This is a genomic window from Vibrio sp. STUT-A16 (assembly GCF_026000495.1).
In the GTDB taxonomy this organism is placed as follows: Bacteria; Pseudomonadota; Gammaproteobacteria; order Enterobacterales; family Vibrionaceae; genus Vibrio; species Vibrio diabolicus.
Genome location: NZ_AP026765.1, coordinates 692059 through 1614804, shown reverse-complemented (window position 1 = coordinate 1614804; position 922746 = coordinate 692059). Strand labels below are relative to the sequence as shown.

Genomic DNA, 922746 nt, shown 5'->3' with positions numbered 1-922746 from the left:
CCTCATACGAGCTTCGTACTTTTCCATACCAATCAAATACGTGTAGTACTTAACTGGATCTGCGGCAATTTTTGATTTGTGTACTCTCATAAACCCTCCAATATAGATTTTGATAATGCTTAATACAATTATTGGAACTTGAAGACAAATATGCTTACTACTTTTTTGTTTAGTTTCACACAACATTGCAATTTATAAATAGCATAATTGCCTGACTACCTTGTTCAAGAACTTAAATGTTAAGCTAACGCCCTGTTAAGGTGTGAGCAACGCAATACCTAAGCCACCGCATACCACCTTAAACACTAAAACCAACGCATAGTAAAAATGCCACGCGTTGCGAATCACTCTTAAACAGTTTGTTAGCAGCCAAATACGCATTGCTTAAAGAAACATACATGTAGCCATAAAAGCAATGCGAGCTAATTGATAAACAAGAAAGAGTGACTGATTACTAATACTTAAACTAACTGATACCTTAATGTTCATACTTTAAATCCTGTTGTGAAAGTCACAACAGGATAAGTAATCCCCTTCGCTACCTGACATGACACTAAAATCGAAAATTTAAAGAATAGTGTCAGGGGGCCATTCTAATTACTTGCCTCTCGGTTAGATTGGGGATGTCAAAGACTGTAGCTGTAGTAATCGTAACAATATCTCGCAAAGGTTGACCGGTTTGCTCTCTAAGTTGTTGAGTCAGCTTTCGAACGAAATAACTACGTTTGGCATTAGGGTGTTTCGGTTTATCCAACTTAACTGACGTTGAAGATTTAGCACCAGCAGTACCAATATCATCATCTGATTCCATCTTAGCTATATCAGATAAAGCCTCACTCAACAATTTAGGCGAGAGATCTGGCCATGACTTGTAAGATGGTTCAGTTTTCTTATGTTGTTCTGGGTCTATAGTTGGATCGAGTATTTTAAAAGAATGCGCCATGATACTGCTCATCACATGTTTCTGCCTCTTTACTAAATATTGCTCCTGATAGATACGGTCATAAGCACTATGCTGAATTAATTGTTTCAGTTTTAACGCAGTTTCCCTAACCTCAATCAACCAATTGGAATATTCCTTGGGCGTGAGATTGTAAGGTTTCATATCTAAAAACAACAAGGAACACTGCACCATTGAACAAAACAGTGTGGGCTTAATATTGTATTTTGGTAATCGCTCCCACACACTTTTCATATCTTCATAAGTTAGAAGACGCTCTAAGACATCAGCATCATCCGTTTCCGGTTCAAGCATAGGAAATTTACGATACCAGTATTCTACTTCTTCGGCTTTTTCTATCCATTCAGCTATGACTGATTTAGGCGCCCACTTCGGAAAACTGGGTCTTTTCATACTAAAACTTGACATAGATTCTCTACAACTTACCCCGAGTCAATGGTTGGCTGCTAACGCCCTGTTAAGGGGTGAAGCACGCAATACCTATGCCGCCGCATGCCGCCTTAACCACTAAAATCAACGCATACCAATAATGCCACGCGTGCTGAATCCCTCTTGAACAGTTTGTTATGAGCGTACTTACGTTGCCCACTTACCAGACAAAAAGTTTGAAACAAACGAGGATAAGTGCAACTGTGACAAGACCAATCCAACCGATTGTTCGTGTTACTGTTTCCGGTGATTGTGTATTGAAATGCGGAAATAAAATGGCCCCAAAAGATAACAGTGGCACAAAACCGTATAATTGCCCCATTTGTGATGACGTGCCCGAAGGGAAAGGCGGAACAAACAAATACAAAATCGTATACGCAATATAGGCAAGCATTGCAATACACGCTTCCTTTACCGACGTATCACTTTCTCCATACCAAAAGTAGAAAACCACAATGACACAAAAAACAGCCACACTGATCAACAGAACTATCTCCTAATTACCCTTTAGCTCATAACGCCGTGTTAAGTAGTGAGCAACGCTACCACCTAACCTAAACCATTACACCTTAAACACAAAACTCAATTTAAGCTGAGAATGCCACGCGTTGTGAATCTGCCTTAAACGCTTTGTTATGCCTTTGCTTTTGGCTTGCTACAATTTTGAACTTTCTTTGTTTTGAAAAAAGCTCAGATTCTTCGGAATGTAAAACTGGCAAGCTTGTCTATCTGCTGTGGTTGGCTGTTCCCAAGCACCACACAAATCCTTATTATTCTCTTTCGTCCGCGTAAATTGCTTACACTTTCCACAACGTTCCATTTGATACCTATCCAAGTCACTTCAAACTAAGATCAACAATAACGTGATTGGAAACTTCGGAATTTGATTCAACCCAAATCTAGCGAAAATTGTCGATTATTACTTGAATAGTGATAAAAGGCATAACGCCGCGTTAAGTGGTGAACAACGCTAACAACCTAACCTAAACCATTGCACCGTAAACACAAAACTCAATTTGAACTGAGAATACCACGCGTTGTGAATCCGCCTTAAACGCCTTGTTATAACTTCAGATACGTGTGGATTGCTGTATGTAAGTTTTTAAACCCTGTTAGCTCAAATTCCAGTACCCATGATGATTCAAGTGTCATAGGTAACTTTCCATTTGTCGATTCGCCAAATTTAATTTCAGTTATATCAACAGGACTATGAGCAGCAAAGAAGTAAACTGACCCATCAATATACCCGTCATCTGGGTTTACAGGGAAAGTAAATGTTCTACCAGTAAGTTCATTAAGCTCTGTAGGTAAATTAATACCGTTTAGGCTAATTACAGTTTCTATTTTCTCAGAATAACCGTCTAGACTAAGTTCAAACGGCTCTATTCCTATTTCAAGTGAAACGTCGCCATCGACACCAGAAATCTTTGCACTTGTAAATTTGAGCTTTTCTATCGGGAAATTTTCCACTCTTCCTCCTGAGTTATAACGCCCAATTAAGGGGTGAGCAACGCTACCACCCAACCTAAAGCATTGTACCGTAACCACTAAAATTGAAGTAGAAACAAAAAATGCCAAGCGTTGGGAATCCCTCTTAAATTGTTTGTTATGCAGATTTTCCACCCACTTCTCGATAGCAAATATCCCAAATGTTACTGACGTTTTCTAGTGTTGGGAAACGCTTTGGACAAGCTCTAGTAATATTACCATCTCGAATAATATGCTTATTTTGGACTACGTTATGATAGTTGTCCCAATGACTGTCTTTGTTTGGCACAGGGTAACGTCCACTCCATATTATGATTTCCGAAAGCAACTCTAATGTGTCGAGCTGTTCAATTGAAAAAGGAAGATCGAGATTACGAGCTAGATCTTGCAGTTTGTGAGTTTTAGGGATGCCTTTACCTTTGAACAAAGCTACTGCTTTTAAAATAAGTTCTAATGAGATCGCAGCATTGTAAAAATATGGATACTGAACTTCTGAAATATCACTCTGACTAAGAACTGTTGCAGCTGCTTTGAATGACTGAGCACGAGTAACCCAACTTTCTATCGATTGCTTCTCGTCTTCAAATGTATAGCCCGTAATTTCGCGAATTTTCTTTCGACTAGAACTCAATGTTACCTCCATCTGCATAACGCCCTGTTAAGGTGTGAGCAACGCAATACCAAAGCCGCCGCATACCACCTTAAACGATAAACGCAACGCATAGTAAAAATGCCACGCGTTGCGAATCACTCTTAAACAGTTTGTTAGCTTTATTTTAGAGAAGGTCTCTTGAAAAATTGACCACATTATCTCCAAATACACTTATAGCATCGTTTCGTAGTGATTTAATGAGCAACCTCAGTTCAATCAGATCGTTACCGTAGTCTGATATTTCATCCTCATCGTCAGAGTTCTCACAAACATGTGCCCATTGCTTTTCCAATGACTCCAAACCTTCTAGGACTAATTTCATATCCGAAGATGCTAAATCTAAAGTTATCCGTCTCAAACTACTTTACCCTCTTTTTTAAACACCCTTGTTGCTTTCAAAGCCATCTCTTCCAGTAACCCCTTATACTTATCTAAAGGCATATTTGTGACAGGTGCGATACCGTAATGATGTGGCTTATCGTTTACAAGCTTTAGCCCCTGAGGAGGGCGCGTGTTGGGTGGAAACCTCCAAACCCAACCCGTCATATTAGATTGGTTAATCCCAGTCTTGTCAAACACACTGATCCCCTTTCCATTAGCAATAATTACCGTTATACCGTTTAACTGCATCGTGTCCACATCCCTAGCTCTCACATGCGATAGCTTGGGAGTTTCCTTATTACCAATCCTAAATAGTTCTTCGGGTAAGATGTAAAAATCTTTCGGAAACATAATTAACTCCAGATGAAACAAAACCTGAACATTAATTACGAACTAACAAGTGACCTAATTGTCGATATTAAATATACGATGGAGTTAAAACTCGTGTGTAATAGCCATGAAAGCTAACGCCCTGTTAAGGTGTGAGCAACGCAATACCGAAGCTACCGCATACCACCTTAAGCACTAAACGCAACGCATAGCAAAAATGCCAAGCGTTGCGAATCACTCTTAAACAGATTGTTATATGTCTAAGCTCCCACTAGACCAATACTACCAATGTGCTTATCGATTTTGGCTCCACTTTCAATAAGAATACGGTAACCACTATCATAGAACGGAGGCGGGAATAGAGAATGGGTTCCAACCATTTTGCCGTCGCCCAACCAATCAAGAGCGTCGGACAACTTAACCCTAACAATCCCTCTAATTTGTTTAGAGTAATCATTTGGACGCTCGTTGTTGACACCTTTACATCTGAAAAGCAAACCGTGCTGTGCGTGCGGACGTAAGAAAACAGATGGTGCAGCCATACGTAAATCAACCATCTCAGTGTTAGGACCGTGGAAATAACCCGGCTTAAATTTATCTCGCCTCTGAATATCCACACCGACTAACACAACATAAGCATATTTATCTTCTTCTGAGGGTATACGCCTCTCAAAATGCAGATATTGCCCACACTCACCAGCACCTTTAGCTCGATGGTACGCAAACCATAACGCTATCCAAAAATTATCTACAAGATCAACCCATGTAGTATGAACGCCGTAATGTTGAATCAATGGCTCATGAGCATACTCTCCAAAGCCTTGGAAAATGTGACACTTATCATTAAATTCCTTGAGAGCATTACGAACAGAAACGATCCGATTCTCTTTTGATTTTGATTGATGGACATTTCTAAATATTGTTGGAGATAGAGAACCGTAAATTTTCCTTTCTCCTCTGAAGTAAATGCCTTCACTTTTGTCAGTTAAAGCATGACTAAACTTCAAATATCCAGCAACCTTTACTAATGCATGAGGGTCATTCACATGAATAACTTCTCTATTGCTACCTTTTTCAATTACCCTTTCGGTATCGGGAATCGTTAATTTACTTAGAGGCATAATACTCCAATATTTTTGATTAACTACAATGACATATAACGCCCTGCTAAGGGGTGAGCAACGCAACACCGATGCTTCCGCACACCATCTTAATCACTAAAGCCAATGCATAGTAAAAATGCCACGCGTTGCGAATCCCTCTTAAGCAGTTTGTTAGCCATTACTACTTTCAGCTTGCGCAATACCCCGTGCGACCTTACTAGGCAGCACGTATAAGATTTCAGCTAAAGCCATAGAAAAATCCAATACCCTTTGTGCATCGATTGTTGTAGGTAGGGAAGCGTTTTGATCTGCGTGCCGTTGATCATTAGCGTCAAGACGTACGTCATGTGCCCAAGTTGCCATGTCTTCTGTAATTATGTGCTGTTCAGCAGCAGTATTAATTCGGGTATATAGACTACCGTTAGTGAGACCTTTACTTTTTAACATCGCATCTACAGCGCTTGCAGAAAGCATTACTGCACCCGCTGGCGCATGTAGACTCTCGGATGCCTGCTGTAAATATGCTTTCGCAGTTTCGGGGATATCGTCGGAAATTGAGCGCATTTTAGGAAAACTATCCCTAACAGTGTGACTCCCACGCGTAGCCCAAGCAGTTACAACACCACCACAACTTGAGCATATATATGTCCCCCAAGTACGGGCGTTTCGATTCGCTTGATCTGTCGTTTCAAAAATTTCTCTTAACTTTAGTAAAGGCGATGCAACCGAGCAATGCGGACAACGACTTAATGTAAGGTTTCCTGTTAACTCCATTAGGGTTCTCCAATATTAACTGTTTGTACTGTATGGCTAACGCCCTGTTAAGGGGTGAGCAACGCAATACCTAAGCCGCAGCATAACACCTTAAACACTTAAACCAACGCATAGTGAAAATGCCACGCGTTGCGAATCCCTCTTAAACAGTTTGTTAGGCAGACTTATGGCGTAACCTATTTAGCCTGGATAGGAAAATAAGTGCCCCCCATATACTGTATAAAGTAATTAAAATACCAACTTGAATTAACGTATATCCATGTGCAGCTACTTTTACACCAGAGAAATACTGCAGAGGGGCTTGAATTCCAAGCCAAGCTACCCACGTGCCCATTACCGCTAAAATAGCTGTAAAAACTAAGGAACCAATTAGCTGAAAAGCATTTTGTGTTTGGTGAGACTCCCTATCTTTGTATGTTTTACTAAAAGGAAATTTATAATATTTCATTAGATATACTAGCGAACATGTTATAGGTAGTATCACAACATCAAGTATTGTTATAGGCACCCCAGTGTAAATCCTAATCCCTTCTGATACGAGGATGACTAAAACTATAATAATGATCGTTTTTATTTTCGCCCAACCCATAAATCTGACCTATAAGTTAAAGGTAACATTGCATGCCTAACGCCGCATTAAGGTGTGAGCAACGCTACCACGAAATTCAACCATACCACCGTAAACACAAAACCCAACGATGGAATGAAAAATGCCAAGCGTTGGGAATCACTCTTAAATGCTTTGTTAGGCGATATTTATTTTTGCATACTCTTCGTCAACTGACGCTCTTATTGCCAACATATACTCATAAGTTCTATTTTCTGGCTGATTAGCTTTCCTCATAGGGTTATTAAAAAGGTTTCTCTCCAGTAGAGAAACCTTTTTAATAACCCTCTGCCGTTACCAAACTTTTTCCCCCACATAGATGCAAAACTTTGCTCAAGCCTGTTCAAGTAATCATCATCAGTTTCTGTTGACCTTAACAGCATAAGGTTTGCTGTTTTTGCAATGGCTTTGTCCATGCTTGCCAATAACCAGACTTGTTCGCTGTCTCTGTTTGATAGAGTTATCCAATGTTGTAACAAAGCCAAATCCCAAGCTGCATTTCTAACACTTTTCATTGACTGAGACTTAAGCATTTTAGGGACTCTATGACCACTAAAATATATAGCCATAAAGTAGAACGCAGGTACACAGAACACATACTCTTCAAATATCCATTCCAGTAATAACTTCATTGCTTCGTAATCACTATTGCACTGAGAACGGACACTTAGTCCTTTTTTAATGACAACTATATTAAACTCAAAAGCCTTTATGCGATACTTTGGATCAAAGCCTAGTAGTTCACCGGAGTCAAATTTTGGCACTGACTCCAGAGGAATAGAGTTAATATGACCCAACGCTATATCAAGATAAAGATTTGCATCTAAATTGTCCGCTGAACGAAAATAGCTCAGTTCCTTGTCGGCATGTTCGATTGAAGAGCTTTCAATATACTCGTGATATGAAAGACCGGGTTCAGACTTAATATTTGCAGCATTAAGAAATGCCTGTAAAGCAGCTGATAATCTGTGACATCTGCTCCTCTCGGCGTCAGGCAACAACTCAGCCCCTTTTACTAGGTCGATCAGATAAGAAACAATATTTCTATCAAGTAAGCAACTAACCTGTTGTTCGCTATTTAGTAGATAGTTTTCTAATTTATATGCAGCATCTGATTCAATCGCATATGGATCCAACAATATATTAGACTCAATTAATTGCTTCTCAATTTGTTTAAAGTCACTAAATCTCTCGTGAAATATAATAGCTTCCATAATACTCTCTATCGCCTAACGCCTTGCTAAGGTGTGAGTAACGCAATACAAAAGCTACCGCACGGTGCCTTAATCACCATAAGCCACCGCATAGTAAGAATGCCACGCGTTACGAATCACTCTTAAGCAATTTGTTAGTACATACGCTACTTCTATTTATGCACTCCAAGATATTGAAAAGTAGCATGATATGAAAGGTTTTGAACACTGAAGTGAGACGGGCAGCTACAAAACTTTACCCCGAATGAAAGACGAAAGTTGGCTAGAAGAAAAACGCACTGAACTGCCCTACTTTCACTTGCTTCAAATTAAAAAAGGATTCGATCCTCGCACTTCGACGGCAACACCAAAGAAAGGCAATTCTGACTCAGTAAAAACTACGAAAGAGAAGAAGCGCTAAAGAAATAGGCCAAGAGTTAGAAACCGTAAACGTTGAAATCAAAGCAAACACTCCGCATATAGTGCCACCGGAAAGAACGTGAAAGGTACAAACTGAAAAGTGTAAAGACGAACGCCAAAACAGATAAACACCAAAACTTATGACCTTTGATGCTAAACCCGTACTAACGCCGCATTAAGGTGTGAGCAACGCTACCACGAAACTCAACCAAACCACCGTAAACACAAAACCCAACGATGGAATGAACAATGCCAAGCCTTGGGAATCACTCTTAAATGCTTTGTTACATGCGCACCAACGATGCCCCTATGGCTCACCTCCAACACCAACATATAGACTAATCATTTCATGTAACACCGAATTTTTACTATATTCCCGTGTTCCAGATACCTCTATACTCGAGAATTTTGAATCAACCACAAGTTCAAGTTTTTCACTATCATAGAACCATATTGAAAAAAAGTCTGGGCTAACTGTTAATTGATGTTTATCTTTAATACCATCTAGTATTAAACCAACTCGTGACTTTAGCTTATCTAAATTTAACTTTTCTGATTGATAATTAACCACATAGTTATTCATTAGACAATATTTATTTTCAAATATTAACTGGTCTCCATCACTAAAAGTGTAATAGTGCCTTATTACTTTCTCATCACTATCTGTATCAATCCCTTCATAGACATAAAATGCAGAAGAGCCTTTGATCAATGGCATGAAAGAGATTTCATCACTGGCACTTGAATAAAATGGACTTAAAGCCAAGCAAAAGATCAGTATGCAACTGGACACCCTCATCAATCAAACCTCGTAATTTTTTTTGCATTAGGGACAACTTCTATATGCCAACATTTATTTGACTTTCCTGTTTCATCAATGAACTTATTGATATATCCGTCTTCTGTTAATGCTTTCAAAACAGCAGTAAACTTTTTAACAGAAAAAAACTCACTATTAGCTGCTCTTGTAGAATTAACACCAATATCAATAACATTGTATTTCTTATAGTCCTCAACAGTTGTACAATGCTTTGAAACCTTTTTACCATCTCTAGCTAATAGTTCTATTTTTTCTTTCATTAATCTTATAACTTCATGTTTATCTTTTTTTGAATTACTACTATAAACATCAAGAACATCATCGCCATTTTTACCATACAGCTGTTTTTGTTTTTTAAAATCAATTCTAGCGTTTCTATACATTATTGACGCTTGCTCTTCAGGAAACCTTAATGTACTAGTTATTACCGCACACTTCATTCCAGCTTGTGCTAACGCCAACCTAATAACATTAATAGAATAACTACTTACTAATCTTTTATCGCTAGAGAGTGATGACTTATAGCTAACAGAATAGTCTGTAGTTGACAACTTGTTCCTTGACTCTATTTCAACATTTTTATTGCGTACAATTAATGAACTACTAAGTTTTTCCTTTTCTTTTTTAGGCACATACATTAATAACTCGCGAAAAGTTCTTCCATTCGGATCAACTCTACCATCAGGCTTCCAACCTGGCATTATAGTTCTTTGATAAGAAAATATTGCTCCGATTGTCTTTGAACCACACAAACCATCGGTTATTAGCTTTCCTGCCTTAGCTTGACTGTTTAGCAAAATCTGAACAATTTTTACATCTTTTTTCTTATTAACTCCACCAGCACCAACTGAACTCTCGATAGCTACCATCAACAAATACCCATAAACTTAAAATAGTAACATTCTATGTTATTCAGGCATTCCCAATCTTCAACAGGAGTCAATCAACATTCGACAGACTTCTAGAAATATCTATAGTAAATGTAATTAACAAACTAGCCACTATTATCAAGCATGTAACGCCCTGTAAAGGTGTGAGTAACGCAATACCGAAACTCCCGCATACCACCTTAAACACTAAACACAACGCATAGTAAAAATGCCACGCGTTGCGAATCACTCTTAAACAGTTTGTTATAACTCTGATTTCGCCTTAATGTACAGCTTATGAACACCGTCTGAATTAGAAAAGTCTACACAGTAAGCCAACTCGATCACGTTACCATTTTTTGATTTGTACCTAGACATATCGTCTGTGTCTAATAGCTCGCTTACCTCAAAGAACGACTCTAAAGGAAGCTCGGAGAACTCTCGATAGCCTTGCATTGCAGTTATCGCATCTTTCGCAACATCTGAGTTTTTGTAATAGGTAGCAATACAAGATGAGAGAGCGAAGTTTTTAAACAGCTGCTCATCACTTTGAGTACTGAGTGGGCTTGCGGTAACTCCGAGACTACAAAGAGCAATGCTTATACTGCTTACTAATCTTCTAATTTCCATAAATAAGCCTTTTTTGCGTCCGGAAAGTAACAGCTATCTGTACATCTTGAACCAGTCCAAATACTTGCATGACCTGATGCGTCTAACCAAGTATCTACATCAACAACTAAAATGCCCTTGTATTCAGAGAGTTTATTAGCATTGGGGTTTTGAACCACCAACTCTGGCTCACCAAATTTTTGATACAAAAAGTTGATCAAATCTTTCACACGATAAATGTACCAATTCCCCTGCCCACCGGAGACAGTTTTGTTTTTTATGTAGGGTACTTTGAAACCAGCATAGTTAAGTGCATATGACATACGTATCGCACAAGCATTCTCAAACCGCCCCTGCTCTGGTGTTAGAACATTAATATTGTGATTTACTTTACCGCCGATAATGGTACCTACTTCAGACACATCTCTGTTTACCTTAGCAAAGGCAACTTTCATTTTTAGTAGGCTAGGACGTGCTGCCATGAAAATATCTCCCTATCAGTTATTTGTGCGATAAGGTCTCACAAAAGCAGCAGTGGCAGTAACAACAAGTAAACCGTTCTCGAAGGGCTTCAAGCTTAGTTGTGTAACAATGAAACTGACAAAAGAGTTATAACGCCCTGTTAAGGGGTGAGCAACGCTATACCGAAGCCGCCGCAGACCACCTTAATCACTTAAGCCAACGCATAGTGAAAATGCCACGCGTTGCGAATCCCTCTTGAACAGTTTGTTAGATTGTTGAAACACCCATAATTACGAGGAAAGAGCATAGATAAATCGAACGAACAGTTTTGCATTTTCACTTTCTAAATCGGCAAATTCATGACTCAACTCCTGTAGCGTTCCAAGATCTCTGCCTGTTAGCCCTTGTAGCTGATCACGCCTAACATCCTCATTCATACTTGGATTTGCATTTGGAAATATGAGTAGTGTTTTCATAACTATTTCCTTTGCTGCCCATAATCCAATTACTTCGAATACTTCAATTGCGTAGAAAATATTGTCACCATCACAGTTGTCAAAGTATTGATAAAAACCACCATTCAAAACCTGACCTTCAAGTGCTAGTGTATAGAAAAGGTGCTTTTCACTTGCTGACAAGCAACTAACTCCCATATCTCTTATTATTCTTGAGAATAGAATCTCATAAACACAGTATATAAGGTCGCTATCACTCAGCTCTCCTTGCCTGTGTTTTTCAATTAACTCTTTCATTACTGCAAATCTCAAATTCAATCTAACGCCCTGTTAAGGGGTGAGCAACGCAATACGAAAGCTGCCGCATACCACCTTAAACACCAAAGCCAACGCATAGTGAAAATGCCACGCGTTGCGAATCCCTCTTGAACAGTTTGTTAGCTGACAATTTCACCGAGTGCTTCTATCCATTGCTCTGGGTTCGCTACAATAAACTCGTAACACGTTTTGTTGGCTAGTTTTATGCGAAATGCATCCGTAGTGATTGGATTACACCACCACCTTTGCCCAAGCACTTAGCTACGGTAGCAATGTCTTGGCTCTTTAATTCATATGGACCAAAGCCCAACTTTTCGTTGTACGGAATAAAAATTAAATCCGACTCCGTTAGTTCTAATTTCCCATCTGCTTTAGTCGCACCGACTTGAACTGTAGCTGTTGAAGACTTAATTACTCTATCAGACATAACGTACCCTCTTCCTTGACTTACTTTTGTCTGCTAACGCCGCATTAAGGTGTGAGCGACGATTGGCTATACTAGAGCGAAGCGAAACTGCCAAGCGTTGCGAATCACTCTTAAATGCTTTGTTAGCCCTGTGGTTGACTAGTACATATAACCTAGCCAATCAAAATGTCCAACACCCCACTGCTTATCTCTGAGTGGTTTCACATACAGTTCATCAAGATGCTCTACAGCAACTCCAAAGTTGGTGTGCTCGTGAAGACGTAACCAAGACTGCATACACTGAACTTTGTTAAAGCCATTTGATGAGTAGAAATCATGTAACTCAGATATGAGGATTATGAAATCAACGTCTTTAGTTTCGGCAAATGACGATACTTCTGACAACATGAAAGAGCCAATACCTTGCCCTCGATAACGTTCATCAACACAGAAGTCGATTACGCCCAGAACCTTATGTATTTCCCCACCGACACTAACAACGCGATAATCCAGTCCAAGATAGCCAACCAGCTGTTCACCTTGAAAATGAAGGGCACGCATATGAGGTAACTGCTTAAAGTAAGAACGACTTACTTGGTTGTCTGGAAAAGCTTGATTTCTTAATGCTTCGATTGACTTATGATGCAATTCTGAAACATCTATTTCTTGTACGATTTCCATATCGTTTCCTCGAAAAGGGCTAACGCCCTGCTAAGGGGTGAGCAACGCAATGCCGAACTCGCCGCAAACCACCTTAATCACTAAAATCAACGCAGAGTGAAAATGCCACGCGTTGCGAATCCCTCTTGAGCAGTTTGTTAGCCGTCAATCCAACTTGATAGTTACACTTCGCTTTTTCACCAAAGACTCATATAATAAACCGTCAACGCCCAGGCTTTGCAACTGACTATTAATAATTGCTTCGTCTGAATCTTCTAAGCATTCATCACTAACAAACTCAATCATTGTCGCTCGTAAGCAACAAGCTGTGTAAATGAAGTTTTTGCATAACTGGATTTGTTCTGCCATACGTTCTTGGGAAACTTCAATTTCGCTAATTTCTTTCAAAGAATTGTTAATTCCTGATATCTGCATAGGCATTGATTTCAAGGCTTTTCTTTGGTGACTTTTTAAATACTTGTAATTATTTTTGAAGACGTCATCAATGAACATAACTGTTATATCTCTCGGTATGTACTTTATTGCTCCCCCAGATTCGCGCGCTCCTTTTTCGTCTCCGTTTAGAAAAGCTTCCAAAAAAGTATACAAGATGACATTTTAGGTATGGCACTCTCTAAATTTATAATTTCATCGTTTAGCTCTTCTACCATATTTTCATAGAGTGCTTTTCTTTTTGTTCTGTCTTTCAAGCTTTCAACCAAAGGCACACAAGCCAGACCAATTAAAAAAGTGATAAATGGCAAAATAAGCCTAATAATCTCAATACTCATTCTCAACTACCTATTTTGACGGCTAACGCCCTGTTAAGGGGTGAGCAACGCTACCACCCAACCTAAACCATTGTGCCATAAACACAAAAGCTAAACTTTGAACCAAAACTGCCAAGCGTTGAGAATCCCTCTTAAACGCTTTGTTATGTGTATAATCCTAAATGCTTTTCGATGAAGGCTAAGTCAGCGTCAAAGAAGTCTCCACGAGGAATATCGGTAGGAATAAACCAGTAGAAAGTTTGCTTCCGTTCTAGGTCTACAGCTGCTGGCTCTTGGTTCGGTAGAGCCTCTAAAACTACATAACTTATTTCACCACCATAGCTATTTTGAGCAGTGTGATTACCTAGAACCTTAAGACCATTTAAACCTGTTTCTTCCCATAGTTCCCGTATAGCGGCTTGCTCACCACTTTCACCAGAATCAACCGAACCGCCTGGAAATTCAAAAACCATACCTTTACCACGTCGATAGCGGTTCTGAACAAGGACTTTACCTTGTTTTACCACTACAGCCATTGATAGATCTTTCAAACTGAACTCCTTTCCAAGCGGATACACATAACGCTCTGTTAAGGGGTGAACAACGCAATACTAAAGCTACTGCATATCACCGTAAACACTAAAACCAACGCATAGTAAAAATGCCACACGTTGTGAATCCCTCTTGAACAGTTTGTTATTGCGCTGAGCTAACGGCGCCACTATCAGCGTCCATTTGATAGCCAAAATTCATACCGTTCTTTTGCTCTTTCAGATACACGCAACACTTTGCCTTCAATCCACTTAGGAGCATGTTTTCGATTCAAAATGGAAATATTTAGCTTATCCCCAGATTCTGATGTGCAATCATCGCAACCTAATCCATATTGATTGCGTAACCATCTTTTACCTTGAAAATAATAAGAGCGACCGTTTCGAGTCAGTTTGACGATATCAATCAAAACTGTACCACTTTCCAACTCAATATATGCTAACAGCTCTCTTTGTTTATGCTTCATTTTTGCCTCTGCGCAATAACGCCCAATTAAGGTGTGAGCCACGCTACCACGACACTCAACTTGGACGCCGTAAACACTAAACTTGACCCAAACCAAAAATGCCAAGCGTGGAGAATCACTCTTAAATTGTTTGTTATAAAACTTTTGCCACAATACTTCCTGCTATAGTAGAACCTCTCGGCTCATAACGAGATGTAAATTGTTCAAGCAATATTTTAAACTGCTCCGTTGATACTGCTTTTATTTTTTTGTCTAGAAAATCGTTAAGCGCTTGATGTAATTCAACAATATTTATCATTTTTATCGTTTCTGAAATACTTACACAGTTAAATTGTTGATCATGCATACCTGTCGTCAAGTGGAGAACTTCGTGATCAGACACCTCAAGCCACGTAATACACCTATAGTTTCCTTTGTTATCTAGACCAACCCAATCTGATGGAACTCGTTGTTTTATATGACCTCGCTTATAAAGCTTTTCTATTGCTAGTTGTGCCTCCAACGATATCCAATACGGAAATTTAGAATTCGTATCTGAGGAGGTAGATATAAGAAAACAAGGGTCAAAATCTTCCTCATAAGGAATGTTACCCATAAGCTGAGCTTGTTGAAAATCTTCGCACAGAAACCAACATTCAATAAAATAAGTCAGTAAATCAAGACCTTTAAACTCTTTCGATACATAATTAAAGTTTGCTCGTAGAATCGGGAGTTCAAACCTCTTACAAAGACTATTTTTAAGGAGATCATTTTTTATTTGACGTGATTCAGTCCTATGTTGACGACCATCATACTCAACTGCAAATATTGGGTGATAGTCATCGTTTACAATAACAAAATCAAAATGAGACTTTAAACAATAGCTAAACTCATCTTTTGATATCCCGCTGTTGTTTATAGGGAATACATCAGCCAACCTTACTTTAGTAAAAACTTTGGCTCGTTCCTTACAAACATGAGCTAACTTATCGTAAGTTACCTCTTCATATTTATTTAGTAATCGTAAATTCATATAGTTTTATAACGCCCAATTAAGGTGTGAGGCACGCAATACCGATGCTTCCGCATACCACCTTAACCACTAAAACCAACGCATACCCAAAATGCCACGCGTGCCGAATCACTCTTAAATTGTTTGTTATAAAGCGGACTCTACGTTAAACGCCTTTTCGAACCACACTGAGCTTATGTACTGCCCATGTTTCTTCGCATATTCATTGAAAACTCCGACTTCTCTGAAACCAAACCGTTTATGTAATGCCACTGATGCGTCGTTTGGTAATGCAACACCCGACAATACACGATGGACACCATAGGCACGAATTGATGAGAACAACTGAGTATATAGTTTAGAACCTAAACCTTTCCCCTTTGCTTCTTGTGCCAGATAAACGGTCACTTCTACGGTGTCGTCAAAAGCTGAAATTGCTCTGTACTGTTGGGAACATGCAAAACCTAGCAACACGCCGTTTTCTGTGGCTACATATAGTTGATATTTGGTAGTGCTAGAAAACTGAGAAAACCATTTCTGACGATTTTCCAGAGTAAATGGAACTTCCTCAAAACATGAATTGGTGTGTTCAATATAAAAATTAAAGATGTCGGTGATACCAGCAACATCTTCAAGTTTACCTGTTCGAATTTCCACGAAATTTCCTTTTTCTTCGAGCTTTATAACGCCCTGTTAAGGGGTGAGCAACGCAATACAAAAGCCGCCGCATACCACCTTAAACACTAAAACCAACGCATAGTGAAAATGCCACGCGTTGCGAATCCCTCTTGAACAGTTTGTTAGAGCGCAACTCACAGCTAGCTATCAAACCTAACATTTAATTCATCGATAACTGTATTACCTTGAATGAGTTGAACTTGAATTTTGCTCACATCAGGTAAGTTTTGAAATGGTCCCGATGGGTCATATGACTTGTAATACAAACGAACTCGACTACCATCAGATTCAACTTTCTGAACGTCCATTCTCATATAATTGAATTCACCACTAACTTGCCAATCTAGTTCCTTAAACGTGTTAACAAGAGTATCTGTATCTAAGTCTAACTCTGCTTTTCGAACTAAAGATTTAACGAACTGTTTCTGAAGCTTCCATTTTTCGTTTTTCTCCTGCGCTCTAACGCCCTGTTAAGGGGTGAGCAACGCAATACTGAAGCCGCCGCATACCACCTTAAACACTGAAACCAACGCATAATGAAAATGCCACGCGTTGCGAATCCCTCTTAAACAGTTTGTTAGGTGTTTTTATACCGTTGATTCTCTTACATAAACATCTGAGCGCTCATTAACTTTACCTAAACGGACTAACCTAGAAGCAATAGAGCCTTTTGTCCTTTTATGAGAATTTGATAATTCATCAATACTTAAACCTGAGTCAAATCCTTTAGACAGCATTTCATCTTCGTCTGACTTCCACGGTTTACCTGCATTCTCGGGTAAATCGGATTTGCGCTTCTCTGCAGCAATTGATGCTTCGAGTTTTTGCTTTGCCACACACAAAGCGCGAATTATTTGTGGTTGGTTGAAACAACTTTCATCCGATAAATCTTCACCAGTTTCAGGGTTAACTCCGTCTGATAACGCTGAAATAATTTCTAATGCTTTAATCATTTCCATAATTTTTCCTCTAGCACTAACGTCCTGTAACACCTAACGCCCTGTTAAGGGGTGAGCAACGCAATACCTAAGCCGCCGCATACCACCTTAATCACTAAAATCAACGCATATTGAAAATGCCACGCGTTGCGAATCACTCTTGAACAGTTTGTTATGTATATTATTCAACCGCACTAAGTTTCTTTAACTTCTCACGAAAACGTTGCGGTGACTTCGCGCAATAGTCACTAAGTTCTTTAAAGTCATCATCATAAGCCGGAAGGTTTTTTGCTAATTTGATTGTCTCAGGCAAAACATTCCATTTATCGTGGATACGTTTAAGTTCAATGACATGCTTTCGTTCGTCTGCACGCACTAACTGAAACTCAGCAACAGTTTCCATTTTCCCACCTTTCAATTGCTTTAGAAAGAAAGGTCGATCGAAGATAAATGAACTCAAGCCAGGCTCCGGGCTGTCCATGGAGATTATCCACGTAAGGGGTAAAGCATCACATACTCTTTTGCTTAGCAACTCACCACTGACTTCACCAAATTCATTGACATCAAGGCTCATCGTTATTTTTGGTTGCTCAAAGCCCAAACCAAGTTCTTCACCTGTGAGAACGTACTCCGCATTTGTAGACCAATTGCCTGAAAACAGCTCCGCATCGTACAAGTAGACCTTTTTAAACTCTTTGTACGAGTTCGGTATATTCGTTACATTGTCCAAAAAGCCGCTGAAGTTTGTCAGGAAACCTAAACAAAAGACTGCAAAATACTTCAGAATTGAAATAATTTTATTATTCATTAATCTCTCGAAATTCAACAATATACATAACGCCCTGTTAAGGGGTGAGCAACGCATTACCGAAGCCACCGCAAACCACCTTAAACACTAAAATCAACGCATAGCAAAAAATGCCACGCGTTGCGAATCCCTCTTGAACAGTTTGTTAACTGAGCGCCTTTCAGTTTTCGCCGTTCTTTCAGCCACTTTCGCCACTTTCGCCACTTTCGCCACTTTCGCCACTTTCGCCACTTTCGCCAAAGCTCATTTTGCTAATTAATGATTAGCAAAGCTAACCCAAATATGTATTTAACCAAAAAATTACCGTTTATCTTTAGTTTGAAATGCGTCTCACAACACCATACTTCGGCGATGTAAGTATGCCGGACTAATCGCGAATGCCTTATATTATTAGAAGGCTTTGTGCCGCCTTTCACATCAGTAAACTTAAGTATCAAACTGAAATTAGTCACATTAGCTCAGCTAAGGAAACCGACCGAACACGCTAAATCTCTGAACCTAGAAACTGTATCATTGTGCTTTCATATTTTCTGCGCCAGTTAACGCCCTGTTAAGGTGTGAGCAACGCAATACCAATGCTTCCGCATGCCACCTTAATCATCAAACGCAACGCATAGTAAAAATGCCACGCGTTGCGAATCACTCTTAAACAGATTGTTAGGCATATTTTTCCAACGCATTATGTATTGTCTGATAGTTCTCTACTTTAAACTTTCCTGAATACTCCAACCCACACTGATCAGCTATATATTTTAGAGTTTCATAATGTTTAGGAATTGCTCTGTAGTACCCATCTCTCACCTTTGGCAAGTGAGTATGCTTAAAAGACTCATGTGCAAGAATGCCTGATAAAACAGCAGAAGCTGCATTATTAAGAGCTTGGAAGTAAGTCACACCAGCGCTTTCTACTTCAAGAAACTCACTTAATGTCCGCCTCTCGGCATCAATGAATTTACCCAGTGCTTTTTGGTACTCCTGAAATGCGGCAGTAATATCAGAGTCCAGTTGATTTGAAATTTCTAATGTTTTTGTTTGTTTATCAAAACGCTCTTTTTTGGACATAGTTAACCGAGAAGCAGCAAAGCCCAAAATGAATGTGATGACCGGTACAATTATCTTTAGAGTGGTATCATCCATTGTTTTTTGTCTCTTCATCCACTTTGGCTTTTGCCATAGCTAACAGTGCTTCGATTGTATCTGTTTGAGACTTACGGATAATACGAGGGTCAACGTCAAAAGCCTCCAAAGCAGCTTTACAAGATGCTGCTTCCAATGACTCACCATCAGACATGTAGGCTTCAGTTCGTTTAACCCAATTCTGAATGTCACTTATTTGAGGGTGAGTAACTAGCGAGTACTTGATATAAAGTTGATGTTCGAGGCTATTTGCCCTATCAAATAGTTCCTGAATATTCACTATTTTTCTCCTTATGCCTAACGCCCTGCTAAGGGGTGAGCAACGCAATACCCAAGCCGCCGCATACCACCTTAATCACTTAAACCAACGCATAGTAAAAATGCCACGCGTTGCGAATCCCTCTTGAGCAGTTTGTTAGTCGCGAGGCACCGAGCGACAATTTTAAGCCAAACTAAACTTTGCGAACAACAAACTTTATGTGCTTTGATGCATTTAAGTCAGGCGTAGTCTCAAAGCGGCTATTCAATGAAACCACTTGGAACAAACAACGCCGCAGAAAGCGGACTGACAACGCCCAGAAGCGCTTTTGGAAAACGAATCTCACAGTGCGGACTTTCAACAAAGTCACTGAAACCACGTGGAATTTACAACACCAGAGAAAACGTCCTTTCAGCAAGTAAATAAGCTTTTAAACCAACAAACTCACCGAGCAGAGTTGCAACCAAAAACAGACTCTCGACTGCCCTGCACTGCCAGCACCAAAGAACAAAACAAACACTGGGACAGTTACAAAACCTTGGACTTGTAGCAGCTGAAAATGAGTTTGGATCAACGACGATGAATCTGTGAACCGAGCAATCAGCAGTCAAATCTTGAGCTCATAAGCATGATTTTGACTGCTAGCTTTTTCTGGCGACTAACGCCCGCTTAAGTGGTGAGCAACGCACCACAATGCTCAACCATTACACCGTAAACACAAAAGCCAAATCAAACTAAAACCGCCGAGCGTTGCGAATCCGTCTTGAAGCGTTTGTTATGTGCGTGCTAAACGAGGTACTTTTGCCAATGATTCAAGTCTTTTTGTTCAACTTGATAATCCTGGAAACCACAAGATTGATATAACTTTTTAGCCACTGCATTGTTACTGTTTACTTCCAAGGTAATTTTAAAATACTCATTAGCGGTACAATATTGCTCAATACCATTAAGTAGGATCTTACCCAATCCTTTGCCTCGATAGCGTTCTGAAACCATAAAATCATGAACGTTGAGTAATTTCATGGAACGGTATGTCGAAAACGATTCGTAGCATACAGCGCACGCTGCTGGTTGATCATCCACAAAACAAATAAATCCATGAAAATACGGTAACTCGAATAGCTGTCCTACGACTTTCGACCGAACCTCCTGGGGCAAATCTGATGCGTATTCTTCGAATAATTCGTTAAATTCTAGATAGTGCTTATCTCTTTCAACGTATATTACTTTGGTGTCCAACCTAATTCTCCCTTTAAGCACATAACGCCTTGCTAAGGTGTGAGTAACGCAATACAAAAGCTACCGCACAGCGCCTTAATCATCATAAGCCACCGCATAGTAAAAATGCCACGCGTTACGAATCACTCTTAAGCAATTTGTTAGTACATGCGCTACTTCTATTTATGCACTCCAAGATATTGAAAAGTGGCATAATATGAAAGGCTTTGAACACTGAAGTGAGACGGGCAGCTACAAAACTTTACCCCGATTGAAAGACGAAAGTTGGCTAGAAGAAAAACGCACTGAACTGCCCTACTTTCACTGGCTTCAAATTAGAAAAGGATTCTTTCCTCGTACTTCAACAGCCACACCAAAAGTAATAAAGGTTCTCTCAAAAACCACGACGAAAATGAAGAAGCGCCAAAGAAATAGGCTAAGAGTTAGAATCCGTAAACGATGAAATCAAAGCGGACACTCCACATATAGTGCCACCGGAAAGAACGTGAAAGGTACAAACTGAAAGGTGTAAAGACGAACGCCAAAGCAGATAAACACCGAAGCTTATGACCTTTGATGCTAAACCCGTACTAACGCCCTGTTAAGGTGTGAGCAACGCAATACAGATGCTCCCGCATGCCACCTTAAACACTAAAAACAACGCATAGTAAAAATGCCACGCGTTGCGAATCACTCTTAAACAGTTTGTTAGTTTGCAAACCCAAAGCGTTGATTTTAAGTCATTTTAAACTTTGCAAACAATAAACTTTATGTGTTTTGATGCACTTAAGTCAGGCGTAGTCTAAAAGCGGCTAGTCAATGAAACCACGTGGAACAAACAACGCCGAAGAAAACGAACTGACAACACCAAAAGGCACTTTTGGAAAGCTAATCTCACAGTGCGGACTTTCAACGAAATCACTGAAACCACGTGGAATTTACAACACCAGAGAAAACGTCATTTCAGCGAGTAAATCGGCTTTTGTGCCGACAAACTCACCGAGCGGAGTTGCAACCAAAAACAGACTCTCGATCGCCCTACTCTGTAAGCACCAAAGAACAAAACAACCGCTAGGACAGGTACAAAACTTTGGACTTAAAACAGCTAGAACTAAGCTCTGATGATCGACGATTAATCGATGTACCAAGCAAACAACTGCTAAATTTTAAGCTCAGAAACATGATTTTGATTGCTAGCTTTTTCTGGCGACTAACGCCGCATTAAGGTGTGAGCAACGCAATACCGAAGCTACCGCATACCACCTTAAACACTAAAGGCAACGCATAGTAAAAATGCCACGCGTTGCGAATCACTCTTAAACAGTTTGTTATGTGAATTTTTCCAGCGCGCTCAATACACACAACCGTTAAACTCAATGACTTGATTACTTAGAACGTGACTACCTTTGTAAGTCTTAACCATGCCTCCGCGGTAGACAAACTCATTCCAATTTTTCTGCCGTATGTCGAAGTAATGAATAGGTATAAGTAACTCTAAGTACCCTGAACTTCGATATACCTCTGGATTATAAGCGAAGAGAAAAGAATGAGTTACACCAAAAGACACCAAGTACTTATCCAGTTCTTTCACGATGGTTTTGGCTAAGCCCAGACCACGCTTATTTGGTACAACAGCAATGCCGCCAACTATGCCCGCTTTGAAGCTTGTTGAGCCTTGTGACATTAAACGACTGTAAGCAAAACCAGTAGCAACAACCTGACTTTCGTCTTCAATTAGAACTGCACAAACGAACTCGTGATTAAAATTGACCGTAGAACCTTGGCCAAAAATCGAGTTTAGATGTGTATTAAGTACAGCTTCATACGCTTCAATTTCACCATTTTCGACGACTGATATTTTCAATATGAACTCCATTCACATAACGCCCAATTAAGGTGTGAAGCGCGCGACCACGACACTTAACTTGACCACCGTAAACACTAAACTTAACCCAAACCAAAAATGCCAAGCGTGCTGAATCACTCTTAAATTGTTTGTTAAGAGTCAATTTCCGATAATATTTCAAGATTACCTATATAATCATAAATTTTGTCAAGATTTTGAATTCGATATAATAATTCATCATTTGATAAATGCCTGTCAGATTCATGAACAATCATATTTCTGATGTGATTTGCTTCTCTCAATTCATGATAAATAGCTTTATCTATTAATCCTTTGTTTATCAGATCTTTCAGTTGCATCATTATTGGTCTATGCCGACGGACATCTACCTCAGGAGATGTCGCTTTTACTAACTCGAAAAGAGCCTTTTCAACATACTTCCATTTTTGAATATACTCCCCGTAAAATGCGCTAGTTTTACTTGCAACAACTTCAGCTAACTCATCACGCTCTTCTTCAGGAACTTCTACTTTATCAAGATTCTTAATTGCATCTTCTATTTTAGGCTTCACCTCTTGAACGAGAGTCATCACCTGATCAAAGTCGTCTTTAGTGAAAAAATTATTGTGAGCAATTTTACATCGTAGTTTATAAAGTCGCTCCCAGCGAACCTCAAGGTATGAACTCTCGCAATCTACATGCTCTCTAAAATATCTTTCCCAGTTAGATTTTGGCAGGAAGCCTTTAAACTCACTCAAAGAAACTTCGTCACCCTTACCTTCTAGTAATCGTATTTTTTCATTTAACGCTTTTATATCTAAAGTACGATATTCATCAAATAGAAATGTTGACAAGTCTTTAAAGTCTGTTTCATAGAGGTAATTATTATTGTTCGCAGGCTCTGTTCTCGTTGACTTTTTTAGTTCCTCTGGCACTGCATCTTTAGTCCAACCAAGCCCAACATTTGTCAACATAAATTTAGTGATTAGCTTACGCATCAAATTTTCTATTTCATGAATAGTTGGGTACGCTCTTTCGGAATAATAAAAACTCATGTCATCCCACAACACTTGTGGTTTTTTATCAGATGCCATATGAAGAAGCTTTCTCGTTGCTTTTAGCAAATCTTGAAATTCATCTATTCTTGAATCATCTTTAGAGTTCAACTTTATATGAAAGAACCTATTTTTGTCAGCTTCTGTCTCACCACCTTGTAGTTCATATTCAACTTCTAGGGATTTGTGCTTAAATATATTACCCCTAATTGAAATATCAGCATTCGACTGCAAGAAATTGTCAAATGACTTCTTATCTCTACAAAAAGGGTTACCTGAATCGATAATTATTAAATATTCAACTTTCAACTAAACTCTCCTTGACTCTTAACGCCTTGCTAAGGTGTGAGCAACGCAATACCTTAGCCTCCGCATAATACCTTAAACACATAAACCGACGCATAGTAAAAAATGCTACGCGTTGCGAATCACTCTTAAGCAACTTGTTATACCGCTTTGTTGAGGCTAAAATGACCAACATAAAGACCACTTAAGAGACCGATTATATGACCACTAGAATATTAGCCGATGTTGCTGCAAGCATTACCGAGTTGAAAGCTAACCCTATGAAAGTTGCAACTAGTGCTTATGGCGAACCTGTTGCTGTATTGAACCGAAATGAGCCAGCATTTTATTGCGTACCTGCCGAAGCGTACGAAATGATGATGGACAGACTCGAAGATCTTGAACTACTAGCTATCGCTAAAGAGCGTGAATCTGAAGAGAGCATTTCGGTAAATATTGATGACCTATAAACTCGACTTTAAAAAGAGCGCACTCAAAGAGTGGAAAAAGCTTGGTTCTACTCTGCAACAACAATTTAAGAAAAAGCTAATCGAGCGCTTAGATAACCCACATGTTCCAGCTTCAAAACTTTCTGGAGCTGACAACATGTATAAAATTAAGTTGCGTCAATCGGGCTACCGTCTCGTCTACAAAGTTGAAGACGATGTCATCATTGTAACCGTCTTAGCAGTCGGAAAACGAGAACGTAGCGATGTTTACCGTAAAGCCATGAAAAGGTTAGATGATTGATTGCGGTATAACGCCGCGTTAAGGGGTGCCGGCACGCAATACAAAAGCTACCGCAAAGCGCCATAAACACTGAACTCAACGCATACTAAAAATGCCACGCGTGCCAAATCCCTCTTAAACGCTTTGTTATACGCATGAACGTTTAAGCCAAGATTTTATGCCAAGCCCCACTTTGAAACCATGATCTTTATGTGCTTTGATGCACTCAAATCAGGCTTAGACTTGCAGCAACTTGCCACTGAAACCACTTGGAACAAACCGCGCCGCAGAAAACGGACTGGTAACACCAAAAAGCGCTTTTGGAAAGACAATTTCACAATGAGGACTTTCCACAAACTCACTGAAACCACGTGAACTCACCACACCAGAGAAAGCGGCCTTTCAGCAAGCAAATCCGCTTTTAAAAAGATAAAACCACAGAGCTGAATTGCTGCGAAAACTATCGCCTCGTTTTGCCCCGCGCAGTCCGCACCAAAGAAGAAAACCGTCGACAAATGACAGACCAGAACTGAACCAAGAATCAGAAAAACGAAACTACAATTTGTGATGAGAACTACCTGAATTCAGCGCCGAAAATCAGGAATATTACCCTAAAATTTTAGACTTTCTTCATCTAGCGTATAACGCCCAATTAAGTAGTGAGCAACGCAATACAAAAGCTACCGCATTGCGCCATAAACACAAAACTCACCGCAAACCAAAACTGCCACGCGTTGCGAATCTGCTTGAATTGTTTGTTATGCGAAATTTCGGCAACGCCTAATTGACTAAAGAAAACATTACCTTAAACACGAAAAACTACAAACGCGCAGATAACTTTTTGTGATTCAAGAACCAACGGATTCAACATTTAATAAAAAGGCCGCCACGAGCGCGGAACGTTGATTTACAGCGAAGAATAAGCTTTTACTTACCCGAAACTTAACGAGCCGAAATTTCAGCAATTACCGACTTTACGTAAACTTGCCCTTTCCACACTTTGCGACCGAAAAACCGTCCGCTACCAAATGCAATTTTTAATGAGGCAACTTCACGAACTTTGACATGTTTTACGGTTTAAGTGATTCAAGAATTTGAGCCGACAATGCTGATTTGCCGACACCGAAAAACGAATTGCTAAAGAGAGCTAATTTGAAGAAACCTAAAAATTTTACCTTGTCGCATAACGCCGCGTTAAGTAGTGAGCAACGCCTCCACCTAACCTAAACCATTACATCGTAAACACAAAACTCAACTTGAACTGAGATTGCCACGCGTTGCGAATCTGCCTTAAACGCTTTGTTAGCCTTTTACTCGTTTAATGAGAAGACTTGTCCATGAACAGACTTATAATTGATACGTAGTTCCAGTGAGTTGATGCTTTCTTCAAGACCACTGACTTCAGCCCAGTCTTTTGCCGGAAAATTCACGGATAGTAAACGTATCCTCTGATTATGAGCGATAGCATAGCCTTTAGATAACTCGGTGTAGTTAAATGCGTCTGACCTGTCGCCGAATAATGCCGTAAGAGCATCTCTAGCGCTATAGTTTTTATCACCAAGCGCTATATCAAACGTTTCAATAAACGCAGGTCCTAACCCATTATTTATTAGATAAATTTCAATGCGCCCTACACCATTATTAAAAAAACGTTCCGTGAATAGATCTAAGTGGGGTTTTAGAGATATACGATTCTGGCGACGCTGACTGCTGGCTTGGTAAACTGTTAAAAACAATGCACATAAAGCAATAATTTCAGATGCGTATTTGCTTAGTATTTCCATAACTTCCCATATTAAACTTAAAGGCTAACGCCCTGTTAAGGGGTGAGCAACGCAATACCGAAGCTGCTGCATACCACCTTAATCACTTAAACTAACGCATAGTGAAAATGCCACGCGTTGCGAATCCCTCTTGAACAGTTTGTTATACGATGCCTCACAGCAAGCGCTGAAACTGACCGTTTTTAGCTTTGAAGCCCAGTTTGTTAAACAAAGCTTGAGACCTAAAGTTACCCTCATCAATATCGGCAGACAATTTTTCAATGCCCAAAGATTTAGCATGAGAGAATAATAAACTAAGAGCTTCCGACATATACCCTTGTCGCCAGTACGATGAATTTAGTAAGCACCCGACCTCACAGGAATCACCGCTATCACTAAAGCTATGTAAGCCGCAGGTTCCAATAACTTTGCTTGTCGCTTGCTCCATAACAGCCCATTCAAACGATTCACCTGATTTCTCTAGTCGGACGACGCTTTCTAGCATCTGAACTACCATATCTTCCGATGTGAAAACTGGGTCTGAAGCAAATTCCATTGTTTGAATGTCACCATAAATTTCAAACAAATCATCAGAATCATTCGTTTGAATTGACCTCAAAACAATTCTACTTCCGTGTAAATCAGGCTTCATTTTTCTCCTTAATCGTATAACGCCCTGCTAAGGGGTGAGCAACGCAATACCGAAGCCACCGCACACCGCCTTAATCACTAAAATTAACGCATAGTAAAAATGCCACGCGTTGTGAATCCCTCTTGAGCAGTTTGTTAGTTTGCAAACCCAAGGAGTTGATTTTACGTTATTTTAAATTTTGAAAACAACAAACCATATGTGCTTTGATGCAATTAAGTCAGGCGTTGTCTCAAAGCGGCTACTTAATGAAACCACTTGGAACAAACAACGTCGCAGAAAACGAGCTCACAACACCAAAAAGTGTTTTTGGAAAACCAATCTCACAATGCGGACTTTCAACAAAGTCACTGAAACCACGTGAACTTTCCACACCAGAGAAAACGCCATTTCAGCGAGTAAAGCGGCTTTTGTACCAACAAACTCAACGAGCAGAGTTTCAGCAAACAAATTCAACTCAGTTAACCCAAAAGTCACCGCACCAAAGAACACACCAACCGTTGAAACGATGCCAATTTTGGATTTTCACCACGCTAGTTAACCCTGAAATTGAAAGCCAATACGACAACTTAGACTTTGAGCTTTTACCACTAGATCTTGCGATATAGCTGCGTTTTTCCTCTTGCAAACTAACGCCCTGTTAAGGGGTGAGCAACGCTAACCACCCAACCTAAACATTTGCACCGTAAACACTTTTACCAAATTTAGCATTAAACCGCCAAGCGTTGGGAATCCCTCTTGAACAGTTTGTTAGTTACCAGACCCAAGGCTTTGATTTGAAGTTTATGAGCACTTTGCCAACACGACCTTTACGTATTTTGGAAAACTCAAATCAGGCGCAGTTTCAAAGCGACTGTCACTGAAACCACTTGGAACTCAAAACGCCGTAGAAAACGGACTAACAACACCGAAAAGCTCATTTGAAAAATGACAATATCACAGAGCTGACTCTCAACAAGTGAATCGGCTTCTGAAACAGAAAAACCAAACCACACAAGAAACCAATGATCGATTTTCACAAACCCAAATAACTAGAAATTGAAATACGAAAATCTAGCCCAAAACACATAGATGTTACCCTAAATATTCTGCTGTAAGTGGTATTTTTCCCGTTGGCAACTAACGCCCTGCTAAGGGGTGAGCAACGCAATACCGAAGCCGCCGCATACCACCTTAATTACTTAAACCAACGCATAGTGAAAATGCTACGCGTTGCGAATCCCTCTTGAGCAGTTTGTTAGTTTGCAAACCCAAAGCGTTGATTTTACGTTGCTTTAAACTTTGCAAACCATAAACTCTATGTATTTTGATGCAATTAAGTCAGGCGCAGTCTCAAAGCGGCTATTCAATGAAACCACGTGGAACAAACAACGCCGCAGAAAACGAACTCACAACACCAAAAAGTGCTTTTGGAAAACCAATCTCACAATGCGGACTTTCAACAAAGTTACTGAAACCAAGTGAACTTTCCACACCAGAGAAGACGCCATTTCAGCGAGTAAATCGGCTTTTGTACCAACAAACTCAACGAGCAGAGTTTCAGCAAAAAAGTTCAACTCAGTTAACCCAAAAGTCGCCGCACCAAAGAACAAATCAACCGTTGAAACAATGCCAATTTTGGGTTTTCACCACGCTAGTTAACACTGAAATTGAATGCCGATATGACAATTTGGACTTTGAGCTTTTACCACTAGATCTTGCGATATAGCTGCGTTTTTCTCTTGCAAACTAACGCCCTGTTAAGGGGTGAACAACGCAATACCGATGCCGCCGCATACCACCTTAATCACTTAAATCAACGCATAGTGAAAATGCCACGCGTTGTGAATCCCTCTTGAACAGTTTGTTATATGCGTGCTGGCCCCCATCACCACACATACAACTTAAAGTAAACCAAGAAAGATGCTATGAGAATAAGACCACACCAAGCGAAAAATACGAAGGCTTTCGCCTCAGTTTCTGCTTCTTCCATATCGGGAAGTAACGCCATGAAATAGCATCCGATTGGAACTAATTCGTACATTTTGCCTGCATATTGGTTATTCATGCCTAAGAAAGGTGGAACATACAAATACAGAGCTGAATGGCTGACAAAAAAGATAGTAACTAAAATTCTATTCCAACCTATCTCTTCGCCTTCTTGGTACAGCTTAAATAACAAGTAGATAGCACCCAATATTGCTAGTATCAAAAACATCCTGTTCAGAAACCCCTAAAGCATATAACGCCGCATTAAGGAGTGAACAACGCCACCACCTAACCTAAAGCATTGTGCCGTAAACACTTAACCTAATTCAAACCAAAACTGCCAAGCGTTGTGAATCCCTCTTGAATGCCTTGTTAGTTGCCAAACCTAAAGCTTTAATTTGAAGTCGATTGCCGTTTTGCCAACACTAGTTTTATGTGCTTTGAAAAACTCAGTTCAGGCTCAGTTTCAAAGCGCCTGTGACTGAAACCACTTGGAACAAACAGCGCCGTAGAATATAGCCTAACAACACCAAAAAGCTCATTTGAAAAGACAATGCCACAAAGCTGACTTTCAACAAGTAAATCGGCTTCTGAAACGACAAAACCAAAACCACACTAATAAACATCCAACGCAACTTCAGCAAACTTACACCTAAACACAGAATCAGGCAAAAACAGCACAGACCATTAGCCCTAAATGCTCTGCTTTAGCTGCGTTTTTCGCCTTGGCAACTAACGCCCAATTAAGGTGTGAGGCACGCAATACCGAAGCTTCTGCATAACACCTTAATCACTAAAGCCAACGCATAGTAAAAATGCCACGCGTGCCGAATCACTCTTAAATTGTTTGTTAAGCAGCTTTGGCCAATTGCTCTTTGAACGGTATTAATAAGTTAGCTGCATTTTCAATAGCAAAATCTGCCGCATCTCTGTCTACTGTTACCCCATGAGCAGCTTGATTACCCAACTTTATAAAATCCTGTATACCGCCAGCAGTACGCTTTGATATTACACCGTCAGCAACAAGTTGACTCATTGCCTTTGATAGTGGAATTGGTCTAGTTGAATCTCCAAGAGTAGCGCGGACTGCTTTTTCTATTTCAATTCGAATCGCAACTAATGCTAGGTTTGGGTCATGAGAAGAAACCACTTGTAAATACTCGTACGCATCGCTACCTGAGGACGATGTTTCTGTTCCACTCGATACTTGTTCTACAGCACTTTTAACATCTTTCAGTTCGATTTTAACACCACCGGGTAATTCTAACGTTTTTAAGTAAGGAAATACCCATGGTAAAGAGGCTAAGACAATTAATACGATTGCAATCGCATCAATTGTAACGGCATCCCAGAATATGTGCATGCCCGCTAACGCTACAAACAACAAGCTAATCAAGACTGCGTAAATTTTCATATTTCTCCTTGCTGCTTAACGCCCAGTTAAGGGGTGAAGCACGCAATGACCAAGCATCTGCATGGCACTTCAACACCGAAATAAACGCATACCGAAAATGCCACGCGTGCTGAATCCCTCTTGAACTGTTTGTTAGGTTTCTGTTTTTGGCGAACTTTGAACTTGTAGAAAGCTACTGAATACGTTTTTTCGGGTGACACCCTTCGGGTTAGATATAAAAGGGATTATCATTTTTGCCTTAGATAATACTTTTACATTCCAAAGTGTATCCCCTATAAACAAAAATGATATTGAACCGTCTTTCTGAAGGGTTAGCTCTTGTAAATACCCCGTTGAATAAGCACTACCTATATACAAGTAGTCAACTAACCTTGCATTAAGATCAAATAAATATATTCTAAGTGTCTCTTCATTAAGGATGTCATCAGTGATGAAGATAACGTAATTGTTATCAAATTTTATGCCGTATTCTACTTGCGCGCCTTTGACAAAGGAATTCGCAAGTTTGCCTTCAATAGCCAGTAATATCTTCTCAGAGATGTATTCGCTACCTTCCTCAACGTCACGTATTTCTATTTTCTCTTTTGATAACAATTCCATATCAACTACCACGCGATACTAACTCCAAATGCGGCCAATGTGCCACCTATAAAAGCCCCCACGCTTACACATACTGGGGCTCCCGGACCGCACGCTAAACCTGCAATAGCCCCTCCAGCAATACCTCCTCCGACACCTGCACCTGCAACCACAGCCTCACGGCCAGCTGTCTCAAGTTTATTTTCAGAGGTAGCGATGGTGTATACAGAAAGGCCAAGAGATAAAACAAGCAAACCACGCCCTGCATTTGAAATATTTTTCATTAGCCTATTTACATCTGGATTAGACTTACCAGATGACTTTACGACTTCCGAATACACTCTGTTCTTTTGTTCGGCAGTAAGATCGTTGAAGTGCTTATTAAGGTAAATCTGGTTTGTTTTTTTCGCGACCAGTTCATTTAGCGTCCTACCTTTACTTTTCAATTGCTGAGCATATGCGTTTCCGACGGGAGTACTTTTACCTCTTACAATCTCCATAATTACATTTCGGGTTTCATTCGCCTTTTTTGCAGCTTCCTTCCAACTAATTTTCCCTTGCTTTACTTCTAACTTTAATTCTTCAGAGAAGCTCTTTATTTGTCTCGAGTAAAGCTGTCTAGCTTCAGCATCTACCACCATGTGTAGACCAACATTCACTGCTTGCGCTTCTAAAGCTTGAATCGCAGCCTCAAACTCTCTTTTGTCCTGAATATTTTGCATATTGAAGTCCCTATCATAGTAACCCCAACAATATGCAACTACACATCAAAGATTGTAAAGAGACGAACATGAGACTTCTTACGTTTTTTTGATGTTGGCTTGAAACCTAACGCCGCGTTAAGGGGTGCAGGCACGCAATACATAAGTTTCCGCAAAGCACCTTAAACACCAAACCAAACGCAAACTAAAAATGCCACGCGTGCCAAATCCCTCTTAAACGCTTTGTTATGTTTGGGGCTCAAACTGAGCATATATCCCGATTTTTTACTGAGTTTTCATAAGACTATAGTTAAGCCCACTTATTACATAGATTACCTATTCGTCGTTTTCTTATACCCGAGTATTACATCGTAAATCTTAAAAACTATACAATAGCTAAAATATTGTACTGGCCATAATTCTAGCCCTAAAATGCTTGTTGGATAATTCGCTAAATCCCTAAGCTTCAAATATAAAACGGCAGGCCACCAGATAATTCCCGCAACTATCATTTCAAACCTGTAATACCACTTGAGCTCTATAGCTCCATCACTAGCCATCCCTGCATGAAGGAAAAGAAAATACCCCAGAACCGAAAGAAAAGTAATCAAAGCCACTCGCTTTATCCAAATCACGCATTTCCTCCGAAAACATAACGCCTTGTTAAGGGGTGAGCAACGCAATACCGAAGCCGCCGCATACCACCTTAAACACATAAACCAACGCATAGTAAAAATGCCACGCGTTGCGAATCCCTCTTGAACAATTTGTTATGTGCGTGCTTCACCATTAACTGAACTAAAGTATTCTGCTAATGCTTTGGCTCTAGACTTTGCTATATACAATCCTATTGGCTGGCATAACACAATAGCCAAAATGAAAAAGCTTAGAGCGACATTTCCGTAGACAAAACCTATTACCACATTAATAGAAAGACCTACCATCACTACGATATATCGCCAGTATTCCATTTTTAGTTCGTAAGTATTTAGCTCAGTATCGTGAGTTATTGATACTGGAAAAGAGAATAGAGAAAGATAAACAAAAATGTTCTTGTTACGCATTTTTGCTTTAAAACCGCGTTTTAGTAACTCTTCTAATAACTTACTCATTCGAAATCCTTTTAGAACCTTTTAGCACATAACGCCGCATTAAGGTGTGAACAACGCGACCACCTAACTTAAAGCATTGTGCCATAAACACAAAATTAGAAGTAGAACCAAAAGTACCAAGCGTTGAGGATCACTCTTAAATGCTTTGTTATGGCGCTGAACTTGAAGTTAATTGCTGAACGTCAATTAGGTCAACTTCCCTGCACAATATTCGCTTATATGCTACTAACGTGTGAATAGGAATAACCTGTAATTCAATGCCTTGGTAGGTCTTGGTTACTGACTTTGAGAAGTCGATTTCAAGCTGATGCCACGAACCATCCACTGAAGATTGGATCTTGGTATGCTGAGCCAAGCCTATTTCAATTTTTTGGTCTCGGTAAATTAGCTGAAAATACTCTAAGTCCCAGCCATATTCCGAATAATGAGTTAGTGGTTTAGACACGTACTGCGAAGCTAGAGCTAATATTTTGGCTGCATCAGAATTTTCGATATAGAGATCGATGTCTGCAACTTCACGATTGCCACCATGAATTGTAGCCGCCAAGCCACCGACTATTTGATACTCGATATTCTCCGATTCCAAAAGATCTTTGAGCCAATTTAAGGCTACTTTTACTTTCTTGCTCATATTGCTCCTTCAGCCGATTCTGTCCCTGCGCCATAACGCCGCATTAAGGTGTGAGCAACGCTTTCACAAAACTTGACCATACCACCTTAAACACGAAACCTAACGATGGAATGAAAAATGCCAAGCGTTGGGAATCACTCTTAAATGCTTTGTTAGCTTTTGTACGCTACGATGTCAGCATTTTCTAGTTGATATCTTTGTAACAACACCATCGCCCTTCCAGAAACTAAGAGTAGCCCATCATTTGTTACGCTAAAATCGTCTTTACCGATGGTTCCGGATACTTGGAGCCACGAAAAACGAGGTAAAGTACACTCTGGATACAATTCTTCAAATACGTCAGAAATAGATATTTCAGCCACTTCCAGATTGTATCCTGACAACTGCGATGAACTTAAGGCCGTTGCTAAACGTTCAGTGACTAAAAAGCATGGAAATGAAGTCAATAAATCATCACCTAACCACCCATCAAACTGAAAATGCAGCTTTTCTATTATCGGTGGATGCAAATCGAAATTTGCCAAAGTATTTTCACCCAAGCTCCCAGGAACTTCTGGTTCGATCAAATATTGACTCACTTTATTCTCCTAAAGAAAGCTAACGCCGCGTTAAGTAGTGAGCAACGCAAACCACCAGACTTAAGGCATTGTTCCGTAAACACTAAATTCAAAGCAAACCGAAAATGCCGAGCGTTGGGAATCTGCCTTAAACGCTTTGTTAGCACACATTTGTAAGGGGATAATTATTTCAATTTCTCAAATCTGCTATTTGCTAGTGCTGACAATTGAACGCTGTCGATTCTCAATGAGAACTTTTCTAACTTTGATGTGTCTAGTAATTGGCATCCCATACTAACTCTCAGCTTGCTATCCTTTGACAACAGCCCATCATCTACTTCCATGAGCTTGCCAAACACTTTCTCTTCTCTTGTTTGAGCAACAAAATTGTACTTTTCAGTTAACGCTTGAGAATAACCTCGATAAAGAGCGAGACACTTTTCACGTGTCAGGCTTGTTCTGTCTGCTAGTACCGAATAAACCAATTGTTCTTCCAGCAAGATCTGCAATCGAACTGTATCAAAGTGCGATTCTTCGTCTGTCGACTGATCGTATTTAATAACTCGAGTGGGATAAGAAAAATCAAGTTTTAGTTCGTTACTATCAACCGTAGATTCGACTAAGGCAAGTAAAGGAATACTATTGACTACATCTGCTTCCATTATCTCGCTTTCATCGCTACAGGATGCACAAAAGAGAACTAGAGAGGCTATTCCTGCATTTCGAAATTTCATCTAATGTCCTTGATTCCACCGAGTGTGTGCTAACGCCGCGTTAAGGGGCTGACAACGCTACCGCCGAAGCGGATATTACCGCCCTAAACACTTAAACCAATTATGAACTGAGAGCGCCTCGCGTTGGAAGTCCCTCTTGAACGCCTTGTTAGGTTTGTGATGTCCACTTCATTAGATGATAACTTTCCGCACCATTGTCCAGAGTTTCGGCAATTGTAAAACCCTGAGATAAATAGAACTCAATGGCATTGTCATTTTGACTAAGACACTTGAGGCTTAATCTTCGATACCTTTGTTTGGCGAGATCTAGCAGTTTTAACCCAACACCGCCACGTAAGTTACGAGGACTCACAAACAGATGGTGAATGAAGTTTTCAGGTACCCAAATTGAGACAAAACCGATGACTTTGTTTGACTCAATTGCTACCCAAATACTTTCACCCTCTGTATCCCGCTCAAAGTCTGACAAGTCAAATTCAACTGTATCCAACCATGTAAAAGTTGCTAGTCGTGATTCTAGATATAGTTTCTTTACAGCATTTATATGATGAGATTGAAGTCTTATTATTTCCATGAAGTTACCAACAAACCTAACGCCGCATTAAGGTGTGAGCAGCGCTTGGCTATACTTGAGCGAAGCGAAACTGCCAAGCGTTGCGAATCACTCTTAAATGCTTTGTTAACCCTATTTTACGCCACTGACTTTATGCGTTTTTTACATTGCGCAACTGCGTCTAAGCACTGATCTTTTTGTTTGTTTAATGCACTAACTCTACTAGCGTAGCTAGATAACAAGTTTTCCAAATGTTGCTTTCCATCAGCCTTTGAAATATTGAGTTCAGCTATGTAGATCTCTTTACGCAATTGAATAGCATCACTTCTATAAATATCAATTAACGAAGAGGTATCTAGCTCACCCAAAGCTCTTAAAATAAAGGCAGCTTTATGAGCATGTTTAAAGCTTGCGAAAACACCATCTGTTGCTTCATCTACTTTAATTTTGAAGCTACCATCAATAGCCTCGTCTTGTTTCAATCTTAACAAGCTTTTTTCTTTCATCGAAAGGTAAAGGTCTACCGAATTGCAAAATTCAAACAGACAATCAACTGCCTCGTATAACTTTTCAACTTCTTTTTCTATGACTTTTTCATTAGTTACTTGGTTAGAATGATTTTTGAAGAAGAAGTAACTCATACCAACTGCAAGTAAAGTAACAGCACTTGAAACGACCAAAGTTACATAGTCAAAAATACTTTTTTCCGTTGCCGCTTCAACTAGCTTAAGAAGCTGATCATATGTTAAATGTTCCATATTCCTCCAATAGGGTTAACGCCCTGCTAAGGGGTGAGCAACGCAATACTGAAGCCGCTGCATACCACCTTAATCACTAAAATCAACGCATAGTAAAAATGCCACGCGTTGTGAATCCCTCTTGAGCAGCTTGTTAGTACGCTGCCATTAAAGCCTGTGGAACTTGCCAAAGTACTGAAATGTCGCACGAAAACCAGATTATAACGCGAAAGCCACATGGACAACTGCCAATCTTAAACCACATCTTAAGACGCGAGTTGGCAAGAAGAAAAACATGTAAAACATACTGGTTTTCAACGCCTTTGAATTTGCAAAGAATACTGACTTCAGATTTACGCAGCGATACCAAAGAAATGCTCGTTTGACCAAAATCTCACAACAACAAAGAAGCAACACCCATGAAATTGCTGATAACGTTAGAAACCGTAAACGACGTTGCCGACGCGATCACTGAACATCTAGTGCCACCGGAGCGAACGTGAAAGGCACATTTGGACCGCTGTAAAGCAGAGCAAAGAAACCAATAAACACCAAAATTTACAAGCTACTTTGCCTATCTCGTACTAACGCCCTGTTAAGGTGTGAGCAACGCAATACCGATGCCTCCGCATACCACCTTAAACACTAAACGCAACGCATAGTGAAAATGCCACGCGTTGCGAATCACTCTTAAACAGTTTGTTATATTCTGGTGATAATTAAAGAGGTTACTCCTCTATTTTAAACAGTAGTTTGTCCCCTTGGTACAAACGATATTCTCGAATGTTTGGAACCAATCTTTTGTCTCCCATTACGACATTTGAATGCCATATTGGATTTTCAACACCAAGTTCCTCAGCTAATTTAAAGCCTTTAGACTTGAGTACTTCAGCACTATCTGAGACACATAAAGGTTGAGTACGTCCCACTTGAGTCAACTTCATCACGCTTCCTTATCTGCATACATACGATCATCAAAATCACTATCGATTTAAACATGTATAGATAAACAGTACAATGACAATGACTGTATGTATTGACAGTACCACAATGATAGGAATATAACGCCCTGTTAAGGTGTGAGCAACGCAATACCGAAGCCGCCGCATACCGCCTTAACCACTAAAACCAACGCATAGTAAAAATGCCACGCGTTGCGAATCACTCTTAAACAGTTTGTTATGTGCTCGTTTTCGAACAATAAAGACACCTGCTTTAGTATACAGTGCTGATTTTACACCCAGCTAAGCCACTAGTATAATACGCCAAGCAATTTTGCTAACAATCAGCTTATAGAGGTGACATATATGAGCATTAAACGTGGACCAAAACCTAAAGCGATATCTACTGGAAAAACAGACCAGAGACGTCGTGTTACTCCAGAAAACAAGTCCAAACATCCAAGTTTGAAAACACACAACCATAAGTAACCTAATGAGAAAGCCCTTATTAAGGGCTTTAAGATTCTAGTTTTGATAACTGATTTTCGAGATCTGCGATTTCAGACTGTAGAGAGCTCACAAAGACTTTTGAGACTTCCGCGATAGAGCTTTTGTTATACTTACCTCTGTTCCAAACAGTACTTTCAGACTGCGCTTTGAGAAGTTGCGCCTCTTTACTTTCAATCTTTTCCAACAACTCTTCTTTAGTCATTTAAATGTCTCAATGCGATTAAGTTTGTAATTGTAGATATGGAGATAATTTACTTAAAATCAATAGGTAACAGGACAGAAGAGCACATAACGCCCAATTAAGGGGTGAACAACGCTACCACCTAACCTTAAAGCATTGTGCCATAAACACTAAATTTGAAGTAGAAGCAAAAATGCCGAGCGTTGTGAATCCCTCTTAAATTGCTTGTTATGTGACTAGCGCCTTTGATAGGCAAATTGACCGTTTTACACCAACGTATTTTCCATATGCACCTGACTCTGAATAAGAGTTACGTTTGTAGAAATCCACCGCTTTTAAGTTAATTCTACGTGTAGAAAGTACGGCTTTTTTATAACCTTTTCAACTGCATAACATTCTAGTTGTTTGAGTAAATAACCACCTGCGCCAGGTTTGTTTGAGTACATTCGCTTTAATTCACAGACTTCATTTTGATGGTGCCTAAAAACCCCACACGCTACAGCAACTTTGTTTAGGTAGACCACAATACATCCATCTTTCGACGAATCGAAAGCATCAGCTGAAAACGAGCTTTCACCAGAATCATTAGTGACCTGGCTAAGTGATGAGTTCAATTCAGCCACAAGTGACTGAAAATCAATATTGTTTGGTTCTACTTTCTTGTGTTCGAATCTCATACCTGTCACATAACGCCGCGTTAAGGTGTGAGTAACGCAATGCCGGAGTTCCTGCATTGCACCTTAAGCACCAAAACCAACGCAAACTAAAAATGCCAAGCGTTACGAATCACTCTTAAACGCTTTGTTATGCGAATTTTTCGACTCTGCTGACTGAATAGTTGTGTTAATGAGCTCTTCAAAAAGTTCTAACTGCCCAGCTGGAATTAATTGATTCTGAATAGTTTTTCGTTTACCTGAGTCAAAAAGCCGCTCTGCCACCCAACCAATGAGATAAATCAGCGAAAGACAACCTCCGGCAGTGGCTATGTTACCTTCTACTACTAGAGGCAGATCCTGAACGTCTCCTCCCATCTTTTGTAGAACACTTTTAGCATCTGGATTGGTTGTCAATGGCTTACCTTTTAGTAAACCGAGCTCATGAAGGATGAATGAACCAGCACAAATCGAGCCAATTAGCTGTTTGTTTGGGTCAAGGCTAAACGCTGACATAAATTCAGCATCTTTCATCGCTGCTGGAATACCACGTTTACCACTAGTGATAAGAACGACATCTTGGTTCGCCACCTCTGAAATATGTCCGTCAGTTCTAACTTTCATGCCAAGGTGTGAAAGATGCTCAGGTTTAGTTCCCAGTATGCTGACCGTCCAACTATCGGTTGTCCTCCCAAGCAAATCATACATAAGGAAAAAGTCTACATCTGTGAAATCATCAAATATAACAACGCCAACTTTGTACATAAATTTCTATTCCTTTCACTGACCTCATGAATCGCATAACGCCGCGTTAAGTAGTGAGCAACGCCTGCCACCTAACCAAAACCATTGCACCGTAAACACCAAGGCTGCCTTAAACTGGAAATGCCAAGCGTTGGGAATCTGTCTTAAACGCTTTGTTAGCACACAATTCTAATGGATGCCGTAAATCTTATTGATAACGCCTGCTAGCTTTAGCTCTTGAGCAACCTTTTTTTGGAGAGATGTAACTGATTTCGTGATATCTCGACCCAACAGCAAACGATCATAACCGTGTGTATGCAGTAATATCGAATCACTCGAATGAGAAGGGCCCGCTTGATTAACCATATGTGTTATTAACTCAGGTGCTGTTGCCGATGGTGGTGCTGGCCAAAGGTCATCTTCTCGCCTTTTTGCTAAAACCCAAAGCGCCACGATTACGCTTTGTTCCTTTGTATACTTATTCATTTATCTCTTCCTTGTTTGTATGGTGTGCTAACGCCAAATTAAGGTGTGAACAACGCTGACACCTTAGCCAAACCATTGTGCCATAAACACTAAACTCACTTGAAGTGACAGCGCCACGCGTTGTGAATCACTCTTAAATTTATTGTTATGTGCGTGGTTGAAGTCTTACTACAAACTTGGTTCCGGTAAAACTGGTGGCGTGCTGTCCATATAAGTTAAGAAGTTTTCCCACAATTCATGCGTTCTTTGCTTCGTTAGCTTAGTTTTGCAAGATATACCCATAACACCACGAATAGTTCCATCACGCCATTGCGTATATACCGAATCACAATGTGAGGACATATAGGTTTGCCAGTCCGTTTGAGCTAGCTTCATCGCTTCGACTAACTTTGGGTCAAACGAGTTATGGTCAAAGCTAGCTTTTAGGTAGTTTTCTAGCTCAGTTTTCGCTGCATCAAGCTCAATAGCTGCACACTGATTTACCTCAACTGTTGTAAACGCGGTATCGCAATTAATGACTTCCTCATCAGCAAGAGCGCCAAACGAAAGACCAGTTAAGGCTAGGATTAGACTCTTTTTCATTGTTTTCTCCGAAAGCACATAACGCCTTGTTAAGGTGTGAGGCACGCAATACCGATGCTTCCGCATAACACCTTAACCACCAAAACCAACGCATAGTAAAAATGCCACGCGTGCCGAATCACTCTTGAACAATTTGTTAGCATACTTTTTCAATGCTCATAGATCTTTAAGTGATTCTCTTAGTTTATCCATAGTTTGAATTCCAAGTTCACTACTAACCCAACCGTACTGGTCTCCATGAAACCTAGGGAAAATATGCAAATGGTAGTGATCGAGCTCGTTGAAATGAGGTGCCTCTCCATTGTTTTGCATAAAGCCGATACCATCGGGATTGAACTTAGCTTCTATACGTTTATATAAATCTCTTGCAACGTCGGTGATCTCAAAAAACACAGACTCAGGCAGGTCAATGAATGTACGGTATTGAGTCTTAGGACAAATTAAAATATGCCCAAAGTTGATTGGATCATGGTCTGCAAAAGCTATAACTTGATCAGATTCGTACACGATGACCGAGTCAATTTCACGATTAACAATTTGTTCGACTATCGTAGCCATCTGAACTCCTATCAAAGTATGCTAACGCCCTGTTAAGGGGTGAGCAACGCAATACCGAAGCCGCCGCAGACCACCTTAATCACTTAAACCAACGCATAGTAAAAATGCTACGCGTTGCGAATCCCTCTTAAACAGTTTGTTAGTTGCGTGCTCAACTCGTCCACCAAACCCTTTATTTGAGATTGTGTATACCCATTTATAGCTAGACGCTCACTTTCATTGACTAAGAAACCAACTAGATCAACAGAGATACGGATTAACTCTACTAATTCATTAAATGTAAAGACATAGAGTGATGGGTGTTGGTGGATAAATGTATTCCTAACTGTCTGCAAACGGCTAACTTTTTCTTTTTCAAATCGCTGACTATCAATTACTTGGCTACCCATGTAAGGAAGAAAGTCTTCTTTCCGCAATTTTTCGTAAAGCCATTCGATATTATCCAAATCACCATACTCTGAGTGATAACTATCTTTTTTCCGAACTAGGCGTGAGTCCGATGTAATGAGAGCTAAACACATTGCCGATTGAACAGAATTATGCCCGTAGATCACTGCCCATTTGAAATACGTGTTTTGCCCTCTTTCAATTTGAGACAAAGCGTCAAGTAAGCACCGCAATGACATGACTAGATCTGTTTCGAGATCAAATGATACCAACTTCTCTTTCATGTACTTACCTATTATTTATGAAAGCAACTAACGCCGCGTTAAGTAGTGAGCAACGCCACCACGAAACCTAACCATACCACCTTAAACACAAAACCCAACGATGGAATGAAAAATGCCATGCGTTGGGAATCTGTCTTAAACGCTTTGTTATGCTATGCTGTCACTCAATTGCCATATTGATCGAACTTTAGTTATCTAAATGAATATTATTTTTGATTAGTATTGTTGCAACTTGCTTCTTTACAAACAAATCTTCACAGCTTTCCAAATCAAACTTCCAACCTTTACGTAGATACGACTTGAATCTCCATAAGTTAACCTTATTAGCTAAGTAAACCCAACTTATCAGCACTACACCACCATAGATTGACAAATGTAAATAACTGTCACCTATAGATAAGTCCTGATATTCAATGTTTGCTAATAATAAAGCCATTAGAGGTGCATTTACAAAATCCATTACAACTTCTACAGATGAAGCCCCTATTGCAGCACCAATCCTCATATCCAATAAATGATCTGATAAACCAAAAATGCCGACACCTAGCCAAGTGATGATAATTCCGTAAATCAAATAACTCAGCGCCCCATATATATCCATTCGAAATAACGAAACTGTTCCTCCGAAAAAAAGGTGCTTAATTGAAAACCCAATTTTCAGGTCTTTTTCGATTGAATAACCATTCGCTGTTTTTGTAAGTACAATTTTAAATGCCATGCTTTACCATTTCGGCTCATTACAAGCTCTATCGCTAAAAACGACGACATGCTAACAATTGAATCAAAGAGTCTCAGCAAAGAAAATTAATCGAAACGACAAACATCAACCAAGCATGTGCTTTTTTGCATTGCATAACGCCTTGTTAAGGGGTGAGCAACGCAATACCGATGCCACCGCATACCGCCTTAAACACTAAAACCAACGCATAGTAAAAATGCCACGCGTTGCGAATCCCTCTTGAACAATTTGTTATGTGTAATGTTCGAAAAACTCTTTAGACAACTTTCGCCATATATTTGATAAGTTGTCCCAGCCCAGCACGTCGTTTGCGACCTGAAACTGAAGCACACTTGAACTAGACACTTTATCAAACAACAAGTCACTACCCTGCTTCCAGTGTTGCTCCAAATACTCTTTTTGCTTCGGCACCGGATATCTTCCGCTCCATACCACGCACTCTGTTAGATACTTAAAGATCTCGATTTCACTTTCAGACAATTTAACTTCAGCTGTATTTGCAAGGTTGTTTAGATTGTGACTTGCTGGTGCAGGCTTTTTCTTAGCAACGCATATTGCTTTCAGCAAAGCTTCAAATGACATACCAAAAAGCATTTCATAAACGGGATTACATGCCACCGACATGCAAAAGCCTGAAGGAAAACCTAGATCTGTAGCTACATTTTGCTCGGCATCCATAGTCGAGTGTAATGCGCCTGCTGAGGCAAACAGATCGGAAGCTTTGTTGTGCCACCATAATGGGGACTGCTTTCTTGTTTCAAATTCTATCGCATATAAGTCATTCAATTTCAAATACTCAAAATTACACATAACGCCCAGTTAAGGGGTGAAGCACGCAGCACCGATGTTACCGCATAGCACTTCAACACCGAAACCACCGCATACTAAAAATGCCACGCGTGCTGAATCCCTCTTGAACTGTTTGTTATATGCCTGTTCCCAACAGTCTGAAAGTACCTTAGTAAGAACCCAAAGTAAGGACTACAAGCTATACAGCCTTTTGCGATCTTTACGGTAACATTTAAAAGCCAAGACCCAGAACGAAACTAAAGCAAACAATGCTACCTTGTCGTATTTATTTAATAGCTTTCCAACCATGGCGTCTTGTAAAGGTTTCATTGCCCCTTGGAACTCAATTTCAGCGATATAGTATTGACCGACCAATAAAATTACGAAGTGAAAAACGACGCCAAGAATCAGTGCTAATTGAGTTCGTTTGGATAGTGAAAGCACATATAGAAATTCATATACAAAGCTCATTTTTACTTCCTATCTGTGTTGGCATATAACGCCCTGTTAAGGGGTGAGCAACGCAATACCGATGTTGCCGCATACCACCTTAAACACCAAAACCAACGCATAGTAAAAATGCCACGCGTTGCGAATCCCTCTTAAACAGCTTGTTAGTTGCGTAGCTTGCCACTGGCAGAGTAATAGAGATACTGAGCCTCAATCTAAATTATCTGGTGTATGAAGATTGGTACCACATACTGTACATTTGTAATCACCAGTTGCTTCACCTTCCATTAATGCACCAACTATTGCAGCAAATAGACCCGATAAGAAACCTTTAGCTTTTTTCTCAGTTACTTCCTTTGGCTTAGAAAAACTTTCATACCTATGCAGCGTAACTTCTTTACAATTACAACAAAACGCCCTTGTCTCTTCAGAACCGTACATTTTTACCAATCTGATTACTCCCTGTAAGCTAATTTTTCCCAAGCAACTAACGCCGCATTAAGGGGTGAACAACGCATTCCACCCAAGCTAAACCATTGTGCCGTAAACACTTAAGCTAATTCAAACCAAAACTGCCAAGCGTTGTGAATCCCTCTTAAATGCTTTGTTAGTTGCCAAGCCTAACACTTTGATTTGAAGTTAATTGCCGCTTTGCCAACACTAGCTTTACGTGTTGTAAAAACTTAAATCAGGCGCAGTTTCAAAGCGTCTGTCACTGAAACCACTTGGAATATACAGCGTCGTAGAAAACGGACTAACAACGCCAAAAAGCTCATTTGAGAATGACAATATTACAAAGCTGACTTTCAACAAGTGAATCGGTTTCTGAAACAGAAAATCCAACTACAAAAGAAACCTAAGAACGATTTTCACAAACCCGAACGATTCAAAATTGAAGTACGAAACCCCACCCAAAACACACTGACTTTAACTCTAAACACTCTGTTTAAGCTGCGTTTTCCTCGTTGGCAACTAACGCCCAATTAAGGTGTGAGGCACGCAATACCGATGCTTCCGCATACCACCTTAACCACTAAAACCAACGCATACCAAAAATGCCACGCGTGCCGAATCACTCTTAAATTGTTTGTTAGTACGCTGCTCAAAAACCTTTTGGCTTGCACCAAGATATTGAAATATAGCACGAAACTATTGGTTTAAAATGCCGAAGCCGAACGGACAACTGTCAAACTAGGGCCCAATCTCAAAACGCTAGTTGGCTTGAAGAAAAATACGCCAAAATTACCAGTTTTGAGCAATTTCAAATTAGCAAAGGATTCAGTCGCCAGACTTAAACAACCACACCAAAGTACCGAATTGAAGGCTAAAAAGCCTACAACACAAAAGAAACTGCGCCAACGAAATAGCCCAAAAGTTAGAAACCGTAAACGGTGAAATCGACGCGAACACTCCGCACATAGTGCCACCGGAAAGAACGTGAAAGGCACTCCCGTTCAGGTGTAAAGCTTGGAAAATAAACCAATAAACACTGAAACTTTTAACCTTTGATGCCAACCCCGTACTAACGCCCTGCTAAGGGGTGAGCAACGCAATACCGATGCCGCCGCATACTGCCTTAATCACTTAAACCAACGCATAGTAAAAATGCCACGCGTTGCGAATCCCTCTTGAGCAGTTTGTTAGGCATCTTGTCACCACAAACTACTTACCTCTTTTGCACCTAATTAACTTCCAAAATGAAAGCATGAAAATAGCCAACGAGAAAACAATATGAAGCGTTGGTATGCTTCTAGACCAGACATCAGACTCTACCAAATGAGAATCAAATTCTTTGCCACACAAATGATGACCTTCAATGGTTGTTTCAATTACAAAAGGAGCCCAGAAATAAGTTACCGGCATAGCAGCTAACAAAGCAATTAAGGGCGTAATCCATATAGATTTTGAACCTCTATTTTCACGAAGAAGTCTGACTATGATGAGAATGAACAGTACTGAGCCATACATTATCGAAGCATAAAAACGTCCATCATCTCCCTGTGTGCAAGTACCCGAAACTGCACCAAGTGAAACCAAAAGACCATACAATAGTATCAATATCGAGCTGTACATTTGTAACCTTTGATGCCTAACGCCCTGTTAAGGTGTGAGCAACGCAATACCGATGCTACCGCATACCACCTTAAACACTAAACGCAACGCATAGTAAAAATGCCACGCGTTGCGAATCACTCTTAAACAGTTTGTTAGGGCGAAACTACTTTTGATTCAGAGAACTGACAACCAGAGCACTTATAAACTCTTTTTACCGCACCTAAGTCCCCAAAAACTTCATCCGGAGCAGATGAGATTAATTCGTATGTGCGCTTATTACATTTTGGGCAAAGTTCACCTGTAGCACTCGTTAACTCGGAAATTTGCTCCCTTAACTCTGCATTTTCGGATGTTAGGTCAGCGATTTTCAATTTCGCATCAGCTAACTCTAAGCTCAAATCAGCCAATAAGTTTTTAAACTCTGCATCTTCTATGCTTTTACTTATTTCGCGAAGCCTTGATGTCAAAGACAACGCTGTACTAATTGATGACAGAATATCAGTCATATTTATTTCTCACTCTACTGCTAATAGTTCCGATAAGCCCTAACGCCCTGTTAAGGTGTGAGCAGCGCAATACCAATGCCGCCGCATACCACCTTAATCACTTAAACCAACGCATGATGAAAATGCCACGCGTTGCGAATCACTCTTAAACAGTTTGTTAGGGCAATTTGAACCCCTTGCGCTTTTGAGATATTTTTTTCGAAAGCTCTAAGATGCCTATTTTGTCTCGCAAAGCATCAATTACAATACGAGCTGTAATTGCTCCTAAATAAACTCCAGAAACGATGCCTGTGATTAAAGGTGATAAGTTGAATATTGCTTCAGAACCCAATGCTTTAACATATGCCAAGTAGATCATGATGATAGCTGGAACAATACCAAGTTTATCAACAATTCCAACAAGGAAACCTACCCTTGATTCTAAATACCTAATGCGATCCTCAAATAGAACCTTAACGCAGTCTATGCTGTCACCGCCGAAGGTTGAAATTTCTTCCGCGACTATATAGTCCGACCGATATCTTTCATTTATATTTTTTAAAGTTTCTTTTGTTGCACCCACGAAGAAGCGAACTGTAGAAATGAATGAGGACAATGAATACAGTACAAGAAATGCAAAAAAAGCAAACAACGATATGTAAGAAGTGGTAGCGTCACCTAACAGAGCTGCAATCAAAGCAATAACTAAAGATACAACTCCCGCCAGAAATGAGAGTGATTCCATTTTATTGGCAATAAAAAAGTTCTTAACATCGTTTAGTGCACTCTCTTTCGATATAAAACACTCAATGATCGAGCCAATATCATCACTGTTCAAAATATACTCCTATTGCCCTAACGCCCTGTTAAGGGGTGAACAACGCTACCACCCCAGCCTAAACCATTGTGCTGTAAACACTAAAGCCAATTCAAACCAAAACCGCCAAGCGTTGTGAATCCCTCTTGAACAGTTTGTTAGTTGCCAAGACTAAGGCTTTAACTTGAAGTTGAAGTTGATTGCAGCTTTGCCAACACCCATATTTCGTATTTTGAGGGACTTAAATCAGGCGCAGTTTCAAAGCGCCTGTCACTGAAACCACTTGGAATTTACAACGCCGTAGAAAACGGACTTTGAACACCAAACAAACCTTTTTGAACGACAATGCAGCAGAACAGACTTTCAACATATAAATCGGTTTCTGAAATAGAAAATCCAACCACAAAAGAAACCAAAGTTCGATTTTCACAAGCCCAAATAGCTAGAAATTGAAATACCAAAACCTAGCCAAACACACACGAACATTAGCCCTAAACATTCTGCTTTAGGTACGTTTTTCCTCGTTGGCAACTAACGCCCTGTTAAGGTGTGAGCAACGCAATACCGATGCCGCCGCATACCACCTTAAACACTAAAAGCAACGCATAGTAAAAATGCCACGCGTTGCGAATCACTCTTAAACAGTTTGTTATGTTTGTATTCTCAGCTTTCCATCGAAATATCAAAAACTTGACCATTTTCATCAAATGAAACGCTTATTAAGTAATTTGTGACATCATTGGGCAAAGTAAAATCACAGACGTCGTCTTCCACGTAAGCGACTACCAGTGCAGACAAAATGTCATCAAAGCTTGGATTTTCTTTACCTAAAATTTCTAGCCATACTGCTGCTGGGAGTTCATCTAAATGATGAGATACAAACAAATCGATCCCATATTCCCCCGACTCCGTACCGCGAGAGGCTTTTATAGCTTCTAGAGCTAACTCTACTTTTTTATCCATTCCAATACTCGGCTCATATCGAGAAAAACATAACGCCGCGTTAAGGGGCAGCGACGCGCTACCACCAAACTTCAATTTACCACCGAAAACACACAGACCAAGACTTGAACCAAATTCGCCACGCGTTGACTGTCCCTCTTGAACGCCTTGTTAGCTTATTTCATGCAAACCATTGTATACCAAAAGCCATGCCCTACTTTGCTTTACATGCTGAACTTGAGACTTGACATCAAAGCCGAGAACTTCAGGCTGTGAACTTTGAATGACCTTGAACCAAGCTAAAACCGCCGAGCGTGGAGACTCACGAAACTTCACACACTGAGGCTGACATTTGAATTGCTGCTTTCACATACAAGACTTTACAAATGGTACTAGCCAAGGCGTGGTTAAAATGAGCACCAATTTGTTACGTTTGGCTGCTGAGCCAAGAGCCAAGAGCCAAGAGCCAAGAGCCAAGAGCCAAGAGCCAAGAAAAGCTTGTTCATTGAGATATCTAGAACAAGAGAGTGTGTAGTCAAAGCACTAACTTTCGATGATGTTCCTAGCCTCACACTAGCTATAAGATCCTGATTTTTTTGTTGTAAGCTAACGCCCTGTTAAGGGGTGAGCAACGCAATGCCGAAGCCGCCGCATACCACCTTAAACACTGAAACCAACGCATAGTGAAAATGCCACGCGTTGCGAATCCCTCTTGAACAGTTTGTTAGGGCTTGACCTACAGCAAGAACCATATTAGCTTATAGTTTCAACGTGTTGATGATCTGCTACCAGCTGGTGATTCTAGTTAGTTGTGCCCATACATGGTCGAAAAGAAGACCAATCATAGAACCAATATCTATAGGCATAGACGGAGATATCACCATGATGTTACCTATAACACGTATCACCACGCTCTTCATTTCCACTACGCTGATCATTTTTAGTGGCATTTTAACTCTTTCCGACAACGAAAACGCCACTGCCTACCTAAATTCAGGCGTTGATCTACTAAAGTCTTTGAACCAGAGCTAGATTTCCTACAGGACTCCCAAATGGTACTGTACAAAAGTTGTTAAGTACCATTTGGTGAAAAGAGCCCTAACGCCCAATTAAGGTGTGAGGCACGCAATACGATGCTCCCGCATACCACCTTAATCACTAAAACCAACGCATAGTAAAAATGCCACGCGTGCCGAATCACTCTTAAATTGTTTGTTAGTTGCCCATCTCAAAGCCTAGTGCTAACATTTGTACACACACCAACAAAGGAATACATCATGGACACTAGAATTCAATTTCGTGTTGATGAAGAAACAAAACGCCTAGCTCAACAAATGGCTGAGAGCCAAGGTCGCACTCTGAGTGACGCATGCCGTGAACTTACTGAGCAACTCGCTGAACAACAAAGAAAAACATTATCTCACGATGCATGGCTAACTGAACAAGTAAACCTAGCATTTGAGAAGTTTGACTCAGGAAAATCCGTTTTCGTTGAGCACCAAACGGCTAAGTCTCGAATGGAAGAGCGCAAAGCCAGAATCCGTAATCGAGGTAAGCAATGATTTTATGGGAAGAAGAGTCACTTAATGATCGTGAAAAGATCTTTGAGTTTCTCTATGACTTCAACCCTGATGCTGCAGAAAAGACTGACAACCTCATTGAAGCAAAAGTAGAAAACTTACTTGAACAACCTTTAATGGGTGTGCAACGAGATGGCATCCGCGGACGATTACTCATCATTCCTGAGATTTCGATGATTGTATCTTACTGGGTTGAGGTCGATATCATCCGAGTTATGCGTGTACTACACCAGAAACAAAAATTCCCTACGGATTGATTGCTTTCTCTGGGGAACTAACGCCCTGCTAAGGGGTGAGCAACGCAATACCGATGTTGCCGCAAACCACCTTAATCACTAAATTCAACGCATAGTAAAAATGCCACGCGTTGTGAATCCCTCTTGAGCAGCTTGTTAGTACGCTGCCCTTAAAGCATATTGCACTCGCCAAGATATTGAAATATAGCACGAAACTTATGGTGTAATACGCGAAAGATAAACGGACAACTGCCAATCTTAAACCAATACTCAAAACGCGAGTTGGCTAGAAGAAAAACGCACAAAACTCGATGATTTTCAGCACCTTTAAATTTGCAAAGGAGACTGACTTCGAACCTTCCCGACGACACCAAAGAAACGATTTTTCGTAGCAAGACCATCCGAGACAAAGAAGCCGCGCCAATGAAATTACCCGAAAGTTAGAAACCGTAAACGACTTTTCACAACGCGCTCACTGCGCATCTAGTGCCACCGGAGAGAACGTGAAAGGCACTAACTGAAAGGTGTAAATTCGAGCGCCAAAACAGATAAACACCAGAACTTGTGACCTTTGATGTCAAACCCGTACTAACGCCGCGTTAAGTAGTGAGCAACGCAACCACTGAACCTAAACTATTGTGCCATAAACACTTAAGCTGAATAAAACCAAAAATGCCACGCGTTGCGAATCTGCCTTAAACGCTTTGTTAAGTGCAATTTTTACCCACTTCAGCTGAACAAGTGATATCGATCGTAGGGCTCAACATAAGACAAACATGACAATGCTTTTCCACCGCTTCTTGAGCTACTCGCAAAATGTCAGACTCCTTAAAACCACGACCATTTACTGTAAAGTGTAAGTTTGCCGATTTATATAAACGAGGTTCTGATTCCGTTAGGGCGAAAGTAACCGTATTTTCTAGGCCTTTAACTTCAAAACCTTGATCTTGCAGTAACAAGACGACATCCGTAGCACTGCATGAACCTAAAGCCGACAATAGAATTTCCGTTGGGCAAGGGGCTTTCTCAGTTGTAGCGTCAACATTAAACGTAAAGCCGTCTTCAGTTGACACTTTAAAACGACAATCACCATCCCACTTTATATTGATACTCATACTTCCCTACTTTTTGATGTCACTATTGTTGATTGCACTTAACGCCGCATTAAGGTGTGAGCGGCGCTTGGCTATACTTGAGCGAAGCGAAACTGCCAAGCGTTGCGAATCACTCTTAAATGCTTTGTTAGAGTTCTCTTGCCAGTCCTGCACTAGTCCAGCCCAAATTTTCATTATTACTTGGATCTGTAGAAATGGAGTACTTTGTTTCCGAGGTAACAGAAAATGAAAATTTTTCTCCGGAAGCCACTTCAAACATAACAGTTTGCACACCAATCAAGCGAAAGAATGCGTGCCCTGATACGTTTTTAGTTTTAGCTATTGCTACCTCACCAACTTTTAAAGTTTTTGGGATTGGGGTGTGCAATCGTTTTTCAAGCGTGAAAGCATCATGATTAAAAAACGCATCGGTTTTGTACGTATTCCCGGTTTTCAAATCAGCTGCCAATACCATCAAACGTGGTGCTATTGTTATGGTTTCTTTCCCTATATTTGTAATTGATATCTCAACATCACCCACAGGTGTATTATCCTTACTCCTCCCGATTGTTTTTGCACTAACACTTACATGTAACTTTGGAGTTTTATCTAATTGCCCTTGGATAAATACCCAGCTACTAAGTAAAGCCCCCCATAGTGCAATGCATATAGTTACTATTTCTAACTTCTTTGATGTTTTTGGGAGTTCGTCCCGCTTTTGTTTGTTATTTTTTCTTCTCTTTTTCATAAATCCTAGCTATCCAAGAACTCTAACGCTCTGTTAAGGTGTGAGCAATGCAATACCGAAGTTCCCGCATACCACCTTAAACACTAAACGCAACGCATAGTAAAAATGCCACGAGTTGCGAATCACTCTTAAACAGTTTGTTAGCTGTTTTGCCACTCATTACTTCTAATTTTTCTACGAATTTCTCTTTCGACAGTGCCAAGAGCATACCTTTTATCTCCTTTCAGTGAACACCTTGTTGTATCACAGCGTTCACACAAGAAATCTGTTTTTGGCTCCAAACCGTCATGTCTATAGTCATACCTGTTTGGTACGAATTCAGAATATACTAATTCATTTTTACAAGACGGACACAAACACCATAGGTTTTCAATTTCACCATTTAAGTAGTACCAATTCCAATCAGCTCCGAAGAGGTAATCTGACTTATATAGCTCTTCCACTCCTGGTTCTTTTTTCTTGTCATCAAAGAAACCAACTTAATTAACGTTGGCAGTGACAACACAATTAATAGTGCTAATACCCATCCGTAGGCTTCGTGTGTAGATGAGAACCACATCCAAATCGAAGTCAGTAGCTCCCAGCACCATAGTGCAGCCTTGACCAAGAGATCTCGAAACGGAGACCAAAAAGATAGAATGATTCCACCAACTACTGACGTAATTACACCATTACGGATTGGATGGGATTCCTTATTATTGCTCAATATTAACTCCTATCTAATATGGACAGCTAACGCCTTGTTAAGGTGTGAGGCACGCAATACCGAAGTCGCCGCATACCACCTTAAACACTAAAACCAACGCATGTTGAAAATGCCACGCGTGCCGAATCACTCTTGAACAATTTGTTAGGAGTTTTATTCATAGCGTTCACAATCTTTCGGTATGTCTATATATGTTTCATTTGCCCTCCAGTCCTGAGTCCGAGGGTCAAAGTAAAGCTCATGCGTTGAGACGCTGTTATATGTACCCGATGTTATCTGATTTCCAATAGAAACTATATTTGGCTCTGAAATAGTGAAAACCCAGACGTTGTCACCTGAAACTAACTCAAGGCGACTATCAGAAACAAACGAAGCCTCTTCTGTAGAAAAAACTCTCTAGGATAACTTTCACAATACCACTTTAAATTCTGACCATAAGACCTATAGACAGTTCTCATGTTGAATTTCTCGTACAAGTCTTTTGTAGTTACTTGCTCTGCTCCGTTAGAGCTGAATGCAAGAAATGTTAAGGCGAAACTAAAAATCAATTTCATGTTCAAACTCCTAACGCCCTGCTAAGGGGTGAGCAACGCAATACCGAAGCCGCTGCAAACCACCTTAATCACTAAATTCAACGCATAGTGAAAATGCCACGCGTTGCGAATCCCTCTTGAGCAGTTTGTTAGTTTGTAGACCCAAAGGGTTGATTTTACGTTATTTTAAACTTTGCGAACAACAAACCTTATGTGCCTTGATGCACTTGAGTCAGGCGTAGTGTCAAAGCGGCTACTCAATGAAACCACGTGGAACAAACAACGCCGCAGAAAACGAACTCACAACACCAAAAAGCACTTTTGGAAAACCAATCTCACAATGCGGACTTTCAACAAAGTCACTGAAACCACGTGAACTTACCACACCAGAGAAAACGTCATTTCAGCGGGTAAATCGGCTTTTGTACCAACAAACTCAACGAGCAGAGTTTCAGCAAAAAAGTTTGACTCAGTTAACCCCAAAGTCACCGCACCAAAGAACAAATCAACCGTTGAAACGATGCCAATTTTGGATTTTTACCATGCTAATTGACACTGAAATTGAACGCCGATACGACAATTTCAAGTTTGAGCTTTTACCACTAGATCTTGCGATATAGTTGCGTGTTTCCTCTTGCAAACTAACGCCCAATTAAGGTGTGAAGCACGCGACCACGACACTTAATTTGACCACCGTAAACACTGAACTTAACCCAAACCCAAAATGCCAAGCGTGCTGAATCACGCTTAAATTGTTTGTTAGCACTCTGGTTTTTCAAGGCGATACATTAAGTGATTGAACTCGTGATATAAGTCCGACTCAAGAGTGTCAGTATACTCGTCAAAATCATAGGACACGCCTTTAAACATTGTTTCTAAGTCTTGGACTAACTGAACAACAGGTAGCTCAACTTCTGTTGCCACATGAAGAGCCTTGTTAGATTTATGATATCGTGACCAAGTGGGTGCAACTTCATAGCGTTCAATCGACTCAACCACAGGGTCAAACAAGAAGCTCGGCATAGAAATATCGAGCTTTTTACAATTAACCTTTAAATCATCATATAACTTACTAATCTCATGGCTACCTTCAAAGCGTTTTATTTGCTTATTCGAAGGCAATTCAGATTTCTCGCTTTCGTCTAGCTCGTGTCGCATTTTTAACGCATCGTAAGCCAAGCCAAGTAGATCTTTTAGTTTAAGTTCGGTTGCATGACGAACCATATAGAAAATAGGCAGACCAAACTCATCAAGCTGATTAGTTGAAATAGCGTTATTTAGCAGGACTTTTGCGGAATTTAGGTATGCTCGTGAATAACAGGGCTCTCGAAAACTGCCACCAAACCTAGATACTCCATTTTCAAGATCTTGTGTAACCTGATCTTCAGGCTTACCAAAAACTATAACGTCAGTATCTTGTTTGGAACCTTTAGAGTAAATCATTCTGCCTCCCGTTTTCTAGGATACTTGCTGGTCTGCGATTAAGGGTGCTAACGCCGCATTAAGGTGTGAGTAACGCAACCATGAAACCCAACCGTACCACCGTAAACACTGAACCTAAAGATTAAGTGAAAAATGCCAAGCGCTAGGAATCACTCTTAAATGCTTTGTTAGGCAACATTTTACGGATATCACAATTGCAAATGTTATGCCTTGGGTTTCATTTTCCAATTAGATAAGCTAGCACAAACTCATAGAAACATGCTGCATATGGATTATAAAAACACACTTGCCACTTTAAAGAAGCAGATTAAAGACGAAAATACAGTATATATAACTCTACCTGATGGCTTCAGTTTCAAAACCCAAGGGGTCTTTGATTTTGACAGGTTTGTTAAGTTCTTTGATTGGTCGCTTGAAAACAAGCGAGTTTATATTGATATGACCGAATGCAATGGTGCCAATTACCAAGCGTTGTCTCTTATTGTGCTGTATGCATGGCGACTTAAATCACAACGTTGTACTGTGACTTTCAAAGAGTCAGATGCAGCACAGGGGGCCAGCAGTATGTTTCGATCTCTTGGGGCCAGAGGGACATTTAATGTAATGATGCACGAAAACCTCAACTTTAATGGCAGTCAATACAAACCGTTATTTGCTTTGAGAAATACGAAAGATTTCAAGCAAGTAATCGAAACTGCTGAATCGTACACTGACGACTTTAATGTTGAGTTTACGAAAACCCTCAGGTATGTACTTAGTGAACTACTATACAACACTTTAGAGCATGGACAAGATCATTATGAGTATGGTCAACGAATGCATCGATTACCTTCTTTGTGTCAGTTTTCTTGGTACAAAAGTAAGAATGAAGTTTCATTTATCATTGCAGATACAGGGATCGGTATTAAGGAGCACCTAGAGCAAGCTTATCCTGGGCAGGACAGCCATGCAGATGCAATTCTAAAAGCAATGAAACCTCAGGTTTCAGGGACATTCGGAAGAAATGATCCTTACAAAGACAAAAACAACGCTGGTATTGGATTATTCCTGTCAACTAACATTATACGGCGACTAAATGCAGACATGCATATTGTCTCCGGAAATGGCGTTGTACATATATCTCCACGAGACATTACGACTAGAAATATTGAGTCTTATTGGCCAGGGACATTCGTGCTAGTAACAATCAAAGTAGACCTAGAGCCATCCGAGCAAACTTTAGAACAGATGCTGAGAGGTTTTAGGGAAGAGGCATTATCAGAGCAAAATCGAGCAGATGGACAAGAACAAGACTCTCAACTGTACGTCAACATCTCAAATTACTTCGGTTTTTTCGCCGAGGATAAAGAATCAGCGATCCGCTTCAAAAACGAACGTATATTCCCCGCATTAGAAGCTGGTAAGAAGATACTACTTGATTTCAAGGGAGTTGAAAGTTCACCACACAGTTTCTTGAGTGCTCTACTTGCTTCTCCAGTGAAATCTACAGGTATGAAAGCTTATAAAATATTTAAAGTTGTTAATGCAACCGCTGATATACGAGAGACTCTGGACTTTATTATGGATGAAAACACCGATTAATAACTGGCAAACCGGCTGCATAACGGCCGGTTTGTTGCCTAACGCCCTGCTAAGGGGTGAGCAACGCAATACCGAAGCCGCCGCATACCACCTTAATCACTAAATTCAACGCATAGTGAAAATGCCACGCGTTGCGAATCCCTCTTGAGCAGTTTGTTAGTCGCGAGGCACCGAGCGACAATTTTAAGCCAAACTAAACTTTGCGAACAACAAACTTTATGTGCTTTGATGCACTTAAGTCAGGCGTAGTCTCAAAGCGTCTATTCAATGAAACCACTTAGAAAAACAGCGCCGCAGAAAACGGACTGACAACACCAAAAAACGCTTTTGGAAAATCAATCTCACAGTGCGGACTTTCAACAAAGTCACTGAAACCACGTGGAACTTACCACACCAGAGAAAACGTCCTTTCAGCGAGTAAATCGGCTTTTGAACCAACAAACTCACCGAGCGGAGTTGCAACCAAAAACAGATTTTCGATTGCCCCCCGCTATCACCACCAAAGAACGAAACAGCAGCTTGGAAATAGCAATGCATTGATTTAGAACCGATGAAACAGAGCTTTGACCGTCGAAGATGGAACTATGAATCAAACAACCAGTAGCCAAGTTTTGAGCTTACAAACATGATTTTGACTGCTAGCTTTTTCTGGCGACTAACGCCCTGTTAAGGGGTGAGCAACGCAATACCGATGCCGCCGCATACCACCTTAAACACAAAAACCAACGCATAGTGAAAATGCCACGCGTTGCGAATCCCTCTTGAGAATCTCCAAACACGACTCACTAGGTCTCAACAACTCTCATACAACAACTTAACCACTTGATTTAAAATAGAATAACACTCTTTCATAATCATTATTTCTCACTACATCTCACAGCTCTAGTACCCCCTTGCGTACCCCTAAATCGATTGATAAGTTCAGGGGACATACACAAGAAAAGGAGGGTAACAGCATGGCTGCTATCTATAAATTATCAGACACACAAATTAAAAAAGCAGAACCAAATGATAAAGAATACACACTATCGGATGGAGGAAACCTCTACTTAAGAGTACGTAATAATGGCTCAAAGAACTGGTTATTTATCTATACAGAATCTAACACCAAAAAACGCAAGAAAATCGGGCTTGGTTCATACCCTAGCCTAGCACTCTCCGAAGTCCGAAAAATAGCAGAAGAGCTTCGTGAACAGATGGCAAATAACATTGACCCGAAAATCTATCGTGATAAGCAAAAACTTGACGGTGCCATTGTCAGTGAGCTTACCTTTGAGTCGGTTGCCGAGCTTATGCTTGAACGAGACGAAGGAAAAGAGACGACTACTCGTAAAAAGTTACTTGAAGAAGCTCAAAAGGAAGCCGAAATGAATGGTACAGATTTTGGTGAAGAAGAAATCAAGCGCATTATGAATAAGGTAAGAACGAGTCATCGAAAGCGCTTGTTCTTGAAGCGTCATTTATACCCAAAGCTAGGCCACATACCGCTGAGCTTTATTACCACAACTGCCGTAATTGAAGTCATCAAACCACTTCAAGCAAAAGGACAACTAGAAAACGTAAAACGCGCTTGTACTTTTGTTAATCAAGTCATGTATTTTGCTCTTAATAGAAACTACATCAAGAGTAACTGCTTAGCATATATCAAACATGAGTTTGTTAAACCAAAAGTAACGCATATGCCTGCTGTCCCTCCCAATGAGTTAGCAGAGGTAATGGCTACCATGTCAAACCACAATATGAAATTAGTCACTCGCTGCGCGTTTGAAATGCAACTGCACACGATGACACGTGCGTTTGAACTCGCCGCGATGCGATGGTGTGACATTGACTTTAAGTTGAAGCTTTGGACGGTGCCTAAGTTTTACACTAAAGGTGGGCGTGAGCATCTCGTTCCCCTGAACGAATACACGCTTGGCTTATTGGCGTTTATGAGGCCTATTTCAGGGGACCAGGCGCATGTATTTCCGTCTGATAAACAGAACACTAAATTTCCACACATTAGTCCATATGCAGTGAATTCATCATTAAATCTCACCACGTTAAAAGGACGCTTAGTCAGCCATGGGTTCCGAGGCATCGCAAGCACCTACCTCAACGAGAGCACTAACTTCAAAGTAGATGCCATCGAAATGTGTCTTGCTCATTTGGATGCAAATTCTACTCGTGCCTCATACAACAGTGCGTTGTATCTCAATGAGCGATATGAGATTCATCAGTACTGGAGTGAATATATCGTCGAATCGACAGGTAAATACTATTCCATTGCAGGACAGTACCGTACCGAGTGTAGACGGAGCGCGTGATACCCCACCTCTACCTGAGGTATTACTGCTGAGCCTAAAGGGCTTAGCTCCAACTAATTAACTCACCGTCACTTATGACACCCTCAACCAGTTTAGGGTGCAGCTTTCTGCACCCTAAATTCAGCTAAGAAGGATAGTCTTCATGTCGCATTCACACTTACATCAAACTCACTTAAGCCAATTAGAAGTGAAACCCATCAGCGAACATCCACGCTTTGGTGAAATGCAAACACTGCACCGTTTACGTCGAAAGGGACGCCAAACCGTGACTCATCAAAATGAAAACATCGGAATAAAACAACACCACCAGCTTCGCGCCCATCATATCTCCACCAATCAGCATGGCATTTATCAAGTCAAAATCACTCCGCCATTATCCTTAAGAATCTCAGGCCACACTAGGTCTCATTATTTTGTGGCACTGAAAACAGATGAACCGCAACATGCAATAAGCAGAGCGAAAGCAGTGTTCTTACAAGCTAAATGCTTTTTCCAAAACATCCCCCATGACCTTCCCGACTCTCTGTCATTGAGTCAGCAATTATTAGTGCAAATCCATTTAATGGCTAAACATTTTCCTGTGATTCGTGCTTACAAACACAAACCGTCAACAGACGATTTCCCAACTTTGCCCCCTCTCGACTTGAGCATTGCAGAAGAGGACATTCGTTTTCCATACTTCAACTGGTTAAATGAATTGATGGAAGAGCGCGAGCATTCAGGGATGTCTCGATTCAGGCTCAATCAGATTGCAGACTACCTTCATCAGTTTTTACGCTTCGTTGATGGCAACCACTCCAACAGCAATGGAAGGTTATACATACAGACGCGAGACATTCGCCAATATCGCAAGGCACTCTGCCAATCGATCATATGCTACAAAGAGCAAAAACAGCGTATCGACGCCATTCGTTTTTACTTCCGCTGGCTGACCTATCGAGGCTATTACACTACCCCAATACTGACACGTCCCCTTTTCTCTTAATTAGGAGTTTAACCATGATGATGACTAACCCAATACGCCTCAGCGTCATTTCTGCACTCGATGACGGTCTGGCTTACTCCCACTCAGACTACTTTGCACCGCTTCTGATGCAAGGCATCAGTGCCGTGGACATCGGTCTAATTGAACTGGTCACCACGATATTACGCACTGAACCGTATCTCAATGAAACTGACCTGCTCGAACGTGGGGTGAGCCAAATACAAATCCAACAGACGTTGGGTGGTTTTGACAACTTCAAGCAACTGTTGAAGATTGATGATTATTGTTTTAGCGATTTACTGCGAGATAACAAATGGGATATTAACCACAGCATTACGCTCTCGTACTTCCAATACCAGAAATTTTATCAAGATATACGCAGAGACTACATTCAAGGCCATATTGCTGACATGCATCCAAACTTATCGGTGTTGCTCAATGAGGATTTCTCGATTCGCTCCGTGCCTATCACCCGAAGCCATTACGCCACCGTTCCCGCTACAGACGTCGAAGCAGCGGCGGTGAGTTTTGCTTTACTGTTCCGCGACTACGAGTTTATTGAATATGACGAATCGAAATCGCTCCTGACTTTACAAGCGCACCGTCGCGATAAAGCCGCCGTCATAGAGGTGCGCTGCCTCGCTTCGAAATTTTGTCAAAACACCGCCGCTGGGATTTGTGTGGTGGATGACGCTCAAGCCATGACTAAGCTCAGAAATCAGAGAAAAATTCTTGATTTTAAAACCCTGATTGAGAGAAACACACGTAACACCACAATACCAAATTAGGTTCCTTGAACGCCTCAAACATCGCATTAAAACTAGAGATACAGCTTTCGTGCAAGAAAGCTGTTTAAACTCTCTTTGGACAAAATGTATGGTACGCCCCGTTTTGCAAGTTGATAATTAAAAATAACGGAGCTGGTTTGCGTCAATGTATTCAGAGTTTATAAGACGTTCACTTCATCAACCGTCCCGCTCTACGATGAGATCCGCGCCAGATTGTCCTCAAAAGTTTGTAAGCACTGTAGATGCTGTTTTGTCCATAAGGTCTTCAATCTGGTGGTCTAACCGTTTTGTCATCTTTCTTTATCATCTGCAAACCTTGATTAAGTTCTGATCTCAAATACCTTACCAGTGACCATAACAGACCATGAGATTCTTGCTAGTTTGTTGGCCAAAGCGACGAGTGCCACATTGAATGGTTTCCGTTGTTTTAATTCAATAAGCCAAGTGCCGAAATATTTTTCTGCCGAGGTATCCCGCCACATTACTGCACGCGCAGCATGAATAAATAGTTCTCGAAGTTCCTTATTTCCACGCTTAGATATTCCAAGCATCCGAGGTTTGCCTCCAGTGGAATACTGATATGGAACCAAACCTAACCACGCGGCAAAGTTACGGCCATTCTTAAAATCTTTAGGATCTGCCACAACTGATAGGCAACAGGAAGCTGTCATTGGCCCAATCCCAGGTACGCTTTGTAAAATGGTCATTAACTCATTGTCTTTGTTTAACGCTTCTAGTTTTTCTTCCTGCTCTTTGATCCATTTGTTTAGCAGGTTGTAGTAATCAAGCTGGCTCCTTAATTCGAGAATTAGTAAAGGGGGCACTACTTCTTTACTATCTGCCAACCACTGAAAAAGATTCTTCATCTGATGATGACCCCTTGGAAAGCTGATCCCGAACTCCAAAAGCATGGAGCCAATCCTATTCATACAGGCAGTTCGTTCTTTTATGTAACCAGAACGAATTTTACGAACAACGATACTAAGTTGAGCTTGTTCACTTTTGGGAGAAACAAATCTCATCTTTGGCCTAATGGCTGCTTCAGCAATAGCATCTGCATCAATGAAGTCGTTCTTGTGAGTTTTGACGTAAGGCTTAACGTATTGCGCGGGAATCAGCTTTACGTGATGACCATACTCTTGGCATTTTCGAGCAAACCAGTGGCTGCCACCACAAGCCTCCATTGCAATAATGACAGGCTCATGGGCTGAAAGTAACTGAAGGGTTTTCTGTCTGGTTAACTTCTTTCGAAAAGTCTCTCTGCCACAACAATCATGGCCAACGAGATGAAAGACATGTTTCGCTAAATCTATACCAATAATATGTGTGCTGTTCATGATGGTTACCTTTCCTTTCCCCGACACTATCGAGTTTAGTGGAATGGAGGGGCGTACCATCTAATTAGTTTGCCAGCGACTTTTCTAAATTAGCGATTCATGAATAACTACAGGTATGGGAAGTCGCTTAATTCGGTGCCCAGTTTTAATGGTACAGATCATCACAACGATTCATTTACCACTGTCGATTCAAGCTCTTCGAGCCGCACTTGTTATGACCGGTGTCGTTTGGCAACCAACGTAAATTTGTAGTCGGTCGATTTGAAGTAATTGCGACTGTATTCAAACACCACGTCACCTTGTAAGAAACCACGAGTGCGTTTTTCGATGATCGGTTGAGCAGGGTCGATGTCCAGAAGCTCAGCAATTTCTTGCGGAGGCAAAATTGGAATAATTTCCTGCTCACTGCGGTCAATCACCATCCCCTTTTCTTTCTCGATAAAGTGGTATTTAGAGCCTTGCATCACTTGATAGGTCAGATCAGGGAACATGTCCGTCGGTAACCACGTTTCTTCAACAGTGATTGGCTTGTCATCCAAATAACGAACACGTTTCACGTAAAAGATTTTATCGCCTTCACCAATATCCAACAAGTCCGCCATGGCAAGTGAAGCTTTTGTGATTTCAAACGCTAAAACATCACTGTGCGTCATCACATTTAAATGCGCCCACTTTTCCGCAAAACTGCTCTGCTGATAAATATCGTAGTTAATCTTGTTTTCTTTTACATAGGTTCCACTGCCCTGCACACTTTCCAATTCACCATTCTCTATCAGTAACTTTAATGCTTGGCGAACCGTTACTCGACTGCAAGAAAAAGATTCTCGCAGTTGGGCTTCGGTAGGAAGTGCCGTTCCTACTTTGTATTCGCCCTTAATGATCTTCTCACGAATTGCATTCACTATCTGACGATACATTGGCAGTCTGGCCATATTTACCTCTTTAAAAACAATACAAATAACGGTTCGAATAAGCTTGTTTGAGATAACTCTAAACCAGTTACATTAGGATGAACTATCATTGCAAAAAGATTTGGTTTACGACCCATATAATACGAAATCAGGTCAATATGACAAGTATTTGTTCGCATAACAGAACAACAAACAATACAACAATAATACATATAATAACTTAAACGCGATCATGATCACGGATCATTTGTACTTAAGATGTATTATTATAGCTATTGTTGAATGTTCAACAATGTCGAATGTGACAATGGGACAAACGTTATGAAATTAACCTCTCTTACAAACCCATCGCTGATAAACTTACAAACGACGTTCGAAAGTCGTGACGCAGCGATTCGTGCACTTGCCGAGCAGTTAAACCAGCAAGGCAAACTGCATAACAAGGAAGAATACCTACAAGCGGTGTTTGCTCGTGAGGAGCAAGGACCGACGGCACTAGGTGAAGGTTTAGCAGTGCCACACGGTAAGACGGATGCAGTAAAAGAAGCAGCATTTGCCGTAGCCACACTAAAAGAAGACTTAAAGTGGCAAGGTCTAGATGAAGACGAAGACGTAAATCTGATCTTTCTGATTGCTATTCCAAATGCAGAAGCAGGTTCAACGCACATGCACTTGCTGACCGAACTGACCACAACCCTAGTTGATGATGACGTGCGTGAAGCTGTGCTAAATGCTACAAATGTAGAACAAATTATTTCATTACTTGACGGACAAGGCGAACCAGAAGATAAGGACAGCGAATTAGATACAAATGCGCCAACAATCGTTTGTGTCACAGCTTGCCCAGCGGGTATAGCTCACACCTACATGGCAGCAGAGTACCTTGAAAAGACAGGTAAGAAGCTCGGTTATAACGTTCACGTTGAAAAACAAGGCGCAAACGGCATCGAAGATCGTCTGACTGCCGAACAGCTCAACAGTGCAACAGCGGTCGTTTTCGCGGCAGAAGTAGCGATCAAAGAGTTAGAGCGCTTTGAAGGCATTCCTCGCGTTGAAGTACCTGTAGCAGAGCCAATCAAACACTCTGAACGCATTCTTAACGAAGCAGTAGAAGCGGGTAAAGCAGGTCGAAGTGCCGGCGCAGCGGTCGCAACAAACGACAAACCGAAAAAACTACCACTCAAAACGGAACTTAAACAAGCGTTGCTATCAGGTATCTCTTACGCGGTTCCTCTGATCGTTGCAGGCGGCACCGTGCTTGCTGTTGCCGTGCTATTGGCGCAAATGTTCAACCTCCAAGATCTGTATGCAGAAGAAGGCTCTTGGTTGTGGATGTACCGCAAGCTAGGTGGCGGTCTACTAGGCACATTGATGGTGCCTGTACTGGCAGCTTACACGGCTTACTCATTGGCAGATAAACCAGCACTTGGACCTGGCTTTGCAGCAGGTATCGCAGCCAACCTTATCGGCTCTGGCTTCCTTGGTGGCGTTGTCGGTGGTTTGATTGCAGGTTACGTCATGCGTTGGGTGAAAGAAAACGTACGTCTAAACCCTGCGTTCAATGGTTTCCTAACTTTCTACTTATACCCTGTTATCGGTACTTTGGTTGCCGGCTCACTCATGCTGTTCGTTATCGGTAAACCCGTAGCTTGGTTAAACCAAGGTTTGACGGACTGGCTAAACGGCATGTCTGGCACGAACGCCCTACTTCTGGGTGCGGTGATTGGCTTGTTCGTATCGTTCGACCTTGGTGGTCCCGTAAACAAGGCGGCTTACGCTTTCTGTCTGGGTGCAATGGCGAACGGTGTTTACGGTCCGTATGCCATCTTTGGTTCGGTCAAAATGGTGTCAGCGTTCACAGTAACTGCATCAACTCTGCTTGCGCCTCGATTATTCAAGGACTTTGAAATCGAAACGGGTAAATCAACGTGGTTGCTTGGTCTTGCTGGCATCACAGAAGGTGCTATCCCAATGGCGATTGAAGATCCAATTCGTGTAATTGGCTCATTCCTTCTTGGCTCTGTTGTAACAGGGGCAATGGTAGGTGCAGCTGGTATCGGTCTATCAACTCCAGGCGCAGGTATTTTCTCAATCTTCCTACTGCATGATGCTGGTCTGGGCGCATTCACCGCCGCAGCAATCTGGTTTAGCGCTGCGCTGGTTGGTGCAACCATCTCGACCATCACCCTCATTATGTGGCGAGCACATGCTGTAAAAAAGGGCAAATTTGCCACTGAGGCTACTGCACAAAATTAATTCGAATCACTCATAGATTCGCTCAACTCGAGCTTTGGGCGCGGGATTACTGCGCCCAAAATATTCGTCGGCAAACTTAAACGCCGCAAAAGCGAATAGAAAACAATCAATTTTAAAACAAATTAACGGCAATTATTGCCTAAGACGGTAAAAGTTATGACTACATCTCGCGTTCATATTACTCCTCACATGCACTGGGATCGTGAATGGTATTTCACTACAGAAGAGTCTCGTATTCTGCTAGTGAACAACATGGAAGAAATCATGACTCGTCTGGAAAACGATCCAGACTACAAATACTACGTGCTGGACGGTCAAACCGCCGTACTGGAAGATTACTTCGCTATCAAACCAGAAAATAAAGAACGCGTACGTGAACTCGTACAAGCTGGTAAACTGATTGTTGGTCCTTGGTACTCTCAAACGGATACGATGCAAGTATCTGGTGAATCTATCGTGCGTAACATGCTTTACGGATTGCGCGATTGTCTAGCACTAGGCGAGCCAATGAAGATTGGCTACCTACCAGATTCATTCTCTATGAGTTCGCAGCTCCCCGCTATCTACAACGGTTTCGGAATCAATCGCGCCATGTTCTGGCGTGGTTGTTCAGAGCGACACGGCACAAATAAAACCGAGTTCTTATGGCAATCAAACGACGGCAGCGAAGTTTCAGCGCAAATATTGCCATTGGGTTACGCGATTGGTAAATATCTGCCGCAAGACGAGGAAGGCCTACGCGCCCGTCTAGATAAATACTTCCCTGTGCTAGAAAAACCGTCAGTCACCAAAGACATTCTACTACCAAACGGTCACGACCAAATGCCTATCCAAAAAGACATCTTCGAGGTGATGGATAAGCTGCGTGAAATCTACCCAGATAAAGAATTCAAAATGAGCCGTTTTGAAGAAGCGTTCGAGCGTATTGAAGCCGAGCGCGAGCAACTTGACACCATCAAAGGCGAGTTCAACGACGGTAAATACATGCGCGTACATCGCACTATCTCTTCAACTCGTATGGACATCAAACTCATCCACGCAGAAGTCGAGAATAAGATCGTCAACATCCTGGAGCCGTTAGCGTCTATCGCTTGGACACTCGGATTTGAATACCACCACGGCTTGATCGAGAAAATGTGGAAGGAGAGCATGAAGAATCATGCTCACGATTCAATTGGCTGCTGCTGCTCAGACAAAGTGCACGCCGAGATATTAAATCGCTACATCCTTGCTGACGACATGGCAACCAACCTGATCAACTTCTACAAACGCAAGATTGTTGACCACATGCCAACACGCGAAGGCTGCGACAAGTTAGCGCTATTCAACCTATCTCCATACGCTCGTGAAGAGGTGGTCAACACCACCATCACAATCCGAGCAGAAGAATTCAATATCTTTGATGAAAATGGCACACCAGTTGAGTACTTCATTCAAGACCAGCGCATCATTGACCCAGGTAAGATTGACCGTCAGATCGTACATTACGGTAACTACGACCCGTTTATCGAGTACGACATTCAAATCAAGCATTCAGTGCCAGCTATGGGCTTCACAACCCTACACATTAAAGCCAACGAGAAAGGCACGCAAAAAGTGGCTGAGCAAAAAGAGTTCCTTCTTGAGAATGAATTCTATCGCATCAACGTAAATGCAAACGGTACTCTGAACATCTTCGACAAAGAGACTGAGCATCTTTACGAGCAAGCGCTGCGCATTGAAGACGGCTCTGATGATGGCGACGAATACGACTACTCGCCTTCTCGTAAAGAGTGGCTACTGTACTCTGACGAGTTCGATGTAGAAGTGAATGTGAAGCACGAAGGCTTCCAGTCTGTCGCAACCATCAAGCTACGCATGAACTTGCCTGAGAACCTACAACAACGTGAAGAGCGCACAGGCCAAAACGGGTACCTAGATGTGAACTGCCAAGTGGTTCTGAAACAAGGTACACGCCGTATTGAAGTTCGTATGGAGCTGGACAACCAAGCTGACGACCACCGCGTACGCGTACTAGTACCAACACCGTTTGTATCAGAAACCGTGGTAGCGGATAACCAGTTCGGCTTGATCACTCGCCCAACGAACGATCCAGAAATGGCGAACTGGGAAGCAGACGGCTGGAAAGAAGCGCCTGTACCAGTTTACCAGCTAATGAACTTTGCCGCGGTTGAAAACGCACAAGGTGGTATGGCGTTAATGAGCAACGGTTTGCGTGAGTTTGAAGTGATTTCAAGCCAAGGTAATGAAGAGCGAGACACATTCGCCCTAACCCTTCTGCGTGGTGTCGGCGTGTTGGGTAAAGAAGAGTTGTTACTTCGTCCGGGTCGTCCATCTGGTATCAAGATACCAACGCCAGATTCACAAGTACGCGGCAAGATTGTTTGTGAATTCGCATTGTTCGGTTTCGCAGGAAACCACATCGAAGCAAACGTCATGGCAGCGGCGCGTGACAACGTGACTCCAATCCAGTGCTACAACAAAATTCCTTACAACGCAATGAAGCTCAACGTTGGCGAGCAAAACCTGCCACTAACACACAGCTTGTTGAACAAATCGCAAGACGGCGCAGTATTGAGCGTATTGAAGAAAGCAGAAGACGAAGATGCGCTCATCCTACGCGTTTACAACCCATCAGAAAGCGACGTGATTAACGACACAGTGACGTTCACCTCAAAAGTGGCCTCATGGAAAGAAACACAGCTAGACGAAAAAGTGTTACCAAATGAGGTAGACACAGCATCGTTCGGCATGCTGAAACCGTGTCAGGTTAAGTCTTTCCAAGTGAAATTTTAAGTTAACCATAGCTCCGCGACATGCGGAGCTTAAGGAATCTTCATGAAAATTGTAATCGCCCCAGATTCTTTTAAAGAATCACTCAGCGCTAAGATGGTTTGCTCTGCAATTGAACGGGGTTTTCGCGACTCATTTCCAAATGCCGAATACGTGCATCTTCCTCTCGCGGATGGCGGTGAAGGAACTGTGGATGTGCTACTGGAAAGCTTAGGTGGCTCATTGCAGAAAACGCAAGTTGAAGGACCAACGGGTGAATGGATCAACGCACACTGGGCTTTGTTAGATGACGGCAACACCGCACTCATAGAAGTTGCTGCGGCCTCAGGGCTAGACTTACTCACGAAAGAAAAACGCGCCCCTCTCTTTACATCTACCTACGGTACGGGTCAGTTAATTAAAAGCGCTCTGGACCATGGTGTGAGTAAAATTCTCATTGGTTTGGGGGGAAGCGCTACCAATGACGGAGGCGCAGGTATCATTCAAGCACTTGGAGGCCACCTATATGACTCTCAAGGTAATGAATTGATTAGAGGGGGAGGAGATTTATCTCGGCTTAGCAAAGTCGATCTAAAAGGTCTCGACTCTCGTTGTCAAAATATTGAGATGATAGTGGCCTGCGATGTCACGAACCCGTTGTGTGGTCCACACGGAGCGAGTCATGTGTTCGGCCCTCAAAAAGGTGCTTCGGTGGCTGATATAGATAAGCTAGATACGGGTCTCATGACTTTTTCCTCTTTCGTTTCACCTAACAAGCAATTCGACCCACTATTCACTCCCGGATATGGGGCTGCTGGAGGGACGCCACTAGGTTTATCGCTAGCTTTCGACGTTCAATTAAAGCCTGGTATTGATATGGTTTTGGAAGCTATAGATGCCAGGAGCATCATCAAAAGTGCGGACCTCGTTATAACCGGTGAAGGGCAAATGGACAACCAAACTATACAAGGTAAAGCACCTTGGGGGGTTGCAAGGTATGCCAAAGAAAAAGATGTCCCTGTGATCGCGATAGCAGGCTCTTTGGGGACAGATATTCAGAAGCTTTACTCACATATTGATAGCGTATTTGGTTCAGTGCGCAGCCCTCAGTGTCTCTCACAAGTCCTGGTAGAAGCCGAAGAAAATTTGATAAGAACAGCAAGAAATATTGCTGCAACTCTCAAACTAGGTAAAACGTTAATCTAAAGAGGATTGCACTATGAAAAATTTATTTTTTAAGCTTGAGAATACCATTCAAAACTATTCTTGGGGCAGTCGTGATGCGATTAAAGAACTTTTTGGTATAGAAAACCCTGACAACTCACCCCAAGCTGAAATTTGGATGGGCGCACACCCAAACGGATGTTCGCGCAAAGCCGAAACCCATGAATTGCTATCCGATGTAATAAACCAAAACAAAGTTCAATCGTTGGGAAACTATACAAAGGAAAGATTTGGCGAGCTGCCTTTCTTGTTTAAAGTGTTGGCCGCAGAAATGCCACTCTCGATCCAGGTTCACCCAAGCAAAAGCAAAGCTGAAATGGGTTTCGCTCGTGAAAATGAACAAGGTATTCCGCTTAACGCGGCAAACCGTAATTACAAAGATCCAAACCATAAGCCAGAGCTAGTTTATGCGCTGACCTTTTACAAAGCGATGAATGGTTTCAGGCCAATAGAACAAATTTTAACTTTGTTTGAGCACGCGAATATTACAACGCTTAGAGCAGAAATCAGTGCATTAAGAGCGTCTCCAAACAGTGACGGTCTCAAAGGCTTTTTTTCTGCAATTATGTCTCTGGAAGGTGAACGCAAGCAACAAGCACTGGAAGAGCTTTACACGAGTCTTGAGCGCCCAGCAAAAACAGCGATGGCTCGTGAGGCTTATGGTTATATTAAAGATTTTCGTCAGTACTATGCCGATGATATCGGTTTGTTTTCACCATTGATGCTAAACACTATTGAGCTTGAACCAGGTGAAGCTATGTTTTTGCATGCGGAAACACCACACGCCTATGTTCAAGGCACCGGCTTAGAGATTATGGCGAACTCAGATAACGTGCTACGCGCAGGCTTAACCACAAAGTACATAGATGTGCCAGAGCTGATTGAAAATACGACGTTTATACCCATTGATCCAGCACATATAAAACTTGATCCCATCCATAAAAACGGGAAATTAAGCTACCCAATTCCTGTTGACGATTTTGGATTTGAAGTTGTACCTGTCGCAAATCAAAACATCATACAATTCGTTCGCAGTCCAGAGATTCTATTTTGTATTGAAGGAAAAGTGACCATTTCCAACCAGCAGGATCAAATAAATCTAAAAGCAGGAGAATCCGTCTTTGTTAGCAGTCATTCCGTTAAGTATTTATGCGAAGGGAACGGCACATTAGCTCGTGCATTTAATTAATTAAAAGCAAGAGCGAAACGCAAAGACTAACCAACTAACATTATCTTCATTTTTCGTGACTGTTAATTTGAAAAAAAAACAGTGCTTGTTATCAAATATAAACACGTTACATATGGCCGACGTTACTCCCTCCTTGGGCCATTCCCACCAATGCTCACGTTCATTGGTGGGTAATTTTTCTTCATAATAAATATTCCTGAATGTAAATCTCCTCGTTAGGGCAATAGGCGACGAATGTTTTCCAGATAATTAAGCACTGACTGCTTATCATACAAAGCATTCGATTTTTCACCTGAACTTTGCCTCACCACCAAACTAACGGGCAATACTTCAGAGATAATTCCCGCCCCCTTCTCCACCTGGCTTAGGACCAATTTGACCGCCTTACGCCCGAGTTCGTTAAAGTCTTGTTTAACCGTCGTCAAAGGAGGTGAGAAAAATTGACTGTCCTGAATACCATCAAACCCGACTACGGACACGGTTTTAGGAACATTAATGCTCACTTCGGAAAGCGCACATAATACGCCCAGCGCCATCTGGTCATTGGCGACTAAGACCGCATCAAAAGATATACCTTTTAGCACTGCATCTTTAATTGCATTGTAGCCACTGGCGGCTTGCCAATCACCTTCGTAGAATGCAGCTAGTGTAAGCCCATGTTGCTGAATTTGTGACTCCCATTCTTTGTATCGTAGCATCGAGGCCGTCGATGCTTCTGGCCCTGAAATACACACAAAAGCTTCGCGCTTTTGATTAATCAGATGAGACACGGCGAGGTACGCTCCCGTTTTGTGGTCACAACTTACGTGATTAACCAACGTCCCCTCAGGAACATCAATAAATACCATTGTGAGTTGACTGAACTGCTCGACAAGGCTCTCCGCCGTATCTCGTGCTACGGGCGCATTGATAATAATGACATCAACTTGTTGGGCGATCAGTTCTCGAATTGCTCCTCGAAATTCATCAATGGAATTTTCACTTAATACTGTCAGCGCAGTCGCATAACCCATCTCGTGAGCTTGGTTGCGAATGCCGTTGGCGATTAATGCCACACCATGCAGCGATATATCCAAAGAGACAATGCCGATAATGCGTGATTTGGCTCGGCTAAGCATTTGTGCACCTTTATTCGGCACGTAGCCAAGCTTTTTGATCGCATTATTCACTCGTTTACGAGTTTCTTCCGCCACGTTATCTGCACCATTGGTTACACGTGATACAGTTTGTGTTGAAACCCCCGCTAAACGTGCGACATCTTTAAAAGTAACAGCCATGGTGTTCTCCAATTTTTATTTATCATCTACGATAACAAATTCAAGCGTCCCCCCTCGTGAACAGTGTCACACAAACACCATTTAATGTTTCCGAAAACAATCGATCTAGGCCACAAATTTAAACTCAAAATCCTCCTCTAGATCACACTTAAATGGCAGTTATGTCGAAATACAACTTAATAAGCGCATTATTATTTTTAAATTGAATGTTTTCGTAAACAGGAAAATAAAATGCAAAGAATCGTTCACCTAAAATCCAAGAATCACAGCATGATTATTAAAGTTGATCGTGTTCCTGAAATCCTTCATTGGGGAGCAAAAATCGCGCAAATCGATCCGGACTTAATGTTATCAACAGAGCGCCCTATTTCTCAGGCTCGTCTCGATGTTGATGTCCCACTTTCACTGTGTCCAGAACTAGGTAGTGGTCACTTCAATGCGCCGGGAATTGATGGACATAGAAATGGCAATGACTGGGCGCCAGTATTCAAAACCAAATCCATTGAACACGACGATAACAGTGCAACATTTACGCTTCAAGACGACGTTGCGGGACTTGAGTTATTAATAGAGCTGCAAATGGATTTTAGAAGTGACGTGGTACAAAAACGCATCACCGTTAAGAACACGGCTGCTGGCGAATATTGCTTGGGCAAGCTCTCCTCTACTCTACCACTTCCAAACCATGCCAACGAGCTGATGACTTTCCACGGACGTTGGTGCCATGAGTTTCAGACTCAACGCTTGAACTTTGAGCATGGGGGTTTTATGCAAGAAAACCGCCGCGGTCGCACCTCTCATGAAAACTTCCCTGGACTATTTGCTGGCACCAATGGTTTCAGTGAGCAATTAGGGCAAGTTTGGGGCTTCCATCTAGGCTGGAGTGGTAACCATCAATTGCGTGCTGACGTTCGTAGTGATGGTCGTCGTTTTGTTCAAGCAGGTGAACTGTTACTGTCTGGAGAAAAGCGCCTGAAGAGTGGTGAACTGTACCAATCACCTTGGCTATACGCAACCTACAGCACCTCAGGCTTGAACGGTATTTCAGAGCGATTCCACGAGTTTGTTCGCGCCAACATTGTTAAGTTTCCTAGCAATAAACCACGCCCTGTTCACCTAAACACATGGGAAGGTATCTATTTCAACCATAAGCCTGACTACATTATGGAGATGGCTACCGAAGCCGCTGAAATGGGCGTTGAGCGCTTCATTATTGATGACGGTTGGTTCATTGGCCGAGATGGCGAACGTGCGGGACTTGGAGACTGGTATTTAGATGAAACCAAATACCCTAATGGTCTCGAACCTGTTATCGAACACGTGAACAATCAAGGCATGGAGTTTGGTCTTTGGGTTGAGCCAGAGATGGTCAGCCAAGACTCTAACCTGTATCGCCAACATCCAGATTGGGTGTTAAGTCTGCAAGGCTATGACCAACCTTCGGGCCGTTGGCAATACGTACTGGATTTACAAAATCAAGATTGCTTCAACTACCTGTTCGACCGTCTGAATGACTTATTGACTCGCTACAACATTGGTTACCTGAAATGGGACATGAACCGCGAGTTGGTACAACCAGGGCATCAAAGCAAACCAGCAGTGCATGATCAAACTAAAGCCCTTTACCGTTTATTAGATGAACTTCAAGCCGCCCATCCTGCCGTTGAGATTGAGTCTTGTTCTTCTGGTGGTGGCCGTATTGATTTCGAAATATTGAAGCGCACTCACCGCTTCTGGGCTTCTGATTGTAATGACGCGCTGGAGCGTCAAGCGATTCAACGTGGCATGAGCTACTTCTTCCCACCGGAAGTGATGGGCGCTCATATTGGTCCAGCCGAGTGTCACTCAACCAATCGTCGTCATGCGATCAACATGCGTGGCGTGACAGCATTAAGTGGCCACATGGGCGTGGAACTAGACCCTGTAAGAGAATGTAAAGAAGAAAAGCAAGCTTTCGCCCATTACATTCAGCTGCATAAACAGTATCGCGATTTGCTGCATTCTGGACGTACCTTCCGCATCGACCCTGCTGATCAAAACCAGAACATCTATGGCGTAGAGAACGGGCAAGAAATGCTGATTACGGTGTGCCAGTTGGCAATGCCAAACTACGCGTTGCCATCCCCACTTCGAATCAATTGTGCGGATGAAAACACGCGTTACGAAATCAAGATCGTTGAAATGCCAAAAACCAGCTTCCAGTTGATGAAACAACGTCCAAAATGGCTAGATAAAACCCTGATACTCAGTGGTGACAACTTAAAAGAAATTGGGGTAACACTCCCTATTCTCGACCCTGAGTCGGCGCTTATTGTTCACCTGAAAAAACTTTAAACCTCTTTATGTCCCTCTAGCAACGGGTTTCAACTTAACGTTGTTCCTGATAAAACACTCTTACTAGATGCTAGAGGGACACCCTACGACCAACAAGCAAAAACTTATTGCTTAACTTGTTAAGGAAACAAAATGTCTATTACAGTATTACTTTCGTTCTTGCTGTTTACAGGCTTTGTTGTGGTGTTCACTTACAGCAAAGTCAGAAACGATAAACACAACTCTCAAGATGGTTTCTTCCTTGGTGGACGAAGCTTAACGGGAGGATTAATTGCCAGTTCCTTGATTTTAACCAACCTCAGTGCGACCAGCTTTGTGGGCATGAGTGCGCAATCCTACACCCACAATATGAGTGTCATGGGTTGGGAGGTTGCTTCTGGTGTCACGCTGGTGATAATCGCATTACTGCTTGTTCCACGCTACCTCAAGCAAGGCATCACCACCATCCCTGACTTCTTGGAAAGCCGTTATGATATGTCGGTGAAAAAGTTTGTAACGCTACTGTTCTTATGCCAATACGTCATTAATATTCTGCCTACAACACTTTACGCTGGCGCAGTAGTGTTGGGTGAAATCTTCGATGTACAAAGTTTACTGGGAATATCTGAGTTCAGTTCCATCGCACTTATCTCCGCAACCATTGGTTTACTGGGTTTCTTCTATGCGATTTACGGTGGCCTAAAAGCCGTGGTTATCGCAGACACCATTAATGGCGTAGGTTTAATTACAGGTGGCTTGATGATCCCTGTGTTTGGTCTGATGGCACTGGGTGGTGGCAACTTTATGGAAGGCTTAGATATGCTGCTGACCGCGGCACCAGAAAAGCTTCAATCAGTAGGACAAGAGACCGACCCACTACCGTTCTCAACGTTGTTCACAGGCTTACTGTTGGTAAATTTGTACTACTGGGGTACCGACCAATCTATCATCCAACGTGCACTTGGTGCGAAGAACCTAAAAGAAGGTCAAAAGGGTGTAATTTTGGCAGGCGCAATCAAGGTTATCTCCCCATTATTCCTTATTATTCCGGGTATTATCGCATTCCATATGTTTGGTGCAGATGCGGGCAACCCAGATACGATGTACACTCGCTTAGTCAACGAAGTACTACCTAAACCTCTGGTTGGCTTCTTTGTTGCGGTGATGTTTGGTGCCATATTAAGTACGTTTAATGGTGTATTAAACAGCTCAACAACCCTGTTTGCTTTGAACGTTTACAAACCTCTTTTTGGCAACGACAAATCCGATGAAGAGCTAGTAGGTAAAGGTCGCATTTTCGGTGTCATTATCGCGGTCATTTCAGTGTGTATTGCACCATTCATCCTTTATGCACCAGAAGGGTTATTTCAATATTTGCAAATGGTTGCAGGATTCTTTAGTGTGCCGATCTTTACTATCGTATTTGTTGGCTATATTTCAAAACGTGTCCCTGCCATTGCTGCCAAAGTAGCGCTCACGGTATTTGTAAGCTCCTACGCTGCAATGCAACTGATATTTGATACACCGATTCACTTCCTACACCAATTAGCAATCTTGTTTGTGGTGTGTACAGTACTAATGTTTGTGATTGGTCACTTTATGCCACGTGATACGGATTATGTAATGCCAGTCAATGAGAGTATTGACGTAACGCCTTGGTCATTCCGTTTTGAGGCCTCAGCAGTAATAATCTACATGGTACTAGGCGCGTACGTAATGTTCTCGGATGCTGGCTTTGTATCGAACGATCCAACCATCATGCATGTATACGGCTTCTGTGGCGTAATCCTGTTCTTTGGCGTGCTATCAAGCTACCTGCTTAAACGAAGAAGCAATGACAAAATAACCAAATTAAAAGACATGTATATACCCTAAAGTTTTTAACTGCGTGATAGTTCACAGTGACACAATAGTCTATATACCTAACTCTCTCATGTTTTAGATAATCGTAGACTATCACACCGAAATTGAGACAACCTCAAGTTTGGATCGTTCAGCGTAGGCATGTTACGTCTGTGTCATTTCTTTATTACATACAACTGAAATGACACAGACTTATAAAAATTACTGTCAAGAGTTACAAATTACTTCATTTGTTAATAGATCCGAATCGTCGATTGTATAAATTACGGTTGATCTCTTTGGCAGACTTTACCAAGGGCTCGTATGGTGTATCCGTTACTGTCACAAAACCCACGTTATAGTTTTCACCATCCCATGCACGCCCTGTTACGGGTGAATCCATATACTGGAACCAATGTGCACCAACAAAGTACGGGTTATCAATCACGCTTTCCATATACTTAGCGTAAGATTGCGCACGACCTTGTTGATTGTCACTACTGATAATACCAGGGTGGAATAAACCTGAATCAGTAGAACCAAAGTGGAACTCACCAATAATGCTAGGTTTATCCAACTCCGGTAAACGGCTCCAGTCCCCTTTTGCATTTAGATCAGTGGCGTAAAGATTGTAACTCATCACATCAACATAACGTGCGGCTGCTGTCGCAGCTTCAGGTGTTATTCCCCAATCAGAGAATCGCACTCCCATGTATAGATGGTTAGGTAACGCTTTCTCCATCTCTTCACTAACAACCGCAAAATACTTATCAGCAAATGCATCTAACAATACTGAAAGGTCGGCTTTCACTGTTTCAGTGTATTCACCTTGATAATTGAAGCCTTTAGCGAAAGCATCCCATGAGGCAACATCAACGCCCCATGCAGCGTTGAACTTCTTGATCGAGCCATATTTTGCTTTAAGTAATGCATCAAACGCCGCTTTGGCCGAGCTTTCTTTTGTGCTAGCACGTAAACCAGAAATCGCCAGTGCGTAGTGGTTTGTATTGTTGACGGTATTGCCCCAGCTCAACTCATTGTCAACGAAATAACCGATACACCAAGGGTCATTGTCAACCTCTTCACCCAACTCCTTCGCCATTATGGCCACAGAGACCCGAAAATTTGTGTCAAATGGGTCATGCATAGCCCCCCAGTAGTCGTTACCTGTACTAACTCGTTGGTGGTCTCCCGTAATCCAACCATGTGCTGTATACGGCACTTTACCGTTTTTTCGGTACATAGGATCGGACCAGTTCCCTAAGGAAGTGAAACCCCAATCCTGCATTCGTGCAAGTGTCACGTCCTTCCAAATCTCAATCGCTTCTTGTGCAGAGTCGGTATCATACTTACGCTGCAAGTTCGCCGAATAGAAGCTGAACACTTCACCATGCTTGAGAGGTCCTTTATGCACCATTTGCGTATAGCTATAGTTGTCTGCCAGTGGATCATTGAAATCAGGTAACCAATCAAACATACCACGGCGGAGTGTTGAGGCTTCTACACGCTCACGCTTGTCATCAATGTAACGCTCAGCGGCAACCTGACTTGGACGCATCCCCTTAGTGTCTGCCTCTACCGCATCAGCAAAGTCCATCCCTGTCACTGTGTAGCTGTCATCCATACGAATATTGTCTACCCCTGTAGCGAAGTAGAGGTATCCTTCAGGGTCCACCAGCGCCCACTTATCATTGACTTTCTCTGTGCGGAAATAACCTGTTGCCTCTAGTTTCGGACCTTTAGCCCAGCCACCGAACTTTGAACGATCACTCATCAACGAGGCATTCTTCAACAGTTTTTTGTCGACTTTGGCTTGAGCCTTTAGCTGATCCAAATCGGTGATTTTTTCTGGCCACGTTTCTTCCTGATATTGACCAAACTCATCCAACAGATTGGCGTATCGCGTAGTGTCCGTACTTAGGTTAGGAATCAACGATAGGTTATCGATAACCAATGTCGCCTCTTCTTGAGGGTTCATCATGTAAAGTTGCACGCTGACAATGTTCGATAGATCAAGCTCAGATTCGCCCCAACCAAACACCACTTGGCTTGCTGAGAAGGATTTCTTTGGCGGCTCGCCACGCATACCTGAATCCAAGCCTTCAGCCAAGTCTTTAAATGTGAAGTAATATTTGTCTTCTGAGTTTGCTGGAATCTGTACATAACCCGTACGGCTGTTTACTGCTCCCGTAGCCGTACCACCCAGCTTTTCATCTAGTGCATCATCGACACGCACAAATAGCTGCATGCCTGAATCACCAATGTTTTTCGCATCAAATGCTAGGGCAACATCGCCATACTTTGACCAATCCCAAGCCTGACCGTCTTTTCCAGCCGAGAATTTGATTGTCGGATAGTCATCGTCGGTTGTGTAATGAACCTTAATTGCAGAGCCTGTGTCAGACTTGACGATATCAACATTAGAGCCAGAGTGGTGTTCAACAATACCTTCAACACCACTTTCAAAGTCAGTTACTGTTAAAATAGTGGGAATTTGCGCCTCAATCACTTGACCTTGACGCGCTTCTGATAGAACAAAATCTCCAGTACGTTCAATAAAATCAATGTCATGTACTACTACTTTTTGCTCACCTATCGGGCCAACCGCGTAGAATTGGAACTCAGCGATATTGCGCAAATCAAGCTCACTACCACCTCGGTAACCTTCAATATTCATCTCTGCGCCATTAAAAAGGAAATCGACTGTCGTGGTTTTTCCAGCAGGTAAATATATTGGCAGATCGAGCTGGTGCGTCGTCGCCCCCATAATGCCAATGTTGTCCGCCACTTTCATTTCAATTCGAACTTCTCTGTCGCCGGGGTTTTCGAGTGTCAGCTGTAAGCCACCTTTGGTATTCCAATCATAAGAACCAGACTCCGGGCGAAACTTCATGTTTGGCCATTTAGAGTTTGCTTCTGACTCAGAAATCGCATCGAACACGATTTCCAGGTTTTCGCCAGCCACATTATATGAAGTGTGTGTGTTGGCGGTTTTTGATAGAAACCCATCATCTGTCATGACAACAGGTTGAACGCTACTACTCATATCTTGTTGAGTTGTTTCGTTATTGGATGTGTCTGGTGTTTTTGTAGCGGCAATGCTGCCTGCTGCAAGAGTGCTGGCAATGATAGCGAGCGCGATAGTATTTTTGTTGAAACGCACTGAGATTCTCCTTTCCTTCACGTAGTTATTGGATAACCAATCTACAAATAGTACATACCAAAAAAAATTTTGGAGTGATCCAATACTGATTATTGGTCAATATGTGCACCGATTGCTTATTCTGTGCGCTAGACGACAAAAAGCCGCGATAGTCACTATCGCGGCTTTGTTTTTTTTCATGCAGTTATGACTATGATACGTATTTTCTACGTACCCATCCTAAAACGGCAATGATTGACACAAAGAAGGCACCTAATGAACCACCAGTACGCAGTTGTGGCTCATCAGGGTCAGTTGGTGGATCAACCGGCTCATCAGGGTCAGTTGGTGGATCAACCGGCTCTTCAGGGTCAATGCCTTCTATGGTTTCTAATCCATTTAACTGACCAGAAGTGATTCCGATATTTCGACCATTATATAACGAGCCAACATCACGTGCAGAGCGCGTTTCTGTATTGGCCTCTAACGCAGAACAGTCATCACCATATAACTCACAATTAATGAGTCGTGCTGCATCCGTTAAGTGGCTGTATGGTGTATCCGTTACATTAACGAAACCAACGTTGTAGTTTTCACCATCCCATGCACGGCCTGTTACAGGTGAATCAAGGTATTGGAACCAGTGCGCACCGACAAAGTTATCATTCGCTAATACCGACTCCATGTACGTAATGTACTTGTCGCCACGATCTTTTTGCGAGTTTGCTGAAACAATTCCGGTTGCGAAGTTACCGCTATCCAGCGCACCGAAGTGGAACTCACCGATGATAGCTGGGAAATCTAAATCCTCGATTTGTTCTAGTACATCTGATTGCCAGTCTTCGGACGTGATGCTGTCTTTGTAGATGTTGAAGCTGACAACATCAGCATGAACTTTAGCGGCATCAACCGTTTCCGGTGTTCTTCCCCAGTCAGCAAAACGAGCACCTAAATAAAGGTTATTAGGAAACTCTGCTTTGATTGCTTGCTTCACAACCTCAAAGTATTTGTTTGCAAACTGCCAGTTCAAAGACTTCAAGTCAGCCAACATACTGGCAGAATACACAAAGTTCTGTGCGCTACTTAAATTAGACCATGATGCGAACGATGTTCCCCAAGCGGTATTGAATGCCTCAATTGTTTTCGATTGCCCAAAGCCATTTTCAAGGAACCAGATAAACGCAGCTTTCGCTGGGCTTGTGCTGGCATCTGTGTTCATCGCCGCTAGCGTTTGCTCATAACACGCCGCATCATCACCATTCAGACAGTTACCCCAGCTTATTTCATTATCAACGAAAATACCCATCAAGGTCGCTTCATGACCTGTCACTTCTTCTTTGATTTTCGCCGCCATTTTCTTAGCAGCTAAGGCAAAGTTAGGATCAAACGGGTCAGCTATCGGCCCCCAATATCCTGTGCCAATACGGTTAACAGGATTCTCTGAGGTTTCATGGTGAAGTACCCACCCATTTGCAACATAAGGCATGTTCGCAGCTGCGGCTTTTGCGTAGAATGTAGAGTCAGTCCAGTTACCTAAGGAAGTAAAGCCCCAGTCTTGCATACGCTTGATAGTGATGTCTTGCCAAGCTTCTTCACCACCATGACGCGCATCTATGTTACTAGCGTAGAAACTCACACCCTCACCTTGTTTGACAGGTCCACTATGAACAGGGCCCATCTCTTTACGGTGATTTGTCGGGATCTCAGTGAACATTGACTTACGCACATCGGAAGGCATTGTGCTCGATTCACCAGTAAAGGTATACGTGTCTGTCATTCGAATGTTAGCAAGACCCGTTGAAATAAAGGCGTTACCGTCAGGATCAACCAGATACCATTTACCGTCTGCTGTTTTACACACATTAAAAGTGGCTGGGTTAGCCAGTTTACAGTCTTGGTCAGCAACAATGCTACTGCCAGCAGGTGCACCGCCATATTGACTACGGTTAAGTAGTTTACCAAGCAGTTGTGTCTCTCGTGCACCCAAACCATCAAGTTTCTCGCGACTCTCTAGCTTAGCGTAGAAATCATGTTGATTGTTTTGACCCAGTGAATCCACCAACTCTTCGTAGGCTGATACATCATTAAGATCTTTGATCACACGAGCGTTATCAAAGATAAACTCGTGATCAGTAGTTCCCTCTGCTAGATCAGGAATAAAGAAGGTCACAGATTGAATTGCCGCTAGATTCAAGTCTTGCCAATCTCCCCACCCTTCATTTAAAGCTTTTGCTGGAAGTTCACGCATACCTAGTGTGTTGACGATATCACTGATAGCTCGCGTATCTTTAACGCTAACATAAACAGTCTGTGTGCTGTTAGCAGGGATGTACTTTCCTCGAGCTATCCCAGAAGCATCATTGCCGCTGTTGTCTTCAATTCGTGAGTATAAGAATAAACCCGTATTGGTTGGGTTTGTCACATCGACTGCTATTGCTAGGTGCTCTCCCAATGCTGATAAATCCCAGTTCCCATTTAGTTTGACCGAGCTCCAAGCATTGTTGAACGTGGCTTTCAGCGCGGTTTCACCAATGCTTACCCCCTCATCAATCAGTTTTATATCCGCGCCTGTCGCTTCGATAGAATCTGCCAGCTCTTCAAACGTTTCGAGCTGAAGTAGGGTTTTCACTGGTGCCGATGAAACGCGTCCACTGACATCTTCAGGGTCGGTTGGTGGAGGTGTTGGCTCTGTTGTGCCATCAGAGACCCGAATGTTGTCAATATATACGGTTGTGTTCGGAGACTCTGCAGCAAAGAAATTAATCTCCATCGCCATTGCTTTATTATATGATGCGCCAATCGAACCATATTCTGTTGTGTCCAAAGAAAGTACAACATCTTTTAAAGTAGTGTTTGCTGGAACATTAAAATATTCAGATAGTGCGTTTGCATCATCCCAAACATAGTTAGTCAGAATTTTCACACCATAATTAATATCTTCATTTGTGTTGTTTACAACATCAAAGACAAGCTCTTTTTGATCAGACCAATTCCAACTATTTGGTGCGTATATTTTAACGCCACCTTCATAGCTGGCCCCCATGTTGGCTTGCATGGATTTATCACCATCAGTTTGCACATCAGCTGTAATGGCGTGCGTTGAGCTACCAAAATGGCCATACTCGTAACCATGGGTTTCATTATCTTCAAAAGATGTTATTAGAGTTGAAGCAAGCGTAGGTGCAGCCATTCCTGCAATAAGCAAGGCTGTTAGAGTTTTATTCACGTTCATAAAATGGATCTCATTTTCCTTAATGAAATTATCAGGCACGGAACGAACATCCGTGCCTATTTTCGACATTATTTGAAGCGGTTATTATTGAAAGCGATTGTTATAGAGGTTTGCGTTGAATTGCTTTGCCGCCTCAATCAGTTCAACATAAGGTTCGTCAGCAATGGTGACAAAACCGATGTTGTAGTTTTCACCATCCCAAGCTCGACCTGTTGCCGGTGAGTCAAGGTACTGGAACCAATGCGCACCAACAAAGTAAGGGTTGTCTACCACACTTTGCATGTAATTGGTGTACATCTTCGCGCGCTCTGTTTGATTGGCAACATTCACGATACCACCATGGAACAGACCTGTATCTGTCGAGCCAAAATGGAACTCACCGATGATGCTTGGCTTGTCTAACTCTGCTAGCCACTTTCTAAAGTGTGCTTTTTTAGAATCATTCAAATCATTGGCGTACAGGTTGTAGCTCATGACATCCACATACTTCGCTGCGCCCTTTGCAATTTCTGGTGTCACACCCCAGTCGGCAAATCGCGCACCTAGATACATGTGATTTGGCAACACGCGCTCTAGCTCAGCATCTACTGTAGAGAAATACTTATCTGCCAGCATGGTTAACATATCTGAGTAGTCTCGCTTCATACCTGGCTTTAGGCTGCTGCGATAATCGAACGACTTATCAAACTCTTCCCAAGAGTTGACTTGGGTCGTTCCCCACGCCTGATTCAGGGCATTGATCGTAGTGTATTTCTCTTTTAAATATGTTGAGAATGCAGCCTTCGCAGGGCTCTCTTTCGCGTCATAGCTTAGTGCGTTAACAATCAGGCCATAATGGTTGGCCTCATTCATCACATTACCCCAGCTGATCTCATTGTCGACAAAGATACCCAACAACCATGGGTCATCTTTCTTCACTTGTTTCGCGAGATCTTCTGCCATCGCTCTAGTGCTCTGCTTGAACTCAGGATCAAACGGGTCATGAATAGGGCCCCAGTAGTCATTACCTGTGCTGATTCGCTTGTGTTCACCCATGATCCAACCGTGCGCTTCATAAGCAACACGTTCTGTTCCGAAGAACATCGGGTCAATCCAGTTACCCAACGTGGTAAAACCCCAATCTTGCATACGATCAAGCGTCACATCACGCCAAATCTCCATCGCTTCTTTCTGCGAAGTGTCGTATTTACGCATCAGGTTTGCACGATAGAAGCTGAACACCTCGCCTTTCTTCAGTGCACCGGAGTGGACATAACCGGCATAGTCATAGTTCACCGCAAGTTCATCGTCATATTCAGGAAGCCAAGTGAACATCGATTCACGCAATGGTGATGCGATTTGACGCCCTTGCTTTGTCTCTGGATTGTCAAAATCTGCACCGGTAATAGTGACAGTGTCATCCATTCGAATATTAGCAAGACCTGTCATGAAGAACGGGTAGCCTTCTGGGTCAACTAACGTCCACTTGCCATCCAGCTTCTCGGTGCGAAAAAACCCTGTGGCTTCCATACGAGGACCTGCATTCCAGCCACCGAATTTACTGCGGTCAGACATCAGCTCGGCTTTGCCAAGATGCTCAAGCGCCGCTTTGCCAGAAGCGCGTAGTTCTTCATCGTTGTGTACTTTCTCAGCCCAGTCACTACCGGTAAACTGGCCATACTGATCGACTAAACCTTCGTAACGCGTCGTGTCAGCGTCAAGGTTTGGTACTAAGCGAATTGAGTCAACCACAATCGTGGCGTCTTTGGTTGGGTTTTGCAGATAAAGCTGAATTGAAACGATGTTAGACAAATCTAAGCTGGTTTCACCCCAGCCGTAGCTAATAGCTTGTGCGCTATACGCTTTCTTGGGCGGCTCACTGCGCATGCCGGAAACAATATGACCTTCTAGCTGACTCAAACTCATGTAGTAAGTGCTTGTCTCATTAGGCAGCAGCGTCACATAGTTTGACATACTGTCTTTCACACCGTCGGCCGTACCACCCCAATTTTTGTTCTCCGCTTGGTCAACGCGAACAAACATCTGGATAGGATCATTGGTTGGGTTTTCAATATCAAAGGCGAGGTTAAAGTTACCCTCTTGAGACCAATCCCAAGGACGGCTTGGCATAAAGGTGATATTTGGATAGGCGTTGTCTGCTTTGAATTTCACTTGAAGACCAAGTCCACCATCTGATTTCACTTTTTCGATGGTCGTCGATACGCTGCGGTCTGACACAAAGTGCTTTTCACCAGATTCAAAGCTGGTGATTGATTTTAATGTCGGTATTGGCCCTGCTTCGACGACTTGTTCCTCAGCAGAGATAAAATCACCGGTTGCATCAACCAACTGTAAGTTATCGAGAATGATGGTTTGCTCATCCATTGGCCCTTGAACAAACACCTGTAACTCGGCCAGTTTACGCAAGTTAATGTTCTGACCATCCCAATAACCATCAAGACCACGCTTACCGCCATTAAATAGCATCTCAACATTCTCGGTGCTGTTCGCTGGAATCGTAACTGCGTAATTAAGCTGGTTGGTCGCCGCCCCCATCTGGCCGACGTTATCAACGATCTTGAAGATAAACGTTTCAGGCGTATCACTTGGGTTGGTGACATCCACTTTTAAGCTGCCCTTATTATTCCAGTTCCACATTCCACCCTCGGGGAAGAACTTCACATTAGGCCAGTATTTAAATTTGTCTGCTTCAGAGACAGAATCAAACGTCACCTTCAAAGCAGAGTTACCCGAGGTAACACCAACGCCTGTCACTTTTTCAGATTTCGCGTGTGATGCTTGTACGTTATTAAAGAAACTATCCGATTCAAAATCAGGGATAGCAATGCTCGCTTGTTCCTCACTCTCTCCAGAAGTTTCCGGTTGAGATCCTGTCGTCGATTGACAACCATACGCGCCAAACAGCAAGCTCGATAGGATAAGTGCAATTTTTGTCTTGTTCATACTCGTTATTATCTTTATAGGTGTATATATAAGTACTCCACGACCTAAGCCGTGGAGACACTGTTTAAATGATATTTATATTGGGATTACCACCATGCTTCGAACATTACGCCCGCCGTAAGTGCATCCGATTTGCCCATTTTAAAACCACCAATTGCCCATGTATCAAAAACATCCGTCTCTACATCTTGGTCAGCATAAGTAACGTAGAAGTTAAGTACCGGACGGTCCCACTCTCCATTACCAATATGAAGGTTTTGAGCAAGTGTAATTTTGTAACCTGAGTTAGTGCCATCTTCGCTTGGGTTTACAGCTTCATACTTGATCTGTTCGTAGCCAGCTTCTAGCTGAGTCGAAGTACGTTTGTTCCAGTTATAAGTATTACGAATGATGAAGGAGTCCCAATCACTTTGCATTGCTGCTATTGGCATACGGTTTGGATGCCCAGTCTCACGTGCACGTTGGTCATATTTTTCAGTTTCGTGAGCATACGTGTATTCGAAGCGGAAACGATCTGTTAGCTGGTATTTACCATAAAAGAACCCACCAATCAGATCACTTGGTACTGGCTGCCACCATTCGCGTGTCGCAACTTGTCGAGCTTCACTGCTATAACGCAAGAATAGTTGGTGGTGCAGGTTGTCTAAATTGTGATTAAATTTTAAACCTACTTGATAGGAATCTGGCGCAGCTTCTTTGTACTTATCCCCTGTGGACTCGTTAATTACATCACTATTTGGACCAATGTAAGTGCCGTAGTTCAGATATAATTCACTATTAATCGTATCTGTTATATCCATACCTCGAAGTGCAGATGAGAATAAGACGGTATCGCCTTGGTTCATATCACCATTTGTATATGAGTTGTAAAGGTTACGAGTCACTGACAAGTCAAGGGCGGCAAAATCTAAGTCTATTTTCTCAATACCAAAACCACGACCATCACTCGCAAGCGCTTCATTGACCACCAATGGCGTCGACACGCGGTTCACATACTTTTGGCCTGCCCATACCGTAGCGTCAGGCATTGCTGGGAACACACCAGCCGCATCAACATAAATCCACTCAGGTACGAAATTGTCAGAGTAACCATTGGATGAGAACATAACATGAACACCCCAGTTCATATCATTCATATTTAAACCATAATCAGATTGCAGCTGTAACCAGTTACCGTCGTTACCTAGACGACCAGCTGACGAGTCTGCATGATATTGACCAGGTAACCGGAAAATATTACCACCTGTTCCAGCCCAGTCATAAGCTGCCTCATTCAACACTTCATCATTAGTAAAGCCTGCGCCATACATTAGATAGCCGTGGAAAGCTAAACCCTCAGGTGTGTTAGCATGTGCGGAAAGTGCAACTAATAAACTGGAACACACTGCAGAGTACTTTAGGATTTTATGTTTCATCTTTTGTCCTTAAAGATTAAGTAGATAGTAAGTTAATTAATGAAGTTGGTTTACCAATGCGACTTCAATGTCAGTATTATTACAAAATGGCAAACCAATAATCAGTGACAGGTATAACAATTAACAAAAAAAGACTAACCTAAGATAACACTTCAATTACCAACCTCAGTAACCCACACTATTCATTCCTTTATTTTCAATCACTTACAGCTACGAAGTTAGTTTAAAATAAACTGTGGTTAACAGGAATATTGATCGTATCAATGATTAAAACTGTGTATTCCATCACCTTATTGCCAAAGAGTCGTTATTTTAAAGAGCAGCAAATAGACATAAACCCAAAATTGGTTTACCTTTATTCGAGATTTGTATTTGTTTAGAGAGATACCTAATGAATTCACCTAAGAAAAAACTTAGCCTGGCAAGTTTACGTGCTATTGAACGCGGTTATGATAGTCGCGGGCCCGAATGGTTGATTGAATTTGATGTACAAAAACTGAAAGGCGACTTTGCCTATGAAGAGGGAGTGATTCGCCGCGATCCTACCGCTGTCATCAAAGTTCATGACTTATACCACTGTTGGTACACCAAAGGTGAGGGGGAAACCAAAGGTTTTACAGGCAACCCAGACGACAAAGTTTTTCCTTGGGACAAAACTGAAGTGTGGCATGCGACCTCCACTGACGGCATAACATGGAAAGAGCAAGGTCCTGCGATTCAAGCTGGTAAATCAGGCTCATATGATGACCGAGCAGTGTTCACACCCGAGGTCTTAGCGCACGAGGGTTGTTACTATCTTGTTTACCAAACTGTCCAATTTCCGTACACCAACCGCCAATTTGAAGAGATAGCACTGGCTTGGTCAGATAGTCCATTCGGTCCATGGACCAAATCAGATGCTCCTATCCTTAGCCCGGAAAAAGATGGCGAATGGGAAGGTGATGAAGACAACCGTTTCAATGTAAAATCAAAAGGCAGCTTTGACAGTCACAAAGTGCACGATCCTTGCCTGATGTTCTTCAATAACAAGTTTTACCTATACTATAAAGGCGAAACTATGGGTGAGAGCATGAATATGGGCGGTCGTGAAATTAAGCATGGTGTAGCCATAGCTGATAAAGTTATTGGCCCTTACGTCAAATCAGAATACAACCCTATCTCAAACTCTGGGCATGAAGTTGCTGTATGGCATCACAATGGTGGTATTGCATCATTGATTACCACCGATGGTCCTGAGAAAAACACAATTCAATGGGCTAAAGACGGTATTAACTTCGAGATTATGTCTCATATCAAAGGAGCACCAGAGGCGCTAGGTATATTTCGTGATCCACAAGAAGATAGCTTTGATGCGCCAGGCTTAAACTGGGGGCTATGCCATAAGTATGACTCTAGCTGGAACTGGAATTATATCTGCCGATACCGCGTAAAACGTCAAGTTTTAGATGTGGGTACGTTCCAAAATAGTAATTAAGTTCACTCTAAACCAGTGGCTCATAAAGGAGCCACATTTTCGCCAATGACTAGCCCTTTCCCTGTATACCTACCCAGCCGTTAACTATTTTTCAGGATATGTTGATATGCACAATTCGCCGAGAAGTACCACATTATTTAACGACAGCTGGCTTTTTCAGTTGGCAAAAGATAAACCGAATACCAAACAATGGTCGACGGTTACGCTTCCCCACGATTGGAGTGTAGCTTCGGCCTTTTCTCCACAGTATGATGGAGCCACAGGTTACCTACCTGGGGGGACTGGTTGGTACAAAAAGCAGTTTAAAAACCCTCTAAATAAACACTATTCGCGCTGTATCCTCGTTTTTGACGGGATTTACAACAATGCAACCATTAATATCAATGGCTGTGATATACATTTTCAAGCGTATGGTTATGCGCCATTCAATATAGAAATTACTGATTACTTGAAATCAGACAATGTAATTACTATCCATGTCGATAGACGCAGGTATATCGACAGTAGGTGGTATACAGGTTCAGGTATTTACCGTGATATAGAAATGGTTCTAACTAAGGATGTGTTTGTTCCTATTTGGGAAAATCATATAAAAGCTTCCGTTAGCTCTAACCAGATTGGCCATATCCACCAGCAACTGATGATTGAAGCAAAAACGAAAACGCATTACCTGACAATTGTTAGTCGTTTGCTCGAGCCCAATTCCGATAATTGCGTAGCTACAGCTCGAACGCATCGTTCAGTGAACAATCGAGAAGTATGTGAATTAGAACTAACGTGTGATCAACTGAGCCTTTGGAGCCCAGATTCACCAATTCTTTATAAGTTGGAAACTCAAATCTACGAAAATGGCCGCGTCATTGATAGGGTATCTGAAAACATTGGTTTCCGTAGCATAGAGTTTTCGCCAGAACAGGGGTTTTTCCTCAATGGGATGCCAACTAAAGTCCGTGGGGTCTGCCTTCATCATGATGGAGGACTCGTTGGCGCTGCCGTACCTGATGAAATATGGATACGTAGGTTGTCAAAGCTCAAACAATGTGGTGTAAATGCAATAAGAATCGCACACAACCCAGCCTCCAAGCGTCTATTGCACCTCTGTGACACGATGGGATTTCTCGTGCAGGATGAGTTTTTTGACGAGTGGGACTATCCTAAAGATAAACGCCTCAACATGGGCAACCAACACGATGACTTTTTCAGCCAAGGTTACACCGAGCACTTTCAAACCCGATCAAAAACCGACCTTTGTAATACGTTGAAGTGCCATATTAACCATCCATCGATATTCATGTGGAGCATTGGCAACGAAATTGAGTGGACCTATCCACGCAACGTCGAAGCAACGGGTTTTTTTGATGCAAGTTGGGATGGGAATTATTTCTGGAGCTTACCACCTAACTCTCCCGATGAAATAAAAGATAAACTCAACAATTTGCCACATCACACTTATGATATTGGGAAAACTGCGAACAAGCTTGCTAGTTGGGTCAAAGCTATCGATGAAACTCGACCGATTACTGCCAACTGTATCCTTCCATCATCCAGCTACCATTCAGGTTACGCCGACGCGCTCGATGTAATTGGATTTAGTTATAGACGTGTTGTATATGATTATGGGCATGAAATCAGGCCTAACCTGCCGATAATCGGTAATGAAAATTTACCTCAATGGCATGAATGGAAAGCAGTGCTTGAACGCAACCATGTATCCGGATTGTTTCTTTGGACTGGAATCAATTATATGGGCGAATCTCATGGTAAATGGCCTGTAAGAACGACTGACAGCGGCCTGCTAGACACCGCTGGGTTTGAAAAGCCAAGTTTTGCGCTTTTTAAATCGCTGTGGACAGACGAACCTTATGTCAAAGCATTTACTCAACGAGCTGACCTAACACAACTGAAGTTTGACGAACAAACTTTTGTTGCCTTTGAACATGATGAAAATGCTTGGCAAAAAAAATTATGGGTCTGGGACGAAAGAAACTCGCACTGGAATTATGAAAATGAGCAATGGGTCACTATCGAAGCCTATAGCAACTGTCCGCAGGTACAACTCTACCTCAACGATGAGTTGGTTGGAACCCAACAGTTAGAAAAGCAAATCGACAGAGTCTTTCGTTGGGCCTTACCATATAAAGCAGGAAAAATCTCTCTGGTTGGTTTAAAGAACGACGTAGAGGTAACTAGAGATGAAATTGTCACGTCTGGTGTGCCGAGGAAGATCTCGATTGTAGATGAAACCCATGAAGGTTCAAGCTCATACCGGCAACTTATAGTCCAGATGCTTGATAAAGATAACCATCCGGTGAGTCATGAAGAAGCATTGTTAGAGTTTCGTGTTCGCGGTTGTGAATGGATTGGAGCCGATAATGGCAGTATATCTTCTATCGACGCATATAATAGCCCAACGATTGCTACACGTCATGGCAGAGTTTTAGCAGTTGTAAAATCATCGCAGGGTCAAAATGGTGATATCGAAATTTACTCAAATTCAGGAGTGAAAGCCTCTTTTTCACTACTTTAAACTGTACTAATACATTAACTCTGAGTTGGCTCTTGTATTCACAAGAGCCAAAATACCTAAAGCTTAGCTATACGTGCAGTAGCAACAGGCGTCGCAGCTTACACAGCAAGCAAACATTAGTGTAATGTCTGCTTATGTAATTTCAAACAATACCGTGTCATACAATACAAAATCCACCTTTAATATTTTTACAACATGCCAAAAGATATTATCTCTTAGCACGTTGTTGAGTCCAAGCCATGGCTTTGTTTCCTAATTCGATTTCAGTTAAAAACACGCCTAACATGACTAATTGTTAGGCGATCACCATCGTTTCGGGCATACCTAGTCCTGTGAGCTTGTTTAACGCTTTTATCATGGCATAAGCCTCGCCAACCTGAGCATTGTAATTTCTTAAGCTTAATGTCCCACCAAGCAGTTTCTTAACTCGGAACATCGCTGTCTCTGAGAGCGAACGCTTATGGTAGCCGTACTTCTTTTTCCAATGCTTATTTGAACCATAGAGTTTCTGGCACCCGATCGCTAGATTGCGAGGATGACCTCGCTCCCAGAAGGCCGCACCTTCCCTCGGCGGAATGATTGGAGCGGCTCGTTTGATGCGAATGGCTTCGTAGCACAACCTTGTGTCATAAGCCTCATCGCCAGATATCTCTGCGATTTTTCGTCAAGTCTGCCTGAGCAAGTTAGGCAGCACTTCACTGTCACTCACATTCGATAGACTTAACTCAGCAGCAATGATTTCATGCGTTTCGGTATCAACCGCTAAATGCAACTTTCTCCAGACACGGCGCTTTCCGTCAGTGCCATGCTTTTTGACTTTCCACTCGCCCTCACCGTAGACCTTTAGTCCTGTCGCTTCAATGGCTAAATGCTGGATGGTTCCTTTGGTTTTTGTCTTGAACGCAACGTTCACTGTTTTAGCTCGCTTGCTAATGCATGAATAATGAGGGCATGACAATGGCAGTTGAGCGAGCTTAAAAATAGAGTTAATGAACCCTTGAAGACCTCTCAACGGCATTGAAAATACGCGTTTAACCATAAGAGTTATCGTAATGGCTAAGTCGCTAAACAAACGAGGTCTCCCGCGGTTTCCCTGTTTGATTTGCTTCCATAGCTGGATGGCTTCTTCATCTATCCAAAATGTCAGTGAGCCGCGATTAATTAAAGCTTGGTTATAGTACTTCCAATTGGTTGTCTTGTAGCGAGGCTTGGCCATTGGTCTAAGTGTTTGAGTGAACTTAGCTGATCAGATCGTGGGTTACTGATTTAGTTCCCTGATTTAGGAAACAAAGCCCCAAGCCATCAAAATAACCTTGACTGTGTGACGCCAATATCTCGTCGTTTGTGAAGCTACTCAACTTGTAACTTACGTTCACCGTCAAGCTATGATTCTGTACCAAAATTGCTGCCAGCTCTCTACATCATTGTTGGTGTGTCAGAGAAATACACATTGTATTGCAACAAATAAGTTTAATATTTTATACTTTTATCCTCAGTTGTTTGGTAATGAGTACTCGCTGTACTCTTACCTACCTCACTTATATTCGAAAAGCTCAGAGGAATACATTCGACGAAACCGTCGCATCTTCAAAAATACGTCTTTAAAAAACAATTAATCACCAATGAACGTAATGCTGACCAATAAAATGGCAACTATAGCTTTTGAATTTTATCAACCAAATCAAGAGCTTTCTGAGTATTTCCTTGTTTTATAGTATGGCGAAGTTCGTCAAAAAGGTTTTCAAACTTGTTAGTGTTGTATTCCAATATCTTAACTTCTAAACCATTTTCATTTGCCAATATCACGGTATCGGATTTGCCCAAGGCATCAAATTCAATAGCAACCCTTCCTGTATAACTATGTGGAATCACAACTTCTTCTTCTTCCATAGTTCTGTCTTTCTTTACCCAAATTCGGCTACTGCTGCTAGCATCTTGCGCGGTTGTATACACAATGACATATATCGGAATATCAGCGACTTGAGGAATTACACGCACGTTAGATTCTTGACGATAAGTTTGAAATAGGTCTCCAGATTTATATTGGAACTGTTCATTAGGGATGCGAGATAAAATATTACCTTTTTTATCAATAACTAAAACTGAAGGAGCAAAGATTTTTGAATCATAATAAGCTTGGATCTTTAGATCTAATATTTCATAATTTGAAGGCAACTCATACAAAGCAACAGGACTATCTACACCATAAGCCTTTAAGCGCTGCGTTTGCTGCTGGATACTAACTTCAGATAAATCTCCTTTTTCGACATACAAAGCATTGAGTTCCTCCAAAGAGTTAGATGTTTTGTTACTTAATTGCTCCACTTTTTCATTTCCCATAAAAACTTGATTAACAGTCTGACACCCACTTAACCCCCCTAAAATCAGCCCTGTCATTAGTAAATTTCTCAGCATTGGTATACACCTCTATTACTTATTGTTCTACTCTATTCTACACATACAGGACCAATTAAACAGGATTGGACTGTCAATTTAAAGAATATTGCCAATATCAAGCAACATTTCTAACAGATTATACTTAGTATTGAGGAAGACAATTGCTTTTCTCTCTAATCTTAAGTTCCTATCTAGTGTATGGAGGTAGATGCTAAATTTTGTGGGAGGGTCCAAACTCCACTAGACAACCGAGAAAGGGCTAATGACTGATTAAACCAAAGTAGGAACATAATCAGTACAAATGAGTTCGCTCTGATGTCATTCATACAGGCACCCTTCGTTTAGAATGACTGACCAAGCTACGGAAGTAAGCTTCATTACGCTGTCGATTTGACGGTAAATCTACCGAATTCTTGTTTTAATCGAGCTTAGGAAATCTGAACATTCCTCTTGTCGGTTATTTATTCTAGACGCCCCGCTTTTTGCAATTGCTGATGAATGTGCGGTTCGCTGCCATATATACGACGTCAATATGCGTGTTTCTTCAAGCGAGCCATAGTCAACTTCAGGTTTTGACAGGTACGGGTGACCGTTTGTTCAGCAGTGTTTGCAAACTTATATGTTGGTTATATTTAGTACTTAATTCAACCTATACAACCCAAACGTAAGGAATAAGTTGAAATCATCTTTACCCGTGAGAATTCGCCAATGCCACAATGGTTTTCACTTTACCTCTCCGTTTGACAAAAGAGTTAAACCAGGAACAGATAGCAACGCTTTATAACGAGGTTGTGGCTTACACAGACTGTTAATCTCAGCTGTTAAAAAGTTAATGTCTTTATCAAGAAGCATAATATCGTCATACTGTTCCTATTGTAATCGGAGCAAGACAAACGACAAGCAATTATCAGCATCTTCCAAACACACGGGAAGTTGCTGTTTCAAATAGCTTATCTTTACAAGGAAAATTACACCAGACAGAAAATCCGCTATCATAGATAGCAATAACATCATTTTTTGATAATCCGCAAGCGGCTTTATATGCTGTTCGGGAATTAATACCACTTGGTGCCCCAACGTTATAAATTGCCTAGCCCAGTGATGAGCGAAACCACACGCTACCAAGGCAATTAACGCTTTATCAGGAAACTGTCTGATTGTATGAAACAATTTGCTTCGAGTAACTTTGCGGTTCCAGGTGATGCTACCGTCTTGTTGCCAAACACAAACCTGGAAAACACTTTTGGCCAAATCGATACCAACAACTTTAATATTCATAATGGACGTACCTTTTCTTAAATTAAGCGGTAACAACTTAATTCTGGCGCATTGACGCCGTTGGATGGGAGTCCATCACATCACTACAGATGCGGCAAACTAAACGTTAGTTACAACCGAACAAGAAGGCACGGTGCTCTTGGGTATCTCAGATCCATCGTATTTGAACCCAAGTTGAACTGCTCAATCTTGTTGTAGTAGCTCACCAGACAGCGTTCCGTTCGACCGAACACTGACACCATGATTAAAGGAAAAATGCACTAGTGATCCCGAAAATGGTGTTCAGACAACCCGTAAAACAAAGGGTGGATTGCTCCGGAATATGCCACCGGTCAGCAGAAGTCATATAAGGAACAACATCAAACTACTATTTGTGATCAAAAACACGGAATTTGATTCACCAAAAGGTAAAATTGGACAACCAATTTCAATTAAACAAGATATTTATATGGATTTACATACCAAAAATGCCATTCGATATGCTCTGATAGTCGCGCTGGGCGGCTTTGTCTTCGGTTTAGATGCCGCTATTATTTCGGGAACAATACGCTACATTACTTTAGAGTTCGGCCTGTCAAACCTAGAAGTCGGTACAGTCGTAAGTGCACCAAGCCTAGGGGCAATCATTGCATTATTTTTTGCGGGTAAGATAGCCGATGCCTGGGGTCGAAAGAACACACTTATTCTGATCGCGGGCCTATACCTATTATCTGCGCTTGGCTCAGCACTAGCCACTAGCTATGAGATGCTGGTTGCATCTCGCCTTATCGGGGGCTTGGCGTTCAGTTCACTGTCATTGGCGTCGATGTACATTGGCGAAGTGGCACCCTCAAGACTACGCGGCAAGCTGGTTTCAGGCAATCAACTCAATATAGTTATTGGTCTGTCAGCAGCTTACTTTATCAACTACTATCTTGTTATTAACACAAGCGAGAGTTTTTATTTGCTCTCACCAGAAGGGATCTGGCGTACTATGCTTGGTTCCGAGCTTATCCCAGCACTTGTTTGGTTTGGTCTGTTGTTTACTGTCCCTGAGTCACCACGCTGGCTTATCCTAAAGGGACGTTCACAAGAAGCAAAAATGGTATTGGGCAAACTGTATTCACCAAAAGAAATCATCGATACGGTCCAGAACATCAACGCCAATATGGTTGACGACAAACAAACTCCTTTTGTTGACCAATTAAAAAACTTGGTTACACCAAAATACAAAACCACCCTAATTATTGGTATAATCATCGCTGTTGTACAAGGTATTACTGGTATGAACGCGATCTTGTTCTATGCCCCAACCGTGTTTGAACAAATTGGCTTCGGTGGTGATGCAGCATTCCAGCAATCTATCTATATCGGTTTAACTAGTGTAGTGTTTACTCTGTTGGCTATTTTGTTTATTGATAGATTTGGTCGCCGTCCTTTGCTGCTTATTGGTCTCGTTACCGCAATGTTAAGCCACGTGACTTGTTGGTACGGATTCAACAGCGCAACGTTCTCTATAAACGAAGAAAAAATAGTTACGCTCAGCGAAAATATTAACGCTAAGCCATTGGAAATACTACAAGGTAAATCCTTCAATAACGACGTTGAGTTTAAAGAAGCTCTATCAGCGGTTTACAACGATCAAGACCTTCATCGCTATGAAAGTCAAATTATCGAAACTGCTATTAGCGTTAACCCATATATAGTTCTTTTTGGTATTCTGGGCTTTATCGCTGCATTCCACATCTCCATTGGACCTATTATGTGGGTGCTATTCTCGGAAATTTTTCCGAATTCGGTACGAAGCGCAGCAATCCCGGTATCCGCCATAGTCACCAGTATCGCAAGTTATCTTATCCAGCAGTTCTTTCCTTGGCAACTTGCCAACTTCGGTGCCGGCAACACCTTCCTTATGTACGCGGTGTTCAGCGCCATTGGTCTTGCACTGATTGCTAAAATGCTGCCTGAAACGAAAGATAAATCCATTGAAGAGATTGAACTGCTGCTCGCACCTGATAACCTCGAGCATCATACAAGTTCTGTCAACGTGCCTCGTTAATTCCGGTTGAAATATCGAGTAGGATGAGGCAATACCGCCTCATCTCTCACAGACCCGTAGGAGCTCGCGTACGACTCAAACACACTTCCATTTAGCATTATTGCTGAACTGTAGTGATGTGATGGACGCCTCAGCTCTCAAGTTTCTCGGTATCTGCCAGACTTGATGCTGATAGTAAACCTAAAGGGCTGCCATTATGGATATAAAAGTTGTTGGAATTGATTTAACCAAAAATGTATTCCAGGTCTGTGTTTGTCTTGTAGATCATTCAATTAAGAGTAATCAAAAAGTTAGACGCAATAAGCTACTCAAGGAATTTTCATTGCTATTCAGGATGAATAACCACCGAGTCAGTAGACACTAGTTAGCCTTTTCTCATATTGCTTCTCATACTCTACAGGCGACAAGTGATTATTGGAACCGTGCCTTCGTTTTACGTTGTAGAACATCTCAATATATTCAAAGGTATCCATGCGAGCATCTTCCCGTGTAGAGTAGATTTTTCGTTTCACTTTTCTCTTTTCAGTAACTGGAAAAACTTTCTGCCGCAGCATTATCGTGACAATTGCATCGACGGCTCATACTGGCTTCCAGTCCATGTTGATTTAAGAACTTGTTCCAGTCGTGACTCGTATATTGACTGCCTTGATCTGATGTACAAGCACCTTTTGGCTTGGAGAACGGCGCCATATAGCCATTAAAAGTGCATCCAAAACCAACTCTTTAGTTATTCGACTTTTCATCGACCAACCAATCACTCTTCTAGAAAAAAGATCGACAACAACGGCAAGATACAACCAACCTTCATGTGTTTTTATATAAGTAATATCGGTCACCCACGATTGGTTTGGAGCCGTTGGATTGAACTCTCTGGCTAATTTGTTAGCCGAAATGACATGTTCAGTACGCGCTTTAGCTCGGGTTCTACGGTATCCGCGTTGTGACTGTATGCCTTCTCGTTTCATCAAGCGATGTACTTGGTTAATTCCACAGAATTCCCCTTCATCTCGTAGATCACTGTATATCTTTCGATAGCCGTAAATCCCACCAGATTCCAGCCAAAACTGATTAATAAGACCGATAAGATACTTACGCCGTTTCTCTTGTTTGCTGTCAGGGTGTTTTAGCTAGGTATAAAAACCACTGGGATGAACCACAAGGATTTTGCACATCCGTCGAACAGGCCAAACTGATTGGTTGGCTTTGATAAAGGCGTACCTCAGTCGGACTGGCTTGCGAAGTACACGCGGCTTTTAGTATATCCCGCTCTTCGGTAACTCTTTGCATTTCTTTCCTAAGCCTACGAATTTCGGCAACTTCCTCAGATTGAGCTTGGTGTTGGGAGGAGTCGGGACCGTAGCGCTTAATCCAAGCGTAAAGACTGTGTGTAGTCGTCCCTAAGTCCCTAGGCGCTTGGCAACATCAGCCACACTATGACCTTTTTCCGTGACCTGTTTTACCGCTTCAATTTTAAATTCTTCTGGATATCTTTTGCTGCTCATAAGCACCTATCTATCAGTCATTTCGTCTAACTAAAAGGTGTCCAAGTCAGACGCAAGAAACATAAATTGACTTTCTCGATGAATAACTGCTATGACAGCTATCAGAATGCATTAGCTGAACGTGTAAATGGAATACTCAAAATGAGGTTCTTACTTAGGTAACCGAAAAATCTGGAAGAGGCAGGAAAATGGTTGCAGAATCTGCAGAGATCTATGTTCAAATGAGGCTTCATGCGGTTTTAAAATATAAAACGCTCGATGAAGCACATCGAGCGTTTTAGTTAGAGAGTTTCAACTCATATTAGGACGGGGCCACTTACTATCTCGACTATTTTAGTCGAAATTCACATAGAATGTCTTCTTCTCTAAATATTGTTCGAAGCCATATTTTCCATCTTCACCACCAGTTCCGCTCAGTTTATAGCCATTATGGAAACCTTGATGCTGTTCTCCATGACCACGGTTCACATAAATCTCACCACATTCAAGTTCGTGAGTTAAGCGATGTACATACTTCATATTTCGCGTACAAATCATAGCTGCCAAGCCATACTCACTATCATTTGCGTAATCAATGACTTCTTCAAAAGTGTCGAATTTTATAACAGGAAGAATTGGACCAAATGCCTCTTCATGAACAATCGTCATTGATTGTTGAACATTACCTAAAATTGTGGGTTCAAACCAGAAGCCCTTTCCAAACTCACCCTCCGTAAGGCGCTTTCCACCATACAAAAGTTGCGCGCCTTCTTTCAATGCCTGCACGACTAATGCTTCCATGTGCTCAAGCTCTCGTTTGTTTACTTTAGGACCCATATCAGATTCTGGATCCATAGGATTACCCACTTTGATATTTTGGACTTTCTCCATAAAGATCGCCATGAATTCATCGTAGACACTAGAGTGTACATACATACGTTCATTACATGTACATACCTGACCACAGTTGTCGAAGCGTGAATGTAGAGCAGCGGCGGCGGCTTGCTCCAGATCAGCATCTTCCATTACGATGAATGGTGCTTTACCACCCAGCTCTAGTTGAACGTGAGCCATGTTATTCGCAGACGCTTTGATGATCTGCTGACCAACGGGTGTTGAACCTGTCATAGTGACCATATTAGTATAACGGTGACTAGTTAAAGCGCCACCTAAGCTTGCTCCACCACCGGTAACTATATTGAGTACACCTGCAGGAATACCCACTTTTTCAGCAATATAGCCTAACTCTAACGTTGCGAGCGGAGTTTCAGAGGTTGGTTTAACAACAATAGTGTTCCCCGCAACCAGTGCTGGTCCTATCTTGCGACCTGCTAATGCAAATGGGAAATTCCATGCAGTGATCGCTACCACGACACCACGAGGAATTTTTTGAATCCAGATATGTTCGTTCACATTATCAGATTGAACAATATCGCCATCCATCTGACGAGCCCAGTCACACGCGTATTCGATAAAAGATGCAGCTACATCGACTTCACCCAACGCAACTCGGTGTAGTTTGCCTTGTTCGCTCACGAGTAACTCTGCAAGATGCTCACGGTTATTGCGGATTTCTTGAGCAAACTTTCTCAATAGTTCAGCACGTTGACGCGCGGGTACTCGTTTCCAGTCAGATTGAGCACGTTTAGCCACACTCAAAACGCGCTCAGCATCATCTTGATCACCATCCTGAATCTCAGCAAGCACTTCTTCGGTTGACGGGTTAATAACCTGATCAACTTTGCCGTTCTCAGCGTCAATCCACTGGCCGTCAACGTACATTTGGTAACGTTTCATAATTGTTCCTACTTTAAACTAGTGATAGCCGCCTTCAAAAAACAGACAGCCAAAATATTGGTTTACCACACCATACCAATAGCTCAACCAATTTAGTGTGCGCAAAATCAAAATTTTGTATTTTAGAGTAGAGAGTTCTCTGTCAAACACAATAAATGTTGTAATTCTAGGTAGTGACTAAATATCTTGCGCAAAAAACAGATCATCAAACTCAGCAGAAGATTCTTCGTTATTGACCAGCTTCATCAACTCCTGCCGACTGTTTTCTATATGACGCCAAACAGCAATTTTAGCCTCTTCTGCAGAACGTTTTTGCAACGCGATGAGAATCTGCTTATGGTCATCAACCCATGCGGTTTTCAGCGCTGTTTCATGAAGGTATTTATGGTTTAGTTCTCGCCAAAGTGGGTTATGAATGCGTACAGTGCTCCACATTTGGTTCGCTTGATTGATTAGAACTCGGTTTTGAGTCGATTCCGCGATCATATGATGAAACTTTTGGTCAAGTTCTTCAAACCTTGTACTATCACCGTTAAGCTCATTTTCTTGTTGTGCAACGACTTTCTTTAAAGCTTGTAGTTCATTGAATTTGATCTGTGTGGCAGCAAACCCAGCTATATTACTTTCTATAACTTGTCTGGCTTGCAAAAGCTCAAATGGCCCTATGTCACTTATTGGAGTTAATAGAGTATTGCAAGTCTTGTCAGGAGAATCTATAAAGTAGATTCCAGCCCCCTGTTTTACGGCGATTAATCCCTTAAGTTCTAACATGATGATTGCTTCACGAATAGTCGCGCGGCTGGTATCAAAACGCTCACTCAGTTCCCTTTCAGAAGGTAACCTTTCCCCGGCCTTAAACTCACCAGAGTACAAAAGCTCTTCTATCTGTTTACCTACATCAAAATATCTTCGTCTATTTGCGTGTTTAGCCATAGTCATTTCTGTCCTAAACCATTACCATTGGTCAACAACTAGTAAGGATGTTAACTTCTAACTTTCTCATTTTCGTTTGATATACGGTCAAAGTGACATATTTATACCCTGATAACCAGTATAACCCTCGAGATTTCTCTAATAATAAGACAGGCCTCAAATAAATCCAAACCAATTTCGGATTAAAACCCAAAAATGGTTTACCAAAATAGAAGAGTGATTTAAATTAAGAATCAGCCGCGAAGTATCTTCCAAATGCCATTGATCTGGAACGCTATAGCAGGTAAGAACATGGAGGCACAATCTGTGATTTGGCCCTATGCGCCATACTCAGGAATTTCTTATATCCCTCACAATCATTTATTCTCTTTTAGTTGTAAGCAACTCCTTACAACTTACTGTTGCGATGAATTAAACTCAGTTGGAAAAAGATCGGTGGGGTATACCAGAATGCGGCTAGAGATTTGCTTTCCCCAGCCACCTTTTATAATCATCGTATCAATAATTAGTTGCTAATACAGACCCCGCTCTCATCAAACACATGACAATCCGATGTAGCAAAGTAAAGATCGATGTTGTCAAATGCGCTCACCTCTTTGTCGCCTGGATGGTGAACGATGAACCCCTCTTGCTTTGCATACTGGCCAAATAGATAAGTACTGTTACCCAATCGCTCAACCACTTCACTTGCAAAACGAATCGTCACATTCCCCTTCTCTTCCTCAACATGAATATGTTCAGGTCGAATGCCAACTTTCACGAGCTCACCTACTTTTGAACCACTCTGCTGCTTCATCGGTATAGAGATAACCTGTTCGTCGGCAAGACGAACATTCAAAAACTCTTTATCAACTTCTGTGATTTCGCCATCGATAAAGTTCATTTTTGGTGAACCAATAAAACCAGCAACAAACATATTGGTTGGTTTATTATACAGTTCTAAAGGTGAGCCAACTTGCTCAATACTCCCATCACGTAAAACAACAATCTTGTCAGCCAGCGTCATCGCTTCCACTTGATCGTGCGTTACATAGATCATAGTTGTATCTATTTCTTGGTGTAAACGAGCTATTTGTAAGCGCATTTCAACACGCAGCTCTGCATCAAGATTCGATAAAGGCTCATCAAATAGGAAAGCACTTGGGTTACGGACAATAGCACGACCAATCGCTACACGCTGACGCTGACCACCTGACAGCTCTTTTGGTCGACGCTTTAAGAGTGGCTCGAGCTGAAGTGTTTTAGCCGCAAGTAATACCTGCTTATTCACTTGATCTTTAGATACCCCATTCATCTTAAGGCCGAACCCCATATTCTCTTCAACCGTCATATGAGGGTATAGCGCATATGATTGGAATACCATTGAGATACCACGTTCAGCAGGTTCAACGTCGTTCACCATATTACCGCCAATGAATATTTCACCATCGGATATAGTTTCAAGACCTGCGATTAAACGTAGGAGAGTTGATTTACCACAGCCCGATGGGCCAACAAAAACGACGAACTCTCCGTGATCTATTTCTAAATCAACGCCGTGAATTGTTTGTACTTTTCCAAAACGCTTTTTAACGTTTGATAGTTTGATATCTGCCATTTTTTGAGCCTTTAATTCTTAAACACTTCAACTTATCAACCAAAATAACTTAAACACACCGCGTTGGTTAATATGTTTTTGGTAATTTAGTCCGTTATTGTGATTGAATTCATAATTGTTGCTACAGACAAACCATACTAGCGGCTTAATCCAGCTAATTTGAAGCCAATCACACATTAATCATCAACCAATTGGTAATCTTGGCTCTAAATTTGGTATTCCAATTAAACTTTAATGGCAAATAACAAAGATCCTTGGTGAGTAAGCCTATTTATTCATCGAGTACCATAAAGGAAGGTAACAATGAAACTAACAAAACTTGCAGCTATAACAGCTCTTACTCTCTCAGCATCTAGCTTTGGCGCAAATGAAGTCGAACTAGAAGTCGCTAGTTGGAAGGGCGCAGGAGCAGAAGTTGCAAACTTTCCAGTTCTAATCGAAAAGTTTGAGCAGCAGTATCCTACAATTAAAGTCCGTCTTAATTACATGGCGCGTAATGACATGGTAACCAGCATTCCAGCGCGTTTCCAAGCTGGTAGTCCACCGGATGTCATCATGGTTGACCGCGAGTTTATCACACACTGGGGTGGAGCCGGTCAGCTAATGGAAATTGGTGATCAAGCTTTCGTTGAACGTATTCAACCTGGTCTACAATCACATCTTGGCTTAGACAACAATGTATACTACGCAATGCTTCAAGTTTCCGGCATGGGTATCTATGTTAATGATGACTTAATGGCCAAAGCGGGAGTTACAAAGTATCCAGAAACCATTGCTGAGTTTACTGCTACGTGTAAGCAGCTAAATAATGAAGGCATCACACCAACTTTACTTGCAGGTAATAACGGCGCGTGGACACCTTACATTTTCTTCTTAGCACTAGGTCTTGCTGATGGTGACGTACCTAGCCAAGACCGTTTAGCTCAGTTTAACAATGGCAAAATCAAATTCGCTGAAGACCAATCAATGAAGAACGCATTTGAGGCGTTCCGTCAAATGATTGATGCTAAGTGTTTCGATCCAAAAATTAGTGCGGGTACAGACCCATGGTCGGTGGCACTGACAACATTTCAATCTGGCCGTATCGCTATGCTGCCTCAGGGTTTATGGAACATCAACCCATTTGTTAAAGATTCTTTGCCAGAAAACTTCTCTCTAAAACCGTTCCCATCGGTTAATGGCGATAAAGGTATCACTCTAGATTACCTTGGCCCTGGTTGGGCAATTCCAAAAGATGCTAAGCACGTTGACGCAGCTAAAAAGTGGATCGACTTCTGGACTCTAGACGAGAACCTAAAACTGTTCTTGGAAGCAGATACAGCAATGACCACACTAACTGGTGGTACTTCAGGTCTGCCAATGAATATTGCCAAAGATTATGTCGAAGCGCGTGACGCTATGCAATATGTAACGTTTCCTGTCGGTGCGCTGCCTGTTGAAGTAACACGTGATATGACGAATGACATCATGTCATTTATGTTAAACCCAAGCCAAGACTATAACGTGATTCTTGAGCGTTGGGACGCACTTGTCGCTCGCGATATCGCGAAACGTTAATTGCTTGTTTGGCAGCTATATCTTTTTAGCTGCCGTCTTTGCCCATAGGCTAATTGAGGGTTGTAGTTATGAAAGTCGATAAAAGGTTGTATTTCCTTATTCCGGCTCTATTTTTGTATCTCATGTTCACTATCTATCCAGTGTTCAAGGGGATTTCATTGTCGATGACAGAGTATGCTGGTGTTGGTGAAGCAACATGGGTTGGTTTAGATAATTATCGTGAGATATTCTCCGATCAGCGCTATGTTCAAGTGCTGAAAAATACCATGATCTACGGTATTGTCGTCGTCGTGTTCCAAAACGGGTTGGGGCTGATTTTTGCTTCCATCTTAAACAGTATTCCCGCAGTACGCGATGCATTACGTACTGCCCTACTTGTACCTTCAATGCTGTCGCTAGTGATTGCAGGTTATGTATGGCAATACCTTTATGCACCAATGGGTGGAGGCTTAAACGAGCTTCTGGCTTCATTTGGCATGGGTAGCATGCAGCAAATTTGGCTTGGAGACTCTTCCATTGCCCTATTCTCTGTTGCCGCTGTTCACGTATGGATGTTTGTCGGTTACTCGACCGCTATTTTCTTAGCAGGTTACGCCGGTATTTCAACCGAAGTGAAAGACGCAGCGCGTGTGGATGGTGTATCACCAATCAAGTCGTTCTTCCATATTGATATTCCACTGCTTGCCCCAGCGATTACCGTCAATATTACGCTTGCTACGATCGGTACTCTTAAATCATTCGAGTTCCCATTCATCATGACAGGTGGTGGTCCAGATTACGCAACGATGACGCTAGGTCTTAAGATCTTCCAGCTCATCTTCCAAGACTTTAAGTATGGCTCTGCAGCAGCTCTGTCAGTGGTCATGATTGTACTGGTAGCTATGATTACTATTATTCAAAACAGTTACCTACGAGCTCGTGAGGACCGTATCTAATGAGTAGTATTACATCCAATAAACTGCCAACAAAGACCGAAGACCAGTCAACAGCAACACGTAAAAAAAAGTTTCTTTCGCCGCGCAACGTAAAACAGGGGCTTTTGATTTCACTGATGTTTGCGATCACGTTCATCATTCTCTCTCCTGTTTTCTATATGGTGTTTATGTCATTCAGAAGCCGTAGAGAGATTATGCTTGATCCTCTCGCATTGCCTACAGAATTGCATTTCTCAAACTACGTGAATGTTATTGCTGACATGAACTACTTTGGTACTGTATTTAATACTATCGGAATAACTGTTGTTACTATCTTCTCTGTGGCTATTCTCTCTTCGCTTGCTGCTTACCCGCTAGCAAGAATTCGTAGCCGAGTAAGCAATATCGCTTACATTTTCTTCATGCTAGGCATGGTGATCCCACCATTTGCGGCCCTAACACCGCTATACCTATTCATTCGTGATTTAGGCCTACTAGATACTTACTTCGGTCTGATTTTGGTGTATACCGTTGGTCACTTGCCGTTAGGTGTCTTCTTCTACACTAGTTTTATGAAAGCCATACCGAAAGAGCTTGAAGAAGCTGCGACACTTGATGGGGCGACATTCTTAAAGACTTACTGGTACATCATCTTCCCTATGCTTAAGCCAATTACAGGTACACTAGCGATCTTTATCACTTTAGGTGTTTGGAATGATGTGGTTAACCCACTGCTCTTCATCACAACGGAAAGCAAGTTAACCATTATGCCAGCCGTACTGCGCTTCTTAGGAACCTACTCTGTTGATCCAACACAGTTGTTCCCTGCAGCAGTGCTTGCATCACTTCCACTTCTTGTTGTGTTCTTTACATTATCTAAGCAGATTGTAAATGGTATGACAGCAGGTGCTGTGAAATAACCCAACAGAGCAAGGCATTCGTGCCTTGCTCACTTTCTAGGAGAAAACACTCTCATAGAGCTCTATTAAGCTACACCGCTACATCCAATAATAATTATGTTTTTAGTAGTACATTGCGCCCAGCGCTATTTGAATATTTTGTATAGACTATCAAGTATTTATCCAATAACGATTCAAGGAAAACTAATAACATGGAACTAAAACTACTCTCTCTTGCCACTGCAATTACTGCTTGTTTACTTGCCACCAGCAACGTGTCAGCAAAACAAATCGAACTTGAAGTCTCTAGCTGGAAAGGCGCTGGCGCAGAAGTCGCTAACTTCCCGTTAATCATCGAGCGATTCGAAAAAGCAAACCCTAATATCAAAGTAAAACTCAATTACATGGCTCGTAATGACATGGTGACGAGTATCCCTGCTCGAATGCAGGCAGGTTCACCGCCCGATGTCGTGATGGTTGACCGTGAGTTTATCCAACACTGGGGTGGCAATGGTCAGTTAATGCCACTCAATGACCTCCCGTTTGTCGAACGTGTACAACCTAAACTTCAACCTTACCTTGGCCTTGATGAGACAGTTTATTACTCAATGCTCCAAGTTTCAGGTATGGGTGTGTTTGTGAATAACGACTTGTTTGAAGACGCCGGTATCAAACGCTACCCACAAACCGTTGATGAGTTAGTTCAAGCTTGTACAGCGCTGAATGACAAAGGGATTCAGCCAATGCTACTTGCAGCAAACAATGGTGGCTGGACCCCTTATGTCTACTTTTTGACCATGGCGCTGGCCGATGGTAATAACCCAGATCTGTCTCGTATGGACAAGTTTGTGAGTGGTGAAGCGAAGTTTGCCGACGATGCATCGATGAAAAATGCCTTTGAAGGCTTTAGAAAGATGATTGATGCCAAGTGCTTTAACCCAATGGTTTCAGCGGGTACCGACCCATGGTCAGTAGCGCTAACGACATTCCAATCTGGCCGTGTTGCTATGCTGCCACAGGGTATGTGGAACATTACTCCGTTCTCAAACGATTCACTTCCTGAGCATTTCTCTTTACACCCGTTCCCAGCAGTGAACGGCGATAAAGGTATTGTTATGGACTATAACGGCCCAGGTTGGGCGATTCCAAAAGATTCGGGTGAAGTGGAAGCCGCGAAGAAATGGATCGATTTCTGGATGAATGATGACAACTTAAAAGTCTATCTAGAAGCCGATACCGCGATCACGACTCTCGCGGGCGGTACTTCTGGGGTGCCTGAGTTAGCCAAACCTTATGAAGATGCTCGCTCTGCCGGACAACTGGTTACGTTTCCTGTTGGAAACATCCCTGCTGATTTGGGGGCTGATATGCCAAATGATATAACAGCATTTATGCTAAAACCTGATCAAGATTACACCAAGATCTTAGAACGTTGGGACCGTACGGTGGCTAAAAATCTTAAGTAGTTGAGTAATCGAGTAATTAAGTAAGGCGCTGCTGGTCATAAACTTCAGCGCCAACATTAAATCAGGGCGAATGTCTTAACATTCGCCCTGATTTCTTATCGTTACTTCACTGGTTTGGCTGTGACAAACCGATACGCATTAAATGGCTGCCCTTGATATACCCCAACCACTTGAACCGATGTCATCGTAATCACATTCGCCAGAGCCTTGCCAGTGACTGTCAGCTGTGTCTGATCTTCAAACACACCAAAAGAGGCTTCATTGGGTATCACACCAGGTCCGGGGGTTACCTTTACGGCCAACTCCTCGATAGGATACTCTGCTTCGATCATAACATCATAAGAAAACTGCTTGTCTCTCAATTCCAATACACGTGGCGTTGATATTTTCATTCCCCCGGGTAAAGGAATTGGTCTACTAAATTTCATTTCACCACTTGCATGAAAGCGACCATCACTACAAGCGATCACTGGCACACTGAATGCCAGAGAAATTAACAACAGTCCTCTAGTAGTTTTGTTTGTTTTCATAAATAAGTTACACCTCTGTTTGGCATTTATAAACAGCCTATTTTCCACCTCATTAACATGGCAAAAATTCACAAGAATCGCGAGTTATGCGCAGAAAAACTTAGACTTACACCACAATAAAGGTTGACCAATATCGATCAAAATCGCACAAACAACAAACCAATATTGAGCATTGTTTATCCAAAGTGTTAAATCAATAGTGAGCAAACGTTCACTTCTTATATTCATAACAAGGAAAATATATGCCCTACACAATGAAAGGCCTTACTAGGTACTTCCAGTTAACATTGGTCGCGAGTACTATCTCCATACTCGTAGGATGTGGCAGTGATAACACTGAAGAGATCCCTCCTCCACCTGATGGTTCATTTACAGTCGGTATTTTCGACCCAGTTACCGTACAAAGGGATGTTGCAGGATCACTGATACAAAGAGTTAATTTAGAACTGGATATCGAGAGTGAGTTTGCGAATTTGTCACTCTATATTGATGATAAGTTGGCCATAGATAACATCGACGTTCCTTCACCGGGTATCAACCACATCAATGCGCTTGTGGACGTTGGCTCTACGGGTGTAAAGAACATTAAGGTTATGGCACGCGGTAGTGATATCACAGTAAATAAGCTGGAATTCGCAGAGCGTCCAGATATTCTCCTACCTCAATTCAAAGACATTGCCGAAGAATCTGGTATTGCGAACCAAGACGCTCTCCCAAAATATGGCGGCCCTACGGTTGCTGATATCAACAACAACGGCTATTACGATATTATTCTTAACAACCATAACTGGCGCCCAACAAACCAACTCTACTGGAACAATCAAGATGGTACCTTCACGGTGGAAAACGGAGGTTGGGATGGCTCACTCTCTTGGGGTGATATGCATGGTACGGCAGCAGCAGACTATGACCACTCAGGTGATTTAGGCATTATTGTTACACGAGGTGGCGGAAATGGAACCACTCCATCTTACCCTGACTTTTTTGTGAATGAAGAAAGTAAGCTAACCGAGTCTTATCAAGAGGTTGGAATAACTGAGAGCGCGAGAGGACGTGGGGCTCGTTTCTTAGATATGAATGGAAACGGGTATCTTGACCTCGTATTTATTAATGCTGAAGGGATCAACGGCGGTAGTGGTGCACAGCACCTTTTCTACAAAAACAATCAAGATGGTACCTTTAGCCGCATTGATGTTCCCGGTATTGAAAAAGCCAATACTGAGCGTGTTCTTGTGCTCGATTTTGATGGGGATGGCATAGATGACCTACTCTTTTTGACACCTATGACACTATGGAAAGGCAATGGTGACTTCACATTTACAGATGTCACTGAAAGCGTACTTCCAGAAAATGTTCGTCAAACTTGGCAGGTTCAAGCTGCTGCAGATGTCGATGTGACAGGAAATGGCTTACCCGACATATACCTCTCAAAAGGCTTACCACATTATCAATTATCTAATCGCTCATTAGACTTTAACCCTATCGCTCAAACACTCAACCTTAACGATGATGGCAATAAAGGGCGAAGAACCATGCAATTGACCGTGGAGGATGGATTCACTCTTAAAGATCTTCACCTTACTTATCGACAGTATGATGGTGGCTTCCCTATCATGCTTGGTGAGCAGAAGACCGCTCATGAAGTTGTGAAAGTAGAAGACTATTACACTCTTCCTGATGACTTAGAAATCACCCCGGACAGTGCAATTGGCTGGCCATCAGAACGCGATGAAAATGGTATCTATATTGGGTATATTGGCGACAATACGTGGAACGTGGAATGGGTTAAGAATGCGGATGTGTTCTGGCAGATTGCATTTACCATGGAAGATATCAAAGATGTGAATGTTGATTGGCAACCACAAAACCGCAATCAGCAAGATGTTCTTTTAGTCAACCGTGATGGCAGGTTTGTCGATGAGTCCGCTGAATGGAACCTACCTAAAGGGGGCAATCACTGGGGCGTAACATACGGCGATTTCAATAATAGTGGACACAATGATATCTTTATTCATCGCTATGGGTACTTAAAAGAACGTGTGACCGATTACCTCCTTATCAATGATGGAAACGGACAATTTGAAATTACCCAAATGCATGGTGCACATGATGTTAACGACTCAGGTCATGGAGACATGGGGCAAGCCTTTGCTCTTACTCGCGATGGTAAAGTAGATCTACTCAACGGCAGCGAAGACGGTATCTGGTATCTATATAAAAACCAGACACAAAACGTTGGCAACCACTCTCTTGTCCACGTAGGTTACAGCCCATTACATAACATCGACCCGATGTCAGCCGTTGTTACTGTGACGACAGAAAGCAAGTCATACACTCGAAGAGTCGGGTCTGCGGGTGAAAACTTCTCACAGAGTTTGCTCAATACCGTTCATTTTGGCCTAGGTAAGAATCAGACCATTGAAGAAATCAAAGTGACTTGGCGTAATGGTGAGGTCGTTTATCTCAACGATGTCATGATAAACGAGCGAGTGTCTAGCGACGATGCAGATATGCCAGTTCCTGAGAGTATTAGCTTGGGTGCTGACGAACGTAAACTGCGCCCAGGAGCCACCTATCAAATTACGCCTTCATTCACGCCACTCAATGCCAATCCAGTGGTCACTTTCAAGTCAAGCGATCCATCCGTTGCAAGCGTTTCTGATAGCGGACTTGTTACTGCTCTCGCCATTGGTGATGCAGAAATTTTGGTTCAATCAAGCGTTGCGGAACAAGTGTCATCATCACTTCTTATTCGCTCAGGGGAGTTTGACCCTATCTACGCAACTGATATTTCAGTCGTCAACGAGACAGATCCAATTTACGTAGGTCAAAGCGCTGCACTGTCTGTAGAACTAACTTCAAGTGAGCCTGGTAAATCACCTGATGATATTTCCGTGACATGGTCTTCTTCAGATAACACAACGGCCACTGTCTCTGTTGATGGCGTTGTCAACGCGATCAAGGCAGGCTCAGTCCAAATCACAGCCAGCGCAAATGGCGCTCACCAACCGGGCGCGGTGACAGACACTCTAAGTATAGATATAGAAGATTGGTTTGAAGCGAGCGTGACATTTGATGACAACAATAAATACATGGGGTCTCCGCTATGTACCAACCAGCCTTTGAGCGTTATTGCAAACTATCATGCAGGCTCTGGTTCGACCGTAAATGAAAATGGACTTACATTCCGCTTAAGACAGATGGATGCAAGCTGGGGATTAGTAAATGACTACATCATTTACCATGCAGACTCGGCAGAAACTGTTTCTGGCTCTGTCGATGTGGTCTTCGACCTTACCAACCCTTTAGTTATCCCAACAGCAGATTTACCTGATGGAAACTTCCACTTCTTATTTGTTGAGTTCGTGACCAATGAAGGTAAAAAGCACGAAAAAGGGATTGGGTGGGCCCACGGTGATATCAACATAGTAGAATGTAGCTAAATCAGCGAAAATGAGTAACACCTCGTTCAACATTTTAGCAATGAGCTAACCTTTTAGGTTGGCTCTTTTCTATGGACCTTTCATAAAATACCACATTCTTTATTAACTCAAATGTCATAACTCATACTAGATTTTACATATCCGTAGGCAACTTACGACTAGCTCACACAAAGAGACTTGTTAGTATTTTACCTTACAATCGAACAGAATGTATCGTAAGCCCCCTATTGTAAGAAAAGTTCAAAAAATGGGAACAAACTTCAGTGATCTGCACCAGCCAGACTGGACACTTCATTAAGCGACATTTTGCTGCTCAAAGTTAACTGGGCTTAGATACCCAAGAGCACTGTGCCTTCTTGTCCGATTATAATCAACTTCAATGTACTCGAAGACCGTTTGGCGCATCTCATCTCTGCTCATGATCGGTTCGTATTGGATCGCCTCAACTTTCATAGAATGGAAGAAGCTCTCAACACACGCATTATCCCAACAGTTTCCTTTTCTACTCGTACTTTGTTCTAGATTATAAGCACTTATTATGTCCCTATAGTCTTTTGAGCAATACTGGCTACCTCGATCACTATGAACAATAACATGCTCAGGGAACCCTCGACGGAACAGAGCCATTGATAATGCATCGCAGACCAGAGTTGCCGTCATCCTCGTATCCATTGACCAACCTATTACTTGTCGTGAGTAAAGGTCGATGATGACAGCCAGATACAACCAGCCTTCGCTCGTGGCAATATACGTGATATCTCCTGCCCATTTTTGATTCGGAGCCGTTGCGTTAAAGTCCTGAGCTAGCAAGTTCGGTGCTACAGACATCTTATGCTTGCTATCCGTCGTGCATTTAAACTTGCGTGCCGCTTTCGGAGTTAAATCCTGACGCTTCATACTGGCTGCAATGGTTTTAACATTACGGCTATCACCATTCTCCGCCAGTTCTTTCTGGATGCGCCTTGAGCCATCACGACCTTTACTATTGTCAAAAGCCTCTTTGACCTTTGTATCGAGCTTTTGGCGTAATGCCTCGCGCTGGATGGCCTTGTGGCGATGCTTAATCCAGTAATAAAACCCACTTCGTGAAACTTCGAACACCTTAGTCATGCGGACAACATTGAAGCACAGAAGGTGTTCGAGCATAAATTCATAGCAATCTACTTTAGATTTCTCGCGAAGTAGGTGGCGGCCTTTTTTACGATATCTAGCTCTTCAGCTTGCTCAGCCAATTGCCTTTTGAGCTTGGCGACTTCAGCAGCCAGATCTTTTTCACGCTGACTGGTACTGGTGTCTTTCTTAAGTGCCTTACGCCAACCGTAGATCTGGGATTCGTGCAACCCGAGCTGTCTCGTTGCCTCAGCAACGCCTACTTTCTCTGCTAGCTTCAGGGCTTCTGTCTTAAATTCAGGGGAATGTTTAATTCTAGTTTTGTTATTTGTCATTGTTCACCTCATTAGTGATTGTACTCACTTAACTCGGTGTCCAAAACTGCTGGGGCGGATCATTAACGTGCTATCGCTAATAGTGTCAACGCTACCGTCAGATTAGGAAAAGTGTGTTGATACTTTGATCGTTTATTATGTTCATTTTAGTGTAATGAACTCACTTTCTTTCAATATGTGCGTTGTTTAACCATACCATTCCATTGTTTACATACGTTAAACATTCATGAAAGTTTACCACGGATGTTGATCACACTTTTGCTTTACTATATAGTTTTACAGATGAATCTTGTAATTTAATTACATAAGGAACCCAATATGCTATCAGTAATTAAGAATATCTTCGTACCAACTAAAGACTATGCTGGCCGCAATATCGATACTGTAATCCAGCGACTAGCTGCTCAGACTAAAACTAATGTGCATGCTTGGTCATACCTAAATGAGTTGGCTGTATATGAGAATACTCAGACTGGCATGCGCGTCTACCGACACGAAACTTCAAAATTTGTAGCTTAACTGGTTTTAGCTGCTCTTGTAGGTCGGCACTCATCAAAGCACATACGCCATATTAAGGGTATGAGCAACGTAATGTTGTAGTAGGTGTCATTCCATTTATGACTAAACTCATCACCTTTTCCGATGTAGTTAAACTAATCGGAATATGCTTCTTGTAGTTCCCATGATTGCCCTTCATCTAGCGGGGCTGGTAATGGAATATCTCGCCAGTCATCTACCATTAAAGAAGTGCTCACCAAGAAAATAGGCAGCAGTGCTAGGGGTTTAGTCGTCGATTTCATTCTCATTGCTTTGTTTATTTTTGAAAAGTAAGTGGTTACTCGCAAACAAAGATAGTTTAAAGATAAATCATTATTCCATAATTAGATTACTAAAATGAGATCTTTGGTTAACAAATGGATTTAATTACCTATTTCACACGTAAAAAAGCCAGCGATAATCTATCGCTAGCTATCATATTCTGAATATTAATTGTCGTTAGGCGGGTTCTAGTTGTATCAATTGTTGAAAGATTGAGCCACCAATAAACTCACTGTGCCCTGATAACGCACGTTCAATACGAATCACTTCATTCCATTTCACCATTCGTTCACTACGAGTAAACGAGCCCACCTTTAGCTGGCCTGCATTGGTCGCTACGGCCAAATGACTGATAAATGAGTCTTCAGTCTCACCAGAGCGAGCTGATACCACAGGCAACCAACCCGCATTCTGCGTCACTTCGATCGCTTTTAGCGTCTCTGAGACAGTGCCAATCTGATTTGGTTTGATAAGCACACTGTTGGCTAACTTCTCTGTGATTCCTTGTTCAATCCTAGAGATATTTGTGGTAAATAAATCATCTCCGATAATTTGTATTCTATCACCCACCTCACGCGTGAAAGCCTTCCAAGCTGCAAAATCCGTATCGGCAAACGGATCTTCAATTGAAAGCACTGGATAACGTTCACACCAATCCAGCATCAACGCCAAAAACTCTTCAGAAGAGTAACTCTTCCCATCGAGTGGTAAGTGATATCGACCATCAGAGTAAAGGTCGCTAGCGGCGATATCGAGGGAAATAGAGACATCACGTCCTGGCTGATAACCAGCCTGCTTAATCGCTTCAACAACAAACTCAAAAATGGCTTCATGACTATCAAACGTCGGCCAAAAGCCCCCCTCATCCGCAGCACCCGCTAACAACCCTCGCTGTTTGAGCAAACCTTCTGCAGTACGATAGATATTTGAAGTAACCTCAAGGGTCTCATTGTAACTCTTTGCACCATTGACGATGATCAAAAAGTCTTGGATATCTGTCCGCCATTGTGCATGCGCACCGCCACCCACTAACTGTATTTCTGGTAAAGGAAGTAGGTTAGCTGAACAAGTCGGAGCAAGAGTCTTAAACAGGGGCAAGCCTTGAGCTTTGGCATTGGCATCGGCTATAGCCAGTGACACTGCCAGAATGGCATTCGCTCCCAGCCGTGACTTATTTGCTGTGCCATCGACTTCACACATAATTTGGTCAAGCGTGGCTTGTTGACTAACCTCCTTTCCAACAAGTGCTGGGGCAAGTTCAGTCTTGATGTTCGCAATCGCTTGATACACTGACTTTCCCTGAAAACGAGCATTATCACCATCTCTTAGCTCAAGTGCCTCGAACTGCCCTGTTGAAGCGCCAGAGGGGACGAGCCCAACACCGCATATGCCTGAATCAAGCTCTACCACGGCCTCAACTGTTGGAAGGCCTCGCGAGTCAAAAATTTGGTAGGCATCAACGTTTAAAATTTTCATCGCTTATCACTCCTTAAATCTAGCGTTTCGATAAGACGTTCAATGGTTGTAAATTGATGTTTAAGCATAGGTTTTAGTACGGTTCTAACTTCTGATTTTTCTTGCGAAGAGAGATACTCTACTGGGGATTTACCATCCACTCTTGCCAGCATCATCGCCGCTGTCAGTTTTGCAACTTTAGACTCATCAACGGTTGTATAACGCTCAGCTCCTATTGCTTGCTGATAGGCGTTCAAAAAGATTTGAGCAGCATGCACATACCGAACCTGATCAAAATGAAACGCTTTAAGCAACAGATGGTGAAGCATAAAGGCAACATCAAAGGCTGGGTCGCCATACCAGGCCACCTCGCAATCAACGATTTTTATCTCATCTTCTGCCACCAAAATATTCTTAGGGCTAAAATCACCATGTACTAAGCAGTGTTTAGTGGTGCTCACTTGCAAGCACAAAGACTGCAGCTGCGTTTTCAGATCATTATGCTGTTCTACCATCGATTCAAAATACGGTTCTAATCTAAGTTGATAGAAGTTTCTATCCGAATCAAATAGCGCCTCTGCTTGTTTATCATGCCAACTCACAGCATGAATGTAACCTAGTGCTTCGCCGATACTTTGCGCGACACGTTCACGCACTTCCCCCTGCATGAGTTCTTTCTTCCAGTCTTTGAAACGCTCAGGAAAATACTCCATCGTAAACAAGCGCTCGCGTTCAAAAGAGTGGAGTAATTTGGGCACGTATTGAGGGAAACGCTCTCCTACATATTTTAGATAACGCTGCTCATATAAGTTTCGGCTTGTATCAGCAAACCACTCTTTTTCTACTTTAAGCTTTTCCAGTGCACGCTTAACGACTAAGCAGCTGTTATCGTCTTCAACCAAATAGATCTCACAGCTCACCCCACCAGTAAGCGGGGTGGCTGTGGCATGATCTTTTGAGACTACATTGTGCTTTTTCAATATGTCTAAAATCATGCCTTACCTCTATCGAATTGAAGCGACCGACTGATGTCGCAAGTAGCCTTCGAATGTTGCTCGGCTATTTACACCACCGCCACAACCACTCTGGTTACACGCACCATAATGCAAGCCATACTCAAATACATTGTGCGCATTGATCCAACTGTTTCCGGAAACTAAACGAACGGCTATCTCTTTAGCTCTTGGCAAGTCTGTTGTCCAAACGCTATTTGCCAACCCATATGGATTGCGATTTGCTCGTTCAATCACTTCATCTTCATCGGTAAACTTGAGTAAGAATGCGACCGGGCCAAATATCTCCTCTTGCGCCCAAGGATTATCGTCCTTTCCTGCAAGCAATGTCGGCTGAATGAAGTACCCTTTGAGTAACCCACCACCAGTTACCCTGTCACCACCCGTGACAATTTCTGCACCAGCCGACTGCGCTTCAGCGATGCACTGCAGAACTTTACTCATCTGCTTGTGAGTGCACATCGGCCCCATAACAGAGTCCGAATCCAATCCGTTGCCGATTGGGATCGCTTCAAACGCGGTTTTTGCTTTCGATACAAATTCATCATAGACAGATTCATGGATATACCAGCGAGATGCTGTGCAACAAACTTGCCCAGCATTCAAAGTTAACGCACCAGTAAGCCCTTGCACTGCACCATCAATATCGGCATCTTTACACACTACAGCAGCGCCTTTTCCGCCGAGTTCTAACTTAGCTGGAACAAGGTTACGTCCGCACACCTCGCCCACATGTTTGCCCACCTCTGTCGAACCCGTAAACGACATAAGCTTAATCTTAGGATGATTGATTAACGCCTCACCCGCGACACTCCCTTGCCCTGTAACGATATTCACGACACCTTTAGGAAAGCCAGCCTCTTCACATAGCTTGGCAAGATACAAGGTAGAAAGTGGGGTTTCGGACGCTGGCTTAATTACCACGGTATTTCCAGCCGCAAGAGCTGGTGCAATGCCCCATGCACATAGCGTTAAAGGGAAATTCCAAGGGAAAACGAATGCCGCCACGCCATATGGGCGTTTAATGGTTTGGCTGTCTGTAACTTCAAGACCAAGTTCGATTTCATACTCTGTCTCTTGTGCTACCAGAGCAAAATAATCAAAGCACTGTGCAGCAAACGGTACATCAAACCCCAGTGCTGCTGACACTGGTTTACCGACATCAATACACTCAAGGTCCGCGAGCACCTGAGTATCTCGATTGATCAGCTCTGCTAACTTGGTTAGCCTTAAAGCGCGTTCAGCAGGTGATAGCGCAGCCCAAGCTGGAAAGGCACTATCTGCCACCATTACTGCAGCATCGACATCTTGTGCATCGGCTAAACACACTTGTGCTATTTGAGCTCCTGTTGCTGGGTTTTCGACTCCTAGCGTATGCTTGGTCGCTTTCCACTCACCATTGATGAGCATTGGCAGTGGTTTCGTTTCTAAAAACGCTAACGTTGTAGGGTGTAGCGATTGGATTGTCATAACAAACACTCCTTGTGTTATTGGATTAAGCTTGGCGGCATGCCTTAAGTCCTTGAAACGATAGGTCTAACGTTTCTATGTAACTCTCAATGAGCAAGGTCAGCTCAGTTTCAGTTAATGAGATAGCGACCTCTGCGGGTAGCTTCATCAGCGAATTGATACAAAGAAAGGCAGCCGACGAAAAAGCAGGAAGGTGATGCATTGTCGGCTTGCCCAAAACAGTCGGATTTTCTAGGCTCCAGTCATACCCTTTGCATGATCCGCCAATAGAGCACTCCATGCCCAGAGCGTAATTACGGTCACAACCTCCGGTATAATCTGCCCAAGGCTGCGCGCCTCTACCACCCGCATGAATCCAGTAGTTCATAAAAGAAGGTGTAACCTGGTTCGCTATTTGGTTAAAGGGGATAACCGTGATGTAAATCAGCTGCATAAACGGGTTATAGCAAGCTGCCCACATTTGCCGCGTAGACGGAGTCGTGGCAGTAATAAAATCTGAGTGGCCCGAGTAGCCTGTCATTGTTGAGCAGTCCACGCTGTTACCAACCCGACCGGTAGCTTGATTGAGACTAGCAAACCGACTGCCCGGTTTTAACTGTGTGGTGTCGTCAAATTCAGTCCTGTGAGGCGCAACCAAATAATCACTACAGTTATCCAGAATTCGGCATCCGCGCTCAAGAAATGGCGCACCCAATGTAGTATGCCAAGCAAGGTTAATCGGTATACTCTCTGAACTTGAATTTGTCACCTCCAAGACCATGTAGTGGCTATTGTCATTGTTTCTCAAGTAGTCAGTTTTACTATACTCAAGTCCTTTATAGCCCCCTTCTAACGACCACTGAGCAAGGCTGCATTCAAATACTCCGTCATCAATGCATCGAGCAGACGTTAGTTGCCAATCTTGATTCGCCGTATCACCGTGTGTTGGGATGTCCTCATTACCTGCTCCAAATGCCGGCGCACAGCAAAACGTGCCTGCGGCCTGACGCAGGAGCTCTACTGACCAGTAATCCCGTTGTTCTTGTGACTGAGGATCTAATTTTCCAGAGAACGGTGACTTAAAGTGCGGAAGCCAATGTGTGTTCACTCTGCTAGATGACAAACTATTGTCCAACTGAATTGAAAACTCGGGGGTCATTCCGCCAAATTTTTGTACAAACAGGGTCACTTCATCGTTTTTTAACCAAACGCCACCCTGCCCTAAATAACGGCCAATTTCTGCGTACATACTTCATCCTTAACGCTATGACTGATGCGAGAATAAAGGGCTGACAGCGCATCACACTATGTAAGCCGGCCCTAACCTATCTACTGAGCAATACCCAGTGGTGAGAAAATCACATAGAGCGCCACAACACCGATACAGATCACACCAGCAAACTGTTTTGCGTGCTTCCAAGGTGTCAGTTCCACTTCGTCTTTCTCTACCGGCTCATACACCACTTTTTGTGGGAAGAAGTGTCCAATGATGAGCATCAGAATTGACGTTGCTACAAACAAAATGCCGGTTAAGTGCAAGAAGTGAATATCCGGTTGGAAAACAAAGCTGGTCAATGCATAAGCCAGCATAAAGACCACAATACCGATATTAGCAGCCATAGCTGGAACACGCTTAGTGACTAACCCAACCACAATCACGGTAAACATTGGAGCCATGTAGAAACTATTGATGGTTTGGAAATACTGGAAAAATCCTTCGGGTGCATAATATATAAACGGGGCGACAAAGATAGCGAACAGGCCTACAACCGCACCAAACATTTTACCAGTACGCACGAGATCTCTATCATTGGCGTTCTTATTAATTAGAGGTTTATAAACGTTAAGGGTAAACAAGGTTGATGTACTGTGAAGCACACTATTGAATGAGCTCAAAATGGCACCAAATAGGACAGCAGCAAAGAACCCAATCATTGGCGTAGGCAACACTTCACGAACCAGCATCGGATAGGCCACTTCACCATTGGGTAAATCTGGGCCAAACATCGCGTAGGCAATAATACCCGGAATCAACAAGAAGAAGGGACCAAGCAGCTTTAACATACCTGCCCAAAGAACCCCTTTCTGACCTTCGGCCAAGTTCTCTGCGCCCAATGCTCGCTGAATAATAGATTGGTTTGTACCCCAGTAGAAAAGATTAAGGATCAACATTCCGGTAAAAAAGGTCGTGAAAGGAACCGGGTCATCTTTACCACCTATTGCGTTGAGCTTTTCTGGGTGCTCTGTCATCAAGTGTTGGAAACCTGCTATGACGCTACCATCACCCAATGCAGATAGCCCAAACAGAGGTATCAATACCACGCCACCAATCAGCAAGCCGATACCATTGAATGTGTCTGAGTAAGCAATAGCTTTCAAGCCACCAAACACCGCATAGCAAGCACCCACGAGACCGATAGACACCACCATGATCCAGATACCGCCCCAGTAAGAGACATCAAAAATGTCGGATATATCAAAAATACCGCCGAGTGCAACCGAGCCAGTGTAGAGAATTGGGGGTAATAAATTCAGCACGTAACCAAATAAGAATAGAAAGGTACAGAAATACATCGTACTTTTACCAAATCGCCCTTCAATAAATTCGGGAATGGTTGTGACACCACCACTGAGATACTTTGGCAAAAGGTAGAGTGCGACTACAACTAGGGTCAATGCAGCACACACTTCCCACGCCATCGGCGTCATATTTGCGGTATACCCTTGTGCGTTAAGACCAACAAGTTGCTCTGTTGATAGATTCGTTAGCATCAATGACGATGCAATCAAGACGCCTGTTAAGCCCCTTCCAGCTAAGAAATAGGACGTAGCCGACTCTTGCTGACGTTTTTTACTTCGAACTTTATACCACGACCCGAGCGCAACAGCCCCAGTCACTAAAGCAAATGAGATTGGAATAATCATAGTAATTCCTTTGTTTTCACGTTATTGGATTCCACTGCGTTTCTTATGAGCACTAGTGGTTGAAAATCATCTCTTCACTGGTTCTAGTTATATTTAGCGCCACCTTAAGCGGCGCTTCTGTTGTTATTATTTAGTCCACCATCTCAAGATAGTTAGTCACTTCTTTTTCTACTTTCGGCAATATCTTTTTAATCGTAAATGGCGGATACGCATCTAAACCATCAAGTTGTATCTGTTGACCAAGGTTTTGCATATAAGCGGTATGGATTGCCGTCCCTACATTGATTTTGCTGATACCCATGGTGAGAGAACGGCGAATATCTTGTTCTGGAATTCCCGTTCCACCATGTAGAACCAACGGCACATCAACCGCTTTATGGATCTCAAGCAAACGGTCAAAGTTGATCTCTGGCTTACCTTCATAATGACCGTGAGCCGTACCAATCCCGACGGCAATCATATCCACGCCGGTTTGCTCAGCCAGTTGCACAACATCAGAGACCGCAGCTAAGTAGTCATCACCATCCACGCCTCGACCACGAATTTTGCCAATCTCAGCCTCAACAACCACACCCTTAGCATGCGCATAATCAACCACTTGCTTGGTTAGCTTGATGTTATCTTCTAGCGGCATGTGTGAGCCGTCAAACATCACTGAATCAAAACCAACATCGACAGCTTGTAAGCACAAGGTGATGTCATCACAATGATCAAGATGCAGGTAGACTGGCACTGAATAGCGCTTTTTCATACAGGCTACGATGGCATGCAACACATCCAACCCAAGAGCATCCACCACCTTGGTGTACGCCATCAACATGACCGGAACATTTTTGCGCTCCGCCGCTTCACATATAGCCTGTACATCCCAGACATCATTGAAGTTATACCCAACCAAACACTCATCTGTTTTATGGTATTCAGCCAGCAGTTCAGATAACTTCTTCATAATATTCCCTTGTTATATCTACTTGTTCAAAATGAGTAATGGCGCCGCTACTGCCATATTGCTGCACAACGGCTGCACCTGCTCGATTAGCAACTTTTACCGCTTGATAGACGTCATAACCACGAGAGATTGCGGCTAAAAAGCCACTGACGAAACCGTCACCAGCTCCGGTTGTGTCCACGACTTTACTGACGGGCTCACTTTCAACCCAGTAACTCTGACTACCATCGTTCACGTAAGCGCCCTTAGCGCCTGCTTTGATGACGACAACGCTGACACCTTTTTCGATGAAAAAGTCGGCACACTCCTCAATAGTCTCTTTTTCGGCGATCTGCTGCGCTTCATTTAACGTGGGCAGGAAGTACGTCAGTGAAGGCAATAAAGACGCTATTTTTGTCAACCAAAGCCCTTGTGAATCCCAACCGACGTCCAGCGAGGTAATTTTTCCCTGCTGTTTTGCTGTGTAAAAAAGCTCAGTTAATCCACTGTTTTCAAGCCCAGGTAGCAGATAGAAACCACTGGTGTGCAACATGTCTCGCGACATGACTTGAGCTACGTCGATATCATCCATGGACAGTGCATCAACTGCACCACCTTGATATAGAAACACCCGCTCACCATCTTGCTGTACTAGAGCGATCGCGACTGCCGTTGGATGTTTCTTAGATACCGCTAATGTTTGAGTATCGATACCGCGCCCTTGATACACATCACGCAGATGATGACCAAACAAATCATCGCCCAACTTAGAGTGCAAACTCACATCTACTCCCATCGCGGCAAGGTTGAGAGCTACATTTGCAGCATCGCCCCCCGGTTTAATATTGACGTTATCAACCAAGGTCACATCGTGATGAAATTCGAAGGAGTCTAGTGGGCCAACGATCAAGTCAGCCACGGCCATCCCGACACAAGCCACTGTTTTCATTATTGACCTCCAAACCCTGCGCTTTCTCCTGCATTACTCACGGGAATATCTTCGACACCTAACCAGTAGTTGAGTACTTTCAAGTCTTCAGCGAAGTGCCCGCGACCCACAATCCAGTGATGGTCAAGCCCCTTATCTAAAATGGTTCCGACGACTTGTGCTGCACTAACGCCTGCTGGAACAACTTCACCATATGTACCTCGAAACTTCATGTCTGACTCGACAATCTCACCCTCAAATGCCAACACCGTATCAATCGAAGGTGCTTGGTATTTCGCGATAGTGACTGGGCCTGGTTCAACCAAGAACTCAAACAACATGCCCCAAGCGGTCTCTTCATCGTAGTTTTCCAAAATGCCATGTTTACGACATTCAAAGCCCGCCCCTTGTTTGCGTAGACACGTCGCCGCAGAGCCATTGTGCCAAACCCCTAAGCGCTCACCATCAGACGAGAGATAGGAGATGTCAGACAGCATCGGCTGAGATAAGCCATGACGAAGCTCTTTAAACAGCAACATAGTGATCATTGCTCCTGTATCCGCTTCATCCGCGACAATAATGCCTTGGTCATTCATTAATGCCATCGCACCGTCACCAGCAACGTTGAGGTGATCAAATAGTTCAGGCCAGTTTTTGAAGCTCACACCAAGGTAATCCCCTTCTCGAGCGACAACCATAAGAGCCAATGCCAAACGTATTGTGTCTTCTACTTGCTTGTCTGGAACGTTATTCAGCTTGCAGTCTGGGTGACTCAAGATTAAACGCTTCACCTCTTGCACATCATCGTCTTGAAACTCTGACATGCGAGAGGTGATATCGATTAGGTTCACTCGATCAAAGCCCAGTTCAAGCTTTTTCATGATCTCAAGTTCATTCACTTCGCAATCATAAAATCCAGGTACTCGGCTTGCGCCTGCAATCAGAGCTTTACGACCTTTGAGCTGCGATAATGTACGGCTAACTCGTGCAAAACGCTGTACTTCCGCTTCAACGCGCTCATCTTGCGGTGCGCAGAACAGCCACTGATATTTCACATCGAGTGAATTCAAAATTCCTAATACAAAGTTCTGAGAACACAAACGATTGGCTTGAAGGTTGAGCCCATTGCCCATTGGCTCTGGCATCGCCAGACTGAAAATTGGGGTTTTGTGTTTTGACAGCCATGTACCTAATTGTGAAGCGACCTCACCTGTTGTATAAGCTGAATGACACAATACCAAGCCGTCGATGCCACCATGAGCTGCGTCATCAAGAAACTGTTGTAGTTCGGTGTGGTCTTGAAAAGGCTCTTGAGCAGCAATGAAGTCGTACTGCTCTTCTGGCAACATCTGACGAATTGACTCAGCGACCGACAATGTTGTCTCTCGCGCTAAATCCCAATTAAAGTGGATCTCAATTGCTACAGATACAAAGGCAATGCGTGTTTTTTTGCGAGGTTTCTCAGCAGGAATCAGTGAAGCAATAAAATCAGTTGCAACACCCTCTAACGATATTTCAGATTTAATCATCTATCTGTCTCCATTTCGATTATGGTGACTAGCATAGAGGGTTATGGTGAACCAATCTGCGCAGATATTTGCGCATAATGTTCAGAAATTAGCATCACTTAAATTCGTGAAATGGATCACTTACCCTATTGATTTTTAGCCTTTATTCTATACCCACCTTAAGAGCAACAAAACGAGAGAGCCTCAAGTGAAAGCCACTGCAGAAACCATTACACGAAGAGAGCGCTCGTTTACTGCTTACCAATTTGAATCGGCTGAATTTGAGCACCCCTACCACTTTCATCACGAAACAGAATTGGTGTTTATCACCAAAGGACACGGTAAAGTCTTAGTTGGAAACAGTACTGCAAACTTTTGTGAGGGCGATATTTTCTTGATTGGTGCGGATGTACCTCACCGGTTTACCTCATACAGTGCGAATTCTAGACACCCTCTTTGTTCTTACGTTTTGCAGTTTACCCCTGATTGTTTCGGCAGCTTGTTTGTGGATACTCCTGAACTGTCGCGTATCGCTCAAATGATCTCAGATTCGCGTCACGGATTAGTCATACGCTCTGCGCCGACTTACCTATTCGAGAGTATAAAAAGCCTAATAGAAAGTCAGGGCGTCTCCTCTGTTATTCAGTTTCTCTCTTTGCTCTCTGAAATCAGTAAGCTAGGGCAATGTGAATACCTCGCAAACCATACCGATACGCAAATCGAAGTCCAACCCAGCACGAAAATTTCAGCATCAATTGACTGGATGCAGAACAACTACCACCGTGAGTTTGACCTTGAAGCGATTGCAACGCGAACCAGTATGAACAAAAACGCTTTCTGTCGCGCCTTTAAAAACCACACTGGCCAATCACCAATGAGCTACATCACGCAAATCCGCTCCGAAGCCGCGGCAAAACTCTTACTTGAAACAAAATTAGGTATTGCTGATATCGGTTTTCGAGTCGGTTTTTCTACCGTGTCCAGTTTCAACCGAAACTTTAGGCAATATCACGGCACCTCGCCGAGTGCATATCGAAAGATGACCGCTATTTTTGCTGATTAGTCATGATTTAAACTTCAAACTTTTGTGGATTAGCGCAAAGATTTTGCTCATTATTTAAACCACAATAGAGCATAATTGGTTAACCACCAAGTCTTGTATTCATTTCTCGGTTGACCTAATTCTATCTCGCAGGAAGCTAAACATGTCCTTAAAGTCTCAATCTCTTGATGGGAGAATGAATATTGTCGCCCTTACTTGGCCGATATTCATAGAAACACTGCTACGAAGCGCTCTTGGTATCACAGATGTATTCATGCTATCTGGCTATTCGGATTTAGCCGTATCTGCCGTCGGTGTGGTGTCACAAATCGTCTTCTTTCTTATCGTAATTTCCCTTATGGTCAGCAGTGGTACGGGGATTTTGATAGCACAATATAACGGCGCTCAACAGCATGAGAAATCGTCACAAGTTGGCCTTGCGAGTATGATTTTAGGTTTGAGTGTTGGGGTCGCTTTAAGCCTGATGATGTTCTTGGGAGCTGAAACGATAGTGGGTGTTTTCGGTCTAGAACCTGCAGTAGAGCAGATGGGGCTCGACTATTTTATTATCAGTGGCGTCTTTACCTTCAATTTAACGTTTAGTGTGGTATTAACCACCATTTTACGCAGCCATGGCTATTCCCGCTCTCCAATGGTGATCAACTTGATTGCCGGTATTATCAATATAATTGGTAACTATATTGCCCTTTACCAGCCTTTTGGACTTCCGGTCTACGGTATCACCGGTGTCGCTATCGCTACGGTGTTTAGTCAGATCGTAACAACACTGCTTCTAATAGTGATTCTAAAACGTAGTGATATTCACCTCCCATACAAGAATTGGTTGCAAATTCCAAAGTTGATTTATCGTCAAATATTGCGCATTGGCGTGATGAATGGTGGCGAGATCCTCTCTTATAACTTATCGCAGATCGCCTTAGTCTACATCGTTGTGCAACTCGGTACGTCTTCACTTGCGGCTTATACCTATGCACAAAATATAACGCGTGTGACGTTCACGTTTGCCCTAGCGTTAGGTCAAGCGACACAGATTCAAACCAGCTATTTTGTGGGCAAACAATGGCTCGATGATATTTTATCTCGCGTACACAAATACTATTTTGTCGGACTCTCAACCTCTCTGGTAGCAATCAGTATAGTCATACTACTAAAAGAGCCGATTATTCGACTCTTCACCGAAGATCCTGAGATTACCGCTTTGCTGGCTACCTTACTCATGGCTTCACTACTGGTAGAAGCCGGGCGTGTTGGTAATCTCATTTTCATTTCTGCACTGAAAGGCGCTGGTGATATTAACTTTACAGTAAAAATAGCCATACTTATCATGTGGGGGGTGTCTGTATCACTAGGTTACTTGTTAGGGTTGCATTGGGGCATGGGTGTGCTGGGAGTATGGCTTGCCATCGCTGCAGACGAATGGGTTCGTAGCAGTATCATGTTTGTTCGCTGGCGTTCGATGCACTGGAAACGTTTCTCATTAGTATCGAATACTTAAATCACTCGAACATGTGTAATAAGTGAGACGATAAGGCTTGATCAAGTTCACGATAATGCTCCCTCTAAATATGTACTTCATTACGGAGCAAAATCATCATATCTAACATCGCCTATATCGCCACGAGCCCAGACGGTTATATTGCAGATAGAGAGAACAGTATTAATGACATATCAACCCCAGAAGGATCTGAATCCGAAAGGCAGATCTTGTTAGTTTAAATTCAGTCTGCAATCAATACACAACGTTGTCTTATCCCAATCATAATAAATATAAATAAGTGTTCAGACATAACGCTGGGAAAACGCTTGACAACAAGGTATAAAATTGCGTTAGACAGTTATTGCAGTATCAAAAAACGTTAACCACGCTATCTAGAGTTTTAGCAAGCTCAGGTGAACAATTACTAAGATTAGTATTATATTGGGACTAGAAACAAAACGTAGCCGTGTGTATACGGGGAGAGAAAGTCAGATCACCAAATAAAAATACTGACTCTTCATAAGTGCTGTAAGATTAAGGGGATATTTCAGGTTTTGAAATTTCGTTAGCCGCTCAAAAAACGTGGAATGAGCCTCATACTTGATAGAGCTCTGAAGACAGATCATTCGTCCTTTAACAGATGATGGATTTTTCTAGTATATTCATCCACACCAGTGACTTCTCTCTCAGGCAATCAGCGTATTGTTCGACTAAATTGACACGAAAAACCAAATGACGCGCCCCGGCCGGTTAGGCGTTTAGTCGGTTAGGAAAAGAAAACAGCTCGATCTACGAACCGTCTGGTAGCAATTATAAGACTCACGTTTCGCACGGTAGATTTCAGCCTGTCACTTAAGTCTGAACGAGTCACAATACCGCCAATCTGGCATAACCAGTACCGATAATCGCCGTGTGATGGATGCCTAGTAATTTCATGGTTTCAATTTCAAATAATTGTTAGCCTTAATTAAAACACAAAACTCCTCAGAAGAAGGGTTTCAGATTGATGACGAACCCCACTTTTTTAAGGTGGGGTTCTTTTTTATGAGCGACCGTAGGTCTCGATCGCAATATTTTTTTGGATAAACTCTAGAGCACTAGTATTCTTAAATTGGCATATATAAGCGAAGATTTGTTCTATTTCACCTCGATTTAGGCTGAGTTTACGTAAATAACTCACTACCAATGCTATCTTCTTGATGTTTGACCCGCCGCTGCCAACCAACACGGCATCTGCACCTTGGCCAACCCTAGAAGCGAGTTTATCGATGACCGTGACGTTGTTTGCATCCGCGAAGCCTCTCTATCGTTTCGCTTCTGCGCTTTCCATAAGCAGAGAGCCGCATCTGATTGGATCTATCAATGGCCTCCGTATAGATATACCTTATGGTGACCTTCTTCATGTTTTTACTTTGAGTAATAGTCATCTCGCATTGAGCAGAACACACATTCTTTAGGGTCCGAGTGATACTCTCGATAAGCGTCACGTGACGTCGTATTGTAGATAAGTTCCTGATATTCGTCGATAGCCGAACATACCAAATATCTCTGAGCACTCAGGGATTCAGCAACAGAGGCCATGAAATAACCGACATCAAGGTTAACGACAAAAGTATTTCTTTCCCTCTTTTACTCGGCCTAGGGCAACTTCTTCATCTCACGTAAATTTGCACTCGCTCGGAGCGCCGTTTGTTTATTGGTGTGCTTGTTTTTGTTCGCGTTCGCTTTGAGGTGAGTGCTGTCGGTAAAGAGCTCCTCTCCAGCGACTTAGCGTTTCGTCATCGCTTGTAGAACGATGTTAATAAATATACGATCGAAAACATCCGTACCATTGAATCGACGGATACAGTTTTGACTGAGTGTCGAGGCATGGATGACCTTTTCAGTGAGGGGAATGCGAAGGAACCAACGATATACCACATTCACTTCGATTTCTTTGAAAAAGCTGACGCTCGCTTTTTCCACCGAAGATGTACCCCTGTAGGATGTTTTGAATAAGCAGACAGGGTCTACAGGTGGTCAACCATTGTCTTTGCATTAGAGGTGGGCGACTTCATCACGAATCAATTCAAAATCGATAGCAGAGTCAATTTTACTAACAAGATGGTCTTTGGGAACAAGTTGTTCCGTCGTCACCATTTCAAGTTCATTCTGCTGTGGAGAAGGTTCTTGAAGCATGTCGAGGTATCTAGTTTTCTATACCTCTATTAGATCAAAGGTCTAGCTTGAAAGCTAGACCTTTGGCAACAGCCTAAAGCCCCCACAAGAGGGGGTTTAGATTGTTGTTGCCTACACTTCGTACTGCGCAATCTTATCCCAATCAAACTCTACCCCAATACCCGGCTCATCAGAGGCAACTGCGCGGAAGTTTTCCACCACCAATGGACGCTTGGTGTATTCATCAATAGGGAAGCTATGCACCTCAAGCCAACCTGTATCAAATGCAGAGACTAGACTCACATGTAGCTCTTGCATACCGTGAGTGCATACAGGAATGTTATGTTCTGTAACTAAATTAGCTGCGTTGAGCCACCCGGTAATACCACCACAGTTTGAAGCATCTGGTTGGCAGTAACCCAATTTCGCTTGGTCCATCGCATAACCAAACTCATGAATCGTGTGAAGGTTCTCACCCATAGCTAGCGGAATCGATGTATTATCGGCGATTTCTGCGAATCCTTTGTAGTCATCCGGCAATGTTGGCTCTTCAAACCATGTGATATCGTATTGCTCTACCGCTTTTGACAGTTTGATCGCCTGTTCTACTGTCAACGAATAGTTGGCATCGATCATAAAGGTGATATCTGGCCCAATCAGCTCGCGAACCGCCTTAATGCGGTCAATATCTTCTTGCATATTCTCGCGACCAATCTTGATCTTAACGGCATTAAAGCCACTTTCTAAATAACCACGAATATTGTTAAGCAATTTCTCAAGTGGGAACTGAAGGTCAATGCCACCACAGTACGCTTTACAGGTATTGTTTTTTCCACCAGCCATTTTCCATAACGGCAAGCCTTCTCGTTTACCTTTTAGATCCCAAAGCGCAATGTCTACCGCAGACATCGCAAATGTAGAGATACCGCCACGACCGACATAGTGAATATGCCACTCCATAAAGTCATAGATCTCTTCAATTTGCGTCGCGTCTTTACCAATCAGAGCAGGATGAATGTCATGCTCAAGCATCGCTTTAATCGAATAACCGCCTTTACCGCCTGTATACGTATACCCTGTACCTTGAGAGCCGTCTTCCAGTGTGACTGTCGTGGTAATCAATTCAAAGTGGTCATGATCACCGTGTTTAGCGTCAGACAAAATTTCTTTTAACGGGATCTTAAACAATCTTGTTTTAATGTCTTTAATTGTTGTTTTCATTTTAAATACCTACTCTATACTGCCGCGACAATTTCTCTGACCAAACGGCCAATTTCATCCCAAGCTGCGTCATTGACTAATGATTTATCGACCATCCAAGTCCCCCCACACGCCAGTACAGCTGGGAGTGCAAGGTAGTCATGAATGTTGTTTTGATTGATACCGCCAGTTGGCATCACCTTGATTTGCTGATAAGGGCCAAGCAGAGACTTAAGCATCGCTAGACCACCCGATGCCTCTGCTGGGAAGAATTTCACTGTATCAACACCAAGCTCCAAAGCCTGCTCAACCAACGATGGGCTATTAACGCCTGGGACAATGGTTATTTTATGTTTTTGACACGCTTTTACTGTGCTCGGGTTCAAACCAGGAGAAACAATGAAGTCTGCCCCAGCTTGTTTAGCTTCAATAACTTGAGCTTCGTTCAATACCGTGCCCGCACCGATTAAAATATCTGGATATGCATCGCGTAGTAGGCGTATCGCTTCTGCCGCAGCGTCTGAGCGAAAAGTAATTTCTGCTACTGGTAAACCATTTTCAACCAGAGCCTTTCCTAATGGTAAAATATCTTGCGCGTTATCTATCGCAATAACTGGCACAACTTTCAGTTCTGCTAGGCGTTGATTAAGATCCATTTCTTTGTTTCCTATTTTGATTCGTTAATTCTCGCGAGCACTTGCTCGAATGTCGGTAGAGGAGCAACGGCACCATAACCTGTGATCGTGATAGAAGCGGTAGCATTCGCATAGGCAAGGCACAGCTCTAATGACTCTCCATTGACATAGTGCGTACAGAAAGAGCCCGCAAAGGAATCGCCCGCAGCGGTTGCATCAACAGGTGTCACTTTGTGTGGACGAATGGAATGACGAATATGCTCATTAGCCACTGTTGCACCGTCACCACCCTGTTTAAGTACGACAACTTTCGCGCCTGCTTTTAGGTAGAAATCGATGATATCGTCAACATGTTCAAGGCCTGTCACCAAGCGTGCTTCGTCAATACTTGGGAAGCAGACATCGACTAGTGACGCGGTTTCATTAATGATGGCGCGAGCGCGTTGCAGTGACCATAGCTTTAAGCGCAAGTTGGTGTCATAGGACACTTGAGTGCCGTGCGCTTTCGCTGTTTCAATTGCTGCAAACACTGAGTCACAACTTGAATCACTAATCGCCTGAGTAATAGCGGTGATATGAAGAAGCTTAGCGTTGGCAATCGCCTCTAATGGCAAGTCTTGCGGAGTCATTAAACTGGCCGCAGAGTTCTTACGCAAGAAAGAAAAATGGTGTCCGTCATCGTCGTGCGTAATAAAATAAACGCCCGTTGCTTTGTTTGGTAGTGTGCACACCGCTGAACTGCTAACACCCTGCTGTTCCCACAGCTCAACAAAACGCTTACCGAATTCATCGTCGCCAAGTTGTGTCAACATTCCAACTGATGCGCCTTGTCTTGCTGCTGCGATAGCAAAGTTCGAAGCGTCGCCACCAAAACCACTCAAGAAATCGGGTTGGCCTGAACCTGCTTGACCAACTTGACTAAACTCAAACATTGGCTCACCAAAGCTAAGAATATCGCTATAGCTAGACTCCGTATCTTGTTTTATTTCCACACTCATTGTCATTCAACCTTAATCTTAATATTGAAACCAAATATATTTGCTGAAATACGCTCCAGCAAAGGAATATAAACGATATTAAGTTAGAGATGCCACATGGTCAACCAATCACAATTTTGATTTACCAACTAAGATCACAGTTCTTGTTTTAACCCTTATAAGGGCCAAAAATAAGGTCCAATGACATTATGAAACCACTCAGAAACATCACATATAACGTTCGTCAAATCACAAAAACAGTTACAGCTCCATAATGGTTGACCAATGAAAATAATTTGGTATGCTATTTGTGACTTTTATCACTGAAATAACAACTTCCCCACAGTATAAATAACGCATTGGTTAATCAATTAACTCCAAAGGTTGAACATGAACGGTTTAGATATTGAGAAAGCGAGATACACGACGAAAACTACGTATGCTCGTGAAGAACTAGAAACAAACATTGTGCATATTGGTTTCGGTGCTTTTCACCGCGGACATCAAGCTGTTTATAACGACCTAACAAATGACATCACAGGCTCACGTTGGGGTATCTGTGAAATTAACATGTTTGGACCTTCTGCACTGATCGACGATTTAAAAGCGCAAAATGGTCTATTTACTGTGGTTGAAAAGTCTGCTACTGAAACAGAAACGCGTTTAGTACGCACAGTTACAGAACAAATCCATACACCGGATACAGGTATCAATGCAGCAATCAACAAACTGATTGAGCCCCAAGTTAAGATCGTTTCTTTGACTATTACTGAGAAGGGCTACTGTGTAGACCCACAATCACGTGTTCTTGATACCGCAAATCCTTTGATTGCTCATGATCTTGAGAATCCAACACAACCACAATCTGCGATTGGCCTAATCACTGAGGCACTCAAGCAACGTAAAGCGCTAGGTCTACCTGCATTTAGTGTTATGTCCTGTGACAACATTCCTGAAAATGGGCATCTCACTCGTAACGCAGTACTGGACTTCGCAAAACTTTGTAATCCAGAACTTTGTGCATGGATTGAAGAGAATGCATCGTTCCCAAGCACAATGGTCGACCGCATTGTCCCCGCTATGACTCCTGACCAATTTGATGTAATTGAACAAGAAACAGGGTATCGCGACCCTTGCGGCGTAGTGTGTGAAGACTTTCGTCAATGGGTTGTTGAAGACAACTTTGTCGCAGGTCGACCTGGCTGGACAGCAGCAGGAGCAATGTTGGTAGAAGACGTGCTTCCGTATGAGGAGATGAAGCTTCGCATGCTCAATGGTAGCCACTCATTCCTTGCATATAACGGCACGTTAGCGGGCTATGAATACATCTATCAATGTATGAAAGACGAAAAGTTGCGCCAAGTGACTCTGTCTCTAATGAGAGAAGAGCAAGCCAAATCACTTAACCCTAGCCTAAGTGTCGACCTAGAACAGTATGCCGAACTGCTTATAGCACGATTTAGTAACCAGAACATCAAGCATAAGACCGGACAGATCGCGATGGACGGTTCGCAAAAACTTCCACAACGAGCGGTTGATCCTTTCCTAACGTTGTACGATCGCGGAATCGCAACACGCTGCTTGCCTGTTCTCATCGCCGGATGGATGCACTACGTCATCAACACGATTAAGTCAGGTGAACCTCTAGCTGACCCATTGGCAGAAGAGTTCACCGACATTGTCTATCGAGCTAATGACAAACTACAAATCGCTGAAACGCTGCTGAAAGTACAAAAAGTTTTCGGTAATAACGCAGAGCAACATAAGTTGTTCAAACAACAAATTCTAAGCGCTTTCGAATTCATCGAAAAGAACGGCATCAAAGCGATGTTCGCTGAGCTTACTCACTAATTCAAAAAATTAAGGTATTAACATGAAAACGCTAATCTGTAACGAACCTCACTCAATCGAGTACATTGAACGCGATATTCCAGAAATACAAGACAACGAGGTACTTCTTAAAATCAATGCGGTTGGTATCTGTGGCACTGACATTCACGCTTATGCAGGTCGTCAGCCGTTCTTCTCTTACCCTCGTGTATTGGGTCATGAAATCTGTGGTACTGCCGAAAAAGTCGGTGCGGCTTGTAAGAGTGCAAAAGCTGGTGAACGCTTCTCTGTTATTCCGTGTATTCCATGTGGCACTTGTGCAGCTTGTGAAGAAGGCAAAACGAACTGTTGCGAAAACGTTTCGCTGTACGGTGTACACCAAGATGGAGGCTTCTCTGAGTTCTTAGCGGTATACGAAGATAACCTGGTTAAGCTACCTGAAAATGTATCCGCTTCTGAAGGTTCGTTGGTTGAGTGCTTTGCTATCAGTGCTCATGCAGTGCGCCGTGCTGAAGTACGTCAAGGTAACAATGTTCTTGTTGTTGGCTCAGGTCCAATTGGTCTTGCTGCCGCAGCAATTGCAAAAGCCGAAGGCGCAACGGTTGCGGTTGCTGATGTCGATGCAGGTCGCCGTGAACACGTTGAGGTAAACCTAGGTGTGCTAGCACTAAACCCTCTTGAAGATAACTACGAAGCAGTGCTCAAAGACGCGTTTAACGGTCGCTTACCCTGCACCGTCCTTGATGCTACAGGCAACAAAGGTTCGATGAGTCGAAGCGTAGAGCTGATTCGCCACGGCGGTAAGATCGTTTTTATCGGTCTCTATATAGGTGATTTGGTTCTAGATGATCCAACGTTCCACAAAAAAGAAACCACATTGCTGAGCAGCCGTAATGCGACTCGTCAAGATTTCGAAAAAGTGATTGAGCTCATGGCCGCTGGCAAAATTTCTCAAAACATTATGAAAAACAAAGAGTACGACTTTCAAACATTTGGTGAACGCTACAACGAAGATGTAGTAGAAAACCGCGAATTGGTTAAAGGCGTTATCAACTTTTAAGTGACTAAGGATTAGATTATGACAACTGTACGTGTTAATGAAGGACAGCTTCGTGAACTGGCTCTTAGCAAGCTGACTGCGGCTGGACTAGATGCTGCAACTGCACAAGAAGTTACTGATGTGTTGGTGCACGCTGACAAAACGGGTGTTCACTCTCATGGTGTAATGCGTGTAGAACATTACTGCACTCGCCTAGCGGCTGGTGGTTTGAACAAACAAGCGAAATTCAGCATCGAGCAAGTGTCTCCATCAGTAGCGATACTGGACTCTGATGATGGCATGGGTCACTCTGCACTCATTGCAGCAACTGAGCACGGTATTGAAATGGCATCCGAGACAGGCCTAGGTTTTGTGACCGTGAAAAACACGTCTCACTGCGGTGCGCTTTCTTACTTTATGGAACAAGCAACATCACAAGGCATGATTGCGATTGCAATGACTCAAACCGATACTTGTGTTGCACCTCATGGCGGCGCAGAGCGCTTCTTGGGTACTAACCCTATCGCCTTTGGCTTCCCGGTTGAGGGATCTCATCCAATGATCGTTGATATGGCTACCAGCGCAACGGCATTTGGTAAGCTGCTGCATGCCAAAGAAACTGGACAAAAGATTGGTAAAGGTTTGGCTATCGACAAAGAAGGTAACGAAACAACCAATCCTCACGAGGTAGAAAACCTACTCCCATTTGGAGGCCACAAAGGTTCAGGTATCGCATTGGCAATTGACGCACTAACAGGTGTTTTGATGGGTGCAAACTTCGGTAACCATATCACTCGCATGTACGGCGAATACGACAAGATGCGTAAACTAGCTAGCCTAGTCATCATTATCGACCCAACTCGCCTGGGCACACCGCTGTTCTCCGCCACTATGGCAGTAATGATGCGAGAATTACGTGAGGTTCGCCCAGTTCCTGGAGTAGATAAAGTTCGCGCCCCCAATGACCCTCAGGTCGAGTACAAAGCACAGTGTGAAGAGCTCGGTATTCCAGTGGCACAAGGTGTGTATGACTACCTTGTCAGCTAATGATGCATTTAGGTTTGGGGCCTCCTATTTAACTAACCTCTCCATTGTTAGTTAACGTTTGGCTGTATGTCCGTCGATAGTCACGGGCTGCAGCCTTTTTTATTTGCACAACCCTACATAAGTGCCAAACACAACAGACTCCAATATGGCGCTGATTATTCTTTTTAACGCGTGAAACTTCTAAGGAAAAGATATGAAACGTTTATCTTTCAAAACAACCATATTTACCGTTATTCTCTCACTGTTACTTGCCTCTATTGCCGTCTCTTTTATGAGCTCTCGATACTTTATTCAAGATGAGTTTGTTGAATCAGACACTCGAGCGGTTGAAACTCAAATATCGCTGATAAGCCAACAACTAGAGAATCAATTTTCATCCTACATACAATTGGCAGATAGCATTCCTGTTAACCTTTCCAATGTCGCACAAGTGCTAGAGTCATCTGGTTTCCACCGCATCACAAAAGTGATGTATGGTTCAGTTTTCAGCCCAGACCCGTCCATTCCGTTTGTAGAGAACAATCCTCCAACCTTTTTGGAGTTAGACGCAACTCAAGAGGCGCGATACCGCCAAATAGCGAAGTTTGCTGAGACAGGCAACTACATTGGCTCTATCGAGCACGTAGATGGTTTACCTATCATTGCTATTGCCCACCCATCTATAGACACTAGCGGTGGCGTTGATATCTTCGAAATCAACTTGCAACCATCACTAGATAACCTTTCGGTGCTGAATCACGAAGGCAGTTTCATTGAACTCATCGATAACAATGGTCAAATGCTGTTCACGAACAAAGACTCGTCAAACACTCATAGCATTACCCTACCGATTCAATTCGATCAACAGCAATGGCAGGTGATCGGGCACGTAAACAGTGATTACATTGACGCACACACCTCAGCGCTCAACCAAAAGATCCTCTTGACCACATTGTTCGCAGCTGTACTCCTAGTCGCCATTGGCATGACAATCATTCACTTTGCCTACAAACCAATTGTAGAGTTAAGAACGTTAGTTGGTGAACTAGCCAATGGTGAAGGTGATTTAACCCAACAACTCATCGTTAAAAGCGATGACGATTTAGGCAATATCGCGAAAAGCATCAATGACTTTACTCAACAACTCAATATCATGCTTCGTGAAGTACAAGGACTCAGCACCCTTTCTACAACCGAGATCAATCAACTACACACACAAACACTCTCCAACAAAGAGATGGCACAAAAGCACAACGTAGAAATGGAAAGAGCCGCAACGGCGGTCACTGAGATGAGTGCTACCGCAGAGCAGGTTTCACAGAGCGCCTTCCACTCAGCCCAACTGACACAACAAGCGATTTCTCACGCACAGAAAAGTGATAATGTAGCTAGCACCGCAATCGCAAGCGTTGACGCGCTCAATCAAGAGTTTGAGGCAATGTCGAACTCAATTAGCTCAATGGTGACGGATGTCGAGCAAATTCATTCAGTGCTTAGCGTCATTGGTGGCATTGCAGAACAAACCAACTTACTCGCACTTAATGCCGCGATTGAAGCTGCAAGAGCGGGTGAACAAGGCCGCGGCTTTGCTGTTGTCGCTGATGAAGTACGCGCTTTGGCAGCAAGAACTCAAGACAGTACTGGCCAGATCAATGAGATGTTGAACTCTTTGCATTCCAGTAGCGAAACGGTCGTCACCTCACTGAATGACACTCAACAGCGTTGTAGCGAAACCTCCGCATCAACCACACAGCTCACTCAATCACTAAACGAAGTGATCAACGCCATCAAAGCCATTGATACAACAAGCGCCCAAATTGCTCAAGCAGCAGCCGAACAAACTAAAGTCAGTAGTGAGATTGATTCAAATATGACTTCGATGAACCAAATGGTTCAGGTTTTGGATACGAACTCTCAGCAAGCAACCGTTAGCATGGAGCAGTTAGCCGCGACCAATCAATCACTGGAAAACATAGTTAGGCGATTCAAACTCCATTAATGATAATGACTTAGTAAGTGTCTATAAACATCATAAAACCGAGCAATTAAAGACATTGATTTATAGCCAAATATTTGCGGCGTGAAGAGTTTTGTAATACGAGGTTTAAGCGGTACTAACCAGGTCCCCTTATTCTAGTCCAGTCTATACTTAGTAATGTTCATCCAACTAAGGAGATGGTGAACTTAAAAAAACGATTCAATGAACAATATATCATTGCCATTTTAAAGAAAGCGGAAGTAGGTATCCCCGCCAGAAAGCTTTGCCGCCAACATGGGATAACGGATGCGACTTTCTATACATGGCGTAAAAATACGCAGGACTGGATATCTCTGAAACCCGTAGCCTTAAGGCGCTGGAAGACGAGAATGCTCGGCTCAAAAAGCTGCTGGCTGAAACGCTGCTGGACACAGAAGCACTGAAAATCGCTCTCAGCCAAAAGTACTGACCGTTTAGGACAAGCGCAAGGCTGTCAAAGTCATTCAGAAAGGCACCCAGCTTTCAGAACGAAGAGCCTGTCTGCTCGTCGGTATTCAACGCGCGTCAATGCGATATCAACCTCAAGCTAACCGCGAGGATGATAAGCTTCAGGCTCGTATAAAGGAACTGGCATTGGAACGACGTCGATTTGGTTATAGTCGAATCCATCGCCTTCTTAGGCGAGAAGGTTTTGATGTTAACCATAAGCGAGTTTATCGCTTGTACTGCGAATTAGGATTAACGATCAGTAGAAAATCACAGAGCGTTGAGCGAGAGCCTCTCTTGCTTCCTTCAGTACCAAATCACACTTGGTCTATGGACTTTGTGATGGATGCGCTCAGTAACGGCAGACGGATTAAACGCCTGACGATTGTGGATGACTATACAAGGACTGCCTAGATATTCCTGGTGCTACAGGGAGCTCGGGGATGAAGTTATGACTACACTGGAGTCTATCCCTACTTTTCCAGGTTATCCAGAAGTGATTCGAACGGATCAAGGCCCAGAATTTACAGGGAAAGCGCTCGACCAATGGCTTATCAGCATGGTGTGATTTTGAAATTAATCCAAGCAGGAAAACCGACACAACTTATATTGAAAGTTTAATGGTAAGTTCAGAGATGAATGTTTAAACCAGCATTGGTTTAGACGGTTGAGTCATGCTCATGACCTAATCAGCCTCTGGCGAATGAATCACAATGAAAATCTCCCCCACTCAGCGCTGGATTATCTGACTCGTTCTGAGTTTGCAGCGATCATAAGAACGGCACGAAACAGCGGTAATTTAACAAGAACCGCTAACGAAGTTTTGGAATAGTTCTTGGGAGCAGGTCACTGCCATATTACAGTTCTTACACAGGTTATTGGTTACGAGATGTCATCGATGGGGTCGACTTTGATTGGCTATCACTACTATCCAAGTAGAGCTTAGTTATCCCAATATTGCTCATCGTCACTGACGCCACTTTTTACGTAATGTTTGTTAACCTAGCAGCTCGTGATACCAAAGTGCTAAAAAGATAAAGCTAAACCGGCAACGTATACGGTATCTTGATGATAGCTTTCGTAACCTTACAAGGCTCTTCAACGGCACATAAGGGGCGATGGACTTGGTTCGGATAAAACACCGCAAAGTCACCCGCTCGCAACGAAACAAACTGCTCTTGCTCTACGTCCCGCAGAAAGTCCACATCATTGTTCAAACGTACGAGAGCCAGTTTATCCGCCGATAGATGGTTCGAATAGCCAAGTTTTTCTTCCCCCGATTTTACGATTTGGACATCAATATATTCTTTGTGATACTCAGCCTTACGAGATTCTAACGGCTCTGTATTCGCAGACACTAACACAACGAAAGCGCCCTGATGTGAAAGCTCATACTTACCGTCTTCTATAGATTCATCGTTCGCGAGAACCCAGGCTTCTCGAATCAACGCTTTCATTGTTGGGTGGATATAACCGACTAGTTCTAATCTGTGTATATTTCCAAATAACATTTTTTGTCCTCTAAATATTTCAATGTGTCGCTAAACTGCCAACAACTCTTACCTCATGGTCTCTGGCTTCGATGATTTCTATGAACTCAATGTCGGTATTGTAATTGATGTTGAAGCAGCAACCTAAACTAAGAATACCCGTTGCAATACAATTAGAGTCAGTCAAAATTGTTGTTCATCACTTACACTAAAACAAAAGCTCAACAGACCAAAGCGGAAAACCAATATAAACACTGGTTAACCAAAAAGACATGGAGATTATGTGTTTTCTAATTTATTTATTGATTTTCGTGAGATTGTTCACACTAATAGATAGAAAGGCTGAAGAGAACAAAGGCTTTGCTGCGCAAAGCCTAAAAAATTAAAAGATCAATTATATTTCTAAGTCCATTGTAAAGAAGTAATCATCCAGATCCGCTTCTACGTTTTCAGCACTCGCGATTTTCAATAGCTCTTGCTTACTATTTTCGATGTGATTCCATACAGCTTGCTTTGCGTCCTCAGGGTTACGTTTTTGTAAAGCCATAAAGATTTTCTTATGGTCTTCCAGCCAAACTTCTTTAAGTACTTCTTCATGCAAGTACTTGTCATTTAGAGCTTTCCACAAAGGGTTTTGAGTACGAACACTGCGCCACATCTCGCTTGCTTGATTAATAAGAACACGGTTCTGTGTCGAGTCAGCAATTAGAATGTGGAATTTACGGTCAAGCTCTTCAAAACGCTCACTGTCCCCGTTCAGTTCCTTCTCTTGCTCTAAGAGCACTCGTTTAAGTTCTCGTAACTCATTAATTTTAATCTGAGTAGCAGCAAACCCCGCTATATTACTCTCGATAATTTGTCGTGCTTGAAGGAGTTCAAATGGGCCAATATCATTGTGTGGAACAATGGTGCAAGAAGTAACTTTCTCTGGAGAATCAATAAAGTAGATACCTGCACCTTGACGAACCACAACCAAACCTTTCAACTCCAACATGATTATAGCTTCTCGTATAGTAGCACGACTGGTTTCAAAACGTTCACTCAGGTCACGCTCAGAAGGCAGTCTCTCTCCTGCTTTGAACACACCTGAGTAGAGCAACTCTTCAATCTGTAGACCAATGTCGTAATAACGACGTTTTGTTGTTTTCATCATTTATATCCTAACCTGAATGCCAGCCCCAACGGTCTACCTGGCGTTATTGTTTATTCTATTGTACCAGTCTACCAATAGTGCACAAGGAACGGTAGGTCGCATTTTGGTTCCTTATCTGTAAGACAAGATAGGGAACATATAGTTATAGAGTAAAGTAATAGCTCAAAGAGTAGTAATCGGGAACGGTCCTGTAAATAGTGCGATTACGATCAACTATTGGTCTTACCAAAAGAAAAATTGGTTAACAAATGAAAGTTTAAAACTTAAAATTTAAAAAGAGCCTTTACAGGAGAATACAACAATGACACCAACTATAAATGACGTGGTCAGACACTCAGAGCACGATAGTTCCATCGCTTTATTTGATTTTTCCACACAAGATATACCTGCTGAATTCCGCTTTAACAACATAGATGCATCGATGACATTAGAAAGCAAATTGAAAATTCATTGCCAAAGCGCTGAAAACATGTATACATCAGTTTTAATAGAACCTGTAGATGGTGACAAATGGGACTGGAGCCAAATGCCAAATTTTTGCTTTGCATTTGAAGCTAAAAACCTTGGTTCGCGATCGACACAAGTTTTTATCAACATCTTTGATTCAAAAGGACAAATGCACAGCCGCTGCGTTAATGTCACAGGTAACACAAGTAACTCTTATTTAATTGAACTAAAAGGAGATTACTTAAAGGGCAATACAAATCACTATTCTGGTTTTCGTTCACCCCCTGCTCCATGGGACAGTCCGTTTGTCTATGCGACATGGATGTGGGGAGTAATGAATATTGATTTGTCGGACATAGTACAAATAGAGCTGAGTATTCATGGTACACTCATTGATCATAAGCTAGAACTATCTAAATTCCGATTAATGCTCAGCCCTGAGTACAATCCAAATTATTTATCTCAAATTATTGATTGCTACGGGCAAAACGCTAACTGCGAATATCCAGAAAAAGTGCACAATGATGAAGAACTCAAACTATTTACTAAGCGCGAACTTCAGGATTTAAAACAAGGAGCAATGGCTGACCGTTCACGCTTTGGTGGTTATATCCACGGTAAACGTTATGAAGCCACGGGTTTCTTTCGTACTGAAAAAATTGATGGGAAATGGTCACTTATTGATCCAGAAGGCTACCTCTACTTTGCAACAGGTATCGATGTAATCCGCCTAGCCAACTCATATACTCAAACCGGTATCGACTATGATCATTCAAAAGTGGAACAGCGGTCCCCAGATGACATGACCCCTGAAGACTCTATCGAGAAATTTGAAGTATCAATGGAAGCCAAGAAGACCGCCTTCGTTGGCAGTACTGTACGTCGTAATTGCTTCCAATGGCTACCGAGTTATCAAGAAGAATTAGGCGAGCACTATGCATACATGCGTGAAAACTTTGAAGGAGCACTTGAACAAGGTGAAACCTTTAGTTTCTACGCTGCAAACTTACAACGCAAATATGGTAAAGACTACATGCGGAAATGGCGTGAAGTCACACTGGATCGTATGCTCAACTGGGGCTTTACATCACTTGGTAACTGGACGGCTCCTGAGTTTTATTCAAATGAAAAAGTGCCTTTTTTCGCCAATGGGTGGATCATTGGTGAGTTTAAAACGGTTAGCAGCGGCGATGATTTCTGGTCTCCACTGCCTGATCCATTCGATCCAATATTTAAAGAGCGCGCTATTGCGACAGTGAAACAAGTCAGAGCCGAAATTAAAGACACGCCTTGGTGTGTAGGTATCTTTATCGACAATGAAAAGAGCTGGGGTCGTATGGGAACAATCCAAGGCCAACACGGAATTGCTATCCATACCTTAAGTCGTGATGCACAAGAATCACCATCAAAAGCTGAGTTCATGAAAGTACTGAAAAAAAAGTATTTGAGTATTGAAGCTCTAAACGCCTGTTGGAATACAGATATCGCCTCTTGGGATACGTTAAGTTCCGGAGTTAAGGGGTTAAAGCATAACAAAGCTCAACTTGAAGATTACTGTTTACTGCTCGAAACATATGCCTCTCAGTACTTCAAAGTCGTTCGTGAAGCACTAAAAAGCGAACTTCCAAATCACCTTTACCTCGGATGTCGATTTGCTGACTGGGGTATGACGCCAAATGTTGTTCGTGCTGCTGCTAAATACTGTGATGTGATAAGTTACAATTACTATAAAGAAGGTTTACATCCACAGGCTTGGCAGTTCTTAAGCGAAGTAGATATGCCGAGTATCATTGGTGAATTTCATATTGGTTCTAAAGACACGGGTCTTTACCACCCAGGCCTAGTCACGGCAGGTAACCAACAAGAACGTGGAGAAATGTTCGAGGCGTACTTGCATTCCGTTATCGACAACCCGTACTTCGTTGGTGCTCATTGGTTCCAATATGTCGACTCACCTATCACTGGTCGCTCCTACGATGGAGAAAATTACAACGTAGGCTTTGTATCCATAGCAGATATACCATACAAACCTATGATTAAAGCCGCCAAGCGTCTCCATAGCTCTATGTATAAACGGCGTTATAAGTAATCATTTATTCATCAGGCCCATACTAACCATTCTCGTGGGCCTTTAAACGAACTGAAGTTTAGAACCATGTATAATGCTCGGTACGAAAATCTTAAAACTAACTATAATTTAATTTATCGCCATATTTTATTTGACAGGGCCCATATTATGGGAAGTAGAGACTGTATTTGCTTGAGGAACTGAAAAATATAGAGACACTTTTCTCGACAAAATGACAGGCTACAGTTTTGAAATGTCAAATGGACGGTCACACAACCAAATACTTGGACAAGACAGTAATGAAACAGGCGTCAGGTCTTTCTTGAGTCACAAATATTTGCGAGGCAACCCTCACCAAACAGTGATAATAAGCAATCGAAAGAGCTTTGCCTGTTAGCTTAAAATCAGGTGATAGAGTCATCGACCAACCAATCAATTTGCGAGCAAAAGATCGATTACAACCGCTAAGTACATCCACCGATTACCCGTCCAAATATACATAACATCACCAGCCCATACCTCATTTTGGGCGGTAACCGCTAACTGACGACCTAAGTGATTTGGAGCTTCAATATGCTCTTGTGAAGCCTTTCTTTAGTGGTGCTTTGGCTCTTGGCAACTCACTAAACCAAGAGTTCTCATAAGCTTTGTTGCTCAGATATCTCTGCACTACCACAGTTTGTGCAAACACATTTTGCTTCACCAACCACAGCTTCGCTATCCAATGACTCTAATAACTCACAACGAAGTATTTGTATCGCTTTCTCGATATCACTTTCAGACACCATCAGGCGAACACCACCCATGGTGATAGTGTAAAGCCACTGAGTATTTTCCGCGTCTTCGTCAGGGATATGACTTTCTATCCCTGCACTTTGTAGACTCGCTTTCGCAATATGAGCTTCATGAGCAAAAGAAAACTTCGCTACTACAATCATATATTTCTCCTTGTGGTTGAGACGAGTGGTATACCCTCTCCCGTAAATCGACAACACTAGTATGGTAATTATTTAAACTGTAGACACCATGTTCGATGGTCCTATTCATCCAGTTTCTACTTAGTCAACAACTTTTGCATCTATACTTTTGATTCAAAAAATTATTATCCTAGATAAGTCCACCACTCATACTAATAATCTATAGCCTTCCTTAGCAATTGTAAGACCTAAGAGTATAAATTCTAGTATGGATTAATACTAATGACAGGGCAAACTCGCGAGCAATTTATGGAGATTAAAGACATCGTTTCCGTAAATCCCCCTCTGGGAGGATAGTTGTCACTGTTAAAATTTAACAAGTTTGGGGCGGTAGCAGTGTAAAGAATGTCTCGTTATTCGCAGGAAAGAAAAGAAGCAGTACTAAAGAAGTTGTTACCACCATACTCTCGCTCAGTAGCGGAGGTGGCAAAAGAAGAAGGAATCCATGAAGCAACCCTGTACAATTGGCGAAAAGCGCTAAGAGAATCAGGAGCCGTTGTGCCAGACAATAATACTTCTTCCGAGCAGTGGTCAGCTCAAACCACACTGGCAGTTGTCGCAGAAACTTATTCCATGACCGAGAATGAACTGAGCCAGTACTGCCGTGAGAAAGGGTTGTATACAGAGCAGTTGGCAAAAGGCATCTAAACCAACAAGTTATACGGCAAAAGGTCCGAACCAAGTCTTCACTTGGGATATTACCTATCTGCCGTCAGGAGTGCGAGGTCAGCACTGTTATCTGTACGTGATAGAAGATATCTACCGCAGGAAAATCGTGGTTTATGAGGTGCATGACCGAGAGTGTGGCGAACTGGCTGCGCAGTTACTGCAACGCCCACTGATGCGTGAGCAGTGCTTCAATCAGCCTCTGGTTCTGCACTCAGATAACGGCGGACCAATGAAGTCGTTGACGCTTAAAGCCAAAACGGAAGAGCTGGGTATCACGCCTTCCTATAGCCGTCCAAGAGTTAGTGATGATAACTCAATAGTCTTGAAGCAAGCCGCAAATGGGTGAGACCTTCGTTGCTTGGTATAACACTGAGCATAAGCACTGCCGTTTGAACTACGTTACCCCATCAGAACGTCACAGTGATCAAGATGCAGCGATTTTAAGTCATCGAGCAGAAGTGCCGATGGAGCTTGAAAGACAAAAACCAGAGAGCTGGTCGCGGAATATCAGGAACTGCGAGCCGATCGGAGAGGTTTACCTAAATCCAGAAAAAGAAGCTGCTTAATAATTGAGCACGTAGTGACAACTGTCTTGAAAAACGCCGAAATCTCCCCAGCAAAAGATCATACTATTGTCAATTTACCGTATGATACAACTCATAAGGTTTAGAGGATGAACCACTTTTTAACAAATAGTATCCGAATTCGGTATCATCATTCGAATTGGACGCATCTCTTTAATGAACTTTAACGAGTACTAGGATGCGTTCCGCGAGTTTATTCACATATAAAGGTAGTTTCATCTGGGACTGGGTCATTAGGATGAAATGGTAGGTATTTCTGGGTATACGGCGGCAACTTCGACTATGAAATTAATGACCGTTAGTTGTGCAACCTCTGCTCAGGACATTAAGGCACCAGCTAAAGTATCAATGGTAGGATTTGATGATGGCTTAATTGCACACTTTGTTCATCCTCACTTAACTGCAGTGCGCTATACAATAGATATAATAATTGAACGTGCCACTCGATTGGCTTTGACACTGTCTCGTAACGAACAAGATGAAGATGAAACTACCATTTTCAGCCCAACATTAGTACGCAGAAATTTTGTTGAGCGTTGTTGATTATCTGTATCCGATTGACTAGGAATCAAAAAAAGGTAGGCATGTAGCCCCCCAAAAAAATGCTACCTAAAATTCAAACTGATAAACAGTCTGATGCTGATAGCAGTCCCCTGAGCTCAACACCCCACTGTTGAAACCCCATTCTGGTTTGTTTGGTCCATCAGGAAAGTATTGAGTTTCCAATGCAAGGCCGTCATAAAGCGCGTAGGTTTTGCTTGCGCCCGGAACACCAGCTAAAAAGTTTCCTGAATAGAACTGAATGGCTGGTTTAGTGGTTTTGACCTTCATCACCACATCTTCTTTCGGTGCAGTCAGAACTGCGGCGACAGACACACCATCAGTCACTTCAGGCTTCAACACGAAGGCGTGATCGTAGCCACCAGCGGTTTTCTGATCCAGTTCGGTAAGAAATGCCTGGCCAATAGGTTTCGGCTCGGTGAAATCAAAACTGGTACCTGACACAGACTTTTGTTCACCCGTAGGAATTAACCCCGTATCTGTTGGCAAGTAATGCTCTGCACTAAGCTGCAGCGTGTGATCCAAACCTTTTGCGTTGCTTGCCTCCCCCGCCAAGTTAAAGTAAGCGTGATTAATTAAATTCACCGGAGAGGTTTTATCCGTATTCGCTTCATAAGCAATAACGAGTTCATTCTCGTCAGTTAGCAAGTATATGACTTTGACATCGAGATTACCTGGATAACCTTGGTCACCATCAGTCGATCGAAGCGTAAAAATAACTTGTCGTTCACTCTGTTCGGCAATCTTCCAACGGCGTTTATCAAACCCATCCAAGCCTCCGTGGAGCGAGTTTTCACCGTTATTAATACCAAGTTGATAATGCTCTCCATCGATCTCAAATTGACCATTTGCAATACGGTTAGCAAAACGACCGACGATGGCACCAAAATAGGCGTCTTGCTTCATGTGTTCTGCCATATTTGGCGAGCGCAATAGCACTTCACGGTGTTCACCACCTAACGGCAGCGTGCAACTCAACCAAGTCGCGCCAATATCCATAAACGTTGCCGTCATACCATTCGCATTAGTAAGATGGAGCAGATTCGCCGCTTGACCATCAAACGATGGCGTTTGCGCCATCGCTTGTTCTAGTTGTTCAAAATATGCTTTCATCACTTGCCTTTACAATACTTCGACCAGACCTGCGCCATCTTGGGCTTTGCACACATAAATCGACGCTTTTAAACCTGTTGCTGCTTGATATTTAGCTTCTACCGTCGTTTTCACCTTATCCACTAATGAAGGGGGAACGAGAGCGACAATACAGCCACCGAAGCCACCGCCGGTCATGCGTACGCCACCTTCTTCGCCAATCACTTCTTTCACCAACTCAACCAGGACGTCGATTTCTTTGACGGTAATTTCGAAATCATCACGCATTGATGCGTGCGACTGGGCCATCAGTTCACTCATACGTTTGATATCATGCGAACGCAGCGCTTTTGCCGCTTCGACTGTGCGGTCGTTTTCCGTGATCACGTGGCGCGCGCGTTTTGCTACCATTTCATCCAACTCAGAGACTTTGTCATTGAATTGCTCAATGTTGACATCACGCAATGCTTTAACACCAAAAATACGTGCCGCTTCTTCACACTGTTCACGGCGAGTGTTGTATTCACTGTCTACCAAGCCACGTTTTTTATTCGAGTTGATGATCACGACCGCCATGTCCTCAGGCATAGAAACCGCTTCTGTTTCCAGACTACGGCAGTCCAATAACATGGCGTGATTTTCACGACCTTCTGCCGAAATCATTTGATCCATGATACCGCAGTTACAACCAACAAATTCGTTCTCGGCTTGCTGACCATTTAGTGCGACTTCCGACTGGCTGATTTCTAAGTTGAATAACACTTTAAACGTCTGACCAATCACGACTTCCAGTGCTGCTGATGAGCTCAACCCTGCACCTTGAGGAACATTACCGCTCACCGAGATATCAGCACCAGTAAACTCATAACCGCGAGCAAGAAGACACTTCACGACGCCACGAATGTAATTTGCCCACATTTTGTCTTCTTGGAATGTGATTTCTTGAGAGATATCGAATTCATCTACCGCGTTACCATAGTCAACCGATACCACCCGTACTAGGTTGTCTTCACGCTTTGCTGCTGCAACAACCGTTTGGTAGTTGATCGCACATGGCAGTACAAAACCATCGTTGTAGTCGGTATGTTCACCAATCAGGTTGACGCGACCAGGCGCTTGGATAATGTGGCTTGGTGCATAGTCCAGCACGCTCTCAAAAGACGCTTTCACATTTTGAATTAAATCAGACATAGTTAAATCTCAGTTTCAAATTGTATTTCGACCCCCGACCCCTTTGTTCATTCGCGATCGTGAACCACTTATTTGATTTTTGTTTTTTGAGGTTCTAGGAGCTAGGATCCTAGAACCGCCCAAACCACTGTTCTTTGTAGTGCAAATCACTGACATCACGCAGACGCTGTGCCGCTTGCTCTGCGGTTAAGTCGCGTTGGCTTTCGGCCAGCATTTCGTAACCCACCATAAACTTACGTACTGTCGCGCTACGTAATAGTGGCGGGTAGAACAGTGCATGAAGCTGCCAGTGGTCGATATCTGTGCCTGGTTCAAAGAACGGCGCGTAGTGCCAACCCATTGAATATGGGAAAGAACATTGGAACAGGTTGTCATAGCGGCTGGTCAGCTTTTTGATAGCAACAGCAAGATCGTCACGCTGCTCATTGCTTAACTCGCTCATACGGCGGATGTGTGTTTTCGGCAGCAGCATGGTTTCGAATGGCCACGCCGCCCAATAAGGAACAACCGCGACCCAATGTTCGGTTTCTACCACGACACGAGAGCCATCTTTTAGCTCTGCCTGCACATAGTCCACCAGCAGGTTACTACCGTGTTCCTGGTAGTACGCGTTTAGGTTTTGCTCTTTGCGTTCAATCTCATTGGGTAAGAAGCTGTTCGCCCAGATTTGACCATGTGGGTGAGGCTGCGAACAGCCCATCGTTTCGCCCTTGTTCTCAAACGCCTGAACCCAAACGTACTCTTTGCCTAACTCTTCAATTTGCTCGTTCCACGTATCAATCACGCCACGGATTTTGTCTACCGGTAATTCAGGTAAGGTTTTACTGTGGTCAGGTGAGAAACAAATCACTCGGCTCAAACCTCGTACACCTTGGGTTTTGAAGAGTGGATTGTCTGATTCTGGCGCATCTGGAGAATCCACCATCAGTGCGGCAAAATCGTTATTAAACACATACGTGCCCTGATAATCTGGATTAACATCTCCAGAGATACGCTCATTTGTCGGACACAGGAAACACTTCTCATCGTAGCTTGGTAGCCCATCAATCGCAGCTTTCTCATCCGCCCCACTCCAAGGACGTTTTGCACGGTGTGGTGACACTAAAATCCATTGACCCGTTAGTGGGTTGTAACGACGGTGTGGGTGATCCACTGGGTTAAATTCAACGTTCGACATTTTACTTACTCAACTTAATATTCTGCGACTCCGGCGCACTGCACCAGATTAAAATTAGTAACCTTGTGGGTTGTCAGATTGCCATTTCCAGGTATCGGCCGTCATTTCAGCAACGCTGCGTGTTGCTTTCCAGCCAAGATCACGCTCTGCCTTGTCTGTGCTCGCCCAACATTCAGCGATATCACCCGGACGACGTGGGCACAGCTCGTAAGGCACAGGTTTACCGCAGGCGGCACCGAAAGCACCGACCATTTCAAGTACGCTAGAACCTTTACCTGTACCCAGGTTGTAAATGTGCAATCCCGCTTTCTGCCCCACGGCTTTCAGTGCCGCAATGTGGCCATCAGCCAGGTCCATTACGTGGACGTAATCACGCACGCCGGTACCGTCTGGCGTTGGGTAGTCGTTACCAAACACCGAGAGCTTGTCACGACGACCCACCGCGACTTGTGCAATGAACGGCATCAAGTTGTTTGGAATGCCTTGTGGGTCTTCTCCCATTGTGCCTGATGGATGCGCACCAACAGGATTAAAGTAGCGCAGCAAAGTGATGCTCCAATCGCTTTCAGCATTGAACAAATCACTCAAACACGCTTCCACCATGTATTTACTGCGACCGTATGGGTTAGTGGTTGCACCTGTTGGTGAATCTTCTGTGATCGGAACGATTTCTGGATCGCCATAGACGGTTGCAGATGAACTGAATACGATGCTCTTGACACCCGCTTTACGCATACTGCGCGCCAGCACCAATGAGCCATTGACATTGTTATCGTAATATTCCAACGGCTTGACGACTGACTCACCGACCGCTTTCAGACCTGCAAAGTGAATGACCGCTTGGATGTCATGTTTAGCGAATACCGAGTCCAAAAACACTTCATCACGAATATCGCCTTGATAAAACGTTGGCTGTTTGCCAGTTAGCGCTTCAATACGGCTCAATACTTCTGTTTTGGCGTTACACAAGTTATCGACAATGATGGGCTCCATGCCCGCCTCAATCATCTGAACGCATGTGTGACTGCCGATGTAACCCATACCACCTGTGACAAGTACTCTCACTTTTTCTTCTCCGCTGTTGCTGCTTCCTGCTTCCTGCTCGGTACCAGACCTTATGCTCACTGAGCCAGCGTTATTCACACCAAGTCGATACGCCCAATTCTTCAATGGTTAAAAGTCTATCAACCAACACCGATTCAGTTCCGTGATCAAACTCAAATTAGTGTAAACGTTTCCATTAAATAAAAAGAAACATTTTTAGTTTTTTGTAGAAAAAACGGGCGTAACCTGGCTAGTTCACGAGAATTTAACAGTATTCACACGCAAATGACAAAATATAACTTACATAGCATCCAAAAGTCGCCACGAATATTGTAATCGTTACCAACAAGATTAACTGTCTGAAACTGCCAAGTGTCGTTTGAAGCAACTACTCGGAGCACCGCTGACTCTTCGTAGTTACAACGCACAAGTTGTGGGGACGTCACGATTAACGTGTTAAAAAGCTTACAAGGCTAGGTATGCTCGAAACTCAGTATATTGCTTAGAAACAGGCTATTTAGATAACATTACTCTTAAACTAAATTCGGCAACGAAGTCAGTAGCCTATGAGGCAGCTGTAATCGGCGGCCTCTTTCCACTTCTTGCGAGATCCATATTGTTTCTGGTGATCCAAGGCAATTTCTACCACTTCCATTCAGGAACAGACCAACAACGTTTGTCGGAGGACAATAAACTTTGATCGGAAACGTGCCTTTTCAAGCGATTCGTAGGCTATAAAAAGCTAAAGTTTGATCATTTTTAAGGAGCATTGCTACCAGAATCACTGTGGAAATGACAATAAAGTCTGATCAATCTCTAGCAAGCTTCATGGACAATACCTTGATGGAGGCTTTGCTAATTTAGCATTTAACGGATTAACAGCGGTATTGCAAATACTCTAATCTGATGGCCAAATTCACTCTTCCTCTGAACTAAGCTCTATCTAACTTTGAAAATCAAAATGTTGGACTGCCCTGAAGGGCTAGACAGCAGCTCTGTCTCCAAACAGGTCAAACTGGTTTCTCTTTGTGATGCGGTTTGATACGATGACCAGCCAACGCCCCTATCGCGATCCTATGAGTAAAGAGAACATTAGACATCATTAAAGCACATTTGGGGACACAATTTGATTCTGCTTTCATCCACTTAGGAAGAGGCGGTAAATTTGATCACATTATATTGATCCCGTTGCAACATTGTCCAATGTACGGCCACACCATTGAAATAATGCGACATCGAAACAACGGCGATCTCACTCGGTGCCGAGTGTGCGGCACTCAATATACCGTAAACTATGCCGCAATGCCCATAGACTGCCAGAAGAAAAACAAGCACATGATTGATAACTTCATCGACATCACCATCGACATCTTACCGTTAGCGAACTAAGCGGGTCGCGTATTGCCAGGCCCTCTGATCTAAAGTAACCTCTCAATTTGATGGCGGTTGCTTGCTTTGTAGCTATTTAACTGAAACGTTAATAGATATTTAATGCAATATCTTCCCAATAGTTCAATTGTTCATCTGAGCCAAATTCATTTGGGGAGATATGACGGTCAATCTCCTGCCCATTCTGGAAAACTAGGAAACCACAATCGCAGCCAAAAGCATGCTGGTCAGCAAACCTTACCTTAAATCTGATTTTATGGTACATCTTTGATAATGCAATAAATATTGGGTACGGAGTAGTATTCGCAGTAAAAAATGTAATTCTTCCGTAAATATATTCACCTCTGTCTTCGAGGCAACATTGGCTATCCCATGCATTCCACTTTGTTCCCCAATTCTGAAGATTCCAATCCACATTACCATGAATAACACTGCTCTCTCCTTCAAAAGAATTTGATTTCAAAGAGTTGGAAAGTAGCTTATTAAAATCCATATCACTACTTTCATTCCTGATCGAATCGCGAATAGAACTAGCATAGCATTTATCTTTAGTACGAAACTCGATGATATTATAAATATGGTTAGGCATGATCTTACTCCTGTTTTCTTTAAAAAATAACAAATATTCATTTACATTAATTTAACTGATATTTTACCTTTCAGCTTATCTAATCGACAAAACCCTTTGAAGATATAAATACACAACACGGACTTCTTTATTCAATCGTCTTACATTGGTGCAAAACCATTTACTGGACAGCTGAAACAAATGCCTCAAAACTAGGATATTGTTTGAGAGGTGCTTTTAACGTGCTTTCTACTACTTCGAAATGTGGACTGACTCGACAGACAAACTTTAACGCATGCCTAACCAGCTCTTTATTATTGAAGTTATTCAGTCGATAAACACCATCTTGATGATGTGTGAACTGAGATGAGGTTAACAAGTTCTCATGGGATACACCTATCAATCGAGTACTGGATGACTGCATTAAAAAGTATTCAACCCCTGATAACAACGTGACATTCTGAGGGACGAAAAGTGCATCAATACTTTCCACTAGGAATAGTAAGGTTTGTTTTGATAGAGAGATTAATTGAAAGGCGTCAAATAGCCCCAGGTCCAAAGCGTTATTCAATTTGCTGTCAATTAATAGTGCTTTTAAACTCTCTCGTCGATGCGTGGACTGCGCTGCCAAAAACTGCTCTACGATACACTTGTTTCTCTCAAACCTTTGCCAAACTACATCACAAAAACTTGGTACGTCCCCCTCGTCAATCGAGGGTAAACGAACAAGGGTAACCCCTAACGTTGCCGCATATTGTTATATGTCACACAAGACAAATGCGGTTGCGGCATTCCATGGGGTGTTTGGCAACAAACCAACGTTATTATAAAGAATAGCAATGTTGAGTATGGCTTCAGTGTCATCAAGATGCGGTGGAAACCATTTCATATCACTTACCTTCAGATAGCTTTAAAGTGGTAATGAGGCTCTTTCTCAGCAAAATGGGTGAGCACTTTCTCCGCTACCTCAATGCGAAACACTGTCCCAGATTTGGCTTGAGTCACCCAATTTTTCTTACTACCACAGCTTGTGAAGCCGCCCGCTACGACACCTACCCCCTCTTCGACTCTTGCTCCTGAATCACGCCCAAATGCGCGTGCGATTGGGTAGCCAAGGCAACAAAGTGTCCCCTTTTCTTCGTACACATCATAGTCATCATTAATCGTAACTTCGACAGGCACTAGATGAGAATTGAAAACACAAGCCAGCTCATCAACCTTTTCTTCGATAAGGCCACTAAACACCCAACACTCACTGGACTTATCCCATTGCCCACCAAGAGCTCGGCATTTATCAACGAGATAGGTATTGTAAGTACTGGTTAAAGTAATAAAACCAGACTCATTTTGTTCCTCAACCGAGGATTTAAGTTTGAATATTAGGTCGGTTCCATACTTTGAACGAACGGAGATGTCTTCGACATCCAGCAGTTGCGTACCGATTGAGAGATTCTGAGATAGTTCATCGATTAAGATTCTGCACTTGTAGCCGTCAAGCGATGCAGCAAAATACTTTCGATTTTTCTTTAAGACGTTAAACTCTTTCATGTTTCCTCCGAAGTAATAATGAGTGACAACGTAATAACTTTTATTGATGGCTTTCAGCCACTTATCTTGTTTTTATCGTTATTATTTTTGCTGTTATATTATTATTCAGAGCTTTCAAAGAGCAGAGCGATTTGGAAGCCTTATCAACCTAACTTAGCCTGTACTTTAATGTCAAGAGTTTTTATCCTCCTCAGCTTGATCGCAAAAGTCGTTGCGAATCTTGCAATTACCACTGAAGTTGAGCAAGCTCTGTGCAACGTATACACAGAACTAAAAGATAAATTAGTGAAAGTTCATGTACTGCAATAAAGGATTCGCTTGCTTAAGCGCTTGTCGCTGCGCAAGAAGCTCAGCGACCACACGCTTTTTATCTTCTCCCAAAGCGCATGCAATAAGAAACGCATCGACTTCATGCGACATGAATCCCACAGCCTTGGGACCCAGTTGTACTGCGGGCGGAAATGTGCCATCGTTTATACGTCTGTGAAGCGTGGCTTGGGATAAACCAACGCGTTTTAATACATCGACTTTCTTTTCTATTTTCAGTTGATTAATTGGGTGTATAAGCGCCATTGGACGCCTCCGTTTATTCTTATTCTTATGACTACAAGAGCCGTTGCAAATATAATATTCGTATTTAGAAGTCAAAAGCAATCACTTTTTTCGAATTTATTTTACGAAATGGAAATATACAAACTCTATATATTTAACAACGAACAAAATATACATATACCGTATATTAAACATCACACAACATAATCGTTCAAAGTGATAAAAATAAAGACATGATAAGTACATCCTTTATTTATATTTGACTCAGCCATCACGAACACACTTCCTACTTCTATTGCTTCTTAACTATATAACATTCGTCCCAACAACTACTTACTGACTATCAGTGATACGAAGTGAAAGCAGATGAAAGCGGCTGAGACATAGTGAGAGTGCAGCGCAAATTCCTTGTCGCAAACGGCATTTTCGATGTTGTAACGCGCACTTTCCCTGTCGAATGCAACAAGTTCCTTATCGTATTCCTCTGTTGAACTCCGTATTATACAATAATATATTTCGTTTATTTTAAATAAGCACATTTAATATCATAAATTATATTGTTATAATAAAAACAGTAAGAACAAAAACAGTAACAAGCGGATACTGCTCTTCCCTATTTGTTCCAAATAGCGAAGCTTGTAGCTTTAGCCTCCTTTCAGTCGGTTGCGATAACATGCTTCGCAGTTATCGCTAAGTTGCACGCTGTTGTTTCATAGACAATAAAAATAAAATAATAAAAAAAGAGAAATAACAAAATGAACTTATCAGTAAAAGAATACTTAAATGAAATAATAAGAGAAATAGTAGTCAACACAAAAAGAGAAAATAAAGATAAGCTAAGAGCACTTATCGAGAAAACAGATTACAGTTTAGAAGAATTACAAGTTGTTGTACCTTCTCTTCTTCCTCAATTTTCAAACACATCAAAAATTACATTTAGCTCACATGCGCATTTTTGCAATCTCATAGTAAAAAGCATTTACGCTAAAAATAATGCAGATAACTTTGACGAAAATGTTGCTGCTGACTCGCATCACATCCTGGATGCAGTCGAGAGCGGTTTTAAAGAAGAGCGCAAAGAGACTAAAGACTTATACAATATTGCATTAAAAACACACATAACAGCAGAACAGTACAAGCGTTTCATCGCCAGCAAGAAAAGTCACAACTATCGCTCTAACGCTGCTTTTCTTAGAGACATAGCTTTAAATCAAGTTGAACCTCGCCCAAGCAATGACGAAGAGCACTTAAAGTACTTTAAAGAAACCAAGGAGCTATCAAAAGCCCTACAAGTGCTTGCAGAAGACATTGAAGATGCTGACAGCGCTAAGATAGTTAAACTAAGCAAATGCATTAAAGAACTTAAGGAAAGCATTGATACTACGCGCAAGCTAGCAATAGACTCTCATTCATCAGCAACAGCTAAAGTACTAGCTTTAAAATACTTATCTTCGCGTCAATTGGATGAGCTATGCAAACAAAAGATACTAGAAGAAGCTGAATTATAAAGCCTGAATTCCCTCCTTAAATATAAGGAGGGCTTATCTACATTACTTATTACTTTCTCACTCACAATAATAATAAAGAGACAATAAAATGATATTTACAGAATTAGAATGCACAAGAAGTCAACAGACAGCCAAAGACGCACAGAACCTCATCGAGTACGGCGCTAAACAAAAAGACGCAGATAACCTGATTAAATACGGTGCAGGTAAAACAAAACATGCTCCTGCATCGGAGGGTCACTCATTCTTCATCTGTGCTAACGAAATCGAATCCATTCCAGTTAGTATGGGTGAGCTGGCTACAGGTGCGGACTGGCACGATGCTATCACTGAACTGCAAAGCAGCTATAAGCACAACCCGACAGTCAAGCACCCTTTCCGCCACTTTGTCATCTCTATAGACGAAGGAGAGTACCTCACAGACAAGCAGTGGCGTAAAACAGTAAGAAAGACTATGAATCACCTAGGTTACGAAAACGCACGCTACATCGCGTTTAGACACGCAGATACTGATTCACAGCACGTACACATAACAGCATCAACACAAGACCTAGAAACAAACAAAGTCATCAGCAATTGGATTGCTGTTGAAGCTGCACAAGAAATCATGCGTGAACAAGAAAAGGAATTCGGTTTAAGACAACTAGAAAACTCATCAGAGATACTAGCAAGGGGCGAAGCGGTCGTTTCTGACAAGTACTCTCACTCAGTCAAGCTGATGGTAAGACGCTTAGTTGAATCAAGCATCAAAGAGCTACCAGCGCTAGTGCAAGCTAGGGCAAACATGCTAAAGAAACTGGACGTAAACGATGAGCACACCACTCAAGCGAGCTTAGCTCTTTATCAAATTGCGCTACTAAGAAATGGCGTCGAAATAATACTTAAAGAAGACAGAAGCAACGAAAAGTTCGTTGGGATTGTGTACAGATACAATGACTTCATCATACCCGCTTCTAAGCTCAGAAGCGGTAACAAGTTCACCCTCGGCGGCTTGATAAAATCTGGTGTTCTGAAAAGTGATGCAAACATTATAAGTAGCTATGACGAATCACAAGTCGAAAATTATGACCTTAGAGAAATGTTTGAATCGCAGAAAGATTTTGCAGAGCAAAGATTTGAAACAGTAAGAAGAGATGCTGAAACACATGCTGACAAAGTAAAGAAGCAAGCCGAGGAATGGGATAAGCACATGCTTAACTGCTTCATTATCTCATGTAGAAAGCAATATCAAAAAGAGGTAGAGGATGCTATCGACTTTTGGCTTTATCATGGAAAACGCATCAACAAACGCGACAAAGCTTTCGTTCACGCAATTTACGAACAAGAGAAAGGCATATACTCAGCATCTAAAACGCTAAGTAAATTCTTCTATCATCTGCTTCTAATCTTGTTTGAACTAAGCAAGCAGAACCACTGGGAATTGAAAGCAACCCCTGTTGCGACACATGAAGATCAGGAGCTAGTAATTAACCAAGCCATTGAACAAATAGAAAAAGCTTATGAAAACGAAGGTATTTTTACTGACAACAAAAAGCGGAATAGAAGACGTAACATCAAGAAGAAATCAAAAGATATCGCTGAAAATACATATTAATTAACTGATAACGTTACAGTTCCTACAAAAGCAGAAAAAATCCCCTCTACCGCGATTTCAAAAAACAAAAGTGACAAGATGCTTTACATTATTGTCCGAGGCCCTGAGTTAATAAATGATAGCAACAACGCGACACATGTAACATTAATAAAGCTACCGAGCACTGTCCTCTCCGCGATCTATAAAACACCTCATTGCCAAATATGGCACTGAAGAAGCGCAAGAGCTACATCAAGTGTTATACAGAATAAAGACGAGACTAGATGCCGCCAAGTTCCCAGCGGTCTTGTTCAATGACTATGTGTTCAGCCCTGACGATAGCAACAAATTACAAGCTATAAAAGGAAAAAGAAAAGCAATTTCATCAGTCTCTGATGCATCGAGCATAAAAAGATTTACACCACACGCAAGTACTTTAACGCCTTTCGATTACAAGCCCAAACCGAAAAAAGCAGGAGAAGATGCCCAAAAGCTAATTGCATACTTAGCGAAAGCAGAAGCAAACATAAACTAGAACCAACAGCCCAATCGGGGCTGTTTTCTTATTCTCACACGCTAAAGTTGCCTTTTACCCTTGACCGAGGGTAAAACCGTATTTACCCTCCATAAAGGGTAAATACGAGGAATTGTTATGTTGATAACATCACCAAGGCAGTTAGCAATACATCTGCGTGACGAAAGAAAACACAAGAATCTGTCGCAAGCAAAAGTTGCCGACCCCGTTGGTCTTAAACAGGACACCATTTCTAAGTTTGAGGTTAATCCTGAAACTACAAGGATTCAGACGCTATTTCGCATCTTATCTTCGCTAAACCTTGAAATGCATATTGTTCAGAAAGGCGAAAGCATCTACTCGAAAGTTGATGATGGCGAAGAGAAATGGTGAGTCAAGTCATTCCCACGCATGGGAATCCACCGAAGTCACATGCTTAACGAAATCGAGTGCTGCTGGTTTGCCGAGATCGGCGCTGGCACACCTCTGGACAAAAGCAGGTTAGTATTATTGCTCTAAAATGTTTCGATCAGATTAGGAAAAGTATGCTAAAGCTAAAGGTTTCATCGTTTGATATAACAAAATCACTTCTGTCTATATAATTTAGTTAGGGGTAATAGCTACCCCTAGCACATATATGCAACAATGAACAAAATGCCAATGTAACTACCAATTAACCCTCTGTTGGATGGCGCTAGTTATAGGGTCATATGTACCTCGACCATAACTACGTATAACTGTGTTTACTTTTGTCGCTTCGCCAATAACTTCCCGAATTTTTTCAGTTGCCGAGTGTGAGGCGATGACAAGCCATCCATTTGAACAGATATCATCCATTTTAGGTGGTTGTCTAGAAATAGGACCATCTTTCCAATAGATGCTTTCAACCATTACATCGCCTTTCTCATTAATCCAGCGAAACAATCCTTCATCAGAAACAGACCAACCTAGATAAAAGCCAATAGCTGGATTTAACGCTAACCATTCAAGGCCACCATGATCAATGTAAGCACCTGTACCATAAATCACCAACGATGGTTCATCAGCAAAAGTTATTTTGGGGTAATCGCTTGCAGACCAATGCTTCATACTTGGGAAGAAAGCATAAGGTGAGGTAACTTCTACATCGTCATTCCATTCAGGATGACAGACTGTAGACATACGAACCTCCGTCGGCAAATCCCAATCTAACCAGCTCCAGGTTGTAAGCTCACCAATAATTTGTTTTCCAGTGTCTATACGATCAACAAATTGTGTAATACCTTGTTCAATACTTCCCAACCATTCATCGTGATTATGAGATACATCTCGATCTTTTGCTTTCGGAACAACAATGCACTCTGGTCTAATAGCGGGCTCAAGCCCCAATAACAATTCATCACTACGTTTGAAAATAGCTCGCAGAAGATCAACTCCTTGAGGAGGTATTCGCCCTGCATCCAATAACTCGCATACCGCATATGAGAGAGCTAGCTTAGCCACTTTTGGTCTCAGTCGATGATAGGTCAGCTTTAGTCCAACGCCTTCCAACCAGTTTCTATAAATTTCCTCAGCCTGCTTATTCCATTCACTCTCTGGAATCAAAGTTTTCATAAATTCACAAACTTTGTAGGCTAAATTCTCAAACGGTACGTTTGACATATCAGCCACAAGCCTCGCTTCAGTCATCAAAGGCCTAAGCAACTCAATCGGGTCATCAACATCAGGAAGTGTTTCTCCAGGACGGATAGCTGAAAAAGGAATAGCTTCCTTTTTATTACTTATTTCTGGTAACTCCAATCCGTATATCAAAGGTAACTTTGAGCGTTCATATGGAGGTAGCCGACCTTTTATTTCTAGCCTACTAGACAAATCCAAGGCAATCATCCTCACACTAAAGTCTTCCGACGCACAGAGTGAAGATATTTCCTGCTCAAATTGAAGAACAAACCCTTTGAAATCCTTTGCTAAGCTACTTAACAAAGATACTACTTTTACCTGTGCCAACCCAATTTTGTCTATTCTATGAGCTACTTGCCTAAGAATTTCTGGCCAATTTGCTTCAATTTTAGCCAAGTCAACGATTGCCTGATGAGCCATAACCCCTAATTCAGGAATAGCCACATCAAGCATATCGAATGCAAACTCAATGAGTAAACTAGCATCCTTCTTCTCGCCAATGTCATCTAACAGTGCCGGTGGTTTCTCAGCCCCTTGTTCAAAAGCGTCTAGCTGGTATGCATGTTCTTTGATTTCCTTCCAAATGGGCAGGATATCTTTATCCTCAAAGAGGATATCGACAATTTCTGGTAAGTTCCAAATTAAACTGCTTGGATACCTATATTCACCAATGTAATCATCAACTAAACAAGCGAGCGCTTTAGGGCGCCACTGTTTAGCATCAATTTCAACAAGGGTTCTAAATATCGACTGTCTAGAACCCCCATCCCAATGTAAATCCCAACCTTTAGCATCTGAGTTATCGAATAAACCTTCTAATAAACTGTTCGCTTTATCCACTTCACCATGTGAAGACAATGCGCCAGCAATACAAGAAACAACATTATTATCAGGCTTAAATGGCTTTAAGAGCTTATAGAGTTCCTCTAATTGAGGGGCATTCATACCTTTTAAAAAAGGTTGAATTAAGTTCATCCAGCGGAAATATTCAACGGATTTCACAGTTCGAAGAAGCTGAAAAAGGTTTTCAGGAGAATTTATTTTCAGTTGAGTCTCTTCTTCTGTAAGTTTTTCCCCTGTATTTAGTGTCAGAGAAGGTTCATGAGTAACATGCTTTTCCTGGGGAGTAGAAATCGCCATTGAGGCATAAAAACTATTGTCCAACCCCGCTTCCCTGACGCCAAGCGCTACCCCTTCTAACCACGAGTAACGATTTGAAGGCAATAAGTGTATATTGATAGATGCAATAAGCTTTTCTATCTCATCCGTCACCCTATCATCAGAGGATTGACAGGTCCGAGACACTAATTTTTTAGGCAGATCAGAAGGATTGTACTCTTCGAAAGGGAGCAGCAGCTTTCTCGTCATCACTGATATTTCTTTCAATGGCGGACTAGAGCCATCAAGCATTCCAGACATCAACCCTGTTAGGCCCGGAGCATAATCAAGCCCTTTATGATCGAATAACCACCTCAAGAGCTTTAAACCATATCCCGGATTCCAACGTGTGGTCATAGTGATGAGATCAAGTCCTGCTTCCTGCGTACCACGACCATTTCCCGACTGTTCCAAATCTACTAACGCCAAAGAAAATCGACATATTTCACCGTAGGCTAAATCAGGGTATTGACTGATCAACTTACCTAACCACAATACCCAGTGGGAAAATTGCCTGTCTTTTCTATGATATATTCCAAAAGAACCCTTGAAGATTTTTGGTAACAGGCTAGCCGCTCGATCTGGTTTACCAATCTTTGACCACATTATAGAAAGTTCGTAGTACTCAGACATTTTAGAGTGAATGTCGTCAAAATCGGGGATCTCTTTTTCGATTTGATCCAGTACGTCAACTAAACCATCCCTGCTATATCCTTCCTTATACAAAGTGAAAGCAATCTCTCTGCGCCAGCCAGTCGGCCAATACCGTTTATCCCAATCTTTTCTATACGCATCGGCTAAAGCCAAAATACAATCATGTCCATGCTGAGCAGCAGCCCTTATTGCGAAGTTAAAGTAATCAACAGCGGCTGATTCGAACTCATACCACCCAATCCAATCCCTTGTTTGATCATAAGGCTTTCGTAACAATTCAAATGATGGCTTTATCTCCTGAACAATAAAACTTGGTAGCAGCTTCTCTCCAGCCCAACCCCGTCCCCAAATGCTTGAAAACCTCACTAAAGCACGTTCAAATAAGACGTTTCCTGTATACTTTTTTTCGCTTTCATTTGGAACCACCTTAACAGGATCAACATCTTGCCCTAGGGCTGCTCGTAGTCTGTTAAGACGAATTCTATCTGCGAATGGACTTAGGTTCTTCCATTGGCCATGAACACCATATTTATAAAGTTTTGGCTGTTCAAAATTTTCAAACCATTCTTTAGCTTTTTCTATATTTCCATTGGATCTGTAATCCAGTTCAGCAACCAACAACTTTTCTGAAAAATCCAAGTCATTATTTTCAGACCAATCAATGACAGCCTCGAATGCGGTGTCTATCAAAGCCAATGGATATTGGTTAATGCATATGGAGACACATAAATCTATAAGACTATCAAAGTGCTTCCTTTTTTCTGACAAGAAATAGAAAATCTCAGTTATTTTTTCTTCGTCTTTTGTTTCATAGATACCATTGACCAACCGTCTCATTAAGCGAGCATGTAGGTCTTCATCATTTCCACTCCATGATCCCACACCATCAACTTCACACTTCGTTTGGTGTATAGTTGAGACAAGGTCGCCTAGCGGCATGAAATAATGAGCTACATCAGCCCATCGTTTCAAATCTTCAGCTCCCCCATGATGCGGATCAATAGCGTCTCCACCTGACAAGTAACTTAGCGGCTCAGCAGATTCAAAGACCCTTTTAGCTTCATTAAAGAATTTGTTCTCCGCTAGAACTTTAGAAAATTTGAGTGCTTCTGAATCACTTACCCTTAGCAGCTCACCATCGAATATGTAACTAAGCGCTGAACTTACTCCCTCCGATGAAAATAAGAGAGCAAGTATATCAACCTCATTAAGGGCGTCTCTTCGCTCTCTAAGCTCACTTTCAATTAAGAGACATCTAACTACGGCAAGCGGATCATTCAGCTCCTTAGCCGACAATAGAACAGCGTCAATATCATCTGTTAAACTCGAAGTATTCCGAAGATTAAAGAACTGGTCTCTAAAGTAACTTTGAGTCCCTGTATCAATTACAGCTTGCATCTGCCGAGCATTAAAAAGGTGGTAAACCGCCTCCCATCGCATTGGATCATTATCCTCAGACGATTGAATACAGTGTTTAGCTAATACCTTGTGATATTCAATATTTTTTGAATCATCAAAATTACCAAATAGGTTTCGGCACGTTTTATCTAAAATAAACTGTCGAAAACTGTTATGAAAAAAGCGCCAACTTACATCACTATCCTTCTTGAAATAGTGGGCTGCACTTGAAATAAAAGCGCGAATAGTTGAATGATCAGACCATTTCTCAAGCACGTGAGTATTTATTGGCACTCTCAATCTTGACAATAACGCAAGCAAGTCAACAAGCTTCTGATTACTCTCTATTTGTCGCCAATAAACTGAATAGCTTTGCTCAATATGCCCTTGGTAAAGAGGAAATTCATCAATAGCTTCATCATAACTCCTACCCGATCCGCCAGTAATAAACTGCAGCAAATAAACCAAAGATAGTGGGTGCCCTAATGACTTTTCAATAATTTTCTTCTTATTATCATCTGTTAGGTCGGAACAGCCTGGCCATTCGTTTATGGCTGCATAGACATTTGTCCGAGTAAGAGGAGAGATAACAATGGTTCGACTTCCATGGCTGACATGCTCCTTTATCGTATCAGAAAGATCGTTCAACTCTAGCGTTTGACTACCTAGAACAAATATCACTCCATCAGGCACGGTGTTCGGGAGAGGCAAATCTGACAACAAACTCTGTAATGGGTTTTGTTCTCGCTGAATATGATCTAACCCATCAACCATTATGATGGTGGTTACGCCATCATTTTTCCATTTGTCATGGGCTTGTTGAAGCTGCTCTCCTAACAATGATAGGTACTCTTCTCTTGAGCCTGGCTGCCCGGAACTTTCACCACGAAAGCCGTGATTTCTTAGCGATAATGTGATGTCATGAAGAAAAGTAGTCGCTTCACCACGCCCTTGGTAGGTGCTATCGGGTACATATGCGTAATATCTAACTAGTTTATATCCTGCTTTATACTTTAAAGTATGAGTAAGCGTTGTTGACTTTCCTGAGCCAGGGCTTCCAAGCAATGCGACATAGCCCTGCTTGGTTTGTGATAACACATCAGATATAGAACCAACAGTTTCTTCAATTTCTTGATAAGTTCGATCGATAGGAAATTCATGAACAAACTTATGCTTAAACCTATGACTCCACGCCAACCTATCTAACATATCATCTTTGGACAGCTCAATAATTCGACGTTCACCTCCCGCCATTTTCGTCAAAAGGTTATATATCTTTTCAATATCTTTTTGCTTTCTTGCTTGTCCTTGATTAGTTATAGGGATATCTGCTGGTCGCTTATAGTTGAATTCAAGCTCACAGTTGCGAATGAAATTCAAAAATTGGTCATCATTAAATTTTGACCGTTTCTGTAGATCCAACAGTGCCTTTTGCCAGCACACGGATACTGTATCTAAGCCTGTTTCACACCATCGTCTATCGAACCAGCATTCTTTTAAGAAAGATTGAAAGTGAGCATGTCGAGGAGCCGTGTCGCCTAAAGGAATTTGAGCTTTAGAGCTTGAACTAGGTACTGATTTATGAAGCAAATGAACTTTTACAATTCTATCTTTATTATTTGTACTTAAGTGCTTCCACCCCTCTGAAAGTTGCCTGAAAAGGCTCAGCTTCTCATCTCCCTGCTTTGTCGAACTATCCCTTACAAAATCTGCATAGCTAATTGTTCCAGTGTATTCCGCCCACTTCACCTGATACGCATCAAGCTTACCAGTAGTCGCAATCAGTATATCATCTAAGCTTCCAGCATCAGGATCGGCGACTCGAAACCATTCAAGACTTCCATCAAGCAAAGCTTCATATATTAAGCCTGCTGCTATTTCATACTGCGGAACATACCCCAGCATTGCAGTACGTTCACCATCACCTGAATTAATACTAGACACGATAAAAATGATTCCTTAAAAACAGTGTTACACATTGAGAGAAACGCCTTAAGCAGCCTGAGGGGTAGAACTCTTTAGCTTAGAGGCTAGCAATTTGAGCCGTCATACTTCTGATCAAATATCATAAATACTCTATTGTTAACTCTTTCAATCCAGTCGAGAATATTAGTCATATTCTCGTCTTCACAATCGATCCGTCTCAACCATAGCCTGTATGACTCATTGCAAAACTTGAGTGTGGGACAGATATATCTTATATCGGCAGGATGATAAAAAGGGTATACAGAGAATGTTTTGTCCTCATTCTTTTGAAGACACCAGTCCATAGACTCGTTCCAAGAACCGTGAATAGACTCAGACATCATCCCGTAAGTGTATTTATAAAGATCCTCGTATGAAATTTCCTTAAATATGTCGAAAAAGTTCTTACCTTGAAGCTTCCATCGATTTGTCTTCTGTACCTTGAAGTCCTCTTCCGTGAAACCTTCCAAGTCCATTTTTTCTTGAACTGACTTAAGAAGGCGTTTTCCCGCCTTGGTCTCAAAAAATCGAGAGCCTTCTTTTAACTCACGAAGTATTCTCAACCTGTCTTTGTAAGAGCACTTTCTGTAGTCCTCAATTACTTCCGGTTCACTTAATAATAAGTATTCGGCAGTTACTGCTGCTTCGATTAACGGCCTTTCTAAAATACTTATAATTTCTGCATTATCCTGTTCGTAGTAGAATACAACTTCCTTGAGTAGCTTCCAGATCCTCGTTAGTAATCCCAAAATAGGAGCATCTTCTAAGTTGAAGCCAGTAGGATTACGTTCAATGTTTCGAACCCTAGTAATGCAATCATAAATCTCGGCCACATCCTTTACGAAAGTACCCGTAAATCTATTTATGTCTTCTAATGTTCTAAAACTTTCTCCAACATACACTTCGTCGTATCGACTGATGATTTTTTCTATTTCGTCCAAGCGAAGTTGCTCCTGTTTGGTTATGTTCTCTCAATGCAGCGGTTAATTAGATGCGTCAGTAAAAGTTGGTCAAATAGCGGGTTAGCCAAATGAGAGTGAGCAACAAGGTAAGAAGGAATGGCGCAAAGGAATGCTTACCGTGTTCGGCTCTAACGCAGTTCTTATCGATGAAGCGTTAACTTCAATGACACCCTGACAGATTAACTCCTGTGAATCGCAACCTACCATCTAGACAGATGCAGGCTTACATTATTATTCAATCATAACCATATTGAATCATTAGAAAAAGTAGGTCAATTAATGACAAAAAAATTAGTCCTGAGTCATAGGCTAGAACGTTTTGGGGCATAATCGTGCCAGATTGAAGATGCTGTCACCAAGTGGGACATTTCAAATTACTGTATACCCCTTTCAGTAAAATCTATAAGGCGCTCTACAAGACATCAGCAAATTTGGGGAGAACACTGGAAGACGATAACTCTTCTCCTTCTAACTTTCCTTCTCTTGCTAGGCGCTGTTTGTTCATCGCTTGTGTTTCGTAATAGTCCTGTGCAATCGCTGTTTCAATGAACTCCACAGACTGATCGGTAAAGTCACTTACCGCATGTTTGATCTCTTCCAGCGAGACACTGAAAAACTCTTTACGGCGATTAATCATATTCAATCGGTGAGTATCAAACTTATCGTGAAGCTTCTTCTCTAGAGTTGGAGCATCATCAGTATGAATCATTGCATGTACATCAAAGGTAAACGGTACTGAAGCATCTCCAAGCTCTTTCACTCTATCCATTGGTTCTAATCGACGGGTCATGCCTATCTTGTAGACATTTTCCCCAAACGATCCAATGTTAGAAATAACATAAACATGACCTTGCTTAGTTTGCTCCGCCATTGATTGAGCGCGTTGGTGCTTGCGCTCTGCTTCCTCTAAGTTTGCCTGTAACTGTGCAATCTGTTTTTCTAGTTCTGATTTCATTTCGTCGCTAGCTTTTTCAAGCTCTTTTCTCGCAGCATCCAAAGCTTTGTGATAACGTTTTTCTTCTTTTATAGCCTCCGCTTCTGCTTTTTTTATCTCTGCCTCTATTCTTGCTTCTTCACGCATTTGTGCTTTGATTTCCGCCTGTTCTTCTTTCTCGCGTTGTTTCTTTTCACGATATTCGTAAGTCAATTGGAGTTCTTTTAACTTTTCTTTGAGATAACGCTCTGTAATAGATATAGCATTCGGTTCATTTAGCTGATTGATTGCGGCGAACGCTTTCTTTATACGTTCTTCCATCTTTGTAACGTTTTTCCACGTACAGTTGGCAATAGCGGCCTCACATTCGTTATTGAAGGCTCTTGCGGTGAGACGAATACTCTTGTTGGTCATTCTCTTGCCTTCGCTTCGAGAACCGTCGACAGTCCATTCACGGTAGCAGTGTATCGCTCCACTGGAAGACTTCTCTCTCAACAAGGTTTTCTGGCACTCTTTGCATTTCTTGATCTCTTCTTTGAATGTTTCAGATGCATCAAAATCGAATTTTGGCTCATAGAATCCGAGTTCGATAAGTTCAATATCTTCGCTGAATATGGCGATTTGCTTAGTTAAAGAGTCATAAGTTATTTTCTTACTTTTGTAGTCGACCTGAAGTTCACTGATCTGCTCTTCAACAGATTGACGTTTCGTAATTGCCTCGTCTCTCTTGGATTCGATTTCGCGTAAGGCTTGACGCGCTTTTTCTTCTATCTCATTCTTGTCAATTTTCAGCTGATCCTTGATTTGTTCGCACTCAGCTTCAATATCAAATATCTGAGAGTATTTTTCTTTATACTCATCGATTGTTGTTGCTGCCTCTGATAATTGAGTTTCTGTAACTGCCAGTTTCTGACTCAGCTTTGAAGACTTTCTTACCCAAAAAAGCCCGACAACAAGCAAGATTACTATAGCTCCTATTAGCATGTAAGTTAGTGAAATTTGTTCCATTTACCGCCCCTACCGTCTCATTAAATATGAAACTGATAAGATAACTAATATCTACTCTCGTGTAACCAAGCAAATGTCACAATAGAAATATTTGTGTGCGGAAAATGTGAGTCAATCATCCTGACTTCATGTGCCAACATGCTTCTAGGCTTTCTATTAATATTTGTATGGAAAAGCCAGATGAGCAGGAGTTGAATGAATTCCTACTCTAACTGAAACTGGGGCATTTTCGTGTTTCATGCCCCATCAGAAAGCCTCTAGACAAACCTGAGTTTAGCCATTTTTCTAATTTAGTAACTCATGAATTACTAGTTTTCTGTCTATTAAAAATTCAATTAGTTTTTCCATGTTTTAAATTCTCTTTTTATTATAGCTTTAAGTTTGAGTGCTTTCTCACTTCTTATTTTTATTAGCGCATGAATTTTTCATTGTGCTTCTTTGCCAAGTACTCATCAGTTTTGTTGAGCAGGTACTTTTTAAAAGCTATGTTCATATTTTTCTCTTTCATGTACTCATTAAAATCATGCATGATTTTTGGTGCGTGTCTGCTTAAACCACCCATCAGTAATCTGTCAGTATTTTTAGGACAGCTAAATGGCTCTCTATAGTCATCTCTCACTGCATTCACAGAAGCAACAGCTAATATTTCACCCGTCTTTAATGACCTCACTTTTATATCTATATTTCTGTTCGAACCGCCCCATACATGAACTTTTCCAACGTCCATCTCTACTTTAAACTTGTCGTCAAAAGTATTAGTTAATACTTCAATTCTATCTAGCTGAGCTTGCTGTTGCGCTTGTAATTCAACTTGTTGTTTGTAAAGTAAATCTATTGCTTCGTAAACCATAACCTAAACCTTTTTGTTATTATTTTATTTCTTCATTTTATATTATAAGAGTTTATTTTGTAATCTTAAATATAAGTAACCAAATAAAATATATTATTTTAATTTAATTTTTGCTTTTATTTTAACTTATACATAAAATAAAGATTTTGTCAGATTGCCTGCTTTGATTATTATAAAATTCGAGAAAACGAAAAAGCCCCGATGGGGATTTTGGCTTAAGTTTTGTGTTACTGGTTTTTTCTTGCTATATCTCGAAGCTCTCTAATTTTTTTCTGGTCATCAGTAACGATGATTTCAAGAAGTTCGAGAACTTTAACTTGTGGTTTACTGCATTTCTTACCCGCAAATGCTTGCTGAACAGTGTTCCTAGACAGCCCAGTCAGTTTCACCATACTGCTGACAGGGTTGATGACTGAGTTGTTGTATCCATGTCTTTCTTTGAACAGATACTTGTCCGAAAATTCAATTGCTTCGTGAGTGTGTTGCACGTTGTGCCTTATTATTATTCTTTTATTAAAGCCCCTGTGAGGGGCTTATTGGAGGGTTATGATCAGTAGCACTCGACCAGTTCATTAATCAAATCATGCTGCATGTCTCTTGCTTTGTCGATGAAGCTGCAATCAGTTAGTTCAAACTTCTCGTCCAACTCGTGAATATCGATGAACTCGTTTAGAACTAGCTCACATACATCTTCGTCACCAAACACTAACTGTTCGAAGAATTTTCTGACGGAACCGCTTTCTTCTTCCATGAAATCGACATCCCACTCGCTTGGCAGAAGCTTTTCTCTTTGAGCAGCAACAGCTTTAGACATAAGAGATAGAAGTAGTTCTTTTTCGCTTTCAACTTTGATTTCTGTTTCTTTGAAATTTTTCATTTTTATTTCCCATTTTAATTATTAATTATTAATTTTTGGTGTTTAAGCATTCCCCTCACTATATGATTATATTATAACTTCAAATAGAATTATAATATATCGCATTTTTAATGATTGTTTTTATTTCACTTAAATAATGCACTAAGAAGATAAAAAAAGGGGGGGGATGGCGATTTGATGTCAATTATCATTTTTTAATTCATTTAAACTCATGTAACTAAAATAGACAATTTATTTAAGATAAAAAGTGCCCCGACGAGTAGTGAGAAGGTCAGAGCAGAAAAAGACCCCAGTTGTTACTGGGGTTGATAAGATAACTATAAACAAGAAAACTTAATTGCTTGTCTATGATTATATAGTAAAACCAAGACATTGTAAGGTTATTTTGAGAATTATTTATCCGAACATGCTATTTTCATTTGCAGATAGAATAAAGCTTGAGTTCCGCTGTCTTTAAAACCATGTTTAATTATTTTCTGCGCGTTGCGCGGAGTACAATAGAGCAACTTACTGAGCATTGTTGTAGATGCTCTGTCACGATAAACCATGCCCTCATCGATCATTAGTTTTGATACGTCCTCCCCCGTCAACAGGGGAGTTTTCATTAGTTCTTTTACTTTTCTCATTTTATTAATTCCTATTTTTATTATTATTTTATTTATATAGATCTACTAGTACTTCTTCGTATTGCTCAAGACTTCTGAACTCGCTTGACTGTTCTTTCTCAAGCAAACCCAGCGCTTTCAGAGAAGGTACTGCAAGTGGATGTAAACAGTGCTTGTAACGCTTATTGTTAGTACTTCCAAAGCGAGGGCTGTCTATACCGAGCGCTTTAAGCAAAGCTCTCAAGCGCTTCTCAGCCGTGGCTTTATCATTTGCTTTTGACTCAGTGATTCGCATCTTGTCTTTCTGAGAAAATGCTTTATTGAACTTAGCTTTGTTAGCATGAAGATAGCTGTACACTTCAACTGCATCAGCGATTACAAACTCTGTCGTTAAATCTAGTTCGATTTCATTACCTTCAAGATCAATGATATTGCCCTTCAATGCATCTATAAAGATTTGCATTGCTTCTGCGATATTCTTTTGCTTTATAGTTTGTTTAACATCATGCTTCGCTTTGACAGTAACCTTGTCAGCAATGATTTCGGCAACTTTAACTGCATGGTCTTTCTTGAATTTCTCAGCGAACTTAACTGCTTTGATATCTACATTTTTAACATCAATAGCTAACTTATCAGCAACCTTCTTCTTTTCTACTGACATTGTAGTTTCTTCAGATTTGCAGGTGCTTTGTTCTAATCTCTTAGCAGCTTCACTGTCAATGCAATCAGCACTAGCAATTGCTTCTTGACGAAATTTCTTTCTGCCTTTTTTGACAGAGTCCTGCTCTTTCTTGATCGATGCCTTTTTATCCTCACTGTAACGAACAGGAGCTTGATGATTAAAACCAAGGTTTTCTAGAGTCAGCGTTAGAGATAAAGCTAAATCACTTAGCAATACATCTCTTCTTTTCGCAAACTCAGCCTCTAGCCTTTCTTCAAGTGTTACTGCATCTTCTAAATAATTCGAAAATCCGAACGACGGTTTTCTGCCTGTATCAAGAGCAAAAATGATGTTGGTTGCTGTGCGTAGTCTTCTGCTTATTTGTACTAAGGGCATCGGAAGCAAGATGCCATGACATAGAACGATAACAGTGTTGCAGTAGTTAGCAGTTATGTTGAATCCTTCGCGCACACACGGGGTTACGATCACTGTTTTGTATTTCACAATTTCAGCGCTTGGATTTTTAAGAAATGCCTTCTGCTCAGGCTGCCCCTTGTTGTCAGCATGAACTAAAAGAATTCTCGCTTTTAGCGCCGCCTTTTCATCAACGAAACCAGATTTCTTTACGTACCCAGAATCTTTCAACATGTTGATGGCTTCCCTTTTATTATCTGAAGCAATAAACATGTTTTCGTTATCATCAATTAGCTTTTTCTCAATTAGACGTGCTTCCATCATGTCGATGTCATCGATTTGTGTTGTGATTGATGAATATGGATTTTGCTGACAAGTGCCTGCTGACTTAATGAACGGTCTTGCCAGTTCTACAAGTTGTAATGCAGATTCAGAACCTTTGCTTGTTTTTGCATGCGAAGGAGGAGTCGGCTCACTGTAGTTTAAATCGTAAGCGTTGACCTTTTTACCAAATGATCTGAGAAAACGCAGTGAAATGGCATCGCTAGCATCTGCGTCCATCGCAACGACTCTGGCTTGCTTCTTTTCGAAAAGTTCAGTTAAGCGCGCACGAATAGTTTCTTTTTGCTTCTGGTTCAAAAACTCAACTTCAGCACTATTACTTTCTTCAAATAGCGCTTGAATGTTTTTCTCACACTCGTCAAAGATGAAGTAGCCGCAATTTTTAACGAATTCGAAAACATGGTCTTTTAGAAGAGAGTGCATAGTACAGCTAAAGTGATCAGCTTGTTCGAATGCAGAGATGCTCTTTTCGCTGTGAGCGACTACTGTCTTAGCTTTTTTAGGTGCGTACTGTTCAGCAACACTTCTTAGTGTTGTTATAGAACAGCTCTTCACTTGTTTGTTGTACGCGAGCCGACACAGCTTTTGTGCGTAAGTGGTTTTGTTAGCACCAGTCTGGGCTTTGATTAACTCGATAGTATCAACGCTTTCATTCGTACGATTGAACACCTTCACGTACATCTCTTCTTTTGAAGAAAGCTTGGTTGAGTAGTTAAGATTTGTTGTTGAGTTAACCACGTTACGAATCGTAGAAATTGATGCATTAAGTTTTTTTTCTGCGATTTGTGATGGAACATCAGCAATGGAAGAAAGCATAGATATTGCTTCATCCACTGAAGCATGGACAGGAACTAGAGAACGAACAGCATTAGCAAGAATGCTAAGGTTTTTGTCAGTTGAGAATTCATCGTAGAAATCTGCCAGAAGATGAACATCAGATAAATTACCATCTTCTTTTCTTTTTATAATCCTGTTGCTGTTTACATCTTTGATCTCAACTTTATTATACATACATGTTTCAACAACACTATGCACATTCATCATTGAAAAATCAAAAGCAACTAAAGCAACCTTTAACTTGGCTGATTTCATCGTAGCTACTGTTGATGATAAGCACTCTGAGCTTGTACTGACCAGCTTGTGATTTGTGTTTTTTATAATGCTGTCTATAGCATCTTGATTTGCATTATCTGTCACTATAATAGTAACGATAGTATCATCATTATTTTTTAATGGAATGTACATATTAAGCTTTTGTATATTTATAATTATCTTTATTTTTATAATTTAGCACGAACAAAGTTCGCATTACAACAAGGTTATAATACTATTTTATTTTTTATATTTAGTGAAAACCATGTGGGTAATATTATTTTCCTCAAAGCTTTTAATATATTTATATCTAGCATTAGTTTTTTATATTAAGTGCAAAATGCTTTGCATGTTTGCTTGCCATTATCTGTGTTTTTTCTTTTGTTTTTATTCACGTAAAGACATGAGCTATGTTGCGTAATTCACTTTTGAAGCTGAATCGCCCTATTTCAGGTGAGCATCAACCAACACGGCAAGTTTTAGGCATATCAAGCCCAGTAAGCTTATTCAACACTTTGACCATTGCGTAGGTTTCACCAACTTGTGCGTTGTAATTTCGTAGGCTTAATCGTCCTCCAAGTAACTGCTTCACACGATACATCGCTGTTTCTGATAGCAAGCGTTTGTGATAGCCATATCGCTCTTTCCAATGCTTGTTCGAACCGTATAACTTTTGACAGCCAACCGCTAAGTTTCTTGGATGGCCTCGTTCCCAGAATGCCGCTTCCTCTCTTGGAGGGATAAGAGCAACGACTCGCTTAATACGGATTGCCGCGTGGCAATACTTCTGCATCAGTGACTGTTGATAAACTCAGTTCGGCGGCAATAATTTCGTGACTACTTGTATCCACTCTCCACTGCGATATGTAACTTGCGCCACACTCTGCGTTTGCCATCGGTGTCATGTTTTTTGACCTCCTACTCGCCCTCACCATAAACCTTGAGACCTTTAGCATCGATAGCGAGGTGCTGAATCGGTCCTTTGGTTTTCGTTTTAAAACCCACATCAACCTCTTTGGCTCGGCGGCTGATACAGCTGTAGTATGGGGAACACAGTGGAACCAGAGCAAGTCGAAAAACGGAATCAATAAATCCTTGTGAAGCGTGAAGTGGCATTGAAAAAAATACGTTTTACCATGAAAGCGGTTGCGATGGCTAAATCACTGACTTGTTCTGTTTCTCTTGCTTCCTCGAACTTATCGCTTCTTCGTCAATCCACAACGTCAGAAGGTCACGGTTGATCAGAGATTGGTTGTATTGTTTCCAGTTGCTTATTTTGTAACGTTGTTTTGGCATGAAACTACAGACTTGAATGAATGTAGCCGATCAGGTCGTAAGCTGTTGGTTTAGTTCCATCGATTTACGCATCAAAGCCCCTCAGTCATTACATTACAAGGCTTAAAGGCAAATTAGTGCTTAAAAATGGATAAAAGCCATTTCCTAAACTCATTAAAACTAAATATGAACTATTTATGATTTGTTACTCAATACAAAGAGAACAAACAGAATAGGAAAAGTTAACTGCTTTACAGTTAACACTTCTATTCACTCCTCTTTTGGGTGCGACAACTTTTTCTCTTTTTTCTATATGAAATAATATTTTTCCTGTCGCACCTGAAGCCTTACAGCACAAGGACTGAGAGCACTTCCACACTTACACTTTTTAGAACAGCTTAAAAACACAAAAGACACCAGAAGGGATCAGCACAAGTAGAATTGAACTATGATGTTGGATAAAAACTATAACCACAGCAAATCGGACTAGCCCCCTGTGTCGTATATGGAATTCACGTTCGACACAAGGAAAAATTCTAAGAGTTAAGATGCGGGCATATATTCGGTCTCTCATTGAGGGAGCAACCCTCTAACCTATGATGGTTGCGCACCTACTTTCCTTCTCAGGATAACAGCTTTCTTAAAGAAGTATTTTCCACAGGGCCAAGTTCTCAGCAGGTTGGTCTTGCCCTTTTTATGCATCATCATTGTATAAAATTGTTGCAGTTAATTAGTTTGCGATCAGTACTGGCGCATATTTTATTTTGATGACGGAGCATCGCCCATGCAGTTCTGACGGTCTTGTTCACTACTGCTATGCAGGCCTTTTTAAGGCCTAGTCTTTTCAACACTTTGAGCAACCACACATCTTTTTTCGTAACTGGCACCTCTGACAGCCGACTGATGTAAGCCATAGCGTAAAGGTATAATAGTAAGCGTAAATCTTTTGCATCACCATATTTGTCTATTCCCATCATGACAACTTTCCTACCAGTGCTGTTTAGGAGTGAGGCCTATGAATGCGGAAGCTTGCCTTCCATATAATTTTAATTGGCATACTTTGGTAACCTTAATTAATCTAGCAGCCCATTCATCCGATCCAAACTAAAAATATAATCATTATAAAACAAACACTTAAATATTATTTAATTAGCATTTCCGGTGGTTACCAAAAGTTAACTAATTGAACTAGAAATGTAGGTAACCATAATAAACCGCAAGAGAACGAAATCATTCGTCGCTCTGTAAAACAGTCTAATCATTGAAGGGTTAATTATCATGAGTAACGTTCTAATCATTAACGCGCACGAGCCATCTCCATTTTCTGAAGGCAAGCTCAATGCGGCTTTGGTCGAGAAAGCTCGCGCCCAGTTAGAGTCAAAGGGTCACGAAGTTCGAGTGGTGGCGATGCAAGATAACATCGTAGTTGATGAACAATTGGCACATTTTGAGTGGGCGGACCGAGTCATTCTTCAGTCGCCTGTTAACTGGATGACGATCCCATGGTCTTTCAAGAAATACATGGATGATGTATTTACCGCTGGTATGGGTGGTGCCCTGTGTGCATTTGATGGTCGGACACCAGAGGAACCCAAGAAAAATTACGGCACTGGCGGCACCCGCACTCAAACTAAATACATGCTGTCTTTCACATTCAACGCGCCTGAAGAGTCCTTTAATGACGATAGTGAGTACCTATTCCATGGTCGTAGTGTTGATGATTTGATGTTCCACATGCATGCCAACTTCCGCTTCTTTGGCATGTCTGCATTGCCTACTTTCGCTTGCTATGACGTCATGAAAAACGCGGACATTGAGAGCGACTTTGCTCGCTTTGAAGCCCACCTAGACGCCAACTTCTAAGGAGATTGTTATGAGCACTGAATTTACTTACTACAATGCAGAAACGGCCCCGGAAGAGTCTAAAGCTCTGGTAGAACAGTCTTTAAAAGGCTTCGGTATGCTGCCAAACCTGCACGCCGTTCTCGCTGAGGCACCGGCAACCTACGAAGCATACAACACCGTCTTCGACCTATTTATGAAGAACACGACATTAAGCCCACTAGAGCAGCAAGTGGTCTTTATGACCGCAAACTTTGAAAATAACTGTCACTACTGCGTTCCTGGTCATACTTGGATGATGAAAGCGGGCAAAATGCCAGATGAAGTGATTGAAGCGTTGCGTGAAGGTACAGCTATTCCTGATACAAAACTGCAAGCACTGCATGATTTTACCAAGGCGCTGCTTGATAACCGTGGTCATATTGGTGATCAGAGACTGCAAGCATTTCTGGGTGCTGGCTTTACAAAACGACAAGCACTGGAAGTTCTGACGGGGTTGTCTGCAAAGCTTATCTCAAACTTCACCAACGCATTGGCACACACTGAACCAGATGCGCCGTTCCAAAAGTTTTCGTGGACGCACCCTAGCGAGCGTTAATCTGAACAAGTAGTACTCAAAAGCCAGTCAAAGCACTGTTACCATATGGTTACAGTGTTTTGCGTAAGGAGCCATTATGAACAACACAATTAAAATCGACATCATTAGTGATGTCGTCTGCCCTTGGTGCATCATTGGCTATAACCATTTAAAAGCTGCGATTAACGAGCTTGGAATTGAAGATCGCATCGATATCGAGTGGCAGCCGTTTGAATTGAATCCTGACATGCCTGCTGAAGGTGAAAATCTTCGTGAACACCTTGCACGCAAATATGGCAGCACAGTAGAAGAAAGTAAAAATGCGCGTATTCGCATCGCTGGCATCGGTGCTGAACATGGCTTCGAGTTTAACTACTTTGATGACATGAAGATGGTGAACACGTTTGACGCACACATTCTACTTGATTACGCCAAAGGCTTTGGTAAGCAAACTGAACTAAAGATACGTTTGTTTACGGCTTTTTTCAGTGAACAGAAAGACATCTCTGACCGTGAAGTTCTAAAGCAAGAACTTATCTCTGTGGGTCTTGATGCTGAAGAAGGCATGCGGTGGTTAGATGATGTTCAGCGACGCGGTGCGATACGTACTACAGAGAAGCAATGGCAGACAATGGGGATTTCAAGCGTACCAACGGTGATTTTTAACCGTGAATCTGGCGTTTCTGGTGCGCATCCCGTTGAAGATTATAAACAGATCTTGTCTGAGCTGATAGCTAAAGCAGATGCAGAATAGTTCATTTCACTTTTTTCTTAGAATGCATTCTTTCTCGTACTACTGTTCCCGAAAAATTGAATGGGCAGTGTGATTGCAAGACCGACAGCAAATTCAAAGCAGCGGAACGGTCGTTACCAGTTGTAACTTATCAGGTGCTGAGTTTCTTAACTAGGTTACTAAAAGTATACTAATTGCAACTCGCCTCATCCTGTCTTACTTTTTAACGACTTAGTCGTGAGATCAATCCAAGGAGCTGAGATGGCAAACTCACAAAAACTCAAAGCGGGTGACACTTTCCCTACATTAGAGGTAACAACACTGGATGGGACCAAAGTCAGGCTAGGCCAACCTCAAGGCGATGCAACATGGCAAGCGGTGTTTGTCTATCGTGGTCAGCATTGCCCACTTTGCACCAAATATCTCAATGAAATCGAGACTTATAAACGGGCCTTTAGTGATGCAGGCGTGGATATTCTGGCTGTCTCTGGGGATTCGAAACAACAGTTGGAACAACACCTGGAAAAGCTCGATATCAGTTTTCCAATTGCCTATGGCCTAAATGAGCAACAAATGAAGACGCTGGGGCTTTATATTTCTCTTCCACGCTCTGAAGCCGAAACCGACCATAACTTTGCGGAGCCAGGACTATTTGTCGTCAATGAACACCGTAATTTGCACGTGGTTGACCTATCAAACAACCCATTTGTAAGACCAGAGTTAGAGGCACTTATGCGTGGTCTAGCATGGATTCGTAATCCAGAGAACCACTACCCTATCCGTGGGACACTAGACTACTGAGTCCCCAGACCAAAATATGATCAAGGCAACCACGTATGGTTGCCCTATCACACAGTTCGAGAAGAGATTGTTGCTCAAACTATTTAAGCTGAACATTGTTGCTTTCAGACCATTTTCTCAATTCTTCAAGAATTGTTAAAGCACTTTTGCCAAACTCAGTCAGTTCGTAACTTACTGCTAGTGGCTTATCATTAAGCACGCGGCGTATCACCATATTTTCACTTTCTAGCTCTTTTAAGCGCTGGTCTACCATCTTCTTACTTGCACCGCCCAACATTCTTGAAAGATCATTAAATCTCACAGGCCCATCTTTCAAATGGTAGATAATTGAGCCTTTCCATTTTGACCCCAAGATCCGCATACCTTTTTCTATCGCACAAGGCTCCGTACAGGCATCAACAACGCTTTTACGCCCTTTAACGTCAACTTCAACTTTTGCTTTCATACAGCCTCGCCAATCCAGAAACTAGATAGCTGCGGTTTCGCTCAATGATACGAAACCACAGTGCTTTGGTTTAAGTATTACACCATAGTAACACTGCACATTAATTGAATTAAGTTCGCCGTAAAGATCGATCTTGCATGGTCATTACGCTAACTGAATGACATTCTTGTTCTAAAGCCGTCACCACTTTATCTACCAAAGACGCATTTAGTTTTCTTTCTGAGAATGACGATGGCCCATGAGGCATTGATGATAAGAAAGTTACTCATTGTTAGTTGCTCCGCAAATAGATCGGCACACAGGTGAACGCTACGCCACTGGTGCCTCACGGTATATATTAGTTACCTATAGGTTGAATGCAATTAGTATACTTTTAGTAACCTAGTTCAAGCATGGGCTGGCGTAACTAAAAAAATATGCCTACATAAATAGGCTTTATTGTTAGTTTTTTTGTGACCAATTCGGCTTACTTTTCGGCTCTTCTCCGCTTTGTTGAGTCTAAGTCAGATATTCACCGTCTCTACCATACTGATTAGTAACTTCTTTTTGATCACTATGGACGATTTGTACTTTGACTCAATTCCTTTCCCAACTTCTCAGTATTCAAGGACAGAAAATTCACTCCGTTAAAGTGGATGAATCGACACAGATTATCGATGTGTATTGCCGAAGAGATCGTCGATTTAAAGTGGTTGATCCTGAGTCGCAAGAGGCTTGTACCGTTAATACTTATGTTTCCCGAACCGTTTATGACTTACCGATAAGTGGAAAATGTTGTCGCATCCACATACAGCTTGCTCAAGTGAGAATAACACAGGGAGAGCGACGTATTGAGTCATGTGAATTTGTAGAAAAAGGTGTTCGTTACTCCAAGCGATTTTGCTAGCAGATTAGTGGCTTGTGTCGACGTATGCCAATTTTGGTATCCCAAAGTGCGGAAATTCATCGTTTGATCAAGTACCTTTCGCGATAAGAGTTGGGAAATTTCTAGCTGGTGGAAAGAAAAGTAACGATGCTTGTTTTTAGCACGTGGCCTTTTAAAATCCATTAATATTGATTTTTTACTCACATGGTGAGTAAAATCCACCCATTAAGGATTGTATCAGCATGATATTGATGCTATCTTTGATCTTAAGTTGATTATCTCAGTCACTCCGCGTCTAAGAAAGGTGGTTTTATGTCTAACCCAATATCTTTTAGTCAATTTTTTTCTGATGCTAGAAAGAAAGGGAATTTGAGTCAGGAAGCAGCCGCAGAGCGCTGTAGAAAGGTTACCAGCCAAAAGATGGCCTCAAGAATTGAGTCTAATCCTTTGGAATTCCCTATAGAAGTTGTGCTTGATTACGTTGCTGGTGTCGGAGCAAATCAGGCTGATTTCATGAAGTTATTAACTACTCCAAAAACTCTAATCAATAGGAACAATATTATGTTGGATACTGAACTGCAGAAAGAGACTGATGCATTCATTAAATCATTGAACTCAGCTATGTCTCAGTTAGATTCGCTACCAGAGCAAATCCGCCCTACGTCGTTGGTGGAAAAAATGGAAACTGCCAAAAACGAGTTATCTTCTCAGTCGACTCTACCTACGCTGGGTATCTTCGGTCCAAGCGACTCAGGTAAGTCTCATCTGATCAACATGCTATTAGGTAGCACTATCGCACCTGAAGGCTTTTCTCCGGTCACTGCTGCAAATACCATTTACATGCATTCAAAAAAAAAACCGGAAGCTCTAAGCGCTAATGAAGATGTAATTGTATTCAAGTATATGGATGGTGAAGACACCTTCACTCTAAACATGCTTCATGGAGATTTTGAGCGCTTTGCATTGGCTAAAGGCTCTTATGAGATCTTGGAAGAATACGGCGCTCGTGACGAGGAAGACAACATTGTATACCCAGATGCGTATCTGGCTGTTGTATTCGTCGACACACCAATTCTTGAGAAGGTGAACCTACTTGATACTCCGGGACAACTAATCGACCCAGACTACTCACGAAAGCAAGGTGCTGTACTTGATAGCATCGATGTACGTAAAGCTTATGAAGCAATGGGGCTTGCGGATGCAATTCTGTTTACCTCATCTATCATGAAGTTCCTAAGAGACAACGAACCAGAATTTTTCTCAAACATCCTACGTGCACCAGGTAATGTGCCACTGGACCCAGAGAGCCCACTGAAGCACATCACTATTTTGGCCACTCATGCATTCGGTGTTAAGAGCATCGAAGAATTTAAGACCAAGACCGCACCTCGTGCTTCTATAGCTTTCCATAAGTCTATGGGCTTCCTGTTGTACGAAGATTGGAACAATCAATGTGAAGGCATTCGTAAGATCACCAAGGAAGATTGGGCCGACCGTATGCTGCCGTTCTGGGACGACAACGAAGAGTTTATGACTGCATTCACTAAGCAGTTCGAGCAAATTCTGCAGGACGTTCAAGATACCCTTATTCAGCGTCGTCTCAATCGTCTCAAGGTAATGAAAAAGCAAATTGCTGCACATATAGATATTGAGTTACTAGGCCTTGATGACAAACGTCGTAGCAACGATGAGCGCATGGAAGAGGTAAAAGCTCAAGATGCTCGATTTCGCCAAGATGTTGTTAGCGTCCTAGAGAGCTTCAAAAAGCAAAGAGCTGCTATCACCAACTTCGAGAAGGAAACTGCAACTCAGCTCGATGATGTTTGTAACTCACTGCTGAATGAAGATTACATGACTCAGTTCATTACTGACCGTTTCGAAGACAAAGATACTGCTAAAAAAGGCATCTCTGACGCTTTAGGCCAGCACATTGAAACCAAATGTAAGAACATCATCAACAATGCCAGTAAGCGTTTTGCTGCGGAAGTTGAGATCTTGGTGAATGAGTTCTCTAGTAAGGTGCCGGGGAATAACGTTGATGTTGAGAGTGGTGATCTATCTGGGTTCGAAAAATCTAAGCTGAACGTTAGTGCTTTCGATGGCCACTCTGCATTTATCGGTGGTCTTTCTAGTGCAACTGCCTTCGGTGCTATGGGAGCGTATGTTGCAACAATTTCATCAAACCTGGGGGCTTACATCCTTGTAGGTAAAGCTGCAGGCGTTTTGACTTCTCTTGGAGTCACTGGTTCGGTAACTACACTTCCGTGGTTAGTGAGTGCAACCGGTGGTCCTATTGTATGGGGTCTGATGCTTGCTGGCCTTATTGGTTATGCTGCGTTCCGTCTTCTTTCTGACTGGCGCAAGTCTCTTGCTAAATCGGTGATTAAGGCCATCAAGAAAAGTGACACTCTTGATAGTATTGAGTCATGGAACAAGGGCTACTGGAACGACACCCGTAAAGCCTTCGATCTAGCTGTTGAAGCTCTACGTGAAGCCGCTGACGAGCATATTAAACAGATGTTCAAAGATGCTGAAACGCAGTTCTCAGATGATGACCTGAACGAAGCATCAGACGCACTATCTACCGCTAAAGCGATCTTCGAGTAATCGTATAACCGCAAACGGCAGGTATCGGCATTCCGATGCCTGTCTTTTATTGGGGGATGCTAAATGGGATTTTTTCGAGACTTATTCGACGATATTACTGGTGAAACTGAACGTCGGAGCAAGCGTGTAGCGCTGTGGGAGAGAGAAACTCAGCAGCACGTATTAGATACCCGTAGAAAGGTTATCCATAAGGCATACAATCTGTGGGTTAAGCGCAATGACTCAGCTTACTCAAAACTGCAGACACAGCAAAACAAACTTGAGAATGCCGCGTATCTACTTAATGCCATCAAACAGGATATTTTGGTTAATCAAGCCGTCGCTCCGGCTGAGAAAATGAAACGGATAAGACGCACAAAGGACATGAAACCCAAGCAGATTGACGGTTTATTGAAGTCTGCAAGGACGCGCTACCCTTACCCTAAATCTGTTACTTACAGCGTCAAGAGTGATGAGTTTATCCAACATGTTGATACCTTTATGAGAAAGCAACTTTCTGGGAGGAAGAAGCTATTCGCCGAATGGGAAAGCTTCCATCTTGGAGTGACTGACATTTATCTGTAATCAGAGGTGAGCTAAGGCTCACCTTTTTGACTCATAAAAAAACACTGAGTACTAGAGTTTGTCTAACAGACTGAAACGAAGATGTCGGATAGGCGACACCTGTTACCAGATGCCGCCCTCCTAAGAACCGTACGTGCAACTTTCACTGCATACGGCTCAAGCCTCCACTAAGGCGTTATTGTTACCCAGCAACTCACAAAGCAGTGGCGACAGGATCAAACCATGAGTTACGACCTGTATTTTTCACCTTACGTTCATTGAGAAAACCTTCCCAAAAAGGATCGAACAGGGTCGCTTGACTCATGATTTTTACATGTCGCTTGATTGGCACTTGACCAATTTGAAACAGTCGGATCACGCCATACAGTCCATCCTTTTTAAACCAGCCATGGAAAATCCATTGCCCTTGATAGTTTAGAAAGTACTTGTGTGCGATCCATTTACGTCCCTTGTTTGGGTGACGCCTGACTGACCATCGCCATAACGCTAGAAACATCTGATGACCAACATAGCCGAAGGTTTGTTTAGCAACACAGTGGCGATAGTAATTCGCCCATCCTCGTAGCTTTGGATTCATCATCTTAATGAGATCGGCTACTGGGATTGTTGCGTGTTTTCTAATGAGGTCACGCATGTTTCGTAAGAATGATAATACGTTGGATTTGCTCGGTTTAATGAGCAGTTTCCCTTTGTACTTTCTGGCGTTGAAACCAAGAAAGTCAAAACCATCATTGATATGAGTAACGTGCGTTTTCTCTTCAGAAAGCGCTAAACCTCTTTCTTGTAAGAAAGCCATCAGTTGCGGCTTAATGTCATTCACTAGGACTTCCTTTGAAGACCCCGTGATAACAAAGTCGTCAGCATAACCTATAAAGTTTACTCTGCTGCCTGTCTTGCGAGCGATAGACTTAATTAACTTTTCTAGTCCGACAAGAGTGAGCAACATCAGGGTGGGTGAAATTATCCCTCCTTGTGGTGTTCCCTCTGCCGTTTTGTAGAATAGCCCTTTGTCTATATAACCACATTCCAGCCATTGCTTGAGCATCCTTTTGTCTGTCGGTACATTATCAAGTAGCCACTGGTGACCTATCTTGTCGAAACAAGCTTTGATATCCCCCTCAAGAACCCATTGTGCTGCTCCCTTTTTGCACAGGCATTTGAAGCACTGCTGTATTGCATCGGCTGCGCTTCGGTTAGGTCTAAAGCCATAGCTGTTAGGGTCGGCAATTGTTTCCGATATAGGTTCTAGTGCTAGAAGATGTAACGCTTGTTGCGCTCGGTCTATCATACACGGGATACCTAATGGTCTAAGTTTGCCGTTTTTCTTCGGGATATAGATTCTTCTGAGCGGTTTAGCTCGATAGCCTTTTCTGATCAGTAAGCTGACTGCCGCCATTCGACGTGCATCGGTGTTCCAGATGTCGCCGTCAATTCCTGGCGTTTTACTGCCTTTGTTTTGTGATACTCGACGAACAGCGAGAAGTTTTGCTGCTTTCGAGTGAGTCAGTATCCACTGTAGTGCTTTCGCCTTACCGTGTTTACCTTCTCGGATTGCTTTTGCAATGCGCATCTGGAGCCTTAACACATGGCGCTCAACCGCTTTCCAGTCGATGGATTGCCATTGGGCGCTGCCAGAAGGGGCACTCACTTCATGAGAAGAGATCATCTGCGTTCCTTCTTAAATAAAGTTTTCCAAATCATCTTGCAATGGGAGACCAGTTGGAAGTGGGCACACTTTCGTGTCAAACATCCGTTTGTATCTGCATCATTACAATGCAGCATTCGCTTTTTCCAACCTCCTTTACCAGCACCGCTATCGGCTCTCTTCACAGACAGCTTTCCCGAAGGAACGATACTGGCTTACCGTGTTCCGCATGTCGCGCAATATCAGGGTAGATGCCCACTATAGTGCGAGGAGCCTATCGATCACGAAAGAGTATTGTCCAACCTCTTTCCTACTCCCATCGCCGTTTGGCCACAGCGTATTAACCACTTCCGCTGCTTCACGTATAACGCACCTTACATGGATTCACTTTCGTTCATCATACTGATTCCCTAGCACTCACCCAATTCGTGGTTATCAGGAGGAGCATTCCCTCACGGTTCTGCTCCCGTTTGGCACAGTGCCAAACTTCGTTACATTGTCAGGCTCGCTGCTTTATTCAGAGCCTTAGGGTCGTCTGGTGATACAAACGGTTCACTCTTATCGCGGTGAACAGCGCTTCATGCGACTTCACGTCGCACGGACAAAACCTTGTCAGTGTTTTTTCTAAATTAGCATTCAACGGATTATTTTTGGTATTGAGCAATCTCTAACCTAGCAGCATCATTCACTCATCCACTGTTCGTTAACTAAACAAAAAGCATGGGTCATCCAGATTACTGTTGGTCAGTTCATTACTAGGAAAATGATGAGATATCTGTTTCCATTGACTTAACTTCTCGGTTAATAATATTCCAAAAAGCGGTAGCTATTTCATGATCTGTCAGCTTTAACTTGTGCGTAGGAATCCCTTTATCATAAGACACTACCTCTTTCATGCTTTTGTAATCATATGAATCAAAGTTTGGAAAGTAGTTGTTATTCCATTTATTGTGTTTGATTTCATGTATAGCCCGAGTGAGTTTTTTAACCATCTTGTATTCAATACGATGTCTTTCACATAACTTTTTAATCATATTGTCCAGTTCAAAAAGCATTCTCATATCGTCAATTTCCGAGAAAAAAAACAGCCAACCTTTACACTTATTATTAGCTATACAACCCGTAATTCTTAAATTTAACTTCCAAAAAAGTAAAGCTTTTGAACGTTTTCTTCCAGCATTCGCATATGAGGTGAACAAAGCCGCAACAGAATCCTGAAACCTTCTTCGGCTAGATTCTCTGATAGAGGTTGTTACATCACCTTTGTATCTAATAGGGTTGTATATATAACCAAGATATGAAAATTCATCATCGATAGGCTTTATTGTGGTTTTATCTGAATCAGGTTCAGCTTTATGCACCTCAAGACCAAGCCTCTCTACCTCATTTATATAATTGTTGTAAAGCTCGTTGGCTTCGTCTTCTTTACAAAAAATGAGTACATCATCAACATATCTTTTATAAAAAACATTCTTACTCTGAAAAAGTTCATCAATCTTCATCATGTATATTTCTGCAAGAATATTGGATATTGATAATCCTTGAGGAACGCCAACTACGTTTGATTGATCTTTGTAAAATCCAGTGGAAAGAGCACCTAGAATAAGAGTCATTGCCTCCTTTTCTACACCCAATTCTTTCAGTGATTTTTCTAAATGATGATGGACGATTGTTGGATAAAAATTTTTTATATCGACCTTTATTACAGTATCATAGAGGCCAGATTCAATCGCTAATTTAACGTCTCTTGTAGCTTGCTGTGGAACTTGTATTTTTAGATTACTAGAAAAGTTTTTCTGCAAGTAGTTATTTACTGCTTTTAATACAATCCTATCTCTAAGGGTTGGAATAGCAATCTGCCTAGGGTACTTATTTGCTCCTTTAGAAATTAGTTTCTCTTTATATCTTGTAAACTTGTACTCTTCGAAAAACACTTTGACAACAATAGTGTCTATTTCTTGACTCTGCCTCTTCGAAAAGTGTTTAGGCAGGATACTATCAACTCCAGTAACTTTAGATAAAGCGAAGTTAGAAAGGTAAATTTCTCTTAAATTATCAGAGGTAAATGTTTCAGCTATTGTTGGATTCATCAGCCTGTTACTTATATAGATAAATAAATGATAATTACAGGGACGGCAAGTACGGAGGTTATTACTAAAAAATAAAAAATCCTTACAAAATAATACAAGCAGATATCTCTCTTCCCAACTTTTAAAGTCAAGGATGAACGATCCTTGGTATTGTTGTGAGCTTCAACTTTTGCGTTGAGAAAATCAAGCCAAGAGCAATTTTCGCAAGAATCAAGTATTTTGCTATATTTAGTCGCATCTTCATCGCTTAATTTGGTTTTATCTTTGACTTCTAAGTAGAGTTTTTGTAGTTCTATGTAACCACGTTTGAATTTTCGGGCCCTATCTGTATATCGCCCTAGGGAAGTAAATAACGATGCACAGAAAACAAAAACTGAGAAACAAATAAAGACTTTAGATATGACATCAACTTGCTTTTCTCCTAATAGTAATACAGAAGCAAAAACACCACATAGAGAATACCAAAATAGAGAAACATTAGACCAAGTAGCGTATCGGAGAAGTCTACACTCGGCGTTTATCCAAGACTTTCTAGTCCACCAAATACTGTCTTTATCCATGTCATCTCCGAAATTAAAGCCCTGCGGGAAAACATTAAGACCGTTAACGCCCCGATGAAAGGGCTACTTCACAAAGGAAGTAAGTGAATTAACACTTCATGATTAGAATCACCTCAATGAGGCTTGCAACATAACACACCGCAGGGCATTGTGACTATAACAATTAACCTAGTTGCACACAACCATTTGAATCTACATTTGAGCAAGTAACTAGTTCTTTTTTAGAGGGTTATCTATTACAGAAGCATAAAGAATGATGTCTCACACTTCTAGTATTTATTAGGTAGCCAGAACAAAACTAACGGATGACTAATCCCTATCAAAGTTATCTAACCCGACCAACTTTTGGCTTTGTGCTCGCTAACCTGTTAGCACCTAGTTGACATAAGATAAAGTAGGCTAAATCACATTTGGCCAAACGAGCGCTCAACCTATCGTAGCTCATTATGGGGCAAAGAGTCGTTTCAAATTCTCAGGCCCTAATTCTCAGGCCCTAGTGTGCCCGCAGTGAAGGTAATAAGATGGTACGCTCCTCCATTCCACTAAACTCGATAGATCGAGCAAGGGAAAGGTGGCAGTCCAACTTACTTAACTCGGAGTCCAATACTGATGGTTCGGATCACTTGTTAGTACATTCGCCTCTTCTATTTACGCGCTCCAAGATATTGAAAACTGGCATGATATGAAAGGCTTTGAGCATTAAAGTAAGGCGGGCGGCTACAAAACGTGCCCCCGATTGAGAGACAAAAGCTGGCTAGATAAAAACGCATGAAATTGCCCCACTTTCGCAAGCTTCAAATTAGAAGAGGATTCGCTCCTCGGAGTTCGACTACCACACCAAACGAAATAAATTCTGGCTTTGTAAATAACCGATAAAATGAAGAAACACCAAAGAAATAGCCTAAGAGCTAGAGCCGTAAACAGAGAAATCAGAGCGAACACTCCCGCATATGTTGAAACCAGAAAGAAACTAAAAGACATATACTTGCAGTGCGTTATGACACAGAGCAAGATATGACTAGCGAAAGGCTGTATACTCAAAACCGACTATCGAGCTTACCACTGAGCTGGTAATCATTTTTTGAGGATTTTTAGGATGAGCAGAGCTGTTCTTATATTTGAAGAAGATTCAGATTTCTTTAAATTGTTGGATACAAACATTAAACGTGGAAACATAGTTACTATTCGCTTTGAGAATCATAAGCCAGACCACAACTCAAAGCTATGGAAACGGCTTCGAAATACCAAGAGCTGGGATCTTGTTGAGGCAGAGCTTGAGAAAGTTGAGAATAATCAGCCAACACCTATCGCATCTATCATCTCCAGCAATATGAAATCAATGCTAACTGGAGGAGAATTAATGCTTATTGCGTGGATTGCTACCTTATTAACTGGGTTGTTTGCCTATGCAATTTACAAGGGTCGCAAAGTTCGATTTAAAGCGAGCGGAGACGGCCAAGGTGGTAGTGGAGAGATAATCATTGAGTGAGTTAAATTATAGATGCCAAAGCAGATTACCTTTGATTCCAAGCCCGTACTAACGCTCTATACGGCTTTTAGCCGTCTTTTATCGTTCTATAATGCGTTCGTCTTTCTTATCGTAGTTCAATTGATAATCAGTATGTTAGCTAGAAGTATGGGAGATTAGACTGCAAAAGGGCGCATAATTTTAGAAAGTCTAACATTCAGACTTCGTCGTATAAATTTTAGTAAGCCAAACGCACATTGGCAAAATGTATACTGGATTCGGAGATACAACAGAAAGGGGCATAAATGAGCTAGCTCGTTGGAATGTCTTCTGTGGAATGTCTTCGCCTTGCCTGCTTCGGATAACCTGAGTTTAGTTCAATCAAAGCTGGCGACTTTAATAAAATGCGATTTTAGAGTGTGGGCCAAACCACGTCAGTCATGATTGTTGTAGCTATTATCAATTCAAATAATCAACTTGACCAGCTCCCAACTTTCACATCCAACAAGAGGCTAGTGAGTCCTTACAATACTAAGATGACTTTGCAGACATCGGAAAATGTAAGTCAAATTACGTTCGAGCACGATTAGACTGCACCGTAATTACCAGCAATCCTCTTTAGCGGAAAATTCCAAGACTTCGTAGGTTGATATGCAGACTGCCGTTCAGTTAATTAGAATCAGTTTAATTAATCGACAAGGATAAACTAAACAACAGAAATGGAGGCCATATAGAAATTGCTACTCCGTACCACTACAGGCCTTGATATTTGCTAATTCATTCCATTTTAACAAATGGGTCATTACAACAAAGGCATAACGCATCTAAAGAAACGGAAGGCTAAATAGCCTCCCGTTATAACTATAAACTTTTCGTCAACAGTACTTTGAAAAGACTAAGCTTCTACTGAAACACTTTCAACGCGTCCATTTGAGTGAGGCTCTTCTTTAATAAAGCCTTCGTGTAAGCGGTAGTAACGTCGATAAATAATACCGCTGATGATCATCATGATTGCAGGCAAACCAATCATCATAAATTCAAGCCCCATAATCGTGCTTTCTGATTGTTCAACGTTTGGTACATAGCCAACAATCGATAGACCGACACCAACAATGAAACCACCAGCTGCACCCGCGAATTTCACCAGCATGGTTTGTACTGAGAAAATAACACTTTCACTACGACGGCCTGTTTTGTGCTCACCATAGTCAACGACGTCAGCCAGCATTACCGTTTGCAGTGCGTTTGCAATGCCCACACCAAACTTAATCGCAGCACCAGCCATACCAATCATGAGCGCATTCGCTGGAGCAACAAAACCCATAACGAGCAGTAGTACACAAGAAACAACAGGAAAACCACATGCGATGAGCCATAAGTTTTTACGTGGAAGAGCCGCTGCAATACGAGGAAATAAGAATACACCAGCAACTTCAGCCACACCTGCTACCATCATGTACACGGGGAACAATTCAGCATCACCCAACGCGTAAGAGAAGTAGTAAATTGCAAAGCCACCAACCAAAAGGTTTGCGATTTGGAATGAAAGAACCGTACCGATCAGAGCTTTTAACTGGTCGTTTTTACCAATAATGGCCAGCACATCTTTGAAGTTAAATTTTTCTGCAGTTTTTGAGCTTGTAGGTGCAGCCTTTTCTTTTACGTTACGCGCAATCAGGAATGCACTCATAACAAACAGTACCGCAATCAGCATTGCCACGTTAAAGAAACCATCACCTTGGTTGCCGTTACCTAACTTACCCACAATGTGTAAGCCATAAGTACCAGTGATGAACCAAGCAAGACTAGCGAATAAACGCGGCCAAACGACTAACTTTTCTCGTTCCTCGCGAGAGCTAGATAGCGCTGGAATCATTGACCAATAAGGGATGTCCATGATGGTGTAGGTTAGACCCCACAAGATATAAGCCGCCGCGGCATAGATATACAGTGCCGTACCTTCAAACATGTGAGTACTGAAAAGACCAACCAACACAACCGCGTTTAATAACGTGCCGATCACAATCCATGGGCGGAATTTACCGAATCGAGAGCGGGTGTTATCAACAATCACGCCCATCATCGGGTCGGTGATTGCATCTACGATACGAGCGGCCAGAAAGATAGTACCAACAAATGCTGCAGACAAACCTGCCACATCAGTAAAGTAAAACATTAAGAAGATATAGATAGGAGCACAGGCAAAGTCTTTACCAAGTGCACCAAGACCGTATGAAGCCTTGGTCTGTAGCGTTATTTTATCAGACATAATCGTTCCTTAGTGCCGTACTGCCATGTATTCCCCTAACTAGAATCCATAACGTCGGCGTATTGTATTTATATTTCGATGATAATGTTACTCACACACATAATGCCTTACTGTGATCCATAACAACTTAATGGAAACGTTTACAGTCAAGTTTTCAAAATGAGACATAGAGCAATAATTTTGTCTTTTCATTTAAGTGACCAGTTAATTTATCAGATATTAATCAATAACTTATAAATAAAAACAATAAAGAAACCTCATGGATACGTTTTTAAGATAACGCAAAAAGCCGCACAAACTTTACGTCTGTACGGCATGAATTAATAAAATTTAAAATAAATTAAGATCTGGCGATGCGGTGTTATGCGTTTACGCGTTCAAACTTCACCAACATCGCCGTTTCAGCATCTAAAATAGGCATGGTTAATCCCACTTCGGCACACCAAGAACCGGAGAGTTCGCAATCGGACTCTGTCCATGGGGGCTGATAATTAACGATATCATCGTAATTCGAAGGCTTATCTAACACAGAAACGCGATATATCCCCTCAGGATCCAACCCAGGAACTCGTAAATGACCACTGAGTGAATTGGTCGGCATAGCAAGCTGAGCGATCATTACCACGGCCTCGGATTGATCCTCGGAAACAACTGCATGGATTTGATGTGCTTTATCATCCGTTGGTACTCGCCATGTTCTGCCACTGTGTAGCAACGGACGCAATACTTTGTGTAGCCTGATGTAACGCTCAAACCCCTGCTTTTCTTGTTGTTCTTCTTTCACTGGATCGAGCTCGATACCCATGTGACCAAACAGAGCGGTTAGCCCGCGAAATTCAATACTGTGACGACGACGCGTACTGTGACAATGACTGGCTCCGATATGGCTTCCCATCACTTCAGGTGGGAAGAAGTAGCTCATACCGCGTTGAATGGTTTGACGTTCAAGCGCGTCATTGTTGTCTGAAGCCCAGAAACGATGGGTACGCTTTAGTACTTCATAATCAATACGGCCGCCACCAGCCGCACAAGATTCGATCTCAACTTGTGGATGTTTTTCACGTACTTTATCCACTAACTCATAGTAGCGTCGAGTTTGATTGTGCGCTGCCGCTCGACCAAGGTGACCAGGCTGAACAACTTCACGGTTCATGTCCCACTTGATATAAGCAATGTTGTAAGTTGACAGGAAGTGATCCAATCTTTCGAACAAGAAGTTAAAGGCATCACCATTTTGCAGGTTAATCACATACTGGTTGCGACCTGTCGGCTGATCGTATCCATCGACTGCAAGTAACCAATCTGGATGCATGCGGTACAAGTCAGAATCTTTGTTGATCATTTCTGGTTCGAACCACAAACCAAACTCCATACCTAGTACATTTACGTGGTCAACAATCGGTTGCAAACCATTTGGATACTTGGATTCACATAAGAACCAATCCCCTAACCCTGCTTTGTCGCCATTGCGACCTTTGAACCAGCCGTCATCAATAATGAATCGCTCTACCCCCATTTCTGCCGATTGAGTGGCCATCGACATGATGTATTGCGGATCATGGTCGAAGTAAATACCTTCCCATGTATTCAAGTGAATCGGACGAGGCTTGTCGCTAAAGTTGCTTGGCAAAATCGCATCGCGAACGTGAGAATGGAAGTGATGGCTCATGCCATTCAAACCTGCACTGCTGTGGCTTGCGTACAGCCAAGGCGTAATCACGCTTTCACCTTCTTCCAGCGCTACTTCACCCGGTAGATAAATCACCTCTGCCTGCATGTAGCGGCGTCCATCAGCTTTCACATCCGCGCGCAATCTGTGGTTTCCACTCCAGGCAAAGTGGAATCCCCATACGTCACCATTCATTTCATCAAAGTGAGCCGTACCAGCAACAAGTGCAGGGTAATGCTCATGAGAGGTACGACCGCGGCGGTTTTCTTGTTGGTATCCCCCCTGAGTTAAAGGTTGACGGACAGTCTGGAACTCATGTACCCAGCGTCCGTAATACGTCATCAACTCATTTGCTCTCGCTGGCAACGGAAGTGTATTAGCAAGACGATTGACATGATACGTCCCCGCTTTGATGTTGGTTAGCGTGTGACGGGTCTTGACCACATCATGCTCATCCATCTGCAAAATGGTCTTTAAGCGCAGGCCAGCAATAGAGTCTTCACTCTCGATAGCAATGCAATTTGTACTCGGTTCGATTCGGGTAATGACAAATACGGGCGCCCAATCCTGCCCATCGCGATGACCTTCCACCCCTGGGCTACTGAACACTCCGCGACCAAGCTCAGGATTCAGAGTCATGGATACGTCTTTATCTAAACGTCCATAAGGTACCGGGCGTTGCAGAGTGACACGATAACCTTCCAGATCACCGCTTACCTTCTGTCCCCAATGCAGGATCTCCGCATACTCACCCAACTCTACGATCAGTTGAGTCTGTGTACCTGCTAGCTCAATCAGCGTTTTGTCCGTCATCTTGTCTTACCTTGAAACTGAAATTTACGTCGCATCATAATGAAAAGAACAAAATAATCTGTGAGCCAGTCCCAAATCATGGAAACGTTTACAAATAAATTTTTCATACTGAGGCGAGCGTCATTTGGCCTAATACCCTCTTACATTTAACTCAAATCAGAAAGAGAATGTAAGATTTTATTGTTGTGAAATTGGACAAAAAAAATACAATAACCAATTGTAATTAAAGCAAAAAAAATCCATATAACTTACAAACAAATATGCAAATAAGCCTAAAGACCACGCAGTTAAACCTTCAAACTCTTGCAGTGATCAAGCGACACTCGTATTCTTAATGCTTCGAGATTCATAATGAAGTGTCTCTCTTGGGTCCTAACTTTATATCCCAGCTTGACAATTCAGCGCGCCGCCGTGTGCATTACGCCGCGAACGACTTGTTGTTTATACTTCCTTGTCTCATATGCCCAATTGAGTTCAGTTGGGCTCTCTTTCATCCTATTGCACTCGCCCCCCCCTGATAACTTGTCTTCCTAACAACCCAAGCAACATACGCCTCAACCCGTAAACGATTCCACATAAAATACGTCGAAACCCCATTAAAATAAGCCAATAAAGTGATATAAATCACACAAAATAACAAGCAAGCCCTGTTCAGAACAAAAATGCCAACCTCATCATGAAAACGTTTCCAGAGTTTCTTTATACTGCTCGCGAGTTAGGACTCAAATAAAAAATAAATCCATAAATAAAAATAGAATGGAGACACTTCATGAAACAAAAGACGCTTGTGAGAGCGCTTGGGTTAACCCTTGCCTTAGCACCGCTTGCTAGTATGGCTGCAGTGGAAAACGTGACTTACTTTGGCTACGCCAAATGGGGCAATATCTACACCGATAACGACGAACACAACGATGGTAAAGGCGAACGTAACGACGTGATTCGTGCTGGCCAAGGTTATGGTAACTACCGCTTGGGTAATGAGCTGAACTGGTGGGAAGCGGGTGTAAAAGCTGACGTATGGCAGCAAGGCGATGCGCACTTTGATACCACCCTTTACCTGGGCAGTGGCGAAAGCTGGGGTGACGTGAGTGTGATCCAAATGTGGTCAGCCGGTTACGGACTGTTTGACGGCCAAGCTGACGCTTCCATCTGGGCGGGTGAACGTTTCTACCGCCGTCATGAAGTGCACATGATCGACATTAAATACTGGGATACCTCAAGCACTGGTATCGGTATTGAAAACTGGGATCTCGGTTTTGCTAAAGGCCATTTTGCGTGGATGGCGCCAAATTCGAGTGCAGATGGACGCAGCTTACACAACCTGGATGCTCGCTTGAGCGGAATCGAATTAAGCGACAGCGCGGATCTTACCTTTGGTCTGAATTATGTCTTCACCCAAAACTCAAGCTACGACGAAAGTGACATCACCACCTCTGGCGCCATGTTTTCTGCCCTTTATCGTCAAGCCTGGAACTATGGTTCAAACACGTTTGCGTTCCAATACGGCACTGACGCGCTTGCGGGTGGTTTAATGAGTGCGGAAGGTGGTTCTAATCGTAAATACAGCACTGGTGTCGAACACGATGGTTACAGCTGGCGAATTTTTAACTCTGGTGATCTGAACGTCAACGAAGATTTCCAAGTGATGTACTCCATCGCCTACCAAGACAATAACCTGGATAACAACGAAGGCGAAAAGTGGTTCAGCGTAGGTGCCCGACCTCAATACAGTTGGACAGAATATATGGCGACTGCACTGGAAGTGGGTTACGAGTCAGTAGAAGCACAAAACGGTGCCGGCACAAACGATATGTACAAAGTCACGCTGGCGCAGATGTTCCAGGCTGGCAAAGGGGTTTGGGCTCGTCCATCTCTACGTTTATTCGCAACATACTCAGAAAAAACCGATGAATGGAACCGCGGCGGTGACGTTTATGGCGACTCACAAAGCATAAGCAAGAGCGACGTAGATGAAGTGACATTCGGCTTTAACGTCGAAACATGGTGGTAATGCACCAAAGCTACTATTTTTGAACGCAATGGGGTGAGAGATATGCTCACCCCGTAAAAGGACAAAACCGATGAAACTAAAACCGTTGGCAACTCTACTCATGGCACTGTCTCTTGGCGCATGCAGTAGCTTACCAGAACAAGCTTTTAATACTGATTTGAACACGCAGGCGTGCTGCTCAGCATTAGATGCGTTACCTCTGACGGCATTGTCGACGCCTTTCCACCAGCAAGTCGTTATGGACGCCAATTTGCCAACATTGAGTAGCGCGGTTTTATCGGGTTCAGAAACCGCTTCTTCACAAGCACTTCCTGTAACGAGCTACCGAATTACAGCGGATACGCCTTTCTCGCTATTAGTTCGTTCTTATATCGATAACAATGCACTATTTGCTGCGAACATTCACATTTATGACGGAAATTGGCAGCTAATTTCCAGCTACTCAGCTGAAACTTTCGACTACCAAACGACAGGGATACGTGGATTAGAACGTATTGAGAGAGTCGTCACTATTAATCCACAACTTAATGGCGCGAAATACATTGTTATTGCTTCAGATAATGCCCTGCTTGGTACGGAATTAACACGCATTCATCCTGAACAAGTCTATGCAGATTCACAAAATATTATTGGCAACAAGCAATTACCTCTCACGGCGGAATACCAACCTTTTGGCGTAATTGACGTTACCACCAGTGCGTCGGACAACAATGCGGTACTGACACTCTTGGCAGAGCTCGGCAAGAATCCTGATGCTCAACAACAAGTGGAAGTTTCACACGGGTCAGTATCAGAATCACCACAAGCTTGGTCGCACTACCGTGAACAAATTGATGCAGCTCTGGAAGAGAACAACGTAAAACAAGCAGCAGAAACCGCAAATAAAGCCGAAGAGCAAGGCATTACCCAAGCAAAAGACTATCTCGTGCAGCAGCTAGCTAAATAGCGAGACAAATACAGAGATTTATCATTACGCGCGTGATGGACGTAGTGAAACAAGATTAGTTATAAAAAATTAAGTAGGAAACATGATGGCATTTTCAGATATTATTCAACGACGCGATTGGGAAAACCCACAATCAGTGAACATTCACTGCATGAAAGCACATAGTCCGCTTTCTAGCTATCGCAATATTGACCATGCCCGTGACGATATTCAAGCTCAGCGACAATCTCTCAATGGTCAGTGGAAGTTTAAGCTGTTCGAAGCGCCAGAGCAGGTCGACGGTGAGTTCATCGAAACACACTTCAATGATACCCATTGGGATGACATTACTGTTCCTTCAAACTGGCAGATGCAAGGTTACGACAAGCCTATTTACGCCAACGTCAAATATCCATTTGAGGTGAAACCTCCGTTTGTACCAGCAGACAACCCAACTGGATGTTACCGCACAACGATTTCTGTTACTGAAGAAGAACTTACAAATACACAACGCATCATTTTTGACGGCGTTAACTCAGCTTTCCATTTATGGTGTAACGGTAAATGGGTTGGCTACAGCCAAGATAGCCGCCTTCCAGCTGAATTCGACCTCACACCTCATTTGGTCGCAGGAGAGAATAGTCTCGCAGTCATGGTGATCCGCTGGTGTGATGGTAGCTACTTAGAAGATCAGGATATGTGGTGGTTAAGCGGCATTTTCCGCGATGTGACTTTGTTATCTAAACCACAACACTGTATTGAAGATGTGTTCATCACTCCGGATCTGGACGCCTGCTATCGCGATGGTTCTTTATCTGTCGTGACCCATATTTCAGCGCCAGACACATACCAAGTTCAGGTTCAGTTATTTGATGGCGAGCAAGCCGTCACGAAACCTCGTATCGACACGCCAAATAATCGCCGGATTGACGAGCGCGGTTCATGGAATGACGTTGTGTTTCAAACCCTGCACGTTAATGATCCGCAAAAGTGGACAGCAGAAACACCAAACCTATATCGCCTTGTTGTCTCTCTACTGGACGAAAACGGCACACATCTGGAAAGCGAAGCCTATCAGGTAGGTTTCCGTAAAGTTGAGATCACCGATGGGCAACTGAAGTTAAATGGTCAACCACTGTTGATTCGCGGCGTGAACCGCCATGAACATCACCCCGAGCTCGGACATGTGATGACCGAGGAAGACATGGTTCGCGACATCTGCTTAATGAAACAGCATAACTTTAATGCGGTACGTACTTCCCACTACCCGAACCACCCTCGTTGGTACGAGTTGTGTGACCAATACGGCTTATATGTATGTGATGAAGCAAACATTGAGACTCATGGCATGCAGCCGATGAACCGTCTGTCGAGCGATCCTCAGTGGGCAAACGCCTACATGAGCCGCTACACGCAAATGGTCATGCGCGATAAGAACCACGCATCTATCATTATCTGGTCTTTGGGTAATGAATCTGGTCATGGCAGCAACCATAACGCCATGTACGCTTGGTCTAAGCACTACGACCCATCACGTCCTATCCAGTACGAAGGTGGCGGCTCAAATACTACGGCTACCGACATCATTGCGCCAATGTATGCACGTGTTAATACAGTAATCGAAGACGAAGCGGTACCTAAGTGGCCGATCAAAAAATGGATTTCATTACCAAATGAAACACGTCCTCTTATCTTATGTGAATACGCTCATGCGATGGGCAACAGTTTAGGTAGCTTTAACGAATACTGGGATGCTTTCCGCGAGTTTCCTCGCCTACAAGGCGGCTTCATCTGGGATTGGGTAGACCAAGGCTTGAGTCAGTGGGATGAAAATGGCAAGCACTTCTGGGCATACGGCGGTGACTTCGGCGATGAAATTAATGACCGCCAGTTTTGTATTAACGGGCTGATATTCCCTGATCGCACCGTGCATCCAGCATTAGAAGAAGCAAAATATTGCCAGCGCATGATCACAGTATCTCTCCAAGAGCAAACAAAAGAGCGTTGTAATCTGCTAGTCAACAATGAAAACCTTTTCCGCTCCACAGATAATGAACAGCTGAACTGGTCACTATTGGAAGACGGCAAAGTGATTAAGTCTGGCTCAGCACAGCTTAATATCGAAGCCAATAGCCAAGCCCTGTTGGAAATCGAACTAAGCTTCGAACCAAAAGCAGGCGCTGTGTATCACTTAAACACGGACATTACCTTAATCAAAGAGACACCATGGGCTCCTGCGGGTCATGTTTGCGCGACAGAACAATTTTCTGTGCGTAACTACGCGGGTCTGGTGATACCTAAACTGGAACCCAAACTAATTCCGTCTTTGATTCAACAAGATAACGCAATTTTGGTGGTTAGCTCAGACGAGAAGTATCAATGGCGCTGGGATCGCCATACTGGCTTACTGGTTGATTGGCAAGTAGAAGGCAAAGCGCAGATGCTGGCAGCGCCGCAAGACAACTTCTTCCGTGCTCCGCTGGATAACGACATTGGCGTCAGTGAAGTTGACAACGTCGATCCTAACGCTTGGATATGCCGATGGGACATGGCTGGTATTGGTCAGTGGGAACGTGAATGTGTCTCCTGCCAAAGCGAGACACTTGAGCAGGCCGTACAAGTGACCTCTATCTATGCCTACCACTTCAATGGAGACGTGCAGGCTATCACAACCTGGGTTCATACCCTAAACAATGATGGCAAAATGCAACTGGACGTGGAGGTTAAACTAGCGGATAACTTACCGCCTATGCCACGTATTGGTTTGGAAATGCAATTGCCACTACAAGAGCAAAATACCACGGTAACGTGGCAAGGTTTAGGTCCGTTTGAGAACTATCCGGATCGTTTAGCTGCTGCGCGATTCGGTCTTCATACTCAAACATTGGACCAAATGCACACACCTTATATTTTTCCTACCGACAGTGGCTTGCGCTGTGGTACCCGGAATTTAGAAATTAACGAGCTGATCATTTCTGGTGATTTTCAGTTTAGCGTTAGCCAATATGCACAGCACGCTTTGGCAGAAGCGAAGCACACCAATGAAATAGACAAAGAAGAACAGGTTTATCTGCGCCTGGATCACAAACATATGGGTGTAGGTGGTGATGACTCTTGGAGCCCGAGTGTACATAAGAAGTTCCAGCTTACAGACAATCACTATGCATACCGAGTATCGTTTCAGCCCGCTTAATAAGCCGATCTAGACCCTTTATCGTGTCAATCCCCAAACTCTGGTTTGGGGGTTTTTTATTCAAATCACCCAGTAATCAGTACAAAACCTTTAAACACCGTCACTATTCTTATCTCACTAATTGAGTTCCTACTGCCTTCATAGTTAAATAGCTGAAATTAAAGATTCTGAGTTCCCTATGGCTACCATTAAAGACGTCGCAAAAGAAGCCGGTGTTTCGATTGCTACCGCATCACGCGTTATAAATAACGCCCCTCACACCAGTGAAGCTGCCATTGTTGCAGTGAAAGAAGCGATGGAAAAACTGGGTTATCGTCCGAATGCCAATGCTCGAGCTTTGGTCAGTAAATCTTCGAATGCGATTGGGGTGTTAGTCAACGACGTTTCCGCCCCTTTCTTTGGCACGATGGTTAAAGCCATCGATACCATCGCTAGTGAACAAGAAAAACAACTTCTCATCGGCAGTGGCTATCACGATGCGACCAAAGAGCGGAACGCAATAAACTTACTGATTAACAGCCAATGTGAGTCTTTAGTCGTTCACAGTAAAGGGATGAGCGACCCAGAGCTCTGCAAGTTAGCAAAGGAAATTCCGGGTATGGTGTTAATCAACCGTATTGTTCCGGAGATTGCCTCTCGCTGTATTGCATTAGATAACCGTAAAGGCTCTTACATCGCTACCGAGCATTTGATTCGTAATGGTCACAGGCATATCGGCTACATTTGCTCCAGTCACGATATTGAAGATGCTCGCGACAGACGAGAAGGTTATCTGGACGCTCTGCGTGACAATGGCCTCGAAATCCGTGAAGAATATATTGAATATGGCGAACCCGATGAAACCGGTGGTGAGCAAGCCATGGTGAATCTAGTGGCGAAGAACCTTCCAATCACTGCCGTCGCTACCTACAACGATTACATGGCTGCAGGCTGTATGACTCTGCTACAAGAGAATGGCATTCGCATCCCCGAAGATATGTCTGTAATTGGTTTCGATGATGGTCACATCGCGCGTTACATATACCCTCGCCTTACGACTATCCGTTACCCGATTCAGGTTATGGCAAACGAAGCTGTAAAGCTTTCGCTGAAGTTAATCAACAAGGAATCCATAGAAAGTACAGAATTTAAACTGTTTATACCAATATTAGTGAAGCGCTCTTCTGTAAGCTGCATAGAGAGCTAATATCACCGAGCAATTTCATCAATGTTGATCACTCTTTTTCGTACTTATCTCTACTTAACATGACCTCATATACCTGAAAAGTGATCAAGATTTACTTTTCACCGACACTATAATGTAAACGCTACCACAACATTAGCTATTTAAAATATAAGTGATAAAATCCAAAGCTTACAACCCAAACCTACTGGTTAATTTAAGTTGTTACATAACGGGGTTTCATACTTCCAGTTAAAATTTTTAACCACTAAAGGTTCTATATGGCAACGATTAAGGATGTGGCGAAAGAAGCACGAGTTTCGGTCGCAACCGTTTCACGTGTGTTAAACAAGTCACCTAAAGCAAGTCAATCATCAATCGATGCTGTGACCAAAGCGATGGGCAAGTTAGGCTACCGACCCAATGCAGCAGCCCGTGCACTGGTAAGCCAAAGCACTGATACGATGGGTGTGTTAGTCAGTGATGTGTCCGACCCATTCTTCGGTACACTGGTCAAATCAGTCGATAACGTCGCGCGTGAAAATGGCAAACATATCCTTATTGGTAACGGTTACCACAATCCTGAAGATGAGCGCCAAGCCCTGGAATTGCTAATCAATAGTCGTTGTGATGCAATCGTCATCCACTCCAAAGGACTGTCTGATAAAGAACTGATTGGTTACGCCAAAGAGGTAAAAAGCATGGTGCTGATCAATCGGAATATTCCCGAGTTAGCCAATCGTTGTATTTCCCTTGATAACCGCAAAGGCGCATTCTTAGCAACGGAATATTTGATTCGTCACGGGCATCGAAAAATAGCTTGTATCGCCTCAACTCAGGATATTGAAGATACAGATGAACGCCTGCAAGGTTATCTGGATGCACTAAAAGAACATGGCATTGAGCTATCAAAAAATTATATCGAGTACGGTGAGCCAAACAGTGATGGCGGTGAAGTTGCGATGACGAATCTGTTAACCAAATCTTTGGAGATGACTGGCGTTGTCGCCTACAACGACTATATGGCAGCGGGTGCGTTGTCAGCATTAGATCAAAACGGCATTGAAGTACCCAGTAAGATATCGATGGTGGGGTTTGATGATGGCTTAATTGCACGCTTTGTTCATCCTCGCCTCACCACAGTTCGCTATCCAATCGAGATGATGGCTGAACGTGCTGCTCGCTTAGCTTTAGCACTGTCACGTGATGAACAGGTTGAAGATGAAACTATTATTTTCAGCCCAACATTAGTGCGCAGAAATTCTGTTGAGCGTTGTTGATTGTCTATATCTAATTAGCTACGAATCAAAAAAGGTGGGCATAGAGCCCACCAAAAATGCTATCTAAAATTCAAACTGATACACGGTTCGATGCTGATAGCAATCCCCTGAGCTCAACGTCCCCATGTTGAGTCCCCATTCTGGTTTATTTGGTCCATCAGGAAAGTATTGCGTTTCCAATGCAAGGCCGTCATAAAGCGCGTAAGTTTTGCTTGCGCCCGGCGCACCTGCTAAAAAGTTTCCTGAATAGAACTGGATGGCTGGTTTAGTGGTTTTGACCTTCATCACCACATCTTCTTTCGGTGCAATAAGAACCGCGGCAACAGACACACAATCGGTCACTTCAGGCTTGAACACAAAGGCGTGATCGTAGCCACCCGCGTTTTTCTGATCCTGCTCGCTAAGAAATGCCTGGCCAATAAGTTTTGGCTCAGTGAAATCAAAACTGGTACCAGAGACAGGTTTTTGTTCACCCGTAGGAATTAAACCCGCATCCGTTGGCAAGTAATGCTCTGCACTAAGCTGCAACGTATGGTCCAAACTTTTCGCGTTGCTCGCCTCGCCCGCCAAGTTAAAGTAAGCGTGGTTAGTTAAATTCACCGGAGAGGTTTTATCGGTATTCGCTTCATAGGCAATAACGAGTTCATTTTCATCGGTTAACGTGTATGTGACTTTGACATCGAGATTGCCAGGATAACCTTGGTCACCATCAGGCGATCGAAGCGTAAAAACAACTTGTCGATCACTTTGTTCCGCAATCTTCCAGCGGCGTTTATCGAACCCATCTAAGCCACCGTGGAGCGAGTTTTCACCATTATTAACACCAAGTTGATAATGCTCTCCATCGATCGCAAATTGACCGTTTGCAATACGGTTGGCAAAACGACCGACGATAGCACCAAAATAGGCGTCTTGCTTCATGTGTTCTGCCATACTTGGCGAGCGCAATAGCACTTCACGGTGTTCACCATCTAACGGCAACGTGCAACTCAACCAAGTCGCACCAATATCCATAAACGATGCCGTCATACCATTCGCATTAGTAAGGTGGAGCAGATTCGCCGCTTGACCGTCAAACGATGGCGTTTGCATCATCGCTTGTTCTAATTGTTCAAAATATGCTTTCATCGCCTGCCCTTACAACGCTTCAACCAGACCAGCTCCATCTTTGGCTTTGCACACATAAATCGACGCTTTTAAACCTGTCGCAGCTTGATATTTAGCTTCTACCGTCGATTTCACCTTATCCACCAATGCAGGTGGAACGAGAGAGACGATACAGCCACCGAAGCCACCGCCGGTCATGCGCACGCCTCCTTCTTCGCCAATTACCTCTTTCACTATCTCAACCAGGACGTCGATTTCTTTGACGGTAATTTCGAAATCATCACGCATTGATGCATGCGACTGAGCCATCAGTTCACTCATGCGTTTAATATCATGCGAACGGAGCGCTTTTGCCGCTTCGACTGTGCGGTCGTTTTCGGTGATCACATGACGCGCACGTTTTGCCACCATTTCATCCAACTCAGAGACTTTCTCGTTGAACAGCTCAATGGTGACATCACGCAGAGCTTTAACACCAAAGATGCGCGCCGCTTCTTCACACTGTTCACGACGAGTGTTGTATTCGCTGTCTACCAAGCCACGTTTTTTATTCGAGTTAATGATCACGACTGCCATGTCCTCAGGCATAGAAACGGCTTCTGTTTCCAGACTGCGGCAGTCCAATAACATGGCGTGGTTTTCACGGCCTTCTGCCGAAATCATTTGATCCATGATGCCGCAGTTACAACCAACAAATTCGTTCTCGGCTTGCTGACCATTTAATGCGATTTCCGCCTGGCTTATTTCCAGGTTGAAGAGCACTTTGAACGTCTGACCAATCACGACTTCCAGTGCCGCTGATGAGCTCAACCCCGCACCTTGAGGAACATTGCCGCTGACAGAGATATCAGCACCGGTAAACTGGTAGCCACGAGCCAACAGACACTTCACGACACCGCGAATGTAGTTCGCCCACATTTTGTCTTCCTGGAATGTGATTTCTTGAGTGATATCGAATTCATCAATCGCGTTGGCGTAATCAACCGATATTACGCGTACTAAGTTGTCTTCACGCTTTGCTGCCGCAACAACTGTTTGATAGTTGATTGCACATGGCAGTACAAAACCATCGTTGTAGTCGGTGTGTTCACCAATCAAGTTTACACGACCAGGCGCTTGGATAATGTGGCTTGGCGCATAGCCCAACACGTTCTCAAAAGACGCTTTCACATTTTGGATTAAATCAGACATAGGGACGTACTCTTAAAACTTAAAGTTAATGTTGGGATAACGCGCTGAACCTAACTTTTTATCTATATCGTCGCGCTATCCCGTTGTTCGTTATCAGCCTAAATTTGAGGGCTTATTGTTCTTTGTAGTGCAAGTCACTAAGATCACGTAGACGCTGCGCAGCTTGCTCTGCGGTTAAGTCGCGTTGGCTTTCGGCCAGCATTTCGTAACCCACCATAAACTTACGAACTGTCGCGCTACGTAAAAGAGGCGGGTAGAACAGTGCGTGAAGCTGCCAATGGTCGATGTCTGTGCCCTCTTCAAAGAAAGGGGCGTAGTGCCAACCCATTGAGTAAGGGAAAGAACATTGGAATAAATTGTCATAACGACTGGTCAGCTTTTTAATTGCTACCGCCAAGTCGTCACGCTGCTCATTGTTTAACTCACTCATACGGCGGATGTGTGTTTTCGGTAACAGCATGGTTTCGAATGGCCACGCCGCCCAGTAAGGGACAACCGCCAACCAATACTCGGTTTCAACGACGACACGGGAGCCATCTTTTAGCTCAGCTTGTACGTAATCCACCAGCAGATTGCTACCGTGTTCCTGGTAGTAAGCCTTTAGGTTTTGCTCTTTGCGTTCAATCTCATTTGGTAAGAAACTGTTCGCCCAGATTTGACCGTGTGGGTGAGGCTGAGAACAGCCCATGGTTTCACCCTTATTCTCAAACGCTTGGACCCAAACATACTCTTTACCTAGCTCTTCAATTTGCTCGTTCCACGTATCAATCACGCCACGGATTTTGTCTACCGGTAGTTCAGGTAAGGTTTTACTGTGGTCAGGTGAGAAACAAATCACTCGGCTCAAACCGCGTACACCTTGGGTTTTAAATAGTGGGTTGTCTGATTCTGGCGCATCTGGAGAATCCACCATCAGTGCGGCAAAATCGTTATTAAACACATACGTGCCCTGATAATCTGGATTAACATCTCCAGAGATACGCTCATTTGTCGGACACAGGAAACACTTCTCATCGTAGCTTGGTAGCTCATCAATCGCAGCTTTCTCATCCGCCCCACTCCAAGGACGTTTTGCACGGTGTGGTGACACTAAAATCCATTGACCCGTTAGTGGGTTGTAACGGCGGTGTGGGTGATCCACTGGGTTAAATTCAACGTTCGACATTTTACTTACTCAACTTATTCTTCTTACTAGTCCGACGCACTGCACCGGATGAAAATTAGTAACCTTGTGGGTTGTTAGATTGCCAATTCCAAGTATCGGCCGTCATTTCAGCAACGCTGCGTGTTGCTTTCCAACCAAGCTCACGCTCTGCCTTGTCTGTGCTCGCCCAACATTCGGCGATATCACCTGGACGACGCGGGCACAATTCGTAAGGCACAGGTTTACCGCAGGCGGCACCGAAAGCTTCCACCATTTCAAGTACGCTAGAACCTTTACCAGTCCCTAGATTGTATGTGTGCAAGCCCGCTTTCTGCCCCACAGCTTTCAGTGCCGCAATGTGGCCATCAGCCAGGTCCATTACATGGACGTAATCACGCACACCTGTACCGTCCGGCGTTGGGTAGTCGTTACCAAATACGGAGAGCTTTTCACGACGACCAACCGCGACTTGTGCAATAAACGGCATCAAGTTGTTTGGAATGCCTTGCGGGTCTTCGCCCATGGTGCCTGATGGATGCGCGCCAACAGGATTAAAGTAGCGCAGTAAAGTGATGCTCCAATCGCTTTCAGCATTGAACAAATCACTCAAACACGCTTCCACCATGTATTTACTGCGACCGTATGGGTTAGTGGTTGCACCTGTTGGTGAGTCTTCTGTGATCGGAACGATTTCTGGATCGCCGTAGACGGTTGCAGAGGAACTGAATACGATGCTCTTCACACCCGCTTTACGCATACTACGCGCCAACACCAATGAGCCATTGACATTGTTATCGTAATATTCCAATGGCTTGACGACTGACTCACCTACCGCTTTCAGACCTGCAAAGTGAATGACCGCTTGGATATCATGCTCAGCGAATACCGAATTCAAAAACGCTTCATCACGAATATCGCCTTGATAAAACGTTGGCTGTTTGCCAGTTAGCGCTTCAATACGGCTCAATACTTCTGTTTTGGCGTTACACAAGTTATCGACAATGATGGGCTCCATGCCCGCCTCAATCATCTGAACGCATGTGTGACTGCCGATGTAACCCATACCACCTGTGACAAGTACTCTCACTTTTGCTTCTCCGTTGTTGCTGCTTCCTGCTCGGTACCGGACCTGATGCTCACTGAGCCTGCGTTATTCACACCAAGTCGATACGCCCAATTCTTCAATGGTTAAAAGTCTATCAACCAACACCGATTCAGGTCCGTGATCAAACTCAAATTAGTGTAAACGTTACCATAAAATAAAAAGAAAAATTTTAAGTTTTTTGTAAAAAAAATGGGCACAACCAGGCTAATTCACGAGAATTTAACAGTAATCACACGCAAATGACAAAATATAACTTACATAGCATCCAAAAATCGCCTCGAATATTGTAATCGTTACCACTAGGGTTAACTGTCTGAAACTGCCAAGTGTCGTTTGAAGCAACTACTCGGAGCACCGCTGACTCTTCGTAGTTACAACGCACAAGTTGTGGGGACGTCACGATTAACGTGTTAAAAAACTTACAAGGCTAGGTATGCTCGAAACTCAGTATATTGTTTAAAAACAGGCTATTTAGATACCATTACTCTTAAACTAAATTCGGCAACGAAGTCAGTAGCCTATGAGGCAGCTATAATCGGCGGCCTCTTTCCACTTCTTGCGAGATCCATATTGTTTCTGGTGATCCAAGGCAATTCCTACCAGTTCCATTCAGGAACAGACCAACAACGTTTGTCGGAGGACAATAAGTTCGATCGGAAACGTGCCTTTTCAAGCGATTCGTAGGCTATAAAAAGCTAAAGTTTGATCATTTTTAAGGAGCATTGCTACCAGAATCACTGTGGAAATGACAATAAAGTCTGATCAATCTCTAGCAAGCTTCTGGACAAAAGTAAGTCTCAATAATGAAAATATTAGCAAATTACGAATTAGCGCAAGCATGGAAAGCCGCTAGATTGAGAGACTTGATTTGGATTAGATAGAGTAACGATTCACCCATTCGCTATATGACTACGTTACTTCCGATAACATGTAAGTCTAAACTTGTCGCAGTACATTGAAAGTAAAAATAACCTCGCATATCATGCTACACACATAATAATAGCGTTGCTTATTTGCATTGGGAGCACAAGTTGCAAGTTGTTGGTAGCAGATGGTTTAAAGTTGATTTTCATTGTCATTCTCCTGCCTCGGATGACTTTCCTAGGTCTGACAAGTCACTTACCTGTACTAGCCGTGAATGGCTCCTTAGTCAAATGTCCAATGAAGTGGATTGCGTCGTATTGAGTGACCACAATACGGGTGCTGGTCTAGATACCATTCGAGCTGAACTAGATGCGCTCAAAGCTGAGTCCGATTCTGGTGTGAGTAATGGGTATCGGGACATTGTTATTATGCCTGCAGTGGAGCTCACAGCAGCGGGGAACGTGCATGTTCTTGCTATCTTGCATGACGATGCTACGTCCTCAACCATTAGTGAACTGGTGGGTAGTTGCGGTCTTCCTTCCACCCAAGGCAAGAATCATTCATTGGAACTGACATATGGTACACGCGGGATTGTTGAGGCTATCCATGGCTTTTCTACACCTGCTTTGGCCATTCTCGCGCACGTAGACATGCATAAAGGAATTTTCAAGAATTCCAATCAGGGGTCAGTAAGCAGTGTTTTTGATGCAAATCCTGACGCTATAGAGCTAATTGGAGAGGTTGATGATCTCGAAACCTATCAGAAGAAGCTCATCGAGGATCTTGCTTGGGTAAAAGGGTCTGACGCGCATTCTATTGATGAGATGGGTCAGGGCTACACTTGGGTTAAGATGATAAAACCTTCTTTTGAAGGGTTAAAAGTCGCACTGTCGGATCCCAAGCACTGTATAAAACGCGGACCTAAACAGCCACCAGTGATCCCATCGCAGCAAATCACCAAGTTAACGTTAAAGACCAAGATGTGCCAAGATGTCGGTGGTAACCCCATTAACATTGACCTAAGCCCATGGTATACCTCAATTGTAGGGAGCCGTGGTTCAGGTAAGTCAACGTTGATAGAAGCGATGCGCTTGAGTCTCCGTCGTGATGAAAACCTTCCTCAGATACAACAAAGCAATATAGATGCATTCAAAAAAGCGGGCCCGGATGGAGCTATGTCAACTGACTCCTTCATCGAGCTTGAGTACCGTAAAGGCCAAGAGAAATACAAGCTGACATGGTCACCGACAAATACTTATTTTCATCACTTTAATAAGGGAAGTGGGCAGTGGGAGGAAGAAGAAACCTTTAATACATCGCGCTTTCCAGTCTCAATTTACTCGCAAAAAATGTTGTATGAAATGGCGACTAAACCGAACTCATTTCTACGTGTAATCGATGAGAGTGAAACGGTAAATTATGCTAAGTGGGAACAAGAAAAAATCAATCTTGAAACTAAATACAAACAATACTGTTCTGACGAGCGTGAAGCCCTGCGATCTATCGAAAACCTAACAATCACTAAAGGCCAACTACAAGACGTTGATCGTAAGCTTCAAACCTTGAAGGAGGCCGGATTAGAGTCACTTCAACAGACGCTTGCTAACGATAAGGAAGAGTTAAGCAAAGCTGAAGGCAGTAAGCAGAAAGTGGATGACTTAATCGAGAAGCTTGAAAGTGCCTGCGCGGAGAGTACCAAAGCAGATATTGACGCTCCTGAGTCTGATTTAGGTAAGTGGCAACTAGAGGTGAATGAAATTCACGACACCTTGAGTGCTGCAGTGCTCGCATTAATTGAAGAGTCAAAGGCAAAACTGGCTAGTTCACTTGAACAAAGTTATGTTCAGACGCTCAAGCTTAGAATTTCTGAGAATACTGATGAGTTAAACACTAAGGTATCTGAATTAAACAACGCGAGCATTGACCATAAAGAGCTGAGTGTTCTTATGGACTCGCAAGCGGAGTTGCAGCTGGTTCTAAATAACGAGCAAGGTTTGAAGGACGAACTTGCTTTGGTTCAAGCAAACAAAGCTGAGGTATACGAGAAACTTGTCACTCATAGGAAGAATCTTACCACAGCTCGTAATCAGTTCATTGCTGATCTCGGTTTAGGGGAACTGAAAATCAAAGTGCTTCCTCTGGCATGTTCGAGTGACCGGTTAGTCAAGAGTTACCAGGCAGCCTCGGGGATAGAAAGATTCGAAAGTCACATTTTTGATGAAGGTACTCCGAATAGCTTGTTGTACGATCTAAACAAAGTAAACAAATTCAACCCTAAAAGTGCGGAGCAGCGATATTCTGAGCTGACTAAACTTAAGAATTTTCATATCGCTTGCGTCAAAAAGGAAGCGAATAGTGACTATGCAGCGATACACGGCTCACTAAGAACTCGATTGGGACAGCTGCAGGATGAAAGGTTGGATGATTTACATTGTTGGTTTCCTGACGACGGTCTGCAAATTCAGTTCCAAGACTCGATTGGTGAATTTCGTCAATTAGAAAGGGCGTCACCGGGCCAAAAATCTGCGTCTATGTTGTCGTTTTTGATGTCATATGGCGAAGACCCGCTTATCCTCGATCAACCTGAAGATGACTTGGATTGCGCTATGCTTGCCAGCTCTGTAATCCCTGCGATCTCAAATAATAAGAAACGTAGACAATTAGTAGTCGTAACTCACTCTGCGCCAATAGTTGTGAACGGGGATGCTGAGCTAGTAGTAGGGATGAAGCAGCAAGCTCAAAGGTTAGAGCCTCATATATCTGGAGGGCTTCAGGAAGAGGCGGTCAAAGCGTTTATATGTTTCCAAATGGAAGGTGGTGAAAAAGCCTTTAGAACTAGATTCAAACGCATCATCGGTTAGATAAAGCAAACTACAAAGCTCAGCTAAATGTTGAGCTTTTTAGTTCCAATCGTTTAGCTCTAACAGCGAATGAATATGAAATGCAGTTCTGCGGCTATTGAGCCGCATTAGTTTTAGTACGAAAAACGCACGCACCTAAATTTTGTGGAGTATTTGTTCTAACAAGCTTTGGGGCGTGCGACGTGAGGTCGTATGAAGCGCTGTTCACCGCTCAACGAGTGAACCATTTGTATCACCAAATGAACCTAGGAGCCTGAATAAAGTAGCGGCTCTGACAATGTAACGAAGGTTGGTATTTGCCAATCGGGATTGAAATCGTGAGAGGATGATCCTCCTGATAACCACATAAATCGGGTTAGTGCTAGGTAGTCAGCATGATGAACATACGTGAATCCGTCCAAGGTGCGTTATGTTATGAAACAGCGGAAGTGGTTAATACGCTGTAGCCAAAAGGCATGAGAGTCGGAAAGAGATTGCCCCATGCTCTTTCGTGATCATTGAACTCTCCGCACCATAGCGGGCATCTAAACTGACATTGCGCGACATACGGAACACGGTAAGCCTGTATCACTCCCTCTGGGAAAGCCTTTGTGGCCGATAGTGATGCAGGTAGAGGATGTTGGAGAAAGCGAACGCTGCATTGTAACGATGCAGATACAGATCCCTATCTGGCACGAAAGTGAGCTGACTTCCGACAGGTCTTCCGTTGCAAGAGAATTTGAAGAACTTTATTCAAGGAGAAATGCAAATGATGATTTCAAAAGAGATTAGTGCCTCTCCTGACAGTGCTCAGTGGCAATCCATAAACTGGAAAGCCGTTGAATCCCATGTTTTAAAGCTTCAGATGCGTATTGCAAAGGCAACGAGAGATTGTAAACACGGCAAAGCGAAAGCGTTGCAGTGGATACTAACTCACTCGCGTTCGGCAAAACTTCTTGCTGTTAAGCGGGTATCACAAAACAAAGGCAGTAAAACGCCTGGAATAGACGGCGTCATCTGGAACACGGATACGCGCCGCATGAAAGCAGTCAATCAACTGAGTAGAAAAGCTTATCAAGCCAAACCGCTCAAGCGTATCTACATCCCCAAGAAAAACGGTAAGCTCAGACCACTTGGTATCCCCTGCATGGTCGATAGAGCGCAGCAAGCACTTCATCTTCTTGCACTAGAGCCAGTATCAGAAACACTTGCCGATCCTAACAGCTATGGATTTAGACCAAACCGCAGCACTGCCGATGCAGTCGCGCAGTGCTTCAAGTGTTTAGCTCTAAAACGATCCGCTGAATGGGTTCTTGAGGGAGACATCAAATCTTGTTTCGATAAGATCGGACATCAATGGCTTATTAATAACATTGCCATAGATAAACGTATGTTGGAACAATGGTTAAAGTCTGGTTTTATGGACAAAGGGCTGTTCTATCGCACTGATGAGGGAACACCACAAGGTGGGGTCATATCTCCGACCTTGATGCTAATGACGCTTGCAGGACTTGAGCAACGCATAAAGTCTACCGCACTCAAAAAGGGTGCTAGAGCCAACTTTATTGGATACGCCGACGATTTCGTCGTCACTTGCGCTTCAAAGGAAGTGCTGGAGAACGATATCAAACCGTTGATTGCTGACTTCTTAGCAGAAAGAGGCTTAACACTCTCCGAAGAGAAAACGCACATTACCCATATCAGCCGTGGTTTTGATTTCTTAGGTTTTAATCATAGGAAGTACAAAGGGAAATTGCTCATTAAACCGAGCAAATCCAACACACTGCTGTTCTTGAGTAACTTGCGCGAACTCATCAAAAAGCACGCAACTATCCCCGTTAACGATTTAATCAAGTTGATAAATCCGAAACTCAGGGGCTGGTCGAATTACTATCGACACTGCGTGGCTAAACAGATATTCGGATATATAGGTCACAAGCTATTCCATGCGTTATGGCTCTGGGCTAAAAGGCGTCATCCGACTAAGTCTAGAACTTGGATCGCCCTTAAATACTTCATCAACCGTCAAGGTCAATGGCAGTTTCACGGTTGGCAGAAGATCATGAATATGGATTGCCAGTTCAATCTGTTTCAAATAGCCAAAGTGCCGATAGAGAGACATGTGAAAATCAGGAGTGCCGCAACGCCTTTTGACCCTCAATACCAAGAATACTTGGCAAAGAGAAAATCAAAGAAGCAATGCCGTAACTCTTGGCATGAGCCAGCTCTCACTGCTTTATAAGTTGCTGGGTGCCAATCGGTGCCTTCGTGAAGGCTTGAGCCTAGTGCGGTGAAAGTTGCACGCTGGGTTCTTAGAGGGGCGACACTTGGTAACAGGTGTCGTCTACTCGACATAGGCTTGTTACAGCGGCCGAGGACGCAATTACTAAGTATTTCTTATGCGCTGGAAAGCAACCGAGAAGGATATCTTCCTAGTTGCCTGCACGGAATGGGGTATTTTTGAGTTAGAAGTATTTTGGTTAAGTAATAACGAGGTGTTCAAGGTAAAGTGTGTAACTGGCGACCCGCTCCCACCAATACTTAGCTTAGCGAAGAGCATTGGTGGGATTCATTTATAGTATTTTCAACACTTCCATCGCTAGCAGTTCATCGTCTTGTTCGGCTAGGCCACTTATGCCAATAGCTCCAATGACCTTACCCTCAAACTCTATTGGAACACCACCCATGAAACCGGTGATCTTAGGATCCGTCCAGTAACTTAATTGCTTACCTGTTTCGCGAGCCCAAGCACCTAGATTGCCACTTGGTTGACGGTCTCTAGACGAAGTATAAGCTTTATTCTGAGCCAATAATCCAGCTTGTACACTCACATCATCCATTCGCGCGAAACCTAATAATTCACCATGCGTATCTACGACGGCGACAGCAATGTTTTGCTTGCGCTGAGTTGCTATTTCAAGCGCGGTCTGAATCAGTGCCTGAACTTGTATGTATTTCATTCTTCTCTCCTACGGGATCTCATGACCAAGACTTTTCTCTAATAGTCCATACCAGTGGTTGCGCGATAATGTGACATTCTCCACTTGTGCACACGCTCGAATGCGCGGTGCATTTGCTGTACCAATAACTGGTTGAATTTGACTTGGGTGACGCGTAAGAAATGCTAAGACAATCGCCTCAGATGACACACCATATTCCGCAGCCAGTGACATGACCACCTCAGCCGTTTGTCTCGTGTTGTGATCATCAGAGTGCAAACCACGCTCAGAAAAGCGACCTTGCGCCATGCTACCCCATGCTTGCAGTTGGATATCGTGTTTTCGCGCTTGCTCTAACGTACCCGATACATAATCTGACGCCGTCGAAGAAAGACCAATGCCCTGTTTAATGAAATCAGATTTGGCGAGACTCATTTCCAATTGATTAGCAACGATGGATTCCCCCGTCGCTTGTTGAAGCAGCTCAATTTGCGCACCATTCATGTTCGACACACCAAAGTGGTTTACTTTGCCCGATTCCTTAAGTGCTCTAAGTGCTGTGCCAAGTTCTTCAAACTCAACCAAAGGATCAGGGCGATGCAGCATTAATACATCAAGATGCTCAACGCCAAGTCTTTCAAGAATGCCATTGACAGAAGTCCTTACCCATTGAGCAGAAAAATCATATTGCTTAACACCTTGCTCATCACCAAGACGAATACCGCACTTGGATTGCAGATAGATTCGATCGCGCAGCGTTGGCTCTTTCGCCAATATGCGCCCAAAGACTTGCTCTGCCTTACCAAATTTATAAATATCCGCATGGTCAAATAAATTGATACCAACCTCTAATGCGGCTTCCACAGCGGCATGAGACTGTTGTTCATCTTGCATCGTTAATGGATTGCGACTCCATTCTCCCCCTAACCCCATGCAACCAAAAACTAATCGACTAACGTTAGGTAAGGTTTTTGTGAGTGGTAGTGTTTGATTGTTCATTATTTTTCTCACGGCAGATTTCAATGCAAGACATATTACCGTTCGTAATAAATAGTTTAATACCGTAAAATAGAATTCATTATCTTAAATAACGAACAATCAAAATGTCGGATTACAAAAGAATAGAGAAGTTAATGCTGTTTGCCGAAGTGGCTCAAACACTGAATTTTTCAAGGTCGGCTGAGCAGCTTGGTATTTCCAAAAGTTACCTCTCTGAGCAAATCAAACGATTGGAATCTGAACTTGCAACCACATTAATGGTTCGTACCACTCGCAGCGTTAGGCTAACGCCAGAAGGTGAATCGATCTTTGCTCAAGCAGAAGACCTAAAACGTCGCGTAATAGAAATGGAAAAGCGCCTAAGTCGACAGTCGGAGCAGGTTGACGGTTTGATTCGCGTGACCGCCCCTAAGATGTTTGCCGAAGCGGTGTTGCACGATTTATGTGTAAAGTTTCGAGCTTTGCATCCAAACGTGAACTTCGAAATCCTATCAAGTTACCAAGCTTTTAACCTGACAGAAACAAGCGTTGATTTTGCGTTTCGAGCCACAAGAATGCCCCCTGAGAACATGATTGCTTATCATCTATTGGACTACCATCACTGGCTTGTCGCCTCACCGCAATATTTGACTGAGAACGGTACACCTAAAACTCTAGACGATTTGAAACAACATCAATGCTTGACCACTTTACACCAAAGAGAATGGCCTTTAAAAACGGGGACAGTTCAAGCGAAAGGTTGGCTCTCAAGCAATGAAAACGGATTATTAAAAGAGTCTGCTTTAGCTGGCAAGGGCATAACGAGATTAGCAAGCTATTTTGTTCAGCAAGAAGTTGAACAAGGCCACTTGAAACAAGTACTGGCCTCAGAGACTGACCACCAACACAATGCGGTGTACCTGGTCTACCCGCAACTTATCTATCAGTCCGCCAAAACCAAAGCGTTTATTAAGTTCGTTAAACAATACTTCGGTTACTACAATGTAGAGAACGAAGGAAAAAACCGTTGATATTTTTATTGTTTTGCTTCGTGGATGTAAAGGCGGGAAAATTTTTAGGTTTAGCCGAACATCGTTTGAGGCAGCTGTTATAAACCGACATCCAAAAAACGTTTCAAGACGAAATATTGCAAATATGAAAAAAGCCTGCAAATAATGCAGGCTTTTTAATGTGATGTTTGTAACAACTTGCATAAAAAAGGCAAGCAATCAAAGACTTGAAAGTCATTTTGCAACAGTCCTTTGCATAAAATTGCAACATAAAGCTGCATAATCTACGGCAAAAAAAACCTCTGGTGTTGTAATAGTGGATTCCATATACATTTCGGGGCAGAGCTTGTCACAGTTACTTCGGACGCAACAACTAAAGAGTTGCTTTGAGTTGAAAACAACTGGTAAGGGTTTCTTACTTGTTGCCAGCAGGAAATGGAGCATATAACGTGTTTGAACTACCACTTTAAAAAGCTTCGGCGCTATCTTAAAAAGTATATCGAAGCCTGATGTTAGTTCCACAAGCTTGAATTGCTCCTCTTGAGCACATTTTGCTCTGACAGGCTATTCGGTGAAGAGCCGAAACAAAAACAAGCACAAAATAGTGATTTAAATCACAATTAAGAGTTATTTTCTGCAGTTCCCCTCAATGTTCCCCCAAGAGGTAGCGTCAAGAAAAAAGAACTTATAAAACAGTATCTTATAGTAAAACCGAGAATCCCTCTTGAACAGTTTGTTAGGTTTTGGGCTTATTCTCCCAATGAACCCCAATCTGTTAGATTTAATTGCTTGCGCCTAATGTAGTAGAAGGTTGCCATAACTAAGCCAAACAATGCGCCCGTAAGTAACGAGATATAAACTGCTTCTAAGACTGGTTTGCCTAGCTCGTTCCACACAAGAAACCATTGGAAGATTCCCCAAACAGGAGCAAAGAAAGCCACACAAAGCATAACGTTTGCAAAAAAGCTCTGATAATAAGGCGGCGGAAAACACATTCCAAGTTTACGTAACAACTTTACAAGTGGAGGATTGTAGTTCGACTTCCAAACACCTTTGTCACTTAATTCTTTGTGCGCAAGTTGTAGCTTCGTTTCATAATCCATGATCCAAAATCCTCGAATTCGATGTCTCCCGCGGAGAAACCTAACGCCCAATTAAGGTGTGAAGCGCGCAACCACGATACTTAACCTAACCACCGTAAACTCTGAACTCAACCCAAACCAAAAATGCCAAGCGTGCTGAATCACTCTTAAATTGTTTGTTATACGATTGCTACCTCGTAAGCCAAAAATTCTCACTTACGGGGTTACCTTGAGCATCTTCCCATGTCAATTTAGCTTCATACTTCAAGGGGCTTTGCATGTGAAACGCAGCATTGAGTTTTACACGTGAATTTGGCTTCATTTCTGGGTGAGGTAGTTTATGCTCAACATCGTACAAGGGGTTTTCTGAGCAGTTTACTAACTCCAGATTCAGGTTATATGCAGTACCTTGACCTGTATTTGTGATATAGAAAAAACTGTTTTTTCCTAACCTTTGTATTGTCACATTAAACTTAGGAAGATTTTTAGCTTTGTTTTCTTCTTCTAAGTTTTTGAGCTGAACTTTCGATAGTTCAGCTGTGACTCGTTCAAGCTCCAACTGTTCTTGGGCTATTTTTCGAGTACGAACCAAAGAGACTAGCGACACAACAATAGCCAATAGCGAAGTCAGTAAAGTAAGTAATTCGTATTGACTCATTTGAAACGACCTTTAAACGTTTTTTTTAGCATCTTATCTAATTCAGCTTTAATTTCAGGAATAACAACTTCTTTTGCTTGCTCAATTCCAATTTCTTTCAGATCACCAAGCATGATCTCGAAATTACAATTAGCACATTTCACGAAATCATCATCTTTGACATCTTCAGGCTGTTCAAACTCAGTATGTCCACATTCAGGACATTTGATACTAATATGATCTGTTTTCAGCATGCTTGCCTCCTAAATCGTATAACGCCCTGTTAAGGTGTGAGCAACGCAATACCCAAGCTCCCGCATACCACCTTAACCACTAAAACCAACGCATTGTAAAAATGCCATGCGTTGTGAATCACTCTTAAACAGTTTGTTATGTACCGCCTCAAAACAAGGCACTTTCAATTTGGAACCATTGCTCCATAAAAGGGATAAAGTCCCTTTGAGGTATGAACTTCTGTGCTGCTGTATTATTTTTTAAAAATACTTCCTCCAAAGCCCACACATGGTGGTCGGCGTAAACAGCCCACGCCTTTGCTCCATCGTTAAGCTCTAATCGGGATAGAGGCTTGACAGACAGATAGCCTTTTAACAAAGCTAATGACCTATGAAGCTCCAAATCGAACATAAACATGCATGCTCTCGCCAACTCATAACCAGGAGGCATGTTTTGCACTAAATCCCAGTCGATCACGTCGCTTACTGTGCAATTAGAATCAAAAGAGACATTGAAATGATGAAAGTCGCCGTGGATTAATTGCCTGCTTGTTAACGGGGTATATGAGTGCGCAGCTTCTGAGCTAGCTAGATAATCACGCTGTTGCTTTACTCTTCGTAGCACCGAGCTATTCGTATCAAACTCACTATTGGCTTCAATAGTGGCGACTATGTTTTGTAGTCTATCGACCCAAGCACTTTTACCCCAAGATAGCTCAATTGTTGGAAAGTCGTTTCCAACCACAGAAGCGAGTTGAACATGCAGGTCAGCAAGGGCTTTTCCCAGCTGAAAAGCATGAGACTCAGACAGAGCACTTTTTTCGATTAACGTTCCTTTTGCTTCAGGAAATAGAGCATAAAACTCATCACCTATTTTACAAAAGGAGTGGTGATCGCGCGTCAAAACAGGGGCAATTATAGTATTCAAATTTTTCGATAGCTTTCTCAGTAGCTCATGTTCTAACTTGATCTTAGCAACATTGCGAACACTATATTTTCTAAGATAATAAGTCTCTGAGGATTGGATACGAAAAACATGATTCGTCGCACCAGCTGATTGACGTTTTATACTAGCGCCAGAACCAATCTGACTCCAGTTTTCACCAACCTCACGAACAAAACCACTCATAATTCCAGTTACCTCTTAGGTACATAACGCCCTGTTAAGGGGTGAGCAACGCAATACCGAAGCCGCCGCATACCACCTTAATCACTAAAACCAACGCATAGTAAAAATGCCACGCGTTGCGAATCCCTCTTGAACAGTTTGTTAGGGCGCAGAGCCTATTGATACACGCTGACTTCTATTAAGTTTTTATCAAGATCCAAAAAATAGACCGATTGGATTGCACCAACGGCTCCTGATTTTTCGACTGGACCCTCTATGATTTTGACATTTTCTTTAACTAAATGGTTTACCACTGATGTCAACGACCAATCTGAAATTAAGCAAACATCACCCGAACCAACATTAGCTACATTTCGCGGTTCTTGGCCAAGAAGCTGAAAGTTAATCTTTTGATTTCCGAACGTTACAGCCTTACGGCCATTGGCAAAAGTTACCTCTTCCATGCACAAAACCCGTTTATAAAAGTCCACTGATTTTTCTATGTCGGAGACTGTGAGAACAATATGATCTATGTGATGAATCATCATTTTACTCCTTGTGCCCTAACGCCCAATTAAGGTGTGAGGCATGCAATACCAATGTTTCCGCATGCCACCTTAACCACTAAAACTAACGCATAGTAAAAATGCCACGCGTGCCGAATCACTCTTAAATTGTTTGTTATATTTTTATTACAACGCTACTAAAGTTTTCTAATTAAATCTTGGATTTTGTCAGGGTCTAAGTAGTTTGGATTTACTTTATCACCAACAATAAAACCGTCCGAAAAAATCTTACCTAACTCTTCCACTGATTTTTCATTTAAAGTGCTCGGGTATATCCGCTTATATGCATTCAATGTTGCCCTGAGCTTGAAGTTAGTAGATTTAGCCAATTCAATACTTATGTTCTCACCTGAATTAAATGTTGGTATAAATATCTCAAGTAAGTTGTTTTTTAACTCTATTTTAAGTTTCCTACGACTTGACCACTTTTCAAAGAGAAACCCTAAGAAAAATGTAAAAATCCCCGGCAACCAGCTATTCATGAAGTTCAATAGCGAAACTGTTCCCCAATTAATATCATTAACTATCGTAATCACCTTGCATCTCTCATTTCGTACACCATTTAGCTAAGATAGTGAGGAATCAAATAAAATATAACGCCTTGCTAAGGTGTGAGTAACGCAATACAAAAGCTACCGCACAGAGCCTTAATCACGATAAGCCACCGCATAGTAAAAATGCCACGCGTTACGAATCACTCTTAAGCAATTTGTTAGTACATGCGCCACTTCTATTTATGCGCTCCAAGATATTGAAAAGTGACATAATATGAAAGGCTTTGAACACTGAAGTGAGACGGGCAGCTACAAAACTTTATCCCGATTGAAAGACGAAAGTTGGCTAGAAGAAAAACGCACTAAACTGCCCTGCTTTCACTGGCTTCAAATTAGAAAAGGATTCTTTCCTCGTACTTCAACAGCCACACCAAAAGTAATCAAGGTTTTCTCAAAAGCCAGCACGAAAATGAAGAAGCGCCAAAGAAATAGGCTGAGAGTTAGAAACCGTAAACGGTGAAATCAAAGCGAACACTCCGCATATAGTGCCACCGGAAAGATCGTGAAAGGCACTAACTGAAAGGTGTAAAGATGAGCGCCAAAAAAGATAAACACCAAAACTTATGACCTTTGATGTCAAACCCGTACTAACGCCCAATTAAGGGGTGAGTAACGCAACACCGATGCCACCGCAAACCACCTTAATCACTAAAATCAACGCATAGTAAAAATGCCACGCGTTGCGAATCCCTCTTGAATTGTTTGTTAGTGCGCTGCCCTTTAACCTTTTTGGACACACCAAGATATTGAAATATAGCACGAACTTGTTGGCTTAATGCACAGAAGCGAAACGCACAACTGCCAAACTCGAGCCCACTCTCAAAACGCAAGTTGGCACGAAGAAAAACACTCAAAAACGCCCTATTTTCACCGTTTTAAATTAGCAAAGAAGACGAGCTTAGAACTCCGACAACCGCGCCAGAAATACGCAAATTTTGACCAAAAATTTTCAACGCAAAAGAAACCACACCAAAGAAATAGCCCGCGAGTGAGAAACCGTAAACGGTGAAACCACAGCAAGCACTCCGCATATAGTGCCACCGGAAAGAACGTGAAAGGTACAAACTGAAAGGTGTAAAAACGAGCGCAAAAAAAGATAAACACCAAAACTGATGACCTTTGATGTCAAACCCGTACTAACGCCCTGTTAAGGTGTGAGCAACGCAATACCAAAGCCGCCGCATACCACCTTAAACGATAAACGCAACGCATAGTAAAAATGCCACGCGTTGCGAATCACTCTTAAACAGTTTGTTAGCTTTATTTTAGAGAAGGTCTCTTGAAAAATTGACCACATTATCTCCAAATACACTTATAGCATCGTTTCGTAGTGATTTAATGAGCAACCTCAGTTCAATCAGATCGTTACCGTAGTCTGATATTTCATCCTCATCGTCAGAGTTCTCACAAACATGTGCCCATTGCTTTTCCAATGACTCCAAACCTTCTAGGACTAATTTCATATCCGAAGATGCTAAATCTAAAGTTATCCGTCTCAAACTACTTTACCCTCTTTTTTAAACACCCTTGTTGCTTTCAAAGCCATCTCTTCCAGTAACCCCTTATACTTATCTAAAGGCATATTTGTGACAGGTGCGATACCGTAATGATGTGGCTTATCGTTTACAAGCTTTAGCCCCTGAGGAGGGCGCGTGTTGGGTGGAAACCTCCAAACCCAACCCGTCATATTAGATTGGTTAATCCCAGTCTTGTCAAACACACTGATCCCCTTTCCATTAGCAATAATTACCGTTATACCGTTTAACTGCATCGTGTCCACATCCCTAGCTCTCACATGCGATAGCTTGGGAGTTTCCTTATTACCAATCCTAAATAGTTCTTCGGGTAAGATGTAAAAATCTTTCGGAAACATAATTAACTCCAGATGAAACAAAACCTGAACATTAATTACGAACTAACAAGTGACCTAATTGTCGATATTAAATATACGATGGAGTTAAAACTCGTGTGTAATAGCCATGAAAGCTAACGCCCTGTTAAGGTGTGAGCAACGCAATACCGAAGCTCCCGCATACCACCTTAACCACTAAAACCCACGCATAGTAAAAATGCCACGCGTTGCGAATCACTCTTAAACAGTTTGTTAGTCGCGAAGCACCGAGCGACAATTTTAAGCCGAACTAAACTTTGCGAACAACAAACTTTATGTGCTTTGATGCATTTAAGTCAGGCGTAGTCTCAAAGCGGCTACTCAATGAAACCACTTGGAACAAACAACGCCGCAGAAAACGAACTGACAACACCAAAAGGCGCTTTTGAAAAGCTAATCTCACAGTGCGGACTTTCAACGAAGTCACTGAAACCACGTGGAATTTACAACACCAGAGAAAACGTCATTTCAGCGATTAAATCGGCTATTGTACCGACAAACTCACCGAGCGGAGTTACAACCAAAAATAGACTCTCGATTGCCCTACTCTATAAGCACCAAAGAACAAAACAACCGCTAGGACAGGTACAAACTTTGGACTTAAAACAGCTAGAACTAAGCTCTGATGATCTACGATTAATCGGTGTACCAAGCAAACAGCTGCAAAATTTTAAGCTCATAAACATGATTTTGATTGCTAGCTTTTTCTGGCGACTAACGCCCTGCTAAGGGGTGAACAACGCAATACCGAAGCCGCTGCATACCACCTTAATCACTAAAATCAACGCATAGTAAAAATGCCACGCGTTGTGAATCCCTCTTGAGCAGTTTGTTAGTTTGCAGACCCAAAGGGTTGATTTTACGTTATTTTAAACTTTGCGAACAACAAACTTTATGTACTTTGATGCACTTAAGTCAGGCGTAGTCTCAAAGCGGCGAGTCAATGAAACCACTTGGAACAAACAACGCCGCAGAAAACGAACTCACAACACCAAAAAGCACTTTTGGAAAACCAATCTAACAATGCGGACTTTCAACAAAGTCACTGAAACCACGTGAACTTACCACACCAGAGAAAACGTCCTTGCAGCGAGTAAATCGGCTTTTGCACCAACAAACTCAACGAGCAGAGTTTCAGCAAAAAAGTTCGACTCAGTTACCAAAAAAGTCACAGCACCAAAGAACAAATCAACCGCTGAAACGATGCCAATTTAGGATTTTTACCACGCTGATTAACACTGAAATTAAATGCCGATACGACATGAGCTTTTACCGCTAGATCTTGCAATATAGCTACGTTTTTCCTCTTGCAAACTAACGCCGCGTTAAGTGGTGAGCAACGCTACCACCTGACCTAAACCACTGTGCCGTAAACACTAAAGCTGAATCAAACCGAAAATGCCAAGCGTTGGGAATCCGCCTTGAACGCTTTGTTATGTGTTTGAACTTAAAGAGATCTCCATTTCAACCAACCCTTTTACTTCAGATGTTCTAACGAAGCCCTTGGACTCATACAGGCTGATTGCTGGATTTTCACAAAACGAGCTTAATAGACTTTCTTTTAAGCGCATGTCTAATAACTAGTTCGAGACACTTAGCCCCAATTCCTCTGCCCTGAAACTCAGGCAAAATTTGAGAGTCTTTCAAGAAGGTAGTATCGCCACTATAACTAAAACGGAGAACACCAACACGATCTTGGTTTAGATGGACTTCGTAATTAACTAACTCTTCCCAACTACTTAGAAACTGATTTTGATCCCAGATGATCCCACGAGTTTGATAATAGCTTGCCATATTTGACTTGGTTAAAGATTCTGCGAATAAGGAGTCACTACCTACTTTTAGCTGTACTTCCATATATTTTTCCCTGGCTACACATAACGCCAAATTAAGGTGTGAACAACGCCACCACCTTACCTAACGCATTGTGCCATAAACACTAAACCGGCTTGAAGTGAAAGCGCCGAGCGTTGTGAATCACTCTTAAATTTATTGTTATGCATATCGTGCCACATCAGAGGAATGTACAATTAAACTGTTGACCCGTCTATAAGACTAGGGTTCAAGATGCACATTCGGTCAAACAACGGAGCAAATATGCTAACTGTCACTCAAATCGCAAAACAGTTCGGAGTTTCTCGTACCACTATTTTGTACTACGAAAAAGAAGAACTACTGATACCGGCTTGTCGTTCTGAGAATGGATACCGCTGGTATGGTGAGAAAGAGATTGAACGATTAGAAGCGATTACCTCCTATCGTTCGTACGGGCTGTCAGTTTCTAGTATTCGCACGTTATTAGACCGTAATGGAGAGTCTCAAGCCCAAATATTGAAAGACCACTTCAATGAACTGGAAAGAGAAGTCCAAACCCTACGAGCACAGCAAAAGGCTGTGGTTGTATTGCTTCAAGAACCAAGTCTATTTGAGGAAAATATTGTGAATAAAGAACGCTGGGTCGAAATCATGGTTGCCGCTGGATTCACTGAAACCGATATGGTCAAGTGGCATCAAAAGTTTGAAGAACTAGAGCCTAATGAACACCAGAAATTCCTTGAATCTCTCGGCATTTCTCGTGACGAAATCACTAAGATTCGAGCTCTATAGAGTGAAAATAGCCTCAAGGAAGAGGCTAATATGCATAACGCCTTGTTAAGGTGTGAGGCACGCAATACCGAAGCTGCCGCATACCACCTTAATCACTAAAACCAACGCATAGTAAAAATGCCACGCGTGCCGAATCACTCTTGAACAATTTGTTATACGATTTCTCACAGCGAGCGTTGAAACAGACCTTTTTGGGCTTTGAAACCTAATTTTTCAAACAGAGCTTTAGACCGAAAGTTACCTTCATCAATGTCTGCATACAATTTTTCAATGCCCACAGATTTTGCGTGAGAAAATAATAAACTGAGAGCTTCCAACATATAGCCTTGTCGCCAATATGCTGAATTAAGTAAGCATCCAACCTCACATGAACGACCACAATCACTAAAACTATGTAAACCGCAAGTTCCAATAACTTTGTTGGTCGATTGCTCTAAAACTGCCCATTCCAGTGATTCACCCGACTTTTCTAATTGGACGACGCTTTCTAGCATCTGAAATATCAAATCTTTCGATGGAAAAACCGGATCTGAGGCAAATTCCATTGTTTGAACATCACCATAAATCTCAAACAAGTCTTCAGAATCTTCCATTTGAATTGACCTCAATACAACCCTACTTCCGTGTAAATCAGGCTTCATTTTTCTCCTTAATCGTATAACGCCGCGTTAAGTGGTGAACAACGCGACCACCAAACCTAAATCATTGTGCCGTAAACACTAAAGCTGATTCAAACTAAAAATGCCAAGCGTTGTGAATCCGTCTTAAACGCTTTGTTATGCGTATTCTCCCACACGTACAAGATTGAGATTTTCACTCGCTGCTGGAGCTTCAAAATACTGGGTCACATGATGAAATACAGCCTCTGTGTCAAACTTAGCTCTTTCTGGTTGTTCAACTCGGCGTTTAGCAGCTTGGGATAAACATTGCTCATCTGTTAAGTCTAAATACCAAAGCTCATGCTCACTACCTACTTCGACGCACAATGCTACGAACCAAGCTCTTTGCTTAATAGTATTCGCTGGAAAATCCATGACAACGTTAACCCCAACATTTAGCAAGTTTTGAACATGACTTTTAATGAAAGGCTTTATGAGGTTTGAGTACTTAATGTAATCGTCAAACGTTTGAATTTGTGAGGGATAATGAGCTGACAACCAATCATCTTCTGAAATTAGGACTGCACTATTTTCAGCAGCAATAACCTTAGATTTAGTTGATTTACCTGCTCCCATCTTGCCACAGAAGAAGAACAGTTTTCCCTGATTTTCCATGTTTCCTCCATTTACGCATAACGCCCTGCTAAGGGGTGAGCAACGCAATACCGAAGCCGCCGCATACCACCTTAATTACTTAAACCAACGCATAGTGAAAATGCTACGCGTTGCGAATCCCTCTTGAGCAGTTTGTTAGTTTGCAAACCCAAAGCGTTGATTTTACGTTGCTTTAAACTTTGCAAACCATAAACTCTATGTATTTTGATGCAATTAAGTCAGGCGCAGTCTCAAAGCGGCTATTCAATGAAACCACGTGGAACAAACAACGCCGCAGAAAACGAACTCACAACACCAAAAAGTGCTTTTGGAAAACCAATCTCACAATGCGGACTTTCAACAAAGTTACTGAAACCAAGTGAACTTTCCACACCAGAGAAGACGCCATTTCAGCGAGTAAATCGGCTTTTGTACCAACAAACTCAACGAGCAGAGTTTCAGCAAAAAAGTTCAACTCAGTTAACCCAAAAGTCGCCGCACCAAAGAACAAATCAACCGTTGAAACAATGCCAATTTTGGGTTTTCACCACGCTAGTTAACACTGAAATTGAATGCCGATATGACAATTTGGACTTTGAGCTTTTACCACTAGATCTTGCGATATAGCTGCGTTTTTCTCTTGCAAACTAACGCCCTGTTAAGGGGTGAGCAACGCAATACCGAAGCTGCTGCATACCACCTTAATCACTTAAACTAACGCATAGTGAAAATGCCACGCGTTGCGAATCCCTCTTGAACAGTTTGTTATACGATGCCTCACAGCAAGCGCTGAAACTGACCGTTTTTAGCTTTGAAGCCCAGTTTGTTAAACAAAGCTTGAGACCTAAAGTTACCCTCATCAATATCGGCAGACAATTTTTCAATGCCCAAAGATTTAGCATGAGAGAATAATAAACTAAGAGCTTCCGACATATACCCTTGTCGCCAGTACGATGAATTTAGTAAGCACCCGACCTCACAGGAATCACCGCTATCACTAAAGCTATGTAAGCCGCAGGTTCCAATAACTTTGCTTGTCGCTTGCTCCATAACAGCCCATTCAAACGATTCACCTGATTTCTCTAGTCGGACGACGCTTTCTAGCATCTGAACTACCATATCTTCCGATGTGAAAACTGGGTCTGAAGCAAATTCCATTGTTTGAATGTCACCATAAATTTCAAACAAATCATCAGAATCATTCGTTTGAATTGACCTCAAAACAATTCTACTTCCGTGTAAATCAGGCTTCATTTTTCTCCTTAATCGTATAACGCCGCGTTAAGTAGTGAGCAACGCCTCCACCTAACCTAAACCATTACATCGTAAACACAAAACTCAACTTGAACTGAGATTGCCACGCGTTGCGAATCTGCCTTAAACGCTTTGTTAGCCTTTTACTCGTTTAATGAGAAGACTTGTCCATGAACAGACTTATAATTGATACGTAGTTCCAGTGAGTTGATGCTTTCTTCAAGACCACTGACTTCAGCCCAGTCTTTTGCCGGAAAATTCACGGATAGTAAACGTATCCTCTGATTATGAGCGATAGCATAGCCTTTAGATAACTCGGTGTAGTTAAATGCGTCTGACCTGTCGCCGAATAATGCCGTAAGAGCATCTCTAGCGCTATAGTTTTTATCACCAAGCGCTATATCAAACGTTTCAATAAACGCAGGTCCTAACCCATTATTTATTAGATAAATTTCAATGCGCCCTACACCATTATTAAAAAAACGTTCCGTGAATAGATCTAAGTGGGGTTTTAGAGATATACGATTCTGGCGACGCTGACTGCTGGCTTGGTAAACTGTTAAAAACAATGCACATAAAGCAATAATTTCAGATGCGTATTTGCTTAGTATTTCCATAACTTCCCATATTAAACTTAAAGGCTAACGCCCAATTAAGGGGTGAGCAACGCTACCACCCAACCTAAAGCATTGTACCGTAACCACTAAAGTTGAAGTAGAAACAAAAGTGCCAAGCGTTGGGAATCCCTCTTAAATTGTTTGTTATGTTTTACCACAAATCACTGATTTACTTGGCAAAGAACTGCTTTGTTGAACGCATTTCAAGAAGTGAATCACAAGCTCGTTCTCACTTGGCCGCTAAATGCACGAAACACCAAGCGCGTAAGTCCACTTCCCTGCCCAATGAGGCAACCCGAGTTAGCTTCAACAAGCGCCCTCTCTTTCCAACCAAAGCGCAGAACAATGGCAAATTGCCGAGGCAACTGCCAAATTGAAATGCTGCTTGGCAAAAAAAATAAAAGCGACTTTGAGCCAGTGAAATTTGTAACCAGCCGCCACGACCTGCAAATGAAGCAACCCGCGAACTTTGACATGTTTTACGGCCTGAGAAATTCACGAATTTAGGCCGATAATGCGGATTTGCTGAGACAACTCGGACGAACTGCCAAAGGGGCAAAGAACTGAGATCGAAGAATTTTTAAGCCTTTGAAATACAAGTAAACATAACGCCCTGCTAAGGGGTGAGCAATGCACTACAAAAGCTACCGCAAACCGCCTTAATCACAAAACCCACCGCATGCTGAAAATGCCACGCATTGCGAATCCCGCTTAAGCAGTTTGTTAGCTTAAATTTCAGCACCTTAGATTTGCCAAAACTGAGATTAACCCGATTTGGGAAACCAACAAACCGCTTGAGTTTTAAAACCCGAATTGACTCAAACTTTGTGGCCGTTCATGCGCTTTGAAAACCAGTAAATTTTGAGAACTCATTTTCGGCAAACTCAAAGCAAATGCAAAGCTTCCAAAGCGACTTTGCGCCAAACTGGCTAACCTCGCGCAACCCTAAAACTCAATTGAGGCAACCGCTCAAAACTCGCATTGGCAAACAATGTTGATTTGCCGAAAAGCCTGAACGAATTGTCGATGGAAGAAAGAAAAAACCACAAACAACTGATTTTATTTGTTTTAAGCTAACGCCTTGCTAAGGTGTGAGTAACGCAATACAAAAGCTACCGCATAGCGCCCTAATCACCCTAAGCCACCGCATAGTAAAAATGCCACGCGTTACGAATCACTCTTAAGCAATTTGTTAGTACATGCGCTACTTCTATTTGTGCGCTCCAAGATATTGAAAAGTAGCATGATATGAAAGGCTTTGAGCACTGAAGTGAGACGGGCAGCTACAAAAGTTAAACTCGATTGAAAAACGAAAGTTGGCTAGAAGAAAAACGCACTGAACTGCCCTACTTTCACTGGCTTCAAATTAGAAAAGGATTCGGTCCTAGTACTCCGACGACAGCATCAATTACAACCAAGGTTCTCTCAAAAGCCACCACGAAAACGAAGAAGCGCCAAAGAAATAGGCTAAAAGTTAGAAGCCGTAAACGGTGAAATCAAAGCGAACACTCCGCATATAGTGCCACCGGATAGATCGTGAAAGGCACTAACTGAAAGGTGTAAATTCGAGCGCCCAAACAGATAAACACCAGAACTTGTGACCTTTGATGTCAACCCCGTACTAACGCCCTGTTAAGGTGTGAGCAACGTAATACCGATGCCACCGCATACCACCTGAATCACTAAAACCAACGCATAGTGAAAATGCCACGCGTTGCGAATCACTCTTAAACAGTTTGTTAGGCAAATTGTAACTTTAAGACCTATATTCACCTACGAACGAAAAATTCTGTCTATGATCAGAACTTTTGTTTGAGCACAACAACTTAACGCCAACCTTCAGGTCAAACCGACACTCATCTCCAAATTCTTCCATAATAGGCGTGGATGCCCCATCACCTTCCGGGGTTTTATACTTAATCACAAATTGACCTGACTCCCGTTGATATGCATAGGCTGGAACGGACCACTCTTCTTCCTGACCATTCATTTTTGTGAAAATGCCAACATATGAATCAGTCATTTTGCTACTACACCCTGCTACTGCAAGACTTATTAATAATAAGATTAGTTTTTCGTTCATAGCATCCTCCGTTTAGGTTCGTCGGAGCATATATTAAAGCGAAGAACATAATTAACTGCTTAGGTAACATAAGGTTGCGCTTTTTGCCTAACGCCCTGCTAAGGGGTGAACAACGCAATACCGAAGCTGCTGCAACCACCTTAATCCCTAAATTCAACGCATAGTAGAAATGCCACGTGTTGTGAATCCCTCTTGAGCAGTTTGTTAGTCGCGAGGCACCGAGCGACAATTTTAAGCCGAACTAAACTTTGCGAACAACAAACTTTATGTGCTTTGATGCATTTAAGTCAGGCGTAGTCTCAAAGCGGCTACTCAATGAAACCACTTAGAACAAACAACGCCGTAGAAAACGGACTGACAACACCAAAAAGCGCTTTTGGAAAGCCAATCTCACAGTGCGGACTTTCAACAAAGTCACTGAAACCACGTGAACTTACCACACCAGAGAAAACGTCATTTCAGCGAGTAAATTGGCTTTTGTACCAACAAACTCACCGAGCGGAGTTGCAAGCAAAAATAGACTCTCGATTGCCCTATTCTGTCAGCACCAAAGAACAAAACAACCGCTAGGACACTTGCCAAACTTTAGGCTAAAAACAGCAGAAACTGAGTTTTGACCATCGACGATGAACTTGTGCGCTAAACAAGCAACTGCCAGATTTTGAGCTTAGAAACATGATTTTGATTACTAGCTTTTTCTGGCGACTAACGCCGCATTAAGGGGTGAACAACGCCACCACCCAACCTAAACCATTGTGCCGAAAACACTACGGCCAATTCAAACCAAAACTGCCAAGCGTTGTGAATCCCCCTTAAATGCTTTGTTATACGCGGGCTTCCGACCAAACTGCGAACTCATTACCACTTGGTTCTAGAAAATGAAAACGGCAACCGCCAGGAAATTCGAATATAGGACGAATGATTTCACCACCACTTTGAGCGACTTTCTTTAGAGTGCCTTCAATGTCAGAGCTGTAGAATACTAAAAGTGCTCCACCGGTATTAGTTTGGTTGCAGCAATCAGCTTTGAAGAAACCACCGTCTAATCCCTGATTTGAAAAAGCTGTATATTCAGGTCCGTAGTCGACAAACTCCCAACCGAAAACTGAAGAGAAGAATGATTTTGTCGACTCTAAGTCTTTTGCGCCAAACTCAACATAATTAAGTTTTTCATGCTGATTCATTTCCTTGCTCCTTGTTGATTGTCCTGATAAGCGTATAACGCCGCATTAAGGTGTGAGCAACGCTACCACGAAACTTAACCAAACCACCGTAAACACAAAACCCAACGATAGAATGAAAAATGCCATGCGTTGGGAATCACTCTTAAATGCTTTGTTAACCCTATGTTTACTGCCAAGCCACAAAATCAGATATGTTGTCTAGACGTTCTACTGCTACAGCTCGACCTAAGCAGCGAGCCCAATAAGTTTCTCGTTCAACTTGCTCCCCTGCACCAGACCACTCAACAACACGCAAAGGGATACCCTTTAAGTATGGCTTCAACAACATGTTCAAGTGTGTATCGAACCCTGAATACCCAAACAGAATAATTTCCTCTGCCTCGGATAAAGCAAATTGTAAATAGTCCCAATATGTTGAAAGAGCGTGCGAAGTAGCTATAACTGAAGGCTTATGTTTTACATGAGTTAGTACGATATGCTTGCTTGGGATATCTCGATCTAAATTAAGCCTATCTCTAGACAATTTAACAATATTACCTTCATGTTCCATAAACAGAGGTGACCCATGAAGGTGTAAATAATACCCAAAATCATTGTCATACCTACGCTCTAATGCATCAGCTGAGAAGCCTCGGTTAAGCATCCCATCGATAAGGCTGCCGTTATAACCATCTACTAAATCGTTATCGATAAATGAATTGTACAAAAGTTTATCGTAATTTAGTGTTGCGACGTGGGATTTAGTTTCACGAATAAAATCAACTAGAGCGTCTTCAAAGGCTTGAGGCAAAGTACCATTATAATTATGAAGCTTAGTCGCTACTTTATGAATATAAGTCGCCGTTATTTCTGGAAACGATTGACCATCTTCAGTAAGCCAGTGAATATCGCCATCACCGATTAAGTTTAGAGACTTACAGTGTGTTACTGCTTGATGAAGTAAATCAAGCTCATCTTCTCCTTGTGGTGCTCCCGGTCGCCCAAGGCAACGTTCTATCAATTGTTGCTGTTCTAAAGTTAAAAAATCTTCACATTCCCATATGTCTTCTAATGCAGCAGTCAAAGAGAAATGAGCAGGATCCAATGACATTCCTAACCCGTTACCAAAAATCACCAATTTCCTAGCCAATATTTACTCCTAATTTCAATAATAGGGTTAACGCCGCGTTAAGGGGCGCAGGCACGCAATACAAAAGTGACCGCATAACACCGTAACCACTAAACACAACGCAAATTGAAAATGCCACGCGTGCCAAGTCCCTCTTGAACGCTTTGTTAGGCAAATTTCCAGTTGAGAGCCTTAGCCTCATGCTCTTTAATAAAGCTGTCTTTATGGCGGCAATATACATCTATGTCATTGTTGCAGATTGCTGCTCCAGTTTTCTTTAACACGCCATACTCATCGGCCACTTCAGGAAAAGCGATAAGATACTCTTTAAAAGCGATGTGTCTTTGTGCTTCATGTGAATCGGTTAGAAAGGCGTGGACTTGATGAGTTCGTTGAACCCCACCTTTTTGAAAGTAGCGCCTACCCGGGATACCAAACTCACCTTTAGCAAGATAACCTAGCGATTCCATCAAGCAACTTTGCTCATCCAGATCACTGAGACATTTAACTTCAAGTAGAATATCTATAATTGGTTTCGCACATAGACCTTCAATTGAAGTGCTACCGATATGGTGAACTCCCACCACATTTTCTTGGTTTAACGCATTACAGATTAGCGCTTTCTCTCGGTTAAAATCATCAGCCCACGACGACTGAAAATCTACGACTTCAATTATCCTTAAACTCACGCCTATCTCCATTTTCCTAACGCCGCATTAAGGGGTGAGCAACGCCACCACCTAACCTAAACCATTGTGCCGTAAACACTAAAGCCAACTCAAACCAAAACTGCCAAGCGTTGTGAATCCCTCTTGAATGCTTTGTTAGTTGCCAAACCTAAAGCTTTGATGTGAAGTTAATTACCGCTTTGCTAACACTTGCTTTACGTATTTTGGAAAACTCAAATCAGGCGCAGTTTCAAAGCGTTTGTCACTGAAACCACTTGGAACATACAACGCTGTAGAAAACGAGCTAACAACACCAAAAAGCGCCTTTGGACAAACAATGTTACAGAGCTAACGTTCAACATATAAATCGGTTTCTGAAATAGAGAATACAACCACAAAAGAAACCAACGCACGATTTTACAAACCCAAATAACTAGAAATTGAAATACGAAAACCGAGCCAAAAACACACGAACCTTAGCCCTAAATATTTTGTTTTAGCTGCGTTTTTCTCGTTGGCAACTAACGCTTTCTATACGGCAATTTGCCTCCTTTCTGGCAAGCTACCGCCCTCTTTCTGATCAAAAGCGCTATGAATCGTAGCACCTATATGCATGAAACAAATAGAAAAACAGTATGAAAATGTGTGGTCGCGCGCGCAATTAGACGGCGCAATACACGCTAATTACAAAAGAGGTGATAGATTAAGAATGCTGTATAAATAAACAGGTCATTTTTATCATGAAAAGTCAGTTTTTACTTAGTGTAAAAGAGCACATGCTTACTCGTCATTATGCGAATAAAACCATCGAAAGTTATCTATTTTGGATCAAACGCTTTATCACTTTCCACCAGCTTGCCCACCCTTCGACACTAGCAGAAGATGATGTCGTTCAGTTCCTGAGTTACTTAGCGGTAAAAGAAAAAGTTGCGGTAAAAACGCAAGCTTTGGCACTGAACTCAATATCATTTTTATATCGTGATTATTTCAAAACTCCACTATCACTTGATATGAGATTTCAGAAATCTCTGACCGAAAAGAAACTTCCCGTTGTGTTAACCAGGGAGGAGATCCGACGATTCGTTCAACATATCGACCCGAGGTATAAACTCCATATTCAGTTGCTTTATGGCTCAGGGCTTCGAGTCATGGAGTGTTTGCGCTTAAGAGTTCAGGACATCGATTATGATTATGGAGCTGTTCGTGTTTGGCAAGGAAAAGGAGGTAAAAATCGTACCGTAACGTTAGCAAAAGAGCTACATGAGCCGCTTAAAGCTCAGGTTAATTTAGCAAAAGATTACTATTTTAAAGATAGACACATGCCTGGTTATGCGGGCGTATACATCTCTGAAGGTTTACGACGTAAATACCCAAAAGCGGAGCTAGATTTTAACTGGCACTTTTTATTCCCATCAACAAAGTTAAGTACAGATCGGGACACCGGAGAGCTCAGAAGGCATCATATCAATGAAAGTGCAATACAAAGAGCGGTAAAACGCGCTGCAACGGATGCGTGTATCGAGAAAATAGTAACATGCCATACACTCAGGCACAGCTTTGCCACGCATTTATTGGAGTCTGGTGCAGACATTAGAACCGTACAGGAGCAATTAGGACACACTGATGTAAAAACCACACAGATTTATACTCACGTTATCGAGCGCGGGGCTGGCGGCGTGTTGAGTCCATTATCCAGCCTTTAGAAAAACAAAGCCACCTCGAAAAGGTGGCTTTGCAGTATAACTCGTTATTGACGAACACCGAGTTTCACATTGCCCTTTGAGTCAAACCAAAGCGCTTGTGAACGGCGACGTCCAATCAATATTGGACCATCATCATAAAAGAGAAAGTTCTTCCAATGCTTTTTAAAAATCGACCATTTAGTTTCGATGACATTGTACTTCTCGTAGCAAAAGTAAACGGTCACATCGTCTTGCCAATCGATATGTGCTTCTACTTCCGCTGGCATGTCCGGATCATCCAACTCCCACGCAGCCATCCAATCAACGACTTCAGACCAGTTCGCCTCATTCATTGGCCAATCTTGGGAGCTAAGTCGATCCATATCGGGGCTTTGAGCACTAATATTTTCTTTCCAAAATTGTGCTGAACGAGCTTGGCTCATCGGCTTAATAAAAGCCAAATCTTCTTCTGGCACAGGCATCGACTGATGCGTAAAAATCCATTTTCTTTGGTATTCATCCAAAGGCAAATAAGACATTCAGTCTCCTTTATTACGATTTCAGCCAACCTTTCTCTGTGGCTTCTTCTATCAACTCTTTCGCTTTGTCCCATAAGGTAACAGAGCCAAATTCAATTCGTTTATTAATGGTAAGTGCTTGTTCACGAGAGACGCCATGCTCCTTCCAACTCTGACCATTATTATGGTAGTTCAAGAGCATTGGAATTAACCGATCGAGTGCTCTTGCATACTTAGCATCATCGGTCTGCACGGCTTCAAATTCATGCCAAAGCGCCAATAGCTCTTGCTCCTGATCGCTGGGTAACATACCAAACAAGCGCTCTGTGGCTCTAATTTCTTTTTCTGCTTGCTCTTGAGACGCAGCAGTATCATAAACAAAGGTATCGCCCGCGTCGATCTCTACTACGTCATGTATCAATAACATTTTCATCACTCGGCAAATATCAACTGGTGCATTCGCATGCTCTTCCATCAATATTGCCATCAGTGCGACATGCCAACTATGCTCACCACTATTTTCGAGACGCCCTTCAGCACTTTTAACTCGAGTTCGGCGCAAAATGCTTTTGAGTTTATCGAGCTCGATTACAAGTGCTAATTGCTTTTCCAATCGCTCCATACTATCGCCATTCTGGTTGCCAGTTCGGATTAATAAGTGACGTTAGAACGTGGTCTTGCCATTCACCATTAATCAAAAGGTAATCTTTTGCATACCCTTCTCGATTGAACCCTACATGCTCTAGCACAGATTCACTGCGTTTGTTGTGAGGCATGTACCCGGCTTGAATACGATGCAGTTTCTGAACGTTAAACATGTAGTCGCAAGCCATAGTTAATCCACGACGCATATAACCATGCCCTTGCGCTTTTTCAGCGAGAGAATATCCGACGTTACAAGAATAAAAAGGGAAACGACTCAAATTACTAAAGGATATCGTACCTAGCATTTCACCCGAAGAGGCTCTGACCAAGAGGCAATAATACCCCAACCCCATTCGATGCAGCTCATTGAGCTTGATAAGCTTTTGCAACCAACCGTTCACTGAGAAAAAAGCTTCTTCACGTTTCGGTTCAAATGGTTTCAGATATTCTCGGTTCGCTTGAAAATACTCGGCAATCATATCTGCGTCACCGATTTCAGCAGTACGCAGAAGCAAGTCACCGTCCAACTTATGAACGGCGATAGATGAGCTGTTATCTTCCATTACAAATGATTAATTCCGTCTTTTCGTTCAATTCGATTAATTCTTGCGGATACCGTAATCACGCAGTTTATTAGCGATTGAGGTATGCGATACATTTAAGCGCTTAGCAAGCTTGCGGCTTGATGGGAATGACTGATACAAACGCTCCAGAACCTGAGATTCATAGTCACGCATGATCTCATCCAATGAACCGTCGATGTTAAGCGTCGCACTACCAGCGCCGACTGATTGAGGCTGAGGTAAATTGAAGTGCTCCGCATTTAGTATACCACCATCCATTTCAGTGAGTGCTCGAAGAACCATGTTATCCAGCTGGCGCATGTTTCCTGGCCACTGATAATTTGCAAGGGCATCAACTAGGCCATCATCAAACTCTGGCTTATCAATACCAAGCTGTTGAGCATGTTTCGCCACAAACAACTCAAGCAATGGCGCAACGTCATTTGAGCGCTTACGTAACGGAGGAATGCTGAGCGTAAGTACGTTGAGACGATAATACAAATCTTCACGGAACATTCCTGCCTCAGAAAGTTCGGCAAGGTTATGTTTTGTTGAAGCGATGATACGAACATCGACATGCATCTCATCTTCTGCACCGACACGACGGAAATTACCATCTTGTAGAAAACGTAACAGCTTGATTTGAAGATGCGAACTCATTTCACCGATTTCATCAAGAAATACTGTCCCGCCATTTGCTTGCTCAAAGATGCCTTTGTGACCTTGTTCATGATTAAATGAACCCGGCGCATGACCAAAAAGTTCGGTTTCTGCTACATCGTCAGGCATCGAAGCACAACTCAAAACTAAGAATGGCTTGCTCGCACGACTAGAACGGCTGTGGCAAGCTTTAGCAAGCATTTCTTTACCGGTCCCTGTTTCGCCCTCAATTAACAGTGGCTGGTCAAGCACAGACAGCTTCTTAGCTTGGTTCATTAGCGCTTTATGACGGTTCGATATACCAACAAAGTGCTCAAAACCCAGAGGATTATGCAGTGGTAGCGCTTCTTCAATTCTTGCGACTTGCTGACTAGAGCGAATCGTCATTAGAGTACTCGCTAGAGTCGAGTTTTGCGCTTCGTCTCGGATATAAACGGGCATCAACTCAAGAACATAGTCCAAGCCATCAATCACAAGGTTTTCCCGCGTTCTGCCATTCACACCTTCAGGCCAGCGAGAAAAACGAACACTTGGCAGCAAAGCTCCGATCTGCGTACCAATTACTTCTTGCTTGTGAAGACCAAGCAGTGAAAGTGCAGACATGTTTGCCATGTCTACGGCACCTTTAAGGTCGATGGCAAAAACCGGATCGGGCAAGTTATCAACTAGCGAGAGCAACTCCGTATTGTGGCGCTCCATCGGCATAAACTGGATTTTACGTACGTCTTTCACCCCCGGAATACGGCGGATTTCAGCCATCAGCTCACTAAACGTATCAAAATCAATATCTGGGCAATTCAAATAGATAATACCGCTAATATCGATTTCGATACCACGCAAGTCGATGCTTTTAGACGCTAAAATATCGAGCAGTTCTCGGGTCAAGCCGAGTCGATCTTCACATAAGACTTCAAGACGCACTGAAAATATCCCAATTCACGACTGTCAGGAAAAGTTGACAGTAGTTTCTATCATGCTTGGAATGGCGTCAAGCAATCCTATCCATCAAAGTTGATATTCGTTACGGTTTCATCGTAATTGATGCAACTTTCGCCGCCACAGCCTTGCGTATGGTGCCCAATTTAACCTGACGGTCAGGATACCATGGTAGTGGACGCAATAAGGTCATCGCTTTCAAGCCCAAACGTGCCGTTAGAATACCAACACCTAGCCCCTGCCCCGCACGAGCGGAGACTTTGCCCGCAAGGTCCATCGACATCAAGTCCATACTGGCATCAATAGCTAGCTCACTGGCACCAGCCGCCGCCATATTGACAAATACCGCTTTTAGTAGCTTGATGCGAGAGGCGTAACCTAGCTCTACCCCATATACTTTGGAGAGGTTGTCGATCATTTTGAAATTTCGCCACGCCACCAGCAACATATCAGCGGCAGCCAGAGGGCTCACCGCGACTAGGGCCGCACACTCGGTTGCGTGCTGCGATACGATTTTCGTTGCCAACTTGTCTTGTTGGCTCACAACCATCGAGTCATACATATCAAGGATTTCAGCATCACTATGAGCTGGGTTAATGCTGTTCTGCCAACGATCAAAGCCCGGGTTCTCTGCCATCACGCCACTTTGTTCTGCCACTGTTTCGCAAAAGGCTTTCCCTTTCCCCACACTCTCACTATTAACAAGTGCTTCGGCTTCTTCTTGAACACTAAAATGATTTCGTAGTTTGCGCAGTTTCCAAAGCTCTTTACCCATCGCCCCTAAACCAAGCGAAGCGATCGCAGCAATAAACCCCGTCCAGCTTAAAGCCAGCCAATCAGAAGTTTGAATTGCGGTTATAACCGAGTCCACCGCTTGCCAGCCAACCAAACCAGCAAAGGTGGCAAATGCGCCAGTCGCAAGCCATTTTCTGCCCGGTTTTGGACGAATGACATGCTCGAGTTGCAATTCCTGTTCGGTCTCCTGGCGCTCTTCTTTAACTTCAACAGGTACGAATGTTTCTTTTTCGCCGAATGTTTGCTGCGCCGTCAACTCCGGTTGATTCGATTGCTGCTCTTTTTCCATCGCCTTTTCAGAGAAAACTTGTTTTTGCTTCAACTCACTCATTTCAATTTATCTCCAATCAGGTAATCCAGTGCTTTGTCTAAGCGTATGTGCTTCACTGGCTCATCATTCGGTGAGGGCATTGGACGGAATGACGTAAAATCAAACCCGTTGTTTTGCCAATAAGCCGCATTTGGTAGTTTTTTCGGCACTTCTCCCGGGAACATCGTCATCGGCTCACCATCCAACGTCGTACCCTGTAACGCCGGAATCGTCTTATCTCCAGAAGAAATAAATCCCGTCGTGGTTGATTGGATAGAAGCGATACTCATGCAACTCATCTCGATATTCTCGTAGGCTGCGGTTTGCCACGCTGGATGCACCATTTGTTGTAGCAAAGACACTAAATTGGGATGCTGATCGGGCGTGATATGATCCGCTTTTGTGGCAGCAAACAGCACTTTGTCGATTTTTGGTGAGAATAAACGGCGCAAAAAGCTACTACGACCATAACGGAAGCTATGCATGATCTGCTCTAGCGCTTGGCGCATGTCGTAAAACGCTTCATCGCCGGCATTGAGAGGCTGCAAGCAATCCACAAGTACAATCTGGCGATCGAAGGTCGTAAAGTGATGCTTATAAAACGCTTTCACTACTTTCTGTTGGTATTCCTGAAAACGCGCTTCGAGCATCGCCAAGTTGCTGCCCTTAAGCGCCTTGCTTTCCGAATCAGCACGACACGGGAAAAACTGTAGCACTGGCGCGCCTGCGAGCTCACCAGGTAATACGAAGCGGCCAGGCTGTACCCAATGAAGACCTGCGTCTTTACAGGCATGAAGGTACTCGGTGTATGTATGCGCAACTTTCTCGAGTAGTTTCTCGTTCACTTCAGCAGAAAGATCCACCTTTTCTAATTCAGACAGCCAAGCTTTGGCTAAATCGCCACGCTGGCCTTTAAGTGCATCAAACTGAGTTTGCGACCACGTCGCAAAGTCCATGTCCAATAACGGCAGGTCGAGCAGCCACTCTCCTGGATAGTCGATAATATCAACATTTAAAATTGCGGTTTTACTCAACAGCTTTTTCGTGGTTTTATTTGGTTTGTACTTGAGCGCTAAGCGAATCTCACTCACATCCCGTGTTGGTACTGGCCATTGAGGTGGGGTCGCATGGATCTGGCTCATCGCTTCGTCGTAAGCAAAACGTGGCACCATCATATTCGCTTGAGGTTCACGCTTCGCTCCAATAAGACGCTTATCTCTGGCTGCAGTCAAAAGAGGCAAATTATCATGGGTAGCGGTATGGAGGAGCTGATTCACTAATGACGTGATGAATGCCGTCTTACCGGCACGAGAAAGTCCGGTGACGGCAATTCGAACATTGGAATCCATACCTCTGTTGATAAAGTCATTGACTTCTTTCTTTATTCTTTTCATTGCGCTTCTTTATCTTGCTCCGCTCTAAAACAACGTTATCAGCAACTTCGGGTATTAATCTATGAATACTTACCTTTCAATACTGAACTCTATGAGTCTAACTTTATATACCTTAATAAAAGATGAACAAAACATTCGCTTAAAGCAGGATGAAAAAAGAAAAGCCCCTGAGTGGTTCAGAGGCTTACTTAATCAACACTAAAGCATTAGTGACCCTATTTATGCTGATTACTGTGTTGAACAGAAACCTGCTTTCTTTGAGTCTAGTCGTCTTCGATTAATTTATAGATAACAAATAGAGCGATTTCTAAAATCAGCCACAACACACACGTGATGGTCACGTACTTCTCATCAAAGATGCTGATGCCGTGAAGGATCAAGTCGTAGCCAACAAAGCCACCTACCACTACAGCAAGAATAATTTGTAGAATCTGAATAAAACGAGGCATGCCGTCTCCTAATTATTGTTCGCATAACGTTTGATTGCTATGCCCTGAGGTTTATATCTACATTATATAGACAAAAAGTGCAGTTTTCGCTGCACTTTTGTCAAATGTTTGCTAGGTAAATCAGCACCTTGTCACATTCTCTCTACTGAGACAATGTAAGATTACCGTTTGCCTTACGCTTCCATCTCTTGGATTTTCACTTTCCAAGTGTCAGGACCGATTTGGTGCGCGTTAACGCCATTTGAGTCTACAGCCACTGTTACTGGCATATCTTCAACTTCAAATTCGTAAATCGCTTCCATACCTAAATCTTCAAATGCGACAACGCGAGCTTTCTTGATCGCTTTCGCAACCAAGTACGCAGCACCGCCGACAGCCATTAGGTAAACCGCTTTGTGATTCTTGATAGATTCAACCGTTGCAGGGCCACGCTCAGCTTTACCGATCATGCCCATGATGCCTGTTTTTTCTAGCATCATATCGGTGAATTTATCCATACGCGTTGATGTTGTTGGACCAGCAGGACCAACGACTTCATCACCAACTGCATCGACAGGACCTACGTAGTAAATGAACTTACCGTTTAGATCTACACCTTCTGGTAGACCTTCGCCATTATCTAGCATGCCTTGAATACGTTTATGCGCTGCATCACGGCCAGTCAGAATTTTACCTGATAGAAGAACGGTTTCGCCTGTCTTCCACTCTTGTACTTCTTCTTTAGTAATCGTGTCTAAGTTTACGCGACGCGTGTTTTCTCCCGCTTCCCAAGTAATGTCTGGCCAATCTTCTAGTTTAGGTGGCGTGAGCTCTGCTGGGCCGCTGCCATCAAGCGTGAAGTGTACGTGACGAGTCGCCGCACAGTTCGGGATCAAACAAACAGGCTTAGAAGCGGCATGCGTTGGCGCCGTTTTGATCTTAACGTCGACAACAGTCGTCAAACCGCCAAGGCCTTGCGCGCCGATACCAAGTTTGTTCACGCGATTGAAGATATCAAGACGAAGCTCTTCTTCTGCGTTTTGCGGGCCACGGTCAATAAGCTCTTGAATATCGATGTGTTCCATTAGAGATTCTTTTGCCAATACCGCTGCTTTTTCAGCCGTACCGCCAATACCAATGCCAAGCATGCCAGGAGGACACCAGCCCGCGCCCATTGTTGGTAGCGTTTTCTCTACCCACTCTGCAATATCGTCAGATGGGTTTAGCATCACCATCTTAGTTTTGTTTTCACTACCGCCGCCCTTCGCTGCGATCTGAATTTCAACTTTATCGCCCGGAACCATGTTGATGTGTACGACAGCAGGCGTGTTGTCTTTGGTATTAATACGTTTACCGGCAGGATCCATAAGTACTGACGCACGCAACGGGTTGTCTGGGTTCGTATACGCTTGTCGAACACCTTCATCTACCATCTGCTGAACCGTCATGTCGGTTGAGTCCCATTGCACGCCCATACCGATGTTGACGAAACACGTCACGATGCCAGTATCCTGACAAATTGGTCGGTGACCTTCTGCTGACATTCGGGAGTTAATTAGGATCTGAGCAATCGCGTCTTTAGCGGCTTGGCTCTCTTCGCGATGGTAGGCTTTTTCAAGAGCTTGAACAAAGTCTAGCGGGTGGTAGTAAGAAATATACTGTAGCGCATCAGCGACACTGCTGATTACATCCTGCTTGCGTATTACCGTCATTACATGCCTCGTTATAGTTATGCTTCCATTATTGGCTTGGCTTCAATCGTGTTTGTTGAGCTTATTGCTCTTTTGAGCTTCGTTTTTTTATAAACAATTGTCGAACGGCTGATATCGACACACGAAACGCTGAAGTCGCCTACTTGTAAACCATCTCAAAACCCTATGAATAGAGGGAGTTTGGCTATACAGAGGAATATGATACTCTTGCTGCCCATGACATGCCATGCAGTGAACGATCTCTTTGTCACAAATTACACAAATGAACAACATGGACAATCAATTCATTGATTTTAAAGCGCTGGAATACGCACCAGAGTTTGCTCTTCACCTCTTTTCTCACATTCAACACCTGCCTTGGGCGATGTTGCTGCGTTCTGCATCAGAAACGCATATCGATAGCCGCTTCGATGTGTTGGTTGCCAACCCAATTGCAACGTTAGAAACCACTGCCGACAACACACAAGTTGAAACGCCATCGAATGGCTATTCAACTCAAGATGACCCATTTGCGCTGCTTCATCAGTTGCAAGAACAGTGGCTTCCTCACGTTGAGTTAAATAAAGAATTGGATTTGCCTTTTGTCGGCGGAGCGCTCGGTTACTTCAGTTACGATTTAGGTCGCCGCGTAGAAACGATGCCAGAACTGGCCGAAAAGGATCTCAACACGCCCGATATGGCGGTAGGTCTGTATGAATGGGCCGTCGTTGTTGACCACAAGCTTAAAAAAGCCTGCCTAGTCGGTCAGAATATCGAGCAAGCTTGGCAATGGTTAGACGAGCAAGAAGCAGAGCAAAGCGTAGACTTCGCTCTGTCTGGTGATTGGCAGTCAAACATGACGAAAGAGAGCTACGCTACTCGCTTTGACAAGGTGCAAGAATACTTGTTGAGCGGTGACTGCTATCAGATCAATTTGGCGCAACGCTTTAACGCACCGTATCAAGGCAGTGAGTGGCAAGCGTATCTGAAATTAGAGTCCGCCAACCAAGCGCCATTTTCCGCTTTTATCCGTATACCAGAGTCTTCGATTTTGAGTATCTCTCCAGAGCGCTTTTTAGAACTCAAAGATCGCGTCATTGAAACGAAACCAATCAAAGGTACTCGACCACGCAGCGAAGATCCAAGGCAAGATAACGCTAATGCCCATGACTTGCAGACAGCGGAAAAAGATCAGGCAGAAAACCTAATGATTGTCGATTTGCTGCGTAATGACATTGGTCGAGTTGCGTCACCGGGTAGCGTTCACGTGCCAAAGCTGTTTGAGATTGAAAGCTTCCCCGCAGTGCATCATTTGGTGAGCACCATTCGTGCGAATTTGGATGAGCAATACGCTCCTGCGGATTTGCTGCGAGCGTGTTTTCCAGGCGGTTCAATTACGGGCGCACCTAAAGTTCGCGCAATGCAGATCATTGAAGAACTGGAGCCGCACCGACGCAGCGCGTATTGCGGCAGTATTGGCTACATTTCTCGCCATGGTCGTATGGATACCAGCATCACCATCCGCACTCTCGTAGCGGAGAATCACAAACTGTACGCTTGGGCAGGCGGCGGCGTCGTTGCGGATAGCGATTGCGCTTCTGAATATCAAGAAACGTTGGATAAGCTCTCAAAGATTTTGCCAGCGCTGCAATAGTAGGTTTCGCCAAATGGCAACGGTCTATGAATCCTGCTAACGAAAACAAGCAAAAACGCCTCCATTACGGATAATGCCGCTCGTTTAACAGCGAGTGGCATATTTCTGTATCTCGTCATCCTGTACCGCGACGAAGGAGCGTGATACAGGCTCTTCTATCCGAGCACTTTATGGTCAAATTTGTTTCATTAGCCGCTCAGCATGCTGCTATTAGATTCCTAGTCTCGCCAAGGCTCGCTAGAATGACCTAAAAAACATCGTTAAATGATCGGCATTATCCAGTGTGGAGCGTTTTTTGTGTGTTTTATTTACAGGTACTTTGGCTTTTAGCCGTTGGCTAACAAGAATCCGTTTTTTAAGAGGCAGCGTCTACTGCTCAAGCCACTTACACATGATCTGTTCAATATCGGTTGCGGTGTACGGTTTAGTGAGGATGTCGTCCATGCCTGAATCAATGCACTTTTGACGCTCTTCGATGGTAGTGCCAGCGGTTAAGGCAATAATAGGATGGGTGAAACCACGCTCTCTTAGGTACATCGTCGCCTCATAACCATCCATTTCTGGCATTCGGCAATCCATAAATATCAGTTCGTAATCTTTGTTTTTCACCGCTTCTAAAGCTTCTTTCCCATTGGCTTTTAAATCAGGCGTAATGTCGAGTTTTTTCAGCATTTGAGTAACTATCACTTGGTTCATTCTGATGTCATCAACCACCAATATTGAGCGTCCTGCCAAATCACTTCGCTCTATGGTAGCTAATTCCCCCTCTGCTGCGCCTTGGGCTTGCCCCTCCTTTAGAGGAATAGATACTTTAAAGGTGGTACCTTTGCGTTCTTCACTTTCAAAGCTAATCTCGCCCTGCATCAAATCCACTAGATTTTTACAAATCGCAAGGCCCAAACCTGAGCCTTCAAAACTTCGCTTCGCCGAGCGATCTACTTGCACAAATGGGTCAAATAATGAGGGCTGCGCTTCTATCGGGATGCCAATACCCGTGTCTTCAACCTCAAAATGCGCAATACCGTTTATCCACTCCACTCGCAGCACCACCCCACCCAAATGAGTAAACTTAATAGCATTTCCCACCAAGTTGACCAAGATCTGTGTAATTCGCTCTAAGTCACCAACTAAAAACTCGGGAATACCGAGCTTTTTATCGATGGAGAAATGAATTCGCTTTTCTGCTGCTTTAGCTGAAAATACGCCCATGATGGCTTTTTCAAGCTCTTCCCAAGCAAAGACCTTATCGATGATTTCCATCATACCGGCATTCATCTTGCTGAAGTCGAGAAGATCGTTAATGATGACCCTCAACAAGTCTCCCGATTGAGTCAAGTTGTTTAGGTAATGGCGTTGCTCTTCACCTAACTGTGTTCGACTTAGTAGTTCAGCACTACCTAATACGCCATTAAGAGGTGTACGCAACTCGTGGTTAATCATGGCGACAAACTCTTTCGTCGCTTTTTCCGATTCCTCTGCCCGCTTTCGCAGCTCCACTTCTCGCTCTAAACTCAAATGACGGCCAATGACCCCATGAACCAAATCCGATACCAGCTCCATCTGTTTGGAAATAAACGACTGATCGATTTGATCCAACTGAACAGAGAAGATCAACTCCCCTACTGTTTGCTTGTCAATGATGATAGGCAAATGCAAGTTTTCCCCCTGCCAATTGGGGACAGTCTTAATCGTATTCTCATGGCGAAGCTGTAAATGACCAAAATGATGTCGGCGCAAAGAAGAGAGTTTTGTGGAATCAAGATGTAAGTAAGCCGCAGAAATGATTGAGTTCGAAGTGAGCTGTTCAATAAAACTGGCAATCATGGCTTCATCAAACGTGCTCGACAGAAAAGTTCGACCAAACTTAATCAGCGTCGCGTCAACTTTCTCTTCGAACTCAAACTTGCGTAAATCCTTTTTTGATTTCAACTCAAGCTTTTTCAAAGCAACACTTAGTTGTTGAGTAGATTCATAAAGTTCGAAGCTCTTCTGCTCCAATAACCGCTCAGCTGCTTTTCTTGATTCGATTTCTCGTTTGAGTTTCCTTTCTAGCGAGGAACTTCCTGTCATATCGTTCTTATTGTGCCTCTAACCAAAAGCGAACCTGGCTACCATCTTCTGACTGGTTTTGGTGTTTGATATGAATAACTTCACCAAAGTGCGCTGCGCAACCTTTTATTAGACCTAAACATACGTGAGACATGCACCGCGCACTTCGATAATCAAACACCATGTTTGATTGAGTCTCGCTGATAAAATCAAACTGAGGAGGATTAGCATCTGGGTAAAGCTTTTTGACCTCGACATGAATAAAATCTTCAACATGGCGAACAAATTGAAATGTCGTTTCACACTGCTGCAAACTCGCGTGACTAGGAATCGAGCGAAGTAAATTCAAAAAAACGCACTCTCCAAATACTTCTTGCAGTTGTTCAGGTGGAATGCCAGATACTTTACTGAGATTCACAATCAATTTAACCAAGTCTTTATGATCGTAACTACCAACCGCAGTATAAATCCCTTCGTCATTAGAAAGGTCGAGCACTTGGTCTAACACATCGAGACCAAACTTCTCTTCCACTAACTCCATGAACTCGGTGAAAATAATCCCTTTCATTAGTCAATACTTGCCCCATAGTGACGTCTTAAAATAAAGAATGGTTTATAACCTTATAAGTTTCAAATTATTATACCCAAGCAGAGTGAGACCCACGACACAAAGCAGGGAAAGAACCAATGGACGTGCTTTGGTATTGCCGTACTAATACTTTAATACCGTACCAACGGCGATAGCACCGCGCCTCTTGCGGCCATTGAGTATAATAAATAGTGGTTAGGCACAATAAATAAGGATTTGGTTTGGTTATCGACAAAACTCAATTACTGCAAAACTTTCAATTTCGGCTTCCAACGGGTTACCACAAAGAGTCCCTCGCGCGACTGAAATGGATGAAAGGAAAATCACTGCGAGACGCAGCGGTCTTAATTGGTTTTGTAGAACGCCCGGAGGGGCTACAGGTCATTTTGACAAAGCGAGCAGCACACTTGCGTCATCATCCGGGACAAATCAGTTTCCCCGGCGGTAAGTTTGAGCAGGAAGATCATCATCTAATCAATACGGCATTAAGAGAAACCAAAGAAGAGATCGGCATAGAAGATGAACATATTCATGTATTTGGCCAGCTTCCAACATTGCCAACGATTAGTCAGTTTAATGTGACACCGTTTTTGGCCTTTATTTCTCCTGAGTATAAAACGCATATTGACCCAAATCCAAATGAGGTGGAGTCCGTTTTTGAAGTTCCTGCCAACCACATTCTGAATCCGAAAAAGTTGTACAGCACCAAGTTTGACCTAAAAAACAGCAGTCATCGTGTATTTGCTATCCCATATAGACAGCATTTCATCTGGGGCATGACCGCACAAATCATCGAATCAATGCAAAAACATATCATTTCACATTAAAAACTTCTGATATCGGTATTTTTATGGATGCGATCATCATGCGCATCAATATTAATAAAACGTTGCTTCATAAACATTCATTCACATTAGATTAATTTGCCATTTTCACCGCAAACGCTTGCGGTGAAATAAATTTATACAAACAGCCCTATCGATAAGTTTTTCTAATTTTACTCATTAGCAGAAATCACGAGTAGCACATCATTTTCGTGATAAAAAGCAGGTTTTTGACATATCATTCAATAAGCGTAAGCAATAAATGATTTAGATCTAATTTTCCTAGTGTAAAATCTTGCAAAATTACTCCCGACTTATTTCCTGTTCCCAAAATGAGTAACTAAAAAATGAATACAACTACTTCTGCAGTTTCTACCGCACAATCGTCTAGTAAGTTTTCTTACAAAGACTTTACCTGGTGTCTGTCCCTTTTTGGTACGGCAGTAGGTGCCGGTGTACTATTCCTTCCTATTAAAGCAGGTGCAGGTGGCTTTTGGCCATTAGTAATCCTAGCCCTAATCGCAGCACCAATGACTTGGTTCGCACACAAATCTTTAGCTCGCTTCGTTCTTTCTGCGAAAAACCCAGAAGCGGACATCACTGACACAGTAGAAGAGCACTTTGGTAAGACTGGCGCAAACCTTATTACGTTCGCTTACTTCTTCGCTATCTACCCAATCGTACTTATCTACGGTGTTGGTATCACAAACACGGTTGACTCTTTCCTAGTTAACCAAATGGGTATGGAATCTATTCCTCGCTGGCTACTTTCCGGTGCACTTATCGCTGCAATGACAGCGGGCGTAGTGTTCGGTAAAGAGCTTATGCTGAAAGCAACTTCAGCGATGGTTTACCCTCTAGTGTTCATCCTACTAGCGCTGTCTGTGTACCTAATTCCTGGTTGGAACACTTCAATGATGGAAGTATCACCTGACTGGGGTGCAATGCCAGCTATCGTATGGCTAGCAATCCCTGTTATCGTGTTCTCTTTCAACCACAGCCCAATCATTTCTCAGTTCTCTAAAGAACAACGTCGTGTATACGGTGATGACGCAGTTAAGAAAACTGACGCTATCACTGGTGGCGCAGCGATGATGCTAATGGGCTTTGTAATGTTCTTCGTTTTCTCTGTTGTACTTTCTCTGTCTCCAGAGCAACTAGCAACAGCACAAGAGCAAAACATCTCTGTTCTTTCTTACCTAGCAAACGTTCATGAGTCTCCACTGATCTCTTACTTAGGTCCACTGGTTGCTTTCGCGGCTATCACTTCTAGCTACTTCGGCCACTTCCTAGGTGCGCATGAAGGTCTAGTTGGTCTAGTGAAATCTCGTTCAAAATCGCCAGTAAGCAAGATCGAGAAGATGTCTCTTATCTTCATCGTAATCACAACTTGGATCGTTGCTATCGTTAACCCAAGCATCCTAGGTATGATTGAAACAATGGGCGCACCGATGATTGCGGCAATCCTATTCTTGATGCCTATCTTCGCAATGCAAAAAGTTCCAGCGATGGCTAAGTACAAAACTTCAGCACCTGTGCAAATTTTCACAGCAATCTGTGGTCTTGCTGCCATTAGTTCTGTAATCTACGGCGCTCTTTAATCATCCCTGCCCTAGCACGGTATGATTAATCCAAAAATATAACGATAAAATTAAGCCTCCCAACTCCCCTTGGGAGGCTTTCTTCTGAGGTAATCGATATGATTAGTGTTTTTGATATCTATAAAATCGGTGTTGGACCTTCAAGCTCACACACTGTAGGCCCAATGAAAGCGGGTAAAGAGTTTATTGATGATCTTCGTGCAATGGGAAAACTGCGCGACATCACTAAAATCACCGTTGACGTTTATGGATCACTATCACTGACAGGGAAAGGTCACCACACAGATATTGCTATCATCATGGGTCTTGCAGGCAACACTCCTGAGAAAGTTGATATCGATTCTATCCCGGGCTTTATCGCTCGCGTAGAAGAAACTGAACGCCTTCCTGTTGGCATGCACTGTCACACAGTATCGTTCCCACGTGAAGGTGGAATGAACTTCCACAAAACAAACCTTGAGTTACACGAAAACGGCATGCAAATCCACGCTTGGATTGATGACGAAAAAGCGTACTCAAAAACTTACTACTCTATCGGCGGTGGTTTCATCGTTGATGAAGAAAACTTCGGTAAAGAAGTTGAGAATCCAGTAAAAGTTCCTTACCCGTTTACAACGGCAGAAGAGCTTGTAAAGCAATGTCATGAAAGCGGCCTGTCTATCAGTGCGCTAACCATGAAAAATGAACATGCGCTTCATTCTGACGAAGAAACTCGTACTTACTTCGCAAACATCTGGCGCACAATGCGCGAATGTATGGATCGCGGTATGAACGAAGAAGGCATTCTGCCTGGTCCACTACGCGTGCCTCGTCGTGCAGCAGCACTTCGTCAGCAACTGCTTACTTCTGAAAAAACAACGAACGATCCAATGTCTGTTGTTGACTGGGTAAACATGTTTGCTTTTGCAGTAAACGAAGAGAACGCAGCAGGTGGTCGTGTTGTAACTGCGCCGACTAACGGTGCATGCGGCATCATCCCTGCAGTACTAGCTTACTATGACAAGTTTATCCAAACCGTAACTGAGAAAGACTACATCCGTTACTTCGCAGCTTCTGGTGCTATTGGCGGCCTTTACAAGCGTAACGCGTCTATCTCTGGTGCAGAAGTTGGCTGTCAGGGCGAAGTTGGCGTGGCATGTTCTATGGCGGCAGCTGGCCTTGCTGAGCTTATGGGTGGTAGCCCAGAGCAAGTATGTATGGCGGCAGAAATCGCGATGGAGCACAACCTAGGTCTAACTTGTGACCCGGTTGCAGGTCAGGTTCAGGTTCCATGTATCGAGCGTAATGGTATTGCAGCTGTAAAAGCAATCAACTCAACTCGTATGGCACTGCGTCGTTCTTCTGCTCCTACTGTTTCTCTAGATAAAGTTATCGAAACCATGCTAGAGACAGGTAAAGACATGAACGCGAAATACCGTGAGACTTCTCAAGGCGGCTTAGCAGTAAAAGTTATCTGTTAATATCGACGAAACCCGAGCCTCTGCTCGGGTTTTTTATACCTCATTAACTATGAATAATGGGTTGCTACGCCCAGCATAAAAAAACCTAAAACCTTGAATATATCCAAATATTATGGATATCCCCGTAAAAAATCACATCCCTCTCCTAGCTTTATTGATAACGTAGCCAAAAATTAAACTTGGAGCACACCAACACATGATTAGGTTTGAAATTGGAAACCAAATCTGCGTTTGCTTGTCCGAAAACGAAATATCTTTAGAGCTCAATCAATCACTCCACCACTCCATTCCTGTCAACCCAAATGAGTACGCCATTCTGTCAACCATCGCCAAATACGGCAGCTTAAATACGCCAATTAGCCAGCGATTGATAGAAAGCAAAATCACTCAACAATACAAAATGACACTGCCTGAAAATGGCTTTAAAAACGCGGTGGCCGCTCTAAGAAAGAAATTTCGCAAGCTCACGGAAGAACACGTAACCACAAAAAAAAATATTATCGAAAATATTCACCGGACCGGATACTTCATCCCTTTTACTATGCAAAACAACCATCAGAATGGCATCGACCATCAACACAAGATCAATCAATACACAACAAACAGCCTTGGCAAAGCCCTTCGTATTTGTCTGCGTAATAAAAAGATCTATTCAGATACGCTGTGGGTCGTCTTGAGCACAGCGATCATTTTCTTTGCCATCTGTTATTACGCGATAAACAGCATTGTGAAACATAATTATCTTGATAACGCCTTCGAAATTGCAGAAAACCTTTCCCAAAAGAGCTGCTTTGCTGATGAAAGAGAATTGAAGTCGCTCTTTGATAATGTAAAGCTGGTGGAATCGAGCATGATGCTGGACCGTTTCAATATCCGGTGTTTAGTCACCCCCCGAAACCGTTGTCCCTGTCAGCAAAAAAGCATTTGAAGAGTGGAGTTATAATAGCAATTATACGACCCAATCATTTGACTTGAATAACGCAACCGTTTTGGTTCGTGTCAAAAACATTAACTTATCCGACAACGTTGAAAATCATATTTCGCGTTTTTTTCTTTCCGGCATGAAGCTATCAACCAATACAGGGACCTCTTTAGAAATTGGTAACACCAATGAACGCTTTTTCAACTATCACGTTAAGAACAGCGGCTATAAAGAGGTGTATTACATCTCTGGACCGTTTCAAAGCATCATTTTATTAAGCTTGCTGTTTCTAATAATACTGCGTCATCGCTCCCTACAAACCTTTATGGCTTATTTGTGCGCAATTCGACAATTTAAAATCAAACTGGAGCCGATTTATGACACTTCAGCGCAAAAGATTGTGCATTACGAAGCGCTCTCGCGGTTTAAGGTAAAAAATACGCAACGATTTATTGAGACACTGATCCGCAATGGGCTGCTCCTAACTCATACCTTACTGGTGATAGAGTCCATCTATACTAAGCACAAAGCCTTGCCTATTCCTATCAGCATTAATGTTTGTCCTTCTTTGCTGCGAGGACGCAACTTTTCAATCCTACACAGAGAACTATCTAACCGAGATTGTCGTTTGCTGACGATTGAAATCACGGAAAATGCATCGATGTACTATACCTCCGAGATTTATGGCAATGTCGCGAAACTAAAAGCACTGGATTGTAAAATCAGTATCGATGATTTTGGCACTGGCAACAACAACGTGTCGCTCATCAGTAAAATCAATCCAGATTATTTGAAAATAGATCGGGAATTTGTGATTGGTTTAAAGTCGGACGATAAGAAAGTGGAAACGTTGCGTCAGTTAATCGCCATGGGAAATACGTATCGCTGTACAGTCATTGTTGAAGGCGTAGAAACCGCCGATAGCGCTCACTTACTCACAACATTAGGTGCCTATATTCACCAAGGTTATTATTATCCTCTGCATTTCTAGCTTTTCTTAACCTCGTGAGTTACTTAAACTAGAGGGAATACTCTATTAAAGTTCGTGGCGGCATGAGGATATGCCGCCAATTTGTGGTTGAACGATGATTGCTATTAAACCCACCAAACTGAAAGATTTTTCGAGTTTGATGCAATTGGATGTGCAGGAAGAGCAGAAAGGATTTTCTACGCCGTTTGAAGTGGCTTATCAAAAACGCAATAAGTCTGAAGCGTTCTTTACGATTTATTCTGACGATCTATTAGTTGGCTATCTTGTTATAGATAAAGGCTTCTCCCAACATGCGCCCTTTGCCAAAAGGCACGAACTGGGGCTCAAGTACTTGATGGTTGATCAACGTTTCCAACGCCAAGGGGTTGGGAGTGAAGCGTTACGCAAACTGTTCGTTTACGCGTATACCATTGACCCTGAAAGCACCTCTCTTTGCGTCACTGTGCCACAGAGTCAGCAATACGCTATCAGTTTTCTTGATGCATGTGGATTCATCAATACAGAGAAAACAACGTTTGGTGAGAACGAAAAAGAGTGGATTTTACGTCATCCACTGAGCTAGCAAGAAAAGTATAAAAAATAGGGAATATCCAGATACAACAAAGGCAAGCTCATGGCTTGCCTTTGTCTTCAATGCTCAATAAAAAGTGACTTATTCACCTTTGTAAATACAACCGGCTGTGCACGTTTCTTTGATTTCTACTTTGCTTAGCAACGGTAAACTTGGCTTAAGCTGTTGCCAAATCCATTTTGCTAGCACTTCGCTCGTCGGATTCTCCAACCCTTCAATGTCGTTCAGGTAATAATGGTCTAAACGATTATAAATTGGTTTGAATGCCGCTTTGATTTCAGCGAAATCCACTACCCAACCAGTTTGTGGGTCTACCTCACCTTCTACATAAAGACGAACTAAGAAAGAGTGTCCATGCAAACGACCACACTTATGGCCTTCAGGTACATGTGGCAAGTGATGTGCCGCTTCGAACATAAACTCTTTGTACAATTCTGTTTTCATCTTGATTCTCAGGCTTTAAAAAGACACGCAATACTAAGGAATTCACTGCCAACAGACAAGTGCTACTCAATACAAGCGTAGCAAAACGCCGTTTGTTCTCAGCGAAAATAATTAAACCTTTGTCCTGAACGTCGTATTTCTGTCATGCGCCAAACATTTGATTACACAGCACTCACATCACAATTACATATCCCCAACATGAGTGGGGTCACAATCATTCATTTCGTTGTTCGCAGTGCGCATTTGTGCACATTAAGATTGTGCAGTTCGTTCCAATTACACTTATAAATTTATGCGCTCAACTATCACTTTTAAGCTCTTGCTCGCGTTAATTGCCGTCTTCAGCTGTGTTCTGGCTGCCTCTACGGCTTATCAATACCATCAACAAAAAACCTTAATCAATGATGTTCTCAGTGAACAACTTCATGATAAGGCTAGTAATTACTTCGATAGCCTAAACATGATGATGCTAACAGGCACCATGTCGCAAAAAGAAACTTTGCGAAAAAAAGCACTCGCTCAAGAAGGGATTGAAGAAGTTCGCGTGTTACGGGCCGATACCGTCACCAAGCTTTACGGACCAGGTCAAGCAAACCAACAACCGGTCGATGATATTGACCAACGAGCTTTAAATGGCGAACTGGTCATTGAGCCAATTTCAGCCGATTGGGGGAACGGACTGGTTGTCGCGCTACCAATGAAATCAAGCGAAAATTATCGTGGCACCAACTGCGTTTCTTGCCATGTAGCACCAGAAGGCGAAGTATTGGGCGCGATTCGTTTGGAATACAACATGAACCACGTCAATTCAATGATCAATAAACAGGCAATGTTTGCGATGGGAATAATGGCCGTTATTGCGTTTGTTGGTTTTATTATAACGATGAGTTTGATTCGCAAGATCATTGTTCGCCCAATACAAAAAACGTCGCAATTCATGGCGAATGTGAGCCATAGTAAAGATCTATCTCAACGACTTGTTCATCACCAAAAAGATGAGGTAGGCCAACTTTCTACCGCGATTAATTCGTTTATGGACACGGTATCTGAGAGTTTAGAGCGTGTACAAGACACCTCCCACTCTCTTGCCAATTCAGCCAGTCAGTTAACGGATGTTGCACAATCAACAGACAAAGCGGCCAATAATCAACAATTGGAAACCAGTGACGTACAAAGCAACATCACCGACATGTTGCAACAACAAACCGCCGTTGAAGACTCGACCAATAACGCCACAGCTCTAGTCAACCATACCGTTGATGTTGCCACTCACAGCGCAAGCCAAGCACACACCGTGAGCGAAGACATCAAACACTTGGTGAGCAATATTGACGGCGTGCGGGAGAAAATCAGTTCGTTAAACCAAAGAACCGAAGAAGTGTCGTCCATTCTTGGGGTCATTAAAGGCATTGCAGAACAAACCAACCTACTCGCGTTGAATGCTGCAATTGAAGCCGCCCGAGCCGGAGAGCAAGGACGCGGTTTTGCCGTCGTCGCGGAGGAAGTGCGTAACCTAGCTTCTCGGACCGCCGAAGCCACGGGCAACATTGAGCATATCATTTCTCAATTCCAGCAAGGGAGTGAAGAGTCCTTAGCCTCTGTGGATACTGTCTGCCAGTTTGCTCACCAACGTTCAGTCGATGTCGAGACACTTTCAGTCACGATGCATAACGTTGTCGATGAAATGCATCAAGTTCTGAAACATGCGGAAAACATTCAAAGCCAGACGCAAACTACATCCGACGTCAGTCAGCGTATTCAATCCAAAATTGATGTGATCACACTGCATGCTGACGACACATCGCAATCAGCATCGCACACGCGTGATATTAGTGTTGATTTAGAGCATCTATCCGAACGTTTAGAGCAATTACTTAACCAATTCACACTTTCAGAGCATCAAAGAGTGAATAAATAGAGAGATTCTCCCCATCAAAATGAATATAAAGGTTGATGCGAGCGAATTGACAGGTAATATGTCTCGTTGAATCTGTAAAATGCTACCCAACTCAGCACTTAGCTTGTTTTTTGAACAAAAATGTTATTAGACAAGCACTTTAATAAGTGTTGGGTTGAATTTTTACCTCAATGGAGAATATTGAAAACATGACTTACGCGCCTGTATCAGACGTATTGAAAGGTCAGCTAGCAGTAGACAGCGAAGTGACTGTTCGTGGCTGGATCCGTTCACGTCGTGATTCCAAAGCTGGAATCTCTTTCCTTGCCATATATGACGGCTCTTGTTTCGACCCGATTCAGGCCGTGGTCCCAAATAATCTTAATAATTACGAAGACGAAGTACTAAAGCTAACGACTGGCTGCTCTGTTGAAGTAACTGGTAAGATTGTTGAATCTCCTGCAAAGGGCCAAGACTTCGAACTTGCTGCCACTGGCGTTAAAGTGGTTGGCTGGGTTGAAGACGCTGAAACTTACCCGATGGCAAAAACTCGTCACTCTATCGAGTACCTACGTGAAGTTGCGCACCTACGTCCGCGAACAAACGTAATCGGTGCGGTAGCTCGTGTACGTAACTGCCTATCTCAAGCGATCCACCGCTTCTACCACGAGCAAGGTTACTTCTGGGTATCTGCACCACTAATTACAGCTTCAGATGCTGAAGGTGCAGGTGAAATGTTCCGTGTATCTACGCTAGATATGGAAAACCTACCTCGTACAGACGCTGGCAAAGTAGACTACAACGAAGACTTCTTCGGTAAAGAAACTTTCCTTACGGTATCTGGTCAGTTAAACGCGGAAGCTTACGCTTGTGCACTAAGCAAGGTTTACACTTTCGGCCCAACTTTCCGTGCTGAAAACTCAAACACAAGCCGCCACCTAGCAGAGTTCTGGATGGTTGAGCCTGAAGTTGCGTTTGCAGAACTGGACGACGTTGCGAAACTGGCTGAAGACATGCTTAAGTACGTATTCAAAGCAGTACTTGAAGAGCGTCGCGATGACCTTGAGTTCTTTGCTCAGCGCATCGACAAAGAAGCCGTTAGCCGTCTAGAGAACTTTGTTTCTTCTGACTTCGCACAAGTTGACTACACTGACGCGATCCAAATCCTGCTGGATTCTGGCCGTGAGTTCGAATTCCCAGTTGAGTGGGGTATCGATATGTCATCTGAGCACGAGCGTTTCCTAGCGGAAGAGCACTTCAAAGCGCCGGTAATCGTTAAGAACTACCCGAAAGACATCAAAGCATTCTACATGCGTATGAACGATGATGGTAAGACGGTAGCGGCAATGGACGTTCTAGCACCTGGCATCGGTGAAATCATCGGTGGTTCTCAGCGTGAAGAGCGTCTAGACGTACTGGATGCACGTATGCGCGAAATGGGTATCGACCCTGAGCACATGAGCTGGTACCGCGACTTACGTCGTTACGGCACAGTGCCACACGCAGGCTTTGGTCTAGGCTTTGAGCGTCTAGTATCTTACGTAACAGGCATGGGCAACGTTCGTGACGTGATCCCATTCCCACGTACGCCTCGCTCTGCGAACTTCTAATCACTTTTTAGTGAGACAGAATTAGAAAAGACCTCCCTAGTGGAGGTCTTTTATTTTGTGCTCAACCGTCAATACTATCTGCCAAGCAACTCAAGCTTGAGTTAGTCTTCTTCCTTATCTCTGTCCGCTTTTTCAGCGTACTTTACGCCCACAATACATAAGCCAAACATTACGAAAGGGATCACGGCCGCGGTGTACTCTGTCCATGCCATATGAGAGAAAGACTTCGCCAAAATGAGATGCGCAAATACCAGTAAAAACGCACTAAAAATAGCAACGGCGATTAACCTTAACTCATGTTTAACCAACTGCTTTTTCATCTTAAATCCTGCTTAATCGTCCAAAGTCTGTCGACCTGAATAATGATTGAAGCACAATTTGCAAAAATGGCGCTGATACAGTTGGAGCAAAAAAACACTAAGCAGTTTAATGAGTTTCAATTCTGAGTAATTCGCGAAGCAAATCACCTAACCTTTTGATAGCACGTTCTAAACTCGTTTCTAAAGGAAGCGATGTATTCAGTCTTAAATAGTTTTCGTATTGATCACTTATCGAAAAGAGTTTGCCATAAGCGACGGTAACATGCTCAGACAATAGTGCTTGATATACCGCTTTACTTGATATTCCATCTGGCAATTTCAGCCAAAGAAAGTAACCACCATCAGGACGTTGATAGGTAACCTCTTTAGGTATGTGCTTTGCGAGTAAATCCACGAAGTCAGCTTGACGGTGTTGCAGTGTCTTACGCAGCTTTCTCAGGTGGTTGTCGTAACTGTCGTTTTGTAAGTAATGTGCAACCCCCTGCTGAATAGGGGCACTCCCAGATAATGTCGATATTAACTGGAGCTTTTGAATAGTCTCGTTAAAACGCTTATTCACCACCCAACCCAAGCGATATCCAGGGCATAAACTCTTAGAAAAAGAACCACAATGAAGGACACGCTCTTGCTCATCAAAGGTCTTCAATGAGTTCGGCCTTTTGTCAGAAAAATACAGCTCAGAGTACACATCGTCTTCGATGAGATACACATCATATCGATTGGCTAACTCAACAATGTATCGTTTGTGTTCATCAGACAAAGAAGCTCCGGTTGGATTATGAAAGTTCGTCATTAACCAACAAGCCCGAACGTCTTCATTGGCAAAGGCTGCTTCGATTTGCTCAAGCGAATGCCCACTCTCATCATCGACACTGATTTCTATAGCCTTGAGCCCCAACCGTTCTACTGCTTGAAGTGCGCCATAAAACGTTGGGGATTCGACAACGACGGTATCACCTGGTCGGGTGACCGCTTGCAAACTCAAGTTCAATGCTTCTAGCGCACCGGAAGTAATAACCACATCATCATGGGTTAGTGATATCCCATGATGAATATACCTCTGAGCGACGAGTCGCCTTAACGACTCAGCACCAGGAGGTAGGTTGTCTAGCAACTTATCCGGCCCCATTTTTCGTCCCGAGCTGGCCAAATTACGGTTAAGCGACTCCAAAGGAAACAAACACGGATCCGGAAACGCCGAGCCTAAATGAACAACATCCGATGTTGCTTGGTGCTTCAAAAACGAATACAACTCATCATTCAACTTGGTGCATGGTGTATTGTTGCTTTTAATTCCATTCGTATTGGTGAGACGTTCAAGATCGGCAGTCACATAGTAACCAGATTGAGGCTTTGCTATCACCCAGCCTTGCGCCTCTAGCAATTGATAGGCTTGTAATACCGTACCTGCACTTACGGAATGATTGCGGCTGGTGACGCGTATTGAAGGCAGCTTCTCCCCTGCTCTCCAAGTATCTTGCTGAATTTGTGCCTTAAACAATTCGGCCAATTGACGGTATCGATTCATGTATCCCTCATTTCACTTGCAGCCGCACCATAGCATACTTCGCGCCAGCATTCTGATATGGCAGTAGTCAATTTAGCAACGTAATTTATCAAGCTTGTTAATAGCAATTTCGACGACGAAGTGAGAATTTATGTTCCATACTTTTACTGATACGTCCGAGTGGTCTTAAATCTTTGCCTTGTCCGAAAAGCAAGGCATTCCAAGGAGCTGAGAGTGTTAAATCCACTTAGACATCTATCTTTTAAGCCGGGAGGAAGCGATGAAAGTATTTACAATGGACGATCTCTCTTATCGCGGGAAACATAAAGGTGTACATAGCTGGGACCATCCTGGCGGCACAACCCCTTATTACTGGCATCCTGATTGGTTGCATATCGCTGAAGATGCTTTGGGTGAACACAAAAAGGCTGACCTTGAAGTCCCTGACGGAGAAGCAGCGACAGAAGAGCATGCAAAAGCGGCGATTCTCAAACACTTGAATGACGAGTAGTTTAGGCTCTATCACCGTTCAAGAATAGCGTTAGGCAGGCGAATCCATCGTCGTATGCTTTAAACGCAGATAAAGCCAAAACCTGCCAAATAGTAAATTCTTCTGAATGAGAAGTACGCATCGTCTGTAGCTATCGAATGACAAAATAAGTCGATAGTTATCACATTAATTTTCATTACATCTGTTACATTTAGATAGTAATGGTGATGCACACCTCAACTCATGGATTATGAGAGAAAACAATAATGGCGAAATACAACGAAGAAGACATTAAATACAAAGGTGAATCCAACGGCGTACATTCTTGGAGTTCACCTTCCGGCCAACCTTATTATTGGCACCCAGATTGGCTACACGTAGCGGAAGATGCGACGGGCACACACCCGAAACAAAAGCTTGAAGTCGAAAAAGCGGAAGTCCCAACAGAGAAGCACGCGTTAAAAGCAATCTTAAAGCATATGAACGACTGGGCGACTGAGAAGCTTTCTTCTAACCCAGACATCGAAACCAATGCGGTTGAGTCTGAAATCGATCTGAAGAAATAACATCAGCCGACATCTATACTTCTTACAAGCAAACGCTCCACCTTTAGTGGGGCGTTTTTGTCTCAACGAGTAACCGCCACTCCACGTAAATCACTAATGCAAAGCACTAACGCAAAGCACTAAAGTCAAACGATTGGTACGTGAACAAAACTTCATCAACCATGGTATAAATCCCCTTCAAACTCTGTGCCTACCAAACGTTTTCATGGCAAAAACTTTAGTTATGTTAGAATTCTGTTTCAAATCGCAACTTTTTTAGGTTTTCTTTTCAGTAACGGTTGTAACCAATATTGCTGAAAGGTATAAATGTTAGCACACCCCTTCGATTAACATGGATGAAGATTATGTTTGAAAAAGTAGTTGCCGCTCCGGCTGACCCTATTCTTGGCCTTACTGAAGAGTTTAAAAAAGATACTCGCGCAGACAAAATTAACCTTGGCGTAGGTATTTACAAAAACGAGCAAGGCGAAACCCCCGTTCTTGCAACAGTAAAGAAAGCTGAAGCAGCGCTTGTTGAAACTGAAAAAACCAAATCTTACCTAACTATCGAAGGCACAGCTGAGTACGGCATTGCAGTACAAAAACTGCTTTTCGGCTCTGATGCAGAAATTGTAAACGAAAAACGCGCTAAAACAGCTCAAGCTCCAGGTGGTACTGGTGCATTACGTGTTGCTGGTGAGTTCATTAAACGCCAACTTGGCGATGTAAAAATCTGGATCAGCAATCCTACTTGGGCAAACCACAACGGCGTATTTACTGCCGCTGGTATCGAAACGGCACAATACAGCTACTACAACGCAGAAACAAAAGACAAAGACTTCGATGCAATGCTAAACGATCTGCAATCTGCGTCTGAAGGTGACATCGTGCTTCTACACGGCTGCTGCCACAACCCTACAGGTATCGACCCAACTGCTGAAGAATGGGAAACATTGGCGAAACTAGTCGCAGAGAAGAAATTGCTTCCTCTATTTGACTTCGCATACCAAGGCTTTGCTAAAGGCGTGGAAGAGGATGCAGCGGGTCTTCGTACTTTTGCTAAGTACAACAAAGAAATCCTAGTCGCGAGCTCGTTCTCGAAAAACTTTGGCCTATACAACGAACGCGTTGGTGCCTTCACGTTAGTAGCGGAATCAGAAGAAGTCGCAACAACCGCATTTTCGCAAGTTAAAGCCATTATTCGCTCTATCTACTCTAACCCACCTGCGCACGGCAGCGCGGTCGTGACTCACATTCTTGGCAACGCCGAAATGCGTGCGGAATGGGAAGCTGAAGTAGCAGAAATGCGTGACCGTATCCAAGAGATGCGTGAACTATTTGTAGCGACACTAAAATCAGAAGGTGTGGACGCAGACTTTAGCTTCATCGAACGTCAAAATGGTATGTTCTCTTTCTCTGGCCTATCTAAAGAGCAAGTAAACCGTCTGAAAGAAGAGTTCGGTATTTACATCGTCGGTTCAGGCCGAATCAGTGTTGCTGGTATGACGAAGTCAAATATGGGTCCTCTATGTAAAGGCATTGCAGCGGTTTTATAATCGATAGTCGCATACTTTATTAAAAGGAAAGGTCAGCATAAGCTGACCTTTTTTATTTATTGCCAATAAATGAACCTGTCCGCTAGTAGACAAACTTCAAACTCAGCCCCACTTCATTGACATAATCAGAACTCTCACCGCTGTAATCGGTATCTCTAAACTGATAAAAAAGACCAGTACCAATAACATCATGCCATTGGTAGTTAAAACCTATCTTAAAATTGTTCTCATCGACGATATCACTGCGGTTAACTTCCACCTCGGCCGTCGCAATAAGTTTTTCACTGAATAAGTAATTCACCCCAATGGTGACGGCTTGAAGCAGTTCACTATCTGAAGATAACGTATTATCCGTTTTGTCGTCCGTCGCTTTCGCTTTGATTGCACCTATTCCATATTTACCGTAGATATCGAATTGATCCGTAATCCCATAACGATAACCACCACCAAACAACAAACGGTCAATGCGAAGAGTAAAGTCGTCCGGATGGAAAAACTGCGCCGAGTAATCGACATTAAACAACCAGTTCTCAGTAAATAAGTAATTACCACCGAGCCCAATTGTGGTCGCGTTCGAATTATCTAACCACTCTTCATTTGTGGTTCCGGCACCCACATCCAGGTGAATGTGTTCATACCCAAATTTTTCTGCTTGGTCCATGACCGCCGCGCTAGTTGCTGCTGGCAAAGCAGCTAAAGACGCAAGCAATAAACTTCTCACCATTCGACTTCCTTTCATGAGAATTATTTAAACACCGCCCCAAAATCACCTTGAGTGGCTTAGTTCAACAAGAATAACTTAGTTTACAGACGCGGTAACGATTTGAAATCTGCTATGCCTCTAAATCAAGCATTGGCCCAAAATATGTCGACCACGTCCGCTCACCTTTTAAGTGACTATATAGTAGTAGAAATGCCGATTCCTTATCGTGCGATATGTCAGAATCTTATGACTGAGTACGAAAATCACGGTTCAGATAAGACTCTGTTTTAAAACTAAGTTAAGATTACTTTATTATTTGCGAACTAAAAGGCACCTTCGATGGATGCAGAACTTCTCGAGATTTATAACTTTCTCGCCAAGTACCCCCCGTTCAATGAACTCCCTGAAGAAACACTAAACAAGGTGACAGAGAGTGTCGAGATCTCGTACTACCGAGAAGATACCCCAATCATCCATTTTGGAGACTATATCCAAGATCTCTACGTGGTGCGAAGCGGGGTCGTAGAAGTTTATCGACGCAAAGGAGAGCTTTATAACCGTCTTGATGAAGGTGACCTATTTGGCCAGATGGGAATGCTAACCAACAACAAAGTACGCTTTCCGGTAAAAGCCATTGAAGATACTCTGCTCTACTGTATTCCTGGTGACGTTTTCCAAGAGATATACGACAACTTTGATTCCTTTGCAGACTTTGTCGAAGTGGAAAATAGTGCTCGTTTACGCCAAGCTATTTCAGAAAACAAAGATGCCAATGACCTGACGACATCGAAAGTGAAAACCTTGCTGACTGGCGATGCTCATACGATTGATCGTGGACAGACAATCCAGCAAGCCGCGCAGCAGATGGCGAATGACAACGTATCTGCTCTACTTATCGTCGATCCAGATTTCGTTCGTGACGAAGATGACCCACAGTCTCCGGTACTTGGTATTATTACTGACCGTGACTTGTGTACCCGTGTGTTAGCCGAAGGCTTGTCTCCACAGGACGATGTATCAAGTGTGATGACCACTGAAGTCATGTCTCTTGATCACAATGCCTACATCTATGAAGCAATGTTAACCATGCTGCGTTACAACGTGCATCATCTACCTGTGGTTAAAAATCAATTGCCTATTGGTATTATCGAAACAACCGACATTGTTCGTTATGAATCACAAAACTCGCTCTTATTGGTGAGCAGCATTTTCCAACAGCAGACCATCGAAGATTTGGCAGTTGTTGCTGAAGAAGTAAAAAGCAGCTTTGTACGCCTGGTCAACGAAGATGCCAACTCACACATGGTGGGCAGTGCGATGTCCGTAATTGGTCGAAGCTTCAAACAACGTCTGTTAGAAATGGCTGAAGAAGAGCTTGGCCCACCACCAATTCCTTATTGTTTCCTTGCACTTGGCTCAATGGGACGTGATGAGCAACTGTTGGTGACTGACCAAGATAACGCCATCATTCTAGATGAGACCTACCAAGAAGAGAAACATGGTAAGTACTTCGAAGCTTTAGCAAAGTACGTCAGTGATGGATTAGATGCCTGTGGCTACAAGTATTGTACGGGCGATATTATGGCAACCAACCCATTATGGCGCATGACTCGTTCAGAGTGGGAAGAGTGCTTCGCTGACTGGATTGATAACCCGAACCCGAAAGCGCTACTCAACGCGTCCATCTTTTTCGATTTGGATGGCGTTTACGGTCGCTTAAAATGGGCAGAACAATTAACCAGCTTTATTGTTCGTCGTGCGCGTAAAAACAATCGCTTCTTAGCCTGTCTGGCTCGCAACGCACTTAACCGAACGCCGCCACTTGGCTTCTTTAAAGACTTTGTGATGGAGAAAGATGGCAGACACAACAACTCCATCAACCTCAAACGTCGTGGTACGGCTCCTCTGGTCGACTTAATTCGCGTTCACTCTCTGGCGGTTGGTTCACGTGCACAGAACTCGTTTGAGCGTCTCGACGACATCATTGATGCTGGCATTTTGCCAAAAGGTCGAGCACAAGACTTAAAAGACGCGTTAGAGTTTATTTCCATGGTGCGTATTCGTCACCAAGCGACGGATGTGGAACTAGGCATTGATCCTGATAACAATATCGAACCGGAAAACCTCTCTGAGTTTGAACGTCGCAACCTAAAAGATGCTTTCCAAATCCTAAGCAATGGTCAGAACTTCCTTAAGTTCCGCTACCAAGCGAATAAGAGCTTTAAGTGAGGTTGAACATGATCAAAAAGCTCTTTCAGAAGCCAACCATTCAGTGGCCAGCGAAATTTGAACACAAGTTGGAGATGGCTAAAGATGAAAATTTAATTGCGTTCTATAGCAATAAACCACCTGCACCAGAGACCCCCCTGTCTGAGGTGGAGTTCGTCGCGCTAGATTTCGAAACGACGGGGTTGAATCCCGAGAAACATGACATCATTACCATTGGTTTAGTGCCGTTTAACTTGAAGCGGATTTTTTTACGCAATTCGCGTCATTGGAAAGTTCGCCCGCAGCGAGCACTCGATGAAGACTCGGTAATCATACATGGTATTACTCACAGTGAATTGATCGATGCACCTGACTTGGGTGACATCTTAAGCGAGCTACTACCATGCTTAAGCGGAAAAATCATTGTTGTGCATTATCGTCGTATCGAGAGAGAATTTCTGGATAAAGCACTCAAAAGCCGATTAGGGGAAGGAATTGAGTTTCCAGTGATAGATACGCTGCATCTTGAAGAAACCATTCAACAGAAACGCTCTGGCTCACTCTGGGAGCGTTTAAAAGGGAAAAAGCCAGAATCGGTTCGGCTAGCGCAATCTCGACGCCGTTATGGTCTGCCAGACTATACCCCTCACCATGCATTAACCGATGCAATTGCTACGGCAGAACTGCTACAAGCGCAAATCGCCCATCATTATAGCGAAGAGCAACCGATCAGTGAGTTCTGGCTATAACGTCTTGCTAGATTAATAAGCGATCAAAAAAGGAGCCAAATGGCTCCTTTTTATTTAGGTCGGTATCCGATTACAGCTTAAAGCGTTGAATCTCTTGCTCTAATTCGTGTGAAAGCTCAGATAGGTGGGCAGCTTGTTCTGCTGCTTGATGAGCTTCTACCGACAGCTCGTTAGAAACGTCACGAATGCCTTCAGTATTACGCGTGATCTCGGTTGTTACCGATGCTTGCTCTTCTGCCGCCGATGCAATCTGCGTTGCCATGTCACTGATGCGCTCAACAGCAGTATGGATTTGCGTCAGGCTCGCTGCTGCCGCGTTTGCATCATCAACACTGGTGTCAGCCAGACGACGGCTATCACCCATGATGCCAACCGCTTTCGCTGTTGTGCCCTGTAGCATCTCGATAGTTTCTTGAATCTCTTGCGTTGAAGCATGAGTGCGTTGGCTCAATACGCGAACTTCATCCGCAACCACAGCAAAGCCACGGCCTTGTTCACCTGCACGTGCCGCTTCAATTGCCGCGTTAAGTGCAAGTAGGTTAGTTTGCTCAGCAATACCTTGAATCGTTGATAGAATCGTATTGATGCTATTTCCGTGTGCTTCTAGCTCTTGAATCACATCAGTGGCAACTTGAACTTCTTGCGCTAAGTTCTGGATAGAACCTTGCGTCTGAGTCACTTGGCTAGAACCGTGTGAACAAGCTTGAACCGCTTCCTCTGAGTTACTTGCCGTGCTATCTGCATTACCTGCAATTTCTTGTGTCGCTGCTGCCATTTCGTTCACAGCCGTCGCAACCATGTTGATCTCATCTTGCTGGTAAGAGATACGCTGACTGCGCTCTTCAGCTTGCTGTGCCGTCGTGCGTGCTTGCTCTGAAAGCGCAGATGATACGTGGCTAAGCTTGGTCACCATCGTGTGCATGTTGCCAACAAAGCGGTTGAAGTTTTCAGCCAGTTTACCGACTTCATCATCACTGCGTGGTTCTAGTCGTTGCGTTAAGTCACCTTCACCAGATGCAATTTCCTCAAGTGCATTTGATACGCGGCTCAAGTCACGGAACAAGAAACCAACCAACCAAGATACCGCAAGAATAACCACAATGGTGATCATCACTGCAGTGATCAATAGGTCACGTAGCAATACCGCATGCCCTGCTTCTTCCGTTGCGCGATCCATTTCAATCGCGAACATCCAATGCGTGCCAGGTACTTTATTAAAGTAGTAAAGCTTCTCTTTGCCTTTGATTACCGTATCTTCGATACGACCTTCATCTGCAGCGCGCTCGATTGCCTCTTCTGAAAAGTCTTTTAGAACACTGGTGATAGGCTTAAGCGTTAAGCTTTTATCTGGATGCGCTAGGAACGTACCTTCGTTCATATCGATTAACATCGCATGCGCATTTTCACCTGCATCTAGGTTAATCACATCGCTGATGAGCTGATCGATCAGTACATCTGCACCAACAACACCAACAAACTGACCATTTTTCATTACTGGCTCAGCAATGGTTACAAGCAGCGCGTTAGTGATTGCATCTTGATATGCTGCTGTGATGATCTGCTTACCTGCAGCGTTAGCATCTTTGTACCAAGGGCGAGTACGAGGGTCGTAATCAGCACGGTTACGCTCAGGGTGAGAGCGATACATATCACCGTTTGGTGTACCAAGGAAGATGTCATCAAAGCCACCAGCCTTGCGAGCTTGTTGTAGGAAAGGGACAACGTCTTGCTCTGTCGAGTAGTCGTTGAATGCGGTAGCAATATCTTTACGGATATTGACCCAATCAGAAATTCCTTCTGACGCAGTAGTACTTAGACTTTGCGCACGTGAATAGACACCTGAACGAGTCTGATCAAATAATTGACCAGCCGACAACCAAGTAAGTGCTGTTGCCATCACAACAACAGCAGAAAGGCTTGCGCCAATAAGCTTTTGTTTTAATGATAATTTCATATTTATAGTTTTTGAGTTGGGAGAACAGTTAAGGTGTGTGAATATTACACACTTTTTCACGACTATTCACTAATTTTTAAAAAACAAAATAGCACATTAACTCTTTGTAAAATATGAACTTTCATGTGTCATTTTTTTGTCTCACCGTCATAAAAACCGCACAAAAAAAGCCAGCAAAAATGCTGGCCTTTTGATTACTTGTTACTCAGACAGATTTATAAAATGCCTGAGTTATTGACGTTCTGTTCTCATACCCATCAATAAGCTCACACACATTGCAAGCAGAATGAAGGTAAACGGTAGTGCCGTAGAAATTGCACCTGCCTGAAGCGCTTGAACCGCTTCTGAGCCACCAATCCACAGTAGAGCAACCGCAATTGCACCTTCCATAAATGCCCAGAAAACACGTTGAAGTACAGGAGCGTCGACTTTACCGCCCGCTGTGATGCTGTCGATAACAAGTGAACCAGAGTCAGAAGACGTGATGAAGAACACAAGTACCAACACAACAGCAATGATTGAAAGCATGCTACCAAATGGAAGAACATCGAACATTTGGAACATAGCAAGTGAAACGTCAGTCAAACCATTCGTGCCCAACTCACCTACTTTATCAACAACTTGCTCGATCGCTAGACCACCAAATACTGACATCCAAACAACCGTAACAGCGGTTGGAACCAATAGAACGGCTGTAATGAATTCGCGAACGGTACGACCGCGAGAAACACGCGCAATGAACATACCTACGAATGGTGACCATGAAATCCACCAAGCCCAGTAGAATACTGTCCAGCCTTGGAACCATGCTTCATCTGTACGACCAAACGGGTTACTTAGCGGAATAATATTCTCTACGTATGCCATAAGTGTGGTTGGAATCGAACCTAGACTCGCCGCCCAACCGATAAGACCAACAAGAATCAGTAGCAAGAACGCCACAACCATGTTGATGTTACTAATGACCTTAACGCCACCATCAATACCACGTACGACTGAAACAACAGCAAGCAAAGTTACAACGGTAATGACAACGATTTGTAGGCCCAGGCCTGGCTCAACACCAAATACGTGATGAATACCACTTGCCGCTTGTTGTGCACCTAAGCCCAGTGACGTTGCAAGACCAAACAAGGTCGCAAGAACGGCCAAGATATCCACGATATGACCAGCCCAGCCCCACGCGCGATCACCCAGAAGTGGGTAGAAGATCGAGCGCATAGACAGCGGTAATCCTTTGTTGTAGGCAAAGAATGCTAAAGAAAGTGCTACAACACCGTAAATTGCCCATGGGTGAAGACCCCAGTGGAACATCGTCGCACCCAGTGCCAATCTCGCTGCTTCTGGTGTATTTGCTTCAACACCGAGTGGCGTTTCATACCAACCAGTGAAGTAAGCGACAGGTTCTGCGACACTCCAGAACATTAAACCGATACCCATACCAGCCGCAAATAGCATTGCAAGCCATGACATGAACGAGTAATCGGCAACAGCGTCTTTACCACCTAGGCGGATTTTACCCATTGGCGAAACGATAAGTGCCAAACAGAAAATAACGAAAATATTACCTGCAATAATGAACAACCAATCGAATGAACCAATGATCTTCCATTTCAGCCCATCAAGTGCCGTCTTTGCGGTATGTGCATCTAGAACTAATGCAGCGACAAGAAACAGCGCAATTAAACCTGCACTAATACCAAAAACTGGGTTATGAACATCAAAACCCCATTTTTGAACGTTGTCTTGACCTACCGTATAGTCGGTACTATCGATACTGTACTTATCTATACCCTTTGTCATCGTTCCTCTCTATTTTTGTACTGTTTTTACGTACCAAACAAAAAAATCTTTCGAACACGATACGTTTTACATTCCGTGAAGGCGCAAGATCCTATCATTTGACACGTTTTTGTCTATCTTTTTGCTATGAAAAAATCCAATAACTTACTTTTCACTCAGCAATTTCCGCCTTTAAAAGGATAAACCACTAGCGCAATAGTTAGACCACAAACATTTATTGCTATAATAATTTTAGGTCTTCTTATTTTGTCTACACGACGCGACAAAATGAAATTGGAGACACTACTTAAAATTGTAGTGGTAATTTTTGATTCCACCCCTTTAAATAAGGGCGCATTTAAGTTAGTGTCGCCTCGATAAATGTTCCCTACAGACTGGATGAATAAATTGGAAAAGTACGAAGAAGTATTGGTCTCGATTCGTCAGATCATCCGCGCTATTGATTTACATTCTAAAAAGCTGAGCAAAGAGTCTGGATTGACCGCTCCACAGTTGATTTTGATGCGTGCTATCAATGAGTTAGATAACGTAACGATTAAACAGTTGTCTAGCCACACTAACATGAGCCAAGCGACCGCAACGACCATTCTAGATAGACTAGAACGAGGCCAGTTTGTTGAGCGTCAACGCAGTGTTCAAGACAAGCGTAAAGTGCATGCTGTACTTACGAGCAAAGGCCAAGAAGCCTTAAAGCAAGCACCAACGCCATTGCAGGAACACTTCATTAATCGATTCCAAAAATTGGAAGAATGGGAGCAGTCTCTGCTGCTATCTTCCGTTCAACGCATCTCAACAATGATGAATGCAGAGGATATCGATGTCGCTCCAATGCTAGAGCTTGGCAGCATTACAAAAGTCGATTAATTTCGCTCTCACGTGCTCGCTTTTTGCGGGCACTACTCTCCTACTCAGTTAACCCTGTTTCAAACGCATATTTCGCTAGCTCTGCCGTCGAATGTAAATCCAACTTGTGCTTAATGTTATGGCGATGCGTTTCTACCGTTCGGTAGCTAATGTTAAGTAGTGTGGCGATTTTCTTACTGCTGTTTCCTTGAGCGACTAATTTAAGCACCGCCTCTTCCCTTCGGCTGAGTGGATTCGTTTTTTGAGTGGCTGGCACCACCTCTTGGGTAAAAAGCGTTTGTGTGACAGACTCACAGAAATACGTTGAACCTTGATTCACCGTTTTTATTGCTTGCACCATTTTCTCGGCCGAGATTTCCTTGAGCATGTACCCTACCGCGCCAGCTTGCATGACCTTCATGATGTATTCACGGTTATCGTGCATGGTCAGCATAAGTATTTTGCTCTCCGGTCGCTCTTCTTTAATTACCCCAGTCGCTTCAATACCGTTCATTATCGGCATGCTAATGTCCATCAAGATGACATCAGGCTGAAGGTGCTTTGCGACTTCAATCGCTTCCAACCCATTGCTTGCCGTACCGACCACTTCAATGTCAGGCTCTAACTCCAAGCGAGCCATGAAGCCATCTAAGACCACTTGATGATCATCCACAATCACCACACTAATCGGTTTATCCATAAACTAATTCATCCAAATTAAGCAGCACGGTAATCTCTGTTCCTAAACCAAGCTCACTCATCAGTTCAAACTCACCACCAATGAACTCTACACGCTCTTGCATGTTCCTTAACCCAATCCCTTGTTGGTGCACTGCTTGGTTAACCACAAAGCCAACACCGTCGTCACGTATGAGTAATTGCAGCATATTGCCCATTTTTTGCAAAGTAACCGTCACTTTTTTCGCTCTTGCGTGTTTTTCGATATTGTTCAAAGACTCTTGAGCAACACGATACAAGGTCGTCGCGACTTCCGACGTCAGTTTGTACTGCTGAGTATCAAAATTACTTTCTATATCAATCCCAGAGTGAGAGTGAAAGTCTTGCAGTAAAGTGGTCAGTGCCGCCTCTAAGCCGATATCATCAAGGGCGCTAGGGCGAAGTTGATGAGAAATATGCCTTACTTCATTTATCGCGGTGACCAATGAGCGTTGCGATTTATCTAAGTGGGATTTGAGTTTTTCGTCTTCCAGTCTATGACTCATTAAATCCAAATGACATTTACTAGAAACTAACAACTGGTTGATTCCATCATGCAACTCTCTCGCTAGATGCTTTTTCTCATCCTCTTGAAACATGACGGTTTTATGTGCCAACTCTTTAAGGTTTTTATCGGCAAGACGGTGTTCATGCAGATTGATCGCTAAAGTGAGAACGATAATTACAGCAACGGTCACCGCTAAGATCACGACGACCGAGAAAAAAGTCGTTTCGATATTTTTGTTCACCGCAGCACGCATATTGGCGACTTCTTGACTGACGTCCTCAATATAGAGCCCTGTCCCTATCATCCATTCCCACTTATCGAGCCATGCGGCGTAGCTAAGCTTTGGGACGACCTCACCCGTAGATGGCTTTTGCCACAGGTACTGATGAAATCCACCACCTGATTGAGCTTGATACAACAAAGCTTCGATTAGACGATCGCCATTCTCGTCTTCAAGATAGAGTAAGTTCTCCCCGACTAGCTCTGGAAGAACAGGATGTACAAGGTTGGTGCCGTATTTATCGTAAGCAAAAAAGTAACCGTCTGCTCCGTAGCTTAAACGGTTTAAAATCGCTTTCACGCGTGTTTTAGCAACGCCCTCTTCTAAGGTTGGATCGTTGTAAATATAAGAAATGGAGTCAAAGGCGACGTCGACCGTGTCTTTGAGCGCCGCCTCTTTTGATTGGATCAGGTTTTGATGAAAGATCTCTACCTCCCTTTTGCCAAGAGTCTTGGTTTGATAGATAGAAATCCAACTGATACTCGCTGACACCAATACCACGGGTATCAATGTCAGCAGAATTAACTTTGCTTTGAGAGGCATCCCTTTCCTCCATGAAACGCTGCTTTACAGCTCACTATCTTAGCAGCACAAATAACTCGACTTCGTCCGCCTAGACATAAATAGCAGCTTAACAACTTGTCTCAAAAGGTAAAAACTCTCAGTTCACAAAATCTCTTTTATTATCGAGTGATCAACTCATGCCATAAAAGCCTGGGAAAAACAGCAAAGAAGCCAACACGACAATTTGAATCGCGATAAACGGCATCACACCTTTGTAAATATCTCGCGTAGTGACACCTGCTGGTGCGACGCCTTTTAGATAGAACAAACTAAAACCAAATGGCGGTGTTAGAAATGACGTCTGTAAGTTCATTGCGATAAGAATCGCAAACCACGTCATATTAATGCCCATCAACTCAGCGACCGGCGCAATAATTGGCACGATGATAAAACAGATTTCAACGAAGTCGATAAAGAAACCTAAAATCAGAATCACCACCATGGTAATGATGAGGAAGCCCCACTTTTCTCCAGGCAATTCTAACATCCACTCTTCGACTAGATAATCACCGCCAGTGTAGGTAAATGCCATTGAGAAGGCGGTTGCCCCTAGCAAAATAGCAAAGACCATTGCGGTTACTTTAACGGTTTCTTTCGATGCATCATAAATCATCGACCAACTAAACTGCTTATACAGTAACGACAGAACTATCGCACCAGCACCGCCCAGAGCCGCTGACTCTGTTGGCGTTGCAATCCCTGCAAAGATGGAGCCCAATACCACAATGATCAGTGCTAGCGGCGGTAAAACGGCTTTCAGTGCGGTGAACACTTCTTGCTTTCGACTGATCGACTCATCGCGCTCTATCGCCTGTGCGGCTTGAGGATTCAACTTCGCGTAAATAAGAATGTAGATAACATAGGCGCCGACGAGCGTGATACCGGGCCAGATTGCAGCTTGGAATAAGTCCCCGACCGGAACGCCGAGTACATCCCCTAACAAGATCAACACGATAGAAGGCGGGATAATTTGTCCCAAGGTACCAGACGCACAAATAGTCCCGCACGCCAAGCCTTTGTCGTAATTGTATTTAAGCATCACAGGCAATGAGATCAACCCCATCGCAACAACCGATGCGCCGACTACGCCCGTTGACGCGGCAAGTAATGCACCAACTAATACTGTCGAAATAGCAATACCACCACGGACACCGCCGAACAGACGTCCCATTGACTCAAGCAGTTGCTCTGCAAGCTTCGTCTTCTGAAGTACTAGTCCCATGAAGACAAACAATGGTACGGCCATTAGCACCGTATTTTCCATAATGGATTGAATACGATATGGCATGAAAGCAAACATCTCGATGCCTTCAGCCCAAACACCAAAAATCAGTGCAATACCGCCAAAAGTAAAGGCAACGGGGAATCCCAACAAAAGTGCAAAGAGCGCGACAAAAAACATCACTATACCGATCATAATGACTTCCTTTTACGACTTACCGTTATTACCGGCATAGATAAGATGAGGGTTAACAATCTTGTTGATCGAATGCAGCAGCAGTCCAATGCCACTGACTGCCATAAAGAAAAATGACAGCGGAATCATCGCCTTGATGATCCAACGATATGGCAATCCGCCTGGGTCACCAGACGTCTCGCCTAGCGCGTAACTTTCTTTGGCGAAATCGACACCAAACCAAGCCACCAGTAGGCAAAAAGGGAATAAGAAAAATAGCGTGCCTATGATGTCGATGATGGATTGTGCTTTGTAAGATAAGCGTTCATAAAAAATGTCGACGCGAACATGGCCACCAGACTTAATCGCGTAAGGCACACCAAGCAGAAATACGGCGGAGAATAGATGCCATTCCATTTCTTGGAATGCAATGGATACATCGTTGAATACATATCGCATCACAACGTCGTAAACCACATTCACCAACAATAAAATAAACAGGATGCTGGACAACCATCCGAGAAAATCGCTAAAGCGGTTAAATAATCGCTCAATATAAATAAGACTTCTCATTCCGAACTCCGTGGAACGTTTGGATACGCTCCGCTATGGTGCGGAGCATTCATTATGAAGTTTTCTTGGGCTTCGTTCGCAGGCTAAACCTCTCGGCGTCGCCTGCGTCATAACGTTATTGTTGAGCTTGACTGTTTAAGTAAGCTCGGTGTGAAATGTCTGACCAAGGTCGAACTTGATTCATGTAGTTCGCTTGCGACTCTTGAATCTCTTTCGCCAAAGCATCTTTTTCTGCGTGCTCTTTCAACAAACGATCGTTTGCTTCTCGCAACGCAGCCACTACTTCAGGCGGGAAGTCTTTGACTTCAACATTTGGGTATTCAGATTTGATAGATGCCCAGTTTTTGCCACTTTCGTGTTTCGATTGCGTGTACATATCGTAAGCGGCGGTTTTCATTGCTACTTGTAAAATCGCTTTTAGATCATCAGGTAGACGGTTCCAAGTACGCTTATTAACAAGGAACTGAAGCTCAGTTGCTGGCTCATGCCAACCTGTGTAGTAGTATGGCGCGATTTTGTGGAAGCCCATGCGCAAGTCCAATGATGGACCAACCCACTCCAAGGCATCAATTGTGCGACGCTCTAGAGAGGTATATAGTTCACCAGGGGCGATATTCGTTGGTTTTGCACCTAACTCTGCCAAAATCTCACCAGCAAAACCTGGGATACGCATTTTCAAACCCTGCAAATCCTCGACGGACTTGATCTCTTTCTGGAACCACCCGCCCATCTGAGTATCGGTATTACCGCCAGGGAAAGACATCAAATTATGTGGAGAGTACACCTTCTCCATCAGCTCCATACCACCGCCGTAGTAAAACCACGCATACTGCTCAGTTGGTAACATACCGAAAGGCATAGAAGTGAAGTAAAGTGTGTTTGGAACCTTGCCCTTCCAGTAGTAAGACGCCGAGTGGCCCATGTCGTATTGGCCAGACTTAACCATATCAAACACCCCAAAAGGCGCTTTGTGCTTGTTTGCAGAATCAATACGGATTTGCAGACGCCCGTTGGACATCTCCTCTGCCATTTTTGCCATGTTTTTTGTCGCATCACCAAAAATAGGGAAGTTAGGTCCCCAAGTTTCAGCAAGCTTTAAACGATAGACTTTTTCAGCAGCATTTGCAGAAGTCACAACGAATGTCATCGCGGCAACGACAGCGGTTGTTTTGAGCACTCGTTTTAAAGATTTTTGGATTAGACTCATCGTTCACGTCCTTTATCACCAAGGTTATTGTTGTCATCCATTTCATTAGGATTGGCTGTATTCGGTATAAAAGATGTAACAATGTTGTCGAATGCGAAATGGGCATGAACACGGAAGCGAGTAATTCATCAATAAGACATTAGCCTTAGGTATTACGTATAACTACGTAGGACAGCCGTTATGCAATAAGTTTAATCATCATAAAATTAATGAGTTACTTTTCCTGTAACGAGGCAAAAAGAAAAATGATACGTACGTACTTCTCTGCCAAAAAATTTACATAGTATTTAAGAAAATGTGACAAAGCACTTATTGGCAGCGTTAAAATCAATTCCTAATAGATTATTTTCAATACGAAGATAAAAAAATACCCCGGCATTGGCCGAGGTATTCAAGCTAGAACGGTAGCGGTAATTAAACTGCTTTGTAGATAACTTTGTTACCTGCTAACTGCTCTTTTTGAACTAGGTTTTCTTCAAGAAGCTTCTTCAGTGCGCCAGTAGCCCATGATGCCGCTTTAGTATCTTCTTGACCTGCAGCTAGACCAATGCCTTTAGGGTTGATACCTTCAGCATTTGCTACAACGATGTCTAATACTTGTTGTTGCTTAGGAGTAAGGGCAACATCAACTGTTTTCACTGCAGCTACTTTTTTCTCAGCTACTACTTTCTCCGCAACAGCTTTTTCAGCAACAGAAGGTGCTACTGCTTTTTCGGCAACAGGCTTCACTGCTTTAGGTGCTGCAGCTAAGTTTGCTACTGTCGCTTTAATGCGTTTTTGCAGTTTCATCTGCACTTTACGCTTATGAGCAAGTCTCATTGAATATTTCTCCAGTTCACTGCATCTCAGCAGGGATGAAAATTTGAAGCGCGTTTTATACCAAAATTCACAAGCAATTTGTAGGTTTTAGCGGCGAAACGCGATGAAAAATGCGCTCAAAGCATAGAACGTCTACTATTTAATCAGATATTTTATGAACGGATTTATTGAATACTGGGTATAAAAACAGAGGTTTCTTTTATTTCAAATGCAAGTCAATGCACATTTAGTCATCCACGCATTTTTGATCAAGTATTCGATGAGGTTATAAGCATGGAAACGCTGCACCTAACAAATTCACATTTCAAACCCGACTCCCCTATCAACAGAATACTTTTGTTGCTCGTTGCACTGATAACCCTGTTTTTGGTTGTCATTTCTCCGGGATGGAAGCAAGCCATGTTGTCGGTCATTTTGATGTCTGCAATTGTTGGTTTCGCCATCTTGATGATCAAAAAAAGCCAAGTCACTTTTACGCTGACAGCTTCTCACTTCCAACAACATCTTTTTAAAGGCGGATGGGTCGTCCGATGGCGAAATATTGAGTCAATAGGGATTTGTAGCTACCAGCAGGAAGGGTGGCATCAGCCGCTACCTTGGATTGGTATTCGTCTAAAACACTACTCACCTTATTTGGATTCGATCTGCCCTCGTATAGCGACAGAAATTCTCCTTAGCCAACGCGCACTACTTTATTTAGGTGCGAAGCAGAATCAGTGTGAAGAAAAGTTTGAAGATATGGTGCTTGATCCTAAGCCATACATAAACAGCAATGGGATTGAGTATAAAGGCTTACTGGCGATGCTCGCCAACCGTATGAAATATCAAAGAGGATTTTACGGCTACGATCTGTTTATATCAGCCAGTGACCTAGATCGTGAAGCAGAGGATTTTGTGGGACTGACTCGGCGATACTTAGCTGCCGCCGAGCCAGAATAATACTTAGTACACGCGCTTTTAGTAAAGCGGCATCTCGTCAGCAACGAACGGGTTAGTTTTACGCTCGTGACCGAAAGTCGATTGAGGGCCGTGACCTGGGACAAACGTGACATCATTGCCTAAAGGCCACAATTTCTCTTTGATAGAGCTAATCAAGGTATTGAAATCACCTTGTGGGAAGTCAGTTCGGCCAATGCTACCGTTAAACAATACGTCGCCCACAAACGCCAATCGCGCTTCTTCACTATAAAGAACAACGTGACCAGGGGTATGACCTGGTGTGTGGAATACCTTTAATACTTGATTACCAAACGTGACAGTGTCACCCTCATTTAACCATTGATGCGGTTCAAAGGCTTCAGTCAATGGGAAACCAAACATTTGGCTTTGCCCTTCTAGACCTTGTAGCCAAAAATTATCCGCTTTATGAGGACCAATGATCTCAGTACCACCAAGCATTGCAGCCAGCGGCTCTGTTCCGCCAACATGATCTAGGTGACCATGGGTTAGCACCAAGTTGACGATCTCGATGCCAAGCTCTTTAATGAGCATAGCAAGTTGCTTTTCGTCACCGCCTGGGTCAATAACGATGCCTTTCATCGTTTCATCACACCACACGATAGAACAGTTTTGAGAAAAAGATGTCACTGGGACAACTTGGTATTTCAGAGCCATAGAAAACCTATTACCAAACAAATTTGCGTTAAAACTGGCGCAACTATGACACTAACCCCATGCGACTTCAAGGCTTGCTATTGACTTACCAAGAACGCACAGCACCTGTATCGATATGGACAAAGTTACTACTTGGATAATACCCAACACCACCAGCTTTCAAGCTAATTGCTGCATCGCGTACAGTAGACAATTTCACTCCATCAAGACGGAAGTCTATGGCCTTACCTTCCATATGAAGACTTTTCTTTGCCACTCCGCTAGCCCCTTTGCGCAGGGACGCATTGGTCAAAGGCGAACGGTAACCAGAAATTACAATGACTTCTGCATCTGTACCGATCAGCTTTTGAATCTGGCTGATTTGATCGAACAAGCGTCGATCCATAGGATGAACTTCGTTTCGACGGTGATCACGACAAAACTCATTCAGCTTTTCTAGTTCATCATCAAGATAGCGTTTACCATCGAAATAGCATGTTTCGAGGAGCTCTCCAGTATTAAGGTTGTTCATCGCCAACTCACGTGGCTCGTCAGGGAATGAAGCCCATGAAATCGATGGCAAGGCAGATGCCAAAACCACGCCACCAGCGGTCATTTTAAGGAAATCTCGGCGGGAAAAATTACGACTTACCATTTCAAAAAACAATGCTCAACAACTAAACAAGTCGCGGACATTACCCAAACACCTTTGTCACGTCAAATGCATACATCGCTCCACCCTAATTTTAAGATGTGGCGATTAACGCTTAATTATTGAACAAACAGAAGATTCTTAGTTTTGTAAATTTTATTTAAAGATTTCAACTACGGTGATCGTATTTATAGATATCATCTCGGTAATAAAGTGTTCCCTCTTCTAGCCATGCGGTTTGATAAATAATGTGCACTTGGATGCGTTCTCCTAAAGGAACCGACGTGTTAGAGCGACGCGTACTTTCCCGTTTTTTCGCTAGGCGTTCTTCTAATCCCTGAGTTTTGAATAAGAGCTCCGCCAGTTGGTCGGCATGTTCAACGCGGACACACCCGGAACTGAATGCGCGTCTATCTCGTTCGAACAAGTTTTTACTTGGCGTATCATGCAAATAGATAGCTTGGGGGTTTGGCATATTAAACTTATACAATCCCAATGCATTGTGTAAGCCCGATGCCTGTCGCATACGATAAGGAAATGTTCTCGGATTCACCGTCGCCCAATTGATGGTTGTAGGGTCAATAATTTCGTTTGACGTCCAAGACCGGATGATTTGAATGTTATGGTTAATCAAATACATCGGATTACGTTTCACTTTAGGAATGATGTCTTTCACCATTATGGTCCATGGCACATTCCATGTGGGGTTGAGAATGACGGAGTCAAGAGTTCCCGACATGATTGGTGTTTTTCTTGAGGCTCTACCAACCACAACTTTAGACTCGAACAACGGTTGACCATCGTGCCAATACGTTACTTCGTATCCAGGTACATTTACAAAGACAACATTATCTCTGTCTTTGGACCAAATCCTTGAACGTTCTGAGTTCAGCGCCAATAGATGCAATCGTTCTTGAGGAGAAAAGTTGATCCATCGAATGGTATTCGGGCCAATCACCCCATCTTCTTTCAATCCATGAATACGCTGAAACTCTTTCACCGCTAACTCTAATTCTTCATCATACTGTTGGGTCGTGATATCTAAATACGATACATCCACACCGACCACTTCCATACGCTCAATCAGAAGCGGTTTATTTTCTAATTGGTCACCGACACGGGCAAGGCCCGCTTGTTCATAGATTGGATATTGATACTGAGCGTGCTCGGATAAAGAGGAGTAAGCGGAATAAAAAGCTTCGTCCGTTTGTAAAGGAGAGCGAAGGCTTGCTAAGAATTGACCAAGTTTGCCAACCGTAATTTCGTTACTCAGTACGGACAAAGTATCGATACTAGGAGCAGGTAAAATCACGTGGGTTTTGTTAGCAAATAACCAGTTGATGCCTTCTTCAGGGAGCTGCTCGAGATAACTGAGATACATCAACAGTGAATCTGTCATAACCAAATCAAAGTCGAGGTTATCTCCCTGCCATCGAACTTGGTTTATACGATGGAGTTGATTCTCGAATTCGTTCGTGACGCCTGCAAGAGCAACCAGGTTTACTTGAAAAAGAAACTGCTCAATATCGCTTTCATTTTCCCAGTTCAAACGGTAATTGGTACTTTGATAAAGCTGGTCAATCACCTCTGGATAATGGATCATTTTTTCGACAGACAGCTTTTGTACCGCTCCCTCTTGCTCTGTTTGTGCAGAAGCTTCGAGAGAAACGACGGTAGAAAAGCTGAAAAACGGCACCATAAGTGCCGTCATGATTAAAACCCTAGCAAACACTGAAACGATCCTTGCGCTACTTGCCATAATGAAAAGTATGGCAAATATCTCACAGCTTGCAGGTTTAAAATTAAGAATCTGATGTTGAAATTAACATCAAGTTTCTTTATCTATTTGGGTTCAAACAATCTTTGACCAATGGTTATCCCATTGAACACCACTAAAAGAAGCGCTTTTATGTGTTGTTGGCCTTTGCTCAACCACTTTGCCAGCACCAGAGCTGACCCTGAATTCCTTTCCATATGTCACCACTCCCGATGCATCTGGCAAAGCACTTAACTCAACCAACTTACCTGTAGCTTTGGACCATATCCCATAACAACTGCCCGGAGGAGAAGTCGCAAGGATCCATTCATCCGTCGCCGCGATACTCGCGACATAGTGATTAAATCTCGCCCACTCTTCGGGTTCCGCATGTAAAGATTGCATCACGCCTCCACGAGTGTGCATCGCAAGTAAAGCTGGGTATTCATCCGGCTCTCCACGATATTGCTGACCACACAGTACCGTCTCTGCACCATCATGCGCTAAATGACGGATGCTCAACTTATGATCTGGTAAAGAGACTTGATCCAACAGCTCACCTTCTTGTGAAAGGTAACTCAGGCTTGGTCTCATGCTATCAAGATTGAGCGGTTCACGGCCGTTGGTGTGTACGCCACCGACGCCAATCGCTAATGCGCCATCAGGCATCATGATCACTTCATGAGGGCCAAGGCCAAAACCTGTTAACTCATCGATCTTTTGATATTGCTTTTGCACATCATAAACACCGATGATCCCACGGCTTGTGCCCCTTTCTCCTTCTGTCGCAAATAGCAACGTGCCGTCACGGGAGTAAACACCATGACCATAAAAATGGCGATTTGGCTTTGCTAGCCGCAGTTTGATCATCTGCTCTGAGCGATAATCAAACACCATGAAGAAAGTACCTGGTCGACGACCAAAAACTACGGCGTGGCCTTGTGGGTTTGTTGCCACACCGTGACCACGTTCAGGAATCGGCAATGAAGATAGCGGCATACCATGCTCATCCGCCACCACCGCTGCATATTTATCTCGGCCAATGATAGAGCAGCCGATCAACGCAGGCTCACGTGAGCTTGTTGAAGCACAACCAAATGGCAACATAGGTGTAGCCGCCCCGAATAGAGCGGCTTTCAGTAAGGTTCGGCGGGTTTGATCAGTCACCATCGGTTGCATTAAATCCTATAACCACGCCAAGCTCGATCGCCACCTCTTCATGGATCAAGTACTTCAATTGCTCTAGCTTATTGTATTGAGCGAGTACCATGCGGTAGCCTTCTTTACTTTGTAAAGCCGTGAACAAACTCTTATCTTCCGGCCATGTTTCCAACGCCATTTCAAACTGGTGAACAACACGGTCTGCGAGACCTGCATGGCCTTGCTCTCTTAGTAGAGTATCTAGACCATTACCGTTGGCAAGATACAGCGCTTCCATTGCTTCAAGGTTTGCTTTTAAGTTTGAAAGCGACGTCTCTGAACGCCAAGATTCAGAAAAGTAAGGACGAGGCTGACCAATTTTAGCTAACGGTCTGCTCAGCTTTTTCATGCTGTAGTCAAGCTGATTAGAGAGCAGCGAAATGTACTCGGATTTCCATTCCGTCATCTCTAACGACTTCCAAGGATTTTGTGCCCAAGAATCTGCGATGATCTGCGCTTTGTTCTCTAGGTTTTCAGCAATTGCAACACCTGTCGCACAGGTATTGCTGTTGCTAGATAAGGTCGACGCTTTATCGTAAAGCAGCCATTCTAGTGCACCTAGGCCTTGCACAGTAACACTTTGCGTGGAGATCTTTTCCGCACTCCAAACTTGGTCAGATTTCGTCAGCACAGACATTTTTCGGCCGGTGGTGTTCTTTTTATCTGGCCAAAACTGGACATTCCAACTTTGCTCCAACGCCGTAGCAGGGCCACGCTCTTGACCTTGTAATGCCATCCACGTCAGCATAGTTTGGTGCCATTGCTGTTTTACTTGCGCATCATCTTTCGTCTCTGATGTGCAGTAATCCGCGAAGCTTTGTTCAAGTTCTGTGGTTTGCGCTAAAAACGTCTGCGCAGATTGAAACTCAACTTCGTAGACCGCTTGAGAAATATGACTTGTACTCTCAGGCTTGGCAGAGCTTGAACCGACTGTCGATTGGCAACCAACCAAACTTAACGTTGCGGCAATCGCACTCACTAACAGTGTTTTTTTCATGGTTGCTTCCTTATAGAGAATTCAGAAACGCAATCAATGCATCACGTTCTTTTTTGTTCAGTGCTAGCACGTTTTGTTTGGCCGTTTCCGCTTCACCGCCGTGCCACAATACCGCTTCCATCAGATTACGGGCGCGGCCATCATGTAAGAAGTAACTATGCCCGTTTACTTCTTCGGTATAACCAATGCCCCATAGGGGTGCCGTTCGCCATTCACGGCCGTTTGCTAAGTACTCAGGACGGTTATCGGCTAAACCTTCCCCCATGTCATGCAGAAGCATGTCTGTATATGGATGGATAAGCTGCTCAGAAAGCGCTGGTAACTCTGGTCGCTTCGCCGTTTTGACACTGGTCTTATGGCAGCTTTCACAGCCAGAAACCGCAAAGATTTTCTGACCGAGTTTCACGCTAGGATCGTTCATATTTCGGCGAATAGGTACGGCTAAGTGCTGGCTGTAAAACTCAACGAAGTCGAGAATATTTTCACTCACTTCGGGTTTGCCGCCATTTGGCATGTCGTCACAAATACTTTGTTTCGAGGTACAGTTTTCATTGGGGAATAAATGGCTCGTCAGACCCACATCACCATTGAATGCTGCTGCATTTTGCTGCATTAACGTCGGTTGTCCGGCTTTCCAGCCAAAACGACCAATCGAGAAGTCGTCCTTCTCAATATCCCAAACCTTGTTTACTTTACCTGAGATACCGTCTTTATTTGCATCTTGTGCATCAGCCCATGCAAGTAGCGTTTCGTCAGGAATACTCTCTAACAAACCAAGGCCGATCATTGGCGGTGCAACACGCGCTGAAAATTCCGTATCAGGGTGCATATCGCCGTAACCTAGATCGGTAATATTCAAATGAGGTTTTCTTAGTGTCACCGTCGTGCCGTCTTTAAACTTCACTGGCACATCGGTGTACGTGATTTCGATTTTTCCTTCTGGCGTTTGATCTTGCAGGGCAAAGTCTTGGAGCTGGCCGCCATAAGTCGGCTCAGGTATAACGCCGTCTCTGATGTACGCTGTTTTTTGCTCTGACGTCATCGCAGGGATGCTCAAACGCACTAACATGGACACCGCATGCAAATCATTTTGCTCTGGAGGATGACCACGACCATCTTTGATGTGGCAGTTTTGACAACCATTTGTATTGAAAAGAGGTCCCAAACCATCTCTGGCATCGGTAGACGCTGGCGCTTGTACCCAAGGGTTGCGGAAAAAACTATTGCCCACGCTAAAATCAAGACGTTTACTCATAGGAAGGTTCGCGGCAGGAAGAGAATACGCGTTGGCGCCTTCTTTTTTGACGCTCGTTTGTCCACCAGATTTCACATCATACGCGATAGCAGTAGAAGAAAAGATCACGGCCAAGGCCGAAATTAAGTAAGGCTTCATATCATTGCTCTAAAACACAACAAGAGGAGTGGGATAACAGCGAGTTAAAACGGTAAAGGGCTCAAACGAGCCCTTTCAATTATTTTTTGTACTTTGATTAAAACTCGTGGTCAGCAGTATCAGGGCTTAGGCTATCAATGCCAATGATACCCGCAGCACGCTCAATTGAACCGGTTTGAGCAACCAATGACATGATGGTGTCATTCACTAACGTGTTGCCTTGTGCATTACCCGCTGCAATTAACTGGTCGAAGTGTTGGTTGTTCTTCTCCGCAGACGTAACCAATTTACCAACTTGGTTACGCGTAACATCAAACTGCTTCTGGATCTCTTTAGCTGCTTGTTTGTCTTTTTGAGCCACTAGGTCAGCAATACTCGGACCAGAAAGCAATGTGCCGTCTTCACGCTTGTAAAGACCTGTGTAAACGTTATAGATGCCCTGCTCGTTGTAGTAATGAGAGTTGTGCGTATTGTCTGAGAAACAATCGTGCTCATCTTCTGTCGAGTTTGCTTCCAACGCCACCTTCATGCGCTCACCAGCAAGCTCACCCAAAGACAATGAACCCATACCGAACAACATTTTACGTAGACCATTATCCGCAGAATCATTAAGAAGCGTTTCACGGTAGTTGCCTTTCACTTCCGCAGACCACTGTTTTTCCATCCATTCAAGGTCTTGAACCAGTAGATCGGCTGCCGCTTTTAGGTACTCACCACGACGGTCACAGTGACCATTCGTACACTCAGAACCGACAACGAAGTCTGTGTAAGCGCGCTGACCTGCGCCTGCGTTTGTGCCGTTTAGGTCTTGACCCCAAAGTAAGAATTCAATCGCGTGGTAACCTGACGCAACGTTTGCCTCAGAACCACCTACTTCGTTGAGATCCGCTAGCAATTCTGGAGTAATGTTTGAAACGTCTAGTTTAGAAGCACCAATCTGTAAACTGGTGTTTGCGATGATGTTTGCAGCAGCGCCTTCGTTACCGAGTTCATATTGGTAATCTGTCGCTACGTAGTCAATTAGGCCTTCATCAAGTGGCCATGCATTTAACTGCCCTTCCCAGTCATCAACAATCGCGTTACCAAAACGGAATACTTCAGATTGTTGGTACGGAACGCGAGAGTCTAGCCACGCTTGTTTTACTTCTTCAAGCTTATCCGCTGATGGCGATTTTAGGAATTCGTCGATTTTTACGTCGAGCGTTTTCGCCGTTGTCACTGAGTCAGCAAAGACTGCATGTGCAACGTCTGCATAATGTTCAACGACTTGTTGTTTCGTTACTTGGGCAGCAACGGTAGAACCACTGGCAATGAGGAGTGATGCAGCAATAGATTGGACTAAAACTGTTTTTGCATTCATCTGAAGCATCCTTGTTGAGCAATTTATTTGTTTTATTCTTAGTGCTAATTATTCTTATTTGCACTATTAGTCACGAGATAATACAAATTTACAATTTATTTTCAACTCTAGATACAAAAAAAGCCTCATCATTGTGAGGCTTTTAACATGCAAAACTGATAATTTAATAAATAAAATCAGAATTTTAGATTGTGCTTACCATGAGAAACTTTTGCTTTTAGGTAGCTTTCATTACCATCTTTAATATGTGCAGAGGTATTGACAACCTCAACAATCTCGATGCCGTATTCTGCTAATTCACGGATTTTCTTAGGGTTGTTGGTCACAAGGCGAATTTTACTTACACCTAATGCTTCGAGCATTTGCGCTGCTTCAGTGAAATCACGCAGGTCATCATCAAAACCCAAATGGTTGTTTGCTTCATAGGTGTTCATACCTTGGCTTTGCAAACGGTACGCATCAATCTTGTTGTATAGACCAATACCACGACCTTCCTGACGTAGGTATAAAATAATACCGCCAGATTCGCCCATGCGTTGAATGGTTTCTTCTAATTGCTCACCGCAATCACAACGGGATGAGTGAAAAACATCACCAGTAAGACATTCTGAATGCATACGCACCAAAGGCGTTTCTTGCGTTTGATCCGCTTGCCTAAAGATAACTGCCACATGCTCTTTATCTGTCTTCAGGCCACGAAAAGACAAGATTTCAGCATCGATATTACTTTTAGCCCCGACTTTAAAATCTACTCTGGCACGTACTTCCGCCATATCTATACTCACTCGATTTATTGCTTGATGCGCTTGATGCGTTTTCGTTATTGCATTCATGGGATTCACTCATTGCTCTTCAACTATGGGGATTGATACCGCATTTTTCAATATAGAGATCACAATTGAGAGCAGTTATCCCCTAAAGACAGCCAAAGAGAACAACTCCCCGCGCTGACGAATTGTTATAGTATAACAATTTTGAAAAACTACAATAAAAAACCCCAGACAAATTTTGTCTGGGGTTGATAATGAGTTGCATGTAGGGGTGATGATTTAATGTGTTTGGCTACGTTTCCAAACCGTAAGCTCTATCCATACCGCTTCGAGTTCTTGAATTTCTTCTTCGGTTAATACGGCAAGAGACGATGTAACTTGAGGCAGTTTCGAGGTTTGCAATGCACGAATCTGCGAATAAAAGTCTTTTTTTAACTGTAATATAACTGAATCCACTGCGTGCACCTACTTAGTTCTTTTATTACTTCTCCAGCTCAAATCGTTGATTTTCTTTATACTGGAATCTTCATAAATTCGGAAAAATGATAACATTCTGTTTGTTATCTGCACGATTTATTTCCCATAGTGGAATAGTGGTCACATTATTGACGCTTTATCATTTTGATCGAAAATAGGATAAAAAAGATCAAAAGTAATAGAGGAAAGATCCACAACGCCGCTGTCGAATAATTAAATGGTGGCTGATACAAAACGATATTCCCATATCTCTGAACCAAATAATCTTTTACCTCTTGATCCGTGCTTCCTTCGTTTACCATCGAGTACACTTTCAATCTTAAATCTTTAGCGGCTTGTGCATTAGATTCAACAAGGTTTTGGTTTTGACATTGCGGGCATCGTAAAGCCTTGGCTAATGCATTTGCTCTTTGTTGCAGTTCAACGGAATGAAATTCAAACAGATCAACATGCTGCGTAATTTGCTCTGCTTTGACCCAAGAAGAACACAAACAAAACAAAACAATAATGAAGTAAGCATATTTAAAGTGAGACATTAAAATACCCTGAAAATAATGAGTTCCATTTGTCTATTGTTAACTTACCTCTATATTTGATCAAAACATTGCCATTTTGATCAATCAAGTAAGTTTCAGGTGTTCCTATTACACCAAGTTCAACCGCCAGTTGCCCATTAGGATCGGATATAACTTCGGTATATGGATTGTGTGAAGAGCTCAAATAGCGTTTAGCCGCGCTCTCTTTATCTCGATAGTTAAGACCAACGATGGGCACACCTTGTCGAGCTAAGTTGAGCAAATCATCATGTTCTTGTTTACAAACCCCACACCAAGACGCCCAAACATTCAATAGCACATAACCTTGATTTTCTAGTACTGCATCGGTGATTCGATTGCCTGAAATGAGTGAGTAAGCGGTAAAATCCGGGATAGATAACACACGATTTTGTTGTATTTCTACGTTTGGTCTATCGGATAATGCCAATGTCGCGGTGACAAAAAAAATCGCAACTAGCAATATGAGAACGATCAGTTTAAGCGTATTTTTCGATCTCATTACCTTTTCCCCTTAGATTCATCATACTCCCCAAAGCACTTATTACGATTAAAGCGCCACCAAACCATATCCACCATATGCCCGCGCGATATTGCACTTTAATTGCGTAGGCGCTGTTGTCGAGCTTGTCACCCAAAGTGATGTAGTAGTCTCCATGCCATAGTGATCGAATAGCGGGCTCGGTCATATTCATCACGCGTACAGGGTAATGCCGTTTCTCGGGTTGAAAGTTCAACGCCTTACCGCTCTCCAAATAAAGATCAACACTTCCCTGTTCTGCGGTGTAGTTCGGCCCAACTAACCATTCAATTCCATGATAATCAACGGTGATACCCGCTTTTTGATACGAGCTACCAGGCTCTGCCCGTAAGTTGTATTCATACGAATAGTCACTATTAAATACTGCCCCGCTTGCACCCAACGCAAAGCCAACATGAGCAAGAAACATAGGCATTAATTTGCTCTTGTTTTCTGCACAAAACAGCAATAGCACATGAGAAACCACTACCCACGTCGCTAATACCAGAGTAATCAAAGTCGTTATATGAAGCTCTTTAGTAGCAAAAACGAAAATAGCGCTAACCGCAATAACATGAATACCGACAAACCCAATGGTTTTAACGGCATGAGGACTGGCTCCTTTCGTCCACTTCAACACGGGCATAAAGGCGAGAAAGGTCAGAGCAAGTAATGTAAGAGGAAAAACGAGGCTGTTAAAGTAAGGTGCCCCAACGGATATATTACCCAAGCCAAGCAGTTGATAAAGCATTGGGTAAAAGGTACCGAGGAAAACAATCGCCATACAAACAACGAGAAGTCCAATAGCGATGTATACCATGTAGGCACGACTTATTAACGAATCGAGCGTAAAACGAGGAATATGTAGCCCTCGCATAATGAGCACACCAAAGGTGACAATCACCAAAATGCTGAGAACAGCAAGAAGTACTACACCTTTGGTTGGATCAACCGCAAACGCGTGTACTGAGGTTAATACACCCGATCTCACCACAAATGTGCCGAGAATACTCAAACTGAACGTCGCAAAAGCCAATGCGTAGGTGCTCCAAATTGCTCCTTTATTACGCTTCGACAACACACCACTATGCAGTAGTGCGGTACCCATTAACCAAGGCAGCAAAGACGCGTTTTCTACCGGGTCCCAAAACCACCACCCGCCCCAACCTAATTCATTGTATGCCCACCAAGCACCGATCAAAATTCCAATTGTTAGCGTACCCCAAGCAAAGAAAGCGGCACTACGGGCAACACCATACCATTCATTTATAGGTCGCTTCGCTAATAACGCAGCTAAAGCGAACGCCAGTATCGCGGCATAACCAACGTAACCCAAATACAACAGCGGTGGATGAATAATAAGCCCGATATCTTGCAACATCGGATTGAGATCTCGTCCCTCCAACGCTAGTGTCTGAGCATACTCAAAAGGATTGGACGTGGTGAGGGTAAACCAAGCGAAAATAGCAATAAGTAAGTTCATGATACCCAAGCAATCGCCTGTATATTGAGTGCAAACTGGCGACTTGATAGCAATAAAAGACGCCCATAAGCTCAACGTAACCACCCAAAACAACATAGACCCTTGATGGCCGCCCCAAGCAGCTGCAATCTTAAACGCGATAGGTAACTGGCTGTTCGAGTGTGTAACCACATACTCAAGCGCAAAATTATCCTGAATAAAACAGACTATCAAAAGCGCCAAACAAACTAAGGAGGCTAAGCTGATAATATGAGACGTTGCGGTTTGGTGTGGCAACACTCCCTTCTTACTCAGCGTAAAGCAAACCCAATGCAGCAGCGTCGCACATGTCGATGCGACAGCCACCAATATCAACAAAAAGAAACCGAGCTCAGCCTCCATTTTGCCTCCTTACACGATGGTCATTTGACCGGCATAGAGAATGAAAGTACGTAGCATGAGTACACCAACCAAGCTCAACGTTGTGACCACAAAAACGTAGCTGCCTTTGTGACGCACTTCTGAAGGCGTCAACCAATTAAGAATCAAAGGCGTTATCATGCCGATGAGCACCACCCCAACCCAGAACCACTGAGCCCAGAACCCACTCGAAATTGCGTTCCAAGCCGCGACTTCGTTCTGACCACCGCTGAAGATCAGTCCAGTAAAGAAGGTCACTAAGACAAACAACTCAAACAATACTACTGGGCGTTCAAATCCGTGCACCCAAGACACACTTGGGCTGCTGGTCGACTCTTTAAACACCAAGATGCCGAACATCAAGCATGCTGCTGCGCCAGATGACAGACTAGAGAACAGGAACAAGATTGGCAGTACTGGATTGTTTAGCATTGGGTAAGTCTTCAACGCAGACAATAGAAAGCCAGTGTATGCCGCAAGCACGATGGCTAAGAATCCCAAAAACAATTCAATTGCGTTGTTGGCTTTCCCCGCCTTAATCAAAATGCCATCAGCAAAATCCAGCAGTTTGCTTGGTAACTTCCCTTCACAGAAGCTGATGATTTGATGGCGGAAGATAACGCCGATCCAAACAAATAGCACTAGCATGTACACTTGGAACAAGATCACGCCCATCGACATCACGGAAGTCGGGTTGTAGTAAATCATGATCTTCCAAAACTCAAGCGGTTTAGTTAAGTGGAAAATCAAAATCACTAAGCCTGAAATAATGCCAAATGGCGCTAGCCAAGCCATTGCTTTTATAATGCCATTGTTTGCGGGATCACCTTCAATCACTTTGCGTTTTAAATAGATAGAAATCATCACCGCACCTGCTGACATCCCAGCGAGGAATAAGTAAATCGCAATAATCCAATCCCAGACTAACGAGTCAAAGTGGAATGCACTTTCGAAGCCGTTCATGATGACACCTCCCCTTTGCTATGCGGAATTTTGTACAGTTTAGGCTGCGTACCTAAATGCGATTTATCGCGATAGACAACATGGCTTTCAATGGCTTTGCTCACCTCACTAGTTGGGTCATTCAAATCACCAAAAATGAGAGCTTTTGTTGGGCAAGATTCCACGCAAGCTGGCTGCTTACCTTGCGCTAGGTTGGTATCACGGCAGAAGTTACATTTATCCGCAGAGTGATCGACTGGATTAAAGAAACGCACTTGGTAAGGGCAAGCGGCAAGGCAATAACTACATCCGACACATTTCTCTTTGTGCACATCCACGATGCCTGTCGCTTCATCTTTGTATGCAGCACCTGTTGGACAAACGTACACACATGGTGGGTTGTCACAATGCTGACAGGATTCGCGAGTAAACTGGTATTCCACATCTGGGAATTCGCCAATCGGTTCACTGCGATGAATTTTAAGTCGCGTCACGCCTTCAGGGACTTTATTTACTTCGCGACAAGCATCAGTACAGGCGGTACAGCCAATACAGGCATTTTCATCATGAACCATACCCATGCGTTTCGCTTGTTCACTGTTGCTGGCATAAAGAGAGGAGCTAACAACGGAAGTGCCCGCAACGCCTGTAGTTAAAATCAACGCACCGCTGCTAGCTAAAAAGTTTCTTCTCGAACATTTCATGCTATCTCTCCTCTTCTTTGGCAAGTTCAGGTTCGACGGCAAATTCAGAGTGACAATCCACACACTGCTTAATCAGCTGTTTTCTGTCATAAGACAAAGCTTTGGTTTTTGCGGCATGAACATCATGACAGTTTGAACAAGTGAGATTCTTGGCGTGCACATCGTGCGTCCAATGCTTTTCTCTTAACTTAAGTGGCGCGTGACAATCCACACACTGGCTATTAGCTTTGAGAATCAAGCTTGGGTCAAGGGACACTTTGTCGTGCACCGCTTTCGATTGCGCAGCAGAAAACTTAATCACATCGGGTGCACCTTCACGGTGATCAGGGCCGATGTTGCTGTGACAGTTAGTGCAATTGAGCTGCTTACCTTGACTCAATAACGCTTGCGAATCATGCGATAGATTCAGAGTATCTTTAGCATCCTTATGACATTGAAGACATTTATAGTCTCGGTCACGGATCAACTCGACTTGATGACGCTCAGCTTGAGCACCTTCAACTGGCTCTGAAGAAGTCGCATGGGCGGCGGTGAAAAAACCATAGATGGCAAAGATGAAGAGAAATTTCAGCATTGTCTCTATGGTCAATTTTATATTGCCCATATTTTTCTTTCCTTAGCTCGAGAATAATTGATAACTCTTATCAACTATTATTTGAGCAACAATTAATTTCCTCTGAAGATATTTTTACACCTTCAAATGACATCAATTCTTATTTTGGAAAGCCACAACGCTAAACCTGTATTTATAATACCTCTATAATTCCTAAGAGGTAGAATCACATGTTCAAAAAGCGACCTTAATCACCTTATTTTTAGAATGGTTATACCCATAACACGCTGTGATTAAAGGGGATTACAACATACCACTTTAGGGGTATATGAACTTAAACATGATTAAGATCACTAGCATAAATTGATCTAAAACAAGGCCAATTTCGGTCACTATTTCATCTGTTCAATTCACTATTAATATTAACGATAGATCTCCGATTCTTATTTGGAATAGCTCCTCACAACGCTGCTAATAAAAACGAATATGGAGATAACACCGTGAGCATAAAACACTGGATGAGCGCACCTATCGCGGTTGCGACCTTATTCGCCAGCCAATTATTTTTGGTTGGTGCTCCTTTGGCGGCAGAGGATACTGGTCTCATAGAGCCTCGCAATGATACCTTTGAACAAAACCATCCTGACCAATATCACTCTTGGAAAGCCACATCGGAAAGCGAGCATATTGAAGATGCCTTAAGTGAAGACCCAAACATGGTGATCTTGTGGGCTGGTTATGGTTTTGCTAAAGACTACAACAAAGCGCGCGGTCACTTTTACGCGCTTGATGATGTGAGGCAAACCCTCAGAACTGGCGCACCAGCAGACGAAAACTCCGGGCCAATGCCGATGGCTTGTTGGAGTTGTAAAAGCCCAGATGTCGCCCGCGTAATTGAAGAGCGCGGTGAAGACGGCTATTTTGAAGGTAAATGGGCGCGCTTGGGCTCAGAAATCGTCAACCCTATCGGTTGTTCCGACTGTCACAATACGGGTTCTGAAGCCTTCAAGAAAGGCGAACCCGCACTGGCACTGACTCGCCCATACGTCGAGCGTGCTTTTGACACCATCGGCAAAAATTTTGACCAACAATCTCGCTTAGATAAACAAGCGTCAGTCTGCGCTCAATGTCATGTCGAGTACTACTTCACAGGTCCGACTAAAGCAGTCAAATTCCCATGGGACATGGGGACCAACGTCGCTGATATGGAGAAATACTACGACGCGTTGAACTTTAAAGATTGGACGCACGCCGTTTCTAAAGCACCAATGCTTAAGGCGCAACATCCAGGTTTCGAAACTTGGAGAGCGGGTATTCATGGCAAAAACAAAGTGGTGTGTGTGGACTGTCACATGCCTAAAGTAACCAAAGAAGACGGTACGGTATACACCGACCACAAAGTGGGTAACCCGTTTGATCGTTTTGAAGACACCTGTGCGCAATGCCATACTCAAACCAAAGAGCAGCTACAAGGCATCGTTTCGACTCGCAAAGCGCAAGTACTAAACATGAAGCTAACCGCCGAGAAGCAAATTGTGGCAGCGCACTTTGAAGCTGGTGCAGCATGGGAAGCAGGGGCAACAGAAGAAGAGATGCAACCTATCCTACAAGATATTCGCCATGCACAATGGCGTTGGGACTACGCGATTGCTTCTCACGGTGTTCACATGCATGCTCCTGAGGTAGCACTTGAAGTACTCGGTACCGCAGTTGATCGCGCTGCTGACGCTCGTACTAAGTTAGTTCGTTTACTGGCAACAAAAGGTATTACTGACCCAGTTCAAATTCCAGATATCTCGACCAAAGCAAAAGCGCAACAAGCACTAGGTATGGATATGGAAAAGATGAACGCAGACAAGAAACACTTCCTAGAAACGGTGGCACCAGAATGGGATAAAGCAGCTGCTGAGCGCGAAGCAACGTACTGATCAGTATCGATTACACTAGGTTAAATGGATAAAACGAAGGGCGCACGTTGCGCCCTTTTTGTTTGATAGAAGGCAGAGGAAAACAGATTAGCGACGAGGAAGTCTCGGCCTAGGCTGAATATGTGGACGTGTTTTAGGCACCTGCACATTTGGGCGTGTAACTGGGCGCTGGATCTTCGTTTCCGGCAATGCTTTTCTTTGTTGAAGCTTTTCTGCCACGGCTTTGTCTTGTAAAGCCGTAGACTCGATGCGCTCGGGGCGGTTCTCCCACTTGGTTTGAATCTCCTGCTTTTGCTCGTCAGGCAGCGATTGCCAATGATCGTCAAGCTGTCGCTTCATGCTATCGATATTGGCGGACATATCATCGTTTTTCCAATCTTCGACTCTGTCTTTGATGGATTGCTGTTGCTCTTCATCCAAGCCATTCCACCACTCTTCTAGTTTCTCTTTGTATTCATCGTCGTTGTCGCAACAACCCGGATAGTAATAAATCCAGTAGTCATCATGATCGTACCACCAAGGGTCGTAATAACCGGAAGAGTAATAAACCGTAGATGAGGTGCCAGAATGTTCGGAAGAGCTACAACCCACTAACACGGAGCCGCACAGCACCATCAATATTCCGAACGCTTTATTCTTCATTCGTCCCCCACCTTTCTTCTATTACTTATTAGAGTCTACGCCTACAACAGCTCTTTCGCTTTATTGATCGAGTTAATAATTTGTACTCGATCCAAGCTTGGATCGTTCGAGTCGAGTAATAGCACCCAAGTATCAATGGCTTCCTGAAAGCGGAATGACAGAAAATGATCATTGGCGATCAACGACAAAGCCGCTTCATTATACGGTTCTATCTGCAAAGCTTGTTCTAGAAGCAAACTGACTTCTTGCGTCATTGATTGCTGGTGAATGTAGTATAAGGTCGTCGCTTTCGCAGCAAGTTGCGTGGCACCGACTGGCTCAGTCAGTTGGATGGCGTAATCAAAACAAATCAGCGCGCCATCCAGTTCTCCCTCTAGCAGGTAGCCCTGCCCTAGCTGAAACCACAATTCGGCATTGTTTGGGTCTTCACGCAATTGGTCTTGAATTTCCTGCATGATATCGCGAGCAGTCATCATTCGAGAGACTTCAGCTTGAATAGGTTGTGGAGGAGATTGACGCAACAATAAGAAGCTAGCGCTGGTTAACACTAGTACCAAAGCACAAAAACCGAACCATTGTGCCGCTCTTACTCTTGAAGCGCTGAGCGATAATACGACGACGAATAATCCCATCAAAGTGATGGCAATGAAAAACCAAACAGACATAACGCGCTCCCTAGACAAACTGAGTATTAGTGTACTGGTTTAATGCTTGTATTGCGTTGATACAGGTACAAAAAAGCCGAGCAACTGAGGCTCGGCTTTTTACATTAGAATAGTAACGAAAGATTACTCTTCGTTACCTTCCTCTGCATCATCAGCGGCTGGCGCTTCTGGAGTATCTTGCTGCGTATTTTCGTCTGTTGACTCTAACGCTTCTGCTTCTTCACCAGCAGGCAGCTCTTCGTCATCAACTTCTTCAATACGTTGCAAACCAACAACAGATTCGTCTTCCGCAGTACGGATAAGCGTTACACCTTGCGTGTTACGACCAACCTGGCTAACTTCACCCACACGAGTACGTACTAGTGTACCAGCGTCGGTGATCATCATCATTTCATCACCTTCAACAACCTGGATAGCACCAACTACCGGGCCGTTTCGCTCAGAAACTTTGATAGAAACGACACCTTGAGTGCCACGACCTTTTGTCGGGTACTCACTCAGCGCTGTACGTTTACCGTAACCGTTTTCTGTAACTGTTAGGATGTCGCCTTCGTGCGAAGGAACGATAAGTGATACAACTTGGTCATTTTCAGCCAGTTTCATACCACGAACACCAGAGGCGGTACGACCCATAGGACGAACACCTTTAAACTTGATCTCTGGCTGACCATTCTCATCAAGAACTGGCTTACCATTTTCGTCAAGTACTGGAATTTCTTCTGCTTCTTTAAAGCGAACCACTTTACCCGCTTTAGAGAACAGCATGATTTCGTTTTCGCCGTTAGTGATATCCACACCGATTAACGAATCGTCTTCACGTAGGTTTACCGCAATCAGACCATTTGAACGAACATTTGCAAATTGGTTCAACGGCGTTTTCTTAACCGTACCGTCACCTGTTGCCATGAAGATGAATTTGTCTTCAGAGAATTCATCAACACGCAGAATCGCGGTAATGCGCTCACCTTCTTCTAGTGGAAGGATGTTCACAATTGGCTTACCACGAGCAGTGCGGCTCGCTAGAGGCAATTGGTAAACTTTCAGACGGTATGTTTTACCGCGAGTAGAGAAACACAAGATATTATCGTGGGTATTCGCCACTAGAAGACGCTCAATGTGGTCTTCATCTTTCATCTTGGTCGCACTCTTACCTTTACCACCACGGCGCTGTGACTCGTAGTCGCTCAGTACTTGGTACTTAACGTAACCACCGTGCGATAGAGTAACCACAACGTCTTCACGTGCGATCAGCTCTTCCATGTCGATATCATGGCTCGCAGCTGTGATTTCTGTACGACGAGCATCACCAAAGCCGTCACGAACCGCTTCAAGTTCTTCGCGGATCACTTCCATCAAACGCTCAGTGCTTGCAAGGATATGCATGAGTTCAGCGATTTCTTCTAGAAGTGTTTTGTATTCGCCAAGAATCTTCTCGTGTTCTAGACCTGTTAGTTTATGTAAACGTAGATCTAGAATTGCTTGTGCTTGTTGCTCAGTCAGGAAGTACTGACCATCGCGGATACCATATTGAGGCTCTAGCCACTCAGGGCGTGCTGCATCAGTACCTGCACGCTCTAGCATTGCTGAAACGTTGCCTAAATCCCAACCACGAGCAATAAGACCCGCTTTTGCTTCAGCCGGTGTTGGCGCCTTACGGATAAGCTCAATGATTTCATCAATGTTGGCAAGCGCTAGCGCTAAACCTTCAAGGATGTGGGCACGTTCACGCGCTTTACGTAGTTCGAAAATAGTACGACGAGTCACAACTTCACGACGGTGATCAACGAAGCACTTCAACATATCTTTCAGGTTGAATAGCTGTGGTTGGCCATTGTTTAGGGCCACCATGTTGATACCGAAAGTGGTTTGCAACTGAGTCTGAGCGTATAGGTTGTTTAGAACCACTTCGCCCACAGCGTCGCGCTTACATTCAATAACAATACGCATACCATCTTTATCTGACTCGTCGCGCAGTGCACTGATGCCTTCAACTTTCTTATCTTTAACTAGCTCAGCGATCTTTTCGATCAAGCGAGCTTTGTTTACCTGGTATGGGATCTCAGTGACGATGATGGTTTCTTTACCATTCTTCTCCACTTCGATGTCCGCTTTCGAACGCATGTAGATTTTGCCGCGACCTGTTTTGTACGCGTCTACAATGCCTTTACGACCGCTGATCAGCGCCGCCGTTGGGAAATCAGGACCAGGAATGTAATCCATTAGTTCATCAATAGTGATTTCTTCATTATTGATGTATGCAAGACAGCCATCGATCACTTCGCCAAGGTTATGAGGCGGGATGTTGGTTGCCATACCTACTGCGATACCAGAAGCACCGTTAACCAATAGGTTTGGAATTTTAGTTGGAAGAACCGCTGGGATCTGCTCAGTACCGTCGTAGTTTGGTACGTAGTCTACGGTTTCTTTGTCTAGGTCAGCCAATAGTTCATGGGCAATTTTTGCCATTCGAACTTCGGTGTAACGCATTGCCGCAGCAGAGTCGCCATCGATCGAGCCAAAGTTACCTTGACCATCGACCAGCATGTAACGAAGCGAGAACGGCTGAGCCATACGTACGATTGTGTCGTACACAGCACTATCACCGTGTGGGTGATATTTACCGATTACGTCGCCGACAACACGGGCTGATTTTTTATATGGTTTGTTCCAATCGTTGCCTAGTACGTTCATCGCGAATAAAACGCGGCGGTGTACTGGTTTTAGGCCATCACGCACATCTGGAAGAGCACGACCCACGATGACTGACATCGCATAGTCTAGATATGAACCTCTAAGCTCATCTTCAATGTTTACGGGCGTGATCTCTTTAGCTAAATCGCTCATAGAGCCATTATCCCTCTATTATCTGATCGTAATTACGATACGTGTAAGGTGCAAAAATATAACACACAATTCATCACTTCGGCATCACTTTCCCTCTCCTTTTATCAGGTTGTGAGCTTGGTTATGAATCAAATGTCGAGAATTTGCACACTCATCCCATATCTTTCTGATTAGTGGTTATATTTCGGTCAATATTGAGCAAAATCGGACTCTTTACGCGGAAAAGCGAGGTAAATTCCTTTAACCACACAACGCGAAAATGCAGGTTTTAGAGTATTGTCACTGGCACTAGTTCAAGGATGAACCAAAAACATGCAAGCCCTTTCAAAGTTACAGGAGCCTGTTGTTGCCGCACCAGTGAACTCTGTCATTGTCCCTTCACTAAGCACGTCGAGGTTGTTTGGTTATAAAACGTTGGAGTATACTGACGCCCTCTAAAGGACTCAGATTGAATGCAATAAAACCAATTATGACTAAAGCACAAAACGTCGACCCAAGTGAAATTAAGAAATTCGAGGACATGGCTTCTCGATGGTGGGATTTAGAAGGCGAGTTTAAGCCACTTCATCAAATTAACCCCCTTCGTTTGAACTATGTACTTGAAAAAGCAAATGGCTTGTTTGGCAAGCGCACACTTGATGTCGGCTGTGGTGGTGGCATTCTTGCTGAAAGCATGGCGAAAGAAGGCGCTATTGTGACTGGACTTGATATGGGCAAAGAACCTTTAGAAGTCGCGCGACTCCACGCACTAGAAACCGGTACTCAACTGACCTACATTCAGAGCACAATAGAAGACCACGCTATAGAAAACGCAGGAACTTACGATGTTGTGACTTGTATGGAGATGCTTGAACACGTTCCAGATCCTCTCTCCGTTATCCGCTCTTGTGCTGCGCTAGTCAAACCCGGTGGTCACGTGTTTTTCTCAACCTTGAACCGAAACATCAAGTCATACTTGTTTGCTATTGTCGGTGCAGAGAAGCTTCTTAAGATTGTTCCTGAGGGGACTCACGAGCACGAGAAGTTTATCAAGCCTGCCGAAATGATGAAGATGATAGACCAAACAGACCTAACGGAAATGGGCATTACGGGCCTGCATTACAACCCTCTTAATGACAGTTACAAACTCGGCCGTAATGTAGATGTAAACTACATCGTTCATACTAAAAAATACTGAACGCCGTTATGTTAAAAAATGCGTTTTGTGATTGACATTTTTTGTAGAAAATGAATCGAAAGCGGTAGCACAAAGTTGCCGCTTTTTTTGTCTTTTTATGCCTAAAATTCGTGCTCTAGATTCCATTTTAACCAACCTATTTTTCGTAGATAAAAACGGCCAAAGATCAAGGAAAATATTTTTGCATGCGGTTATTTCTAAACCGATCTCAAAACCGTGCTTTTAACCATTCAAGTCTGCCCTTTTCTCATCGGTTAGTGTTCACTTACTGATTTTTTTCATTTTGTCAGTTATCCACAAGTCATCCCCGATCTGTACCTTGATAAATCAGTGTAATAGCACTATCTTGTAACCCGCAAACAAATGAACCCCTATATGTTGTGTTTAAGCGACAATATATAGATAGACTTTGATCACAAAGCCGCCGCAAGCTTTACTCATATTGCACATAAACAAACAAAAATACGGCTTTTATCAGTTTTCTTAGGGAAATAAAGCAGAATGAACCAACAACTTACCGTCACCAAGCGTGATGGCCGTAAAGAAAGTATCGATCTGGATAAAATCCACCGCGTTATCACTTGGGCTGCAGAAGGTCTAGATAATGTTTCGGTTTCTCAAGTAGAACTTCGCGCTCACATCCAGTTTTACGACGGCATCACAACGACAGATATTCACGAGACAATCATCAAGTCTGCGGCAGACCTGATCTCTGAAGAGACTCCGGATTACCAATACCTAGCTGCTCGCCTAGCGGTATTCCATCTGCGTAAAAAAGCGTATGGCCAATACGAGCCACCAACGCTTTATGATCACGTGTCTCGCCTCGTCGATATGGGTAAGTACGATCAACATATTCTAGAAGACTACACAAAAGCAGAACTCGACGAACTTGATGCGTACATCGACCATAAACGCGACCTAAACTTCTCATACGCGGCAGTTAAGCAGCTAGAGGGCAAGTACTTCGTACAAAACCGTGTAACGGGCCAAATTTACGAAAGTGCTCAGTTCTTATATATCCTTGTAGCAGCGTGCCTATTTGCGAAATATCCAAAAGCAACGCGTCTTGATTACATCAAGCGTTTCTACGATGCGACATCGACATTTAAGATTTCTCTACCTACGCCAATTATGTCTGGCGTACGTACCCCTACTCGCCAGTTCAGCTCATGTGTTCTGATCGAGTGTGGCGACAGTCTTGATTCTATCAACGCAACAGCAAGCTCGATTGTTCGTTACGTATCTCAGCGCGCTGGTATTGGTATCAACGCTGGTCGTATCCGTGCATTAGGCTCAGAGATTCGCGGTGGTGAAGCGTTCCACACTGGCTGTATCCCGTTCTACAAATACTTCCAAACCGCAGTCAAATGTTGTTCGCAAGGTGGTGTTCGTGGTGGCGCAGCGACTGTATTCTACCCAATGTGGCACGGCGAAGCTCGCTCCCTAATGGTGCTTAAAAACAACCGTGGTGTTGAAGAGAACCGTGTTCGTCACATGGACTACGGTGTACAGCTGAACAAACTGATGTACCAACGTTTGGTTGAGGGTGGCAACATCACACTATTCTCACCTTCAGACGTACCAGGTCTATACGACGCATTCTTCGAAAACCAAGAAGAGTTTGAGCGTCTATACGTGAAGTACGAGAACGATCCTTCAATCAAGAAAGAAACGGTTAAAGCGATTGAAATGTTCACTCTGCTAATGCAAGAGCGTGCATCAACAGGCCGTATCTACATTCAGAACGTGGACCACTGTAATACTCACAGCCCATTCGATTCTGAAGTAGCGCCAGTTCGTCAATCGAACCTATGTCTAGAAATCGCACTACCAACGAAGCCATTAACTAACGTTGAAGATGACTCGGGAGAGATCGCACTATGTACGCTTTCTGCCTTCAACCTTGGTGCTATCAAGTCTCTAGATGATTTCGAAGAGCTATCTGATCTTGTTGTTCGTGCGCTAGATGCACTACTTGATTACCAAGATTACCCTCTACCAGCGGCATACAAATCGACGATGAACCGTCGTACGCTAGGTGTTGGTGTGATCAACTTCGCTTATTACTTAGCGAAACATGGCGTGAAATACTCTGACGGTAGCGCAAATGGCCTGACTCACCGTACGTTCGAAGCAATGCAGTACTACCTACTAAAAGCATCGGTAGAACTGGCAAAAGAGCAAGGCAAGTGTCCTTCATTCGACGAAACGAACTACGCGAAAGGCTTACTGCCGATTGATACATACAAGAAAGATATCGACCTAATTTGTGACGAAGCGCTGCACTACGACTGGGACAGCCTACGTAAAGAAATTATGGAGCACGGCCTACGTAACTCAACACTGACTGCGCTAATGCCATCTGAGACTTCTTCTCAGATTTCAAACGCTACTAACGGTATTGAGCCACCACGTGGTTATGTTTCAGTAAAAGCTTCGAAAGACGGTATTCTGAAGCAAGTTGTACCTGAGTTCACTGAACTTAAAGACAACTATGAACTGCTTTGGAACATCGGTTCGAACGACGGTTACCTACATCTTGTGGGTATTATGCAGAAGTTTGTTGACCAAGCTATCTCTGCTAATACTAACTACGATCCGTCACGTTACGAGACTGGCAAGGTACCAATGAAGAAACTACTTCAAGACCTGCTAACAGCGTACAAGTTTGGTGTGAAAACGCTTTACTACCATAACACTCGTGATGGCGCAAAAGATGAACAGAAAGACGCTGTTCAACCACAAGATGACGATTGTGCTGGCGGCGGTTGTAAGATTTAATCTACCCGCACCTAACACTCCGTAAAGACAGACTATCGATAACCTCCCCTTATGGGGAGGTTTAAAAGGAATTGAGGCATTATGGCTTACAGTACTTTTAACCAAAAAAAGAATGACCAATTGAAGGAACCAATGTTCCTAGGTCAATCAGTAAACGTTGCACGCTACGACCAACAAAAGTTTGAGATTTTCGAAAAGCTTATCGAGAAACAACTTTCTTTCTTCTGGCGTCCAGAAGAAGTAGACGTATCTAGCGACCGTATCGATTACAACAAACTGCCAGATCACGAGAAGCACATCTTCATCTCTAACTTGAAGTACCAAACGCTTCTAGACTCTATCCAAGGTCGTAGCCCTAACGTGGCACTGCTGCCGCTTGTATCTCTGCCGGAACTAGAGACTTGGATTGAGACTTGGTCTTTCTCTGAAACGATTCACTCTCGTTCTTACACGCACATTATTCGTAACATCGTGAACGACCCTGCTGTGGTATTTGATGATATCGTTGAGAACGAGCACATCCTGAAGCGTGCAAAAGACATCGCGCACTACTACGACGATTTGATTCAAGCGACAAATGATTACCATCGCTACGGTGAAGGTGAGCATGTCCTTAACGGTGAAACGGTTAAGGTTAGTCTGTACGATCTGAAGAAGAAACTGTACATCTGTCTGATGTCTGTTAACGCACTAGAAGCCATCCGTTTCTACGTTAGTTTCGCATGTTCATTCGCTTTCGCTGAGCGTGAGCTAATGGAAGGTAACGCGAAAATCATTAAGCTGATTGCACGTGATGAAGCGCTTCACCTGAACGGTACGCAACACATGATCAACTTGCTACGTAACGGTCAGGATGATTTCACTTTCATGCAAATCGCAGAAGAAGCAAAACAAGACTGTTTTGACCTATTCAAAGAAGCGGCTGAGCAAGAAAAAGAGTGGGCAGAGTATCTATTCAAAGATGGCTCTATGATCGGTCTAAACAAAGACATCCTAAGCCAATATGTTGAATACATCACCAACATCCGTATGCAAGCAGTAGGTCTACCTGCAGCTTATCCAGAAGCAACAACCAACCCAATCCCATGGATTAACGCTTGGTTGTCTTCAGATAACGTTCAAGTTGCACCTCAAGAAGCGGAGATTTCTTCTTACCTTGTGGGTCAAATTGACAATGAAGTTCGCGCAGACGACTTCGAAGGATTCGAGCTGTAATGGCAACACTCAAAATCAACAAACTCATCAGTATTGAATCCAACCCTTCCAATACAATTTTGGAAACAATGGAGCAAGCTGGCTTACTACCAGAATACAACTGTCGTGATGGGCACTGTGGCGCTTGTCGCTGCAAGTTGGAATCTGGTGAAGTGGAGTATGTTGGTTTTGCCATGGCTTACACGCAAAGTGATGAGATATTACCTTGTATTTGTAAAGCAAAATCGGATTTGTCACTCAGTGGCGTTAACTACGCGATGAAAGAAAAGCAGCGCGCATAACGTGACTCGACGGTATAAAACGCAAAAGCCAAGGTGATTACCTTGGCTTTTTTGTATCTACGTGTTTTATCTCTCAGGCTGTTATAGGTCTCTGGTTATAAAGCACTACCTGGGAGATGCATCTCTTTAACTTTCTCTAAAAATGCATAATGTGCAAACATCGGTTTACGTTCTAGGTAACGACGCAACAAGTCTAGTGCTGCCGTGCTGATCACTTTAACTTGATCATTGCGCTGATACTTTTTCGAGAGTTTATATAACGCTCCCCACTCGCCTGACGGTGTCGATAAAGCGACGGAAAAAACACCCTCTTCAATATCGCCAGTGACGAGTGATAAATCCGTCCCACACTTCTCTCGCGTCGCTCCTGCCAGAGCAAACGTTTCTGCTAATGGGTCTCCGCTGTTGCTCATCGCTTGAGTCTGGCTTGGTAGTACCCAACCATGTCCAAGTTGCCTTTCAGCTTTTTCATCACTATTTAACCAATAAGTTAAGTATCCACCACTGCTTTTTTCGGAAACCGACACGGTTAACTCTTTATCCACCAACAGCTGGCCGACATTTTCAACCATAGGTAAATCAATACTAACGGTATTGCTTTCAAGATGCTTATTGATCATCTGTACCAACTTCAAACGCTGTTCAAGCTGGTCAGAAGGGCCAAAGAGTTTCACTTCAATAAAAGGTAAGTAAGAGCGATAACCAAGCTCATACCCTTGAGGAAGTTTTAGCTGATCAAGCTTGTCCGAGATGCCGGATTCGGAAAGGCCGAACGTATAGATTCGACTACAACATGAACCTTGCACCTCTGGAAAAGCTCTTCTCAGATCAGGCAAAATTTGCGTCTCTGCCATAAGCTTAAATTCACTTGGCACACCCGGCGTAAAATAAAAAATGGCATCATTAATCAGCATCTTGAAACCACAGGCCGTGCCTATCGGGTTATCCAGAATCTCAGCCGTTTCTGGTAGCATGGCTTGTTTTAAGTTACTGTCTGGCATTGGGATGCCACGTCGAGCATACAAACTTTCTAGATGCTGCAACCACTCTTTGAAAAGCACGAGTTTACACTCAGCAGCTCTCGCTGCGGCGGCCGCACTCATATCATCGGTCGTTGGCCCTAAACCACCATTCACGATCACCACGTCATTGTTGAAGCTCAACATTAAAAACTCTTCAACCAAGCTCGACAGGCTATCACCAACCGTTGAGCGCTTTGTTAAGCCAAATCCATGTTGATAAAACAGGCTAGATAACCATGCCGCATTAGTATCAACAATATCACCGTGGAGCACTTCCTCACCGGTACTAAGCATTGCTATTTTCACAACTGACTCCTGAACATAAGCACAATCCTATTATTCGTTATAGTGCTTATTTTTCTTTTTATTTGGACGAATCTCGACGAGATATATTGGGACTAAATAAGGATCAAGTATTTAAATGGTTGATGTTTTGAGGGATAATTGCGAGCCCGATCATCACACCATCAACTCGGAGACCTTTGTGTCAAAATCATCCATGTTCAAGAAAACTCTAACTGGCCTTTGCTTGACTTCGTCAGCGCTTGCGCACGCAAGTCAGTACGATATGACCAGTCATACGGAGTTTTCTTACACACCTGATTGCTTGTCAGGTTACTGCGAAACGACGACTCTGTACACCTTCGAGTCTCAAAATCGCGGTCTTATGTTTGAACAGAATAATGATGATTCATTAAATCTTGATGCAGGGCTTCAGCCTAAACATCTCATTATCCCTCAAGATAAAGACTGGGATTACCTCATGGGTCAAACCTACACCATTCTTGGCCTGAGTATCGCAACCGTTGGTATGATGACTTTCCTTCCAGAAAGCATCACTAAGTGGGACGAAGAAGACCGAGACATGAGTAAGCTGGGTCAAAAATGGAAAGATAATGTCTCTGACGGGCCTGTTTGGGATCGTGATGAACATGTCCTCAACTACATCATGCATCCTTATTTTGGCGGCGTTTACTACACAGCCGCACGCCACGCTGGCTATAACGAGTTTCAGTCATTCTTGTACTCCGCAACCATGTCAACGTTCTTTTGGGAGTACGGAGTAGAAGCATTTGCAGAAGTGCCATCTTGGCAGGATATTTTTATCACTCCATTCTTTGGTGCTGTGGTTGGCGAAATGATGCTCACTGCTGAGCAAGATATTGTAGCAAACGGCGGCGAAGTCATGGGCTCTGAAACCGTCGGTGATGTATCACTCTTCTTCCTAAACCCTGTTGGGCATATCCATTATTGGGTAACCGATGCATGGGGCGGTAGTGCAGAACTACAATTTAATTCATCACCTTGGTTTGGTAACCAAGACGTCGCAAAATTCGCAATGGACGCAGGCGCCAACTACGATAGCCAATTTTACGGTGTCGAACTAAAAGTAACATTTTAGCCTTGACTTGAGTTGATACTCAGTAGAAAAGCAGCCTTATGATGGCTGCTTTTTTGTGCCCTAAACATCGTTTTAATTATTTGCTTCACGAATTAGTGTCAAAAATTGACTTTCATCAAACATAACCCTCTCCTAGCACCTAAACTAAATAAAAAGATTTATTCCAATAACTTAAGTAGCACGTTTATTCGTACTGCGTCCAAACCTTATTCCAGGAGGGGACATTATGAACACCGTATTTATTGTTAATTTTGTCGGACAAGCGTCACCCGCAACCATCAAAGAGCTCGCAGCAATTACTCATGAAAATGGCGGTAAATGGCTGATAAGCAAAGTAAACTTTATCGAAGATCAAGTTGCAGGTGTCATCAAAGTAGAGCTTCCAAGAGAAAATGCCGACATCGTTAAAGAGGCGTTCTCTTCATGTCAAACTCTTGTGGTTAGGTTCGTTGACTCGGATCCTCACTCGCATCGTGAAGACACTATCTTTCAGCTTCGCTTAGATGCCAACGATAGAGCAGGTATTGTGAATGAAATTACTCACGTTCTCGATAATCAAGGCATTTCAATTCTAGATATGGATTGCCAACGCGTATTCATTGCAGGCGGCGGTGGGGTAAGCTCCAGCTTATTCAGCGCAAAAATGGCGATTAAATTGCCTAGCGAGCTAGAGATTGAGGACGTGGCTAATGAGTTAGAATCTCTGAGTGAAGACACTCGTGTAATTGTAGAAAGCTAACTGCATACCTTTCACGCTTCCCCAATAAAAAAGAGCAGCAATTCAGCTGCTCTTTGTCGTTCTAATACTCGATACGTTTTATTTCACTGACCACTGAGATAGTGAACGTTTGAAATCAGAGTAGTCAAATTCATTCAGTTTTTGAATGTCACCATTCGAGCGTTCACAGTAAACCGAAGGCATACGTAGACCGTTGAACCAGTTCAGTTTCACCATGGTGTAACCTGCACTATCTAGAATGTGCAGACGCTGTCCGATCTCGAGAGGCTGTTCGAAGTTCGCCACGCAAAACTGGTCACCAGCTAAACAAGAGCACGATCCAATCACGTATTCATGTTCACCGTTTTCAGATGCTTCAAGAATGGACGCTGGCTCGTTGTAGATAAGCGTATCCAAACGGTGAGCTTCTGTTGCTGAATCGACAATCGCCGTCTTCTTCACGTTCTCCACAATATCAACCACTGTTACAACAAGATCGGTTGTCTTAGTGATGATCGCTTCACCCGGCTCTAGATACATTTGTACGCCGTGTTTCTCTGAGAATGCTTTAAGCGCTAAACCCAACTTCTCGATGTCGTACCCCGGCCATGTGAAGAACACGCCGCCACCCATGCTTACCCAGTCCAGCTTATCTAGGTACTCGCCAAACTGCTCTGAAATAGCATCGAGTAAGCCGATAAACGCATCCACGTCTTTGTTCTCACAGTTCATGTGGAACATTACGCCATCAATACCATCAAAAATTTCCGGTTTGATGTGATCAGCCTGAACACCAAGACGAGAGAATTGACGAGCTGGGTTTGCTAAGTCTTGCCCTGCGTAGCTCACACCTGGGTTTAGTCGCAAGCCAATCGATGCTTTACCTTCGACAATATGACGATAAGCCGCTAGCTGTGACTGAGAGTTAAAGATCATCTTGTCACAGATGTCCGCCACGTCGCGAACGTCATCTTCGCTGTAACCCACACTGTATGCGTGTGTCTCACCACCGAACGTTTCGTAGCCAAGCTTCACTTCAAACGGGCCAGAGCTGGTTGTTCCGTCTAGGTAAGGCTTGATGATGTCGAATACACCCCATGTTGAGAAGCACTTCAGTGCTAATACAAGCTTCACACCAGAGATGTCTTTTAGCTGTTTTGCTTTCTCTAGGTTCTCAATCAGCTTGTCTTCATTGATCATGAAGTATGGCGTTTTTAGTTCGTTTTGTTGCATTTTGATACCTTACGTCCCTTCGCCTTAGCAAAGGCACTATAAAATCGAACAAAGCCGACGCAAGTGCATCGGCTTAAACGTACAAATAAGAGTCGCTAAATTCTTACTTCAATTTATGGATAACAGGTTGTCCTGGCTCCAGTTCTTGAACATGCCAATCTAGACCAATCGATGGCATGGTTTCTAGGAATGGGTCTGGATCTAGCTGCTCCATGTTGAACACGCCTTTGTCTGCCCACTTACCACGGAAAAACTGCAAAGCCGCGGTGATCGCAGGTACGCCAGTGGTGTATGAGATAGCTTGGTGTTCAACATCTTCGTATGCAACTTCGTGATCTGCGTTGTTGTAGATAAATACGCTGCGATCTTTACCGTCTTTCTTACCTTGTACCCAAGTACCGATACACGTTAAGCCTGTGTAACCTGGTGCGAGAGATGTTGGGTCCGGCAGTAGCGCTTTCAATACGTGTAGAGGTTGGACTACCGTGCCGTCGTGCAGCGTCAGTGGGTCTGGGCTGAGTAGACCAATATCGCGCATTACGTTGAAATAGTTCAGGTAACGGTCACCGAACCCCATCCAAAACTCAATGCGTTTCGCCGGGATGAACTCTTGCATAGATCGAACTTCGTCGTGCGCCATTGAGTACACTTTATGTGAACCACAGTTCGGGAATTCAAACTCAAGCATACGTGAGTGACAAGGTACTTGTTTCCACTCGCCGTTTTCCCAGTAGAAGGAATCACCTTGAATCTCAAGCATGTTCGTTTCTGGGTCAAAGTTAGTTGCGAACTTCTTACCGTGGTCACCTGCGTTTACATCCATTACGTCGATAGTATCGATTTCATCGAACAGATGTTTCACCGCGTATGCAGCAAACACCGATACTACGCCCGGATCGAAACCGGCACCAAGAATACCTGTGATACCCGCCTCTTCAAACTTCTCACGGTAGCCCCACTGCCAATCGTAAGCTTGAGGTACTTGTTGGCCTTCAGAGCACAAATCAACCGCAACAGATGTATCAAGGTATGACACTTTAGCTTGGTAACATGCTTCCATAATAGACATGTTCACCCAAGGAGGACCCGCGTTGATCACTAAGTCAGGCTGCACTTCTTTAATTAAAGCAACTAAAGAATCTACGTCGTCCGCGTTTACCGCACGAGCTTCTAGTTTCTTAGTTGAATCTTTCAGATTGTTTTTCTTCTGAATCGATTCGATGATTTTCTCACACTTACCTACGGTACGTGATGCGATTGTGATATCACCCAGAACGTCGTTGTTTTGTGCTGCTTTATGTGCAACTACCCAGCCAACGCCGCCTGCACCAATCTGTAGAATTGCCATAGTTTTCCGTTACCTTTGTTAAACTAGCTCTGCCGCTAGCGTATTGATTTTTGAGAGCAAAGATTCAAAGTCCGCCGTCGTCAGACACGGGTTCAAAATCGTAAATTTAAGCGCAGTTTTATCGTCGACAATGGTTTCACCCAATACCGCGATACCGCGTGTTAACGCTTCTAAGCGCAACGTTTTGTTCAGTTCGTCAAGATCCGCTGATTCATGTGTCGCGCGGAACAGAACCGTAGATAGCGATGGTTCAGCCAACAACTCAAAGTGTTTGTTATCTCGAATCATGTCCGCAACTTCAAGCGTCTGATCAAGCAAATGATCGTACATATCGCCTAGGGCTTTTGGCCCCACGCTTTGCATCGTCATAAACACTTTGAGCGCATCAAAACGCTTAGTTGTAGCAATAGACTTATCCACCAAGTTCGGTAGTTCGTCGTGTTCGCGGTTCAAGTAGTCTGCGTGATGAAGCAGGAATTTAAAGTTAGACTTGTCATTCACCAACAGCGCGCCACAACTGATGGTTTGGTAAAACAACTTGTGGAAGTCTACGCTGATGGAGTGTGCACGCTCACAACCTTTCAGACGGGCTTTTTGGCTACTTAGAATCAGAGCTCCACCGTATGCACCGTCGACGTGCATCCACATGTCATGTTTCGCTGCCATATCGGCGATAAAGTCTAGGTCATCAATAGCACCGTGATCCGTTGTGCCCGCTGTGCCGACAATTGCAAATGGGATCAAACCTTCTGCTTTTGCCTGATTTAGAACTTCGTCTAACTTAGTGACATCCATCGTTCCATCGGCATTAGCATCGACGGTCATAACCGCTTTTTCACCCAACCCCATCCAAGACGCTGATTTTTGAACCGTGAAGTGGGATTTTTTCGAACATACAATACGCAGCTTGTCTGCGTATTCAGGAAGGCCAAGCTTTTGAATTGAGTGCGCACTGAGTTTGTCAGCAATCCAATCACGCGCAAGCATCAAACCCATTTGATTACTTTGCGTGCCGCCGCTCGTGAAGATACCGTCTGCTTTTTCACCTAACTCGTATTTATCGCATAGCCAGTTCACAACTTTCTGTTCAACATAAGTCGCTGATGAAGCTTGATCCCATGAGTCCATTGATTGGTTCAAAGCCGCAATCATTGCCTCTGCGGCAATAGCAGGCATCAACGGTGGAGTATGAAGGTGAGCGATACAATCTGGATGTTGAGTAAAAATCGCGTTTTTCGCGACCAACTCGGCTGCATCATCAATAACCGTTTTGAGAGGCGCATTTTTATTGTCAAGATCAACAGCATGGATCGCTGCTTCCAATGCTTTTGGATCCATACCTGAGTATGGTGCAGCAACCTGTTCAAACACTGATTTCATTGCTGTCGTAGTGTGATTCATCACCGAAGCAAACTCATTGCTGCCCAACTCTCCAGTGTGGATGAAATGCTTCTTCCATTCATCTTGTGGCTGAGTTTCGATGTGACTACCGCCTGCTGCTAAAATCGCGTCTTCAAATACACGTAAAGCAAAGTCGATTTGCTCAAACGAGATGATAAGAGGAGGAAGGAAGCGAATTACTGCACCTTCACGTCCGCCTTTCTCAACGATCAAGCCACGCTCAAGTGCTGCGCGTTGAATGGAAAGAGTGAGTTCACTATCCGCTTGAGGTTCGCCAAATTTATTGAGCTCACCGTTTGGATTTTTAATCTCCACACCAAGCATCAAACCTTTGCCACGTACTTCTGCGATACAGTTCACGCGCTTTTGAATGCTTTCAAGACCATAGCGCAAATACTGGCCCGCAATATTGGCATGCTCAGCCAGATTGTCACGCTGGATGATTTCTAATGCTTTCGCACCAGAGACCATGGCTAACTGATTGCCACGAAACGTACCTGTGTGTTCGCCCGGCTTCCAAGTATCATGCTGCTTGTTGATAACCAATAGCGACATTGGTAAGCCACCGCCAATAGCTTTTGATAAACACAGGATATCTGGAACAATGCCCGACTCTTCAAATGCGAAATTGTAGCCAGTTTTACCAACACCACACTGGATCTCATCGAAGATCAGTAAGATACCGTGTTCATCACAAATACGACGTAACTCTCGCAGCCAGAATGCTGGCGCAGGAACAACACCACCCTCACCTTGCACTGGCTCAACGATGATCGCAGCAGGCTTCATAATGCCCGATTCATCATCGTTTAAAAGACGATCGATATAGCGAATACTTGCTTTCGCACCTTCATCACCGCCAAGCCCAAATGGACAACGCAGATTGTATGGGAAAGGCATAAAGTGCACGTCTGACATTAAACCAGTTCGACGCGCTTTCGTACCTAGGTTGCCCATCATTCCCATTGTGCCGTTAGTCATACCATGATATGCGCCACGAAAAGCAAACATGGTGTTGCGACCAGTAGTCTGCTTCGCGAGCTTGATCGCGGCTTCAACTGCATCGGCTCCAGACGGACCACAAAATTGGATAACGCTGTTCTCACTTAACTCTTGAGGAAGAAAAGATTTAACAGATTGAATAAACGTCGTTTTTGCTGATGTTGCAATATCTAGCGTCTGATATGGCAGACCCGAATCTAATTGCTCTTTCAGAGCTTGGTTGATTTCAGGATGGTTATACCCCAAAGCTAGAGTGCCCGCCCCCGCAAGGCAGTCTAAAAAGATCTGTCCACGTGTATCTTCAACCAAGCAACCAAAAGCTTGTTTGATTGCGATTGGCAAGCGACGTGGATAAGAACGTACTTCAGATTCATGCTCAGCCTGATCAATCAATACTTGATCTGGCGTTAAGTCATACGTTCCCTCGACGATAGGAACCTGAGACGAAAAAATGTTTGCGATATTGCTATCGACTTCAAAGGCAGTGCTCATACTACATAATCCCTTGAATTATAATAATTCTATATCCTGTATTAATAATCATTGGAATGAAGTTACAGGAGGTGTGTATACCCCTCCGCATTTGTCAGTGCAAAATGACAAATACAGATCATTTGCCACGATACTCGTGACTTTATATGTAAAAGGGATTAATCAAGGTTCCGTAATGCACCCGTTTTGTAAAACAGGACATTTCGGCAGTATGAAGCTGATTAGTGTGTGTTTATTCAAAGGTTTCAATGTTGGGTTTCCCATTAATATGCCGCTTTTACAGCATTAGTATCCCGTCTATCGACAAAAGGCTTTGCCGATACCTACCCTACGCAGTGTCACAATCAGCTTGAATGGTCACTACGCGTATCCCCCAGAGATCAAACGTTGTTAATTACGCTCCGAGATTGCGCGCGAATTTATCACAAAATAAAATCTTCTGGCAACGATTTTTCATATTAGTAACAGTGACGCAAATCACAACAAAGTTCCCCCTAGTGATATTTGTACATTCATACTCATCTACAACGCTTTTCTTCTTTTCTCAAATACCTGTTATTTAAACAAATATCCTTACAATATCAGCGCCATGAACCAAAACGGTTTATGAACATACCACTCTTTAATCGTAGAACATTATTTTCAGTATCCAAGGCATTTAACAGAGCTAGTATTTACGTTACTGCTCAGCCTAAATCGATGAGTCTTTATTCACAGAACTTTGATTGACTAAACTTAAACTAGTCGGATAGGTATGGCCATGAAGTGACGTTGCTATGGCTAAAATTAACAAGGAGTTAAGTTAGTAAGCTGAAGGAGCTCAGTGCTTAAAGAAATACATCGCGAAGAAGAAATTTAAGATTTTAAGAAATACAAAAAAGGCCCAGCATTTTTATGCTGGGCCTTAAACCTGGAGCGACACACGAGGTTCGAACTCGTGACCTCAACCTTGGCAAGGTTGCGCTCTACCAACTGAGCTAGTGTCGCATTTAATATGAGATGGTGCCCCGGGCCGGACTTGAACCGGCACAACGCGAACGTCGAGGGATTTTAAATCCCTTGTGTCTACCAATTCCACCACCAGGGCACACAAATATTCTTTGTGATGCCTTTACAGAAAAGTAAAACACCATCTGATACCGCTAACGCCATATCAATAAAATTTGGAGCGACACACGAGGTTCGAACTCGTGACCTCAACCTTGGCAAGGTTGCGCTCTACCAACTGAGCTAGTGTCGCATTTATTCTCGAAAGCTATTCACTCTCAAAAGAATAATGGAGGCGCCTCCCGGAGTCGAACCGAGGTCCACGGATTTGCAATCCGCTGCATAGCCACTCTGCCAAGGCGCCTAATCTGTGAATAAAGCTAAGCTTTTTTCACCACCCTACTGAGCTGTGCTCTCTTGGGTACGGGATGCATTCTACGGATTCGAGCGATCGAGTCAATACTATTTTTATTTTTTTAAATCGTTTGACTAGAATTTGTGCGAAAGACGGTGGATTGCTTAGTTTTAATACTAAAAATCGCTTAAATACACTTGTTTATCATAAAGCTTTGGCTACGCCTTACACTGATGGCCGTGCGTTACGTGTATTGAAGCGTTAATAATCAGGAGGCTCGCTTCTCTGAGACTCTCCAAGGGCGAAAACAAGACTTAGATCACATATGGAACTCTATCGAAGCAAAAGCCCCAGATACAAATTTCAAGCATGACTGTTAGCAAGCATTGAAAAACGTGAGAAGCAAAGAAATGCTGTAGATTATCTTAGATACAAAAAAGCAGGCTATTAAGCCTGCTTTCTAATATCAGAATTTAATGATGCTCTTCATTCAACAGATCGTCTTTCGCAGCTGCTAAATATTGAATCATTGACCAGTACGTCAAGAAAGTTGCCACATACAATGCTGCAAAGCCTAGCCAAACCATCCATTCATCGTAACGCCATATCAACACCCATAAGGCGAACATTTGCGAAACAGTTTTTACTTTGCCAACCCAAGATACCGCAACACTGGCTCGCTTACCGATTTCAGCCATCCATTCTCGCAATGCTGAGATAATGATTTCTCGCGCGATCATCGTTACCGCAGGAATGGTCACCCAAATTGAATGGTAATGTTCCGTGATTAAAATCAATGCCGTTGCCACTAGCACTTTATCAGCAACAGGATCAATAAACGCACCAAAACGAGAAGTTTGGCCAAGTTTACGGGCCAACATACCGTCAAGCCAGTCAGTAAAACCCGCTACCCAAAACACCATTGCTGCTGCAAACGGTGCCCATGAATAAGGTAGATAAAAGACAACCACAAAAACAGGGATTAGGAACAGTCTAAGAAGAGACAGAATGTTCGGGATATTCAAACGCATTTTATTATTCTCTTACACATTGCGGCTTAATGTTGCGCGATTTTCCTTATTGTTTCAATGCTTGGAAAATAATTTCTGCTAAAGAGTGACTTATTCCCGGTACTTTGGCGATTTCTTCGACACTTGCACGTTTAAGTTCTTGTAACCCACCCATGTACTTGAGTAACGCCTGACGTCGTTTAGGGCCAATTCCCTCAATCCCTTCAAGTGCACTCGTACGTCTGGTTTTACCTCGCTTAGCACGATGCCCCGCTATAGCATGGTTATGGCTTTCATCACGAATATGTTGAATAAGGTGCAGCGCTGGAGCATCGCTTGGTAAATGAAACTCGTCCCCATCGACTGTAATCAGCGTTTCTAAGCCTGGTTTGCGAGTGACCCCTTTCGCAATACCAATCATGATGGGACGCTTTGGCCAATCACCCCAATATTGCGAAATAATATCATGCGCACGATTTAACTGACCTTTACCACCATCGATAAAGATGATGTCGGGAATTTTCTCTACGTCCAATTGCTTCGAATAACGGCGCTCCAACGCTTGTCCCATTGCAGCGTAATCGTCACCACCGGTAATCCCAGTGATGTTATAGCGACGATACTCCTGCTTAACGGGGCCTTCATTGTTGAACACCACACACGATGCAATCGTACTTTCCCCCATGGTATGGGAGATATCAAAACACTCCATTCGAGCAATAGACTCCAACTTCAATGTTTCGCGAAGCGCATGAAAACGCTGATTAATCGTCATCTTGTGATTGATTTTGGTGGTAATCGCCGTTAGTGCATTCGTGTTCGAAAGCTTGAGATACCTTGCTCGAGAGCCAGTTGGCGAGGTATGGAAATGAACCTTACGACCTGCCACTTCACTTAACGCTTTCTGTATTGGCGCAATATCTTCTGCCAACTCTTGATTCAAAATAATACGAGAAGGAATTGTACGTGCTTCGTTATGGCTCAAATAGTATTGAGTCAGAAAACTATCGAACACTTCCTGCTGGCTTGTATTTTGTGGGATTTTCGGAAAATGGCTACGGCTACCAAGCACTTTGCCTTGGCGTATCATCAGGATATGGATACACGCGATACCATTCTCCTGAGCAAACCCGAGTACATCCATATCATCCATGCTGTCTTCTGAGACGTACTGCTGCTCTTGAACACGTCTAATCGCTTGAATTTGATCGCGGAATTTAGCGGCATCTTCAAAGCGCAATTGCTGACTGGCAACTTCCATTTTCTCGATCAGTTGTTTGAGTACTTGCTGGTCTTTGCCTTGCAAAAACATGCGCACAAAGCCAACCAACTCTGCGTATTCTTCATCAGAAATGATGGTATCAACGCATGGCCCTGCACAACGGCCAATTTGGTACATCAAACATGGGCGCGTTCGGTTGGAATAGACAGTGTCTTCACACTGGCGCACAGGTAATATCTTTTGCAGCAAATGCAATGTTTCTCTTACTGCACCAGAATCTGGGTAGGGGCCAAAATATTCACCTTTGCGCTTCTTGGCGCCACGGTGGATAGAAAGCCGTGGGTGCTTATGACCGCTAATAAAGATATAAGGGTAAGACTTATCATCTCGCAGCAAAACATTGTATTTCGGTAAATACTGCTTGATGTAGTTATGCTCTAAGATGAGCGCTTCTGTCTCAGTGTGAGTCACTGTGACGTCTATTTTTGCGATATTACTGACAAGCGCGCGAGTTTTCTCACTGTCTACTTTTTTTCGAAAGTAGCTTGAAAGGCGCTTTTTTAGATCTTTGGCTTTACCTACGTAGATTACAACAGCTTCGGCGTTGTACATTCTGTAAACGCCGGGCTGATGAGTTACTGTCTTGAGAAAGGAAGCCGAATCGAAGGGAGGATTCACGCTAAAGGGTCTCGGTGTCCAGCATTCCGTGGCGAATCGCTAAGTGAGTTAACTCAACGTCACCATTAATGTCCAATTTACTAAAGAGTCGGTAGCGATAGCTGTTGACTGTCTTTGGACTTAAATTAAGTTGCTCAGAAATATCCGTTACCTTTTGGCCTTTGGTGATCATAAGCATGATCTGCAATTCACGTTCGGATAAGTCTTTAAAAGGGTTCTCAGAGGCTGGAGAAAATTGACTCAATGCCATCTGCTGCGCAATCTCTGGTGAGATGTAACGCTGCCCACTATTAACTACACGAATCGCATTCACCATTTCATCAGGGCCAGCACCTTTGGTTAAATAACCAGACGCACCTGCCTGCATCACCTTGGTTGGAAACGGGTTTTCTGTATGAACGGTAAGTACGATGATTTTCACATCAGGATTCACGCGAAGAATTTTTTTAGTGGCTTCCAAGCCACCAATTCCTGGCATGTTCATGTCCATTAAAACGACGTCAGCATGATTACTGCGACACCATTTTACTGCATCTTCACCGCTGTCAGCTTCTCCTGCTACGTTCATTCCACGGACGTCTTCAATAATACGTCGTATCCCTGTGCGAACCAGCTCGTGATCATCTACAAGGAAAACATTTATCAAACTTGTATCTCCACACTTTGTATTGGTTCTGCACCCACATAACCATTATTTGTTAAATGTGGATATCAGTATGACTGCCTATATACTAACGTAATCGACAAAAAATTGCTTTCTATGAATATGTGCTGAAACGCAAACTTTAGCAAGAACTTATTCATAAACCACTCTATTATTTCAGAGCGTGATGAGCAGAACCGAAATCTAAGAAAAGACAATTAACAACATTAAGTACAATAAATCAAGTAACTAGGTTTCATATTGCCCAGAGAAACACGCTATAACTTAAAATGACACTGTCCCTCTTGCACCAGAGGCTAACTGGTAATCACTAATTCCAGCAAAAATTTGAACCGTTTTCTTTACTGGTTATTTTTACAGTTCTTAATGTTAAACTAGCGTTCTTCAAGTTTTCTAAGGTTTCTCACATTTGAATATCCAACAAGGCTTTCTGCTTACTCGACAGGCACGAGACATCAAAGGTCAAACTCAAATCGAGCTGTGGCTTTCGACAGAAGCAGGTCCTACTCTGTTAATTATTAATGGTGAGAAGCCAGTATTTTTCATCGCTCAGAAACATTCAGAGCAAGCAAAAACACTCGCGCGAGAAAAAAACATACCCGTCGACATCCGCCTTTTGGATCTCAAAACGTTTGAACATACGCCTCTTTCTGCATGCTATACCAACGTAACCAGAGACGCTCTCACACTTAAAGACACGTTCGCTCAAAATGATATCACTACGTACGAAAGTGATATTCGCCTCGCCGATCGCTACCTCATGGAGCGTTTTATTAAAGGCAGTATTGAGTTTACAGGCAATGTGACTCGTACCAATGGCTACCAACGCGTCCAGAACGCAAAATGCCGTACGGGGCAATATGAGCCGAAGTTAAACGTTGTCTCGTTAGATCTAGAATGCTCTGAGAAAGGCATTCTTTACTCCATCGGATTAGACAGCGTCATGGATTCCCGCGTTATCATGATCGGAGAACCAGAACCTTCGGATACACCGATACAATGGGTCCAGGATGAAAAGGCGCTTCTAGAAGCACTCATCGATTGGTTTAAACAATTCGACCCCGATGTCATTGTCGGTTGGAACGTCATTGATTTTGACTTTCGCCTGCTACACAAACGAGCAGAATGGCACAACATGAAGCTAATGCTTGGCAGAGCAGAGCAAGCCAGCTTTTTTAGAAGTTCATCTCAAAGCCAACAAGGGTTTATCTCCATTCCCGGGCGAGTTGTGATGGATGGTATCGATACGTTAAAAACGGCTACTTATCACTTTCGGTCTTGGTCATTAGAGTCTGTATCTCAAGAACTCTTGGGGGAAGGTAAAGAAATCCACAACGTTCATGACCGTATGGATGAGATCAATCGTATGTACCGCTCCGACAAACCATCGCTGGCTAAATATAACTTACAAGACTGCGTGTTGGTGAACAAGATTTTCAATCACACTCACCTGCTCGACTTTGCAATTGAACGCTCTCGCCTCACTGGTGTAGAACTGGATCGTGTCGGTGGCTCGGTAGCGGCATTCACTAATTTATACATGCCGCAAATACACCGCGCAGGCTATGTTGCCCCGAACCTACACCCAGAAAATTGGATTGCGAGCCCCGGCGGTTACGTGATGGACTCCATCCCTAACCTATATGATTCCGTTTTAGTGTTGGACTTTAAGAGTCTATACCCATCGATTATTCGCTCTTTCTTGATTGATCCTATGGGTTTGGTTGAGGGGTTATTACTCGATATTGGTAAAGAAGATGAGCAGGCAGTACCTGGCTTTCGCGGTGGTCAGTTCCATCGTACGAAACACTTTTTACCAGAAATGATTGAAAAGCTTTGGGCGGCACGTGATGTCGCGAAAAAGAACAATGAAAAAGCTTTTTCTCAGGCAATCAAAATCATCATGAACTCCTTTTATGGCGTACTGGGCTCATCGGGATGTCGTTTCTTTGATACTCGGTTAGCTTCTAGTATTACCATGCGCGGACATGAGATCATGAAGCAAACTAAAGTGCTGATTGAGGAACAAGGCTATCAAGTGATTTACGGCGATACGGATTCCACATTTGTGTCGTTGAATCGACCATACAGTCAAGTAGAAGCCGACGCTGTTGGAAATCAATTAGTTGATTACATCAACTCTTGGTGGCAAGAACATCTGCGCTCTGAGTACAACCTAACATCTATGTTGGAAATTGAATATGAAACCCACTATCGCAGATTCCTTATGCCAACAATTCGTGGCGCAGAAACTGGCTCGAAAAAGCGCTATGCGGGTTTAATCGGTGAAGGAGAGCAAGAGCGGATTGTATTTAAAGGGTTAGAAAGTGCCCGTACTGACTGGACCTCGTTAGCACAGAAATTTCAAAATACGCTCTATAGAATGATTTTTCATGGTGAAGACCCAAGCGACTATGTCCGAGAGATGGTTGAGAAAACTAACAACGGTGAATTTGATGAACAGTTAGTGTATCAAAAGCGACTGCGCAGAAAACTGCATGAGTATCAGAAGAACGTCCCGCCACAAGTGCGTGCAGCTCGTTTAGCGGATGAGATAAATGCCAAGCTTGGACGCCCATTACAGTATCAAAACAAAGGACGAATTGAATACATTATAACCGTGAACGGTCCTGAACCTTATGAGTACCTCAATAGCCCGATTGATTATCAACATTACATTGATAAACAACTCAAACCCGTTGCAGATGCAATTCTCCCTTTCATTGGGACGGATTTTGACAGGCTTTCAGCACCTCAAATGGGGTTGTTTTAACCGATACGAAACTCTGTTTTCTGGTACTGTTTGACTAACCAATCACCAAACGCATCAATTAGCCCGATAACAGAACGCTTGGGAATACCCCGGCCAGAAAGTAAAATTTCTAGCCGCTCGATCTCAAGCTGCTTTTCAGGATGATAAGTTAAGAATACCTTGCCACATTGTATAGGGTCATCAAACCAACGTTTATCTCGATACATCACCAAAGAGTATGACGCCCTTAGTAGCTTTTTAGCAATCACGCGTTGAGCGACCACCTGCTCTTCTATCGTCTTCGCTTGGACGATTTTTTTGCGATACACCGTAATCCAATCTTCCACATCCATATTCCAGTGCTTAGCAATTTCCCAACTTGGAACGTAATCACCAAAACAGTCTGCCAGATCATCACCATAGACACAGACACAGCAATGCTTAAGCATAAAGCCCCAAGTGAAAATGCTATCTAAGTTAGCCACTTCACTCACTAACGCTGTGCGGACCGATACGCCACTAACTTGAGGATGACTTTGCTGCGCGCGCCACTTAATCGTGTTGAGTAAAGTCGCGCGATTGTGCTCAAAGGATGATTGAGTAACGACAACCAGGTCTAAGTTCGACCTTCCTGCGACCGCTGTTTTGCGAGCGACGCTACCATACACATACACGCTGTGTAAGTTTTGCCCCAGTCCACCTTTGAGACAAGCGGTAACTTCCCTAATTAAAGGCGCAAACTCTGGTTGAAATGGTTGTTTAGGATCGATAACAGGCAGAGACATGACTTAAAACGTGTTCTCAGATGGTTCAAGAAGTTGGACTATATGTTCTCTTAGCCGACTCACTGAATCAAGTCCATTCAGGTGTTTACTCATGGGAGTAACAACAAATTTCTGCAATGAATTTTAATGCTAGGTGGCTAACTTAGCGCTATAATCACCGAGTTTTGCTTAATAAGTATGAATAGGAATATACAATGCCAAAGGCAAGTGAAATCAAAAAAGGCTTCGCAATCGAGTCTAATGGTAAAACTCTTCTAGTTAAAGACATCGAAGTAACGACTCCTGGCGGTCGTGGCGGCGCTAAAATCTACAAAATGCGTTGTACAGATCTAAACACGGGCGCACGTGTAGATGAGCGTTACAAGTCTGATGACGTTGTTGAAACGGTAGAAATGAACAAACGTGCAGTTGTGTACTCATACGCTGACGGCGATGAGCACATCTTCATGGATAACGAAGACTACTCACAATACACATTCAAGCACAATGAAGTTGAAGACGACATGCTGTTCATCAACGAAGATACACAAGGTATCCACATTATCCTTGTTAACGGTGCTGCTGTGGGTATTGAACTACCATCTTCTGTTGAGCTAGTGATTGAAGAAACAGACCCCTCAATCAAAGGTGCTTCTGCATCTGCTCGTACTAAACCAGCACGCTTCGCTTCAGGTCTTGTCATCCAGGTTCCTGAGTACATAGCAACTGGTGACCGTGTTATCATTAACACAGCTGAACGTAAATACATGAGCCGAGCATAAGCATGTCTGATTTGATTTCTTACGACGACGTCATCGACGCAGCGTACGACATTTTCCTTGAGATGGCTCCAGATAACCTAGAGCCTGCTGACGTGATTCTGTTTACTGCGCAATTTGAAGATCGTGGTGCCGCAGAACTTGTTGAAACTAGTGATGACTGGGTTGAACATGTTGGCTTCGAGATCGACAAAGAAGTATATGCAGAGGTTCGTATCGGCCTAGTAAATGAGGAAAATGACGTTCTTGATGACGTATTTGCTCGTATGCTAATCAGCCGAGACCCTGAACATAAGTTCTGCCATATGCTTTGGAAACGCGATTAACGTTTCTTCATCATGATAAAAAATACCAGCCTAGCGCTGGTATTTTTTTATCTGCTGTTTTTGTTTAGCTGCGATATTTGTTTATCCAAACACCCTTCTCTATATCGGCTTTAGATCCTTTCGCTATGTAACAGATAAGAAAAAGGCTTGCCAAGTTGGCAAGCCTTTCTGATGTTTTGCTATCGATTAACGATGCTTGTTACGTGCACCTTGATCACCAGCGGTCTTCTTCGGCTTACGACGAGAAGGGTTGTTGCTGCGACCTTTTGGCGTGTTAACACGCTCTTCATGGCGCTTAACTGCGCGACGAATTTTTTGGCTGCGTGCACGCTCACGTTTGCGTGACGTGTTGTCTTTGTTCAGATCAAGCATGGTTTCTTTCTCTGGACGAAGCTCTACAAGCTCACGCAAGTAGTTTACTTCTTTCAGGTCAAGCTCCATCCAACCGCCACGAGGCAGTTTCTTGTCTAAGAAAATGTCGCCGTAACGAACACGTTTCAGACGACTAACGGTACACTCTTGCGATTCCCATAGTCGACGAACTTCGCGGTTACGACCTTCGTTGATAACAACGTAAAACGTGTGGTTCATGCCTTCACCACCCGCGTAAACAACATCTTCAAAGCGAGCTAAACCGTCTTCCAGTTCAACACCTTTTACTAGATTACGAACTTTCTGTTCAGTTACTTCACCGAACACACGTACTAGGTATTCACGTTCAACTTGGCGGCTTGGGTGCATTAAGCGGTTCGCCAGTTCACCATCCGTTGTGAAAAGCAGAAGACCAGAAGTGTTCGCATCCAGACGACCAACTGAAATCCAACGAGAGCCACGAATTTTTGGCAGACGATCAAAAACAGTACGACGACCTTCTGGATCGTGACGAGTACACAGTTCACCCTCGGGTTTGTAGTACGCAAGTACACGACAAATCACTTCTTCTTGAATCTTTGCAGAGACAATGTGACCATCGATACGAACTACGCTGCTCTCGTCTTCAAGTCTTTCACCAAGCTTAGCGACTACACCGTTCACGCTAACGCGACCAGATTTAATTAACGATTCAATCTCACGACGAGAACCGTGACCAGCACGTGCTAATACTTTTTGTAACTTTTCGCTCATTTATCTACCTATGTGTCGTCTTCACAGACGTCTAGACCAGGATTGGTCTGTATTTTGCTAATTACCCATTTCAGTGGGATTTTTCGGTCCGACATTATACGTAACTTTCTCAGTTAATGTAAGCTAAATCGGCGCTATTCTCCACACCAAAAATTCACTTTAAAACGTCGAAAATATTTATTCTATTCTGCAACTTTTTTCCTACTTAATGCTGATATCGCCCAGCGAGAATCCCACTAATATCGGTCTTCCCGAGCCACTTTAACCGTGCAGTACCTGATAAAATTGTCAGGGTTACAACGATAACCATTTGGGGTGTGTTTACTGTTCGTATTGCTTTAAAAGCAACGAAGAATAAGCCGTCCCTGTTTGCTGCTAAGTAATACCAATCATCGTGAATAAATGAGCGCTCATAGCAAGACAAGAAGCATCGGTAAGTCACTATTTACTATTAAAAATGACACTAACGTTATCGTGTATTTTAACTAGCTAGATTGGCTCTGCATTCTCGACGATTGGCATAAATCAGACAAAAAGGAATAGAACAATGTCTATGCTAAACCTAGACCTAAATTGGATTTTTGGGACATCTCAAGATGACGATATGACCGGTACAAAAGGGGCTGAAACAACCGATATTTTCTTCGGCTTCTGTGGTGATGATAAGTTCGTAGGATACGGAGGCAATGATGTTGTCTTCGGGGGCTGGGGAGACGATACCTTGCTCGGTGGCCGAGGAAACGACTTTGTTTCTGGCGGCTTTGGCAACGACTTCCTATCGGGCGGATTAGGAAATGACAAGCTTTTTGGTGGCTGTGGCGATGATACAATTTTTGATTACTCAGGCAACAACTACTTGAGTGGTGGTTGGGGTAACGACACGCTCGTCGTTGGCGATGGTGAATCAGTACTGAGCGGCGGCTGTGGAGACGACACTTTTGTGCTTACAAACCGCCTGGCTATTGGCGTACCCGATCAACCTGTATCTTCCAACGATATTGATATTAAAGCCGATATTGTCGATTTTAATATTTTTCATGACAAACTTGTCTTCGATATGGGCAGAGACACCGACAATGATGGCATTCGAGATACGTTCTTGGATTCAGCGGATGATCTGACTTTATCTTATAATGAGTGTGGCTGGGCAGTATTCTCTAGTGATGAATACAATGTCGAAGTAACATTAAACGGCGTGAGCTCTGCATACATCAACTATGCTGAACAAAATGGTATCGACATTTTCGATTTCGCTTAATCTCAAACAGTTAAGTTCAATGAGATATTCGATATGACAACTAAAATAGGAGGCGCGATGCCTCCTATTTTGTTTGACGGTGGTGTACGTCTATTAATCGAATTATTCGAATGGTGCCGGGTCACCTGATCCCAAACGCACCACAACAGGTTCACCTTCGCTAAAGTCAATGACGGTCGTAGGCTGTTCACCTAAGTAACCGCCATTAAGAATCACATCAACCGCATGTTCTAGTTTATCGCGAATATCTTCCGGATCAGACTCTGTTACGTCACTGCCAGGTAGGATCAACGACGTAGACATCATCGGTTCACCTAATGCTTCCAACAAATCCAAGGCAATTTGATTGTCTGGAACACGGATACCGATGGTCTTACGTTTTGCATTCATCAAACGACGCGGCACTTCTTTCGTGCCTTTGAAGATGAAGGTGTAAGGACCTGGTGTGTTGTTTTTCAGTAGTCGGAATGCAGAGTTATCTACTCGCGCATATAGAGAAAGCTCCGACAAATCACGACACAATAAAGTAAAGTTATGCTTATCATCCAGACGACGGATCTGACAGATTCGTTCCAGTGCCTGTTTGTTCTCCAACTGACAGCCAAGTGCGTACCCTGAATCGGTAGGGTACACCACAACGCCGCCGTTACGAATGATTGCTACTGCTTGATTAATCAAGCGAGCCTGTGGGTTTTCTGGGTGAACGTAAAAAAACTGGCTCATTGTAATTCCTCATTATCGAGCCTCTCGGCTCTATATTCTTATGTGGAGCTTGAATGCCGCCTTGTTGTGTTTTATCAAGTGACTTCAAGATTCAACGTGTTGTTCAGTTCCAACGACAAGGAAAGCCACATTAATACCCAATATACACTTTCCAGTTATTTGATGCTGAAACCCACGCTTTGAGGTTACTTTGATATATCCAACGAAGGATCAATACCCCAATCTTTCCAAACTGGTTCGACGCCTGCGGGCAACCAAAGGTTCCTTCCTAGCTCCATCCAAGGGGATGGGTAGTGAAAATCACTGCCTTGAGACGCTAATAGTTTGTACTGTATAGCATAATCAGCCAAGTTGCGCCTTTCTTGTTGCGCTTGCTGCGGCTGTGCAACTTCCATCGCATCGCCGTTTGCTTCTACAAACGCTGCTAGAAGACGCTTAATCCACTTCGCTGTCAACTTATATCTTCCAGGATGCGCTAATACCGCCAAACCACCAGCAGCATGGATAGCATCAACCGCATCTTTCATCGAGCACCAATTCGGTGGTACATAACCTGGGTTATTACGTGTTAGGTATTTTTTAAACACCATTTGCATGGTTTTTGCGTAACCATTATCCACCAACCATTTCGCGAAGTGCGCTCTCGTAACAGGCGCATCACCGGCGATCTGCCTTACCTCTTCGAGCACACCTTCCCGAGTTGCTTTTTGTAGTCGCTCTGCAATTAACTCAGATCGTGTTATGCGATGCTGCTTCTGCTGTTCTATAAGGGCAGATAATTGTTCATTTTCCGGATCGATATTCAGGCCGACAATATGAATGTCTTTGTTTTGCCAGACAGTCGATATCTCAATGCCGTTGATGATTTTGATCGGTAAATTATTGTCTTGAACGTGTTGCTTGGCTAACGCCAAACCGTCAACCGTATCGTGATCAGTGATCGCCAAAACCTCTATATCAAAACTCAGCGCCCTTTCCACTAAATCTTTAGGCTCTAACCGACCGTCCGATGCAGTGGTGTGACTATGTAAATCAATTCTCATATTTTTATCGTTTTAATGCTGTTTTGGGGTTGACTTTTTACTCTCGCACTAGTTAACTAGTACACAAATACAAAGTGCGTAATTTAAGGTTCACCATGTTACAAGAATTTAACCAAAACCAAAAAGCGAAAGTTGCGGTTTGTCTTAATAAGACAAACTCATCAGATCTTGCTTGGTGGCGCACTTGGACTAGTTCTTGGTGGGCAAACGTATACTTCTAGTTTATAGAACCAAACGTTGTAAAGCCCGCTACTTAAGCGGGCTTTTTTGTTTTGTTGCTCATTTCACATTCAACTGCCTAAACATTAATCGAATATGGCTAACTCTAGATTGGGAGAACGTTTGCTTTATGCGACTATGTACGGCAGGAAGATTTAGACAGCTACAAGGAGGTCTTGTGAATAAGGCCATAGAAATCAAGAAACTTGGATGCCTAGAAGTATTAAAGACTTCGGTTCCTTACACTCAAGACCCAACACGTTTGTTCCATACCATTTGTGAGAACAAAAGAGATAGCTTGCTTCTCGAATCCGCTGAAATTGATTCGAAACAGAATCTAAAATCACTTTTAATCGTAGATTCAGCGGTGCGCATCGTTTGTTACGGCCACACTGTTAGCATGCACGCCTTGACCAACAACGGTAAAAACCTACTGTCTCACCTAAACCAGAACATCCGTGGTGACGTTGAAAGTAAGTTCGATGGCGAAACGCTGACTTTGGAGTTTAGCCAGCCATGCGACACGTTAGATGAGGACTCTCGACTACGTGAAGCTTCTTCTTTTGACGCACTACGTTTAGTGCAACACAGCTTCGATATTTCACAGCAAGACAAACACGCTATTTTCCTTGGCGGTCTGTTTGCCTACGACTTAGTCGCAAACTTCGAGCCGCTTGGTAATGCAGAAGCAACCAATCAATGTCCAGATTACGTTTTCTACGTCGCCGAAACACTGCTGGTTGTCGACCATCAAACGGAATCTTGCCAGCTTCAAGCGACGTTGTTTGTTGACGGTTCAGAGAAAACAGCGTTAGAGACTCGTATTGCAGAAATCTGTGCTCAATGTGCAGCACCAAAACTGTTGCCAAGCGCTGAGCAAATAGCTGACGTGACGGTTGAACCAAGCGTATCTGATGATGACTTCTGCCAAATCGTTCGCGACTTGAAAGAGTTCGTAGTGAAAGGCGATGTATTCCAAGTTGTACCATCTCGCCGATTCACTCTACCTTGCCCCTCTCCACTCGCTGCTTACAAAGAACTGAAACAAAGTAACCCAAGCCCTTACATGTTCTACATGCAAGATGAGCTGTTCACTTTGTTTGGCGCATCACCAGAAAGCGCGCTTAAGTACGAAACCGACACCAACCAAATTGAAATCTACCCAATTGCAGGCACACGTCGCCGTGGTAAACGCCCTAATGGAGAGATCGATTTCGACCTAGATAGCCGCATCGAACTTGAACTGCGCACCGACATGAAAGAAAACGCAGAACACATGATGTTGGTTGACTTAGCACGTAACGACGTCGCTCGTATTGCTCGAGCTGGCACTCGCCACGTAGCAGACCTACTAAAAGTCGACCGCTACAGCCACGTAATGCACTTAGTATCTCGTGTGGTTGGTCAACTGCGTGAAGACCTAGACGCCCTGCACGCATACCAAGCTTGTATGAACATGGGCACGCTCACTGGCGCACCAAAGATTCGTGCGATGCAGTTGATTCGCGATGTAGAAGGCGCACGACGCGGCAGCTACGGCGGTGCTGTGGGCTACCTAACTGGTGAAGGTACACTCGACACATGTATCGTAATTCGCTCAGCTTACGTTGAGAACGGTATTGCTCAAGTTCAAGCAGGCGCAGGCGTGGTGTTCGACTCTGATCCACAAGCGGAAGCAGACGAAACGCGCGGCAAAGCACAAGCGGTAATCTCTGCTATTCAAGCAGCGCATTCTCAACCTACGAACAAGGAGTAGCAGACATGGCGAACATCGTATTCATCGATAACTTTGACTCGTTCACCTACAACCTTGTGGATCAGTTCCGCTCGCTAGGCCACTCAGTCAAGATTTACCGAAACAACATCCCAGCAGAAACCATCGAACAAGCGGTAAACGAGCTTGAAAACCCAGTGGTTCTGCTATCGCCGGGCCCTGGTGCACCGTCAGAGGCAGGCTCAATGCCAGAACTTATCCTACGCATGAAAGGCAAAGTTCCGATGATCGGTATTTGTCTTGGTCACCAAGCGATTGTTGAAGCATACGGCGGCACCGTCGCTGGCGCGGGTGAAATCATTCACGGTAAGGTGTCTATGATGGAGCACCAAAACCATGCGATTTACCAAAACCTACCATCACCACTTGCGATTGCACGTTACCACTCGCTGGTTGCGACCAAAGTTCCTGAGAGTCTAACCATCACGGCAGAAGTGGATGACTTGGTGATGTCTGTTGTACATGAAGAAGATAAAGTTTGCGGGTTCCAGTTCCACCCGGAATCTATTATGACGACCTACGGAGCAACACTGTTGGCCAATGCCATTGAATGGGCACTTGAAGAACAAACTTCAGTGAACCCACTCACTGCTTAAAAAGCACTGGCACATAAGAAATTTAGGAGAGGAAATATGGAAGCAATCATCAACCCTATTATTACCAAACTGTACGAGCAAGAATCTCTTACTCAAGAAGAGAGCCAACAGCTGTTCGACGTCATCATCCGTGGTGAACTAGACCCAATTTTAATGGCATCAGCACTGACTGCACTAAAAATCAAAGGCGAAACACCGGATGAAATTGCGGGTGCGGCAAAAGCACTGCTGGCAAACGCAAACCCATTTCCTCGCCCAGATTACGATTTCGCAGATATCGTAGGTACTGGTGGAGACGGTCACAACACCATCAATATTTCAACCACCGCGGCATTTGTTGCTGCAGCATGTGGTCTAAAAGTAGCAAAACACGGCAACCGCAGCGTTTCAAGCAAATCGGGTTCTTCTGACCTTCTTGATTCATTTGGTATCAACCTAGCCATGAGCGCAGAAGATACGCGCAAAGCGGTCGACGATATCGGTGTTGCTTTCCTATTTGCACCTCAATACCACGGTGGTGTGCGCCATGCGATGCCTGTGCGTCAAACTATGAAAACACGCACCATCTTTAACATTCTTGGTCCGCTGATTAACCCAGCTCGTCCAAACATCGAATTGATGGGTGTTTACAGTGAAGAACTGGTTCGTCCTATCGCGGAAACCATGCTACAAATGGGTATGAAGCGCGCCGCAGTGGTACACGGAAGTGGTTTGGACGAAGTCGCGATTCATGGCGAAACAACGGTTGCAGAAATCAAAGACGGCAAGATCACTGAGTACACGCTAACACCAGCAGACTTCGGTCTAGAAGCGCACCCGTTAGAAGCAATCAAAGGTGGCGATCCTGAAGAAAACAAAGCGATCATTACCAATATTCTGACAGGTAAAGGTACAGACGCACAATTGGGCGCAGTGGCGGTGAACGTTGCGCTGCTAATGCGTCTATTCGGCCACGAAGATTTAAAAGCCAACACGCAACAAGCGATTGAGGCAATGAATTCAGGCAAGGCGTACCAATTGGTACAACAACTTGCCGCACACGCTTAAGGAATTGAAGAAGATGACTGACTTCAACACTCAGCAAGCTGACAACCTGTCTGAACACGTTTCTAAGAAAGAAGCAGAAATGGCAGAAGTACTGGCAAAAATTGTCCGCGACAAATATCAGTGGGTAGCAGACCGTAAGGTGTCTCAACCGCTAAGCACATTTCAGTCTGATTTGCTGCCATCGGACCGCAGCTTCTACGATGCACTGAGTTGCGAAAAGACAGCATTCATCACCGAATGTAAGAAGGCGTCTCCTTCCAAAGGTTTGATTCGTGATCACTTCGACTTGGATTACATTGCATCGGTTTACAACAACCATGCTGATGCAATTTCAGTATTAACAGACGAGAAATACTTCCAAGGTAACTTTGACTTTCTTCCTCAAGTGCGTGGTCAAGTCAAACAGCCAGTTCTGTGCAAAGACTTCATGGTAGATACCTACCAAGTTTACCTAGCGCGTCATTACAGTGCTGATGCTGTCTTGCTAATGCTGTCTGTCCTCAATGATGAAGAGTACAAAGCCCTAGAAGAAGCAGCACACAGCCTGAACATGGGCATTCTGACCGAAGTCAGCAACGAAGAAGAGCTTCACCGTGCCGTTAAGCTGGGCGCTCGCGTTATCGGCATCAATAACCGTAACCTTCGCGACCTAAGTACCGATTTGAATCGTACTAAAGAACTGGCGCCGACAATTCGCGAATTAGCACCAAACGCGACGGTAATTTCAGAATCTGGCATTTATACGCATCAACAAGTTCGTGATTTAGCGAAATACGCAGACGGATTCTTGATTGGTAGCTCGCTGATGGCAGAAGACAACCTAGAGCTTGCAGTACGCAAAGTCACGTTGGGTGAAAACAAAGTCTGTGGTCTCACTCATCCAGATGACGCAGCAAAAGCATACCAAGCTGGCGCCGTGTTCGGTGGCCTGATTTTTGTCGAAAAGTCGAAACGCGCCGTTGATCTTGAAGGTGCGCGCTTAACCATGAGCGGTGCTCCACTGAACTATGTAGGCGTGTTCCAAAATCACGATATCGATTTTGTTGCTTCTGTCGTGACCTCTTTGGGTTTGAAAGCGGTGCAACTGCACGGTCAAGAAGACCAAGCTTACGTAAACCAACTCAAAGCCGAACTGCCAGCAGCGGTAGAAATTTGGAAAGCTTATGGCGTGACTGATGCGAAGCCAGAACTACTTGCAGACCACATTGACCGCCATCTATTAGATACTCAAGTTGGCACCCAAACTGGCGGAACTGGTCAAGTGTTCGACTGGTCACTGATCGGTGACCCAAGTCAAATTATGCTAGCAGGCGGACTGTCGCCAGAAAATGCTCAACAAGCAGCGACACTAGGTTGCTTGGGATTAGATTTAAACTCTGGTGTAGAAAGCGCGCCAGGCAAAAAAGATTCACAGAAGTTGCTCGCGGCCTTCACCGCCATTCGCAACTACTAAAGCTGGACATCAGCTAAAAAATTTAAAGCTATTCGTAGCGAAAAATACGAGAAGGAATATAACGATGGCAAAACTGAATGCCTACTTTGGCGAATACGGCGGTCAGTACGTTCCGCAAATTCTAGTTCCAGCATTGGAACAACTAGAGCAAGCGTTTATCGACGCGCAAGAAGATCCAGAATTCCGCAGTGAATTCATGACGCTTCTTCAAGAGTATGCGGGCCGTCCAACGGCTTTGACTCTAACTCGTAACCTAACTAAAGGTACGAAAACCAAACTGTACCTAAAACGTGAAGACCTGCTTCACGGTGGCGCACACAAGACCAACCAAGTGTTAGGTCAAGCTCTGCTTGCGAAACGCATGGGTAAAAACGAAATCATCGCAGAAACCGGCGCAGGTCAACACGGAGTAGCAACCGCACTAGCGTGTGCACTACTTGGCCTTAAGTGTCGCGTTTACATGGGAGCAAAAGACGTTGAGCGTCAGAGCCCAAACGTATTCCGTATGAAGCTAATGGGCGCGGAAGTCATTCCGGTTCACTCAGGTTCAGCGACACTTAAAGACGCATGTAACGAAGCGCTGCGCGACTGGTCTGCAACTTATGAAGATGCGCACTACCTACTAGGTACAGCAGCTGGTCCTCACCCATTCCCAACCATCGTGCGTGATTTCCAACGAATGATCGGTGAAGAAACTAAGAATCAGATTTTGGCACGTGAAGGTCGTCTTCCTGACGCCGTTATCGCATGTGTGGGCGGTGGTTCAAACGCGATTGGTATGTTTGCTGACTTCATCGAAGAAGAAAGCGTTCGCCTCATTGGTGTTGAGCCAGCAGGTAAAGGTATCGATACTGACCAACACGGTGCACCACTTAAACATGGCAAAACGGGCATCTTCTTTGGTATGAAAGCGCCATTGATGCAAGATCCAAACGGCCAAGTTGAGGAGTCTTACTCTGTATCTGCGGGTCTTGATTTCCCTTCAGTTGGTCCACAGCACGCACACCTAAACGCAATTGGCCGTGCAGAATACGACAACGTAACTGACGACGAAGCGCTCGAGGCATTCCAAGAACTGGCTCGCAGCGAAGGGATCATCCCAGCTCTAGAGTCTTCTCACGCTCTAGCTCATGCATTGCGCATGGCTCGTGAGAATCCTGAGAAAGAACAACTATTGGTCGTAAACCTATCTGGTCGTGGTGACAAAGACATCTTCACCGTACACGCCATCCTAGAAGAAAAAGGAGTGATTTAATGAGCCGTTATGAGAAGATGTTTGCGCGTCTAAACGAAAAAAACCAAGGCGCATTTGTACCGTTCGTAACGGTTTGCGATCCAAACGCAGAACAATCTTACAAGATCATGGAAAACCTCGTTGAGTCTGGCGCAGACGCCCTTGAACTTGGTATTCCATTTTCAGATCCGCTTGCAGATGGCCCAACCATCCAAGGCGCTAACATTCGTGCGCTAGATTCAGGCGCTACACCAGATATCTGCTTTGAACAAATTGGTAAGATTCGTGCTAAATACCCAGATCTGCCTATTGGCCTTCTGATGTACGCGAACCTAGTTTACTCACGCGGTGTCGAAAACTTCTACGAGCGCTGTGCAAAAGCAGGCATCGATTCTGTTTTGATTGCAGACGTACCAACCAATGAAAGTGCAGAGTTTGTTGCAGCAGCAGAGAAGTTTGGTATTCACCCAATCTTCATCGCACCGCCAACGGCAAGTGACGAAACACTGAAGCAAGTATCAGAACTGGGTGGTGGCTACACTTACTTGCTTTCTCGTGCTGGCGTGACAGGCGCAGAGACAAAAGCAAATATGCCAGTTGGTCACATGTTAGATAGATTAAACCAGTTCGATGCACCACCAGCGCTGCTTGGCTTCGGTATTTCTGAACCAGCACAGGTGAAACAAGCAATAGAGTCTGGCGCAGCAGGGGCCATCTCCGGCTCAGCTGTGGTGAAAATCATTGAAGCGAATGTCGAGCAGCCACAAATTATGCTCGATAAACTTGGTGATTTTGTGTCAGCGATGAAAGCCGCCACTCAGAAATAATTTGCATTTGATGTAACGCTATAGCGCCCGCTTAACATTCTGTTTAGCGGGCGTTTTCTTGTATGGCGTTTATACCATATCATTTTTTATTCAACGCCCGCACTTTCCAAACCAATCTAAAGCATAGCAATCAAAGAGTGATAAACTTTGCCACTTAACCAGCACACATAATAGCTAGAGCAGGATGCAGTAAGGTTGCACATGGAAGAAGTCAAAGCATTATTAGCCAAATGTCCTGTATTATCAGGGCTGCCCGAGAAAGGACTTAGTGAAGCAGCACAAATAGCTAAAATTCGCTGTTTCGACGAAAAAGCACTGATTTGCAATAAAGGGGAACCTCAATCTTCTCTTATGGTCATTGCACAGGGTGCCGTACGAATTAATTCGATGAGTTCAAAAGGCAAAGAAGTCACATTAATGATTTTCGAGGCAGGAGGCTGGTTTGGAGACAATGTTTTTTCTCCCGGCATGCCCCGTATTTTTGGCGCAACCGCGCATTCGGGCGTGACCTTACTGGAACTACCTGGTGATAAGTTTCGCCAATTACTCGCCAAATATCCTCAAAGTTATCCTACGATTCTCGACTTACTTAGCCGCCGCTTATGGTCTGCCATTTCTGTTATCGAAGATGATGCGATTAGAGGAATCGAAGAGCGGATTGCAAGAAGGTTGCTGTTGCTTGCTGAATACCAACACAACCAAGCTATCAATACTCAGCCGTGTGTCGTGAGAGTGACTAGAGAACATATCGCCAACATGATGGGGCTAACTCGTCAAAGTGTTCATAAAGTACTAAAAAACTTAGAGAGTATTGGGATGCTAGAACTGAAATATGGTTCAGTGACCATTACTAATCCAAAACGCTTAGAAGCGCACATAAAACAACTCGAACAATAGAGTAAATAGATAGTTCATGTGTACACGCTAGCGAGAGATTGCCATTTTCTATTCTTGAGTAACGTGCACAACACCACTCGCTCCAGACAAGTGGCGCTGTGACCCGAAGTTCATTGAATTGACTAAGCCACATTCAATTCAGATTTCAATTCACGCTTTAAAATCTTTCCTGTTGCACTCATCGGGAGATGCTCACGAATTTCAACATAACGAGGATATTTAAAAGAGGCTAACTGCTCTTTGCCCCACTTTTGTAATGTTTCCGCGTCAATGTACTCTCCCGGTTTAAGCACAACGTAAGCCTTTATCTCTTCGCCATACTCTTCATTTGGAATCCCTATCACCGCTACCATTGAGATTGCAGGATGAGTCATAAACACTTCTTCAATTTCTCTAGGGTAAACGTTAAATCCACCTCGAATGATCAGATCTTTCATTCTATCGACGATAAATAGATTACCTGAACTGTCAAAACGGCCAACATCACCAGTATGGAACCAGCCATTTTGTAGCGCGGATTCAGTGACTTCCGGGCGGTCAAGGTATCCCTTCATAACATTATGCCCACGCACAACAATCTCACCTTCTTCACCGATCGGTAGCGCATTGCCTTCAATGTCGACAACTTTTACTTCAACGCCTTGAATCGCTTGACCTACCGATCCTGGTATACGTTCCTGATCTAAATGATTAAAACATGCAATAGGACTTGTTTCTGATAACCCGTATCCTTCAAGAATTGGGACATTAAATTGTTCCTCAAAGGATCTAAAGATTTCGGTTGGCAACGGGGCTCCACCGCTGATAGCAACACGTAGTGAGAATGTATCAAATTGGTGCTGGACATGAAGCAAGCCGATATACATCGTTGGCACTCCAGCAAACAACGTCACTTTGTGTTTTTCCATCAGCTCAAGAACATGTTTAGGCTCAAACCTAGGTACTAACACCAAGGTTGCCCCGCCCAAAACACTAGCATTTAAGTGGACGGTTTGACCAAAGGTATGAAATAAAGGCAAAGTTACTAAGTGAATATCATCGGCCTGGCTACCCATAATGTTTTGTGCCACCAGAGCATTCATTATGATGTTCTGCTGCGTCAGTTCAGCTCCTTTTGGTAAGCCCGTCGTCCCTGATGTATACAAAATAACACAAGTATCATCCGCATTACGCGGTACATAATCTGACAATGGTTCTGCATCCGCTATAAACGCATTGAGAGTTGGCACACCATTCCATTCGTTTTCAACTTGAGATTGAGTCATCACGACCATATTTTCACATATCTCGGCCTGCTCAAACGCTTTAACCCCCTCTTTTGCCATTGGCAGTTCTGCTGTCCCTTCAAAACAGAAGTAAAACTTCGCTTTTGAATCTTCTAAGTGATACTTAATTTCTCGCGCTTTCAAAAGCACATTTAATGGGACAGCAACCGCGCCAGCTTTTTGTATCGCATAATAAACAAACGCGAAAAAAGGAATGTTTGGGCATGAGAGCGCAATACGATCGCCCGGAACGACCCCTTTGTTGATTAAAGATGCCGCGATCTTTCCGGTAATCGCATCAAACTGCGCATAAGTTATCTCGACATCACCACATATCAACGCCGTCTTATCTGGTTTACTCGCAGCATTTCTTTGTAATGCAGCAGCAAGATTCATCATAATCGCTTCACCTCTTACTTGTTGATTTTCGTTTTATCGGCTCGGGAGCATTAACAGAGAGAGCACTCCCCTACACTAAAATGTTGGTACTTAATATTTGTCTCGCCCATTTCTGATTAACATTATGTTTACAATGCAATAAAAACTAAGAATGTAAAACAATTAACATTTCACAAAGCTAATTGGTAAAAGTGTGAGCTTGAAAGAACTTAATTGTTATAAATATCAATCCAAGTCACGCAAGACGCAGACTACGCTCGCAAACACAAAACTCATCTCAGTTAACAAAAAACAAACAAGAAAAAGAAATAAACAAAAACAATTACACAGCTAATAGGCATAACAAAAATCAATAGCAAACGTTTGCCATTGAACAAAACTTTATCGTTCGTCAATAAAATATCGATTAATCCATCAATAATACCTTGCTGCATATTGCCAATTGTAAACGATAAGTGTAAAAAGCAAGGCGAGATAATTATCCATAAAACCATTCATGGTTAGTGGGTAATTTTAGGATTTTACATTTTATTAGCACAGAGGTTATGGAAGTGTTAAAAGAAAAGAGTTTGCTAAACAACATTGGCGTACAAGTCGTAATCGCCATGATCGTGGGCACAGCCGTTGGTGCCATGATGGGTCATGATGCGACAGTGTTCGCTCCTTTAGGTGCTATCTTTATCAACTTAATCAAAATGTTGGTTATTCCTTTGGTCGCTGTAGCCTTGATTTCTGGCGCAGCTGGTCTTGGGAACAGCCAGTCAGCAGGCAAAGTTGGCATCGTCACTCTAGGTTATTTCGGTTTAACATCCGCCCTAGCCGTTGCGCTTGCACTATTTATGGGTGAAGTATTCCAACCAGGCATGGGGATCGACGTCTCTGGCGTTGAAGGCATGTTCTCAGCAGAATACGCTTCAAAAGGTGAATTACCTACTTTCTGGGCAACCATCACTGGTATGATCCCAACCAACGTTTTCCAATCACTAAATGAAGCAAACATCCTACAGATCCTCGTTTTCTGTATGTTCTTTGGTATTGCAATTTCTAAGCAAGCAAAAGAGCGTCGTGAGCCAATCATTAATGGTGTTAACTGCATCGTTGACGCAATGGTTTGGATGATCAACAAAGTGATGATCATTGCCCCTATCGGCGTGTTCGGTCTGATGGCAGAAGCAGTCGGTACATTCGGTTTTGGCGCACTAATGGTGGTATTCAAACTGTTCGTTGTTTACGTTGCCGCAATCCTAATCTTCGGTTTCGTTGTTTACCCAGCAATGGTGCATATTTTCACCAAGACATCAGCGAAGAAGTTCCTATCTTCAATGAAAAAACCACAAGCTGTTGCGCTTTCAACGGCCTCTTCTATGGCAACACTGCCTGTCACAATGGACACCTGTGAAAAAGAACTGGGCGTAAAAAATTCAACCGCGTCATTTGTTCTGCCTCTAGGCGCAACGATCAACATGTCAGGTAATGCGATTTACTATGGCTTGGTTGCTATCTTCTTTGCTCAACTGTTCAATATCGATCTAGGTATGGGCGCTTACATTGCAATTATCGTAACGTCTACATTGGGTGCGGTTGGTCAAGCGGGTGTTCCTGGTCCTTCTTTCCTAGTGGTTGCCGTGCTTCTTGCCGCTGGCATTCCAATCGAAGGTTTACCACTGCTATTCGCTCTTGACCGTATTTTCGATATGATTCGTACAGCACTAAACATCACTGGTGATGCAGCATGTGCAGTTATCGTTGATGCGCTAATAGAAGAGGAAGCGGCAGAAGCTGAGCTTAAAAAGCAAGAAGCTTAGTCCTTTCTCGAATGAACTAAAAACCGCTCACTATGAGCGGTTTTTTTGTCTTTTCTTGCATTACGTAACTATATAAATAGAAACCAATAGCATAAATTTATCAAAATGATATAAACCATTACAAAATATAAAAAACGTCAGAACTAGGTTATATCATGAGTCTTAAGCTGTCTTTGGAGCCCCTCGCCAGTACAGATTTGCCGATCGAGTCAAAACAACAGGCGCTGGTTGACACGGTTCTTCTTACTCTTACACCGCAAGAAAGGTCTTCTCTTTTTCAACAAGTTGCTTTGTATAGAATAAAGCTTCTTAAATCCCTCTTTCCTAAATACGCATCTAAGAGTCTGTCCGTACTGTTTGAATTAATAGATTATCGAGATTTAGTACAGCAGTATCCAACGCCTTTCTCCGAAGAGGCGCTCTTAATTGAACAAATTGCCGCAGATTGTTACCCGCATTGGATGGTTTTCTGGTGTGAATGTGAGATTGCTGCGATCAAGCAAAAATCTCTGTTAAACGATCAATCAAAAAACCAACTAGAACTTCCGCTCAAAGACGAAGTCTACTACGGAGTGGTAATTGATAAGATCGAAGAATCCCAGCTTATGGTGTGCACACCAAACCATCCGCACATTATGACTATCAGCGATGCTGTGGCGTTAACTAACCTTGAACTTTTTATCAAAGGTAATAAATGGTTTGAGATGCTACCTCTCCTATCCATGTCACAAACTGGAAAACACTTTCTTTTACTCAAACGATCAGGCTTTGAAAAAACCAAAGTGCTTGTTTCTTCGATGCTCATTCAGGATTGGGAGACTCGGGACTCTTGGCTAAGCTATACACCACAATTTAGCAATTCAAAGTGGAACTATTGCTTCCCTAACTCAGCCTTTTCGAACCTAAAACGCTTGGGAATTATAGAATCAACCAGCTCTTCAAAGATTCAGTCTATCGAAGAGTTTGACAACATAGTGAAAACAGCACTAATAAATAAGCATAAGGTTTGTGAAATCCTTAGATTAGCAGTCACTGGAAATACACGGCAGAAACTTTATTATATATATCTTACTCAAAAAAAACTCACTCAATTATTGCATGAACTTGGATATAAAATTAGTTTTACAGTTATAGACCAACCATTTATCCTCGATTTTTACTCTAACATCAAAGAGGAAGGATACTACAACTTAGGATTTTGTGATTTAAATAATGATCATATTTTAACTTATCGTGGTTTATGGAATATAAACATATTGAAAGACGAGTTTAATAAAATATCTTTTTTTGATTATATTAGATTAGTTAAGAAGGTAAAAGGATAAAAAGAGATGCAAATTTCCAAATTACCAACAATTCTAATATTGTACCCAAAAGCAACCGCACTCCTTTTAATAGTTTTACTGGTATTTATTTGGTTGATTTATTATTGCATCCAGTTGACAAACAAAGAAGAAAAGATATTAGGCACCTACCATTTCTCGTACATTGCTTATTCTGCCTGCATTATTGGGTGGATTATCAGTAATGCTTATTTTCATACCAACTTTCTCCTAAAACTAGGGGCTGATTTCGGTATCGTTATGGCACGAGTAGCCAACATTACCTCTTCATTAGCCTTCTGTTTCGCCTATTACTTTTCATGCCAACTGTCTGCCGAGCAGAGGAAAAGCAATATATACCTATGGCAAAGGTGGCTCATAACCATTGTTGTTTTTTATTCCATATCAGTGAACATAACGCCTGGGCTAACCGTAGAGAACATTAGCATAATCAACACCAGCCAATTCATAATTGAGTTTGGAAACCAAACGCCATACTTTTTTTTCACTATGTTTTGTTTGATGATTCTTTGTTTAGGTAATCTTATTACCATGCGTAAATATAGCAATCGTCTAGCTCTAGCAAAAACAAGTTACATGATCGCTGGGATATTAGTGTACATGTTATCCACAGTCGTCATACAAATAGGCATTACTTACTTCCTAAAGGATTTCTCGTTAACTTGGCTTCCTCCGGCATTATCAGTGAGCGAAATGTTATTTGTTGGCTATGCATTGTTAACATCACGATTTTATAGTATAAAATACCTTGCCTATTTGATATTAAGCGCTCTTTTCGCCTGTATGCTTCTGACTATTCCTCTTGGGATAATATTTATTCCACTCTCTGATAATGTACAGTGGTTAGTTGCAATACCTATATGTGCTTTAATTGGGATGACTTGGAGAGTCTTATATGAAAAAGTAGGTTATTGTACAGCACTTTTAATTTATGGTACCAAAAAAACGCCTGTACAAAAAATATTGGAATTAGAAAAGGATTTTAAAATATCTATCGACGATGCAATGCGTCGCCTTGGTACACTACTACAAATCCCAGATGACAAATTACGCTTGGTCACAAGTAACTATAACGAGGCGTTTTACGAGAGATATCTGTCATCGAACAGAACAGTATTAATTTTGGATGAACTATCACAGGAATTAGAACACAAAATATCGGTCAAAAACTCTATAAAAGTGCTCTACGATAGAATGAGTTCTAATGATACCGCTCTTGTTATGCCATTATTTGGTCATTGCAAATCCGTTAGCCACTTTTTAGTCTCGCCTCACAAACTTAACAATCAAATGTTCTGTAATGAAGAAATCTCAGCACTGCAGACCTTATTGACCCGTATACAAAGCTCAATAGAAGCAGATCGGCGTATAAGACAGAGTCATGCGTTGGCGAATTCAATTGCCCATGAAATGCGTAACCCTCTCGCTCAAGTGCAATTACAACTTGAAACCTTAAAACAGCATATTGAATCAAACGCTTCACTTGATACGTTAAAGAGAGAGATTGATAAAGGAGAAGCAGCGATTCAACGCGGTCGCCAATTGATCGACATCATTTTGCGAGAAGTCAGCGACAGCTCACCTGAGCATGAGCATTTAGACATTACTTCAATACATAAGGCCGTCGATCAAGCGGTCAGCCGTTATGGCTTTGAAAACGATCAAATAATCGAAAGAATCAACCTGCCCCAAGAGCACGATTTTGTCGTGAAATTAAACGAGACTCTGTTTAACTTTGTCATTTTCAATTTAATTCGCAATGCTATCTACTATTTTGATTCTTATCCCGATAGTCAAATTGAGATTCGTACTCAAACAGGGGCCTATGAAAACGTTCTGATCTTCCGAGATAGTGGTCCTGGCATTGATAGCAGTATTTTACACAAGATATTTGACGAATTTTTCTCGTACCAGAAAAGTGGCGGCAGCGGCCTTGGCTTAGGCTACTGTCAACGCGTTATGCGCTCTTTTGGCGGACGAATTGAGTGCCAGTCTGAATTAGGCGAATTTACAGAGTTCTACTTGTATTTCCCGGTCGTCCCAAACGCCCCCAAGCCAGAGACGTTGGGAGCACCGGACTTCAATGGCTGGAAAGTAAATGCACCACATTCTGAACCTCGCACAACCCAACACGTACAAGTAACCAACGATGCACCAACAGTGCTCATTGTTGATGACAAAGAGGTGCAGCGTACTTTGGTTCAAATGTACTTAAAGAGGCTGGGAGTCAACAGCTTACAAGCAAATAATGGCGCTTCTGCGGTGGAGCTATTTCAGTCGCACAAGATTGATTTGGTGCTTATGGATGTACAGATGCCAGTGATGAATGGATTTGACGCAAGCCAACGAATTAAACAAATTGCGTCTTCCGTTCCGATCATCGCACTATCTGGAGAGTCTGGAGCCAAAGAGCTGGAGCTCATTGCGAAACTCATGGATGACAGACTTGAAAAGCCAACCACATTAAATGCGCTCCAAACCGTCATCAAGCGCTGGTTGCAACATGAGAGTTTTGCTACTTCCAACACTTTCTAATTTGCGAAGATAAAACTGGCACTAGATGTGCATTACTGAAGTAAATCGAATTATCCAGAGGGTCAAGCAAGCTGCAAATGGTTAGCGGATGAGCTTGATAAGGAGATCGCCATGTTACTTCATCGACACACATACTACGGCTTGATTCATCATGGAATCAAAGCGCTACTACTCGATCGCTTAGGCCACTATACAGAAGAAGAATACCATCAGTATCTGAGCCTAATGACCGGCAAATCCACTTGCTTTACGATGTCTCTCGAAGAGCTTGAAGCAACCGTTGATAATCTGTTACGTGAAGGCTATTTAGAAGATGTCAAAACACTTATTTCTCAATATCAACGTGTTGCTTAAATCTTAAATTCTATCAACTCAATTGCCGCTCTATCGCGGCAATTTTTATGCCTTCGATTTACTACTTCATCTTTGCGAAATGTTGCTTGTTGTATCATTCAGTCAGGGGATTACTTCTCTTACCTCTAACCTTGACGGTATTCACATCTTGTCAGATTCCGTTAGACTGTCTTCAATTCACTAATTAGGTAGATTTTGCCACCATGAAGCAAATCCTAGATTTTATCCCACTCATCGTCTTCTTCGCTTTGTACAAGATGTACGACATCTACGCAGCAACAGGAGCGCTGATCGTTGCAACGGCAATTCAGCTTGTCGTCACCTATGCTCTGTATAAAAAAGTCGAGAAAATGCAGCTAATTACGTTCGTTATCGTGACGATATTCGGCAGCATGACCCTTTTCTTCCACGACGACAATTTCATAAAATGGAAAGTCACCATCATTTATGTGATTCTAGCTATCGGTTTAGCAGCGAGTCACGCAATGGGGAAATCAGCCATCAAAGGCATGTTGGGCAAAGAAATTTCGCTACCTGATGCTATTTGGGCGAAGATCAACTGGGCTTGGGTCGGCTTCTTCTCATTCTTTGCTGGTCTGAACATTTATATCGCTTACGAGCTACCACTGGATGTTTGGGTCAACTTCAAAGTATTCGGAATGTTGATTGCGACATTTGCCTACATGATTGCGACTGGCTTCTACATTTACAAACACATGCCAAAAGAACAAAAAAATAACTCATCCGATGTGTCGACTGATGATTAAAAACTCAGTTTTGCTATAATCCGCGCACTTTGCAGCGACCTTCGGGTCGCTGTTTTGCTCCATGTATCACTAAACCGATCAAACGACATACCGGATTCAGACCATTCTTGCTGCTGTAAACCAACTTTCTCTGGTCCGGTGTCTGCGTTTTTTTTAAGGACCTTTGGTTCTAGGTATTTACTATGTTGGCGCTTAGTTTGAGCGCCTTTAAGATTTAGGATGTCACAATGAGTCAAGAAATTAGCTCTCCGAGAGGTCAACTGCTGCTTCGTACCCTTGCAATGCCTGCCGATACTAATGCCAATGGCGATATTTTTGGTGGTTGGATTATGTCTCAGCTCGACCTAGCAGGTGCGATTCTGGCCAAAGAGATCTCTTCTGGTCGCGTTGTTACCGTTTCAGTGTCAAGCATTACCTTCAAGAAGCCTGTAGGTGTTGGCGATGTCGTTTGCTGCTATGGCGAATGCACTAAGATTGGTCGCACCTCAATGAGTGTCGATCTGGAAGTATGGGTCAAGCCGGTAAAAGCACACGGTGTCGGCGAGCGCTTCATGGTTTGTGATGCGACTTTCAACTACGTAGCCATTGACAGTGAAGGCAAACCACGCCCGGTTCAGAATTAGTCAACCTACAGCGCTAACTGTTAGAAAGGATCTCACATTTTCTGTTGTTCACTTGTGAGAGACACAAAAAAGGCGTTAAATTAACACTTTACCCTACCAATTAAGGAACTATGCTATGTGGTATGTCATCTTTTCTCAGGACGTCGAGAACTCTCTGGAAAAACGCATGAGCGTTCGCCCGCAACACTTGGAGCGCTTACAAAAGCTTCAAGACGAAGGTCGCCTTCTTACTGCTGGCCCTATGCCTGCGATAGACTCTGACAACCCAGGAGAAGCTGGATTTACGGGCTCGACTGTCATCGCTGAGTTCGCCTCTCTAGAAGACGCTAAAGCGTGGGCAGAAGCCGATCCTTACGTAGCGGCTGGTGTTTACGATAATGTAATCGTGAAACCGTTCAAAAAAGTGTTTTAATTTATGAAAAAATTACTGTGTCTTTTCTTGGCATTTGGTGCGTTAGCGGGCTGTTCATCTACCGATGATAATCAACGCCAGCTTGAGCTATTGGCATCAAACCGAGCGGGAGTCTTGTCCGCAGGTCTCCCTTTGGAATACGGTCCACTGCAGATAATGCGTGTCTCATCCAACAAAAATGTTGTTGAAATGATGATGATTTATAACGATGACGCACTCGGTGCAAAGCCGTTAAATCAAGTACTGAATACCAGTATCTACACCTATTGCAGTAACCCGGAAGTTCGTAAGCAAATTGATATGGGCTTAATGTACCGTATTAAAGTGCGTAACTCTCGCGGTCAGTTGATGGCAGATGAGTTGGTTTCCGCGCAAACTTGTACTCAAATGAAATAGTCACAGTGAGTGCGTTGTTTTCGATACGAGCAATTCATCCACTATTGCGGGATAGTATAACGACGAAAATGAACGGCTAAGAATAGAAAAACGGAGACAACGGTCTCCGTTTTTATTTGCTAAAAAGGTGCCTTACGCCAGCTCAGCACGAAGTTTCTTCGCCGCTGACACGAGGTTCGCCAATGCCGCTTCTGTCTCTGCCCAGTTACGTGTTTTCAGACCACAGTCTGGGTTCACCCACAAACGTTGTACCGGAATCTTTTCTGCCGCTTTCTTGATTAAGCCTTCAATCCACTCTTCCGTCGGAATGTTTGGTGAGTGAATGTCATAAACACCTGGACCGATTTCATTCGGGTAATTGAACTCTTCAAACGCTTTAAGCAGTTCCATATTTGAGCGTGATGTTTCAATGGTAATCACATCTGCATCGAGCGCCGCGACTGAATCAATGATTTCATTGAACTCGCTGTAACACATGTGAGTGTGAATCTGAGTCTCTGGTTTTGCACTCGCTGCCGAGATCTTAAATGCATCCACCGCCCATTCTAAATACGCTTTGTGATCGCGCTTTTTCAACGGTAGACCTTCACGAATCGCAGGCTCATCGATTTGAATGATATTGATGCCTGCATCTTGCAGATCAGAAACCTCATCACGCAGTGCCAGTGCCAGTTGCTGGGCGATTTCTTGACGAGTAATGTCTTCACGCGGGAATGTCCAACATAAAATCGTTACCGGGCCCGTTAGCATACCTTTCATCTGCTTTCTGGTTAGAGATTGTGCGTACGTCGACCATTCCACCGTAATCGGCTTTTCACGCTCAATGTCGGCAACCACAATGGCTGGTTTCACACAGCGAGAGCCATAACTCTGTACCCAACCAAACTTCGTCGTTTGGAAGCCCGCCAAATTCTCCGCGAAGTATTCCACCATGTCGTTACGTTCTGCTTCACCGTGAACAAGCACATCTAGGTCAAGGGCTTCTTGACGTTTTACGGCATCCGCAATATGTCCTTTTAGTGCTTGGATATAGTCGGACTCAGATAACTGGCCAGTGCGATAAGCGCTGCGCTGAACACGAATTTCACCCGTTTGAGGGAAAGAACCGATTGTCGTGGTTGGCAACAGAGGCAAGCCCAATACTTCAGCTTGATGCGCAGCACGCTCCGCGTAAGGTGCGCTGCGCTCGGCAAGTGACGCAGTAATACTGTTTAAACGTGCTTGAACTTGTGGCTTATTCACATGCGTTGCCGTTTTACGTGCTTTGATTGGCTGGCTGTAGGTATCACAAGCGAGAATCGCATCTTGATCACCATCGAGTGCTCGGCCAAGCAAGGCGACTTCTGTTACTTTTTGTTTTGCAAACGCAAACCAGCTTTTCACTTCCTCACTGAGTTCTGTTTCCAGTTCCAGATCAACCGGGCTATGTAGCAAAGAGCATGAGCTCGCAACCCAAAGGTTGTCGCCCAGTTTTTCTTTTACTGGCTGTAGACGTTCAAGTTGCGCACTCAAATCCGAGCGCCACACGTTACGACCGTTGACCACGCCAGCAGACAGCACCCACCCCTCCGGTAGTTTGGCAACCACGTCGTCAAGCTGCTGAGGCGCGGCAGATAAATCGATATGTAAACCATCCACTGGTAGCTTTACAATTTTGTCTAGCGTATCGCTTATAGAGTCAAAGTACGTCGTTAGCAGCACTTTTACATCGCTTCGAATCACTTGGTACGCTAGCTTGAACGCATCAGCCCACTGACTTTCAAGCTCTAGTGACAAAATTGGCTCATCAATCTGAACCCACTCAACACCTTGACTCGCGAGCTTTGCCAAAATAGCTTGGTAAGCCGTAAGCAATCGTGGCAGTAGCGTCAGGCGATCGAACCCTTCTTCTACCTCTTTACCTAAGTAAAGATAACTGACTGGGCCAAGCAAAACTGGCTTCACTTTATGCCCAGCTTGGGTTGCTTCGTTGACTTCTTCAAACAGTTGAGGCCAACTCACTTCAAATGTATCGTCCTTGCTAAATTCAGGTACGATGTAGTGGTAGTTTGTGTTGAACCATTTAGTCATATCCGATGCTGCAGCGCCCGCACAGCCGCAACCCGCTTGAGATTGACCGCGACCCACTTTGAATAGCGTATCCAAATCAGGGAAACCGTCTGCGTGACGTTTTGGCACGTGACCCAGTAACAACGTGGTCGTCAGTACATGATCGTACCAAGCGAAATCGCCAGCGATGGTAAAACTCAAGCCAGCCTCTGTTTGTGTTTGCCAGTTTTTAGCGCGCAGATCTGCCCCAACCTTTTTAAGCTCTGCTTGATCAATTTCTCCGCGCCAGTATTTTTCCTGAGCGAATTTTAATTCTCGTTTTTCACCGATGCGTGGATAACCTAGTACGTGCGTTGTTGTAGCCATGTCCCTATTCCTTTTTCAATCTTGTTCAATTTGTTTGGGTCAGAGTATCTTTCGTCATAAAAGATGTCTGGATGGCTAAACTATCGCTCTCATCTGCGGTTTGAACAACGTCCATTTATTCAACTTGTTTATTAAAAAAATTCATCATGAGGAGACATGATTCGCAAATAAACACAACAAATAGACGTCTAGACGTTTACATATCCATTTTTTGTCGTTAAGTTATTTATACGATTGCTATTCTGTTCATAGCGAGCAACAAAGGATGAAAGGAATTCATGATAGAGCTAAAACATTTGCGGACACTCACGTCGCTTCGAGACACCGGCTCTCTAACCGCGACCGCGACCGCGTTGCATCTCACTCAATCGGCCTTGTCTCACCAGATCAAAGATTTAGAGGCACGGATTGGGGGACAATTATTCCTTAGAAAAACTCGTCCGGTGAAGTTCACTTCAGAGGGAGAAATCCTATTGCGTCTTGCAGAAGATATTCTTCCCAAACTCGCAAGAGCAGAAAATGATTTGGCAAGCTTGAAAGAAGACGTCAATGGTCGGTTGCATATGGCGATTGAATGTCACTCATGTTTCCAATGGCTCATGCCTGCTCTAAGGGAATATCAATTAGCGTGGCCAAGCGTCACGTTGGATTTTTCATCAGGTTTTGGCTTTGAACCACTTCCTGCACTGTTAGCTGGCGAGTTGGATCTCGTTATCACGTCAGATATTCAACCTCGTTCTGAAGTGCATTATGAACCTTTATTCGACTTTGAAATGCGCTTAATTACCGCGACCAACCACCCACTGGCGGAAAAAGAAGTTATTGATCCGCAAGATCTCGCAGATCAAACCATGCTCTCTTATCCGGTTCAAAAACAAAGGCTAGACGTCGTAAAACACTTCTTGCAGCCAGCGGGTGTAGAGCCCGCCAAATGGAAGCAAGCCGACAATACTCTGATGTTAGTGCAAATGGTCTCCGCAGGATTAGGGGTTGCAGCACTGCCAAATTGGGCGATTTCTGAATTTTCTCGCCAAGGGCTTATTACCAGTAAACCTTTTGGCCAAGGCTTATGGCGTCGCTTATTTGCTGCAACGCGTCACTCAGAGAAAGATAAACGTTACTTACAAGCCTTTTTCGCAACCGCAAGGCTACAATGTAAAAGCCACCTTGACGGAATCAAGATGGCTTAGGGATAAGGATTAAGAAGGTTTAGCGTTGATATGCTTTAAATTGGTTGGTCAATGGATCGTACTGATAACCAAGCATATCAAGCTTGCCTACTACGGACTCTACATCCATTTCATACACCGATACTAACTCGTCAAAACTGTCGCACTCTAAACGTAGCTTTTCATTGACGATACCTAGCAAAATAATGCTATCCAAATTACCTACATTGCTTAAATCCATCGCGACTCTCCTCTTCGACAAGGTATATAAACAAGCGTAGACGTAATCACGTGAATTTAAAGTGAGCGCGATCCAAAACGTGAGTGCCTTATACTCAAGCAACCTAGAAAGGACTTGAGTACAAGCAGTATTGATCTGTTTCTCGACTCGAGATTAAGCCGCCAGAGAGAATAAACCTTGTAGGCTCGTCATTGACGCGAGCGCGAGCAACAGGGCGACGCTCAGTTGAACCTTTTCCGGTTTTTTATGTGTGAAGATATGCCAACACCAAACAATGATTGAAGACATTAGCATGGCTAAAGACAACAAAATTGGTTGTGTTGCGGCGCTCAATGTCGCTTCATTTAACTGGTGAGAAGCAAATAGAGTTGCGATTACCAGCAGCATTCCAGACACAATGCCCGTAACTGGCAAAATGCGGTGAAATGCCTGCAATCTGCTACGAGCGATAGTCAGAAGCAATTGAGAAAATGACGCCCCAAGGAAAAATATCATTATTGCCATCGCAATAGACGCAGGCCAGCTTGGCTGTTCAAATGCTTGAATACTTACATACGCAAAAGCCAAACCATTCGCTAAATGCATCGCCCAAAGAGGGCCTTTTTCACGCGTTTTCTTGGTTTGAACCTGAGAGTAGAAATAGAAAATAGCGAACACGATCATAAATGCTTCAATGCGAAGAGAAGCAACCGCAAGCCACAATAACGCCACTGCTGGCAACATTTTATGAAGACGGCCTCTCTGCCCCGGACAAATATCGCCCTTGATGAGAAGTAAAGTCAGTAGCGCTTGCGCGCCAAATAGCATCGGAGGAAAAGTAACCAGCAATTGTTGAATCATGTTAAATGCACGCTCAAAAGTCATTTTGGGGTGGCGATAATAGCAAATCACCTATCGTCAAACCACCGAAAGTCTATCCCCAAATGTACTAGAACAGCGAGACTTTTTATTCAACAAGAAGCGAGATACTTCAACGCATCTTCTTGAGTTAACACGCCTCTGTATTCTTCTTTTTCATCACATAAAACCCACGGGAAGCGAATGCCTGTTTTGATTAGCTCTCGAATAGCAGCGACGGACAAATGCGCATTGACGAGCACAAACTCCGTGCTCATTATCTGGTTAACCGGGCGTTTCCAAATCCAATTTTCTCGCTCAGTCTCTAATTCTGTCCCCATGGAAGGCGTTAGGTGTAAGTTAACTTGCTCTTTGGTAACTAAGCCAACACAGCGCTTTTCGTTAATGACAACCAACGGCGAACTTGGACTTAAATTCATATATTCCACCGCCAACGATAATGGTTCCCCGGGATCAAGGTGCCTTACCTCTTCATGGCTCAGTGATTGCAATACATCATCTTGTTTTGGTTTGACAGCAACACCCGAAAACAAATGTTCGTAACTTTCCGCTTTCTCCATCAAATCGACAGGCCGAGCACGAGAGAACAAAAAGCCTTGCATGTAATCCACACCTATTTCAGCCAATGTTTGAAGCTCCTGTTCTGACTCCACGCCCTCGGCAACCACTTTTACATTCATTTGCTGAGCAAGATCAGTGACCATTTTGACAATATTATAACTGGTATTGCCATGCTGAATGTTCTTAACGAATTTTCGGTCGATTTTCAGTAAATCAAACTGCCCTTTCTCTAGGTAAGAAAAAGAAGAATACCCTGTACCGAAGTCATCAATCGCAATTTTAATGCCCTCTTTGCGCACTTGCTCTAGCGCTTGCGTATGCTCTTCGTCTTGCTCAAAATACGCTGTTTCCGTCAGCTCAATCGTGACTCGTTTAGGATCGACACCACTGGCTTTAATTAGGTCATGCGAACGCTGAAGAACCTGGAGCGAATCCAATTTAGTATTCAGTGAGCGATTGATGGTTAACCCTATTTCCTCTCCATATATGTCTTGCAAGCGCGGAAAGTGTTTGAGCGCGGCTTGACAAACCTCATCATCCAGAGCCGCAATCAACTCTAAATCTTCAATAACAGTAATCATCTCTTGAGTGCTATAGGCATCACTTTCATGATAAAAGCGGGCTAAGGCCTCGAACTTAACGACTTTACCAGTTCGGCTGTCAATTATTGGTTGAAAATGAACATCCACCAGCCCACTGTCGATTTGCGCTTCCAAAAACGCCTCTAAATGCTGGCGTTTGACTAACTCAGAATGAAGCTCACTATTATAAAAATTAAAATAGCCACCTTCTCCAGAAAGTGAGGACAACATCGCCTGGGCTGCATGCGCTAACGCTTGCTTTGGCCTGTTTGTATCATAGCCGAGGATTGACACACCCGTTTGTCCCTCGACGATAGTGGTATGCATTTTTGTTCCCATTTCATTCCTAAGCTCAGTGAAGAACCCTTTCATCGCAATTTGAATCAAACGTAAAGGACTTAGCCATTGACAGTGAGGAGTTTGTAAACAGACAACAAACACATCCCTAGAAAGTTGACCCGCTATACTGGTGTAGCGGCTTCGCATAATAAAATCGGCGAAGCCTAGTTGCTGTTCAAGTAAGCATTTTTCAGAAAAATTTGGTCTGAGAGTCATGACGATATTGAGTTCTTTACTCCCACTTTCGTTCGCCAAATTAGCTAATTGCAGTTCGAACTCTTCTCTAGAAGGCAAAAAAGCTGACCAATCATGTTGTTGTTCACAGCGATTTTTCATCCACAACAAGGAAGCCGAAATGTCAGTAGAGAAGCCGAGATAAAGAATCCGTCCAGAATGAAATGTTAGCCGATAGATACAAAGATGATGTGCCTGATTACTACCATTTGCAGTTCTACTCAATAAATTACCGCTCCAGTATCCTTCATCATCAATATGTTGCCAGAGTTGGTCGTAAAACGCCTGACTATGGTGAGATGTGCTAAAGATATAGGTTTTAAGTCCAACCAAATCACGGTTTTGATAACCCATTTGCAATTCAAAGGCACGGTTACAACCCAAGATTCGGGTGTCTTCGTCCGCGACTAAAACCCCTACATTCGGTAAATCAAAAATCGTTTCGAGAATTTTCGCTAACTCTTCGCAGCCAGTGATCGTCAATTGAGGGATGATAGAGCCTTGAACAATACGCTCATTGAGCTTTTCAAAGCTAATTGTGACATGTATTAAGCGAGCTTCATTAAGCATCATGCAACAAGAAAAACGACCTTGCCCACCTAGGAGCTCCACTTCTAAAATTCGTTGCCTTAGTGTTTCCTGTTGCCCCATCAGCATGTGCTCAAACAAATCATCTAAGCAGGTGACTGGCGTATTTAACCCAAAAGCATTTGCCATTCCTTGCTGGTCGCATTCGAATTCGCGAGTATCAATCTTGTAAGACCATTCAATCACTGGAGTCGGATTGGATGTCGGTTGCACTTTTTCATGTGCTATTGTTGTTGAGTCACTCATTCCCTAGCCCCCTTTTTAATTAGCCTCATGCTCAGGGTTCGTAGTCAACGTGCCTTATTCTATTTGGGACCTGCTGATCCTCTTGTAAAATAGATTCTGGCAACGTAAGCCAATCGACTTAGAACCTTTTCAGAGCTTGTTCGGCTTTTTGCATTTTCCTATGCATTAATTTGATTATAGGCGTTGTTTTTAATAAGCACATCATTGCTTATTGGTTGTATTAACATTGCGACATTTTTCACGACTCGACCTATAACCATGAGGCTTTCAAGGTGATATTAGACATAAAATCGCCGATATGGCCTTGATATTTTTGCAAACCAAATAAAACTCGATGAACTAAGCTTGAATAGATGAGTTTGGTATAGATACCTGATCCTCAAATCGCTATAATTCGCGCTCCCTGGAACAGAGAGCAAAATATGACCAATAACATCACTCCTATTCATGAGTACAAAAAATACTGGGCAGAGTGTTTTGGTACGGCACCTTTCTTGCCGACCAGTCGCAAAGAAATGGACGCCCTAGGGTGGGATAGCTGTGACATTATCATCGTAACCGGTGACGCTTACGTGGATCACCCAAGCTTTGGTATGGCTATCATTGGCCGTCTGCTAGAAGCACAAGGTTTCCGTGTCGGTATCATTGCTCAACCAGAATGGCAAAACAAAGATGCATTCATGCAGCTTGGTAAGCCAAATCTGTTCTTCGGGATCACTGCGGGTAACATGGACTCCATGATCAACCGTTACACCGCGGATAAAAAACTTCGTCACGATGACGCGTACACCCCCAATAACGAAGGTGGTAAACGCCCAGACCGCGCGACTTTGGTTTACTCTCAGCGTTGTCGTGAAGCCTATAAAGAAGTGCCTATTGTTTTAGGTGGTATCGAAGCCAGCCTACGCCGTGTTGCGCACTACGATTACTGGTCAGACAAAGTTCGCCGTTCGGTACTGTTTGATGCAAAAGCAGATATCTTACTTTTCGGTAACGCAGAGCGTGCACTTGTAGAAGTAGCGCATCGCATCGCAAATGGTGAAGACATCAGCACCATGACTAATATTCGTGGTACAGCCGTGAACCTGCCAACCGCGCCAGAAGGCTACACGGTTATCGATTCTTCTCGCATTGAAAAACCTCGTAAAGAAGCGTTCGTACCAAAGAACCCATACGAAGTAGAAACTCAGTGTGAAACTAAAAAAGATGAGCCAGTTGCACAACCAATCACGATTCGCCCATCACGCCACGATGCTGCGACAACTGCGGTTCGCTTACCTTCTTTTGAAAAACTAAGAAACGATCGCATTCTTTATGCCCACGCAAGTCGTGTATTGCATTTAGAAACAAACCCGTACTCTGGTCGAGCGTTACTTCAAAGCCATGGTGATCGTGAACTTTGGGTAAACCAAGCCCCAATCCCATTGACGACCGAAGAGATGGACTTTGTGTTTGGCCTGCCTTACGCGCGTGTTCCTCATCCTATGTACGGCAAAGCGAAAATTCCAGCGTATGACATGATCAAAACGTCTGTGAACATCATGCGTGGTTGTTTTGGTGGCTGTTCTTTCTGTTCGATTACCGAGCACGAAGGTCGAATCATTCAAAACCGCTCGAAAGAATCGATCATCAATGAGATTGAAGAAATTCGCGACAAAGTTCCGGGCTTTACCGGCACAATTTCCGATCTTGGTGGCCCGACTGCAAACATGTACCGCCTAGGTTGTAAAGATCCAAAAGCAGAAGCGAACTGTCGTCGTCCTTCTTGTGTATTCCCGGGCATCTGTAACAAGCTAAATACAGACCACAAACACACCATCGATCTATACCGCGAAGCGCGTAAAGTTGAAGGCGTGAAGAAAGTGATGGTCGCATCTGGCGTACGTTACGACCTTGCGATTGAATCACCAGAATACGTGAAAGAGCTCGTAACTCACCACGTTGGTGGTTACTTGAAGATTGCACCGGAACATACAGAGAAAGGCCCTCTTGATCTGATGATGAAACCGGGTATGGGCACGTACGATCGCTTTAAAGAGATGTTCGAGAAGTACAGCGCAGAAGCGGGTAAGAAGCAGTACTTAATCCCTTACTTTATCTCTGCGCACCCAGGCACAGAAGACGAAGACATGCTGAACCTTGCTCTGTGGCTGAAGAAAAACAACTTCGAGTGTGACCAAGTACAAAACTTCTACCCATCGCCGATGTGTAATGCAACGTCGATGTACTACTCAGAGACAAACCCTCTGAAACGAGTGAAGTATAAAAAACGTGAAGATGTACCTGTAGCAAAAGGTGAACGTCAACGTCGCCTACATAAAGCGCTGTTGCGTTACCACGATCCAGCAAACTGGCCAATGATCCGTGAAGCCCTAATCAGCATGGGTAAAAAACATTTGATTGGTGACAAACAAGGCTGTCTCGTTCCTGCGGAAGACATTGAAGCACAAACACCTGCACAACGTCGTAAATCTGGTCGTCACGGGGCAAACCGCTTTGCTACGAAACATACCAAAAACCAACCGGGCTTCGGTGGTCATTTGAACAAACGCTCTGAAGGCGGTTCAAAAGATGGTAAACCATCTGGCAACCGTAACGGCTCTGACAAAGCAAAAGGTGGTCAACGTCCTAGCGGCAACGGTGCAAACCGCCCAGCAGGTAGCAAGCCACAAGGTCAAGGTCGCCCACAAGGACAAGGCAAACCAGCTGGTCAACGTAAACCAAAGCGTCGTTAATTCTTCAGCACTTAAATACTAGAAAGGGCTCCAGAGGTAACTCTGGAGCCCTTTTGTTTTGTGAGAAGTAAACGTTTTAAGTTGGGTTAAACTCTCTCACTTACTTGATTAAGACAACTTGAATTTGCTCAACTCACCGTGAAGATCACTGGCTTTTACTGTCAGTTCGTTACTGATCGCTACAGAAGATGACATGGTATCCATCACTTCCATCGCCGTATCATTAATCACAACCACATTACGGTTGATCTCTTCCGACACCGAACTTTGCTCTTCTGCCGCTGAAGCGATCTGATTATTCATATCATTAATCACTTCAATAGCTTGGTTTATTTCGGCCAACGCCAACTGCGCTGCTTGTGTTTCTTCTTTGGTATCCACCGCTTGCTTCTGGCTTTGCTCCATCAACACAACGATTGATTGCGTTTCTTGCTCCAAACGAGCCAACATTGTACGAATTTCTTCTGTCGAGCCTTGTGTGCGCGTTGCAAGGTTGCGGACTTCATCGGCTACCACAGCAAAACCACGACCCGCTTCACCAGCACGCGCAGCTTCAATCGCAGCGTTCAGAGCCAGCAAGTTGGTTTGATCGGCAATGCCACCAATCTCACTCAGAATACCCTGAATCGCCGTGCTTGAAGCCACCAAATTCTGCGTCTGGTGCTGTGCATCATTCACTTGCGAAGCGAGGTTATCCACCGCGCTTGCAGCATTGTCCATACGCGACATGCCATTCGCGCTATTGCTTTGAACTTGGCTTGCAGCCGCTGCTGCTTGTACCGCAGAATTTGCCACTTCTTGTGCGGTTGCACTCATCTCATTAATCGCCGTTGCTAGCGAGTTGACTTCGTTTACTTGAACGTTCAGTTGATCTCTCGAAGCCGCCGCACGAGCTTGGCCTTCACTTGCGTTTTTATCCACTTGGTCTGCCGTCGCCATTACGGTTAAAAGCATTTCCTGAATGCGAGCGAGGAAGGTATTAAACCAGTGCGCCAGTTGGGCGGTTTCGTCCTTACCTTTCACCTCAATGCGGTAAGTTAGGTCGCCCTCGCCTTGTGCTGCGTCTTTAAAACGCTCCACTAAGTTAGTTAACACTTTGCCCAACGAGGTCGCGATCATTGTCATCGCAACAATACCAATCAGAGCCGCAATAATCCCTGCCCACACTCCCTTTTCAAGAGCTTCTGCACTTTGTTCTTCACTCCATCGCTCGTAGTCATCCACGTTCTTTTTAAGGAAGCTACTGGGAACCGACACCATAACGATCCAAGGCGCATCGCTGGTTTCAATTGCAGTAATCGCATACTCATCCCCGCCAAACGTCACAAGGCCTGCGCCTTTTTGTTTCGCAATGGATTGAATACGAGCCCATTGAGACGCCAATTCATGAGAGACTTTCTTGCCCACTTGATCCGCTTGGCTGCTGTTCGCCAGTGTGATGCCTTTCCACGAAGAAATCAGAATACGGCCTTATCCATCAAACAAGTCGCTCGCGTAATCTTCACTTTGGCTTTGTAACTCGTTCAATGACAAATCAAAACCGAGAGAGCCGATGATCTCGCCACGTAACTTGATTGGTTGGCTGATGGTCGTGATCAGTTCTTGTTTGCCGCGAACCGGATACATGTACGGTTCCATCACGAACGTTTTGCCCGTTTCGTAAGGCATCAAGTGCCAATCGTCTTTACGCTCACCGTTGTTGTTTAATTCAGTATTGCTAAAGCTATCCATCGCCACAACATCAAAACTGTTGTGCGAATTTGGCGAAAAGAATGGCGCTAAGTAGCCTTCGCTATTAAAGCCAAGGCTTTTGTCTTGAATCGTTGGCTCAACCCACGATGGCTTTTCCCACACCATGTAACCGGCAAACACAGCTTTGTTCTGAGCTTCTAGCGACGCAATAAACTGTTTAACAATAATGTCTGGCGTTGCGGCCGTCTCTGCGCTTAATTCGATAATTGAACGCGCTTGCTTTAGGTTCGCCAACACTGGTTCTAACTGGTTGGAAATATTCAGCCCTTGCTGAATCGCCGTATTGCTCAGGTCGGTCGTAGTGGCTTCGGTCAGTTGAGATTTTACTTTTGTAGTGATTTGTTCATTCACTTGCGTGAACGCATTGGTTGTCATACCCATTGCAATCAATAGAGTGAAGGCCATTGCCCCACCCGCACTGACAGCAATTCGAGTGCGTATACTGTTAAACATGATCGCCTCACAAATTGATTTTTATCTGGCATTAAGCATTGGAAGGATCATGGATTTTAAACAAGTAAAGTTAATGGAAGGCTTTCATTTATGAACAGAGCAAGAACAGAAAATGTAGTTTTATTAATAAAAATAAAATAATGCAGATTTTCGCTTATACATGAAGCCATTGATTTAATTGAATTATCTCAAAAAGGAGAATCTAAGCGTTTGTATTTAAAAGCAATAGCCATAATTAAAAAAGGGACTTAAGAGAAGTAAGAACTTTTTCTATGAGTGAGTCAGTAAAAATCAGTAATTACTAACAATGTGCTCAAGGTCACATTAATAATTTAGTATCTACATGTTTTATATAGAGTTAACAGAATCAAATAATCCACCCTGCTTATACATCAAGAGAAATTGATAGATATGAACAAAAGATCGTAGATTTACTTGGATAATAAGACGGTATTCAAGCTAGACATTGAAAACCGACACAAAGGTGAGAAAATCATCGTCGACAACTTTTTCACACCTATAGTGAATAATGTTCGTTAAGATCAACATTCGAATTTATCGAGATTGGATAAGAATAAATGAAGCGTGTACTTTTGGTAGAAGATAATCGTGAAATAGCGGGAATGTTGTTTGATTATTTTGAGTGTGCTGGCATGCAGCTGGATTATGCCGACAACGGTGAGCTAGGCTTAAAACTGGCGATGGATAATGCGTTTGACATCATTTTGCTCGACCTCATGCTGCCGCGCATGGATGGCCTAACACTGTGCAACAAGCTACGCGATGCAGGTAATAACACTCCGGTGTTGATGCTGACAGCACTTGATAGCCGAGACGACATGCTCAAAGGCTTCCAACACGGCGCCGACGACTACCTCACCAAACCGTTTGATCTCGATATTCTTGAAGCACGCATGACTGCATTGATTAAACGCTACCGCGGTACGGTTGCATCAACCAAACTCCAGTATGGCGAAGTGTCTATCGATCAAAAAACGCATCAAGCCTACCGTCAAGATAAGCTGTTGGCGTTGAATCCAACCACGTACACGATTCTAGAAATGCTGGTGAAAAACGCGCCAGAAGTGGTCACACGTGAGGAGATTGCTTTCCGATTATGGCAAGAAGACGAGCCGAATAACGATGTGTTGCGTAGCCATATTTATCAATTGCGTGGGCAGCTCGACAAACCATTCAAAGAGCACGTTTTGAAAACCATTCCAAAAGTCGGCTTCCGATTGGAGCCCGGGGCATGATTCGCCGCTTATTTAACAATACACAAAGCTTAACCGGACGCCTTGAACTCTTCTTCCTTCTAGTGTCGGTTGTGATTGGCTTGCTATGCTTCGCATTGGTTAGCGGAGCGCTATTATGGTCGGAAGATCGCGTCGGTGAGCGACGCATTATGATCGATAAAAAAGAGGCGATTGAGCACTTTCGAAACCATCCTGATAGCGGAATCATCAAACTCGATTTACTAACAACGGCATACAACAACATCAATCTCGTTCCTGAGCTCTATCAACCCTTTATTCAAAATAAAAAATATTTTCTCGCTGAAGTTGCTGACGAACCAGACACTCGCATGATTTACATGAGCACCTACACGCAAGATGGAGAGGAGCATCCTATTATTCTGATCTCTCTGATTGATGAGATAGAAATTACATCTAACGAGTTTATGTTTGTTCTCGTTATGGTGCTGGCGGTTGTCATCGGGTTACTTTTGATTTTTGGCAGCCTATTATCGAGACTTTCTCTGCGTCTCATTGAACCTGTTAGTGCCCTAAAAACACAGCTGGACCGCCATCAAGGTGACACTACACAAAAATTTGTTGTCCCTGAAGGCTCTGCAAATGAATTCCAAACGCTCGCAAATCAGCTTAATGAATATCGACATCAAATCAATCAAGTGATTAAACGTGAACAAGCTTTTGCACGATATGCCAGTCATGAACTGAGAACTCCGCTCACAGTGATGAAAGGTTCAAGCAGCTTGCTAGCAAGAAGCCCAAGTACGTCATTTCAAGAACGTCAGATTGGCCGTATTCAAGATGCCACTTTGCAGATGTCGACCATGGTTGATGCTTTGTTGGGTTTGGTTCGATATGAACGCAACACCGACGACAGCCCCGTTCGAACCATCTCAGAGCAAGAGCTCCACAACATCGTGGCTCTTAGCCAAGCGCAAGCCGATGAAAAATCGCTGGAATTTAATGTACAAATATTGGGGCATCCGCAAACCAAAGCGACTACTGCAGTGCTTAACATTACGTTGAGTAACTTAATTCGCAACGGCATTGCAGCCACGTCAGCGGGAACGATTCATATCACCATGACCGATACCACACTGTCGGTGAGAGATGAAGGCGAAGGCTTCTCTTCCGTGCCAGATGCCGAAGGCCATGGTTTGGGGCTCATGATTGTGGACGACTTATGCCGACGCTATGGCTGGCAATTCACTATTGATACACATCCAAATGACGGCTGCGTGGCTACTATCGATCTTTCAACCGAGGTAACTGATGGCGAGTCGCAAGACGAAGAAATGTAGAACACAAGATCTCGATACTTTTGATCTTCATTCAATAACGGGTACACTGTGCCACCTTTTTAAATGGCAAAGGTGACACGGTTTATTCCGTCAGCATCGACATGAAACTCTCAGAAAGTCCTATCACCCAACATAGCTTTAATGGGCGCAAATTTTTCCTTAAACGTGACGACATGCTCCACTCCCACTTTTCTGGGAACAAAGCACGTAAGTTTATGACGTTAATGGAAGAGCAAAATCCCGACATCACCACGTTAATAAGCTTTGGCTCCGCTCAATCTAATGCCATGTACTCGCTAGCGGCTCTCGCCCAGATTAAAGGTTGGGCATTTGAGTTTTATGTTCATCACATTCCATCTTGGCTAAAAAGCTCCCCCATCGGAAACTACCGCGGCGCTCTCGATTTGGGTATGAAAATCACCGCCATGCAAGACATCGGTAGCGAACTCCACCCTAGTGAATACGTCCACCAGGTACGAAGATTAGATGAGTCGACATTGCTTATTCCAGAGGGTGGACGTTCCCACCTCGCTGAAGCTGGCATCCAACAGTTAGCACGAGAAATTCTTGATTGGACGCGATTGAGAGGTAAAGAACAGTTTACCGTCGCCCTGCCATCAGGCACTGGCACGACCGCTTTATATCTTCATAAACATTTAAGCCCACACGGCATAGAAGTGCTAACTTGCCCTTGCGTAGGCGATGCAGATTACTTAACTGAGCAGTTCAACCAGCTTGGTGAAAACAGCCACCCAACCATTTTAACCGTGCGCAACAAACACCATTTTGGTCGCTTGTACGAAGAAGATTACATCACATGGAAAGCGCTCTTTGAGCAAACCGACCTCGAATTTGACCTGTTATACGACCCGTATATGTGGCAATGCCTCACCCCTTGGTTGGAAGAGAACACAGATAAAACGGTGATTTACATTCACCAAGGCGGGTTACTTGGCAACGAGTCGATGTTGCCAAGATATCAACGAGAATTTGAATAGCGTGTTCAGATAAAGTTGTTGTTGATTCCAGTGATTACACTATTTGATGAGCGCCAGAATTTCTTTGAATTCAGGTGCTCGGCAATCTTCGACCATTTCATACAAACACATTTCTAGCCCAGTGAGCACCACACCGTTAGCGGTTAACTTCGCAAGAGCGAGCGCTTTATTGGCAGCGGTTCGGGAAGATACACAATCCGTGACTAATTCAACGCGATAACCGGACTGGCGCAGAGAAACCGCGGTTTGATAGACGCAAATGTGGGATTCAATACCGCAAACCAACCAGGTATCAACTTTCGCGTTCTCCACCGCGACCTTAAACGTCGCCTCTTTGCAACCATCAAACGTGTACTTGGTAATAGGTAAATGCGTGCTTTCAAGCACTTCACGAATCGGCTCCGCGGTTGAGCCCAACCTTTCTGGATTCTGTTCTAGCCACAGAATAGGCAAATCTAGTGCTTTGGCACCCTTTACCAGTTTCGTGATATTTTCAATCAGTGCGTCGCTTTCATGCATTAATGTAGCGAGTTTGCCCTGAACATCCACCACAATCAGGCCCGTGTTTCCTTTCGATAACATTTCCATCTCCTATCTTGTGCGACCACAAATCATACTCAACAAGTTGAGTAACAGTTAATGTATCAGAACCCTTTCATGTTAGAGCAATAAAACCTAGAAAGATGACCTTCGCTCACACATTTGCCCTTAGGTAAGGGTGGTTTGAACTGACTATTTAAATTTCTCTCGAATTAGTTCAATCAAGGCTTTGACTTTATTGGGCAGAAATAAGGCCGAGGGATAAATCAGAGTAAGATGCTGCTTCGGATGCGCGAATTGAGGCAGCACCTCGACCAACAAACCGTCTCTCAGTGCAGGCTTGGAATGAATTTGAGGAATAAACGCGATGCCGTTTCCTGCTATCGCCATCGAGCGCAGCAAGTTGAGGTCGTCCGAGCGCAACGCCACATGCAGATCTGAATCGAGCAAATCGGCATTGTAACGATTAGTTAAAAGGCGATGCTGCTTAAGATCTTCCACCGTTTTTACTGGCGGATGCGATTCTAGATAGGCTTTTGACGCAACAAAGTGACTACGATAAGGCAAAAGACTGAACTGCACATAGCTGTCATCGGTGACTTTGACCACGCTAGGAAGAAGCTGCAAATCAAACGACTGACGCTTGAGATCGACACTCTCTTGATGGTTTTCAATCTCGACCGAAATATCCGGATACCGCATTGTGTACTCGGTAATGATCGCGTTAAACGCGGCAGAACTCATCAATGCAGAAGGAATGGCTAAACGCACCTTGCCCGTCAACTCTTGTTGATATTCGTGCATGGCATTTAAACCTTGCTGAATATGGTCAATAGGCTGCCCCACCAACTCAAACAAGCGTTTCCCGTGCTCCGTCAACTCAATGCTGCGTGTTGTGCGAATCAAAAGCTGTACCCCGAGCGATTTCTCTAACTCTTGCAGGCGACGACTCACTTTTGAGCGTTGTAGTTGATTCGCCTCTGCCGCTGCACTTATACCGCCGTGAATCACCGTCTGAGTGAATAGGTAAATATCATCAAAACTAACGTTCATTGTCCTATTTTTAGGTCATTTATGTTCGTATTATCATTCTACTGAATTGTGAGTGACTTCTCTATAATCCGCTATCCAATATGTTTAACGGAACTTGTAATGACGGCTGACCAAAAATTCAAACACTGGATGCGAACTTTGATTGTCCTGTTCATCGTACTATTTTTGTACATTATCATTGCTGACCGCCACGCCCCCTTAACGACCGAAGGACGAGTGCAAGGATACGTTGTCCAAGTCGCGCCCGAGGTATATGGCAAAGTGACCGACGTTCTCATCGAGAATAACCAGTCCGTTCAAAAAGGCGATGTGTTGTTTACGATTGATGATCGTAAATACAAGATAGCGCTTGAACAGGCGGAGCTGTCTCTGCAATCCGCTTATGAAAAAGAAGCAACGCTGTATTCTCAACGTGAAGCAGCACTAGCGAATATTGCCCGCGCACAAGCGACATTTGATAATGCGCACCGCGAATACGACCGCTTACTGACGCTATCGAAACAGAAAGTCATCTCTCAATCGACACTCGATAATGCCTTTGCCCAAAATCAGGTATCACGTGCAGCGCTTAAAGCTGAAAGACAAAACTTAAAAGTCATTGAGGCGCAATTAGGCGATCAAAAAGGTCAAAGCACTGCCGTTCGAATTGCCAAAAACGGCATCGAAAAGGCGCAACTTGATTTGGCAAATACCGCGGTACTCGCTCCCAGTGATGGTGTCGTGACTAACCTGCAACTAGAAGTTGGCACGATGGCAAACACCAACATGCCATTGCTGACATTTGTACCAACAGGTTCACTCTGGGTAGCCGCTGATTTTCGTGAAAAATCAGTCGCGAACGTAGACAAGACTTTCCACGCCTTGGTCACATTTGATGCCAACCCAGGTTCGGTGTACGACTTTGATTTAGCTAGCCGCGATTACGGTGTAGCAGCCGCACAACAAACGCCTAATGGCGCACTAACCAAAGTGGAAGTCAACAACCGCTGGGTACGTGATGCACAGCGTACACGAGTGAACCTAACCAGCAGCGAAGAGTTACCACCAGCACTGTTTGTCGGCTCTCGCGCTACCATTGTTTTGTACCCAGACAACAACATTTTCTGGCAGTTGATGGCGCAAGCACAGATTCACCTCGCAAGCTGGTTCCACTTCATTTACTAGGCGGCGACAATGAAAACCTTACGAATTTGGTTCGGCTGCTCTTTAGGGCTCACGCTAAGCATGATCTTCGGTTGGTCTTACGGATTTTTTGCCATCATGATGCCGCTGTTTATATTGGGCAGAATGGACAACTTTAATCTTTCGGCTTTATTGATCGTGTTTTTCTCTGCGGTGTGGACAACCATACAAGCCACATTTTTGCTGGAATACTTGCAGTTTCATCCAACATTAATGACCGTTGCCGTCGGAATTATGATGCTGTTCAAGTGCATTGCAATGATGAACCAGAAAACCTATTTGTTTGGTTACATGGGGCTGTTGGTGGGTTCAATTGTGTTGAATTTTGCCAGCTATAACTTCATGGATATTGAAGAGTTCAACGTCAACATGTGGGTGATGGCGTTCAGCAATATTTTTGTTTGCGCATTCGCGTATTGGTTGTTCCCGGAGCCAAAATCCCCCGCCGAGCACATTGAGATGTCGACCCCAGTAAAAAGCGATATTGACTACATCAGCCAAGTTGCTATGGGTTGGATAGTGGCGATGGCTGCGTTTATCGTATTCCAAGTAGCGGACTTATATGACTCGCTATCCGCACAAGCTTCCATTTTGATCATCCTAACCCCAATGACTTTAGCGGGCTCGCTCGCCATGGCAAAAATTCGCATCATCGGCACCGCACTAGGCTGCATCGCAGGGATGGCTGTTCAGCTCATATTGGGCAGTTGGTATGGGCATGGGCTACTCTTTTGGCTCGCCTTTACCATTGCGATGGGGCCATTCTGCTTGTGGCTCACCAAGGGGCAAATTAAAGCGGCTATCGCGTTTTCTGCCATGTCTGCCCTATCGGTTCCGCTGACGACCTCATTGGTGCCAGAACAAAAAGACGCGTTCTTTTCAATCTTGTACCGTTTCAGCTCGATTTTCGTTGCGGTTCTGCTCACCGCGATGGTGATGTGGGTGGTGCACCACTGGATTCGTGTGATGTTGCTAAAGCATCCTGAGATGAGGAATGTGGAGTTGAATTAAGCCTTGGCCGAGGGCTGAAAACGGAAAACAAACTATGCCGCTCACTTTACTGCGAGTTACTGCGAGCGGCATTTTTATTTAAAACGGTCATCCTAAACATCGAGGAATGAGCGTGATTCAGGATCTACCCACCGAGAGCTTTGAAGTTCCTAGCTTATCGCCATCTCCCAGCGAGTTGTTAGCAGATTCCTAGTCTCGTCTAGACTCGCTGGAATGACCCAACTTTGAATACAAGCCAAATAGTTGGGTACGTGAGTAACGTATCTCTTAACAACCGTCATACTGAACAACGAGGGACGAGGTGATTCAGGATCTACCCACCGAGTGCTGTGAAGTTCTAAAGTTATCGCCATTTTCCAGTGAGTTGTAATCAGATTCCTAGTCTCGTTTAGACTCGCTGGAATGACCCAATCTTGGATACAAACCAAATAATTGGGTATGTGAGTAACGTATATCTCAACAACCGTCATCCTAAACAGCGAGGAACGAGCGTGATTCAAGATCTACCCACCGAGAGCTTTGAAGTTCTTAGCTTATCGCCATCTCCCAGCGAGTTGTTAGCAGACTCCTAGTCTCGCTTAGACTCGCTGGAATGACCCTATCTCGGGGCTACTCAAATACCGATTTTGTGGCGAGCGATGTATCTTCCAACATCCGTCATCCTGAACAGCGAGGGACGAGCGTGATTCAGGATCTACTAACCACGTGCTTTGAAGTGCGAAAGTTATCGCCATTTCCTAGCGAGCTGTAATCAGATTCCTAGTCTCGTTTAAACTCGCTGGAATGACCCTAACTTTAGTTTATGGTGTCGAGCCTAAGTCTTAATATCAACCCACCAACTCTTTACGAATGATCTCCGCTCCCGCACTTAGCGCATTGAGCTTAGCGGTTGATACTTCACGAGACAAAGGCGCCATACCGCAGTTGGTACATGGGTAAAGCTTGTCGGCATCAACGTATTTCAATGCCTCTCGCAGTGTGTTCGCCACTTCTTCTGGCGTTTCAATTTCGTTGGTTGCAACGTCAATCGCACCAACCATCACTTTCTTACCGCGAATCAACTCAAGCAACTCAATAGGCACTCGTGAGTTATGACATTCGAGCGAGATAATATCGATATTCGACTGCTGCAACTTAGGGAATACTTCTTCGTATTGTCGCCATTCAGTGCCTAGCGTTTGCTTCCAATCCGTGTTCGCTTTGATGCCGTAGCCATAGCAGATATGCACCGCCGTTTCACATTTCAGCCCTTCAATCGCACGCTCTAAACATGCAATGCCCCACTCGTTCACATCATCGAAGAACACATTGAACGCAGGCTCATCAAACTGAATGATGTCGACACCTGCCGCTTCAAGCTCTTTCGCTTCTTGATTGAGGATCTTCGCAAATTCCCAAGCCAGCTTTTCACGGCTACCGTAATGATCATCATAAAGCGTGTCGATCATCGTCATAGGGCCTGGCAGCGCCCACTTGATCGGTTGCTTAGTTTGCTGACGCAAGAACTTTGCATCTTCAACAAACACGGGCTTTGTGCGGCTTACTGGGCCAACCACCGTCGGAACACTTGCTTCATAACGGTTGCGAATGGTCACCGTTTTACGGTTTTCAAAATCTACGCCGCTTAAATGCTCAATAAAGGTCGTCACAAAATGTTGGCGAGTTTGCTCGCCATCACTGACGATATCAACGCCTGCCAGTTCTTGTTCTTGCAAAGCGACACGTAGCGCATCGCGTTTGCCATCAATCAGTTCTTCACCTTGCAGTTTCCACGGTGACCAAAGTTTTTCTGGTTCGGCCAGCCAAGAAGGTTTCGGTAAGCTGCCAGCCGTTGAAGTCGGCAATAGTGTTTTCATCGTCATTCCTTTCTAGATTCTCGTGGTAGATTACGCGTAGTTTGCAGACCATTGTTCAAGCACAGATTGATAAGGTTTGATGAAATGCTCCTCGGCAAATTTCCCTTGTTCAATCGCCAGTTGGCTGCGCTCTTCTCGGTCGTAAACGATTTGAGTTAGCGAGTGGTCTAGGTTTTTTAGGTTTGGCTGGTAGCAATTACCGGCAACCGCGTTGGCATTGTAAATCTCAGGTCGGTAAATCTTCTGGAATGTCTCCATCGTGCTGATCGTACTGATAAGCTCTAGGTTTGAGTAGTCGTTCAGCAAGTCACCGAAGAAATAGAATGCCAATGGTGCGACACTGTTTGGTGGCATAAAGTAGCGCACCTGTAAGCCCATCTTCTTGAAGTACTGCTCCGTCAACGAAGATTCGTTCGGCTGATATTCAAAGCCCAAAACAGGATGTTGATTTTCGGTGCGTCGGTATACTTTGTTGTCCGATACGCTCAAACAAATCACAGGCAGCTTTTTGAAATGCTGTTTGTAAGACTCAGAATTAACGAAAGCTTTGAACAGTTTGCCATGCAAATCACCAAAGTTCGCTGGGATGCTGAACTGTGGCTGGTTTTTGTTGTGGTCCAACAGCAAAACGCTAAAGTCGTAATCACGCACGTATGAAGAGAAGTTGTTACCCACAATGCCTTCGATGCGCTCGTTAGTGTTGTGGTCAACAATGTTAGTTTTGAGCACTTCAATCGTTGGGAAGGCTTCTCCACTGCCTTGGATACCCATATCAACAGAGATGATTTCAAGCTCTACTGAGTAGCGGTCACCTTGCGCGTTATCCCAATATGCCAACGCATTAAAACGATTGTCGATCATTCGGAGTGCATTGCGCAGATTCTCTCGGCGGTAGTTTCCGCGAGCCAGATTAGCAAAGTTGGTAGTGATTCGCGTGTTGTCTGATGGTTGGTAATTCTCATCAAAGCGAATGCTTTTGATAGCAAATGTGAAATCGTTATTCATCGTGAGTTGGTATCCTATTTCCTTAGATAAAGCAGACTTTTCCTAACTCTGTGCATGGGGACATTTTTGTTTTTTGGTTTTCCCAATCGTTAGGTTCAACAGCACTTACGACGAACAGTTCGTTCTAAAAATGACGGTCGCAGTGCCTAACACCAGAGCAGTCCTTTTTTTATACTTGCTTCACGAGTTGAGTAATATTGGTATTGCTTCACATTGAACATGAAAGAAATTCATAGTGGGAGTTCCAACCCAGAGGGAACTATCGTAGATACTGTTTTTCATTGACACCAATACACGTAACTTGGCGAGCATATTGCCAATATGTGTAATTAAGAAACTGATAAGGGATTAACAGTACGTAAACCAGTTTTAAGCCTAGAAAACGCATTGTATAAACGAGACGCTACCTGGAATATAGGACAGCGTAGCTTAAATAGCACTTTTCACACTCCATAATTTATTCAAGCATTCGTTTAATTAAAAGCACCTTACATTTTATATCCTCGGAAAGATGATTATTTATTTCTTTCCTATATTTACCATCTCAAACGTAAAGTTTAATTTTTCCGTTTTAAAAGAACATATAATCTCATACACGAATATGACAAATTCATTGACGGACTTTGTCACCCAACTATTACATTAAGCTCGAAAAACCAATAACAAAACAAACATAAACCGCTGCTTTAATTTAAAGTCAGGAAGCCGTAATGACCACATAACGACACTTTACTTAGTTTGGCATAACAAAAACCTCAACAATAACATGGTTAACACTTATAAATTTCACTTCTGCCAATAAGGAAATTTAAACATAATATTAGAAAATAAAAATTAAGTAACAACTTAAAAAGGCAAGACTTAATAACCGAATTCTTATTTATTATAGTTGAGTAGTGAATTTAAAAACTATGAGACATTAATCCCACGAATCTATACTTTTCCTTTTTTTATTAAAAAACAAGATGCAATATTTCACCGCTCAATTATTGAGCACCAATTAATAACCAGTCCATAATTATAAAACACCCATAGAGTTATTGTTAAAACCCAATAATAACCTTTATGGGCTGACTAATAGGAAACAACAATGGAAAAACAGCATCTTTCCGCGAGTATTATCGCGCTCGCATTACTTGGTTCTCTAGCTCCAGCACATGCTGAAGATACATTAAAAGCTTACACTTCGACCTTGCTACAGCTCGATGATAGCGATGCACGCTCGAAGAAAATCCGCTTAATTTACTCATTAGAAAATGTCTGGAACCAATCTTTGCTGCCGAATGGAGCTAAGGAAGCCAAGTTGCTTCTAAACGGAGGCTCTGGTTTCGACATGACTAATGTACCGAATAAAGAGCAGATCTATGGTTTTGCCACCGGTGGAGACTACCGTTACACAATCCCAACAGCCTTTAAACTGGCACTGAGTTATTTAAATGGTGCCCCTTTACGTCATATGAGCCATGCTCCAGAAAACACTATTGCAACAGCATCTGTCAGTGAGTCTTTGGACTTTAATCTTGGCTTCAGTGCTTCTGATTCTCCAAATATTAGCGGTGGGATCTCCTGGAGCAACCGCGTAACTTACGATCAACCAGAATTTCAGACGGTGGCTGATTTTGATCAGACCAATGAGAGCATTAATTGGCTTATCGAAAACCAGACTATCCGCCACAATACTCCACCTAAAGACTGGTTATTGTACCGTTGGACCAGCTGTGACATGGGCAACTTAATTGACTATAGCGAATTACCTGTCGTGATGCGCTCTGACTTTAAACCGCAAGTCGGTGTTGTATATCGAAAAAATGATATTCAAGATGGCCTAGATACATCAGAAGTCAAGCTGGTTGCAGGTTGGCGAAAAACCAATTACTACTTTGGTCGTGACTGGTGTAGCTGGTATACCACCCCAGAAAATACCTGGAAGAAAAATCGTGATAGCAGTCAATGGACAGAGACTAGCCGAGCCGTAACTATCTCTTGGAATGACGCGCTCTACCACTAACTTATTAGCCTGCGGCCACGGAGTGAATAAGTGGCCGCCGTATTTACTAATGAAATAAACGGTAAGACATGACAAGTAATAAAAAACTCTTGACTGGATCGGCGCTAGCACTTGGTGCAGTACTCGCCATATTTCTAATTAATTCAAATAACAAGAATTCCCAGAGCGATTCTGTTGCAAGCTTTGACGAGCAAATCAAGACAGAGAAAACTGAGACAAAAAGTGTAACGCCTCCTGAGAGCGATGCTGCTCAAGAGGTGGTTACCGTTCCAACACCACAGAATGACAATGACGCTACTTCCGACGTTATTCCAGCTACACCTTGGATATCTGCCCCATTAAATGAATTGAGCAATGAACTGTACGATTTTATTGAAGCTGAACAGGTAAGTTATATCAGTACAACCGACTATCCATTCGACGAGCAAAAGCAAGAACAATTGCGAACATTAGCTAAGCAAGGGGTTCCTATCTTGTTTGACAACACGGAATCATCCTATTTGGATAGTTACGGTGTCAGCGAAACCAAAGTGGTTTCAGAGTATTTTGGTACGGCGTCTGAAGGTGATGTCATCGTTGCTACCGGAGTACAGAATGAGGATGGCAGCATTCATTATCTGGTTTTGCCTTTGAAGAGCAAAGATCTCAACGATAACAGTAAATTGATTGAGGACACTAAGCTCGCAATCACTCTACTTAAAGAACAAAAGCATGACTTGATAAAAGAGAGACAAAGCGAACATCGCGAATAAAAATAAAGGAAGATAGCTTCTCCTATTCCATGGCTATCTTCCTTAAAGTAACTCCAGTCTCAATCAAGAAGAATTCATTTATCTTCCCTCCGGAGCCCTATCCGAAATCACCTTGCCATCTTTGATGGTGATGATGCGTTTGGTGCGCTCTGCTAGGGCGTTATCGTGCGTCACGATGATCAAGGTTCTGCCTTCAGCGTGAAGTTGGTTGAACAAGGCTTCAATCTCTGCGCCTGATTTTGAATCCAATGCACCGGTTGGCTCGTCAGCTAGGATGATTTGAGGGTCGTTGACCAAGGCTCTTGCAATCGCAACTCTCTGCTTTTGACCACCAGAAAGCTGGTTTGGTTTATGGTCTAAACGATCCCCTAGCCCGACTTGCTCTAGCAATTTAGCTGCGCGCTGGCGACGTTCTTTGGCTTTGATACCAGAGTAAACCAACGGCAGTGCCACGTTATCAAGCGCCGTCGCGTATTCCAATAAGTTAAAGCTTTGGAAGACAAACCCGATCTTTTGGTTACGAATGCCAGCGAGGTCATTCGCACTTAAACTTGCGACGTTTTGGCCGCCAAGTTGGTACTCGCCATCAGTGGGCTTATCTAAACAGCCGAGCATGTTCATCAACGTTGACTTACCCGAACCGGACGGGCCAAGAATCGAAAGAAACTCGCCTTGATTAATGGTTAAGTCAACGCCGTCTAGCGCGCGAACTTCCGCCTCCCCGCTTGAGTAGTATTTACAGATGTTAGTCAGCTCAACAAGCGGCTTGTTCGACATGTTCTCTCCAGAGTTATTGTTGTTATTCACTTTGTAGCGCCTCCAATGGGCTGACTTTTGCGGCTCGGTTTGCAGGTAACCATGCAGATGCCACACCAATGATCACTAAGGTGAGGATGACAATCGCGACAACGACCCACGACAACTCAGGGACAGGTTTACCCAGTTGTTCATAAAAGGCATTGCCCTCTAAAGGAATGGAACTGATGGCAGACACCAGCGCGTATGTCACGGCTAACCCAAACGCCCCCCCCATCATCATTGTCAATAAAGACTGTACTAAATAGTGCATGCGAATAGCCGTTGGGGTTGCACCGACTGCCATGCGCACACCGATATCACGCGTAGATCGCTTTACGGTGGCATACATCACATTGGCGATGCCAACGCCAGCAACAGCTAACGTCACGAAGCCGATAATGCCAAGGAAACTCTGCAAACCTATCAGAAACTGCTGCATACTCTTTTGCTTAAGGAACATATCATCGACTTGGACGACCTGTTCATCACTGACACTTGCCCCGTGTTTACGGGCAATCACTTGCCTTATCGTCTTTGCTAAGGCTTCTCGGTCTGCATCCGCTTGTGGCTGCACATTGATGCCACCAATTTCACCGTTGACATGAAATCGCTTCCACGTCGCTAACGGCACAAAACTGGAATAGTTGATAAGATCCCCCAGTTCTATTTGGGCGCTGTTTTTCTCCAATACGCCCACAACGGTGAACTCCTCATTGCCGATTTTTACCTTTTGCCCCACAGGGTTGACTTGCAATGTGACTGTCGCAAACCAGCTAAAGTCCTCATTCGGGTTGAATAAGTCGGCTGCCAGTTCATAACCCAGTACAACGACTTTGCGCGTCTCTTTTTGATCGAGTGGATTTAACCATCGCCCCCCCGCCATCGGCACCAAATTGGTCATGGATTGAAACTCACTCGTGACCGCTAACGGTTCTTGCCACGAGTTTCTATCACCAACGGTGATGCGCTCTTTCCACTTCGCAGTTGGCGCAACACTTTTTACATCGGGTAACGCTCGAACGACCTCTGAATCGTCCATTTTTAATGTCAGAAACTTACCTTGGTGAAAAGCACCGTGGTCGACGGTGGCCATCCCTCCGGTCAAATAGATCAAGTTGCCGTTACCATTTTGTGCGGTTTTCAATACGCCCTGACGAATACCCTCACCTACCGCCAACATAGCAGCGATACAGAGGGTCGCCCACGCTACAGCCAGAATGGTCAAACCCAATCTCAGCTTTTCTGCGGCCATTTCTTGGAAAATTTGTCTCATCGGTAACAACATGACTACGCCCTCGCACTCAAAGCAATGACTAGCGTGAGACGCGATGCTCGCCTTGCTGGGAAATACGACGCCATCAATGCCAAGATAAGCGTCACAAGTAAAGACCAAGCAATGGAATCTGGCGTGATCACAGGCAAACCCATCCATTCCGGTAATGCCATGCTGCTTAGGACAGACACCACTGCATACGAAAACATCAGACCTAATGCCGTGCCCACAGCTACCAAAATAAGCCCTTCAAGAATAAACTGACTGAGTATGGATTTTTGAGTCGCCCCGATCGCCAAACGCACACCGATTTCACGCGTGCGCTCCGTGACAGATAAAAACATGATGTTGGCAACGCCAAGCGCACCGACCGCCATTGTCATCGCACCGCTCGCTCCGAGAAAAATCTGAATGCCACGCAAAATTCCACTGATGACCGCCGCACCTTCACTAAAGTCGGGTAATTCGACCGCGTCTTTATCACTTGGGTCAAAATGAAGCTGCTTGGAGAAAAAGTTCACGATATTTTGTCGAAACGACGGTGCATCCATCCCGTCTCTCGGCTTCATCAATACCATCCAAGGTTTCGCATCCCACAAATCGCGGTACGTTGTTTGAGGAATGAAAACAGTGCGGCTATCGCCAAATGAAATGCCAGTGTTCTCACCGACGGTGACACCAATCACCAAAAACGGAATGCCGTTGACTTTGAGCCTATCCCCGATTTGAATTCCGCCCATTTGCGCAATTTGATCGCCTAACACTGCCACGCGAGTGTGGTTGTTCATATCACTTGATGACAGGTTTCTCGAACCGGATTGCAGCTTGCGTTGCATTAAAGGAAAGTAAGACGTATCAATACCGCTGACCGTACTCGATAAGTTCTGTCCTTTGAGGTTGGTGATATTCGCATCCCATTTGGCGTAAACGCTCGACGCCTGTTGCACGAAGCCTGACTGTTTGATCATGTCGACTTTTTCTTGTGGAATATCAATTTGTCGTCTTGAAGGTAACCCTTGCCACGGTTTGCTGGTACTCGACGGAAACACCACTTGCACATTGTTGATCATAAATGAAAACGACTGGGTCTGATGGCGATAAAAGCCTTCGCCAAGTGCGATTAACACCACCACAGAGATCACGCCCCAAGCAATCGCGATAATGGCTAGCACGCTCTTCATGCGATGCGCCATCAACGTTTGCCAAGTTTGTTGCAATAGACTGCTCATGAATGAAAAGCTCGAGAGATCAACGCCATGGTATCGTCATTGAGTTTCCCTGCGGTTTGCAGTAAGCCGATTCTCTTACGCCAGTAGCTGTACAAGTTGGTTTGCAGACTGTTTTTCGCCTCAAACAAGCTGTTGTGTGCGCTGATAACTTCCGACACTTCAAGCAGGCCAGCGTCATAAAGTTTCTCTTTGCTTTGCAACACTCTGGCGCGCGACTCAACCAGCTCGTTCGCTATCAAAACTTGGTTCCAGTTGATATCGACCTGCGTAAACTGCTGAATAACTCGTTTCTGAATATCAATTTCCACTCTACGCATATCTTGCTTGGCGCTTAAAATGTTCAACGATGCTTCGTCCACTTTCGCTCGCACTGCACCATTGAGGTCAATCGGCAAACTCAAACTAATCCCAGCGTTAAACTCGCCGTTTGAACGATTGTCACCATCGCTGTAGCCCACACTGCCTTTGACAGTCGGGTAGTATCCACCTTTAGCTGAATCTTTCGCGAACTCGCTCGCTTTCACCATTTGCGCCGCCACCAACAGCTCTGGACTGCTGTCTTTCGCCAGCTTTAGCCATTGCTCCTGAGAGTCCACCAGCATCGGTGGCTGAATCAAAGAATCCGTTCGAATTTGGTCGACACTCTCCGGCATTTGATTGATTAACGCCGCAAGCTCTGCTTTTTTCACTTCGAGATCAGCTTTTGCATTGAGGATACTTGCTTGCTCGGAGACTTGATTCGCTCGCATCTCTTCAACATCAACCGACTTCACTTTGCCTGCTCGATAGCGTTTCTCAATGATGTTGAGAAGTTCCTTCCCCTCCTCCAGCTTGGACTGCGCCAATTTGAGGTCGCCCTGTGCACTTGCCACATCTAGGTAAGCGGTGAGCAACTTCTGCGCAAGCTCGTTATGCGATTGAGATAGCTCTAACTGTGCTTTGAGATAATTGGCATTCGCTTGATCCAGTTCCGACCACAAACTGCTATCCCAAATAGTTTGAGATAAGGTAGCGCCGTAACTATTGGAATGGCTTGAAGACTCATTCCAATCCGCTGACGCACTGGCACTTAAACCCGGCAATAACGCTCTGCGGCTACTCTGTACGCCAACCTCGCCAAGCTGGACGCCGATTTTCGCTTTTTCGTAGTTTGGATCGTTATGCTTTGCTTGTTGCCAAGCTTGTTCAATAGAAATTGCGTAGGTCGGCAAACTGAGCGTGGCAGCCAACAATGCAAAGGCGATTTTTGATCGTTGCGGCTTAACCATGCGCCGCTCCCATCATGCTGTTGTCGATGACCTCTTCATCAAGCTCCACGCCATCAAGCACTTCGACATTGATGCCATCTGACAGACCGAGTTTCACAGGTTGTTTATGAAACCCTTGTTCTGAGCTATCGGGGATCAGAACATTCGGTGCGTCACCATCAAATTGCAGAGCGCGCTCCGGTAGAGTGAGCACGTTTTCAGACTTCTTCAGAATGATTTGAGCCGTCGATGAAAAACCAGAACGAAGCAACACATCTTGTGGGATCTTGAGTTCTCCCACTTCAACCTCAAAACCGTTATCAAAACTTTTTGCCGAAGCATTGCCCTCTGGTGAGTTGAGGTTCTCAGATTGAATCGCCACTTTGGTTAGCACACCAGAAATCGCCACATCAGGATAAGGCGCCACCGTCAACATAACGGGCATTCCCGGAGACAACTGCGCAGCATCATGCTCACTGACGCTACCTTTAAAAATCAGACTGTTCATGTCGGCCAATGACATCATTTCAGTCGCGGCTTGGCTTGATTGAGTCGAGATGATCGGCTCTCCGACCTCAACTTTCTGGTTGAGTACCGTGCCATCAATTGGCGCGTAGATCGTCGACGTTAAACGTGCATCACCGATAGACGCCTCACCACTGCGGATGAGTTCGAGATTCTGGCGCTTTTGCAATACGTCCGCTTGCGCAGATTTGACTGCCGAGCGCGCACTTACGTATTCGTCGTAGTTACTTGGAATAATGTCCTGCTTGACCAAGCTTTCTAGGTTAGACAGTTTTTGTTTGGCGGATTCCAGATCGGCTTCGCTACGCATGAGTTCTGCCGATGCATCCGTTAATGCTTGGGGGGTTGGGTTTGGACGCACTTTGATCAGCGGCTGGCCTTGCTTCACCTTTTCACCAACTTTCGCGTAAATTTCACCGACAATACCGTCGATTTGTGACTTGATAGACACAGAGTGTGCAGGGACAATTTTACCAACAGCCACCGCTTGTTTTTCAATCGTGCCTCTTTCCACAATCAATGTAGGCAGCAATTCTGGTTGAGCAGCAGATTGGAGATAGAAATACGTACCACCGCCGAGCAGCGCGATGCTCACAGCGGAGACAAGCCAACGTTTCGTCATTATTTATTCCAACAATTATTGGGTAGTCTAATGACTACTCCTAAAACACAAAGTTGAAGGAATAATATCCTGCTTTAATAGAGGTTTGGTTGTCACAGTTGGTAAGGCTTTGTCAGTCGCCTCTGACAATCAAAGACTAAAAAATCTCGACGAATCATTCAGCAAGACGCTGTCTACGATGGCGACTAACAAGCTCTGTAACCGCTCGTTTCAACCGCCCCCCATTTCATTCTGAACAATGTGCAAAATGGCGCTGCTCTGTATCCAAGTGAGCAGCTGTTTCTTGAGCGTTTAATATATTCTCTTGATTAGCCCCAAACTCAGCCCCTGTTCCAGGCCAATAATATGTATCTTTATCACGACATAGTGTGAGAATGACAGGATCATTGTGTATATTGGGCTCATCTCCTAGCTCGCCATACATACTGAAAGTAATCTCAGACCCAACGTCTCCACGAAGTTTCTGAATCACTTCTGCTTGAACTTTAAAGAGAACATCTTCCTCGTGTTCAGCAAACTTTTCAAAACCTGTAATTTTCACCACTGCAGAATAGGGCGTTTGAACTATCGCATCTTTGAGTACCTCATTCTGAGAGTACACTCCCTGTGAAGCACAAGCTGATAAGCTTACACAGCCTAGCAAACTTATAAATTTCTTCATATTTAACTTTCCGTTCCTGCTAAGGCAGAGCCTTTTGTATATACAGGTAAAGTACCTTTTGTTTCATCGTAGTTACTCGGTACTACGAACTTGTCCCAGACATCAATAGAGTACTTTGCTATATTGACTTGGTTGCTTTGGTTTCCTCCTAACATGTACAAATGCCTACCATCAGGGCTCTTTCCCACGACAAAAGCAACATGCCCACCACCTTTTCTCGATTTAATCCCTAGAGCTCCATGTATAGGTTCTGAGATGTTTTTACCAAAACCCTTCCACTCCTTTGCTCGATAAGCTTCTTTTACTGGAGTGATTCCGTGTTGTTTAAAAACCCAAGCGGCAAACGAACCACACCAAGCATTTTGACCTCCAGAGTCATCAGTGCCCCAGAACTTAGATGCTGTAAAATACTCTAAAATCCTTGGATTGGCCTTAGTGCCTGAAACTTCTTTTTGTCCAATTTCTCCCAACGCTGTTTTCATCCAAGGTACTTTGGTTACTAGTTTTTGAGCATCATGAGGATCATTTTTCACTGAGCTATAGGTTGGTAATCCATTGAGCTTACGATGAGTTCTACCATTTACATCGATCCGACCATCTGGCTTTACCATATAAAGTAGCTTACGCTGACACACTTTTATTGCCTCTACTGTTTTCGATAAATGAGGGCTTCGCCCTAACGAGCCATCAACAACCAACAGTCGGGTAAACCCTATTCTCTTTTGGTTATCATTTAAAAATTGTTGAACTGCTTTAACATCATTTTTAGAGTTAGTGCCATTTATACCAACAGAACCACGGATTTTTAGTCCCATTCTCATTACCTTTATAGCTAATCATATACTTAAGAAAGTACGCCTTAGCGTGACAAGAATAAAGATGAAATATTTTTTATACGATTAGCCATACGAGGGAAATTAGGTGTTGAAAATATAGATTACAAATAAACTCAGCTCATATCACTAAAAACACCTATCTAACATCTTTTGGTAACGCTTCAAAGCAGAACAGCCGGATGTTTTTAAACTACACGTATTAGTAGACGATAAACTGTATATGAAAGAACACTTAAATTAACATAACAAACCTATCGCTTATAATTTTCCATTTAAATAATGATTATTATTTTTAATATCATTCTATAATTAAAGTGCTCATATTCTCATGTTGTATTAACTTGAGGTTTAATTTATGAAACTAACTCCTTATTTAACTGCTGTTGTTTCGGTCAGCTGCGCTTTTGGCGCATTCGCAGCCGATGATTCAAAAGCACTTTTAGAAGATGCACTGAGTGCTGCACCACCGACTATTCGCGATAAAGTAACAGTGATGGACTGGAACAATAATGTTCTGCAAGAAGGTTCTAGCCAATACACTTGCTTCCCAACGCCACCTAAATTGGAAGGCACAGCGCCAATGTGTATGGATGGTCCTTGGATGGAATGGGCAGACGCTTGGATGAACAAAAAACCTTTCCAAGCCAAAGCATTAGGTATTTCTTACATGTTAGCGGGTGATGGCGGTGCCAGTAACACCGACCCATTTGCAGAAGGGATGACGGACGATAATCAATGGATTGTGGAAGGACCACACTTGATGATTATTACCCCAGACCAAGCGTTGCTGGACTCTCTACCAACCGATCCAAGTTATGGTGGCCCATACGTGATGTGGAAAGGCACGCCATACGCACACATTATGATTCCCGTTGGAGCGAGAAAATAAAAAGAAAAAATCCGATATTCAGTATTTTGAATATCGGATTTTTATTTCGTTATCGAGCCAACCAAATTCTCGCCAATATTCCTATCGGCGTTGTGATGCCTGTCGTAATAGAGGTCACTTCACCATTTCTTAAAATATAAATGGTTGGAGTCACGATAATTTTCCATTCACGCATAATATCGCTTGAAGGATCGTTTATGTTTTCAAAACGATATTCTTTTGCCTGCATAAACTGCGCCACGCGCTCATTCGGTCCCGATGAGCCAGAAACGCCAACTACGGCATAGTCATCACTCAGCCAGCTCACGCTTGGGCTTACAAATTTACAAGCGGGACACCAAGTCGCCCAAAAGTAAACAACGACAGGTTGTTCATGACTTTGCGCGATTGCATCCAAGTATTCACCATCGCTCAATACGGAGCTCAATGGTGGAGCCTCCTGTTTAGGAATATCTTTGGTGCGATACCAATCCATCGCGATAGAAATAGCGGTGATAATGAGCACCATCTGTACGATTTGAATGAGCCAATATCGGAATGTTCTACGCTGCTTTGTCGAACTCATTGAATGGCTCCCCCACTCGCTTGTTTCACCGCGTTTAAAACAACATCATCAGTAAGAATCACAGGTAACGGGATACCTTGTGGCGCCGCCGGGCCATAGACGATGTTAAACGGCACACCGTAACGCCCATGAGCTCGTAAAAAGTCCGTTACCGAGCCGTCCGGATGTGTCCAATCCCCTTTTAGCGTCGCCACATTAGGGCTTTGCAGCAATGAGTAGACAGGAGCTTGCCAGATCACGCCGATCTTGTTCGCTTTACACGTGACACACCAATCCGCAGTCACATCCACGAACACCACTCGCCCATTATTGACGTGATCTTCGATAGCCAAGTTGGAAAGCTTCTGCCATGTTAAGTCCTCAGGAAGCGGTGTCGCCCATTGATTTGCGGTGACACTGCCAAGTAGCAGCCCGCCAGCAATTAAGATAAGCGATGCAGAACCGGATACCACGAGTGCTTCATCGCCATGAACGCGTTTAACGCGAATCATCAGAACAATAAACGCGACTAAACCGACGAGAATGACCCAAAACACTGGTAAGTGATTGGCCATCAAAGACAGTAGCCAAACGCTGGTGGCCAACATCATCACACCAAATACGTCTTTGACCACGTTCATCCACTGACCCGGCTTCGGCAATTTAAGCGCAATGCTTGGGAAAATTGCCACCATAATCCAAGGCAACGCCATCCCCAACGCTAAGGCGGTGAAAATTGCAAACAGCGTAACCATATCGGCACCCAAGGCAAACGCCACGGCCGTTCCTAGGAAAGGCGCAGAACACGGCGTAGCAAGCAAGGTTGCAAACATCCCTTGCACATAGTGTCCAGCTAACGAGTTGTCGCCTTTCGACGCGAGCCATGTACTGGTGCCAGACGAAAGACGGATTTGAAACAGTCCTAGCATGTTGGCACCAAACAAACCTGTGACCAGAACCATCAATCCTAAAAACCAAGGACTTTGGAACTGAACGCCCCAACCAATGGCATTACCTGTTAGCTTGAGCACCAAAATAAAACCAGCGAGAATCCAAAACGACGTTAAGATGCCAAGTGAAGACGCAACAAACTGAGCGCGGATTTGACGACGCTCGATACCTTGAGCGGCAACAATACTACTGAGCTTCATCCCCAAAACCGGAAGAACGCAAGGCATGATGTTGAGAATCAAACCACCGAGCAAAGCGAACAGAAAAATACTCACTACAGACGTGCTCGGCAGTGGGTCTACTATCGCCTCAGCTATTGCTTGAGTGGTTTCTTCTGCCAACAAGTTGGCGTCTTTGATGGTCACAAACAACGACTGATCACTTAACTCCACATCGCCTAACCAAGTATCCACCAAATAGCTCGCGGTAACGGTATTTCCCTCTTGATGTATACCTTCAAGCTTGAAGCTATAGTCTCGCGTTGCCTCATCGACACCGTCCACCAACACTTGTGGTTGGTTCCAACCTTGAGTGTTCGTGAGCTTGATTTGCAACTTCGATTGGTTTGCATCCCAACTTGCTTGAGTGACATCAATAAACGGCGATGGCTGGGGCACATTGCTCACCGCTTGGGCGTAACTGAACATCACCTGCTCGTCGATTTGCAGCTCAGAAGGCAGGAAAGTCAGTTGAATTTGATAGTCCGTCAACACACAGATGGTGGTGCAGGAAGAGAGCGTGAGTACTGCATCAATCGTGACGGGTTTCGACATATCGTCGATATGCAGCGTCATTGGGAACAAAGTGTCGCCTTTGTAACCGAGAGTCTCAATGCCCAATAACTCGAACTTTTGCGGATATGGCCATTGCCAATCAACCTTGCTTAGGTTTTGCGAGTTTTGCCAATCTATCGATGGCGCGACACCACCCTCGCCCGGCGATCGCCAATAAGTTTTCCAGTCTCCGCTCAGCTTAACATCCAAATAACCAGTGAGCGTTTTTGCTTGCGGATCTTGCTGACCAGTCAAAACAAAACGCGTTTGCACAGGCGGATGCTGTGGATTGGTCATCCATCCCGTGTCAGTAGTTTGCGCCGAGAGATTAAGAGAGAACAAACCCAACACCAACGCCATAAAGAATATGGACGCGAGTTGAGTCGCTTTAGTAATGTGATTCATAGTGATTCCTAATTAATAACAAGTGTAGAAAATGGCTGGCGTTTTCGGCCAGAATCACTTGTCATTCTCGGAACACACAAAAGGTAAGATGAATTCGATGCTTGTCGTAGATGGGCTCAGTCCATTGCCTCGCGTTAACAAAGGCACTGCATCGCCAAACTGCGGCTAAAACAATGCCAATGAACAAAACGACAATGAAGGCTTCGAGCTGATGCTGGGTAAACTGAATCAACTTTTCAGACAGTTCACACTTACTCGGCTCTTTGACTTTATCAGCTTTCACAACATGAGCATCATCGCTAGATAAAGCAGAAACCAAGGTTTGGTCATCACTCATCGAGCATGCCGAAACCAAACCAGAATTTTGCATCAGACACACGACGATGACCCAGCCAATCATTGCTAGCAGCCATTTCGCGCGCTTTTGAGGCGTGCCTTGTCGTGAAATCAATAAGCTCATAAAAAGTCAGATAAAGATGGAAACGCAGAAAATAATACGCAAGTTGTCGTAAAGCTCAAGTCGTTCGACCTTGCTTGCCGATATGATTGGTAAATAATTGTGATAACCTTAAACCCATCGCTTTTTGCAACACGCTCATTATGCTCAATAAAGTTAATCTCGCCGACATTCGCTCGTTTGTTTTGATCGCCCAACTTAGCAACTTCACCAAAGCGGCGGAAGCTCTGTCCGTTTTTCGATCTCACGTTTCTCGCCAGATCAGCGGACTTGAAGCGCAAATGGGCGTAACACTACTCAACCGAACCACACGCACGCTGCGTTTGACTCATGCCGGCGAGCGCTTTTATCACGACTGTGAAAAAGCTTTGCGAGACATCGACCAAGCGTTGATTGCCGCCGTCGATGATACTCAAGAGATTCGCGGCGTGATTCGAGTGAACTGTGTGGGTGGCTACATCGGCGAAGACATCATCGCAAAATACGTGTGTGAGTTTATGCAACAGTACCCGAGCGTCAGCATTGACTTGGACTTTTCTTCGCCTCGTATTGATTTGATTGAAGATCAGTTTGATGTCGCATTTCGCATGGGGGAATTGGATGATGCAGGGTTTGTAGCGCGCAAGCTGATGACGGTTGACATGGTCACGCTCGCAAGCCCGAGCTATGTGCAGCAATATGGCATGCCAAAACACCCAAAAGAGCTGGCCGAACATCGAACTCTGACTGGTTCGGTTACGCGTTGGAACTATCGTAAAGCAGAGAACCCAAATGACCACGCCGATGTGGTCGTAAAAGGCAACTTGCGCTGTAAAAATGGACGAGCGTTAGTCATGGGTGCGCTGCACGGCAACGGCATTATTCGTGTTCCACTGAGTTACTGTGCAGAAGAAGTGGAGCTAGGCCAACTGATAAAAGTGATGCCAGATTGGGAAATCCCGTCGGTGCCCTTTTCCGCCATATTCCATCGAGATCGCTATCAACCGAAACGACTGCGAACTTTTATCGATTTCATCAAACAGAAGTTTGAAGGCTCCTAATCTTACAGCTCAGCTCTCGCTAGATGGGATTCTCCAACTTGCCATAAATATAGGCTAATTCTGCGACGGTTTTGGCTGAGAACTTTTTCAGTAAGCTGGCTCGATGAACTTCCACCGTTCTCATTGCAATGCACAGCTCATCCGCAATTCGAATATTGCGCTTACCAGCAATGATCAAACGTAAGATATCTTTTTCGCGCGGCGTTAGTGATTCATACGCCGCTCTTGCCGCCACCATATCGAGGCTCGCCGCGGACTGCATCTGACCATGTAATATTGCTTGAGCCAGTTCATCGCCTTTGACTGGTTTTTGGAAAAAGTTGACCGCCCCAGCTTGCAACGCATCGACCGCCATCGGTACATCACCATGACCGGTCAGATAAATCACCGCTAATGGGCTGTGTGCCTCATTCAAAAATTGATGAACTTGCTGACCACGAAGGTTAGGCATTCGGCTATCAAGGATCACGCATCCGGCCTGATGAATGTTAACTTCGTCGAGAAAAGATTGCCCATCAGCAAAAGTCGTCACGTTAAAGTCATGCTCCTCCAGCATAAAAGCCAGCGAATCACGTACCGATTCATCATCGTCAACCACATAAACAGGCAGCTGCTTTTCACTGCTGATCATTAACTACTCCTAAATACCGATTAGTTTTGATAAGGAAACACAAGCTCAACCAAACAGCCGTGCGGCGTGGTCGAAGCAATGAGAAACTCGCCGCCGTGCTTTTCCATTACGTCACGACAAATCGCCAGCCCTAACCCAAGTCCTTCGGCTTTAGAGCTCACAAAAGCTTGGGTCGGATTATCTTGTTGTAACCCAGTGCCGTTATCCAATATGCGAATAGAAAGCTGGTTAGCTTGGTAATCACAATGCAGGGCAATTTTACCTTGGTAGCCCGAAGAGGGGTATTTCTCCTGAAACAAAGCACACGCATCAATGGCGTTGTTGATCACATTAACTAAAACCTGTTGAACGCCCACAGCGTCGACAAGTACCGGACGGACGTTCCCTTCTATACTGGTCACAATCGAAATATTTTGCTTCTGCATTCGAAAATGGAGCAACTCAATCGTGTCATCAATAAGAACTTGAAGATCGCACGGCGCTTTGTCGACACTGCGCTTGCGAATCAACATTCTTAAGCGCTGAATAATTGCATCGGCTCTTTCAACTTGCCCCTGTATTTTCTCAAGCACAGGAACAATATCTTCATGAGGGCGTTTTTTGGCCAAGCGAAGTAAACCGCCTTCACTGTAATTGCGAATAGCCGCCAGTGGCTGATTGAGTTCATGGGCAAGACTGGTGCCGATTTCACCGACAATCGCGACTCTTTGTGAATGCTCTAACTGTTCACTTTTCTCTTTTAAACGTAACGATGTCTGCTCCAACGCTTGCTTGCTCTTGCTAAATCGATACTCAAGCCAAAAGTGGTACGCGTTCAATACAATCACAAACATGAACAGTGCCCATGCCCATTCTTGATGACTGCGCAACCAGCGCAGCGCCTCACTCCACCAAGGTTGCTGCAATGGATGTAAATCCAACGCCTGATAGAGTTTATCAATGCTCAACAAGCTAACGGGCGATGTCCAGCCTGACGCGCCAGCGGCAATAATGGCGGGGTGCTCTGGTGGCATAGCAAGCAAGACTTGCGCGATTTTTTTCGCCAGAAGAGACGAGCCTCGTTCTGTTTTGGCAAACGACCAGTTTGGATATAACGGCGTAGAAACGGCGCACGAAGAATGTTCATTTGGCTGTTGGTTTAAGACTCGAAAATCATCGTGCTGTAACAGACCTTCATTTTGCATCTGTTCCAGTAGACAAGCAGGCACGACAGCGGCTTCAACATTGCCGTCACGTAATTGGTAGAGATTGGCATCAATTGGGAAACCGAGATAGCGAACATCCGCAAAAAAGTCATTCGGATCGAGTCCCATTTCCACGATTTGATAACGCAGGGTCAGATAACCACCAAACGCTTTTTCGGACACTGCCGCGACAGGAAATCCAGAAACATCTTTTAATGTTTGGTATGGCGAATTTGCCCGAACCACCAACGCAGAACCAATGCTATAGTTCGAGTTTTGCGGTGCGCGCCCCGTCAATGTTGCCATCCATGACAACGCATATTGTCTGCCCAAGCGCACAGCCTGACCTGGGTTGGTTAAGATGAAGTCCATGGTCTGAAACTTCACCGCCTCCCCCATTTCGTCCAAATTGAGCGGGTGCAGTTCAAAGTACACATCCGAGATTTGCTGGTTGAGCCAATCGATGGTCGGTTGCCATCTCTGCTCGGCATAAAGGTGACCACGTATCGCTAACACGCCCACTTCGACTTTCTGCTTGGCCTCTGGCTGCACAGCCTTTTGCTCTTGCATTCCTTGCAGATATTCTTGTTCAGAAACAGCGCCCTGAGCTAAAGATGCAAAGATAACCAAGCAAAGAATCCAAAACTGAAGCAACCGTGGCGTTTTGTTCATGATGAGTCGAATCGTTCCTTCGAAAATAATGGAGCAAGAATAACAGCTACCTTCCGTAAACCACATTTGTTTTAGATCAACTTTGATCTGGGTATGTGGAAATCCACTATATCGACCTCGCAGCGCATTTCTCACAATGGAATCAGTCAGTTCAAATTCAACTAACAGCAGGTGAGTTATGGATTCCACCAAACGTCGCTTTCTTAGCGTCATTACAGCGGGTGCCGCGTTGATCCCCATTGCAGGTATTGGCACCGCAACCGCGGGCAATGTTATTCGCAACAATCAATCCGCCGACCGAAAAGGACAAGTCGGAAAACGTTACGCCATGGTGATCGATTTACGTAAATGCGTCGGCTGCCAAGCGTGCACCGTAGGTTGCAGTATTGAAAACCAAGCGCCAATCGGTCAGTTTCGAACCACAGTGAAACAATACGAAGTCACGCTCAATGACGGTTCCACAACCACACAAGAAGCAAAGGCCTTTATGCTGCCTCGGCTTTGTAATCACTGCGATAACCCGCCGTGCGTAGCCGTTTGTCCCGTTCAAGCAACCTTTCAGCGAGAAGATGGCATCGTTATGGTGGATAACAGTCGCTGCGTAGCGTGTGCGTATTGTGTACAAGCCTGCCCTTATGATGCACGTTTTATCAATGAAGACACGCTCACCGCTGACAAATGCACCTTCTGTGCACACCGCTTAGAACAAGGTTTGTTACCCGCTTGTGTGGAAACTTGCGTGGGCGGCGCTCGCGTGATTGGTGATTTGAATGATCCATCAAGTGAAGTCCGCCGCTTAATTACGAAGCACCAAGACAACATCAAAGTGCTAAAGCCCGATGAAAAGAGCAAGCCACACGTGTTTTACATCGGCATGGATGAACGCTTCACCAGCCACATCGACGGGCAGCCAGCTATTTACGACCCACAAGGAGATCGCGCATGAACATCACCGAAGTGTTAGTCCAACCTCAAGCGATGGCTTGGCTCCCGTGGGCGGTGCAGTACTTTTTTTACATCGGTTCTGCTTACGCTGCCGCTATTTTGTTCCTAATCGCACTGTTATTTGAGCAACACACCAGTCATCGGTTACGCGCCGTGCTGGTGCTAACGATGGCCATCGGCGCTATCGTAGGCCCGTTGGCGTTAACTGGCGACCTTCACCAGCCGGGACGCGCATGGCATTTTTACGCGCACATCACGCCGTGGTCATGGATGTCTTTAGGGTCGCTTTTCTTGCCTGTTTTCTCAGGTTTAGCGGTAGTGACTGCATGGCTGTATCTCCGCCAGGATCTAAGCAACTTACGTAATCAGCCAGGGAAAGTACTGCCTCTAATTTCAAAGCTATCACTGGGTGAGTGGGTGCTCTCTCGTAGAGCCATGCTTATGGTATCTGCCATCACAGTGCTATCAGGCATCACTATTGCAGTTTACACGGGCGCTGAAATTGCGGTCGTTAAATCGCGCTCGTTGTGGCACCAACCAGCGTCACCGATTCTTTGGTTTGTTACTGCTTTTATGGGCGCAGTCGGCTTCGCTCTGCTTATTTGGCTCTTGCTGCCTAGTCAGTCAAAGACGCTGACATCTGGCGATACTAATTTACTGAAAAAATCGGTGGTAACGAGCGGCGTTCTGACGCTGATTCTCCTACCCATTTGGGCATCCAACAATTCCGCATTTTCGCTCTATTCCAGCGAGCAATGGATACAAAATATAGCTCTGCTCACTTTGGTTATTTTAGGCAGCATCATCTTCGCGCTTATGACGATGAGAAACGCCAAATCGTCAACAACGTCTCGTATGCATCGTGTCATGGGCACGTTTTGTCTGTCGTTGATCACGTTGGCAAGTGCATGGCTGATTCGCTGGTTTACCATCATGGAAGTACAAACCATCGCCAAGTTCGATGCAGGGCTGTATCCATACCAACTCACTATAGATGGAAATGGCTGGATAGGCATTATCGGCATGCTCGGATTATGGCTTGCACTGGCATTGCTCGGATCAGAGCTGGTTCAACCAAAACCAAATATAGAAGCAAAAGCATCATCACTCACCTTAACTGAACGCTAATCAAAGAGGATTTCATTATGGATAACAAACGCCGTCAGTTTTTGAAATCAGGCATTGCAGTGGGTGGGCTTGGCGCATTCGCTGCAGGTTACGCCACCACCACCAAACACATGGTCGAGGGTGCGCTCGAAGGCACTGCAGGAGAAAAAACGCGTGATATTCACCACGGTAACTCGCTTGAACCAGAATACACGGTCAACAACAAAGGCAACCTGATCCCGAATCCAAATCAGCGCGTTGCGCCATCCATGTGCTTTGGTTGTTGGTCACTGTGCGGGTTGCGTGTACGCATTGATAATCGCAACGACGAGATTTTGCGTATTACTGGCAACCCATATCACCCACTCTCTCATCAGCAACACATTCCGTTCGAAACGCCAGTCAAAGATGCTTATTTAAGTTTGGCAGGAGAAGCGGGCCTTGAAGGTCGCTCCACCGCCTGCGCACGTGGAAACGGGATGCTAGAAATTCGCAACAGTCCGTACCGCATCACTCAACCGCTGAAACGAGTTGGCAAACGCGGCGAAGGAAAATGGATTCCGATCAGCTACGAGCAATTGATAGAAGAAGTCGTTGAAGGTGGTGATTTATTTGGTGAAGGCCATGTTGATGGCTTGCGCGACATTCGCGATTTAACAACGCCCGTTGATCCTGAAAACCCAGAATATGGCCCAAAAGCCAACCAACTGTTAATGACCAACGCCGGTAACGAAGGCCGAGACGACATCTTCAAGCGCTTCGCGTTCAACAGCTATGGTACACGAAACTTTGGGCATCATGGCTCTTACTGCGGCTACGCATTTCGTGCTGGCAGCGGCGCATTTATGAATGATTTGGATAAATTTGCCCATTTAAAACCAGACTTCGATAATGCCGAATACATCATCTTTATTGGTATGTCGCCTGCTCAAGCTGGCAACCCTTTTAAGCGTCAGGCGCGTCAACTCGCCAATGCGCGAACAGAAGGTAGCTTGGAATACACCATCATCACGCCAAGTTTGCCAGCGGGTTCATCGAGCTTGGCAGCAGGTGACAATAACCGCTGGATACCAATCAAACCGGGCACCGACTCTGCCCTCGTGCTTGGCATGATCCAATGGATCATCGAAAACCAACGCTACAACAAAACCTTCTTGGCGCAGCCGGGAGCAAACGCGATGAAACGAGCCGGCACCGCGCACTGGTGTAATGCTACACATCTCGTGATAAGCGATGAGCAGCACCCGAGAAACGGCACGTTTTTACGCGCATCGGATCTGAATCTGCCATTCGAGGGCGAAGCGTTGTCTGATTCCGACCCGTACGTCATCGTGGAGGATCAAAGCGGCGAATTTGGTGTGCATACCCAGACAGGAGAAGCGGCACTGTTTGTCGATAAAACGGTTTCGCTTGCATCAGGCGAAGTACGAGTAAAATCGTCTCTACAAAGGCTCAAAGAAGAGGCGTTCAAATACCGTCTTGAGTTCTACAGCCAACAATGTGAGATCCCTGTTGAGCAAATCGCAGAACTAGCGAAACGCTTCACCAGCTACGGCACAAAAGCGGTGGTCGATACCCACGGTGGCAACATGCACACCAATGGGTTCTATAACTCGTTTACCATCATGATGCTCAATGCATTGATTGGTAATATCAACATGAAAGGCGGCGCGATGGCCAAAGCGGGTGGCTACCCAACTTCCGCTGCGGGTCCTCGTTACGACTTCACCAAATTTGCTGACAAAGTCGGCCCGAAAGGCGTCTTTTTGTCGCGCAGTAAATTCCCATACCACAAAACCAGCGAATACAAACGTCGCGTTGAGGCAGGAAAATCCCCTTACCCAACTCGCGCACCTTGGTATCCGTTTGCAGCGCCACTGCTGACAGAACACCTATCTGCGGCTATTGATGGTTATCCATATCGCGTTAAAGCGTGGATCAACCACATGGCGAACCCGATGTATGGTGTACCCGGTTTGAAAACACTGCTGGAAGACAAGCTTAAAGATCCAAAGCAGCTCGGTTTGATTGTGTCTGTTGATGCGTTCATTAACGAAACCACCGCGTTGTCGGATTACATTGTGCCGGACACCGTTACTTACGAAAGCTGGGGCATGGCAACGCCTTGGCACGATGTTCCGGTGAAAACCGTCACCGCTCGCTGGCCGATTGTGGAAGCGCGAACAGAGAAAACCGCCGATGGTCGTTCGATTTGCTTAGAAAACTTTTTGATTGATGTCGCCAAGAAAATGCAACTAGGCGGCTTTGGTGACAACGCGATTCAAGATGCGCAAGGGAATTGGCACGCTCTCCACAGCGCTGAAGATTTCTACTTACGTTCCGCGGCAAACTTGGCGTATGTGAAAGGCGGCGTGCCTGAAGTTTCGGCAGAAGACATTGCGTGGTCCGGCCTAGAGCGTTTAATGCCAGCCATGCAGAAGACGCTGACAGCGGATGAGATGAAACGTGTGGCGTTTATTTTTGCTCGCGGTGGACGCTTTGAAAATGCAACCGAAGCGTATCAAGGTGAGCAAATGAAGCACAAATGGACACGACCAGTTGCGATATGGAATGAACGTGTCGGCAGCGCAAGAAACACCATGACCGGTGATTTCTACACCGGTTGCCCAACATGGCATCCACAAAAAATGGCCGACGGCACATCAATGGAAGACCAGTTCCCAAGCTCAGAATGGCCTTTCAGCCTGACTAACTTTAAATCCAACATTCACAGTGCGGTATCCAACCTATCGCCAAGGTTGAACTCGATAAAAGGCGTAAACCCAGTGTACATCCATCCAATCGATGCCGAACGCGCAGGCATTAAAACGGGTGATGAGTTTGTTATCGAGACTCCATCTGCAAGCACCAAAGCACTTGCGATGATAGTCAGCGGGATTCGCCCTGGCACACTCGGATTTGAACATGGGTTTGGTCATACCGAGCTAGGACAACGCTCGCACTGGATCGGCGATAAACAGCAACCCGTAAAAACTCGCAGCCAAGATGGTGTCAACATTAACGACATCGGATTAATTGACCCAACCCGAGAAGGGAAAGGCGTGTTGTTAGACTGGGTGGTAGGAGCCGCGGCTCGTCAATCATTACCAGCCAAAATCCGCAAAGCTTAGTAGACAACCAAACCTGAAGAGCTGCCATTTAGCAGCTCTTCACATCCTCTAAATATGTGGAAATCCACAATACCTTTCCTTATTGACAAGGCCGACAATATCGTCCCAGTGACTACCAAGTAGCACTTGGACATATTAATAAGAATTAAAGTGAGTCAGCATGTCAAAGATTCTTCCAGTGGTGACAGCCTATTTGCTAGCCACCACTATGGGCGCAAGCGCCTCGTCTATTCCGGAAAAAGCCAGCGTGTGTAGTGGTTGTCACGGCCAAGATGGTATGGGACAGCCAAATATCGCTCCGATGATCGCTGGTTTAAACGCGAATTATCTCAACACTCAAATCGAACTATTCCTTAGTGGTGAACGCCAAAACGTAGTCATGCAAGGCATGGCGAAAGAGCTTAGCGATCCTGCCGTTCGTAAAGAAGTCATGGATTACTTTGCTAACCTTCCAAGCTACGAGTTCACTAACCCAGAGCAACGCGGCGACCAAGCCGACATTCGTAACCCGTATCGTAAACTGATCTTTCAAGGCGATTGGGATAGAAACATTCCAGCTTGCGCGACTTGTCATGGAGCCAGCGGAATGGGCGTCGACAAATTTCCTCGCCTCGCAAGCCAACATGCTGATTACTTAAAAACGCAATTGATGGCATGGAAAAACGGCACTCGCAGTGGTGACCCGCTCAATATGATGGGTACTATCGCGAAAAATCTCACTGACGAAGAGATTGAAAACCTTTCCTACTACTTTGCCTCATTACGTTACTAGGAGCAGTCATGAAACGTTTCTATTCTTTGTTCGCATTGCCTCTCATCTCTGCTGCTACTTTGGCCAACGAGCCACTGCCGGATCGTCAAACTGAACTGCCCGCGGTGAAAAAAGAGAATCACGGTGAATACTTAAAACCGCGTGATCTAGGCACCATTCCAAATACCGAATTTGGTGAGCAAGTAAAACGTGGTTATTCCCTATTTGTTAACTCGCAACAAATGCGCGGAAAATACGTTGGCAACGAACAAAACTGTGTGAATTGCCATATGGAAGCAGGACGAAAAGCCAATGCAGCACCTCTATGGGCGGCTTACATGGCCTACCCGGCTTATCGCAAGAAAAACGATCGCGTAAACAGCTACGCAGACCGTATTCAAGGTTGTTTCGAATATTCCATGAACGGTAAAGCGCCCGCTTACGATTCGCCAGAAATTGTTGCCCTTAGTGCTTACGCCTACTGGTTGGCGATGGGCGGCTTGCTCGACAAACATGGTATGACGGATGAACCAATTCCGGAGCTAGACGCAAAAGCGTTGCAAGTTGGTGGAAAAGCAAAAGACTTCCCGCTGCCCGAAGCCATCGCGCAAGCATTACCAATTGAAGAACGAGGTAATCTCTCTGGACGTGGCTACCCAAAAATCGCCGCCCCTGAGCAAGAACCATCAATAGAGCGAGGCGCATTGGTCTACGAAAAGAACTGTGAAACTTGCCATCGCGCCGACGGTTCAGGCATCAAAGACACCAACGACCATTCATACATTCCACCACTTTGGGGCGAATATGCGTATAACTGGGGCGCAGGTATGCACCGGATTAACACAGCGGCCTATTTTATTTACGAAAACATGCCGCTTGGTAAAAGTGTACAGCTGACAGAGCAAGAAGCTTGGGATGTCGCAGCATACGTCAACAGCCATGAGCGTCCACAAGATCCTCGATTCAAAGGCAATGTCACCGCAAACGCGGAGAAATATCACCAGCACCAAGGCTATTACGGCAAAACGCTCAACGGTACGCAAGTCGGCTCCAATGCCTTTAAGAGCGGAACGGTCAAGTAAAGTACAACTAAGCACCTTAAATACCAGTGCTCCCACCTCCCTGCTCAGGCTCTCTGGGCAGGGTTGTTTTACTCTCCTGAAGCAATCACTGCCCCCCTCCAAACCAGCAACGTTAAGTAGTTTTCGGCTTCCAACATACCAATCTTCGCAGTAAAATAATGCGCCAAACGCGACTTTGTTTATATCTTAGAGCTTCCATATACTATGATGCCAAAAGTAAGAAACTCGTAAACTCCTGAATCAAAACAAGCGTGCCTAATGAAAAAAGAGTATTCTTAGGACAAATGAATCCAAAACCTACCCGATGAGTATTCAACCTAATTCCCGTCAGTTAATTTCATGCGAAGAGTGCGGCCTTGTTGTTCGTATTCCCGATATCGATCAAGGGCAAAAAGCTCAATGTCCTCGATGCGCGCATTCTCTGACAAAAGTGAATGCTAAACCCTATCAAAGCGTGATCGCCATTTCATCGGCATGTTTGATCATGTTGGTGTTAAGCATTTCTTTCCCTTTTATGTCGTTCAGTGTGCAAGGGCTATCGCAAGAAATCACCTTATTGCATGCGGCCAAAATGCTGGCTGAATTTCAAAATGTACTTTTAGGTGTGTTGCTTCTCGCAACGGTCGTCGTATTGCCTGCTATCTATGTCGGTCTCATTCTCTTTCTTCATCTCGAAGCATTAAAAGCGCGTAAACATACGCCATCCAAAAAACAGCAACGAATGGCGAAAGTTTTATGTCGCCTTCTGTTTCGAGTCGAACCCTGGCTGATGGTCGATGTATTCTTGATTGGCGTATTAGTCAGCTTAATTAAAATCGCTTCTCTGGCAGACATTGGAATGGGGACTTCATTCTGGGCGTTCTGCGTTTATACCGTGCTGGTAGTCAAATGTATTTCTATGGTTGACAAAAGCTGGCTCTGGGGACACTTCATTCCAGCCATCGTGCTGCCCGATGTAAATGAGGGCGATACGCACCATAACCACAACCATATTGGTTGCCATACGTGTCACCAACTCAACCCAATTGAAGCGAAAAAGCACCAATACTGCATTCGTTGTAAAAGCCCTATTCATAAATACAACCCAGCAGATAATTTACAAAAAGCTTGGGCGCTTTTGTTTGCGTCAGTCATTTTCTATATCCCCGCGAATCTTTATCCAATGATGTATACCGTAAGCCTTGGACATTCAGAAGGCTCGACTATCATGGAAGGGGTAATACTGCTTTGGCATTTAGGTTCTTACCCTATTGCGATGGTAATTTTCTTTGCTAGCGTATTCATTCCAATGGCGAAAATGCTGGCACTCGCGTGGCTGTATTACAATGCGCAAAAAGCGCGATATCTTCCTCCTGAAGAAAGTATTTCACGCTTAAAGATATACCGCTTAACTGAGTTTATTGGTCGTTGGTCTATGATCGATATCTTTGTCGTTGCCATCTTAGTTGCACTGGTTCAGTTGCAAAACTTGATGGCGATTTATCCAGGCCCTGCTGCGCTCTCTTTCGCGGCAGTGGTCATTTTCACTATGCTTTCTGCAATGATATTTGACTCACGTTTGTTGTGGCAGTTGCCACAAAACGAAGTGCAGGAGCCGATTTCTGACAACTTAAACGAGAAAGCCAAATATGAGTGATGAGAACAACGTAACCGCTCAAATAAAACCGCAAAAGCAGATTTCTGCGATCTGGATTGTACCGATCCTTGCGCTAGCCATGGGAGCGTGGATGCTGTTCCAATACATCAACAGTACAGGCCCACAAATTACTCTCCAACTGCCAACCGCAGATGGGATTGAGGTTGGTAAAACCGAGATCCGAGCACTGAATGTTAAAGTCGGTCTGATTACCGAAGTCACTCTCAGTGAAAACTACGATCACATCATCGCTAAGGCTCAGATGAATAAAGACGCGAAGCGCATGCTGCGAGATGACACCATGTTCTGGGTGGTGAAGCCTCGTATTGGCCGTGATGGTGTTTCAGGTTTAGAGACCTTGCTGTCTGGCGCTTATATCCAACTTCAGCCGGGTAAATCTAAAGTAGAAAAGGAGCACTTTACGGTATTAGATGTGCCACCGGTCGCTTCTCCTGATGCAGAAGGCCTGCGTCTTGTATTAACGCACCGCGAAGCTGGCAAACTAGGTGTTGGTGACCCGGTTATTTATAAAGGCTTTACCGTTGGTCGTGTAGAGAAAACCAGCTTTGATGTTGATACTCGCAAGGCGCTGTATCAACTCTTTATTTTCAAACCTTATGACAGCTTAGTGCGCACTCGTACTAAGTTTTGGCTGAATTCTGGTGTTGATTTACAGCTCAATGCCGAAGGGTTTGAAGTTAAGTTTGGCTCGCTAGAGAGCATGCTAACGGGTGGCGTTACCTTCGATACCGTTCCAGGTCTTGAGTCCGGTGAACAACTCACAGAAGACATGGTTAATTTCCGCTTGTACGATGATATTAAGCAGCTGAGAGAGGGTATGTACGATGACTACATTGAGTTCGTCATGTTATTTGATGAATCTGTACGTGGCTTAAAAGCGAATGCGCCTGTTGAGTACCGCGGTCTTCGTATCGGTACCGTGACGAGAGTACCGATGCGTTTACCAACACCAGAAGAAAACTTCTCTGCGAAAAAAATTCCAGTTTTGGTGCGCGTTGAGCTCGGTCGAGTGTACGGAGATTTAGAATCCCAATCTTTATCTATGTTCAAAGAAAAGTTGAAGGAAGAGTTTGCTCGCGGTCTCCGTGGCACCTTAAAGACTGGTAACTTGTTAACTGGTGCGCTTTATATTGATGCAGACTTTTACCCTAATGATGATCAGTACGTTCCAAGTGAATTTGAAGGTTTAGATGTTTTCCCAACCATGCGTGGTGGTTTTGCCCAAGTCCAGCGCCAAGTCAATGACTTCCTAAATAAGATTAATAGCTTACCAATGGAAGAAACGCTTAACTCTCTCAATTCAACGTTAAAAACGTCGGAAAAGACGTTGGCGTCAGCAGAACGTGTCGCGGACAGTATTGATAAACTTTTAAATCAAAAAGAGACGCAAGAGATCCCAACAGATATTCGCCAAAGCTTGCAGCAGTTGCAAAAAACACTCGATAGTTATGGACCAAACTCAACCATGTACAATGAAATGGAAGCCACGCTCAAAGAACTAGAAAGCGTGATGACAGAGTTTAAACCCGTACTTAAACAGCTAAACGAAAAGCCAAACTCTCTCGTGTTTGGAGAAGATGAAATCAGTGACCCAATCCCAGTTAAAGGCCAAAACTAATGAAACGAGTATTCTTTTTGTCTATCGCTCTATTTGTCGGTCTAACGGGTTGCAGTAGCGCTCCAGAAACTAAAGGGGCTTTGTACCTTCTACCTAAGGCGGAACCAGTGACGCTGAGCTCTTCTGATATCTCACAGCGCCCTACTTTAGTTGTTCGTCCAGTAAAACTGGCAAGTTATTTAAACGACAGTGGTATCGTTTACCGAACCTCTGAGACTCAAGTTATCCAGGCAAGAAACAATCAATGGGCGCATAGTATTTCCGAGCAAATCACTCAGAGAGTCGTCACAGAACTACGCCACAAACAGACTCATTACTGGCCGACTGAAATGAACAACCTGTTGGATCAAAATGGTGAAGCCAAACTACAGCTTACGTTAAATAAATTTAATGGTAGCTACAAAGGCAATATCGAAATTGAGGGGGAATGGTTACTCATCAATGCTGAAGGTAAGGTAGAAAACAGTGCACCAATACAAATCTCTCAGCCTCTACAGGACGAAGGCTATGGAGCACTTGTCGACGCACTGTCCGTCGGGTTGGAAGAAATGACTTCGGAGATTGCCAAAAAAATCTAAGATCGATGTTAATTACAGGGAAGCAAGTTGCTTCCCTTTTTTGTGCTGCAAGAAGTTTTTTCGATCGAAATAGATGTAGATAATCAAGCGAGACAAATTGATCTTAGTCAGACTGCAATCCGTTCTTTGGTGCTACTCTACGGCAAAATATAAAGCCCCATCCTATGACCTTATGTAGAGGTCTTGTTGATAAGGTTCTTGAGTAGCAATGTCGATTAACATTTCCGATTTAACCACCGCCCTAAATAAGGTGGAGCATATTCATAAAGTTCAACTTGAAAATGTGCATCAGTTCTTTAAAGCAAACGAAGCTTTCTCGGTAAAAACGTTCAGCCAACTTATATCTAGTGACTCACTTGATGAGCGATTTAAAACCATCGACAAGGCCTTCTCTTTGCTTGGTGATGTGAAAACCTACCTTTTAGAAGCGTCCTACTTAGTTAAGTAAAAATAAAAAAGCCCCTGTAACTTAATTACCGGGGCTTTCATTTTTATCGCCGCTAAGTTGTGGAGTTACAACTTGTAGCGATCATCAATGACCGTTGTCTCTGGGAAGGTTTTACCCTCGTCCATCGCTTCCTCAGTCTCTTCTTTTACTTTGCTATCGATCCAGAAATTACCAATATCCATTGGATGAAGCACCCATTCTGTCGCTTTTGTCATGCCATCTTTAGGAATTTTAACCCAGCGCCAATGCGCAACTCGAGAATAAGGCACCATGTATCCAGGAACGATGATATTCGCTTTGCTGACATAGTTTTGGATTTGATGCGATAAATCGTAACGCTTCTCCTGATCAAACTCAGAGTCATAAGCTTCAATCAACTTGTCCAACTCAGGGCTGCTGTAGTTGGTGTGAGCATTCGTTTGTGGTCGATTAGCATTATCAGAGTGCAGGTATTCCCAATACGCAGGAATCTCACCAGAACCCATATTCAAGAACGCTAACTGATGCTTTTTCTCAAGAATGTATTTAAACGCAGATGAACCATCAACCAAGTTTAACGTGAACTCAAGACCAGCAAGTTTCGCTTGCTCTTTCAAGTACGCAATACGCGGTGTCCAAGAGTTGTATCCATAGGTGATAGCAAAGCTCAGGCGTTGGCCCTTGTCATTGACACGAATACCATCTGCGCCAACTTTGTCAAAGCCCGCTTTTTCGAAATGTTTAACCGCCGCATCGGCATCAAACTTAGGCGGTGTATTGTTAGGATCATCGTATTCGCCATGACCAAAGCCGAGTCCATGTGGTTTACGTGAATAATCTCCACGCATGATATTTTCAATCATGCCGTCATAGTCAGTGGCTGCCATAACGCCTTTGCGCACTTCTAGGTTATCCAACATCGGCATCGCGGTGTTCATCCAAAGGCCACCAGCGCCTTGTGGTGCTTCGTTAAAGCCCCAGTACTTTTGGATATAGCCTTTTTTGTACACATCACTATCGGTTTTGTCATGCCAAAAGCTTGGTAGCACCATCTCAAAGTAATCTAAGTTACCTTTTTCAAAGTGCTTCATGGCAATATCAGGATCGCGAATCACCTTAATGCGGACTTTTTCTACGTTGTAGCGGTTTTTATAGTAGCGGTTGTTATACCCCCACCAATCTTCACCGACGTGTTTGAATGTCACGCTCTTACCTTTCTTCACTTTATCAATGTAGTAAGGCGCTGCAGTTGGCTCAGATTTAAAGTTGAACTTTCTGACAAAGTTATCAGGCATGCCATCGTTATTTGCGTCCTTTTCTCCTTCAAAGAAGTGTTCCGGACGAGGCTGAAAACCATTACTCGGCATGTTAATCATAACCATGAGCGAGTCATGACTTTGAGCTACAGCAAGATTGACTTTGATCGTGTAGTCGTCAATTTTTTCAACACCAACAACGCTGTTCGTGAAGAAGTCGTTGTACCACGGGTCGATAATGTCTTTTGACGTGTAGTACTTCATCATAAAGACGTAATCATCTGCCGTAATTTTTTCACCATCTGACCACTCGGCCGTTTCATCAAGCTTAAAGAATACGGTTTTGTTGTCCTCTCCAAATGCCCATGACTTAGCAAGTTGGGGGATCCATTTACCAGTATTTGGATGACGCTGAGCAAGCTTTGGTGAACCATCCATTAAATATTGGCGCAAGCCGGAGTTCGCATCTGGACCAACACTTCGTAATGTCTGAGGAAAGCTCTGAATGTAAGTACGATAAGTACCACCTCGTACCGCTTCTTCAGAGGCGAACAGAGGTTCATTGTTATTTGAAATCCATTCTATATCAGCAGGTAGCTCTGCCGCACTCAGTTGAAAACTGGCAGCGGTCAATGTTGCAAGTACTGAAAATGGCAGTTTTTTAGTCATGTTTCTTCCTTGTTGTGTTTGCGATTAAGGTCGTAGCAAGGAAGACGGCGTGTGAAAGCTGCAAATAGAAAATACGCAGATAGGAAATAATAGGAGCGTAATATGAAGTGACTTCCTGCCAGCTTCTATATTAATTTCAAAGAGTTTCACTAGGTCATCCTAGACCTTACAACGCAGTGAATGCATCTTCGCCATAGTATTCTTTAGGCTTTTGTAACGCAAGTCATCAATAATACATGGTCGCATTTTCTATGCATCACAGTGAGTTATGTTACAAAAGTGTGATCGATATAGTACCAAGCCCTACTTTCCTCATAATAAACCGTAGAACCTTTATCCGAATAAGATCCCCCCTACACCAATTAAAGCAAGCAAGTAAGCGAGCAGATATAACTGGTAAAAATGAGCAGTTGCTTACTACGGTTGGTATTTTTATTAGATACAAAAAAGGTGAGGCATCACAGCCTCACCTTTCTTTATACAATACAAGACTGTGCTTACATACTAGACAAGCTATCATTGATCGATTTCAACACTGCAGCAGGATCCACAGCTTGAGTAATTGGACGCCCAATAACAAGATAGTCAGAGCCTGACTGAATAGCCTCTACTGGTGTCATGATACGGCGCTGGTCACCTTGCTCAGAGCCAGCAGGTCGGATTCCTGGTGTAACTAACTTAAAGTCTTGACCAAGTTCGCTCTTAAGCAATGAAGACTCTTGAGCTGAACATACGACACCATCTAAACCAGCGTTTTTGGTCAATGTCGCCAGACGAATAACTTGATCCTGAGGCGCAACGTTCAAACCAATACCCGCTAAATCACTTTGTTCCATACTGGTTAGTACCGTTACTCCAATCAGAAGTGGGCGATCTTTACCGTATGGCTCAAGAATTTCACGTGATGCCGTCATCATGCGCTCCCCACCGCTCGCATGCACATTCACCATCCAAACCCCTAATTCTGCGGCTGCGCGGACCGCCTTAGAACACGTATTTGGAATATCGTGAAATTTCAAATCCAGGAAGACTGAAAAACCACGTTTGTGGAGTTCACGTACGAAATCAGGACCAAATAGCGTAAACATTTCCTTGCCAACTTTTAGGCGACATGACGCAGGATCAATTCTATCTACAAACGCAAGTGCGTCTGCTTGGTTATCATAATCCAGTGCGACAATAACTTTTTGGTCGATCATTTCATCTCCTAACTATTTTGGTTCTTATTAAATAAAAAGTTAAAAAAATGCAGCGGACAGAAATTCTGCCAGCTGCATTAAAATTATTCACCATCCAATCCGCGGATTGGCTTGATCGTCCCCCACCCTTTACAGGATGGGCAGTGCCAATAAAGGGAATGAGTAGAAAACCCACACTTCCGGCATCGGTAGTGTGGTTTCACTTTTAACTGTTCACCCACCATCGCTTGTAGCGTCGATAGACTGTCCTTCGCGCGCCCGTCTTCTGCTTCAGCAATATGGTAGTCAATTAATCGATAAAAACCCTTCATGGTTGGATTTTTCAGCAGCTGTTTGGTCAGCAGCTCTTGTGCAGCCCCTACGTTCTCGTGGTGAGCAACCAACTGAGCCAACATTAACTCGGCTGATACGCCTGCTTTCTTATCAATACAAGCTCGCAGAAACTCTACAAGTTCATCTTCCTGGCCCAAATGATGGTAGCACTCTGCAATGGTTGGTAAGACATCGCTGATAAAGTCTTTGTCTTGCTCAAGCACACCCGTTAGGTATTTTATCGTGTGTTTATAATCTTCAGACTCTAGATAAATTCGTCCCAAAGCAATACTCGCTCGAACACACTTTGGGTCTTCTGCTAGGGCTTTTTTAAAGTGCTGTATTGCCTTATTAGTATTACCATCGGCTTGGTCGAGCATGGCAATTTCACACCAAAAATGAGCAATATTCGCACGCATTCTGGAGCGTTTATTACCCAACTTAGCCAATTGATTGGCGTAATAAATTGCTTTTTCCCATTCACGCGTTTGTTGGTAAATGGTTACCAATTGCTGAAGGGCCGCTTCTTTGTAATCTGGCTCTTCGACTAACTGTTCGAAGATTTTCTCTGCACGATCGAGAAAACCAGAGACCATGTAATCTTTCGCCAACTGTTGAAGTGCAAGATTCTTTTGATCCAGTGTTAAGCCAGAGCGAGAAATGAGATTTTGGTGAATTCGGATTGCGCGGTCGACTTCGCCACGAGACCGGAACAAATTACCCAACGCAAGGTGAGTATCGATTGTCTCGTTATCAACTTGGAGCAATTCAATAAAGTGATCAACAGCCTTATCTGATTGGTCAGAGAGCAGCAGATTAAGACCCGTCATATACTGACGAGAGATTTGATGAGATTGCTTCTGCTTGTCTTGCTGAGCGCTGCGATGCCCCATATACCAGCCATACGCAGCAGCTATAGGCAATAACAAGAAGAGTAGTTCAAGCATTAAAGTTAAGCCTTATCCTTATGCCTGTTTTTCGATGGCTGGCTTATCAGCAGGTTTTTTTGCATCTGTAGGTTCGTACTTTTTCAGTTTTTTCTTTAAACGACGAACTTGTAGCTGAGTTTTCAGCTGGATACTACCAAAGATAACCCACGCTAAAGCAAAGCCAACAACAAATACCACACCTAATAGTGTAGATAAGTGGAACTCTCCTTTGGCTAGAAGATAGTTAAAAGTCACGAGCTCTTGGTTTTGGGAACCTAACGCCAATGCAATTAAAAAGAGAGCTAAAACAGCAACGATTTTTATAATTTTCATTTACATCACCCTTCTAGGAGTAAGTCGGTAAGATTATGCAGGAAAATGCTTCTTCAGACTACGTATATTAGCAATAATCTATACCCAAGTAACCTCAAGATGCTTAGTTTGTAGATACGCCTAGAAGTTAAAGTTACTTGGGTGTAGAAAGCTGCAAAGAAAACAGCCAGAATCAACAGCTCGCTTCGTAAACTGCTTGGACACATTACAAAAAAGCGGCATACACAAACGTATGCCGCTTTTTTCAAACTAATAAGAGTGCGTTAGCCAATATTTACACGCTCACGAAGCTCTTTACCAGGTTTGAAATGTGGAACGTATTTACCTTCCAATTCCACTTTATCGCCCGTTTTAGGGTTACGACCTACGCGAGGCTCGCGGTAATGAAGAGAAAAACTACCAAAGCCACGGATCTCGATACGGTCACCGCTCTCTAGCGTAGAGGCCATGTGCTCTAAAATATCTTTTACAGCATCCTCTACCTCTTTCGCTGATAAGTGTGTTTGCTCAGCGCAGAGTCTTTCAATCAGTTCAGACTTAGTCATAGTTGCCCTCTTTGAGTATCTTTATCACTTATTATAGTAAGTAATACTAATTCCAACAAACACTTGCTGACAATTCTAGACAAATTTTATGCAAAATGCGCAATGAAGAAATGCCTTTTATTAAGATAGTTTACCGTCATTAGTATTACTACTTAAATATGCTCAAATATAAAAAAGGAGCCTTGCGGCTCCTTTTTTGCTTAAGCGAGTATATTATTCGCCTTTAGCAGCTTTGAAAGCGTCAGCCATTGCGTTACCGAATGCATTGTCATCTTGCTTGTTGATAGATGCCATTGCTTCTTGCTCGTCAGCTTCGTCTTTAGCTTTGATAGATAGGTTGATTACGCGGTTCTTACGGTCTACACCTGTGAACTTCGCTTCAACAACATCACCAGCGCTTAGGATTAGAGAAGCATCTTCTACGCGATCGCGAGATACTTCAGAAGCACGGATGTAACCTTCAACGCCTTCTGCGATTTCAACAGTAGCGCCTTTAGCGTCAACAGCAGTTACAGTAGCGTTAACTAGAACACCTTTCTTGTTGTCAGCAACGTAAGCATTGAATGGGTCGTTTTCCATTTGCTTGATGCCTAGAGAGATGCGCTCACGCTCAGCGTCTACTGCTAGAACAACTGCAGAGATCTCGTCGCCTTTCTTGTACTCACGTACAGCTTCTTCGCCAGCAACATTCCAAGAAATGTCAGATAGGTGAACTAGACCGTCGATGCCGCCTTCTAGACCGATGAAGATACCGAAGTCAGTGATAGACTTGATCTTACCAGTAACTTTGTCGCCTTTAGCTTGTGCTTCAGCGAATGACTGCCATGGGTTAGCTTTACACTGTTTCAGACCTAGAGAGATACGACGACGTTCTTCGTCGATTTCAAGAACCATAACCTCAACTTCGTCGCCAACATTAACAACTTTAGAAGGGTGGATGTTCTTGTTAGTCCAATCCATTTCTGAAACGTGAACTAGACCTTCAACGCCCTCTTCGATTTCAACGAAGCAGCCGTAGTCAGTTAGGTTAGTTACGCGACCAGTTAGTTTGTGACCTTCTGGGTAACGCTTAGCGATTGCTACCCATGGATCTTCGCCTAGTTGCTTAAGACCTAGTGATACGCGAGTACGCTCACGGTCGAACTTAAGAACTTTAACTTGGATCTCGTCACCAACGTTAACGATTTCAGATGGGTGCTTAACGCGCTTCCAAGCCATATCAGTGATATGTAGAAGACCGTCAACGCCACCTAGGTCAACGAACGCACCGTAGTCAGTAAGGTTCTTAACGATACCTTTAACTTCAGAACCTTCTTGTAGAGTTTCTAGAAGCTCGTCACGCTCAACGCTGTTTTCAGATTCGATAACAGCACGACGTGAAACAACTACGTTGTTACGTTTTTGGTCAAGTTTGATAACTTTGAACTCTAGCTCTTTGTTTTCTAGGTGAGCAGTGTCGCGGATTGGACGTACGTCTACTAGAGAGCCAGGAAGGAAAGCACGGATACCGTTTAGTTCAACAGTGAAACCGCCTTTAACTTTACCGTTGATGATACCAACAACAGTTTCAGCTTCTTCGTAAGCTTTCTCAAGTACGATCCAAGCTTCGTGACGCTTAGCTTTCTCACGAGAAAGTTGAGTTTCACCGAAACCATCTTCAACAGCGTCTAGAGCTACGTCTACTTCAGCGCCAACTTCAACTTCAAGTTCGCCAGCAGCGTTCTTGAACTGTTCAGCAGGGATAGCAGATTCAGACTTAAGACCAGCGTCAACAAGAACGAAACCGTTCTCGATAGCTACTACAGTACCTTTAACGATGCTGCCTTGTTGGAATTCTGTTTCGTTTAGAAACTCTTCAAAGAGTTGAGCAAAAGATTCAGTCATTTAGTTAATCTTCAATAAATTAAACTTCCACGGGTATCCTACCGCATGGGGTTATTAAATTCGCCAGTCATCATCCTTGCGACCAACGCTCTTAGTCTAGCCGAGTATCATTACTCAGCTAGCTTCGATTCGATATATTGTAGTGCCTTTTCTACTACTTCGTCGATAGTCATCGACGTAGAATCTAGCACAAGCGCATCCTCAGCAGGGCGTAATGGCGCCACTGGGCGGTTACGATCTCGGTCGTCACGCTCTTGGATCTCGCTTAAAAGGTCAGCAAATTTAACATCTAACCCTTTCTCTTGCAACTGTTTAAGGCGTCGATTTGCACGCTCTTCTGCGCTCGCATCAAGGAAGATTTTCGCTTGTGCACTTGGGAATACAATTGTGCCCATATCACGACCATCAGCCACTAGGCCCGGAGCGGCCTCAAATGCACGCTGACGACGTAATAATGCTTCACGAACACGTGGCAGAGCCGCAACTTTAGATGCTGCCATACCCGTTTCTTCTTTGCGAAGCTCCCCTGACACATCTTCGCCTTCTAGAACGACCTTAACTAAGTCGCCCTCTGCGATAAATTGAACGTCTAGGTGTGTTGCCAGTGGGACAAGTGCGTCTTCTGACTCTGTGTCGACACCGTGGTGAATCGCAGCGAGTGCAAGTACACGATAAATTGCGCCAGAATCTAAGAGTTGGAAACCCAACTTTTTCGCCAGCAACATACATAAAGTGCCTTTACCTGCACCACTAGGTCCATCTACGGTTACAACCGGAGTTTGAGAGGACATGTTCTTCTCCACCTATAGTTTCTTTTCAGCAATTTGCTCGGTTTTCGAGGCGCGCATTATACGGGTAATCGCCCTTTGGAGCGAGGAAAAATGTCGTGTAAAGCATTACACCTAATGCGCAATTGGATTCATCAATAAACATAAGGTTCAACAAAAACGGCGAGAGCTTCCACCCTCGCCGTTTCAAATGTCATGATCTTAGGTTCGATTAAACAATCGGTTTTTGACCACGCTCAGCTAACTTTAAGATCACACTGTCAGCAACTTTGCCCGCGACACCTGCTAGCTTGTCTGCCAGCTTTTTCTTCTGCACATAATGCACAGAAAGTACGGTTTTATCTTTGCATGCCGCAACAACGATATCATCAGATGTACTAATGTCATCCACCAAACCAAGCTCTTTCGCTTGTGTACCGAACCAGTGCTCACCTGTGGCTACTTTGTCTAGGTCCAAACTAGGACGACGCTCGCGAATGAAGTCTTTAAACAAGACATGTGTTTCTTCAAGCTCTTGCTTAAACTTATCGCGCGCTTTATCGGTATTCTCACCAAACATCGTTAGCGTGCGTTTATATTCACCCGCGGTTAGTTGTTCGTACTCAATGTCATGTTTCTTCAACAGTTTGTTGAAGTTAGGAATTTGCGCGATAACGCCAATAGAGCCCACAATTGCAAACGGTGCAGAAACAATCTTATCTGCGACACATGCCATCATGTAACCGCCACTTGCCGCAACTTTGTCAACAGAGATGGTCAGAGGAAGACCCGCAGCTTTGATTCGGTCCAGTTGAGAAGAGGCAAGGCCGTAACCATGAACCATACCACCGCCAGATTCTAAACGAAGTAATACTTCATCACCTTCACGTGCGACAGCCAAAATAGCAGTGATCTCTTCACGTAGAGACGCGACTTCTTTTGCGTCTATGCTGCCGTTGAAATCAAGAACGAATAGGTGTGGTTCACGCTTGCTATCTAATGAACCGTCTTTGCTCGCTTGTTTGATCTCTTTTTCACGAGATTTGTTTTTCTCTTTCTCTTCTTTCTTGACCGCTTTATCTCGAGCCTTGATGAAAGCATCGTCATGTAAATGATGTTCTAACTGCTCAACAGATTGTTTGTGTTGCTCTGAAAGGTTGGTAATCTCTAACTCCCCTTTCGCCGCACCCGATTTGCCACCAGCCGATTTTGCAATAATGAGCAGAACAATTATCGCAGCAACCACCGTGATAATTTTGGCCAGAAACAGACCATAATCTAATAAAAATTCCAACGAGAGCTCCTTTATCTCATTTCAGATGACGTTAGTATGTTACGCAGAAACATCAGCGAGAAGGCAGCGCGGTTTGTAACCACTTGTTCTGATTGATAGCATACCTAACGAAAGTTCTGGAATTGGTATAACACATGAATTGGTGTATTGTAACCATCTTGTCACGATTACCAAGATTTTCCATTGAGAAACAGGCGTTTTTTAGCGTCAATTAACTATCATGGACCCTCTTACAATAATAAGGATTTATCGCCGTGAACTACTCCGTTTCAGCTGATGCTCTAAAAGGTAAAGTCATTCTTGTTACTGGCGCTGGTAATGGCATCGGCCGTCAAGCCGCGCTTTCTTATGCCGAGCACGGTGCAACTGTTATTCTCTTGGGTAGAAATGTGCAAAACCTTGAATCTATCTATGATGAGATTGAAGCCGCTGGCTACCCACAAGCTGCTATCATTCCTCTGGATCTCAAGGGCGCAACTAAGCAAAATTACATTGATATGGCAGAGACAATCGAAGGACAGTTTGGTCGTTTGGATGGCCTATTACACAACGCAGGTGTCTTGAGTTCGCTGTGTCCATTTGATCAAATCAAAGAGGAAGATTTCGACGATATCATGCAGATCAACGTGAAAGCAGAAGTGTTAATGACTCAAGCACTACTGCCTGTGATGCGTAAATCAGAAGCTGGGCGTATTATCTTTACCTCTTCGACCGTCGGCCACTCTGGTCGCGCTTTCTGGGGGCCATACGCTATCTCTAAATTTGCCGTAGAAGGCATGATGCAAGTTTTGGCTGACGAGCTGAGTGATACGCCGATCCGTGTTAACGCAATTAACCCTGGTGCAACTCGTACTCGCATGCGTGAAAAAGCATACCCGGGTGAAGATGCGAATACTCTCAAAACGCCATTGGATATCATGCCGCTATATTTGCACTTAATGGATCCAGCGGTTACCGATGTGAATGGTCAGTGCATCGACGCTCAACCGAAGCGTAAATAACGAATTCAGGTTACCTCACATAATCGATTGAAAAGGCAGCAAACGCTGCCTTTTTTCATTTCTCTCTTCATAAAAATCTTGCGACTTTCTGTCATAGAAATATACTGTACATATATACAGGTATTTATTATGCACGATATTATTCAGCACTTAAAAAGCCAGCACCTTGTTTGGCAAGCAAATTTAACGAAAACAGATCCTCAGCAGTTGCGGACTAGTTCCGGGTTTTCTGAATTAGATGATTTGCTCGGCGGAGGCTTTCCACCTCATGGCGTAGTGGAGATGGAATCTATTGGTAGTATTGGTGAATTGCGTTTGCTCGCTCCTTATTTAAAAGCCACCCAGACCAATGGTGTGACTGCATTTATTCAACCTCCCGCGTTAGTGAACTCTCTGTTCTTACACTACATCGGTTTGGATATAAACCAAGTGTGGGTCGTTAATCCAGCTCATCCCAAAGATGCTCTTTGGGCTGCAGAGCAATGTCTGAAAAGTGGGGTATGCAGTAATGTTTTGTTATGGCAAGAAGAGCTTGAAATACATCAAGTGAAACGCTTACAGGTAGCGAGTGAGCAAGGCACTTGTCCTCTATTCATGCTCAAGCCTAATATGACAAACCGCTTGTCTTTACCTGTTTCATTAAGCCTAAAGCTGCAAGGTAATGTACAAGGCGTCAAAGTGGAAGTTCTCAAGCGAAAAGGCGGTTGGAGCAAAGGCAGTGTCGATATCAGTTTCCAACACCACTACCCACAACTGGTAATGCCAAGCACGACTCACATTCCATCAACGGTGGTCAATTTCCCATTGGCGAACCAAGGTTAGTGATATGGCTTTATGGATTTACTTGCACTTCCCTCGCCTACAGCTAGACGCACTCTTTGGTGATAACCAAAATCAACCCGTGGTGATTGTCGAAAGCCAACGTTGTCAGATCATTCAATACAACGAGATTGCCGAACAACAAGGTATTAAGCCTGGTATGGGCTTAGGCAGTGCTGCGTCCTTGTGTCGAGATTTACAAGTGCATCCTTATCATCCACAAACCGAATTAAATAAATTACAAGAGGTAGCTCAGTGGTTGTATTTGATCACATCTGACGTTGTGTTGATGCCAAACCAAGGTATTTTGCTACGTGCCACACCGATGCTCACCCTATATGAAGGGTTGGACAATTACTGGAATAAAGTCAGTGCTCACTTAACTAAACTGCAGTTAAGCTTTCAATTTGGTTGTGGTTTTTCACCTCTGTCAGCCAAGTTAATGGCATTGGCAGGAGCAAATGTTCTTAGTGACGACAAATCTCTTATCGAACAAATGTTATTCCCATTACCTCTGCCTCTAACCGATTTATCGAGCTCTATGGTTGAAAAGCTGCACCGCGTAGGCGTTACTTCCTTAAAAGGGTTACTTGAACTGCCGTTGCAAGACATCGCTCGACGCTTTGATATCGATTTGGTGAACTACGTTGGTCGACTGACTGGGCAGTTTAAGCATCCTGTCGACTTTTATCACCCGACCGAATCCTTCCAAGTTTATTTAGAACTGCTGTTTGAGTTCGAAAACGTTCAGTGGATTGAAAAGCCGCTGGCCAAGTTACTTCGTCAACTCGAAACCTTTCTTAAATTAAGAGATAAGGTCGCTTTTGAGCTGTGTTTAACACTCCACCAGCGTGAGAAACAAGAGCAACACCTTCAACTCACTTCTGCGCAAGGTGATTACCTATGTCAGCGTTGGCAGCAGTTAGCGAGTTTAAGCTTAGAGTCACTCTCGCTCAATGGCCCAGTCACAGGGCTAACGTTAAAAGTCGTCCGTCAAGGTGAGCCTCTTAGTGCATCACGCGATCTCTTTGCTGGGCAAAAAGGGAACATGAATGCTTTAGAACTGCTCTCTTTACTGCAAGCTAAATTGGGGAAAAGTGCTGTGTTAAAACCCAACATCGCTTGTGATCCTAGACCAGAAAAGGCCAGTCAATATCGCCCGGCAGATGCTCCAGATGAAAAGGAGCACGCCATACCATCCATACTACGCCCCGCAATGCAATTGCCCACTCCCATTGCATTGCAAGAGCAAGTCTCTTTGGTCCACGGACCTGAGCGAATCGTTTCTGGATGGTGGGATGGTGATGAGATCATGCGTGATTACTACATTGCACACACCAAGCAAGGCCGCTGGTTATGGATATTTCGCGATCAGCACAAGCACTGGTTTCTTCATGGCTATTTTTGTTAAATCGACAGTCATTTTTGTTGGGTCATTATGAGTTACGCGGAACTATTTTGTCAGTCTAACTTCTCTTTTTTGACTGGGGCTTCTCATGCAGAAGAGCTTGTACTCCAAGCTGCTTTCTATCGCTATCAAGCTCTAGCTATAACGGATGAATGTTCGGTCGCGGGCGTTGTCAAAGCCCATGCGACCATCGAACAACATAAACTCGATATCAAACAAATCGTTGGAAGTATGTTTTGGTTAAATGATGAATGCCAAATCGTACTGCTTTGCCCTTGTCGCAAGGCTTATGCCGAGTTGTGTCGTATCATCACAAACGCAAGAAGACGAAGTGAAAAAGGCAACTATCAACTGTTCGAATGGGATTTGATGTCGATTCGACATTGCTTGGTATTGTGGCTGCCCACACATCAAGAGAGTGATCACTATTGGGGACGCTGGCTCAATCAACACCACGCTAATCGTTTGTGGGTAGCGATTCAGCGCCATTTGAGTAACAACGATACTGAGTACATTGCGCACTGCGAGCAGTTAGCACATGAATTTCAATTACCTATAACTGCCTGCGGAGGCGTTCTCATGCATGATGTTGAACGCTTGCCATTACAGCATGTACTTACCGCTATAAAGCATGGGTGTAGCGTCGATAAACTCGGTTTTGATCGTATTTCGAATACAGAACGAGCGCTTCGTCCTTTTAAAAAATTAATTCGGATTTACAAACCAGAATGGCTGGAAGAAAGTACTTACATCGCCGATCTATGCGAGTTTAAGCTTTCCGATTTAAAATACGAATATCCTACCGAGCTGATCCCAGATGGTTATACACCCGACTCTTACTTACGTATGTTAGTCGAGCGTGGTAAAAAGCTGCGTTTTCCTGAAGGCGTGCCAGCAGAAGTCAATCAAACCATCGAGAATGAACTTGCGCTTATTCAAGAGCTGAAATACCACTACTACTTCCTTACCATCCACGACATCGTAATGTTCGCGAAACAACAAGGCATTCTTTACCAAGGTCGAGGTTCCGCCGCAAATTCTGTGGTGTGCTATTGCCTGGAAATTACCGCCGTCGACCCTCGACAAATCGCTGTCTTATTCGAACGATTTATCAGTAAAGAACGTAAGGAACCGCCGGATATTGATGTGGACTTTGAACACGAGCGCCGTGAAGAGGTTATCCAATATATTTACAAAAAATATGGCCGTGAGCGTGCAGCACTTGCTGCAACAGTGATCAGCTATCGCTTTAAAAGTGCCGTGCGTGAAGTCGGTAAAGCGCTAGGGATTGAAGAGACCCAATTAGATTTTTTCATTAAGAACGTTAATCGCCGAGATCGCAGCCAAGGCTGGCAAGCTCAAATTATTGAACTTGGCTTACAACCAGAATCTCTCAAAGGGCAGCAGTTTATCCAATTGGTCAACGAGATAATTGGCTTCCCACGCCACTTATCTCAGCACGTGGGTGGTTTTGTAATTTCATCTGGCCCTTTATATGAGTTAGTACCTGTTGAAAATGCCTCGATGGAAGATCGCACTATCATTCAATGGGACAAAGACGATTTAGAAAGCTTGAAGCTATTAAAAGTCGATGTGCTCGCACTCGGCATGTTAAACGCCATCAGAAAGTGCTTTCAACTGGTCGAGAAACACCACCAGCGCTCCCTCTCTATTTCCGAGATCACTCGCCGACAAGATGATCCACACGTGTACCGCATGATTCAAAAGGCCGACACGATAGGCGTATTCCAAATTGAATCTCGTGCACAAATGAGCATGCTCCCTCGCTTAAAGCCCGCTTGTTATTACGATTTAGTGATTCAAATTGCGATTGTTCGTCCAGGCCCTATTCAGGGTGATATGGTGCATCCTTTTTTAAAACGGCGTGATCACAAAGAGCCTGTCAGTTATCCATCGGAAGAAGTAAAAAGCGTTCTTGAGCGGACTATGGGCGTCCCAATTTTCCAAGAGCAAGTCATCAAGCTAGCCATGGTAGCAGCTGGGTTTAGCGGCGGCGAGGCCGATCAACTCCGTCGAGCAATGGCATCATGGAAAAAGAATGGCGATCTGGCTAAATTCAGGCCAAAACTGATCAATGGTATGCAAGAGAGAGGTTATGACTTAGCGTTTGCTGAGCGCATTTTCGATCAGATTTGCGGCTTTGGTGAGTACGGCTTCCCTGAAAGTCATTCAGCGTCTTTCGCAGTGCTGGCATATTGTTCTGCATGGTTAAAATATTATTACCCAGCAGAATTTTACACTGCACTGTTGAACAGCCAACCAATGGGATTTTATAGCCCATCGCAATTAGTACAAGATGCTCGCCGACATGGAGTCGAAGTATTGCCGGTGTGCGTCAATCATTCAAAATATCAGCATCATCTCGTCTCACGCCCGAATGGCAGGCTCGGCGTGCAACTTGGTTTTAGCTTGGTGAAAGGCTTTAACGCAGAAAGTGCGCAAAGGCTTATTGAGCGCAAACCACTTAATGGTTACCGCTCGATTCAAGAAGTAAAGCAGATATTAAGAAGCCGAAGTGACATTGAATTATTGGCTTCAGCCAATGCATTTCAGATCCTATCGGGGAATCGTTATAACGCACGCTGGGCAGCAATGGATTCCTTATCTGACCTACCATTGTTTCACAAGGTCGAAGAACCCAGTGTTAGCTACCAAACTCAGCCCTCAGAATATGAAAATTTAATTGAGGATTACGCGAGCACGGGACTATCTCTTAGCCGCCACCCGATTAAATTATTAGAAGAAACGGGCAAACTCCCTCACTTTACCCGCATGAGGCAACTGGCAGAGAAACCGCATAAGTCACTGGTCACAGTGGTAGGTGTGGTAACAGGAAGACAATCTCCAGGCACCGCCGCTGGCGTGACATTTTTTACGTTAGAAGATGACACGGGCAACATTAATGTGGTCGTTTGGCAAGCGACAGCACGAGCCCAAAAGCAAGCGTATTTAGGCGCTAAAGTATTAATGGTGAAAGGCATTCTTGAAAGAGAGGGAGAAGTCACGCACGTTATTGCTGGCAAGTTGATTGATTGCACGCACTATTTGAATAATCTACAAAGTAAATCTCGCGACTTTCATTAGTACAGAGATATTAATAAGCGAGGCGTTAAAAAATCAGAGGGAGACCTGCTCCCCCTCTGATTTCACTATATCTAATCATGCACTTTTAGAAAGCATCTGGCGTAACCGGTCTTGAGCAACTTCAACCAACAGATCTGGTTGGAATTTAGAGATAAAACGATCACAACCTACTTTTTGTACCATGGCTTCATTAAAGCTGCCGCTCAGAGAGGTGTTCAACGTAATAAACAACTTAGACATACGTGGATCTTGGCGCACTTCATGAGTCAGTTTATAACCGTCCATTTCAGGCATTTCAGCATCCGTAATCATCATCAACAGCTCTTTTTCTACGTCTTTCCCTTCATCACACCAGCGCCTTAAAACTGTTAGCGCTTCTAGTCCGTCACGACACTCGATGATATTCATACCCAATTGAGAAAGCGTATCGCGAACTTGATTACGAGCTGTAGATGAATCATCCACAATCAGAACATTACGCCCGACCATTGCTTGAGCAAGTTCTTGATCCAGAATGTCCGCTGAAATCGTGACATCGTAATGCACGATCTCTGCTAAAACTTTTTCTACGTCAATTATTTCGACAATTTGAGAGGCATCCCCCTCTTTGATTTGCGTGATCGCCGTGAGGTAATTCGAGCGACCAGACGTGGAAGGAGGCGGCTGAATTTCAGTCCATGCCGTATTAATAATGTTTTTAACCGGACCGACTAAGAAGCCCTGCACCGTACGGTTGTACTCTGTCACGATCAAATTTTCTTCTTCCGCTTCACCACGCAAAGCAGGGAAACCTATTGCGCCACGCAAATCAATCACTGGCACCGCTTCACCTCGTAAAGAAGCGACCCCACGAATGTTGTAGTGTGAGCCAGGAAGCTTGGTTAACGGTGGCAGCTTGATGACCTCTTTCACTTTGAACACATTAATCGCAAACAATTGGCGACTATTTAAAGTGAACAGCAGAAGCTCTAGTCGGTTTTCACCAACCAAGTTCGTACGCTGGTCAACCGTATTTAACACTCCGGACATACTACTACCTAAATTATGGATAATTCTTATTTTTACTCGAAATCAATACAGACACATCAAGGTTCTAAACCCAAATAACCTTAAGATATTTGTTTTTCGAGCATGGCTTGAAAGTACAACGGTTTCAGCGTATTACTTCCCTTCTATTTGCATCAGACACAAAGTCACTCTACACATTGAAAGCCATTTGGGTTTATTTACTTGAGCTTTTTAGGAAATTACATGAATGGCGCAGATATAGCAATGCAGCACAACTCAAATTCACCTTCTAGTAATAGGCGATCAAAAAGGGTGAGCTGTTAAGCCTCACCCTAAATCATCTAAAAATGTATAGGCTCAACACCTAAGCACTTCATCATCTTTGAAGCAATTAGCCTTCCACAACCTTCATCAATAACTGACCATCGTACAACGCTTGCTTGATCAACGCGGCACCAGGCATTGTTGCTTGCTTATAGAAACGAGATTCCACCAGCTCAAGATCTTGGTGATAAACCGGTAAACTCTGCTCTTCGATACAGCGACGCACCGCAGGATAAAGTACATCTTTTGCTTGGTTAATCACACCACCGATCAAGATCTTCTCAGGGTTAAATAAGTTGATCACAATAGCAATTGCGGAACCTAAGTAGCGTCCAAGCTTTTCAATCACATCAACTGCCAACGGATCACCGTTCGCTGCCGCTTCACAAATGCTCTCAATACTCATTTCTTCTTGTTCAGCAAGAATAGAGTCTTCGCCATCAGCAATTCGTCTTACGACTTCTTCACGAATGGCTTGAGAACTGGCAACGGTTTCCAAACAACCAATGTTGCCACAATGACAACGTTTTCCATTTGGATCGATTTGAATATGCCCAAGCTCACCAATGTTGCCGTGACGACCTTGCAAAACGCGCCCATCCAGAATGATGCCGGCACCTAAACCATGGTGAATAGAGATAAGAACGGAGTTGTCATTGTCTTGAGAATGGCCGAAAAGCTTTTCTGCTAATGCCCAAGCTCGCGTGTCATTGGCAATGAAAACTGGCAAGCCCGTTGCTTTGTATATCTCTGGTCCAAGAGCAAGATTTTCGACATTGTAATGAGGCATTTGCAGCACGACACCTTGCTCTGAATTCACAAGGCCAGGCAGCGTAATTGCAATACTGGTAACACGGTCAAGTTGATCCGCGTAAGTTTGGAAGAATTCATCAATTTCGTAGAGCAGACGCTCAAGCACATCGTCTTGGTCACGTTCGTGTATCTCGATTTTAGTATCGATCAACACATCGCCACCTAGCTCATGCAGAGCAATAGTTAAATAACCTCGCCCCAAACGCATTGACAGAAATTGCCACCCTTCGTTGTTGACCTGCAAACCGACGGCAGGTCGACCACGACTCGTCGCTTCTTGTACTGTGGTTTCATGAATCAAGTGCGCTTCAATTAATTCTCGAGTGATTTTGGTGATACTGGCAGGAGCAAGCTCACTCTGCTTGGACAAATCAATTCGAGAAATAGGACCTTTTAGGTCAATTAGTTTATATACACGACCAGCATTGACCTGTTTGATATGATCAATATGGCCCGGTTGAGCCATGTACATCTTGCACTCCGAAATTCTATAACGAGACAATTTTTTTACTTTGCGAACTAATTGTGAAGTGAATTAATAAATCCCCGTGACAAGCATCACGTATAAACCTGTTTGTTTGTGTATTCAATCAAATAACGAAGAATCTACTCCTGTTAAATTGTTTGAAAAATAACTTATTTTTATTCACTAAATTATGAAGTAACTCCTGTTACACCAGCGCATTCTCATCAATAGGGGCTGAAGCCTATGGATTATCTGTCTGTTTTACCGGGATTACTCTTAATGTAAACATTCTGTGCATATACTTATACTCAAGCAGCTTTAAGGTGTGGGCTCAGCAACGAGGCAGACCTTGAGAGCGATTGAGGAAAGTAAGGATAGAGTTCAAGTTACCTTTACACATACATTCATCGGAGAATCTATGACTTCCAAACTAAGACGAACAAAAATTGTCACCACGCTTGGTCCTTCAACGGATAAGGACAATGTACTTGAGGAGATCATCAAAGCCGGTGCAAACGTTGTCCGTATGAATTTCTCACATGGAACCAGTGAAGACCACATTCAACGCGCCAAAAAAGTCCGTACCATTGCGGCAAAGCTTGGGCGTCAAGTTGCTATCCTCGGCGACTTGCAAGGCCCTAAAATCCGCGTATCGACCTTTAAAGACGGCCAAGTCATGTTGAATGTGGGCGACAAATTCACATTAGACAGTGATTTACCAAAAGGTGAAGGCAACCAAGAGTCCGTAGGGCTAGATTATAAAGAACTGCCGCAAGATGTGTCACCAAACGACATTCTGTTACTCGATGATGGACGCGTTCAACTGCAAGTCACCAGCGTCGAAGGCAATAAAGTTCATACCCGTGTGATTGTTGGTGGTCCACTATCTAATAATAAAGGGATCAACAAAAAAGGCGGCGGATTGTCAGCCGATGCGCTCACAGAGAAAGATAAAGCCGACATTCTTACCGCCGCAGAAATTCAAGTGGACTACCTTGCTATTTCGTTCCCACGTAACGGCGAAGACATGCATTACGCTCGACGCCTAGCCAGAGATGCAGGCCTCGAAGCCATGTTGGTGGCTAAAGTCGAACGAGCAGAAACCGTCGCGACAAATGAGTCTATTGACGATATTATTCTCGCATCCGATGTGGTGATGGTTGCGCGTGGCGATCTGGGTGTAGAAATCGGCGATCCTGAACTTATTGGCGTCCAGAAAAAACTGATTCGCCGCGCACGCAGTTTAAACCGCATCGTAATTACTGCGACACAAATGATGGAGTCCATGATTACTAGCCCGATGCCGACGCGTGCTGAAGTGATGGACGTGGCCAATGCGGTTCTAGACGGCACTGACGCGGTGATGCTGTCTGGAGAGACCGCAGCAGGTAAATACCCTGTAGAAACGGTCAAATCCATGGCCGAGGTATGTGTGGGCGCAGAAAAGATGTCTGAGGCAAGCCTATCCACTTATCGTTTAGATCGCACCTTCGAAACCGCTGAAGAAACCATCGCAATGGCAACCATGTACTCTGCGAATCACATGGAAGGAATTAAAGCGATGATCTCGTTAACAGAATCTGGCAGAACAGCGTTGATGATGTCTCGCTTAAGCTCTGGCTTACCAATATTTGCCTTATCACGCAATGAATCCACGCTCAATCGAGCTACACTATACCGAGGCGTGACACCGGTATATTTCGAGTCAAAAAGTGATGCAGGTTTACCGACAGCTCAAGCTGCGATTGCCAGCCTTAAAGAACAAGGGTTCTTGCACAAGGGTGATTTAGTCATGATCACTCAAGGCGATGTAATGGATGTCGTTGGTTCAACCAACTGCATGCGAATTCTGCAAGCATAACCTTTATACCTAACCCTATTAACCACAGAGATTAGGTACGCACACGAATGAGGCTCCGAAAACGGAGCCTCATTTATTTACACTTCACTTTGTATTTAGCTTATGTCGTTAATACAAAAGGTTATGCACTCTCTCTGCCATCAATTTCAATATTCAGTTGGTCATAGAGTTGAACCAGATTAAACCCCGCCTGAAGTCCGAGTTGATAATCATGCTCTAGTGATTCTTGGTCACTTAACAAAGAAGAAGAACGAAGCCCCTCTTTAGGCGCGATTTGTAAAATGAAAGTATCGTCAGGTGGAGCAGATATAAAGGCCTGAGTGAGCTCAAATGTTTGATAGTGAATCATCAGCATGTCGGCTAAACCTGAGTCAAAATTCTCACCGATTAAATGGCTTAGACGATACAAATTATCAGCACCGAACAACCAACGACCTCCATTCAATAGCATTTTTCCGGCAAGCTTCGACTGATGGGCGGCATTAATTTTTTGTTGGAAGAACGAAGCCCAATCCAACTTCCATCGATTCACTTTTTGCTGCCATGATTGCTGCACCGAATTGATAGACTCTCGATACCACTCGACAGGCACATCCCCTACTTCACTTTGCGCTCTCGCTTCAATCTCCGAGAACGGTTCTGTTCGGATGACAATAATGTTGCGAGCATTCTGACGCCACGCTTCTTGAACAGGGATAGAAGCCGACACACCACCATCAACAAACTTATTGCCATTAACGTCGACAGGTCCGTGGTACAACTTAGGAATCGCGCATGTTGCTAACATGGTGTTAAACCACGTGTCACCCAAGATTGGTAAATATTGATCCGATAGCGTCTCTACATTTGTTACCGCTGCAAACGCACCTCGTCCTCCTAGTGCACTGCGGCCTAAATCAAGATCAAGCTTGTAAGGGAAATCTTGAATCCGCTCTAACGCCCACTCTAAACCCAAGTACTGCTGCTTTCGAATATAACGAAACAGATTAAAAAACTCAGGAGACGTTGTCAGTTCGGTAATAAAAGCTTTGCCCATACCGTGTTGACGACATAAGTAGGAGCATAAATTGAGTGCCCCAGCAGAGGTACCGTAGAATTCATCGAAAGGATCAAAGTTGGAAAGTAAAAATGCGTCTAATACGCCAGCGGTAAAAATCCCTCTCTGCCCTCCACCTTGCGTGACTAAAGCAGTTTTTCCGTGCCTGAAATGCTCATAAACTTTGACATCAAGCTCAGTGTGGCTTTCTGTGATTATACCGCTGTTACGTATCATAGGCTCACGCCATTTTGTTAAAACACTTGGTAAAAGTAGTTATCTTAAGCCGTTGTAATCGCAATGATGCCAAACGACAAAAGTACTGCAAAAACAGTCACCACGATGATTAATGCGGATTTTAGATCGTGTTCCATAAACACCTCCTTAATATGTAACAAATTAATAACACCAGTGTGAAATATGTTCAAGATTTGCTTAATTTAGTCGCGCAATTTTGACTAACCCATCACAATTAGCTTAGTCATAATAAGGAGATAGGACATGAACCAAAAACTCAGCTGGCTGGTAGGAAGCATACTGCTCAGCACCGCGGTAAGTGCACAAGCCAATATTATCGTTACTCCATTCATAGGCTATACAGGTGGCGGTCAAGTAGAAGACGAAGGTGGCAATACATACGACCTCGATCCCGCAGTGAACTACGCACTTTCAATCGAGACGCCTTTTGAGAAAGGAAGAATTGGATTATTTTACTCCAACCAATCAACAGAACTTGAAAAGTTATCAAATTCGGCAGATATCCATTACCTGCAATTTCAAAGCAGCATGTACTACCCTGTTGCAGAAAACTGGCAAACCTATATTGGTGTTGGCTTGGGAGCCTCTTACACCGATGTTGATTGGGTAGACAAAAAATACGGATTTTCGGCGAGCGCTTTTGCAGGGCTGGAATATGAGTTTTCAAAGAACTTTGCGTTGACAGCCCAATTAAGATGGTTGGGAACGGTCGTTGATAACGATACCTCTGGAGCCTGCACCCTACCTAATGACGGCTCAAACTGCATCATTAAGTTCGATACCGATTGGATGAACCAATTCCAATCAAATATTGGTTTTAGTTTCCGTTTCTAATTTTTTGTACACTTCACTTCGTAGGGCTCGCCACAAATAGTGCTGGGCGAGTCCTACACAAAGCAGATAGAGAATATCATCTAAACATCATCGCTTAGAAAAGTAACGAAGCATTCTCTAGCGGGGTGCGCAAAAGATAGCCGTACGCCCTAGTTCATCAAAATAGTTTTAAACACCAAGTCGATTATTGGATTCTAGTCATTTGTTCCATACAACCAACCAATCCCCCACACAAAACCATAATCAAACTCAAATTTAACAAGATTAAAACCAGACAACGCACCTGAGTTAACATTTAGATTCTATTGCGCTAAGTATTATTAGAAGTTAGTCTGATTAGTGAAAACAGATAAATATTTCAGTTTTATCAAACACACATCAAAACTTTAAGATTAATAATCTACTTTCTCTCACAGTAACCAGAATATAGCTCTAGAAAATTATAATAAGCTAGAATTAAGGATAGAAAAGCTGATGGATAACAGCGGTCCTTTCTTCCAACGGTTTGCGCAAATATTACTGTGTTACGGAGAGAGCTTCATTCCTCAGGGAGTCGTATAGGAGTCAAATATGAAGCGAGAACAATGGGGATCCCGAGCGGGATTCATCTTAGCAGCAGTCGGGTCTGCTATCGGTTTGGGAAACATTTGGCGTTTTCCATACATGGCCTATGAAAACGGTGGCGGCGCATTTTTTATTCCTTACATTTTCGCCATGATCACGGCCGGTATTCCATTTATGATCCTTGAGTTCAGTATGGGACAAAAGTACCGAGGCTCAGCACCAAAAACGCTAGCGAAAATTCATTCTAAATTTGAATGGCTTGGCTGGTTCCAAGTTGGTGTTGCAGCAGTTATCGCCGTTTACTATGTTGCAGTTATCGGTTGGTCAATTTCTTACTTTGGGTTGTCGTTCACTCAAGGTTGGGGAACCGATACAAACGCATTTTTCTTTAGTGAGTACCTAAAGTTAGGTGATAACTCACCAACAGACTTAGGTAGTATTCAATGGAAGATTGCCTTATCTATGGTGATTGCTTGGGCTATTACTTACACCGCCATTGCCAAAGGCGTGAAATCAGGGATTGAGCGCGCATCTAAAATCATGATGCCAATACTATTTTTGATGGTGATTTTTTTAATCGGACGTATGGTTTTCTTGCCAGGAGCTTTGGATGGCGTTAACTACATGTTTGAACCCGATTTCAGCAAAATTTGGGATGTGAAAGTATGGGCAGCTGCGTACGGTCAGATCTTCTTTACCCTAAGCATCGGCTTCGCGATCATGCTGGCTTACTCTAGTTATCTGCCAGAAAAGTCAGACATCACGAATAACGCGTTTATGACCGTGTTGATCAACTGTGGCTTCTCCATCCTAGCTGGTATTATGATCTTCTCTGTCTTGGGTTACATGGCTCAAGAACAAGGTAAACCGCTAACAGAAGTGGTATCTGCAGGCGTTGGCCTTGCTTTTGTTACTTTACCTGCGGCAATTAACTTATTACCCGCACCATATATTCTTGGTCCTCTGTTCTTCTTTGCACTGGTGGTTGCTGGTCTAAGTTCGCACATTTCTATCATGGAAGCCGTAACATCCGCCATCATAGATAAGCTAAAGTGGAGCCGAAAAAAAGCTGCAAACGTTGTAATCGGAACTGGTTTTGTGGTTTCTATGGCGTTCGCAACAAATGGCGGTCTATTGCTGCTAGACCTAGTAGACCACTTCGCAAACAACGTTGGCATTATGGTAGGCGGCTTGGTTGAGATTGTATTGATGGCGTGGCTATTGAAACGCGTGCCTGAAGTACGTAATTACGTAAATGAGCGCTCTGATTTCTCTATTGGTCAATGGTTTGAGATCTGTTTACGCTTCGTAACACCGATTATGCTCGCCATTATCTTAGCGACTAAGCTTTATGCTTTATTTACTGAAGGCTACGGTGGTTATGATCTAACTGTAGGCTGGGCACTTATCGCCGCACTATTTATCTTTGGTCTAGTGATTAACGCAGTGAATCGCAAGGAGACAGCGAAATGACAATCAGCGCAATTATTATGATGGTTATTGGTTTAGGTATCACTTGGGGCGGCGCGGCCGTTTGTATCAAGCGAGCCATGGATAAACAATAGCAGTATTGCATTCCAAACAAAAAAACGCCGGTATTTACCGGCGTTTTTTTATGTTTCTTTTATTCTAGAAACTGTATTTGATGCCAACGGCACCACCAAGTTGTAAGTCAGCACCTTTGTAAAGATCTAGCTCTGGGTGTATTTGACCATAAAGATCCCAGCCGCGTGATAAATCCCAGTTCAAACCGAGAGGTACACGCACGCCAAACTCATCATCCCATTCATACCAACCACCAACGCCAACATACCAGGTCACAGGCATGTTTTGATCGAATGTTCCACGTTTAGCGATGTAATCAAACGCCATACCATCGTTACCGATAATGCCGCGATACTTATTATCTAACTCAACAACAACACTCAACTGTTGATCGACAGCCATACCAACAGACAAGTTCGTTGGCTCATTTGCCGCCATTGCGGTACTAGAAACTAGTCCTGCTAATAAAATTAATTTGCTCTTCATACACGTTATCAATTATTAAAAAAAACATCATGCGCTATTCAAACATAGTGGTGTTTCAATATGTCAACGATGAGTAAGCGCGATGTATGAAAAGACTGGCAAAAGTAAAGATGAGTTTAGGATCACACTCAGAAAGCACTTTTAGCAATGAGAGAGGAACTAAAAAAGGAGGCCGAAGCCTCCTTTTATTCATTGTTATGAATGACGGTGATTAGCCGTGGTTACGGATCCACTCATCCATTTCAGTTTTTAGGTTGTCAGACTTAGTACCGAAGATAGCCTGTACACCACCTGCAACAACTACAACACCAGCAGCGCCAAGTTGTTTCAGTTTGTCTTGGTCAACAGCTGCTGTATCTGCAACCGCGACACGTAGGCGAGTGATACATGCGTCTAGACCAGTAATGTTAGCTTTACCACCGAACGCTGCAACCAGTTCACCACCCATGTCAGAGCCAGAAGTTGCTGCCGCACTTTCTGTTTCATCTTCACGACCAGGAGTTTTTAGGTCAAGTGCTGTGATTACGCCACGGAACACTACGTAGTAAATCACTGCGTATACTAGACCAACAGCAATCATTAGACCCATCTTCTGAGCGTTACCAGATAGAACTAGGAAGTCGATCAGACCGTGAGAGAAAGAAGTACCGTGTACAAAGCCCAGAGTGTTAGAAACAATGTATGCAGAACCAGCTAGTAGAGCGTGGATACCGTATAGTAGTGGAGCAACGAATAGGAATGAGAATTCGATAGGCTCAGTAATACCAGTTAGGAATGAAGTCAGTGCAGCTGACGCCATGATACCCATTACTTTTGCGCGGTTTTCTGGTTTAGCACAGTGAGCAATTGCGATTGCTGCAGCTGGTAGACCAAACATCTTGAACATGTAACCACCCGCTAGCTGACCGAAGCCATTACCAGCAGCACGAGATGCTTCATCAGCAACTAGGTAACAAGTTAGTACGCCGTTTTGAGCTTCACCAGCAGCGTTAACACAAGAACCAGCTTCGAAGAAGAACGGTACGTTCCATACGTGGTGTAGGCCGAATGGGATTAGAGAACGCTCTACAACACCGTAGATACCGAATGCTAGTTGTGGGTTTTGGTGCGCAGCCCAATCAGAGAATGCAGAGATTGCACCGCCAATTGGTGGCCAAATTACAGAAAGGATAACACCAAGGATGATCGCTGCAAAACCAGTGATGATAGGCACTGCACGCTTACCAGCGAAGAAGCCAAGATACTCTGGAAGTTGAATTTTGAAGAAACGGTTGAATGCCCAAGCAGCCACACCACCGACAAGGATACCACCTAGTACACCTGTATCGATTTTCTCAACACCCATAACACCCGCCATTACACCTAGCGTTGCCGTCATGATGCCGTAACCAACGATTGCTGCAAGACCAGCAACACCGTCGTTATTAGTGAAGCCTAGAGCTACACCTACTGCAAATAGAAGTGCCATTTGGCCGAATACTGAACCACCAGCTTGTTCCATAAGATTAGAAACGATCTCTGGAATAAAGCTTAGATGGGCAGCACCCACACCTAATAAAATACCTGCAACTGGTAAAACTGATACTGGAAGCATCAGCGCCTTACCAACTTTTTGCAGGTTAGCAAAAAGGTTCTTAAACATGTTTATGCTCCTGATAAATTTATAAGTATTATTTGGGCACTAACGGCACACCCCCGTAGCCTAAAGGTTAGCACCCAATGAAAATGTAACCACAACTGCATTATATTTTCCGGCTCTAAATATATATTGATGACCCTCAAACTTTCCACACAGTTACGAAATTTAGTTTCAAAACAAGTCTTGGATCACACCCAAAAACAGCTGATGAAAAGGTTTGCATTGCAGTTATATTACTGTTTTATAAAGAGTTTATTATTTATATAATTAATTTTAAGGCGTAAATAAAATACGCTCCAATGTTATTTTTAGTAACAAAATTACATTTGTGATTTTTGAATGTTATTAAATCAACATTTTTAGTAAACATTAAACTCATGAGTATATCTGTTGTTTTTATCAACAAAAAAGGAGCATGCGCTCCTTTTTTATGCTCTTATTGATTTTTCATCGCAAAAAAAGATTTCGGAAATTTTCGGTGGTTTTTTGTGCCACTTCAGAAAGAGAGCACGATTTGAGTTGCGCAATATAAGAAGCCACCTCGACAACATAAGCAGGTTGATTCTCTTTACCTCGGTGAGGGACTGGAGCCAAGTAAGGAGAATCTGTCTCAATGAGAAGCTTCTCTAGAGGTAGAGTCTTCACCACTTCTTTCAACTCTGTAGCTTGACGGAAAGTGACAATCCCCGAGATAGAAATATAAAACCCCAGCTCAAGTGCAGCTTCAGCAAATGGAAGATCTTCTGTAAAACAGTGGATAACACCACCACATTTCTCCGCCCCACCCTTACGCAAAATATCTAGAGTATCCGCACGTGCGTTTCTAGTATGGATAATTAAAGGTTTGTTAAGCTCCACCGCAAGATCAACGTGTTGCTCAAAACGCTCTTTCTGTAACGCTGCCGTTTCTGGCTTATAATGATAATCCAAGCCTGTTTCACCAATGGCAACGACTTTTTCATTCGATGCGTGGTGACGTAGCACGTCCATCGAAAAGTCGCTTTCAACATCAAGTGGGTGTACACCGCACGAAGCATAAACATTCTCATAAGGCTCAATCATTTCCATCATTTTAGGGAAAGAATCCAGCGTAACTCCCACAGAAAGCAGCTCGGTTACCTTTGCTTGTTTAGCTTTGTTAATAACGTCTTCCACATTGATGTGGAGATCGTCGTAATTCAATTTGTCTAAATGACAATGAGAATCTACGAACATAATACCTCTCGTGATTCAATTAACCAGTTCATTGATAGTAGCTCAAGGTTTAGACCAGGAAAGGCTTGCACCTGAGCTTTGAGGTCCATCAGCGCCTTCGCTGATGAGTACAAACCGTTGTAGTTGTTCGGCTGAAACTTTATAGCGCCAGGAAGCATTTGTGCTTCTGATACACCAAACTGCGCTTTCTGAGCGTCTGTCAGTAAATACCACGCCCAGTCTAGTGATTGCTCCGAGTGTTTAGCCATTAAAGAAGCACACTCAGAAATGTCTGAGGCAGGAGAAGACATCGCCTTAATAAAAGTGCGCTCAAAAGCCAAGTAAGCATCGAGATCGCCATTATTTAACGCATCCAATGTTTTTATCGGAGAGCCCATATTCAGTTTTAAGGCGTAAGCAGGAACTTGCTGCGCCCCTTGTTCGCGCATCCATTGCATCGCTTGTTCCGTTGACGGCGGCGCAACAACCCAGTGTTGGCAACGGCTACGAATCGTTGGAAGCAGGCGCTCCTGATTGTGGGTAACGAGCAAAAACAAGCACTTTGCCCCAGGCTCTTCTAGCGTTTTTAACAATGCATTCGATGCCGATTCATTCATAGAGTCCGCTGGCTCTATAGCAAATAGGCGATAACCATTAAGCTGTGATGATTCCTGAGCAAGACGGTTGCAAGCTCGAACTTGGTCCACCGTTATCGCTTTTCCTTCTTTTTCTGGTTTGATCCAGTGTAAATCTGGGTGGTTGTGTGATTGATTTAATTGACAGCTATGACAAAAACCGCACGCTTCACTGGCGTAATTTTGGCAAAGAAGTGCTTGGCTAAAAAACTCGATAAGTTTTTCGATGCCTAAGCCTTGCTCGCTTTGCAATAAAAGCGCACCTGGTACTCTGTCCGACTCTAGCCCTACTTTGAGGTTATCCCATACTGGCTGCAACCACGGATAATCATTTAACATGAGTCACCTAAATTTAAGTTTCACTTATTATTGACGAGCTAACCACTCGTTAAGAGCGTCCCGAATATCACGCGACACGTCTTCGATCGCCTGCTCAGCGTTAATGATAATGATAGAAGGATCAGCATGAGCAATCTCCAAATAACGCTCTCGTGTACGTTCAAAGAAGCTGATATCCATCTTCTCGATACGATCGAGCTCACCACGCCCACGCGCACGCTCAAGCCCAACGCGAGGGTCGATATCCATATAGAGAGTGAAAGCAGGTTTAAAATCACCAAGCGTTGTGTCTCGAAGGTTTTTCATTAGCGACGCGTCAATCTGACGGCCACCACCTTGATAAGCCTGCGACGACATATCGTGGCGGTCACCCACCACCCACTGACCGTTCGCCAAAGCTGGTTTGATCACGTTCTCAACCAACTGGACACGTGCAGCATATAGAAGAAGCAACTCCGTCATGTCTTTAAGTTCTTCGCCTTCATGCTCTTCTTTCACCAGAGCGCGCATCTTTTCTGCTAGCGGCGTGCCTCCTGGCTCACGAGTATTTACGATATTTTCAATACCTGCCGCTTTTAGCGTATCTAAAACGGTTTTAATCGCAGTGCTTTTACCCGCGCCTTCTAGGCCTTCAACGACAATAAAGTTTGCTTTCATCATTTGTTCTTTCTTAGTTCTCTTAAATAGGCTCGAACAGCACGATTGTGCTCTGCAAGGGATTTCGAAAATACGTGTCCGCCCTTTCCACTTGCTACGAAATATAAATAGTTGCTGCTTTCTGGATTCAAAGCCGCTTCAATAGAGGCTTCACCTGCCATCGCGATTGGGGTTGGAGGTAAGCCATTGATGGTATAGGTGTTATATGGTGTCGGCGTGCGCAAATCTTTCTTACGAATATTTCCGTCGTAAGCATCACCCATACCATAAATAACCGTCGGATCCGTTTGTAAACGCATGCGTTTGTTCAATCGGTTGATAAACACAGAAGCGACGCGCTCACGCTCAGAGTCAATGGCCGTCTCTTTCTCGATGATAGACGCCAGAATCAAGGCTTCATATTTGTCTTGCAATGGCAGCTTTTCTTGACGAGCTTCCCAGTTAGCATCCAGAATCTTATTGAGTTTTCGATGCGCTCGTTTTAATAACTGGCTTTCACTTGCACCCGCCGTGTAATGGTAGGTTTCTGCTAAAAACAGTCCTTCCAGCTTTTCTCGCTCAATACCCAACTTTGCTGCCATGTCTTTTTCTGAGAGATCGGTTAAGTCATGCTCTAAATAAGGAGCACTTTTCAATTGCTCTACCCACTCAGAAAAGCGGCTGCCTTCAACAAAAGTGATCGCAAACTGGTATTCTTTTCCGGCATTCAGGTGCTCCAATGCTTGCGAAAGCGACATACCAGGCTCTAGTTGATAAGTACCCGCTCGCACTTGCAACAGTTCTGGATATAAGTGAGGTATTAAACGGATGTACTCCGACGTTTCAATTACCTCATCTTCAACTAAGGCACGCATGACATGATGAAAGCTTGTACCACTTTCTACAGTAAACAGCTGAGGTTGTTCCAATAGAATAGGCTTTTCAACGTATTGTTTAGCCTGTGAAATTATATAAAAAACAGCTGCTGCGCCTATCACTGCGATCAGCACAACAAAAGCCAACAGTTTTTTAATCACGTAGTTAAATTCCCTTGCAGTCGTTGAGTCAATTTTCCTATCGGAAATATAGTCTTAGAGTTAGATGCCACTATGCTGCGAATTGGTGCGACACCTAATATTGAGTTACACATGAAAGCTTCGTCTGCGCTCAGCAAATCTGGAAGTATAAAACGTCCCTCGATGACTTCAATATGACTTACTTTTAGTAACTCAAGCACCTTACGACGCATTACGCCCGCAACGCCAGATAAGGTCAGTTCCGGTGTAAATACTTTATTACCTTTAACCCAAAAAAGGTTGGCCATTGTAGTTTCAATGACATGGTTTTGCACATTTAACGTTATTGCATCTGCAAACTCGGTATCGTCGATTTCAGCCTTGGCGAGAATCTGCTCTAAACGGTTGTTGTGCTTGTGTCCAGCAAGTAAAGGTTGGATCCCGAGACGAGTCTCACAAACGCCCAAATCCACGCCTTTTTCTTGCCAAGAAGAGTAATGAGAAGGAAACGCAAAATTGGAGATCGTCACGATAGGGCCTTCAATCCCATTAGGACTATACCCTCGCCCACCAATACCACGGCTAACGTGAATTTTCACCCCCGCTTGTGCGTCAGATAAAGCCGCTTTGCTTGCCCAATCATGCACAACTTGCCAGTCAGGGGAAGAGATCTTCAATGCGTCAAGGCAGGACTTCATACGCTCAATGTGTTCTTGCCAGTAAACCAACTCTCCGTTTTGGGTCAGGATGGTGGTAAAACCTCCATCACCGTATTGGAATGAGCGATCACCCAGTTCTACATGCGTTTGTGGAACTCCATTTACCCAAAACATTCGCGTACCTTCAAATTAGCAGACAACAAATAAAACAAAACGGCTCAATGCTAAGCATCGAGCCGTTAGAATACAAGTTTCGCTTATCTAAATAAGGTTAGATAGTGTTACTCAGCGAACTTTTTGAAGATCAAGGAACCGTTTGTACCACCAAAGCCAAACGAGTTACAGATAGCGTATTCCATACCTTCAACTTTGCGCGCAGTGTGCGGCACAAGGTCGATGTCTAGACCTTCTTCTGGATCATCAAGGTTAATCGTTGGTGGAACGATTTGGTCAACCAAAGACATAACCGTGATAATTGCTTCAACAGAGCCTGCTGCACCTAATAGGTGACCAGTCATAGACTTAGTTGATGATACAAGTACTTGCTTCGCTCCTTCTTCACCAAGAGCACGTTTCACGCCCTTGATTTCTGCAACGTCACCAGCAGGAGTAGATGTACCGTGAGCATTCACATAACCTACTTGGGTGCCTGTGATGTTGGCGTCACGCATTGCCGCTTCCATCGCAAGTGCACCACCCGAGCCATCTTCGCTTGGAGAAGTCATGTGGTAAGCATCGCCAGACATACCAAAACCAACCAGTTCTGCGTAAATCTTCGCGCCACGTGCTTTCGCGTGTTCGTACTCTTCAAGCACCATCATGCCAGCACCATCGCCTAGAACAAAGCCATCACGGCCTTTATCCCATGGACGAGACGCTTTTTGAGGTTCTTCATTACGAGTAGATAGCGCTTTAGCTGCACCGAAGCCAGCCATGCCAAGAGGCGTAGACGCTTTTTCTGCGCCACCAGCAACCATCGCATCTGCATCGCCGTACGCAATCATTCGTGCAGCATGACCGATGTTATGTAGGCCAGTAGTACATGCTGTAGAAATCGCGATATTTGGACCACGAAGACCACGCATGATAGATAGGTTACCTGCAACCATATTTACGATGGTCGAAGGAACAAAAAATGGGCTAACTTTGCGAGGGCCTTTTTCTACTAATGCAGTGTGACCTGTTTCGATCAGATCTAGACCGCCAATGCCTGAGCCGATAGCAACACCAACTCGAGCCGCATTTTCTTCGGTAATTTGTAAGCCAGAGTTATCAAGAGCTTGAATACCCGCTGCAATGCCGTACTGGATGAAAAGATCCATCTTACGAGCATCTTTTTTAGACATGTACTCTGTGCAATCGAAATCTTTAACAAGACCTGCAAAACGAGTTGAGAAGTTCGTAGCATCAAAGTGCTCGATATTCACGATACCACTTTGACCTTCTAGCAGGGCTTTCCAAGATGATTCTACTGTGTTGCCTACCGGTGACAACATACCCATGCCAGTGACAACTACACGACGCTTGGACACGATATAATTCTCCGGGAATTGAATATTTCTATGAGAGGATAGAAGAAGTTAGAAAGAACACAGGCGGTCTAGGAGACCGCCTGGGAGAGCTAATTACTGAGCGCTGTTTACGTAGTCGATTGCAGCTTGAACAGTAGTGATCTTCTCAGCTTCTTCGTCAGGAATCTCAGTGTCGAATTCCTCTTCTAGAGCCATAACTAGTTCTACAGTGTCTAGAGAATCAGCACCTAGATCGTCAACGAAAGAAGCTTCGTTTTTAACTTCTGCTTCGTCTACACCTAGCTGTTCAACAATGATTTTCTTTACGCGTTCTTCGATGTTGCTCATTTTTCTTTTCCTTTACAGATTTCGCCTAATGCGATGATTCCGTAGTTTATTCGAACTATTGAAAGTTGCAAGGGGGTCCTTGCTGGTCAAACCACAAAATTAGCGAATTTAACCGAATTTCAATACATTTTTGACTTAAATCATGCACAAATCTTGCGCATAAGCATGACAAGTTCATGACAGTTAACTGCAACTATAGGCTATTTTTCACAATGTAAAATAGCTTATTTTGCACAAACTGTCTCATTAAACCATGTACATGCCACCATTTACATGCAAAGTTTCACCAGTAATGTACGCCGCTTCAGGAGAAGCAAGGAAAACTACTGCTGATGCAATTTCACGTGGGTCACCTAAACGACCAGCTGGTACGTTCGACAACGTTGCCGCACGTTGCTCATCATTTAGTGCCTTTGTCATGTCAGTTTCGATGAAACCAGGGGCAACAGTGTTCACTGTTACACCACGAGACGCAACTTCACGAGCCATTGATTTAGTAAAACCAATCACGCCCGCTTTCGCTGCTGCGTAGTTAGTTTGACCTGCGTTACCCATGGTACCAACAACTGAGCCTACGTTGATGATACGACCCGCACGTTTTTTCATCATGCCGCGTAAAACCGCTTTAGACATGCGGTAGATAGGCGTTAGGTTGGTATCGATGATGTCGTTCCACTCATCATCTTTCATACGCATCAATAGGTTGTCACGAGTAATACCAGCGTTATTCACCAGAATATCGATCACACCAAATTCTTCGTTGATCGTTTTTAGTGTCGCTTCGATAGACTCGACATCAGTCACGTTAAGAGCTAGGCCTTTACCGTTATCACCAAGATACTCGCTGATAGCTGCAGCGCCACTTTCAGAAGTAGCCGTACCGATAACCGTCGCACCGCGCTCTACAAGAAGTTCCGCGATCGCGCGGCCAATACCACGGCTTGCGCCGGTAACTAGCGCGATCTTACCTTCTAGATTCATCATGTTGTGTTTCCTTTTCTTATCGCAAGTTTTATCGCTTGATGGATTACTTCGCCGCGTCTAGCGACGCAACATCATTCACTGCTGCTGCAGTTAGCGTTTTCACGATACGTTTTGTTAGACCTGTTAAAACCTTACCAGGACCAAGCTCAAGAAGCTGTTCTACCCCTTGCTCGTGCATAAGCTCGACTGTTTCAGTCCAGCGAACTGGGCTATGTAGCTGACGAACAAGCGCATCTTTGATTTTTGCAGGATCTGTCTCAGCGACCACATCAACGTTGTTGATAACTGGAAGCTGTGGTGAGTTAAATTCGATAGACTCAAGAGCTACTGCAAGTTTTTCCGCTGCTGGCTTCATAAGCGCACAGTGTGATGGAACTGAAACAGGAAGAGGAAGCGCACGTTTCGCACCAGCTTCTTTACATAGTGCTCCCGCACGCTCTACTGCATCTTTGCTACCCGCGATAACTACCTGACCAGGCGAGTTAAAGTTTACTGGAGAGACCACTTCACCTTGCGCTGCGTCTTCACACGCTTTTGCAATCGCATCATCAGCCAAACCGATAATCGCGTACATAGCGCCAGTACCTGCTGGTACCGCCTCTTGCATTAGCTTACCGCGTAATTCAACCAGCTTGATTGCTTCTTTAAAGTCAATCACACCCGCACATACAAGTGCTGAATACTCACCTAGGCTGTGACCGGCTAGGTTTGCTGGTTGCTCTAAACCAAGCTCCTGCCATACACGCCAGATTGCAACAGATGAAGCTAGCAAAGCTGGTTGAGTGCGGAAAGTCTCGTTTAAATCTTCTGCAGGTCCATTTTGAACAAGCGCCCATAGATCGTAACCTAGTGCGTCAGATGCTTCTGCAAATGTTTGTTTTACTACGTCATATTGTTCGCCAAGTTCTGCAAGCATACCTACAGCTTGAGAACCTTGACCTGGAAATACGATAGCAAACTTGCTCATGTTGTTTTCCTTTAAGCAAAGTAAAAAGAAATAAGATGCACCAAGTGCACCTTAAATTTTGAATTCTCGTGAAACTTAAAACTTCACCAGAGCAGAGCCCCAAGTGAAACCGCCACCAAACGCCTCTAGCAATAAAGTCTGCCCGCGTTTAATGCGACCATCGCGCACAGCTTCATCCAGCGCAGACGGTACTGTCGCCGCAGAAGTATTCCCGTGTCGGTCTAGTGTCACCACGACTTGGTCCAAAGACATTGAAAGCTTTTTCGCTGTTGCCGAAATAATTCGATAGTTCGCTTGATGCGGTACTAGCCAGTCTAGTTCAGACTTATGCATGTTGTTGGCTTCAAGCGTATCTTTTACTAGTTTCGATAACTGAGTGACAGCGACTTTGAATACTTCGTTACCTGCCATATGAAGCCATTTGTCAGCATCTTGACCACGCTCAGGTACAGGTAGGCTTAGTAGCTCACCGAATTGACCATCCGAGTATATGTGGGTAGAAATAATACCTGGCTCTTGGCTAGCGCCAACGACAACGGCTCCAGCACCATCACCAAATAGGATAATGGTTGAACGGTCTGTCGGATCACACGTTTTAGACAAAGCATCTGAACCAATAACAAGTACGTTTTTACACATACCCGATTTAATATGTTGGTCTGCAACAGATAATGCGTACACAAAACCAGAACAAGCAGCGGCTAAGTCAAAAGCTGGACAACCTTTAATGCCAAGCTTTGCCTGCACCTGACACGCAGATGAAGGGAAAGTATGGCTACTGCTCGTTGTGGCTACGATAATCAGGTCGATATCGTTTTTATCAATACCCGCCATATCGATAGCGTTTTCAGCTGCGTAGAATGCCATGTCCGCTACAGTCTCATTTTCTGCAGCAATTCGACGCTCTTTAATACCCGTGCGAGCAACGATCCACTCATCACTTGTATCTACCATTTTCTCTAGATCTGCGTTTGTACGCACCTGAGATGGCAGGTAGCTGCCAGTACCTAAAATTTTGCTATACATGAAGACTAATAATGCCTCTCGAGTAAAACCGCTTCCAAACGATCGCTAATACGGCTTGGTACTTGTCGTTTGACCTCGTGTACTGCCTCGCCAAGTGCATTGACAATCGCAGATACATCCGCACTTCCATGGCTTTTTATGACAATGCCGCGCAATCCTAGCAAACTTGCGCCGTTATACTGGTCGGGGTTCAGTGTTTTTAGTTCATTAAATAGCCGAGAAAACAACTTTCTAGCAATCCAACCCTTTATCGTTGACGCCATCATACTGGTTTTAATTTTTTCGATAAAAAGTTGAGCTGTTCCCTCACTGGCTTTTAAGCATACGTTGCCGACAAACCCATCACATACAATGACGTCTGCAACATCATGCAAAATTTGATTACCTTCAATATAACCAACAAAGTTAATCGCGTCGGTCTGAGAAAGCATTTCTGCGCAACGTTTGACTAAATCGTTACCTTTAATCTCTTCTGCGCCAATATTGAGTACAGCAACGCGAGGAGGACAACCTAAGTGTTCTTCTGCTAGTGCACTGCCCATTACAGCAAATTGGAACAAACTATCAGCATCGCACGATACATTCGCACCTAGATCTAGCATCCAAGTACGCTTTCCAGTAATCGTCGGTAAAGCTGAAACTAAAGCAGGACGTTCAATACCAGGAAGTAACTTAAGAATGAAACGCGATAGTGCCATTAATGCACCGGTGTTGCCACCACTAACACAAGCATCCGCCTTCTGCTCAGAAACCAAATCGATAGCCATACGCATGGAACTATTTTGGCTATTACGTAGTGCCAATGAAGGTTTTTCTGAGTTCGAGATAACTTTCTCACTATGAAGAATAGTCAAGCGGGAACTGGTCGAGGTACCGAGTTGAGATAATTGAGACGTGATCAGAGATTGATCACCTATAAGAATCACTTTTAGCTCTGGGAAATGAGACAGTGCCTGCACGGCGGCAGGCACTGTTACGCGTGGACCGAAATCCCCGCCCATTGCATCAAGTGCAACGGTAATACTTTGCAAAGGTTCAACCTTACTTGTTGATAACCTTTTGACCACGGTAGTAACCTTCAGCAGTTACGTTGTGGCGTAGGTGAGTTTCACCAGAAGTCGCGTCTACAGATAGAGCAGCTGTAGTTAGCGCATCGTGTGAACGACGCATACCGCGCTTAGAACGAGTTTTACGGTTTTTCTGTACGGCCATTGACCCTACTCCTATACTATTGGGTTAAAAACCTGAAGAAGAATCGGTTACCACACCTATTACTTTTTCAGACTTTTCAAAACGTCGAATGGATTCGGTTTTTCTTCCTCAATTTCTTCAGGAATCTCACCAAAAACCATGTTATTTGAATCAACGCTACAATCCGCTTCATCGTGCATCGCAATTTGAGGTAATGCTAAGATGAACTCGTCTTCAACCAGTTGTATAAGGTCTAATTCACCATATTCATTTAGATCTACCAAATCATAAATTTCTGGTGCTTCCTGTTCCGTTTTCTCACCGTAGTAAGGAGTAGAAAGGAATTCAACTTCGCACTCATGTGCGAATACCTCATTACAACGCTGACACTCTAAATCGACTTCGATGTTAGCTTTACCAGAGATAACAACGAGTCGCTGTTCATCCATCCCAAATGACAATGAGACTTCTGCGTCGCGTTTTACGCCTTCAGTTGTTTCCGCTAAGCGCTTGAAAAGACTAGCTTGGATGATTCCATCGTAATCTAATCGTTTCTGTGCAGCTTTCGCTGGGTCAACCGTTCGCGGTATTTTTACCTTTTGCATAGGGCGCGAATATTATCTTCCAAATCAAAATTAGTCAAAGAAAAAGGCAAAAAAGTTGTACTTTTTTACGCTTAACATACAGAGCATTAGCCAGAATCATTTTTGATCGATTATCCTATCGGAAATGCTCCCACGAATTGTAATTCAAAATGAAAAATTACCAACTGGTTTTAGCTTCAACCTCCCCTTTTCGTAAACAACTGCTTGAAAAGCTTTCACTACCGTTCATTTGTTTATCACCTGATTGCGATGAAACACCGTTTGACCAGGAAACGCCTCTTGAACTGGTGCAAAGATTGGCCCAAGAGAAAGCAACATCTTGCCAGACGGATAAAGCAAGTTTAGTTATCGGCAGTGACCAGGTTTGTGTCATTAATGGTGAAATCGTTGGCAAACCTTTAAATAGAGACAACGCAATAAATCAACTTTTGTCTCAAAGTGGAAAAGTCATCACTTTCTATACTGGTCTTGCGGTACATAACACCGTCACAAACCATACAGAAGTCGGCTTTGATTCTTTCGAAGTACACTTTAGAGATTTGACGCTTGAACAAATCGAGCGCTACGTCGACAGGGAAGAACCTTTTTACTGCGCAGGCAGCTTTAAAAGCGAAGGAATGGGAATTTGTTTGTTTAACAAATTAGTGGGGAAAGACCCGAACACACTTGTCGGACTACCATTGATTGATTTGATTGATATGTTGCATGTTCAAGGACTCGATGTCCTTTGATCAAAATATGATATAAGGGAGCCACAGGCTCCCTTCTTGCATCCGCGAGGAAAACATGGTTACGCGTTTCTTAAACCCGCCAACACTTTTTCTAGCTTCGGTTCCATCGGTGCGTTGATTTCCATCCACTCATCATTTGATGGGTGTTGGAACTTGATGTTTGCCGCGTGTAGGAACAAACGATCTAAACCAACTTGACCTGTGTAAGCATCAAAGCGGCGGTCACCGTAGCGATCATCCCAAGCGATTGGGTGGCCCGTATATTGTGTATGAACTCGGATTTGGTGAGTTCGACCAGTAATCGGACTCGCTTGAATCAATGTTGCTTGTTCAAACTTTTCCAAAATCTTAAAACGCGTTTCAGACGGCTTACCGTTAGGGTTAACACGAACAATACTGTTCACTTCGTTTTTAAGCAGTGGCGCGTTCACAACCTTACAACTGCTTTTCCATTGTCCCATGACAAGAGCTAAGTAAAACTTCTTCACTGTCTTTTCACGAAACTGGGCTTGCAAGTGACGAAGTGCAGAACGCTTCTTAGCAACCAGCAAGATACCTGAAGTATCACGGTCAATACGATGCACAAGTTCAAGAAAGCGAGCTTGAGGACGCAGAGCTCTAAGCGCTTCAATCGCGCCAAACTTTAAGCCACTGCCACCATGCACAGCGGTACCAGATGGTTTGTTTAGAATCAACATATGATCATCTTCGAAGATGATCATATCTTCCAACTCTGCGACTTTGTTTAGTTTCGTACTTGGCGCGACATCGTCATCTTTTTTCTCGACAGTCACCGGTGGAATACGAACGAGATCGCCTGCTTTTAACTTGTACTCTGCTTTTATACGCTTTTTATTTACACGTACTTCGCCCTTACGCACGATTCGGTAAATCATGCTTTTAGGGATGTCTTTTAATTGGTTGCGCAAAAAATTATCAATGCGCTGACCCGCCATATCTTCGTCAATGTCGACGAACTGGACTTTTGTTCTTATTTCGCTCATGGGCGGTATTGTAAACTCAATTTCGCGCGACTTCACATTATTCTTGTCGTAAAAGAAACACTTGATAGTACAAACTGGTCTAAATTTCGCCAAGCTTTTGTTTAAATTATTAAAACTCTCAATCGAGTTCTCAATTTGTTTTCTGTCTTGATCAGTTTACACATCTCAATTGCTTATGAAACAGCCAGTTATAAATTAGAAATTTTGAGTTTAGCGGCAAATTTTCTATCGTTTGCGTGAAAGCAGATTGCTGATAGCCACGCGCACTGCTATAGTTCACAGCTGCTAAGGAAGGTTTGGTTACATTTTATTCATTACCAATCATTTATCCTCAAGCAATGTGAGTAGATCGTTGAAGGTCGAGTGCAGCATTGGCGTGAGACACATCGAATTCAACACTCTTGCCACCCTACTCCTCGCATATTCACGTTGAGTACCTACCGCCCAAATAGCGGGTCACAAGTCTACGTTTCCAACAGAAACCACAAGAGGCTTGTGATGACTGAAGTGCCCGAGAGCATCCCCTTCCAGCCGGGAGGCTGCAAAATACAAGCCATGGGATCAGGCACCGTGAAAGAGCGAAAAACAGTGGCAAGTCGACAAGAAAGATATAAAAGAAAAGACAACGAGAATTTTCAATGAAAAGAATGTTAATTAACGCAACTCAAAAAGAAGAGTTGCGTGTCGCTCTGGTTGATGGCCAGCGACTTTTCGATCTTGATATCGAGAGTCCAGGTCATGAATCTAAAAAAGCGAATATCTACAAAGGACGTATCACACGTATCGAACCAAGCTTAGAAGCCGCATTTGTTGATTACGGCGCCGAGCGTCACGGTTTCCTCCCTCTCAAAGAAATTGCCCGCGAATATTTCCCTGAAGGTTACACCTACCAAGGTCGTCCAAGCATTAAAGAAGTGCTAACGGAAGGCCAAGAAGTTATCGTTCAAGTGGAAAAAGAAGAACGTGGAAGCAAGGGCGCAGCTCTTACTACTTTCATTTCTCTTGCTGGTAGTTACCTTGTTCTTATGCCTAACAACCCTCGTGCTGGCGGTATTTCTCGCCGAATCGAAGGTGACGAGCGTACTCAACTAAAGGCCGCATTAAGTACTTTGGAACTGCCTCAGGGCATGGGCCTAATCGTACGTACTGCTGGCGTTGGCAAGAGTGCTGAAGAACTTGAGTGGGATTTGAATGTACTACTTAACCACTGGGGTGCAATCAAAGGTGCAGCGGACTCTAACCCTGCTCCATTCTTAATCCACCAAGAAAGTAACGTTATCGTTCGTGCAATCCGTGACTATTTACGTCGTGATATTGGCGAAATCTTAATTGACAGCAACACCATCTACGAACGTGCAAAAGAGCACATTCAATTGGTGCGCCCTGATTTCCTTAACCGCGTTAAGAAATATGAAGGCGAAGTTCCACTATTCAGCCACTACCAAATCGAAAGCCAAATTGAATCAGCTTTCCAACGTGAAGTGCGTCTGCCATCTGGTGGTTCTATTGTTATTGACCCAACCGAAGCACTAACGTCTATCGATATCAACTCTGCTCGTGCAACCAAGGGCGGCGATATTGAAGAAACAGCTCTAAACACGAACCTAGAAGCAGCCGACGAAATTGCTCGCCAGTTACGTCTACGTGACTTGGGTGGCTTAGTGGTTATCGACTTTATCGATATGACACCTGTTCGCCACCAACGAGAAGTAGAAAACCGTCTACGTGAAGCCGTTCGTCTTGATCGCGCTCGTGTACAAATCGGTCGTATTTCTCGCTTTGGTTTGTTGGAGATGTCACGTCAACGTTTAAGCCCTTCTCTAGCAGAAGCAAGCCACCACATCTGTCCTCGCTGTAGCGGTACTGGAGTCGTTCGCGACAACGAATCTCTAGCACTTTCTGTGCTTCGTTTAATCGAAGAGGAAGCACTGAAAGACAATACAGCGCAAGTTCTCGCAGTTGTACCTGTGCCAATCGCTTCTTACTTGTTGAACGAAAAACGTCGTTCAGTTAACCATATCGAACGCATTCAAGAAGTGAAGATTACGGTTGTTCCAAACTCTGACATGGAAACGCCGCACTTCGAAGTTATCCGTGTTCGTGAAGGTGAAGAGTTCGATCTGATTTCTTATCTACTTCCTAAAAAACTGGAAGCAATGAAAGAAGCGGAAGGTAAAGAGCCAGCGGAAGTTGACGTAAAACCTAAACGAATCGAAGAACCTGTTCTTAAAGGCTTTGCGGCTCCTTCTCAAACGGCACCTGCACCAGCAGCTAAACCTGCCCCTGAGGCGAAGAAGAAAGAACAGAAAGTTGAACAAGAAGAAAAACCTGGACTGTTCAGCCGTTTGTTTAAAGCACTTGGTAGTTTCCTATTCGGCGGTTCTGAAGAAGTAAAAGAAGAACCGAAACCTCAGGAAGAGAAAAAGCCAAATCGCGATAATCGACGTAACAAACGTGATCGCAATGATCGTCGTCGAAATAACAACCAACGCGATAATCGTGAGAACCGCGACAATCGTGATAACCGTGATAACCGACGTCGTCGTAAGCCTCGTGATGAGCAAGCGAATGAGCAAAACGAAGCTCAACAACAAACCAATAAACAGCAAAACCGCAACCAAAAGCGTAAGCCTAAAGCTCAACAAGCAGACAAAGCCCAAGAGCAAAAAGCAAATGCAAAAGTAGCGGAAAAAGGCCTGCAGCTAGCGGCGGAAGCTCGAACTGAAACAAAACCAGAAGAGAGCAAACCAAAGCAACAAAACGCGAAAGCAGAAAAAGTGAAGGAGCGTCGCCAACGTCGCAAACTGAACAAGTCTGTACGCGTTAAAGACCAAGAAGCGGTTGAGAAGAAAGCAGAAGAAACGGCGGTTAAGACTCAAGAAACGGTTGAAACCAAAGTTGAGAAGCCAACAGAAGCAGCGGTAGAAGCACAACAAGACAACAAGCAAGCAGAGTCTAAGCAACGTCGTAACCGTCGTTCGCCACGTCACCTGCGTGCAAGTGGCCAGCGCCGTCGCCGTGGTCGCGATCGCCGTCCTAACCCGTTCCGCCTGCGTAAAGGTGGTGTAGCTTCTCCTGAGATGGCTATGGGTAAAGTAATGCCACACTACATTCCGAAACCAGCACCTAAGAAAGAAGAGCAAGTTAAGGAAGAAACAGTAGCAGCAGTACCTACAATGCAAGGTGGTTTTGCTTGTCCAGAGATGGCTATGGGTAAAGTGATTATTCGCCGCGAGCAACCTGTTGTAACAGAAGCGCCAGTTGTTGAATCAAAGGTTCAAGAAACAGTTGAAGCGAAAGTGGAAGCTCCAGTAGTAGAAGCACCTGTTGTGGAAGCAGTAATCGCAGAAAAAGCTGAATCGGCAGTAGTAGAAACAGCCTCTGTAGAGCCAATCGTTGAAGCACCTACAACTGAACAAGCTGATTCGACCGAAGATGTTGTAGAAACAGTACCTGCTGAAGAGCCAGTGGTTGAAGCGGCAAAAGAGGTTGCAGCCGAAGCGCCAGTAGCTAAACCAGAGCCTAAAGTCGAAGCCATTAAAGTTGCAGCTAAGCTAAACGCTAGCGCACCGATGACGAAAGCACCTGGCCCTCAAGAGCTACGCGAAATCACTGTTGCAGCAGCACCGTTCAAAACCGAACGTTACCAAGCTAAAGGTGCGGGTAGCCAAGTGGCAAAAAACCGCGCATCGGCAGAGATGACAAAGCCTAACTTTAACTAGGCTAAATCATTACGTTCAACTGCTTAACGGCATAAATAAATTAAAGGCTACCATCTGGTAGCCTTTTTTATCTTCATATTTGCCCAATAAATTGTTCATATAAATACCAATTCGTGATCACATTTGTACGCCATTATTCGTATCATTCTTGAACTTAATCACACTTTTCGGTAGCATGCGCCGACTCAAGTTTTCGACACCATTCTGATGCTGCTCTTTTAATACTACGGTTTACACTGCAATGTTTGATTAGAAATCAACCACTCAGTGGCTTGTGCAAATACGAATATGTGTCGGGTTTAACTCATTGCAAAGAGAACTTAAAAACAAACATGTTCGAATTTCCCCAATTTTCTAAGCACTCCGTAAAAAATGATGTGCTATCAGGCTTAACCGTTGCGCTAGCATTGGTTCCTGAAGCTGTCGCATTTGCGTTCGTCGCAGGCGTAGATCCGATGGTCGGTCTTTACGCTGCATTCATCGTTGGTCTTATTACTTCCATTTTCGGTGGTCGTCCCGGCATGATCTCTGGTGCAACAGGTGCCATGGCAGTCGTAATGGTTTCGCTTGTCGCGACTCACGGTGTCCAATACCTATTCGCAGCCATCATGCTCGCTGGTATACTTCAAATTGCCGCTGGTATGTTTAAATTGGGTAAGTTCATCCGTATCGTGCCTCACCCTGTGATGATTGGTTTTGTGAACGGTCTGGCTATTGTTATCTTCCTAGCTCAGTTGGGTCAGTTTAAAGCGCCAGATATCAACGGCATGCTTACTTGGCTACCACAAGACCAAATGCTGCTAATGCTTGGTTTGGTTGCGCTAACTATGGCAATCATTCACTTTCTACCAAAAATCACAACGGCTGTACCCTCTTCACTTGTTGCAATCGTAACGGTGACTGCTTTAGTGGTTGGTTTGGATCTGGAAACTCGCACTGTTGTTGACTTCCTGCGTACAATGTCTGGTGATGAAGCGGCAACACTCGCAGGTTCACTGCCGACCTTCTCTATTCCGGCGGTGCCATTTACGCTAGAAACTCTACAAATCATTCTTCCATACGCGATCATTCTAGCGGCCATTGGTCTAATTGAATCTCTGCTAACGCTGACAGTTTTAGATGAGATGACGAACACTCGTGGTCAATCTAACCGCGAATGTATCGGTCAAGGTATGGCAAACATGACTTGTTCTGTGTTTGGTGCTATGGGTGGTTGTGCAATGATTGGTCAGTCGATGATCAACGTAAACTCAGGTGGTCGCGGTCGTCTATCTGGTATCGTTGCGGCTATCGCTCTATTGATGTTTATCTTATTCGCTTCTTCGTTAATTGAAATGATCCCACTCGCTGCTCTGGTTGGTGTGATGTTCATGGTTGTCATTGGTACATTCGAATGGGCAACATTTAAACTAGCGCGTCGCGTACCGAAACAAGACTTCTTCGTTATTGTTCTTGTGACCGTTGTTACTGTTCTTACTGACCTAGCCGTTGCCGTAGCGGTTGGTGTTATTGTTTCTGCATTAATGTTTGCATGGCAACACGCTAAGCACATCTATGCCGACACATGCTTAAACGAGGAAGGTTCAAAAGAGTACAAGATTCACGGTCCTATTTTCTTTGGTTCTGCCGCTAACTTCTTGGAGTTGTTTAACGCGCCTGAAGATCCAAAAGATGTGATTGTCGATTTTGCAGACTCTCGCGTGACTGATCACTCTGCAATTGAAGCGATTGAAACACTAGCAGAGCGTTACAATGCTCAAGGTAAAACGCTGCACCTTCGTCACCTAAGCCCAGATTGTCGTAAACTTTTGGACAAAGCTGGCAGCTTGGTTGAAATTAACGTGAAGGAAGACCCAAGCTACAAAGTCGCAACCGACATTCTAGCGGGTTAACACGAATAAAAGGGATGAGCTGAGCTCATCCCTTTTTCTATTGTCTTCAAGCCCGGCGATTATAGCTTCTTCAAAATCGCATCTGATGCCTCTTCGATTAAATCAAGCACCAGTTCAAAGCCATCTTCTACACCATAATATGGATCAGGGACTTCGTCGTAACCTGACCCAGAATGACTTAAAAATAACGATACTTTGTGTCGATACTTCAACGGACAAATATCCAATAAATCGGCCAAATTTGCTTTATCCGCGGCTAATATAAGGTCAAACTTTTCAAAGTCATCAATGGTGACTTGGCGCGCTTGCATTCCTTTAAAAGAATAACCTCTCAGCTTTCCTGCGGCCATTGCCCTTGAATCCGGTGGGTTTCCTGCGTGGTAGCCAATCGTACCTGCCGAATCAACCTCCACGGCAATACCCAACTCTTGAGCTTTCGCTCTTAACACTGCTTCTCCGGTTGGTGACCGACAAATGTTTCCCATACAAACAACAAGTATTTTCTTCATTTTATTCCCTGAATTATCGGTGGTTTTTCTTCACGATATGTTGGTCTATCATAGCGAGATAAATCAATGAACCCAAATTAGCTTGGGCACAGCACGAAAAGGAATTGAGGAAGTATTATGTCTATCGAAGAAAATAAAGAAGCACGCCATAAGGCTCGCCAACAAAAAGTCAAAGAACAGGTAGACGCAAAAATTGCTGCTGCTCAAGAGGAAAAAGGTCTGCTACTGATCATTACCGGAAATGGTAAAGGTAAATCGACATCAGGGTTCGGTACGATAGCACGCGCAGTAGGTCATGGTTTGAATTGTGCTGTCGCGCAGTTTATTAAAGGTACTTGGGATAATGGTGAGCGCAACCTACTTGAGAAACTCGGCGTTGAATTCCAAGTAATGGCGACCGGCTTTACATGGGAAACTCAAAACAAAGCCGCTGATACCGAAGCAGCGCAAGGCGTATGGCAAGAATGTAAGCGCATGCTCAAAGATGAATCTATCGATGTGGTTCTTTTTGACGAGCTGACGTACATGGTGAGCTACGGCTACATTGATTTAGACGAGGTCGTTGAAGCGCTGAACAACCGCCCTAAAATGCAGTCGGTTGTCATTACTGGTCGTGGCGCTCATCGCACTCTGATTGAAATGGCTGATACCGTTTCTGAAGTGAAGAATGTAAAGCATGCATTTGAGTCAGGCGTCAAAGCGCTGAAAGGTGTCGACTGGTAAAGCTCACCAGCAGAATTAAAAAAGGGTTGGCTAATGCCAACCCTTTTTGCTTTGGCTCGAATCTAATTGAATAGATTCTTTATCAAACCATCGACTGCTTCTTTGGTTTTTTCGTCTTTGATCTTGTCCGTTAGCTTCTCTACGCCACGATCGATTTCTTTCTGAGCTTTCTGCTTCAGAACATCATCAAATATGAGCTTGAATTTAGGATCCGCCCACTTACCAGACACATTGATCGGAATAGTAATGTCTTTCAACTCATCTATATCTTTGCCGCCTTGGCCTTCTAGGCTACCTACGACTGATGTGCTGATAGTAAAGTTAACAGTTTCATTGATGTAGTTTGCGGTGCCTTTACCACGAACACGTAGCAAAGGAGACTGAGCTTGCATATTATCCGTTGATACGACACCTTTATTGAGCTTCAATGTCGCCGTCATCGCACTAAAATCTGTTTTCTTAACTTCATTGGTGCCTTCGACTTTTTGCCCTTTAAATTTCGCGTAGTTTTCACGAATCAATTGAGCAACGTTGATGCCATTTACCGCACCGTCAGCAAAATTGATAACAACCGTACCAGAAAGATTCTTCTTGATACCGGTAGGCGTTAGACTCTTACCGGTAACATTCACATCAATGTTACCCGTCCCTTCAAGCTTGTCGTTATCAGCGACATCAATAAGTAACGGTTGAACTTTCACGCCTTTGATTGACTTTTTCACACTGTAAGTCGCTGGTGACTTGCGTGCATCTAACTTCGCTGTCGCTGAGATTGTGCCTTGGTACAGCTTCGAACTAAATGAAGTAAGCTCAAATACGCCACGATTTACAGTGAAGCTCGTTTTTACCGCTTCCATCTTCGCATTTGCCGCTTTGAATTTGTCGATGGTAATGTCACCCTTTACATCTAACGTTTTCAACGCAGACAAATCAGGCTCAACCTCAGACCCAGCTGGAGCACTCTCGCCACCAGAAGCAGGCTTATTACCTTCGGAATCTTGCTGATCTAATCCTAAGAATTCATCAAGATCGATATTTGGGCTGTGGAGAGCAAATCGTACTTTAGGAATATCGCCAAGTGTCACATCTGCCTTACCATCTAAGGCGATAGCATTCGCTGTTAACTTCTCTAGGACAAAACTCAGGTGGTTTTTCGTTAGGTCGAAAGACAGATCAGACACCATGTCGACTTTCATCGGTGACTGAGGTAAAGCATCCCCCTCACAAGTCGATTTAAGAGTTAACTTATCCAACTGCACTTTGCTGATAGCCTTGTCCACGCTAAGTTGACCAGCACCCTGCATATCTAACTTCATACCACCAGCGTCGCCTTTCATGGCATAAGTCAGGTTATTTACTTTATCGAATTCAAAAGTATCTAAACCGATCGTTGCCGATTCAATCTTATTGGCAGGGTCAGAGTATGTCGCATCAAAGTTGATGTTCTTTAGCGCGTAGTTTGCCAAACCTTTTTCTAGCTTAAAGTCGGCCTGACCTTTCGCTGTGAACTTTTGGTCATTCATTTCGCCCTTCACGCCAAAATCAGCCGTTGTCCAGTTGTCAAAAGCGAATTCGGAAAGGTTTAATGAGATATCATAAAGTTTGGTGTAACTACCGGCTTGCTTATCCTGCATTTCTAATGAGCCATTAGAAACCGTAACACCAGCAAGATTAATGCTCCAATCAGAGCCAGAAGGCTGCGTTTCACCATTTTGCGTAGGCGCAGTATCGCTCGCTTGCTCTGCTTGTTGTGTTTGGGCTTTCGTCAATGCATCAATATTCTTGCTGCCATCTTTCTTGGTTTCGATATAGAACTCAGCCCCATCAAGCGTGACGTTTCCAATTTCAAGCTGTTGACTAAAAAGTGGCATGACAGAGATATCTACACCAACGGTATCAACTTTGAATAAATTGGGTTTACTAAAGCCTTGTGGGTTTCGCAATTCTGTATGTCCCAACTCAAAGCCGATCGATGGGAAAAATTGCCAACTGATATCTCCTTCAATCACTAGTTCTAAACCGGTTTGCTTTTGCGCTTGCTCAACAATAAGGGGCTTAAACTGGTTAGGATTGACGAAGATGGTTAACGCTAAAATTGCGACCAAAATGACCACAATCGGTATTGCTAGAATTAAGAGCAGTTTCTTCATTTGTTTTTCCTTGCTCGAGTGTTTTTACAATTATAAGCGCAGACTCCATTTACCGCTGACAGTTCCACAAAAGCGTGAAAAATGTCTGGTTTTAACCTGCAACTGACTAATTTAAAAACAAAAAAAGAAGTGGCACTTAAGGTGCCACTTCTTCTCTTAAAAATAAAGCGATATAGCCGTCTAAAGGCTTAAGCTTTCAAAAGTCTTGCAATGTGAGCTTTTAATACATCGATTGCGATACGGTTTTTACCACCGCGAGGAACAATAATGTCCGCATATTGCTTAGAAGGTTCGATAAACTGCATGAACATCGGACGTACTGTTTGTTGATACTGCTTGAGAACAGATTCCATAGTTCGGCCTCGTTCTTCCACGTCACGCTTAACACGACGAAGCAAGCAAATATCTAACGGTGTATCCATAAATACTGTCGCGTGCATCAAATCACGAAGACGAGGGTCAGTAAGAAGAAGGATACCTTCTAGAATGATCACCTTTTTAGGCGTCATTGTGGTCGTGTTACTTGTTCTTGTGTGTTCAGTGTAGCTGTACTCAGGTACTTCTACTGCTTCACCACGTACCAATTTTTCAAGGTGCTCACACAGTAGGTCGTGGTCCAACGCACTCGGGTGATCGTAGTTCGTCTTTACTCGCTCTTCCATGCTTAGGTGGCTTTGGTCGTTGTAGTAGCAATCTTCCGTGATGACACCGATTTGATGATCGCCTACTTTCGCGCGAAGCTCATTATAAATAGTGCTCGCGATCAGACTTTTTCCAGAAGCAGAAGCGCCAGCAATACCTACGATGACGCATTGATTATTATCAGACATTAGTTTGCACCCGATGATGATTTCTAGTCACATAAAAAGATAAACTGCCTGATTATAGGGAGTTCACCCCATAGTTACTAGCTGGAATTAGGGTTTAGTCATAAGTTTCTGCCTGCTCAGAGGATTAACCTCCGAGCAAACGTTAAAATGTGCAATTATCAACCAACAGGCATAGTAAACTTAGTTCACCATTGTAAAGCTAATCGCATCTGGTTTTGCTTTGCCTTGCCAAAACATCGTGCTACATACACGATCGGCAAGCTGCTTGTAATACCCTGCATGCTCACTTTCTGGGCGCCTTGCTACTGTTGGCACGCCAGCGTCAATATCTTCTCGCATAGAGATATGAAGCGGAATTTGTCCTAGCAGTGCTAAGCCAAACTCTTGCGACATTTTTTCTGCACCACCCATGCCAAAAATATGCTCTTTCGCGCCACATTGGCTACAAATGTGATAACTCATGTTTTCCACAACACCAATAACTGGGACATGGACTTTGTTAAACATTGCCGCTCCCTTTCTTGCATCGGCAAGCGCCAAGTCTTGCGGTGTAGTGACTAACACACTACCTGTCACCGGAATCTGTTGTGACAACGTCAACTGTATATCACCCGTGCCTGGCGGCATATCAATCACCAAATAATCTAAATCGGGCCAGTCTGTTTCCGTTAATAACTGCGACAACGCTTTTGAAGCCATTGGACCGCGCCATATTGCCGCTTCTGATTTGTCCACTAAATAGCCGATAGAGTGAGTATAGATGCCGTGAGCGAAAATGGGCTCCATCCACTTACCATCACGAACTTCTGGTTTTGCATCTTCTTGCCCTAACATCATAGGGACGGAAGGTCCGTAGATATCCGCATCCAACAATCCCACTTTCGCCCCAGATTGAGCAATCGCCAACGCTAAGTTAACCGCAGTCGTTGATTTACCGACCCCACCTTTCGCAGAACTAACGGCAATGATGTTCTTAACACCTTTAACCGGATTGGCCACTTGAGTTTCTAATGCTTTAACTCCAAGGCGAATATTGAATGGGAATTCAGCCACTTTACCTGCGGTTTGTTGCTGTTTAATCCAGTCATGCAATATAATTTGAAGCTCATTACTTGCGAATGGCAACGTTATCTCAACAGAACCTTGTGCCGTAATCGAAATTGCGCCATGAATATCTGCCCAATTTTCCACCAACTGTGGATGCTGGAATTGGTTAAACCAGTGACAAAAATCTTGTTTTGAAGTGAACTGATGCATAAGTCCTCCTTTTAGATGTCATGCTAACACCGTCCTGCCTCAACCAGAACCCCAAAAAAACTAAGGCATTCCGCAGTTTGACACCTTGGAGTTAGTGAGTTCATGGGGTAGTATTATCCATCAAAATTTATTTATACCTATCAAGAAAAGCGAATATTAAGTATGGCAAACGATCCAAGAAACTTTCCGTCAAGGAAAATGCTGGTAACTTGTGCCCTTCCGTACGCTAACGGTTCGATCCACCTTGGTCATATGCTTGAGCATATCCAAGCGGACATTTGGGTTCGTTACCAACGCCTACGCGGCAACACTGTAAACTTCATCTGTGCTGACGATGCTCATGGCACGCCAATCATGCTTAAAGCGCAACAGATGGGTATTACTCCTGAAGAAATGATTGCCGCAGTTAGCGAAGAGCACCAGAAAGACTTTGCTGGCTTTGATATCAGCTTTGATAACTACCACAGCACACACTCAGATGAGAACCGTGAGCTAGCGTCACACATTTATCTTGAGCTGAAGAAAAACGGCTTTATCTCTAGCCGCACTATCTCTCAGCTGTTCGACCCAGAAAAAGAGATGTTCTTACCGGACCGTTTCGTAAAAGGTACGTGTCCAAAATGTAAGTCAGAAGACCAGTACGGTGACAACTGTGACAACTGTGGCGAGACTTACAGCCCAACAGAACTGATCAATCCTAAATCTGCGGTTTCTGGTGCGACGCCAGTAATGAAAGATTCTGAGCACTTCTTCTTCGACCTGCCTCAGTTTGAAAGCATGCTAAAAGAGTGGACTCGCTCTGGCTCGCTACAAGCTGAAACAGCGAACAAAATGCAAGAATGGTTCGAATCTGGTTTGCAGCAATGGGATATCTCACGTGATGCGCCATACTTTGGCTTCGAAATCCCAGGAGAGAAGAACAAATTCTTCTACGTATGGCTAGACGCACCTATCGGCTACATGGGCTCTTTCAAAAACCTATGTGACAAGCGCGACGACCTAGATTTCGACGAGTACTGGAAGAAAGACAGCTCAGCAGAACTGTACCACTTCATCGGTAAAGACATCGTTTACTTCCACAGCCTATTCTGGCCAGCAATGCTAGAAGGTTCCGGCTTCCGTAAACCAAACAACGTATTCGTACATGGCTACGTAACGGTAAACGGCGCGAAAATGTCGAAGTCTAAAGGTACTTTCGTAAAAGCAAGCACTTACCTAGAGCACCTAGATCCAGAATGTCTACGTTACTACTACGCGGCGAAGCTAAACAGCCGTATCGACGATCTAGATCTTAACCTTGAAGACTTCACTCAGCGCGTAAACGCTGATGTTGTTAACAAGATCGTTAACCTCGCATCGCGTAATGCAGGCTTCATCGCGAAACGTTTTGAAGGCAAACTGTCTGACAACTTTGCAGAGCCTGAGCTTTACAACGAATTTGTTGCTGCGGCTGACCGTATCGCTGAGCTTTACGAAACACGTGAATTTGGTCGTGCAATCCGTGAAATCACTGCACTGGCAGACAAAGCTAACCAATACGTTGATGAAAAAGCACCGTGGGTTGTAGCAAAAGAAGAAGGCAAAGATCAGGATCTACAAGACATCTGTTCTGTTGGTATAAACCTGTTCCGTGTACTGATGACTTACCTGAAACCAGTAATGCCTGCTCTAGCTGCACGTACTGAAGCATTCCTAAACCAAGAGCTGACTTGGGAAAACATCGCTGCGCCACTAACAGGCCACGAGATCACTAAGTTCAAAGCACTGTTCAACCGTATCGATCCGAAGAATGTTGAAGCGATGATCGAAGCATCTAAAGAAGATGCGGCGGCAGAAATGGCGGCGAAAGAGAAAGCAGAAGCGGAAAAGAACAAGGCTAGCGAAACTGAGCTAGACAAAGAGCCAATCGCTGAAGAGATTGAGTTCGACGCTTTTGCAGCAGTAGATATGCGTATCGCTCGTATCATCTCTTGTGAAGAAGTGCCAAAAGCAAACAAACTGCTTAAGTTCCAACTGGACATCGGTGGTGAAACTCGTCAAGTGTTCTCTGGCATCAAGTCAGCGTACAAACCTGAAGAGTTAGAAGGCAAACTAACGGTAATGGTAGCAAACCTAAAACCTCGTAAGATGAAGTTTGGTATGTCAGAAGGCATGATCCTAGCAGCGGGCCCTGGTGGTAGCGACTTATGGATTCTTGAGCCGCACGAAGGCGCTCAACCAGGGATGCGTGTAATGTAATGCTCTTCGCATAATAGAAAGGCTTAACTATTTCAGTTAAGCCTTTTTTACAACAAGATAAAATTACTTAATGCAACCTATACTCTTCCGGTCCCCAAGTAATGGTCGCGCCACACACAAGGAAAAGTACAAAACTGATGCTTACAACATACGCAAGTATTCTATCAAACGTTGTTGCGTATTTTAGTATTAGTTGGTCATCCACAAGTGATAATTTGACTGGCTTTCCTCGCATCAATACTGATGCGTACATGGGAAATCTAAAACCCCACCCATTTCTGTCCCAACCAATAGGGTCATGACCATCCCGCAACATTTTTTTCTCAATCCGCTTTACCGATACACGAATGAAAAGCAAAGTACTAACTAACCAAGTACATCCGATAATCATATTTGCAATATCAAAATAAGACACGTTGCTCCCTTTATCAGGATTTGGCTTTTCAACTAGGCTTATATTCACCGTTCTACAGAGCCCTGTGCTTAACTGGTTTTCACTCTGTACTCTTCAGGCCCCAACCCCATAACTGCTCCCAAAGCAAGTGCCATCACGAAGCTTATTGTGACAATATACGCAAGCACTCGGTCAAAGACTGTCGCGTACTTTAGAATAAGTTTGTCTTCTACCAGCGATACTTTCGCAGGTTTACCTCGCATCAACACTGAGGCGTACATGGGAAACCTAAAACCCCACCCATTTCTGTCCCAGCCAATTGGATCATGACCATCCTGCAATATTTTTGTCTCAATCCGCTTTGCTGATACACGAATAAAAACCAATGTGCTCAGTAACCATGTCCAACCAACAATCATCACTATAAGATCGAAACAAAACACAATTACTCCTTTAAAACCAATTTACTTTAGAGCTAGTTTCATAGGTTTTTTCTGCTAAACCTTGCCCAAACCAATCACCCATTTTTGCAGCCGCATAACCAGCCCCTAAACCAACACCTATTAATACTACTACTCCAAATGGGCCAGCAGCTAAAGCGATTCCCATTCCAGATGCAATCACTTTGGATGTGGTCCAAACGCCAGCAGCGTTGCTCGCACCAAACCCAGCAACTTCCATTGCCGCTCTTTTTTTCCAATTTTCTCCGTTATTCTTGGCATTTCGAACATTGTTAAAGCGAACACCAGCATCAATCATGATGATCTTTTTACCTACAATACTAGAGCTTTGTTCAAGAACTCGAATTGAGCGGATGTTAGCTATAGATGTTAAATGTAACTAAGTTATATCCCTACCGCTTCGCGCGATATTGACAGCCCTATTCGGGTTGCTCCAAATGTTACCGCGGCTACTTTTAATTCACCCTGCATAATGGGCAAGCTCTTTTGTAAATTTTGCATTCAAAGAACTATGAGCTTCTTTAACTCTATATCCAAGCTTCACAAGCTCCTTTTTCTGCGCACCACTTCGTGACGCTGTCCGTACATCTAGTAAGGCGTTTTGATATTTGAGCAAAGCTTTCCCGAAATTACTCAATCTGACTTACTTTTCATTAACCGCCGTAGCGGCAGCACCTACTGCAGTATACTCATCGATTTTCTCCCCCCCATCGTATGATTAGTAGCATCTAAAAAAGGCTTAATCTCTTTTTCATAGAGGAGGGCTACCGCTTGTAAGTTTTCATCGCCAAACTCACTTGTTAGATTGGCTACATTTCTTTTGGTTTCTTGTGACCAACTTTTTACAGTATCAAGAGCACAAGCTATATCAGGTCTCTCGCTACGCAACTTAGCTATGTTGATCACAGAGCCTTCGTTCAGTATGAAAGGAGTACCTGCGGGAATAAAACTACCAAATATATGTGGGTTGTCCTTACGATACTGAAGGTACCTATCCTCATCATTTGTATCGATAGGGAGCGTTATCTTTGAGTGAGTACTGAAGCATAGGTCGAATTTATTAGACAAATTAATTACCTCGAACAATCAACAAAATAGACGACTTATATCATATGAAGTGTCCGAGTATTTTAATTTCTAAACATTGTGACTTGAATCAGACTACAAAAAGTAAGCAATATGTAACTCACAAAGAATAACGCGTACACCAAGCATCGACACCGAATAATCAACCATATTCACAAATTTGGTGAATCCATGCACCAATAACGACCGCCCCAAAAGAACATTTAACATAACCAGTTGTTTTAATTTAATTTTTGTTTGGCATCAAAACTGCAAACCTTCCTTGCTAGGTCCAAACACTAACAAGGAGTTGGTTATGTTTGTTTTGATTTCCACATTATTATCTATCGCTATTTTAGCCGGAATATATCACTTATCTTCTAAACGAGAGCAGCAACACGCGCGTAAATATCAGCTGTTAACATTATTGCGAGATGTTGTTCATCTGCTGAGACGCCATCGAGCTGCGACACACTACTCACTTCAATTTCAACAAAATAACGAACAAGAATTAGAAGTCCTTCATAACGATCTCACCAACAAACTGCATCTTTTGGTCGAAACCTCACGCTTTGAAAATAAACCCATGTATCGCGTGCTGCAGATCAAAGTAGGAAAACTGCTTGAACAATGGAACGATCACAGTGTTGCAAGGAACCAGATGGAGCATGGTAAGTTAATTCGTCATTGCTTGTTCTTGATGGATGAAGTCACGATTGCTTGGTTAGCGGTAGAACAACGAGATGATCTACATAATGAGTACCACATGAACTGGCAAAACATCATGGATAGCTTAGAAACCCTGACTCAATTGAGAATTAGCATTCAAGACTTGGGAGAGCAAGGGGGGAATGAGCGTTTCAAAAATTACGCATCGGTTATGACACGTAAGCTAAATCAATTAGCAGTTATCGCTCCGCTTAGTATCGTTTCTCCTGCTTCCACACGCTCAATACAGACATTAAATAACTATGTGACAGGAAGTCATGTCGATTTAACAGAAGCTGAGCTTTATGGAGTCACATCAGACTTATCGTTGACCATCTTCAATACTTACGACCACGTCCTTTCAGATGTCGTAGAGTCATTATATCTACCGTTACCCAGACTCTCGCTAGCAGGATAAGCTCTCTATACAGTACCGTGCCAATTGTCACAACAGGAACGTAACTGGTATTTATGGGTAAAAACAAAAAACCGCAGACCTTAGGTTCTGCGGTTTTTCATTCATCTAACTTCTCAGCGCTTAGCTGTCATCTTCTGTGAAGTTCGTTGGTAATTGCTTTTTCATCTCGTTCCAGATTAGCGCGCTTTCCATACCATAGTGACGAATCACAACTGGCAGTTGTTCACGCTGACCACTTTCACAAGTTTCTAGCAACTGATGGTAAAACTTCAGCGCTAGCTCACGAGAAGCTGGGTTTGAGAAATAATAGCTACCAACGCGATCATAGAGCTTCTTCAAGCCATTAAAAATCAAACCGTAAATCTGATTCCCTGAATGGAATGCTAGGCGTTGGAACAACATGTAGTCGTAAAAGTTGAACGTTTTAGCAATCAAGATTTCTTGACGCTTCGCTTCATCTTTCTCGTTGTCTTCTTTCACGTTCTGTAAGACTTTCTCAGCATAAGGTGAAGAAGCGATGAAATCGTCCCAAGAAGCAGCATTCATTAAAGCTTCACAAGATTCAATTACATTCTTGATCGTGCGCTCAGAGTTCTCTTTATTTGCTTTAAATGCATAACGCATAAAGATAGGGCTGATGTTGGTACGTGCTGCAAGCAAATCTTCTACAATGTTTGTTGCGTTATCTACGTCCAACGTCATCAACGTATCCAAAATATGCAGACCAGAGGTCTCCATAAATTGGTTTACCTTCGTTGGTTTACCGTGTTGGATTGTTAACCAACCATCACGGGCTAGTCGTTGAAGAACCTCTCGTAAAGTCGTTCGAGTAACACCAATTAGCTCAGACAGCTCGCGTTCAGCAGGTAAAATAGAGCCAGGAGGAAAACGGCCGTTCCAAATGCTCTCGATAATATATTTTTCTGCGAATCCCGCAGGGCTTTTCGCCTTTATGACCATTCTACTTTTTATCCAATATTGATTTCTGAGGGTCGATACTACTCATCATACCACTACTTAACGGTTTGAGAAAATTTACGATCAATAATTGAAACGATTCCACAATATAGAGTTAATACTCTATATGTTATGTCAATCTAGGACGGTCTGACGTGCGAGTGAAAGCGGTAAAATCTGAATTTTCGTTTAATTAAACAGCTCACAAATTGCGGAGAAATAAAGACTACTGCGTCACAATTTTATATTCAAAATATGAAAAATTACTTTGTATATCACAGTTAATATTCTTTCTTAATTTGCCTTTTCTCGTCACTGACCGTCATTTAAAATCCAAGAGGATTTTTTTGAGCCTTTCATGATATAGTAACGCCGTTTTGATCGCGTTATTACATTTAAAAAGTCATTTTAGTCGGTAGCATCACGTTTTGTTATTGACTAATAAATGCCTGAGTGTAGAGTTTGCGGTCGAAAGTGAGCGGTGCTTGAGTTCAGGGGAAGTAACTTGGCAAGACTGCAATAAACAAAGGATTGTTGTTTTACTAAGTTATTGTTTTAAAAGACTAGTTAATAAGTCTAACAAACAGATACTTAAGCACTATTGTAGTGTCTATTCATAATTTTGTTATAAAGAGAATTATCATGCCGATATCGCTCGGAAACGCTTTTATCAAGAACTTTCTTGGTAAAGCGCCTGATTGGTACAAAGTTGCCATTATAGCCTTCTTAATAATTAACCCGATTGTATTCTTCCTAATAAACCCATTTGTTGCTGGGTGGTTGCTGGTTGCTGAATTTATTTTCACGCTTGCAATGGCATTAAAATGCTACCCATTACAACCTGGTGGTTTACTTGCTATTGAAGCCATCGCTATCGGCATGACTAGCCCTGCGCAAGTTAAGCACGAGTTGGTGGCAAATATTGAAGTATTACTGCTTCTGGTATTTATGGTTGCGGGCATCTACTTCATGAAGCATTTATTGCTGTTCATTTTTACCAAAATTTTACTTGGTATTCGCTCCAAAACCCTTCTATCACTTGCGTTTTGCTTTGCCGCTGCATTTTTATCTGCGTTTTTGGATGCTTTGACGGTTATCGCCGTTGTTATCAGTGTGGCGATCGGTTTCTACTCTATCTACCACAAAGTGGCGTCAGGTAACCCGATTGGTGACCATGACCACACACAAGATGACACGATCACTGAGCTAACGCGTGATGACTTAGAAAATTACCGCGCCTTTTTACGCTCATTGTTGATGCACGCTGGTGTAGGTACTGCGTTAGGTGGCGTAACCACTATGGTGGGTGAACCTCAGAACTTAATTATTGCAGACCAAGCGGGTTGGTTATTTGGTGAATTCCTAATCCGTATGTCTCCAGTGACGCTACCCGTATTTTTCTGCGGTCTCATCACTTGTGCTCTAGTCGAAAAGCTTAAAGTGTTTGGCTACGGTGCAAAACTTCCTAACAACGTTCGTCAAATCCTCGTTGACTTTGACAATGAAGAGCGCAAAACGCGTACCAATCAAGACGTTGCAAAGCTATGGGTTCAAGGGCTTATTGCTGTTTGGTTGATCGTGGCATTAGCCTTGCATTTGGCAGCGGTAGGCTTAATTGGTCTTTCAGTGATCATCTTAGCGACGGCTTTCACTGGCGTCATTGAAGAGCATTCCATGGGTAAAGCGTTTGAAGAGGCTCTGCCTTTCACTGCACTACTTGCGGTATTTTTCTCGATCGTTGCGGTAATCATCGACCAAGAGTTGTTTAAACCAGTTATCGACGCGGTGCTTGCCGTTGAAGATAAAGGCACTCAGTTAGCTTTGTTCTATGTCGCGAATGGCTTACTATCAATGGTGTCGGATAACGTATTCGTCGGTACGGTTTACATCAATGAAGTAAAAACAGCACTCATTGAGGGTCTCATTACTCGCGAGCAGTTCGACTTACTGGCAGTTGCTATCAACACTGGTACTAACCTACCATCTGTTGCTACGCCAAACGGTCAAGCGGCATTCCTATTCCTACTCACCTCGGCTCTCGCTCCATTAATTCGTCTGTCTTACGGTCGAATGGTTATCATGGCGCTGCCTTACACCATCGTTCTTGCGATTGTCGGGCTAATGGGCATTATGTTCTTCCTAGAGCCTGCAACTGCTTCTTTCTACGATGCAGGCTGGATTTTACCTCATAGTGGTGATCTGACTCCCGTAGTCTCCGGCGGTCACTAAAATTTGAGTTGATTAGGAAACTTATCCACGTTAAAAAGCTCTGAGTATTCAGAGCTTTTTCTATTTCAGACAGGAACAAAAACGTGACTATTTTAAATTCACTTAACCAGTTTTCGAAGGGACGCTTATCGTGGCTGCTGCTTCTGCTATTCGTCGTTTTCTTTGAAGCATGTGCCCTCTATTTTCAGCACGTCATGATGCTTGCTCCATGTGTCATGTGTATCTACGAACGAGTCGCGATGATGGGAGTGGGTGTCGCTGCAATCGTTGGTCTTATGGCACCAAATAACCCAGTTTTCCGTTGGCTAGGTTTGATTGGCTGGGGATTAAGCTCTTACAAAGGACTGTTGCTTGCTCAGCAGCACGTTGATTATCAGTTTAACCCATCACCATTCGCGACTTGTGATTTATTCGTAACATTCCCTAGCTGGGCTCCGCTTAATCAGTGGGTTCCTTGGATGTTCGAAGCATACGGCGATTGCTCGAAGATTGTTTGGCAATTCCTCGATTTATCAATGCCACAATGGTTAGTAGTTATTTTCGCGGGCAATTTAATCGCTTTAGCATTAATTGTGATCGCACAATTCTTCCCAGCAAGACGCACTAATCCGATTCGTTAATCCTTCAGAGAAATGATAACGAAAAAAGCCGACCAGATGGTCGGCTTTTTACTGAGTAAACATCGCGGCTATTTAACTTAACCACGTTAACTCAACCACGTGATTGACCACAACACTGCTTGAACTTTTTGCCGCTCTCACAAGGACAAGGATCATTGCGCCCGATGCCTTTGAATGGGTTTAGGCTTTGAGCCTTATTGCCTACCATCAACTCATCCGCGCCTAACGCCACTTCACCAACCATCAAATCAAGCTGGTCGACCAAGTCTGCAAGAGCTGGAGGCGTTTCAATACCGGCGTCGCGCATCTGTTGCTGCGTTGCCGACTCATCGATAGCCAGCATCAAAGTGGTCAGTAATGCTTGTAGCATACGCTGCAATCCATCATTGAGCTCAACGTCTTGCCATTGTTCTTCAATCATTGGCCAAACAGACATAAAGCCTTCGGCAAAATCAGCAAGTTGCTCAGGTTTCTTGCCTGTTAGCTCTAGCACGGAATATTCGTTTCGTTGAATTCGGTTGTGCTGCTTGTGAATTTGCTCTTCTACTGCCGGTTGAATCGCTTTGAATCCTTCACCTAATAGCCGCTCTAACCACTTTTCAGGAGCGAGTGGTTTTGTCGTCAGATTAGCAGCGAGCACTGCGCCTTCGATAAATAGGCAAGATTCATCGATGTGAATTTCGCCTTTCTCAATCAATGTGTATTGCATGACATCTGGTTTCCCATAAATTTGGCGGCATTATACCTCAGAGCATAAAAGCACGTAACTGGGAGTTGCGAGTTTGACCGTATTGAGTGCTTTGAGTCTTTTAATGACAAACTTAGCTTACATCGCTACAATCGCCCTCCTTTTTATCACCAAACTGTATTAGGCAAACTATGCGAGTTGTACTAGGCCCAATGGAAGGCGTTTTAGACCATTTGATGCGCCAAATCCTGACCGAGATAAACGACTATGACCTATGTGTTACGGAATTTGTTCGAGTCATCGACCAGTTATTGCCCGATCATGTATTTCACCGTTTATGCCCGGAGCTGTTGCAAGGTTCTCAAACCGCATCAGGTGTGCCAGTACATGTGCAATTATTAGGACAAGAACCAAACTGGATGGCTGAGAACGCAATTAAAGCGGCGAGCCTAGGCGCCAGAGGCATCGACATAAATTTTGGTTGCCCAGCCAAAATGGTCAATAAAAGTAAGGGCGGTGCTGCTCTACTTCAGCATCCTGAGCTAATTCACCGTGTGGTAAAAGCTTGTCGAGAAGCCGTTCCAGAGGCAATCCCCGTAACTGCAAAAATTCGTCTTGGCTGGGAAAACCCTGAAGATTGCTTTGAAATTGTTGATGCCATTCAATCTGCTGGTACAAATGAACTCACCGTTCACGCTCGGACTAAGCAGGGTGGTTACAAAGCGTCTGAGATAAAATGGGATTACATCAACCAAATTCGCGAACGTTTTGATATTCCGCTTATTGCGAATGGCGAAATTTGGAATTATGAAGATGGTCAACGTTGCATTGAAACGACTGGCGTTGACTCTTTGATGGTGTGCCGCGGCGCTTTCAATATCCCTAACTTGGGCAACATGGTAAAACACAACCACCAGCCAATGTCATGGCCCGAGGTGGTTGAGCTACTGATCTACTACTCCAAGTTTGAGATGAAAGGCGACAAAGGCTTGTACTATCCAAACCGCGTAAAACAATGGTTCTCTTACTTACGTCAGGCCTATCCTGAAGCAAAAGATCTATTCAGAGAAATCCGAACGTTTAACAAAGCCGCGCCGATTGTTGAGCATATTCAACGTTATCGTGATGAATTAAATTCTCAGATTGCATAAAATCTGAGCATTGCAAAGGGCGAACTGCTCGCCCTTTAAGCGCTTAGATCTTCGTAGCAAATCTTATTTTTGCCTGTACTCTTGGCTTGATATAACTTTTCATCCGCCGCTTTAAATAACTCATCAAAGCTTTCCACTCGGTTCTCTTTACTGAACACCACACCGCCAGAGATCGTAAAGCCTTCTTTAGTCACGCGTGTCGAGCGTTCGTCTATGGCTTTTTTTACCCGCTCTAGAATCAGCTTAATGCCTTCCGAGTCTTCGTCGTAAATCGCCAACACGAACTCTTCGCCACCAAATCTTGAGGCGACATCGGTGTGGCGAATATTTTCACGTATACATTTTGCAACTAGCTGAATCGCAGAATCGCCGACATCATGACCATAGGTATCATTGATCTTCTTGAAGTTATCAATATCGAACACTGCTAATGCAACCTGTTTTTTCGTCATCTTATTGCGCCACACGGTTTGCATTCCTCGACGGTTCAACAAGCTCGTCATCGGATCTCTGGCGGCGAGATCTTTAAAATAACGTCGCTCACTATGCATATTCACATAGAACAATACGACTGTGCTCAAAACGTAAATAGAGATCGCAACAATAAGGCTGTATTTTTCGAACACCGCTAGGTTCTTAGCTTCATCCCAAAGGTTGTACTCGTAGTACATGCTGTGATTCGCACTCAATCGATCTAACTCGACTGGTTTGATTCGTGTACTGTTTGAAGGAATGGATTGTAAATTGGAAACCAAATGAAACTTACCAACAAGACCTAACGACGAAGCCATCAACGCATTGACATCAAAATCAATGGACAGCACACCTTGATGCCTCCCTTTTTCGTAAACAGGCACCGTCATACTAATGATTTGACCTTCCATCGAATCCAACATCGGCCCAGGTCCGGCCAAGGTGATGTTCACTTTATCTTGTGCGGTTTTTTGCCAAAATGGGCGCGCCTTTAGCGTTGACCAAAGCTCTCTAGTGAAGTTTTTCGCGTACGTGTCAGGAGACGAAATGACGTAACCACGTTTATCGATGTAATGAATACCAACGATATGGGATTCAATATCGTGCAGAAAAGACAATGACGGTGCAAAACCCGCCTTTTGTTCAGCTAATTGGTTAATCGTTGAACCTTGCTGACATAAGCTTTCATCGCCCACAATCATGTAATCAAGATCAACCGCAGGTAACCCCTCACTGTAGACACTCTCCAGCAACAAGACGTCTATCGGCCAAATATAACAAAGCCCCTTTTTGACTAAAGAATTGTGCTCTTCTGACAATGGGTTAGCGTAATTCGTATAGTTAGTAAAACTATAATCTAAGGCGGTGAGGACTTTAATACCACGGGACATGGCACGATCAATACGTGCATACTCAGAATCAATATAGCGATTGACCGCATCGTAGTAGTTTTTTGTCGTAACAAGCAAAACCACGACAAATAATGCGAGGGGAAAAAAGATGACAAATGAGAGACTAAATCGCCTTTGGTTAACCATTGAGTACCATGTATGTGAAAGGTAGATCGTCTCTTATCAAACAATGGGATTACGCTGTCTTATCAACTGGCAATGCGTAGTGCGCATTGCCAGATAATCAGATAACCAACAAATGTGTACGCATTGTAGGAGACTGTTTATATATTAAAGAAGTTTAATCAATATAGAATGTAGTGTCACTTCAGTTGCCACAATTTGAAGCTCTGTGCAGGTATATTGACAGAAAGATGACCCTTATAATCAATAAGTTCGCGTCCATCCAGAAGTGACGAAAGATGGGTAGCCTCCAAACCAAGTTGCCACAGAGGCAAGTCAATTGAACACTCATCGCCACTTAGATTCATCACAACAACGATCGCTTCACTTCCAAGTACGCGCGCATAAGCCAGCACGTTGGTATCGCAATGCAGCCATTGAATACTACCAGACTGTAAAGACTTGTACTGTTTACGTATCGAAATCCATTGCTTGTAAATCGACAGCCATGCTGAGTTTTCAATTTCATTCCAAGGGAAACAGCGACGATTATCCGGGTCCAGCCCTCCCTCTAGTCCGACTTCACTCCCATAGTAAATACAAGGTGTACCGACGTATGTCATGAGCAGAGCAAGTGCGATGTTCATTTTACGCTTATCACCATCAACCAGTGTGATAAAACGAGCAGTATCATGACTATCGAGTTGATTTAGCTGCGATAGCTGATTCGAAAATGGAATTTTTGCTCTGGCTTCGTCCAACCATGCTTTAAACTCCAAACCATCAATGTTGATTGGTTCATACATAATATCTTGCTGCGCGATAAAAGCTCGAACTGGATGAGCAAAACCGTAGTAGTTCATCGCCCCATCCTCTTGATCACCTTGCAGCCACTGTGTTGCTTCAAAAAAGTGCTCACCTAGCACATAGGCATTCGGATTGACTGACTTCGTCGCATGGCGAAACGCTTCAACATAATGAGCATTGTTTTTCGCTCCCTCTCCTTCGCCAAGCATATGAATAACATCAAATCGCCAACCATCGACTGAGTATGGAGGCTTAAGCCAGTGCTTAATGACAGATGCTTCGCTTTGATAGATATAGTCACGCACTTGTTCATTTTCGAAGTTCAGAACCGGTAAGTTACCAATGCCCTTCCAACCAATATAGTGATTGGTTTCGCCTTCAAAAAAGTAGTAATCGCGGAACTTTGACTGCGGATTGCTATACGCCCCTTCTCCTTTTTGTTGGATATCAAACCAAGGATGATGGACTGACGTGTGGTTAAACACCGCGTCTAAGACAATCTTCATATTCTTACCACGGATTTTCTCACACAGTTCCGCAAACTGATCATTGGTGCCGAACATAGGGTCAACAGTAAAGTAATCAGTAGTGTCGTATTTGTGGTTACTTGGTGAAGAAAAAATCGGATTGAAGTAAAGCGCTGTTACGCCGAGCTGCTCAAGGTAATCCAACCTCTGCTCTACACCTTTGAGGTCGCCGCCAAAGAATTCACGTGCCCCGGTATTTTGGTGAGAGCCTACCGCTTCTCCCCACGATTTAATGATCGCTTCTGAATCATGCTGAGCATAAGCTTTACGAATGTCAGATTCACTTTTACTAGCAGAAAAACGGTCAGGAAAGATTTGATAGAACACTTGCTCCTGGACCCAGCTTGGTGGTTGATGGTTTACATTCAACTTAAAGTGGAACTCTTTGGGTGGAATACGCTTTTGTACGCCTCGTGCATCGAGCCAGTATTGTTGTCCATCTTTGAGAAGCTTAAACACATAATGTGTGACATCTCGATCTCGATTTGGGCGGAACGATGCTTCCCATAGTAACAATTCCCCAGCAGTTCCTACTTGAGTCATGTCGACCAGACATTCTTCATTGTCCGGCTCAAGACGCACATATACGGAATCAAAATCCAATGTCTCGGTTTTCAGTCTGACTGTGACTTGCTCTTGATTAAAAGCTAAACCATCAATAGTTTGACTATGAAAAATAAATGGCAGGTTCATTATGGGCACTCCTCGTCATCGGATATGCCACTATGTTATTGAAGAATTAGAGACAAGAAATCCTCCTTGCGAGTTGACATATCAGCCAATTTTCCCAAGGAGGATCACACTTAGTAGGCGTAGTGACTTGTCGGATACCGCTTAGTTCAACAAGAGACTGTCATCTGCCAGCTCTTCACCACGCACTTTGGAGAACATATCCAACAAGTCTGGTACTTGCATGTTAGCGCGCTGCTCTCCAGCCACATCAAGCACAATTTCACCTTGGTGAAGCATTACGGTCCTATCGCCACATGCTAATGCGTCTTTCATCGAATGCGTCACCATCATCACGGTTAAATCGAACTCATCGACAATACGTTTAGTTAAGTCGATAACAAACGCCGCCATACGAGGATCAAGCGCAGCCGTGTGTTCATCAAGCAGTAACAACTTACTCTCCGATAACGTCGCCATCACAAGGCTAACGGCTTGTCGTTGTCCACCGGACAGTAAGCCAATGCTATCGCCCAGACGATCTTCTAAGCCAAGCCCTAGGATGCTAATTCGCTCTTGGAACAGCTTGCGACGTTTAGCTGAAAGCGCCAAACCCCAACTGCGTTTTTTACCACGCATGTACGCTAAAGCCATGTTCTCTTCTATCGTTAGCTCTCCACAGGTTCCGGCCAATGGATCTTGAAACACTCGTGCGCATTGCGTCGCACGCTGGGCTACCGTCTGCTTGGTGACGTCTTTGCCATCAATGATCACCTGACCACCTATCATCGGCGTCTCACCTGTCACCGCACCAAGCAACGTCGATTTTCCTGCGCCATTAGAACCAATCACGGTAAGAAATTGATGCTCTGGAACCTCTAAAGAGACGCCTTTCAATGCACGATTTTCTAAAATCGTCCCTGGGTTGAACGTGACCTGAATGTTATTAAGTTCAATCATAACGCCTCCCCCTAACCATTTTTTGATGCCGCTTGTTTAGCATCGGTAACACGTTGTTTCGCTCTCATGCTCTGTTTTAATTTTGGAGCAATAAGCGCGACAGCCACCAATACTGCGGTGACAAGGTTGAGGTCTGATGCTTGCAAACCAAACATGCCAGAGCTCAAAGCGAAAGCTACAGCAAGACGATAAAGCACCGAACCGATGATGACAGCAAATACCGCAACCCAAATTTTTCGCCCCGGAATGAGGGTCTGGCCCAAAATCACAGCAGCCAAACCAACCACAATGGTGCCCACGCCAGAGGTCACATCTGCAAAGCTGTTCGTTTGTGCAAACAACGCGCCTGCGAATCCGACAAAACCGTTAGATAAAGCCAACCCAAAGTAGGTATAAAAACCAGTGCTCGCCCCTTGCGCAGAAACCATACGCGCATTAACGCCCGTGGCTCGTAAACCAAGACCAAAGTCGCTGTTCAGCAGGCGAATGACAAAGAAAGAGGACAAAAGAACTAAGACCCCAACAACCAGAGGACGAATGAACATCGGATCGCCCAAGGCTTCAAACGGAGTGAGAATCGTATCCTCTCCAAGCAACGCCATATTAGGTTTGCCCATAATACGAATATTGATTGAAAATGCCGCGATCATGGTAAGAATGGAAGCTAACAGGTGCAAAATACCACATCGAACAGCCAGAAAAGCGGTTACCCAACCCGTCATACTACCGGCTATCATCGCCATTATTGTCGCAAGCCAAGGATTAATACCTGCGACAATTGCCGTTGCAGCCACCGCCGCTCCCATTGGAAAGCTGCCATCCACACTCAAATCGGGGAAATCGAGAACACGAAACGTAAGATACACACCCAAGGCAACTAGACCATAAATTAAGCCAATTTCGAGTGCGCCAAAAAAAGCAAATGCAGACATAACTGCTCCTTTCTGCATGTTCAGGCTGGCGAATACCAACCTGAACTTAAGACTTCTAACGTATACTCCCATTCTTCTCTAGCAGAATGCTCTACACGAGAAGTCCGGCGAGTATCAATTTTGGGGCAAGCCTCTATCAACAGACGTGACGGCCCTAACCCCAAAAAAGAGCGTTACTTATTGCATGCTTGTCGCACGTTCAACCACAGAACTTGGCAGCTTGATACCGAGCTTAGATGCCGCGCTTTCATTAATTACGAGGTCAGAGCCCGTCGCGACTTTTACATCCAATTTGCCTGGTTCTTGACCATCAAGAATCGCCGCCACGTAATCAGCGGTTTGCACACCAACCTGGTAGTAGTCAAAACCTAAGCCTGCAATTGCTCCTTTTTCGACATATGACGTCGCACCACCAAAGACAGGTTTTTTCGCTTGATTCGCTGCCACAATCATCCCTTCAATCGCACTTGCAACTGTATTGTCTGTTGGGGCGTAAAGAATGTCTGATTTCGCTGCAATCGCTTGAGTCGCAGACTGAACATCAGCACTTTTTAGTGCGGTCGCTTCAACCACTTGTATGCCTTTTGCTTCTGCGCTTTCTTTTAGCAGTTCAACCAAAGTCACGGCATTAGCTTCACCGGGATTAAATACAACCCCGATGCTTTTCACCTGAGGGAGAACTTCTTGGATGAGGTCGACATGCTGAGCAACGGGTGAAAGATCAGACAGGCCAGTTACGTTTTTGCCTGGTTGTTCCATCGACTCAACCAATTTCGCACCGACCGGATCTGTTACCGCAGTAAAGACAACAGGAATAGAGCGCGTTGCCGATACCAAAGCTTGTGCCGAAGGTGTCGCGATGCCCACTAACACATCAGGATTTTCACCGACGTACTGACGGGCAATTTGCACCGCAATCGCTGGATTACCCTGTGCGGTCTTATAATCAAATTCTAGATTTTTGCCTTCTTCGTAGCCTTTCGCTTTCAAACCATCAAGCAATCCTTGGCGCGTCGCGTCTAACGCCGGGTGTTCGACAATTTGTGAAACTGCAACGGTTGCAGTGGCGGCCAGTACATTGGCAGAAGAGAAAATAGCAGTAGCAGATAGAACGGCAGTGGCTAATAAACGTTTCGTTTTCATCATAACTCCTTGATGTGACTTCGTCCTTGTTTCGCGAGCATTCAACATGAATATCGACTCGTGAATTCAAATGTTTGAAGGGGGTAATGTTGTGTTCGTATAACTGTGCACTTCTTGCGCATCTTGTTTTTATTATTACTACTAAGTCTTAGTAAAGAAAAGAAAGATTTAACACTAAAGCAACATTTGTGATCGGGGGACTTCTTCATCCGGAAAGAATCTTTGGTAAACAAAGCTTCGCTCGCTTCATCAACGACCGTCAAAGTAGGTAATAGAGGCAGGATCAAAAATGGAGCGGCTAGTGCACACTCCATTTCAAACAATTTAAATTAGAACCAACGCTCTAGTGACGACTTATCGAGCTGGCGAAACGCTCGGTTCAGTATTATCGCAAGCTCTTTATAACGAGGGCGAGCTTTAACAGGCTCTAGTGCAAAACCTGTTTCCACAATTTTTTGATGCAGTTCCCGATACCAAGACGCCAGAGAAGGCGGCAATTTCGTGTTGGATCGAGCACCAAGCCACCAAATCCCTTGGAGTGGCAAGCTAATCGCAAACAAGGCGACAACAATAGACTGAGGTAACGCGTGGTAATTGTTGAATGCCATTTGAGTGAGTACGCTGATCGCAGCAACGGCTGGCATGACTTTAATGCCAAAGCGAGTCGCCTTAATGATACGCTGTTCCGGAAATATGGCGCTTAGCTCTTTACGAACCGGCCAGATCTCCATGTAATTCTGGCCATCTTTCAGGCTATGGATCAATCCGACTTTATTACTCATACCGCTCTCTCACTAAAAAATAGTTGAACATTTCAACTGAAGGTACAAAAAATTGATGAAAGTTAATATTCTTTCAAATTTTTTTTGTTATCATTGCTTATTATCGCTATCCTTTGCAGACCCTCAATCTCATTGTTGCTGTTATTTACAATTTAAGCAACTCCGAGATATCTATCTGCACGGATCGCATCATAGTGATGGATGGGTTCATCACTATTTCTTTATATGGAATTAGAACAATTTTTGACCAGGATTAGTACGCAGCCTTCTGGGTATCGGCTATTCTTGTGATTAATTTTTCATTCTTTAACTGATTTTTTATCAGACGAATAACAGGTAGTCATACATGTCTAAGCTAGTTTTAGTTTTAAACTGCGGTAGTTCTTCTCTTAAATTTGCCGTTGTTGATGCCGAGAACGGCGACGAGCACTTATCAGGTCTTGCTGAGTGTCTTCACCTTCCTGAAGCTCGCATCAAGTGGAAACTTGATGGCAAGCACGAAGCTCAACTAGGCAATGGTGCAGCTCACGAAGAAGCACTAGCGTTTATGGTAGAAACTATTCTTGCTTCTAAGCCAGAGCTTAAAGCTAACCTAGGCGCAATCGGTCACCGTATCGTTCACGGCGGCGAGCAGTTCACTCAATCTGCACTAATCACTGATGAAGTTCTAAAAGGTATTCAAGACGCTGCAACATTTGCACCTCTTCATAACCCTGCTCACATCATCGGTATCGAAGCGGCTAAGAAAAACTTCCCAGAGCTTAAAAACGTTGCTGTATTTGACACTGCGTTCCACCAAACTATGCCTGAAGAGTCTTACCTATACGCTCTTCCATACAACCTATACAAAGAACACGGTATCCGTCGTTACGGTATGCACGGTACTTCTCACTTGTTCATCACTCGTGAAGTTGCTGGCCTACTAAACAAACCAGTTGAAGAAGTAAACATCATCAACTGTCACCTAGGTAACGGCGCGTCTGTATGTGCAATCAAGAACGGTCAATCTGTAGACACTTCTATGGGTCTTACTCCACTTGAAGGTCTAGTAATGGGTACTCGCTGTGGCGACATCGACCCTGCGATCATCTTCCACCTACACGACGCTCTAGGTTACTCTGTTGATCAAATCAACACGATGCTAACTAAAGAGTCTGGTCTTCAAGGTCTAACTGAAGTGACTTCTGACTGTCGTTTCGTTGAAGACAACTACGGTGAGAAAGAAGAAGCAACACGCGCAATGGACGTGTTCTGCCACCGTCTAGCTAAGTACGTAGCTGGCTACACTGCTTCAATGGACGGTCGTCTAGACGCAATCACTTTCACTGGCGGTATCGGCGAGAACTCTGGCCCTATCCGTGAAATGGTTCTAAACCGTCTTGGCATCTTCGGTATCGAAGTAGATAGCGAAGCTAACCTTAAAGCTCGCTTCGGCGGCGAAGGCGTTATCACGACTGAAAACAGCCGTATCCCTGCAATGGTTATCTCTACTAACGAAGAGCTAGTCATCGCTGAAGACACTGCACGCCTGACAGGTCTTTAATTGAATTACTGGCTAGCCACTCGGCTAGCCAGATTTTCATTCAAACGAATTTCTTAGGGGCTCAACTCCTATTCTTCGAGCTTCATGGAATAAGAGTTGAGCTTTTATCCCCCAAATAGCTAAAGGTACTCTACGAATGTCTCGTACTATTATGCTTATCCCTACTAGCGCAGGCGTTGGCCTAACAAGCGTTAGCATGGGTGTTCTTCGCGCTATGGAGCGTAAAGGCGTTAAAGTTTCTTTCTACAAGCCAATCTGTCAGCCACGTTCAGGTGGTGATCAGCCAGATCTGACTTCAACTATCGTTGGCCACAACAGCGATATGAAGATCGGTGAACCAATGGCGATGTCTGTTGCTGAAAGCCTAATCGGTAACGACAACATGGACGAGCTGCTAGAAACCGTTGTTGAACGTTACAACCAAATCAACAAAGACGCAGACGTTACGCTAATCGAAGGTCTTGTACCTACTCGTAAGCACCCATTTGCAAACCAAGTAAACGCGGAAATCGCAGCAACACTTGGTGCAGAAATCGTGCTAGTTGCGACTCCAGGTACTGATAACCCTGCGCAACTGAAAGAGCGTATCGAAGTAGCATGTTCTAACTTCGGCGGCACTAAGAACAAAAACATCTCTGGCGTTATCATCAACAAGCTAAACGCTCCTGTTGACGAAGCTGGCCGTACTCGCCCTGACCTATCTGAAATCTTTGACGATGCAGACAGCGCGAAACAAAACGAATTGAAAGTGATGGAAATTTTCAACACTTCTCCAATTCGTGTACTAGGTTGTGTGCCATGGAGCATTGATCTGATTGCGACTCGTGCAATCGACATGGCTAAGCACCTGAAAGCAGATATCATCAACGAAGGTGACATCAACACTCGTCGCATCAAGAGCATCACTTTCTGTGCACGTTCTCTGCCAAACATGATTGAGCATTTCAAACCTGGCTCTCTACTTGTTACTTCTGCAGACCGTCCTGATGTTATCGTTGCTGCTTCTCTTGCTGCAATGAACGGTGTGGATATTGGTGCTGTACTGCTAACTGGCGGTTACGACATCCCTCGCGAAATCGAAGGTCTATGTAAACCAGCGTTCGACACTGGTCTACCTATCTTCAAAGCACAAGGTAACACTTGGCAGACATCTCTAAACCTACAGAGCTTCAGCATCGAAGTACCTGCAGACGATAAAGAGCGTATCGAGTTCATCAACGAGCACGTTGCTGGTCACATCGACGGTAACTGGATCGAGTCAATGACTGAAGGCACTCAGAAGTCTCGCCGTCTAAGCCCACCAGCGTTCCGTTACCAGCTAACTGAACTTGCTCGTAAAGCAGGCAAGCGTATCGTTCTTCCAGAAGGTGACGAACCACGTACTGTTAAAGCGGCAGCAATCTGTGCTGAACGCGGCATTGCAGACTGTGTGCTTCTAGGTAACCCAGATGAAATCCGTCGCGTAGCAGCTCAACAAGGCGTTGAGCTAGGTACTGGCGTAACCATCATCGATGCCGATGCTGTTCGTGAAAACTACGTTGCTCGTCTAGTTGAGCTGCGCGGTGCGAAAGGCATGACTGAAGTTGTGGCTCGTGAGAAGCTACAAGATTCAGTATTCCTAGGCACAATGATGCTTGAGAACGACGAAGTTGACGGCCTAGTTTCTGGTGCTGTTCATACTACGGCGAACACTATCGTTCCTCCGTTCCAAATCATCAAGACTGCACCAAATGCGTCTATCGTATCTTCAGTATTCTTCATGCTTCTGCCTGATCAAGTACTGGTTTACGGTGACTGTGCGATCAACCCAGATCCAACCGCTGAACAGCTTGCTGAAATCGCTATCCAATCTGCTGACTCTGCAGCAGCATTCGGTATCGACCCTCGCGTTGCTATGATCTCTTACTCTACTGGTGAATCTGGTAAGGGTGCAGACGTTGATAAAGTACGTGAGGCAACTCGCATCGCGAAAGAGAAGCGTCCTGATCTAGTGATCGACGGTCCTCTACAGTACGACGCAGCTATCATGGAAAACGTGGCAGCGTCTAAAGCGCCTAACTCTCCAGTAGCAGGTAAAGCGACAGTATTCGTATTCCCAGACCTAAACACGGGTAACACGACTTACAAAGCGGTACAACGTTCAGCTGACCTAGTTTCTATCGGTCCAATGCTGCAAGGTATGCGCAAGCCTGTAAACGACTTGTCTCGTGGCGCGCTAGTAGACGATATCGTGTACACAATCGCTCTAACAGCAATCCAAGCAGACCAAGAAGCTAAATAATCGCTTCTGACATCTAGTTGGACAACTATCCAAAGCCCTCGATTCGTCGAGGGCTTTTTCTATTGTTGGCCACACAGCAAAGAGGCTATTAGCAATAGCACTAATACGCTCTTACGAATACAGCGCCATAAATACCCCAGCCCCAACCACAACACAACCTGTCATCACTGGTGCGATTCGGCGCCAAAGCTTCTTATCCCCTATCGCGATGACCATCCCCATTTTCACAATGGTATTAACCGAAGCGGCAATCAAAATGCCTAACGCAGCAGTGGTCACGCTCAATGTTTGCGTACTTTGACGCCCGAGGGTTAACGAGATCGCATCAACGTCAGTAATCCCTGATAAAGCAGAAAGGATCAACACACCCGCGTTGCCGAACCAGTCAGACAAAGCATGAGCAAGCAGCATAATCACCGCCAACACGAGGCCAAAGAACAGTGCCGACTGCAAAGCAAGAGGGTTCGTTTGCTTATTTGATTGCTCAATCTGCTCAACTTCACTTCTGCGCCAAATCCACCATGCCGGAATGTACAGCGCAACCATCATCGCCATCACAATTGGCCAAAGCAGTTTCACTAATTGTGGATTGATAACAGACAGTACGATAAGTAAACGAGGGAACATGGTTCCGCAGCTCAAAAGAATACCACTAGCGAGTAACGGGCTGATGCTCGCTTGCTCACGAGAAAGATGGGAAAACTGCAATGTTAATGCTGTCGAAGAGCTAAGCCCCGCAAATACAGACGTAAACAAAATACCTCGCTTCGCCCCGCCGATCTTTATCGCAAAATAACCGACAAAAGAGATACTAGCGATCAACACAACCATCCACCAAATCTCATACGGGTTAAGTGCATTCCAAGGGCCGTAAGATTGATTTGGTAACAGTGGTAACATGACTATCGAGATAAGTAATAAACGCAGTGCTGCGTCTAACTCATACTCTTGCAGTTTTTGTAGTGCTTGATGTAGCTCTCTTTTGTTATCGAGCACCACAGCGGTTATGACGGCCGCTGCTGCAGCTAAAACAGCCTCACCCGACACGGCAAGGTTACCCAGAACAAACACCACCATGATACTAACCACGCCAGTGATGCTCACATCTCCGCTCTTTTTCTGCTGTATAACAAAAGCGATGCAAGTGAGGATGACTAAAGCGATAAGCGCAAAACCAATGAGTAAAGGTGTATAGATGCTGGCGAGAATGCCAACTAAACCACCGAGTAAACCGACTAAAGAAAAAGTACGAATGCCCGCGACACGACTGCCTTCTACGCTATTGCGCATCACCCAGCCACGTTGGGTGCCAACAATTGCCCCTAGTAATAGAGCAATAAGCAGATTCCAAATTAGATGCTCGCCACTGACAAACTCATTGATATCCATGCATCACCCCCGTTAAAAAGCGGTTGTTATATCATTAGTTTATTTGAATATGGGTAAGAAGCTGTGACGATGAGAGGATAATCAGAAAATGGCCCCGGCACCTGGCTTACCATTGCGTCTTATAATTTCATTATTCTTTTACCTACCACCAAAACGTAATAGAACGAAGCGATCCTCCCTGTTCAATTTATCAGCATTATTTACATTTCAACTGAACTTTCTTACTAGAACTACGTAACGAAGATGGACTGCAATTACGCAAACTCACACATAAGTAAGGAATACATATGAACAACTCCATCAACAACTCACTGCTAAAGCTTGGTTTAGCTGCAATTCTGTTCAGTTTTTCTGCATTCAGCTTTTCAGCCCCAAGCATTAAAGGCGTTGATCAAGATATGTCCGGAGGAACGGTAACCGCAAAAATGGCTCATGCTGACGACAACGGATGGATGGTCGTCCACCGAACAGACGAATCAATGAAGCCTGGCCCTGTTATCGGCTATGCCCCACTAAAGATGGGACAGAATGAGAACGTGAATGCAATTTTGATGGAACCGGTTGAGTCTGGCGACATGCTGATGCTAATGGTCCACGGAGAAAAAGGTGGAATGAAGACTGGCGTATTTGAATATACACTAGGAGCCAAAGAAGATGGCCCTGTAAAAGTCGACGGAAAACTAGTGATGGACGTCGTACGCGCTAAGTAAGACGTACGCACACTTAAAAGTCACTCTCCTACTCCTAGTATTTAGTTGGCATAAAAGTACTTAAAGACATTGCTAACCGTTAAGTACTTTTTCATTTCTGATGGAGGCAGCAAACTAGCTAATTATTTCTCTTCCATGAGGAGAGTTTAAGTCTAAATCAGGCCCTTTGGGTACGACTTGCGTCGGGTTAATACCAGTGTGGCTGAAATAATAGTGACGTTTAATATGGTAGAAATCCGTGGTTTCTTCGACGCCTTCGACTTGATACAACTCTTTTAAGTATCCTTGAATATTTTCGTAGTCTGCGATGCGCTGCTTGTTACATTTGAAGTGACCCACATACACGACATCGAAACGGATCAGAGTCGTAAACAAACGCCAATCAGCCTCAGTAATAGTATTCCCCGCTAAATAACGATGCGTCGCTAGGTGCAAATCGATTTTATCTAGCGCAGCAAATAAAGAATCGAATGCTTCTTCATATGCCTCTTGCGTGGTCGCAAAACCACAGCGATACACTCCATTGTTGACGTTTGGATAAACAAAATCGTTCCACTCGTCAATAACATGCTTTAGCTGTTCTGGATAATAGTCATCGTGGTTTCCTGTTAACGCATTGAACTCCGAGTTAAACATACGAATAATTTCTGACGACTCATTCGACACGATCGTATTGGTCTTTTTATCCCAAAGCACAGGCACAGTTACACGGCCTGTGTAATCTGGTTTGGCCTGCGTGTAGATTTGGTGCATACGAGTGTGACCAAATAGTGGCTCAGGAAGCCCCATTTGCCAGCCTTGGCTTAACATATCAGGGCAAACAACCGTGACATCAATATGGGGTTCTAAGCCTTTCAGCTTGCGGAAGATGAGCGTTCGGTGTGCCCAAGGACAAGCAAGAGAGACATACAAATGGTATCGACCAGACTCTGGTTTAAACTCCGCATTAGGTTCGTTTTTAACCCAGTTACGGAATCCGGCATCTTCACGCACAAATTTGCCACCATTTGATTTTGTGTCATACCAGACGTCATGCCAAACACCTTCGACCAACTTACCCATGATTGCGCTCCTCTCATTCTGTTTATGTCTATATTAGCGTTTCCTATCAAACAGAAAATCACTGAACTTAGGACATCATGTTCAAGAAATTCGAATGTATAAATCAGATGCATAAAAAAAGCGCGACCCGATGAAGGTGTCGCGCTTAAGCCCGTCACAGGCTGAATTTATACACTAACGTGCAAACAAGATACCGCGTGAACGTCGTTGCCTTGAATCGTTGGCTTCGTCTTCGCACACTCTTCGGTTGCTTGTGGGCAACGAGTGCGGAACACACAACCCGATGGTGGGCTGATCGGCGAAGGAAGGTCGCCTTCCAGCATTTGGATTTTCTTACTGCGTTCAATGTTCGGGTCCGGAATCGGAACCGCTGACATCAATGCGCGTGTATATGGGTGCTTAGGATCAGCAAACAGCGCCTCCGCCTCACCGAGCTCGACAGCATTACCCAAGTACATGACCAAAACACGATCTGAGATGTGTTTAACCACTGACAAATCATGCGCAATGAATACCAGAGAAAGGCCTAGTTCTTTTTGAATCTCTTTAAGCAGGTTAACAACCTGAGCTTGAATAGATACATCAAGCGCCGATACGGGTTCATCACAGATGATCATCTTAGGCTTAAGGATAAGCGCACGCGCAATACCGATACGCTGACACTGACCACCCGAGAATTCATGCGGATAACGGTTGATAACATTTGGTAGTAGACCCACTTTCGCCATCATTTCTTTAACGCGGTCTTTCACTTCCTGCTTAGACAGTTCTGGGTAGAACGTTTCAAGAGGCTCAGCAATAATGTCGCCAACCGTCATACGTGGGTTAAGGGATGCCAAAGGATCTTGGAAAATCATTTGGATTTCTTTACGCGTTTCACGGCGTTGGACGTCTTTCATCTTAGTTAGATCTTGACCCAACCAAACTACTTCTCCATCCGTCGCTTCAACAAGACCGATGATGGCGCGCGCAAACGTCGATTTACCACAACCTGACTCACCTACTACACCAAGCGTTTCCCCTTCGTATAGTCGAACGTTCACCCCATCAACCGCTTTTAGGCTTGAAGGCTTTGACCAAGGCCATGCCGATTTTGACGCAATACTGAAGTGAACTTTCAGCTCTGAAATGTCCAGAATTAGCTTTTTATCTACTGCATTCATTTGTTCCAAGCCTCCCATTCAGAAAAACATGCGCGCTGACGACCATCACCAAATGGAGTCAGAATTGGCGCTTCACGCTTACAACGATCCATCACTCGGTGACAACGCTCTTGATAAGGGCAGCCCGGTGGTAGACGAAGCAAGTTTGGTGGATTACCAGGAATGGTTGGCAGAATTTCACCTTCCGTATCAAGGCGAGGGATCGCTTTCAACAGACCCTCTGCATAAGGGTGGCTTGGATTATAGAAGATTTCGTTTACGTTGCCGTACTCCATCGTACGACCTGCATACATCACCAGCACTTTGTCACACGAACCTGCAACAACACCAAGGTCGTGCGTGATCATGATGATCGCCGTGTTGAACTCGTCTTTAAGCTCATTAAGCAGGTCCATGATCTGTGCTTGAACCGTCACATCAAGTGCTGTTGTTGGCTCATCGGCAATAAGCAGTTTAGGACGACATAACAACGCCATCGCGATCATTACACGTTGACGCATACCGCCTGAAAACTCATGCGGGTACATCGTGATACGCTTACGCGCTTCAGGGATTTTCACCGCTTCCAGCATGCGTACTGATTCTTCAAATGCTTCCGCTTTGCCCATGCCTTTATGCAGCATAAGCACTTCCATCAACTGGTCACTTACCTTCATGTAAGGGTTCAGCGATGTCATTGGGTCTTGGAAGATCATTGCGATCTGTTCAGCGCGAACTTTGTTCAGTTCTTTTTCTGGTAAGTTTAAGATTTCTTTGCCTTCAAACTTTGCGCTACCAGAAATAATACCGTTCTTAGCCAAAAGGCCCATGATTGCGAATACGGTTTGAGATTTACCTGATCCCGATTCTCCAACGATCCCTAAGGTTTCGCCTTGGTTGAGAGAGAAGTTCAAATCGTTTACTGCGGTTACGATACCATCTTGCGTGGTGAATTCGACGCGCAGATCTTTGACATCTAATAAGCTCATCATTGCTTCCTTAATCTTATCTTTTAATTATCTGTCTTTTGGATCCAGCGCATCGCGCAGGCCGTCACCAACGTAGTTGAAGCAGAATAGCGTCACAACCATGAACACGGCTGGGAATGCCAGCTGCCAGATTGCCACTTCCATTGTCTGTGCACCTTCTTGTAGAAGGGCTCCCCAACTTGTCATCGGTTCCTGAACACCAAGACCAAGGAATGATAGGAATGACTCCGTCAGGATCATGCTCGGGATAAGTAGCGTAGAGTAAACCGCTACGATACCCAGTACATTCGGCACGATATGACGAGTGATAATTTTCCAGTTGCTAACACCACACACATGTGCAGCTTCGATGAACTCTTTGCTACGTAAGCTGAGTGTCTGACCACGTACGATACGCGCCATATCTAGCCATGCGATAGCACCAATCGCGACAAAGATCAGCATGATGTTACGACCGAAGAATGTCACAAGTACGATAACTAGGAACATAAACGGTACCGCGTACAAAATCTCTAGAATACGCATCATCACACGGTCAACTTTACCGCCGATAAAACCAGATGCTGCGCCATAGAGCGTACCAATCAGTACGGCTACAAATGCACCCATGACCCCCACCATCAACGAAATACGACCGCCGATTAGCGTGCGTACGTATAAGTCACGACCTAAGCTGTCGGTACCAAACCAATGGTCAGCATTCGGTGCAACGTGCATCGCGTACCAGTCAGTATCATCAAAGGTGTGCGGTGCGATCATTGGCAGAATAATCACCGCCAACGTCATTAGAACAAGAAGGAATAAGCTCACCATTGCCGCTTTGTTGCGCATAAAACGGATACGAGCATCTTGCCAAAGACTGCGACCTTCAATCTCCAAGTTTTCGGAGAACTTCTCAATCGCTTCTAGGTTTTCTTTTTTCGTTAACATAACCAAACGTCCCTGTTAGTAGCGAATTTTCGGGTCAATCATTGCAAGTAGAATATCTACAATCGCGTTGAATAAAATGAATAGGAAACCAATCAGGATGGTTACACCCATTACTAGCGAGTAGTCACGGTTAAACGCAGCGTTAACGAATAGCTTACCAATACCTGGTAGACCAAAAATGGTTTCGATAACAACAGAACCAGTGATGATACCTACGAAAGCAGGACCCATGTAAGAAACAACAGGGAGAAGTGCCGGCTTAAGAGCATGCTTGATGATGATGTAACGGTAGCTTAGACCTTTAGCACGAGCCGTACGAATAAAGTTACTGTTCAGTGTCTCGATCATCGAACCACGCGTAATACGAGCGAAGGTTGCAACATACAGTAGTGACATACCAATGACAGGAAGCACTAAATACTGCCAGCTACCATCTTGCCAACCGCCCGCAGGGAAGATATTCCAGTGAAGCGAGAACAGATAGATAAGAGCAGGTGCCAATACAAAAGAAGGCATTACCACGCCGAGCATCGCTGTCGACATGATGGTGTAATCAATCCAAGTATTCTGCTTGAGCGCAGCAATGGTACCGACGGTAACCCCCATAATCAGGGTAAAGATAAAGGCGATGAAGCCCACTTTAGCCGAAACCGGTAAGGCTACCGCGATCAGCTCGTTAACCGAGTAATCAAGGTATTTAAATGACGGCCCGAAATCCCCTTGGATAACATTGGTCAAATACGTGGTGTATTGTTCAAATACAGGTTTATCCAAGCCATATTTAGCTTCGATATTTGCCATTACTTCGGGTGGCAATGGACGCTCTGTCGAGAAAGGGTTTCCCGGTGCAAAGCGCATAAGAAAGAAAGATACGGTGATCAAAACCAACATTGTTGGGATCGCCTCAAATATCCTTTTTGCGATGAATTTAAGCATAAACTCACTCTTTCAGTCTGTGACAGTTAAATTAAAGAAGTCGTCCAATTCTTTTGGACTAAAGATAGGCGCTACATGCAATTTCTCACATGTAGAGCCTCATTTTTATAGTTCTATCGAGTTACGAATTACTCTGTGATGTAGAGATCTTTAGAGTAAATCTTGTCTTCCGCGTTATTGACTGGGAAGCCACCAACTTTCGGTGATAGTAGACGTGATTTCACGTACTGGTAGATAGGTGCGATTGGCATATCTTTTGCCATCAACTTCTCTGCTTCTAGGTAAAGCGCTTGACGCTCTTCGTCAGAAGTTGAAGCAAATGCTTTGTTCATGATTGCATCGTACTCTTTGCTGTCGTAGTGAATACCACCAGTAGTGTTATTACTCATCATCAGCGTTAGGAAAGATGAAGCTTCGTTGTAGTCGCCACACCAACCTGCACGAGCAACCTCAAAGTTGCCAGAATCTTTGGTAGATAGGTAAGTTTTCCACTCTTGGTTTTCTAGCGTAACGTCTAGACCAAGCGTCTTCTTCCACATTGAACCCAGTGCAACCGCAAGTTTCTTGTGGTTCTCTGACGTGTTGTATAGAAGGTTAAATTCAAGAGGGTTGTCTGCACCGTAGCCCGCCTCTTCCAGTAGACGCGCCGCTTCAGCATTACGCTCTTCTTGCGTCATTTTGCCGTATGCAGGGATTTCTGGGTTGAAACCCGCCGTGATTTCAGGCGTTAGGAAATAAGCTGGCTTTTGACCTTGTGCTAGGATCGCATCAGTCACGATATTACGGTCAATCGCATAAGAAATCGCTTTACGTACGCGAACATCATCAAACGGCTTTTTCTTCGTGTTGAAGATGTAGTAGTAAGTACACAAGTTACCCGACACAGACACGTCTTCTGGATGCTCTTGCTTCAAACGCTTGAAGTGCTCTGTAGGCAGTTCATTCGTGAAGTCAATTTCACCAGCTAGGAAGCGGTTCATTTCCGCTACTTGGTTTTCGATTGGTAGGAAAGTAACTTGATCAAGCGTCGTGTTTTCGTTGTCCCAGTATTGCTCGTTACGTTTTAGAACTAAACGCTCGTTTACAACCCAGTTGTCAACAACATAAGCACCGTTACCTACAAAGTTCTCAGGCTTCGTCCATTGATCGCCGAACTTTTCAACGGTTGCTTGGTGAACAGGCTTCACTGTTGTGTGGCCCATCATCATCACAAAGTATGGTACAGCAGTGTCTAGCTCAACCACTAACGTGTGGTCGTCAACCGCTTTAACACCCAACTCACTCTTGTCTTTTTTACCCGCAACAATGTCTTTTGCGTTCTTCATCTTGGTGTATTCCATGTACCAAGCGTATGGAGAAGCGGTTGCTGGGTCGACTGCGCGTTGGAAGCTGTATACAAAATCACCTGCAGTAACAGGATCACCGTTAGACCATTTTGCGTCTTCACGTAGGTGGAAAGTGTACGTTTTGTTGTCTTCAGTTTCCCAAGATTTTGCAACACCAGGGATAGTGTTACCGTCCGCATCTTGGTTTACTAGGCCTTCAAGAAGATCGCGAATCACGTGGGATTCTGGAACACCTTGAGATTTATGAGGGTCTATTGTCGCAACTTCTGTACCGTTACCACGCACCAATTCTTGAACAGCAGCAAGTTTTGGCTCTTTAGAATCAGATTTAGCTTCAGGGGCTGGAGCCGGAGCAGGCTCAGCAGCTTGTTTCTCTGCAGGCTTTTCGCCACAACCAGCTAAAGCGAGAGAAAGACCAGCACCAATAAATAAAGCGCGCGTGATTTTATTCTTATACATGCGTAAAACTCCAAATTTTTTCGTTAGCATCCATGACTTCTTTGTAAGGGCCTGGAACGGTCAGAGTTTTAGATTTTTTTAGTGCGTTTTCTGAGCACAAAAGCCTAAAACCTTACAAAGACTGCGGCACACATTAGCAATCATTGAAGTAATTTGCCATAAAAATGTAGCAAAAAAACCAATAATCCTGACTAAACCACACATATCTAGCAGTAAACTCTAATCAAAAAGTATTCACCAGCCAAATGGAGACCAGAAGCGACATTCCACAGACAAAACTTTCGATTAATCTACATTTAAACCATTTGATAGCATCTTATGCTAGATATTTACATATTATTTAACATTTATGACAAATGAAGTCTAACAAATAATTGTTTATATATTGGGCTAAAAACTTTTATTGTGAAGAATATCACCAGAGCGAGTACGGGTTGTGTTGAAGTCAAATGAGCAGAATTATGAAGATAAGTACAAAAAAAGCTAAGTGCCATTGACACTTAGCTTTTTTCACTAGAATGAGGAGTGGGTTCTATTTTTCCCAACGCTGCGCAGCTTGGTGATCAGTATCGCGCGACTCAATCCAACGATCTTCACTCGTCGTGCGTTCTTTCTTCCAAAATGGTGCTTTGGTTTTCAAGTAGTCCATAATGAACTCGCAAGCATCAAATGCTGCTCCACGGTGTGCACTTGAAACACCAACAAAGACGATTTGATCACCGCTATCCATATCACCAACGCGATGAATCACGCGTACGCCCAATAATGGCCAACGTGATTCAGCTTGATCGCAAATGTCGCTCAAGCTCTTCTCAGTCATGCCTGGGTAGTGTTCCAAGTGCAAACCAACAACATTATCGCCAAGGTTCATATCTCGAACTTTACCAATGAATGTTACGACAGCACCAGCAGCCGTACCTTCGGATAAACGTTGATATTCGTGATCAACGGAAAAGTCTTCAACTTGTACAGAGACGCGTGGGTCCATCTTAACCTCCGGTTACCGGTGGGAAAAATGCAACTTCATCCCCCGCTTTTACTTCGGTATCAAGTGGGACAATAGATTGATTAACAGCAGCAAGTAGCTTTCCTGGCTCTAAAGCCAAATCCCACTTACCATTTTTATCAGCGCCCTCTTCCACGAGATGTGCGCGAATCGCTTCAACCGTTTCAAATTGATCATCTAATTCGACACTGTCGATACCAATCAGCTCACGAGTCTGAGCAAAAAAAAGTACTTTAATCATGATTCCGCCTTGAAGTGTCCAGATTTTCCACCCGTCTTTTCTAGGAGACGAACTTGACCGATAACCATGTCTTTTTGCACCGCTTTACACATATCGTAAATCGTCAGTGCAGCAACAGAAGCCGCCGTGAGCGCTTCCATTTCTACGCCCGTTTTACCTGCAAGCTTACAAACAGATTCAATACGAACTTTGTTTTCTGACTCAATAGCCTCCAACTGAACTTCGACTTTAGAAAGCAACAGAGGATGACAAAGTGGAATCAAATCCCACGTTTTCTTTGCAGCTTGGATACCAGCAATTCGAGCCGTCGCGAACACATCACCTTTATGATGCTGACCGGAAACAATCAGTTGCAAGGTTTCTGGGGCCATGTGAACAAATGCTTCTGCACGTGCTTCACGAACCGTTTCAGCTTTTGCAGACACGTCGACCATGTTAGCTTCGCCAGACGCGTTGATATGGGTAAATTGAGTCATTGTTTTTCCTTCGCTTTTAGGAAAGGTTATACAGATAGGTGCGGCATGAAGTTACAAGGGCGATGGCTTGCATCTAACTGCTGCTTGATGATCTTCGTCCAGCCAGTGCGGCACGCGCCTGTTGAACCAGGCATTGCGAAGATAACTGTATGATTAGCAAAGCCTGCAATTGCACGCGATTGGATGGTTGACGTACCAATTTCTTCGTAAGACACCATGCGGAATAACTCACCAAAACCTTCTACTTCTTTATCAAACAGAGGCTTCAGCGCTTCTGGTGTGCTGTCACGTGACGTGAACCCTGTACCACCAGTAATCATGATCGCTTGAACATTGTCGTCCGCAATCCACTGAGAAACAATTGCGCGAATTTTGTACATGTCATCAATAACAATTTGCTTATCGACAACATTGTGACCCGCTTCTTGAGCGTGTTCAACAAGGTAGCGACCAGAGGTATCGTTTTCTTCGGTACGAGTGTCAGATACCGTTAGAACGGCAATATTTGCAGGTTGAAATTTGCTTTCAGCGTGACCCATGTGTTCACCTATTCTCTTTTAACTTTGATACGTTTGGTATCGATTCTAGAAAAGCGAGGGAAAGCTAGCCTATAAATAAGCTTTCCCTACAAAATTTGAGTTGATTTAGCCGCCGATAGACGCTAGATGTGGCGTCATACCCGTATTACCATCGTGCAAGAAGTGGCTCACCGACTTAGTTTGTAACTGCGCTTGGATGCGTTCAATAAGCTCGCTTTCTTGCTCATCACGTTCCAATAGATCACGTAGTTCTACACCGTGGTCTCCAAACAAACACAGATGCAACTTACCCATCGCAGAGACGCGTAGTCGGTTGCAGCTCTCACAAAAGTCTTTTTCATAAGGCATGATCAGGCCAATTTCACCCTTGTAATCTGGATGAACAAACACTTGCGCGGGGCCGTCATTATGAGAGCGCACTTTAAGCAGCCAACCGTTCGCAATCAACTGATTACGAATTGCTACGCCAGACACATGATGCTTATTGAATAAATCATCCATCTCACCCGTTTGCATCAATTCGATGAAGCGCAGTTGGATTGGACGATCTTTTATCCAGTTGAGAAACGCTGGCAGCTCTTGATGGTTAAGATCTTTCATCAAAACCACATTAACTTTGACTTGCTCATAACCAACTTCAAACGCGCGCTCGATACCATTCATCACCTCAGTGAACTTATTTTCACCCGTGATTTGATGGAACATGCGCGGATCAAGGCTGTCCACGCTGACGTTGATGTGAGTTAAGCCCGCTTCACGCCAGTCTGCGACTTGCTTCGCCATGCGGTAACCATTGGTCGTAGTTGCAACTTTTTGGATACCAGGCGTCGTCGCCACTGAGTGGATAATGTCGGTAAAATCTTTGCGTAAACTTGGTTCACCGCCAGTAATGCGCACTTTTGACGTGCCACAATCAGCAAACGCTTTTACGACCCGTTTGATTTCAGGAAGAGATAAAAAAGACGAGTTTTTATTGCCCGAAGGCTTATAGCCATCAGGAAGGCAATAGGTACATTTGAAATTACATACGTCGGTCACAGACAGACGCAAGTAATAGAACTTACGATGAAATTTGTCTTCGAATTGTTGCGCCACGGAACACCTTTCCAAACACGGGAGGCATGGCCATTTCCAATCATGCCCTTGTGACAGTACGCCACTGGCTCAAAACGCTTATCCTCGGACTTAGCAATAGTGAGCTCGGAGTTATGGCAACCAGAGATATGAAACCTCTGATAGCTTTGCGGTGTAAAATACTTAATATTTGTACTGGAATCCAGACTTGAGTGATAAAAAACTCTCTAGAGACACAATTTACCGCTAAGTGAGTACCTTTCAAGCACTCCTTGAGATAAATTGTAGCCGTTTTTTACAAGATTATTAGAAGAACGTAATGAATATCTACACGGATAAAAAAGTGGTCGCTGTTGGCGGTGGTCATGGCTTAGGTCGAATGTTGGCCGCACTACGGGATTTTGGCGGCAATGCAACTGGCATTGTCGCCACAACAGACAATGGTGGCTCAACAGGAAGAATTCGTCACTGCCAAGGTGGAATCGCCTGGGGCGACACACGGAACTGCATTAATCAGCTGATCACAGAGCCGTCGATCAGTTCAATGATGTTTGAATATCGCTTCAAAGGTACTGGCGAGCTTGATGGTCATAACCTCGGTAACTTGATGCTTACGGCGCTCGATAACTTATCGGTCAGACCGTTAGATGCCATCAATCTGATTCGAAACATGTTAAAAGTCGACGTTAACATTCTTCCTATGTCTGAACACCCTTCCGATCTTTCCGCGTTATCCGTGGATGGGAAGTGGGTCACGGGAGAAACGAATGTAGACGAGATGAACACCGATTTACGCCGTCTCGATCTATCACCAGAAGTCCCTGCAACTAAAGAAGCAGTAACTGCACTGGCAGAGGCAGACGCTATTATTCTTGGTCCTGGCAGCTTTTTAACCAGCATCATGCCTCCTTTGCTGTTGCCTGAGCTCGGCAAAGCCATTGCCGCCAATGAGAAAGCAAAAGTCATTTTCGTTGCCAACTTGAGCCCGGAGTACGGCCCAGCCGGACGAATGACCATGGCACAAAAATTAGAATGGTGTGAGCGTGCCTGCCAAGGTAGGAAGATAGACGTGGTTCTAGCAGAGGAAACCGAGCAAGAAGTATTGAGCCAGTGGAATGTAGTGACGGAATCGTTAGCTTCGTCGAACCGAGATTGGCGTCACGACCGAGATAAACTCAAGCTCGCTATTGAAAGCCAGCTAAGGCTTTCAATTTAAAAAAGCCCTCTAAAGCTAGGGGATAGCTTCAAGTTTACTCGCTGTCAGCAATGAAAAAACCCTTCACTTACGTGAAGGGTTTTGTGTAAGAGCCTCATCAGAACAATGCATTACTGCTGCCAATCACGATAAGCGTCGCGTGTTTCGTGCAAAAGATCGAACATCGTTTTTAACTCGTCTGACTCTTCAGCTAACTCACCTGCTTTGGCTTTTTTATCTATCGACATCGCCAATTGACAAAGACGGTCTGCTCCAAAGCTCGCTGCGCTGCTTTTTAACGCGTGACTGATTTCTTTTAGGTAACGTAATCGCTCTGTCCCTTGAAACTGAGATAAATTCTCGATGTAGGTATCCATCTCCCCCAAGAAAATATCGAGTAAAACAGGAACATTGTCACTGCCAATCTCCATCGACAGTTCATCGATTTTTTGCTGATTTAATACATTCACACTCATACTTTTTGCCGCTCTTCCTTGCCATTCCAAGCCTGTAACTTGCGGTAAATCGTCGACGGACTGACATCAAGGTATCCCGCCGCTCGGGGGATATTGCCATCACACGCTTCAATCGCTTGCTCTATCGCCATTTTTTCTGTCATCCACAACGGCATAATCTCAGACGCAGTCATCACTTTCGGCTCAATAAATTTCGCCACAGAAGACGGACGGTCAAGCGGTTGATTCAGCGGTGGCGGTAACATATCCAACGTGATTTCTTTACCGTTGTTTAGAACAACGATATTGCGCAGCACGTTTTGTAACTGACGAACGTTGCCTGGCCACTCATAGCTATTAAATCGGTCGATTACATCAGGCGCAAAACGCACGAAGCTTTTTCCTTCCTCGTGCGACATATAGCCTAACAGTGAGTATGCAATTTCAATGACATCTTCACCTCGTTCACGTAAAGGCGGCAAATGCAAAGGAATGACATACAAACGATAGTACAAATCTTCACGGAATCGACCTTCTTGTACCTCTTTCCATGGGTCACGGTTAGTTGCACAAACAAAGCGAACATCCACGCTCTTCATTTTTGATGAGCCCACTTTTTGGAACGTGCCGGTTTGAATAAATCGTAGCAATTTGGTTTGCAAATCTAAATCCATCTCACACAATTCATCAAGGAAAAGTGTGCCACCATCCGCTAATTCCGCTGCACCCTGACGATCATTTGCTGCACCGGTAAAAGCACCTTTCACGTGACCAAACAGTTCACTCTCAATCAAATCTTTTGGAATTGCAGCACAGTTAATCGCAATAAAAGGCTTGTCACCACGCTTGCTTGCCGCATGGATTGCCTCGGCACATACCTCTTTACCCGTACCACTTTCACCAGTGATGAAGATACTCGCTTTACTGCTCGCTGCTGAATCAATCGTGCGGTAAACCTGTTGCATTGTTTGACTACTGCCAATAAAGCCTTGATAACTTTGATTTCCCGGGTTATCAGCCTCGTTTTTTAACTTAGTCGCTTTACGAATCGCATTGTTAACCGTGACACGTAAACGGTCTGCTTCACACGGTTTGATCAAAAAGTCTTGAGAGCCATGACGCATTGCTTCTACCGCGGTATCGATAGAACCGTGAGCGGTCATAAAAATAATAGGTACGTCTGGATGACTCTTTTTTACAGCGTGTAAAACGTCCATCCCCGTCATATCTGGCAGACGAAGATCGAGCAGAATAAGATCTGGAATTCTATGGTTGAGACTTTCAATGGCATCCCTACCTGTACCGACAATATTGATATCTATACCAAGCGGTGTCAGGTATGAGCGGTACAGTGCCGCAACAGATGCGGTATCCTCAACCATTAAAAGGTAACGAGATTTAGGACCTTCAGATTTTTGTTGCATAACCTAGCTAATATTTTGTTGTGTTTTAAACAATAATCGCATTACGCTTTGCATTTTGCAAATAACATTAGCTAAATTATGGGTAAGAGAAAGGATTCAAAAATAATATCAATTATTTAAAAAATGGCATAAACCATGCTGATAGTTTAGTGACCCCTCGGGTCACCTAGCCAACTGACGTTGTTAGTGAACGAGATGTTCACAAAACAAGCCAATAGACCCGACTGCCTATTGGCTTCTTTTTTTTTGCAAGCAATCTAAAACACTTGGCTAAGCTAGATCATTAAGCTTATTTTTAACTATTTGCGATGAACTGCGCTCTTAGTTTTTCAATCTCGTCACGCTTTTGCGCCGCCAATTCAAACTCTAAATCTTGCGCGTGCTGATACATTGCCGCCTCAAGTCGACTGATTTCTTTTTCCAACTGTTGAGGAGACATGACCTCGTATGTTTGCGAAGGCTCCGCCACTTTCGACAACGGTACCTGTTTAGTATTACGCTGACGTTTAGACTTGGTAATATCGCCCAATTCCATAATATCTTTGATATTTCGTTTGAGCGCTTGCGGCGAAATGCCCATTTCTTCGTTGTACGCTTTCTGCTTCTCGCGGCGGCGGTTGGTTTCATCCATCGCCTTTTTCATGGAGTTGGTGATTCGGTCAGCATACAAAATCGCCTTACCTTCAAGATTTCGCGCAGCACGACCAATGGTCTGAATCAGTGAACGCTCGGAGCGCAAGAAGCCCTCTTTATCTGCATCCAATATTGCAACCAGCGAAACTTCAGGCATGTCCAAGCCTTCTCGTAGCAAGTTAATTCCCACCAGCACGTCAAACTCGCCAAGACGAAGATCGCGGATGATCTCCACACGTTCTACGGTATCAATATCTGAATGTAAGTAACGTACCCTAACATCATGTTCGTGCAAGTACTCGGTGAGATCTTCGGCCATTCGTTTAGTCAATGTTGTCACTAGAACTCGCTCATCTTTAGCAGAACGGAGGCGAATTTCAGACAACAAGTCGTCTACTTGGGTCGCCACTGGGCGAACTTCCAATTCTGGGTCAAGCAAGCCTGTTGGACGAACAACTTGATCCGCTACATCACCAGCCGATTTTTCTAGTTCATAATTTCCTGGCGTCGCAGAGACAAAAATCGTCTGCGGTGCTAACGCTTCAAACTCTTCAAACTTGAGGGGACGATTATCTAACGCAGAAGGTAAGCGAAAACCAAACTCTACCAGCGTTTCTTTACGAGAGCGGTCACCTTTATACATGGCACCAATCTGCGGCACCGTCACGTGGGATTCATCGATGATCAACAAACCGTCATGAGGCAAGTAATCAAACAATGTCGGTGGCGGCTCGCCTTCCGATCGTCCGCTGAGATAACGAGAATAGTTTTCGATACCTGAGCAAAAACCTAACTCATTCATCATCTCGATATCGAATTGAGTCCGCTGGCTAATACGCTGTTCTTCCAGTAGCTTGTTGTTATCTAGAAGCTGTTTTTTGCGTACTTCTAATTCAACCTTAATATTTTCAATCGCTTCAAGAATACGATCTCTTGGTGTCACGTAGTGCGTCTTAGGATAAATGGTGTAGCGTGGTAAATCTCGCTGTTTCACCACACCAGTCAATGGATCAAAAACACTTATGCAGTCAATTTCATCATCAAACATTTCGACACGAACTGCGTCTTGGTCAGATTCCGCTGGAAAGATATCAATCACTTCGCCACGAACCCGAAACTGTCCTCGCTCAAATGCCACGTCATTTCTCGAATATTGTAACTCTGCCAAACGTCGTAGCATGTCCCGTTGATCAATCACGTCACCACGACGTAAATGCAACATCATTTGCAAGTAAGATTCTGGGTCACCCAAACCATAGATAGCAGAAACAGACGCAACGATAATCGCGTCTTTACGTTCCAATAGTGCTTTCGTTGCGGAAAGGCGCATTTGCTCTATGTGAGCGTTAACCGATGCGTCTTTTTCAATGAAAGTATCCGTCGTCGGGACATAAGCTTCAGGCTGGTAGTAATCGTAGTAGGAAACAAAGTACTCCACCGCATTATTGGGAAAGAATGATTTCATCTCGCCATATAATTGCGCTGCGAGCGTTTTGTTTGGAGCAAGTAATATTGCAGGTCGTTGGGCTTGAGCGATAACATTCGCTAGTGTGAACGTTTTACCCGATCCCGTTACCCCCAATAGTGTTTGATGTGCCAGTCCAGCATCGAGCCCCTCAAGCAGCTGCTTGATCGCTCCCGGCTGGTCACCCGATGGCTGATAATCGGAGACCAATTCATAGACTTTACTCATACCCTTCCTCAACTTTACTGCGCTTTGGCTGTATATATATACACCTTAGCCAATGAAATCTACGTCTATTGAAAATTTACCCACCATTGTTAATAAATTTTCTTGTTTGTCTAGAATGCTGTAGCCATACAAAACCTACTCTGATATAGTACTTCGCCCTAGCTGAAGAGCCACACCCATTCTTCACATTGCAGTTTCCACAACTTTTCCCCAAAAATTGGCCTAAACACTCTTTATCCCCAAAAGCTAGATTTTTATCCACCTTGAATACATTTTGCTTAACATCAATAAATCTATGTTTTAATTGCATATTCTCTGTATAACTCTGATTAAAAATTCACTGAATAAAAACCAGGTTGCATATAAAAGATCTTTACTCAGATCTCATCAACATAGTTATCCACAAAATTAGTGGATAAGTAACCTCACCCCTTTGCTGACAAGCAGTACAGAAAAGTAAAGCCCTTCCCTCAATATTTTTTGCTAAAAATGTATTTTTTTACTGTTGACAGTAGTTTGGCTGCTCGGTAAGATTCGTCCCGCTTTCAAGCAAAGCAATTCCTCCTTAGCTCAGTTGGTAGAGCGACGGACTGTTAATCCGCAGGTCGCTGGTTCGAGCCCAGCAGGAGGAGCCAAATTCCAGAAAAGCCGTGTCGCAAGACACGGCTTTTTTCGTTTTGAAATAAAAAACTTCTTTCACCATCAATATCTCAAGTGACGACTTAAAATTACTCGCTAAATGTAATTCCCGCCTTCTGAGCAAAAGATTCTTTGAGGAAAGACAGCACCAGCGTCTTTGTAAAATCCATTCAGCAAGCTGTTCAATTTCTTATTGATTCATCAAAATACCTCACATAGACGACTATTTTTCCATCGTGTATGTAAAACCACATCGTTCACTGGTTGTTATTGGTGTCACAAAACACGATAATATCAAGATCGGATTTTAAGAACGTAATAACTATGACCGAATATGTTTTGTTGTTGGTCGGCACTGTGCTGGTGAACAACTTTGTACTGGTGAAGTTTTTGGGCCTCTGTCCTTTTATGGGTGTGTCCAAAAAACTGGAAACAGCAATAGGTATGGGCTTAGCGACAACTTTTGTGCTAACGCTCGCGTCAGTGTGTGCGTATTTAGTGGAAAGCTACATTCTTCGTCCACTGGGTATTGAGTACCTTCGAACCATGAGTTTTATTTTGGTGATAGCCGTTGTGGTGCAGTTCACCGAAATGGTTGTGCACAAAACAAGTCCAACACTTTATCGCTTGCTTGGTATTTTCTTACCGCTGATCACTACAAACTGCGCGGTATTAGGTGTCGCGCTTCTTAATATTAATGAGAACCATAACTTTATCGAATCGATTATCTACGGCTTCGGCGCCGCTGTTGGTTTCTCATTGGTGTTGATACTTTTTGCATCCATGCGTGAGCGCATAGCTGCCGCCGACGTACCAGTGCCTTTTAAAGGTGCATCGATTGCAATGATTACAGCGGGTTTAATGTCACTAGCCTTTATGGGCTTTACAGGTTTGGTGAAGTAAACAATGAGTACGATTTTAATTGCGATCATCGCGTTAGCGGTTCTTGCTGCGATTTTCGGCGCGATACTTGGTTTTGCTTCTATTCGCTTCAAAGTCGAGGCAGACCCAATTGTGGATCAAATCGACGCAATCTTACCTCAAACTCAATGCGGTCAATGTGGCTATCCTGGTTGCCGCCCTTATGCTGAAGCGATTGCAAATGGCGACCACATCAACAAATGTCCACCTGGCGGTCAGGCAACAATCGAAAAGCTCGCCGACTTAATGGGTGTTGAGCCAGAAGAATCTGCGCACGATCTCGACAGCAAAATTCCAACCGTTGCGTTTATCCATGAAGATATGTGCATTGGCTGTACTAAGTGTATTCAAGCGTGTCCAGTGGATGCAATTGTAGGCGGTACAAAAGCGGTCCATACCGTAATTAAAGACGAATGTACGGGGTGTGACTTATGTGTTGCACCATGTCCAACTGATTGTATTGAAATGATTCCTGTGGCAACCACCACGGAAAGCTGGAAGTGGCAACTTAACTCCATTCCAGTACTCAACATTACGGATGCTGCCGACGATGCAGCGAACGTGAAAGATTCAATTAAGTAAGGTTTCGCATGTTGTCTTTGATTGAACAAATTCGTACAGGCTCGCTTTGGGATTTCCCTGGTGGTGTGCATCCGGCAGAAAACAAAAAGCAGTCCAACAAAACTGAGCTCGTTCACGCGGCTATCCCATCAGAAATTGTATTACCGCTAAAACAGCACATTGGTAAGGCTGGTAACTTATTGGTTGCCGAAGGTGACCACGTATTAAAAGGTCAGCCATTAACGCAATCCGAAACTGGTTTTACCGTTCCAGTGCATGCTCCTACATCGGGTACGATCACCGCAATTGAGCCCAGAACCGTTGCTCACCCTTCAGGTCTGAGTGAACTCTGTGCGGTCATTACACCTGATGGTAACGATACATGGTGTGACAGAAAACCCGTCGCGGATTACAAACAAGAAACACCTGACGCTCTGATCGATATTATTCGTCTCGCAGGCATTTCAGGTATGGGTGGCGCAGGTTTCCCTACCGCAAAAAAAATCCAATCAGGTTTTGCTCGCACAGAGATTCTTATCGTCAACGCAGCTGAGTGTGAGCCATACATCACATCAGATGACAAGCTCATGCAAGAGCATGCCGAAGAGCTCATCCAAGGTATCGAGATTGTCGAACATATCCTGACACCAAAGCTCACGATTATTGGTATTGAAGATAACAAACCAGAGGCAATCAAAGCGTTAGAAGCTGCGGCTCTAAACAAAGATATCGTCATTCGCGTTATCCCGACTAAATACCCTTCTGGTGGTGAAAAACAGCTGATCAAAATTTTGACCAATAAAGAAGTACCAAGCGGCGCAATTCCAGCCGATATTGGTATTTTGGTTCAAAATGTCGGTTCTCTTTACTCAATCAAACGCGCAATCATCGATGGTGAACCGATGATAAAACGCGTCGTGACCCTCACTGGTAAAACATTCAAACAACCACGTAATGTTTGGGCATTATTAGGTACACCAGTACAGGCGTTATTGGATGAGTTTGGCTATAAAGCCGATAAGAAGTTACAACGTTTAATCATGGGTGGACCAATGATGGGCTTCACCCTTCCCCACTCTCAAGTGCCGATTACCAAGACAGCAAACTGTATCCTTGCCCCGACTCGTCGTGAGATCTCTCCACACCAACATGAGATGGAATGCATTCGCTGTAGCCAATGTGCTGAAGCTTGCCCTGCTTCACTGCTGCCTCAACAACTGCAATGGCATGCGAAAGCTGAAGAGTATGACAAACTCGAAGAACTCAACTTAAAGGATTGTATCGAGTGCGGTGCTTGTGCGTTTGTGTGTCCAAGTGAAATTCCTCTCGTACAGTATTACCGCCAAGCAAAAGCGGAAATTCGCACCAGAGCACAAGAAGCGGAAGCTGCGGAGCGAGCGAAGCTGCGTTTTGAAGAGAAGAAAGCGCGTATGGAACGCGAAAAAGCAGAACGTGAAAATCGCTTTAAGAAAGCAGCCGATCAGCGCCGTAAAGACATGAAATCTTCTGGTGGTGATGATGCGATTGCAGCAGCGATCGCACGAGTGAAAGCTCAGAAGACAGAAACAACAGAAAAAGCAGAGCCAGCCGTGAAACCTGCCGTCGCTGCAGCCATTGCCAAAGCGAAGGCAAAACAGGCCGCAGCCGCTAAAGCAGGCTCTAGTGAACCTGATAACTCAGAAATGGCAAAACTGCGCGAAGAACGCAAACGTCTAGCCCGCGAACGTAAAGCACAAAAAGAACAAGGCGAAACGCCAGATAACAACGCTGATGATAAGAAATCGGCAGTTACAGCAGCCATCGCCCGAGCTAAAGCGAAAAAAGCACAACAAGAAGATTCAACTGAATCTGTAGAATCAGAAACGTCTGCACAGCAAGACGGCGATCCGAAAAAAGCCGCGGTTGCTGCTGCGATTGCACGTGCCAAAGCGCGTAAAGCGAAGCAAGCAGACTCAACTGAAGCGGAAGAAGCTGAAGCACCTGCTGAGCAAACCGACGATCCGAAGAAAGCCGCCGTGGCTGCTGCGATTGCACGTGCCAAAGCGCGTAAAGCGCGTAAAGCGAAGCAAGCAGACTCAACTGAAGCGGAAGAAGCTGAAGCACCTGCTGAGCAAACCGACGATCCGAAAAAAGCCGCAGTTGCCGCTGCAATTGCTCGAGCCAAAGCGCGCAAAGCGAAACAAGCAGACTCAACTGAAGCGGAAAAAGCTGAAGCACCTGCCGAGCAAACCGAAGATCCGAAAAAAGCCGCCGTGGCTGCTGCCATTGCACGTGCCAAAGCGCGTAAAGCTAAGCAAGAAACGCAAACAGAGCCTGTTGAAGAAGCAACTTCCGAAGAACTAGAAGTGGATCCGAAGAAAGCCGCGGTTGCCGCAGCAATTGCGCGCGCGAAGGCTCGTAAAGCGCAACAAGCGGACTCAACTGAAGCGAAAGAAGCTGAAGCACCTGCCGAGCAAACCGAAGATCCGAAAAAAGCGGCTGTCGCTGCGGCTATTGCGCGTGCCAAAGCGCGTAAAGCTAAGCAACAAGAACCAGCCGAAACGGTAGAAGCTGAAACGCCTGCTGAACAAACTGAAGATCCGAAAAAAGCGGCTGTCGCTGCTGCTATTGCGCGCGCGAAGGCTCGCAAAGCGCAGCAAGAAGCTAATAAAAATAATACTGAGGAGAACGAGTAGTGTCGTTTTTTATTGCCAGTTCACCGCATACCCACAGCCGTCGTAGTACACCTGACTTAATGAAATGGGTGGCACTTTGTGCTCTCCCAGGTTTAGCGGCTCAGACCTACTTCTTTGGGTGGGGAACGCTTATTCAGCTGATTTTTGCCATCGCAGTCGCTGTATCACTTGAAGCCTTAGTTATGGTCTTCCGTAAACGTTCGCCGATGCGAGCACTACGTGATAACAGTGCGATCGTTACCGCTTGGTTATTAGCCGTGGCTATCCCACCATGGTCTCCGTGGTGGATTATGGTGATCGGACTTATTTTCGCGATCGTAATCGCTAAACACCTATATGGTGGCCTTGGTCAAAACTTATTCAATCCTGCCATGGTCGCTTATGTGGTCTTGTTGATCTCATTCCCAGTGCAAATGACGAGTTGGAGTGCCCCGACGTCACTCATACCTGATCACGTAAATTTTGCAGATACACTCTCTTTAATTTTTACGGGCTATGATTACGACGGCTTATCGCTTCAGCAAGTTCGAACGGGGGTTGACGGTGTGACAATGGCGACGCCACTTGATGCATTTAAGACCGGCATTCATACAGGTGCAACCCCAAGCGAAGTACTGTCGCAGCCAATATTCGATGGATTAGCTGGCATTGGTTGGCAATGGGTAAATCTTGCCTACTTACTTGGTGGTTTAGTGATGATCAAAAAACGCATCATCCAATGGTATATCCCCGTAGGTTTCCTAGCGAGCCTGACGCTATTTAGCGTCGTGTTCAGCTTGCTGACCCCAGGGGAAACTGCGTCGCCAATCTTCCACTTGTTATCAGGTGCAACCATGCTTGGCGCATTCTTTATTGCAACCGATCCCGTGTCGGCGTCTACCACCGTTAAAGGACGTTTGATCTTTGGCGCGCTTATTGGTGCTTTGGTCTTTATCATTCGCAGTTGGGGCGGCTTCCCTGATGGTGTTGCATTCGCAGTGTTACTTGCAAATATGTGTGTGCCACTGATCGATTACTACACCAAACCTAGAACTTACGGTCACTGAGGTAAACATGTTAACCGCTATTAGAAAAAATGGTCTGACACTTGCGATCTTTGCCTGTGCAACAACCGGATTAGTCGCCTTTACTCAGTACCTAACAAAAGACCAAATCAAGATACAAGAACAACAACAATTGCTTTCTGTTTTGAATCAAGTCATTCCAGAAAACATGCATGACAACGCACTCACGCAAGCCTGCACTATGGTCACGTCACCAGAACTGGGGACATTGCGTGCGATGCCAGCCTACCTCGCCACGAAGAATGGTGAACCGACAGCAATCGCAATAGAATCCATCGCGCCAGATGGCTACAATGGTGAGATAAAAGTTATTACTGGGATTGACAATCAGGGCAATATTTTGGGGACACGCGTCTTAAGCCATCAAGAAACACCTGGCCTGGGCGACAAAATTGATCTTCGTGTCACCGACTGGATCCTGAGCTTTACGGGCAAACAAGTCACGGAAAGTAACTGGAACTCATGGAAAGTTCGTAAAGATGGTGGTGATTTCGATCAATTTACTGGTGCAACGATCACGCCTAGAGCCGTCGTAAAAGTGGTGCGAAATACCGTTAACTACGTAAACCAATCTCGTGAAGACATTCTTAGCCAGCCTTTGGGCTGTGAAGGAGAGCAGTAATGAATGAGAATAAATTGCTGATGAAAAACGGTATGTGGAGTAATAACCCTGCTCTCGTACAGCTGCTGGGCTTATGTCCACTGTTAGCGGTTTCTTCCACGATCACCAATGCCTTAGGTCTTGGTATTGCAACCTTATTAGTGCTGGTCGGCTCCAACGTCACGGTTTCTCTTATTCGTAATTACGTACCAAAAGAGATTCGCATTCCTGTGTTCGTGATGATCATTGCCTCTCTCGTTACCTGTGTTCAGTTATTGATGAATGCCTATGCGTATGGTTTATACCTATCTCTTGGTATCTTTATTCCTCTGATTGTAACGAACTGCATCATTATTGGTCGAGCTGAAGCATACGCTTCAAAAAATGATGTTGCGCCTGCAGCATTAGACGGTTTATGGATGGGGCTTGGTATGACAAGCGTTTTGGTCGTGCTAGGTGCCATGCGTGAGTTAATTGGTAATGGCACACTATTCGACGGGGCAGATCTGCTATTAGGAGACTGGGCATCCGCTCTCCGCATTCAAGTTTTCCAATTTGACAACAGCTTTCTACTAGCGCTTCTTCCACCCGGTGCATTTATCGGTGTTGGTCTGTTGATAGCGCTTAAAAATGTCATCGATAATTCAATCCAGGCACGTCAACCTAAAGAAGAAAAACCAACCATTGAGCGTGCTCGCGTCACCAACGCATAACAAAATAAGGCTCTGTCATGGGAGCCTTTTTCATAAACCGCAGAGACGGTATTGGAAGTCAGCAATGAACAAAATAAAAAGAATCGAAATTCTTGAGCGATTACGAGAAAACAATCCGAATCCTCAAACTGAGCTTAACTGGAGCTCCCCTTTTGAGCTGCTAATCGCGGTATTACTATCAGCCCAAGCAACCGATGTAAGTGTCAATAAAGCCACCGACAAGCTTTTCCCTGTCGCTAATACACCGCAAAGTATTCTCGATTTGGGAGTTGATGGCTTAAAAGAATACATAAAGACCATCGGTTTGTTTAACTCAAAAGCAGAAAACACTATCAAGACTTGTAAGATCTTGTTGGAAAAACACAATGGTGAAGTTCCTGAAGATCGTGCAGCGTTAGAAGCGCTACCAGGCGTAGGTCGCAAGACCGCAAACGTCGTGCTCAACACCGCTTTTGGTTGGCCAACCATTGCCGTCGATACGCACATTTATCGCGTGTCGAATCGTACTAAGTTTGCAATGGGCAAAACGGTTGATGATGTCGAGCAAAAGCTATTAAAAGTTGTGCCAAAAGAGTTCAAACTCGATGTGCACCACTGGCTCATTCTTCATGGCCGCTACACGTGCTTGGCGAGAAAGCCTCGCTGCGGTAGCTGCATTATTGAAGATTTGTGCGAATATAAAGAGAAAGTATATCCAGATAGCTAACGCTATTTGAAAATCAAAGCTAGGAGCAAAAAATGTCAAATGGTCGAATTCTCCACACTATGCTTCGCGTAGGTGATCTAGACAAATCCATCAAGTTTTACACTGAAGTTATGGGCATGCAGTTGCTTCGTACGAACGAGAATAAAGAGTACGAATACACACTGGCGTTTCTTGGCTACGGTGACGAATCCCAAGGTGCTGTGATCGAGCTAACTTACAACTGGGGTAAAACTGAATATGACCTAGGTACTGCTTTTGGTCATATCGCCATTGGTGTTGATGATATCTACACAACTTGCGACGCTATCAAAGCGGCGGGCGGTAATGTGACGCGTGAACCAGGTCCAGTAAAAGGCGGAAGCACGCACATTGCATTCGTAAAAGACCCAGATGGTTATATGATTGAGCTTATCCAAAACAAGCAAGCTTCAGCAGGTCTTGAAGGCTAAGCGGCACTTCTAATAATCACTTGTACTGCAAGTTGAACATCGATTACAGGCAGGTCTGCGATCTGCCTGTCCTTTTATAAACAAAATACTTTACTTGATAATAATTATCGTTTAGATTTGTTCGCAACTTCGAGATGCGGGATTACGATAATGATCAGTGAATGGGAAAAACACACACTTCTAGCCGATACGGCACTTCAACTAGATGACCCTGTTCGCAGCATTCTTCATTACCAGCAAGCCCTAAGCCTGAGTGAAGATATTAGCGAATGTGTGGAAATTGAAGCAGATGAGCGATTATTAATTTCTGTGATTTCTTGTCATAACTTAGCTCAGTTCTGGCGTTGGGCCGGAGACACTGACTATGAACTCAAATACCTTCAGCTGGCTTCAGAGAAAGTCTTAACACTCATCCCACAATGCCCAAATAAAGAATGTGCAAGCTTTATCGACTCAATAGGATGTTGCACTAAAGCATTAATAGACTTCATGAAACGTCACCCTAATCCGGCTATTGCCAAACAGGTTGAAAAAATCGATACCGCAACAAATTGCGAAGTCATTGCCAAATTCCGATTAAACTAACATCCAAATTATACAGCCGGAATCACCGAAAGGTACTTGGCAAAATCCCATTAAAATATTATTAACAACGTCAGTAAATCAAAAACGCCGAAGCTTTGAGCTTCGGCGTTTTTATATGCATTAGACTTGGGTTCGCCCTAGAGATATTACGACTCGGCGGTTTTTGTCTTTTCCTATTGGCGAACCGTTATCAGCAATAGGACGACGCTTGCCGTACCCTTGCACTTGAATTCGATCTTCCGGTAGCCCTAGAGACTGAAAATAATCACGAAGTGACTCTGCACGTCGCTCAGATAAACTTTGACTCGCACTTTTGCCATCGGTTGAATCGGTGTACGTCGCCACCAGCACGAGATCGATATCTTGATTATATCGGATATAATCTGCAATTTGTGATAAACGCTTTTTGGAAGCCTTGGTTAACTGATCGCCTTGTCTTTCGTAGTGCAAAATCGTAAAGGCAATGTCTTCAAAACTGTATTTCAATAAATTGGAAATACAGTCGCTAAACGCGTTGTACTTATTTTGAAACAGCACAGATGACAATGCGACCTCAATTCTCTGATCTCGGCTCTGCCAATCCTGATAACTAAAGGTCGGATAACGCCCTTTTTCCAGCTCAGACAAAATGCCCCATGCTGTTTGCCCTCCGACATAACCATCGAACTGTTTAAAAAACTTTAGGTTTGTAATTCGATCGGCGTGTTCACCTGGTCGCCAAGGTGGCGGCATGGAGATGAGACTGACGTTACGTGTTTCTCCCATCGGACGACGCATTTTTAACTCAAAGTCTAAATTGATTTTTTTATTCGCACGAGATGAAAATACCGCATCTCCAAAACTTGGAATAGGGTGAACAAGTTGGCATTCTAACGGTGTGTTGACCACCATTTCCCATTGAGATTGCTGTGGAGTGGCAACATAACGTTTGCCCATCACAGCAAAACTGCTTGTGCTAAACAACGAAAATACAACGCCACTAGTAATCAGCCATTTCTTCATCTAAGTACTGTCTCTTAAACGGCAGTCTGTTGCCGTCAATTTGAATCAATAAAACCACTTCACCTGGCATGCAAAAACCTCGCCAACGTGCGAAATATCGTGATATTACGATTAACGTTAATCATGGTAACTCAATCACCCGAAATGCGATCGAGCGTATTGATGAGATGCAAAATAGAATTCCGTTTTTCTCCTAAATTGCGGTTTTTCTCGTCGGTATAATCTGCAATAATGCAGCCTTCGTCACACAAAAATAAGCCGACATGACAATAGAAAATGAAGCTCTGACCTTGAAAAAACGCTTTCGTGGTTATTTCCCTGTGGTAGTAGACGTTGAGACCGCAGGTTTCAATGCTCAAACTGATGCACTTTTAGAAATTTGCGCCGTTACGTTAAAAATGGACGAAGATGGCGTGTTGCATCCGGCCTCCACCATTCATTTTCATGTTGAGCCATTTGAGGGCGCTAACTTAGAAAAAGAAGCGCTAGAATTCAATGGTATTCGTGACCCATATAGCCCTCTTCGTGGTGCAGTTTCTGAGCAAGAAGCGTTAAAAGAGATTTATAAACTTATTCGCAAAGAACAAAAAGCCGCAGATTGCTCGCGCGCAATTATGGTTGCCCATAACGCAGCATTCGACTTAGGTTTTGTAAATGCAGCCAATGAGCGCTGTAAACTAAAAAGAGTCCCTTTTCATCCCTTTGCTACTTTTGACACGGCAACATTGAGTGGCCTTGCTTATGGTCAAACGGTTCTCGCGAAAGCATGCAAAACGGCCGGGATGGAATTCGATAATCGTGAAGCACACTCAGCGCTTTACGATACACAAAAAACAGCAGAATTATTCTGCGGTATTGTCAACAAATGGAAGGCCCTCGGCGGTTGGCCGCTTGCTGACGAAGAATAATAAGTAAACACAACATATTAGGAAAAGTATGAATCCTGTCGTTATATCAGTGTGCGTCATGCTCGTGTTAGCATTGATGCGCGTAAACGTGGTGGTTGCCCTCACGTTTAGTGCCATCGTTGGTGGCCTTGTCGCAGGCATGAGCCTTGGAGACACAGTTGCCGCGTTCGAAAGTGGTTTAGGTGGCGGTGCGACTATCGCTCTGAGCTACGCAATGTTAGGTACTTTCGCCGTTGCCATCTCTAAATCTGGCATCACGGACCTACTGGCAAAAAGTGTTATCAAGCGCTTAAACGGTAAAGAAAACTCGGCGTCAACTACCGGGTTAAAGTACGCGGTGTTAGTCGCGCTCGTTCTTGTCACTATGTCATCTCAGAACGTAATTCCGGTCCATATCGCCTTTATTCCAATTTTGATTCCACCTCTTTTGGGCGTATTTGCGAAACTTAAGCTCGATCGACGTTTGGTCGCGTGTGTTCTTACCTTCGGTTTGATCACACCTTACATGATCTTACCTGTTGGTTTCGGCGGTATTTTCTTAAACAATATTCTATTAAAGAACCTACATGACAACGGTTTGGAAAACGTGGTTGCAAGCCAAGTTCCAACTGCAATGTTACTGCCAGGTGCTGGTATGTTGTTTGGTCTATTGCTGGCAATCTTTGTTAGCTACCGTAAACCACGCATCTACGAAGAAACGGAGTTGACTGTCGTTCACGAGACAGATCATGCTATCAATAAAAAGCACATCTTGGTGGCCGCTCTTGGTATTGTCGCCGCATTGGGTGTTCAGCTTTACACTGGCTCAATGATTATTGGTGCTCTAGCTGGCTTTATGGTGTTTACTTTTGGCGGTGTGATTGCCTGGAAAGAAACGCACGATGTCTTCACAAAAGGCGTGCATATGATGGCTATGATTGGTTTCATCATGATCGCTGCCGCAGGTTTTGCTGCGGTAATGAAGCAAACAGGTGGCGTTGAGACATTAGTACAGTCTATCTCTACCAGCATTGGTGATAATAAGCCGCTTGCAGCACTACTGATGCTGATCGTTGGCCTGCTAGTAACAATGGGCATTGGTTCATCGTTTTCAACCATTCCAATCTTGGCGACAATCTACGTTCCACTCGCGTTGGCATTTGGTTTTTCGCCAATGGCAACAATCGCGCTAGTTGGTACTGCTGCCGCTTTGGGTGATGCTGGTTCTCCAGCGTCCGACTCGACATTAGGCCCTACATCTGGTCTAAATGCCGACGGTCAGCATGAGCACATTTGGGAAACGGTTGTTCCAACCTTTATCCACTACAACATTCCACTGATCATCTTTGGTTGGATTGCTGCAATGGTGCTTTAGTACCTTTGTTTGATGGATATACTTAGTTACGAAAAAGCCGCTCATTGAGCGGCTTTTTGTTATTTGAAATCGCGATTATTGCGCTGGCATATTGTCAATAATACGTTCACGTATCAGTTTCAAGGTAGGCTCTGTTGACAGATAATCTACGGCAATCGGGAAATAAGCGTCGTTAATTTGAAGAACCAAGCTAGGGTAAGAATCCACGCCTAGGCTCTTTGCAAGACTCAGTTGATCTTGGAACACACCTTCTAAGAAAGAGCCGTCCATATCGTTCTTGAACTGCTGAACATTCAAACCAATTTCTTTAGCTAGCTGCAAGTGAGTCGCTTCTTCATGAGGAGGCATCGCACGTAAGTAATACGCATGTTGAATCGCTTCTAGCATCTGCTCATAAGAATCTTGAAAGCCCGCTGCGATAACTGCGCGACAAGATTGGTAAGTGCTTCTTACTGGCGTACAAAGCTTCCAGAAATCGTAGTTAAACTTGGTGCCCAACTGACGCTCAATCTGCTTCCAAATACCTTCGAGTTTTTGTTGCATCTCTGGTGGCATCGGCAAACTAGTATCTGGCGCAAGACCACCCACCACATACTCAAACTGAATAACGCCTGGCAGTTGCTGTTTCAATTTATCAAGCGTCGGTTTGTAACCCCAACACCAACTGCACATTGGGTCATGCACGTAGTAAAGCTTTATATCCACTTAATTATTTAAACCTATAAATTCAATTAGTTACATCAAACAAAAATAACAAATGGCGATCAAGTGGCGACAGATATTATTTTATTCACTTAGTAATCTCCCGTTTGCTTAAGAGTTTTCCGGTACAGGTTCAGGCCTTGATATGTGCTTATCTAGCACAAAAACCTCTCCCTTATACTTTATCATTGGAAACGGTTTTGTAAGTTCTGTCTCATAGTCGCAGTGTGAGCATTTTTTGTTTCCAGGTCAATCTAGGATGATTACTCCCATCTACGCACAAAACAACTTCATCACACTTCGGACAAATAAATTCCACTAACTCGGCTTGTAAAGGTATGTATCTAGCGCCTTAGGTCGTTTAATTTGGCACCTCACGAAGACAAGAACTTCTTTACCCCTATTTCCAACGTTACCTAATAATTTCAGTCTAATTATACTGACTCATCGAATGAAAACCTATTTTTGTTCCTGTTCGTTTTTCAGTGCAATTTCTGTAGATTGCTAGGAGTACGGATTCCGTCACCTGACCACTAATATATTCGTCATTAAGTGGCAGCGATGCTTAAATTACTTTGTAAGTCTCACCAGTTACTTGTACTTGAGCGCTCTGGGTGCTTTCTTCTACCACAGCGTTTGCAATAGCTTCTGCCATTTCATGCATTTCGAGCGTGAGTTCCACTTGTTAGAAAGCCTGAGATTGCAATTCAGTCACAATCTTTTGTTTTAGTGATGCTCTGCTTAATGTCATTACTTACCTGCATTTAACAGCCTGCGCTCCAACATAACCCAAAAAACATTTTGAATAAAACCCTGTCAGTGGCTTTGCTAATGTTTATTCACACAACAGAGAGTTACGCCAAATTCACTTTAACCGCGCTTTTCTATCTGACTATTCTCATGCTTCAGTAAGCATGGTATTAGCAGTTCGATATAAGACGACCGACTTATATTTGTGATTTAAATCAACTTTGTGCCTACTTGTTCTCGGCAAGGGGATAAAAATCTATTGATTTATATGTAACAAGTTTACCATTCATGCGCCCATGTATGATTTAGTTTGAAAGGTAAAACAATGTTAAAAAGAAGACACGTATTGTCTCTCGTTATAAGTAGTGTCCTAGTTAGTGGCTGTGGCGGTGGCGGTAACAGTAGTGATGGGGGGAGCAATGATGTGACTCCTCCAATCATATTTGACGTATCAGGAGTAGTTCAAAAAGGGCCATTACAACCAGGGTCAGTTGTAACACTGCATGAACTTAATGATAAAATGGAACAAACTGGCAAGTCTTTCGATTCCCAAGTCCAAAACTATGATGGTTCATACGCTATTTCAGAGAATTTGAATTCTGACTTTGTAGAGGTTTTTTCAAAAGGCTACTTTTACAATGAATTATCAGATGACTCATCTAAAGAATTAACACTATCTTCATATTATGAATTAAAGCCAAAATCTACTCTTAGCATTAATATTGTAACTACCTTGATTAAAGGAAAGCTAAAAAAATTAATTTTAGAGCAGAAACTTCCATTCTCCGAAGCTTCAAAGCTTGCAACAAAAGAACTGTTAGAAATTTATGGGTATTCAGAGAGCAAAACTCCAGATTTCTACACTGTAAGCCTACAACAAGACTCCGATGCTGCCGCAATACTTTTAGCTATGTCATCCTTAACGCTATACCTTTCTGATATGAACGGTATTGAACCAACAACGCAAATTGCACTGATAGCAAATTATCTAGAAGAGGATAACTTAGAAAAAATTGAGGAAACAAAAAGCAAACTATTACAAGCTCACAAAGAGATAGACACTTTTACAATTGAAAGTAATGTTACTTCCTATTTTCAGGATCACGGCCTCGACTTTGATGCGCCGTCTCTTTTATATTTCATTGATAATGATGGTGATGGCAAGCTACCTGATAAAACAACCCCTATTCTTCAAGGATACTCTGTAGCGGCAGCAATGCCTAATATTGGTGAAACTGTTGAAATAGAACTGCCAATAAAAGTTTATGATTATCAAGGGCGAAATTGGCAACAATGGCCAATAGACGTATCCTTAAAGCCTATGTTTGGCACGGTAGAAATCATGCCATCAGAGCAAGGCTGGACCGCAACATATACAACCACAATCAAAGAACAAATAGATAGAATAGATGACCACTTTACCACTGAAGTCATCACCCCTGATGGAGTGAGCAACTCTATAACATTGCACGTTGCTATGTTCTAATCACTGATTTTTGAGGATGTTATTTCTCAGAACGAACCCAGATCATAATGCTCTCTAACATTCGTTTGAGAGATTCCATAGCGAAGAAAGGCTTCTGTCTGGAAGCCTTTCTTTATCCCGTGCAACTTTATAACTAATTGAAGCCTAAACAAATCAACGAGGTATGGATTCAGCTTCGGAAAAAAGATCGAAACATAGCAAGTGTAGGAGAAGTGTTCATTTATCATCACCTAACTGCTGGTTAAAACTATTTGGTTTAAGTATATAGTGTGCGCTTGATGATACAGGGAATCCCTAGGTTATTTTGTAGGCTCCTGCAGAACTTCCCCCCGTTACCAGCACTTGTGCGTTCTGGGTGATTTCTTCTACCACAGCGTTTGCAATAGCTTCTGCCATTTCTGCATTTCGTGCGTGAGTTCCACTTGTTACAAAGCCTTGAGCTTGCAATTCAGTCACAATCTTTTGTTTTAATGATGCTTTGCTTAATGTCATTACTTACCTGCCTTAACTGTTGATGAGAGGTCGGAGTGAGGCTTCCCCGTGTAAGCACAAATACAATCGCCCTGGACCACCCCTTTACCACCATTCATCGTGATAAGGCTTGCCGTATAGCGCATGTTCTTGGCGGTCGCTGTTATGTCTTTTTCTACGTTGGTAACTTTATTCCCCAGCACCTTGAGCTTGTCGTCTAAACCAATCACTACGTCCCGCAGTTGGCCAATGATCTGCACCCAGTCACCACCGTTGGTTAAGTGTATATTCGCAAGTGAACCCAGGGTAATGTCATCACCTGCCATCACCTCAAACCTGCCCAGAACTTCAATGAGCTTTTGGCCGCCAATATTCTCTTTGCTATGCTGGTTTACCGTCACTTCATGTGACCCAAACTCTGCCAGATATTTATCTACCTGGTGTAACTCTTCATAGGCTTCGATAAGCCTTGTTTGGTCGGTTGCCTGAGTGTGGTTGCCTGCTGCATCAATGCGTTCAAAAACCTCATACCTTTGCTGAGTCAGCAACTCTTCTGGCTCTAATTCGGGTAGTGACCAGCCATCACCCAGAATGGTTCGAATGAATGGGCGATCGCTTCTGCCATACGCAAAAGCGATTTCAACAATGGTGCCCTCTGTCGGTGTGGCGAACTGACCTTGCTCTGAGCCGCCGATAACCGTGGGTAGTGGCACCGCTTTGTATAGTGGCACTTCTTCATCTGGCAGGCCGTTTTCATCCAACAACTGCACATCTACCGCATAGCGTGGACGAAATGGGTTGTTTTCATGTCCGACCTGGCTTTGGTCGGTGACCGCTTTCACCCTGGCAAGTCTCGGCAAGTGATGCCCGGCAGCCAGCTCGGGGAACAGATAGTTGATTTTGCGCTTTTCTGCATTCATTTCACTTTCCCAATACAGGGTGATGTCAGTATTTTGAAAGTGCACCTGGGTAATGCGCTGACCATTGATAATTGCACCGGGACGAACGGAAGGGATCGCACCTAACTTCATGCTTTTACCCCCCATCTGCTGAGTGGTCAGGTTGGTCGGCAAATCGGTAGGACGGTTAGACCAGCGGCTATCCGCGAAACTGCCAACGAAAATATTGCCATCCGTTTGCTGGTACCAGCAAAAATCCTCTATCTGAAACGCTCGGCCCAGATTCTCCAGTAACTGATAACCGGTGCCCTGACTGGTGAAATTCGGAATGCGCGTGGTCATATAATCTTGCTGGGGCATCACGAAACTTAAGCCGCTATCAAAACTCAACTGCTCGAGTACTTCAGAGGCGGTTGGGTGCTGAATACTCACTGGCCACCTGGCCGCGAGTAACCCCGCACGCTCTCGGGCGATCACTTTGGTGTAACCATTTTGCGCCGGCTGAACCTTGGCGGCGAATCCGTCAAAGTAAGCTTTAAAATCATCCTGATAGCCGATATCAAATGTGATTAGCGATCCTTTTGCGATTTCCCCTTCTATGACGAAGGTGGCGCGGCCACCGGCACTAAGCTCAAGAATGACTTGTTCCTCGGCCAGTTTTTGCTCTTCGCCATTGACTCTGATTCGTTTGTTTAACTTCATGCCAGTTGAGACTCTTTCTGTAACAGTGCGGCTTCAAAGCTGGTTCGTTTCACCTGCTCGGTTTGGTTGGTTGTCGCTGCATGAGCTTTCGGCTCTGCTGTCGTTGTGTTCTCCGTACTTTGTGTGACGGCCTGTTGTGCTTTTGCTTGCTCTTTCTGCTGTTTTGCTTCCGTCACCGACATGTATTCACGCAAACGAAACGTCACTTTCCATGCCATCAGCTTTTCTTGTTCATCTGCGGCAAGCTGTCCCACAAACCTGACCTGGCGCACTGTAAGGGTCTTGGCCGTTTCATTACCAATTCGATAAATCTTGCGTTTGCCTGCTTCTGTTGCCCGGGATAACAACATGAGTCGCTTGAGTACATCTTTTCGTTTAAACGGGATAAGACCAGATACCGCCAGCACGATGCCTTTATCACCTTGTTCACTGCCGTCGGTACCGCTGGCTTGCCCCGTCATATCTTGCTCACGAATTTCTACTGAGGGACTAATTCGTGTGGAGTTCATGTAGATGATTTCGCCGTCTAAAGCTAATTGAGTCATGCGAATAGCTCCGAAACAAAAGTAAGTGGTTTGGCACTGATAAACATGCAAGCAAAGGTATAGCTGTTTTCCCGGCCAGGTGGCGTAGACTGGTTCAGTTTGGTTGCGATCATATCTGCCGTTCCTGATACTGCAAACTTATGTAACCCAACATCACCCTGCTTGAGGGTATTGATCGCCTGAGACCAGTCGTTGAGTTGTGCCGCGCGTTTTTCTGCAAGCGCAGCGAGTTTATCTACCGGAGTCTGTCTATCGGAGGCGAGTGACTCCAGCTGGGCGATTTGGGCGCCTTGCCATTGCTCAACCAAACGCAAAGGGTCTTGGTTCAATGGCGCTACTGGCTTAAACCTTGGCTGTACGATGGCTTCCATCTTCGTCATTTTCTCAGGCTGCAGGTTTTGCTCTTTGCTTACCCTTCGGCTGACCATACCAAGTTCAGATATGTTCACCACCTCATAAAGGGCTTTGGTGGCGGCGGCAAAGTTGGCTAACGTGTTCTCTGCAAGCATCCAGCCCACAACATGTAGATTACCTTTTGGATGATGCCTATCATTGAAGTCTTTCAGCTTGTTAGCCAACACTGTGACCGCTTCATCCGGTGCTAAGTGATGCCCGGCTTGCGTAACCGCCCCGATGCCATGTTGATAAGGATGAACACAAAGTACCTGGACGCTGGTTAAGAGCGTATCAAGCTCTGTCCGCAGGCCAAGCAACGCCTCAGCATTGGTACTTAATGGATGGCGGGCAAATGTCACCTGTCCTTTCAGCGCTTGAATGCGCTCAACTGCCTTATTGGAGTGTCCCTCAACCTGTGTTAAGACTGACTCTGCAGAGGTTTGAACCTTTTGGGCCGAGTCAGACCAGCGGAACGAAGCTGTTTTCCACGTCATACTGCTGCCTTACGAAGCACATCAACCCGGATCGGCGCGACTTTAAACATGAGCTCTGGCAAATCGTGATTCGCCTGCTCATTGGTATAAACAAACTGGCCACTGGTCGGGAAGTTCAACACGACTTCAAACTGACCGTTGACGACTTGCGCCGGGAACAACGTCAAACGCCCATCATCGCGTTTAAGGGGCATTGAAAAGGTTTGGTCTTCGACATCCACTGTGCCCGTCACAATGATGTCTGTGAGTTCCATACAAGTAATGCGTGTGTAGTCGCTACTGGTTTTAACTGCTCCGACTACCTTGTTGATGATTATTTTCATCAACATTGGCTCAACTCGCTCGCGATAAATGAACTCAGCCACATGACCAGACGAGTATATCTGCTTCACTTTGTCGCCCGGTAGCGGCTCCGCTACAATCCATGAGCCATCGCGAAAGACCTCTGTTTTGTCTTCTTTAATTGGATTAGATGGTAGTGCACCACTTGGTGGGAAATACTCATTTTTTTCAGGTTCGTCAGTAGTTACATAAGTCATAATTTTGCCTTCTCTACTCGGCTATAACGCGCTAAAACATGAACACCGTAATTCGCGACCGAAGGGACATATACCTGGCATACGAAAGACGATTTACAAAACTCACGCGCCCCATCCAACAACTGTGGCTTAGCAAGGGATGCACTTGCAGCTCCACTCGCACCAATGACTGGAGTGAGAACCTGAGTATCAATACTCCGTGGAACCATTTCTACGCCATCGATGAACCACTTAACCTTTACATGTTCAGATTGGCTCGCCGTATTTGTTCCGCCTACCGCTAAATTGTCAATAATATAAGAGCCAGTTAACTCGAGTACGGTTGTCCAAGTGTCATATTGAATATGCCCAGATTCTGGTTGAAGCCGAGTGCTGTCAAACCCAATCTGATCAAGCCGTTTTAAATAATTATTACCAGTCAAAAAGTTACTGACTTCCATAACGTCTCCTATTGGGTAACTGAGGAAATATAAAAATTACTTCCGGTGACTCTAAATGTTGCCTTGCATCGCCCTGTTATCGTAACGCTCGCATGTCCGGTATTGTCGGGGGCATAAATTTTTGCTCCTCGTGTTGTCTCTAAAACAACCGTAACTTTTCCGGCGTTTTCTATTTGGTTGCAGATAACAATTTCATCGTCATTCTTAAAACTATCCGCATCAATTCTTATCCTGGTTTCAGAATATTTCCGAACTAGCAAATATGCTTTGCTATAACCATTCCGCGTCAATGTGTGCTCTGTTTGGGAGCTCCATAAATGCAAAAACTGTTCGTGCTTATCCAAGCGAACCCAACCCTCCTCAAAACCATATTGATCTCGTGAGGAACGGTAATAAGCTCCACCGTTTTTATACCTAAAACGAAACTGCGCTGCAGACGTTGAGGTGCTCTTTGCTAGCATGTGAAGAACTAGCTCACCATGAGAGCCAGGCAAGGAGGCTTGATACACACCCGACTTCACATCCCAAGGTACAGCATCTAAACCTTCATATAGACTCGTTTTACCTTGTGCATAGAACGTGTCTTCCCTGATGTCAGCGTTTAGTGTGTCAACTTGGTGCTTTAGATAATAATCATCATTGTGGTTGTGACCTTTACCCGACTTGGTACTTACTAAATCCTGAACATAGTCTTTAGATGCGTAATCGGGCTTTAACGTACGATGATCAACGACCTGACCATCGGCTTCGATAGTCGCCAGTTTACTGACAAAATGTTCAACGCCGTCATCGTCGGTGTAGTGGTTAAGCTCGGTATTACTCACCGTCACAACTACGTGGCTTTGCCAACGGCTGGTTACTTGCCCTTGCCAACTCGTGTCGACATAAACGAACTGTTTACCGGCTGGCACAGACAGCGATTGTGTTTCCGCCAATTCACTACGTAGCCCTTCGACATAAGCAAGTCCCGCGTTAACCTTGTGGCCTTCAGCATCTTTGTAGACCAGGAACCCGTCAGCAAAGAACGATGCCGGGCCATAGTGGTCACGATTTGCCAAACGTTCTGCTTCATCAATACCGAAAAGCCGCGCGGTAAAATCGATTTGCCACGTTGACGCATCCACGGTGATTCCCGTTGCAGATTTGGCGCCCACATAGCTCATTAAAATCGAGCGGGTAATCGCGTTGCCATTCTTCACCCCGGGTATCGACTTATATTTTGTAATGGTCGGCAAATGCGTAATTGCAGCCAGGGTGCCGGTTGCTTTGTTCCGCAGCCCTATCCAGTTGAAATCGAAATCGCCAATACGCGTGTCCAGTGTGATGGAGTAAACCACGGCATTCGGGTTCACAAACCCGTCCTGGTGCACGTCCGTTACATGCACTATATGTTCTGTGGGAATACCTTCTTCACGGTCAATTGGCAAAGTAGGGTCAAGCCCCGGCACATTCGCCAGTACAAACTCATCCAGTATTACCGGTTGTGATACTGCTTCTTGCTGCGCTTTGTATGACTCAAATGCTTTGGTAATTACGGTTTGTGACATTGTTATTCCTCTAACACAGCGACATGGCACTGATGCTCCCAATCTAACGGAGCCGTATTCAGCTCAAGTTCGGTCGGCGTGATAATTTGGTACTCATAGCGGCGGCAGGTACGGCCATAGTGCTGCAGCAAGACTTCCAGTAACTTCGCGTTGTCAGACAACTGGCTGTCACTCAAACGCAAAGTGATGATGTCCCACTCGCGCCCCGGTACGCGTTCATCAATTTCAATCTGACCGATACCCAAGCGCTGGAAAATTCGAATGAACCCGTTTTTTTCTCCGGCATCCCGGGCATTTACAAACGCGTACTTCACCCGCTTACGAAATAGCGCGAGCGGCTCCTCTTTGAAGCGCGTAATGTCTCTATCCCATGCCAGTAACCTGAGCAGTTTTTCATTGCAGGTCAGCGGGTCGAGCTGTAGCAATGGAAACAACAACCAGGCTCTCACCCGCTGCCAAAAACTCATCACGCCATTAGCAAGGAAATATGGCTCTTTCAGTTCTTCAGCGATGGTTTTGCCATCCATCCACCAAGGCGCCTGATGTTGTGGCAGTTCTGGCGCTTGCTTATTGTGATCAACCATATTTCACCACCACATTGGTAAGCCGGGGTACTTCAAGTTGGCTTTCAATATCAGCATTGTCAAAACGCAGGCTCAGTAAGTCTTCACTAAGCAGGTTGTGGATCTCGGTTGCCAGCTGAGAGAAAGAGAACCGGCTGACCGGATAGGTTCGGGTCACCGCTTTGTAGGTGTCAGACTCCCGAAAGGCAGCCCGGATCATATGCTCAATTTCCGCCTGCATTTGCGCTTTGCGCGCCTCTCCGACATTCGGCTTTGCTACGATCGTGGCGGTGACGGTGTGATGGGTATCTGGTACCGAGAGCACCAGCAAATCATCACCATGACCATGGTTCCCTTCGCTCATGACGTAGTTGTTAAGCTGAACCAACAGATGTGACGGGGTTAGACCGACATCCATCAGAATGTAAGCATTTGCGGTTCCCGGACCACGCGGCGCATCATGCTCAAAGTAAATTTGGTCACTTCGAATACCAGCGACACTGGCCAGCATAGAACGGTAAATTGCATCAATGTGGTAGCGGCCGACCACACTAAACTGATTGCGAGTACGTAACGCCAGATCATCATCTTCTTCAACATCGCTGCCATAGGTGGTGATCCAATCCGCCTGGTTCACGGCATGGGTAATACCAGAGACACCAACGGGCAAAATGGAGTAGTACCCCGCGGGCAGGTTGTAACCCTCGCCAGATTCCTCGGCTTCACAAACGACATAGCCGCTTGTTTCGTTCTCCGCGATTAACACGTCACTCTCCACCGTCAGTCGATAGATTTTTCCATCTATCTGTGTGGTCTCAATGACCGTTCCTGATGGGATAAGCACTGGGTTCGCCGGCGCTTCTTTGAAAAACTCGACCACGCCACGTGTCTTGGTGGCTTTTTTACGCTCCAAATCAACCTCCCAGGCTTTGAGGTCAACATAGATACCTTTAGCCGTTGCAGCAAAAACATTCGGCAGGACATGCTTAGCTAAGAGTGAATCAATCAGCCATAAGGTTGGCGTGAACACAATGGCCTTGACCAGGCGCCAGAACGGCGACATGCGGCTGTCGTTAGACACCTTGCTTCCCGCGGCGACCACTTCTTTTTCCAGCTCCACCGCAATGGCTTCTTCGGTGGTCGGTATGCCCTCATCAGCAATGAGCTGCTTAAAGTCAATGCTTGGTCGGTTACTCATATTGCGACTCCATAATTGATTGGGCCGTAGTCTTCGGTTTCAGCGAATATCCAGATTTTCTCTGCCGTTTGTTCGGTGACGTCTGCGGTACCTGGCACTATGCGTTCATCGTCTTCAACCAGCATCTCAATCTGGGTTAATACATCGGCTCTTAATGCCCGGTTGCGCTCTGCCTGCATCTCTCGTAACAACCCGCTTTCTAATATGGCGTGCTTAATATCTTGGGCGATGCTATTGCGGTTATTGGTGTAGATAGGTTGCTGACCGGCATCAAAATCAATTCCGCCCTCAGACACCAACAAATCTATATATCGCTCACTCATGGTGTCGCCAACTCCTGCCATTCAGCCAGTTGTTCCGGAGTAAATGGCTGTTCTTGTTTGATCACAATGTCACCGGTGTGCATGTTTTTGCTGTTATCGGTGTAGCCGTTGCTACCCGATTGGGTGATGTAGTTCGCCACCGATTGACGTTGTTTGATGTCGCCGTTTACGTAGTCGGAGATTGGGCGTGTGATTTGTTCACGGCGCTCTTTGAAGTCAATCACATCCGGGTCAATGCTCGGCATGTTGGCCGCGTAATTGACTGACCCATCCAGTGCTGGCGCTGTTGCCGCTGCAAACTCTGCTTTGTATTGAGCTGCTGACTGGTACTCCGGCAAACTTGAGAGCGTTTGCAGTTGTGCCTTGTACTCAATAGGGCTTGGCTGCCCCACTTCTGGCAATACGGTATTAGGCAGTTGAGCGTTATAATTGATGCTGCCATCTAATGGTGTGACTGCGGGCTGCTCTGCATACGCTTGATACTGCACCGTACTTTGATAAGTCGGTAGCTGCTTAAGTTGCTCTATCTGGGTTTGATACTCGATCGCGCTTTGTTGGCCTGGCTGAGTATTGTAGCTGTACGTTGATAGCGGCTGTCGGTAGTTACCCAACAGGTAATCCGCTTTTTGCGCTGAGACTTCCGGCACAATTGGCTGCTCAACTTCACTGCCAATATTAATACCCGGGATCAGGTTAATTTTATCAATCAACCAATCAATGCCATCACCTACCAGGTTGAACGGGCTTTTCAGGACATCAAGTACGGAGGTGATAAACAGCGCAATGCCGTCATAGACCATACCGAAGCCAGCAGTGACACTTTGCCAGATAGCAGTAAAGTGGTCAGGTATCGTGCCCCATACCTGCATCGCTGCGGCCGGGCCATCTTTTAACAAAGTGAAGAAGCCCTTAAATGCCGTCCATGTTACCGTTAGCGGTGTCAGCAGCCACTGAACGCTGGCACTTAGTATTTTCCATGCTCCTTGGCCAGCTAAGGCAATACCCTGGAATACACTCGAAGCCCGGGCAAACATCCACTCAAACTCAGAAGATAGGTATTGAACAAACGGGTTGCTTAAGATGTTATCTACTGCGCTGTTCCACATGCCAACGATAAAATCAAAACCTTTGCCAATTTGTTCGAACAACCACCAATCACTGAGTGCTGTGACCATCGTATCCCAGTTAGAGATCAGCGCATAGGTAGCCACTCCAACCGCGGCGATCGCCGCTGGTATCCAGAAAATCGGGTTAGCCATCATCAATATGGCACTTTTAAGTGCAGCAAGACCAAAAGCCTTGAACCCTCCAGATGCAGCCATCAGTGCTTTATCAACCAGGAACGTGGATACGGCATAGGCTTTAGAGGCGAGAGAAGCATTTTTCGCGTAAACGCCTTGCTTTAACATTGAATAGTTAAATGCCCACATGGACCATTTTGCTTTGGTGTACGCTCCGTTTAGGCTAAGAACGCTGACTTTGGTGAAGAGCATTGGAGCCCTCAGAGCGTTCATGGCCAGCTTGCTTGCTCCCAGAGTTAGGTTGTACACCCCGATCACACCCGCACCGCCAGCGATGGCTAATGCCAGATAACCCGCGTAACTTGTTAAGGTTGGGTACTCTTGTGTGTATCCAAGTAGCGTTGTCAGGCCGTCAGCCATGGCACCGGCCACGCTATTAATGGCAGGTAAAATAAGGCCAAATGCCCCGGCGCGGATGGCATACCAACTGGACTCCAGTCGTTCCCATTGGTCGGTCATGGCTCCTGCCATGTTTTTGGCCACATCCAGATTCGCTGCGCCAGACAAGTCAGTGATATTTGCTTTCAGGGCATTCGTTTTACCTATAAGGTCTGTCACCACCATAACCGCTTCATCAGAGCCAAATGCCGTTTTTAGCTGACTGATTTCTGTCGAATCCAGATCACCAAACTCTCCCTTGATAGCCGACAGAATGTCATACATCGGGAGCAGCTTGCCGTTGGTATCAGTAAAGCTCAGGCCAAGTTTATCCTGCGCTTTAACCGCTCCGTTGAGGAAAGCTTTGTATTTGGTACCCGCCTCAGAGCCAGACATTGAACCTTGCAGCATTCCCAATATCGCCATTTGGTTTTGCATCTCAATGCCGTGAGTTTTCGCCAGTGAACCGACACCTCTGAAAGCATCCGACATGCCTTGGCCGGTGGTTTTAAACTTCTCAACAGATTTGGCCGTCATGCCAGCAACACGTTCGGCCCAATTATCTTTGCCCATCGCGTCCGCGTTCTCCTGGTATACGGAGTACAAGGTGCCCATGTAGCTGGTGATGGTGGCGGTATCGGCTTTGGTGGCGGCAGCAAGAATGGCCGAGCTTTCGGTTACTCCAGCCAAATCAGCGCCAGACATATCGCCCATGGCGGATTTTATGTCATAAGCGGCGCCGACAACTTCAGTGGCTGATTTGCCGTAAGCAGAAGAGAATGCTAAAGCGGTTTGTTGAAGGGTGTTAAGGTCGGCATCAATCACGCCAAGCGATTTTACTTCACCGAGTACCCGGTCCATTTCGATGGCCGGCATCAAGGCTTGTTTGATAGCAAACCCAGAACCAAGAGCACTGGCCGCACCGCCAGCCATCTGTTCCCATGACTGGCGGCTGACATCTGCCGTTTGAGTCACGGTTTTCTGGATGCCCTTAAGGGGCTTGGTTGCGTAGTCCTGCAACCCGATTTGCATCATCAATTTATCTACGGAAGTCATTAATGATCAATCTCCAGATGAAAAGGCTTTTGCAATGCCGTTTGCCACGGTTTGCGCTTGGTGCTTTGCGAGCCACAAGGCCCGGGCATAGTTCTCTGTGGTATTGGGTTCGTGAGGCAGGTAATGCGCTTTAAGGGCGAATACCTGCTCTAGTTCATTGTCTTCAATCGCTTTGGCGTGACGGATTAGTTTTTTACTTCGATCTCAAGATCACCTTGGAACTCGTTATTCACGGCACCGGCAAGCTGCATGACGGCCCCCGGTTTAGACAGCACTTCATCCAGCGCTGGCTTGTCATCTTTATGCACGATGCGGCGCAGATAGTTAGTTGCCGGAGCAACTTTGTCGAACGGGGTAGTTTCATTGGTAAGTTTGTTGAATGCTTCAAGCGTTGGCGCAAAACGAATTTCTGTGCCATTAGCCACTAAGGTGATAACTTGTTTAGTCATTTTGACTTTCCTTTGGTTGTTCGTGCTTCGCACGCCAATTTAAATAATCGATAGCCTGTTGGGCACACGGTTTAAGTGCCGCTTTCAGCTTGGGTATGTCTTCTGTCACGACCTCTGGCCACGTCCCTTCAACCTTGGGTTTTTCACAAGGAACGATAAGCCCGGGCGGCGGCAGTTTTATGATCAGCTCGGTTCGAACCGGCTCAATAGGGCTCGCGCAAGCTGTCAGTAACATCAGAAGGAATATGACATTCAATGTTTGCCATTTTCTGGGTAAGTTCTGCCACTTGCTCATTGAGTTGCCTTTGTGTTTGTTGCTCTGTTTGAACCCGCTGCACGAGTAGCTGGTTCATGTGTACCTGGTCACTCTGCAGAGTCTGAATGGTTAACTGGCTGGTTTGGTTCGCTTGCTTTACCGCTTCTAACCGAGCTCTCAGCGCAACTTGCTCAGCTTTGCTGGCTTTAAGCATTAACCACATCGACATCATTGCTGCCCCCACAACAGCGACAAGTAACCACTTAATCCACTTCCATGCACCGTTCACGCTCAATCCCCCGACGAGTTACCAAGCCTTCCAACACCACGCCCTGGCTCTTCACCCACTCGGTGATATGTCCACAGGCTTGTGTGTAACGACCTTGTTTTATCGCCCGGTAGATACGCGTATCGGAACCATCTCTGTTTTTGCGAAATTTGCTGCAGCCAAAGTTAAAAACGAACGACGTAAACGCATCAAACTGCCCGGCAGACATGGACTTGCCAGAGATGCTTTCTGCCGCCATAACACATCGCTCGGCTTCCTGGATGTTCTTAACCCAGTCAGTGGCAACTTGCTCAAGCGTGACCGGGGTACCGGGTACGCCATGAGTATTACCAATGCCGTTGGTTAACACGCCTCCGGGGCAGGTATAAGGGTTCTGCCGACAACCTTCCGCATTGCCGATAATTTCTAGCCCTTTGGGGCTGATTCTCAGCTGACCTAATGGCTGGTCGGCGATCACCACCTGACCAACGGGTTGAGTCAGGTTCGAGCCATGCAGCGTCGCTCCGCCAGTCACCAGACCGATCACCGCTGCGACTGAACATATAATTCGCTTACTCAATTTCATTGATGGCGACTCCTTTTGCTTCGGCGATTCGTTGCATCGCCCGTTTGTGCCAGTAGTTCAGGCCCAAAGCCGCCAGGCCAATCAACAGCGACAAGATGAAGTACCACTGCTCAAACGTCAGTTTGCTGATTGTCATTCCAGCTAACGACATGAAGTAAGCAATGCCGCTGGTTATTTTGTCGAACCAGTCTTTCATTCTGCTATTCCTTCTTCGCCTGGCAGTTGACGCATAGCTGACAGCCCTTTATCGCCTGGCGTCTTCCCTCGGGAATAGCCGCGTCACATTCAATGCACTCTTTGGCACTCTCCTGGTCCACCGCTTTGGTCTTTTGTGCCATATGGTTGGCCAGTGCCATTTGGGTCTGTTTGGCTTCGAGCGCACTGGCGCGATCAAACACATCCATCGCGCCTCCCCATTAACCGATTAGATCGCGGGTGTCATCCGCACTGAGGTACGGCACACCATCGATATGGATAAAGTCCGGACTGGTCACAACACCTTTGATTTTGTGCTTAGACTTGTCCGACGAACTTGGATCGATATCCAGCAAGCTATCAATCATCAGCTTGACGCCATGCACTTTGATTTCTAACTCTTCACCACCGGTATTGGCGTAAAACAGGCAATCATGGGGTTCAATACCACGCCAGCTACCCGCCGCTTTTGCCGCTTCGACCAACAACTTGAAGTTTTTGGTATCCAGTTCGTATTCAACGTCTGCACTGACCGCACCATCGGTGAAGTCGTCCGGCACGCCACGTGTTTGCGCAGCCTGGCTATCATCGGTAATTGAGACTGTGGCTTTTTCTACGTGAATTAAGCTGCCGTGAATATCGACATCAAAGCTCATACCTGAAATTCGTTTTCCCATTTACGCGGCCTCCGGACTGCTCAGATCTAACATAAGACCTGCTGTGATGGATTTCGGACAGTCGAGCGGCGTAGCCGTCATATAAATCTCGACTGTGTTTTTCGTTTTCCAGGTGATGGCAATGGCACCTTCTTTCGGGCTTTCGATTTCACCCGGAATAACGACTTGTCCAATCGTTGTACTCTTCGCCATTTCACGCATTGGCCTTGTGTAGCGCATTTTGGCGCGAGCAGTGCTTGCTGGCGTACTATTGAACGAACGGTCACCGATGTCAGCAATTGCGATCAAACGAACCCGGCGGGCAATTTTGTCAATCACTCGACGGTTCTCGACCACCTGGAAGTCACCGCCCTCGACATCGAGCATGCGACCATCAGCCCAATAGATGCCGTCGAAGTCCGGGAACCAGGCTGGAACCGAAAGACGGTTTTGCTCCAGAGTTTGTAGTGTTGCCGTAGAGAGCTCGACACCATTCATGTCAACTGGCTTGGTCACATCACCAACCAATGCACCGGTTTTCACCCGCATTGGGGTATCAGCCACCGATGCTGCCCGGTTACACAGACGACCCGCCAACTTGCCAATCGCTTGTGGTAGCACTTCGGGAACCAGCATGACGCCATCTGCAGCCAAGGTATCTTGAACCGCGACCATTGATGCCTCATAGTCCGACCATGTTTCGGTCTGCTTATCAATACCAGGCAGAGCCAACATCATGAATGTCCAGCGACCATACTTAGCAATCAGTTCATGGTAGAGTTCCTGCGCTGCAGTCACCGCCGCTTTGTCAGTGGTAGGAACGGTATGCACCACAGCTTCAAAGCTTTGTGTTTGTTGCGCATCTTTTACCGCCTGGGTCCAGTCTTCCGGCGCCGTAAGAACGTAAACCCCTGCTGACCAGTTCTGCCCGGCGTTCACCATGGCGGCCTGCAAATTGTCTTTAAGCACACCATCGTCTAACAGTTCGCCAAAGTCAGTTTGCGTATTCACAGACAACAACTTGCCTGCATTCTTGGTGCCCGTACCGAGAAAGAGGAAGTGACGCTCAACTTCAGTCACTGGCCCCTGTAATTGGTTAAGAGCTTTTACGTTGATAATTGGCCATGCCATTGGTTATCTTCCTCTTTTAAGTTCTTTGCGAAGTGCCGCTCGCGCTTTCTTTTTGTCTACCTGAGTAAACGGCCGAGCAGGTAACACGGTTTCCCAGGACTCTTTCGGTGCGCCGCGCATCTGGCGAAGAATTAGCCCGGCTTGTTCTTGGCTGAGGTTATTCTGTATCCACCTCATGCTTGGTTTGCGAAGCTTGCCAATTGGGGCATTCGGGTTGATACGCCTGGCAAAGACACGAAAACCCTCATCTTTTAAAGCCTTGGCTTGAGCCCTGGTTGCGCCACCGTGCCCACCGCCAATTTCCTTTAAAGCCTGTTGCAACCGGCTTTTATTTTTTGCCATGTCGCAGTGCCTTTATTGCTGCGGCTCTGGTATGCCGCTGACGATGGCCATAGTGTTGCTTTGCTGCCACTCTCGCAGTGGCACTTTTGCGCCAGCCGATCACAGCGGTATTGCCATCATTACCAGTGACAGTTAACAGCCTGGCTAAGCGAACTTGCATTTTCTTGCGGCTGGTACCCGATCGCTTTCTCCAGTTTCTGCCCAGGGGTGTTTTTTGGCTCCGCTGGTTTTGTCGCGAAGTCTGCACAGAGCCTTTTGCCGCTGCTTGCAATAATCGCTTTCTGCGCTTTGGCGGCAATGTCATGGCTTTCAACGAATCAAGTACGCCCAGCTCTGACTGCTTATCCACGCTAATTTTGATCATCGACCGTTACCGGACTGGCTGGGTTATTGGCGTTAATCACATCAATATGCTCAGCACACCAAATCTCATAAGGAGCGTTCTTCCAGCGCTTGCCATCCCAGTAAATATCACCGTCTGGGTCTTCGACGAGCATCAGCGGCTCAGTCATATCGACCTCAAGAGTCATAACCACTGTGCTGTCGCTTTCTGGTTCGATGTCAAAGCTTGGATCCGCCAGGTCAAATTTCTCTCTAAATTCGTCGTTGTCATCCAACCACGCCAAAGTGTTTGCCATTACCGCGGCAGGGTTTTGCTTCTTAAATGGAAACCGCTCAAAACTGAATACAGCGGTGTATTCCATCCAGCCGATGTCACGGCCCAACCCTTGGTTTTTGGGAGCAAACTTAAGCTGAATGTCTTCCATCCAACATTCAAAATGCTTGTGCAAACGTTCATCAATAGTGCTACTTAAGTGCTGGTTAAGCCCTTGTAGCATAAAGCCCGCCTGGTACTGGTTGAGTGGTTCTGTCATAACAGTTCTACTCCACAACGCGTATTACCACTGATGGCCCGGATATGCTGCTGGCTCTCTGCAAGTAAGCGCTCTGTGATATCCCGCTCACTTTCTGCCACTCGATCACCGGCTTCTTTGGTCGATACAGTGGCGAACTCTGAAACCATGTCTGCTTTGGCTCTGGCAAATACCGCTTTTTCATACAGTACGATGATGTTGTTTTTGCCCAATACCTTTGGCAATCCCGGTATCTCTTCAGCTTTGGTAATACCTTCGGCCTCGTAGCCTGCTTTCATCGAGGCCAGCTCAATGTTGATTTGACTTACTGCGGCGGCCAGCGCCAATGCCACAGCTTCCGAATCAAAATTTGATGGGATGCCACGACGCTTTTCAAAGTCACCTACGTTGAGGTTTGGCCAAAATCCATCGTTCTCGATCTCGGTGCTTTGGTAACTTTGTGACGATTTGCCATCAAACATTGAACTAGTCCTTAATTGGTGGACTTCTGCCCACTGGGTCGACGGTTAGAAATCGACACTAAGTGTTATTTCAACCTCGCCAGCCGAAGTCCGGTGGGTGTAGGAGCCTTTACAGGTTCTTACCTGTGGTCAAAGCGCTGATGCGTGCTCTAACTCGGTTTATCTTGTCGCCAACGCCAATTTTGTCGTATTGGTTGTTGGCCTCGATCAGTAGTGCCAATGACTGGTTAAGCGTTTCGAGATCACCGACGGCCGCTGGGCGTGGTACGCCATTGCTGTTGCGCAGCAGGTGAAGGCCCGCAAACTTAAACCACTTGGCCGTTGGTTTTTCTTTCAATCGCCACTTGGTGCGCACTTTTTCAAACACCTGGCTGAAATAGGGCTCGATGGAGTGACCATTTGCCGCCATTTTCTCTGCCCAGGCTAAGGTGCTGTCTGCGCAGAAATGGGCGAAGTCTCTTTTAAAGCCCGTTTCTAGCCCTTGCTCAATCGCTTTATCACACCAGGCAATGGCGGTTTCCAGGTCTTCGGTATCGAATAGCCAGATCACCATTTTGCCGAGAAGTGGATTGCGGTAGTTTTCCCCTTTAGCTAAATACTCTTCCACATGGGGTTTGTATTTGGGGATAAGTACCGAACGTTTGTGTTCCACTTTTTCATCAATACGAGCAAGGCCTTTGAGCGCTCGTTCATCGTTCTCTAGTTCAGCAAGCAACACATGTAGACTCTGACTGGCAACCGCCACCACCGAATGGGTAGCCGTTGCGCGTTGTTGCTTGGCTTGCTGGCGTTGTCGTGCAAGGGGACTAAGCATGGTTATCTACTACGCTTGGGGTTCTGTAGTATCGACTGTTTCAGGTGCTGCAGCATCGACAATTTCAACATTCTCAATGGCTGCGAACTTATGAAGATTACCGACCGCGTACCCTTCCATACGCAAGTAGGAGGTTTCAAAGCGTTTACGATCTTCTTCATTGCGAGACTTACGCCATTGCGTACCTTTTTGGGTCAGGATCTGCAGGTTCTTCAGGTTTGTTACCCACACCATGTTTGATGGGAAAAATGGTGGGATATACGCTTTTTTACCGGCAATGGTCTTCGCTAATTGCTGCGCTGCTTTGTGCTCCGTTGGTACCTCTGCCGCTTCCAACAAACGGTGCTGCTCTGCTGCGACAAGGTTACGGCCAACCAATACGACAAGGTCAGGATCATCGACATGAACTTCATGAATGGTGGTGTTCACCAAATCATTAACCAATGAATCCAGATTTTTATATGCGCCCTTAGTGGCTCCGGCGGCATCCAGTTGTGCCGCTGGATTAACTTGATCTGGCGCTTTCTCTTTAACGATTTGTAGCCAGCCCTTGTTGACATCCTGCCCCATGGGTTTCGTACTTGGGTCTGTTGTTACTGCTGATGCGTCAATGCCGTGGAAACCGATGCGAAGCTTATCCAGAGCGAAGCTGCGCGTGATCGCGTTGTTCATTAACTTAACCCATTCCCCTTTTGAGCCAGAGTTCGCCCAAATGGTTAAGGTAATCCAGTTAATGTGTGCACCTGAGTCTGTTTCTACCAGCTCATAGGTGTTGCCGCCTTGGTCCAGCGATGCGCTAAAGCGACCATCTTTAACACGACCAGTCGTTAGGCCACTGTCACCGACATCGATCACCTGGCCTTTAATTTGGTCAACGAGGATATTGGAGATTTTGCCAAGAAATGCATCCGATTCGACGATCGCTTGCTGCAGTTTGGTTTCCATTACCGGTGTAATGCTGAACTGCTTTGAGGCATCGTCGACGCCAGCACTCGATGCAATGGCCGCGTTATATTCTTGTAGGTACTGGGTTGAAATAGCATTCAGCATTTACACAGCCTCCATTAGCGATTCACCCGTGTCACCTTGGCCAAGTTCTTGGTTCGGCGCTTCCTGCTTCAGTGCTTTGAACTGAGCATCTAGCGAATTTTGTTGAGTTACGATGTTGTCAATCTTGCCGATTAGCTGACTAAATTGTTCAGCCGAAAGACCTGACTCTGGTACAACAGTTTGGCTTTGCTGTACTGGCGGTGTTTGCTCTTCGCCACTGCCATCTTGACCTTGGTTAAGCTGTTCAGAGAATTGCTTCTGTTGCTGCTCAAGTTCAGTCTGTTTGGATTCGATGCCATCTAGTTTTGACATCATTTGAGTGAACTGCTCTTGGTTCATGGGTTCATCATCCTCAATGAGAGTTGATTCAATTGGTTGAGAGCCGGTTGTAAGCTCTCCATGCAAGGCGAGGTTTGCCAATGCAGAAAAGAAGTTGCTGAGAGGGTTGGCTTTAGGCTGACACTCTGAAAAATCCAGCTCTTCTAGCTGTGACACTTCACGTTCAACCTCTTTGCCGGATTGGTCTGAGAATTTAAGACGAGTGGTTCCTGTACTAGCCGGTTTATCCGTGACACCAATACCACGTAGGTAGCAACGACCATTACCGCAGTAATCCGGGTCCGGCTCTATAGAGGTGAAAAGCTTCTGACCGTCTTTGTTCGCAGCCAATAGGTAATGATTCGGCGTTAATCGCGCAAATAGGCGCAATTTACCTGCCCGTTTCTCTGCTTTTAGCTCTTCAACCACACCCCAGTTTTTGCCTTCATATGGTCCCCAGGGGGTATCGCCTTTGTAATGCTCTGGCCAAATCAGCGCAGTGGTTAAGTCATGGGAATAGGTTTCCGCCATGTCTTTAATCCATGTAGCAGTAATGGTGCGGCCATCAACGGTTGCTCCCTCAGTTGCTACAATTTTCCAGTCACTGGTTTTCGCCATTTACGTATCTACCTAGTCAAAAATGTCAGTCAATGTCTTGGTTACGGCAAACGATACGCCTTTGACTAAGTCCTTTCAGCCACTTCATTTCCTAACAATTCGGATTTAGCCCATATCCGAATTTATCCGAATTTATGTTAGTCATTTGCAAGTTTTCAGGGCGTATGATTCGCTTATGGCTTATTCCCCTGAAACCCGACATGCTGCCCGGGCGCTTTATCTAAAGGCCTGGACACCTCAAGAAATCGCTGACGAACTTGGCATCAACAGTAATCGAATCATCTATTACTGGGCTGACAAGTATGGTTGGCGGGATATGCTGCGCGAGCAAACTATTGATGAATCGATGGCGCGCAGAATTGAAGTTCTAATGGAAAAGGAGGAACCGACACCTGCCCAACTCAAAATGCTGGACATGCTCATCAACCATCACACCAAACTCAAAAAGCTTCGCGCAGCCGGTAATTCTGGTGAACCTGCGAGTGATACTCAGCCAGCTGACAAAGCAAAACCTAAAGCAGTTGAAAGTTCACGCAAGCCGGGTAAGAAGAAAACCAAGTCTGAAAGTAAGAAAGCAGCAGCGTTTGAAGGCGTAACAGAGAAAAGCTTTAAGCTGTGGCACGAATCGCTGTTTGGCTACCAGCATGTGATGCGCGATAACCTGCATCAGCGAACACGCAACATCCTAAAATCCCGCCAGATTGGCGCTACATATTACTTTAGTGGCGAAGCCCTGGAGAATGCGGTACTGACTGGCGACAACCAGATTTTCCTTTCAGCCTCCCGGGCCCAGTCTGAAGTGTTCCGCCGCTACATCATCGCTATTGCCCGTGAGTTCCTAGACATCGAGCTCAAAGGTAATCCAATGATGTTGCCAAATGGCGCAGAGCTGCATTTCCTGTCTACTAACTCGAATACCGCTCAGAGTTATCATGGCCACGTTTATATTGATGAATATTTCTGGATACGTGATTTTGCCAAGTTAAACAAGCTGGCTTCGGCGATGGCCACGCATAAAAAGTGGCGTAAAACCTACTTCTCAACACCATCATCAAAAACGCATCAAGCTTACCCATTTTGGACGGGGGAACTTTGGAAAGGTAACGACAGCAACCGTTCAAAGATTGAGTTTCCTCGTTTTGACGAATACCGTGACGGTGGGCGGTTATGCCCCGATAAACAATGGCGTTACGTTGTTACGATTGAGGATGCCGCCGCCGGTGGCTGTGACCTTTTCGATATTGATGAACTCCGCGACGAATACAGCAAAGACGACTTCGACAACTTGTTTATGTGCGTGTTTGTTGATGGCGCCAATGCGGTGTTTAAGTTCTCTGATCTTGAAAAAGCGATGGTTGATGCTTCAACCTGGCAAGACTTTACGCGAGACAGCGACTCACCATTTGGTCGCCGTGAAGTATGGGGCGGCTATGACCCATCCCGGACGCGAGACAACGGCTGCTTTGTGGTCGTCGCGCCTCCTATCGTAGCAGTTGAGAAATTCCGTATTTTAGAAAAGCACTATTGGCGCGGTCTCAACTTCCAGTACCAGGTTCAGCAGATAGAGAAAATCGCCAAGCGCTACAACATGACTTATATCGGCATTGATACCACCGGTATTGGTGCCGGTGTGTGGGATTTACTGCACAAGAAATTTCCACGAGAAGCAGTGGCCATCCACTACAGCAACGAGAATAAAACCCGCCTGGTGATGAAAATGATTGATGTCGTGGAGGCCAAACGCATTCAGTTTGATGCAGACGAGAAAGATGTGGCAATGGCGTTCATGGCCATCAAACGAGCTCCGACTAAAAGTGGCGGCAACATGACATTTAAAGCCGAGCGGAGTGAACTAACCGGCCACGCCGATGCTTTCTGGGCGATCAGCCACGCCGTGATTAATGAACCTTTAGATTACAGTGACCCAACCAAATCAACCTGGGATTTAGCAGCATGACCGAAACACTCATTGACAACTCAGAAACAAAAAAAGAATCCTCGTACAGCTTAGACCCGGTTGCTGAACCCGTAGATCCAAACCGATGGCTTACCGATTACACCGCGCTTTTTTACAATGAGTTTGAAGATTATTGGGAGCCCCCTATCTCACGCCGTGGACTCGCCAAAATATCAAGAGCAAATGCTTACCATGGCTCACTACTTCGGGCGCGAGCCAATTATGTGACCGCACGCTTTATTCAGGGTGGCGGCATGCGACGACGTCAGTTCCAAGGTAACTGCCATGACTACTTTACCTTCGGTGACTGTGCCTGGCTCAAGGTTCGCAACTACTTTGGTAGGGTGATTCGCTTAGAGCAGATTCCTACCATGTTTCTTCGCAAGCGAAAGAACGGTAATTTTGCTTTCTTACAACGCGGCAACAATGACCAAATTGAGCAAAAGACATTAAAGAAAGAGGATGTCATCTTCTTACCTCAGTACGACCCAGAGCAACAGATTTATGGCGGGGCAGACTATGTGGGAAGTATTCAAAGCTCGCTACTCAACAAAGAAGCAACCCTGTTTCGCCGTAAGTACTACCTGAATGGTGCACACATGGGCTTCATTTTCTATGCGACCGACCCGAACTTAGGCAAGCAAGACGAGAAGAAACTTAAAGAGGCAATTCGTAGCTCTAAGGGTGTAGGTAATTTCCAGAGTATGTTTGTGAACATTCCTAACGGGGCAGAGAAAGGGATTCAACTTATCCCTGTCGGTGATATTGCCACCAAAGATGAGTTCGAACGAATCAAGAACATTACCGCGCAGGATATTCTGGTAGGCCACCGCTTCCCGGGTGGTAAAGGCGGCATGATGCCAGAACCTGGTGCAACCTTACCTGACCCAATCAAAGTCGGCATTGAATACGCCAAGGATGAGATTATCCCAGTGTGCAAACTGATGATGGATGAGATCAACTCCGACCCGGAGATTCCTAAGCATTTGCACTTTGATTTTGACTTAAGTACTGGTCAAGAGGTGGCTTAAACCTCTGCAATAAATTGAAATTCTGTATGGGGCTGAAATTGGTGTTCAGCCCTTGTCACATAAGAGATCAGAGATCTTTTTTCAGATCATCACCTGATCGTTCAGATCACCTAGAACCGTGACGTAAAATATAAAAAGACTTTAAAATTAGCCACTTAATCATCCTCCATAATTAGTGCGCCATCTCTGCTTTTTCAATTTCTTTCAAAAAATTTCAATCGTTGAAATTTTATCAGACCCAATATAAGCCATTCTCAGCGGTGTTTACGTAGTCTTGAAGCCCTTACCACAAAAGGGTTTAACGCTTGTTTGTGGGCGACTCTACCTCCTGGCTTTTTGCATTCAGAGGAATTTCAAAATTTTCTAGATCGAAAACGTCGCAGGTGGGGAGGAGGAGTGCATTTTACGTCACGCGCTCGCTCCTTTACGTGGCAGGTTTTCACAAGCGAACTGCCCTTTGATAAGAGAATAGTATAGGTAGTCTAAGAGGTTGAACTTGGGTTAGAAGAGCCGTAAAACTGTATAAAAACACAGCCTTTTGACGTATGATTATTAAGTCAGTCAATAAGCTAGGTGTTTTATATGAGAGTGTTGTGCCCGGAGTGTGGAAGCAAAAGCCGTATCCAAAAATCCAACCGCTTAACCAACAGTCATTCAGATTTGTATTGCAGCTGCAGTGACCCAGAATGTGGACATACATTTGTGATGAATTTGTCTTATAGCCATACGTTGAGCCCATCGGCAAAAACGACAAGCCAACTGGCATTCAACTTGTGTAAGGCGTTGCCGCCAGAGGCACGGCAACAGCTCAAACACCAACTATCTATGTTGTAAATTACTTCGACATAAAAGCAGTACTCTCCGTTTCGCAAGCCATCTCGATAATACTCAAGATGGCTTGTTGTTTTTTGGTGTCTAATTGCCCCTTTGCATCCGCAAGTATTAAGCCTGCGATATACGCACCAGCTGCTCGAGTTCTCTCTGTCGCCTCACTATTAGCCACACCATCAATGACGATTTCTAAAGCAGACAACAAGATATCGTTTTGATTTTTGTTCGACATATCAACACCCTTATCAGTCACCAGCAAAATATACTGTATATTTATACAGCTTTCTAGTGTTGATTGGTGCTTATCATCATTCTGCTATGGCGATAAAGCTCTTTACTTTCACTTAGCATAAAGTAAAGAGCTTTATATCTTTCGCCTGAAATCTAACCAAATGGATTCGTCAAACTTGAAGAAAACCTTATGCTATCAAACTGATATTTTTCGCAAAGAGACTTGAACTTATCGGTGCAATAAAGAGTTCCCGCTTCTTCCATCTTAGATTTGAAAATTAACTTATCTTCTAAATCTTGCTCATCAAAGACCAAAACTTCCAAACCTGCGCGATAGCCATATTCAATCTTTTCAATACACTTTTGCTTATCTTCTAAGCCAAACTGAAAAGTCGTGTAGAAATACCATTGAGAGCCATTGCACCGAACAGGTAAAAACTCTCCACCTTTTTTGAGTTCCTGATAAAGAACATCAAAAGCTTTGGGAGATAGAACAAGATATGTTCTAATCCAGAGGCTGACATCCGGTACAAGAGAGTTTTTGTGCAGAACATCAGTAAACTGCACTTCGACATCCTGCCAAATATCTGATAATGAATCGTTTTCTGCTGCCTGTAACAAAATTCGTTCAAACAGATCAAAATCACCTAACTGAACAGCGACATCATCAGGACACGTACTAATCGCCTGATACTCATCCAACTTATCTGCAATTCTATAAACTGTCATACATCATTCTCTGAAGCATTTATGCCTCTTTTATTCATATGAATATTAAGACGAATTCTTCTCATATTATTTAACTAATATTGACCTTTTCCTGGAATAATATGATGGAGCTCATACCTCTAGTTCGGTTTTGGTTCACCTGCTTTAGGTTCGCGAGACCTATTCGATTTATATCCCGAGGTACTTAAATTAGTTTTCGTCATTCACTCCACTTACTACTAGAGTGCTGTTTAGCATTTGACAGTTCGACGAGTAAACACTCAATAGTTCATATGGAATATAAGCAACCGTACTAGCAGCTCTTTTTCGATATAAGTCTCGAATTTAATTTTTTTCAACCCGATGACACACTGGCAAAAGCCGCCCCTCGAGATAATCTGCCGTAATGCTATACCAATAAGAAAGCTCACTTTCATCAACTTCCATGTATGGTGTAGATTCATGTAATAGTGATTGCCAATAGGACTGATTTTCCTTAAATCGCTGATATTCAGATTGATAGAAGTGGCTCGCATTCTGTTTTATATCGCTCAGGTCCAGATCTCTACAATTCAATGACCACCCTCTTGCACCAGCAGCCCAAACCATAAACTTGTCTACTTTATCCTTAGCCAGTTCTCCTTCAAACGTAATACAGAAGCGATTGCTCGTATTCACGTGCACTCCCCTGCTATGTAAGTTCTGACTCAGCTTTTCGGCCTGCTTTTCCAAACGGATGATTCTCTGATAAAGCTTGTTCTGATATTCCTCAGATTTCTGCTGCTTTTTGGCAATCGCTTTGGCCTTGATGGTTTGCTCTTTGGCATTTCGTAGCTTGCGGATTTTCCGCTTAATTGGCTTTTTCCATTGCTCAAGTTTGTAGCCCAACTCCTTAATTATTGCGGTCATATTTCCTGCTTCAAACGAAGCAAGAGTTTCCCAAGCAGGAGCTCTTGAGCACTTCGCGATATTGTATCGATTTCCCTTGATTAGCCCTTGGTCAGCATTTTCACCTTTAGCGGCATAGCCGACTGCTTTGATAATGTAAGAACCGGCGGCTTTTGGCTTTTTGATTCGCTCTAATTTCGCAAACCCGTGCCCCCATATCTTTTCAAGTCGCTTAGCCCAAGGACTAAAGAGATGCTCTGGTACTGTCCATCTCAACAAAATATGAACATGTGGATTTGGCTCACCGTCTTCATTAGCCGGACACTCAGCAACCCAAATATAATGGAAGTCTGCAGGTTGATTCGTTGGGCCAACATCGCTTGGTTGAACGTACTTAGCTACTTTCTCGTGAGTTAAATCGCAGTACTTTTGTCCGCTGTCTGTATCGGTTTGAATTATGTGGTCTGCCACCCAGCCGCGTTGGTACATCTTCTTCGCACCATCGAGAAAACGAGAAACCTCTTTGCCTATCGTCGTTTCCAAAGTCTTCTCCATCGAGAATTCTTGCTTTGGTTTTTGTTTGAGGTCGCAATACGGACCAGCAATGACACCGTTCTGGTTCATAACCTTCACTCGCTTGCTATCTCTGGTCGGAAACAACCAGTATTCACCGCCAATATCAGTGATTGGCTGGTCTACTTTCTTTTCATCGCGCTTTGGATGTACCGTCACCATGTTACGCTTATAGATTATCGGATGATGTGAACCCATGCTGGCACAGTCACTTCCATCCAACATTCCGCCGAATATGGCCAGCCGCTGTGCTTTGGTGAAGGTAAGCGTCAGGAACGTTGAGAACCCACCGTGACAAGCTGCAGTGTAAGCGCCTGCCTCAAAAATTTTAGACACAGAGCGAGAGGTGAGTTTTTCCGAGAACCTTTCACCGCAGTTTTCTGCAGGTGCAGCGCTGGACGGTGTTTCAGTTACCGCCTGAAACTTGTAAGTCTCGTTCCAAGACCGGTGCATTAACTGCATCGAAATCGGAATCTTATTCGGCTCACCTTTTGCTCGCTTACCATTCTGATTAAGAATGCTAGGTTTTGAGCGCTCGTTAGCCTCATACAACGCGTCGTGGCTGAAGTTAGCGTCGGTATTGCTTACGATATGTTTAGGACGCAGAGACTTGCTCAGGCTCATCAATTGCCTAATTTGCTTGTCCTTTCTATGACGAAATTTCTCTGTCGGACTTTTGCGCCCTTTGACTAGCCTATACTCTTCGGCGATTCTCGCCGCCGCTTCGCGGTCGTGTTCCGAGAGGTAATTTACAGATTTATAGAAGTCAGTTCGCTCTTGAAGATCTCGCTCACGCTTAGACTTTCGATTGGGAACGCGGTCATATATCGCTATTTTTTTGACCATTCCGCTATCCAAAAGCGCTTGTTCTTGGTCTGAGTAAATTTTGGAACCTAAAAAACCAGCATTATAGCTGGCGTCATTATTTTTGATTCGGTCTAGGGGCATCACTGCCCCGCCGATATAGAGAAGGTCAGACTGGTTCATACTCTATCCCTAATTTTTCTTTCGAAAACTTAACGAATAGTCTCTGTGTATCAGGAGACTTCAGAAAACCTTCGACCTCTTCGAGTCGAATAGTCATGGTTATGCCCCATCCTTCCGGCCCAGCAAAATATGCAATAGCACACTTTTCATATGTTTTTGTTCGTCCTTCCAAAATTTGAATGACATCATCACCGACACTAACTGAAGTGATCCTTTTATTTTTCATACCGCCTCCAGTTCTTGGGTCGTTACCAACATAAAGCCGCCTTTCCCATTGCCTTTGCTCAAAACGCCTTTGGTTAAATGAGTGCAACTGAGGGATACACACGCTTGTTCGATCGCTTGGTCTAGTGAGTCGAAATCGCCAACCATTACATTGGCGACTTGTTGGGTGTCTTCATGGCGGATGATGCCGCCATCTGGGCAAAGCATTATTGCGGCGTAGTGCATGAAGCTCGCTCCTGTTCTTCTAAGTAGCGACTTGCCTCATCAATAAAAGAGCGCCCTCCTTCCACCGTTAACTCTGCATCAATAGTCGTGTATCCGGCAGAACGCGTAATCTCATAGCCAGCTTCGATGCAGTCACAACACTCTTCCAATCGGTCTTTCAACATTTCAATTAACTGGTTGGCTTCGCTCGAACTAATACTCATGCTGCATCCTCCGATTCCATTTGGTCGCGGCGAACAGCAATGCGTTCAATCAGGTAATCTTCAATATTTAGTAGTTCTTCTAGCGCACGCTCTTTATCAATCAATACAACGTTGTGAGCGTGATTCGTTGTGTTCTCATCAAACACAATCACGTTGAGAAGGCTCATTTTTGACGAGTACTCGATACGAATACTGATGACATCTGAGCTATCTAACGCCAAAGCAAACAGACTATTAATGGTTGTTTGGATAGCGAGTTTGTTTGCAACTTCATTTAGATTCATCTTTTATGCTCCTACGCTAAGACGAAAAAAAGCCCCCTGTTACAGGGGCAAAGGCTTGGAGAATTAATGCGTACTACTGAATTGGTAATGCTTGAGGCGTCGAACGTCACCAAGATTGCGATCGAACAACGTCGCGATTTCTTTAATCTGTTGCATGCCGCTACGGATTTTTTGAAGCTCCAAATCATTAAAACTTTCAAACTCTCGCACATAATCCGAGGCTTTCAGATCACCGGCGACTAAAACCATACCGCGAAAACGTGGTGGCATCGCGTTCCACAACTGCTTCAACTTGCCGCGCGTAGCGGAACCATTAAACAGAGCTTTACAAGCGGCAATGCTCTCGTTGGCGTTGGGTATTTGCTTTTGTTGTTCCTGTTGAATAGCTAACTGACTCATTGGCTCTCCTTAGGCTAAGCCCGGAAGTGGCGCACCGTTGGCGAGGAAATCTGTGCCCATTTGCATGAGTGGCTGAAAGCCGGTGGTGCGGTTTTCTAAATCGTTGACGAACAAAACCAGGTTGCCGATGGCCGCTTGAACCTTGGCGATGGTTTTTCGTTTTTGACTGCGAGGTAAACGGTCTGCACTGCACATGTGCATTGCATCGCTAGACAGCTCACCGGAATATTGGCTATTAAGCAGCGTGCGCTCTAAAAGGTTCTTATCTTCCCCGTCTTGAGGTAACTGAACCGTCACGACACCTAGGTCAGCAAAGAGTGTGTTCACAATGGTGTAATCGCCGGATTCTTTACTCAGCAATGCCAAATCCACTGGATCCAGTTTGTGAGGCTGTTCTGGGTTTAGCTTGTTACGCAGCATTCTCCCAGTAAGCCCAATTCGCGGTGCCAGCTTTTCCATATTGTGATTGATGGCGAAATCGCAACATGCAGCGTTGAAAGATTGCTGTTTGCGTTCGCGGAATCCGTACATAGCGATATTTGCGTCCATGATCCACACTCTTACATGAAAGGCGGTACGAGAATGACAACCAACGAGAACTCATTTAGCCACATTGGACAGTGCGTTTTAGCTGGAATAAGAGAGGAAAAGCCCATTACTTACCCAAGCGCAGCAATGGCTTCACGTGCCGCCATTTCGTGCATAGCAACCATGTTAATCAATGGCTTATCGCGGCGTTTGTCTTTGGGCTTGATGATGACGCGACCTTCAGTCACGTATTGCTTGATGGTGCCCATAGGTAAACCAGTAAGGCGGGAGTATTCTTCGTAAGTCACATATGGACTTAGTGGAGGTATCTTGTACGTTAACATGGTGATATCCTTGTATTTATGTCTATCTTCTTCGGTTGTCTCTTGCTTTGGTCGGCGTGACTTCCGAAACACACAGGAATTATTGATCGTCATTTGCGAACTTTCAACAAAAAACGACAAATTAATTCGAAAATGAGAACTTTGAGTCATGAGCATTCGTAAAATAGAACCTTTCAATTACTTGAAAGGCACTGATTTCACAGAAAATTTGAAGCGTTTGACAGGGTGTAAGAACTTTCAAGAAATGGCGTTCGTATATGACGTACCCAAAAGCACTTTCAGCACTTGGAATACTCATAACCGAACTTCTCATGAACTAATGGTTAGAGCTCATTTAGCTTTGGGAATCCCAATGGAGGAGTTGGCTTTAAAGCCAGAAGACCGATTTAAAGCTCATTCGGCGACAAAACGTACAGCCAAAAAAGCAGCTGCTACACCTTCTCCGCAACACAACTCAGTCCAGATAAAAAGCTACTGCTTAACCAACGGGGAGCTTTTAGACACCGGTGAGTTACCCTACGCTATCCGCAGATTTAATAGCTTTAACCTCAATGCTGAGGTGACGATTGAAGTTGAAACAAATGATGCTTTATACCTCGTTGATAAAGACTCTACGAACCCCGCCTCGGGCAAATATTTAATAGACATTGACGGAACCTTGTCGATAAACCATATCCAACGCTTACCAGGTAAAAAACTTGCCGTGGTGTTTGGTGACAGCACCGTTGAAGTATCAGAAGAAGATATAAAAGTGATTGGCCGCGTGGCGGTGACATTAAGAAAAGAATAATTATTAGTTGGTTGTCTAGGAGATAGGTATGAAACCTTGGCTTAAAATAGGCACTGTAGTGGCGCCGGTTCCTTTTGTGTTCTTTGTTTACAAAGGCGATCATCCAATATGGGTAAAGATTTTATCTACGCTTTGGACTGCCTTTATGTGTTTGTTGTATTTGGGGATTGCAATTTCACCAGATTCAAATGATCTGTCCCATCTACTTACATTTAACATCATGGCTCTATTAGTTTTTTTTGCATGCAACGGCCTACTTACACTATTTAAGAAATCCGTCCAGAAGACTAATATAGAAAATACGATTAGTAGCCAACCAAAAGGTCCAGAGACAAAACTAGAAAGAAAACCTGTATCTAAATCATCTGAACACGCGAATCCAATCCAGCCAACACAGACCAATAGCAGTACCGTTGAACCTAGCGTTCCGCAAGAACTGCTAACACCACGCCGGGAGAAAGCTCTCTACAAACTGGCAAATCAAGTTCTTGAAGACGACGTTGTTGATTTAGACGAATCTAAAAAACTTCGTTCTTGGTTCAAGCGTTATCCTGAATCAAAACAGGATCCAAAAACTAAAGAACTGGCAGTAACAGTTGAACTTTACCTGGAAGACAAAGTACTCGACAACGATGAAGCTCTTCATCTATTTGCTCTTCTAACCGATTTCTGTGATGGGTTCGAGGAACGCGAACAAGCCAACCAAAAACCGAAGAAAAAACCAGCTCCGAAATCCGCAAAGCACATCAATGTAGATGGATCGTCTGGCCTATCATTCCTCAATGAGTTGGAGTTAGGTGCTCAATACCTTATGAACTACAAGGATTCTGCAGGGAAGGTATCTGACCGCGAGATTGTTTTAAGAAAAATTGAGCAGAACGCCAGTGGCGATACATACGTCAAAGCTTTCTGCTTGATGAGAAATTCCGTGCGCACGTTTAGAGCTGACCGCATCACTGGTATTTGCAGTGTCGAGACTGGTGAGGTATTTGTTTAATATGAGTGAGCAACTGTATATTAACCATATTCAACGATTACCAAACAAACTAGCAGTCGTGTTTGGCAACTCAACGGTTGAAGTATCTGGATCTGAAGAAGATATCAAAGTGATTGGCCGCGTTGCGGTGACTTTAAATAAGAGATGATTTAAAAAACGTTTTCATCAGCTGTTGTAAATAGAATCTAGAGAAGCTGTCATGGTACATTCAAAAGACAAATTAAAGGTATTATCTGAGCATTTTGAAACTCTTACTCAATCGTTAGAAACGTTAGAGAACGAATCACTGAAAAGCTCCGACAAGGGAAACCTACCCTTGTTGGCATTCATCGAATCAATTAACGATTTTGTTGCCTTAAGAAATGATATTTTCTATTTTGAAAGTCATGACAAAAATAACGATTCAATGCAAACATTTTGGCTAGTAGACATTATAGACTTTAATAAAATTGAAGCATCTTTAGAAAATCTATCAATCTCTGAAGAGTTCCAAAGATTATCTCCCGATATAAATAAAGAAATAATAAAAATCAGCAAAGTAATCTATGACATCTCTGGCTCAAACTCGCTTAATGTTGGTATATCCAAAATTGAATTACATGGATTAATACGCCAACTCAGATCTCGTCAAGACATTCTAAGTAGAGAAGTAAGTAAATTTCATGATGCACTTAACGAAATTTCTCTTTCCGCCTCAGCCAACCTTAAAAGACAAAGTACTAAACAAAAAAATGAACTTACCAATACAGCTAAAGATATTGAGTCCCGTGTTTTAAGTGAAATTGAATCAACTACCAGTTCTTCAAAAATTGGTATCCAAAAACTTAGTACAAAACTAAAAAGAGAGTTGGAAGAGGAGATTATCGAGTACGTCGATCAATCTTTGGTAGAAAAAGAACAAGAAATCAACGAACGACTAGACAAAAAAGTGGAAAGCACGCTAGAAAAAGTCAACATCAAGGTATCGACTCTTTCAGAAAGAGTAAATGAACAAATTAACGATTTTTGTTTGCTCAATGAATCACTTAGAAAAACATTGTCATTTGTGGCTTCAGATGCTCTTTCAGATTCATCTATCAAACAAGCCGAACAAGAAAAAGCTACCGCCGACTCTCTGCGTCTTTGGGGAGTATTATGGCTTATCGCATCAATTGGTTTGTTCTTGCTAACCTTTGACTACGATAAACTGCTTGATGACAATCATATTCCTCAATACACCTTGATTTTGCTTCGTTCCTTTTTCTTAATTGTTGGCATAACCCCAGGTTTCTACTTATTACGAGAATCCGCTCGTCACAGAACTGATGAACGGCGATATCGCCAAAAAGGAATTCAATTAGCAACCATTGATGGATACTTCGCTGAATTTGAGGGCTGCGACCGAAATGAAGCGAAAAAACAACTTTCCAAGCATTATTTCCACGGAGCAGATCACTTTGTTGATGCATCTTCTGTTGACAATGTTCAAAGCAGATATGACAAAATTTTCGACCAAATAGTATCATCAAAGAAGGCCAAATAATTTGATGCAACCCATAACACTATCGGATTATTATTTATACATAAAAGCCCCTATTTAAAGGGGCTCTTTACTAAAAACATCGAGTATTCTATGTGCGATTTAGTGCAAATCACCCCCTCCACCATCACTGACAACATTCATCTTGCGGAAAGATAAATACTTCGTAAAACCCGTCGAGATAATGACTTTATTGTTGGGTGAAATGCCAACGTGACCAACAATAATTACATCTGAGCCATCTAGGTCACCAACGTCCTTGATTTTAAAGTTCCTAACAACTTGGTCTTTTAGCTCAGGGCGCAGACTGATACTAGGTTCAGTTCTGTAGTCACCGTAGTTCAGCCATAACACACCGTTTTTATCGACGTTCAAGTTGTTGATAGGCCCCCAAAAAATGTAATCACTGCCTATATGCTTTTCACTCGCTTCTGATATAGGAACTAAAAAATCTGAGAGTGGCCCTTTGATCACTTCCCGTCCGCCATCAGTCACAATGTTTATTGACTGTCCCTTTTCTGCATAATTGGGATTTCGGCATAAGTTCGTAAGGAGAGCTCTCAGTGATTTGTTCAGGGGATAACCCGATCCAGAGCCAATTCCGGATGCTGGCCTTGCTGTTACTCGTGTTGATTCTTCTTCGCCATGCTTGCCATTATCTTGAGATACATACAGTGAGTTCCCGCTCGCCTTGTCCAGATCGACTCGAATATCAGATGAAAAATCTCCATCTTCCTCTGCCTCATCCACACCATCAGGTTTTATCAGTACAGTTGAAGCGTCACAGCCTTCAGTGTGTCGCGCTCCAAAACAGGCCATACGGTCAACTTTGGCAGTCTTAAACCCTTTAACAAACCACGCCTTTTTACCACAAACTTTACAGTCAATTAGACCACGGAACTTATCCGGATCGGCCTCATACATTTCTGTTGTACAATCAGAGCCATCTTCTCTGTAGGTGCAAACCAGCATACTCACCTCAACACATAATAATCATCATTAAGTCCGGTCTACCAACAATTCAAATTCGCGTCAAACTCAGGTTTTCTCTTTGTGATACCAGGTGTACTTCATGCGTGTTCGTTCTTCATCAACTTAAACATTGCGAAATTAGATAAATACAAATACTGTATATAAAAACAGTTCAAATTAATTGCTAATGACTATCCGTAACCTTAAAGATGGCAGTAAAAAGCCATGGCTATGCGAATGCTACCCTCAAGGTAGAAATGGCAAGCGCGTTCGCAAACGCTTTGCAACCAAAGGTGAAGCTACTGCTTTTGAGCTTCACTTGATGAAAGAGGTGGACGACAAACCGTGGCTAGGTTCGAAGCCCGATCACCGCCGAATGTCTAACCTCGTTGAACTTTGGTACAAACTCCATGGAAAGAACCTCAAATCGGGTGAACATACTCTTCTGCGTTTGGAAAATATGGTCCAAGACTTAGACAACCCAATCGCAGTTCACCTCAATTCAAAACAACTAGCAGCCTACCGAGCCACTAGAACCAGCAGAGGACGCGGCCAAGAACATAAAGAACTTTCCATAGCGTCGAATAATGTAGACTTTGGCTTGCTAAAAGCAATGTTCAACAAACTGATCAAACTTGGTGAGTGGAAACTGCCAAACCCGGTTAATGGCATTGAGGCCATAAAAAAGCCTCAGTCTGAACTGGCATTTCTAACAGAGCAGGAAATTCGCCACCTATTTAACGTGGTGCAACAAAGCCCCGTTGGTGATGAACTCACGAAAATCTTCAAAGTGTGCCTGGCAACCGGTGCCAGGATCAGGGAAGCGATTTATCTGAAAGGCTCTAACCTGACGAAATGCCGCATTACCTACAACAACACCAAAGGCAAGCGAAACCGGACGGTCCCTATCTCGGAAGAGCTGTACAACCAAATCTATAAGCCAACCAATGATCGCCTTTTCACTTGCGGTTACGGCGTGGCATACAAATGGCTGACTAAAGCCCTACCTCACTTGCCAGAAGGACAAGCAACTCACGTTTTACGGCATACCTTTGCGAGTCACTTCATGACAAATGGCGGCAACATTCTTGTATTGAAGGAAATCCTCGGCCATCAGCATATCGATCACACGATGATTTATGCGCATTTTTCACCAAACCATTTGAGTGATGCAGTGAAGTTTAATCCCTTGACTTCATTGACATTAAACTAGAATCAACATTCACTATCCAAACTTAGCGATTAATGCAGTGGCAATAGTTATGAGTGAAGACGTATGCCCTAGCCATTTGAACAATGTACTGTTTTCAAGCAACTTTATTTTGTTAGACGTACTCTGGTCAGCGTTAGCTTTCAACAACTTCTCTACCTCATCGACATAAGATTGAGGAGTATTTTCTGGTAACCCTAATTTTTCAGCTAACAAGCTGCTAATGTACACGTCCACACCAATATCGTTTTTAACGATATCCGTATCTTTAAACATTACTTTTGCACTTTCTGGTACTCGCACTCCGGTCTTATTCTCCGAAATATTACAACCATCAAATTCAATTGCCATTTTCGCTACCCTCTATACTATATGCATCACGTTTCACTATAGCACTATTTCAGTGGCAGTTCGTGGAGTATCGTATGTTTATATTAACTGATTGCGAAGCCGACCACGCCGGTACAGGCTTCAAGTTTGACAATGGCGTAACTGTATATATGAAAGGAGGAGGAGCGACTCATTGCAGAGTAGGTATAGATTTACATTCAAATCATAATGCAAAATTGATAAATGTGGACCTTAAAAACAATGACATTGGCGTGAACGTTCGAGAACAAAAGCAACCGCATAGCAAGAGAGAGCGGGACAAAGTTGGAAGAAACGAACGTTGCCCATGTGATAGTGGAAAAAAGTTCAAGAAGTGCTGTATCAATAAAAAAAACGCTCACGAGCTTAAATAGTGGCGACAAAAAGGCGGCAAAGGTTAGTTTTTATCGTTCTTGATAGGTCGTAATCAGATTGAAGAGTTTATAAAAACCTTTATAAAACAAGCCACAACAAGGTTTAGCGAAACTTTCACAGGCTATGCTACATAATAAAGCTTTATGTTCATTCCACTAACCTAAAAAGAAAAAGGAGCCAGTACGGCTCCTTCGTATTCTATCGCTAAATGTGAGTATTTACGAATTACTCAGCTTGATCTTCAGCGCGCGCTGCAGCTTCTTTGATTAGAGGCTGAAGTTCACCTTTTTGGAACATTTCTAGAATGATGTCGCAACCGCCGATAAGCTCGCCTTCAACCCATAGTTGAGGGAATGTTGGCCATTGTGCGTACTTTGGTAGCTCAGCACGGATATCTGGGTTTTGCAGAATGTCTACGTAAGCGAACTTCTCACCACATGCCATTAGAGCCTGTGACGCTTGAGAAGAGAAACCACAGCTTGGCAGTTTCGGTGATCCTTTCATGTACAGCAGGATTGAGTTTTCAGAGATCTGCTGTTTGATTTTGTCGATAGTTTCCATCGCTTCCTCATTCATGGGTTTGAACTTTGTTTATTTGCCACATTCTACTCAATAACGACAGAATAAAAACCATATAATTAATAAGGCTTAAATTCAGGTTGCTTGATGGCGAGCAATTCAGCACTTCACAGCCGCTAACCCCTTAAAATATTTTCATATCGGGGTTTTAATAAAGTAAAAACTTGCTAAAATACTTAGCAAGTCAGCCTTAAAGGCTACATAGCTATAAAAAACACTGGAAGCAATCGAAAGGTCATCCTTTCAAATCAATGGAGAATCGAGTAATGGCATTTGAACTACCAGCTCTTCCTTACGCGAAAGACGCACTAGAACCACACATCTCAGCAGAGACTCTAGACTACCACCACGGTAAGCACCACAACACCTACGTTGTTAAGCTTAACGGTCTTATCCCTGGTACTGAGTTCGAAGGCAAAACTCTAGAAGAGATCATCAAGACTTCTACTGGTGGCGTATTCAACAACGCAGCGCAAATCTGGAACCACACGTTCTACTGGCACTGTCTTGCTCCAAACGCGGGCGGCGAACCAACAGGCGCAGTTGCTGACGCAATCAACGCAGCATTCGGTTCTTTCGAAGAATTCAAAGCGAAGTTTACTGATTCAGCAATCAACAACTTCGGTTCTTCATGGACTTGGCTTGTTAAGAAAGCTGACGGCTCTCTAGAGATCGTTAACACTTCTAACGCTGCTACTCCTCTAACAGAAGAAGGCACAACACCACTTCTAACTGTTGACCTATGGGAACACGCATACTACATCGATTACCGCAACGTGCGTCCTGATTACATGAACGGCTTCTGGGCACTTGTAAACTGGGACTTTGTAGCTGAGAACCTAGCGAAGTAATTTTACTTCCCCCCTAAGTTCAATTTAGTCTTATTTTAAAAGCTCGCTGAACCAGCGAGCTTTTTATTTTTCGCTTAAAACTCCAATTTAATCTCTTCTTTTTCCTAAAGTTCTTCTCAGACACGCCGTTAAAATGGCATCGAGCGAGGAACATCATGCAAATTCATACTTTAGACAAAGCGGCAATTATTAACGAGCTTCAGTTCGGCAATGGTATCAACCATGCTGTCCATGAAGGACGTCGTGCCGATTTTGCACTGATTTTGTCGATGTTTTCTAACGATGTACGCGACGTTGTACCTGTGGAGGAAATCAAAGAAGTAGCCACTAGCGAAGATATACTCCGTCAACAACTTGAATTGTCAACGCCTCAAGCTCTTCGTTCTGATAGCAGCAGCTATGAGCTAGCAGCACAGCAAGCAAAACAATTCCACGGTGCAGGTCTATCCTCAGCGAAACTGAGTCACTACTTGAAACCAGACGCCCTGACCTACTTGCCGGAAGATACGTTTAACCTTCCTGAAGACGTTTATCACAACCTATCCGGTCATGAGCGACGCAAATTGGGCGAGCGCAACAAAAACCTCATCCCAGATGCAGGGCTATACAATCAACTAGTGACGGCTCAACGTCAGTATCAAATTCAACTGCAAGTATAGAGATCATTGTTCAACCAACAGCTTGCAGTATCCACAGTCAGAAATGTGACGCCTTACAAATTACCGCACAATAGTCCTCATCCAAAAGCGTTAGTTTGAAGTCTTTCACACTGAGCCTTTCTAATTTCAACCATGCTAATAGCACAAACCACTGGTGTATTTTTTTTCACACAGGGATACAGTGAAGGTGTTATGGATATTAAAGAATCAATTATTCTCGTCACGTCTGCAGGTTCTGTTATAGGAAGGACTTGTGCTAGTCACTTTGCTCACCTTGGAGCGACGTTGATTCTTTGTGACCAAAACTCTAGCGCTCTAAAATCGAGCTATGAGCAGATTAGTGCCTTCACAGATAAAGTCTATGCGATGAATGTGTGCAGTGATAACACAACGTCCATTAACTTACTGTTTGATCAGATAGAATCGCAGCTGCGTGCGACACCAGACGTGATAGTCAATTGCTGGACGAGCTCTCCCATGCCAGGCTTGATGGCTCCCGAACCTATGAGTACTTACATTGATCACTTGTCTTCTGCAGCACGTTTCCTCTACACCTATGGCCAGGTGGGAGCCGAACGATTTCGCGCTAGAAATAAGAAAGGGGTAATTGTTAACGTCATTTCCCATGACAGCCATGAAGATTTAACGGGAGTCGAAAGCATGGCTGCTTTGGTGTCAGGTTTTACTCACAGTTGGGCAAAAGAGCTCACTCCATTTAATATTCGGGTGGGTGGCGTCATTCCTTCGGTAAACCATACAAGAGAAGAACTTAACGAAAGACACTGGGCCGAGATCCAAGATGAATTGGTTCGCAATACCGCATATATCGTATCAAATGAGTATTTTAGTGGCAGAGTGGTTGCTACAGAAGTATGAATGGACAACGTGTTTGTTGCGTAAACGGATCGCTATTACTCAACTCTTTCAACAAAAAAAGCCCCAGTCCAATGACTGGGGCTTTACTTTTTCCCGGTTAAGGTTTCGTGCTAGCGAAAACCTTACTCACACCACTCTTAATTACGCGTCAGCTTTTTCTTTCTTTGCTTTAGGCGCCGCTTTCGCTGCTTCTTGGTCTGCTTTCTTCTTGATAACTGTTGTACCTTCGAAAGTTTCACCTTCAACGAATGCTTTACCGTAGTAAGAAGCCATTAACACATCTTTAAGTTCGCTAATTAGTGGGTAGCGAGGGTTCGCACCAGTACATTGGTCATCGAACGCTTCAACTGCTAGCTCATCAAGTTTCGCGATAAAGTCTGCTTCAGCTACGCCTGCCGCTTGGATAGACATTGGGATGTCTAGGTTCACTTTTAGCTCATCCAACCATGCTAGTAGACGTTCAATTTTCTGAGCAGTACGGTCACCAGCTTGGCTTAGACCTAAGTGGTCGGCAACTTCAGCGTAACGACGACGTGCTTGTGGGCGGTCGTATTGAGAGAACGCTGTTTGTTTAGTTGGGTTATCGTTCGCGTTGTAACGTACAACGTTAGAGATAAGTAGTGCGTTTGCTAGGCCATGTGGAATGTGGAACTCAGCACCTAGTTTGTGCGCCATTGAGTGACAAACACCTAGGAATGCGTTAGCAAATGCCACACCAGCGATAGTTGCTGCGTTGTGTACTTTCTCACGAGCGATTGGGTCGTTAGCGCCGTTCGCGTAACTTGAAGGTAGGTATTCTTTTAGCATCTTAAGTGCTTGTAGAGCCTGACCATCTGAGTATTCATTCGCAAGAACAGATACGTAAGCTTCTAGAGCGTGAGTTACTGCATCGTAACCACCAAATGCTGTTAGAGACTTAGGCATGTTCATCACTAGGTTAGCATCAACGATAGCCATGTTTGGCGTGATTTCGTAGTCAGCTAGTGGGTATTTAGCGCCAGTCTTGTCGTCAGTAACAACCGCAAATGGTGTAACTTCTGAACCAGTACCTGAAGTTGTAGTGATACATACAAGCTCAGCTTTTTGACCCATTTTAGGGAACTTGTAGATACGTTTACGGATATCCATAAAGCGCATTGCTAGTTCTTCGAAGTGAGTTTCTGGGTGCTCGTACATTACCCACATGATCTTCGCAGCGTCCATTGGTGAACCACCGCCTAGCGCTAGGATAACATCTGGTTGGTAGCTAGCCATTTGAGCCGCACCTTTCTCTACAACAGAAAGCGTTGGGTCAGCTTCAACATCGAAGAATGTTTGAACTTCCATGCCTTGAGCTTTAAGTAGGCTTACTACGTCATCTGCGTAACCGTTGTTGAATAGGAAACGGTCAGTTACTAAGAATGCGCGTTTCTTACCTTCTAGGTCGCCTAGAGCAATTGGAAGGCTACCACGACGGAAGTAGATTGACTTAGGTAGTTTATGCCACAACATGTTTTCAGCTCGCTTCGCTACAGTTTTCTTGTTGATTAGGTGTTTAGGACCTACGTTCTCAGAGATAGAGTTACCACCCCATGAACCACAACCTAGAGTTAGAGAAGGCGCAACGTTGAAGTTGTACAAGTCACCGATACCACCGTGAGTAGTCGGGATGTTGATTAGGATACGAGCTGTCTTCATCTTGTCACCGAAGTAACGGATACGGTCAGCGTTAGTATCTTGGTTAGTGTAAAGACCAGATGTGTGGCCGATACCACCGATCTCAACCATAGTTACCGCTTGAGCAACCGCGTCTTCGAAGTTGTCAGCACGGAATAGACCTAGAGTTGGAGATAGTTTCTCGTGAGCGAATGCGTCATCGTGAGACACTTTACCTAGACCTTCACCAACAAGGACTTTCGTGTCTGCTGGAACTTTAACGCCTGCCATTTCAGCGATTGCCGCTGCTGGCTGACCTACGATTTTCGCGTTTAGCGCGCCATCGATAAGAAGAACTTTACGAACTTTTTCAGCTTCTGCTTTGCTTAGTACGTAAGCTTTGTGAGAAGCAAAACGCTCTTTCACTTCATCGTAAACTTCATCAACGACGATTGCAGCCTGCTCAGAAGCACATACTACGCCGTTGTCGAAAGTCTTAGACATCAGGATAGAAGCCACTGCACGTTTGATGTCAGCAGTTTCGTCGATAACAACAGGAACGTTACCTGCACCTACGCCGATTGCTGGTTTACCAGAAGAGTAAGCTGCTTTAACCATGCCTGGGCCACCAGTTGCAAGGATAAGAGCAATGTCATCGTGTTTCATAAGAGCGTTAGAAAGCTCAACAGAAGGTTGGTCGATCCAACCGATGATGTCTTTTGGTGCACCCGCTGCTACTGCTGCGTCTAGAACCAGTTTCGCTGCGTCGTTAGTCGAGTTTTTCGCACGTGGGTGTGGTGAGAAGATGATACCGTTACGAGTCTTCAGAGAGATTAGAGATTTGAAGATCGCTGTAGATGTAGGGTTAGTCGTTGGTACGATACCGCAGATGATACCTACAGGTTCAGCGATAGTCATAGTACCTAGGTTGTCATCCTCTTCTAGGATGCCACACGTTTGTTCGTCTTTGTATTTGTTGTAGATAAACTCAGAAGCGAAGTGGTTCTTGATTACTTTATCTTCAACAATACCCATACCAGATTCTTCAACCGCTTGTTGAGCTAGCGGGATACGGGCTTGGTTAGCTGCAAGCGATGCTGCACGGAAGATTTTGTCTACTTGCTCTTGAGAGTAAGTAGCGAACTCTTCTTGCGCTTTCTTAACGCGAGCAATCATTGCATCTAGTTCAGCCATATTAGTTACAGGCATAGGGAATCTCCTAAAATTAACAAATATTAAAAACTTTTTACTAAGGCTATTACTTATCGTTTTTACTGTTTATCAGTCACTTAGAAAACAAACGTCTTAGTAAATTGCTTTCAGGACTGAGTATAATATTTCAGAGTGTGAAAAAAATTGACTTGGATCAGTTCTCACGACCTAAATACCACCAAAGTGGTGCCCCATCACACCAAAACGACATAACCCACTGATAAACAAATAAATTAACCTTCAATTTTTATTGAACAAAAAAGAAGCAAATAGACAAATAAATAAAAGAAACTACAACAACCTGTAAAAAAGTTTCATTTTTAGCCAACAAAATTACATGTAGGCCCAATTCCTTGTGCTACTGAGAGTATATCGAACCGAATACATCTCTCTACAAACCACCTTAGTTTTTATCAAAAGTGTGCGAATGTTAACGTTTATGTAAAACAGCACGCTTTGACAGCAACTTTATACGCAACAATTCTTTTCCAGATTAGATACAGTTTATTAAAGAATTAGTTTTTCTCACTAAAACAGTAGGAAATGCGTTAGTTTTTTTCATTTCTTCCAACCCAACTTTTGCCTTACATTACGCCCAAATTACCCCTTCTCCTTTTCACTAATGTGAACTTTAATGAGTACGCAACATGCAAACTTTTGAACTTGCTATCTTCTTGCAGTTTTTCCTTGGCTTGGTCGCCGCAGTAAACCCTGTTGGTATCATGCCTGTGTTTGTGTCACTAACCGGCCATATGACACCAGACGAAAAGCGCAATACGGCAACCACAGCGAACGTGGCTGTTGCGATCATCCTGATCATTTCGCTCTTTGCTGGCCAGTTACTATTAGACATGTTCAGCATTTCTCTGGATTCGTTTCGTGTTGCAGGTGGGCTACTGCTGCTTAGCATCGCGTTCTCGATGATGAGCGGTAAACTGGGGGAAGATAAACAAAACAAACAGGAAAAATCAGAATACGTGAGTCGCGAGCAGATCGGTGTTGTTCCTCTTGCGATGCCGCTAATGGCAGGACCAGGCGCAATCAGTTCGACTATTGTTTACGGTGCACGCTACCCAAGCATGTTTGACACGGTAGGCATCAGCATTACAATTGGCTTGTTCTGTCTATGCTCGTGGCTGTTGTTCCGCTCTGCCCCACTGATCGTGCGATTTTTGGGTCAAACTGGTATCAACGTGATTACCCGTATCATGGGTTTGATATTAGGCGCATTGGGTATTGAGTTTATCGCCAATGGTTTACGCAACTTATTTCCAGGATTAGCCTGAGTTTCTATAAAATTGTATGATAGAGCGATTCAACAATGGATCGCTTTGTCATGACGACTGACTCTCTCAAACATACTCTTTATGTCACCATTTTTGGTACTCATACCAAAGCTGGTCGAACCTTCGATATTGCACTCATTATCGCGATTATCAGTTCTCTAATCGTACTGGTCTTAGACTCAATACCATCCGTGCGCACCGAGTGGGCAAAAGAGCTGAAATACTTGGAGTACACTTTTACCGGTTTATTCACTATTGAGTATTTTCTCCGACTTTATTGCTCTCCAAAACCAGCGGCCTATGCGAAGAGCTTTTATGGCGTCGTTGATTTACTCGCGATTTTACCTACTTACTTAGCACTGTTTTTCCCTTCTGCCTCCTTTATGGGCGTAATAAGAGCACTGCGAGTCATGCGAATATTCCGCATACTCAAGTTAGTCCGCTATCTTCAAGAGTCCAACATCCTCTTACGCTCTCTACTGATGGCGCGCAGAAAGATTTTTATCTTCTTTAGCTCTGTCGCCATTATGGTCACGATCTTTGGGTCACTGATTTTTGTCATTGAGGGGCCTGAAAACGGATTTACTAGCATTCCGAAAAGTATTTATTGGGCTATTGTGACCATCACAACGGTTGGATATGGTGACTTGGTACCTCAAACAGATCTCGGAAAAGGGCTTGCCTCACTCACTATGTTGTTGGGTTATTCAATTTTGGCGGTCCCTACTGGTATTTTCACAGCAGAGCTTCACCAAGAAATGCAATCGCACAAAGTATTAGTGAAGTGTCCGAACTGTTCTCACGCCGGGCACGACTCTGATGCGACTTACTGTAAACACTGTGGTAGTGAACTGGCCGATCCTGACAAACGCGTTGTTCGTGGAGAAGACGAAGCATAAAAAAGAGCTCCCTAGGGAGCTCTTTTATTTTGTCATCAAACAAAGATTGATGTGATTATGCTTTCTCAGAAAGAATAATGCGTAACGTACGACGCAATGGTTCTGCTGCGCCCCATAGTAGTTGGTCACCAACAGTGAAAGCATTTAGGAAGTCATCACCCATTGCCATCTTACGTAGACGACCCACTGGTACGGACATAGTGCCCGTTACTTTTGCAGGTGTAAGTTCTTGCGCAGTAATGTCACGATCGTTAGGAATCACTTTAACCCAGTCGTTATGAGTGGCGATGATTTCTTCGATTTCGTCCATTGGGACATTTTGCTTAAGCTTGATAGTGAGTGCTTGAGAGTGACAACGCATTGCACCAATACGGACACAAGTACCATCAATTGGTACAGGCGAGCTTTGTGAGCCCAAAATTTTGTTTGCCTCTGCGCCCGCTTTCCACTCTTCTTTACTCTGACCGTTATCACGTTTCACATCGATCCACGGAATAAGCGAGCCAGCTAGTGGTACACCGAATTTATCGGTAGGGAAAGAACCGCTGCGCATTGTGTCTGCAACTTTTTTATCAATATCTAGGATAGAGCTTGATGGGTTTGCAAGTTCGGAACTTACAGAGTCATTGATAACGCCCATTTGCGAGATCAGTTCACGCATGTTTTGCGCGCCAGCACCAGAAGCGGCTTGGTATGTCATCGCGCTTGTCCACTCAACAAGGCCTTTTTCGAATAAGCCACCTAGACCCATTAGCATTAAACTAACCGTACAGTTACCACCAACAAATGTGTTCGTGCCACCGTGGATGCCTTGTTGGATTTGCTTTAAGTTCACAGGATCAAGCGTGATGATAGAATCTTCCGCCATACGTAACGTAGATGCGGCGTCAATCCAGTAGCCTTTCCAACCGGCTTGTCGAAGTGCTGGGTAAACTTTTTCTGTGTAGCTACCACCTTGACATGTAATTACCGCATCAAGCTGTTTTAAGCTTTCAATATCATACGCGTCGTGCAGTAAGCCTGCGTCTTTTCCTAAGTTAGGAGCAGGAATACCAACTTGAGAAGTACTGTAGAATACTGGTTCGATTAGGTCGAAGTCTTTCTCTTCAACCATACGCTGCATAAGGACTGAACCAACCATACCGCGCCAACCAACTAAACCAACTCTCATCGTATTAACTCTCCATGTATTAAAAAACCTACCCCATAGTTAATTTTTCGCATCAAAATCTCAACCCCTATTTTGTAAATAAGCCTATTTTTTAACCTTTTCCTATGAAAATTCGTGTTAAACGAGATTTTTTAGTGTTTGGTTTGCGATTTCGGCCATTTTTCAAGTAGGGAAAGCCCTGTTACTCCAAATTGGTCTTACCACTCAGTGATAAAATAACACATGAAGCACAATAATTTCACATTACACAACATTTAAAACCAAAAAAGTTAAAACAAACTAACAGTTAATTTCACAAGCAAACGTTTTTGCCGACGAACATCAAGATAAAACACCAAATATTCGAAATATAATTTTTGTTAATGTATGTTATGCGCGATTACAACAAGGAGCGCCTTCCTCTATTGCTCCAAGATTGACAGAGGCACATATGAAGCAAGTTACACCACGCCTACCAAGCTTGATACAGGTATTTATCTCGCTCGGTTTATTTCTACTGCTGGCATTTTCGTTCACTGCCAAGCTAGACCTACCGATCCAGCTAGCGCTGTACATCGGTTGGTTCATTATCATGATATTAGGCATTAAGCTTGGTCATCAGTACAAAGATCTGGAAAAAGCTGCACTAAATGGCATTTCCAATGGACTTGGAGCCGTCTTAATTCTTCTTGCCGTTGGCGCGCTTGTTGGTACGTGGATCTCTGGTGGTATTGTTCCAACCATTATTTACTACGGCCTTAAAGCAATTCACCCTTCTATCTTTTTGCTCGCGACCATGATCATCTGTTCATTGACTGCGCTAGCGACTGGCACCTCTTGGGGCGCTGCAGGTACTGCTGGTATTGCGATGATGGGTATTGGCCAAGGCCTTGGCGTTCCTGCACCAATTACTGCTGGCGCAGTGCTTTCAGGTTGTTACTTCGGTGACAAAATGTCGCCTCTATCGGACTCCGTCATCCTTGCTTCATCGATGTCTAACGTTGAAGTAATGGAACATATTAAAGGCATGCTGCCGATCGCACTCATTAGCTACATTATTACAGGCATTATGTTTACTGCATTTGGTTTCCACTACGCAGGTCAAGTTGACATGAGCCAGGTAGACTCTGTAATTAAAGCGATGGAGCAGCAATTCTACATCACGCCTTACTCATTTGTTCCTGTGATCATCGTATTGTCACTTCTAGCAATGCGTATGCCTTCATTCCCAGTGATCAGTTTTGGTTCTCTGCTCGGTATTATTTGGGCAGTAATGATTCAAGATGTGGACTTCCTAACCGCGTTCAACACCGCTTGGGCTCCGTTTGCGATTTCTTCAGGCGTAGATTTCATTGACTCAATTCTTAACCGTGGCGGCATGTCTTCAATGCTTGGCTCGGTTGCTGTTATCGTATTCGGCCTTGGTTTTGGTGGTCTACTAGATAAAGTGGGTGTGTTAGAAACTATCGCTAAGCTGTTTGAAAAACGCGTTCAAAGTGCAGGTTCACTGGCAACAAGTACAATCGGTACAGCCTTTATGGGGAACGTATTTGGTTCAGCGATGTACGTTTCACTTATCCTGACACCAAAAATCTGTGCGAAGAACTACGATCGCCTAGGCTATAAACGTAAGAACTTATCTCGTAACGCAGAGTTCGGCGGCACATTAACATCTGGTATGGTTCCATGGAGTGACAACGGTATCTACATGGCAAGTATTCTGGGTGTTGCGACACTATCTTATGCACCGTTCATGTGGCTAAGCTTTGTATGTATCATTGTGACTATCATCAGCTCCTACATGGGTTGGTTTGTTGATAAATGCGAACCAACGGCGGAAGCAGTTGAACAAGCAGAAGGCAAACTGAAGCAGCAAACCGCTTAAGTTCGCATAGATAGGAAGAATCTCTCTTCCGAGTGAGAGACAAAGAAAAAGAGCGCATGAGCGCTCTTTTTATATCTCAACCAAACGTTAACTTTGTTTGACTTGCGTTTTCACTGCTGCACGCTTACCAAACCAATAGCCCAAGCCAAGTGGTGCAAAGAATATAACGGCAATGAACAAGATGAAGTAGATAATGGTACTTTTAACGAGCTCAATCAGCTTGGTCATCGCTAAACTGACCACTTCCTGCGAGACTCGGTCCATATCTTGAGCAAACTTCTCACGCTCATGGGTAATGATCTGCGCGATTTCTTGGCGCTCTCTGGCTACCATCAGCTCTAAAGCTTGGCGCTCCTCACCCAATTGAGATAAACGCGCTTGCGTTTTTTGGTCAATATCATCAACTAAAGGTTGTAACTCTACCGCCATTTGCTCTGCTAAATAGCGCATGTACTCTGGATTGTTATCAATAAAGTCCTTCATCGAATCAGCCGTAACTTGTAAGCTATTTAGCGCAGCATTAACTTTTTCGATGCTGGCAGAGCTATTTAATGCTAATAACTGCGCCTTCCAAGTCATAATTTTGGGGGTCTGTTCTGATACAAGGCTTAGACGATCCGAGACATCCCCTAATGCTTCTGGCATTGTACCTAGCGTAGTCACTGCCTCTTCCTCGCTAATTTGATTCGCATCTAACCACCCGCGGTAAGCTGGCGTCCTGATCATACTTAAGTCCGCGAATGGATGTTGCTTAACGAACTCTGCAACAAACGCTTGTGTCTTGATGTACGCTTCTTGTTTCAACAGAGATTGAGCCAGTTTATCCACCTCTTTCGCTAAGTGAGCAGAAACTAACTTTGCCTCATCTGTCGCAAATAGTTCATTACCAGGGCCAGTCGTAAAGAATTGATCCATCTGTAGCGTAAAAGTCCAAGTATCAATCAGTGCTGCCATTGGCGAGACTTGGTATGCTGCGGCTTGAAGACCTTCTTCAGCATTTATCTTCCAAAGCAAAATATAAGATTGATGGACTTTATCATGCGGCTCATATTGATCGTGCAATGCATCAGAAGCTTGCTCTACCTGAGCAAAAAACTGTTGCGCATACTCACGAGTCAGGAGACGCATATTAAGCTCTTGTTTGGTAAGAGGGACGGTTTGACTCTCGATTTTCACTTCTAACAGGGAGCACCCTGAAAGCATCACAACCAACCCTATCAACATCATTGAAGACAATCGACGAACGGACATGAAAGTACCCTTAACAAATTGTATGGAACAGGAATAAAGCGAACTAAGTCATATAGTTCGGGCCTTTAATACCCCAACTCTGATGATTGTAAGTCAGAGCAATATCAATCTGTTAGCGCTTCTTGTATCTTTTCACTATTGAGAACGTGGTTAGCGAAAAGTATGGTTTGCTTTAGGACATCATCTAAACGTGTCAGTTTCTCTTCCGGCACTTTTTGCCCTTGTTTAATCAACAGTTCAATATCGCCCGAAATGCAGTGCAATGGCATTGCCCCTAAACTTCCCGAGACCCCTTTAAGACTATGAGCCGCTCTTTGCGCTTGCTCTTTATCCTCTTCTAATAGCCGATGCATTTTTGAACCATCGCCAGAGTGATCCTGAATAAAGACTTCAAGTAACATTCGCACCGCGCTTTCATCTCCCGATAGCGAGTCCAGCATCTTATTGATATCTATATACGGCTCACGTTCCACGACTTCCACTTGCGATGTGTTCGGCTCATTAGGGCTCTGTTCGTTAACTTGGCTGCTTTGAGAGATTTCGGACTGAGCAGAAAAAACAACGTAAGACCCACCAGCTTGCTCAGACTCTTTATCCTCTGCTCTTGATGGTATTAGCGGCTGAACGGTTCTTTGGGAGAAAAGCCCCCATGAAATAAGAGAAAGAAATAAACCACTGATTACTGACAACCAAGTAACAAAGGTCATCAACTTTTGTTCCAACTGGTCATTTATCGAAATCAACTGGTTCGGGAAATCAGGATTAAGCAGTTGATTAACTAGATAGCTGCCTTGCGCCTTGGCAGATAGCGCGCTTGAAGTATGGGCAAGTTGACGCTGAAAAGCACTTCGCTCTTGAGGAGAAAGCGTGTCCGACTCGATAAAGAGTCGGTCTAAATCACGATAAGTATCGCTATTCGTTGCTGAGTCACTAAAAATAGACTCCAAAACAAGTGCGCCTAAGCGATAGTACATTGATTGAATTTGCTCAGAGTTTTCAGCTCGGGCACGGCTCCTTCGCAACTGCTCGGCTAATGAGACTAGCTCACTGTCACTTCCTACAAAGGCTCGAGCACTTTCTAAAAATCGATCGGTCGCATAAAGCAATTGAGTAATATCTGGTGTGATTTTTCCTTCAGAAAACTCACTTTCAAGCTGTAAGCGAACTGCATAGGCTAACTGAAGTTTTAGTGAAACTTGGTCGACGTGCTTAACACGATAAGGCAGATCGAAGTTAAAAAAATGTCTGACTTCTTCGACTTTGCTTCCTAGCTCATTCACTGTTGAAATGGTTTGAATCGTTTGTTTGGCTTGCAACCAAATCCCTAGCGCTAAAACACACCATAAAACGAACCAGAACCAAACAAACCGCCTCATTCCTTCTTTTAGCTTCAGCAACACTCGCCCCTCGCATATCTCCATTAATTACAAGCATATACTATGGATGTTTCTTATTCACATAAAAAAGAGAGCCATTGGCTCTCTTAATTTGACGATATGGTTTTAGTTGCGACTCAACTGATCTTTTAGATTTGGTGGCGTACCTTTAATCGTTAAGGTATCCGTCTCTGGGTCATAAAAAATACGCTCGCCAAGCAATAGGCTATCAAAGCTAATATTCAAGCCACCGCCAGCGCCAACAAATTTAGTCAGTTTGCGAACCGTCGCACGGTCACCTGGGAAAGATTCTTCAAGTTCGTACCCTTGCTCTTTGGTGAAATCCATAAAGCTTGTGCCATCTTGGCTTGGAGGAAGCTCTCCAGAAAGCTCTGAGATTTGAACCTCATCACCGGATTTAATTTGCTCATTGCAGTAATCGTAAACTTGTTTCTTGTACTCGTTCACTTCTTGCTTTTCTAGCTTCGAGTCAGCACAAAAATCATCCACTGCCTGCATCAACACTAAGTTTTGTTGTTTAGTATCTAAGCCGATGTCCGCTTGCAGGAAATCTAGGAAGAAATCCGCCACTTTACGGCCGACGCGTCCCTTGATGTATTGCAAGTAACGATTAGATTCCTTGTCAGTGTCGTAGCTCGACAAGTCAATGCGGGCCGCAATATCCATTTTGGTGATATCTAGGTAATCCGTCGCACTGATGTCCAAACCTTCGGTCACTTTTAAACTTTGGTTCATTGGTAAGATACCGATGAACAAGTAGTCCGTTGCTAAACTCTGATACTCAGCGAAAACCAAAATACCTTCATCCGCAAATGGGTACTTAATCAACTCTTCTTTCAAGCGATTTGCACTAATTTGTGAGAAGTCGTAAAAATCTCGCTCTCCTTTGCGCATTTCTTGAAGCCAAAATTGAAATTCGCTGTCTGACTGGAAAGAGCCAAAACCTTTACCAGCTTTAGAATGGAATACTCGGTGAAGCTCAGCGACTAAGTTTTCAGTAGATGCATCGTTCTCTAATGATGCTGGACGAAAGTTTACAACTAGCTCGTCCTGATCGTTTTTGCACAGTTGATGCAGAATAACGTTTGAAAGATGAAGGCTCATAGTGATTTTATCTTGCTACAAGGTTTTAGTTGATGGGCATTGTAGGTTATCATAAGCCGCTTTTACTATCATTATTAGAGTCTTTATGCCGATTACATCTAAATATACTGACGAGCAAGTAGAGAAAATTCTTGCTGAAGTAGCAACAGTTCTTGAAAAACACGCTGCTTCTCCTGAGTTGACGCTAATGATTGCCGGAAATATCGCAACCAATGTCTTAAATCAACGTGTTGCTGCTTCACAACGCAAAGCGATTGCTGAAAAATTTGCTCAGGCGCTGATGTCTTCTTTAGAAACACCAAAAACACACTAATAACGGACAATAGAACACATACATGGTAGACAGCGGAAACTCATACGGCGAACGTGTATCTCGACTGGTTGGTTGGGGTCACTGGTTTGCATTCTTCAATATCGTTGCATCGATGTTGATAGGCACACGCTACATTGTTCAGTCTCCTTGGCCCGAGACGTTACTTGGTCAGTTTTATCTGGCGGTTTCTTGGGTTGGCCACTTTGGCTTTCTAGTTTTCGCGCTTTACTTGCTCGTTCTATTCCCGTTAACGTTTATCCTGCCATCGCGGAAATTGTTCCGTTTGGTGGCAGTGATTTTCGCGACCGTTGGGCAAACCATATTATTGATTGATACCCAAGCGTATCAGTCGATCAATTTGCACTTAACTCCTGTCGTTTGGGAGTTACTATTCAGCGAAGATAAAAGTGCACTCAGCACTGATCTACAACATCTGTTTGTTGTAATGCCGCTGATCTTCCTTATTCAGCTCGCTCTATCCGAATGGGTATGGCGAAAACAGCGCAAACTATCTCATAAGCACGTAGGACGTCCTCTAGCAGCTGTATTTTTCCTCAGCTTTATGACCAGCCATTTGGTTTATATTTGGGCAGATGCATACTTCTACAATCCAATTACCAGTCAGCGTTCAAACTTCCCATTGTCTTATCCGATGACGGCGAAGAGCTTTATGGAAAAACATGGTCTACTTGACCGTGAGGAATACCTAAAACGCTTAGCGGAAAATGAAGGCAACGTAGAGTTAGTCAATTACCCTCTAGAAAAGCTAGAGTTTAACCGTCGAGTCAATAAGCTCAACGTGTTGATGATCAGCGTAAATAACCTGCGTGCAGACGCGCTGAATCCAGAAGAGATGCCTAACCTCTATGAGTTTGCCGAAAACAATCAGAACTTCCGTAATCATTACAGTTCAAGTAATGATACTTACGGGGCTTTTGGTTTGTTCTACGGCTTACCAACCAGTTACGCCTCAAGCATCAAGGCGCAAGGTGCTTCGCCAGTGTTACTCGATGTACTGAAAGATCAGGGTTACAACTTCGGCCTATTCAGTGGCAGCGGGTTTGAAGATGATCTCTACTCAGAGATTATTTTCCGCGACTTAAAACTAGCGGAAGACCTCGATGGCACACAAGCTCATACCGATAAGCAATCTATCGCGAACTGGAATACATGGTTAACAGAGAAAGCGAGTCAACCATGGTTTAGTTACATCGAAGTCACCACCGTTGATAATTTTGAATCGATCCCTTCAAATAATGACGAAGAAATGTCCGCAAGTGATCGCTTCAAAAAAGCTTATGAATATGCGGTGAAATCAGCGGATAAAACCGTCGCTAGTATTATTGATGAGCTTGAAAAAAATGGACTATTGACAAACACCATCGTGATTATCACTTCTAATCACGGTAGTGAGTTTAACGAAACCAATACGAACAGCTGGGGCGCAAACAGCAACTACAGCCGTTATCAGTTACAAGTTCCTATGGTAATCCAATGGCCAGGAATGTTGGCTGGTGAATTTAATCACAGCACAAGCCACTTGGACCTTTCGGTCACGTTGTTGCAGGATATGCTCGGTGTATCTTCCAACCCATATGATTACAGTAGTGGTCGTAACCTATTTGACGAAAGTCGTCGCCGTTGGATCCTAGCGGGTGACACTCGTGAGCTTGCCTTAATTACTAGCTCACAAACCACAGTGATCGATAAGTTTGGCAACTACAAGTTGTATGACAAAAATTACAAACGACTTCGAGATGATGCACCGAAGTTGCCAGTTTTGATGCAAGGTTTAACTGAGTTACAGCGTTTTTATTCTAAAAACGATTAATACCTAGCAATCCATATACTATTCAAACTCCCCTTTTTGGGGAGTTTTTGTTTATTTAAACAACACAAACCACAAATTTGCGCAGTAAACATCCAATCAGTTCAACTAGGGGTTTACAACATTTTCAAAGCCTTATATTATGCGCCTCAACAACGGAGAGATGGCTGAGTGGTTGAAAGCACCGGTCTTGAAAACCGGCATACGTTAATAGCGTATCTAGGGTTCAAATCCCTATCTCTCCGCCACATTTAGAAAAAGCCCGCTAAGAAATTAGCGGGCTTTTTCGTATATCCAGATTTGAAAAGATTTTTACAAATCCCTCCTTGAATACAAGCCCAGCAATCGCCACATTCAGAAAGAGTACGCTTAGAAATTAACGACCTTTTCGTTTCAGTGTCCCGTTTTGAATCAGGTTGATACTTACGTCTAGTTGTATTTACTTACCAACAAAGACTTCTTTAGCGGCATTAATGAGCTGCAAATGAATTGGGACAAGGTCTGCATGATTCGTTCGATATCCACCTCCGACGACAGCTGCGACAGGGATACCTCGCGATTTCATTGTTTGCATTAAAAATCTATCACGCTCTAAAATCCCTTGCGTCGACACATCAAAATATCCAAGCTCATCGTCTTGATGTATATCAACACCAGCATCGTAGATAACCAAATCAGGACGATGAAGATTAAGTGCCATTTCAACCACTTCCTTAAACGCCATTAAAAAATCCTCATCACCTGTTCCTCGCACCAAAGGCACATCTAGATCAGACTGAGGCTTCCTCGCTGGGAAATTTTTATCACAGTGGAAGGAAAGCGTGATGATATCTGGCTCATCGTCACATAAAGTTGCTGTTCCATCCCCATGATGAACATCACTATCAATGATCAATACTTTATCGACATGCTCTACTTCGAGCGCTTGCCTGGCCGCGATCACTAAGTCATTAAATAAACAAAAACCACTGCCAAACTCTTTGTGTGCGTGGTGATACCCGCCACTCAAATGAATGGCAACACCATACTCAAGTGCTTTATTTGCGGTCAAAGCCGTGCCCGCTGCTGAAGTTAGCGTTCTGGTAATGAGAGACTCACTCCAAGGAAAACCTATTCGGCGCATTTTCGCAGCTGGCATGTTTCCATTCACTAGCAAGTCGACGTATTCCTGGTCATGAACACGTTTTATTTCCTCAACAGTTAATGCTTCTGGCTGGAAAAACTGCACGTGTTCTTTCCAGTTATCTTTCTCAATATGTACCAATACCGATTCATAGAGGTACTGGTACTTCATAATTGGGTAACGATGCCCCTCTGGCAACTCAAGTTGAGAATAAATCGGGTGGTAGATAAATGGCAGCATGAGAAATTCTTAATAACAATGGTAACGAAATAGTATCAACTTCAAGGGTTGAATAAAATGCAATTTAATTGATAATGATTTTCAATATCAATTAAATTTAATATACATATGAATTCTACTTTCTTTGCTATTCTCGGCGCACTGTTTGGCTCTCTTTGTGCTCTGTCCCTATTTTCATCTTTCGTTGTTGGTGCGTGGTGGCTGGTTGATTTCATTGCGCTTAGCTAACACAATGACTTTCAACTGAAATCAAAAAATATAGGTGTTTGTATGAGTCAAACCGTCTTTATTACCGGAGCAAATCGCGGCATTGGCCTTAGCTTAACTGAGCTGTACCTGAAGCAAGGCCATCAAGTACACGCTACTAGCCGTTCCTTAGAGAACAGTTCTGAACTACAAACTCTAGCCTCACATTACAGCAATCTAGTTTTGCACGAACTGGATGTCACTCACTACGAACAAGTTGCTCTGCTTGCCGATAAACTCCCTGCCATCGACTTACTCATCAATAATGCAGGATATTACGGCCCCAAGGGATATGGCTTTGGAGACACTGACGTAGAAGAATGGCGTAAAGTCTTCGAAGTAAACACCATTGCACCGTTAAAACTGGTTGAGCTCTGTTACCCTCGCTTACAACAAGGCAAGATGAAAAAGATTGCTTGTATCTCATCAAAAGTGGGGAGCATGACGGAAAATACGTCCGGTGGCGGTTATATTTATCGTTCATCGAAAGCGGCGCTAAACTCGGTTGTTAAAAGCTTGAGCAATGATTTAACACCTGAAGGATTTACCGTTTTAGCGCTTCATCCTGGTTGGGTAAAAACGGCAATGGGCGGGCCAAATGCATTGATCGATACGCAAACCTCCGCGCAGGGCTTAGCGAACGTGATAGAGCTGAGTACACCGCAACTTTCAGGTCGATTTATTAACTACGATGGTACTGAGCTACCTTGGTAGCGGCGTTAAGAAACAACCATCAATAAACCAAATAACACCTAAGCTAGGCTTCATAATCGTGAATTGGTTGGCAAACATAATGTTCATCGGCGATATACCAGCATAATTCGCGCAATCTAACTTGAATTTATCTATATCCAATCCAGACTTATGAAAAAGTAGAACAAATAAGGAGAAAGCACGATGGCAGCAGATAGGGATTTGGTTAATTTTAGCGAAGAGCACGAACTAAATTACTGCTTGAGAAGTGCTGGTAAACGCCAAACTCAAGCGAATCGAAATACATTAGTTGACTTGGGCAACCAAGTGAAAGAGGTTCTGGACAAACGCGTGTTAACTCAAGGTGAAGTAAGAGGCGCGATCCAAAACCACGGTGACCTATTCGAGTAATCTATTTTCAAGCATGCGCGGTGTTTAATTACGCCGCGCTTGTCCTATGCCCGCTTACCTTTGGCTGCACCAGATTTAGTTGCGCCACCACTCTTTGAATAACTACGCTTTTTACGTTTAAACGCAGGACGTTCCACTTTGGGTAGATGACGCAATGAATCAGGGATCGGCCCTGCTTTTACTTGTGCCATCAAGCCATCAATGCGTTGCTCTAGTGCTTGCATAAACGGCTGATATGCCTGATTTCTCTCTGCCATACCTTGTAACTGGTGCTCCCAATGAGCCGTCATATCTGGGTACGTTGAATCCTGTGGCAAGGCATGAATGAGACCTCTTCCCGCAGGAGAGCTGAGAATTGATTTACCTTGACGCGTGAGCAGTTGGCGTTTGAACAGCGTGTCCAAAATACCAGCGCGAGTCGCTTCCGTACCTAGCCCATCAGTATCACGAAGGATTTTTTTCAGTTCTTTATCCGCAACGTAACGGGCGATCCCGGTCATCGCTTGCAACAGCGATGCTTCGGTAAAGTGCTTTGGTGGCTCGGTTTTTCGGTCTTTTATTTCCCCTTCACGACAAGTTAACACGGTGCCTTCTGGTAACGGTGGTACGGCATCAATACCTTCATCTTCCTTGTCAGTTTTGCCCATTAGCGCTTTCCAACCCGGCGAAACTAACTGACGACCTTTCGCGATAAACGTACCACCAGCGATATCGAAAACTAATTTCGCTTCTGCGTAAACCGCCGCCGGATAAAACTGCATGAGATACTGGCGCGCAATCAATTGATACACTTTCATCTCATTGCCCGAAAGCGCATTCACATTAGCTTGTTTTGGTGTAGGGATAATCGCATGGTGCGCATCCACTTTTTTATCGTTCCAGGCTTTGGACTTTAATGTTAAGTCTGCTCCCTGAACGGCACCTTGCAGCTCTTTTGCGTTATTCGCAATAGCTGTTGTCACCATCTCTGCTTGTGAGTAGTGTTCCATCGGTAAATAGCGACAATCTGAACGTGGATAAGTGATCAGCTTGTGCTTTTCATACAATGCCTGACAAGTATCTAGTACTTGTTGCGCACTCATACCATAGCGCTTCGCTGCATCGATCTGTAAAGCAGATAATGAATAAGGTAATGGTGCTGATTGCTTGGTTTGCTTTTGTTCCGACTCCGTCACTTTCGCGGGTTGATTTGCAATACGGTTTGCAACGTTTTCCACTAACTTACGGTTTAACACTCGCCCTTCTTCATCCTGCCAAGGCTTGCATGCCTCACTTGGCTTCCAACGAGCACGAATATCAAAAGTACCATTGGCATCTTGATATGGGATCAGAGCATGTAGGGTAAAATAGTCCTTCGGGACAAAGTTTTCGATTTCTTCATCACGACGCACCACTAAGCCAAGAACTGGCGTTTGCACTCGCCCTACCGAGAGAACACCTTGATACCCTGCTTTTTGACCAAGCAAGGTATAAGCACGAGACATGTTCATGCCATACAACCAATCAGCCCGAGAGCGAGCCAATGCAGAAACTGAAAGTGGGATAAACTCGCGATTACTGCGCATAGAACTGAGTGCGCGTTTCACCGCAGGTAAGTTCAAGTCGGAAATCAGCAAACGCTGTGTGGATTCCTTCTTGGTTTTAGATAACTTGCAATAGTCGAGAACTTCATCAACTAACAGCTGACCCTCGCGGTCAGGGTCTCCTGCATGAATGACTTCGTTAGCTTCTTTGAGCAATTTGCGAATCACTGTTAATTGCTTACTTGCGCTTTTCCTCGGTCTGAGCTGCCATTGCTGCGGAACAATTGGTAAATCTGCCATATTCCACTTTTTATAACGCTCATCGTAAGCGTCAGGTTCGACTTGTTCGAGCAAATGGCCGATACACCAAGTAACGATATCCCCGTTCCCACAGCGGATGAATCCTTGATCTTTCTTTTGAGGGTTTGGCAGTGCTGCGGCAATCGCACGGCCTAAGCTTGGTTTTTCAGCAATAAACAGACGAGACATAACGTTTTGGAAATAAATATAATTAGGGCCACATTAACGAATGTAGCCCTAATAAATCAAGAAAAACTGTATAAATAAACAGTCAAGTTTGTTTAAGTTTTCAGTTATAGAAATTCAACAAACTGAGAAAGGTCACGCTCAGGAACTTTCATCGGTGTGCAACCAGGCGTACCTAGGTACAAGAAACCAACAATCTCATCGTCACCTTCTAAACCAAACGCTTGATGAACTTCTGGATGGAACATCCACTTACCTGAGCGCCAAAATCCTTGAAAGCCTTGCGCTACCGCTGCCATCTGCATGGATTGTACGGCACATCCCGCAGATAAGTGTTGCTCTAGTGCAGGCACTTTCTCATGTTCCGTTACTTTAGCAATCACCGTGATCACCATTGGCGCACGAAATGGCGCATTTTTCACCTTTTCGACCACCGCTTCATCACTATTTTCAGCTTCTGCCGCTTTTACCAAGATATCTGACAGTTTTTTCAAACCATCGCCCTGTGCGATAACGAAACGCCAAGGGGTTAATCCCGCATGGTCAGGCGCACGAAGGCCTGCACGAATGATGTTCTCAAGCGCTTTACCTTCTGGTGCAGGCGCAGATAACTTCGCGATAGATCGGCGATTGAGCAAAAGATCGAGAGCGTCCATGAAAGAATCCTTATCGAATATCGTTGTTATTTTGTTTACGCCACTTTAGCACAATCTGTTCCTACGAATAACAACCGGTTTTCTGTGGGCTTGATAACGTGCTTCACTTAACATCAAACTGGATTTAATGTTAATTTATTCGCGAAATGAATAAGTTGAACATAGGCAGGTTGATGAACAAGGACAAACAAAACAGCATTTACGAAAAGATCGTTAATGACGAAGATGCCCGTGCCTGTAAGGCGATTCCTGAATCAGCTTGTCATCAAGTTCCCGGCAACTTTCTTAAAATCATTCTTGCTCAGTTTTTAACGAAGGTCGGCGATGCGTTAATCAATCCCAAAGTCACGTTGCCGTGGATACTACAAAGCCTCGGGGCACCGGTTTACTTAATTGGTTGGCTCGTTCCTATTCGTGAATCAGGTTCCCTTATCCCACAACTTAGCATCGCGCACTACATCCGACGCATTCCAGTAAGAAAATGGGTCTGGGTAATTGGCAGCATCTTGCAGGCTCTTTCCATATTTGCAATCGGAGTGGTCGCATTAACTCTGACAGGAGCTGCTGCGGGTTATGGTGTAATTGCATGTCTTGTGATCTTCAGCCTCTCACGCGGTTTAAATTCCGTCGCATCAAAAGATGTGTTGGGCAAAACCATCCCTAAAAACCAACGAGGTCAAGTCAACGGCTGGTCTTCAAGCGCTGCTGGCCTTGTTACACTACTTTTCGCTAGCCTTCTGGCACTAGCCTGGTTATGGGATGTAGAGCCGACAGAGCGCTTTTACGGTCTGAGTTTAGGCTTAGCGGGCGTCATATGGCTCATCGCGGCATTAGTCTATGCGCGAATTAATGAGTATGCCGGTGAGGTAGACGGTGGTCGAAATGGCGTCCTCGAAGCATTTAAACAACTCGCGTTACTTAAGACAGACGTGACCTTTCGTCGATTCGTTATCACGCGGACACTATTTTTATGTTCTGCGCTGAGTGCACCGTACTACGTTGTGCTGGCACAGCAATCTCTGGGTGGACAGCTCTGGGTGCTAGCTCTCTTTATGTTTGCGAGTGGCTTAGCCTCCTTTGTGTCAGGTCCTTTCTGGGGAAGAATGTCCGATCGATCTAGCCGCAGTGTTATGGTCATCGGCGCAACGATGAGCGCGCTACTTGGCGTTGTTTTATTTGTTTACGATACTTGGATAATCGCCAGCACAAGCTTCCTATTCGTGATTCCTCTGCTCTACTTTTGTGTGTGCATTGCCCACGACGGAATACGAGTCGGACGAAAAACCTACTTAGTTGATATCGCAGAAGGTGACAAACGGACAAGCTATGTAGCCGTGAGTAACACGGTGGTTGGGATAATGCTGCTTCTAATGAGTTCTCTTGGTGTCATGTCGAACTTTTTGAGCCTTTCAGCTGTGGTGTTAGTGTTCTCTTTTATTACTCTTTCTGGCGTGGTAATGGCCAAACAACTGCCAGAAATCAGTGACTAGTTCTATACAAAAAAGCTGCGCTCAAAGCGCAGCTTTCATAGTAAACACACCTTGAAAGACTAGAGTTTTACCGCCAATTTAACGCCTTGACGAATCGCACGCACAGCATCAAGTTCACCCGCATGGTCAGCTCCGCCAATGATATGAATCTTCTCTCCAAGTTCAGACCATTTATCTTCAAATGGACGAACAGACTCTTGCCCCGCACAAATGACGACTTTGTCCGCGTTCAATAATTGTTCTTTTCCATCTACATGAATGTGCAAACCTTGATCATCAATTTTATCGTAAGACACGCCACCGACTAAATGTACGCCCCGTTTTTCAAGTGTACGTTTATGGATCCAACCTGTCGTTTTACCCGGACCTTTACCTACACGACCTTTACGACGCTGAAGCACCCAGACTTCTTTATCGCTGACCGCATCAGGGTAAGGGTATAAACCACCCGGTTGAGACATCTCTTTGTCTATTCCCCATTCATGCAACCAGTCATCCAACGTTTGTCCAACCGGCTCAGTGAGCATGGTCGCGACATCTACGCCAATACCACCAGCACCAACGATAGCCACTTTCTCACCGACTGGCGTTTTGTCTCGAATGAGAGTTTGATAGTCGACGACTTTTTCTGGGTTCTCAATTCCATCAATATTGACTTTGCGTGGCTCGACACCCGACGCCATCACGATCTCATCGTATTCTGTTAGTAAGTCATAATTCGCTTCCGTCGATAAGTGCAGATTCACGCCTGTTTCATCAATACGGTTAGCGAAATATCGTATCGTCTCTCGAAACTCTTCCTTGCCAGGGATCTGCATCGCAAGACGGAACTGACCACCGATGCGGTCGTTCTTTTCGAACAAATCAACCTTATGGCCACGTTCAGCCAGTGTAGTCGCACAAGCCAAGCCCGCAGGGCCTGCACCAACAACTGCAATGTTTTTCTTCTTAAAGGCTGGTTCAACAACAATTTCGGTTTCATAGCACGCTAGAGGGTTCACTAAGCAACTGGCGCGCTTACCTTTAAACACGTTATCTAGACACGCCTGATTACAACCAATACACGTATTGATAAACTGCGCTTTTTCCTGTTCGGCTTTAGCAACAAAGTAAGGATCGGCCAAGAATGGGCGCGCCATCGAAACCATGTCAGCATGACCTGAAGATAGAATACGTTCTGCTTCGTCTGGCGTATTTATTCGGTTACAAGTGATGATAGGAACCGAAACGTGAGGCTTAACTTTTTCCGTAACCCACGTAAACGCACCGCGTGGTACTTGAGTCGCAATGGTAGGAATTCGAGCCTCGTGCCAACCGATACCCGTATTGATAATCGTGACGCCAGCCTCTTCAAGCGCTTTCGCCAATTCGATAACGTCTTCAAATGTGCTGCCCTGCTCGACAAGATCCAGCATAGAGAGACGGAAAATGATGATGAACTTGTCACCCACCGCCTTACGAACCGCTTTGACAATTTCTAGCGGAAAACGCATACGTTTTTTGTAACTGCCACCCCATTCGTCGTAACGCATGTTCGTGCGCTTACATAAGAATTGGTTTATCAGGTAACCTTCCGAGCCCATTAACTCGACGCCATCATAACCAGCAAGCTGGGCCAACTCAGCGCTGTTCGCAAAGGCATCAATGGTTTTCTTAATCTGGCGGTCGCTCATTTCACTCGGAGCAAACTTTGCAATTGGCGCTTTAATGCCAGACGCACTTTGCGAGAATGGATGCATGGCATAACGCCCAGCATGGAGAATTTGTAGGGCAATTTTGCCACCGTGCTTGTGCACCGCTTCTGTCACAACTTTGTGGGCCTTGGCATGCTTTGGCTTGCTGAACTCAGCACTCAATGGGTGCAAACGACCGCGTAAGTTAGGAGAAAAACCTCCGGTTACAATCAGTCCAACACCGCCTTTCACGCGTTCTTCATAGAAAGCCGCGAGCTTCTGTAATCCTTCTTTGTGCTCTTCTAAGCCCGTGTGCATTGATCCCATCAGGACTCGGTTTCGTAATTGTGTAAAACCGAGATCCAGTGGCTTTAATAGGTTTGGGTACATGGCAGACATCACTTAACATCCATTGTTATTATCATGGTCTGACCAGACTAAGCCCGCTCAACCAAAAAATCAAACAAGCGTTTACATTTTTGTAACACCGATCAATCTCACGTGAAAATATGCCAATTGTTGAGTGGTCGTGATAAGCTAAAAAAATGTTATCTTTTGAGATCTTAGAGATAAGAACCCATACTTTGTTAGACTCGGCGTAACTATCTCGTTATGGAGACAAGATGAAAAAACTCTTCAAATTTATTGGTTTGATATTTAAAGGGATATGGAAGAGCATCACCTTTATCAGACTCGCACTGGCAAACCTGATCTTCTTGCTGATGATTGCCGTTTTCTACTTTGCTTTTACTTATACCGGAGACGGTCAACCCGTCGTCGAAAAAGAGTCGGCATTGGTGATGAATCTTTCAGGTCCGATTGTCGAACAAAGACGCTATGTAAATCCAATGGACTCTTTTGCTGGTTCCCTTTTGGGCAATGAGTTACCGAAAGAAAACGTCCTTTTCGATATCGTTGATACTATTCGCTACGCGAAAGACGATCCTAAAGTGTCTGGATTAGTGCTAGCACTGCGAGACATGCCAGAAACAAATCTCACGAAATTACGTTACATCGCGAAAGCGTTGAACGAATTTAAAGCGTCAGGTAAACCCGTTTACGCCGTAGGTGATTTTTACAACCAAAGCCAATATTACTTGGCAAGTTACGCTGATAAAGTTTACCTGGCACCTGATGGCGGCGTATTGATTAAAGGTTACAGTGCCTATTCAATGTACTACAAAACGTTATTGGAAAAGCTTGATGTTTCTACTCATGTTTTTCGCGTAGGTACTTATAAATCCGCTATCGAACCTTTTATTCGTGATGACATGTCCGATGCCGCGAAAGAGTCTGCAACACGCTGGGTTACTCAGTTGTGGAGTGCTTTTGTTGATGACGTAACCACAAACAGAAATATTGATGCGAAAGTGCTTAACCCAACCATGGATGAGCTGATTGACGAAATGAAGTCAGTGGATGGTGATCTTGCTCAGCTCGCGGTTAAAATGGGCTTGGTCGATGAACTCGCGACACGCCAAGACATTCGCACTCTATTTGCCAAACAGTTTGGTAGTGACGGCAAAGACAGCTACAACGCGATTGGTTACTACGACTACCTTGCAACGATTCGTCCTGATTACACACTACCTCAGCACGATATCGCCGTTGTTCTAGCCAGTGGCGCGATTATGGATGGTCAACAACCTCGTGGTACTGTCGGAGGTGACACCGTCGCAAGCTTGTTGCGTCAAGCACGCAATGATGAAAAGGTGAAAGCGGTCGTGTTGCGAGTAGATAGCCCTGGGGGTAGTGCCTTTGCCTCTGAAGTGATTCGCAACGAAGTAGAAGCACTGAAACAAGCAGGCAAGCCAGTTGTTGTATCCATGTCGAGTTTAGCCGCTTCTGGTGGTTATTGGATTTCAATGAGCGCAGACAAGATCGTTGCTCAGCCAACAACACTGACGGGTTCCATTGGTATCTTTAGCGTCATCACCACGTTTGAAAAAGGCTTTAGTAAGTTAGGCATTAATACTGATGGCGTTGGCACATCGCCGTTCTCTGGTGACGGCATTACCACTGGCCTCTCTGACGGCGCGTCTCAAGTATTCCAATTAGGTATCGAGCACGGTTATAAGCGCTTTGTTTCTTTGGTTGGCGAGAATCGCGATATGTCTCTAGAGGAAGTCGACAACGTCGCTCAAGGTCGAGTTTGGACAGGACAAGACGCACTATCCTTTGGTCTTGTCGACCAGATGGGTGACTTTGATGATGCCGTAGAACTAGCGGCAAAACTGGCGAATGTGACTGATTACGGCATTTACTGGGTAGAAGAACCGCTTTCTCCCACTGAACTATTTTTACAAGAGTTCATGAAACAGGTGAAAGTCTCTCTAGGTATTGATGCAACCAGCTTGCTACCAAAAAGTCTTCAACCCGTAGCTCAACAGTTCGAACAAGACGCAAGCTTGCTACAAAGCTTTAACGATCCTAAAGGTCAATACGCATTTTGTTTGAACTGCCAAGTGCAGTAGCTTTTTCATTAAGATTACAAAGGGTATCTCTACTTGAGGTGCCCTTTTTATTACGCTCAACATCTCCTCAGATGACTTTCTGATGCTGTGCGCATAGCCTCGCATCTCAAGGTTATTTAGGTATATAATCCCCGCCTCTGTTCCCCTACATGAAAGAAAAAACGATGACTAGAAAACACATCTACATCGCTTACACCGGTGGCACCATCGGAATGCAAAAATCGGATCACGGCTATGTGCCTGTTGCTGGCTTTATGGAAAAGCAACTAGCAAGCATGCCAGAGTTTCACCGTCCTGAAATGCCGGATTACACTATCCACGAATACGATCCTCTGATTGACTCATCAGATATGACGCCTGCCGACTGGCAGCAGATTGCGGATGATATTCGTGACAACTATGACAAATACGATGGTTTCGTCATCCTACATGGTACTGACACCATGGCATATACAGCATCTGCATTGTCTTTCATGCTTGAAAATCTTGGCAAGCCAGTGATTGTTACAGGTTCACAGATCCCTCTTGCGGAGCTGCGTTCTGACGGTCAAGCAAACCTATTGAATGCTCTGCATATTGCCGCAAACTACCCGATCAACGAAGTTACTTTGTTCTTCAATAATCAGTTGATGCGTGGTACCCGCAGCACAAAATCTCATGCGGACGGTTTTAATGCCTTTACTTCACCAAATCTTCCTCCACTACTGGAAGCTGGGATCAATATTCAAGTAAGCAACAGCGTAACCGTTGGTGCACAACCAGAAGGTGAATTTAAGGTTCACAACATTACACCACAGCCAATCGGCGTGATCACTATGTATCCTGGTATATCACACGAAGTTATCCGAAACACGCTTCGTCAGCCCGTGAATGCGATGATTCTTCTGACTTTTGGTGTCGGCAATGCTCCTCAGAACCCTGAGCTGCTTGGTCACCTGAAAGAAGCCTCTGAGCGCGGCGTTATTGTCGTGAACCTAACTCAATGTTTGGCAGGCAAAGTGAATATGGGCGGCTACGCCACGGGTTGTGCACTGGCAGACTCTGGAGTTATCAGCGGCTTTGACATGACGCCAGAAGCGGCACTAGCAAAACTGCATTACCTTCTAAGCCAAAACCTTTCTTACGAAGAAGTAAAAGAGAGAATGCAACAAGTACTGCGTGGTGAAATGAGCCTGTAAGTTCAAGCTTTCTACGATCTAAAAAGCCCAATAGAGATTGGGCTTTTTTCTTTTAAAGTCAAAGTAGTAGCGGTAAACGACACCCTGTAAAAATCAAAGGTTCACTTAATCAATGTTCGGATTGACACGAACAATGTCGCTCTCTTCTCCGCTAAATTGTTTTTTAAGTTCTTGCTTCGATTTAAAGCTGATTTCACCGCCGGCTGCAACCGTCATATGCTGCGCATCAGTATTATGTTTTGATTGATACAACATCACAGCTTGCATACACGAATCTCGCTGCTCTTTAGAAAGTGTTGTACCCTCAGGCCATCTTCCCGTTTCTACTGCATAGACTAAGCGATCATAAACTTCTGGAGTCATCGCTTGTAATAGTTGTTCTGCGTCCATAATGTACCTTCTTATTACATTCTATTTACAGAACATAACGGGTTAAGAAACTGAGTCAAGAATACGAAAATGAATTGGTGTAACGGATCACAAGCAAAACCATGAAAAGAACACACTGGTTACTTCTCAGCCTCACAAGTCTCGCACTAACGGGCTGTTTCGAAGGTAACGTGACAACCGAAGAGTTGTGCCAAAAAACACCAGAGCTGCGCTGCGAACAGCTCAATATGGATGACGGGCAATGTCGAGTTCCCAGAACAAACTTAGTATGGCATCGGTTTGAGCAACTGAAATATCCATCAGAAGCCAATCAAATTATCGAATACGGTCTGGTCGCTGAATATAGGAAATGCTTAGAACTCGCCTCTCAGATCACACCTATTGATCAAAGTGCTCTCAAGAGACAGCGTTTTAACGCTTTGGTACACAGTATTGATGAGCTAGAACGCATCGTAAACGAGTTAAAAGGCTCAGAAGACCCCGCTACTTTGTATTTTTTGTGGTCTCAAACGGGTGACATCCAAGCTCGTCGCGCATTTTTACAAATGGAAGGCTCACCCAAGTTAAATACTGCTGAGATGCAATATGCATTAGCTACTTTCTATACTAATCGAGATGCTAAGAAAACGTTGATACTGCTGAATAAAGCGTTGTCTTTATCGGATGAAGACAACCTTAATCCGATCATTCTCAAATCAATGGCAAGCATTCATCAAGGGCTTGGAGAAAAAAAGCGCGCGTATCTGTGGGCAATGGTTGCAAAAAGATTCGACGTCCCGCTTGCTGATGAAAAGCAGCTCAAGCGTATGTTTAATTTTAGTCATGCAGAGCAATATCAGCAGCTAGATGAATTAGCTGAATCGGTGGCAAAAGCCATAGAGAGAGGAAACTACTCTCCAGCAATGATACCCAAAGAGATATAAACGAAAAAACTCCCGCAATTGGCGGGAGTTTTTCTTTGGGTCAAACTACACTCTGTTTTCTACTTACAACAAATCGTATTGAAAGGATAAAACACTATCGAGCACAATTTTGTCGTTATTGTTCTGATTTGTTGAAAATTAACGACACTGAATTAACACAAAAACGCTCACCCGTGGTCTGTGGGCCATCTTCAAAAACGTGCCCTAGATGGCTATCACATGTGGCACAACGAATCTCTGTACGTACCATTCCGTGACTCAGATCTTCTAAATAGCGCACCGCTTGATCATTGATGGGCGCATCAAAACTTGGCCAACCACAGCCAGAGTCATACTTGTTATCAGAGACAAAGAGAGGGGCATTGCAACAGGTACAAGCATAAACACCCGTCTCTTTATTATGCAGTAGTTTACCGCTGAAAGGCGGTTCTGTACCTTGCTCTCGGCAGACACGAAACTCTTCTTCAGAAAGTTGCTCACGCCACTGCTCATCTGACTTCGCCACTTTTTTCCCGTTTTGTTCCACGACTTTCTGCTCCTTCTTTACTGTTTTTGGTATTGACTTTTTTAGCAAAAAACTTGCTTCTCTTAACAGTTGTAGCACATACTTTCTCACCAGGACACCATGCGTAATTAATTTGATAAGAGCACTTATCTCACCAGTTATATTACGCCAACTGGACTACAGAAGAATCAGTTAAAAGTTTAAAAAACGAACATTTGCGAAGAATTGTTAAAAAAAGCGTCGCTTTTTTTTGACTTTAAACAAGTTAAGTCCGATTATCACTTGCAGATGTTTACTGGATTCTGTAATTTTACTACCAGTTATCTTTAATCAGAAATTAAGTTGTGGAGCAACTATAATGACTATCAAAGTAGGTATTAACGGTTTTGGCCGTATCGGTCGTTTCGTATTCCGTGCAGCGCAAGAGCGTGCTGACATCGAAGTTGTAGGTATCAACGACCTTATCGACGTAGATTACATGGCATACATGCTTAAGTACGACTCAACTCACGGCCGTTTCAACGGTACTGTTGAAGTTGAAGGCGGTAACCTAATCGTTAACGGTAAAACTGTACGTGTTACTGCAGAGCGCAACCCAGCGGACCTTAAGTGGGACGAAATCGGTGTTGACGTTGTTGCAGAAGCAACTGGTCTTTTCCTAACTGACGAGACTGCACGTAAGCACATCGAAGCTGGCGCGAAGAAAGTTGTTCTAACTGGTCCTTCAAAAGACGCTACTCCAATGTTCGTAATGGGCGTTAACCACGCTACTTACGCTGGTCAAGACATCGTTTCTAACGCTTCTTGTACTACTAACTGTCTAGCGCCTATCGCTAAAGTTCTTAACGACAAGTTCGGTATCGAATCTGGTCTTATGACTACAGTTCACGCTACTACAGCAACTCAAAAAACTGTAGACGGTCCTTCTGCTAAAGACTGGCGCGGTGGTCGTGGTGCTTCTCAAAACATCATCCCATCTTCAACTGGTGCTGCTAAAGCTGTAGGCGTTGTTCTTCCAGAACTAAACGGCAAACTAACTGGTATGGCTTTCCGCGTACCAACAGCTAACGTTTCTGTAGTTGACCTAACAGTTAACCTAAAAGAAGGCGCATCTTACGAAGCTATCTGTGCAGCAATGAAAGAAGCTTCTGAAGGCGAGCTAAAAGGTGTTCTAGGTTACACTGAAGATGCAGTAGTATCTCAAGACTTCATCGGTGAAGTTCAAACTTCTGTATTCGATGCTAAAGCTGGTATCGCTCTAACTGATAACTTCGTTAAAGTTGTATCTTGGTACGACAACGAAATCGGTTACTCAAACAAAGTTCTAGACCTAATCGCTCACATCTCTAAGTAATTAGATAGTTAGCAATTAGCGAATAACTTCGTTAAAGAAAAGGCGGCTCTAGAGTCGCCTTTTTTGTATCTGGAATTTGAGAGAATACCTCGGCGCTGTTGCATTGTATTTGCGACGGATGTCGAAACCCTATTTTCCCCAATGATAGGAAACAGCACATGGATTTAAAAACTCTCCCAGCTCTAACCGTGTTATCTGATAACGTTACTGTCGTTGAAATTGATCAGGTCAAAGTAGTACGTGTTATTCATGAGAAAGCGACAGCAGGCATCTCCTTACATGGTGGTCACGTTGTTTCGTTCACTCCTGCTGGTCATGAAGATTTGATTTGGATGAGCGAGAAGGCGATTTTCGACGGGAAAAAAGCCCTGCGAGGCGGCATTCCCGTTTGCTGGCCATGGTTTGGGCGTATTGCAGCACCGGCTCATGGTTTCGCACGTACTGCTGAATGGGAGCTGGTTGAACATCGCGAGAACGATAACGGCGTGATTGTTGAACTTGCTCTGTTCCCGACAGAAGAAATCCACGATATTTGGCCACATATGTTTGACGCTCGTTTGGTGGTTGAAGTTGGCGATGAGCTAAAAGTGACACTCAAAGTCATGAACATCGATGACGAAGCTTGGACCTTCTCTGGCGCGTTACATACTTACCTAAACGTTGGAGACATTAAGCAAGCACAAACAACAGGCATGGGTGCCGAGTACATTGATAGCTTGAAAGCTGATGCGGTATGCCAAGGTGGTGATGTTCTGCAACTCACAGACACCATTGATCGCGTTTACACGCAACCAGAAGCGAAAATTTTGGTAAAAGATCCGGAACTGAATCGTACATTAAGCGTGGAAAACCATGGTCATAACTCCGCGGTACTTTGGAACCCTTGGGCAGAAGGTGCACAAGGTATGGCTGATATGGCTGACGATGGTTACCAAACCATGCTCTGTGTTGAATCTACTGTTCACGCTCCAAGTATCGAGCAAGGTAAAACGCTCCAGCCAGGTGAGACTCATGAACTTGTCACTGTAATTTCAGTGCAGTAGTTGTAACCAGCTCAAAGGTCGGGAATACCCGACCTTTTTTGTAATAAAAGCCCCACCTAGATGGTCCTCTCTCAACTAACTTATTGGTTATCAGTCACTTTTGACTATTTCATTAACAAATATCAAAAAATTCGATCATATAAACCGATAGCATGCCGATACAAAACTCATAAATAATAAAAATATCAGGAACTGATCTATGTTAGAGAGATACCGAAATCAAAGTGTCGGATTCCAGTTAAAGCTGGTTATCACTTTGTGTCTATTCATTGCTTTCAGCAGTATTGCTGCGCTTGTTTACCGTAACGCTTCCGATGTTCTATTGGAAAGCACCCTTAAAGAGCACCAATCTAAAGTAGAGTCGATGGCTAAAACCATTGCTGGCCAATTCGATGCTTATCTGCATACCGCTAAAGTGCTCGAGTCCACTTTTCGTAATGGCTACCTTGCCGGTGTTTATGTCGAAAACTATACGGTTGATTTCATGGGGCATGAAATACCAAACATCACTCAATACAGTGAAAGCTTAATTAACGACACAAAGCTGGTCGATAGCTTCACACGTGATACCGGTGCTATCGCGACTTTATTCGCGCCTTTGGGAGATGACTTTATCCGTGTATCTACCTCACTAAAAGATCCACAAGGTCAACGAGCAGTGGGAACCACACTAGGTCTCGACCACCCAGGTTATCAGCAACTAAAAGCTGGTCAGCCATATTACGCTCAAATAAAGTTGTACGGCGAACGCTACATTACCTATTACTCTCCAATTAAAGATGCTACAGGAAAAGTTGCAGGGTTATCGTTTATTGGTTTGCCCGTAGATCAAGCAACACAAACGCTATTCGATGCGCTAGAGGAGATTAAATGGGGCGATACTGGCTATACCATCATTGTCGACAACGACGACAACAATCTTGGTAAGTACCTACTCCATCCGACTAAAAGTGCAACCGACCCTTCAATCACAGAAGTTCGTGACTACGAGGGTAATAAGCCTTTCCATAAAATTTTTGAACAAAAGAGCGGATTAATTCTCTACCCTTACAAATTCGGCTCAACAGTCGGCGAAAAGTACTTAGTGTTTACCGAAGTACCAGGCTGGAACTGGAAACTACTGGGTGGTACGTTCATCAAAGAAGTGACCAAAGGCAGTGATACACTACTCAAACTTATCGCCATCATTTCTTCGGTAGCAGCAATCATTACTTTTGTTGTACTGACACTTTTCTTGAATCGCAGCTTAAAACCTCTGACCGTTCTAAACTCCTATATGACTCGCTTGGCGGGCGGCGAGGTCAGCTTGAACGTCCCATCGTCTCGTAAGGCATCAAAAAATGAAATTACGAACCTGAATACGGGTGTCGCCAGTATGGCAAGTCAACTCAATGAACTTGTTGGTAAGATCCGTTCCACAAGCGACTTAGTAGAGAGCAACTCCAACAGCGTTGCCAATGATGCCCATAGCAATTTAACCCAAGCTGACCGCCAACAAGAAGAAGTAGAACAAGTGGTAACAGCAATCGAAGAGATGGCCTCTTCTGCTCAATCGGTTGCCCAACAAGTCGAAAGTATTGCGGAAAACGTACGCTCAGCGAATACCGATAGTCAATCTGGTCTCGCGATTGTGGAAGGCGTATGTATCGATGTTGCTCAACTTAACGATCAGTTGGATCAATCAGCAGCGGCTATCGAGCAAGTCAATCGCGATAGTGAGAGTATTCAAACCGTCACGAAGATGATTGATGAGATTGCAGAGCAAACCAACCTACTTGCGTTGAATGCAGCCATTGAAGCCGCACGAGCAGGTGAGCAAGGTCGTGGCTTCGCAGTTGTAGCAGATGAAGTGCGCACACTTGCGCACCGTACACAAAGCTCAGTTCAGGATGTAGTTGAAATTATTGAGAAGCTAAAAGGCTCTACTCATAATGCAGTTAATATGATGACTGACAGCCAACGCAGTGCCAATCAGGTCTTAGACAAAGCACAAGACGCGGGTACAGCATTAGAAGCTATTGCAGTACAAGTCCAGTCGATAGCGTCTCAAGCCGACGCCATTGCTGCGACCTCAGAAGAGCAAGCGCAAGTATCCCAAGAAATTGCTGCAAATGCCCATTCTATCAGTGAGCTAAACCGAGAAAGCCGCGACACCAGCGCGAAAACCTCGCAAAGTGCCATTGAACTGCAACAACAAGCTCGGAACTTGAAAGAGCAAGTCGACTTCTTCCACTAATACTGAATATGAGCCGATTCCATCGGCTCTTTTTGTTTCACTTGAGACCACGCTTTTTGATAGAATTTGCCGCCCTACTTTCTGTTCGAGATCGTCATGAACTATCAATGCCCTTTATGCCACCAAGCTCTAGCGTTAAATGAAAAAACGTTTAAGTGCGAAAACAATCATCAGTTTGACTTAGCAAAAGAAGGCTACGTTAACTTGATGCCAGCGCACCACAAACGTTCTAAAGATCCTGGTGACAATAAAGAGATGATGCAAGCTCGTCGTCGATTCCTTGAGGGGAATTACTACAACCCAATGCGCCAAGAGGTTGCGCAGCTGTGTGCGAAATACACAGAGGGAACCGATCATCAATTATTAGATATTGGTTGCGGCGAGGGTTACTACACGGATCAAGTGCAGAAAACGATACAAACGCAAACGGACGATGCGACGATATATGGATTGGACATTTCAAAAGTTGCGATTCGTTATGCGGCGAAGCGCTACACACAGTGTCACTTTAGCGTCGCTTCTAGCCATCGGCTTCCTTTCGCGAATGAATCCTTAGATGCTATTTTGCGCATTTATGCCCCTTGCAAGGCAGAAGAGCTTCAGCGCGTTGTAAAAGAGAACGGTGTGGTCATCACGGTGACACCTGCAAGCCGTCACTTATACCAACTACGTGAACGCATTTATCAAGATGTTCGTCTTCACAGTGAAGAGCCAGAACACATTGAAGGATATGAATTAGAGCATCAACAACATCTTAACTATGTTATGAATTTGAAGAACGGGGCCGCATTCGATTTATTGCAAATGACGCCATTCGCATGGAAAGCAACCGATGCACTTCGTGAAGAGTTGAAGTCCGCTACACTCTATCAGTGTGAGGCTGATTTTATGCTGCGCGTATATCGCAAAAAGTCCACTCAGTAATAATAGTGGCAGCCAATAAACGCAAATAGTTATCATTTATATTGATTCATTGCTCAGCCTCCATTAATATCATCCGGACATTTTTGGAGGCTTTTCAATGCGCTTTTCTATTTTAAGCTTGCTCTTTGCTGGCTTACTTACTGGTTGTTCTTCTGTTCCATCAACCAACTCTCACCCTACCTCTGCGGAAGTCACTACTTTTTACGACTACCAACTTTACACCCCTTCTGGCGAGCACATCGCTCTAAGCAAACTACCAAAAGAGCTGCGACAAGCAGATGTTATTCTTATTGGTGAATGGCACACACATGCCGGCGTTCATCGCTTTCAAACCGATATGCTCAAACAACTTTCATCTTATGATCGCCCACTCGCGTTATCAATGGAACAATTTACCCGCGACAAACAACCTGTTGTTGACGCTTACCTGCGTGGGGAAATCGGTGAACAGTACTTGATGAAACAAGCCAATGCTTGGCCCAATTATGAGAGCGACTATCGCCCTCTCGTTGAGTTTGCTAAGCAGAAAAATCTCCCGGTGATTGCAGCGAATGCACCAAAGGGCATTGTCCGATGTATTGGTCGTCAGGGGATAGACTACGTTAACAAGCTCGATGATGAGCAGCGAACGTTTATTGCAGAATCCATCAACACGGCCAGTAGTCCATACAAAGAGAAGTTTATGGCATCCATGCATCATGGGAAGCCAGAACAAACCGAGAAACAGTTTGCAGCTCAAGTAACTTGGGATGAAACCATGGCAGAGTCTATTGTTAACTACCTAAACGCCAAACCAGGTGCTCAGGTTGTTCATGTCGCGGGTAAGTTTCATACCGAGCAAGGGTTAGGTACGGCTACATCCATCTTAAGCCGGAATCCGAGCTTAAAAGTGGTTGTAATTAGCCCAACAGATAATGTGCTTGCTGATCATACTGATTATCAATTAGAGGTTCTTGCACCACCAGTACGGTATGTACAAGATGCTCACCGCATGGCGGCATATCAACACCTCACTAAGCGCAATAGCGATCTTCAATGTAAGTAGCTGGTCTCCAATTTAAGTTACTACCTTGTAGTTGCGCTGCATCATCACACTGCTCCGAGTTCATAGAGTGACAACGGTCTGCTTCCTGCTGGTCTATTTTTTGCTAATGATCACGAATAGAAACCAGAAGCGGCAAAAGCAGACCTGTTTTTATCCAAATAGCTTCAGAAATAGACTTTGCCGCCGATAGTAATATAACTGCTTTTTACCCGCACTCAGTGACCGAGTGTCGATGTTCCAAGGAGTATTCGATGAATCCAGTAGGAAGCACTTCTGTTAATAGCTATGCCAAACAATCTGTCGCCTCTAAGCAAACAAGTATTGCACAAGAGGAAGGCAACGCTTCGCCGCTAAAAGTCGAACACAATAAGGTGACACTGTCCACGGAGGGCAAAGCGCTCCTCGCCGCTCTGCAGCAAATCGAACACGACAGTAAGAGAGTAGAAGCAGAAGATAAATCTGTTGGTGAAAAAGTGGAGTCCTTTACACATGGCGCACTTGGCATGGATCACCCTGACAAAATCGAGGAAGAAGAAGACGGCTCATATTCTGCGGGTCAATACCTTTCTGCGGCCCTCACTGTCGGTGGCATCATATTAGCGTTGGTCTAATAATCGTTACGACAATAAATCCTATTTGAATAAATCACTAACTGCAGCCCATAATTTGATACGTCAAAGAACGATATGTCGTAAACGTAGGTTATATACTCCTCAATTCGACCGCTCTTATGACCTTAAAACGCATACTCGTTTATTGCTCCCTAAACTAGGTTTCTTGTGAAGGCACTGAATGGATAACTTTAGTCCATGCTTTCAACTCCTAAGCGTAATCCAAGCCCACGTTTGTGGGCTTTCTTCTTTCTAAATTCACAAACGTTAGAGGTTGATTCACTTTTTCTACAAACCCAAGCAAAGACGACAATTTAGTTAAACTTTTATTACCGACACAAAATCGTCATAAATCATTGTTTTAATGCCAGCGCTTTCAATAAACAAGGAAAATATAATGAAGCGCTTAGTATCTCCAATCGTTACCGCAGTGGCAGCATCAACCCTCTCTTTTAATGCACTCTCGGCCGAAATCAAAAACGTTATTTTGATGATCGGCGATGGCATGGGGCCTCAACAAGTTGGTCTACTAGAGACTTACGCCAAACACGCACCTAACTCGATTTACAAAGGCGAAACTACCGCTTTGTATAAACTCGCTCAAGAAGGTGTGATTGGATCATCACTGACCAATCCAGAAGACGCGATTGTCGTCGACTCTGCGTGCTCCGCAACGATGCTAGCAACAGGAATACCTACCGCTTCTGAAGTCATTGGCATTGATAGCCAAGGCAACCACGTTGAAACCATTTTGGAAAAAGCCAAAAGCAAAGGTAAGGCTACGGGTCTCGTCTCTGATACACGTATGACTCATGCAACGCCAGCCGCATTTGCCGCTCATCAACCGCACCGTTCTCTAGAAAACAGTATTGCGGCGGACATGCTAGAAACTGGCGTAGACGTGATGATGTCTGGCGGACTTCGTCATTGGATTCCAAAGTCGACAAACGACAAGGGAGAGACATACGAGCAACTTGAAAAGCTCACTGAAGGTAATGTCTACCTAAAGTCGAAACGTAAAGATGAGCGCAACTTGCTCACTGAGGCGCAAGACCAAGGTTACAACCTGGCTTTCAGCCGCGATATGCTCACACAAGCTAAAGGTGACAAATTACTTGGACTTTTTGCTTACTCTGGCATGAACGATGGTATTGCCTACAGTCAAAGCAAAAACGATCCAAAACGTACGCAGCCATCACTGAAAGAAATGACCACCAAAGCGATCGACATCCTTTCAAAAGACAAAGACGGCTTTTTCTTAATGGTTGAAGGCGGTCAAATTGACTGGGCTGGCCACAGTAACGATGCGGGTACGATGCTGCATGAAATGATCAAATTCGACGAAGCGGTAGACTCGGTTTATGAGTGGGCAAAAGGCCGTGATGACACACTGATCATTGTTACCGCTGACCACGAGACCGGTTCTTTCGGCTTTAGTTACTCATCAGCAAACTTGCCTAAACCGCAAAAACGCGACGGCGAAGCATTCAAAAATCAAGATTACGCGCCAAACTTCAACTTTGGTCAGTTCGAGATCCTTGATGGTTTATACAACCAAAAGAAAAGTTACTACGGCATGATCAGCGAATTCCAAGCGCTTGATAAGAAAGCTCAAACACCAGAGAAGTTTGCGGAAATCGTGAACGCAAATAGCGATTTTTCGATTACGCCTGAGCAAGCAGAACGCGTATTAGCAAGTAAACCAAATCCATACCGACTCGCTGGACACAAATACTTAAGCGAAGAGAACGTTCCTACAATCAATGACTTTGATGCGTTCTTTCCTTACAACGACCGTGGCAACTTGCTAGCGCGTGAACATGCAACAAAGCAAAACACAGTATGGGGAACGGGTACTCATACGCATACCCCAGTCAACGTATTTGCTTGGGGACCTGCAGAAACTATCCTTCCGGTATCAAAAATCATGCACCACTCTCAGTTAGGTGAGTACTTAAAGCAACAAATCAAATAATCGGCTTGCACTTACTTCACGACTCGTGATGTTCAAACGCTCTCGTAAGGGAGCGTTTTTTTATACATGAAAATAGTTGACGTTTTAAACAATAAACCTCAATAATTATAGGTCTTTGATTATATGAATGAAGAAAATGTGCGAAATATTTGCTAAGCAGCCCCAAGACAACTATCAGTTCATCACCCGCTCTATCCGTATTGATGGTCACGCCACAAGTGTAAAACTTGAAGCGAGCTTTTGGACGATTCTTGAGGAAATTGCTAACGCTCAAAACATGACTGTTCCTAAGTTTATTAGTACGGTCTATCAAGAAGCGCTCGAATACAATGGTGAAGTAAACAACTTTGCCTCCCTACTCCGCTGCGCCTGTCTCACTTACGCTCGCCAGCCTAAAGAGACGATTCGTCAAGCACTGACACAACTAAACACTTAACAACCTACCAATAACCTTCATAAGCTATGCAACAAGAGTTGTAAGCCATTGAGCATGTTCTAATTTGTCGTACTAGAGTACTACCCAGACTTCTTTTGAACTCGCTAACCTATGCGGACTATCAAGGAGTACCCATGACAAAAATGATTCATACCATGATCCGAGTCAGCGATCTGGACCGTTCTCTACAATTTTACCGCGACGTACTTGAGCTAGAAATCAAAGACCAATACATCTTTGATGGTTTTTCTCTGACCTATCTAGCCAACGAAGAAACTCGCTTTGAATTAGAGTTGACACACAATCACGATCAAACTGAGCCTTACACTCACGGCTCAGGCTACGGTCACCTTGCTGTCAGCTTAGAGGACATCGAACAAACTCACAAACGCATTAAATCTCTCGGTATTGAAGCGGGTGACATCAAAGCTTTTGATCACCAACAAAAGCATTTGGCAACGTTCTTTTTTGTGACTGATCCTGATGGTTACAAAATTGAGTTCTTACAACGCCAAGGGCGTTACCTATAACAAAAAGAGTAAACATCATGATTCACTTGACTGCTACCTTTCACGCACAACCGGGAAAAGAACAAGAACTGAAAGCAGTGCTCACCCGAGCACTTGAACCCACTCGCAATGAAGAAGGTTGTGTTCGTTATCAATTATTCCAAGATAAAGACAATGCGTGCCACTTCGTTTTTCAAGAGCAATTTAAAGACCAACAAGCGTTCGCTCTTCATGGTGAAACAGAACACTTTTCTCTTTTGATTAGCCAAATCGACAACTTGTTAGAATGCGAACCGAAATTGGCGTTCTTTAACGAACTGTAAAAACACCGCTTAATGCAAATAAAAAGGCACTCTTTACTAGAGTGCCTTTTCGTACTGTTGTGGCTGTGATTACGCGTCTTGCTTCTCTACCATGTGCAAATGCACATCTTGTTGTGGGAAAGGAATCGAAATGCCTTCTCGGTCAAAGCGCAGTTTCACTTCTTTTGTCACATCCCAATACACGTCCCAATAATCATCAGTTTTTACCCAAGGACGAACAATAAAGTCTACAGATGATGTGTTTAACGTATGGACTTTGATCATCGGCTCTGGTGTACGAAGTACTGCAGGGTGAGAAGTAATGATATCAGACAGCACTGACTCGGCTTTCAGCAAGTCATCCGCATAACCAATGCCAAACACCATATCCACACGGCGAATGCGCTCGTGTGTGACGTTCTTAATGACATCTCCCCAAATTTTACTGTTAGGTACAATAATAATTTGGTTATCAAACGTACGGATTGTGGTGTTCACCAAACTCATATGGCTTACCTTACCATCCACGCCACCAGCATACACAAAGTCACCAACATCAAATGGGCGGTAAATAAGCAACATCATACCCGCCGCGAAGTTGGACAAGGTGTCTTGTAAGGCGAAGCCGATAATCACACCAGCAATACCAAAACCGGTTAGGATCGGTGCTAGGTTCAATCCGAGCTGAGATAGGCCCACCATGATACCAATCACCCACACGAATTTGCCGGACATTGAGATAAAGAAGTCCTGCATCAAGTGTGAGAGTTTTAAGTTTTTCGATGAAACCGCTTTGCTGACCACTTTGCGCGTTAACTTCGCGAGCCCACGAGCGATCAATAAAATCAGCGCAAATACAAACAGCTGGAAAATGTGCTGCGGCGCATTTTCGGCAAACCAGTCTAGTGCCGAGTTGGACCAATGGCTCAGTATTGACCACACTACTTTAGTATTCAGTAAATCGTGGGTGATATTCCCTGTCACTTCGAAAATTTGGCGTTTATATTCGGACGTTTCTAAACCGACTTTGTCGCCAATCGAAATTAAATTGCGTAGGCTTTCCGTCGCAATATTCAGTCTTTGCTTAGTAATAAGCTGACTTAGCTGCAGTGACGCTTTTTCCGATTCAGGGCTTGACGAAAGTTGAGAGCCGATGATCTCACTTTGCTGACTCAAGTACTCAATTGAGGCAGACAGCAAGCGCATGCGTTTATCAACTTTATCCTTTAGTTCCGCTTCTGCGCGCTCATTTTGAGCCCCTAACTCTTTCAGCCAAGCAAGGTTTTGCCAACTTGAATCGAAGCTGACATCGAGGTAATGCTGTAACTCTCGGTAATCATTAACAAGAGCAAGTTTCTCTTCATCCTTGGCTTTATTTAAATCTTCAACGACTTTCTTTATTTTTTCCGACAGATAGTTTGTGGCGTCCTCAGAGTATTTTTCCTGCTTTTTAACCAAGGAGATCAATTTGTCACGAGGGATAGTTTCACGTTCAATCGCTGATGCTAACTGACTTCTTAACTCTTCATTTTTTTGGAACAGCTGCAGTTGAAGCGCGTCGCGCTCATCACCACTCGCTTGCGAGAGACCTTGGGATAAATCCACAATTTCTCGATTCAAGTAATCAATAGAAGTTTCGGCAGCAGAGGGCTCTGGCGTATCCTGAATATCTTTCGCATTGATGACCATCGGGGCCATCATACCGAGGATGAGCGCGAATAATGCCACCCAAGATGTCAGGCGTATTTTCTGGGGGAAATGAAACGTCATGTTTACCTCTTAGGGAACAGTTCTGATCAAAACGACCAAGAATAGAAGTGTAAAGCCTTGAAATTATATACCTAAGTTTACAACACTAAATAATAAACTGAGCAGCATTTCGTTAGTTGGGCGTCAAAGTTGAGAAACCCAATAACAAACAAGCCTTTCATTATTAGATGAAAGGCTTGTGTACATTTAACTACTGGCGATTGGGGTGATTCAGAATGTGGTCTTCCCAATCCACCACATCAATCTCGTATACCACTTTATTGCGGACACTTTCGCCCGCCGCGTGCATCGCAGATTTCGAGCCCGTAATCAACGGATGCCATTCTGGTAAAGGCTGTTTTTCAGCCAACAGGCGGTAAGCGCACGTATGCGGCAGCCAAGTAAAATCGTCGATGTCTTCGCGCGTCAGCTTGGTGCACTCTTCACCCGAAGTAAAACGATTTGGGTAATCCTTACAAGAACACGTTTTGCTATTTAACCAGCTACAGGCCACATTGGTGTAATAGATTTCGTCGGTATCTTCGTCCATTAGCTTATGCAGGCAACATTTACCACAACCATCACAGAGAGATTCCCATTCCTCTTCTGTCATCTGCTCTAACGATTTACTTTGCCAAAATGGAGTGCTCATACTTCAGGTCTCACCAAGGGAATTTAGGGGGCGATTTATACCCCTCTCAACGCAAAAGTTCAAGTTTTGAGAAGATCTCGAATCATTCACACATAACAGTAGAGATATTCAACTACTTTCGCTTTACTGTTCTATCCTTAAACGAGTTTCCATTACTCAATTGATCAAGAAGGCATTAAGGAGTTTTCATGGGTATTATTTCTTGGATTATTTTGGGCTTAATCGCCGGTGCACTCGCAAAATGGCTCATGCCAGGAAAAGATGGGGGTGGCTGGATTGCGACAATGCTACTCGGTATTGCTGGGGCGTTTGTCGGCGGCTTTCTTGGCGGTATTCTGGGTTTCGGCGGGGCAACTGGCGTAAATATCGGTAGCATCATCACCGCAACGCTAGGCGCATTTATTCTGCTGTTTGTTTACAACCGCTTCTTGAGATGATCACAACGGTTTAGAAGCCAAAAGGAGCACTCTATTGAGTGCTCCTTTTTATTTTTTCTTAGGCGACTCTTCCAATCCACGTCAAAATGACCATAATTGCCCCTCAATTTTTAAGAGGTTTACATTATGGATTGTCGACTAGGATGCGGAGCTTGCTGTATTGCGCCAAGTATCTCTTCACCGATACCTGGAATGCCCAAGGGCAAACCAGCAGGTGTTCGTTGCGTACAACTCAACGATGATAATTTGTGTAAGCTGTTTGGTAAGCCTGAGCGCCCTAACGTTTGTCACGATTTTAAACCGTGTCCGGTTGTGTGTGGCAAAACCAACCAAGAAGCGCTCGACAACATCACTGAGCTAGAGCAACTTACTTAATCTATTCAGAGCCCCCGTTTAATCGTTACCAAGCTCTCGCAAATACAAGTAGATGGTATCGCGCGAAATACCAAGATGGTTTGCAACCATTAAAACAGCATCTTTGTATTTAAAAATGCCTAAGCCGTGCAGTCGCGTCACCAGTTCACGGTTACGTTTAGAAGGCGCAATGGCTTCATTTTCCCACACTTCTGTTTGCACGGTTTCTATCGTGCTGATGATGGTTTCATCAATATTACGCGCAAACGTTTCTGGTGAGCGAGCACCACCAACACAACACTCAGTGTGTTGCTGAGGCAGCATTGCCTTTAAAAACGCCTGCATCGGTGCATCCATATCTACGTTGATACACAGCAGACCAATCGGTTTGTTTTTTGGATTTCTGACAATGGTCGTAATGGAGTGCAAGGTCTTTCCGTTCGACGTTTTCGTCAAGTACGAATCAGAAACGTCCTTGCCCTCTCTTAACTTCATTCTCGCTAAGTTGGTAATTGGGGCACCTTCACTGCGTTCCGTCACGTGCCCGTTTGCGATTTTGATGATTTCCGGCGCTTCGGCATCTAAGCTGTGGAGAACCACTTCAGTGTGTTCACCATACATACGTGCAATGCCATCCACGACGTTTTTCATAGAGTTCAAAATATCGAGATCACTCTTGGTGAGTTTCTTTAGTAGCAATGTTACTTCCCTTAGCAAAAACTGGAGGTTAGGCCGACATAATATCGATAATAGATTTGTCAGTATACGGCATACCGAAACGAACCATTGAGCCAACATTTCTTATCGTTTGCTCAACTTCTTCGCCTACTATACCTTGATTCTTAACACTGTGGTTACCCATCGCCATCAAATATGAGCGCACCGCCGTTGTCGACGAAGTACACACTTTCATCGCACAAGAGGATTTCGCACCATCGCACACCATACCTGAACTATCGCTGATGACGTTTTGAATGGCGTAGCATGATTGCTCAAATGTACCACCAGCTAAATACACCAGCGCCATAGAAGCTGCCGCACTGGTAACAGTGTTGCCACAAAATGCGGATAACGGTGGGTAATAAGATTTGATGTAAATAGCCCCTAAATGACTCATGATCAATGCGCGTGCCAACTGTTCTTCGTCGTTTTGGAATGCTTCAGCCGCAACTACGACTGGCATTGTAGCGGCAATACCTTGGTTCCCACTGCCGAAATTGCTCATGGCTGGCAACGTCGCCCCTCCCATGCGAGCATCAGACGCCGCGGATGTCATCATCTGTATACGACTCATTAAGTCATTGCCCAATAAGCCTTGCTCGATGTTGCCTTTTAGCGTGCGTCCAATTTCTAGGCCGTAACCTCGGTCGATACCTTCTTGAGCCAGCAAGGTATTGAGCTCTGCAGCTTGGAGAATGAATTTGATCTCTTCAAAAGGCGCTTGAGTGGCAAACTCATAGATTTGTTTGATCGAAATATCCACACCTTCACAAACAGAAGCGGTTGCAACGCGTTGCTGCGGTGGAGCATCAAAAATCACGTCGCCATTGCGCGTGATCTGGATAATGTTGGTGTGACCGCCACTGATCGTGACCGAAACAACATCGTCACCAGAAGTGAGCGTTACGCTGCAATATATGAATTCTTGCGTATCCATGCGCGCTACAGTTACCCGCTCTTCATCTATCAATTGTTGCGCAGCAGCGACATCCTGCTCATTAATCCGAGCCAACACTTCCAGTTCTGCTGTTGGGTCACCAGCTAATGCACCAACTGAGGCGGCAATTTTGAGGCCTATCTTGCCCGTTCCGGGTACGAAAACACCCATCGAGTTTTTAAATAGGTTGTCTGAAACACGCACCTCTATCGCATCAATATCGGATGCGCCCAACTCTTTTCTAGCAACTGCTGCCGCGTACGCAGCAGCAATGGGTTCTGTACATCCTAATGCAGGTTTCACGACTTGCTTAATGATTTGGATATATTGTGTCCATTGCTGGTTCATGCTCTGTTCTCCGTATTACTTTTTATGAGCAATCGCTTCGACTTCAATTAACACGCCAAGAGGCAAATCTTTCACTGCGAAGCAACTGCGTGCCGGACAATCTTGTTGGAAAAACTCTGCGTAGACCTTGTTAAACTCGGCAAAGTCATTAATATTCGATAGGTAACACGTTGTTTTTAAAACAGTATCGATACTGCCACCACCAGCCTCTAAAACGTACTTCAAGTTAGTAAGAGATTGATGACTTTGTGCACTGATGCCGCCTTCAACTACTTTTCCTGTTGCCTTATCAACGGGTAATTGGCCAGAAGTAAAAATCAAATCGCCATAGCTAGTGCCATGTGAATAAGGTCCGATAGCAGCAGGCGCGTGTTCAGATGAAATCAATTTTTTCATTTTCAAATCCTCACATAAATTTTATTTTTTATTAAGAAGTTTCTAATTTAACTTCCGTATTAGCGTTATTTTTTCAATTAAATATGAATAAAACAACTAGATCAGATCACAAAATTCGTTAAAGACTCCAATTTATTTGAGTTTATTCGCCAAGATCTCAAATTTATCTGAATTTTCCACAAAAAAATTGTTGATATACATTTTCTCAATTAAATTTGAGAAAAATTCATACTAACAAGAGAAACAATAAAATGAGCGTGACAGCACCTACACAAACCTTACCTATCGGTAAAGAGCCACCGCACGTAAAAGCAGGCATGGCCCTAGACGAGTGGAAAGCCGCGATCAAGTTTGATAGCACAGACTGGGGATGGGTGATCATGAGTATCGGCATGGCAATCGGTGCCGGTATTGTCTTTTTACCAGTAAAAGTAGGCGTATTGGGCCTTTGGGTATTCTTGGCCTCTGCCGTGATCGGCTACCCAGCAATGTACTTATTCCAACGCCTTTTCATCAACACTCTCTCAAGTTCACCAAAGTGCCAAGATTACGCTGGCGTCATTTCCGGCTACCTTGGTAACAAATGGGGGGCGTTATTAGGTGTGCTCTACTTCATCATGTTGGTGATTTGGGTCTTTGTTTACTCAACAGCTATCAACAATGACTCGGCATCTTTCCTACATAGTTTTGGCATCACGGAAGGTTTATTGTCTGAAAACCCGCTATATGGTCTGGCTTTAGTGTGCGCGCTGGTCGCTATTGCATCTCGTGGTGAAAAGATTTTATTTAAGGTCAGTACTGGTCTTGTACTGATTAAACTTTGTACCGTTGCATTACTTGGCGTCATGATGATCGAGAAATGGGATGTAGCGAATGTCGGTGCAATTCCAGAAACAGGCGCTGGTTTGAAAGATGCAATTGAGCTACTGCCGTTTACTCTAACGTCTATTCTCTTCATTCAAAGCTTGAGCCCAATGGTGATCTCATACCGCTCAAAAGAAAAATCGATTGAGGTTGCTCGCTTTAAAGCCATGCGCGCAATGAAAATTGCTTTCGGTATCTTGTTTGTGACCGTCTTCTTCTACGCGATTTCCTTTACGCTTGCGATGTCACATGAACAAGCGGTTAAAGCAGCAGAAGAGAACATCTCTGCTCTTGCGATGGTTGCGCAAGGTATGGACGGCACGACGCTAAAACTAATGAGTTTGATGCTGAATATTTTCTCAGTAATGACTGCGTTTTTTGGCGTGTACTTAGGTTTCCGCGATTCTTGCCAAGGTCTAGCGATGCTGGCTCTAAAAAAGGTCATGCCTGAAGATAAGATCAATAAAGACTTAGTCACCAAGGGAATCATTCTCTTTGCGATTCTCATGGCGTGGGGTGCAATTGTATTGAATCTACCAGTTCTGAGCTTCACATCAGTATGTAGCCCTATCTTTGGTTTGATTGGCTGTTTGATTCCAGCTTACCTTGTCTACCAAGTGCCTTCTTTACACAAGTACAAAGGCGCGTCGCTTTACTTGATTATTGCGACTGGTATTTTGTTGTGCGTATCACCTTTCGTCGCATTTAGCTAAAACCTACTTTGCCTTGGCTGTTACTCAGGTAGTGATGGCCAAGGCAAACTTAAAATTCAACCTCTCCTCTCCTTGCTTTTCTCTCATCCTTGAGAACTCTTGCCGCATACCGTCCTATTTGCAGTCTTTACGAGACCTCCCTCACACTTTATTGACAATTCTCGACTATGTTCAGCGGGTCATTTAAGTAGAAATTAGGAAATAACATGAACAAGTATTTAGCAGAGGCTTTTGGTACGTTCTGGCTAGTATTAGGCGGTTGCGGTAGCGCAGTGTTGGCCGCAGGTTTCCCAGATGTGGGTATTGGTCTGCTGGGTGTCGCTCTGGCCTTTGGTTTAACCGTTTTAACCATGGCATTTGCAATCGGTCATATTTCAGGTTGCCATTTGAACCCTGCAGTGACGGTTGGCCTTTGGGCTGGCGGTCGTTTTGAGACAAAAGACGTTGCGCCTTACATCATCGCACAAGTGCTCGGCGGGCTGATCGCTGGTGGCATTCTTTATGTCATCGCGACAGGACAAGCTGGATTCGATGTTGTGGGTTCTGGCTTTGCCGCCAATGGTTATGGTGAACACTCGCCGGGTCAGTACTCCATGCTTGCTGCGCTAGTTTCTGAAGTTGTAATGACGATGATGTTCCTTATCGTAATCATGGGGGCGACAGACAAACGTGCACCTCAAGGTTTTGCACCTATTGCGATTGGTTTGTGTCTGACTCTTATTCACCTGATAAGCATTCCTGTGACAAATACCTCAGTAAACCCGGCTCGTAGTACAGCAGTCGCGATATATGTGGGCGACTGGGCAGTTTCTCAATTATGGCTGTTCTGGGTTGCGCCTATTTTGGGTGGCGTACTTGGTGCAGTTATCTACAAAAATCTTCTTGGTAAAGAATCGAACGATTAATCGTTCCCAACTCCCAAAATCAAAAAAGCCGCTGAATTCAGCGGCTTTTTATTAAATTCTGTGTCGACCTAACAGCGAGTGTGACAACGTCGTGCCATCGACAAGCTCAAGTTCTCCACCGACAGGCACACCATGCGCGATGCGGCTGGCATCAACTTGGTGTTCTTTACATAGCTCTGCGATGTAATGTGCAGTGGCTTCGCCTTCAACCGTCGGGTTTGTTGCCAAAATCACTTCGGCTATATCACCGCGACGTAAGCGGTAATCCAGCACATCCAATCCAATATCACTTGGACCAATACCGTCTAGTGGTGACAAATGTCCCATAAGAACAAAGTATCGACCAGAATACTGGCCCGTTGCTTCGACTGCAGCAATGTCTGCCGGGCTTTCTACCACACAAATTTGACCATTTTCTTGGCGTTTTGGGTTAGTACAAATATGACAGACTTCTTCTTCGGTGAAGGTTCGACACTCAGTACAATGACCGATTTCTGTCATTGCCTGGCTAAGCGCATCTGCAAGTTGCAAACCGCCTTTTCTATCGCGCTGTAACAAATGAAAGGCCATACGCTGCGCCGACTTGGGGCCAACCCCAGGTAGACAACGTAAGGCCTCCATCAATTGCTCCAGCATATGACTGGTACGCATTAAAAGTCCGCTTAATTAAATATCAGCAGATTAGAATGGCATTTTCATACCTGGTGGTAGTTGCATACCGCCAGTTACAGAAGCCATTTTCTCTTTTTGAGTTTCTTCAACACGACGGGCCGCATCGTTGAACGCCGCAGCGATCAGATCTTCAAGCATTTCTTTGTCGTCTTCCATCAAACTTTCATCGATGTCAACACGACGTACGCTGTGACTACCAGTGATAGTAACTTTTACTAGGCCAGCACCAGACTCGCCAGTTACTTCCATATTCGCGATTTCTTCTTGAAGCTTTTGCATGCGATCTTGCATTTGCTGGGCTTGCTTCATTAGGTTGCCCATACCGCCTTTACCAAACATGTTTATCTCTCTGGTTTAATGAGGTGTTGCATCAATTAATGGGGTTATAACCTTAGGTTTTCAACCCCATTCCATTCGATTATTAGATAGGGCGCACACTATCTTTATCAAGCTCTGCAGCAAAACGACGTTCAATAAATTGAACATTTGGATCGTTTTCTAAACTGTTCAGCGCTTGCTGTAATTTCTCTTGATAGAGCCTATCTCTAAGTTCAAGTGGTGTTTCTCCACTCTCCCCTATTTCGATGCTCATGTGGCACTCTTCACCTAACACGGTATTAAGTGCTTTAAGCAATTCGGCTTGAGCTCTATCAGTATTCAAATGAGCTTGGCTGCTTCTCAATAGTAACGAAACGGTTGTTCCTTCCTTACTATAATGAGAGTTTAGCGCAAGTTGCTCTACCAGCTTAGGGATCTCCATTAAGCTGATTAGCTTCGCCCATTCATTATGTTCTAACGATTCATCGATGAGCTTTTGTGCCATTTCAGGCGTTTTCTCATGCTCAAGTGCCTGCTTGAGCTGCGTAGGTGTCAGTTTTGTATTCACTTTTGTCTCAACAGGCTTGCTTGGACGCCAGCGATACGCTTCCTCAACTTGTGGCTCCGTCGACTTCGGAGCTGAGTTTGGCGACACCTGCGCGGAATTGCCATGCAATTGCGCTACTCGGTCGATAACCGATTCTGGTTGTGCAGATGCCGCTTTAGACTTTTTTGAGCCACCATTTTGAGGAGTGTTCTGTTGTAGGCCTTGACGCTGAGAGCGTAATTGGTGACGTAAACCGCTTAGACCACCGCGCGCCGATGTTGAAACGCTCTCTTGCACTTGTTGAGGTGGCGTTTCATGCTGCGGCGCTGGGTTTTCGCTCATCGGCGGCGCCATATCATACTGTGGCGGAACCGTCTCATATCCACTCGCGTGATACTCAGGTTGCGAATTGGATGAAGGTTGAGGCGCCACTTGTGGTGTGCTTTGCGCTGGACTCGGCTGCTGAGTTCGAGGAGCAGCTACTGTCTGAGCTGGTGCAGTCTTTGGTTGACTGGCACTTTGAACTGGGGCTGAAGCTGGTTCGCAGTTACTAGAAACAATATTTGCCCCACTGTTATTTGATGGGCGGAACGCCATCATACGCAGCACAATCATTTCCAGACCGACTCGCCCGTTTGGCGAGAGAGTCAAATCTTCACGACCTTTCAATGCAATTTGGTAGTAAAGCTGAACGTCTTGCGGACTTAGTGCTTTACTCAACAACTCGATTTTTTCTGCATCTGGCTGCGCTCGGTCTAGCGACGCTGGCAGCGCTTGATACATCGCAATTCGATGAAGCTGTGTTGCGACTTGCTGCAACAAACCATCCCACTCAACACCATTTGCTGCTAATTGCTGGATTTTATCCATGGCTTGTTGAGGTTGCTTGCTGCTGATTGACTCCAGCAAGTGAATCGCTTGGTCGGTATCAATCGTCCCCAACATGTGGCTGACAATATCAGTTTGTACCGCACCGTTACCTAAAGCAATTGCTTGATCGGTCAAGCTGAGAGCATCACGCATACTGCCATCTGCAGCATGTGAAATCATACCCAGTGCTTTTGGTTCTGCCGATACTTGCTCTTGACCCAAAATGTAGTCAAGTTGCTGATGAATATCATCAACGCTGATCGGTTTGAGATGGAACTGTAGACAACGCGACAATATAGTAACAGGCAGCTTTTGTGGATCGGTTGTCGCGAGTAAGAACTTCACATACTCTGGCGGCTCTTCCAGGGTTTTCAACAACGCATTGAAAGAGTGACGCGATAGCATGTGTACCTCATCGATGAGGTACACTTTAAACCGTCCACGAGCAGGTTTGTATTGAACGTTGTCTAACAGTTCGCGAGTGTCTTCAACTTTAGTACGTGATGCCGCGTCGATTTCAAGAAGATCGACAAAGCGACCTTCATCAATTTCACGACAAGTATCGCACTTACCACAAGGTGTCGCGGTAATACCGGTTTCGCAGTTCAAGCCTTTGGCAAACAACCTACCGATACTCGTTTTACCCACACCACGAGTCCCGCTGAACAGATAAGCATGGTGTAAACGGTTTTGCGCCAGTGCGTTTTCCAACGCCGTCAGGACATGTTTTTGTCCGACAACTTGGTCAAACTGATTAGGACGCCATTTTCGCGCTAAAGCTAAATAACTCATTGAATGTATTAATGTCCTTCAAAATCGCAAATGCTGTACACGTTTAGACCTAGTGCTTCTAAACGTTTATCGCCACCGATTTCTGGTAGGTTGATAACGAACGCAGCGTGCTCAACTTCACCGCCCAGTTGGCGAATCAGCTTAGTCGTCGCTTCAATAGTGCCGCCCGTTGCCAATAAATCGTCGACAACCAGTACTTTGTCGCCTTCAACGATGGCATCTGTATGGATTTCTAGTGTATCAACGCCGTATTCAAGCTCGTAAGATTGAGCAACAGTAGGACGTGGTAGCTTGCCTGGTTTACGCACTGGTACAAAACCAACACCTAGCTCAAGCGCTAAAGGCGCACCAAATAAAAAGCCACGAGCTTCCGTACCCACAACCTTGGTAAAGCCCATATCTTTGTAACGTTCAACAAGAAGGTTGATCGTCGCTTGGTATGCTTTTGCGTCTTCAAGAAGGCTCGTCACATCACGAAATAGAATGCCTGGCTTTGGGTAGTCTTGGATGCTTTTGATGCTAGATTTGATCAGTGAAATTGTTTCTGTAGTCATAATACCGATTTACTTAGATTGGCTCATCGCCCTCTCTAATCGCAGTATCACGAGGGCAACGAACAATAGGTTTTCACCACTATGTGCTTATTTTCGTAAGAGTCACAGGCGCTGAAAATACAAACGCCCACTCGAAGAGCGGGCACACTATTCTCTACAATCTTAGTGATTTTCTTCTCTGTCAGCAACCAACTCAATCACAGGCAGACGCATAAACCAGCCGAGTAAAACGATTAGCATCACTAAAAGACCAATTTTCACCCAAACAAGGGGAACAACAACGATTGAAACCATGAAACTAAGTGCAATAAAAATGGCGCCACGCTGTTTTACTTTTGAAGTAACAGCCCGGTGCTTATGCCAATTATCGAGAATCGGTCCAAACGTTTTGTGGTTATGTAGCCAATGATGAAATGCGGGGCTACCACGCATAAAACATGCACTAGCAAGTAGAATGAAAGGAGTGGTGGGTAAAAGCGGAAGGGCTATGCCAGCAATGCCGAGCACAATACAGAGTCCACCAACGGTATTGAAAAAGTAACGCTTAATACGAATGGTGAACTCCGGTACAAAATAGCTAGATTAAAAGCCTGCGTAACCATTCATTACACGAAGCCAGGTTAGCGTTGCAGGTAGTGTTGGAATTAAAAGTACTGCAATGAAACCTAAAAAGTAAAAAATATTATAAGGCTCTTTAAAATCTTTGTCTGCCATGATGTATCTTCTCACTAGTTGACTTTGCTTCTCCCAAGGCACAGCGTTAAATTATCGTTGCACAAATGGGTCATTATTGTTTTAGGCGTTGACTATACCTTAAACAGCCAAATCTAAACACCAGTAAAAAGTAAGGTTATTGTTCGAGCATTTGTTGTTTTTTGTGGTTCTAAAAAGACAATAAGCAGCGCCAAGACGCTGCCTATTGTGTAATGAAGTCAGAATTATACCAGTCGTGATTTCCGGGCAATATTTAAGCTAAAACTTGAAGAGCCTAAACAACCGATGGATAACTGACCAGCAACACCTAGCGGTAAATCTCGGGTTATGAAGTTTTTCATACTTCCTGCCCCTAAACAGTTACCAGCCGCGATATGTTGATTAGTATTTCCGTCAGACCAATGGCTATCTAAACCCGCAGGCAGGATAGAAACAGAGGACGAAGCCAGATCGGCGACACCAAATACAGCATTAACCGCACCAGCGCACTCTGAACACTCGATTCCTTTTTCAATGATCCCTACCATATCCTTCAGATCAGCACTGAAACTCTTCAAATTACGCAGGTAATCGTCAAACAAAGCCCTAACAAGCAATGTCGTCGCGACACCATCATTACTCTGGGAAGCAGAGTCAACGAGATAGAACGCAAATTGCCCGTTCATTAACCAACGATAATCGAACACCAGTGGCATAACGTCCGTCGATTGCAATAAACGGTATGAGCAGCGCCAATCACCTTGAGAAGCATCTTTCTCTGGCAATAGAGCATGCAGTAAATCTCTTGCAGCACTCGGGTTCTGCTGCAAATACTCTAGATGCCAGTGAAGCTCTTGCTCATCTGGGATTTCGCCACCGTCATCGACTCGGAACCACTGACTTGAAAAGTCTCGCTGTTCTGAGAAATGGCTATCGGTATCTTCGAGCGTATTGTCTATCGCCTGAGATAGGTGCTCATAATTACCTATCGGTTTAGGAAGAAAATCTTTAATACCAAATCGCAACGCTTTCGCGACATCGGACATTTCATCCGTGCCGGATACCACGATAAGCGGCAAGTATGGATATTCAAGACTGACTTCTTCGACGAATTCAATGCCATCTAATACCGGCATCGATAAATCACACAAGATAAGATCGGGTTGGCATTCCCTGAGTTGTTGAAGCGCCTCTAGGCCGTTTTCAGCTTCTACTACTTTAAAACCCTGACTTTCTAAATAAGCATTGGTTACTTTACGAAATATTGGATCATCATCCACCAACATAATTAGTTTTTGATTAACCACTTCCTGTGCCGAGACCATTGCCGTTTGACTGTGAGTCTTAAACATACCTTTACACCTCACAAAGCTAAGTCAAAAAACAGATTTATTATTAAGTCATTATTTTTGTTGTGTTTACATCCGGCGAAACGTTGCGCAGCAAGACTTGAGGCCGTTCCGCCTTGTTATAAAACGTAGCTTGAAAACGGCGTTTATACAAATATTACGGGGTATAACAGTATTTACTCAAACAGGGTTGCTGTGTTCAAATGATGCAACATGTTGACTTAAAGCAAGCTTTGATCACAAAGTTAATTATAAATTAGCCGTAATCGGTAATTTAATGTGTCTGGAAATATGAAATTAGATGACTTAAACCTGTTTCGACTGGTTGTCGAAAATGGGAGCTACACCGCAACTTCGCGAAAAACCATGATCCCGGTTGCGACCATCACCCGACGCATTCAAGCGCTAGAAGACTCTGTCAATCTTCGACTGTTGAACCGTCACGCTCGCAAACTCTCGCTTACAGAAGCCGGGGAACGTTTTTACCATGAGTGCTCTCCTTTGCTACAAAGGCTAACCACGGCAGCAGAGGAAATCACTGACGACTGCCGAGGAGCATCAGGCAAGATTAAGATATCGGCGCCTTATAACTTAACTAAGCGCATGATGATGCCGATGTTCAACAGCTTTATGAAGCAGTATCCGGACATCAATATCGAACTAACGACAGAAAATAATGCAGACAAGCTTGACCCTACTGAATGGGATGTCATTTTTCGAGTGGGGCCCCAACGTGATTCTAGCCTGATCGCACGTAAGATTGGCGAAGTGAAGGATATTCTTGTCGCAAGTCCTGACTACCTTGCCTCGAATCCGGCACCAAACCACGCAGAAGAGCTCTCTAACCATTCATTGCTAAAAGGCTACCCTCTTATCAAGTGGACCTTAATTAATAGCAAAGGCGAGTCTGTCGTAAACGTTGATCGTGGTCGCTTTCAGGCGAATGCACTAAATGTAGTACGCAGTGCTTGTTCCGAAGGTTTAGGCATCACGCTAATGCCAGATGTCATGATCAAAGAATACATCGAAAGCGGCGATTTGGTACGCATACTGCCAGATTGGAGTGCAAACCCGCGCGACATTTATATGCTTTACAACCACAAAGATCACCTGCCAGAGAAAGTTCGTCTCTTTATCGACTTTGTGATCGCTTACAACATTCACTAATTCGATAGCGAATACAAAAAACCAGAGCCGGAGCTCTGGTTTTTTTACGCCTCAAGAAAACGCCTATTATGCGCCTTCGTTATGCAGCTCTAGGTTTGCTAAATCCTGTTGGATTTCAAGTTGTGTTTTCGCATCATCGTTACGAAGACCATCTAAGAAGTCTAGGTATTGTTGGTCAATATCACCCGTTACGTATTCGCCGTTAAACACGGATGTATCGAACTGAGTAATATCTTGGTTTCCAAGACCGACTGCCTCAACCAAGTCTTCTAGACGTTGATAAATCAATGCATCAGCACCAATCTGCTTACAAATTGTATCGTTGTCACGGCCATGAGCAATAAGCTCGGTAGCACTTGGCATATCAATGCCGTACACGTTCGGGAATCGAACTTCTGGTGCTGCTGATACCATGTACACTTTCTTCGCACCAGAATCACGTGCCATTTCGATGATTTGTTCTGACGTAGTACCACGAACGATAGAGTCATCCACCAGCAACACATTCTTATCTTTGAACTCCGAACGAATTGCATTCAACTTGCGACGTACAGATTTCTTACGTTGTTGCTGACCAGGCATGATAAACGTACGCCCCACGTAACGGTTTTTCACGAAGCCTTGGCGGTAAGGGATATCGATCGCTTGAGCGATTTGCAGTGCAATGTCACAAGACGTTTCAGGGATAGGAATGACAACATCGATATCAAGGTTTGCGTAATCTTCACGAATACGTTCGCCCAGCTTTTTACCCATTTCAACGCGAGCGCTGTATACCGAAATTTTATCGATGAACGAATCTGGGCGAGCAAAATACACGAACTCAAAAATACAAGGGTTCAGCTTAGGATTGTCTGCACACTGCTTCGTGTACAGTTCACCGTCAAACGTTGCGTAGATCGCCTCACCAGGTGCAACATCACGAACAAAATCAAAACCGACGGCATCCAATGCTACCGATTCAGACGCAACCATGTACTCCGCTCTGCCATTAACTTCACGCTTACCTAAACATAGAGGGCGAATACCGTGTGGGTCACGAAACGCAATCATACCATGACCGATAATCATGGCAGTCACAGCGTAAGCACCACGAATTGTGCGATGCACATTGGTGACTGCGCGGAATACGTCTTCTGTCGTGACATTTCCTTTTACTGAGTCAATTTCGTGTGCCAGTACATTTAGTAATACTTCGGAGTCTGAAGTGGTATTGATATGACGGCGATCTTTTTCAAACAGCTTTTGACGAACTTCGTTAGCGTTGGTCAAGTTGCCATTGTGGGCAAGTGTAATACCGAAAGGAGAGTTTACGTAGAAAGGTTGAGCTTCTGAAGCGCTTGAACTGCCTGCTGTTGGGTAACGAACATGACCAATTCCGACCTCGCCTTGCAGGCGCTGCATATGTCTTGCTTCAAATACATCCTTGACTAAACCGTTCGCCTTGCGCAGACGAAAACGATTGCTTTCTATGGTACAAATACCAGCGGCATCTTGGCCACGATGCTGTAACACCGTTAACGCGTCATAAATAGACTGGTTTACAGGCGTTGTGCCCACGATTCCAACAATACCACACATGTCCTAATCCTCGATTTGCGACAGTAGCTGGCACTACTAGATAGTGCCAGACAGAAAACTTGATGTTGCTTGTAAATGCTCGAAGAATGGGGCGATGATACGGCTGAACTCAGGGATCAACTGTGAATCTTTCCACCAATCCGAGCTTGGGAATGCAGTAAACGCATCCATAAAAAACAGCACCGCAGAAACAATTAAGACTCCGCGTAGACCACCAAATACAATCCCAAGAATTCGGTCCGTACCTGATAGCCCTGTTTTTTGTACCAGTTGACCAATGACGTAATTCACCACTGCACCAACTACCAAGGTCGCGACAAATAAAGCCGCAATCGCCGCTCCGTTACGAAACATGTCATCTTCGATGTTGGTGAAGTACACCGCCAATTTGGCGTAGTAGTTGCTGGAGATAAAAAACGCTCCAAACCAAATCACCAAAGACAAAGCTTCTTTAGCAAAACCGCGAACTAAACTGATCAGAGCTGAAAATCCGATCACACCTAAAATGATAAAATCTATCCAATTCATGTTTTCTTCATCTTAAGTTGGCGCGCATTTTAACAGAAAAAATGCTGACGCAAACGTTTTCTTATGGATTTAATGGCTTAAATTTAAGCAATTGACCTTTTGAGCCTGTAATTTTTTGTAATTCCTTGACTTGTCGTTCAAGTTTACTTTTTGACACATCAGGGCCAACAATCACTCTCGTAAACTCGTTTTCTTTCTTTGTATGGGCTTGATAGCCACGCTTTTGCAAATCAGCGACAAGCGCGACCGCATTTTCGTGATTCTTAAGCGCCATCAACTGAATGATCCAAGCAGAATCTTCATATTGATTTTTTTCTTGCACAGGACGAGTGGCCACCTCAACTTGCTCTGGCTGTTTGATGACCTCTGGTTTAGGCGTCGGCGTTGGGTCAGGCTCAGAAGCAGCCACTTGGGCGCCCTCTTGCTCCTGCACCACCGCTTCAACTGGAGAGTCCGGTAACGCTATATCGTCTTCCACTGGCTCTAATATTTCGAAGTTTTCCACATCACTATCAAGTTCAGGTTTGATAGGAATACTGGCAAATTCTTCTTTGTAGTGCAGTTTCTTACCATCTAGCACATCGGGAAGAACAATCACTCCGACTGCGACTAGAATGATGGTGCCGACTAAACGACTTTGGAATTTACTTGCCATCAAAATACCTTTACTTATTTATTATTTGATTGCCAATGTTCCAATACCTCTCCGACGGTATGGAATGAGCCAACCACCAGAATAACGTCTTCTTGCTTTGCGTGGCTTCTTGCATTCTCAAAGGCGTCAACAGGGTTTTCAAAATGAACTTGCCCATCAGGTAAGTATTGGCACAACTCTCCAGCAGTCGCCGCTCTCGGTCCGGTTAGCGACGCTGGATACCATTGTGTTGCAATTGGAGTTAGCGCTTCAATGGTTGCTTTAATGTCTTTGTCATGCAGCATCGCGACCACAATATGGATATTCTTACCCAAATATTGGTGCTTCACTCTCTCTACCAAATACTCAGCAGAGTGCGGGTTATGAGCGACATCAAGGACTATTTCAGGTTCGTGATGCAGTACCTGCATACGCCCTGCCAGGCGAGCATTATTCAAGCCATTAACAATGTTTATGTCAGTGATTTGCAATTCCGATGCTCCTAACGCCATCAATGCTGTTGCCGCATTTTGTAGCGGTAACGATGGGACAGGTAAATCCTCTAAAGCAAATGCACCACTGCTCCACTTCCAACCATTATTAGTTAGTTGGTAATCATACTGAATACCAACTTGGAAGAACTCAGAGCCAATATCGTCAGCATGAGCCGCCACGGTCGCCGGTGGCGTTGGTTGACCACAAATTGCTGGCTTCCCTGAACGGTAAATGCCTGCCTTTTCAAAACCAATGACATTGATGTCATCACCAAGCCAATCCACATGATCGATCGCTAAGCTCGTAATAACAGAAACATCATGGTCAACAACGTTGGTGGCGTCTAGACGGCCGCCAAGTCCTACTTCAAGCAACACAACGTCGACTTTCTCTACTTGGAAAATACGTAGCGCAGCAAGCGTACCGAATTCAAAGAGGCTAAGGCTGATATCACCACGCTGCTTTTCTACATAGTCGAATGCTTCACAGTGCTTTGCATCTACAACGTCGACGCCATTAATGCGTACACGCTCGTTGTAACGAATCAGGTGCGGAGAGCTGTAAACACCGACTGAATAGCCAGCATCGAGTAAAATGGCTTCCATTAACGCACACGTTGAGCCTTTGCCATTGGTGCCGGCAACAGTGATTACGGTTGGAGCTGGTTTGGTAAGATTGGCTTTGTTTGCTACCGCTTGGACACGGTCTAAGCCTAGATCAATTGCTGAGGAATGAATATTTGCTAAATAATCAAGCCACATCTCTAATGAAGATGTGGCTTGAGGAATTGGGTTTTGGGTCATCTAACTTTAACCATTAAATTCTTTGGTTTTTATGTTAGTTGATACTTTACCCTTTTTCGTCCGCTTCTGGTACAGAATATGGTTCTTCATTTGGAGATTCGTTAACCGAAACCACCAAAGGAGACTTGTGGTTAGTCATCTTAGCGATTAGACCACCCACACGCTGACGCATTTCACGACGGTCAACGATCATATCAATCGCACCGTGATCAAGCAGGAACTCACTACGCTGGAAACCTTCAGGAAGATCTTCACGTACTGTTTGCTCGATAACACGACGACCAGCAAAGCCAATCAGCGCCTTAGGTTCACCGATGTTGATATCACCCAACATAGCCAAACTTGCTGATACACCACCCATTGTAGGGTCAGTTAGAACCGAAATAAACGGCAGACCTTTTTCTGATAGACGCTCAAGCGCAGCACTGGTTTTTGCCATTTGCATAAGAGACATCAATGCCTCTTGCATACGAGCGCCACCACTTGCTGAGAAACAAACAAGTGCACAATTGTTTTCAATTGCTGCATCCACCGCTTTAACGAAGCGAGCACCAACAACTGAACCCATTGAACCGCCCATAAAGGAGAATTCAAACGCACACGCCACAAGGGGGAGACCAAGCAGTTCACCTTGCATCACAACTAGCGCATCTTTCTCTCCGCTGTTTTTTTGTGCTGCAGAGATACGCTCTTTGTATCGCTTAGAATCTTTAAATTTCAGTTTATCCTGTGGCTCAAGTTCGGTACCTAATTCAACTCGATTGCCTTCATCTAAAAACGTTTCCAAACGACGACGCGCTTTCATGCGCATGTGATGGTTACACTTTGGACAAACTTCTAGGTTACGCTCTAGTTCAGCATGGTATAAAACCTGTTCACAAGAGGTACATTTAGTCCACACACCTTCTGGGATAGAAGCTTTGCGTGAACTTACTAGGTTGCTTTTCTCTAAAATCTTTTCAAGCCAACTCATGGAAGACCTTTTCTCTCAACTCTTCCGCTTCATTGCGAAAGATATAAATTCGACATAATACCGACGGATTAAACCATATCTTGCAGCTACTGTAGATAAAAAACTGGTTGTACCTATTTTTGATATCATAAATAGCGTATGTTTTCCGCTCACATTCAATGTAAACACTACCGATATTTTGAAATAAGTTTGTAAAATTAGTTCAAATTATCTGGCAAAAACAGTGGACCGATCGGCACTTCAGGTAACCCAAATTCTTCTGGATAGTCTACATCTACCAGGTACAGACCTTCCGCTTTCGCTGTCGCACCCGCTAGTTTGCGATCTTTAGCCTCTAGCAACCATTTGATCCATTCAGGGCTCTCTTCACCACGTCCAACCTTTATCAAGCTACCCGTGATGTTACGAACCATATGATGCACGAACGCATTGGCTTTAATATCAATAACCACATAGTTCCCATGGCGCGTAACGTTCAGATGCATCAAGTTTCGAAATGGGCTACGAGACTGACAATGCGCCGCACGAAACGACGTAAAATCATTTTCACCAAGCAGATACTGCCCTGCCTCATGCATTTTTTTCTCGTCGAGCTCACCATGATAGTGGCTCACACCAGAGTTTAAGATGCCAGGTCGTAAAGCATGATTGAAAATAATGTAACGATAACGGCGCGCTGTCGCTGAGAATCGTGCATGGAAATCATCTGGGACTTCCTTAGCCCAACGAACCGCTATATCACTCGGCATGTTCGCGTTTGCGCCCATGGTCCAAGCTACCATTTTTCGAGTAACGTTGGTATCAAAGTGCACAACTTGTCCTGTGCCATGCACGCCAGCGTCTGTCCGACCAGCACACTGCACTTCAACTGGGTGATTAGCAATAACGGACAATGCTTTCTCTAGCTCTTCTTGGACACTTTTCACTTCTCTTTGGCGCTGCCAACCAAAGTAGTTTGTACCGTTGTACTCGATACCTAATGCGATTCTCATCTTAACCTTCGAACTCTAAAATGGGGCGGGAAGTATATACTCAAGTCACCTCAAGTTGCCAGTTTCAACAAGGATGACGTAGAGGTAGCATCATACTAGCGAGACACAAAAAGGGTAGCCAACGCTACCCTTTTCGATTTATCGGCCATTAATGGCATCAATCAGGCTCTTTGCTTCGCGGCGAATATCATCTTCACCGTAAACAATCGCCTCTTCTAGTAGCTTTATCGCCCCTTGAGAATCGTTCATCTCGAGATAGATTTTAGCAAGGTCCAGTTTTCCAGCAGCTTCAGCGTTGCTATCTACGTCAACATCGCCGATCTCACCGATAACATCTGGAAACTCGTTCAATCCGACATCAAGCTTCAGATCTTCCTCTTCGAACTCACCACCTTCTTTATCGACCTGAGCCATTAATTCATCAATCGTCATAAATTGATTTTTCTTCGGGTCAAAGTCATCCAAGTCGCTTTGCTCTGCCCAGTTTTCTTGCGCGATCTCTGGCTGACTTAGTGCGTCACTCGAATTCCAAACATCACGCTGGTCCTCAGGCACATCTTCCGTAGAACTTACGCTATCGGCAGCTGGTTTAAAGCCATCCCAATCATCTCCAACATCAAGCATGGTTTCAAAGTCCATACCTGCGCTTGCGATGGTATCACTGTCTAACTGACCTTCAAACACCTCTGAACTTGCGTCTTCAGCAAGAAGGTTAGCCATTGAAGATTCATCATCTAAGTCACTTAGCGGCTCACCCTCTGTCGCCGTTGGCTGCACTTCTGGTTCAGTATCAAAACCGTTTTGCTGCGCAAAGACTTCAAACAAAGCATCATGATCGTTATCGGCTTGAAGAGTTGGTCTCGATGTCTCAGTTTCAACATTAGGAGTCTCTGGCGCACTCTCATTCATTGATGCGAGAACATCTTCCTCATTGAACTCAGGAAGATCTTGGTCGTCAAAACTTAGCTCTTCATCCTCACCGGAGATTGGTTCTATATCTGCGGTTTCAGAACTCGGTAATTCTGGCTCTTCTTCCATAGACGCCAATGCATCTTCTTCACTGAATTCTGGCAGTTCGAGTTCATCAAAATCGAACTCTTCTTCTGCTTCAGTAGCCGACTCAGCTTCAGAGCGCTCAGGCTCGATAGATTCTGGTTCATCTAACGCAGATTCGTCCGCCATGGACGCCAATGCATCCTCTTCACCAAACTCTGGCAGTTCGAGTTCATCGAAATCGAACTCTTCTTCTGCTTCAGTCGCCGACTCAGCTTCAGAACGCTCAGGCTCGATAGACTCTGATTCATCTAACGCAGATTCGTCTGCCATGGACGCCAATGCATCCTCTTCACCAAACTCTGGCAGTTCGAGTTCATCGAAATCGAACTCTTCTTCTGCTTCAGTCGCCGACTCAGCTTCAGAGCGCTCAGGCTCGATAGATTCTGGTTCATCTAACGTAGGTTCGCCTGCCATGGACGCCAATGCGTCCTCTTCGCTGAACTCTGGCAGTTCGAGTTCGTCGAAATCGAACTCTTCTTCTGCTTCAGTCGCCGACTCAGCTTCAGAGCGCTCAGGCTCGATAGATTCTGGTTCATCTAACGTAGGTTCGCCTGCCATGGACGCCAATGCATCCTCTTCACTAAACTCTGGCAGTTCGAGTTCATCGAAATCGAACTCTTCTGCTTCAGTAGCCGACTCAGCTTCAGAGCGCTCAGGCTCGATAGACTCTGATTCATCTAACGTAGGTTCACCTGCCATGGACGCCAGTGCGTCTTCTTCGCTGAACTCTGGTAGATCGAGTTCATCAAAATTGAATTCTTCTTCTGCATTGGTGGCCGAATCAGTTTCTGATGCTAGTTCTGAGCTTTCTGGCTCACTTTTGTTACCCGAGTTTTGTTCTTGTTCTGGTTGAGTGTCACTTTCTAGTTCAGGCTCATCCAGTAGCCAATCTTCTTCTTGTGGAACACCAAATTCATTTTCTACTGTATTTGGTGTCGGAGTGAACGCTGGAGCGTCTTCTTCTGTCTCAACTTGAGGCGGCACTTTAGCATCAGGCTCTACGGATGCATCTTGCGTTGACTTAGAATTGGCATCCTCTTCTTGTTGTGGCGAAGGTTCCTCTATCTCAGCTTGCGGCTCTTCAACTTGTTGTTGCGTTAAATCATCTTCAGTATCAAATAGCGCATCCAGTTCAGCAGAAAAGTCAGCTTTTTCTTGCTCTGTAGGCTGAAGCTCTTCACTGTCTGACTCAAACAAGTCGTCTAGCTCGCTCATTAAAGGATCGTTCTCTGGTGAGAGATCCTCTAAATCACCAAGAAACTCATCGCTGCTAAATGGCTCTGAATCAGTTTCTGGCTCGGTTAATGGTTGCTCTGGCGCTGTTTGTTGCGGATCTGGTTGACTGTCACTTAATAAAGCATCGATGTCCAAACCAGACTCAATTTCCGGCTCTTCATGAGCGGGCTCTGACTCGGCTATTGAAGATGGTTTTTCGTCGCCGTCTGGTTCGCCAAAACCAAGTGAAGCGAGTAACTCTTCCTCTTCCGATTTAGTCTGTGCAGGGCTTTCGTCCTCTCGAATCAGATCATCAAACGGGTCTAACTCAGTCTCAGTTCCTGTCTCTTCATCAAGTTCTGGTGTGACGTCATCAATGATTTCATCCAGTAAATCTGTGCTATCTGCATCTAACTCTTCAATCGAGTCATCACCTTCAAAACCAGAGAGTGCTTCTAGCTCATTCAGTGGGTCAAACTCGTCGTCTGTTTCATCTTCGTCAAAATCGATCAGTTCATCGAGTAAGTCCGTACTGTTTTCATCTAGAACGGCGTCTTCGCTGACGTCACCTTCAACTTCTGTCGACTCAGTAACAGGCTGCTCGTATTGAGCTAATAGCTTATCGATATCGTCATCAGATGCCTCCCCTGCGCTGAAATCATCATCCGATACGGGCTGTTTTAGTTCAGGTTCATCGGTATCTAGGTCGAAGTCGTCATTGCCAAGTTCCGCAAACAAGTCATCAAGCATATCCTGATCGACAGTGTCACTTGGTAACTCTTCTGACGGCTCATCTGCTGCAAGTAGTTCCGCAAATGCGTCGTCTGAAAGCGAGTCTGCTTTCTCGTTCGTATCATCTGAAAGATCGAAGCCAGCCTCATCGTCATCGAGCACTTCTAGTTCTGGAGCAACCTCATCTAAGGCTCGCTCCATCTCTTCTAAACCAAGCGCTTTTTCTTCGCCGTTAACTTGAATACCATTGTTCGATGACTCAAACTCATCCAGACCAACATCCAGATCGCCGTCATCACCGATACCCGCAAATGGGTCATCGTCCCCTTCTAGATTGAAATCCAGTTCTTCATCGTCAAGGTTGGCAAAGACGTCTTCTTCTAAGTCTGGCTTCTCTTCTTGTGTAGCCTGAGTATTTATATCTTCATCTGCGAACAACTCATCATCAAGTGTGAGTTCTTCATCCAGCTCGTCCGTCGCTGCTAAACCAATTGGCGCAGCTAATGGATCGGTTTCCTGCGGCGATTGCGCAGCAGGCTCTTCCTCTTTGTTTTTAGAACGGCGACCAAGCAACATCACAACCAACAGTGCTAGCAATGCACCTGGAATAAGCGCCGCTAAGCCGACAAGCCAACCATTAGACAGAATCTTGTCAATCGTACTTGGCTGCATGCGTTGTTGCTCAGCAAGGCGTTGGCGCTCTTCAGCAAGCAGTTTCTCGACTTCCGAGCGAATGCGTTCTTCGTCATTCAGCTCATTTTTCAAGGTTTCAACTTCGCTTTGCACTTCTGACAACATTAAGCGAAGACGATGGTTCTTCTCTTCCAATGACTCTAATTCACTTTGTGAGCCTTGAAGTTTGTCTTTTAACGCACTGACCTGCTTTTCACCCTGCGGAGAGGTGTTCACAGGTGGCGCAGGAATAACTGGTATTGTTTTTTGAACCGGTTTTGGTTCCGCAGCTACAGTAGTTTCTGGCTTAGGAGCAACAGGCTTGGGTTCTACTTTTATTTGTGGCTTTGGTTGCTCGGTGACGCGTTGCGCTGGCGTGGCTCTATTTGTCGGCTTCGGCTGTTTTAACTTAGCCTCGTGCGCCTTCATAATCGCAACAGCTTGCTCTGTAGTCGCGCTTTGCACTTGCTCTAGAGACGGTACTCGTAGTCGACTCCCTGGGATCAACTCATGAATGTTTTGGTTCTCAAACGCTTGAGGGTTAATTCGATAAATGGCAAGAAGCGTTTGTTGAACGGTAACACCGCGTGAAGGTCGTAATTCTGAAGCGATCGACCATAGTGTTTGATTTTCACCAGTCGGACCAAAGAAACGTGACGGCTGAGTATTTGCAGGAGGAGCAGGTAATGCTCGCTCAATATCTTCAGCATAGCTCGGAGATGATTGCACTTCACCAGACGGTCCAACAAGACGAATTCCTTCGGCTTGAACCACTGATGATGTCTGAGTCGCGCTCATCAACACAAGGGCTGCTAACAAACGCTTATAATTTTGACGCATAGAAGGCTCAGTTTTGTGCTAAATACAATTTGAAATGGTGATCGGTTAAATATATCGGATATCACATGCAAAACTATAGCGTTGAGAATAAAAAATGTGTGGCTCTCGCCATATTCGTACTAATCTCACACTATTTTGTTCCGTTCGTACAAAAAAGCCTCGCATAATGCGAGGCTTTGAAATGAACAGTAAGTGACTTAGTAGTAATCGCGGATCAGGACTTCAGCGATTTGTACCGCGTTAGTTGCTGCGCCTTTACGCACGTTATCCGCCACAACCCACAAGTTTACACCACTGTGGTGGCTGATATCGTTGCGGATACGACCAACCATAACATGATCTTTACCACCCGCATCACGCACTTGCGTCGGGAAGTCATCACCGTGGAAGACTTCGATACCGTCAGTTTGCTCAAGCAAGTTAACGACTTCTTGTGCATCGATTGGAGAGCGAGTCTCAATGTGAAGCGCTTCAGCATGACCATAGAATACCGGCACACGCACACACGTTGGGTTTACTGTGATTGATGGATCGTTAAAGATCTTCTGTGTTTCCCACACCATTTTCATTTCTTCTTTGGTGTAGCCATTTTCCATCATCTGATCGATTTGCGGAATACAGTTAAACGCAATCTGTTGAGAGAATTGCTTCTTATCCGCAGGCAGACCGTTTAGAAGCTTAGCCGTTTGACCTGCTAGTTCGTCAATGCCCGCTTTACCCGCACCAGATACGGATTGGTATGTAGATACGTTAATACGCTCAATACCCACTGCATCGTGAATTGGTTTTAGTGCCACCAGCATTTGAATGGTCGAACAGTTTGGGTTCGCGATGATGTTACGGTTACGAAACTCTGCAATCGCTTCTGGGTTTACTTCTGGCACAACAAGAGGAATGTCGTACTCGTAACGGAAGTGTGAAGTGTTGTCGATAACGATAACACCTTCATCTGCCGCGATTGGGGCCCATTTTTCAGATAGTTCACCACCAGCAGAGAACAACGCAATATGAGCTTGAGACCAATCAAACTCTTCAACGTTCTGTACACGAACCGTTTTGCCATTAAAGCGATAAGTCTTGCCTTCGCTACGCTCACTTGCCAATAAGTGAATGTCACCCACTGGGAATTTACGTTCTTGAAGCACTTCTAAAATTGTTTCACCGACCGCACCGGTCGCACCTAAAATGGCAACATTATATTGCTGGCTCATTGACTTACCTCAATCTGAAAACCTAGTTCTGCTAATGGAGCAAGGTTACATGTTTTGTTACCCACTAGCGTGACAGCGCTGTATTCACGGCGATCCCAGTAGTTTTTACGCATCAGGTCAAAAGCACCTGGCTTACTGATCTCACGACGGAAAAGAGCGTCATCTCTACGCACATCATAGATTAACTGCGTGATGTTATGCAGTGTTGCTTCATCCCAAGCTCTGTCCAATACCATAGTAGGAACAGGCGCGGTTGGCAGTAAATCGCTGGCATGCGCACGTAATTCGTTATTTAAGAACTCACAGTAGCTGTTGAAAATCATCGTCGTACCGCGAGCTTTCCCTTCCAAGCCGTAGCCTGCAACGTGAGGGGTTGCGAATGCTAGCAGAGGCAGAAGCTCCATATCAACCTCTGGTTCAAATTCAAATACGTCAAGCGCTGCGGTAAAACCGTCGTTTTTCAAAAGACGTTGCTTCAATGCCTCGTTATCAACGATTGGACCTCGCGCGGCGTTAATCAAAATCTGATCACCACGAAGCGAGTTTAAAACCGTTTCATCAATTAAATGATGAGTTGGATATAGGCCATCTTTGGTGATTGGCGTGTGCAGCGTAATGATGTCTGAGCTTTCAATCAGTTCTGTCAACGGAGTAAAGCTACGAGGATCACCAGCCTCTTGTTTGAATGGGTCATTGATGAGAACTTTAATCCCCATGCCTTTCAAACATTTCTCTAGGTAACTACCTACTTGGCCTGCACCAATAATACCTACCGTCTTGTCAAATACCGAGAAGCCTTGTTGCTGAGCGAGCACCATCATCACGCTGAACGCGTATTCCGCCACACCCACTTTGTTACAACCCGGCGCAGCGGTGAAGAATATACCTTTCTCTTTTAAAAGCGCTTGGTCGACATGATCCATACCTGCTGTTGCGGTACCAACAAACTTTAGCTTGTTTGCTTTGCTGATCAGGTCAGCATTCACTTTAGTGACTGAGCGAATCATTAGGGCATCAACATCCACTAAATCATCAGCCGTCAGTGTACGACCTGGTTTTAGAATTACGTTACCGAGTTGGCTGAATAGCTCTTCAGCGTACGGCATATTTTCATCAACAATAATTTTCATAGCGCCAGCGTTTTAACATCCATTTGTATGAGTTCGTTTATTCGCAAGATGCGAAACTAAAACGATTGTGCCCTTTTCCCGAAAAATCTCAAGAAATAACCCTAATAAACCTCAAGGAGATTGGCTCCAAAGAAGTCGTTTAACGGGAAGCAACGTAAAAAGCAGAAATTGAGAAAAGAAAAAGCCCGGCTAAATAGCCGGGCAAAGTTCCAGAACAAAAGGATCCTATCCCGCTCTCCATGGGATAGAGTCTGCGTCTGTTCGATCAGTGTGACTGATCAAGCTCTGGAAACTGGATTGTTGACGCTGTTCTCACTCACGTGGCGCGCCAACAAATTCAGTTAACCTTGGTACTTTTTAATAACCAAAGTTGCGTTTGTGCCGCCAAAGCCAAAGCTGTTTGACATTACGGTTGTTAACTCTGCATCACGTGCTTCTGTCACGATGTCCAGACCTTGAGCTGCTTCGTCCAAGTTTTCAATATTGATGCTTGGAGCAATGAAGTTTTTGTCTAGCATAAGTGTTGAGTAAATCGCTTCGTGCACACCAGCGGCGCCTAGTGCGTGACCAGTCATTGCTTTTGTTGCAGAGATTGCTGGACTGTTCTCACCAAACAATTGTTGGATCGCACCAAGCTCTTTCACGTCACCAACTGGTGTCGACGTGCCGTGCGTGTTGATGTAATCCACACCGTCAACGTCTTGCATCGCCATCTTCATACAACGGATCGCGCCTTCACCTGATGGTGCTACCATGTCGTAGCCATCTGAAGTCGCACCGTAACCTACGATCTCACCGTAGATTTTCGCGCCACGTGCTAGAGCGTGCTCAAGCTCTTCGATAACCAGCATGCCGCCACCGCCAGAGATAACGAAACCATCACGGTCCGCATCATACGTACGAGATGCTTTGTCTGGAGTGTCGTTGTATTTCGTTGACAGCGCACCCATGGCGTCAAACATCATGGTTTGAGACCAATCAAGCTCCTCACCGCCACCAGCAAAAACAATGTCTTGTTTACCAAGTTGAATAAGCTCCATCGCGTGACCGATACAGTGTGCAGAAGTAGCACATGCAGAGCTCATTGAGTAGTTCACACCACGAATCTTAAATGGCGTAGCAAGACAAGCAGAAACCGTAGAAGACATAGTACGAGGAACCATGTAAGGGCCAACTCGCTTTACGCCTTTTGCGCGTATCGTGTCTGTCGCTACCGTTTGGTTATATGCAGAAGCACCGCCAGAACCCGCAACGATACCGGTACGATCGTTTGAAACCTGATCCTCTGTAAGACCAGCGTCTGCGATTGCCTGCTCCATTGATAGGTATGCATAAGCAGCCGCATCACCCATAAAGCGCATCTGCTTACGGTCGATGTGTTCCGCCGGGTTGATTTTTAGGTCACCCCATACTTGCGAACGAAGACCGTGTTCTTTGAACTGCTCAGATGCAGTGATGCCAGATTTGCCCGCTTTAAGAGACGCTAGAACTTCTTCGACGTTGTTACCGATACTTGAAACAATACCCATACCGGTGATTACGACTCGTTTCATTATGACATTCCTATAATTCAAAAATCCGCTAGATGATAACTAAGATAGTCAACAAAAGTGGTCAGCTTTCCCATAAATTCGTACAATCGCCCCATTCTTACCGCGCCAAATCACAAATTTGCACCATTATGACTTCAATAAAAAACGCAGAACTTGGTTGGAACGAAGCTGGTACTCCGGTTTCAGACCAATTTGATGATGTTTACTTCTCTAACGTAAACGGTCTTGAAGAGACACGCTACGTTTTCTTAAAACAAAATCATCTCCCAGAAAGATGGCAGGAATTTGACCAAAGACGTTTTGTCATTGGTGAAACAGGATTTGGCACGGGATTAAACTTCTTAGCAGTATGCCAGTGGTTTAGTGAGTTTCGTCGTCAGCATCCAGACGCAGCATTGAAAGAGCTGCATTTTATTAGCTTTGAAAAATACCCGCTAAGCCAAGCGGATTTAAAGAAGGCGCATGAAGCTTGGCCTGAGCTAGCTGAGTACGCGGAAAAGTTACAAAAACACTACCCTTCCGCCGTACCTGAGTGTCACCGCATTGTGCTTGAAGATGGCGCAATTACACTCGACCTTTGGTTTGGCGACATCAAAGACTGCATGCCGCAAGTCCCATACAACGAACAAGGTTTGATTGACGCTTGGTTTTTAGATGGATTCGCGCCAAGTAAAAACCCAGAGATGTGGAACCAAAATCTGTTCAACAACATGGCTAAGTTAGCCAAGCAAGACTGTACAGTTGCCACTTTTACCGCAGCGGGCTTTGTGCGTCGAGGATTGAACGAAGCAGGCTTTGCAATGAAAAAAGTCAAAGGCTTTGGCACCAAGCGTGAAATGATCGCAGGTTCGATGGAACAACACGAAAAGCAGTCGAACCATCTTCCGTGGTTCAATCGCACGGCGTCCAGCAACCTTGATTCGATTGCCATAATCGGAGGCGGTATTGCCAGCGCGGCGTTAGCGAAAACGTTGGTTCGTCGTGGCCAAAACGTCACGCTTTACTGTAAAGACACTCAACCAGCCGAAGGAGCGTCGGGTAATCGTCAAGGGGCCGTGTATCCCTTGTTGAACGGTCCTCATACTGGTGTTTCGCGTGTGTTTGCGCCTGCATTTTTGTTTGCAAGACAATTTATTGAACAAGCTGCGAAGTCGGTTACATTCGATCACGATTGGTGTGGTGTAACTCAGCTAATGTGGGATGAAAAATCTGCTGATAAGCTGGAAAAGATGCTTGCGGGTAATTTTCCTTCTGAATTGATTCAAAAACTGTCCGCCGAGGAAACTGCGAATACTATCGGATTACCTATCGATATATCGTCTGTGCACTACCCTATGGGAGGGTGGTTGTGCCCTGCCGAGCTAACGCGTGGGTTAATCAAACAATTAGAACAGACATCGTTACTCTCAACGAAGTTTGAACATCACGTTGAAGCATTAAATTGGGATGAAGACCATCAGCTTTGGACACTAACGGTCAATGGTCAAACATTTGAGCACTCAACCGTTGTGGTTGCGAATGGCCATGAGTTCCAAACATTGAGCCAAACCGCTTCCCTGCCGATGGGACAGGTGAAAGGGCAAGTCAGTCATGCTCCGGCAACCGAAACGCTGAGTCAATTGAAAACGGTATTGTGTTACGACGGCTACATGACGCCTGTTAACCCAAACAATCAGCACCTGTGCATAGGCGCAAGCTACGATCGCAGTCACCTAGACTACGAATTTGATGAAAACGCTCAGAAGGATAACGCAGAAAAACTAGTTAAGTGCGTATCGAACCAAGAATGGCCAAAAGAGGTAGATATCAGTGGCAATCGATCTCGCCAAGGTATTCGCTGCGTGAGCCGAGATCACTTACCATTTGTCGGAAATGTGGGTGACTTTGAGACGATAAAAACGCAATACGCCAACTTACAAAATCAAAAAGCAGAAGAGGTAGAAACCGTTCATCAGTTCACTAACCTATTCTGCTTCTTAGGTTTAGGATCTCGTGGGCTGAGCTCTGCACCATTGTTAGCTGAAGTGTTGGCCTCGCAAATCTGTGGGGACCCGCTGCCATTACCTGTTGATGTATTGACCGAACTTCATCCAAGTCGAATGTGGGTTCGTAAACTAAGAAAAGGCAAAGCCATTACTGAGCTGTAAGAGTATTCTCTCGTTTACATTCCCGACGCAAATATGTGTCGGGAATCGCTAACTCATTAAGTCACTCGTGTTGAAATTACTTCAGCTGTGCAATTGCCTGTTTCACTTGCTCTGCTACTTCCGGATTTACCGCCTCACCAGACTCCACATCAAAGTTCTCGTAGAAGCTCGGCACAGATAGCGATGCTTTCACATCTGCTCCGAAAAATTGCGCGGAACCTGTTGCTGCTGCAAGAACGCTCTGTGCGCCACCCGGACCAGGAGAAGTTGCTAAGTAAACGACCGGCTTGTTTTGGAATACGTTGCGCTCAATGCGCGTTGCCCAATCAAACAGGTTTTTATACGCTGCTGGGTATGAACCGTTATGCTCTGCAAAGGAAACAACAATAGCGTCAGCCTCAGCCAAATCACGTAAAAATGCGACAGCACCTTCAGCTTGACCAATTTCTTTTTCTTTGTCTTCGCTAAACATCGGTACTTGATAATTGTTTAAGTCTAAAACGTTCACGTGAGCGCCTTCGACTTGGTTTGCTGCGTAGGTAGCAAGTAATTTGTTGATTGAGGTAGAGCTGGTAGATGCACCAAATGCGACAATTTTCATGGTTGTAATCCTTTGTTCACGTTTTATGCTGATCAGAATAAAAGTTGAACAGTTTCGCTACAACCACAAAAATTTTATGGAGAGGTTCGAATTTTTCGAAGTAGTAAATGACTTGGACTAATAAATGGAGAACGACGTTCGGAGATTAAGCCTGAGCCTGCAGTTCTTGCCACAAGTCACTGACGATCGCGCGATCAGCTGGGCTTAACTCGGTACGAGCGTCTTCCAAACTGCTCTCAATGCGTGACTTCAGCTCAGTAATATCGCTAATGCCTTCTTCTTCACAAGATGCCGCAGACAAAGAGATGTGACCACGTAGATAACCACCAGCAAACAATTCATCGTCAGATGCTGTTTCAATTCGAGCATCAATCAGTTCCAGTAGTTTTTCTTCAAATTCAATAATCATGGTGTATCTCTGAGGTTATTTGAGGTTATTTAACGCAAAAGTCTGACGCTTCCAGCGGCTTGGTTTGGTAAAACGCACGCAGAGCATCCGAAAGCATTTTCACTCGCAAAGGCAAGCCAGCTTCCAAAATACCTAACACTTCTTTATGCACTTTCTGCATAAAGCCGAGCCTATCTGGTTCAAAATCGCCGTGTAGATTGTCACAACTCACCGTAAAAGGGAAGCCAGCACTTTGTGCCAGAATCCATTCATAAGCTTGCGGACGCACTTCAACTTTCTCAAACTCCGCTTGAACTTCTGCCGTGCGCCCATCGGGTTCATACCAATAGCCAAAATCTTCCAGCAAACGACGCTCTGGCCCTGCCACACACCAATGCGAGATTTCGTGTAATGCGGAGGCATAAAAACCCCGAGCAAAAATAATCCGATGATGAGGATGTTCATCATCAGCAGGAAGATAAATAGGCTCATCACCACCTAACTCCAATTTCGTATTAAATTGGTCTAAAAAGGTGTCATTGAAAATGGTGATAAGGTCTTGGTATTCGTGGGTCATCGTCGAGTTTGTACTTCAGTTTGACATGCGCTGCGTATTGTCGCTGTTTTTATCTATAAGGTAAAGGTGCTCCCACAGTTTTGGTTATTAGTTGAATTTATCTGAACATCGCTTTCTCCATATAATTTCTCATTCGTCAGCGTACTCATTTGCTACTACACTCTCGCCTTATTTTGATGCTGCTCAAACTGCTGTTTTTTAAGCGGTTTGATTACAGGCATGTTGCTGGTTTTAATCACTTTTTAAGAATGATAAAACCTTTTGTAAGTGTTGTTGCTGCGCCTACGATGATTCACGTAGAACGTAGTGACTTTTTACGTTGAGTGTCTCCCTATGTTGCTAAGTGTGTTGTATATCATTGGTATCACGGCTGAAGCCATGACAGGTGCGTTGAGCGCTGGTAGAAGAAAAATGGACTGGTTTGGTGTTATGTTGGTGGCCAGTGCAACGGCCATTGGTGGTGGCACCGTACGTGACATTTTACTGGGACACTACCCTCTTGGTTGGGTAAAAAACCCAGAGTTCCTAGCAATCACGTGTGTTGCGGGTGTACTTACCACAGGCTTAGCGAAATGGGTGATTAAGTTAAAAGGTCTATTCATCCGCCTTGATGCGTTAGGTCTAATCGTGTTCAGCATCATCGGAACTAAGATTGCGATGGGCATGGGCTTACACCCTGGAATCTGTATGGTTTCAGCGCTAGTAACGGGTGTATTCGGTGGGCTACTCCGCGACTTAATCTGTCGCCAAACACCGTTGGTACTGCATGAAGAACTTTACGCTTCTGTCGCTCTTATCGCATCGGGAATGTACTTAGCGCTATTAGAATTTAATGTTCCCGATGTAACAGCCACTATCATTACACTGATCACCGGTTATATGCTGCGTATGGCCGCGGTACGTTTTAAGTGGCGTCTCCCTTCTTTCAATTTGGAAACGGAAGGCTCACTCCATTAATTTAAATCTAAACGCGTAGTGAAAACACATTAAAAAGGCTGCTCATTGAGCAGCCTTTTGTCTTTCTATCAAGCTTATTTTTAAGCTTAAATCTTCGGTGTTTCAGTTGTTACGCCATGGTTCTGACCACGATGACGCAGCAAATGATCCATCACCACAATCGCGAGCATCGCTTCAGCAATTGGTACGGCACGAATACCCACACAAGGATCATGACGACCTTTGGTGATCAATTGAGTTGGCTCACCTTCTTTTGTGATGGTCTCACCCGGAACGGTGATGCTTGATGTTGGCTTAAGCGCAATGTTAGCCACAATGTCTTGACCAGTTGAGATACCGCCAAGAATACCGCCCGCGTGATTACTGCCAAAACCTTCAGGAGCAAGCGTATCACGGTGTTGACTGCCTTTTTGGTTTACCACATCAAAGCCATCACCGATCTCAACGCCTTTCACCGCATTAATGCTCATTAGCGCGTGCGCGATGTCTGCATCCAGACGGTCAAATACAGGTTCACCAAGACCAACAGGCACGTTAGTTGCCACAACCTGAATTTTCGCGCCAATTGAGTCGCCTTCTTTTTTCAGGTCACGGATAAGTTGGTCAAACGCTTCTACCTTGTCCACATCTGGGCAAAAGAACGCGTTGTTTTCGATTTCGTTCCAATCTACCTTGTCGATAGAAACATCACCCATTTGTGACAAGTACGCGCGAATCTCAACACCAAACTCATCTTTCAAGTATTTCTTCGCGATTGCACCCGCCGCCACACGCATTGCGGTTTCACGAGCAGACGAACGGCCGCCACCTCGATAGTCACGGATGCCATACTTTTGGTGGTAAGTATAATCAGCATGACCCGGACGGAATTTATCTTTGATGTCCGAGTAATCTTTTGAGCGCTGATCGGTGTTTTCAATTAGCAAACCGATCGATGTGCCTGTGGTTTTGCCTTCAAAAACACCAGAAAGAATTTTAACTTCATCCGGTTCACGACGTTGTGTGGTGTAACGTGATGTGCCTGGACGACGGCGGTCAAGATCGATTTGCAGATCTGCTTCTGTAATTTCTAACCCCGGAGGACATCCGTCTACGATACATCCCAGTGCGATACCGTGACTTTCCCCGAATGTCGTCACTCGGAAATGTTGTCCGATACTGTTTCCTGCCATTACTTCCTCAAGTTTTTATCGCTACGCCCTCTCAAACCAGAGCGCAACTGCTTTCCAATTCTTCGTGGATTCATAGTGGCTTTATTACGTTTTGATGTAAAGAGTTAATATCGGCGAGTTATGCATAAAAAAACACCGAGCATAAAGCTCGGTGTTTTGACGTTTAGTGCAAGACCCTATTAGTCTTTGTACAGTTTAAACTCTTCTGCACACTCAACCAGCTGGTCACGTGTTAGCATGAATACGCCGTGACCGCCGTTCTCGAACTCAATCCAAGTGAAAGGAATCTCTGGGTACTGTTCCATCATGTGAATCATTGAGTTGCCAACTTCACAGATAAGAATACCGTTATCTGTTAGGTAGTCTGGTGCATTTGCAAGAATACGACGCACAAGTTTTAGGCCATCCGTACCGGCTGCTAAACCAAGCTCAGGTTCGTGTGTGAACTCGTCTGGCAGGCTGTTCATGTCTTCTTCATCCACATATGGTGGGTTAGACACGATCAAGTTGTACTTCTCTTTTGGTAAGTCGCGGAACAAGTCAGAGCGAATTGGGAACACTTGCTGCTCCATGCCGTGATCTTGTACGTTTTGCTCCGCGACTTGTAGTGCGTCCGTTGAGATATCAATCGCATCCACTTCAGCTTCAGGGAACGCGTGAGCACATGCAATTGCGATACAGCCGCTGCCTGTGCATAGGTCCATGATGCGCGCAGGCTCTTCCACCAACCAAGGTTGGAATTCTGCTTGAATCAACTCACCGATTGGAGAACGTGGCACAAGTACGCGCTCATCAACGAAGAATTCAAGACCGCAGAACCAAGCTTTGTTGGTTAGGTATGCAGTTGGTGTACGTTCATTGATACGTTTTACTACACGCTCAACAATACGCAGACGCTCGCTGGTCGTTAGGCGAGAGTTTAATACGTGCGGAGGCACATCAATCGGCAAGTATAAGGTTGGCAGGATAAGCTGAACCGCTTCATCCCACGCATTATCAGTACCATGACCGTAAAACAGGTTCGCTGCGTTAAAGCGGCTTACCGTCCAACGAATCATATCTTGAAGGGTATGCAGCTCCGATACCGCTTCTTCTACAAAAATCTTATCCAAAATTGCCTCCGAAAAGCGCTACAATACTGCCAATAAAAGTTTATTAATGAAATTGTTTACCTAATGAGCAAAAAAGACACCGAACACGATGACGATTTCGCCTTGTTTCAGGAAGCAGTACAGGGCGTAAAAAAGTTGCGACAGGATACCATAATCCAGCAACCAAAAAAAAATACTAAGCAAAAAGAAATCAAGCGCTCCAACCGGGAAGCGAGTGATTCTGAGTTTTACTTCTCCGACGAGTTTGTCCCTCTCTTAAATGAAGAAGGCCCAACTCGTTATGCACGTGACGACGTCTCCACTTATGAAGTTAAACGTCTACGTCGCGGCGTGTATGTACCGGACGTATTCCTCGATATGCACGGCATGACACAACAAGAAGCTAAACGCGAACTTGGTGCGATGATCGCCTACTGCGTCAAAAACGAGATTCACTGTGCGTGTGTGCAACATGGCATTGGTAAACACATCCTGAAACAGAAAGCGCCACTTTGGTTAGCACAACACCCAGACGTAATGGCTTTCCACCAAGCGCCACTAGAATTCGGCGGTGATGGTGCGTTGTTAGTTTTGCTCTCGATTCCAGAAAAGTAACTAGCTCACTGTAGAAGCAATTAAACAAAAAGGCAGGAAATTTCCTGCCTTTCTTCATTCTATATCTAATGTTTAAATGCTTATTTGGTTTCGACGCTTATGGCGTAATATGCCACAGCACTTCACCGTTTTGCGTTTGTAGATCGTATTCAATACACACTAGACCTGATGTAGGAAACATCGGTGGTGCCATATCTTTTACAAACTCTGAAGTGAGATAACCAACCAAAGGCAAGTGAGAGACAAGCAGAAGCGAGTCTAGTTTTTCCACTTCAATCAATGCACTTGCAAAATCAAATACATGCTCAGATTGACCGTAAGGTGTAATATCTTCACAAGTTTCGATGCTTTTTGCGGCAAAATACTCACTGATCTCTTGCCAAGTTTGTTGAGCTCTAATGTACGGACTCACCAACACTTTATCGAATTGCGCAAAACCTTGTTCTTTACAGGCTCTCGCAACCGCTTCTGATTCGACTCTGCCTCTTGGGGTCAATTGTCGTGCTGCGTCTGAATCTGCAAAATGCTCGGCTTCGCCGTGACGCATGATGAATATTTTCATGTTATTTCCTAGGGATAGCTAACGCTACCAAAAGGTTGACTGCTATCTTTATTAGATAGACGGGGCTAACTTTAATAATGACGAAACAAAAATACTGATATAATTATCTGTTCATTATACCAATTCGCTTGCTAAAGATAGCGACTTTCTTAACAATCTATTAAAAAGAATGTACTCAGTTCATCACAGTATTTAACTGTGCTATGAGTTCAGAGCATTCATTCAAACAGTTCTTCCCCATACGCAAACGCGATGGGCCTGTGCAGAAGTCTACGAATAACAAAAATACGGCAAGCAGTATTTGTCGAAACGCAAACTTTGCGCCCCCTAGCTAGGGGGTCATAATTACTGTAATGCGAAATCTGGAGACGCATCGTGCATCTAAGTCCTAACGATTCAAATCAATACCGCTACATTACCTTGAGCAATGATCTGCGTGTACTGCTGATTCATTCCGAGACAGCTCAACAGTCAGCAGCTGCTCTAGCAGTGAACGTTGGACACTTCGACGATCCAAACGATCGCCAAGGTCTGGCACACTATTTAGAACATATGCTTTTTTTGGGTACGGAAAAATACCCTAAAGTGGGCGAGTTTCAAAGTTATATTAGCCAGCATGGAGGAACAAATAACGCTTGGACGGGTACTGAGCACACTTGTTTCTTTTTTGATGTTACTCCGAATGCCTTTGAAAATGCCTTAGATCGATTTAGCCAATTCTTTACCGCACCATTGTTTAACGAAGAAGCTTTAGACAAAGAACGCCAGGCTGTCGACTCCGAATACAAACTCAAACTTAATGACGATTCTCGCCGCCTGTATCAAGTCAACAAAGAAGTCATCAATCCAGATCACCCTTTCTCTAAGTTCTCAGTCGGCAACCTAGATACATTAGGTGACCGAGATGGTAAATCCATCCGCGACGAAATTGTCGAGTTTCACCACTCTCAATACTCTGCCGATCTCATGACGTTGACGCTCTTTGGGCCGCAGTCGCTCGATGCACAGCAAGCGTGGGTAGAAGCCATGTTTGCCAATATCCCAAATCACCACCTTCGTGGAAAATCGATTGATGTCCCCATTAGCACCAAAGAAAGTACCGGGATTTTAGTTCAAGTTGAACCCATCAAAGAATTTCGAAAACTCATTCTCACCTTCCCAATGCCAGGGATGGATAAGCACTACGGCTTGAAACCACTCTCTTACTTCGCGCATTTACTCGGCTATGAAGGCGAAGGCAGCTTAATGCTCCAGCTAAAAAATGAAGGCTGGATTACGTCGCTTTCTGCGGGAGGCGGCGCTAGTGGTAGCAACTATCGAGATTTTACGGTTAGCTGCACACTCACCCCGCTGGGTCTCAACCACGTTGACGACATCATCCAAGCGGTTTTTCAATACCTCTCGATGATCAAACAAGACGGGCTAGATGAATGGCGTTATCTCGAAAAACAAGCGGTGCTTGAGTCGGCGTTTCGTTTCCAGGAACCATCTCGACCAATGGATTTGGTTAGCCATCTTGTTATCAATATGCAGCATTATCAGCCAGACGATACCATTTATGGCGACTACAAAATGGCGGGCTATGATGAACAACTGCAGCGTTCGTTGCTGCAATACTTAACCATCGATAATGTCCGCGTAACCCTGATTGCAAAAGGACTGGAATACAACCGTACTGCCGAATGGTACTTTACTCCATATTCCGTCACGCCTTTTAGTGATGAGCAACGCCGCTTCTATCAACAAATCGATCCAAGCTGGCAGTTCGTCTTACCAGAAAAGAACCCTTATATTTGCTACGATCTCGATCCCATGCCGTTCGAAAATGGTGGTCCACTACCAGAGTTAATTGAAGATCTCGAAGGCTTCCGACTTTGGCATTTACAAGATGATGAATTTCGCGTGCCAAAAGGCGTTGTATATGTCGCTATCGACAGCTCTCATGCTGTTGCATCACCGAAGAACATTGTCAAAACTCGCCTATGTGTCGAGATGTTCCTCGACTCGCTAGCAAAAGAAACCTATCAAGCTGAAATCGCAGGGATGGGTTACAACATGTATGCTCACCAAGGCGGGGTTACCTTAACCCTCTCAGGGTTCAGCCAAAAACTGCCTCAATTGTTGGAAATGATCCTGCACCGTTTTGCTTCTCGAGATTTCAGCCCTGCACGCTTTGAAACCATCAAGCAGCAACTGTTACGTAACTGGAGAAATGCTTCACAAGATCGTCCTATTTCGCAGCTGTTTAACGCACTTACAGGGCTACTTCAACCTAATAACCCGCCTTTCGCAACCTTAGTCGAAGCGCTAGAAGAAATCGAAGTCGATGAACTCTCGGTATTCGTAGAATCAATTCTTGCAGAGCTGCACGTTGAAATGTTTGTTTACGGAGATTGGCAGCGTCAACAAGCGCATGACATGGCGACGACCTTAAAGGATGCCCTAAGAGTAAAAGAGCAGCGTTATGAAGAGGCGCTCCGCCCACTCATCATGCTGGGAAAAAACGGCAGTTTTCAACGTGAAGTACATTGTAACCAGCAAGATTCGGCGGTCGTTATTTACCACCAGTGTGAGGATATTGAGCCTCGTAGCATTGCTCTATACTCATTGGCGAACCATCTCATGTCGGCAACATTTTTCCACGAGATCCGCACAAAACAGCAATTAGGTTACATGGTGGGCACTGGCAATATGCCACTTAATCGTCATCCAGGTATTGTGCTTTATGTGCAGTCACCCAATGCTGCGCCTGCCGAGCTGGTTACCTCCATCGATGAGTTCTTAAATGCCTTTTATATGGTGCTGTTAGAACTGAACGATTACCAGTGGCATAGCAGTAAGCGCGGCTTGTGGAATCAAATAGCGACGCCGGACACCACACTGCGAGGTCGTGCTCAGCGTCTTTGGGTTGCAATAGGAAACAAAGACACCGAGTTTAACCAACGTGACAAGGTACTTGCTGAACTGAAGAAATTGACCCGAGCAGACATGATTCGCTTTGTCGTTAATGAGTTGAAACCTCGCACGGCAAACCGATTGGTCATGCACTCTCAAGGGCAATCGCATTCGGACGCTCCGCGCATCCACTTAGGGCAAGAAATTGGATCGATTGAAGAGTTCCAACTTAGGCCAAAAGATTGCGGCTTAGGATGATCTAATTGCGCAGTAATAAAATTATCGATTAGTAAGTATATACCTACAAACCAATGAGGTTGTGGGTCTCATAAATAGAATCGACACCATAATTGGCAGAAAATTGAAATTACGCCATTGCGGCTTATGCTCTAATTACCACACTAAAAATAAATTAATGAGGTAATCATGAAAAAAGCACTACTACTTGCGGCTATTTTACTGCCACTGGCATCTGCACACGCTGAAATCTCGGTGAAAGGTGATGGCTTTGAGCTAAGTAACGACTGTGTCCGCCTAAGCGGAGACAATGTTTCTATCAAATCAGATGATTGCTCTTCAAAACAGTGGAAAGATAAAGACCACAAAGGCAACAGCAGCGTTCACGGGGACGACAACCCAGGTAAAGGCCACAATAAAGATAAGAAAGACAAGAAGAAGTAACTATTTCTTATTTATGAAAAAGGCTTGCCACTGGCAAGCCTTTTTCTTTATCGAAGCAACGTTTAATAGAATGTGGTTCCTTCTCCAGCTCGAGTAAGCAAACCATCACACGGTGCGTAACGATCGCCGTACTTCGATGCAAACTCATTCATTTTCTCAACCAGTTCTTTAATGCCAAACTGATCCATATAACGGAATGGACCGCCCAAGAATGGAGGGAAACCAATGCCAAATATTGCACCAATATCACCATCACGTGGCGAGCGAATGATGCCGTCATCCAAACAACGTACCGCTTCATTCAGCATTGGTAGTACACAGCGCAACGCAATATCGTTATCACTCAACTTAGATTCAGGATCGAGCTTAAGCAGCTTGTAGATGGATTTATCGACATCTTTCTTCTTACCTTTGTAAGTGTAGAAACCTTTCCCGCTCTTACGTCCTTTGCGACCGTCATTCAATAAGATATCGAACACGTCAGGTCCTTTGAATCGCTCGCCTAACTCGTTGACCAGAATCGGCATGATCTTCGCGCCAATGTCGACACCGACTTCATCCAGTAAGGTAATCGGGCCGACAGGGAAACCAAAATCAAGCAACGCCGTATCAATCTTTTCGATTGGTTCGTTAGCCAGCAGAATATGCGCCGCTTCGTTCATGTATGGCGCAAGAATGCGGTTCACGTAAAAGCCCGCTTTGTCTTTCACTACGATCGGGGTTTTACCTTGCTTTTTAGCAAGTGCAACGACTGTTGAAATGGTTTCATCTGACGTCGTTTCATGCGGAATCACTTCCACCAACGGCATTTTTTCTACCGGGCTGAAGTAATGCAAACCAACTACGTTTTCTGGACGCTCCGCTTTTTCTGCAATTTTGTGGATTGGTAACGAAGAAGTATTAGTCGCAAAGATGGTTTCCGGCTTAGCATTAGCTTCAATATCCGCCACCATTTTTTGCTTAAGATCTAAGTCTTCAAAAACGGCTTCAATTACGACATCAATATGATTAAAGCTGGTAAAGTCGACACCGCCAGACAGTTGCAACATTTTCGCTTGCAGATCGGCTTTTGATAGAATGCGACGTTTACGCTGTTTCTCGAATAACTTGTAGTTATAGTTGAGTGCGTTTAGAACGCCATCGTTGCTGACGTCTTTGATGCGGACAGGCACCTTCGCTTTTGCAACAGACACATGGCTGATTCCTGCGCCCATCAAGCCACCGCCAAGCACGCCAACTTTATGAACTGGCGCGGGTTTCGCATCCGTACCATTTTCTTTCTTCATTTCCGTTGTCGCAAAGAAGATAGAACGGAGCGCTTTTGATTCAGAGCTCATCACAAGCTCACCGAAGCGTTTCGCTTCAAGCTCTTGTCCTTGGGCGAAACCTTTCTCTAAACCATGCTGAATAACGTCTAAAATCGCGACCGTTGCAGGATAGTTACCACGGGTTTTCTGATTGGTTTTCTTCGCTGCCTGTTCAAACACAAACTTGCGCCCTAACCCACTACCCGACATCACTTTTTCTTTCGTCGATAGCTTTTTCGTACCCTTGTTTTTACCTTTGTCGATAAACTGTTTTGCTACGTCGAGCAAAATGGTGTCAGGGACACAGGCGTCCACAACGCCCAGTTTTTTAGCTTTCTTCGCACGAAGTTGTTTACCCGTCAGGATCAAGTCCAACGACGGTAACAGGCCAATCAAACGCGGCAGACGCTGAGTACCACCAGAACCTGGCAATAAACCAAGTTGTACTTCTGGCAGGCCTAAACGCGTTTTATCTGAATCCGTACAAACACGATAATCACATGCAAGAGCAAGCTCTAAACCACCGCCCAAACATGGACCGTGAATAGCGGCAACCACAGGATATGGTAAGTCCGATAGCTGCTGGAATAGCTCTTGACCTTGCCTCGCTAATGCTTCGGCTTCACTTGCGGTCGTGCACGCTTCTAGCATGCGAACATCGGCCCCCGCGACAAAGTTGTCCGGTTTTAGGGAATGAATGATCATCCCTTTGATGCCACTGGCGTCTTTTAGCTGAGCAAAGATTTCTTTCATTTCATCAGCAAAAGCCGCCTGTAGCGTATTCATTTTTTCATTAGGTACGTCAATCGCTAACCAAGCAATATTCTGCTCATCAACTTTTAGACTAAATGCTTTTTGCTCGCTCATTACTCAACCTCCAGAATCATTGCTGCGCCAAGACCGCCAGCTGCACATGCGGTATTCAATGCAATACCGCCACCACGGCGTTTCAGTTCACGTAGGGTTTGCGTCATCATTCGTGCACCTGTCGCCGCGAATGGGTGACCGTAAGCGATTGAGCCACCAAGCACGTTAAACTTATCCATGTCGATTTCACCGATCGCTTTCGAACGACCTAGATTTTCTTGAGCAAACTTATCTGAAGCAAACATCTTCACATTCGCCAATGCTTGCGCAGCAAACGCTTCGTGCATGTCGATCAACGTCAGATCAGACAGCTCCAAGCCTGTATTTTCTAGCACTTTCGCTGTGGCATAAGTCGGTCCCATCAGCATATCCTTTTCCACACCGATCGCTGAAAATGCGTAACCACGTATGTAGCCAAGAATCTCCATGCCAAGCTCTTTCGCTTTACCTTCGCGCATCAACATCACTGCCGCACCACCATCAGTCAGTGGCGTACTGTTAGCTGCCGTAACACTGCCATACTGGCGATCAAAGGCAGGTCGAAGTTTCGCGTACCCTTCTACGGTTGAGTCGTGACGGACATTGTTGTCTTCCGAAATCCATTTTTTGTATGGTTCGGGAAAAGCCGTCATCACTTCACCTTGGATCTTGCCTTCTTTCCAAGCTTGGGAAGCCAGCGTATGAGAGCGATGTGCTAGCGCATCCTGCTCTGCACGAGAAATACCATGCGTCTTTGCCATTTGCTCCGCAGTTTGTCCCATGGATAAACCCGTAGAGTACTCGGCTACTGCTGGTGGCACTGGCATCAGGTCTTTAAAGCTCAAGTTTTTGAGGATACTAAGCTTCTGACCCATTGTTTTTGTCTTACTAAGAGCAAGCAGATTAGCAGCCAGTTTCTTTGATACGCCAATAGGCAGGACGGAAGAAGAGTCTGCACCACCAGCAATACCGATATCGATGGTTCCCGCCATGATGCTTTCTGCGACATTGACCGCCGCTTGAAAACTCGTTGCACACGCACGAGTCACACTGTAAGCATCAGTATGGATGTTCATACCGGTGCCTAACACGATTTCTCGTGCGATGTTTGGCGCTTCAGGCATTTGTACTACTTGTCCAAATACCACTTGTTCGATTAACTTCGGATCAATATCTGTTCGAGCAAGCATTTCGCTTACTACCATTTTCCCTAAATCGACCGCTGGCACTTGGCTAAATTCCGTGCTTTGACGAGCAAAGGGAGTTCGAAGCCCCGCGACAATAGCGACACGCTCACCATTGCGTGTTTTTACTTCCTGCTTGCCCATTGTTTCTCCTTAAATACAAGAGGTCTGACCTGATGCATTGTAATGAATTTGTTAAATTTATCAAACGTGCGTTTAAATAAACGTGAAGCAAGTAGATCAATTACTCTACTTCTTTGATTCTTATGCAATTAATAATGATTAACTATAGAGAGTTAAAACGGTAAGAGGTATACGGAAGGTAAAATCGAAGCAAAAAAAAACCACACATAACTGTGTGGTCGGAATATCTATAAAACAATTAACTTACGCCAATTGAAAATTAATCAGTTTCCTGATTAGGAGAAAGTAAAGTCAGCCTTCAAAAGGAAGTGTCATCTTGCTCAACATGTTAGTCGCAATGACTAACGAGATGACAAGATGTACTATAACCCCTTTACTGCTTGATATTTTGAAATAGATCAATTTTATAGTGATTTTACGAGCTTTAAGCACATCTAAAAGGCTCAGCGATGCAAACCTATTCAAAAATTCACCGCTAGCAGTCTCTTTTTATGTCCCATCGAATGAACTTATCCAAACCATTGATTACTAATGATGATATTGTTAACAATCTTTACCAATTCATGTTCGATGATATTTGGCATTTGCGTATACACTTTTAAGTAACCACATAGCTTATTGTGTCAGAGGTTATCTACGACACACGCTCAACCGAAACCGCGAGGCTATTGAAAAGTAAAGTCATGCTCAGAACAAATAAGAAACTCACAGAGCGAGGATGGAGGCTCCTGTGGCCATATTAAAAATGTTTGGAAAGAAAAATTCCAACAGTCCGGTCAACTCTGATATGGACAAGCAAAGAAAATACGAAGCGCTCGTCCGAGGGTACCATCGTGACTTATATCGCTACGCATACTGGTTGTGCAAAGATAAAGCGATAGCGGAAGATCTAGTTCAGGAAACCTGTCTTAGAGCTTGGAAGTCACTCGATAGCCTTCAGGACGAAAAAGCTGCCAAGTCTTGGCTCATCACCATATTGAGACGAGAAAATGCGCGCCGCTTCGAACGTAAACAATTTGATTTAGTTGATATCGATGATTACGGCAATGATGCTAAAGTCAGCGATGACCCACATCATCAGCAAGAATGGCTGCAAGCACAGATCATGAAACTCGATGTTGAATACCGCGAGCCTTTATTTCTCCAAGTTGTCGGTGGTTTCAGCGGAGAAGAGATTGGCGACATTCTTGATTTAAATAAAAATACAGTGATGACTCGATTATTTCGCGCTCGTAATCAACTCAAAGAGATGTTGGATTCTCAAGATACTAAGAGAGGACAAAAGAATGGATGATTTAGAATTTCGTCGTCGTATTTTGTCGGATCCAAAACAAAAGGATGAAGAGATTCTGCAAGCTTTAGCTGGTAGCGACGCCAACAATAAGTTTGTTGATGACGTTTTGGATCTCGACGTAAAAATTAAACAAGCCATGAATGTGGATGTACCTGAAGATCTCGCTGATAAGATTTTATTTAGTCAGACGTCGAGTGCACTTGATGAAGAGAAGGTCGTCAGACCAAACTTTGTGCGCAAAGCAATGGCACTTGCCGCTTCTATTGCGTTCACCGCAGGATTATTAGTTGGTCAAGTAAACTGGGGAAATGTTTTGGTGTCTCCAGCACAAGCCAGTTTAGCTGATACCGCGATGAAACACGTTATTCATGAAGAACCTTTTGTTCGTCATCTTGATGAGGATGTACCGAGCTCGCAAATTAATGCGAAAATGTCGCCATTTCATTACCAGTTTAGTGAAAACTTTCCATATCACGTTTACTACCTAAACCACTGCGGTTTTGGCGAATCCAATGCGGTGCATATGGTATTCCAAGGTCCAAAAGGTAAAGTAACGTTATTTATTACTGGTATTCCTAGCGAACAAAGTACCGACTTTAATAAGGATGGCATGACCGGAATCGTTCAGCCCGTCGGGAGTTCAAGCCTGATTTTAGTCGGAGAAGAAGGTGAAAATATTGATGCTATCGCTACGACTCTTGCATCAATGATTAAACCGATGTAATAACTTCGACGATTTCCAGCCTTCAAAAGGTTAAATGCCGCTAAATGATCTTATTTAGCGGCATTTTTGTATAAATAGAACACAAAACATTCACCATCGCTATAGCATTTAGAGCTTAAACTCTAAATTATGCATTTTAAGTGCAATTTCCCGTCTTTTAGACATCATTTCTGCAATTTTTATTCAATTTTATCCAATGGTCGGATTTGTCCAAGCAACTATTGATACTACTATCTGCGCCACTGAGCAAAAGCTCAATTTATCGTCCAAAGAGACGAATCTAATAAGGAAAAACAAATGACTCAGAACACGCGTCTGTTTAAAAAGACTCTCCTAGCAGTAACGGTAGCTTTTGCCTCAGGTCAATCGATGGCAGCGGGTTTCCAAATCAACGCTCAATCAGCAACTGGCATCGGCCGTGCATTTGCTGGTGATGCAGTAATCGCAGATAACGCCGCGGTAATGGCTCGTAACCCAGCAGCAATGGCTCTATTTGATAAAATGGAACTTTCGCTAGGTTTCGAAAGCATTACTTCAATGATTGAAGTGAAAGATGCGAAATATAACGTTAATACTCCTTTGGGTTCCAGTACTGTAAATGTTGCTGACACTGATGATGTGGGTGATACGTCAATAGCTCCAAACATTCACCTAATCGTTCCAGTAAATGACAAGTTTGCATGGGGCGTAAACGCATACTCTAATTTCGGCACTAAAACTGAATTTTCAGATAACTACACCGCAACCGAGTACGGTGGTCTTACGGATGTAAAAAGCCTCAACTTTGGCTTTGCGGGTTCTTACCGTTTAAACGAACAATGGAGCTTTGGTGCTGGTTTAGATTTAATCTACGGCCAAGGCACAATGAAGCGTACAACTAGCTCTTCAGTCCCAGGGGTTGGCGGTCAAAAAATTCTGGACGTAGATAAAGCTGATGGTTGGGCTGTTGGTTTCAACGTTGGTACTGTGTACGAACTAGATGAAAACAACCGTTTTGGTCTAGCGTATCGTTACAGTCCTGAATTTACGGCGAAAGACGACAAAGGTCAGGAAATCACGCTACCTCTACCAGATATGGCAGAGTTTTCTGGTTTCCACAAAATCCAAGACACTAAGTTTGCTGTACACTACAGCATTCAATACATCGGCTGGAAAGATTTCGACCAAATTGATTTTGAGAACCTAAATCAGGGTTTACTTAAAGGTGGTTACTCGAAAGACTATCAATGGCAAGATGGCTGGCACTACGCAATTGGTGGTACTTACTACCTAAACAACAACTGGACACTTCGTGCTGGTTACATGTACGACACAAGCGCTCAAGATAAAGTAACGTCTATCTCGGTACCAGACTCAGATCGCCAGTGGTTCTCCACAGGTTTCTCTTACCATATTGATAATAGCTCAAACATCGATTTTGGCTTCACGTACTTGTTAGGTGAAGATGTAAAAGTTAATGAGAATACTCAATTAGTTCCTGGTCTTTCTACCGGTGTAACAGCAACAACTCATGCTGATGCAATTCTATTCGGCTTACAATACAGCCGTAGCTTCTAAACGCTTCGCTGTTAGTTAGTAGAAAAATACTTTATATAAAAGGCTGGATTTCCAGCCTTTTTTCATATCTGCGATTTATTGCCCACTCAATTTGAGTGAACACGTGTGTCTAAATCTCACAATTAGGACGCACAGCTGTTCGCTGAATTCCATTTACAAGCCCTTCACAGTTAGATTATTAAACCACCCAAACAACACTTGAAAGCATAATACTCCAAATGACTGCTTGTGCTGGATTTTCATTTCTAAAGTAAAAACTCTACCTTTAAACTTTCGTCCCACGTTATAAACAAATCAGCGAACATTCGAATGAAAACCAACAAGACTCTTCTATCAACAGCAGTGGCATTAAGCCTACTTGGCACAACGGGCATGGCTAACGCAGCAGGTTTCCAACTTGCTGAATATTCTGCAACAGGCCTAGGTCGAGCATATGCTGGTGAAGCAGCAATGGCTGACAACGCAAGTGCACAATGGCGTAACCCAGCAATGCTAACTTATTTGGAAGGCACTCAAGTGTCCGTTGGTGCAATCTATGTAAACCCAAATATTGATATTGAAGGTGATGTAAACTTCCACGGTAGCACTTCTTCTGCATCTTCAGATGATTTCGCCCATGATGCAATCATTCCAAACTTCTACCTATCACACCAATACAATGAGAAATTCGCGATTGGTTTGGCATTTGGCACCAACTACGGCATGGAAACCGATTTAGGTAAAGGCTTTGGTGCATCACACTTCGGTAACGAAGCAAGCGTAACGACAATGGAAGCGAACTTAAACGCAGCTTACAAAGTCAATGAATCAATCAGCGTTGGTGGTGGTATCCGTTACATCATCGGCGAAGGCAGCTTTGGCGCAGCAGCTCCTAAGAATAACGTTGTAGGAAAGCACCCTTTAACTGGCGATCCTATCAGTGTTCCTCAAGGTACCGCTCTAAAATACATGGAAGGTGACGATACCGCTTGGGGCTGGCAAGTTGGTACTGCATGGCAGATCAATGAAAATAACCGTATCGGCTTCGCGTACAAATCTGAAGTTGAACTGAAGCTTGAAGGCCATGCTGAAGGTCTAGGTTTTGGCTTCGGTACTTCTGAGCTTCCACAACTACGTGACAACGGCTATATGTACCTAAACCTGCCTGCAACAGCTGAGCTGGCAAGTTTCCACCAAGTAACAGACCAACTTGCGTTACACGCAAGCTTTAACTGGACGGATTGGAGCTCTTTCGAGAAATTGGAAGCACGCCTAGATACCGCTGGCACGCATATGGTTAAAGTAGAAAACTGGGAAGATAACTACCGCTTTGCTGTTGGTGCCACTTACCAGCTTGATCCTAAGCTAGCGCTACGTACTGGTATTGCGTACGATACTTCAGCGGTAAGCGATAAAAACCGTACGATCACTATTCCAGAAACTGACCGTACGTGGCTAAGTATTGGCGCAACGTACGATTGGACGAAAGACTTCAGCCTAGACGCTGGCTTCACCTATATTTTCGCGAAAGACGCACCAATCGTTGAGTCTCGTGGTTATAAGTCAGACGACGCTGCAGAACAAGTCGGCGGCCAATTCGTAGGCGAAACTACGGGTAATGTTTGGCTAATCGGTGTTCAAGCAAACTACCGTTTCTAACCAAACAGCAAAAATACAAAAAAGGCTTAGCATCAGCTAAGCCTTTTTTATTTGTATATTGTAAAGAACAGCGCTTAAAAGTCTTCTAGGTATTCGTCTAAATACTCTTCTTCTTCGATGTTCACTTCTTCGACGGTTTCAACTTCTGCTTTAAAGTTTTGACGCTGAATATAAACATCGCGAGTAAGAATATATGGATCCGGCGACGAGTCTAACTGTGCTTCTTGCGGTACTAACAAAGCACGCTTCTCCATGCCTTCAAACGCCCACTTACCCAAACTTGCCCAGAAGTTGAGGTAAGAGAGGGGTAAATACGTACTATCTACGGTATCTGTCACTTCACGTAAGGTATACGGGCCATAACCTGGAATCATGAAGTAAGGGCCATTTCCAACACCATAGTGGCCTACTGCATCACTGAACGCTTTCTCGTCGTACTTCGTAATACCCGCGGCACTTGCAATATCGAATAAACCGAAAATACCAAACGTCGAGTTAATCCAAAAACGGTTAAAGTGGTCCACGGCTTTCGTGCCGTTACCCATGACTAAGTTATTAACCATGCTGGCTGGCTCATCTAAGTTCGACAAGAAGTTAGCGATACCGGAACGAATAGGGACTGGCGTGTATTCCACATACGCAAGTGATACAGGACGAACCAAATACGGATCTAAATATTCGTAGTTGATTTCCCACATGGTTCGGTTAAAGCCTTCCAACGGGTCATACACATCAGAAGTCGTTTGATTTGTTTCTTGTCCTGTTACTGCTTCATCAGGCGCACTTGAACAGCCAACCAGTCCAACTGCAAGCAGTAACAAGAAGGTAGATTTACCCTTGTTATACATTTTATTTTCCATAACGACTATTAATGTACCTAAGTCACCCAATGAACCGTTGTACGTATGTTGAGCAGTATACGTAGTAAAGATGACTCAGATATGGGAATAAATAAAGGCCAGCAGTCGCTGGCCTTCGGTATTCTACTCGATCGTTTAGAGTCATACCACTAAAGGCAACAGACTCTACCCCGTTGTCATATTTCAGAGACAGACGCTAACGATTAATATTGCTGGTCAATGGTCACTTCAACCGGCGTGCCAAATTCAACGACGTCACTCTCTCCGTGCCAATCTTGGTCACGCGTTGCTACGTTACCGTCAGAGTCCACACGCACACGGACGATTAACTTGTCGAGTGAAGATAGTTTTTGCCCCTGCATCATGGCATTACCATCATCTAATACGACTGTACGAGGGAAAGTACCCAGCGGATAGCGAGCTGCCGCAACAGGCATTGGTGAGCCATCTGCACGATGTACCGATACAATGAGAACTGCGTTTGGATCTAACTGAGCATTTGGTGCCACATTAATTGTCACAGCGACACTCTTATCCGATGAAACCGCTTCGCCCATTTGCTTACGAGCACTCTCAATACTGCGTGACAACATCTCGTAGCGGCTATCTTCTGGACCAATCATTTGCTGCATGATTCCCCAGTACTTGATCGCTGCCGGAAAGTCTTGACGCTCAAACGCATCGAACGCTAACAAAGAAAACACACGCAGATCGACATAGTCTTGCTGCATCAGCTTGCCGAGTAATGAGCGAGCCGTCGCTTGATCCATTTCCTCTTGAGACAGCATCAGAGCTTGTGCATAACCCAACATCACATCAGGATCTTTGGGCTCTAGGCGATATGACTTTTCCATCGCATCGATAGCAGTCGTGACATCACGATTTGCTAACGCAATACGACCTAGCAGTAACCAACCTGTCGAGTCTTCCGGCTGGTAATGTAAGCGAGTTCGAAGGGCAAGGGTCAAATCCGCCATTTCATCGTCACTCAACGGCTCAGAAGAAGCCGACATCAGCTTTTTCGATAACTCAGGTAGATTTGCAGACACTTCTTGCCACTGAACAATATCTTCTGACGCGCCAAATTTGTAATACAAGCCATAGCTCAACGCCACCGTCAGAATTACTGATGGGACTAAAACCGCTATTGGTGAAACCTTGGTTTCTTTTTGCGCTTTATCACCAGGAATATCGTCAAGGAGAGACTGCTTTAGATCAGAAATCAGTTCGTCTTCGCTTTCAACCAGCCCTTCGTCGGTTTCTTCTGCAAGCTCTGATAGACGGTCTTTATAAAATGCCTTGTTGAGCTCATCGCGTAACACATCATCATTGTTCGCTTTCTGTTTAAGCAGCGGCAAAGCCACCAGCGCACAAGCAATCAGCGTAAGAACAACGGTGGAAATCCAAAATAGTGTCATTACTTCTTATCTCCGTTGTTCTCTTCTTCTTCAAGCAATGCTTTCAAACGAGCCTCTTTTTGCTCATCCCATTGCTCGTCACTGCTCGCTTTTGCCTTAACTTTAGATTTACGGCTACGCAGTACAATCAAACCAAAACCACCCAATACCACAGCGAGTGGCCCTAGCCACAAGATCGCAGTAGCAACCGTAAATGGTGGGTTGTAAGTCACGAAGTTACCGTATCGGGCGATCATGTAATCAACAATCTCATCTTTGGACTTACCTTCTTTGGTCATTTCGTACACCTTATGGCGTAAGTCTTGAGCAAGTTCAGCGTTAGAATCCGAGATCGTGTTGTTCTGACATTTAGGGCAACGGAGCGTATGGCTTAGCTCTTTGAACTGCTGTTCTTGTTCCAAGTTATCGAACTCGTACACCTCAATGGCAGCGTGAGCAGCAAGAGATAATGTCATGGCAGCAAAAACTGCAAGGATCAGCTTTCTCATTGCTTCGCCTCCTCAACCAATTTGTTGTAAAGCGGCTCCAGTGTTTCTGACCAATTACGTGGGTTAACATCCCCCACATGACGATAGCGAATCACACCATTTGCATCAATAATGAATGTTTCTGGTGCACCATAAACGCCAAGGTCAAGACCAAGCATACCGCTACCATCAAATAGGCTAATTAAGTAAGGGTTGCCGAGATCATTCAACCAACCTACCGCTTTGTTACGATCATCTTTGTAATTCATACCGATAATCTTAACGCCCTTACCCGCCAATTCGTTTAGGTATTTATGCTCTGCATAACACGTTGGACACCACGTAGCCCAAACGTTCAAGAGCAACGGCTCACCTTTAAAAATTGACTGGTCGTATTGTTTTCCAGGTTCAGCTAAGTCTTCTAAGTGAAACTCAGGAACTGGCTTACCAACCAAAACCGACTCCAATTTCGTTGGATCATCGCCCTCTTGGTTGCGCATTAACTGGGTTGCGAAAATGCCCGCCAAAATCATGAAAGCGACGAGCGGAATAAATAAGATTTTCTTATTCATGTTATGCCTCCTGCTCTTTTGACTTCGCGTTTTTCTTTGAAGATTTACGGAAGCGATAACGCTTATCTGAAATCGCTAATGCACCGCCTAACGCCATAATCAAAGAGCCAGCCCAAATCCAACGAACGAACGGTTTATAGTAAATACGAACAGCCCAAGATCGGTTGTCGTCTAAACGTTCACCCATTGCAATGTATAAATCACGACTAATTCCACGGTCAATGGCAGCTTCGGTCATCATAGACTTAGCCGTACGGTAGAAGCGCTTCTCAGCGTGAAGCGTATTCACGTATTTACCATCATGTGTGATCTCAAAATCCGCGATGTAGCCATCGTAGTTTGGACCATCTTTATCACTCAGGCCTGAGAAGTAGAAATCATAACCTTGAATTTGGAAGTGTTCGCCAGGTGCTAAACGTACATCACGCTCGATGCTGTAGTTCTGTACCATCGCAATACCGATAACAGATACCGCCAGACCAACATGACCCAACATCATCGCCCAATGGCTACGCTGCAGCTTGCGAACGCCTTCACTAAAGCTATGACGGTGCGTTGCACGCTCATATAGTTCAAAGCCATGCATTGCAATAATCCAAATCGCCATTACCCAGCCAATGTAAGCCATAGTTGAGAAGAAGTCGGCAAACAGGTATACGCATACCGCGGCCAAAGCAAAAGCAAGCACACCTGAAACGAGCATTGGTTTCACAAGTTTAGATAAATTGTCTCGCTTCCAACGGATAAGTGGACCAATACCAAGTAGGAAAGCAAATGGCATCATCAACCAAGCAAACAGCATGTCGAAGAATGGCGCACCGATAGAAACCGACCCCAAACCAAGCTGCTTGTGTACGAGCGGCAACAGTGTCCCCACTAACACAACAACAAGTGCTGCGATAAGTAATACGTTGTTGGCTAAGAGCGCGTTTTCACGAGAGACTAAGTCGAAGTTACCTCGTACACGCACTGCCGCCCCTTTCACGGCAAACAGCAATAAAGAGCCGCCGATAACGAAAACGAGGAAGCCTAGAATAAACATACCGCGCGACGGGTCAGACGCGAACGCGTGCACCGATACTAAAATACCGGAACGGACTAAGAATGTGCCCAACAAACTCAACGAAAATGCAGAGATTGCCAATAGTACCGTCCACGCTTTAAATGTGCCGCGTTTTTCTGTCACGGCAAGAGAGTGCATTAATGCGGTACCCGCTAACCAAGGCATGAATGATGCGTTTTCTACTGGGTCCCAGAACCACCAGCCACCCCAGCCAAGTTCGTAGTAAGCCCACCAAGAGCCTAGTGCGATACCGAGTGTTAAAAATACCCATGCAGCGGTTGTCCAAGGACGAGACCAACGAGCCCAAGCCGTATCAAGGCGTCCGGTCATTAGGGATGCGATCGCAAAAGAGAAGGCAACCGAGAAACCAACGTAGCCCATGTAAAGCATTGGCGGGTGAACAATCAAACCGGGGTCTTGAAGCAGAGGGTTCAAGTCACGCCCGTCAACCGGGAAGAAAGGCAACGTACGTAAGAATGGGTTTGACGTTAAGATGATAAACAGTAGAAAACCCACTGAGATCATGCCCATTACGGCAAGTACACGTGCAACCGACTCTTGCGGCATACCACGACTAAACGTCGCTACAGCGACAGTCCAAGCAGCTTGGATTAAAACCCATAGTAACAGTGAACCTTCGTGTGCACCCCATACTGCGGTTAAACGGTAGTACCAAGGAAGCTGACTATTCGAGTTGCTCGCTACATACTGTAACGTGAAGTCGTTGGTATAAAATCCCCAACATAAAATGGCGAAAGAGAACAACAGCATCAGGAACATAGACCAAGATAGCGGTCGCGCTGTGTTCATGAGCATGGTGTTATTATTCGATGCTCCCCACAATGGCAATACGCTCAGCAGCACTGCCATTGCAAGCGAAAGAATGAGAGCAAAGTGACCGATTTCAGCAATCATTGGCCGCTTCCTTGTTTCTGTTCGGTGCTGTATTGAAGCGGTTCATGCGTTTTCTTCATCGCTTCTGCAATTTCTGGTGGCATGTATTCTTCATCGTGCTTCGCTAGGACCTCAAATGCCTCAACCGTCGTGGCATCTTTCAGTACACCTTGAGCCACAATACCCTGCCCTTCACGGAACAAGTCAGGAAGAATACCGTCATAAGTAATCGTCACTTTCGGACCGACATCGTGCAGGTCAAAACTCACTTTCAAAGAATTAGGATCTCGACGAACCGAGCCCACAACCACCATACCACCGATACGTAGACGCTGGCCTACTTCTGGCTTGGTGCCATCTGGCTTACCATTAACCAATTCCGTTGGAGTGTAGAAAAGGTCCATATTTTGGTTAAGCGCATAAAGTATCAAACCAATGGTGGCACTAATACCGATAAAGATCGCTAGTACGATACCTAGCCTCTTTTTACGTCTCGGGTTCATAAGGTGTTCTCCATGTTCTTCGCTGCGTCGATACGAGCTTGACGGTCAATTTTTGCTTTCACTTCTTTCAATAATGCATCACCGCGGCGAAGGCTAGTGATCAGAAGAATCAGCATGGATAAGAAAGTAATACCAAACGCACTCCATACGTATGATGCGTAGCCACCCATGGCAAAAAAGTCGCTCAGAGATTCAAAATGCATAATCAATTACCTCACTGAGTTTGTTCTGTTGCGAGTTTGCGCACCCAAGGGCGGTGACTTTCTTTACTGATGATTTCGTTACGAAAACGTACCATCGTCACTGCACCAAAGAAGAACGCAAAGCCAAAGATGTTTAGCAATAACGGCCAAAGCATGTCGGATGAAATAGAAGGTTGTTCAAATTTCGTGATCGTCGCGCCTTGGTGAAGCGTGTTCCACCATTCTACGGAAAAGTGAATGATAGGTAGGTTCACGACGCCTACGATCGCTAAAATACCCGCCGCTTTTGCGGCTGTTTTCTGATCGTCAAACGCGTGATAAAGCGCAATAACACCAAGGTAGAGAAATAGAAGAATCAATTCTGAAGTAAGACGGGCGTCCCATACCCACCAAGTGCCCCACATTGGCTTACCCCAAACGGCACCAGTAAGTAGAGCAATGAAAGTAAATACCGCACCAATCGGCGCCATCGCAAGCGCCGCCATATCAGATAGACGTACTTGCCATACTAAGCCAATAAATGCCGCAATCGCCATCGACATATAAACGCCCATAGACCAAATAGCTGATGGGACGTGAATATAGATGATTCGGAAACTGTCACCTTGTTGGTAATCTGAAGGCGCAAATGCAAGCCCCCAAACCGTACCAACCGATAAGCATACGAGGGCCAATACAGAAAACCAAGGCAGAAACTTACCACTCAAACGGTAAGCGGTTTCTGGCTTGGCATAAGGATGTAGCCATTTCCACATGTTTTGTTCTCACTCTTACTTCAGGGACACTGTCTAAAGGGCTGAGACCGTAGCAGTGCTTTAATAATAATTCTTTGATCAAGCGCCGCTTCATTGGCACTTTATTGAGTTAGTTAACACTAACTCTCAATGCGGCACTAATGGCAAAAGGTGTTAACGTCATCGCTCCCATTAGCATCGCACCTAAAATTGCTAGTTGACCGTTATACGCCATACCAAGCGCGGCGGCATCAATTGCTGATGTTGCGAAAATCAAAATTGGGATGTAGAGCGGAAGAATAAGCAAACTCAAAAGAACGCCCCCCTTTTGCAACCCAACCGTCAAAGCCACACCAATAGCTCCAATAAAACTTAGTGTCGGTGTACCGATCATCAAGGTTAGTACAACAGATAGCCAAGTATTGAAATCGAGCGAAAGTAAAACCGCCAATAATGGGCTAATTAGGATCAGAGGTAACCCTGTTAACAACCAATGTGCTATGACCTTTGAAACCACTACAAGTTGCAATGGAATCGGCATTAGCATCATTTGTTCCAATGCACCGTCTTGAAAATCATCACGAAATAGACGCTCTAATGATAATAAGGCGGATAGCAATGCGGCAACCCAAACAATGCCCGCTGCAATACGTGCTAACAAATTTGGTTCAGGCCCGATACTAAGAGGAAACAGAGTAATAACAATAATAAAGAACCAAAGCGGGTTCAGAATGTCTGCCTGACGGCGAAATGCTATCAATAGCTCGCGGCGAATGATGGTGGTCATAGATGGAATCATATCAATCACCCAACTTTATTTTTCTAAGTTTCGGGCTGTCCGAAAACATATCTTGATGCGTCGTCAACACGACAATACCGCCATTATCAGCGTGACTTGCGAACAAAGATTCAAGCACTTTGACGCCTTGCTTATCGATGGCGGTCAACGGTTCATCTAAAATCCATAAAATTTGCTTACTGAGCCATAACCTTGCTAGTGCCACTCGTCGTTGCTGACCTGCGGAAAGCTGTGCTACAGGCACATCTTCTCGACCAGCTAAACCTACTTGAGTTAAAGCAGTGAAGATTTCTTCGTCAGAAGAGCGGTTATTTTGAATAGATTGGTAAAAACGTAAGTTTTCTAGTGCGGTAAGCTCTCGTTTCACTCCAGTTTGATGCCCTAAGAACAGCAGATCTTGATGGAAAACATCACGAGATTTTTCAACCTCTTCTCCTTTCCACTTAATGATGCCTTCTTCTCTATCACCTAAACCTGTCACAATACGTAGTAACGTAGTTTTGCCAGTACCATTGCGCCCTTCTATCTGGACCAATTCACCAGGCTTAATTTCAAACTGCAGGTTTTCAAACAGGACCCTCTCATCACGGATCGCTGTCAGGTTAGATACTTCTAACATAGAGCTTCAACTAAAAAATGAACGAAGCGCTATATTAGCACAGCTTAGTTATGACAAAACAGGATAAGAGGGCTGGGATGTATGTAAGTTCATGTATTTTTGTTAATTAATCGTCACACTTTAATAAAATTAACTATAAGTAGTTATAAGCTCTCATTTTAACTTGGGGAGCGAGTGCTAAGAATGAGAATAGCTTAAGGTAATCTAGGGCTGTATTGCAAAAAGATAATTAGTAACCGAATACAAAAAAAGAGGCTTATCGCCTCTTTTTATCGCTTTAAAACCTCAGCGTCGACGACGTCCACGCGCCGGGTATTCTGTATCATCTGATGGCTGACCGCTTAGTGGTGGAATTTTCTCTTTTCCCGCCAGTTTTTTCTGTAGTGAAAGCATCAATTCCGCTTCAGCTTTTGGCAGTTCACACTCTTCAATGAGCTCATTGATATCTGCACCAAGCTGTACCATTTTAGAAGCTCGACTGTACAAGCGACCATCAGTATCAGCGTGTTCGAGTTCACGAATTCTCTCGTTTAGGTGCTGAATAATGTCTTGTTGTTCCGTTACTTTTTGTCCAAGACCAACGACAACCGAACGCACTTCGAGTAACTGCTTACTCAACTTTTGTACTTCTTTATCTACATGTCGAGACTGTGCTCGTTGCTGGTCTACTTGCTTTTGCAACCCCGAGCGAATGCGCAGTTGCAAAACAACCAACACCAACACGATAAAAGCGACGCCACCCGCAAGGAATGGAACAGATAAAAGAGTCTCTTCAGCCATCATTATTCAGCCCATTATAGGTGAGCCATCTCGTCCCATTCGTCATCCGTTAGGAGCTTGTTCAAATCCACAAGGATAAGAAGTTTGCCGTCACGGTTGCTCACACCTTGGATGAACTTCGCGCTTTCATCAGTACCAACTGAAGGCGTCGTGTCAATTTCAGAAGAACGTAGGTAAACCACTTCTGCCACACTATCTACCAAAATACCAATCACTTGACGCTCAGACTCGATCACAATAATACGAGTATTATCTGTAACTTCGCCTTCCATCAGGCCGAAACGTGAACGCGTGTCGATAACAGTAACCACGTTACCACGCAGGTTGATGATACCCAGAACATAATCTGGCGCACCTGGAACGGGTGCAATTTCAGTATAACGAAGTACTTCACGAACTTGCATTACGTTGATGCCGTACGTTTCTTCTTCTAGTTGGAACGTCACCCACTGAAGAACTTCGTCATTCGATGCATCTTTCTTCACTTCTACTTCAAAAGCTTGAGACATAGTTAATCCTCGTTAATGTCGTTCCCGACTTAAATCTAATTCAGTGATTTGACATCTAAACCGGCGTTTAGCATGTCAATGAGCGCCTGGACATGAATTAAGGCGCACATTTTTTCTTTTACCATGCCCGCTAGCCAAGGGCGCTTACCCGCCTGTTCACGCCAGCGAACCTTGTCGATATTGAGCGTTTCCGTCCCCATTAGTTGGTTACTGGCCAGCCCCCACATGCTCTCTCCAAGCATGACAACGTATTGGTAATTATCTTTGTAACTGTCATCGCGAAGCTTATCTGCCATCACCCATTTCGCGGTATCGACGACATCAAACTGTTGCTCACGATTTGTTTGTAGCCCCAAATACCAGGCGGGCTTTCCTATCAAATGGTTAAGCTCGCTGATGCGATGAATACCACCTAACTCATCAAGCGGTACGGCAAACGTGACATCATTCACATCAAAGTAAAGCACTTGAAAATCTTCACTTCGCTTCGTGCTTTCCCAGTCAGTTGGTATTTCGGAACCTGTTTGTGTCTCGAGCTCGGTATCAACGTTCGATTCTATATTGACATCATGCTCAATCACCGATTGAGGTTCAACCAATTCTGGCTGAGTTTCCTCAAAAACTGGCGCATCAATCACCCAGTCTTGTATCTCTTCAACTGTTTGTAACTCGGGCGCCTCACTAACGGTTTGTACGTCTGGCTCAGCCGCTTTTATTTCTGCTGCAATATCAATCGTATTTTGTTCAAGAATACTATCAATATCTAACTCGGCTACAGGGTTGCTTGCTTCAAGCTGACTTAATAACCTTTGCACATCTTCCAGATTTGGGGCTTCCAATTCTGGCGGGTACGCTTCTTGAAACTGGTAAGTTTCCGGCTCCGAGTATTGAAACTGCAATTCTGGCTCTGGCTCTGGCTCTGGCTCTGGCTCTGGCTCTGGCTCTGGCTCTGGCTCTGGCTCTGGCTCTGGCTCTGGCTCTGGCTCTGGCTCTGGCTCTGGCTCTGGCTCTGGCTCTGGCTCTGGCTCTGCAGATGATATTTCTTGAGCCAGCAAGTCAAGCTCTTCCTCAAGAGTCGTTGCTTCAGCCTCATCACCCAATAGCGCATTAAAGTAGTCATCAAGCGCTTGTTCACTGGAAAGCACGTCGTTACTGCTCATCGAACGCTAACCTCTCCAGGTAAATCAGTAACTGCTTATACGCAAACACACCACGACTACCAGATGCAAAATGCGAAGCTGGCAAATGCTTTAAACTAGCATCACGGAACTTGGTATCAATCGGCACCGCAGAGGTCCATACTTGATTTGGGTAATCTTTCTTCAGTTGCATCAATGTCTGCAAAGACGCTTTGGTGCGCTTGTCATACATCGTTGGAACGATAGTCACTTTGAAACCACCCGGACGAGACTTTTGCATAATGGTTAACGTGCGCATCATGCGTTCCAAGCCTTTCATCGCCAAAAACTCGGTTTGAACGGGAATCAAAATTCGGTCACTGGCGGCCAGTGCGTTGACCATCATCACACCAAGAATTGGCGGGCAGTCAATCAACACATAATCATAGTCTTGTGAGACCGCTTGTAGAGCTCGTTTTAAGATCAGCCCCATCCCACTGCGATTCCCCATGACACGATCAAGCGTCGCAAGGGACATATGCGCGGGAATGATATCCATCCCTTCCAGTTTTGTCTCTAGGATTAACGGCCTCACCGTTTCACGAGAGAATGTCTTCAACTGGAATAAATCAAATAGGCTCGAAGTTACTGCGTCAGGATCATAACCAAGATAGGTAGTCAGTGATGCGTGAGGGTCAGTATCGACCATCAGTACGCGATGACCTTTTTGACTCAGCAAACCCGCTAATGTCACTGTTGAGGTGGTTTTACCCACGCCACCTTTCTGGTTAGCTACACTCCAAACAATCATGATGAATCCTACGCTAGGCCAACTTCCACCAACATGCGTTCTGCAATGCGGTCAAGCGGTAAATCTTCTGAAGAAATGCCTGCTTTAGCAACAGCTTGGGGCATACCATAAACAACACAACTTTCTTCATCTTGAGCCCAAATAGTTGAGCCTGCAGACTTCAACATACGAGCACCTTCACGACCGTCTGCACCCATGCCAGTCAGCACTAAAGAGAGTACTTTGTCACCGTATACTTTGGCTGCAGAACCAAAAGTCACATCCACACATGGTTTGTAGTTCATGCGGTCGCCGCCATCAATGATACGAAGACGAGCAGCCCCCGCTCGACCATCCACCATCATTTGCTTACCACCTGGAGCAAGGTATGCCACACCAGGCTGTAAGACATCGCCGTCTTGGGCTTCTTTCACTTGAATCTTACACAAGGTATTCAAACGGCTGGCAAATGCAGCAGTAAAGGTTGCCGGCATATGTTGGATCAATACGATCGGATGCGGGTAGTTCATCGGTAAACGCGTCAGAATTTTTTGCAAAGCAACCGGACCACCAGTCGACGTGCCAATTGCGGTCAGTTGATACTTCTTACCAGAGGCTCGGAACTTTGCCGCAGCCGGTCGAGCAGGAGCTGGAGTCGCTGGCGAAGCCGTTCTTGAACCTAGTGGACGAGATGCCGCACTGGTACTCGCAGCAGCGCGAGTGATTGGTCGACGCATAAAAGCGCGCTTCGAAGCAATCTGAATAACTCGTTGCTGAAGCAGTGATACCGCTTCTTCGCGGTTACGTGCGATGTCTTCAAACTTTTTCGGTAAGAAATCCAATGCGCCCGCATCTAGCGCATCAAGCGTGGCTTTCGCCCCGTCATGAGTCAGGGACGAAAACATTAGGATTGGCGTTGGAGCCGCTGCCATGATTTCACGCACAGCGGTAATGCCATCCATCACTGGCATTTCAATATCCATCGTGATGACGTCCGGTTTAAGAGATTTGGCTTTCTCAACCGCCTCTCTGCCATTTACCGCAACGTCAATCACTTCTAGGCGCGATTCTGAGTTGATGATTTCGCTCACGCGACGTCGAAAAAAACTCGAATCATCAACGACTAGTACTTTAATCGCCATCTTATTCCTTTTAATAACGTCAGCTTTGCTTAAAGGCGTGAAGCCGCAGCATATCGCTTAAGTAAATCAGGCACATCTAGAATTAATGCAATATGGCCATCGCTAGTGATTGTTGCACCAGCCATGCCTGGAGTGCCTTGCAATAGATTATCGAGTGGCTTAATAACCACTTCTTCTTGACCAATAAGCGTATCCACAACAAAACCAACGCGCTGGTTACCGATCTGTACAATAACCACATGACCGTGACCAGTACGCTCTTCGACGTTTTGTGATTTGGATGCTAACCAGTTCTGTAAGTAAAATAGCGGGATAGATTTTTCACGCACAATGATCGTCAACTGACCATCTACCACGTTTGTGCGACTCAGATCCAAGTGGAAAATTTCGCTCACCGAAGCCAGTGGCAGCGCAAACGGATGACCGCCAACACCAACCATCAGTGTTGGTAGGATCGCAAGCGTCAGTGGTACTTTGATGGTGATCTTAGTGCCTTTACCTAGTTCTGAATCGATATCGATTGAACCATTTAAGGTGTTGATCGCCGTCTTAACCACATCCATGCCAACGCCACGGCCAGAGATGTCAGAAATTTTATCTTTACTTGAGAAACCTGGCGCAAAGATAAGGTTGAAGCACTCTTTGTCTGTTAAACGGGCCGCCGCATCTTCGTCCATCATACCGCGCTTAACCGCGATACCACGCAGTTTGTTCGGGTCCATACCGCCGCCATCATCTACGATGGATAGCTCAATGTGATCCCCTTCTTGCGATGCAGACAAAATCACTTTACCTGTGCGTGATTTACCTGCTTTCGCGCGATCGTCTGGCATTTCAATACCGTGGTCAACCGAGTTACGAACCAAGTGAATCAATGGATCAGCCAATGCTTCTACAAGGTTTTTATCGAGATCGGTTTCTTCACCGCGCATTTCCAGCACGATGTCTTTATTTAGGTTACGCGCCAAGTCACGGACAACGCGTGGGAAACGGCCAAATACTTTCTTGATTGGCTGCATACGCGTTTTCATTACCGCGCCTTGCAGATCCGCCGTTACGACATCAAGGTTGGCGACCGCTTTGGACATTTCTTCATTGTCGCTGTTCAAACCAAGACTTAATAGACGGTTTCGGACCAATACAAGCTCACCAACCATGTTCATGATGGTATCAAGCGTCGAGGTATCGACACGAACGGTTGCCTCGGCCTGAGGCTTTTTAACCGCTGGCGATTTCGCCTCTTCTTTCACCGCGACAGGTTTAGATTCTGGTTTTGGTGCTGGAGCCGGAGTTGGAGCTGCTGGTGCTGGCTTAACCGCAGGCTCAGGTTTCGCAGGGCTTTCCTCTACGTTTGCTGATGCCGGCTTCGTTGCCATATCCAGTTCTTCCAGCGTGGGACCTTTGCCCGCACCATGTAGCTCATCGAGTAACTTTTCGAACTCTTCGTCCGTCATTAAGTCACTATCTTGATTTGCTGACGATGCAACTGGCGCAGCTGGTTCTGCTGCTTTAGGAGGTTCTGCTGGTGCAGATGCTGCAGCCTCTGCCGCTGATGGACTTTTGCCAACGCCGTGAAGTTCGTCAAGTAGACGTTCAAATTCATCGTCAGTGATATCGCCACTCTCAACTGATGGCGCACTTGATTGAGGAGGCTCTGATGGCGTTGTTGGTGTCGCAGGTTCTGAAGCGCCTGGAGCTGAGCCTTTACCATGAAGCTCATCCAGCAGCTTTTCGAATTCGTCTTGGGTAATTTCATCAACAGAGCCGACACTTGACGCTGGCGCGGCAGGTTCTTCAATAACAGGCTCAGGAATGACAGGTTCAGGAGTAACCACTGGTTCTTCAACCACGGTTGCAGCGACTTCATCTTCTGATTCAGGTTTACATAGACGATGAAGTTCTTCAAGAAGGGCAGGATCCGCAGCTTCCAATGGCTCACGATCTTGAACAGCTTGGAACTGGGTATTGACCGTATCCAACGCTTTTAGCATCGTATCCATTAAGTTTTGCGTGACCGTGCGTTGGCCGTTTCGTAAAACGTCGAACACGTTCTCCGCACCATGACAAGTATCGACTAGCTCTGCCAAAGACAGGAAGCCAGCACCGCCTTTTACGGTGTGAAACCCGCGGAAAATTGCATTAAGTAAGTCTTTGTCTTCTGGGTTATTTTCCAATTCAACCAACTGCTCAGAAAGCAGTTCGAGAATTTCCCCAGCCTCAATGAGAAAGTCCTGAAGAATATCTTCGTCTAAATCGTAGCTCATACGTTACCTTTAAAATCCAAGACTGGACAACAAGTCATCGACTTCGTCCTGCGATGAAACCGCATCTTCTCTCAGTTCTGGATGAAGAATCGGGCCTTCGGCTTCGCTTGTTTGTGTATTCTTTTTATCTGCCGGTTCTGACAAAACTTGAATGTGTTCTTCAGGTTTATTTCCAGAGAATACGGTTAGGATTTCCACTAAGCGGCCTTCTACTTCATTTACCAACGTAATTACGCGGCGAATAATTTGGCCAGTTAGGTCTTGGAAGTCTTGCGCCATGAGAATTTCGGTCAATTGACCACGCAACTCAGTACTGTCACCTTCGACTTGAACTAATAGCTCGTCGATTCGGTGACAAAGTGCTTTGAATTCGCTTAATTCGATGCGCCCGTGCATGAGTTCATTCCATTGAGGACGAACTTTCTGAAGGCAATCATGCAGGTTGTCAGCGATAGGAAGGCAGCAGTCGACTGCATCCATCGTTTTGTTGGCTGCTAGCTCTGTCTTCTCGATCACATAATTAAGACGATCCCTTGCGTTAGGGATTTCGTCTTTCGCAATTTCGGTCATGCGCTGATCGAGACTGAACTGCTTGAGTGATTCGTGAAGGTCTCGAGTTAAGGCTCCAATTTCTTGCAGCATTGGATTCTCGGCACCTTCGTAGATCGAGGCAACAAGCATATTGGCTTGGTCTTGTTCCCCGTTTTCTAGCATTTGAACGAGTGACTTCGCCTGCTCTAGTGAGATCATTCTGAATAGACCCTTTTACGTTTAGTTCTTCTTATCACTTTAAAAACGCTAAACGAGTCATTTAATAGGTATTTAATAATTGGTATGAATGACTCGAATAACAAAGAGAAAAAGAGAGAGTTATAAACGCTCGAAAATTTTATCTAATTTTTCTTTTAATGTTGCAGCAGTAAATGGCTTAACAATGTAGCCGTTTACGCCTGCTTGAGCAGCTTCAATGATCTGCTCACGCTTCGCTTCAGCCGTGATCATTAGAACTGGCAAATGCTTAAGTTCTGCATCCGCGCGGATGTGTTTAAGCAAATCGATGCCTTGCATACCTGGCATGTTCCAGTCAGTTACAACAAAATCGAAGTCACCTTTTTTCAGCATTGGTAATGCGGTTAAACCATCGTCCGCTTCTTGAGTGTTATTGAAACCCAAGTCACGAAGCAGGTTTTTAACAATACGGCGCATTGTTGAGAAATCATCAACAATAAGGATCTTCATGTTTTTATTCAAAATTGCCTCCACTGAATCGTAAAATCAGTGTTTTTAGTCATTTTGTGTCCACGCACTGAGCTTGGTGCGCAAACGTTGCATCGCTTGACTCAGTATTTGACTTACGCGAGATTCGCTTACGCCTAACACATCGCCAATTTCTTTCAAATTGAGTTCTTCATCATAATAAAGCGAAAGTACCAAAGCTTCACGCTCTGGAATCTGTTTTATTGATTCAACCAGTGCTTTTCGAAATGATTCATCGGCAACCCCTTTGAATGGGTTACTGTCATCAGTTTCATCTGCAGGTGAAATCACATCATCAGAAACGCCTAAATCTTCAATACCGACTAATTTTGAGCAGTTGATATCGGTCAGAGCACTATGATATTGATCCAGTGTCATACCGAGATGCGTGGCTACTTCAGAATCAGTAGGATCTCTATTTAATTCGCCTTCCAGTTCCGCAATCGCTTGGTTAATCTCTCGATTATTTTTATGAACAGAACGCGGTACCCAATCGCCTTTGCGCATGTCATCTAACATTGCACCGCGAATACGGATACCTGCATAAGTTTCAAAGCTCGCACCTTTAGAACCATCATAATTCTGCTGAGCTTCGATAAGACCGATCATGCCGGCCTGAATTAAATCCTCTACCTGAACACTCGGCGGTAAACGGCCTAATAGGTGGTGAGCAATGCGCTTAACCAACACTGAGTAGCGCTCTATAAACGCTTGCTGGCTATTAAACTTGCCATGTTGGTCATAGGTTATCGCTTTATTCACCAAAAGGGTCCTCTGCGAATTCGGTACGATTTAGCAACCTTTCCACAAAAAATTCCAAGTGTCCACTTGGTGTTTTCGGTAGTGGCCACGTTAACGCTTTGTTTGCTAGTGAGCTAATAGATAAAGCGGCAGGTGAGCGAGGGAACGCATCAACGACAATTTTTTGTCTTTTTACAGCCTGTCGTACTTTATCATCTAATGGAATACATGCTACGAGTTCAAGGCTGACATTCAAGAATCGCTCTGTGACTAGCGTCAACTTTGCAAACAATTCTCGCCCTTCCCGGTAGCTTCTGACCATATTTGCTACAACTTTAAAGCGTTGGACCTGGTGTTCTTTACTTAACAGCTTAATTAACGCATATGCATCTGTGATTGAAGTTGGTTCATCACACACAACCACAACGACGTCTTGAGCTGCTCGCGAAAAACTGATTACCATGTCAGAAATGCCTGCGGCGGTATCTATCAGCAGGACGTCCATTTCGTCTTCAAGACTACCAAATGCTCGAATGAGTCCAGCATGTTGAGCGTGAGAAAGCTCAGTCATGCTCTGCGTGCCAGAAGTTGCAGGGATTATCTTTATACCATAAGGCCCTTCGACAATCGCATCTTTTAGCTCACATTCACCCGCTAAGACATGTCCTAGATTACGTTTTGCACGAATTCCGAGCATCACGTCCACATTGGCCAGACCTAAATCAGCGTCGAGAACCATCACCTTCTTGCCTTGGCGAGCCATACAAATCGCCAGACCCAGTGTTACGTTTGATTTCCCCACACCACCTTTGCCGCCAGTAACAGCAATCACTTTGGTCAACGATGGTTGTGTTAAGCGACGGAGGCCGCTTGCTTGATCGTGTATCATATTCTCAGTCATAGTAGTCCGCCGCCTTAGAGTCCTTCACTGTCACTGTTCCAAAAGTGAGGTTCGTTCTCTGTCGACTTCTCTAACAGTTCATTTGCTTTCGCAAGCATATATTTTGGTTGCGCTATCACAATGTCTTCTGGCACGCGCTGGCCATTAGCTATGTAAGCCACTGGCATTGCGTTTTGAATCACTACACTGATGAATTCGCCTAGACTTAATGACTCATCAAGCTTCGTCATAATACAACCCGAAAGTGGTATGCGTCGGAAGTGATCCAGCGTTTCTTGTAGAACGCGACGTTGTGCGGTAGCTGGCAAAACAAGGTAGCTGTGAATCACTTCTCCGCTCTCTTGCATTAGAGTATCGAGCTGCTCAGAAAGCCTGACATCTCGTTGCCCCATCCCTGCCGTATCGACCAAAATCAGTCTTCTGTTTCTTAGCTGATATATAACATCGGCTAACTCGTTAGAATCTTTAGCAACTCTTACGGGACAACCCATGATTCTTCCGTAAATTGAGAGCTGCTCATGTGCACCTATGCGATATGTGTCTGTTGTCACAAGGGCCACATTGTCGGCACCGTATTCCATGGCGGCACGTGCTGCGAGCTTCGCAACGGTGGTTGTTTTTCCAACCCCCGTCGGACCTAACAGTGCGACCACACCACCACGTTTTAAAATGTCCTGTTTAGGAATATTGATTTGATCCGCCACCAGCGACAACAACGCTTTCCACGCTCGCGCTGGTTTTGTATCTTCCGGGATATAGCAAGCCATTTGGTCTGCTAACTCCGGAGAAACGCCCATACGCTCTAAGCGCTTAATCAGCATTGCTCTGAGCGGCTCACGACGTTCCACTTCCTGCCACATTAGGCCAGAGACTTGATGCTCTAGAAGACGACGAATTGACGTCATCTCTTCGCGCATACTCTCCAGCTCATCTGCAGACTCTTCTCGCTCATCACTTGGACGGCGGCGATCATAGCGTGTCGGATCCAGCTTCGGCGTTGGACGCTCAAATCGATTATCTTGTGCGATTAACTTCGCCAAAGGTGAATCTGGTTGATATGGCGCTGGCTTTTCTTGGTTGTAGCCGTCGCGATGCTTATTCTGGCGTTGCAATAAAGCAGAGAGCGAATCTTCATTTTCCGCTACATGATCGTCAGCATCTGCTGCACCACCACTATATTGCTTAAGCATGTTAGCGAATCGCTGCGTCATCGAGCCTGTTTTTTCGTTGTTACTGTTATTACTGTTCAGGCTAATTTTATCTTCATCTAAATGACGATCTTGATAACGATCAGCAGAAGACGATGACATTTGACGATGTTCGTTATAGCGATTCGATTGAGAAGCACCGCGATTTTGTTGTGACGCTGCGCTTGCTTGAGACGGGTTAGATTCACTATCTATCGCCGCAACAATCGCCACCCCACCAGCCACTTTCTTGTTTGACATGATCACCGCTTCCGCGCCTAACTCCTCTTTCACTTGGAGCAGCGCCGTTCTCATGTCTTTGGCAAAAAATCGCTTTATTTTCAAACTATGAATCCATTAATGATGCGTGAGATCAGTTACCCACGGCTTGCACAATTCTGATCTGTTTTTCATCCGGGATTTCTTGGTAAGACAGTACCCGGAGATTAGGTATTGTGTTCTTCACAAATTTCGCCAACGTCGAGCGCAATACACCGGAAGTAAGCAGAACGGCAGGTTCGCCTTTCAATTCTTGTTCCTGTGTCGCTTGGCTTAGTGAAGACTGCAATCGTTCAGCGAGCCCCGGTTCAATCCCCGCGGATTCGCCTCCTGATGCTTGCATAGTTTGATGCAATATTTGTTCCAGTTCAGGTATCAAAGTAATCACTGGTAACTCAGGCTCTATACCATTGATTTCTTGAACAATTAGACGTTTAAGACTAATTCGAACTGCTGCCGTCAATATGTCAGCTTCTTGACTCTTACTTGAGTACTCAGCCAAAGTTTGAACAATCGTGCGAATATCGCGGATTGGAATGGCCTCGTTTAACAAGTTTTGTAGGACTTTCACCACCACACCTAATGGTAATTGGTCAGGAACAAAGTTCTCGACCAACTTAGGCGCGCTGCGTCCTAACATTTCTAATAAATTCTCTACTTCTTCATGACCAATCAACTGCGATGCGTTATTAGTCAATAACTGGCTCAGGTGCGTCGCTAATACTGTCGATGAGTCAACAACCGTATACCCTAGCGCCTGAGCATGCTCACGCTGATCTTCGCGAATCCATACGGCTTCCAGTCCAAATGCAGGGTCAATGGTTGGCTCGCCATCAATCATGCCATACACCTGACCTGGGTTAATCGCTAGCTCTTGATCCGGACGAATCTCAGCTTCGCCCACCGCAACCCCCATTAATGTGATTCGATAGCTGTTTGGCGTCAGTTCAAGGTTGTCACGTATGTGAACCGCAGGGATTAAGAACCCAAAATCTTGCGATAGCTTTTTACGCACACCTTTTACGCGCTCTAACAGTTCTCCGCCTTGGTCTCGGTCCACTAGCGGAATCAAGCGGTAACCCACTTCTAGGCCAATAATATCGACTGGCTGGACGTCGTCCCAAGACAGTTCGCGTTGTGATGAAGGCTCTGCACCTTCGTCGGCTTTCGCTGGTAAAGCCGGTTCTTTCGCTTTCTGCTTTTGGCGTTTATCGATGAAATACGCCGCCGCGCCAGCCGCGACCGCCAGACTCAAAAACGCAAAGTGTGGCATGCCCGGTACGATGCCCATCACACCGAGAATAGCTGCGGTAATCATCAGTGCTTTTGGGTTGTCGAACATCTGGAAGACCAGCTGTTCACCCATGTCTTCATCGGTGTTTTGACGCGTCACCATCATCGCCGCTGCAATCGACAGCAATAGCGATGGAATCTGTGCAACTAGGCCGTCACCAATCGTCAGCAAAGTATAGATTTCAATTGCCTCACCGAAACCCAATCCATACTGCGCCATACCGATCGACAGACCGCCGACGATGTTGATAAACAGAATCAAAATACCGGCAATCGCGTCACCTTTTACGAACTTCGAGGCACCATCCATTGAACCGTAGAAATCCGCTTCTTTTGTCACTTCAAAACGACGAACTCTTGCTTGTTCTTGGTCTATCAATCCGGCATTTAAGTCCGCATCAATCGCCATCTGCTTACCTGGCAACGCATCAAGGGTGAAGCGAGCACTTACCTCAGAGATACGACCCGCACCTTTGGTCACCACCATAAAGTTGATGATCATTAAGATAAGGAAAACCACTAAGCCGACCGCGTAGTTACCACCAATAACGACATTACCAAACGCTTCAATTACGTTACCTGCCGCGTTGCCGCCTTCGTGACCATGCAGTAAGACGACACGTGTCGAGGCAACGTTCAGCGCCAAACGCAACAAGGTCGCGATCAGCAGTACCGTCGGAAAAGCGGCGAAGTCCAACGGACGACGTGTGTAAACGGTCACTAACAACACCACCATCGACAACGCGATGTTAAAGGTGAAGAACATATCCAGCAAAAAGGCTGGAATAGGCAGCACCACCATCGCTAAGGTGGCCAAAACCATCACCGGCGCGCCAATAGCTGGCATTTCACGCTGAGGGATTCGTGGCAATTTATCTGCAAATGGCAGGCTTAACTTCATACTACGAGAGATCTCAATCGATTGAAGCGTCACGTTAGCTCTTACTATTAATACGCGACCGCTTTGGCCTAAAAGTTTAGGTATGGTTGATAATTAAGGCGTTTTAAGCAAGCTATGTACCATAATTAACGCCAAAATAATGACTAAACACTCAAGTAGAGCTTAATATCTGATTAAATTAGCCTTTTTAGAATTAGGCTTCTTTTAGCATTAGTGCCGGTGTTCTGGCGGGATTGGCAAATCGTAATCCTGAATTTTGGGGCGCTGACCACCTCGCTTTCGGTATTGCTTCAACTGGAATACAAATGCCAAAACCTGAGCCACCGCAGTAAACAATCCATCGGGGATCTCTTGTTCTAGCTCGGTAGTATGGTACAGCGCACGAGCAAGTGGCGGAGCAGGTACAATTGTGATGTCATGCTCTCGGGCGACTTCTCGAATCTTCATTGCCATGTGATCGGTGCCTTTAGCGATCACTACCGGCGCACGGTCTGTCTTCTGTTTATAACGAAGCGCAACCGAAAAGTGCTCTGGGTTGGTAACAATAACATCAGCCTGAGGAACATCTGCCATCATACGACGTTGAGCCGCTTCTCTTTGCAGCATACGAATGCGTCCTTTGACCTCTGGCTTACCCTCGGTTTCTTTATATTCGTCTTTGACTTCTTGCTTGGTCATTTTTAACTGATCAGCGTGCTGCCAGATTTGAAATGGAATATCGATGGCAACCACGATCAACAGCGAACAGCTGATCAACAAGATAAAGTTCAGCAGAATATCTAAAGCATGGAAGATGTTTTGCGGATACACATCCATACTTAATTGAATCAGATCCGCCTGCGATGCTTGGATCAAATAGATCGCGACACCAGTAACCAAAACCACTTTAAGAATTGATTTGATCAACTCTACCCAGCTTTGCATTCCGACCATCCGCTTTAAACCGCTAAGCGGATTCATTTTTGACAGCTTTGGCATAGCCGCTTGAGCAGAAAAACTGATTCCTCCCACACCCGCAGCACCAATCATGGCGGCAGTAAATAACGTAGCTAGCACCAAAAATAGAGGGAACAACAAATCGGTCATCGCCCCTAAAGCAATGTCAAATAGCTTTGCCGTATCGAAAATCTCTTCTCGTTGAAGATCAAATAAACGGCTCATGATGGAAAACAGTGAGCGTGCTAACGCCTCGCCAAACCACATCAGTGAAATGGCGCCAACGATCAGTACAGATGCTGATGCGAGTTCTTTAGACCGAGCAACCTGCCCCTTTTCTCTGGCTTGTTGTAACCGCCGGGGCGTGGCTTCTTCGGTGCGTTCCTGACCGTCTGATTCTGCCAATTCTTAGCACTCCAAGCGAATGAGTCGACAAATCTGCGCCTCACCCACCGTCCAGAACATTTCATAATGACTGTAAAGGCCAGCCAGTATGTACCAACACAGTAATAGACCCACCATCAACGCAAACGCAAAACCAAGCGAAAAGATATTCAGCTGTGGTGCAGCACGGGTCATTACACCAAACGACAAGTTAATGGTAAGTAGCGCAATAATGCCAGATAGCGACATACTCAGTGCCGTTTGGAACATAATACCAAGCCAGCCTGCCATTTCACGGAAATCAACCGCGTTGAGCGAGCCGGAACCAATCGGCAAGGTTTTAAAGCTGAACACGACCAGTTGCAGCATTTTCAAGTGCCCATCGGTGGCAAGGAAAAACATTGTCGTCAAAAACATGAATAGCTGACCAAGCAATGGCGTGTTCTGACCATTTGCGGGATCAACCATAGAAGCGAAACCCAAACTTGATTGCATACCCAATATTTGCCCCAACAAGACAAAGGTTTGAATCATAAATTGAGTGACCATTCCCATCGCAATACCGATGATCATTTGCTCGGCAATGGTCATAAAACCCCGAAACGAGAGCAACTCAATGTCTTGAGGCACTGCAGGGATCGCAGGCATGACGGCAAAAGTGATGGCTAACCCGAGGTAAAGGCGGATTCGTGGTGAGACAAATCGAGCCCCAGTTACCGTCATCACCATCAGCATGGAAGAGATACGAACGTAGGGCCAGAAATAGTTTGCGATCCAATCTAAGACAACGCTAGTGGGGTACTCCATAGGCGCCTCTAATAAAGCACCTGAGGTAAGCGCTCAATCAAGCCATAGAAATATTCCATCAACATTTGCGTCATCCAGTGACCAAATAGCATTAGAGCCAAAAGAGTGACTATCAAACGCGGCAAGAAGCTCAATGTTTGCTCGTTGATGGAAGTCGCAGCTTGGAAAATCGCAACAATAAGGCCGATAAGCAAACTTGGGATGATAATGGCGCAGACCATGATAAGCACCATCCAAAGTGCTTCACGGAAAAGCTCGACAAACATTTCTGGTGTCATGTCTTATCCTCTATCTGCGCTTATCTAAAGGGCAAAACTGCCCGCGAGTGTCGAAAGTATCAAGTTCCAACCATCGACCAATACGAACAGCATCAACTTGAACGGCAACGAAACAATCATTGGTGACAACATCATCATACCCATTGCCATCAGTACCGACGCTACCACGAGGTCAATAATCAAAAACGGCAAGAAGAGCATAAAGCCAATCTGGAATGCAGTTTTTAGCTCTGAGGTGATAAAAGCCGGAATCAACACCGCCATCGACACATCTTCTGGATTATCGACTTGCTCTCCTGACATGGTTACAAACGTCTCCAAATCTTTGATTCGAGTCTGCTTAAGCATGAACGCTTTCATTGGCGCTTGTGCAGCATCAAACGCTTCTCTCGCAGTGACTTGCTCGTTCAAATAAGGCTGAACGGCTTTATCGTTGATTTCGTTCAGGACGGGAGACATAACAAAGAAGGTCAAGAACAGCGCTATACCAATGATGACTTGATTAGACGGCGTTTGTTGCAAACCCATTGCCTGACGCAATATCGACATCACCACCACAATTCGAGTAAACGACGTCATTAAAATCACCATGGCAGGCAAGAAGCCAAGCATGGTCATTAACGCTAAAATTTGTAGTGTAACCGAGTAATCTTCACTGCCATCAGGGTTCGTGGTCATGGTGAATGCTGGAATACCACCGCCACTAGAAACGGACATAGCACGACTGGCGCCAGTATCACTTTGCATCGCCTGAACTGTAACGCTACTTCCATCGGCTAAGTTATCTGGCAGGGCTGACTCCTCTGCCTCAGCAAACGAAAATGAAGAAAACAGCACGCCGACGAAAAGCAACAACGTGCTCAGGAGCAAACGAATCGGGTTACCCTTTGTCATGTTTTTTGATCAGTTGGCTAAATTGAGTCGCAAAAGCATTGGTCGCCAACTCTTCCTCTTTCAGTGGCTTATCTAACTTGGCTAACGTTTGGATTGATTGGCTGGTAATTCCAACCAAAAACTGCTCTTCACCCACTTGAACTACGGCGATTCTTTCTTTGGTGCCCACTGGCAACTGACTCACAATACGCAAGCCTTTTTGTTGTCCCATCGCCGGCACTTGCATACGTTTAAGTAGCCAAGCCAACAAAAGAATCACGCCGATCACAAGCACAAGCGAGCCCAGTGTCGTCGCAAGATCCAGATTATTTGGTGCGGCAGCAAATGCATAAGGAGCACTCAGCATTAAGCTCAGTGCTCCAGTGATTTGCGTCAATCGAGTTTTGATTGAGCAGCTCATCTTAACGTAGCTTCTTAATTCGTTCAGTTTGGCTGATCACATCCGTCAAACGGATACCAAACTTATCGTTCACGACCACGACTTCGCCATGCGCAATCAGTGTACCGTTGACTAATACGTCCAATGACTCGCCCGCTAGACGATCCAACTCAACAACCGAACCTTGGTTCAACTGCAATAAGTTCCGAATGCTGATTTGTGAACGACCGACTTCCATCGAAATCGTCACCGGAATATCCATGATGGTGTCGAGTTTACGGCGCTCATCTTCGGTAATTGGGCTTGAAGTGTCTTTTAGCTCTTCCAGTGGCGCGGCCAATACTTCATCTACGTCAACAGAAGGTGCAGACGGGTCTTCGCCAAGAGCGGCTGCCCATTCATCTGCTAGCTTTTGATCGTCACTTGGTTCCATTTTTCTATCCTGTGTTAAGCCTTATTTAATGCCAAAGCATGTCTGTTCAATAAGGTATCTTAATCGTCTATATCGTCTTCATTCTCAAGCTCAGACATGATGTCTTTGCCCAAGAAAGCTAAATCTGTTTTGACTACATGTGGGCGCTCAATTTCCTCAGAAATTTGCACCGCTAATTTGTCTTCCGAACGACCCATTTTTACGCGATAGGTCGGTAGGTCTTCTACAAACATCGTCGCATGTTCTGGCATTTCAATCGGGATGATATCGCCCGGTTGCAGCTCCATAAGATCACGCAAAGAAATGTCTTTTTCGAGCAAGTTCACGCGGAAGTTAACCGGACAATCCATAATCTCTTCACGCAATGCTGAGCTCCAACGGACGTCTGTCTCCATCTTGTCGGACTGAACACCTGCATCCAACAGTTCACGAATCGGCTCAACCATGGAGTAAGGCATAACGACATGAAAATCGCCGCCGCCACCATCGACCTCAATGTGGAAAGAACTCACGACAATCACTTCTGTCGGGCTGACAATGTTAGCCATACTTGGGTTTACTTCAGAGTCGAGATATTCGAACTCCACCCCCATCACTGGCGACCACGCTTCTTTGTAGTCTTCAAATACAATCTTCAGCAGCAGCTGAATGATGCGGCGTTCCGTTGGGGTAAATTCGCGCCCTTCGATTTTGGCATGGAATCGACCATCCCCACCAAAGAAGTTTTCTACCAGAATAAAGACTAAGCGAGCCTCCATGGTGATCAACGCTGTACCTTTTAACGGACGAAAACGCACCATGTTCAAACTGGTTGGCACGTACAATGTGTTTTGGTATTCGCCAAACTTCATCATCTGCACGCCATTGATCGACACTTCTGCCGTTTTACGCAGCATATTAAACAGACTAATACGCATGTGTCGTGCAAAGCGCTCGTTGATAAGTTCGAGCGTCGGCATTCGACCACGTACAATCCTGTCTTGCGACGAGAAATCAAAATTGACGGCACCTTCGTTGTCGTTTTCTATCGGTTCATCGACGTCATCAACATCGTCAACTCCGTGCAATAGCGCATCAATTTCGTCTTGGCTTAATAGATCGGTCACGTTTTACCTATTGAATAACAAAATCTGTAAACAGTACTTTTTCAATCACTGGCTTACCGACCGCAGCGTTTAGCGCTGCTTTGATATCTTCGGAAGCACGATCGCGCAATTCCACTCGTCCCGTTGGAGAACGCAACTGATCAACCGTCGCCGAAGCAAACGTTGATAACAAAGAGCTCTCAATCAGTGGCGAATGGTACCGCGCCAACTCTTCATTCTCTGCGCCGCGAACCATTAACTGCGCTTTAATTTGTACCAGTCTGTCGCGACGGTCCCCAGTAACGTTAAATACAAATGCCTGAGGAAGATTCACGTAGGCAATGGGCGAGGCATCAGATGCCTTCGCTTGAACCTGTTGAGACGCTTCAGCCTGAGCTGGTTCATCAGAGCCCATGAGAAAGAATGCTGCTGCACCACCGCCAAGTAGCAATACCACAACAGCGATTATGATGATAAGTAACTTACCTTTTCCTTTCGGCGCATCGGCCCCTTGTAACTGTTCTTCTGCCATTGTTGTCTCTTATTGTTCTTTTAGGTTACCGAGATGCTTAAGGAAGTCGTTTGGTAACCTTGTATTATTGCCTTTAAACGGCCTGTTATGCGTAAAAGCTAATTCCATCACGCTTTGAAGCCACATTCAAATCCAGATTGACGTCAGCATCAAAGCTCTCTTCTGATTGTCCAGAAAAACCGCTGCCTTGAGCGCTTTGACCATGTTGCTCAGCAGTATACCTACCTTGCTGCTGCCCGCTGTTTTGTTGCTGAACAGAAGAATCAGCCAGTTGCATGCCCTGCTGCGCCAACATCTCTCTCAAGCGAGGAAGTGTCTGTTCAATGATGTCACGCGCTTGCGGGTTGTTCACCGTAAAATGCACATTAGCCACATCGTTGTTCATCGTCATACGAATTTGCATACGACCTAATTCTGGTGGATCAAGACGAATATCGAGGTTTTTTAGGTTCTTCGACATCATCATTTGCACTTTTTCCGCCACTTGCTCATTGGCCAACTCTTTGGTCAGTTGCAACGGAAGCTGAGCTTGCTGTGCAGCATCAATACGCGCTTGTTGCTGCACGTTTGTTCCTTGTTGACCCGCCATCGCCTGAAGCTGCCCTGCTAAACCATGTTGAAGTTCTGGTTTATCTTGCTTATCCGCTGTCGCTTTAAGTGCACCAGCAGTCAATGCGACATTCACAACTTTCTGGTTAACCTCTCCGTCCTTTACGCCTTGAAGCGCCGTCGGCAAATGAGCTGCGGCCAACGCATCTGGCATCGGAGATAATGCGACTTTATCTGTACTCTGAACAGCTTGTGGCTGAGCTGATTGAGTCGCCAAATGAAGGGCTTGCTGAGACATCCCCATAGGCGCAGCCTGACGAGCTAAATGATGTTGTACTTGCTGCTCTGCAAGAACCTGTTTAACGTCAGTAGGAAGCGCAACAAACTGGGCAAGATCTTGCTCAGGAATATCGGCAATGACCGTCCCTTTTTTCAACCCTTCTATGATCTCTGTTTCTTGCTGAGTCAGTGGTTTTTCCTGCGCCAGTTTGGTATCTATGAGTTCGAGTTCATCCAAGGAAACATGCTGAAGCGCATCAATTTTAGAGCCATCCAACCCCACCTCCAGTGGCGATAGTTCATTGGCAACCTCATCACTGACCATGCTCATTTCGGTTGGGTGACTGACTTGTTTAGCCAGACCTTGCCAAGTAGCAAACTCAGACGAGAGCTTATCGACATCGATAGGTTGACCATGCTTATCTAAAATTGGCTCTAAGCCTTGTTCCGCCATTGCCTGCACTTGTTCAAGCGATTGAGCTGATGGCATGTCATTCAAAGCAAGTTCATCAATGTCTGTTGTTTGCTCGTTAAACGAGTGCTCTAAACCCGCTCGTTGAGGCAAAACTTTGCCACTATCGATGGATGCATTATTCGCTTTCAAGGTTTGATTCGCTTGTTCAATACGACCAAGCAGCTGTTGTCCTTCACCCATCGCGCTTTTTGCGCCATTAGCAGCTGGAGGTATGTTAGAGAGTGAACCTACTTTCTCAGTGACATCAGCATCATTTTGCGAGTACGCGCCTTGTTTGGCTTCCAGTAGGCTTGCTTCATCACTTTGAATGGTGTTCGCATGCTCTGTCAGAGTGTCGCCAGAGCGGCTTTGCTCTTGAATAGCAGTATCTTGGCTTTCTTGCGCCAACAACTCTTCGGCGTCGTTACTGCTCGCTTGAGCCACGTCTGTGACCACTTCTTGACTATCAGCTTTTCCAGACGAAAGCTTGTTAACCTCGGCACTGTTTTGTTCTTCACCGCTTAGTGATTTCGTTGCTACTTTTTCTGACTTTTGTGAACCTGAAAATGCATCCGTCAAGGTTTCTAAAAATCCCTTGTTCTCCGCGTTTTCTGTAGGTGCTTGTGCGGCAGAGTCAGAAACTGACGTCTTGCTCGTCGCAGAAACATTGGACAAATTCACATTCATATAGAAATTCTCATTATCAGCAGCTTCGAGCGCTAGGCCGCTGCTAAATTGCACACGGTGGCAAATTTAGGTTATTGGGATGATCATCTACAAAGATATCTGCAAAAATTACGCCAATAACAAGCTCATTGCTGCAATGACAAAACGAGTGTTATAAGTGGAAGCAACATCAACTTTTAAACATTAAAAAGGCTTCGCTCGACGGCTGTAAAGCAACGTTGAAAACTCGTCCATTTGCTTTTGTTCCCGTTTGGCTTCAGCAAGCTGTTTCTCTTTCTCACGCTTTTCGATCATCCACTCATAGGATTTGCGTTCTTTGCGTACTGTTAACCAGTATTCTTGACAGTTTTCTACCTGTTCTTTGAAATGACTTTCTGCTTGTTTCTGCTTAGATAACGTTTCGTCTAGCTGAGTGAGAAAGCGATTTAAATGCCCATATTCGCTTGCCGTTAAGCCAGCCTGGCCACGGTCGATAAGCTGTTGGCAATAATCAAGGCGATACTTTTCGATTTGCTCAACCTGACGGTAATAATCTTCAAGTTCAGAGCGCGCTTTGTTCAGCGCAAGTACGGCTTGATCTTCACGCTCTTTAGTCTGCTCAAGTAGGAACTCCATCGCATTGTTCATGCGCTATCACCCGCCCAAAATGTTTCTAAGCATGTTGACGCACATATCGTATGGCACCGATTCTTTCATGCTCTGCTGTAAGTATTCGTCTAACTTTGGCTTCAATGTAAACGCGCCATCGATAGCAGGATCGGTGCCCGGCTTGTACGCCCCAATCGAGACCAAATCTTGGTTCTTGCGGCAAATCGACAAGACCTGACGTACCGCTTTCGACATCAGAACATGTTCTTCAGTGGTGATTTGCGGCATAACACGGCTAACCGACTTTTCGACGTCAATCGCAGGATAATGGCCTGCATCCGCCATTTCACGGGACAGCACAATGTGACCATCAAGAATTGCCCGCGATGCATCCGCAATCGGGTCTTGTAAATCATCGCCCTCGGTCAACACGGTAAAGAACGCCGTAATTGAGCCTTGTTCGGCGCTTCCGTTACCCGCACGCTCAACCAAAGCAGGTAGCTTGGCGAACACAGATGGCGGATAGCCTTTTGTCGCTGGCGGCTCACCAACAGAAAGGGCGATTTCACGCTGTGCTTGCGCAAAACGCGTCAAGGAATCCATCAATAACAAAACGTCCAAACCTTGATCGCGAAAGTACTCTGCAATGGTTAAGGCGGTTTGACAGCCTTTCAAACGCATCAATGGTGAAGCATCGGCAGGCGCAGCCACCACGACAGAGCGACGTCGTCCATCCTCACCTAAAATCTCTTCGATAAACTCTTTAACTTCGCGTCCACGCTCACCTATCAGACCGACCACAACAACTTGTGCGGTTGTACCTCGCGTCATCATGCCAAGCGTGACCGATTTACCCACACCAGAGCCGGCAAACAGACCGATACGCTGACCTTTACCTACCGTCAATAATCCGTTAATCGCTTTCAAGCCCACATCAAGTGGCTCTGAAATTGGCTTTCGAGCCAGCGGGTTGATTGGCTCAGCATTAAAAGAGGCGCGATGATCGGTATACAACGGGCCAAGTCCATCAAGCGGATTACCAACCCCGTCAATCACTCGACCAAGTAACTCCATGCCAACAGGCAAGCCAGCGTCACTGGTTAATGGCGTCACTCTAGCGCCAGGCAAAATGCCCGTAATTTGCTCGCTTGGCATCAAAAATAGGTTATCACCTGAAAAACCGACGACCTCGGCTTCCATCTGACCGGACATGGTTTCCACTAAGCATAAACTGCCAATTGGCGCGCGACAGCCTGTCGCTTCCAACGTTAACCCAACCACTCGAACCAGTTTGCCAGAGGCAACTGGGCGCGTCGTTAAGCCTTCAACTTTGTAGTTTCTTAAACGGTCAGCCAATGCTTGCATGGATTACTCACCCTCTTGATGACGGTTTGCACCACAAAAACTGTGCAGCACGCTTTTGACGCGCTCTTCCATACGGTAGTTAATGCTTGATTCACCCGCTTCAATCTGGACGTCGCCTCGATTGAGTGATGGCTCAGCAACCAACGTCCAGTTGCGGCAATCAAGGTCTTCTTCGCCGTAGGCTGAACGAATAATCGCAACGTCTTCTGGATTCAGGTGCAAGGTAATGGGGTGACCTGATATTGGCAGCGCTTCAACCGACTGCTTAACCGTGTCTAAAATAATTTGAGGGTTGGTTTGTACTTCGACATGCACGACTTCTTTAACTAAACAGAGCACCATGTCCACCAGCTGCTTTTCAACCTGAGCATTCATTAGCTCTAACGGCTGAGCAAACTGGTTCGCTAAGTTCATAAAGGTTTCGACTTGCTGCTGAATATATTCTTGGCCTGCGGTCACGCCTTCGGCTTTTCCAAGCTCCAGCCCTTCAGCATGGCCCGCTTGCAGGCCTTCTTCTTTGCCTTTGTCGTAACCTTGCTTAAAGCCGGCTTCTTGACCTTGATACAAACCTTCCTGATAAGCGCCTTGCTTGATCAGCTCTATCTGCTCTTCGGTTAGCTCAAGTGCTTGCTCTTCTTCTGGTTCTTCAAGATTCGGTACCCAACCCGGGTCATAGTTAAACGCGGTTTGTTTTGCTTGCTTGGCTTTGGGCTCGCCGTAATCAGGCAACCCCCAACGTTGTGGTTCGATCATCGAATCATCTTCATCAGGACGGATAAATCCACGTTTTCTTTCGCCAGCCATGGGTTACCTATTATGTATTCGATTAAGAAGTGAGGGCGCTCCGCAATAGGATAATCACGGAGCAATAGAGATTATAAGAATTCGTCCGCACCGCCAGACAACATGAGTTCGCCTGCATCGGCCATGCGACGAGCGATCGCCAGGATTTCTTTCTGTGCTGCTTCGACATCCGCCACGCGAACTGGCGGCATCGCTTCGATGTCATCACGCATCATCTCAGCCGCTCGTTTCGACATGTTCTTAAATACCTTCTCACGCAGAGAATCGTCGGCACCTTTAAGTGCTTTTTGCAACACGTCTTGTGGTACATCACGCAGCAATTTCTGAATACCTTGATCGTCCACTTCGACTAAGTTTTCGAAGACAAACATCAAGTCTTGAATTTGCGTCGCCATGTCTTCGTCTTGATCGCGAATCTGTTCCATCAATAAACCTTCGACGTTGTTGTCTAGATAGTTCATGATCTCCGCTGCCGCTTTCAGGCCGCCAATCTTGGCTGCTTGAGCGCCAGCTTGACCCGCGAACTGTTTCTCCATGATTTCGTTCAGCTCTGCCAGTGCCGATGGCTGAACTTCTTCAAGGTTGGCAATACGCATCATCAGGTCCAAACGCACGCGCTCAGGGAACTGAGACAAAATCTCCGCGGATTGGTCTGCTTCTAAATAAGACAATACGATGGTTTGGATCTGCGGGTGTTCGTTGACAATGATGCTCGCCACTTGTCGTGGGTCCATCCATTTCAGCGAATCCAAGCCTTTTGAACCCGTACCAAGCAGGATCTGGTCAACCAAGTTGTTGGCTTTGTCTTCACCAAGAGCTGCCACCAGCGCATTACGCATGAAGTCTTCGCTGCCCATGCCGATGTTGGTGTATTTCTGGATGTCCTCCAAAAACGCACGGTGAACGGCTGACACCTTGTCTTGGCTGAGATCTTTCGCCTTAGCCATCGCACTACCCACACGCTGGACCTGTTTTGGCTCTAGGTGACGAATAATGCCAGCGGCATCTTGTTCATTGAGGCTCAGTAGCAAAATTGCTGCTTTTTCTTCGCCAGTAATGGTTGAGACATCCAGCTCAACTGGCATTCCCGCGGCGTTGTCATCTTGAGGTACGATATCGTTAGCCATTGTCATTCATCCAGTTTTTCACTACTTGAGCAGCCAGTTCAGGTTCATTCGCAACCAGAGCGCGAACCGCTTTCAATACATCTTCATCTTTATGAAGGTTTGGCAAATCAATACTTGAACCAAACTCAAACAGTTCGCTGCTTTCAATGTCGCTGCCAATCAGGCTAGTTTCACCATCCGCACCAATCGGCAAGCCGTCTGGTCCATACATTTCGTCTTCGTCATCACTGGTAGGGTTAAGCAATTTCTTCATTGCTGGACGAACCAATACCAATACGACAACGATGATCACCAATGCACTTGCGAACCAACGAACCCAGTCACTGAAGTTAGGGTGCTCCCAAATTGGTGGTTCTTCCAGCTGTTCAGCCTCAGGCTCTGCAAACTTCACACTCAGTACATTCAACAAATCACCACGGCCTTGGTCAAAACCGACCGTACCAATTAAGACTTGGCGAATAGCATTGATTTCAGATTCGGACATCGGGGTATAGGTCACTTCTCCCGTATCTGGGTTGACCTGACGACGGTCCTTAATCGCAACAGAAACTGTCTGACGAGCAACCGTCCCCGTCTGCTTACGCTCATGGCTGATGGTGGTATCAAGCTCAAAGTTACGCGTGGATTCTTTACGCACCGAACCCTGTCCCATGACAGAACCGTCTTTCATCTGAGCCACATCTTGCGGAATAGAGGCATCCGCTGGAGGCTGATTACTTAACGCCCCTGGAATACCCGCTACCATATTGCCGTTATTGTAATCTTCTAATGCGTACTCACTGCGGGTTGCAGGGGTATTGGGATCAAAGCGTTTGCGAGTTTGTTCAACCGCGCTGAAATCCATTTGGATATCGACCTGCGCCGTGTAGTTGCCATAACCTAAAATAGGTAATAGCACTGAATCAATTTTTTCACGCAGCGCCTGTTCCTGACTACGCTCTAATTCTTGCTCTTTGCGTCGCGCTGCAGAAGCAGGGTCTTGAGAGCCTGAACTGAGCAAACGGCCATGCTGATCTGTGACGGTAATTCGGGAGGTTTTCATTCCCGGAACGGCACTCGCCACCATGTCAACGATAGAATCAACTTCTTGCTGTTTGAGGTTCGTGCCAGTCGACAGTGTCAAAAATACAGACGCTGATGCTTCTTGGTTATGACGCACAAAAACACTGTGCTTTGGTAGCGCCAATAAGACTCGTGCTTTACGAACTTGCTTCATTTCCTCAATCGCTTGAGCCAATTGACGTTCTCGACTGAGTTTAAGGCGCTCTTGCTCTAAACGTTGTGATACGCCAAAGCCCATATCTTGCAGCAAAATATCATCGCCCGCCTCTGTGGCTTGGTTTACGCCCGAGCGAACCATGCCAAGTTTGATCGAGTTGTATTCGCTCGATTCAACAGAAATGGTATTACCATCAAGCTTGTAATTGATTTTTTGCTGGTCCAGATAATCCAAAACGGGGATCAACTCTTCGGTCTCATACGCTCCAAGCGGGCGCATCTCCGGCTCTTTGACCCAAAAGAACAGCATCACGATCAATGCAACACAGATGGAGATTGACAGCACAAGTACAACTTGACGAAGTAAATCAAGGTCACCCACTGCCATATCAAATTTTGACGCACTGCGCTCCTCTAGATCTGGATTTTGACTCTCCACATCTACGTCGGAACTTGCTACCAGTGCACCATCTGAGCCGCCTTCAGTGACGGTTAAATCTGTAGACTTGTCTGCCACACTTATTACCTAAATTACACTGGCATGTTCATGAGGTCTTTATACGCCTCAACGAGTTTATTGCGAATTTGAACCGTCGCATCAAAAGCGACACTAGACTTGTTACGAGCAATCATAACGTCAGAAAGGGAAACATCGGCATCACCACGATCAAAACGGGTTTGTAAATCACCGGATGCTTTTTGAAGTGTGTTCACGTTATTGATGGCTTTAGTTAGGAGATCATTAAAATCTGCTCCAACTTTCGCCCCACTTGCAGTAGGAGCAGTATTGGTTGCTTCTACCATCATGGCGCGCATTTCTGCCTGAATACCATCAACTTTCATTAGCACCTCTAAGCCAAAAGATTGACTATTAACAAAACTGATTATTAACACAGCAATTAACGTGCCATAAGACATTAGTTAGCGGTTTGCTTACACTTTTTGTCTTATGGCGATTGCACATGTTAATTTGGGATATCTATACCAGCATCACGCATTTTGGCAAGTTTGTAGCGCAAGGTTCGTGGGCTTATGCCCAGTTTCTCCGCCATTTCTTTGCGTCGGCCGTTACACTCCACCAAGGTTTCCAAAATAATGGCGTATTCTTGGTCACGCAGCTCGCTGCCCAAGCCTTCCCCGCCAGATACCGGACGGTTCACACTCTCAGGTTGAGCGACTGGCTTAACATTAGGTACCACCATCTCTGCATTTTGCACCACATGTTGCAAGCTGTTGGCATCTTGCCAATCCACCCCTTCTAGTAAGATGTGCTCAGCGTCGATATCACCATTCTCACTTAAGATAAGAGCTCGTTGCACCACGTTATCCAGCTCACGAACGTTACCTGGCCAAGGGTATTGCAGCAGTTTTTCTACCGCAACGGCTGAAAATTGAGGCACTGGCATCCCCATCTTGCTGCAATGACGCTCAGCAAGATGCTTGGCAAGTGGCGCAATATCGCCTTTGCGTTCGTTCAGTGCTGGCCACGCAATTGGGAACACATTCAGGCGGTAGTATAAATCTTCACGGAAGTTGCCTTCTGAGACGTACTGCTTGAGATCACGGTTACTGGTCGCGAGCACGCGTACATCCAGCTTGATGCTCTTACGACTGCCAAGGCGCTCCACTTCACGCTCTTGCAAAACACGTAATAGTTTCGCTTGCAGGTTTAAGTCCATTTCGCTGATTTCATCCAGCAAGATTGTGCCGCCTTGCGCTTGTTCAAACTTACCCGGACACGCTTGAACAGCGCCAGTGAACGCGCCTTTCTCATAACCAAATAGTGTCGCTTCCAGCATGTTATCTGGAATTGCCGCACAGTTGATAGCAACAAATGGACCATCTTTACGGTTTGATGCGTTGTGAATATAACGCGACATCACTTCTTTACCTGAGCCACTCGGACCTAGCACCATAACATTCGCATCTGTACGTGCCACTTTATCGGCCAATGCAAGTAGGCGCAGACTTTTTTCATCTGCCACGACCGCGTCACCATTGTCATCGCTTTTGATCGGTGCATATCGACTGACCATGTTCAGCAATACTTCCGGTGCAAATGGTTTCGCCATGTAGTCAATCGCGCCGTCTTTCATTGCCGATACGGCATCTTCAATGTTGGCGTACGCCGTCATTAACAGTACTGGTAAGTTAGGCCAATTCTGCTTGATGTTTTTGAGCAGAGCCAATCCGCCCATACCTGCCATTTGCACGTCAGAAACGACGATATCGACAGTATTCGATTTGAGTTTTAGTAGTGCGTCTTCCGCACAGTCAGCTTCTAACCACTCATACCCTGCCAGAGCCAGAGTATCCACTAGGGCTTCACGAAGACCTTCATCGTCTTCTACGATCAGCACTTTGCTTTGCGCCATTCTGATTCTCCAGTAATTGTTATTACCAGAAGCTGCTTACTGCGCTTCTGGTTGCACTCGCTCTAGCGGAATGCACATGGTAAAGCAGGCTCCATCACCCTGCTCTGAAATAAGTTCCAATCGACCGTCATGGGCACGGCAAACCATCTGAACAACAGCCAGCCCTAACCCAGTTCCTTGAGAACGCGTCGTAAAAAATGGCTCCATAATTTTGGCTTGTAGTTCTTCAGGTACACCCGGTCCGCTGTCTTGCACTGAAATGCGCAACTCGCCATTTACCGGGCGGAAAAAAATATCGACTTGCGACTCTTTACCAGACATCTGAATCGCATTCATGACAAGGTTGCTCAACGCGGATGCAATCGCATTCGCATTGCCTAGCAACTCAGTTTGTTCTTCTTCCACTTCTAGGCAGTAATCAATACCATTATTTTTTAGCGCGGTTTCGACCATCGGCTGATATTCCGCCACCAACTGAGCAATCGTAAATGGCTTAATGACTTTATTATCACCACCTTTAGCAAAAAGCAGCATATCATTAACCTGCTTTTCCAAATCGTGCAGTCGATCCATTAATTTGGTTTGAAAGCGATCCCTTGTCGCTGGTGGAAGGTTTGGCGCTCCCAAATTGGATGCATATAGCATGGCGCTCGATAGCGGCGTTCTTACCTGATGAGCAAGCGACGCTACCATACGCCCTAACGACGACAAGCGTTGTAAATCACTCACACGAGCTTGAAGTAAGCGAGTTTCGGTTAAATCGGTAATCAGGATCAATTGACCTGTCGTAGAAGCCGAAATGGCTAATCGAACTTTACGACCATTCCGCAGGGAAACTTCGTGACCATCATCCTCACGAGGATCAAACACCGCCTGAATAATGTTGAACCATTTTTCATTAACCAGTGGAATCTCAAGAATTCGGTGCGCCTCTGGGTTTGCTTCACGCACTATGCCGTACGTGTCGAGCAGAATCACTCCGGCAGGCATCACATCAAGCACCTGCTTATAGCGCTCAACCTGATTTTCTACGGAATCTAAATGGGATTGGTTGGTGTTGTTATCCATTACTGCCTGTCGAAATATCGCCGCTAAAACTAAAATAGCTTGGTAAGCAATTAGCGTACCAAGCTATTTTTTTATATCTATCATGACGTTAAGTCATCGACAATAAGTTGACACCCTCAGATAACGGTTTTTGGTGTCAGAAAAACGATGCTAAATAGCCCAAATGATTTAGATATCGTCTTAAATCTCAACGTTACCTAGCGTTGTAAGTTGTACTTACGCATTTTTTCCACCAACGTTGTGCGTCGCATACCCAGCATATCAGCGGCTCGTGCCACGACCCCACCTTGTGCTTCTAACGCTTGGCTGATCATATTAACTTCTAAATCAGCCAACAGCTCTTTCAGATTTACACCTTCAGGCGGCAGCGCTTGCGGAGCGTTCATGCTGTGGTCAAGATCGTCTTGATCATCAAAACTAAAGTCTTCTGAGAAGATGTCTTGGAACACATCACGCTCTTGTTCTTCAACCGAAATAAACGGATTACTTTCTGGTTGGAACTCCGGGATATCACTGTAGCGATATTTGGTTGGTAAGTGGTTTACATCGACCAAGCTATTTGGGTACAGAATGATCATTCGCTCAACAAGGTTGGCTAACTCACGCACGTTACCCGGCCAGTTGTGCTCCATCAGTGAATTGATCGCACGAGGGGTAAAACAGATAGGCTGGCCACCCTCCGCCTCCAGACGCGTCATCAACTCTTGCAGCAGCAATGGAATATCTTGTTTGCGCTCTTTCAGCGCAGGCATCTCGATTGGAAACACGTTCAAACGATAGAACAAGTCTTCTCGGAACGTGCCTTCTTCAATCATACTTTCTAGATTACGGTGTGTTGCCGCGACAACTCGAACATTGACCTTGATGGTGCTATTGCCACCTACACGTTCGAAACAGCGCTCTTGTAATACGCGAAGTAGCTTCACTTGCATCGACATCGGCATATCGCCAATCTCATCAAGAAATATCGTGCCACCGTCTGCGAGCTCAAATCGACCTTTACGTGCCGTTAACGCACCAGTAAACGCGCCTTTTTCGTGGCCAAACAATTCACTTTCTAGAAGCTCCGGTGGAATGGCACCACAGTTAATGGGCACAAAGGCACCACTGCTGTAGGACGAATGATAGTGAATGTTACGCGCAACGACTTCTTTACCAGTACCAGATTCACCCAAGATCAACACGTTTGCCTCAGTGTCTGAGACTTGCTCGATCAGGTGACGAACTTCTTGAATACCTCTGCTTTGACCAACTAAGCTGCGAAAAAGCGTGTTTTTTCGTGCACTGGCAACGACATTGACCCCTTTTCGACCCAGAAAATCTTTGCAGTGGCGTAACGCCTCACTAAGCTGTGGGTAATTAAGAGGTAGTTCTAGCTCACCTACAAAATTTGGAAGATCATCCACGGGCAACGGAAATCGGCCCATGACTAAAAGTGGGATGTGGTAGGCGCTGTTTAAATGAGAGATAACCGTATTCGCCGCTTGACCTGCTGGAATGTTACCAACAATACAGCACGACCATACGCTAGACCAATCAACATCGCTGAGCTGATCAGAACTGACCGCTTCGCAATTTTCTCCAACAAATTCCAATATATTGCTTAAATTTAAACGACTTGATGCGTCATCATCAATTACAAGCAGCTTTGCCAAACCTTGCATAAGTAAGAATGATTGCCTTTATTTTAGGTGCGTTGCGGCCAAACCTTGATTTGCGCAATTGGGTGCTAAAAGAAGGCAGAACCACCACACTCAATTTACGATAGACAAAATAGGAAAATCAGCAACAAAAAAAGCCATTAGGGCTACTAATGGCTTCTATTTTATTTGAATATAAAAATAAGGCAACCAAGCAATAAAGAGGTGTGAGCTTGATAGAAACTTTGCTACACAACTCGTTGCGCAATTGACAAATATATTCCTCTAATATCTTAACGCGTTGTTTTGGTTATTAAATACCGACTTCAGCTGCTGTAAGATTATGAAACTCTGTCGGGATTTGGTCCCAAGCGGATTTGATCTCACGGATAATGTCGATAACGTCGTCGATCAGTTGAGGATCATTTTGATGGTTAGCAGCTGAAATTTGCGTGATCATAAACTCATAGAGTGAATCTAAGTTTGAAGCAATATCACCACCGTCATCCATCGATAGACAGCTACGTAGCGCAATAATGATGTCTAGCGCTTTACCTAAACGCTCACCTTTTGCTGGAATGTTGCCTGCTTGCATGGCCGCTTTACCTTGAATAAGGCGCTCAATCGCACCAGCCATAAGCATTTGAATGACTTTGTGCGGAGAAGCCGCGCTTAGCTGGCTGTCGACTGATACCTTTTTGTATGCTTGCAAAGAACCGCGCATAGTAATCCTCTTTTAAATAAATTTTTTGTACTGCTGAAGCGAACGCTGGCCATAACGAAACTTATGAAGTTCTTTTCCGACCTTTGACGTTTCCGATTGCATCAGCTCGACAATTCTTTTGGTACGAGTAAGCAACGCTTGCCACTCTGCATCCTGCTTAACCAAAGGATTTTGATGAATAATTGGTAACAGGTTTTGCAATAACCGTTCCCTGATATCGACCAAGCGAAGAATTTCTTCAGTACTAAAGTCGACTTTTTCCAATTCTTGCGTAATTAGTTGATCTATATCACTAATATCTATGAGTTCTTTTTGCATTTATTAACCCAACGCACTCATTAAGGCACCTAACTGACCTTGCATTTTGCCAGTCGCATCTTGCATGGCGGTAAACTTCGCGTGAGTGCGCTTTTCTAGGCTTTCCATGCGGCGATCTAATGCCGCTTGATCATCACTCAAACGATAATTTTGTTCTGTGAGACTTTTCTCTCGAGTACGAATGCTGCCTGTAATGCCTGTAATACCATGAATCGCGTCTTCGACTCGTTTAGCAAAACCTGTGTTGCCACCGAAGAACTTTTCTAGCTCGTTGAAGTTGTTGTTCAACTGACGATCCAACATGTCATAGTTGATTTCTAAGGTACCTTGACGCGTGGTAGTAATGCCAAATTCAGTTAATGACTTTAGGTTTTCAGGCGCTTTATCAATTTGAGTGGAAAATACCGATTTTAATCGTGAGTCTGCGCTACGTACGGTACTGTCACCCGACAACGGTCCTTTTTGACCAGTGACCGGATCCACACTCGCCAACGCTTGAGACGTTTGATAAAACGAGTTGTACGCCGCAACAAAGTTTTCGATGTCGTTACGCACACTCTGACGGTCGTATTCGACGCCAATTTCAGCAGGTGGCTTGTTCGGTTCTGATTTGCCTTTAAGTGTTAAATCAACACCTTCTATGGCATCTTCAATCACATTGTTGTGACTAGATAGCTTTGCTACTCCATCAAGCAGAACTTCTGAATCTTGCCCTGCTTGTACCTCTGTCATACCAAGGTATTCTTCAAAAGCAGATTGCGCTTTTGCGATTTTCGCTTCTGCTTCATCAATTTTGTCTAAACGTTCACGTTCTTGAGGATCCAGCTTAGCGCGATGAATTTGTTTCGCTTGCTCTTCGGTCAATTCACCACGTTCAACTTTTGCGTCTAGCGCTTGTTTTTCACTCGCAATTTTTTGCTCAATTTCAGCTTTTTCTTGCTCAAGAAGCTGCTTGGCCTCTTTCGTCGTAACGTAAGAGTCGGTTAATGTGCCTGATGCCGCATTACTCCAACCCGGTACATCTGGTGCCTTCTCTATTGCTTTCTCGTCGAGTTCGAGCTCTGGCTCTTCATAAGAATCCAGCAAAGTGCCTGACGCAGTTTCTGTCCACCCTGGAATTCGGTCTTCAGGGCGCAAACTCGCGCGTCGGTTGGCTTCATCAATCGCTTCCTGCCCAGCTTTAGCAGCGTCTGCACCCGCAGCAGAGATTGGCTCTTGGGAGCCATCATCTTGTCCATTTTCTGCCGCTTTTTGCTCTTCTGGAGGTAGAGGATTGCCGTTTGCATCCAGTTCTACTGGTTGCTCGGGGAATTGAAGAGGACCTAACACTTCTTCCGCCGCTGAACGAGCTTCTTCAAGCGCGTTAACACGGTCTTCAAGTGTTTGATATTCGAAATACTTTAGAGGGTTGCCTTTGTCGGCCTCCACACTGACTCTGATTTGATGATCCTTACCAGAGAGATTTGAGGCAAGGATAAGGCGTGGTCCTTCAACGTCGTTAATGAGAGATGCTCGAACACCGGGATTGTCTTTTGAGCCGTTGATGCCGCGTACGACATCTGCGAGCTTGGATCTCGAACGAACGTTCACGTTGAAGGTGTCATCACCAAGCGAAATCTGCAGCTTACCAGGGCCAAACTTTGCGTCTTCTGGCAGTACGTCAGAAGCGACTTTGTGGCTCTGGGCAAGCTGCAACACATCGATAGCATATTTGCCAGCGATAGCATCTGTAGTTGCAGTAGCAGATACGATATTGTCGTCTGTCGTTTCAACAGCACGAACGGCAAACGCTTTCTCTTGACGAAAGTTCGCCATGAGATTTTTCATCGTATCCAGTGATTCTCTGAGTCGCCCATAGGCACTGATACTGGCATTAATTGTCGTGCGCTCGTTGTCAATGCGTTGCTGCTTTGGTACGCGTTCGGCATCCACAATTTTGCTGACCATGGAATTGATATCCATGCCGCCAGACATCCCCAAAGGGCCTAAACTCATCAAATCACCTCTAAAAACGACTTACACTTTTTCAGTCAACAACCCGCTGTTGGCTGTGTGCTCAGCTAGGCGACGCAATACCACTAGCATCTCTTCATCAGGAATTTGACGAATCACGTCGCCCGTTTTGGCTTCGTAAATCGTCACCACATCTCTCCCGGATTCCTCATCCACTCGAAACGCGACTCCTTTGTTTATGGACGTCACAAACTCATTCATTTGCGCGACCAATTTTTCACGTTCTTCTTTGTTCAGCTCTTGACGGCTTTCTGCCATCTCGATCGCTGCTTGAACAGAGAAGTCGTATTCGGTGTCTTTCGCTTTTTGCGGCGAAACCTCACCATTTGAATTTGCTGGGCTAGACGTGCCTATATCATTGCCATTTTTATTTGCAAACTTTGTGCCACTTGGCGTGCCGTAAGGCTGGATGTTCGATGCGTAGGAGGATATATCCATTACAATCTCCCTTCCACCTTATGGGCTAACGATAGAACCTATCGCTTTGGTGCCCCAGCACTAAGGTATTTACCTCAGGCTGGGTCAACCACTTAGCCCAACAAGCTTAGCGCTGCAGATGGAGACTGCTTCGCTTGAGCCAGGATTGAAGTACTTGCTTGCTGAAGAATTTGCGACTTAGTCATCGCAGTGGTTTCTTTCGCGTAATCAGTATCTTTAATACGGCTGTTAGATGCATTAACGTTCTCGTTAATGTTGTCTAGGTTGCTGATTGCGTGGTTGAAGCGGTTTTGGAAAGCACCGAGTGACGCACGTTGGCTGTCTACTGACTTAAGCGCACCGTCGATAACAGCCACAGCTTCTTGAGAGCCTGCTACTGTTGTTACGTCGATGTCTTTCACTGTTACGTCTTTCGGGCCGCCAAAGCCGATCTCGTCCGCTAGGTTACCAGAGAACTCAACATCACCTTGAACTTTTTGAGAAGAAGCAAATACTTGTAGCTTGCCATCTTCACCAACAGACGCTTTTACATCATCGTTTTGACCGTTGATGTACGTTGCTAGCTGCTCAATGTCGTCGCCTTGTTTTGCGCTGATCGATAGCTCTTTCTCTTCACCTTGTTTGTTGGTGTAGCTCATTTTGAACTCAGTTTTCTCACCAACAGTCCAAGATGCATCTTTACCCTCTTCTGCTGCGTAGCTCTTGCCACCCATTGCAGAAGTGTCTGAGCGCAAGCTACCCATAGAAAGCATCACTGCTTCACCTGAATCGGCACCGATTTGGAAAGATTGCGTACCGTATGTACCGTTCAGCAACTTGTTACCACCGAAAGAGGTAGTTTCAGCAATACGGTTTAGCTCGTCATTTAGCGCTGTTACTTCTTCTTGGATCGCAACACGTTCTGCTTTTGAGTTAGAACCGTTCGCAGATTGAAGCGATAGGTCACGCATACGTTGTAGGATGTTGGTAGATTCATTCATTGCACCTTCAGCAACCTGTGCAATAGAAATACCGTCGTTTGCGTTTTTCACCGCCATGTCTAGACCACGGCTTTGTGCATTCAAGCGGTTTGAAATCTGTAGACCTGCAGCATCGTCTTTCGCGCTATTGATTTTATAACCCGAAGACAAACGCTCCATTGATTTTTGTTGACCGTCAGCTGCCTGGTTTAGGTAACGCTGTGCAGTCATCGCAGAAACGTTAGTATTAACGTTAATCGCCATAATTGATCTCCTTAAGGCTTTAGTGAATGTACCGTCGTGTCTCTCACCTCACTTAGGTACATCTCATTTCTCTCAGTCCCTTTAACGGCGACCGATGAATATCCTTTAGAAGAAATTTTCAATTTTTTGCGATTATTTTCTTTGGCTTACTGAAATGTGATGAAGCTCTAATGTCGTGATTCGCAGAAATCCTGAGTCCCCAAAAGACAGAAAAAAACCCAGCCGAAGCTGGGTTTACTCGCTCATCTCTCACCACGAGCCAATGAGGTTCTCGTCTTAGGTTTGAAATTAACCTAGCAGACTTAGCGCTGAGTTTGGCGCTTGTTTCGCTTGCGCAAGGATTGAGCTTGACGCTTGCGATAGAATTTGTGACTTGGTCATTTGAGTCGTTTCTTTCGCGAAATCAGTATCTTTGATACGGCTCTTCGACGCGTTCACGTTCTCGTTAATGTTATCCAAGTTGCTGATTGCATGGTTGAAACGGTTCTGGAATGCACCCAGCTCTGCGCGGTGGCTGTCTACGTATTTCAGTGCCGCATCGATGATAGCCACAGATTCTTGTGCGCCACCAACTGAGGTTACGTCGATAGTATCTACCGTTACTTTTTTACCTTCGCCCAAACCTAGCTCGCCAGATAGGCCGCCTGAAAACTCGACTTCGCCTTCGACTTTGTTGTTGCCAGCAAAGATTTGCAGTTTACCGTCTTGGTCTACTGATGCTTTCACTAGGTCAGTTTGACCGTTAATATAAGTCGCAAGCTCTTCGATATCGTCACCTGCTTTTGCGCTGATGTTGATTTCTTGCTCTTGGCCGTAGCTGTCCGTTAGGTTGATTTTTAGGTCGTTCTTACCTTCAGCAACGTTCCAGTCTTTACCTTTACCACTTTCAGCTTGGTAGCTCACACCGCCCATCATTTTGTTGTCTGAACGCATGTCTTTTAGCTCAAGCATCACGGCTTCACCGTTATCCGCACCGATTTGGAACGATTTCGCGCCGTGTGTGCCGTTTAGTAGCTTGTTACCACCGAAAGACGTGGTTTCTGCGATACGGTTTAGTTCGTCGTTTAGCGCGGTCACTTCTTCTTGAATCGCCACACGCTCTGATTTCGAGTTTGAGCCGTTTGCTGATTGTAGAGACAAGTCACGCATACGTTGAAGAATGTTGGTGGTCTCGTTCATTGCACCTTCAGCGGTTTGTGCAATTGAGATACCGTCGTTCGCGTTGCGAACCGCCACATCCAGGCCACGGCTTTGTACGTTCAAACGGTTCGAGATTTGTAGACCCGCAGCATCATCTTTTGCGCTGTTGATTTTGAACCCCGAAGACAAACGCTCCATAGAGGTTTGTTGAGCTGAGTTTGCGTTGTTTAGGTAACGCTGAGCGGTCATCGCTGATACGTTAGTGTTTACATTCACTGCCATGGTGATTTCTCCAATTGATTTTCCGGTATAGCGGTTTCCGACGTCTCGGAAAACCAAGTAGTTCTCTCAAAGTTACTTTTATTAACGGCGCTCAAACTGATTTCTTTAGGGAATTTTTTGGATTTTTTTGGAAAAAGTTCATTTGGAGAAGGAATCGTGATGAAGCAGATAAAAAAGCAAAAAAACGTCAAATTTTCGCTAAAGCTTCTTTTCGAGCTGTCGATACAGGCAGGTTTTACGTTAAATTCGAGCGAGGTCGATCATTAACCAAGTAAGGTTAATGCTAGGTTGGGCGCTTGTTTTGCTTGTGCAAGAATAGAAGTACTGACCTGCTGCAAGATCTGCTGCTTCACCATTTGCGTGGTTTCTTTCGCGTAGTCAGTGTCTTGGATACGACTGTTGGAAGCGGCTAAGTTTTCGTGGATGTTATCCAGATTATTGATCGCGTGATTAAAGCGGTTTTGATACGCGCCTAACTCAGCACGATGGCTATCAACGTACTTCATCGCAGTATCTAGGACGGCCACGGCTTGTTGCGCACCACCGACAGACGTAATGTCGATGTTATCAACCGCATCGTAACCTTTTAGCTGTAACCCCAGTTCACTCGCTAAGTCACCTGAAAACGATAAAGTGCCTGAAGTTTCTTCTCCAGCCATAAATAGCTGTAACTGACCTTCTTCATTCACCGATGCCGTGACTTTGTCAGTTTGACCATTGATATAAGTCGCAAGCTCTTCGATATCATCGCCAGCTTTGGCATTAATTTGAATGGTTTCCGTCTCACCAAAACGATTCGTAAATGACATACTAAGATCATTCGCACCGTCTTTTACTTTCCAATCAGAGCTTGCACGTCCGTTTGCAATGTAACTAAAGCCGCCCATATCAATGCCATCACTGCGCATCGACTTTAATTCAACTTGCACAGCTTCACCTGACGCTGCACCGATTTGAAATGCCGACTTACCAAAGCTGCCATTGAGCAGTTTACGCCCACCAAAGGAGGTCGTTTCGGCAATGCGGTTTAGCTCATCGTTAAGTGCCGTCACTTCTTCTTGCAGTGCAGTGCGTTCCGCTTTGCTGTTTGAACCATTGGCTGACTGTAGCGACAAATCACGCATACGTTGCATGATATTAGTCACCTCATTCATCGCGCCTTCCGCAGTTTGCATGATGGAAATGCCGTCATTCGCGTTGCGAACCGCAACATCTAAACCACGCATTTGTGATTGCAAGCGGTTGGAGATTTGCAGACCCGCAGCGTCATCCTTTGCGCTGTTAATACGCTTCCCTGAAGACAAACGCTCCATGGATTGATTCAGCATATCCGTTGCACTGGTCAAATGACGTTGTGTGACAAGTGCTGCAACATTGGTATTAACGGTGATAGCCAAGAGACACAGACTCCAAATAAATTAAGGCTTTGGATACTTATCGACCAAATAATCGAAAGGTTTAGTCTTTTTTGAAAAAGTCTGTGGAATAGAAAAGAAGAAAATAAAAGCCCTCCAATTAGAGGGCTTAAGAAATGAAGTCTGAGAACTTACTTGATGGCTAGCTCTGCGAGCATTTCTTGCGAAGGCGCGAAGAAGTACGCACCAGTTACCGCTGTTGTGAAACGAAGCATTTGGTCTGTTTTACCATCTGTCACGCCGTACATACTTTCTAGCATCACTTTAATGTTATGAAGTGTATTGCAGTAAGAAATAAACAGCAGGCCATGAGGCCCTGTTACCGTCCCGTATGGCAAGCTATGACGAACAATCTTGAGACCTTTTCCTTCTTCTTTAATATCAACGCGACCGACGTGTGATGCTGCAGGAACGTCTTCTAGCTCGATAGAGTCTGGTTTGGTACGACCAATCACTTTTTCTTGCGCTTTGACATTCAAGCGATTCCAAGCGGCAAGGTTATGTTCGAAGCGTTGAGCCATGACATAACTACCTCCAGCAAATGGGCCCTCTTTTACTAGAGCCACATCAGCGCGAGCCTCCCCTTTCGGGTTTTCTGTCCCATCAATAAAGTCTGTCATATCACGAGCATCAAGGTAACGGTACCCATACGTTTCGTCCACAATGGTGACATCTTGTGTCGTCTCTTCTAGAAACTTACGCAGAACATAAAAGTGCAAGTCGTGACGAGTAGAGTGACAGTGAATCAGCACATCAACATCCGTTGCAGGCGCTACGATGTCTCCTTCGCCAAGTTGAGTAAAATCAATAAGCTCTTCTGGCGCGTCTACATTGAGGTGTTGCCAAAACGATTTTGTGAATGCGATAGAAAGGGTCAGCGCCGCGCCTGGCTGGGTAATATTTAACTCTTCCACTAACTTTGGTAGTGCTTTCAGCTTATCCAATACGTTTTCACGGTTTTGGTTCACTTTAAGTTGAGTGTACAGTGCAAATGGCCCTGCTTCTGGCACGATCGCCGTTTGAGCTTGTGACATTGAGGTTTCCTCTATACTTTGCCCCGGTGTGGGAAGTTATTGTTTTTAATTCTTCGAAGGCTGCTCTTCATTGCGCTCCAATTGTGGCACATGAAAACAGTCTTTTACCCATCTTCCATTTAGAAGATAGATCATAAACCAAGCTAATAAGGTAATGGTAAGGGCGTTTGCCCAGTTGAATACACCATGTTCCAGATACACATGATACATGGTCTGAGCCAGTTGGATACCGCACAAGATCAAAGTGATCTCTCGACCATAGCGAGTAATTCTGTTTACCCATCCTCTATCGGGGTGACGGAGCCCCATCAACCACATGAGAAGCAGGCTTGGAATGCCCATAGCCAAACCCAAATACAGCGTACTTGAGTCTGGATAAACAATAGCGAGTAGCTTACTGCCACTATCACGACTTACGCCTGCCATCGCAAACACAACCCATGAACGCACAAGAAACATCCATCCAAACCATAAAATAATCGGCGCTTTTAAAAATCCATGGGCGTCATATTGGTCAAACGAGTAGCGCACAACATCTTCTTCTTAATGTGATAAAACGCCACTTTAACCTATCATTTCAGAGTTGCAAGCCAGCAAAGATGAGAACTAAAGTTCATTTCATCATCTTACACAGGTAAACTAAACAAAGATTTACAATGACGTTGATGAGAAACATGAAAAAAAGAACTCCAGCTACCCCAGCGCCTTCTCAAGAAACTCAAGCCGAAGCGATGAGAATTGCCAAATCCACACAGAAACCGGGGCAAACCAAAGAGCAAACCAAGCTTATCGCTCAAGGTATCGAAAAAGGCATCGCTCAATATAAGAAGCAGCAAAAAGAGCGCAATCGTCAAGCCGATAAAGCGAAGAAAAAACAGCAACGTGAAAAGCAACGTCAGCATGAAGAAGCTATCGAACAAGACAACATCACCGACGATGCGCCAAACCATGTATCAAGCAAACTGCCTTGGATACTGCTCGCTCTGAGCTGGATTGGCTTTGCTGCTTACATAGTATTGGGGAAATAGCTGATGAGACGCCTGTTACTTGGACTTTTTGTCGTACTTCTCTCTGGTTGCACGATGCCTTCTCACCTTACTCATGCTCAAAGCCAAGATGTTCATATTCGCATTGACGCTCAGTTCAACCCTGATCGATGCGAATACAAAGGCGAAGTCACCGGAAGCGAGGGTCATTGGTATAACTACATTTTCATGACCAATGACGCGATGATGCAAGGCGCAATGAATGATTTAAAAAACAATGCCGCGGCTATCGATGCGGACACCGTTTTTATGGTCTCCCCACAAGATTTTATCACCTCATTTAGCGTGCTGGGCTCCGCTTACCGCTGCAATGGATGACGCCTGAATATGAAAAAAGCCAGCAATTGCTGGCTTATGCACGAAATCCAAGACTGCTAGCGATATCTCTCTCCCGCTCTAGAACCCATTGGCTATCAAAAGGCCCCCAATCTGAAAGTTGATAATAGCCGTCATTATGACGTCGGCCATCTTGAACGAATATGAGTTCAATGCCGATCCCAGGTAACGCCTTGAGTACATCTTGAATTGTACGACGAGGCCACCCCGTTTTTTCGATCAACTTTGGCACATTCGGCCTTTCTAGGTTTTCCACCAACAAGGCCAAATATAGCCGCCTTGCAAAAACAGGACTCAATTCCATTGACACCTCCTAAAATTGTGCTGATTCATTATTTCGTTTTTGCTCAGCGAGATGTTGCGTTTGATCAATAACTCGACTTTTCCATTTGATTTAGACGATTTTTTATTCGATTTATAGTGCATTCATCGTAAATAAGTTACGTAACATCAGTTATCTCAATCTATCTGAAAATATTTTCCACCGCATTTTGTCAGTTTGATTGCTTCTTGATAGGATGCTATAGCAGCCCAAATAACTTAAGTGCGTTTTAACCGCGCCAGTGAAAAATAGAACAAAGAAAAAAGGAAACACTATGTCGATTACCATGTTTGGTATTCCCAACTGCGATACGATCAAAAAAGCCAAAAAATGGTTAGAAGCTGAGGATATTGCTTACGACTTCCATAACTACCGTAAGCAAGGCGTTGATGTAGCTATGGTAAGCGAATTTTGTCGCGCTTTAGGTTGGGAACAGGTGCTCAACAAACGTGGCACGACCTACCGCCAACTGACACAAGAACAGAAAGACACGCTTAACGAAGAAAACGCGATCGCTCTTTTGGTAGAAAATCCGGCGATGATCAAGCGCCCAATTTTAAAAGTGAATGATCAACTTCATATCGGTTTTAAAGCTGATCAATACGCTACCATTTTCAACTCTTAAATAAAGGAATACTCAAGGATGACAGACAGTCCAGTATTGGCACTTGCTAAAGATCTGATCAGTAGACAATCTGTAACGCCGGAAGACGCAGGTTGTCAGGATTTGATGATCGAGCGCTTAAAAGCACTCGGGTTTGAAATTGAAGTAATGGTGTTTGAAGATACCACGAACTTCTGGGCTCGACGTGGTTCAGAAGCGCCACTATTTGCGTTTGCTGGCCACACCGATGTGGTACCTGCTGGCAAACTGGAGCACTGGGATACACATCCGTTTGAACCAACTATTATTGATGGTTACCTACACGGTCGCGGTGCAGCGGACATGAAAGGGTCGCTAGCTGCTATGGTCGTTGCTGTCGAACGCTTCATTGCAGAGAACCCAGACCACAAAGGCTCAATCGGCTTTCTAATTACGTCGGATGAAGAAGGACCATTTATCAATGGTACCGTTCGTGTTGTAGAAACGTTGATGGCACGTGGCGAAAATATCGACATGTGTATCGTCGGTGAACCATCCAGTACCGAAGTAGTTGGCGATGTGGTGAAAAATGGACGTCGCGGCTCTATCACTGGCGATTTGACGGTAAAAGGAACACAAGGCCACGTGGCCTATCCTCACCTAGCCAATAACCCTGTGCACAAGTCTCTACTCGCGATTCATGAACTCGCAACAACCGAGTGGGACAAAGGAAATGATTATTTCCCACCAACCAGCTTCCAGATCCCGAACGTATCGGCTGGCACTGGTGCGTCTAACGTCATTCCTGGCGAGTTCCATGTTCAGTTCAACCTACGTTTTAGTACTGAGCTTAACAATGACGCAATTGTTCAGCGTGTTACCGAAACACTAGACAAGCATGAGCTGGACTACGACCTAAAATGGACATTCAACGGCGACCCATTCCTGACCGATACAGGCGCGCTGCTAGATGCAGTTGTTGCTGCTGTTGCCGAAGTGAATGATACGAAGCCAGCACTACTTACAACTGGCGGTACGTCTGATGGTCGCTTTATCGCTCGAATGGGTGGTCAAGTCGTAGAGTTAGGCCCTGTTAACGCTACGATTCATAAAGTGAACGAATGCGTGAAAGTGGACGATCTAGAAAAGTTGACTGACATGTACGAGAACACGTTGAAACACCTGTTAGCGAAGTAATCAGCGAGAACACCATGACACCAGAGCAACTCACCGGCACCACAGATTCTCATCTGCAATCCACTTTAGTGGGTCAAAAAGCGTTTCTACTCCACCCTGAAGTAGCTGACGATCTGCTAAAGATGATTGAAGCGGCAACAGAAGCAGGTTTTAAAATGGAAATCGCCAGTGGTTTTCGTGACTTCAACCGCCAAAAAGCGATCTGGAACGGGAAGTTTTCTGGTGAGTTGCCAATTCTCGACGTCAACTCCCGCCCTTTAAACAAAGCAGAGTTAAATGACGAAGAGAAGTTGATGGCCATTTTGCGCTGGTCGGCACTGCCTGGAGGAAGTCGTCATCATTGGGGTTGCGATTTTGATGTCTATGCGCGCAATTTATTGCCTACTGACACCAAACTCAAGCTGGAGCCTTGGGAGTACCTTGAAGGCCACCAGCAAGCGTTCTACCAATGGTTAAAAGCCAACCTTGGTCGATTCGGCTTCTTCTTCCCTTATCAGCAAGATTTAGGTGGCGTTTCGATTGAGCCTTGGCACATTAGCCACCGCACTGTCGGGCAACAGTGCCTCGCGCAATTGACGCATGATGTGCTTAGAAACCAGCTGATTCAGCAAAATCAGACCGACAACATTGCAGGGATTGACGTCATACTGAATAATTTGGATAACGTCGTTGCCAAATTTATTCACAATATCACGCCGCCGGAGGCTCTATGATAGAAATACTCACCAACCCTTGGGTCATTATCATTGTAGTGTTGAGCGTGGTCATTGGTAACATTGCCGCACTCAAATACACCGCAAAAATGAAGTTTGGTCAGATGGATAAAAGCCGTAAGAACGATTTAGATAAGCTGAACACGTTGGATAAACAGCGCTCCGCTGACGAGGAGAGCAACAAAGACGAGCCTCGTTAGTTAAACACCTACTTTATCTCGACACGCCGAATATAGGCATCAAAAAAGGGACCACTGGGTCCCTTTTCAATTATTGTGTAAACGTATCGCGTTAAGTTCGCTTTGGTTACTGCTTCACCGTCGCAGCCAATACAGGCGCTAGTGATTTCAAAAACTCTTCTTCTACTGGCTTACCAGAGGAATCCGTAATATTGATAGACGTACGGTTGCCTAAATCACCAAGTAAGAATGTGTACTTACCAGCGTCTAACTCCACTGGTTTAACGCCGATATCGTTCCAGAATTCATCATCCGGAGACGCATATTTCGCAGTGATTGTGCCCTGAGACTGGCTACGCTCTTCAATCTTAAAGCCCATCTTAGGTAGAATATTAGGCAGACGTTGCCAAAGCATGTTGTATTGCGCACGCGCGACAATTACAGGAAGCCCGCTGCGGTCTTTACCCATTGTAATTGGGATCTGTTTAACCAACTCTTGCGCTTTACGTTGTGCTTCTTCACGTACTTCTTGATCGTAGCGAGCGGTTACCAAGTTCGTCATGAACACATTGTAGCGCTCACGGTTGGTCGCCGTTACTTCTTTCACTTGATTGCCTTCACGCCAGTCAATAAGACTCACTTTAAAGCCGTGTCGACCATTTGCTTCAGCACGTACGATCTCATATCGGCTACCAATTTCCAGCTCTTCGTCTGGCGAATCCCAAGTCACCCAACCTGTCTCGATGCGAGAATCTGTTTGGCTTTCAACTGGAATCTCGTTGGCCGCGACCATGTTTTGTACCGTTTGCCAAACCTTGTCTAGTTCATCTTTACGAAGTAGCCAAAGTGTCACTTCACCATCACTACTGCGGTCCAGACGTGCACCAGGAATAAGCTCTAGGACTTGTTGAGGTGGACGAATGTCGACATCTTTACCTACACCACCAGCATAGTTACCCTGAGGGATCTCATAGTTAGGGTAAAACTGAGGCTGTGCACCCTGTGGGACATTCCACTCACCCAAATTGGGGGAGTTCAAATACTCGAAGTCATCTTTTGCTTGACGACGTTGATTGGCACCACCTGAACAGGCAGTCAATACGAATACAGCTAATGAACTTAACACTAACTGGCTTGAAAGCTTCATCTATACTCCTAAAACACCGAGGGCGCTTTGGCCCCCAGTATGAACTTCAATCCTAGTAACTCAATCTTAATAGCTCAATTTTAATAAATACCGGCGTCGGTTAACGCCTGTTCAACGATCGGCTGCGATTTTTCAGAAAGTGTGGTTAAAGGAAGACGCAAACCACCTTCTTCAATTAAACCAAGCTTTTGCGCTGCCCATTTTACTGGGATAGGGCTTGCTTCAATGAAAAGGTTTTTGTGTAGAGTCATCAAGCGTTGGTTAATCGCTTCTGCTTCTTCGTACTTACCTTCACTTGCCAAATGGAACATGTCTGCCATATCTTTAGCTGCAATATTGTTCGTTACCGAGATAACACCATTGCCGCCAAGTTTCACAAAATCGAGACCCGTCGCATCATCGCCACTTAGTAAGATAAAATCTTCGCCACAAAGTTCACGGTGAATTGCAATTCGGTCCAAATCGCCCGTTGCATCTTTTAAAGCCACGATATTATCAAGCTTTGACAAGCGTGCCACTGTTTCTGGCTGCATATCAACAGCAGTACGGCCTGGTACGTTGTATAAAATTAGAGGCACATCACTCGCTTCAGCAATTGCCTTGTAGTGCAAGAACAAACCTTCTTGAGTTGGTTTGTTGTAATACGGTGTCACACTCAGGAAGCCAGCAATACCAGAATCAGCCAGTAATTTGCTAAATGTTACTGCCTCGTGGGTTGCATTTGCACCCGTGCCAGCAATCACAGGGATGCGACCGTCGGCAAACTCAACAGTTTTATTAACGACCTTTACATGCTCTTCAATGGTCAGTGTCGCTGACTCACCTGTTGTGCCTACCGCCACAATACCGTCTGTACCCGCTTCAACGTGGTACTCTACTAGCTTTTGCAGACTGTCAAAGTCTACTTCGCCATCTGCTTTGAATGGCGTAATCAGCGCTACGATACTTCCTGAAAACATGTTTATCTCCCTCATTTAACTCTTTCTGCATGGTACTGTAATGCGATTGAAAAACACAAGAGCGTAAACTCGCTTACAAAGTACAAATGAATGAATAATTATCAGTTGTTAGAGGTCTAGCAACTTAATTGCTCTATTTGGTTTGATTAGCGGCAATATTGATAATCGTGTTGGGCTTTCGAGTGACTTTAGAATCTATCAGTGATTTGGAAAATACTGAAGTGCACAAGCCAGGAAAATATACTCTTTGGTCGTGCTCACCAAGTCAGACCTGAGTGAATAAAAAGACCAAACAACACGCAAGTACATCATGCAAACGTTTTGTTCCCTCAACTCCCTCGTTGACTGCTTGCCTCCGATCGTTCACCTCAAGAGCCAACCTGCTTTTTTGTAAACTAAAAAAAGAACTGACTCGATATTTCTCCGCAATATCTGTGCTAACATCTCTCTATTGAAGAAAGGACAAGAAGCTCATTTATGAAGCAACATCTGGTACTTACAGCAGTTGGAACGGACCGTCCAGGCATTTGTAACCAAGTCGTACACCTCGTTACTCAAGCCGGTTGTAACATAGTCGATAGCCGTATCGCTATCTTTGGAAGTGAATTTACGCTGATCATGCTCCTAACTGGGAACGCCAGCAGTGTGACTCGAGTAGAAACGCAATTGCCCCTACTTGGCCAAGAGCATGACCTGATTACGATTATGAAGCGTACGTCGGCGCACGAATTGCTCGACAACAGCTACACAATGGAAGTGTTTATTGAGTCTGAAGACCGCCCAGGTCTGACTGAAAAGTTTACTAAGTTCTTCGCGGATCAACAGATTGGTTTGGACTCTCTTAGCGCCCAAACTATCAGTAAGTCGAAAATTCAACTTGATGCCGACCAATTCCACATTGCGATTACCGCATCAGTAAGTGCGGATTGTAACTTAATGCAATTACAAGAAGATTTCGATGAACTTTGTCAGTCGCTCAACGTACAAGGTTCTCTGAATTTCATTAAAAACACACTATAAAGTAAAGGAAATCACCATGAATACGCTGACAGCAGGCTCGCCAGCGCCAGCCTTCTCTTTGCTCGACCAAGACGGAAATACCGTTTCTCTTGAAGACTTTAAAGGCAAGAAAGTACTTTTCTACTTTTACCCTAAGGCGATGACGCCGGGTTGTACTACACAAGCAAAAGGTCTACGTGACATCAAAGCTGAATTAGATGCGCACAACGTGGTTGTACTTGGCGTAAGCATCGACCCTGTAAAACGCCTAGGCAAATTCATCGAGCGTGATGATTTAAACTTCACCCTACTTTCTGACGAAGATCATGCCGTTGCAGACCAATTTGGCGTTTGGGGCGAAAAGAAATTCATGGGTAAAGTATACGATGGTCTTCACCGCATTAGCTTCCTGATCAATGAAGAAGGCGTGATTGAACACGTGTTCAACAAGTTCAAAACCAAAGATCACCACGAAGTCGTATTAAATTACCTGAACGAAAACGCATAAGCGCGATCCGTTCTCAAATAACAAAAAGCCCAGCAAACTGCTGGGCTTTCTTTTGAGCATTGTACTTTGGTAACGCCTACTCTTGTTCGACTGGTTCGTTTTCTTCCGTACTTGGTAAGGCATGCCATACGGCTTTAACTAGTGTCGCCAACGGAATGGCGAAGAATACGCCCCAAAAACCCCACAAGCCACCGAAGACTAACACTGCCACAATGATGGCAACTGGGTGTAGATTTACCGCCTCAGAAAACAGAACAGGAACCAACACATTACCATCCAGCGCTTGGATAATACCGTAAGCAAGCAGCAACCAATAAAACGGAGGCGCAAGACCCCATTGGAACAGACCAACGATGGCGACAGGCACGGTTACAGCTGCCGCACCGATATAAGGAATTAACACCGATAGACCGACAGCTACGGCAAGCAGCGCCGAATAGCGAAGATCTAAAATGGCAAAAGTCACATAACTCACGCCACCCACGATTAAAATCTCGAGCACTTTACCGCGAATGTAATTGGAGATCTGCTCGTTCATTTCATGCCAAACTTTATTCGCGAGTTTACGGTTTTTCGGCAAAACACCACTCGCGATTCTTAGCATCTCTTCTTTGTCTTTCAGTAAGAAGAAGATAAGTAGTGGCACTAAAATCAGGTATACCGCTAGCGTCGCAATACTGACTAATGACGCAAGTGAGCCTTTTACTACACTCTCACCAAGTCCCAACGCTTGGTTTTTGGCATTTGTCACCACGGTTTCTACAATTTCTAAATTTGCTAACTCAGGATGACGCTCTGGTAGCGTGACAATAAACTTTTGTAACCCGTTGTACATGTTTGGAATATCGTTAATTAGATTACCGACCTGAGTCCAAATCGTCGGAACCAAACCAAACAAAGCGATCAACATCAATCCGACGAACATTAAGATCACGATGATGACCGACAAAGTGCGCGGCACGCCCATGCGACACATTTTTACGACTGGCCATTCAAGTAAATAAGCCAAAACGATCGCGACAAGCAATGGCGCAATCAAATGCCCAAAGAAGTAAATGGTGATAAAACCAAACAGCAAGATCGCGACGAGACTTACTGCATGAGGGTCTGAGAAACGTCGTTTATACCAACGACTAACCATTTCAAACATCTTATGCGGATTCCTTATTGAATACAGTCAATGTGTAGTGCTCTGATGTAGATTGGCAATCAACTGAGTACCCTTGGGCACTGAGATAGTTCACAATGTCTCGTTTAGAGCTGTTATCCACCACTTGAATAACAAGTTGATGATACTGCTGCGTTTCTCCTTGAAAGACTTCAGCAGCGTGACGCTTTGCAAGTAATAGTGCCATAGGGCAACGTTGTTCACGCAAATCAAGTAACATGGATTCCATTGTATTGCTCTGCACTTATGATAGGGTTGTATTGTAACGGCTTTTTGAGCTGGTGCTAGCACTTCTGACATGATTTAACCACATGCTGAAATGACTCGGATATAAAATAATTTACGAAACCAATTCATTTATTTCCGGTCTTATTGCTAGCTTATATCCTCGCGGATAACCAAAACGCATGTGGCGCTGTTGAGAGGTTCTCAGCCTCTAACCACATGCTTATGTATTTTGGAGAACCTTTTAAACGTATGTTAAAACGCACTCGCTCGCTAGTTTGCTTATGTCTTGCAGCTGCAATCAGTTCACCGACAACTTATGCCAATAGCATTGACTTGCCAGACATTGGTACGGCTGCTGGTGGCACGCTCTCAATAGACCAAGAGTTGATTTACGGCGACGCCTATATGCGTATGCTCAGAGCCAGTAAACCTATCGTTAATGATCCTGTTATCAATGAGTATATTGACGCTCTCGGGCACAGATTAGTAGCCAATGCGAACGATGTAAAAACGCCGTTTCACTTCTTTATGATTCGCGACCGCAATATTAACGCGTTCGCGTTTTTTGGTGGTTACGTAGCGTTGCACTCTGGGTTGTTTCTTCATGCACGTTCAGAAAGCGAGTTAGCCTCTGTTGTTGCTCACGAGATTGCGCACGTCACACAACGCCACCTTGCGCGCAGCATGGAAGAGCAAGCACGTCGCTCTCCGGCCACATTAGCTGCACTCGCTGGCGCATTACTGCTTTCGATTGCCTCACCAGAAGCGGGGATGGCTGCAATTACGGCGGCAACCGCAGGTAACATGCAAAGCCAAATCAACTACACTCGCGCGAATGAAAAAGAAGCGGATCGCTTTGGTATTTCAACACTGGCAAAAGCTGGTTTTGATGTTCAAGCAATGCCACGTTTTTTTGGCCGTCTTGCAGATGAATATCGTTATGCGAGTAAACCGCCGCCAATGCTACTGACTCACCCACTACCTGAAGATCGAATTACCGATAGCCGTGCGCGAGCAAGGACCTATCCACCAATGCGAGTAGTGCCTTCAATAGACTATCACCTAGCGCGTGCGCGCATTGTAGCGCGGTACGCCGGCATTGACGGACAAGCTGCTTTAGGCTGGTTTGAGCGAACTCAAAAGAAAGCCTCTGCGGACATTACACCTGCTTTTGACTATGGGCGAGCACTCGTACATTTAGACAGCAAACGCTTGTCTCAAGCGGAACCTATTTTGAAAAAGTTGCTGGAGCAGGACCCAAGTAACCCGTTCTACCTGGATGCTATGACGGATTTATATATCGAGAAGAAGCAGCCAGAAAAAGCAACCGAGATGCTCCGTAAAGCGTTATCTCGGAACCCTCAAAATAAAGTATTGACCATTAACTATGCCAATGCGCTACTTGAGGACAATAAAAACGATCAAGCCACGCGAGTTCTTCAAAGATACACTCATGATTATCCTGAAGATACAAATGGCTGGCACCTAATATCGAAGAGCTACCACGCGCTAGGACGTAGTGATGAAGAGTTGGCTGCGCGAGCGGAGATTTTGGCGTTGCGAGCAAACTGGAATAAAGCGATTCAATATTATAGTGAAGCAAGTAAAATGGCCAAGTTGGGCAGCTTAGAGCAAGCTCGATACGATGCCCGTATTGACCAACTCATGATCCAAAGAGATCGATTCATGGCATTACAATAACGAAATGGAGAAAACCATGTCAGTCGTGATTTATCACAACCCTCGTTGCTCAAAGAGTCGTCAAACACTTGAACTGCTTGAGCAAAATGGTGTTACACCGGAAGTCGTCAAATACCTAGACACACCACTTAACGTAGATGAGTTAAAAGCGCTGTACGCACAACTTGGCTTTTCATCTGTACGTGAAATGATGCGCACCAAAGAAAGCGAATACAAAGAACTTGGCCTAGGCGAAGACTCTGTTAGCGATGAGCAATTGTTCGAAGCAATGGCGAAAAATCCAAAATTATTTGAGCGTCCGGTGGTAGTTGCCAACGGCAAAGCGAAAATTGGTCGACCACCAGAGCAAGTGTTGGATATTCTATAAATGGATTGCCAGATCCTTATTTTGTATTTCAGCCGTCACGGCTCGACAAAACAACTGGCAAGACAGATAGCAAGAGGAGTCGAATCGACTCCTCAATGCCAAGCAATTTTGCGTACAGTTGAAGAATTGTCACCTCACTCACACTCCCCTTCTGATCCAATTGTTACTCTAGAGGAACTGAAAACGTGCGACGGTCTAGCGTTTGGCAGTCCCGTCTGGTTTGGCAACATGGCTGCGCCTTTAAAGCACTTCTGGGATCAGACTACATCTTTATGGGTCAGTGGTGACTTAATCGATAAGCCAGCTTGTGTCTTTACCTCTTCCTCTTCGATGCATGGTGGTCAAGAAACAACGTTACAAAGCATGATGACCCCTTTGTTGCATCACGGGATGATGGTTTTGGGCATTCCTTATGCCGAACCAGAGTTACACACTACGCAGTCCGGAGGCACTCCGTATGGCGCCAGCAGTGTAGGCCATGAGGCAACCCTCAGCAGTGAAGAGATTCGTCTGGCACAACAACTAGGCAAAAGGCTGGCAACTGCAGCGTTAAAACTAAAAGTCTGTTAGTAAAATCAAGGATAGTTAATCGATGTCTGACTCTTTAGACCAAACACCACTCGGTACACAGGCTAAAACCTATCGTTACCTGGCTTTATTTGGCAACTTAGCCTTATTAGCCTGGGTCGCTATTTGGCAGCTTGCGTTATCCCCTCATCCTCACCTCAGCAGCACAACACTTGCTATTGCTTGGTGTATTCCGCTACTACTTCCGTTGCCTGGTATTTTAGCTGGTAAGCCTTACACTCATGCTTGGGCTAACTTTGTTCTTATGCTGTATTTCTTGCATGCGCTGACCATCCTTTATGTGGATGGGGGTGAACGCTGGCTTGCGGCAGTGGAACTGATACTGACTTCACTCGGTTTCGCTGGCAATATTTTGTTTGCTAGAGCGAGAGGCAAAGAGCTAGGTCTTAAGTTGAAACGCCTCTCTCAAGTAGAAAAAGAAGAAAAAGCGAAATTCAATAAATAACGCCAATTGCAGTCAATCACTGATCATTGGTTCGAATACGAATTTAGAAAACAAAAAGAGTCGCTATTGCGACTCTTTTTTATGCTTACCACATTGGTCTTTGATCCTTGCGTTTCACGCCTGGAACGCTACCAAGGCGATTACGATGCCGAGCGCCACTCGTAGATCAAGTCATACTGTTCTCGGACAGGCTCCACAATCATCGGCTGAGTTGGTTGCGTTTCGTCCTTTGCTTCCGCCGCGATATCCGCAGGCACTTCAGACTGCACTTTTTCTACCATAGCTGTATCTTTAGCTTCATTCATCGGAGCAATTGGCTCTGCTTCTTGAGTTAAAGCTGGGGCATCAACTTCACCTAAAGGATCTTCAAAAACCATTAATTGAGAAATAGAAGAAGCTTCTTTCTCAAAAGCTTGTTGAGATGCCAAAAGATGGATGTTGAGCGTCAGCTCATCACCTTGGACACGCTTAATTTCCGTACCCGCAACCGAATTAAGTTGTTTTAACGCATTCTCTAAACGGAAGAAGTCCGTGGCAGACGTTACATTAAGGACTTTCACCGCCAACGCTTTTGAAGATTTTCCAGATACTACCACTGCGCTCTTACTCGCGTAGTAGTCAGCGATGCCATCCACCATCTCAGCAATGGCATTGGCGCCTGATGCTGAACCGTTACGCGGAGAGCGTTGTGCTTCAACAATTCTCATTGGTGATTGATCGTATAACGTCCAGCGAATTTGTTCACCTTGAGCTCGTACAACCAAAACGGCGTCAGCTGGGTAGCGCTGGCTGGCTTGACCAATTGGCTCAATAAAGCCGCCCCAAAGATCAGAGACATTAACACCGGTTACATCATCAAAATCCCCAACCGGGATAGTGATTGGTAGGCCTCTTAATTTCGCTGCGCTACGAAGTGCTGCAACATTTGAAGATTCAGAATGTTCCCACGCGATGTTACGATCGTAACCCTGTTCTTCAACCATCCAAACTAAAATATTGGCACGATTTGGCGACCAAGATGGCAATTGTGCTTGTGTTAAAAGAGAGCTGATTTGGTCGCTGTTAAACAACATTTTTAAGCTCGCTTTTCCATCAACCTGCCCATAGCTCAGTTGGGAAATGTAACGCGCACTTGAACCAAGTGCCTTTTTAATCACTGGATTGCTTAAAGAGGATTGAGAACCGGTCGCTCGAACAATCACATCCTGCATACCTTGTTGACGAGCCAGAGACTCACCGTCGTTCTGCTCACTGTCGATAACCACTTCGGCACGATAGATATCCACCTGAGTTAATGCATATACTGGTAGGGACAACCAACCTATCAGTAAGAGAGCTAAATAGCGCATAGTTTTTATAATCCTCTGAACAAGAACCCGAATAATAAGCAACTATCAAATCTTGAGCAAGGCAAGTACTGAGTAAATTGTCTGTATTATGACCAGCTTTGTTAACTCGGGTCTCAATGAGCACTCTAGTGTTGTTTTTCATAATAAACTCATTGCTTATCCAGCTATCTCAACAAGTTAGACAGTTCGTTTTTCATCGTCACGCAAGACTCGTAAAAGAGGCCAATTTGCAAGCAACTAACTCTCAAAAACGCTATTTATGGGAAAGATTCAATCGAAAGTTTGATCCATGCAACGTTGCAAACGATTGCAGGATGATAGTATTCGCCGGATTTGTCTGCGTATCTTGAAAATAGGGAATTATTATGAAAAACGCGTTACAAGGCGCTCAAATGCTCTTTGTCGCTTTTGGTGCTTTGGTGCTTGTGCCGCTGCTAACTGGCCTTGATCCAAATGTCGCCCTCTTTGGTGCCGGTGTCGGTACTCTCCTCTTCCAATTAATGACTAAACGTTCTGTTCCCATCTTCCTTGCCTCTTCTTTTGCGTTTATTGCTCCTATTATGTTCGGTATCCAAACTTGGGGTATCGGCGCAACGATGGGCGGCTTAATGGCAGCGGGCCTGGTTTATGTGGCTCTAGGGGCGATGATCAAAGTGCGTGGTGTTGGATTTATCCATAAAATTCTCCCGCCTGTTGTCGTTGGCCCTGTGATCATGGTGATTGGTCTTGGCCTTGCTCCAACAGCAGTGAACATGGCGGTAGGTAAAACCGGTGATGGTGCTGCACAGCTTGTTAATGGTGATGCTGCGATCATCATCTCGGCGGTCTCACTGCTCACAACCATTGTACTAAGCGTGTTTGCAAAAGGCTTTTTGAAGCTCGTTCCAATTGTCGGTGGTATTCTTGCAGGTTACTCTGTTTCTCTATTCTACGGGGTGGTTGATTTCACTCCAGTAGCACAAGCGGCTTGGCTAGCTATGCCAAATTTCACCGCGCCAGAGTTCAACATAAACGCAATCTTGTTCATGATTCCTGTCGCTATCGCACCAGCAGTAGAGCACGTAGGTGACATGCTTGCTATCTCAAACGTTACAGGTAAAAACTACCTGAAAAAACCTGGCCTTCATCGCACAATCGCAGGTGACGGGGTGGCAACTATCGCAGCCTCGATGGTGGGTGCTCCACCAAACACCACTTACAGTGAAGTAACAGGAGCGGTAATGCTAACCAAAGCATTTAACCCTGTGATCATGACTTGGGCTGCGATCACTGCAATCGTACTTGCATTGGTAGGTAAGCTAGGCGCGGTTCTTCAAACGATTCCAGTACCTGTCATGGGCGGTATCATGATTCTGCTGTTCGGCTCTATCGCCACGGTAGGCCTCAACACACTGATCAAGAATAACGTTGATTTACATAAGTCTCGTAACCTAGTGATCGTTGCCGTAACACTTGTATTTGGTATTGGCGGTATGGCTTTCGGTATTGGTGAGTTCAGCCTACAAGGTGTGAGCCTATGCGGTATCGTGGCAATTATTCTTAACCTTGTGCTACCAAACGATTTAGGTGAAAACCACGTTGTAGATAACGCACAAATGGAAGAAGAGAACGCGAAATAGTGCGTCTGCGCTGCTTTACTGAGTGGCGCATTTTATTCTTCTCGTATTATAGATATAAAAAAGGCTTGGTTTTCACCAAGCCTTTGTTTTTTCTGTTCAGTCGTAGTAATACATTAAAGAATTACTTAGTACCGAAGATCTTATCACCTGCATCACCTAGACCCGGTACGATGTAGCCTTTGTCATTTAGCTTCTCATCGATGGCCGCAGTGTATAGCTCCACATCTGGGTGTGCTTTTTCTAGCGCTTCAATACCTTCTGGTGCAGCAACAAGTACCAACACTTTGATTTGGTTACAACCTTTCTCTTTTAGAAGATCAATCGTAGCAATCATAGAACCACCCGTTGCAAGCATTGGGTCAACAACAAGCGCAATACGCTCATCGATGTTAGAAGCAAGCTTGTTGAAGTAAGGAACTGGCTCAAGTGTTTCTTCATCACGGTAAATACCAACAACACTGATACGTGCGCTTGGCATGTGCTCAAGAACACCGTCCATCATGCCTAGACCTGCACGTAGGATTGGTACTACGGTTACTTTTTTACCTTTAATTTGGTCTACTTCTACCGGACCGTTCCAACCATCAATGGTCACTTTTTCTGTTTCAAAGTCTGACGTTGCTTCGTAAGTAAGTAGGCTACCGACCTCAGTCGCTAACTCACGAAAACGTTTTGTGCTGATGTCACCTTCTCTCATTAGACCAATTTTATGTTTTACTAGAGGGTGCTTTACTTCAACAACTTTCATGTCCATCTCCGGCTATAGTTGGCAATATTTAAACAAACCTTCAGATTATACATGATTTTTACAGGGATATCAGGATAAATCACTAAAGAAAAAAAACAGACGCAAACGTTTGCTATCTATGTTTAAGCACTGTTAGAATAGCGCCGTTTTCATATCCAACTTAATACCGAGGACTTCCCTGTGAGTGGTAACAACTCTTCTCTTAGCTATAAAGACGCTGGTGTAGATATTGATGCAGGCAACGCGCTTGTGGATCGTATTAAGGGTGCGGTAAAACGTACTCGTCGCCCTGAAGTTATGGGTGGTATCGGTGGTTTTGGCGCGCTATGCGAATTGCCAACCAAATACAAACAACCTGTACTGGTTTCTGGTACTGATGGCGTAGGTACTAAGCTTCGCCTAGCACTGGATATGAACAAGCACGACACTATCGGCATCGACCTTGTTGCGATGTGTGTAAATGATCTTATCGTGCAAGGCGCAGAGCCACTGTTCTTCCTAGATTATTACGCAACAGGCAAACTAGACGTTGATACCGCAGCGGATGTTGTTTCAGGTATCGCGGAAGGCTGTATTCAAGCAGGTTGTGCCCTAATTGGTGGCGAAACTGCGGAGATGCCTGGCATGTATGAAGGCGAAGACTACGACGTAGCTGGTTTCTGTGTTGGCGTAGTCGAAAAAGAAGACGTGATCGACGGCACGAAAGTCGCTGCTGGTGATGCACTTATCGCTGTTGGCTCAAGCGGCCCACACTCAAACGGTTACTCCCTTATCCGTAAAATCCTAGAAGTATCAGGTGCAGATAAGAACGAAGAACTAGCAGGTCGCACTATCGGTGAGCACCTACTAAAACCAACTAAGATTTACATCAAATCAGCACTTAAGATGATTGAGAAACACGACATCCATGCGATTTCTCATATCACTGGTGGTGGTTTTTGGGAAAACATCCCACGTGTGCTGCCTGAAGGTACAAAAGCAGTTATCGATGGTAGCAGCTGGGAATGGCCAGTGATCTTCAAGTGGCTACAAGAGAAAGGCAACGTCGACACACACGAAATGTACCGTACGTTCAACTGTGGTGTGGGTCTAATCGTTGCACTACCTAAAGACCAAGCGGAAGCCGCGGTTGCTCTTCTTCAAGAAGAAGGTGAAAACGCATGGGTGATTGGTCAAATCGCGCAAGCTGAAGCGAATGAAGAGCAAGTTGAAATCCAATAATTTGCAAATCGAGCTCACAAGATAAAAAGAATGAGGACACTAGATGACTAGGTCCTCATTTTGCTATCTAGAACAATAAAAACCATTCTATTAGTAGGTAGTTTAGAAGCTACATAACTCTAACCTACAATACCAAGGCACTCTCGACATCATGAAAAACCATACCCTAAAAAACATTGTGGTCCTCATCTCGGGTAACGGAAGTAACCTGCAAGCTATCTTGGAAGCTTGCGAAAACAGCATGCCAAACGCACGAGTGGCAGCCGTGTTCTCTAACAAAGCAGATGCTTTTGGTTTAGAACGTGCAAAAAAATTTGATGTAGACGGTCACTTTGTCGACCCTAAAGCATTCGACTCGCGTGAAAGCTTTGATGCAGAGCTAATGAGTCAAATCGATGAATACCAACCAGACGTGATTATTCTGGCGGGCTACATGCGTATTCTGAGCAGCGAGTTTGTTTCTCATTACATGGGTAAGATGATCAATATCCACCCTTCTCTTCTACCAAAATATCCTGGGCTACACACACACCAGAGAGCAATAGATGCTGGCGACAAAGAACATGGTACGAGTGTGCACTTTGTAACGGAAGAGCTTGATGGTGGCCCTGTCATACTGCAAGCAAAAGTTCCGGTGTTCGAAGACGATAATGCTAGTGTACTTGCAGCACGTGTGCAGGCTCAGGAACACCGAATCTACCCTATGGTGGCTAAGTGGTTAGTAGATGAGCGTTTGATCATGAAGGATGGTAAAGCCTATTTAGATGGCGCAGAGCTTGGCGCACACGGCTACGCCTCCGATGAGTAGTCCTGAATACCAAACTCCAAACACAAAAGAGCAGCCTGAGAGCTGCCTTTTGTTATTTTGAAACATATAAAACTGATTCAAGAAAACCGTAGTGAGACTAGAAACCTAAAACCCAACATTCTAAAAAATCCCATAACCACTTGAGTAACACGACATTCGGAAAGTAGATTCTGAATCTGGTTCGTTCCTCACCGTTCAGAATGACGTGGTGTTTTATGAGAAATTTCTATCAGTTACGTCTTTCCGGCAAGCCTTAGCGAGACTAGGAACCTAGAAAGTATGAGAGTTCACCAGTATACGCATTCGGTTAAAAAACGTATAAAAATAAAGCTCGCGATTAAGCGAGCTTTACGAGTTGTTCCGAATTAACTGCTATTCTAACGGCTCAGTTGGCGCCTGATTGCCCGGTTTCGCCGCTGCAAACGGCACATTCACCAGTTCAGAGGCATTGTTTTTCACAAGTTCACCTAGGTGAAACAAGCCGTATTCGCCAGGCTTCATCCGCTGCCAAGCTTCATTGCCCGTTAAAGGTTGAGTCGCGATCACAGACACAATGTCGTGTGGCGTTGTTTCTTCTTGGAAGTTAATTTCCACATCTTCATCAAGCAAAGCGGCTTTACCAAACGGTGCGCGTCTCGTGATCCAATACAAATGATTGTTGCAATACGTCATTACATACTCACCATCACTCAGAAGCATGTTAAATACACCCTTCTCTCTTAGCTCATCACAACATTTAGCAACATATAAGAATACCGATTCCATATCCTTTGGCGGCTCAGGATATCGATCTTCCATTTGCTTCAGCAACCAACAAAAGGCCAGTTCGCTATCTGTCTCGCCGACAGGTCGGTGTCGACCCGTATGTAAGTCTTGATAGCCTGAGAGCTGACCGTTGTGCGCAAACGTCCAATACCTACCCCATAACTCACGTGTAAAGGGATGAGTATTTTCTAAATTAACACCACCACGATTCGCCTGCCGGATATGACTAACGACAGCACGACTCTTGATAGGATAATTTTGCACTAACTCTGCAATTTGCGACTCACAACTTGGCTTGGGATCTTTGAAAGTTCGAAAACCTTTCCCTTCGTAGAAGGTAATTCCCCATCCGTCACGGTGTGGGCCAGTTCGACCTCCACGCTGCATGAGCCCGGTAAAACTGAAACAAATATCCGTCGGAACATTAGCGCTCATACCGAGCAATTCACACATGATTTAAAAAACTCCCTAACAACACAGCTCGAAAAGGTGGCTGTGAAACGACTATTCCATCTCTTTTTCAATCAACTGAATGATGATATGAATAATCTTAATATGAATTTCCTGAATGCGGTCCGCATAACCAAAGTGTGGCACGCGGATTTCAATATCGGCAAGCCCTGCCATTTTGCCGCCATCTTTGCCTGTTAGCGCAATCGTCTTCATGCCTTTCGCTTGCGCCGCTTCAATCGCTTTCAGGATGTTACCTGAGTTACCTGAAGTCGACAGACCAAACAGTACGTCACCTTTTCGGCCTACCGCTTCTACATAACGGGAAAACACGAAGTCATAACCAAAGTCATTACTCACGCAAGAAAGGTGGCTTGGATCTGAAATAGCAATACCAGCATAGCCAGGACGGTTTTCTCGGTAACGGCCTGTTAACTCTTCGGCAAAGTGCATCGAATCACAGTGAGAACCACCGTTACCACATGACAGTACTTTACCATCTTGCTTGAATGAGTCAGCAATCATTTTCGCCGCTGCTTCGATTTGCGCAATGTTATGGTCATCGCTTAAAAATTTGTTGAGCACTTCAGCAGCTTCGTTTAATTCACTTCTAATCAGATCATGGTACATAAGACGTTCTCTTTATTATTTCGGCTTCAGTCAGTCCTAGATTCACTGAGCAAATTGTTCTGATACCAATTTGGTATCGGACATTTCATAAACCTGAACTCGGGTTTGATTACTCTGAGTTTACCCACAAACGAGAATTAGTGTCGATAGTGAACCAACAGATTTAGATTGGTGATGGTAATAAACTTGTCAACTTGCTCATGAAACCATCACTCAAATCGCAACTTTAGAACTTTAACTCTACTTAGATCACTTTTTATCCAATCTTATGTTTTACATTTCCTTAATATTTTGATTACACTTAAACCAACTGGTTAGACCTCTTACCTAACATACAGACGTACAACACTTATAAAGTCTGAAAAGGAAAATACATATGGACATCTTGCTCTCAATCATCACGATGACGGTCGTGCTAGGCATTACGCTCTACCACCGCATGTCTCTCGTGAAATCTATTAGTTTACTCACAGCAGCTATGTTAGCTCTCACAGTAATAGGCGCGGTTGACGTTACTGGTTGGGCTATTTACGTTCTTGCTGCCGCTGTATTCGCGGTTCCTGGCGTACGTCAGTCTTTGATAAGCCGCAAAGCATTAGCGCTTTTCAAGAAAGTGCTGCCAGCTATGTCTCAAACCGAAAAAGAAGCGTTAGACGCAGGTACCGTCTGGTGGGAAGCCGAGCTATTTAAAGGCAAACCAGAGTGGCAAAAGCTTCACGCAATTCAAGCACCTAAATTAAGTGCAGAAGAACAAGCCTTTTTAGACGGTCCAGTGAATGAAGTGTGTGCCATGGTGAGCGATTTCCAAGTGACTCACGAACTCGCAGACTTACCGCCAGAAGTATGGCAATACCTGAAAGATCACAAATTCTTCGCCATGATCATTAAGAAAAAGTACGGTGGTCTGGAATTCTCAGCATACGCGCAATCACTAGTACTACAAAAACTAACGGGTGTTTCTGGCGTTCTATCGTCTACCGTTGGTGTTCCTAACTCTTTGGGTCCTGGTGAGCTACTGCAACACTACGGTACTGAAGATCAGAAAAACCATTACTTACCGCGCCTAGCTGAAGGTAAGGAAATCCCTTGTTTCGCCTTAACGAGTCCAGAAGCGGGCTCTGACGCTGGATCTATTCCAGATTACGGTGTGGTCTGTAAAGGCGAATGGGAAGGAAAAGAAGTACTGGGTATGCGCCTGACTTGGAACAAGCGCTACATCACCCTAGCGCCAGTCGCAACGGTACTAGGCTTAGCATTTAAACTTCGCGATCCTGAAGGTTTGCTAGGCGAAAAAGAAGATCTTGGCATCACTTGTGCGCTTATCCCAACTGATGTCAAAGGTGTTGAGATTGGTAACCGACACTTCCCGCTCAATGTGCCATTCCAAAATGGTCCAACGCGCGGTAAAGACATCTTTGTTCCTATCGATTTCATTATCGGTGGTGAAAAAATGGCGGGCCAAGGTTGGCGTATGCTGGTTGAGTGTCTATCGGTTGGTCGTGGTATCACGCTACCTTCAAACTCAACAGGTGGCATCAAAACTGCGGCAATGGCAACGGGCGCTTACTCACGCATTCGTCGCCAGTTCAAACAACCTATCGGTCACATGGAAGGCGTAGAAGAGCCATTGGCACGTCTGGGTGGTAATGCTTACGTGATGGATGCAGCAAGCAACTTAACCGTGGCAGGTATCGACTTAGGTGAAAAGCCATCAGTAATCTCAGCTATCGTGAAGTACCACTGTACTCATCGCGGTCAGCAAAGCATCATCGACGCAATGGACATCGTAGGCGGTAAAGGTATCTGTATGGGACCTTCTAACTTCCTAGCGCGTGGTTACCAAGGTGCGCCTATCGCGGTAACGGTTGAGGGTGCAAACATCCTAACTCGTTCAATGATCATCTTTGGTCAAGGTGCTATTCGTTGTCACCCTTACGTTCTTGAAGAAATGAACGCCGCGTACTCTGATGCCAGTGACTCTGTAGAGAAGTTTGATAAAGCGCTTGCTGGTCACGTGAGCTTTACCATGAGTAACCTCGTTCGCAGTATCTGGTTTGGTTTGAGCGACGGTTTAGGTTCTTCATCACCAACCAAAGATGCAACCAAGCGTTACTACCAACAGTTGAACCGCTACAGTGCAAACCTTGCCTTGCTATCGGATATCTCGATGGCAGTGCTAGGTGGCTCTTTGAAGCGTAAAGAGCGTCTATCAGCGCGTCTTGGTGACATTCTAAGCCAACTATATTTAAGCTCTGCGGCGTTGAAACGTTTTGAGCAAGATGGCCGCCCAGTCGAAGATTTACCATTAGTACACTGGGGTCTACAAGACAGTTTGAAACAAGCGGAAGTGGCGGTAGACGAATTCTTAGCAAACTTCCCGAACAAAGTGATTGGTCGTGCGCTACGCGTATTGATCATGCCATTTGGTCGCGTACGCAAAGCGCCAAGTGATAAGCTAGACAGCAAAGTGGCGCGTATTCTACAAACGCCAAGTGCAACGCGCTCACGCATTGGTCGCGGTCAGTACCTTGAACCAACCGAGCACAACGCAGCAGGTAAGATTGAGCTTGCCCTGTCAGTCATTCTTCAAGCTGAGCCAGTGTTCGACAAAGTATGTAAAGCGCAAGGCAAACGTCGTCCATTCCTACGTTTGGATATGATTGCTCAGGAAGGGCTAGAGCAAGGCTTCATAACGCAAGAAGAAGCCGATCTACTCAGAGAAGCGGAACAGCATCGTCTGGATACAATCAACGTTGACGACTTTGAGCCGGAATTGCTCGCCGCAAAGCCGCTATACCCTCAGATGGATAGCGTTGCCTAACTCTCTAATCTGAAACCATACAACGGGAGTGACAACTCCCGTTTTTTATTGCTACCAGAATAGCCTTCATAACACCTCACACCACGAAGAACCTCTGCGCAAGCGCAATAAAATCCACGCACTCCGAACCTTCCCCCGATTTCCAGTGATAACTAACTCACAGACGTTCCAAGCAAGCGGTGTATACTTTAAGTAACTCACTCACATATATGGTAAATCCGTTGGCTAAAATATTATTCGCACAGTGGTTCCCAGGGCTTGTTCAGCTTAAGCATTATCAAAAAGAATGGTTTGTTAACGACTTTAGAGCCGCCTTTTCTGTTGTCGCGGTTGCCCTGCCAGTTGCCATAGCTTATGCACAATTAACCGGGGTATCCGCAATTGTCGGTCTTTACTCGTGTGTACTGCCAATGTTGGTGTACGCCATGATGGGCACATCTCGACAACTCATTGTCGGACCCGATGCAGCAACCTGTGCAGTGATCGCTGCTGTTGTGACACCACTTGCCGCAGGTGACCCCACAAAACATTGGCAGTTAGTCATGACCATGACGGCGATGACTGGTATTTGGTGTGTACTGGCAAGTCGTTTCAAGTTAGGGGTGTTTGCAGACTTCCTTTCTCGCCCGATTCTTTTGGGTCTACTCAACGGTGTCGCTCTCACGATTATCGTTGGTCAGTTTGCCAAAGTGGTCGGTTTGAAATACGAACAACGTTATTTGCTGGAACGCTTATGGGAGGCTCCACAACGATTAACCGATCTTCATTGGCCTACCGTAACTCTGAGTATCGTGACGGTTGTCGTTTATTTACTCACCAAGCGCTACCGACCAACTTGGCCTGCTGCCATGCTGGCAATACTCGTGACTACCGCGTCAGTTTGGTTTTTCCATTTACAAGAGATGGGCGTATCCGTGGTTGGACTCACTCAAGGTGGTTTCCCTCAGTTTCAAACGCCGGAGTTTGAGCTAGGTGAAGTTCGTGAGCTAGTGGTCCCGGCGCTCAACCTTGCGATTGTCAGCTTTGTTAGCATGATGCTCACCGCGCGCAGTTTCGCCGCTAAAAACGGTTATGATATTGATGCAAATAAAGAGTTTCAGGCGTTGGGCTTTGCCAACATTGCCTCAGCGTTTTCGCAAGGTTTCGCGATAAGCGGCGCTGACTCACGCACAGCGGTAAATGATGCCAATGGCGGTAAATCTCAGTTAGTTTCGATTGTCGCCGCAATCACCATCGCCATTATTGCGGTATTTATTTATGAGCCTTTACAGTTTATTCCCATCGCATCACTTGGTGTCGTGTTGATCATCGCCTCCCTGTCGCTGCTCGATCTCAAAGCCATTTGGAAATTAAAATCTCGTGACAAAGATGCGTTTTATCTGGCCATCATCACTTTTATTTCTGTTTTGATCGTAGGCGTAATACCGGGGATCACTTTGGCGGTACTGCTAGGGCTGTTTCAATTTTTGCGTATTGTCATGCGACCAAGTGATCAGCTACTTGGCTTGGATGAAAAAGGCACCATTCGGACCATCGACGACTCAGGAAAAGCTTCGCCTATTCCAGGAATGGTGATTTACCGCTTTAACTCGCCGCTGACTTACTTCAATGCACCTTACTTTAAACGCCGAGTGTTAGAGCAAGTAGAACATCACAAAGACGCAAGTTGCGTTGTCATCGACGCCGTATCGAGCTTTACTCACTTAGATCTCAGCGTGATGGCAACATTGTCAGATATTCACAATACTTTAAAAAAGAGAGGCGTACGCTTAATCCTCGCAGGAAGGAAACGACGCTTACGTCAATGGTGTGAGCTTACTGGTATCAGCACCAGTGAAGGAGGCATCTTACTGCGAGCCGATATGTACCTTGCCATTAAACTTAGTGGCTGTTACATCAGTGCTGTGGGTGAGGGACAAATTCCTACTGTTCAAAAAGAGCCTGATTTAGAGCAGCCACCCAAACCAATTCCAGAAGTGGCTTAAATGGAAATTTAATATAGAAAACAGGAGATTAAACTCCTTTTTCGAGTACTTATCTTCACAGCTGAATACGTATTACGCCTTCGGCTTAAACTTTTTTGTCATCCCTTGGCTTTTAGGAGCCACCAGCCTATAACCAAGCTTTTCGTAAAAGACCGGTTCATCAGCAATCATAGAAACGTAAGAGCCTTCAAGTGCAACAGAAGAAAGATAACCGTCGATGTATTCCATGACTTTTCTACCTAAACCGTTACCTTGATAATCAGAATCAACGGCAACGTCGACAATTTCGAAGTTACACGCCCCGTCACCAACAACCCGACCCATTGCAATGAGCTTTCCTTCATCCCGGACAGATACGCCATACAACGAATTGGGTAGACCAATTTCAGCAGCTTTCAACGATTTGGGTGATAGCCCGGCTTTGACACGCATATCACAGTATTCTTTCGGGCTTGGCACATGCTCTTCATATCTTATTGTCATTATGTACGACTCCTTTGTATCATCTTGGAGCTTACACAACCAAACTGTATAAATAAACAGTTAAAAATTGGAAAGATGTTCCCGTTAAGCACACAAAGTATCGGGTCTGGAAAAGAAGCCACCGACAACTCTGACGCCATAATAGATATAAGTTGCTCTGAAGCTAGACATTCCTTTTTCTAAACATATTTCTCTCAGCAACATATCCGCATGCTTTCGAGCACTTTGAGGCAACACCTCTTCCCTCATGAGTTGGTAAAGAGCATCATGAACTAAAGAAGCTTTCATAATGTTTTTTGTGTCTAATGCTGGCCCACTCGCTCCATCCCATGCATAGCCCTTTTTAATCGTTAACACGCCTTGTTTGGACAAACTAAGAAAAGGGCTGTCATACACCTGACTCACTGAAATGCGAGTCTCAATCTTTTCTTCAGAATGGAGAGTGTATTTGTACTTCTGACGCTTTTTGTATTTCATAACCTAACCGCTTAACTAACTTGAGTGGGAGGAACGGGGATAACTCTCAAATTAGAGTTTCTCAGAGAGTTTTTTCAAGTAGGACTTTGCAAGATCATGGTTATCTCTGCTCAACCACTTAATACAATCAAAGAGTTCCCAAATCAGGCCTTGATCACCACTGGTATAAACTGGGAAATCTTCATGTTTTGGCGCAGGTTCATCAGTAACCATGCCAGCAGTCACATCAGCTTTATCAAATAAAACCTTAAATGGCTTAGAAAGTTTGAAAGGCTCACAGATATCTAAACAATGAATCTCCGCACTGGTTAGGTCATTAAAAATATATTTTTTGAAGCACGCATTTTCGTTGTGCTCTCCCTCAAGACGATAAAAAATGTCTTTATTTGCTTCAAAGTGGGTAAAGCAAGGCTCTGAGGCTTTATGGAAGTTGTTTTGAGTAAAGACAACAACATCAGCGTCCGAAATACGGTCACCTTTTCCTGATGACAATGAACCAAGCAATACCGCAGCAACAACGTCTTTTTCAGAATAAAAGGCATCATAAGCAGACTCAACCAAGGCCTTTTGTCGTGGTAGATGTTCTAGTTCTAACGCTCCAATTGTCATAACTCACTCCGTAGATACGCACTAAAATCAAGTCGAAACGTAAAGAGTATCATGCGAGCTTTATTATGATTAATCAACGTTAAATCATGGTGTTACTTTAAAATAAAATGATTAATGACCATGAGAAACATCAAATTCTGTCTCAAACTTAAACTGAAAAAAAACGGAGCCGATTGGCTCCGTTTCTCGCTTTATGTGTTACTACTATTTCTTTGGCACCTCTAACTGCATCTCTGGCATGGCATCGCGTTTCGCTTTAATTTTGCGCCAGACTATCCATGCAAGGATCACAATCAGCAGCATTATCACATTACCCACCGCGATAATAATCATGCTGCGCTTACGCTCAGCCTCCCGCTCAGCGATAATTTGCTTTTCCATTTCAATACGGCGCTGCTCGGCTAATTCAGCTTCTTTTGCAATTCGAGCGGCTTCTAGATCAACGTCATCAACAACACTGAAAGTTTGCTCTGGAATAGGAAACACCAGTGGACGTTGCGTCGCAAAATCAGTGGCAAAGATCTCGCCGCGCCATGCGTATTTACCAAGCTCAGCGTCGTTATTGAGGTTCAGCGTGGTTCTCATTCCATCTTTAGAAACCTGGCCTTGGCTGTAGCTAACAAAGCCATCGGGTGCATCTTGTTCCACCGTGACTGCGATTGAGCCTGGCGCGATCATACCTTGCTCACCACTCACCACCAATTGGTGTGGTTTGTCAGGATTGCGCGCCTGAATAAAAGTACGAGAAATGGGGTTCGGATAAACCAAGATGACTTGCTCTTGCGCTCGTAAGAATACGCCATTACCAGAGGTGATTCGCGCACGGTACTTACCGGGCTCAACATCTATTGGTAGTTGGACAGTGAACACACCATCCCCTGCTTTTTCATCCAAGCCGCGGCCATCATCAGCAAACTCACCCACAACCATCGGCACTGGACGTGCTTCTTTGATCAACTCATCTTCATTTTCGACAAACTTGGTAAATGTCACGCGCAAATTCACGCGGTCAAGGAAGTCGCGCAGTACAAGAGGTTTGTCGTCGGAGGTTAGGCGAGCTGTAAACTTAAGCGCTTCCCCATTATATAATCGGTTTGGGAACACATCCGTGCTGAGCTTTAAGTGAGAAATTAAGCGGATGTTATTTTTAGGAGTGACTTTCCCCACAGCCTGCCATGGGCCTGGCATAGGGTTGTCAACGGAGATAATATCGAGTGAGGCTTCTTGGTACCAACGTACATTGTCGTAGGCGTCCCAAGCATAGTACTTTTTACCGTCAGGGCGGACTAAAACAACTGGCTGAGAACTTTGCTCACGATAAACTAAAAAAGTGATCTGCTCGATGGTTGGATCCACTCGAAAGCGATTGTCTAACAAAGACATAGCAGATTCACTCGATGCACTCGAGAGACTACTCCATATCGCTAAAAACGCGACCAACAAAGCCCTCAGCATAGCTTCTCCTATTGATGCCAAATACAGTCGTTCACCAACTCTAATCTTTTTTGGTGAGCTTCTAGTTCATCGGCACTTGCGCGCAAAACCTTTAGCGCTTTTCTTCCTTCAATACGGCGAATGGTTTCTACCCCACCCTCTTGTTTATTCGCGTTAAACTCTAGACTCGTTTGACCACCCGTCATAAAGAGGTAAACGTCGGCTAGAATCTCCGCATCGAGCAAAGCTCCGTGGAGTGTACGGTGCGAGTTATCAATACCGTAACGTTCACATAAGATATCAAGGTTGTTTCGCTTACCTGGGAAGATTTTCTTCGCCATAGCAAGGGTGTCGGTCACCTTGCAGTAGTCGTCCGTTTTGCCGATGTTAGGATCGAGCATGCCAAACTCGTAATCCATAAAGCCCGTATCGAAGGGCGCATTGTGGGCAACAAGTTCGGCGCCTTTAATAAACTCAAGAAACTCTTGGTGCACGCTCGCGTATTCCGGTTTATCAACCAAGAATTCATCCGTAATACCGTGAACTTCAACCGCTTCTGGTTGGATTTCACGATCGGGTTTTAAATAAACGTGGAAGTGACGACCAGTCAGCTTACGGTTGATGATCTCCACGGCACCGATTTCAATAATGCGGTGTCCCATGTAGTGAGGACCACCCTCGCGGTTCATACCTGTGGTTTCGGTATCGAGAACGACAATGCGGTTATATTCAGAATTGCTGCTGGTATTCATAAGGTTATGTATGTCAGACTATGCTTTATTAAATGTTTCGGCTAATAGTACCAAAAAATATGACCAAACACGTTGAGATTTTCACTGACGGTTCTTGTTTAGGTAACCCAGGACCAGGTGGTTACGGCATTGTATTGCGTTACAAAGACGTAGAAAAGACGCTTTCCAAAGGCTACACGTTAACCACCAACAACCGTATGGAAATGTTGGCGGCTGTCGTCGCGCTGCAGACGTTAAAACAACCTTGCAAAGTCACTTTAACGACTGACAGCCAATATGTGCGCCAAGGTATTACTCAGTGGATCCATAACTGGAAGAAGCGTGGCTGGAAAACAGCGGATAAAAAACCCGTGAAGAATGCCGATCTATGGCAAGCTCTAGACAAAGAAACTGCACGCCATCAAGTTGAATGGCACTGGGTAAAAGGCCACGCTGGTCATCGTGAGAATGAAATTTGTGATGAGCTAGCCCGTACCGCCGCAGAAAACCCAACCGAGGAAGATACTGGTTACCAACCCTCTTAACGAGATTCTTTCCTCATAGTATTGCCCTCTCGATTCATCACCCCTAGTGGTGTGAGCTTTTTCTTCAAACGCCAATGCGGTTTGATAGGCTTGAGAGGGTATGTTCGTTTCCTTGCCACAATGTAATACAAACTCCCTGCAGGTGACGCCCAATCACCGAGACTGTTTTCCAACCATGTCCACATCGTGCGGTAACGCTTCATCGGAAACAGCGCGTAACGGTCGCAATGAATCACTTGATAATTAAGTAACCCTAACCAGTCGTTGATGCGGTTCGACGTAAACATTCGTCCACTCCAAGGCAAATTATGTTTACGCCAAGGAAGCAAACTCGCTAATCCAGTCAAACTTAGTGGGTTAAATCCAGTGATTATCAAATAACCATCATCCATCATCACTCTATCGACTTCCCGTAGCAAACGGTGTGGATCGCTTGCATAGTCGAGCTGATGAGCGAGTATCACAACATCAAAGCTTTTTTCCAAAAAGGGCAATTCGTAACCATCTGCAATTACATTATGCAACGGGTTCTGGATATCTACGTTGACTTGGTGTTGAATGTTACAATTACAGCTGGTTAGCTCACAGCTCAACCCGCCCAGTTTGAGCATATGGTAGCCGAAGAGTTTCGGGCACCATTCATCAAGTCGGGTCTGGATTGACTCAAGCACCCACGGACCGTTGTTCATTGCTGACCAAGTCGACGGGTGTGGTATAGTTTTGTTGCTGAGTGCTGGTTTCATTAACCACCTGACTAAAATGGGTGACGGAGAACGAATCGTGTTAGAGATCAAAAGCATACCCGCATTTAATGATAATTACATCTGGCTGATACAAAATAGCGATAAGCGTTGCGCAGTCGTTGATCCGGGCGATGCGAAGCCAGTGTTAGAATACTTGCACGCTAACGAATTAACTTTAGAAGCGATTTTAATTACGCACCACCACAACGATCACATTGGTGGCGTTCCAGACTTAGTGCGTGCCTTTCCTGAAGTCGCCGTTGTGGGCCCGAAATCTGAGCCAATTCCAACCCTAACGACACCAATGGAAGAAGGCGACAAGCTGGAGTTGTTTGGTGAGATTTTCTTAGTACTTGGGTTACCAGGCCATACCTTAGGTCATATCGGTTACGTTGGAGACGGAAAACTGTTTTGCGGTGACGTGTTGTTTTCCGCAGGCTGCGGTCGTATTTTTGAAGGTACGCCAGAGCAAATGTTTGAGTCACTAAACAAGCTAACGTCTCTACCAGAAGAAACTCAAGTCTTCTGCGCGCATGAATACACCGCGAGTAACGTGGCGTTTGCTTTAGCGGTTGAGCCTGATAATGAGCAGCTCCGTCAATATCGCGATGATGTAAACCGACTGCGAGCTCTAAACATTCCGACACTTCCAACAACAATACGCAAAGAAAAGTGGATTAATCCGTTCTTGCGAACCACCAATCCTGACGTGGTTCAATCTGTTGCTAGTCGCATTAAAAATAGCGATCCATGCTCGGTTTTTACTGCTTTGCGTGAGTGGAAGAACGAATTTTAACCATTTTCTGCTTGTAAGTTTGCAAGACCCCAGTATTATCAGGGGCTGATTTTTCGAGAAGCGCCACTGGCGCTTCTCTTACGTTTGGGGTTGATATAAATCTATTTGAATTTCTCCCCATTGCATAATTTAGAAGCTCTTTGCCTCTATTAATTAGTTAGTGTTTAAAAGATGTCTATTATCTTGCGACTGCCACGCACATTGTGTTGCGCGACAGGCAGGTGAAGATAAAAAGGCCCTAAATAGGCTGAATCCATGCGTTTGAAGTATACCTGGGCGTTGGCGTTGTTATTATCTGGCTGTCAATTGACTCAGTCAGACTCAACGTCTTCTACACCAGAAACCAATAAATCTGAGCAGACTGCAAAACAAAATGCAGCGAAGGCTCAACCGGGCAACACATCGTCTTTAGCAAAAAAATCCGCTAACGACGCGCCTAAAGTTCTTTCCCCTCAGGAACAAGAAGATGTATGGCAACGTATCGCCATGCAACTTGAAATGGATATCCCAAACCATAAGAAAGTGGACTACTACCGTACGTGGTATCTAAAGCACCCGAATCACCTTTACACGGTGTCTAAGCGTGCGACTCCTTTTCTATACATGATCACAAAACGTATCGAAGAGCGTGGACTTCCAATGGAGCTTGCTTTGCTTCCTGTGGTGGAAAGCTCATTCGATGCCTTTGCCTACTCACATGGTAGTGCAGCTGGATTGTGGCAATTTGTCCCTGGCACCGGAAAGATGATGGGACTAGAGCAAAACTACTGGTATGACGGTCGCCGAGATGTGGCAGCAGCAACGGATGCCGCACTGGACTACCTTGTACAACTAAACGAGCGTTTTGATGGTAGCTGGGAGCATGCAATTGCCGCTTACAATAGTGGTGGTGGCCGTGTTTCTAGCGCAATTCGTAAGAATAAAAAGCTCGGTAAACCTATCGATTTCTTCTCATTGGACTTACCAAAAGAGACCAGCAGTTACGTACCTAAGCTGCTAGCCTTGGCTGACGTCATCGCAAACCAAGACAAGTACGGACTTAATATTCCTGCGATTCCAAACAAACCTGTTCTAACGCTTGTCGATCCGAAAGAACAGCTTGATCTGGCCATTGCAGCAGATTATGCCGGCATTGGTGTGAAAGAGTTACAAAGTTACAACCCTGCATACAACCAATGGTCGACTGCGCCTGAAGGTCCGCACCAACTTTTGATTCCGGTAGAGAAAAAAGAGACTTTTCTCACTAAGGTGGAGAAAAACCGTGGTAAAGGGATGAAGGTCGCTCGCTACAAGGTGAAGTCTGGTGACTCTTTAAGTGTGCTAGCTAATAAATACGGCACAACCACAAAAGTGATTCGACGTGCAAACGGCCTGTCGAATAACAATATTCGTATTGGCCAATACCTACTGATTCCGACGTCAACAAAAGACGATGCGAAATACGCACTAACGGCACAAAATCGATTAAGCAAGACTCAATCACGTGTTCGTGGACAACTCAAGCTCACTCATGTCGTTCAGTCTGGAGAAAGTTTGTGGTCAATCGCACGTGAAAATAAAGTGTCGTATAAATCGTTAGCAAAATGGAATGGCATGGGCCCTAAAGATCCATTGCGCGTTGGTCAAAAGCTCGTGATTTGGAAGGACTCAGACAAAGGTGCTGTGATTCGTACCGTTTTCTACAACGTTCGCTCTGGTGACACCATTAGCGGCATTGCAAGCAAGTTCAAAGTAAAAACGAACGACATCGTGAAATGGAACTCGCTACACAAGAAAAAATACTTACAACCAGGTCAAAAACTTAAGTTGTACGTTGACGTAACGAAGGTAAGTGTATGAACCCATCAAGCAACCCACTTGTGATGCTGTTGGACATTTTTCGTTCTCCAACATCTTGCTTTCTAGCGCTTTACCAACGCGGCGGATGGGGATGGCAACCGTTCATCTTCTTGATGCTTAGTCCGTTTTTATTCTGGGGCGCTTACTTTTCGAATGTCGATTTCACGTGGCTCAGTGACCAACTTGCCGAGCAGTTTCAGCAAATCGACCCAAAGCAGATTGAGCTATTAGAGCCAAACACGCTAATGGCCAGTGCGATCATCAATGATGTATTCAACCGCTTTGCCACCTTACTGTTGCTTGCGTTTTGGTTCTTTCTTGCAACGAAGGCAAGCAAGCAACAATATGGTTACTGGAAGTGGTTTGCCGCGTCGTGTGCAATCTTATTCCCAGCAGTACTAGGCGATATCGCAAGCTACGCGAGCCTGTTACTCAAGCATGGCCAGGTGATGACTTACGCAGCAGATTTAAACAGCCTCAATGGTCTATTAAAACTGCCGCTTACCAGCGAGTGGTCGCATTTTGCCAGCTCACTACCACTACTGCTGCCTTGGTATATTGTATTGGGCTACGGTGTTGTGCTTACTTGGACTGAGTTTGAACGTGGGCAAGCCTTGGTGATTGCAAGCCTGCCATGGGTATTCTTCTACGTTATTTGGGCGCTTTATATTGTAGTGACCTAAGCTAGTCATCTAACGTAAATGACAGTAACAATGGGTTATGATCGGAAGCGTCGCTCTGCGGCGCTTTCGCGTATTTGAGGGTCAATCCTCGGTAAAATACGTGATCCAACGGTAATCCCGTTATAAATTGGACTCGATGATCAGGCGAGAACGTCACTTCCTGCAAGTCCGCGGCTTTTAAGGCCTGTCGCATCGCATTAACGCGAGATTCACTCCAACTATTGAAGTCTCCAGCGAATAGGATCGGCCCTGTATGATGCTTTAAAAGCATTTCAAGAGCCGTTAACTGAGAGACATACTCTTGCGTGCCAACCGTGAAGTTAATCGCATGTACATTCACCACAGCGAGTCTCTCGCCATCGCTTAAGTGATACTGGCTGTATAGTGCAGACTTGGGTAAACGCAGCCAAGGCTCTTTAGACGTATAAGCACAGGCTTTTTCTGGTTGCCCTTGAGCGATACTAATCACACCCGCACCGCTGCCCAGCGCCTTAAAGGCACTCACTTGGTTGCTGACCCAGTTGCCATCCACCAACCATTGCTTAAAAGATGGTGTCATGCTGGCTTCTTGCAATAACAGCAGCTGCTTATCAGCAGAGAATTCATTGAGTGCGCTTTGCCAATTAGTCCGGTTCTGTTTGTAGATATTCCAGACAAGTACATTGATTTCACCGCCCTGATCCAGAGCTTTTGAGCCGCTAAATTCGATACACCTAATATCCTGCGTCAGCTCTGAACCTGTTTGAGTAATGATTTGCGGCTGATCTGGTACGGTGAAAATAACCTGGAAGCCGACCAATACCGCCATAATAAGAAAAGCTAACGCCAGAAAAAAACGCTTAAACATACGACAAACCTGAATATACGCACCCTAAAACTGGAACAACCAACCTCGGGTTATTTGATTTCACTGAAAGTAAAAAACAAAAAAGGAGCCACTTGGCTCCCTTTTAGCATAATAAATACGAGACAGGTAACAAGAAACCTTAGATCGCGTCTTCGTCTTCTTCACCAGTACGGATACGAACCACACGCTCAACATCAGTAACAAAGATTTTACCATCACCAATTTTGCCGGTTTGCGCGGTTTCAATGATCGTCTCTACGCATTTATCAGCCACATCTTCCGTTACAACGATTTCGAGCTTCACTTTAGGCAGAAAGTCCACCATGTACTCTGCACCACGGTAAAGCTCGGTGTGACCTTTTTGGCGACCAAAGCCTTTCACTTCAGAGACGGTCATCCCTGTAATGCCAACTTCAGCTAGCGCTTCTCGAACATCATCCAATTTAAATGGCTTGATAATCGCTTCAATTTTTTTCATGTTCATCCCTTAAGCTTCAATCGATTGCGCTTATTATCGTTTAGCGTTTCGCAACATTCAATGTTTGTCTCTGATCCACCAGCGAAAATCCAGATTGAGCAAATTAACATGGCGAATATCGTGAGTTGATAAAACCCCAATGAGGACAGCTCAATGCCCAATCGTCCAAGCTTTTTCAGACTCGCGTTTACTTCAAACTTGCGTAGTAAGCCGCTAGATTTGCGATATCTTCATCAGACAACAGTGATGCTTGAGCTTGCATAACAGCAGCAAGACCACCTGTTCGCTCTTTGTTTTTATAGGCTTTAATTGAGCTGATAATGTATTGCTCGTTTTGCCCTTTCAGGTTTGGGTAACCCGGAATGACAGCAATGCCGTCGGCGCCATGACACGCAGCGCATACTCCTGCCTTTGCTTGACCTGCTGTGGCATCTCCCGCTGCTAGAGCCTGCCCACTGAACATGGTTAGCGCCACCATTGCGCCCATGATTGTTTTCTTCATTGCTTCACCTAATCAATTATTATTTAAGGATTTTTATATTTTATAATCGACATTGTGGCATGAATTTTCATTACCTGCGCCAAATAAGTTCACAATCTTGACCATTAAACGCCTGATCAACGAACAGATCTGCCACAGCAACGACTCGGTCTTGATACATCAAAATCGGAATTTGACGACGCAGCCAGCTTGGCACATTGTATTCTTGGAATAATTTCTTCAGTTTTCGACTGTGATTACGCGTGGTTGGATGAGCTGATAAGCCTTCCGGATTGAAGGTCACGCGAAGCAATTCTGGCTGACTCGGAAGCGCAATCGTTGCGTTACTAGAACTCGTCGTTAAGGTCAGCTCCCCTAGCCGCTCTGGAAGCGATAAAACGGTATCGACTTGAATCGTACTTTGCCACTCAGTGACGTCAGCGATTTCTGTTACCCAGTAGAGACGATTTCGAAAACGGCGCACTTCACCTTGTTTAAGTTGTAGTTTGGGGTTGGCATCTTGCTGAGCTAATGCGACTTCATTCCAGATAAGATTGAGTTGTACCTGAGTCGGCATACTAGTATTAAGCTTAGCCAGCCACATACGAATCAAGCGCGCACGCGCTAATTCACTGTGCTTAGCCAGTTCTTTAATACTTAAACTTAGATCCGTTTGTAAAGCGCGTTCAAACACCGCGCTCAATAGTTCATCCAATAGCGCTTCTTGCTGAGCACATAAGCTTGCACTGCGCTGAACCGCTTGATGGATACTAGGCCAGCGACCAGACAATTCAGGGATAACACAATGACGAAGAAAGTTACGATCATAACGAGTATCTTGGTTGCTTTCGTCTTCCACCCACTCCAAACCTAATTTAGTAGCCGCGTCTTCGATGGTCTTCCGCTTGATAGTAAGCAATGGTCGAACTAGGGACCCACTAGAAAACGGCATACTCTCCGCCATCGAAGATAACCCTTTTGGCCCGCTGCCTCGCTTAAGAGCAAGGAGAAAAGTCTCTAGTTGATCATCAGCATGTTGGCCGGTCAACAGTATATCGCCTTCTTGAACGTACTTAGTTAAGGCTTGATAGCGAGCTTCACGAGCAAGAAGTTCAATACTTTCACCATTGCTGATGTCTAAGCTCACTCGCTCAATCGAGCATGATATCCCCACTTGTTTTGCCCACAGTAGGCATTTATCAGCCCAATCATCGGCATTCGAGCTCAAACCATGGTGCACATATACGGCGTGGCACTCTATCGAATGCGCTTGTTGATAGCGACTGAGTAATTCGAGTAAAAGACGTGAATCCACTCCTCCGCTAAACGCCAAGACAACCTTAGTGCCTGATTGATAGTAGCGGCCGAGAACTTGAGCAAAATGCAGGTAAAGCGATTCCATAAGCGATCCGATAGGTACAAAAAAGGGCTGGACTCTCATCCAACCCTTTCTATTTTAACTGTTATCACTTGAGATATCAGCTAACGCTTAATTGCAATCACCGAAATTAACAGTAACCGTAGCTCATTAGGCGCTGGTAACGACGTTCACGTAGCGTCTCTTCATCCAATTGTTCTAGATCTTCTAGCTGACGAAGTAATGTCGCTTTCATATTCGCTGCCATTTGAACATGATCGCGATGAGCGCCGCCTAATGGCTCTTCGATGATTTCGTCGATCAGTTCAAGCTCTTTAAGACGCGGAGCAGTTAGGCCCATCGCTTCTGCCGCTTGTGGCGCTTTATCAGAATCACGCCATAGGATTGAAGCACAACCTTCAGGAGAGATTACTGAGTACGTAGAGTACTGAAGCATGTTCACGTAGTCGCCTACACCAATTGCTAGTGCGCCGCCTGAACCACCTTCACCAACAACGTTACAGATTACTGGCACTTTAAGACCAGACATCACTTTTAGGTTTTTCGCGATAGCTTCAGATTGACCACGCTCTTCTGCGCCCACTCCTGGATACGCGCCAGCCGTGTCGATAAATGTGATGATCGGCATGTTGAAACGCTCTGCCATTTCCATCAAGCGTAGAGCCTTACGGTAGCCTTCTGGTTTCGGCATACCAAAGTTACGTTTCACCTTTTCTTTGGTTTCACGACCTTTTTGGTGACCAATGATCATCACAGGGCGGCCTTCAAGGCGAGCCATGCCACCCACAATCGCTTTGTCGTCTGCAAACGCGCGGTCACCCGCTAATTCATCAAACTCCTCAAAAGCGTGTTGGATGTAATCCAGCGTGTAAGGACGTAGTGGGTGACGAGCCAGTTGAGCTGTTTCCCATGCGCCTAGGTCGCTGAAGGTTTTTTTCTTCAGCTCTAAGCTTTTCTTCTCAAGCTGTTCGATTTCTTTATCCAGGTCAATCGCAGAATCACCACCGTGACGAGAGACATCACGTAGTGCTTCAATTTTCGCTTCTAGTTCTGCAATTGGCTTTTCAAATTCAAGAAAGTTTAGGCTCATCTATGAATCCTTGTTTACTCAGCGTCTAACATATTGCGCTGAATTTTTAGTTAAATTCGAGTTCTACCTGGCTTTTGCCAAGTAACTGTTTTAAATCGTCGAGTAATGTATCACTTGGCGTTACTCGCCACTCGGTGCCCAATGTTAACCGCGCTCTGGCGTCGGCACGCTGGTAGTATACATTGACGGGTACGGTTCCGGCTTTGTGCGGTTCTAAAATACGGCTGAACTGCTCAAAAAACTGATCGTTGATCTGATTTGCATCTATCGATACCGACAAACCACGAGCGTATTTCTCGCGCGCACTGCCGAGATCCATAACTTCACGCGCCGACATTTTAAGGCCACCGTTGAAGTCATCAAAGCTGACCTGTCCAGAAACGACCAAAATTCTGTCTTTTTCGAGAAGTTCAGCGTATCGATCCAGTGCATCTGAGAACAACATCACTTCCATACGACCACTTCGGTCATCCAGTGTCATAATACCAATTCGTGTGCCACGCTTGGTCGTCATTACACGAGCGGCAATAACCAGGCCAGCCACCGTGACAGATTGGTCGCGACGCGTAGGTGTTGCGTCTTTTAGTCGACAACTGGTGTATTTGTTTAGTTCCTTTACGTAGGCGTTAATTGGGTGCCCTGTCAAATATAGACCTAGGGTATCACGCTCGCCCTCTAACCACACTTTTTCTGGCCAAGGCGGAACCTGCGTATACTTATGCTCTACTTCTTCAGGCGCATCCGTTAGCACACCAAACATATCCGTTTGACCAAACGCCTCAGCTTGATGATGTTGACTTGCTGCTTTTACCGCATCATTGAGTGACGCCATCATCGCCGCGCGGTGTGGGCCTAGTCGATCCAACGCGCCCGCGTAAATCAGCTTCTCTATCACTCGTTTATTGACGCGTTTTAGATCAACTCGAGCACAGAAATCAAATAGGTCTTTAAAGTGACCACCTTTATTTCTCGCCTCAAGAATCGCATCGATAGGACCTTCACCTACCCCTTTTATCGCACCAATACCGTAAACAATTGCGCCATTTTCATCAACATTAAAGCGATATAGGCCAGAGTTGATGTCTGGTGGCAACACGGTGAGCTTCATACGGAAACACTCATCGACCAAGCCAACGACTTTTTCCGTGTTATCCATATCAGCTGTCATTACCGCGGCCATAAATTCGGCAGGATAATGGGTTTTCAGCCAAAGAGTCTGATAAGAAACCAATGCATAAGCAGCAGAGTGCGATTTGTTAAAACCATAACCAGCGAACTTCTCTACCAAGTCGAAGATTTTCATCGCCAACTCGCCATCGATACCGTTCTTTATCGCACCTTCTTCAAAGATAGCACGTTGTTTTGCCATCTCTTCTGGCTTTTTCTTACCCATTGCACGGCGGAGCATGTCCGCACCACCTAGCGTGTAACCCGCTAAGATCTGCGCAATCTGCATTACCTGCTCTTGGTACAGGATGATGCCGTAGGTTGGATCAAGCGTCTCTTTTAGCGACTCGTGTTGCCACTTTTCATCTGGATAAGAGATCGCTTCTCGACCATGTTTACGGTCGATAAAGTTATCTACCATGCCCGATTGCAAAGGACCCGGACGGAAGAGTGCTACCAATGCGATAATGTCTTCGAAACAGTCTGGCTGAAGTCGTTTGATCAGCTCTTTCATGCCTCGAGATTCAAGCTGGAATACCGCTGTCGTTTCAGAGTTTTGCAACAAACGGAAAGAGGCAGGATCTTCTAACGGTATGGATTCAATTTGAACCGGCTCCTTACCTTCTCGCTCTAGACGTGGGTTAATCAGCCCTAACGCCCAGTCAATAATGGTTAAGGTACGTAAACCCAAGAAGTCAAACTTAACTAGGCCAGCGGTCTCAACATCGTTTTTATCAAATTGAGTAACCGGAAAGTGACCTTCAGCGTCTGCATAAATTGGTGCAAAATCGGTAATTGTTGTAGGTGAAATTACAACGCCACCAGCGTGTTTACCGGCGTTTCGCGTACAACCTTCCAAAATATGACACATGTCGATGAGTTCTTTAACTTCCTCATCGGCCTCATACAATTCAGGTAGCGCAGGTTCAGCTTTAAACGCCTTATCTAGCGTCATGCCTGGATCAGGCGGGATCAGCTTTGAAATACGATCAACAAAACCAAATGGATGACCCAATACGCGGCCAACGTCACGGATTACCGCTTTTGCCGCCATGGTACCAAACGTGATGATCTGAGACACCGCGTCGCGACCGTACATTTCCGCAACGTGGTCAATAACCTGGTCACGTTTATCCATACAGAAATCGACGTCGAAATCGGGCATCGAGACACGTTCTGGGTTCAAGAAACGTTCGAACAGCAAGTCGTATTCTAATGGATCCAGGTCGGTGATTTTTAATGCGTAAGCCACCAAAGAGCCGGCACCGGAACCACGTCCAGGACCTACAGGAATTCCATTATCTTTTGACCACTGGATGAACTCCATTACGATCAAGAAGTAACCAGGGAATCCCATTTGGTTGATAACATCTAGCTCTATCTGAAGACGTTCATCATATTCAGGGCGACGACGTTTCCTCTCTTCCTCATCTGGAAATAGGAACTCTAAACGCTCTTCCAAGCCCTCTCGGGATTTCATGACTAAGAACTCAGTCTCTTTCATCCCTTCAGTTGGGAAGGCTGGTAGGAAGTACTCCCCTAAGCGCACAGTCACGTTACAACGCTTCGCTATCTCGACACTGTTTTCTAACGCTTCAGGAATATCAGCAAACAGCTCGCACATTTCTTCTTCTGTACGAAGATATTGCTGCGGACTGTAGTTTTTTGGCCTACGCGGATCTTCTAATGTGTAACCATCGTGAATCGCTACGCGTATTTCATGAGCATCAAATAGGTCTGGACTCAGGAATACAACTTCATTGGTCGCCACTACTGGCAAGTCTTGCTGCTCTGCCAATTCAACTGCAAAGTGAAGATAAGTCTCTTCATCTGGACGACCGGTACGAAGTAACTCAAGATAAAAGCGATCTGGAAAATGCTGTTTATAAAAATCAACACACCCTTGCACTATTTGACGGTTGCCTTTCAAAAGGCCGCGACCAATTTCCCCGCTTTTACCGCCGGATAATACAATCAGGCCTTCAGACATTTCAGCCAACCAGGCTTTATCAATCACCGGGTGGTGTTGAACATGTCCACGTAAGTACGCTTTTGATATCAATAACGTCAGGTTCTTATAACCTACATTATCCGCCGCAAGCAAAGTCACTTGTGTCAGCTCTTCACCAAACTCGTCCGACTGCATTTTAAAGTCAGCACCAATGATCGGTTTAACACCACTGCCATGCGCCGTACCGTAAAACTTCACCAAACCACATAGGTTGGTAAAGTCGGTCAACGCCATTGCGGGCATACCGAGCTCAGCAACTTTCTTTACGATTGGCGGAACTTTGTTGAGGCCATCCACCATCGAGAAGTCACTATGAACACGCAGGTGGATGAATTTGGGATCTGACATTAACAGGTACCGTGTAACTCTATTTTGTTGGGGATTCTAACCTAAAGAGGTTGGGTTTATAACACCAATTAGATCGTTTGATTATTCTATGCCTAACGCTTTTTTTACTGGCTTGAAACTCTTGCGGTGTTCACTGATCACTCCGTGTTGCTCAATCGCTTCAAAGTGCGCTTTAGTTGGGTAACCTTTGTGCTTCGCGAAGCCAAATTGTGGATGAAGTTTATCCAACTCTTCCATCTCTTGGTCACGCACGACTTTGGCAATAATTGAAGCCGCACTGATTTCGGCAACACGTAGATCGCCTTTTACTACAGCTTGAGCATCCATTGGCAGCTCCGGACAACGGTTACCATCAATCAACACCAAATCAGGTTGAACCTGTAACCCCGCCACTGCACGCTGCATCGCAACCATAGTCGCCTGCAAAATATTCAGTTGATCGATTTCTTCAGGAGAACAACGCCCGACCGCCCACGCCAATGCTTTTTCTTTGATTTCAGGAAGCAGCGCCATGCGTTTCTTTTCGGTCAATTTTTTCGAATCGTTCAACCCTTTAATAGGATTGTTAGGATCAAGGATAACCGCAGCGGTGACGACGTCTCCCACCAAAGGGCCACGTCCGACCTCGTCGACTCCGGCCACAAGCTGGTAACCTTGCGGATATTCAAACGGAGGGAGTTCAACTTTGGTTTTGGTCGCTTTTGGTTTAACAGCCATGATAAATCTCTATTTTTCAATCAGTTTTAGAACCGCGTTTGCGGCTTGTTGGTCCGCATCTTTACGGATCCAATGATGCATTTCCGTAAACTTATCTAACATCGGTTTATTGTCGCTTTCCAATAAGCGAGAAACCTCAGCAAACAAATTGTCTGGTGTGCACTCATCTTGTAGATATTCTTTGACGAGCTCATCATCCGCTAAGATATTCGGCAATGACACATACTTCGTTTTCAATAGACGTTTAGCTAAGAAAGCAGTAAATGCATTCACACGATAACCCACCACCATTGGACGCTTGAGAAGCATACACTCCAACGCTACGGTACCAGAGGCCAGCATCACGGCATCGGATGCGGTGATGACGTTGCGTGCGGTGTCATCAACTAACTTGAAGTCCAACTCTGGTGCGAATTCTTTCCAGGCTTGTTCAAACTGCTCACGGCGTTTTTGATTAACAAGCGCGACAACAAACCCCAGTTCTGGAAATTTTTTATGGAGTAACTTGCAGGTTTCAATAAATGGCTCAGAGAGCATTTTTAACTCGCTACCACGACTGCCTGGCAGGACAGCAAGCCACTTTTTATCTTGTTCTAAACCAAGCAACTCACGTGCAGGCGCTTGTTCTGATTCTAGTGGGATGGAATCAGCCAAGGTATGACCAATGAACTCGCAAGGTACATTAAATTTGTCGTAGAACGCTTTCTCAAACGGAAGAAATGCTAGCACCAAGTTCGTTGCCGCTTCTATTTTAAAGATGCGCTTCTGACGCCAAGCCCAAACAGACGGACTCACGTAATGAACGGTTTTAATGCCCGCTTGCTTGAGGTCAAGCTCTAGGCGTAAGTTGAAGTCAGGAGCATCGATCCCGATGAAAACATCAGGCGGATTCTGAGTAAAATACTGAACGAGCTCAGCTTTCACTTTAAGAAGTCTCGGTAAGCGGCCTAAAACCTCGACTAATCCCATCACCGCAAGCTCTTCCATATCAAACAGAGACTCGCAACCTTGGGCTATCATTTTCGGACCGCCAATGCCTACGAACTCTGCGTCTGGATATTGTTGCTTTACTGCTTTGATAAAGCCTTCACCTAGCGTATCGCCAGACAATTCTCCGGCAATGATGCCAATACGTAATGGTCTTTCCATATCTACTTCGCTATTTTTCCTGTGCGCTATGGATAACGGTTTGCCTTATCCATAAAACACAAAAAGATCGTAACCTCAAATTCGGTCACGATCTTTTTATTTATTGCTTCATTCGCCAATTAACGAATAATGCCACGTTCCGTCGTTTCCAGAATATCAGAGAAACGCTTCACTGCTGGCCACTCTTGAGCCATTTCAGCTAGAATAGGCTTCACTTCTTCTAGCGTCTTACCTGAACGGTAGATTTCTTTATACGCTTTTTGTAGCGCACGAATCTCTGGTTTCTCAAAACCATTACGCTTCAAGCCAACAAGGTTCAAGCCGAAAGGTGTTGCGTGGTTACCTTGCGCGAGTACGTAAGCTGGGACATCTTGCACCACTGCTGAACAGCCGCCAATGTACGCGTAAGCGCCCACTGTACAAAACGGGTGAATCGCAGACAGTGCCATCACACCGGCATAATCATCAACAGTAACGTGACCACCAAGAATCGAGTTATTACCGATATGAGTGTGGTTACCAATAACAACATCATGCGCAACGTGTGCATTCACACACAATAAGTTGTCATCACCAATGATCGTGGTTGCTTTGTCTTGCACTGTGCCACGGTGAACTTGGACCGCTTCACGAATGACGTTACGATCACCGATAACCACGGTTGTATCTTCACCACCGTATTTTTTATCTTGGTTTTCCTCACCAATAACAGCATGCGGGAAAATACGGTTATCTTTGCCAATAGTCGTGTGACCTTTGATCACAACGTGAGACATCACTTCTGTGCCTTCACCAATTTCAACCGTAGAGGTGATGTACGTAAAAGGACCTACCGTTACGTTAGCACCAATTTTGGCGCCCTCTTCTACCACCGCTGCCGGGTGGATTTTAGCGGTTTCATGAATCATATTAAAACTCTCGACGAGCACACTTCAGTTCTGCAGAACATACCACTTCGCCGTCAACTTTTGCTACACCGCTAAATGCAGCAATGCCGCGACGTTCTTTCAGAAATTCTACCTCAATAACCAATTGGTCGCCCGGAACCACTGGTTTACGGAATTTCGCGCCGTCTACGCTTGCAAAGTAGTACAGTTCATTTTCTGTTGGTGCACCAAATGATTTAAATGCAAGTAAGCCTGTTGCCTGAGCCATTGCTTCTAAAATCAAAACACCTGGGAATACTGGTAGTTGAGGAAAGTGACCTGTGAACTGAGGTTCGTTAACCGACACGTTTTTAATCGCGTGAAGGTACTTCTCTTCTTGGAAGTCTATCACTCGGTCGATCAATAAGAATGGGTAGCGATGAGGTAGTAGCTCTTGAATTTCAGAGATATTCATCGTTTTCTTTTCAGTAGTCAAAGTCGTCTTCCTATATCAATTTTTTGCCGCCAAGATGGCAAACGTGGCAACAGGTCGTAAAGCCGAATCGCTTTGCAATATACAAGCAAAATACGCACCATCTTGGAGTTAAATCTACTTAGAGCGCGTCATTATAGAAGAAAAAGACCCGCATTTCGCGAGTCTTCGTACAGAATATGGAACTAGAGCCTGTTAGCTTTCACGTTAAATACAGAGCGAAAAATAACTTGTTCTAAATTTCTTCTTTCTGTTCCAGCTGCTTTTCAACCGCTTTCAGGCGCTTATTCATCTCATCAATACGGTGAACTCGAGTTGCAGTTTTACGCCACTCTCTGTTCGTTTGTAGTGGAATACCTGATGAGTAAAGGCCTTTTTCTTCGATACTGCGCATTACCATGCCCATACCTGTAATCGCCACACCATCTGCGATAGTGATATGGCCATTCAGAACAGACGCGCCGCCAATCTGGCAGTACTTACCAATTTTTGTACTGCCCGCGACAATAGTACCACCAGGCATCACGGTACCATATCCGATCTGCACGTTGTGCGCGATTTGAAGTTGGTTATCCAGAATGACATTGTCTTCAATGATAGTATCTTCGAGTGCACCGCGGTCAATCGTAGTACAAGCACCAATCTCAACGCGGTTACCGATACGCACTGAACCAAGCTGAGGGATTTTGATCCACTCGCCTTTGTCATTCGCATAACCGAAGCCATCAGAGCCAATGACGGTACCCGATTGAACGAGACAGTCATCACCCAATGACACTTCATGATAGATAGTGACATTAGCCCAAAGCTTGGTGTTATTCCCTAGCTTGGCGTTCTTACCGATAAAACAACCAGCGCCAATGCTTACGTTGTCGCCGAGTTCCACGCCCGTTTCAATCACGGCGTTAGCGCCGATTGTAACGTTCTCACCCATCTTAACATCAGCGGCAATCACAGCACTTGGTGCAATATCGTCTGCCGGTTTTGGTGTGGTATCCATCGCTTGAACCACACGAGCAAATGCGACATAAGGGTCTGAAACCACTAGCGCATTTCCAACGCATTGATCTTTATGCTCAGCCTTTACCATAACAACGGTAGCTTGGCACTCAGAAAGGTGTTTTGCGTATTTTGGGTTAGACAAGAAGGTTACGTCACCTTCTTGTGCTTTATCCATTGGGGCAACACGGCTTACAACGAGAGACTCGTCACCAAACAGCTCACCCCCGGTAATTGTCGCCAATTCGGCTAATGTTAATGTCTTCATAACTTCTTATTTTAGAGCTTTAATTACGTCTTCAGAGATATTGTATTCTGGCTTGCCGTACTGCAAAGCAGAGATATCAATCACAAGATCGTAACCATTTTTGTCTGCGACTTTCTTAACTGCATCTTGAATCGTTTTGAAAAGCTTCGCTTTTTCTTCAGCTTCACGACGCGCACTTGCTTTTTCAAGTGCTTGTGCTTTCACTTTGTACTCGCTGTCTAGCTTCGCGATATCGATACGTAGCTTTTCAACTTCGTCTTGACCCAAAAGCTCGCCGTCACGTTGTAGCTTTTCGATCTTTGTTTTAGCTTGTGCTTGGATTGACTTCAGTTCATCAGCTTTGCTTTTGAAGTCTTTCTGCATTTTTTGTAGTACAACTTCACGTTGAGGAAGAGCTTGGAAAACTTGAGCTGTATTTACATAAGCAATTTTCTGTGCAGCTTCTGCCGCATTTGCAAACATTGAAGAGCTCAGTACAAGAAGGCCAATCCCAGCCGCTTTGATCATTTTATTCAAAATATTTTCCTCTTTAGAAAGTTCTACCGATAGTGAATGTGAAGAACTCTTCATCATCGCCATCAAATTTCTTAATTGGTTTCGCTAGTGAGAATACTAGTGGCCCCATTGGAGACATCCACTGCAACGCCGCACCGTAAGAAGAGCGGTAGTTGGTTGGATCTGAGTAATCGTAGTAGTAACGGTCACCATATTCCGCACCTGAATCGCGATAGTCAAACTCAGTATCCCAAACACTTGCCATATCAAAGAAGATACTGGTACGAATTTGGTTTTGTACTTCTTCTGACGCAAATGGTGTTGGGACAATCAACTCAACACTTGCTAGCGCCACGGCGTTACCACCGACAGAGTCATCTGTTGCTGTATCTGCACCATTGTTTGAGCCTGATGTATCACGGTAAACCGCTTTAGGGCCAACAGAGTTTGAACCAAAACCACGAAGCGACGTAAAGCCACCGGCGTAGTAGTTTTCATAGAATGGGAACAAGTTATCGTTACCATCTGTTTGGCCGTAACCATTGCCGTAACCTAAGCGACCACGGAACAAGAGGGTAAACTCATGCTTCTTAGTCAATGGCACATACTGGCGAACATCGTACTGCATTTTGAAGTATTGAACGTCAGAGCCAGGTACGGTCATTTTATAGAACGCACGTTGGTGGTTACCTGCCGTTGGGAAGTAACCACGGTTTAAGTTATTACGTGTCCAAGAGATATTGAAGTCGAAGTCGTTCGTGTTCAACGCTCCACTAGAATCAATGTTGTCTGCTTGTGCTCGTAAGAATTGCTCTACCTGCAAGTAAGGCGATAAGTTACCGATCTTGTTGTGCGTATAACCGACACCGAATTCAAAACGGTTCAGCTCATCGAATGGGAAGCCCCACGTTAAGCTCGCACCATAGCTTTCGTTGGTATAGTCAACGATATTGGCTTCTTTCGCTTCAAATTCGTTGTAGAAGACCTTACCACCTAAGCTAACACCGTCTAAGTTCCAGTACGGGTCTCGGTAATCTAGACTGATGTTTTTTTGGTAGTCATTCATCATCGCGTTGATACCAACACGGTTACCGCTACCAATGAAGTTATCTTGTTGCAGACCGACCTGGAAGCTCACGCCTGATTCGGTACCGTAGCCAACACCGAAGTTAACGCTACCAGAGTTCGCTTCTTTGACAGAGTAAACTAGGTCGACTTGATCATCACTACCTGGCACTCGAACGGTTTGTACTTCAACGTTTTCAAAGTAACCCAAACGGTTTAGACGAGTTTTACCCGTTTCAATCGATTTCGAGTTTAACCAACTGCCTTCCATCTGACGCATTTCACGACGAAGGACTTCATCTTTGGTTGAGTTGTTACCCGTGAAGCGGATATCACGAACGTAAATTCGGTTACCTGGATCGACGTTAACGACCAAAGAAACTTCTTGATTCTCGTCGTCAAACTCAGGAATGGTATTCACTTGAGGATAAGCGTAGCCGGACTCACCAAGCACACGTTTAATACCCTCTTCCATTGAAGTGACCAACGAGCCGTTGTACGTCTCATTGTCTTCAAATGGTACAAGTCGTTCGAACGTCGCTTCCTCACCAATCAAATCACCACGGAACTTTACGTCCTTGACGGTGTAAACCTCGCCCTCTTCTAAGCCAAGAGTAATGTATACCCCTTTCTTGTCAGGAGAGATTGCAACTTGTGTCGAATCAACGTTAAATTTTAGGTAACCGCGGTCCAGATAGAATGATTTGAGCGCTTCAATATCACCTGCAAGCACTTGTTTTTGGTACTTTTCGTCAGACAGAAAATTCCACCACGGCACATCAACATTCAAGTTAAAACGAGAAAGAAGGTCCTCATCGCTGAAAACTTCATTGCCGATAAAATTGATTTGCTGAATTTTTGCCGACACGCCTTCAGTAAAGACAAACTTTAGGTCAGAACGGTTACGTGGCAGTGGAGTCACCACCGCTTTTACTGTTGCGTTGTATTTACCTACGCTGTAGTAAAAGTCTTCTAAGCCTTTTTCAATGTTGCTTAGCGTGGTGCGGTCAAGCGCTTCGCCTTCACGAACACCAGATGCGTTCAGGTTTTCTTGTAGCTGCTCGTCCTTGATTGCTTTGTTACCAGAAAATGAGATGCTGGCAATGGTAGGACGTTCTTTGACTTGAACCATCAGAACGCCGCCGTCACGTAACACTTTCACATCTTCAAAGTTACCAGATGCATACAGTGCACGGATAATCTCTGCAACATCGCCTTGGCCAATGGTATCACCGACACGTACAGGCATTTTCAACAACGCAGCACCCAGTGCTACACGCTGCAATCCATCGATTTCAATATCTTGAACTACGAAGTTCTCTGCTCCATTTGCAGATACACTGGTCGCCAGTAAACTTGCAAATAGAATTCGCTTAATCGCCATACTTGTTCTAATTATTCCTTGCTACTGCTTTTGTCTCTGAACTATCACAGACGAGTAAAATCATTAAATAGCGCTAACGCCATGAGCGAGAAGATGATCGCACCACCAATTCTAAAACCCATTTCCTGCACTCTCTCAGGAACGGGACGTCGAATGACTGCTTCAATTGCAAAAAACAACAAATGACCGCCATCCAACATTGGTAAAGGAACGAGATTAATAATACCTAGGTTAACACTAATTAGAGCGAGAAAACCTAAAAAGTAGACCAAGCCATAATCAGCCGTCGCACCTGCGCCTTTGGCTATTGATATTGGACCACTCAGATTATTCAGACCAACGTCACCAACAATCAGTTTCTTAAGCATGCTGATTGTCAAGCCAATGACTTGGCCGGTTTTGTCTACCGCCTTACCTACTGACTCGAATACACCAAACTGAAGGTCGAAGCGATAACTTTCTGGCCATTCTGCGACTTTAGGTGCAATACCTGCAAAACCAACGACTTCTTTGTTAGCTAGCTCACGGCTACCAGGCGTCAGCGTTAATGTTTGCTCATAGCCCTGACGCAATACCGTTAATTCAATCGGTGTATCAGGATTAGAGCGAACCGCTTCAACAACCTGCTTCCACTCCGTGACGCGTTGTTCATCAATAGCGACAATCTCATCACCTGGAAGCACACCTGCTTTTTCCGCCGCTCCACCTTGCGAAACCTGTTCGATAACGCGATACACCTCCGGTGTATACGGCGCAAAACCCAAGGACTGCATCGCAGACTGAGTTTCAGGGTCGAACTCCCATTCGCGCAGATCGAGCGTTTTCGTTACTTCTGAACCAACTTCATTCGCTGACGTCAGTGTTACTGTCATCAAATCATCGCCAATATGAGAAATCAATCCCATATTTACCGATTCCCAATCCGGAGTTTTGATACCAGATATCGATTTAAGTTCCATTCCAGATTCAATTCCGGCTTCTGCGACGATCGAATTGGGCGTAACTTCACCAATTACTGGCTTAACTGCTGGGATACCAATAAGAAATACGAGCCAATAGGCGAAGATTGCGAAAAGGAAGTTAAAGATAGGGCCTGCCGCAACAATAGAGGTTCGCTTCCATAGCGGCTTCTTATCAAACGCTAAATGCTTCTCATGTTCTGGCACCTCATCAACACGGCTATCAACCATTTTTACATAGCCGCCGAGAGGGATCATTGAGATGCTGTACTCCGTTCCGTCTTTGCCTACCTTACTCCAGATAGACTTGCCGAAACCGATTGAAAACTTTTCAACTTTCACGCCGCAACGGCGAGCAACCCAAAAGTGCCCAAACTCGTGCACAGCGACAAGAATGCCCAGTGCGACGATAAAAGAAATGAGATTCCACAATATACCAGTCATCAGCTACGCTCGCGTATGGTTTCTAGGGCAATAGTTCGTGCCATTCTATCTAGCTCTAACAAGCTTTCCAAGCTATTCGCATTCTCAGCTTTGCAGCTTGCATTGATTTTATTCAACACAGACTCATTGATGCGAGCGATATCCGTAAAACCTAGGCTGTTATTTAAAAATGCATCAACAGCGACTTCATTCGCTGCATTCAGTGCCGTTGTTGCATGTTGACCTTCATAACAAGCGTCAATTGCTAGTTTTAAACATGGGTAACGAGCAAAATCAGGTTGCAAAAACGTCAATTCGCCAATTTGCGTGAAGTCTAGTGGCTTAACCCCAGCTTCAACTCTTGATGGGTATGACATAGTCAGTGCAATAGGGGTCGCCATATCCGGCTCACCCATTTGTGCCAAAACCGAACCATCGCGGTATTGAACCATTGAATGAATAACAGACTGCGGATGAATAATAACCTTTAGCTGCTCGCGAACCGCATTAAACAACCATTTAGCTTCGATATACTCCAAGCCTTTGTTCATCATCGTGGCTGAGTCAACGGAAATCTTTGGTCCCATCGACCAGTTCGGATGGGCGATCGCCTGTTCAGGAGTCACCTTTTCCAGTTCTGCGATGTCAGTGTAACGGAAAGGACCACCAGAACCAGTCAGCAAAATATGAGAAATGCCATGTTCTTGTAAATTACAACGACCTAAATTGGTTTGTACTTGCTGTGGTAAGCACTGGAAAATAGCATTGTGTTCACTATCGACGGGAAGTAGCTCCGCACCAAACTCTTCTACGGCATCAATAAATAACTGGCCTGACATGACCAGTGCTTCTTTATTTGCCAACAATACTCGCTTACCAGCTTTCACAGCAGCCATGGTAGGCAGTAGACCAGCCGCTCCGACAATAGCAGCCATCACACTGTCAACTTCGTCCAATGAAGCAATATGGCATAGAGCATCCACACCACCTAATACTTCGGTGTTTGGCGAAACCAAATGTAACTCAGATTGGAGTTGAATCGCTGCGGCTTTGTCCGCCATTACCGCGTATTTAGGTTGCCACTGACGACATAGCCCGATCATCTTTTCAACGTTGGTGCTTGCCGCTAAGGCAACGACAGAAAACAGCTCTGGGTTTTGTTCGACCACTTTAAGCGTGCTTGCACCAATGGATCCAGTAGCACCAAGAATCGTTAACTTTTGCATGTTGTAAGACCGTTAGAAAGCTCAGGAGCGACAATGCCGCTCCTGATAAATTAGAATACGTAGTAAAGAAGAGCAAAAACTGGGAATGCTGCGGTTAGGCTGTCAATACGATCGAGCACACCGCCATGTCCTGGGATAATGTTGCTGCTGTCTTTAATGCCTGAGACACGCTTGAACATACTTTCCACCAGATCGCCGAGCACTGATATAACAACAGTAACCAACGTAATCAACACCATATGTACAGGACTGGTGAACTGAATATCGAACCAATCAGCAAATGCCCACGCCACGATCAATGCCGTGATAATGCCGCCAATAAGCCCTTCAATGGTTTTATTCGGACTGACATGTGGCGCCATCTTGCGTTTGCCTAAGCTTTTGCCTGCAAAGTAAGCACCGCTATCTGCAGCCCATACCAAGAAACAAACGTATAACACGAGCTTTGCTCCGTGGTATGGATCTACCGTAATGTCATGAGCTCTAAGAATAACTACACTCCAAAGGAATGGAATTAATGTCAGAAAACCAAACACATGGCGTAAAACAAAATTATTTTGCCAAGATTTCGTCGTTTTGGGATAAGTAATCGCCATTAAGCTAGCAATAATCCACCAAACAAAACCAAGGCCCAGCACAACATAATGAGGCGTTGCTAAATGGTTGAGGCTATGTGCGTCAGGCGAAATATATAGAAAACTAAGTCCGGTAACAATGACTGCCGGAACGAGGGCAGCAAAGCGAGAGTTGCTTCCTGTAAATTGAGTCCACTCCCAAAAACCTAATAGGGTAATTGCAGTTAAAGCGGCAATAAAGCCCATTAGGGGTAATTTAAAAATGCCTAAAATAACCAGGGGAGCTAAAATTAGTGCTGTTATTATTCTCTGTTTCAAACTAACTAGTCCTTATTGAGCTGCCATCAATGCCTTTATTTGTTCACCTGTACAGCCAAAACGACGTTCTCGATTGATAAACCAAGTTACAGCTTCAACTAAGCTGTCTTCGTCGAATTCCGGCCAATACTCGGGTGTAAAGTACATTTCTGCATAAGCCATTTGCCACAACATAAAGTTGCTGATGCGACACTCTCCACTGGTACGAATCAAAAGATCCACTTCAGGTAAGTCTGCCATGGTCAAATGCTCAGTGATTAGCTGCTCATTGATATCCTCTACACGAATCTCACCGTTACGTGCTTTTAACGCTAACGTTTTGGCCGCTTCTGTGATGTCCCACTTACCGCCATAATTGGCTGCAATGTTGATCACCATCCCCGTGTTACCTGCCGTTAGATTTTCAGCTTCTACAATCTTCTTTTGTAGACGCTCACTAAATCGACTGGTATCACCGATCACGCGCAACCGTAAATTATTTTTGTGTAGTTTTTTTACTTCACTAGACAGGACCGTGATAAACAGTTCCATCAAAAGACCCACTTCTTCCTCCGGACGACGCCAGTTTTCACTACTAAAAGCAAATAGCGTCATGGCTTTAATGCCAAGCTTTGAAGCAGCAGCCACGGTCTTACGAACGGCATTAACGCCTTTTTTGTGACCAAATACGCGAGGTTTTCCTTTGGACTTAGCCCAACGGCCATTACCGTCCATAATGATGGCAATATGCTTAGGAAGGGAATCAGAGAAGGCTTGAGAATTTTGCATAGGGAGTTAATTGAGTTCCATCAGTTGGATAGACTAACATAAAAAAACGCTGAGCTGTGAGCACAGCGTTTTCCAACAGTGATGTGTGTGGGAGTATTAAACTTCCATCAACTCTTTTTCTTTTGCAGCAAGAACTTCATCGATCTTCTTAACTGCAACGTCAGTTAGTTTTTGAATTTCGTCTTGTGCTTTACGATCTTCATCTTCAGAGATTTCTTTATCTTTTAGAAGCGCTTTAAGATCGTTGTTTGCGTCACGACGGATGTTACGAACAGCAACACGACCACCTTCAGCTTCACCACGAACGATCTTAACTAGGTCTTTACGACGTTCTTCCGTTAGTGGTGGAAGTGGAACACGGATGATAGTACCAGCAGACATAGGGTTTAGACCAAGATCAGACGTCATGATCGCTTTTTCTACTTTCGGGGTCAGCTCTTTATCGAAAACCGTGATTGCAAGTGTACGCGCATCTTCAGCAATAACGTTTGCTACTTGGTTTAGAGGTGTTGCTGCACCGTAGTATTCTACAGAAATACCAGATAGTAGGCTTGGGTGTGCACGACCTGTACGAATTTTAGAAAGGTTGTTCTTAAGCGCTTCAACGCTTTTATCCATGCGCTCTTGCGCGTCTTTTTTGATTTCGTTAATCACAGTTTCACCTTAAAAATGTCATCTTTCCTGAAGAAAGCCTAAAACGGTTAAGCAAAGCAAACGCCACCCTAACGCTTTGGGTGGCACCTTGGGACAAGCTTATTCGTTGATTAGCGTGCCTTCTGCTTCGCCCATAACCACGCGACGTAGTGCGCCTGGCTTGTTCATGTTAAATACGCGGATTGGCATTTTGTGGTCACGAGCTAGCGTAAACGCCGCCAAGTCCATCACTTTCAGCTCTTTATCCAGAACTTCTGCGTAAGATAGCTTATCATACAGCTCTGCGTCTGGGTTTGCTACAGGGTCAGCAGTAAATACACCATCAACTTTCGTCGCTTTTAGTACAACATCCGCTTCGATTTCAATACCACGTAGGCAAGCAGCAGAATCCGTTGTAAAGAACGGGTTACCCGTACCAGCAGAGAAGATGACAACACGGCCTTGGCGAAGCTCACGGATCGCATCAGCCCAATTATAGTCGTCACATACGCCTTTTAGAGGAATGGCAGACATAACGCGCGCATTCACGTATGCACGGTGAAGAGCATCGCGCATCGCTAGGCCATTCATTACTGTAGCAAGCATACCCATGTGGTCACCAACTACGCGGTTCATACCAGCTTCAGCAAGGCCTGCACCACGGAACAAGTTACCGCCACCGATAACTACACCAACCTGAACACCCAGTTCAACCAGTTCTTTAACTTCTTGTGCCATGCGATCAAGGACCGCAGGATCAATACCAAAACCGTCTTCACCTTGAAGAGCTTCACCACTCAGTTTTAATAGAATACGTTGATACGCTGGTTTAGGGTTCGTAGTCATGGAGTTTACCTTCCAAAGAGAGTTGTTGATTAACAGTCATGAATAGACACAAATTCAGTTATGGCTATTCATCACGGCTAATCGTTCACTGCTCATAAAAAGACCGCAGCCAAGGCTACGGTCTAATCTTTATACAGTCTCTAAGGATTAACCTTTTTGAGCTGCAGCAACTTCTTCAGCGAAGCTCATTTCTTCTTTCTTCTCGATACCTTCACCTACTTCTAGGCGAACGAATGTAGAAACTGAAGCGCCTTTTTCTTTCAGCATTTCACCTACAGTTTTCTTAGGTTCCATGATGAAAGCTTGACCTGTTAGAGAGATCTCGCCAGTGAATTTCTTCATGCGGCCAACAACCATCTTCTCAGCGATTTCAGCAGGCTTGCCTTCGTTCATTGCGATTTCAACTTGAACCGCTTTCTCTTTTTCTACTACGTCAGCTGGTACGTCTTCTGGGTTAACGAACTCAGGCTTAGAAGCAGCAACGTGCATTGCAACGTGCTTAAGAGTTTCTGCGTCGCCTTCACCAGCAACAACAACACCGATTTTCTCACCGTGACGGTAAGAAGCAATTGCAGTGCCTTGAACGTATTCTACGCGACGGATAGTGATGTTTTCACCGATTTTAGCTACAAGAGCTACACGTGCGTCTTCGAATTGTGCTTGTAGCTCTTCAACAGTCGCTTTTGAAGCTAGAGCTGCAGCTGCAACTTCTTCTGCGAATGCAGTGAAGTTACCGTCTTTAGCAACGAAGTCAGTTTGGCAGTTAACTTCAAGAAGAACAGCAACGCCGTTTTCTTCTTTGATGATGATTGCGCCTTCAGCTGCAACGTTACCAGCTTTCTTAGCTGCTTTCGCTGCGCCAGATTTACGCATGTTTTCAATTGCTAGTTCGATGTCAGCGTTTGCTTCTACAAGCGCTTTCTTACATTCCATCATGCCAGCGCCAGTACGCTCGCGAAGTTCTTTAACTAGAGCAGCAGTTACAGTTGCCATTCTGTATTCCTCGTTTGATTCGAAATAAGGTAAAAAACAGGGGCCTAACATTGTCGGCCCCCATTGCTAACTATAACTTAGTTTATGCTACACAAAGGTTTCACATAGACCAAGTGTGACACAGAGCCGCTATTATTCAGCTTCTACGAAACCGTCTTTTTCAGCAACTGCAGCTACGTCTTTGTTACGACCTTCAGATACTGCTGAAGCAGCAGCGTTCAGGTATAGCTGTACAGCGCGGATCGCGTCGTCGTTACCTGGGATTACGTAGTCAACGCCGTCTGGGTTAGAGTTAGTATCTACCACAGCGTATACTGGAATACCTAGGTTGTTAGCTTCTTTAATTGCAATGTGTTCGTGATCAGCGTCGATTACGAATAGAGCGTCTGGTAGGCCGCCCATATCTTTGATACCACCAAGAGATTTCTCTAGCTTCTCCATTTCGCGAGTACGCATTAGAGCTTCTTTCTTAGTTAGTTTGTCAAAAGTACCGTCTTGAGATTGAGTCTCTAGATCTTTTAGACGCTTGATAGACTGACGAACTGTTTTGTAGTTTGTAAGCATACCGCCTAACCAGCGGTTGTTTACGTAAAACTGGTTGCTTGCGATTGCAGCTTCTTTAACAGCTTCAGATGCAGCGCGCTTAGTACCTACGAATAGAACTTTACCTTTCTTCTCGCCAACTTTAGCTAGTTCAGCTAGAGCGTCGTTGAACATTGGTACAGTTTTTTCTAGGTTGATGATATGAACTTTGTTACGAGCGCCAAAGATGAATGGCTTCATTTTTGGGTTCCAGTAACGAGTCTGGTGACCGAAGTGAACACCAGCTTTTAGCATATCGCGCATTGATACAGTTGCCATTTTAAATTCCTCTATGGGGTTAGGCCTCCACATTCCCCATAACTCCGACCAAGCTTCTGCTCAGCACCCCGGAATATGTGACGGAATGTGTGTGATTTAAAGATAAAAGGTTATTCGGATGAAGCTTGCTTCGCCGCTTAGCTTTGCTAAACGAAGAGAACAGTCCTCTATTCCGGCGCGCTTTATACCATATTTTAGCTCACTGTGGCTAGTAAAAATTATTTCTTCACCGTGCCACTTTCTCCTATTTATAAGCAAAACTTTAAACATACGATCGAATTAAGAATGATGCATATTCCTATCTAACTTGGGTTAACGCCCCGATGTCTGATAGAATGCGGCCATTCGCACGTTTACGTGCTTAGGAATAAGTAGAGAAAGCCAATGTCAATCAAGATTAAAACTGCTGAAGAAATAGAACGCATGCGCATTGCGGGCAAGCTGGCCGCAGAGATTCTAGAAATGATCGAACCACACATCAAAGTTGGTGTGACGACAGAAGAGTTGAACAAAATCTGTCATGAGTACGCTCTAGAAAAAGGCGCATACTCTGCTCCGCTTGATTACCATGGTTTCCCTAAGTCGATTTGTACTTCAATCAACCATATCGTATGCCACGGTATTCCAGCAGAAAAAGACGAAATCGGTAGCAACGGTCAAATGAAGCCAGCGGTACTAAAAGATGGCGACATCTTAAACGTTGATATTACCGTAATCGTTCCAAATGACGAAAATGCGGATCTGAGCGTGCGTCCTCAAGGTTACCATGGTGACACTTCTAAGATGTTCCTAGTCGGTGATGTTTCACCTGCAAACAAACGTCTATGCATGGTTGCTCAAGAAGCACTGTATGTTGGTATGCGTACCGTTAAGCCAGGTTCAACAGTTGGTGACATCGGTACAGCTATCGAGAAGTACATCAAAGAGAACAACAAAAACAACCCTCGCAACAAGTTTTCTATTGTGAAAGACTTCTGTGGCCACGGTATCGGCGATGAGTTCCATGAAGAACCACAAGTGGTTCATTACAAGAACAAAGACCGCCGCGTACTAAAAGAAGGCATGTGCTTTACTATTGAGCCAATGATTAACGCAGGTAAATTTGGTTGCTCTGTTGACGCTCAAGACGATTGGACCGTTTACACAGGCGACGGCAAGAACTCTGCTCAATGGGAACATACCATTGTTGTAACAAAAGAAGGTTGTGAAGTACTGACGCTTCGTAGCGACGATACGATTCCTCGCCTAATGAAAAACGCGTAAAGCTGACGACCACTCGTTGTTTACTATATCCCTGCTTCGGCGGGGATATTTTTTATCTGCCACAAATTTGTTAGATTGTAACTAGATTAGCTTGCACGGATGGCAAATATGACACTTCAGTCCCCTCTTACCTTTTCCGATGAACAAATCAATATCGGAGAGCTCAAACAAGAGTTAGAGAAATTTAGCTCCGATCAAAACCAAGAGTTTCTCAATCATCATCCGGTAACAAGCTTGGTTTTAGCCAGGGCAGAATACATGGATCTGCTTCTGAATCGTTTGTGGCAACATTTTGGCTTCAAAGATATTTACAACATTTCCCTAGTTGCCGTGGGTGGCTATGGGCGTGGCGAGCTGCATCCGCTCTCCGATATCGATATTTTGATTCTGTCGAACAATAAGCTGCCGACCGCGCTAGAAGCAAAAATCAGCGAATTCATTACGCTGTTGTGGGATTTAAAACTCGAGGTCGGACACGCTGTTCGCACCGTTAACGAATGTGCGGAAATTGGTAAAGCCGATCTGACCGTCGCGACAAACCTTCAAGAAGCGCGTCTACTGTGTGGCAGCGAGGATACCTTTCAGGCACTGAAGAAAGTCGTATTATCAGACTCCTTTTGGCCAAGTGAAACGTTTTATCGCGCTAAAATTCAAGAGCAGAGAGAACGCCATGCCCGTTACCATGATACAACCTACAACTTAGAACCAGACATTAAGTCGACCCCTGGCGGGCTGCGCGATATTCATACATTAATCTGGGTCGCCCGACGTCACTTTGGTGCCACGTCATTGCTGGAAATGAGCCGATACGGATTTTTAACTGACGCAGAATACCGAGAATTGGTTGAATGTCAGGACTTCCTTTGGCGAGTGCGTTTTGCTCTGCACATGGAGCTTCGCCGCTATGACAACCGCTTGACCTTTGCCCATCAAGCACAAGTTGCGGAAAATCTAGGCTACGTCGGTGAAGGCAACCGAGGCGTAGAAATGATGATGAAAGAGTTCTATCGCACACTTCGTCGTGTGGCAGAGCTCAATAAAATGTTACTCAAACTTTTTGATCAAGCGATCATTAATGGTGGTGCGACAGAAAGTGCCGAGATTCTCGATGCCGACTTCCAACGTCGTGGCTCTTTGATTGAAGCGCGGAAACCCGCATTGTTTCAAGCTCGCCCAGAAACTATTCTGGATATGTTCTTACATATCGCGAACGACTCAACCATTGAAGGGGTGAGCCCACCAACACTACGTCAGCTGCGCACCGCGCGCCGTCGACTCAACAAATTTTTGCACACCATTCCTGCTGCGCGTGAAAAGTTCATGGCGTTATGTCGTCACCCTAATGCTCTGCATAAAGCATTCAGCCTAATGCACCGATTAGGGGTTATGGCGGCCTATTTACCACAATGGAGTCAAATTGTTGGTCAAATGCAGTTTGACTTATTCCACGCCTACACCGTTGATGAACACAGTATTCGCTTACTGAAACACATCAACACCTTTAGTGACCCAGAAAATCATGCGAAGCACCCTATTTGCTGTGACGTCTACCCTCGGATGCAAAAGAAAGAACTGCTGATTATTGCCGCTATTTTCCACGATATCGGTAAAGGACGTGGCGGCGATCACTCTGTTATAGGCGAAGGTGAGGCTTACGACTTCTGTATTGAGCATGGCTTATCAAAGCCCGAGGCCAAACTTGTCGCTTGGTTGGTAAGGCATCATCTATTAATGTCCGTCACCGCACAGCGCCGAGACATTTATGATCCCGATGTGATTACCGAATTTGCCAAAAAAGTCAGAGACGAAGAATCTCTCGATTATCTTGTGTGCCTGACAGTTGCAGATATTTGTGCAACCAACCCAGAACTTTGGAATGCTTGGAAACGAACCTTACTGGCAGAGCTGTATTACTCCACACAACGTGCTTTACGTAGAGGGTTAGAGAATCCTGTCGATGTGCGTGAGCGAATTCGCCACAACCAACAAATGGCCTCTGCAATGCTGCGCAAAGAGGGGTTTGCCGCGCGCGAAATTGAAGTATTGTGGCAACGCTTCAAAGCTGACTATTTCCTTCGTCATACCCATACGCAAATCGCGTGGCACTGCGAACACTTACTTCGCATGGAAGATCCGACTAAGCCTTTGGTCTTGATCAGTAAAAAAGCCACTCGTGGCGGCACTGAGGTGTTTGTATATACGAAAGACCAGCCTGCTTTATTTGCGACGGTCGTGGCGGAGTTAGATAGGCGTAATTTTAATGTACACGACGCACAAATAATGACCAGCAAAGATGGGCACGTGATTGATACCTTTATGGTACTCGATCAACATGGCGAAGCGATCGATGAGTCTCGTCACGCCGCGGTGATTAAGCACCTCACCCATGTACTGGAGGCGGGCCGACCAACCAAGATTAAAACGCGCCGTACTCCGAACAAACTTCAGCACTTTAATGTGAAAACCAAAGTCGACTTCTTACCAACCAAAGGTAAAAAACACACTTTAATGGAGTTTGTCGCGCTAGACACACCGGGGCTGTTGGCCAAAGTAGGTCGTACGTTTGCTGATTTAAATATCAACCTTCATGGTGCAAAAATCACCACCATTGGTGAGCGAGCAGAAGACTTGTTTATTTTAACCAGTGATGCAGGGGGAAGATTAAGTGAAGAACAACAGGATGAGCTAAGAGAGAGATTGATCGAAAAGTTATCTGATGAGGTCGCTGCTTAGATCAAACCTGCCAATCTTTTCGGTTCAGGGCGAGAGCGATCTTGCCCACAAGTTAAGCATTTTGGCTAAATATCAGCTATCTAGCTCATACATAGGCTGCTACAGTTATATCAATATCAATTCGATGTAATAGAGGTAGCCTATGTATCCCCACCTCACTGGTTTGGGTATTCACGACCCTAAGCAGATTGAACGTTATTCCCTACGCCAAGAAGCACACAAAGACGTACTCAAGATCTATTTCCACAAGCAAAAAGGCGAGCTGTTCGCCAAAAGCGTTAAATTCAAATACCCGCGCCAAATCAAAAATGTTCTTGTGGACAGTGGCAGTCACAAATATAAAGAAGTAACGGAAATCAACCGTAACCTCACATTGGTCATTGATGAACTGAATAAAATCACTAAGCCAACGAAACAACCTGAGGTTGATGTAAAAGAGAAAATTCTTTCAGACCTTCGTCATTTAGAAAAAGTCGTTTCGAGCAAGATCGCAGAGATCGAAGCAGATCTCGAAAAACTCAAGTAAAACGTTAAGTCTTAAATACTAAAAAAAGGGTTAGCATTGATGCTAACCCTTTTTATTTGTACCCAATCATTATCTAGATCTAACTAATCCCATTATCGGTTGATCATTGATTCATCCCACTCAAATCGAGTAAACAATTGCTGCCAAGTCTCATCAATATTGGCCTTCATGACAATCTCTTGATCGGTAAATGGATGGACAAACCGTAACTCTGAAGCGTGCAGTAGCAAACGATGAGCATCAAACTCTGTGCGATATAGCTTGTTGTGCTTGCCATCTCCGTGAGTCGTATCACCCACAATAGGATGACGTAGATGCGCCATATGACGACGAAGTTGGTGCTTACGCCCCGTTTTAGGTTTCATCTCAACTAAGCAATAACGCGTTGTAGGAAATTTACCCGTAGAATAGGGAACTTCCACTTTAGCCAACGGTTTATATTCCGTCACCGCTTCTTGCGCTTCTTTTTCTTGTGAAGCGAACTTATCAGCAATCTTGTCTAACTCGACTTTGAGTGCGTAATCCAAGACGCCCTCTTCCTCAATCCAACCGCGTACTATCGCGTGGTATGTCTTTTCCATTTTATGTTCAGCAAACATCGGCATGACTTGTGATGCGACTTCACTCGACAACGCAAACACGAGCACACCAGATGTTGGACGATCCAGACGATGCAATGGGAACACATGCTGACCAATTTGGTCGCGCAAAGTTTGCATGACAAACTGAGTTTCGTGTTTATCTAACCAACTGCGATGCACTAACATGCCAGCAGGCTTGTTGACCGCTACAAAATATTCATCCTGATAAACGATCTCCAGCTCAACTGGTTCTGAAGATCGCGCTATTTTTTGTTCTAGCATTCGTTTACTTACACAGTTCGTCAATGGTTCGGATTGTAACAAGCAGCTCTGCTAACTGCGGTTCCTGCTTCCACGCTTCTGAAAAATAGGGCTCGAGAGAAAACCCTCTTGGCAATGGTTGGTTGTTTTCCACTAGCACGTGCATTCTGTCTATAAAGATCCACTGCAACCACTCATGAGGATGCAGTGTATCAATCGCAAATGGCTCCACGCTTTGTAAGGCTTGCTCTGAAGGCCTAGTGTGTTGCCACAACTTATGTTCTTTGAGCTGCGCTTCAAGTTGGTGAAGTAAGTCGACCAATTGAGTATTTGTTACCATTAATTCTATCTCGAACCTTGAATTAGCCGAGAATGATACCATTTCTTGTGAAAAGAACGTTAGGACGTAGTATTTAATGGAAAACATTCAAACCCTCACTCAACTGTTGAACAACAGCCACTGTGATTATCAAATCTTCGATCTTGGTCGTCGTATCAAAACCATCGCTAAGAAAGAGTTTGCCGATGTAGAAAAAGGTCAAGCACCGTACCCATTCCCAATGCAGCGTAAAGCACACCTTGCCATCGCTTATTGGAATGAACAAAAGCAACCTTGGATTTGGTTTCTAAAGTTTGAATTGGACGAGCGCGGTTTGTTAAAGCAAGCGGATATCGGCAATTTCATTAAATACGTAGTGGAAGCCATGGGAACACGCCTCAATGATGATATCACTGAAGAGCAACAGCAAAAGCTGTCTAATAACCCATATACGTTCAAACCTTCCGAAGACAAAATGGCCGTGTTCCATAGCCAGGTCCGCGCGAATCTCGATCTTCCTACCAGCCAATATTATGAGCACACTCAGCATTACTTTTCAGGTGGCTTAGGCTGGGATAATTGGCAAACCGTAGGTCTGCAAGGGATCACCGACATGGCCGCTCGTTTGGACAAAGAGCAAAACGGGATAATGATACGCAAAGCATTGAACCACCTACCGAATGAACCACTTTATGCTCTGTTGGGTGCGCTTGAGCATGTAGAGTTACAAGAGCGTTTAGCTGAGCGTATCGCCGACAAAGCACAACAAGAAATCGCAAGTAGCGAGCCTGATCTCTTCCTACTTTCAGCGCTTATCCGAGCTTTGGCTGGCGCACCAACAGCCATTGCCTCGCCAGTGTTAGAAGCGATATTACAAAGCCCTCGTTTAAGCCATCAGGAAGTACTGATTGGCGTGGCTGGCCGAGCTTGGCACTTACTAGCCAATGAAAAGGTAGCAGAACTGTTTTTGCTGCGCTTAGCTCAAACTGGTAATCAAGCCCTATTTAATCAGTTATTTGCCGATTTAGTGATGCTACCAGAGTTAAGAATGGTGCTATTGCCCTTGCTACATTCAAATCCATCTGAAGAACTAGCAAACGCGCTAGTCAGCTTACAACAAGCAACAAAGGGATAATAAAGGTTCAGGGATGATTGGTGATCTTTTAGCAATTTTAGGGCTATGCTTTTTCTGTTATCTGTTTTGGCAACAACGTCGTCAAGCCGAGCTCGCAAAAGTGGCAATCACGCGTAAATGTGAGCAATTGGAGCTCCAATTAATCAGCATCGCCTTTGGTGCCCATAAACTAAAAACGCCAGACGGAGTCTGGCGTTGGCATACGGTGTATCAATTTGAGTTTTCATCTCTTGGTGACGATTGCTACCAAGGGGAGTTAACCATGGTCGGTTTCAGGCCGCAGAACTTTCACCTACCACCGCATCGCTTGTAAATTCCATTTCAAAGTAAGGACCATATAGATCCTTACTTTCTTTTGTTTCAACAAATCCCAGTTTTTTCAGCACCGCCATAGAAGCTTGATGGTTGCTATTCACATTAGCTTTCACCTTGTGTAGCCCCAGCTCACGGCACGCCTTTGGGAAAAACGCTTTTAGAGCTTCTGTCGCTAACCCTTTACCCCAATAAGATTTATCAAAAATAAACCCTAACTCAGGCTCGGAATCGAGATGGGAAATGAACACGTGCCCCATATAGTCACGACTGGTGCTTTCTAGCACCGCCATACTATAAATATTTTCATCATCCAGTATTTTCTCAAACATCTGTTTGGCAGACGCGACAGTATACGGACCGTTCATTTCAGCACGGTTTTTCGCACAGCAATTCAGCATGACGAACTCTAGTTGCAACGACTCATTGTAGGGTAGAAGAAGCATTCTTCTGGTTACTATGGCCACATCTGTTCCTTGATTACAACAAACTTTATTTATCCGCAGATAACAAACTCGATGAGCTTGAATATGCTCAATAGCTGCGGGGCATAACACCTTGTAGAGAAGCCGAAAGTTAAACCAACTGATTGGAAAGGATATTGATCTGGATTGTTTTTTATTAAGTGTTATTAGGAATTTATAAATTTTGTGATATTGATATACCCAAGCCACCTCTAGGTGCTTAATTCAACGAGAACGACTAGGTATCTTTTTTATATAAGAAAGACCCCGACACATAAGTATCGGGGTCACGGTCTTACTCGCAGCAGTCCGGCTACTAAAAGTGCTCCATGCATCATCCATAATAGTGGCTGATTCCGTCAGCTTATTCCTTACGTCGCCGTCCTAGCGGTGTCCTTATCATCCTGATAGCTAACATTCCCCGTTAGCACACATCACTTGTTCCTTGAGCGGTGTCCCTTGCATCTTCCTGACGCTGTCCATGACCTCTATCCTAGAGGGGTCCATTGTCTATCCTTAGTCATCAACATCCTATTGATGATAGTGTCCTTACAATGTCCTACGCTCCATGCTTGATTAATCATCCTGACCAACCAAATCGTCTTCCTGACGATAACCAAATCCTTGGTGCTTTCCTGTTCCATGTCTGCTTCCTGCTGACAACTCTCAATTTACGCCTTTCCTAAAAATTGACAATCTATCCCAGATAAATATTTACACACCACATTGGTTAAATGGTTGTTAAATCATTATTTATCAATAAGTTGATGGTTGTAATTTCTATTTTTCCGCTCACGAAATCGTTTTCTCTCACAACCTATGTAAGAGATCTCTCACACCACACTTTCCAAATTGCTATTCGCCAAATTAGGGGACTCAACGTATGATGATAGATATATCGTTGTTAAGGATTAAAAATGTTAACTCAAGACGTTACTAAAGAATTAGAAGCGGTAATGGAACAACTGCAACAACAAGGAAAAGAGCCAACCGTAGCGTTAGTGAAAGCACGCTTGAAAACGCCCGTCCCAATGCCTGCATTAATCACCGCAATAAAAAGTTGGAAAAGTGCTCAGCGTGTTCCCAAGGTTGAAGTCGCAGCACAAGCGCATACCGATAATGATCGTCTTGCAGCGCTAGAAAGCACGGTGAAAAAACTAGTCGCTCGCATTGAAGAGCTAGAAGCCAAGCTAAGTGAGAAGTCATCATGAAGTTATGGGTAGATGCAGACGCATGTCCGAAAGTCATCCGCGAAACCATTGTGCGTGCCGCCGAACGCACAGGGATTGAATGTACGTTTGTCGCCAACCACGTTGTCCCGGCGCCCAAAAGAGACAACATCCACTCGCTGCAAGTTCCAGCTGGATTTGACATCGCTGACAACGAAATCGTTAAGCGTGTGGAGGCCAACGATTTGGTGATCACATCAGACATTCCGCTTGCAGATGAGGTCATCTCTAAAGGCGCTCAAGCCCTCAGTTCACGTGGCGAGCTTTATACAAAAGACACCATCAAAGCGCGTCTAAATATCCGCGACTTCATGGAAACCATGCGTTCAAGCGGAATTCAGACTGGTGGTCCCGCTGCGCTTTCCCAAACCGATCGCCGCGAATTTGCGAACCATTTAGATCGTATTTTGGCTAAATTTAGGAAGTAATCCTCACTCTATTCATATTGAGCCAGCAAATCAAAGCCTGGCTCATTCCTGAAAATTCATTTTCAGCATTGCACCCAAAGCGTGCTCTTACTCCCATTTGTTTTGTTCTGTTTATTTTTCATCTCGCTCGCCATAGCTTCAATATGCAACGTAGTTTATTTTGAACGACGTTTTTAATAAATGTATAGAGAATAATGGGCTTTAACATCGTTTCTAGTGGAAGCTACCTGCCAACGAATCAATGGTCAGATCGAGAGATGGATCGCTTCCTAAAATTAGCGCCAGGGACCTGCCGAAATAAATTCGACGTTGAATATCGTCATGTAGCCAATACAAAAGAGACCGCTATTTATATGGCGGTGCAGGCGGTAGAGCAGTGTTTAGGAAACATACATACCTTGGGCTCCGTTGATCTCCTTATCTACGCCAGCGGCACTCACCACCAGTCTCTGCCCTACGACGCTTCAGCGGTTCTCGCCGCGTTAGACGCTCCAACATGGCTAGAAAGCTTTGATTTGAACAGCACCTGCTTATCATTTCTCTCTGCGCTTGATCTTGCTCAGAGTCTATTCTTCGCAAAACGGTACCGTCGGATTCTCATTGTCACCAGCGAACTCGCTACTGGCATCACACTGAATCGAAATTTTACGCTCAAACCAGAAGTTGCAACCCTATTCGCAGACGGTGCCGCCGCATTTTTGCTCGAAGAACACAACGGTGATGGATTGCTCACCAGTCACTTTGAAACGCATCATACCGGGTATTCATTTTGTCAAATTAAGGGCGGAGGTAGTCATGTCAACCCTCACACCTCAGAGCATCAAGCCTATTTAAAAAGCTGCCAGTTTGAGATGGAGGGCAAAGCACTCTTTAAACATGTGCGTAAAACCTTACCGGCGTTTCTAAAAAAAGGCTTTGACGCCTCTCCGGTAACACTCGGCGATATTGATTATTTTCTTCCTCATCAAGCCAGCGCGCATGGATTAAAAAAACTGCCTTCACTCACCGGGCTACCAACAGAGAAAACCGTTAATCACTTTTCGACTTTGGGAAACCAAGTCGCCGCCTCACTCCCAATTAACTTACACTGGCTGCGTAATCAGCCAGAAACAGCAGGAAAACATGTGTTATTAGCAGGCACTGCCGCAGGGTTGTCACTAGGTATGGGAGTGCTAAAACTATGAAGATATTAGTCACTGGCGGCAGTGGGATGTTGGGTAGCGCAATTCTAAGAATGTTTCACCAGCAACATGAACTGCATTTTACAGCGCGAAATACAGTCATCGCTAAACAACTCGCCGAGCAATTCGATGTTATCCCACATATAGTCGATTTGAGAGACTACTCTGCTGTTCATGCGGTATGCCAAGGTATGGATGCAATCATCCATTGTGCCGCTCTCTCAAGCCCATGGGGAAAGTGGCAGGCGTTTTATCAAGCCAATGTAGATGCCACCAAAAACCTCGTCAATGCGGCTAATACGCATCAAATCTCGCGTTTTATCCATATTTCCTCCACCAGCGTCTACTTTGACCATCAAGACCGTTGGAATATTCGAGAAACCGACGCCATTGCTTCACACTGGTGTAATGATTACGCACACACCAAATACCTATCTGAACTTGAAGCCATAAAAGGCCAAAGCAAAGCGATCATTTTAAGACCGCGTGGCATTTTTGGCCCCAACGATCGCGCGATTATCCCAAGAGTGCTTAAGGCGATAAAAAACAACACTCTGCTTCTGCCATCGGGTAGAAACCCAGTGGTTGATCTAACTTATGTCGACAACGTTGCCCATGCGGCGATGCTCGCTTGCACTCAGGCAGACCAGCTTCAGCATGGTGATGTCTTCAATATTTCCAACAACGAACCAATGCCAATTGAGACTGTTCTACAAGCTTTATGTGTGGGGTTGAACCTAAAAGTAACTTTACAATCATTACCATACGGTGTGGTATCACCATTATTAAAGCTCAGTGAGCAAATACGAAGGCGCTTACCACATCAGCCAGAGCCAAGGCTCACTTCATACAGCGCAGGATTGTTTAACTATCATCAAATTCTGGATATCAGCAAGGCGATAAAAAACCTGAATTACCAACCGCTTTTTTCAATTCAAGAAGGAATACAGCAGTATGCAAACTGGTCTAAAAATAAAAATCTTTGAGGCTGGACACTGCGTACACCCAGGCTTTGTTGTCAAACCAGGTTCTGGTATTAAGCCTAGAGCATTTCCGGCAGCCGTTGCGTTAATTCAGCACCCGACACAAGGCAACATCCTGTTTGATACGGGATATCACGAGCACTTTTTTAGCGCGACTCGTCCCTTCCCTGAACGCTTTTATGCTTGGACAACACCTTGCCGCTATCAACAAGAACATGGGATTGTTGCGCAGTTAGCAAAAGAAAATCTCAAACCTCATGATATTGAGCATTTAGTGCTCTCCCATTTTCACGCTGATCACATTGCCGCCGTGTCTGAGTTTTCTCACTCTCAATTGCATTGCCAACAAAAAGGGGTAGATGCGATTACTAAAAGTGGTCGAATTGGAGGCGTAAGAAAAGGCTACCTAAAAGCTCTGCTCCCTCCACAACTAGAATCGAACTTCATCACTCATGGTGATTTTTCTGTGCCAATCAGCCAAATTCTTCCTCAGTGCCAAGGGGTTAACTTGCTCTGTAAAGACATGTTCGACGATGGACTTATTTATATGGTTAGCTTGCCAGGCCATGCAGCTGGCCAAGTGGGCTTGCTGGTTAAAAGAGACCAAAGTTGGCTGTTCTTACTCGCCGATGCATGCTGGTTAATCGAGAGCTTGAGTGAAAATATCGATCAGCATTGGCTGGCGAACATGCTTTGCGATGATACAAAAGCCTATAAAAACACCCTCTCCGAGTTGAGAAGTTGCTACCAACAAGCCCACCACGTTGTTCGCTTCGTACCTTCACATTGTCAGGAAACTATCCAGCAGCTAATCAAAGAAGGATGGATGAAGTGAGAACGCTTATCTCAGAATTCTGGCGAACCCGCTACCGCCCTTTCGGCTCAAGGGAACAAGTCGAAACGTGGCAGCAACAACATTTAACGCAACATCTGGATTGGGTATGCCGTCATTCACCGTATTACCGCTCTTTTCAAGGTGCACCACTCAGTGATTTCCCTATCATGAATAAGCAAACCATGATGGAGAACCTTTCAGAGTTAAATACGAAGGGCTTAGATGCTGAACAGTTAATGCAACAGGCACTCAAAGCAGAGCAGTCACGCAACTTTGCCGCTTCGAAAGTTGGCGATGTTACGGTTGGGCTTTCTTCGGGCACATCAGGCATGCGCGGGCTGTTTCTTGCTGACAAGCAGGAAACACAACTGTGGGCCGGCAATATATTGGCTCGCCTTTTGCCCAACCTATGGCAAAAGCACCGAATTGCACTAGCCTTGCGAGCCAACAGCCCACTGTATAAATCCGTCGCGAAAGGGCCTGTCACATTCTTTTATGCCGATTTAACCAAACCTTACCAAGAATGGATAAAAGAGCTGGATGAGTTCCAACCCACGCTTTTGGTTGGTAGTGCGCAAGCTCTTCAGCTCTGCGCCCAGTTCAGCGGTCAATTTGGTCAACCCGCAATTCAACCACAACGGATCATTTCTGGGGCAGAGGTTCTAACCGAGAGTGACCGTCACTATATTTCTCAACGGTTCGACAGCGAACTCCATGAAGTCTATCAATGTACTGAAGGTTTTCTTGCATGTACTGATCAGCATGGACAAATGCGCTGGAATCAAGATGTTGTTTACATCGAAAAACATTGGCTGAATACCGAACGTACTCATTACAGCCCAATCATTACCGATTTTCGTCGTAAAACTCAGCCAATTATTCGTTATCAGCTCGACGATATTATTGAGAATAAACAGGATAATGGCGTATTTGAACCTCTTGGCGCAATTGCCGGACGATGTGGTGATCGCCTCACGCTAAACGCAAACCACGTCCCAGTGACGGTGTTACCAGATCTCATCTACCGCGCTATAACACTATCAGCCCAAAGTCGCGTGGATTACCGAATCACCCAAACAGAGTCACAAACCATTCAAATTGAAGCGGATGTTCACCACCATCGGGTTATACATCAAGCCTTAATAACACTGTTTGACCAATTGCGGCTTGATCCTGTCAGATTTAGTTACCGCCCTGCGCCTATTTGGACGCCAATGAATAAACAACGACGTGTGGTGAACATATGCGGGTCTTAATCACCGGAGCCCGAGCACCAGTTGCACTAGAGTGGGCAACCATGTGTATGCATCATGGGCATGAAGTAATTCTCACCGATTCGCTAAAAAAGCCTCTGGGATCATTTTTGCGAGGCATCGAGTCTTATATACCCACCGCTTCACCTCGATTTGCGTTTCCCACCTACCAACAGCAGATCCTAAAAATCATTACTCAGATGCACATTGATATGGTGATACCCACTTGTGAAGAAGTGTATTACTTGGCTCATGTTGCCAAACAATGCCCAGATGTAGATTTTTTTCTGCCCAATGTGGCGCTGCTCAATGCCCTACACAGCAAGTTGACCGTTTTTGAACAGCTTCAAGGCTTGCCAGAGATTACACTTCCAAAAACTCGTTTGGTCGCAGATAAAAGTGAGATTGAAATTAATAAGAGAACCGTTCTAAAGCCAGTTTACTCTCGGTTTGGCGGGCAAGTCATACGAGATGTGACTACTCAGTCTATTTCAGCCGCCACGATATCGACCCTTTATCCTTGGGTGCAGCAACAAAAAATCCACGGAACGCCAATGTGTAACTATGCGATTTTTGAACATGGTGACCTTAAAGCACACCAAGCTTATGTGCCGAAATACTGTGTAAACGGATCGGCCGCCAGTGCTTTTCAGCCGATCTCGTGCGAACGACTAGATAGATTTATCGCAACTTTTGGTAAACGTCATACTTATCATGGGCAAGTGTCGTTTGACTTCATCAAATCACAAGATGAACTCTACGTGATTGAATGTAACCCAAGAGCCACCAGTGGTTTGCACCTACTCTCGTCTAGATGCAACCAACTGCTTCCTAATATGGAGTTTACCAGTCCTTCCAAGCAGCGATTGCATCATTTAGGTCCAATAACACTCATCGCTGAAGGTGGATTATCCCTATTTAAGGCTCGAACTTGGCAAGATTGGTGGTCTGGAGTGAATGTGATGCAACAGCATAACTTACCGGTCGGGAGCCAAATCCGGAGTGTGTTTGAATTACTCCGGTTAGCTAGGCAGAACAAGGCGAAGTGGAGTGCCGCTTCTACCGTTGATATTGAGTGGAATGGAGAGGCGTTGCGATCATGACACTTTCCTCTCAAGAATGGCATCAAACCTTTATCACTCTTATGCAGTCGAATCCTATTGATGAATGCACAGCAAGCTTTGGTTGCTACTATATCGATGATGTTGCCATTCCCTACTCCGTAACACCAAAAATACCAAACAACTGTTATGCCGTGTCCCCTATGACACTGCTTAGTGGCTACGCCGAAGAAGAGCTTCACAAAGTCAAAAATGTGGCTGTTCGATGGGTATGTAAGCTACTTATTAATATGACTAAACCAATCTTATCATTGGCTGGATTGGCTCAAGTCCAAACGCTCAACAATCAGTGCTTGTCCACCAATATGTATAGCGAACAATGGGAATCCTTAAACCTTGATGAACTGCGTCGCGTGGCACTCGATCAATACCCCACCTTTCCCTTGGTGCTTCGCTCCCTCAACCAACTTCAGCACTCACACTTAATTCAGCGATTAGAACAGCAACAATGGCAAAGCTTAGTAACGCGACAAGTGTATTTACTTGAGGATTGGCAAGCATTCAGCTTCAACCGAGATTTAACGAAAGACTTCAAGCTGTTTAATGATAAAGATTGGCAGTTTAAGCCACTGGCTACTGATGAAGAGTTTCAGCGTGCCAAAGCGTTATATGACATGCTTTACCTTGATAAATACAGCCGGAATAACATCCAGTTTTCAACCCAATATTTAAAACAGGCTAGCCAGAATAACTTAGTGCATTTAGTGGGACTATTTTATCAAGGAGAGATGCTGGCTACGTTAGGCATAGTAGAAATTGATAACGACATGACTTGCCCAATTTTTGGCTACGATACCAATAAGCCTCAGAGTTTTGCGCTGTATAGAAGAATATCTGCTTATACCATCCGCCACGCAATGATATGCCAGCGTCGCTTTAATATGAGCTCAGGGGCTCCAGCTTTTAAACGCAACCGAAAAGCCCAGCCAGAAATTGAATTTAGCTATGTTTATATTGCGCACTTACCTTGGTACAAACGCGTAATTTGGCAAAGCTTGTGCTGGCTCACTCAGCACTTTTATCGCCCTTTGTTGATGCGTTTTCAGCTATAAAACGACATCGATAACCAAGCAAACCTGCTTGCACACAATCTGGATCGATAAAAAAAGCCTGCGACGTTCGCAGGCTTTTGTAATGGAGCTGTGTGAGGTAACCGTTTTTTACGGTGTGTAGTATGTTGCTGCGCCAGGGCCTACTGGTAAACCAAATACGAATACCCATAGGTAGAACAGCACACTCCAACCTACAATGAAGCAGATTGAGTAAGGTAGCATGGTCGCGATCAGCGTACCGATACCTAAGTTCTTCATGTAACGAGTCGCTACAGCAAGAATCAAACCAAAGTAGCTCATCATTGGAGTAATGATGTTTGTCGTCGAGTCACCAATTCGGTAAGCAGCCTGAATCGTTTCCGGTGCATAACCAACAAGCATCAACATAGGAACAAAAATCGGTGCCGTCACTGCCCACTGTGCCGATGCCGAACCAATCATTAGGTTGATAAAGCCACACATGAGGATGAAGGCAAAGAACAACATCGGGCCAGTTAAACCAATTTCTTGCAGGAAGCTAGCGCCAGCAACTGCGAATACCTGACCGAAGTTAGTCCATTTAAAGAAAGCAACGAACTGAGCAGCAAAGAAAACTAATACAATGTACATGCCCATAGAAGACATCGATTTCGCCATTGCATCAATTACATCGCGATCCGTCTTCATCGTGCCAACAACTTTACCAAACACAAAGCCTGGGATAGCAAAGAACACAAAGATGAATGCCACGATACTTTTCAGGAATGGAGAACCTGCAATAGTACCTGCATCAGAACGTAAGATGCCGTCAGCTGGAACAACCGTCCAAGCAAGCAACGCGGAAACAACCAGTACAGCAACACCTGCTAGTTTTAGACCTTTCTTCTCAATGTCTGTTAAGCCGCCCATTTTGTCGTTCGACAAATCTTCTGAGGCTTCTTCTTCACTGTATTTGCCAAGCTTTGGCTCAACAATTTTTTCAGTAACAAACGCACCAGTGATTGCAATGAAGAACGTCGAAACAAACATGAAGTACCAGTTAACTTCTGGACCAACAGTGTAAGTTGGGTCAATCATTTGCGCTGCTGTTTCAGTAATACCTGACAGTAGCGGGTCAACCGTACCGATAAGTAGGTTTGCTGAATAACCACCAGATACACCAGCGAATGCCGCAGCAAGGCCTGCAAGTGGGTGACGACCTAGAGAATGGAACAGCATTGCTGCCAGTGGAATAAGTACCACATACCCCAGCTCTGATGCCGTATTTGAAATGATACCAGCGAAAACAACAGTCACTGTTACCATGCGTTGAGATGCGCCCATGACCAAGCCACGCATAGCTGCAGATAGCAAACCAGAGTACTCGGCAATAGCAACACCCAACATCGCAACCAAAACCGTGCCTAAAGGCGCAAAGCCAACAAAGTTTTTCACTAAATTGGTAACGATAAGTTCGAGTCCATCAGCGTTAAGTAAGCTGACGACATGAATCATGCCATCTGCGGCACGACCTTTTGCGCCCTCAGGACGAGGGTCTACAACGGAAACTTCGAAGTATCCTGCAATGCCCGACATCACCAGAATGGCTAAACAGAAAATGGCAAATAGTGTGATCGGGTGAGGTAATAAGTTCCCCAAATATTCGACAGTATCCAAAAAGCGCGTAAACAGCGGCTTCTTAGGCGAGTTTTGTTTAATTGAATCAGATGAACTCATCTGTTCCCTCCTTGTTTTTATTCCTGTGCAAATGTGACAAAAATGTCAAAAAAGCGAGCGAAGGGTACTTGAGTAGAAGGTTAAAGAAAAGCCCTAAATGTTACAAACTGTGACCATTAGAGAGTTTTATAACCAATAATAAACAAAAATGTAGATATTTCATCCATGTAAAACAGTTAAGTCAAAATTATCAATTAAACAAAACCATAAGCCAGAAATATGCAGAACGATTACTTCTGCACTGCTTTAAACCTCGGATTCGCCTTACAAATGACATATAGACGCCCTCTTCGTTTTACGACCTGGCAATCCGGATGACGACTTTTTGCACTTTTTAATGATTTTACTACCTTCATGATTTATTCCTTTTCGCTCTTAAATTGACCAAAACGACGGTTGAAGTTCGCAATACGACCTTCTGTTTGAACCACTCGCTGTTTACCGGTGTAGTACGGATGGGATGCTGACGACACATCTAACGTAAAGTAAGGGTAGGTTTTGCCATCTTTCCATTCGATGGTTCTCTCTGTTTTCAACGTAGAACCAACAACGAAGTATTCATCTACGCTGGTGTCGTGGAACACCACTGGACGATATTCAGGGTGGATTCCTAGTTTCATAATACTTTTCCTCTTAATTAAAATGTTATGTTATAACATTTTAATTAATAATCATTATCAACAAGAAAAGCAAGAGAAATTTGTGATACTTTTCATCTCAATGAATTCTTAAAGATGTCCACCATGTATTCCATTGAACCCATCGGCGTCATTGAGACACCGTACAAAGAAAAGTTTGCAGTACCGCGCCAGCCTCGCTTAGTACCAACAGCGAAAGCACGCGTAAAACTGTTAGGCGCAGCGAATAGCCCTGAAGCAGTGCGTGGGCTAGAACAGTTCTCTCACGTTTGGCTGTTATTTTTGTTTGATCAAAATCTGGAAGCAGGTTGGAAGCCAACCGTCCGTCCACCACGACTGGGCGGCAATGAACGAATAGGTGTCTTTGCCTCACGCTCGACTTTCCGCCCAAACGGAATCGGAATGTCAGCCGTTGAAGTGAAAGGAGTCACTAAGCAAGGCGATCAAATCTATCTTGATTTAGGCAGCGTTGATCTCGTTGATGGGACACCGATTGTAGATATTAAGCCTTATATCCCCTATTCGGATTCGATTCCAGAAGCACAAGGTGGATACGCAGACCAAGAACCAGAAAAGTCACAAGTCAACTTTTCTGCTCAAGCATTAGCAACGATAGAAAATCGATCCGATACTGACTATGTAAGGTCAGTCATTGAACAAGTTCTGGCCCAAGATCCTCGTCCTGCATACAAGAAAAGCAAGCCGGACGACAAAGAATATGCGGTAAATTTGTTCGACTTGAACGTAAAGTTCACAGCAACAAGCAACTTAATAACGGTTACCGCTATTGAAAGCTTTTGACAAACGCAATTGGCTGATATTATAGACGGCTAATAAATTTCCCTTTCGGGAACTCCTATACTCCAGCTTATTCAAGCTTGAGTATCTAACTTAAATAAACGGATAAATTTAATGCGTACCAGTAATTATCTTCTTTCTACTCTGAAGGAGACTCCAAACGACGCAGAAGTAGTGAGCCACCAGCTCATGCTACGTGCAGGTATGATCCGTAAGCTGGCTTCAGGTCTATACACCTGGCTACCTACTGGTCTACGTGTACTGCGTAAAGTCGAAAACATCGTTCGTCAAGAAATCGACAATGCAGGCGCAGTCGAAACTTTGATGCCCGTTGTTCAGCCGTTTGAACTATGGGAAGAGACAGGCCGCAGCGAAAAGATGGGTCCTGAGCTACTTCGCTTTACTGACCGTCATGTTCGTCCGTTTGTACTTAGCCCAACCGCTGAAGAAGTGATCACTAGCCTTGTTCGCAATGAAGTGAGCTCTTACAAACAGCTTCCGCTAAACCTGTACCAAATCCAAACCAAATTCCGTGACGAACGTCGTCCACGCTTCGGTGTAATGCGTTCACGTGAATTCTCAATGATGGATGCGTACAGCTTTGACATTGATAAAGACGGCCTACAAAAGTCATACGACGCAATGCACGATGCTTACTGTAAAGCATTCGATCGCATGGGTCTGGATTACCGTCCTGTACTTGCAGATAGCGGTGCTATTGGTGGTAGCGGCTCTCAAGAGTTCCACGTACTGGCTGAAAGCGGCGAGGATATCATCGCATTCTCTACCGAGTCAGATTACGCAGCAAACATCGAAAAAGCAGAAGCACTAGCTCCAGCCTCTGAAGCTGCGGCACCAACACAAGAAATGACGTTGGTTGATACGCCAAACGCAAAAACAATCGCTGAATTGGTTGAGCAGTTCGAGCTGCCAATTGAAAAAACAGTGAAAACACTGTTTGTGAAAGCATCTGACGAAGTTGATGCGCCAATCATCGCGCTTATTATTCGTGGAGATCATGAACTGAACGAAGTGAAAGCAGAAAACCTTCCTCAGGTTGCAGCTCCACTGGAAATGGCATCTGAAGAAGAAATTCGTGCGCTTATCGGTGCAGGCCCAGGTTCACTAGGCCCTGTTGGCCTTAAACTGCCGTTCATTGTTGACCGCAGCGTTGCGGTAATGAGCGACTTCGGTGCGGGCGCGAACATCGATGGCAAACACTACTTCGGTATTAACTGGGGTCGTGATGTAGAGCTTGGCCAAGTTGAAGACCTACGTAACGTTGTGGAAGGTGACCCAAGCCCATGTGGCAAGGGCATTATCCAGCTTAAGCGTGGTATCGAAGTTGGCCATATCTTCCAACTAGGTAACGCTTACTCCGCAGCGATGAACTGTGGTGTACTGGGTCCTGATGGTAAGAACGTCATCCTAGAAATGGGTTGTTACGGTATCGGTATCACTCGCGTAGTAGCGGCTGCTATTGAGCAAAACCACGACAAATACGGCATCATCTGGCCAGATGCAATCGCACCATTCCAGGTAGCGATCGTTCCTATGAACATGCACAAGTCAGAAGAAGTAAAAGAAGCCGCTGAGAAGTTGTACGCTGAACTAACGGCAATGGGCATCGAAGTCCTATTTGACGACCGTAAAGAACGTCCAGGTGTAATGTTCTCTGACATGGAGCTTATTGGTGTACCGCATACAATTATTATCGGTGACCGCTCAATGAAAGAAGGCAACTTCGAATACAAGAACCGTGCTACTGGTGAGAAAACGCCAGTCGCAATGACTGATATTATCGAGCACGTAAAGGCTCAACTAAAGTAAGCGCTCGACGGTTCTCATTTGAAGTAATTTCAAAATAATTAGAAAGGGTTGACTTCGGTCAGCCCTTTTTTATTACTGGGCAACCTTACTACTTCCCTTTAGAACTATTCACTTTGTTAATCTTTGGTTCAGCTTCTTGCTATTAAACTGATTTCATCATCTAAAGGAGGTCAGTTATGGATTTAAAAAATCTTCTAAACCAAGCACTCAAATCAGACTTACTCAAGCAAGGGGCTGATGCGTTAGGTAAACAAACTAACAACATCAAATCCTCATCAAACTCAAGTAGCCTGAAAACGCTAGGAGCAGGTGCCGTTGGCGGAGGCCTTATCGGTATGCTGATGGGCTCGAAGAAAAGTAAAAAAATGACCAAGAAAATAGGCTCGGGCGCATTAAAAGTCGGTGGCGCTGCTGCGCTTGGAGCATTAGCCTACAAAGTTTATAACGACTGGCAAGCCAAACAGTCCGGTCAAGGTGTTCATGAGTCCTTTGACCCCGATGACAGCAAACACAGTGTACTAATTTTAAAAGCAATGATTGGAGCCGCAAAAGCCGATGGCCATGTCGATGAAGAGGAAATGGCCCGCATCGAGCAAGCCCTCGCGGATATGGGCGCAGATGAGCACGTACGTCAGCTCGTTCAGCAAGAACTAAACAAACCGCTTGATCCTGCTGAAATTGCTAATCAGGCGACCTCTCCCCAACAAGCATCAGAAATTTATCTCGCGTCTTTGATTGTTGCTGATGAGCAAAACTTCATGGAAAAAGCGTATTTGCAAGAACTGGCAAAACAGCTTCAGCTTTCACCAGAAGTCACTCAGCAGTTAGAAGTACAAATGCAGTGATTAAATCTCGCTCAAGCAACTCCTCAACTTGAGCCAAAACAACTCTGCACTTTGAGTTTCAAATCTGCTGTGTGTATATTGAGATAAGTTATCATTTAGTGGAAAGAAAACATGCAAGTATACGGCTGTTGTGAACTGGTTCGTGAGCTTTATGCTCAAATTGGTAGTGGCGATCAAGCTTACGTTCCCCAGGCAATTTCATGTGCTGTTAAAGCGCTGAACGATGTTGCGGCGGATGAGTCTCTGCCTAAAGAAGTGCGTGAAAAAGCGGCATTTGCTGCGGCAAACCTACTGATTTCAGATTTTGAGGATAAGTAATGAATCTAGCGAACTTTGAATCCATGGATCCTGTCATGCTCATGAGCATTGTAAATATGAAGCTACGCGACGACTTCGGTGGTGATTTAGATAAACTGGTAGCTTTCTTCGATATCGATCGCACAGCACTAGAAGCAAAACTGGCTTCTGCTGGTTTTGACTTTCTTCCAGAAGCAGGACAATTCCGTTAACCCACAGCAATCACCGCGGGTAACTGAAACGGGGGAATAACCAACATGAAAAAGGGCTTGATGATCACTCATCAAGCCCTTCTCTTTTGTCCAATAGACCTTTCGATTAGCCGAATGAAGCCCAGATGACCGTAGCCACAAGAATTGGACATACAAACTTCACATACGCAGGCCATAACTTACCAAACCAACCTTGCGTAAACTCCGGGCAACCTTGCTCAAGCTCTTTGATTTTTGAGTTGCGATTCCATACCCAACCACCAAATAAGCAGAATAAGAGCGCAGCGGTTGGTTGTAGATACTGAGTAGCAACCGTCGCGACCATACCAAATAGAGCACCAAAGTTATAAACAATCACCACACTGAACAAGGCAATGATACCACCTAAAACCCAGCTCGTTGCGCTACGCTTGGTGTTGAAACGCTCGCTCACTAACGCCACTGGACACTCTAACATTGAAATGGAAGACGTTAGCGCCGCAATCGTCAGCAATAAAAAGAACACAATAGAGAACAATTGACCAAGCAAACCTAAGCTATCAAACATCAATGGCAATACGGTAAATACCAACGTATCAGAGCTTAATAGAGAGCCATCTTCAGCATAGATTTGAACGCCTTTTTGCATCGCAACAAACATCGCTGGCATCACCACTAACCCTGCAATGAAAGCAACAGCAGTATCTACCATGGTCACGTTCATCGCCATCTTTGGTAGATTCTCTTTCTTACTCAAGTAAGAGCCATAAATCAGCATTGAACAGCCACCGATCGTAAGCGAGAAGAATCCCTGCCCCATTGCAGCAAGAATCAACTTGCGGTCCCATACCTTTTCGAAATCCGGTACCAAGTAATGCTTTAGCCCTTCCATCGCACCGTTTTGCGTCATGATGTAAGCAAACAGTAGGGCAAACAGAACAAACAATGCTGGCATCAAGCGTGTTGACCACTTCTCAATACCTTGTTTTACGCCACCTTGTACGATAAGAATTGTTAGCACATAAAAAGTAATAGTTCCGAACAAGTTACGTTCAACGCTAAAGCCCTTTAGCCATTGAGTTGCAGCTTCTAACCCCATTAGATCTGTGATTGCACCCAGTAAAAAGCAGATCAACCAACCACCGACAATAGAGTAAAACGCTAAAACAGCGCTTGGTACGCTTAAACCAATCCAGCCCACAATACCGCCGAGCTTTTTACCTGCCGGATGATTGGTAAGCGAACGCATACTATCCACCGGGTTGGCTTGACCATGACGACCAATCGCCATTTCAACCACCAGCATAGGAAATGCGACGATAAGAATCATCACCAAATAAACCAACAGGAAAGCACCGCCGCCATTACTGGCAGCTTGGGTTGGAAAGCCCCAAATATTGCCAAGGCCAACTGCGGCACCTGCGGCTGCTAAGATGAATCCGAGACGAGAGCCAAAATGCTCACGAGGCTGAGAAGAGGTTTGCTGTGTCATACTACTCACACAAAATATCATTGAACTAGCTAACTAGTACACTATAGCAATATTCACTATTCAACAAGAGCACTCCGGTTAAATACTCGACAGTTGAAATAATTCACAGTCATTCAGCTTGTAAATTTTAACGTACATCTCACATTCATCATTCTAAGACCTGGCGACTTTTGTCTTTTCACACGCCTAGAATTTATGATTCTCCCATCGTGAAGTGAGCCGAAAAATAATGAGCTTTGGTGTAAGGAACGAATAGTTCCTCGTGATACTGTGTCGAAAAGCAGAATATTGTGCTTCGCTTTTTCCCCCTTATGTCTATTTATCAGCTAGTTATTACTCTGTTCTCATTTATATCCATGACTCAAGGAGAGGAAAATGAAGGTCACTCTACTTCACGGAGCGATGGTTGCAGCACTCAGCGTCAGCTACCAAGCTCAAGCCTATAACTGCCAAAGCCTACCCGACTGGGACAGCACTGCGACTTATACATCGGGCACTTTAGTAAAAACACAAGGAGCCGCTTACGAGGCCGCGTATTGGACGCAAGGCAATGACCCTGTTACCAATTCAGGGGCTTGGGAGGCATGGAAAGCGTTAGGGCAATGTGATGGTGGAAGCAACAATCTAGAGCCAACAGTGTCATTCTCCTCTCCAACAAACAACGCACAAATTCCCGAAGGCAGTGCGATCACCTTGCTAGCCAACGCAGCCGACGAAGATGGCCAAATCGCACAAGTTGAGTTTGTTGCAGGCAACCAAACGGTTGCTGTGGTAACTCAAGCACCATTCGAAGCATCTTGGACCGCTATTGAAGGTGTCTCGCAATTGACCGCGATTGCGACCGATAATGAGGGAGCCGTTACCACCACGACGATTTCTATCCAAGTTCAACCACAAGTCGAGTTGCCACCACCTAGCATTTCACTGACAAGCCCATCGGGAACGGAAGCGCTTAACGTGGGTGGGAACCTCACGGTGGCCGCTCAAGCTGATGATATTGATGGTGTGGTCACACAAGTTGAGTTCTTCGTGAACAATCAATCCGTCGCGATTGATACCAGCATACCTTACGAATATCAATGGACCGCGAGTGCTGGTACACATTCGTTTAAAGCACAAGCAACTGATGACACAAACCTCGCAACCATGAGCCAAGAAGTAACGCTTGTTGTTAGTAATTCAGAAACAGGGACGGGCGGATGTGCAGATGCAGTGCCTTACGCGGCGGGAACAAGCTATCAAGTTGGCGACCTAGTTTCTCACTTCAACCAAAAATATCGTTGTGACGTTGCGGGTTGGTGTTCCTCGGATGCGACATGGGCTTACGAGCCTGGTGAAGGGCTATATTGGCAAGATGCTTGGAGTGGCCTAGGTGCTTGTTCGACGCCACCGCAAGTTACCATTACGGCACCAACGGATGGACAAGTCGTGCTCGCTGGCAGCAATAACGAAATCACGGCTAACGCAAGCGATGCTGATGGCACAGTCACGCAAGTTGAGTTTTTTGCGAACAACACCAGCTTAGGGGTCATCACTCAAGCACCATATTCCGTTACTTGGAACGCCACACTGATTGGCGCTAACCAGCTTAAAGCCGTCGCAACCGATAATGATAACAACACGTCAGAGTCCTTGGTTGGTGTGGAAGTCAGCGATAAAGATTTGGTCGTCTCACTGACTTCACCAAGTAGCGGTCAAATCGTCGGCTTAGGCAAAAACCTCGCATTAAGTGCCGATGCAACGTCTTTAACCTCAGGCATTAAACACGTTGATTTCATGATCAACGGCTCTATTGTTGCAACCGATACCACGGCACCTTACACAGCTAACTGGACACCAACTGCACTTGGTAACTTTACAGTTAGCGCCCAAGCTGTGGATTTGTCAGGAAGCAATGCATTGTCTGACGCGGCAGCAATTACGGTGGTTGATCAAGCAGAGAAACGTCACAAACTCATCGGTTACTGGCACAATTTTGTAAATGGGGCTGGCTGTCCAATTCGTCTAGCGGATATGGCTGATGCGTGGGATGTGATTGATATTGCCTTTGCCGAAAATGACCGCAACAGTGATGGTACCGTGCACTTTAATCTATATTCAGGCGATATTTACAGCGATTGTCCAGCACTCGATCCAACACAATTCAAGCAGGACATGGCAGCGCTTCAAGCTAAAGGTAAGAAGTTTGTTCTCTCTCTTGGCGGCGCAGAAGGCACGATTACGCTGAATACCGACCAAGATGAAGCCAACTTTGTCTCTAGCCTAACAGGTCTTATCGCTGAGTGGGGCTTTGATGGTCTTGATGTGGATTTAGAGAGTGGATCTAACTTGGTTCATGGCTCGCAAATTCAAGCTCGCCTTGGTCGTGCTTTGCTTCAAATAGAGCAAAACATGGGTGGCGATATGTACCTAACCATGGCACCTGAGCATCCTTATGTTCAAGGCGGCTATGTGGCTTACAGCGGTATTTGGGGAGCTTACATTCCTGTGATAAACGAGACACGCAGCACGCTCGACCTGCTTCATGTCCAGCTATATAACAACGGTGGCTTGCCAAACCCATATCTGCCAGGCAGTGCACCAGAAGGCTCTGTGGATATGATGGTAGCGCAATCTAAAATGCTTATCGAAGGCTTTGAATTGGCCGACGGCACTCAGTTTGCACCACTACGTGATGATCAAGTTGCAATCGGCTTACCTTCAGGTCCTAGCTCGGCAAATTCAGGCCAGGCTCCGACACAGAATATTATCAGCGCACTAGATTGTTTAACCAAAGGCACTTCATGTGGCACCGTTAAGCCAGCGTTCAATTACCCGAATTATGCAGGGGTAATGACGTGGTCTATCAACTGGGATAAGCACGATGGTTTTAACTTCTCAAAACCTGTCGGCGATAAGCTCACCGAGATGAACGCGCAATAAGCTATCAAAGAACAAGCGGGTAAAACGGAAATATCGTCTTGCTTTCATTACTTGTTCAAGTATGTAAAAACGAAAAGAGAGCACAATTGTGCTCTCTTTCTTTATACCATTGAGTTCTACTTTTTGAAGGGTAATTAAATCGTAAATACTCGGTAATCTTTTAGCTCAGGGATTTTCTTCAACAAATCGTCTTCTTGCCCTGCCATGTCATCCAACGAGTCACACAAGTCTTCTGCTTGTTGCTCTACCTCTTTCGAATGCTCAGCTAAACGCTCTTCTACTTTCGCGCTGAGTTCAGCCATACTCTCCGATAATGCAGTGAGGTTTATTCCCCCCTCTTCCTTCATTTTTTTCGATAAAGCATCCAACGAACTCGCTAAAAACTCTTTATTGAAGATCTCTTGTGCTTTTGCAAAGTCTTCAGTCCACCCTTGTGTCATGGACTCAAAGCTTTCCGCTGGTAGAATGAAATCACCATCTTTGTAGTAACGTGATTCAACATCAGCGAAAAAGTCCTGTACTGCAACTTTGACGTTATCAAACGCGCCAGGTGCGTCTAGGCTTTCCGCGACATCATCGATGATGTCATTTGCAAGCGCTAAACCATCACTAGCCAACTGCTTTGCTTGTGGAATATACGCGTTCATTTTTTCGCGATAGTCTTCAATTGCCGCTTTTTGGTCGGCATTGAGTTCAATTAGCTCACCTTTGATGAATAGGTTGTTATCCTCATCCACGACCGCTTTGTCACCCGTCGCTTGGCTAATTTCCAAGCTTTGTCCATCCATACGAACTTCATTATTGATGTCCACACGACACTGCGCTGCATAACCAGTTGCACTGACCATCAGCAATAAAAGTGTAAGAAGCTTTTTCATGTCATTCTCTTTTATTTAACATTACTCGTGTTAAACATAACACTGAGTGATACATGAGATGTCAGCAAATCGTCACGACTTCGTAACAAGTTGTTTTATCTCCTATTTTCACATCAATCTCATCGCCTTCTTCTTTCCTGAATAACGCTCGACCAAGAGGAGATTTTGCTGTTAAGACAAAGACTTCCTGAGCCTGATATTTAACAGTCAGACCACCAGAGCAAGGGCCTACAAAGAAGTGCTTTTCAAGCAAATTCTCATCTGCGAGAACGACGTAAGCACCTACACCAACAGGTGCGCCTTTAAAGTCGCGAGTCACTAGAGCGCGATATTGACGCAGCTCGTCTTCACTCTCTTGGATTCACATTGCTTGTCCATGAGCAAGATATGCGGCTTCAAGTGCTAACGTATCGTACTTATGCTCGGGAACAGTTTCTTCATCTGTCGCGGCATCAATGGCTCGCTGAGCCGATGCATGGGCCACTTGAAGTTTTTCTTCCAGATGTTGGATGATAATTTGGACTAAGTCAGCTTTGTTCATACTTTTAGGACGCGCGTTTGGCACTCAGAGTGTGTTAATGTACCTAAGTTTACCATCAAAGAAAGGTTTCCCTATTATGCAAAGTGACTCGCTGCATCAAACACTTCAATCCGTATTTGGTTTTGACTCATTACGCCAAGGTCAACAACCTGTTATTGAAGCGGTTATGAATGGTTACTCTGCTGCGGCCATCTTTCCTACAGGTTCGGGTAAGTCTCTCTGTTACCAATTGCCAGCAACCGTATTGCCCAATCTTACGTTGGTGATCTCGCCGTTGTTGGCACTAATGAAAGATCAGCTGAACTTTTTGCAAAGTAAAGGGATCCCGGCCGCTTCTATCGATAGCAGTCAAAGCAGAGAAGAGTCACAACGCGTCATGGCAGGGGTAAAAAATGGACAGATCAAAATATTGATGATTTCTGTTGAGCGCCTAAAGAACGAGCGTTTTCGTGAGTTCATTCGCCAAGTGCCGATCTCTTTGATGGTGGTTGATGAAGCGCACTGTATTTCCGAATGGGGACATAACTTCCGCCCTGATTATCTCAAGCTACCGCAATATCAACGTGAACTGAACATTCCACAATCTTTGCTTCTCACTGCAACAGCAACGCCCGCAGTTATTGAAGACATGAAACAAAAGTTCGATATTGCCAGTGAACATATTACCGTTACAGGCTTCTACCGCCCCAATCTGGATATCTCGGTGATCCCGTGCGAGGAAGCAACGAAACAAGAAAAGCTAAGTGAGATCATCGCCTCTTCACCTAAGCTTCCGACTATCGTATACGTGACACAACAGCAGACAGCAGAGCAAGTAGCAAAGTCACTAATCCGTATTGGCATTAATGCTCACGCCTACCACGCCGGCATGAAAAGCGACGTTCGTGAACAAATCCAACAGCAGTTCATGGATAGCCAAATTGACTGTATTGTTGCAACGATTGCATTTGGTATGGGGGTCGATAAATCTGATATCCGCCGCGTCATTCACTTCGACTTACCCAAATCGATCGAGAACTACGCACAAGAGATTGGACGTGCAGGCAGGGACGGGCAACGTTCTGAGTGCATTCTGCTGGGCAATACGTCCGGCTTAACGGTGTTGGAAAACTTTGTCTATGGTGACACACCTGAACTAACCTCGATTAACTATGTAGTCGAGCAAGCGAAAGAACATGCTCCACAATGGGAGGTAGTGCCACTGCGTTTATCGCGTGAAAGTAATATCCGCCAATTGCCACTCAAAACCTTGTTGGTTTATTTGGAGCTACATAAACTCATTGAAGCAAAATACAGTTACTTTGCGGAATATCGCTTTAAGTTTTTGCACGATCAGCAATTTATTGTGAATCAATTTCAAGGCGAGCGACGTCAATTCGTGGAGGCTATTTTCTCCTGCTCGCAAAAAGCAAAAGTGTGGTGCCAAGTTGACCTAGAAGCGTTATGGATGAACTATCAATCGGAACGCAACCGAGTTGTCGCAGCCCTCGACTATTTTCACCAGAATGGTTGGATAGAGCTAGAGAGCAAACAACTGACCGACGTGTACTCTGTTTTGCCAACCACACAGAGTTCTGATGTTTTAATCCAACAACTGTATGAACTGTTCCAATCCAAAGAAAGCAAAGATATCGAAAGAATTCACACCATGCTGCGCTTGTTCCAGTCAGAGCACTGTTTGAGCTCACAATTGGCGAACTACTTTGCTGATCACAATGCACCAAAGCAATGTGGTCACTGCTCCGTGTGTCGTGGTCAAGTCGCTTCGTTCCCAACACCACAAGGTGAGGATATTGAGCCACCTCAAGTAGCAGTGTGGGTGCAGGAATTTATTCAGCTCTCCCCTTCAGCTATCAGCAATGATGCTGTCGCCCGCTTCTTGTGTGGAATTAGCACCCCTTTAATTAGCCAGCTAAAAGCTTCAAAACTGGCGGGTTATGGTGCGATGGCCAACACAAGCTTTGAACAAGTATTAGCTCAGGTAGAAGCAGTAAGAGCCTAGAAAAAGCTCAATTGACGCGCTTGGTTCTCGGGCTTGAGCATCACGTTCAAGCCTAAAAGGCGTATTTCCCGTCCGTTTTGGCGCTTAAGAATATCTCTTAGCAAGATCTTGAAGTCCTCAAGCTCTAATTGCGGATGGATATGCTCAATTGTTGTCAGTTGAAAGTCGGCAAATTTGACTTTAATACCTTGTTTAATAATCGATTTATCTGGGCTTGCACGCTCTAAGCGTTTCTCGAGTTCAGGATAAAGTTTATCCTCGATCACTTGCCAACATTCATCATAGCTCGAGATATTCTGGCTGAATGTCCGTTCCACACCGACGGATTTTCTCTCTCGCTCAACGACGACCTCTCGATTATCAATTCCATGGCTACGCTGCCACAAAGAGGCCCCCTGACGACCAAACTGTCTCAGCAATTCACGATAGTCGCTGTTTTTAATATCCTCACATCGATAAAAGCCCGCTTGATGTAGCTTCTCAAGACTCACCTTCCCAACACCAGGAATGTTTTCCAGCGGAAGTGTATCGATAACTTCCTGGACCTTATCTGGCGGGATAACAAACTGACCGTTGGGTTTATTCATATCAGAAGCGACTTTGGCAAGAAACTTAATCGGTGCAATGCCCGCCGATGCCGTCAGCCCAAGCTCATTCCAAATGTCGCGTCGAATAGACTCTGCGATCAACGTTGCGGAGCCACGGCAAGCTGTTGAATCCGTGACATCGAGGTATGCTTCATCTAATGATAGAGGTTCAATGATAGGCGTATAACGCTCGAAAATAGCACGAATCTGCTGAGAGACTTGTTTGTACACGTGCATGCGACCGGGAACGACTAGTAAATGGGGGCAGAGTTGCAATGCTCGCGCCGTTGACATTGCACTACGAACGCCATATTTGCGCGCCTCATAATTACAGGTGCTAATCACGCCACGCTGTTTTTCATGACCGCCAACGGCGAGTGCAATGCCACGGTAACTAGGATTATCTCTCATCTCAACGGCAGCATAAAAACAATCCATATCGACGTGAATGATTTTTCTAATTCGGTCTGACATAGCCATCAAATACTGTTCAAAAAAACAGTATAAATTAAATCTGCCTTGATAGAAATGAGAGTTTGTAAACGTGCTTTAATCTCGTAACATCACATCAAGCTGATCGACCAACTCTGCCCAGTCTGCGTCTTCTTCAATGGCTTGTTTGAGAAATGTGGCCTGCGAACTTGTCCAAAAGCTGGCTTCATGCAAAGGGGCTGAAGCTCTTTTGTGTCGATGTTCGTTAATAAAGTCCTTTATCTCTTGAGGAGAGCTGCCGAGGCCTAATTGTTGAAACAATTCAGCCATACCGTGTTGATGCATTTCCATATTTCCTCCTAAGTTAACGCGCTTTAGTTTGAGTATATAACCAAATAACAGTTAAGTACGGTGATTAAAGGGAAATGACGTGGCTGTGAATTCTGCACCGACTTAAGCTTCCGGTCATCCTAGATTAAACGTAGCAAGCAAAGTATAAACTCTCAGAGAAGTAGAGCGAGAAATATAAAAAAACCCAGCTTTAGCTGGGTTATTTTGTATTACTCTTTGGATGACCGATACTTAAGCAATTCGATCTTTTTCCCATGCAGCCAATTTCTCAGCTCGCGCCGCTTCACGTGCTTCACGTTTCTTACGCGCGTCACATGGTTCTGGACAGTTACATACTTTCTCAATACCTACTGCACCAAGACCGCCACAGCTACCCTTCACTACTTTCTTCTGGAAGATGTAGCCAACAGCCATCGCTGCGATTACCGCAACAAAAACTGCAAACGTAATTAGAAATGTACTCATAAGAACATGCTCACTTCTGTTGTTATTTCTTCATGAACGGCTTGTATGCTTCCGAAGCCAGCTCTTTAAAACCATTTTCCGTCTTCACAATCATGAAAACAGGAATATTATTTTCGTTCGCAATTGCCATGCCTTTGTCTTCACCTAACACCATAAGACCAGTTGCAAGACCATCAGCAGTCATCGACGATTTATCTAATACCGTTACAGACACCACTTTATGATGAATAGGTTTGCCTGTTCTTGGATTAATAATATGAGAGTATCTCACACCATTACTCTCAAAGTAATTACGATAGTCACCACTTGTTGCAATTGCCATGTCCCCTGGCTCAATAATTTCTTGAATTGAGCGCTCATCAATAGTCGGCTTTTCAATCGCTATGCGCCACGGCACGCCTTCACGATTCACGCCTTTGAGGCGCATTTCGCCGCCCACTTCTACCATGAAGTTATGAACCCCTTCAGATTGAAGGTAGTCAGCAACCACGTCAACCCCCCAACCTTTAGCAATAGTTGATAAATCGACATACAAGTTAGGAATATCTTTGGACAATTTATTGCCATCAACAGATAGGTGGTGAATGCCAGTATTGGCTTTGCGTGCCGCTAGCTCTTCATCTGTAGGAACGACATCAGGGCGAGCTTCTGGGCCAAAGCCCCACAGGTTAACTAAAGGACCGACTGTCACATCCAATGCGCCTAAAGTAAGACCGTTGAGACGAATCGCTTCTTTGACTACGGTTGCTGTTTGTGTCGATACAGTAAATGGCTCACTCGTTTGATGCTGGTTAAAGCGACTTAATTCTGAATCATCACGGTAGGTCGACATTTGGTCATTGACTTCTTCCAGTAAGCGATCAATTTCCGTCTGCATCGCTTTTGGCGTAGGAATACCATCTTGCTCGATATATTTGATGTTATAAGAAGTCCCCATGGTAGGGCCACTTAGATGAATTTGATCTGCTGGCTGCTCACAGCCAGCCAAAATCAATAGAGAAGCGAATGCAACAAGCCACGTTTTCACTTGTTAACTCCCAATGTTGTTGAATTGATATGGGGAATGGGACCGATTACTTAAATCCAATTACCTATATCAACTGTTGAATATTATTTTTACTTCTACAAAAAATAATGGCTAGCTCTTAGAGAGCTAGCCATAGATTCAATCACTTGGAGGGATTAACCACCGAAGTCATCTAGTAGGATGTTTTCATCCTCTACACCTAGATCTTTTAGCATGCCGATAACAGCAGCGTTCATCATAGGTGGACCACACATGTAGTATTCACAGTCTTCTGGCGCTTCGTGATCACGTAGGTAGTTCTCGTAAAGAACGTTGTGAATAAAGCCAGTGTAACCATCCCAGTTATCTTCTGGAAGTGGATCAGACAGTGCACAGTGCCATACGAAGTTGTCATTCTCAGCTTGTAGCATATCGAAGTCTTCTACGTAGAACATTTCACGCTTAGAACGTGCGCCGTACCAGAAAGACATCTTACGCTTAGAGTGCAGACGCTTAAGTTGGTCGAAGATGTGTGAGCGCATTGGAGCCATACCAGCACCACCACCTACGAATACCATTTCTGCATCTGTATCTTTCGCAAAGAACTCACCAAATGGACCAGAAATAGTACACTTGTCGCCTTCTTTTAGAGACCAGATGTACGAAGACATGATGCCTGGTGGTACGTCTGGGTTGTTCGGCGGCGGAGTTGCGATACGAACGTTAAGCATGATGATACCGTGCTCTTCTGGGTAGTTAGCCATTGAGTATGCACGGATTGTCTCTTCGTTAACTTTAGACTCGTAACGGAAAAGGTTGAACTTCTCCCAGTCTTCACGGTATTCCTCAGGAATATCGTAGTCTGCGTATTTCACGTGGTGAGCAGGTGCTTCAATCTGGATGTAACCACCAGCACGGAAAGGTACTGATTCGCCATCTGGAATTTGTAGCTTAAGCTCTTTGATGAATGTCGCTTTGTTATCGTTAGAGATAACGGTACATTCCCACTTCTTAACGCCGAAGATTTCTTCAGGAAGCTCGATGTCCATGTCAGTTTTCATAGCAACCTGACACGCTAGACGCTCACCTTCACGTGCTTCACCTTTAGTAATATGGTCAAGCTCGGTTGGTAGGATGTCGCCGCCACCTGATTTAACTTTTACGCGACACTGACCACATGAGCCACCGCCACCACAAGCAGAAGATACGAATACGCCAGCACCGGCTAGAGCACTCAGTAGCTTACCACCTGGTTGTGTAACGATCGCCAGAGAAGGGTCATCGTTCACAGAAATTGTAATGTCACCTGTTGGTACAAGCTTAGACTTAGCGAAAAGAATCACTAGTACTAGTGCAAGTACGATCAGAGTAAACATCACTACACCAAGAATAATGTCCATTGACTATTCCTTAATTGTTGCGGTTTACCCGACTTACAGTTGAACACCAGAGAAAGACATAAAGCCTAACGCCATAAGACCTACAGTGATAAATGTGATACCAAGACCACGTAGACCTGGAGGTACGTCAGAGTACTTCATCTTCTCACGGATACCTGCAAGAGCAACGATTGCCAGCATCCAGCCCACACCAGAGCCGAAACCGTAAACGATAGATTCAGCAAAGTTGTAGTCACGTTGTACCATGAAAGATACACCACCGAAGATTGCACAGTTTACTGTGATCAGCGGTAGGAAGATGCCTAGCGCGTTGTACAAAGGTGGGAAGAAACGGTCTAGAACCATCTCTAGAATCTGTACAAGTGCTGCAATTACACCGATAAAGGTGATGAAGTTTAGGAAGCTAAGGTCCACGCCCTCAACTAACGCGTTCTCTCTCAGAACTAGGTTGTATACTAGGTTGTTCACAGGAACAGCGATAGTCAGTACTACCACAACTGCAACACCTAGGCCGAAAGAGGTCTTAACCTTCTTAGATACGGCAAGGAAAGTACACATACCTAGGAAGAAAGACAGAGCCATGTTTTCGATGAAAATCGATTTAACTAACAGACTAATGTAATGTTCCATGACGTCCTTACTCCTTCGCTTCTACTTGTTCTGGTTTCAGAATACGGATTACCCAGATAAGGAAGCCGATTAGGAAGAATGCTGATGGTGCTAGTAGCATTAGGCCGTTAGGCTGGTACCAACCACCGTTGCTCACTAGAGGTAGAACTTCTAGGCCAAATAGTTTGCCTGAGCCAAATAGCTCACGGAAGAAACCTACAGTGATAAGAACGAAACCGTAACCTAGACCGTTACCAATACCGTCAATAAGAGATGGTACTGGCGCAGACTTCATTGCGAATGCTTCAGCACGACCCATTACGATACAGTTAGTGATAATCAGACCAACGAATACAGATAGCTGTTTAGAGATATCGTATAGGTAAGCTTTTAGCACCTGGTCTACCACGATTACTAGCGATGCGATAATTGCCATCTGAACGATGATACGCACACTGTTAGGAATGTGGTTACGGATCAATGAAACAGAGAAGTTAGACAACGCAGTTACAAATGTTACCGCTAGCGTCATTACAAAAGCTGTTTCTAGTTTAGTTGTTACTGCAAGAGCAGAACATACACCAAGAACTTGTAGCGCGATTGGGTTGTTATCCAATACTGGCGCTAGAATGCTCTTTTTAACGTTTTGTGCACTAGACATTAGTTAAGTTCTCCGTCACGAACTTTTGCTAGGAAAGGACCAAAGCCCTTGTCACCTAACCAGAAGTCAAATGTGTGTTGAACACCATTACTAGTGAGCGTTGCTCCTGATAGGCCATCAACACCGTGCTCAGAACCTTGCGGTGCGCCGCCTTTCACGACCTTAATCGCTGGCTGATGATCTTCATTGTACAATTTCTTGCCAATGAATTGATCACGCCATGAAGGGTTCTCTACTTCACCACCAAGTCCAGGAGTTTCACCTTGCTCGTAGTAAGTAATAGCAGACACAGTGTTACCATCAGTTTCAACGGCTACAAAGGCATACATCATCGACCATAGTCCTTTACCGTGCATAGGCAAGATAACTTTTTGGACTTCATCTTGGTCTTTTACTAAGTACACCACTGCTGTATTCGCACGACGACGGATATCAGCGACGTCTTCTTCTGGTGTCAATGCGATTGAACGTTCTGCATCTTTTGATGCTTCACGCTGATCGTACGTAGATGCATTACCCTCAGTAAAGTTACCTGTTTCAAGGTCTACCAGACGAGGTTCGATGTACTCAGCAAATAGCTCTGGTACTTTCTTACCGTTCGCGTCAATGCCTGCAACTTCAACGATCTTTGATTGCTTATCTAGGACAGCGTTAGCTTTTTGCTTATCACGCAGACCTACTGCTGCTGTTGATACGATGATTGAACAAACAAGGCTCAACCCGATAACAACACCCAGCGTCTTTTTAATGCTGTCGTTATTACTTGCCATAGCGTGCTAGTCTCCGCTTGATGTTCTTCTCAATCACTACATGGTCGAACAGAGGTGCGAATAGGTTCGCGAATAGAATCGCCAGCATCATACCTTCTGGGTACGCCGGGTTAACTACACGGATCATCACACACATTGCACCAATCAGGATGCCGTACCACCATTTACCTTTGTTAGTAAATGACGCTGATACTGGGTCCGTTGCCATGAAGAACATACCGAATGCAAAACCACCTAGAACTAGGTGCCAGTGCCATGGCATGTTGAACATTGGGTTAGTGTCAGAACCGATCACGTTAAACAGAGTCGATACTGCAATCATACCGATCATTACGCCCGCAATGATGCGCCATGAAGCGATTCGCATGTAAACGATCATCGCTGCACCGATCATTAGAGCTAGAGTCGATACTTCACCAATAGAGCCAGGGATGTTACCGATGAAAGCGTCCATCCAAGTGATAGGAGAACCAGTTACTGTGTTAACTAGAGCACCGTTACCACCTTGAGCCCATTGGCTAAGAGCAGTTGCACCAGAGAAGCCGTCAGCTGCAGTCCATACTACGTCACCCGAGATTTGCGCTGGGTAAGCGAAGAATAGGAATGCACGACCTGCAAGTGCAGGGTTAAGGAAGTTACGACCTGTACCACCGAAGATCTCCTTCGCAACAACAACACCAAATGTGATACCTAGTGCCGCTTGCCATAGAGGTAGCGTTGGTGGAACGATAAGTGCGAACAAGATAGAAGTAACAAAGAAGCCTTCGTTTACTTCGTGCTTACGCACCATACAGAAAAGCACTTCCCAGAAACCACCAACAAGGAATACTGTTGCGTAGATAGGTAGGAAGTAGGTCGCACCTAGTAGCATCTTACTGCCAACCCCTGCATCAGCGGCAATCGTTCCGCCCAGCATTTCAGTTAGCCAGTAGTGCCAGTTACCAGAGATAACTGTCGCTAGTTGATCACCAGCGTACATGTGGTTAAGCGCTGCAATAGCTTGGCCACCTGCGTTGTACATACCCCAGAACATTGCTGGGAATACCGCAAACCAAACCATGATCATGATACGTTTTAGGTCAACGCTATCACGAACGTGCGAGCTTTTATTTGTTACGATACCTGGAGTGTAAAAAACTGTTGCTACAGCTTCGTACAGGGCAAACCATTTTTCGTGTTTACCACCAGGCTCAAAATGATGCTCGATGTCTTCAAGAAACTTTTTAAGAGCCATGAAAATTACCCTTCCTTCTCGATAGTATCTAGGCATTCACGAAGTAACGTACCGTACTCGTACTTACCTGGACATACAAAGGTACACAATGCTAGATCTTCTTCATCCAGTTCAAGCGCACCCAGTGCTTGAGCACTGTCTGTATCACCTGCACATAGATCACGAAGCAGCAGAGTAGGCTCCATATCTAGAGGCATTACGCGTTCGTAGTTGCCAATTGGAACCATTGAACGATCACTACCATTGGTCGTCGTTGTCATATTGAACAACTGACCTTTGAATACGTGACCAAGGAAAGAGCGAGTTACCGAGAACTTGTTCTTACCAGGCATTGCCCAGCCAAATAGTTCTTTCTCACGGCCTTCACGTAATACAGAAACCTGTTGATGGTAACGGCCAAGGTATGCGTGTGGACCAGTTGCATGTGTACCTGTCAGTACAGAACCAGAAATCACACGAACTTCGCCAGGCATCAGCTCGTTATCTGTTAGGTCATCCAAGCTTGCACCGATTACGGTACGAACTAGACGAGGGTTATTCACAACTGGACCAGCTAGAGACACAACACGATCTGTGTATAGCTCACCAGTTAGGAACAGCTTACCGAACGCGATAACGTCTTGGTAGTTGATGCTCCATGCCACATTTTCTGCATTCACTGGGTATAGGAAATGCATGTGGGTGCCAGCAAGACCTGCTGGGTGAGGGCCATCGAAGACGTGTTCTTCTACGTTAGACTGTGAAGAGCGTGGCAAACTAGTGCCAGATTTACATACGTAAACCTTGCCTTCTGTCAGGGCTGAAAGAATGTCTAGACCAGCAATGAATGCTTCTTGTTGCTCATTAATGATCAACTCAGGCTTAGCTGCTAGTGGATTAGTATCCATTGCAGTTACGAAAATAGCCTTAGTAGAAGACTCGATTGCAGGAACCTTGCTAAACGGACGAGTACGTAAAGCGGTCCATAGGCCAGAGTCAACCAACTGAGTCTTGATCACTTCACGATCTAGACCTGAAAGTTGAGCGGCTTCGAACTTATCAAATGTCACCTGCTCTTCACCTGCCACTTCAATCACTACAGATTGAAGGACACGTTTAGCGCCACGGTTAACTTCGATCACTTTACCGGCTGCTGGTGCAGTAAATTTCACGCCAGGGTTCTTTTTATCTTCAAAAAGAACTTGCGCTTTTTTCACTTCATCACCAACGCGGACATGCATGGTAGGACGCATGCCAACGTACTCTTCGCCAAGCAAGGCGACTTTTTTGATGGTCTTACCATCATTAATCACCTGGGATGGAGTTCCTGCGATAGGAAGATCCAAGCCCTTCTTTATTGTAATCATACGCACTTGCACTACTTTTATCGGGAAAAAGATTCTTTTGATTGCGTAACTTTTAGACACGACATCAGTGTCCGGTTTTGATGTTGTTTTAAACATCAAAATCGCAACATCCTATTAAAAATCTCGTCACAAGGAATACGCGAGATTTATCAGGTGCCGTAGTCTAGCATTTTTTAGGAACTTGATGCCATGACCAATCATTAGAATAGAGGGGTTATTTCGGTAGAATCAGGTCTAAAAGGTCAAAGAATAGTCATAACTTTGACCGATCGCACAAATGCCATATTCCATACATATCTTATGGAAAAGTCATATTCATCGCCTGAAATATCCTGCAATTTCCATTCATTTGTTGAAACACTGTTAACACATTTTTTAACCAGAATTTGTGCCACATCAATGCCCCTAAAGAATGTAAAACGAAAAAAGATGGCCTTAGCCACCTTATTCTCTGCACCTTTATATTTTGCGTCTTTAGTGACCGCCACCCATACACATAGGGCTATCAGGAGCGCCATCTTGTTCACGCTTCCACTCTTCATCAGTGTATGTATGAATAGCTAGTGCATGAATGTGGTTATCTAGCTCATCTGCCAAAATTTGATGAACTTGGCGATGGCGTCCAATCAAACGCTGTCCCGCGAACGAATCACTAACAACAATCACTTTGAAGTGACTCTCCGAGCCTGGTGGCACATTATGCATGTAGCTCTCATTAATCACTTTGAGATAGCTTGGTTGCAGCTCACTGTGTAGTTTCTTCTCTATGATTTCTTGGATCATATTCGTTCCTCATTGATGCGAATTCCATAAGTATATACCTAAGTAAAGCAGACGTGTATCACTCAAACATCACTCTCATTATTGATGCATTTTACGTTCAACTGATTTCAAAGCGCTTGACGCTACGAACATGCCTAGAGAGCGACCACCACTGAACACGTAAAATTTGACAGCTTTTTGTATCTCGACACGTCATCATTTGCGACAATAACACTTAATTTCTAAATCAACTTACATTTAGCTATGAAAACCGAACTGAATATTCACGAGCGAAGCTTAACACTTCATCGTTTCCCAAAACGCAGCAATGAAACTCTACAAGCGTGGGATGCCGGTGATGAGTATCTTATTAATCATGTTGAAGAACTTGCTTTGCCAGACAATCAAAACATCCTCGTGATTAATGACAGCTTTGGTGCCCTCTCCTGCTGGTTTTCAGAAAAGCACCATGTGACGCTAATGAGTGATTCTTTCATTTCTCATAAAGGTGTGCAGCAGAACCTTGAGCAAAACCAGTGCAATAAGGTAGCGTTTGCAACCACGATGGATCCCGTACCTTCCAATACTGAACTCGTATTGCTGCAACTGCCAAAAAGTAACCGTCACCTCGTTTGGATACTCAGTCAGTTAAGAAAAGCACTGCCTGCATCCTGCCCCGTCATTGCAGTTAATAAAGCGAAAGACATTCATACTTCAACGCTAAAACTGTTTGAAAAACATTTGGGTGAGACAAAAACATCTCTGGCATGGAAAAAGCACCGATTGGTATTTGCTCAAGCAACGGTTGAACCAACAATTGAAGTGAGCCCTTTCACTACTTGGCGCGTTGATGGCGAAGATATCGAACTCAAGAACATGCCAAATGTCTATTCAGGAGAAAGCTTAGATTTAGGTGCGCGTTTTATGCTGCAGCACCTACCTCAAGACCCATTGATAGATAATGTTATCGATCTCGGTTGCGGTAATGGTGTTCTGTCTGTGAAGTTTGGTCAGCTGAATCCGAATGCTCGATTAACATGTGTTGATGAAAGCTTTATGGCGCTTGAGTCCGCGAAGCAGAACCTGCTAGATAACCTTGGTGAAAATAGAGACATACAGTGTGTTGCAAACAATTGTTTGGACGGTTTTAAACACAACAGCTGCTCTATGATTATGTGTAACCCACCCTTTCATCAACAGCAGGCCATCACCGATCATATTGCTTGGCAAATGTTCTGTGATGCAAAGCAAGTATTAAGTGAAGGTGGTAAGTTACTGGTGATTGGAAATCGTCATCTTGGTTACGACGCAAAACTAAAACGGCTGTTTGGCGATAAGAATGTGAAACTTATCGCTTCCAACAATAAGTTTGTGATTTTACAGGCCACAAAAAATCCTGCTAAATTAAGCGCAAAATAAGCTTTAGCAAAATAGTTAAAAGGAATAATAAAATGAGAAAATTGGTACTTGCGGCTTCGGTTGCGTTGCTTGCTGCGTGTTCAGCGCCTCAACAGCCTCAGCTGAATTTGATGCCAGAAAGCACACTGAGCACCAATCCAATTGTTCAAGGCAAGACTTACAGTTTGACCAGCAAAGATGTACGTGCAGCGCAGTACGTGGCGTTGGTGGATAACGGCCGTTCGAACATTCTTCCTCTTCATGCTAAACAGAATTTACGTATTGCGTTAGAAGAAGCATTAGAGAAGCAGTTTTCATCTCAAGGCTTCCATGCCGATCTAAACAGCAACAATGCAATTGAATTAAACGTTCAAGAAGCATTAGTTAACGTAAAACATTCGGTGATGGAAAATGAGATGGATGCGAAAGTCGTGCTTGAAATCACCGCAGAAACACCAGAAGGTAAACTGGTCAAAACTTACACAGGCACTGCGAAGCGTTCTGGCACATTGAGTGCGTCTGATGCCGACATTGAGCAAACACTGAATGATGTAGTGACATTAACACTTAAAGAAATTGCCAATGATCCTGAGCTTCGTCAATACATGCAGGAGCGTTTCTAATGTTACGCCAGGCAATTCTTTCTCTCGCGCTACTCAGCTGCAGCGTTTGGGCTGGACCAAAAGTGGCGTTTGAAACAACGTTAGGTTCATTTACTGTCGAACTGAATGAAGATAAAGCGCCGATTACGGTAGCGAACTTCCTGAAATATGTAGAAGACGGTAGCTATGAAGGCACTATTTTTCACCGCGTTATTCCAGGCTTTATGGCGCAAGGTGGTGGCTTTAACCAAGATATGCAAATGGTGAAGACTTACGCTCCAATCAAAAACGAGGGTAATAACGGTTTAAATAACGACCGTGCGACGATTGCAATGGCACGCACCAACGCGCCTGACTCTGCTACTCGTCAGTTTTTTATCAATTTAGTCGACAATGATTTTCTAAACTACGGCGCTCGTCCACCGGGTTATGCGGTATTTGGCGAGGTCACGGAAGGATTCGACATTATCCAAAAAATGGCAAAACAGCCAACTACGACGACTCGCGGTATGCGTGATGTTCCCGAGACTCAAATCGTCATCACTAAAGCAACACTACTTAAATAGCCAAAACGATAAGCCCTTTGAATAATCGAAGGGCTTTCTCTTTCAACGGCTTCATTTTATTGGATTGATTTATGTCTTCATTACCTTCCATCACTTGGTTGGAAACGGTAAAAAGTTACCTCGATAAACGACTCATGTGGGTTTTCATGTTGGGCTGCTCTAGCGGCTTTCCGTGGGTACTTATCGGTTCAAATATGTCTGGCTGGCTAAAAGACGCTGGTTTGACCCTATCCGCAATAGGCTACTTTGGTAGTGTCTTTGCGGTTTATGCAATTAACTTTCTCTGGGCGCCACTCGTAGACCGGGTGAAGCTACCAGTGCTCTATCGACTACTTGGACAAAGGCGTAGCTGGATTTTCTTCTGTCAAAGTATTGTACTCGTCGCGACGGTATTTATTGCGGGCGTGAATCCAGCAGAGAACTTGGTGTTTGCGTCTCTACTCGCCTTGTGTATTGCAACCGCATCAGCCACACAAGACATTGCGATTGATGCTTTTCGTATTGATACTTTCCCAAAATCAGAAGAATCTAAGCTGCCACAAGCTTCTGCAATGGCAGTTATTGGCTGGTGGACAGGTTATTCATTACCAGGTTATTTAGCGTTTGTTAATGCTGATAGTGTCGGTTGGAATGGCGTGTATTACGGGATGGCGGTGATAGTCGGTATTCTAATGGTCTTTACGATTTTAGTCGGAGAGCCTAAGACTCAACGCGAACAACTTCAGTCTGCCGCTGAACAACGCCACAAAGAAGTGGTTGGTTCAAAAGTCGTGGCTTGGTTTACTGTGACTGTTGTAGAACCTTTCCTTGACTTCTTTAATCGCAATGGCGTCCGTGTCGCGATTACTCTTTTGCTGTTCGTTTTCCTATTCAAAATTGGCGAAGCGTTTTTAGGCAGGATGTCGATCGCGTTCTATAAAGATATTGGTTTTAGTAACGAACAAATTGGTTATTACTCCAAACTGATCGGATGGGGAGCCACTATCTTCTTTACCTTTGTCGGAAGCATGTTCAACGTCAGGTTTGGTATTGTACGTGGATTAATGATCGGTGGTATTGCTATGTCTGCCAGCAACTTGATGTTTGCTTGGATTGCATCGGTAGGCCCAAATGAGCACCTATACTTAGCAACCATAATTGTCGATAACTTTACGACTGCTTTCTCAACCGTCGCTTTTGTTTCATTTTTAACGATTCTAACCGGACAAGCATTCTCAGCAACGCAGTATGCTTTGCTCGCCTCTTTGGGGAACTTCGGACGAACGACTCTTGCTTCTTTCAGTGGAGAACTGGTGGACTACCTCAATGACTGGAGCACGTTCTTTGTGCTTACCGCTGTTATGGTCGTGCCAAGCTTGATTATGTTGTACTCGCTACGACATTACTTTGATGCTTTATTGGAAAAAGCACGTCACAAGCACTAAGAAGCGCATCAAAAAACCACCGAATTCGGTGGTTTTTGTTTTGCCGAGATATGAGATAAGAGGTCTATGGGTATAGCCCTTTGCCAAACATATTAAATATACGTGCCACACCTTGAGTAAAGATCATCGGCTCGGTCAATACGGTTAAACACAAGCAATCTTCTCCGGCCTTAGTGTAAGGGCTGTGCTTCACTGACGCGTCTCTAATCATCAAATCGCCCTCTTCATATTGGCCATCCTCATCACTAAACCCACCATGTAGGATCAATGTAGATTCTAAGCCTTTGTGCGTATGTTGAGGGATTTGCACATCTTCTCCGATGTACATTAAGCTAACACGAGCATCTTCCCCTAGATCAATCTGAGCACTGAAAACCTTGCCTCCGTAACTTCTCCATGACCCTACAAGGTCAGAGAAACGCGCTAAGGTTTTGGGAAGCTCAAAGCTCTTTCCTGCAACATTCACTGCGGCAGGATCTCGGATAACGATGTTATCTGTCGCTGGCTCCGCATTGATAATATCATTGAACATATCGTCGAATTCAGGGACATATTCAGAGGGGATGTCGCTCACGATATTCGCTTGGCTGGCTTCGACTTGGTTCACATAAGCTCGGCACTTGGTGCATGTTTCTAAATGGGTTGCGACCACAAGACCAGAAACTGCATCAATGCTTCCCGAAGCGTATGCTTCTAACAAGCTGTTATCTGGGTGTTTGTTCATAGTTGCTCCGTATGCATTGAATGCCTTAGCTTTTCTACTGCAAGCCTCAGCCTGGATTTTACGGTACCGAGGGGTATATCAAATAATTCAGCGACCTGCTGATGAGGTAGCTCTTCAAGATACACCGCTTGTAAAACGTCTCTCTGATTTTTCGGTAAAATATCTAAAAATTTAACCACCTGTTCTTTCAACATGTCTTGCTCTGGTGAATAATGATCAACAAGATCTGGTGGATAATATTCTGACGGCCAAATGTCATCAGAATGAATGTGTAACTCCTTACCTTTCTGCTTTCTCAACAGATCAAAGCATAGGTTTCGGATTATGGTGTATATCCAAGTCGATAACGCGCTCTTTTCCCCATCATAGAGGTGCGCTTTCTGCCAAACTGTCGCCATGGTCTCTTGCACCATCTCCATAGCAACTTGCTCATTACCAACATGTTTGTAAGCGAATTGCTTCAGCTTGGGTGCGTAAAAACGGAATACAAAAGCGAATGCGTCTTTATCTCGAGCCTTCACTTTGTCCATGTAATCGTTCCAATCACTGCGCCCCAGTTTTTTTGGGCTATCACTCATCATAATCGGCCTTAATTTTAGGGAGGAGTCATCTCCTCCCATTCGTCCTAATCGGTAACGTCATCAACCAACAAGTTGAAGCCACCGTTGTTCCCATCATCAATGGCAACCACCTGATACACAACACCATTCATCACATTGACTGGTGCTGAATCAACAGCAACCGTACTTGGATCGCCTGCCACTGTCACGGTTACATAATAGGTACCTTCAGCGACATATAATCCCTGAACGCTATCTTTGTACGCAAAATTAGCAATAGTTGGATCACTTCCATCTATTCCAGCGCTTGTAGTGAGATAAATATCCACCATTTCCGCTACGGGATTCGCCGCCGCATGTGTCACATTCAGCGTCGCGCTAGTTGCCACTGCACGTCTCATGTCTTCAACAACTAGAGGTTCGATATCAATCGTTGGGCTAACAACACCGACTGCGTAAACACTGTAATCCATTCCGCCCGCAACCATTAATCCGTCAACATCGATAATAGGATTGGTTGTTGTGCCATCCACGTAAACGTCAATATCGTAAGCGCCAGCATCGAGATCCAAATAACCACGAATCTCTTTGAACGCTAAGTCGGCAAGAGGACCGAAGGCCGCCCCGTTAACGTTGACATCGACGATCGGCGCTCCATCGACAAGATGTCCGACTCTGACTTCAGCTTGGCTGCCCATATCCTCGATTATAGAAGATCCTGAACCATCCAATACCAACAGCTTAACCGGTGACGTGCTATTTGAATCTCCGGTACCGATAGCGGCAATCGTCAAGTTTGAATTAGCAGCAAGAGATATTGTGCCCGAATCAAAAGCAACGCTATCCCCAACAGCAAGTCGAACTTGGTACTCACCAGCGGGAATGTTCAATACGTCTGTAGATGCTTTATATGCAAGATTCATAAGCGGTGTCGCGCTAGCAAGATCAGCCCCTGGCTCGGTGACGTAGAGATCAACGGCAGGAACGCCAGACGCTGCATGAACAACTTGAACATCTAAACTATTGGCATCAGCCATTGAATCGGCGCTGCGAGTCACAACTAAAGGTTCTACTGGGTTTGGTGAACCATCGGCATCACCAACAACGAACACGTTGTAATTGAGGTCTGAATCGAGATCTAATTCTGTTTTAGGTATTACAGTCGCGGTTTCATCGCCTGGAAGTTGAACATCAACTTGAATTGAGTTCATACCCTCACGTAACTTCATGTAACCAGAACCCATACCATAATCAACACCTGTCAATGATGATTTATCGTTTATCCACACATTTGCAAGCGGCGCATCAGAAGACGCATGTACTGCTTGCAAATTGGAATACTCAATGGTGTCGCTGTCGGAGCCACACGCCACCAGTCCTAATGCCGCCACCATAGTTAGCGCAGCTCTGCTAAATCCTTTCATATCCTTGCCTCTTTGTTAGTCGGGGCTTCTATGGCTTCTGTCAGAAATTGCAACGCAGGAATGCAGTTCTCTGCGCCAACGAGCTGTTCGAACAGATTGCAGTCTAAAGGAAGTAATTCAAGCCAGCGCTGGGTCACCCAAGCTGAGTCATCGTAAAAACGATGCTGGTAGAGATTTCCAAGTTGAGGAAACTCTTCATAAACATGGGATAACTGCTGGCTTAAATAGAAGAAATCTGGTGAGTTGTCTGGATGTTGCCAATTGTCTAACCATTCGACCTCTGCATGGCGTAAGCCGTCCGCATCTGCACGAACTCGTTTGACAACAAAGCGTTTCTCACCAGCGACTGTAATACCAAGAAGACCATCACTGAGTGTTTCAAAATCAACGATCCTGACCAAAGTTCCGATAGATGAAACATTTCCCACGTCTTTAGGGTCACCTTCACTACCTACTAGGCAAACTCCAAAACCCACATTTTGTAGGCTGCATTCCTTTACCATTCGCTTATATCGTGGCTCAAAAATGCGCAGGTTCATTTTACCTTCAGGGAGTACAACTGAAGTGAGTGGGAATAACATGACTTCTTTCATTCAAACGTCCTCTTTGATTCACCGATACATACGAATCCCTTATCACTCCGATCACTAACGATTTATGTTGGTTAATCGACTGGCTTAAAAAGTCATAAAATCGCTTACGCAAACGATCCAAATCACATATTTATTGCAATTAAATGCAACAAACAAAAAGTTCCGTAAATAAAGATAATTTCGTGACTCAACTCACCAAAAACGTTCAATTTTGCACCCTTTATCACTTTCATTTGGGATTTTTATCGCTATTATTCCCGCCAATTGGAAAGCGCAGCACAGATTGCGTGTTCTGAATCATTACAAACATAGAGAGTCCCCTTATGCGTAAATCACTTTTAGCTCTTAGCCTTCTAGCGGCTACTTCAGCTCCAGTTATGGCGGCAGATTACTCTGACGGCGATATCCACAAAAACGATTACAAGTGGATGCAATTTAACCTAATGGGTGCATTCAACGAGAAAGGTTATGCTGAATCTTCTCATGATTACCTAGAGATGGAATTTGGCGGTCGCTCTGGTATTTTCGATCTATACGGCTACGTTGACGTATTCAACCTAGCTTCTGATCCAGGCAGCGACAAAGCTGGTGGCGAGAAAATCTTCATGAAATTTGCTCCACGTATGTCTCTAGATGCGGTAACTGGTAAAGACTTATCTTTCGGTCCAGTTCAAGAGCTATACGTTGCAACTCTAATCGAGTGGGGTGGTAACTCTGATGTTAACTCTCAAAAAATCGGTCTAGGTTCTGACGTAATGGTACCTTGGTTCGGCAAAGTTGGCCTAAACCTTTACGGTACATACGATGGCAACAAAAAGGATTGGAACGGCTTCCAAGTTTCAACTAACTGGTTCAAACCATTCTACTTCTTCGAGAACGGCTCATTCATTTCTTACCAAGGTTACATTGATTACCAATTCGGTATGGATGACGACAAAGGCAATAAGTTCAACACTACAGCATCTAACGGCGGTGCTATGTTCAACGGCATCTACTGGCACTCTGACCGCTTTGCTGTTGGCTACGGTCTGAAGCTATACAAAGACGTATACGGCTTTAAAGATGGCGAAGCTCTACCATGGGGTCATAAGCCAGAGTCTTCTGGTGTAGGTCACTATGTAGCTGTAACTTACAAGTTCTAATTGAACCACTAAGTTTCATCAAAAATGGCGCCTTTCGGCGCCATTTTTATTTGCTTTCCTTTTTTCCCTCATTATCCTTGCAGCAAACCTTTTTAATGAGAGCGTTTGGTGAATATCCTTATCCTCGGTCCAGGTGCGGTGGGCTCACTCTGGGCAACAAAATTTCAGCTTGCCGGGCACAATGTTTCATTGTGGGGAAGAAGTTCAGAGAGCCAACAATCACTTCAGTTGGATGACACACCCGCAATCGTATTCAGTAATCAAGATATTTCCTCCGTAAATCAAACGGACCTCATTTTGATCACGGTAAAAGCTTGGCAATTGGAAGACGCCATTCAACCTTTACTGCCTCATATCAACGCAGACACGATTATCATGCTGATGCACAATGGTATGGGTACCGCCTCTGGCGTGGAGAAGGCTCTGCCAAACAATCCGATCGTGCTCGCCACAACGACGCACGGCGCATACAAACCAGATAACCAACACGTACTGCATACCGGTCACGGAACAACGCAAGTGGGTGGTTATAATGACAAAGGAATGCAGTGCGCTTTTCTGCAAGATGTTATGCATCATGCCCTTCCAGAGGCCATTTGGAATCCACACATCCAATCTGCGTTATGGACTAAGTTAGCAATTAACTGCGCGATTAACCCACTGACTGCGATTCACCAGTGTAAGAATGGTGAGCTTGCGCAGCCCGAGTTTAAGATACAACTCGAAAGCATCACTCAAGAACTGGTTGAAGTAATTAGTAAAGAAGGTATTGCTATCGAGTTTCGCTCTCTTTTCGATACGGTAATGCAAGTGGTGAACGCCACAGCTGAGAACTATTCTTCAATGAGACAAGACGTATTCCATCAGCGTCGAACGGAAATTGATTTTATAACCGGATACTTGTTAAAGGCTGCCGAGAAACATCGCATCAATACGCCTGAGAATTTAAAACTTTACCAACGCATCAAACAAATAGAACAAAGCTGGACAGAACAATGAGTAAGAAAATCTTAGTGCCAATCGCTCCGGGCACCGAAGAAATGGAAGCCGTCACCGTTATCGACATGATGGTTCGCGCGGGTTATGACGTTACGGTAGCGAGTGCTGCTTTTGATGGCTCATTGACGATGAAAGCTTCTCGCGGAGTCACACTAACAGCCGATTGTAAGCTGGTCGATATCGCTGATGATGAGTTTGACGCCATAGCGCTTTCTGGTGGTGTTGGTGGTGCAGAAATTTTTCGTGATAGCACGGTGATGATAGAAATCCTTAAGCAGCACATCTATGAGGGAAAATTGGTCGCTGCTATCTGCGCAGCACCGGCGTTAGTATTGCAACACCATGATCTTTTCCCACAATCACTGATGACCTGTCACCCGAGCTTTCAGTCACATATCCCGGAAGAGAAGTGGCGCAGCAAACGCGTGACCTTTGATATCAACCACAACCTGATCACCAGTCAAGGTCCGGGCACTGCTTTAGAGTTCGCAATGGAAGTAATCATTCAACTCTCAGGTAAAAAACACGCATGGTCAGTTGCTGAACCAATGATCCCTCTGCCTACTCTGCATTACCATAAGCTTGGTGAAGAATAATGTTTGACGTAAATGCTGTACGTGAGCAATTTCCCGCTCTAAATCAATCTGTCAACGATACGCCCTTAGTGTATCTAGATAGCGCAGCGACAACGCAAAAACCGCAATGTGTGATTGATGTCATCAGTCATTACTACAGTGCGCAAAATGCCAATGTTCACCGTGGCAGTCATAGTTTAACGGCTAATGCCACCAGCCAATTTGAAGCGGCACGAGAACGAGTGGCAAACTTTATTGGTGCAAACAGCTCTAAAGAGATCATTTGGACGCGAGGCGCGACCGAAGCACTTAACTTAATTGCACAAACTTACGCTCGCAGCACCTTACAACCGGGCGATGAGATCTTGATTAGCGAGATGGAACACCACGCCAACATCGTACCGTGGCAAATTGTGGCCGAACAAACTGGCGCGAAAATAGTGAAAGTGCCAATGACAGCTGAATGCCAGTTTGACTTGCAGGCGTTTGAGCAGCTGATTTCTGAGCGATGCAAAATCGTCGCGTGCGCACAAATAACCAACGTAACAGGCACACGCCAACCTATCGAAAAGATCACCGAGCTAGCGCACAGCGTTGGTGCAGCAATTGTAGTTGATGGCGCACAAGGCATCGTACATGAGCAGCTAGATTTATCGGCATCAGATATCGATTTTTACGTTTTCTCAGGTCACAAGCTGTATGCGCCAGCAGGTATTGGCGTCCTATACGGCAAACTAGAGTTGTTAGAAGCTATGCCACCATGGCACGGCGGCGGTAAAATGGTTGAACGCGTTTCGTTCGAGAAAACGACCTTTTCAGCACTTCCTGGTAAATTTGAAGCGGGCACACCAAACGTTGCGGGCGCGATTGCTCTAGCGAAAGCCATTGAGTGGTACCAAGGTTTTGACCATCACGAAGTAGAGGATCATCTCCATGCGCTTCAGGATAAGGCCTACCAAGCACTAAGCGCGTTGGATGACATCCATATTCTAGGCTATCAACCGAATGCCTCTGTACTGACGTTCGTCATGGACGGCGTTCATCACCAAGACATGGCGACGCTGCTCGATCAACAAGGCATTGCGGTACGAGCAGGACACCACTGCGCTCACCCATTGATGGATGCGCTAAACGTTAAAGGCACGGTACGCGTTTCTTTTGGTATTTATAACACGGCTGAAGATGTGGATAGACTCATCGCCGCCGTAGAAAAAGCCGTCGACATGCTATAACGCCAACGGTTTGATTTGGAGTAACCAACAAGGTTACTCCATCTGCCTATCCAGAGTCGCCACGCAATTTCTGCCATTTCTTTTCGCAGCATAAAGCGCTTTATCTGCATGCGCATACAAACGTTTGGTGGTTTCATTTCTGCCTATTTCCACCACGCCTACACTCACCGTGACCGGAATTTCAATCTTTTCAAATTCGAACTGACAATTTTGAATGTGGGAACGAACTTCCTCTCCTACCTCTTTCGCCGCCGATAGAGAGGTTTCTGGCAAAATAATCGCAAACTCCTCCCCTCCGACTCTTGCAAAAATTTCGTCTTTGACGAGTAAGTGAGAAACCAAATCAGCTAACGTCTCTAAGACATAATCCCCCGCATCATGACCACGTTTATCATTGATGACTTTAAAAAAATCCAAATCAAATAATAACAACGCGGAGTGATAATCCGGAGCTTGGGATCTAATAACTTCTTCTGTGAGCTTTTCGAAAAAGACACGTCGATTGTAGATGTTGGTAAGAGCATCAATTTGGCTTTGATGGCGAAGAAGAGTTTCAACTCGGTGGCGATTGGAGATGTTACGTGTAAGAATAAGGACAACGCGACGACCTCGGTATTTTATAGCGAGTGGGCAGATCTTGCCTTCGTAGTATAGGTCGCCTCTTGGCCCACTGTTAGCATCTATTCCCTGAATGCTGTCGGCGCACATCTTGTACTCGATCGTCACAATACTGTCTTGTTTCAGTGACCGATTTATCTGTTCGATAAACCAGTCAGCTTTATATTTCTCAAGTACGCTGTGCAGCGTCTCACCTATCAAATTACTTCCATCGTGATAGGCTTTTTTGTCTGTTCCTCCAAAAACATCAATATAGATACCATCTTCACTAAGAATAAAAGTGGGGTCTGGCATTCCGGATAACACGTCTTGCGCATGTTCCAAGGTGAATTGCATATAGGGAGGTTCCTAGCATTTGTATCTAAGTAACCCAATCGCTTCCAAGTGTGTTTCCACATTGGGGAATAGGAGCGAATGGGGCATATGTCTATTATCTAATATAGACAAATTTTAAATACAATTGAGTTTATAAAAACCAAGTGGGCAATATAATGAACCAGGATCAATAGAATGGTTAATTAGCGCTAAAATAGTCGACCATTTGCATATTTTTTACCCATATGCAAAAGATGTCTCAACTCAGATACAAAAAACGCCAAACAGCTAGGCTATTCGGCGTTTTTTAAGAATTGGGAAAATGACTCATTACACGGCGGTTTGCTTAATCTGCTCTACAATAGCTTTCAAGCCATTACCACGTGACGGGCTTAAATGTGCAATAAGCCCCAGTTGATCAAAATAAGCATCGATGTCAAATGCTTGAATTTGATCGGCCTTTTTTCCGTCATAAGCCGCCATCACCAAGGCAATCAATCCACGGACGATACGCGCATCGGAGTCCGCACAAAAATGCCAAACGCCATCTTGCTCTTGGCTCACTAACCACACCAAGCTTTCACAACCCGAAACGGTAACTTGTTCTGATTTCAGCTCTTCTGGCATTTGTGGCAGCTTTTTACCCCACTGAATAACCTGACGGTAACGATCTTCCCAGCCTTTAAATTGCTGCATCGTTGCGACAATATCTTCGCTGGTGATTTCTGTTCCAAATGGAGATGCAGGAAAATCGATCATAATGTGCCCTTCTGTTTGATGCTTTTTGGCTGAACTACTTCTTGTGTTTTTGAATCAGCTTCTCAACGATTCGCGATACCGCAACAAAGCCAAACGTCGCGGTTACGACAGTTGCCGCACCAAATCCGCTAGCACAATCCATACGTTTTGGACCTTCCGCTGTCGACTTCACACCACACACTGAACCGTCTGCTTGAGGGTACTTCAGCTGCTCGGTTGAAAACACGCAATCAATACCAAACTTACGAGCCGGATTCTTAGGGAAGTTATGATGACGACGCAGGGTGTCTTTGATTTTCTTCGCTAGAGGATCTTGGATCGTTTTCGTTAAATCAGCGACCATGATCTGCGTTGGGTCAACCTGACCACCAGCACCACCCGTGGTGATCACTTTGATCTTGTTGCTGCGGCAATACGCCAACAAAGACGCTTTCGCTTTTACGCTGTCAATGGCATCCAGCACGTAATCAAACTCTTTGCTTAAGTACTCATGTTGATTGTCTGGCGTGATGAAATCATCAATCAGATTGACTTTACACTCTGGGTTGATCAATTTGACACGCTCGGCCATCACTTCAATTTTGCTTTGGCCAACGGTGCCCGTCATCGCATGAATTTGGCGGTTAATGTTCGTGACACAAACATCGTCCATATCAATCAGAGTCAACTCACCGATCCCAGTACGAGCCAGCGCTTCCACCGCCCATGAACCTACGCCACCAATACCAATCACACAAACGTGTGCAGCGCGAAGAATGTCCACTTCGCTGTTGCCATAAAGACGACGAGTGCCGCCAAAGCGTTGATTGTAGCTGTCAGATGCTGGGGTATCGAGTTCACGCATATTGAAGTCCAGATGATCGATAGAAAAACAAAGAGTGCGATTTATACGCACTCTTTGATGAAATGTCTAGATAAGAGAGTGTTCCTCTCTCTTGGACGACTATTGTAGCTTTTCTGGCGGTAAAGCCCAAGGCGCTTGAGTTGGTGAGTTTTCTAACCCAAGTTTCCACACTCGACCAAAATGCTTGTAGTGCCCTGCTTCCGTTCCTGCTCTCGCACCAATGCCATGATACAGATCCAAATGGTTTTGTTTTACCGCACCACCAGTGTCTAAAACGATCAGCATTCGCAGTTGATGCGCACCGCTCCACGTACCATCGGCATTCAACAGCGGCACTTCCGCCAAGATTGGCGTACCCATTGGTAAGATAGAACGGTCACCCGCGACGGCGGCCATTGGCAACAACGGAATACCAGCCGAGCCTGTTACTGGCGCTTCTGCTTTTGGCGCAAAGAAAACGTAAGAAGGGTTTTGCTCCAACAACTCGCGCACTGTCGCATCGTCGTTGTCCATCACCCACTCTTTAATCGCTTTGAGAGACATTTTTTCACGCGGCACTTCACCACGTTCAATCAAAATTCGGCCAATGCTGACGTAAGCTTTGTTGTTTTTACCCGCGTACGCAAAGTACTCCAACGTATCATCATCTTCAAAATGCACATAGCCACTGCCCTGCACTTCCATCATAAATGGGTCGATACGATTAGGCGCGTAACCTAGCACCAAACCTTGTCCATCTAGTGCTCCATTGTAGATCTCCGCGCGAGTCGGACAATCTGATGAGCAGTTTGGCTTGCCATAAACTGGGTACTTAAAAATGTCGTTTGGTGTATGACGCAGTTCCATCACGGGAGAAAAGTATCCGGTAAACAGCACATTACCTTTTTTATCACCACCACCCAATTGCGCGGCTTGAATGCCAAACGCACTCAACGCACTGGTATCTCCGCTCTGTTGCGCCCACTCACTTAATCGTTGATATAGCGGTTGGTACATCTTCGCCATGGATGGTGACTTTATCACCACTTGCTCAGCTTGCTTGTTAAATTCAGTAAAATCGCGTGGTTTGTTAGACTCAACCACATCCACTTGATTGAGGATCTGAGGAAACTCACCATCAAGATATTGCTGAGCACGATCATTTTGTTGAGCACAGCCAAAGAGTAGGCTCAAAGAGATAATAGGAAGGAGTTTTTTTAACACGTGTCTTTTCCGTAAAAGAGAATAGCAAAAGGATGGCAAACAAATGCATACGGTGCAATTGAAAAGCAAAGACAAAATGTTTCAACGCTAAGCCAATCCGTTTACTCGTTGTGAATTCATTCAGTTAATGCAACATGATAGCAGCGGAAGAATTACGAAATTGTCCGGATTATGTTTGAAAGTAAGATTTACTGATTGAGAGATGAAGTTGTGATCATCCATGTGACTCACAGACGCAAGGACTCTCAGCTTAAGAGACAATAATAAAAACGACTATCTTACCGCAATCCTTGCACGCCCCTCTAAACGGAATACAGGTAGATAATGTGCATTGGCATCCAGCTTCATTTCTGCATGCTGTTTACCCACAAAATTGAAGTGCCGCTCATTTGAACCCACTCGATACGAAAACGAATCCCCATCGAATTCAAAACTGGTCGCCACTGTAGAACCATTTACGGTAACACCGCGCTCACTCAACACAAATTCTTCACGAGCATAAGGCGCAACATCTTGCTCAACCCAGCGACCATAAATAGTCGATTTGGGAATGGGCGGATTAATGGTTCGAGTAATCAAATCACTATACAGCATGCACACGACAACGGTTCCAACTATCGCTATAAGCATGAGAGAACGCTCTAGCCACTTACGAAGCATTGATTTAGATGACGTTTTTGACAGATTTGAAGCAGTGATCGCAGCATTCTTATTAACAACAGAAGACATGAGGTTCACGTATTGAGAAAAGACGCGCTCATTGTAACTCTCCCCTTCAACGGGACCAAGAACCTACCTCAATATGTTTGTGCTTTATTCCAAAATTTCACCTTGCCACCAAGTGAATAAAAAGGCATTATTTTGACATAATTAAACAAAGGAATGGCTGTAGTGAAAATTCGTAGTACTGCTCTCGTAAAAGGATTCCGTCAATCAACACCTTATGTCAATGCTCACCGCGGAAAAACCATGGTGATCATGCTGGGCGGAGAAGCCGTCGCACACAAAAATTTTGGCAATATTATTAATGATATCGCACTCATGCACAGCCTCGGAATTAAAGTCGTGGTGGTGTATGGTGCACGTCCTCAAATTAATCAGCTGCTAGAAAAACAAGACCTCACTACGCCTTACCACAAAAATATCCGCATTACGGATGAATCGGCTTTATCTGTTGTTATGCAAGCTGCCGGACAACTTCAACTTGCGATTACTGCGCGCCTATCAATGAGCCTCAACAACACTCCGATGGCAGGCACCCAGCTCAATGTCGTTAGCGGAAACTACATCATTGCTCAGCCACTCGGCGTTGATGACGGGGTGGATTATTGCCATAGTGGACGTATTCGCCGCATTGACACCGATGCTATCAACCGCACTCTTGATCAAGGCTCTATTGTGCTACTTGGCCCCATTGCGAGCTCTGTGACTGGCGAGTGTTTTAACTTACTTTCTGAAGAAGTTGCGACACAACTGGCGATCAAATTAGGCGCAGACAAACTGATTGGTTTCTGTTCAGAACAAGGTGTCATTGATGACAACGGTAATGCTGTCGCCGAGTTGCTGCCAATTGAGGCGGAGCATGTCATCAAAACGCTCTCTGAAAATACGTCTCCTGACCTAGATTACAACACTGGGACACTGCGCTTTCTTAAAGGCTCTATTGCCGCTTGCCGTGCCGGAGTACCTCGTAGCCACTTGATCAGTTATAAAGTAGATGGCGCCTTAATTCAGGAGTTGTTCTCTTTCGACGGTATCGGAACCCAAGTCGTTATGGCGAGCGCTGAACAAGTGAGGCAAGCCAATATTGACGATATTGGCGGTATCTTAGACCTCATTCGTCCTTTAGAAGAACAAGGTGTACTCGTTAGGCGCTCTCGAGAGCAGCTTGAGCAAGAGATTGGAAAATTTACCATCATCGAGAAAGACGGCTTGATTATTGGCTGCGCTGCTCTTTATCCGTATCCAGAAGAGCGCAAAGCTGAGATGGCTTGCGTAGCGATTCACCCTGACTATCGTGATGGAAACCGAGGTTTGTTACTGCTCAACTACATGAAGCATCGTTCTAAATCCGAAACCATTGATCAAATCTTTGTCCTCACGACACACAGTTTGCATTGGTTCAGAGAGCAAGGTTTTTACGAAGTCAGTGTCGACTATTTGCCCGGAGCCAAACAAGGGCTATATAACTTCCAACGTAAGTCAAAAATCTTAGCGCTAGATTTGTAGCTTAACCTTAAATCAGGAAGAGAAATTTAAGGTTCCGGTATACCAACACCTCAAGGTGCGGGATTCAGCTCATTGACGCTCAATCCTGCACATCAAGTTTGTTTTGGAGTAAGACCTCACATAAATCCTGCTTCGAGCTAGCGAGTCATCATATAAACACCAACTTAGAAATGCGCAAACCATTGCTTAATTTTCGTTCCAATTTTATCTTTTAAATATACATTTGGTTGGCTATACTCTGCTCGCTAGTGATTGGTTTTTAACCAATACGAATGGATCTAGGTGATGTAATGTAGCCTTCACCCTAAAATACTGGGCAATTGAAAAACTAGTTAGCTCCGTATTGCGTACCAAGGACAGTTGTTAATCTGACTTTAAATAAGCCGAGACGAGCACTGTTATGAGAACAATCATTTGTAATTCGCTTCAAAGCTTCTGGGATATGGCTGACAATCAGTTTTTAGAAGGCCTAGACGTCCACTGTGTTTTCCCCGTAAATGACGCTGTCCGAGATTTTATTCTTGCTTATCAACAGCAATACAAAATACGCAGCGTGTCTTTTACCAATGCGTTTGCAAAACATGCATAAAAGAAGACCGAGCCATAAGCTCGGTCTTCTTTTACGTACGTAATCAATTCAAAACAAAATCATAGCCAACAAAGATGCAAAAATAGTGACTACGATAAAGATTAAAATAGTCCAGTACACTACCCCAATACTTATGAACCACTTTGGGCAAACTCTACGAATATCTGTTAGCTTTCTTTTTTTGGCCAACTTAGGAAATGCAACTGCGGCAACAAGGGCTAATCCATGTATTAAGGCCCCAAAGTGACATCCAGAAACTAAAGCAAGCTCAACTTCTGTATAGTGTTCACTAGTATACGCATAGTGCTTTACTTTTTGCGGCGTGATAACAATAAGCAAAATACCTACTATCAGGTACCAAAAAACTAACAAAGCACCTGCAACAAAAAAATGTAATAAAAGAAACTTCTAATAACTGCAAACTTCACCGACCTTCTATTCCAGCTCTTAAGTAATAGACATCCAAACCACCATTGAGGCTAAAGTGATCATAGCTAGCAGCAATAAAACGCTTATATAAATACGGCAAAGTCCGATGAATAGACCGGAGCAAACTTGATGAATATCAGCAAAGCCCCTTCTCTTCGCCAAAGTTGGTAAAGCGACCGCCACAACTAAGCCTACACCATGAATTAAAGCACCAAAGTGAAAACCTGAGACTAAAGCTAACTCTACTTCTGAATAATGTTTCGGATTAAAAGCAAACCGCTTCACCTTTGGTGGTATAAAAAATATAAAAATTGCTCCGATAATAACGAACCATAAAAACGCGCCTCCTCCGGCGATAAAGAAGGTTAGAAAAGACGAGTCGAGCAAACTCATATTCAGTTGCCTTTGATATGCGAATGAGAAAGGAGAAATATACCTTTAAGGAAGAATATTACTCAATAGCAATCCATTTTTCATGAAAACGAAATGGCGGATATAAGACCCGCCACAAAGAATCATCTTCGAAAATGTCACAATCACAAGTAAAAATTAATTCGTAAGCCGCTGTACTAATCCACTCGCGCGAGCCGTTTTCACCTTAATGCCTCGCTTCAGAACGTTGAGTTCGGCGTAAAGAGCTAAACGCTTTTTCGCGCGGGTAATGCCTGTGTAAATCAACTCACGAGTTAATATCGGGCTAAAGTCTGGTGGCAAAATCATCAGGGTGTAATCAAATTCACTGCCTTGCGATTTATGGATGGTCATGGCGTAAGCCGTTTCATGTTCAGGCACTCGGCTTGGCAAGACCGATTTCACACTGCGGTCAGGTAACTCGAAAAAGACTTTCAAACGCGGTTCTTCTTCACTGTCATCGAGCATGCAAATACCGATATCACCGTTATACAAACCTAGACCATGATCATTACGCGTAACCATGACAGGTCTGCCGTGATACCAAATTTCATCCTGAACCTGAATTAACTTGCGAGCCGCGAGCGCTTTCTCGATGCGCTGGTTTAGCCCAGCAACACCAAAGTCACCTTCACGGATCGCGCACAGCAGTCGGCATTGGTTGAAGGTATCTAACACCGCTTTGGCTTTGTGCGTTAGCGACTCTGACTCTCCGGTTTTAGGATCGGTTTCCTGTTGTCCAATGCGTTTGAGGTAACGACCGTATTCCTGCACCAACGTCTGCATCATTTGGTTGTAATGTTGGCTACTTAGCGCGAAATGTTCGATGTCAGAAAAATCTTTCGCCCAGACATTATCTACGCTCGCAGCAGAACCTGAGTTAACCGCTTTTGCCAACTGACCAATGCCTGAGCGAGCATCAAATCGGTAGCTCTTTTGCAGCATACATAAACTATCGGCAATGCTAGATGCACTGTTACCCGTATGCGCTAAAGTATCGAAACCCGTCAGTTTTGCGATGGCTGATGCCTGCTCTTTGCCATAGCCCAATGCATGGAACGAACAGATATCACCCAACACAGCCCCAGCTTCAACTGAAGCAAGTTGGTCTTTATCACCTAGCAAAATCAGCCGCGCATGTTTCGGTAAGGCATCGACCACTTTGTACATCATTGGCAAATCGACCATCGACGCTTCGTCGATAACTAAAATATCCAAATGAAGTGGATTTTGCTTGTTGTGACGGAATTCTGCGCTATTAGGAATCGCGCCCAGCAACCGATGTAAGGTGCTTGATTCAGTCGGAATTTTGGCTTTTAGCTCCAGAGAAACTGGCAGCTCTTGCACAGCTTTACCAATGGACTCGGTTAATCGCGCCGCCGCTTTCCCCGTCGGGGCCACCAGCTTGATGGTTAGATTTTTCTCGTGCGTCGCCTGTTCAATCAAAGCGGCAAGCAATTTGGTTACTGTCGTCGTTTTACCCGTGCCTGGGCCACCAGAAATCACAGCAAATCGACGGGTTAACGCAACTGCCGCCGCGACTTTCTGCCAGTTCACGCAAGCCGAGAGTGGTACGAGTTCATCCAGTATTTGCAAATCTTGAACCTTGCGCGCATTGCTAAGCACGGAATCAATGGCGTGCCAATCCAACGATTCGCTTGCGACCACATCAAGGTGGTCACACACCAATTGCTGACGCAACACTTGGTTGCTGCTTCCCGCTTCTACTGCTTTGCCTAACGCGTTAAACAAAAAATGGTATTGGCGTGCAAACAGATGGTTGAGCAAGTCCGATAATCGCGCAAACTCTTGTGGTTGCAAGTTAACTGTGGCGCCCAACTGATAGAGCTTTTCCGCCAGTGTCACTTCATAATGCCAATAGCGATGCAGATACAGACGCTCACCATCGAACATCAGCGGCAAGGCTTCTCCTTGCGCGCCAACCACGCTGGAATTTTGTAATACTTCAATCCAGTCTATGCCTTGCAACTGTGTGTTGAGCGCCAATGCCGACTCACCAAACAGCCCTAGCTTACTGGCTAAATCCGTAGATTGCCCTTGTGCATCGAACAGAGACAGACAGATATGTCCTTTGCCAAGCTCACTACTGACAACACCAGCGATAAACGCCAGTGCTTGGCTATCCGACTGTTCATCATGCGTTTGAGAATCAATAAAACAGGCAAATTGATAGTCGAGCTGACGAATAGCACCTTTGTGCGCCAAGCGTTCTAGCACTACCAATAGGCTATCTTGGTCAGAATGAAGATTGTGATTTGTCGTCATTAAAGTAGCTCCATCTGCCCGGCTTGAGTTGAGCGCGTTTCAAGTGCTTGACCATCAATCAAACGATCCATCTCTTGTAAGAACTCGAAAGTTGGTTTCGCGGCAAAAATGCCGTGGTCACTCTGCCCATCCATGCCGCGCAAGAACAAGTAATACACGCCACCGAAGTGCTGCTCATATTGATAATTCGCCAATCGGCTGTGTAGGAAACGATGCAGTGCTAACGCATAAATCTGGTACTGCAGATCGTAGCGGTGATCCGCCATGGCCGATTTCAGAGCCTCACCATGGTAGTGCGTCACATCGTCGCCAAGATGATTCGATTTCCAGTCAAGCACATAGTATTTACCTTGATGTTCAAACACCAAGTCGATAAAACCTTTGAGCATGCCTTGCACGGTTTGGAAACCTAAATCCCCCGCTTTCGCCGACAACGGATCGTGACGTTGAATGACTCGGTTTAACGCCGGCGCAGACAACACTTCAATCGGCAACAAAAATTCCATCTCCACCAAACGTTGCGACGGTGCTTTTTGATTCAGCAGCAAAGACTTACCATCCAACGGCGTTGCGAGTACGGTATCAATCAATTGTTGTAAAATGGGCAACCACTCTTCATCGAGCTGTTCGCTTTCCATCAAACCAAGGATGATTTGTGTATTCTCTTCCGTCGTGGCTGGCTGAGTAAATTCAATTTCCTCAAACAGGCTGTGCAGGAACGTACCCGGACGCGCACCGCGAGGGAAGGTAAAAATAGAACGCTCTGGCTCCACCAAATCCGCTTCGTCTTGCTCTTCAGATGAGTCGATATCAAAACCCGTAATCTCAATCGTGGCATCATGCTCGGCGTGATGAGAGCCTTGCTTGACCAAGCCAGAATAACTGGTGATGCGCCAGTTTCTGTCGATAGGGTTTTGCAGCTCTTTCGCGCTAAGATCGTGTATTTCTTCTTGTGGCGCTACGTACTTGTCTTCGAGTTGCTGCGGCGGATCGGCCACAACGACACAATCAAGCTCGTCTTGTTGCTGTGTTAAACCTTGGCGCAAATCGTTAATGCCACCTTCTTGACCATTCTGAATCAAATAGCCAATCGCACTGCGGTGTACGCCAGTTGGCTCTTTGGTCGAACGACCATTGCGCAAAGGCGAGGCTCCAATAAAACACGCATACACAGCACGCGTTAGTGCCACGTATATCAAGCGTAAGTCTTCCGCCAAACGCTCTTTATCCGCTTGCTTCATGGACGCATCGTTGCCAGTGATATCCAGTACCGTGCGGTCATTGGCTGCATCGTAATATTTGGCTTCGCTGGCTTCTCGATAGCTGAACACAAACGGCAGAAATACGAGGTCATACTCCAAGCCTTTTGATTTGTGAATAGTTACGATCTGCACTAAGTTACGTTCCGATTCTAAACGTTGGATTTGGTCATCACTGCCACCCAAACCGTTTTCCGCATCACTGATAGACTGAGCGAGCCAACGCAGCAGACCGTGGTCGCTATCCAGTTCATTGCCGGCTTGTTGAAGCAGTTCACCAATGTGCATTAAATCGGTAAGTACTCGCTCACCATTCTCCCCCTTTGAACTCGCGCCTTCTTCTAGTAATCGCTCGGCAATATGGCGTTTGCTGATCACCGCGCGCAACATCGGCAGCACACCACGTTGAACCCAAAGTTTGCGATATTCTTTGAATTCGTTTACGGCATTTTCCCACACCACTTCATCGTTATTAAGCGCATCCAAACTTGCTGCATCGAGGGCAAATAGCTCAGAGGCAAGACTTGCACGCAGCGCACGGTCATTTTCTGGAGTCAGCACCGCTTGCAGCAAACGCTGTAAATCCTGCGCCACCGAACTGGTAAACACACTGTCTCGGTTAGACAGGTACACGCTGGCAATGCCTTGATCAGCCAACGCTTGTTTGATCATTCGACCTTCACTACCTGTTCGAACCAACACCGCAATATCGCCCGCTTGAACCGCTTTCTGTTTTTCACCATTCACCAGACACGCTTGCCCCTGTTGAGCCTGCGTCAAAATGGTTTGGATTTGGCTTGCGGTCGCCTCCGCCATTCGAGTCAAATACTCGCCTTTTGGTAGCGGTTTATCGTCCGCTTCTTGCAACCAATAAGTCAGCGCGGGTTGCTTTTGGCCACCCATAGTCCAAATGCGTTTTTCGGCATTGGGACTGTACTTAACGGGTAAGAACGGAATATCCGAATCGTAGATAAATGGACTGTCTGGCAAAGCAAATACTTGGTTCACCGCCTGCACCATATCGGCACTTGAACGCCAGTTAGTTCCAAGCGTGTAGTGGGCACTTACTTGGTTACGCGCTTTGATATAAGTGAAAATGTCTGCGCCACGAAAGCCATAAATCGCCTGCTTGGGGTCACCGATCATAAACAAACCACATTCTGGATTATTCAGATAAATACGGCTGAAAATACTGTATTGAAGCGGGTCGGTATCTTGGAACTCGTCAATCATTGCGACAGGATACAAAGTACGAATACGCGCCGCTAAAAGCTCGCTTTCATCCGTATCGATAGAAGCAGAAAGTTGCGTCAGCAAATCATCGAAAGAGAGCCACTGTTTTTGATTTTTCGCGTTGGCCAGCATCACACGACAATGCTCAATCGCATGAGCAAGCAGTGGCGCTTTTAAGCTGATTGGATTGGCAAGAAATGTTTCAATGGCTTCAAATACCGCATGCTGCGGCGCACTGCCTTTCGGTGTTTTTTCCAACAAGACGTTTTGCGCGAATTTCTCCAGCTTGTCTGGATAATCGTAACCTGTGGTTTCCGTTGCCGCCCAAGCATTCACCGCCTCCAACCACGTCGGCAGAGACTTTTTGGTGTAGCTGCGTTTGTTAATATCTGAATCTGAAATCAGCGTGAAGAAGTCATCTTGGCTTTCTCGCCACTGTGCTTTTAATTCATCAATTTTTTTCAGATTTTCAGTATGAAGATCAGCCAAACTGCCTTTCATTGCAGGAACAGAAAGGCTTAACGGCGCACCGGTTAAGTAATTGCTGATGTCAGACAACAACGCAGATGGAGAGCTCCATAGCTGGCGAATTTCCCCAGCCAAGGTAAATGGCAACGGGTAGAAATTGCGGCGCCAGTAATCGGCTACAACTTGCGCTTTTAAGTGACTTTCATCGGTCACAAACTCGTTATTAAATCGGCTGCCAGATTCAAACGCATTTTGCGTTAGCATACGTTGGCAAAAACCGTGAATCGTGTAGACCGCCGCCTCGTCCATCTGACGCTCTGCCTGCAATAAAATTTCTGCGGCTTGCTTGTGATCGTCAAACTCATTAAGCAAAGGTTGGATCACCGGATCGGAACTCTGTCCACGCGCAAACGCGATTCGCGCATCATGGATTCTTGCCCTGATACGATCGCGTAATTCCGCAGTTGCCGCTTCGGTAAAGGTTACAACCAGAATTTGGTCGACCGTAAGCGGTACGCGATGTCGAGTTTCCGCGCTGCCATGACCAAGCAAAAGACGCAGATATAAACCTGCAATAGTGAAGGTTTTACCTGTACCTGCTGATGCCTCGATTAACCTCGCACCGTGCAGAGGAAACGTCATCGGTTCTAGTGGCGTTGGTTGAGGTTGCTCTGTGCGGTCTAACGTATGTAGAGGACACTCTGCACCTGACATTTGATCCATAACGCTGAATCTCTCCGGATTATTTACTAGGACGTATCACCTAATAAATGTGATCTATAGTTAAAAATTCTATTAATATGTTTAACAAGTTGGATAATTTAGAGCTTTGTGAGATCTTTCTCACGGTTATCCATAAGACGTACCGTTAGTATGCGCCCCACGAGATAAGCCAAACCTTTTTGGCGGCACAACTCAAATGAATTAAACAAAAGTATCATGGTCCCTCTGACCTTGTGGCCGTACAGCGAACGCCCTACAAAAAATAATGATTTTCTGGCGGCCACCCTACTCTTCCTTCTCTTTATCCAACTGTCTTTATTACGCTTTTACGTCATCGGCGTCTTGAACCGCTAAGCGCGCACCTTGCAGTACTAATGCTGTCAGCAAACGAACTTCTGAGGCCAACTCATCATTCCAAGCAGGCCAAATTCGAGAGATGTACGCGTTATTGCCTTCGCCCTGGCTCATGAAGCCATCATTGAATGCGTCAGCCATTTTCTTCAAAGATTTGTCTTCGTCATCGACCCACTGACCCCGGCTAAAGCCCGCTTCAACACAAGCCAACGCCGTTTTCGGGAAATAAGGCAAAGGCTTAGTCATGCCTTCGAAGAACAAGCGAACCAATTCAGTCAGTAGCTGCTTGGCATACTGCACATCGGCAATGTCTGGGTAGATAAAATGCAGCGCGCCTTCTTTACGATCGTAGCCAATCAGATGGGTTTTCTTAGCATGACCCGACGCCGACATGGCAAGGTGATCGATCCACGCTGCAAGGTAATCTTGCGCTCGAATCTTACCGCTTCGATAGCGAATCAAACCGGATTGGTAGCATTGAGTTAGCCAACCTGTTAGGCGAACGTTTTTCTCTTCGCCTTCATTTCGCTCAAACAAGGAATCAAACGTCAGGTCGATTTCCAAATCGTCTTGAGGGGCACCAGATAAAAACGCCAGTTTGTCCACCAGGTCTTCCGCCTGAACTCGGTTGGTTTCAAACTCGATATCACCAAACGCCCCCACTGGCAGTTTGCCTTTCGCGCGCTGTTGACTCATAAAGTGTTTAAGCACCTCTGCTTTTTTCTCTGGCTGCGTCAATGTCGTTTCAAGCAAGGTTTCTAACAGCTCATCACGCATTTGATAGCTTTCCAAACCACCTAAAACAAAGGGTTCGTCGTCTTCCATCACCGGTAGTGGCGGTTCAAAGATTACTTTTAAACGACGATTGAAAAAATACTGCACAGGTAAGCGCCAGAAACGTTGCAACTCGACTAAGTCGAGCTCAAGTGGGAACGTCGCTCCTAACAGATAGTCGTCTAATGCCCGATTAAAATCACGACGAACATAGCCTTGCGATTGACTGCTTTGAGTCAATGCCGCTGGAATCCACTCTTTCGCGTAGCTGGCGTGCGTACCTTGGAACGCTCTTGGGCTAAACGGCACCATGGCGTGGGTATTCACCAACGCATTTAATAAGTTGTCGCCAGACTCATCAACGGGCAACGCTTCATCACCACTTAAACAATAGTTTTGGTGACAGTATTCCATCAGCTCAGAAACCAGAACCGAAGGCACTCGCTCGGTGTTGTCTTGGATTGAACGGCCAACATAACTGATGTAGAGCGTTTGCTGTGCAGACAACATCGCTTCGAGGAATAGGTAACGGTCATCATCTCGGCGCGAACGATCGCCCGGTTTGGTTCTTCCGGTCATCAAGTCAAAGCCTTCCGGCGGCATGGAGCGTGGGTACACGCCGTCATTCATCCCCAGTAGACAAACGGTTCTAAACGGAATAGAGCGCATCGGCATCAGAGTACAAAAGTTCACTTGACCAGCCAGGAAGCGCTGGCTGACTCGTGTGCCAGATAATTTGTTTTGAAGGTATTGGCTGATGATCGACGGCGATAACGCATCATCAAATGCGGCATCAGCTAATTGCTCTTTGAGTTGGCTGAGCGTATCGCGAATGGATTTGAGCGCCATTTCGCCTTCTAACTCAACGGAGAAGAAGTCATCCAGCAGTGAAACCAAAGTCTCTCGCCAACCATCAATAGTCTGAACATGAGAAAGTTTGCTTCGATAAGTGCTAATTTGTTGGATAAAGTGTGCCAACTTGCCCGCAAGCTCTGCGCCCATGCCTTGCACTTCGTTGTACGGAGACAAACTGCCTTGCTCGGTTTCAAACAAACCTGCGGATTCTGGCATCGCGTAGCCAAGCAACATGCGTTGAATACCAAATTGCCATGTGTTTTGACGGGTTTCCGGCAGTTCAAATTCGCGTCCGGTATTGGCATCCAACCCCCAGCGAATTCCCGATTCCTCAACCCATTGTTTGGCTTGTAAGAAATCATCTTCGCTGAGTTCAAAACGCTTTAATATCGCTGGAGTTTCCAGAAGTTCGAGTAGTTCTGATGCCAAACAGCGCGTATTGGGTAAGTTCACCAACTGCATAAATGCAGCCAGAATTGGGCTCTCTTGATCGGCAGTTCGGTCAGAAATCGAATAGGGAATAAAACGCTCACCCGGCGCGTTACCAAAGACCGCCTGAATCGCAGGGCTGTAAGCGTTGATGTCCGCGACCATCACGATAATATCGCGCGGTTTTAACGTTGGGTCAGCATCGAACATCGCCAACAGTTGATCATGCAGCACTTCCACTTCACGCATCGGGCTGTGACAAGCGTGTAGGCTCAGTGATTTATCACCCAAGCTAACCACTTGTTTGTGATGACTGTTTTCAATCTGTTGGTCATCTTGATGTTCTTCAAGATTGAGAATATCCGCTTGCAATTGATGGAGCAGACTGTCGCGCTCAACATCAACAAAGGCTTCAATTTCATGAGATTCTAGCTGAGACAACAGATACATATTGTCGCGCCCGAGTTTACCCATGGATGCCAACAGACTGTTTCCGACCACATCGGTGTGCAGCTCATCGATCACGTTATCTTCCAGTGATCCTTTCAGTTGCTCTGTTTCACCTTGCACTTCCGAGTGATCGTCCTGCCACACAACGTGCTGACGATGTTTCGCCGCCAAACGAGCCAGATATTTGCGATCTCGAACTTCACCCCAGTAATAACGACACGGGTTGGTGAACATCAGGTGCACGTCGATGTGTTCACCAATTGCTTTTAGCGCATCCATATAGCGAGGCGGCAACGAAGAAATACCAAAAACAAACAAACGCTTGGGTAAATGGTCAAAATTGCCGTTAAAACTCGCTAATGTGTCGATAAAGTGCTCATAAAGGTTGGCACGGTGATATGGAGACTGTCCTAATGACACAGTGTGATCGTACAACGCTTGCCATAGGATCGGCTGCCACGGATGCTCATCTTCCAGCTCTGGCACACTCAGCCCAGCTTCCCAACTTGCGATCCATTCCGGACGATACACCAAGTAACCATCGAAAATATCGGCAATTTTCTCAGCCAGCTGATACAGCTTAGAGTGGTCACTGTCATCTTTGAGGTACTGCGCTAACGGCGAAAACACCTCTTGGTCGAGAAGCCCCGGTAGCAGATGCATCAGCTTCCACGTCATCGCTTCTTTGTTAAACGCACTGCGCTTGGGCACGTCTGGCAACACCTGCGTAAACATTTCCCAAATGAAGGTAGCGGGGAGCGGAAAATCAATGTTCGCGGCAACACCAAACTCTTTGGCCAATTCCATTTTTAGCCACTGGGACATGCCCGGACTTTGAACCAGAATTTGTTCTTTTTCGAACGGGTTTTCCAGCGGACTGATTCGAATCAGTTCGACAAGGAGTGATTTAAGAACGTCAACTTGGTTGGAGTGATAAACAGTAAACAAATTGGGAATACCGAGCGCCGATTGAAACTGTTAGCTAGCTTAGCACAGCCCCATTTAAACCCGCAGTGATCTCGTGTTCGGAAAAAACAAAAGGTTATATATCACTCAAATAGAGTATGAATCTTCTTAATTTTCACATGTCAATCAAGTCTGACACTTCCATACAAAATGTGACATTCATCGCAACTATTCCATAATAAAAAACACTGTTTTATACTCCCACTACCCATAATTTATAAACAAACAAAAAGTATGTTTCGCAAACTGTCTTCCAACAGCGCTTGGCTGATTGCTTTTTTTGCTTGCTTTGCAGTGTATCTGTCGATCGCTTGTTATCCTTTTGTGTTGTCTAACAATCAGAATGAACCGCTAACCTTGTTGCAAGGTTACTATTTGGTTTCGACTCAATATGGCTGGCTGGGCTTGATCGCACTTCCATTTATGTTGTTGAGTTTATTGCTCTCTTTTCTACCGACTCGAGCATTCAAAGGCATCGTGATCGCTATCGCGATCTGTCTATTGATCATGTTTAAAGTCGATATCCTCGTTTTTCAGCAATACAAACTTCACATCAACGCCCTATTAATTCGTATGTTTTTCGAAGGTGGCGGTGATGTCTTCGATATTTCGTGGATGAGTTGGCTAATCTTCATCAGTGAAGTTGCCGTTCTGGTGATCGGGCTCGCCTGTACCGTTTGGGTAAGTAATAAACTGGCACAAAGCCGAGCTAAGTTCGTTTTGATCAGCGTCTGGTTTGCTGTATTGCTCAGCACACAGATGATTCATGCGTACAAAAACGCGCTTTACGACGATGAAGTCAGTCAGTTTTCGAATAACTGGCCACTTTACTACCCGCTGACGGCTCGTAAATTTATTTACAAACACGACCTAGTGGATGAGAACATTGCATCGAAGAACCGCGTAGAGTTAACCAACATTGAACGTAGCTCACTCAACTACCCGCTTGCGCCCATTCAAGTACAAAGCAAAGAGAAGCAGCCCAATGTTTTGTTTATCTTGGTTGACGCGTGGCGCTACAGTGATGCGACGCCGGAAGTCATGCCAAATGTCAGCAAGTTCGCCGAAAAAACAGTGAATTTCACACAACATATGAGCGGCGGCAACTCAACTCAAGCGGGTATTTTCAGCCTGTTTTACAGCTTGCCCGCGACCTACTGGGAAAGCTTTTACGCAAGCCAACGCTCTCCTCTTTTTATGGATACGCTGCAAGCAGAAGGCTACCGCATGGGCATTTTTGGCTCGGCACCGCTCACCAGCCCGCCACTTTCTCGCACGGTATTCAAAAAAGTGTCGGACTTGACCTTGAAACAAAGTGGGGAAACGGCAGTCGAGCGCGATCAGCAGATCACAGACAAGTTCATCGAGTTCCAAAAGCAGGACAGCGACAAGCCGTACTTTGGTTTTCTGTTCTACGATGCCGCCCACGGCACGGTGTTTCCTGAACCTGAATTTGCGAAATTCAAACCATACTGGGAACGCGTTGACCACATTTTGCTCAACAACGATTTTGACGCTTCGCTTTACCACAATCGATACAAGAACTCGTTGTACTACATCGATAGCTTGATTGGTGATGTGCTGAAAAACGTCGACTTAGACAATACCATTGTGGTGATTTCATCTGATCATGGTGAAGAGTTTAATGACCATAAGATGAACTATTGGGGCCACACGGGTAACTACAGTGACGTACAAGTGCATGTGCCTCTTTACGTGTACATGCCAAATCGTCAACCAGAGCAAATTGATTACCGCACGACCCATTTTGACGTCGTGCCAACCATGATGAATACGCTGTTTGACGTTCAAGGCACAACGAGTTCATACAGCGTTGGTCATAACTTGTTTGATAGTTCTGCCCCTCGCGATTGGTATATTGCTGGCAGCTACTACAACTATGCATTGGTCGGCAAAGAACTGATGCTTGTGGTCAACCCTGGCGGGCACTCTCAGCAACTGAATCGCCAGTTAAAAGTCGAGAAAGAACAGAAAGTTCCTGTCGATATCATTCGTCATTCTCTGGATGAGATGTCGCGATTTTACAAAAAAGGCTAGTGTCCAACATCGACGCCGATTGAAATAAAAAAGCCTCTTGGCTGTAAGACCAAGAGGCTTTTCCCTATCTGCTATTTAAGCGTGATGAGCGTGCATCAAGCGTGGCTGAATCAATAAGTTGTTGATGTATTGTAAAGCCACATAAGAGACAACAAATGTTGCCACAATCAACTCAAGACCAGCCAAGCCTCGCACTTGTTGAACATAGTGCGCAGCCAATCCTTGCAACTCCATCCAATTCGCCATTTTAAACAGCGCCGTCGCACCGATCACCATCGGGAAAGTGAACGCCGCATAGCCTGGGCTAAATGGCAGTCTAAGCAATTTAAAGAATGCGAGGTAAATGATGGCTGTCATCAATACCGCGATACCAAATAGCATAGCGATGATCACTGGTGATGGTGTCGCAGTGACCGTTAAGTACCCTGCCAATGATAGACTTGCTGGCGCTGCCATGATTGCCATTGTTGGTTTCGCTGCATCCGGAATTTCATGGGTAAACATGAAACGGTAAATCATCATCGGCAACATGATCGCGTACGCCACCATCCCAAACATCAATGCACCTTGTGCTACTGGTGCTAACATCGGGTTGCCAGAGAAAGACACATCCGCAACGATGATACCCACTGGCGGTACAAACCAACTAGGAACCATGTGGTGCAATTCAAAATCTTTGGCGCGATGGTAAACAAAGCTCACCAAGAACACGATGTGCAGAACCACTGCAATCAGCCAAAGCACATCACCAGCTAATGGGTAAAAATGGCCGAGAGAGTTCGATACCACCATAGTGCCCATCGCAAATGTCGGAACCACGCTACCCACAACCGGATGAGCAAGATCTTCTCTCAATAAATGGTTATGTAGCAAAAACTTGGTTGCCAATATAACCAACAATACGCTCGCAATACCCGCACTAATCCACTGTCCGTAGCCATGTAATTCGGCGAAGTTTTCCCAACTCCAGCCTAAGCTTGCAATACCAAGAGCCAAACCCGCCATCGGAGTTGGTGCTCCCATTACTTTTGCTTTTGTTCTTTGAATCATGATGACCTCAACCAGACTCACTCTTGATGGAGCGTATAATACGCTTGCACTTCGTTCCGATATATCTAATTATTTAAAACAAACGTTCAAAATTACTTAACGGTGGGGTATGGCAAGTCACATTTCTCTTAAACAACTGAAAGTGTTTACGACGATCACGCAGCACAAAACGCTCACAGCGGCTTCTGATAGTCTCTTTTTATCGAAAGCGGCAGTGAGCATGGCACTCTCAGAATTAGAAAAACAGATCGGCCATCACTTGTTTGATCGTGTTAATAACCGACTAATTTTGAACCAAGAAGGTCAAAAACTGCTGCCACTGGCGGATGAATTACTCAACCGAGCCAAAGACATCGAGAGCATTTTCGATGGTGACCAAGCGCTATCGGGCCAACTTCGCATTGGCGCCAGCGACACCATTGGCAACCAAGTCGCGCCCTATTTGCTTAGCGAATTTCGTCAGCAAACGAACCATCGTTCCCAAAGCCTGTTCATTTCTAACTCTGCACAAATCTGCGACATGCTGACCGATTACGAGTTAGACATTGCCCTCATTGAAGGCAAAACACTTCACCCTGAATTGCAGTCCACCCAGTTTAGCGAAGATGAAATGTGCGTGATTTGCACGCCAGATTACCCAGCCGCGAACGAAGGGCCAGTAAACTTAACCGAGCTAGAAAACAGCGAATGGATATTGCGAGAGGCGGGGTCTGGTTCACGCGAATTTTTTATGCGCGTTGTCGCGCCGCGCTTGGAACATTGGCATGAAGCTTTTCAGCTCAATACCACCGAAGCGTTGATCAACTCAGTATCTGCTGGGCTAGGCTTAGGTTGCTTGTCACGTTTGTCTGCTGAACCTGCTATTCGTGACGGTCGCGTGCAACTGCTCGACATGCCTTTAGATATGAAACGTCGCTTCTGGCTACTGGTTCACAAAGAGAAATACCAAAGCCCACTACTCAGAACGTTTATCGAATTTTGCCAAGATTGGGAACGACCAAATAACCTTTATCTAGAGAATACGCCCTCCAAGTGAAACGGAGATAGTTTAAATGCTGGTCAGTTAGTCGTACGTGTCTCTCATTCTTAGGCTTGTCGCTAGACTTAACTGGTCAAAAACTGTATAAAAAGCCAGTATCAATACACCAAGTTAGGGGACCAACCATGGCTGTAATCGTCAAGTACGTGGTAGAACGCAATGGAGAAGAGAAAATGACTTTTACCTCTAAAGCGGAAGCTGACGCATACGATAAAATGCTAGACATGGCAGACGAACTATTCACGCTGCTAGGTAAAAGTGAACTTCTAGAAGACGAAGGTAAGCAAGAAGATCTTGCGATGTACCTCGCTCAAAACAAAGAAGAAGTGCTTTACGCACTGGGTGCAAAACGCAAACCGGCACCAAAGAAAGCAAAAAAGCTTGAATCTGTAGAAGAAGACAAGCAAGAAGACGCTGCATAAGCCTCTCATTTGTTAAAGAAACGCCGCATCATGTGGCGTTTTTTGTATCTGAAGGCACACATCATCATGGAAAGATCGCCCTTTCTTTCGAGCACAGATACGACAAATCGCCTTCTTTCATTTCAACAAACACCTGCTAATTGACCACCTCACAACCACATTTCTCATCAGACAGACATATCTCCCAAAAGACAAAAGGTATCCATCTACAGACTTTATCTATTTCCCCTCTTTAAACTCCCTAGCACTCTCATTATGATGGCTGACAACTTAATTATTTCTTGTCAGTGAACAGACGAGACACAAGACTCAACACATGGAGATCAACTATGGCTTTCTTTTCTCTAGCCTTTGGTACAGCGACTAAAAACCGCGATGGCAAAATCATTGAAGCGTTTTTTCCAAACCCTGTTCTTAACCCAAATGAGGAGCTTGTTAACGCACTAGCAGCAGTAGCAGGTTACGAACAAGGCAACCAAGCTATCGAGATCTCTGCAGCACAAAGCGCAGAACTTGCGGCGGCTTTCGAAGCAAACGGCGATGCAGCAAACGCATCTTTCGCAACCAAAGCAGCAGAATCAGCACAGCCGCTTGTACTGGTTATTCTAGCTACGGATGAACAGCCACAATCTGTTGCTGAAGGCTTCCTAAAACTTCAACTTATCTCCAACCGTCTAGTTAAGCCACACGGCACCGTACTGGATGGCATCTTCGGTCTACTACACAACATCGCATGGACTAACGAAGGTCCAATCGACCTACCTGAACTGGCTGAGCGTCAAATCGAAGCTCGCCTAGCTGGCCGTACGCTAAGCGTAGATTGCGTAGACAAGTTCCCTAAAATGGTGGACTACGTGGTTCCAACTGGCGTTCGTATCGCAGATACTTCTCGCGTACGTCTTGGTGCACACGTTGGCGAAGGCACAACGGTAATGCACGAAGGCTTCATCAACTTCAACGCGGGTACAACAGGCGTGAGCATGGTTGAAGGTCGTATCTCTGCTGGCGTAGTGGTTGGTAACGGCTCTGACATCGGTGGCGGTGCATCTATCATGGGTACACTATCTGGCGGCGGTAAAGTGGTGGTTTCCATCGGTGAAAACTCTCTACTAGGCGCAAACGCAGGTCTTGGCTTCCCAATGGGTGACCGTTGTACTATCGAATCAGGTCTGTACGTAACCGCTGGCTCTAAAGTACTCATGCTAGATTCTGAAGGTCAAGAAGTCGAAGTGGTGAAAGCACGCGACCTTGCGGGTGTTTCTGACCTACTGTTCCGTCGTAACTCTGTGACAGGTCAAATCGAGTGTCTTGCAAACAAGAGCGCGGTTGAACTGAACAGCGAACTGCATAAAAACAACTAATAAATAGTTAAGAAAAATCCCCCAGCAGAAAACTGTTGGGGGATTTTTTAGCTTAAAGCAAAATGCGTGAGTGCTGATTACTGATTTAAAAAGCTGACTGCTTTATCTGGGAAATCAGTAAACAAACCATCCACTTTCACTTGGTTGTAGTACACATCCATCATGCCTTCAAAACTGTCCGTGTACGCAGGAATACGTCCTGGATCGGCACGGAACGTGTATGGATGAACTTGTAAACCAGCGTCTTTTGCAGACTTCATCAACGGCTTAATGATGATGTTGTCTTTGGTTGACTTATCATCCACCAGCATCGGCTTCCAAGGTCCAATACCTTCGGCGTAACTCGCCACTTTCTTCATGCCGTCGGCTTCGAACATCCAGTCATAACTGTATGGTGTTGCTGTATCGCCTTTGTACACCATAGTTTCGTTCCAGTCCGTGTAAGCCATAAGCTGAACGAGCTTTAAGTCCATGTCCATTGCAGGCATGAGCTCACTGTTGATGCGTTGAAGTTCATTCGCATCAAAACACTGCAAGTAGACTTTGTCGTCTTGCGAGTCGTAACCGTACTGCTTCAAGACTTTAAGCACCGCTTTAGAAATGTCCTTACCTTCATGACGATGGAACCAAGGCGCTTTAATTTCTGGGTAAATACCGATGTCGTAACCCAACGTCTTGTTAAGTCCTTGGATCAGCTCAATCTCTTCAGCAAACGTCGGCACGGTAAAATCCGATTTCCACATTGGGAATCGTGTCGGATAACCAGCGACCTTATTACCTTTGTCATCGATATTAAAGCCTTCAGTTACTCGCAGCGATTTGATTTCCGCCAGTGTGAAATCAATCGCGTAGTAGCGACCGTCTTTGCGTGCGCGATCAGGAAAACGCTCCGCAACATCCGTTACACGATCTAGATAATGGTCATGCAACACGACCAACTGGTCGTCTTTCGTCATTACCACATCTTGCTCTATGTAGTCAGGTTTCATTGCGTAAGCAAGCGCTTTGGCTTCTAGCGTGTGTTCAGGCAAGTAACCCGATGCGCCACGGTGTGCAATTACAAGTGGTTTTGCAATCGCACCAGCTGAGAGGCTAAGTGCTAAAAAAGTAAGACATACTGACTTTGTTTTCATTGTTATTTCCTTGATAAAGCGAAGAGGCAGTATTCCACTGCCTCTTTAAATAAATATTACGCTAGCGCTTCCTTTTCGCGCTCTTTTTGCTCGTGGTGCGCACGCTCACCTAAGAAGGCGTACATCAAACACACAATAGAAGTAATACAAGAACCCACTAAGATGATAAAGCCACCATCCCAGCCAAAGTGGTCTACCGTGTAGCCCAGAATCGCGTTTGCGGCAACTGCCCCACCTAAGTATCCAAATAAACCAGTAAGACCAGCAGCAGTACCAGCGGCTTTCTTCGGAGCGAGTTCAAGTGCGTACAAGCCAATCAGCATAACCGGACCATAGATTAGGAAGCCAATTGCAATCAGCGCCATCATGTCCACCATTGGGTTACCAGCAGGGTTAAACCAGTAAACCATCACTGCAACGGTCACTAACACCATAAATAAGATGCCAGCAGGTGCACGACGACCTTTGAACAATTTGTCTGAAATCCAACCACACAATAATGTGCCTGGAATACCGGCCCATTCGTATAAGAAGTAAGCCCATGACGATTTATCTACCGAGAAATCCTTCGCTTCTTTTAGATAAACAGGTGCCCAGTCCAGTACGCCGTAGCGAATTAGGTAAACAAATGCGTTTGCAATTGCAATCGACCAAAGCAGCTTGTTGTTGAATACATACTTAAAGAAGATTTCCTTGGCTGTCATTTCTTGTTCGTGCGACTTGTCATAGTCATCAGGATAATCGTCTTTATACTCTTCGATCGGTGGCAAACCACAAGATTGAGGCGTATCGCGAACCGTCATCCAAACAAACACAGCAACCAACGTGGCGAAAAATGCAGGAACATAAAATGCAGTGCGCCAATCATCGTTAAATGCCCACAGGCCAAGAATAAATAGTGGACCAATCAAACCGCCACCCACGTTGTGTGCCACGTTCCAAACCGAAACGATCTCACCACGCTCTTTACGTGACCACCAGTGCACCATGGTTCGTCCACATGCGGGCCACCCCATGCCTTGGAACCAACCGTTCAAGAAAAGCAAAATGAACATCGCAGTGACGCTGCCAGTCGCCCATGGCATAAAGCCAAAGCAAAACATCACTAATGCAGACATCAGTAGGCCGCCACTAAGGAAATAGCGAGGGTTGGAACGGTCAGATACGCTGCCCATTAGAAATTTAGAGAGACCATATGCAATGGAAACAGCTGCCAGCGCGACACCTAAGTCACCGCGGCTAAAGCCTTGCTCGATAAGATAAGGCATCGCCAAACTGAAGTTTTTACGAACCAGATAGTAACCGGCGTAGCCAACAAATATACCGATAAAGAGTTGCCAACGGAGGCGAGAGTAGGTGCTATCGATATTGCCTGGGGACAGACGATCAATGTGCGCCTTAGGTTTGAATATTCCAAACATAGGAACCTCATTATTTTGTATGCGATGGTAAAAAACACAAAAGGAGCGAACGAAACAAACAAAATCTTCGTTCGAAAGTTCATGAATTGTATTGAGTTAGGATTTTATTTCTGTGACAAATGTTGCACATGAATTAAATATAAGTAAATACAGTAAATTAGAGCGCATTAATTAGACCATCGTTCAACTTTACTCATAATTAGTTAATATGAAACTGATGTTTCAACCTCTCATTTGAGCATTCCAATTCGAAACCAATGAAACAAAGGCTCGAATAAGAACACAAATTAACCGTAAAAAGGGTGTTTCACATCCATCCTTGTTACGCGAAACCACTAAATAACTAAAAAGATGAAAAATGTTCGCGCTTAGTATCAAACGAAATAACAAAGCTAATGTTATCTGAACTCAAACCTAGACAGTGATTCACGAACACAAGACATAAACCATATTTATTTTCCTCTCCATTTTCATAATTAACACTAATTTGGATAACAAGTTCCTCTCGAGATATAAACATAGCAACGCATTTTCTTATATCACCGCTAGTCCTTGATGTACTTGACCTCGCCTTACCTCTTTAGGGTTAATTACTACGCAAAATCTGAGTAATAAATCCCCAAGCACGTAGCAGCTTCACAAAACTCCTCTTACCAGTTGTGCATTCTTTTTCACATCGGTAATTTGAGCGCTTCCAAAACACACTTCGTAGCAAAGAAGTTCTTTTCGTTGTTTTCTTTTTCGATTAAAAGATGCGCCATTTAACAAAAACGAAGACTTTGATTAACAATTTTATGCTCAAACGCTCATTTTTAACGCGCGTTTGTTTTCGCAAACGTTTATATGTGCACAATAGTATCGTGCTAGACAGGCAAAAATGATCAAAGGACTTTTAACATGACAACGAACAAACACCCCTCTCTGCTCGGAGAATGTTTGGCCGAGTTTATCGGTACAGGACTACTTATCTTCTTCGGCGTAGGCTGTGTCGCAGCCTTAGTTCTAACAGGCGCATCATTTGGACAATGGGAAATCAGTATTGTATGGGGCCTAGGTGTCGCCATCGCTATTTACTGTACTGCCGGCGTTTCAGGCGCGCACATCAACCCAGCGGTAACCATCGCACTCGCTATGTTCCATGGTTTTGATAAGGCGAAAGTGGTGCCATACATCATCGCCCAAATGCTTGGCGCATTCTGCTCTGCTGCGTTGGTTTACAGCTTATACAGCAACCTTTTCACCGACTACGAAATCGCACATAACTTCGTCCGCAGTAGCCAAGATGCACTAGCAACCGCTGGTATCTTCTCAACCTATCCACATGCTTCCCTCTCTTTCTTTGGCGCTTTTGCTGTGGAATTCGTTATCACTGCCGTGCTGATGTTTGCGATTTTGGCTTTGGGCGATGAAAATAACGGCGCTGCACGAGGTGCAATGAACCCGCTGTTAATCGGTATTTTGATTGCCGTGATCGGTGGTTCTCTTGGTCCACTAACTGGCTTCGCGATGAACCCTGCGCGCGACTTTGGACCGAAACTGTTCGCTTACTTCGCAGGCTGGGATTACGCTCTGACAGGTGCTAAAGACATTCCTTACTTTATCGTGCCTTTACTTGCTCCGATTGCAGGCGCGTGTTTTGGTGGTTGGTTGTATCCAAAAGCGATTGCGGCTTACCTTCCACAACAAGGCCACGGCTGTACAATTCCAAACCAATGTGAGACGGAAGAAGAAACAGAAGAAGCTAGAGCTTAAACTGACGCAACTCGAACATTTACTAAAATATAAATAACGAAACAAAAGGATTCTTACCATGACTGAGCAAAAATACATTGTTGCCCTAGACCAAGGTACGACAAGCTCTCGCGCAGTAATTCTTGATCATGACGCGAACATCGTAAGCGTCGCACAGCGCGAATTTACTCAGATTTATCCAGAGGCAGGTTGGGTAGAACATGACCCAATGGAAATCTGGGCAACACAAAGCTCTACGTTGGTAGAAGCTCTAGCTAAGTCTGGCATCCGTAGCGACCAATTGGCGGCTATCGGTATTACTAACCAGCGTGAAACTACTATCGTCTGGAATAAAGAAACAGGCAAACCCGTTTACAATGCGATCGTATGGCAATGTCGCCGTACTGCTGACATCTGTGAAGATTTAAAAGCGCGTGGTCTAGAAAACTACGTACGTGACAACACAGGTTTGGTGCTTGACCCTTACTTCTCTGGCACTAAAGTGAAATGGATTCTGGACAACGTTGAGGGCGCGCGCGAAGACGCAGAAGCAGGCAAGCTGTTGTTCGGTACCGTCGATACTTGGTTAGTTTGGAAGATGACTCAAGGCCGCGTTCACGTGACCGACTACACTAACGCATCGCGTACAATGCTATTTAACATCAACGATCTATGTTGGGATCAGAAAATGTTAGATGAGCTTGGTATCCCAGCATCTATGATGCCAGAAGTAAAACGTTCATCGGAAGTTTACGGTAAGACCAACATTGGTGGTAAAGGCGGTACTCGTATTCCTATTTCTGGTATTGCTGGTGACCAACAAGCTGCGCTTTACGGCCAAATGTGTGTTGAAGCGGGTCAGGCGAAAAACACTTACGGCACGGGTTGTTTCTTGCTAATGAATACGGGCCAAGAAAAAGTCACTTCGACGCACGGCCTACTGACAACTTTGGCTTGTGGTCCGAAAGGTGAGCCTGCTTATGCACTTGAAGGTGCCGTATTCATGGGTGGTGCTTCTATCCAATGGCTACGTGATGAATTAAAAATCCTAAACGGTGCAGAAGACTCTGAATACTTCGCAACCAAAGTGGATACCTCAAACGGCGTTTATGTAGTGCCTGCCTTTACTGGTTTAGGCGCACCATACTGGGATGCCTACGCACGTGGCACGATTGTCGGCCTTACTCGCGGTGTGAACTCAAACCACATTATCCGTGCAACTTTGGAAGGCATCGCTTACCAAACTCGTGACGTACTGGATGCGATGCAAGCCGACTCAGGTATTAAACTTGCGAATCTTCGCGTCGATGGCGGTGCGGTAGCGAACAACTTCCTAATGCAGTTCCAATCCGATGTATTGAATACAGAAGTACACCGCCCTCAAGTAACAGAAGTGACGGCTCTTGGTGCAGCCTACCTTGCAGGTCTTGCCGTGGGTTACTGGGACAGCATTGACGAGTTGCAGAATAAAGCGGTGCTTGATCGCACGTTTGAGCCGCACGATGATGAAGAAAAGCGCAATCGTCGTTACAAGGGTTGGAAACGCGCAGTGAAATGTGCGCAAACCTGGTCTGAGCTTCACGACGAAGAAGATTAATCTCACCTCCATACGAAAAAAGAGCGCCATTTGTGCGCTCTTTTTTGCGCTTTGCCCCTGATTCCTGAACTCGCTTACTTCTCACAACGCGCAAATTCGAGCACAATAGAGCTTCGAATTTGAAGCATTGGCCGTTACCAATGCACAAGGGAGTGGTAAGTGAAGCAAATACCTCGACACCAACAGATTGTTGAGTTGGTGAAAAAACAAGGCTATGTCAGCACGGATGAGTTGGTAGAAAGATTCAATGTCAGCCCACAAACCATCCGACGCGATCTTAATGAACTCGCCGACGACAACAAAATTCGTCGTTATCACGGTGGTGCAACCATCCCTCTCAGTTCTGAAAACACATCTTACAACACGCGTAAAGCGCTCAACTTCAATGAAAAAGATGTCATTGCAGACGAGGTGGTCAAGCACATTCCTGATGGCGCGACTCTATTTATTGATATCGGCACCACACCAGAAGCGGTTGCGCGAGCGCTCAATAAAAACCATAAACAGCTACGCGTGGTTACCAACAATATCAACGTGGCAACCATTCTCTTCCCCAACCCAGAGATCAAAGTCATCTTAGCTGGCGGTGAAGTTCGAAGTCGCGATGGCGGCATTGTTGGCGAGGCTACTCTCGACTTCGTTAAACAGTTCCGGCTCGACTTTGGCATTCTTGGCATCAGTGGTATCGACTTTGATGGCTCACTATTAGACTTTGATTACCACGAAGTCAGGGTCAAACAAGCGATCATCGACAACAGCCGCAGTGTATTTCTTGCCGTCGACCACACCAAGTTCGGGCGCAATGCCATGGTGAAGCTAGGCAATATCGCTCAGCTCAACATGATCTTTACCAACAAGCAGCCACCAGAAGAAATCTTGTCGATTTTAAAAGAAGCTTCAATTCCACTTGAAGTCGTTGAAGCGAACGAGACAAACTTCGAAAACGAGTAGTTTCAATCATTAATTTGCCTCTCAAATGACCTCTGTCTTAATTAGGCAGAGGTTTTTTTGTGCCTAAATCACACAAAACGCTCACAAACGAAAATAATAGATGATCACAAACGAAACCTAAGCTAGGATTAGATCATGTTCCAAAATGCTCGTTCGCTCACCAAGAGGTCAAATTTATGAGTATACAAAAAAATGCTTCCACTACTAGCTCATCCACTACCTTAGACTTGATCGTAATTGGTGGCGGCATTAACGGGGCTGGTATTGCGGCAGACGCAGCTGGCCGCGGTTTGAGTGTTGGCTTATACGAAGCAAATGACTTCGCGTCCGCTACTTCTTCGGCAAGTTCTAAACTGATCCACGGCGGTTTACGCTACCTTGAACACTATGAGTTTCGTTTGGTTTCGGAAGCGCTCGCAGAACGTGAAGTTATTCTTCGCAAAGCGCCTCACGTTGCACTACCAATGCGTTTCCGTTTGCCTCATCGCCCATTCCTACGCCCAGCTTGGATGATTCGCTGTGGTCTGTTCCTTTACGATAACTTGGGTAAACGTACGACTCTGCCAGGCAGCAAAACCGTCAACTTAGCGAAATCGGGCTTGCTAAAACCAGAAATGAAAACCGGTTTCGAATACTCTGACTGTTGGGTTGATGACGCGCGTTTAGTATTACTTAACGTTCTGGCTGCTCGTGAAAACCATGCAGAAGTACGTAACTACTGCCGCGTAGAAAAAGCACACCGTGAAGGTGGTATCTGGCATGTCACAATTCATGACGTGATGACAGACCAACGTTTCGAACGCAAAGCAAAAGCACTAGTAAACGCAGCTGGCCCTTGGGTAAAACAGTTCTTTGATGATGGATTAGAGCAAGCCTCTCCTCGTAACATTCGCTTAATCAAAGGCTCGCACATCGTTGTTCCTCGTATCCACAACGAACCGCAAGCCTACATTCTTCAAAACAAAGACAACCGCATCGTATTTATGATTCCTTACTTAGATAAGTTCTCAATCATTGGTACAACAGATGTGGAATACAAAGGTGACCCACGCGAAGTGGCAATCTCAGATGACGAAGTCGATTACCTCATCGACATCGTAAACCAACACTTTGTCCACCAGCTGACTCGCGAAGATGTGGTTTGGACATACAGCGGTGTTCGTCCTTTATGTGACGATGAATCTGACTCTCCGCAAGCGATCACACGAGACTACACGCTAGAACTCGATGCGGAATACGACCATGCACCTCTGCTTTCTGTCTTTGGTGGTAAGCTGACGACCTACCGTAAGCTGGGTGAAGCGGCAATGAAAAAGCTGGCTCCTTTCCTACCAGAGATGGGAAGCGACTGGACGGCAAATCAAACCCTACCTGGTGGTAACTTCAGCTGTAGTCGTGAACAATTAGCTAAACAAATTCATGCTAAATACGCTTGGGCGCCAGAAGCATTGATTCTTCGTTACGTGACACAATTTGGTACCCAAACGTGGAACTTAATGGAAGGCACAGCAAGCGAAGCTGACCTTGGACACGCGTTCTCATCGCAAGCCGGCGGTGTTTACCAACGTGAGATCGACTACTTAATGAACCATGAAATGGCAATGACCGATGAAGACATTTTGTGGCGTCGTACCAAGCTTGGTCTGTACATGAACGACGAAGAAAAGCTGGCTTTATCGGACTATTTAAAAGAAAAGCTACAGCAGAAAGTGGTTAATCTTTCTCAAGTTGGCTAGCTGCTCCTCCCCTCCCCACTAGAAAGCCTGCCTCGCTGCAGGCTTTTTTATTTTGCTGTTTTTACACCACACTTTGGCTTGCTTCACTTGATTACAAATAAGAGCAACTATTCATAGACATTTAGCGTTAAATGCAATCATACTCATTTAAATAATTATCCCTGAATAACTTCATGGCGCTGGGTTCAGAACGTTATCACTGATGCACTTCCCGGAAAAATGCAGTGGAAGAACAGGCTCTTTCCGAGTTATTTGGGGAAAGGCTCAGACAAGGAAAAGAAAATGGGTTTTATGATTGAACATTGGGATTTTTCAACCCCAGAAGCAACTCAGCAATCCACAACGGCGGAGCAGATTCAAGCCAAACATTGGTACCATTGTGAACGGCTGCATCCCGATATTCGTGGCTGGCTAGAGCAAAACCAAGTACCACGTGCCACTGTTGATCACCTGTTAGCCGACGAGAGCCGACCGTCTTTCCACCCTTTGGATGACGAGAACTTCATGTTGATTTTACGAGGCGTCAATATGAATGGCGATGCTTCACCAGAAGACATGCTCAGTATTCGAATTCTCTATTTTCAAGGGGCACTGATTTCAACACGTAAGATCCCATCGCGTGCCATCATGGAAATTCGTCAAGCATTGGCGGAACATAAAGGTCCGAAAAGCCTTGCTGGTTTACTTCATCAGATTATTGAAGGATTAAATAGCAAAATAGACGTTTACCTCGATACGATTGAAGAGACGTTAAACCAGTTTGATGTGAATGATGAATCGACGTACAAGCATATGGCGACTCAAAAAGCGCTTATCTCCATCAAACGTTTTATTCGCCCTCAGCAATATGCTATTCGTGATCTCGTTGAATCAGAGTCCGAGTTGGTGGCTTTAAGGCCCCATCAATATCGCTTCGCCCACAATAATATTACGCGCATAAATGAAACACTTGAGTTTTATCTTGGAGAAGTCGCACTCTTTCAAGAAGAAATCAAACATCATCGTGACGAGAAAACTAATAAAAACAGTTATCTATTTACCTTAGTGGCGACTATTTTCTTGCCAACCAGCTTCCTAACAGGTTTGCTTGGCATCAACATTGGCGGTATGCCAGGCGTGGAATCCGCCATGGCGTTCACCTGGTTCTGTATCGCTTTAATTGTCATCTTTGCTCTAGAGTGGTGGCTATTCAAACGTTTGGGGTTCACGAATAAAACGGACGACGAAGACGAATAAGCACTAATCCTATAAAGAACAACAATCAAAAGAAAAGAGGAGCGCGCGGCTCCTCTTTCTCTACTCACATTAGAGCCCTATCCGGGATGACCATCAACACGAGGGGTAATAAGCATCACGCCAAAGCGCCAAACAAACAGGCCAAATGCGACAATCCACAATCCGCCACTGATGTTAATCCACAGCATCATATTGGCAGGATAAAATATCACAGCAAAACTGCGAACCAAAGCTGCCGCGGTAATCGCCGCAAACGCAAGGCTCATGTTCGGACCTTTGTAGATCATGCGACCAGTATGTCCCATCGTCACGCGTGCGATCATCGCTAAAATCAAGCCGCCTAATGCACCTATCGCAAACAGGTGAATCAGGTTATGGCTGGCAAATGCATCTCCCCAAGTGCCTCGCAAAATTAAGCTTAGTGGCAAACACAAATACGCAGCATGCAGCGACCACACTAAAGGCTCGCTCAGGGTTAACCAAGGTTTCCAACGAACAAAACGCACCAACTGAGCAACACCAGCAAACAGCATCAAAGGATTACCTAGCTCTGCAAACGTCACAGGGAAAAAGCTCAGCACAAATAGCATTACCAACGGCAAGTTCGCGAACCATTCTAACCAAGCCAGTGGTTGCGCTTTTTCGAAATTAAATCGACGCGCAGTAAAGAATGGAATCACACGTCCGCCCATGACCGACAGTAACAACGTAAACCACCACAACATCGCCTGCCATACAACAGAAGAGCTAAACGGCGGCATGCCTTTTATCGTCGCGTAACTTGCAAAGTTCGCAAAGATGGCCAAAAGAAACAGCGGTACAAAAAACAAATTACGCCAGCCTTTGGCTCGATACACACGAATGCCCACCTCATAGGCGACAAACAGTAAAAATACCGCTTCGATACTACTGGTTAACCACAACGGTGCTGGTGTCCAAAGCAATATGCGGGGCACTAACCACAAGCCAAATAAAGCCAGAAGCATGTAATGCTTGGTGCCATTAATGCCAGTCCAGTTTTGTACCGCGGTCAGTACAAAGCCAACTACGATTGCCATCGAAAAACCGAACAACATTTCATGTACGTGCCACCATAATGCCGGTACAGCTAATGCGTTTGGCTGTCCGCTCTGGAACATCCACACCCACAACGCGATCGCAACAATGGCGTAAATCGACCCAAACAGAAAAAACGGCCGAAAGCCTAATCGCAGCCATGCGGGGATTTTTTCTTCCACTTTTTTATCGGTGATATTCAGCATTATCTTGCCCTCAAGCGTCTCTCGATGCTGGTTAACTCAACTACAATATTGATGCTACCATAAACATGCATAAAAAATACATGTTAAGGGTTAAGATTATACTTAAGAGGTAAAGTTGTGCTTCAGAGGCGGGTTAGGTATAAACGGTGAGAGACACAACCATCAGTTAAGGGATGCAACGAAGATGTACATATTTGGCTATGGCAGTTTGATTAATTCTGCGTCACGTAAGTTAACCGGACAAACGGGAGAAGCCATTCCCGTCATTGCTCATGGACTGGTGCGCTACTGGGGAAAAATTGATGACAGCTACACTCTGTCTCCTCTGGTTGTAAACCAAGGCGATGGGCAGGTCAACGGCGTTTTACTCGAAGTGAATGAAGAGGCTCTCGCAGAATTCGATCACCGTGAGCGTGGTTATCATCGTATTCAAATTAAGCCAGATCAAATAGAAACGGACGCGAACTTTAACCAAGAACATAGCATCTGGGTTTACGTAAAAGACGAGCCATTACCACCGTGCGTAAAAAGCCCAATCATGCAAAGCTATGTCGATACCGTGCTAGCAGGTTGCTTAGAAGTATCTCATGCGTTTGCAGAGCATTTCGTGCGTCACACCATTGGCTGGCAACACGCAAAAGAAAATGACCGCCACCAACCTAAATATGGCAACCTTGCAGGCGTGCAAGAGCATCATTACGAGTTGATTGATAATCTGATTGCCCAAAATTCGTAGCTCAATCCCATCTGTAAAAACAGCTCTAAACTAAGAGCTGTTTTTACAATAGAGCGACCAGTGAACTGATTAAACAATTCTCACCCCAGTCGGCATCGCTCTTTCTGGAGTTAGCAACACACTTTCGGATTCATCATCCGTTTCTGCGCACAACAACATACATTCTGAGGTTTCACCGCGCATTTTGGCTTTGGCAAGATTACACAACACGACCACTTGTTTGCCCATCAACTCTTCCTCGGTGTAATAAGGTACTAGGCTGGTTACGGTTTGCAGTGTTTTTTCACCAATATCAATTTGCACAATGTACAGCTTGTCTGCATTTTGATGACGAGCCACTTCAATGATTTTTCCGGTACGAATTTCCAGTTTGGCAAAATCTGAGTAAGCGATAGTTTCCATAATTAAAACCTCAGTAAAGTTTTACTAAAAAGATAACGTTTACACTATCAGTAAGCTTAATAAATACAAGTGGTAAAGTTCTCATTTCCGAAAGCAAATCCCCTATTAAATTGCACTTATTACACAATGGGTGTTTAATACTTCCAGTCAAAATTTTAGCCACTAAAGGTTCTATATGGCAACGATCAAGGATGTCGCGAAAGAAGCCGGTGTTTCGGTCGCAACGGTTTCTCGCGTGATCAACAAGTCCCCAAAAGCCAGTCAATCATCGGTAGAGTCGGTCACCAAAGCAATGAGCAAATTGGGTTACAGACCCAATGCCGCAGCTCGTGCACTGGTGAGCCAAAGCACAAATACCATGGGTGTGTTGGTGAGTGATGTGTCCGATCCTTTCTTCGGCACGCTGGTCAAATCCGTCGATAATATCGCGCGCGAAAATGGCAAACATATCTTGATTGGCAACGGTTACCATAATCCAGAAGATGAACGTCAAGCCCTAGAATTGCTGATCAACAGCCGTTGCGATGCAATAGTCATCCACTCGAAAGGCTTATCTGATGAGGAGCTAATTGGCTATGCCCAAGAAGTGAAAGGTATGGTGCTTATCAATCGTCATATCCCAGAACTGGCCGAACGTTGTATTTCCCTTGATAACCGCAAGGGGGCATTCCTCGCGACAGAATATTTGATTCGTCACGGGCATCGCAAAATCGCTTGCATTGCCTCATCCCACGATATCGAAGATACCGATGAACGCTTGCAAGGTTACCAAGCCGCATTGAAAGAACATGGTATTGAACTCTCCAAAAGCTACATCGAATACGGTGAGCCCAACAGTGATGGTGGCGAAGTTGCGATGACCAACCTGTTAACCAAATCTTTGGAGATTACTGGAGTGGTGGCCTACAACGACTACATGGCCGCTGGCGCACTGGCAGCGTTAGATCAAAATGGCGTTGACGTACCAAATAAGGTATCTATGGTCGGGTTCGATGATGGCTTGATCGCCCGCTTTGTTCACCCTAGCCTGACCACTATTCGCTACCCAATCGAGATGATGGCAGAACGCGCCGCCCGTTTGGCTTTGGCGCTATCTCGTGACGAAAAAATTGAAGACGAAACCATTATTTTTAGCCCAACTTTGGTACGAAGAAATTCTGTTGAGCGTTGTTGATATATGCGTTAAATGTTAGCGCGAAGCATTAACTAAAACATGTAATGGCGCAGATGAAAGGCCAAACAAGCAATTAATCTGTGCTAGATATAGTTCGGCAGTCGCTATCGCATCATTTAGTGCGTTATGGGCTTGATATGTTGGTAGGTTGAGTTCCTTTCGAATTGAACTTAACCGCCAGTCAGACCGAGTAGGTCTCAGTTGGGTGCGATATTGCTCGATTTTTAATGTATCTAACCATATTAATGGCAACTTCAAATTCTGGTACTTCATCTTGATGTATTGCTCTAAAAACCTCTGCTCCATAATGCAGCCATGTGCAACAAGAATTTTACCAGCAATTACATCCAGCAACTGAGTTAAAGCAACTTGTTCTGAAATCCCCGATACATGCAACGTTTCAGGCCTGATATGGTGAACTTTGACTGACTCATGACAAATATCAATTGCATGATTAATGAAGATATGACGTGCACTATTTAGACGAATATTGCTGTTTCGAATTTCGACCCATCCAATACTGATTACTCTATCTACTTCAGGATTAAATCCTGTCGTTTCAAAGTCCAAGACTAACGTGTCTAACTCTCTAGCGTCCGATAAAGCTCCAGGTAGAGGCGTATTTCCTATAGAGTTAAATACATCTGGCAAGCTAGATTTTTCTAGCTCTCTGCGCACGTGTTCTAGATGTTCAATTGACTGGAATGAGTAGCCAAACATACTAAGAGCCAAATTTCATTTTTAACGTGTCTTGATAACCGCGTATTATGCGAAAAGCATCTTTGAGGTGTTGTCTTTCAAAGCTGCCAAAATGCTCAGGAAATATAGCATTCGTTACTGGCTTTCCACCTTGTAAGCATTGCAGCTGATGTGAGTAACGTAATTGCGTTACATAACGATAAGTCCCTATCAAGTCTTGATGTGAAGTGCTATTAATCAATCCTGTATCATACGCAAAATCGAATCTTTCTTCCGTAGACAACATACCTCCGCCTTTATGAAGAGCATAAATTCTAGCGATATCGACCACCAGACCAATCGCAGACTTTTTAATATTCAGCGATTTTTCGTTGTGACCATTGTTTTCTAACACTAAGTTATTGAATATCCCTAGTGGTGGACGGTGTGATATTAAATTTCTAACTAAGGCTGCGATTAAATGAGGGTTATTTTTGGTACACCGCTCGCGTTCACTATTTAGTTCATCAAATAGTGACCTATCCCCGGAAACAAAGCGCACTTCAAGAAAGACATTAAGATTTAGTAACATATTGTATTCTGGATTGTTTGCCCATTTTCTGTAGAGCTGCTTCCAGATGAATAATGGCTGATTCCACTTTGGTGTAGCCGCCATAAAACGCCCATTACACAAAGGATACCCGCATTCCGCTAATCCTTTACATATATACATAGCAAAATGTCGAAAATAAATTCGGTCACTTTCTGTTGCTGAGTCATCAAGTACTAAAGCGTTATCTTGATCAGAACCTAAGTGAACCTCTCCTCTCGCATGCGAACCCGCCGCTAACCAAGCATAATTACAAGGAGGTAAACCCACGTTTCTTTCTGCTAATTTAATCAATCGACAGGTAAAGGCATCATAAATCATTATTAAAACTTGCCCAATTACATTGGCTGGCAAATGCGATTCTATCATAGCCTCAAACACTGCCTGACGTTCGTTTACTAACAATGAAAGCGACTCTAGGCTATTACACTTACTGATTTTTTCAATCAAAAAAACAGCCTGGATGCCATGCCTCTGAACTAACTCTTGAGGGCTAATCAAACCTAAAACCTGTTTATTTTTGTCAAGAACAGGGATATTACGAATATTGTGTTTCATCATCAGATTGAGCACAGAAATCACGGGCTCATTTTGGTCAACACTCTGAGGATGAGCGTTCATAATATCCTCAACAGGTCTATAGATATTAAACGCCTCAGCAACCACTCTACTTGTCATGTCAGTCTCGGTAACCACTCCAACCAAGGCATTGTCATTGGTAACCAAGGCACAAGTGCAGCCTTTTTTACTCATGATTTGTGCCACTTGCTGGATACTTTGGTTTGTATGCACCACCACAACATTATGATTGGCTAAATCTCTAGCCCTTTTAAAAAACAGGCTTTTTTCTGCTTGTGAATACTGTGCATTAATACTTGAAGTGAGACGTTGACTTGCACGGATTGCAAGCTGGTTAACAACATTTTTAAAATTCGAAACTTCTTTTAGTAAGAACGCATAATTAATTTTATATATTAAACAATTTTCAATGGTTTTTACTTTATATTTATCCTGTTCTAAATTAAATCCAAATACATCATTTTCGCCTAATCTAGCTCTTAATTCACCATTAGGAAATCTCTGTTCGATAACTCCAGATCGAATAATATATAAATTTTTTCCTTCAGGCATAACTAAGGAGACGCTCTCTTCCTTTCCCCAATAAACAATATCTGTGTTCGTAGCGATAGCATCAAGAACATGGTCAGGAAGTAAATGAAATGGCTCTATCGTTTTAAAAAAAGAAACGACATTTGGCAGCAAGGTTGAATCCATATGACACTCTTTTAATTAGAAAAACTCCGCTCAAAAAAGAGCGGAGTATAATAAAGAATGGTTTTACCAGAACAATGTATATAACACTGCCAAAACAATCATTATGCCGTAAGAAGCGATATTAAAGCTTCGATCTGTTACAAACATCGATGATGTAACACTAATACCTTTAGGATCATCATCATTAATTGATGTGCTCAAACTTGTAAATGCGATAACAACCATTGTAAACAATAATGTGTATAGCATTTGATCCATAAATGGCATGGAAAGTGGCATAAATTTCAAGAACAAGGCAAATGGTATTGATGCTACTACACCAATAATAGCCCCTTTACTGGTTGTTTTCTTCCAGAATAAGCCAAGTAAGAATACAGCCAAAATTCCAGGGCTAACTAAACCTGTATATTCTTGGATGTATTGGAATGCTTGGCCAATACCACCTAACATTGGAGCAATTAGGCAGGCAATAATTAGTGCCACCACAGCAGCAGTACGCCCAACATTCACCAACTTGTGGTCACCTGAGTCAGGAGAGATATACTCTTTGTAAATATCCATAGTGAAGATAGTGGCTGTTGAGTTAAGCATTGATGCTAGTGAAGAAACAATTGCAGCAGCAAGAGCCGCAAAAACAACACCTTTAACACCAACAGGCAAGAACTGAGTTAGCCAAGGGTATGCTTTATCCGCATGAGCAGCACTTGGAAGGTTTGTTGCTGCAATATCACCAAGGCTTGCCATTAGTTGTGGGTCCGAAGTAATAACGTAAGCGGCAATACCTGGCAATACCACGAGAAACGGAACGATAAGTTTCAAAAATGCTGCAAAAACAATACCTTTCTGAGCTTCCGATACTGATTTTGCAGCAAGCGTTCTTTGAATAATGTACTGGTTAAAGCCCCAGTAATATAAGTTTGCTACCCAAAGACCACCAATTAATACGGCAATACCAGGAAGGTTCATGTATTGTGGATTACTTTGATCCAAGATCATCTCAAAGTGGCCTGGAGCGGCATCGACCATTTTAGACAACCCAGCGAACCAACCGTCCGTACCACCAATAAAACTCACTGCCATGTAGGTAGTCATAAAACCACCCAAAACTAAGAAGAACACTTGGATGACATCGGTCCATACTACTGCCGATAAACCACCGTAAATTGAGTACACCAACGCAAACAGAGCAAGACCTAGAATTGAGTACATCAACGGAATACCCAAAATGGTTTCGAGAGCCAAACCACCTAAATACAGTACTGAAGTTAGGTTTACAAAAATGTACAAGGAAATCCAAAAAACGGCCAAAATTGTTTTTAGTTTTTTATTGAAGCGTTTTTCAACAAATTCAGGAATGGTATAGATTCCTTTTTCAATGAAAATAGGTAGAAAGTACTTACCAACAATAATCAATGTTATTGCCGACATCCATTCATAAGATGCGATAGCCAAGCCGATTGAATAGCCTGAACCAGACATTCCTATAAATTGTTCCGCAGAAATATTTGCAGCAATTAGCGAAGCACCGACAGCCCACCAAGGCAAAGATTTTCCCGCCAAGAAATAATCTTCCGTACTTTTCTGAGTGCCTTTTTTATCACGAGATACCCAAAGTCCGACCCCAATGATAATTGCGACATAAATGGCGAAGACCATTATGTCGATAAAGCTTAGACCATGTTCTATATTCGACATCAGTTTCATCCTGTAGTTTTGTTTACGCCGCAAAGTGTAAACGTTACCACCCAAATGAAATGTAACTCAAATCACACATATTGATACATATTACGCTAAAAACCTTATAACGAGCTAAAGATCACAAATATTAAGAGAAGTGTCATTTAATTAAAACTCTCTAAAATCAACAAAAATGTAAACGATAACAATAAAGGTAAAACGAAGAGTAATAAGTAGGAAATTACGGGGATCATCCACCGTACAGTATTGTGTCGAAAGTGAGGAAAGTGATTTAAACTTCCTAGTAAAAATACATATCAAAAACAAAAAAGGTGGGCATGTAGCCCACCATAACACCCAAAGTCGTTGGAGTTGCAGCATCGCTGCCGCTGCAAGTTCAAAGGGTAGAAGTGCTATCTAAAATTCAAACTGATAAGTAGTTTGATGCTGATAGCAATCCCCAGAGCTCAACACCCCATTGTTGAGTCCCCATTCTGGTTTGTTTGGCCCGTCTGGAAAGTACTGCGTTTCCAATGCTAGGCCGTCATAGCGTTCGTAAGTTTTACTTGCACCTGGCGTACCGGCTAAGAAATTACCTGAATAAAACTGGATGGCAGGCTTGGTGGTTTTCACCTTCATCACCACATCTTCTTTTGGTGCAATTAAAACCGCAGCGACAGACACGCCATCGGTCACTTCAGGCATGAAGACAAAGGCGTGATCGTAGCCACCAGCAGTTTTCTGATCTTGCTCTGCAAGAAATTCTTGGCCAATCGATTTTAGCTCGGTAAAGTCGAAACTGGTACCCGAAACTGGCTTTTGTTCACCGGAAGGAATTAACCCCGCATCTGTTGGCAAGTAATACCCAGCGTTAAGCTGTAAAGTATGATCCAAACTTTTTGCGCGGCTCGCCTCACCAGCCAAGTTAAAGTAGGCGTGATTGGTTAAATTCACTGGAGATGTTTTGTCGGTCTTAGCATCATAGGCGATAGCTAATTCATTCTCGTCAGTGAGCGTGTACGTCACCTTCACATCGAGATTTCCCGGATAGCCTTGGTCACCGTCCGGGGAGCGAAGTGAAAAAGTGACCTGTTGATCATTTTGCTCTTCAACCTTCCAGCGGCGTTTATCAAACCCTTCCAAGCCACCGTGCAGTGAGTTTTCACCGTTATTGATACCAAGTTGATACTTCTCTCCGTCTATCTCAAACTGCCCCTTCGCAATTCGGTTAGCAAAGCGGCCAACAATGGAACCGAAGTAAGCGTCTTGCTTCATGTGTTCAGCCATATTTGGTGAGCGCAACAACACTTCACGGTTTTCACCATTTACCGGTAATGTGCAACTCAACCACGTCGCACCGATATCCATAAACGACGCTGTCATACCATTCGCGTTGGTCAAATGAATCAGATTCGCAGTTTGGCCATCAAACGACGGCGTTTGCGCCATCGCTTGTTCTAGTTGTTGAAAATAGGCTTTCATCATCATTCCTTACAGCACTTCAACCAAACCCGCACCATTTTGGGCTTGGCAAACATAAATCGACTCTTTTAAGCCCGTAGCCGCTTGGTACTTCGCTTCAACTGCCGCTTTCACTTCATCAACCAGTGCTGGCGGTACAAGTGCCACGATGCAACCACCAAAGCCACCGCCAGTCATGCGCACGCCGCCTTGATCGCCAATCACCTCTTTGGCTATCTCCACCAGCGTATCGATTTCTTTTACCGTGATTTCGAAATCATCGCGCATCGATGCATGAGACTCGGCCATCAGCTCGCCCATACGCTTCATGTCGTGTGCTCGTAGCGCTTGCGCCGCTTCCACAGTACGATCATTTTCTGTGATGACATGACGGGCACGTTTTGCCACCATTTCATCCAGCTCAGCGACTTTCTCGTTGAACTGCTCAATCGTCACATCACGCAAAGCTTTCACACCGAAAATACGTGCCGCTTCTTCACATTGCTGACGACGAGTGTTGTATTCACTGTCGACCAAACCACGCTTTTTGTTCGAGTTGATGATCACGACTGCCATGTCTTCTGGCATAGAGACCGCTTCAGTTTCAAGGCTACGGCAATCTAATAGCATCGCATGATTTTCACGCCCTTCCGCTGAAATCATTTGATCCATGATGCCGCAGTTGCAACCGACGAATTCGTTCTCTGCTTGCTGACCGTTTAAGGCGATTTCGGCTTGGCTGATTTCAAGATTGAACAGCACTTTGAACGTCTGGCCAATCACCACTTCCAACGCCGCCGATGAGCTCAAACCCGCGCCTTGAGGCACGTTGCCGCTGACTGAAATATCCGCCCCAGTAAACTGGTAGCCGCGCGCTAGAAGACACTTCACCACGCCGCGAATGTAGTTCGCCCACATTTTGTCTTGCTGGAAGGTAATGGCTTGCGTGATATCGAATTCGTCCACTGCGTTGCCGTAATCGACCGCAACCACACGCACGATATTGTCTTCACGCTTTGCCGCCGCCACGACCGTTTGGTAGTTAATGGCACACGGTAGGACAAAACCATCGTTGTAATCGGTGTGCTCACCAATCAAGTTCACACGACCAGGCGCTTGAATAATATGGCTAGGTGCGTAGCCCAACACTTGCTCAAATGACGCTTTCACATTTTGGATAAGTTCAGACATAGGGACGTTCTCTTAAAATAGTAATTTGTGTGGGATAGCGCGTTGAGCCTAACTTTCTATCTGTAAAGTCGCGCTATCCCGTTATTCGTAATCAGTCCAATTTAAAGACTTAGCATTCTTTGTAGTGGACATCACTCACATCACGCAGACGCTGCGCCGCTTGCTCTGCGGTGAGGTCACGTTGGCTTTCTGCCAGCATTTCGTAGCCCACCATGAACTTACGAACCGTGGCACTGCGCAGTAGTGGCGGATAAAAAAGTGCATGAAGCTGCCAATGGTCGATGTCTGTGCCTTGGTCAAAAAACGGCGCGTAGTGCCAGCCCATCGAGTAAGGGAAAGAGCATTGGAATAAATTGTCGTAACGGCTGGTCAGCTTCTTGATCGCTCGCGCTAAATCGTCTCGTTGCTCATCGCTGAGTTCGCTCATGCGACGAATGTGCGTTTTCGGCAACAACATGGTTTCGAACGGCCAAGCAGCCCAGTAAGGTACCACCGCCAGCCAGTGTTCAGTTTCCACCACGATGCGTGAGCCGTCTTTGAGTTCCGCTTGCACGTAATCCACCAGCAAGTTGCTGCCGTGCTCTTGGTAGTACGCTTTTAGGTTGTGCTCTTTGCGCTCGATTTCATTTGGTAAGAAGCTGTTCGCCCAGATTTGACCGTGTGGATGCGGCTGAGAACAGCCCATGGTTTCGCCTTTGTTTTCGAACGCCTGAACCCAAACGTATTCCTTGCCGAGCTCTTCAATTTGCTCATTCCATGTATCAATCACGCCACGAATATTATCCACAGGCAGCTCCGGTAAGGTTTTGCTGTGATCTGGCGAGAAGCAAATCACTCGGCTCAAACCACGCACGCCTTGCGTTTTGAATAGCGGGTTGTTTGACTCCGGTGCATCTGGTGAATCCACCATCAGCGCAGCAAAATCGTTATTGAACACATAGGTGCCTTGGTAGTCTGGATTAACATCGCCAGAGATACGTTCGTTGGTTGGACAAAGGAAACATTTACCGTCATAGCTTGGTAGCTCATCCAATGCGGGCTTTTCATCTGCGCCGCTCCAAGGGCGTTTTGCACGGTGAGGTGAAACCAAAATCCATTGCCCAGTCAGAGGGTTGTAACGGCGGTGTGGATGATCCACTGGGTTAAATTCGACATTCGACATGTTACTTACTCAACTCTTTAAAATTCTTCAAACTCAGCTTCCCAAAACCGTGAGAAGCGCAGATGGCAACGCGGCGACTGCAATTACTCCGGGGAATAGCCACTAGGGTTATTTGACTGCCAGTTCCACGTATCGGCGGTCATTTCAGCTACCGTGCGTATTGCTTTCCAGCCTAGTTCACGCTCGGCTTTTTCCGTGCTTGCCCAACATTCAGCAATATCCCCAGGACGACGCGGGCATAACTCGTAAGGCACTGGTTTACCGCAAGCGGTCGCGAACGCATCCACCATCTCAAGTACGCTCGAGCCTTTACCTGTACCTAAGTTGTAAATGTGCAAACCCGATTTCTCACCCACCGATTTCAATGCGGCGATGTGGCCGTCGGCCAGATCCATCACATGGATGTAATCACGCACGCCAGTGCCGTCAGGGGTTGGATAGTCGCTACCGAATACCGAGAGTTTTTCTCGGCGACCAACAGCGACTTGGGCGATAAATGGCATCAGGTTATTGGGAATGCCTTGTGGGTCTTCCCCCATGCAGCCCGATGAGTGCGCGCCAACTGGGTTGAAGTAACGCAGTAAGGTGATGCTCCAGTCGTTTTCAGTATGGAACAGATCGCTTAAGCACTGCTCCACCATATATTTGCTGCGTCCGTATGGATTGGTGGTTGCGCCTGTTGGTGAATCTTCCGTAATCGGCACTATTTCTGGGTCACCGTAAACCGTTGCCGATGAACTGAATACGATGCTTTTCACGCCCGCTTTACGCATGCTGCGCGCTAACACCAATGAGCCATTGACGTTGTTGTCGTAGTACTCAAGTGGTTTTGCCACCGATTCGCCAACCGCTTTGAGGCCAGCAAAGTGGATCACGGCTTGGATGTCGTGCTGCGCGAATACCGTATCCAAAAAGGCTTCGTCACGGATGTCACCTTGGTGGAACGCAGGCTGTTTGCCAGTCAGCGCTTCAATACGGTTTAACACTTCCAGTTTGGCGTTACACAAGTTATCAACGATGATAGGTTCCATTCCCGCTTCAATCATCTGAACGCAAGTGTGACTACCGATGTATCCCATACCGCCTGTGACAAGAACTTTCACTTTTTGCTTCTCCACGTTTGCTGCTTTCTGTTCATACCTCACTCTGATGCGCTAAAAGCCAATCGCTATTGCATCGAATCGGTACGCCCATTTCTTAACTGGCTAAAAGTCTAGCAACCAATCTCGATCCAGATCCGTGATCGAATTCAAATTGTGTAAACGTTTCCACAAAATTACAAAAAAGCCTTATTTTAGATACTGACTTTAGTTAAATTAAACCAAGAAGATGATGAGCAGTTAAGATGAGTCGAGCAGATACCGCTCTCTTTCGTGGATCGCACGATTTTACTAAAAGTTTGTGCATCCCTAAGTAGCTGTTTACAATAGCCAGATTATTGAGTTCTCACTTGGACTGTGAGCAATGCCAACGGGAAATGTACATGGCAACACTAAAAGATATCGCCACTGAAGCGGGCGTCTCACTTGCAACCGTATCGCGAGTTTTGAATGACGATCCGACGTTGAGCGTTAAAGAAGAAACCAAACGCCGCATTTTAGAAATCGCAGAAAAGCTGGAGTACCGCACCAGCAGTTCGAAGAAAGCCACCAAAGAAGCCAAGCAAAAACATCACTTTTTGGCCTTGTACAATTACAAACAAGAAGCAGAAGTGAATGACCCGTATTACTTGTCGATTCGTCATGGGATTGAAACTCAGTGCGACAAACTCGGCATTACGCTAACCAATTGCTACAACAGCGAAATTGATGTTGAAACGCAAAAGATTACGGGTGTCCTTTTAGTCGGGAAAGTCGACCAAAAGGTGGTCAATAAGTTACCTAAACGCCTAGCCGATAGCATCTGTTACATCGACTTTTCAGATCCAACTAGCCCTTACGATTGCGTTGATATCGACCTTGTAAGAATCAGCAAGCAAGTGGTTGATTTCTTTGTACAACAAGGCTACGAACGCATCGGCTTTATTGGTGGACAAGACGAGCCCAACACCGCAGACATTCGTGAAAATGCGTTTGTGGACTACGGCAGTCTAAAAGGTGTGGTTTCTGAAGACGACATTTATCGTGGCGATTTCTCTAGCTTGTCCGGTTATGACTTAGCGAAAGAGATGCTGGCCAAAGGCGATTTCCCAAAAGCGATGTTCATTGCTTCGGACTCCATTGCGATTGGTGTGTTACGAGCAGTGCATGAGTTTGGTTTAAACATTCCTGATGATATTGCGCTGATCAGCGTGAACGACATTCCTACCGCGCGTTTTACCTTCCCTCCTCTATCGACCGTTCGTATTCATTCTGAAATGATGGGGATTCAAGGCGTGAACTTGTTAGTAGAAAAATACCGTGACGGACGCGCACTGCCCCTTCAAGTGTACGTTCCAAGCAAGCTCAAGCTACGCGGCACAACTCGATAAAAACACCCTCAAAACTGCTCAAGTAAAGCGCTGAATTTTCAGTGCTTTTTATTTCTTCTTTTATTTTCTACCGAATTTTTACTGTTTTTACTTTCCAAAACAATCTAGATCTCATTCCTTTACGCTGATCACATCTTGCTCAACATTGGTCATTTAAAACGTGACCAAGTTAAAGTAAAACGTTTTCACTAATTTATTTTAGTAAAACTTTTACTAATATCTTTCTCAGATTATTCATAAGCATTTTTCACAATACATCGGCCGTTATTTTTGCACTGATGTTGAGCCGCGATGAAACCGTCCCGCACTCCAACATAAGCGCACCAAGCCGAGGGGAGATCAAAACGTGAACAATTGGGAAAACTTCCAACACTTACACGAGAATCGTATGGCACCGCGTGCGTACTTTTTCTCCTACGACTCTGTTCAGAGCGCACAAACCTTTCAACGTGAACTGAGTCGCCGCTTTATGTTACTCAGCGGCCAATGGAGATTCCGTTATTTCACCAACCCAATGTTGGTACCTGATGAGTTTTACTCACAAACCATGAACGACTGGGGACACATTACCGTCCCAAACATGTGGCAAATGGAAGGTCACGGCGATCTGCAATACACCGATGAGGGCTTCCCATTCCCGATCGACGTCCCGTTTGTACCAACCGACAACCCAACGGGCGCTTATCAACGCACATTTACACTTGGTCCACAGTGGGATAACCAACAAACCATCATCAAGTTCGACGGCGTGGAAACCTACTTTGAAGTATACGTAAACGGCGAGTACGTCGGCTTTAGTAAAGGCAGCCGACTCACAGCGGAATTCGACATTTCCAAGTTCGTCCAACAAGGTGAAAACTTGCTCTCCGTACGCGTGATGCAGTGGGCCGATTCCACTTACATTGAAGACCAAGATATGTGGTGGACGGCGGGGATCTTCCGTGATGTTTATCTAATAGGAAAAGAGAACATTCACGTCCAAGATCTCACCATTCGCACCGATTTCGCCGACGATTACCAAAGTGCGACGCTCAGTGCTCAAGTCGAATTGGAAAATTTTTCTACCGCTATCGCGTCTGGCTATACGCTGGAATACGCGCTGCATGACAAAGGCACTATCGTAGCCAGTGGTCAATGCGATTCACTGACTATCCAAAACCACCACTCAACAAGCTTTGCGATTGATATGGTGAATCCAACGCATTGGACGGCTGAAAACCCTTACCTTTACCACTTGTTCATTACCTTAAAAGATCACCAAGGCAACGTAGTGGAAGTGATCCCACAACGCGTGGGTTTCCGTGATATCAAGGTGCGTGATGGCCTGTTTTACATCAACAATCAATACGTGATGCTGCATGGTGTAAACCGTCATGATAACGATCACCTAAAAGGTCGTGCAGTGGGTATGGACCGCGTGGAAAAAGATCTGATGTTGATGAAGCAACACAACATCAACTCAGTTCGCACCGCACACTACCCTAACGACCCACGCTTCTACGAGTTGTGTGACATTTACGGCCTGTTTGTGATGGCAGAAACCGATGTGGAAACCCACGGCTTTGCCAACGTTGGCGACCTGAGCCGTATCACCAATGATCCAGCATGGGAAGCGGTGTTTGTTGATCGCGCAGTGCGTCATGTTCATGCGCAAAAGAACCACCCTTCTATCATCATGTGGTCACTCGGTAACGAATCGGGTTATGGCTGCAACATCCGTGCGATGTATGCAGCGACCAAAGCAATTGATGACACCCGTTTGGTTCACTACGAAGAAGACCGCGATGCTGAGGTCGTCGATGTGATTTCGACGATGTACTCACGCGCTCAACTGATGAATTACTTTGGCGAGCACCCACACGAGAAACCACGTATCATCTGCGAATACGCCCACGCGATGGGTAACGGACCGGGTGGTTTAACCGAATATCAAAATGTGTTCTATGCGCACGACCACATTCAAGGTCACTACGTTTGGGAATGGTGTGATCACGGCATTCTAGCGCGTGATGAACACGGCCAAGAGTTCTACAAATACGGCGGCGATTACGGCGACTACCCAAACAACAACAACTTCTGCATGGATGGTCTGATTTACCCAGATCAAACCCCGGGCCCAGGTCTCAAAGAATACAAACAAGTCATTGCGCCGGTGAAAATCCGCGCCGTTGAAGGTTGCCATGATCGCTTCATCGTTGAGAACAAATTGTGGTTCACCAACCTCGATGATTACACCATCACTGCCGACGTGCGTGCCGAAGGTGAAACCCTGCGTAGCGTGCAATTCAAAGTCGAAGCTTTGGTCGCCAACAGCGAACGTGAAGTGACCATCGATTTGCCAGAATTGGATGAGCGCGAAGCCTTTGTTAACTTCACCGTACGCAAAGACAGTCGCACGCTTTACAGCGAAGCCAACCATGAAATTGCGGTGTATCAGTTCCAACTGAAAGAAAACATCGCGACGTTGCCTGCGTTGGTCAACCACAATGTTCAACCATTGGTACTTGAAGAAAGCCGCCTAGAGTACGTGATCACAGGTCATAACTTCACGCTTACCTTCTCCAAAGTAAACGGCAAGCTGACTTCTTGGCGCGTAAATGGCGAAGAGATCATTCAATCTGAGCCAAGACTGAACTTCTTCAAACCGATGATTGATAACCACAAACAAGAGTATGAAGGTTTGTGGCACCCAGCGCATCTGCAAATCATGCAGGAGCACTTCCGCACACTTGCTGTGGAAGCAACTGATGATTCCGTCTTGATTACGACCACCAGCATCATTGCGCCGCCGGTCTTTGATTTTGGCATGCGTTGTACCTATCGCTATCAAATCAATGCTCAAGGCCATTTGAACGTGGAACTGAGTGGCGAGCGCTACGGCGACTACCCTCACGTGATTCCGGTCATCGGCTTGGATTTGGGCATCAACGGCAGCTTTGACCAAGTGAGCTACTACGGTCGCGGCCCAGAAGAAAACTACCAAGACAGTCGCCAAGCTAACCTCATTGATGTTTACCACAGCACCGTAGAAGACATGTTCGAGAACTACCCGTTCCCGCAAAACAACGGCAACCGCCAACACGTGCGCTGGGCCTCACTCACCAACCGTCATGGTACAGGGTTATTGGTGAAACCTCAGCAAGAAATCAACTTCAGCGTGTGGTTCTACACCAACCAAAATCTGCATGAAGCGCAACATACGATCGAGCTAGAAAAGAGTGGCTACATCACCCTTAACCTTGACCATCAAGTGATGGGGTTAGGCTCGAACTCATGGGGCAGCGAAGTGCTCGACTCTTACCGCGTGTACATGGACGAGTTCCGTTACGGTTTGACGCTGATGCCACTGCAAGCAGGCGATTGCAACGCACAAGTGATGGCAAACCATGATTTCGACAACGCGTTTTTCACTCAAACCAATACTCAACCAGTCAACGAGGCGTAACCCATGATCGTGTTAGACAGCTTAGAGCAATTCAAACAGGTATATCGCAACGGTCGTAAATGGAACCGCTGTGTGGAAGCCATTGGCAACATCGGTAACATCAAAGATGGCGTGATGCACTCGATTGGCGATTCACTGGTTTACATGGTTGAAGATGGCCTCGCGAAACAAACCGAAACGTTCATCGGTAACCGTCGTTACTTCGATGTGCATTACTACCTCGAAGGCCGAGAAACCGTTGAGTTCGCGGATAAAACCGCGTTGACACTAGAACAAACTTATCGTGATGAAACCGACCGCGAATTTTTTTCTGGTCAGGGTGAAATACGTGAGCTTTGCGAAGGCCAAGTAGCGATTTTTGAAAACAATGAAGCGTACCGCTTCCATGGAAACAACCGCGTAAGAAAAGTGGTGCTCAAAGTGACCATCGAAGATGGCTACTTCCTAAATAAATAAAACAAGAGAAGGGCTGTGGTCACAGCATTACAAGCCCTTCCTCCCTACAATTCCAACGTGATTCACCGGAGATAGAACATGTCTGAATCCAAACGTAATACGATAGGCAAATTCGGGTTGTTGTCCCTCACCTTTGCTGCAGTATTTAGCTTTAACAACGTAATCAATAATAACATCGAGATCGGTCTAGCTTCTGCGCCAATGTTCTTTCTGGCGACCATTTTTTATTTCATCCCTTTCTGTTTGATCATCGCAGAATTCGTATCTCTGAATAAAGATTCTGAAGCGGGGGTCTACGCATGGGTAAAAAGCTCACTCGGCGGTCGCTGGGCGTTTATCTCTGCCTACACTTACTGGTTCGTTAACCTATTCTTCTTCACGTCTTTGCTACCGCGCGTTATCGCTTATGCGTCTTACGCGTTCTTAGGCTATGAATACATTCTGACGCCATTCACCACTACCGTGCTCAGTATGATTTTGTTTGCGTTTGCGACCTACGTATCGACAAACGGCGCGAAAATGTTGGGGCCAATTACGTCGGTGACCTCCTCCCTCATGCTGCTACTGACAATGTCGTACATTTTACTGGCTGGCGCAGCGTTGATCGGCGGCGTAGAACCGGCTGACCCAATTACTGTAGAAGCGATGATCCCTGATTTCAGCTGGACATTTTTAGGCATTACTACATGGATCTTTATGGCGGCAGGCGGTGCGGAATCGGTCGCGGTTTACGTAAACGATGTGAAAGGCGGCTCGAAATCGTTTGTTAAAGTCATCATCATCGCAGGTATCTTTATCGGTGTGCTTTACTCAGTCGCGTCTGTTTTGATTAACGTGTTTGTTCCTAGCGAAACCCTAAAATACACGGGTGGCTCGGTACAAGTATTTGAAGGTTTGGCTGCGTACTTTGGTTTGCCAGAAGTATTGATGAACCGCTTTGTAGGCTTGGTATCCTTTACCGCTATGTTTGGCTCTCTACTGATGTGGACAGCAACGCCAGTGAAAATCTTCTTCTCTGAGATTCCAGAAGGCATTTTTGGTAAGAAAACCGTAGAGCTGAACGAAAACGGCGTACCAGCTCGCGCAGCTTGGTATCAGTTCCTTATCGTTATCCCATTGATGATCATCCCAACATTAGGTTCTAACACCGCTCAAGAGCTGATGAACACGGTGATCAACATGACCGCAGCGGCATCCATGCTGCCACCACTGTTCATCATGTTGGCGTACCTGAATCTGCGCTTGAAACTGGATCACGTTGAGCGTGATTTCAAAATGGGCTCACGCAAAATGGGCATCGCTACCGTATCGGTACTGATCGCTATCTTTACGGTTGGTTTCTTAGCATCGACCTTCCCTACAGGGGCCGACATCATGACCATCATTTTCTACAACGTTGGCGGTATCGTGATTTTCCTTGGCTTTGCTTGGTGGAAGTACAGCCAATACGAAAAATCATTGAATCAGGAAGAGCGCATAAAAGAAGCCGCGCCAGCTTCGCAAGCAGTATAACACCGACTCTCAATGACAAACATTCTGGGCACCCTTTGGTGCCCTTTTTTATATGTGAGAGGTAATGGTCGAAGAAACCAACTCACGTAGCCAAATCCCTTTATCTTCATTGTTTCGGCTGGAATGCCACAGCATGGCAATATCAAAATCCGCAACGGCGATCGGCGGCTTAACGGTAATGAGATCGTCCGAAAAGCCCTCCGCCAACGCCATTTTTTCTGGCACGATGGCAATGAGATCGCGCTTTTTCAATAAATGCCGAATGGTGAGAAAGTTGCGCGACGCCACGGTGACTTTACGGCTTAAGCCATGTTCTGAGAGCTTTTGGTCTACTTGTGTCTTCAAGCTCCCATCGGGACTTACCAGAGCTTGCTCTATGTTAGCGAACGCTTCCAGAGACAGCTGTGTTTCCCCTTTCAATACCTGTTTATCACACATGCACACGTGTTTTTCGGTGTACAAGTACAAGCTCTCAAAGTTGTCATCCAACACCGGCATGCTGCCAATAATGACATCGAGCTTTTCGTGCTCAGTTAATGCCACGTAGTTGCTACGATTGACGTTAATAAAACTGATCTGCGCCTCTGGTGCGCGCTGGCGTATTTCGTCATAAAGCCGAGGAGCAAAAATAAACTCGGCATAATCCGTTAACCCAATGCGACATACACCCGCGTAATTTTCAGGTTGGAAAGCAGACTTAGTGAGCAAGCCTTGGGCGATAGAGTCCAGCAAATGATGCACGGTTGGCGCGATGTGGTGAGCGTGCTCGGTGGGCTCCATCTTGTGCCCTTTTCGCTCAAAAAGCGGGTCGTCAAACAACAACCTTAAACGAGACAAACTATGACTCATCGCCGACTGGCTAACGTAACTTTTCTCTGCCGCAACGCTAACGCTTCGATAGCGATACAAGTAGGAAAACGTCACCAATAAGTTCAAGTCAATGTTGCGCCACTGAATGTCCTCTTTCACCTCAGCACCCTTATCCCATTTCATTCATAAATGAAATTAAAATCATCAATTTGAGTCATTTTAGAGCATCCGATAAATTAGCAACAATGCTTTTTAGATAAACAGGCTCGACATGTTCACCATCTTCAAAACTTTTTTCTGGCTGGGTTGGTTCAGCTTCGGCGGCCCTGCGGCTCATATCGGTTATTTTCGCCAAACCTTTGTTGAGAAACTGAAATGGCTTGATGACAGCGAGTACGCGCAAATTGTCGCGCTCAGTCAGTTTTTGCCGGGACCCGGCTCAAGCCAAGTCGGCTTTGCATTGGGTTATAAACGCGGCGGTTTAGGTGGCGCATGCGCAGCATTTGTCGGATTCACGCTTCCTTCGGTGATCATCATGTTGGCACTGGCGATGGTGAGCAGCCAAATCACCGACACCGCTGTGTTTCAAAACATAGTCCACGGTCTAAAACTGCTCGCAGTCGTGGTCGTGGCGGATGCGACTTGGGGCATGTACAAAAACTTCTGCCAAAGCAAACTAACCGCGGGTTTGTGCGTCGCGACTGCGATTGCGTTGCTGGTGGCACCAAGCATCATGACGCAAATGTTCGTGTTGCTCGTAGCAGGTTTTGTCGGCATGCGATATCTGAAGAAAGACTCCGCGCCATCAGCCGAGCCGTTTAAACCGTCTATCGCGCCATTGACTCTATTTGCGGTGCTTTTACTCGGCTTACCGTTAGTGGCTCATACGTTGCCTTTGCTTGGGCTGTTTAGTGATTTTTTCCAAGCTGGTAGCTTAGTGTTCGGTGGCGGTCATGTGGTTCTGCCGCTTCTGCAAAACATTGTTGGTGACCAGCTCAGCCAAGATGCATTTTTAACAGGCTACGCCGCTGCACAAGCTGTACCGGGGCCAATGTTCACCTTTGCGACTTTTATCGGTTATGAGCTTTCGGATACGCCAATTTTAGGTGCGCTAATCGCAACGCTTGGCGTATTCCTCCCAGGGTTTCTTTTACTGCTTGGCGTACTTAAAAACTGGCAAGCACTGGCAGGCAAACCGCTGGTCTCCGGCGCCATCAACGGTGTCAATGCCTCGGTAGTAGGGTTGCTACTCGCGGCACTTTACCAGCCAGTATTTAGCAGCGCAGTTGTTGCTCCCATCGATATGGCGTTAGTGGTTGCGGGTTTCTATCTACACAAAAAGGTCAACCTTTCGGTGCTATGGATGATCGTGTTTTTTGTGGCGGCAGGCCTTGTCACGGGCATGATGTAAAAATCTTAAACGACAAACTCTTAGCGGGCACTTAAATACAAGTGCCCGTTTTCTCAACTAAGCTTAATGACATTGGAAGGATAGAGATGACGGATCGTCGATGGAACAAGACAACAATTACCAGATCAACGTAAGTTGGCAGCAAAAAGCAGCGACTTGGCTCCAGTCTGTGAAGAACGAGTTATTGATCGATAAGATTTTCTACACCTATTGCTTTATCTCGACTGCTGTCATTTATCTTTGTTCTTTATATCTCGATTTCCCTATTGATTACTCTTTTACCACTTACCTTGAAACGCTAATGCAAGCTTTGTATGTCACAGGCTTAAGCTGGTGTATCTATTATTATTTCTATCTCATACTGCGCAAAGAAAAACAGCCAGCAAAGCGCTTCATACGAAAACTGAAACATCTTATTTTTCCACTGCACCGCCCTGTATCAGTGTTTGTTTCGATGATGGCACTTAACCTGATTTTCTCTAACCACACGTTTTTGAAATCGCTTATTCCAATCATCAATCCTTTTAAATGGGATCTAACCTTTGCGAATATTGATACGCTGTTGCACTTCGGCGTTGCACCTTGGGAATTGACCCATGCATTATTCTCCAATGCTTGGGCCTCACTGGTGCTAAACGTTGCCTACAACGCATGGTTTTTTTGTATGTGGGGGATACTCATCTTTTTCCTTATCTACAAAAAGTACCCGTTGGTAAGGCAACAATTTTTACTCACGTTCGCATTGTCTTGGATGATTCTTGGTGTCTTCTTCGCCACGTTACTCTCTTCAGCAGGTCCTTGCTACGTGGAGCTTATCACTGGAGATGAACAGTTTGTTCCTCTGATGAAAACGCTCGAAGCCCAAAGCCACTATCTTACCAATGTGGACGCTGGGCAATTGTGGGCATTGCCTACACAGCAATATCTTTGGGATGAGTACATCGCCAATGCCAATGGTATTGGTTCTGGTATTTCGGCAATGCCGAGTTTGCACGTCTCCATTGCTGTTTTGATGGCGCTATCAATTTATAGACTCAACAAAACCATCGGCTACTTTGCTTACGCTTTCGCCGTCATCATTCAAATCGGTTCGGTACATTTAGCCTGGCATTATGCGATTGATGGTTACCTCGCAACACTCTTAACGGTGATGTTATGGAAGATAGTTGGTTGGGCTTTGCGGCGCTATGCTTCTTACCCAGAAAGAAGAGAATAAACGGCTAATTGAACAAACACCTTTGCAACGGACTACTCTCCATAAATGAAAAAGTCCCCAGAAATGAAAAAGTCCCCAAAAATGAAAAAGCCACTCCATCTTGCTGAGTGGCTTTATTTTTAAATAGACTGTGAAGTTATTGGAGAAGCGCGGTAGAGGTATCCCCTCGCTCTCTTACCATTGCTAATGCTCGCTCTAAGTTTTTATTTGCCAGTTCATAGTAGGCCGGATTCTTATCAATAGCCTGTTGTAGATAAGGAATCGCCTCGCCTGGTTTGCCTTGAAGGATCAAGAAGTAACCAACATTGTTGAGTGCTTCCGGCTCTGTCATGTGTCGACTAAAAATACTCAGCGCTTGTCGTGGTTGATCTTTTGCCAGTGCAATGAGACCCAAGTTATTGATTCCCTTTTCATCCCCCGGCTTAATGCTCAGCGCAGCTTGAGTAAAGTGCGCCGCTTTTGAATAAGCTTTTTCCATGTAGTAGGAATAGCCTAGGCTGACTAAAGCGTTGACGTTTCTTGAATCAATATCCAACGCTTTTCTAATTAATGCCTGCGCAATATCGTGGTCGCCACGAATGTCGTAAAGCACACCTAGACCGGAGTAAGCAGAGACAGGTGATTTATCATCATAGCGATATGTTGCAACGCTCTCTGCAGTAATGTTGTCTTTAGTGATAATAGGATCGCCATCCATGCGAATTTGGTCAGCATTCAAAGCTCGGATGTAGTAACTCTTCCCGACGTCCTTTTCGCCACGTTTCGTATACAGAGTGCCAAGTTCTGTGAGGGAACCAATGTGATCAGGGTTCTCTGCTAAAGATGCTCGAAATGATTTATCCGCAAGTTCTGAATTCTCTCTTGCCAAATGGATACGCCCCACGGTGTATAAGGTTTTGTCTTTATGGACCGCGTTAGGAAAAGAGAGCGAGCGAATGTATTCATACAACGCTAAGTCGACATTTTTATTGCTTAATGCAATATCCCCTCGAGAGATTGCCTCCTCCTCTGTTTTTGGAGGTTCATCATTGGTGAGTGACTCAACGGGCTTACCTGAGTACAGCGTTGAATCGAAGTCTGATGACTGTTCAGTTGTTGAACATGCGGTAAGCACCAACAACGAGATGATGACGTATTTCTTAATCCACATAACGATCCCTATTTTGCTTTTTAATTAGAAAATGCCTCAGCCAATGAAATTAACGCAGGTCCAATAGCCACGATGAAAAAACATGGCCAAATAAACAGCACCATTGGAAACATCATTTTGACTGGGATTTTTGCAGCAATTTCTTCTGCTGCTTGTTGACGCTTATCCCTATAGTCTTCGGTATACTCACGCAAGGAGTTGACTAAGCTCCCACCTATTCGAGAGGCGTGGCTAAGCATGCTCACCAGCCCCATCAATTCTTCTAACCCTGTCCTTAATACTAGCTCCCTTAAGGCTTCAGGCATTGGTTTACCCGCTTTAATTTTGTTGCACACCGTGTCGATTTCATCGGCAAGCTCTGGGTGAGAGATAACCAGCTCATCTGCAACGCGACGCAAAGCCGCATTAAAGCCAAGCCCTGACTCGGTACAAACCACCAGCAAATCGAGCATGTCGGGCACACCTGCACGAATCGCTTGCTGACGCTTGTTGACCATTCGGCGCAAAATAAAATCAGGAATCAGAAGCCCAATAAATACGGATAACGCCATGTAGGTGTACAGATATTTAGATTCCGGAATCGAGAAATACACCAGTGCCGCCACCATCACACCTAGTATTGTTGTGACCGATTTAATTGCATAAAACATCGACAATGCATTGCTTTCATGAAAACCAGCATGCATCAGTTTATTGCGTGTCGTTTGGCGCTCTTTTTCACTGGTTGGCGAAGTTAAAGGCGCTAACGACTCCAATGTGTCAGCCATTTTTTTGTTGTGGTGAGAGACTTCCTTTTTATCACCAGACAGTTCGGCTAACTTTCTTTTAATTGGCGAGTTGACCCCGATAATTATCGAGCCCAGCGTCATCACCACTAACACGGTGGTGATGAGGATCAACCCCATGAGTAACGTCTCTTGGCCGACAGCAAAACCGTTTAACCATCCTTGAATGCTTTCCATAGCTACACCTCAATATTGACGATTTTACGAATCCACAGCGTGCCGATAAATAAGGCCACCATCCCACCAATCACCATTTTGATCCCCATTGGGTGCGTATGAAGCAGCTCAATATACTCAGGCCGAACGAGTGAAATAATGACGTACAACCCAAAAGGCGCCAATACTAATACCCATGCCGACATTCGAGATTCCGCAGAAATGGTTTTGATTTTTCGAGCGAGTTTGAAACGAGCACGTAGGATATGAGAGAGCTTTTCAATGTTTTCGACTAAGTTACCACCCGTTTCTTTTTGCAGTAACACCGCACTCGAGAAAGCAAGCATGGATACCGTAGGGGTTCTTTCTGACATTTGCATAATCGCCAAGCGGAGGTCATAACCATAGTTGAGTAAGTTAAAGGTATTCATGAACTCAGGGCCAAGCGGCGCACTGACCTCTCTGCCTACTTCCCCAAACGCTTGTGTAATTGGCTGACCGGCCTGTAGTACTCGCTTAATGATATCGAGCGCCTCTGGTAGTTGCTCTTCGAACTTCATTAAACGATCGGCAATTCTTTTCTGTAGGTAGAAGTAAACCGACACCCAACAAGCGACCGCAACACCGGCACAGAGGTACCAAACTTGCCCGAATAAGAACAGAAATAGCCCAACCGCAACCCCGCCGAGGAAGGTGAGAAAAATAAACCGACTGAACCCCATGTGTATCCCAGCCAATTCCAATTTCTTCTTAAAGTTATCGAATAGGCTGAACCTCACAAGCCATCGCTCTAATGGAGAAAGGTTTTTGAGCGAGTTTTCCCTTAGTAGGGAAATACTCTCTTGATCGATGTGTTTATGGCTTTCGTGTATCCGCTTAATTAACTGCTTATGCTTAACCTTTTTACCCGCAGAAGGCAAAATTAACGCCTGGCTAATAAAGAATACGGACAAAAAAAGCAGCACAAGAAAAAGGGGGAATTGACTATCCATAGCAATCTCCTAACGGGCTTTTTCATTGAATATTTCAAATGGTACGTCTAAGCCTCGTTTTACTAATTGGTCATGACAGCTTGGTACAATCCCTGTTGCCATGTAATCACCTAACACATTGCCTTCTTGATCGACCCCTCTTCTTTGGAAGGTGAAGATCTCCGACATGGTGATAACGTCGCCTTCCATGCCATTGATTTCTTGTACGCTGACCATGCGGCGTTTACCGTCTTCTTGGCGATCCATTTGCACGACAATATTGATGGCGGAGGCAATCTGCGCTCTCAAGTTTTTGGTCGACACATTCCAACCCGCCATCGAGAACATATTCTCAATACGGCTCAACGCATCCCTTGGTGTGTTCGCGTGAATGGTGGCCAGCGACCCATCATGACCCGTGTTCATTGCCGATAACATATCCACCGCTTCTGAGCCACGAACCTCACCAACAACTATCCGGTCAGGACGCATACGTAGCGAGTTTTTCACTAAATCGCGCTGAGATATTTCGCCTTTACCCTCGATGTTAGAAGGACGTGTTTCTAAGCGAATAATATGTGGTTGTTGGAGTTGTAACTCTGCCGAATCCTCAATGGTCACAATACGTTGATCACTTGGAATGAAGCCCGACAAAATATTCAGCGTGGTTGTTTTACCAGAGCCTGTACCACCAGATATCAGGATATTCATTTCCCCCACGACCGCAGCATTGAGAAACTTCGCCATCTCTGGAGATAACGAACCAAGCTCTAATAGGTTATCCATATTCAAACGTTCAACCGCAAAACGTCGAATAGAAACGGAAGGGCCATCAATGGCAAGAGGAGGAATAATCGCATTGAAACGCGAACCGTCTTTGAGTCGAGCATCCACCATTGGTGATGCTTCATCGATTCTTCGTCCAACCTGGCTAACAATGCGATCAATGATGTTGCGCAGATGGCGCTCATCTAAGAAGGTATGTGGCGTTTTCTCGAGCTTACCAAAACGTTCGACAAAGATATTTTTCGGACCATTGACCAAGATATCTGAAATCGTTGGGTCTTCAAGCAGCGGTTCCAGCGGCCCTAGACCAAACACTTCATCTTCAATTTGATGTATCACGCGATTGCGAGCTTCAGAGCTCAACGGGTGTGTTTGATCTTCAGCAATGAGCTGAACGACCGCTTCGCGTAACTCCTCTTTCGCGCGATCTTCTTGCAAGTGCGATAAAAGCCCGAGATCCAAGGTATCCAGTAGCTTTTTGTGATAGTAGTGTTTGATCGAGAGATCTTGTTCTAGCTGTTTTTTCTGCTCCTCGATCGCTTTCATCTTGGCTTCAACAGGCGATAAAGCCCTTTGCTCATCTGACGTATCTTCGTCAGATTTTGCCAACTCGACATTCACAACTTTGGATTCTTTTGTTTCATCTACGGAATTGAAAGAACTCCCGACGCCTTTCCGTTTGAAAAACATAACTCCCCCTTACTAAGAAAATAGTTTTTTGATCCAACTTTGATTCTCTTTGGTCGGACTTTCTAATAAGTGCGATATTTCAGCCAAAGAAGCTTTCAGCGCACTATTTTTCTTAGATTGAACAATTGGGTTACCCAAATTAGCGCTCTCGATAGCAATAGCAAAATTATTAGGTACTAAATGTATCGCATGTCCACTAACTGCATTTTCAATGTCTTTCAAAGATATTGTTGATTTCTTTTCAAAACGATTAACAATCAGTTCAACCTGATGACTACTTAAACCATAGTCTAATTCTAAAGAACGTATGTAGCTGACAGCATGCTTAACCGAAGTAACATTCTGCTGCATAATTAAAAAGATATGCGTAGCCGGAGAAACAATTTGTTGATAAACATGCTCAACACCATGAGACAAATCCACAATAATATGTGAGTAAAACTGTCTCAGAATAGGTAATAACTTACTGACTTGAACTGCATGTTTGTAGTTACCTTTAGGATCATTTTGGTTAAAACATAAATAATTCAAACCTGAAGGATGTTGATATACGAGACCTTCTAGTGATAACTCATCCAAATCATTAACAGAATCAATCACATCATTAATATTGTATTTTGGCTTACAGTTTAAATAATCGGCCGCATCACTAAACTGCATATCTAAGTCAATGAGCAATACTTTACTCTTCGCGTAACTTGACAGTTCTATCGCGGTGTTGATCGCCAGTGTTGTTGCACCCGAACCACCTTTTGTATTGATAAATAAAGTTAAATCGCCCATTTGTTTATTGGCAATCTTTTCGTCCGCCGTCGATTTTAATAGTGGATATAGTTCATCAAGATCAACAGAACGCGACAAATAATCTGTTGCGCCAAGCCTCAACGCCATTTTGAGAGATGCAGTATCGTTTTCATCACCAAAGACAATCAAAGCGGTGTGATTATGCTGTAAGCTACTGTCACTAGAGTACACATGAGCCACTTTCTGCGCCCAACTTTCTCCTGTTTCAATATAAATAAGATCGGGAATTTGCTTATTTTTTACAAAGTCCAAGTTAAAGGAACCTAGCTCTATCCAATCAATATTTAGATTGACACACCTTGATAATTCATCAGCAATGTGAATTTTAAAATTTGACGTAGAATAAACTATCCAAACAATCAAGTTTGTTTTTAAACTTTTATGCGTTTCATTATCCATTTTGACTGGTTTCAACATAAAGCTACTCCATTAGCAATCCGTAATGACATTGGTCCCTTCAGGCCTAAGTATTCCTAAGCTCTCTGCAGGCAATATAGTTTCAAAAGCTGGAGTACTCCCTACTGCATTAATTAAAGCAGCTAAAACAAAAAACTGAAAAGTATAATTTACCGCTCTTGCTCGAACATATTTTATCTGAACAAACTGAGAATTTAAGGTTGCTTGATCTGCTGGTGGTGTAGATAAAAAGCCTGAAACATTGACAGCAGCACCGTTCTCATCCAAATAATCAATTTGCAAGTTACTTGCAGAAAAACCAGATGGATAGAGATCTGATACAGCTGGTAAATTAGGAATATCGTCTCTATCAGCGATATAGCACACGGTAGCAAGCCTCGCAGCTCTTCGCGTTACTTCGTTAACCATCTGTACTGAAAAAAAGTAGATTGCAAATTCAATTATCAAGAACAAAACTAATATGACTGCTAAAGCTATCAGCGAGAATTCAAGTTGAGTCACCCCTCTCTGTTTACATATTAAACGTTTCATGGGCCTGTCCTCATTGATGCAGAAGCTCCGATGCTAAATTGCAAGGAAGCATTCGAGAAAGGTAGTGTAGAAAATATCGGCACATAATTATAAGTAGCTGATAAAGTAACGATTTTATTCGTTGCTGTTGGTCGGGTGATAACAATATCTCCAACATCAATATAATCGATAACTGGATTTGATGAAGCGGTAGGTGTTCCATATACCACGACATTTTTGATGTTGTTTTCATCAGCAATAGCGTCAAAGTCTAAGGTACCGTAAGTATCAACCACTGCGTATCGAGCTCCATTTTGAAGCGCTTTATTAACCTCGGTATACTGGATAAATGCTCGACTCACATCGATAACTAATACGGTAAGCATCAATAATACCGGTAACACAAGTATGAACTCGATAATGGCAAGTCCGTCTTGATGCCGACCTGTTATTAGTTTATTTCTTCCTTTTAAATACAACATATTAAGAAGCCCCACTAAAAGGGTCTTTATAAAGCTGGATCTTATATAGACCTTTGTCTGAAGGATCGGTACCAGTTGAACCATTATTAATGACGCAGTCTTCTAAAAACTGCCCAAAAATCTCTGACTCATTCCCTTTTTGCTTAACCTCTTGAAGGAGAAAAAAGCAACCTAGACCAAGGACTTGAACTGTTTGTTTACCACCAGTAGTCTCATCACAATTAATGATTGGAATTCTTAAGATTCTTCTACCGCTAGAGCCATCCTCATCGTAGTATGCGTTATTACAGGTACCACCAGAGCTACAGTTCGCTAAAGCTGATACATAATCGGCGTAGTAAAAATTGCTATTTTTATAGGTCTCGCTATCAAGCAAGGGCGAAGGTTCTTCTGTATACTTATCACTTTTTACTGCCCCCCCTTCTTGGGTTGGCCCATTAAATTGACCAAAACGAGTATTGATCCCTTGAGCAACTGGTCCTGTCCCTTTACCTGTTTCTGTATCAATAGTTCCTCCAACCGTTATGCAATTATTTGTTGCTCCTGCAAATGCATCCCGAATAGCGTTCTTACCAGAAACCCCAAGATCTAAAAGATGGAAGTTTCCAGGTCCAATACCACCACTCTGGTGATCCGCCGGTTTTAGTTGATACAGAGTGCTAGAGACGCGATCAACTGATGGGTTATATCCTGGTTGCGGAACATACCCCCAGGTTGTTTCTGGTGAAGAAGTATCCGCACACATTGCTATCGGTGAAATGTTACATGTGTAGTTTATTCCTGCACTTCGTCCTGCTACCGCACTTGCAGATACTTGCTTGTCTATACCAAAAATGGCACTTAGAAATCGTCCAAGTTCCAAATTTGAAACTTCCACTCGGACATAAATGTCATATTCACCTGATATTGGTGGATTAAAATCCCCCGCCTTAACAAATGACTCTGGACTCATGTCCATCGAAAACCTCACAGAAGTGTTCTCGTCAGTAAAAGTTAACTCACTATTACCTGAACTAGTCGAAAACCCAGCAAGATATGTTTTGGCAGCCGTTTCTGCCTCGCTAACATTGCTAGTCTCATCAGCAACAACAGCAGCTGCCAATGCCGCTGCATCCACAGAGTTCTGTAACCTTGTTTTATTTAAGATCTGATGGTTTAAATCAATACCGAACGCAGCAACGCCCAGCAAAATCAACAGAACTAAACTTATAAGCACCAATGTGATCCCTTTCTGGGTTCGCCTTGTTGCTGTTTGCATTTTCATTCGCATAGCCCCTCCTATAAGTGAACAAATCACTTATTTTTCTTTGGCTACCCCGTTGTTGTTATATACCTCTAAGCTAACTTGTGTACGCTCACCACTACCTTCCGGTAAATAACCCAAATTCTCATACCACGCATCTGGATTAAGAGTTTGTTCAGCGCGCAACTGGCTAACCGAGATACCAAGCTCGGGGTCATTCGCACAGCCAAACAAGCCGAATGATGTGAAACAAATGGTCATTATCATTATGCTTTTCATCTTGCTCTCCCACTTATAGACTGTGCCCAAACTTGCCCTCAGAGCCACCTTCTGACGAACCGTATTGAATAAAGTTGTTGTTAGTATCTTCTTCACTGATGTCATTTAGCTGGTATCTATCGAAATCCAACTCAGCACCTTTACCAAGCAAATAGAACTCCACATCGTTCGGAGCCACAAAGCCATCCGTTGGCAGTGTGATTCGACGTCGATCGATTGGGGTTGCTAATCGAGGAGTAACCAGAATGACTAGTTCTGTTTCCCCAGAGGTAAATTCTTCACTCTTAAACAAGCGGCCTAACACAGGTAGATCACTCGCACCAGGTATACCATTCGCAACGTTACGCGCGTTTTCACTCAATAGCCCTGCAATACCAATGGTTTGACCATCTGCCAGCTCAATCGTGGTACCAGCACTTCGTTTAGTGATTGGTGGAATAAAGAACGTGGCATTCACTTCGTTTGGATTAAACGTCAGCACACCTGAGTTGGAGATTTCACTCACATTGACGTTCAATTTGAGGTTGATTCTCTTATCACTCAAAATAAACGGAACGAAGTCGAGTTGAACACCGTACTCTTTATAATCGATGGTAATACCATCTTCATTTGGTACTGGAATTGGGAATTCACCACCAGCGACAAACTCGGCTTGCGTACCACTTAATGCGGTAAGGCTAGGCTCTGCCAACACTTTCGCCACGCCATTTTGTTTCGCCACATCAAGCGCGAAGGTAAACAAGGTATTGCTATCGATAAACGACCCTAGAAAACCGAAATCTTCGACTGTTGGGACGTTCAAAATCGGTCCAATTCCATCAATACCGCCACCAGCAGTCGTACCACCCCAGGTAAAGTCTCCACTTCTTTGGAAAAAGTGGAAATTTGAGTCAAAGCGTCTTACTAGTGTGCGCTGCACTTCGGCAACGGTCACTTCTAGCGTCACCTGTTGAGCCCCGCCAATAGAAAGTAGATTGATCACCATGCTGTCATCATCTTTAGAGCTGTCATCTTCTTCATCTGCCGCTTCACCTAAAGCGAAGGTTTCAGCAATTTTGACCGCAGTGTCCATGTTTTGCTGACTGCTGACCAAGCCTCTAAGTACCACTTTTTCTTGCGCACTGTGCACTTCGATATTTTCATCCGGCAAGAACTGATAAAGCTTCGACTTAAGCGTGTTTAGATCATGCGTGACTTCCACGTTAAACTGCTCAATTAACCGGCCTCGGCGATCCCATACCGACACATTCGTGGTACCTAACTTCTTACCAATAAGAAACAGCTCGTTCGATCTGAGCACTAAAATATCCAAGACTTCTGGATCCCCTAACGTCACTTTCTTCGCTTGGCCGGATATCATCAATTGGGTTGATTGGTGATGCGCAACGGTCACGACTTTTCCTGACTGCACCGTGGCTGCGTTAACAGACAAGCTGACAAAAAGTAACTGGCTAACGAGTAATATTATTGTTTTCATAATTCACCTAATTGCTGACTCGGACACTGGATGCCTGAGATCCCTTAATAATGGTCACACTAGGTCGTGGCGTGTATTTTCTTGCTACAACAGGTTTATCCACTTCATGAGGGTTGCGTAGAGCAAGTTGAATGTCGCCTTTGCTGTTCGCCGATAAGAGCTTTTCTGCCTCTTTCGGTGTTACTTCTAAAGTCACCGCACGCACAATAACGGGTTTGTTATCATTGGTTTTGGCTGTTTGGTCGACCGCAAGAACGTTGATGTTTTTAAGCACCGTTTTTGTTGTGGCGTTTTTACCTTGTCCATAACTCACGGTATTCAATACATCGACCTTATTGCCCGGCAACAAGAACCCGGCCACACCGATAACGTCATTAACACGAATGGTGATTGCTCGTTTGTTTTCAGGAATTAAAGCAGCAAGTGTCGCGCCCTCACCGGGCAATGCAAGACGATTCGAGTTAACCAGCTCGCCCGCATAAATGGTATTGGCAACAATTCTTCCCAATGCCTGTTCTTGTACTTTTAGCGTTTCATCGTCTATCCAATCCACTTCCATGAGCTTAGTAGACAAATGTTTCTCAGATAGAATGGTCCCTGGCTCTAGTTCCATGGCGGCAACTAAAACTGGGTGTCTTTCGACCTCTTCTAACTCGACAGTTGGTTGGTTTCTGCCATCCATCCATTGTTTAGCGATCAAAACGGCGGCAAGGCCGAAAACAATGGAGAGCAACAGCAACATGATGACTTGAGTCCGACTCATAATTTAGATCTCCCTATTCATCCACTGTGAAGTACAGTCCCCAGGCACGGGTTAAAATGTCTGATGAGACGACCTTCTCTTTCCCTTCGAACACCAAAATATCGCGGCTAATACCGAGTAAGTCTTTTGGTAAACAAGGGTAGTTGGCGACATCATTGTCGCGATGTAACTGACTTAACGTATCGAAAAACTCAGGCACAAGCGTCATTTGGTAATCTTTAGCAAGCGAAACCCAAAGCGCTTGATAATCTGTCAAACCAAGCGGTGTAAACTCGATCTTGTAACCCAAACGACGTAAAAAAGCTGGGTCTGCAATTTTGCTTGGTGCAAAGTTGGAGGAGAATGCCAGAGTGAGCATAAACGGCACCGTGACTTGTTGACCATTTGGCAAAGCTAGATGGTCAAATAAGTATTCCATTGGAACGATCCATCTGTTTAGCAGGGCATCAACAGGCATTGACTGACGACCAAGGTCATCAATAACCAAGATTCCGTTGTTAGCCATCATTTGCAGTGGCGCAATCCATACACGATTATGCTCACTGTGGTTTACCTCAAGCATATCCAATGTCAGCTCACCGCCCACTTGAATGTTTGGTCTTTCACAAAGAACCCAGCGTTTGTCGTAATGCGTTTCCAACTTAACGAAAACCTGAGAATGGGAGTTGTCTAAACGACGGTGATGATGCTCTGAGAACACTTTGATGATGTTGCCATCGGCATATACGGCATAAGGAATGAATACCGAAGTGTTCATTGCATTGAGCACTCTTGATGCGACGTAACTTTTACCGGTACCCGCATGACCATACAGCAACAAAGCACGACCCGAGTTAATGGCCGGCCCTAAAACGGGTATCAAATGATCCGAACCAAACACGTCAGACAGCGCTCGCTCAACATCATTGCGATTAATAGGATGCTTGCGAAGATCTTGTCCCTCAACAACCGTCCAATATTCTTCCAAAGAGACGGGAACAGGACCGATATACGGATCTTTTCTATACGCAATGTCTGCTTCTGCAAGCCCAAGCTCGGTTAAACTGTAGCGTACGTTGGAATACGATGTACTCAACTTGTCTGATGCTGGCTGATAAACTTCTACCCAACTTCGCTTTCTTAACTGCGCCAAAGCAAGTTCAACAATATTTGAAACCACGCACAACCGCTGTGTTAATTCAATCAAATCACATTTCGGATAGGCAGACAGATGTTTCAACACGAGGTTTTCGACGACTGAAGCCGGTATGCCAAGACCCTCGACAGACGAAGGCACTTTTGGTGAATTTATTTGTGGCACGAGTTTTTCCCAATACGCAGAGCCCATCACACTTCCCCTCCTTGAAGTTGCCTAGCCAACTGATGCTGCATGTACTGCATGCCATTTATTATTTTTATTTAGTGGGTGTAGGAGAAATAAGCTAATCCAATTACGATTATCGGCGCGAAAGGAATGACTAACGGCTTATTAGACCTAAAGCCTGGTGTTACTTTTTCTGAGCAATACCCTTTTATCTGGTGTGATAGAGCAACACTAGTCGATGACACGTGTAACATTAGATAAAAAATGCCCACGATGCCTCCAGCAAGTATTATTCCAGTAGACGCTTCCCCAAGATTACTCAGACCGAGCCATGTTCCTACGACGGCGAGTAACTTGACGTCTCCTCCAGCCATTGCTTTGAACAGATACAGCGCGAAACACACTGCAAACGCAACCAGCCCACCATATAAATGATCCAAACCACTTGTGGCTGGGTTGTAAATTACGTTTGCAGTAACAGCAACCAAAAGCATAAGCACCGCTTTATTTGGTATTTTGTGTTTCTGAGCGTCTGAGACTCCAATCGCAATAAGCAATGACCAAATAATTAACTCAGTCTCAAGCATTAATCTTATTCACCAGCAGTATTAATATCGCTTGCGACTTCTACAAACTTGTCTGCGAGAGTTCCCCAAAAGTCTGTGGTCAACATCGCTGCTACAATTAGTGCCGCACCTAAGATGTACTCCAAAAGTGTTAGCCCCTCTTCATCTTCCATGAAGTCCTTGATTAGATTGCGAAAGTTATCCATAAGATAGTCCCCTTTATTTAACCATATCTCGCTTGTCCATGACGCAGGTATCATATACACCCGAATCATGCTTAAACATTAGTCACCGAGAATTAGGGGGGTTAGGACTTTTTTGCCAAAGGTTGGTACTTTCTTGCCCACCTGTGCTTCAGAGCCAAAATGTATCAATAGTGAGACACCTCACTAAGATCTATGTGACATATTTCACACTTGCAGTATGACTATATAAGCCTAAGCTTAATAAACGAAAGGGTGAGGTCTGAAGCTCAAGGAATGAGGCTCGACTGACCTCAATACATACTAACGTTGGTGTAGTACGTACTGAGCGGGATTCATATGGATAGACTGACCAAAGCTTATTGGATTGGAGAGACTCTTTGCTCGCTGCCGGAATCACTTCGCTGTGAGTTTGATAAGAGCTTTGAGATTATGGACTGTAGCAACGATATCTCTGTGCTTAGCGATAAAGAACACAGCTATTTCTTCTACTACATGACTTGCGATCATCGAGAGCACCTGAAAGGCGTCATCACGCTCTGTGAAAATCTCGACAAAAAACTGATCGTTATACATCCAACTGGTATCGAGCCTCACTTACTGCCAAAGCATATTTGTGCGGAATATTATACGTTGAATGAAATCACCCTCCCGATTTGGCTATCACAGATAAAATTGAAATACTTTTTGCACAGCAAGGTCGACGAAGAACAAATTTCGGTCGATAAACTCTTTTCTCGAAGCGGAAAGTCGAATTTTTCTGACGTGGTTCATTACATCGCCAATAACGTCCATAAAGACCTAAGAGAAGAGGAAGCTGCTGCGCTTTGTCACTACTCACCGAACTACTTTTCCAAAGTATTCCATCGCAAAGTTGGTATGTGCTTTCGTGATTATGTCACTGCGAAACGTATTTCATTAGCAAAGAAAATGCTCGTTGAAAATGAATCCATGAAAATTGCCTACATCGCTTATCAGTGTGGATACCGAGATGTCTCTTACTTTTCTCGAATTTTTAAGAAAAAAACAGGCCTGTCCCCAGCGAATTATCGGCAACAGTTTTAGGCGCTATTAGTACCGACTTTAGGGGTAACTAACGCTATCCTCCCCACATATTTCATCAAAATGCATTCCCGTGTCGTTATTTAACATGCTAAAGTTAACAATGCATTAACAATTATAAATACAACGAGAAGACATGGAGTCACTAAAAATGAATCAGCCGAATCTAAACAGCGCTGCTGGTTGCGCTCTCCCACCACCAAATGAAATGATTCTCAAATGGGCTCAAGAGCGTCCAAATGAGGTCTATCTAAAACAAATTATTAATCGACAATTTGTTGAATACACGTTCGCTGATGTTGCCGATCAAGCCTTAAAACTCGTCAGTGCACTACGCAACCTCGGAGTACAGCCTGGTGACAAAGTAGCATTAGTATCTAAAAACTGTGCAGAGTGGTTTATTTGCGATCTTGCGATGATGCTTGGCGATTATGTCAGTGTGCCAATCTTTCCTACCGCCGGCGCGGACACCATCGAATACTGTGTGACTCATAGTGAAAGTAAAGCGCTCATTGGCGGAAAACTCGATGATCCTAAAGCAACCCAGCAAGTCATTGATGCAATGCCGGAGCTCATTAGTATCTCGCTCCCCTACGATACTGCACCAAAATGTCAATATGAATACCAAGCACTCATTGCCGATGCAATGCCAAGTGAAGAGCGTCCACAGCACTACGACGATAAGCTAATGTCTTTGGTGTATACCTCTGGGACGTCAGGATTACCGAAAGGTGCGATGCTGACCTACGGAGCGTTTAACTGGTCCGTACAACAACTGATAAACCATATCGGTATTCAAGAAAATGATCGTCTATTTTCTTACTTACCTTTGGCTCATATTACAGAGCGCGTCTACATTTTTGGTTCATCCATCATGGGTGGTGTACCAACAGCATTTCCAGAATCATTGGATACCTTTATCGAAGATGTAAAAATGCACCGCCCGACTCTGTTTATCTCAGTCCCGCGATTATGGACGCTATTCCAACAACGTATTCAAGACAAACTTCCACAGAAGAAGCTCAACATTCTATTGAAAATCCCATTCGTCAATTCTCTGATCAAGAAAAAGCTCGCAGAAGGATTGGGGTTGGATCAGGCTCGAGTATTAGGCTGTGGCTCTGCCCCGGTATCACCAGCACTGCTGGAATGGTACCACTCTGTAGGACTAAATATTACTGAAGCTTGGGGCATGACAGAATCATTTGCCTATAGCACGCTCAACTACCCATTTAGAGCTGACAAAATTGGTAGTGTCGGTAATGCTGGACCAGGTATTGAGTTAAAAATCGCTGACGATGATGAAATCATGGTGCGTGGCAAAGGGCTATTTTCTGGCTACTACAAAAATGACATTGCCACCCAAGAGTCTTTTGATTCAGAGGGCTGGCTACACACAGGCGATATCGGCTCTATCGACTCAGATGGTTACCTAACCATTCAAGGCCGTAAAAAAGATAACTTTAAAACCGCCAAAGGTAAGTTTGTCTCTCCAGTTCCTATCGAGAAAAAACTTTTCGAATACAGTCGCGTAGAGATGATGTGCCTCATCGGTTTAGGGCTACCAGCCCCGATTCTTTTGGTTGTGCCACATGATTTTCCTAACTTTGATCGGGAACGGTACGCACGAACCACCCGCAAAGTCATTGCAAAAATGAATCAAGAACTCGCCTCTCATGAGCAAATCAAAGGCGTATTAATGATTAAAGAGCCTTGGAGCATTGAAAATGGCGTATTGACGCCAACACTCAAAATTAAACGTCATGTGCTTGAGCAAAAGTATCATGAAATTGGTCACAACTGGCCGAAAGGTGAATTGGTTGTGTGGGAAGAAGACTTATAGCCTTGTCTGCACTCCTCAATATCATTGGGGAGTGCAGTTTAATTCTGAGCTTGAATCAAACTCATAAACTACTCTCTCCAAAAAGGCTTCCTCACTTCACTATTAATTTCCTTTTCATCTAATCCAATATCGTCCCAAAGATGTTCTGGTAACTCTCTCAAGTGACGACGTGTCTTGTAGTTTCTTCTCCAACTAGCAAGTTTAGAGTAAATTAACTGTAATCCGGTCTGATGGTCAGCTGGTAAAGTGCGCTCACAAGTGTGTGTCATGTTTTCCATGTAACCAACTCCTATAACAATGTTGACCACTTAATAATCAGCGACTACGCTGATATCCTCAAACGATAGAATCTGCCATTGAGTTAAGGAAAACTAATGTGAAAGATCGAATGCCTCCTTTACAGGGCTTGTATTACTTCTTCGTTGCAGCAAAGGAAGGTAGCTTTAAAACAGCGGCAAAAGAATTGTTTGTTACGCCAGCTGCCATTAGTCAGCAAATTCGTCATCTTGAAGAGTTTTTAGGAACGGACTTATTTGTTCGCCAGCACAGAAAAATCGTGCTCACACCTGAGGGAGAGCTGCTGTTTACTCAGGCTGAAAGAGGGTTTGCTCATTTGCAGCAAGGGGTTAGATTGGTTAATCAAGATCCTAATCCTAACCACCTTTCGATATCAACACTCCCCTCTTTCGCTCACCATTGGTTAGTCCCGAAAATTACGGCTTTTCGTCAGCGTCACCCTGATATCGCCTTACTATTAGAACCAACCAATGATTTGGTGTCTTTTCAAGATAGTCAGATCGATTTGTGTGTCCGTTACGGTTTAGGAAAATACCCTAATTTAGAATCACAATGGCTAATGGATGAAGCTTTTTATCCTGCCTGTCACCCGGTATATCAGAAAGAGCACGGCATCTATCGCATTGAAGATTTAAGCAAAGCAGAGCTCATCGAAGACGTTTGGCCAGATCTGGACTGGAACATGTGGTTAGCGAGACTTGGTCATTCAGCGGCAAAGCCTGCTTTAAAATACAGTGGCTCACACTTGGTGTTAGAAGCTGCGTTATCACTACAAGGCGTAGCGCTCGTCAAACACAGTTTAGCTCATCAATATTTCCGTTCAGGCAAACTGGTCCGAATTGGTGATATAGCCATTAAACCCAAATTTGCGTATTACCTGTGCGCTCCAAAAGGCTACTTAAAGCGACCTAAAGCCCAATTGTTTGCACAATGGTTGAGAGAAGAAATAGAAACATTTGAAAAGTCAGTGATACCAGATTTTAAAACCATCGACCTCAATGTTAGTAATACTGGCTCAGCTTCAGAATAGTCGGTAAACAGCACCAAAGGCGTATATCAGCGAAACAAAAACGCGCTATGTATAAGCGGTTAGATACAAAAAGCCCCGCACTAGGCGGGGCTTTCAAGTTATAGAGTTAACTTAAGAATTACTTCTTAGCGTTACGCTCTTTAACGTCAGCAATTACTTGCTCAGCAACGTTTGCTGGACATGGTGCGTAGTGTGAGAACTCCATAGAGAACTGACCACGACCAGAAGTCATTGTACGTAGAGTACCGATGTAACCAAACATTTCTGATAGAGGTACATCACCCTTGATACGTACGCCAGTAGACGCAGCTTGTTGGTCTTTGATCATACCACGACGACGGTTAAGGTCACCGATTACGTCACCAACGTGATCTTCTGGAGTGAACACGTCAACTTTCATGATTGGTTCAAGAAGTTGCGCGCCAGCTTTAGGCATAGACTGACGGAATGCGCCTTTAGCAGCGATTTCGTAAGCGATTGCTGAAGAGTCAACTGCGTGGAAACCACCGTCGAATAGTTCAACTTCAACGTCTAGAGTAGGGAAGCCAGCTAGAACACCGTGCTCCATCATTGACGCAAAGCCTTTCTCAACTGCAGGCCAGAATTCTTTAGGTACGTTACCACCAACAACTGTTGACTTGAACGTGAAGCCAGAGTTTGGCTCACCTGGTTTGATGCGGTAATCGATCTTACCGAACTGACCAGAACCACCAGACTGTTTCTTGTGCGTGTAGCTGTCTTCGATTGCTTGAGTGATAGTTTCACGGTAAGCAACCTGTGGAGCACCAACTTCTAGCTCAACGCCGTAAGTACGCTTAAGGATATCTACCTTGATGTCTAGGTGAAGTTCACCCATACCTTTCAGGATAGTTTCGCCTGAATCTTCATCAGTCTCAACTTGGAATGATGGATCTTCTGCAACCATTTTACCGATCGCGATACCCATCTTCTCAGAACCGCCTTTATCTTTAGGCTTAACTGCGATAGAGATTACTGGATCTGGGAAGATCATTGGCTCAAGAGTACATTCGTGCTTAGGATCACATAGAGTGTGACCAGTTTGAACGTTCTTCATACCAACTACAGCGATGATGTCACCAGCTTGTGCTGAATCGATCTCGTTACGCTCGTCTGCGTGCATCTCAACCATACGGCCGATACGCTCTGTTTTACCAGTTGCAGAGTTAAGTACTGTGTCACCTTTCTTCATCTTACCAGAGTAGATGCGGATAAAGGTTAGAGCACCAAAACGGTCGTCCATGATCTTAAATGCAAGCGCACGTAGTGGCTCGTCTGCAGATACAGTCGCAACTTCACCAGTTGGCTCACCAGTCTCTGAATCAGTTAGAGGCTGTGGATCAACTTCTGTTGGAGATGGTAGGTAATCAATTACCGCGTCAAGAATAAGTTGGATACCTTTGTTCTTGTACGCTGAACCACAGTAAGTTGGGAAGAATGCTAGATCACGAGTACCTTTACGGATACAACGTTTGATGTCTTCTAGAGATGGCTCTTCGCCTTCTTCTAGGTAAGCCATCATTAGATCTTCGTCTTGCTCTAGAGCAGTTTCGATTAGCATTTCACGGTATTCAGCAGCTTTTTCTACCATGTCTGCTGGAATATCTTGAACTTCGTAGTTCTCTGGCTGGCCAGACTCATCCCATACGTAAGCTTGTTGGCTTAGTACGTCTACAACACCTACGAAATCTTCTTCGATACCGATAGGTAGAGTCATAACTAGAGGTGTAGCACCTAGTACGTTTTGTACTTGATCTACAACTTTGTAGAAATCTGCGCCCATACGGTCTAGTTTGTTAACGAAGATCAGACGTGATACGTGTGATTCGTCAGCGTAACGCCAGTTAGTTTCTGACTGAGGCTCAACACCACCAGAACCACAGAATACACCGATACCACCGTCAAGTACTTTTAGAGAACGGTAAACTTCGATAGTGAAGTCAACGTGTCCAGGAGTATCGATGATGTTTAGACGGTGATCGTTCCAGAAACAAGTTGTTGCTGCAGACTGGATTGTGATACCACGTTCAGCTTCCTGCTCCATGAAGTCAGTTGTAGTTGAACCGTCGTGTGTATCACCGATCTTATGGATCTTACCAGTTAGCTTTAGGATACGCTCTGTAGAGGTAGTTTTACCCGCGTCTACGTGAGCAAAAATACCAATGTTTCTGTATTTTGATAAATCAGTCATTGTCTTACTCTGTTAATAAGGTATAAAGTGCGCGCAGAGTATATCACATTCTGTCAATACTGATACCCTTGCGTGCGGATGGAAGAAAAAAAATTTTAACGTGAAATTTCCGTCCCCAAAGCATAGTCAAACACAGCAATTTATGTACTTTATTCGCATTTTATTGAGGACGGATAGAACAGTTTGTGATTACACAAATACCATTCTTATGAGCATTACAGCTCGTCAAAAGCCTCTATAGCTTCCGACAATTTCTTAACGCCGTGAATTTGCATGCCAGGAATGCCGCCTTTCGGCATGTTGGCTGCAGGCACAATGGCTTTCTTGAAACCATGTTTGAACGCTTCATTCAAACGTTCTTGCCCACTTGGCACAGGACGGATTTCGCCTGCAAGCCCGACCTCACCAAAAATAACCACATCTTTGGGTAGTGGACGGTCACGAAAACTCGATAAAAGCGCCATAACTAACGCAAGATCGGCACTCGTCTCCGTCACCTTAACACCGCCAACCACATTAACAAAGACATCTTGGTCTGCCATTTGTAAGCCACCATGCTTATGCAACACAGCGAGCAAAAGTGATAAGCGGTTCTGCTCCAAACCGACCGCAACACGGCGAGGGTTTGCCAATTGCGAGTAATCCACCAACGCTTGAATCTCTACTAATAGAGGACGCGTACCTTCCCACACGACCATAACAGAAGAACCTGATGTTTCTTCTTCACCACGAGAAAGGAAAATCGCGGATGGGTTACTCACTTCTTTCAACCCTTGGCCTGTCATTGCAAAGACACCGAGCTCATTCACAGCGCCAAAGCGGTTTTTATGACTACGCAATGTGCGAAAGCGGCTATCAGTACCACCATCAAGCAGCACTGAACAGTCTATAATGTGCTCAAGAACTTTAGGGCCCGCAAGGGTACCATCTTTTGTTACGTGACCAACAATAAATACCGCGACGTTATTCTGTTTTGCGTATCGTGTCAGAGCTGTCGCAGATTCACGTACTTGAGCAACACTGCCCGGTGACGATTGGACATCTGAAACGTGCATTACCTGAATCGAGTCAATCACCATAATGCGAGGTTGCTCTTTTTCGGCAATTTGGCAAATTTTGTCGACGTTCGTTTCCGATAGCATTTTTAAGTGCTCTTTCGGCAACCCTAGTCGAGAAGCACGCATTGCTACCTGCTGCAACGATTCTTCACCTGTTACGTAGAGCGTTGGCATTTGCGCAGACAAACTACACATGGTTTGCAGCAACAAGGTGGATTTACCAGCGCCAGGGTTACCACCAATCAAAATAGCGGCGCCGGGTACAACGCCCCCACCTAATACGCGGTCAAGTTCTTTAAACCCACTGGTGAAGCGTGGCACTTCCTGCAGATCAATTTCGGATAACGTTTGAACTGTAGCTTCTGTTGCGGAGCCCGCGTAGCCGGATAAACGTTCATTACGAGCAACCGTTGGCGATGCAGCGATACGGACTTCTGTTATCGTATTCCACGAACCACATGCGTTACACTGCCCCTGCCAACGGGGAAAATCCGCGCCACAATCATTACAAACATACGCTCGTTTTGCTTTCGCCATGATGCCTCGATTTTTTCTACAAATGTGACTAAGCACAGCCAAGTCAGACCTTAACTGAAATGAACTATTGATATACTTAAGTTTTACTTCGCTTAGCCGATACAATTTAAAGTAACGACATACTCTAACAGAAATAATGCAGCAATCTGAAATTCTCTCGATCGCAGAACGACTCATTCCCGTTTACGGTTCGGATGACTTTGACTTTGTCCTTGGCCAATTGACCGAGGAAGAGCCGCCTTCGGCCAAAATCTTAGTGAAAATGGAACTTAACCGCTTGATGGCTCCGTGCAAAAAAAGCATCGATCTGCGCGGTCGCGTCCAAGGTGAATGTCGCGAGTATATTTTGGATGGTATTCCACATTGGTTAGATGACGTTGCTTTCAACGCTTACCATAAAAACATCAAAAAGTTTGGCGGCTACACTGAGGGAATGTGGGAAGCTTTGGTCAACACACGGAATAACTTTCGCGTAATGAGCAAACGTCTTACTCAACAAAAAACGCAATCGTTAACGGATCCTAAAAGCCCTTTCTTAGCGGAGCCCGTTCACCTCGGCTATGACTTAAAGCGCCAAGAAAAGCGCTTGAAAGTCCAATCTCAAGTCGAGATTTGCCGATCTAAAGGGCAACTTCTGCATGGGTTAAGCATTGACTTATCCTGCTCTGGCGCGAAGTTCAAAGTCCCAAGTGCGTTTAAATATAACCTTGGGGAGATTATTCAGGTCACGTTTACTGAGTTTGCCAGCAAATCTCAGGTTGCCGGTATAGAGAAACCGCTGGCGTACCGCATACTTGCGGTTGATGACTGTTACGAGAATGACTCAGTTCGATACCTCAGAACCATACGTTTAACTGAAACCAATGTCGTTACTCGAGTGATCGATGAAGCGCTCAACAGCGCAGCTAAAAGAGCTCGTCACGATAATCAAGATAAGATCATTCGAGCTCGAACTCGTGGTTATGAGCACATCGCACTTAAGCACACCAGCAGCTTACCTCTATTCTTTGATGGCAGTGATCTGAAACTCGCTATGTTGACGCCAAACAATCAAAAGCTTTGGCAGTACTGGCATGATGAAAGGAACCAGCAAATGTTTGGGTCCTTATTTAATGAGAAGCGAGTCGCGTCACTCATTAAACCTGGCGTTAAAGGCACCACCAATGTCCTTTATTCATTTACTCACGAGCACGAAAACCGAACCTATTTCTATTCGATGCTTCGTCCTGAGGCCACTCGTGAACAACGCCAGCTATTTTGGCATTTAGGTGCTAAACGTGAAAGTTGGCGCGCGTTTAGAATTTCGATATTTGAACTGTCAGAGCAAGAACAGGAAGACTTAGCCGCTTTCTCTCCGGAGTTGGCTGAAACGTCCCAATCATTGACTCATATTGGCATCTTGCAAGAAATTGCTGACGAAAAATCAGGGCAGGATTATCTGCTCACTGAAAAGCCGCGCTTACCCGCGAATACGTTAAATGCATTTCGCCATCCGAGAAGAATTATAGGCAACCCGAAAGGCATTTATTTTGATGCCAAGTCTCGTCGTAAAGAGCCACGTTACCGATTTAAGACCCCAATAGAACTATGTTCTGGGCCCGTCACAGCGAGCGGCAGCACCGTCGATATTTCAAAGCGAGGGCTCGGCATTAAACTGGACGAACCTACTATGTTGCGCTCTGGGCAACAGGTTCAGGTCAACTTCCGAGAGTTACAACTCTACGACAAAAAGCTGCCTTTAACGTCGGTGCCATACCGGGTAATTCGTGTTAGTCCAGATGGCTGTAGCGTACAGCTAGTTATTGATGAAAGCAGCCACACCATTAAAGTGATCGCCTTTTTCAACAGCATTATCGAGCACAATCAAGATAAGTTGATCCCGCAAAAAGAGATGCTACCGAGTAATGCGTTACTTGAAAGACTGCACAGCATGTTGCTCTCTCGAACTCTGAGCACACCCATTTTTATCAGTAAAACAGCGTCGTCTTCAATCAAAACCCCCGTTATTGGGGTGAATTTGCCGCTACCTAAGCACATTGAGCTTTTTGCCCGCCTTGGACATGATCAACTGTTGTCACTTGAACCTATCTTTAAAGGTCGAACAAGCACATTAATCGCAGAGCCGATAAAGCGTGTAGAGGGAGCTCAAGCAAGGCATCAGGATATCTACATTAGCGCAGCCAAAGTCGGCAATAAAATTACAGGCATTGAGTCTAAGCTTCATCAAGAGTTCAATAGCGTAAAAGAACGGATTCAATTTATAAAGAAAGCGCGAATGATGGGTGACTTCTACGTGATTCGCTTATCTACAGCCCCAATTTTCGATCCGATGACATCGTTGCTGCAACAAGACTTAAGTGACTTAACCCAATTTGGCGTACATCAAGCGAGCAAATTAGAAAAGGAGCTGACCGCTTTGGTCGGTTACAGTGAGTTTGAAGACATTACGGAAGAAGTTGTAATTAGGTTGGAGTTAACCGAGTAAATTTAGAGCCATACTAAGTCAACGAAAAACACCGCCAGAAAGGCGGTGTTTTTGAATGGATAAATTAAGGTTTTGCTTTCCAGCTGACCTTTTGCTGCTTCACCAGTGCACCAGATAAAATACAGAGCACACCGCCTAAGCCTGCAAAGCGAATCGCAGATTGCGCTTGAGCTTCCACTTTAGGTTTTGCGTGGTACGCAATACCTAAGCCCGCCACCGACATCATCACAAGATCGTTAGCGCCATCACCGACAGCAACCGTGTTGTGCTGCTCAATTTCGTATTCATCCGCCAACTCCACCAGGATATCTGACTTCATCTGCGCGGTAACCACATCGCCAAGTACGTTCCCCGTGAGCTTACCATTAATGATTTCCAACTGATTAGAGCGAGCAAAATCTAAATCGACTTTATCTTTGATGTAGTCCGAGAAGTAAGTAAAACCACCGGAAGCAATCGCTGTTTTCCAGCCTAGTGCTTTTAACGTTGCGATTAACGCTTCAAAGTCCGGCATAAATGGCAATTGGGAACGAACTTGTTCAAGAATTGATTCATCAGCACCTTTGAGCTTGCCTACGCGTTGACGCAAACTTTGCTCAAAATCCAGTTCACCTTGCATCGCACGTTCAGTAACTTCTGCCACCTCATCCCCGACTCCGGCCAATTTTGCGATTTCATCAATACACTCTATCTGGATTGCCGTTGAGTCCATGTCAAATACAATCAACCCTTGGGTTGAGAGATCTGGAACTTCATTAAGCGAGGCGTAATCCAAGTTGAGGCTTTGTAAGATCGTTTCGTGTTGAGGGGTCAATTCTCCTGCCATCAAGGCGACTTCATATTGGCCAACTTTCCACGTTTCTAACACGGGGTTGTAGACACCTGTGAAGAAATCAATGTCTTCAAAATGACGTGGCGAAAGGTATTCTGCAAACACTATCCAGTTTGCTTTTGCTTTATCTAGTTGGGAGGCAAATCGAGTCTCGGGTAATCGTTTTAAAAGTGTCGTATGTTTTCTGATAGGCAAGCTTTTTGACGCGTCCATGTATATAATCCCTTATGACTTTGCTAAAACGTTACCTCAACAAACTAAAAAGGCAAGTCTTTGTTTTATTTTAAATGGATGAGTAAAGAGCATGAGTGAATCCTTGTTCTCAGTAAGGAATGCCCTAAGAATTCTGGCACTAATCCTACTGTGTGTGATGTTGTTTATCACGATCAAAAACAGTGTTGTGATCAGTAAGGGCAACGAGAAAATTCAAGCACAGCAGCTTGAGACACTCACCAAAGTTTTGATTTCACAGGCGTCTCTTTCTGCCAGTGAAATGATTTTGACCAAAGATCAAGAACGCTTACTTAAGCTGACAAACCAGCTAGCACAAGACCGTTTGGTGTTTGATGCGACAATATATGATGCACAAGGCGTACGTTTAGCGTCTAGTGAAGATGCGCTATCGGTACGCGAAGTTTTAGGCTTAGACACGCCCTTGGCAACAGCTTCCATTGGCCGCCAGCAGTTGGTTGAACCAGTATTTGCCGATGAAGCACTCATCGGTTTTGTTCGCGTTACCTTTGAGACAGGTCGTGTAACCGCGATTTCTGACCACCACTATCGTAAGAGTGATCGCTACATGTACATGATGGTGCTAATGAGTTTTGTGTGCGGCATGTTATTCATTATGATTTTACGTAGACAGCCTATCCGCCGTAAAAAAGCGCAAAACCTACTGCTAACCAAATAGTCAGTCGGTAATCAACATCTAATACAAAAACAGCCCGCATTGTGCGGGCTGTTCTTTTAGTTCTTAATGTCAAGAAACTAAGATGACTCTTTGTCGCTTATTCTTCGTCGCCTAGCAATACTGAATCTAGTGCGATTAGCATCATGTCGTTGAATGTTGTTTGACGCTCATCAGAAGTTGTTTGCTCACCCGTTTTGATGTGATCTGAAACCGTACAGATTGTCAGAGCTTTTGCACCGTATTCTGCCGCTACGCCGTAAATACCTGCCGCTTCCATTTCAACACCAACAATGCCGTACTTGTCCATTACGTCGAACATTTCTGGATCTGGCGTGTAGAAAAGCTCCGCTGAAAATAGGTTACCGACTTTCACATCAATGCCACGTGCTTTTGCTGCGTCTTCTGCCGCGCGAACCATTTTGTAGTCTGCGATTGCAGCAAAGTCATGACCTTTAAAACGGATACGGTTCACTTTAGAATCCGTACACGCGCCCATGCCGATCACAACATCACGCACTTTGATGTCTTCGTTTACTGCGCCACAGCTACCAACACGGATGATTTTCTTCACGCCGAAGTCTTTAATTAGCTCCGTTGCGTAAATCGAGCATGATGGGATACCCATACCGTGGCCCATTACCGAGATCTTACGGCCTTTGTATGTGCCTGTGTAACCGAACATATTACGCACATCACACACTTGCACAACGTCTTCAAGGAAGGTTTCTGCGATGTATTTTGCACGTAGCGGGTCACCCGGCATCAGTACGACGTCTGCGAATGCACCCATTTCAGCATTGATATGTGGAGTTGCCATTTTCTTTTCCTTAACCTTTCTCTAGCGCTCCGCGCTTAAGGCGATATAAGCCAGAGTATTCTCATTTCCGACAAGCAGTACTTGCATACTGCAAACATAAAACTAGGAGCATTCAGCTCCTAGTTTTCAATATCCTAATTATAGGAAATTCTTACCGTAATCCATTGGAGAAGTACCGAAGTAGCTCGCCAATGTTTGGCCGATGTCTGCGAATGTTTCGCGGCGGCCAAGAGAGCCTGCTGGCACTTTTTGGCCGTAAACCAATACTGGGATGTGCTCACGAGTATGGTCAGTGCCTGGCCATGTAGGGTCACAGCCGTGGTCTGCTGTTAGGATAAGCACATCGTCTTCTTTCATAATCTCTAGCACTTCATTGATGCGACCATCGAAGTACTCAAGTGCCGCTGCGTAGCCCGCTACGTCACGACGGTGGCCGTAAGCTGAGTCGAAGTCGACGAAGTTAGTGAATACGATGGTGTTATCACCCGCTTCTTTGATCGCTTCTTTCGTTGCTTCAAATAGTGCTGGAATGCCTGTTGCTTTGGTTTTCTTAGTGATCCCACAACCAGCATAAATATCTGAAATCTTACCGATGGAATGAACCTGACCGCCCTTCTCATCAACTAACTTTTGTAAGATAGTCGCTGATGGTGGCTCTACAGATAGGTCACGACGGTTACCCGTACGCTCAAATTGACCTTTACCCGGGCCAATGAATGGGCGCGCGATTACACGGCCGATGTTGTAATCTTCTAGTTCTTCACGCGCAATTTGGCAAAGCTCTAGTAGACGATCCAGGCCGAATGTCTCTTCGTGACAGGCGATTTGGAATACAGAGTCCGCAGAGGTGTAGAAGATTGGCTGCCCAGTCTTCATATGCTCTTCACCCAAGTCATCAAGAACTTGAGTACCAGATGCGTGGCAGTTACCTAGGAAACCGTCAAGACCCGCGCGCTCAAGGATGCGATCCGTCAGCTCTTTAGGGAAGCTGTTTGCTTTGTCTGTGAAGTAACCCCAGTCAAACAGAACAGGAACACCTGCGATTTCCCAGTGACCAGACGGCGTATCTTTACCAGAAGAAAGCTCTGCTGCGTGACCGTACGCACCAATGATTTCTGCATCTGCGTCTAGGCCAGATGCGAAGCGACCTGTTGACTCTTTATGTGCCATTGCCAAACCTAACTTAGATAGGTTTGGAAGGCGAAGTGCGCCTTGACGTTGGTCGTTATCTGCTAAGCCTTTTTCGCATTGTTCTGCGATGTGGCCTAGTGTGTCTGAACCTACATCACCAAATTTCTCAGCGTCAGCGGTTGCACCAATACCGAATGAGTCTAGTACTAAAATAAATGCTCTTTTCATTGCTCGTTCCTTAGGCCCACTCGGCTTTTTATTATGGTTGAGTAGGCCTTGTGTAATTACTTGTTCTATTAAATATCTTCTGCACGAATTTGGCGGTAAACCTCTGGAGTTGGTGTGTACTCACCACCTACTTTGATTGCACTGCGCAGTGCTTTTGCCGCTTCTTCCCACTGCTCTTCGCTGCGAGCGTGGATAACGGCAAGAGGTTTATCGCTATCTGCAACTTCACCCAAGCGGATGAACTCGTCGAAACCTACGGCATAGTCGATTTCATCAGTAGCAACACGGCGACCACCACCCATAGCAACGACAGCCATGCCAATCGCACGCGTGTCCATTGCTGAAACAATGCCCGTTTCCGTCGCGTAAACAGGCTTGATGATTTCCGCTTTTTCTAGGTAGTTATCGTAGTTTTCTACGAAGTCTGCTGGGCCGCCAAGACCAGCAACCATCTTGCCGAAGCATGCTGCTGCTTTACCGTTGTCTAGCGCTTCCATCAACTTCGCACGTGCGTCTTCTGTGTTCTCAGCCAGTTTGCCAAGTACCAGCATTTCTGCACAAGAAGCCATGGTAACTTCAAGTAGGCGTGGGTTACGGTATTCACCCGTTAAGAAACGAACCGCTTCACGAACTTCCACAGCGTTACCCGCTGAAGACGCCAATACTTGGTTCATGTCCGTAAGAATTGCCGTAGTCTTAGTGCCAGCACCGTTTGCTACTGCAACAATAGATTTTGCCAGATCTTCAGACGCTTCGTAAGTTGGCATGAATGCACCAGAACCCACTTTTACGTCCATCACTAGCGATTCCAGACCCGCCGCTAGTTTCTTAGAAAGGATCGACGCCGTAATCAGGGAGATATTGTCTACCGTTGCGGTAATATCACGAGTCGCGTAAACACGCTTATCCGCAGGAGCAAGGTCACCAGTTTGACCGATGATCGCCACACCAGCGTCTTTGGTTACTTGACCAAAAACATCGTTGCTTGGCGTAATGTTGTAACCAGGGATAGATTCAAGCTTATCTAGCGTACCGCCTGTATGACCAAGACCGCGGCCAGAGATCATAGGTACGAAACCGCCACACGCTGCCACCATTGGGCCAAGCATTAAAGAAGTTACGTCACCCACACCGCCGGTAGAGTGTTTGTCGACAATTGGGCCACCAAAGTTCATGTGGCTCCAGTCGATAACCATGCCCGAATCACGCATTGCACACGTTAGGGCGATGCGCTCATCCATGGTCATTTCATTGAAGAAAATCGTCATAGCAAACGCCGCGATCTGACCTTCAGATACGGTGTTATTTGCTACGCCTTGAATAAAGAAGTTGATTTCGTCTGCGGTAAGTACTTCACCGTCACGTTTTTTACGAATGATTTCTTGTGGTAAATACATTAGTGCCTCCCATGCTCTCAGTAAGCCATGGTTAAGTAGGATAGAAGAGGTTTGGTAGCACCCGTTTAGGTGCTACCGTTCAGACATATTATTGGGATTAGTACGCTGCTGGATCAGCGGTTTCGTCTGTCACTTCTAATGTATTTAGTAGGTTAGTTAGCAGGCTAGACGCACCGAAACGGTAGTGACGGGCATCAACCCAATTGTCACCTAGGATTTCATCAGCCATTGCTAGGTATGCAGCTGCATCTTCAGCAGTGCGCACACCACCTGCTGGCTTGAAACCAACAGTTTCTGCAACACCCATGTCGCGAATCACTTCAAGCATCATGCGTGCGTATTCTGGTGTTGCGTTTACTGGCACTTTACCAGTTGAAGTTTTAATGAAGTCAGCACCTGCTTCAATACAGATTTGAGATGCTTTCTTGATTAGTGCTTCTTCTTTTAGTTCACCCGTTTCGATGATCACTTTAAGAAGAATGTCACCACAAGCTTCTTTACATTGCTTAACTAGTTCGAAGCCTACTTTCTCATCACCCGCCATTAGCGCGCGGTATGGGAAAACAACGTCAACTTCGTCTGCACCGTAAGCAATCGCCGCTTTTGTTTCAGCAACAGCGATTTCGATGTCGTCGTTACCGTGTGGGAAGTTCGTTACTGTTGCAATGCGAACCTCTGGCGTACCTTGCTCACGAAGTGTCTTCTTAGCAATAGGAATAAAGCGAGGGTAAATACAAATTGCAGCTGTGTTGCCTACTGCTGTTTTCGCGTCATGACATAATGAGATCACTTTTGCATCAGTGTCATCGTCATTCAACGTAGTTAGGTCCATAAGTTTAAGTGCACGTAGCGCTGCTGCTTTTAAATCGCTCATTTCTATCTCCGATCAATATTCAAAAAATTCACTACTCAGCCTTACATCACGTCTCTAACTATAATCAACAAGTCGAGACAATGTGAGTAAATGGCTAAACAGTCTATTAATGAACGGACTTGGTTCCCTGAAGACTCGGCATATACAGCGAAAATTTCATATGCCAATTGCTATCCTTGTCACCGCACAGTACCAGTTTGGCCTATGGCACAACAATCTATGATTGCGGTGTCTTTAATATCACATCACACAGCAAAACGCCTATTAGATCTGATATTGCTGGGCAAGTCATTTGCCCATCGATTATGTAATATTCATTACGTGATTAAGTATCAACCTTAACCACTATCCTGTGATTAATACATTATAGAGTTTCACCGCAAAACTGTAGCACCAAATAGAGCGCAAACGGTTTGTATCTCAAAATTTCCTAGCCCCTATTCCATCGGCTGCGTAACTCATAGACTGAGTCCGGCATCCGGTGAAATTTTAGAGCCCGAAAAACGAAAAATGCCCCGCAGCAATCTCTTGCTACAGGGCATGATGTAAAACGGCGTCTATATATTAAGAACCGATTCTAATTATAGTGCTGCAAGGCTTAAGCAGAAGCCTGCAATTGTCGCTGCCATAAGGTTAGACAACGTACCTGCAAGCACAGCTTTAACACCCATGCGAGCGATGTCACTACGACGGTTTGGTGCAAGGCTACCTAGACCACCAAGTAGAATCGCGATAGAAGAAAGGTTCGCGAAACCACATAGTGCGAATGAGATGATAGCTGTTGTCTTCTCAGACATTACTTCACCAGTTGCCGCGATTACTTGAGCGTTTTCACCTAGGTATGGTGTGAAGTTCAAGTAAGCAACGAATTCGTTCACTACGATTTTCTGACCGATGAATGAACCAGCAGTTACTGCTTCAGCCCATGGAACACCGATTAGGAATGCTAGTGGAGAGAATGCGTAACCTAGGATTAGCTCTAGCGTTAGTTCTGGCATGCCGAACCAACCACCGATGCCACCTAGCATACCGTTGATCAGCGCGATTAGACCAACGAATGCGATTAGCATTGCACCTACGTTAAGCGCAAGTTGTAGACCAGAAGCCGCACCGCCCGCTGCTGCGTCGATTACGTTTACTGGTTTGTCGTCGCCGCCGTCCATCGCTTCTTCGATACTTTCGTGAGGCTGGTCAGTCTCTGGGTGAAGGATTTTAGCGAATAGTAGACCACCTGGTGCCGCCATGAATGATGCTGCTACTAGGTACTCTAGTGGAACACCCATTGAAGCGTAGCCCGCTAGTACACCACCAGCAACAGAAGCTAGACCACCACACATTACCGCGAATAGCTCTGATTGAGTCATTTTTGGAACGAATGGACGAACAACTAGAGGTGCTTCTGTTTGACCTACGAAAATGTTTGCTGCTGCTGACATTGATTCCGCACGTGAAGTGCCCAGCGCTTTTTGTAGTGCGCCACCAAGAATCTTGATAACCCATTGCATAACGCCAATGTAGTAAAGAACCGAAATCAGTGCAGAGAAGAAGATCAGTGTAGGAAGAACACGGAATGCGAAGATGAAACCGCCGCCGCCGAATACTTCGAACATCTTGTCAGAAACAAGACCACCGAACAGGAATGATGAACCATCGTTACCGTAGTTGATAACGTTAGAAACACCTGAAGAGAAACCGTTTAGTAGATCACGGCCCCAAGGTACATACAGAACAAATGCACCTAATGCGAATTGGATAGCGAATGCGCCACCCACAGTTCTTAGATTGATAGCTTTACGGTTATTAGAAAATGCAAATGCAATCGCAAGAAGCACTACCATACCGATTAGGCTCATAAACAGGCTCATAGTTTATGACTTCCTTATAAGTTATTTATTGGCGTGTTACAAAATGGAGCTATAAAGCGGGAGCAATTATACTCATGCAGAATCAATTAAAGTAATGCCAGCCTCACACTTTCCTATAAGATTCATGATTGATTCAGCCAGCTTTGTGAGTTAATTCACAATAAGCAGGAAAACGTTTTCTATTTCAAACCACATCTTTAGATTTTATTCACATATCGAGAAAGCAAAATTGCTATTTTTCCATAACTGAGAGGCAATCGATTGCTTTGGACCGTTATGCAACTCTACGAGCTCATTAAAGACGTGAATGAGTTTGGCTGGGTGATTCGACTCCCCTTGATATCCAAGTATAGGCATATCCGGTGCATCTGTTTCGATCACGAGATGTTTGAGTGGTAATTTTTGAATTGCGTCGCGCGTTTTCTTCGCTCTTGGGTAGGTGATGGTTCCTCCTACACCGATAAAAAAACCTAATTTGACCCACTCCATTGCTTGCTGATAACTCCCAGAGAAAGCATGTAGCACACCGCCCCGAGGGAGCTTCGCCGCTTTAACCATTTGAACAAGGCGATTGTGCGCTTTTCGGCTATGTAAAATAACTGGGAGTTCGAAGCATCTAGCCAGTTCAAATTGAACTTCAAGTGTCTTTTCTTGCAACTGTGGGTCAACATCAATGGCAAAATCTAGCCCACACTCTCCTATTGCCACGCATTGGGGAGCATTTTGTTTTAGATAATGTTCCAATTCAGCAAAGTGCTGCTCGACGTTATCTTCAAGAAAATACGGATGAAACCCAAGGGCGTAATACAAATTGGCATGTTGATCTGCCAAGGTTTGAATACGAGCCCAGTTTTGAGGTCCCACTGAAGGAATCAGAATTCTTGTTACGCCTTGCGTTTGAGCTAGCTGAAGTTGATGTGCAAAGTCACCTTGGAATACATCAAAGTCAAAGTGACAATGGGTATCAAAGAGCTTCATCTTGAGACTTTTTATCTGTACCGACAAACTGAGAATCAGAAAATAGCAGAGCTTCACTGTTCTCTTCATTTTGATGGGCAGGATCTTTTCGATACGGAACGCAGCTGCGTTTTTGATCGGGGGTTAGCCCCATCTCCTTGCACCAGTCGTCGTAACGCTTCAATCCTCGTTTAAACCAGTTCATATCTCATCCTTATAAAAAACGCCCTTGGCTAAGTTTATAGCCAAGGGCGTTTTAAAATCTAGTTTGCGTTAAAGCTTACCCAAACCGCTTTTTGATTAGTGCTCACGCGTCGCACGGAAATCAATATCAGGGAAACGCTCTTTCGCCAAGTTTAAGTTAACCATTGTTGGTGCAATATACGTTAGGTTATCACCACCATCCAATGCTAAGTTTGCTTGGTTCTTACGTTGGAACTCATCCAGTTTCTTCGCATCATCACACTCAACCCAACGCGCAGTTGCAACGTTGATGCCTTCATAAATCGCTTCAACGTTATATTCAGACTTCAAACGAGCCACAACAACATCGAACTGAAGTACACCAACAGCACCAACGATCAGATCGTTGTTTTGTAGTGGACGGAATACCTGTACCGCACCTTCTTCTGATAGTTGCACCAAGCCTTTTAGTAGCTGTTTCTGCTTTAGTGGATCTTTCAGGCGAATACGACGGAACAGTTCTGGGGCGAAGTTCGGAATACCAGAGAACTTCAATGACTCACCTTGAGTAAAGGTATCACCAATCTGGATAGTACCGTGGTTATGCAGACCAATGATGTCACCCGCGTAAGCGTGTTCTGCACGTGAACGGTCACCAGCCATAAAGGTTACTGCATCAGAGATACTCACCTGCTTGCCAAGACGAACGTGGTTCATCTTCATACCCTGCGTGTAAGTACCCGATACAATACGCATGAATGCGATACGGTCACGGTGTTTCGGGTCCATGTTTGCTTGGATCTTGAATACGAAACCAGAGAACTTCTCTTCTGTCGCTTCAACTTCACGCTCAACCGCTTGACGCGTTTTCGGTGCTGGTGCCCACTCTGTTAGACCGTCTAGCATGTGGTCTACACCGAAGTTACCTAATGCGGTACCGAAGTAAACTGGCGTCAGGTCACCTGTTAAGAACATTTCCAAATCAAACTCAGGGCAAGCACCCATAACAAGCTCAAGCTCTTCTCGAACACTTTCCGCAAGGCCTGCACCGACTTTTTCATCAAGCTCTGGGTTATCTAGACCTTTGATGATTCGAACTTCTTGAATCTCATGACCGTGACCAGATTCGTATAAAATCGTTTCATCACGGTGAATGTGGTACACACCTTTAAATTCTTTACCACAGCCGATTGGCCACGTGATAGGCGCACACATCATGCCCAATTCGTTTTCTACTTCGTCCAATACTTCCATTGGATCACGAACGTCACGGTCAAGTTTGTTCATGAAGGTCACGATTGGCGTATCGCGTAGACGGGTTACTTCCATCAGCTTCCGAGTACGATCCTCGACACCTTTCGCTGCATCGATAACCATCAAACACGAGTCGACTGCCGTTAGAGTACGATATGTATCTTCCGAGAAGTCTTCGTGTCCAGGAGTATCAAGTAGGTTTACCAGGCAATCATTGTAAGGGAACTGCATCACAGACGTGGTTACCGAGATACCACGTTCCTTTTCCATTTCCATCCAGTCTGATTTTGCGTGCTGTGCATTACCACGACCTTTAACCGTACCTGCTTTTTGAATCGCGTTTCCGAATAAAAGGACTTTTTCAGTAATGGTGGTTTTACCCGCATCCGGGTGAGAAATAATAGCGAACGTTCTACGTTTAGACACTTCGCTTAGAAAAGGTGTATTTGACATGAAACTGGTCTTCTTTGATGTCTGAATGCTTGCTCGAAAAGCAAACACGCTTTTTAGATTCAATATTGCGCGGTATTCTCGCTTATTATTGCCTCAGGGGCAACTGATCGCTTTAGGGGCGACTTCCCTTATGGGATGCGTTGACGTTAGTGAAAGAAGAGATAACTCATGATAATCGCATCTTCTTTTCCCGTGCCAGTTTTCGCAGGGTAATAGTTATGACGTCGATCAACTTCATTGAATCCAGCTTGTTCATAAATATAAATAGCAGGCTTATTACTCTCTCGCACCTCAAGCCAAGCACTCTCCGCTTTTGATTGCTCACAATGTTCTAAGAACGCATCCAAAAGTTTTTGACCATAGCCTTTACCCTGAAGATGCGGCGCGATAGCAATATTCAGCAACGTAACTTCACCGACAATATTCTGCGCATAGAAGTAGCCAATCACCATCTCGCCATCGAGCATCACATGATGACATGCTCCACGGCTGGATAAATCACGTACCAAAGACTCTGCCCACGGATGCGAGTGTGCTTGCTGCTCAATTTGCCAAACTTGATCTAAGTGCTCAGCGCACATTGGTAAGATTTTAGTTGTCATTATTTACCTAGGGGTTCATGTGCAATACCAATTGCAGTAAAACGGGGATTAATGCTTATTTGCTCGAATTGTTGTAAGAACAAATCTGTTGCCAAAGTGCACGTTTTTGTTGGATATTCCCATCCACATCTTGCAACAATGGCGATGTCAGCGGTTTAGTGTCAGGCAATACTTCGGCTTCACACCCAGCAAACCAAACCCACTCAAGCTCGTGCTGGCCAAGTAATGGAAATCGCTCTGGCTCAATATGTAACGCTTGGTCAAGCGTTAACTTCATACTCTTTAGGATGTTTTCAAACAAAACCGCCGTCTCATTCTCTGGACATACCGGAGAGATCAACAGGAGTTTGCAAGAACTTTGCAAATCGATTTTTGGCGATTGGTAACCTGCCAATCTATCTGGGTGTACCAGCTCCCATGTGCTGATGCCCATTTCGTGTAAATACTGTTTCTCGTTAATTGACATTTTCCGTCACCTATTTGAACGAGGGCAATCCTAACAAATAATCGTGATTATACCTAAAGGACTTCAAGGAACACCTCAATACATTGGAATGATTGAACTGTTCTGCCTATGACAATGGCCACACCGTAGGTATAACATATGAGGTACATTATGAAATTCTTACCTACACTGCTGCTTTACGCACTGGTAGCCACCACCAGCATGAGTGTTTTTGCTAATAGCAGCGATGAGTGGGAGCTGATTGCAACAAAAACCGTCAAATTCCAAACAGAAACGGATACCGTGACACCAAATAGCCTATTCCGAAATCGCAGCTTCAGTAAAATTAAACTGAAATGTGTGCAGGGCACGGTAGACATTAACGACTTAAAAGTCGTGATGACGGACGGTAGTGAGAAAAAGCTAACCTCTATGGGTGTGCTAACAAGTGGATTATCGACTCGTGCATGGAGCCTTCCTGGCTCAAAAGAAGCAAAGCTAAAACAGATTGAAATGAATTACAGCAGTTGGGGCAGCAGAAAACTCAATGTTTTAGGGCTAAGTAAGAAAGCAAAAATAGAGGTTTGGGGTAAGAAGAAAAGTGACCAGTCGTCTTAATCTCCCTATCTCAGTTTTCAATGAACTAAGAAAGAAGCCCACTGAGTTAGTGGGCTTCTTTCATTTACAGTTCAGAGAACTCTGGCGCGTAATCTATGCGTCCGGAGAGTCCGGCACATTGACCTTCGACCAACTCTGCGATACGAAATGCACCTTTAGGAACATCCCAAGCGCATTCGAATCCCATCTCGTCGCATGATTGAAAGCCCTGGCGCGCGTAATAATCAGGATCGCCCAACACCACACACACTGGATAGCCAAAATCACGCAGTGAATCAAAACCTTCTTTGATCAACTCTGCAGCGATGCCTTGGCGACGGTAATCTTCATGAACAGCCAATGGCGCCAGCCCTTGCCACGACAAATCTTCACCATTTAAAGTCACTGGGCTAAATAAAGCATGGCCTATCACCTCTCCCTCATCTGTACACGCGACTAAGGAAAGTGTGAATTTGCTATTTTCGCGCAAACGCATCACAAGCTTAGCTTCAGCTTCCGTCGGGAAGGCGTGTTTCAATAAGCGGTCAATGGTAAGAATGTCCGCAGGGGCTTCAGTTCGAATAAGCATTCGCTACTCCGGTTGGTTGTGCAGGCGCTTGAACTCCTTTCTGAACAAAATCAGCCAATTGATTCAAAGCGACTTGCATTGCTTTCGGTAACTGCTCTAAGTCGACACTGTCCATTAAGTTTTTCACTTCTAAGCCAAGCTCAGTATCGCCTTCAATTGAAAGGCGACGTTGGAAGAACAGTGTGTCAGGGTCTTCTTTACGACCAGCAATCAGTACTAGGTCGTTTAGATTACCACTAAAACTCACATCTTCCTGAACTGGTTTTTCAGCTACCACTAATTTTTCGTCTTGATAGCTGATGTACCATGCTAAGTTCAAGTCTTTAATCGCAACTTTTAACCACTTGTCTTCAAGGAACTCAAAGTCACCATCTTCCAAGGCTTCTTTAAACACCATTTTTAGCCCTTCCAGCAATGCTTTTTGCTGAACTGGCTGTGGTAATAACTGGACTGGAGAACGCAAAATGTTAGCTGCGTTCTTTACTAGTTGACTGCGAATCTTGTTTAACACGTTCATTATCCGTTACTTTGTCATTAGGTTGCCTATATTAAGCAATCGTGGCAATGAGATTACTGTTATGTATCAATAAAGTGCTTATTTTAGATTGGTGGATTATTGTTCACTAACGCTTCTTTTTTTGAAGTTACGTGTATTATTGATGCGAACAGGTGGATAAACACTTTTACAACCGTATTTTCAAAGTTATAGTTATCTGAGCGTATCCATGTGATTGTCGACTGTAAAGTTAAAACCGCGAGCCCTTTAATGGCAAGCGATACTGTGACTTGATAGTAGACCGCCGCAGGCTTATCAGGGTGTCGCTTTTTATACACGGACGAATAATCTGGCTCATTGGAGATCGGTAATACCCTAATGCCTTCCCAGCAATTAAAACATTGGTTTGCCACGCTAACCTCAAATAGCCCTTTCTTCTTTGCCATTCTTGATAAAAAACACAATTATCGAATGGTAAGTGACCGTTACTGCGATATCGCAGGTTTAAGTCATGAGGAAATCATCGGCTTAAACGATTGCCAGGTACTGGGTGAGCAGTTTTATAAAAAGCTGGCCCCTTACTATCAGCGTGCATTCAAAGGAACGCATGTCGAAGCCGAAATCACCCTCGATGAAACCGACCTTGAAACCAGCCTGCACTTTAGTCTGTCACCGGTTTTTGAAGGTAACGAAATTCGCTTTGTCGTTTTTCACGCCGTGGATACTTCAGAAAAGCAGATCCTCGTACGCTCCTTAGAGGAGTCCGAAAGTAAGTTTGCGAAATTAACACAACTACTGCCTGACGGTCTGCTGCTTATCGAAGATGACATTATCATTTCTGCCAACCCTGCATCAGCACGCCTCCTGGGACTGAACTCTCCCCATGAATTGCTAGGCGAGGAGCTCAGCCGTTTATTCATCGATGAAAACAGCAAGAAAGTGTTTAGTCATCGTTTGAGTACATTAATTTCTGACAAGCCTTTTGTTTGCTTAACCAGCGCGAGATGTGGCTTTGAACGAAAAGTTCAGTTACACGCTGATTCCACGGCGATATTAGGCAGCGAGTCTCAAATCATCCTGATCCAAGACGCTGACGATACACCCAAGAATTTGTCTTCTGCATCGAATGAAGACATACATATTGATTCGCTCACCAAACTCTACAACCGCTTTGGCTTCACCAAACGTTTGGAACAGCTGATCAAAAAGCAAACGCCGCTTCTGGTGTTCTATTTGGATATCGATAACTTCAAAAACATTAATGACTCACTTGGTCACCACATTGGCGATAAAGTGATTCAAGAGGTATCGGCCCGTCTTAAACGATTACTGCCAAATCAAGCGATTATTGGTCATTTGGGTGGCGATGAGTTTGGCGTCATTCTGCCAGAACCAGAAAATACCCGCATGGCTGAAATTTTGTCAGATCGCATTATCTCGTTGATCAACCAGCCTTTCGACTTGCACCACTTCAGTAAACGCCTTGCGTGCTCAATTGGTAGCGTTCGTTACCCTGAAGACGGGCAAGATGCGCGAATCCTGCTACAAAATGCCGATACTGCGATGTATGAGGCCAAAGATCGTGGCCGAAATCGCCTGATCAAATTTAACGACCAGATGAACAAAGAAGCGCGCATGCGTTTGTGGCTTGAAATCGAACTGCAAAAAGCATTGCAGCAGAACGGTTTAGAAGTGTGGTATCAACCAAAGGTTAACGCGCGTGACTTCAGCATTAACGGTGCCGAAGCGCTCGTTCGTTGGAAACACCCTGTCGAAGGTTACATTAGCCCAGGTTCATTCATTCCTGTCGCCGAGCGTGCAGGGTTAATCGAACACCTTGGACGCGTCGTGATGCGTGATGTTTTCAATACGGTAAAACGTTGGAAACAACAAGGCATACTGCCAGGTCGTGTCGCTATCAACCTCTCTCCCGAGCAATTTGGTAATCCACAGCTGATCGACTTTATGGAAAAGTTGCTTCGCACTACCGAGCTTGATCCAAGCTGTATTACCTTCGAGCTAACCGAAAGTGCCGTGATGAGTGATAGCGAACATACACTGCAAATGCTGAATGCGATTAAGAAACTGGGCTTCGCCCTCTCTATCGATGACTTTGGTACCGGTTACTCTTCCCTTTCCTACTTAGCGCGCTTCCCTATCGACGAGCTGAAAATCGACCGTGCGTTTATTAACGATATCGACACGCTACCCAAACAGGTCACTGTGATTGAAAACATCATTAATCTGGGTAAGTCACTCGACTTGACGGTCGTTGCCGAGGGGGTGGAAACCCACCAGCAAGCTACTTTGCTCTCTAACCTTCAATGTAATGCGATTCAAGGATTCCATTTTTATCGCCCACAGCCAAAACATGAAATTGAAGAGCTGTTTGTCCAGAATCGTCGTCACAAGAACTAACCCCGACTCGATACCCTTACTCTCAAGGGGTAAATATCGACTTTATTGAGCTAAACCTAACTTAGGTCAATTTCGCTATTCATAATTCTTCATAAAATGCGGACACCTTTTTATTCTCAATGATTGTGAGCATATGGAACTCTTGTGTCCCGCGGGTAACCTGCCTGCGTTAAAAACTGCGATTGATTGCGGTGCCGATGCCGTCTACATTGGCTTCAAAGATGATACCAACGCCCGTCACTTTGCTGGCCTCAACTTTAACGGCAAAAAGTTAGAAAAAGCGGTGCAATACGTTCACGACCGCGACAAAAAAATTCATGTCGCGTTGAATACCTTCGCTCATCCCAATGGCTTTGAGCGCTGGACGAACGCGGTAGACAATGCAGCGGCATTGGGTGTGGACGCGCTGATTGTTGCAGACATTGCAGTGCTGGAGTATGCAGCTCGCAAATATCCCGATCTGGAACTACATCTTTCAGTGCAAGCATCAGCGACCAACATCGCAGCCATTGATTTTTATAAACAGAACTTCAACGTAAAACGTGTGGTGCTGCCTCGCGTCTTATCGATTCATCAGGTGAAGCAGCTTTCGCGCAACATCACTAGCGATGTCGAGCTCGAAGTCTTTGCTTTTGGTAGCCTTTGTATTATGTCCGAAGGCCGTTGTTATTTGTCATCATACATGACGGGTGAGTCCCCAAACACTGTGGGTGCCTGTTCTCCTGCCAAATACGTTCGTTGGCAAGAAACTGAACAAGGTCTTGAGTCTCGTCTGAACAACATCCTAATTGACCGCTACTGCGCAGGAGAAAACGCAGGCTACCCTACGCTCTGTAAAGGTCGTTTTGAAACAGAAATTGATGGTGAGAAAAAACGCTATCATGCTCTGGAAGAGCCAACCAGTTTGAACACCCTTTCGATGCTGCCAGAACTATTTGCCGCTAATGTCGCGTCTGTAAAAATTGAAGGGCGCCAACGCAGCCCAGCTTACGTAGAGCAAGTCACTCGAACATGGCGAGCCGCGATTGATCACTACCAAGCCAACCCAGAAGCTTACCAAGTTGAAGCCGCATGGGATGCGACGCTCGCAAATGTGTCGGAAGGAACGCAAACCACCCTAGGTGCTTACCACCGTAAATGGCAGTAGAGGTTAAGATGGATAACTCAATGAAATACGCACTTGGCCCACTACTCTATTTTTGGCCAAAACAAGATGTAGAAGCCTTCTACCAACAAGCAAAACAAAGCTCTGCAGACATTATTTACCTGGGTGAATCGGTTTGCTCTAAACGCAGAGAAATGAAATCAGCCCACTGGTTGGAAATCGCTAAAGACTTATCTGCCTCTGGCAAGCAAGTCGTTATCTCTACGATGGCGCTACTGGAAGCACCGAGTGAAGTAAACATCATGAAGAAGTACATCAATAACGGTGACTTCGCCATTGAGGCTAATGACGTATCGGCGGTTCAATTAGCATCAGAGCATAAAGTGCCTTTCGTCGTTGGCCCTGCAATCAATACTTATAACGCACACACGCTCAACTTATTTTTGAAGCAAGGTATGATGCGTTGGTGCATGCCTGTCGAGCTCTCTCGCGAATGGTTAAACGATACTTTAGTTCAGTGTGACGAGCTGGGTATTCGTAACAAGTTTGAAGTTGAGGTATTTAGCCACGGTTATTTACCTTTAGCGTATTCCGCTCGCTGTTTCACAGCCCGAGCTGAAAACCGAGCGAAAGACGATTGCGAAACCTGCTGTATCAAATACCCTACGGGAATCCAGGTCAGTAGCCAAGAAGGGCAAGAAGTCTTTAACCTTAACGGCATTCAAACGCAATCAGGGTATTGTTATAACCTGATCAATGACTTACCAAGTATGCAAGGGCTGGTTGATGTGGTCCGATTAAGCCCTCTCGGTGTGAGTACACTTTCTGAGTTAGAGCATTTTCGCTCAAACGAGCACGGCGACAACCCTGAAAAACTTGAAAGCCGCCAATGCAATGGCTATTGGCATCAACTAGCTGGCTTAGAAGTAAAAAACATTTAGCTCCCCAAAAAAAGAAAAGCGAGGCCCAACCTCGCTTTTCTCTATCAGCCATTGTTAACAGGCTTGCACTGTTGGCTCAGCCGAAGTTTCGTTTAGCAGCTTTTTCACGTCCCGCCACAACATACTGACCACAACTAAACTCAGCGCAATATTGGACAATGGGAAAGCCAGCCAAATGCCTGTCACGCCAAACAGTTTCGGCATAACGAATAAAAACGGCAGTTGAACCAACATGTTGCCTAGTGTCACAAACATGGCTTTGCTGCCTTTGTTTACCGATTGGTAGTACGCAGCCGCCACGACTAAAAAGCCATCTAGGAACAACGCAAACATGTGTAAACGAATCCCGATCACCGTGCTATCAATCAACTGCTGATCAGCATTGTTAAACACCGAGACCAACTCGTACGGGAAAAGGTTCATCAAACCCACAAACGCTACACCACCAAGCACAGATGTCCCCATTGCGACTTGCAGTAATTTTCTGACGTTCGCCTGGTTGCGCGCCCCGTGGTTGAAGCTCACTAGAGGTTGCATACCGTTCGCTATTCCCTCTGCAATCAGATAGTAAACCGTCACGATATATCCCAAAATAGCATACGCCCCGATCAACATTGCACTTCCGTACTGAGCAAATAATGCGTTGTGCATTGCCACCATCACAGAGCCGTACGCGTACATAAAGAAGCTAGATGTACCGATCATTATAATCTTTGGTGCAACATCGACTTGAACCTTAAAGTCACTGATTCGAAGGCGTAAGGTCGCTTTTGAAGTAAAGAAGTAACCGATACCAAGCACGGTTACCACCAATTGTGCCAGCGCTGTAGCAATGGCCGCTCCGGTTAACTCCCACCCCAACCAAGCAATAAATACGTAGTCTAATACAATATTAATGACGGCACCGATGACCATCAGCATCGTTGCTAAGTTCGGGCTGTCGTCATTGCGTAAAAGAAATGGAACCGCGATAGAGCCTAGCGTAAATACGCACGCGACAATCAGAATATGCAGATATTGCAGCGCGAGTTCAAACACTCGCCCTTCCGCCCCCTGCCAGCGAATAAATTCATCTGAAAAATAGAACAATATGGTAGCAACGACCGGCATCAATATCGCTAACAACCCCAATCCGGTCGTTAAAATACGCTTCGCACCCTCATGATCGTTTTCTCCTTGCTTAATCGACGTTAGCGCACCAGTCCCCACCCCAATCATCATCCCTATACCGAGGATAGAACCGATGATCGGCCACGCAACATTGATCCCTGCTAATCCGTCAGCACCAACATAACGGCCAATAAAAATGCCATCAACTATTTGATATGAAAAGTAATCACATAAAAAAATTTGTTAGTTGGGTGGGTGAGTGGGTGAGTAAGCCCGTATTAGTTAGGGTTTAAATAAGAAGTCTCCTACTACCCCCCCAAAAAAGCCAACTAACAAAAAAAATTTTGTTAGTTCTCTATTCTTTGCTTCTCTCTTTACCTCATCCCTGTCTGTAAATATTGTATACCAGAAGTATTGGCACTTTCTGTTAGTGTTATTCTAGTACGACATTGGCACATGAATGTGCCAACACCATAAGTAAGTTTACTATTTCTGTTAGTTATCAATTAAACTGATTGAGCCATTACTGAGTGCAAGCACTCATTCGCTAGGCATCAATAACTTTCCTTGACAGCTTTTCTACTTCATCAATCAACAAACTAGATAAACTTACCTGTCTTTTATTAACTGCTGTTTCTGTAGTGATTGCTTCTCTCAATACCTTTTCACTGCCCAAAAAATACAGAGACTTTTCTGCTCTAGTAATTGCAGTGTAAACCCAAGAGTTATCCATAACTCGACTTCTAAAAAGTGGAACTATCACCTGTTCGAACTGACTTCCTTGAGCCTTATGTAACGTAATAGCATAAGCCAACTCCAAGTCATCAATATGATTATAAGTAACGTCAATTACAGCACCCGTATCTGTTTCGACCTTTACTATTGCTTTAACAAGATCATGATTACAGACCTCAATAATCTTACCTAAAGTGCCATTCTGAATATCAAGCTTGTAGTCATTTTTCGTAAAGATGACAGGATCATTAAGACGCAACCCAACATCCTCAAACTCACCATCAAATAAAAGAAACACCTTCTTACCGTATGGATTTTTAATTGCTTGGCAATGCTCATTGATTTCACGAGTCAACTTTCTGGTCGGAGTGATAATCTGACAATTTCCTCCCAATTCTAAATACAGCTCGACTGCTGAATCTACTAAGGAATCATAAGGTGTGCTCTTAAAGCTGATATTCTTAAAGGATAGGTTTTCAGGAATGATTTTTTTTCGGACTTGGTTTGAGTAAAAAGGAATTCCAGAAGATTCCTTTTGTCGCTGCACTACATCCAGCTTCACCGTACTAACAACATCACTTCGAACAATTTCGCTCAAGACCAACCCTGAACCAATCGGTGCTAACTGAGCGTCATCTCCAACAAATATAATTCTCGTAGATGGAGGTATCTTCATTATGAGACGGTACAAGCTAAGGATATCGACCATTGAAGTTTCATCGATAATTAAAAGTGTCGGCTTATCTGACTCAAATTCACTTTCATCAAGCATCGCTAACCTATGAATTGTATAAGTTGGCATATGAATCGATTCACTTAGCCTTTTCGTTGCTCGACCTGAAAGAGCTGTAGCAAATATTTTAAATCCAGAGTACCGATAAGCATCAACAATTGCTTTAAGAACTGTTGTTTTACCTGTGCCTGCACCGCCAGTAATGCAAAGCACTTTAGTCTCTAAGCTTCTTACTACTGCTTCCTCTTGCTTATAAGAGAGAGGGAAAGGTATGCCTTCTAAGGCTTTTCGGTGTGATTCATCAAATACGGTCAACCATTCATGTTTCTGAGATAACTTAGCAAGTCGCTTTGCTATGACTTTCTCCATAATGTAAGTACCAGTATTATGAATTCTTTCACTATTGGGATCGTAGTAGACAGCCAAAGAACTATGGGCATTAATAATAGCTTCTTCGGCTAAATCTTCATCGTTTGCAAGACTAGCGATCCGACTAAATAATATCGAAACATCAGCTACAGTATGTCCTTCAGAGCAATAGTCTCTCATCGCAGACTCAACCATTGCATTAAGCCTTCTCAGATCATCCTCTTCAATATCAAAGTACATCTGTGCAATATTGTCTGTTTCTTCAAATGACAGACCAAAATGCTGTAGTAAATAAGGGTTTTCTTTTACTTGCTCGACTGAGTTCGCTTTGTGGTATCTAAAAAGCCTTGCTTGAACTCGTGGTGGTATTTTCTTCTCAGCAAACCATGATGCGTAACGTAGGTTTTCGTATTTTCTATATCCAGCGATCAAAGCCTCAGCCGAATCTACGGTTAAAACCTTTTTTAGTGACGTTATATCTTTCTGAGAGAGGATTTCGAAAACTGTTCCACCAAAGGTATCAAAAAGCAACCTAGCCTTAGCCTCACCAATACCAACGAAATCTTTTTCTTTAGAGATAAAACCAATAAACTCTTCAGCAGTTTCAGGCAAGACAATTTTGATCTTGTACGGTTCAACAAAGCTCACTTCTGTCATTTCATACCCAGAGTCATCTTTGATTCGAACTTCAGGCTTACCTAGCAGTTCATAGATTTGTCCGACTCTCGGCTCCACCTCAAACTTACTTTCCGAGCAATAAATGGCAGCATATGATCTCGCTGATACTTTATTAGAGCGGTGACTACCTCTAACAAAAACACCATAGAACATATACTTATTGTCTCGGAGTGGGAATGCACTAGTAACACGCACATAGAATCTCAGATTTTCTTTCGATGACATCAAAGCACTCCCAATTCAGCAATAACCTCTTCTAACTCTTGATATCGCTCTAACTTTGCCTTAAGGACTAGAATTTCTTGCTGCGCTCGACTCAGTTGAGTTTCTAGTCTTTGAACTTCAGTAAAGCGTTTATTTCTTTTCGGGGTTGAAGCGATTTCTTGATCTGGTTTTGAAGTGACCGCTATAGGCAGTATTCCAATGCCTCTAAGAGAGTTTTCGAACTTTTCCAAATCTTTCACGATAACATCATTTTGGGTTAGAGCTGATTTGCCAATACCTGCGGCTTTAGCTACTTTAGTTCGATTTAACTTGCCACGATATACCATGCTTATTAGCATCGATTTGATTTCACGATTTAATTCCAATTCCTTATTATCCAGTAGCCCCTCATCAACAGAAGAAATCCACGCTCGAAACTTATCAATATTTTCTTCTTTCAATCCGTTAGACATACTACCTCCTAGAAGTATTCTCATTCAAAATGCGATAAACGGTTTGTCGGGATATCCCATACTGCCTGGCGATTTGAGCTTTTGGTATACGCTGTTCATTTAGAGCTATTACAGCTTTTCGTATATTGCTTGGTATTGAGGGACGACCAATTGGGTTGTCTGAACTTGTTGAGCTAACCTTTTGACATTCAGAAAGGAGGTAATTTTCAAATTTGGCAAATGAATCAAATAAACTGAGGCTAACTACTGATGAGTCCGTTTCATTTTCCGATAACGTTATATTTTCAGCAACGAAGACAATAGAAGCACCTTGAGAAAGGATTTGCTGAGAGCGATGATGCAAATCACTTAAGCTTGTAGCTAGCAAACTAAAAGACTCAACATAAACACTATCCCCACGCTCTAAAAAGCAAATACACTCGCTGAGAGCCTCACTGTTAGAGCCAGGCTTGGCTTTTACCTCTTCGATAAAAACTTTATCTAGCTCGATAGGTACTAGTTTTGATTGAATAGAGTGAATTTGCTCCATCCTACTCACTAAACCAATCTTTCTTGACATCCCCCCCCCCCTCACCAATATGTAATATTAAACTTAGTATTTTTGTTACAAAGTGTCAAAAAACCATTTTGTTACACATTTTATATTTACCGAAAGCACAAAAAAGCGAGGTTCGTTATTACAAATCTCGCCCTTGTTTTTACATGTCTTGCTAACGGCTCAAAACACAGCGAATCTTGATGAGTATCATCTTCCTGAATGAAAGTTGCATAACTTCACTATTTAGCATAAAAGTTTGAACTCTACACAACTCAATAGCTTACAATAAAAAACAAATTTCATTTTAATGTAACTTATTAAGGGATTTATATGCCTTTCAGCGAAATGATGAATGACACAATAGATATTATCAAAGCAAATGGTGAGCCAACAATTAAAGGGATAAAAGCCAGCGTTCAAGAAAAAATGACCTTTATTCATCGCTCTGATATTTTAATTGAATCAGGAGATCTCATTCAAAGAAGAGCTAGTAATGGAAGTATCTCAAACTACAAGGTAATAGATCCTGGTTTTCACGAATCTTTTGGTAGTATCAAGGCTCATTACCAAATCAAGCACCAAAACCTAAGCATTCAAGAAGCAGAAAAAATGATTCAAAGTATCACTTATAATTTTGGGTCAATCTCAGCAGAACAAATGCAAGTTGGTAACGAAAACACCCAAAACACCACGATCAATATTCAACAGCTTGTTGAAAAGGTAGCCTCCAGTGATGATACTGAAGCAAAAAACAAGCTAAAGCAGTTACTTGAAAACAGCACTGTTGCTAGCGTATTAGGAGCTAGTGTTTCTGGCTTATTGAGCATGCTATAAAAAGTAAAATCCGCATCTCTAAGTTAAGGTGAAGAAAGCATTATGGGGTATTTATATCTTACAATTGCGATAATTGCAGAAGTGATTGGAACAAGTGCTCTAAAAGCATCAGAAGGGTTCACCCAAACATTACCTAGCATTGTGGCAATTATTGGTTACGGAGTTGCTTTTTATTTTCTATCACTAGTACTAAAAGCCATTCCTGTTGGAGTTGCTTACGCTATATGGTCTGGGCTTGGGGTCGTTCTCGTTGCAATCGTAGGAACTGTTGTATTCAATCAAAAGTTAGATTTAGCAGTCATCATTGGGATGCTCTTGATTATTGCTGGAGTATTTGTAATGAACATATTTTCAACATCAGTAAAACACTAACCTGAAATGTAGTAACTCATACTCGACCTTGCATATCCGTTGGCTAGTCACGACTAGATCATACAGTGGAAGTGTTGGTATCGTAGCTAACAAATAGACAGAAGCGAGTTACGCGAAATCTGATAAGCCGCCTATCTCAGATTAGCAAAAGTATCTTGAAACCTTAAACGCTTGTTATATTTCGGTGCTTAAGACTCTATTTGAGACATCTGCTTTCCTCAGGCATTATTAACCTATATTAACAACCAATTGTAAAAAGTAGTCATGGCATTTGCTGACATTTCTGTTCCTGATGTCCTAATAATCGTAATCGTGGGCTTAGTTCAAGTATTAAGCATCGGATTCTTGACTAAAGGATATTTACCTAAAAAAGGCGAGCTACGTGCTCTAAGTGAAGAACAGTCTTTTCTAAGAGAGCAGCTTGCTCAAAACACAGAAGTAGTTGAAACAATTCGAGATGAGCTAGCTCAAAAAACTTGGGCTAAGCAGCAGCTATGGGAACCCAAAAAAGAAGCATATGACCAAGTTTGGGCAAATATGCTTGATATGAAAGAGTTTGTATCAGAACGACTTTCGATAGATGAAACTTACTATGAAATCTTTCTCAACTACTGTGGATTTGCTGGTAGCTTTGATGCTCATACCCCTGAGGACATTATAAATAGCTTCTATGAAAATGCAGAGATCGAAATAGCGCAGCAAAAAGACTGGTTTAACAAAACGTATAACACTGAGCAATATATAAAAGAACAAGATGCGAAGAAAAGCACATACATCCTAAATATGAAAAAGTGCTTGAAGAATATAGAATTACAGTCGTTATATTTATCACCAGAAGTCAGTAGAGTAGCTGATTTTCTTAAGGAGTTGATTTCAAAGCATTTTAAAGATAATTCATATACTTGGCACGTTTATGAACAGGAAGGACTGACCGAATCTGAGTGGTATGAACACATCATTTCAGAGTACAAAAAATTACTAAAATCAATAGATTCTGAAATGGAACATTTACGAATACTGGTTGAAAAAGAGCTATATATTTCCAAGAATTAATGACACCCGACAGGGATGATCAAAGAAATACAAAGCCCTGTTAAGGTGTGAGCAACGCTACCACCAGACCTAAACCATCTCGCTGTAAACACAAAACTCAACCTTGAACTAAAGGGAATCACTCTTAAATGCTTTGTTATACGTTTTTTCGTTCCACAGCCAACCTTCCTTTAGCACTAGCCTCTTTTTGTAAGAAATGCACTAATTTTTGAAAGTCAGGGGTAGATTTTAAGCTTCTACTTATAAACAACACATTACTGTCACTCGATGAATAAATTTCTTTAACACCACTATCAGATAGATTGCCTACCACTAAACTAAACCTCAGGCCAGGTATATGAAACACAACATGTTGATAGCCATCATGACTTTTCACTGTTGGGAATGCCATAACTGGATAGGTAACATCCTGATTGTCTACATAAACAGCTAAAAACAAATCTAAAGAGCTATCTTTAGCAGTACCATTTAGCAAAAATTCTGAGAAGCAGTTCATATAGTTATGTCGAATAATGCCACTAGTTTTCGGCATGCCATAATGACTCCACTCTGTTACCGACATTCGCCAAGCAATACTAACGGCAAAATACATAAAGTGGCTTGCAGTTTTGACATTTGGGGGGAGAAACCAAGTCTCCTCATTATAGTTTGCGAATTTTTTAAATTTAGTGATTTTTGTAGCAAGCTTAAAACCGTTACGACGAGCAATAAGTGGGAGTACTGCATCTTCACCAAACTTAGAAAGTTTTGATTCGCAACTAGCACAAAGCAAGTGCTTTTTTGCTTGCTTAGATGTATATGCTGCGCTTTTATCTCGACCCGAGACCCACACCATATTTTGCCCATCACTCGGAAATCCTTGGCTTATCACGCGATAGATAGACTTAGGCATGAAATGGCTATCTAATAGCCTGCCTTTTTTCCGACATAAGGAGCAAGTCCCATTCATGATAACTCCTAAAACGTATAACGCCGCGTTAAGTGGTGAGCAACGCAGACCACCACACCGAAACCATTGTTCCGTAAGTACTAAAGCTAAATAAAACCGAGAATGCCGAGCGTTGGGAATCCGTCTTAAACGCTTTGTTAGCCATCATTTCGCTTTATCTTTGCAACGCTGTCACGCGCATTCGTTAACTTTAATATTTCCAAAGAAAAAACCATGTTAAGGAGAAAGCGCCCTGACCTTAGGGTATTGCATGTGTCCTCTTGAGGTATGTTATGGTGCTTATTAGTAGCTTGTACTGCGTCGATATATAGATTTTTAAGTTCAGGGTTATGTGCAAACATAGCTTCTAGCTGATCCCTAATCGGTCCATCATCGAGACTTAAGGGAGTTGAGCTATGGGCAAATACATTTCTCAGCTTTCGAAATGTATTGAACATTAACTGCTGTTTGCTCGTAATTAGTCCCAACCTATACGAAATTTCTATTTTTGAAGAGAAAGTTCCTAGCGAACCATTATGCTCAAAAATAGGGTCTCTTTTCTTATCGCTATCAACTAGCTTTTCTTTTATTAGGTTTTCTAGTGCTACATCAATCATGGAAGCCGCAATAAGCACTGCACCACGATCGCTTTCACCTTTTAATATATCTACAACTTGACCATAATCTTTCATTAAAACTCCATAATTGACACACTGATAGCTAACGCCGCGTTAAGGGGGACAGGCACGTACTACAAAAGCTACCGCATAGCAACTTAATCACTGAACCCAACGCAAACTGAAAATGTCACGCGTGCCAAATCCCTCTTAAACGCTTTGTTATGCTTGTACTCAAGTTAGCTAATGAACTTATAAAACCTTTCAAGAATGTAAGCTCTCAACTCTTGCTCACGATCTGGAAAAGCTCCTCGGGCAAGGTAAAACTTGTTTGTGTTGGAGAGCTGATCATACACCGCTTCATCAATATCAAGAGCATTTCCTATACGACCAAACAAAGCCGACATAGCACAGTCCATAGATGTTTTTGAGAAAGAATCATTCGGTGTCAGAAATTTTTCTAATGCGCCTAAGTCATCGGATTCATGTAGGTAATTCCCAGCCAATGATAAATCTACTTTTTTCATATCATGTCCTTTTTATTGAAAATCAATGAAAACCAGCCACTTTTTCTTCGCAAAAAGCATAACGCCATGTGAAGGTGTGAGCAACGCAATACCGATGCCGCCACATACCACCTTAAACACTAAAATCAACGCATAGTAAAAATGCCACGCGTTGCGAATCACTATTAAACAGTTTGTTAGTTGCGTTCTAAATTTTGTAATCAGAAACTTCTAAGTTCCAAGTCCCTTCCTTACGGCGTACCAATTGAACATTTACACCACTTGATTTCCAAGCTTTTCGGATATTATGGTAATCATCTTCGTTCATACCCAAACGGGTAACATTGCTGTAGGTAGAGCAACCTAAATATGCTTCAACTATTGATTCTTTGGGAATTGATAAGCAATACAATGGACGCCCCAGAATTATTACTTGGTTCCATTTTCCTGCTTCATTTTCAAACTTACAAGCTGAGTAACGAGATCTCTGAGAGCCATTAATATTTTTTACAACTCTCACCTCCTCTTCGTATCCCCATGTTAGATCTTTCAAGAGAAATGCGTTTTTAAACAGATCGTAATTATGATGTCTGAAACACTTATATTCTGTACCTATAGACATTAGTGACTCGGCGCTTGAAGTCGGGAGTATATTTTGTGGCATGGTTGATGTGTAAACTATCTCACCATATTGGGCAGGAATTACACATGAGTTTTCATCCAGCAAGTTAGCCTTTTTCATATCAATGCCAATGACGACACCTCTGTGGTCATCACCATAATGTGACCACATAAGAGGATTTAGCGGGTTGCGCGTAAGAGACAACACCCCATAATTATGACTTAGGCGATTGCGGTGCGGATTTTTCTGTAGCTTACTACTCAATGTATCTGATTCTTTAAAACAGATAGCTGTACCTTCAAACGGATCATTAAGGTCTTCTAAACAAGAAAAGCCTATTGAGCTATTCTTCATTACCTTCGAAGCAGCCTGAAATGACATATATTTATAAAGAATCATGATTAACCTATTTCCTCGAAGCAACTAACGCCTTGTTAAGGTGAAGCACGCAATACCGAAGCCTATGCATACCACCTTAAACACTAAAACCAACGCATAGTAAAAATGCCACGCGTGCCGAATCACTCTTGAACAATTTTTTAGCTGTCTTGATCCGCAAAGATTTTCAGTAGATGCCTATTCGCTTCCGTACCAATCCCATGCTCAACGGCTGCACGCATTAAAACTCGATATAGTCTTTCAGTGTAGGGCAACATTTTGTCGTACCAATCGACCATTAGATACATTTTGTGGGCATTGATATAATCTGTGATTTGAGACTTTATGTTTTCTGGCACATTTATCATCAGAGAGTTATATGCAACTACAACCTCCTCAATGTTCATATAGATCGCTTGAACTCTAAGGTATGACTGATATGTAAAGTCATTTCTAATATTTGATAACTCAAACTTAAGAGCGTTTGGGTCACTAGAGTTGATGATAAAATAGTCCATTGCATCAGCAAGGTCTAACATCGTTTTTCCATTGTATAACGTACCATTTTCTTTACTAAAAGTTTCCAACTCTTTAATAACAAGATTTCGTCTTTGGCAAACATATTCAGAAATGTTTTCAAGCTTAACTTCAAGGAACTCTAGTGTTTGAAAAACTTGGCTTGATTTTAAGGATTGTGCTTGGCTCTCACTTGCGGCTCGCATATCTTTAATTTCGTTGTACTGAAGGTTCAAATCTCGATTTTGGAGTAACACTGTTACGATAAGCCACAAAAAAGCAAGCACGCCTGATAAACCTGCGACAGAGTCTCCTATTTCGTTGATGTCCTTCGATAAAAGGTCCTTCGAACTTGCTAACACTAAAAAGCCTAAAATTAAAAATATGGAGAAGTAGCTTGGATACAATATTAACGGTTTGGTCTCTCGATTTAACCTTATAAACTTTAAGTACTGCCATTTAACCGTTCTTTTAGGGTTTCTTTGTATTCTATTTATAACTTTCAAATTAACTCCATACATTTAAGACTGCTAACGTCCAGTTAAGGGGGAAGCACGCAATGACCAAGCCTCAGCATGGCACTTCAACACCAAAATCAAACGCATACCAAAAATACCACGCGTGCTGAATCCCTCTTGAACTGTTTGTTATATTTACGATTTCTCATAAGCTAAATTTAGATCTTCGAAGAATATTCTGCGGTTTTCCAATATATCTTCGCGCCATAGCTTAACTTCTTCTAAAGGCTTTCCATGGTCGCCAATGTATACCTCTGCGTAAAAGCTAGATACCGCTTCCCCAAAGGCTCGAAGTGTTCGCTGACTTTCAGATAACCCTAGCAACAACAATTTTGATTCAGCACTGTTTAGATTTTTGTAGGAGCGATAAAGGCTAGCTCTAGCTTCACTTAATTCCTTTAGGAACTCATCGCCCAGTTTAGAGCCACTATTTTTTCTGCGTGTAAAATCAACGATCCTCGCCCAATACACCATTGCATCATGAGAAAAAACTTCTACTTGTTCTGCAACCGACTCTAAACTTTCCATTTTACGAGTTCTTCGCTGCTTTTCATCGTCATTTCTGTGTTGGAGTTGTGTGACCTTCCACGTTGTGACACCACTAATTAACGCACCTAGCCCTATTTTTACAGTTGTATCTAAAATTTCTAAGTATGTAATTGCCACTGAAACTCCTTGTAAATATAACCCCGCATTAAGGTGTGAACAACGCGACCACGAAACTTGGCCATACCACCGTAAACATTGAACTCAACGATAGAATGAAAAATACAAAGCGTAGAGAATCACTCTTAAATGCTTTGTTAAGTGGCTTTTTTCACGTTAGCTAATACTTCTGGTTTTTTAAGCTCTTTTGTCAAAAATGTAACCCATTGTTTTGTATATAAATAACCATCAAAACCCTCAATAAATGAAGCATATTCACCTTTAAAAGCTGGTGCATTGTCTCTAGGACGAGCCTCAAAGAATTTCCAGCACTTCGTATGTAGTGACATGTTAAAAAATGGAATTTTTTCACGAACAAGAGCCATAACTTTTGAGGGTTTCAGTTTGTAAGGGTTTTCAATGCCCTTGATGAAAGCGACCCCTTGTTCGTAATTTTGTAACTCTTCTTCGGATAGCTTGCTTACATTAATAAACTCAACAGCGATATCAGAGGATTTGGCGTGATTACCTAGCTTTGGAACCAACATGGCACGAATACGATACTGCTGACTTTCAACAATATTGTCTTCTAAATCTGCACGATACGTTTCCATGTAATGACGAACAACTTTGTAGTTTTCTTTTTGAAGTTGCTTCATTGCATCAATTTGAGCCTGTTCCGATACACGGCTTAGTTGCATGGCAATAGCTAGGTTTGTACTAAGAGCATGAGAATCACCAAACTCTTCTGCAAGTAAATTTTCAAAGTTGATCAAGGCTGCTTGACACTCACCAGCAACAGCAAGGTCTATTGCAGGAAGGCTTCTATGCTCAATTTTGTTTCTAAGTCCGATTAAGAACTGTAAATTGAATTTTTCAGGACGTTCTTCACCGTTCCAATATTTATTGCAGCACTCCATTAACTCCCATGCTTTCTCTTCTCCATCAATGATGACTGGTTTTCCATCTTTATGATGGAAATAATTAACGCCTTTCTTTTCAAAGATCGCATGGAATAATGCTGTATATGCAATAACAATATTTACGATATAACCGTAGGTTTTAAATTCTGTATAAGGATTGTTATATGTAGAAACAGCTAGTAAGGCAAATTCTCTGGCTTTATGAAGCAACATGCCTTTTGCTGATTGATCAGCAACTTGCTGTAATTTTTGACTATGAACAGCTCTAAACTCTTCTTTACTTAGAAACTTGATACCAGTAGTTAAATAGTGTGAGCCGTCCTTTTGTACATATTGGTGCCAACGTTTAGATGGATATGTCCCACATGTCTGTTTTTTCCAACCCGTAACCTTAGCCAGTTCATCGATTGTAAATGACTCACCCTCAGTTTCTTTTGCGGAAAGAAATGCATAAGCCAAATCAACTTTATCATACCTACTCAATTTTATTCCTCCTGACTTACTTGAGCCACTTAACGCTCTGTTAAGGGGGGAGCAAAGCATTACCGAAGCGGCCGCATACCAACTTAAACACTAAAGTCAACACATAGCAAAAATGCCACGCGTTGCGAATCCATCTTGAACAGTTTGTTATAACGATTTATCCGCAACACTTTTTATTCTTTTTCCCAGAACCACAATAACATCGATCATTTTTACCAGTGTGTTTTTTGGCTAGGTTTAAAATGGCTGGATAAAGCAAAGATGCCCGCATGTGAAACTGCTGTAAGTCATAGGCAGCTACAATACCTTTACTATGCAACCTCAATTGATCCTGTTCAACTTCAATACCAATGTAGTTTGTTAAAGACTGGTCGTCGATCAAAGCTACAAACCTAGTTGGAAGAAAGTTGTCATTAATCATATTTTCCACTGAATTATCTGGTGCAAACTTTAATAAGCCTGACCGATATTCATTTGGCGTAACGCAGATTAATGAGTTGTCAGGTAACTTAACAACAGCATGAGCGGTCATTTTAATTGCTATATTGCCCAAGCAAGAAAAAATCCATCCCAGTTGTACGCAACCGCCATGCTTTTCGATATAAGAATTAACGTTGTTTAAACAATTTTTTGGCAAAGCATCTACATCGGGACTCACTGGAATCTTTACTAAGTCTTTCACCCTTAGCTTCTTTAGCAAATCACTACTTAAATCTGGCAAATCAAAATACTGCAAACTAATACTCCTAGCTCAACAATCGCTATAACGCCTTGTTCAGGTGTGAGGCACGCAATGCCAATGCTTCCGCATAACACCCTAACCACTAAAACCAACGCATAGTAAAAATGCCACGCGTGCCGAATCACTCTTGAACAATTTGTTATGCGGTGGGTAACTTGTCAAAACCCAACTTAACAGCTGCAACACATAACACTAGGTAAATCAACATAAAATAGACCGCTAATATTGCTACTTTCCAACGACTTATTGGCAATTCTTTAAACGTATTGATTGCCTCTCGACCAGAAAAAAACATATAACCCACGGCACCGACGCTAAGTAAAATCATGAGGAAATATATCCCAAATTCACTTGTTTCAGGTTTATCAAGACCATTTCCAAGTAATGCTGCACCAACAAGCATCGCAACAGGAGAAACCAGACGTTTAATTGCCTGATCAATTGAATCCAAAATCTGCTTTACGTGTTCCATTGATGATCCTTACCCCTCAAACCGCATAACGCCCCGTTAAGGGATTAGCAACGCAATACAAAAGCCGCCGCATACCGCCTTAACCACTAAATTCAACGCATAGTAAAAATGCCACGCATTGCGAATCCCTCTTGAACAGTTTGTTATGCAAATTGCTCACGTATCCCATGTAGCCCTAGAAACTTAAAACGAAATGCGTGCTCATGTTTGAGAACTATATTTAAGTCATCCACTGAATATAAGTATCGGTCTGCTGTAGTCGAACCATCCCATGAAGTAATGAACATCTCTGTTGAAAAGTCCAAAGATATACCCCACCATTCAATCACGAATTTATTTAGGAAACCGACTAGATACTGTAAAGCTAACAAAGCATGAGAGCTTGTATATAAATCAACACCATCGAGTGAACAAGGATGGGCATCGCTTTCAATCGCAACGTGCTTATAACTAATTTTGTCGTTAAAAGCTTCTGACTTTACTTTTTTACTTATCGATTTTACTTTGGGATGTACATGGTCATTTCGAAGTTTGACCAATGACCTAATTTGTTGGACATGTTTATCTCCTTTCTTGAGACTTTCACCGTTGTGCCATTGCAGGACGAAGTCAAACTTGTCGATAGTCGAAAATCTGTCGATCTTGTCTTTCATCGGTTCAGTTAATTCAAGAGACTCAAGGCATGAGTTTGCCGCAGCTTCCAGAGCATAGTTGACTGAGAGAATACTCGTTTTAGCGAGCCTAGAAGACAAGTCACTACTATCAGCATTCAACGACAGATCATACAAAGATACTGCATCTGCAAATATCGAGAAAAAGTGGTTTTGATTAATTTCAACTTCACGAATCATAGTAATCCCATTTGCATAACGCCGCATTAAGTGGTGAGCAACGCAGCCCACAGCACTTAAAGCATTGTGCCGTAAACACTAAATTCGAAGCAAACCAAAAATGCCAAGCGTTGTGAAACCGTCTTAAATGCTTTGTTATATCTAATTGAAAGGCGAGAGTTCGGGGTCAATACACTCCTTTCGGCTGTAAGCCCCGAAAAAGGTTGAGACGTATCTCTCCTGCTACCACGCAAAAAATAGTAGACGTGTCGAATAGCTAGGTACTATTTACAACCAGTCTGAAAGGTATTTTCAAAATGAGAAGTTCTACTTAGTGATGTTTGATGATATCGAGCCTAGCGATTGGAAAAATGCGATTGCTACTTCTTTATTGTTGACTGGGATTTCAACAAAAAACAACAAAAGTAACGCACTCATTACGAAACCAAAAGTAAGGCAAATCATCAGTAGAGTATTATCTTCTGACATTTTACCTCTCAACCACCCTTTAGGGTGAATGTTTGCAGTATTAAAGAACACCTTTACGGGCATCTACGGCTACCCGCAAACATTATGAAGCTATCTGAATATTGATAACTAGGCAACTGTTACCTTTCTGAAGAGTTCAACAATGTGACCTTAGATATAACGTTTTATGTACGGCTTTTAGCCGTCTTTCATATTCTTATAAGGCAACCTTTTTAATATTACTTTAACTCGTAAACAATATGTTAACGAAAGTTAACAGAGATTAGATTACATGATGCCTTATAATTTCAGAAAAATGCTATTACCCAAATTCCTTTCGGATAGCTTTTGATCAGGGAAATTACTAGGTTCGAAGCAAGCGAGAGGGATACCTTCTCAATTGCCAGTACGGAGAGGGGCAGAACCGATTTAGGGCAACCTGTCGGCTCTTGTCGCATCGAGGTAACAGACTCTATCCGAATAGCAGCTTGTTTTCGATTTCTTATGTAAAATAACCGATCATAGAAAACACTAGCTTTAAAGCATTGTGCATATCTTCCGTTAATTTCGCGCGATGCTAGTTAGCGCCTTTTTGGCAAGAGGACTGGCGTTGACACTGATGCATTAAGTAAGCTATTGAATATATTATTTTATTTAGGTGCTCTATCTACTTTGATCATTTCTTCAATCTGGTTTGGATCCTCAGAAGGTAGAAGATCGTATATTGAGCAGTCTAAGTGGGCAGCCAATATGTAAACTTTTTCCAATGTTATTCTCTGTTCGCTCCGTTCCAGTATGCCGACTAACTTCTTGTTAAAACCGCACTCTAAACTAAGTTTCTCTTGGGAAATATTTTTTATGACTCTTTGGGTATGCAGCTTTTTTGCAAACTCGCGAACTATCTTATTCATTTTTATGGTTTTTAATATTTAGATGCTTCGAGATGAAGTTACTTTTAGATTTCCCCTTTTTCCTACGTTGATCTTTTCATTTCAACCCATTATATTGGGTATACGATAATCTACTTAGGCATCCCTAATGACTGTACGATTAAGAGAACCCTTCTTTAGCATATACAACTGCCTAGAGAGTGATGAGAAGATCACGCTCAACGACTTCGTTTCACGTATGAAGCAAATCGATATAGGTTACGAAAAGTTTGATGAAAAAGAGTTGAGAAAAATTGCTTACCGACAAATATGTCGATTGAAAGAAGAGGGACTATTTATACAGTTATCCCCGAAGTGGGATCAAAACCCCGAATTTGTGAAAATATTGAATCAAAAAATTTCCATTGTACCAATGTCAGGGTGTCGTATTAGCCCTTCTATTCCTGGAAATTACAATGTAGACGAGTTCTCGGAGGTGCTTGAACATGTACAAGCTCAGATTGACTCTGTACAGACTAAAAAAACAGAGCTAGCAGGAGAAGCCGAAGCATATAGAGAATTAAGTGAAAGCTTTCCAAAAATTAAAAATGTCATCGCAGAACGAACACGAACTGTCAACTTTGAGACGGCGAAATTAAATGGAATGCTGAATGCCCTTATGCTAACAATCGACACTCTACGTTCAGAATCGAATAGGGTGTAACTTCAGAGTGTTATTTTTGCCTCTTAACTGAAAATGGCTATACCAAAACAATGGTAAATGTAAAAGTTGATGATTAATAGCACAACTATAGAGGTAATATATTAGCTCTAAGTCGCTTGTTACTGAAGAAAATAAAAATTAAATGAGGCGAGTAACAGCATGTGTCTACATTTAGTAACTCATACTAACTCTTACACATCTGCTGGTTGGTCACAACTAGGTCGTAGATTAGATCTCAAAGCCCAAATGATGGCTATAAAAAATGCCATTACCTTCTACAAAAACATAACCCAATCAGCGTAGTTCAGGAGTTAATTTGCACAACTCTATACTTTATGCATATGCAACAAACAACAAGCTCGTGGGACAGTTTATCCAACAGTCGAAGACTAACTGGTCATTTTCATATTCTGATGAATGGTTAGCATACGATTCTAATTTCCCGATCTCGTTAAGTCTGCCACTAAGAAAGGGAGAGGTTTCATCATTTAATGCATTGAACTTTATGCATAATCTTCTGCCTGATTTAATGGAAGAACGATTAAGCCTTGCTCACTCGGTAGGTTTGCAATCCATAGATGCATTCACCTTACTCTCCAAAATTGGTCACGATTGCACTGGCGGCGTTTCATTTACAGGGAGCAAGGAACCTCCAAATATTGGATGGCAATATCGAGAGATATCAAGAAGTGAATTAGATCAACTCGTTACACTACGTAAATCATTTCTCTCTTTCTTTGGAGATTATCGACCTTGTATTTCGGGGACACAGCAAAAAACAACTTTAACTAAGTTGAACGGTAAATGGTACGTACCTCAAGGGAAATCACTGAGTAGCCACATTATTAAATATTCAATGGATACGATTGTACAAAGTAACTCGGTACTAGATATGAGCAGAAGCATTGAGAATGAATTCATTTGTACCCAAATAGCCAAGGAACTTGGTTTTAACGTTCCCAATATAGAGATAATAGCGACTGAATCAGGAGCTAAAGCTCTTGCTGTGGAACGGTTCGACCGATGTTTTGGTGACGGAGTCGTGTCTCGTAGACACCAAGAAGATTTCTGCCAAATTTTAGGTGTGCCTGAACATAAAAAATATCAATCGGAGAGTAATCTAGGAGTATCCAAAATTGTTGATGTTTTGAGTCTCTCGGCGGAAAGAAAGGCGAACAATCATGACTTTTTTAAGTTCATGGTTTTGCAATGTCTTCTTGGTGCCACTGACGGTCATCTCAAGAACTTTTCTGTGCATATTGATTCAAATAGACGCTATCAACTCACGCCATTTTACGATTTGCTATCGGCTTACCCTGCTGTCGGCACTAGAGGCTTAAATAAGCGAAAGCTAAAGTTATCGATGGGAATGAAAGCATCCAAGGGATATAAATACCATATCAACAAAATTTTCTTACGGCATATAGAGCAGACAGCTAATCAGTTTGGTATCAGCAATGCGAACTGCCGTGAAATCATCTCTGCCTTTCTCGCTCAATTCATTAACGCACTTAGCTCTATAGACAAACGATTTCCTGGAAAGGAGTTTTCGCTAGTAAAGGACGCAATATTTCAACATGCCACTGAAATCGCCGAAAAGTTAAACAGAACAATTAAGTAAACATCTTGGCTAACAATTGTTGCACGTTTTATAAACATACGCATTAACAATGAGGGAAAGATGGCTGAAACCACAACCAATGGAAGTAATACGACTCTTGATTTGAGGCAAGGCAGTCTTTCGCTCTGTTAAGTGTCGATAAGAACGATATTGTAACGATAAAATTTGGCGATGAAGTAACGGTTTTATGAATGACAAATACCCAGTTATCACGACAGGTTTATTGAAGGTGATTACGTCAATAAAAACGGGAGTAGTTGGCAATGAAAGGTGGGGATGGTATGAAAACAAAAACGGCACTCTATAGGAAGAGCTTACTAGTAAACGTATCATTTGTATTGCCGAAGGAAAAAGTGACACATGAAGAGTCTTAATCTCTTTTTTATTTGAGTCACTAACTGAACTTTCACAATTGTTGTCTAATGAAAATATGAAAGTACTGAAATGGAGCTAATGCAGACTAGCACTGCTGATGTGTAATAATGTGATGTGCAGTAACTCATACTCAATCTTACACATCCGATGCTTAATCACGACAGTGATAGTACAGTCAGCTTGCGGGTATCATAGCTCACAATTGGACAAAAGTGAACTAGACCTATTGCTCTGACTCGTTCTGTCAGATTAGGAAAAGTAGGTTGATTCCTTGATCATTTGTTAGGAAAAAATCCCACCAATTTTTAAAGATAACGTAGTAATTGCAACTAAAGTAGAAAGTATTGAGATCATAACAGGAACAAAAAATTTTTTATTCTCGGCTCTTAATGACGCAAGCACACTAACCATAAGTGGGTAATTAACACAATACTTATCTTCACCTATTTTCAATACAAAGAAATTCACATTTGACCCATCGGAACGCTTATAACCATATTTCTCATCCATGTGATAATAAAGCCTTCCAAATACAATATCAGCCTCAGTTTTCAGATCAGAAGAGATATCTTCAATATTGAGAGGAACAAATATTTTTGCTTTACGAATAGATTTATCGTTTTTGTATGATAAATAGTCATTTTTATATTTTTTATATATTAATTCTAATATTTCTTTATCAGTAGGAATATTCATACATTTCCTCTTTTCCCTAACTCCCTGTTAAAGGTTGAGCAACGCAATGCTAAAGCCGCCGCACACCACCTTAATCACTTAAACCAACGCATAGTAAAAATGCCACGCGCTGCGAATCCCTCTCGAACCGTTGGTTAAGGTCACTTTTCCACGTATTGCTTAGACTCTTCACAAATCCAGCTATAGTGTTCTGGATTACTACTATAGCGGTAGTTATCGAGATAAAACTTTAACCTTTCAACTTTACCTAACTTATCCCTGTCAATGGCTGAAATAACTAAACCTCTTGAGATATTGTACTGTTTTTCATCTAACTTCTTAACATGAGATAGCGTTTGTGAAACTACGCCAAATGACTCAATCATCCGAGAGTTGTTTCTGTAAAACTCCGAACATGATAAGTACACATTTTCACCTCTCAAATAGGATTGATATGCTTGATCTTCTACTTCCGTGAGATGCTTTTCATTTGCGAGGGAGCTAATTAAATTATCTAACGATATTTTATGCTCGGATATTACTCTATCCAGCTTTGACTGCTTGCTTGACTCAATCACCTGCAAACCTAGAAACAGTATTGAAACAAGAGTAAATATAGGAGTTAGAATCCCACTGATATACGTACCAAAATTCGCAAAGTCTTGTGTTGTTGCATATTGATATAAATCATGAAATTTGAAAAAGTACGGAGCAATAGTAAGAATCACCGCTATCAGTAAAATGACTATCAACGTTCTAAGATGTTTCATTTATTCTCCTGACCTTTAACAGTGTCTTTTTAACAGACATTGTCTTCATAAAATACAGACGTCATAGCAGCAACATGCTGTTCTATAGGTCTTATTCTTCCTTCCACTCAAAAATTGCTGAACATGTCTGTATAATTATAAGTGTTCAACTAGACTCATAATCTGCCATTAGGATAAATAGGTCAATAACTGACTTAGGAAAGTGGTCAGGAATCTTGAGCTAAGCAGTTTTGGGGCATAAATGCTTCAGCCAGACTCGCAGTATCAAAACTCTACAATAGCAATCGACGACTAACCCGAAGCGTAAAGAAAGTCCCTTTACACCCAACCCTCTTTTCAAGCATTTTTATCGGTGTATGTATATGAAATTGGCGAATTATGCACGATAGGTAGCCCTACTGCCGACCCGATACATCCTAAAACACTTAGTAGGATAAGTGCGTTATTTTCTCTCTAATGCCCTTGACGATCAAACTGTTTAGCCCCAAAATAACTGTATATGTGTACAGCTATCTTTATTATGAAAGTTATCCCTATCTTAGCAAGCGCTGGTATTACAGGCTTTGAAAGCCCTGCTGCTGAATACAGACAACTGGGAATGAGCCTTGATGAACTGCTAGTTGAGCATCCAAGTGCTACATTCATCGGACAAGCAATGGGGGAATCTATGCAAGAGATTGGCATTTTTGATGGTGACTTGTTGATTGTAGATCGTCACGTTGCCGTCCAAAACCTTGATGTAATCGTGGCCAATTATAATGGTGAGTTCGTTTGTAAAATGCTAGATATAACACGTCGATCACTCTTATCTGCAAATAAAGCAATGATGCCTATCTGTATTCATGCTCAAGATACATTTTCGATTGAAGGTGTAGTGATTCGATCTATCCGTTGTCACCGCCCAAGCTATTTACTCTCATCTCGTAGAAAATAATGTTTGCCCTAGTTGATGCTAATTCCTTTTATTGTAGTACTGAACAAGTTTTTAGACCCGAGTGGAGAGGTAAGCCCGTAATCGTTCTGTCGAATAATGATGGCTGTGTCGTTGCAGCTAATCGTCAAGCTAAAGAAGCAGGTATAGCAAAGTTTAAACCTTACTTTGAAGTCAAAGCATTGTGTGAGTTGAAAGGTGTAATTGCTCTATCATCTAATTATGAACTTTACGCAGATTTGTCGTCCAAAATGATGGATGTTATCGGGCGGTTTGCGCCTGAGCAATATTTATACTCCATTGATGAATCATTTCTTTCCTTTCATCGCTGCTTTCCTGCCATTAAAGACTTACGAGAACATGGCTCTTTAATCCGACGAGCCGTTTGGAAAGAGTGTCGATTACCAGTATGTATAGGTATGGGAACAACGCTAACCCTCGCCAAAATTGCCAATCATGCAGCTAAAAAAATTCAAGGCTGTAAGGGCGTTTGCGTTATCGACAATGAACATCAGCGTACCTCTATATTAAAGCAGCTAGAAGTTGGTGATGTATGGGGAGTGGGCAAAAAAATATCAACACGATTAAAACATATGGGGATTAACTCAGCTTATGATTTGTCTCAGTATGCCCCAGAACAAGCACGTCGGGAATTTTCAGTAGAAATTGAAAGAACCGTTCGTGAATTAAATGGTGTCGCTTGCAAGGGCTGGGACACAGCTAGAGCTGATAAAAAGCAGATTTACTCAACTCGTAGTGTTGGAACAAGAATCACCGACCTTGAACTACTGAAGCAAGCACTAAGTAAACACGCCGCTATAGCAGCACATAAAGCACGAAATCAAAAGTCTCTGTGTAAAGCTATGCTCTGTTTTGCTTCCAGCTCCCCATTTGATGATAAACCTCAGAGCTTCCGTATAGTTCATCATTTTGCATATCCAACTGCTGACTCAATGCAGTTGGTCAAAGTTGCTACGAAGGCAGCAACACAATTGTTCAAACCAGGTGTACGTTATTACAAAATTGGCATCGGTTTGATCGATCTAGTTAATGGGCAGCACGAACAATTAGATCTGTTAAATCAAACCCCGAGTAATGATAAGTTAATGAAAGTGTTTGATAGTCTTAATAATCGGTATGGCACTGATACGCTTTTTGTTGGTTCCCAAGGCATAGAGCAGAAATGGAGCATGCGGAGAGAAATGCTTACTCCGCAATACACAACCAACTGGCTAGATATACCTAAAGTAAGGTGTTAACAGTTCAACTCTCAACAAAGGTGTATTTTCTGTGAGCTGCGTTAGTACACCTTTGGACGTGCGACGTGAAGTCGTATGAAGCGCTGTTCACCGCTCAACGAGTGAACCATCTGTATCACCAGATGAACCTAGGAGCCTGAATAAAGCAGCGGCTCTGACAATGTAACGAAGATTGGTCATATACCGATCGGGATTGAAATCGTGAGAGAACGATCCTCCTGATAACCACGGAATCGGGTAAGTGCTAGGTAGTCAGTATGATGAACATACGTGAATCCGTGTAAGGTGCGTCATGTGATGAAACAGCGGAAGTGGTTAATACGCTGTAGCCAAAAGGCAATGAGAGCAGGAAAGAGGTTGTCCAGTACTCTTTCGTGATCAATAAAGCTCTCCGCACCATAGCGGGCATCTACCCTGACATTGCGCAACATACGGAACACGGTAAGCCTGTATTACTCCCTATGGGAAAGCCTCTGTGGCCGATAGTAATGCAGGTAGAGGATGTTGGAAAAAGCGAAGGCTGCATTGTAACGATGCAGATACAGATTCATATCTGATCACGAAAGTGAGCCGACTTCCGACTGGTCTTCCGTTGCAAGAGAATTTGAAGAACTTTATTCAAGGAGAAACGCAAATGATAATTTCAAAAGAGATTAGTGCCTCTCCTGACAGTGCTCAATGGCAATCCATAAACTGGAAAGCTGTAGAAGCGCGTGTATTAAAGCTTCAGATGCGTATTGCAAAGGCAACGAGAGATGGTAAACACGGCAAAGCGAAAGCATTGCAGTGGATACTGACTCACTCGCGTTCGGCAAAACTTCTTGCTGTTAAGCGAGTATCACAAAACAAAGGCAGTAAAACGCCTGGAATAGACGGCGTCATCTGGAACACGGATTCGCGCCGCATGAAAGCAGTCAATCAATTGAGCAGAAAAGCTTATCAAGCCAAACCGCTCAAGCGTATCTACATCCCCAAGAAAAACGGCAAACTCAGACCACTGGGTATCCCGTGTATGTTCGATAGAGCGCAGCAAGCGCTTCATCTTCTTGCACTCGAGCCAGTATCAGAAACACTTGCCGACCCTAACAGCTATGGATTCAGACCAAACCGCAGCACTGCCGATGCAATCGCACAGTGCTTCAAGTGTCTGGCACTAAAGAAGTCAGCTCAGTGGGTACTTGAGGGAGATATCAAAGCCTGTTTCGACAAGATCGGGCATCAATGGCTTATGAATAACATTGCCGTAGATAAACGTATGTTAGAACAATGGCTAAAATCTGGCTTTATGGACAAAGGGTTGTTTTATCGCACTGACGAGGGGACACCTCAAGGCGGGGTCATATCCCCAACCTTGATGCTGGTGACTCTTGCAGGGCTTGAGCAGCGAATAAAGTCTGCCGCACTCAAAAAGGGTGCAAGAGCCAACTTTATTGGATACGCCGACGATTTCGTCGTCACCTGTGCTTCAAAGGAAGTGCTGGAGAACGATATCAAACCGTTGATTGCCGAGTTCTTAGCAGAAAGAGGCTTAACACTATCCGAAGAGAAAACGCATATTACCCACATCAGTAATGGTTTTGACTTCCTAGGTTTTAACCATAGAAAGTACAAAGGGAAATTGCTCATTAAACCGAGCAAATCCAACACGCTACTGTTCTTGAGTAACTTGCGTGAACTCATCAAAAAGCACGCAACCATCCCTGTTAACGATCTAATCAAGTTGATAAATCCGAAACTTAGGGGCTGGTCGAATTACTATCGAAACTGCGTTGCTAAACAGGTATTCGGATATGTAGGTCATAAGCTATTCCATGCGTTATGGCACTGGGCTAAAAGGCGTCATCCAACAAAGTCTACAAATTGGATCACCCACAAATACTTCCTCAATCGGAAAGGCCAATGGCAATTTCACGGTTGGCAGAAGATCATGGATATGGATTGCCAATTCAATCTCTTCCAAATAGCCAAAGTGCCTATAGAGAGACATGTGAAAATCCGAAGTGCGGTAACACCATTTGACCCTCAATACCGAGATTACTTGGCAAAGAGAAAGTCCAAAAGGCAAACTCGCAACTCTTGGCACGTTCCTGCTCTAACTGCTTTATAAGTTGCTGGGTATCATACGATGCCTTTGTGGAGGCTTGAGCCGTATGCAGTGAAAGTTGCACGTACGGTTCTTAGGGGGACGACACTTGGTAACAAGTGTCGTCTACCCGACAAAAGCGCGTTAGAGTATGGGTTCTAACGTGCGAGGTTGGGATTAGAAAAAGTATCTTGAAATCTTAAACGTTGTTAGGTCACGACACTATCTTTCCTTTGAGGACATCAATACTTATAAGAATATCTAATTACCTTTAGCTTCAACTAAAGAAATACATGCTTGATTCAATTTATGTAATTTTTCCAACTCTTTATTATTTATATCTCCTCGTTCAAACAATGAATCAATTTCGCTTTTTCGACCATATGTACCTCTAACTATATCGAACTTAATTAATTCATTTTGAATTTCCTCACAAGCATTACTTTCTATCGAAATTCCACACTTATTTAAAACATTCTCAATAGCTCGACTAGAACCAGACAAGCTGTATTTAAAGTGAGAATTTGGGGAACCATACCAAGAAGATAGGTCTAATGTAACTGAAGAACTACTCATTAATTTTTTTATATTATTTTTTTCCGACTCTGCAATGTGTATAAATTTAGAACCCCATTTTTGAGTCATATATATTAACTCAGTTGACTCGTCCCACTTTATTTTCCTGTTAGCCGAGGAATACCCATCCTTTGTAGAGTCATCTGTCATATTTGGTACATGAGTAAATCCAAAATTGACCCACATTGAGCCTGCTGTATTACAACCCACACTAACCCATGACTTTGCATTAGTGTATGGTGAAGCCAAAGGCTTCATACTTTTAACACTTTCAGAATAAGCATAATATATGTGGTTATTAGCCATTGGATCTGTGTCGCTAGATGTTGTCCATCCAGCCAGTAAATCAAATGCAGGAGCCAGTGACAGTAAAATTAATAACTTTTTATTCATTTATCGACTCTCAGTTCTTATTTTGATGGCTAGCACAACGGAATTAAAATCATAAGGTATATTGTAGGAACTAAACAGCTCTTCGTGACTACCTGAACCAACTTGAAACTCATTTAGAAAAAAATTCCTTTTTTCGCTTCTTTTCCCAGAGCTTCTTCAAATAGTGTCCTAAGCAATATATCACCTTATGCTGATAATGTAGCACCGCTTGGCTATACTTGAGCGAAGCGAAACTGCCAAACGTTGAGAATCACTCTCAAATGCTTTGTATGCTGGCTTACTAAACAAGCCAACTTGATCCTTCATTGTAATTCAGGAACGGACTGTTGCCCTGTTTTTGATACGAGTCACACACAGCGTCCAAGATGGACTTAGTTAAGTGGTAAAAAAAACCTGTTGTGTAGACCAGTTCCCAACGATTTTCAAACGAAATTCCATCAATAGGTGACATGTCGGTCACTTTAGATACTTCCTGATAGTATGCTGCTTTGGTGAGCTTAACATCGATATCTACACCATTACCTGGGTTACGAAACTCATGCGCCAGCTTGTTTCTATATTTCCAAATCAAATTCCCATGTGTAAATACCGACGGATTGGGAACCCCCTTTTTAATAGGTTCTCCGTTAATATCTTTTGGCCATATTTCCAGAATTTCTGCTAATGTGGGATCTCTATCAATACTTATGTTCTGTTTGAATAACCTTTGAGTTTTTGGAAAACGCTCTAAGTGCATACCTTGCACACATTTGTGAAAATCTTGAAACTCGATTGGTACTGACTTTAAACTATTTAAAGTAGCTAAGAGCTGTAAAAGGCTTACATGATCACTATATTCAAATTCTGAAAAGCACTTTATCGTCTCTCTGAAACGCTCACCATTTTTCATCTTAGTATCAGGAAATGCAGCTACTGATAGCGAATCGAGAATTGAACACAACAATAGCTTCGCAGGTACACCTTGATACCTTCGATTACGCTTTGCTAGCGCAGCTGCAATCATTGTTCTGTTGTATAGCTTAAAACGATTTATTTTTTCGTGCGTTGTTTCCAATTATAAACTCCTGACAGTGGTAAGCCCTCCACTTTCATAGACACTATGCTGATTAGAGGAAGCAGGTCAAACCACCTCACTATTATTTGTGAGGTAGAAGGTTACTGGCAAGGAATGGGGCAGAAGTTTGTCGCGGTTAGAGAGAAAACAACTACTAAGAAAAACTTATGAGTTGAAAAGCAACTGAGAAGGATTTCTTCCTATTTGCCAGCAAGGAATCGGGTAAAACCGATTTAGGGCAACCTGTCCGATCTAGTCATATCGAGGTAATGAAACTGACAGGTTGCATTCAGACTAATTCACCTGAAAGCTAACAAACAAGTTTGTTAGCCTTTCTACGTGTCTTCTACGTTTGTTTAAGCTGTCCTTGCAGGTTCAGTATTTCTTTTCTTAAACGTTTAATAGCAAGTTCACTCTCTCCTTGTTCCGCTATTTGCTTTAACAGTTCATCTCTACTGGCAGTAACATCAACTAACTTCTTATTTAAATCTTCATTTTCTCTTTCAAGCTTTGCTACTTTAGTTTTAAGAACTGCTTCAGACTGTATCAATACAGCATTAGTATAGTAATCAAGGACTTCTCGACCAAACTCCTTTTTGGCTTTCTTAGCTTTACCCAACTCAGCTTTTAGCTCTTCTTTCGTAGGCTGACGAGCTTTCGAGTTGAGTACATAGCTAGATAACTCAAAATGTGCTTTAAGCTTTGCATTCCAGGCATTAATACTGCTAAAAAGAAATAGGCAGTTTTCCTTAGACATATGTGAGTGGTTAAGGTTAGCTCTACCCAGCTTTTCCCCCGCTATCCTTGCTACCTCGCTCTTGTTTATCGTGCGTTCTCGAACCTTCAAAAGTGAAGTGGCATTATTGATGCGAACTTTTGCTTTCTCATACTCATCTTCACACACGCGATAAATAACTTGCTGTAATTCAGAGAGTTCATAGTAAGCGCTTGGGTATTCTTTTTTCTTTTTGGATAAGCCGACTAGCTTCATTTCGCCACCTCCAGCTCATTTAATTGTGACCTTAGAGCATCAATTGTTTTGATTATGCGTTGCGACTCTTGTCTTTGCCTGCATTTGTTAGAGTTAACAAGTGACATTAAATTAGTAGGTTTTTTTGACGACTCAAGCAGGTTCATATGAATTGTCTGAAGCTGCTCCAAAGTCGTTAGGTGAGAGTCCGATTTCACTGCAACATTCGAGCAACCAAGGCAAAGGTTACTTTCACCACGTTCAACTTTTGCAACCCCCGAAAAATCACGGCATTTAGCCAATGGTACTCTGTCTTTAAATAGCATACAGAATCCGTAAGAGTGGGGAACCAATCTTACCAACCCATCCTCATCACTAGAGATCCAGTCATAGATTTTCTCGTCCAGCTCATCCATAGTAACCCAACTCATTGTGGAGAGTTTTTTACGCACATACTCTACAGAAGCACCAGTGAACTGTGTATGGTTTATATCTCCTGCAATTTTCTTAATCAACTCATGAGTATATGCTCGCTCAGCAATACTCTGCACCTGTGGGCTAACTTTATTACGTATGTAGTTATCAACATAATTCATAACATCCTTAGATGAATGAGCAAAACAGCGTCTAATTGCCCGATAAACATCACCATCAAACCGCCTAAGTAAGAAATCAACAAACGTGTGGCGAAAAGCATGCACTGAAATATTTTCATCAAGATCTCGAATCTCTTTTTCTGTCTCAGGAGATAAGCTTTTTAAGGTTTTTTCATAGATATCATTAATGAATCGATTTAAAGTACCATTTCGTGCTTCTTTTTTTACTTGAGAGTCAGGCACACCCAACCAAGCCGCTTTTAAATCATTAACAAGTTTGTCTGGTTGAGTATGGTAACGCCTCGCTGCATATGTCGCTGCGTTATAGAAAATGGAGCAATATCCTTCCTTTATGACTCCATTCACCTTGTATTTTAATGGCTGAGTTTTATCTATGTAGCTAAGTTCTAAAAGTGAATCTACCGCTATGGATACGGCATCTCCAGTGGAGCGGGTGACAGGCAACCCTTGATGGGTTTTATCGATTCTCGTGGTTAAATAAACAACGCCACTTTCCTCTTTAATCGCATTGTTGGCTTTTATATTAGCTAGTTCGTGTACTCGAATACCAGTGAGAATAGCAATAACGGTCAATGAGCAATTGTGGTAATGCCTAACCTTTTCAGAGAGAACTGCTTGCGATGGTACTACTACTTGTACAATAGAGATAAAACTTGGCAAAGAAAGCTTATCTGTAAGTCTTGCATTCACCTTATCAAACCACCTATAGAAGTTTGGAGTCATATTTCTAAGTCGAGATAAAATTGAAGGAGCATTTGAACTTTTTACATACTCCATTGCTTCAAAATCATCATGACCATGCTCAACAATGAGAGCAGCAGCCCCTGCTAACTTTTTATTAGCGTTAATCCACCAGTTGCATCCACCCTCCCCCCTACAAACATCAAAGTATGCTTGTATGACTTTATGCTCAATACTTTCAAGTTGTTCAATAGAATAGTTAAGCATCAACATTGCCGTGGAAAGCGATACTGTTTCAAGACTGCCTCCGTAAAGCCACTCCAATACGTCTACATCTGGGTATTTGTCACTGATGTACTCTGATGCGACCTTAGATAACTTTGACCTGCTGAGTGTTGCTGTCGTAGCCCAAACGCAACTACCATCAATAGCTAACTTAGAAAAGTCATTCAAGAATTTCATGAGCGTGATTATTGATTGGTGAGCATAAATCTCTTGCCCATTTTCGGGTCTCTTATCTATGAGAAAATACAAATACCCAACAACATGCTCAAAGTTAAATTCATCCAGAATGTGGACAATATTATGAGCATTCAAATACTCACAAAAATACTCGAGCCGCTCAAATACATAGAGCCTCTCCGCACTCAATACACCTGCTTCTAGGTATCCGCCAAGCGCTTGAACAATCGCATACCGAAGAACCACTTTTGATTCTGAAGATAACTGTGTACCAGAAAAGCTAACATCTAGGTGACTGTCACCGACAATAAATTCAGTATCATATAAATTGTTCAGCCTTTCTGACGAAGCCTCTCCCTTTTTCTGAGAGTCTAAAATATCTCGAATAGTATGATTAAGTACTACAGCCATCTATAACTTCCTCTCATATAATCGGTGCAAAAACAGGTAACTCATAGTCACGAAGTATTTCATCAGCTTCCCTATGAAGCGTACCTTCAAACTCTTCAATAATCGAAGCCAGGACAACTCGGAGAGCCTCTGCCTTAATAACTTTATCGGAGAGCGTTTCACCGATAGATACTTGATCGATAATTAGCTTCGGTAAACTTTTATCAATATGATCTATATGAAGTTTCAAGAACGCTAAAACCAGTGGGTGCTTCACAAATAAAAGGGAACTTTCGTGCTCTACACCTAAAAACTCTGTGATATCACACCCTGTTTTATTGATAAATTCAGGTAACTCCATAGCTGTTAACTTTTCAGATTCTGAGCTTAAATCAAACATCTCTTTGACTTCTGACAGTGAAAGAACCCTTGCTTTTCCTTTAAGCAACCTAGCTTCTTCAACCATCCTATTAGCAACTTGTTGCCCGACTTTGTGATCAGCTTCCAGCATTACTGGACTATGATTTCGAGCTTCATACACATTGATATCAGTCTTAAGAGTATGAGACCTTTGATCTGCCTCCATTTGTTCTGTAACACCATCATTAGCCTCAAAACTTGTGTCACTAACCTCTTTACCAACCAAATGATAATCAAATTGCATAACTTTTTGAGTTGTTGAAATTGCCGTGAGACCTAAGTGTAGATTTTTCTTTCGTTTACCCTGAGAGGCTGCTTTGAACTCCTTCTTAGCTGTAACCCAAGTTTGAATAAAGTGCGCCGTTTCCTCAGAAAAACATGCGGGAAAGTTAGTCACTGCATTCTCAAATTGCTTTGTTAAGTTATATATTGATTTGCCGAAAGTTTTTGTCTGTGAGGCTTTTGAAATCGGAGTGGCTGTTATTGACAGGTTCTCTGCGGAGTAATACTTGCAGAGTTTGTTGTAAAACTGAGAAAAAACCTCAAACTCAAACTTATTCTTCGTACGAGTGAATATATAAACATGACCTCGATTTGTGTTCGGATTTGAGCCGCCACGGTTTTTATTCTCTTCAACCTGTACGCTTCCTCCTTTACCAGAGCTTAAGTTTACCGAGATACAGCTTGGTGTTAATCGTCTCAACATTGAGTCTGAAAATTGATATTTAGCAAGTATTAACCTACATACAATCAACTCTAGATCTGTGAAAGAGGCATCATACCGTGGCAGTAACAACCCTGTACTTAATGGCACAGTGATTGAACCTTTCCCTAGTACTTTAGCGTGACCATTGAAGCATTTCTTCCCTTTAGAAAACCAATAACTATAGAACCTCAACGGTGTTTCATTATCTTCTACATAAACTAGTTTTTCTGGCGAAGAGTGCAATGCTAGTAGCCTTTCATTACCATCTATATAGCAACGAGATAAAGTTGTTAGCAACTTCCTTTGCAACTTGGACGGGTATGAGCTGAAGCCATTATTCCCCGTATATGCCTCAATAATTTGATGATACAAATCCATATCATGGCGATATTCGGATTGAATAAGTGAATCTAACTCATTCGATATCTCCCATGCTTCACGAAGAAAACCATTAAAACCAGACCACAACTGTTTCTCTGCTTGATTCGAGTTATGTCTACCCAATAATTTTTGACCAAGCGTGTCACGAGGCTTTGTCTCTACATTAACTGTACGTGGCAACTCTTTCAGTGCATTTTTTATCTCTATTGAATATGCAACACCGTGAACCTCGTGCGACTTAAGAGCTTTATTTAAAAGCCCGACAATCAAGTTAAAGCTTCCCACAGCTACACCGTTCTTTTTCAGCAATATGAATAACGACTTAATAAACCCTCGGTCATTAATCCTGTCTATATCATTCTCAATTGCTAAAAACAGTGTTTTCAAACCTCTAGATAATCGATTTTTCGAGTTTAAAGACTGCTCTCTGACAGACTTAGAACTCAAATATGCAAACAAGCAATCCAATATTGGAGACTGAATTGAAGTGGGCTTAAAGCACTCAAACACTCGACCGTTAACATTTCTTTCACTAGCGATAGCGTAGAAGCAAATTCGCTCAGGAGTAAACACTTCATCCACTTTACCACTCAAAAAGTCCTCGTGGCTTACTAGATAAGAACGAGCTATCGTACTTTCAAATGAAAACTCACTCATGATCTAGCTTCTCCCTACTTGGTCTTTATCTGACATTTCAACTGCATAGCTTTTAAGACTTTCATCTTCTGTTAGGACTGCTGCAAGATAAATATATGAAGCTAACGTTGTAGAAAAGTTAGAATGCCCCATCAGTTCTTTAAGAGAGATTTGATCTAAACGCTTCCCTTCTTTACGTTGCTGAATAACATGGTTTGTTGCAAAACAGTGCCGTGTTGAATACAGATCTCTCTTTTTCCACAATTCAATTTCCGTGATGTCTAACATTCCTTTGGAAATGTATGCGTTAACCATTTTTCTCCATTGCTGATCATTAAAACAGCTAGAAGACTTCAAAGGCTTGCCACTTAATGATGTAAAAATTGATCCTGAAAATTTGATTTGCTGTTTATCTTCCCAAAGGGGAATTGTTACATACAAAAATTCTTTCAACGGGGCATAGACTTGTGGTGGTATGATGATTTTGCGCAATTTACCTGCACCTCTTCCTTTACCAGTAACGATCAACTCTGTACTAGCATTGAACGGTGCATCTTTGTCTATTACTTTTAACAAGCGCTTGATTGTAAAATTGTGAAACTTGATCAGTTCATGTGGTCTTATGCCAGAGTAGTAGCATAGTAAGAGAATAAGACGATCTCTCTCATGGAGAAATGGATTGATTGTTGTCAAGTAGTTCAATAACGTATTAAACTCATCCTCATCATAGTAAAGATCGTGGATAGCCTTATCCAACCCGATAGTTGCGGTTTGCTTTTGAGTATATTTATCATAAAGATAAGAAAAGCTTGGATTAAATGATGACAGTCCATAGTCATAGCAAAACTGGTAGAATTCACGAATAACGTGGATATGCTGAGTAATAGAAGAATTTTCTAGCGGTATACCTTTCGAGAATTTTACATCACCTCTAGCTAGGAGACTCAAATACCCAGACACATAGCTATCATTTACTTCTAAGTGAGCAGTGCTTGCTTTAACATACCTATTTTTTTCTGGATTCTCACGATCATCTTCCAAAAACATCCAGTCATTATAGTCAGTAAGTACCTGTGATAGATAGGTTTTCAACATCTGAGCTTTATTTCTCAAAGCATCGGTCTTTACTCTTTTCCCTTTGTATGCGAGATAAGCATTAGCAGACACTAGTGGTGTACCCTCAAGGCAAAGCACATAAGCATCTTGGGTTAAAGTTACATCAAACTCGTAATTGCTAACCTTAATCGACTCCAACATAAATAATCTCTATTTATTTCCGTTAGTTTAAGGTTAACATCTTATTTACATCAAACAAACATAATCTCTATTTTTTTCTGTTAGTTTCATAGAAACAGAATGGAAAGCTATAAAGTGAAAATATAACTAACAGAAATTAATCAGTAGTATTATTGGTGATTAAAACCGTTCACGAGCATTGCTGCGACGGTTGGAATCGTATATTTCCAAAACTGTCTATAAATTGAGTTTTGCATGACTGCCACCAGTAGTTAGCAAAGCTAACCATTTAATTAGCAAGACTAACTAAATGGTTAAATTAAATAAAAGAAAAATGAAACACCAAAGGCTAATGCGTACAGCGGAGGCCTTTGGTTTAATTTAAAATGACTTATTGCTCAATGCTTTATTCAGTAAAGCTTGTAACTGCTCAGCTTCTTGCTGATTTAATTGTTGCATCATTTGTTCAGAGATATCTTTGTAAACCACCTGCTCCAAAGACATTTTTTCTGCGACTTCTTCTGTCAGCAATACACGCTTAGCACGGGCATCCTCATTACATGCGATGCGTTTCACTAAACCCTTTTTTTCCAAACGAACAACCATTGTCGATGCGGAAGGCTTAGTCACTTGCAACTCTTCTGCAAGATCGGTTATTCGTACACCCTCAGGGTAAACCTGAATCACACGTAAATAATCGAACTCATTAAAGCTTAGATGTGATAACGGATCTTCTTTGGCATAAACACGCCAAGCTTTTGCGCAAAAACGCTCTAAATCAATCAAGCTTTCTTCTAGTGCCATAAAAGCCACCACCACTTAGTTAGCAAGGCTAACTATTTTAAATGAGTCACTCATCAAGTTCAATCATAAAAAAAGCCGCTCTCATCGAGCGGCTCTAAATCATTCCATTTCCTGCTTCTTAGCGGCCTTTAGCTTGGCTAATCTATCTTGCTGTAATTGATCGTAGATTTGTGCCAGTTCCAAGAAGGAATACCGGTGCTCAACATAATCATAAACGTTGAACGAAATCGCGAGCTTATAAAGTGAGATGGCACTTGCGATGTCACCTTCAAGCTGATTACGCTTTCCAAGGTAGAAATACGTTTCCGTTAATCGTTCAGCTAGGCGATAGTTCTCTCTCGTTCCATCCATAATGGCTTTAAGCGCGTCTTCGTCCGAGACGTCTCGCAGCATGATGGCAACAAGAACCCATCCCCACTCTTCACTACGATCTCGTAAATAACGCTGTTGAAGATTGGCTTTTGCTTGCTCTGGATTTTGCTCAGCTTCGATGATGTACAGCCATAATGAACGAAAAGGATCCGTTGGCATTTCTTGATAGTGCTTGGTCATATCTTCTAAAGCGAGATCGATTCGGCCACCATAATATAGTGCAATCGCACGGTTGCGCTCAGCATAGGTATTATCCGGAGCCAACTCTATGGTCGAGTCAAACGCTTCATAAGCCGCGTCAAACTCCCCCACTTGGGTGAAATACACCCCCAAAAGATTGAAGATATCCGGTTGAGCAGGATTCAACTGCAAAGACTGGTTAAAGTCCAAACGGGCAAGATCACGCAAACCAACGCTATCGTAGTAGCTACCGCGCTCATAATGCATTTTAGCGCGTACTTCATCACTGAGATCAGGACGTTGTAGCAACTGCGATAAACGCGCGATTTGTACTTCTTGTTGAACGCTAGGCTGAAGTGGCACCGCCATCGGTGGATATAGCCACTTTTGTGCTGATTGCTGAGAAGTATTTGCACAACCGGTCAGCGCGATAGCAACACATAAACTTGCGGTTTGAAACCATTTCACTAATTGATACTCCTGTTTGGACCGCTCAAAATTTATTTCTCTTAATGCAATATAGGCGATAACCTCGTTTGAGGTTAATGCGTCGAAATAAACCAAAAAAAGGGGAGCGAAAATGCTCCCCTTTTATAACATGCTTTCAGGCCCTTAATCTAATAAAAGGCTGAAAGTCTCATTTTGTCTTACTCGTCTTTCGCAGCTGGTGCTTCAGCAGCAGCTTCTTCAGCTGGCTTTTCTACCGCTTCTTTCATGCTTAGACGTACACGGCCTTGGCGGTCGATTTCAAGAACTTTAACTTGAACTTCTTGGCCTTCAGCTAGGTAGTCAGACACTTTCTCAACACGTTTTTCGGCGATTTGAGAAATGTGTACCAGACCATCTTTGCCTGGAAGAACCGTTACGAATGCACCGAAATCAGCTAGACGTGCAACTTTACCCGTGTAGATACGGCCAACTTCAACTTCAGCAGTGATCTCTTCGATACGGCGGATAGCTTCTTTCGCAGCAGTGCCTTCAGTTGCAGCAATCTTGATAGTACCGTCGTCTTCGATTTCGATAGTTGTACCAGTCTCTTCAGTTAGAGCACGGATAACTGCACCACCTTTACCGATAACGTCTTTGATCTTCTCTGCGCTGATCTTCATCGTGTGAATACGAGGAGCAAATTCAGAGATGTCTTCACGGGCACCAGAGATTGCTTCATCCATTACAGATAGGATGTGCTTACGTGCACCTTGAGCTTGGTTAAGCGCAATTTGCATGATTTCTTTAGTGATGCCTTCGATCTTGATGTCCATTTGAAGAGCAGTGATACCAGTGTTAGTACCTGCTACTTTAAAGTCCATATCGCCTAGATGGTCTTCGTCACCAAGGATGTCAGAAAGAACAACGAAGTCGTCGCCTTCTTTAACAAGGCCCATTGCGATACCCGCAACAGAAGACTTGATTGGCACACCTGCGTCCATAAGCGCAAGAGAAGTACCACATACAGAAGCCATTGAAGAAGAACCGTTAGATTCAGTGATTTCCGATACAACACGTACTGTGTATGGGAATTCATCAACAGAAGGCATTACTGCTGCGATACCGCGTTTAGCCAGTTTACCGTGACCGATTTCACGACGCTTAGGAGAACCTACAAAACCAGTCTCACCTACACAGTATGGAGGGAAGTTGTAGTGTAGTAGGAAGTGATCTTTACGCTCGCCTGTTAGCTCATCAATGATTTGAGCATCACGCTGAGTACCTAGAGTTGCCGTCACGATAGCCTGAGTTTCACCACGAGTGAATAGCGCGCTACCGTGAGTACGAGGAAGAACACCAGTACGAACATCTAGTGCACGAACCATGTCTTTTTCACGGCCATCGATACGAGGGTTACCCGCGATGATGCTACGACGTACAACTGTTTTCTCTAGATCATGGAAGATAGTGTGGATTTCTTTTGTATCCGCTTCAGGATCTTCAGCAAGAAGAACTTCATTTACTTCCGCAGCGATCTCATTGATACGGTCGTAACGAGCCATCTTCTCAGTGATTTTGTAAGCCTCAACAAGCTTCGCCTCTGCTAGCTCTGCAATCTTATCTTTAAGTGCTGTGTTTTCTTCAGGAGCAACCCAATCCCAAGCAGGAGTTGCTACTTCTGCTTTGAATTCGTTGATAGCTTTGATAGCAACTTGTTGTTGATCATGACCGTAAACAACCGCTGCTAGCATTTCTTCTTCAGTTAGGTTGTCCGCTTCTGATTCAACCATCAGTACGGCTGATTCTGTACCAGCAACAACAAGATCAAGCTTAGAAGTTTCTAGTTCAGTTTGGCTAGGGTTAAGTACAAGCTGACCATCGATATGACCAACACGCGCCGCACCGATAGGGCCGTTGAATGGAATGCCAGAGATAGCAAGAGCAGCAGAAGTACCGATCATTGTAACGATATCTGGCTGAACATCTGGGTTTACAGACATTACTGTCGCGATAACCTGAACTTCGTTTTTAAATGCGTCTGGGAATAGCGGACGGATTGGACGGTCGATTAGACGAGCGGTTAGCGTTTCGCCTTCAGAAGGACGACCTTCACGCTTGAAGAAGCCGCCTGGGATTTTACCCGCAGCGTAAGTACGCTCTTGGTAGTTAACCGTTAGTGGGAAGAAGTCTTGACCTGCAACGGCTTCTTTTTTACCTACAACAGATACGAATACAGACGTATCATCCATTGTGACCATAACTGCTGCTGTAGCTTGACGTGCAATAACGCCAGTTTCTAAAGTAACTGTGTGGTTACCGTACTGGAACGTTTTAACAACTGGTTTTTCGAACATTGTTATTCCTTGTTTCTAATCTTCCTTTAGTGCTTAAAGAAATCTTAGACGTGTTAATTGACACTCAAGGCATTACGAATCGCGACTAGTAAAAAGAAACTCGGAAATTCCTTTTGAATAGTCGCGACCTTTTGGTCGACGTGGTTGACTGTAATGCTATGAGCTTTGAGAAAACCTCTTACGAGGTTTAGCCGCCAGTATTATAACGGCATAAGTCTAATTTGGCTAAATTTAGGCAACAAAAAAGGGGCATAAAGCCCCTTTTTAGACAAACTGCTATGCAGTCGCTGATTAGCGACGTAGGCCTAGACGTTTGATTAGGTCTTGGTAGCGAGCTAGGTTTTTACCTTTTAGGTAATCTAGAAGCTTACGACGACGAGAAACCATGCGTAGAAGACCACGACGGCTGTGGTGATCGCCTTTGTGCGCTTTGAAGTGACCTTGTAGGTGGTTGATAGAAGCTGTAAGTAGAGCTACTTGAACTTCTGGTGAACCAGTGTCGCCTTCGCCTTGTGCGTATTCTGCAACGATTGCTGCTTTAGTTTCTGCATTCAGAGACATAATTCTCTCCTAATAAGAGTAGGTTTAAAGTTGTAGCAGCCAATCTCTGATTCAGCCGCTACGCGAAGCGCGGATTATAGGGAAATTTCCTATCTCGTGCAATATAAAAATACCGACACTCAGGTCGGTATTTTCAATCATTTACTTGGATGCGACGTCATCTCGGAATACGACCAATCGCTTAGGAGCGATTTTGCCATCTTCGTTCATTTCGCCAACGCCAATAAACAAACGCTCTTCACCCATGGTAAGGCGAAGTGAGCCTTCGGTAGGCGCACCAAATACTTGAACAGGTTGCCCATGCTGAACCATATCCGCCAGTTCAGGCACTAAGTTGACTTCTGGTAAGTCTTCTACCGCTGTATCCATTGGTAACAGCAATGGGTCCAGTAGTTCTCGAGGAGCGCGTTCTTCACGGTGTGCTTGCTCTAGTAACTCATTCAGTTGCTCAAGTGTCACCATCTTCTCGTAAGGGTATTTCGCAACACCAGTGCGTCGAAGCATAGTTACGTGCGCACCACAACCTAACATTTCGCCTAGATCATCCACGATGGTACGAATGTATGTGCCTTTTGAGCAGTGCACTTCCATCTCGACTTCATCGCCTTCAAAACGGTGAAGAACAATCTCGTATACCGTGATCTTACGAGATTCACGCGGAACTTCGATGCCTTTGCGAGCGTATTCATACAAGGGTTTCCCTTGATATTTCAACGCTGAAAACATGGAAGGTACTTGTTCAGATTCGCCACGGAACTTCTCAATGCACGCTTCTAGCTTGTCTAACGTAACATCGATTGGACGTGTCTCTACGACTTCACCATCCGAGTCAGACGTGTTGGTACGTTCACCAAGCTTTGCGATCACACGGTAGCGTTTATCAGAATCTAGAAGAAACTGAGAAAACTTCGTCGCTTCACCCAAGCAAATTGGCAGCATGCCTGTCGCTAATGGGTCCAAGGCACCAGTGTGGCCTGCTTTCTCAGCAAAGTAGATTCGCTTTACTTTTTGCAGTGCATCATTGGAAGAGATGCCTGTTGGTTTGTCCAACAGTATAACGCCATTAATTGGACGACCTTTACGACGACGAGCCATTATTCTTCGTCCTCACGACCAGAATCTTTTTGCTTTTGTTTGTCTGAGCTTACCACTTCAGACACTAGGTTAGACATACGCATACCTTCAACAAGCGTATTGTCATAATGGAAGCGGATTTCTGGCGTTAGACGTAGGCGAATGCGCTTACCTAACATCATGCGAATGTGCACTTCGTGCTCACGTAGCGCTGCTAGACATGATTCTGGTGTTTGCTCGCCCACACATAGGAAGGTCACAAATACTTTTGCGTAAGCTAGGTCACGAGAGACTTCTACGTCTGAGATCGTCACCATGCCAAGGCGAGAATCACGAACTTCACGTTGAAGGATCATCGCTAGTTCTTTTTGCAGCTGCTGTGCAACGCGCTGCGTGCGGCTAAATTCTTTTGACATATCTTTACTCTTATATAGAAAGAATGGGGGGTTGGTCAAAGCCAGCCCCCCATGGTGTATTCAACAACCAATTACTACTTATCTTTCAAAGACAATATTAGTAATTTTAGTCAATTAGTCTAGAGTACGTTTAATTTCAACGATTTCGAAGACTTCGATTTGGTCACCAACTCGAACATCATTGTAGTTCTTAACGCCGATACCACATTCGTAGCCATTCTTAACTTCTTGAACGTCATCTTTGAAACGACGTAGTGACTCTAGTTCACCTTCGTAAATAACAACGTTATCACGTAGTACACGGATTGGGTTGTTACGCTTGATCACACCTTCTGTAACCATACAACCAGCGATAGCGCCCAGTTTCGGTGACTTAAACACGTCACGAACTTCAGCAAGACCAATGATCTCTTGCTTGAATTCTGGAGCAAGCATACCGCCCATTGCTTGTTTAACTTCGTCAATCAATTGGTAAATGATTGAGTAGTAACGTAAGTCAACAGCTGCGGCTTCAACAGCACGGCGAGCAGAAGCATCTGCACGAACGTTAAAGCCAAGGATGATTGCGTTTGAAGCTTCCGCTAGTACTACGTCAGTTTCCGTAATACCACCAACACCAGAACCAACGATGTTCACTTTAACTTCGTCAGTAGATAGCTTAACTAGTGAGTCTGCGATTGCTTCTACAGAACCTTGAACGTCTGCTTTAAGTACAACGTTAAGTTCAGCAACTTCACCAGCAGTCATGTTAGAGAACATGTTCTCTAGTTTAGATTTCTGCTGACGAGCAAGTTTCACTTCACGGAACTTACCAGCACGGTAGTTAGCTACTTCACGCGCTTTACGCTCGTCACGAACTACTGTTGCTTCATCACCTGAAGATGGTACACCTGAAAGACCTAGGATCTCTACAGGGATAGATGGGCCAGCCGAAGTAATTTCTTTACCTAGCTCATCACGCATTGCACGAACACGGCCGTACTCTTGACCACAAAGAACGATATCGCCCTTGTTTAGCGTACCTGATTGAACAAGTACTGTTGCAACTGGACCACGACCTTTATCTAGACGAGATTCAACAACAACACCAGACGCCATGCCTTCTTTCACTGCTGTAAGTTCTAGAACTTCAGATTGAAGAAGGATTGCTTCTAGAAGAGCGTCAACGTTTGTACCCTGTTTCGCAGAGATGTGAACAAAGATGTTCTCACCGCCCCACTCCTCAGGAATAACATCGTATTGAGCAAGCTCATTCTTAACGTTATCTGGGTTCGCGCCTTCTTTATCGATCTTGTTCACAGCAACAATTAGAGGAACGCCTGCCGCTTTCGCGTGCTGAATCGCTTCTACTGTTTGTGGCATTACGCCATCGTCTGCTGCAACAACAAGAACAACGATATCTGTCGCTTGAGCACCACGAGCACGCATTGCAGTAAACGCTGCGTGTCCAGGAGTATCAAGGAACGTGATCATGCCGTTGTCTGTTTCAACGTGGTACGCACCAATGTGCTGAGTAATACCACCCGCTTCGCCAGAAGCAACGTGTGTGCGACGGATGTAGTCAAGTGTTGACGTTTTACCGTGGTCAACGTGACCCATGATAGTAACAACTGGAGCACGTGGAACTGCTTCCGCGTTAGTGTCACGGTCAGATAGTACCGCTTCTTCCAGCTCGTTCTCTTTACGAAGAACTACTTTATGGCCCATTTCTTCAGCAACAAGTTGTGCTGTTTCTTGGTCGATCACTTGGTTGATAGTCGCCATAGCGCCCATTTTCATCATTACTTTGATAACTTCTGTCGCTTTAACCGACATCTTGTTAGCAAGTTCTGATAGAACGATCGTTTCGCCAATTACAACGTCTTGCTTAGCAACCGTTGCTGACTTATCAAAGCCATGCTGCATTGAAGTCGGCTTAGCAAGTTTGCCTTTACGACCTCTACCGCCACGTTGGTTGTTACGGCCACCGCGAGCTTGGTCGTCTTTACCTGAAGCTTTTTTCTTCTTACGACGACCGCTCTCTACTTTGCGATCTGCTTCATCTTCGGCTTCACGTGCGTATTGTGAAGTCGTTACATGGTAATCTGTATCTTCCATATCACCCTTTTTCTCTTCTGCAGCAGACCAACGCTCTTTATTCTTTTCAGCCAATTCGCGAGCTTCTTCAAGCTTGCGCTGACTTTCCTCTTCAGCCTTACGCTTAGCTTCTTCTTCCTGACGACGTTTAAGCTCGTCGGCCTCTTTTCGCGCTGCTTCTTGCTTAATTTTCTCTTCAGCATCACGCTTTGCTTTTTCTTCAGCATTACGTTGTGCATTCGTATCTACGTCTCGCTTCGCTTTTTCTTCAGCTTCACGTTTCGCTTTTTCTTCCGCTTCACGTTTTGCAGCTTCTTCAGCTTCACGTTTTGCAGCTTCTTCAGCTTCACGTTTTGCAGCTTCTTCTGCTGCACGTTTTGCTGCTTCTTCTGCTTCACGTTGTGCTGCTTCTTCAGCTTCACGTTTCGCTTCATCTTCAATTGTGCTGCGCTTCACGTATGTACGTTTTTTGCGCACCTCAACCTGAACATTCTTACTCTTGCCACCACCCGCGTTCACACTAAGTGTACTACGAGTTTTACGCTGAAGCGTAAGGCGAGTCGGCTCTGAATCACCTGATTTATCACCGTGTTCTTTCTTTAAATGAGAGAGAAGCTTCTGCTTCTCTTCATCAGTAACATTGTCAGAGCTCGCCTTTTTAATGCCAGCGTCAGCAAGTTGTTCAATCAAGCGGTCGACTGGCGTACCAATCTCATCACTCAGTGCTTTAACTGTTAATTGTGTCATGCCGCTTCCTCCTTGCCGAAAATTATGCTTCTTCGCCGAACCAACAGATGTTACGTGCGGCCATAATTAGCTCACCTGCACGTTCTTCGGTCAGGCCTTCGATACCTTCTAAATCGTCAATACCTTGGTCAGCAAGATCTTCCAGTGTCGCTACACCTTTCGCTGCCAATTTAAATGCCATCTCACGCTCAAGACCTTCAAGTGCAAGCAGATCTTCAGCCGGTTCTAGACCTTCAAAAGACTCTTCTTGTGCTAGTGCGATCGTCGTTAGTGCATCTTTTGCACGTCCACGAAGCTCTTCGATTAGTTCTTCATTCAAACCATCGATTTCTAGTAGCTCGTTAACTGGCACGTATGCGATTTCTTCTAGCGTTGAGAAACCTTCTTCAACAAGAAGTTGAGCGAAGTCTTCTTCAATATCTAGGTACTTCATGAAGTTTTCAATAGATGCTTGTGATTCTTCAGCGTGTTTCTTCTGAAGATCAGCAACTGTCATAACATTCAGTTCCCAACCTGTTAGTTGAGATGCTAGACGCACGTTTTGACCATTACGACCGATAGCTTGCGCTAGGTTGTCAGCTTCAACTGCGATGTCCATTGAGTGTGCATCCTCATCAACGATGATAGAAGCAACATCAGCTGGCGCCATTGCGTTGATAACGAATTGAGCTGGGTTATCATCCCAAAGCACAATATCGATACGCTCACCACCAAGTTCGCCAGAAACAGCTTGTACACGTGCACCACGCATACCAACACACGCACCTACAGGGTCGATACGTTTGTCATTTGTTTTGACAGCGATCTTAGCGCGAGAACCAGGATCACGTGCCGCGCCTTTCAACTCGATAATATCTTCAGCGATTTCAGGCACTTCAACACGGAATAGTTCTGCCAGCATTTCAGGCTTAGAACGAGTGATGAACAGTTGGAAACCACGTGCTTCTGGCGCGACTTTGTAAAGAAGACCACGAACGCGGTCGCCTGGACGGAAGTTTTCACGAGGAAGTTGGTCATCACGTAGGATTACCGCTTCAGCGTTGTTACCAAGGTCAAGTACGATTGTGTCGCGGTTTACTTTTTTCACAACGCCAGTGATTAGATCACCTTCATTGTCGATGAACTGCTCAACGATTTGTGCACGTTCAGCTTCACGAACTTTTTGTACGATAACTTGCTTAGCCGTTTGAGTCGTAATACGGTCAAACGTTACTGATTCGATTTCGTCTTCTACGTAGTCGCCAAGCTCGATTGAGTCATCTTCGTACTGTGCTGCTTCTAGTGAGATCTCTTTTGTAGGGTTCTCAACATCATCAACAACTAACCAACGACGGTAAGTCACAAACTCACCAGTTTTACGGTCAATGGCAACACGTACGTCGATTTCGATTTCGTATTTTTTCTTTGTAGAAGTTGCTAGAGCAATCTCAAGAGCCTCAAAGATACGCTCACGAGGTACCGCTTTTTCGTTCGATACCGCTTCTGCTACCGCTAAAATTTCTTTACTCATTGTATTTAGCCTCTAAGCTTAAACTTTTTTAGGGAACTAAAATTTAGGGATCAGGTTAGCTTTGGAAATGTTACTTAGAGCAAACTCTTCTTGCTGACCGTCTACAGTAATTGTCACTGTTTCGCCATCAACGCCGTGGATAATACCTTTCCACTTACGACGGTTTGCTACAGCCATTTTCAATACGATGCTGACCTCGTGACCAATAAATTGCTCGTAATGTGCTGCTTTAAAAAGTGGTCTTTCTAAACCTGGAGAAGACACTTCTAGGCTGTAAGCAACAGAAATTGGATCTTCAACGTCTAAAACCGCACTAACTTGGTGGCTAACTTCTGCACAGTCGTCCACGTTAATACCATTTTCATGGTCAATGTAGATGCGTAACGTTGAGTGCGCGCCTGCACGAATGAATTCTAATCCAACCAACTCATAGCCTGATGCCTCTACTGGTGCTTCAAGCATTTCAGTAAGTTGTCTTTCTAAACCAGTCATTTAACCACTCCAGAAACAAAAAAAGGGCTCAGAGCCCAATCAAAAAACCAAGCAGTCTCTGAGCTATTTCAAAAAGCTCAGATAACAAAAAACCCCGATAGTCGGGGTTTTATGCTGCTGGACCCTGATACGTTAAGAATAGCCAACAAATGCTTCTCTTAACTCGTAGTGTGGTTAGCACTACGCAAACTTGCCAATCTACGATTTCTTCTTAAAGAAAGAGATTGGTTGCGGGGGCCGGATTTGAACCGACGACCTTCGGGTTATGAGCCCGACGAGCTACCAAGCTGCTCCACCCCGCGTCCGACTTGCTGAGCATTATACTCGCAAACAAGTGATTTACAAGTTTGTAAATACATGGTGCCGAGAGAGGGACTCGAACCCTCACACCTAAGGCACTAGCACCTCATGCTAGCGTGTCTACCAATTTCACCATCTCGGCATCAAAACCTTACAGCTTATTGAGGAATTTCATCACCCGCAGGGGCTGGAACTTCACTCGCTGCATCCTTAACTTGTTCAACAACTGGTTGACCTAATGTTGGGTCTACCCATTGTGATTCAGTCTGGTGCGTAGACATACGACCAAGCAACAAGCTAACGATAAAGAATACGGTTGCTAAAATAGCAGTTGTTCGGGTTAAGAAATTACCTGAGCCGCCAGCACCAAACACTGTGTTTGAAGCACCAGCACCGAACGAGGCTCCCATATCTGCGCCTTTACCTTGTTGAATCAACACAAGGCCAATCACACCAAGCGCTGCCAACAGGTAAATCACAAGTAGAACTGAAAACATTTTTTCCACCTATGTTCCAAATTGTTGAGCCAGCGCCGTTCAAGAGAATAAATCATAATTGAACAAGGCTAGCGACCTCCTAACGGGAGGCGGAGCAATACTAGCGAAAGCCGGTAACGCTGACAAGGGAAAATTAGTAAAAAATCAATGCCAATGCGCTAAGCGCTCAAAAAAAGGGCAAAAGATGCCCTTTTCATTCACTGCATACTTTAACGCAATGATTAACAACTTGCTTTTACAGCTTCGGCAATTTTCAATGCAGAGCTTTGAACTAGCTCGCCATCCTCACCTTCCACCATAACGCGAATCAAAGGCTCTGTGCCAGATTTACGCAGCAATACACGTCCTTTATCACCCAGCGTAGCTTCTACTTCGGCGACGGCGTTTAGTACTGCTTGAGCTTCAAGAGGATTACTTTCCCCTGCAAAGCGGACATTTTCTAGAACCTGAGGATACAACGTCATGCCTTGCGATAGCTCATGCAAAGACATATCACTGCCAACTACAGAAGCAAGTACTTGCAGTGCTGCAACAATCGCATCGCCCGTGGTGACTTTATCTAATAAGATCACATGGCCTGAGTTTTCAGCACCAATTTTCCAGCCTTTTTCTAGCAGTTGTTCCATGACATAACGGTCACCAACAGCGGCACGTACGAATGGAATGCCTAGCTGCTTTAAGCCATTTTCCATGCCCAAGTTAGTCATCAACGTACCAACTACACCACCCTTTAGCTCGCCACGACGAAGAGCATCACGAGCAATAATGTAAGCAATTTGGTCGCCATCGACTTTGTTGCCAAGGTGGTCGACCATAATGATACGGTCACCATCACCATCAAATGCTAAACCAAGGTGTGCTTGCTCTTCAACGACACGCTTTTGAAGCGCACGAACATCTGTTGCGCCCACTTCTTCATTAATGTTGATGCCGTTAGGCTCTACGCCCATTGCAATAACTTCTGCGCCAAGCTCTTTGAAGACATTTGGAGCAATGTGGTACGTTGCACCGTGCGCACAATCTACCACGATTTTAAAGTTTGCAAGACTCAATTCAGATGGGAAAGTACTCTTACAGAATTCGATGTAACGGCCAGCAGCGTCATTTAGACGAGTGGCTTTACCAAGTTCTGCAGACTCAACACATTCAATGTCTTTATCCAGTTCAGCTTCAATCGCCAACTCTATATCGTCAGGTAGCTTAGTACCTTCAGAAGAAAAGAATTTAATGCCGTTGTCGTAATATGGGTTATGCGATGCAGAAATCACAATCCCCGCCTCTGCGCGGAAAGTTTGAGTTAAATATGCCACTGCTGGGGTTGGCATTGGACCAGTAAATGTTGCTTTAAGTCCCGCTGCAGCAAGGCCTGCTTCTAATGCAGATTCAAGCATATAACCGGAGATACGCGTATCTTTACCTATAATAACTTTCTTTGTGCCTTGTTTTGCTAGTACACGACCAGCAGCCCAGCCAAGCTTAAGTACGAAGTCCGGAGTGATTGGGTATTGTCCTACTTTACCGCGCACACCGTCAGTACCAAAGTAACGTCTTTTATTCGACATAAACTTTCCTTTATTATTTTTAAATATTGTTTTTCGTCATCTCAACAACTTTCATTGCTTCGATTGTCTCTTCAAAGTCATGCACACGAATGATCTGCGCGCCTTTCATTGCTGCAATCGTAGCGCAAACGACACTCGCATTTGTACATTCAGCCGCTGGCTTATCCAACAATTTAAAAATCATTGATTTACGAGACATGCCAGCCAAAATTGGCAGGCCGAATTCATGAAACTTTTCAAGATGAGCGAGCATATGATAATTGTGTTCTATCGTTTTGCCAAAGCCAAATCCAGGATCGAGAATCAGTTGAGATTTATCAATCCCTGCAGCTTCACATGCCGCGATACGTTCTTCTAAAAAGGCAGATACGTCGCTCATCACATCATCATAATGAGGTGCAACTTGCATGGTTCTAGGTTGACCTTTCATATGCATCAGACAAATTGGAAGCTTTGCTTCTGCTGCGACTTCGAGAGCACCAGGTTCTTGCAAAGATCGAATGTCATTGATCAAATCTGCACCAGCATCAATAGCTTGACGCATAACTTCCGCTTTACTGGTATCGACCGAAATCCACACATCGTACTTTTCACGAATGGCCTTGATTACTGGGACAACACGTCGAAGTTCTTCATCTAAAGACACATCTGGCGCGCCAGGCCTTGTCGACTCCCCACCAACATCAACAATGCTTACACCAGCCTTTATCATTTTATCAACTTGAGCAAGGGCGAGTTCAATCGAGTTGTATTTACCACCATCCGAAAAGGAATCCGGAGTCACATTTAGAATGGCCATAACATGTGGACGGGAAAGATCTAAAGATTTGTTATTTGCTGTAATCATCATCATAAACACAAAAACCCCGAGATAACTCGGGGTTTATTATTATCAACACTCTTTATTCAGAGTCTTTCTTTTCAGGCGCTTCGCTAGAAGTCGCTTCTGAAGAGCTAGACTTTTCTGCATCTTTCGCAGCGTCCGTTGCTTCTTCTTTAACTTCTGGCTTTGCTTGAGGCTTCTCGCTGTCTTCAGGTTTGCTAGTTGAGTTATCACTCCAACCCGCAGGCTCACGAATTTCAGCTTTGCGCTCCATTAAATCATCAATTTGACGAGCATCAATGGTTTCATACTTCATCAGCGCATCTTTCATCGCATGCATGATATCCATGTTTTCTTGAAGAATCTTCTTCGCACGGTCATAGTTGCGGTCAATGATCTGACGAACTTCATCATCAATCAACTTCGCCGTATCGTCAGATACATGCTTAGTCTGAGTCACGCTACGACCAAGGAACACCTCACCTTCATCTTCTGCATACAGTAGAGGACCAAGCTTTTCAGAGAAACCCCATTGAGTAACCATCTTACGAGCAATATCAGTTGCACGTTCAATATCGTTTGACGCGCCTGTTGAGACTTTATCAGCACCGTAGATAAGTTCTTCTGCTAGGCGACCACCGTACAAGCTAGAGATCATAGACTCTAGGTGCTGGCGAGACATGCTGACACGGTCTTGCTCTGGTAGGTACATAGTCACACCCAACGCGCGACCGCGTGGAATGATCGACACCTTGTACACTGGATCGTGCTCAGGTACTAAACGACCAACAATTGCGTGACCCGCTTCGTGATAAGCCGTTGACTCTTTTGTCTCTTCAGACATCACCATTGAACGGCGCTCGGCACCCATCATGATTTTGTCTTTCGCTAATTCGAATTCAACCATAGAAACGTTACGCTTGTTACCACGCGCAGCAAATAGCGCCGCTTCGTTGACTAGGTTTGCTAAATCAGCACCAGAGAAACCTGGTGTACCACGAGCGATTAGAGAAGGCTCTACGTCACCTGCTAGAGGGACTTTACGCATGTGTACTTTTAGAATCTGCTCACGACCACGTACATCTGGCAATCCAACCACCACTTGGCGGTCAAAACGACCAGGACGTAGCAATGCTGGGTCAAGAACGTCTGGACGGTTAGTAGCAGCGATTACGATGATACCTTCGTTACCTTCGAAACCATCCATTTCTACTAGCATTTGGTTTAGTGTTTGCTCACGTTCATCGTGACCACCACCAACACCAGCACCACGCTGACGACCCACCGCATCGATTTCATCGATGAAGATAATACAAGGCGCTGCTTTCTTAGCTTGTTCGAACATGTCACGTACACGAGATGCACCGACACCCACAAACATTTCTACGAAATCTGAACCCGAGATGGTAAAAAACGGTACTTTTGCTTCACCAGCAATGGCTTTCGCTAAAAGCGTTTTACCAGTACCGGGAGGACCTACCATTAACACACCAGTAGGAATCTTACCGCCCAGTTTTTGGAAGCGGCTTGGATCACGCAAGTAGTCCACCAGCTC

819 protein-coding genes, 8 tRNA genes, 29 pseudogenes, 1 riboswitch and 1 other annotated feature (2 of these 858 cut by a window edge) are annotated in these 922746 nt (G+C 44.2%); of the genes and pseudogenes, 294 read left to right on the top strand and 562 right to left on the bottom strand.

What is annotated here, in order from left to right:
• From OO778_RS07865 to OO778_RS07650, 28 genes and pseudogenes are all read right to left on the bottom strand, one after another.
• Positions 1–90: the beginning of a hypothetical protein gene (locus OO778_RS07865; protein WP_074191359.1), read on the bottom strand. Its footprint begins 546 nt before the window's first position; only the first 90 of its 636 coding nucleotides appear in the window; its start codon is at positions 88–90; its stop codon lies beyond the left edge, outside the window.
• Between the two features lie 490 nt (positions 91–580).
• Positions 581–1369: a hypothetical protein gene (locus tag OO778_RS07855; protein WP_005475702.1), complete on the bottom strand. Its 789-nt coding sequence runs from the start codon at positions 1367–1369 to the stop codon at positions 581–583.
• A gap of 1083 nt (positions 1370–2452) precedes the next feature.
• Complete coding sequence (locus tag OO778_RS07845) at positions 2453–3013, bottom strand: hypothetical protein (protein ID WP_226977464.1); 561 nt, start codon at positions 3011–3013, stop codon at positions 2453–2455.
• Entirely contained in the window at positions 2997–3509 is a 513-nt protein-coding gene (locus tag OO778_RS07840; protein WP_165616002.1) for a HEPN domain-containing protein, read from the bottom strand. The genes OO778_RS07845 and OO778_RS07840 overlap by 17 nt, the downstream gene beginning before the upstream one ends.
• Before the next feature lie 375 nt (positions 3510–3884).
• Positions 3885–4262 (bottom strand): hypothetical protein, encoded by a 378-nt coding sequence (locus OO778_RS07830; RefSeq protein WP_025506701.1) that lies wholly within the window; start codon positions 4260–4262, stop codon positions 3885–3887.
• 239 nt (positions 4263–4501) lie between these two features.
• On the bottom strand, positions 4502–5362 hold the full coding sequence (locus OO778_RS07820; protein WP_074191351.1) for an FRG domain-containing protein: 861 nt from the start codon (positions 5360–5362) through the stop codon (positions 4502–4504).
• Positions 5363–5515: 153 nt separating this feature from the next.
• Positions 5516–6118 carry a DUF4145 domain-containing protein gene (locus OO778_RS07810; protein WP_025794352.1) on the bottom strand — a complete coding sequence of 201 codons (603 nt, stop codon included), beginning with the start codon at positions 6116–6118 and terminating at the stop codon, positions 5516–5518.
• A gap of 154 nt (positions 6119–6272) precedes the next feature.
• On the bottom strand, positions 6273–6566 hold the full coding sequence (locus OO778_RS07805; protein WP_124009144.1) for a hypothetical protein: 294 nt from the start codon (positions 6564–6566) through the stop codon (positions 6273–6275).
• 392 nt (positions 6567–6958) lie between these two features.
• Positions 6959–7939, bottom strand: a complete 981-nt coding sequence (locus OO778_RS07800) for a hypothetical protein (protein WP_264911265.1) — start codon at positions 7937–7939, stop codon at positions 6959–6961.
• 706 nt (positions 7940–8645) lie between these two features.
• The gene (locus tag OO778_RS07790; protein WP_242657439.1) at positions 8646–9104 is read right to left on the bottom strand and encodes a hypothetical protein; all 459 of its coding nucleotides are present in this window, start codon (positions 9102–9104) and stop codon (positions 8646–8648) included.
• A 32-nt stretch (positions 9105–9136) separates the two neighbouring features.
• The gene (locus OO778_RS07785) at positions 9137–10027 is read right to left on the bottom strand and encodes a hypothetical protein (protein ID WP_264911263.1); all 891 of its coding nucleotides are present in this window, start codon (positions 10025–10027) and stop codon (positions 9137–9139) included.
• A 264-nt stretch (positions 10028–10291) separates the two neighbouring features.
• A complete protein-coding gene (locus tag OO778_RS07775; protein WP_052437369.1) occupies positions 10292–10657 on the bottom strand; it encodes a T6SS amidase immunity protein Tai4 family protein in 366 nt (121 codons plus the stop codon).
• Positions 10639–11118: a type VI secretion system amidase effector protein Tae4 gene (locus OO778_RS07770; RefSeq protein WP_010448911.1), complete on the bottom strand. Its 480-nt coding sequence runs from the start codon at positions 11116–11118 to the stop codon at positions 10639–10641. Before OO778_RS07770 ends, OO778_RS07775 begins: the two co-directional genes overlap by 19 nt.
• A 270-nt stretch (positions 11119–11388) precedes the next feature.
• Positions 11389–11850 carry a DMP19 family protein gene (locus OO778_RS07765; RefSeq protein WP_264911262.1) on the bottom strand — a complete coding sequence of 154 codons (462 nt, stop codon included), beginning with the start codon at positions 11848–11850 and terminating at the stop codon, positions 11389–11391.
• A gap of 223 nt (positions 11851–12073) precedes the next feature.
• Positions 12074–12298 carry a hypothetical protein gene (locus OO778_RS07755; protein WP_242657438.1) on the bottom strand — a complete coding sequence of 75 codons (225 nt, stop codon included), beginning with the start codon at positions 12296–12298 and terminating at the stop codon, positions 12074–12076.
• A gap of 138 nt (positions 12299–12436) precedes the next feature.
• Positions 12437–12958, bottom strand: a complete 522-nt coding sequence (locus OO778_RS07750; protein ID WP_074191347.1) for a GNAT family N-acetyltransferase — start codon at positions 12956–12958, stop codon at positions 12437–12439.
• Between the two features lie 144 nt (positions 12959–13102).
• Positions 13103–13534, bottom strand: a complete 432-nt coding sequence (locus OO778_RS07740; RefSeq protein ID WP_146107133.1) for a hypothetical protein — start codon at positions 13532–13534, stop codon at positions 13103–13105.
• Positions 13519–13728 carry a hypothetical protein gene (locus OO778_RS07735; protein ID WP_104969505.1) on the bottom strand — a complete coding sequence of 70 codons (210 nt, stop codon included), beginning with the start codon at positions 13726–13728 and terminating at the stop codon, positions 13519–13521. The genes OO778_RS07740 and OO778_RS07735 overlap by 16 nt, the downstream gene beginning before the upstream one ends.
• 143 nt (positions 13729–13871) lie before the next feature.
• Positions 13872–14258, bottom strand: a complete 387-nt coding sequence (locus tag OO778_RS07730; protein WP_165384464.1) for an NUDIX hydrolase — start codon at positions 14256–14258, stop codon at positions 13872–13874.
• A 173-nt stretch (positions 14259–14431) separates the two neighbouring features.
• Entirely contained in the window at positions 14432–14878 is a 447-nt protein-coding gene (locus OO778_RS25075) for a hypothetical protein (protein ID WP_345945921.1), read from the bottom strand.
• Entirely contained in the window at positions 14859–15737 is an 879-nt protein-coding gene (locus OO778_RS07715) for a DUF2726 domain-containing protein (RefSeq protein ID WP_054579165.1), read from the bottom strand. Before OO778_RS07715 ends, OO778_RS25075 begins: the two co-directional genes overlap by 20 nt.
• A gap of 126 nt (positions 15738–15863) precedes the next feature.
• Positions 15864–16373 carry a GNAT family N-acetyltransferase gene (locus OO778_RS07705; protein WP_264911257.1) on the bottom strand — a complete coding sequence of 170 codons (510 nt, stop codon included), beginning with the start codon at positions 16371–16373 and terminating at the stop codon, positions 15864–15866.
• A 491-nt stretch (positions 16374–16864) separates the two neighbouring features.
• Positions 16865–16994 (bottom strand): annotated as a pseudogene (locus OO778_RS07695) (DUF3265 domain-containing protein).
• A complete protein-coding gene (locus OO778_RS07690) occupies positions 16982–17353 on the bottom strand; it encodes a hypothetical protein (protein WP_025549145.1) in 372 nt (123 codons plus the stop codon). The pseudogene OO778_RS07695 and the gene OO778_RS07690 overlap by 13 nt, the downstream one beginning before the upstream one ends.
• A 160-nt stretch (positions 17354–17513) precedes the next feature.
• Entirely contained in the window at positions 17514–18140 is a 627-nt protein-coding gene (locus OO778_RS07680; RefSeq protein WP_104969510.1) for a hypothetical protein, read from the bottom strand.
• 657 nt (positions 18141–18797) lie between these two features.
• On the bottom strand, positions 18798–19277 hold the full coding sequence (locus OO778_RS07665; protein ID WP_264911253.1) for a hypothetical protein: 480 nt from the start codon (positions 19275–19277) through the stop codon (positions 18798–18800).
• Positions 19270–19557, bottom strand: a complete 288-nt coding sequence (locus OO778_RS07660) for a hypothetical protein (protein ID WP_129830247.1) — start codon at positions 19555–19557, stop codon at positions 19270–19272. Before OO778_RS07660 ends, OO778_RS07665 begins: the two co-directional genes overlap by 8 nt.
• A 765-nt stretch (positions 19558–20322) precedes the next feature.
• A complete protein-coding gene (locus OO778_RS07650; RefSeq protein ID WP_226977466.1) occupies positions 20323–20775 on the bottom strand; it encodes a GNAT family N-acetyltransferase in 453 nt (150 codons plus the stop codon).
• 798 nt (positions 20776–21573) lie between these two features.
• Between OO778_RS07650 and OO778_RS07635 the strand changes: the two genes are divergently transcribed.
• Entirely contained in the window at positions 21574–21876 is a 303-nt protein-coding gene (locus OO778_RS07635) for a hypothetical protein (RefSeq protein ID WP_104969512.1), read from the top strand.
• Positions 21877–22105: 229 nt separating this feature from the next.
• On the opposite strand, the gene OO778_RS07625 is transcribed toward OO778_RS07635, so the two are convergent.
• Both OO778_RS07625 and OO778_RS07615 read right to left on the bottom strand, forming a co-directional pair.
• Positions 22106–22618, bottom strand: coding sequence for a GNAT family N-acetyltransferase (locus OO778_RS07625; RefSeq protein ID WP_104969515.1), 513 nt, complete (start codon positions 22616–22618; stop codon positions 22106–22108).
• 134 nt (positions 22619–22752) lie between these two features.
• A complete protein-coding gene (locus tag OO778_RS07615) occupies positions 22753–23964 on the bottom strand; it encodes a HEPN domain-containing protein (protein WP_256935573.1) in 1212 nt (403 codons plus the stop codon).
• A 197-nt stretch (positions 23965–24161) separates the two neighbouring features.
• Between OO778_RS07615 and OO778_RS07610 the strand changes: the two genes are divergently transcribed.
• A complete protein-coding gene (locus OO778_RS07610; RefSeq protein ID WP_005377003.1) occupies positions 24162–24410 on the top strand; it encodes a type II toxin-antitoxin system Phd/YefM family antitoxin in 249 nt (82 codons plus the stop codon).
• Positions 24400–24690, top strand: coding sequence for a type II toxin-antitoxin system RelE/ParE family toxin (locus OO778_RS07605; RefSeq protein WP_005377002.1), 291 nt, complete (start codon positions 24400–24402; stop codon positions 24688–24690). Before OO778_RS07610 ends, OO778_RS07605 begins: the two co-directional genes overlap by 11 nt.
• Before the next feature lie 1289 nt (positions 24691–25979).
• Here OO778_RS07605 and OO778_RS07600 read toward each other — a convergent pair.
• Together OO778_RS07600 and OO778_RS07590 are read right to left on the bottom strand one after the other, a co-directional pair.
• Complete coding sequence (locus OO778_RS07600; RefSeq protein WP_264911083.1) at positions 25980–26453, bottom strand: hypothetical protein; 474 nt, start codon at positions 26451–26453, stop codon at positions 25980–25982.
• Positions 26454–26607: 154 nt separating this feature from the next.
• Positions 26608–27084 carry a GNAT family N-acetyltransferase gene (locus OO778_RS07590; protein ID WP_057619450.1) on the bottom strand — a complete coding sequence of 159 codons (477 nt, stop codon included), beginning with the start codon at positions 27082–27084 and terminating at the stop codon, positions 26608–26610.
• Between the two features lie 206 nt (positions 27085–27290).
• On the opposite strand from OO778_RS07590, the gene OO778_RS07580 reads away from it, so the two are divergent.
• Positions 27291–27689 (top strand): hypothetical protein, encoded by a 399-nt coding sequence (locus tag OO778_RS07580; RefSeq protein ID WP_192943638.1) that lies wholly within the window; start codon positions 27291–27293, stop codon positions 27687–27689.
• A gap of 1259 nt (positions 27690–28948) precedes the next feature.
• On the opposite strand, the gene OO778_RS07570 is transcribed toward OO778_RS07580, so the two are convergent.
• The 13 genes and pseudogenes from OO778_RS07570 to OO778_RS07490 all read right to left on the bottom strand — a co-directional run bounded on the left by OO778_RS07570 (position 28949) and on the right by OO778_RS07490 (position 37011).
• A complete protein-coding gene (locus OO778_RS07570; RefSeq protein WP_074190749.1) occupies positions 28949–29278 on the bottom strand; it encodes a hypothetical protein in 330 nt (109 codons plus the stop codon).
• 621 nt (positions 29279–29899) lie between these two features.
• Positions 29900–30463, bottom strand: coding sequence for a DUF4145 domain-containing protein (locus OO778_RS07560; RefSeq protein WP_104969519.1), 564 nt, complete (start codon positions 30461–30463; stop codon positions 29900–29902).
• Positions 30464–30489: 26 nt separating this feature from the next.
• Positions 30490–30597: pseudogene (locus OO778_RS07555) on the bottom strand (DUF3265 domain-containing protein); the annotation flags it as partial.
• Positions 30596–31063 carry a hypothetical protein gene (locus OO778_RS07550; protein WP_146107134.1) on the bottom strand — a complete coding sequence of 156 codons (468 nt, stop codon included), beginning with the start codon at positions 31061–31063 and terminating at the stop codon, positions 30596–30598. The gene OO778_RS07550 and the pseudogene OO778_RS07555, both read right to left, overlap by 2 nt.
• A gap of 5 nt (positions 31064–31068) precedes the next feature.
• Positions 31069–31764 (bottom strand): hypothetical protein, encoded by a 696-nt coding sequence (locus OO778_RS07545; RefSeq protein WP_074190745.1) that lies wholly within the window; start codon positions 31762–31764, stop codon positions 31069–31071.
• A 688-nt stretch (positions 31765–32452) separates the two neighbouring features.
• A pseudogene (locus OO778_RS25070) lies at positions 32453–32533 on the bottom strand (DUF3265 domain-containing protein); the annotation flags it as partial.
• Positions 32514–32855 carry a hypothetical protein gene (locus OO778_RS07530; RefSeq protein ID WP_074190744.1) on the bottom strand — a complete coding sequence of 114 codons (342 nt, stop codon included), beginning with the start codon at positions 32853–32855 and terminating at the stop codon, positions 32514–32516. The pseudogene OO778_RS25070 and the gene OO778_RS07530, both read right to left, overlap by 20 nt.
• 148 nt (positions 32856–33003) lie before the next feature.
• Positions 33004–33486, bottom strand: coding sequence for a MazG-related protein (locus tag OO778_RS07525; protein WP_074190743.1), 483 nt, complete (start codon positions 33484–33486; stop codon positions 33004–33006).
• A 152-nt stretch (positions 33487–33638) separates the two neighbouring features.
• Positions 33639–34064 (bottom strand): hypothetical protein, encoded by a 426-nt coding sequence (locus tag OO778_RS07520; protein ID WP_074190742.1) that lies wholly within the window; start codon positions 34062–34064, stop codon positions 33639–33641.
• 164 nt (positions 34065–34228) lie between these two features.
• A complete protein-coding gene (locus OO778_RS07515; RefSeq protein WP_025502382.1) occupies positions 34229–34777 on the bottom strand; it encodes a hypothetical protein in 549 nt (182 codons plus the stop codon).
• 148 nt (positions 34778–34925) lie between these two features.
• Positions 34926–35351, bottom strand: a complete 426-nt coding sequence (locus tag OO778_RS07510) for a GNAT family N-acetyltransferase (protein WP_264911232.1) — start codon at positions 35349–35351, stop codon at positions 34926–34928.
• Between the two features lie 116 nt (positions 35352–35467).
• Positions 35468–36088: a hypothetical protein gene (locus OO778_RS07505; RefSeq protein ID WP_264911231.1), complete on the bottom strand. Its 621-nt coding sequence runs from the start codon at positions 36086–36088 to the stop codon at positions 35468–35470.
• A gap of 707 nt (positions 36089–36795) precedes the next feature.
• Positions 36796–37011: a hypothetical protein gene (locus OO778_RS07490; protein WP_009696791.1), complete on the bottom strand. Its 216-nt coding sequence runs from the start codon at positions 37009–37011 to the stop codon at positions 36796–36798.
• 363 nt (positions 37012–37374) lie between these two features.
• Between OO778_RS07490 and OO778_RS07480 the strand changes: the two genes are divergently transcribed.
• The gene (locus OO778_RS07480) at positions 37375–37497 is read left to right on the top strand and encodes a hypothetical protein (RefSeq protein ID WP_263856996.1); all 123 of its coding nucleotides are present in this window, start codon (positions 37375–37377) and stop codon (positions 37495–37497) included.
• A gap of 28 nt (positions 37498–37525) precedes the next feature.
• Here the strand turns inward: OO778_RS07480 and OO778_RS07475 are convergent, their stop codons facing one another.
• From OO778_RS07475 to OO778_RS07360, 16 genes and pseudogenes are all read right to left on the bottom strand, one after another.
• Positions 37526–37720 (bottom strand): hypothetical protein, encoded by a 195-nt coding sequence (locus tag OO778_RS07475; RefSeq protein ID WP_264911227.1) that lies wholly within the window; start codon positions 37718–37720, stop codon positions 37526–37528.
• A gap of 314 nt (positions 37721–38034) precedes the next feature.
• Complete coding sequence (locus OO778_RS07470; protein WP_264911226.1) at positions 38035–38376, bottom strand: hypothetical protein; 342 nt, start codon at positions 38374–38376, stop codon at positions 38035–38037.
• A 102-nt stretch (positions 38377–38478) separates the two neighbouring features.
• Positions 38479–39117 (bottom strand): DJ-1/PfpI family protein, encoded by a 639-nt coding sequence (locus tag OO778_RS07465; RefSeq protein ID WP_264911224.1) that lies wholly within the window; start codon positions 39115–39117, stop codon positions 38479–38481.
• Between the two features lie 168 nt (positions 39118–39285).
• Entirely contained in the window at positions 39286–39582 is a 297-nt protein-coding gene (locus tag OO778_RS07460) for a hypothetical protein (RefSeq protein ID WP_264911222.1), read from the bottom strand.
• Between the two features lie 168 nt (positions 39583–39750).
• Positions 39751–40164: a lysozyme inhibitor LprI family protein gene (locus OO778_RS07455; protein WP_264911220.1), complete on the bottom strand. Its 414-nt coding sequence runs from the start codon at positions 40162–40164 to the stop codon at positions 39751–39753.
• Positions 40165–40320: 156 nt separating this feature from the next.
• Positions 40321–40722 carry an HIT family protein gene (locus OO778_RS07445; protein WP_005537025.1) on the bottom strand — a complete coding sequence of 134 codons (402 nt, stop codon included), beginning with the start codon at positions 40720–40722 and terminating at the stop codon, positions 40321–40323.
• 107 nt (positions 40723–40829) lie between these two features.
• Positions 40830–41393, bottom strand: coding sequence for a hypothetical protein (locus tag OO778_RS07440; protein WP_256954557.1), 564 nt, complete (start codon positions 41391–41393; stop codon positions 40830–40832).
• Positions 41394–41580: 187 nt separating this feature from the next.
• On the bottom strand, positions 41581–42111 hold the full coding sequence (locus OO778_RS07435; protein ID WP_264911218.1) for a hypothetical protein: 531 nt from the start codon (positions 42109–42111) through the stop codon (positions 41581–41583).
• Positions 42112–42363: 252 nt separating this feature from the next.
• Positions 42364–42918, bottom strand: coding sequence for a hypothetical protein (locus OO778_RS07425; RefSeq protein WP_182035335.1), 555 nt, complete (start codon positions 42916–42918; stop codon positions 42364–42366).
• 33 nt (positions 42919–42951) lie between these two features.
• Positions 42952–43062: pseudogene (locus OO778_RS07420) on the bottom strand (DUF3265 domain-containing protein); the annotation flags it as partial.
• Positions 43063–43113: 51 nt separating this feature from the next.
• A complete protein-coding gene (locus OO778_RS07415) occupies positions 43114–43392 on the bottom strand; it encodes a hypothetical protein (RefSeq protein WP_193305620.1) in 279 nt (92 codons plus the stop codon).
• A 36-nt stretch (positions 43393–43428) separates the two neighbouring features.
• A pseudogene (locus OO778_RS25065) lies at positions 43429–43567 on the bottom strand (DUF3265 domain-containing protein).
• 14 nt (positions 43568–43581) lie between these two features.
• Positions 43582–43812 (bottom strand): hypothetical protein, encoded by a 231-nt coding sequence (locus OO778_RS07405; protein WP_172606022.1) that lies wholly within the window; start codon positions 43810–43812, stop codon positions 43582–43584.
• Between the two features lie 1766 nt (positions 43813–45578).
• Positions 45579–45932, bottom strand: a complete 354-nt coding sequence (locus tag OO778_RS07385; protein ID WP_031829440.1) for a hypothetical protein — start codon at positions 45930–45932, stop codon at positions 45579–45581.
• Positions 45933–46089: 157 nt separating this feature from the next.
• On the bottom strand, positions 46090–46749 hold the full coding sequence (locus OO778_RS07375) for a hypothetical protein (RefSeq protein ID WP_061892966.1): 660 nt from the start codon (positions 46747–46749) through the stop codon (positions 46090–46092).
• A gap of 642 nt (positions 46750–47391) precedes the next feature.
• On the bottom strand, positions 47392–47691 hold the full coding sequence (locus OO778_RS07360) for a DUF2004 domain-containing protein (protein WP_229608461.1): 300 nt from the start codon (positions 47689–47691) through the stop codon (positions 47392–47394).
• 391 nt (positions 47692–48082) lie between these two features.
• Here OO778_RS07360 and OO778_RS07355 point away from each other — a divergent pair, with 391 nt between their 5' ends.
• Positions 48083–48205 carry a hypothetical protein gene (locus tag OO778_RS07355; RefSeq protein WP_264911209.1) on the top strand — a complete coding sequence of 41 codons (123 nt, stop codon included), beginning with the start codon at positions 48083–48085 and terminating at the stop codon, positions 48203–48205.
• 82 nt (positions 48206–48287) lie between these two features.
• Here the strand turns inward: OO778_RS07355 and OO778_RS07350 are convergent.
• A pseudogene (locus OO778_RS07350) lies at positions 48288–48390 on the bottom strand (DUF3265 domain-containing protein).
• Between the two features lie 557 nt (positions 48391–48947).
• Here OO778_RS07350 and OO778_RS07340 point away from each other — a divergent pair.
• A complete protein-coding gene (locus OO778_RS07340; protein WP_005398409.1) occupies positions 48948–49232 on the top strand; it encodes a type II toxin-antitoxin system RelB/DinJ family antitoxin in 285 nt (94 codons plus the stop codon).
• A complete protein-coding gene (locus OO778_RS07335) occupies positions 49229–49507 on the top strand; it encodes a type II toxin-antitoxin system RelE/ParE family toxin (protein WP_264911205.1) in 279 nt (92 codons plus the stop codon). The genes OO778_RS07340 and OO778_RS07335 overlap by 4 nt, the downstream gene beginning before the upstream one ends.
• 686 nt (positions 49508–50193) lie before the next feature.
• On the opposite strand, the gene OO778_RS07325 is transcribed toward OO778_RS07335, so the two are convergent.
• From OO778_RS07325 to OO778_RS07300, 3 genes are all read right to left on the bottom strand, one after another.
• Entirely contained in the window at positions 50194–50601 is a 408-nt protein-coding gene (locus tag OO778_RS07325; RefSeq protein ID WP_104969514.1) for an OsmC family protein, read from the bottom strand.
• Between the two features lie 127 nt (positions 50602–50728).
• Positions 50729–51328: a hypothetical protein gene (locus OO778_RS07320; protein WP_264911202.1), complete on the bottom strand. Its 600-nt coding sequence runs from the start codon at positions 51326–51328 to the stop codon at positions 50729–50731.
• Positions 51329–53326: 1998 nt separating this feature from the next.
• Positions 53327–54010 carry a hypothetical protein gene (locus tag OO778_RS07300; protein ID WP_256952285.1) on the bottom strand — a complete coding sequence of 228 codons (684 nt, stop codon included), beginning with the start codon at positions 54008–54010 and terminating at the stop codon, positions 53327–53329.
• A gap of 267 nt (positions 54011–54277) precedes the next feature.
• On the opposite strand from OO778_RS07300, the gene OO778_RS07295 reads away from it, so the two are divergent.
• The 4 genes from OO778_RS07295 (at position 54278) to OO778_RS07270 (ending at position 59670) form a co-directional block, all read left to right on the top strand.
• Positions 54278–55591: a DUF4325 domain-containing protein gene (locus OO778_RS07295; protein ID WP_264911197.1), complete on the top strand. Its 1314-nt coding sequence runs from the start codon at positions 54278–54280 to the stop codon at positions 55589–55591.
• A 956-nt stretch (positions 55592–56547) separates the two neighbouring features.
• On the top strand, positions 56548–57897 hold the full coding sequence (locus OO778_RS07280) for an integrase arm-type DNA-binding domain-containing protein (protein WP_264911196.1): 1350 nt from the start codon (positions 56548–56550) through the stop codon (positions 57895–57897).
• A 142-nt stretch (positions 57898–58039) separates the two neighbouring features.
• On the top strand, positions 58040–58882 hold the full coding sequence (locus tag OO778_RS07275) for a hypothetical protein (RefSeq protein ID WP_243978653.1): 843 nt from the start codon (positions 58040–58042) through the stop codon (positions 58880–58882).
• Between the two features lie 14 nt (positions 58883–58896).
• The gene (locus OO778_RS07270; protein ID WP_243978654.1) at positions 58897–59670 is read left to right on the top strand and encodes a hypothetical protein; all 774 of its coding nucleotides are present in this window, start codon (positions 58897–58899) and stop codon (positions 59668–59670) included.
• A gap of 320 nt (positions 59671–59990) precedes the next feature.
• On the opposite strand, the gene OO778_RS07265 is transcribed toward OO778_RS07270, so the two are convergent.
• Together OO778_RS07265 and OO778_RS07260 are read right to left on the bottom strand one after the other, a co-directional pair.
• Positions 59991–61007 (bottom strand): IS110 family transposase, encoded by a 1017-nt coding sequence (locus OO778_RS07265; protein ID WP_257887993.1) that lies wholly within the window; start codon positions 61005–61007, stop codon positions 59991–59993.
• A gap of 212 nt (positions 61008–61219) precedes the next feature.
• Entirely contained in the window at positions 61220–61939 is a 720-nt protein-coding gene (locus OO778_RS07260; RefSeq protein WP_243978656.1) for a GntR family transcriptional regulator, read from the bottom strand.
• A gap of 300 nt (positions 61940–62239) precedes the next feature.
• Here OO778_RS07260 and mngA point away from each other — a divergent pair, with 300 nt between their 5' ends.
• The 4 genes from mngA to manA all read left to right on the top strand — a co-directional run bounded on the left by mngA (position 62240) and on the right by manA (position 69359).
• The gene (gene mngA / locus OO778_RS07255; protein ID WP_264911193.1) at positions 62240–64174 is read left to right on the top strand and encodes a PTS 2-O-a-mannosyl-D-glycerate transporter subunit IIABC; all 1935 of its coding nucleotides are present in this window, start codon (positions 62240–62242) and stop codon (positions 64172–64174) included.
• A 156-nt stretch (positions 64175–64330) separates the two neighbouring features.
• Entirely contained in the window at positions 64331–66970 is a 2640-nt protein-coding gene (mngB, locus tag OO778_RS07250; RefSeq protein ID WP_014232184.1) for a mannosylglycerate hydrolase, read from the top strand.
• Between the two features lie 42 nt (positions 66971–67012).
• Positions 67013–68152, top strand: coding sequence for a glycerate kinase (locus tag OO778_RS07245; protein WP_014232185.1), 1140 nt, complete (start codon positions 67013–67015; stop codon positions 68150–68152).
• Positions 68153–68165: 13 nt separating this feature from the next.
• Entirely contained in the window at positions 68166–69359 is a 1194-nt protein-coding gene (manA, locus tag OO778_RS07240; RefSeq protein ID WP_014232186.1) for a mannose-6-phosphate isomerase, class I, read from the top strand.
• Positions 69360–69574: 215 nt separating this feature from the next.
• Here manA and OO778_RS07235 read toward each other — a convergent pair whose 3' ends face one another.
• On the bottom strand, positions 69575–70636 hold the full coding sequence (locus OO778_RS07235; protein WP_014232187.1) for a LacI family DNA-binding transcriptional regulator: 1062 nt from the start codon (positions 70634–70636) through the stop codon (positions 69575–69577).
• A 231-nt stretch (positions 70637–70867) separates the two neighbouring features.
• On the opposite strand from OO778_RS07235, the gene OO778_RS07230 reads away from it, so the two are divergent.
• The gene (locus OO778_RS07230) at positions 70868–72970 is read left to right on the top strand and encodes an alpha-galactosidase (RefSeq protein ID WP_014232188.1); all 2103 of its coding nucleotides are present in this window, start codon (positions 70868–70870) and stop codon (positions 72968–72970) included.
• 132 nt (positions 72971–73102) lie between these two features.
• Positions 73103–74824 (top strand): solute:sodium symporter family transporter, encoded by a 1722-nt coding sequence (locus OO778_RS07225; RefSeq protein WP_014232189.1) that lies wholly within the window; start codon positions 73103–73105, stop codon positions 74822–74824.
• A 214-nt stretch (positions 74825–75038) separates the two neighbouring features.
• Here OO778_RS07225 and OO778_RS07220 read toward each other — a convergent pair whose 3' ends face one another.
• The 4 genes from OO778_RS07220 to OO778_RS07205 all read right to left on the bottom strand — a co-directional run bounded on the left by OO778_RS07220 (position 75039) and on the right by OO778_RS07205 (position 85523).
• Positions 75039–77954, bottom strand: a complete 2916-nt coding sequence (locus tag OO778_RS07220) for a beta-galactosidase (RefSeq protein WP_014232190.1) — start codon at positions 77952–77954, stop codon at positions 75039–75041.
• A 190-nt stretch (positions 77955–78144) separates the two neighbouring features.
• A complete protein-coding gene (locus OO778_RS07215) occupies positions 78145–81165 on the bottom strand; it encodes a beta-agarase (RefSeq protein ID WP_264911190.1) in 3021 nt (1006 codons plus the stop codon).
• 84 nt (positions 81166–81249) lie between these two features.
• Positions 81250–84108 (bottom strand): beta-galactosidase, encoded by a 2859-nt coding sequence (locus tag OO778_RS07210; RefSeq protein WP_264911188.1) that lies wholly within the window; start codon positions 84106–84108, stop codon positions 81250–81252.
• A gap of 86 nt (positions 84109–84194) precedes the next feature.
• On the bottom strand, positions 84195–85523 hold the full coding sequence (locus tag OO778_RS07205) for a carbohydrate porin (protein ID WP_171934151.1): 1329 nt from the start codon (positions 85521–85523) through the stop codon (positions 84195–84197).
• A 391-nt stretch (positions 85524–85914) separates the two neighbouring features.
• Between OO778_RS07205 and OO778_RS07200 the strand changes: the two genes are divergently transcribed.
• Positions 85915–86997 (top strand): family 43 glycosylhydrolase, encoded by a 1083-nt coding sequence (locus OO778_RS07200; RefSeq protein ID WP_264911186.1) that lies wholly within the window; start codon positions 85915–85917, stop codon positions 86995–86997.
• A gap of 106 nt (positions 86998–87103) precedes the next feature.
• Complete coding sequence (locus OO778_RS07195) at positions 87104–89524, top strand: glycoside hydrolase family 2 TIM barrel-domain containing protein (protein ID WP_264911185.1); 2421 nt, start codon at positions 87104–87106, stop codon at positions 89522–89524.
• A gap of 295 nt (positions 89525–89819) precedes the next feature.
• Here OO778_RS07195 and OO778_RS07190 read toward each other — a convergent pair.
• The 3 genes and pseudogenes from OO778_RS07190 to OO778_RS07180 all read right to left on the bottom strand — a co-directional run bounded on the left by OO778_RS07190 (position 89820) and on the right by OO778_RS07180 (position 93199).
• Positions 89820–90740: pseudogene (locus OO778_RS07190) on the bottom strand (IS5 family transposase).
• A gap of 437 nt (positions 90741–91177) precedes the next feature.
• Positions 91178–91921 (bottom strand): MalM family protein, encoded by a 744-nt coding sequence (locus OO778_RS07185; protein ID WP_264911183.1) that lies wholly within the window; start codon positions 91919–91921, stop codon positions 91178–91180.
• 870 nt (positions 91922–92791) lie between these two features.
• Positions 92792–93199 carry a hypothetical protein gene (locus OO778_RS07180; RefSeq protein ID WP_264911182.1) on the bottom strand — a complete coding sequence of 136 codons (408 nt, stop codon included), beginning with the start codon at positions 93197–93199 and terminating at the stop codon, positions 92792–92794.
• A 448-nt stretch (positions 93200–93647) separates the two neighbouring features.
• On the opposite strand from OO778_RS07180, the gene OO778_RS07175 reads away from it, so the two are divergent.
• Together OO778_RS07175 and OO778_RS07170 are read left to right on the top strand one after the other, a co-directional pair.
• Positions 93648–95237 (top strand): sugar porter family MFS transporter, encoded by a 1590-nt coding sequence (locus OO778_RS07175; protein ID WP_264911181.1) that lies wholly within the window; start codon positions 93648–93650, stop codon positions 95235–95237.
• 196 nt (positions 95238–95433) lie between these two features.
• Positions 95434–95553 (top strand): annotated as a pseudogene (locus tag OO778_RS07170) (IS110 family transposase); the annotation flags it as partial.
• Positions 95554–95587: 34 nt separating this feature from the next.
• Here OO778_RS07170 and OO778_RS07165 read toward each other — a convergent pair.
• Positions 95588–96739: pseudogene (locus tag OO778_RS07165) on the bottom strand (IS3 family transposase).
• 54 nt (positions 96740–96793) lie between these two features.
• On the opposite strand from OO778_RS07165, the pseudogene OO778_RS07160 reads away from it, so the two are divergent.
• A pseudogene (locus OO778_RS07160) lies at positions 96794–97020 on the top strand (integrase core domain-containing protein); the annotation flags it as partial.
• A 52-nt stretch (positions 97021–97072) separates the two neighbouring features.
• Here the strand turns inward: OO778_RS07160 and OO778_RS07155 are convergent.
• From OO778_RS07155 to ugpC, 3 genes are all read right to left on the bottom strand, one after another.
• Positions 97073–98515: a 3,6-anhydro-alpha-L-galactose dehydrogenase gene (locus OO778_RS07155; RefSeq protein ID WP_130201293.1), complete on the bottom strand. Its 1443-nt coding sequence runs from the start codon at positions 98513–98515 to the stop codon at positions 97073–97075.
• A gap of 177 nt (positions 98516–98692) precedes the next feature.
• Positions 98693–99448 carry an FCD domain-containing protein gene (locus tag OO778_RS07150; RefSeq protein ID WP_171934145.1) on the bottom strand — a complete coding sequence of 252 codons (756 nt, stop codon included), beginning with the start codon at positions 99446–99448 and terminating at the stop codon, positions 98693–98695.
• 505 nt (positions 99449–99953) lie between these two features.
• A complete protein-coding gene (gene ugpC, locus OO778_RS07145) occupies positions 99954–101045 on the bottom strand; it encodes a sn-glycerol-3-phosphate ABC transporter ATP-binding protein UgpC (protein WP_130196687.1) in 1092 nt (363 codons plus the stop codon).
• Positions 101046–101348: 303 nt separating this feature from the next.
• Between ugpC and OO778_RS07140 the strand changes: the two genes are divergently transcribed.
• The 4 genes from OO778_RS07140 (at position 101349) to OO778_RS07125 (ending at position 105881) form a co-directional block, all read left to right on the top strand.
• Positions 101349–102602, top strand: coding sequence for an ABC transporter substrate-binding protein (locus tag OO778_RS07140; RefSeq protein ID WP_264911178.1), 1254 nt, complete (start codon positions 101349–101351; stop codon positions 102600–102602).
• 68 nt (positions 102603–102670) lie between these two features.
• Positions 102671–103537 (top strand): sugar ABC transporter permease, encoded by an 867-nt coding sequence (locus OO778_RS07135; RefSeq protein ID WP_253910057.1) that lies wholly within the window; start codon positions 102671–102673, stop codon positions 103535–103537.
• Positions 103537–104436 carry a carbohydrate ABC transporter permease gene (locus OO778_RS07130; RefSeq protein ID WP_264911176.1) on the top strand — a complete coding sequence of 300 codons (900 nt, stop codon included), beginning with the start codon at positions 103537–103539 and terminating at the stop codon, positions 104434–104436. Before OO778_RS07135 ends, OO778_RS07130 begins: the two co-directional genes overlap by 1 nt.
• A gap of 191 nt (positions 104437–104627) precedes the next feature.
• Positions 104628–105881, top strand: a complete 1254-nt coding sequence (locus tag OO778_RS07125; protein ID WP_264911174.1) for an ABC transporter substrate-binding protein — start codon at positions 104628–104630, stop codon at positions 105879–105881.
• Positions 105882–105982: 101 nt separating this feature from the next.
• Here OO778_RS07125 and OO778_RS07120 read toward each other — a convergent pair whose 3' ends face one another.
• Positions 105983–106411, bottom strand: coding sequence for a hypothetical protein (locus tag OO778_RS07120; protein WP_264911172.1), 429 nt, complete (start codon positions 106409–106411; stop codon positions 105983–105985).
• 242 nt (positions 106412–106653) lie between these two features.
• Between OO778_RS07120 and OO778_RS07115 the strand changes: the two genes are divergently transcribed.
• Positions 106654–109854, top strand: a complete 3201-nt coding sequence (locus OO778_RS07115) for an FG-GAP-like repeat-containing protein (protein WP_264911170.1) — start codon at positions 106654–106656, stop codon at positions 109852–109854.
• A gap of 294 nt (positions 109855–110148) precedes the next feature.
• Here the strand turns inward: OO778_RS07115 and OO778_RS07110 are convergent.
• The 10 genes from OO778_RS07110 to OO778_RS07065 all read right to left on the bottom strand — a co-directional run bounded on the left by OO778_RS07110 (position 110149) and on the right by OO778_RS07065 (position 122345).
• A protein-coding gene (locus OO778_RS07110) for an IS3 family transposase (protein ID WP_086027145.1) occupies positions 110149–111299 on the bottom strand; the annotation gives its coding sequence in 2 pieces (ribosomal slippage) (positions 110149–111056 and positions 111056–111299; 1152 coding nt in all).
• Between the two features lie 653 nt (positions 111300–111952).
• The gene (locus OO778_RS07105) at positions 111953–112099 is read right to left on the bottom strand and encodes a hypothetical protein (protein WP_158308258.1); all 147 of its coding nucleotides are present in this window, start codon (positions 112097–112099) and stop codon (positions 111953–111955) included.
• A gap of 196 nt (positions 112100–112295) precedes the next feature.
• Positions 112296–113594, bottom strand: a complete 1299-nt coding sequence (eno, locus tag OO778_RS07100) for a phosphopyruvate hydratase (protein WP_014232217.1) — start codon at positions 113592–113594, stop codon at positions 112296–112298.
• Positions 113591–114568, bottom strand: coding sequence for a phosphotransferase (locus OO778_RS07095; protein WP_014232218.1), 978 nt, complete (start codon positions 114566–114568; stop codon positions 113591–113593). The genes eno and OO778_RS07095 overlap by 4 nt, the downstream gene beginning before the upstream one ends.
• 9 nt (positions 114569–114577) lie before the next feature.
• Positions 114578–116056, bottom strand: a complete 1479-nt coding sequence (locus tag OO778_RS07090) for an aldehyde dehydrogenase family protein (RefSeq protein ID WP_264911167.1) — start codon at positions 116054–116056, stop codon at positions 114578–114580.
• Positions 116057–116081: 25 nt separating this feature from the next.
• Complete coding sequence (locus tag OO778_RS07085) at positions 116082–117284, bottom strand: hypothetical protein (protein ID WP_130201258.1); 1203 nt, start codon at positions 117282–117284, stop codon at positions 116082–116084.
• Between the two features lie 80 nt (positions 117285–117364).
• Entirely contained in the window at positions 117365–118960 is a 1596-nt protein-coding gene (locus OO778_RS07080; protein ID WP_264911166.1) for a solute:sodium symporter family transporter, read from the bottom strand.
• A gap of 130 nt (positions 118961–119090) precedes the next feature.
• Complete coding sequence (locus OO778_RS07075; protein WP_130196497.1) at positions 119091–119909, bottom strand: class II fructose-bisphosphate aldolase; 819 nt, start codon at positions 119907–119909, stop codon at positions 119091–119093.
• Positions 119893–120837, bottom strand: a complete 945-nt coding sequence (locus OO778_RS07070) for a carbohydrate kinase family protein (protein WP_130196498.1) — start codon at positions 120835–120837, stop codon at positions 119893–119895. Before OO778_RS07070 ends, OO778_RS07075 begins: the two co-directional genes overlap by 17 nt.
• Complete coding sequence (locus OO778_RS07065) at positions 120837–122345, bottom strand: hypothetical protein (protein WP_130201257.1); 1509 nt, start codon at positions 122343–122345, stop codon at positions 120837–120839. The genes OO778_RS07070 and OO778_RS07065 overlap by 1 nt, the downstream gene beginning before the upstream one ends.
• Positions 122346–122532: 187 nt before the next feature.
• On the opposite strand from OO778_RS07065, the gene OO778_RS07060 reads away from it, so the two are divergent.
• Positions 122533–123387 (top strand): AraC family transcriptional regulator, encoded by an 855-nt coding sequence (locus tag OO778_RS07060; protein WP_264911164.1) that lies wholly within the window; start codon positions 122533–122535, stop codon positions 123385–123387.
• A 142-nt stretch (positions 123388–123529) separates the two neighbouring features.
• The gene (locus tag OO778_RS07055; protein ID WP_264911162.1) at positions 123530–124882 is read left to right on the top strand and encodes an MATE family efflux transporter; all 1353 of its coding nucleotides are present in this window, start codon (positions 123530–123532) and stop codon (positions 124880–124882) included.
• 1024 nt (positions 124883–125906) lie between these two features.
• Here OO778_RS07055 and OO778_RS25060 read toward each other — a convergent pair.
• From OO778_RS25060 to OO778_RS07035, 4 genes and pseudogenes are all read right to left on the bottom strand, one after another.
• Positions 125907–127042 (bottom strand): annotated as a pseudogene (locus OO778_RS25060) (transposase).
• A 111-nt stretch (positions 127043–127153) separates the two neighbouring features.
• On the bottom strand, positions 127154–128242 hold the full coding sequence (locus OO778_RS07045; RefSeq protein ID WP_264911160.1) for a 3,6-anhydro-alpha-L-galactonate cycloisomerase: 1089 nt from the start codon (positions 128240–128242) through the stop codon (positions 127154–127156).
• 14 nt (positions 128243–128256) lie between these two features.
• Entirely contained in the window at positions 128257–128877 is a 621-nt protein-coding gene (locus OO778_RS07040; RefSeq protein WP_130196503.1) for a bifunctional 4-hydroxy-2-oxoglutarate aldolase/2-dehydro-3-deoxy-phosphogluconate aldolase, read from the bottom strand.
• An 11-nt stretch (positions 128878–128888) separates the two neighbouring features.
• Complete coding sequence (locus OO778_RS07035; RefSeq protein ID WP_130196504.1) at positions 128889–129854, bottom strand: sugar kinase; 966 nt, start codon at positions 129852–129854, stop codon at positions 128889–128891.
• A gap of 369 nt (positions 129855–130223) precedes the next feature.
• Between OO778_RS07035 and OO778_RS07030 the strand changes: the two genes are divergently transcribed.
• The 5 genes and pseudogenes from OO778_RS07030 (at position 130224) to OO778_RS07010 (ending at position 137024) form a co-directional block, all read left to right on the top strand.
• Entirely contained in the window at positions 130224–131684 is a 1461-nt protein-coding gene (locus tag OO778_RS07030) for a mannitol dehydrogenase family protein (protein ID WP_264911157.1), read from the top strand.
• Positions 131685–131706: 22 nt separating this feature from the next.
• Positions 131707–132723, top strand: a complete 1017-nt coding sequence (locus OO778_RS07025; protein ID WP_171934129.1) for a zinc-binding alcohol dehydrogenase family protein — start codon at positions 131707–131709, stop codon at positions 132721–132723.
• An 18-nt stretch (positions 132724–132741) separates the two neighbouring features.
• Positions 132742–133749: an Ldh family oxidoreductase gene (locus OO778_RS07020; RefSeq protein WP_130196507.1), complete on the top strand. Its 1008-nt coding sequence runs from the start codon at positions 132742–132744 to the stop codon at positions 133747–133749.
• Positions 133750–133942: 193 nt separating this feature from the next.
• The gene (locus tag OO778_RS07015; protein WP_264911153.1) at positions 133943–135727 is read left to right on the top strand and encodes a methyl-accepting chemotaxis protein; all 1785 of its coding nucleotides are present in this window, start codon (positions 133943–133945) and stop codon (positions 135725–135727) included.
• A 176-nt stretch (positions 135728–135903) separates the two neighbouring features.
• Positions 135904–137024 (top strand): annotated as a pseudogene (locus OO778_RS07010) (IS3 family transposase).
• 208 nt (positions 137025–137232) lie between these two features.
• On the opposite strand, the gene OO778_RS07005 reads toward OO778_RS07010, so the two are convergent.
• A complete protein-coding gene (locus tag OO778_RS07005) occupies positions 137233–137703 on the bottom strand; it encodes a YhcH/YjgK/YiaL family protein (protein WP_264911152.1) in 471 nt (156 codons plus the stop codon).
• Positions 137704–138076: 373 nt separating this feature from the next.
• Positions 138077–138835: an FCD domain-containing protein gene (locus OO778_RS07000; RefSeq protein ID WP_264911151.1), complete on the bottom strand. Its 759-nt coding sequence runs from the start codon at positions 138833–138835 to the stop codon at positions 138077–138079.
• Between the two features lie 301 nt (positions 138836–139136).
• Between OO778_RS07000 and OO778_RS06995 the strand changes: the two genes are divergently transcribed.
• Positions 139137–141371 carry a beta-galactosidase gene (locus tag OO778_RS06995; RefSeq protein WP_130201306.1) on the top strand — a complete coding sequence of 745 codons (2235 nt, stop codon included), beginning with the start codon at positions 139137–139139 and terminating at the stop codon, positions 141369–141371.
• A 349-nt stretch (positions 141372–141720) separates the two neighbouring features.
• Here the strand turns inward: OO778_RS06995 and OO778_RS06990 are convergent.
• Positions 141721–142004, bottom strand: a pseudogene (locus tag OO778_RS06990) (DDE-type integrase/transposase/recombinase); the annotation flags it as partial.
• Entirely contained in the window at positions 141989–142288 is a 300-nt protein-coding gene (locus OO778_RS06985; protein ID WP_171934126.1) for a DUF2007 domain-containing protein, read from the bottom strand. The pseudogene OO778_RS06990 and the gene OO778_RS06985, both read right to left, overlap by 16 nt.
• Positions 142289–142672: 384 nt before the next feature.
• On the opposite strand from OO778_RS06985, the pseudogene OO778_RS06980 reads away from it, so the two are divergent.
• Positions 142673–143562, top strand: a pseudogene (locus OO778_RS06980) (DDE-type integrase/transposase/recombinase).
• A 351-nt stretch (positions 143563–143913) separates the two neighbouring features.
• Positions 143914–144123 (top strand): annotated as a pseudogene (locus OO778_RS06975) (substrate-binding domain-containing protein); the annotation flags it as partial.
• A gap of 66 nt (positions 144124–144189) precedes the next feature.
• Here OO778_RS06975 and galM (OO778_RS06970) read toward each other — a convergent pair.
• The 4 genes from galM (OO778_RS06970) to galE (OO778_RS06955) all read right to left on the bottom strand — a co-directional run bounded on the left by galM (OO778_RS06970) (position 144190) and on the right by galE (OO778_RS06955) (position 148666).
• The gene (gene galM, locus OO778_RS06970) at positions 144190–145254 is read right to left on the bottom strand and encodes a galactose-1-epimerase (protein ID WP_264911149.1); all 1065 of its coding nucleotides are present in this window, start codon (positions 145252–145254) and stop codon (positions 144190–144192) included.
• Positions 145255–145263: 9 nt separating this feature from the next.
• On the bottom strand, positions 145264–146424 hold the full coding sequence (gene galK, locus OO778_RS06965; protein WP_264911147.1) for a galactokinase: 1161 nt from the start codon (positions 146422–146424) through the stop codon (positions 145264–145266).
• Positions 146425–146533: 109 nt separating this feature from the next.
• Positions 146534–147601 (bottom strand): UDP-glucose--hexose-1-phosphate uridylyltransferase, encoded by a 1068-nt coding sequence (locus OO778_RS06960; RefSeq protein WP_264911146.1) that lies wholly within the window; start codon positions 147599–147601, stop codon positions 146534–146536.
• Between the two features lie 54 nt (positions 147602–147655).
• Positions 147656–148666 carry a UDP-glucose 4-epimerase GalE gene (gene galE / locus OO778_RS06955; RefSeq protein ID WP_264911378.1) on the bottom strand — a complete coding sequence of 337 codons (1011 nt, stop codon included), beginning with the start codon at positions 148664–148666 and terminating at the stop codon, positions 147656–147658.
• Between the two features lie 334 nt (positions 148667–149000).
• Between galE (OO778_RS06955) and OO778_RS06950 the strand changes: the two are divergent.
• Positions 149001–149151, top strand: a pseudogene (locus OO778_RS06950) (IS5/IS1182 family transposase); the annotation flags it as partial.
• Between the two features lie 721 nt (positions 149152–149872).
• Entirely contained in the window at positions 149873–150034 is a 162-nt protein-coding gene (locus OO778_RS06945; protein ID WP_153645911.1) for a hypothetical protein, read from the top strand.
• Between the two features lie 88 nt (positions 150035–150122).
• Here OO778_RS06945 and OO778_RS06940 read toward each other — a convergent pair whose 3' ends face one another.
• The 4 genes from OO778_RS06940 to OO778_RS06925 form a co-directional block, all read right to left on the bottom strand.
• Entirely contained in the window at positions 150123–150623 is a 501-nt protein-coding gene (locus OO778_RS06940) for a hypothetical protein (RefSeq protein WP_171934120.1), read from the bottom strand.
• A 736-nt stretch (positions 150624–151359) separates the two neighbouring features.
• The gene (locus OO778_RS06935) at positions 151360–151491 is read right to left on the bottom strand and encodes a hypothetical protein (protein ID WP_264911144.1); all 132 of its coding nucleotides are present in this window, start codon (positions 151489–151491) and stop codon (positions 151360–151362) included.
• An 11-nt stretch (positions 151492–151502) separates the two neighbouring features.
• A complete protein-coding gene (locus tag OO778_RS06930) occupies positions 151503–152150 on the bottom strand; it encodes a hypothetical protein (RefSeq protein ID WP_014232255.1) in 648 nt (215 codons plus the stop codon).
• 282 nt (positions 152151–152432) lie between these two features.
• Positions 152433–152723, bottom strand: a complete 291-nt coding sequence (locus OO778_RS06925; RefSeq protein ID WP_023584776.1) for an AlpA family phage regulatory protein — start codon at positions 152721–152723, stop codon at positions 152433–152435.
• Between the two features lie 734 nt (positions 152724–153457).
• Between OO778_RS06925 and OO778_RS06920 the strand changes: the two genes are divergently transcribed.
• The 4 genes from OO778_RS06920 to OO778_RS06905 all read left to right on the top strand — a co-directional run bounded on the left by OO778_RS06920 (position 153458) and on the right by OO778_RS06905 (position 156690).
• Positions 153458–154210 (top strand): chromosome partitioning protein ParA, encoded by a 753-nt coding sequence (locus OO778_RS06920; protein WP_264911143.1) that lies wholly within the window; start codon positions 153458–153460, stop codon positions 154208–154210.
• 88 nt (positions 154211–154298) lie between these two features.
• A complete protein-coding gene (locus tag OO778_RS06915; RefSeq protein ID WP_264911142.1) occupies positions 154299–155804 on the top strand; it encodes a relaxase/mobilization nuclease domain-containing protein in 1506 nt (501 codons plus the stop codon).
• Positions 155805–156039: 235 nt separating this feature from the next.
• Positions 156040–156318, top strand: coding sequence for a hypothetical protein (locus tag OO778_RS06910; protein ID WP_014232259.1), 279 nt, complete (start codon positions 156040–156042; stop codon positions 156316–156318).
• A 117-nt stretch (positions 156319–156435) separates the two neighbouring features.
• Positions 156436–156690, top strand: a complete 255-nt coding sequence (locus OO778_RS06905) for a helix-turn-helix domain-containing protein (protein WP_014232260.1) — start codon at positions 156436–156438, stop codon at positions 156688–156690.
• A 273-nt stretch (positions 156691–156963) separates the two neighbouring features.
• Here the strand turns inward: OO778_RS06905 and OO778_RS06900 are convergent, their stop codons facing one another.
• From OO778_RS06900 to OO778_RS06860, 9 genes and pseudogenes are all read right to left on the bottom strand, one after another.
• Positions 156964–163110 (bottom strand): ATP-binding protein, encoded by a 6147-nt coding sequence (locus OO778_RS06900; protein WP_264911141.1) that lies wholly within the window; start codon positions 163108–163110, stop codon positions 156964–156966.
• Positions 163111–163196: 86 nt separating this feature from the next.
• Complete coding sequence (locus OO778_RS06895) at positions 163197–164072, bottom strand: DUF5677 domain-containing protein (protein WP_031852475.1); 876 nt, start codon at positions 164070–164072, stop codon at positions 163197–163199.
• Between the two features lie 433 nt (positions 164073–164505).
• The gene (locus OO778_RS06890; RefSeq protein WP_014232264.1) at positions 164506–166035 is read right to left on the bottom strand and encodes a DUF4041 domain-containing protein; all 1530 of its coding nucleotides are present in this window, start codon (positions 166033–166035) and stop codon (positions 164506–164508) included.
• A 409-nt stretch (positions 166036–166444) separates the two neighbouring features.
• Positions 166445–166885 (bottom strand): hypothetical protein, encoded by a 441-nt coding sequence (locus OO778_RS06885; protein WP_014232265.1) that lies wholly within the window; start codon positions 166883–166885, stop codon positions 166445–166447.
• Positions 166886–167112: 227 nt separating this feature from the next.
• The gene (locus OO778_RS06880) at positions 167113–167373 is read right to left on the bottom strand and encodes an ATPase (RefSeq protein WP_264911139.1); all 261 of its coding nucleotides are present in this window, start codon (positions 167371–167373) and stop codon (positions 167113–167115) included.
• Positions 167374–167435: 62 nt separating this feature from the next.
• Positions 167436–167762, bottom strand: coding sequence for a hypothetical protein (locus OO778_RS06875; RefSeq protein WP_264911138.1), 327 nt, complete (start codon positions 167760–167762; stop codon positions 167436–167438).
• Positions 167763–168154: 392 nt separating this feature from the next.
• Complete coding sequence (locus OO778_RS06870) at positions 168155–168388, bottom strand: hypothetical protein (protein WP_264911137.1); 234 nt, start codon at positions 168386–168388, stop codon at positions 168155–168157.
• Between the two features lie 28 nt (positions 168389–168416).
• Positions 168417–171029, bottom strand: coding sequence for a hypothetical protein (locus tag OO778_RS06865; protein WP_264911136.1), 2613 nt, complete (start codon positions 171027–171029; stop codon positions 168417–168419).
• 307 nt (positions 171030–171336) lie between these two features.
• A pseudogene (locus tag OO778_RS06860) lies at positions 171337–172172 on the bottom strand (IS5 family transposase).
• Positions 172173–173429: 1257 nt separating this feature from the next.
• Here OO778_RS06860 and OO778_RS06855 point away from each other — a divergent pair.
• From OO778_RS06855 to OO778_RS06840, 4 genes are all read left to right on the top strand, one after another.
• On the top strand, positions 173430–174014 hold the full coding sequence (locus OO778_RS06855) for an NAD(P)H-dependent oxidoreductase (RefSeq protein ID WP_264911135.1): 585 nt from the start codon (positions 173430–173432) through the stop codon (positions 174012–174014).
• Positions 174015–174024: 10 nt separating this feature from the next.
• A complete protein-coding gene (locus tag OO778_RS06850) occupies positions 174025–174591 on the top strand; it encodes a carboxymuconolactone decarboxylase family protein (RefSeq protein WP_264911134.1) in 567 nt (188 codons plus the stop codon).
• Positions 174592–174667: 76 nt separating this feature from the next.
• Positions 174668–175324 (top strand): DsbA family oxidoreductase, encoded by a 657-nt coding sequence (locus OO778_RS06845; RefSeq protein WP_264911132.1) that lies wholly within the window; start codon positions 174668–174670, stop codon positions 175322–175324.
• A gap of 240 nt (positions 175325–175564) precedes the next feature.
• Positions 175565–176104 carry a redoxin domain-containing protein gene (locus OO778_RS06840; protein ID WP_264911131.1) on the top strand — a complete coding sequence of 180 codons (540 nt, stop codon included), beginning with the start codon at positions 175565–175567 and terminating at the stop codon, positions 176102–176104.
• A gap of 79 nt (positions 176105–176183) precedes the next feature.
• Here the strand turns inward: OO778_RS06840 and OO778_RS06835 are convergent, their stop codons facing one another.
• Positions 176184–176549 carry a helix-turn-helix domain-containing protein gene (locus tag OO778_RS06835; protein WP_014234397.1) on the bottom strand — a complete coding sequence of 122 codons (366 nt, stop codon included), beginning with the start codon at positions 176547–176549 and terminating at the stop codon, positions 176184–176186.
• Between the two features lie 130 nt (positions 176550–176679).
• Positions 176680–176818 (bottom strand): annotated as a pseudogene (locus tag OO778_RS06830) (flavodoxin family protein); the annotation flags it as partial.
• 908 nt (positions 176819–177726) lie between these two features.
• Here OO778_RS06830 and OO778_RS06825 point away from each other — a divergent pair.
• Positions 177727–180021 (top strand): dynamin family protein, encoded by a 2295-nt coding sequence (locus tag OO778_RS06825; RefSeq protein WP_264911130.1) that lies wholly within the window; start codon positions 177727–177729, stop codon positions 180019–180021.
• Positions 180022–180084: 63 nt separating this feature from the next.
• On the top strand, positions 180085–180585 hold the full coding sequence (locus OO778_RS06820; RefSeq protein ID WP_264911129.1) for a hypothetical protein: 501 nt from the start codon (positions 180085–180087) through the stop codon (positions 180583–180585).
• A 193-nt stretch (positions 180586–180778) separates the two neighbouring features.
• On the opposite strand, the gene ltrA (OO778_RS06815) is transcribed toward OO778_RS06820, so the two are convergent.
• The 3 genes from ltrA (OO778_RS06815) to OO778_RS06805 all read right to left on the bottom strand — a co-directional run bounded on the left by ltrA (OO778_RS06815) (position 180779) and on the right by OO778_RS06805 (position 184880).
• Entirely contained in the window at positions 180779–182251 is a 1473-nt protein-coding gene (ltrA, locus tag OO778_RS06815; protein WP_264909311.1) for a group II intron reverse transcriptase/maturase, read from the bottom strand.
• A 734-nt stretch (positions 182252–182985) separates the two neighbouring features.
• Positions 182986–184320 (bottom strand): reverse transcriptase/maturase family protein, encoded by a 1335-nt coding sequence (locus tag OO778_RS06810; RefSeq protein ID WP_069493692.1) that lies wholly within the window; start codon positions 184318–184320, stop codon positions 182986–182988.
• Between the two features lie 11 nt (positions 184321–184331).
• Positions 184332–184880 carry an SLATT domain-containing protein gene (locus tag OO778_RS06805; RefSeq protein WP_069533692.1) on the bottom strand — a complete coding sequence of 183 codons (549 nt, stop codon included), beginning with the start codon at positions 184878–184880 and terminating at the stop codon, positions 184332–184334.
• A gap of 1096 nt (positions 184881–185976) precedes the next feature.
• On the opposite strand from OO778_RS06805, the gene OO778_RS06800 reads away from it, so the two are divergent.
• Complete coding sequence (locus tag OO778_RS06800; protein ID WP_264911123.1) at positions 185977–186369, top strand: hypothetical protein; 393 nt, start codon at positions 185977–185979, stop codon at positions 186367–186369.
• Between the two features lie 874 nt (positions 186370–187243).
• Here the strand turns inward: OO778_RS06800 and melB are convergent.
• Together melB and OO778_RS06790 are read right to left on the bottom strand one after the other, a co-directional pair.
• Positions 187244–188617, bottom strand: coding sequence for a melibiose:sodium transporter MelB (gene melB, locus OO778_RS06795; protein ID WP_264911121.1), 1374 nt, complete (start codon positions 188615–188617; stop codon positions 187244–187246).
• A 361-nt stretch (positions 188618–188978) separates the two neighbouring features.
• Complete coding sequence (locus OO778_RS06790) at positions 188979–191099, bottom strand: alpha-galactosidase (protein WP_264911119.1); 2121 nt, start codon at positions 191097–191099, stop codon at positions 188979–188981.
• Between the two features lie 769 nt (positions 191100–191868).
• Between OO778_RS06790 and OO778_RS06785 the strand changes: the two genes are divergently transcribed.
• From OO778_RS06785 to OO778_RS06765, 5 genes are all read left to right on the top strand, one after another.
• Positions 191869–193110: a carbohydrate porin gene (locus OO778_RS06785; protein WP_264911118.1), complete on the top strand. Its 1242-nt coding sequence runs from the start codon at positions 191869–191871 to the stop codon at positions 193108–193110.
• A gap of 70 nt (positions 193111–193180) precedes the next feature.
• Positions 193181–194056, top strand: coding sequence for a MalM family protein (locus OO778_RS06780; RefSeq protein WP_264911117.1), 876 nt, complete (start codon positions 193181–193183; stop codon positions 194054–194056).
• 82 nt (positions 194057–194138) lie between these two features.
• Positions 194139–197228, top strand: coding sequence for a beta-galactosidase (locus OO778_RS06775; RefSeq protein WP_264911115.1), 3090 nt, complete (start codon positions 194139–194141; stop codon positions 197226–197228).
• A 178-nt stretch (positions 197229–197406) separates the two neighbouring features.
• Positions 197407–198414, top strand: coding sequence for a substrate-binding domain-containing protein (locus tag OO778_RS06770; protein ID WP_264911114.1), 1008 nt, complete (start codon positions 197407–197409; stop codon positions 198412–198414).
• Positions 198415–198671: 257 nt separating this feature from the next.
• Positions 198672–199670: a substrate-binding domain-containing protein gene (locus tag OO778_RS06765; RefSeq protein WP_118120994.1), complete on the top strand. Its 999-nt coding sequence runs from the start codon at positions 198672–198674 to the stop codon at positions 199668–199670.
• A gap of 63 nt (positions 199671–199733) precedes the next feature.
• On the opposite strand, the gene galM (OO778_RS06760) is transcribed toward OO778_RS06765, so the two are convergent.
• The 4 genes from galM (OO778_RS06760) to galE (OO778_RS06745) form a co-directional block, all read right to left on the bottom strand.
• Complete coding sequence (gene galM / locus OO778_RS06760; RefSeq protein ID WP_162889759.1) at positions 199734–200798, bottom strand: galactose-1-epimerase; 1065 nt, start codon at positions 200796–200798, stop codon at positions 199734–199736.
• 9 nt (positions 200799–200807) lie between these two features.
• A complete protein-coding gene (gene galK, locus OO778_RS06755; protein WP_118120993.1) occupies positions 200808–201968 on the bottom strand; it encodes a galactokinase in 1161 nt (386 codons plus the stop codon).
• A gap of 112 nt (positions 201969–202080) precedes the next feature.
• Positions 202081–203133: a UDP-glucose--hexose-1-phosphate uridylyltransferase gene (locus OO778_RS06750; protein WP_118120992.1), complete on the bottom strand. Its 1053-nt coding sequence runs from the start codon at positions 203131–203133 to the stop codon at positions 202081–202083.
• 55 nt (positions 203134–203188) lie between these two features.
• A complete protein-coding gene (gene galE / locus OO778_RS06745; protein WP_118120991.1) occupies positions 203189–204199 on the bottom strand; it encodes a UDP-glucose 4-epimerase GalE in 1011 nt (336 codons plus the stop codon).
• Between the two features lie 327 nt (positions 204200–204526).
• Here galE (OO778_RS06745) and OO778_RS06740 point away from each other — a divergent pair.
• From OO778_RS06740 to ltrA (OO778_RS06730), 3 genes and pseudogenes are all read left to right on the top strand, one after another.
• Positions 204527–204677, top strand: a pseudogene (locus OO778_RS06740) (IS5/IS1182 family transposase); the annotation flags it as partial.
• A 553-nt stretch (positions 204678–205230) separates the two neighbouring features.
• Entirely contained in the window at positions 205231–207942 is a 2712-nt protein-coding gene (ppl, locus tag OO778_RS06735; RefSeq protein ID WP_345945920.1) for an anti-phage protein Ppl, read from the top strand.
• Positions 207943–208690: 748 nt separating this feature from the next.
• Positions 208691–210163 carry a group II intron reverse transcriptase/maturase gene (gene ltrA, locus OO778_RS06730; protein WP_264911108.1) on the top strand — a complete coding sequence of 491 codons (1473 nt, stop codon included), beginning with the start codon at positions 208691–208693 and terminating at the stop codon, positions 210161–210163.
• Positions 210164–210494: 331 nt separating this feature from the next.
• Here ltrA (OO778_RS06730) and OO778_RS06725 read toward each other — a convergent pair whose 3' ends face one another.
• A complete protein-coding gene (locus OO778_RS06725; protein ID WP_264911106.1) occupies positions 210495–210881 on the bottom strand; it encodes a heme-binding protein in 387 nt (128 codons plus the stop codon).
• 9 nt (positions 210882–210890) lie between these two features.
• On the bottom strand, positions 210891–211859 hold the full coding sequence (locus tag OO778_RS06720) for an aldo/keto reductase (RefSeq protein ID WP_264911104.1): 969 nt from the start codon (positions 211857–211859) through the stop codon (positions 210891–210893).
• Between the two features lie 104 nt (positions 211860–211963).
• Between OO778_RS06720 and OO778_RS06715 the strand changes: the two genes are divergently transcribed.
• Complete coding sequence (locus tag OO778_RS06715; RefSeq protein ID WP_264911102.1) at positions 211964–212869, top strand: LysR family transcriptional regulator; 906 nt, start codon at positions 211964–211966, stop codon at positions 212867–212869.
• Positions 212870–213597: 728 nt separating this feature from the next.
• Here the strand turns inward: OO778_RS06715 and OO778_RS06710 are convergent.
• The 7 genes from OO778_RS06710 to OO778_RS06645 form a co-directional block, all read right to left on the bottom strand.
• Complete coding sequence (locus OO778_RS06710) at positions 213598–213951, bottom strand: DUF6404 family protein (RefSeq protein WP_264911100.1); 354 nt, start codon at positions 213949–213951, stop codon at positions 213598–213600.
• Between the two features lie 169 nt (positions 213952–214120).
• On the bottom strand, positions 214121–214588 hold the full coding sequence (locus OO778_RS06700) for a hypothetical protein (RefSeq protein WP_264911099.1): 468 nt from the start codon (positions 214586–214588) through the stop codon (positions 214121–214123).
• Positions 214585–214821, bottom strand: coding sequence for a hypothetical protein (locus OO778_RS06695; protein WP_175248412.1), 237 nt, complete (start codon positions 214819–214821; stop codon positions 214585–214587). The genes OO778_RS06700 and OO778_RS06695 overlap by 4 nt, the downstream gene beginning before the upstream one ends.
• Before the next feature lie 148 nt (positions 214822–214969).
• Positions 214970–215929, bottom strand: coding sequence for a phosphotransferase (locus OO778_RS06685; RefSeq protein WP_264911097.1), 960 nt, complete (start codon positions 215927–215929; stop codon positions 214970–214972).
• Positions 215930–216084: 155 nt separating this feature from the next.
• On the bottom strand, positions 216085–216456 hold the full coding sequence (locus OO778_RS06675) for a VOC family protein (protein WP_197710236.1): 372 nt from the start codon (positions 216454–216456) through the stop codon (positions 216085–216087).
• A gap of 155 nt (positions 216457–216611) precedes the next feature.
• Positions 216612–217010, bottom strand: coding sequence for a hypothetical protein (locus OO778_RS06665; RefSeq protein ID WP_258673220.1), 399 nt, complete (start codon positions 217008–217010; stop codon positions 216612–216614).
• A 1513-nt stretch (positions 217011–218523) separates the two neighbouring features.
• On the bottom strand, positions 218524–218901 hold the full coding sequence (locus tag OO778_RS06645; protein WP_025506701.1) for a hypothetical protein: 378 nt from the start codon (positions 218899–218901) through the stop codon (positions 218524–218526).
• Between the two features lie 342 nt (positions 218902–219243).
• On the opposite strand from OO778_RS06645, the gene OO778_RS06635 reads away from it, so the two are divergent.
• A complete protein-coding gene (locus tag OO778_RS06635; RefSeq protein ID WP_264911089.1) occupies positions 219244–219648 on the top strand; it encodes a hypothetical protein in 405 nt (134 codons plus the stop codon).
• Between the two features lie 704 nt (positions 219649–220352).
• On the opposite strand, the pseudogene OO778_RS06625 reads toward OO778_RS06635, so the two are convergent.
• Positions 220353–220776: pseudogene (locus OO778_RS06625) on the bottom strand (GNAT family N-acetyltransferase).
• A 240-nt stretch (positions 220777–221016) separates the two neighbouring features.
• On the opposite strand from OO778_RS06625, the gene OO778_RS06620 reads away from it, so the two are divergent.
• Complete coding sequence (locus OO778_RS06620) at positions 221017–221526, top strand: MerR family transcriptional regulator (protein ID WP_264911088.1); 510 nt, start codon at positions 221017–221019, stop codon at positions 221524–221526.
• Between the two features lie 164 nt (positions 221527–221690).
• Here OO778_RS06620 and OO778_RS06610 read toward each other — a convergent pair whose 3' ends face one another.
• The 5 genes from OO778_RS06610 to OO778_RS06570 form a co-directional block, all read right to left on the bottom strand.
• The gene (locus OO778_RS06610; protein ID WP_024699537.1) at positions 221691–222167 is read right to left on the bottom strand and encodes a GNAT family N-acetyltransferase; all 477 of its coding nucleotides are present in this window, start codon (positions 222165–222167) and stop codon (positions 221691–221693) included.
• A gap of 135 nt (positions 222168–222302) precedes the next feature.
• The gene (locus tag OO778_RS06605) at positions 222303–222800 is read right to left on the bottom strand and encodes an ATP-binding protein (RefSeq protein WP_264911086.1); all 498 of its coding nucleotides are present in this window, start codon (positions 222798–222800) and stop codon (positions 222303–222305) included.
• Positions 222801–223556: 756 nt separating this feature from the next.
• The gene (locus OO778_RS06595) at positions 223557–224033 is read right to left on the bottom strand and encodes a GNAT family N-acetyltransferase (RefSeq protein ID WP_057619450.1); all 477 of its coding nucleotides are present in this window, start codon (positions 224031–224033) and stop codon (positions 223557–223559) included.
• Positions 224034–224176: 143 nt separating this feature from the next.
• Positions 224177–224650: a hypothetical protein gene (locus OO778_RS06590; RefSeq protein ID WP_264911083.1), complete on the bottom strand. Its 474-nt coding sequence runs from the start codon at positions 224648–224650 to the stop codon at positions 224177–224179.
• Positions 224651–226406: 1756 nt separating this feature from the next.
• Entirely contained in the window at positions 226407–226733 is a 327-nt protein-coding gene (locus tag OO778_RS06570; RefSeq protein WP_264911079.1) for a hypothetical protein, read from the bottom strand.
• Positions 226734–227048: 315 nt separating this feature from the next.
• Here OO778_RS06570 and OO778_RS06560 point away from each other — a divergent pair.
• Positions 227049–227350, top strand: a pseudogene (locus tag OO778_RS06560) (hypothetical protein).
• 207 nt (positions 227351–227557) lie between these two features.
• Here OO778_RS06560 and OO778_RS06555 read toward each other — a convergent pair.
• The 3 genes from OO778_RS06555 to OO778_RS06540 all read right to left on the bottom strand — a co-directional run bounded on the left by OO778_RS06555 (position 227558) and on the right by OO778_RS06540 (position 229714).
• Positions 227558–227917: a VOC family protein gene (locus OO778_RS06555; RefSeq protein ID WP_025542660.1), complete on the bottom strand. Its 360-nt coding sequence runs from the start codon at positions 227915–227917 to the stop codon at positions 227558–227560.
• Positions 227918–228083: 166 nt separating this feature from the next.
• The gene (locus OO778_RS06550) at positions 228084–229046 is read right to left on the bottom strand and encodes a hypothetical protein (protein ID WP_264911076.1); all 963 of its coding nucleotides are present in this window, start codon (positions 229044–229046) and stop codon (positions 228084–228086) included.
• Between the two features lie 146 nt (positions 229047–229192).
• On the bottom strand, positions 229193–229714 hold the full coding sequence (locus OO778_RS06540) for a GrpB family protein (protein WP_237312740.1): 522 nt from the start codon (positions 229712–229714) through the stop codon (positions 229193–229195).
• A 719-nt stretch (positions 229715–230433) separates the two neighbouring features.
• On the opposite strand from OO778_RS06540, the gene OO778_RS06535 reads away from it, so the two are divergent.
• Complete coding sequence (locus OO778_RS06535; protein ID WP_074191488.1) at positions 230434–231396, top strand: integron integrase; 963 nt, start codon at positions 230434–230436, stop codon at positions 231394–231396.
• Between the two features lie 44 nt (positions 231397–231440).
• Here the strand turns inward: OO778_RS06535 and OO778_RS06530 are convergent, their stop codons facing one another.
• The 8 genes from OO778_RS06530 to OO778_RS06495 form a co-directional block, all read right to left on the bottom strand.
• Positions 231441–231914 carry a DUF2947 domain-containing protein gene (locus OO778_RS06530; protein WP_012841656.1) on the bottom strand — a complete coding sequence of 158 codons (474 nt, stop codon included), beginning with the start codon at positions 231912–231914 and terminating at the stop codon, positions 231441–231443.
• A 13-nt stretch (positions 231915–231927) separates the two neighbouring features.
• Complete coding sequence (locus OO778_RS06525; RefSeq protein WP_264911075.1) at positions 231928–232515, bottom strand: HD domain-containing protein; 588 nt, start codon at positions 232513–232515, stop codon at positions 231928–231930.
• A 1-nt stretch (position 232516) separates the two neighbouring features.
• A complete protein-coding gene (rimJ, locus tag OO778_RS06520) occupies positions 232517–233101 on the bottom strand; it encodes a ribosomal protein S5-alanine N-acetyltransferase (RefSeq protein WP_258614758.1) in 585 nt (194 codons plus the stop codon).
• A 36-nt stretch (positions 233102–233137) separates the two neighbouring features.
• A complete protein-coding gene (gene tyrR, locus OO778_RS06515; protein WP_104969575.1) occupies positions 233138–234682 on the bottom strand; it encodes a transcriptional regulator TyrR in 1545 nt (514 codons plus the stop codon).
• A gap of 100 nt (positions 234683–234782) precedes the next feature.
• Positions 234783–235823, bottom strand: a complete 1041-nt coding sequence (locus OO778_RS06510) for a TIGR01620 family protein (RefSeq protein ID WP_046876179.1) — start codon at positions 235821–235823, stop codon at positions 234783–234785.
• Complete coding sequence (locus tag OO778_RS06505) at positions 235820–237196, bottom strand: YcjX family protein (protein ID WP_264911072.1); 1377 nt, start codon at positions 237194–237196, stop codon at positions 235820–235822. The genes OO778_RS06510 and OO778_RS06505 overlap by 4 nt, the downstream gene beginning before the upstream one ends.
• A 263-nt stretch (positions 237197–237459) precedes the next feature.
• Positions 237460–237645, bottom strand: coding sequence for a hypothetical protein (locus OO778_RS06500; RefSeq protein ID WP_012841654.1), 186 nt, complete (start codon positions 237643–237645; stop codon positions 237460–237462).
• Between the two features lie 173 nt (positions 237646–237818).
• Positions 237819–239336, bottom strand: coding sequence for a fumarate hydratase (locus OO778_RS06495; protein WP_005376905.1), 1518 nt, complete (start codon positions 239334–239336; stop codon positions 237819–237821).
• A gap of 271 nt (positions 239337–239607) precedes the next feature.
• Here OO778_RS06495 and pabB point away from each other — a divergent pair, with 271 nt between their 5' ends.
• Complete coding sequence (pabB, locus tag OO778_RS06490; RefSeq protein WP_256935579.1) at positions 239608–240969, top strand: aminodeoxychorismate synthase component I; 1362 nt, start codon at positions 239608–239610, stop codon at positions 240967–240969.
• A gap of 369 nt (positions 240970–241338) precedes the next feature.
• On the opposite strand, the gene OO778_RS06485 is transcribed toward pabB, so the two are convergent.
• Together OO778_RS06485 and OO778_RS06480 are read right to left on the bottom strand one after the other, a co-directional pair.
• Positions 241339–243039 carry an ATP-binding protein gene (locus tag OO778_RS06485; RefSeq protein ID WP_114323198.1) on the bottom strand — a complete coding sequence of 567 codons (1701 nt, stop codon included), beginning with the start codon at positions 243037–243039 and terminating at the stop codon, positions 241339–241341.
• Between the two features lie 7 nt (positions 243040–243046).
• The gene (locus OO778_RS06480) at positions 243047–243586 is read right to left on the bottom strand and encodes a heme NO-binding domain-containing protein (protein WP_012841652.1); all 540 of its coding nucleotides are present in this window, start codon (positions 243584–243586) and stop codon (positions 243047–243049) included.
• A 242-nt stretch (positions 243587–243828) separates the two neighbouring features.
• Here OO778_RS06480 and OO778_RS06475 point away from each other — a divergent pair, with 242 nt between their 5' ends.
• The 5 genes and pseudogenes from OO778_RS06475 to OO778_RS06455 all read left to right on the top strand — a co-directional run bounded on the left by OO778_RS06475 (position 243829) and on the right by OO778_RS06455 (position 249967).
• Entirely contained in the window at positions 243829–244434 is a 606-nt protein-coding gene (locus OO778_RS06475; protein WP_264911067.1) for a CoA pyrophosphatase, read from the top strand.
• Between the two features lie 344 nt (positions 244435–244778).
• Positions 244779–246032 (top strand): aromatic amino acid transport family protein, encoded by a 1254-nt coding sequence (locus tag OO778_RS06470; protein ID WP_005396901.1) that lies wholly within the window; start codon positions 244779–244781, stop codon positions 246030–246032.
• A 98-nt stretch (positions 246033–246130) separates the two neighbouring features.
• Positions 246131–247492, top strand: a complete 1362-nt coding sequence (locus tag OO778_RS06465; RefSeq protein WP_005396900.1) for an L-serine ammonia-lyase — start codon at positions 246131–246133, stop codon at positions 247490–247492.
• A gap of 196 nt (positions 247493–247688) precedes the next feature.
• Positions 247689–249405, top strand: a pseudogene (locus OO778_RS06460) (EAL domain-containing protein).
• 94 nt (positions 249406–249499) lie between these two features.
• Positions 249500–249967 carry a GNAT family N-acetyltransferase gene (locus OO778_RS06455; RefSeq protein WP_005396898.1) on the top strand — a complete coding sequence of 156 codons (468 nt, stop codon included), beginning with the start codon at positions 249500–249502 and terminating at the stop codon, positions 249965–249967.
• 90 nt (positions 249968–250057) lie between these two features.
• Here OO778_RS06455 and queD read toward each other — a convergent pair whose 3' ends face one another.
• Complete coding sequence (gene queD / locus OO778_RS06450) at positions 250058–250420, bottom strand: 6-carboxytetrahydropterin synthase QueD (protein WP_104969581.1); 363 nt, start codon at positions 250418–250420, stop codon at positions 250058–250060.
• A gap of 292 nt (positions 250421–250712) precedes the next feature.
• Between queD and OO778_RS06445 the strand changes: the two genes are divergently transcribed.
• Positions 250713–252338 carry a methyl-accepting chemotaxis protein gene (locus OO778_RS06445; RefSeq protein ID WP_104969582.1) on the top strand — a complete coding sequence of 542 codons (1626 nt, stop codon included), beginning with the start codon at positions 250713–250715 and terminating at the stop codon, positions 252336–252338.
• A 188-nt stretch (positions 252339–252526) separates the two neighbouring features.
• Positions 252527–253927: an asparagine--tRNA ligase gene (gene asnS / locus OO778_RS06440; RefSeq protein WP_046876186.1), complete on the top strand. Its 1401-nt coding sequence runs from the start codon at positions 252527–252529 to the stop codon at positions 253925–253927.
• Positions 253928–254028: 101 nt separating this feature from the next.
• On the opposite strand, the gene OO778_RS06435 is transcribed toward asnS, so the two are convergent.
• Together OO778_RS06435 and OO778_RS06430 are read right to left on the bottom strand one after the other, a co-directional pair.
• Complete coding sequence (locus OO778_RS06435) at positions 254029–254247, bottom strand: hypothetical protein (protein WP_012841649.1); 219 nt, start codon at positions 254245–254247, stop codon at positions 254029–254031.
• A 106-nt stretch (positions 254248–254353) separates the two neighbouring features.
• On the bottom strand, positions 254354–255775 hold the full coding sequence (locus tag OO778_RS06430) for a PLP-dependent aminotransferase family protein (RefSeq protein ID WP_264911065.1): 1422 nt from the start codon (positions 255773–255775) through the stop codon (positions 254354–254356).
• 259 nt (positions 255776–256034) lie between these two features.
• On the opposite strand from OO778_RS06430, the gene OO778_RS06425 reads away from it, so the two are divergent.
• From OO778_RS06425 to OO778_RS06415, 3 genes are all read left to right on the top strand, one after another.
• Positions 256035–256265 carry a hypothetical protein gene (locus tag OO778_RS06425; RefSeq protein ID WP_005396877.1) on the top strand — a complete coding sequence of 77 codons (231 nt, stop codon included), beginning with the start codon at positions 256035–256037 and terminating at the stop codon, positions 256263–256265.
• 245 nt (positions 256266–256510) lie between these two features.
• Positions 256511–256810 carry a hypothetical protein gene (locus OO778_RS06420; RefSeq protein ID WP_005396873.1) on the top strand — a complete coding sequence of 100 codons (300 nt, stop codon included), beginning with the start codon at positions 256511–256513 and terminating at the stop codon, positions 256808–256810.
• Positions 256811–257154: 344 nt separating this feature from the next.
• A complete protein-coding gene (locus OO778_RS06415; protein ID WP_012841647.1) occupies positions 257155–258345 on the top strand; it encodes an amino acid aminotransferase in 1191 nt (396 codons plus the stop codon).
• Positions 258346–258427: 82 nt separating this feature from the next.
• On the opposite strand, the gene OO778_RS06410 is transcribed toward OO778_RS06415, so the two are convergent.
• Complete coding sequence (locus tag OO778_RS06410) at positions 258428–259069, bottom strand: outer membrane beta-barrel protein (protein WP_053808923.1); 642 nt, start codon at positions 259067–259069, stop codon at positions 258428–258430.
• Between the two features lie 318 nt (positions 259070–259387).
• On the opposite strand from OO778_RS06410, the gene OO778_RS06405 reads away from it, so the two are divergent.
• Positions 259388–261277 (top strand): DUF294 nucleotidyltransferase-like domain-containing protein, encoded by a 1890-nt coding sequence (locus OO778_RS06405; RefSeq protein WP_005396868.1) that lies wholly within the window; start codon positions 259388–259390, stop codon positions 261275–261277.
• Positions 261278–261285: 8 nt separating this feature from the next.
• Positions 261286–262005, top strand: a complete 720-nt coding sequence (locus OO778_RS06400; protein ID WP_006741431.1) for a 3'-5' exonuclease — start codon at positions 261286–261288, stop codon at positions 262003–262005.
• A 70-nt stretch (positions 262006–262075) separates the two neighbouring features.
• Here the strand turns inward: OO778_RS06400 and OO778_RS06395 are convergent, their stop codons facing one another.
• Positions 262076–263959: a methyl-accepting chemotaxis protein gene (locus OO778_RS06395; RefSeq protein WP_012841645.1), complete on the bottom strand. Its 1884-nt coding sequence runs from the start codon at positions 263957–263959 to the stop codon at positions 262076–262078.
• 231 nt (positions 263960–264190) lie between these two features.
• Positions 264191–265762 carry a BCCT family transporter gene (locus OO778_RS06390; RefSeq protein WP_005394723.1) on the bottom strand — a complete coding sequence of 524 codons (1572 nt, stop codon included), beginning with the start codon at positions 265760–265762 and terminating at the stop codon, positions 264191–264193.
• Positions 265763–266149: 387 nt separating this feature from the next.
• Here OO778_RS06390 and OO778_RS06385 point away from each other — a divergent pair, with 387 nt between their 5' ends.
• On the top strand, positions 266150–266626 hold the full coding sequence (locus OO778_RS06385) for a MarR family transcriptional regulator (protein ID WP_031780419.1): 477 nt from the start codon (positions 266150–266152) through the stop codon (positions 266624–266626).
• Between the two features lie 40 nt (positions 266627–266666).
• On the opposite strand, the gene OO778_RS06380 is transcribed toward OO778_RS06385, so the two are convergent.
• The 6 genes from OO778_RS06380 to OO778_RS06355 all read right to left on the bottom strand — a co-directional run bounded on the left by OO778_RS06380 (position 266667) and on the right by OO778_RS06355 (position 272669).
• Positions 266667–267305, bottom strand: a complete 639-nt coding sequence (locus tag OO778_RS06380; RefSeq protein WP_005394727.1) for a response regulator transcription factor — start codon at positions 267303–267305, stop codon at positions 266667–266669.
• Complete coding sequence (locus tag OO778_RS06375; RefSeq protein ID WP_012841643.1) at positions 267298–268653, bottom strand: cache domain-containing protein; 1356 nt, start codon at positions 268651–268653, stop codon at positions 267298–267300. Before OO778_RS06375 ends, OO778_RS06380 begins: the two co-directional genes overlap by 8 nt.
• Before the next feature lie 151 nt (positions 268654–268804).
• Positions 268805–270091, bottom strand: a complete 1287-nt coding sequence (locus OO778_RS06370) for a TRAP transporter large permease subunit (protein ID WP_005394731.1) — start codon at positions 270089–270091, stop codon at positions 268805–268807.
• A gap of 12 nt (positions 270092–270103) precedes the next feature.
• Positions 270104–270643, bottom strand: a complete 540-nt coding sequence (locus OO778_RS06365; RefSeq protein WP_047009966.1) for a TRAP transporter small permease subunit — start codon at positions 270641–270643, stop codon at positions 270104–270106.
• Between the two features lie 115 nt (positions 270644–270758).
• Positions 270759–271850, bottom strand: coding sequence for a TRAP transporter substrate-binding protein (locus OO778_RS06360; protein ID WP_005394734.1), 1092 nt, complete (start codon positions 271848–271850; stop codon positions 270759–270761).
• 414 nt (positions 271851–272264) lie between these two features.
• Positions 272265–272669, bottom strand: coding sequence for a hypothetical protein (locus OO778_RS06355; RefSeq protein ID WP_005394736.1), 405 nt, complete (start codon positions 272667–272669; stop codon positions 272265–272267).
• Between the two features lie 273 nt (positions 272670–272942).
• Here OO778_RS06355 and OO778_RS06350 point away from each other — a divergent pair, with 273 nt between their 5' ends.
• A complete protein-coding gene (locus tag OO778_RS06350) occupies positions 272943–273608 on the top strand; it encodes a DUF2982 domain-containing protein (RefSeq protein ID WP_012841641.1) in 666 nt (221 codons plus the stop codon).
• 18 nt (positions 273609–273626) lie between these two features.
• Here the strand turns inward: OO778_RS06350 and OO778_RS06345 are convergent, their stop codons facing one another.
• The 15 genes from OO778_RS06345 to nrfB form a co-directional block, all read right to left on the bottom strand.
• A complete protein-coding gene (locus OO778_RS06345; protein WP_048625699.1) occupies positions 273627–274283 on the bottom strand; it encodes an MBL fold metallo-hydrolase in 657 nt (218 codons plus the stop codon).
• Positions 274284–274368: 85 nt separating this feature from the next.
• Entirely contained in the window at positions 274369–274917 is a 549-nt protein-coding gene (locus tag OO778_RS06340) for a DUF882 domain-containing protein (protein WP_074191505.1), read from the bottom strand.
• 166 nt (positions 274918–275083) lie between these two features.
• Positions 275084–276625, bottom strand: coding sequence for a L,D-transpeptidase family protein (locus OO778_RS06335; RefSeq protein ID WP_264911058.1), 1542 nt, complete (start codon positions 276623–276625; stop codon positions 275084–275086).
• Between the two features lie 141 nt (positions 276626–276766).
• Entirely contained in the window at positions 276767–277849 is a 1083-nt protein-coding gene (locus tag OO778_RS06330) for a DUF1513 domain-containing protein (RefSeq protein WP_264911056.1), read from the bottom strand.
• On the bottom strand, positions 277830–278867 hold the full coding sequence (locus tag OO778_RS06325; protein WP_085343482.1) for an imelysin family protein: 1038 nt from the start codon (positions 278865–278867) through the stop codon (positions 277830–277832). Before OO778_RS06325 ends, OO778_RS06330 begins: the two co-directional genes overlap by 20 nt.
• 10 nt (positions 278868–278877) lie before the next feature.
• Complete coding sequence (locus OO778_RS06320; protein WP_264911055.1) at positions 278878–280260, bottom strand: di-heme oxidoredictase family protein; 1383 nt, start codon at positions 280258–280260, stop codon at positions 278878–278880.
• A gap of 97 nt (positions 280261–280357) precedes the next feature.
• The gene (locus OO778_RS06315; RefSeq protein WP_046876199.1) at positions 280358–281620 is read right to left on the bottom strand and encodes an imelysin family protein; all 1263 of its coding nucleotides are present in this window, start codon (positions 281618–281620) and stop codon (positions 280358–280360) included.
• Positions 281621–281796: 176 nt separating this feature from the next.
• Complete coding sequence (gene ribA / locus OO778_RS06310; protein WP_005394759.1) at positions 281797–282453, bottom strand: GTP cyclohydrolase II; 657 nt, start codon at positions 282451–282453, stop codon at positions 281797–281799.
• A 216-nt stretch (positions 282454–282669) separates the two neighbouring features.
• Positions 282670–282846, bottom strand: a complete 177-nt coding sequence (locus OO778_RS06305; protein WP_005394761.1) for a hypothetical protein — start codon at positions 282844–282846, stop codon at positions 282670–282672.
• Positions 282847–282992: 146 nt separating this feature from the next.
• Positions 282993–283403 carry a heme lyase NrfEFG subunit NrfF gene (gene nrfF, locus OO778_RS06300; protein WP_256899498.1) on the bottom strand — a complete coding sequence of 137 codons (411 nt, stop codon included), beginning with the start codon at positions 283401–283403 and terminating at the stop codon, positions 282993–282995.
• On the bottom strand, positions 283390–283923 hold the full coding sequence (locus OO778_RS06295; RefSeq protein WP_264911054.1) for a DsbE family thiol:disulfide interchange protein: 534 nt from the start codon (positions 283921–283923) through the stop codon (positions 283390–283392). The genes nrfF and OO778_RS06295 overlap by 14 nt, the downstream gene beginning before the upstream one ends.
• Positions 283901–285805: a heme lyase NrfEFG subunit NrfE gene (gene nrfE, locus OO778_RS06290; RefSeq protein ID WP_264911053.1), complete on the bottom strand. Its 1905-nt coding sequence runs from the start codon at positions 285803–285805 to the stop codon at positions 283901–283903. The genes OO778_RS06295 and nrfE overlap by 23 nt, the downstream gene beginning before the upstream one ends.
• A gap of 9 nt (positions 285806–285814) precedes the next feature.
• A complete protein-coding gene (gene nrfD, locus OO778_RS06285; RefSeq protein WP_264911052.1) occupies positions 285815–286786 on the bottom strand; it encodes a cytochrome c nitrite reductase subunit NrfD in 972 nt (323 codons plus the stop codon).
• Positions 286783–287469 carry a cytochrome c nitrite reductase Fe-S protein gene (gene nrfC / locus OO778_RS06280; protein WP_264911051.1) on the bottom strand — a complete coding sequence of 229 codons (687 nt, stop codon included), beginning with the start codon at positions 287467–287469 and terminating at the stop codon, positions 286783–286785. Before nrfC ends, nrfD (OO778_RS06285) begins: the two co-directional genes overlap by 4 nt.
• 1 nt (position 287470) lies before the next feature.
• The gene (gene nrfB, locus OO778_RS06275; protein WP_012841633.1) at positions 287471–288073 is read right to left on the bottom strand and encodes a cytochrome c nitrite reductase pentaheme subunit; all 603 of its coding nucleotides are present in this window, start codon (positions 288071–288073) and stop codon (positions 287471–287473) included.
• Between the two features lie 449 nt (positions 288074–288522).
• Between nrfB and nrfA the strand changes: the two genes are divergently transcribed.
• The gene (gene nrfA, locus OO778_RS06270; RefSeq protein ID WP_005394777.1) at positions 288523–289950 is read left to right on the top strand and encodes an ammonia-forming nitrite reductase cytochrome c552 subunit; all 1428 of its coding nucleotides are present in this window, start codon (positions 288523–288525) and stop codon (positions 289948–289950) included.
• Positions 289951–290037: 87 nt separating this feature from the next.
• On the opposite strand, the gene OO778_RS06265 is transcribed toward nrfA, so the two are convergent.
• The 3 genes from OO778_RS06265 to gyrA form a co-directional block, all read right to left on the bottom strand.
• Complete coding sequence (locus OO778_RS06265; RefSeq protein WP_264911050.1) at positions 290038–290592, bottom strand: hypothetical protein; 555 nt, start codon at positions 290590–290592, stop codon at positions 290038–290040.
• A gap of 41 nt (positions 290593–290633) precedes the next feature.
• Positions 290634–291257 carry a hypothetical protein gene (locus tag OO778_RS06260; RefSeq protein WP_258685201.1) on the bottom strand — a complete coding sequence of 208 codons (624 nt, stop codon included), beginning with the start codon at positions 291255–291257 and terminating at the stop codon, positions 290634–290636.
• Positions 291258–291380: 123 nt separating this feature from the next.
• A complete protein-coding gene (gene gyrA / locus OO778_RS06255; protein WP_005394780.1) occupies positions 291381–294101 on the bottom strand; it encodes a DNA topoisomerase (ATP-hydrolyzing) subunit A in 2721 nt (906 codons plus the stop codon).
• Positions 294102–294570: 469 nt separating this feature from the next.
• On the opposite strand from gyrA, the gene ubiG reads away from it, so the two are divergent.
• From ubiG to yfaE, 4 genes are all read left to right on the top strand, one after another.
• The gene (gene ubiG, locus OO778_RS06250; protein WP_074191519.1) at positions 294571–295278 is read left to right on the top strand and encodes a bifunctional 2-polyprenyl-6-hydroxyphenol methylase/3-demethylubiquinol 3-O-methyltransferase UbiG; all 708 of its coding nucleotides are present in this window, start codon (positions 294571–294573) and stop codon (positions 295276–295278) included.
• 501 nt (positions 295279–295779) lie between these two features.
• Positions 295780–298062 carry a class 1a ribonucleoside-diphosphate reductase subunit alpha gene (gene nrdA, locus OO778_RS06245; protein ID WP_005394788.1) on the top strand — a complete coding sequence of 761 codons (2283 nt, stop codon included), beginning with the start codon at positions 295780–295782 and terminating at the stop codon, positions 298060–298062.
• Positions 298063–298143: 81 nt separating this feature from the next.
• Positions 298144–299277: a class Ia ribonucleoside-diphosphate reductase subunit beta gene (nrdB, locus tag OO778_RS06240; protein ID WP_005376818.1), complete on the top strand. Its 1134-nt coding sequence runs from the start codon at positions 298144–298146 to the stop codon at positions 299275–299277.
• Positions 299277–299558 carry a class I ribonucleotide reductase maintenance protein YfaE gene (yfaE, locus tag OO778_RS06235; RefSeq protein ID WP_005376817.1) on the top strand — a complete coding sequence of 94 codons (282 nt, stop codon included), beginning with the start codon at positions 299277–299279 and terminating at the stop codon, positions 299556–299558. The genes nrdB and yfaE overlap by 1 nt, the downstream gene beginning before the upstream one ends.
• A gap of 95 nt (positions 299559–299653) precedes the next feature.
• On the opposite strand, the gene OO778_RS06230 is transcribed toward yfaE, so the two are convergent.
• Positions 299654–300886 (bottom strand): CinA family nicotinamide mononucleotide deamidase-related protein, encoded by a 1233-nt coding sequence (locus OO778_RS06230; RefSeq protein ID WP_170902993.1) that lies wholly within the window; start codon positions 300884–300886, stop codon positions 299654–299656.
• 193 nt (positions 300887–301079) lie between these two features.
• Between OO778_RS06230 and OO778_RS06225 the strand changes: the two genes are divergently transcribed.
• The gene (locus OO778_RS06225) at positions 301080–301982 is read left to right on the top strand and encodes a DUF3943 domain-containing protein (RefSeq protein WP_031780425.1); all 903 of its coding nucleotides are present in this window, start codon (positions 301080–301082) and stop codon (positions 301980–301982) included.
• 226 nt (positions 301983–302208) lie between these two features.
• Complete coding sequence (locus OO778_RS06220) at positions 302209–302721, top strand: ACT domain-containing protein (protein WP_005394795.1); 513 nt, start codon at positions 302209–302211, stop codon at positions 302719–302721.
• A gap of 78 nt (positions 302722–302799) precedes the next feature.
• Here OO778_RS06220 and nspC read toward each other — a convergent pair whose 3' ends face one another.
• The 10 genes from nspC to uvrY all read right to left on the bottom strand — a co-directional run bounded on the left by nspC (position 302800) and on the right by uvrY (position 313074).
• Entirely contained in the window at positions 302800–303933 is a 1134-nt protein-coding gene (gene nspC / locus OO778_RS06215) for a carboxynorspermidine decarboxylase (RefSeq protein WP_005394797.1), read from the bottom strand.
• Positions 303934–304036: 103 nt separating this feature from the next.
• Entirely contained in the window at positions 304037–305281 is a 1245-nt protein-coding gene (locus OO778_RS06210; protein ID WP_005394799.1) for a carboxynorspermidine synthase, read from the bottom strand.
• Between the two features lie 18 nt (positions 305282–305299).
• The gene (locus OO778_RS06205; protein ID WP_264911046.1) at positions 305300–308176 is read right to left on the bottom strand and encodes a pyridoxal phosphate-dependent class III aminotransferase; all 2877 of its coding nucleotides are present in this window, start codon (positions 308174–308176) and stop codon (positions 305300–305302) included.
• Positions 308177–309087: 911 nt separating this feature from the next.
• Positions 309088–309163, bottom strand: a tRNA-Gly gene (locus OO778_RS06200).
• A 13-nt stretch (positions 309164–309176) separates the two neighbouring features.
• Positions 309177–309263, bottom strand: a tRNA-Leu gene (locus OO778_RS06195).
• A gap of 77 nt (positions 309264–309340) precedes the next feature.
• A tRNA-Gly gene (locus tag OO778_RS06190) sits at positions 309341–309416 on the bottom strand.
• A gap of 37 nt (positions 309417–309453) precedes the next feature.
• Positions 309454–309527, bottom strand: a tRNA-Cys gene (locus OO778_RS06185).
• Positions 309528–309991: 464 nt separating this feature from the next.
• The gene (pgsA, locus tag OO778_RS06180) at positions 309992–310549 is read right to left on the bottom strand and encodes a CDP-diacylglycerol--glycerol-3-phosphate 3-phosphatidyltransferase (protein WP_005394805.1); all 558 of its coding nucleotides are present in this window, start codon (positions 310547–310549) and stop codon (positions 309992–309994) included.
• 46 nt (positions 310550–310595) lie between these two features.
• The gene (gene uvrC / locus OO778_RS06175; RefSeq protein ID WP_074191534.1) at positions 310596–312428 is read right to left on the bottom strand and encodes an excinuclease ABC subunit UvrC; all 1833 of its coding nucleotides are present in this window, start codon (positions 312426–312428) and stop codon (positions 310596–310598) included.
• Between the two features lies 1 nt (position 312429).
• Positions 312430–313074, bottom strand: coding sequence for a UvrY/SirA/GacA family response regulator transcription factor (gene uvrY, locus OO778_RS06170; RefSeq protein ID WP_005386783.1), 645 nt, complete (start codon positions 313072–313074; stop codon positions 312430–312432).
• A 427-nt stretch (positions 313075–313501) separates the two neighbouring features.
• Here uvrY and OO778_RS06165 point away from each other — a divergent pair, with 427 nt between their 5' ends.
• Positions 313502–315865, top strand: a complete 2364-nt coding sequence (locus tag OO778_RS06165; RefSeq protein ID WP_074191535.1) for a DNA polymerase II — start codon at positions 313502–313504, stop codon at positions 315863–315865.
• Here OO778_RS06165 and OO778_RS06160 read toward each other — a convergent pair.
• Positions 315862–316629, bottom strand: coding sequence for a nucleotidyltransferase (locus OO778_RS06160; RefSeq protein ID WP_074191536.1), 768 nt, complete (start codon positions 316627–316629; stop codon positions 315862–315864). The two genes, OO778_RS06165 and OO778_RS06160, sit on opposite strands and share 4 nt — an antisense overlap.
• A 194-nt stretch (positions 316630–316823) precedes the next feature.
• On the opposite strand from OO778_RS06160, the gene yeiP reads away from it, so the two are divergent.
• Entirely contained in the window at positions 316824–317390 is a 567-nt protein-coding gene (yeiP, locus tag OO778_RS06155; protein ID WP_005376801.1) for an elongation factor P-like protein YeiP, read from the top strand.
• 2 nt (positions 317391–317392) lie between these two features.
• Positions 317393–317713, top strand: coding sequence for an HI1450 family dsDNA-mimic protein (locus OO778_RS06150; protein ID WP_074191537.1), 321 nt, complete (start codon positions 317393–317395; stop codon positions 317711–317713).
• A 186-nt stretch (positions 317714–317899) separates the two neighbouring features.
• Here the strand turns inward: OO778_RS06150 and rluB are convergent, their stop codons facing one another.
• The gene (rluB, locus tag OO778_RS06145) at positions 317900–318838 is read right to left on the bottom strand and encodes a 23S rRNA pseudouridine(2605) synthase RluB (protein ID WP_005376798.1); all 939 of its coding nucleotides are present in this window, start codon (positions 318836–318838) and stop codon (positions 317900–317902) included.
• A 547-nt stretch (positions 318839–319385) separates the two neighbouring features.
• On the opposite strand from rluB, the gene OO778_RS06140 reads away from it, so the two are divergent.
• Positions 319386–320096 carry a calcium-binding protein gene (locus OO778_RS06140; protein WP_074191538.1) on the top strand — a complete coding sequence of 237 codons (711 nt, stop codon included), beginning with the start codon at positions 319386–319388 and terminating at the stop codon, positions 320094–320096.
• A gap of 102 nt (positions 320097–320198) precedes the next feature.
• Here OO778_RS06140 and OO778_RS06135 read toward each other — a convergent pair whose 3' ends face one another.
• A complete protein-coding gene (locus OO778_RS06135; protein WP_005376791.1) occupies positions 320199–320819 on the bottom strand; it encodes an L-threonylcarbamoyladenylate synthase in 621 nt (206 codons plus the stop codon).
• 185 nt (positions 320820–321004) lie between these two features.
• Positions 321005–321862 carry a PHP domain-containing protein gene (locus tag OO778_RS06130; protein ID WP_005394817.1) on the bottom strand — a complete coding sequence of 286 codons (858 nt, stop codon included), beginning with the start codon at positions 321860–321862 and terminating at the stop codon, positions 321005–321007.
• Between the two features lie 95 nt (positions 321863–321957).
• On the opposite strand from OO778_RS06130, the gene OO778_RS06125 reads away from it, so the two are divergent.
• The 8 genes from OO778_RS06125 to OO778_RS06090 all read left to right on the top strand — a co-directional run bounded on the left by OO778_RS06125 (position 321958) and on the right by OO778_RS06090 (position 329909).
• A complete protein-coding gene (locus tag OO778_RS06125; RefSeq protein ID WP_005394819.1) occupies positions 321958–322083 on the top strand; it encodes a trp operon leader peptide in 126 nt (41 codons plus the stop codon).
• Positions 322030–322133, top strand: a sequence feature (Trp leader region). (Overlaps the previous gene by 54 nt.)
• Before the next feature lie 126 nt (positions 322134–322259).
• Positions 322260–323837, top strand: coding sequence for an anthranilate synthase component 1 (locus OO778_RS06120; RefSeq protein ID WP_074191539.1), 1578 nt, complete (start codon positions 322260–322262; stop codon positions 323835–323837).
• Between the two features lie 5 nt (positions 323838–323842).
• Complete coding sequence (locus OO778_RS06115; RefSeq protein ID WP_074191540.1) at positions 323843–324451, top strand: aminodeoxychorismate/anthranilate synthase component II; 609 nt, start codon at positions 323843–323845, stop codon at positions 324449–324451.
• Between the two features lie 36 nt (positions 324452–324487).
• A complete protein-coding gene (gene trpD / locus OO778_RS06110; RefSeq protein ID WP_074191541.1) occupies positions 324488–325498 on the top strand; it encodes an anthranilate phosphoribosyltransferase in 1011 nt (336 codons plus the stop codon).
• 13 nt (positions 325499–325511) lie between these two features.
• Positions 325512–326951 carry a bifunctional indole-3-glycerol-phosphate synthase TrpC/phosphoribosylanthranilate isomerase TrpF gene (trpCF, locus tag OO778_RS06105; protein ID WP_074191542.1) on the top strand — a complete coding sequence of 480 codons (1440 nt, stop codon included), beginning with the start codon at positions 325512–325514 and terminating at the stop codon, positions 326949–326951.
• Positions 326952–327015: 64 nt separating this feature from the next.
• Positions 327016–328206 (top strand): tryptophan synthase subunit beta, encoded by a 1191-nt coding sequence (gene trpB / locus OO778_RS06100; RefSeq protein WP_005394827.1) that lies wholly within the window; start codon positions 327016–327018, stop codon positions 328204–328206.
• Positions 328206–329012 carry a tryptophan synthase subunit alpha gene (gene trpA, locus OO778_RS06095; RefSeq protein ID WP_074191543.1) on the top strand — a complete coding sequence of 269 codons (807 nt, stop codon included), beginning with the start codon at positions 328206–328208 and terminating at the stop codon, positions 329010–329012. The genes trpB and trpA overlap by 1 nt, the downstream gene beginning before the upstream one ends.
• 201 nt (positions 329013–329213) lie before the next feature.
• A complete protein-coding gene (locus OO778_RS06090) occupies positions 329214–329909 on the top strand; it encodes a Crp/Fnr family transcriptional regulator (protein ID WP_074191544.1) in 696 nt (231 codons plus the stop codon).
• Between the two features lie 122 nt (positions 329910–330031).
• On the opposite strand, the gene OO778_RS06085 is transcribed toward OO778_RS06090, so the two are convergent.
• Positions 330032–331573, bottom strand: coding sequence for a long-chain fatty acid--CoA ligase (locus OO778_RS06085; protein WP_264911029.1), 1542 nt, complete (start codon positions 331571–331573; stop codon positions 330032–330034).
• Between the two features lie 545 nt (positions 331574–332118).
• Here OO778_RS06085 and OO778_RS06080 point away from each other — a divergent pair.
• The 8 genes from OO778_RS06080 to gspS2 all read left to right on the top strand — a co-directional run bounded on the left by OO778_RS06080 (position 332119) and on the right by gspS2 (position 339808).
• Positions 332119–333378 (top strand): dicarboxylate/amino acid:cation symporter, encoded by a 1260-nt coding sequence (locus OO778_RS06080; protein WP_012841620.1) that lies wholly within the window; start codon positions 332119–332121, stop codon positions 333376–333378.
• A 155-nt stretch (positions 333379–333533) separates the two neighbouring features.
• Entirely contained in the window at positions 333534–334703 is a 1170-nt protein-coding gene (locus tag OO778_RS06075; protein WP_047009994.1) for an acyl-homoserine-lactone synthase, read from the top strand.
• 6 nt (positions 334704–334709) lie between these two features.
• Complete coding sequence (locus OO778_RS06070) at positions 334710–337256, top strand: response regulator (RefSeq protein ID WP_264911027.1); 2547 nt, start codon at positions 334710–334712, stop codon at positions 337254–337256.
• Positions 337257–337367: 111 nt separating this feature from the next.
• Positions 337368–337610 (top strand): hypothetical protein, encoded by a 243-nt coding sequence (locus OO778_RS06065; protein WP_005392851.1) that lies wholly within the window; start codon positions 337368–337370, stop codon positions 337608–337610.
• Positions 337611–337813: 203 nt separating this feature from the next.
• Entirely contained in the window at positions 337814–338377 is a 564-nt protein-coding gene (locus OO778_RS06060) for a septation protein A (protein WP_005392849.1), read from the top strand.
• 227 nt (positions 338378–338604) lie between these two features.
• Entirely contained in the window at positions 338605–339000 is a 396-nt protein-coding gene (gene yciA / locus OO778_RS06055) for an acyl-CoA thioester hydrolase YciA (RefSeq protein ID WP_005392848.1), read from the top strand.
• 115 nt (positions 339001–339115) lie between these two features.
• Positions 339116–339412: a YciI family protein gene (locus tag OO778_RS06050; RefSeq protein ID WP_005392847.1), complete on the top strand. Its 297-nt coding sequence runs from the start codon at positions 339116–339118 to the stop codon at positions 339410–339412.
• 3 nt (positions 339413–339415) lie between these two features.
• Positions 339416–339808 carry a GspS/AspS pilotin family protein gene (gene gspS2 / locus OO778_RS06045; protein WP_170902981.1) on the top strand — a complete coding sequence of 131 codons (393 nt, stop codon included), beginning with the start codon at positions 339416–339418 and terminating at the stop codon, positions 339806–339808.
• Positions 339809–339940: 132 nt separating this feature from the next.
• Here gspS2 and metE read toward each other — a convergent pair whose 3' ends face one another.
• Positions 339941–342223 (bottom strand): 5-methyltetrahydropteroyltriglutamate--homocysteine S-methyltransferase, encoded by a 2283-nt coding sequence (metE, locus tag OO778_RS06040; RefSeq protein ID WP_264911026.1) that lies wholly within the window; start codon positions 342221–342223, stop codon positions 339941–339943.
• A 278-nt stretch (positions 342224–342501) separates the two neighbouring features.
• Between metE and metR the strand changes: the two genes are divergently transcribed.
• Positions 342502–343413, top strand: coding sequence for an HTH-type transcriptional regulator MetR (gene metR, locus OO778_RS06035; protein ID WP_005392844.1), 912 nt, complete (start codon positions 342502–342504; stop codon positions 343411–343413).
• A 19-nt stretch (positions 343414–343432) separates the two neighbouring features.
• Here the strand turns inward: metR and OO778_RS06030 are convergent, their stop codons facing one another.
• From OO778_RS06030 to OO778_RS06020, 3 genes are all read right to left on the bottom strand, one after another.
• Positions 343433–343633, bottom strand: a complete 201-nt coding sequence (locus OO778_RS06030; protein WP_005392843.1) for a DUF4250 domain-containing protein — start codon at positions 343631–343633, stop codon at positions 343433–343435.
• A 153-nt stretch (positions 343634–343786) separates the two neighbouring features.
• A complete protein-coding gene (locus OO778_RS06025) occupies positions 343787–344497 on the bottom strand; it encodes a hypothetical protein (RefSeq protein ID WP_074191549.1) in 711 nt (236 codons plus the stop codon).
• An 86-nt stretch (positions 344498–344583) separates the two neighbouring features.
• Entirely contained in the window at positions 344584–347040 is a 2457-nt protein-coding gene (locus OO778_RS06020; RefSeq protein WP_114323247.1) for an EAL domain-containing protein, read from the bottom strand.
• 422 nt (positions 347041–347462) lie between these two features.
• Between OO778_RS06020 and OO778_RS06015 the strand changes: the two genes are divergently transcribed.
• Positions 347463–349775 carry a YgiQ family radical SAM protein gene (locus OO778_RS06015; RefSeq protein ID WP_264911024.1) on the top strand — a complete coding sequence of 771 codons (2313 nt, stop codon included), beginning with the start codon at positions 347463–347465 and terminating at the stop codon, positions 349773–349775.
• Between the two features lie 108 nt (positions 349776–349883).
• Here the strand turns inward: OO778_RS06015 and OO778_RS06010 are convergent.
• A pseudogene (locus OO778_RS06010) lies at positions 349884–351980 on the bottom strand (methyl-accepting chemotaxis protein).
• Between the two features lie 578 nt (positions 351981–352558).
• Between OO778_RS06010 and OO778_RS06005 the strand changes: the two are divergent.
• From OO778_RS06005 to OO778_RS05995, 3 genes are all read left to right on the top strand, one after another.
• Complete coding sequence (locus OO778_RS06005) at positions 352559–353236, top strand: response regulator transcription factor (RefSeq protein WP_048625732.1); 678 nt, start codon at positions 352559–352561, stop codon at positions 353234–353236.
• Positions 353233–354534 (top strand): HAMP domain-containing sensor histidine kinase, encoded by a 1302-nt coding sequence (locus OO778_RS06000; protein ID WP_139059386.1) that lies wholly within the window; start codon positions 353233–353235, stop codon positions 354532–354534. The genes OO778_RS06005 and OO778_RS06000 overlap by 4 nt, the downstream gene beginning before the upstream one ends.
• A gap of 101 nt (positions 354535–354635) precedes the next feature.
• Positions 354636–355532, top strand: a complete 897-nt coding sequence (locus OO778_RS05995; RefSeq protein WP_264911021.1) for a 1-aminocyclopropane-1-carboxylate deaminase/D-cysteine desulfhydrase — start codon at positions 354636–354638, stop codon at positions 355530–355532.
• Between the two features lie 39 nt (positions 355533–355571).
• Here OO778_RS05995 and OO778_RS05990 read toward each other — a convergent pair whose 3' ends face one another.
• Positions 355572–356114, bottom strand: coding sequence for an isochorismatase family protein (locus OO778_RS05990; protein ID WP_074191556.1), 543 nt, complete (start codon positions 356112–356114; stop codon positions 355572–355574).
• Positions 356115–356264: 150 nt separating this feature from the next.
• Complete coding sequence (locus tag OO778_RS05985; protein WP_258685209.1) at positions 356265–357125, bottom strand: LysR family transcriptional regulator; 861 nt, start codon at positions 357123–357125, stop codon at positions 356265–356267.
• A 99-nt stretch (positions 357126–357224) separates the two neighbouring features.
• Between OO778_RS05985 and OO778_RS05980 the strand changes: the two genes are divergently transcribed.
• Positions 357225–358289 (top strand): HlyD family secretion protein, encoded by a 1065-nt coding sequence (locus OO778_RS05980; RefSeq protein ID WP_264911018.1) that lies wholly within the window; start codon positions 357225–357227, stop codon positions 358287–358289.
• Between the two features lie 9 nt (positions 358290–358298).
• Positions 358299–359318, top strand: coding sequence for a DUF2955 domain-containing protein (locus tag OO778_RS05975; RefSeq protein WP_237284155.1), 1020 nt, complete (start codon positions 358299–358301; stop codon positions 359316–359318).
• Positions 359319–360145: 827 nt separating this feature from the next.
• On the opposite strand, the gene OO778_RS05970 is transcribed toward OO778_RS05975, so the two are convergent.
• Together OO778_RS05970 and OO778_RS05965 are read right to left on the bottom strand one after the other, a co-directional pair.
• Entirely contained in the window at positions 360146–361174 is a 1029-nt protein-coding gene (locus tag OO778_RS05970; RefSeq protein WP_031780992.1) for a methionine synthase, read from the bottom strand.
• 30 nt (positions 361175–361204) lie between these two features.
• Positions 361205–362179, bottom strand: a complete 975-nt coding sequence (locus OO778_RS05965; RefSeq protein WP_104971928.1) for a DUF1852 domain-containing protein — start codon at positions 362177–362179, stop codon at positions 361205–361207.
• A 1090-nt stretch (positions 362180–363269) separates the two neighbouring features.
• Between OO778_RS05965 and OO778_RS05960 the strand changes: the two genes are divergently transcribed.
• On the top strand, positions 363270–364187 hold the full coding sequence (locus tag OO778_RS05960; RefSeq protein ID WP_053809756.1) for a leukocidin family pore-forming toxin: 918 nt from the start codon (positions 363270–363272) through the stop codon (positions 364185–364187).
• A gap of 68 nt (positions 364188–364255) precedes the next feature.
• Entirely contained in the window at positions 364256–364939 is a 684-nt protein-coding gene (locus OO778_RS05955) for a topoisomerase I (protein WP_264911012.1), read from the top strand.
• Positions 364940–365017: 78 nt separating this feature from the next.
• Here OO778_RS05955 and OO778_RS05950 read toward each other — a convergent pair whose 3' ends face one another.
• The 7 genes from OO778_RS05950 to OO778_RS05920 all read right to left on the bottom strand — a co-directional run bounded on the left by OO778_RS05950 (position 365018) and on the right by OO778_RS05920 (position 372109).
• Positions 365018–365716: an ABC transporter ATP-binding protein gene (locus OO778_RS05950; RefSeq protein WP_124008370.1), complete on the bottom strand. Its 699-nt coding sequence runs from the start codon at positions 365714–365716 to the stop codon at positions 365018–365020.
• A 22-nt stretch (positions 365717–365738) separates the two neighbouring features.
• Positions 365739–367022, bottom strand: a complete 1284-nt coding sequence (locus tag OO778_RS05945; RefSeq protein WP_264911011.1) for an ABC transporter permease — start codon at positions 367020–367022, stop codon at positions 365739–365741.
• Between the two features lie 2 nt (positions 367023–367024).
• The gene (locus OO778_RS05940; protein ID WP_264911009.1) at positions 367025–368239 is read right to left on the bottom strand and encodes an ABC transporter permease; all 1215 of its coding nucleotides are present in this window, start codon (positions 368237–368239) and stop codon (positions 367025–367027) included.
• Positions 368236–369507, bottom strand: a complete 1272-nt coding sequence (locus tag OO778_RS05935; RefSeq protein WP_264911007.1) for a TolC family protein — start codon at positions 369505–369507, stop codon at positions 368236–368238. The genes OO778_RS05940 and OO778_RS05935 overlap by 4 nt, the downstream gene beginning before the upstream one ends.
• The gene (locus tag OO778_RS05930) at positions 369500–370633 is read right to left on the bottom strand and encodes an efflux RND transporter periplasmic adaptor subunit (protein ID WP_264911005.1); all 1134 of its coding nucleotides are present in this window, start codon (positions 370631–370633) and stop codon (positions 369500–369502) included. The genes OO778_RS05935 and OO778_RS05930 overlap by 8 nt, the downstream gene beginning before the upstream one ends.
• A 226-nt stretch (positions 370634–370859) precedes the next feature.
• Positions 370860–371294 carry a hypothetical protein gene (locus tag OO778_RS05925; RefSeq protein ID WP_052708172.1) on the bottom strand — a complete coding sequence of 145 codons (435 nt, stop codon included), beginning with the start codon at positions 371292–371294 and terminating at the stop codon, positions 370860–370862.
• A 2-nt stretch (positions 371295–371296) separates the two neighbouring features.
• Positions 371297–372109 (bottom strand): TIGR02594 family protein, encoded by an 813-nt coding sequence (locus OO778_RS05920; RefSeq protein WP_046874446.1) that lies wholly within the window; start codon positions 372107–372109, stop codon positions 371297–371299.
• A gap of 376 nt (positions 372110–372485) precedes the next feature.
• On the opposite strand from OO778_RS05920, the gene OO778_RS05915 reads away from it, so the two are divergent.
• Entirely contained in the window at positions 372486–373019 is a 534-nt protein-coding gene (locus OO778_RS05915) for a hypothetical protein (protein ID WP_264911001.1), read from the top strand.
• A 49-nt stretch (positions 373020–373068) separates the two neighbouring features.
• Here the strand turns inward: OO778_RS05915 and OO778_RS05910 are convergent, their stop codons facing one another.
• From OO778_RS05910 to OO778_RS05900, 3 genes are all read right to left on the bottom strand, one after another.
• A complete protein-coding gene (locus tag OO778_RS05910; RefSeq protein WP_264911000.1) occupies positions 373069–373584 on the bottom strand; it encodes a protein disulfide oxidoreductase in 516 nt (171 codons plus the stop codon).
• Complete coding sequence (locus tag OO778_RS05905) at positions 373581–375692, bottom strand: protein-disulfide reductase DsbD domain-containing protein (protein ID WP_264910998.1); 2112 nt, start codon at positions 375690–375692, stop codon at positions 373581–373583. The genes OO778_RS05910 and OO778_RS05905 overlap by 4 nt, the downstream gene beginning before the upstream one ends.
• A gap of 61 nt (positions 375693–375753) precedes the next feature.
• The gene (locus OO778_RS05900) at positions 375754–376152 is read right to left on the bottom strand and encodes a hypothetical protein (protein WP_005494637.1); all 399 of its coding nucleotides are present in this window, start codon (positions 376150–376152) and stop codon (positions 375754–375756) included.
• Between the two features lie 140 nt (positions 376153–376292).
• Here OO778_RS05900 and OO778_RS05895 point away from each other — a divergent pair, with 140 nt between their 5' ends.
• Positions 376293–377189, top strand: a complete 897-nt coding sequence (locus tag OO778_RS05895) for a LysR family transcriptional regulator (protein ID WP_264910995.1) — start codon at positions 376293–376295, stop codon at positions 377187–377189.
• A gap of 19 nt (positions 377190–377208) precedes the next feature.
• Here OO778_RS05895 and OO778_RS05890 read toward each other — a convergent pair whose 3' ends face one another.
• Together OO778_RS05890 and OO778_RS05885 are read right to left on the bottom strand one after the other, a co-directional pair.
• Positions 377209–377820, bottom strand: coding sequence for a response regulator (locus tag OO778_RS05890; RefSeq protein WP_005457930.1), 612 nt, complete (start codon positions 377818–377820; stop codon positions 377209–377211).
• 20 nt (positions 377821–377840) lie between these two features.
• Complete coding sequence (locus OO778_RS05885; RefSeq protein WP_264910982.1) at positions 377841–379676, bottom strand: sensor histidine kinase; 1836 nt, start codon at positions 379674–379676, stop codon at positions 377841–377843.
• Positions 379677–379854: 178 nt separating this feature from the next.
• On the opposite strand from OO778_RS05885, the gene dsrO reads away from it, so the two are divergent.
• The 9 genes from dsrO (at position 379855) to OO778_RS05840 (ending at position 390993) form a co-directional block, all read left to right on the top strand.
• Complete coding sequence (gene dsrO, locus OO778_RS05880) at positions 379855–380622, top strand: sulfate reduction electron transfer complex DsrMKJOP subunit DsrO (RefSeq protein ID WP_264910980.1); 768 nt, start codon at positions 379855–379857, stop codon at positions 380620–380622.
• On the top strand, positions 380619–381749 hold the full coding sequence (gene nrfD, locus OO778_RS05875; protein WP_264910979.1) for an NrfD/PsrC family molybdoenzyme membrane anchor subunit: 1131 nt from the start codon (positions 380619–380621) through the stop codon (positions 381747–381749). The genes dsrO and nrfD (OO778_RS05875) overlap by 4 nt, the downstream gene beginning before the upstream one ends.
• Positions 381750–381766: 17 nt before the next feature.
• Entirely contained in the window at positions 381767–384859 is a 3093-nt protein-coding gene (locus tag OO778_RS05870; protein WP_264910978.1) for a tetrathionate reductase subunit A, read from the top strand.
• Positions 384860–385019: 160 nt separating this feature from the next.
• Positions 385020–385631, top strand: a complete 612-nt coding sequence (locus tag OO778_RS05865) for a c-type cytochrome (protein ID WP_012841600.1) — start codon at positions 385020–385022, stop codon at positions 385629–385631.
• An 8-nt stretch (positions 385632–385639) separates the two neighbouring features.
• The gene (locus tag OO778_RS05860) at positions 385640–386692 is read left to right on the top strand and encodes a c-type cytochrome (protein WP_264910975.1); all 1053 of its coding nucleotides are present in this window, start codon (positions 385640–385642) and stop codon (positions 386690–386692) included.
• A 304-nt stretch (positions 386693–386996) separates the two neighbouring features.
• Positions 386997–388328 (top strand): paraquat-inducible protein A, encoded by a 1332-nt coding sequence (locus OO778_RS05855; RefSeq protein ID WP_006742665.1) that lies wholly within the window; start codon positions 386997–386999, stop codon positions 388326–388328.
• Positions 388321–389967 (top strand): intermembrane transport protein PqiB, encoded by a 1647-nt coding sequence (pqiB, locus tag OO778_RS05850; RefSeq protein ID WP_264910973.1) that lies wholly within the window; start codon positions 388321–388323, stop codon positions 389965–389967. Before OO778_RS05855 ends, pqiB begins: the two co-directional genes overlap by 8 nt.
• Complete coding sequence (locus OO778_RS05845; RefSeq protein ID WP_047010031.1) at positions 389967–390545, top strand: ABC-type transport auxiliary lipoprotein family protein; 579 nt, start codon at positions 389967–389969, stop codon at positions 390543–390545. Before pqiB ends, OO778_RS05845 begins: the two co-directional genes overlap by 1 nt.
• 208 nt (positions 390546–390753) lie before the next feature.
• Positions 390754–390993, top strand: a complete 240-nt coding sequence (locus tag OO778_RS05840) for a hypothetical protein (RefSeq protein ID WP_005397103.1) — start codon at positions 390754–390756, stop codon at positions 390991–390993.
• A gap of 65 nt (positions 390994–391058) precedes the next feature.
• On the opposite strand, the gene OO778_RS05835 is transcribed toward OO778_RS05840, so the two are convergent.
• From OO778_RS05835 to sohB, 8 genes are all read right to left on the bottom strand, one after another.
• Positions 391059–392897, bottom strand: a complete 1839-nt coding sequence (locus OO778_RS05835) for an extracellular solute-binding protein (protein ID WP_005397104.1) — start codon at positions 392895–392897, stop codon at positions 391059–391061.
• 497 nt (positions 392898–393394) lie between these two features.
• Positions 393395–394096: an orotidine-5'-phosphate decarboxylase gene (gene pyrF / locus OO778_RS05830; RefSeq protein ID WP_145473689.1), complete on the bottom strand. Its 702-nt coding sequence runs from the start codon at positions 394094–394096 to the stop codon at positions 393395–393397.
• Positions 394097–394179: 83 nt separating this feature from the next.
• Entirely contained in the window at positions 394180–395355 is a 1176-nt protein-coding gene (lapB, locus tag OO778_RS05825; protein ID WP_005376665.1) for a lipopolysaccharide assembly protein LapB, read from the bottom strand.
• Positions 395356–395373: 18 nt separating this feature from the next.
• On the bottom strand, positions 395374–395670 hold the full coding sequence (locus OO778_RS05820) for a lipopolysaccharide assembly protein LapA domain-containing protein (protein WP_258586087.1): 297 nt from the start codon (positions 395668–395670) through the stop codon (positions 395374–395376).
• 263 nt (positions 395671–395933) lie between these two features.
• Positions 395934–396215, bottom strand: a complete 282-nt coding sequence (ihfB, locus tag OO778_RS05815) for an integration host factor subunit beta (protein ID WP_005385816.1) — start codon at positions 396213–396215, stop codon at positions 395934–395936.
• A gap of 213 nt (positions 396216–396428) precedes the next feature.
• On the bottom strand, positions 396429–398099 hold the full coding sequence (rpsA, locus tag OO778_RS05810; RefSeq protein WP_005385817.1) for a 30S ribosomal protein S1: 1671 nt from the start codon (positions 398097–398099) through the stop codon (positions 396429–396431).
• 110 nt (positions 398100–398209) lie between these two features.
• Positions 398210–398890 (bottom strand): (d)CMP kinase, encoded by a 681-nt coding sequence (gene cmk, locus OO778_RS05805; RefSeq protein ID WP_005397113.1) that lies wholly within the window; start codon positions 398888–398890, stop codon positions 398210–398212.
• Positions 398891–399098: 208 nt separating this feature from the next.
• Positions 399099–400160 (bottom strand): protease SohB, encoded by a 1062-nt coding sequence (sohB, locus tag OO778_RS05800; protein WP_005385819.1) that lies wholly within the window; start codon positions 400158–400160, stop codon positions 399099–399101.
• A gap of 254 nt (positions 400161–400414) precedes the next feature.
• Between sohB and OO778_RS05795 the strand changes: the two genes are divergently transcribed.
• From OO778_RS05795 to OO778_RS05780, 4 genes are all read left to right on the top strand, one after another.
• Positions 400415–401161 (top strand): YciK family oxidoreductase, encoded by a 747-nt coding sequence (locus OO778_RS05795; protein ID WP_046874431.1) that lies wholly within the window; start codon positions 400415–400417, stop codon positions 401159–401161.
• Between the two features lie 129 nt (positions 401162–401290).
• Positions 401291–401983, top strand: coding sequence for a translesion DNA synthesis-associated protein ImuA (gene imuA, locus OO778_RS05790; protein WP_012841595.1), 693 nt, complete (start codon positions 401291–401293; stop codon positions 401981–401983).
• Between the two features lie 4 nt (positions 401984–401987).
• Entirely contained in the window at positions 401988–403391 is a 1404-nt protein-coding gene (locus OO778_RS05785) for a DNA polymerase Y family protein (RefSeq protein ID WP_074191570.1), read from the top strand.
• Positions 403392–403418: 27 nt separating this feature from the next.
• The gene (locus OO778_RS05780; protein WP_264910962.1) at positions 403419–406493 is read left to right on the top strand and encodes an error-prone DNA polymerase; all 3075 of its coding nucleotides are present in this window, start codon (positions 403419–403421) and stop codon (positions 406491–406493) included.
• Between the two features lie 75 nt (positions 406494–406568).
• Here OO778_RS05780 and OO778_RS05775 read toward each other — a convergent pair whose 3' ends face one another.
• Both OO778_RS05775 and OO778_RS05770 read right to left on the bottom strand, forming a co-directional pair.
• Positions 406569–407522 carry a chemotaxis protein CheV gene (locus tag OO778_RS05775; protein WP_074191572.1) on the bottom strand — a complete coding sequence of 318 codons (954 nt, stop codon included), beginning with the start codon at positions 407520–407522 and terminating at the stop codon, positions 406569–406571.
• 370 nt (positions 407523–407892) lie between these two features.
• Positions 407893–409110: an ROK family protein gene (locus OO778_RS05770; RefSeq protein WP_005398213.1), complete on the bottom strand. Its 1218-nt coding sequence runs from the start codon at positions 409108–409110 to the stop codon at positions 407893–407895.
• A 412-nt stretch (positions 409111–409522) separates the two neighbouring features.
• Between OO778_RS05770 and pyk the strand changes: the two genes are divergently transcribed.
• Positions 409523–410965: a pyruvate kinase gene (pyk, locus tag OO778_RS05765; RefSeq protein ID WP_074191573.1), complete on the top strand. Its 1443-nt coding sequence runs from the start codon at positions 409523–409525 to the stop codon at positions 410963–410965.
• Between the two features lie 121 nt (positions 410966–411086).
• On the opposite strand, the gene OO778_RS05760 is transcribed toward pyk, so the two are convergent.
• Together OO778_RS05760 and OO778_RS05755 are read right to left on the bottom strand one after the other, a co-directional pair.
• Entirely contained in the window at positions 411087–412238 is a 1152-nt protein-coding gene (locus tag OO778_RS05760; RefSeq protein WP_005398215.1) for a patatin-like phospholipase family protein, read from the bottom strand.
• A gap of 44 nt (positions 412239–412282) precedes the next feature.
• Positions 412283–412375 (bottom strand): YnhF family membrane protein, encoded by a 93-nt coding sequence (locus OO778_RS05755; protein ID WP_005372970.1) that lies wholly within the window; start codon positions 412373–412375, stop codon positions 412283–412285.
• A gap of 127 nt (positions 412376–412502) precedes the next feature.
• Between OO778_RS05755 and OO778_RS05750 the strand changes: the two genes are divergently transcribed.
• From OO778_RS05750 to OO778_RS05740, 3 genes are all read left to right on the top strand, one after another.
• Positions 412503–413093: an outer membrane beta-barrel protein gene (locus OO778_RS05750; RefSeq protein ID WP_047010036.1), complete on the top strand. Its 591-nt coding sequence runs from the start codon at positions 412503–412505 to the stop codon at positions 413091–413093.
• A 570-nt stretch (positions 413094–413663) separates the two neighbouring features.
• Positions 413664–415130 carry a sodium-dependent transporter gene (locus tag OO778_RS05745; RefSeq protein WP_005398219.1) on the top strand — a complete coding sequence of 489 codons (1467 nt, stop codon included), beginning with the start codon at positions 413664–413666 and terminating at the stop codon, positions 415128–415130.
• Entirely contained in the window at positions 415127–415222 is a 96-nt protein-coding gene (locus tag OO778_RS05740) for a MetS family NSS transporter small subunit (protein WP_005372963.1), read from the top strand. Before OO778_RS05745 ends, OO778_RS05740 begins: the two co-directional genes overlap by 4 nt.
• Positions 415223–415286: 64 nt before the next feature.
• Here OO778_RS05740 and OO778_RS05735 read toward each other — a convergent pair whose 3' ends face one another.
• From OO778_RS05735 to yceD, 15 genes are all read right to left on the bottom strand, one after another.
• Complete coding sequence (locus OO778_RS05735; RefSeq protein WP_065646086.1) at positions 415287–415688, bottom strand: hypothetical protein; 402 nt, start codon at positions 415686–415688, stop codon at positions 415287–415289.
• Between the two features lie 211 nt (positions 415689–415899).
• Positions 415900–417330 (bottom strand): PTS glucose transporter subunit IIBC, encoded by a 1431-nt coding sequence (ptsG, locus tag OO778_RS05730; protein WP_006743155.1) that lies wholly within the window; start codon positions 417328–417330, stop codon positions 415900–415902.
• Positions 417331–417774: 444 nt separating this feature from the next.
• Entirely contained in the window at positions 417775–418542 is a 768-nt protein-coding gene (locus tag OO778_RS05725) for a YchF/TatD family DNA exonuclease (protein WP_005396993.1), read from the bottom strand.
• Positions 418533–419495 (bottom strand): DNA polymerase III subunit delta', encoded by a 963-nt coding sequence (locus OO778_RS05720; protein WP_264910959.1) that lies wholly within the window; start codon positions 419493–419495, stop codon positions 418533–418535. Before OO778_RS05720 ends, OO778_RS05725 begins: the two co-directional genes overlap by 10 nt.
• A gap of 27 nt (positions 419496–419522) precedes the next feature.
• Positions 419523–420155, bottom strand: coding sequence for a dTMP kinase (gene tmk, locus OO778_RS05715; protein WP_031780597.1), 633 nt, complete (start codon positions 420153–420155; stop codon positions 419523–419525).
• A complete protein-coding gene (gene mltG / locus OO778_RS05710; RefSeq protein ID WP_005396987.1) occupies positions 420152–421168 on the bottom strand; it encodes an endolytic transglycosylase MltG in 1017 nt (338 codons plus the stop codon). Before mltG ends, tmk begins: the two co-directional genes overlap by 4 nt.
• Complete coding sequence (pabC, locus tag OO778_RS05705; protein ID WP_085343543.1) at positions 421165–421980, bottom strand: aminodeoxychorismate lyase; 816 nt, start codon at positions 421978–421980, stop codon at positions 421165–421167. Before pabC ends, mltG begins: the two co-directional genes overlap by 4 nt.
• A 107-nt stretch (positions 421981–422087) precedes the next feature.
• A complete protein-coding gene (fabF, locus tag OO778_RS05700; RefSeq protein ID WP_167426379.1) occupies positions 422088–423338 on the bottom strand; it encodes a beta-ketoacyl-ACP synthase II in 1251 nt (416 codons plus the stop codon).
• Between the two features lie 93 nt (positions 423339–423431).
• Positions 423432–423665: an acyl carrier protein gene (gene acpP / locus OO778_RS05695; protein ID WP_004406112.1), complete on the bottom strand. Its 234-nt coding sequence runs from the start codon at positions 423663–423665 to the stop codon at positions 423432–423434.
• A gap of 246 nt (positions 423666–423911) precedes the next feature.
• Complete coding sequence (gene fabG, locus OO778_RS05690) at positions 423912–424646, bottom strand: 3-oxoacyl-ACP reductase FabG (protein WP_031780596.1); 735 nt, start codon at positions 424644–424646, stop codon at positions 423912–423914.
• 46 nt (positions 424647–424692) lie between these two features.
• Entirely contained in the window at positions 424693–425616 is a 924-nt protein-coding gene (fabD, locus tag OO778_RS05685; protein ID WP_012841591.1) for an ACP S-malonyltransferase, read from the bottom strand.
• A gap of 75 nt (positions 425617–425691) precedes the next feature.
• On the bottom strand, positions 425692–426642 hold the full coding sequence (locus OO778_RS05680) for a beta-ketoacyl-ACP synthase III (RefSeq protein ID WP_005396980.1): 951 nt from the start codon (positions 426640–426642) through the stop codon (positions 425692–425694).
• A gap of 5 nt (positions 426643–426647) precedes the next feature.
• Positions 426648–427673: a phosphate acyltransferase PlsX gene (gene plsX / locus OO778_RS05675; protein WP_012841590.1), complete on the bottom strand. Its 1026-nt coding sequence runs from the start codon at positions 427671–427673 to the stop codon at positions 426648–426650.
• Between the two features lie 10 nt (positions 427674–427683).
• The gene (gene rpmF, locus OO778_RS05670) at positions 427684–427854 is read right to left on the bottom strand and encodes a 50S ribosomal protein L32 (RefSeq protein ID WP_005396978.1); all 171 of its coding nucleotides are present in this window, start codon (positions 427852–427854) and stop codon (positions 427684–427686) included.
• A 59-nt stretch (positions 427855–427913) separates the two neighbouring features.
• Positions 427914–428438: a 23S rRNA accumulation protein YceD gene (yceD, locus tag OO778_RS05665; RefSeq protein WP_005396977.1), complete on the bottom strand. Its 525-nt coding sequence runs from the start codon at positions 428436–428438 to the stop codon at positions 427914–427916.
• 149 nt (positions 428439–428587) lie between these two features.
• Here yceD and OO778_RS05660 point away from each other — a divergent pair, with 149 nt between their 5' ends.
• Positions 428588–429169 carry a nucleoside triphosphate pyrophosphatase gene (locus OO778_RS05660; protein WP_005396976.1) on the top strand — a complete coding sequence of 194 codons (582 nt, stop codon included), beginning with the start codon at positions 428588–428590 and terminating at the stop codon, positions 429167–429169.
• Between the two features lie 59 nt (positions 429170–429228).
• On the opposite strand, the gene rluC is transcribed toward OO778_RS05660, so the two are convergent.
• Positions 429229–430173: a 23S rRNA pseudouridine(955/2504/2580) synthase RluC gene (rluC, locus tag OO778_RS05655; RefSeq protein ID WP_005396975.1), complete on the bottom strand. Its 945-nt coding sequence runs from the start codon at positions 430171–430173 to the stop codon at positions 429229–429231.
• 638 nt (positions 430174–430811) lie between these two features.
• On the opposite strand from rluC, the gene rne reads away from it, so the two are divergent.
• The gene (rne, locus tag OO778_RS05650) at positions 430812–433895 is read left to right on the top strand and encodes a ribonuclease E (RefSeq protein ID WP_074191580.1); all 3084 of its coding nucleotides are present in this window, start codon (positions 430812–430814) and stop codon (positions 433893–433895) included.
• A gap of 332 nt (positions 433896–434227) precedes the next feature.
• Positions 434228–435787, top strand: coding sequence for a SulP family inorganic anion transporter (locus tag OO778_RS05645; protein ID WP_005380840.1), 1560 nt, complete (start codon positions 434228–434230; stop codon positions 435785–435787).
• A gap of 59 nt (positions 435788–435846) precedes the next feature.
• On the opposite strand, the gene OO778_RS05640 is transcribed toward OO778_RS05645, so the two are convergent.
• Positions 435847–436296: a low molecular weight protein-tyrosine-phosphatase gene (locus OO778_RS05640; RefSeq protein WP_074191581.1), complete on the bottom strand. Its 450-nt coding sequence runs from the start codon at positions 436294–436296 to the stop codon at positions 435847–435849.
• Positions 436297–436413: 117 nt separating this feature from the next.
• On the opposite strand from OO778_RS05640, the gene cobO reads away from it, so the two are divergent.
• On the top strand, positions 436414–437019 hold the full coding sequence (cobO, locus tag OO778_RS05635) for a cob(I)yrinic acid a,c-diamide adenosyltransferase (protein WP_005396966.1): 606 nt from the start codon (positions 436414–436416) through the stop codon (positions 437017–437019).
• A gap of 62 nt (positions 437020–437081) precedes the next feature.
• Here the strand turns inward: cobO and OO778_RS05630 are convergent, their stop codons facing one another.
• From OO778_RS05630 to apbC, 3 genes are all read right to left on the bottom strand, one after another.
• On the bottom strand, positions 437082–439169 hold the full coding sequence (locus OO778_RS05630; protein WP_074191582.1) for an AsmA family protein: 2088 nt from the start codon (positions 439167–439169) through the stop codon (positions 437082–437084).
• Between the two features lie 188 nt (positions 439170–439357).
• Positions 439358–439999: a uridine kinase gene (udk, locus tag OO778_RS05625; protein WP_005396962.1), complete on the bottom strand. Its 642-nt coding sequence runs from the start codon at positions 439997–439999 to the stop codon at positions 439358–439360.
• A 180-nt stretch (positions 440000–440179) separates the two neighbouring features.
• On the bottom strand, positions 440180–441256 hold the full coding sequence (gene apbC / locus OO778_RS05620; RefSeq protein WP_074191583.1) for an iron-sulfur cluster carrier protein ApbC: 1077 nt from the start codon (positions 441254–441256) through the stop codon (positions 440180–440182).
• A 162-nt stretch (positions 441257–441418) separates the two neighbouring features.
• On the opposite strand from apbC, the gene metG reads away from it, so the two are divergent.
• On the top strand, positions 441419–443494 hold the full coding sequence (metG, locus tag OO778_RS05615) for a methionine--tRNA ligase (RefSeq protein ID WP_074191584.1): 2076 nt from the start codon (positions 441419–441421) through the stop codon (positions 443492–443494).
• Positions 443495–443561: 67 nt separating this feature from the next.
• Here the strand turns inward: metG and OO778_RS05610 are convergent, their stop codons facing one another.
• The 4 genes from OO778_RS05610 to OO778_RS05595 all read right to left on the bottom strand — a co-directional run bounded on the left by OO778_RS05610 (position 443562) and on the right by OO778_RS05595 (position 445417).
• Positions 443562–443909, bottom strand: a complete 348-nt coding sequence (locus tag OO778_RS05610; RefSeq protein ID WP_074191585.1) for a hypothetical protein — start codon at positions 443907–443909, stop codon at positions 443562–443564.
• 68 nt (positions 443910–443977) lie between these two features.
• Entirely contained in the window at positions 443978–444331 is a 354-nt protein-coding gene (locus tag OO778_RS05605) for a hypothetical protein (RefSeq protein WP_074191586.1), read from the bottom strand.
• A 10-nt stretch (positions 444332–444341) separates the two neighbouring features.
• Complete coding sequence (locus OO778_RS05600; RefSeq protein WP_226977475.1) at positions 444342–444647, bottom strand: hypothetical protein; 306 nt, start codon at positions 444645–444647, stop codon at positions 444342–444344.
• A 377-nt stretch (positions 444648–445024) separates the two neighbouring features.
• Positions 445025–445417 carry a hypothetical protein gene (locus tag OO778_RS05595; protein WP_256899548.1) on the bottom strand — a complete coding sequence of 131 codons (393 nt, stop codon included), beginning with the start codon at positions 445415–445417 and terminating at the stop codon, positions 445025–445027.
• A 313-nt stretch (positions 445418–445730) separates the two neighbouring features.
• Here OO778_RS05595 and OO778_RS05590 point away from each other — a divergent pair, with 313 nt between their 5' ends.
• Positions 445731–446540 carry a hypothetical protein gene (locus OO778_RS05590; RefSeq protein ID WP_047010052.1) on the top strand — a complete coding sequence of 270 codons (810 nt, stop codon included), beginning with the start codon at positions 445731–445733 and terminating at the stop codon, positions 446538–446540.
• Positions 446541–446660: 120 nt separating this feature from the next.
• Here the strand turns inward: OO778_RS05590 and fadR are convergent, their stop codons facing one another.
• A complete protein-coding gene (fadR, locus tag OO778_RS05585) occupies positions 446661–447500 on the bottom strand; it encodes a fatty acid metabolism transcriptional regulator FadR (protein WP_005396954.1) in 840 nt (279 codons plus the stop codon).
• Positions 447501–448139: 639 nt separating this feature from the next.
• Between fadR and nhaB the strand changes: the two genes are divergently transcribed.
• Positions 448140–449726 (top strand): Na(+)/H(+) antiporter NhaB, encoded by a 1587-nt coding sequence (gene nhaB, locus OO778_RS05580; protein WP_005396952.1) that lies wholly within the window; start codon positions 448140–448142, stop codon positions 449724–449726.
• Positions 449727–449809: 83 nt separating this feature from the next.
• The gene (gene dsbB / locus OO778_RS05575) at positions 449810–450346 is read left to right on the top strand and encodes a disulfide bond formation protein DsbB (RefSeq protein ID WP_005396949.1); all 537 of its coding nucleotides are present in this window, start codon (positions 449810–449812) and stop codon (positions 450344–450346) included.
• Positions 450347–450437: 91 nt separating this feature from the next.
• Here the strand turns inward: dsbB and OO778_RS05570 are convergent, their stop codons facing one another.
• On the bottom strand, positions 450438–451055 hold the full coding sequence (locus tag OO778_RS05570) for an SEC-C metal-binding domain-containing protein (RefSeq protein WP_104969641.1): 618 nt from the start codon (positions 451053–451055) through the stop codon (positions 450438–450440).
• Positions 451056–451225: 170 nt separating this feature from the next.
• On the opposite strand from OO778_RS05570, the gene dusC reads away from it, so the two are divergent.
• A complete protein-coding gene (gene dusC / locus OO778_RS05565; RefSeq protein WP_264910942.1) occupies positions 451226–452185 on the top strand; it encodes a tRNA dihydrouridine(16) synthase DusC in 960 nt (319 codons plus the stop codon).
• 35 nt (positions 452186–452220) lie between these two features.
• Here dusC and OO778_RS05560 read toward each other — a convergent pair whose 3' ends face one another.
• From OO778_RS05560 to yfbV, 6 genes are all read right to left on the bottom strand, one after another.
• Positions 452221–453696, bottom strand: coding sequence for a GGDEF domain-containing protein (locus OO778_RS05560; protein WP_104969642.1), 1476 nt, complete (start codon positions 453694–453696; stop codon positions 452221–452223).
• 176 nt (positions 453697–453872) lie between these two features.
• A complete protein-coding gene (malZ, locus tag OO778_RS05555) occupies positions 453873–455699 on the bottom strand; it encodes a maltodextrin glucosidase (RefSeq protein WP_264910941.1) in 1827 nt (608 codons plus the stop codon).
• A gap of 141 nt (positions 455700–455840) precedes the next feature.
• Positions 455841–456635 (bottom strand): ABC transporter ATP-binding protein, encoded by a 795-nt coding sequence (locus OO778_RS05550; RefSeq protein ID WP_005396631.1) that lies wholly within the window; start codon positions 456633–456635, stop codon positions 455841–455843.
• 11 nt (positions 456636–456646) lie between these two features.
• Positions 456647–457567, bottom strand: coding sequence for an ABC transporter permease (locus tag OO778_RS05545; RefSeq protein WP_258616021.1), 921 nt, complete (start codon positions 457565–457567; stop codon positions 456647–456649).
• Positions 457568–457744: 177 nt separating this feature from the next.
• Entirely contained in the window at positions 457745–458710 is a 966-nt protein-coding gene (locus OO778_RS05540) for an ABC transporter substrate-binding protein (RefSeq protein WP_264911375.1), read from the bottom strand.
• Between the two features lie 329 nt (positions 458711–459039).
• On the bottom strand, positions 459040–459492 hold the full coding sequence (gene yfbV / locus OO778_RS05535) for a terminus macrodomain insulation protein YfbV (protein ID WP_005380809.1): 453 nt from the start codon (positions 459490–459492) through the stop codon (positions 459040–459042).
• A 346-nt stretch (positions 459493–459838) separates the two neighbouring features.
• On the opposite strand from yfbV, the gene OO778_RS05530 reads away from it, so the two are divergent.
• Positions 459839–461035, top strand: coding sequence for an acetate kinase (locus OO778_RS05530; RefSeq protein WP_005396635.1), 1197 nt, complete (start codon positions 459839–459841; stop codon positions 461033–461035).
• A 136-nt stretch (positions 461036–461171) separates the two neighbouring features.
• Entirely contained in the window at positions 461172–463316 is a 2145-nt protein-coding gene (gene pta, locus OO778_RS05525) for a phosphate acetyltransferase (protein WP_005396636.1), read from the top strand.
• A 111-nt stretch (positions 463317–463427) separates the two neighbouring features.
• Here the strand turns inward: pta and OO778_RS05520 are convergent, their stop codons facing one another.
• Positions 463428–464705 carry a DUF4010 domain-containing protein gene (locus OO778_RS05520; RefSeq protein WP_104969646.1) on the bottom strand — a complete coding sequence of 426 codons (1278 nt, stop codon included), beginning with the start codon at positions 464703–464705 and terminating at the stop codon, positions 463428–463430.
• A 287-nt stretch (positions 464706–464992) separates the two neighbouring features.
• On the opposite strand from OO778_RS05520, the gene OO778_RS05515 reads away from it, so the two are divergent.
• On the top strand, positions 464993–465415 hold the full coding sequence (locus OO778_RS05515; protein ID WP_264910938.1) for a hypothetical protein: 423 nt from the start codon (positions 464993–464995) through the stop codon (positions 465413–465415).
• A gap of 114 nt (positions 465416–465529) precedes the next feature.
• Here the strand turns inward: OO778_RS05515 and OO778_RS05510 are convergent, their stop codons facing one another.
• From OO778_RS05510 to moaA, 11 genes are all read right to left on the bottom strand, one after another.
• The gene (locus OO778_RS05510; RefSeq protein ID WP_104969647.1) at positions 465530–466477 is read right to left on the bottom strand and encodes a glutathione S-transferase family protein; all 948 of its coding nucleotides are present in this window, start codon (positions 466475–466477) and stop codon (positions 465530–465532) included.
• 167 nt (positions 466478–466644) lie between these two features.
• Entirely contained in the window at positions 466645–467658 is a 1014-nt protein-coding gene (oppF, locus tag OO778_RS05505; RefSeq protein WP_006742812.1) for a murein tripeptide/oligopeptide ABC transporter ATP binding protein OppF, read from the bottom strand.
• Positions 467637–468608, bottom strand: a complete 972-nt coding sequence (locus tag OO778_RS05500; protein WP_005396641.1) for an ABC transporter ATP-binding protein — start codon at positions 468606–468608, stop codon at positions 467637–467639. Before OO778_RS05500 ends, oppF begins: the two co-directional genes overlap by 22 nt.
• A gap of 27 nt (positions 468609–468635) precedes the next feature.
• Entirely contained in the window at positions 468636–469538 is a 903-nt protein-coding gene (gene oppC / locus OO778_RS05495) for an oligopeptide ABC transporter permease OppC (protein WP_005396642.1), read from the bottom strand.
• Between the two features lie 15 nt (positions 469539–469553).
• The gene (oppB, locus tag OO778_RS05490; RefSeq protein ID WP_006742810.1) at positions 469554–470474 is read right to left on the bottom strand and encodes an oligopeptide ABC transporter permease OppB; all 921 of its coding nucleotides are present in this window, start codon (positions 470472–470474) and stop codon (positions 469554–469556) included.
• A gap of 128 nt (positions 470475–470602) precedes the next feature.
• Complete coding sequence (locus OO778_RS05485) at positions 470603–472279, bottom strand: ABC transporter substrate-binding protein (RefSeq protein WP_048625780.1); 1677 nt, start codon at positions 472277–472279, stop codon at positions 470603–470605.
• Positions 472280–472811: 532 nt separating this feature from the next.
• On the bottom strand, positions 472812–473267 hold the full coding sequence (gene moaE / locus OO778_RS05480; RefSeq protein WP_048625774.1) for a molybdopterin synthase catalytic subunit MoaE: 456 nt from the start codon (positions 473265–473267) through the stop codon (positions 472812–472814).
• Position 473268: 1 nt separating this feature from the next.
• A complete protein-coding gene (gene moaD, locus OO778_RS05475) occupies positions 473269–473526 on the bottom strand; it encodes a molybdopterin synthase sulfur carrier subunit (protein WP_005396646.1) in 258 nt (85 codons plus the stop codon).
• Entirely contained in the window at positions 473523–474002 is a 480-nt protein-coding gene (gene moaC / locus OO778_RS05470; protein WP_005396647.1) for a cyclic pyranopterin monophosphate synthase MoaC, read from the bottom strand. The genes moaD and moaC overlap by 4 nt, the downstream gene beginning before the upstream one ends.
• A gap of 26 nt (positions 474003–474028) precedes the next feature.
• Complete coding sequence (moaB, locus tag OO778_RS05465) at positions 474029–474541, bottom strand: molybdenum cofactor biosynthesis protein B (RefSeq protein ID WP_005396648.1); 513 nt, start codon at positions 474539–474541, stop codon at positions 474029–474031.
• Between the two features lie 105 nt (positions 474542–474646).
• Positions 474647–475636, bottom strand: a complete 990-nt coding sequence (gene moaA, locus OO778_RS05460) for a GTP 3',8-cyclase MoaA (RefSeq protein WP_005396649.1) — start codon at positions 475634–475636, stop codon at positions 474647–474649.
• Positions 475625–475759: riboswitch (molybdenum cofactor riboswitch) on the bottom strand. (Overlaps the previous gene by 12 nt.)
• A gap of 175 nt (positions 475760–475934) precedes the next feature.
• On the opposite strand from moaA, the gene OO778_RS05455 reads away from it, so the two are divergent.
• Positions 475935–476831 carry a YvcK family protein gene (locus OO778_RS05455; protein ID WP_074191595.1) on the top strand — a complete coding sequence of 299 codons (897 nt, stop codon included), beginning with the start codon at positions 475935–475937 and terminating at the stop codon, positions 476829–476831.
• 110 nt (positions 476832–476941) lie between these two features.
• Here OO778_RS05455 and luxU read toward each other — a convergent pair whose 3' ends face one another.
• The 3 genes from luxU to uvrB form a co-directional block, all read right to left on the bottom strand.
• Positions 476942–477286 carry a quorum-sensing phosphorelay protein LuxU gene (luxU, locus tag OO778_RS05450; RefSeq protein ID WP_012841577.1) on the bottom strand — a complete coding sequence of 115 codons (345 nt, stop codon included), beginning with the start codon at positions 477284–477286 and terminating at the stop codon, positions 476942–476944.
• On the bottom strand, positions 477283–478689 hold the full coding sequence (luxO, locus tag OO778_RS05445; protein WP_005396653.1) for a quorum-sensing sigma-54 dependent transcriptional regulator LuxO: 1407 nt from the start codon (positions 478687–478689) through the stop codon (positions 477283–477285). Before luxO ends, luxU begins: the two co-directional genes overlap by 4 nt.
• Positions 478690–478984: 295 nt before the next feature.
• A complete protein-coding gene (gene uvrB, locus OO778_RS05440; protein WP_047010067.1) occupies positions 478985–481015 on the bottom strand; it encodes an excinuclease ABC subunit UvrB in 2031 nt (676 codons plus the stop codon).
• A gap of 559 nt (positions 481016–481574) precedes the next feature.
• Here uvrB and OO778_RS05435 point away from each other — a divergent pair.
• The 10 genes from OO778_RS05435 to OO778_RS05390 all read left to right on the top strand — a co-directional run bounded on the left by OO778_RS05435 (position 481575) and on the right by OO778_RS05390 (position 489929).
• Positions 481575–481650, top strand: a tRNA-Asn gene (locus OO778_RS05435).
• A 328-nt stretch (positions 481651–481978) separates the two neighbouring features.
• On the top strand, positions 481979–482557 hold the full coding sequence (gene rsxA / locus OO778_RS05430; protein ID WP_005380762.1) for an electron transport complex subunit RsxA: 579 nt from the start codon (positions 481979–481981) through the stop codon (positions 482555–482557).
• A 3-nt stretch (positions 482558–482560) separates the two neighbouring features.
• The gene (gene rsxB, locus OO778_RS05425; RefSeq protein WP_005396655.1) at positions 482561–483157 is read left to right on the top strand and encodes an electron transport complex subunit RsxB; all 597 of its coding nucleotides are present in this window, start codon (positions 482561–482563) and stop codon (positions 483155–483157) included.
• Between the two features lie 8 nt (positions 483158–483165).
• A complete protein-coding gene (gene rsxC, locus OO778_RS05420; protein WP_264910926.1) occupies positions 483166–485811 on the top strand; it encodes an electron transport complex subunit RsxC in 2646 nt (881 codons plus the stop codon).
• Positions 485811–486857 (top strand): electron transport complex subunit RsxD, encoded by a 1047-nt coding sequence (gene rsxD, locus OO778_RS05415; RefSeq protein WP_047010069.1) that lies wholly within the window; start codon positions 485811–485813, stop codon positions 486855–486857. The genes rsxC and rsxD overlap by 1 nt, the downstream gene beginning before the upstream one ends.
• Before the next feature lie 7 nt (positions 486858–486864).
• Positions 486865–487497 (top strand): electron transport complex subunit RsxG, encoded by a 633-nt coding sequence (gene rsxG / locus OO778_RS05410; protein ID WP_006743364.1) that lies wholly within the window; start codon positions 486865–486867, stop codon positions 487495–487497.
• The gene (locus tag OO778_RS05405) at positions 487497–488189 is read left to right on the top strand and encodes an electron transport complex subunit E (RefSeq protein ID WP_005380745.1); all 693 of its coding nucleotides are present in this window, start codon (positions 487497–487499) and stop codon (positions 488187–488189) included. Before rsxG ends, OO778_RS05405 begins: the two co-directional genes overlap by 1 nt.
• Before the next feature lie 64 nt (positions 488190–488253).
• The gene (gene nth / locus OO778_RS05400) at positions 488254–488895 is read left to right on the top strand and encodes an endonuclease III (RefSeq protein ID WP_042522463.1); all 642 of its coding nucleotides are present in this window, start codon (positions 488254–488256) and stop codon (positions 488893–488895) included.
• A gap of 32 nt (positions 488896–488927) precedes the next feature.
• Entirely contained in the window at positions 488928–489344 is a 417-nt protein-coding gene (gloA, locus tag OO778_RS05395; RefSeq protein ID WP_005380739.1) for a lactoylglutathione lyase, read from the top strand.
• A gap of 150 nt (positions 489345–489494) precedes the next feature.
• Complete coding sequence (locus tag OO778_RS05390; protein ID WP_005384886.1) at positions 489495–489929, top strand: DUF2753 domain-containing protein; 435 nt, start codon at positions 489495–489497, stop codon at positions 489927–489929.
• A gap of 120 nt (positions 489930–490049) precedes the next feature.
• On the opposite strand, the gene OO778_RS05385 is transcribed toward OO778_RS05390, so the two are convergent.
• Positions 490050–490931 carry an OmpA family protein gene (locus OO778_RS05385; RefSeq protein WP_258616038.1) on the bottom strand — a complete coding sequence of 294 codons (882 nt, stop codon included), beginning with the start codon at positions 490929–490931 and terminating at the stop codon, positions 490050–490052.
• 263 nt (positions 490932–491194) lie between these two features.
• Between OO778_RS05385 and rnt the strand changes: the two genes are divergently transcribed.
• Complete coding sequence (gene rnt / locus OO778_RS05380; protein ID WP_005396536.1) at positions 491195–491839, top strand: ribonuclease T; 645 nt, start codon at positions 491195–491197, stop codon at positions 491837–491839.
• 28 nt (positions 491840–491867) lie between these two features.
• Positions 491868–493193: a Na+/H+ antiporter family protein gene (locus OO778_RS05375; protein ID WP_264910922.1), complete on the top strand. Its 1326-nt coding sequence runs from the start codon at positions 491868–491870 to the stop codon at positions 493191–493193.
• A gap of 75 nt (positions 493194–493268) precedes the next feature.
• Here the strand turns inward: OO778_RS05375 and OO778_RS05370 are convergent, their stop codons facing one another.
• Positions 493269–493898, bottom strand: a complete 630-nt coding sequence (locus OO778_RS05370) for a DsbA family protein (protein ID WP_047010070.1) — start codon at positions 493896–493898, stop codon at positions 493269–493271.
• A 562-nt stretch (positions 493899–494460) separates the two neighbouring features.
• Positions 494461–494646: pseudogene (locus OO778_RS05365) on the bottom strand (hypothetical protein).
• Between the two features lie 324 nt (positions 494647–494970).
• Between OO778_RS05365 and OO778_RS05360 the strand changes: the two are divergent.
• Positions 494971–496131, top strand: coding sequence for a hypothetical protein (locus tag OO778_RS05360; RefSeq protein ID WP_264910919.1), 1161 nt, complete (start codon positions 494971–494973; stop codon positions 496129–496131).
• Between the two features lie 294 nt (positions 496132–496425).
• Here the strand turns inward: OO778_RS05360 and OO778_RS05355 are convergent, their stop codons facing one another.
• From OO778_RS05355 to OO778_RS05235, 25 genes are all read right to left on the bottom strand, one after another.
• Positions 496426–496623: a hypothetical protein gene (locus OO778_RS05355; protein WP_074191600.1), complete on the bottom strand. Its 198-nt coding sequence runs from the start codon at positions 496621–496623 to the stop codon at positions 496426–496428.
• Positions 496623–498203, bottom strand: a complete 1581-nt coding sequence (locus tag OO778_RS05350) for a hypothetical protein (RefSeq protein WP_264910917.1) — start codon at positions 498201–498203, stop codon at positions 496623–496625. Before OO778_RS05350 ends, OO778_RS05355 begins: the two co-directional genes overlap by 1 nt.
• Entirely contained in the window at positions 498200–498748 is a 549-nt protein-coding gene (locus OO778_RS05345) for a hypothetical protein (protein WP_206949262.1), read from the bottom strand. Before OO778_RS05345 ends, OO778_RS05350 begins: the two co-directional genes overlap by 4 nt.
• Positions 498745–499638 carry a hypothetical protein gene (locus tag OO778_RS05340; protein ID WP_264910915.1) on the bottom strand — a complete coding sequence of 298 codons (894 nt, stop codon included), beginning with the start codon at positions 499636–499638 and terminating at the stop codon, positions 498745–498747. Before OO778_RS05340 ends, OO778_RS05345 begins: the two co-directional genes overlap by 4 nt.
• Positions 499635–500177 (bottom strand): hypothetical protein, encoded by a 543-nt coding sequence (locus OO778_RS05335; RefSeq protein WP_264910913.1) that lies wholly within the window; start codon positions 500175–500177, stop codon positions 499635–499637. The genes OO778_RS05340 and OO778_RS05335 overlap by 4 nt, the downstream gene beginning before the upstream one ends.
• On the bottom strand, positions 500174–500617 hold the full coding sequence (locus OO778_RS05330) for a hypothetical protein (RefSeq protein WP_264910912.1): 444 nt from the start codon (positions 500615–500617) through the stop codon (positions 500174–500176). Before OO778_RS05330 ends, OO778_RS05335 begins: the two co-directional genes overlap by 4 nt.
• An 8-nt stretch (positions 500618–500625) precedes the next feature.
• Positions 500626–502164 carry a phage tail protein gene (locus OO778_RS05325; RefSeq protein ID WP_264910910.1) on the bottom strand — a complete coding sequence of 513 codons (1539 nt, stop codon included), beginning with the start codon at positions 502162–502164 and terminating at the stop codon, positions 500626–500628.
• Between the two features lie 2 nt (positions 502165–502166).
• On the bottom strand, positions 502167–502748 hold the full coding sequence (locus OO778_RS05320; protein ID WP_256955328.1) for a phage tail protein: 582 nt from the start codon (positions 502746–502748) through the stop codon (positions 502167–502169).
• Positions 502741–503925: a baseplate J/gp47 family protein gene (locus tag OO778_RS05315; protein WP_264910909.1), complete on the bottom strand. Its 1185-nt coding sequence runs from the start codon at positions 503923–503925 to the stop codon at positions 502741–502743. The genes OO778_RS05320 and OO778_RS05315 overlap by 8 nt, the downstream gene beginning before the upstream one ends.
• Positions 503922–504248 carry a DUF2590 family protein gene (locus OO778_RS05310; protein ID WP_264910907.1) on the bottom strand — a complete coding sequence of 109 codons (327 nt, stop codon included), beginning with the start codon at positions 504246–504248 and terminating at the stop codon, positions 503922–503924. Before OO778_RS05310 ends, OO778_RS05315 begins: the two co-directional genes overlap by 4 nt.
• Positions 504245–506983 (bottom strand): phage tail tape measure protein, encoded by a 2739-nt coding sequence (locus tag OO778_RS05305; RefSeq protein ID WP_264910905.1) that lies wholly within the window; start codon positions 506981–506983, stop codon positions 504245–504247. Before OO778_RS05305 ends, OO778_RS05310 begins: the two co-directional genes overlap by 4 nt.
• Positions 506984–507168: 185 nt before the next feature.
• On the bottom strand, positions 507169–507432 hold the full coding sequence (locus tag OO778_RS05300; RefSeq protein WP_256955324.1) for a putative phage tail assembly chaperone: 264 nt from the start codon (positions 507430–507432) through the stop codon (positions 507169–507171).
• Between the two features lie 203 nt (positions 507433–507635).
• On the bottom strand, positions 507636–507977 hold the full coding sequence (locus tag OO778_RS05295; protein ID WP_264910902.1) for a hypothetical protein: 342 nt from the start codon (positions 507975–507977) through the stop codon (positions 507636–507638).
• Positions 507952–508542 carry a lysozyme gene (locus OO778_RS05290; RefSeq protein WP_074191614.1) on the bottom strand — a complete coding sequence of 197 codons (591 nt, stop codon included), beginning with the start codon at positions 508540–508542 and terminating at the stop codon, positions 507952–507954. Before OO778_RS05290 ends, OO778_RS05295 begins: the two co-directional genes overlap by 26 nt.
• Positions 508529–508738 (bottom strand): HP1 family phage holin, encoded by a 210-nt coding sequence (locus OO778_RS05285; protein WP_264910900.1) that lies wholly within the window; start codon positions 508736–508738, stop codon positions 508529–508531. The genes OO778_RS05290 and OO778_RS05285 overlap by 14 nt, the downstream gene beginning before the upstream one ends.
• Before the next feature lie 4 nt (positions 508739–508742).
• Complete coding sequence (locus OO778_RS05280; RefSeq protein ID WP_074191616.1) at positions 508743–508946, bottom strand: TraR/DksA C4-type zinc finger protein; 204 nt, start codon at positions 508944–508946, stop codon at positions 508743–508745.
• 12 nt (positions 508947–508958) lie between these two features.
• On the bottom strand, positions 508959–509414 hold the full coding sequence (locus OO778_RS05275; protein WP_074191617.1) for a phage protein: 456 nt from the start codon (positions 509412–509414) through the stop codon (positions 508959–508961).
• The gene (locus OO778_RS05270; RefSeq protein ID WP_256955318.1) at positions 509415–510524 is read right to left on the bottom strand and encodes a DUF2586 domain-containing protein; all 1110 of its coding nucleotides are present in this window, start codon (positions 510522–510524) and stop codon (positions 509415–509417) included. It abuts the gene before it with no gap.
• A 3-nt stretch (positions 510525–510527) separates the two neighbouring features.
• Positions 510528–510866 (bottom strand): hypothetical protein, encoded by a 339-nt coding sequence (locus tag OO778_RS05265; protein ID WP_074191619.1) that lies wholly within the window; start codon positions 510864–510866, stop codon positions 510528–510530.
• Positions 510853–511230, bottom strand: coding sequence for a hypothetical protein (locus OO778_RS05260; RefSeq protein WP_074191620.1), 378 nt, complete (start codon positions 511228–511230; stop codon positions 510853–510855). The genes OO778_RS05265 and OO778_RS05260 overlap by 14 nt, the downstream gene beginning before the upstream one ends.
• The gene (locus OO778_RS05255) at positions 511217–511741 is read right to left on the bottom strand and encodes a phage tail protein (protein ID WP_074191621.1); all 525 of its coding nucleotides are present in this window, start codon (positions 511739–511741) and stop codon (positions 511217–511219) included. The genes OO778_RS05260 and OO778_RS05255 overlap by 14 nt, the downstream gene beginning before the upstream one ends.
• Positions 511738–512202 (bottom strand): head completion/stabilization protein, encoded by a 465-nt coding sequence (locus OO778_RS05250; RefSeq protein ID WP_074191622.1) that lies wholly within the window; start codon positions 512200–512202, stop codon positions 511738–511740. The genes OO778_RS05255 and OO778_RS05250 overlap by 4 nt, the downstream gene beginning before the upstream one ends.
• Positions 512203–512311: 109 nt before the next feature.
• On the bottom strand, positions 512312–513016 hold the full coding sequence (gene gpM, locus OO778_RS05245) for a phage terminase small subunit (RefSeq protein WP_264910895.1): 705 nt from the start codon (positions 513014–513016) through the stop codon (positions 512312–512314).
• 9 nt (positions 513017–513025) lie between these two features.
• The gene (locus OO778_RS05240; protein ID WP_264910894.1) at positions 513026–514066 is read right to left on the bottom strand and encodes a phage major capsid protein, P2 family; all 1041 of its coding nucleotides are present in this window, start codon (positions 514064–514066) and stop codon (positions 513026–513028) included.
• Positions 514067–515002, bottom strand: coding sequence for a GPO family capsid scaffolding protein (locus OO778_RS05235; protein ID WP_256955315.1), 936 nt, complete (start codon positions 515000–515002; stop codon positions 514067–514069). It abuts the gene before it with no gap.
• Positions 515003–515177: 175 nt separating this feature from the next.
• Between OO778_RS05235 and OO778_RS05230 the strand changes: the two genes are divergently transcribed.
• The 3 genes from OO778_RS05230 (at position 515178) to OO778_RS05220 (ending at position 518824) form a co-directional block, all read left to right on the top strand.
• On the top strand, positions 515178–516959 hold the full coding sequence (locus OO778_RS05230) for a terminase family protein (protein WP_264910891.1): 1782 nt from the start codon (positions 515178–515180) through the stop codon (positions 516957–516959).
• Positions 516956–517990, top strand: coding sequence for a phage portal protein (locus tag OO778_RS05225; RefSeq protein WP_206949275.1), 1035 nt, complete (start codon positions 516956–516958; stop codon positions 517988–517990). Before OO778_RS05230 ends, OO778_RS05225 begins: the two co-directional genes overlap by 4 nt.
• A 582-nt stretch (positions 517991–518572) precedes the next feature.
• Positions 518573–518824 (top strand): ogr/Delta-like zinc finger family protein, encoded by a 252-nt coding sequence (locus OO778_RS05220; RefSeq protein ID WP_079765352.1) that lies wholly within the window; start codon positions 518573–518575, stop codon positions 518822–518824.
• Position 518825: 1 nt separating this feature from the next.
• On the opposite strand, the gene OO778_RS05215 is transcribed toward OO778_RS05220, so the two are convergent.
• The 10 genes from OO778_RS05215 to OO778_RS05170 all read right to left on the bottom strand — a co-directional run bounded on the left by OO778_RS05215 (position 518826) and on the right by OO778_RS05170 (position 524416).
• Positions 518826–519053: a hypothetical protein gene (locus OO778_RS05215; RefSeq protein ID WP_264910888.1), complete on the bottom strand. Its 228-nt coding sequence runs from the start codon at positions 519051–519053 to the stop codon at positions 518826–518828.
• 152 nt (positions 519054–519205) lie between these two features.
• Positions 519206–519781, bottom strand: coding sequence for a hypothetical protein (locus OO778_RS05210; RefSeq protein ID WP_206949276.1), 576 nt, complete (start codon positions 519779–519781; stop codon positions 519206–519208).
• Between the two features lie 324 nt (positions 519782–520105).
• Positions 520106–522208 carry a hypothetical protein gene (locus tag OO778_RS05205; RefSeq protein WP_264910886.1) on the bottom strand — a complete coding sequence of 701 codons (2103 nt, stop codon included), beginning with the start codon at positions 522206–522208 and terminating at the stop codon, positions 520106–520108.
• A complete protein-coding gene (locus OO778_RS05200) occupies positions 522195–522434 on the bottom strand; it encodes a hypothetical protein (RefSeq protein WP_054576242.1) in 240 nt (79 codons plus the stop codon). Before OO778_RS05200 ends, OO778_RS05205 begins: the two co-directional genes overlap by 14 nt.
• On the bottom strand, positions 522431–522658 hold the full coding sequence (locus tag OO778_RS05195; protein WP_203519135.1) for a hypothetical protein: 228 nt from the start codon (positions 522656–522658) through the stop codon (positions 522431–522433). The genes OO778_RS05200 and OO778_RS05195 overlap by 4 nt, the downstream gene beginning before the upstream one ends.
• The gene (locus OO778_RS05190) at positions 522640–522861 is read right to left on the bottom strand and encodes a hypothetical protein (protein ID WP_258458523.1); all 222 of its coding nucleotides are present in this window, start codon (positions 522859–522861) and stop codon (positions 522640–522642) included. The genes OO778_RS05195 and OO778_RS05190 overlap by 19 nt, the downstream gene beginning before the upstream one ends.
• Entirely contained in the window at positions 522858–523145 is a 288-nt protein-coding gene (locus tag OO778_RS05185) for a hypothetical protein (RefSeq protein WP_258458524.1), read from the bottom strand. The genes OO778_RS05190 and OO778_RS05185 overlap by 4 nt, the downstream gene beginning before the upstream one ends.
• Before the next feature lie 63 nt (positions 523146–523208).
• Positions 523209–523544: a hypothetical protein gene (locus OO778_RS05180; protein WP_258458525.1), complete on the bottom strand. Its 336-nt coding sequence runs from the start codon at positions 523542–523544 to the stop codon at positions 523209–523211.
• 9 nt (positions 523545–523553) lie between these two features.
• On the bottom strand, positions 523554–524093 hold the full coding sequence (locus OO778_RS05175) for a phage regulatory CII family protein (protein ID WP_264910881.1): 540 nt from the start codon (positions 524091–524093) through the stop codon (positions 523554–523556).
• A 110-nt stretch (positions 524094–524203) separates the two neighbouring features.
• Complete coding sequence (locus OO778_RS05170) at positions 524204–524416, bottom strand: hypothetical protein (RefSeq protein ID WP_017821157.1); 213 nt, start codon at positions 524414–524416, stop codon at positions 524204–524206.
• A 148-nt stretch (positions 524417–524564) separates the two neighbouring features.
• Between OO778_RS05170 and OO778_RS05165 the strand changes: the two genes are divergently transcribed.
• The 4 genes and pseudogenes from OO778_RS05165 to OO778_RS05150 all read left to right on the top strand — a co-directional run bounded on the left by OO778_RS05165 (position 524565) and on the right by OO778_RS05150 (position 527725).
• Positions 524565–525206 (top strand): phage repressor protein CI, encoded by a 642-nt coding sequence (locus tag OO778_RS05165; RefSeq protein WP_206949281.1) that lies wholly within the window; start codon positions 524565–524567, stop codon positions 525204–525206.
• A 28-nt stretch (positions 525207–525234) separates the two neighbouring features.
• Entirely contained in the window at positions 525235–526203 is a 969-nt protein-coding gene (locus tag OO778_RS05160) for a hypothetical protein (RefSeq protein ID WP_264910880.1), read from the top strand.
• A pseudogene (locus OO778_RS05155) lies at positions 526193–526351 on the top strand (chromosome partitioning protein ParA); the annotation flags it as partial. The gene OO778_RS05160 and the pseudogene OO778_RS05155, both read left to right, overlap by 11 nt.
• Before the next feature lie 51 nt (positions 526352–526402).
• On the top strand, positions 526403–527725 hold the full coding sequence (locus tag OO778_RS05150; RefSeq protein ID WP_206949283.1) for a hypothetical protein: 1323 nt from the start codon (positions 526403–526405) through the stop codon (positions 527723–527725).
• A 99-nt stretch (positions 527726–527824) separates the two neighbouring features.
• Here the strand turns inward: OO778_RS05150 and OO778_RS05145 are convergent, their stop codons facing one another.
• Complete coding sequence (locus OO778_RS05145; RefSeq protein WP_206949304.1) at positions 527825–528694, bottom strand: hypothetical protein; 870 nt, start codon at positions 528692–528694, stop codon at positions 527825–527827.
• 187 nt (positions 528695–528881) lie between these two features.
• Between OO778_RS05145 and OO778_RS05140 the strand changes: the two genes are divergently transcribed.
• On the top strand, positions 528882–529907 hold the full coding sequence (locus OO778_RS05140; RefSeq protein WP_206949284.1) for a tyrosine-type recombinase/integrase: 1026 nt from the start codon (positions 528882–528884) through the stop codon (positions 529905–529907).
• 12 nt (positions 529908–529919) lie between these two features.
• On the opposite strand, the gene OO778_RS05135 is transcribed toward OO778_RS05140, so the two are convergent.
• A complete protein-coding gene (locus tag OO778_RS05135) occupies positions 529920–530255 on the bottom strand; it encodes a hypothetical protein (RefSeq protein WP_264910878.1) in 336 nt (111 codons plus the stop codon).
• Between the two features lie 74 nt (positions 530256–530329).
• On the opposite strand from OO778_RS05135, the gene OO778_RS05130 reads away from it, so the two are divergent.
• Positions 530330–530647: an SEC-C metal-binding domain-containing protein gene (locus tag OO778_RS05130; protein ID WP_206949286.1), complete on the top strand. Its 318-nt coding sequence runs from the start codon at positions 530330–530332 to the stop codon at positions 530645–530647.
• Positions 530648–530873: 226 nt separating this feature from the next.
• Here the strand turns inward: OO778_RS05130 and OO778_RS05125 are convergent, their stop codons facing one another.
• On the bottom strand, positions 530874–531209 hold the full coding sequence (locus OO778_RS05125) for a Grx4 family monothiol glutaredoxin (protein WP_017635833.1): 336 nt from the start codon (positions 531207–531209) through the stop codon (positions 530874–530876).
• Positions 531210–531493: 284 nt separating this feature from the next.
• Between OO778_RS05125 and sodB the strand changes: the two genes are divergently transcribed.
• The 3 genes from sodB (at position 531494) to OO778_RS05110 (ending at position 533613) form a co-directional block, all read left to right on the top strand.
• Positions 531494–532078, top strand: coding sequence for a superoxide dismutase [Fe] (gene sodB, locus OO778_RS05120; protein ID WP_005396533.1), 585 nt, complete (start codon positions 531494–531496; stop codon positions 532076–532078).
• 155 nt (positions 532079–532233) lie between these two features.
• Positions 532234–532737 (top strand): VC2046/SO_2500 family protein, encoded by a 504-nt coding sequence (locus OO778_RS05115; protein WP_074191638.1) that lies wholly within the window; start codon positions 532234–532236, stop codon positions 532735–532737.
• A gap of 132 nt (positions 532738–532869) precedes the next feature.
• Complete coding sequence (locus OO778_RS05110) at positions 532870–533613, top strand: SDR family oxidoreductase (protein ID WP_053808810.1); 744 nt, start codon at positions 532870–532872, stop codon at positions 533611–533613.
• A 141-nt stretch (positions 533614–533754) separates the two neighbouring features.
• Here OO778_RS05110 and adhE read toward each other — a convergent pair whose 3' ends face one another.
• A complete protein-coding gene (gene adhE / locus OO778_RS05105) occupies positions 533755–536457 on the bottom strand; it encodes a bifunctional acetaldehyde-CoA/alcohol dehydrogenase (protein WP_012841564.1) in 2703 nt (900 codons plus the stop codon).
• A 650-nt stretch (positions 536458–537107) separates the two neighbouring features.
• On the opposite strand from adhE, the gene OO778_RS05100 reads away from it, so the two are divergent.
• Together OO778_RS05100 and OO778_RS05095 are read left to right on the top strand one after the other, a co-directional pair.
• On the top strand, positions 537108–537746 hold the full coding sequence (locus OO778_RS05100) for a YchE family NAAT transporter (protein ID WP_005396528.1): 639 nt from the start codon (positions 537108–537110) through the stop codon (positions 537744–537746).
• Positions 537747–537781: 35 nt separating this feature from the next.
• Positions 537782–538645: an ion transporter gene (locus tag OO778_RS05095; RefSeq protein ID WP_104216615.1), complete on the top strand. Its 864-nt coding sequence runs from the start codon at positions 537782–537784 to the stop codon at positions 538643–538645.
• A gap of 55 nt (positions 538646–538700) precedes the next feature.
• Here the strand turns inward: OO778_RS05095 and asd are convergent, their stop codons facing one another.
• Complete coding sequence (gene asd, locus OO778_RS05090) at positions 538701–539816, bottom strand: aspartate-semialdehyde dehydrogenase (protein WP_074191639.1); 1116 nt, start codon at positions 539814–539816, stop codon at positions 538701–538703.
• 430 nt (positions 539817–540246) lie between these two features.
• Between asd and nhaC the strand changes: the two genes are divergently transcribed.
• Positions 540247–541680: a Na+/H+ antiporter NhaC gene (nhaC, locus tag OO778_RS05085; RefSeq protein WP_256935641.1), complete on the top strand. Its 1434-nt coding sequence runs from the start codon at positions 540247–540249 to the stop codon at positions 541678–541680.
• Positions 541681–541767: 87 nt separating this feature from the next.
• Here nhaC and OO778_RS05080 read toward each other — a convergent pair whose 3' ends face one another.
• The 3 genes from OO778_RS05080 to yejK form a co-directional block, all read right to left on the bottom strand.
• Positions 541768–542931, bottom strand: coding sequence for a chemotaxis protein (locus OO778_RS05080; RefSeq protein ID WP_074191641.1), 1164 nt, complete (start codon positions 542929–542931; stop codon positions 541768–541770).
• A 104-nt stretch (positions 542932–543035) separates the two neighbouring features.
• Positions 543036–544352, bottom strand: a complete 1317-nt coding sequence (locus OO778_RS05075) for an Hpt domain-containing protein (protein WP_264910871.1) — start codon at positions 544350–544352, stop codon at positions 543036–543038.
• A gap of 81 nt (positions 544353–544433) precedes the next feature.
• Positions 544434–545432 (bottom strand): nucleoid-associated protein YejK, encoded by a 999-nt coding sequence (gene yejK, locus OO778_RS05070; protein ID WP_005396521.1) that lies wholly within the window; start codon positions 545430–545432, stop codon positions 544434–544436.
• Between the two features lie 85 nt (positions 545433–545517).
• Between yejK and OO778_RS05065 the strand changes: the two genes are divergently transcribed.
• The 3 genes from OO778_RS05065 to OO778_RS05055 all read left to right on the top strand — a co-directional run bounded on the left by OO778_RS05065 (position 545518) and on the right by OO778_RS05055 (position 547821).
• A complete protein-coding gene (locus OO778_RS05065) occupies positions 545518–545745 on the top strand; it encodes a YejL family protein (RefSeq protein ID WP_005380722.1) in 228 nt (75 codons plus the stop codon).
• A gap of 22 nt (positions 545746–545767) precedes the next feature.
• Positions 545768–547576 (top strand): DUF3413 domain-containing protein, encoded by a 1809-nt coding sequence (locus tag OO778_RS05060; RefSeq protein ID WP_046874519.1) that lies wholly within the window; start codon positions 545768–545770, stop codon positions 547574–547576.
• 154 nt (positions 547577–547730) lie between these two features.
• Positions 547731–547821: transfer RNA gene (locus OO778_RS05055), tRNA-Ser, on the top strand.
• A 191-nt stretch (positions 547822–548012) separates the two neighbouring features.
• Here the strand turns inward: OO778_RS05055 and OO778_RS05050 are convergent.
• Positions 548013–548936 carry a histone deacetylase gene (locus OO778_RS05050; RefSeq protein ID WP_264910869.1) on the bottom strand — a complete coding sequence of 308 codons (924 nt, stop codon included), beginning with the start codon at positions 548934–548936 and terminating at the stop codon, positions 548013–548015.
• 270 nt (positions 548937–549206) lie between these two features.
• Between OO778_RS05050 and OO778_RS05045 the strand changes: the two genes are divergently transcribed.
• Positions 549207–549896: an SDR family oxidoreductase gene (locus tag OO778_RS05045; RefSeq protein ID WP_264910867.1), complete on the top strand. Its 690-nt coding sequence runs from the start codon at positions 549207–549209 to the stop codon at positions 549894–549896.
• A 183-nt stretch (positions 549897–550079) separates the two neighbouring features.
• Entirely contained in the window at positions 550080–550286 is a 207-nt protein-coding gene (locus OO778_RS05040; RefSeq protein ID WP_258647547.1) for a hypothetical protein, read from the top strand.
• Between the two features lie 44 nt (positions 550287–550330).
• Here OO778_RS05040 and OO778_RS05035 read toward each other — a convergent pair whose 3' ends face one another.
• Positions 550331–552298 (bottom strand): DNA topoisomerase III, encoded by a 1968-nt coding sequence (locus tag OO778_RS05035; protein ID WP_145473613.1) that lies wholly within the window; start codon positions 552296–552298, stop codon positions 550331–550333.
• Positions 552299–552402: 104 nt separating this feature from the next.
• The gene (locus OO778_RS05030) at positions 552403–552951 is read right to left on the bottom strand and encodes an NAD(P)H nitroreductase (RefSeq protein ID WP_005396515.1); all 549 of its coding nucleotides are present in this window, start codon (positions 552949–552951) and stop codon (positions 552403–552405) included.
• Positions 552952–553124: 173 nt separating this feature from the next.
• Here OO778_RS05030 and OO778_RS05025 point away from each other — a divergent pair, with 173 nt between their 5' ends.
• The gene (locus OO778_RS05025) at positions 553125–554441 is read left to right on the top strand and encodes an MFS transporter (protein WP_253644431.1); all 1317 of its coding nucleotides are present in this window, start codon (positions 553125–553127) and stop codon (positions 554439–554441) included.
• A 59-nt stretch (positions 554442–554500) separates the two neighbouring features.
• On the opposite strand, the gene OO778_RS05020 is transcribed toward OO778_RS05025, so the two are convergent.
• A complete protein-coding gene (locus OO778_RS05020; RefSeq protein ID WP_237308159.1) occupies positions 554501–556513 on the bottom strand; it encodes an NADPH-dependent 2,4-dienoyl-CoA reductase in 2013 nt (670 codons plus the stop codon).
• Positions 556514–556737: 224 nt separating this feature from the next.
• Between OO778_RS05020 and sppA the strand changes: the two genes are divergently transcribed.
• Together sppA and ansA are read left to right on the top strand one after the other, a co-directional pair.
• The gene (sppA, locus tag OO778_RS05015; RefSeq protein ID WP_264910863.1) at positions 556738–558588 is read left to right on the top strand and encodes a signal peptide peptidase SppA; all 1851 of its coding nucleotides are present in this window, start codon (positions 556738–556740) and stop codon (positions 558586–558588) included.
• A gap of 164 nt (positions 558589–558752) precedes the next feature.
• Complete coding sequence (gene ansA / locus OO778_RS05010) at positions 558753–559766, top strand: asparaginase (RefSeq protein WP_264910862.1); 1014 nt, start codon at positions 558753–558755, stop codon at positions 559764–559766.
• Positions 559767–559871: 105 nt separating this feature from the next.
• On the opposite strand, the gene OO778_RS05005 is transcribed toward ansA, so the two are convergent.
• The gene (locus tag OO778_RS05005; RefSeq protein ID WP_005380700.1) at positions 559872–560156 is read right to left on the bottom strand and encodes a DUF1315 family protein; all 285 of its coding nucleotides are present in this window, start codon (positions 560154–560156) and stop codon (positions 559872–559874) included.
• Between the two features lie 101 nt (positions 560157–560257).
• Here OO778_RS05005 and OO778_RS05000 point away from each other — a divergent pair, with 101 nt between their 5' ends.
• The gene (locus tag OO778_RS05000) at positions 560258–561079 is read left to right on the top strand and encodes a DUF2989 domain-containing protein (protein ID WP_005396509.1); all 822 of its coding nucleotides are present in this window, start codon (positions 560258–560260) and stop codon (positions 561077–561079) included.
• Positions 561080–561194: 115 nt separating this feature from the next.
• Here OO778_RS05000 and msrB read toward each other — a convergent pair whose 3' ends face one another.
• Complete coding sequence (gene msrB / locus OO778_RS04995; protein ID WP_005396508.1) at positions 561195–561605, bottom strand: peptide-methionine (R)-S-oxide reductase MsrB; 411 nt, start codon at positions 561603–561605, stop codon at positions 561195–561197.
• A gap of 337 nt (positions 561606–561942) precedes the next feature.
• Between msrB and gap the strand changes: the two genes are divergently transcribed.
• From gap to OO778_RS04945, 10 genes are all read left to right on the top strand, one after another.
• A complete protein-coding gene (gap, locus tag OO778_RS04990; RefSeq protein ID WP_012841556.1) occupies positions 561943–562938 on the top strand; it encodes a type I glyceraldehyde-3-phosphate dehydrogenase in 996 nt (331 codons plus the stop codon).
• Positions 562939–563096: 158 nt separating this feature from the next.
• Positions 563097–563981 carry a D-hexose-6-phosphate mutarotase gene (locus OO778_RS04985; RefSeq protein ID WP_012841555.1) on the top strand — a complete coding sequence of 295 codons (885 nt, stop codon included), beginning with the start codon at positions 563097–563099 and terminating at the stop codon, positions 563979–563981.
• Between the two features lie 199 nt (positions 563982–564180).
• Positions 564181–566217, top strand: coding sequence for a methyl-accepting chemotaxis protein (locus OO778_RS04980; RefSeq protein WP_264910861.1), 2037 nt, complete (start codon positions 564181–564183; stop codon positions 566215–566217).
• Positions 566218–566313: 96 nt separating this feature from the next.
• A complete protein-coding gene (gene rlmA, locus OO778_RS04975; RefSeq protein WP_074191650.1) occupies positions 566314–567141 on the top strand; it encodes a 23S rRNA (guanine(745)-N(1))-methyltransferase in 828 nt (275 codons plus the stop codon).
• Between the two features lie 97 nt (positions 567142–567238).
• Positions 567239–568186 (top strand): ChaN family lipoprotein, encoded by a 948-nt coding sequence (locus OO778_RS04970; RefSeq protein ID WP_264910860.1) that lies wholly within the window; start codon positions 567239–567241, stop codon positions 568184–568186.
• Positions 568187–568437: 251 nt separating this feature from the next.
• Positions 568438–568797: a hypothetical protein gene (locus tag OO778_RS04965; RefSeq protein WP_047010122.1), complete on the top strand. Its 360-nt coding sequence runs from the start codon at positions 568438–568440 to the stop codon at positions 568795–568797.
• Positions 568798–569194: 397 nt separating this feature from the next.
• Positions 569195–570772, top strand: coding sequence for an alkaline phosphatase (locus OO778_RS04960; protein ID WP_258586130.1), 1578 nt, complete (start codon positions 569195–569197; stop codon positions 570770–570772).
• A gap of 136 nt (positions 570773–570908) precedes the next feature.
• Positions 570909–571208, top strand: coding sequence for a ribbon-helix-helix domain-containing protein (locus OO778_RS04955; RefSeq protein WP_031780613.1), 300 nt, complete (start codon positions 570909–570911; stop codon positions 571206–571208).
• Between the two features lie 134 nt (positions 571209–571342).
• Entirely contained in the window at positions 571343–571738 is a 396-nt protein-coding gene (locus OO778_RS04950; RefSeq protein ID WP_264910858.1) for a VOC family protein, read from the top strand.
• Positions 571739–571755: 17 nt separating this feature from the next.
• On the top strand, positions 571756–572040 hold the full coding sequence (locus tag OO778_RS04945; RefSeq protein WP_264910856.1) for a putative quinol monooxygenase: 285 nt from the start codon (positions 571756–571758) through the stop codon (positions 572038–572040).
• 69 nt (positions 572041–572109) lie between these two features.
• Here OO778_RS04945 and OO778_RS04940 read toward each other — a convergent pair whose 3' ends face one another.
• Positions 572110–573789 carry a mechanosensitive ion channel domain-containing protein gene (locus tag OO778_RS04940; RefSeq protein WP_264910855.1) on the bottom strand — a complete coding sequence of 560 codons (1680 nt, stop codon included), beginning with the start codon at positions 573787–573789 and terminating at the stop codon, positions 572110–572112.
• Positions 573790–573979: 190 nt separating this feature from the next.
• Positions 573980–574420 (bottom strand): YcgN family cysteine cluster protein, encoded by a 441-nt coding sequence (locus OO778_RS04935; RefSeq protein WP_065645037.1) that lies wholly within the window; start codon positions 574418–574420, stop codon positions 573980–573982.
• A gap of 188 nt (positions 574421–574608) precedes the next feature.
• Between OO778_RS04935 and OO778_RS04930 the strand changes: the two genes are divergently transcribed.
• Together OO778_RS04930 and OO778_RS04925 are read left to right on the top strand one after the other, a co-directional pair.
• The gene (locus tag OO778_RS04930) at positions 574609–574857 is read left to right on the top strand and encodes a GlsB/YeaQ/YmgE family stress response membrane protein (protein WP_005397239.1); all 249 of its coding nucleotides are present in this window, start codon (positions 574609–574611) and stop codon (positions 574855–574857) included.
• Positions 574858–574983: 126 nt separating this feature from the next.
• The gene (locus tag OO778_RS04925) at positions 574984–575232 is read left to right on the top strand and encodes a YkgJ family cysteine cluster protein (protein WP_025574470.1); all 249 of its coding nucleotides are present in this window, start codon (positions 574984–574986) and stop codon (positions 575230–575232) included.
• A gap of 18 nt (positions 575233–575250) precedes the next feature.
• On the opposite strand, the gene OO778_RS04920 is transcribed toward OO778_RS04925, so the two are convergent.
• From OO778_RS04920 to OO778_RS04910, 3 genes are read right to left on the bottom strand one after another with little or no spacing between them, the layout of a single operon-like run.
• Complete coding sequence (locus OO778_RS04920; protein WP_005397228.1) at positions 575251–575910, bottom strand: PAS domain-containing protein; 660 nt, start codon at positions 575908–575910, stop codon at positions 575251–575253.
• A 28-nt stretch (positions 575911–575938) separates the two neighbouring features.
• Entirely contained in the window at positions 575939–577216 is a 1278-nt protein-coding gene (locus OO778_RS04915; protein ID WP_229618647.1) for an L-serine ammonia-lyase, iron-sulfur-dependent, subunit alpha, read from the bottom strand.
• A gap of 15 nt (positions 577217–577231) precedes the next feature.
• Positions 577232–577612 (bottom strand): RidA family protein, encoded by a 381-nt coding sequence (locus OO778_RS04910; RefSeq protein WP_054868011.1) that lies wholly within the window; start codon positions 577610–577612, stop codon positions 577232–577234.
• Positions 577613–577929: 317 nt separating this feature from the next.
• Here OO778_RS04910 and OO778_RS04905 point away from each other — a divergent pair, with 317 nt between their 5' ends.
• Together OO778_RS04905 and aqpZ are read left to right on the top strand one after the other, a co-directional pair.
• Positions 577930–579189: an amino acid permease gene (locus OO778_RS04905; RefSeq protein ID WP_031780611.1), complete on the top strand. Its 1260-nt coding sequence runs from the start codon at positions 577930–577932 to the stop codon at positions 579187–579189.
• Between the two features lie 206 nt (positions 579190–579395).
• Positions 579396–580094: an aquaporin Z gene (gene aqpZ / locus OO778_RS04900; RefSeq protein ID WP_074191655.1), complete on the top strand. Its 699-nt coding sequence runs from the start codon at positions 579396–579398 to the stop codon at positions 580092–580094.
• 51 nt (positions 580095–580145) lie between these two features.
• Here aqpZ and recR read toward each other — a convergent pair whose 3' ends face one another.
• The 7 genes from recR to OO778_RS04865 all read right to left on the bottom strand — a co-directional run bounded on the left by recR (position 580146) and on the right by OO778_RS04865 (position 585892).
• Positions 580146–580745 (bottom strand): recombination mediator RecR, encoded by a 600-nt coding sequence (gene recR / locus OO778_RS04895; RefSeq protein ID WP_031780610.1) that lies wholly within the window; start codon positions 580743–580745, stop codon positions 580146–580148.
• Between the two features lie 30 nt (positions 580746–580775).
• A complete protein-coding gene (locus tag OO778_RS04890) occupies positions 580776–581105 on the bottom strand; it encodes a YbaB/EbfC family nucleoid-associated protein (protein ID WP_005380618.1) in 330 nt (109 codons plus the stop codon).
• Between the two features lie 82 nt (positions 581106–581187).
• Positions 581188–583293: a DNA polymerase III subunit gamma/tau gene (gene dnaX / locus OO778_RS04885; protein WP_074191656.1), complete on the bottom strand. Its 2106-nt coding sequence runs from the start codon at positions 583291–583293 to the stop codon at positions 581188–581190.
• Between the two features lie 8 nt (positions 583294–583301).
• Positions 583302–583847 carry an adenine phosphoribosyltransferase gene (apt, locus tag OO778_RS04880; protein ID WP_005380615.1) on the bottom strand — a complete coding sequence of 182 codons (546 nt, stop codon included), beginning with the start codon at positions 583845–583847 and terminating at the stop codon, positions 583302–583304.
• A gap of 162 nt (positions 583848–584009) precedes the next feature.
• Positions 584010–584357, bottom strand: coding sequence for a YbaN family protein (locus OO778_RS04875; protein ID WP_043884580.1), 348 nt, complete (start codon positions 584355–584357; stop codon positions 584010–584012).
• A gap of 72 nt (positions 584358–584429) precedes the next feature.
• Complete coding sequence (locus OO778_RS04870; protein ID WP_005380608.1) at positions 584430–584561, bottom strand: hypothetical protein; 132 nt, start codon at positions 584559–584561, stop codon at positions 584430–584432.
• Between the two features lie 224 nt (positions 584562–584785).
• Positions 584786–585892 carry a response regulator gene (locus tag OO778_RS04865; RefSeq protein WP_005397213.1) on the bottom strand — a complete coding sequence of 369 codons (1107 nt, stop codon included), beginning with the start codon at positions 585890–585892 and terminating at the stop codon, positions 584786–584788.
• 288 nt (positions 585893–586180) lie between these two features.
• Here OO778_RS04865 and OO778_RS04860 point away from each other — a divergent pair, with 288 nt between their 5' ends.
• Entirely contained in the window at positions 586181–587056 is an 876-nt protein-coding gene (locus tag OO778_RS04860) for a LysR family transcriptional regulator (protein WP_005397211.1), read from the top strand.
• Positions 587057–587122: 66 nt separating this feature from the next.
• Here OO778_RS04860 and purF read toward each other — a convergent pair whose 3' ends face one another.
• From purF to fabB, 10 genes are all read right to left on the bottom strand, one after another.
• Positions 587123–588637 carry an amidophosphoribosyltransferase gene (purF, locus tag OO778_RS04855; RefSeq protein WP_005397209.1) on the bottom strand — a complete coding sequence of 505 codons (1515 nt, stop codon included), beginning with the start codon at positions 588635–588637 and terminating at the stop codon, positions 587123–587125.
• Positions 588638–588673: 36 nt separating this feature from the next.
• Entirely contained in the window at positions 588674–589165 is a 492-nt protein-coding gene (locus OO778_RS04850; RefSeq protein WP_005380590.1) for a CvpA family protein, read from the bottom strand.
• A 61-nt stretch (positions 589166–589226) separates the two neighbouring features.
• On the bottom strand, positions 589227–589820 hold the full coding sequence (locus tag OO778_RS04845) for an SPOR domain-containing protein (RefSeq protein WP_005397207.1): 594 nt from the start codon (positions 589818–589820) through the stop codon (positions 589227–589229).
• 14 nt (positions 589821–589834) lie between these two features.
• Positions 589835–591097 carry a bifunctional tetrahydrofolate synthase/dihydrofolate synthase gene (gene folC / locus OO778_RS04840; protein WP_264910823.1) on the bottom strand — a complete coding sequence of 421 codons (1263 nt, stop codon included), beginning with the start codon at positions 591095–591097 and terminating at the stop codon, positions 589835–589837.
• A 46-nt stretch (positions 591098–591143) separates the two neighbouring features.
• Complete coding sequence (gene accD / locus OO778_RS04835) at positions 591144–592070, bottom strand: acetyl-CoA carboxylase, carboxyltransferase subunit beta (RefSeq protein ID WP_005397203.1); 927 nt, start codon at positions 592068–592070, stop codon at positions 591144–591146.
• Between the two features lie 197 nt (positions 592071–592267).
• The gene (gene truA / locus OO778_RS04830) at positions 592268–593062 is read right to left on the bottom strand and encodes a tRNA pseudouridine(38-40) synthase TruA (protein ID WP_005397196.1); all 795 of its coding nucleotides are present in this window, start codon (positions 593060–593062) and stop codon (positions 592268–592270) included.
• A gap of 138 nt (positions 593063–593200) precedes the next feature.
• Positions 593201–597577 carry a FimV/HubP family polar landmark protein gene (locus OO778_RS04825; RefSeq protein WP_264910820.1) on the bottom strand — a complete coding sequence of 1459 codons (4377 nt, stop codon included), beginning with the start codon at positions 597575–597577 and terminating at the stop codon, positions 593201–593203.
• A 197-nt stretch (positions 597578–597774) separates the two neighbouring features.
• Positions 597775–598788 (bottom strand): aspartate-semialdehyde dehydrogenase, encoded by a 1014-nt coding sequence (locus tag OO778_RS04820; protein WP_005397941.1) that lies wholly within the window; start codon positions 598786–598788, stop codon positions 597775–597777.
• On the bottom strand, positions 598785–599918 hold the full coding sequence (locus OO778_RS04815; protein WP_074191659.1) for a 4-phosphoerythronate dehydrogenase: 1134 nt from the start codon (positions 599916–599918) through the stop codon (positions 598785–598787). The genes OO778_RS04820 and OO778_RS04815 overlap by 4 nt, the downstream gene beginning before the upstream one ends.
• Positions 599919–600259: 341 nt before the next feature.
• A complete protein-coding gene (gene fabB / locus OO778_RS04810; RefSeq protein WP_264910818.1) occupies positions 600260–601471 on the bottom strand; it encodes a beta-ketoacyl-ACP synthase I in 1212 nt (403 codons plus the stop codon).
• Positions 601472–601599: 128 nt separating this feature from the next.
• On the opposite strand from fabB, the gene mnmC reads away from it, so the two are divergent.
• Positions 601600–603618 carry a bifunctional tRNA (5-methylaminomethyl-2-thiouridine)(34)-methyltransferase MnmD/FAD-dependent 5-carboxymethylaminomethyl-2-thiouridine(34) oxidoreductase MnmC gene (gene mnmC, locus OO778_RS04805; RefSeq protein ID WP_264910817.1) on the top strand — a complete coding sequence of 673 codons (2019 nt, stop codon included), beginning with the start codon at positions 601600–601602 and terminating at the stop codon, positions 603616–603618.
• 76 nt (positions 603619–603694) lie between these two features.
• Here the strand turns inward: mnmC and OO778_RS04800 are convergent, their stop codons facing one another.
• From OO778_RS04800 to OO778_RS04790, 3 genes are all read right to left on the bottom strand, one after another.
• Positions 603695–604219, bottom strand: coding sequence for an NADPH-dependent FMN reductase (locus tag OO778_RS04800; RefSeq protein WP_012841544.1), 525 nt, complete (start codon positions 604217–604219; stop codon positions 603695–603697).
• Between the two features lie 145 nt (positions 604220–604364).
• Entirely contained in the window at positions 604365–604628 is a 264-nt protein-coding gene (locus OO778_RS04795) for a YfcL family protein (RefSeq protein WP_005397926.1), read from the bottom strand.
• Between the two features lie 25 nt (positions 604629–604653).
• Positions 604654–605184, bottom strand: a complete 531-nt coding sequence (locus OO778_RS04790) for an elongation factor P hydroxylase (protein WP_012841543.1) — start codon at positions 605182–605184, stop codon at positions 604654–604656.
• A 333-nt stretch (positions 605185–605517) separates the two neighbouring features.
• Between OO778_RS04790 and OO778_RS04785 the strand changes: the two genes are divergently transcribed.
• On the top strand, positions 605518–606141 hold the full coding sequence (locus OO778_RS04785) for a trimeric intracellular cation channel family protein (RefSeq protein WP_074191661.1): 624 nt from the start codon (positions 605518–605520) through the stop codon (positions 606139–606141).
• 86 nt (positions 606142–606227) lie between these two features.
• Here OO778_RS04785 and aroC read toward each other — a convergent pair whose 3' ends face one another.
• A complete protein-coding gene (gene aroC, locus OO778_RS04780; protein WP_005397911.1) occupies positions 606228–607313 on the bottom strand; it encodes a chorismate synthase in 1086 nt (361 codons plus the stop codon).
• A gap of 179 nt (positions 607314–607492) precedes the next feature.
• Positions 607493–608425 carry a 50S ribosomal protein L3 N(5)-glutamine methyltransferase gene (prmB, locus tag OO778_RS04775; protein WP_054868017.1) on the bottom strand — a complete coding sequence of 311 codons (933 nt, stop codon included), beginning with the start codon at positions 608423–608425 and terminating at the stop codon, positions 607493–607495.
• A gap of 63 nt (positions 608426–608488) precedes the next feature.
• Here prmB and smrB point away from each other — a divergent pair, with 63 nt between their 5' ends.
• The gene (gene smrB, locus OO778_RS04770) at positions 608489–609019 is read left to right on the top strand and encodes an endonuclease SmrB (RefSeq protein ID WP_012841540.1); all 531 of its coding nucleotides are present in this window, start codon (positions 608489–608491) and stop codon (positions 609017–609019) included.
• Positions 609020–609116: 97 nt separating this feature from the next.
• Here the strand turns inward: smrB and sixA are convergent, their stop codons facing one another.
• The gene (gene sixA / locus OO778_RS04765; RefSeq protein WP_005397904.1) at positions 609117–609581 is read right to left on the bottom strand and encodes a phosphohistidine phosphatase SixA; all 465 of its coding nucleotides are present in this window, start codon (positions 609579–609581) and stop codon (positions 609117–609119) included.
• 375 nt (positions 609582–609956) lie between these two features.
• Between sixA and OO778_RS04760 the strand changes: the two genes are divergently transcribed.
• On the top strand, positions 609957–612734 hold the full coding sequence (locus tag OO778_RS04760; protein ID WP_264910811.1) for an insulinase family protein: 2778 nt from the start codon (positions 609957–609959) through the stop codon (positions 612732–612734).
• A 168-nt stretch (positions 612735–612902) separates the two neighbouring features.
• Complete coding sequence (locus tag OO778_RS04755) at positions 612903–613157, top strand: CG2 omega domain protein (protein ID WP_264910810.1); 255 nt, start codon at positions 612903–612905, stop codon at positions 613155–613157.
• Positions 613158–613219: 62 nt separating this feature from the next.
• Here OO778_RS04755 and fadJ read toward each other — a convergent pair whose 3' ends face one another.
• Positions 613220–615331, bottom strand: a complete 2112-nt coding sequence (fadJ, locus tag OO778_RS04750; RefSeq protein WP_104969676.1) for a fatty acid oxidation complex subunit alpha FadJ — start codon at positions 615329–615331, stop codon at positions 613220–613222.
• Complete coding sequence (fadI, locus tag OO778_RS04745; protein ID WP_005394284.1) at positions 615331–616638, bottom strand: acetyl-CoA C-acyltransferase FadI; 1308 nt, start codon at positions 616636–616638, stop codon at positions 615331–615333. The genes fadJ and fadI overlap by 1 nt, the downstream gene beginning before the upstream one ends.
• A 718-nt stretch (positions 616639–617356) precedes the next feature.
• Here fadI and OO778_RS04740 point away from each other — a divergent pair.
• The 4 genes from OO778_RS04740 to OO778_RS04725 all read left to right on the top strand — a co-directional run bounded on the left by OO778_RS04740 (position 617357) and on the right by OO778_RS04725 (position 621851).
• Complete coding sequence (locus tag OO778_RS04740) at positions 617357–617932, top strand: sigma-70 family RNA polymerase sigma factor (protein WP_029836529.1); 576 nt, start codon at positions 617357–617359, stop codon at positions 617930–617932.
• Positions 617925–618656, top strand: a complete 732-nt coding sequence (locus OO778_RS04735; protein WP_005380527.1) for a DUF3379 domain-containing protein — start codon at positions 617925–617927, stop codon at positions 618654–618656. The genes OO778_RS04740 and OO778_RS04735 overlap by 8 nt, the downstream gene beginning before the upstream one ends.
• Before the next feature lie 297 nt (positions 618657–618953).
• The gene (locus OO778_RS04730) at positions 618954–620213 is read left to right on the top strand and encodes an outer membrane protein transport protein (RefSeq protein ID WP_257887887.1); all 1260 of its coding nucleotides are present in this window, start codon (positions 618954–618956) and stop codon (positions 620211–620213) included.
• A 309-nt stretch (positions 620214–620522) separates the two neighbouring features.
• On the top strand, positions 620523–621851 hold the full coding sequence (locus tag OO778_RS04725; RefSeq protein ID WP_046875549.1) for an outer membrane protein transport protein: 1329 nt from the start codon (positions 620523–620525) through the stop codon (positions 621849–621851).
• A 74-nt stretch (positions 621852–621925) separates the two neighbouring features.
• Here the strand turns inward: OO778_RS04725 and OO778_RS04720 are convergent, their stop codons facing one another.
• The 49 genes from OO778_RS04720 to OO778_RS04480 all read right to left on the bottom strand — a co-directional run bounded on the left by OO778_RS04720 (position 621926) and on the right by OO778_RS04480 (position 670145).
• The gene (locus tag OO778_RS04720) at positions 621926–622699 is read right to left on the bottom strand and encodes an MlaA family lipoprotein (RefSeq protein WP_005394290.1); all 774 of its coding nucleotides are present in this window, start codon (positions 622697–622699) and stop codon (positions 621926–621928) included.
• 215 nt (positions 622700–622914) lie between these two features.
• A complete protein-coding gene (gene ccmI, locus OO778_RS04715) occupies positions 622915–624129 on the bottom strand; it encodes a c-type cytochrome biogenesis protein CcmI (protein WP_074191666.1) in 1215 nt (404 codons plus the stop codon).
• Entirely contained in the window at positions 624129–624617 is a 489-nt protein-coding gene (locus OO778_RS04710) for a cytochrome c-type biogenesis protein (RefSeq protein ID WP_074191667.1), read from the bottom strand. The genes ccmI and OO778_RS04710 overlap by 1 nt, the downstream gene beginning before the upstream one ends.
• Complete coding sequence (locus tag OO778_RS04705; protein WP_012841537.1) at positions 624614–625168, bottom strand: DsbE family thiol:disulfide interchange protein; 555 nt, start codon at positions 625166–625168, stop codon at positions 624614–624616. The genes OO778_RS04710 and OO778_RS04705 overlap by 4 nt, the downstream gene beginning before the upstream one ends.
• A gap of 1 nt (position 625169) precedes the next feature.
• The gene (locus OO778_RS04700) at positions 625170–627146 is read right to left on the bottom strand and encodes a heme lyase CcmF/NrfE family subunit (protein ID WP_074191668.1); all 1977 of its coding nucleotides are present in this window, start codon (positions 627144–627146) and stop codon (positions 625170–625172) included.
• The gene (gene ccmE / locus OO778_RS04695; RefSeq protein WP_005380516.1) at positions 627143–627628 is read right to left on the bottom strand and encodes a cytochrome c maturation protein CcmE; all 486 of its coding nucleotides are present in this window, start codon (positions 627626–627628) and stop codon (positions 627143–627145) included. The genes OO778_RS04700 and ccmE overlap by 4 nt, the downstream gene beginning before the upstream one ends.
• Complete coding sequence (gene ccmD / locus OO778_RS04690; RefSeq protein ID WP_005380515.1) at positions 627625–627831, bottom strand: heme exporter protein CcmD; 207 nt, start codon at positions 627829–627831, stop codon at positions 627625–627627. Before ccmD ends, ccmE begins: the two co-directional genes overlap by 4 nt.
• An 11-nt stretch (positions 627832–627842) precedes the next feature.
• Positions 627843–628586, bottom strand: a complete 744-nt coding sequence (locus tag OO778_RS04685; RefSeq protein WP_005394301.1) for a heme ABC transporter permease — start codon at positions 628584–628586, stop codon at positions 627843–627845.
• Between the two features lie 109 nt (positions 628587–628695).
• Positions 628696–629364 carry a heme exporter protein CcmB gene (ccmB, locus tag OO778_RS04680; RefSeq protein WP_006741714.1) on the bottom strand — a complete coding sequence of 223 codons (669 nt, stop codon included), beginning with the start codon at positions 629362–629364 and terminating at the stop codon, positions 628696–628698.
• 1 nt (position 629365) lies between these two features.
• Entirely contained in the window at positions 629366–629983 is a 618-nt protein-coding gene (gene ccmA / locus OO778_RS04675) for a cytochrome c biogenesis heme-transporting ATPase CcmA (RefSeq protein WP_012841536.1), read from the bottom strand.
• 285 nt (positions 629984–630268) lie between these two features.
• On the bottom strand, positions 630269–630763 hold the full coding sequence (locus tag OO778_RS04670; protein WP_074191816.1) for a DUF2802 domain-containing protein: 495 nt from the start codon (positions 630761–630763) through the stop codon (positions 630269–630271).
• 14 nt (positions 630764–630777) lie between these two features.
• On the bottom strand, positions 630778–631272 hold the full coding sequence (locus OO778_RS04665; RefSeq protein WP_005380507.1) for a chemotaxis protein CheW: 495 nt from the start codon (positions 631270–631272) through the stop codon (positions 630778–630780).
• Between the two features lie 35 nt (positions 631273–631307).
• Positions 631308–632432 carry a chemotaxis protein CheW gene (locus OO778_RS04660; protein ID WP_104974916.1) on the bottom strand — a complete coding sequence of 375 codons (1125 nt, stop codon included), beginning with the start codon at positions 632430–632432 and terminating at the stop codon, positions 631308–631310.
• Positions 632422–633201, bottom strand: coding sequence for a ParA family protein (locus tag OO778_RS04655; protein ID WP_006741712.1), 780 nt, complete (start codon positions 633199–633201; stop codon positions 632422–632424). Before OO778_RS04655 ends, OO778_RS04660 begins: the two co-directional genes overlap by 11 nt.
• 8 nt (positions 633202–633209) lie before the next feature.
• Positions 633210–634322, bottom strand: coding sequence for a chemotaxis response regulator protein-glutamate methylesterase (locus OO778_RS04650; protein ID WP_104969686.1), 1113 nt, complete (start codon positions 634320–634322; stop codon positions 633210–633212).
• Between the two features lie 29 nt (positions 634323–634351).
• On the bottom strand, positions 634352–636586 hold the full coding sequence (locus OO778_RS04645) for a chemotaxis protein CheA (RefSeq protein WP_104969687.1): 2235 nt from the start codon (positions 636584–636586) through the stop codon (positions 634352–634354).
• A 9-nt stretch (positions 636587–636595) separates the two neighbouring features.
• The gene (locus OO778_RS04640) at positions 636596–637336 is read right to left on the bottom strand and encodes a protein phosphatase CheZ (RefSeq protein ID WP_006741709.1); all 741 of its coding nucleotides are present in this window, start codon (positions 637334–637336) and stop codon (positions 636596–636598) included.
• A gap of 120 nt (positions 637337–637456) precedes the next feature.
• Positions 637457–637825 (bottom strand): chemotaxis response regulator CheY, encoded by a 369-nt coding sequence (gene cheY / locus OO778_RS04635; RefSeq protein WP_017635949.1) that lies wholly within the window; start codon positions 637823–637825, stop codon positions 637457–637459.
• Between the two features lie 45 nt (positions 637826–637870).
• A complete protein-coding gene (locus tag OO778_RS04630) occupies positions 637871–638605 on the bottom strand; it encodes an RNA polymerase sigma factor FliA (RefSeq protein ID WP_006741708.1) in 735 nt (244 codons plus the stop codon).
• Entirely contained in the window at positions 638598–639485 is an 888-nt protein-coding gene (locus OO778_RS04625; protein ID WP_264910796.1) for a MinD/ParA family protein, read from the bottom strand. Before OO778_RS04625 ends, OO778_RS04630 begins: the two co-directional genes overlap by 8 nt.
• Before the next feature lie 14 nt (positions 639486–639499).
• Entirely contained in the window at positions 639500–641017 is a 1518-nt protein-coding gene (flhF, locus tag OO778_RS04620) for a flagellar biosynthesis protein FlhF (protein ID WP_012841533.1), read from the bottom strand.
• Positions 641018–641045: 28 nt separating this feature from the next.
• Positions 641046–643145 carry a flagellar biosynthesis protein FlhA gene (flhA, locus tag OO778_RS04615; RefSeq protein ID WP_053808936.1) on the bottom strand — a complete coding sequence of 700 codons (2100 nt, stop codon included), beginning with the start codon at positions 643143–643145 and terminating at the stop codon, positions 641046–641048.
• Positions 643146–643355: 210 nt separating this feature from the next.
• Positions 643356–644486 carry a flagellar biosynthesis protein FlhB gene (gene flhB / locus OO778_RS04610; RefSeq protein WP_006741705.1) on the bottom strand — a complete coding sequence of 377 codons (1131 nt, stop codon included), beginning with the start codon at positions 644484–644486 and terminating at the stop codon, positions 643356–643358.
• A gap of 3 nt (positions 644487–644489) precedes the next feature.
• Positions 644490–645272 carry a flagellar biosynthetic protein FliR gene (gene fliR, locus OO778_RS04605; protein ID WP_005384463.1) on the bottom strand — a complete coding sequence of 261 codons (783 nt, stop codon included), beginning with the start codon at positions 645270–645272 and terminating at the stop codon, positions 644490–644492.
• A gap of 8 nt (positions 645273–645280) precedes the next feature.
• A complete protein-coding gene (fliQ, locus tag OO778_RS04600) occupies positions 645281–645550 on the bottom strand; it encodes a flagellar biosynthesis protein FliQ (RefSeq protein WP_012841532.1) in 270 nt (89 codons plus the stop codon).
• 24 nt (positions 645551–645574) lie between these two features.
• Complete coding sequence (fliP, locus tag OO778_RS04595) at positions 645575–646444, bottom strand: flagellar type III secretion system pore protein FliP (protein ID WP_046875541.1); 870 nt, start codon at positions 646442–646444, stop codon at positions 645575–645577.
• Entirely contained in the window at positions 646431–646844 is a 414-nt protein-coding gene (gene fliO / locus OO778_RS04590; RefSeq protein ID WP_104969689.1) for a flagellar biosynthetic protein FliO, read from the bottom strand. Before fliO ends, fliP begins: the two co-directional genes overlap by 14 nt.
• Before the next feature lies 1 nt (position 646845).
• Complete coding sequence (fliN, locus tag OO778_RS04585) at positions 646846–647256, bottom strand: flagellar motor switch protein FliN (RefSeq protein WP_012841530.1); 411 nt, start codon at positions 647254–647256, stop codon at positions 646846–646848.
• A gap of 59 nt (positions 647257–647315) precedes the next feature.
• Positions 647316–648362: a flagellar motor switch protein FliM gene (fliM, locus tag OO778_RS04580; RefSeq protein WP_006741703.1), complete on the bottom strand. Its 1047-nt coding sequence runs from the start codon at positions 648360–648362 to the stop codon at positions 647316–647318.
• A gap of 7 nt (positions 648363–648369) precedes the next feature.
• Positions 648370–648873, bottom strand: a complete 504-nt coding sequence (fliL, locus tag OO778_RS04575) for a flagellar basal body-associated protein FliL (protein ID WP_012841529.1) — start codon at positions 648871–648873, stop codon at positions 648370–648372.
• Positions 648874–648958: 85 nt separating this feature from the next.
• Complete coding sequence (locus OO778_RS04570; RefSeq protein WP_264910787.1) at positions 648959–650842, bottom strand: flagellar hook-length control protein FliK; 1884 nt, start codon at positions 650840–650842, stop codon at positions 648959–648961.
• Between the two features lie 183 nt (positions 650843–651025).
• Positions 651026–651469 (bottom strand): flagellar export protein FliJ, encoded by a 444-nt coding sequence (fliJ, locus tag OO778_RS04565; protein ID WP_012841527.1) that lies wholly within the window; start codon positions 651467–651469, stop codon positions 651026–651028.
• 6 nt (positions 651470–651475) lie between these two features.
• Entirely contained in the window at positions 651476–652795 is a 1320-nt protein-coding gene (fliI, locus tag OO778_RS04560) for a flagellar protein export ATPase FliI (protein ID WP_006741701.1), read from the bottom strand.
• Between the two features lie 3 nt (positions 652796–652798).
• Positions 652799–653599, bottom strand: coding sequence for a flagellar assembly protein FliH (fliH, locus tag OO778_RS04555; RefSeq protein ID WP_006741700.1), 801 nt, complete (start codon positions 653597–653599; stop codon positions 652799–652801).
• Between the two features lie 71 nt (positions 653600–653670).
• Positions 653671–654726 carry a flagellar motor switch protein FliG gene (gene fliG / locus OO778_RS04550; protein ID WP_012841526.1) on the bottom strand — a complete coding sequence of 352 codons (1056 nt, stop codon included), beginning with the start codon at positions 654724–654726 and terminating at the stop codon, positions 653671–653673.
• Positions 654719–656461, bottom strand: coding sequence for a flagellar basal-body MS-ring/collar protein FliF (fliF, locus tag OO778_RS04545; protein WP_006741698.1), 1743 nt, complete (start codon positions 656459–656461; stop codon positions 654719–654721). Before fliF ends, fliG begins: the two co-directional genes overlap by 8 nt.
• A 14-nt stretch (positions 656462–656475) precedes the next feature.
• Positions 656476–656787 carry a flagellar hook-basal body complex protein FliE gene (gene fliE, locus OO778_RS04540; RefSeq protein WP_012841525.1) on the bottom strand — a complete coding sequence of 104 codons (312 nt, stop codon included), beginning with the start codon at positions 656785–656787 and terminating at the stop codon, positions 656476–656478.
• A gap of 122 nt (positions 656788–656909) precedes the next feature.
• Positions 656910–658319, bottom strand: a complete 1410-nt coding sequence (locus OO778_RS04535; protein WP_046875536.1) for a sigma-54 dependent transcriptional regulator — start codon at positions 658317–658319, stop codon at positions 656910–656912.
• 36 nt (positions 658320–658355) lie between these two features.
• Positions 658356–659387 carry an ATP-binding protein gene (locus OO778_RS04530; protein ID WP_046875535.1) on the bottom strand — a complete coding sequence of 344 codons (1032 nt, stop codon included), beginning with the start codon at positions 659385–659387 and terminating at the stop codon, positions 658356–658358.
• 197 nt (positions 659388–659584) lie between these two features.
• On the bottom strand, positions 659585–661051 hold the full coding sequence (locus OO778_RS04525) for a sigma-54 dependent transcriptional regulator (protein WP_006741695.1): 1467 nt from the start codon (positions 661049–661051) through the stop codon (positions 659585–659587).
• 289 nt (positions 661052–661340) lie between these two features.
• Complete coding sequence (gene fliS / locus OO778_RS04520) at positions 661341–661751, bottom strand: flagellar export chaperone FliS (RefSeq protein WP_012841524.1); 411 nt, start codon at positions 661749–661751, stop codon at positions 661341–661343.
• 12 nt (positions 661752–661763) lie between these two features.
• Positions 661764–662069: a flagellar protein FliT gene (locus tag OO778_RS04515; RefSeq protein WP_012841523.1), complete on the bottom strand. Its 306-nt coding sequence runs from the start codon at positions 662067–662069 to the stop codon at positions 661764–661766.
• 3 nt (positions 662070–662072) lie between these two features.
• Complete coding sequence (gene fliD, locus OO778_RS04510) at positions 662073–664064, bottom strand: flagellar filament capping protein FliD (RefSeq protein WP_074191678.1); 1992 nt, start codon at positions 664062–664064, stop codon at positions 662073–662075.
• Positions 664065–664085: 21 nt separating this feature from the next.
• A complete protein-coding gene (gene flaG, locus OO778_RS04505; protein ID WP_047008849.1) occupies positions 664086–664520 on the bottom strand; it encodes a flagellar protein FlaG in 435 nt (144 codons plus the stop codon).
• Positions 664521–664612: 92 nt separating this feature from the next.
• Positions 664613–665743: a flagellin gene (locus OO778_RS04500; RefSeq protein WP_006741693.1), complete on the bottom strand. Its 1131-nt coding sequence runs from the start codon at positions 665741–665743 to the stop codon at positions 664613–664615.
• A gap of 288 nt (positions 665744–666031) precedes the next feature.
• Positions 666032–667165, bottom strand: a complete 1134-nt coding sequence (locus OO778_RS04495; protein ID WP_005393103.1) for a flagellin — start codon at positions 667163–667165, stop codon at positions 666032–666034.
• A gap of 263 nt (positions 667166–667428) precedes the next feature.
• On the bottom strand, positions 667429–668562 hold the full coding sequence (locus tag OO778_RS04490; RefSeq protein WP_264910777.1) for a flagellin: 1134 nt from the start codon (positions 668560–668562) through the stop codon (positions 667429–667431).
• A 149-nt stretch (positions 668563–668711) separates the two neighbouring features.
• Positions 668712–669614, bottom strand: coding sequence for a Dyp-type peroxidase (locus tag OO778_RS04485; protein WP_074191680.1), 903 nt, complete (start codon positions 669612–669614; stop codon positions 668712–668714).
• A 45-nt stretch (positions 669615–669659) separates the two neighbouring features.
• Positions 669660–670145 (bottom strand): DUF2919 domain-containing protein, encoded by a 486-nt coding sequence (locus OO778_RS04480; protein WP_012841521.1) that lies wholly within the window; start codon positions 670143–670145, stop codon positions 669660–669662.
• Between the two features lie 143 nt (positions 670146–670288).
• On the opposite strand from OO778_RS04480, the gene OO778_RS04475 reads away from it, so the two are divergent.
• Complete coding sequence (locus OO778_RS04475; RefSeq protein WP_048626001.1) at positions 670289–670642, top strand: DUF2956 domain-containing protein; 354 nt, start codon at positions 670289–670291, stop codon at positions 670640–670642.
• Positions 670643–670645: 3 nt separating this feature from the next.
• Positions 670646–670978, top strand: a complete 333-nt coding sequence (locus tag OO778_RS04470) for a DUF4156 domain-containing protein (RefSeq protein WP_081441201.1) — start codon at positions 670646–670648, stop codon at positions 670976–670978.
• Between the two features lie 34 nt (positions 670979–671012).
• Here the strand turns inward: OO778_RS04470 and OO778_RS04465 are convergent, their stop codons facing one another.
• Positions 671013–671300: a helix-turn-helix domain-containing protein gene (locus OO778_RS04465; RefSeq protein WP_005380433.1), complete on the bottom strand. Its 288-nt coding sequence runs from the start codon at positions 671298–671300 to the stop codon at positions 671013–671015.
• A gap of 292 nt (positions 671301–671592) precedes the next feature.
• Here OO778_RS04465 and OO778_RS04460 point away from each other — a divergent pair, with 292 nt between their 5' ends.
• Genes OO778_RS04460 through OO778_RS04445 form a run of 4 tightly spaced genes read left to right on the top strand, consistent with a single transcriptional unit; the run spans position 671593 to position 674011 of the window.
• The gene (locus OO778_RS04460) at positions 671593–671943 is read left to right on the top strand and encodes an ArsC family reductase (RefSeq protein WP_104974904.1); all 351 of its coding nucleotides are present in this window, start codon (positions 671593–671595) and stop codon (positions 671941–671943) included.
• 18 nt (positions 671944–671961) lie between these two features.
• Complete coding sequence (gene dapE, locus OO778_RS04455) at positions 671962–673098, top strand: succinyl-diaminopimelate desuccinylase (RefSeq protein WP_145532727.1); 1137 nt, start codon at positions 671962–671964, stop codon at positions 673096–673098.
• Positions 673099–673112: 14 nt separating this feature from the next.
• Positions 673113–673811 carry a M15 family metallopeptidase gene (locus OO778_RS04450; RefSeq protein WP_145532725.1) on the top strand — a complete coding sequence of 233 codons (699 nt, stop codon included), beginning with the start codon at positions 673113–673115 and terminating at the stop codon, positions 673809–673811.
• Entirely contained in the window at positions 673808–674011 is a 204-nt protein-coding gene (locus OO778_RS04445) for a DUF2897 family protein (RefSeq protein ID WP_012841517.1), read from the top strand. Before OO778_RS04450 ends, OO778_RS04445 begins: the two co-directional genes overlap by 4 nt.
• Before the next feature lie 106 nt (positions 674012–674117).
• Here the strand turns inward: OO778_RS04445 and bamC are convergent, their stop codons facing one another.
• Positions 674118–675137 (bottom strand): outer membrane protein assembly factor BamC, encoded by a 1020-nt coding sequence (bamC, locus tag OO778_RS04440; RefSeq protein WP_006741687.1) that lies wholly within the window; start codon positions 675135–675137, stop codon positions 674118–674120.
• An 80-nt stretch (positions 675138–675217) separates the two neighbouring features.
• The gene (dapA, locus tag OO778_RS04435) at positions 675218–676096 is read right to left on the bottom strand and encodes a 4-hydroxy-tetrahydrodipicolinate synthase (RefSeq protein WP_012841516.1); all 879 of its coding nucleotides are present in this window, start codon (positions 676094–676096) and stop codon (positions 675218–675220) included.
• A 477-nt stretch (positions 676097–676573) separates the two neighbouring features.
• Between dapA and OO778_RS04430 the strand changes: the two genes are divergently transcribed.
• Together OO778_RS04430 and bcp are read left to right on the top strand one after the other, a co-directional pair.
• Positions 676574–677116 carry a glycine cleavage system protein R gene (locus OO778_RS04430; protein WP_012841515.1) on the top strand — a complete coding sequence of 181 codons (543 nt, stop codon included), beginning with the start codon at positions 676574–676576 and terminating at the stop codon, positions 677114–677116.
• 16 nt (positions 677117–677132) lie between these two features.
• Positions 677133–677603: a thioredoxin-dependent thiol peroxidase gene (bcp, locus tag OO778_RS04425; RefSeq protein WP_005380418.1), complete on the top strand. Its 471-nt coding sequence runs from the start codon at positions 677133–677135 to the stop codon at positions 677601–677603.
• A 76-nt stretch (positions 677604–677679) separates the two neighbouring features.
• On the opposite strand, the gene OO778_RS04420 is transcribed toward bcp, so the two are convergent.
• Both OO778_RS04420 and OO778_RS04415 read right to left on the bottom strand, forming a co-directional pair.
• Entirely contained in the window at positions 677680–678753 is a 1074-nt protein-coding gene (locus tag OO778_RS04420) for an AI-2E family transporter (protein ID WP_006741685.1), read from the bottom strand.
• Between the two features lies 1 nt (position 678754).
• Positions 678755–678991, bottom strand: coding sequence for a sulfurtransferase TusA family protein (locus OO778_RS04415; protein WP_046875522.1), 237 nt, complete (start codon positions 678989–678991; stop codon positions 678755–678757).
• A 257-nt stretch (positions 678992–679248) separates the two neighbouring features.
• Between OO778_RS04415 and OO778_RS04410 the strand changes: the two genes are divergently transcribed.
• From OO778_RS04410 to OO778_RS04395, 4 genes are read left to right on the top strand one after another with little or no spacing between them, the layout of a single operon-like run.
• A complete protein-coding gene (locus OO778_RS04410) occupies positions 679249–680700 on the top strand; it encodes a M48 family metallopeptidase (protein ID WP_012841513.1) in 1452 nt (483 codons plus the stop codon).
• 16 nt (positions 680701–680716) lie between these two features.
• Positions 680717–681067 carry an arsenate reductase (glutaredoxin) gene (arsC, locus tag OO778_RS04405; protein WP_005380410.1) on the top strand — a complete coding sequence of 117 codons (351 nt, stop codon included), beginning with the start codon at positions 680717–680719 and terminating at the stop codon, positions 681065–681067.
• Positions 681068–681637: an NAD(P)H:quinone oxidoreductase gene (gene wrbA / locus OO778_RS04400; RefSeq protein ID WP_012841512.1), complete on the top strand. Its 570-nt coding sequence runs from the start codon at positions 681068–681070 to the stop codon at positions 681635–681637.
• A gap of 22 nt (positions 681638–681659) precedes the next feature.
• On the top strand, positions 681660–682100 hold the full coding sequence (locus tag OO778_RS04395) for a DUF2069 domain-containing protein (protein ID WP_005380407.1): 441 nt from the start codon (positions 681660–681662) through the stop codon (positions 682098–682100).
• 140 nt (positions 682101–682240) lie between these two features.
• Here the strand turns inward: OO778_RS04395 and OO778_RS04390 are convergent, their stop codons facing one another.
• On the bottom strand, positions 682241–683449 hold the full coding sequence (locus OO778_RS04390) for a DUF2066 domain-containing protein (protein WP_256964356.1): 1209 nt from the start codon (positions 683447–683449) through the stop codon (positions 682241–682243).
• Between the two features lie 365 nt (positions 683450–683814).
• Between OO778_RS04390 and OO778_RS04385 the strand changes: the two genes are divergently transcribed.
• Complete coding sequence (locus tag OO778_RS04385) at positions 683815–685068, top strand: uracil-xanthine permease family protein (protein WP_053809782.1); 1254 nt, start codon at positions 683815–683817, stop codon at positions 685066–685068.
• 121 nt (positions 685069–685189) lie between these two features.
• On the opposite strand, the gene upp is transcribed toward OO778_RS04385, so the two are convergent.
• Positions 685190–685816 (bottom strand): uracil phosphoribosyltransferase, encoded by a 627-nt coding sequence (gene upp / locus OO778_RS04380; protein ID WP_041852906.1) that lies wholly within the window; start codon positions 685814–685816, stop codon positions 685190–685192.
• 180 nt (positions 685817–685996) lie between these two features.
• Here upp and purM point away from each other — a divergent pair, with 180 nt between their 5' ends.
• Together purM and purN are read left to right on the top strand one after the other, a co-directional pair.
• A complete protein-coding gene (purM, locus tag OO778_RS04375; RefSeq protein ID WP_264910765.1) occupies positions 685997–687037 on the top strand; it encodes a phosphoribosylformylglycinamidine cyclo-ligase in 1041 nt (346 codons plus the stop codon).
• Positions 687038–687188: 151 nt separating this feature from the next.
• Complete coding sequence (gene purN, locus OO778_RS04370; protein WP_085342905.1) at positions 687189–687845, top strand: phosphoribosylglycinamide formyltransferase; 657 nt, start codon at positions 687189–687191, stop codon at positions 687843–687845.
• 372 nt (positions 687846–688217) lie between these two features.
• Here the strand turns inward: purN and OO778_RS04365 are convergent, their stop codons facing one another.
• Positions 688218–689063 carry a class II glutamine amidotransferase gene (locus tag OO778_RS04365; protein WP_264910762.1) on the bottom strand — a complete coding sequence of 282 codons (846 nt, stop codon included), beginning with the start codon at positions 689061–689063 and terminating at the stop codon, positions 688218–688220.
• A gap of 51 nt (positions 689064–689114) precedes the next feature.
• Positions 689115–689690, bottom strand: coding sequence for a D-sedoheptulose 7-phosphate isomerase (lpcA, locus tag OO778_RS04360; protein WP_005380392.1), 576 nt, complete (start codon positions 689688–689690; stop codon positions 689115–689117).
• Between the two features lie 376 nt (positions 689691–690066).
• On the opposite strand from lpcA, the gene fadE reads away from it, so the two are divergent.
• Positions 690067–692511 (top strand): acyl-CoA dehydrogenase FadE, encoded by a 2445-nt coding sequence (gene fadE, locus OO778_RS04355; RefSeq protein WP_264910760.1) that lies wholly within the window; start codon positions 690067–690069, stop codon positions 692509–692511.
• Positions 692512–692720: 209 nt separating this feature from the next.
• Positions 692721–694496, top strand: a complete 1776-nt coding sequence (locus tag OO778_RS04350) for a SulP family inorganic anion transporter (protein WP_074191688.1) — start codon at positions 692721–692723, stop codon at positions 694494–694496.
• Positions 694497–694568: 72 nt separating this feature from the next.
• On the opposite strand, the gene OO778_RS04345 is transcribed toward OO778_RS04350, so the two are convergent.
• From OO778_RS04345 to dnaQ, 5 genes are all read right to left on the bottom strand, one after another.
• Positions 694569–694979 (bottom strand): GNAT family N-acetyltransferase, encoded by a 411-nt coding sequence (locus tag OO778_RS04345; RefSeq protein WP_017633770.1) that lies wholly within the window; start codon positions 694977–694979, stop codon positions 694569–694571.
• Between the two features lie 84 nt (positions 694980–695063).
• Positions 695064–695456 carry a DUF1353 domain-containing protein gene (locus OO778_RS04340; protein WP_074191689.1) on the bottom strand — a complete coding sequence of 131 codons (393 nt, stop codon included), beginning with the start codon at positions 695454–695456 and terminating at the stop codon, positions 695064–695066.
• Positions 695457–695507: 51 nt separating this feature from the next.
• Complete coding sequence (locus tag OO778_RS04335; protein WP_203347016.1) at positions 695508–696065, bottom strand: hypothetical protein; 558 nt, start codon at positions 696063–696065, stop codon at positions 695508–695510.
• A 204-nt stretch (positions 696066–696269) separates the two neighbouring features.
• A complete protein-coding gene (locus OO778_RS04330) occupies positions 696270–697520 on the bottom strand; it encodes a TIGR03503 family protein (RefSeq protein ID WP_104970846.1) in 1251 nt (416 codons plus the stop codon).
• An 8-nt stretch (positions 697521–697528) separates the two neighbouring features.
• On the bottom strand, positions 697529–698251 hold the full coding sequence (gene dnaQ / locus OO778_RS04325) for a DNA polymerase III subunit epsilon (RefSeq protein WP_005380385.1): 723 nt from the start codon (positions 698249–698251) through the stop codon (positions 697529–697531).
• A 59-nt stretch (positions 698252–698310) separates the two neighbouring features.
• Between dnaQ and rnhA the strand changes: the two genes are divergently transcribed.
• Positions 698311–698775, top strand: coding sequence for a ribonuclease HI (gene rnhA / locus OO778_RS04320; RefSeq protein ID WP_012841509.1), 465 nt, complete (start codon positions 698311–698313; stop codon positions 698773–698775).
• Here rnhA and OO778_RS04315 read toward each other — a convergent pair.
• Positions 698772–699518, bottom strand: a complete 747-nt coding sequence (locus OO778_RS04315; RefSeq protein ID WP_012841508.1) for a class I SAM-dependent methyltransferase — start codon at positions 699516–699518, stop codon at positions 698772–698774. The two genes, rnhA and OO778_RS04315, sit on opposite strands and share 4 nt — an antisense overlap.
• 37 nt (positions 699519–699555) lie before the next feature.
• Between OO778_RS04315 and gloB the strand changes: the two genes are divergently transcribed.
• From gloB to OO778_RS04300, 3 genes are all read left to right on the top strand, one after another.
• A complete protein-coding gene (gene gloB, locus OO778_RS04310) occupies positions 699556–700314 on the top strand; it encodes a hydroxyacylglutathione hydrolase (protein WP_047008870.1) in 759 nt (252 codons plus the stop codon).
• A 255-nt stretch (positions 700315–700569) separates the two neighbouring features.
• Positions 700570–702153 carry a LysM peptidoglycan-binding domain-containing protein gene (locus tag OO778_RS04305; RefSeq protein ID WP_264910756.1) on the top strand — a complete coding sequence of 528 codons (1584 nt, stop codon included), beginning with the start codon at positions 700570–700572 and terminating at the stop codon, positions 702151–702153.
• Complete coding sequence (locus tag OO778_RS04300) at positions 702150–702836, top strand: YIP1 family protein (RefSeq protein ID WP_264910754.1); 687 nt, start codon at positions 702150–702152, stop codon at positions 702834–702836. The genes OO778_RS04305 and OO778_RS04300 overlap by 4 nt, the downstream gene beginning before the upstream one ends.
• Before the next feature lies 1 nt (position 702837).
• On the opposite strand, the gene OO778_RS04295 is transcribed toward OO778_RS04300, so the two are convergent.
• From OO778_RS04295 to rpsB, 21 genes are all read right to left on the bottom strand, one after another.
• On the bottom strand, positions 702838–703683 hold the full coding sequence (locus OO778_RS04295; RefSeq protein ID WP_264910753.1) for an endonuclease/exonuclease/phosphatase family protein: 846 nt from the start codon (positions 703681–703683) through the stop codon (positions 702838–702840).
• 139 nt (positions 703684–703822) lie between these two features.
• The gene (gene glnB / locus OO778_RS04290) at positions 703823–704161 is read right to left on the bottom strand and encodes a nitrogen regulatory protein P-II (RefSeq protein ID WP_005436810.1); all 339 of its coding nucleotides are present in this window, start codon (positions 704159–704161) and stop codon (positions 703823–703825) included.
• Between the two features lie 187 nt (positions 704162–704348).
• Positions 704349–704663 carry a cytochrome c gene (locus OO778_RS04285; protein WP_074191692.1) on the bottom strand — a complete coding sequence of 105 codons (315 nt, stop codon included), beginning with the start codon at positions 704661–704663 and terminating at the stop codon, positions 704349–704351.
• A 70-nt stretch (positions 704664–704733) separates the two neighbouring features.
• The gene (gene tilS / locus OO778_RS04280) at positions 704734–706044 is read right to left on the bottom strand and encodes a tRNA lysidine(34) synthetase TilS (protein WP_074191693.1); all 1311 of its coding nucleotides are present in this window, start codon (positions 706042–706044) and stop codon (positions 704734–704736) included.
• A 106-nt stretch (positions 706045–706150) separates the two neighbouring features.
• Positions 706151–707110, bottom strand: a complete 960-nt coding sequence (accA, locus tag OO778_RS04275; protein ID WP_005380365.1) for an acetyl-CoA carboxylase carboxyl transferase subunit alpha — start codon at positions 707108–707110, stop codon at positions 706151–706153.
• A gap of 46 nt (positions 707111–707156) precedes the next feature.
• Complete coding sequence (dnaE, locus tag OO778_RS04270) at positions 707157–710636, bottom strand: DNA polymerase III subunit alpha (protein WP_005385364.1); 3480 nt, start codon at positions 710634–710636, stop codon at positions 707157–707159.
• Positions 710637–710717: 81 nt separating this feature from the next.
• On the bottom strand, positions 710718–711353 hold the full coding sequence (gene rnhB / locus OO778_RS04265) for a ribonuclease HII (RefSeq protein ID WP_065645511.1): 636 nt from the start codon (positions 711351–711353) through the stop codon (positions 710718–710720).
• A 9-nt stretch (positions 711354–711362) separates the two neighbouring features.
• Positions 711363–712502, bottom strand: a complete 1140-nt coding sequence (gene lpxB, locus OO778_RS04260; RefSeq protein WP_074191694.1) for a lipid-A-disaccharide synthase — start codon at positions 712500–712502, stop codon at positions 711363–711365.
• Between the two features lie 119 nt (positions 712503–712621).
• Positions 712622–713410 (bottom strand): acyl-ACP--UDP-N-acetylglucosamine O-acyltransferase, encoded by a 789-nt coding sequence (lpxA, locus tag OO778_RS04255; protein WP_005380357.1) that lies wholly within the window; start codon positions 713408–713410, stop codon positions 712622–712624.
• Between the two features lies 1 nt (position 713411).
• Positions 713412–713864 carry a 3-hydroxyacyl-ACP dehydratase FabZ gene (fabZ, locus tag OO778_RS04250; RefSeq protein ID WP_005380349.1) on the bottom strand — a complete coding sequence of 151 codons (453 nt, stop codon included), beginning with the start codon at positions 713862–713864 and terminating at the stop codon, positions 713412–713414.
• A 232-nt stretch (positions 713865–714096) separates the two neighbouring features.
• On the bottom strand, positions 714097–715128 hold the full coding sequence (gene lpxD, locus OO778_RS04245) for a UDP-3-O-(3-hydroxymyristoyl)glucosamine N-acyltransferase (RefSeq protein WP_046875503.1): 1032 nt from the start codon (positions 715126–715128) through the stop codon (positions 714097–714099).
• A gap of 6 nt (positions 715129–715134) precedes the next feature.
• Positions 715135–715644 carry an OmpH family outer membrane protein gene (locus OO778_RS04240; RefSeq protein WP_005391804.1) on the bottom strand — a complete coding sequence of 170 codons (510 nt, stop codon included), beginning with the start codon at positions 715642–715644 and terminating at the stop codon, positions 715135–715137.
• 13 nt (positions 715645–715657) lie between these two features.
• Positions 715658–718072, bottom strand: coding sequence for an outer membrane protein assembly factor BamA (gene bamA / locus OO778_RS04235; protein WP_006741664.1), 2415 nt, complete (start codon positions 718070–718072; stop codon positions 715658–715660).
• A 44-nt stretch (positions 718073–718116) separates the two neighbouring features.
• Entirely contained in the window at positions 718117–719475 is a 1359-nt protein-coding gene (gene rseP, locus OO778_RS04230; RefSeq protein ID WP_012841504.1) for a sigma E protease regulator RseP, read from the bottom strand.
• Entirely contained in the window at positions 719475–720680 is a 1206-nt protein-coding gene (gene ispC / locus OO778_RS04225) for a 1-deoxy-D-xylulose-5-phosphate reductoisomerase (protein WP_074191695.1), read from the bottom strand. The genes rseP and ispC overlap by 1 nt, the downstream gene beginning before the upstream one ends.
• 50 nt (positions 720681–720730) lie before the next feature.
• Positions 720731–721573 (bottom strand): phosphatidate cytidylyltransferase, encoded by an 843-nt coding sequence (locus OO778_RS04220; protein WP_046875500.1) that lies wholly within the window; start codon positions 721571–721573, stop codon positions 720731–720733.
• A 12-nt stretch (positions 721574–721585) separates the two neighbouring features.
• Entirely contained in the window at positions 721586–722341 is a 756-nt protein-coding gene (locus tag OO778_RS04215; protein WP_006741661.1) for an isoprenyl transferase, read from the bottom strand.
• A 96-nt stretch (positions 722342–722437) separates the two neighbouring features.
• Positions 722438–722995: a ribosome recycling factor gene (gene frr, locus OO778_RS04210; protein WP_005380330.1), complete on the bottom strand. Its 558-nt coding sequence runs from the start codon at positions 722993–722995 to the stop codon at positions 722438–722440.
• 99 nt (positions 722996–723094) lie between these two features.
• Positions 723095–723820 carry a UMP kinase gene (pyrH, locus tag OO778_RS04205; protein WP_005380329.1) on the bottom strand — a complete coding sequence of 242 codons (726 nt, stop codon included), beginning with the start codon at positions 723818–723820 and terminating at the stop codon, positions 723095–723097.
• A gap of 147 nt (positions 723821–723967) precedes the next feature.
• Positions 723968–724813, bottom strand: a complete 846-nt coding sequence (gene tsf, locus OO778_RS04200; RefSeq protein WP_012841502.1) for a translation elongation factor Ts — start codon at positions 724811–724813, stop codon at positions 723968–723970.
• Between the two features lie 132 nt (positions 724814–724945).
• A complete protein-coding gene (gene rpsB, locus OO778_RS04195; RefSeq protein WP_012841501.1) occupies positions 724946–725674 on the bottom strand; it encodes a 30S ribosomal protein S2 in 729 nt (242 codons plus the stop codon).
• A gap of 384 nt (positions 725675–726058) precedes the next feature.
• On the opposite strand from rpsB, the gene map reads away from it, so the two are divergent.
• The 3 genes from map to OO778_RS04180 all read left to right on the top strand — a co-directional run bounded on the left by map (position 726059) and on the right by OO778_RS04180 (position 730196).
• Positions 726059–726937 carry a type I methionyl aminopeptidase gene (gene map, locus OO778_RS04190; RefSeq protein WP_005380326.1) on the top strand — a complete coding sequence of 293 codons (879 nt, stop codon included), beginning with the start codon at positions 726059–726061 and terminating at the stop codon, positions 726935–726937.
• A 108-nt stretch (positions 726938–727045) separates the two neighbouring features.
• Complete coding sequence (gene glnD / locus OO778_RS04185) at positions 727046–729670, top strand: bifunctional uridylyltransferase/uridylyl-removing protein GlnD (protein ID WP_264910735.1); 2625 nt, start codon at positions 727046–727048, stop codon at positions 729668–729670.
• 142 nt (positions 729671–729812) lie between these two features.
• Positions 729813–730196, top strand: coding sequence for a DUF3461 family protein (locus OO778_RS04180; protein WP_005380322.1), 384 nt, complete (start codon positions 729813–729815; stop codon positions 730194–730196).
• Between the two features lie 92 nt (positions 730197–730288).
• Here OO778_RS04180 and truC read toward each other — a convergent pair whose 3' ends face one another.
• Positions 730289–731059, bottom strand: coding sequence for a tRNA pseudouridine(65) synthase TruC (gene truC / locus OO778_RS04175; protein WP_074191696.1), 771 nt, complete (start codon positions 731057–731059; stop codon positions 730289–730291).
• 4 nt (positions 731060–731063) lie between these two features.
• Positions 731064–731378, bottom strand: coding sequence for a YqcC family protein (locus OO778_RS04170; RefSeq protein ID WP_074191817.1), 315 nt, complete (start codon positions 731376–731378; stop codon positions 731064–731066).
• Positions 731379–731454: 76 nt separating this feature from the next.
• Here OO778_RS04170 and OO778_RS04165 point away from each other — a divergent pair, with 76 nt between their 5' ends.
• The gene (locus OO778_RS04165) at positions 731455–732492 is read left to right on the top strand and encodes a DUF3549 family protein (protein WP_074191697.1); all 1038 of its coding nucleotides are present in this window, start codon (positions 731455–731457) and stop codon (positions 732490–732492) included.
• Positions 732493–732505: 13 nt separating this feature from the next.
• On the top strand, positions 732506–732805 hold the full coding sequence (locus OO778_RS04160; protein ID WP_074191698.1) for a DUF3301 domain-containing protein: 300 nt from the start codon (positions 732506–732508) through the stop codon (positions 732803–732805).
• On the opposite strand, the gene OO778_RS04155 is transcribed toward OO778_RS04160, so the two are convergent.
• Entirely contained in the window at positions 732765–733250 is a 486-nt protein-coding gene (locus OO778_RS04155; RefSeq protein WP_080936742.1) for a GNAT family N-acetyltransferase, read from the bottom strand. The two genes, OO778_RS04160 and OO778_RS04155, sit on opposite strands and share 41 nt — an antisense overlap.
• A gap of 935 nt (positions 733251–734185) precedes the next feature.
• On the opposite strand from OO778_RS04155, the gene OO778_RS04150 reads away from it, so the two are divergent.
• From OO778_RS04150 to OO778_RS04115, 8 genes are all read left to right on the top strand, one after another.
• Positions 734186–734479 (top strand): hypothetical protein, encoded by a 294-nt coding sequence (locus OO778_RS04150; RefSeq protein WP_012841496.1) that lies wholly within the window; start codon positions 734186–734188, stop codon positions 734477–734479.
• Entirely contained in the window at positions 734476–734925 is a 450-nt protein-coding gene (locus OO778_RS04145; RefSeq protein WP_264910731.1) for a YaiI/YqxD family protein, read from the top strand. Before OO778_RS04150 ends, OO778_RS04145 begins: the two co-directional genes overlap by 4 nt.
• 194 nt (positions 734926–735119) lie before the next feature.
• Positions 735120–736109: a ketoacyl-ACP synthase III gene (locus tag OO778_RS04140; protein ID WP_192943651.1), complete on the top strand. Its 990-nt coding sequence runs from the start codon at positions 735120–735122 to the stop codon at positions 736107–736109.
• Positions 736106–737092, top strand: a complete 987-nt coding sequence (locus OO778_RS04135) for an NAD(P)-dependent oxidoreductase (RefSeq protein WP_264910728.1) — start codon at positions 736106–736108, stop codon at positions 737090–737092. The genes OO778_RS04140 and OO778_RS04135 overlap by 4 nt, the downstream gene beginning before the upstream one ends.
• Positions 737061–737924: an MBL fold metallo-hydrolase gene (locus tag OO778_RS04130; RefSeq protein WP_074191700.1), complete on the top strand. Its 864-nt coding sequence runs from the start codon at positions 737061–737063 to the stop codon at positions 737922–737924. The genes OO778_RS04135 and OO778_RS04130 overlap by 32 nt, the downstream gene beginning before the upstream one ends.
• Complete coding sequence (locus tag OO778_RS04125) at positions 737912–739180, top strand: F390 synthetase-related protein (protein WP_258614100.1); 1269 nt, start codon at positions 737912–737914, stop codon at positions 739178–739180. The genes OO778_RS04130 and OO778_RS04125 overlap by 13 nt, the downstream gene beginning before the upstream one ends.
• Positions 739168–740280, top strand: a complete 1113-nt coding sequence (locus tag OO778_RS04120) for an ATP-grasp domain-containing protein (RefSeq protein WP_258614099.1) — start codon at positions 739168–739170, stop codon at positions 740278–740280. Before OO778_RS04125 ends, OO778_RS04120 begins: the two co-directional genes overlap by 13 nt.
• Complete coding sequence (locus OO778_RS04115; protein ID WP_258614097.1) at positions 740277–741350, top strand: hypothetical protein; 1074 nt, start codon at positions 740277–740279, stop codon at positions 741348–741350. Before OO778_RS04120 ends, OO778_RS04115 begins: the two co-directional genes overlap by 4 nt.
• Positions 741351–741458: 108 nt before the next feature.
• Here the strand turns inward: OO778_RS04115 and OO778_RS04110 are convergent, their stop codons facing one another.
• From OO778_RS04110 to OO778_RS04100, 3 genes are all read right to left on the bottom strand, one after another.
• Positions 741459–743045 carry an AbgT family transporter gene (locus OO778_RS04110; RefSeq protein ID WP_006742541.1) on the bottom strand — a complete coding sequence of 529 codons (1587 nt, stop codon included), beginning with the start codon at positions 743043–743045 and terminating at the stop codon, positions 741459–741461.
• 230 nt (positions 743046–743275) lie between these two features.
• Complete coding sequence (gene ykgO / locus OO778_RS04105) at positions 743276–743401, bottom strand: type B 50S ribosomal protein L36 (protein ID WP_074191703.1); 126 nt, start codon at positions 743399–743401, stop codon at positions 743276–743278.
• Between the two features lie 3 nt (positions 743402–743404).
• Complete coding sequence (locus OO778_RS04100; protein WP_074191704.1) at positions 743405–743665, bottom strand: type B 50S ribosomal protein L31; 261 nt, start codon at positions 743663–743665, stop codon at positions 743405–743407.
• 123 nt (positions 743666–743788) lie between these two features.
• On the opposite strand from OO778_RS04100, the gene tsaA reads away from it, so the two are divergent.
• The 5 genes from tsaA to OO778_RS04075 all read left to right on the top strand — a co-directional run bounded on the left by tsaA (position 743789) and on the right by OO778_RS04075 (position 747665).
• Entirely contained in the window at positions 743789–744484 is a 696-nt protein-coding gene (gene tsaA / locus OO778_RS04095; protein ID WP_047008891.1) for a tRNA (N6-threonylcarbamoyladenosine(37)-N6)-methyltransferase TrmO, read from the top strand.
• Positions 744485–744595: 111 nt separating this feature from the next.
• Positions 744596–746311, top strand: a complete 1716-nt coding sequence (locus OO778_RS04090; RefSeq protein WP_074191705.1) for a proline--tRNA ligase — start codon at positions 744596–744598, stop codon at positions 746309–746311.
• Positions 746312–746487: 176 nt separating this feature from the next.
• Positions 746488–747156 (top strand): tellurite resistance TerB family protein, encoded by a 669-nt coding sequence (locus tag OO778_RS04085; RefSeq protein WP_074191706.1) that lies wholly within the window; start codon positions 746488–746490, stop codon positions 747154–747156.
• A 111-nt stretch (positions 747157–747267) separates the two neighbouring features.
• Entirely contained in the window at positions 747268–747474 is a 207-nt protein-coding gene (locus tag OO778_RS04080; RefSeq protein WP_074191707.1) for a YaeP family protein, read from the top strand.
• The gene (locus OO778_RS04075) at positions 747474–747665 is read left to right on the top strand and encodes a DUF4250 domain-containing protein (RefSeq protein WP_012841490.1); all 192 of its coding nucleotides are present in this window, start codon (positions 747474–747476) and stop codon (positions 747663–747665) included. The genes OO778_RS04080 and OO778_RS04075 overlap by 1 nt, the downstream gene beginning before the upstream one ends.
• A 106-nt stretch (positions 747666–747771) precedes the next feature.
• Here the strand turns inward: OO778_RS04075 and OO778_RS04070 are convergent, their stop codons facing one another.
• Entirely contained in the window at positions 747772–749136 is a 1365-nt protein-coding gene (locus OO778_RS04070; RefSeq protein WP_074191708.1) for a sodium-dependent transporter, read from the bottom strand.
• Positions 749137–749511: 375 nt separating this feature from the next.
• On the opposite strand from OO778_RS04070, the gene OO778_RS04065 reads away from it, so the two are divergent.
• Positions 749512–752058 carry an Ig-like domain-containing protein gene (locus OO778_RS04065; protein WP_074191709.1) on the top strand — a complete coding sequence of 849 codons (2547 nt, stop codon included), beginning with the start codon at positions 749512–749514 and terminating at the stop codon, positions 752056–752058.
• Between the two features lie 134 nt (positions 752059–752192).
• Here OO778_RS04065 and OO778_RS04060 read toward each other — a convergent pair whose 3' ends face one another.
• A complete protein-coding gene (locus OO778_RS04060; protein WP_074191710.1) occupies positions 752193–752936 on the bottom strand; it encodes a YggN family protein in 744 nt (247 codons plus the stop codon).
• A 61-nt stretch (positions 752937–752997) separates the two neighbouring features.
• Positions 752998–753477 (bottom strand): annotated as a pseudogene (locus tag OO778_RS04055) (GreA/GreB family elongation factor).
• A gap of 76 nt (positions 753478–753553) precedes the next feature.
• On the opposite strand from OO778_RS04055, the gene OO778_RS04050 reads away from it, so the two are divergent.
• Positions 753554–755479, top strand: coding sequence for a RecQ family ATP-dependent DNA helicase (locus tag OO778_RS04050; protein WP_074191820.1), 1926 nt, complete (start codon positions 753554–753556; stop codon positions 755477–755479).
• On the opposite strand, the gene dinB is transcribed toward OO778_RS04050, so the two are convergent.
• The 11 genes from dinB to bolA all read right to left on the bottom strand — a co-directional run bounded on the left by dinB (position 755476) and on the right by bolA (position 765123).
• Positions 755476–756504 (bottom strand): DNA polymerase IV, encoded by a 1029-nt coding sequence (gene dinB / locus OO778_RS04045; RefSeq protein WP_230198196.1) that lies wholly within the window; start codon positions 756502–756504, stop codon positions 755476–755478. The genes OO778_RS04050 and dinB overlap by 4 nt on opposite strands.
• A 111-nt stretch (positions 756505–756615) precedes the next feature.
• A complete protein-coding gene (locus tag OO778_RS04040; protein WP_012841486.1) occupies positions 756616–756849 on the bottom strand; it encodes a DUF2789 domain-containing protein in 234 nt (77 codons plus the stop codon).
• 231 nt (positions 756850–757080) lie between these two features.
• Complete coding sequence (nqrM, locus tag OO778_RS04035) at positions 757081–757314, bottom strand: (Na+)-NQR maturation NqrM (protein WP_005436655.1); 234 nt, start codon at positions 757312–757314, stop codon at positions 757081–757083.
• A 22-nt stretch (positions 757315–757336) separates the two neighbouring features.
• Positions 757337–758341 (bottom strand): FAD:protein FMN transferase, encoded by a 1005-nt coding sequence (locus OO778_RS04030; protein ID WP_047008896.1) that lies wholly within the window; start codon positions 758339–758341, stop codon positions 757337–757339.
• A gap of 155 nt (positions 758342–758496) precedes the next feature.
• Entirely contained in the window at positions 758497–759720 is a 1224-nt protein-coding gene (gene nqrF, locus OO778_RS04025; protein WP_005380271.1) for an NADH:ubiquinone reductase (Na(+)-transporting) subunit F, read from the bottom strand.
• 33 nt (positions 759721–759753) lie between these two features.
• Positions 759754–760350, bottom strand: a complete 597-nt coding sequence (gene nqrE / locus OO778_RS04020) for an NADH:ubiquinone reductase (Na(+)-transporting) subunit E (protein ID WP_005380270.1) — start codon at positions 760348–760350, stop codon at positions 759754–759756.
• Positions 760351–760357: 7 nt separating this feature from the next.
• Entirely contained in the window at positions 760358–760990 is a 633-nt protein-coding gene (locus tag OO778_RS04015; RefSeq protein WP_005380269.1) for an NADH:ubiquinone reductase (Na(+)-transporting) subunit D, read from the bottom strand.
• Complete coding sequence (locus OO778_RS04010) at positions 760990–761760, bottom strand: Na(+)-translocating NADH-quinone reductase subunit C (protein WP_006742550.1); 771 nt, start codon at positions 761758–761760, stop codon at positions 760990–760992. The genes OO778_RS04015 and OO778_RS04010 overlap by 1 nt, the downstream gene beginning before the upstream one ends.
• Positions 761750–762994, bottom strand: coding sequence for an NADH:ubiquinone reductase (Na(+)-transporting) subunit B (locus OO778_RS04005; protein ID WP_006742551.1), 1245 nt, complete (start codon positions 762992–762994; stop codon positions 761750–761752). Before OO778_RS04005 ends, OO778_RS04010 begins: the two co-directional genes overlap by 11 nt.
• Positions 762995–762999: 5 nt before the next feature.
• A complete protein-coding gene (locus tag OO778_RS04000; protein ID WP_041853022.1) occupies positions 763000–764340 on the bottom strand; it encodes a Na(+)-translocating NADH-quinone reductase subunit A in 1341 nt (446 codons plus the stop codon).
• Positions 764341–764814: 474 nt separating this feature from the next.
• On the bottom strand, positions 764815–765123 hold the full coding sequence (bolA, locus tag OO778_RS03995; RefSeq protein ID WP_005380262.1) for a transcriptional regulator BolA: 309 nt from the start codon (positions 765121–765123) through the stop codon (positions 764815–764817).
• Positions 765124–765366: 243 nt separating this feature from the next.
• Between bolA and OO778_RS03990 the strand changes: the two genes are divergently transcribed.
• The 4 genes from OO778_RS03990 (at position 765367) to OO778_RS03975 (ending at position 769092) form a co-directional block, all read left to right on the top strand.
• The gene (locus OO778_RS03990; RefSeq protein WP_074191712.1) at positions 765367–766521 is read left to right on the top strand and encodes a methyltransferase; all 1155 of its coding nucleotides are present in this window, start codon (positions 765367–765369) and stop codon (positions 766519–766521) included.
• 32 nt (positions 766522–766553) lie between these two features.
• Complete coding sequence (locus OO778_RS03985; protein ID WP_012841484.1) at positions 766554–767123, top strand: YajG family lipoprotein; 570 nt, start codon at positions 766554–766556, stop codon at positions 767121–767123.
• Positions 767123–767668 carry a peptidylprolyl isomerase gene (locus tag OO778_RS03980; protein ID WP_074191713.1) on the top strand — a complete coding sequence of 182 codons (546 nt, stop codon included), beginning with the start codon at positions 767123–767125 and terminating at the stop codon, positions 767666–767668. The genes OO778_RS03985 and OO778_RS03980 overlap by 1 nt, the downstream gene beginning before the upstream one ends.
• A gap of 71 nt (positions 767669–767739) precedes the next feature.
• Positions 767740–769092, top strand: a complete 1353-nt coding sequence (locus OO778_RS03975; RefSeq protein ID WP_006742554.1) for an MFS transporter — start codon at positions 767740–767742, stop codon at positions 769090–769092.
• 64 nt (positions 769093–769156) lie between these two features.
• On the opposite strand, the gene OO778_RS03970 is transcribed toward OO778_RS03975, so the two are convergent.
• The 4 genes from OO778_RS03970 to OO778_RS03955 are packed head-to-tail and all read right to left on the bottom strand — an operon-like array spanning position 769157 to position 772393.
• Entirely contained in the window at positions 769157–769816 is a 660-nt protein-coding gene (locus tag OO778_RS03970) for a ChrR family anti-sigma-E factor (RefSeq protein WP_048625904.1), read from the bottom strand.
• On the bottom strand, positions 769813–770397 hold the full coding sequence (locus tag OO778_RS03965; protein ID WP_005380255.1) for an RNA polymerase sigma factor: 585 nt from the start codon (positions 770395–770397) through the stop codon (positions 769813–769815). Before OO778_RS03965 ends, OO778_RS03970 begins: the two co-directional genes overlap by 4 nt.
• 44 nt (positions 770398–770441) lie before the next feature.
• Positions 770442–771800, bottom strand: a complete 1359-nt coding sequence (locus OO778_RS03960; RefSeq protein ID WP_074191714.1) for a DUF4397 domain-containing protein — start codon at positions 771798–771800, stop codon at positions 770442–770444.
• Positions 771797–772393, bottom strand: a complete 597-nt coding sequence (locus OO778_RS03955; protein ID WP_005380253.1) for an LON peptidase substrate-binding domain-containing protein — start codon at positions 772391–772393, stop codon at positions 771797–771799. The genes OO778_RS03960 and OO778_RS03955 overlap by 4 nt, the downstream gene beginning before the upstream one ends.
• 323 nt (positions 772394–772716) lie before the next feature.
• Between OO778_RS03955 and OO778_RS03950 the strand changes: the two genes are divergently transcribed.
• From OO778_RS03950 to csdA, 4 genes are all read left to right on the top strand, one after another.
• Positions 772717–773535 (top strand): outer membrane protein OmpK, encoded by an 819-nt coding sequence (locus OO778_RS03950; protein WP_006742558.1) that lies wholly within the window; start codon positions 772717–772719, stop codon positions 773533–773535.
• A gap of 108 nt (positions 773536–773643) precedes the next feature.
• A complete protein-coding gene (gene panE / locus OO778_RS03945; protein WP_074191715.1) occupies positions 773644–774534 on the top strand; it encodes a 2-dehydropantoate 2-reductase in 891 nt (296 codons plus the stop codon).
• Positions 774531–775130 (top strand): DJ-1 family glyoxalase III, encoded by a 600-nt coding sequence (locus tag OO778_RS03940; protein ID WP_006742560.1) that lies wholly within the window; start codon positions 774531–774533, stop codon positions 775128–775130. The genes panE and OO778_RS03940 overlap by 4 nt, the downstream gene beginning before the upstream one ends.
• Positions 775130–776341: a cysteine desulfurase CsdA gene (gene csdA / locus OO778_RS03935; RefSeq protein ID WP_074191716.1), complete on the top strand. Its 1212-nt coding sequence runs from the start codon at positions 775130–775132 to the stop codon at positions 776339–776341. Before OO778_RS03940 ends, csdA begins: the two co-directional genes overlap by 1 nt.
• Positions 776342–776374: 33 nt before the next feature.
• On the opposite strand, the gene OO778_RS03930 is transcribed toward csdA, so the two are convergent.
• The 5 genes from OO778_RS03930 to OO778_RS03910 form a co-directional block, all read right to left on the bottom strand.
• Complete coding sequence (locus OO778_RS03930; protein ID WP_074191717.1) at positions 776375–777295, bottom strand: GGDEF domain-containing protein; 921 nt, start codon at positions 777293–777295, stop codon at positions 776375–776377.
• A gap of 309 nt (positions 777296–777604) precedes the next feature.
• Positions 777605–778033 carry a cysteine desulfurase sulfur acceptor subunit CsdE gene (csdE, locus tag OO778_RS03925; RefSeq protein WP_074191718.1) on the bottom strand — a complete coding sequence of 143 codons (429 nt, stop codon included), beginning with the start codon at positions 778031–778033 and terminating at the stop codon, positions 777605–777607.
• A 34-nt stretch (positions 778034–778067) separates the two neighbouring features.
• Positions 778068–778877: a tRNA cyclic N6-threonylcarbamoyladenosine(37) synthase TcdA gene (tcdA, locus tag OO778_RS03920; RefSeq protein ID WP_005484934.1), complete on the bottom strand. Its 810-nt coding sequence runs from the start codon at positions 778875–778877 to the stop codon at positions 778068–778070.
• Between the two features lie 99 nt (positions 778878–778976).
• Positions 778977–780080 (bottom strand): murein transglycosylase A, encoded by a 1104-nt coding sequence (mltA, locus tag OO778_RS03915; RefSeq protein WP_012841480.1) that lies wholly within the window; start codon positions 780078–780080, stop codon positions 778977–778979.
• Positions 780081–780353: 273 nt separating this feature from the next.
• Complete coding sequence (locus tag OO778_RS03910; RefSeq protein ID WP_065645491.1) at positions 780354–780809, bottom strand: DUF2850 domain-containing protein; 456 nt, start codon at positions 780807–780809, stop codon at positions 780354–780356.
• Positions 780810–780971: 162 nt separating this feature from the next.
• On the opposite strand from OO778_RS03910, the gene argA reads away from it, so the two are divergent.
• Positions 780972–782309, top strand: a complete 1338-nt coding sequence (argA, locus tag OO778_RS03905; RefSeq protein ID WP_012841478.1) for an amino-acid N-acetyltransferase — start codon at positions 780972–780974, stop codon at positions 782307–782309.
• Between the two features lie 400 nt (positions 782310–782709).
• A complete protein-coding gene (locus OO778_RS03900; protein ID WP_074191720.1) occupies positions 782710–782898 on the top strand; it encodes a hypothetical protein in 189 nt (62 codons plus the stop codon).
• 447 nt (positions 782899–783345) lie between these two features.
• Here OO778_RS03900 and OO778_RS03895 read toward each other — a convergent pair whose 3' ends face one another.
• The 4 genes from OO778_RS03895 to recC form a co-directional block, all read right to left on the bottom strand.
• Complete coding sequence (locus OO778_RS03895) at positions 783346–783720, bottom strand: hypothetical protein (RefSeq protein ID WP_074191721.1); 375 nt, start codon at positions 783718–783720, stop codon at positions 783346–783348.
• A gap of 156 nt (positions 783721–783876) precedes the next feature.
• Entirely contained in the window at positions 783877–786024 is a 2148-nt protein-coding gene (gene recD / locus OO778_RS03890) for an exodeoxyribonuclease V subunit alpha (RefSeq protein ID WP_264910706.1), read from the bottom strand.
• The gene (gene recB, locus OO778_RS03885) at positions 786024–789698 is read right to left on the bottom strand and encodes an exodeoxyribonuclease V subunit beta (protein WP_258614107.1); all 3675 of its coding nucleotides are present in this window, start codon (positions 789696–789698) and stop codon (positions 786024–786026) included. The genes recD and recB overlap by 1 nt, the downstream gene beginning before the upstream one ends.
• A 327-nt stretch (positions 789699–790025) precedes the next feature.
• Positions 790026–793517 carry an exodeoxyribonuclease V subunit gamma gene (gene recC, locus OO778_RS03880; protein ID WP_258614089.1) on the bottom strand — a complete coding sequence of 1164 codons (3492 nt, stop codon included), beginning with the start codon at positions 793515–793517 and terminating at the stop codon, positions 790026–790028.
• A gap of 252 nt (positions 793518–793769) precedes the next feature.
• Here recC and OO778_RS03875 point away from each other — a divergent pair, with 252 nt between their 5' ends.
• On the top strand, positions 793770–795593 hold the full coding sequence (locus OO778_RS03875; protein ID WP_074191724.1) for a DUF3413 domain-containing protein: 1824 nt from the start codon (positions 793770–793772) through the stop codon (positions 795591–795593).
• Positions 795594–795668: 75 nt separating this feature from the next.
• On the opposite strand, the gene OO778_RS03870 is transcribed toward OO778_RS03875, so the two are convergent.
• Positions 795669–796643 carry a TDT family transporter gene (locus OO778_RS03870; protein ID WP_025533968.1) on the bottom strand — a complete coding sequence of 325 codons (975 nt, stop codon included), beginning with the start codon at positions 796641–796643 and terminating at the stop codon, positions 795669–795671.
• 109 nt (positions 796644–796752) lie between these two features.
• Here OO778_RS03870 and OO778_RS03865 point away from each other — a divergent pair, with 109 nt between their 5' ends.
• From OO778_RS03865 to dapD, 3 genes are all read left to right on the top strand, one after another.
• A complete protein-coding gene (locus OO778_RS03865; RefSeq protein ID WP_074191725.1) occupies positions 796753–797679 on the top strand; it encodes a LysR substrate-binding domain-containing protein in 927 nt (308 codons plus the stop codon).
• Positions 797680–797807: 128 nt separating this feature from the next.
• Positions 797808–798104 carry a YebG family protein gene (locus tag OO778_RS03860; protein ID WP_041852896.1) on the top strand — a complete coding sequence of 99 codons (297 nt, stop codon included), beginning with the start codon at positions 797808–797810 and terminating at the stop codon, positions 798102–798104.
• 329 nt (positions 798105–798433) lie between these two features.
• Positions 798434–799465: a 2,3,4,5-tetrahydropyridine-2,6-dicarboxylate N-succinyltransferase gene (gene dapD / locus OO778_RS03855; protein WP_074191726.1), complete on the top strand. Its 1032-nt coding sequence runs from the start codon at positions 798434–798436 to the stop codon at positions 799463–799465.
• 77 nt (positions 799466–799542) lie between these two features.
• Here dapD and glpQ read toward each other — a convergent pair whose 3' ends face one another.
• Complete coding sequence (gene glpQ / locus OO778_RS03850) at positions 799543–800598, bottom strand: glycerophosphodiester phosphodiesterase (RefSeq protein WP_074191727.1); 1056 nt, start codon at positions 800596–800598, stop codon at positions 799543–799545.
• 56 nt (positions 800599–800654) lie between these two features.
• Positions 800655–802019 carry a glycerol-3-phosphate transporter gene (gene glpT / locus OO778_RS03845; protein WP_264910703.1) on the bottom strand — a complete coding sequence of 455 codons (1365 nt, stop codon included), beginning with the start codon at positions 802017–802019 and terminating at the stop codon, positions 800655–800657.
• Positions 802020–802916: 897 nt separating this feature from the next.
• Between glpT and OO778_RS03840 the strand changes: the two genes are divergently transcribed.
• From OO778_RS03840 to OO778_RS03820, 5 genes are all read left to right on the top strand, one after another.
• Positions 802917–803771 (top strand): MIP/aquaporin family protein, encoded by an 855-nt coding sequence (locus OO778_RS03840; RefSeq protein ID WP_046875005.1) that lies wholly within the window; start codon positions 802917–802919, stop codon positions 803769–803771.
• A gap of 58 nt (positions 803772–803829) precedes the next feature.
• On the top strand, positions 803830–805347 hold the full coding sequence (glpK, locus tag OO778_RS03835) for a glycerol kinase GlpK (RefSeq protein WP_006742415.1): 1518 nt from the start codon (positions 803830–803832) through the stop codon (positions 805345–805347).
• 159 nt (positions 805348–805506) lie between these two features.
• On the top strand, positions 805507–806298 hold the full coding sequence (locus tag OO778_RS03830) for a DeoR/GlpR family transcriptional regulator (RefSeq protein ID WP_006742414.1): 792 nt from the start codon (positions 805507–805509) through the stop codon (positions 806296–806298).
• Positions 806299–806474: 176 nt separating this feature from the next.
• Complete coding sequence (gene glpD / locus OO778_RS03825; RefSeq protein WP_074191728.1) at positions 806475–808034, top strand: glycerol-3-phosphate dehydrogenase; 1560 nt, start codon at positions 806475–806477, stop codon at positions 808032–808034.
• A 282-nt stretch (positions 808035–808316) separates the two neighbouring features.
• Positions 808317–809270, top strand: coding sequence for a CorA family divalent cation transporter (locus tag OO778_RS03820; protein WP_012841472.1), 954 nt, complete (start codon positions 808317–808319; stop codon positions 809268–809270).
• Between the two features lie 77 nt (positions 809271–809347).
• Here the strand turns inward: OO778_RS03820 and OO778_RS03815 are convergent, their stop codons facing one another.
• A complete protein-coding gene (locus OO778_RS03815) occupies positions 809348–810532 on the bottom strand; it encodes an NnrS family protein (protein ID WP_264910701.1) in 1185 nt (394 codons plus the stop codon).
• A gap of 184 nt (positions 810533–810716) precedes the next feature.
• On the opposite strand from OO778_RS03815, the gene OO778_RS03810 reads away from it, so the two are divergent.
• Positions 810717–811268, top strand: a complete 552-nt coding sequence (locus tag OO778_RS03810) for a gamma-glutamylcyclotransferase family protein (protein ID WP_074191730.1) — start codon at positions 810717–810719, stop codon at positions 811266–811268.
• 69 nt (positions 811269–811337) lie between these two features.
• Here OO778_RS03810 and OO778_RS03805 read toward each other — a convergent pair whose 3' ends face one another.
• Complete coding sequence (locus tag OO778_RS03805; protein WP_005494151.1) at positions 811338–811670, bottom strand: tRNA-binding protein; 333 nt, start codon at positions 811668–811670, stop codon at positions 811338–811340.
• A gap of 175 nt (positions 811671–811845) precedes the next feature.
• On the opposite strand from OO778_RS03805, the gene OO778_RS03800 reads away from it, so the two are divergent.
• Positions 811846–812844, top strand: a complete 999-nt coding sequence (locus OO778_RS03800; RefSeq protein WP_074191731.1) for a substrate-binding domain-containing protein — start codon at positions 811846–811848, stop codon at positions 812842–812844.
• A gap of 15 nt (positions 812845–812859) precedes the next feature.
• On the opposite strand, the gene OO778_RS03795 is transcribed toward OO778_RS03800, so the two are convergent.
• From OO778_RS03795 to galE (OO778_RS03765), 7 genes are all read right to left on the bottom strand, one after another.
• A complete protein-coding gene (locus OO778_RS03795) occupies positions 812860–813576 on the bottom strand; it encodes a 3'-5' exonuclease (RefSeq protein ID WP_264910698.1) in 717 nt (238 codons plus the stop codon).
• The gene (locus OO778_RS03790; RefSeq protein ID WP_074191733.1) at positions 813566–815407 is read right to left on the bottom strand and encodes a DUF294 nucleotidyltransferase-like domain-containing protein; all 1842 of its coding nucleotides are present in this window, start codon (positions 815405–815407) and stop codon (positions 813566–813568) included. The genes OO778_RS03795 and OO778_RS03790 overlap by 11 nt, the downstream gene beginning before the upstream one ends.
• Before the next feature lie 63 nt (positions 815408–815470).
• Positions 815471–817102 carry a sodium/sugar symporter gene (locus tag OO778_RS03785; protein ID WP_074191734.1) on the bottom strand — a complete coding sequence of 544 codons (1632 nt, stop codon included), beginning with the start codon at positions 817100–817102 and terminating at the stop codon, positions 815471–815473.
• A 399-nt stretch (positions 817103–817501) separates the two neighbouring features.
• A complete protein-coding gene (galM, locus tag OO778_RS03780) occupies positions 817502–818566 on the bottom strand; it encodes a galactose-1-epimerase (RefSeq protein ID WP_264911374.1) in 1065 nt (354 codons plus the stop codon).
• Positions 818567–818575: 9 nt separating this feature from the next.
• Positions 818576–819736, bottom strand: coding sequence for a galactokinase (galK, locus tag OO778_RS03775; RefSeq protein ID WP_264910697.1), 1161 nt, complete (start codon positions 819734–819736; stop codon positions 818576–818578).
• 109 nt (positions 819737–819845) lie between these two features.
• The gene (locus OO778_RS03770; RefSeq protein ID WP_015297203.1) at positions 819846–820898 is read right to left on the bottom strand and encodes a UDP-glucose--hexose-1-phosphate uridylyltransferase; all 1053 of its coding nucleotides are present in this window, start codon (positions 820896–820898) and stop codon (positions 819846–819848) included.
• Positions 820899–820981: 83 nt separating this feature from the next.
• Positions 820982–822001 (bottom strand): UDP-glucose 4-epimerase GalE, encoded by a 1020-nt coding sequence (gene galE, locus OO778_RS03765; protein ID WP_264911373.1) that lies wholly within the window; start codon positions 821999–822001, stop codon positions 820982–820984.
• Positions 822002–822381: 380 nt separating this feature from the next.
• Here galE (OO778_RS03765) and ebgR point away from each other — a divergent pair, with 380 nt between their 5' ends.
• The 4 genes from ebgR to OO778_RS03745 all read left to right on the top strand — a co-directional run bounded on the left by ebgR (position 822382) and on the right by OO778_RS03745 (position 828781).
• Entirely contained in the window at positions 822382–823368 is a 987-nt protein-coding gene (gene ebgR, locus OO778_RS03760; RefSeq protein ID WP_005494135.1) for a transcriptional regulator EbgR, read from the top strand.
• Positions 823369–823714: 346 nt separating this feature from the next.
• Positions 823715–826813: a beta-galactosidase subunit alpha gene (gene ebgA, locus OO778_RS03755; RefSeq protein ID WP_264910688.1), complete on the top strand. Its 3099-nt coding sequence runs from the start codon at positions 823715–823717 to the stop codon at positions 826811–826813.
• A 3-nt stretch (positions 826814–826816) separates the two neighbouring features.
• Entirely contained in the window at positions 826817–827269 is a 453-nt protein-coding gene (locus OO778_RS03750; RefSeq protein WP_074191738.1) for a beta-galactosidase subunit beta, read from the top strand.
• Positions 827270–827347: 78 nt separating this feature from the next.
• Positions 827348–828781 carry an amino acid permease gene (locus OO778_RS03745; protein WP_074191739.1) on the top strand — a complete coding sequence of 478 codons (1434 nt, stop codon included), beginning with the start codon at positions 827348–827350 and terminating at the stop codon, positions 828779–828781.
• 48 nt (positions 828782–828829) lie between these two features.
• Here OO778_RS03745 and OO778_RS03740 read toward each other — a convergent pair whose 3' ends face one another.
• Positions 828830–829774 (bottom strand): LysR family transcriptional regulator, encoded by a 945-nt coding sequence (locus tag OO778_RS03740; protein WP_074191740.1) that lies wholly within the window; start codon positions 829772–829774, stop codon positions 828830–828832.
• Between the two features lie 88 nt (positions 829775–829862).
• Here OO778_RS03740 and chrA point away from each other — a divergent pair, with 88 nt between their 5' ends.
• Together chrA and OO778_RS03730 are read left to right on the top strand one after the other, a co-directional pair.
• A complete protein-coding gene (gene chrA, locus OO778_RS03735) occupies positions 829863–831002 on the top strand; it encodes a chromate efflux transporter (RefSeq protein WP_258614076.1) in 1140 nt (379 codons plus the stop codon).
• A gap of 100 nt (positions 831003–831102) precedes the next feature.
• Positions 831103–832218 carry a phosphatase PAP2 family protein gene (locus OO778_RS03730; protein WP_257887770.1) on the top strand — a complete coding sequence of 372 codons (1116 nt, stop codon included), beginning with the start codon at positions 831103–831105 and terminating at the stop codon, positions 832216–832218.
• 136 nt (positions 832219–832354) lie between these two features.
• Here the strand turns inward: OO778_RS03730 and OO778_RS03725 are convergent, their stop codons facing one another.
• The 14 genes from OO778_RS03725 to OO778_RS03660 all read right to left on the bottom strand — a co-directional run bounded on the left by OO778_RS03725 (position 832355) and on the right by OO778_RS03660 (position 844806).
• Positions 832355–833368, bottom strand: coding sequence for a tetratricopeptide repeat protein (locus tag OO778_RS03725; protein WP_006742396.1), 1014 nt, complete (start codon positions 833366–833368; stop codon positions 832355–832357).
• Positions 833369–833388: 20 nt separating this feature from the next.
• Positions 833389–834330 (bottom strand): type II secretion system F family protein, encoded by a 942-nt coding sequence (locus OO778_RS03720; RefSeq protein ID WP_047008928.1) that lies wholly within the window; start codon positions 834328–834330, stop codon positions 833389–833391.
• A gap of 2 nt (positions 834331–834332) precedes the next feature.
• The gene (locus OO778_RS03715) at positions 834333–835301 is read right to left on the bottom strand and encodes a type II secretion system F family protein (protein WP_006742394.1); all 969 of its coding nucleotides are present in this window, start codon (positions 835299–835301) and stop codon (positions 834333–834335) included.
• Positions 835302–835310: 9 nt separating this feature from the next.
• Positions 835311–836756: a CpaF family protein gene (locus tag OO778_RS03710; protein WP_006742393.1), complete on the bottom strand. Its 1446-nt coding sequence runs from the start codon at positions 836754–836756 to the stop codon at positions 835311–835313.
• 12 nt (positions 836757–836768) lie between these two features.
• A complete protein-coding gene (locus OO778_RS03705; protein ID WP_257887772.1) occupies positions 836769–837977 on the bottom strand; it encodes an AAA family ATPase in 1209 nt (402 codons plus the stop codon).
• Positions 837978–837989: 12 nt separating this feature from the next.
• Positions 837990–838508, bottom strand: a complete 519-nt coding sequence (locus OO778_RS03700) for a TadE family protein (protein ID WP_258614074.1) — start codon at positions 838506–838508, stop codon at positions 837990–837992.
• Positions 838505–838969: a TadE family protein gene (locus OO778_RS03695; protein WP_222712291.1), complete on the bottom strand. Its 465-nt coding sequence runs from the start codon at positions 838967–838969 to the stop codon at positions 838505–838507. The genes OO778_RS03700 and OO778_RS03695 overlap by 4 nt, the downstream gene beginning before the upstream one ends.
• 1 nt (position 838970) lies before the next feature.
• On the bottom strand, positions 838971–840239 hold the full coding sequence (locus tag OO778_RS03690; protein WP_257887774.1) for a pilus assembly protein TadG-related protein: 1269 nt from the start codon (positions 840237–840239) through the stop codon (positions 838971–838973).
• Positions 840240–840266: 27 nt separating this feature from the next.
• Positions 840267–840491 carry a hypothetical protein gene (locus tag OO778_RS03685; protein WP_257887775.1) on the bottom strand — a complete coding sequence of 75 codons (225 nt, stop codon included), beginning with the start codon at positions 840489–840491 and terminating at the stop codon, positions 840267–840269.
• 13 nt (positions 840492–840504) lie between these two features.
• Positions 840505–841968: a type II and III secretion system protein family protein gene (locus OO778_RS03680; protein WP_257887776.1), complete on the bottom strand. Its 1464-nt coding sequence runs from the start codon at positions 841966–841968 to the stop codon at positions 840505–840507.
• A gap of 7 nt (positions 841969–841975) precedes the next feature.
• Positions 841976–842731: a Flp pilus assembly protein CpaB gene (cpaB, locus tag OO778_RS03675; protein ID WP_006742389.1), complete on the bottom strand. Its 756-nt coding sequence runs from the start codon at positions 842729–842731 to the stop codon at positions 841976–841978.
• A gap of 13 nt (positions 842732–842744) precedes the next feature.
• Complete coding sequence (locus tag OO778_RS03670) at positions 842745–844058, bottom strand: AAA family ATPase (RefSeq protein WP_257887784.1); 1314 nt, start codon at positions 844056–844058, stop codon at positions 842745–842747.
• Between the two features lie 71 nt (positions 844059–844129).
• Positions 844130–844621, bottom strand: a complete 492-nt coding sequence (locus OO778_RS03665; RefSeq protein ID WP_085342680.1) for an A24 family peptidase — start codon at positions 844619–844621, stop codon at positions 844130–844132.
• 5 nt (positions 844622–844626) lie between these two features.
• Positions 844627–844806: a hypothetical protein gene (locus OO778_RS03660; protein WP_085342679.1), complete on the bottom strand. Its 180-nt coding sequence runs from the start codon at positions 844804–844806 to the stop codon at positions 844627–844629.
• 336 nt (positions 844807–845142) lie between these two features.
• Between OO778_RS03660 and OO778_RS03655 the strand changes: the two genes are divergently transcribed.
• Together OO778_RS03655 and OO778_RS03650 are read left to right on the top strand one after the other, a co-directional pair.
• On the top strand, positions 845143–845868 hold the full coding sequence (locus OO778_RS03655; protein WP_256935715.1) for a helix-turn-helix domain-containing protein: 726 nt from the start codon (positions 845143–845145) through the stop codon (positions 845866–845868).
• Positions 845869–846016: 148 nt separating this feature from the next.
• A complete protein-coding gene (locus OO778_RS03650) occupies positions 846017–847708 on the top strand; it encodes an AMP-binding protein (RefSeq protein ID WP_048625935.1) in 1692 nt (563 codons plus the stop codon).
• A gap of 68 nt (positions 847709–847776) precedes the next feature.
• Here OO778_RS03650 and OO778_RS03645 read toward each other — a convergent pair whose 3' ends face one another.
• Positions 847777–847986: a DUF1127 domain-containing protein gene (locus tag OO778_RS03645; RefSeq protein WP_041852893.1), complete on the bottom strand. Its 210-nt coding sequence runs from the start codon at positions 847984–847986 to the stop codon at positions 847777–847779.
• A 98-nt stretch (positions 847987–848084) separates the two neighbouring features.
• On the opposite strand from OO778_RS03645, the gene OO778_RS03640 reads away from it, so the two are divergent.
• A complete protein-coding gene (locus OO778_RS03640) occupies positions 848085–849035 on the top strand; it encodes a LysR substrate-binding domain-containing protein (RefSeq protein WP_065645470.1) in 951 nt (316 codons plus the stop codon).
• A gap of 118 nt (positions 849036–849153) precedes the next feature.
• On the opposite strand, the gene fusA is transcribed toward OO778_RS03640, so the two are convergent.
• Together fusA and radA are read right to left on the bottom strand one after the other, a co-directional pair.
• A complete protein-coding gene (gene fusA / locus OO778_RS03635; RefSeq protein ID WP_012841459.1) occupies positions 849154–851244 on the bottom strand; it encodes an elongation factor G in 2091 nt (696 codons plus the stop codon).
• Positions 851245–851459: 215 nt separating this feature from the next.
• On the bottom strand, positions 851460–852839 hold the full coding sequence (gene radA / locus OO778_RS03630; protein WP_046875036.1) for a DNA repair protein RadA: 1380 nt from the start codon (positions 852837–852839) through the stop codon (positions 851460–851462).
• A gap of 136 nt (positions 852840–852975) precedes the next feature.
• On the opposite strand from radA, the gene OO778_RS03625 reads away from it, so the two are divergent.
• The gene (locus tag OO778_RS03625; RefSeq protein WP_264910679.1) at positions 852976–855324 is read left to right on the top strand and encodes a PilZ domain-containing protein; all 2349 of its coding nucleotides are present in this window, start codon (positions 852976–852978) and stop codon (positions 855322–855324) included.
• 64 nt (positions 855325–855388) lie between these two features.
• Here OO778_RS03625 and serB read toward each other — a convergent pair whose 3' ends face one another.
• Positions 855389–856369 carry a phosphoserine phosphatase gene (serB, locus tag OO778_RS03620; RefSeq protein WP_006742382.1) on the bottom strand — a complete coding sequence of 327 codons (981 nt, stop codon included), beginning with the start codon at positions 856367–856369 and terminating at the stop codon, positions 855389–855391.
• Between the two features lie 91 nt (positions 856370–856460).
• Between serB and OO778_RS03615 the strand changes: the two genes are divergently transcribed.
• Positions 856461–857066: a YtjB family periplasmic protein gene (locus tag OO778_RS03615; protein WP_041852892.1), complete on the top strand. Its 606-nt coding sequence runs from the start codon at positions 856461–856463 to the stop codon at positions 857064–857066.
• Positions 857067–857163: 97 nt separating this feature from the next.
• Here the strand turns inward: OO778_RS03615 and deoD are convergent, their stop codons facing one another.
• From deoD to OO778_RS03565, 10 genes are all read right to left on the bottom strand, one after another.
• Complete coding sequence (deoD, locus tag OO778_RS03610; protein WP_006742381.1) at positions 857164–857883, bottom strand: purine-nucleoside phosphorylase; 720 nt, start codon at positions 857881–857883, stop codon at positions 857164–857166.
• A 138-nt stretch (positions 857884–858021) separates the two neighbouring features.
• Positions 858022–859242 carry a phosphopentomutase gene (locus OO778_RS03605; protein WP_145473523.1) on the bottom strand — a complete coding sequence of 407 codons (1221 nt, stop codon included), beginning with the start codon at positions 859240–859242 and terminating at the stop codon, positions 858022–858024.
• 68 nt (positions 859243–859310) lie between these two features.
• Positions 859311–860639, bottom strand: coding sequence for a thymidine phosphorylase (gene deoA / locus OO778_RS03600; RefSeq protein WP_257889821.1), 1329 nt, complete (start codon positions 860637–860639; stop codon positions 859311–859313).
• A gap of 97 nt (positions 860640–860736) precedes the next feature.
• Positions 860737–861513 (bottom strand): deoxyribose-phosphate aldolase, encoded by a 777-nt coding sequence (gene deoC / locus OO778_RS03595; RefSeq protein ID WP_053809241.1) that lies wholly within the window; start codon positions 861511–861513, stop codon positions 860737–860739.
• Positions 861514–862094: 581 nt separating this feature from the next.
• Positions 862095–863378: a NupC/NupG family nucleoside CNT transporter gene (locus OO778_RS03590; protein WP_047008943.1), complete on the bottom strand. Its 1284-nt coding sequence runs from the start codon at positions 863376–863378 to the stop codon at positions 862095–862097.
• A gap of 204 nt (positions 863379–863582) precedes the next feature.
• Complete coding sequence (locus OO778_RS03585; protein WP_139060313.1) at positions 863583–864356, bottom strand: TatD family hydrolase; 774 nt, start codon at positions 864354–864356, stop codon at positions 863583–863585.
• Positions 864343–864540 (bottom strand): DUF5363 family protein, encoded by a 198-nt coding sequence (locus tag OO778_RS03580; protein ID WP_046875042.1) that lies wholly within the window; start codon positions 864538–864540, stop codon positions 864343–864345. Before OO778_RS03580 ends, OO778_RS03585 begins: the two co-directional genes overlap by 14 nt.
• Before the next feature lie 95 nt (positions 864541–864635).
• A complete protein-coding gene (gene prfC, locus OO778_RS03575) occupies positions 864636–866225 on the bottom strand; it encodes a peptide chain release factor 3 (RefSeq protein WP_012841453.1) in 1590 nt (529 codons plus the stop codon).
• A 146-nt stretch (positions 866226–866371) separates the two neighbouring features.
• Positions 866372–866827, bottom strand: a complete 456-nt coding sequence (gene rimI, locus OO778_RS03570; protein WP_005394641.1) for a ribosomal protein S18-alanine N-acetyltransferase — start codon at positions 866825–866827, stop codon at positions 866372–866374.
• A 55-nt stretch (positions 866828–866882) separates the two neighbouring features.
• On the bottom strand, positions 866883–867293 hold the full coding sequence (locus tag OO778_RS03565; RefSeq protein WP_145473521.1) for a DNA polymerase III subunit psi: 411 nt from the start codon (positions 867291–867293) through the stop codon (positions 866883–866885).
• 150 nt (positions 867294–867443) lie between these two features.
• Between OO778_RS03565 and OO778_RS03560 the strand changes: the two genes are divergently transcribed.
• Positions 867444–867890 (top strand): hypothetical protein, encoded by a 447-nt coding sequence (locus OO778_RS03560; RefSeq protein WP_145473520.1) that lies wholly within the window; start codon positions 867444–867446, stop codon positions 867888–867890.
• Between the two features lie 64 nt (positions 867891–867954).
• Here OO778_RS03560 and OO778_RS03555 read toward each other — a convergent pair whose 3' ends face one another.
• Both OO778_RS03555 and OO778_RS03550 read right to left on the bottom strand, forming a co-directional pair.
• Entirely contained in the window at positions 867955–868458 is a 504-nt protein-coding gene (locus OO778_RS03555; RefSeq protein ID WP_104970909.1) for an N-acetyltransferase, read from the bottom strand.
• On the bottom strand, positions 868442–868969 hold the full coding sequence (locus tag OO778_RS03550) for an SCP2 domain-containing protein (RefSeq protein ID WP_046875127.1): 528 nt from the start codon (positions 868967–868969) through the stop codon (positions 868442–868444). Before OO778_RS03550 ends, OO778_RS03555 begins: the two co-directional genes overlap by 17 nt.
• Before the next feature lie 363 nt (positions 868970–869332).
• Here OO778_RS03550 and OO778_RS03545 point away from each other — a divergent pair, with 363 nt between their 5' ends.
• The 3 genes from OO778_RS03545 (at position 869333) to OO778_RS03535 (ending at position 873418) form a co-directional block, all read left to right on the top strand.
• Entirely contained in the window at positions 869333–871372 is a 2040-nt protein-coding gene (locus OO778_RS03545; protein WP_047008947.1) for a bifunctional diguanylate cyclase/phosphodiesterase, read from the top strand.
• 133 nt (positions 871373–871505) lie between these two features.
• On the top strand, positions 871506–872519 hold the full coding sequence (locus OO778_RS03540; RefSeq protein WP_258677226.1) for a peptidase U32 family protein: 1014 nt from the start codon (positions 871506–871508) through the stop codon (positions 872517–872519).
• Positions 872520–872539: 20 nt separating this feature from the next.
• On the top strand, positions 872540–873418 hold the full coding sequence (locus tag OO778_RS03535; protein WP_053809267.1) for a U32 family peptidase: 879 nt from the start codon (positions 872540–872542) through the stop codon (positions 873416–873418).
• A gap of 54 nt (positions 873419–873472) precedes the next feature.
• Here the strand turns inward: OO778_RS03535 and OO778_RS03530 are convergent.
• The 4 genes and pseudogenes from OO778_RS03530 to OO778_RS03515 form a co-directional block, all read right to left on the bottom strand.
• A pseudogene (locus tag OO778_RS03530) lies at positions 873473–874744 on the bottom strand (MATE family efflux transporter); the annotation flags it as partial.
• Between the two features lie 331 nt (positions 874745–875075).
• Positions 875076–877268, bottom strand: a complete 2193-nt coding sequence (locus OO778_RS03525) for an AAA family ATPase (protein ID WP_065274797.1) — start codon at positions 877266–877268, stop codon at positions 875076–875078.
• On the bottom strand, positions 877268–877720 hold the full coding sequence (locus OO778_RS03520) for a VPA1267 family protein (RefSeq protein ID WP_065274798.1): 453 nt from the start codon (positions 877718–877720) through the stop codon (positions 877268–877270). The genes OO778_RS03525 and OO778_RS03520 overlap by 1 nt, the downstream gene beginning before the upstream one ends.
• 1 nt (position 877721) lies before the next feature.
• Positions 877722–878279: a helix-turn-helix domain-containing protein gene (locus OO778_RS03515; protein ID WP_065274799.1), complete on the bottom strand. Its 558-nt coding sequence runs from the start codon at positions 878277–878279 to the stop codon at positions 877722–877724.
• A 309-nt stretch (positions 878280–878588) separates the two neighbouring features.
• Here OO778_RS03515 and OO778_RS03510 point away from each other — a divergent pair, with 309 nt between their 5' ends.
• The 3 genes from OO778_RS03510 (at position 878589) to OO778_RS03500 (ending at position 880517) form a co-directional block, all read left to right on the top strand.
• On the top strand, positions 878589–879092 hold the full coding sequence (locus OO778_RS03510) for a hypothetical protein (RefSeq protein ID WP_065274800.1): 504 nt from the start codon (positions 878589–878591) through the stop codon (positions 879090–879092).
• A gap of 42 nt (positions 879093–879134) precedes the next feature.
• A complete protein-coding gene (locus OO778_RS03505; protein WP_065274801.1) occupies positions 879135–879464 on the top strand; it encodes an SMR family transporter in 330 nt (109 codons plus the stop codon).
• 264 nt (positions 879465–879728) lie between these two features.
• Entirely contained in the window at positions 879729–880517 is a 789-nt protein-coding gene (locus OO778_RS03500; RefSeq protein WP_065274802.1) for a hypothetical protein, read from the top strand.
• 136 nt (positions 880518–880653) lie between these two features.
• Here OO778_RS03500 and OO778_RS03495 read toward each other — a convergent pair whose 3' ends face one another.
• From OO778_RS03495 to OO778_RS03420, 12 genes and pseudogenes are all read right to left on the bottom strand, one after another.
• A complete protein-coding gene (locus OO778_RS03495) occupies positions 880654–881466 on the bottom strand; it encodes a hypothetical protein (RefSeq protein ID WP_065274803.1) in 813 nt (270 codons plus the stop codon).
• 137 nt (positions 881467–881603) lie between these two features.
• Complete coding sequence (locus OO778_RS03490) at positions 881604–882137, bottom strand: DUF4145 domain-containing protein (protein WP_065274804.1); 534 nt, start codon at positions 882135–882137, stop codon at positions 881604–881606.
• Positions 882138–882301: 164 nt separating this feature from the next.
• Positions 882302–882589 (bottom strand): hypothetical protein, encoded by a 288-nt coding sequence (locus OO778_RS03485; RefSeq protein ID WP_140371615.1) that lies wholly within the window; start codon positions 882587–882589, stop codon positions 882302–882304.
• Positions 882590–882776: 187 nt separating this feature from the next.
• The gene (locus tag OO778_RS03475) at positions 882777–883589 is read right to left on the bottom strand and encodes a DUF2971 domain-containing protein (protein ID WP_258470352.1); all 813 of its coding nucleotides are present in this window, start codon (positions 883587–883589) and stop codon (positions 882777–882779) included.
• A gap of 24 nt (positions 883590–883613) precedes the next feature.
• Positions 883614–883749: pseudogene (locus OO778_RS03470) on the bottom strand (DUF3265 domain-containing protein).
• Entirely contained in the window at positions 883730–884590 is an 861-nt protein-coding gene (locus tag OO778_RS03465) for a hypothetical protein (RefSeq protein WP_258470353.1), read from the bottom strand. The pseudogene OO778_RS03470 and the gene OO778_RS03465 overlap by 20 nt, the downstream one beginning before the upstream one ends.
• A gap of 147 nt (positions 884591–884737) precedes the next feature.
• Positions 884738–885268 carry a hypothetical protein gene (locus OO778_RS03460; protein WP_065274805.1) on the bottom strand — a complete coding sequence of 177 codons (531 nt, stop codon included), beginning with the start codon at positions 885266–885268 and terminating at the stop codon, positions 884738–884740.
• A 137-nt stretch (positions 885269–885405) separates the two neighbouring features.
• Positions 885406–886653 carry a DUF3644 domain-containing protein gene (locus OO778_RS03455; protein WP_065274806.1) on the bottom strand — a complete coding sequence of 416 codons (1248 nt, stop codon included), beginning with the start codon at positions 886651–886653 and terminating at the stop codon, positions 885406–885408.
• Between the two features lie 157 nt (positions 886654–886810).
• Positions 886811–887389: a hypothetical protein gene (locus OO778_RS03445; protein ID WP_065274807.1), complete on the bottom strand. Its 579-nt coding sequence runs from the start codon at positions 887387–887389 to the stop codon at positions 886811–886813.
• Between the two features lie 145 nt (positions 887390–887534).
• Positions 887535–887867, bottom strand: a complete 333-nt coding sequence (locus OO778_RS03435) for a hypothetical protein (protein ID WP_065274808.1) — start codon at positions 887865–887867, stop codon at positions 887535–887537.
• 143 nt (positions 887868–888010) lie between these two features.
• A complete protein-coding gene (locus OO778_RS03425; protein WP_065274809.1) occupies positions 888011–888718 on the bottom strand; it encodes a hypothetical protein in 708 nt (235 codons plus the stop codon).
• Positions 888719–889024: 306 nt separating this feature from the next.
• On the bottom strand, positions 889025–889186 hold the full coding sequence (locus OO778_RS03420; RefSeq protein ID WP_154215390.1) for a hypothetical protein: 162 nt from the start codon (positions 889184–889186) through the stop codon (positions 889025–889027).
• Positions 889187–890203: 1017 nt separating this feature from the next.
• Between OO778_RS03420 and OO778_RS03410 the strand changes: the two genes are divergently transcribed.
• The 3 genes and pseudogenes from OO778_RS03410 (at position 890204) to OO778_RS03400 (ending at position 892686) form a co-directional block, all read left to right on the top strand.
• Positions 890204–890758 (top strand): hypothetical protein, encoded by a 555-nt coding sequence (locus tag OO778_RS03410; RefSeq protein WP_065274811.1) that lies wholly within the window; start codon positions 890204–890206, stop codon positions 890756–890758.
• A gap of 316 nt (positions 890759–891074) precedes the next feature.
• The gene (locus OO778_RS03405; protein WP_065274812.1) at positions 891075–892379 is read left to right on the top strand and encodes a HipA domain-containing protein; all 1305 of its coding nucleotides are present in this window, start codon (positions 891075–891077) and stop codon (positions 892377–892379) included.
• Positions 892380–892439: 60 nt separating this feature from the next.
• A pseudogene (locus OO778_RS03400) lies at positions 892440–892686 on the top strand (hypothetical protein).
• Between the two features lie 350 nt (positions 892687–893036).
• On the opposite strand, the gene OO778_RS03395 reads toward OO778_RS03400, so the two are convergent.
• Entirely contained in the window at positions 893037–893450 is a 414-nt protein-coding gene (locus tag OO778_RS03395; RefSeq protein ID WP_065274813.1) for a hypothetical protein, read from the bottom strand.
• 140 nt (positions 893451–893590) lie between these two features.
• The gene (locus tag OO778_RS03390) at positions 893591–894199 is read right to left on the bottom strand and encodes a hypothetical protein (RefSeq protein WP_025767087.1); all 609 of its coding nucleotides are present in this window, start codon (positions 894197–894199) and stop codon (positions 893591–893593) included.
• A gap of 520 nt (positions 894200–894719) precedes the next feature.
• Between OO778_RS03390 and OO778_RS03385 the strand changes: the two genes are divergently transcribed.
• From OO778_RS03385 to ltrA (OO778_RS03375), 3 genes are all read left to right on the top strand, one after another.
• A complete protein-coding gene (locus OO778_RS03385; protein WP_065274814.1) occupies positions 894720–895133 on the top strand; it encodes a S24 family peptidase in 414 nt (137 codons plus the stop codon).
• Positions 895133–896389, top strand: coding sequence for a Y-family DNA polymerase (locus tag OO778_RS03380; RefSeq protein WP_264910676.1), 1257 nt, complete (start codon positions 895133–895135; stop codon positions 896387–896389). Before OO778_RS03385 ends, OO778_RS03380 begins: the two co-directional genes overlap by 1 nt.
• 634 nt (positions 896390–897023) lie before the next feature.
• Positions 897024–898496 (top strand): group II intron reverse transcriptase/maturase, encoded by a 1473-nt coding sequence (gene ltrA / locus OO778_RS03375; protein ID WP_025796032.1) that lies wholly within the window; start codon positions 897024–897026, stop codon positions 898494–898496.
• 237 nt (positions 898497–898733) lie between these two features.
• Here ltrA (OO778_RS03375) and OO778_RS03370 read toward each other — a convergent pair whose 3' ends face one another.
• From OO778_RS03370 to ftsH, 21 genes are all read right to left on the bottom strand, one after another.
• Entirely contained in the window at positions 898734–899441 is a 708-nt protein-coding gene (locus OO778_RS03370) for a hypothetical protein (protein ID WP_258470357.1), read from the bottom strand.
• A 280-nt stretch (positions 899442–899721) separates the two neighbouring features.
• Entirely contained in the window at positions 899722–900495 is a 774-nt protein-coding gene (locus OO778_RS03365; RefSeq protein WP_065274817.1) for a hypothetical protein, read from the bottom strand.
• A gap of 346 nt (positions 900496–900841) precedes the next feature.
• The gene (locus OO778_RS03360; RefSeq protein WP_065274818.1) at positions 900842–901486 is read right to left on the bottom strand and encodes a hypothetical protein; all 645 of its coding nucleotides are present in this window, start codon (positions 901484–901486) and stop codon (positions 900842–900844) included.
• Entirely contained in the window at positions 901483–903636 is a 2154-nt protein-coding gene (locus tag OO778_RS03355) for a hypothetical protein (protein ID WP_258470358.1), read from the bottom strand. The genes OO778_RS03360 and OO778_RS03355 overlap by 4 nt, the downstream gene beginning before the upstream one ends.
• A 13-nt stretch (positions 903637–903649) precedes the next feature.
• Complete coding sequence (locus tag OO778_RS03350) at positions 903650–905779, bottom strand: hypothetical protein (protein WP_065274820.1); 2130 nt, start codon at positions 905777–905779, stop codon at positions 903650–903652.
• A gap of 3 nt (positions 905780–905782) precedes the next feature.
• On the bottom strand, positions 905783–907015 hold the full coding sequence (locus OO778_RS03345) for a site-specific integrase (protein ID WP_065274821.1): 1233 nt from the start codon (positions 907013–907015) through the stop codon (positions 905783–905785).
• Between the two features lie 360 nt (positions 907016–907375).
• Positions 907376–907798: a MarR family transcriptional regulator gene (locus OO778_RS03340; protein WP_005394653.1), complete on the bottom strand. Its 423-nt coding sequence runs from the start codon at positions 907796–907798 to the stop codon at positions 907376–907378.
• Between the two features lie 99 nt (positions 907799–907897).
• Entirely contained in the window at positions 907898–908818 is a 921-nt protein-coding gene (gene nlpI, locus OO778_RS03335) for a lipoprotein NlpI (RefSeq protein WP_005394654.1), read from the bottom strand.
• Positions 908819–908997: 179 nt separating this feature from the next.
• Positions 908998–911133, bottom strand: a complete 2136-nt coding sequence (pnp, locus tag OO778_RS03330; RefSeq protein WP_005394655.1) for a polyribonucleotide nucleotidyltransferase — start codon at positions 911131–911133, stop codon at positions 908998–909000.
• A gap of 291 nt (positions 911134–911424) precedes the next feature.
• Entirely contained in the window at positions 911425–911694 is a 270-nt protein-coding gene (gene rpsO, locus OO778_RS03325) for a 30S ribosomal protein S15 (protein ID WP_005380094.1), read from the bottom strand.
• Between the two features lie 141 nt (positions 911695–911835).
• Positions 911836–912789, bottom strand: coding sequence for a tRNA pseudouridine(55) synthase TruB (truB, locus tag OO778_RS03320; RefSeq protein WP_053809233.1), 954 nt, complete (start codon positions 912787–912789; stop codon positions 911836–911838).
• Complete coding sequence (rbfA, locus tag OO778_RS03315; protein ID WP_005380087.1) at positions 912789–913184, bottom strand: 30S ribosome-binding factor RbfA; 396 nt, start codon at positions 913182–913184, stop codon at positions 912789–912791. Before rbfA ends, truB begins: the two co-directional genes overlap by 1 nt.
• Before the next feature lie 114 nt (positions 913185–913298).
• Positions 913299–916007 carry a translation initiation factor IF-2 gene (infB, locus tag OO778_RS03310; RefSeq protein WP_046875050.1) on the bottom strand — a complete coding sequence of 903 codons (2709 nt, stop codon included), beginning with the start codon at positions 916005–916007 and terminating at the stop codon, positions 913299–913301.
• Between the two features lie 22 nt (positions 916008–916029).
• Positions 916030–917517 carry a transcription termination factor NusA gene (gene nusA, locus OO778_RS03305; protein WP_005380084.1) on the bottom strand — a complete coding sequence of 496 codons (1488 nt, stop codon included), beginning with the start codon at positions 917515–917517 and terminating at the stop codon, positions 916030–916032.
• Between the two features lie 36 nt (positions 917518–917553).
• Positions 917554–918009, bottom strand: a complete 456-nt coding sequence (gene rimP, locus OO778_RS03300; RefSeq protein WP_005394659.1) for a ribosome maturation factor RimP — start codon at positions 918007–918009, stop codon at positions 917554–917556.
• A gap of 225 nt (positions 918010–918234) precedes the next feature.
• Positions 918235–918311: transfer RNA gene (locus OO778_RS03295), tRNA-Met, on the bottom strand.
• Positions 918312–918367: 56 nt separating this feature from the next.
• A tRNA-Leu gene (locus tag OO778_RS03290) sits at positions 918368–918451 on the bottom strand.
• A 16-nt stretch (positions 918452–918467) separates the two neighbouring features.
• A complete protein-coding gene (gene secG, locus OO778_RS03285) occupies positions 918468–918806 on the bottom strand; it encodes a preprotein translocase subunit SecG (RefSeq protein WP_005380080.1) in 339 nt (112 codons plus the stop codon).
• A gap of 221 nt (positions 918807–919027) precedes the next feature.
• Entirely contained in the window at positions 919028–920368 is a 1341-nt protein-coding gene (glmM, locus tag OO778_RS03280) for a phosphoglucosamine mutase (RefSeq protein WP_005394663.1), read from the bottom strand.
• A 19-nt stretch (positions 920369–920387) separates the two neighbouring features.
• On the bottom strand, positions 920388–921218 hold the full coding sequence (gene folP, locus OO778_RS03275) for a dihydropteroate synthase (RefSeq protein ID WP_074191757.1): 831 nt from the start codon (positions 921216–921218) through the stop codon (positions 920388–920390).
• 52 nt (positions 921219–921270) lie between these two features.
• Positions 921271–922746, bottom strand: partial view of an ATP-dependent zinc metalloprotease FtsH gene (ftsH, locus tag OO778_RS03270; RefSeq protein ID WP_074191758.1) — the 3' portion only. It continues 498 nt past the right edge of the window; the window shows 1476 of its 1974 coding nt (coding positions 499–1974); its start codon lies off the right edge, out of view; the stop codon is at positions 921271–921273.

Excerpts from the sequence above, each read along its gene's own strand:
- OO778_RS05280 (WP_074191616.1), bottom strand. The coding sequence starts at position 508,946 with ATGGATGTGTTTGATCGCGCCAGTGCGCTCGAAGCCAAACAGACCCAA.
- lpxA (WP_005380357.1), bottom strand. The coding sequence starts at position 713,410 with ATGATTCATGAAACCGCTAAAATCCACCCGGCAGCGGTGGTAGAAGAG.
- OO778_RS07445 (WP_005537025.1), bottom strand. The coding sequence starts at position 40,722 with ATGGCTACGATAGTCGAACAAATTGTTAATCGTGAAATTGACTCGGTC.
- OO778_RS05305 (WP_264910905.1), bottom strand. The coding sequence starts at position 506,983 with ATGACTTCCGTAGATAAATTGATGATGCAAATCGGGTTGCAGGACTAC.
- OO778_RS04050 (WP_074191820.1), top strand. The coding sequence starts at position 753,554 with ATGCAAAGTGACTCGCTGCATCAAACACTTCAATCCGTATTTGGTTTT.
- OO778_RS07530 (WP_074190744.1), bottom strand. The coding sequence starts at position 32,855 with ATGAGTAAGTTATTAGAAGAGTTACTAAAACGCGGTTTTAAAGCAAAA.
- OO778_RS05285 (WP_264910900.1), bottom strand. The coding sequence starts at position 508,738 with ATGAAAGACTGGTTCGACAAAATAACCAGCGGCATTGCTTACTTCATG.
- OO778_RS06415 (WP_012841647.1), top strand. The coding sequence starts at position 257,155 with ATGTTTGAAAAAGTAGTTGCCGCTCCGGCTGACCCTATTCTTGGCCTT.
- OO778_RS07525 (WP_074190743.1), bottom strand. The coding sequence starts at position 33,486 with ATGAGCAAGAAAGTAAAAGTAGCCTTAAATTGGCTCAAAGATCTTTTG.
- OO778_RS05770 (WP_005398213.1), bottom strand. The coding sequence starts at position 409,110 with ATGTACATGGCTCAACCGGGCCATATTGATCATATCAAACAGGTCAAT.
- OO778_RS04395 (WP_005380407.1), top strand. The coding sequence starts at position 681,660 with ATGTCTGACTCTTTAGACCAAACACCACTCGGTACACAGGCTAAAACC.
- OO778_RS06420 (WP_005396873.1), top strand. The coding sequence starts at position 256,511 with ATGGCGAAATACAACGAAGAAGACATTAAATACAAAGGTGAATCCAAC.
- OO778_RS06960 (WP_264911146.1), bottom strand. The coding sequence starts at position 147,601 with ATGTCGAACGTTGAATTTAACCCAGTGGATCACCCACACCGTCGTTAC.
- OO778_RS06260 (WP_258685201.1), bottom strand. The coding sequence starts at position 291,257 with ATGTCTGTTTGGTTTTTCATTGCCATCACTTTGATGGGATTATTCGTC.
- OO778_RS03355 (WP_258470358.1), bottom strand. The coding sequence starts at position 903,636 with ATGGCTGTAGTACTTAATCATACTATTCGAGATATTTTAGACTCTCAG.
- OO778_RS07570 (WP_074190749.1), bottom strand. The coding sequence starts at position 29,278 with ATGTTTTTGATACTAGCAATATTGGGTGCTATCTACTTGTTATTTAAG.
- OO778_RS06810 (WP_069493692.1), bottom strand. The coding sequence starts at position 184,320 with ATGAATCCAACAATAGCTGAAACATTTACCTCTGATAATTTAAGAGAA.
- OO778_RS05025 (WP_253644431.1), top strand. The coding sequence starts at position 553,125 with ATGAACAAGGACAAACAAAACAGCATTTACGAAAAGATCGTTAATGAC.
- OO778_RS05845 (WP_047010031.1), top strand. The coding sequence starts at position 389,967 with ATGAAACGAGTATTCTTTTTGTCTATCGCTCTATTTGTCGGTCTAACG.
- OO778_RS03545 (WP_047008947.1), top strand. The coding sequence starts at position 869,333 with ATGCCTTCCCAGCAATTAAAACATTGGTTTGCCACGCTAACCTCAAAT.
- OO778_RS07770 (WP_010448911.1), bottom strand. The coding sequence starts at position 11,118 with ATGGCAGCACGTCCTAGCCTACTAAAAATGAAAGTTGCCTTTGCTAAG.
- OO778_RS06025 (WP_074191549.1), bottom strand. The coding sequence starts at position 344,497 with ATGACTTTTGAGCGTGCATTTAACATGATTCAACAATTGCTGGTTACT.
- flhA (WP_053808936.1), bottom strand. The coding sequence starts at position 643,145 with ATGAAGTTAAGCCTGCCATTTGCAGATAAATTGCCACGAATCCCTCAG.
- OO778_RS03665 (WP_085342680.1), bottom strand. The coding sequence starts at position 844,621 with ATGCTTGAGACTGAGTTAATTATTTGGTCATTGCTTATTGCGATTGGA.
- OO778_RS06825 (WP_264911130.1), top strand. The coding sequence starts at position 177,727 with ATGTCTAACCCAATATCTTTTAGTCAATTTTTTTCTGATGCTAGAAAG.
- OO778_RS04670 (WP_074191816.1), bottom strand. The coding sequence starts at position 630,763 with ATGGCTGAAGAGACTCTTTTATCTGTTCCATTCCTTGCGGGTGGCGTC.
- OO778_RS06570 (WP_264911079.1), bottom strand. The coding sequence starts at position 226,733 with ATGAACGAAAAACTAATCTTATTATTAATAAGTCTTGCAGTAGCAGGG.
- csdA (WP_074191716.1), top strand. The coding sequence starts at position 775,130 with ATGTTTGACGTAAATGCTGTACGTGAGCAATTTCCCGCTCTAAATCAA.
- nusA (WP_005380084.1), bottom strand. The coding sequence starts at position 917,517 with ATGAGTAAAGAAATTTTAGCGGTAGCAGAAGCGGTATCGAACGAAAAA.
- OO778_RS03625 (WP_264910679.1), top strand. The coding sequence starts at position 852,976 with ATGCAGCAATCTGAAATTCTCTCGATCGCAGAACGACTCATTCCCGTT.
- OO778_RS06070 (WP_264911027.1), top strand. The coding sequence starts at position 334,710 with ATGCAAATTTCCAAATTACCAACAATTCTAATATTGTACCCAAAAGCA.
- OO778_RS03385 (WP_065274814.1), top strand. The coding sequence starts at position 894,720 with ATGAAAGTTATCCCTATCTTAGCAAGCGCTGGTATTACAGGCTTTGAA.
- OO778_RS05590 (WP_047010052.1), top strand. The coding sequence starts at position 445,731 with ATGTTTGTTTTGATTTCCACATTATTATCTATCGCTATTTTAGCCGGA.
- OO778_RS03580 (WP_046875042.1), bottom strand. The coding sequence starts at position 864,540 with ATGAACTGGTTTAAACGAGGATTGAAGCGTTACGACGACTGGTGCAAG.
- OO778_RS06355 (WP_005394736.1), bottom strand. The coding sequence starts at position 272,669 with ATGAGACTTGCTCATAAGCGTAAAGTGCAGATGAAACTGCAAAAACGC.
- galK (WP_118120993.1), bottom strand. The coding sequence starts at position 201,968 with ATGTCTGATTTAATCCAAAATGTGAAAGCGTCTTTTGAGAACGTGTTG.
- yfaE (WP_005376817.1), top strand. The coding sequence starts at position 299,277 with ATGGCAACACTCAAAATCAACAAACTCATCAGTATTGAATCCAACCCT.
- OO778_RS05080 (WP_074191641.1), bottom strand. The coding sequence starts at position 542,931 with ATGTCCGTTCGTCGATTGTCTTCAATGATGTTGATAGGGTTGGTTGTG.
- OO778_RS05975 (WP_237284155.1), top strand. The coding sequence starts at position 358,299 with ATGAAAACCTTACGAATTTGGTTCGGCTGCTCTTTAGGGCTCACGCTA.
- fliN (WP_012841530.1), bottom strand. The coding sequence starts at position 647,256 with ATGGAACCAAGTGACGATCAAAAGCTAGCAGATGAATGGGCAGCCGCT.
- galK (WP_264910697.1), bottom strand. The coding sequence starts at position 819,736 with ATGTCTGAACTTATCCAAAATGTGAAAGCGTCATTTGAGCAAGTGTTG.
- OO778_RS05265 (WP_074191619.1), bottom strand. The coding sequence starts at position 510,866 with ATGGCAAAAAATAAAAGCCGGTTGCAACAGGCTTTAAAGGAAATTGGC.
- OO778_RS05145 (WP_206949304.1), bottom strand. The coding sequence starts at position 528,694 with ATGCTGGTTTGCACCTACAGAGAAGATGGCTCTGATTGTACAACAGAA.
- bamC (WP_006741687.1), bottom strand. The coding sequence starts at position 675,137 with ATGAAGCTTTCAAGCCAGTTAGTGTTAAGTTCATTAGCTGTATTCGTA.
- fliO (WP_104969689.1), bottom strand. The coding sequence starts at position 646,844 with ATGAGCTGCTCAATCAAAACTCGATTGACGCAAATCACTGGAGCACTG.
- bolA (WP_005380262.1), bottom strand. The coding sequence starts at position 765,123 with ATGATCCAAGAAATCATAGAGAAGAAACTACACAGTGAGCTGCAACCA.
- OO778_RS06065 (WP_005392851.1), top strand. The coding sequence starts at position 337,368 with ATGTTACTTCATCGACACACATACTACGGCTTGATTCATCATGGAATC.
- OO778_RS05720 (WP_264910959.1), bottom strand. The coding sequence starts at position 419,495 with ATGTTAAATGATTATCCGTGGTTGCAGCCAGTATGGGATAACCTCAAA.
- OO778_RS06530 (WP_012841656.1), bottom strand. The coding sequence starts at position 231,914 with ATGTCTTATTTGCCTTTGGATGAATACCAAAGAAAATGGATTTTTACG.
- OO778_RS05175 (WP_264910881.1), bottom strand. The coding sequence starts at position 524,093 with ATGGACGCAAATATCGCTATGTACGGATTCCGCGAACGCAAACAGCAA.
- OO778_RS03660 (WP_085342679.1), bottom strand. The coding sequence starts at position 844,806 with ATGGATAACTTTCGCAATCTAATCAAGGACTTCATGGAAGATGAAGAG.
- OO778_RS06505 (WP_264911072.1), bottom strand. The coding sequence starts at position 237,196 with ATGAAAAGAATAAAGAAAGAAGTCAATGACTTTATCAACAGAGGTATG.
- OO778_RS05970 (WP_031780992.1), bottom strand. The coding sequence starts at position 361,174 with ATGAAAACACTATTGCCGACTTCAACGGCTGGCAGCTTACCGAAACCT.
- OO778_RS06855 (WP_264911135.1), top strand. The coding sequence starts at position 173,430 with ATGAGTAACGTTCTAATCATTAACGCGCACGAGCCATCTCCATTTTCT.
- OO778_RS05600 (WP_226977475.1), bottom strand. The coding sequence starts at position 444,647 with ATGATTGATGCTGGTGTTCGCTTTAACAATGTTCGAAATGCCAAGAAT.
- OO778_RS07680 (WP_104969510.1), bottom strand. The coding sequence starts at position 18,140 with ATGAATAATAAAATTATTTCAATTCTGAAGTATTTTGCAGTCTTTTGT.
- OO778_RS04710 (WP_074191667.1), bottom strand. The coding sequence starts at position 624,617 with ATGAGAAAGCTGATCCTTGCAGTTTTTGCTGCCATGACATTATCTCTT.
- rnhB (WP_065645511.1), bottom strand. The coding sequence starts at position 711,353 with ATGGCTGTTAAACCAAAAGCGACCAAAACCAAAGTTGAACTCCCTCCG.
- aqpZ (WP_074191655.1), top strand. The coding sequence starts at position 579,396 with ATGAACAAGTATTTAGCAGAGGCTTTTGGTACGTTCTGGCTAGTATTA.
- OO778_RS05190 (WP_258458523.1), bottom strand. The coding sequence starts at position 522,861 with ATGAGTATTAGTTCGAGCGAAGCCAACCAGTTAATTGAAATGTTGAAA.
- accA (WP_005380365.1), bottom strand. The coding sequence starts at position 707,110 with ATGAGCCTAAACTTTCTTGAATTTGAAAAGCCAATTGCAGAACTAGAA.
- OO778_RS04735 (WP_005380527.1), top strand. The coding sequence starts at position 617,925 with ATGGATGATTTAGAATTTCGTCGTCGTATTTTGTCGGATCCAAAACAA.
- OO778_RS06930 (WP_014232255.1), bottom strand. The coding sequence starts at position 152,150 with ATGAAAGAGTTTAACGTCTTAAAGAAAAATCGAAAGTATTTTGCTGCA.
- OO778_RS05310 (WP_264910907.1), bottom strand. The coding sequence starts at position 504,248 with ATGAGTGAGCGATATATAGATTTGTTGGTGTCTGAGGGCGGAATTGAT.
- OO778_RS06925 (WP_023584776.1), bottom strand. The coding sequence starts at position 152,723 with ATGGCGCTTATACACCCAATTAATCAACTGAAAATAGAAAAGAAAGTC.
- queD (WP_104969581.1), bottom strand. The coding sequence starts at position 250,420 with ATGAAAACAGAATTGTACAAAGAGTTTATGTTCGAAGCGGCACATCAC.
- OO778_RS04500 (WP_006741693.1), bottom strand. The coding sequence starts at position 665,743 with ATGGCGATTAACGTTAATACTAACGTTTCTGCGATGACTGCACAGCGT.
- apt (WP_005380615.1), bottom strand. The coding sequence starts at position 583,847 with ATGACTACAGAAACAATTTCACTGATCAAATCTAGCATCAAAAGCATC.
- OO778_RS03420 (WP_154215390.1), bottom strand. The coding sequence starts at position 889,186 with ATGTCAGAAGATAATACTCTACTGATGATTTGCCTTACTTTTGGTTTC.
- OO778_RS06790 (WP_264911119.1), bottom strand. The coding sequence starts at position 191,099 with ATGACGGACAAAACGCTGATTGAGCTAGCAGGTACACAGACTCAACTG.
- OO778_RS04755 (WP_264910810.1), top strand. The coding sequence starts at position 612,903 with ATGAAAAAAGCACTACTACTTGCGGCTATTTTACTGCCACTGGCATCT.
- nrdA (WP_005394788.1), top strand. The coding sequence starts at position 295,780 with ATGAACCAACAACTTACCGTCACCAAGCGTGATGGCCGTAAAGAAAGT.
- gloA (WP_005380739.1), top strand. The coding sequence starts at position 488,928 with ATGTCAAATGGTCGAATTCTCCACACTATGCTTCGCGTAGGTGATCTA.
- OO778_RS07690 (WP_025549145.1), bottom strand. The coding sequence starts at position 17,353 with ATGGAAATGATTAAAGCATTAGAAATTATTTCAGCGTTATCAGACGGA.
- OO778_RS07855 (WP_005475702.1), bottom strand. The coding sequence starts at position 1,369 with ATGTCAAGTTTTAGTATGAAAAGACCCAGTTTTCCGAAGTGGGCGCCT.
- glnB (WP_005436810.1), bottom strand. The coding sequence starts at position 704,161 with ATGAAAAAAATTGAAGCGATTATCAAGCCATTTAAATTGGATGATGTT.
- OO778_RS06775 (WP_264911115.1), top strand. The coding sequence starts at position 194,139 with ATGATGGCATTTTCAGATATTATTCAACGACGCGATTGGGAAAACCCA.
- OO778_RS05300 (WP_256955324.1), bottom strand. The coding sequence starts at position 507,432 with ATGACTAAACAAGTTATCACCTTAGTGGCTAATGGCACAGAAATTCGT.
- OO778_RS07120 (WP_264911172.1), bottom strand. The coding sequence starts at position 106,411 with ATGAAAACAAACAAAACTACTAGAGGACTGTTGTTAATTTCTCTGGCA.
- OO778_RS05500 (WP_005396641.1), bottom strand. The coding sequence starts at position 468,608 with ATGAGCTTATTAGATGTCAAAGATCTGCGCGTCGAATTCACCACGCAA.
- yciA (WP_005392848.1), top strand. The coding sequence starts at position 338,605 with ATGAGTCAAGAAATTAGCTCTCCGAGAGGTCAACTGCTGCTTCGTACC.
- pqiB (WP_264910973.1), top strand. The coding sequence starts at position 388,321 with ATGAGTGATGAGAACAACGTAACCGCTCAAATAAAACCGCAAAAGCAG.
- nqrE (WP_005380270.1), bottom strand. The coding sequence starts at position 760,350 with ATGGAACATTACATTAGTCTGTTAGTTAAATCGATTTTCATCGAAAAC.
- OO778_RS04345 (WP_017633770.1), bottom strand. The coding sequence starts at position 694,979 with ATGACAATAAGATATGAAGAGCATGTGCCAAGCCCGAAAGAATACTGT.
- OO778_RS07480 (WP_263856996.1), top strand. The coding sequence starts at position 37,375 with ATGAGCATTAAACGTGGACCAAAACCTAAAGCGATATCTACTGGAAAA.
- OO778_RS06985 (WP_171934126.1), bottom strand. The coding sequence starts at position 142,288 with ATGATTGTAGTAGCGAAGTTTTCTTTTGCTCATGAAGCTCATATTGCG.
- OO778_RS06295 (WP_264911054.1), bottom strand. The coding sequence starts at position 283,923 with ATGAGATCGAAAAATACGCTTAAACTGATCGTTCTCATATTGCTAGTT.
- OO778_RS07245 (WP_014232185.1), top strand. The coding sequence starts at position 67,013 with ATGAAAATTGTAATCGCCCCAGATTCTTTTAAAGAATCACTCAGCGCT.
- tilS (WP_074191693.1), bottom strand. The coding sequence starts at position 706,044 with ATGGAATCGCTTTACCTGCATTTTGCTCAAGTTCTCGGCCGCTACTAT.
- OO778_RS03525 (WP_065274797.1), bottom strand. The coding sequence starts at position 877,268 with ATGTCATCGAAAGAAAATCTGAGATTCTATGTGCGTGTTACTAGTGCA.
- OO778_RS07070 (WP_130196498.1), bottom strand. The coding sequence starts at position 120,837 with ATGAAAACAGTGGCTTGTGTCGGGATGGCCGTGGCTGACTTGATCGTT.
- nrfF (WP_256899498.1), bottom strand. The coding sequence starts at position 283,403 with ATGTCTCACTTTAAATATGCTTACTTCATTATTGTTTTGTTTTGTTTG.
- OO778_RS05905 (WP_264910998.1), bottom strand. The coding sequence starts at position 375,692 with ATGAATCACATTACTAAAGCGACTCAACTCGCGTCCATATTCTTTATG.
- pgsA (WP_005394805.1), bottom strand. The coding sequence starts at position 310,549 with ATGCGTTTGAATATCCCGAACATTCTGTCTCTTCTTAGACTGTTCCTA.
- OO778_RS05355 (WP_074191600.1), bottom strand. The coding sequence starts at position 496,623 with ATGACATTAAGCAAAGCATCATTAAAACAAAAGATTGTGACTGAATTG.
- OO778_RS07550 (WP_146107134.1), bottom strand. The coding sequence starts at position 31,063 with ATGGAATTGTTATCAAAAGAGAAAATAGAAATACGTGACGTTGAGGAA.
- flaG (WP_047008849.1), bottom strand. The coding sequence starts at position 664,520 with ATGGATATATCCTCCTACGCATCGAACATCCAGCCTTACGGCACGCCA.
- OO778_RS06485 (WP_114323198.1), bottom strand. The coding sequence starts at position 243,039 with ATGACAGGAAGTTCCTCGCTAGAAAGGAAACTCAAACGAGAAATCGAA.
- dnaE (WP_005385364.1), bottom strand. The coding sequence starts at position 710,636 with ATGTCAGATCCCAAATTCATCCACCTGCGTGTTCATAGTGACTTCTCG.
- OO778_RS06360 (WP_005394734.1), bottom strand. The coding sequence starts at position 271,850 with ATGAGTCTAATCCAAAAATCTTTAAAACGAGTGCTCAAAACAACCGCT.
- OO778_RS06840 (WP_264911131.1), top strand. The coding sequence starts at position 175,565 with ATGGCAAACTCACAAAAACTCAAAGCGGGTGACACTTTCCCTACATTA.
- OO778_RS03870 (WP_025533968.1), bottom strand. The coding sequence starts at position 796,643 with ATGATTCAAAGAACAAAAGCAAAAGTAATGGGAGCACCAACTCCGATG.
- OO778_RS03380 (WP_264910676.1), top strand. The coding sequence starts at position 895,133 with ATGTTTGCCCTAGTTGATGCTAATTCCTTTTATTGTAGTACTGAACAA.
- OO778_RS07130 (WP_264911176.1), top strand. The coding sequence starts at position 103,537 with ATGAGTAGTATTACATCCAATAAACTGCCAACAAAGACCGAAGACCAG.
- rseP (WP_012841504.1), bottom strand. The coding sequence starts at position 719,475 with ATGACTGGTATATTGTGGAATCTCATTTCTTTTATCGTCGCACTGGGC.
- trpB (WP_005394827.1), top strand. The coding sequence starts at position 327,016 with ATGGCAAAACTGAATGCCTACTTTGGCGAATACGGCGGTCAGTACGTT.
- OO778_RS05550 (WP_005396631.1), bottom strand. The coding sequence starts at position 456,635 with ATGATTGAACTTAATAACATTCAGGTCACGTTCAACCCAGGGACGATT.
- OO778_RS03690 (WP_257887774.1), bottom strand. The coding sequence starts at position 840,239 with ATGCGAATGAAAATGCAAACAGCAACAAGGCGAACCCAGAAAGGGATC.
- ltrA (WP_025796032.1), top strand. The coding sequence starts at position 897,024 with ATGATAATTTCAAAAGAGATTAGTGCCTCTCCTGACAGTGCTCAATGG.
- tcdA (WP_005484934.1), bottom strand. The coding sequence starts at position 778,877 with ATGCGTGAACTCGATACCCCAGCATCTGACAGCTACAATCAACGCTTT.
- oppB (WP_006742810.1), bottom strand. The coding sequence starts at position 470,474 with ATGCTTAAATTCATCGCAAAAAGGATATTTGAGGCGATCCCAACAATG.
- OO778_RS04385 (WP_053809782.1), top strand. The coding sequence starts at position 683,815 with ATGAAAAACGCGTTACAAGGCGCTCAAATGCTCTTTGTCGCTTTTGGT.
- OO778_RS06865 (WP_264911136.1), bottom strand. The coding sequence starts at position 171,029 with ATGTACATTCCATTAAAAAATAATGATGATACTATCGTTACTATTATA.
- OO778_RS06315 (WP_046876199.1), bottom strand. The coding sequence starts at position 281,620 with ATGAATGCAAAAACAGTTTTAGTCCAATCTATTGCTGCATCACTCCTC.
- OO778_RS05220 (WP_079765352.1), top strand. The coding sequence starts at position 518,573 with ATGAGAGTGTTGTGCCCGGAGTGTGGAAGCAAAAGCCGTATCCAAAAA.
- OO778_RS03345 (WP_065274821.1), bottom strand. The coding sequence starts at position 907,015 with ATGTTGGAGTCGATTAAGGTTAGCAATTACGAGTTTGATGTAACTTTA.
- OO778_RS07075 (WP_130196497.1), bottom strand. The coding sequence starts at position 119,909 with ATGAAGAAGTTATCTGAACTGCTGGCTGAATACCATAAAACAGATGAG.
- OO778_RS06695 (WP_175248412.1), bottom strand. The coding sequence starts at position 214,821 with ATGCTGAAAACAGATCATATTAGTATCAAATGTCCTGAATGTGGACAT.
- nrfD (WP_264910979.1), top strand. The coding sequence starts at position 380,619 with ATGAACATCACCGAAGTGTTAGTCCAACCTCAAGCGATGGCTTGGCTC.
- OO778_RS07515 (WP_025502382.1), bottom strand. The coding sequence starts at position 34,777 with ATGAAATTTCGAAATGCAGGAATAGCCTCTCTAGTTCTCTTTTGTGCA.
- OO778_RS05990 (WP_074191556.1), bottom strand. The coding sequence starts at position 356,114 with ATGTTATCGAAAGGAAACACGGGCCTGATTGTGGTGGATGTTCAGGGC.
- OO778_RS07765 (WP_264911262.1), bottom strand. The coding sequence starts at position 11,850 with ATGAAAGAGTTAATTGAAAAACACAGGCAAGGAGAGCTGAGTGATAGC.
- OO778_RS04145 (WP_264910731.1), top strand. The coding sequence starts at position 734,476 with ATGAAGTTATGGGTAGATGCAGACGCATGTCCGAAAGTCATCCGCGAA.
- OO778_RS06135 (WP_005376791.1), bottom strand. The coding sequence starts at position 320,819 with ATGAGCCAGTTTTTTTACGTTCACCCAGAAAACCCACAGGCTCGCTTG.
- OO778_RS06370 (WP_005394731.1), bottom strand. The coding sequence starts at position 270,091 with ATGATCGGTATAGTGATGTTTTTTGTCGCGCTCTTTGCACTTTTGTTG.
- sodB (WP_005396533.1), top strand. The coding sequence starts at position 531,494 with ATGGCATTTGAACTACCAGCTCTTCCTTACGCGAAAGACGCACTAGAA.
- OO778_RS05930 (WP_264911005.1), bottom strand. The coding sequence starts at position 370,633 with ATGACGAAACGTTGGCTTGTCTCCGCTGTGAGCATCGCGCTGCTCGGC.
- OO778_RS05000 (WP_005396509.1), top strand. The coding sequence starts at position 560,258 with ATGAAAAGAACACACTGGTTACTTCTCAGCCTCACAAGTCTCGCACTA.
- OO778_RS05725 (WP_005396993.1), bottom strand. The coding sequence starts at position 418,542 with ATGTTCGTAGATTCTCATTGTCATTTAGACAAATTGAATTACGACGAT.
- moaE (WP_048625774.1), bottom strand. The coding sequence starts at position 473,267 with ATGGACCCACGCGTCTCTGTACAAGTTGAAGACTTTTCCGTTGATCAC.
- OO778_RS06005 (WP_048625732.1), top strand. The coding sequence starts at position 352,559 with ATGAAGCGTGTACTTTTGGTAGAAGATAATCGTGAAATAGCGGGAATG.
- OO778_RS05910 (WP_264911000.1), bottom strand. The coding sequence starts at position 373,584 with ATGAGTTCGACAAAGCAGCGTAGAACATTCCGATATTGGCTCATTCAA.
- nhaC (WP_256935641.1), top strand. The coding sequence starts at position 540,247 with ATGAAGCAAGTTACACCACGCCTACCAAGCTTGATACAGGTATTTATC.
- OO778_RS07045 (WP_264911160.1), bottom strand. The coding sequence starts at position 128,242 with ATGAAAACAACAATTAAAGACATTAAAACAAGATTGTTTAAGATCCCG.
- nqrF (WP_005380271.1), bottom strand. The coding sequence starts at position 759,720 with ATGGACATTATTCTTGGTGTAGTGATGTTTACTCTGATCGTACTTGCA.
- OO778_RS07280 (WP_264911196.1), top strand. The coding sequence starts at position 56,548 with ATGGCTGCTATCTATAAATTATCAGACACACAAATTAAAAAAGCAGAA.
- moaD (WP_005396646.1), bottom strand. The coding sequence starts at position 473,526 with ATGATTAAAGTACTTTTTTTTGCTCAGACTCGTGAGCTGATTGGTATC.
- OO778_RS04350 (WP_074191688.1), top strand. The coding sequence starts at position 692,721 with ATGGTAAATCCGTTGGCTAAAATATTATTCGCACAGTGGTTCCCAGGG.
- OO778_RS07000 (WP_264911151.1), bottom strand. The coding sequence starts at position 138,835 with ATGATGAAAACAACAAAACGTCGTTATTACGACATTGGTCTACAGATT.
- OO778_RS07635 (WP_104969512.1), top strand. The coding sequence starts at position 21,574 with ATGAAACCACGTGGAACAAACAACGCCGAAGAAAACGAACTGACAACA.
- OO778_RS05335 (WP_264910913.1), bottom strand. The coding sequence starts at position 500,177 with ATGACTTATGTAACTACTGACGAACCTGAAAAAAATGAGTATTTCCCA.
- OO778_RS03475 (WP_258470352.1), bottom strand. The coding sequence starts at position 883,589 with ATGATTCTTTATAAATATATGTCATTTCAGGCTGCTTCGAAGGTAATG.
- rluB (WP_005376798.1), bottom strand. The coding sequence starts at position 318,838 with ATGAGCGAAAAGTTACAAAAAGTATTAGCACGTGCTGGTCACGGTTCT.
- OO778_RS06805 (WP_069533692.1), bottom strand. The coding sequence starts at position 184,880 with ATGGATAAAGACAGTATTTGGTGGACTAGAAAGTCTTGGATAAACGCC.
- OO778_RS03560 (WP_145473520.1), top strand. The coding sequence starts at position 867,444 with ATGAAATTCTTACCTACACTGCTGCTTTACGCACTGGTAGCCACCACC.
- OO778_RS03955 (WP_005380253.1), bottom strand. The coding sequence starts at position 772,393 with ATGAAAGAAGTCATGTTATTCCCACTCACTTCAGTTGTACTCCCTGAA.
- OO778_RS04070 (WP_074191708.1), bottom strand. The coding sequence starts at position 749,136 with ATGACACAGCAAACCTCTTCTCAGCCTCGTGAGCATTTTGGCTCTCGT.
- OO778_RS06020 (WP_114323247.1), bottom strand. The coding sequence starts at position 347,040 with ATGAGTGACTCAACAACAATAGCACATGAAAAAGTGCAACCGACATCC.
- OO778_RS07810 (WP_025794352.1), bottom strand. The coding sequence starts at position 6,118 with ATGGAGTTAACAGGAAACCTTACATTAAGTCGTTGTCCGCATTGCTCG.
- OO778_RS05050 (WP_264910869.1), bottom strand. The coding sequence starts at position 548,936 with ATGCTGCCATTTATCTACCACCCGATTTATTCTCAACTTGAGTTGCCA.
- OO778_RS07005 (WP_264911152.1), bottom strand. The coding sequence starts at position 137,703 with ATGTTATTTGGAAATATACACAGATTAGAACTAGTCGGTTATATCCAC.
- OO778_RS04650 (WP_104969686.1), bottom strand. The coding sequence starts at position 634,322 with ATGGCGATTAAAGTACTAGTCGTTGATGATTCGAGTTTTTTTCGACGT.
- OO778_RS06000 (WP_139059386.1), top strand. The coding sequence starts at position 353,233 with ATGATTCGCCGCTTATTTAACAATACACAAAGCTTAACCGGACGCCTT.
- OO778_RS06915 (WP_264911142.1), top strand. The coding sequence starts at position 154,299 with ATGATATTTACAGAATTAGAATGCACAAGAAGTCAACAGACAGCCAAA.
- OO778_RS06495 (WP_005376905.1), bottom strand. The coding sequence starts at position 239,336 with ATGACGGTAATACGCAAGCAGGATGTAATCAGCAGTGTCGCTGATGCG.
- OO778_RS05745 (WP_005398219.1), top strand. The coding sequence starts at position 413,664 with ATGAAGCGAGAACAATGGGGATCCCGAGCGGGATTCATCTTAGCAGCA.
- lpcA (WP_005380392.1), bottom strand. The coding sequence starts at position 689,690 with ATGTACCATGATCTGATTAGAAGTGAATTAAACGAAGCTGCTGAAGTG.
- OO778_RS04065 (WP_074191709.1), top strand. The coding sequence starts at position 749,512 with ATGAAGGTCACTCTACTTCACGGAGCGATGGTTGCAGCACTCAGCGTC.
- ugpC (WP_130196687.1), bottom strand. The coding sequence starts at position 101,045 with ATGGCAGATATCAAACTATCAAACGTTAAAAAGCGTTTTGGAAAAGTA.
- OO778_RS04820 (WP_005397941.1), bottom strand. The coding sequence starts at position 598,788 with ATGAGCCAGCAATATAATGTTGCCATTTTAGGTGCGACCGGTGCGGTC.
- OO778_RS05735 (WP_065646086.1), bottom strand. The coding sequence starts at position 415,688 with ATGAAGAGCAAATTAATTTTATTAGCAGGACTAGTTTCTAGTACCGCA.
- OO778_RS06595 (WP_057619450.1), bottom strand. The coding sequence starts at position 224,033 with ATGAAGCCTGATTTACACGGAAGTAGAATTGTTTTGAGGTCAATTCAA.
- OO778_RS04485 (WP_074191680.1), bottom strand. The coding sequence starts at position 669,614 with ATGTCACAAGCTCAAACGGCGATCGTGCCAGAAGCAGGGCCATTTGCA.
- OO778_RS04420 (WP_006741685.1), bottom strand. The coding sequence starts at position 678,753 with ATGTTTGAAATGGTTAGTCGTTGGTATAAACGACGTTTCTCAGACCCT.
- OO778_RS03810 (WP_074191730.1), top strand. The coding sequence starts at position 810,717 with ATGTACATATTTGGCTATGGCAGTTTGATTAATTCTGCGTCACGTAAG.
- rimJ (WP_258614758.1), bottom strand. The coding sequence starts at position 233,101 with ATGGAAGATAACAGCTCATCTATCGCCGTTCATAAGTTGGACGGTGAC.
- OO778_RS04495 (WP_005393103.1), bottom strand. The coding sequence starts at position 667,165 with ATGGCAGTGAATGTAAACACTAACGTATCAGCGATGACCGCTCAGCGT.
- fadI (WP_005394284.1), bottom strand. The coding sequence starts at position 616,638 with ATGGGCAAGCAGGAAGTAAAAACACGCAATGGTGAGCGTGTCGCTATT.
- OO778_RS03700 (WP_258614074.1), bottom strand. The coding sequence starts at position 838,508 with ATGAAACGTTTAATATGTAAACAGAGAGGGGTGACTCAACTTGAATTC.
- OO778_RS05250 (WP_074191622.1), bottom strand. The coding sequence starts at position 512,202 with ATGTTTGATGGCAAATCGTCACAAAGTTACCAAAGCACCGAGATCGAG.
- OO778_RS04795 (WP_005397926.1), bottom strand. The coding sequence starts at position 604,628 with ATGATTATTGAATTTGAAGAAAAACTACTGGAACTGATTGATGCTCGA.
- OO778_RS04115 (WP_258614097.1), top strand. The coding sequence starts at position 740,277 with ATGACACTTTCCTCTCAAGAATGGCATCAAACCTTTATCACTCTTATG.
- OO778_RS04125 (WP_258614100.1), top strand. The coding sequence starts at position 737,912 with ATGGATGAAGTGAGAACGCTTATCTCAGAATTCTGGCGAACCCGCTAC.
- OO778_RS06210 (WP_005394799.1), bottom strand. The coding sequence starts at position 305,281 with ATGGCAATTCTACAGATTGGTGCAGGCGGCGTTGGCTGGGTAGTTGCA.
- udk (WP_005396962.1), bottom strand. The coding sequence starts at position 439,999 with ATGTCTGATAATAATCAATGCGTCATCGTAGGTATTGCTGGCGCTTCT.
- OO778_RS06940 (WP_171934120.1), bottom strand. The coding sequence starts at position 150,623 with ATGCCTAACCATATTTATAATATCATCGAGTTTCGTACTAAAGATAAA.
- deoC (WP_053809241.1), bottom strand. The coding sequence starts at position 861,513 with ATGAGCGATTTAAAAGCAGCAGCGCTACGTGCACTTAAACTTATGGAC.
- OO778_RS06365 (WP_047009966.1), bottom strand. The coding sequence starts at position 270,643 with ATGAGAAGTCTTATTTATATTGAGCGATTATTTAACCGCTTTAGCGAT.
- OO778_RS03520 (WP_065274798.1), bottom strand. The coding sequence starts at position 877,720 with ATGTCTAACGGATTGAAAGAAGAAAATATTGATAAGTTTCGAGCGTGG.
- OO778_RS05895 (WP_264910995.1), top strand. The coding sequence starts at position 376,293 with ATGCTCAATAAAGTTAATCTCGCCGACATTCGCTCGTTTGTTTTGATC.
- OO778_RS04300 (WP_264910754.1), top strand. The coding sequence starts at position 702,150 with ATGAACCCATCAAGCAACCCACTTGTGATGCTGTTGGACATTTTTCGT.
- OO778_RS03910 (WP_065645491.1), bottom strand. The coding sequence starts at position 780,809 with ATGTCTTCTGTTGTTAATAAGAATGCTGCGATCACTGCTTCAAATCTG.
- gspS2 (WP_170902981.1), top strand. The coding sequence starts at position 339,416 with ATGAAAAAATTACTGTGTCTTTTCTTGGCATTTGGTGCGTTAGCGGGC.
- nrdB (WP_005376818.1), top strand. The coding sequence starts at position 298,144 with ATGGCTTACAGTACTTTTAACCAAAAAAAGAATGACCAATTGAAGGAA.
- pta (WP_005396636.1), top strand. The coding sequence starts at position 461,172 with ATGTCTCGTACTATTATGCTTATCCCTACTAGCGCAGGCGTTGGCCTA.
- OO778_RS06820 (WP_264911129.1), top strand. The coding sequence starts at position 180,085 with ATGGGATTTTTTCGAGACTTATTCGACGATATTACTGGTGAAACTGAA.
- OO778_RS04100 (WP_074191704.1), bottom strand. The coding sequence starts at position 743,665 with ATGAAACTAGGAATCCACCCTGAATATCGTCCAGTGGTGTTCCACGAC.
- OO778_RS04410 (WP_012841513.1), top strand. The coding sequence starts at position 679,249 with ATGTTAAAACGCACTCGCTCGCTAGTTTGCTTATGTCTTGCAGCTGCA.
- OO778_RS07230 (WP_014232188.1), top strand. The coding sequence starts at position 70,868 with ATGCAAAGAATCGTTCACCTAAAATCCAAGAATCACAGCATGATTATT.
- aroC (WP_005397911.1), bottom strand. The coding sequence starts at position 607,313 with ATGGCAGGAAACAGTATCGGACAACATTTCCGAGTGACGACATTCGGG.
- OO778_RS05260 (WP_074191620.1), bottom strand. The coding sequence starts at position 511,230 with ATGATCAAAATTAGCGTGGATAAGCAGTCAGAGCTGGGCGTACTTGAT.
- yejK (WP_005396521.1), bottom strand. The coding sequence starts at position 545,432 with ATGAGCCTTCATCTTTCAAACGTTATTCTGCATCAACTGTGCAAAAAC.
- OO778_RS06465 (WP_005396900.1), top strand. The coding sequence starts at position 246,131 with ATGATTAGTGTTTTTGATATCTATAAAATCGGTGTTGGACCTTCAAGC.
- OO778_RS06700 (WP_264911099.1), bottom strand. The coding sequence starts at position 214,588 with ATGAGTCAATACGAATTACTTACTTTACTGACTTCGCTATTGGCTATT.
- OO778_RS05020 (WP_237308159.1), bottom strand. The coding sequence starts at position 556,513 with ATGTCTGCCATGTACCCAAACCTATTAAAGCCACTGGATCTCGGTTTT.
- rimP (WP_005394659.1), bottom strand. The coding sequence starts at position 918,009 with ATGACTGGTTTAGAAAGACAACTTACTGAAATGCTTGAAGCACCAGTA.
- OO778_RS06635 (WP_264911089.1), top strand. The coding sequence starts at position 219,244 with ATGAAACCACTTGGAACAAACAACGCCGCAGAAAACGAACTGACAACA.
- OO778_RS04985 (WP_012841555.1), top strand. The coding sequence starts at position 563,097 with ATGGATTTAAAAACTCTCCCAGCTCTAACCGTGTTATCTGATAACGTT.
- OO778_RS03705 (WP_257887772.1), bottom strand. The coding sequence starts at position 837,977 with ATGTTGAAACCAGTCAAAATGGATAATGAAACGCATAAAAGTTTAAAA.
- rpsA (WP_005385817.1), bottom strand. The coding sequence starts at position 398,099 with ATGACTGAATCTTTTGCTCAACTCTTTGAAGAGTTTCTAAACGAAACA.
- OO778_RS07775 (WP_052437369.1), bottom strand. The coding sequence starts at position 10,657 with ATGGAAATTAGAAGATTAGTAAGCAGTATAAGCATTGCTCTTTGTAGT.
- OO778_RS06115 (WP_074191540.1), top strand. The coding sequence starts at position 323,843 with ATGGCGAACATCGTATTCATCGATAACTTTGACTCGTTCACCTACAAC.
- OO778_RS05940 (WP_264911009.1), bottom strand. The coding sequence starts at position 368,239 with ATGAGCAGTCTATTGCAACAAACTTGGCAAACGTTGATGGCGCATCGC.
- OO778_RS05680 (WP_005396980.1), bottom strand. The coding sequence starts at position 426,642 with ATGTATAGCAAAATTTTAGGTACTGGCAGCTACCTGCCATCTCAGGTG.
- rsxC (WP_264910926.1), top strand. The coding sequence starts at position 483,166 with ATGTTGTCTTTGATTGAACAAATTCGTACAGGCTCGCTTTGGGATTTC.
- OO778_RS03990 (WP_074191712.1), top strand. The coding sequence starts at position 765,367 with ATGAAAACCGAACTGAATATTCACGAGCGAAGCTTAACACTTCATCGT.
- truC (WP_074191696.1), bottom strand. The coding sequence starts at position 731,059 with ATGCTAGAACAAAAAATAGCGCGATCTTCAGAACCAGTTGAGCTGGAG.
- recB (WP_258614107.1), bottom strand. The coding sequence starts at position 789,698 with ATGTCAGGTGCAGAGTGTCCTCTACATACGTTAGACCGCACAGAGCAA.
- asnS (WP_046876186.1), top strand. The coding sequence starts at position 252,527 with ATGACTTACGCGCCTGTATCAGACGTATTGAAAGGTCAGCTAGCAGTA.
- OO778_RS05230 (WP_264910891.1), top strand. The coding sequence starts at position 515,178 with ATGGCTTATTCCCCTGAAACCCGACATGCTGCCCGGGCGCTTTATCTA.
- OO778_RS05375 (WP_264910922.1), top strand. The coding sequence starts at position 491,868 with ATGAATCCTGTCGTTATATCAGTGTGCGTCATGCTCGTGTTAGCATTG.
- rne (WP_074191580.1), top strand. The coding sequence starts at position 430,812 with ATGAAAAGAATGTTAATTAACGCAACTCAAAAAGAAGAGTTGCGTGTC.
- OO778_RS03615 (WP_041852892.1), top strand. The coding sequence starts at position 856,461 with ATGAGTGAATCCTTGTTCTCAGTAAGGAATGCCCTAAGAATTCTGGCA.
- gap (WP_012841556.1), top strand. The coding sequence starts at position 561,943 with ATGACTATCAAAGTAGGTATTAACGGTTTTGGCCGTATCGGTCGTTTC.
- fliQ (WP_012841532.1), bottom strand. The coding sequence starts at position 645,550 with ATGACACCAGAAATGTTTGTCGAGCTTTTCCGTGAAGCACTTTGGATG.
- cmk (WP_005397113.1), bottom strand. The coding sequence starts at position 398,890 with ATGTCCTCTCAAACTCCGGTTGTAACCGTAGATGGACCTAGTGGTGCA.
- fabB (WP_264910818.1), bottom strand. The coding sequence starts at position 601,471 with ATGAAACGAGTCGTAATCACCGGTATGGGTATTGTTTCAAGTATCGGT.
- OO778_RS03840 (WP_046875005.1), top strand. The coding sequence starts at position 802,917 with ATGACAACGAACAAACACCCCTCTCTGCTCGGAGAATGTTTGGCCGAG.
- OO778_RS04640 (WP_006741709.1), bottom strand. The coding sequence starts at position 637,336 with ATGATCTCACTAGAGCAGGCGAAGTCACTCGTTCAAATGCTAGAAAAC.
- OO778_RS05935 (WP_264911007.1), bottom strand. The coding sequence starts at position 369,507 with ATGGTTAAGCCGCAACGATCAAAAATCGCCTTTGCATTGTTGGCTGCC.
- OO778_RS05035 (WP_145473613.1), bottom strand. The coding sequence starts at position 552,298 with ATGTCTCGTCTGTTTATTGCTGAAAAACCAAGCTTAGGCCGTGCGATT.
- OO778_RS07405 (WP_172606022.1), bottom strand. The coding sequence starts at position 43,812 with ATGTACGGTTCTGAAGAGACAAGGGCGTTTTGTTGTAATTGTAAAGAA.
- OO778_RS05540 (WP_264911375.1), bottom strand. The coding sequence starts at position 458,710 with ATGAAAACGAAACGTTTATTAGCCACTGCCGTTCTATCTGCTACTGCT.
- OO778_RS04475 (WP_048626001.1), top strand. The coding sequence starts at position 670,289 with ATGAAAAAAAGAACTCCAGCTACCCCAGCGCCTTCTCAAGAAACTCAA.
- OO778_RS07105 (WP_158308258.1), bottom strand. The coding sequence starts at position 112,099 with ATGAAATCGACGACTAAACCCCTAGCACTGCTGCCTATTTTCTTGGTG.
- OO778_RS07735 (WP_104969505.1), bottom strand. The coding sequence starts at position 13,728 with ATGAGTATTGAGATTATTAGGCTTATTTTGCCATTTATCACTTTTTTA.
- OO778_RS06330 (WP_264911056.1), bottom strand. The coding sequence starts at position 277,849 with ATGCAACCGATGGTGACTGATCAAACCCGCCGAACCTTACTGAAAGCC.
- nrfB (WP_012841633.1), bottom strand. The coding sequence starts at position 288,073 with ATGGGCAATATAAAATTGACCATAGAGACAATGCTGAAATTTCTCTTC.
- OO778_RS04815 (WP_074191659.1), bottom strand. The coding sequence starts at position 599,918 with ATGAAAATTATTGTTGATGAAAATATGCCGTACGCTGAAGAGCTATTC.
- OO778_RS07275 (WP_243978653.1), top strand. The coding sequence starts at position 58,040 with ATGTCGCATTCACACTTACATCAAACTCACTTAAGCCAATTAGAAGTG.
- OO778_RS05660 (WP_005396976.1), top strand. The coding sequence starts at position 428,588 with ATGAAAAATTACCAACTGGTTTTAGCTTCAACCTCCCCTTTTCGTAAA.
- OO778_RS04335 (WP_203347016.1), bottom strand. The coding sequence starts at position 696,065 with ATGACAATTGGAGCGTTAGAACTAGAACATCTACCACGACAAAAGGCC.
- OO778_RS07820 (WP_074191351.1), bottom strand. The coding sequence starts at position 5,362 with ATGCCTCTAAGTAAATTAACGATTCCCGATACCGAAAGGGTAATTGAA.
- OO778_RS06265 (WP_264911050.1), bottom strand. The coding sequence starts at position 290,592 with ATGAAGAATAAAGCGTTCGGAATATTGATGGTGCTGTGCGGCTCCGTG.
- chrA (WP_258614076.1), top strand. The coding sequence starts at position 829,863 with ATGTTCACCATCTTCAAAACTTTTTTCTGGCTGGGTTGGTTCAGCTTC.
- OO778_RS07295 (WP_264911197.1), top strand. The coding sequence starts at position 54,278 with ATGGATTATAAAAACACACTTGCCACTTTAAAGAAGCAGATTAAAGAC.
- rnt (WP_005396536.1), top strand. The coding sequence starts at position 491,195 with ATGACAATAGAAAATGAAGCTCTGACCTTGAAAAAACGCTTTCGTGGT.
- OO778_RS05570 (WP_104969641.1), bottom strand. The coding sequence starts at position 451,055 with ATGCAATACACATTGATTGAGAAAGGCGAAATTCACATCGATGAATCT.
- OO778_RS04140 (WP_192943651.1), top strand. The coding sequence starts at position 735,120 with ATGGGCTTTAACATCGTTTCTAGTGGAAGCTACCTGCCAACGAATCAA.
- OO778_RS07360 (WP_229608461.1), bottom strand. The coding sequence starts at position 47,691 with ATGGATAAAAAAGTAGAGTTAGCTCTAGAAGCTATAAAAGCCTCTCGC.
- OO778_RS04340 (WP_074191689.1), bottom strand. The coding sequence starts at position 695,456 with ATGAAATACAAAAAGCGTCAGAAGTACAAATACACTCTCCATTCTGAA.
- OO778_RS05325 (WP_264910910.1), bottom strand. The coding sequence starts at position 502,164 with ATGTCACAAACCGTAATTACCAAAGCATTTGAGTCATACAAAGCGCAG.
- fliI (WP_006741701.1), bottom strand. The coding sequence starts at position 652,795 with ATGCAAGCATTGGCTGACCGTTTAAGAAACTACAAAGTTGAAGGCTTA.
- OO778_RS07215 (WP_264911190.1), bottom strand. The coding sequence starts at position 81,165 with ATGAACGTGAATAAAACTCTAACAGCCTTGCTTATTGCAGGAATGGCT.
- OO778_RS03370 (WP_258470357.1), bottom strand. The coding sequence starts at position 899,441 with ATGAATAAAAAGTTATTAATTTTACTGTCACTGGCTCCTGCATTTGAT.
- OO778_RS04645 (WP_104969687.1), bottom strand. The coding sequence starts at position 636,586 with ATGAGCTACGATTTAGACGAAGATATTCTTCAGGACTTTCTCATTGAG.
- rsxB (WP_005396655.1), top strand. The coding sequence starts at position 482,561 with ATGAGTACGATTTTAATTGCGATCATCGCGTTAGCGGTTCTTGCTGCG.
- OO778_RS05860 (WP_264910975.1), top strand. The coding sequence starts at position 385,640 with ATGAAACGTTTCTATTCTTTGTTCGCATTGCCTCTCATCTCTGCTGCT.
- dnaX (WP_074191656.1), bottom strand. The coding sequence starts at position 583,293 with ATGAGTTATTTAGCTTTAGCGCGAAAATGGCGTCCTAATCAGTTTGAC.
- OO778_RS07385 (WP_031829440.1), bottom strand. The coding sequence starts at position 45,932 with ATGACTGATATTCTGTCATCAATTAGTACAGCGTTGTCTTTGACATCA.
- pabB (WP_256935579.1), top strand. The coding sequence starts at position 239,608 with ATGGACAATCAATTCATTGATTTTAAAGCGCTGGAATACGCACCAGAG.
- rpmF (WP_005396978.1), bottom strand. The coding sequence starts at position 427,854 with ATGGCCGTACAGAAAAACCGTAAAACTCGTTCTAAGCGCGGTATGCGT.
- OO778_RS03940 (WP_006742560.1), top strand. The coding sequence starts at position 774,531 with ATGAGTAAGAAAATCTTAGTGCCAATCGCTCCGGGCACCGAAGAAATG.
- OO778_RS06130 (WP_005394817.1), bottom strand. The coding sequence starts at position 321,862 with ATGAGAATTGATTTACATAGTCACACCACTGCATCGGACGGTCGGTTA.
- OO778_RS05545 (WP_258616021.1), bottom strand. The coding sequence starts at position 457,567 with ATGTCTGCATTTGCTTTTTTTGGCGCACTCGAAATTGGCTTAATTTAT.
- OO778_RS07470 (WP_264911226.1), bottom strand. The coding sequence starts at position 38,376 with ATGAGATTCGAACACAAGAAAGTAGAACCAAACAATATTGATTTTCAG.
- OO778_RS03750 (WP_074191738.1), top strand. The coding sequence starts at position 826,817 with ATGATCGTGTTAGACAGCTTAGAGCAATTCAAACAGGTATATCGCAAC.
- OO778_RS05340 (WP_264910915.1), bottom strand. The coding sequence starts at position 499,638 with ATGACGTGGAAAACAGCTTCGTTCCGCTGGTCTGACTCGGCCCAAAAG.
- moaB (WP_005396648.1), bottom strand. The coding sequence starts at position 474,541 with ATGGGTCACGCTGAAAGCAAATTTCAACCTGCAAATATTGCCGTTCTA.
- rlmA (WP_074191650.1), top strand. The coding sequence starts at position 566,314 with ATGAACTATCAATGCCCTTTATGCCACCAAGCTCTAGCGTTAAATGAA.
- OO778_RS07510 (WP_264911232.1), bottom strand. The coding sequence starts at position 35,351 with ATGGAAATAATAAGACTTCAATCTCATCATATAAATGCTGTAAAGAAA.
- OO778_RS05060 (WP_046874519.1), top strand. The coding sequence starts at position 545,768 with ATGGTAGACAGCGGAAACTCATACGGCGAACGTGTATCTCGACTGGTT.
- tsaA (WP_047008891.1), top strand. The coding sequence starts at position 743,789 with ATGTATTCCATTGAACCCATCGGCGTCATTGAGACACCGTACAAAGAA.
- OO778_RS06945 (WP_153645911.1), top strand. The coding sequence starts at position 149,873 with ATGCGACATCGAAACAACGGCGATCTCACTCGGTGCCGAGTGTGCGGC.
- OO778_RS04080 (WP_074191707.1), top strand. The coding sequence starts at position 747,268 with ATGCAAGTATACGGCTGTTGTGAACTGGTTCGTGAGCTTTATGCTCAA.
- metE (WP_264911026.1), bottom strand. The coding sequence starts at position 342,223 with ATGGCTACAACAACGCACGTACTAGGTTATCCACGCATCGGTGAAAAA.
- OO778_RS03980 (WP_074191713.1), top strand. The coding sequence starts at position 767,123 with ATGTTACGCCAGGCAATTCTTTCTCTCGCGCTACTCAGCTGCAGCGTT.
- OO778_RS03790 (WP_074191733.1), bottom strand. The coding sequence starts at position 815,407 with ATGGATTCAACCTTGCTGCCAAATGTCGTTTCTTTTTTTAAAACGATA.
- OO778_RS03425 (WP_065274809.1), bottom strand. The coding sequence starts at position 888,718 with ATGATTCGTGAAGTTGAAATTAATCAAAACCACTTTTTCTCGATATTT.
- OO778_RS03875 (WP_074191724.1), top strand. The coding sequence starts at position 793,770 with ATGTTTCGCAAACTGTCTTCCAACAGCGCTTGGCTGATTGCTTTTTTT.
- OO778_RS04470 (WP_081441201.1), top strand. The coding sequence starts at position 670,646 with ATGAGACGCCTGTTACTTGGACTTTTTGTCGTACTTCTCTCTGGTTGC.
- OO778_RS07560 (WP_104969519.1), bottom strand. The coding sequence starts at position 30,463 with ATGAAAATTTACGCAGTCTTGATTAGCTTGTTGTTTGTAGCGTTAGCG.
- OO778_RS03965 (WP_005380255.1), bottom strand. The coding sequence starts at position 770,397 with ATGATGAGTGATAGCCCAAAAAAACTGGGGCGCAGTGATTGGAACGAT.
- OO778_RS06080 (WP_012841620.1), top strand. The coding sequence starts at position 332,119 with ATGGAAGTGTTAAAAGAAAAGAGTTTGCTAAACAACATTGGCGTACAA.
- dapE (WP_145532727.1), top strand. The coding sequence starts at position 671,962 with ATGACAGACAGTCCAGTATTGGCACTTGCTAAAGATCTGATCAGTAGA.
- truB (WP_053809233.1), bottom strand. The coding sequence starts at position 912,789 with ATGGCTCGTCGTCGTAAAGGTCGTCCAATTAATGGCGTTATACTGTTG.
- oppF (WP_006742812.1), bottom strand. The coding sequence starts at position 467,658 with ATGGGAGGCTTGGAACAAATGAATGCAGTAGATAAAAAGCTAATTCTG.
- OO778_RS03950 (WP_006742558.1), top strand. The coding sequence starts at position 772,717 with ATGCGTAAATCACTTTTAGCTCTTAGCCTTCTAGCGGCTACTTCAGCT.
- OO778_RS05125 (WP_017635833.1), bottom strand. The coding sequence starts at position 531,209 with ATGGAAACTATCGACAAAATCAAACAGCAGATCTCTGAAAACTCAATC.
- OO778_RS04150 (WP_012841496.1), top strand. The coding sequence starts at position 734,186 with ATGTTAACTCAAGACGTTACTAAAGAATTAGAAGCGGTAATGGAACAA.
- OO778_RS05195 (WP_203519135.1), bottom strand. The coding sequence starts at position 522,658 with ATGCACTACGCCGCAATAATGCTTTGCCCAGATGGCGGCATCATCCGC.
- OO778_RS07175 (WP_264911181.1), top strand. The coding sequence starts at position 93,648 with ATGGATTTACATACCAAAAATGCCATTCGATATGCTCTGATAGTCGCG.
- OO778_RS03395 (WP_065274813.1), bottom strand. The coding sequence starts at position 893,450 with ATGAATATTCCTACTGATAAAGAAATATTAGAATTAATATATAAAAAA.
- OO778_RS04535 (WP_046875536.1), bottom strand. The coding sequence starts at position 658,319 with ATGGCGCAAAGCAAAGTGCTGATCGTAGAAGACGATGAAGGTCTTCGT.
- upp (WP_041852906.1), bottom strand. The coding sequence starts at position 685,816 with ATGAAAGTTGTTGAAGTAAAGCACCCTCTAGTAAAACATAAAATTGGT.
- OO778_RS05320 (WP_256955328.1), bottom strand. The coding sequence starts at position 502,748 with ATGGTTGATCACAATAAGCAAGCGCCAGAACTGCCACAACATCAGGCG.
- nqrM (WP_005436655.1), bottom strand. The coding sequence starts at position 757,314 with ATGAGTACATTTCTAATTACGTTTGCAGTTTTTGTTGCGGTAATCGCA.
- OO778_RS05170 (WP_017821157.1), bottom strand. The coding sequence starts at position 524,416 with ATGTTAACGTACAAGATACCTCCACTAAGTCCATATGTGACTTACGAA.
- OO778_RS03820 (WP_012841472.1), top strand. The coding sequence starts at position 808,317 with ATGGGTTTTATGATTGAACATTGGGATTTTTCAACCCCAGAAGCAACT.
- OO778_RS07665 (WP_264911253.1), bottom strand. The coding sequence starts at position 19,277 with ATGGATGATACCACTCTAAAGATAATTGTACCGGTCATCACATTCATT.
- galM (WP_162889759.1), bottom strand. The coding sequence starts at position 200,798 with ATGAAAGCATATTTTGAACAATTAGAACAAGCGATGATGCAAACGCCA.
- luxU (WP_012841577.1), bottom strand. The coding sequence starts at position 477,286 with ATGAGTGTGAATGTATTAAATCAGCAAAAAATCGATGAACTGTCGATG.
- OO778_RS06030 (WP_005392843.1), bottom strand. The coding sequence starts at position 343,633 with ATGGATTTAAGCAATGTAGGTAATTTGGATAGCATTATTTTGCTAGGT.
- OO778_RS07355 (WP_264911209.1), top strand. The coding sequence starts at position 48,083 with ATGAGCACCAATTTGTTACGTTTGGCTGCTGAGCCAAGAGCCAAGAGC.
- OO778_RS05865 (WP_012841600.1), top strand. The coding sequence starts at position 385,020 with ATGTCAAAGATTCTTCCAGTGGTGACAGCCTATTTGCTAGCCACCACT.
- pnp (WP_005394655.1), bottom strand. The coding sequence starts at position 911,133 with ATGTTCGAAAAACCAGTTGTTAAAACGTTCCAGTACGGTAACCACACA.
- OO778_RS03540 (WP_258677226.1), top strand. The coding sequence starts at position 871,506 with ATGGAACTCTTGTGTCCCGCGGGTAACCTGCCTGCGTTAAAAACTGCG.
- OO778_RS03985 (WP_012841484.1), top strand. The coding sequence starts at position 766,554 with ATGAGAAAATTGGTACTTGCGGCTTCGGTTGCGTTGCTTGCTGCGTGT.
- OO778_RS05855 (WP_006742665.1), top strand. The coding sequence starts at position 386,997 with ATGAGTATTCAACCTAATTCCCGTCAGTTAATTTCATGCGAAGAGTGC.
- OO778_RS05775 (WP_074191572.1), bottom strand. The coding sequence starts at position 407,522 with ATGTCCGGAGTGTTAAATACGGTTGACCAGCGTACGAACTTGGTTGGT.
- OO778_RS05890 (WP_005457930.1), bottom strand. The coding sequence starts at position 377,820 with ATGATCAGCAGTGAAAAGCAGCTGCCTGTTTATGTGGTTGACGATGAT.
- OO778_RS07605 (WP_005377002.1), top strand. The coding sequence starts at position 24,400 with ATGACCTATAAACTCGACTTTAAAAAGAGCGCACTCAAAGAGTGGAAA.
- OO778_RS05180 (WP_258458525.1), bottom strand. The coding sequence starts at position 523,544 with ATGAGTCAGTTAGCTATTCAACAGGAACAACAAAAGCAAATACCCAAC.
- OO778_RS05205 (WP_264910886.1), bottom strand. The coding sequence starts at position 522,208 with ATGAACCAGTCTGACCTTCTCTATATCGGCGGGGCAGTGATGCCCCTA.
- rsxG (WP_006743364.1), top strand. The coding sequence starts at position 486,865 with ATGTTAACCGCTATTAGAAAAAATGGTCTGACACTTGCGATCTTTGCC.
- OO778_RS04170 (WP_074191817.1), bottom strand. The coding sequence starts at position 731,378 with ATGGTAACAAATACTCAATTGGTCGACTTACTTCACCAACTTGAAGCG.
- OO778_RS06225 (WP_031780425.1), top strand. The coding sequence starts at position 301,080 with ATGTTCAAGAAAACTCTAACTGGCCTTTGCTTGACTTCGTCAGCGCTT.
- melB (WP_264911121.1), bottom strand. The coding sequence starts at position 188,617 with ATGTCTGATAAAATAACGCTACAGACCAAGGCTTCATACGGTCTTGGT.
- OO778_RS05210 (WP_206949276.1), bottom strand. The coding sequence starts at position 519,781 with ATGACAGTTTATAGAATTGCAGATAAGTTGGATGAGTATCAGGCGATT.
- OO778_RS03680 (WP_257887776.1), bottom strand. The coding sequence starts at position 841,968 with ATGAAAACAATAATATTACTCGTTAGCCAGTTACTTTTTGTCAGCTTG.
- ltrA (WP_264909311.1), bottom strand. The coding sequence starts at position 182,251 with ATGATCTCTTCTCATGAAGTGAGTGCCCCTTCTGGCAGCGCCCAATGG.
- dinB (WP_230198196.1), bottom strand. The coding sequence starts at position 756,504 with ATGGATTGTTTTTATGCTGCCGTTGAGATGAGAGATAATCCTAGTTAC.
- OO778_RS04910 (WP_054868011.1), bottom strand. The coding sequence starts at position 577,612 with ATGAAAAAATTGATTTCATCTGAACACGCGCCTGCTGCTATCGGACCT.
- OO778_RS06780 (WP_264911117.1), top strand. The coding sequence starts at position 193,181 with ATGAAACTAAAACCGTTGGCAACTCTACTCATGGCACTGTCTCTTGGC.
- pyk (WP_074191573.1), top strand. The coding sequence starts at position 409,523 with ATGACTTCCAAACTAAGACGAACAAAAATTGTCACCACGCTTGGTCCT.
- fliL (WP_012841529.1), bottom strand. The coding sequence starts at position 648,873 with ATGGCAGAAGAACAGTTACAAGGGGCCGATGCGCCGAAAGGAAAAGGT.
- OO778_RS06995 (WP_130201306.1), top strand. The coding sequence starts at position 139,137 with ATGACACCAACTATAAATGACGTGGTCAGACACTCAGAGCACGATAGT.
- OO778_RS07415 (WP_193305620.1), bottom strand. The coding sequence starts at position 43,392 with ATGAGCTTTGTATATGAATTTCTATATGTGCTTTCACTATCCAAACGA.
- fliR (WP_005384463.1), bottom strand. The coding sequence starts at position 645,272 with ATGGAGTACCCCACTAGCGTTGTCTTAGATTGGATCGCAAACTATTTC.
- OO778_RS04305 (WP_264910756.1), top strand. The coding sequence starts at position 700,570 with ATGCGTTTGAAGTATACCTGGGCGTTGGCGTTGTTATTATCTGGCTGT.
- OO778_RS03865 (WP_074191725.1), top strand. The coding sequence starts at position 796,753 with ATGGCAAGTCACATTTCTCTTAAACAACTGAAAGTGTTTACGACGATC.
- OO778_RS07465 (WP_264911224.1), bottom strand. The coding sequence starts at position 39,117 with ATGTACAAAGTTGGCGTTGTTATATTTGATGATTTCACAGATGTAGAC.
- uvrB (WP_047010067.1), bottom strand. The coding sequence starts at position 481,015 with ATGAGTAAAGTCTATGAATTGGTCTCCGATTATCAGCCATCGGGTGAC.
- lpxD (WP_046875503.1), bottom strand. The coding sequence starts at position 715,128 with ATGAAGACATTAACATTAGCCGAATTGGCGACAATTACCGGGGGTGAG.
- OO778_RS07020 (WP_130196507.1), top strand. The coding sequence starts at position 132,742 with ATGACAACTGTACGTGTTAATGAAGGACAGCTTCGTGAACTGGCTCTT.
- ykgO (WP_074191703.1), bottom strand. The coding sequence starts at position 743,401 with ATGAAGGTAGTAAAATCATTAAAAAGTGCAAAAAGTCGTCATCCGGAT.
- OO778_RS05390 (WP_005384886.1), top strand. The coding sequence starts at position 489,495 with ATGATCAGTGAATGGGAAAAACACACACTTCTAGCCGATACGGCACTT.
- OO778_RS03960 (WP_074191714.1), bottom strand. The coding sequence starts at position 771,800 with ATGAAAGGATTTAGCAGAGCTGCGCTAACTATGGTGGCGGCATTAGGA.
- apbC (WP_074191583.1), bottom strand. The coding sequence starts at position 441,256 with ATGCATCAGTTCACTTCAAAACAAGATTTTTGTCACTGGTTTAACCAA.
- OO778_RS06770 (WP_264911114.1), top strand. The coding sequence starts at position 197,407 with ATGGCTACCATTAAAGACGTCGCAAAAGAAGCCGGTGTTTCGATTGCT.
- rluC (WP_005396975.1), bottom strand. The coding sequence starts at position 430,173 with ATGAGCGAAATAAGAACAAAAGTCCAGTTCGTCGACATTGACGAAGAT.
- deoD (WP_006742381.1), bottom strand. The coding sequence starts at position 857,883 with ATGGCAACTCCACATATCAATGCTGAAATGGGTGCATTCGCAGACGTC.
- acpP (WP_004406112.1), bottom strand. The coding sequence starts at position 423,665 with ATGAGCAACATCGAAGAACGCGTAAAGAAAATCATTGTTGAACAGCTA.
- OO778_RS06750 (WP_118120992.1), bottom strand. The coding sequence starts at position 203,133 with ATGTCGAACGTTGAATTTAACCCAGTGGATCACCCACACCGCCGTTAC.
- purN (WP_085342905.1), top strand. The coding sequence starts at position 687,189 with ATGAAAAACCATACCCTAAAAAACATTGTGGTCCTCATCTCGGGTAAC.
- OO778_RS07715 (WP_054579165.1), bottom strand. The coding sequence starts at position 15,737 with ATGAATTTACGATTACTAAATAAATATGAAGAGGTAACTTACGATAAG.
- bcp (WP_005380418.1), top strand. The coding sequence starts at position 677,133 with ATGAATACGCTGACAGCAGGCTCGCCAGCGCCAGCCTTCTCTTTGCTC.
- galM (WP_264911149.1), bottom strand. The coding sequence starts at position 145,254 with ATGAAAGCATATTTTGAACAACTAGAACAAGCGATGGCGCAAACGCCA.
- OO778_RS04295 (WP_264910753.1), bottom strand. The coding sequence starts at position 703,683 with ATGTTTAAGCGTTTTTTTCTGGCGTTAGCTTTTCTTATTATGGCGGTA.
- nhaB (WP_005396952.1), top strand. The coding sequence starts at position 448,140 with ATGCCGATATCGCTCGGAAACGCTTTTATCAAGAACTTTCTTGGTAAA.
- OO778_RS05960 (WP_053809756.1), top strand. The coding sequence starts at position 363,270 with ATGGAAAAACAGCATCTTTCCGCGAGTATTATCGCGCTCGCATTACTT.
- OO778_RS04090 (WP_074191705.1), top strand. The coding sequence starts at position 744,596 with ATGCGTACCAGTAATTATCTTCTTTCTACTCTGAAGGAGACTCCAAAC.
- OO778_RS03360 (WP_065274818.1), bottom strand. The coding sequence starts at position 901,486 with ATGAAGCTAGTCGGCTTATCCAAAAAGAAAAAAGAATACCCAAGCGCT.
- OO778_RS05345 (WP_206949262.1), bottom strand. The coding sequence starts at position 498,748 with ATGACTCAATTAGCTTTAGACGGCGAAATCATCTACATGAACTCCACA.
- OO778_RS06125 (WP_005394819.1), top strand. The coding sequence starts at position 321,958 with ATGTTACAAGAATTTAACCAAAACCAAAAAGCGAAAGTTGCGGTTTGT.
- OO778_RS05915 (WP_264911001.1), top strand. The coding sequence starts at position 372,486 with ATGAAACTAACTCCTTATTTAACTGCTGTTGTTTCGGTCAGCTGCGCT.
- nspC (WP_005394797.1), bottom strand. The coding sequence starts at position 303,933 with ATGCAACAAAACGAACTAAAAACGCCATACTTCATGATCAATGAAGAC.
- OO778_RS04015 (WP_005380269.1), bottom strand. The coding sequence starts at position 760,990 with ATGTCTAGTGCACAAAACGTTAAAAAGAGCATTCTAGCGCCAGTATTG.
- OO778_RS05385 (WP_258616038.1), bottom strand. The coding sequence starts at position 490,931 with ATGAAGAAATGGCTGATTACTAGTGGCGTTGTATTTTCGTTGTTTAGC.
- OO778_RS06160 (WP_074191536.1), bottom strand. The coding sequence starts at position 316,629 with ATGTCTCTGCCTGTTATCGATCCTAAACAACCATTTCAACCAGAGTTT.
- OO778_RS06765 (WP_118120994.1), top strand. The coding sequence starts at position 198,672 with ATGGCAACGATTAAGGATGTGGCGAAAGAAGCACGAGTTTCGGTCGCA.
- OO778_RS06380 (WP_005394727.1), bottom strand. The coding sequence starts at position 267,305 with ATGGATAAACCGATTAGTGTGGTGATTGTGGATGATCATCAAGTGGTC.
- OO778_RS04665 (WP_005380507.1), bottom strand. The coding sequence starts at position 631,272 with ATGTCTCAAGCTTTTGAAGTAGAAGTGAAGAAAGATGCATCGAATGAC.
- smrB (WP_012841540.1), top strand. The coding sequence starts at position 608,489 with ATGAGCAAAAAAGACACCGAACACGATGACGATTTCGCCTTGTTTCAG.
- OO778_RS05215 (WP_264910888.1), bottom strand. The coding sequence starts at position 519,053 with ATGTCGAACAAAAATCAAAACGATATCTTGTTGTCTGCTTTAGAAATC.
- fabD (WP_012841591.1), bottom strand. The coding sequence starts at position 425,616 with ATGAGCAAGTTTGCTATCGTATTTCCAGGTCAAGGTTCTCAAGCTGTA.
- fusA (WP_012841459.1), bottom strand. The coding sequence starts at position 851,244 with ATGACTGATTTATCAAAATACAGAAACATTGGTATTTTTGCTCACGTA.
- fabG (WP_031780596.1), bottom strand. The coding sequence starts at position 424,646 with ATGAATCTAGAAGGTAAGATCGCGCTAGTTACCGGCGCAAGCCGTGGT.
- OO778_RS06480 (WP_012841652.1), bottom strand. The coding sequence starts at position 243,586 with ATGAAAGGGATTATTTTCACCGAGTTCATGGAGTTAGTGGAAGAGAAG.
- OO778_RS06605 (WP_264911086.1), bottom strand. The coding sequence starts at position 222,800 with ATGGAAAATCAGGGAAAACTGTTCTTCTTCTGTGGCAAGATGGGAGCA.
- OO778_RS05075 (WP_264910871.1), bottom strand. The coding sequence starts at position 544,352 with ATGGAGATATGCGAGGGGCGAGTGTTGCTGAAGCTAAAAGAAGGAATG.
- OO778_RS05350 (WP_264910917.1), bottom strand. The coding sequence starts at position 498,203 with ATGAAGTTAAACAAACGAATCAGAGTCAATGGCGAAGAGCAAAAACTG.
- recR (WP_031780610.1), bottom strand. The coding sequence starts at position 580,745 with ATGCGTACCAGTCATATGCTGGAGCAATTGATGGAGGCCTTACGTTGT.
- arsC (WP_005380410.1), top strand. The coding sequence starts at position 680,717 with ATGTCAGTCGTGATTTATCACAACCCTCGTTGCTCAAAGAGTCGTCAA.
- nrfE (WP_264911053.1), bottom strand. The coding sequence starts at position 285,805 with ATGGAGGCTGAGCTCGGTTTCTTTTTGTTGATATTGGTGGCTGTCGCA.
- OO778_RS05405 (WP_005380745.1), top strand. The coding sequence starts at position 487,497 with ATGAATGAGAATAAATTGCTGATGAAAAACGGTATGTGGAGTAATAAC.
- OO778_RS05360 (WP_264910919.1), top strand. The coding sequence starts at position 494,971 with ATGTTAAAAAGAAGACACGTATTGTCTCTCGTTATAAGTAGTGTCCTA.
- OO778_RS03975 (WP_006742554.1), top strand. The coding sequence starts at position 767,740 with ATGTCTTCATTACCTTCCATCACTTGGTTGGAAACGGTAAAAAGTTAC.
- OO778_RS03565 (WP_145473521.1), bottom strand. The coding sequence starts at position 867,293 with ATGTCAATTAACGAGAAACAGTATTTACACGAAATGGGCATCAGCACA.
- OO778_RS04930 (WP_005397239.1), top strand. The coding sequence starts at position 574,609 with ATGGGTATTATTTCTTGGATTATTTTGGGCTTAATCGCCGGTGCACTC.
- OO778_RS05235 (WP_256955315.1), bottom strand. The coding sequence starts at position 515,002 with ATGGCGAAAACCAGTGACTGGAAAATTGTAGCAACTGAGGGAGCAACC.
- OO778_RS06500 (WP_012841654.1), bottom strand. The coding sequence starts at position 237,645 with ATGCCTCGTTTTATTCAGATTCTACAAATTATTCTTGCTGTAGTGGTA.
- OO778_RS04740 (WP_029836529.1), top strand. The coding sequence starts at position 617,357 with ATGGAGGCTCCTGTGGCCATATTAAAAATGTTTGGAAAGAAAAATTCC.
- OO778_RS05240 (WP_264910894.1), bottom strand. The coding sequence starts at position 514,066 with ATGCTGAATGCTATTTCAACCCAGTACCTACAAGAATATAACGCGGCC.
- OO778_RS06350 (WP_012841641.1), top strand. The coding sequence starts at position 272,943 with ATGGAAACGCTGCACCTAACAAATTCACATTTCAAACCCGACTCCCCT.
- lpxB (WP_074191694.1), bottom strand. The coding sequence starts at position 712,502 with ATGGAAAGACCATTACGTATTGGCATCATTGCCGGAGAATTGTCTGGC.
- OO778_RS07475 (WP_264911227.1), bottom strand. The coding sequence starts at position 37,720 with ATGACTAAAGAAGAGTTGTTGGAAAAGATTGAAAGTAAAGAGGCGCAA.
- trpD (WP_074191541.1), top strand. The coding sequence starts at position 324,488 with ATGGAAGCAATCATCAACCCTATTATTACCAAACTGTACGAGCAAGAA.
- OO778_RS04705 (WP_012841537.1), bottom strand. The coding sequence starts at position 625,168 with ATGAATAAGAAAATCTTATTTATTCCGCTCGTCGCTTTCATGATTTTG.
- OO778_RS05455 (WP_074191595.1), top strand. The coding sequence starts at position 475,935 with ATGAATATCTACACGGATAAAAAAGTGGTCGCTGTTGGCGGTGGTCAT.
- OO778_RS03485 (WP_140371615.1), bottom strand. The coding sequence starts at position 882,589 with ATGAAAAAAGTAGATTTATCATTGGCTGGGAATTACCTACATGAATCC.
- OO778_RS07205 (WP_171934151.1), bottom strand. The coding sequence starts at position 85,523 with ATGAAACATAAAATCCTAAAGTACTCTGCAGTGTGTTCCAGTTTATTA.
- OO778_RS05150 (WP_206949283.1), top strand. The coding sequence starts at position 526,403 with ATGGTACATTCAAAAGACAAATTAAAGGTATTATCTGAGCATTTTGAA.
- OO778_RS07095 (WP_014232218.1), bottom strand. The coding sequence starts at position 114,568 with ATGATTTTAGACATATTGAAAAAGCACAATGTAGTCTCAAAAGATCAT.
- OO778_RS04285 (WP_074191692.1), bottom strand. The coding sequence starts at position 704,663 with ATGAAGAAAACAATCATGGGCGCAATGGTGGCGCTAACCATGTTCAGT.
- glpD (WP_074191728.1), top strand. The coding sequence starts at position 806,475 with ATGAGTATACAAAAAAATGCTTCCACTACTAGCTCATCCACTACCTTA.
- OO778_RS04970 (WP_264910860.1), top strand. The coding sequence starts at position 567,239 with ATGCGCTTTTCTATTTTAAGCTTGCTCTTTGCTGGCTTACTTACTGGT.
- OO778_RS07785 (WP_264911263.1), bottom strand. The coding sequence starts at position 10,027 with ATGGTAGCTATCGAGAGTTCAGTTGGTGCTGGTGGAGTTAATAAGAAA.
- metR (WP_005392844.1), top strand. The coding sequence starts at position 342,502 with ATGATAGAGCTAAAACATTTGCGGACACTCACGTCGCTTCGAGACACC.
- OO778_RS05065 (WP_005380722.1), top strand. The coding sequence starts at position 545,518 with ATGCCGATTACATCTAAATATACTGACGAGCAAGTAGAGAAAATTCTT.
- gyrA (WP_005394780.1), bottom strand. The coding sequence starts at position 294,101 with ATGAGCGATTTAGCTAAAGAGATCACGCCCGTAAACATTGAAGATGAG.
- OO778_RS07830 (WP_025506701.1), bottom strand. The coding sequence starts at position 4,262 with ATGTTTCCGAAAGATTTTTACATCTTACCCGAAGAACTATTTAGGATT.
- radA (WP_046875036.1), bottom strand. The coding sequence starts at position 852,839 with ATGGCGAAAGCAAAACGAGCGTATGTTTGTAATGATTGTGGCGCGGAT.
- OO778_RS06725 (WP_264911106.1), bottom strand. The coding sequence starts at position 210,881 with ATGAAATACATACAAGTTCAGGCACTGATTCAGACCGCGCTTGAAATA.
- OO778_RS04720 (WP_005394290.1), bottom strand. The coding sequence starts at position 622,699 with ATGTATAACAAGGGTAAATCTACCTTCTTGTTACTGCTTGCAGTTGGA.
- OO778_RS05315 (WP_264910909.1), bottom strand. The coding sequence starts at position 503,925 with ATGAGTAACCGACCAAGCATTGACTTTAAGCAGCTCATTGCTGATGAG.
- OO778_RS03490 (WP_065274804.1), bottom strand. The coding sequence starts at position 882,137 with ATGAAAGATTATGGTCAAGTTGTAGATATATTAAAAGGTGAAAGCGAT.
- OO778_RS03805 (WP_005494151.1), bottom strand. The coding sequence starts at position 811,670 with ATGGAAACTATCGCTTACTCAGATTTTGCCAAACTGGAAATTCGTACC.
- OO778_RS07125 (WP_264911174.1), top strand. The coding sequence starts at position 104,628 with ATGGAACTAAAACTACTCTCTCTTGCCACTGCAATTACTGCTTGTTTA.
- OO778_RS05750 (WP_047010036.1), top strand. The coding sequence starts at position 412,503 with ATGAACCAAAAACTCAGCTGGCTGGTAGGAAGCATACTGCTCAGCACC.
- OO778_RS04465 (WP_005380433.1), bottom strand. The coding sequence starts at position 671,300 with ATGGAATTGAGTCCTGTTTTTGCAAGGCGGCTATATTTGGCCTTGTTG.
- gpM (WP_264910895.1), bottom strand. The coding sequence starts at position 513,016 with ATGCTTAGTCCCCTTGCACGACAACGCCAGCAAGCCAAGCAACAACGC.
- OO778_RS05100 (WP_005396528.1), top strand. The coding sequence starts at position 537,108 with ATGCAAACTTTTGAACTTGCTATCTTCTTGCAGTTTTTCCTTGGCTTG.
- OO778_RS03970 (WP_048625904.1), bottom strand. The coding sequence starts at position 769,816 with ATGAACAAACACCCAGATAACAGCTTGTTAGAAGCATACGCTTCGGGA.
- OO778_RS06090 (WP_074191544.1), top strand. The coding sequence starts at position 329,214 with ATGGAAGAAGTCAAAGCATTATTAGCCAAATGTCCTGTATTATCAGGG.
- OO778_RS04825 (WP_264910820.1), bottom strand. The coding sequence starts at position 597,577 with ATGCGTCAAAATTATAAGCGTTTGTTAGCAGCCCTTGTGTTGATGAGC.
- dapA (WP_012841516.1), bottom strand. The coding sequence starts at position 676,096 with ATGTTTTCAGGAAGTATCGTAGCGCTGATTACGCCATTCAAAGCAGAT.
- OO778_RS03745 (WP_074191739.1), top strand. The coding sequence starts at position 827,348 with ATGTCTGAATCCAAACGTAATACGATAGGCAAATTCGGGTTGTTGTCC.
- OO778_RS06220 (WP_005394795.1), top strand. The coding sequence starts at position 302,209 with ATGAACACCGTATTTATTGTTAATTTTGTCGGACAAGCGTCACCCGCA.
- OO778_RS03740 (WP_074191740.1), bottom strand. The coding sequence starts at position 829,774 with ATGAAATGGGATAAGGGTGCTGAGGTGAAAGAGGACATTCAGTGGCGC.
- OO778_RS03510 (WP_065274800.1), top strand. The coding sequence starts at position 878,589 with ATGCCTTTCAGCGAAATGATGAATGACACAATAGATATTATCAAAGCA.
- OO778_RS06935 (WP_264911144.1), bottom strand. The coding sequence starts at position 151,491 with ATGAAATGGTTTCCACCGCATCTTGATGACACTGAAGCCATACTCAAC.
- OO778_RS03800 (WP_074191731.1), top strand. The coding sequence starts at position 811,846 with ATGGCAACGATCAAGGATGTCGCGAAAGAAGCCGGTGTTTCGGTCGCA.
- purF (WP_005397209.1), bottom strand. The coding sequence starts at position 588,637 with ATGTGTGGTATTGTTGGAATCGTGGGCACAACGCCTGTAAACCAGTCT.
- OO778_RS07200 (WP_264911186.1), top strand. The coding sequence starts at position 85,915 with ATGAATTCACCTAAGAAAAAACTTAGCCTGGCAAGTTTACGTGCTATT.
- trpA (WP_074191543.1), top strand. The coding sequence starts at position 328,206 with ATGAGCCGTTATGAGAAGATGTTTGCGCGTCTAAACGAAAAAAACCAA.
- glpK (WP_006742415.1), top strand. The coding sequence starts at position 803,830 with ATGACTGAGCAAAAATACATTGTTGCCCTAGACCAAGGTACGACAAGC.
- OO778_RS07545 (WP_074190745.1), bottom strand. The coding sequence starts at position 31,764 with ATGCAAAATATTCAGGACAAAAGAGAGTTTGAGGCTGCGATTCAAGCT.
- cobO (WP_005396966.1), top strand. The coding sequence starts at position 436,414 with ATGTCTATCGAAGAAAATAAAGAAGCACGCCATAAGGCTCGCCAACAA.
- fliD (WP_074191678.1), bottom strand. The coding sequence starts at position 664,064 with ATGAGTTTAGGCCCTTTGGGGATGTCTGGCGGCATGGATATCAATTCC.
- OO778_RS05160 (WP_264910880.1), top strand. The coding sequence starts at position 525,235 with ATGAAACCTTGGCTTAAAATAGGCACTGTAGTGGCGCCGGTTCCTTTT.
- OO778_RS05185 (WP_258458524.1), bottom strand. The coding sequence starts at position 523,145 with ATGAATCTAAATGAAGTTGCAAACAAACTCGCTATCCAAACAACCATT.
- OO778_RS05485 (WP_048625780.1), bottom strand. The coding sequence starts at position 472,279 with ATGTATAAGAATAAAATCACGCGCGCTTTATTTATTGGTGCTGGTCTT.
- OO778_RS06320 (WP_264911055.1), bottom strand. The coding sequence starts at position 280,260 with ATGAAGCCTTACTTAATTTCGGCCTTGGCCGTGATCTTTTCTTCTACT.
- OO778_RS03350 (WP_065274820.1), bottom strand. The coding sequence starts at position 905,779 with ATGAGTGAGTTTTCATTTGAAAGTACGATAGCTCGTTCTTATCTAGTA.
- pabC (WP_085343543.1), bottom strand. The coding sequence starts at position 421,980 with ATGTTTTGGGTAAATGGAGTTCCACAAACGCATGTAGAACTGGGTGAT.
- adhE (WP_012841564.1), bottom strand. The coding sequence starts at position 536,457 with ATGCCTGTAACTAATATGGCTGAACTAGATGCAATGATTGCTCGCGTT.
- fliE (WP_012841525.1), bottom strand. The coding sequence starts at position 656,787 with ATGAAAGTTGATGGTATTCAGGCAGAAATGCGCGCCATGATGGTAGAA.
- OO778_RS07460 (WP_264911222.1), bottom strand. The coding sequence starts at position 39,582 with ATGAATAAGTATACAAAGGAACAAAGCGTAATCGTGGCGCTTTGGGTT.
- ihfB (WP_005385816.1), bottom strand. The coding sequence starts at position 396,215 with ATGACTAAGTCTGAACTGATTGAAAGACTCTGCGCTGAGCAAACACAC.
- asd (WP_074191639.1), bottom strand. The coding sequence starts at position 539,816 with ATGAGAGTTGGTTTAGTTGGTTGGCGCGGTATGGTTGGTTCAGTCCTT.
- ansA (WP_264910862.1), top strand. The coding sequence starts at position 558,753 with ATGACTAGAAAACACATCTACATCGCTTACACCGGTGGCACCATCGGA.
- OO778_RS05640 (WP_074191581.1), bottom strand. The coding sequence starts at position 436,296 with ATGAAGAAAATACTTGTTGTTTGTATGGGAAACATTTGTCGGTCACCA.
- OO778_RS04915 (WP_229618647.1), bottom strand. The coding sequence starts at position 577,216 with ATGAACCAGCAATGGACACAATATATCCAAATCATTAAGCAAGTCGTG.
- OO778_RS04040 (WP_012841486.1), bottom strand. The coding sequence starts at position 756,849 with ATGGAAATGCATCAACACGGTATGGCTGAATTGTTTCAACAATTAGGC.
- OO778_RS04315 (WP_012841508.1), bottom strand. The coding sequence starts at position 699,518 with ATGAAACCAGCACTCAGCAACAAAACTATACCACACCCGTCGACTTGG.
- OO778_RS05140 (WP_206949284.1), top strand. The coding sequence starts at position 528,882 with ATGACTATCCGTAACCTTAAAGATGGCAGTAAAAAGCCATGGCTATGC.
- ccmE (WP_005380516.1), bottom strand. The coding sequence starts at position 627,628 with ATGAACCCGAGACGTAAAAAGAGGCTAGGTATCGTACTAGCGATCTTT.
- OO778_RS07155 (WP_130201293.1), bottom strand. The coding sequence starts at position 98,515 with ATGAAACGTTACCAAATGTACGTTGACGGCCAGTGGATTGACGCTGAG.
- tsf (WP_012841502.1), bottom strand. The coding sequence starts at position 724,813 with ATGGCAACTGTAACTGCTGCTCTAGTTAAAGAACTTCGCGAGCGTACT.
- OO778_RS04625 (WP_264910796.1), bottom strand. The coding sequence starts at position 639,485 with ATGACTGAGAATATGATACACGATCAAGCAAGCGGCCTCCGTCGCTTA.
- nth (WP_042522463.1), top strand. The coding sequence starts at position 488,254 with ATGAACAAAATAAAAAGAATCGAAATTCTTGAGCGATTACGAGAAAAC.
- OO778_RS05885 (WP_264910982.1), bottom strand. The coding sequence starts at position 379,676 with ATGAACAAAACGCCACGGTTGCTTCAGTTTTGGATTCTTTGCTTGGTT.
- OO778_RS07580 (WP_192943638.1), top strand. The coding sequence starts at position 27,291 with ATGCAATTAAGTCAGGCGTTGTCTCAAAGCGGCTACTTAATGAAACCA.
- OO778_RS07090 (WP_264911167.1), bottom strand. The coding sequence starts at position 116,056 with ATGACAATCCAATCGCTACACCCTACAACGTTAGCGTTTTTAGAAACG.
- OO778_RS03785 (WP_074191734.1), bottom strand. The coding sequence starts at position 817,102 with ATGTCGAATATAGAACATGGTCTAAGCTTTATCGACATAATGGTCTTC.
- metG (WP_074191584.1), top strand. The coding sequence starts at position 441,419 with ATGGCAAACGATCCAAGAAACTTTCCGTCAAGGAAAATGCTGGTAACT.
- OO778_RS03770 (WP_015297203.1), bottom strand. The coding sequence starts at position 820,898 with ATGTCGAATGTCGAATTTAACCCAGTGGATCATCCACACCGCCGTTAC.
- OO778_RS06085 (WP_264911029.1), bottom strand. The coding sequence starts at position 331,573 with ATGATGAATCTTGCTGCTGCATTACAAAGAAATGCTGCGAGTAAACCA.
- OO778_RS03730 (WP_257887770.1), top strand. The coding sequence starts at position 831,103 with ATGGAACAAGACAACAATTACCAGATCAACGTAAGTTGGCAGCAAAAA.
- OO778_RS07055 (WP_264911162.1), top strand. The coding sequence starts at position 123,530 with ATGTCCTTAAAGTCTCAATCTCTTGATGGGAGAATGAATATTGTCGCC.
- OO778_RS07755 (WP_242657438.1), bottom strand. The coding sequence starts at position 12,298 with ATGTCTGATAGAGTAATTAAGTCTTCAACAGCTACAGTTCAAGTCGGT.
- OO778_RS06645 (WP_025506701.1), bottom strand. The coding sequence starts at position 218,901 with ATGTTTCCGAAAGATTTTTACATCTTACCCGAAGAACTATTTAGGATT.
- yceD (WP_005396977.1), bottom strand. The coding sequence starts at position 428,438 with ATGCAAAAGGTAAAAATACCGCGAACGGTTGACCCAGCGAAAGCTGCA.
- OO778_RS07435 (WP_264911218.1), bottom strand. The coding sequence starts at position 42,111 with ATGGCATTTAAAATTGTACTTACAAAAACAGCGAATGGTTATTCAATC.
- map (WP_005380326.1), top strand. The coding sequence starts at position 726,059 with ATGTCAATCAAGATTAAAACTGCTGAAGAAATAGAACGCATGCGCATT.
- luxO (WP_005396653.1), bottom strand. The coding sequence starts at position 478,689 with ATGCAACAAAAATCTGAAGGTCCTAAATCTCGTTACCTTTTAATGGTT.
- OO778_RS03685 (WP_257887775.1), bottom strand. The coding sequence starts at position 840,491 with ATGAAAAGCATAATGATAATGACCATTTGTTTCACATCATTCGGCTTG.
- OO778_RS05275 (WP_074191617.1), bottom strand. The coding sequence starts at position 509,414 with ATGGGAAAACGAATTTCAGGTATGAGCTTTGATGTCGATATTCACGGC.
- rimI (WP_005394641.1), bottom strand. The coding sequence starts at position 866,827 with ATGACAACTAAAATCTTACCAATGTGCGCTGAGCACTTAGATCAAGTT.
- OO778_RS06845 (WP_264911132.1), top strand. The coding sequence starts at position 174,668 with ATGAACAACACAATTAAAATCGACATCATTAGTGATGTCGTCTGCCCT.
- deoA (WP_257889821.1), bottom strand. The coding sequence starts at position 860,639 with ATGTATTTACCACAAGAAATCATTCGTAAAAAACGTGACGGTGAAGTA.
- OO778_RS06075 (WP_047009994.1), top strand. The coding sequence starts at position 333,534 with ATGAGTCTTAAGCTGTCTTTGGAGCCCCTCGCCAGTACAGATTTGCCG.
- OO778_RS06455 (WP_005396898.1), top strand. The coding sequence starts at position 249,500 with ATGATTGCTATTAAACCCACCAAACTGAAAGATTTTTCGAGTTTGATG.
- OO778_RS04430 (WP_012841515.1), top strand. The coding sequence starts at position 676,574 with ATGAAGCAACATCTGGTACTTACAGCAGTTGGAACGGACCGTCCAGGC.
- OO778_RS03645 (WP_041852893.1), bottom strand. The coding sequence starts at position 847,986 with ATGGAAAACATGACACACACTTGTGAGCGCACTTTACCAGCTGACCAT.
- OO778_RS03515 (WP_065274799.1), bottom strand. The coding sequence starts at position 878,279 with ATGTCAAGAAAGATTGGTTTAGTGAGTAGGATGGAGCAAATTCACTCT.
- OO778_RS04130 (WP_074191700.1), top strand. The coding sequence starts at position 737,061 with ATGCAAACTGGTCTAAAAATAAAAATCTTTGAGGCTGGACACTGCGTA.
- OO778_RS05095 (WP_104216615.1), top strand. The coding sequence starts at position 537,782 with ATGGATCGCTTTGTCATGACGACTGACTCTCTCAAACATACTCTTTAT.
- OO778_RS05110 (WP_053808810.1), top strand. The coding sequence starts at position 532,870 with ATGCTAATAGCACAAACCACTGGTGTATTTTTTTTCACACAGGGATAC.
- infB (WP_046875050.1), bottom strand. The coding sequence starts at position 916,007 with ATGACACAATTAACAGTTAAAGCACTGAGTGATGAGATTGGTACGCCA.
- OO778_RS06875 (WP_264911138.1), bottom strand. The coding sequence starts at position 167,762 with ATGAAAAATTTCAAAGAAACAGAAATCAAAGTTGAAAGCGAAAAAGAA.
- OO778_RS06340 (WP_074191505.1), bottom strand. The coding sequence starts at position 274,917 with ATGGTAAGTCGTAATTTTTCCCGCCGAGATTTCCTTAAAATGACCGCT.
- OO778_RS05780 (WP_264910962.1), top strand. The coding sequence starts at position 403,419 with ATGAGTTACGCGGAACTATTTTGTCAGTCTAACTTCTCTTTTTTGACT.
- OO778_RS06445 (WP_104969582.1), top strand. The coding sequence starts at position 250,713 with ATGCGCTCAACTATCACTTTTAAGCTCTTGCTCGCGTTAATTGCCGTC.
- OO778_RS07210 (WP_264911188.1), bottom strand. The coding sequence starts at position 84,108 with ATGAACAAGACAAAAATTGCACTTATCCTATCGAGCTTGCTGTTTGGC.
- OO778_RS06390 (WP_005394723.1), bottom strand. The coding sequence starts at position 265,762 with ATGACAAAGGGTATAGATAAGTACAGTATCGATAGTACCGACTATACG.
- yeiP (WP_005376801.1), top strand. The coding sequence starts at position 316,824 with ATGCCAAAGGCAAGTGAAATCAAAAAAGGCTTCGCAATCGAGTCTAAT.
- tmk (WP_031780597.1), bottom strand. The coding sequence starts at position 420,155 with ATGATGAAAGCAAACTTTATTGTCGTTGAAGGCCTAGAAGGCGCGGGT.
- OO778_RS05755 (WP_005372970.1), bottom strand. The coding sequence starts at position 412,375 with ATGGAACACGATCTAAAATCCGCATTAATCATCGTGGTGACTGTTTTT.
- fadR (WP_005396954.1), bottom strand. The coding sequence starts at position 447,500 with ATGGTCATAAAGGCGAAAAGCCCTGCGGGATTCGCAGAAAAATATATT.
- OO778_RS05945 (WP_264911011.1), bottom strand. The coding sequence starts at position 367,022 with ATGTTGTTACCGATGAGACAAATTTTCCAAGAAATGGCCGCAGAAAAG.
- OO778_RS06905 (WP_014232260.1), top strand. The coding sequence starts at position 156,436 with ATGTTGATAACATCACCAAGGCAGTTAGCAATACATCTGCGTGACGAA.
- OO778_RS06015 (WP_264911024.1), top strand. The coding sequence starts at position 347,463 with ATGACCAATAACATCACTCCTATTCATGAGTACAAAAAATACTGGGCA.
- OO778_RS03390 (WP_025767087.1), bottom strand. The coding sequence starts at position 894,199 with ATGAAACATCTTAGAACGTTGATAGTCATTTTACTGATAGCGGTGATT.
- OO778_RS05840 (WP_005397103.1), top strand. The coding sequence starts at position 390,754 with ATGTCGATTAACATTTCCGATTTAACCACCGCCCTAAATAAGGTGGAG.
- OO778_RS06140 (WP_074191538.1), top strand. The coding sequence starts at position 319,386 with ATGTCTATGCTAAACCTAGACCTAAATTGGATTTTTGGGACATCTCAA.
- OO778_RS07065 (WP_130201257.1), bottom strand. The coding sequence starts at position 122,345 with ATGATTAAATCTGAAATATCGTTAGAGGGTGTTGCAACTGATTTTATT.
- OO778_RS04935 (WP_065645037.1), bottom strand. The coding sequence starts at position 574,420 with ATGAGCACTCCATTTTGGCAAAGTAAATCGTTAGAGCAGATGACAGAA.
- OO778_RS05200 (WP_054576242.1), bottom strand. The coding sequence starts at position 522,434 with ATGAAAAATAAAAGGATCACTTCAGTTAGTGTCGGTGATGATGTCATT.
- OO778_RS07115 (WP_264911170.1), top strand. The coding sequence starts at position 106,654 with ATGCCCTACACAATGAAAGGCCTTACTAGGTACTTCCAGTTAACATTG.
- OO778_RS06920 (WP_264911143.1), top strand. The coding sequence starts at position 153,458 with ATGAACTTATCAGTAAAAGAATACTTAAATGAAATAATAAGAGAAATA.
- OO778_RS04940 (WP_264910855.1), bottom strand. The coding sequence starts at position 573,789 with ATGACGTTTCATTTCCCCCAGAAAATACGCCTGACATCTTGGGTGGCA.
- OO778_RS06345 (WP_048625699.1), bottom strand. The coding sequence starts at position 274,283 with ATGGCTCTGAAATACCAAGTTGTCCCAGTGACATCTTTTTCTCAAAAC.
- OO778_RS07225 (WP_014232189.1), top strand. The coding sequence starts at position 73,103 with ATGTCTATTACAGTATTACTTTCGTTCTTGCTGTTTACAGGCTTTGTT.
- ribA (WP_005394759.1), bottom strand. The coding sequence starts at position 282,453 with ATGAATGCAATAACGAAAACGCATCAAGCGCATCAAGCAATAAATCGA.
- OO778_RS06525 (WP_264911075.1), bottom strand. The coding sequence starts at position 232,515 with ATGGAGCGATTGGAAAAGCAATTAGCACTTGTAATCGAGCTCGATAAA.
- OO778_RS04215 (WP_006741661.1), bottom strand. The coding sequence starts at position 722,341 with ATGCAAAATTCTCAAGCCTTCTCTGATTCCCTTCCTAAGCATATTGCC.
- OO778_RS06050 (WP_005392847.1), top strand. The coding sequence starts at position 339,116 with ATGTGGTATGTCATCTTTTCTCAGGACGTCGAGAACTCTCTGGAAAAA.
- OO778_RS07325 (WP_104969514.1), bottom strand. The coding sequence starts at position 50,601 with ATGAGTATCAATATAAAGTGGGATGGTGATTGTCGTTTTAAAGTGTCA.
- OO778_RS04865 (WP_005397213.1), bottom strand. The coding sequence starts at position 585,892 with ATGTTTAAGACTCACAGTCAAACGGCAATGGTCTCGGCACAGGAAGTG.
- OO778_RS06870 (WP_264911137.1), bottom strand. The coding sequence starts at position 168,388 with ATGAGAAAAGTAAAAGAACTAATGAAAACTCCCCTGTTGACGGGGGAG.
- OO778_RS05760 (WP_005398215.1), bottom strand. The coding sequence starts at position 412,238 with ATGATACGTAACAGCGGTATAATCACAGAAAGCCACACTGAGCTTGAT.
- OO778_RS05950 (WP_124008370.1), bottom strand. The coding sequence starts at position 365,716 with ATGTCGAACAAGCCGCTTGTTGAGCTGACTAACATCTGTAAATACTAC.
- OO778_RS04870 (WP_005380608.1), bottom strand. The coding sequence starts at position 584,561 with ATGGCAGACAAAGATTTTAAAGAGCCTTATAATATTTTTTACTTTTTA.
- OO778_RS04700 (WP_074191668.1), bottom strand. The coding sequence starts at position 627,146 with ATGATTGCTGAAATCGGTCACTTTGCTCTCATTCTTTCGCTTGCAATG.
- glpT (WP_264910703.1), bottom strand. The coding sequence starts at position 802,019 with ATGTTTGGAATATTCAAACCTAAGGCGCACATTGATCGTCTGTCCCCA.
- ccmB (WP_006741714.1), bottom strand. The coding sequence starts at position 629,364 with ATGATTCCATCTATGACCACCATCATTCGCCGCGAGCTATTGATAGCA.
- OO778_RS04010 (WP_006742550.1), bottom strand. The coding sequence starts at position 761,760 with ATGGCAAGTAATAACGACAGCATTAAAAAGACGCTGGGTGTTGTTATC.
- OO778_RS07035 (WP_130196504.1), bottom strand. The coding sequence starts at position 129,854 with ATGAGTGTGGAAATAAAACAAGATACGGAGTCTAGCTATAGCGATATT.
- rpsO (WP_005380094.1), bottom strand. The coding sequence starts at position 911,694 with ATGTCTCTGAATGCAGAAACTAAAGCAGCAATCGTTGCAGAATACGCA.
- malZ (WP_264910941.1), bottom strand. The coding sequence starts at position 455,699 with ATGAACCTGCCATTTATTTTTCATAGTCAAACTATTGATGGTTTAGCT.
- eno (WP_014232217.1), bottom strand. The coding sequence starts at position 113,594 with ATGAAAATTTTAAACGTTGATGCCTACCAAATTTTTGACTCGCGAGGC.
- OO778_RS03505 (WP_065274801.1), top strand. The coding sequence starts at position 879,135 with ATGGGGTATTTATATCTTACAATTGCGATAATTGCAGAAGTGATTGGA.
- mngB (WP_014232184.1), top strand. The coding sequence starts at position 64,331 with ATGACTACATCTCGCGTTCATATTACTCCTCACATGCACTGGGATCGT.
- OO778_RS06410 (WP_053808923.1), bottom strand. The coding sequence starts at position 259,069 with ATGGTGAGAAGTTTATTGCTTGCGTCTTTAGCTGCTTTGCCAGCAGCA.
- OO778_RS05515 (WP_264910938.1), top strand. The coding sequence starts at position 464,993 with ATGAACAACTCCATCAACAACTCACTGCTAAAGCTTGGTTTAGCTGCA.
- OO778_RS07300 (WP_256952285.1), bottom strand. The coding sequence starts at position 54,010 with ATGATTTACTCTAAAGGTTCCAAACAAGATACTGACGTTATAGTTTTT.
- OO778_RS04165 (WP_074191697.1), top strand. The coding sequence starts at position 731,455 with ATGGAAAACATTCAAACCCTCACTCAACTGTTGAACAACAGCCACTGT.
- OO778_RS05630 (WP_074191582.1), bottom strand. The coding sequence starts at position 439,169 with ATGAAGAAACTGCTCTTAATTCTAGCAATACCGATTGTGGTCATTTTG.
- OO778_RS05510 (WP_104969647.1), bottom strand. The coding sequence starts at position 466,477 with ATGGGTAAGTTGGTCGAAGGTGTTTGGCATGACGTCTGGTATGACACA.
- OO778_RS06555 (WP_025542660.1), bottom strand. The coding sequence starts at position 227,917 with ATGAATCAGCATGAAAAACTTAATTATGTTGAGTTTGGCGCAAAAGAC.
- fliP (WP_046875541.1), bottom strand. The coding sequence starts at position 646,444 with ATGACAAAGGGTAACCCGATTCGTTTGCTCCTGAGCACGTTGTTGCTT.
- manA (WP_014232186.1), top strand. The coding sequence starts at position 68,166 with ATGAAAAATTTATTTTTTAAGCTTGAGAATACCATTCAAAACTATTCT.
- OO778_RS07260 (WP_243978656.1), bottom strand. The coding sequence starts at position 61,939 with ATGGCCAGACTGCCAATGTATCGTCAGATAGTGAATGCAATTCGTGAG.
- OO778_RS04960 (WP_258586130.1), top strand. The coding sequence starts at position 569,195 with ATGAAGCGCTTAGTATCTCCAATCGTTACCGCAGTGGCAGCATCAACC.
- OO778_RS06850 (WP_264911134.1), top strand. The coding sequence starts at position 174,025 with ATGAGCACTGAATTTACTTACTACAATGCAGAAACGGCCCCGGAAGAG.
- OO778_RS07455 (WP_264911220.1), bottom strand. The coding sequence starts at position 40,164 with ATGAAAAAGAGTCTAATCCTAGCCTTAACTGGTCTTTCGTTTGGCGCT.
- OO778_RS04085 (WP_074191706.1), top strand. The coding sequence starts at position 746,488 with ATGGATTTAAAAAATCTTCTAAACCAAGCACTCAAATCAGACTTACTC.
- OO778_RS05165 (WP_206949281.1), top strand. The coding sequence starts at position 524,565 with ATGAGCATTCGTAAAATAGAACCTTTCAATTACTTGAAAGGCACTGAT.
- OO778_RS04925 (WP_025574470.1), top strand. The coding sequence starts at position 574,984 with ATGGATTGTCGACTAGGATGCGGAGCTTGCTGTATTGCGCCAAGTATC.
- OO778_RS03590 (WP_047008943.1), bottom strand. The coding sequence starts at position 863,378 with ATGAGCCTGTTTATGAGCCTAATCGGTATGGTAGTGCTTCTTGCGATT.
- OO778_RS04530 (WP_046875535.1), bottom strand. The coding sequence starts at position 659,387 with ATGGATAACAACACCAACCAATCCCATTTAGATTCCGTAGAAAATCAG.
- truA (WP_005397196.1), bottom strand. The coding sequence starts at position 593,062 with ATGAGAATCGCATTAGGTATCGAGTACAACGGTACAAACTACTTTGGT.
- OO778_RS04790 (WP_012841543.1), bottom strand. The coding sequence starts at position 605,184 with ATGACCCACGAATACCAAGACCTTATCACCATTTTCAATGACACCTTT.
- OO778_RS07490 (WP_009696791.1), bottom strand. The coding sequence starts at position 37,011 with ATGAAGTTGACTCAAGTGGGACGTACTCAACCTTTATGTGTCTCAGAT.
- OO778_RS06325 (WP_085343482.1), bottom strand. The coding sequence starts at position 278,867 with ATGAAAAAAACACTGTTAGTGAGTGCGATTGCCGCAACGTTAAGTTTG.
- OO778_RS07235 (WP_014232187.1), bottom strand. The coding sequence starts at position 70,636 with ATGGCTGTTACTTTTAAAGATGTCGCACGTTTAGCGGGGGTTTCAACA.
- OO778_RS05820 (WP_258586087.1), bottom strand. The coding sequence starts at position 395,670 with ATGAAAATTATAAAAATCGTTGCTGTTTTAGCTCTCTTTTTAATTGCA.
- OO778_RS06205 (WP_264911046.1), bottom strand. The coding sequence starts at position 308,176 with ATGAGCACTGCCTTTGAAGTCGATAGCAATATCGCAAACATTTTTTCG.
- yfbV (WP_005380809.1), bottom strand. The coding sequence starts at position 459,492 with ATGAGTAATAAAGTCGGATTGATCCATAGCCTGAAAGATGGCCAGAAT.
- OO778_RS03715 (WP_006742394.1), bottom strand. The coding sequence starts at position 835,301 with ATGGATAGTCAATTCCCCCTTTTTCTTGTGCTGCTTTTTTTGTCCGTA.
- OO778_RS07335 (WP_264911205.1), top strand. The coding sequence starts at position 49,229 with ATGATTTTATGGGAAGAAGAGTCACTTAATGATCGTGAAAAGATCTTT.
- oppC (WP_005396642.1), bottom strand. The coding sequence starts at position 469,538 with ATGTTAACGAAAAAAGAAAACCTAGAAGCGATTGAGAAGTTCTCCGAA.
- OO778_RS06470 (WP_005396901.1), top strand. The coding sequence starts at position 244,779 with ATGAATACAACTACTTCTGCAGTTTCTACCGCACAATCGTCTAGTAAG.
- OO778_RS06890 (WP_014232264.1), bottom strand. The coding sequence starts at position 166,035 with ATGGAACAAATTTCACTAACTTACATGCTAATAGGAGCTATAGTAATC.
- galM (WP_264911374.1), bottom strand. The coding sequence starts at position 818,566 with ATGAAAGCCTATTTTCAACAACTAGAACAAGCGATGGCGCAAACGCCG.
- moaC (WP_005396647.1), bottom strand. The coding sequence starts at position 474,002 with ATGACTCAATTTACCCATATCAACGCGTCTGGCGAAGCTAACATGGTC.
- OO778_RS04980 (WP_264910861.1), top strand. The coding sequence starts at position 564,181 with ATGTTAGAGAGATACCGAAATCAAAGTGTCGGATTCCAGTTAAAGCTG.
- secG (WP_005380080.1), bottom strand. The coding sequence starts at position 918,806 with ATGTTTTCAGTTCTACTTGTGATTTACCTGTTGGCAGCGCTTGGTGTG.
- fliG (WP_012841526.1), bottom strand. The coding sequence starts at position 654,726 with ATGGCTAACGATATCGTACCTCAAGATGACAACGCCGCGGGAATGCCA.
- trpCF (WP_074191542.1), top strand. The coding sequence starts at position 325,512 with ATGACTGACTTCAACACTCAGCAAGCTGACAACCTGTCTGAACACGTT.
- OO778_RS06400 (WP_006741431.1), top strand. The coding sequence starts at position 261,286 with ATGATCAAAAAGCTCTTTCAGAAGCCAACCATTCAGTGGCCAGCGAAA.
- OO778_RS07025 (WP_171934129.1), top strand. The coding sequence starts at position 131,707 with ATGAAAACGCTAATCTGTAACGAACCTCACTCAATCGAGTACATTGAA.
- OO778_RS04730 (WP_257887887.1), top strand. The coding sequence starts at position 618,954 with ATGACTCAGAACACGCGTCTGTTTAAAAAGACTCTCCTAGCAGTAACG.
- OO778_RS06710 (WP_264911100.1), bottom strand. The coding sequence starts at position 213,951 with ATGGATTATGAAACGAAGCTACAACTTGCGCACAAAGAATTAAGTGAC.
- galK (WP_264911147.1), bottom strand. The coding sequence starts at position 146,424 with ATGTCTGATTTAATTCAAAATGTGAAAGCGTCTTTTGAGAGCGTGCTG.
- OO778_RS06885 (WP_014232265.1), bottom strand. The coding sequence starts at position 166,885 with ATGGTTTACGAAGCAATAGATTTACTTTACAAACAACAAGTTGAATTA.
- OO778_RS05985 (WP_258685209.1), bottom strand. The coding sequence starts at position 357,125 with ATGAACGTTAGTTTTGATGATATTTACCTATTCACTCAGACGGTGATT.
- OO778_RS07150 (WP_171934145.1), bottom strand. The coding sequence starts at position 99,448 with ATGGCTAAACACGCAAATAGACGAAGATATTTTGATGTAGGTAAACAG.
- OO778_RS04135 (WP_264910728.1), top strand. The coding sequence starts at position 736,106 with ATGAAGATATTAGTCACTGGCGGCAGTGGGATGTTGGGTAGCGCAATT.
- OO778_RS04415 (WP_046875522.1), bottom strand. The coding sequence starts at position 678,991 with ATGTTACTTGATTTGCGTGAACAACGTTGCCCTATGGCACTATTACTT.
- OO778_RS03895 (WP_074191721.1), bottom strand. The coding sequence starts at position 783,720 with ATGAGTTTGCTCGACTCGTCTTTTCTAACCTTCTTTATCGCCGGAGGA.
- OO778_RS03860 (WP_041852896.1), top strand. The coding sequence starts at position 797,808 with ATGGCTGTAATCGTCAAGTACGTGGTAGAACGCAATGGAGAAGAGAAA.
- prfC (WP_012841453.1), bottom strand. The coding sequence starts at position 866,225 with ATGTCAAATACACCTTTTCTAAGCGAAGTGTCTAAACGTAGAACGTTC.
- OO778_RS05290 (WP_074191614.1), bottom strand. The coding sequence starts at position 508,542 with ATGAAATTGAGTAAGCGAATTATATGTTCAGTCGCAGCGGTGATCGGT.
- OO778_RS04330 (WP_104970846.1), bottom strand. The coding sequence starts at position 697,520 with ATGCTGAGGGCTTTGTTGGTCGCGTTTTTAGCGATATGGAGTAGTCTC.
- OO778_RS06785 (WP_264911118.1), top strand. The coding sequence starts at position 191,869 with ATGAAACAAAAGACGCTTGTGAGAGCGCTTGGGTTAACCCTTGCCTTA.
- OO778_RS06395 (WP_012841645.1), bottom strand. The coding sequence starts at position 263,959 with ATGAAATTATCATTAAAACAAAAGCTTATTGGCGCAAGCCTTTCTGCT.
- OO778_RS06405 (WP_005396868.1), top strand. The coding sequence starts at position 259,388 with ATGGATGCAGAACTTCTCGAGATTTATAACTTTCTCGCCAAGTACCCC.
- OO778_RS04890 (WP_005380618.1), bottom strand. The coding sequence starts at position 581,105 with ATGTTTGGTAAAGGCGGTATGGGCAACCTAATGAAGCAAGCCCAGCAA.
- ccmD (WP_005380515.1), bottom strand. The coding sequence starts at position 627,831 with ATGCATTTTGAATCTCTGAGCGACTTTTTTGCCATGGGTGGCTACGCA.
- folP (WP_074191757.1), bottom strand. The coding sequence starts at position 921,218 with ATGATGATTACAGCAAATAACAAATCTTTAGATCTTTCCCGTCCACAT.
- OO778_RS07505 (WP_264911231.1), bottom strand. The coding sequence starts at position 36,088 with ATGGAACATTTAACATATGATCAGCTTCTTAAGCTAGTTGAAGCGGCA.
- OO778_RS04570 (WP_264910787.1), bottom strand. The coding sequence starts at position 650,842 with ATGAATGTGAATTTGTCCAATGTTTCTGCGACGAGCAAGACGTCAGTT.
- OO778_RS04110 (WP_006742541.1), bottom strand. The coding sequence starts at position 743,045 with ATGAGTTCATCTGATTCAATTAAACAAAACTCGCCTAAGAAGCCGCTG.
- nrfC (WP_264911051.1), bottom strand. The coding sequence starts at position 287,469 with ATGAAATGTTCGAGAAGAAACTTTTTAGCTAGCAGCGGTGCGTTGATT.
- OO778_RS04515 (WP_012841523.1), bottom strand. The coding sequence starts at position 662,069 with ATGCAAAAAGAACTCATAGATATTAGTGATATAGATCAACTAATTACG.
- OO778_RS04660 (WP_104974916.1), bottom strand. The coding sequence starts at position 632,432 with ATGAGCAGTAACGACGTGCTTTCCAGTGAACAAGCGCTTGATGACTAC.
- OO778_RS06510 (WP_046876179.1), bottom strand. The coding sequence starts at position 235,823 with ATGAGTGAGTTGAAGCAAAAACAAGTTTTCTCTGAAAAGGCGATGGAA.
- mnmC (WP_264910817.1), top strand. The coding sequence starts at position 601,600 with ATGACTTCAATAAAAAACGCAGAACTTGGTTGGAACGAAGCTGGTACT.
- OO778_RS03650 (WP_048625935.1), top strand. The coding sequence starts at position 846,017 with ATGAATCAGCCGAATCTAAACAGCGCTGCTGGTTGCGCTCTCCCACCA.
- mngA (WP_264911193.1), top strand. The coding sequence starts at position 62,240 with ATGAAATTAACCTCTCTTACAAACCCATCGCTGATAAACTTACAAACG.
- glpQ (WP_074191727.1), bottom strand. The coding sequence starts at position 800,598 with ATGAAAACAAAGTCAGTATGTCTTACTTTTTTAGCACTTAGCCTCTCA.
- OO778_RS04725 (WP_046875549.1), top strand. The coding sequence starts at position 620,523 with ATGAAAACCAACAAGACTCTTCTATCAACAGCAGTGGCATTAAGCCTA.
- OO778_RS06435 (WP_012841649.1), bottom strand. The coding sequence starts at position 254,247 with ATGAAAAAGCAGTTGGTTAAACATGAGTTAAGGTTAATCGCCGTTGCT.
- OO778_RS06800 (WP_264911123.1), top strand. The coding sequence starts at position 185,977 with ATGAGCAGAGCTGTTCTTATATTTGAAGAAGATTCAGATTTCTTTAAA.
- dapD (WP_074191726.1), top strand. The coding sequence starts at position 798,434 with ATGGCTTTCTTTTCTCTAGCCTTTGGTACAGCGACTAAAAACCGCGAT.
- OO778_RS03340 (WP_005394653.1), bottom strand. The coding sequence starts at position 907,798 with ATGGCACTAGAAGAAAGCTTGATTGATTTAGAGCGTTTTTGCGCAAAA.
- sixA (WP_005397904.1), bottom strand. The coding sequence starts at position 609,581 with ATGAAAATATTCATCATGCGTCACGGCGAAGCCGAGCATTTTGCAGAT.
- OO778_RS04965 (WP_047010122.1), top strand. The coding sequence starts at position 568,438 with ATGAATCCAGTAGGAAGCACTTCTGTTAATAGCTATGCCAAACAATCT.
- OO778_RS07195 (WP_264911185.1), top strand. The coding sequence starts at position 87,104 with ATGCACAATTCGCCGAGAAGTACCACATTATTTAACGACAGCTGGCTT.
- OO778_RS04950 (WP_264910858.1), top strand. The coding sequence starts at position 571,343 with ATGACAAAAATGATTCATACCATGATCCGAGTCAGCGATCTGGACCGT.
- OO778_RS04005 (WP_006742551.1), bottom strand. The coding sequence starts at position 762,994 with ATGGCTCTTAAAAAGTTTCTTGAAGACATCGAGCATCATTTTGAGCCT.
- OO778_RS05330 (WP_264910912.1), bottom strand. The coding sequence starts at position 500,617 with ATGGAAGTCAGTAACTTTTTGACTGGTAATAATTATTTAAAACGGCTT.
- OO778_RS03725 (WP_006742396.1), bottom strand. The coding sequence starts at position 833,368 with ATGTGGATTAAGAAATACGTCATCATCTCGTTGTTGGTGCTTACCGCA.
- fadJ (WP_104969676.1), bottom strand. The coding sequence starts at position 615,331 with ATGAGCGAGCAAAAAGCATTTAGTCTAAAAGTTGATGAGCAGAATATT.
- OO778_RS07750 (WP_074191347.1), bottom strand. The coding sequence starts at position 12,958 with ATGGAAATCGTACAAGAAATAGATGTTTCAGAATTGCATCATAAGTCA.
- OO778_RS03435 (WP_065274808.1), bottom strand. The coding sequence starts at position 887,867 with ATGGAACACGTAAAGCAGATTTTGGATTCAATTGATCAGGCAATTAAA.
- OO778_RS05560 (WP_104969642.1), bottom strand. The coding sequence starts at position 453,696 with ATGGTTAACCAAAGGCGATTTAGTCTCTCATTTGTCATCTTTTTTCCC.
- OO778_RS07015 (WP_264911153.1), top strand. The coding sequence starts at position 133,943 with ATGAAACGTTTATCTTTCAAAACAACCATATTTACCGTTATTCTCTCA.
- OO778_RS03605 (WP_145473523.1), bottom strand. The coding sequence starts at position 859,242 with ATGAAAAGAGCATTTATTTTAGTACTAGACTCATTCGGTATTGGTGCA.
- OO778_RS03930 (WP_074191717.1), bottom strand. The coding sequence starts at position 777,295 with ATGCAATTCACCTTGGAACATGCGCAAGACGTGTTATCCGGAATGCCA.
- OO778_RS05115 (WP_074191638.1), top strand. The coding sequence starts at position 532,234 with ATGCAAATTCATACTTTAGACAAAGCGGCAATTATTAACGAGCTTCAG.
- ptsG (WP_006743155.1), bottom strand. The coding sequence starts at position 417,330 with ATGTTTAAGAACCTTTTTGCTAACCTGCAAAAAGTTGGTAAGGCGCTG.
- ccmI (WP_074191666.1), bottom strand. The coding sequence starts at position 624,129 with ATGACACTATTTTGGATTTCCACCGTTGTTCTTACGCTGATTGCTTGT.
- OO778_RS05925 (WP_052708172.1), bottom strand. The coding sequence starts at position 371,294 with ATGAAGAAATTTATAAGTTTGCTAGGCTGTGTAAGCTTATCAGCTTGT.
- OO778_RS06685 (WP_264911097.1), bottom strand. The coding sequence starts at position 215,929 with ATGAGTGGTTTTGTTCGTGAGGTTGGTGAAAACTGGAGTCAGATTGGT.
- rnhA (WP_012841509.1), top strand. The coding sequence starts at position 698,311 with ATGACCAAACACGTTGAGATTTTCACTGACGGTTCTTGTTTAGGTAAC.
- accD (WP_005397203.1), bottom strand. The coding sequence starts at position 592,070 with ATGAGTTGGCTTGAAAAGATTTTAGAGAAAAGCAACCTAGTAAGTTCA.
- OO778_RS06675 (WP_197710236.1), bottom strand. The coding sequence starts at position 216,456 with ATGATGATTCATCACATAGATCATATTGTTCTCACAGTCTCCGACATA.
- wrbA (WP_012841512.1), top strand. The coding sequence starts at position 681,068 with ATGGATTGCCAGATCCTTATTTTGTATTTCAGCCGTCACGGCTCGACA.
- OO778_RS04845 (WP_005397207.1), bottom strand. The coding sequence starts at position 589,820 with ATGGCAAGTAAATTCCAAAGTCGTTTAGTCGGCACCATCATTCTAGTC.
- OO778_RS04800 (WP_012841544.1), bottom strand. The coding sequence starts at position 604,219 with ATGAAAATTGTCGCATTTGGTGCATCTACCAGCTCTACCTCAATCAAC.
- OO778_RS07270 (WP_243978654.1), top strand. The coding sequence starts at position 58,897 with ATGATGATGACTAACCCAATACGCCTCAGCGTCATTTCTGCACTCGAT.
- OO778_RS06425 (WP_005396877.1), top strand. The coding sequence starts at position 256,035 with ATGAAAGTATTTACAATGGACGATCTCTCTTATCGCGGGAAACATAAA.
- ccmA (WP_012841536.1), bottom strand. The coding sequence starts at position 629,983 with ATGTTAGAAGTATCTAACCTGACAGCGATCCGTGATGAGAGGGTCCTG.
- OO778_RS06715 (WP_264911102.1), top strand. The coding sequence starts at position 211,964 with ATGTCGGATTACAAAAGAATAGAGAAGTTAATGCTGTTTGCCGAAGTG.
- OO778_RS04850 (WP_005380590.1), bottom strand. The coding sequence starts at position 589,165 with ATGAATTGGATAGATTTTATCATTTTAGGTGTGATCGGATTTTCAGCT.
- OO778_RS05135 (WP_264910878.1), bottom strand. The coding sequence starts at position 530,255 with ATGGCAATTGAATTTGATGGTTGTAATATTTCGGAGAATAAGACCGGA.
- OO778_RS05740 (WP_005372963.1), top strand. The coding sequence starts at position 415,127 with ATGACAATCAGCGCAATTATTATGATGGTTATTGGTTTAGGTATCACT.
- OO778_RS06150 (WP_074191537.1), top strand. The coding sequence starts at position 317,393 with ATGTCTGATTTGATTTCTTACGACGACGTCATCGACGCAGCGTACGAC.
- OO778_RS05130 (WP_206949286.1), top strand. The coding sequence starts at position 530,330 with ATGTTTATATTAACTGATTGCGAAGCCGACCACGCCGGTACAGGCTTC.
- OO778_RS04060 (WP_074191710.1), bottom strand. The coding sequence starts at position 752,936 with ATGAAAAAGCTTCTTACACTTTTATTGCTGATGGTCAGTGCAACTGGT.
- fliJ (WP_012841527.1), bottom strand. The coding sequence starts at position 651,469 with ATGAACAATGCGATGGAGTTCCTACTTGAGCAGACTAAAGAGCGTGAA.
- OO778_RS04120 (WP_258614099.1), top strand. The coding sequence starts at position 739,168 with ATGCGGGTCTTAATCACCGGAGCCCGAGCACCAGTTGCACTAGAGTGG.
- OO778_RS03670 (WP_257887784.1), bottom strand. The coding sequence starts at position 844,058 with ATGGGCTCTGCGTATTGGGAAAAACTCGTGCCACAAATAAATTCACCA.
- OO778_RS03720 (WP_047008928.1), bottom strand. The coding sequence starts at position 834,330 with ATGGAAAGCATTCAAGGATGGTTAAACGGTTTTGCTGTCGGCCAAGAG.
- lapB (WP_005376665.1), bottom strand. The coding sequence starts at position 395,355 with ATGCTTGAACTACTCTTCTTGTTATTGCCTATAGCTGCTGCGTATGGC.
- OO778_RS06060 (WP_005392849.1), top strand. The coding sequence starts at position 337,814 with ATGAAGCAAATCCTAGATTTTATCCCACTCATCGTCTTCTTCGCTTTG.
- fadE (WP_264910760.1), top strand. The coding sequence starts at position 690,067 with ATGGACATCTTGCTCTCAATCATCACGATGACGGTCGTGCTAGGCATT.
- OO778_RS05255 (WP_074191621.1), bottom strand. The coding sequence starts at position 511,741 with ATGACAGAACCACTCAACCAGTACCAGGCGGGCTTTATGCTACAAGGG.
- OO778_RS04955 (WP_031780613.1), top strand. The coding sequence starts at position 570,909 with ATGTGCGAAATATTTGCTAAGCAGCCCCAAGACAACTATCAGTTCATC.
- OO778_RS06720 (WP_264911104.1), bottom strand. The coding sequence starts at position 211,859 with ATGAACAATCAAACACTACCACTCACAAAAACCTTACCTAACGTTAGT.
- OO778_RS04860 (WP_005397211.1), top strand. The coding sequence starts at position 586,181 with ATGAAATTAGATGACTTAAACCTGTTTCGACTGGTTGTCGAAAATGGG.
- cheY (WP_017635949.1), bottom strand. The coding sequence starts at position 637,825 with ATGAAGATCCTTATTGTTGATGATTTCTCAACAATGCGCCGTATTGTT.
- OO778_RS05005 (WP_005380700.1), bottom strand. The coding sequence starts at position 560,156 with ATGGACGCAGAACAACTATTACAAGCGATGACTCCAGAAGTTTATGAT.
- glnD (WP_264910735.1), top strand. The coding sequence starts at position 727,046 with ATGACACTTCAGTCCCCTCTTACCTTTTCCGATGAACAAATCAATATC.
- OO778_RS06535 (WP_074191488.1), top strand. The coding sequence starts at position 230,434 with ATGAAAAGTCAGTTTTTACTTAGTGTAAAAGAGCACATGCTTACTCGT.
- rpsB (WP_012841501.1), bottom strand. The coding sequence starts at position 725,674 with ATGGCAACTGTATCAATGCGCGATATGCTAAAAGCTGGTGTTCACTTC.
- OO778_RS07590 (WP_057619450.1), bottom strand. The coding sequence starts at position 27,084 with ATGAAGCCTGATTTACACGGAAGTAGAATTGTTTTGAGGTCAATTCAA.
- OO778_RS05900 (WP_005494637.1), bottom strand. The coding sequence starts at position 376,152 with ATGAGCTTATTGATTTCACGACAAGGCACGCCTCAAAAGCGCGCGAAA.
- OO778_RS07265 (WP_257887993.1), bottom strand. The coding sequence starts at position 61,007 with ATGAACAGCACACATATTATTGGTATAGATTTAGCGAAACATGTCTTT.
- dsrO (WP_264910980.1), top strand. The coding sequence starts at position 379,855 with ATGGATTCCACCAAACGTCGCTTTCTTAGCGTCATTACAGCGGGTGCC.
- OO778_RS07805 (WP_124009144.1), bottom strand. The coding sequence starts at position 6,566 with ATGAAATATTATAAATTTCCTTTTAGTAAAACATACAAAGATAGGGAG.
- OO778_RS04685 (WP_005394301.1), bottom strand. The coding sequence starts at position 628,586 with ATGTGGAAATGGCTACATCCTTATGCCAAGCCAGAAACCGCTTACCGT.
- ispC (WP_074191695.1), bottom strand. The coding sequence starts at position 720,680 with ATGCAAAAGTTAACGATTCTTGGTGCTACTGGATCCATTGGTGCAAGC.
- OO778_RS03500 (WP_065274802.1), top strand. The coding sequence starts at position 879,729 with ATGGCATTTGCTGACATTTCTGTTCCTGATGTCCTAATAATCGTAATC.
- OO778_RS04945 (WP_264910856.1), top strand. The coding sequence starts at position 571,756 with ATGATTCACTTGACTGCTACCTTTCACGCACAACCGGGAAAAGAACAA.
- pyrH (WP_005380329.1), bottom strand. The coding sequence starts at position 723,820 with ATGACTACGAACCCTAAACCAGCGTATCAACGTATTCTATTAAAACTG.
- OO778_RS04365 (WP_264910762.1), bottom strand. The coding sequence starts at position 689,063 with ATGTGTGAATTGCTCGGTATGAGCGCTAATGTTCCGACGGATATTTGT.
- recD (WP_264910706.1), bottom strand. The coding sequence starts at position 786,024 with ATGACGACAAATCACAATCTTCATTCTGACCAAGATAGCCTATTGGTA.
- OO778_RS07600 (WP_264911083.1), bottom strand. The coding sequence starts at position 26,453 with ATGGAAATACTAAGCAAATACGCATCTGAAATTATTGCTTTATGTGCA.
- OO778_RS03695 (WP_222712291.1), bottom strand. The coding sequence starts at position 838,969 with ATGTTGTATTTAAAAGGAAGAAATAAACTAATAACAGGTCGGCATCAA.
- OO778_RS03900 (WP_074191720.1), top strand. The coding sequence starts at position 782,710 with ATGAGAACAATCATTTGTAATTCGCTTCAAAGCTTCTGGGATATGGCT.
- OO778_RS07185 (WP_264911183.1), bottom strand. The coding sequence starts at position 91,921 with ATGACAGGGCTGATTTTAGGGGGGTTAAGTGGGTGTCAGACTGTTAAT.
- OO778_RS05645 (WP_005380840.1), top strand. The coding sequence starts at position 434,228 with ATGTTCGAATTTCCCCAATTTTCTAAGCACTCCGTAAAAAATGATGTG.
- OO778_RS06620 (WP_264911088.1), top strand. The coding sequence starts at position 221,017 with ATGCTAACTGTCACTCAAATCGCAAAACAGTTCGGAGTTTCTCGTACC.
- OO778_RS05225 (WP_206949275.1), top strand. The coding sequence starts at position 516,956 with ATGACCGAAACACTCATTGACAACTCAGAAACAAAAAAAGAATCCTCG.
- dusC (WP_264910942.1), top strand. The coding sequence starts at position 451,226 with ATGCGAGTTGTACTAGGCCCAATGGAAGGCGTTTTAGACCATTTGATG.
- OO778_RS05270 (WP_256955318.1), bottom strand. The coding sequence starts at position 510,524 with ATGGCATGGCCAATTATCAACGTAAAAGCTCTTAACCAATTACAGGGG.
- OO778_RS03535 (WP_053809267.1), top strand. The coding sequence starts at position 872,540 with ATGAAATACGCACTTGGCCCACTACTCTATTTTTGGCCAAAACAAGAT.
- OO778_RS04000 (WP_041853022.1), bottom strand. The coding sequence starts at position 764,340 with ATGATTACAATAAAGAAGGGCTTGGATCTTCCTATCGCAGGAACTCCA.
- OO778_RS07320 (WP_264911202.1), bottom strand. The coding sequence starts at position 51,328 with ATGAAAAAGAGAAGAAAAAATAACAAACAAAAGCGGGACGAACTCCCA.
- OO778_RS03555 (WP_104970909.1), bottom strand. The coding sequence starts at position 868,458 with ATGCTTATTCGAACTGAAGCCCCTGCGGACATTCTTACCATTGACCGC.
- bamA (WP_006741664.1), bottom strand. The coding sequence starts at position 718,072 with ATGGCGATTAAGCGAATTCTATTTGCAAGTTTACTGGCGACCAGTGTA.
- OO778_RS04180 (WP_005380322.1), top strand. The coding sequence starts at position 729,813 with ATGTATCCCCACCTCACTGGTTTGGGTATTCACGACCCTAAGCAGATT.
- OO778_RS05835 (WP_005397104.1), bottom strand. The coding sequence starts at position 392,897 with ATGACTAAAAAACTGCCATTTTCAGTACTTGCAACATTGACCGCTGCC.
- OO778_RS06610 (WP_024699537.1), bottom strand. The coding sequence starts at position 222,167 with ATGAAGCCTGATTTACACGGAAGTAGGGTTGTATTGAGGTCAATTCAA.
- OO778_RS07135 (WP_253910057.1), top strand. The coding sequence starts at position 102,671 with ATGAAAGTCGATAAAAGGTTGTATTTCCTTATTCCGGCTCTATTTTTG.
- OO778_RS04785 (WP_074191661.1), top strand. The coding sequence starts at position 605,518 with ATGTTGCTAAGTGTGTTGTATATCATTGGTATCACGGCTGAAGCCATG.
- ebgR (WP_005494135.1), top strand. The coding sequence starts at position 822,382 with ATGGCAACACTAAAAGATATCGCCACTGAAGCGGGCGTCTCACTTGCA.
- OO778_RS07610 (WP_005377003.1), top strand. The coding sequence starts at position 24,162 with ATGACCACTAGAATATTAGCCGATGTTGCTGCAAGCATTACCGAGTTG.
- OO778_RS06375 (WP_012841643.1), bottom strand. The coding sequence starts at position 268,653 with ATGCCTCTCAAAGCAAAGTTAATTCTGCTGACATTGATACCCGTGGTA.
- OO778_RS04525 (WP_006741695.1), bottom strand. The coding sequence starts at position 661,051 with ATGCAAGGTTTGGCAAAGCTGCTTGTAATTGATGATGACGCATCAAGT.
- OO778_RS04445 (WP_012841517.1), top strand. The coding sequence starts at position 673,808 with ATGATAGAAATACTCACCAACCCTTGGGTCATTATCATTGTAGTGTTG.
- OO778_RS07030 (WP_264911157.1), top strand. The coding sequence starts at position 130,224 with ATGAACGGTTTAGATATTGAGAAAGCGAGATACACGACGAAAACTACG.
- OO778_RS07800 (WP_264911265.1), bottom strand. The coding sequence starts at position 7,939 with ATGGAAGCTATTATATTTCACGAGAGATTTAGTGACTTTAAACAAATT.
- OO778_RS04390 (WP_256964356.1), bottom strand. The coding sequence starts at position 683,449 with ATGCGCTATTTAGCTCTCTTACTGATAGGTTGGTTGTCCCTACCAGTA.
- sppA (WP_264910863.1), top strand. The coding sequence starts at position 556,738 with ATGAAAAAACTCTTCAAATTTATTGGTTTGATATTTAAAGGGATATGG.
- glmM (WP_005394663.1), bottom strand. The coding sequence starts at position 920,368 with ATGTCGAATAAAAGACGTTACTTTGGTACTGACGGTGTGCGCGGTAAA.
- OO778_RS05965 (WP_104971928.1), bottom strand. The coding sequence starts at position 362,179 with ATGAATAACGATTTCACATTTGCTATCAAAAGCATTCGCTTTGATGAG.
- OO778_RS07080 (WP_264911166.1), bottom strand. The coding sequence starts at position 118,960 with ATGATTATTCCAATCTCATTTGCTTTAGTGACTGGGGCTGTTGCGCTC.
- OO778_RS07180 (WP_264911182.1), bottom strand. The coding sequence starts at position 93,199 with ATGAATATTAAAGTTGTTGGTATCGATTTGGCCAAAAGTGTTTTCCAG.
- pyrF (WP_145473689.1), bottom strand. The coding sequence starts at position 394,096 with ATGATCGACCAAAAAGTTATTGTCGCACTGGATTATGATAACCAAGCA.
- serB (WP_006742382.1), bottom strand. The coding sequence starts at position 856,369 with ATGGACGCGTCAAAAAGCTTGCCTATCAGAAAACATACGACACTTTTA.
- OO778_RS03410 (WP_065274811.1), top strand. The coding sequence starts at position 890,204 with ATGACTGTACGATTAAGAGAACCCTTCTTTAGCATATACAACTGCCTA.
- OO778_RS05995 (WP_264911021.1), top strand. The coding sequence starts at position 354,636 with ATGAAACTCTCAGAAAGTCCTATCACCCAACATAGCTTTAATGGGCGC.
- OO778_RS06590 (WP_264911083.1), bottom strand. The coding sequence starts at position 224,650 with ATGGAAATACTAAGCAAATACGCATCTGAAATTATTGCTTTATGTGCA.
- nrfD (WP_264911052.1), bottom strand. The coding sequence starts at position 286,786 with ATGAACGGCTTCGAAAGTGCATTCCACTTTGACTCGTTAGTCTGGGAT.
- OO778_RS03710 (WP_006742393.1), bottom strand. The coding sequence starts at position 836,756 with ATGTTTTTCAAACGGAAAGGCGTCGGGAGTTCTTTCAATTCCGTAGAT.
- OO778_RS03655 (WP_256935715.1), top strand. The coding sequence starts at position 845,143 with ATGGATAGACTGACCAAAGCTTATTGGATTGGAGAGACTCTTTGCTCG.
- fliS (WP_012841524.1), bottom strand. The coding sequence starts at position 661,751 with ATGCGCGGTTCTTTGCAAGCATACAAAAAGGTATCAGTCGACAGCCAG.
- rsxA (WP_005380762.1), top strand. The coding sequence starts at position 481,979 with ATGACCGAATATGTTTTGTTGTTGGTCGGCACTGTGCTGGTGAACAAC.
- OO778_RS04905 (WP_031780611.1), top strand. The coding sequence starts at position 577,930 with ATGGCCCTAGACGAGTGGAAAGCCGCGATCAAGTTTGATAGCACAGAC.
- csdE (WP_074191718.1), bottom strand. The coding sequence starts at position 778,033 with ATGATCGATTTTCCTGCATCTCCATTTGGAACAGAAATCACCAGCGAA.
- ltrA (WP_264911108.1), top strand. The coding sequence starts at position 208,691 with ATGATGATTTCAAAAGAGATTAGTGCCTCTCCTGACAGTGCTCAGTGG.
- OO778_RS04160 (WP_074191698.1), top strand. The coding sequence starts at position 732,506 with ATGATTGGTGATCTTTTAGCAATTTTAGGGCTATGCTTTTTCTGTTAT.
- OO778_RS03815 (WP_264910701.1), bottom strand. The coding sequence starts at position 810,532 with ATGCTGAATATCACCGATAAAAAAGTGGAAGAAAAAATCCCCGCATGG.
- OO778_RS07140 (WP_264911178.1), top strand. The coding sequence starts at position 101,349 with ATGAAACTAACAAAACTTGCAGCTATAACAGCTCTTACTCTCTCAGCA.
- OO778_RS05530 (WP_005396635.1), top strand. The coding sequence starts at position 459,839 with ATGTCTAAGCTAGTTTTAGTTTTAAACTGCGGTAGTTCTTCTCTTAAA.
- OO778_RS05980 (WP_264911018.1), top strand. The coding sequence starts at position 357,225 with ATGACGGCTGACCAAAAATTCAAACACTGGATGCGAACTTTGATTGTC.
- OO778_RS04655 (WP_006741712.1), bottom strand. The coding sequence starts at position 633,201 with ATGATTGTTTGGAGTGTAGCTAACCAGAAAGGTGGCGTGGGTAAAACC.
- OO778_RS05870 (WP_264910978.1), top strand. The coding sequence starts at position 381,767 with ATGGATAACAAACGCCGTCAGTTTTTGAAATCAGGCATTGCAGTGGGT.
- OO778_RS05920 (WP_046874446.1), bottom strand. The coding sequence starts at position 372,109 with ATGGGACTAAAAATCCGTGGTTCTGTTGGTATAAATGGCACTAACTCT.
- dnaQ (WP_005380385.1), bottom strand. The coding sequence starts at position 698,251 with ATGAATACCAGCAGCAATTCTGAATATAACCGCATTGTCGTTCTCGAT.
- OO778_RS05030 (WP_005396515.1), bottom strand. The coding sequence starts at position 552,951 with ATGGACGCTCTCGATCTTTTGCTCAATCGCCGATCTATCGCGAAGTTA.
- OO778_RS06335 (WP_264911058.1), bottom strand. The coding sequence starts at position 276,625 with ATGACGGCACTTATGGTGCCGTTTTTCAGCTTTTCTACCGTCGTTTCT.
- OO778_RS03585 (WP_139060313.1), bottom strand. The coding sequence starts at position 864,356 with ATGAAGCTCTTTGATACCCATTGTCACTTTGACTTTGATGTATTCCAA.
- OO778_RS07440 (WP_256954557.1), bottom strand. The coding sequence starts at position 41,393 with ATGAAAGAGAAGTTGGTATCATTTGATCTCGAAACAGATCTAGTCATG.
- OO778_RS05955 (WP_264911012.1), top strand. The coding sequence starts at position 364,256 with ATGACAAGTAATAAAAAACTCTTGACTGGATCGGCGCTAGCACTTGGT.
- OO778_RS05040 (WP_258647547.1), top strand. The coding sequence starts at position 550,080 with ATGGCAGCAGATAGGGATTTGGTTAATTTTAGCGAAGAGCACGAACTA.
- OO778_RS04075 (WP_012841490.1), top strand. The coding sequence starts at position 747,474 with ATGAATCTAGCGAACTTTGAATCCATGGATCCTGTCATGCTCATGAGC.
- OO778_RS05520 (WP_104969646.1), bottom strand. The coding sequence starts at position 464,705 with ATGGATATCAATGAGTTTGTCAGTGGCGAGCATCTAATTTGGAATCTG.
- OO778_RS07340 (WP_005398409.1), top strand. The coding sequence starts at position 48,948 with ATGGACACTAGAATTCAATTTCGTGTTGATGAAGAAACAAAACGCCTA.
- OO778_RS07085 (WP_130201258.1), bottom strand. The coding sequence starts at position 117,284 with ATGTACGCAGAAATTGGCCGTTATTTAGGGCAGGGTGGCGTTTGGTTA.
- cpaB (WP_006742389.1), bottom strand. The coding sequence starts at position 842,731 with ATGAGTCGGACTCAAGTCATCATGTTGCTGTTGCTCTCCATTGTTTTC.
- OO778_RS03495 (WP_065274803.1), bottom strand. The coding sequence starts at position 881,466 with ATGAATGGGACTTGCTCCTTATGTCGGAAAAAAGGCAGGCTATTAGAT.
- OO778_RS04450 (WP_145532725.1), top strand. The coding sequence starts at position 673,113 with ATGACACCAGAGCAACTCACCGGCACCACAGATTCTCATCTGCAATCC.
- OO778_RS04155 (WP_080936742.1), bottom strand. The coding sequence starts at position 733,250 with ATGCTTCTTCTACCCTACAATGAGTCGTTGCAACTAGAGTTCGTCATG.
- folC (WP_264910823.1), bottom strand. The coding sequence starts at position 591,097 with ATGACCCAAAACCCAATTCCTCAAGCCACATCTTCATTAGAGATGTGG.
- ubiG (WP_074191519.1), top strand. The coding sequence starts at position 294,571 with ATGACTAAAGCACAAAACGTCGACCCAAGTGAAATTAAGAAATTCGAG.
- OO778_RS06430 (WP_264911065.1), bottom strand. The coding sequence starts at position 255,775 with ATGAATCGATACCGTCAATTGGCCGAATTGTTTAAGGCACAAATTCAG.
- OO778_RS06835 (WP_014234397.1), bottom strand. The coding sequence starts at position 176,549 with ATGAAAGCAAAAGTTGAAGTTGACGTTAAAGGGCGTAAAAGCGTTGTT.
- rbfA (WP_005380087.1), bottom strand. The coding sequence starts at position 913,184 with ATGTCAAAAGAATTTAGCCGCACGCAGCGCGTTGCACAGCAGCTGCAA.
- fliH (WP_006741700.1), bottom strand. The coding sequence starts at position 653,599 with ATGGCTGGCGAAAGAAAACGTGGATTTATCCGTCCTGATGAAGATGAT.
- OO778_RS05785 (WP_074191570.1), top strand. The coding sequence starts at position 401,988 with ATGGCTTTATGGATTTACTTGCACTTCCCTCGCCTACAGCTAGACGCA.
- OO778_RS07040 (WP_130196503.1), bottom strand. The coding sequence starts at position 128,877 with ATGGATCTTAATCAACGCCTAGCAGAACTGAAAGTTGTGCCAGTTATT.
- OO778_RS04460 (WP_104974904.1), top strand. The coding sequence starts at position 671,593 with ATGTCGATTACCATGTTTGGTATTCCCAACTGCGATACGATCAAAAAA.
- OO778_RS05045 (WP_264910867.1), top strand. The coding sequence starts at position 549,207 with ATGAGTCAAACCGTCTTTATTACCGGAGCAAATCGCGGCATTGGCCTT.
- imuA (WP_012841595.1), top strand. The coding sequence starts at position 401,291 with ATGCACGATATTATTCAGCACTTAAAAAGCCAGCACCTTGTTTGGCAA.